This window comes from Comamonas sp. C11, assembly GCF_024496285.1.
Taxonomy (GTDB): domain Bacteria; phylum Pseudomonadota; class Gammaproteobacteria; order Burkholderiales; family Burkholderiaceae_C; genus Comamonas; species Comamonas testosteroni_F.
Map to the genome: position 1 here is coordinate 1021459 of NZ_CP101743.1, position 922746 is coordinate 1944204.

Annotated in this window: 792 protein-coding genes, 39 tRNA genes, 6 rRNA genes, 1 other RNA gene, 17 pseudogenes and 1 riboswitch (2 of these 856 cut by a window edge); of the genes and pseudogenes, 479 read left to right on the plus strand and 376 right to left on the minus strand. The window is 61.4% G+C overall.

Annotation, left to right across the window (positions count from 1 at the left end):
* A protein-coding gene (locus NOX35_RS04670) for a LysR substrate-binding domain-containing protein (protein WP_256495888.1) crosses the window boundary here: on the minus strand, positions 1-414 show its 5' portion. Its footprint begins 492 nt before the window's first position; only the first 414 of its 906 coding nucleotides appear in the window; the start codon lies at positions 412-414; the stop codon falls past the left edge of the window.
* Between the two features lie 158 nt (positions 415-572).
* Here NOX35_RS04670 and NOX35_RS04675 point away from each other — a divergent pair, with 158 nt between their 5' ends.
* The 4 genes from NOX35_RS04675 to NOX35_RS04690 all read left to right on the plus strand — a co-directional run bounded on the left by NOX35_RS04675 (position 573) and on the right by NOX35_RS04690 (position 5450).
* Positions 573-1562: a tripartite tricarboxylate transporter substrate binding protein BugE gene (locus NOX35_RS04675; RefSeq protein WP_182285755.1), complete on the plus strand. Its 990-nt coding sequence runs from the start codon at positions 573-575 to the stop codon at positions 1560-1562.
* A gap of 11 nt (positions 1563-1573) precedes the next feature.
* Complete coding sequence (locus tag NOX35_RS04680) at positions 1574-2467, plus strand: N-formylglutamate amidohydrolase (RefSeq protein ID WP_256495889.1); 894 nt, start codon at positions 1574-1576, stop codon at positions 2465-2467.
* Positions 2468-2656: 189 nt separating this feature from the next.
* Positions 2657-4285 carry a sel1 repeat family protein gene (locus NOX35_RS04685; protein WP_256495890.1) on the plus strand — a complete coding sequence of 543 codons (1629 nt, stop codon included), beginning with the start codon at positions 2657-2659 and terminating at the stop codon, positions 4283-4285.
* Positions 4286-4466: 181 nt separating this feature from the next.
* The gene (locus NOX35_RS04690; RefSeq protein WP_232538126.1) at positions 4467-5450 is read left to right on the plus strand and encodes a tripartite tricarboxylate transporter substrate binding protein; all 984 of its coding nucleotides are present in this window, start codon (positions 4467-4469) and stop codon (positions 5448-5450) included.
* A 202-nt stretch (positions 5451-5652) separates the two neighbouring features.
* On the opposite strand, the gene ugpQ is transcribed toward NOX35_RS04690, so the two are convergent.
* From ugpQ to NOX35_RS04720, 6 genes are all read right to left on the minus strand, one after another.
* The gene (ugpQ, locus tag NOX35_RS04695; RefSeq protein WP_256495892.1) at positions 5653-6429 is read right to left on the minus strand and encodes a glycerophosphodiester phosphodiesterase; all 777 of its coding nucleotides are present in this window, start codon (positions 6427-6429) and stop codon (positions 5653-5655) included.
* Between the two features lie 182 nt (positions 6430-6611).
* The gene (locus tag NOX35_RS04700; RefSeq protein ID WP_256495894.1) at positions 6612-7619 is read right to left on the minus strand and encodes a sn-glycerol-3-phosphate import ATP-binding protein UgpC; all 1008 of its coding nucleotides are present in this window, start codon (positions 7617-7619) and stop codon (positions 6612-6614) included.
* Positions 7620-7684: 65 nt separating this feature from the next.
* Positions 7685-8536 carry a sn-glycerol-3-phosphate ABC transporter permease UgpE gene (gene ugpE / locus NOX35_RS04705; protein WP_182285760.1) on the minus strand — a complete coding sequence of 284 codons (852 nt, stop codon included), beginning with the start codon at positions 8534-8536 and terminating at the stop codon, positions 7685-7687.
* 2 nt (positions 8537-8538) lie between these two features.
* Complete coding sequence (gene ugpA, locus NOX35_RS04710) at positions 8539-9420, minus strand: sn-glycerol-3-phosphate ABC transporter permease UgpA (protein ID WP_182285761.1); 882 nt, start codon at positions 9418-9420, stop codon at positions 8539-8541.
* A gap of 122 nt (positions 9421-9542) precedes the next feature.
* Entirely contained in the window at positions 9543-10856 is a 1314-nt protein-coding gene (ugpB, locus tag NOX35_RS04715) for a sn-glycerol-3-phosphate ABC transporter substrate-binding protein UgpB (RefSeq protein ID WP_182285762.1), read from the minus strand.
* A gap of 182 nt (positions 10857-11038) precedes the next feature.
* Entirely contained in the window at positions 11039-11257 is a 219-nt protein-coding gene (locus NOX35_RS04720; RefSeq protein ID WP_256495895.1) for a hypothetical protein, read from the minus strand.
* Between the two features lie 102 nt (positions 11258-11359).
* Between NOX35_RS04720 and NOX35_RS04725 the strand changes: the two genes are divergently transcribed.
* The 16 genes from NOX35_RS04725 (at position 11360) to NOX35_RS04800 (ending at position 29304) form a co-directional block, all read left to right on the plus strand.
* Positions 11360-15277, plus strand: a complete 3918-nt coding sequence (locus tag NOX35_RS04725) for an FAD/FMN-binding oxidoreductase (protein ID WP_256495896.1) — start codon at positions 11360-11362, stop codon at positions 15275-15277.
* Positions 15278-15431: 154 nt separating this feature from the next.
* Complete coding sequence (locus tag NOX35_RS04730) at positions 15432-15869, plus strand: HIT family protein (protein ID WP_182285764.1); 438 nt, start codon at positions 15432-15434, stop codon at positions 15867-15869.
* Positions 15870-15943: 74 nt separating this feature from the next.
* On the plus strand, positions 15944-16363 hold the full coding sequence (locus NOX35_RS04735; protein ID WP_003073951.1) for a gamma-butyrobetaine hydroxylase-like domain-containing protein: 420 nt from the start codon (positions 15944-15946) through the stop codon (positions 16361-16363).
* A 243-nt stretch (positions 16364-16606) separates the two neighbouring features.
* The gene (gene ubiE / locus NOX35_RS04740; protein WP_256495897.1) at positions 16607-17338 is read left to right on the plus strand and encodes a bifunctional demethylmenaquinone methyltransferase/2-methoxy-6-polyprenyl-1,4-benzoquinol methylase UbiE; all 732 of its coding nucleotides are present in this window, start codon (positions 16607-16609) and stop codon (positions 17336-17338) included.
* Positions 17339-17389: 51 nt separating this feature from the next.
* Positions 17390-18391 carry a Tim44 domain-containing protein gene (locus NOX35_RS04745; protein WP_256495898.1) on the plus strand — a complete coding sequence of 334 codons (1002 nt, stop codon included), beginning with the start codon at positions 17390-17392 and terminating at the stop codon, positions 18389-18391.
* 138 nt (positions 18392-18529) lie between these two features.
* Positions 18530-19141 (plus strand): hypothetical protein, encoded by a 612-nt coding sequence (locus NOX35_RS04750; RefSeq protein WP_256495899.1) that lies wholly within the window; start codon positions 18530-18532, stop codon positions 19139-19141.
* Positions 19138-20706 carry a ubiquinone biosynthesis regulatory protein kinase UbiB gene (ubiB, locus tag NOX35_RS04755; protein ID WP_256495900.1) on the plus strand — a complete coding sequence of 523 codons (1569 nt, stop codon included), beginning with the start codon at positions 19138-19140 and terminating at the stop codon, positions 20704-20706. Before NOX35_RS04750 ends, ubiB begins: the two co-directional genes overlap by 4 nt.
* Before the next feature lie 35 nt (positions 20707-20741).
* Complete coding sequence (locus NOX35_RS04760; RefSeq protein WP_256495902.1) at positions 20742-22193, plus strand: sodium:solute symporter family protein; 1452 nt, start codon at positions 20742-20744, stop codon at positions 22191-22193.
* A 101-nt stretch (positions 22194-22294) separates the two neighbouring features.
* Positions 22295-22573, plus strand: coding sequence for an FmdB family zinc ribbon protein (locus NOX35_RS04765; RefSeq protein ID WP_182285769.1), 279 nt, complete (start codon positions 22295-22297; stop codon positions 22571-22573).
* Positions 22574-22587: 14 nt separating this feature from the next.
* The gene (locus tag NOX35_RS04770; RefSeq protein ID WP_003058473.1) at positions 22588-23232 is read left to right on the plus strand and encodes a DUF502 domain-containing protein; all 645 of its coding nucleotides are present in this window, start codon (positions 22588-22590) and stop codon (positions 23230-23232) included.
* An 18-nt stretch (positions 23233-23250) separates the two neighbouring features.
* Positions 23251-25056, plus strand: coding sequence for an aspartate--tRNA ligase (gene aspS, locus NOX35_RS04775; RefSeq protein WP_182285770.1), 1806 nt, complete (start codon positions 23251-23253; stop codon positions 25054-25056).
* Between the two features lie 243 nt (positions 25057-25299).
* Complete coding sequence (gene nudB, locus NOX35_RS04780; RefSeq protein WP_182285771.1) at positions 25300-25803, plus strand: dihydroneopterin triphosphate diphosphatase; 504 nt, start codon at positions 25300-25302, stop codon at positions 25801-25803.
* A gap of 14 nt (positions 25804-25817) precedes the next feature.
* Entirely contained in the window at positions 25818-26582 is a 765-nt protein-coding gene (locus tag NOX35_RS04785; RefSeq protein WP_182285772.1) for an endonuclease/exonuclease/phosphatase family protein, read from the plus strand.
* A 187-nt stretch (positions 26583-26769) separates the two neighbouring features.
* Entirely contained in the window at positions 26770-27492 is a 723-nt protein-coding gene (gene folE / locus NOX35_RS04790) for a GTP cyclohydrolase I (RefSeq protein ID WP_087084970.1), read from the plus strand.
* Between the two features lie 195 nt (positions 27493-27687).
* A complete protein-coding gene (locus NOX35_RS04795) occupies positions 27688-28578 on the plus strand; it encodes a DMT family transporter (RefSeq protein WP_256495903.1) in 891 nt (296 codons plus the stop codon).
* 78 nt (positions 28579-28656) lie between these two features.
* The gene (locus NOX35_RS04800; protein ID WP_256495904.1) at positions 28657-29304 is read left to right on the plus strand and encodes a LysE family translocator; all 648 of its coding nucleotides are present in this window, start codon (positions 28657-28659) and stop codon (positions 29302-29304) included.
* A gap of 190 nt (positions 29305-29494) precedes the next feature.
* Here the strand turns inward: NOX35_RS04800 and NOX35_RS04805 are convergent, their stop codons facing one another.
* From NOX35_RS04805 to NOX35_RS04825, 5 genes are all read right to left on the minus strand, one after another.
* Entirely contained in the window at positions 29495-30982 is a 1488-nt protein-coding gene (locus NOX35_RS04805) for an ABC transporter substrate-binding protein (protein ID WP_182285775.1), read from the minus strand.
* Between the two features lie 172 nt (positions 30983-31154).
* Positions 31155-31985 (minus strand): ATP-binding cassette domain-containing protein, encoded by an 831-nt coding sequence (locus tag NOX35_RS04810; protein WP_256495905.1) that lies wholly within the window; start codon positions 31983-31985, stop codon positions 31155-31157.
* Positions 31982-33010 carry an ABC transporter ATP-binding protein gene (locus NOX35_RS04815; RefSeq protein ID WP_182285777.1) on the minus strand — a complete coding sequence of 343 codons (1029 nt, stop codon included), beginning with the start codon at positions 33008-33010 and terminating at the stop codon, positions 31982-31984. The genes NOX35_RS04810 and NOX35_RS04815 overlap by 4 nt, the downstream gene beginning before the upstream one ends.
* Before the next feature lie 6 nt (positions 33011-33016).
* Positions 33017-33922: an ABC transporter permease gene (locus tag NOX35_RS04820; protein ID WP_182285778.1), complete on the minus strand. Its 906-nt coding sequence runs from the start codon at positions 33920-33922 to the stop codon at positions 33017-33019.
* Positions 33919-34881, minus strand: coding sequence for an ABC transporter permease (locus tag NOX35_RS04825; protein ID WP_256495906.1), 963 nt, complete (start codon positions 34879-34881; stop codon positions 33919-33921). The genes NOX35_RS04820 and NOX35_RS04825 overlap by 4 nt, the downstream gene beginning before the upstream one ends.
* Before the next feature lie 175 nt (positions 34882-35056).
* On the opposite strand from NOX35_RS04825, the gene NOX35_RS04830 reads away from it, so the two are divergent.
* Positions 35057-35317 (plus strand): YfhL family 4Fe-4S dicluster ferredoxin, encoded by a 261-nt coding sequence (locus NOX35_RS04830; RefSeq protein ID WP_003066028.1) that lies wholly within the window; start codon positions 35057-35059, stop codon positions 35315-35317.
* A gap of 80 nt (positions 35318-35397) precedes the next feature.
* On the opposite strand, the gene pth is transcribed toward NOX35_RS04830, so the two are convergent.
* The 7 genes from pth to NOX35_RS04865 form a co-directional block, all read right to left on the minus strand.
* Entirely contained in the window at positions 35398-36036 is a 639-nt protein-coding gene (gene pth / locus NOX35_RS04835; RefSeq protein WP_256495909.1) for an aminoacyl-tRNA hydrolase, read from the minus strand.
* A gap of 129 nt (positions 36037-36165) precedes the next feature.
* Positions 36166-36789, minus strand: coding sequence for a 50S ribosomal protein L25/general stress protein Ctc (locus tag NOX35_RS04840; RefSeq protein WP_003066033.1), 624 nt, complete (start codon positions 36787-36789; stop codon positions 36166-36168).
* 156 nt (positions 36790-36945) lie between these two features.
* On the minus strand, positions 36946-37905 hold the full coding sequence (locus NOX35_RS04845; protein ID WP_003066035.1) for a ribose-phosphate pyrophosphokinase: 960 nt from the start codon (positions 37903-37905) through the stop codon (positions 36946-36948).
* Between the two features lie 44 nt (positions 37906-37949).
* Positions 37950-38026 (minus strand) — tRNA-Gln (locus NOX35_RS04850).
* Positions 38027-38056: 30 nt separating this feature from the next.
* Positions 38057-38920 (minus strand): 4-(cytidine 5'-diphospho)-2-C-methyl-D-erythritol kinase, encoded by an 864-nt coding sequence (gene ispE / locus NOX35_RS04855; protein ID WP_256495910.1) that lies wholly within the window; start codon positions 38918-38920, stop codon positions 38057-38059.
* A 59-nt stretch (positions 38921-38979) separates the two neighbouring features.
* Positions 38980-39501 (minus strand): outer membrane lipoprotein LolB, encoded by a 522-nt coding sequence (locus tag NOX35_RS04860; RefSeq protein ID WP_182285782.1) that lies wholly within the window; start codon positions 39499-39501, stop codon positions 38980-38982.
* Complete coding sequence (locus NOX35_RS04865; RefSeq protein ID WP_256495911.1) at positions 39498-41285, minus strand: tetratricopeptide repeat protein; 1788 nt, start codon at positions 41283-41285, stop codon at positions 39498-39500. Before NOX35_RS04865 ends, NOX35_RS04860 begins: the two co-directional genes overlap by 4 nt.
* A 50-nt stretch (positions 41286-41335) precedes the next feature.
* Between NOX35_RS04865 and mutM the strand changes: the two genes are divergently transcribed.
* Positions 41336-42199 carry a bifunctional DNA-formamidopyrimidine glycosylase/DNA-(apurinic or apyrimidinic site) lyase gene (gene mutM, locus NOX35_RS04870; RefSeq protein ID WP_182285784.1) on the plus strand — a complete coding sequence of 288 codons (864 nt, stop codon included), beginning with the start codon at positions 41336-41338 and terminating at the stop codon, positions 42197-42199.
* Between the two features lie 8 nt (positions 42200-42207).
* On the opposite strand, the gene NOX35_RS04875 is transcribed toward mutM, so the two are convergent.
* Positions 42208-42366 (minus strand): hypothetical protein, encoded by a 159-nt coding sequence (locus tag NOX35_RS04875; RefSeq protein WP_182285785.1) that lies wholly within the window; start codon positions 42364-42366, stop codon positions 42208-42210.
* Positions 42367-42440: 74 nt separating this feature from the next.
* Here NOX35_RS04875 and NOX35_RS04880 point away from each other — a divergent pair, with 74 nt between their 5' ends.
* Both NOX35_RS04880 and mutY read left to right on the plus strand, forming a co-directional pair.
* Entirely contained in the window at positions 42441-44438 is a 1998-nt protein-coding gene (locus tag NOX35_RS04880) for a dynamin family protein (protein WP_256495913.1), read from the plus strand.
* Positions 44439-44442: 4 nt separating this feature from the next.
* Positions 44443-45510, plus strand: coding sequence for an A/G-specific adenine glycosylase (gene mutY, locus NOX35_RS04885; RefSeq protein WP_256495915.1), 1068 nt, complete (start codon positions 44443-44445; stop codon positions 45508-45510).
* 63 nt (positions 45511-45573) lie between these two features.
* On the opposite strand, the gene NOX35_RS04890 is transcribed toward mutY, so the two are convergent.
* The 7 genes from NOX35_RS04890 to NOX35_RS04920 form a co-directional block, all read right to left on the minus strand.
* On the minus strand, positions 45574-45855 hold the full coding sequence (locus NOX35_RS04890; RefSeq protein WP_256495916.1) for a hypothetical protein: 282 nt from the start codon (positions 45853-45855) through the stop codon (positions 45574-45576).
* Positions 45852-47276: a cell envelope integrity protein CreD gene (creD, locus tag NOX35_RS04895; RefSeq protein ID WP_182285789.1), complete on the minus strand. Its 1425-nt coding sequence runs from the start codon at positions 47274-47276 to the stop codon at positions 45852-45854. The genes NOX35_RS04890 and creD overlap by 4 nt, the downstream gene beginning before the upstream one ends.
* 106 nt (positions 47277-47382) lie before the next feature.
* Complete coding sequence (gene creC, locus NOX35_RS04900) at positions 47383-48837, minus strand: two-component system sensor histidine kinase CreC (protein ID WP_256495918.1); 1455 nt, start codon at positions 48835-48837, stop codon at positions 47383-47385.
* A gap of 5 nt (positions 48838-48842) precedes the next feature.
* Complete coding sequence (locus NOX35_RS04905) at positions 48843-49526, minus strand: winged helix-turn-helix domain-containing protein (protein ID WP_256496888.1); 684 nt, start codon at positions 49524-49526, stop codon at positions 48843-48845.
* A gap of 29 nt (positions 49527-49555) precedes the next feature.
* Positions 49556-50479 (minus strand): RNase adapter RapZ, encoded by a 924-nt coding sequence (gene rapZ / locus NOX35_RS04910; RefSeq protein WP_182285791.1) that lies wholly within the window; start codon positions 50477-50479, stop codon positions 49556-49558.
* A gap of 4 nt (positions 50480-50483) precedes the next feature.
* Positions 50484-52241, minus strand: coding sequence for a DNA repair protein RecN (recN, locus tag NOX35_RS04915; protein WP_182285792.1), 1758 nt, complete (start codon positions 52239-52241; stop codon positions 50484-50486).
* 2 nt (positions 52242-52243) lie between these two features.
* Positions 52244-53143: an NAD kinase gene (locus NOX35_RS04920; protein ID WP_256495919.1), complete on the minus strand. Its 900-nt coding sequence runs from the start codon at positions 53141-53143 to the stop codon at positions 52244-52246.
* 29 nt (positions 53144-53172) lie between these two features.
* Here NOX35_RS04920 and hrcA point away from each other — a divergent pair, with 29 nt between their 5' ends.
* The 3 genes from hrcA to NOX35_RS04935 all read left to right on the plus strand — a co-directional run bounded on the left by hrcA (position 53173) and on the right by NOX35_RS04935 (position 54502).
* Positions 53173-54180, plus strand: coding sequence for a heat-inducible transcriptional repressor HrcA (gene hrcA / locus NOX35_RS04925; RefSeq protein WP_182285794.1), 1008 nt, complete (start codon positions 53173-53175; stop codon positions 54178-54180).
* A gap of 52 nt (positions 54181-54232) precedes the next feature.
* Positions 54233-54309: transfer RNA gene (locus tag NOX35_RS04930), tRNA-Ile, on the plus strand.
* 116 nt (positions 54310-54425) lie between these two features.
* Positions 54426-54502 (plus strand) — tRNA-Arg (locus NOX35_RS04935).
* A gap of 53 nt (positions 54503-54555) precedes the next feature.
* Here the strand turns inward: NOX35_RS04935 and NOX35_RS04940 are convergent.
* The 5 genes from NOX35_RS04940 to NOX35_RS04960 form a co-directional block, all read right to left on the minus strand.
* Entirely contained in the window at positions 54556-56901 is a 2346-nt protein-coding gene (locus NOX35_RS04940; protein WP_256495921.1) for a CHASE2 and HATPase_c domain-containing protein, read from the minus strand.
* Positions 56902-57017: 116 nt separating this feature from the next.
* The gene (locus NOX35_RS04945; RefSeq protein ID WP_256495922.1) at positions 57018-58724 is read right to left on the minus strand and encodes a FecR domain-containing protein; all 1707 of its coding nucleotides are present in this window, start codon (positions 58722-58724) and stop codon (positions 57018-57020) included.
* A gap of 74 nt (positions 58725-58798) precedes the next feature.
* Positions 58799-59509: a response regulator transcription factor gene (locus tag NOX35_RS04950; RefSeq protein WP_256495923.1), complete on the minus strand. Its 711-nt coding sequence runs from the start codon at positions 59507-59509 to the stop codon at positions 58799-58801.
* A 79-nt stretch (positions 59510-59588) separates the two neighbouring features.
* Positions 59589-60890, minus strand: a complete 1302-nt coding sequence (locus NOX35_RS04955) for a tryptophan--tRNA ligase (protein ID WP_182285806.1) — start codon at positions 60888-60890, stop codon at positions 59589-59591.
* A gap of 42 nt (positions 60891-60932) precedes the next feature.
* Entirely contained in the window at positions 60933-61601 is a 669-nt protein-coding gene (locus NOX35_RS04960) for a site-2 protease family protein (protein WP_003073892.1), read from the minus strand.
* 226 nt (positions 61602-61827) lie between these two features.
* Here NOX35_RS04960 and NOX35_RS04965 point away from each other — a divergent pair, with 226 nt between their 5' ends.
* Positions 61828-63084 carry a methyl-accepting chemotaxis protein gene (locus NOX35_RS04965; RefSeq protein ID WP_182285807.1) on the plus strand — a complete coding sequence of 419 codons (1257 nt, stop codon included), beginning with the start codon at positions 61828-61830 and terminating at the stop codon, positions 63082-63084.
* Between the two features lies 1 nt (position 63085).
* On the opposite strand, the gene NOX35_RS04970 is transcribed toward NOX35_RS04965, so the two are convergent.
* The 3 genes from NOX35_RS04970 to NOX35_RS04980 are packed head-to-tail and all read right to left on the minus strand — an operon-like array spanning position 63086 to position 64946.
* The gene (locus NOX35_RS04970; protein WP_256495925.1) at positions 63086-63409 is read right to left on the minus strand and encodes a hypothetical protein; all 324 of its coding nucleotides are present in this window, start codon (positions 63407-63409) and stop codon (positions 63086-63088) included.
* 10 nt (positions 63410-63419) lie between these two features.
* Complete coding sequence (locus tag NOX35_RS04975; protein ID WP_182285809.1) at positions 63420-64064, minus strand: L-threonylcarbamoyladenylate synthase; 645 nt, start codon at positions 64062-64064, stop codon at positions 63420-63422.
* Between the two features lie 18 nt (positions 64065-64082).
* Positions 64083-64946, minus strand: a complete 864-nt coding sequence (locus tag NOX35_RS04980; RefSeq protein WP_256495927.1) for a 3',5'-nucleoside bisphosphate phosphatase — start codon at positions 64944-64946, stop codon at positions 64083-64085.
* 189 nt (positions 64947-65135) lie between these two features.
* On the opposite strand from NOX35_RS04980, the gene NOX35_RS04985 reads away from it, so the two are divergent.
* On the plus strand, positions 65136-66881 hold the full coding sequence (locus NOX35_RS04985; RefSeq protein ID WP_182285811.1) for a methyl-accepting chemotaxis protein: 1746 nt from the start codon (positions 65136-65138) through the stop codon (positions 66879-66881).
* A 310-nt stretch (positions 66882-67191) separates the two neighbouring features.
* A complete protein-coding gene (locus NOX35_RS04990) occupies positions 67192-68898 on the plus strand; it encodes a methyl-accepting chemotaxis protein (protein ID WP_256495930.1) in 1707 nt (568 codons plus the stop codon).
* Between the two features lie 67 nt (positions 68899-68965).
* Here the strand turns inward: NOX35_RS04990 and recJ are convergent, their stop codons facing one another.
* The 4 genes from recJ to NOX35_RS05010 are packed head-to-tail and all read right to left on the minus strand — an operon-like array spanning position 68966 to position 74099.
* Positions 68966-70705 (minus strand): single-stranded-DNA-specific exonuclease RecJ, encoded by a 1740-nt coding sequence (recJ, locus tag NOX35_RS04995; RefSeq protein WP_182285813.1) that lies wholly within the window; start codon positions 70703-70705, stop codon positions 68966-68968.
* A complete protein-coding gene (locus NOX35_RS05000) occupies positions 70702-71673 on the minus strand; it encodes a phosphoglycerate mutase (protein ID WP_256495931.1) in 972 nt (323 codons plus the stop codon). Before NOX35_RS05000 ends, recJ begins: the two co-directional genes overlap by 4 nt.
* Before the next feature lie 52 nt (positions 71674-71725).
* Positions 71726-73051, minus strand: a complete 1326-nt coding sequence (locus NOX35_RS05005) for a sulfatase (RefSeq protein ID WP_256495932.1) — start codon at positions 73049-73051, stop codon at positions 71726-71728.
* 46 nt (positions 73052-73097) lie between these two features.
* On the minus strand, positions 73098-74099 hold the full coding sequence (locus tag NOX35_RS05010; RefSeq protein ID WP_256495934.1) for a tripartite tricarboxylate transporter substrate binding protein: 1002 nt from the start codon (positions 74097-74099) through the stop codon (positions 73098-73100).
* 160 nt (positions 74100-74259) lie between these two features.
* On the opposite strand from NOX35_RS05010, the gene NOX35_RS05015 reads away from it, so the two are divergent.
* The 3 genes from NOX35_RS05015 to lolD all read left to right on the plus strand — a co-directional run bounded on the left by NOX35_RS05015 (position 74260) and on the right by lolD (position 76742).
* On the plus strand, positions 74260-74730 hold the full coding sequence (locus NOX35_RS05015) for a MarR family winged helix-turn-helix transcriptional regulator (protein ID WP_182287105.1): 471 nt from the start codon (positions 74260-74262) through the stop codon (positions 74728-74730).
* Positions 74731-74806: 76 nt separating this feature from the next.
* Positions 74807-76060, plus strand: coding sequence for a lipoprotein-releasing ABC transporter permease subunit (locus tag NOX35_RS05020; protein WP_003066109.1), 1254 nt, complete (start codon positions 74807-74809; stop codon positions 76058-76060).
* Positions 76053-76742 carry a lipoprotein-releasing ABC transporter ATP-binding protein LolD gene (gene lolD, locus NOX35_RS05025; protein ID WP_256495935.1) on the plus strand — a complete coding sequence of 230 codons (690 nt, stop codon included), beginning with the start codon at positions 76053-76055 and terminating at the stop codon, positions 76740-76742. Before NOX35_RS05020 ends, lolD begins: the two co-directional genes overlap by 8 nt.
* Before the next feature lie 83 nt (positions 76743-76825).
* Here the strand turns inward: lolD and NOX35_RS05030 are convergent, their stop codons facing one another.
* Entirely contained in the window at positions 76826-78250 is a 1425-nt protein-coding gene (locus NOX35_RS05030; RefSeq protein WP_256495937.1) for a methyl-accepting chemotaxis protein, read from the minus strand.
* Positions 78251-78419: 169 nt separating this feature from the next.
* Here NOX35_RS05030 and NOX35_RS05035 point away from each other — a divergent pair, with 169 nt between their 5' ends.
* The 9 genes from NOX35_RS05035 (at position 78420) to NOX35_RS05075 (ending at position 87651) form a co-directional block, all read left to right on the plus strand.
* The gene (locus tag NOX35_RS05035; protein ID WP_256495938.1) at positions 78420-79241 is read left to right on the plus strand and encodes a TatD family hydrolase; all 822 of its coding nucleotides are present in this window, start codon (positions 78420-78422) and stop codon (positions 79239-79241) included.
* Positions 79242-79340: 99 nt separating this feature from the next.
* The gene (locus NOX35_RS05040) at positions 79341-79877 is read left to right on the plus strand and encodes a DNA-deoxyinosine glycosylase (RefSeq protein WP_182285820.1); all 537 of its coding nucleotides are present in this window, start codon (positions 79341-79343) and stop codon (positions 79875-79877) included.
* Between the two features lie 15 nt (positions 79878-79892).
* Entirely contained in the window at positions 79893-80756 is an 864-nt protein-coding gene (locus NOX35_RS05045) for a spermidine synthase (RefSeq protein WP_149354912.1), read from the plus strand.
* Positions 80757-80823: 67 nt separating this feature from the next.
* Positions 80824-81186: a FlxA-like family protein gene (locus NOX35_RS05050; protein WP_182285822.1), complete on the plus strand. Its 363-nt coding sequence runs from the start codon at positions 80824-80826 to the stop codon at positions 81184-81186.
* A gap of 117 nt (positions 81187-81303) precedes the next feature.
* The gene (locus tag NOX35_RS05055) at positions 81304-83106 is read left to right on the plus strand and encodes a GspE/PulE family protein (RefSeq protein ID WP_256495939.1); all 1803 of its coding nucleotides are present in this window, start codon (positions 81304-81306) and stop codon (positions 83104-83106) included.
* 191 nt (positions 83107-83297) lie between these two features.
* On the plus strand, positions 83298-83786 hold the full coding sequence (locus NOX35_RS05060) for a tripartite tricarboxylate transporter TctB family protein (protein ID WP_182285824.1): 489 nt from the start codon (positions 83298-83300) through the stop codon (positions 83784-83786).
* 15 nt (positions 83787-83801) lie between these two features.
* Entirely contained in the window at positions 83802-85313 is a 1512-nt protein-coding gene (locus NOX35_RS05065; RefSeq protein ID WP_012837170.1) for a tripartite tricarboxylate transporter permease, read from the plus strand.
* Between the two features lie 126 nt (positions 85314-85439).
* Positions 85440-86747: a DUF3422 family protein gene (locus NOX35_RS05070; protein ID WP_034349041.1), complete on the plus strand. Its 1308-nt coding sequence runs from the start codon at positions 85440-85442 to the stop codon at positions 86745-86747.
* A 106-nt stretch (positions 86748-86853) separates the two neighbouring features.
* A complete protein-coding gene (locus NOX35_RS05075) occupies positions 86854-87651 on the plus strand; it encodes an SDR family oxidoreductase (protein WP_182285826.1) in 798 nt (265 codons plus the stop codon).
* 66 nt (positions 87652-87717) lie between these two features.
* On the opposite strand, the gene NOX35_RS05080 is transcribed toward NOX35_RS05075, so the two are convergent.
* Positions 87718-88617, minus strand: a complete 900-nt coding sequence (locus NOX35_RS05080) for a DMT family transporter (RefSeq protein ID WP_256495940.1) — start codon at positions 88615-88617, stop codon at positions 87718-87720.
* Between the two features lie 150 nt (positions 88618-88767).
* Between NOX35_RS05080 and NOX35_RS05085 the strand changes: the two genes are divergently transcribed.
* Positions 88768-89583 carry a DUF4743 domain-containing protein gene (locus tag NOX35_RS05085; protein WP_256495941.1) on the plus strand — a complete coding sequence of 272 codons (816 nt, stop codon included), beginning with the start codon at positions 88768-88770 and terminating at the stop codon, positions 89581-89583.
* A 13-nt stretch (positions 89584-89596) separates the two neighbouring features.
* On the opposite strand, the gene NOX35_RS05090 is transcribed toward NOX35_RS05085, so the two are convergent.
* A complete protein-coding gene (locus NOX35_RS05090) occupies positions 89597-91261 on the minus strand; it encodes a Na/Pi cotransporter family protein (RefSeq protein WP_182285829.1) in 1665 nt (554 codons plus the stop codon).
* 211 nt (positions 91262-91472) lie between these two features.
* On the opposite strand from NOX35_RS05090, the gene NOX35_RS05095 reads away from it, so the two are divergent.
* Positions 91473-92225 carry a hypothetical protein gene (locus tag NOX35_RS05095; RefSeq protein ID WP_182285830.1) on the plus strand — a complete coding sequence of 251 codons (753 nt, stop codon included), beginning with the start codon at positions 91473-91475 and terminating at the stop codon, positions 92223-92225.
* A 60-nt stretch (positions 92226-92285) separates the two neighbouring features.
* Here the strand turns inward: NOX35_RS05095 and lspA are convergent, their stop codons facing one another.
* The 3 genes from lspA to NOX35_RS05110 form a co-directional block, all read right to left on the minus strand.
* Positions 92286-92801 (minus strand): signal peptidase II, encoded by a 516-nt coding sequence (gene lspA, locus NOX35_RS05100; protein ID WP_256495943.1) that lies wholly within the window; start codon positions 92799-92801, stop codon positions 92286-92288.
* Positions 92802-92918: 117 nt separating this feature from the next.
* Positions 92919-95774 carry an isoleucine--tRNA ligase gene (gene ileS, locus NOX35_RS05105; protein ID WP_256495944.1) on the minus strand — a complete coding sequence of 952 codons (2856 nt, stop codon included), beginning with the start codon at positions 95772-95774 and terminating at the stop codon, positions 92919-92921.
* Positions 95775-95879: 105 nt separating this feature from the next.
* A complete protein-coding gene (locus NOX35_RS05110; RefSeq protein WP_182285833.1) occupies positions 95880-96941 on the minus strand; it encodes a bifunctional riboflavin kinase/FAD synthetase in 1062 nt (353 codons plus the stop codon).
* Positions 96942-97123: 182 nt separating this feature from the next.
* On the opposite strand from NOX35_RS05110, the gene NOX35_RS05115 reads away from it, so the two are divergent.
* Positions 97124-97681: an HNH endonuclease gene (locus NOX35_RS05115; protein WP_003066139.1), complete on the plus strand. Its 558-nt coding sequence runs from the start codon at positions 97124-97126 to the stop codon at positions 97679-97681.
* 62 nt (positions 97682-97743) lie between these two features.
* Here the strand turns inward: NOX35_RS05115 and NOX35_RS05120 are convergent, their stop codons facing one another.
* From NOX35_RS05120 to NOX35_RS05135, 4 genes are read right to left on the minus strand one after another with little or no spacing between them, the layout of a single operon-like run.
* On the minus strand, positions 97744-98232 hold the full coding sequence (locus NOX35_RS05120) for a nucleoside deaminase (RefSeq protein ID WP_256495946.1): 489 nt from the start codon (positions 98230-98232) through the stop codon (positions 97744-97746).
* A gap of 24 nt (positions 98233-98256) precedes the next feature.
* Positions 98257-98592, minus strand: coding sequence for a hydroxyisourate hydrolase (gene uraH / locus NOX35_RS05125; RefSeq protein WP_182285835.1), 336 nt, complete (start codon positions 98590-98592; stop codon positions 98257-98259).
* A gap of 31 nt (positions 98593-98623) precedes the next feature.
* Positions 98624-99139 carry a hydroxyisourate hydrolase gene (locus NOX35_RS05130; RefSeq protein WP_182285836.1) on the minus strand — a complete coding sequence of 172 codons (516 nt, stop codon included), beginning with the start codon at positions 99137-99139 and terminating at the stop codon, positions 98624-98626.
* A 14-nt stretch (positions 99140-99153) separates the two neighbouring features.
* A complete protein-coding gene (locus tag NOX35_RS05135; RefSeq protein ID WP_182285837.1) occupies positions 99154-100491 on the minus strand; it encodes an MFS transporter in 1338 nt (445 codons plus the stop codon).
* Between the two features lie 130 nt (positions 100492-100621).
* On the opposite strand from NOX35_RS05135, the gene NOX35_RS05140 reads away from it, so the two are divergent.
* The 3 genes from NOX35_RS05140 (at position 100622) to NOX35_RS05150 (ending at position 103345) form a co-directional block, all read left to right on the plus strand.
* Complete coding sequence (locus NOX35_RS05140) at positions 100622-101554, plus strand: LysR family transcriptional regulator (protein ID WP_182285838.1); 933 nt, start codon at positions 100622-100624, stop codon at positions 101552-101554.
* 68 nt (positions 101555-101622) lie between these two features.
* Complete coding sequence (gene uraD, locus NOX35_RS05145) at positions 101623-102174, plus strand: 2-oxo-4-hydroxy-4-carboxy-5-ureidoimidazoline decarboxylase (RefSeq protein WP_182285839.1); 552 nt, start codon at positions 101623-101625, stop codon at positions 102172-102174.
* 223 nt (positions 102175-102397) lie between these two features.
* Entirely contained in the window at positions 102398-103345 is a 948-nt protein-coding gene (locus NOX35_RS05150; protein WP_182285840.1) for a bestrophin family protein, read from the plus strand.
* A 74-nt stretch (positions 103346-103419) separates the two neighbouring features.
* On the opposite strand, the gene NOX35_RS05155 is transcribed toward NOX35_RS05150, so the two are convergent.
* From NOX35_RS05155 to NOX35_RS05170, 4 genes are all read right to left on the minus strand, one after another.
* Positions 103420-103914 carry a nucleoside deaminase gene (locus tag NOX35_RS05155; protein ID WP_256495948.1) on the minus strand — a complete coding sequence of 165 codons (495 nt, stop codon included), beginning with the start codon at positions 103912-103914 and terminating at the stop codon, positions 103420-103422.
* A 162-nt stretch (positions 103915-104076) separates the two neighbouring features.
* On the minus strand, positions 104077-105192 hold the full coding sequence (locus tag NOX35_RS05160; protein WP_182285842.1) for an acyl-CoA dehydrogenase family protein: 1116 nt from the start codon (positions 105190-105192) through the stop codon (positions 104077-104079).
* Positions 105193-105323: 131 nt separating this feature from the next.
* A complete protein-coding gene (locus tag NOX35_RS05165; RefSeq protein WP_003058245.1) occupies positions 105324-106505 on the minus strand; it encodes an acyl-CoA dehydrogenase family protein in 1182 nt (393 codons plus the stop codon).
* A gap of 233 nt (positions 106506-106738) precedes the next feature.
* Positions 106739-107425, minus strand: a complete 687-nt coding sequence (locus NOX35_RS05170; protein ID WP_256495952.1) for a YceH family protein — start codon at positions 107423-107425, stop codon at positions 106739-106741.
* A gap of 86 nt (positions 107426-107511) precedes the next feature.
* Here NOX35_RS05170 and purN point away from each other — a divergent pair, with 86 nt between their 5' ends.
* The gene (gene purN / locus NOX35_RS05175) at positions 107512-108090 is read left to right on the plus strand and encodes a phosphoribosylglycinamide formyltransferase (protein WP_182285845.1); all 579 of its coding nucleotides are present in this window, start codon (positions 107512-107514) and stop codon (positions 108088-108090) included.
* 50 nt (positions 108091-108140) lie between these two features.
* Here the strand turns inward: purN and NOX35_RS05180 are convergent, their stop codons facing one another.
* On the minus strand, positions 108141-108398 hold the full coding sequence (locus NOX35_RS05180) for a DUF1653 domain-containing protein (protein ID WP_039049850.1): 258 nt from the start codon (positions 108396-108398) through the stop codon (positions 108141-108143).
* A 140-nt stretch (positions 108399-108538) separates the two neighbouring features.
* Between NOX35_RS05180 and NOX35_RS05185 the strand changes: the two genes are divergently transcribed.
* Complete coding sequence (locus NOX35_RS05185) at positions 108539-109870, plus strand: RsmB/NOP family class I SAM-dependent RNA methyltransferase (RefSeq protein WP_256495953.1); 1332 nt, start codon at positions 108539-108541, stop codon at positions 109868-109870.
* A 123-nt stretch (positions 109871-109993) separates the two neighbouring features.
* The gene (locus tag NOX35_RS05190) at positions 109994-111214 is read left to right on the plus strand and encodes a fatty acid desaturase (protein ID WP_256495955.1); all 1221 of its coding nucleotides are present in this window, start codon (positions 109994-109996) and stop codon (positions 111212-111214) included.
* Here NOX35_RS05190 and NOX35_RS05195 read toward each other — a convergent pair.
* Entirely contained in the window at positions 111189-111584 is a 396-nt protein-coding gene (locus NOX35_RS05195) for a hypothetical protein (protein ID WP_256495957.1), read from the minus strand. The genes NOX35_RS05190 and NOX35_RS05195 overlap by 26 nt on opposite strands.
* 198 nt (positions 111585-111782) lie before the next feature.
* On the opposite strand from NOX35_RS05195, the gene NOX35_RS05200 reads away from it, so the two are divergent.
* Positions 111783-113309, plus strand: coding sequence for a PLP-dependent aminotransferase family protein (locus tag NOX35_RS05200; protein WP_256495959.1), 1527 nt, complete (start codon positions 111783-111785; stop codon positions 113307-113309).
* A 15-nt stretch (positions 113310-113324) separates the two neighbouring features.
* Here the strand turns inward: NOX35_RS05200 and NOX35_RS05205 are convergent, their stop codons facing one another.
* The 4 genes from NOX35_RS05205 to trxB form a co-directional block, all read right to left on the minus strand.
* On the minus strand, positions 113325-114083 hold the full coding sequence (locus tag NOX35_RS05205) for a hypothetical protein (RefSeq protein WP_256495960.1): 759 nt from the start codon (positions 114081-114083) through the stop codon (positions 113325-113327).
* Positions 114084-114222: 139 nt separating this feature from the next.
* Positions 114223-114393: a 50S ribosomal protein L33 gene (rpmG, locus tag NOX35_RS05210; RefSeq protein ID WP_003058233.1), complete on the minus strand. Its 171-nt coding sequence runs from the start codon at positions 114391-114393 to the stop codon at positions 114223-114225.
* A gap of 20 nt (positions 114394-114413) precedes the next feature.
* Positions 114414-114647, minus strand: coding sequence for a 50S ribosomal protein L28 (gene rpmB / locus NOX35_RS05215; protein WP_003058229.1), 234 nt, complete (start codon positions 114645-114647; stop codon positions 114414-114416).
* 277 nt (positions 114648-114924) lie between these two features.
* Positions 114925-115878, minus strand: coding sequence for a thioredoxin-disulfide reductase (trxB, locus tag NOX35_RS05220; protein ID WP_043003440.1), 954 nt, complete (start codon positions 115876-115878; stop codon positions 114925-114927).
* 258 nt (positions 115879-116136) lie between these two features.
* Here trxB and NOX35_RS05225 point away from each other — a divergent pair, with 258 nt between their 5' ends.
* A complete protein-coding gene (locus tag NOX35_RS05225; protein WP_256495968.1) occupies positions 116137-118503 on the plus strand; it encodes a DNA translocase FtsK in 2367 nt (788 codons plus the stop codon).
* Between the two features lie 22 nt (positions 118504-118525).
* Entirely contained in the window at positions 118526-119161 is a 636-nt protein-coding gene (lolA, locus tag NOX35_RS05230) for an outer membrane lipoprotein chaperone LolA (RefSeq protein ID WP_256495969.1), read from the plus strand.
* 112 nt (positions 119162-119273) lie between these two features.
* On the opposite strand, the gene brnQ is transcribed toward lolA, so the two are convergent.
* Entirely contained in the window at positions 119274-120602 is a 1329-nt protein-coding gene (gene brnQ / locus NOX35_RS05235) for a branched-chain amino acid transport system II carrier protein (protein ID WP_256495970.1), read from the minus strand.
* A 398-nt stretch (positions 120603-121000) separates the two neighbouring features.
* Between brnQ and NOX35_RS05240 the strand changes: the two genes are divergently transcribed.
* From NOX35_RS05240 to NOX35_RS05260, 5 genes are all read left to right on the plus strand, one after another.
* Positions 121001-122341 carry a replication-associated recombination protein A gene (locus tag NOX35_RS05240; protein ID WP_182285855.1) on the plus strand — a complete coding sequence of 447 codons (1341 nt, stop codon included), beginning with the start codon at positions 121001-121003 and terminating at the stop codon, positions 122339-122341.
* A gap of 350 nt (positions 122342-122691) precedes the next feature.
* A complete protein-coding gene (locus NOX35_RS05245) occupies positions 122692-123621 on the plus strand; it encodes a branched-chain amino acid ABC transporter permease (protein ID WP_182285856.1) in 930 nt (309 codons plus the stop codon).
* Between the two features lie 9 nt (positions 123622-123630).
* On the plus strand, positions 123631-124710 hold the full coding sequence (locus NOX35_RS05250) for an ABC transporter ATP-binding protein (protein WP_256495971.1): 1080 nt from the start codon (positions 123631-123633) through the stop codon (positions 124708-124710).
* A gap of 30 nt (positions 124711-124740) precedes the next feature.
* Complete coding sequence (locus tag NOX35_RS05255) at positions 124741-125523, plus strand: ABC transporter ATP-binding protein (protein WP_003067855.1); 783 nt, start codon at positions 124741-124743, stop codon at positions 125521-125523.
* A 2-nt stretch (positions 125524-125525) separates the two neighbouring features.
* Complete coding sequence (locus NOX35_RS05260) at positions 125526-126284, plus strand: ABC transporter ATP-binding protein (protein WP_034362735.1); 759 nt, start codon at positions 125526-125528, stop codon at positions 126282-126284.
* Positions 126285-126430: 146 nt separating this feature from the next.
* Here the strand turns inward: NOX35_RS05260 and NOX35_RS05265 are convergent, their stop codons facing one another.
* A complete protein-coding gene (locus tag NOX35_RS05265; RefSeq protein ID WP_182285858.1) occupies positions 126431-126697 on the minus strand; it encodes a hypothetical protein in 267 nt (88 codons plus the stop codon).
* Between the two features lie 87 nt (positions 126698-126784).
* On the opposite strand from NOX35_RS05265, the gene NOX35_RS05270 reads away from it, so the two are divergent.
* Both NOX35_RS05270 and NOX35_RS05275 read left to right on the plus strand, forming a co-directional pair.
* Positions 126785-127432, plus strand: a complete 648-nt coding sequence (locus NOX35_RS05270) for a DUF47 domain-containing protein (protein WP_003067851.1) — start codon at positions 126785-126787, stop codon at positions 127430-127432.
* Positions 127433-127451: 19 nt separating this feature from the next.
* Positions 127452-128462 (plus strand): inorganic phosphate transporter, encoded by a 1011-nt coding sequence (locus NOX35_RS05275; protein WP_003076798.1) that lies wholly within the window; start codon positions 127452-127454, stop codon positions 128460-128462.
* Between the two features lie 105 nt (positions 128463-128567).
* Here the strand turns inward: NOX35_RS05275 and NOX35_RS05280 are convergent, their stop codons facing one another.
* On the minus strand, positions 128568-130349 hold the full coding sequence (locus NOX35_RS05280; protein ID WP_256495975.1) for a bifunctional diguanylate cyclase/phosphodiesterase: 1782 nt from the start codon (positions 130347-130349) through the stop codon (positions 128568-128570).
* A 218-nt stretch (positions 130350-130567) separates the two neighbouring features.
* On the minus strand, positions 130568-131053 hold the full coding sequence (locus NOX35_RS05285) for a TM2 domain-containing protein (RefSeq protein WP_182285860.1): 486 nt from the start codon (positions 131051-131053) through the stop codon (positions 130568-130570).
* A gap of 282 nt (positions 131054-131335) precedes the next feature.
* Between NOX35_RS05285 and rpsP the strand changes: the two genes are divergently transcribed.
* From rpsP to NOX35_RS05315, 6 genes are all read left to right on the plus strand, one after another.
* The gene (gene rpsP / locus NOX35_RS05290; RefSeq protein WP_003058210.1) at positions 131336-131590 is read left to right on the plus strand and encodes a 30S ribosomal protein S16; all 255 of its coding nucleotides are present in this window, start codon (positions 131336-131338) and stop codon (positions 131588-131590) included.
* Between the two features lie 102 nt (positions 131591-131692).
* Positions 131693-132262 (plus strand): ribosome maturation factor RimM, encoded by a 570-nt coding sequence (gene rimM / locus NOX35_RS05295; protein ID WP_182285861.1) that lies wholly within the window; start codon positions 131693-131695, stop codon positions 132260-132262.
* A 53-nt stretch (positions 132263-132315) separates the two neighbouring features.
* Complete coding sequence (trmD, locus tag NOX35_RS05300; protein WP_182285862.1) at positions 132316-133095, plus strand: tRNA (guanosine(37)-N1)-methyltransferase TrmD; 780 nt, start codon at positions 132316-132318, stop codon at positions 133093-133095.
* 139 nt (positions 133096-133234) lie between these two features.
* Positions 133235-133621, plus strand: a complete 387-nt coding sequence (gene rplS, locus NOX35_RS05305; protein ID WP_182285863.1) for a 50S ribosomal protein L19 — start codon at positions 133235-133237, stop codon at positions 133619-133621.
* 111 nt (positions 133622-133732) lie between these two features.
* A complete protein-coding gene (locus tag NOX35_RS05310) occupies positions 133733-134431 on the plus strand; it encodes a CoA pyrophosphatase (RefSeq protein ID WP_182285864.1) in 699 nt (232 codons plus the stop codon).
* Positions 134432-134478: 47 nt separating this feature from the next.
* Positions 134479-135462, plus strand: coding sequence for a CobD/CbiB family protein (locus tag NOX35_RS05315; protein WP_182285865.1), 984 nt, complete (start codon positions 134479-134481; stop codon positions 135460-135462).
* A gap of 146 nt (positions 135463-135608) precedes the next feature.
* Here the strand turns inward: NOX35_RS05315 and NOX35_RS05320 are convergent, their stop codons facing one another.
* The 4 genes from NOX35_RS05320 to NOX35_RS05335 all read right to left on the minus strand — a co-directional run bounded on the left by NOX35_RS05320 (position 135609) and on the right by NOX35_RS05335 (position 139295).
* Positions 135609-136499, minus strand: a complete 891-nt coding sequence (locus tag NOX35_RS05320) for a lytic transglycosylase domain-containing protein (RefSeq protein WP_182285866.1) — start codon at positions 136497-136499, stop codon at positions 135609-135611.
* 144 nt (positions 136500-136643) lie between these two features.
* Entirely contained in the window at positions 136644-137630 is a 987-nt protein-coding gene (gene rsgA, locus NOX35_RS05325) for a ribosome small subunit-dependent GTPase A (RefSeq protein WP_256495976.1), read from the minus strand.
* Positions 137631-137635: 5 nt separating this feature from the next.
* Positions 137636-137974 (minus strand): 4a-hydroxytetrahydrobiopterin dehydratase, encoded by a 339-nt coding sequence (locus tag NOX35_RS05330; RefSeq protein WP_256495977.1) that lies wholly within the window; start codon positions 137972-137974, stop codon positions 137636-137638.
* A gap of 19 nt (positions 137975-137993) precedes the next feature.
* The gene (locus NOX35_RS05335) at positions 137994-139295 is read right to left on the minus strand and encodes a M48 family metallopeptidase (RefSeq protein ID WP_256495979.1); all 1302 of its coding nucleotides are present in this window, start codon (positions 139293-139295) and stop codon (positions 137994-137996) included.
* Positions 139296-139325: 30 nt separating this feature from the next.
* Between NOX35_RS05335 and orn the strand changes: the two genes are divergently transcribed.
* Both orn and NOX35_RS05345 read left to right on the plus strand, forming a co-directional pair.
* The gene (orn, locus tag NOX35_RS05340; RefSeq protein ID WP_003067823.1) at positions 139326-139934 is read left to right on the plus strand and encodes an oligoribonuclease; all 609 of its coding nucleotides are present in this window, start codon (positions 139326-139328) and stop codon (positions 139932-139934) included.
* Positions 139935-140217: 283 nt separating this feature from the next.
* On the plus strand, positions 140218-142320 hold the full coding sequence (locus NOX35_RS05345; RefSeq protein ID WP_256495982.1) for a DEAD/DEAH box helicase: 2103 nt from the start codon (positions 140218-140220) through the stop codon (positions 142318-142320).
* 178 nt (positions 142321-142498) lie between these two features.
* On the opposite strand, the gene NOX35_RS05350 is transcribed toward NOX35_RS05345, so the two are convergent.
* The 8 genes from NOX35_RS05350 to NOX35_RS05385 all read right to left on the minus strand — a co-directional run bounded on the left by NOX35_RS05350 (position 142499) and on the right by NOX35_RS05385 (position 147321).
* Positions 142499-143731 carry a multidrug effflux MFS transporter gene (locus tag NOX35_RS05350; RefSeq protein ID WP_256495984.1) on the minus strand — a complete coding sequence of 411 codons (1233 nt, stop codon included), beginning with the start codon at positions 143729-143731 and terminating at the stop codon, positions 142499-142501.
* Positions 143732-143889: 158 nt separating this feature from the next.
* Positions 143890-143965, minus strand: a tRNA-Lys gene (locus NOX35_RS05355).
* A gap of 49 nt (positions 143966-144014) precedes the next feature.
* Positions 144015-144090 (minus strand) — tRNA-Lys (locus tag NOX35_RS05360).
* 49 nt (positions 144091-144139) lie between these two features.
* Positions 144140-144215, minus strand: a tRNA-Lys gene (locus tag NOX35_RS05365).
* Between the two features lie 49 nt (positions 144216-144264).
* Positions 144265-144340: transfer RNA gene (locus NOX35_RS05370), tRNA-Lys, on the minus strand.
* A gap of 79 nt (positions 144341-144419) precedes the next feature.
* Positions 144420-145298, minus strand: coding sequence for an NAD(P)-dependent oxidoreductase (locus tag NOX35_RS05375; protein ID WP_182285872.1), 879 nt, complete (start codon positions 145296-145298; stop codon positions 144420-144422).
* A gap of 199 nt (positions 145299-145497) precedes the next feature.
* Positions 145498-146475 carry a GMP reductase gene (locus NOX35_RS05380; protein WP_182285873.1) on the minus strand — a complete coding sequence of 326 codons (978 nt, stop codon included), beginning with the start codon at positions 146473-146475 and terminating at the stop codon, positions 145498-145500.
* A 198-nt stretch (positions 146476-146673) separates the two neighbouring features.
* Complete coding sequence (locus NOX35_RS05385) at positions 146674-147321, minus strand: TetR/AcrR family transcriptional regulator (protein ID WP_256495985.1); 648 nt, start codon at positions 147319-147321, stop codon at positions 146674-146676.
* A gap of 106 nt (positions 147322-147427) precedes the next feature.
* Between NOX35_RS05385 and NOX35_RS05390 the strand changes: the two genes are divergently transcribed.
* The 4 genes from NOX35_RS05390 to NOX35_RS05405 all read left to right on the plus strand — a co-directional run bounded on the left by NOX35_RS05390 (position 147428) and on the right by NOX35_RS05405 (position 154456).
* Positions 147428-148924: an efflux transporter outer membrane subunit gene (locus NOX35_RS05390; RefSeq protein ID WP_256495987.1), complete on the plus strand. Its 1497-nt coding sequence runs from the start codon at positions 147428-147430 to the stop codon at positions 148922-148924.
* A gap of 121 nt (positions 148925-149045) precedes the next feature.
* Positions 149046-150218: an HlyD family efflux transporter periplasmic adaptor subunit gene (locus NOX35_RS05395; protein ID WP_256495988.1), complete on the plus strand. Its 1173-nt coding sequence runs from the start codon at positions 149046-149048 to the stop codon at positions 150216-150218.
* Positions 150219-150225: 7 nt separating this feature from the next.
* Positions 150226-151797 (plus strand): DHA2 family efflux MFS transporter permease subunit, encoded by a 1572-nt coding sequence (locus tag NOX35_RS05400; protein ID WP_256495990.1) that lies wholly within the window; start codon positions 150226-150228, stop codon positions 151795-151797.
* Between the two features lie 175 nt (positions 151798-151972).
* Positions 151973-154456 (plus strand): UvrD-helicase domain-containing protein, encoded by a 2484-nt coding sequence (locus NOX35_RS05405; protein WP_256495991.1) that lies wholly within the window; start codon positions 151973-151975, stop codon positions 154454-154456.
* 67 nt (positions 154457-154523) lie between these two features.
* On the opposite strand, the gene NOX35_RS05410 is transcribed toward NOX35_RS05405, so the two are convergent.
* The 5 genes from NOX35_RS05410 to NOX35_RS05430 all read right to left on the minus strand — a co-directional run bounded on the left by NOX35_RS05410 (position 154524) and on the right by NOX35_RS05430 (position 160447).
* Complete coding sequence (locus NOX35_RS05410; RefSeq protein WP_182285878.1) at positions 154524-156527, minus strand: PhoX family phosphatase; 2004 nt, start codon at positions 156525-156527, stop codon at positions 154524-154526.
* 192 nt (positions 156528-156719) lie between these two features.
* Positions 156720-157940 (minus strand): ISL3 family transposase, encoded by a 1221-nt coding sequence (locus NOX35_RS05415; protein WP_256495992.1) that lies wholly within the window; start codon positions 157938-157940, stop codon positions 156720-156722.
* 133 nt (positions 157941-158073) lie between these two features.
* Positions 158074-158904 carry a BPSS1780 family membrane protein gene (locus NOX35_RS05420; protein WP_182285879.1) on the minus strand — a complete coding sequence of 277 codons (831 nt, stop codon included), beginning with the start codon at positions 158902-158904 and terminating at the stop codon, positions 158074-158076.
* Between the two features lie 111 nt (positions 158905-159015).
* Positions 159016-159972: a homoserine kinase gene (locus NOX35_RS05425; protein WP_182285880.1), complete on the minus strand. Its 957-nt coding sequence runs from the start codon at positions 159970-159972 to the stop codon at positions 159016-159018.
* Between the two features lie 112 nt (positions 159973-160084).
* The gene (locus NOX35_RS05430) at positions 160085-160447 is read right to left on the minus strand and encodes a hypothetical protein (RefSeq protein WP_003076753.1); all 363 of its coding nucleotides are present in this window, start codon (positions 160445-160447) and stop codon (positions 160085-160087) included.
* 100 nt (positions 160448-160547) lie between these two features.
* Between NOX35_RS05430 and polA the strand changes: the two genes are divergently transcribed.
* The 5 genes from polA to NOX35_RS05455 all read left to right on the plus strand — a co-directional run bounded on the left by polA (position 160548) and on the right by NOX35_RS05455 (position 166751).
* Positions 160548-163361, plus strand: coding sequence for a DNA polymerase I (polA, locus tag NOX35_RS05435; RefSeq protein WP_182285881.1), 2814 nt, complete (start codon positions 160548-160550; stop codon positions 163359-163361).
* A 215-nt stretch (positions 163362-163576) separates the two neighbouring features.
* Entirely contained in the window at positions 163577-164257 is a 681-nt protein-coding gene (locus NOX35_RS05440) for an AzlC family ABC transporter permease (protein ID WP_198424709.1), read from the plus strand.
* A complete protein-coding gene (locus tag NOX35_RS05445) occupies positions 164254-164565 on the plus strand; it encodes an AzlD domain-containing protein (protein ID WP_182285882.1) in 312 nt (103 codons plus the stop codon). Before NOX35_RS05440 ends, NOX35_RS05445 begins: the two co-directional genes overlap by 4 nt.
* A gap of 132 nt (positions 164566-164697) precedes the next feature.
* The gene (locus tag NOX35_RS05450) at positions 164698-165603 is read left to right on the plus strand and encodes a dienelactone hydrolase family protein (RefSeq protein ID WP_256495994.1); all 906 of its coding nucleotides are present in this window, start codon (positions 164698-164700) and stop codon (positions 165601-165603) included.
* Between the two features lie 200 nt (positions 165604-165803).
* The gene (locus NOX35_RS05455; RefSeq protein ID WP_182285884.1) at positions 165804-166751 is read left to right on the plus strand and encodes a ZIP family metal transporter; all 948 of its coding nucleotides are present in this window, start codon (positions 165804-165806) and stop codon (positions 166749-166751) included.
* A gap of 100 nt (positions 166752-166851) precedes the next feature.
* Here the strand turns inward: NOX35_RS05455 and NOX35_RS05460 are convergent, their stop codons facing one another.
* Both NOX35_RS05460 and NOX35_RS05465 read right to left on the minus strand, forming a co-directional pair.
* Positions 166852-167625 (minus strand): LytTR family DNA-binding domain-containing protein, encoded by a 774-nt coding sequence (locus NOX35_RS05460; RefSeq protein ID WP_256495995.1) that lies wholly within the window; start codon positions 167623-167625, stop codon positions 166852-166854.
* On the minus strand, positions 167606-168676 hold the full coding sequence (locus NOX35_RS05465) for a sensor histidine kinase (protein WP_182285886.1): 1071 nt from the start codon (positions 168674-168676) through the stop codon (positions 167606-167608). The genes NOX35_RS05460 and NOX35_RS05465 overlap by 20 nt, the downstream gene beginning before the upstream one ends.
* Here NOX35_RS05465 and NOX35_RS05470 point away from each other — a divergent pair.
* Positions 168657-168857, plus strand: coding sequence for a hypothetical protein (locus NOX35_RS05470; RefSeq protein ID WP_256495996.1), 201 nt, complete (start codon positions 168657-168659; stop codon positions 168855-168857). The two genes, NOX35_RS05465 and NOX35_RS05470, sit on opposite strands and share 20 nt — an antisense overlap.
* A gap of 21 nt (positions 168858-168878) precedes the next feature.
* On the opposite strand, the gene NOX35_RS05475 is transcribed toward NOX35_RS05470, so the two are convergent.
* Positions 168879-169844 carry a DMT family transporter gene (locus NOX35_RS05475; RefSeq protein ID WP_182285887.1) on the minus strand — a complete coding sequence of 322 codons (966 nt, stop codon included), beginning with the start codon at positions 169842-169844 and terminating at the stop codon, positions 168879-168881.
* Positions 169845-170184: 340 nt separating this feature from the next.
* Between NOX35_RS05475 and argH the strand changes: the two genes are divergently transcribed.
* From argH to pbpC, 11 genes are all read left to right on the plus strand, one after another.
* Entirely contained in the window at positions 170185-171633 is a 1449-nt protein-coding gene (gene argH, locus NOX35_RS05480; RefSeq protein ID WP_256495998.1) for an argininosuccinate lyase, read from the plus strand.
* Positions 171634-171731: 98 nt separating this feature from the next.
* The gene (locus tag NOX35_RS05485; RefSeq protein WP_256496001.1) at positions 171732-172712 is read left to right on the plus strand and encodes a Bug family tripartite tricarboxylate transporter substrate binding protein; all 981 of its coding nucleotides are present in this window, start codon (positions 171732-171734) and stop codon (positions 172710-172712) included.
* 154 nt (positions 172713-172866) lie between these two features.
* The gene (locus NOX35_RS05490; protein ID WP_256496003.1) at positions 172867-178878 is read left to right on the plus strand and encodes an alpha-2-macroglobulin; all 6012 of its coding nucleotides are present in this window, start codon (positions 172867-172869) and stop codon (positions 178876-178878) included.
* Between the two features lie 229 nt (positions 178879-179107).
* Positions 179108-180229 carry an ABC transporter ATP-binding protein gene (locus NOX35_RS05495; RefSeq protein ID WP_182285890.1) on the plus strand — a complete coding sequence of 374 codons (1122 nt, stop codon included), beginning with the start codon at positions 179108-179110 and terminating at the stop codon, positions 180227-180229.
* A 45-nt stretch (positions 180230-180274) separates the two neighbouring features.
* On the plus strand, positions 180275-181564 hold the full coding sequence (locus NOX35_RS05500; RefSeq protein ID WP_256496005.1) for an ABC transporter substrate-binding protein: 1290 nt from the start codon (positions 180275-180277) through the stop codon (positions 181562-181564).
* A complete protein-coding gene (locus NOX35_RS05505) occupies positions 181564-182520 on the plus strand; it encodes a carbohydrate ABC transporter permease (protein WP_232538130.1) in 957 nt (318 codons plus the stop codon). Before NOX35_RS05500 ends, NOX35_RS05505 begins: the two co-directional genes overlap by 1 nt.
* A complete protein-coding gene (locus NOX35_RS05510) occupies positions 182517-183383 on the plus strand; it encodes a carbohydrate ABC transporter permease (RefSeq protein WP_182285892.1) in 867 nt (288 codons plus the stop codon). The genes NOX35_RS05505 and NOX35_RS05510 overlap by 4 nt, the downstream gene beginning before the upstream one ends.
* Positions 183384-183417: 34 nt before the next feature.
* Positions 183418-183804, plus strand: a complete 387-nt coding sequence (locus tag NOX35_RS05515; RefSeq protein WP_182285893.1) for a VOC family protein — start codon at positions 183418-183420, stop codon at positions 183802-183804.
* Between the two features lie 63 nt (positions 183805-183867).
* Positions 183868-184755: an endonuclease/exonuclease/phosphatase family protein gene (locus NOX35_RS05520; RefSeq protein WP_256496006.1), complete on the plus strand. Its 888-nt coding sequence runs from the start codon at positions 183868-183870 to the stop codon at positions 184753-184755.
* A gap of 94 nt (positions 184756-184849) precedes the next feature.
* Positions 184850-185407 carry an HdeD family acid-resistance protein gene (locus NOX35_RS05525; RefSeq protein ID WP_182285895.1) on the plus strand — a complete coding sequence of 186 codons (558 nt, stop codon included), beginning with the start codon at positions 184850-184852 and terminating at the stop codon, positions 185405-185407.
* Between the two features lie 145 nt (positions 185408-185552).
* Complete coding sequence (gene pbpC / locus NOX35_RS05530) at positions 185553-187964, plus strand: penicillin-binding protein 1C (RefSeq protein ID WP_256496007.1); 2412 nt, start codon at positions 185553-185555, stop codon at positions 187962-187964.
* Between the two features lie 27 nt (positions 187965-187991).
* On the opposite strand, the gene NOX35_RS05535 is transcribed toward pbpC, so the two are convergent.
* Entirely contained in the window at positions 187992-188885 is an 894-nt protein-coding gene (locus tag NOX35_RS05535) for a LysR family transcriptional regulator (RefSeq protein ID WP_256496008.1), read from the minus strand.
* A gap of 80 nt (positions 188886-188965) precedes the next feature.
* On the opposite strand from NOX35_RS05535, the gene NOX35_RS05540 reads away from it, so the two are divergent.
* Together NOX35_RS05540 and NOX35_RS05545 are read left to right on the plus strand one after the other, a co-directional pair.
* Positions 188966-189586, plus strand: coding sequence for a nitroreductase family protein (locus NOX35_RS05540; protein ID WP_256496009.1), 621 nt, complete (start codon positions 188966-188968; stop codon positions 189584-189586).
* Positions 189583-190464, plus strand: coding sequence for an EamA family transporter (locus NOX35_RS05545; RefSeq protein ID WP_182285899.1), 882 nt, complete (start codon positions 189583-189585; stop codon positions 190462-190464). The genes NOX35_RS05540 and NOX35_RS05545 overlap by 4 nt, the downstream gene beginning before the upstream one ends.
* A 40-nt stretch (positions 190465-190504) precedes the next feature.
* On the opposite strand, the gene lldD is transcribed toward NOX35_RS05545, so the two are convergent.
* The 5 genes from lldD to NOX35_RS05570 all read right to left on the minus strand — a co-directional run bounded on the left by lldD (position 190505) and on the right by NOX35_RS05570 (position 196216).
* Positions 190505-191641, minus strand: coding sequence for an FMN-dependent L-lactate dehydrogenase LldD (lldD, locus tag NOX35_RS05550; protein ID WP_256496010.1), 1137 nt, complete (start codon positions 191639-191641; stop codon positions 190505-190507).
* Positions 191638-192408: a transcriptional regulator LldR gene (gene lldR, locus NOX35_RS05555; protein WP_182287109.1), complete on the minus strand. Its 771-nt coding sequence runs from the start codon at positions 192406-192408 to the stop codon at positions 191638-191640. Before lldR ends, lldD begins: the two co-directional genes overlap by 4 nt.
* A gap of 17 nt (positions 192409-192425) precedes the next feature.
* Positions 192426-194090, minus strand: coding sequence for an L-lactate permease (gene lldP / locus NOX35_RS05560; RefSeq protein WP_182285901.1), 1665 nt, complete (start codon positions 194088-194090; stop codon positions 192426-192428).
* Positions 194091-194161: 71 nt separating this feature from the next.
* Positions 194162-194308 (minus strand): hypothetical protein, encoded by a 147-nt coding sequence (locus NOX35_RS05565; protein ID WP_182285902.1) that lies wholly within the window; start codon positions 194306-194308, stop codon positions 194162-194164.
* A 249-nt stretch (positions 194309-194557) separates the two neighbouring features.
* Positions 194558-196216 (minus strand): L-lactate permease, encoded by a 1659-nt coding sequence (locus NOX35_RS05570; RefSeq protein WP_256496011.1) that lies wholly within the window; start codon positions 196214-196216, stop codon positions 194558-194560.
* A 198-nt stretch (positions 196217-196414) separates the two neighbouring features.
* On the opposite strand from NOX35_RS05570, the gene NOX35_RS05575 reads away from it, so the two are divergent.
* Complete coding sequence (locus tag NOX35_RS05575; RefSeq protein ID WP_182285904.1) at positions 196415-197593, plus strand: alpha-hydroxy acid oxidase; 1179 nt, start codon at positions 196415-196417, stop codon at positions 197591-197593.
* 55 nt (positions 197594-197648) lie between these two features.
* Here NOX35_RS05575 and NOX35_RS05580 read toward each other — a convergent pair whose 3' ends face one another.
* From NOX35_RS05580 to nhaA, 3 genes are all read right to left on the minus strand, one after another.
* Entirely contained in the window at positions 197649-198407 is a 759-nt protein-coding gene (locus NOX35_RS05580) for a tetratricopeptide repeat protein (protein ID WP_256496012.1), read from the minus strand.
* A 43-nt stretch (positions 198408-198450) separates the two neighbouring features.
* On the minus strand, positions 198451-199254 hold the full coding sequence (locus tag NOX35_RS05585) for a tetratricopeptide repeat protein (protein ID WP_182285906.1): 804 nt from the start codon (positions 199252-199254) through the stop codon (positions 198451-198453).
* A gap of 443 nt (positions 199255-199697) precedes the next feature.
* A complete protein-coding gene (gene nhaA, locus NOX35_RS05590; RefSeq protein WP_182287110.1) occupies positions 199698-201086 on the minus strand; it encodes a Na+/H+ antiporter NhaA in 1389 nt (462 codons plus the stop codon).
* A 351-nt stretch (positions 201087-201437) separates the two neighbouring features.
* On the opposite strand from nhaA, the gene NOX35_RS05595 reads away from it, so the two are divergent.
* Positions 201438-202370, plus strand: a complete 933-nt coding sequence (locus NOX35_RS05595) for a DMT family transporter (protein WP_182285907.1) — start codon at positions 201438-201440, stop codon at positions 202368-202370.
* Between the two features lie 136 nt (positions 202371-202506).
* Here NOX35_RS05595 and NOX35_RS05600 read toward each other — a convergent pair whose 3' ends face one another.
* Complete coding sequence (locus NOX35_RS05600; RefSeq protein WP_256496889.1) at positions 202507-203850, minus strand: amino acid permease; 1344 nt, start codon at positions 203848-203850, stop codon at positions 202507-202509.
* 186 nt (positions 203851-204036) lie between these two features.
* Positions 204037-205305, minus strand: coding sequence for a D-amino acid dehydrogenase (locus NOX35_RS05605; protein ID WP_256496013.1), 1269 nt, complete (start codon positions 205303-205305; stop codon positions 204037-204039).
* Positions 205306-205476: 171 nt separating this feature from the next.
* A riboswitch (glycine riboswitch) is annotated at positions 205477-205576 on the minus strand.
* 543 nt (positions 205577-206119) lie between these two features.
* Between NOX35_RS05605 and NOX35_RS05610 the strand changes: the two genes are divergently transcribed.
* From NOX35_RS05610 to NOX35_RS28750, 5 genes and pseudogenes are all read left to right on the plus strand, one after another.
* A complete protein-coding gene (locus NOX35_RS05610) occupies positions 206120-207640 on the plus strand; it encodes an amino acid permease (protein WP_256496014.1) in 1521 nt (506 codons plus the stop codon).
* A 199-nt stretch (positions 207641-207839) separates the two neighbouring features.
* Entirely contained in the window at positions 207840-209057 is a 1218-nt protein-coding gene (gene dinB, locus NOX35_RS05615) for a DNA polymerase IV (protein WP_232538241.1), read from the plus strand.
* A gap of 136 nt (positions 209058-209193) precedes the next feature.
* A complete protein-coding gene (locus tag NOX35_RS05620; protein ID WP_182285911.1) occupies positions 209194-210750 on the plus strand; it encodes a PAS domain-containing methyl-accepting chemotaxis protein in 1557 nt (518 codons plus the stop codon).
* Positions 210751-210824: 74 nt separating this feature from the next.
* Positions 210825-213185: a hypothetical protein gene (locus NOX35_RS05625; RefSeq protein WP_182285913.1), complete on the plus strand. Its 2361-nt coding sequence runs from the start codon at positions 210825-210827 to the stop codon at positions 213183-213185.
* A gap of 130 nt (positions 213186-213315) precedes the next feature.
* Positions 213316-213592 (plus strand): annotated as a pseudogene (locus NOX35_RS28750) (methyl-accepting chemotaxis protein); the annotation flags it as partial.
* Positions 213593-213742: 150 nt separating this feature from the next.
* Here NOX35_RS28750 and NOX35_RS05635 read toward each other — a convergent pair.
* The 5 genes from NOX35_RS05635 to NOX35_RS05655 are packed head-to-tail and all read right to left on the minus strand — an operon-like array spanning position 213743 to position 219931.
* Positions 213743-214957 carry a CaiB/BaiF CoA-transferase family protein gene (locus NOX35_RS05635; RefSeq protein ID WP_256496015.1) on the minus strand — a complete coding sequence of 405 codons (1215 nt, stop codon included), beginning with the start codon at positions 214955-214957 and terminating at the stop codon, positions 213743-213745.
* A gap of 3 nt (positions 214958-214960) precedes the next feature.
* On the minus strand, positions 214961-216166 hold the full coding sequence (gene pcaF / locus NOX35_RS05640) for a 3-oxoadipyl-CoA thiolase (RefSeq protein WP_182285915.1): 1206 nt from the start codon (positions 216164-216166) through the stop codon (positions 214961-214963).
* Positions 216163-217719, minus strand: coding sequence for a 3-hydroxyacyl-CoA dehydrogenase (locus tag NOX35_RS05645; RefSeq protein WP_256496017.1), 1557 nt, complete (start codon positions 217717-217719; stop codon positions 216163-216165). Before NOX35_RS05645 ends, pcaF begins: the two co-directional genes overlap by 4 nt.
* Entirely contained in the window at positions 217719-218975 is a 1257-nt protein-coding gene (locus NOX35_RS05650) for a CaiB/BaiF CoA-transferase family protein (protein WP_182285920.1), read from the minus strand. Before NOX35_RS05650 ends, NOX35_RS05645 begins: the two co-directional genes overlap by 1 nt.
* 8 nt (positions 218976-218983) lie before the next feature.
* Positions 218984-219931 carry a tripartite tricarboxylate transporter substrate binding protein gene (locus NOX35_RS05655; RefSeq protein ID WP_182285921.1) on the minus strand — a complete coding sequence of 316 codons (948 nt, stop codon included), beginning with the start codon at positions 219929-219931 and terminating at the stop codon, positions 218984-218986.
* 63 nt (positions 219932-219994) lie between these two features.
* Between NOX35_RS05655 and NOX35_RS05660 the strand changes: the two genes are divergently transcribed.
* The 5 genes and pseudogenes from NOX35_RS05660 to NOX35_RS05680 all read left to right on the plus strand — a co-directional run bounded on the left by NOX35_RS05660 (position 219995) and on the right by NOX35_RS05680 (position 222866).
* Entirely contained in the window at positions 219995-221032 is a 1038-nt protein-coding gene (locus NOX35_RS05660; protein ID WP_182285923.1) for a LysR family transcriptional regulator, read from the plus strand.
* A 162-nt stretch (positions 221033-221194) separates the two neighbouring features.
* Positions 221195-221496, plus strand: a pseudogene (locus NOX35_RS05665) (transposase); the annotation flags it as partial.
* An 11-nt stretch (positions 221497-221507) separates the two neighbouring features.
* On the plus strand, positions 221508-221690 hold the full coding sequence (locus NOX35_RS05670; protein WP_182285925.1) for a hypothetical protein: 183 nt from the start codon (positions 221508-221510) through the stop codon (positions 221688-221690).
* 18 nt (positions 221691-221708) lie between these two features.
* A complete protein-coding gene (locus NOX35_RS05675) occupies positions 221709-221933 on the plus strand; it encodes a transposase (RefSeq protein WP_182285927.1) in 225 nt (74 codons plus the stop codon).
* A 540-nt stretch (positions 221934-222473) separates the two neighbouring features.
* Positions 222474-222866 (plus strand): integrase core domain-containing protein, encoded by a 393-nt coding sequence (locus NOX35_RS05680; protein ID WP_256496018.1) that lies wholly within the window; start codon positions 222474-222476, stop codon positions 222864-222866.
* A 288-nt stretch (positions 222867-223154) separates the two neighbouring features.
* Here NOX35_RS05680 and queF read toward each other — a convergent pair whose 3' ends face one another.
* The 4 genes from queF to NOX35_RS05700 all read right to left on the minus strand — a co-directional run bounded on the left by queF (position 223155) and on the right by NOX35_RS05700 (position 228906).
* Complete coding sequence (gene queF, locus NOX35_RS05685; protein ID WP_182285930.1) at positions 223155-224000, minus strand: NADPH-dependent 7-cyano-7-deazaguanine reductase QueF; 846 nt, start codon at positions 223998-224000, stop codon at positions 223155-223157.
* Between the two features lie 74 nt (positions 224001-224074).
* Positions 224075-224974 (minus strand): 2OG-Fe(II) oxygenase, encoded by a 900-nt coding sequence (locus NOX35_RS05690; protein WP_256496019.1) that lies wholly within the window; start codon positions 224972-224974, stop codon positions 224075-224077.
* Positions 224975-225019: 45 nt separating this feature from the next.
* Positions 225020-225820 carry a peroxide stress protein YaaA gene (gene yaaA / locus NOX35_RS05695; RefSeq protein ID WP_182285933.1) on the minus strand — a complete coding sequence of 267 codons (801 nt, stop codon included), beginning with the start codon at positions 225818-225820 and terminating at the stop codon, positions 225020-225022.
* 107 nt (positions 225821-225927) lie between these two features.
* A complete protein-coding gene (locus NOX35_RS05700) occupies positions 225928-228906 on the minus strand; it encodes an Rne/Rng family ribonuclease (protein WP_256496022.1) in 2979 nt (992 codons plus the stop codon).
* A gap of 585 nt (positions 228907-229491) precedes the next feature.
* Between NOX35_RS05700 and NOX35_RS05705 the strand changes: the two genes are divergently transcribed.
* From NOX35_RS05705 to NOX35_RS05720, 4 genes are read left to right on the plus strand one after another with little or no spacing between them, the layout of a single operon-like run.
* Positions 229492-230496, plus strand: coding sequence for an RluA family pseudouridine synthase (locus tag NOX35_RS05705; RefSeq protein WP_034400767.1), 1005 nt, complete (start codon positions 229492-229494; stop codon positions 230494-230496).
* Positions 230497-230505: 9 nt separating this feature from the next.
* Positions 230506-231189, plus strand: coding sequence for an HAD family hydrolase (locus tag NOX35_RS05710; protein ID WP_182285935.1), 684 nt, complete (start codon positions 230506-230508; stop codon positions 231187-231189).
* Between the two features lie 8 nt (positions 231190-231197).
* Positions 231198-231563, plus strand: a complete 366-nt coding sequence (locus NOX35_RS05715) for a Rieske 2Fe-2S domain-containing protein (RefSeq protein ID WP_182285937.1) — start codon at positions 231198-231200, stop codon at positions 231561-231563.
* Between the two features lies 1 nt (position 231564).
* On the plus strand, positions 231565-232617 hold the full coding sequence (locus tag NOX35_RS05720) for a S49 family peptidase (RefSeq protein WP_182285938.1): 1053 nt from the start codon (positions 231565-231567) through the stop codon (positions 232615-232617).
* Between the two features lie 96 nt (positions 232618-232713).
* Here NOX35_RS05720 and NOX35_RS05725 read toward each other — a convergent pair whose 3' ends face one another.
* Together NOX35_RS05725 and NOX35_RS05730 are read right to left on the minus strand one after the other, a co-directional pair.
* On the minus strand, positions 232714-233502 hold the full coding sequence (locus NOX35_RS05725; protein WP_182285940.1) for an SAM-dependent methyltransferase: 789 nt from the start codon (positions 233500-233502) through the stop codon (positions 232714-232716).
* Complete coding sequence (locus NOX35_RS05730) at positions 233499-234107, minus strand: Maf family nucleotide pyrophosphatase (RefSeq protein ID WP_256496025.1); 609 nt, start codon at positions 234105-234107, stop codon at positions 233499-233501. The genes NOX35_RS05725 and NOX35_RS05730 overlap by 4 nt, the downstream gene beginning before the upstream one ends.
* 25 nt (positions 234108-234132) lie before the next feature.
* Here NOX35_RS05730 and NOX35_RS05735 point away from each other — a divergent pair, with 25 nt between their 5' ends.
* The 26 genes from NOX35_RS05735 (at position 234133) to purT (ending at position 258822) form a co-directional block, all read left to right on the plus strand.
* Complete coding sequence (locus tag NOX35_RS05735) at positions 234133-234687, plus strand: DUF177 domain-containing protein (protein WP_053283623.1); 555 nt, start codon at positions 234133-234135, stop codon at positions 234685-234687.
* Between the two features lie 235 nt (positions 234688-234922).
* On the plus strand, positions 234923-235105 hold the full coding sequence (rpmF, locus tag NOX35_RS05740) for a 50S ribosomal protein L32 (protein ID WP_003058062.1): 183 nt from the start codon (positions 234923-234925) through the stop codon (positions 235103-235105).
* Positions 235106-235302: 197 nt separating this feature from the next.
* On the plus strand, positions 235303-236343 hold the full coding sequence (plsX, locus tag NOX35_RS05745; protein ID WP_182285946.1) for a phosphate acyltransferase PlsX: 1041 nt from the start codon (positions 235303-235305) through the stop codon (positions 236341-236343).
* Between the two features lie 8 nt (positions 236344-236351).
* Positions 236352-237332, plus strand: a complete 981-nt coding sequence (locus NOX35_RS05750) for a beta-ketoacyl-ACP synthase III (protein WP_114862970.1) — start codon at positions 236352-236354, stop codon at positions 237330-237332.
* A 51-nt stretch (positions 237333-237383) separates the two neighbouring features.
* Positions 237384-238328, plus strand: coding sequence for an ACP S-malonyltransferase (gene fabD / locus NOX35_RS05755; protein WP_182285948.1), 945 nt, complete (start codon positions 237384-237386; stop codon positions 238326-238328).
* Positions 238325-239068 (plus strand): 3-oxoacyl-ACP reductase FabG, encoded by a 744-nt coding sequence (gene fabG, locus NOX35_RS05760; protein WP_003058052.1) that lies wholly within the window; start codon positions 238325-238327, stop codon positions 239066-239068. The genes fabD and fabG overlap by 4 nt, the downstream gene beginning before the upstream one ends.
* A 159-nt stretch (positions 239069-239227) precedes the next feature.
* A complete protein-coding gene (acpP, locus tag NOX35_RS05765) occupies positions 239228-239467 on the plus strand; it encodes an acyl carrier protein (RefSeq protein WP_003058049.1) in 240 nt (79 codons plus the stop codon).
* A 36-nt stretch (positions 239468-239503) separates the two neighbouring features.
* On the plus strand, positions 239504-240751 hold the full coding sequence (fabF, locus tag NOX35_RS05770) for a beta-ketoacyl-ACP synthase II (protein ID WP_003057981.1): 1248 nt from the start codon (positions 239504-239506) through the stop codon (positions 240749-240751).
* Between the two features lie 124 nt (positions 240752-240875).
* A complete protein-coding gene (locus NOX35_RS05775) occupies positions 240876-241358 on the plus strand; it encodes a hypothetical protein (protein ID WP_256496053.1) in 483 nt (160 codons plus the stop codon).
* A gap of 38 nt (positions 241359-241396) precedes the next feature.
* Positions 241397-242026, plus strand: a complete 630-nt coding sequence (gene rpoE, locus NOX35_RS05780) for an RNA polymerase sigma factor RpoE (protein ID WP_003064186.1) — start codon at positions 241397-241399, stop codon at positions 242024-242026.
* Positions 242027-242053: 27 nt separating this feature from the next.
* Positions 242054-242842, plus strand: a complete 789-nt coding sequence (locus NOX35_RS05785) for a sigma-E factor negative regulatory protein (protein WP_182285951.1) — start codon at positions 242054-242056, stop codon at positions 242840-242842.
* Between the two features lie 259 nt (positions 242843-243101).
* Positions 243102-244601 carry a DegQ family serine endoprotease gene (locus NOX35_RS05790; RefSeq protein ID WP_182285953.1) on the plus strand — a complete coding sequence of 500 codons (1500 nt, stop codon included), beginning with the start codon at positions 243102-243104 and terminating at the stop codon, positions 244599-244601.
* A 428-nt stretch (positions 244602-245029) separates the two neighbouring features.
* Complete coding sequence (gene lepA, locus NOX35_RS05795; protein WP_182285955.1) at positions 245030-246838, plus strand: translation elongation factor 4; 1809 nt, start codon at positions 245030-245032, stop codon at positions 246836-246838.
* Positions 246838-247815, plus strand: a complete 978-nt coding sequence (lepB, locus tag NOX35_RS05800; protein ID WP_182285957.1) for a signal peptidase I — start codon at positions 246838-246840, stop codon at positions 247813-247815. Before lepA ends, lepB begins: the two co-directional genes overlap by 1 nt.
* A 72-nt stretch (positions 247816-247887) precedes the next feature.
* The gene (locus tag NOX35_RS05805; RefSeq protein ID WP_034378690.1) at positions 247888-248238 is read left to right on the plus strand and encodes a DUF4845 domain-containing protein; all 351 of its coding nucleotides are present in this window, start codon (positions 247888-247890) and stop codon (positions 248236-248238) included.
* A gap of 9 nt (positions 248239-248247) precedes the next feature.
* A complete protein-coding gene (gene rnc, locus NOX35_RS05810) occupies positions 248248-248931 on the plus strand; it encodes a ribonuclease III (RefSeq protein WP_003057967.1) in 684 nt (227 codons plus the stop codon).
* A complete protein-coding gene (gene era / locus NOX35_RS05815; RefSeq protein ID WP_003057966.1) occupies positions 248928-250031 on the plus strand; it encodes a GTPase Era in 1104 nt (367 codons plus the stop codon). The genes rnc and era overlap by 4 nt, the downstream gene beginning before the upstream one ends.
* 144 nt (positions 250032-250175) lie before the next feature.
* Positions 250176-250955 carry a DNA repair protein RecO gene (recO, locus tag NOX35_RS05820; RefSeq protein WP_182285959.1) on the plus strand — a complete coding sequence of 260 codons (780 nt, stop codon included), beginning with the start codon at positions 250176-250178 and terminating at the stop codon, positions 250953-250955.
* A complete protein-coding gene (locus NOX35_RS05825) occupies positions 250952-251725 on the plus strand; it encodes a pyridoxine 5'-phosphate synthase (RefSeq protein ID WP_256496056.1) in 774 nt (257 codons plus the stop codon). The genes recO and NOX35_RS05825 overlap by 4 nt, the downstream gene beginning before the upstream one ends.
* 64 nt (positions 251726-251789) lie before the next feature.
* A complete protein-coding gene (gene acpS, locus NOX35_RS05830) occupies positions 251790-252182 on the plus strand; it encodes a holo-ACP synthase (RefSeq protein WP_256496058.1) in 393 nt (130 codons plus the stop codon).
* A gap of 61 nt (positions 252183-252243) precedes the next feature.
* On the plus strand, positions 252244-253338 hold the full coding sequence (gene nagZ, locus NOX35_RS05835) for a beta-N-acetylhexosaminidase (RefSeq protein WP_182285962.1): 1095 nt from the start codon (positions 252244-252246) through the stop codon (positions 253336-253338).
* Between the two features lie 192 nt (positions 253339-253530).
* A complete protein-coding gene (locus NOX35_RS05840; protein WP_182285964.1) occupies positions 253531-255303 on the plus strand; it encodes an ABC transporter ATP-binding protein/permease in 1773 nt (590 codons plus the stop codon).
* Positions 255304-255424: 121 nt separating this feature from the next.
* Complete coding sequence (locus NOX35_RS05845; RefSeq protein ID WP_003057959.1) at positions 255425-256480, plus strand: 6-phosphofructokinase; 1056 nt, start codon at positions 255425-255427, stop codon at positions 256478-256480.
* Between the two features lie 54 nt (positions 256481-256534).
* A complete protein-coding gene (locus NOX35_RS05850; protein WP_003057958.1) occupies positions 256535-257005 on the plus strand; it encodes a hypothetical protein in 471 nt (156 codons plus the stop codon).
* Positions 257006-257118: 113 nt separating this feature from the next.
* A complete protein-coding gene (locus tag NOX35_RS05855; RefSeq protein ID WP_182285966.1) occupies positions 257119-257472 on the plus strand; it encodes a hypothetical protein in 354 nt (117 codons plus the stop codon).
* A 132-nt stretch (positions 257473-257604) separates the two neighbouring features.
* The gene (gene purT, locus NOX35_RS05860) at positions 257605-258822 is read left to right on the plus strand and encodes a formate-dependent phosphoribosylglycinamide formyltransferase (protein WP_182285967.1); all 1218 of its coding nucleotides are present in this window, start codon (positions 257605-257607) and stop codon (positions 258820-258822) included.
* Between the two features lie 61 nt (positions 258823-258883).
* On the opposite strand, the gene NOX35_RS05865 is transcribed toward purT, so the two are convergent.
* The 6 genes from NOX35_RS05865 to NOX35_RS05890 form a co-directional block, all read right to left on the minus strand.
* Entirely contained in the window at positions 258884-259540 is a 657-nt protein-coding gene (locus NOX35_RS05865) for a mechanosensitive ion channel family protein (protein ID WP_182285969.1), read from the minus strand.
* A 138-nt stretch (positions 259541-259678) separates the two neighbouring features.
* Entirely contained in the window at positions 259679-260617 is a 939-nt protein-coding gene (locus NOX35_RS05870; RefSeq protein WP_003064229.1) for a diguanylate cyclase domain-containing protein, read from the minus strand.
* A 233-nt stretch (positions 260618-260850) separates the two neighbouring features.
* Positions 260851-261879, minus strand: a complete 1029-nt coding sequence (locus tag NOX35_RS05875; protein WP_256496059.1) for a hypothetical protein — start codon at positions 261877-261879, stop codon at positions 260851-260853.
* A gap of 107 nt (positions 261880-261986) precedes the next feature.
* A complete protein-coding gene (locus tag NOX35_RS05880; RefSeq protein ID WP_182285973.1) occupies positions 261987-262823 on the minus strand; it encodes a class II glutamine amidotransferase in 837 nt (278 codons plus the stop codon).
* Between the two features lie 180 nt (positions 262824-263003).
* Complete coding sequence (gene lysS, locus NOX35_RS05885) at positions 263004-264548, minus strand: lysine--tRNA ligase (protein ID WP_182285974.1); 1545 nt, start codon at positions 264546-264548, stop codon at positions 263004-263006.
* Between the two features lie 242 nt (positions 264549-264790).
* The gene (locus tag NOX35_RS05890) at positions 264791-265441 is read right to left on the minus strand and encodes an LON peptidase substrate-binding domain-containing protein (RefSeq protein WP_182285976.1); all 651 of its coding nucleotides are present in this window, start codon (positions 265439-265441) and stop codon (positions 264791-264793) included.
* Positions 265442-265501: 60 nt separating this feature from the next.
* Here NOX35_RS05890 and NOX35_RS05895 point away from each other — a divergent pair, with 60 nt between their 5' ends.
* Positions 265502-266068, plus strand: a complete 567-nt coding sequence (locus NOX35_RS05895; RefSeq protein WP_256496061.1) for a YggT family protein — start codon at positions 265502-265504, stop codon at positions 266066-266068.
* 167 nt (positions 266069-266235) lie between these two features.
* Here the strand turns inward: NOX35_RS05895 and accD are convergent, their stop codons facing one another.
* The 11 genes from accD to NOX35_RS05950 form a co-directional block, all read right to left on the minus strand.
* Entirely contained in the window at positions 266236-267111 is an 876-nt protein-coding gene (gene accD, locus NOX35_RS05900; RefSeq protein WP_182285979.1) for an acetyl-CoA carboxylase, carboxyltransferase subunit beta, read from the minus strand.
* A 187-nt stretch (positions 267112-267298) separates the two neighbouring features.
* Positions 267299-268108 (minus strand): tryptophan synthase subunit alpha, encoded by an 810-nt coding sequence (gene trpA / locus NOX35_RS05905; protein WP_034364947.1) that lies wholly within the window; start codon positions 268106-268108, stop codon positions 267299-267301.
* Complete coding sequence (gene trpB / locus NOX35_RS05910; protein ID WP_003076609.1) at positions 268105-269397, minus strand: tryptophan synthase subunit beta; 1293 nt, start codon at positions 269395-269397, stop codon at positions 268105-268107. The genes trpA and trpB overlap by 4 nt, the downstream gene beginning before the upstream one ends.
* Positions 269322-270107 (minus strand): phosphoribosylanthranilate isomerase, encoded by a 786-nt coding sequence (locus NOX35_RS05915; protein WP_182285982.1) that lies wholly within the window; start codon positions 270105-270107, stop codon positions 269322-269324. Before NOX35_RS05915 ends, trpB begins: the two co-directional genes overlap by 76 nt.
* Positions 270108-270149: 42 nt before the next feature.
* The gene (truA, locus tag NOX35_RS05920; protein WP_182285984.1) at positions 270150-270980 is read right to left on the minus strand and encodes a tRNA pseudouridine(38-40) synthase TruA; all 831 of its coding nucleotides are present in this window, start codon (positions 270978-270980) and stop codon (positions 270150-270152) included.
* Between the two features lie 40 nt (positions 270981-271020).
* Positions 271021-273936 carry a FimV/HubP family polar landmark protein gene (locus NOX35_RS05925; protein WP_256496065.1) on the minus strand — a complete coding sequence of 972 codons (2916 nt, stop codon included), beginning with the start codon at positions 273934-273936 and terminating at the stop codon, positions 271021-271023.
* A gap of 371 nt (positions 273937-274307) precedes the next feature.
* Positions 274308-275420 (minus strand): aspartate-semialdehyde dehydrogenase, encoded by a 1113-nt coding sequence (gene asd, locus NOX35_RS05930; RefSeq protein WP_182285987.1) that lies wholly within the window; start codon positions 275418-275420, stop codon positions 274308-274310.
* Positions 275421-275793: 373 nt separating this feature from the next.
* On the minus strand, positions 275794-276870 hold the full coding sequence (gene leuB / locus NOX35_RS05935) for a 3-isopropylmalate dehydrogenase (RefSeq protein ID WP_256496066.1): 1077 nt from the start codon (positions 276868-276870) through the stop codon (positions 275794-275796).
* Between the two features lie 274 nt (positions 276871-277144).
* Positions 277145-277801 (minus strand): 3-isopropylmalate dehydratase small subunit, encoded by a 657-nt coding sequence (leuD, locus tag NOX35_RS05940; protein WP_256496067.1) that lies wholly within the window; start codon positions 277799-277801, stop codon positions 277145-277147.
* A 125-nt stretch (positions 277802-277926) separates the two neighbouring features.
* Complete coding sequence (gene leuC, locus NOX35_RS05945; protein WP_256496069.1) at positions 277927-279348, minus strand: 3-isopropylmalate dehydratase large subunit; 1422 nt, start codon at positions 279346-279348, stop codon at positions 277927-277929.
* Between the two features lie 57 nt (positions 279349-279405).
* Entirely contained in the window at positions 279406-280374 is a 969-nt protein-coding gene (locus tag NOX35_RS05950; protein WP_256496070.1) for a LysR substrate-binding domain-containing protein, read from the minus strand.
* A 350-nt stretch (positions 280375-280724) separates the two neighbouring features.
* Here NOX35_RS05950 and NOX35_RS05955 point away from each other — a divergent pair, with 350 nt between their 5' ends.
* Entirely contained in the window at positions 280725-282038 is a 1314-nt protein-coding gene (locus NOX35_RS05955; RefSeq protein ID WP_256496072.1) for a tetratricopeptide repeat protein, read from the plus strand.
* A gap of 63 nt (positions 282039-282101) precedes the next feature.
* Here NOX35_RS05955 and dnaJ read toward each other — a convergent pair whose 3' ends face one another.
* The 3 genes from dnaJ to grpE all read right to left on the minus strand — a co-directional run bounded on the left by dnaJ (position 282102) and on the right by grpE (position 285944).
* The gene (dnaJ, locus tag NOX35_RS05960) at positions 282102-283232 is read right to left on the minus strand and encodes a molecular chaperone DnaJ (protein ID WP_003064279.1); all 1131 of its coding nucleotides are present in this window, start codon (positions 283230-283232) and stop codon (positions 282102-282104) included.
* 100 nt (positions 283233-283332) lie between these two features.
* A complete protein-coding gene (dnaK, locus tag NOX35_RS05965) occupies positions 283333-285276 on the minus strand; it encodes a molecular chaperone DnaK (protein ID WP_256496075.1) in 1944 nt (647 codons plus the stop codon).
* Positions 285277-285398: 122 nt separating this feature from the next.
* A complete protein-coding gene (grpE, locus tag NOX35_RS05970; protein ID WP_256496076.1) occupies positions 285399-285944 on the minus strand; it encodes a nucleotide exchange factor GrpE in 546 nt (181 codons plus the stop codon).
* Between the two features lie 313 nt (positions 285945-286257).
* On the opposite strand from grpE, the gene rpsF reads away from it, so the two are divergent.
* The 5 genes from rpsF (at position 286258) to dnaB (ending at position 289279) form a co-directional block, all read left to right on the plus strand.
* Complete coding sequence (rpsF, locus tag NOX35_RS05975) at positions 286258-286620, plus strand: 30S ribosomal protein S6 (protein ID WP_003064289.1); 363 nt, start codon at positions 286258-286260, stop codon at positions 286618-286620.
* Positions 286621-286640: 20 nt separating this feature from the next.
* Complete coding sequence (gene priB / locus NOX35_RS05980) at positions 286641-286931, plus strand: primosomal replication protein N (protein ID WP_003076580.1); 291 nt, start codon at positions 286641-286643, stop codon at positions 286929-286931.
* Between the two features lie 18 nt (positions 286932-286949).
* Complete coding sequence (gene rpsR, locus NOX35_RS05985; RefSeq protein WP_003057920.1) at positions 286950-287231, plus strand: 30S ribosomal protein S18; 282 nt, start codon at positions 286950-286952, stop codon at positions 287229-287231.
* An 11-nt stretch (positions 287232-287242) separates the two neighbouring features.
* A complete protein-coding gene (gene rplI / locus NOX35_RS05990; protein WP_003064296.1) occupies positions 287243-287695 on the plus strand; it encodes a 50S ribosomal protein L9 in 453 nt (150 codons plus the stop codon).
* A 150-nt stretch (positions 287696-287845) separates the two neighbouring features.
* Positions 287846-289279 (plus strand): replicative DNA helicase, encoded by a 1434-nt coding sequence (gene dnaB, locus NOX35_RS05995; RefSeq protein ID WP_182285997.1) that lies wholly within the window; start codon positions 287846-287848, stop codon positions 289277-289279.
* Positions 289280-289434: 155 nt separating this feature from the next.
* On the opposite strand, the gene NOX35_RS06000 is transcribed toward dnaB, so the two are convergent.
* The 4 genes from NOX35_RS06000 to NOX35_RS06015 all read right to left on the minus strand — a co-directional run bounded on the left by NOX35_RS06000 (position 289435) and on the right by NOX35_RS06015 (position 292780).
* Positions 289435-289839, minus strand: a complete 405-nt coding sequence (locus NOX35_RS06000) for a hypothetical protein (RefSeq protein ID WP_182285998.1) — start codon at positions 289837-289839, stop codon at positions 289435-289437.
* A complete protein-coding gene (locus NOX35_RS06005) occupies positions 289840-291561 on the minus strand; it encodes a PhoH family protein (RefSeq protein ID WP_256496079.1) in 1722 nt (573 codons plus the stop codon).
* 222 nt (positions 291562-291783) lie between these two features.
* Positions 291784-292272 (minus strand): peroxiredoxin, encoded by a 489-nt coding sequence (locus tag NOX35_RS06010; protein WP_003057908.1) that lies wholly within the window; start codon positions 292270-292272, stop codon positions 291784-291786.
* 139 nt (positions 292273-292411) lie between these two features.
* Complete coding sequence (locus NOX35_RS06015) at positions 292412-292780, minus strand: Mth938-like domain-containing protein (RefSeq protein WP_003064306.1); 369 nt, start codon at positions 292778-292780, stop codon at positions 292412-292414.
* Positions 292781-292946: 166 nt separating this feature from the next.
* Here NOX35_RS06015 and NOX35_RS06020 point away from each other — a divergent pair, with 166 nt between their 5' ends.
* The 8 genes from NOX35_RS06020 to NOX35_RS06055 all read left to right on the plus strand — a co-directional run bounded on the left by NOX35_RS06020 (position 292947) and on the right by NOX35_RS06055 (position 301188).
* Complete coding sequence (locus NOX35_RS06020) at positions 292947-294236, plus strand: pyridoxal phosphate-dependent aminotransferase (RefSeq protein WP_182286000.1); 1290 nt, start codon at positions 292947-292949, stop codon at positions 294234-294236.
* A 68-nt stretch (positions 294237-294304) separates the two neighbouring features.
* Positions 294305-295639: a homoserine dehydrogenase gene (locus tag NOX35_RS06025; RefSeq protein WP_167005674.1), complete on the plus strand. Its 1335-nt coding sequence runs from the start codon at positions 294305-294307 to the stop codon at positions 295637-295639.
* Between the two features lie 91 nt (positions 295640-295730).
* Complete coding sequence (locus tag NOX35_RS06030) at positions 295731-296927, plus strand: hypothetical protein (RefSeq protein ID WP_256496081.1); 1197 nt, start codon at positions 295731-295733, stop codon at positions 296925-296927.
* A gap of 155 nt (positions 296928-297082) precedes the next feature.
* Positions 297083-298507: a threonine synthase gene (gene thrC / locus NOX35_RS06035; RefSeq protein ID WP_182286002.1), complete on the plus strand. Its 1425-nt coding sequence runs from the start codon at positions 297083-297085 to the stop codon at positions 298505-298507.
* 129 nt (positions 298508-298636) lie between these two features.
* Complete coding sequence (gene mobB / locus NOX35_RS06040) at positions 298637-299179, plus strand: molybdopterin-guanine dinucleotide biosynthesis protein B (protein ID WP_182286003.1); 543 nt, start codon at positions 298637-298639, stop codon at positions 299177-299179.
* Between the two features lie 14 nt (positions 299180-299193).
* On the plus strand, positions 299194-300450 hold the full coding sequence (glp, locus tag NOX35_RS06045) for a gephyrin-like molybdotransferase Glp (RefSeq protein WP_256496082.1): 1257 nt from the start codon (positions 299194-299196) through the stop codon (positions 300448-300450).
* 11 nt (positions 300451-300461) lie between these two features.
* Complete coding sequence (gene moaD / locus NOX35_RS06050; protein ID WP_182286005.1) at positions 300462-300716, plus strand: molybdopterin converting factor subunit 1; 255 nt, start codon at positions 300462-300464, stop codon at positions 300714-300716.
* A 124-nt stretch (positions 300717-300840) separates the two neighbouring features.
* Positions 300841-301188, plus strand: coding sequence for a recombinase family protein (locus tag NOX35_RS06055; protein WP_182287113.1), 348 nt, complete (start codon positions 300841-300843; stop codon positions 301186-301188).
* Between the two features lie 125 nt (positions 301189-301313).
* Here the strand turns inward: NOX35_RS06055 and NOX35_RS06060 are convergent, their stop codons facing one another.
* A complete protein-coding gene (locus NOX35_RS06060; protein WP_256496083.1) occupies positions 301314-302513 on the minus strand; it encodes an MFS transporter in 1200 nt (399 codons plus the stop codon).
* A gap of 89 nt (positions 302514-302602) precedes the next feature.
* Between NOX35_RS06060 and NOX35_RS06065 the strand changes: the two genes are divergently transcribed.
* The 3 genes from NOX35_RS06065 to NOX35_RS06075 all read left to right on the plus strand — a co-directional run bounded on the left by NOX35_RS06065 (position 302603) and on the right by NOX35_RS06075 (position 304280).
* Entirely contained in the window at positions 302603-303175 is a 573-nt protein-coding gene (locus NOX35_RS06065) for a TetR/AcrR family transcriptional regulator C-terminal ligand-binding domain-containing protein (protein ID WP_371878521.1), read from the plus strand.
* Between the two features lie 170 nt (positions 303176-303345).
* Positions 303346-303696 (plus strand): GIY-YIG nuclease family protein, encoded by a 351-nt coding sequence (locus tag NOX35_RS06070; protein ID WP_182286007.1) that lies wholly within the window; start codon positions 303346-303348, stop codon positions 303694-303696.
* On the plus strand, positions 303693-304280 hold the full coding sequence (locus NOX35_RS06075; RefSeq protein ID WP_256496086.1) for a hypothetical protein: 588 nt from the start codon (positions 303693-303695) through the stop codon (positions 304278-304280). The genes NOX35_RS06070 and NOX35_RS06075 overlap by 4 nt, the downstream gene beginning before the upstream one ends.
* Before the next feature lie 85 nt (positions 304281-304365).
* On the opposite strand, the gene NOX35_RS06080 is transcribed toward NOX35_RS06075, so the two are convergent.
* Together NOX35_RS06080 and NOX35_RS06085 are read right to left on the minus strand one after the other, a co-directional pair.
* Positions 304366-304692, minus strand: a complete 327-nt coding sequence (locus tag NOX35_RS06080) for a hypothetical protein (protein WP_182286009.1) — start codon at positions 304690-304692, stop codon at positions 304366-304368.
* Positions 304693-304705: 13 nt separating this feature from the next.
* Positions 304706-304960 carry a hypothetical protein gene (locus tag NOX35_RS06085; RefSeq protein ID WP_003057869.1) on the minus strand — a complete coding sequence of 85 codons (255 nt, stop codon included), beginning with the start codon at positions 304958-304960 and terminating at the stop codon, positions 304706-304708.
* 53 nt (positions 304961-305013) lie between these two features.
* Between NOX35_RS06085 and moaE the strand changes: the two genes are divergently transcribed.
* On the plus strand, positions 305014-305472 hold the full coding sequence (gene moaE, locus NOX35_RS06090; protein WP_182286010.1) for a molybdopterin synthase catalytic subunit MoaE: 459 nt from the start codon (positions 305014-305016) through the stop codon (positions 305470-305472).
* Positions 305473-305560: 88 nt separating this feature from the next.
* On the opposite strand, the gene NOX35_RS06095 is transcribed toward moaE, so the two are convergent.
* Positions 305561-306454 carry a DMT family transporter gene (locus NOX35_RS06095; RefSeq protein ID WP_182286011.1) on the minus strand — a complete coding sequence of 298 codons (894 nt, stop codon included), beginning with the start codon at positions 306452-306454 and terminating at the stop codon, positions 305561-305563.
* On the opposite strand from NOX35_RS06095, the gene NOX35_RS06100 reads away from it, so the two are divergent.
* From NOX35_RS06100 to NOX35_RS06130, 7 genes are all read left to right on the plus strand, one after another.
* Positions 306453-307499, plus strand: a complete 1047-nt coding sequence (locus NOX35_RS06100; RefSeq protein ID WP_182286012.1) for a helix-turn-helix domain-containing protein — start codon at positions 306453-306455, stop codon at positions 307497-307499. The two genes, NOX35_RS06095 and NOX35_RS06100, sit on opposite strands and share 2 nt — an antisense overlap.
* Positions 307500-307629: 130 nt before the next feature.
* Positions 307630-310242: an ATP-dependent chaperone ClpB gene (clpB, locus tag NOX35_RS06105; protein WP_182286013.1), complete on the plus strand. Its 2613-nt coding sequence runs from the start codon at positions 307630-307632 to the stop codon at positions 310240-310242.
* A gap of 29 nt (positions 310243-310271) precedes the next feature.
* Positions 310272-310628 carry a hypothetical protein gene (locus NOX35_RS06110; protein ID WP_256496089.1) on the plus strand — a complete coding sequence of 119 codons (357 nt, stop codon included), beginning with the start codon at positions 310272-310274 and terminating at the stop codon, positions 310626-310628.
* A 121-nt stretch (positions 310629-310749) separates the two neighbouring features.
* Complete coding sequence (locus tag NOX35_RS06115) at positions 310750-311112, plus strand: hypothetical protein (protein ID WP_003076538.1); 363 nt, start codon at positions 310750-310752, stop codon at positions 311110-311112.
* Between the two features lie 75 nt (positions 311113-311187).
* The gene (locus NOX35_RS06120) at positions 311188-312627 is read left to right on the plus strand and encodes a coniferyl aldehyde dehydrogenase (protein WP_256496090.1); all 1440 of its coding nucleotides are present in this window, start codon (positions 311188-311190) and stop codon (positions 312625-312627) included.
* A 267-nt stretch (positions 312628-312894) separates the two neighbouring features.
* Positions 312895-313419 carry a GNAT family N-acetyltransferase gene (locus NOX35_RS06125; RefSeq protein ID WP_034348967.1) on the plus strand — a complete coding sequence of 175 codons (525 nt, stop codon included), beginning with the start codon at positions 312895-312897 and terminating at the stop codon, positions 313417-313419.
* 33 nt (positions 313420-313452) lie between these two features.
* Positions 313453-314667 carry a class I SAM-dependent methyltransferase gene (locus NOX35_RS06130; RefSeq protein WP_256496091.1) on the plus strand — a complete coding sequence of 405 codons (1215 nt, stop codon included), beginning with the start codon at positions 313453-313455 and terminating at the stop codon, positions 314665-314667.
* 11 nt (positions 314668-314678) lie between these two features.
* Here NOX35_RS06130 and NOX35_RS06135 read toward each other — a convergent pair whose 3' ends face one another.
* Positions 314679-315269 (minus strand): hypothetical protein, encoded by a 591-nt coding sequence (locus NOX35_RS06135; RefSeq protein ID WP_256496092.1) that lies wholly within the window; start codon positions 315267-315269, stop codon positions 314679-314681.
* Between the two features lie 192 nt (positions 315270-315461).
* Here NOX35_RS06135 and NOX35_RS06140 point away from each other — a divergent pair, with 192 nt between their 5' ends.
* On the plus strand, positions 315462-316508 hold the full coding sequence (locus tag NOX35_RS06140; protein ID WP_256496094.1) for a tRNA-dihydrouridine synthase: 1047 nt from the start codon (positions 315462-315464) through the stop codon (positions 316506-316508).
* On the opposite strand, the gene NOX35_RS06145 is transcribed toward NOX35_RS06140, so the two are convergent.
* The 10 genes from NOX35_RS06145 to NOX35_RS06190 form a co-directional block, all read right to left on the minus strand.
* Complete coding sequence (locus tag NOX35_RS06145) at positions 316462-318177, minus strand: phosphatidylserine/phosphatidylglycerophosphate/cardiolipin synthase family protein (RefSeq protein ID WP_256496096.1); 1716 nt, start codon at positions 318175-318177, stop codon at positions 316462-316464. The two genes, NOX35_RS06140 and NOX35_RS06145, sit on opposite strands and share 47 nt — an antisense overlap.
* A gap of 52 nt (positions 318178-318229) precedes the next feature.
* Entirely contained in the window at positions 318230-319339 is a 1110-nt protein-coding gene (gene ribD / locus NOX35_RS06150) for a bifunctional diaminohydroxyphosphoribosylaminopyrimidine deaminase/5-amino-6-(5-phosphoribosylamino)uracil reductase RibD (protein ID WP_182286020.1), read from the minus strand.
* Between the two features lie 32 nt (positions 319340-319371).
* Complete coding sequence (locus tag NOX35_RS06155; RefSeq protein WP_256496097.1) at positions 319372-319827, minus strand: type IV pilin protein; 456 nt, start codon at positions 319825-319827, stop codon at positions 319372-319374.
* A gap of 11 nt (positions 319828-319838) precedes the next feature.
* Positions 319839-323624 (minus strand): pilus assembly protein, encoded by a 3786-nt coding sequence (locus NOX35_RS06160; RefSeq protein ID WP_256496099.1) that lies wholly within the window; start codon positions 323622-323624, stop codon positions 319839-319841.
* Between the two features lie 15 nt (positions 323625-323639).
* Complete coding sequence (locus tag NOX35_RS06165; protein ID WP_182286023.1) at positions 323640-324416, minus strand: PilX N-terminal domain-containing pilus assembly protein; 777 nt, start codon at positions 324414-324416, stop codon at positions 323640-323642.
* A gap of 21 nt (positions 324417-324437) precedes the next feature.
* A complete protein-coding gene (locus tag NOX35_RS06170; RefSeq protein WP_232538135.1) occupies positions 324438-325379 on the minus strand; it encodes a PilW family protein in 942 nt (313 codons plus the stop codon).
* Positions 325376-326029, minus strand: coding sequence for a type IV pilus modification protein PilV (gene pilV, locus NOX35_RS06175; RefSeq protein WP_256496101.1), 654 nt, complete (start codon positions 326027-326029; stop codon positions 325376-325378). The genes NOX35_RS06170 and pilV overlap by 4 nt, the downstream gene beginning before the upstream one ends.
* Complete coding sequence (locus tag NOX35_RS06180) at positions 326017-326604, minus strand: GspH/FimT family pseudopilin (protein ID WP_256496103.1); 588 nt, start codon at positions 326602-326604, stop codon at positions 326017-326019. Before NOX35_RS06180 ends, pilV begins: the two co-directional genes overlap by 13 nt.
* A 61-nt stretch (positions 326605-326665) precedes the next feature.
* Positions 326666-327217 carry a GspH/FimT family pseudopilin gene (locus tag NOX35_RS06185; protein ID WP_182286026.1) on the minus strand — a complete coding sequence of 184 codons (552 nt, stop codon included), beginning with the start codon at positions 327215-327217 and terminating at the stop codon, positions 326666-326668.
* Between the two features lie 172 nt (positions 327218-327389).
* Entirely contained in the window at positions 327390-327662 is a 273-nt protein-coding gene (locus NOX35_RS06190) for a hypothetical protein (protein ID WP_182286027.1), read from the minus strand.
* Between the two features lie 218 nt (positions 327663-327880).
* Here NOX35_RS06190 and rpsO point away from each other — a divergent pair, with 218 nt between their 5' ends.
* From rpsO to NOX35_RS06300, 22 genes are all read left to right on the plus strand, one after another.
* Entirely contained in the window at positions 327881-328147 is a 267-nt protein-coding gene (rpsO, locus tag NOX35_RS06195; RefSeq protein ID WP_003057844.1) for a 30S ribosomal protein S15, read from the plus strand.
* A gap of 205 nt (positions 328148-328352) precedes the next feature.
* Complete coding sequence (gene pnp / locus NOX35_RS06200; RefSeq protein ID WP_182286028.1) at positions 328353-330596, plus strand: polyribonucleotide nucleotidyltransferase; 2244 nt, start codon at positions 328353-328355, stop codon at positions 330594-330596.
* A 145-nt stretch (positions 330597-330741) separates the two neighbouring features.
* Positions 330742-331734 (plus strand): NAD(P)H-quinone oxidoreductase, encoded by a 993-nt coding sequence (locus NOX35_RS06205; RefSeq protein WP_256496890.1) that lies wholly within the window; start codon positions 330742-330744, stop codon positions 331732-331734.
* The gene (tpiA, locus tag NOX35_RS06210; protein ID WP_256496105.1) at positions 331731-332477 is read left to right on the plus strand and encodes a triose-phosphate isomerase; all 747 of its coding nucleotides are present in this window, start codon (positions 331731-331733) and stop codon (positions 332475-332477) included. The genes NOX35_RS06205 and tpiA overlap by 4 nt, the downstream gene beginning before the upstream one ends.
* Positions 332478-332534: 57 nt before the next feature.
* Positions 332535-332930, plus strand: a complete 396-nt coding sequence (secG, locus tag NOX35_RS06215; protein WP_182286030.1) for a preprotein translocase subunit SecG — start codon at positions 332535-332537, stop codon at positions 332928-332930.
* A 120-nt stretch (positions 332931-333050) separates the two neighbouring features.
* A tRNA-Leu gene (locus NOX35_RS06220) sits at positions 333051-333135 on the plus strand.
* A gap of 74 nt (positions 333136-333209) precedes the next feature.
* The gene (locus tag NOX35_RS06225) at positions 333210-333569 is read left to right on the plus strand and encodes an NADH-quinone oxidoreductase subunit A (RefSeq protein ID WP_158384358.1); all 360 of its coding nucleotides are present in this window, start codon (positions 333210-333212) and stop codon (positions 333567-333569) included.
* Between the two features lie 22 nt (positions 333570-333591).
* Positions 333592-334071 carry an NADH-quinone oxidoreductase subunit B family protein gene (locus NOX35_RS06230; protein ID WP_003057832.1) on the plus strand — a complete coding sequence of 160 codons (480 nt, stop codon included), beginning with the start codon at positions 333592-333594 and terminating at the stop codon, positions 334069-334071.
* Positions 334072-334080: 9 nt separating this feature from the next.
* Positions 334081-334692 (plus strand): NADH-quinone oxidoreductase subunit C, encoded by a 612-nt coding sequence (locus tag NOX35_RS06235; protein WP_003076499.1) that lies wholly within the window; start codon positions 334081-334083, stop codon positions 334690-334692.
* Positions 334693-334720: 28 nt separating this feature from the next.
* Entirely contained in the window at positions 334721-335974 is a 1254-nt protein-coding gene (locus NOX35_RS06240; RefSeq protein WP_003076498.1) for an NADH-quinone oxidoreductase subunit D, read from the plus strand.
* Entirely contained in the window at positions 335971-336462 is a 492-nt protein-coding gene (gene nuoE / locus NOX35_RS06245; RefSeq protein WP_003057829.1) for an NADH-quinone oxidoreductase subunit NuoE, read from the plus strand. The genes NOX35_RS06240 and nuoE overlap by 4 nt, the downstream gene beginning before the upstream one ends.
* Positions 336459-337823, plus strand: coding sequence for an NADH-quinone oxidoreductase subunit NuoF (nuoF, locus tag NOX35_RS06250; RefSeq protein ID WP_003064388.1), 1365 nt, complete (start codon positions 336459-336461; stop codon positions 337821-337823). The genes nuoE and nuoF overlap by 4 nt, the downstream gene beginning before the upstream one ends.
* A gap of 23 nt (positions 337824-337846) precedes the next feature.
* Positions 337847-339964 (plus strand): NADH-quinone oxidoreductase subunit NuoG, encoded by a 2118-nt coding sequence (nuoG, locus tag NOX35_RS06255; RefSeq protein ID WP_182286031.1) that lies wholly within the window; start codon positions 337847-337849, stop codon positions 339962-339964.
* The gene (gene nuoH, locus NOX35_RS06260) at positions 339961-341037 is read left to right on the plus strand and encodes an NADH-quinone oxidoreductase subunit NuoH (RefSeq protein ID WP_003057825.1); all 1077 of its coding nucleotides are present in this window, start codon (positions 339961-339963) and stop codon (positions 341035-341037) included. Before nuoG ends, nuoH begins: the two co-directional genes overlap by 4 nt.
* Before the next feature lie 11 nt (positions 341038-341048).
* Positions 341049-341558 (plus strand): NADH-quinone oxidoreductase subunit NuoI, encoded by a 510-nt coding sequence (gene nuoI, locus NOX35_RS06265; RefSeq protein WP_003057824.1) that lies wholly within the window; start codon positions 341049-341051, stop codon positions 341556-341558.
* Between the two features lie 34 nt (positions 341559-341592).
* Complete coding sequence (locus NOX35_RS06270) at positions 341593-342273, plus strand: NADH-quinone oxidoreductase subunit J (protein ID WP_003076492.1); 681 nt, start codon at positions 341593-341595, stop codon at positions 342271-342273.
* Positions 342270-342578, plus strand: a complete 309-nt coding sequence (gene nuoK / locus NOX35_RS06275) for an NADH-quinone oxidoreductase subunit NuoK (protein ID WP_003057821.1) — start codon at positions 342270-342272, stop codon at positions 342576-342578. Before NOX35_RS06270 ends, nuoK begins: the two co-directional genes overlap by 4 nt.
* 30 nt (positions 342579-342608) lie before the next feature.
* Complete coding sequence (gene nuoL, locus NOX35_RS06280; RefSeq protein WP_182286032.1) at positions 342609-344645, plus strand: NADH-quinone oxidoreductase subunit L; 2037 nt, start codon at positions 342609-342611, stop codon at positions 344643-344645.
* 16 nt (positions 344646-344661) lie between these two features.
* Entirely contained in the window at positions 344662-346137 is a 1476-nt protein-coding gene (locus tag NOX35_RS06285; protein ID WP_256496111.1) for an NADH-quinone oxidoreductase subunit M, read from the plus strand.
* A 24-nt stretch (positions 346138-346161) separates the two neighbouring features.
* Positions 346162-347655 (plus strand): NADH-quinone oxidoreductase subunit NuoN, encoded by a 1494-nt coding sequence (gene nuoN / locus NOX35_RS06290; RefSeq protein ID WP_182286034.1) that lies wholly within the window; start codon positions 346162-346164, stop codon positions 347653-347655.
* A gap of 56 nt (positions 347656-347711) precedes the next feature.
* On the plus strand, positions 347712-348017 hold the full coding sequence (locus tag NOX35_RS06295) for a DUF2818 family protein (protein ID WP_003057814.1): 306 nt from the start codon (positions 347712-347714) through the stop codon (positions 348015-348017).
* Positions 348018-348025: 8 nt separating this feature from the next.
* Positions 348026-348538, plus strand: a complete 513-nt coding sequence (locus NOX35_RS06300; RefSeq protein ID WP_182286035.1) for a DUF1178 family protein — start codon at positions 348026-348028, stop codon at positions 348536-348538.
* Between the two features lie 50 nt (positions 348539-348588).
* Here the strand turns inward: NOX35_RS06300 and NOX35_RS06305 are convergent, their stop codons facing one another.
* From NOX35_RS06305 to NOX35_RS06315, 3 genes are read right to left on the minus strand one after another with little or no spacing between them, the layout of a single operon-like run.
* The gene (locus tag NOX35_RS06305) at positions 348589-349377 is read right to left on the minus strand and encodes an anti-sigma factor (protein WP_256496113.1); all 789 of its coding nucleotides are present in this window, start codon (positions 349375-349377) and stop codon (positions 348589-348591) included.
* Between the two features lie 11 nt (positions 349378-349388).
* Positions 349389-349916, minus strand: a complete 528-nt coding sequence (locus NOX35_RS06310) for an RNA polymerase sigma factor (RefSeq protein WP_256496115.1) — start codon at positions 349914-349916, stop codon at positions 349389-349391.
* A complete protein-coding gene (locus tag NOX35_RS06315) occupies positions 349917-350306 on the minus strand; it encodes a hypothetical protein (RefSeq protein ID WP_182286038.1) in 390 nt (129 codons plus the stop codon).
* A gap of 717 nt (positions 350307-351023) precedes the next feature.
* On the opposite strand from NOX35_RS06315, the gene NOX35_RS06320 reads away from it, so the two are divergent.
* From NOX35_RS06320 to NOX35_RS06350, 7 genes are all read left to right on the plus strand, one after another.
* The gene (locus NOX35_RS06320; RefSeq protein ID WP_003064407.1) at positions 351024-351794 is read left to right on the plus strand and encodes an ABC transporter ATP-binding protein; all 771 of its coding nucleotides are present in this window, start codon (positions 351024-351026) and stop codon (positions 351792-351794) included.
* A gap of 120 nt (positions 351795-351914) precedes the next feature.
* Entirely contained in the window at positions 351915-352634 is a 720-nt protein-coding gene (locus NOX35_RS06325) for an ABC transporter ATP-binding protein (protein WP_182286039.1), read from the plus strand.
* Between the two features lie 55 nt (positions 352635-352689).
* Positions 352690-353886, plus strand: coding sequence for an ABC transporter substrate-binding protein (locus NOX35_RS06330; protein ID WP_034378762.1), 1197 nt, complete (start codon positions 352690-352692; stop codon positions 353884-353886).
* A gap of 48 nt (positions 353887-353934) precedes the next feature.
* Entirely contained in the window at positions 353935-354819 is an 885-nt protein-coding gene (locus NOX35_RS06335; RefSeq protein ID WP_003057801.1) for a branched-chain amino acid ABC transporter permease, read from the plus strand.
* Positions 354820-354831: 12 nt separating this feature from the next.
* The gene (locus NOX35_RS06340) at positions 354832-355824 is read left to right on the plus strand and encodes a branched-chain amino acid ABC transporter permease (protein WP_256496118.1); all 993 of its coding nucleotides are present in this window, start codon (positions 354832-354834) and stop codon (positions 355822-355824) included.
* Between the two features lie 223 nt (positions 355825-356047).
* On the plus strand, positions 356048-358492 hold the full coding sequence (locus tag NOX35_RS06345) for a membrane-bound PQQ-dependent dehydrogenase, glucose/quinate/shikimate family (RefSeq protein WP_256496119.1): 2445 nt from the start codon (positions 356048-356050) through the stop codon (positions 358490-358492).
* A gap of 176 nt (positions 358493-358668) precedes the next feature.
* On the plus strand, positions 358669-359349 hold the full coding sequence (locus NOX35_RS06350; protein ID WP_256496121.1) for a TetR family transcriptional regulator: 681 nt from the start codon (positions 358669-358671) through the stop codon (positions 359347-359349).
* Here NOX35_RS06350 and NOX35_RS06355 read toward each other — a convergent pair.
* The 9 genes from NOX35_RS06355 to NOX35_RS06395 all read right to left on the minus strand — a co-directional run bounded on the left by NOX35_RS06355 (position 359338) and on the right by NOX35_RS06395 (position 370305).
* Positions 359338-360510, minus strand: a complete 1173-nt coding sequence (locus tag NOX35_RS06355; protein WP_256496122.1) for a carotenoid 1,2-hydratase — start codon at positions 360508-360510, stop codon at positions 359338-359340. The genes NOX35_RS06350 and NOX35_RS06355 overlap by 12 nt on opposite strands.
* A 62-nt stretch (positions 360511-360572) precedes the next feature.
* Positions 360573-361013, minus strand: coding sequence for a VOC family protein (locus NOX35_RS06360; protein WP_063661540.1), 441 nt, complete (start codon positions 361011-361013; stop codon positions 360573-360575).
* An 87-nt stretch (positions 361014-361100) separates the two neighbouring features.
* On the minus strand, positions 361101-363749 hold the full coding sequence (locus NOX35_RS06365) for an FtsX-like permease family protein (protein WP_256496125.1): 2649 nt from the start codon (positions 363747-363749) through the stop codon (positions 361101-361103).
* A complete protein-coding gene (locus NOX35_RS06370; protein ID WP_182286044.1) occupies positions 363746-364480 on the minus strand; it encodes an ABC transporter ATP-binding protein in 735 nt (244 codons plus the stop codon). The genes NOX35_RS06365 and NOX35_RS06370 overlap by 4 nt, the downstream gene beginning before the upstream one ends.
* Before the next feature lie 38 nt (positions 364481-364518).
* Positions 364519-365526, minus strand: a complete 1008-nt coding sequence (miaA, locus tag NOX35_RS06375; RefSeq protein ID WP_256496127.1) for a tRNA (adenosine(37)-N6)-dimethylallyltransferase MiaA — start codon at positions 365524-365526, stop codon at positions 364519-364521.
* Between the two features lie 126 nt (positions 365527-365652).
* Positions 365653-366975 (minus strand): sulfatase, encoded by a 1323-nt coding sequence (locus NOX35_RS06380; RefSeq protein WP_256496129.1) that lies wholly within the window; start codon positions 366973-366975, stop codon positions 365653-365655.
* Positions 366976-366991: 16 nt separating this feature from the next.
* Complete coding sequence (locus NOX35_RS06385; protein ID WP_256496130.1) at positions 366992-367990, minus strand: tripartite tricarboxylate transporter substrate-binding protein; 999 nt, start codon at positions 367988-367990, stop codon at positions 366992-366994.
* A gap of 117 nt (positions 367991-368107) precedes the next feature.
* Complete coding sequence (locus NOX35_RS06390) at positions 368108-369283, minus strand: multidrug effflux MFS transporter (RefSeq protein WP_256496131.1); 1176 nt, start codon at positions 369281-369283, stop codon at positions 368108-368110.
* Between the two features lie 158 nt (positions 369284-369441).
* On the minus strand, positions 369442-370305 hold the full coding sequence (locus NOX35_RS06395; protein WP_256496133.1) for an alpha/beta hydrolase: 864 nt from the start codon (positions 370303-370305) through the stop codon (positions 369442-369444).
* Positions 370306-370489: 184 nt separating this feature from the next.
* Here NOX35_RS06395 and NOX35_RS06400 point away from each other — a divergent pair, with 184 nt between their 5' ends.
* Positions 370490-371365, plus strand: a complete 876-nt coding sequence (locus NOX35_RS06400; RefSeq protein ID WP_182286050.1) for a methylglyoxal synthase — start codon at positions 370490-370492, stop codon at positions 371363-371365.
* 16 nt (positions 371366-371381) lie between these two features.
* Here the strand turns inward: NOX35_RS06400 and NOX35_RS06405 are convergent, their stop codons facing one another.
* The 3 genes from NOX35_RS06405 to NOX35_RS06415 all read right to left on the minus strand — a co-directional run bounded on the left by NOX35_RS06405 (position 371382) and on the right by NOX35_RS06415 (position 373397).
* Positions 371382-371747 (minus strand): DUF5329 domain-containing protein, encoded by a 366-nt coding sequence (locus tag NOX35_RS06405; RefSeq protein ID WP_182286051.1) that lies wholly within the window; start codon positions 371745-371747, stop codon positions 371382-371384.
* 94 nt (positions 371748-371841) lie between these two features.
* Positions 371842-372279, minus strand: a complete 438-nt coding sequence (locus NOX35_RS06410) for a cupin domain-containing protein (RefSeq protein ID WP_256496136.1) — start codon at positions 372277-372279, stop codon at positions 371842-371844.
* A 176-nt stretch (positions 372280-372455) separates the two neighbouring features.
* Positions 372456-373397: a tripartite tricarboxylate transporter substrate binding protein gene (locus NOX35_RS06415; RefSeq protein ID WP_256496137.1), complete on the minus strand. Its 942-nt coding sequence runs from the start codon at positions 373395-373397 to the stop codon at positions 372456-372458.
* 443 nt (positions 373398-373840) lie between these two features.
* Between NOX35_RS06415 and NOX35_RS06420 the strand changes: the two genes are divergently transcribed.
* A complete protein-coding gene (locus tag NOX35_RS06420; RefSeq protein ID WP_256496139.1) occupies positions 373841-376546 on the plus strand; it encodes an HAD-IC family P-type ATPase in 2706 nt (901 codons plus the stop codon).
* A 102-nt stretch (positions 376547-376648) separates the two neighbouring features.
* On the opposite strand, the gene gdhA is transcribed toward NOX35_RS06420, so the two are convergent.
* Positions 376649-377995: an NADP-specific glutamate dehydrogenase gene (gene gdhA, locus NOX35_RS06425; RefSeq protein ID WP_182286055.1), complete on the minus strand. Its 1347-nt coding sequence runs from the start codon at positions 377993-377995 to the stop codon at positions 376649-376651.
* 524 nt (positions 377996-378519) lie between these two features.
* Here gdhA and NOX35_RS06430 point away from each other — a divergent pair.
* Entirely contained in the window at positions 378520-380016 is a 1497-nt protein-coding gene (locus NOX35_RS06430; RefSeq protein ID WP_256496141.1) for an MFS transporter, read from the plus strand.
* Entirely contained in the window at positions 380013-380717 is a 705-nt protein-coding gene (locus tag NOX35_RS06435) for an aspartate/glutamate racemase family protein (protein WP_182286057.1), read from the plus strand. Before NOX35_RS06430 ends, NOX35_RS06435 begins: the two co-directional genes overlap by 4 nt.
* Positions 380718-380816: 99 nt before the next feature.
* Here NOX35_RS06435 and NOX35_RS06440 read toward each other — a convergent pair whose 3' ends face one another.
* From NOX35_RS06440 to NOX35_RS06450, 3 genes are all read right to left on the minus strand, one after another.
* Positions 380817-381689, minus strand: a complete 873-nt coding sequence (locus NOX35_RS06440) for a MurR/RpiR family transcriptional regulator (protein ID WP_256496143.1) — start codon at positions 381687-381689, stop codon at positions 380817-380819.
* 98 nt (positions 381690-381787) lie between these two features.
* Positions 381788-384028: a DNA mismatch repair endonuclease MutL gene (gene mutL, locus NOX35_RS06445; protein ID WP_256496145.1), complete on the minus strand. Its 2241-nt coding sequence runs from the start codon at positions 384026-384028 to the stop codon at positions 381788-381790.
* Positions 384029-384141: 113 nt separating this feature from the next.
* Positions 384142-384387: a hypothetical protein gene (locus tag NOX35_RS06450; RefSeq protein ID WP_182286060.1), complete on the minus strand. Its 246-nt coding sequence runs from the start codon at positions 384385-384387 to the stop codon at positions 384142-384144.
* A 380-nt stretch (positions 384388-384767) separates the two neighbouring features.
* Between NOX35_RS06450 and NOX35_RS06455 the strand changes: the two genes are divergently transcribed.
* On the plus strand, positions 384768-385421 hold the full coding sequence (locus tag NOX35_RS06455; protein WP_256496147.1) for a DedA family protein: 654 nt from the start codon (positions 384768-384770) through the stop codon (positions 385419-385421).
* 107 nt (positions 385422-385528) lie between these two features.
* Here the strand turns inward: NOX35_RS06455 and NOX35_RS06460 are convergent, their stop codons facing one another.
* The 3 genes from NOX35_RS06460 to tsaE form a co-directional block, all read right to left on the minus strand.
* Positions 385529-385744, minus strand: a complete 216-nt coding sequence (locus NOX35_RS06460) for a glycine zipper 2TM domain-containing protein (protein WP_003064466.1) — start codon at positions 385742-385744, stop codon at positions 385529-385531.
* Positions 385745-385928: 184 nt separating this feature from the next.
* Complete coding sequence (locus NOX35_RS06465) at positions 385929-387455, minus strand: N-acetylmuramoyl-L-alanine amidase (protein WP_256496148.1); 1527 nt, start codon at positions 387453-387455, stop codon at positions 385929-385931.
* Positions 387452-387973 carry a tRNA (adenosine(37)-N6)-threonylcarbamoyltransferase complex ATPase subunit type 1 TsaE gene (gene tsaE / locus NOX35_RS06470; protein ID WP_087084744.1) on the minus strand — a complete coding sequence of 174 codons (522 nt, stop codon included), beginning with the start codon at positions 387971-387973 and terminating at the stop codon, positions 387452-387454. The genes NOX35_RS06465 and tsaE overlap by 4 nt, the downstream gene beginning before the upstream one ends.
* A 12-nt stretch (positions 387974-387985) precedes the next feature.
* Here tsaE and queG point away from each other — a divergent pair, with 12 nt between their 5' ends.
* A complete protein-coding gene (gene queG / locus NOX35_RS06475) occupies positions 387986-389026 on the plus strand; it encodes a tRNA epoxyqueuosine(34) reductase QueG (RefSeq protein ID WP_256496151.1) in 1041 nt (346 codons plus the stop codon).
* 56 nt (positions 389027-389082) lie between these two features.
* On the opposite strand, the gene NOX35_RS06480 is transcribed toward queG, so the two are convergent.
* Complete coding sequence (locus NOX35_RS06480) at positions 389083-389991, minus strand: AEC family transporter (RefSeq protein WP_182286064.1); 909 nt, start codon at positions 389989-389991, stop codon at positions 389083-389085.
* 236 nt (positions 389992-390227) lie between these two features.
* Here NOX35_RS06480 and NOX35_RS06485 point away from each other — a divergent pair, with 236 nt between their 5' ends.
* Positions 390228-391208, plus strand: a complete 981-nt coding sequence (locus NOX35_RS06485) for a tripartite tricarboxylate transporter substrate binding protein BugE (protein ID WP_182286065.1) — start codon at positions 390228-390230, stop codon at positions 391206-391208.
* A gap of 146 nt (positions 391209-391354) precedes the next feature.
* Here NOX35_RS06485 and NOX35_RS06490 read toward each other — a convergent pair whose 3' ends face one another.
* The gene (locus NOX35_RS06490; protein ID WP_256496153.1) at positions 391355-392572 is read right to left on the minus strand and encodes an AAA family ATPase; all 1218 of its coding nucleotides are present in this window, start codon (positions 392570-392572) and stop codon (positions 391355-391357) included.
* 59 nt (positions 392573-392631) lie between these two features.
* Here NOX35_RS06490 and xerD point away from each other — a divergent pair, with 59 nt between their 5' ends.
* The gene (xerD, locus tag NOX35_RS06495; RefSeq protein ID WP_256496154.1) at positions 392632-393588 is read left to right on the plus strand and encodes a site-specific tyrosine recombinase XerD; all 957 of its coding nucleotides are present in this window, start codon (positions 392632-392634) and stop codon (positions 393586-393588) included.
* A 6-nt stretch (positions 393589-393594) separates the two neighbouring features.
* Here the strand turns inward: xerD and NOX35_RS06500 are convergent, their stop codons facing one another.
* Entirely contained in the window at positions 393595-394251 is a 657-nt protein-coding gene (locus NOX35_RS06500; RefSeq protein ID WP_256496155.1) for a molybdopterin-dependent oxidoreductase, read from the minus strand.
* 223 nt (positions 394252-394474) lie between these two features.
* Here NOX35_RS06500 and NOX35_RS06505 point away from each other — a divergent pair, with 223 nt between their 5' ends.
* Positions 394475-395479, plus strand: a complete 1005-nt coding sequence (locus NOX35_RS06505; RefSeq protein WP_256496156.1) for a tripartite tricarboxylate transporter substrate binding protein — start codon at positions 394475-394477, stop codon at positions 395477-395479.
* A gap of 102 nt (positions 395480-395581) precedes the next feature.
* Here NOX35_RS06505 and NOX35_RS06510 read toward each other — a convergent pair whose 3' ends face one another.
* The 3 genes from NOX35_RS06510 to NOX35_RS06520 all read right to left on the minus strand — a co-directional run bounded on the left by NOX35_RS06510 (position 395582) and on the right by NOX35_RS06520 (position 399133).
* Positions 395582-396868, minus strand: coding sequence for an EAL and HDOD domain-containing protein (locus NOX35_RS06510; RefSeq protein ID WP_256496157.1), 1287 nt, complete (start codon positions 396866-396868; stop codon positions 395582-395584).
* Positions 396869-396904: 36 nt separating this feature from the next.
* On the minus strand, positions 396905-398164 hold the full coding sequence (locus NOX35_RS06515) for an EAL and HDOD domain-containing protein (protein ID WP_182286071.1): 1260 nt from the start codon (positions 398162-398164) through the stop codon (positions 396905-396907).
* A 162-nt stretch (positions 398165-398326) separates the two neighbouring features.
* Positions 398327-399133 (minus strand): ferritin-like domain-containing protein, encoded by an 807-nt coding sequence (locus NOX35_RS06520; RefSeq protein WP_256496158.1) that lies wholly within the window; start codon positions 399131-399133, stop codon positions 398327-398329.
* A 50-nt stretch (positions 399134-399183) separates the two neighbouring features.
* Between NOX35_RS06520 and NOX35_RS06525 the strand changes: the two genes are divergently transcribed.
* The gene (locus tag NOX35_RS06525) at positions 399184-399708 is read left to right on the plus strand and encodes a gamma carbonic anhydrase family protein (protein WP_256496159.1); all 525 of its coding nucleotides are present in this window, start codon (positions 399184-399186) and stop codon (positions 399706-399708) included.
* Positions 399709-399738: 30 nt separating this feature from the next.
* Positions 399739-400746, plus strand: coding sequence for an Hsp33 family molecular chaperone HslO (locus NOX35_RS06530; protein ID WP_182286074.1), 1008 nt, complete (start codon positions 399739-399741; stop codon positions 400744-400746).
* 123 nt (positions 400747-400869) lie between these two features.
* Here the strand turns inward: NOX35_RS06530 and NOX35_RS06535 are convergent, their stop codons facing one another.
* The 5 genes from NOX35_RS06535 to NOX35_RS06555 form a co-directional block, all read right to left on the minus strand.
* Positions 400870-401412, minus strand: coding sequence for a hypothetical protein (locus NOX35_RS06535; protein WP_256496160.1), 543 nt, complete (start codon positions 401410-401412; stop codon positions 400870-400872).
* Entirely contained in the window at positions 401381-401659 is a 279-nt protein-coding gene (locus NOX35_RS06540; protein WP_034389417.1) for a septum formation initiator family protein, read from the minus strand. The genes NOX35_RS06535 and NOX35_RS06540 overlap by 32 nt, the downstream gene beginning before the upstream one ends.
* A 118-nt stretch (positions 401660-401777) precedes the next feature.
* The gene (gene eno, locus NOX35_RS06545) at positions 401778-403064 is read right to left on the minus strand and encodes a phosphopyruvate hydratase (RefSeq protein ID WP_034365184.1); all 1287 of its coding nucleotides are present in this window, start codon (positions 403062-403064) and stop codon (positions 401778-401780) included.
* Between the two features lie 435 nt (positions 403065-403499).
* Positions 403500-404357, minus strand: a complete 858-nt coding sequence (gene kdsA, locus NOX35_RS06550; RefSeq protein ID WP_003057718.1) for a 3-deoxy-8-phosphooctulonate synthase — start codon at positions 404355-404357, stop codon at positions 403500-403502.
* A 151-nt stretch (positions 404358-404508) separates the two neighbouring features.
* Positions 404509-406170 (minus strand): CTP synthase, encoded by a 1662-nt coding sequence (locus tag NOX35_RS06555; RefSeq protein ID WP_182286076.1) that lies wholly within the window; start codon positions 406168-406170, stop codon positions 404509-404511.
* Positions 406171-406283: 113 nt separating this feature from the next.
* On the opposite strand from NOX35_RS06555, the gene coaBC reads away from it, so the two are divergent.
* The 4 genes from coaBC to NOX35_RS06575 all read left to right on the plus strand — a co-directional run bounded on the left by coaBC (position 406284) and on the right by NOX35_RS06575 (position 409490).
* Positions 406284-407510, plus strand: coding sequence for a bifunctional phosphopantothenoylcysteine decarboxylase/phosphopantothenate--cysteine ligase CoaBC (gene coaBC, locus NOX35_RS06560; RefSeq protein WP_114863050.1), 1227 nt, complete (start codon positions 406284-406286; stop codon positions 407508-407510).
* 23 nt (positions 407511-407533) lie between these two features.
* Positions 407534-408052: a hypothetical protein gene (locus NOX35_RS06565; protein WP_182286077.1), complete on the plus strand. Its 519-nt coding sequence runs from the start codon at positions 407534-407536 to the stop codon at positions 408050-408052.
* Positions 408053-408200: 148 nt separating this feature from the next.
* Entirely contained in the window at positions 408201-408650 is a 450-nt protein-coding gene (gene dut, locus NOX35_RS06570; RefSeq protein WP_182286078.1) for a dUTP diphosphatase, read from the plus strand.
* Between the two features lie 30 nt (positions 408651-408680).
* Positions 408681-409490: a hypothetical protein gene (locus NOX35_RS06575; RefSeq protein ID WP_256496165.1), complete on the plus strand. Its 810-nt coding sequence runs from the start codon at positions 408681-408683 to the stop codon at positions 409488-409490.
* 6 nt (positions 409491-409496) lie between these two features.
* Here the strand turns inward: NOX35_RS06575 and NOX35_RS06580 are convergent, their stop codons facing one another.
* From NOX35_RS06580 to NOX35_RS06590, 3 genes are read right to left on the minus strand one after another with little or no spacing between them, the layout of a single operon-like run.
* Positions 409497-410984 carry a sensor histidine kinase gene (locus tag NOX35_RS06580; RefSeq protein WP_256496166.1) on the minus strand — a complete coding sequence of 496 codons (1488 nt, stop codon included), beginning with the start codon at positions 410982-410984 and terminating at the stop codon, positions 409497-409499.
* A 5-nt stretch (positions 410985-410989) separates the two neighbouring features.
* The gene (locus NOX35_RS06585; RefSeq protein ID WP_256496167.1) at positions 410990-411661 is read right to left on the minus strand and encodes a response regulator transcription factor; all 672 of its coding nucleotides are present in this window, start codon (positions 411659-411661) and stop codon (positions 410990-410992) included.
* Between the two features lie 28 nt (positions 411662-411689).
* Positions 411690-411998 carry a PepSY domain-containing protein gene (locus tag NOX35_RS06590; RefSeq protein WP_003057703.1) on the minus strand — a complete coding sequence of 103 codons (309 nt, stop codon included), beginning with the start codon at positions 411996-411998 and terminating at the stop codon, positions 411690-411692.
* 281 nt (positions 411999-412279) lie between these two features.
* On the opposite strand from NOX35_RS06590, the gene NOX35_RS06595 reads away from it, so the two are divergent.
* Both NOX35_RS06595 and NOX35_RS06600 read left to right on the plus strand, forming a co-directional pair.
* On the plus strand, positions 412280-412660 hold the full coding sequence (locus NOX35_RS06595; protein ID WP_182286082.1) for a PepSY domain-containing protein: 381 nt from the start codon (positions 412280-412282) through the stop codon (positions 412658-412660).
* A 276-nt stretch (positions 412661-412936) separates the two neighbouring features.
* The gene (locus NOX35_RS06600) at positions 412937-413542 is read left to right on the plus strand and encodes a glycine zipper 2TM domain-containing protein (RefSeq protein ID WP_182286083.1); all 606 of its coding nucleotides are present in this window, start codon (positions 412937-412939) and stop codon (positions 413540-413542) included.
* A gap of 191 nt (positions 413543-413733) precedes the next feature.
* Here NOX35_RS06600 and NOX35_RS06605 read toward each other — a convergent pair whose 3' ends face one another.
* Positions 413734-414255 carry a peptidylprolyl isomerase gene (locus tag NOX35_RS06605; protein ID WP_087865947.1) on the minus strand — a complete coding sequence of 174 codons (522 nt, stop codon included), beginning with the start codon at positions 414253-414255 and terminating at the stop codon, positions 413734-413736.
* Positions 414256-414490: 235 nt separating this feature from the next.
* On the opposite strand from NOX35_RS06605, the gene NOX35_RS06610 reads away from it, so the two are divergent.
* Entirely contained in the window at positions 414491-415267 is a 777-nt protein-coding gene (locus NOX35_RS06610) for a DUF2076 domain-containing protein (protein ID WP_256496169.1), read from the plus strand.
* A gap of 170 nt (positions 415268-415437) precedes the next feature.
* On the plus strand, positions 415438-416658 hold the full coding sequence (locus NOX35_RS06615; RefSeq protein ID WP_256496171.1) for an ISL3 family transposase: 1221 nt from the start codon (positions 415438-415440) through the stop codon (positions 416656-416658).
* Positions 416659-416833: 175 nt separating this feature from the next.
* Here NOX35_RS06615 and NOX35_RS06620 read toward each other — a convergent pair whose 3' ends face one another.
* From NOX35_RS06620 to NOX35_RS06645, 6 genes are all read right to left on the minus strand, one after another.
* On the minus strand, positions 416834-418285 hold the full coding sequence (locus tag NOX35_RS06620; RefSeq protein ID WP_182286085.1) for an aldehyde dehydrogenase: 1452 nt from the start codon (positions 418283-418285) through the stop codon (positions 416834-416836).
* Positions 418286-418464: 179 nt separating this feature from the next.
* A complete protein-coding gene (locus tag NOX35_RS06625) occupies positions 418465-419178 on the minus strand; it encodes an ABC transporter ATP-binding protein (protein ID WP_182286086.1) in 714 nt (237 codons plus the stop codon).
* Positions 419171-419941: an ABC transporter ATP-binding protein gene (locus tag NOX35_RS06630; RefSeq protein WP_256496173.1), complete on the minus strand. Its 771-nt coding sequence runs from the start codon at positions 419939-419941 to the stop codon at positions 419171-419173. The genes NOX35_RS06625 and NOX35_RS06630 overlap by 8 nt, the downstream gene beginning before the upstream one ends.
* Positions 419938-420885 (minus strand): branched-chain amino acid ABC transporter permease, encoded by a 948-nt coding sequence (locus NOX35_RS06635; RefSeq protein ID WP_256496175.1) that lies wholly within the window; start codon positions 420883-420885, stop codon positions 419938-419940. Before NOX35_RS06635 ends, NOX35_RS06630 begins: the two co-directional genes overlap by 4 nt.
* Positions 420882-421757, minus strand: coding sequence for a branched-chain amino acid ABC transporter permease (locus NOX35_RS06640; protein ID WP_182286089.1), 876 nt, complete (start codon positions 421755-421757; stop codon positions 420882-420884). The genes NOX35_RS06635 and NOX35_RS06640 overlap by 4 nt, the downstream gene beginning before the upstream one ends.
* Before the next feature lie 254 nt (positions 421758-422011).
* Positions 422012-423235: an amino acid ABC transporter substrate-binding protein gene (locus NOX35_RS06645; RefSeq protein ID WP_256496176.1), complete on the minus strand. Its 1224-nt coding sequence runs from the start codon at positions 423233-423235 to the stop codon at positions 422012-422014.
* A gap of 214 nt (positions 423236-423449) precedes the next feature.
* On the opposite strand from NOX35_RS06645, the gene NOX35_RS06650 reads away from it, so the two are divergent.
* Positions 423450-424430, plus strand: coding sequence for an AraC family transcriptional regulator (locus tag NOX35_RS06650; RefSeq protein WP_224650042.1), 981 nt, complete (start codon positions 423450-423452; stop codon positions 424428-424430).
* Between the two features lie 281 nt (positions 424431-424711).
* Here NOX35_RS06650 and NOX35_RS06655 read toward each other — a convergent pair whose 3' ends face one another.
* The 4 genes from NOX35_RS06655 to NOX35_RS06670 form a co-directional block, all read right to left on the minus strand.
* Positions 424712-426262: an FAD-binding oxidoreductase gene (locus NOX35_RS06655; protein WP_256496177.1), complete on the minus strand. Its 1551-nt coding sequence runs from the start codon at positions 426260-426262 to the stop codon at positions 424712-424714.
* Positions 426263-426281: 19 nt separating this feature from the next.
* On the minus strand, positions 426282-426794 hold the full coding sequence (locus tag NOX35_RS06660) for a hypothetical protein (RefSeq protein WP_256496179.1): 513 nt from the start codon (positions 426792-426794) through the stop codon (positions 426282-426284).
* Positions 426795-426807: 13 nt separating this feature from the next.
* Positions 426808-427128, minus strand: coding sequence for a cytochrome c (locus NOX35_RS06665; protein ID WP_256496180.1), 321 nt, complete (start codon positions 427126-427128; stop codon positions 426808-426810).
* Positions 427129-427305: 177 nt separating this feature from the next.
* Entirely contained in the window at positions 427306-428757 is a 1452-nt protein-coding gene (locus NOX35_RS06670) for an aldehyde dehydrogenase (RefSeq protein WP_182286095.1), read from the minus strand.
* A 355-nt stretch (positions 428758-429112) separates the two neighbouring features.
* On the opposite strand from NOX35_RS06670, the gene NOX35_RS06675 reads away from it, so the two are divergent.
* From NOX35_RS06675 to NOX35_RS06685, 3 genes are all read left to right on the plus strand, one after another.
* Complete coding sequence (locus tag NOX35_RS06675) at positions 429113-430063, plus strand: helix-turn-helix domain-containing protein (RefSeq protein ID WP_182286096.1); 951 nt, start codon at positions 429113-429115, stop codon at positions 430061-430063.
* A 71-nt stretch (positions 430064-430134) separates the two neighbouring features.
* Positions 430135-431259 carry a JmjC domain-containing protein gene (locus NOX35_RS06680; protein ID WP_256496181.1) on the plus strand — a complete coding sequence of 375 codons (1125 nt, stop codon included), beginning with the start codon at positions 430135-430137 and terminating at the stop codon, positions 431257-431259.
* 377 nt (positions 431260-431636) lie between these two features.
* Positions 431637-431906, plus strand: coding sequence for a hypothetical protein (locus tag NOX35_RS06685; protein ID WP_080750410.1), 270 nt, complete (start codon positions 431637-431639; stop codon positions 431904-431906).
* A gap of 272 nt (positions 431907-432178) precedes the next feature.
* Here the strand turns inward: NOX35_RS06685 and bamC are convergent, their stop codons facing one another.
* The 7 genes from bamC to NOX35_RS06720 form a co-directional block, all read right to left on the minus strand.
* A complete protein-coding gene (gene bamC / locus NOX35_RS06690) occupies positions 432179-433291 on the minus strand; it encodes an outer membrane protein assembly factor BamC (RefSeq protein WP_182286098.1) in 1113 nt (370 codons plus the stop codon).
* Between the two features lie 63 nt (positions 433292-433354).
* Entirely contained in the window at positions 433355-434251 is an 897-nt protein-coding gene (gene dapA, locus NOX35_RS06695; RefSeq protein ID WP_256496184.1) for a 4-hydroxy-tetrahydrodipicolinate synthase, read from the minus strand.
* 292 nt (positions 434252-434543) lie between these two features.
* On the minus strand, positions 434544-436682 hold the full coding sequence (locus tag NOX35_RS06700; protein WP_256496186.1) for a hypothetical protein: 2139 nt from the start codon (positions 436680-436682) through the stop codon (positions 434544-434546).
* Positions 436683-436717: 35 nt separating this feature from the next.
* Positions 436718-437362, minus strand: coding sequence for a bifunctional 2-polyprenyl-6-hydroxyphenol methylase/3-demethylubiquinol 3-O-methyltransferase UbiG (locus NOX35_RS06705; RefSeq protein WP_182286101.1), 645 nt, complete (start codon positions 437360-437362; stop codon positions 436718-436720).
* A 39-nt stretch (positions 437363-437401) separates the two neighbouring features.
* Positions 437402-438214, minus strand: coding sequence for an SDR family oxidoreductase (locus tag NOX35_RS06710; RefSeq protein ID WP_256496188.1), 813 nt, complete (start codon positions 438212-438214; stop codon positions 437402-437404).
* Between the two features lie 42 nt (positions 438215-438256).
* Positions 438257-438388: a hypothetical protein gene (locus NOX35_RS06715; protein ID WP_003057673.1), complete on the minus strand. Its 132-nt coding sequence runs from the start codon at positions 438386-438388 to the stop codon at positions 438257-438259.
* A gap of 15 nt (positions 438389-438403) precedes the next feature.
* Positions 438404-439600 carry an MFS transporter gene (locus tag NOX35_RS06720; protein ID WP_256496891.1) on the minus strand — a complete coding sequence of 399 codons (1197 nt, stop codon included), beginning with the start codon at positions 439598-439600 and terminating at the stop codon, positions 438404-438406.
* A gap of 418 nt (positions 439601-440018) precedes the next feature.
* Between NOX35_RS06720 and NOX35_RS06725 the strand changes: the two genes are divergently transcribed.
* From NOX35_RS06725 to parC, 3 genes are read left to right on the plus strand one after another with little or no spacing between them, the layout of a single operon-like run.
* Positions 440019-441989, plus strand: a complete 1971-nt coding sequence (locus NOX35_RS06725) for a DNA topoisomerase IV subunit B (RefSeq protein WP_003064589.1) — start codon at positions 440019-440021, stop codon at positions 441987-441989.
* 56 nt (positions 441990-442045) lie between these two features.
* Positions 442046-442912, plus strand: coding sequence for a lytic transglycosylase domain-containing protein (locus tag NOX35_RS06730; RefSeq protein ID WP_256496191.1), 867 nt, complete (start codon positions 442046-442048; stop codon positions 442910-442912).
* Between the two features lie 40 nt (positions 442913-442952).
* A complete protein-coding gene (gene parC, locus NOX35_RS06735; RefSeq protein ID WP_182286104.1) occupies positions 442953-445343 on the plus strand; it encodes a DNA topoisomerase IV subunit A in 2391 nt (796 codons plus the stop codon).
* 317 nt (positions 445344-445660) lie between these two features.
* On the opposite strand, the gene NOX35_RS06740 is transcribed toward parC, so the two are convergent.
* The 4 genes from NOX35_RS06740 to NOX35_RS06755 form a co-directional block, all read right to left on the minus strand.
* Positions 445661-446068 (minus strand): CoA transferase, encoded by a 408-nt coding sequence (locus tag NOX35_RS06740; RefSeq protein WP_256496192.1) that lies wholly within the window; start codon positions 446066-446068, stop codon positions 445661-445663.
* A 195-nt stretch (positions 446069-446263) separates the two neighbouring features.
* Positions 446264-447607, minus strand: a complete 1344-nt coding sequence (locus NOX35_RS06745) for an MFS transporter (protein ID WP_182286106.1) — start codon at positions 447605-447607, stop codon at positions 446264-446266.
* A 176-nt stretch (positions 447608-447783) separates the two neighbouring features.
* Positions 447784-449259, minus strand: coding sequence for an aldehyde dehydrogenase family protein (locus NOX35_RS06750; protein WP_182286107.1), 1476 nt, complete (start codon positions 449257-449259; stop codon positions 447784-447786).
* Between the two features lie 28 nt (positions 449260-449287).
* Positions 449288-450928 (minus strand): GMC family oxidoreductase, encoded by a 1641-nt coding sequence (locus tag NOX35_RS06755; RefSeq protein ID WP_182286108.1) that lies wholly within the window; start codon positions 450926-450928, stop codon positions 449288-449290.
* Between the two features lie 327 nt (positions 450929-451255).
* On the opposite strand from NOX35_RS06755, the gene NOX35_RS06760 reads away from it, so the two are divergent.
* The 4 genes from NOX35_RS06760 to NOX35_RS06775 all read left to right on the plus strand — a co-directional run bounded on the left by NOX35_RS06760 (position 451256) and on the right by NOX35_RS06775 (position 457961).
* On the plus strand, positions 451256-451981 hold the full coding sequence (locus tag NOX35_RS06760) for a Crp/Fnr family transcriptional regulator (protein WP_182286109.1): 726 nt from the start codon (positions 451256-451258) through the stop codon (positions 451979-451981).
* 121 nt (positions 451982-452102) lie between these two features.
* Entirely contained in the window at positions 452103-454427 is a 2325-nt protein-coding gene (locus NOX35_RS06765; protein WP_182286110.1) for an arylsulfatase, read from the plus strand.
* Positions 454428-454514: 87 nt separating this feature from the next.
* Positions 454515-455483, plus strand: a complete 969-nt coding sequence (locus NOX35_RS06770; protein ID WP_256496193.1) for a tripartite tricarboxylate transporter substrate binding protein — start codon at positions 454515-454517, stop codon at positions 455481-455483.
* A gap of 198 nt (positions 455484-455681) precedes the next feature.
* Entirely contained in the window at positions 455682-457961 is a 2280-nt protein-coding gene (locus tag NOX35_RS06775; protein WP_256496194.1) for an arylsulfatase, read from the plus strand.
* A 15-nt stretch (positions 457962-457976) separates the two neighbouring features.
* Here the strand turns inward: NOX35_RS06775 and NOX35_RS28755 are convergent.
* From NOX35_RS28755 to NOX35_RS06790, 4 genes and pseudogenes are all read right to left on the minus strand, one after another.
* Positions 457977-458074: pseudogene (locus NOX35_RS28755) on the minus strand (IS5/IS1182 family transposase); the annotation flags it as partial.
* 367 nt (positions 458075-458441) lie between these two features.
* Complete coding sequence (locus NOX35_RS06780) at positions 458442-458942, minus strand: tripartite tricarboxylate transporter substrate-binding protein (protein ID WP_256496195.1); 501 nt, start codon at positions 458940-458942, stop codon at positions 458442-458444.
* Positions 458943-459265: 323 nt separating this feature from the next.
* Positions 459266-460435, minus strand: a complete 1170-nt coding sequence (locus NOX35_RS06785; protein WP_256496196.1) for a mandelate racemase/muconate lactonizing enzyme family protein — start codon at positions 460433-460435, stop codon at positions 459266-459268.
* Between the two features lie 24 nt (positions 460436-460459).
* Complete coding sequence (locus NOX35_RS06790; protein WP_256496197.1) at positions 460460-463933, minus strand: indolepyruvate ferredoxin oxidoreductase family protein; 3474 nt, start codon at positions 463931-463933, stop codon at positions 460460-460462.
* A 297-nt stretch (positions 463934-464230) separates the two neighbouring features.
* Between NOX35_RS06790 and NOX35_RS06795 the strand changes: the two are divergent.
* The 3 genes and pseudogenes from NOX35_RS06795 to NOX35_RS06805 form a co-directional block, all read left to right on the plus strand.
* Positions 464231-464611, plus strand: a pseudogene (locus NOX35_RS06795) (lytic transglycosylase domain-containing protein); the annotation flags it as partial.
* A 40-nt stretch (positions 464612-464651) separates the two neighbouring features.
* Positions 464652-465125, plus strand: a pseudogene (locus tag NOX35_RS06800) (DNA gyrase subunit A); the annotation flags it as partial.
* Positions 465126-465333: 208 nt separating this feature from the next.
* A complete protein-coding gene (locus tag NOX35_RS06805) occupies positions 465334-466995 on the plus strand; it encodes a methyl-accepting chemotaxis protein (RefSeq protein ID WP_256496199.1) in 1662 nt (553 codons plus the stop codon).
* A gap of 16 nt (positions 466996-467011) precedes the next feature.
* Here the strand turns inward: NOX35_RS06805 and pdxY are convergent, their stop codons facing one another.
* Together pdxY and NOX35_RS06815 are read right to left on the minus strand one after the other, a co-directional pair.
* Entirely contained in the window at positions 467012-467905 is an 894-nt protein-coding gene (gene pdxY / locus NOX35_RS06810; RefSeq protein WP_256496200.1) for a pyridoxal kinase PdxY, read from the minus strand.
* 162 nt (positions 467906-468067) lie between these two features.
* Positions 468068-468526: a RidA family protein gene (locus NOX35_RS06815; protein ID WP_003064600.1), complete on the minus strand. Its 459-nt coding sequence runs from the start codon at positions 468524-468526 to the stop codon at positions 468068-468070.
* A gap of 208 nt (positions 468527-468734) precedes the next feature.
* Between NOX35_RS06815 and NOX35_RS06820 the strand changes: the two genes are divergently transcribed.
* From NOX35_RS06820 to NOX35_RS06830, 3 genes are all read left to right on the plus strand, one after another.
* Entirely contained in the window at positions 468735-471224 is a 2490-nt protein-coding gene (locus NOX35_RS06820; RefSeq protein ID WP_256496203.1) for a DNA internalization-related competence protein ComEC/Rec2, read from the plus strand.
* A 160-nt stretch (positions 471225-471384) separates the two neighbouring features.
* Positions 471385-472845: a circularly permuted type 2 ATP-grasp protein gene (locus NOX35_RS06825; protein ID WP_182286119.1), complete on the plus strand. Its 1461-nt coding sequence runs from the start codon at positions 471385-471387 to the stop codon at positions 472843-472845.
* Entirely contained in the window at positions 472845-473801 is a 957-nt protein-coding gene (locus tag NOX35_RS06830) for an alpha-E domain-containing protein (protein WP_182286120.1), read from the plus strand. Before NOX35_RS06825 ends, NOX35_RS06830 begins: the two co-directional genes overlap by 1 nt.
* Positions 473802-473864: 63 nt before the next feature.
* On the opposite strand, the gene bfr is transcribed toward NOX35_RS06830, so the two are convergent.
* The gene (bfr, locus tag NOX35_RS06835; protein WP_012837398.1) at positions 473865-474341 is read right to left on the minus strand and encodes a bacterioferritin; all 477 of its coding nucleotides are present in this window, start codon (positions 474339-474341) and stop codon (positions 473865-473867) included.
* Positions 474342-474735: 394 nt separating this feature from the next.
* On the opposite strand from bfr, the gene ahpC reads away from it, so the two are divergent.
* From ahpC to NOX35_RS06875, 8 genes are all read left to right on the plus strand, one after another.
* On the plus strand, positions 474736-475311 hold the full coding sequence (ahpC, locus tag NOX35_RS06840; protein ID WP_003057651.1) for an alkyl hydroperoxide reductase subunit C: 576 nt from the start codon (positions 474736-474738) through the stop codon (positions 475309-475311).
* 175 nt (positions 475312-475486) lie between these two features.
* On the plus strand, positions 475487-477043 hold the full coding sequence (gene ahpF, locus NOX35_RS06845) for an alkyl hydroperoxide reductase subunit F (RefSeq protein ID WP_256496206.1): 1557 nt from the start codon (positions 475487-475489) through the stop codon (positions 477041-477043).
* Positions 477044-477452: 409 nt separating this feature from the next.
* Entirely contained in the window at positions 477453-479717 is a 2265-nt protein-coding gene (locus NOX35_RS06850) for a TonB-dependent hemoglobin/transferrin/lactoferrin family receptor (RefSeq protein ID WP_182286122.1), read from the plus strand.
* A 70-nt stretch (positions 479718-479787) separates the two neighbouring features.
* Positions 479788-480183, plus strand: coding sequence for a hypothetical protein (locus NOX35_RS06855; RefSeq protein WP_256496207.1), 396 nt, complete (start codon positions 479788-479790; stop codon positions 480181-480183).
* Complete coding sequence (locus NOX35_RS06860; protein WP_256496208.1) at positions 480180-481292, plus strand: hemin-degrading factor; 1113 nt, start codon at positions 480180-480182, stop codon at positions 481290-481292. The genes NOX35_RS06855 and NOX35_RS06860 overlap by 4 nt, the downstream gene beginning before the upstream one ends.
* Entirely contained in the window at positions 481289-482173 is an 885-nt protein-coding gene (locus NOX35_RS06865; RefSeq protein WP_256496209.1) for a hemin ABC transporter substrate-binding protein, read from the plus strand. The genes NOX35_RS06860 and NOX35_RS06865 overlap by 4 nt, the downstream gene beginning before the upstream one ends.
* Before the next feature lie 14 nt (positions 482174-482187).
* Positions 482188-483297: an iron ABC transporter permease gene (locus NOX35_RS06870; RefSeq protein ID WP_256496892.1), complete on the plus strand. Its 1110-nt coding sequence runs from the start codon at positions 482188-482190 to the stop codon at positions 483295-483297.
* Complete coding sequence (locus NOX35_RS06875; RefSeq protein ID WP_182286126.1) at positions 483294-484118, plus strand: heme ABC transporter ATP-binding protein; 825 nt, start codon at positions 483294-483296, stop codon at positions 484116-484118. The genes NOX35_RS06870 and NOX35_RS06875 overlap by 4 nt, the downstream gene beginning before the upstream one ends.
* A 78-nt stretch (positions 484119-484196) precedes the next feature.
* Here NOX35_RS06875 and NOX35_RS06880 read toward each other — a convergent pair whose 3' ends face one another.
* Complete coding sequence (locus NOX35_RS06880) at positions 484197-484469, minus strand: DUF2798 domain-containing protein (RefSeq protein ID WP_256496210.1); 273 nt, start codon at positions 484467-484469, stop codon at positions 484197-484199.
* Between the two features lie 188 nt (positions 484470-484657).
* On the opposite strand from NOX35_RS06880, the gene NOX35_RS06885 reads away from it, so the two are divergent.
* A complete protein-coding gene (locus NOX35_RS06885) occupies positions 484658-485602 on the plus strand; it encodes a LysR family transcriptional regulator (protein ID WP_182286128.1) in 945 nt (314 codons plus the stop codon).
* Positions 485603-485782: 180 nt separating this feature from the next.
* A complete protein-coding gene (locus tag NOX35_RS06890) occupies positions 485783-485983 on the plus strand; it encodes a DUF2892 domain-containing protein (protein WP_182286129.1) in 201 nt (66 codons plus the stop codon).
* A gap of 66 nt (positions 485984-486049) precedes the next feature.
* Here the strand turns inward: NOX35_RS06890 and NOX35_RS06895 are convergent, their stop codons facing one another.
* Positions 486050-486871 carry a pyruvate, water dikinase regulatory protein gene (locus tag NOX35_RS06895; protein ID WP_003057637.1) on the minus strand — a complete coding sequence of 274 codons (822 nt, stop codon included), beginning with the start codon at positions 486869-486871 and terminating at the stop codon, positions 486050-486052.
* A 250-nt stretch (positions 486872-487121) separates the two neighbouring features.
* On the opposite strand from NOX35_RS06895, the gene ppsA reads away from it, so the two are divergent.
* The 4 genes from ppsA (at position 487122) to NOX35_RS06915 (ending at position 492693) form a co-directional block, all read left to right on the plus strand.
* Entirely contained in the window at positions 487122-489512 is a 2391-nt protein-coding gene (ppsA, locus tag NOX35_RS06900; protein WP_256496211.1) for a phosphoenolpyruvate synthase, read from the plus strand.
* Positions 489513-489526: 14 nt separating this feature from the next.
* Positions 489527-489916: a DUF4212 domain-containing protein gene (locus NOX35_RS06905; protein ID WP_371878522.1), complete on the plus strand. Its 390-nt coding sequence runs from the start codon at positions 489527-489529 to the stop codon at positions 489914-489916.
* Entirely contained in the window at positions 489909-491993 is a 2085-nt protein-coding gene (locus NOX35_RS06910; RefSeq protein ID WP_182286131.1) for a VC_2705 family sodium/solute symporter, read from the plus strand. The genes NOX35_RS06905 and NOX35_RS06910 overlap by 8 nt, the downstream gene beginning before the upstream one ends.
* A 190-nt stretch (positions 491994-492183) precedes the next feature.
* The gene (locus NOX35_RS06915; protein WP_182286132.1) at positions 492184-492693 is read left to right on the plus strand and encodes a hypothetical protein; all 510 of its coding nucleotides are present in this window, start codon (positions 492184-492186) and stop codon (positions 492691-492693) included.
* A 74-nt stretch (positions 492694-492767) separates the two neighbouring features.
* Here the strand turns inward: NOX35_RS06915 and NOX35_RS06920 are convergent, their stop codons facing one another.
* The 6 genes from NOX35_RS06920 to dnaG all read right to left on the minus strand — a co-directional run bounded on the left by NOX35_RS06920 (position 492768) and on the right by dnaG (position 500726).
* Entirely contained in the window at positions 492768-493121 is a 354-nt protein-coding gene (locus NOX35_RS06920) for an FKBP-type peptidyl-prolyl cis-trans isomerase (RefSeq protein WP_182286133.1), read from the minus strand.
* 127 nt (positions 493122-493248) lie between these two features.
* On the minus strand, positions 493249-493554 hold the full coding sequence (locus NOX35_RS06925; protein ID WP_003057624.1) for a helix-turn-helix domain-containing protein: 306 nt from the start codon (positions 493552-493554) through the stop codon (positions 493249-493251).
* Between the two features lie 356 nt (positions 493555-493910).
* Positions 493911-494855, minus strand: a complete 945-nt coding sequence (locus tag NOX35_RS06930) for a ketopantoate reductase family protein (protein WP_256496212.1) — start codon at positions 494853-494855, stop codon at positions 493911-493913.
* A 21-nt stretch (positions 494856-494876) separates the two neighbouring features.
* Positions 494877-495869, minus strand: a complete 993-nt coding sequence (locus tag NOX35_RS06935) for a tripartite tricarboxylate transporter substrate binding protein (RefSeq protein ID WP_256496213.1) — start codon at positions 495867-495869, stop codon at positions 494877-494879.
* Between the two features lie 148 nt (positions 495870-496017).
* The gene (gene rpoD / locus NOX35_RS06940) at positions 496018-498465 is read right to left on the minus strand and encodes an RNA polymerase sigma factor RpoD (RefSeq protein ID WP_182286136.1); all 2448 of its coding nucleotides are present in this window, start codon (positions 498463-498465) and stop codon (positions 496018-496020) included.
* A gap of 275 nt (positions 498466-498740) precedes the next feature.
* Positions 498741-500726: a DNA primase gene (dnaG, locus tag NOX35_RS06950; protein WP_256496214.1), complete on the minus strand. Its 1986-nt coding sequence runs from the start codon at positions 500724-500726 to the stop codon at positions 498741-498743.
* Between the two features lie 564 nt (positions 500727-501290).
* On the opposite strand from dnaG, the gene NOX35_RS06955 reads away from it, so the two are divergent.
* Positions 501291-502937 carry an acyl-CoA synthetase gene (locus tag NOX35_RS06955; RefSeq protein WP_182286138.1) on the plus strand — a complete coding sequence of 549 codons (1647 nt, stop codon included), beginning with the start codon at positions 501291-501293 and terminating at the stop codon, positions 502935-502937.
* A gap of 191 nt (positions 502938-503128) precedes the next feature.
* Here the strand turns inward: NOX35_RS06955 and NOX35_RS06960 are convergent, their stop codons facing one another.
* The 4 genes from NOX35_RS06960 to NOX35_RS06975 all read right to left on the minus strand — a co-directional run bounded on the left by NOX35_RS06960 (position 503129) and on the right by NOX35_RS06975 (position 505915).
* Positions 503129-503926 (minus strand): UDP-2,3-diacylglucosamine diphosphatase, encoded by a 798-nt coding sequence (locus NOX35_RS06960; RefSeq protein WP_256496215.1) that lies wholly within the window; start codon positions 503924-503926, stop codon positions 503129-503131.
* Between the two features lie 119 nt (positions 503927-504045).
* Positions 504046-504573, minus strand: coding sequence for a peptidylprolyl isomerase (locus tag NOX35_RS06965; RefSeq protein WP_087084687.1), 528 nt, complete (start codon positions 504571-504573; stop codon positions 504046-504048).
* A gap of 69 nt (positions 504574-504642) precedes the next feature.
* Positions 504643-505227 carry a peptidylprolyl isomerase gene (locus tag NOX35_RS06970; protein ID WP_182286140.1) on the minus strand — a complete coding sequence of 195 codons (585 nt, stop codon included), beginning with the start codon at positions 505225-505227 and terminating at the stop codon, positions 504643-504645.
* Between the two features lie 124 nt (positions 505228-505351).
* Positions 505352-505915: a tetratricopeptide repeat protein gene (locus NOX35_RS06975; RefSeq protein ID WP_182286141.1), complete on the minus strand. Its 564-nt coding sequence runs from the start codon at positions 505913-505915 to the stop codon at positions 505352-505354.
* A 222-nt stretch (positions 505916-506137) separates the two neighbouring features.
* Here NOX35_RS06975 and cysS point away from each other — a divergent pair, with 222 nt between their 5' ends.
* From cysS to NOX35_RS07060, 17 genes are all read left to right on the plus strand, one after another.
* Positions 506138-507523, plus strand: a complete 1386-nt coding sequence (cysS, locus tag NOX35_RS06980; RefSeq protein WP_182286142.1) for a cysteine--tRNA ligase — start codon at positions 506138-506140, stop codon at positions 507521-507523.
* A gap of 50 nt (positions 507524-507573) precedes the next feature.
* Positions 507574-508398 (plus strand): DNA-3-methyladenine glycosylase, encoded by an 825-nt coding sequence (locus NOX35_RS06985; RefSeq protein ID WP_182286143.1) that lies wholly within the window; start codon positions 507574-507576, stop codon positions 508396-508398.
* A gap of 60 nt (positions 508399-508458) precedes the next feature.
* Positions 508459-509436, plus strand: coding sequence for an acetyl-CoA carboxylase carboxyltransferase subunit alpha (locus tag NOX35_RS06990; RefSeq protein ID WP_003057594.1), 978 nt, complete (start codon positions 508459-508461; stop codon positions 509434-509436).
* Positions 509437-509574: 138 nt separating this feature from the next.
* Entirely contained in the window at positions 509575-510585 is a 1011-nt protein-coding gene (tilS, locus tag NOX35_RS06995) for a tRNA lysidine(34) synthetase TilS (protein WP_371878538.1), read from the plus strand.
* Positions 510586-510678: 93 nt separating this feature from the next.
* Positions 510679-511944 (plus strand): aspartate kinase, encoded by a 1266-nt coding sequence (locus NOX35_RS07000; RefSeq protein ID WP_182286145.1) that lies wholly within the window; start codon positions 510679-510681, stop codon positions 511942-511944.
* Between the two features lie 54 nt (positions 511945-511998).
* Positions 511999-512091 (plus strand) — tRNA-Ser (locus tag NOX35_RS07005).
* Between the two features lie 341 nt (positions 512092-512432).
* Positions 512433-513965: ribosomal RNA gene (locus NOX35_RS07010) — 16S ribosomal RNA — on the plus strand.
* 93 nt (positions 513966-514058) lie between these two features.
* Positions 514059-514135 (plus strand) — tRNA-Ile (locus NOX35_RS07015).
* A 28-nt stretch (positions 514136-514163) separates the two neighbouring features.
* A tRNA-Ala gene (locus NOX35_RS07020) sits at positions 514164-514239 on the plus strand.
* A gap of 367 nt (positions 514240-514606) precedes the next feature.
* Positions 514607-517484: ribosomal RNA gene (locus tag NOX35_RS07025) — 23S ribosomal RNA — on the plus strand.
* Between the two features lie 165 nt (positions 517485-517649).
* Positions 517650-517762: ribosomal RNA gene (gene rrf, locus NOX35_RS07030) — 5S ribosomal RNA — on the plus strand.
* A gap of 351 nt (positions 517763-518113) precedes the next feature.
* A 16S ribosomal RNA gene (locus NOX35_RS07035) occupies positions 518114-519646 on the plus strand.
* 93 nt (positions 519647-519739) lie between these two features.
* Positions 519740-519816 (plus strand) — tRNA-Ile (locus tag NOX35_RS07040).
* Between the two features lie 28 nt (positions 519817-519844).
* Positions 519845-519920, plus strand: a tRNA-Ala gene (locus tag NOX35_RS07045).
* A gap of 416 nt (positions 519921-520336) precedes the next feature.
* A 23S ribosomal RNA gene (locus NOX35_RS07050) occupies positions 520337-523214 on the plus strand.
* Between the two features lie 165 nt (positions 523215-523379).
* Positions 523380-523492: ribosomal RNA gene (rrf, locus tag NOX35_RS07055) — 5S ribosomal RNA — on the plus strand.
* Together the 16S, 23S and 5S rRNA genes with 5 tRNA genes alongside form the textbook arrangement of a ribosomal RNA operon.
* Positions 523493-523596: 104 nt before the next feature.
* Positions 523597-524343, plus strand: coding sequence for a 16S rRNA pseudouridine(516) synthase (locus NOX35_RS07060; protein WP_256496216.1), 747 nt, complete (start codon positions 523597-523599; stop codon positions 524341-524343).
* Between the two features lie 65 nt (positions 524344-524408).
* Here the strand turns inward: NOX35_RS07060 and NOX35_RS07065 are convergent, their stop codons facing one another.
* From NOX35_RS07065 to NOX35_RS07085, 5 genes are all read right to left on the minus strand, one after another.
* Positions 524409-525221 carry a DNA/RNA non-specific endonuclease gene (locus NOX35_RS07065; protein WP_256496893.1) on the minus strand — a complete coding sequence of 271 codons (813 nt, stop codon included), beginning with the start codon at positions 525219-525221 and terminating at the stop codon, positions 524409-524411.
* 301 nt (positions 525222-525522) lie between these two features.
* Complete coding sequence (locus NOX35_RS07070) at positions 525523-526290, minus strand: hypothetical protein (protein WP_182286147.1); 768 nt, start codon at positions 526288-526290, stop codon at positions 525523-525525.
* A 12-nt stretch (positions 526291-526302) separates the two neighbouring features.
* Positions 526303-526740 carry an RNA-binding S4 domain-containing protein gene (locus NOX35_RS07075; protein WP_034349508.1) on the minus strand — a complete coding sequence of 146 codons (438 nt, stop codon included), beginning with the start codon at positions 526738-526740 and terminating at the stop codon, positions 526303-526305.
* 32 nt (positions 526741-526772) lie between these two features.
* The gene (locus NOX35_RS07080) at positions 526773-528248 is read right to left on the minus strand and encodes a sensor histidine kinase (protein ID WP_182286148.1); all 1476 of its coding nucleotides are present in this window, start codon (positions 528246-528248) and stop codon (positions 526773-526775) included.
* A complete protein-coding gene (locus NOX35_RS07085) occupies positions 528245-528946 on the minus strand; it encodes a response regulator transcription factor (protein ID WP_182286149.1) in 702 nt (233 codons plus the stop codon). Before NOX35_RS07085 ends, NOX35_RS07080 begins: the two co-directional genes overlap by 4 nt.
* Positions 528947-529081: 135 nt before the next feature.
* Here NOX35_RS07085 and NOX35_RS07090 point away from each other — a divergent pair, with 135 nt between their 5' ends.
* The 14 genes from NOX35_RS07090 (at position 529082) to NOX35_RS07155 (ending at position 546816) form a co-directional block, all read left to right on the plus strand.
* A complete protein-coding gene (locus tag NOX35_RS07090; protein WP_003057571.1) occupies positions 529082-530047 on the plus strand; it encodes a tripartite tricarboxylate transporter substrate binding protein in 966 nt (321 codons plus the stop codon).
* Positions 530048-530288: 241 nt separating this feature from the next.
* A complete protein-coding gene (locus NOX35_RS07095; RefSeq protein ID WP_182286150.1) occupies positions 530289-530882 on the plus strand; it encodes a tripartite tricarboxylate transporter TctB family protein in 594 nt (197 codons plus the stop codon).
* The gene (locus NOX35_RS07100; RefSeq protein ID WP_182286151.1) at positions 530882-532399 is read left to right on the plus strand and encodes a tripartite tricarboxylate transporter permease; all 1518 of its coding nucleotides are present in this window, start codon (positions 530882-530884) and stop codon (positions 532397-532399) included. The genes NOX35_RS07095 and NOX35_RS07100 overlap by 1 nt, the downstream gene beginning before the upstream one ends.
* Positions 532400-532619: 220 nt before the next feature.
* On the plus strand, positions 532620-534143 hold the full coding sequence (locus tag NOX35_RS07105) for a sigma-54-dependent Fis family transcriptional regulator (RefSeq protein ID WP_182286152.1): 1524 nt from the start codon (positions 532620-532622) through the stop codon (positions 534141-534143).
* Between the two features lie 85 nt (positions 534144-534228).
* Positions 534229-536217, plus strand: a complete 1989-nt coding sequence (locus NOX35_RS07110; RefSeq protein WP_256496217.1) for an acetoacetate--CoA ligase — start codon at positions 534229-534231, stop codon at positions 536215-536217.
* A gap of 47 nt (positions 536218-536264) precedes the next feature.
* A complete protein-coding gene (locus NOX35_RS07115) occupies positions 536265-537146 on the plus strand; it encodes an amidohydrolase family protein (RefSeq protein ID WP_034357944.1) in 882 nt (293 codons plus the stop codon).
* A 247-nt stretch (positions 537147-537393) separates the two neighbouring features.
* Positions 537394-538581 (plus strand): substrate-binding domain-containing protein, encoded by a 1188-nt coding sequence (locus NOX35_RS07120; RefSeq protein WP_256496218.1) that lies wholly within the window; start codon positions 537394-537396, stop codon positions 538579-538581.
* Between the two features lie 139 nt (positions 538582-538720).
* Complete coding sequence (locus tag NOX35_RS07125) at positions 538721-539551, plus strand: ABC transporter ATP-binding protein (RefSeq protein ID WP_256496219.1); 831 nt, start codon at positions 538721-538723, stop codon at positions 539549-539551.
* A complete protein-coding gene (locus NOX35_RS07130; RefSeq protein WP_256496220.1) occupies positions 539548-540273 on the plus strand; it encodes an ABC transporter ATP-binding protein in 726 nt (241 codons plus the stop codon). The genes NOX35_RS07125 and NOX35_RS07130 overlap by 4 nt, the downstream gene beginning before the upstream one ends.
* A gap of 94 nt (positions 540274-540367) precedes the next feature.
* Entirely contained in the window at positions 540368-541351 is a 984-nt protein-coding gene (locus NOX35_RS07135) for a branched-chain amino acid ABC transporter permease (RefSeq protein ID WP_256496221.1), read from the plus strand.
* A 156-nt stretch (positions 541352-541507) separates the two neighbouring features.
* A complete protein-coding gene (locus tag NOX35_RS07140; protein ID WP_256496222.1) occupies positions 541508-542578 on the plus strand; it encodes a branched-chain amino acid ABC transporter permease in 1071 nt (356 codons plus the stop codon).
* 57 nt (positions 542579-542635) lie between these two features.
* Entirely contained in the window at positions 542636-544774 is a 2139-nt protein-coding gene (locus tag NOX35_RS07145) for a D-(-)-3-hydroxybutyrate oligomer hydrolase (protein ID WP_256496223.1), read from the plus strand.
* A gap of 92 nt (positions 544775-544866) precedes the next feature.
* Positions 544867-545781, plus strand: a complete 915-nt coding sequence (locus tag NOX35_RS07150; RefSeq protein WP_256496224.1) for an alpha/beta fold hydrolase — start codon at positions 544867-544869, stop codon at positions 545779-545781.
* Between the two features lie 84 nt (positions 545782-545865).
* A complete protein-coding gene (locus NOX35_RS07155) occupies positions 545866-546816 on the plus strand; it encodes a rhodanese-like domain-containing protein (protein WP_256496225.1) in 951 nt (316 codons plus the stop codon).
* 64 nt (positions 546817-546880) lie between these two features.
* On the opposite strand, the gene NOX35_RS07160 is transcribed toward NOX35_RS07155, so the two are convergent.
* From NOX35_RS07160 to hemH, 14 genes are all read right to left on the minus strand, one after another.
* A complete protein-coding gene (locus tag NOX35_RS07160; RefSeq protein WP_003057543.1) occupies positions 546881-547054 on the minus strand; it encodes a hypothetical protein in 174 nt (57 codons plus the stop codon).
* A gap of 13 nt (positions 547055-547067) precedes the next feature.
* Positions 547068-548165 (minus strand): YeeE/YedE thiosulfate transporter family protein, encoded by a 1098-nt coding sequence (locus NOX35_RS07165; RefSeq protein WP_182286161.1) that lies wholly within the window; start codon positions 548163-548165, stop codon positions 547068-547070.
* Between the two features lie 144 nt (positions 548166-548309).
* On the minus strand, positions 548310-549266 hold the full coding sequence (locus tag NOX35_RS07170; RefSeq protein ID WP_256496226.1) for a sulfurtransferase: 957 nt from the start codon (positions 549264-549266) through the stop codon (positions 548310-548312).
* Between the two features lie 215 nt (positions 549267-549481).
* On the minus strand, positions 549482-550018 hold the full coding sequence (locus tag NOX35_RS07175) for a (2Fe-2S)-binding protein (RefSeq protein ID WP_256496227.1): 537 nt from the start codon (positions 550016-550018) through the stop codon (positions 549482-549484).
* Complete coding sequence (locus NOX35_RS07180) at positions 550015-552297, minus strand: xanthine dehydrogenase family protein molybdopterin-binding subunit (protein WP_256496228.1); 2283 nt, start codon at positions 552295-552297, stop codon at positions 550015-550017. The genes NOX35_RS07175 and NOX35_RS07180 overlap by 4 nt, the downstream gene beginning before the upstream one ends.
* A 6-nt stretch (positions 552298-552303) precedes the next feature.
* The gene (locus NOX35_RS07185) at positions 552304-553101 is read right to left on the minus strand and encodes a xanthine dehydrogenase family protein subunit M (protein ID WP_256496229.1); all 798 of its coding nucleotides are present in this window, start codon (positions 553099-553101) and stop codon (positions 552304-552306) included.
* 24 nt (positions 553102-553125) lie between these two features.
* The gene (locus NOX35_RS07190) at positions 553126-553638 is read right to left on the minus strand and encodes a nucleoside deaminase (RefSeq protein WP_182286166.1); all 513 of its coding nucleotides are present in this window, start codon (positions 553636-553638) and stop codon (positions 553126-553128) included.
* Positions 553639-553658: 20 nt separating this feature from the next.
* The gene (locus tag NOX35_RS07195) at positions 553659-554420 is read right to left on the minus strand and encodes an ABC transporter permease (protein WP_256496230.1); all 762 of its coding nucleotides are present in this window, start codon (positions 554418-554420) and stop codon (positions 553659-553661) included.
* Between the two features lie 30 nt (positions 554421-554450).
* The gene (locus tag NOX35_RS07200) at positions 554451-555230 is read right to left on the minus strand and encodes an ABC transporter ATP-binding protein (RefSeq protein WP_256496231.1); all 780 of its coding nucleotides are present in this window, start codon (positions 555228-555230) and stop codon (positions 554451-554453) included.
* A 68-nt stretch (positions 555231-555298) separates the two neighbouring features.
* A complete protein-coding gene (locus tag NOX35_RS07205; RefSeq protein ID WP_256496232.1) occupies positions 555299-556297 on the minus strand; it encodes an ABC transporter substrate-binding protein in 999 nt (332 codons plus the stop codon).
* Positions 556298-556336: 39 nt separating this feature from the next.
* Entirely contained in the window at positions 556337-557137 is an 801-nt protein-coding gene (locus NOX35_RS07210; protein ID WP_256496233.1) for an alpha/beta fold hydrolase, read from the minus strand.
* A gap of 11 nt (positions 557138-557148) precedes the next feature.
* Positions 557149-558102, minus strand: a complete 954-nt coding sequence (locus NOX35_RS07215; RefSeq protein WP_182286171.1) for an isopenicillin N synthase family oxygenase — start codon at positions 558100-558102, stop codon at positions 557149-557151.
* Positions 558103-558295: 193 nt separating this feature from the next.
* Positions 558296-559273 carry a LysR family transcriptional regulator gene (locus NOX35_RS07220; protein WP_256496234.1) on the minus strand — a complete coding sequence of 326 codons (978 nt, stop codon included), beginning with the start codon at positions 559271-559273 and terminating at the stop codon, positions 558296-558298.
* Between the two features lie 51 nt (positions 559274-559324).
* Positions 559325-560422 carry a ferrochelatase gene (hemH, locus tag NOX35_RS07225; protein WP_256496235.1) on the minus strand — a complete coding sequence of 366 codons (1098 nt, stop codon included), beginning with the start codon at positions 560420-560422 and terminating at the stop codon, positions 559325-559327.
* 73 nt (positions 560423-560495) lie between these two features.
* On the opposite strand from hemH, the gene NOX35_RS07230 reads away from it, so the two are divergent.
* The 3 genes from NOX35_RS07230 to NOX35_RS07240 are packed head-to-tail and all read left to right on the plus strand — an operon-like array spanning position 560496 to position 562402.
* Positions 560496-561245: an HAD family hydrolase gene (locus NOX35_RS07230; RefSeq protein WP_256496236.1), complete on the plus strand. Its 750-nt coding sequence runs from the start codon at positions 560496-560498 to the stop codon at positions 561243-561245.
* 45 nt (positions 561246-561290) lie between these two features.
* Positions 561291-562139: a DUF2189 domain-containing protein gene (locus tag NOX35_RS07235; RefSeq protein ID WP_256496237.1), complete on the plus strand. Its 849-nt coding sequence runs from the start codon at positions 561291-561293 to the stop codon at positions 562137-562139.
* Positions 562140-562186: 47 nt separating this feature from the next.
* A complete protein-coding gene (locus tag NOX35_RS07240; protein ID WP_003078455.1) occupies positions 562187-562402 on the plus strand; it encodes a DUF2788 domain-containing protein in 216 nt (71 codons plus the stop codon).
* Positions 562403-562512: 110 nt separating this feature from the next.
* Here NOX35_RS07240 and NOX35_RS07245 read toward each other — a convergent pair whose 3' ends face one another.
* From NOX35_RS07245 to hpnC, 4 genes are all read right to left on the minus strand, one after another.
* On the minus strand, positions 562513-563535 hold the full coding sequence (locus NOX35_RS07245; protein WP_256496238.1) for a tripartite tricarboxylate transporter substrate binding protein: 1023 nt from the start codon (positions 563533-563535) through the stop codon (positions 562513-562515).
* A 149-nt stretch (positions 563536-563684) separates the two neighbouring features.
* A complete protein-coding gene (gene hpnE, locus NOX35_RS07250) occupies positions 563685-565031 on the minus strand; it encodes a hydroxysqualene dehydroxylase HpnE (RefSeq protein ID WP_256496239.1) in 1347 nt (448 codons plus the stop codon).
* A gap of 7 nt (positions 565032-565038) precedes the next feature.
* Positions 565039-565878 (minus strand): presqualene diphosphate synthase HpnD, encoded by an 840-nt coding sequence (hpnD, locus tag NOX35_RS07255; protein WP_003068899.1) that lies wholly within the window; start codon positions 565876-565878, stop codon positions 565039-565041.
* Between the two features lie 132 nt (positions 565879-566010).
* Positions 566011-566892, minus strand: a complete 882-nt coding sequence (hpnC, locus tag NOX35_RS07260; protein WP_256496240.1) for a squalene synthase HpnC — start codon at positions 566890-566892, stop codon at positions 566011-566013.
* 191 nt (positions 566893-567083) lie between these two features.
* On the opposite strand from hpnC, the gene NOX35_RS07265 reads away from it, so the two are divergent.
* The 12 genes from NOX35_RS07265 to NOX35_RS07320 all read left to right on the plus strand — a co-directional run bounded on the left by NOX35_RS07265 (position 567084) and on the right by NOX35_RS07320 (position 578770).
* A complete protein-coding gene (locus NOX35_RS07265; protein ID WP_256496894.1) occupies positions 567084-568322 on the plus strand; it encodes an efflux RND transporter periplasmic adaptor subunit in 1239 nt (412 codons plus the stop codon).
* Positions 568319-571528, plus strand: a complete 3210-nt coding sequence (locus NOX35_RS07270; RefSeq protein WP_256496241.1) for an efflux RND transporter permease subunit — start codon at positions 568319-568321, stop codon at positions 571526-571528. Before NOX35_RS07265 ends, NOX35_RS07270 begins: the two co-directional genes overlap by 4 nt.
* A gap of 85 nt (positions 571529-571613) precedes the next feature.
* Positions 571614-571700: transfer RNA gene (locus NOX35_RS07275), tRNA-Leu, on the plus strand.
* Positions 571701-572035: 335 nt separating this feature from the next.
* Positions 572036-573346 carry a trigger factor gene (gene tig / locus NOX35_RS07280; protein ID WP_003068908.1) on the plus strand — a complete coding sequence of 437 codons (1311 nt, stop codon included), beginning with the start codon at positions 572036-572038 and terminating at the stop codon, positions 573344-573346.
* A gap of 133 nt (positions 573347-573479) precedes the next feature.
* A complete protein-coding gene (gene clpP / locus NOX35_RS07285; RefSeq protein ID WP_003068910.1) occupies positions 573480-574088 on the plus strand; it encodes an ATP-dependent Clp endopeptidase proteolytic subunit ClpP in 609 nt (202 codons plus the stop codon).
* Between the two features lie 176 nt (positions 574089-574264).
* On the plus strand, positions 574265-575527 hold the full coding sequence (gene clpX / locus NOX35_RS07290) for an ATP-dependent Clp protease ATP-binding subunit ClpX (protein ID WP_012837449.1): 1263 nt from the start codon (positions 574265-574267) through the stop codon (positions 575525-575527).
* A 155-nt stretch (positions 575528-575682) separates the two neighbouring features.
* Positions 575683-578097, plus strand: a complete 2415-nt coding sequence (gene lon, locus NOX35_RS07295) for an endopeptidase La (protein WP_182286180.1) — start codon at positions 575683-575685, stop codon at positions 578095-578097.
* 109 nt (positions 578098-578206) lie between these two features.
* Positions 578207-578282 (plus strand) — tRNA-Gly (locus NOX35_RS07300).
* A gap of 57 nt (positions 578283-578339) precedes the next feature.
* A tRNA-Gly gene (locus tag NOX35_RS07305) sits at positions 578340-578415 on the plus strand.
* A 57-nt stretch (positions 578416-578472) separates the two neighbouring features.
* Positions 578473-578548: transfer RNA gene (locus tag NOX35_RS07310), tRNA-Gly, on the plus strand.
* 57 nt (positions 578549-578605) lie between these two features.
* Positions 578606-578681: transfer RNA gene (locus NOX35_RS07315), tRNA-Gly, on the plus strand.
* Between the two features lie 15 nt (positions 578682-578696).
* Positions 578697-578770 (plus strand) — tRNA-Cys (locus NOX35_RS07320).
* A 202-nt stretch (positions 578771-578972) separates the two neighbouring features.
* On the opposite strand, the gene metE is transcribed toward NOX35_RS07320, so the two are convergent.
* Positions 578973-581297 carry a 5-methyltetrahydropteroyltriglutamate--homocysteine S-methyltransferase gene (metE, locus tag NOX35_RS07325; RefSeq protein WP_256496242.1) on the minus strand — a complete coding sequence of 775 codons (2325 nt, stop codon included), beginning with the start codon at positions 581295-581297 and terminating at the stop codon, positions 578973-578975.
* Between the two features lie 128 nt (positions 581298-581425).
* On the opposite strand from metE, the gene NOX35_RS07330 reads away from it, so the two are divergent.
* The gene (locus NOX35_RS07330; protein WP_182286182.1) at positions 581426-582349 is read left to right on the plus strand and encodes a LysR family transcriptional regulator; all 924 of its coding nucleotides are present in this window, start codon (positions 581426-581428) and stop codon (positions 582347-582349) included.
* A 42-nt stretch (positions 582350-582391) separates the two neighbouring features.
* Here NOX35_RS07330 and NOX35_RS07335 read toward each other — a convergent pair whose 3' ends face one another.
* A complete protein-coding gene (locus NOX35_RS07335) occupies positions 582392-583609 on the minus strand; it encodes an MFS transporter (RefSeq protein ID WP_182286183.1) in 1218 nt (405 codons plus the stop codon).
* Positions 583610-583759: 150 nt separating this feature from the next.
* Between NOX35_RS07335 and NOX35_RS07340 the strand changes: the two genes are divergently transcribed.
* Positions 583760-584326, plus strand: coding sequence for a TetR/AcrR family transcriptional regulator (locus NOX35_RS07340; protein WP_182287123.1), 567 nt, complete (start codon positions 583760-583762; stop codon positions 584324-584326).
* A gap of 255 nt (positions 584327-584581) precedes the next feature.
* Here NOX35_RS07340 and NOX35_RS07345 read toward each other — a convergent pair whose 3' ends face one another.
* The gene (locus NOX35_RS07345; protein WP_256496243.1) at positions 584582-585184 is read right to left on the minus strand and encodes a DJ-1/PfpI family protein; all 603 of its coding nucleotides are present in this window, start codon (positions 585182-585184) and stop codon (positions 584582-584584) included.
* Positions 585185-585274: 90 nt separating this feature from the next.
* On the opposite strand from NOX35_RS07345, the gene NOX35_RS07350 reads away from it, so the two are divergent.
* A complete protein-coding gene (locus NOX35_RS07350; RefSeq protein WP_182286185.1) occupies positions 585275-586612 on the plus strand; it encodes a PLP-dependent aminotransferase family protein in 1338 nt (445 codons plus the stop codon).
* Positions 586613-586769: 157 nt separating this feature from the next.
* On the opposite strand, the gene NOX35_RS07355 is transcribed toward NOX35_RS07350, so the two are convergent.
* The 3 genes from NOX35_RS07355 to NOX35_RS07365 all read right to left on the minus strand — a co-directional run bounded on the left by NOX35_RS07355 (position 586770) and on the right by NOX35_RS07365 (position 589805).
* Positions 586770-587630, minus strand: coding sequence for an oxaloacetate decarboxylase (locus NOX35_RS07355; protein WP_182286186.1), 861 nt, complete (start codon positions 587628-587630; stop codon positions 586770-586772).
* A 125-nt stretch (positions 587631-587755) separates the two neighbouring features.
* Positions 587756-588754, minus strand: a complete 999-nt coding sequence (locus NOX35_RS07360; RefSeq protein WP_256496244.1) for a tripartite tricarboxylate transporter substrate binding protein — start codon at positions 588752-588754, stop codon at positions 587756-587758.
* Between the two features lie 76 nt (positions 588755-588830).
* Complete coding sequence (locus NOX35_RS07365; protein WP_004341375.1) at positions 588831-589805, minus strand: tripartite tricarboxylate transporter substrate binding protein; 975 nt, start codon at positions 589803-589805, stop codon at positions 588831-588833.
* Between the two features lie 183 nt (positions 589806-589988).
* On the opposite strand from NOX35_RS07365, the gene prpR reads away from it, so the two are divergent.
* Both prpR and NOX35_RS07375 read left to right on the plus strand, forming a co-directional pair.
* Positions 589989-591998 carry a propionate catabolism operon regulatory protein PrpR gene (prpR, locus tag NOX35_RS07370; RefSeq protein WP_182286188.1) on the plus strand — a complete coding sequence of 670 codons (2010 nt, stop codon included), beginning with the start codon at positions 589989-589991 and terminating at the stop codon, positions 591996-591998.
* Positions 591999-592232: 234 nt separating this feature from the next.
* Positions 592233-593180 (plus strand): sensor domain-containing diguanylate cyclase, encoded by a 948-nt coding sequence (locus NOX35_RS07375; RefSeq protein ID WP_182286189.1) that lies wholly within the window; start codon positions 592233-592235, stop codon positions 593178-593180.
* Between the two features lie 37 nt (positions 593181-593217).
* On the opposite strand, the gene prpF is transcribed toward NOX35_RS07375, so the two are convergent.
* The 5 genes from prpF to prpC are packed head-to-tail and all read right to left on the minus strand — an operon-like array spanning position 593218 to position 599408.
* Entirely contained in the window at positions 593218-594411 is a 1194-nt protein-coding gene (gene prpF / locus NOX35_RS07380; protein ID WP_256496245.1) for a 2-methylaconitate cis-trans isomerase PrpF, read from the minus strand.
* A gap of 54 nt (positions 594412-594465) precedes the next feature.
* Positions 594466-595041 (minus strand): 2'-5' RNA ligase family protein, encoded by a 576-nt coding sequence (locus tag NOX35_RS07385; RefSeq protein ID WP_182286191.1) that lies wholly within the window; start codon positions 595039-595041, stop codon positions 594466-594468.
* A 9-nt stretch (positions 595042-595050) separates the two neighbouring features.
* On the minus strand, positions 595051-597678 hold the full coding sequence (gene acnD, locus NOX35_RS07390; RefSeq protein ID WP_256496246.1) for a Fe/S-dependent 2-methylisocitrate dehydratase AcnD: 2628 nt from the start codon (positions 597676-597678) through the stop codon (positions 595051-595053).
* Between the two features lie 25 nt (positions 597679-597703).
* Positions 597704-598192: a GntR family transcriptional regulator gene (locus NOX35_RS07395; RefSeq protein ID WP_256496247.1), complete on the minus strand. Its 489-nt coding sequence runs from the start codon at positions 598190-598192 to the stop codon at positions 597704-597706.
* Between the two features lie 28 nt (positions 598193-598220).
* Positions 598221-599408: a 2-methylcitrate synthase gene (gene prpC, locus NOX35_RS07400; RefSeq protein ID WP_182286193.1), complete on the minus strand. Its 1188-nt coding sequence runs from the start codon at positions 599406-599408 to the stop codon at positions 598221-598223.
* A gap of 171 nt (positions 599409-599579) precedes the next feature.
* Here prpC and NOX35_RS07405 point away from each other — a divergent pair, with 171 nt between their 5' ends.
* The 24 genes from NOX35_RS07405 to NOX35_RS07520 all read left to right on the plus strand — a co-directional run bounded on the left by NOX35_RS07405 (position 599580) and on the right by NOX35_RS07520 (position 626259).
* Positions 599580-601067 (plus strand): short-chain fatty acyl-CoA regulator family protein, encoded by a 1488-nt coding sequence (locus NOX35_RS07405; protein WP_256496248.1) that lies wholly within the window; start codon positions 599580-599582, stop codon positions 601065-601067.
* Positions 601068-601301: 234 nt separating this feature from the next.
* Positions 601302-602033: an SDR family NAD(P)-dependent oxidoreductase gene (locus NOX35_RS07410; RefSeq protein WP_256496249.1), complete on the plus strand. Its 732-nt coding sequence runs from the start codon at positions 601302-601304 to the stop codon at positions 602031-602033.
* A 12-nt stretch (positions 602034-602045) separates the two neighbouring features.
* Positions 602046-602813, plus strand: a complete 768-nt coding sequence (locus NOX35_RS07415; RefSeq protein ID WP_182286196.1) for an SDR family NAD(P)-dependent oxidoreductase — start codon at positions 602046-602048, stop codon at positions 602811-602813.
* 16 nt (positions 602814-602829) lie between these two features.
* Positions 602830-603477: a nuclear transport factor 2 family protein gene (locus tag NOX35_RS07420; RefSeq protein ID WP_182286197.1), complete on the plus strand. Its 648-nt coding sequence runs from the start codon at positions 602830-602832 to the stop codon at positions 603475-603477.
* 9 nt (positions 603478-603486) lie between these two features.
* Complete coding sequence (locus NOX35_RS07425) at positions 603487-604569, plus strand: alkene reductase (protein ID WP_182286198.1); 1083 nt, start codon at positions 603487-603489, stop codon at positions 604567-604569.
* A gap of 292 nt (positions 604570-604861) precedes the next feature.
* Entirely contained in the window at positions 604862-605764 is a 903-nt protein-coding gene (locus NOX35_RS07430) for a VOC family protein (RefSeq protein WP_182286199.1), read from the plus strand.
* A 16-nt stretch (positions 605765-605780) separates the two neighbouring features.
* Entirely contained in the window at positions 605781-606659 is an 879-nt protein-coding gene (locus NOX35_RS07435) for a CoA transferase subunit A (protein ID WP_256496251.1), read from the plus strand.
* A 12-nt stretch (positions 606660-606671) separates the two neighbouring features.
* A complete protein-coding gene (locus NOX35_RS07440) occupies positions 606672-607442 on the plus strand; it encodes a CoA-transferase subunit beta (protein WP_182286201.1) in 771 nt (256 codons plus the stop codon).
* Position 607443: 1 nt separating this feature from the next.
* Positions 607444-608346 (plus strand): enoyl-CoA hydratase, encoded by a 903-nt coding sequence (locus tag NOX35_RS07445; RefSeq protein ID WP_182286202.1) that lies wholly within the window; start codon positions 607444-607446, stop codon positions 608344-608346.
* On the plus strand, positions 608343-609431 hold the full coding sequence (locus NOX35_RS07450) for a nitronate monooxygenase family protein (RefSeq protein ID WP_182286203.1): 1089 nt from the start codon (positions 608343-608345) through the stop codon (positions 609429-609431). The genes NOX35_RS07445 and NOX35_RS07450 overlap by 4 nt, the downstream gene beginning before the upstream one ends.
* 23 nt (positions 609432-609454) lie before the next feature.
* Entirely contained in the window at positions 609455-610213 is a 759-nt protein-coding gene (locus tag NOX35_RS07455) for an enoyl-CoA hydratase family protein (protein ID WP_182286204.1), read from the plus strand.
* Between the two features lie 28 nt (positions 610214-610241).
* Positions 610242-611396 (plus strand): acyl-CoA dehydrogenase family protein, encoded by a 1155-nt coding sequence (locus NOX35_RS07460; RefSeq protein ID WP_182286205.1) that lies wholly within the window; start codon positions 610242-610244, stop codon positions 611394-611396.
* 17 nt (positions 611397-611413) lie between these two features.
* The gene (locus NOX35_RS07465; RefSeq protein WP_182286206.1) at positions 611414-612553 is read left to right on the plus strand and encodes an acyl-CoA dehydrogenase family protein; all 1140 of its coding nucleotides are present in this window, start codon (positions 611414-611416) and stop codon (positions 612551-612553) included.
* Complete coding sequence (locus NOX35_RS07470; RefSeq protein WP_256496252.1) at positions 612550-613704, plus strand: acetyl-CoA C-acetyltransferase; 1155 nt, start codon at positions 612550-612552, stop codon at positions 613702-613704. The genes NOX35_RS07465 and NOX35_RS07470 overlap by 4 nt, the downstream gene beginning before the upstream one ends.
* A gap of 95 nt (positions 613705-613799) precedes the next feature.
* Positions 613800-615365, plus strand: coding sequence for an amidase (locus tag NOX35_RS07475; RefSeq protein WP_256496253.1), 1566 nt, complete (start codon positions 613800-613802; stop codon positions 615363-615365).
* A complete protein-coding gene (locus tag NOX35_RS07480; protein ID WP_371878523.1) occupies positions 615366-616955 on the plus strand; it encodes an amidase in 1590 nt (529 codons plus the stop codon). It begins immediately after the preceding gene.
* Positions 616956-617014: 59 nt separating this feature from the next.
* Positions 617015-617890: an SDR family oxidoreductase gene (locus tag NOX35_RS07485; RefSeq protein ID WP_256496255.1), complete on the plus strand. Its 876-nt coding sequence runs from the start codon at positions 617015-617017 to the stop codon at positions 617888-617890.
* A 69-nt stretch (positions 617891-617959) separates the two neighbouring features.
* Positions 617960-619099, plus strand: coding sequence for an acyl-CoA dehydrogenase family protein (locus NOX35_RS07490; RefSeq protein ID WP_232538140.1), 1140 nt, complete (start codon positions 617960-617962; stop codon positions 619097-619099).
* Positions 619096-620274: an acyl-CoA dehydrogenase family protein gene (locus NOX35_RS07495; RefSeq protein ID WP_256496256.1), complete on the plus strand. Its 1179-nt coding sequence runs from the start codon at positions 619096-619098 to the stop codon at positions 620272-620274. Before NOX35_RS07490 ends, NOX35_RS07495 begins: the two co-directional genes overlap by 4 nt.
* A gap of 215 nt (positions 620275-620489) precedes the next feature.
* Complete coding sequence (locus NOX35_RS07500) at positions 620490-621275, plus strand: SDR family oxidoreductase (protein ID WP_256496257.1); 786 nt, start codon at positions 620490-620492, stop codon at positions 621273-621275.
* Positions 621276-621277: 2 nt separating this feature from the next.
* The gene (locus NOX35_RS07505; protein WP_182286213.1) at positions 621278-621763 is read left to right on the plus strand and encodes a MaoC family dehydratase; all 486 of its coding nucleotides are present in this window, start codon (positions 621278-621280) and stop codon (positions 621761-621763) included.
* A gap of 137 nt (positions 621764-621900) precedes the next feature.
* On the plus strand, positions 621901-623103 hold the full coding sequence (locus tag NOX35_RS07510; RefSeq protein ID WP_256496258.1) for an acetyl-CoA C-acyltransferase: 1203 nt from the start codon (positions 621901-621903) through the stop codon (positions 623101-623103).
* 36 nt (positions 623104-623139) lie between these two features.
* Positions 623140-624387 (plus strand): LuxR C-terminal-related transcriptional regulator, encoded by a 1248-nt coding sequence (locus tag NOX35_RS07515; RefSeq protein WP_182286215.1) that lies wholly within the window; start codon positions 623140-623142, stop codon positions 624385-624387.
* 420 nt (positions 624388-624807) lie between these two features.
* A complete protein-coding gene (locus tag NOX35_RS07520) occupies positions 624808-626259 on the plus strand; it encodes a diguanylate cyclase (protein ID WP_256496895.1) in 1452 nt (483 codons plus the stop codon).
* Between the two features lie 228 nt (positions 626260-626487).
* Here the strand turns inward: NOX35_RS07520 and NOX35_RS07525 are convergent, their stop codons facing one another.
* Positions 626488-627621 carry a CaiB/BaiF CoA-transferase family protein gene (locus NOX35_RS07525; protein ID WP_182287127.1) on the minus strand — a complete coding sequence of 378 codons (1134 nt, stop codon included), beginning with the start codon at positions 627619-627621 and terminating at the stop codon, positions 626488-626490.
* A 183-nt stretch (positions 627622-627804) separates the two neighbouring features.
* Between NOX35_RS07525 and NOX35_RS07530 the strand changes: the two genes are divergently transcribed.
* From NOX35_RS07530 to NOX35_RS07560, 7 genes are all read left to right on the plus strand, one after another.
* Positions 627805-628548, plus strand: a complete 744-nt coding sequence (locus tag NOX35_RS07530; protein WP_182286216.1) for an SDR family NAD(P)-dependent oxidoreductase — start codon at positions 627805-627807, stop codon at positions 628546-628548.
* 288 nt (positions 628549-628836) lie between these two features.
* Positions 628837-630042: an acetyl-CoA C-acetyltransferase gene (locus tag NOX35_RS07535; protein ID WP_256496259.1), complete on the plus strand. Its 1206-nt coding sequence runs from the start codon at positions 628837-628839 to the stop codon at positions 630040-630042.
* Positions 630043-630059: 17 nt separating this feature from the next.
* Complete coding sequence (locus NOX35_RS07540; protein WP_256496260.1) at positions 630060-632231, plus strand: FAD-dependent oxidoreductase; 2172 nt, start codon at positions 630060-630062, stop codon at positions 632229-632231.
* An 88-nt stretch (positions 632232-632319) separates the two neighbouring features.
* Positions 632320-634026: a GMC family oxidoreductase gene (locus NOX35_RS07545; RefSeq protein WP_256496261.1), complete on the plus strand. Its 1707-nt coding sequence runs from the start codon at positions 632320-632322 to the stop codon at positions 634024-634026.
* Between the two features lie 29 nt (positions 634027-634055).
* Positions 634056-636473, plus strand: coding sequence for an acyl-CoA dehydrogenase (locus tag NOX35_RS07550; protein ID WP_256496262.1), 2418 nt, complete (start codon positions 634056-634058; stop codon positions 636471-636473).
* Positions 636474-636576: 103 nt separating this feature from the next.
* Positions 636577-637935: an MFS transporter gene (locus NOX35_RS07555; protein WP_256496263.1), complete on the plus strand. Its 1359-nt coding sequence runs from the start codon at positions 636577-636579 to the stop codon at positions 637933-637935.
* Between the two features lie 264 nt (positions 637936-638199).
* A complete protein-coding gene (locus NOX35_RS07560) occupies positions 638200-639825 on the plus strand; it encodes an AMP-binding protein (RefSeq protein WP_256496264.1) in 1626 nt (541 codons plus the stop codon).
* Between the two features lie 100 nt (positions 639826-639925).
* Here the strand turns inward: NOX35_RS07560 and NOX35_RS07565 are convergent, their stop codons facing one another.
* Positions 639926-640324 carry a hypothetical protein gene (locus tag NOX35_RS07565; protein ID WP_232538141.1) on the minus strand — a complete coding sequence of 133 codons (399 nt, stop codon included), beginning with the start codon at positions 640322-640324 and terminating at the stop codon, positions 639926-639928.
* A gap of 148 nt (positions 640325-640472) precedes the next feature.
* Between NOX35_RS07565 and NOX35_RS07570 the strand changes: the two genes are divergently transcribed.
* Positions 640473-640679, plus strand: a complete 207-nt coding sequence (locus NOX35_RS07570) for a hypothetical protein (protein WP_182286224.1) — start codon at positions 640473-640475, stop codon at positions 640677-640679.
* Here the strand turns inward: NOX35_RS07570 and NOX35_RS07575 are convergent.
* Entirely contained in the window at positions 640642-642021 is a 1380-nt protein-coding gene (locus tag NOX35_RS07575) for an MFS transporter (RefSeq protein WP_256496265.1), read from the minus strand. The two genes, NOX35_RS07570 and NOX35_RS07575, sit on opposite strands and share 38 nt — an antisense overlap.
* Positions 642022-642106: 85 nt before the next feature.
* Entirely contained in the window at positions 642107-643822 is a 1716-nt protein-coding gene (locus NOX35_RS07580) for an amidohydrolase family protein (RefSeq protein WP_256496266.1), read from the minus strand.
* 232 nt (positions 643823-644054) lie between these two features.
* Here NOX35_RS07580 and NOX35_RS07585 point away from each other — a divergent pair, with 232 nt between their 5' ends.
* Positions 644055-645350: an MFS transporter gene (locus tag NOX35_RS07585; protein WP_256496267.1), complete on the plus strand. Its 1296-nt coding sequence runs from the start codon at positions 644055-644057 to the stop codon at positions 645348-645350.
* Entirely contained in the window at positions 645347-646087 is a 741-nt protein-coding gene (locus NOX35_RS07590) for an EthD domain-containing protein (protein WP_256496268.1), read from the plus strand. Before NOX35_RS07585 ends, NOX35_RS07590 begins: the two co-directional genes overlap by 4 nt.
* Positions 646088-646247: 160 nt before the next feature.
* On the opposite strand, the gene NOX35_RS07595 is transcribed toward NOX35_RS07590, so the two are convergent.
* From NOX35_RS07595 to NOX35_RS07605, 3 genes are all read right to left on the minus strand, one after another.
* Positions 646248-647357: a Rieske 2Fe-2S domain-containing protein gene (locus NOX35_RS07595; protein ID WP_256496269.1), complete on the minus strand. Its 1110-nt coding sequence runs from the start codon at positions 647355-647357 to the stop codon at positions 646248-646250.
* Positions 647358-647515: 158 nt separating this feature from the next.
* Positions 647516-648352, minus strand: coding sequence for an SDR family NAD(P)-dependent oxidoreductase (locus tag NOX35_RS07600; protein WP_256496270.1), 837 nt, complete (start codon positions 648350-648352; stop codon positions 647516-647518).
* A 22-nt stretch (positions 648353-648374) separates the two neighbouring features.
* Positions 648375-649709, minus strand: a complete 1335-nt coding sequence (locus NOX35_RS07605) for an MFS transporter (protein ID WP_232538144.1) — start codon at positions 649707-649709, stop codon at positions 648375-648377.
* Positions 649710-649833: 124 nt separating this feature from the next.
* Between NOX35_RS07605 and NOX35_RS07610 the strand changes: the two genes are divergently transcribed.
* Both NOX35_RS07610 and NOX35_RS07615 read left to right on the plus strand, forming a co-directional pair.
* A complete protein-coding gene (locus NOX35_RS07610) occupies positions 649834-651258 on the plus strand; it encodes a coniferyl aldehyde dehydrogenase (protein WP_256496271.1) in 1425 nt (474 codons plus the stop codon).
* A 227-nt stretch (positions 651259-651485) separates the two neighbouring features.
* Positions 651486-652256, plus strand: coding sequence for a glucose 1-dehydrogenase (locus tag NOX35_RS07615; RefSeq protein WP_256496272.1), 771 nt, complete (start codon positions 651486-651488; stop codon positions 652254-652256).
* A 262-nt stretch (positions 652257-652518) separates the two neighbouring features.
* On the opposite strand, the gene NOX35_RS07620 is transcribed toward NOX35_RS07615, so the two are convergent.
* Positions 652519-653454, minus strand: coding sequence for a LysR family transcriptional regulator (locus NOX35_RS07620; protein ID WP_182286232.1), 936 nt, complete (start codon positions 653452-653454; stop codon positions 652519-652521).
* Positions 653455-653533: 79 nt separating this feature from the next.
* Here NOX35_RS07620 and NOX35_RS07625 point away from each other — a divergent pair, with 79 nt between their 5' ends.
* Genes NOX35_RS07625 through NOX35_RS07640 form a run of 4 tightly spaced genes read left to right on the plus strand, consistent with a single transcriptional unit; the run spans position 653534 to position 655810 of the window.
* Complete coding sequence (locus tag NOX35_RS07625) at positions 653534-654172, plus strand: DsbA family protein (protein WP_232538145.1); 639 nt, start codon at positions 653534-653536, stop codon at positions 654170-654172.
* Positions 654173-654221: 49 nt separating this feature from the next.
* Positions 654222-655121, plus strand: a complete 900-nt coding sequence (locus tag NOX35_RS07630) for an MBL fold metallo-hydrolase (protein WP_256496273.1) — start codon at positions 654222-654224, stop codon at positions 655119-655121.
* A 17-nt stretch (positions 655122-655138) separates the two neighbouring features.
* Positions 655139-655531 (plus strand): nuclear transport factor 2 family protein, encoded by a 393-nt coding sequence (locus NOX35_RS07635; protein ID WP_182286235.1) that lies wholly within the window; start codon positions 655139-655141, stop codon positions 655529-655531.
* Positions 655532-655549: 18 nt separating this feature from the next.
* The gene (locus tag NOX35_RS07640) at positions 655550-655810 is read left to right on the plus strand and encodes a hypothetical protein (RefSeq protein ID WP_182286236.1); all 261 of its coding nucleotides are present in this window, start codon (positions 655550-655552) and stop codon (positions 655808-655810) included.
* A gap of 135 nt (positions 655811-655945) precedes the next feature.
* Here the strand turns inward: NOX35_RS07640 and NOX35_RS07645 are convergent, their stop codons facing one another.
* The 4 genes and pseudogenes from NOX35_RS07645 to NOX35_RS07660 all read right to left on the minus strand — a co-directional run bounded on the left by NOX35_RS07645 (position 655946) and on the right by NOX35_RS07660 (position 661316).
* The gene (locus NOX35_RS07645; protein WP_256496274.1) at positions 655946-656437 is read right to left on the minus strand and encodes a hypothetical protein; all 492 of its coding nucleotides are present in this window, start codon (positions 656435-656437) and stop codon (positions 655946-655948) included.
* Positions 656438-656544: 107 nt separating this feature from the next.
* Positions 656545-656927, minus strand: a pseudogene (locus NOX35_RS07650) (cytochrome c).
* A gap of 231 nt (positions 656928-657158) precedes the next feature.
* Entirely contained in the window at positions 657159-659285 is a 2127-nt protein-coding gene (locus NOX35_RS07655; protein ID WP_256496275.1) for an NAD(P)/FAD-dependent oxidoreductase, read from the minus strand.
* Positions 659286-659300: 15 nt separating this feature from the next.
* On the minus strand, positions 659301-661316 hold the full coding sequence (locus NOX35_RS07660) for an NADPH-dependent 2,4-dienoyl-CoA reductase (RefSeq protein WP_256496276.1): 2016 nt from the start codon (positions 661314-661316) through the stop codon (positions 659301-659303).
* Positions 661317-661471: 155 nt separating this feature from the next.
* Here NOX35_RS07660 and NOX35_RS07665 point away from each other — a divergent pair, with 155 nt between their 5' ends.
* Complete coding sequence (locus NOX35_RS07665) at positions 661472-662245, plus strand: 3-alpha-hydroxysteroid 3-dehydrogenase (RefSeq protein ID WP_256496277.1); 774 nt, start codon at positions 661472-661474, stop codon at positions 662243-662245.
* Between the two features lie 109 nt (positions 662246-662354).
* A complete protein-coding gene (locus NOX35_RS07670) occupies positions 662355-662732 on the plus strand; it encodes a steroid Delta-isomerase (RefSeq protein WP_182286241.1) in 378 nt (125 codons plus the stop codon).
* Positions 662733-662894: 162 nt separating this feature from the next.
* Here NOX35_RS07670 and NOX35_RS07675 read toward each other — a convergent pair whose 3' ends face one another.
* The gene (locus NOX35_RS07675) at positions 662895-663806 is read right to left on the minus strand and encodes a bifunctional GNAT family N-acetyltransferase/nucleoside diphosphate kinase regulator (protein WP_182286242.1); all 912 of its coding nucleotides are present in this window, start codon (positions 663804-663806) and stop codon (positions 662895-662897) included.
* Positions 663807-664152: 346 nt separating this feature from the next.
* Complete coding sequence (locus NOX35_RS07680; protein ID WP_256496278.1) at positions 664153-665079, minus strand: LysR family transcriptional regulator; 927 nt, start codon at positions 665077-665079, stop codon at positions 664153-664155.
* Positions 665080-665188: 109 nt separating this feature from the next.
* On the opposite strand from NOX35_RS07680, the gene NOX35_RS07685 reads away from it, so the two are divergent.
* Complete coding sequence (locus NOX35_RS07685) at positions 665189-665956, plus strand: SDR family NAD(P)-dependent oxidoreductase (protein WP_256496279.1); 768 nt, start codon at positions 665189-665191, stop codon at positions 665954-665956.
* Positions 665957-666104: 148 nt separating this feature from the next.
* Entirely contained in the window at positions 666105-666506 is a 402-nt protein-coding gene (locus tag NOX35_RS07690; RefSeq protein WP_182286245.1) for a GFA family protein, read from the plus strand.
* 72 nt (positions 666507-666578) lie between these two features.
* Here the strand turns inward: NOX35_RS07690 and NOX35_RS07695 are convergent, their stop codons facing one another.
* Positions 666579-667391, minus strand: coding sequence for an enoyl-CoA hydratase (locus NOX35_RS07695; protein WP_012837522.1), 813 nt, complete (start codon positions 667389-667391; stop codon positions 666579-666581).
* Positions 667392-667499: 108 nt separating this feature from the next.
* Between NOX35_RS07695 and NOX35_RS07700 the strand changes: the two genes are divergently transcribed.
* From NOX35_RS07700 to NOX35_RS07765, 14 genes are all read left to right on the plus strand, one after another.
* Entirely contained in the window at positions 667500-668291 is a 792-nt protein-coding gene (locus NOX35_RS07700) for an SDR family oxidoreductase (RefSeq protein WP_256496280.1), read from the plus strand.
* 18 nt (positions 668292-668309) lie between these two features.
* Complete coding sequence (locus NOX35_RS07705) at positions 668310-669254, plus strand: Zn-ribbon domain-containing OB-fold protein (RefSeq protein ID WP_182286247.1); 945 nt, start codon at positions 668310-668312, stop codon at positions 669252-669254.
* 15 nt (positions 669255-669269) lie between these two features.
* Complete coding sequence (locus tag NOX35_RS07710; RefSeq protein ID WP_256496281.1) at positions 669270-670373, plus strand: acyl-CoA dehydrogenase family protein; 1104 nt, start codon at positions 669270-669272, stop codon at positions 670371-670373.
* A gap of 12 nt (positions 670374-670385) precedes the next feature.
* On the plus strand, positions 670386-670802 hold the full coding sequence (locus tag NOX35_RS07715) for a MaoC family dehydratase (protein WP_182286249.1): 417 nt from the start codon (positions 670386-670388) through the stop codon (positions 670800-670802).
* Positions 670803-670834: 32 nt separating this feature from the next.
* On the plus strand, positions 670835-672007 hold the full coding sequence (locus NOX35_RS07720; RefSeq protein WP_256496896.1) for a lipid-transfer protein: 1173 nt from the start codon (positions 670835-670837) through the stop codon (positions 672005-672007).
* A gap of 17 nt (positions 672008-672024) precedes the next feature.
* Positions 672025-673206, plus strand: coding sequence for an acyl-CoA dehydrogenase family protein (locus NOX35_RS07725; protein ID WP_182286251.1), 1182 nt, complete (start codon positions 672025-672027; stop codon positions 673204-673206).
* 42 nt (positions 673207-673248) lie between these two features.
* Positions 673249-675060 (plus strand): long-chain-acyl-CoA synthetase, encoded by a 1812-nt coding sequence (locus NOX35_RS07730; protein WP_182286252.1) that lies wholly within the window; start codon positions 673249-673251, stop codon positions 675058-675060.
* Entirely contained in the window at positions 675053-676120 is a 1068-nt protein-coding gene (locus tag NOX35_RS07735; protein WP_182286253.1) for an MBL fold metallo-hydrolase, read from the plus strand. The genes NOX35_RS07730 and NOX35_RS07735 overlap by 8 nt, the downstream gene beginning before the upstream one ends.
* A gap of 12 nt (positions 676121-676132) precedes the next feature.
* Positions 676133-677329 (plus strand): acyl-CoA dehydrogenase family protein, encoded by a 1197-nt coding sequence (locus NOX35_RS07740; RefSeq protein ID WP_182286254.1) that lies wholly within the window; start codon positions 676133-676135, stop codon positions 677327-677329.
* 133 nt (positions 677330-677462) lie between these two features.
* Positions 677463-678590: an acyl-CoA dehydrogenase family protein gene (locus NOX35_RS07745; protein WP_256496282.1), complete on the plus strand. Its 1128-nt coding sequence runs from the start codon at positions 677463-677465 to the stop codon at positions 678588-678590.
* A gap of 1 nt (position 678591) precedes the next feature.
* A complete protein-coding gene (locus NOX35_RS07750; protein ID WP_256496283.1) occupies positions 678592-680298 on the plus strand; it encodes a class I adenylate-forming enzyme family protein in 1707 nt (568 codons plus the stop codon).
* 282 nt (positions 680299-680580) lie between these two features.
* Positions 680581-681960 (plus strand): DUF1329 domain-containing protein, encoded by a 1380-nt coding sequence (locus tag NOX35_RS07755; RefSeq protein ID WP_256496284.1) that lies wholly within the window; start codon positions 680581-680583, stop codon positions 681958-681960.
* A gap of 35 nt (positions 681961-681995) precedes the next feature.
* The gene (locus NOX35_RS07760) at positions 681996-683507 is read left to right on the plus strand and encodes a DUF1302 domain-containing protein (protein ID WP_256496285.1); all 1512 of its coding nucleotides are present in this window, start codon (positions 681996-681998) and stop codon (positions 683505-683507) included.
* A gap of 70 nt (positions 683508-683577) precedes the next feature.
* Positions 683578-684759 (plus strand): dienelactone hydrolase family protein, encoded by a 1182-nt coding sequence (locus NOX35_RS07765; RefSeq protein ID WP_256496286.1) that lies wholly within the window; start codon positions 683578-683580, stop codon positions 684757-684759.
* On the opposite strand, the gene NOX35_RS07770 is transcribed toward NOX35_RS07765, so the two are convergent.
* The 4 genes from NOX35_RS07770 to NOX35_RS07785 all read right to left on the minus strand — a co-directional run bounded on the left by NOX35_RS07770 (position 684677) and on the right by NOX35_RS07785 (position 690109).
* Positions 684677-685897, minus strand: a complete 1221-nt coding sequence (locus tag NOX35_RS07770) for an ISL3 family transposase (RefSeq protein WP_182286442.1) — start codon at positions 685895-685897, stop codon at positions 684677-684679. The genes NOX35_RS07765 and NOX35_RS07770 overlap by 83 nt on opposite strands.
* Before the next feature lie 266 nt (positions 685898-686163).
* A complete protein-coding gene (locus tag NOX35_RS07775) occupies positions 686164-686622 on the minus strand; it encodes a nuclear transport factor 2 family protein (protein WP_256496287.1) in 459 nt (152 codons plus the stop codon).
* Entirely contained in the window at positions 686622-689105 is a 2484-nt protein-coding gene (locus NOX35_RS07780; RefSeq protein WP_256496288.1) for an RND family transporter, read from the minus strand. The genes NOX35_RS07775 and NOX35_RS07780 overlap by 1 nt, the downstream gene beginning before the upstream one ends.
* A complete protein-coding gene (locus tag NOX35_RS07785) occupies positions 689102-690109 on the minus strand; it encodes a YCF48-related protein (RefSeq protein WP_182286262.1) in 1008 nt (335 codons plus the stop codon). The genes NOX35_RS07780 and NOX35_RS07785 overlap by 4 nt, the downstream gene beginning before the upstream one ends.
* A gap of 210 nt (positions 690110-690319) precedes the next feature.
* Here NOX35_RS07785 and NOX35_RS07790 point away from each other — a divergent pair, with 210 nt between their 5' ends.
* The 4 genes from NOX35_RS07790 (at position 690320) to NOX35_RS07805 (ending at position 695350) form a co-directional block, all read left to right on the plus strand.
* Complete coding sequence (locus NOX35_RS07790) at positions 690320-691534, plus strand: thiolase family protein (RefSeq protein ID WP_256496289.1); 1215 nt, start codon at positions 690320-690322, stop codon at positions 691532-691534.
* 4 nt (positions 691535-691538) lie between these two features.
* Positions 691539-692477, plus strand: coding sequence for an OB-fold domain-containing protein (locus NOX35_RS07795; RefSeq protein ID WP_256496290.1), 939 nt, complete (start codon positions 691539-691541; stop codon positions 692475-692477).
* A gap of 351 nt (positions 692478-692828) precedes the next feature.
* Positions 692829-693032, plus strand: coding sequence for a hypothetical protein (locus NOX35_RS07800; RefSeq protein WP_256496291.1), 204 nt, complete (start codon positions 692829-692831; stop codon positions 693030-693032).
* A 218-nt stretch (positions 693033-693250) separates the two neighbouring features.
* Entirely contained in the window at positions 693251-695350 is a 2100-nt protein-coding gene (locus NOX35_RS07805; RefSeq protein ID WP_256496292.1) for a TonB-dependent siderophore receptor, read from the plus strand.
* A 176-nt stretch (positions 695351-695526) separates the two neighbouring features.
* On the opposite strand, the gene tesG is transcribed toward NOX35_RS07805, so the two are convergent.
* The 5 genes from tesG to NOX35_RS07830 form a co-directional block, all read right to left on the minus strand.
* Positions 695527-696579: a 4-hydroxy-2-oxovalerate aldolase TesG gene (gene tesG, locus NOX35_RS07810; protein ID WP_256496293.1), complete on the minus strand. Its 1053-nt coding sequence runs from the start codon at positions 696577-696579 to the stop codon at positions 695527-695529.
* Between the two features lie 14 nt (positions 696580-696593).
* Positions 696594-697517: an acetaldehyde dehydrogenase TesF gene (tesF, locus tag NOX35_RS07815; RefSeq protein WP_182286268.1), complete on the minus strand. Its 924-nt coding sequence runs from the start codon at positions 697515-697517 to the stop codon at positions 696594-696596.
* Between the two features lie 6 nt (positions 697518-697523).
* A complete protein-coding gene (gene tesE, locus NOX35_RS07820) occupies positions 697524-698318 on the minus strand; it encodes a 2-hydroxyhexa-2,4-dienoate hydratase TesE (protein WP_256496294.1) in 795 nt (264 codons plus the stop codon).
* Positions 698319-698338: 20 nt separating this feature from the next.
* The gene (locus NOX35_RS07825) at positions 698339-699178 is read right to left on the minus strand and encodes an alpha/beta fold hydrolase (RefSeq protein WP_182286270.1); all 840 of its coding nucleotides are present in this window, start codon (positions 699176-699178) and stop codon (positions 698339-698341) included.
* 79 nt (positions 699179-699257) lie between these two features.
* A complete protein-coding gene (locus NOX35_RS07830) occupies positions 699258-700235 on the minus strand; it encodes a flavin reductase (RefSeq protein ID WP_182286271.1) in 978 nt (325 codons plus the stop codon).
* A 288-nt stretch (positions 700236-700523) separates the two neighbouring features.
* Between NOX35_RS07830 and NOX35_RS07835 the strand changes: the two genes are divergently transcribed.
* From NOX35_RS07835 to NOX35_RS07875, 9 genes are all read left to right on the plus strand, one after another.
* On the plus strand, positions 700524-701711 hold the full coding sequence (locus NOX35_RS07835; protein ID WP_182287129.1) for an acyl-CoA dehydrogenase family protein: 1188 nt from the start codon (positions 700524-700526) through the stop codon (positions 701709-701711).
* A gap of 103 nt (positions 701712-701814) precedes the next feature.
* Positions 701815-703545 carry an FAD-dependent oxidoreductase gene (locus tag NOX35_RS07840; protein ID WP_256496295.1) on the plus strand — a complete coding sequence of 577 codons (1731 nt, stop codon included), beginning with the start codon at positions 701815-701817 and terminating at the stop codon, positions 703543-703545.
* A gap of 15 nt (positions 703546-703560) precedes the next feature.
* Entirely contained in the window at positions 703561-705297 is a 1737-nt protein-coding gene (locus NOX35_RS07845; protein ID WP_256496296.1) for an FAD-binding protein, read from the plus strand.
* Between the two features lie 83 nt (positions 705298-705380).
* Positions 705381-706448 carry a ferredoxin--NADP reductase gene (locus NOX35_RS07850; RefSeq protein ID WP_256496297.1) on the plus strand — a complete coding sequence of 356 codons (1068 nt, stop codon included), beginning with the start codon at positions 705381-705383 and terminating at the stop codon, positions 706446-706448.
* A 3-nt stretch (positions 706449-706451) separates the two neighbouring features.
* A complete protein-coding gene (locus NOX35_RS07855; RefSeq protein ID WP_256496298.1) occupies positions 706452-708074 on the plus strand; it encodes a FadD3 family acyl-CoA ligase in 1623 nt (540 codons plus the stop codon).
* 99 nt (positions 708075-708173) lie between these two features.
* Positions 708174-708249: transfer RNA gene (locus NOX35_RS07860), tRNA-Gly, on the plus strand.
* Between the two features lie 99 nt (positions 708250-708348).
* Positions 708349-708437: transfer RNA gene (locus NOX35_RS07865), tRNA-Leu, on the plus strand.
* 226 nt (positions 708438-708663) lie between these two features.
* The gene (locus tag NOX35_RS07870) at positions 708664-709293 is read left to right on the plus strand and encodes a DUF6806 family protein (protein WP_003061017.1); all 630 of its coding nucleotides are present in this window, start codon (positions 708664-708666) and stop codon (positions 709291-709293) included.
* Positions 709294-709367: 74 nt separating this feature from the next.
* Positions 709368-709985 carry a M48 family metallopeptidase gene (locus tag NOX35_RS07875; RefSeq protein WP_182286276.1) on the plus strand — a complete coding sequence of 206 codons (618 nt, stop codon included), beginning with the start codon at positions 709368-709370 and terminating at the stop codon, positions 709983-709985.
* A 9-nt stretch (positions 709986-709994) separates the two neighbouring features.
* Here the strand turns inward: NOX35_RS07875 and murI are convergent, their stop codons facing one another.
* The 4 genes from murI to NOX35_RS07895 all read right to left on the minus strand — a co-directional run bounded on the left by murI (position 709995) and on the right by NOX35_RS07895 (position 712714).
* Positions 709995-710891 (minus strand): glutamate racemase, encoded by an 897-nt coding sequence (gene murI, locus NOX35_RS07880; RefSeq protein ID WP_182286277.1) that lies wholly within the window; start codon positions 710889-710891, stop codon positions 709995-709997.
* A gap of 85 nt (positions 710892-710976) precedes the next feature.
* Positions 710977-711369, minus strand: a complete 393-nt coding sequence (locus NOX35_RS07885; RefSeq protein ID WP_232538147.1) for a hypothetical protein — start codon at positions 711367-711369, stop codon at positions 710977-710979.
* Between the two features lie 240 nt (positions 711370-711609).
* A complete protein-coding gene (locus NOX35_RS07890) occupies positions 711610-712200 on the minus strand; it encodes a hypothetical protein (protein ID WP_256496299.1) in 591 nt (196 codons plus the stop codon).
* Positions 712201-712249: 49 nt separating this feature from the next.
* Entirely contained in the window at positions 712250-712714 is a 465-nt protein-coding gene (locus NOX35_RS07895) for a GNAT family N-acetyltransferase (RefSeq protein ID WP_256496300.1), read from the minus strand.
* Between the two features lie 227 nt (positions 712715-712941).
* On the opposite strand from NOX35_RS07895, the gene NOX35_RS07900 reads away from it, so the two are divergent.
* The 8 genes from NOX35_RS07900 (at position 712942) to NOX35_RS07935 (ending at position 720836) form a co-directional block, all read left to right on the plus strand.
* Positions 712942-715917, plus strand: a complete 2976-nt coding sequence (locus tag NOX35_RS07900; protein ID WP_182286280.1) for a monovalent cation/H+ antiporter subunit A — start codon at positions 712942-712944, stop codon at positions 715915-715917.
* Positions 715917-716282: a Na+/H+ antiporter subunit C gene (locus NOX35_RS07905; protein ID WP_182286281.1), complete on the plus strand. Its 366-nt coding sequence runs from the start codon at positions 715917-715919 to the stop codon at positions 716280-716282. Before NOX35_RS07900 ends, NOX35_RS07905 begins: the two co-directional genes overlap by 1 nt.
* Complete coding sequence (locus NOX35_RS07910; protein ID WP_182286282.1) at positions 716279-718111, plus strand: monovalent cation/H+ antiporter subunit D; 1833 nt, start codon at positions 716279-716281, stop codon at positions 718109-718111. Before NOX35_RS07905 ends, NOX35_RS07910 begins: the two co-directional genes overlap by 4 nt.
* Positions 718108-718608, plus strand: coding sequence for a Na+/H+ antiporter subunit E (locus tag NOX35_RS07915; protein ID WP_182286283.1), 501 nt, complete (start codon positions 718108-718110; stop codon positions 718606-718608). The genes NOX35_RS07910 and NOX35_RS07915 overlap by 4 nt, the downstream gene beginning before the upstream one ends.
* Positions 718605-718883: a K+/H+ antiporter subunit F gene (locus NOX35_RS07920; protein WP_003057255.1), complete on the plus strand. Its 279-nt coding sequence runs from the start codon at positions 718605-718607 to the stop codon at positions 718881-718883. Before NOX35_RS07915 ends, NOX35_RS07920 begins: the two co-directional genes overlap by 4 nt.
* Positions 718880-719308 (plus strand): monovalent cation/H(+) antiporter subunit G, encoded by a 429-nt coding sequence (gene mnhG / locus NOX35_RS07925; RefSeq protein ID WP_182286284.1) that lies wholly within the window; start codon positions 718880-718882, stop codon positions 719306-719308. Before NOX35_RS07920 ends, mnhG begins: the two co-directional genes overlap by 4 nt.
* Positions 719309-719362: 54 nt before the next feature.
* Positions 719363-719740, plus strand: a complete 378-nt coding sequence (gene crcB / locus NOX35_RS07930) for a fluoride efflux transporter CrcB (RefSeq protein WP_182286285.1) — start codon at positions 719363-719365, stop codon at positions 719738-719740.
* Between the two features lie 217 nt (positions 719741-719957).
* Positions 719958-720836, plus strand: coding sequence for a TIGR00730 family Rossman fold protein (locus NOX35_RS07935; protein WP_182286286.1), 879 nt, complete (start codon positions 719958-719960; stop codon positions 720834-720836).
* A gap of 111 nt (positions 720837-720947) precedes the next feature.
* Here the strand turns inward: NOX35_RS07935 and NOX35_RS07940 are convergent, their stop codons facing one another.
* From NOX35_RS07940 to NOX35_RS07970, 7 genes are all read right to left on the minus strand, one after another.
* Positions 720948-721469, minus strand: coding sequence for a DUF2199 domain-containing protein (locus NOX35_RS07940; RefSeq protein WP_256496301.1), 522 nt, complete (start codon positions 721467-721469; stop codon positions 720948-720950).
* 11 nt (positions 721470-721480) lie between these two features.
* The gene (locus NOX35_RS07945) at positions 721481-722113 is read right to left on the minus strand and encodes a DUF938 domain-containing protein (protein ID WP_256496302.1); all 633 of its coding nucleotides are present in this window, start codon (positions 722111-722113) and stop codon (positions 721481-721483) included.
* Between the two features lie 79 nt (positions 722114-722192).
* Complete coding sequence (locus NOX35_RS07950) at positions 722193-722777, minus strand: hypothetical protein (RefSeq protein WP_256496304.1); 585 nt, start codon at positions 722775-722777, stop codon at positions 722193-722195.
* 189 nt (positions 722778-722966) lie between these two features.
* Positions 722967-723686, minus strand: a complete 720-nt coding sequence (locus NOX35_RS07955) for a hypothetical protein (RefSeq protein WP_182286290.1) — start codon at positions 723684-723686, stop codon at positions 722967-722969.
* A gap of 287 nt (positions 723687-723973) precedes the next feature.
* The gene (locus tag NOX35_RS07960; protein ID WP_182286291.1) at positions 723974-724474 is read right to left on the minus strand and encodes a GNAT family N-acetyltransferase; all 501 of its coding nucleotides are present in this window, start codon (positions 724472-724474) and stop codon (positions 723974-723976) included.
* Positions 724475-724609: 135 nt separating this feature from the next.
* On the minus strand, positions 724610-726163 hold the full coding sequence (locus NOX35_RS07965; protein ID WP_182286292.1) for a fumarate hydratase: 1554 nt from the start codon (positions 726161-726163) through the stop codon (positions 724610-724612).
* 135 nt (positions 726164-726298) lie between these two features.
* Positions 726299-728488, minus strand: a complete 2190-nt coding sequence (locus NOX35_RS07970) for a bifunctional diguanylate cyclase/phosphodiesterase (RefSeq protein WP_256496306.1) — start codon at positions 728486-728488, stop codon at positions 726299-726301.
* Between the two features lie 245 nt (positions 728489-728733).
* On the opposite strand from NOX35_RS07970, the gene fumC reads away from it, so the two are divergent.
* The 3 genes from fumC (at position 728734) to NOX35_RS07985 (ending at position 732531) form a co-directional block, all read left to right on the plus strand.
* Complete coding sequence (gene fumC, locus NOX35_RS07975) at positions 728734-730125, plus strand: class II fumarate hydratase (RefSeq protein ID WP_256496307.1); 1392 nt, start codon at positions 728734-728736, stop codon at positions 730123-730125.
* Positions 730126-730220: 95 nt separating this feature from the next.
* Entirely contained in the window at positions 730221-730859 is a 639-nt protein-coding gene (locus NOX35_RS07980; protein WP_182286294.1) for a ParB-like protein, read from the plus strand.
* Position 730860: 1 nt separating this feature from the next.
* Positions 730861-732531: a SulP family inorganic anion transporter gene (locus NOX35_RS07985; protein ID WP_182286295.1), complete on the plus strand. Its 1671-nt coding sequence runs from the start codon at positions 730861-730863 to the stop codon at positions 732529-732531.
* 35 nt (positions 732532-732566) lie between these two features.
* On the opposite strand, the gene NOX35_RS07990 is transcribed toward NOX35_RS07985, so the two are convergent.
* Entirely contained in the window at positions 732567-733763 is a 1197-nt protein-coding gene (locus tag NOX35_RS07990) for a multidrug effflux MFS transporter (RefSeq protein ID WP_182286296.1), read from the minus strand.
* A 52-nt stretch (positions 733764-733815) separates the two neighbouring features.
* Positions 733816-734298 (minus strand): MarR family winged helix-turn-helix transcriptional regulator, encoded by a 483-nt coding sequence (locus NOX35_RS07995; RefSeq protein ID WP_256496308.1) that lies wholly within the window; start codon positions 734296-734298, stop codon positions 733816-733818.
* Between the two features lie 250 nt (positions 734299-734548).
* Here NOX35_RS07995 and NOX35_RS08000 point away from each other — a divergent pair, with 250 nt between their 5' ends.
* A complete protein-coding gene (locus NOX35_RS08000; RefSeq protein WP_371878524.1) occupies positions 734549-736669 on the plus strand; it encodes a PQQ-dependent dehydrogenase, methanol/ethanol family in 2121 nt (706 codons plus the stop codon).
* A 74-nt stretch (positions 736670-736743) separates the two neighbouring features.
* Here the strand turns inward: NOX35_RS08000 and NOX35_RS08005 are convergent, their stop codons facing one another.
* Positions 736744-737442, minus strand: a complete 699-nt coding sequence (locus NOX35_RS08005; RefSeq protein ID WP_256496310.1) for a DUF3334 family protein — start codon at positions 737440-737442, stop codon at positions 736744-736746.
* Between the two features lie 124 nt (positions 737443-737566).
* On the opposite strand from NOX35_RS08005, the gene NOX35_RS08010 reads away from it, so the two are divergent.
* Entirely contained in the window at positions 737567-738079 is a 513-nt protein-coding gene (locus NOX35_RS08010; RefSeq protein ID WP_182286300.1) for a hypothetical protein, read from the plus strand.
* A 73-nt stretch (positions 738080-738152) separates the two neighbouring features.
* On the opposite strand, the gene proX (NOX35_RS08015) is transcribed toward NOX35_RS08010, so the two are convergent.
* The 6 genes from proX (NOX35_RS08015) to NOX35_RS08040 form a co-directional block, all read right to left on the minus strand.
* Positions 738153-739199 carry a glycine betaine/L-proline ABC transporter substrate-binding protein ProX gene (gene proX / locus NOX35_RS08015; protein WP_182286301.1) on the minus strand — a complete coding sequence of 349 codons (1047 nt, stop codon included), beginning with the start codon at positions 739197-739199 and terminating at the stop codon, positions 738153-738155.
* Between the two features lie 107 nt (positions 739200-739306).
* Positions 739307-740377: a glycine betaine/L-proline ABC transporter substrate-binding protein ProX gene (gene proX, locus NOX35_RS08020; protein ID WP_256496311.1), complete on the minus strand. Its 1071-nt coding sequence runs from the start codon at positions 740375-740377 to the stop codon at positions 739307-739309.
* Positions 740378-740551: 174 nt separating this feature from the next.
* Positions 740552-741607, minus strand: coding sequence for a glycine betaine/L-proline ABC transporter substrate-binding protein ProX (gene proX / locus NOX35_RS08025; RefSeq protein ID WP_256496312.1), 1056 nt, complete (start codon positions 741605-741607; stop codon positions 740552-740554).
* 20 nt (positions 741608-741627) lie between these two features.
* Entirely contained in the window at positions 741628-742872 is a 1245-nt protein-coding gene (gene proW, locus NOX35_RS08030) for a glycine betaine/L-proline ABC transporter permease ProW (protein WP_182286304.1), read from the minus strand.
* Between the two features lie 15 nt (positions 742873-742887).
* A complete protein-coding gene (proV, locus tag NOX35_RS08035) occupies positions 742888-744183 on the minus strand; it encodes a glycine betaine/L-proline ABC transporter ATP-binding protein ProV (protein WP_182286305.1) in 1296 nt (431 codons plus the stop codon).
* Positions 744184-744900: 717 nt separating this feature from the next.
* Positions 744901-745539, minus strand: a complete 639-nt coding sequence (locus tag NOX35_RS08040) for a YqhA family protein (RefSeq protein WP_182286306.1) — start codon at positions 745537-745539, stop codon at positions 744901-744903.
* Positions 745540-745898: 359 nt separating this feature from the next.
* Between NOX35_RS08040 and acs the strand changes: the two genes are divergently transcribed.
* Positions 745899-747893 (plus strand): acetate--CoA ligase, encoded by a 1995-nt coding sequence (gene acs, locus NOX35_RS08045; RefSeq protein ID WP_256496313.1) that lies wholly within the window; start codon positions 745899-745901, stop codon positions 747891-747893.
* A gap of 236 nt (positions 747894-748129) precedes the next feature.
* Positions 748130-748585, plus strand: coding sequence for a LapA family protein (locus NOX35_RS08050; RefSeq protein WP_182286308.1), 456 nt, complete (start codon positions 748130-748132; stop codon positions 748583-748585).
* Positions 748586-748692: 107 nt separating this feature from the next.
* Here NOX35_RS08050 and argG read toward each other — a convergent pair whose 3' ends face one another.
* From argG to NOX35_RS08070, 4 genes are all read right to left on the minus strand, one after another.
* Positions 748693-750030, minus strand: coding sequence for an argininosuccinate synthase (gene argG, locus NOX35_RS08055; RefSeq protein ID WP_003057205.1), 1338 nt, complete (start codon positions 750028-750030; stop codon positions 748693-748695).
* 106 nt (positions 750031-750136) lie between these two features.
* Positions 750137-750454 (minus strand): pyrimidine/purine nucleoside phosphorylase, encoded by a 318-nt coding sequence (locus tag NOX35_RS08060; RefSeq protein ID WP_003057202.1) that lies wholly within the window; start codon positions 750452-750454, stop codon positions 750137-750139.
* A 149-nt stretch (positions 750455-750603) separates the two neighbouring features.
* Positions 750604-751344 carry a glycine zipper 2TM domain-containing protein gene (locus NOX35_RS08065; protein WP_182286310.1) on the minus strand — a complete coding sequence of 247 codons (741 nt, stop codon included), beginning with the start codon at positions 751342-751344 and terminating at the stop codon, positions 750604-750606.
* Positions 751345-751469: 125 nt separating this feature from the next.
* Complete coding sequence (locus tag NOX35_RS08070) at positions 751470-751832, minus strand: ArsC family reductase (RefSeq protein WP_256496314.1); 363 nt, start codon at positions 751830-751832, stop codon at positions 751470-751472.
* A 100-nt stretch (positions 751833-751932) separates the two neighbouring features.
* Between NOX35_RS08070 and folC the strand changes: the two genes are divergently transcribed.
* From folC to NOX35_RS08195, 25 genes are all read left to right on the plus strand, one after another.
* Complete coding sequence (folC, locus tag NOX35_RS08075) at positions 751933-753258, plus strand: bifunctional tetrahydrofolate synthase/dihydrofolate synthase (RefSeq protein ID WP_003078158.1); 1326 nt, start codon at positions 751933-751935, stop codon at positions 753256-753258.
* 58 nt (positions 753259-753316) lie between these two features.
* The gene (locus NOX35_RS08080) at positions 753317-754279 is read left to right on the plus strand and encodes an SPOR domain-containing protein (RefSeq protein WP_182286312.1); all 963 of its coding nucleotides are present in this window, start codon (positions 753317-753319) and stop codon (positions 754277-754279) included.
* Positions 754280-754307: 28 nt separating this feature from the next.
* A complete protein-coding gene (locus tag NOX35_RS08085) occupies positions 754308-754805 on the plus strand; it encodes a CvpA family protein (protein WP_182286313.1) in 498 nt (165 codons plus the stop codon).
* A 196-nt stretch (positions 754806-755001) separates the two neighbouring features.
* Positions 755002-756510, plus strand: a complete 1509-nt coding sequence (gene purF, locus NOX35_RS08090) for an amidophosphoribosyltransferase (RefSeq protein ID WP_003061095.1) — start codon at positions 755002-755004, stop codon at positions 756508-756510.
* Positions 756511-756813: 303 nt separating this feature from the next.
* A complete protein-coding gene (locus NOX35_RS08095; RefSeq protein WP_003061097.1) occupies positions 756814-758025 on the plus strand; it encodes an O-succinylhomoserine sulfhydrylase in 1212 nt (403 codons plus the stop codon).
* A gap of 150 nt (positions 758026-758175) precedes the next feature.
* Positions 758176-759585: a glutamate--tRNA ligase gene (gltX, locus tag NOX35_RS08100; RefSeq protein ID WP_182286314.1), complete on the plus strand. Its 1410-nt coding sequence runs from the start codon at positions 758176-758178 to the stop codon at positions 759583-759585.
* 67 nt (positions 759586-759652) lie between these two features.
* A tRNA-Ala gene (locus NOX35_RS08105) sits at positions 759653-759728 on the plus strand.
* Positions 759729-759772: 44 nt separating this feature from the next.
* A tRNA-Glu gene (locus tag NOX35_RS08110) sits at positions 759773-759848 on the plus strand.
* Positions 759849-759896: 48 nt separating this feature from the next.
* Positions 759897-759973, plus strand: a tRNA-Asp gene (locus NOX35_RS08115).
* Between the two features lie 86 nt (positions 759974-760059).
* Positions 760060-760135 (plus strand) — tRNA-Glu (locus NOX35_RS08120).
* Between the two features lie 48 nt (positions 760136-760183).
* A tRNA-Asp gene (locus tag NOX35_RS08125) sits at positions 760184-760260 on the plus strand.
* A gap of 9 nt (positions 760261-760269) precedes the next feature.
* A tRNA-Ala gene (locus NOX35_RS08130) sits at positions 760270-760345 on the plus strand.
* Between the two features lie 44 nt (positions 760346-760389).
* A tRNA-Glu gene (locus NOX35_RS08135) sits at positions 760390-760465 on the plus strand.
* 48 nt (positions 760466-760513) lie between these two features.
* A tRNA-Asp gene (locus tag NOX35_RS08140) sits at positions 760514-760590 on the plus strand.
* Between the two features lie 8 nt (positions 760591-760598).
* Positions 760599-760674, plus strand: a tRNA-Ala gene (locus NOX35_RS08145).
* A gap of 44 nt (positions 760675-760718) precedes the next feature.
* A tRNA-Glu gene (locus tag NOX35_RS08150) sits at positions 760719-760794 on the plus strand.
* A 48-nt stretch (positions 760795-760842) separates the two neighbouring features.
* Positions 760843-760919: transfer RNA gene (locus NOX35_RS08155), tRNA-Asp, on the plus strand.
* Positions 760920-761196: 277 nt separating this feature from the next.
* Entirely contained in the window at positions 761197-761595 is a 399-nt protein-coding gene (locus tag NOX35_RS08160) for a hypothetical protein (protein WP_256496315.1), read from the plus strand.
* 332 nt (positions 761596-761927) lie between these two features.
* Positions 761928-763217, plus strand: a complete 1290-nt coding sequence (locus tag NOX35_RS08165; RefSeq protein ID WP_256496316.1) for a TolC family protein — start codon at positions 761928-761930, stop codon at positions 763215-763217.
* Positions 763218-763263: 46 nt separating this feature from the next.
* On the plus strand, positions 763264-764469 hold the full coding sequence (locus tag NOX35_RS08170) for an efflux RND transporter periplasmic adaptor subunit (RefSeq protein WP_182286317.1): 1206 nt from the start codon (positions 763264-763266) through the stop codon (positions 764467-764469).
* 4 nt (positions 764470-764473) lie between these two features.
* Positions 764474-767563 (plus strand): efflux RND transporter permease subunit, encoded by a 3090-nt coding sequence (locus NOX35_RS08175; protein WP_182286318.1) that lies wholly within the window; start codon positions 764474-764476, stop codon positions 767561-767563.
* Between the two features lie 20 nt (positions 767564-767583).
* On the plus strand, positions 767584-767919 hold the full coding sequence (locus NOX35_RS08180; protein WP_182286319.1) for a P-II family nitrogen regulator: 336 nt from the start codon (positions 767584-767586) through the stop codon (positions 767917-767919).
* Positions 767920-768068: 149 nt separating this feature from the next.
* Positions 768069-768144: transfer RNA gene (locus tag NOX35_RS08185), tRNA-Ala, on the plus strand.
* Positions 768145-768188: 44 nt separating this feature from the next.
* Positions 768189-768264, plus strand: a tRNA-Glu gene (locus NOX35_RS08190).
* A 48-nt stretch (positions 768265-768312) separates the two neighbouring features.
* Positions 768313-768389: transfer RNA gene (locus tag NOX35_RS08195), tRNA-Asp, on the plus strand.
* 93 nt (positions 768390-768482) lie between these two features.
* On the opposite strand, the gene NOX35_RS08200 is transcribed toward NOX35_RS08195, so the two are convergent.
* Together NOX35_RS08200 and NOX35_RS08205 are read right to left on the minus strand one after the other, a co-directional pair.
* Positions 768483-769241, minus strand: coding sequence for a 3-hydroxyacyl-CoA dehydrogenase (locus tag NOX35_RS08200; RefSeq protein WP_182286320.1), 759 nt, complete (start codon positions 769239-769241; stop codon positions 768483-768485).
* Positions 769242-769512: 271 nt separating this feature from the next.
* The gene (locus NOX35_RS08205) at positions 769513-770061 is read right to left on the minus strand and encodes a phasin family protein (protein WP_003067688.1); all 549 of its coding nucleotides are present in this window, start codon (positions 770059-770061) and stop codon (positions 769513-769515) included.
* A gap of 350 nt (positions 770062-770411) precedes the next feature.
* Here NOX35_RS08205 and NOX35_RS08210 point away from each other — a divergent pair, with 350 nt between their 5' ends.
* From NOX35_RS08210 to NOX35_RS08240, 7 genes are all read left to right on the plus strand, one after another.
* Positions 770412-770891 (plus strand): thioesterase family protein, encoded by a 480-nt coding sequence (locus NOX35_RS08210; RefSeq protein WP_256496317.1) that lies wholly within the window; start codon positions 770412-770414, stop codon positions 770889-770891.
* Positions 770892-771120: 229 nt separating this feature from the next.
* Complete coding sequence (pncB, locus tag NOX35_RS08215; RefSeq protein ID WP_182286322.1) at positions 771121-772356, plus strand: nicotinate phosphoribosyltransferase; 1236 nt, start codon at positions 771121-771123, stop codon at positions 772354-772356.
* A gap of 81 nt (positions 772357-772437) precedes the next feature.
* Complete coding sequence (locus NOX35_RS08220) at positions 772438-773856, plus strand: sodium:proton antiporter (protein ID WP_256496318.1); 1419 nt, start codon at positions 772438-772440, stop codon at positions 773854-773856.
* A gap of 64 nt (positions 773857-773920) precedes the next feature.
* Positions 773921-774898: a D-glycerate dehydrogenase gene (locus NOX35_RS08225; RefSeq protein WP_182286323.1), complete on the plus strand. Its 978-nt coding sequence runs from the start codon at positions 773921-773923 to the stop codon at positions 774896-774898.
* 138 nt (positions 774899-775036) lie between these two features.
* Positions 775037-775444 (plus strand): tautomerase family protein, encoded by a 408-nt coding sequence (locus tag NOX35_RS08230; protein ID WP_256496319.1) that lies wholly within the window; start codon positions 775037-775039, stop codon positions 775442-775444.
* Positions 775445-775719: 275 nt separating this feature from the next.
* Positions 775720-777330: a DNA recombination protein RmuC gene (gene rmuC / locus NOX35_RS08235; RefSeq protein ID WP_256496897.1), complete on the plus strand. Its 1611-nt coding sequence runs from the start codon at positions 775720-775722 to the stop codon at positions 777328-777330.
* Entirely contained in the window at positions 777327-778520 is a 1194-nt protein-coding gene (locus NOX35_RS08240) for an MFS transporter (protein ID WP_182286325.1), read from the plus strand. The genes rmuC and NOX35_RS08240 overlap by 4 nt, the downstream gene beginning before the upstream one ends.
* A gap of 61 nt (positions 778521-778581) precedes the next feature.
* Here the strand turns inward: NOX35_RS08240 and lapB are convergent, their stop codons facing one another.
* From lapB to gyrA, 9 genes are all read right to left on the minus strand, one after another.
* Complete coding sequence (gene lapB, locus NOX35_RS08245; RefSeq protein WP_256496320.1) at positions 778582-779739, minus strand: lipopolysaccharide assembly protein LapB; 1158 nt, start codon at positions 779737-779739, stop codon at positions 778582-778584.
* Positions 779729-780064: a lipopolysaccharide assembly LapA domain-containing protein gene (locus NOX35_RS08250; RefSeq protein WP_182286328.1), complete on the minus strand. Its 336-nt coding sequence runs from the start codon at positions 780062-780064 to the stop codon at positions 779729-779731. Before NOX35_RS08250 ends, lapB begins: the two co-directional genes overlap by 11 nt.
* A 110-nt stretch (positions 780065-780174) precedes the next feature.
* A complete protein-coding gene (locus NOX35_RS08255) occupies positions 780175-780495 on the minus strand; it encodes an integration host factor subunit beta (protein ID WP_003077008.1) in 321 nt (106 codons plus the stop codon).
* Between the two features lie 109 nt (positions 780496-780604).
* Positions 780605-782287: a 30S ribosomal protein S1 gene (gene rpsA, locus NOX35_RS08260; RefSeq protein ID WP_003057144.1), complete on the minus strand. Its 1683-nt coding sequence runs from the start codon at positions 782285-782287 to the stop codon at positions 780605-780607.
* A gap of 199 nt (positions 782288-782486) precedes the next feature.
* Positions 782487-784559, minus strand: coding sequence for a bifunctional 3-phosphoshikimate 1-carboxyvinyltransferase/cytidylate kinase (locus NOX35_RS08265; protein WP_256496321.1), 2073 nt, complete (start codon positions 784557-784559; stop codon positions 782487-782489).
* A 108-nt stretch (positions 784560-784667) separates the two neighbouring features.
* Positions 784668-785564, minus strand: coding sequence for a prephenate dehydrogenase/arogenate dehydrogenase family protein (locus NOX35_RS08270; RefSeq protein WP_182286330.1), 897 nt, complete (start codon positions 785562-785564; stop codon positions 784668-784670).
* The gene (gene pheA, locus NOX35_RS08275; RefSeq protein WP_256496322.1) at positions 785564-786664 is read right to left on the minus strand and encodes a prephenate dehydratase; all 1101 of its coding nucleotides are present in this window, start codon (positions 786662-786664) and stop codon (positions 785564-785566) included. Before pheA ends, NOX35_RS08270 begins: the two co-directional genes overlap by 1 nt.
* Before the next feature lie 122 nt (positions 786665-786786).
* Positions 786787-787896 (minus strand): 3-phosphoserine/phosphohydroxythreonine transaminase, encoded by a 1110-nt coding sequence (serC, locus tag NOX35_RS08280; protein WP_256496323.1) that lies wholly within the window; start codon positions 787894-787896, stop codon positions 786787-786789.
* A 131-nt stretch (positions 787897-788027) separates the two neighbouring features.
* Positions 788028-790724, minus strand: coding sequence for a DNA gyrase subunit A (gene gyrA, locus NOX35_RS08285; protein ID WP_256496324.1), 2697 nt, complete (start codon positions 790722-790724; stop codon positions 788028-788030).
* A gap of 229 nt (positions 790725-790953) precedes the next feature.
* Between gyrA and ompA the strand changes: the two genes are divergently transcribed.
* From ompA to NOX35_RS08365, 16 genes are all read left to right on the plus strand, one after another.
* Positions 790954-791598, plus strand: coding sequence for an outer membrane protein OmpA (gene ompA / locus NOX35_RS08290; protein WP_003077020.1), 645 nt, complete (start codon positions 790954-790956; stop codon positions 791596-791598).
* Positions 791599-791681: 83 nt separating this feature from the next.
* Entirely contained in the window at positions 791682-792395 is a 714-nt protein-coding gene (ubiG, locus tag NOX35_RS08295) for a bifunctional 2-polyprenyl-6-hydroxyphenol methylase/3-demethylubiquinol 3-O-methyltransferase UbiG (protein WP_256496325.1), read from the plus strand.
* Between the two features lie 5 nt (positions 792396-792400).
* Positions 792401-793060: an HAD-IA family hydrolase gene (locus NOX35_RS08300; RefSeq protein WP_256496326.1), complete on the plus strand. Its 660-nt coding sequence runs from the start codon at positions 792401-792403 to the stop codon at positions 793058-793060.
* An 18-nt stretch (positions 793061-793078) separates the two neighbouring features.
* Positions 793079-793455, plus strand: a transfer-messenger RNA (tmRNA) gene (ssrA, locus tag NOX35_RS08305).
* A 220-nt stretch (positions 793456-793675) separates the two neighbouring features.
* Positions 793676-794926, plus strand: a complete 1251-nt coding sequence (locus NOX35_RS08310) for an integrase arm-type DNA-binding domain-containing protein (RefSeq protein WP_256496327.1) — start codon at positions 793676-793678, stop codon at positions 794924-794926.
* A 462-nt stretch (positions 794927-795388) separates the two neighbouring features.
* Positions 795389-796909, plus strand: coding sequence for an IS3 family transposase (locus NOX35_RS08315; RefSeq protein WP_256496328.1), 1521 nt, complete (start codon positions 795389-795391; stop codon positions 796907-796909).
* 412 nt (positions 796910-797321) lie between these two features.
* Positions 797322-798455, plus strand: a complete 1134-nt coding sequence (locus NOX35_RS08320; protein ID WP_050880995.1) for an ABC transporter substrate-binding protein — start codon at positions 797322-797324, stop codon at positions 798453-798455.
* Positions 798456-798484: 29 nt separating this feature from the next.
* Positions 798485-799357: a branched-chain amino acid ABC transporter permease gene (locus tag NOX35_RS08325; protein WP_003081504.1), complete on the plus strand. Its 873-nt coding sequence runs from the start codon at positions 798485-798487 to the stop codon at positions 799355-799357.
* Positions 799354-800343: a branched-chain amino acid ABC transporter permease gene (locus NOX35_RS08330; RefSeq protein ID WP_019042227.1), complete on the plus strand. Its 990-nt coding sequence runs from the start codon at positions 799354-799356 to the stop codon at positions 800341-800343. Before NOX35_RS08325 ends, NOX35_RS08330 begins: the two co-directional genes overlap by 4 nt.
* Positions 800340-801140, plus strand: coding sequence for an ABC transporter ATP-binding protein (locus NOX35_RS08335; RefSeq protein WP_019042226.1), 801 nt, complete (start codon positions 800340-800342; stop codon positions 801138-801140). The genes NOX35_RS08330 and NOX35_RS08335 overlap by 4 nt, the downstream gene beginning before the upstream one ends.
* Positions 801137-801904 carry an ABC transporter ATP-binding protein gene (locus NOX35_RS08340; RefSeq protein WP_256496329.1) on the plus strand — a complete coding sequence of 256 codons (768 nt, stop codon included), beginning with the start codon at positions 801137-801139 and terminating at the stop codon, positions 801902-801904. The genes NOX35_RS08335 and NOX35_RS08340 overlap by 4 nt, the downstream gene beginning before the upstream one ends.
* 110 nt (positions 801905-802014) lie before the next feature.
* Positions 802015-803250 carry an FAD-dependent monooxygenase gene (locus NOX35_RS08345; RefSeq protein WP_029158323.1) on the plus strand — a complete coding sequence of 412 codons (1236 nt, stop codon included), beginning with the start codon at positions 802015-802017 and terminating at the stop codon, positions 803248-803250.
* A gap of 20 nt (positions 803251-803270) precedes the next feature.
* Positions 803271-804041, plus strand: a complete 771-nt coding sequence (locus tag NOX35_RS08350) for an Asp/Glu racemase (protein ID WP_029158322.1) — start codon at positions 803271-803273, stop codon at positions 804039-804041.
* Positions 804041-804871, plus strand: coding sequence for an alpha/beta fold hydrolase (locus NOX35_RS08355; protein WP_256496330.1), 831 nt, complete (start codon positions 804041-804043; stop codon positions 804869-804871). Before NOX35_RS08350 ends, NOX35_RS08355 begins: the two co-directional genes overlap by 1 nt.
* A gap of 26 nt (positions 804872-804897) precedes the next feature.
* Positions 804898-805980 carry a 2,5-dihydroxypyridine 5,6-dioxygenase gene (locus NOX35_RS08360; protein ID WP_253233665.1) on the plus strand — a complete coding sequence of 361 codons (1083 nt, stop codon included), beginning with the start codon at positions 804898-804900 and terminating at the stop codon, positions 805978-805980.
* A complete protein-coding gene (locus NOX35_RS08365) occupies positions 805973-806602 on the plus strand; it encodes an isochorismatase family protein (RefSeq protein WP_029158321.1) in 630 nt (209 codons plus the stop codon). The genes NOX35_RS08360 and NOX35_RS08365 overlap by 8 nt, the downstream gene beginning before the upstream one ends.
* 9 nt (positions 806603-806611) lie before the next feature.
* Here the strand turns inward: NOX35_RS08365 and NOX35_RS08370 are convergent, their stop codons facing one another.
* Positions 806612-807298, minus strand: a complete 687-nt coding sequence (locus NOX35_RS08370) for a TetR/AcrR family transcriptional regulator (protein WP_253233666.1) — start codon at positions 807296-807298, stop codon at positions 806612-806614.
* A gap of 471 nt (positions 807299-807769) precedes the next feature.
* On the opposite strand from NOX35_RS08370, the gene NOX35_RS08375 reads away from it, so the two are divergent.
* Positions 807770-808846: an IS110 family transposase gene (locus NOX35_RS08375; protein WP_256496331.1), complete on the plus strand. Its 1077-nt coding sequence runs from the start codon at positions 807770-807772 to the stop codon at positions 808844-808846.
* A gap of 604 nt (positions 808847-809450) precedes the next feature.
* Here the strand turns inward: NOX35_RS08375 and NOX35_RS08385 are convergent.
* From NOX35_RS08385 to NOX35_RS08415, 7 genes and pseudogenes are all read right to left on the minus strand, one after another.
* Positions 809451-810575, minus strand: coding sequence for a porin (locus NOX35_RS08385; protein WP_012837642.1), 1125 nt, complete (start codon positions 810573-810575; stop codon positions 809451-809453).
* Positions 810576-810724: 149 nt separating this feature from the next.
* The gene (locus NOX35_RS08390; protein WP_314354002.1) at positions 810725-810931 is read right to left on the minus strand and encodes a hypothetical protein; all 207 of its coding nucleotides are present in this window, start codon (positions 810929-810931) and stop codon (positions 810725-810727) included.
* Positions 810932-811021: 90 nt separating this feature from the next.
* Complete coding sequence (locus NOX35_RS08395; RefSeq protein ID WP_012837644.1) at positions 811022-811996, minus strand: tripartite tricarboxylate transporter substrate binding protein; 975 nt, start codon at positions 811994-811996, stop codon at positions 811022-811024.
* A gap of 342 nt (positions 811997-812338) precedes the next feature.
* Complete coding sequence (locus NOX35_RS08400) at positions 812339-813091, minus strand: IS5 family transposase (RefSeq protein WP_256496899.1); 753 nt, start codon at positions 813089-813091, stop codon at positions 812339-812341.
* A gap of 44 nt (positions 813092-813135) precedes the next feature.
* A pseudogene (locus tag NOX35_RS08405) lies at positions 813136-814062 on the minus strand (IS481 family transposase).
* Positions 814063-814200: 138 nt separating this feature from the next.
* Entirely contained in the window at positions 814201-814695 is a 495-nt protein-coding gene (locus NOX35_RS08410; RefSeq protein ID WP_256496332.1) for a bacteriohemerythrin, read from the minus strand.
* Positions 814696-814760: 65 nt separating this feature from the next.
* A complete protein-coding gene (locus NOX35_RS08415) occupies positions 814761-815723 on the minus strand; it encodes a PDR/VanB family oxidoreductase (RefSeq protein WP_012837648.1) in 963 nt (320 codons plus the stop codon).
* 277 nt (positions 815724-816000) lie between these two features.
* On the opposite strand from NOX35_RS08415, the gene NOX35_RS08420 reads away from it, so the two are divergent.
* The 3 genes from NOX35_RS08420 (at position 816001) to NOX35_RS08430 (ending at position 819264) form a co-directional block, all read left to right on the plus strand.
* On the plus strand, positions 816001-817344 hold the full coding sequence (locus tag NOX35_RS08420) for an MFS transporter (RefSeq protein WP_012837649.1): 1344 nt from the start codon (positions 816001-816003) through the stop codon (positions 817342-817344).
* Positions 817345-817387: 43 nt separating this feature from the next.
* On the plus strand, positions 817388-818380 hold the full coding sequence (locus NOX35_RS08425; protein ID WP_012837650.1) for an ABC transporter substrate-binding protein: 993 nt from the start codon (positions 817388-817390) through the stop codon (positions 818378-818380).
* Positions 818381-818670: 290 nt separating this feature from the next.
* Positions 818671-819264 carry a MarR family winged helix-turn-helix transcriptional regulator gene (locus tag NOX35_RS08430; protein ID WP_046462883.1) on the plus strand — a complete coding sequence of 198 codons (594 nt, stop codon included), beginning with the start codon at positions 818671-818673 and terminating at the stop codon, positions 819262-819264.
* Between the two features lie 61 nt (positions 819265-819325).
* On the opposite strand, the gene NOX35_RS08435 is transcribed toward NOX35_RS08430, so the two are convergent.
* Both NOX35_RS08435 and NOX35_RS08440 read right to left on the minus strand, forming a co-directional pair.
* Positions 819326-820501, minus strand: coding sequence for a Gfo/Idh/MocA family protein (locus NOX35_RS08435; protein WP_046462176.1), 1176 nt, complete (start codon positions 820499-820501; stop codon positions 819326-819328).
* 19 nt (positions 820502-820520) lie between these two features.
* Entirely contained in the window at positions 820521-821852 is a 1332-nt protein-coding gene (locus NOX35_RS08440; protein WP_256496333.1) for a Rieske 2Fe-2S domain-containing protein, read from the minus strand.
* 427 nt (positions 821853-822279) lie between these two features.
* On the opposite strand from NOX35_RS08440, the gene NOX35_RS08445 reads away from it, so the two are divergent.
* Positions 822280-822402 (plus strand): hypothetical protein, encoded by a 123-nt coding sequence (locus NOX35_RS08445; RefSeq protein ID WP_255443327.1) that lies wholly within the window; start codon positions 822280-822282, stop codon positions 822400-822402.
* Between the two features lie 392 nt (positions 822403-822794).
* Here the strand turns inward: NOX35_RS08445 and NOX35_RS28760 are convergent.
* A pseudogene (locus NOX35_RS28760) lies at positions 822795-822893 on the minus strand (IS3 family transposase); the annotation flags it as partial.
* Positions 822894-823270: 377 nt separating this feature from the next.
* Positions 823271-824038 (minus strand): IclR family transcriptional regulator C-terminal domain-containing protein, encoded by a 768-nt coding sequence (locus NOX35_RS08450; RefSeq protein WP_012837656.1) that lies wholly within the window; start codon positions 824036-824038, stop codon positions 823271-823273.
* 142 nt (positions 824039-824180) lie between these two features.
* Here NOX35_RS08450 and NOX35_RS08455 point away from each other — a divergent pair, with 142 nt between their 5' ends.
* The 5 genes from NOX35_RS08455 to NOX35_RS08475 are packed head-to-tail and all read left to right on the plus strand — an operon-like array spanning position 824181 to position 828798.
* Complete coding sequence (locus NOX35_RS08455) at positions 824181-825116, plus strand: tripartite tricarboxylate transporter substrate binding protein (RefSeq protein ID WP_254913514.1); 936 nt, start codon at positions 824181-824183, stop codon at positions 825114-825116.
* Positions 825117-825131: 15 nt separating this feature from the next.
* Entirely contained in the window at positions 825132-826373 is a 1242-nt protein-coding gene (locus tag NOX35_RS08460; protein ID WP_256496334.1) for an aromatic ring-hydroxylating dioxygenase subunit alpha, read from the plus strand.
* Entirely contained in the window at positions 826370-826834 is a 465-nt protein-coding gene (locus tag NOX35_RS08465) for a nuclear transport factor 2 family protein (RefSeq protein WP_034369201.1), read from the plus strand. The genes NOX35_RS08460 and NOX35_RS08465 overlap by 4 nt, the downstream gene beginning before the upstream one ends.
* Positions 826831-827778, plus strand: a complete 948-nt coding sequence (locus tag NOX35_RS08470; protein WP_256496900.1) for a PdxA family protein — start codon at positions 826831-826833, stop codon at positions 827776-827778. Before NOX35_RS08465 ends, NOX35_RS08470 begins: the two co-directional genes overlap by 4 nt.
* Before the next feature lie 9 nt (positions 827779-827787).
* Positions 827788-828798 carry an FAD-binding oxidoreductase gene (locus NOX35_RS08475; protein WP_256496335.1) on the plus strand — a complete coding sequence of 337 codons (1011 nt, stop codon included), beginning with the start codon at positions 827788-827790 and terminating at the stop codon, positions 828796-828798.
* Between the two features lie 20 nt (positions 828799-828818).
* Here NOX35_RS08475 and NOX35_RS08480 read toward each other — a convergent pair whose 3' ends face one another.
* From NOX35_RS08480 to NOX35_RS08505, 6 genes and pseudogenes are all read right to left on the minus strand, one after another.
* Positions 828819-829448, minus strand: coding sequence for a DDE-type integrase/transposase/recombinase (locus NOX35_RS08480; protein WP_314354019.1), 630 nt, complete (start codon positions 829446-829448; stop codon positions 828819-828821).
* A 229-nt stretch (positions 829449-829677) separates the two neighbouring features.
* Positions 829678-829977 (minus strand): annotated as a pseudogene (locus NOX35_RS08485) (transposase); the annotation flags it as partial.
* A gap of 134 nt (positions 829978-830111) precedes the next feature.
* On the minus strand, positions 830112-830801 hold the full coding sequence (locus NOX35_RS08490) for a hypothetical protein (protein ID WP_256496337.1): 690 nt from the start codon (positions 830799-830801) through the stop codon (positions 830112-830114).
* Positions 830802-830856: 55 nt separating this feature from the next.
* Positions 830857-831234 carry a hypothetical protein gene (locus tag NOX35_RS08495; protein WP_256496338.1) on the minus strand — a complete coding sequence of 126 codons (378 nt, stop codon included), beginning with the start codon at positions 831232-831234 and terminating at the stop codon, positions 830857-830859.
* Between the two features lie 21 nt (positions 831235-831255).
* Positions 831256-831468 carry a hypothetical protein gene (locus NOX35_RS08500; RefSeq protein ID WP_256496339.1) on the minus strand — a complete coding sequence of 71 codons (213 nt, stop codon included), beginning with the start codon at positions 831466-831468 and terminating at the stop codon, positions 831256-831258.
* A 110-nt stretch (positions 831469-831578) separates the two neighbouring features.
* Positions 831579-832475 carry a LysR family transcriptional regulator gene (locus NOX35_RS08505; RefSeq protein WP_256496340.1) on the minus strand — a complete coding sequence of 299 codons (897 nt, stop codon included), beginning with the start codon at positions 832473-832475 and terminating at the stop codon, positions 831579-831581.
* A gap of 140 nt (positions 832476-832615) precedes the next feature.
* Here NOX35_RS08505 and NOX35_RS08510 point away from each other — a divergent pair, with 140 nt between their 5' ends.
* Positions 832616-833605, plus strand: coding sequence for a zinc-dependent alcohol dehydrogenase family protein (locus NOX35_RS08510; RefSeq protein ID WP_256496901.1), 990 nt, complete (start codon positions 832616-832618; stop codon positions 833603-833605).
* Between the two features lie 368 nt (positions 833606-833973).
* Here the strand turns inward: NOX35_RS08510 and NOX35_RS08515 are convergent, their stop codons facing one another.
* Entirely contained in the window at positions 833974-834933 is a 960-nt protein-coding gene (locus tag NOX35_RS08515; RefSeq protein ID WP_314354022.1) for a LysR family transcriptional regulator, read from the minus strand.
* A gap of 109 nt (positions 834934-835042) precedes the next feature.
* Here NOX35_RS08515 and NOX35_RS08520 point away from each other — a divergent pair, with 109 nt between their 5' ends.
* Entirely contained in the window at positions 835043-835786 is a 744-nt protein-coding gene (locus NOX35_RS08520; protein WP_256496341.1) for an SDR family oxidoreductase, read from the plus strand.
* A gap of 60 nt (positions 835787-835846) precedes the next feature.
* Entirely contained in the window at positions 835847-836071 is a 225-nt protein-coding gene (locus NOX35_RS08525; protein ID WP_256496342.1) for a metal-sensing transcriptional repressor, read from the plus strand.
* A gap of 89 nt (positions 836072-836160) precedes the next feature.
* Here the strand turns inward: NOX35_RS08525 and istB (NOX35_RS08530) are convergent, their stop codons facing one another.
* The 3 genes from istB (NOX35_RS08530) to NOX35_RS08540 all read right to left on the minus strand — a co-directional run bounded on the left by istB (NOX35_RS08530) (position 836161) and on the right by NOX35_RS08540 (position 839324).
* Complete coding sequence (istB, locus tag NOX35_RS08530; protein ID WP_256493544.1) at positions 836161-836946, minus strand: IS21-like element helper ATPase IstB; 786 nt, start codon at positions 836944-836946, stop codon at positions 836161-836163.
* Positions 836936-838462, minus strand: coding sequence for an IS21 family transposase (gene istA, locus NOX35_RS08535; protein ID WP_256493546.1), 1527 nt, complete (start codon positions 838460-838462; stop codon positions 836936-836938). The genes istB (NOX35_RS08530) and istA (NOX35_RS08535) overlap by 11 nt, the downstream gene beginning before the upstream one ends.
* 178 nt (positions 838463-838640) lie before the next feature.
* Complete coding sequence (locus NOX35_RS08540) at positions 838641-839324, minus strand: Crp/Fnr family transcriptional regulator (protein ID WP_182286336.1); 684 nt, start codon at positions 839322-839324, stop codon at positions 838641-838643.
* A 101-nt stretch (positions 839325-839425) separates the two neighbouring features.
* Between NOX35_RS08540 and NOX35_RS08545 the strand changes: the two genes are divergently transcribed.
* Genes NOX35_RS08545 through NOX35_RS08560 form a run of 4 tightly spaced genes read left to right on the plus strand, consistent with a single transcriptional unit; the run spans position 839426 to position 842925 of the window.
* Positions 839426-840418, plus strand: coding sequence for an ABC transporter substrate-binding protein (locus NOX35_RS08545; protein WP_256496343.1), 993 nt, complete (start codon positions 839426-839428; stop codon positions 840416-840418).
* 11 nt (positions 840419-840429) lie between these two features.
* Complete coding sequence (locus NOX35_RS08550) at positions 840430-841230, plus strand: ABC transporter ATP-binding protein (protein ID WP_256496344.1); 801 nt, start codon at positions 840430-840432, stop codon at positions 841228-841230.
* On the plus strand, positions 841220-841975 hold the full coding sequence (locus tag NOX35_RS08555) for an ABC transporter permease (RefSeq protein WP_256496345.1): 756 nt from the start codon (positions 841220-841222) through the stop codon (positions 841973-841975). Before NOX35_RS08550 ends, NOX35_RS08555 begins: the two co-directional genes overlap by 11 nt.
* 44 nt (positions 841976-842019) lie before the next feature.
* Positions 842020-842925, plus strand: coding sequence for a TauD/TfdA family dioxygenase (locus tag NOX35_RS08560; protein WP_182286340.1), 906 nt, complete (start codon positions 842020-842022; stop codon positions 842923-842925).
* Here NOX35_RS08560 and NOX35_RS08565 read toward each other — a convergent pair whose 3' ends face one another.
* A complete protein-coding gene (locus tag NOX35_RS08565) occupies positions 842926-843180 on the minus strand; it encodes a hypothetical protein (protein ID WP_256496346.1) in 255 nt (84 codons plus the stop codon).
* A 46-nt stretch (positions 843181-843226) separates the two neighbouring features.
* Positions 843227-843724 carry a hypothetical protein gene (locus NOX35_RS08570; RefSeq protein WP_256496347.1) on the minus strand — a complete coding sequence of 166 codons (498 nt, stop codon included), beginning with the start codon at positions 843722-843724 and terminating at the stop codon, positions 843227-843229.
* 83 nt (positions 843725-843807) lie between these two features.
* On the opposite strand from NOX35_RS08570, the gene NOX35_RS08575 reads away from it, so the two are divergent.
* Positions 843808-844332: an SMI1/KNR4 family protein gene (locus NOX35_RS08575; protein ID WP_256496348.1), complete on the plus strand. Its 525-nt coding sequence runs from the start codon at positions 843808-843810 to the stop codon at positions 844330-844332.
* Positions 844333-844473: 141 nt separating this feature from the next.
* Here NOX35_RS08575 and NOX35_RS08580 read toward each other — a convergent pair whose 3' ends face one another.
* Positions 844474-844632, minus strand: a complete 159-nt coding sequence (locus NOX35_RS08580; protein WP_182286344.1) for a hypothetical protein — start codon at positions 844630-844632, stop codon at positions 844474-844476.
* A gap of 544 nt (positions 844633-845176) precedes the next feature.
* Positions 845177-846379 carry a diguanylate cyclase gene (locus NOX35_RS08585; protein ID WP_182286345.1) on the minus strand — a complete coding sequence of 401 codons (1203 nt, stop codon included), beginning with the start codon at positions 846377-846379 and terminating at the stop codon, positions 845177-845179.
* Between the two features lie 416 nt (positions 846380-846795).
* Between NOX35_RS08585 and NOX35_RS08590 the strand changes: the two genes are divergently transcribed.
* Positions 846796-847896: a hypothetical protein gene (locus tag NOX35_RS08590; protein WP_256496349.1), complete on the plus strand. Its 1101-nt coding sequence runs from the start codon at positions 846796-846798 to the stop codon at positions 847894-847896.
* Positions 847897-847939: 43 nt separating this feature from the next.
* Here NOX35_RS08590 and NOX35_RS08595 read toward each other — a convergent pair.
* The 4 genes and pseudogenes from NOX35_RS08595 to NOX35_RS08610 form a co-directional block, all read right to left on the minus strand.
* Positions 847940-848143, minus strand: a pseudogene (locus NOX35_RS08595) (transposase); the annotation flags it as partial.
* A gap of 937 nt (positions 848144-849080) precedes the next feature.
* Positions 849081-849371 carry a hypothetical protein gene (locus NOX35_RS08600; protein ID WP_182286347.1) on the minus strand — a complete coding sequence of 97 codons (291 nt, stop codon included), beginning with the start codon at positions 849369-849371 and terminating at the stop codon, positions 849081-849083.
* Positions 849368-850255 (minus strand): SPFH domain-containing protein, encoded by an 888-nt coding sequence (locus tag NOX35_RS08605; protein ID WP_218894969.1) that lies wholly within the window; start codon positions 850253-850255, stop codon positions 849368-849370. The genes NOX35_RS08600 and NOX35_RS08605 overlap by 4 nt, the downstream gene beginning before the upstream one ends.
* A 225-nt stretch (positions 850256-850480) precedes the next feature.
* Positions 850481-850660 (minus strand): hypothetical protein, encoded by a 180-nt coding sequence (locus NOX35_RS08610; RefSeq protein WP_034407284.1) that lies wholly within the window; start codon positions 850658-850660, stop codon positions 850481-850483.
* Positions 850661-851150: 490 nt separating this feature from the next.
* On the opposite strand from NOX35_RS08610, the gene NOX35_RS08615 reads away from it, so the two are divergent.
* A complete protein-coding gene (locus NOX35_RS08615; protein ID WP_182286348.1) occupies positions 851151-851480 on the plus strand; it encodes a hypothetical protein in 330 nt (109 codons plus the stop codon).
* 155 nt (positions 851481-851635) lie between these two features.
* Here the strand turns inward: NOX35_RS08615 and NOX35_RS08620 are convergent, their stop codons facing one another.
* Both NOX35_RS08620 and NOX35_RS08625 read right to left on the minus strand, forming a co-directional pair.
* On the minus strand, positions 851636-852871 hold the full coding sequence (locus tag NOX35_RS08620; RefSeq protein ID WP_182286349.1) for a DUF4010 domain-containing protein: 1236 nt from the start codon (positions 852869-852871) through the stop codon (positions 851636-851638).
* A gap of 198 nt (positions 852872-853069) precedes the next feature.
* Positions 853070-853323 (minus strand): annotated as a pseudogene (locus tag NOX35_RS08625) (hypothetical protein).
* A 234-nt stretch (positions 853324-853557) separates the two neighbouring features.
* Here NOX35_RS08625 and NOX35_RS08630 point away from each other — a divergent pair.
* Complete coding sequence (locus tag NOX35_RS08630; RefSeq protein WP_256496351.1) at positions 853558-855504, plus strand: diguanylate cyclase domain-containing protein; 1947 nt, start codon at positions 853558-853560, stop codon at positions 855502-855504.
* 1577 nt (positions 855505-857081) lie between these two features.
* Here NOX35_RS08630 and NOX35_RS08635 read toward each other — a convergent pair.
* The 3 genes from NOX35_RS08635 to NOX35_RS08645 form a co-directional block, all read right to left on the minus strand.
* Positions 857082-859028 (minus strand): methyl-accepting chemotaxis protein, encoded by a 1947-nt coding sequence (locus NOX35_RS08635; RefSeq protein ID WP_256496352.1) that lies wholly within the window; start codon positions 859026-859028, stop codon positions 857082-857084.
* 449 nt (positions 859029-859477) lie between these two features.
* Positions 859478-860101, minus strand: coding sequence for a tyrosine-type recombinase/integrase (locus tag NOX35_RS08640; RefSeq protein ID WP_182286354.1), 624 nt, complete (start codon positions 860099-860101; stop codon positions 859478-859480).
* 382 nt (positions 860102-860483) lie between these two features.
* A complete protein-coding gene (locus tag NOX35_RS08645) occupies positions 860484-862217 on the minus strand; it encodes a methyl-accepting chemotaxis protein (protein WP_256496353.1) in 1734 nt (577 codons plus the stop codon).
* 513 nt (positions 862218-862730) lie between these two features.
* Between NOX35_RS08645 and istA (NOX35_RS08650) the strand changes: the two genes are divergently transcribed.
* The 3 genes and pseudogenes from istA (NOX35_RS08650) to NOX35_RS08660 all read left to right on the plus strand — a co-directional run.
* Positions 862731-864257, plus strand: coding sequence for an IS21 family transposase (gene istA / locus NOX35_RS08650; RefSeq protein ID WP_256493546.1), 1527 nt, complete (start codon positions 862731-862733; stop codon positions 864255-864257).
* Positions 864247-865032, plus strand: coding sequence for an IS21-like element helper ATPase IstB (gene istB, locus NOX35_RS08655; protein ID WP_256493544.1), 786 nt, complete (start codon positions 864247-864249; stop codon positions 865030-865032). Before istA (NOX35_RS08650) ends, istB (NOX35_RS08655) begins: the two co-directional genes overlap by 11 nt.
* A gap of 87 nt (positions 865033-865119) precedes the next feature.
* A pseudogene (locus tag NOX35_RS08660) lies at positions 865120-865449 on the plus strand (sensor histidine kinase); the annotation flags it as partial.
* Positions 865450-866086: 637 nt separating this feature from the next.
* Here NOX35_RS08660 and NOX35_RS08665 read toward each other — a convergent pair.
* Positions 866087-866163: transfer RNA gene (locus tag NOX35_RS08665), tRNA-Pro, on the minus strand.
* A 212-nt stretch (positions 866164-866375) separates the two neighbouring features.
* Positions 866376-866815: pseudogene (locus NOX35_RS08670) on the minus strand (IS3 family transposase); the annotation flags it as partial.
* A 365-nt stretch (positions 866816-867180) separates the two neighbouring features.
* Here NOX35_RS08670 and NOX35_RS08675 point away from each other — a divergent pair.
* On the plus strand, positions 867181-867717 hold the full coding sequence (locus tag NOX35_RS08675) for a hypothetical protein (RefSeq protein WP_232538152.1): 537 nt from the start codon (positions 867181-867183) through the stop codon (positions 867715-867717).
* Positions 867718-867723: 6 nt separating this feature from the next.
* Here the strand turns inward: NOX35_RS08675 and NOX35_RS08680 are convergent, their stop codons facing one another.
* On the minus strand, positions 867724-867921 hold the full coding sequence (locus NOX35_RS08680) for a hypothetical protein (RefSeq protein ID WP_182286358.1): 198 nt from the start codon (positions 867919-867921) through the stop codon (positions 867724-867726).
* A gap of 365 nt (positions 867922-868286) precedes the next feature.
* Here NOX35_RS08680 and NOX35_RS08685 point away from each other — a divergent pair, with 365 nt between their 5' ends.
* The 3 genes from NOX35_RS08685 to NOX35_RS08695 all read left to right on the plus strand — a co-directional run bounded on the left by NOX35_RS08685 (position 868287) and on the right by NOX35_RS08695 (position 872413).
* Positions 868287-868718, plus strand: a complete 432-nt coding sequence (locus NOX35_RS08685; RefSeq protein WP_256496354.1) for a hypothetical protein — start codon at positions 868287-868289, stop codon at positions 868716-868718.
* A gap of 197 nt (positions 868719-868915) precedes the next feature.
* Positions 868916-869176, plus strand: a complete 261-nt coding sequence (locus NOX35_RS08690; RefSeq protein WP_182286359.1) for a hypothetical protein — start codon at positions 868916-868918, stop codon at positions 869174-869176.
* 2016 nt (positions 869177-871192) lie between these two features.
* Positions 871193-872413 (plus strand): ISL3 family transposase, encoded by a 1221-nt coding sequence (locus tag NOX35_RS08695; protein WP_256494054.1) that lies wholly within the window; start codon positions 871193-871195, stop codon positions 872411-872413.
* A gap of 38 nt (positions 872414-872451) precedes the next feature.
* On the opposite strand, the pseudogene NOX35_RS08700 reads toward NOX35_RS08695, so the two are convergent.
* The 3 genes and pseudogenes from NOX35_RS08700 to NOX35_RS08710 form a co-directional block, all read right to left on the minus strand.
* Positions 872452-872969: pseudogene (locus NOX35_RS08700) on the minus strand (IS5 family transposase); the annotation flags it as partial.
* Positions 872970-873052: 83 nt separating this feature from the next.
* A complete protein-coding gene (locus NOX35_RS08705) occupies positions 873053-873307 on the minus strand; it encodes a hypothetical protein (RefSeq protein WP_182286360.1) in 255 nt (84 codons plus the stop codon).
* 109 nt (positions 873308-873416) lie between these two features.
* Positions 873417-874585, minus strand: a pseudogene (locus tag NOX35_RS08710) (diguanylate cyclase); the annotation flags it as partial.
* Positions 874586-874675: 90 nt separating this feature from the next.
* Here NOX35_RS08710 and NOX35_RS08715 point away from each other — a divergent pair.
* A pseudogene (locus tag NOX35_RS08715) lies at positions 874676-875388 on the plus strand (IS5 family transposase).
* Between the two features lie 91 nt (positions 875389-875479).
* On the opposite strand, the gene NOX35_RS08720 reads toward NOX35_RS08715, so the two are convergent.
* Positions 875480-875773 (minus strand): hypothetical protein, encoded by a 294-nt coding sequence (locus NOX35_RS08720; RefSeq protein ID WP_371878525.1) that lies wholly within the window; start codon positions 875771-875773, stop codon positions 875480-875482.
* Positions 875774-876213: 440 nt separating this feature from the next.
* Between NOX35_RS08720 and NOX35_RS08725 the strand changes: the two genes are divergently transcribed.
* The 5 genes from NOX35_RS08725 (at position 876214) to NOX35_RS08745 (ending at position 880132) form a co-directional block, all read left to right on the plus strand.
* Positions 876214-876537: a helix-turn-helix transcriptional regulator gene (locus tag NOX35_RS08725; protein WP_182286361.1), complete on the plus strand. Its 324-nt coding sequence runs from the start codon at positions 876214-876216 to the stop codon at positions 876535-876537.
* 27 nt (positions 876538-876564) lie between these two features.
* Complete coding sequence (locus tag NOX35_RS08730; RefSeq protein WP_256496355.1) at positions 876565-877854, plus strand: arsenic transporter; 1290 nt, start codon at positions 876565-876567, stop codon at positions 877852-877854.
* A gap of 25 nt (positions 877855-877879) precedes the next feature.
* Entirely contained in the window at positions 877880-878311 is a 432-nt protein-coding gene (gene arsC / locus NOX35_RS08735) for an arsenate reductase (glutaredoxin) (protein ID WP_182286363.1), read from the plus strand.
* Positions 878298-879014, plus strand: coding sequence for an arsenical resistance protein ArsH (gene arsH, locus NOX35_RS08740; RefSeq protein WP_256496356.1), 717 nt, complete (start codon positions 878298-878300; stop codon positions 879012-879014). The genes arsC and arsH overlap by 14 nt, the downstream gene beginning before the upstream one ends.
* A gap of 65 nt (positions 879015-879079) precedes the next feature.
* A complete protein-coding gene (locus NOX35_RS08745; protein WP_256496357.1) occupies positions 879080-880132 on the plus strand; it encodes an ArsO family NAD(P)H-dependent flavin-containing monooxygenase in 1053 nt (350 codons plus the stop codon).
* A 70-nt stretch (positions 880133-880202) separates the two neighbouring features.
* Here the strand turns inward: NOX35_RS08745 and NOX35_RS08750 are convergent.
* A pseudogene (locus NOX35_RS08750) lies at positions 880203-880669 on the minus strand (thermonuclease family protein).
* A gap of 133 nt (positions 880670-880802) precedes the next feature.
* Between NOX35_RS08750 and NOX35_RS08755 the strand changes: the two are divergent.
* Positions 880803-880879, plus strand: a tRNA-Arg gene (locus tag NOX35_RS08755).
* Positions 880880-880988: 109 nt separating this feature from the next.
* Here the strand turns inward: NOX35_RS08755 and NOX35_RS08760 are convergent.
* Together NOX35_RS08760 and NOX35_RS08765 are read right to left on the minus strand one after the other, a co-directional pair.
* A complete protein-coding gene (locus NOX35_RS08760) occupies positions 880989-882725 on the minus strand; it encodes a M14 family zinc carboxypeptidase (protein WP_371878539.1) in 1737 nt (578 codons plus the stop codon).
* Positions 882726-882938: 213 nt separating this feature from the next.
* A complete protein-coding gene (locus tag NOX35_RS08765) occupies positions 882939-884777 on the minus strand; it encodes a DEAD/DEAH box helicase (RefSeq protein WP_256496359.1) in 1839 nt (612 codons plus the stop codon).
* Positions 884778-885041: 264 nt separating this feature from the next.
* Between NOX35_RS08765 and ettA the strand changes: the two genes are divergently transcribed.
* Both ettA and NOX35_RS08775 read left to right on the plus strand, forming a co-directional pair.
* Entirely contained in the window at positions 885042-886703 is a 1662-nt protein-coding gene (gene ettA, locus NOX35_RS08770) for an energy-dependent translational throttle protein EttA (RefSeq protein ID WP_003063408.1), read from the plus strand.
* A 48-nt stretch (positions 886704-886751) separates the two neighbouring features.
* Positions 886752-889052 carry a DUF1631 family protein gene (locus NOX35_RS08775; RefSeq protein ID WP_256496360.1) on the plus strand — a complete coding sequence of 767 codons (2301 nt, stop codon included), beginning with the start codon at positions 886752-886754 and terminating at the stop codon, positions 889050-889052.
* On the opposite strand, the gene NOX35_RS08780 is transcribed toward NOX35_RS08775, so the two are convergent.
* Positions 889049-890086 carry a P1 family peptidase gene (locus NOX35_RS08780; RefSeq protein ID WP_256496361.1) on the minus strand — a complete coding sequence of 346 codons (1038 nt, stop codon included), beginning with the start codon at positions 890084-890086 and terminating at the stop codon, positions 889049-889051. The two genes, NOX35_RS08775 and NOX35_RS08780, sit on opposite strands and share 4 nt — an antisense overlap.
* A 162-nt stretch (positions 890087-890248) precedes the next feature.
* Between NOX35_RS08780 and NOX35_RS08785 the strand changes: the two genes are divergently transcribed.
* On the plus strand, positions 890249-891085 hold the full coding sequence (locus tag NOX35_RS08785; RefSeq protein WP_182286369.1) for a MetQ/NlpA family ABC transporter substrate-binding protein: 837 nt from the start codon (positions 890249-890251) through the stop codon (positions 891083-891085).
* A 206-nt stretch (positions 891086-891291) separates the two neighbouring features.
* Positions 891292-892134, plus strand: coding sequence for a MetQ/NlpA family ABC transporter substrate-binding protein (locus NOX35_RS08790; RefSeq protein ID WP_256496362.1), 843 nt, complete (start codon positions 891292-891294; stop codon positions 892132-892134).
* 3 nt (positions 892135-892137) lie between these two features.
* On the opposite strand, the gene NOX35_RS08795 is transcribed toward NOX35_RS08790, so the two are convergent.
* Complete coding sequence (locus NOX35_RS08795) at positions 892138-893340, minus strand: leucine-rich repeat-containing protein kinase family protein (RefSeq protein ID WP_256496363.1); 1203 nt, start codon at positions 893338-893340, stop codon at positions 892138-892140.
* A 65-nt stretch (positions 893341-893405) separates the two neighbouring features.
* Between NOX35_RS08795 and NOX35_RS08800 the strand changes: the two genes are divergently transcribed.
* Positions 893406-894383, plus strand: a complete 978-nt coding sequence (locus NOX35_RS08800; protein WP_256496364.1) for an SMI1/KNR4 family protein — start codon at positions 893406-893408, stop codon at positions 894381-894383.
* Position 894384: 1 nt separating this feature from the next.
* Positions 894385-894894, plus strand: coding sequence for an ankyrin repeat domain-containing protein (locus NOX35_RS08805; RefSeq protein WP_256496365.1), 510 nt, complete (start codon positions 894385-894387; stop codon positions 894892-894894).
* Between the two features lie 57 nt (positions 894895-894951).
* Here the strand turns inward: NOX35_RS08805 and NOX35_RS08810 are convergent, their stop codons facing one another.
* From NOX35_RS08810 to NOX35_RS08845, 8 genes are all read right to left on the minus strand, one after another.
* Positions 894952-895320 (minus strand): copper-binding protein, encoded by a 369-nt coding sequence (locus NOX35_RS08810; RefSeq protein ID WP_256496366.1) that lies wholly within the window; start codon positions 895318-895320, stop codon positions 894952-894954.
* A 24-nt stretch (positions 895321-895344) separates the two neighbouring features.
* Positions 895345-895833 carry a DUF411 domain-containing protein gene (locus NOX35_RS08815; RefSeq protein WP_256496367.1) on the minus strand — a complete coding sequence of 163 codons (489 nt, stop codon included), beginning with the start codon at positions 895831-895833 and terminating at the stop codon, positions 895345-895347.
* 19 nt (positions 895834-895852) lie between these two features.
* Entirely contained in the window at positions 895853-896335 is a 483-nt protein-coding gene (locus NOX35_RS08820; protein WP_256496368.1) for a plastocyanin/azurin family copper-binding protein, read from the minus strand.
* A gap of 15 nt (positions 896336-896350) precedes the next feature.
* A complete protein-coding gene (locus tag NOX35_RS08825; RefSeq protein ID WP_182286377.1) occupies positions 896351-897757 on the minus strand; it encodes a multicopper oxidase family protein in 1407 nt (468 codons plus the stop codon).
* Between the two features lies 1 nt (position 897758).
* On the minus strand, positions 897759-899192 hold the full coding sequence (locus tag NOX35_RS08830; RefSeq protein WP_256496369.1) for a TolC family protein: 1434 nt from the start codon (positions 899190-899192) through the stop codon (positions 897759-897761).
* The gene (locus NOX35_RS08835) at positions 899189-899548 is read right to left on the minus strand and encodes a hypothetical protein (protein ID WP_182286379.1); all 360 of its coding nucleotides are present in this window, start codon (positions 899546-899548) and stop codon (positions 899189-899191) included. The genes NOX35_RS08830 and NOX35_RS08835 overlap by 4 nt, the downstream gene beginning before the upstream one ends.
* A 115-nt stretch (positions 899549-899663) precedes the next feature.
* Positions 899664-900125: a hypothetical protein gene (locus NOX35_RS08840; RefSeq protein WP_182286380.1), complete on the minus strand. Its 462-nt coding sequence runs from the start codon at positions 900123-900125 to the stop codon at positions 899664-899666.
* A gap of 103 nt (positions 900126-900228) precedes the next feature.
* Positions 900229-902376: a cation-translocating P-type ATPase gene (locus tag NOX35_RS08845; RefSeq protein WP_256496370.1), complete on the minus strand. Its 2148-nt coding sequence runs from the start codon at positions 902374-902376 to the stop codon at positions 900229-900231.
* A 39-nt stretch (positions 902377-902415) separates the two neighbouring features.
* Between NOX35_RS08845 and NOX35_RS08850 the strand changes: the two genes are divergently transcribed.
* From NOX35_RS08850 to NOX35_RS08865, 4 genes are read left to right on the plus strand one after another with little or no spacing between them, the layout of a single operon-like run.
* Complete coding sequence (locus tag NOX35_RS08850) at positions 902416-902889, plus strand: Cd(II)/Pb(II)-responsive transcriptional regulator (protein WP_034381187.1); 474 nt, start codon at positions 902416-902418, stop codon at positions 902887-902889.
* Positions 902890-902946: 57 nt separating this feature from the next.
* Positions 902947-903750, plus strand: a complete 804-nt coding sequence (locus tag NOX35_RS08855) for an ABC transporter permease (RefSeq protein WP_182286382.1) — start codon at positions 902947-902949, stop codon at positions 903748-903750.
* A gap of 13 nt (positions 903751-903763) precedes the next feature.
* Positions 903764-904753 carry an MlaD family protein gene (locus tag NOX35_RS08860; protein ID WP_003063372.1) on the plus strand — a complete coding sequence of 330 codons (990 nt, stop codon included), beginning with the start codon at positions 903764-903766 and terminating at the stop codon, positions 904751-904753.
* Positions 904750-905454, plus strand: a complete 705-nt coding sequence (locus tag NOX35_RS08865) for a hypothetical protein (RefSeq protein ID WP_256496371.1) — start codon at positions 904750-904752, stop codon at positions 905452-905454. Before NOX35_RS08860 ends, NOX35_RS08865 begins: the two co-directional genes overlap by 4 nt.
* Before the next feature lie 90 nt (positions 905455-905544).
* Here the strand turns inward: NOX35_RS08865 and NOX35_RS08870 are convergent, their stop codons facing one another.
* Positions 905545-906582 (minus strand): porin, encoded by a 1038-nt coding sequence (locus NOX35_RS08870; protein WP_182286385.1) that lies wholly within the window; start codon positions 906580-906582, stop codon positions 905545-905547.
* Between the two features lie 577 nt (positions 906583-907159).
* On the opposite strand from NOX35_RS08870, the gene NOX35_RS08875 reads away from it, so the two are divergent.
* Together NOX35_RS08875 and NOX35_RS08880 are read left to right on the plus strand one after the other, a co-directional pair.
* A tRNA-Pro gene (locus NOX35_RS08875) sits at positions 907160-907236 on the plus strand.
* Positions 907237-907405: 169 nt separating this feature from the next.
* Positions 907406-907482: transfer RNA gene (locus NOX35_RS08880), tRNA-Pro, on the plus strand.
* A gap of 131 nt (positions 907483-907613) precedes the next feature.
* On the opposite strand, the gene NOX35_RS08885 is transcribed toward NOX35_RS08880, so the two are convergent.
* From NOX35_RS08885 to fepB, 3 genes are read right to left on the minus strand one after another with little or no spacing between them, the layout of a single operon-like run.
* A complete protein-coding gene (locus NOX35_RS08885) occupies positions 907614-908654 on the minus strand; it encodes a FecCD family ABC transporter permease (RefSeq protein WP_371878526.1) in 1041 nt (346 codons plus the stop codon).
* The gene (locus NOX35_RS08890) at positions 908651-909712 is read right to left on the minus strand and encodes an iron ABC transporter permease (protein ID WP_182286387.1); all 1062 of its coding nucleotides are present in this window, start codon (positions 909710-909712) and stop codon (positions 908651-908653) included. The genes NOX35_RS08885 and NOX35_RS08890 overlap by 4 nt, the downstream gene beginning before the upstream one ends.
* Before the next feature lie 3 nt (positions 909713-909715).
* Positions 909716-910654 carry a Fe2+-enterobactin ABC transporter substrate-binding protein gene (fepB, locus tag NOX35_RS08895; protein WP_256496373.1) on the minus strand — a complete coding sequence of 313 codons (939 nt, stop codon included), beginning with the start codon at positions 910652-910654 and terminating at the stop codon, positions 909716-909718.
* Positions 910655-910772: 118 nt separating this feature from the next.
* On the opposite strand from fepB, the gene NOX35_RS08900 reads away from it, so the two are divergent.
* Positions 910773-911576, plus strand: a complete 804-nt coding sequence (locus NOX35_RS08900) for an ABC transporter ATP-binding protein (RefSeq protein ID WP_182286389.1) — start codon at positions 910773-910775, stop codon at positions 911574-911576.
* Positions 911577-911606: 30 nt separating this feature from the next.
* Here NOX35_RS08900 and NOX35_RS08905 read toward each other — a convergent pair whose 3' ends face one another.
* Positions 911607-912398, minus strand: coding sequence for an IclR family transcriptional regulator (locus NOX35_RS08905; protein ID WP_256496374.1), 792 nt, complete (start codon positions 912396-912398; stop codon positions 911607-911609).
* A gap of 223 nt (positions 912399-912621) precedes the next feature.
* Here NOX35_RS08905 and NOX35_RS08910 point away from each other — a divergent pair, with 223 nt between their 5' ends.
* Both NOX35_RS08910 and NOX35_RS08915 read left to right on the plus strand, forming a co-directional pair.
* Positions 912622-914706, plus strand: a complete 2085-nt coding sequence (locus tag NOX35_RS08910; RefSeq protein ID WP_256496375.1) for a TonB-dependent receptor — start codon at positions 912622-912624, stop codon at positions 914704-914706.
* Positions 914707-914725: 19 nt separating this feature from the next.
* A complete protein-coding gene (locus tag NOX35_RS08915; RefSeq protein ID WP_182286392.1) occupies positions 914726-916078 on the plus strand; it encodes an NtaA/DmoA family FMN-dependent monooxygenase in 1353 nt (450 codons plus the stop codon).
* 109 nt (positions 916079-916187) lie between these two features.
* Here the strand turns inward: NOX35_RS08915 and NOX35_RS08920 are convergent, their stop codons facing one another.
* Entirely contained in the window at positions 916188-916622 is a 435-nt protein-coding gene (locus tag NOX35_RS08920; RefSeq protein ID WP_182286393.1) for a YbaN family protein, read from the minus strand.
* A gap of 217 nt (positions 916623-916839) precedes the next feature.
* Between NOX35_RS08920 and NOX35_RS08925 the strand changes: the two genes are divergently transcribed.
* Positions 916840-917943, plus strand: coding sequence for an enoyl-CoA hydratase/isomerase family protein (locus tag NOX35_RS08925; RefSeq protein WP_256496376.1), 1104 nt, complete (start codon positions 916840-916842; stop codon positions 917941-917943).
* Positions 917944-918051: 108 nt separating this feature from the next.
* Here NOX35_RS08925 and NOX35_RS08930 read toward each other — a convergent pair whose 3' ends face one another.
* Positions 918052-919170 carry a DUF72 domain-containing protein gene (locus tag NOX35_RS08930; RefSeq protein WP_256496377.1) on the minus strand — a complete coding sequence of 373 codons (1119 nt, stop codon included), beginning with the start codon at positions 919168-919170 and terminating at the stop codon, positions 918052-918054.
* A 178-nt stretch (positions 919171-919348) separates the two neighbouring features.
* Between NOX35_RS08930 and NOX35_RS08935 the strand changes: the two genes are divergently transcribed.
* Together NOX35_RS08935 and NOX35_RS08940 are read left to right on the plus strand one after the other, a co-directional pair.
* A complete protein-coding gene (locus NOX35_RS08935) occupies positions 919349-921730 on the plus strand; it encodes a Tex family protein (RefSeq protein ID WP_256496378.1) in 2382 nt (793 codons plus the stop codon).
* A gap of 61 nt (positions 921731-921791) precedes the next feature.
* A protein-coding gene (locus NOX35_RS08940; RefSeq protein WP_256496379.1) for a S9 family peptidase crosses the window boundary here: on the plus strand, positions 921792-922746 show its 5' portion. 293 nt of this gene lie beyond the right edge of the window; 955 of the gene's 1248 nt are visible here — the first part of the coding sequence; it begins with the start codon at positions 921792-921794; its stop codon lies off the right edge, out of view.

Below are 922746 nucleotides of genomic sequence, written 5' to 3' on the forward strand. Positions count from 1 at the left end.
CGCATTGAGCGGATCGTCGCGCCGGTAGGGCGCGAAGGAGAGCATGATCTGCGGATGACGGCGGTTGAAGTCGGGCAGGCGCGGAATCAGCCAGTGGCTGAACAGCGTGGGAATGACGGACAGGCGCAGCTGCGGCCCGTGGCGGCGCCTGCGGGCGGCGGCCGACGCAGCCTCTATCGCCATCACGGCAGGCTCTATCGCCTGCAGATAGTCCTGTCCTGCAGCGGTGAGCGCGTTGCGTCTGCCCAGGCGCTCGAACAGGGCAAAGCCCAGATGTTCCTCAAGCCTGGCGATGGCCCGGCTGATGCCGCCCTGCGTCACATACAGCTCCTGCGCAGCGAGCGAGTAACTGCCCAGGCGTGCAGCGGCGGCAAAGGCGTGAAGTTCGGAGAGGGAGGGGGAGTGCATGCGCATGACGGTTTGGATTATGACGGTTGGTAATACTTGCGTGCCGTCTTGTCGCTTTTCGCCATGCGGCCTGGAGCACAGAATGAAACAAAGGTCGGAGCGTCCGGTGAAACGCTCCGGACCGACCCATAACCAGTCTTTCAAGAGATCCAAGGAGAAGCCGCATGGCCATTCGTCGTACCGTTCTGTCGTCTATTGCCGCCTGCGCAGCGGCAGCGGCGCTGTCCCCCGCATTCGCTGCCAATGCCGCAGCGGACTACCCCAATCGCCCCATCCGCCTGGTTGTGCCCTTTGGCGCCGGAGGTTCCACCGACATGGTGGCGCGTCTGCTGGCCGAGAAAATGAGCATCGTGCTCGGCAAGTCCGTGGTGGTGGACAACAAGGGCGGCGCGGGCGGCTCCATCGGGGCGACTGAAATCGCCAAGGCGGCACCCGACGGCTACACCATCGGCATGGCCACTGTGTCCACCCATGGCTCCAACCCCGCCATCTTCCGCAAGCTGCCTTATGACGCGATCAAGGACTTCGCTCCCATCACCAATGTGATGAGCGTGCCCAGCGTGTTCGTGGTGAACGCCAGCGTGCCTGCCAAGACCATGAAGGAATTCATTGCACTGGCCAAGGCCAACCCCGACAAGTACACCTTTGCATCGCCGGGCACGGGTTCCCTGGGTCATGCCAATATCGAGAACTTCATGAACCTCGCGGGCATTCAGCTGCTGCACATTCCCTACAAGGGTGCGGGCCAGGCGATTACCGATGCGCTGGGAGGACAGGTCAACGCCATGACGGACAACCTGCCCTCGACCCTGCCGCATATCAAGGCCGGCCAGCTGCGTCCTCTGGCCGTGCTGGCGCTCAAGCGCAGCGATGTGCTGCCCGATGTGCCCACCTATACCGAGCTGGGCTACCCCCAGATGGGTGACGGCGGCTGGTTCGGCCTGGTGGCGCCTGCGGGCACACCCAAAGCGATCATCGACAAGCTCAACGCTGCGGCCCACAAGGTCATGGCTTCGCCTGACTATCTGGAAAAGCAGAAGTCCATCTCCGGCGAGTCCATGGGCAACACGCCCGAGCAGTTTGCCAAGCAGATCAAGACCGCGATCGAGCGTTACACGGCCGTGGCCAAGCGCGCCAATATCAAGCTGGACTGATGAAGGTTTGAATGTCTGTGCCTGATTTTCTGCAAGCCAGACCGGCCGAGCCGGTGCTGGTGCACCCGGCCCGGGGCGAGGTCCTGCCCATAGTCTGCGACTCGCCGCACAGCGGCACGGCCTATCCCGAGGATTTCGGCGCCGTCGTGCCCATGAGCCTGCTGCGCCGTGGCGAGGACACGCATGTGGCCGCGCTCTGGGGCCGCTGGCCCGAGTTCGGCGCGACGCTGCTGGAAGCGACTTTCCCGCGCACCTATGTCGATCCGAACCGCAACGAGTCCGACCTGGACCCCGCGCAGATCGAGGGCGAGTGGCCGGTGCCGCTGTCGCCCAGCATCAAGACCCAGCAGGGGCTGGGCCTGATCTGGCAGCGCATCAGCAAGGCCGGCGTGGCCACTCCCCTGTATGAGCGCAAGCGCACCGTTGCCGAGGTGCAGCACCGTATCGAGCGCTACTGGCGCCCCTATCACGCGGCGCTGGCGCAGGCCATCGACGATAGCGTGGCGCGCTTCGGGTCTGTGTGGCATCTGAATCTGCACTCCATGCCCAATGATGTGTACCAGCGACTGGGTCGCAGCGATGCGCCGCCGCTGGCCGACTTCGTGCTGGGCGACCGCGATGGCACGACCTGCGCGCCCGAGTTCATCCATCTGGTGGGCGATACGCTCAAGGGCTTCGGCTACAGCGTGGCCTATAACGAGCCCTATAAAGGGGTGGAGTTGATCGGGCGCATAGGCCAGCCGCAGCTCAATCGCCACTCGATGCAGATCGAGATCCGTCGCCCCGTCTATATGGACGAGGACACGCGCGAGCCGAATGCGGGCTTCGAGCCGCTGCGCATGCATTTTGCCAAGCTCATGCAGGTGCTGGCGGACTATGTGCGCCAGCAGATGATCAGACGCTGAAGCCTGTCCATCGCTCCAGGCCCGGCTTTGCCGGGCTTTTTCATGTCACGGCCAAATGTCAAAAAACTGTGGCTAGGATGCCGCGATTGAGGGATTCCTTACCGAAACTGCTATCAGAATCAGTTACGCTCGCAGGTTGGTGTCATCGTATGTCTGATGTAACAACAAGCGTCTAGGAATCGTACCGGAATGAAGTTCACTCCCATCGCAGCGCTGGTCATGTCGAGTCTGGCGGCCTTTGCCCAGAGCGCATCCGCGCAAACCGGTGCGGAAGGTCGCATGAATTTTTTGCGCGATTCCAGAGCCGCCACATCGGGCCCCCAGTTTGAATTCAGCCGCCTGCAATATGGCCCGCTGCCGATTGCAGGCTCGCGCGTGGCCTCCACGGCCGGACCGCTGCAGGAGGCTGAGCGCGGCGATGCCAAGGCGCAGAACCAGCTGGGCGAGATGTATGTGCACGGCCAGGGCGTGCCCCAGAATGCCGCCACGGCCGCACAATGGTTCCGCAAGGCCGCGGCGCAGGGGCACGCGGGTGCCCAGAACAGCCTGGGTGCGCTGTATGCCAACGGCCAGGGCGTGCCTCAGAACTATCGCGAGGCGGCCCAGTGGTACGGCCGCGCGGCGCAGCAGAACAATGCCGTGGCGCAGTACAACCTGTCCCACCTCTATCAGGAGGGTCTGGGCGTGCCCCAGAGCTTCAGCACCGCTGCCCAGTGGCTGGAGAAATCCGCCGCCCAAGGCCATGTGACGGCCCAGTTCGAGCTGGGCCAGCGCTATCTCAAGGGCGATGGCGTGGCCGTCAATTACATGACGGCTGCAGACTGGTTCAAGAAAGCCGCCGATCAAGGCCATGCACAGGCGCAGAACCAACTGGGCTCCATGCTGTCCGACGGAGTGGGCGTGAAGCTGGACCCCGTGCAGGCCGCCCAGTGGCTGCAGCGCGCTGCCGAACAGGGCGACGCCAGGGCCCAGAACAGCCTGGGCCGCATGTATATGGATGGCGTGGGCGTCCCGCGCGACTACAAGCTGGCGGCGTCCTGGTTCCAGAAAAGCGCCGAGCAGTGGAATGCCGACGGCCAGAACCATCTGGGCCGTCTGTATCTTTACGGTCTGGGTGTGGAGCAAAGTCCTGCCTATGCGGCGCAATGGTTCCAGCGCGCGGCCGACCAGAATCATGCCGATGCCCAATACAACCTGGGCACCATCTATGCCGAAGGTCTGGGCACGCCCCAGAACTACGGCACGGCCCTGCAGTGGTATCAGAAGGCGGCCGAGCAAGGCCATGCTGCCGCCATCAACAATGTGGGCACCTTGTACGCCGAAGGCCGTGGCGTGCCGCAGAACTATGCGACGGCCATGCAGTGGTTCCGCCGCGCGGCCGACAAGGGCGATGCCTCGGCCCAGTTCAACCTGGCGCGTCTGTATGCCGATGGCCAGGGCGGTACCGCCAGCCCCGCTCAGGCGATGAAGTGGTATGCCGCAGCGGCCGAGCAAGGTCATTCCGGTGCGCAGAACCGCCTGGGCGTGATGTACGCCGAAGGCCAGGGCGCTGCGCGCGACTACGGCAAGGCCGTGCAGTGGTATCAGCGTGCGGCCGAACAGGGCGACGCCGCAGCCCAGTACAACCTGGGCATGGTCTATGCACAGGGCCAGGGCGTGCCGCGTGACTATGCCAGGGCCTACTTCTGGTACAACCTGGCAGCCATGGAGCTGGGTGGCGACGCCGCCAAGCGCCGTGATGAAGCGGCCAACAAGCTCAGCATTGCCCAGGTGGCCGAGCAGCAGAACAAGGCCTTGGCCTGGCAGCCCAAGCGCTGATTGCCGCTTGGCATTCTGGCAGGCAAGCGCTTCCCTCGAGAAGCGCTTTTTTATGCCGGCCGGCTCCCGCCGTGGCTCAGGGCATGGCTCGAATGCCGCTGCCCGGTGCAGGTTGGCCGAGCCGGGTTTGCCTGGGCATTGCCTTGCGCGGCCGATGATTTTTAAAACCAAGGAGACAACAATGAACAGGACTTCAATGAATATGCTGGCCGGACTGATGGCTGGCGCAAGCCTGCTTTTGTCCGCGGGCGCACAGGCTCAGGACGCCTTTCCGACCAAGCCCATCCGCATCGTGCTGGGCTTTCCCGCCGGCGGCCCGCTGGACCAGCATGCCCGTCTGCTGACCGACAAGCTGCAAGGTGTGCTCGGTCAGCCGCTGGTGGTGGATTACAAGCCCGGAGCGGGCGGCTCCGTGGGGGCGCAGGACGTGATGCGCTCGCCCGCCGACGGCTACACGCTGATGCTGGCCAATACCGGTGTGATGGTCATCAACCCTGCGCTCTACAGCAAGCTGCCCTACAACACGCTCAAGGATTTCACGCCGATTGCCCGCACCGCCATGCAGCCGCTGGCGCTGCTGGTCAACAACAAGGTGCCGGCCAAGACGCTGACCGAGTTCACGACCTATGCCAAGGCCAACCCCGGCAAGATCAACTTCGGCTCGGCCGGCAACGGCGGCATCAGCCATCTGGTGCCAGAGATGTTCAAGAGCGCAGCGGGCGTGGATCTGGTTCACATTCCCTACAAGGGCAGTGCGCCTGCGTTCACCGATCTGATCGGCGGTCAGGTGCAGTTCATGGCAGAGAGCATTCCGCAGGCTGCGGCCTATCACAAGCAGGGCAAGGTGCGTGCGCTGGCCGTGACCAGCAAGGAGCGCAACCCCGCGCTGCCCGAGGTGCCGACCGCCATCGAGTCCGGCCTCAAGGGCTTCGAGGTGGTGGGCTTCTATGGCTTCCTGGCGCCTGCCGGTCTGCCCAAGGAGGTGACGGCCAAGCTCAGCAATGCCTTCCAGCAGGTGATGAGCATGCCTGACGTGAAGAGCCGCATGGTGGAGCAGGGTGCCGACCCGGCCTTCCTGGGCTCCGAAGCCTTCGGCAAGTTCCTGGCCGGCGAGACGCCGCGCTGGGCGGCAGCCGTCAAGGCCTCCGGCACGAAGCTGGATTGACACCCCCTGAGGCGCTTGCGCGGCTGCCCTGATTTGTAAGTGCCAGTATTGGAGGTGGTGAACGCAAAAAAGCCCGGCCACCTTGCAGTGTCCGGGTTTTTGTTTTGCTATGAATATAGAAGCTTCTTACGCTTGATCTGAAAAAAATTCAGTATGTATTGATACTGAAATTATTGGCAGATCTACGTAAGTAGCTACTGATTTACAGCTGCTCGCCTGTCTGCGCGGGGCTGAAAAGATCCACGCGGTCGGTGATGATGCCGTCCGTGCCCAGGTCGATCAGGCGCTGGGCGGCCCATTGGTCGTTGACGGTGTAGCTGCTGCAGTAGAGGCCGGCGTCATGCACCTTGGCCACCAGCTCGGGCGTCCACAGAGCATGGTTGAGCACCATGGCGCTGCAGTCCAGCTCCAGGGCCAGCTTCAGGTCGGCGTCGCCGCTGGCGTCGGCCAGCTTGTCCACCAGCAGGCCGCGCGGAATATGGGCTGCGGTCTCGCGGGCGCCCTTGAGCGATTCGGACTTGAACGAGGTGAACAGCGGCTGCACCTCGGTCTTCGGCCAGATGCGGTTCATCAGCTCGCCGCAGGCGCGGCCGGTCTCCAGTTCCTGGCCCGGCGTGGGCTTGATTTCCACATTCAGGTGCAGATGGTTGGCCAGGCACCAGCGGGCCAGGGCTTCGAGCGTGGGCAGCTGCTCGCCCGCATAGGCGCGCGAATGCCAGCTGCCGGCGTCGAGCCGGGCGATCTCTCCCATGCTCAGTGCGCCGCCAATGCCGCGGCCGTTGGTGGTGCGCTCCAGCGTGGCGTCATGCATCAGAAACAGCACGCCGTCCTGGCTGAGCTTGGCATCGCATTCAAAGAAGCGGTAGCCATGCTGCGCGCCCAGGCGGAAGGCGCTCATGGTGTTCTCCGGTGCCAGCTTGCCGGCGCCGCGGTGGGCCACCCAACGGGGGTAGGGCCAGGGTTTCAAAGCAGTAGTCATGATCAATCCAACAAAGGTTTGCGGCTCAACACTTTTCTGCGAGTTTGGTGCTGCGCCTGGAGCAGGCAGCATTCAAACAGGAGACACCGAGTAAGGGCCGCCCCGCACCGAGGGTGTCGTCCCCCTCCGGCGCTCGCGCCAGAGAGGGGGAAGCGGCGAGGCCGCTCAGGGGGTGTTTCGATTTAGGCCCGTTTGCCGGTCTCGGCGTTGAACCAGTGCAGGCGGTCTTCGCGTGCCGAGATGCGGGCGGTTTCACCGGGCTTGGGATAGGGCTTGCCTTCTTCCACGCGCACGGTGACGTCTTCGTCGCCCACCTTGCCGTAGAGCAGGCGTTCGGCGCCCAGCAGTTCCACGGTCTGCACCTTGAACTCCAGGCCACCGGTCTCCACCAGGTCGAGATGCTCGGGACGGATGCCCAGGATCAGGCCGGGCTTGCCGTTGGGCGAGTGCTTGAGCAGGTTCATGGGAGGAGAGCCGATGAAACCCGCCACAAAGGTGGATGCCGGCGTGTGGTAGACCTCTTCCGGCGTGCCGAACTGCTCCACATGGCCGCCGTTCATCACCACCATGCGCTGGGCCAGGGTCATGGCCTCGACCTGGTCATGGGTCACGAACAGGCTGGTGATGCCCAGCTCGGCATGCAGCTTCTGGATTTCCAGGCGGGTCTGGCCGCGCAGCTTGGCGTCCAGATTGGACAGGGGTTCGTCGAACAGGAAGACCTGGGGCTGGCGCACGATGGCGCGGCCCATGGCCACGCGCTGACGCTGACCGCCCGACAGCTGGCGCGGCTTGCGGTCCAGCAGGTGACTCAGCTCCAGAATCTTGGCAGCCTTGTCCACGCGGCGCTTGATCTCGTCCTCGGGCACCTTGGCGAGCTTCAGGCCGTAGGCCATGTTCTCGTAGTTGCTCATGTGGGGGTAGAGTGCGTAGTTCTGGAACACCATGGCGATATTGCGCTTGGCGGGCTCCAGGTCGTTGACCTTGTTGCTGCCGATCAGCAGGTCGCCGTCGGTGATTTCTTCCAGGCCGGCGATCATGCGCAGCAGGGTGGACTTGCCGCAGCCAGAGGGGCCGACCAGCACGATGAATTCGCCGTCCTTGATTTCGACATTGATGCCGTGAATGACGGGCACGGCGGATTTGCCTGTGCCGTAGCGCTTGACGATGTTCTTCAGGGAGATGGATGCCATGAGAGGTATTCCGGGTATTCGTTCAATGGGTCAAAAGAAGGTGGTGGAGGCAGTGGTGACGAGCGTTATTTCTCGGTATCCACCAGGCCTTTGACAAACCACTTTTGCATCAGCATCACCACGGCTGTCGGGGGCAGCATGGCGAGAATGGCGGTCGCCATCACGATGTTCCAGTCCACGCTGGCATCGCCGCCGCCGCCCAGCATGCTCTTGATACCCACGACCACGGGGTACATGTCTTCCGAGGTGGTCATCAGCAGCGGCCACAGGTACTGGTTCCAGCCGTAGATGAACTGGATCACGAACAGCGCGGCAATCGAGGTCCTGGACAAGGGCACCAGAATGTCCTTGAAAAAGCGCATGGCGCCGGCGCCGTCAATCCGGGCGGCTTCCACCAGCTCGTCCGGCACGCTCAGGAAGAACTGGCGGAACAGGAAGGTGGCTGTTGCCGAGGCAATCAGGGGCAGGGACAGACCGGCGTAGCTGTTGAGCAGGCCCAGCTCGGCCACGACCTTGTAGGTGGGCAGGATACGCACTTCCACGGGCAGCATCAGCGTCAGGAAAATCGCCCAGAAGCAGAACATCTTGAACGGAAAGCGGAAGTACACGATGGCGAAGGCCGAGAGCAGCGAGATGGCGATCTTGCCCACGGTAATGATCATGGCCACGACAAAACTCACCCACATCATGCGCACGACATTGGTGTTGGAGCCAAGCTTGCCGGAGCCCAGCAGCGCTTCCTTGTAGTTGTCCCAAAGATGGGCGCCGGGCAGCAGCGGCATGGGGGCCTGCACGATTTCGCTGGCCGTGTGCGTGGAGGCGATCAGTGCCAGATACAGCGGGAAAGCCACGATGGCCACGCCAAGAATCAGCACGGCGTGGGAGAGGAAATTAAGCCAGGGGTTGCGATCCACCATGATCAGTACTGCACTTTCTTTTCAACATAGCGGAACTGGATCACCGTCAGCACGACGACGATAAACATCAGAATCACCGACTGCGCGGCCGAGCCGCCCAGGTCCAGCGCCTTGAAGCCATCCAGGTAGACCTTGTAGACCAGAATCGAGGTGGACTGGCCGGGGCCGCCATGCGTGGCTGCATCGATGATGCCGAAGGTGTCGAAGAAGGCGTAGACGATGTTGATCACCAGCAGGAAGAAGGTGGTGGGCGAGAGCAGCGGCAGCTGGATGTTCCAGAACCGGCGCCAGGGGCCTGCACCGTCGATCGAAGCGGCTTCGATCAAAGCCTTGGGGATGGATTGCAGTCCGGCGAGGAAGAACAGGAAGTTGTAGGAAATCTGCTTCCACACCGAGGCGATGACGATCAGCGCCATGGCCTGGTTTTCATTCATCAGGTGGTTCCAGTCGTAACCCAGCTTGCCCAGGTAATACGTCACCACGCCGATGGAGGGCGAGAACATGAAGACCCACAGCACGCCCGCGATCACGGGGGCCACGGCGTAGGGGATGATCAGCAAGGTCTTGTAGACCATGGCAAAGCGGATGATGCGATCCGCAAAGATCGCCAGAGCCAGCGAAATGGCAATGCCCACGCCGGCCACCAGCACTGAAAACAGTGCTGTGCGCTTGAAGGAGTTCAGATAGGTGGGGTCGGCGAACAACTGGCGGAAGTTGTCCAGACCCACCCATTCGCTACTCATGCCGAACGCGTCTTCCATCTGGAATGACTGGAGCACAGCCTGACCGGCGGGCCAGAAGAAGAAGATGCCGATGATCAGTAGCTGGGGGGCGATCAGCACCCAGGGAAGCCACTTGGATCGGAAAAGAACGCGTTTTTCCATGAGGAGTTACAAATAAAAAAACCGCCGGAGCCTGGGTGCAGTCAACGGGGTATTTGGGGGTGCAGAGCCTTGTTTGAAGGCCCCGCAGGCCTTGGCGGCACCCTTGCGGGTGCCTGGAGGGTTTACTGTTTGTAGGAGCGCTCGAAGCGAGCCAGCAGTTCGTTGCCACGGCTCACGATGGAGTCCAGCGCCTGCTTGCCGGTCTTCTTGCCAGCCCACACCTGTTCGAGTTCTTCGTCCTCGATGGTACGGATCTGCACGTAGTTGCCCAGGCGGATGCCGCGTGAGTTGTCGGTCACCTTGCGGATCATCTGCGTCACGGCGGTGTCGGTACCGGGGTGCTTGGCGTAGAAGCCGGACTTTTCGGTCAGGTCATAGGCCGCCATGGTCACGGGCAGGTAGCCGGTGCGCTGGTGCGAAGCGGCCTGCACCTTGGTCTGCGACAGGAACTCGAAGAACTTGGCCACGCCCTTGTACTCTTCGGCCTTCTTGCCAGCCATGACCCACAGCGAAGCGCCGCCGATCACGGTGTTCTGGGGAGCGCCCTTGACATCGGGATAGTAGGGCAGGGGAGCCAGGGCGTAGTTGAACTTGGCGTTCTTGGCCACGTCGCCGTAGAAGCCGGACGAAGTCTGGATCATGGCGCATTCACCGGCGGTGAACGAAGCCTGGGAAGTGGAGGCGCGACCCTTGTAGACAAACTCGCCAGCCTTGGCCGCTGCGGCCAGGTTGTCGATGTGCTTGATGTGCAGAGGCGAGTTGATCTTCATGCGCGCCTTGTAGCCGTTGGCGCTCAGACCGTTGTGCTCGGTGGCGAATTCCACGTTGTGCCAGGTGGAGAAGGACTCCAGCTGGGTCCAGCCTTGCCATGCCAGGGTCATGGGGCAGCTGTGGCCGCTTTCCTTGAGCTTCTTGGCGGCAGCAAAGACTTCGGGCCAGGTCTTGGGGGCGACGTCGGGGTTCAGGCCGGCCTTCTTGAAGGCGTCCTTGTTGTAGTAGAAGATGGTTGTCGAGCTGTTGAAGGGGAAGCTCAGCATCTGGCCGTTGGGGGCAGTGTAGTAACCGGCCACTGCAGGGATATAGGCCTTGGGGTCGAAAGCGACGCCGGCGTCATGCATCACCTTGCCCACGGGCACGGTCGCGCCCTTGGAGGCCATCATGGTGGCAGTACCCACTTCAAAAACCTGCAGGATGTGAGGGGCGTTGCCCGAGCGGAAGGCTGCAATCGCGGCTGTCATGGATTCGTCGTACACGCCCTTGAACGTGGGCACGACCTTGTAATCCTTCTGGCTTTCGTTGAACTGCTTGGCCAGGTCATTGACCCACTCGTTATTCACGGCAGTCATCGAGTGCCACCATTGGATTTCGGTGACGGCTTGTGCCGAGAAAGTAGTAGCGGCGACGGCGGCGGCCATGGCCAGTTGCTTGAATTGCATGAAGGCTCCTCTAACGATCGTTGACGAAATATGCGGTGATGCACACTAAGTCATCCGTATGACATATGGATGTCATTGTTTGCATGGGCAACGCGCCGCACCATGGGCAGAACCCGCAGTCACAAGCCTTTGAATGACGATCCGGTGACATCTGATGGTGCGCGAAGCTGCGCCATTCTAGGTCAATGGCATTTCGTTTGTTGTTGGTAGTCTTTCGTATTGAGTTGTTTTTGATTCGGAAATGTATGATTTTTGTCTAAATAGCCTATGAAAGATTCGTCTACCCTTTGGCCGCATGCAGCGGTGAGCGGGTTCGCAGCGCCTTTGTGCACTGCCATGTGGCGAATCGCCTGGGAAATGCCGTCAGGGCTTGCTGCTTTGGCGATAGCAGGGCTGGCCACTCAGAACCCATAGCAAAGCATGGCTGAGCCGCCGTCGCTTAAAATCGTCATCCCACTGGCTTAGGGGCGCCACACAGAGGGCGCCCGACACGGTCTACCCCCATGAATGTACCGATTGCGTTGGCTGCCGCCCTCCAGGCCCAGGCTGCCGAACCCGCACGACTGCGCGAGATTCCCTATAACTACACATCGTTCTCTGACCGTGAGATTGTGATTCGTCTGTTGGGCTCATCCATGTGGGATGTGCTCAATCAGCTGCGTCAGGAGCGCCGAACCGGCCGATCTGCCCGCATGCTCTACGAAGTGCTGGGGGATATCTGGGTTGTGCAGCGCAATCCCTATCTTCAGGACGATCTGATCCACAACCCTGACCGCCGCAAGTCGCTGGTCGAGGCTCTGGAGCATCGCCTGGCCGAGATCGACAAGCGCCGCGAGCCCAACGAGGATGCGCTGCGCGATCAGCTGGTGGGTCAGCTGGTGGAAGCGGCCCACCGCGCCGTGCATGAATTCAACGCCACTTTTGTCGAGGCCGAGCAGCTGCGCCGCCGTGCGCAGAAGACGCTGCGTCGCTATACCGCCAAGGACAACATCAAGTTCGACGGTCTGTCGCGCGTGGCCCATGTGACCGATGCGACCGACTGGCGCGTCGAATACCCGTTTGTCGTGCTGACGCCCGATACCGAAGCCGAAATGGCCGGTCTGGTCAAGGGCTGCATCGAACTCGGTCTGACCATCATTCCGCGCGGAGGCGGCACCGGGTACACGGGTGGTGCCATCCCTCTGACCTGGCGCTCGGTGGTCATCAACACCGAGAAGCTGGAAGCGCTGAGCGAAGTCGAGATGCGCATGATTCCCGGCGTGGATCATGAAGTGCCCACCATCTACTCCGAAGCCGGTGTGGTGACACAGCGTGTGGCCGATGCGGCCGAGCGCGGCGGCTTTGTGTTTGCCGTGGATCCGACCTCCATCGAGGCCTCCTGCATAGGCGGCAATATCGCCATGAACGCGGGCGGCAAAAAGGCCGTGCTCTGGGGGACTGCCCTGGACAATCTGGTGTCCTGGCGCATGGTCACGCCCGATGCGCAGTGGCTGGACGTCACGCGTCTGGACCACAACCTCGGCAAGATTCACGATGCCGAGATGGCCTGCTTCGAGCTGAAGTACTTCGAGGCGGACGGCAAGACCCATGTGCGCACCGAGCGCCTGGACATTCCCGGTCACACCTTCCGCAAGGAAGGCCTGGGCAAGGACGTGACCGACAAGTTCCTCTCGGGTCTGCCCGGTATTCAGAAGGAAGGCACGGACGGCCTGATCACCAGCGCGCGCTGGGTGGTGCACCGCATGCCGGCGCATACGCGTACCGTGTGCATGGAGTTCTTCGGCAATGCCAAGGATGCCGTGCCCTCCATCGTCGAGATCAAGGACTATATGTTCGCCGAGCAAAAGCGCTCGGGCGTGCTGCTGGCCGGCCTTGAACATCTGGACGACCGCTATCTCAAGGCCGTGGGCTACGCGACCAAGAGCAAGAAGGGCAACGGCCATCTGCCCAAGATGGTGCTGCTGGGCGATATCGCCGGTGACGATGCCGACGAAGTGGCCCGCGTGGCTGCCGAGGTGGTGCGCATTGCCAATTCGCGCAACGGCGAAGGCTTTACCGCCGTCAGCGCCGAGGCGCGCAAGAAGTTCTGGCTGGACCGCAAGCGCACGGCAGCGATCTCGCGCCACACCAACGCCTTCAAGATCAACGAAGACGTGGTGATTCCTCTGCCGCGCATGGCAGAGTACACCGATGGCATCGAGCGCATCAATATCGAGCTGTCGCTGCGCAACAAGCTCAAGCTCTGCGATGAGCTGAGCGGCTTCTTCAAGCACTCCGATCTGCCCCTGGGCAAGAGCGACGATGCCGGTGACATCCCCAGCGCCGAGTTGCTGGAAGACCGCGTGCAGCAGGCTCTGGCGCTGGTGGCCGAGGTGCGCGAGCTTTGGCAGGGCTGGCTGGACGGCGTGGCCACGCTGTTCCCCGAGTTGCAGGATCACCGCCTGCGTGCGAGCTGGAAGACCCAGCTCAAGGAGCCGCTGTCCAAGATCTTCGCGGGCGCTGCCTTCCAGCCGCTGCGCGAGTCCGTCAACGAGATTCACCAGAAGGTGCTCAAGGGGCGCGTCTGGGTGGCCCTGCACATGCATGCCGGCGACGGCAATGTGCACACCAACATCCCCGTCAACTCCGATGACTATGAAATGCTGCAGACCGCGCACGAAGCCGTGGCCCGCATCATGGAGCTGGCGCGCAGCCTCGATGGCGTGATCTCGGGTGAGCACGGTATCGGTATCACCAAGCTGGAATTCCTCTCGGATGCCGAGCTGGCACCGTTTGCCGATTACAAGAAGCGTGTGGACCCCGAAGGCCGCTTCAACAAGGGCAAGCTGATCCGCAACGAAGAGTGGGATGCCCTGGCGCACCAGAGTCACGACGGTCGCTCGCCGCGCGAGTCGCTGATGTTTGCCGACCTGACCAATGCCTACACGCCCAGCTTCGGCCTGATGGGTTATGAATCCATCATCATGCAGCAGTCGGACATCGGCGCCATCGCCAACTCCGTCAAGGACTGCCTGCGCTGCGGCAAATGCAAGCCCGTGTGCGCCACCCATGTGCCGCGCGCCAATCTGCTGTACTCGCCGCGCAACAAGATCCTGGCCACCTCGCTGCTGGTGGAGGCCTTCCTCTACGAGGAGCAGACACGCCGTGGCGTGTCCATCAAGCACTGGCAGGAATTCGAAGACGTGGCCGATCACTGCACGGTCTGCCACAAGTGCTTCAACCCCTGCCCGGTCAAGATCGACTTCGGCGACGTGACCATGAATATGCGCAATCTGCTGCGCAAGATGGACAAGAAGAGCTTCCGACCAGGCAACAAGCTGGCCATGGCCATGCTCAACGCCACCAACCCCGACACCATCAAGTTCATGCGCACGGCCATGGTGGGTGTGGGCTTCAAGGCCCAGCGCCTGGCGGCCGACGTGCTGGGGGCTGTCGCCAAGAAGCAGACCGCACATCCACCCGCATCCGTGGGCACGGCTCCCATCAAGGAGCAGGTGATTCACTTCATCAACAAGAAGCTGCCCGGCGGTCTGCCCACCAAGACGGCGCGCGCCTTGCTGGATATCGAGGACAAGGACTACGTGCCCATCATCCGCGACCCGCAGGCCACCAAGTCGGACACCGAGGCGGTGTTCTACTTCCCCGGCTGCGGCTCGGAGCGCCTGTTCAGTCAGGTGGGTCTGGCCACGCAGGCCATGCTCTGGCATGCCGGCGTGCAGACCGTGCTGCCTCCCGGTTATCTGTGCTGCGGCTATCCCCAGCGCGGTTCGGGCCAGTTCGACAAGGCCGAGAAGATGATCACGGACAACCGTGTGCTCTTCCACCGTGTGGCGACCACGCTCAACTATCTGGACATCAAGACCGTGGTGGTGAGCTGCGGTACCTGCTATGACCAGCTGCAGGGCTACCAGTTCGACAAGATCTTCCCCGGCTGCCGCATCATCGACATCCACGAATATCTGCTCGAAAAGGGTATCACGCTGCAGAACAAGGGCGCCTACCTCTACCACGACCCCTGCCATACGCCCATGAAGCAGCAGGATCCGATGAAGACCGTCAAGGCCTTGATGGGTGACAACGTGCTCAAGAGCGAGCGCTGCTGCGGCGAGTCCGGCACGCTGGGCGTGACGCGTCCCGACATCTCCACGCAGATCCGCTTCCGCAAGACCGAGGAGATCCGCAAGGGCGAGGCCGCATTGCGCGACAACGGCCAACTGGGTGCCCAGGACAACGTCAAGATCCTGACCAGCTGCCCCAGCTGCCTGCAGGGCCTGAGCCGCTATGGCAACGATCTGAACAACGGGCTGCTCGAAGCCGACTACATCGTGGTCGAGATGGCGCGCGACATTCTGGGCGAGAACTGGATGGCCGAGTATGTCAATCGCGCCAACCAGGGCGGTATCGAGCGTGTGCTGGTGTGATGCCTCCTGAGTCGCTTCGCGCCCTCCCCCAAAGTGAATGACATCCTTGGCGCGGGGCGGCGCGGCCGGCATAGGCCCTTCCTGGGTGTCTCCGGCCTGCGCTGCGGTCACACCGCCGTGATGTGGGTAAGAAGCATTGCAATGGAGATTTCAGATGTTGGTTGAAAACTGTCCTCTGTGTGGAACCGATGGCGGTGCGCTGGTCTGGCGCGGCGACAAGTTGCGTGTGATCCGCGCAGCGGAAGCTGGCTTTCCGGCCTTCTATCGCGTGGTCTGGAATGAGCATGCGGCCGAGTTCTCGGATCTGAGCGCAGCGGATCGCATTGTCTGCATGGATGCCGTGGCTCTGGTCGAACGTGTGCTGCGCGAGCAGCTGGCTCCGACCAAGATCAACCTGGCGGCGCTCGGTAATATGGTGGCGCATCTGCATTGGCATGTGATTGCGCGCTATGACTGGGACAGCCACTTTCCCGCTTCCGTCTGGGCTGCGGCCCAGCGCGAGCGCGATGAAGAGCGCGAAGCTGAGATTGCCCGCCAGCTGCCGCAGGTGGATGAAGTGCTGCAAAAGGCGCTGGCCCTCTGGGCCGCGTGATGTTTTTCGTCTCCGTCGGGAGATTCGAAGGGCAGCTTGAGGCTGCCCTTTTATGCATTGATTAGGAGAGAACCATGGCAGGACTGCAAGCCAATACTCCCACCCCTCAGTCGCTGACCGTGCATGGTGCGTCACGCGTGCTGGAGGTCTCTTATTCGGACGGCAAGACTTTCCGCATTCCGTTCGAGTTGCTGCGCGTGTACTCGCCCTCGGCCGAGGTGCAAGGTCATGGCCCGGGCCAGGAAGTGCTGCAGACCGGCAAGCGCGATGTGGGTATCAACACCATCGAGCCTGTGGGCAACTACGCCATCAAGCCGTTCTTCAGCGATGGGCACGAAAGCGGTCTGTACACCTGGGAATACCTCTACCAGCTGGGCAGCCAGCAGGATGCTCTGTGGCAGCAATATCTGCAGCGCCTAGAAGAGGCCGGGATGGATCGAGATACGCCCATGCCCGAGAAGGGCGCCGGTGGTCATGGTTGCAGCGTGCATTGAGCTTTGACTCCCAGGGGCTTGCATGTCGGCTCAAAAGCCGGCAGCAACGTCCCGTACACGCCACATAGCCCATGCATACGGCACAGGGTTATTGAGGCTGGTGCTATATTTCCAATAGCTGGCAGCGCATGTGAAATAAGCGCTCAAGGCGAATTCTTTCAAAAAACCATAGTGCTTCAAAGCCTGTAGCCATACGGGGTTGTCGCTGTACGCGCAAGCACTGCCTGCTTAGCATTCTTTGTTATGAGCTCCACACACTTCGGATTCCAGACTGTTGATGAAAGCGAGAAGGCATCGCGCGTACGCGGTGTGTTCGACTCCGTGGCCTCCAAGTACGACGTCATGAACGACGTGATGTCGGGCGGCCTGCACCGCGCCTGGAAGGCTTACACGCTGATGGTGGCCAACCTCAAGGAAGGCGACAAGGCGCTGGATATCGCAGGCGGCACAGGAGATCTGTCCCTGGCTTTTTCCAAGAAGGTGGGCGCCAGCGGTCAGGTGGTGCACACCGACATCAATGAAGCCATGCTGCGCGTGGGGCGTGACCGCTTGACCGACAAGGGCGTGATTCTGCCCACGCTGGTCTGCGATGCTGAAAAGCTGCCCTTCCCCGACAACTATTTCGATCTGGTCAGCGTAGCCTTCGGCCTGCGCAATATGACGCACAAGGATGCTGCGCTCAAGGAAATGAACCGCGTGCTGCGCCCCGGCGGCAAGCTGCTGGTGCTGGAGTTCTCCAAGGTGGTCAAACCGCTGGAGAAAGTCTATGACTGGTACTCGTTCAAGATTTTGCCGACCATGGGCAAGATGATTGCCGGCGACGCCGAAAGCTATCGCTATCTGGCCGAGTCCATCCGCATGCACCCCGGCCAGAAGGAGCTCAAGGCCCTGATGCAGCAATGCGGCTTTGGTCATGTGGACTATCACAACATGACAGGAGGCGTCTGTGCCTTGCATGTGGGAATCAAATGTTAAGTGCGCCCTGTGCGCAGATTTGTAGCGACTTTCCATAAGAAGGGAGATGAGATGAAGAAACTTTGGTCAATTGCCTTGGTGGCAATGCTGGTGGTGGCACATGGTCAGGCCGATGCAAAACGCATGGGCGGTGGCTCATCGTTCGGCAAGCAGTCGGGCAACGTCACTCAACGCGAAGCGTCTCGTGCTCCCGCTCAGAATACCCAGCAGGCTCCGCAGCAGAGTGCGGCGCAGCAAAACCGTGCTGCGCCGCCTGCAGCGGCTCCGGCCGCTGCACCCAAGAAGCCATGGGGAGCCATGCTGGGCGGCCTGGCCGCAGGCCTGGGCCTGGCCTGGCTGGCCAACTCGCTGGGCATGGGCGAAGCCTTTGCCAATATGCTGATGTTCGGTCTGCTGGCCATGGTGATCATGGTGGTGGTCGGCATGATCATGCGCCGTCGCAAGGCAGCGCCTGCCGTGCAGAGCGCTAGCAGTCCATTTGCCTTTCAGGGCGCAGGCAATCTGGGTGGTGATGTGAATGCACCCCAGGCACGCCAGTACAACCCTGAAAAAGTGGGCAATGACGCGTCGGCTCGTCCTTGGGAGCAGAACCATATTCCCGAAGCCGCGGCTGCAGCCGGCGGCTCCATGATCGGCTCTGCCCTGTCGGGTTCGCAGAACTGGGGCGTGCCTGCAGACTTCGATGCCGAAGGTTTTCTCACTGCAGCCAAGCGCAACTTCGTGACGCTGCAGTCGGCCTGGGATCGCTCCGACATTACCACTCTGCGCTCCATGATGACCGACGAGATGCTCACGGAAATCCGCAGCCAGCTGTCCGAGCGCGAGACACAGCGTGCCGGTGAGCCCAACCACACCGATGTGCTGATGATCGATGCGCAGTTGCTGGGCATCGAAGACCTGGGCAATGGCTACATGGCCAGCGTCGAGTTCTCCGGCATGATCCGCGAAGAGGCCTCGGCAGGCCCCAGCCCCTTCCGTGAAGTCTGGAACATGACCAAGCCCAAGAGTGGCACCAGCGGCTGGCTGGTGGCAGGCGTGCAGGCGCTGCAATAAGCACCGCAGGACGGATTACTCGCGCCCCATGCAAGGGGCGCCGAGCAAGGCCCGCCCTGCAGCGATGGTGCCGTCCCCCTTGGGGGGAAGGTGCAAAGCGCCACAGGAGGGGATTAATTTCATGAATAATCGGGGACTATGGCAACACAGTCCCCTTTTTCTTTTCTGGGCGGTCTCGTCGAACGCGTGATGGCCGGCCCCCAAGCTCCCGAATGGCTGGTGAGTGAAATGCATCAGCGTCTGGTGCTTTTCCTCAATCATGTGCTGATGCAGGAAAAAGAGGCCACGGATCGCCTCGTGCGACAGAAGGGGCGTATTGCGCGTGTGCAATGGCGCCAGTATTCGGTCGCCTTGCTGGTCACTCCTGCCGGTCTGTTCGACGTGGCTCCTGCCGAGGCTGCGCCCGATCTGATGCTGGAAGTCACCGAGACCTCTCCTCTGTCGCTGGCTCAGACGGCCTTGCGTGGCGACAAGCCCAGTATTCGCATCGAAGGCGATGTGCAGTTTGCCGCCGAGATCAATTGGCTGGTGGATAACGTCAAGTGGGATGTGGAGGAGGATCTGGCTCGCCTTATCGGGGATGTGCCTGCCCACACAATTGGCAAGGTTGCACGCACGGCCGCTCAGGGGTTGCGTCAGTTCGTCGGTGCACGCATGGGCAGCAAGTCTGCCTCTGCTGCCGATGTGGCCAATCCTGTCAGCATGGCACCCGTGGCAGCCATGCCCGGGGCCGATTACACACAGCCATGAGCCGCTTTCTGCGAGGCTGGGCCATCCTCTGGGTGGTGTTTCGTTATGGACTCGACGAGCTGGTGCTCTCCGGGATTCCGCATCCGCGCCTGCGCAGCCTGCGCGGCGTGCTGACCTTTGGCCGCAAGCTGGACAAGCCACGTGGCGTGCGCCTGCGCGAAGCGCTGGAAGAGCTCGGTCCCATCTTCGTGAAATTCGGTCAGGTGCTGTCCACCCGCAGCGACCTGATGCCGCCCGATGTGGCCGAGGAACTGGCCAAGCTGCAGGACCGCGTGCCGCCGTTCGATTCCCAGATCGCGGTGGACACCATCGAGCGTTCCTTTCGCAAGCCGCTGGAGCAGATCTTCATCAGCTTCGAGCGTGAGCCCGTGGCCAGCGCGTCCATCGCCCAGGTGCACTTTGCCAGTGTTCGCGACAAGGCAGGCGTTGAGCATGATGTCGCCGTCAAGGTGCTGCGCCCGGGCATGAAGTCCGTGATCGACAAGGATCTGGCATTGATGCACATGATGGCGAGCTGGCTGGAAAAGCTCTCCCATGATGGCAAGCGGCTCAAGCCCAAGGAAGTGGTCGCCGAGTTCGACAACTATCTGCATGACGAGTTGGACCTGATCCGCGAAGCCTCCAATGCCGCGCAACTGCGCCGCAATATGGAAGGCCTGGATCTGGTGCTGATCCCCGAGATCCACTGGGATTACTGCCATACCGATGTGATGGTGATGGAGCGCATGAAGGGTGTGCCCATCAGCCAGGTCGAGCGCCTGCGCGAAGCCGGCGTGGACATCCCCAAGCTGGCGCGCGATGGCGTGACCATCTTCTTTACCCAGGTGTTCCGCGACGGCTTCTTCCATGCCGACATGCACCCGGGCAACATCATGGTCAGCCTGGAGCCCGATACCTTCGGGCGCTATATCTCGCTGGACTTCGGCATCGTCGGCACGCTGACCGAGTTCGACAAGGAATATCTGGCGCAGAACTTCCTGGCCTTCTTCCGCCGCGACTACAAGCGTGTTGCCGCCTTGCATGTGGAAAGTGGCTGGGTGCCGGCCACGACGCGCGTCGAGGAGCTGGAGGCGGCCATTCGCGCCGTCTGCGAGCCTTATTTCGACCGGCCGCTGGCCGAAATCTCGCTGGGCATGGTGCTGATGCGCCTGTTCCAGACCTCGCGCCGTTTCCAGGTCGAGATCCAGCCTCAGCTGGTGCTGCTGCAGAAGACGCTGCTCAATATCGAGGGCCTGGGCCGTCAGCTCGACCCCAACCTCGATCTGTGGAGCACGGCCAAGCCGTTTCTCGAGAAATGGATGCTGGACCAGATGGGGCCGCAGCGCCTATGGCATGAGCTGCAGGCGCAGGCGCCGCGTTACGCCAAGATCCTGCCCGACATTCCGCGAGTGCTGCACCAGTATCTGTCCAGGCATGGCGCCGGCAATGACAGCGAGGCCCTGCTCAAGGAACTGCTGCAGCAACAGAAGACGACCAATCGCTTGCTGCAGGCCATCCTCTGCGGCGGCATCGGTTTCGTCATTGGTCTGGTGGTGTTGCAGGTTCTGCTGCGCATCCGCTTCTGAGCTTTCCCTTTCTTTAGAGTTCGAGGAGTGCCAGCGTGCTGCTCTCATTGGTGATCGTCTACCTGTTTGTGACCATCGGCATCGGCCTGTGGGCCGCCAGACGCGTGAAGAACACGGCGGATTTCGCCATTGCCGGCCGTCATCTGCCGCTCTACATGATCATCACCACCACCTTTGCGACCTGGTTCGGGTCCGAGCTGGTGCTGGGCGTACCTGCCAAGTTCATCGAGGGCGGTCTGCATGCGCTGGTGGAGGATCCGTTTGGCGCGGGCATGTGCCTGATTCTGGTCGGGTGCTTTTTCGCGGCCAAGCTCTACCGCATGAACCTGCTGACCATCAGCGACTACTACCGCTCGCGCTATGGCCGGTCTATCGAGGTTGTCTGTTCGCTGATCATCATGCTCAGCTATCTGGGCTGGGTCTCGGCCCAGGTCACGGCACTGGGCCTGGTGTTCAACCTGCTCTCGGGCGGTGTCGTCAGCATTCCCATGGGCATGACGATTGGCGTTCTCTCCGTGCTGGTCTATACGCTGTTTGGCGGCATGTGGTCCGTGGCCGTGACGGATTTCGTGCAGATGATCATTCTGGTCGCAGGTCTGCTGATACTGGCCTTTTTTGCCGGTGACATGGCGGGCGGCGCGGGCAAGGTGGTCGATCTGGCCACCAGCCGCGATCTCTTCAAGTTTCTGCCCGAGCCCTCGCTGCATGAAATCGTTTTCTTCATCGGCGCTGCCGTGACCATGATGCTGGGCTCGATTCCGCAGCAGGACATCTTTCAGCGCGTGATGTCGGCAGACACCGAGAAATCGGCCGTGCGCGGCACCATCATCGGCGGTGCCTGCTACGTGATCTTTGCCTTCGTGCCCATGTTCCTGGTGGCCAGTGCGCTCATCATCATGCCCGCCGAAGCCACGGCCCTGCTGGCCGATGATCCGCAGAAGGTGCTGCCCACCCTGGTGATGGACAAGATGCCGTTTGCCATGCAGGTGCTGTTCTTCGGCGCGCTGCTCTCGGCCATCAAGTCCTGTGCGTCGGCCACCTTGCTGGCCCCCAGCGTGACCTTTACCGAGAACATCTGGCGTCAGTTCCGGCCCTACACTTCGGACAAGGACAATCTCAGGACCATGCGCATCAGCGTGCTGGTGTTCGCGGCCTGCGTGCTGGCCTATTCCATCGTCATGGAAGGCACGCCCATCTATGAGCTGGTCGCCAGTGCCTATCAGGTGCCGCTGGTGGGAGCCTTCGTGCCGCTGGTGTTCGGCCTGTACTGGAAGAGGGCCACCACCCAGGGCGCCATCAGCGCCGTGGCGCTGGGCATCGGTGTGTGGCTCATCTTCATGGTCACGCCCGCGCTCAACCAGGCTTTTCCACAGCAGCTGGCTGGTCTTTTGGCTGCGGTTGCCGGCATGCTGGCCGGTTCGCTGCTGCCGCAGTGGATCAGCAACCATCACCGTGAAATCGAGTCCTTTGCCGAGATCAAGGCTTGAGGGAGCAAACCGGCTGCACCGGGGCTTGCTTGCGCAGCGCAGCAAAACCAGGGGCGGCGCCTATAATTGAGGGTTTTTGCACTTCCCCCGTTTTTAGCGCTATGCCTATCTATGCATACAAGTGTGGCTCCTGCGGTCACGCCAAGGATGTGCTGCAGAAAATCTCGGACGCGCCGCTGACCGTGTGCCCAGCTTGCGGGGCCGAGGCCTTTTCCAAGCAGCTCACCGCTCCGGGCTTTCAGCTCAAGGGTTCTGGCTGGTATGCCACGGACTTCAAGAACAGCGGCAGCAAGCCGGCTGCAAGCACTTCTTCATCCAGTGACAGTGCGGCAGCTCCTGCTCCCGCAGCTGCTGCAGCCCCTGCACCCGCCAATTCCTGAGGCTTACCCACACTATGTCTGCATTGCGCAAGTGGCTGATTGCCGGTTTGCTGGTCATCGTTCCCCTGGTGATCACGCTGGGCGTGCTCAACTGGATCATCGGAACTCTGGATCAGACGCTGGCCATTCTTCCCGAGGCCTGGCAGCCCGACAGATTGCTGGGCATGCATATTCCGGGGTTTGGCGTTATTCTGACTTTGCTGATTCTGCTGCTCGTGGGCGGCATTGCCAGCAATTTCATCGGCCGCAAGCTGGTGGGTTGGGGTGATGCGCTGGTGCGCCGCATACCCGTGGTGCGCTCCATCTATTCCAGCGTCAAGCAGGTCTCGGACACCGTGTTCTCCGACAGCGGCAACGCTTTTCGCACGGCGGTGCTGGTGCAGTGGCCGCGTGAGGGCGTATGGACCGTGGCTTTCGTCACAGGCCAGCCCAGCGGCGAAGTGGCGGCTTTGCTGCGTGATGAATATGTGAGCGTCTTCGTGCCCACCACGCCCAACCCCACCGGGGGTTACTTCGTGCTGGTGCGCAAGAGCGAATGCATCGAGCTGGAAATGAGTGTGGATGCGGCGCTCAAATACATTGTTTCGATGGGCGTGGTGGCTCCGCCAGACCTCGCCCTGATCGAAGAATCCAAACAAACAACCTTGTCGCACCCCTAAGGTGCAGGAAGAATTTTCATGGCAATGCGTTCTCAATACTGCGGTCTGGTGACCGAAGCCCAAATGGGCGAAACCGTGACCCTGTGCGGCTGGGTGAACCGCCGCCGTGACCATGGTGGCGTGATCTTCATCGACCTGCGCGACCGTGAAGGCTATGTGCAGGTGGTCTGCGACCCCGACCGCGCCGAGATGTTCAAGGTGGCCGAAGATGTGCGCAACGAGTTCTGCGTGCAGGTCAAGGGTGTGGTGCGTGCGCGTCCCGCCGGAACCACCAACGACAAGCTCAAGAGCGGCCAGATCGAAGTGCTGTGCCATGAGCTCAACGTGCTCAACGCTTCCGTCACGCCTCCTTTCCAGCTGGATGACGACAATCTGTCGGAAACCGTGCGCCTCACGAATCGCGTGATGGATCTGCGCCGTCCCGTGATGCAGCGCAATATGATGCTGCGCTACAAGACCGCCATCCAGGTGCGCAACTTCCTCGACAAGGAAGGCTTCATCGACATCGAGACTCCCATGCTGGGCAAGTCCACGCCCGAAGGCGCCCGCGACTATCTGGTGCCTTCGCGCGTGCATGACGGCGAATTCTTCGCGCTGCCCCAGTCGCCCCAGCTGTACAAGCAGATGCTGATGGTCTCGGGTTTCGACCGCTACTACCAGATCACCAAGTGCTTCCGCGACGAAGACCTGCGCGCTGACCGCCAGCCCGAATTCACGCAGATCGACTGCGAAACCTCCTTCCTGAACGAAGAGGAAATCCGCGCCATCTTCCAGCGCATGATCAAGGAAGTGTTCCAGACCCAGCTGAACGTGGATCTGGGCGAGTTCCCCATCATGAGCTACCAGGATGCGGCCTTCCGCTTCGGTTCGGACAAGCCCGACCTGCGCGTCAAGCTGGAGTTCACCGAGCTGACCGACATCATGGGCGACGTGGACTTCAAGGTCTTCTCCACCCCCGCCACCACCAAGGGTGGTCGTGTCGTGGCCCTGCGCGTGCCCGGCGGCGCTGCCATCTCGCGTGGCGAGATCGACGGCTACACCGAGTTCGTCAAGATCTACGGTGCCAAGGGCCTGGCCTGGATCAAGGTCAACGAAGTGGCCAAGGGCCGTGAAGGCCTGCAGTCGCCCATCGTCAAGAACCTGCATGATGCAGCGATTGCCGAAATCCTCAAGCGCACCGGCGCACAGGATGGCGACCTGCTCTTCTTTGGCGCCGACAAGGAAAAGATCGTCAACGACTCCATCGGCGCTCTGCGCCTGAAGGTCGGTCACAGCGAATTCGGCAAGAAGAGCGGCCTGTTCGAAGACAAGTGGGCGCCTCTGTGGGTGGTGGACTTCCCCATGTTCGAGCATGACGAGGAATCCGGTCGCTGGGTGGCCGTGCACCACCCCTTCACTTCGCCCAAGGACGGTCACGAAGACCTGATGGACACCGATCCCGGCAAGTGCATCGCCAAGGCCTACGACATGGTTCTGAACGGCTGGGAACTGGGCGGCGGCTCGGTGCGTATCCACCGCGCCGACGTGCAGGCCAAGGTGTTCGAAGCCCTGAACATCACGCCCGAGCAGCAACGCGCCAAGTTCGGCTACCTGCTGGATGCGCTGCAGTACGGTGCGCCTCCCCACGGTGGCCTGGCCTTCGGCCTGGATCGTCTGATCACGCTGATGACCGGCTCCGACTCCATCCGCGACGTGATTGCCTTCCCCAAGACACAGCGCGCCCAGGATCTGCTGACCCAGGCTCCCTCGCCCGTGGACGAGAAGCAGCTGCGCGAGCTGCACATCAAGCTGCGCAACCCCATGGTGGTCACCACCGAGGCTTGATTGCCAAGCTCCCCGTGAACAGCGCCGGTCGCTGTTCACCCCCGGGCGCCAGTTCGCGAAAGCGGCTGGCGCTTTTTTGTTGCTTTGAAATCGCTAGCTGCTTGCGCTTGTCGAGTTTGAAATTCAGATGATTTTTGTGCTGAATTCGATAAAGGGAAAGCGGTTGCAGCTATGAGTATTGATGCCTATCAAGCAGCAGGGCGACTCCGCCTGCTGTCATCCTGGCCGCGCTAATATGCTGCGATGGAAGTCAGGCCCTACAAGATTCCGCAGTCCGTGCTGGTCGTGATCTACCGTGAAGACGGGCAGGTGTTGCTGCTGCGCCGCAGCATTGCGGCGCCCGAGGGCGAGCCTTTCTGGCAATCCGTCACGGGCAGCAAGGACAGCCTGGACGAGGACTGGCATGAGACCGCAGTGCGCGAGGTGCTCGAGGAAACCGGCATCGACGCGCTGGCGCCGGACTGTTGCCTGACCGACTGGGAACTCGAGAACGTATACGCCATCTATCCACAGTGGCTGCATCGCTACGCGCCGGGGGTCAGCCATAACCAGGAGCGTGTCTTCGGCCTTCGTGTGCCACCTCACATGACCGTGCACTTGAATCCCAGGGAGCACACCGCACATGATTGGCATGATTGGCGTGAGGCAGCCCAGCGCTGCTTTTCTTCTTCCAACGCAGAAGCTATTTTGCTGTTGCCGCGCTTCGAGCCGGCGCTGGTCGAGCGCCGCTGCAGGCAACAGCCTTGAAACCAACAGTGCCTATGTCTGACGTTCAGTTGTTTACGCCGCCAGAGCCGCAGATCCTGCGCGTGGCTACCTACAACATTCACAAGGGTGTGCAGGGCCTGGGCCCTGCCAGGAGGCTGGAGATTCACAATCTGGGACTCGCGGTGGAGCAGCTCGATGCGGACATCGTCTGCCTTCAGGAGGTTCGCAAGATGAACCGCAAGGAGGAGCAGTATTTCGACCGCTGGCCCAATGTGCCGCAGGCCGAGTATCTGGCTCCCGAAGGCTACGAATCCGTCTATCTGACCAATGCCTACACCCGGGACGGCGAGCACGGCAATGCGCTGCTCAGCCGCTGGCCGGTGATCGGCTACCAGCACGAGGACATCTCTGACCATCGCTTCGAGCAGCGCGGCCTGCTGCATGTGGAGCTGGACATCCACGGCAAGCGCGTGCACTCCATCGTCGTGCACCTGGGCCTGATTCCGGGCAGCCGCATTCGCCAGATTGCACTGCTGCAGCGTTTCATCGAGCGCGAGGTACCACCCAATGCGCCGCTGGTGGTGGCGGGCGACTTCAACGACTGGGGCAACCAGATCAAGCGCATGCTGGCGGGCTTCGGCCTGTTCGAGTACGAGGAAACGCAGGGCATTCTGACCTATCCCTCGCGGCTGCCGATTGCGCAGCTCGACCATATCTATGTGCGCGGCCTGACCCCGCTGGGGCTGCAGGTGCCCAAGGGGCGCATCTGGTGGCGCATGTCGGATCACCTGCCGCTGATTGCAGAGTTCAAGCTGTAGCAGCTCTGAGCGGCCCCGCACCTTCCCCTCTCTCGTCGGGCGGCAGCGCTTGCCCGCTTCTCTGGCCGGGTGCATGCCTATTTTGAGATTGCTCCTGAAACCATAGCTTCCAAGGCCTTGTAAACATGCATCTGGATGGCAAATCCTTTGTGGCTTCGGGAAGTTGATTCACTGGTACCATTCTTGGATGTTCAGAGATCTCGCCGACATGAAAAAAGACAACTCAGCCGAAGGAACACCCGTTTCGGTCAAGATCCGCGAGCGGTTGCAGGCAGCTAACAAACGTTTCCACGCCAACGACAACATTGCCGAATTCATTGAGCCCGGCGAGCTGGAGAAGCTGCTGGACGAGGTGCAGGAGAAGATGCAGGGCGTGCTCGACTCCATGGTCATCGACACCGTGCATGACCACAACACGCGCGCCACGGCCCGCCGTGTGGCCAAGATGTATGTGAACGAGGTGTTCCGCGGCCGTTATGTGCATCAGCCGGCCATCACCGAATTTCCCAACGCCGAGCACCTGAACGAGCTGATGATCGTCGGCCCGATCACCGTGCGCAGTGCCTGCAGCCACCACCTGTGCCCCGTGATCGGCAAGATCTGGATCGGCGTGCTGCCCAACAAGAACACCAATGTGATCGGTCTGTCCAAGTATGCGCGTCTGGTGGACTGGATCATGGGTCGCCCGCAGATCCAGGAAGAGGCCATCATCCAGCTGGCCGATCTGATCATGGACAAGACCCGACCCGACGGACTGGCCGTGGTCATGGAAGCCTCGCATTTCTGCATGTCCTGGCGCGGCGTGCGCGAGATGGATTCCAAGATGCTGAACTCCGTCATGCGCGGAGCGTTCCTCACCAACTCCGAACTGCGCCGCGAATTCCTTTCGCTCATAGCAGCCCGAAAGTAAATGCTCCCCCTGTGGCGCTTCGCGCCTTCCCCCAGGGGGGGACGACGCCTTTGCTGCGGGGCGGTCCTTGCTTGGCGTCCCTCACCTGTGCTGCGCCAGTCACATCACGCACTGGCCATGTTCGGCCAGATGAGCGACTGAATTTTTCTTTTCAAAAGGCTGCGCATCGCGCGGCCTTTTGCATTTCCGGCTCCCATGTCCCTGCAAGCGTTCACTCTCATCATTCTGGCCGGCCTGATTCATTCGGGCTGGAACATCGTGGCCAAGAAGGCCGGCGGAGACGCCCGCTTTTCGCTCTACACCGCCATCTGCAATGCCGTCATCTGGCTGCCGCTGGGCTGGTGGCTGGGCAAGGATGTGGTGCCGGACTGGGGCTGGATGGAGTGGGTGTTCGTCACCGCCAGCGCCGTGCTGCATGTGGCTTATTTCGTGGTGCTGCTGCGCGGCTATCGCGTGGCCGATCTGACGGTGGTCTATCCGCTGGCGCGCGGCAGCGGGCCGCTGATCTCCTCGCTGGTGGCCGTGATCTTTCTCGGCGAACAGATCTCGACGCTGGGGGCTGCCGGCATTGCGGGCGTGGTGCTGGGCGTGTTTCTGATCGCGGGTGGCCCGCGCATGATCGTGGCCATTCGTGAGGGGCAGGATCTGGAGGCGCGCCAGCGCGTGCTGTCCGGTCTCTACTACGGCCTGCTGACGGGGTTGTTCATTGCCAGCTACACGGTGGTGGACAGCTATGCCGTCAAGATGCTGCTGATGTCGCCGATTCTGGTGGACTATATGGGCAATCTGATCCGGCTGGTGATTCTGGCGCCGCTGGCCGCCCGGGACTGGTCCGAGACCAAGCGCCTGTGGCGTCTGCAATGGCGCTATGCGGCCGTGGTGGCCTTCTTCAGCCCCATCGCCTATGTGCTGGTGCTCTATGCGGTGCAAAGCGCGCCCATCTCTCACGTCGCTCCCGCACGCGAGGTGTCCATGCTGTTCGCGGCCCTGATAGGCGGCAGGCTGCTGGGCGAGGGCGACCGGGCTCTGCGCATTGCCGGGGCCGTCATGATTGCCCTGGGCGTGACGGCACTGGGGCTGGGTTGAAGTGAGTCGTTTGTCAAAAAGGCCTGTAGCCTTTGTCGATGAATCGCAAGTAGCTATTGTTTTTGAAGAGAGCTGAAAATGCCGACCTGGGAAGTCCTGATCACATTCTTTGGCGTGGCCCTGCTGCTGGGCCTGAGCCCCGGCCCCGACAACCTGTTTGTGCTGGTGCAATCGGCCCAGCGCGGCTGGCGCGTGGGGCTGTGCGTAGTGCTGGGCCTGTGTCTGGGCATTGTCGGACATACGGCCGCCGTGGCACTGGGACTGGCGGCCGTGGTGGCGACATCGCCCATGCTGTTCACGGCGCTCAAGCTCTGCGGCGCCGCCTATCTGGCCTATCTGGCCTGGAGCGCATGGCATGCACCCGTCAGCGTGGAAGAAAGTGCCAGGGCACAGGAGCAACGCGATGTGCTGACTCTGCGCTCCGCCATGAGCTGGGTGGGCAGAGGCGTGGTCATGAACCTGACCAACCCCAAGGTGCTGATTTTCTTTCTGGCCTTTTTGCCCCAGTTCACCGACCCCGCTCGCGGCAGCGTGCCAGTGCAGATCATGGTGCTGGGCAGCGTCTTCATGGCAGCAGCTTGGCTGGTCTTTGGTTCTATCGCCTGTTTCTCGGGGCTCTTTGGCCAGATCCTGCAGCGCTCCGCCCGCGCCCAGCGCTGGCTTAACCGCATCGCAGCCACCGTTTTCGGTGCGCTCGCACTTCGTCTTGTGATGGTGCAACGCTAGAGGCAAACACTCTTAACACTGGTGCATGCCAGAAGCCAGAGACAGCGAGGAAGGGTCTGTGCCGGCCACACCGCCCCGCAGCGAGGCCGTCGTCCCCTCCGTCCCTCTCCCATAGTGTGCGAAGCACATAGAGAGAGGGGTGTCCAGCCAGGGGGAAGGCGCGTGCTGCCTCAGGGGGAGCTTGTCGTCCTTATCCCCAGGATAGCGCAGACAAGTCATTGACAAACACCGGCATGTCCTTCCACAGCCCGCGCAGCTTCTTGTTCGCCACGGTCACCCACTGCGGGGTGTAGAGAAAGCCGTGCACCGAATCATGCGCCAGCAGGCGCTGGGCATCGCCAAGCAGGCGTGCGCGGTCGGCGGGGCGCGGTGTGTGCTTGATCTTGTCGAAAAGTTCGTTGAATTCCTGGGACTGGTAGCCCCAGTAGTAATCGGGCTTGGCAAAGTTGCCCAGATCAAACGGCTCGACATGCGAAATGATGGTCAGGTCGTAGTTCTTGTTGGTGTAGGTGCCCGACAGCCATTGCGCCCACTCCACGTTCTGCAGCTTGAGCTGGATGCCGATCTTGGCCAGCTGGGCTGCAATCAGTTCACCGCCTTGGCGTGCGTAGGGCGCGGGCGGCAGCGTCATGGTCAGTGTCAGCGGGGTCTTGACGCCAGCTTCAGCCATCAAGGCCTTGGCTTTTTCCAGGTCAAAGGGGTTGACACCTGTGGTGTCCACATAGCCAAAGGCCGTGGGCACATAGTAGCTGCCGATGGGCACGCCATAGCCATCGGCGGCTCCGGCAATCACGGCCTTGCGATCGATGGCGGCGGCAATGGCGCGGCGCACGCGGATGTCGTTCAAGGGCTTGCGTGCATTGTTGATGGCCAGAATGGTCTTGGCGCGCGAGTTGCTCACCACCACCTGAAAGCGGGCATTGGTCTTGAACTGGGGCACGCTGCGCGGCGAGACGCGCGGGAAGGCATCGACATCGCCGGCCAGCAGGGCGGCAACCTGTGCCGCGGGGTCGGGGATGAAGCGGAACACGGCGCGCTTGATGCGAATGCTCTGTGCCGAGCGATAGCCGGGCCAGGCGGTCAGAGTGACCGATGCACCCTTGGCCCAGGCCGCCAGCTTGTAGGGGCCGGTGCCCACGGGCTTGCTGGCGTTGGTGGTGGCGCTCTTGGGCTCGACGATGATGGAGGTGGCCTGGCCCATCATGAACAGAAAGTCGGGGTCTATCTCCTGGTTGGTCAGTACCACCGTATGCTCGTCGGCGACCTTGGTGCTCAGATTGGCAAAGGTGCGCTTGTCCTTGTTGGTGCTTTTGTCGGCTGCCGCGCGCTCGAACGAGAACTTGACGGCAGCAGCGTTGAAGGGCTCGCCGTTCTGGAACTTCACATCCTTGCGCAGACGGAAGGTATAGGTCTTGAGGTCGGAGGAGACTTCCCAGCTTTCGGCCAGCAGAGGCGAGACGCTGCCATCGGGGTTGATCTTGGTCAGCGTCTCAAACACGTTGTAGAGCACGACTTCGGCAATCGAGGAAGCAGCCCCGGCCGTGGGGTCCAGTCCTGGCGGCTCCAGCGTCATGGCCAGCGTGACGCTGTCTTTCTTGGCCTGGGCCATGGCAGGCCAGGCAGCGAACAAGGGCAAGCTGGCAGCCGAGCTGGCCAGCAAGGAGCGGCGATTGAGCATCAACAAAGTCTCCGATGGGGGGGGCTGGCCGCATGGGGCCATCAAAAGCGCTGCAAGTCATCGCGGGGAGCGGACTTGTTTCATATGCGTTTTTACACCAGTCGGAGCAGTCTTTGCTGTGGTCGCCGGCATATCGCTGCTGCGAGTGTGAACAACTGTTTGCCGGTCCGGTTCAGATGACTCGCGGTGCGGCCTTGACCAAGGCCTGGGTATAGGGGTGCCCGGGGGTGGAGAACAGCTTGCACGGCGTGCCGCGCTCCACCACTTCACCCCGATGGAGAACGATGACCTGATCGCAGACATGCTGGACCACGGCCAGGTCATGGCTGATGAACAGATAGGACAGGCCCAGCTCGCGTTGCAAGTCCTGCATGAGATTGAGCACCTGGGCCTGCACCGAGACATCGAGCGCACTGACCGGCTCGTCGGCCACGATCAGGCGGGGGCGGGTAATCAGAGCGCGGGCAATGGCAATGCGCTGGCGTTGGCCGCCTGAGAACTCGTGCGGATATTTGTCGGCGTCCTGCGCGCGCAGACCGACCTGGTCAAGCACGCTCAGCACCTGCTGGCGCCTGGCAGGGCGACTGAGCTTCTCATGAGTCGTTCCCAAAGGCTCGCTGACGATGGCTTCCACTGTCATGCGCGGGTCCAGCGATCCATAGGGGTCCTGAAACACCATCTGGAAGTCGCGCCGCGCGGCGCGCAGTTCCTGTTCGGACAGCCGGTGCAGATTGTGGCCCAGCAGTTCCACCCTGCCTTCGCTGGGGCGGTCCAGAGCCATGACCAGACGTGCCAGCGTGGACTTGCCGGAGCCCGATTCGCCGACCACGCCCAGGCTTTGTCCACCCTGCAGCTCGAAGCTCACGCCCCGCAGGGCCTGCAGCGGCTCGGGCTTGCGCCACAGCGATGTACGGGGGCGTGAATATGCGCGTTTCAGTCCGCTAACCCTCAGCAAGACTGCGCTGCTGTTTCCAGCTTCAGAGGTTTCGGCTGGCTCGTTCATGTCCTTGCTCCTGCCGTCAGCACCTGTTCATAGAGGCAGCGTGCCACATGGGGCTGGCGCCAGGAAGCGAGAGAGGCCGGTGCCGCCATGCTGGGCTGCTGCAGCGTGCGAGGCTGGGGACGCTCTACATAGCAGTCGTCCTGTGTATGGGCGCAGCGGCCCGCAAACGGGCAGCCTGCGGGCAGGTCCACGAGCTCCGGCACGGCGCCTGCGATGGTGGGCAGATGCCCCGCAGCTGGCCCGGCCTGGAGCTGCGGCCGGGCCGCGAACAGGCCGCGCGTATAAGGGTGGGCGCGCCTGGCGAACACCGCTTCCGTCATGCCGGATTCGACCACGGTGCCGCCATACATGACCAGCAACTGCTCGGCGTTCTGGGCAATCACGCCCAGATCATGGCTGATGAGAACCAGCGCCATGGAATGCTCGGCCACCAGTTCCTGCAGCAGATCCAGAATGCGCTGTTGAACCGTCACATCCAGGGCCGTGGTGGGCTCGTCGGCCACCAGCAGATCGGGACCGCAGGCCAGGGCCATGGCAATCATGATGCGCTGGCGCTGGCCGCCGGAGAACTGGTGTGGATATTCATCGAGCCGCTGCGCAGCCTGCGCAATGCCCACCCTCTCCAGCAGTTCGGTGGCGCGGGCACGGGCCTGGGCGCGGCTCATTGCCAGATGAAGCCGCAGTGGCTCTGCCACCTGGCGGCCGATGCTGTGCACGGGGTTGAGGGCGCTCATGGGCTCCTGAAACACCATGGCCATGCGGTTGCCGCGCAGGGCGCAGAGCTGTCGCTCGCTGAGGCCCAGCAGTTCCTGGCCGTCCAGCTGGATGCTGCCGTCCACCTGTGCGTGTTCGGGCAGCAGGCCCATCAGCGCCAACGCCGTCAGCGATTTGCCGCAGCCCGATTCGCCGATCAGGCCCAGTGTGGCACCGCGCTCCAGCGTAAAGCTTACATCGCGCACGGCCTGGGCCCGGCCGCGATGGGTCTGCAGATTGATGGTGAGGTTGGAGACTTCAAGCAAAGCCATGGTGATTCAACGCTCGCGTGTCAGTCGGGGGTCCAGCAGGTCGCGCAGACCGTCGCCCAGCAGGTTCAGACCCAGCACCGACAAGGCGATTGCCAGGCCGGGCCAGACGGCCAGCAGCGGCGCCTGGAACATCAGGGTCTGGGCTTCGCTGAGCATGCGCCCCCAGGACGGCTGGGGCGGCTGCGTGCCCAGCCCCAGATAGGATAGGGCGGCCTCGGCCAGAATGGCCAGCGCAAACTGAATGGTAGCCTGCACGACGAGCACGGCCGCAATATTGGGCAGCACATGCTGCAAAGTGATGGCCGTGCGGCTTTTGCCGCAGGCTCTGGCGGCCAGCACATAGTCGCGGGCCCAGATGGCATTGGCCGAGGCGCGGGTGATGCGCGCAAAGGTGGGGATGTTGAAGATGCCGATGGCAATGATGGCATTGACCATGCCGGCTCCAAACACGGCTGTGAGCATGATGGCCGAGAGCAGGGCCGGAAAGGCAAAGGTGAAGTCCGCCAGCCGCATGATGATTTCCTCCACCCAGCCACGGCGTGCAGCGGCGACCAGGCCCAGCACCACGCCCAGCGTCAGACCTATGCCCACGGCGATCAGGCCCACGGCAATCGATGCACGTGCGCCGACCAGAATCTGCGAGGCAATATCGCGCCCGAAGGCATCGGTGCCCAGCCAGTGCCGGCTGCTGCTGGCCTGCAGGGCGGCGTCCATATCCACTTCATAGGCCGAGCCGGGGGTCCAGACAAAAGACAGCAGCGCGGCAGCAACCAGCAAGGTTGTGAGCAGGGCGCCGAGCACAAAGCTGCGGTGCTGCAGGGCGCGCCGGCCAAAGCCTTGGGGCTGTGTGCGCGTGAAGGCGCGTGTCGGGTAGTCGCTCACACTGGCGCGGGTATCGGTCTGCCTGCTCATAGATCGCCGGCCTTGATGCGGGGGTCGATGGCGGCATAAAGCACGTCGACGACAAAATTCACCACCACCACCATGGCGGCCAGCAGCAGCACGCAGTTGCGCACCACGATCACATCTCGGTTGGAAATGGATTGAAAGATCAGCCGGCCCAGGCCCGGCAGATAGAACACGTTCTCCACCACGATGGTGCCTGCCAGCAGGTTGGCGAACTGCAGTCCCATGACGGTGACGACGGGAATCATGGCGTTGCGCAGCACATGACGCCAGAGCGCCGCGCCGCGCGACAGCCCCTTGGCGCGGGCCGTGCGCACAAAGTCCTCGCGCAGCACTTCCAGCACCGCGGAGCGGGTGATGCGGGCCAGGATGGCTGCCTGTACCACGGCCAGCGCAACGGCAGGCAGCAGCAGTGCCTGCAGCGCCGGCCAGAAGCCGCCGCCGGCCTCTTCACTCCAGCCCGGAAAGCCGCCGGCCGAGAACCATTGCAGCTTCACCGAGAACAGCAGGATCAAAAGAATCGCAAACCAGAAGTTGGGGATGGCAATGCCGATCTGGGCCAGGCCCATGAGGCCCACATCACCCCAGCGTTTGTGGTTGGCGGCCGCAACCACTCCCGCAGCAATGGCCAGCACGGCGGTGATGCACATGGCCATGAGGGCCAGCGGCACGGTGACCGCAAGGCGTTCCCAGACCAGCTCGGCCACGGGCGAGCCATAGACGTAGCTGTCGCCCATGTCGCCGTGCAGAAGGCCGGCTACCCACTGCCAGTAGCGCATCGGCGCGGGCTGGTCCAGGCCTAGTTGCTGAACCATGGCCGCTACGACCTCAGGCTCGGCATCGGGGCCCATGAGCATCTGGGCTGCATCGCCGGGCAGGACTTCCAGCACGGCAAAAACCACGATGGAGGCGCCGAGCAATGTGGCGATCAGCGTGAGCAGGCGTTTGAGCAAGAAGATGCTCATGGCGTGAGGCGTTGTTTCATCGTGAAGTGGGCTCAGACGCGGTGTTTGCGTGCTGCGCAGCATAGCGGCAATTGTGCCGCGTCCGGGAGGGGGTGGCTTTGTCCCGGGTGCTGCCATGTCTTGGGGAGCTTGGGATAATGTGGGCCGATACCGAGAACTGCACAGGAGCTGGCACATGGCATTGATGATTACCGATGAATGCATCAACTGCGATGTGTGCGAGCCCGAGTGCCCCAACGATGCCATCTACATGGGTGAGGAGTTCTACGAAATCGATCCGCACAAATGCACCGAGTGCGTGGGCCATTTTGACGAGCCCCAGTGCGTGCAGATCTGCCCCGTGGCCTGCATACCGGTGAACCCCGAGTACATCGAAAGCCGTGAAGTGCTGTTCAAGAAATATGAGCTGCTTACGCAGGCCAAGAAAGAAAGCTAAGGCTCTTTGAGTCTGAATTCCTTGTATATCAAGCGCACATAGCTCCTTATTCAGGAGCTATTTTGCATTCTGCCTCGGGCTCAGGCCTCGCCAGCTGCGGGCTGGGCGGCCTCGGGCGCAGGCTTGCGGGGCGGCTTGGGGCGGGGTGCCTTGGTGGTGTGGATGGCGAGAGTCGCCTTGTCCATCTGGCCGGCCACCATATCGGGCCAGGCCTTGAGCGAATGTGCGATGGCGTCTTCGATCAGCTTGAGCTGCTCGGGGGCCGGTTTTTTGAGCACCCAGCTGGCGACCTCGCCCTTGTGGCCGGGGTGGCCGATGCCGACGCGCAGACGCCAGTAATTGGGTGAACCGAGCTGGGCATGGATATCGCGCAAGCCGTTGTGGCCGCCATGGCTGCCGCCGAGCTTGAGCTTGACCACGCCAGGCTCGAAGTCCAGCTCGTCATGCACGACCAGGATTTCCTCGGGTTGGATCTTGAAGAAGCGCGCCAGTGCGCCGACCGACTTGCCCGAGAGATTCATGAAGGTCTGCGGCTCCAGCAGCCAGACGCTCTGGCCGTGGATGCTGGTGCGGGCCATCAGTCCCCAGTAGCTGCGCTCCGGAACCAGGTTGACCTTGAGTTCGCGCGCCAGCGCATCAATCCACCAGAAGCCGGCATTGTGCCGGGTGTCTTCATATTCAGGGCCAGGATTGCCGAGGCCGACAAACAGTTTGATCATTGCTCGATTATCTTCTTGCCAGCAAAGCTGGGCGGGCGGAGGCTGTTGTGCATGGGCCAAAGAAAAAGCCCACCGAGGTGGGCCTTTTCTTGGAGTACAGCGGCAGGCGCTGTACCGAAGACGCAAGAATTACTTCTTGCCCTTCTTGGCGGGAGCAGCTGCGGGAGCAGGTGCGGCGCCTTCGGCGGGAGCCACTTCGGGCAGCTTGATCGAGATCAGCGAAGGGTTCTTGTTGGCGCCACGCACCACAGCCTTCACGCCGTTGGGCAGCTTCAGAGCCTGCAGGCCCAGCACGGACTTGGAAGTCAGGGCGCTCAGGTCCACCTTGATGAACTCGGGCAGGTTTGCGGGTTCGCAGATCACTTGCAGCTCGTGCATCAGAGGAGTCACAGTGCAGTTCTCGACCTTCACGGCGGGGGATTCAGCAGCGCCTTCGAAGTGCAGGGGCACGTTCATGTGCAGCTTGGTGTTGCCGTCCACGCGCTGGAAGTCGATGTGTTGCACCAGCTTCTTGTAGGGGTGGAACTGCACGTCGCGCAGCACGACCTTGGTCACTTGACCGTTGATTTCCATGTCCAGGATGCTGGAGTGGAAAGCTTCCTTGTGCACAGCGTGCCACAGGGCGTTGTGATCGATTTCGATCAGTTGGGCTTCACCAGCACCGTAGACGATACCGGGGGTCTTGCCCGACAGACGCAGACGGCGGCTCGCACCCGTACCTTGCTTGGCTCGCTCAGTAGCGACGAATTGCATAACTAACTCCTAGATGGACGGACCGCGACCAGTCTCGCCCGATTGATAAAAGAATCTGCACCTTGCAGCAAGGCCGTGGATTCTTGCGGTGGCCTCGAAACGGTCAAACCTCCCGAAGGAGGTTTGCTTGGGCTCGAGGCCGAAAAACCAGATATTTTAAGCGGTAAACAGACTGCTCACCGAATCGCCTGTGGAAATGCGGTGAATTGTCTCGGCAAACAGGCCGGCCACGGACAGCTGGCGAATCTTGCCGCACTGCTGGGCTGCGGGGCTCAGGGGAATGGTGTTAGTGACAACCACTTCGTCCAGAGCGCTGCCGTTGCCGATGCGTTCCAGGGCCGGGCCCGAGAAGATGGGGTGCGAGCAGTAGGCGTACACGTTCTTGGCGCCGCGCTGCTTGAGCACTTCGGCAGCCTTCACCAGCGTGCCGGCGGTGTCGATCATGTCATCCATGATCACGCAGTTGCGGCCGTCGATATCGCCGATCACGTGCATGACTTCGGACACGTTCGCCTTGGGGCGACGCTTGTCGATGATGGCCAGATCGCAGCCCAGTTCCTTGGCCAGGGCGCGAGCACGCACCACGCCGCCAACGTCGGGGGAGACGACGATCAGGTCTTCGTAGTTCTTCTGACGCAGATCACCCAGCAGCACGGGGGTGGCGTAGATGTTGTCCACGGGAATGTCGAAGAAGCCCTGGATCTGGTCGGCGTGCAGGTCCATGGTCAGCACGCGCTCGACGCCTACGGCCTGCAGCATGTTGGCCACTACCTTGGCGGTGATTGGCACGCGGCTGGAGCGGGGGCGGCGATCCTGGCGGGCATAGCCGAAGTAGGGGATCACGGCGCAGATGCGCTCGGCCGATGCACGCTTGAGGGCATCGACCATGACCAGCAACTCCATCAGGTTGTCGTTGGTCGGAGCGCAGGTGGACTGAACCACGAAAACGTCGCGGGCGCGAACGTTCTGCTTGATCTCGACGGCGACTTCTCCATCGGAGAAACGGCCAACGTCAGCAGCACCAAGAGAGGTGCCGAGGTGCTTAACAATCTCTTCGGCCATGCCAGCATTGGCATTGCCTGTGAAGACCATGAAATCTGAGTGATGTGAATGCATTGTGCGTCCCAGTGCTGTGGGTTGCTATGACGCAAGAAGATGTTTGGCAGGGGAAGAAGGATTCGAACCTTCGCATGCCGGAATCAAAATCCGGTGCCTTAACCAACTTGGCGACTCCCCTACACAGGCCTTTTGTCGAAGACAAACAGCCTTATAACTTGTTCTCTGGAATCCAGCTGTTAAGTGGGTGTTTTTCCAGATTTCTGCAAACCTTGATCTGCCAGGTGCTAGATGCACAGCTCAGATCAATGCTTTGCGCTATCGGTACAAATACCGCACTTCCAGAGCCCGTCATTGTAGCATGCAATTTGAGTGATTCGAGCCAGCTTCTGACTTTCATCACCTCGGGCTGCAAAGCTTCGGCGACCGGCTGCAGGTCGTTTCGGCCAAAGCCGAAGTGATTTGCAGCGAAGTCCGCTACTATAGCAGGCTTTGTGTCACGTTTCAGGAGCTCGCTGGAAAAAATCTTGCCAGTTTCCAGGCCCTGTTCGGGCTTGACCACCAGGAATTGCTGCTCCGGCAAGGCATTGCTGCCTGTCAGCGGGGTGATGATTTCGCCGATGCCGCTGACCCAGGCCGAGTGACCGCAGAGGAAAAAAGGGACATCGGCGCCTAGCTTCAAGCCTATGCTTTGCAGTTCCTGGCGCGAGAGCTTCAGATTCCAGAGGCGGTTCAATGCCATCAGAGTGCTGGCCGCATCGGATGAGCCGCCCCCCATGCCGGCTTGGGCGGGCAGGTGCTTTTCAATCCCTATGCGCACGCCTTGCGTGCAGCCTGTGGCTTGCTGCAAGGTGCGGGCCGCGCGTGTGATCAGATCATCGGCAGGCAGGGCAACGCCATTGAGGTCTTCGCGGCTGATCTGGCTGCTGGCCGTACGCTCGAAATGCAGCACATCATGCCAGTCGATGAGCATGAAGACGGATTCCAGCAGGTGATAGCCGTCAGGCCTGCGGCCGGTAATATGCAAAAAAAGGTTGAGCTTGGCCGGGGCCGGCACGTCATAGAGCGAGTGCATGGCGTGTATGTATCAGTAAGAGAAAAACGGTGCAACGATAGCACCGGGTTGCCGGCCAGTCAGCGAGCGTCCTGATCGAGAACGATGCGCAAGGAAGCCTCGGGTGGTGGGCTTATACGGTCGGCACGCAGGCGGCCATCGTTGATGCGCGAAAGATCGGTCTGCCAGCCGGGCACAGTCGTGTTCTTGCCTTGCAGCCAGTCAAACAGCGCGGTGACGGGAATCTCGCTGCCTGTCATGCGGGTGATGAGTTCAGGCAGGGAGTCTGACTGGGTGATCTGATCGCCCTGCTGCAAGGTGGCTCCGGCACGCGTCCATTGCAGGCGGGCCATGATGGATCCCAGAGGGTTGAAAACCAGCAGTGTTCCGCTCTCGGGCTGGCCTTGCAGCTCAAAACCGGCGCTGAAGGATTGCTGCTGGGCATCCTGGACCTGTAGCGCCATGCGGCCGGACCAGTGGTGACTTGCCGTCACATCGAGCTGCAGCTGCCGTGCAGGCTGGGCGCAGCCGCCGAGCATGGCCAATCCCAGGACCAGCCCTAGGGCTGTAAGAATTTTCAAGACAGTCGGGCTGCGCTTCATGGCGTCACTTTGAGGCGTTTGAGTGTTTCCAGCAGAGTGTCATTGCTGCTGTCTGCCTTCATGCCTTGGCGCCAGATGAGTTGGGCGCGCTCTTGCTTGCCTTGGGCCCAGAGAACTTCCCCTAGGTGGGCTGCAATTTCCGCATCCTGACGCGTGGCATAGGCCTGCTCCAGCAGTTTTTCGGCTTCGTCCAGATTGCCGCGGCGGAAATGCACCCAGGCCAGGCTGTCGGTGATGAATGGATCGCCGGGCTGCATGTCCAGAGCGGTCTGGATCAAGGTCTGCGCTTCTTCAAGCTTGATACCGCGATCAGCGTAGGAGTATCCCAGTGCGTTGTACGCATGCTTGAAATCGGGTTTGCGCTTGATGATGTCGCGCAGCAGGCGCTCCATCTCGCTGAAATTTCCGGCTCTTTCCGCGAGCAAGGCGGTGTCGTAGGCCAGCTCCACATCATCGGGTGCCTGGCTCAGCAGCTGGGCTTGCAGCGCATAGGCTTCCTTGTGCAGGCCGGTGTCGCGCAGCAGCTGTACCTCGGCAATCTGCTTGAGGCGCTTCTGGTTGGGGCCGTTTGCCGGAATGGCCTGGATAAGGGCGCGAGCTTCCTTCACCTTGCCCTGGCGAGCCAGCAGATCGGCGCGTCGGGCCTGCACGCTGAGCAGGTTGGCGGCATCGGGAATGCGCTGCAGATAGATGTCGGCTTCGTCGTAGCGCTGGCGCTTCTCGGCCAGATCGGCCCTGAGCAGATAGAGCTGGGATTCGCCAGCAGCGCGCCCCACGCCCTCAGGCAGCTTGGGCAGCAGAGAGCTGAACTGTGTCAGGGAAACGTCGGCAGCATCCAGCTCGCCATCCTGCAGTTGCAAATTGGCGAGCATGACCCAGGCTTCGGGGAATTCGGGCGCTTCGCGGGTGATGAACTGCAACTGGTTTTTGGCATCGGCATTGCGCTTTTGTCCCTGCAGCACGCGGGCATAGGTCAGGCGCAGTTGGGGCGAATGATTCTTTTCAAGATAGCGCTTGACCAGCGGCTCCACTTCGGCGGAGCCTGACTCCAGCAGCTCCATGGCCAGCAAGGCGACGGCACCCGACTCAGGACTCAGCTTGGCGCCGTTCTGCAGGGCCTGCAGGGCGGCGGGCTTCTGGTCGGCGATCAGGCGCATATGGCCTATGGCGGCCCAGGCCATGGGGCCGTTCTTCGGGTCCTTGAAATCGATTTCCAGCGCTTGCTCGACCACATCGGCGGCCAGAGGCTTGTCCGAGGCATTGTTGTAGAGCTGGGTGATGGCCAGAAAAGTGGCGCTGCGATTGGCCTGAGGGGTCAGCTCGACCTCTCGACGCAGATAGCTGGCCGAGTCTGCAATGCGGTTCATCACCACCAGAATGCGCAGCACTGCGCGGTTGGCATCGCGTGATTCGGGGTAGGCCTCCAGCCAGGCGCGGGCATTGCGCAGTGCGCGGTCGCCCGAGCGGGACTGGACGGCAAGTTCGGTGGCGCGGCGATAGAGCTTTTCGTTGTTGCTGCTGCGCGCGGCCTCCATCATCAGGGCCTGAGCGTCCGTCAGAGCACCTTCCTGAGCGGCCATCTCTCCCACCAGGATTTCGTAGAACAGCTCGGCAGAGAGGGCAGCTTGCTCATTCTCACGCTCTGCGGCCTGTTCGAGATCGGTGCTTTGCTCGATCTTGTCCTGCTGGGATGGCGGGTCAGCGGTCTGGGCGGATGCGATTGCCGATCCCATGGCCAGAACGGCGGCCACGGCGAGTCCCTGAAAACGTAGAGGATGAACCATCGGCTCATAATAATCCAAGCTTGTTGAACACTTGGCGAAGATGAGATTGCATGCCTGAGTTGCCCGAAGTCGAGGTTACGCGCCGCTCTTTTGCTGACCGCATTGCGGGTGCGCAGATTGAGAAAGCCACCTTGGGAAAGCCCCTGCGCTGGCCCCTGGGGCTGTTGCCGCAGGCACTGGCCGGCAGAGTCGTGCTGGGCGTGCGCAGACGCGGCAAGTATCTGCTGCTGGACCTGAGCGAAGGTCTGCTGCTCATGCACCTGGGCATGTCGGGCAGCCTGCGCTTTGCGGGCCGCGACGAGGAGCCGCTGGGCGCTGGCGGAGCGCATGATCACTTCGACCTGCAGACATCGCGGGGCCTGCTGCGCCTGCATGATCCGCGCCGCTTCGGTGCTGTGATCTATGTTCCGGATGAGGGCGATGCCTTGGCGCGCAAGCTGCTTGACCATCTGGGTATGGAGCCGCTGAGCGACGGATTCACGCTGGATGCCTTTCAAGCCGGGCTGGCTGCCAGTCGCTCGCCCATCAAGCAGTTGCTGCTCAGCGGCAGCGTGGTGGTCGGTGTCGGCAATATCTATGCTTCCGAGGTGTTGTTTCTATCGCGGATTCACCCGACAACACCGGCGCGCGATGTGGGCAGGCGCAAGGTCAAGGTTTTGTATGAGGCCATTCGCACCGTGCTGGCCTTGGCGGTGGAGAAAGGCGGCACGACCTTGCGCGACTTTTCCGCAGCCAACGGCATGGAAGGGCACTTTCAGTTGGAGGCCCAGGTCTATGGCCGCGATGGCCAGCCTTGCTCGCATTGCGGCGCCGCCATCCAGCTCATGCGCCAGGGGCAGCGCAGCACCTATTACTGCGCCCGCTGCCAGAAAGCAGCGAAAACTCAGAATTTGATAGCTAATACCGCAGTTTGAGTATGCGTTCAGGCATGTTTTGACGTCACAATTTCATTTTGATGCTTGATATGCTTCAAAGGCGTCGCCAATGCCAGGACGTTGGCGCTGTTCTGCGCCGTTGCGCGCAGATACTTTGCGGCTGGATATATCAGGCCAGCCTCTGGAAGAGCCGCAGATGCTGTCAAGGGGCAATGCTATATATTGATCAGGCTGTCAGCCCCGGCTGGCACGGCGACTCAGACAAACAAGAGGGGTAGATGTGTCAGCTTCATTCAACGAGCAGTTCGGTCAGTATGGCGCCTGGCGACGAGGCTTTGCCACCCAACTGCAGGAGCTGCGTGAATGGTTGATGGACCAGGATCTGCTGGACGCCTCGGTGCAGGAGCGCTTGCAGAGACTGGAAGAGCAGATGCGCACCGACAAGGTCATGGTTGCCTTCGTGGCCGAGTTCTCGCGCGGCAAATCCGAGCTTATCAACGCTGTCTTCTTTGCCCATTACGGCCGCCGGCTGATGCCGGCCAGTGCAGGCCGCACCACCATGTGTCCAGCGGAGCTGGGATGGGAGCCGGAGCTGCCGCCCTGTCTGCGCCTGCTGCCCATCGATACCAGAGAGTCGCCGGAGAGCCTGGGCCAGTGGCGCATGCGTCCCGACGCCTGGGTGCAGCAGCCGCTGGATATCGCCGATGCGCAGCAGATATCCGACACGCTGGCCAAGGTGGCCGAGGTGCGCAAGGTCTCCATCGATCAGGCCAGGGCCTGGGGCTTTTGGCATGACGACGAGACTGCCGACAACCCCATGGTCGATGCCGACGGTTGGGTCGAAGTGCCAATGTGGCGCCATGCCTTGATCAATATGCCTCATCCGCTGCTCAAACAGGGGTTGGTGATTCTCGATACGCCTGGCCTGAATGCAGTGGGGGCAGAGCCGGAGCTGACCGTCAATCTGATACCCCAGGCACATGCCGTGGTCTTTGTGCTGGGCGCCGATACCGGCGTGACCAAGTCCGACCTTGCCATCTGGCGCGACCATGTGCTACCGGCAGGAGCAGGCAAGGCGGGGAGCGATGACGCACTGGCTGCATCGCGTCTGGTGGTGCTCAACAAGGTGGATACGCTGTGGGACAGTCTGAGTTCTGGCGCGCAGGTGCAGGCCCAGTTGCGCCGTCAGCAGCAGGACTCGGCCCAGTTGCTGGGGGTGGCGCTGGAGCGCGTGCTGCCCATCTCCGCCCAGAAGGGGCTGGTCGCCAAGGTGGGGCGTAACGACAGCCTGCTCCAGGCCAGCGGTCTGCCCGCTTTTGAAGATCTTCTGGCCAATGGCATCATGGGACAGCGCCAGAAAGTGCTGCAGGCCGCTGTGCGTACCAATGTGCAACAACTGCAGTCGCAGGTGGAACGCGTCATCAACATGCGCCGCGGCGATCTCGACGACCAGCTGGCCGAGCTCTGCGGCCTGCGCGGCAAGAATGCGACGGTGATCGCCAGCATGCGTGCCCGCATCGAGGCCGAGCACAAGGAATTCGACCAGAGTGCCAGCCGCATCCAGGCCATGCGCAACATCCATATGCGCATGCTCAAGGAGCTTTTCCGGCTTCTGAGCTCGAGCACTTTGAAGGCCGAATTGGCCGAGCTGAAAGAGGCGCTGGATCAGCGCGGGCTCAAACTTGGCCTGCGCAAGGTCTATGAACAGACTTTCGAGCATCTGCATGCCGTGGCTGCAAAGGTGCAGGACCAGGCCGATGAGATCCAGACAATGATGAGTTCCTCGTTCAAGGAACTCAATGCGGAGTTTGGCTTCTCCCTGCAGGCACCGCCGCAGCTGGTGTTGTCCGAGCTCAAGGACGACTTGCGCAGCATCGAGGGCAGTTACACCCAGTATCTGGGACTTAGCAGTGTCATCAGGCTCGGCAGTGCCGACTTTTCGCAACGCCTGATCAAGGCGCTGGCGCTGCGTTTGCGCACGGTGTTTGAAGCGGCATCGAACGACGTGGATATGTGGAGCAAATCACTGACTGCACCAGTCGATGCACAATTGCGCGAACGTAAACGCAGTTACACGCGCCGCCTGGAGGCCGTAGACCGGATCAGCGGTGCGGCCACTGAGCTGGAGGAGCGCATTGCCGACATGGAAAATGCGCAAGCCCGCCTGGGAATGCTGCAGACGCAGCTGATCAGCGCATCGGCGCAACTGCTGGATCCGATTGGGGCCGAGCGGCAGCAGGCCGCGTCCATGCCGTTGGACATCAACCTGGTAGCTTGAAATCTTGACTCTCCCTTCGATTGCCGCAGCCGTAGTGCAGTGGCAGGCCAGCCATGGCCGCAATCATCTGCCCTGGCAGCAAACCCGTGACCCTTACCGCGTCTGGCTGTCTGAAATCATGCTGCAGCAGACCCAGGTCAGCACCGTGCTGGGCTACTACCAGCGCTTCCTGGACGCTTTTCCGGATGTGGCCAGCCTGGCGGCTGCACCGCAGGATGCCGTGCTGGCGCTGTGGAGCGGCCTGGGCTACTACAGCCGCGCGCGCAATCTGCATAAATGCGCGCAGACCGTGATGGAGCAATGGGGCGGGGCCTTCCCGCAAACGGCCGAAGAATTGGCGACCTTGCCTGGCATTGGCCGCTCCACGGCTGGCGCCATTTCATCGTTCTGCTTTTCCGAGCGGGTGCCGATTCTGGATGCCAATGTGCGACGTGTTCTCACACGGGTGCTGGCGTTCGATGCGGATCTGGCGCAGTCCAGAAATGAAAAGCAGCTCTGGGAACACGCCCAGCAACTGTGTCCCACAGAGAATCTGCAAGAAGCCATGCCGCGTTACACCCAGGGCATGATGGATCTGGGCGCCAGCGTCTGCACATCGCGCAAGCCCACTTGCCTGGTGTGCCCCTTGCACTCCGAATGCCGGGCGGCCCGTGCCGGCAACCCCGAAAACTATCCCGTGCGCACGCGCAGGATCAAGCGCAGCGCCGAGTCCTGGTGGCTGCTGCTGGCGGTGGATGCGCAGCGTCGCGTATGGCTGCAAAAGCGCCCGCAAGCCGGTATCTGGGCCGGGCTTTACAGTCCGCCTGTCTTTGAAGACTATGCGGCACTGCAAAGCCATGTGCAGGCCGCATGGCCTCAGGACGGGACCCGGGGCTGGCAGGATCTTCCCGGCTTTCTGCATGTGCTGACCCACAAGGATCTGCACCTGCATCCAGTTCTGGTGCCCGTCGATCAGGCGCACGCCGCCCTGCTCTCAGAGGCCGATGAATCCTGCTGGGCGGATGCAGCGGCCTGGGCTGAGCTGGGTCTGCCGGCCCCGATCCGCAAACTGCTCGATGCCGAGCTGGCCTGAACGCCTGCCGCATGAATGAAAAAAGGTGACGGCCGGCGTCACCTTTTTTGATGGCTGCAGATTTCAGAAACGCAATCTGGGCATCAGCATGGAGCAGCGCAGCCCCATCAAGGCCAGCCACAGGGCCTTGGCCTGCGGGTTGCCGCGCTGTGTCTGCAATTGCCGGCCGGCGGCCACCACCTGCTGGCGCAGGACTTGCTGCGCCTTGCGGTCGCCTTGGCTTTGTGCGCTCAGCCAGAGTTGCTGGTACTGCTGCACGCTGAGCCGGCCAGGCTCGCCGAGCAGGTGGCGCGACGACGTGTTCAGCAAGGCCTGAGCCTGCGGGCTGTGTCGTGACTGGTTCATGCGGCCTCCTCTTGTTTCGAAGACTTGCTTGGCGCTTCGTTCTCGCTGCGTCCAAAGGCGTACCAGTCCACATGACGGGTGCAGATCATGACCAGGGCCAGCACGCCGAACAGGGCGATGGAGCCGACGACCAGAGCGGTCTGCTCCAGCTGCAGCAGCACATACAGCAGGCCGTACAGGGCCGAGATGGCAACCGCGAACGGCAGGCCGCGTCTGATGCTGCCCAGAATGTGGCTGGCATAGAAGGCCAGCAGAGCCACGCAGGAGCTGGCCGCAACCGCATAGGCCGTGGCAAAGCCCAGATGTTCGGACAGACTGATGAGCAACAGGAAGAAGCTGCACAGGGCCGAGCCGACCAGCAGGTACTGCACAGGGTGAACGCGCAGCTTTTTCATGACTTCGAACAGGCCGACCGCGACAAAGGTCAGGATCACAAAAAGAATGCCGTACTTGGTGGCGCGCTCGCTCAGCGAGTAGACATTGACGGGGTTGACGAACTCCGTGTCCATGGTTTCGAGGCAGGGACCGCTGTCGTCATGGCCACGGGCTGCAGAGGCGGCATAGGTTTCCGAGCTGCCCCAGTTGCCGGGGCTGCAAAGACGTTGCTGGCGGGTGAAGGCCGTGCTGGCAGAGGTGGCCAGCGAGGACAGCTCCCAGCTGGCGGTGAATCCGCTGTCCGTCACCTCGCGTCGGCTGGGTAGAAAGCTGCCGCCAAACGAGGGATGAGGCCAGTCGGCAGTCAGCGTGACCTTGTTTTCCGTGGCGATGGGGCTGAAGGCGAGCTGCTCCGTACCCAGCAGCTGCAGCTTGAGCTCGAGGTTCAGGGCCTGGCCTTTTTTCAGCAGGCTGGCGTCAATCTCTGCCTGGATGCCCTTGCCGTAGCGCTCCAGTGGCGTGCCGGATTCGACGGCCAGATCCTGGCCGTTGGCCTGCAGCGTCGCGCTGCGGATGCCGCGGGGGTCGCTGAGCACGAATGCCGCAAAGACTTTCTTGCAGCGCACCACGGCGTTGGGCTCGCTGGGTTTGGGCAGCTCCGCATACTGCGCGGCATTGGCAAAACCGGCCGATATCTGGTCGTGCAGCACATAGGTGTTGATGTGGTGCAGGCCTCGTGAGCGCTCTTCCATCTTGGCGTTGGCATCGTGGTTGAGCGTGTCGGGCAGCAGCATGCGCTGGAATTCGCGGGTGCTGTACTCGATTTTCTTGCCATTGGTCGTGCTGGTGGTTTCGGTGCAGTTCTGCACCAGGGCAGGACCAATCAGCGTTTGCGTACCGGCCAGGCTGGAGACCACGCTTTGCACGGCGTAGTCTCGGTTGCGTATGCGGTCTTTCACCACGTCCTGAATCATGGACAGGCCGGCCATGAGCAGGGCCAGAACGATCAGCAGTGAGACTGTCTTGAACAGCAGTCGGTTTTTCATGCGTGCTCCTGAATGAGGGGTTCAGGACGCAGTGTCGGCAGCTACTGTGTGGACGCAATGAAGTCTGTGAAGCGGGTGTGAAGTCCTGCCCGAAAGCCTTGGTCGCTCAGCTTTGGGGAGCGAAATCCAGTGTCACGACAAGGCCGGGGTGGCGATTGCGGAACTGCATGCTGCCGCCATGAAGATGCATGATGCGGGTGACGATGGACAGGCCCAGCCCGGTGCCGCTGCGCTCTCCGTTGGGTCTGGGGGTCGTGAAGAAGCGCTCGCCAAGGCGGGCCAGCAAGGGCTCGGCCACGCCCGGACCCTGATCGCTGACGGAGATGCGGTGTGGGGCCAGCTCAAGCTCGATCACGCTGTTCTCTGCTGAGAAATCCAGGGCGTTCTGCAGCAGATTGCTGATGGCCAGGGTGACCAGGCCGGCCTCCCAGGGGCCGCTGCTGTCCATGCCGCTCAGGTGCATGGCCATGCCGCGTTGCTCGGCATGGCTTTGCAGCGCAGCCATGGCTTGCCGGGCGCATTCCATCAGGCTGCAGCCATGGCGGGTGTCCAGCTGCTGGCGCTGCTCAAGGCGGCTGAGCTGGAGCAGCTGGTCGATCAGATTCTGCAGACGCAGGCTCTGGTCCACCACCTGTCTGGCAAACAGGGCCCGGTCCTGGGGCGGCAGCTCTTCCTGCAGCAACTCGCCCGCGCCGCGTATGGCGGCTACCGGGCTTTTGAGTTCATGGGTCAGGGCGCGTACATAGCCCTCGATATAGTCGCGCCCCTCCAGGCGCTTGCGCATATTGTCCATGGCCTGGGCCAGCTCGCCCAGCTCGCCGGGCATGTCGGGTATGGAAGCAGGGGCCGAGGCCTGTGCGGGGTGGGCGGACTCGTTGAGCGTGGGGGCCTGTACATGCTGCGCATAGTTGCGCAGCCGGCGCACGTGAAGCACAAACCACCAGGTCACCGCACAGCCCACGGCGGCGGACAGCAGCACGAACAGCAGGCCGCCGCGCAGAATCTTCTGCTCTGCGCTGTCGACGATTTTCTGTACCGAGCTGGAGGGCTTGGAGGCGGTCAGCACCCCGGCAATCCTGCCGTCCACCATGATGGGCGCGGAGACATACATGACGCTGCTGGATTCGTCCTCCTTGATGGCTCGCGTGGTGCGCGCGCCGTATTCACCGCGCAGCGTCAGATAGACATCGCGCCAGCGCGAGTAGTCGGCGCCCTGGTCCCTGCCCTGGGAGTCGAACAGCACCATGCCCCGGGCGTCGGTGACGGTGATGCGCAGATCCAGCGTGGTCTTGCGTGTGTCCCAGATCCAGGCCTGTATCGGCTTTTGCGTGTAGCCCTGCAGCTGAGCGGCAAACGTGCTGTCCGAACCGGCCTGTAGCCGGCCTTTTTCCATGTCGGCACTGGCCAGCGTGGCCAGCGCATAGGCGGTCTCCACCAGCGTGTCCTCGGTCACCTTGCGTACGCTGGGCTTGATCTCCACCATGAAGACGCGCAGCACGAAAAAGGCGGCCAGACCGTTGATCACGAAGAAGGCAAAGAAGAGACGCAGGCCCAGACGCATACCGGCTATCCGGGCTGGTTCAGGCTATAGCCCAGACCGCGGTGGGTGACGATGAGCTCCTGATCGGGCAAACGCTCGCGCAGTTTGGCGCGCAGGGTCTTGATGTGGGTATCCACCGTGCGGTCCGTGCTCTCGCTGTCCAGCCCCCAGATTTGCTCCAGCAAGGCGTCGCGGCTCAGGATGCGGCCTGCCGCGTTGACCAGGCTCTGCAGCAGCTGGTATTCGCGCCGTGTCAGATCCAGCGCCTTGCTGTGGATCAGTGCACGCTGCCCTTGCTCATCTATTTGAAGTGCTTTCGCAAGCTGGGCGGGTGCTGCAGGCTGGAATTGCCTGGAGCGGCGCAGCAGGGCGCGGGTGCGCGCCAGCAGCTCGCGCGGGCTGAAGGGCTTGGTCAGATAGTCGTCTGCGCCCAGCTCCAGGCCCAGAACCTTGTCCATCTCCTCACCTCTGGCACTGAGCACCAGAACCGGAACAATGGAGCCGGCAGAGCGCAGCTCGCGGCACCAGTCCAGGCCGTTGCCGTCGGGAAGGCCTACGTCCATGAGCAGCACATCAAACGCTGTCCTGCTCCATTGCTGACGCGCATCGGCGATCAGCAGGCTGTGGGTGACGGCAATGCCCTCGCGCTCCAGAACGTAGCAAATCGTTCTTGCAATGGCCGGGTCGTCTTCGAGCAGCAGCACCTGCATGGCTGACGTCTGAGGGCTGAGCATGCGGGTCAGCTGATCGGATGGATGGCGTCCGGGGCCAGAAACTGCTGAGAAACCTGGATGAATTTGTCGCGGAAATCCAGAGAGCGGTGGCGACGGACGGTGGGCCACTGCTTCTCGAAATGCCTGGCGAGAGCTTCGACGAGAAAGACCGAGCGGTGCTGCCCACCCGTGCAGCCTATGCCCACGGTGACATAGCTGCGGTGGTCTCTGGCCAGCATCGGCAGCCAGCGTTCGAGGAACTGCTGTATATCCAGCTGCATCTGCTGCACCTCGGGCAAGGCGCCCAGATAGTCCGCAACCGGCTTGTCCAGGCCCGTCAAGGCACGCAGTTCCTTGTCGTAGAAGGGATTGGGCAGCATGCGCACATCAAACACATAGTCAGAGTCTGTAGGCATGCTGTGCTTGAACCCAAAGGACTGGAACATCAGCGTCATCTGCCCTGTGGGCGCTTCGATGATCTGCTTGATATAGCTTTGCAGCTGCGCCGACTTGAGGTCGCCGGTGTCGATGACGATGGAGCGGTCGCGCAGCAGGCCCAGCAGCTCGCGTTCCTTTTCGATGTCGAGCTCCAGTGCCTGGCGCTCGTTCGTCTGGGAGCCCGGAGACAGGGGGTGGCGCCTGCGGGTTTCCGAAAAGCGCCTGATCAGAGTGCTGCTGTCGGCATCGAGAAAAATCATGCGTGGCATCAGCCCCTGCTTTTTGAGGCGATGCAGCTGCTCAGGCAGCTGAGGCAGGCCCTTGGCGCTGCGTGCATCCATGGCAATGGCCACTTTCTCGTCCTGATGATTGAGCTTGAGCTCCACAAAGGACTGCAGCAGCTCCGGGGGCAGGTTGTCGACGCAGTAGTAGCCAGCATCCTCCAGCGCATGCAGCGCAACGGATTTGCCCGATCCGGACATGCCGCTGATCAGAACAATCTCCATGGACATGATTTCAAACTCCTCTGACTTTGCCGCTTTTGCGTGCTGTATTGCTGGCCTTGGCACTTCGGGCCTGGGTGCCCGATGGACGCTGGGCGCTGTTTGCGGCCTGCTTTGCAGGCAATCTTGCCATGGCCAGCATTTCTCTGGCATGGGCCATGGTTGCTTCGGACAGGTGCTCGCCGCCCAGCATGCGGGCCATTTCCATCTCGCGCTCGTCGCCAGTCAGTGGATCCACGCTGCTGATGGTGGTGTTGGACTTGGGGCGCTTGGTCACCCGGTAGTGCTGGTCTGCATAGGCAGCGACCTGGGGCAGGTGGGTGACGGCCAGCACCTGGCGCGAGCCGCCGAGCGAGTGCATGAGGCGGCCCACGGTTTCGGCCACGGCTCCACCCACGCCGGAGTCCACCTCGTCAAAAATCAGGGTTCCGGCCTGGCCTAGTTCGCTGGTGGTCACGGCAATGGCCAGCGAGATGCGCGACAACTCGCCGCCCGATGCCACCTTGGCAACGGGTTTGGGTGTGGCGCCGGTATGACCGGCAACCAGAAAAGTGATGCTGTCCGTGCCCGCAGGACTGGCGGCATCGGCATGCTCCAGCTGCACTTCGAAACGGCCGCCCTTCATGCCCAGACTTTGCATGGACTGGGTGATGGCGCGTGACAGGCGTGGTGCAGCCAGGGTGCGCTGCTGCGAGATTTTTCGCGCCTCGGCCTGATACCTGAGGTGGGCGGCTTGCTCTTTGGCGCGCAGCCCCTCCACGTCGACGGCAGCATCCAGCTGGTGCAGCTCCTGTTTCCAGCCTTCGAGCAGGGCGGGCAAGTCCTCGGGCGTGCGCTTGTAGCGGCGCGCCAGTTGCATCCACAGCGACAGGCGTTCATCGAGATCGGCCAGCAGCTCGGGATCCAGATCGGCGCGGCGCAGATAGGCCTGCAGCGAGTGACGGGCATCGTGCAGCTGTGCCACACAGGAGCCCAGTACGTCGGCAATGCTCTGAAACTCAGGCTCAAGATGCTCCTGGTCCTGCAGCAGGTGGTGGGCTCTGCCCAATGGGGTGGCCGCTCCCGAATCGTCATCCTCCAGCAGCTGCAGGCAGGACTGGGCCGAGTCCATCAAGGTCTGTGCGTGTGACAGACGTGTGTGCTGGGCATTGAGCTCATCCCACTCTTCGGCGCGCGGCGACAGCTTGTCCAGCTCGGAGATCTGCCATTGCAGGCGCTCCCGTTCGCGTTGCAGATTGTCCTGGGCCGAGAGCGCCTGCTCCAGTGCCTGATGGTTCTGGCGCCAGTCCAGCCAAAGCGATTTGAGCTGAGCCGTTTCAATGCCGCCATAGGTATCCAGCATGGCGCGTGCTGCGTCCGGGCGGGTCAGGCTTTGCCAGGCATGCTGGCCGTGAATATCGATCAGCTGATCGCCCAGATGGCGCAGCTGCGTGGCCGTGGCGGGAGAGCCGTTGATCCAGGCGCGGCTGCGGCCCAGACTGTCGATGACGCGGCGCAGCAGCAAATCCTGCTCCTGTGCAAAACCCGACTCTTCCAGCCATTCATGAAGATGGGGTGGGCAATCGAACTCTGCGCAAATATCGGCCTGAGGGCAGCCTTCGCGCACCACCTGTGCATCGGCTCGTGCGCCCAGCACCAGTTGCAGAGCGTCAAGCATGATGGATTTGCCGGCCCCGGTTTCGCCGGTAAGCACCGTGAAGCCGGTCTGCCAGTCCAGATCGAGTGACTGGACAATCACAAAGTCCCGCAGGACGATGCGCTTCAAGGCCATGGTCAGACGCCTCCCTCGTTCCAGCCCAGTTTTTTGCGCAGGGTGTCGAAGTAATTCCAGCCCTTGGGGTGCAGAAAGTGCACGCTGTGATCGGCGCGCGTCACCAGGATGCGGTCGCCATGCTGCAGCGATTTCAGGGACTGCATGTCGAAGTTCGCGCTGGCGTCGCCTCGGCCGCCCACTACCTCGATAGTCACTTCCTGGGCGTCGGAGAGCACGATGGGACGGTTGGAGAGGTTGTGCGGCGCGATGGGCACCATCACCCAGGCCGGAATCGAAGGGTGCAGCATGGGACCGCCGGCCGAGAGCGCATAGGCGGTGGAGCCCGTGGGGGTGGCCACGATCAAGCCGTCCGCACGCTGGTTGGAGACAAAGCTGCCGCCGACCTCGATGCGCAGCTCCACCATGCCCGAGGTCGAGCCACGGTTGACCACCACATCATTCATGGCCTGGGCTTCAAAAACGCACTGGCCGTCGCGCATGACGCGAGCATTCATCAGGGTGCGTTCGTCTTCCTCGTACTCGCCCTGCAATATGGGCGTGATGGAGGCTTCGAATTCATCCAGGGCGATATCGGTGACAAACCCCAGGCGGCCCTGGTTGATGCCGACCAGCGGTGTGCCATAGCGCGCCAGATGGCGGCACACGCCCAGCATGGTGCCGTCTCCGCCCACGACCAGGCCGAGGTCGCAATGCCTGCCCAGGCCGTCCACGTCCATGCTCGGGTAATCGGGCAGGCCCGCGTAGATGGCGGACTGGGTATCCAGAATCACCTCACAACCCATGCTGCGCACATAACCGGCAATCCGTTGCAGTGCTGCGCTGGCTGCATCGGACGGAACGCCTGCTGCGGGTGTGTGGTACTTGCCGATCAGGGCAATATGGTGGAACGTGGATGTCATCTGGGAAATTACATCATTAAAATGAAATCATGCTCGACGAACGTGCCAAGTTATTGCTCAAAGCGCTGATCGAGCGTTACATCGCTGACGGTCAACCAGTCGGCTCGCGCACTCTTTCACGTGCATCCGGGCTTGAATTGTCGCCTGCCACCATACGCAATGTGATGGCCGACCTGGAAGAGATGGGTCTGATCATCAGCCCTCACACATCGGCAGGCCGCGTGCCGACAGCCAGGGGATACCGCCTGTTTGTCGACACCATGCTGACGGTGGACCGCTGCGATCTTGTAACGCCCGGCCTGATGCCTGAACAGCCGCAGAAGGTGATTGCCAATGCGGCCAATCTGCTGTCCAACCTCTCCCAGTTCGTGGGTGTGGTCATGGTGCCGCGTCGCAGCTCCGTCTTCAAGCATATCGAGTTCGTGCGCCTGTCGGAGCGGCGCTTTCTGGTCATCATCGTCTCGCCCGAAGGCGATGTGCAAAACCGCGTGATCTTCACAGATGTGGACTACGAGTCCTCGCAACTGATAGAAGCCTCGAATTTCCTCAATCACCATTACGCCGGTCTGGCAATGGAGGAGGTGCGCACGCGGCTGCAAACCGAGGTGGAGCAATTGCGGGGCCAGGTTGCCAGCCTCATGCAGGCGGCGGTGAATGTAGGCACTGAGGTCATGAGCAACCATGATCGCGAGGACGTGGTGATCGCCGGTGAGCGCAATCTGCTGTCCGTGAGCGATTTTTCCAGCGATATGGGCAATCTGCGTCGTGCTTTCGACCTGTTCGAGCAGAAAACGCAAATCCTTAGGTTGCTGGACTTCTCCAATCAGGCCGATGGCGTGCGCATCTATATCGGCGGCGAGAGCCAGACCGTACCGTTTGAAGATTTGTCTGTAGTAAGCGCTCCCTATGAGCTTGACGGCAAGGTGGTAGGCACTCTGGGGGTGATTGGCCCCACACGCATGCACTACGACAAGATGATCCAGATTGTCGATATCACGTCCAAACTGGTGAGCAATGCTCTGAGTCACAAGCGTTAGGCCCTACAATGGCGAAGTTTTTCTGGTGGCAGCCACGGCTGTTGTCAGTGTTGGGGCGTTAGCTCAGTTGGTTAGAGCAGAGGACTCATAATCCTTTGGTCGTCGGTTCAAGTCCGCCACGCCCTACCAAGCTGCATGAAAGCCTGCCGTCTGTATCGATGGCAGGCTTTTTCTTTGCCTGAGCGCGAAAAAGTTGCCGATTTCGTCCGAGAGCCGTTTTTGCACTGCTAGAATACAACCCTGTTGCGGCTGTAGCTCAGCTGGATAGAGTACTTGGCTACGAACCAAGGGGTCGTGGGTTCGATTCCTGCCAGCCGCACCACAAAACGTCAAGCCTCAGAACTGAAAAGTTCTGAGGCTTTTTCGTTTCTTGGCTCAGGCCTTGGGTATCAGCAAGGTGAAGCTGCTGCCTTGGCCCAGCTGGCTGCTTATCTGCAGACTGCCGCCATGGCGCTGTGCCACGGTACGCGTGAAGGCCAGGCCCAGGCCCACGCCATCCATGCGCTGGTGTTGCTGCAGGCGCTCGAACGGCTGGCTGAGTCTGGCCAGCGATGCTTCGTCCATGCCGGAGCCGTGATCGCGCACGGCGATGCCCCATTGGCTGTCTTGCTCGACAACAGCGACTTCCACTTGGGCACCGCCATCCCCAGTCTGTGGCTTGCCGTATTTGATGGCATTGCTCAGCAGGTTGATGACGGCGCGGTGCAGCAGACCGGGATCGCCATGTACGCAGGCTTCGGCATCCGGCAGCTGGAATACCAGTTGCATGTTCTGCTGCTGGGCAAGGGCCCAGCAATCCGAGACGGCCTGATCCGCCAGCAGACCCAGATCCAGGACTTCGTGGCGGTATTGCTGCTGCTGGGCTCTGGCCAGATGCACAAAATCGTCTGCCAGCTGAAGAGACGACTGGGCATAGCCCTCAATGCGGTCAAACAGTGCATCTTGCGACTCGATGCGCTTGCCTGTGCGCTGCATCTCCAGCAAGGTGATGATGGAGCCTATCGGGGCACGGATATCGTGGGAGATGAACTGCATGGCCTGATCGCGCTGCGCCTGTGCACTGCGCAGGTCGCTGATATCGACCAGGGTGATGAGCCAGCCTGAGGTGGGCGGTGCCTCGAAGCTCTGGCTCAGCAGCATCAGATGGCGGCCCTGGGTGTCGCGCCCTTCGCTCTGGTGTGAGAGAGTGGCTTGCTGCAATGCGCTGTGCGTGAGCAGTGGTGTGCTGCTGGCAGTGCGGCCGCCGTCGCTGCCGGCGCTGCTCACGCCGCGGAGCAGGGCGACGAGATCGTCACCTTGCTGGAGTTTGTGTCCCAGGCTTTCGATATAGCGGTGCGCGGCCGTGTTGGCAAGCAGCAGCAGCCCTTCGCGGTCGCAGACAAAAGTGGCCGAGGGCAACTGGCGCAGGCTTTCGCTGACGAAGTGATGCAATGCGCGCAGCTGGCGCGAGGCATGCTCCACAGCGCCGATCCGCTGATCGAGTGCATCGCTCTTGAGCGAGGGCGTGGGCAGGCCCTGGCCTTGCAGGTCGCGCAGCTCCAGCGCCAGAAAGCGTGTGGCGGCGCGCAGACGCAGCCAGCTCCAGAGCGGGTAGGCAAGCGACAGGCTCAGCAGTGCCGCAGCGGGGGCTGTCTGCACATGACCCCAACGCGGCGCCAAACCGGCTATCGACAGACTGAGCAAGGCCAGCAGAATGCTGGAAATCAGCCCGCCAGAAGGGCCGAGCCAGGCCAGGGCCAGCAGGCCCAGCAGCACGGGCAGCACATTGAGGCTGCGGTTGAGTGTGGCAGTGGCTGGCTCCAGATGTGTGTCCTGAAGGATGCCGTTGAGCACATGGCCCAGCATTTCCACATTCGAGATCAGGCGCGCATCAAAGCCGATGGGGGCTGTGAATTTTTCGCCAAGACCAGCGGCAGTGGCTCCAATCAGCACGTATTTGCCGCGAAAAGCGACTGCAGGGATATCGCCGCGCAGGATGTCGATATAGGAGTAGGTGGTGAACGGCGAGCCCAGGCTGTTCTGGCGGTCCCGCGAAGCCCGGGCAAAAGCGATGAACTGGGGCTGCAACCTTTGCCAGGAGTTGGCTGCAACCGGGTTTGCTGGAGTCGAAACAGATGGTTGGCAGGGGTGGGTGGTCTGGCCCACGCAGTGCAGGCTCAGCGCCATGTGCCACCAGAGCTGGCCGGCCTTGCCTTCCTGCGCATAAAAGCGTCGCACCACACCGTCGGCATCCACAGGCATCTGGGTGTGCCCCAGAGCAGCAGCCTCGCTGGCAAGGCTTTGTAAAGGGGCGGTGGCAGCGCTTTGCGCGGCGCGCGTGACGGGCAGCACTACATTGCCGCTTTTTTGCAGTGCTCGTTGCAGCAGCAGATCGTCGCCGGGGTAGTCCCAGTCTTCCTCGCTGAAGACCACGTCCATGCCGATGGCGCGGGGCTGCCCTTGAGTGATGCGCTCCAGCACGGCGGCGTGCAGTGCACGCCGCCAGGGCCAGCGGCCTATGCTGCCGATGCTGTCATCGTCGATGGCCACGATGACAACATCGGGCGAGGCAGGGCGCTGGTGCAGCCAGGCCGAGGTGTCCTGAATAAGGCCGTTGAGACGTGCCAGCTGCCCCGGGCCGCTGAGCCACCAGGTCATGCCGAGCAGGAAAGCGCTGAGCAGCAGCCAGCTCAGGCGCAGGTCCTGCAAGCGGTTTTTACGCAGGTTGGGAGCTTCAGCCATGTGGGTGATTCGGTGAGAAGCTCATAAAACAGTAGCTTCCAGCGCTTGCCACATAAGCGATCAAGATATGAATCCTATGAAGCTTCATGGAATTCAGGCGCTGGCAGCTATGGTTTTTACTGGCGCATCAGGCGTGAACCGTCGCCGGAAGTCAGCGCCTGCCCCTCGGACGAGGTCACCCAGTTGCCGGTCTGGAATTGGCGTGCGACGGAGAGATTGCTGCGCAGGCCGTTGGCATCCTCGACCTGCATCTGCAGATAGTAGGTGCCAGGAGGCAGGCCCTGCGTGCTCCACTGAGGCTGGGTCATCCAGGTGTCGATCAGGGGCGCAGTAAAACCGGCGTCGCTGGCCACCACGATACGGTAGCGTTGACCCTCTTCACCTGCCCAGTGAATATGGCTGCTGCCTTCGCCGGGCGCGCCGCCGATCTGCAGCTCGGGCGATTTGGGTGCCAGGGCCAGTTTCATCTTTTGCGGGGCTGCGAAGGGGCCCGCGTCTGGCTGGCCGTTGCCGAGCTTGCGGATGCTGCCTACGCGCCACATATATTCGCCGACAGGCAGCTTGGCCAGCGCCTCGGCAGGCAGGGCACAGTCCTTGAGGTCGCTGGCGTCGATGAGCGGCTGGGCAAAGCTGCCGTCGGCGGTGGCCACCTGGATGCGGTAGGCCGAGGCTTCCGCCACCTGGGTGCATTGCAGGCCGTGCTGGCCCTGTCCGATGGTGGCTTCAGGTGCTGGAGACGCATAGAGCGGCGGCACCGGATGAGCCTTGACGCGCAATGCTTGCAGGCTGCGTTTGCCGGGAATGCCGTTGGCGTCGATGGCGCGAATGGCCGCAATGTAGCTGCCGTCTTCCACACCCGTCAGGCGTGCAGGTGACCGTGTGAACAGGCCACCGCGCACGATCTGGGTCAGATCCTTGTCCTGAGCCAGCAGCACTTGGTAGCGCACTGCACCAGCCATGGCAGGCAGGGGCAGGCTGACCCAGTTGGCGTCTTCGACAAGAGCGGGCCAGGCTGCAATATCGGGAGCCCCCAGCATGGCTGTGGGCCTGCCGATCTGACCGTTTGCGGAAACGGACAGACCTTGACCTGGCCTGAGCAAGGCTGAGGGCTGGCCCGTTTGCACGGCGACCGAGCCTTCGTCGACGGCAGCAGCCGTGCGGCCCTCGTCATCGCTCATTACCAGAAACTGGGTGCCGCGCACGCTGGTCGAGGCTGCCGGGGTGCGCACCTCGAAGCGGCGCTCGCCATTGGCCTGCCTGGACACTTTTGCTTCGATCGTGCCCTCGCGCAAATCGATGACGGACTGCAGACTGCCGGCTCGGCCTTTGCGGCGCATCTGGCGCAGCTCGACATCGGATTCAGACTGCACGCGCACCAGTGAGCCATCTGCCAGACGCACGGAGACAAAGGCATTGGCCGGAACCTGGAGCGAATCGCCTTCCTGCAGCAGCTGGCCTTTTTGCACGGGCTGAGGTGGCGGGTTGACGGAGTCTGCGAGATGGCTCACAGAGCGTGTGCTTTGCACATCGCCTTGCACAAACACCACCGAAGCCATTGCGGCGCGCAACAGGCGCGTGGGAATCTCCAGCAACGAACCGGGACGCAGACGCAAGGGGTCTTCCACCTTGTTGTGGCTTTGCAGCGCTGTCCAGCGCTTGTGGTCGCCCAGATAGCGTGCTGCCAGCATCTCCAGCGTATCTCCAGTCACCACGCGGTGGGCAATGGCATCGTTGCCGCGGGGCGTGATCTGGGCATGGGCCAGACCTGTTGCCGTCATCCCTCCAAACGCCACCCACAGCATGCCTGCACCCAGAATGGGCATGGGGGAGCGGACGGAAAAGAGGTTTTGACGTAAATCAGGCATTTTTGGAAGCGGGGTTATGGGGGCTGCCGGACTCAGGCAGCTGGGGCTGCGGGCTGCGCAGCTTCGGGGGCGTCCAGGCGGTAACCATAGCCATAAACGGCTGAAATGGCATAGGGCTGACCAGCGCGCAGGTTCAGCAGATTGCGCAGGCGCGAGACATGGGTGTCCAGCGAGCGCGATTGCACCTCGGCGTTATGGCCCCAGACGACTTCGCGCAGATGATCGCGCGAGAGCAAGCGGCCCTGGTTCTGGAACAGCGTCAGTGCCAGCGTGTATTCACGGTGCGTGACCTCCACGGGCTGGCCGTCCATCTCTATGCCATTGGTGGTGGTGAGAAAGCGGTAGGGGCCGAAGTTCAGCACGCTTTGTGCGGTCAGCGGATAGGCGCGGCGCAGCAGAGCGGAGATGCGAGCACGCAGCTCGCCCGCACGTACGGGCTTGATCATGAAGTCATCGGCGCCGCAGGCCAGGCCTTCGACAATGTCGGCCTCTTCGCTGCGGTGGGTCACGAAGATGATCGGCACTTCCTTGCTGATCTGCTCGCGCACCCAGCGCACGATATCGGGTCCCTTGACATCGGGCAGCTCCCAGTCAATCAGCAGCAGATCGAAGCTTTCGCGGCGCAGGGCTTGCTGCAGGGCAGCCCCCTTGAGATAGGAGTGACAGCTGTGCCCGGCTTCCGTCGCGACTTGTTGCAACAGTTCCAGTTGTAGTGGATCGTCATCCAGGGCAGCAATGCGCATCGGTAGTTCCTTTATTGCGAAGGATTAAATCCGCGCTGCCTCGCGAGTGCAGAGGCAGCGTCCATCGGGCAGCGAGGAGCTATTGCTCGGCCGCCTCACGCAGTTGTTCCAGAGCCTGGATCACCAGATCATCGCTGACACCATCCAGTATTTGCAGGCGCGGCTTGATGGCCGCCAGAGCCGTCGCGCCTTCACGCTGCAACTGGGCAATGTTCTGGCCCGCTTCCTTGGGGGCTGCAAAGCCCAGGCTTTGCAGCAGCAGTTGACCGTCAGCGGCCACCAGTTTGAAGTAGAACTGGCCATCGGATTCGCGATACTGCTTGAACTGGGGCAGTGCAGTCTTGGCGGCCTTGGTCTTGGCCTTGCTGGCCTGCGCCAGATTGCGGATGCCCACGGCGCCGCGCAGCTGCTGCAGCAAAGGAGTCGCCAGCTTGCGTGCCTTGACGGCACCGGCCTGAAGAATCTCTTCCAGCTCTGCGGGGTGGGCAATCAGGTATTCATAGCGCTCGCGCATGGGGGCGATTTCACGGTCGATGCGCTCGAACAGTGTCTGCTTGGCATCGCCCCAGGCAATGCCTTCGGCATATTGCTGGCGCAGGGCGGCGCTTTCCTCTTCGCTGGCAAAGCCCTGATAGATCTGGAATAGTGCCGAGCCTTCGACTTCCTTGGCCTCGCCGGGGGCGCGCGAGTCGGTGGTGATGCTGTTGATGAGCTTCCTGAGCTGTTCACGCGGCGCAAACAGCGGAATCGTGTTGTTGTAGCTCTTGCTCATCTTGCGGCCGTCAAGGCCGGGCAGGGTGGCTACAGACTCCTCCACCACGGCCTCAGGCAGCGTGAAGTACTCGCCGCCGTAGATATGGTTGAAGCTTGACGCCATGTCGCGCGCCATCTCCAGATGCTGCACCTGATCGCGGCCCACAGGAACCTTGTTGGCGTTGAAGATCAGAATGTCGGCACCCATGAGCACGGGATACATGAAGAGACCGGCGGTCACGCCGTCGTCAGGTTCGCTGCCGGATGCGTTGTTCTTGTCCACCGCCGCCTTGTAGGCGTGGGCACGGTTGAGCAGGCCCTTGCCGGTCACGCAGGTCAGGAACCAGGTCAGCTCCGGAATCTCGGGGATGTCCGACTGGCGGTAGAAGGTCACATGCTCGGGGTCGAGACCGGCGGCCAGCCAACTGGCGGCGATTTCGATGGTCGAGCGCTGCACGCGCTCGGGGTCCTGGCACTTGATGAGCGCGTGGTAGTCGGCCAGAAAGTAGAAGTTCTCCACATTCTTGTCGCGACTGGCTTCGATGGCGGGGCGCATCATGCCTGCGTAGTTGCCCAGGTGTGGGGTGCCGCTGGGGGTGATGCCGGTCAGAAAACGGGTGGTGCTCATAGGGATCAACAACAGATATCAGTAGCAGACCAGGTGCGGGGTTCAGCGCAGCAAGGCCATGAAGGGGTAGAGGATCAAATCGATGGCCGAGTAGCCCAGGCTCATCAACGGGCGCAGCCAGTAGCTGCCGACCACACCGGCAATCACCAGTGCCATGACAATGAAAAAGCCATAGGGCTCGACACGCGCCACCAGTTGCGCCTGCTTCCAGGGCAGCAGACCGACCAGAATGCGGCCGCCGTCCAAAGGCGGCAGCGGAAAGAGATTGAAGGCCCACATCACCAGATTGACCAGAATGCCGGCGCGGCACATCTCGAGGAAGAAGCGCTCGTGCAGACCTGAGCCTACCAAGACGATCAGCAGCAGGCCCCAGAAAACGGCCTGCACGAAATTGGAGGCGGGACCGGCCAGCGCTACCCAGATCATGTCGCGCTTGGGGTGGCGCAGATGGTCAAAGCGCACGGGCACGGGCTTGGCGTAGCCGAAAAGAAACGCGCCAGAGGTAGCGAAATACAGCAGCAGCGGCATCAAGATGGTGCCGATAGGGTCGATATGCTTGATGGGGTTGAGCGTGATGCGGCCCATCATGGCTGCCGTGTTGTCGCCAAAGTGACGCGCAGCATAGCCGTGTGCCGCCTCATGGATGGTGATGGCGAACAGCACGGGCAGTGCGTAAATCAGTACGGTTTGTATGAGTTCGGTGAGTTCCACGCACTGATTGTCTCAGACGCCGCGCCAAGCTGCTGTCTTGTGCCGGGACAAGCCGTTTGCTGTTGCAGAAATACGGGTTGCACATAGTTGTGTGGTAAACCAGATGTTGCAAAATGCAACTCGCGCAAATCCGTGGTTGCTGCCTGCACAGCGGAACAGGTTTTGTGCGGGTTGACGAAATCAATACATAACACGGCGTTCGGCAGGACAGGGCAAGGGGATCAATATGACGGTAAGCAAGCGACTGGTGATTGCATTTGTCAGCATCAGTGTTTTTGTCCTGGCTTTGATGGGAATTGCCTGGTCAGCGATGTCTGATGTGCTGGATGTGTTGAAGGCGGGCTCGCTCACGGCGCAGCAGTCGCAGAACTTGATGGCGGAAGTCGAGCGTTCGCGCTGGTGGTTGCTGGCACTGGGTGCCTGGGTCTGCATTTCCTGCACCTGGTCCTGGATCAGCCTGCGCCGCCGCATCGTGGCTCCCTTGCAGGAAGCCATCCTGATTGCCGAGACCGTGGCGGCAGGTGATTTGAGCAAGGAATTCTCTTCGAATGCCGAAGGCGAGTTCGGCCGTCTTCTGACTGCGCTGAGCACCATGGAAGACACGCTGACCGAGCTGGTGGGCCGTATCAAGCAGTCCACCGATTCGCTGGCTGTTTCGGCCTATGAAATCGATGCGGGCAACATCAACCTCTCCAGCCGCACCGAGCAGCAGGTCAGCGCGCTGACCGAAACCGCAGCCAGCATGGAGCAGCTCACCGTCACCGTGCGCCAGAACGCAGAGCGCGCTCACTCGGCCAGCTCTCTGGCGGTCGCTGCATCGGCCACGGCCGGACGTGGCGGTAATGTGGTGGACCAGGTCGTTCACACCATGGATGCCATCAGCGGCAGCTCGCGCAAGATTGTGGACATCATTCAGGTCATTGAAGGCATCGCCTTCCAGACCAATATCCTGGCCCTCAATGCGGCCGTGGAAGCGGCCCGCGCCGGAGAGCAGGGGCGTGGCTTTGCCGTGGTGGCCAGCGAGGTGCGCTCGCTGGCGCAGCGCAGTGCCGAAGCAGCCAAACAGATCAAGGAGCTGATCACGGCCAGCGTGACTCAGGTGGAAAGCGGCTCTGGCCTGGTGGGCCAGGCCGGCAGCACCATGAAGGAAATCATGCAGTCCGTGGGTCAGGTCACAGGTCTGCTGAGCGAAATCTCCGGGGCGCTGCAGCAGCAAAGCGAGGGCATCGCCCATGTGAATACGGCCGTGGCTCACATGGACAGCACCAATCAGGAAAATGCGGCCCTGGTCATGCAGGCCACGCAAGCCGCTGCTGCGCTCAATGCGCGCACACAGGATCTGCAGCAGGCGGTGGGGGCCTTCAAACTCGATGACGATGAGTCGCCTGGTCTGGCTCCTGCTGCCATGCCGGCTCCGCGCGGAGTTGGGGCCGCTCAGGCGCGTCCAGCTCGTGCCCGCGAGCTGGCCTATGAAGAGCTTTGATTCAGCGAATTTCGTGCAGATGGCCGTAAATGGCTGCGACGGTAAAGCCGAAATGGAGGCAGATAGCCGTTCCCAGCAGGACTCTGCGGCGCAGTATGGAGTCATCCGCCTGTGCCGACAGTCCTGGCGAGACATGGAATGACTTGCCTCTGGCATAAGCCAGAATCGTCCAAGCCGTCCAGAGGGTGGCGAGGGCATAGACCGTCCATAGCTGGGATGTCTGCCGAAACGCCAGCGCCACGACCAAAGAGCAAGCGCACAAAGAGACGATGAGCCAGGGCCAGTGGCGCTGAACAAAGTCTTGCGGTCGCTGCTCTTCTTGCATGAGGCCGTGCCTATTCGGCCTGAAGGCCTATGTCTTTCAGGCTGCCCATGCCCTGGCGCACCACGACGGGCGAATTGTTCAAGGCCATGGGCGTGAGGTCCAGCACCGTGGTGGGTTGCTGCGGACAGGCGCCGGAGTCGACCACGGCGTCCAGCTCATGGGGGAAGCGCTCCAGGATCGACTCGGCATCATTGAGCGGCTCGGTCTCGCCGGGCGCAATCAAGGTGGTGGCCAGCAAGGGCTCGCCCAGTTCTTCCAGCAGCAGTTGCAGACCTTTGCGATCCGGCACGCGCAGGCCGATGGTCTTGCGCGAAGGGTGGCTCAGGCGCTTGGGCACTTCCTTGCTGGCTTCAAGAATGAAGGTGTAGGGGCCTGGCGTGGCCAGCTTGAGCAAGCGGTACTGGCGGTTGTCCACTCGGGCATAGTTGGCCAGCTCGGACAGGTCGCGGCACAGAAGCGTGAGGTGGTGCTTGTCGTTGATCTGCCGGATGCGGCGCATGCGGTCCACGGCATTCTTGTCGTCCAGGTGGCAGACCAGGGCATAGCTGGAGTCGGTGGGTACGGCAAGAATGGCACCCTTGCGCAGCATGTCCGCCGCCTGCTTGATGATGCGCGGTTGCGGGTTCTCTGGATAGACTTCAAAAACGGTGGTCATGCCATCTCTCTCTGTGATTTATGCACGCTGTATGCGGTCCTGCAGCAGCTGCCAGACGGGAGTGAGCTGGCTGGGCAGATAGGGCAGCTGCCCCAGGTCTATCTGCGATTCATCGGGGCTGTGAAAGTCGCTGCCGCGTGATGCGGCCAGGCCGAATTCCAGGGCCAGATCGGCATAGATCGCATATTCGTGCGGGCGGTGGCTGCCGGTCACGACCTCCACGCCCTGGCCGCCGAGTTCCTTGAACTTGGAAAACAGCGCATATTCCTCGTTATGGCTCAGGTCGTAACGCGCCGGGTGAGCAATCACGGCCACGCCGCCGGCATCCACGATCCAGCGCACGGCGTCCTCCAGATTCGCCCAGACATGGGCGACATAACCGGGCTTGCCTTCTGTCAGATAGCGTTTGAAGACTTCATAGGTGTCGCTGCAGACTCCGCTTTCGACGAGAAAGCGCGCAAAGTGGGTGCGCGAGATCAGCTCGGGGTTGCCTGCATGGCGCAGTGCTCCTTCATAGGCGCCTGCAATGCCGGCCAGTTCCAGCTGCCTGGCCATTTCGCGGGCGCGTGGACCGCGGCCGTTGCGCGTGTCGTACAGGCCTTGGGTCAGAGCGGCATTGTCGGCGTCAAAGCCCAGGCCCACGATGTGTACGCCGCTGCCCGAGAAGCTGACGGAAATTTCAGTGCCTGTCAGATAGTCCAGCCCTGCTGACCTGGCTGCGGCTGCTGCCCGGTGCTGGCCGCCGACCTCGTCGTGATCGGTCAGCGCCCAGAGCTCCACCCCCCGCTCGGCAGCACGCAGAGCCAGTTGCTCGGGCGTCAGAGTGCCGTCGGAGACGACGGAGTGGCAGTGCAGATCGGCGTTCAGATAGGTTTTGGACACGGCTTGATTGTAGGCGGCTGTACGCAATCATGATTTGTGTCATGGCACTAGCGCTGTTGCGGTCGTGGCTTGTAACAAAGCTTAAATCTCCGGCCAGTATGCCGATTAAGGATTGGCTACAGCGCTTGTGAGTTTCTGAATTCGTTAAGGCTGCCACGGTGTTGCTTGATCTATTGAGATGGATAAAAAATGAAATTGAATCAGTTCTCTGTGTCACAAAAGCTGTGGGCTTTGGTGATTGGCTTGCTGGCGGGCTTGCTGCTGGTGTCTGCAGGCAGTCTGATCTATCTGGATCGCGTGTACGTGAGCATCTCCAAGGAGGCCACGCGTACCCGAATGGCAGCCAATATTGCCAGCGAGTGGCGTCATTTGACCGAGCAGAGCGTTGATCGCTCCATCGTCGCGGCCATTTCTTCCGAGGAAAACCTGGTGGAGCAGCAGCGAAAGCTGATGAGTGACGGGATTGCGCATATCACCGAGCTGCAGAAAAAGCTCAACGAGCTGGTCACTGACGAGGAATCACGCAAGGTGCTGGACGAGGTCGCCGAGCACAGGCGCGCGACGCTGGAGAGTAATGCCGCCGTGCAGGCCGCGCGCAAGGACAATGATTTTGCGGCGGCCTTCGATCTGGTTGAAAAGCGGCTGCGTCCCAACGCCAAGGTCTACGTGGATGCGCAGCGCAAGTTTGTGCAGTTGCAGGAGCAACACAGCCAGCGTGCGATTGCCGATGGCGAAGCACGCCAGTCTCAGGCCTATGTGGCTATCGGTCTGGTTTGCGGCCTGATCGTTCTGCTTGGCCTGGCGATGGCGGCTCTGATCCTGCGCTCGATCATCGCTCCGTTGAATGAGGCGGTAACTCTGGCCGACTCCATCGCTGCCGGCGATTTGACGGCAACGGTACGCAATGATCGTCATGACGAACTGGGTCGTCTGCTCAAGTCCCTGAACGCCATGGCCGAGCGCCTGCGCTCCGTCGTTGGCCAGGTGCGCTCGGGCGTGGAATCCGTCTCTTCGGCCTCGGGGCAGATTGCCACGGGCAACCAGGACCTGTCGGCCCGTACCGAGCAGACTGCTGCCAATCTCGAAGAAACGGCGGCCAGCATGGAAGAGCTGACGGCCACCGTCACCCAGTCTGCCGATACTGCGCGTCAGGCCAATCAGCTGGCATCGACAGCCGCCCAGGCGGCCGAGCAAGGTGGTCGCGTGGTGCAGCAGGTGGTGCAGAGCATGGGCCAGATCACCGACAGCAGCCGCAAGATTGCCGACATCATCGGCGTGATCGACTCCATTGCCTTCCAGACCAATATCCTGGCCCTGAATGCGGCCGTGGAAGCGGCACGTGCCGGTGAGCAGGGCCGTGGCTTTGCCGTGGTGGCGGGCGAGGTGCGCAGCCTGGCGCAGCGCAGTGCCGAGGCGGCCAAGGAGATCAAGCAGCTCATCACCACCAGCGTGGACAATGTGCAGTCGGGCTCGCAGCAGGTGGAGCTGGCGGGCCAGAGCATGAGCGAGATCGTGGCCAGCGTGCGTCGCGTCAGCGACCTGATCGGGGAGATCACGGCTTCGTCCACGGAGCAGCGCGACGGCATCAATCAGGTCAATCAGGCAGTGAGCAATCTGGACCAGATGACGCAGCAGAACGCGGCGCTGGTGGAGGAGTCCAGTGCGGCGGCACTGTCCATGCAGGAGCAGGCGCGTCGCCTGGCCGAAGTGGTGTCTGTCTTCAAGCTCGGCCATGAAACCGGCTATGCCAAGGCTGCAGCACCCCAGCGTTCGACCAACCGTGCCATGCCAGCCATGGCGCCAGTGAAGCAGACTGCTGCCCCAGTCAGACCCGCGATCAAGAAAGCGCCTGCTGGACCGGCTCCCACTGCACTGAGTGCCGGCAAGGCCAAGCCTGCTGCGGACTCTGACGATGGGGACTGGGAAACCTTCTAAACCGCAGGCTGACACCCGCTTGCAAGCCCGCCGCTTCTGACAGGAGGCGGCGGGCTTTTTCATTCTGGCTCGCCAACTCCAGCTGTGTCGAAAAGCGGGAAAGTACTGAGAACTTCAGTCGTGCGCAATATGCAAAGCAGTTGTAACAATTATTAATATATTGAAGCAGCCTCGGGGAGAGTGCCCCGTGGAGGTGGAGGGAGGACGTCAGGGGCCAGGAATTGACCGGCAGAGTCATGCACAAGCCAGCCCGTAGTTCACGATGCGGACGTGCCTGTGTGTGGGTTCTTTTGTCTGGATTGGTTGGTTCATGAAGTTGTTTCAATTCACCGTGGCCCGGAAGCTGTGGGTATTGGTGATCGGTCTTCTGGCGGGCATGTTGTTGCTGGTGGCAGGCAGCCTGGCTTATTCCAAACGTGTCAACGAGGGCGTTCTTACGGCGGTGGTGGAAGCGCAGACTGCTGCTGCGCAGGCCAGGGAGTGGCGTATCCTGACCCAGATGAGCATGGATCGCTTCACGGCGGCTGCCATGTCCACGGAAGAGAATCTGGTCGAGCACCAGTACAAGGCCATGGCCGGCCTGATCTCCAGCATCAACGAGTTGCGCGACAAGGTGCTGGCACAGGTTCATACGCAAGAGGCCAAGAGCCTGATGGCCGATGTGAACACGCATAGAGATGCCTTGTTTGCGGTGAACAAGGAGGTAGATCAGGCCCGTCAAGCCAAGGATTTCGAGCGTTCGCAAAAGCTGATCGAAGAGCGGCTCAACCCGATGGCGCAAAAGTACTATGCGGCCCTGGATTCCTATGTGCAGCTGCAGGATCGTTACCGGGTGCAGGCGCTGGAGCTGGGTGAGTCCAGCCGCTCCAAGGCCTATGTGGTGATAGCCGTCGCTTGCTGCATCATCATGTTGCTGGGATTGGTGACTGGCCTGATCATCATGCGCTCCATCACCCAGCCTCTGCTCGAGGCCGTGGAGCTGGCAGATGCGATTGCCGAAGGCGATCTGAGCTTCAGAACCGGGCATGGCCGCGAAGACGAACTGGGCCGTCTGCTCAAGTCCCTGAACGCCATGGCCGAGCGCCTGCGCTCCGTCGTTGGCCAGGTGCGCTCGGGTGTGGAATCCGTCTCTTCGGCCTCGGGTCAGATTGCCACGGGCAACCAGGACCTGTCGGCCCGTACCGAGCAGACTGCTGCCAATCTCGAAGAAACGGCGGCCAGCATGGAAGAGCTGACGGCCACCGTCACCCAGTCTGCCGATACTGCGCGTCAGGCCAATCAGCTGGCATCGACAGCCGCCCAGGCGGCCGAGCAAGGCGGTCGCGTGGTGCAGCAGGTGGTGCAGAGCATGGGCCAGATCACCGACAGCAGCCGCAAGATTGCCGACATCATCGGCGTGATCGACTCCATTGCCTTCCAGACCAATATCCTGGCCCTGAATGCGGCCGTGGAAGCGGCACGTGCCGGTGAGCAGGGCCGTGGCTTTGCCGTGGTGGCGGGCGAGGTGCGCAGCCTGGCGCAGCGCAGTGCCGAGGCGGCCAAGGAGATCAAGCAGCTCATCACCACCAGCGTGGACAATGTGCAGTCGGGCTCGCAGCAGGTGGAGCTGGCGGGCCAGAGCATGAGCGAGATCGTGGCCAGCGTGCGTCGCGTCAGCGACCTGATCGGGGAGATCACGGCTTCGTCCACGGAGCAGCGCGACGGCATCAATCAGGTCAATCAGGCAGTGAGCAATCTGGACCAGATGACGCAGCAGAACGCGGCGCTGGTGGAGGAGTCCAGTGCGGCGGCACTGTCCATGCAGGAGCAGGCGCGTCGCCTGGCCGAAGTGGTGTCTGTCTTCAAGATGGGACGCAATGTCGAGGCTTTCGCGACCACACCTATATCGCTTGCGAAAGTGTCTGCGACGATCAAGGCGATCAAGCCTGCGGCAGCCCTCCCCAGGCTGACAGAGTCCAGGCCCAAGGCCCGGTTGGTCGCGAGCACTGCGGATGACGAGAGCTGGGCACAGTTCTAAGTGTTGGGCAGCGTGAAAAGGGCTGCTGCCACGTTCGCTGTGGCGGCAGTCTTGGCTGGTGCGAAGATCAGAAGCCCATGTTGCCGGCACCACCCTCGAAGTCCTGCGCGGCTTCCACGAGAAACTGCACCTTGCGTTCGCCGCGCCATTCGTTGATGTCCAGGCGATAGGCCAGGGTGGTGCGCGCGGGCAGCGGGTCGGTGTGGTTGAACCAGATGCCGTCGATCTTGGAGCCATGGTGCAGCAGCTCCAGCTTCAGATGCTTTTCGCCGACCAGGCGCTGCGAGGTGATTTCCAGCTCTTCGCTGAAAGTCGGCGCGGCAAAGCCCTGGCCCCAGACGGCCAGCTGCATTTGTTCGATCAGGCTGGTGTCCAGCCATTGGGGCGAAAGCGGCCCGTCGGTCTCCAGCCTGCGCGTCAGTGTGGCTGCATCCAGCCACTCCCTGGCGACCTGGGCAAAAGCCTGCTCGAACTCGTCAAAGTGCGCTTCCTCTATGGTGCAGCCTGCTGCCATGGCGTGGCCGCCAAAACGCAGTATCAGACCGGGGTGGCGCTTGCTCACGAGGTCCAGCGCATCGCGTAGATGAAAGCCTGGAATGGAACGACCCGAGCCCTTGAGCTCATGCTCCTTGCCTGGAGCGCCACTGGCTGCAAAGACAAACGTGGGTCGGTGCAGCTTGTCCTTGATGCGCGAGGCCACCACGCCGACCACGCCTTCGTGAAAGTCGGGGTCGAACACGCTGATGGCCGGTGGCGGCGTCATGCCGTCCTCGCACAGACCTTCGGCCATGAGCAGGGCGTGCTCGCGCATGCTGACCTCGATCTCGCGGCGCTCGCGGTTGATGCTGTCCAGCATGCGTGCCAGATTGTCGGCGCGGCTGACATCTTCCGTGGTCAGGCACTCGATGCCAATGGTCATGTCGGCAAGCCGTCCGGCCGCGTTGATGCGCGGGCCCAGGGCAAAGCCGAAGTCGATGGTGGAGGCCATGTCAAAGCGGCGGCCCGATGCCTCGAACAGCGCGCGTATGCCGGGCTGCATGCTGCCTTTGCGAATCTGCTTGAGGCCCAGTGCCACCAGGCGGCGGTTGTTGGCGTCGAGCTTGACCACATCGGCCACGGTGCCTAGCGCGACCAGGGGCAGCAATTGCTCCAGCCTGGGCTGGTTGTGGCGATCAAAGCGGCCGCGGTTGCGCAGCTCGGTGCGCAGGGCCAGCAGCACATAGAACATTACGCCCACGCCGGCCATGGACTTGCTCGCGAACTCGCAGCCAGGCTGGTTGGGGTTGACGATGGCGTCCGCTGGCGGCAGGTGGTCGCCGGGCAAATGATGGTCGGTCACAACGACCGACATCCCCAGCTCCTTGGCCACGGCCACGCCTTCCACGCTGGCAATGCCGTTGTCCACGGTGATCAGCATGTCGGCACCGGTCTCCTTGACGCGCCGCGAGATGGGGGCGGTCAGGCCGTAGCCGTCGACCACGCGGTCGGGCACGAGATAGTCGGCATGGGCCGCGCCCAGCATGCGCAGGCCGCGCAGGCCCACGGCGCAGGCGGTTGCGCCATCGCAGTCATAGTCGGCGACGATGCACAGGCGCTTTTGCGCGGCTATGGCATCGGCCAGCAGTTGCACGGCAGCATCGATGCCGCGCAGGCCCGAGGGGGGCAGCAGCCGGGCCGGCGCATCGTCCAGCTCGTCGGCCGAGCAGACGCCTCGCGCTGCATAGAGCTGGGCCAGCAAGGGATGAATCTTGGCTTGCAGCAGTGCGGAGACACTATCGCTGGGGACAGATCTGGGAATTATTTTCATAGCATTTCCCGTAGATCAGGCAGGCGCTTCGTGCCAAAAACACTCTTTATCCTGTCCATCAGGCCGCGTGGCTGGCTTTGCCACTGCACGGCATTGCGCTCGCCGCAGAGCGTGAGCCAGACCGGTTCGCCGCGGGCAGCCCGCTGCTGCAGCTCGGCGATCAGGCCGTTGTCCAGCGCCTGCCAGGCCTTTTGCCAGCCTTGCACATTGCCTTGCAGAGCGGTGTGGCGCAGATCATCCACGCACACCGCCCGAGAGCTCGCAGTGGGCAGGCTGGCGAGGTCTCCCGTGCCATGCACCCAGAAGGAGTTGATGGGCGGCAGGCCGCGTTCGGCACGTCGGTCATTGAAGACATGGGTGTAGAGCAGCATCTGCAGCTCGGTCTGCAGACGCTGAATGATGGCTCCCTGAATCGGGTCGGGCATCCAGGGACGCACGTCGCGGCCCAGCGCACGGTCCATCGATGCGGTGGCCAGGCCCTTGAAAGCCGCACCACGTGCCAGCCAGAGGTCGGCGCGCAGATATTCCAGCGTGATGCCGTCGTCGCTGAACCAGGGCGCGATCAGCGCCAGCAGCTGGCGGGATTCGTCTTCGTCCAGTGGCGCGCTGGCCGGGTCGGTCTGATGGACCTGGTCCGGCGTGATATGCCAGTGGCAGGGCGTGATGAAGGCACAGGCCTGGCTGCTGTCTCCAGCCGCCAGCGCAGCCCAGGGAATCAGCCCGGGTGTATCGGGCAGCTGCATGCCACGGGCCAGGGCTCGCTCGTGCGGGGGAGAGAAGTCCATCTCGTCGCCCTGCACCAGCGAGGTCGGCGTCAGTGTTGCCAGCAAGGCCTGCAGGTAAGGGAGTTGCAAACCGTCCCAGGCCTGGGGAATGTCGGCAGGGCCGCTGGCATAGGCAACAATGATTTCAGAGGCGCCTGTGCCCAGGGCTTGGGCGGCAGGCAGCAAAGGCGCGGTCAAAGACATGGGCGCTATTGTCGGGCATGGCCGCCGCCCGGGCATGGTGCGGGGTGCTTTGTCACCTCGCGGGCATATTTTTCAGGGTGTAGACCAGGCTGTAGCTGGCATCATCGGCGATGGCGGGCATGCTGGCATTCCAGTCGTCCCAGCGCTGGCGCATGGCCTGCAGGCGCTCGGGCTGCTGTCCGGCCAGATTGGCACGCTCGCGCTCGTCCTGCGCCAGATTGAACAGGTATTCGTTGTCTTCCACGCGCAGGTATTTCCATTCGCCTTCGCGTAGTGCGCGCTGGTTGCGGTAGAGCATGCGCCAGTACAGAGGCCGGGCAAACTCCGCACCGTCGGTGCGCAGCAGGGGTAGCAGGGAGATGCCGTCCAGCGGGTAGTCGGGGGCGGCGCTCACACCGGCTGCATCCAGCACAGTGGCCGACCAGTCCATGGTCATGCATGGCTGGGCACTGCTGCGATGGGCCTCGATCACGGCAGGCCAGTGGGCGATCCAGGGCACGCGGATGCCGCCTTCGGTCAGGTCCATCTTGCCGCCCACGAGAGGCCAGCTGTCCGAGAAGCGCTCGCCGCCGTTGTCGCTGGTGAAGACGATCAGGGTGTTGTCGAGCTGGTCGTTCTTGCTCAGTGCTTCGACGATCCAGCCAATGCCCTCATCCATGTGATGAATCATGCGGCGGTACTGGTGAATATTGCCTCCTTCCAGATGCGTGATGCCTGCTCCCAGTTGCTCGGCGGTCTCTCGGTCATCACGGGTTTCCCAGGGCCAGTGCGGGGCCGTGTAGTGCAGGCTCAGGAAGAAGGGGGCATCGCCCGCGCTCATGCGGTTGACGAAGTCCACGCTGCGCTGGGACAGCAGGTCGGTCAGATAGCCTTCGTCGTGGTGCTCCTCTTCGCCCACCCACAGGTCGTGCTGGCCCGAGCTGCTCAGATGGGTGAAGTAATCCACGCCGCCCGACATGGGGCCGAAGTATTCCTCGTAGCCTGAGCGCAGCGGGCCGAAGTGGGGAGGGTAGCCCAGATGCCATTTGCCTATCAGTGCCGTGCGGTAGCCCGCGCCCTTGAGCAGCGAGGCAACGGTGGGGATCTCGGGCGGCAGGCCCAGCCTGGCGCCCAGCGGCGTACCGCGCGTCTTGCTGTTGATGGGCTCTTCGGCCGCACCGCGCAAGCGGTATTGATAGCGCGCCGTGGCCAAGGCAAAACGCGTGGGCGAGCACACGGGTGAGTTGGCATAGCCCTGGGTGAGCCTGAGGCCGTTGGAGGCCAGGCGGTCGAGCACCGGGGATACCGGGCCGAACTCGGCATCGCGGCCGCCGTAGCAGCCCAGGTCGGCATAGCCGAGATCGTCGGCGACGATAAAGATGATGTTGGGGCGAGTCATGAAATGCGGGTCGTTGTTGTTATTGGCTGTAGGTCGGCTGGAGGCCTTATTCCATCTTCATGCCGGTGGCCTGGGCCAGGACGCGATAGCGGTCGGCCAGGGCCTGAATGCGCTTGACGGCCGCATCGCCTGTCAGCCCTTCGTAGACCATGTCGTTGACACGCATGCGCTCGCGCAGCGTGCCGTCCTTCATGGCCTTCTCGAACTGGGCCCGGATTTTCTGAACCAGCGGCTCAGGTGTGCTGCTGGGTACCCAGGCAGCGAAAAGCACTTCCTGCTGCAGCTCCTTGTGTCCCAGCTCTGCCACCGAGGGAACTTCCGGCAGCAAGGGGTTGCGCTGGGCCGTGGTCACCGCCAGCGCCGTGATCTTTCCAGTGGTCACATGGGGCAGCATGGCGGTGGAGCTGATGACGCCGCCATCCACTTCGCCCGAGAGCATCGCCAGCGTGGCAGGTGCATTGCCTTTGTAGGGCACGTGGTTGACCTTGGCCCCGGTGGCGTAGGTCAGGATGCTGGAGGCCAGATGGCCGGGGGTTCCATAGCCGGCGGAGCCCAGGGTCAGGCCCTTGTCCTTGCCGCGGGCGATGAACTGCTCCAGTGTCTTGATATTGGTTTTGGGACTGACAGCCATCAGCATGCCTTGCGAGGCGAACACCATGACGGGACGCAGGTCGCCATTTTTGAACGGCATGCTTTTGTAGATCAGCGGGTTGACGGTGAAGCTCGTGTCCAGGCCGATCAGCATGGTGTAGCCGTCGGCGGCAGCCTTGGCGACGTAATCGGCTCCTATGTTGCCGCCGGCGCCGGTGCGGTTTTCAACAACGAAGGGCTGCCTGGTTTCGCGTTGAAGTACTTCTCCTACGCCGCGCGCCAGTATGTCCACAGCCCCTCCGGGAGCGAAGGAGGCGATCAGTCGAACCGGCTTGCCGGGCCAGGCAGAGGCGGCGGCGCCATCGGCAGGCTGGCCCTGGGAGGCGAATGCCGTGCAGCCCAGCAGCAGAGCCAGGCTGGTTTGAAGAAGGCGGCGGGGTGCAGTCAGGCGGGCCATGGAATCACTCTCTGGTCTGAGGAAAGTGCTGGCATTTGCGAAAATCCCCAGCACTCCCCTTTGTCTCTGTATTGGGAATGCCCACTGTAGAAGTGACATCCATAATTGATCTAATCAACTCATCCCCGTGAATACCCGACAACCCACCTCCATTCAGCAGATGCTGTTGTTTCGCATCAGCCGCTTCTTTGGTGTGGCGGGCGGAATGGCCATGCGCATGTGCGAGGCCCGCTTCGGCCTCACGCGTCGCGAATGGGGCGTGATGGCGACGCTGGCGACCGAGGAGGGTTTGCTGTCCTCCGAGTTGGCACAGAAGGTGCAACTGGACAGGGCGCGCACCTCTCGGGCGCTGAGCGGTCTGGAGGAGAAAGGCTGGGTGCTGCGCAAGCCTCTGGATGGAGACCGCCGGCGCGTGGCCATGTATCTGACCGATGAGGGGCGGCACATGTACGGCCTTATCCTGCCCGAGATGGTCAAGATTCATGCCGACATCGTGTCTGTCCTCAGCGATGAGGAGCTGGCCTTGTTTGACGACCTGCTGGCCAAGCTCCAGGCCCATTCGGTGACGCTGGAGCAGCAGGAGCAATACGCGGATCTGCCGCGCATAGGGCGCAGCAGGCCGCCTCGATAGAGGGGGCGGGCAGTCAGATTGCATAAGGCTGGCGCCGCCGGCGGGGCATTACCGGCAATGCCACAATGCTGGCAACATGCAATTTCCCTACGAACTGGCCGTGGGCTGGCGCTATACCCGTGCAGGGCGCGCCACACGCCGCAATGGCTTCATCTCCTTTATCTCGGGTGTCTCCATGCTTGGCATTGCGCTGGGCGTGGCGGCGCTGATCATTGTGCTGAGCGTGATGAACGGCTTCCAGAAGGAAGTGCGGGATCGCATGCTCAGCGTCGTCTCCCATGTGGAAATCTACGCCCCGCAGGGCGCGCCGCTGCCCGATGTGGAGCGCACCATGCGCGAGGCCAGAGCCAACCCCGACGTGGTGGGGGCCGCGCCTTTCGTGGCGGCTCAGGCATTGCTGGCGCGCGGCGAGGATATGAAAGGCGCCTTGGTGCGCGGTATCGATCCGGCGCGTGAAGGCGAGGTGACCGATCTGGCAGCCACCAGCGGGGAGGTGCTCAAGCGTCTGGTGCCCGGCGAGTTCAAGGTGGTTCTCGGCATCGAGCTTGCGCGCAACCTCGGAGTGAGCGAGGGCGATGTGATCACGCTGATCGCTCCCAGCGGACAGGTCACCCCGGCCGGCGTGCTGCCGCGCATGAAACAGATGACGGTGGCCGGTACTTTCGATTCCGGTCACTACGAATATGACTCGGCGCTGGTGATGATGCATTACGAGGATGCACAGCGCATCTTCCGCCTGGAAGGGCCGACCGGCATTCGCCTCAAGCTCAAGGATTTGCATGAGGCTCCGCGCGTGGCACATGAGCTGGCGGACACCTTGACGGATCGTTTGTTCATCCGTGACTGGACGCAGCAGAACAAGACCTGGTTTGCCGCCGTGCAACTCGAAAAACGCATGATGTTCATCATCCTGACCCTGATCGTGGCCGTGGCGGCTTTCAATCTGGTGTCCACCCTGGTGATGAGCGTGCAGGACAAGCGTGCCGACATTGCCATCCTGCGCACCCTGGGGGCCTCGCCCTCGTCCATCATGGGCATCTTCATGGTGCAGGGCGCCATGGTCGGCGTCATCGGCACCTTGGCCGGTCTGGCGCTGGGGCTGGCGATTGCCTTCAATATCGACGTCATCGTGCCGGCCATAGAGCAGGCGCTGCATGCCAACTTCCTGCCCAAGGACATCTACCTGATCAGCAAGATGCCCAGCGAGCCGCAGTCCACGGACATCGTGCCGATCGCCGTGATTTCCCTGATTCTTTCTTTTGTGGCAACGATTTACCCCAGCTGGCGTGCCAGCCGCGTGAACCCTGCGGAGGCACTGCGTTATGAATGATGTTGTGATGGACCGGACCGTGCTGGAGGCACGCGGCCTGACCAAGCGCTTTGCCGAAGGCAAACTGGATGTGACCGTGCTGCAGGGCGTGGACCTGCAGGTTCAGGCGGGCGAGACGCTGGCAATCGTCGGAGCCTCGGGCTCGGGCAAGTCCACCTTGCTGCACTTGCTGGGCGGGCTGGATGCGCCCACCACCGGCAGCGTCAGCCTCATGGGCCAGCCCCTGCACCAGCTCAGCCCGCAAAAGCAGGGCGCGCTGCGCAACCGGCACCTGGGCTTCATCTACCAGTTCCACCACCTGCTGGCCGAATTTTCGGCCCAGGAGAATGTGGCCATGCCGCTGCGCATCCGACGCGACGCCAAGGAGGACTGCATGGACCGCGCGGCCGAGATGCTGCGCGCCGTGGGCCTGGGCCAGCGCATGGCGCATCGTCCGGCCGAGCTGTCGGGTGGCGAGCGTCAGCGTGTGGCCATTGCGCGTGCCCTGGTCACGCGTCCGGCCTGCGTGCTGGCCGATGAGCCCACGGGTAATCTGGACCGCGGTACGGCCGATACGGTGTTTGCGCTGATGCTGGAGCTCGCACGCAGCCACGGCACGGCGTTCGTGATGGTCACCCATGACGAAGGACTGGCCGCGCGCTGCGATCGCATGGTCAGGTTGGTGCTGGGACAGCTGGGTTGAATACGTCCAGATAAATCAAGGCCCGAGCCACTGCCTGTGCAGCGGCTCGGGCCCAATTTGTGAAACATGCCTGAAGCGCTTTATCAATAAGCGCTGACAGCTGCATTTCTGATAGCGATCGTGGCTTGCTCGCGAGCCGATGCCTGCAGCGGCACGGCGGGGCGCGGCTTGCCTGAGCCATGGTTGCTCGAGACATCCTGAGCCGTCAGGTCGTCGGTGACCTCGCGCAGCCTGGCGGACTGGGTCAGCGAAGTCTGTACCACTTCGCCCATGATCTGCGTGACCTGGCGCGATGAGTTCACGATCTCGGCCATGGTGGTGCCGGCTTCGCGCACCTGCGTCACCCCCTGGGTGACCTGGGCGACCGAGGTCTGGATCAGCTGCTTGATCTCCTTGGCGGCTTCGGCGCTGTGCTGGGCCAGCTGGCGCACCTCATTGGCCACCACGGCAAAGCCGCGTCCCTGGTCACCGGCGCGGGCCGCTTCCACGGCGGCGTTGAGCGCCAGCAGATTGGTCTGGAAGGCGATGGAGTCCATCATGCCGATGATGTCGCTGATCTTGCGCGAGCTGGCGCTGATGGATTCCATGGTGGTCACCACATCCTGCACGGTGCGGCCGCCGGCCTCGGCCACGCTGCAGGCGTCCTGGGCCAGCTCGTTGGCCTGGCGCGCATGGTTGGCGCTTTCGGTCAGCCCCTCCACCGTGGCGCGCAGGGTTTGCGCCGCGGTCACGCGGCGTGTGATGTTGGTGGCGAACTTGACGACCTTGAAGGGGCGGCCTTCGGCATCGAGTATGGGGTTGTAGCTGGCTTCGATCCAGATCTGGCGGCCAGCCTTGCCTATGCGCAGGTACTGGCCCGCATCGTGATGCCCCAGGGCCAGCTTGTGCCAGAAATGCTGATAGGCCGGGGATTGGCGCTCGTGCGGCTGGACAAACATGCTGTGGTGCCTGCCAACGACTTCGGCGAGGGAGTAGCCCATGGTCTGCAGGAACAGATCGTTGGCCGTGAGGATGTTGCCGTTCAGATCGAACTCGATGATGGCCTGTACCTTGGCAATGGCTTGGAGCTGGCCTCGGGCATCGTCTTCATGCTGCTGCTGCTCGGTGATGTCGGTTGCGTACTTGATGACTTTGCGCGGCTGCCCCTGGCTGTCAAAGATCGGGTTGTAGCTGGCCTGCAGCCACACATCCTCGCCCTGGCTGTTGATGCGGCGGTAGCGGCCGCTGTCATGCAGGCCTGCCGCCAGGCGCTGCCAGAACTGGGCGTACTCGGCAGAGGCTCGGGTCTCCTCATCCACAAACATGCGGTGATGCTGGCCGATGATCTGCTCGGCGCTATAGCCCATGGTGCGCAGAAAGTTGTCATTGGCCGTCAGCACATGGCCTTGAAGATCGAACTCGATCACGGCCTGGACCTGATCCAGCGCGGCCAGCTTGCCCTGCATGTCGGCGCGTTGATGACTTTGGCTCAGGCGTTGCCAGAGCGTGCTTTGCATAAGTCCCGTCATAACTCGCTCCTTTGGCCGATCGCGCAGGGCAGTGGGTAAAGTTGCTTAATGTTTTATTTGTTTCAATGTGTGAATCGTAGGACAAGGCTGGAAACTGTCTGTAGTCACTTGACGTGTCGTCGGCCGAGGCCGGGCTGCGCAGGCAGGCCAGCCGATGCATGATGTGAGGATGCCAACCTGGATAGATACCCATTGCCATCTGGATGCCCCCGAGTTCGCGCCTGACAGGGATACCGTGCGCGCCGCTGCGCAGGCCGCAGGCGTCACGCATCTGGTCATTCCTGCCGTGCAGCGCAGCCACTGGCAGGACGTGATTGCGCTGGCCCATCGCCATGGCGACAGCTATGCGCTGGGCATTCATCCGCTCTACACGCCCGGCGCACAGGAGTCCGATATTGCGGCGCTGCGCGATCTGCTGAGTCAGCAGATCGGGGATCCGCAGCTGGTGGCGGTGGGCGAAATCGGTCTCGACTTTTTTGTCCCCGGACTGGATGAGCAGCGCCAGATCTGGTTCTACGAGCAGCAGATCCGGCTGGCATGCGAGTTCGAGCTGCCCGTCATCCTGCATGTGCGCAAGAGCAGCGATCGTCTGCTCAAGACCTTGCGCCAGCACAGGGTTGTGGGTGGCATTGCCCATGCGTTCAACGGCAGCGCCCAGCAGGCGCAGGCCTTCATCGATATGGGCTTCAAGCTGGGCTTTGGCGGCGCCATCACCTATGAGCGTGCGCTCAAGCTGCGTGAGCTGGCGGCCAGCCTGCCGCTGCAGGCGCTGGTTCTGGAAACCGATGCACCCGATATTCCGCCGCACTGGCTCTACACCACGGTCGAGCAGCGCGCGGCCGGTCAGCCCCAGGGGCGCAACAGCTCCGCCGAGCTGCCGTGCATTGCGGCGGAGATCGCGCGGCTGCGCGGCATGGACATTGAGCAGCTGGCGCAGGCCAGCACGGCCAATGCACGTAAGGCGCTCAAAGGGCTGCCGGCACTCCCGTAGATGGGCAGTAGCTATCCTTTGCACGCAAAGAGGCTGATGCTCATCTTTTTGAATATCAGCCCAAGATCTAGGCCGATGATGGCTGGGCGACAATAGAGCATGACCGAGGATTCTTCTGCCACTCCAACAGAGACTGGCCTGCGCTGGCAGGGGCTGGCAGCCGTGGCCGATGAGCGCACGCGTGCGCTGGTTCTGGGCAGCTTTCCGGGCCTGAAGTCGTTGCAGCAGGTGCAGTACTACGCCCATCCGCAAAACCAGTTCTGGCCGTTGTTGCAGGCCTTGTGGCCCCGGAACCAGCAGCCGCCACGTACTGATTACGCGGGCCGCTGCGAATGGCTGCTGGCACGCGGGCTGGGCCTGTGGGATGTGTATGCGAGCTGCGAGCGTGAGGGCAGTCTGGACAGCGCCATTCGCGCGGCCCAGGTCAACGACTTTGCCGGGCTGCGTCAGCGCTGTCCTGATCTGCAACTGGCGTTGCACAACGGCGGCGAGAGCTACAAGCATGCCCGTCAGACAGAGGCGCTGGGGTTGATCGCCCTCAAGCTGCCATCCACCAGCCCGGCCAATGCCAGCTGGTCGTTCGATAGAAAATTGCAGGCCTGGCGCCATGCGCTGGCGGCTCATGGCCTGCTTTGAAGATTGGTGTGAAACGTGATCCGTAAAACCCGTGGCGGTGCCAAATCCGCGCAAGACAAGAATGTGGCCAGCGTGCAGGAACTGCCCGAAGTCAGCGTCTCCGACGACGGCGATATTCGCTATCTGCATCTGGGTACGCCCTGGGTGCAGGGCTCCATGCGCATTCGCGACCCTTTTGATATCGACCTGGAATATGTGCAGCGCATGATGGGCTGGCTGCTGTTTGCCGAGCCAGCCGAAGTGCCCCGGATGCACGCCATGCAACTAGGTCTGGGGGCAGCCGCCATCACCAAGTTCTGCCACAAGAAGCTGCGCATGAAGACCACGGCGGTCGAGCTCAATCCCCAGGTGCTGGCTGTGTGCCGCAGCTGGTTCAAGCTGCCGCCCGACAGCAGCACACTACAGGTAGTGCTGGCCGATGCAGCTCAAGAGATCAAAAAGACCGAATGGCAGGGCACGGTCGATGCACTGGCCGTCGATCTCTATGACCATGAGGCGGCGGCTCCCGTTCTCGACAGCGCAGAGTTCTATGCCGATTGCCGCAATCTTCTGACCGAGGACGGCATCATGACCGTCAACCTCTTTGGCCGCTCCTCAAGTTTTGACAAAAGCCTGGATCAGATGGCCCAGGCCTTTGGCGAGGACGCGCTCTGGGCCTTCCGCCCCACGCGCGAAGGCAATACCGTGGTGCTGGCACAGCGCACACCGCGTGTTCTGCAGGGCGCGGAGCTGGACCTGGCCTGTGACCAGGTTCAGGCCCGTTGGGATTTGAACACCACGCGCTGGGCCAAGGTGTTCGTGCCGGCCCGCGATGCCGAGGCCGGCAGCAAGACGGCCAAAGCCAAAGTCAGCCGCATCGGCCGGGGCGCTACCGTGTAATTGCAAAGCCTGAGTAAATTGATGGTGCTGGCCTTGAGGGCGGCGGTTTTCTGCCGATGATATGGTCATGACGATCAGTGCCATCTCCTCCGGTTCTGTCAGCTCAGCCTCTTCGGCGGCCGGCGCAGCATCGCGTATCCAGCAACTGCAAAAGCAGATCAAGGATGCCACCAACGAACTCAAAGAAGTTGCCAACAGCGACGCGGATGCCAAGACCAAGGAGCAGCGGGCGCAGTTGCTGCAGACCAAGATCCAGATGCTGCAGGCCCAGATCGAGGCCTTGCAGAACCAGCAGGCACAGCAAGCCCAGCAGGCTGCTCAGCGTGGCGCCGAAGCCGTCCGGCCAAAGCAGGACGAAGCGGTGCAGAGCAGAAGTCGCAGCAATCCGGGCCAGGGCAGCCTCGGCGGTCTGCTGGACGAATACGCCTGAGCTGCATCAGACAAAAGGGATAAAAAAAGGTCTTCATCGGTTTCTTATGCACCGTCCTGATCGGGTGCATGGGCCGATGGCGGTACAGTCAAGGCAGTTTTGTTGCCACAGCCGCCCATGTCATTGACTGAATCCATCCTGCCCCGATCCGTCAAGCCAGCCCAGTACCAGGGGCCTCTGGACTGGCGCACGCTGGTGCAATGGCTGCAGGAAGACGGTGTGATCACGGCGCATGAGGCAGGGCGCACGGTGGCGCGCTGCTCGGCGGCCGAGAGTGCTCAACTGCCGCTGGTGCGCCTGGCCAATGTGGGCGTTGTCGGCGCCCAGACCCATCAGCCGCTGGATCTGGAAACCCTGACCCAGTACCTGGCCCAGCGCAGCGGCCTGGCCTATCTGCGCATCGACCCGTTGCGCGTGGATGTGGGCCGGGTGGGCGAGGTCATGAGCGCCAGCTATGCCGAGCGCCACAAGGTGCTGCCCGTGCAGGTGACCGCCAAGGAGGTGGTGATTGCCACGGCCGAGCCCTTCATCACGGACTGGGTGAGCGAAGTCGAGCGGCAGGCCCACCGCAGCGTGCGCTGCGTGGTGGCCAATCCGCAGGACATCAGGCGCTATACGGCAGAGTTCTTTGCACTGGCCAAGTCCGTGCGTGCTGCCGAGAAAGCCGGCGGTGCGACCGGTGGCGCGAGCTTCGAGCAGTTGGTGGAGCTGGGCAAAAGCAACAAGCAGCTCGACGCCAATGACCAGGGCGTGGTGCGCGTGGTGGACTGGCTGTGGCAGTATGCCTTCGACCAGCGCGCCAGCGACATCCACCTGGAGCCCAGGCGCGAGCAGGGCGTGATCCGCTTTCGCATCGACGGTGTGCTGCATCCGGTCTACCAGATGCCCATGGGGGTGCTGAACGCGATGGTGGCCCGCGTCAAGCTGCTGGGGCGCATGGACGTGGTGGAAAAGCGCCGCCCGCTGGACGGGCGCATCAAGACGCGCAACCCGCACGGCGAGGAGGTGGAAATGCGCTTGTCCACCTTGCCCACGGCCTTTGGCGAGAAGATGGTGATGCGCATCTTCGATCCGGAGAACACGGTCAAGAACCTGGATGCCTTGGGCTTCAGCGCCCATGATGCCCAGCGTTGGGAAGAGCTGGTCAAGCGTCCGCACGGCATCATTCTGGTCACCGGCCCCACGGGCTCGGGCAAGACCACCACGCTGTATTCCACGCTCAAGCGGGTGGCGACCGAGGAGGTCAATGTCAGCACGGTGGAAGACCCCATCGAAATGATCGAGCCGAGCTTCAACCAGACCCAGGTTCAGCCCCAGCTCGACTTCGGCTTCACCGAAGGCCTGCGCGCGCTGATGCGCCAGGACCCGGACATCATCATGGTGGGCGAGATCCGCGATCTGGCCACGGCCGAGATGGCGGTGCAGGCTGCGCTGACCGGCCATCTGGTTTTCTCCACGCTGCACACCAACGATGCTCCCAGCGCCGTCAGCCGCCTGATGGAGCTGGGCGTGCCCTCCTATCTGATCAACGCCACCTTGCTGGGTGTGCTGGCCCAGCGGCTGGTGCGCACGCTGTGCTCCAGCTGCAAGGTGCGCGATGAAGACGCAAAACCCGAGGATCTGGCCGAGTCGGTCAGGCCCTGGAAGCTGACCGGCAGCTACCAGCCCTACAAGCCTGTGGGTTGCGAGGACTGCCGCATGACAGGCTACCGCGGTCGCATGGGTCTGTACGAGCTTCTCACAGTCACCGAGGCCCTCAAGAAGCAGATTCACGATGCCCCATCCATGGACGTTCTGCGCCGTCAGGCCGTGCAGGACGGCATGCGTCCCCTGCGTCTGGCAGGGGCCCTGCGAGTGGCAGAAGGTGTGACCACCTTGCCCGAAGTGCTGGCCTGCACGCCGCTGATGAGCGAAATCTGAGAGTCTGGGTGCAAGTGCTTGCTTCTGGTTTTTCGTAGTAAGAAAAGGCCGGTACTGGCCTGGGCTGAATGCGGTAAATGTGTACAAAACGTCGGCATTAGGGTATGCCCTTTGTAGGTGGAATCCACATCAATTTGGCATATCTATGAAACGAGAATCGCCAAGTCGTGATTTCCGTAAGGAGACGTTTTGTGAAAATCAAGAGCCAAAAAGACTTTTTCTCCGGTCTGATGTTCTTGGCCGTCGGTCTCGCATTTGCGATCGGCGCGTCCAACTACACCATTGGCACCGGCGCCCGTATGGGTCCAGGTTACTTCCCTCTGATCCTGGGTGTGCTCATGGCCATCCTGGGTGCAGCCATCTGCGTCGGCGGCCTGACCAAGGGCCCCGAAGGTGGTGACAAGATCGGCAAGTGGGCCTGGAAGCCTGTGTTCTTCATCCTGGCTGCCAACTTTGCCTTCGGCATCTTGTTGGTGGGTGTGCCTGCTGTGGGTATCCCTCAGTTCGGTCTGATCATCGCCATCTACGCGCTGGTCTTCATCGCCAGCCTGGCAGGTCAGACTTTCAACCTCAAGGAAACAGCAGTCCTGGCCACCATCCTGGCCGTGGGCAGCTATTTCGCTTTCGTGTGGGCGCTGAATCTGCAGTTCCCCGTGTGGCCTAGCTTCATCGCTGGCTAATCAGGAGCATCGTCCATGGATCTGATTCAGAACTTGTCGACGGGTTTTGGCGTGGCTTTCACGTTCCAGAACCTGATCTACTGCTTTGTGGGCTGTCTGCTCGGTACGCTGATCGGTGTGCTGCCAGGTATTGGCCCAGTGGCGACCATCGCCATGCTGCTGCCCGCCACTTACGCTCTGCCCCCTGTGGCGGCGCTGATCATGCTGGCTGGTATTTACTACGGCGCCCAGTACGGTGGCTCCACCACCGCCATTCTGGTGAACCTGCCAGGTGAATCCTCGTCGGTGGTGACCGTGATCGACGGCTACCAGATGGCGCGCAAGGGCCGGGCGGGGCCCGCGTTGGCGGCAGCCGGTATCGGCTCCTTCTTCGCTGGCTGCGTGGGCACCGTCATCCTGGCTGCCTTCGCTCCTCCGCTGACCGAAGTCGCTTTCAAGTTCGGCCCTGCCGAGTACTTCTCGCTGATGACCCTGGGCCTGATCGGTGCCGTGGTGCTGGCTTCCGGCTCGCTGCTCAAGGCGATCGCCATGATCGTGCTGGGTCTGCTGCTGGGCATGGTCGGTACCGACGTGAACTCCGGCGTGGCTCGTTACAGCTTCGACATTCCTGAGTTGACCGACGGCATTGACTTCGTCGTGATCGCCATGGGTGTGTTCGGTTACGGTGAAATCATTGCCAACCTGTCCAAGCCCGACGACGAACGCGAAGTGTTCGCCGCCAAGGTGACCGGTCTGATGCCTACAGGCGAAGACTTCAAGCGCATGATTCCTGCCATGCTGCGCGGTACGGCCCTGGGTTCGGCCCTGGGTATCCTGCCCGGTGGCGGTGCCATGCTGTCGGCCTTTGCCGCCTACACCATCGAGAAGAAGACCAAGCTGAAGCCCGGCGAAGTTCCTTTCGGTCAAGGCAATATCCGTGGCGTGTGCGCTCCCGAGTCGGCCAACAATGCCGGTTCGCAGACATCGTTCATTCCTCTGCTGACTCTGGGTATCCCTCCCAACGCCGTGATGGCGCTGATGGTGGGTGCCATGACGATCCACAACATCCAGCCCGGTCCTCAGGTGATGACCAGCAACCCAGAACTGTTCTGGGGTCTGATCGCCTCCATGTGGATTGGCAACCTGATGCTGATCATCTTGAACCTGCCGCTGATCGGCGTCTGGATCAAGCTGCTGACCGTGCCCTATCGCTGGCTGTTCCCGTCCATCGTGCTGTTCTGCGCGATCGGCGTGTACGGTACCAACAACAACGCATGGGACGTGTGGATGGTCGGTATCTTCGGCTTCATCGGCTATGTGTTCCACAAGCTGGGTACCGAACCCGCTCCCCTGCTGCTGGGCTTCATCCTGGGCCCGATGATGGAAGAAAACCTGCGCCGAGCCCTGCTGCTGTCGCGTGGTGACTGGTCCGTGTTCGTGACGCGTCCCATCTCCGCCTGCCTGCTGGCTGCCGCCGTGGTGCTGCTGGTGATCGTGCTGATGCCCGCAGTGAAGAACAAGCGTGAAGAAGCTTTCGTGGAAGACTGATCGTCAACCTGATCGCTGATCATCGTTAAAGCGGCCCTTCCGGGGCCGCTTTTTTTATATGAGGACCTTTGTTTCTGGGACTATGGATTCGGGCGGCAAAATAGCTGCAGTTATTCGAAAGATTGCATGGCCTTGTCTTTATTGCCCGCGCAGCACCCTCAGCGGGTCTTGCTACACAACGAAATTCATGCCCGTCCTGCGGAAATCATGCAGGCCCCTCTGGCCATCACGCATATCGTGATGCTCACCGATGCGGCCCAGCGTGAAGCCAGCCGCGAGCATGTGGCCGCCCTGCTGCGCAACCACCATCGCCCTTTGCCCGATGCGGCAACCACCCATGTGCTGATCGATCTGGGGGCGTTTCGCCTGCGTTGGGAGCAGCACACCGAGTTCGTGGCCTGGACCTTCACCACGCCCATGGCGCAGGCCGGTGTGGCCGATGTGCGCGAGCCCGAGACAGCCATCGACGCCGTGCCGCGCGACTGGCTGGCCGCCCTGCCGGGGCAGTGCCTGAGCAGCCTGCATCTGTGGGCGCTGAACGAGCAGGATGTGGACCCGCAGTATCTGATGCGTCATATGTTGCAGGCCGATACCCTGGTCGGCTCGCGCGTCTCCGGCGGTGCAGGGGCCATCTACACCGACTTTGCGATTCACCCCGATGGTTTCTCGCGCATGCTGCTGCTGGCGGGTGCCGATCTGTCCCCGCGCCGCCTGGGTCGTCTGGTGCAGCGCGTGCTGGAGATCGAAACCTATCGCATGGCGGCGCTGCTGGGCCTGCCCGCCGCACGCAAGGCAGCAGCCGTGCTGGCCACGGCCGAGCGTGAACTGGCCGAGCTGGCCAATGCCATTCGCGCGGCCGACCGCGACACCGAGCCGGCGCTGCTGGACCGCCTGACCCGGCTGGCCGGCCAGGTGGAGAGCGAGTATGCGGCCACGCATTCGCGTTTTTCAGCCAGTTCCGCCTATTTCGAGCTGGTAGACAGGCGTATTCAGGAAATTCAGGAGACGCGGGTGGATGGCATCCAGACCATCCGTGAATTCATGGACCGGCGACTGACGCCTGCGCGCGCGACCTGCGAATGGGCGACACGCCGCCAGAATGCATTGTCCGAGCGAGTCTCCCGTGTCAGCAGTCTGTTGCGCACGCGTGTCGAGATCGAGCAGCAGCAAAGCAGCCAGCAGCTGCTGGGCACCATGAACGACCGCCAGGGCACCCAGCTCAAGCTGCAGTCCACGGTGGAAGGCCTGTCGGTCGCGGCCATCACCTACTACATCACCGGCCTGATCAGCTATCTGGCCAAGGGCGGGCAGAAGCTGGGCTGGCCCTGGTCGCCCGAGTCGACGGCGGCCGTGGCCATTCCGGTTGTGGCACTGGGCGTCTGGTGGTCGCTGCGCAGGCTGCACCACAAGCTGTTTCATGGTCGCAGTCATTGAGCATGAAATTGGATGCCAGCGCTTTCTGATAAAGCTCTAGCAGTTATTGATTTTGATAGCGTCGGGCAGTTTGTCCGGCTTGGAAACTGTGTGAAAGGACACTGACATGGACTTTGGTATCGCCGGGCGCTGGGCTCTGGTCTGCGGCGCCAGCAAGGGTTTGGGTTTTGGCTGCGCCAAGGCTCTGGCCGAAGAGGGCGTGAATCTGGTCATCAACGCCAGAAATGACGAGGCATTGCAACTGGCCGTGCAGAAGCTGCAAGCCGTTGCTCCTCAGATCAAGGTCATCGGTGTCGCTGCAGACATCACCACGCCAGAAGGTCGCACGGCAGTGTTCGAAGCCGCCGGCGGCCCGGGCAAGGATTACGACATCGTCGTGACCAACGCCGGCGGCCCGCCTCCCGGCGACTTCCGTACCTGGGATCGTGAGGCCTGGATCAAGGCCGTGGACGCCAATATGCTGACCCCCATCGAGCTGATCAAGGCTACGGTGGATGGCATGGCCGAGCGTGGCTTCGGTCGCATCGTCAACATCACCTCCAGCGCGGTGAAGGCGCCCATCGACATCCTGGGCCTGTCCAACGGTGCGCGCAGCGGTCTGACGGGCTTTGTGGCCGGCCTGGCGCGTTCGGGCATTGCCGCCAAGGGCGTGACCATCAACAGCATACTGCCCGGCAAGTTCGACACCGACCGTCTGGTTGCAACCCATCAGGCAGCGGCCAACAAGACCGGCCAGGACCTGGATGCCGTGCGCCAGGCCCAGGCTGCCCAGATCCCTGCCAAGCGCTTTGGCACGGCCGAAGAGTTCGGCGCCATCTGTGCCTTCCTGTGCAGCCGCCAGGCCGGCTATATGACGGGCCAGAATATCCTGCCCGACGGCGGGCTGTATCCCGGCACTTACTGATCGCTGATCAACGGCCGAAACGACAAAGCCCCGCAATGCGGGGCTTTTGTCTGGGTGGGCGGCCGTTTATTTGCGGGATGACACGACGATGCCGATCACGATCAGCGCAAACGCAAGCGCGTGGTAGAGGTGCGGGGTTTCGCCGAGCACGGGAATCGACAGCAGGGCCGTGAACAGCGGAATCAGATTGCCGAAGAAGCCCGCAATGGCGGGCGTGGAGCGCTGAACGCCCATGCCCCAGAAGCGATAGGCCAGAATGGCCGGGCCCACGGCGATGAACAGCAAGCTGCCCAGCAGCGGCCAGCCCGGCACGAAGCGGAACTCGCCCAGCAAGGCTTCGCCGCCCGTGAAAAGGCCGGACCAGAGCAGGCCGAAAACGATCTGCGCGAGCAGAAAGCTGGCCCAGTGCGATTTCACTTCCTGCGGGCCGCTGCTGCGCGACAGCAGCCAGGTGTAGAAAGCCCAGGCGATGGTGGCCAGCACCATGAACAGGTCGCCGGGTACAAAGCGCAGAGCAAGCAGCGTCTGCCAGTCGCCGCGCGACATCACCACCGCCACACCCAGCACCGACAGCAAAGCTCCGCCCATCTGCCGGCGGCTGATGCGAATGCCCCAGCACAGCCGCCCTATGGCCAGCATCCAGACCGGCATGCTCGAGCTCACCAGCGTCACATTCAGCGGGGTCGAGGTCTTCAGCGCCAGGTACAGCAAGGCGTTGTAGCAGCCTATGCCCAGCAGTCCCAGCAGCATGTACTGTCGCCACAGCGGCCAGATCGGACTGTCTTTGCGCAGCACCCGCCATGCCAGCGGCAACAGCAGCACAAAGGCGATGCACCAGCGCAGGAAGTTGAGTGCAAAGGGCGAGATCAGATCGTGAGCAAGGCGGCCCACGATGGCATTGCCGGCCCACAGTGCCGGAGCCAGGCTGAGCATGGCGACCGTGGCGGGTTTCAGGGGGGAATTCATGGGTTGCCACTGTAACGTGCGACCGTTGGTCTTTGGGCCTGTCACACCGTGTGGCGGCGGCAGTTGGCGGCAAACTGGCGAGCATCAATAGTGATGCAAGCCTTCCCGTTTTGCGAAGCTGAGCACAATGCAGTGCATGGGAGATTTTTCATGAAGCAGCAAACCACGTCGCTCCAGCAGCAATGGCTGCAAGCACAGCATGCCATGGCCTGCAGGCAGCCTCTGCGTCCGCGCCAGCCGCTGTGCATTGATGATCAACAGATCGGCAGTATCGAGGAAGACTTCGCTCGGAAGCTGGGGGAGGAGCTGCTGGCGGTGCACGAGGTCGACTTGCAGTCGGTTGCCGGGCAATGGCTTCTGATGGGCGAGGGCGGGGCGACCGAGAATCTGAACCGGCTGGCCCTGGCCATGCGCAGTGCCGGCCTTGTCGGGGCCTGGCGCAATGAACAGTTGGCGGTCTGCAATGCGCAAGGCCAGCAACTGGCAACCGTCGAGCGTGGTGCCGTGCGGCCACTGGGCATCGCCACCAGAGCCGTGCATCTGGTGGGCGTTTGTGCGGATGGCTCGATCTGGGTGCAGCAGCGCTCGGAGGACAAGGCCAACAACCCCGGCATGTGGGATACCCTGATGGGCGGCATGGTCTCGGCGGCAGATGGTTTGGCCGAGGCGCTGGCGCGTGAAACCTGGGAGGAGGCCGGTCTGCATGTGGCAGAACTCGGCGAGCTTCGGCACGGCGGAAATGTGATGTTCGCAAGACCCAGCGACGAAGCAGAGGGGCAGGGCTATATGGTCGAGCGCATAGACTGGTTCTCGGCCCTGGTGCCCGATGCGCTGCAGCCTGTGAATCAGGATGGCGAGGTACAGCGTTTCGAGCGGCTGGAGCTGACCGAGGTCCAGGGCTGGATGCTGCAGGGTCGTTTCACCCCCGAGGCCTCCCTGGTGCTTGCCGCCTACATGGGATGGTAGGGCGGCAGAGCAGCTAGCGCTGGCTCTCCAGTGCGGTGGACTTGAGCCGGCTGGGCGCCAGGGCTCCGGCCTGCTCGAGAATCGGGTAGGCCACCGAGCACAGCAGCGAGTTGATGCGTTTGAGGTCGCTGATCATGTCGATATGCAGAGAGCTGGTTTCTATGCTCGAAACCGTGTGCTGTGACAGGCGCTCCAGGTGGGTGGCCGAGTAGGCCAGCTCCAGATCGCGAAAGCGCGCTTTTTCCTCGAGCAGCTTTTGTGCTTCGCGCACATTGCCGTTGAGAAAGACACTCATGGCCAGACGCAGATTGTCCAGCAGATGCTGGGTCAGCTCGTGAATCTCCTGCTTGCCGGCGGCCGAGAACTGGCGGCCCTTCTTGATCTTCTTGTCTTCCAGATCCAGCAGCACGCGCTCGATGATGTCGCCGATCTGCTCCATATTGATGGTGAAGCTGATGATTTCCGTCCAGCGCTGACCTTCGCGCTCGTCGAGTTCGGCGCGCGAGATCTTGGTCATGTAGTACTTGATGGCCGAGTACAGATCGTCCACCGTGCCTTCCAGGTTACGCACTTCCTCGGACAGCTTGGCGTCGTCGGTTTCGGCCACTTTTTGCAGGCCGATCAGCATGGACTCCACCACGTCGGCCTGATGCAGTGATTCGCGCACGGCACAGGTGATGGCCAGCGAAGGCGTGGACAGGGCCGAGGGGTCCAGGTGGCGTGGGCGCAGCAGCTTGGCCGCACTTTCTTCCTCGGGCTTGGGCAGCATGGCGGTCACCCAGCGGGCCACGAGCTGGGTCAGGCCGATGAAGCACAGGCTGTTGAAGACATTGAACGCCAGATGGAACATCACCACGTTCTGGCCGGCGTTGGGCAGATAGGGCTGGGCGTACTGCGACCACAGCCCGATAAAGGGCGCGACGATGGCCACGCCCATGATCTTGAACAGCAGATTGCCTATGGTGACCTGGCGCTCCTCGACCGCCGATTTGGCGGTGGTGAGCGCCGCGACCAGGCCGCTGCCCAGGTTGGCCCCCAGGGTCAGGCCCAGAGCCACATCCAGTGGAATGGCGCCTGAGCTGGCCATGGCCGCAATCAGCAGCACCACGGCCAGGCTGGAGTAGGCCAGCACAGCCAGTACCGCGCCCAGCAGCAATTCCATGAACAGATCGCTGCTGACCGAGGCCAGCAGGGTGCGCACGGCAGGGGCCTGCAGCAGGGGCTCGGTGGCTTCCACCACCAGGCGCAGGGCCAGCAGCATCAGGCCCAGGCCGATGAGCACGCGGCCGATACGGCCGGGCTTGGAGTCCTTGCGCGAGATATAGAGCACCACGCCGACAAAGATGAACAGCGGCGACAGCCAGGAGAGGTCGGTGGAGAACAGCACGGCCATCAGAGCCGTTCCGACATCGGCACCGCGCATCACGGCAAGGGCCGAGGGCAAGGTGATCAGACCCTGGCCTACAAAGGACGAGGTCATCAGCGAGGTGGCTGTACTTGATTGCACCAGGGCCGTGACGCCCATGCCCGATAGCGCTGCCGAGAAACGGTTGCTCATGCTGCGGGCGAGAATATTGCGCAGGTTTGCGCCGAAGACCTGCAGAACGCCGGTGCGAACCATCTGAGAGCCCCAGATCAAGAGGGCAATGGCTGCTAAAAGATTCAATAAATGCTTCATGTTCTGCCCGCGAAGGAGCGACCTAATATACCCCTGAGTGAGGCCAGTCTGCCCGGATGGCTCACTCTTCACGCACAAATAAGTGCGGAATAAGGAACACAATAGAACAAAAACGAATTATTCCAAACATCGTTTCTACGGATATAAATTCAGAAAAAACTGAAACTTTTTGATGCTGACGCTGCTTACGCTGCTATCAAAAGGTGATTTCATGACTGTTCCCATGCCCGGTGCCGTCCCCGTAGGCTTTCTTTTGATGCCGTTGTCGTTCATGGCGGGCACGGGTCTGCTGCTGTGGTGGGGCTGGCGGCTGTGGCATCTGCGACGCGGCCGGCCCAGGCCGCCGATGCGCATCTGGCAATGGGTGCTGGCCGTGTGGCTGTCCATATTGCTGTTTTCCACGCTGCTGGGGCTGGTGCAAATGGTCTGGAGCGACCACCGTCAGGCGCAGCAGCTGAGTCGCCTGCAGCGGCTCACGCACATCACGCTGGAGCGGCCCATGGCATGGGGCGACATCACCTTGCCCGCGGGCAGCCATATCCAGCGCGATATGCCACAAGGCTCGGCAGACGGGACCGATGGGCAGCCCGATCTGCGGGGGCTGCAGGAAATACGCTTTCCCCATCCTGTGCCGCTGGGCGATATATGGGTCAATGCCCTGAGCGTCCACAGCCAGGTGCTGCTGGAGCTGGCCCGGCCCTACAGTTTCACGGGGCCGGGCCTGCGGACATTCCGATGCGAACCCGGAAACATGTTGCTGCTGTCCGCTGCCGAGCAGCCCACGAGCTTCGACAGGAACATGTTTCCCAGGCGCCTGAACGGTCTGGTGCTGGCGGACTGGGTGTTCGATGCCTGCTTTGTGACCACGTCCATTGGCGTGCGCTACTGGACGGATGGGCGGCTGGTCTGGGCCGCCGAACCTCTGTACGAGCCGGCCGAGACCGGGCAGGGCAGGGCTCCATGAACAAGGCCCGCAGTCTGCTTTGGTGACAGCGGGCCTTGTTCATGGGAGGGCAGCAGGTGCCTATGGCTTGCGAGTTCTGGTGCGTCTTGCGCGCAGCAGCTCGTCGAGGATCAGGAGGACGGCGCCCAGCGTGATGCCCATATCGGCCACATTGAAGGCCGGGAAATGGCTGCTGCTCCAGTAGAAGTCCAGAAAGTCCACCACATAGCCGTGCTGCAGGCGATCCACCACATTGCCGATGGCTCCGCCCAGGATGCTGGACAGCGACAGGCAGAACATCTTCTCGCCGGGGTGCTTGCGCAGCTGCCAGATGATGAGCACGGTGGCAATCACGCCGATGGCCACGAACAGCCAGCGCTGCCAGCCGCTGCCGCCCGCAAGAAAGGAGAAGGCTGCACCCGTGTTGTGCGCGCGCACGATGTTGAAGAAGCTGGTGATGGGAGTCCAGTCCCCATACTGGTAGTGGCTCAGAATCATCTGCTTGGTGATCTGATCCACGCCGATGATGACAAGCGCCCACAGCAGCCAGGGCCAGATGCGGCCAAGGCTTGCGGAGGATGTCTGGGTGTTGCTCATGACAGCTCTTTGCTAGGTTTTTTTGATAGCGGTTGGCGCTTGACTCAAAATGATTCCAGAAGGATATGCATCCGAAAGTGGCTACCAGCAGTTGCTGGCAGCTCACTTTTTTAAGGCTCAAGCCTTGGTGCGGACTTCGCCCGTGCCGTGCAGATTGCTGTCGCAGCGACCGCAGATCGAGGGGTGCTCGGGGTTCACGCCCACGTCTTCACGGTAGTGCCAGCAGCGCTCGCACTTGGCGTGCTCGCTGGCCTTCACCGTAGTGCTCAGCGCATCGCCGGCCACGGCAGTCGCTGCCGAGGTGATGAAGACGAACTTCAGATCGTCCTTGAGGCTTTGCAGCAGGGCCAGGTCTTCGGGCTCGGCCGTGAGCGTGACTTCGGCCTGCAGGGAGGAACCCACGGCGCCGGTGGTGCGCACCACTTCGATGTCCTTGTTGACCTGGTTGCGGATCTCGCACAGGCGCGTCCACTTGGCCAGCAGGCCTTCGTCGCCGGCGGGCAGCTCGGTGAACTTCTCCAGGAAGATGGATTCGCTGTGGCCCACGATCTTCCAGGCTTCCTCGGCCGTGAAGGACAGGAAGGGCGACATCCAGCGCAGCAGCGCCTGGGTGATCTGGTAGAGCGCGGTCTGGGCCGAGCGGCGAGCCAGGCTCTTGGGGGCGCTGGTGTAGAGGCGATCCTTGAGCACGTCCAGGTAGAAGCCGCCCAGGTCTTCGGAGCAGAACAGCTGCAGCTTGGCGACCACGGGGTGGAACTCGTAGACCTTGTAGTGGGCCAGGATCTCCTGCTGCAGCTGGGCCGAGCGCGCCAGCGCGAACTGGTCGATCTCCAGCATCTCGCCATAGGCCACGGCATCCTTGCTCGCATCGAAGTCGCTGGTGTTGGCCAGCAGGAAGCGCAGCGTGTTGCGGATGCGGCGATAGGCGTCCACCACGCGGGCCAGGATCTTGTCGTCGATGCCCAGGTCGCCCGAGTAGTCGGTCGAGGCCACCCACAGGCGGATGATTTCCGCGCCCATCTTGCTCGACACGTCCTGTGGCGCCACAGTGTTGCCCAGCGACTTGGACATCTTCTTGCCCTGGCCGTCCACGGTGAAGCCGTGGGTCAGCAGGCCGCGATAGGGCGCGCGGCCGAAGATGGCCGATGCCAGCAGCAGCGAGCTGTGGAACCAGCCGCGGTGCTGGTCATGGCCTTCCAGGTACAGATCGGCCTCTGGGCCGTGGTCGTGGTGGTGCTCGGGGTGGGTGCCGCGCAGCACATGCCAGAAGGTGGAGCCCGAGTCGAACCACACCTCCAGAATGTCGGTGCTCTTGGTGTAGTGCTTGGCTTCCTCGGCACCCAGGATATCTTCGGTGCTCACGCGGCTCCAGGCCTCGATGCCGCCTTGCTCGATCATGGCCGCAGCCTGGTCGATGATCTCCATGGTGCGCGGGTGCAGAGCGCCCGTGTCCACATGCAGGAAGAAGGGGATGGGCACGCCCCACGAGCGCTGGCGCGAGATGCACCAGTCGGGACGGCCGGCGATCATGGCGCGCAGACGGTCCTGACCGTTTTGTGGGTAGAAGCTGGTCTGCTCGATGGCGTCCAGCGCGATCTGGCGCAGGGTCTTCTCGGGCTTTTGCGCGGGATCGGTGAACACGCCTTCGCCTTCGTCCATGCGGATGAACCACTGGGCGGCAGCGCGGTAGATGACGGGCGTCTTGTGGCGCCAGCAGTGAGGGTAGCTGTGGCTGATGGTGGTGGTGTCCATCAGGCGGCCCGCGACCTTCAGGGCGTCGAGGATGACGGGCACGGCCTTCCAGATATGCTGGCCGCCGAACATGGGCAGATCGGCTGCGTACACGCCGTTGCCTTGCACGGGGTTCAGGATCTGCTTGTAGTCCATGCCGTTGGACATGCAGCTGTTGAAGTCGTCCACGCCATAGGCGGGGGCCGAGTGCACGATGCCGGTGCCGTCGTCGGCGGTGGCGTATTCGGCCAGGTAGACGGGGGAGATGCGGTCAAAGCCCTTGTCCACATGGGCCAGGGGGTGCTTGAAGGGCATGTGGTCGAGCTTCTCGCCCTTGGCGGTGGCGAGCACGCGGCCCTCCAGCTTCCAGCGGGCCAGGCATTTCTCGACCAGGGCGGAGGCCACGATCAGCAGGCCGCGCTCGGTCTCCACCAGGCTGTATTCCAGATCGGGGTTGACGTTGAGCGCCTGGTTGGCAGGGATCGTCCAGGCCGTCGTCGTCCAGATGACGATGAAGGCTTCCTTGTCGAGCTTGTCCAGGCCGAATGCTGCGGCCAGCTTGGCGGGCTCGGCTGCGGGGAACATCACGTCAAGGGTCTGGCTTTGCTTGTCGGCGTATTCGATCTCGAACTCGGCCAGCGAGGAGGCACAGTCAAAGCACCAGTACACGGGCTTGAGGCCGCGGTAGACAAAGCCACGCTCCATCACCTTCTTCAAGGCACGCAGCTCGGCGGCCTCGTTGGCGTAGTTCATGGTCTTGTAGGGGTGATCCCAGTCGCCGAGCACGCCCAGGCGCTTGAAGTCCACCATCTGCTGCTCGATCTGCTCGGCGGCAAAGGCGCGGCTCTTGGCCTGCATCTCGTCGCGCGGCAGGTTGCGGCCATGCAGCTTTTCGATGGCGTTCTCGATGGGCAGGCCGTGGCAGTCCCAGCCCGGTGCGTAGAGCGCGTCGAAGCCTTCGAGCTGGCGGCTCTTGACGATCATGTCCTTGAGGATCTTGTTCACCGCATGGCCGATGTGCAGCTTGCCGTTGGCGTACGGAGGGCCGTCGTGCAGGATGAACTTGGGCGCGCCGCTGCGGGCGTCGCGCAGCTTCTTGTAGATGCCTTGGTCATCCCATTCCTTGGCCCAGGCAGGTTCGCGCTTGGGCAGGTCGCCGCGCATGGGGAAAGGGGTGTCGGGCATGTTCAGCGTGGCGCGGTAAGCGGACGCTTCGGGCTTGTTGGACTTCGAATCAGACATGGGAAACCTTGAAAGCAATGCGGTGCCCGGGCAGTTCTGCCTGGGCGTGAATGGTGAGGTGAGCGCCAGTGCGCTGCTGCGCCTGGGACGTGCGAGCAGCGAGCTTCAAATTCGGTCGCGCGTGGTCTGGCGACGGGTCTCTGTGTGCGACGAGGTGTGAGACGGTATGTGGGCCGAGGCGAAAAACGCGCGCGCGTCATCGCAGTCCTTGGCGATGCCGACCGTCAGGGCATCGAGACTGTCATACTTCAGCTCGTCGTGCAGTTTGTGCAGAAGTTCCACGCGGATGATTTTACCGTAGGCACCTTCTCCACCCAGTTGGGCGGGCCAATCGAAACAGTGGGTCTCCAGCAGCACCCGGCCGCCGTTGATGTCGTTGGGGTCCAGCGAGGGGCGTACGCCCAGGTTGGCCACGCCCTGCAGCGGCTTGTCCGTCAGCCCGTGCACCAGCACGGCAAAAATGCCACTGGCGGCCGGTTTCCAATGGTCGAAGCGCAGATTCAGCGTGCGAAAACCGTCCTCGGCTCCGCTTTGGGATTCGGCCAGCTTGCGGCCCAGCTTGCGGCCATGCACCACATGGCCCGAGATGCGGTAGGGGTGGCCCAGCAACTTGGCGGCCTGCTGCATGTCGCCGGCGGCCAGCGCCTCGCGTACGGCCGTGCTGGAGACGCGCAGGCCATGGACTTCATAGCTGTTCATGCGCGCCACATCAAAGCCAAGGGCCTGGCCGGCGTTGTCCAGCATGGCGTAATCGCCGGCGCGCTTGGAGCCAAAGCGGAAGTCGTCGCCCACCAGCACGTACTTGGCCCCCAGGCCCGAGATCAGCACGTCCTGAATGAAATCTTCGGGGCTCTGGCTGGCCAGGGCCTGGTTGAAGGGCAGGATCACGACCTGATCGACGCCGCAGACCTCGAGCTGGCTGAGCTTGTCACGCAGCGTGCCCACGCGGGCCGGAGCCAGCTCCGGCTTGCCCAGCTTCTGGGCAAAGTAGTCGCGCGGGTGCGGCTCGAAGGTCATGGCGCAGCTGGGGATGCCGCGCTGGGCGGCCTCGGCCTTGAGCAGACCCAGCATGGCTTGATGTCCCCGGTGTACACCATCAAAATTGCCAATGGTCACAGCGCAGGCCGGGGCCAGGCCGGGATGATTGATGCCGCGGAAAATCTTCATGGACTGCTTTGTTATTTGTAGCAACTGGCGCCGATGCATGCGACACAAGCCGTCAATTTGACATAGTTTCAGAGTATATTGCTTCAAATCAGGCAGCTGTGGAGGCTGCACGATTGTGCTCAAAAGCGCCAAGACGCTTGTCCGTTTTCCGTGGTCCAAGTTTGACTGTATGGAGGCTGGTTGTGAAAGTCTTGAAGCTGACAGCCCAGGGGCTGCCGCAGTCCTGGGTAACGCTGGAGCAGGCGGCGCTGCATTACGCAGCAGAAGATGTGCGCTGGGAAGCCGGTGTCGAAATCGCCTGCTTTCGTGGTGGCCACAATGCGGTGACCGGCAAGCAGTCAGTCATTCACATCAACTCCATCATCGGCACCAAGGGCATGCCGAACATCAACCCGCATGAGCTGCTGCCGGGTCTGACCAATGGCAAACTCTTTGCTCGTGACCGCTGCGTCTGCGCCTATTGCGGGCGGCGCTTCCATGAGAGCGATCTCACGCGCGAGCACATTGTCCCCGTGAGCACTGGCGGGCAGCACAGCTGGATGAATCTGGTCACGGCCTGCCGCGCCTGCAACCACCGCAAGGGAGCCAGAACGCCCGAGCAGGCCCGCATGCCCTTGCTCTACACCCCCTACACGCCCACGCTGTGGGAGGACTTCATCCTGAGAAACCGCCGCATTCTGGCCGATCAGATGGAGTTTCTCGTGGCCCATGTGCCGCGTGGATCACGCTGGCGCAGCTAAAAGAGCATGAAAAAAGCCCCGGGCTGGCGCCGCGGGGCAGGAGCAAGAGGACAGAAACGCGTTCAGACGGTGGTGGAGACGGCTTTTTGCCAGGCTTCATAGAGGTCTTCACCCTCGTCGCGCACGCGCTGGCCGATCAGGGCCATCTCGCGCTGCTCTTCGGGCTTGGCCAGTTCCACATAGCCGCGCGCAGCCGACAGATCGTAGGGCTCGCCGTCTTCGTTGGAGTAGGCGAAGTACACCTGTTTCACGCCGGCCAGCAGCATGGCCGTGTAGCACATGGAGCAGGGATAGCCGCTGGCATACATGACGGCCCCCGACAGATCGGTGCTGCCCTGGGCCTTGGCTCCTATGCGCAGGGCCTGCATCTCGGCGTGAGCCGAGGGGTCGCAGAGCTCATCGACCTGGTTGACGGCGCGGGCCAGGACCTTGCCCTCACGTACCAGCACGGCGCCGAAGGGCCAGGTGGGCTGCCGGCGGCCTTTGACATTGCCCATGGCCAGGCGGATGGATTCGAGCAGGTATTTGCCTGTGTCGTTATCGTTGTTCATCCAGTCTTTCTCCTTGGTAAAAAATCAGCTGCCACGGTAGGTGGTGAAAAACCAGGGCGAGCACAGCATGGGCACGTGGTAGTGCTGGGTCGCGTCGAAGATGGAAAAGCGCACCAGCACTTCTTCCGACAGCGCCGTGGGTTCCTTGAAGTGCTCGCCGGTGTAGAAGCGCAGCTCGAAGTCCCCGGTGCGGGCCGCGGCGGCGGGCAGCATGGGGGCGTCGGTGCGACCGTCGGCATTGGTACGGGTGCTGTTGATGCGCTGCGCGGGCGTCTGCGCCACATCGTAGAGCTCGACCCGCAGGCCGGCAATCGGCCGGCCGGTGGTGACATTGAGTACATGGGTGCTGATGCCTGCCATATCTGCCTTTCTATGGGGGTGTTGCGGCGGCTCAGCTGCCGCGCGAATAGGTGTAGCTCCAGGGGCCGAACTGGATGGGCAGATGGATGCGCTCTGCCGTGTTAACGATCTGGAAGCGCACCGGCACCTTGGACAGAAAGGCCGGGCGCGGCAGCTTGGCGCCCCTGGCCGCAAAATACTCGTCCACGTGCAGCAGCATTTCGTAGCGGCCGCTGCAGTAGCTGTCGTCAATCAGCAGCGGCTCGTCGGCCCGGCCGTTGGCGTTCACGACAAAGCTGCGTATCGGCACATAGGCTTCGCCGTCGAAGCGCGAAAAGTCGATGCGCAAGCCCGTGGCTGCAGAGCCATGGAAGGTGTCCACGGCATGCATTGTCAGGCGCGGGCTGACACCATGCAGCACGATGGGACCGGTGGCCTGGGCGGGCGCTGCCGGGTGTGTGTCGGCGGCCAGCGCGCCGTGTGTGCCCGTCAGGGCCGAGGCGCCGAGCACGAGGCCCGAGAGTGCGAACTGTCGGCGCGACGGGGTCGGTGTGGGTGTGGGATGCATGCGGGGTGACTCCTTCAGACGTTCTTGCGGCGTTGGAGGCGGGCGACGAAGGCGATGGCGAGAACGGCTGCCAGGGCTTCCACAATGGCCACCAGGTACAGGCCCGGAGCGACCTTGCCGGTGGAGGCCTTGATCACGCCCATCAGATAAGGGGCGCCGAAGCCGGCCAGATTGGCCACCGAGTTGATCAGCGCCACGCCCACGGCAGCGGCGCCGCCGCTGAGCAGCATATTGGGCATCTGCCAGAAGACGGGAATCGCGCTCATGGTGCCCACCAGTGCCAGGACCATGGCCGTCAGCGCCACGATCACGGGGATGCTGTCCATGCCCATGGTGACGGCCAGGGCCAGCATGCCCACGGCGCCCAGCAGGACCGAGCCCGCGAAGTGCCAGCGCACCTCGCCACGGTGGTCGGAATGGCGACCGTTGATGATCATGCCTGCCGCACCGAGCAGGTAGGCAGCACCGGCGATCCAGCCAACCTGCATGGGCGAGGTGAAGCCTGCTTCACGGATCACAGTGGGAATCCAGAAGGTCAGCGTGGAGTTGGCGCACAGCAGGCAGAAGAACACGGCGATCAGCAGCCACACCATGGGGTTGCCGAACAGGGTGCGCCAGTCGCTGTGGCGCTCGCCCTGGGCCTTCTGGTCGATCTCGAGCTGCTGGCGCACGACGGCGCGGTCCGTGTCGGTGAGCCATTTGGCTTCCTCGGGACGGTCGGTCATGTAGAAGTAGGCAAAGATGCCGGCCAGCACCGAGGGGATGCCTTCGATGATGAACAGCCACTGCCAGCCGTGCATGCCGTGCGCGCCTGCCGCCCAGGTCATGATGCCGCCGGCCAGCGGGCCGCCGATGACGCCGGCGATGGCCGAGGCCGACATGAAGGTGCCAAAGGCCTTGGCACGGCGCTTGGACGGATACCAGTAGGTCAGGTAGAGGATGATGCCGGGGTAGAAGCCCGCCTCGAACACGCCCATCAGAAAGCGCAGGATGTAGAACTGGGTCGGTGTCGTCACCCAGGCCTGCAAGATGCAGATCAGGCCCCAGCCTATGGTGATGCGCATCACCGTCTTCTTGGCGCCTATCTTCTGCAGCAGCAGGTTGGACGGCACTTCGAACAGGAAGTAGCCGATGAAGAAGATGCCGGCACCCAGGCCGTAGACGGCTTCGCTGAACTTCAGGTCGTCGAGCATCTGCAGCTTGGCGAAGCCGATATTGACGCGGTCCAGCCAGGCCAGCACCCACAGCACGCCCAGAAAGGGCAGCAGGCGCCAGGAAATCTTGGAATAGGTGGCGTCGACCTGATCGACGGACGCAGCAGTGCCGCTGATCGGCACATGGTGAGCACTCATGGCAAGTCCTTGTCTCGGAAATTTGTTGTTGGGTTGGCGGACACTTGCATGGTCGCGACTTGTGGCGATATGCGAAACTAAGCGCCTGCTATGAGCCGCATAGCAAAATGCATATCTCTAGGGAAAACACGTGTCTCGCAGCGAAGAACCGTTCGATACCTATTTGCTGCGCGTGCTGTGCACCTTGATCAGCGAAAAAAGCGTATCGCGCGCGGCAATACGCCTCAATCAGTCACAGCCGGCCATCAGCGCGGCGCTGCGGCGATTGCGGGCCATCTTCAACGACCCGCTGCTGGTGCGCGACAAGAATCGCATGGTGCCGACGGCGCGCGCGCTCCAGGCCGTGGAGCAGGCACGTGCGGCGCTGGGGCTGATCGACGGTCTGCTGAGCGTCGGCAAGGAATTTGTGGCTGAGACCACCCAGCTGCGCTTCACCATCGCCATGCCCGACTATCTGGCGCCGCCCTTCATGGCGCGCGTGGTTCAGCTCATGCGTGCGCAGGCTCCGGGCGCGAGACTGGTCCTGCTGCCGCTGGGCCAGAACTTCGACTACGAGCAGGCCCTGCAAAGCGGCGAGGTGGATATCGTCATCGGCAACTGGCCAAGCCCGCCCGAGCATTTGCACATGTCCACGCTGCTGGAGGACGAGGTGGTCTGCCTGCTCGATGAAAAGCATGCCCTGGCCGAGCCGGGCCGGCTGACAGCCGAGCACTATCTGCAGGCCGCGCATGTGGTGTTCACGCCTTATTCGCCCGATCAGCGCGGCGTGGTGGAAAGCAGCCTGGGCACCATGCGGGTGAGCCGTGACGGCCGCGTGCAGTGCTCGCATTTCTCGATGGCGCCGGACCTGCTGGTGGGTACAGACCTGCTGCTGACCACCAGCCGCCATTTCGCGGCCTACCACGCCAGGCGGCTGCCGCTGGCCATGGTGCCTCTGCCCATGGGCAACCGCGTCATGCGCTTCTATCAGCTCTGGCATTCGTCCCGGCACCGGGATGCCTCCCATATCTGGCTGCGCGCCCTGCTGAATCAGGCCTCGCAGGTGCTGACGGCGTCGACGTAGCCGGCTGCTATACGGGCTATAACAAGCCAGCACTGTGAGGCGGGAAGTGCGCTTCCTACACTGGCCTCATGACCAGCACCACTACCTCCTCCATCCCCACGCTCGACGAGCTCAACATCATGACGACCGCAGCCTTTGCGGCTGCGCTCGGCGAGGTTTTCGAATACGCCCCCTGGGTGGCCGAGGCGGCCGCGCATCGGCGCCCTTTCGCCAGCCTGGATGCTTTGCACCAGGCCATGCTGGCCGCCGTGCATGACAGCCCGCGCGAGCAGACCCTGCGCTTTCTCTGTGGCCACCCCGAGCTGTCTGTCAGCGCCGTGCGCTCCGGCACACTGACCGTTGACTCCCAGCAGGAGCAGCAAAGCGCAGGGCTGGGAGATCTGGCGCAGGAGCAGGGCGAGCGCCTGGCCGCGCTGAACCAGGCCTATCGCACGCGCCATGGCTTTCCCTTCATCGCCTGCGTGCGCCACTACACGCGCGTCGGCCTGTTTGCCGAGCTGGCCTCGCGCACGGAGCGAGGCACCGAGCAGGAGTTTGCCGAAGCCCTGCGCCAGATCGGCTTCATCAGCCGTCTGCGCCTGTCGCAACGGGTGAATGCTGGCTGCCTGCAGGCCGCCTGAGTGTCCATCGCGCCACCCAAGCCCCGCATCGCGGGGCTTTTCTTATGCTGGATGGCGGGTTGGCACCATATGTCGGGGTTTGCTGCCCATGTGCATCAGATGCCGCATGGGCCGTTCTGGCGCGGCCCAGGCTGCCTACTGCCGCAGTGGGAGTTCTCGGCGCTGGCTGAAATCCCCGGATGCTTGTGATTGAATTCGGGTTTAGACCTCATTTCTCGTTTTCATGATCGTCAGAGATCGCCCGTCGGGCTTCAAGCTGCTGTGGATTGTCCGGGGCTCGGTGCTGCAACGCATCAAAGGTGTGCTTGCCGTCAACATCGTGCTGGCCATCATCGTCACCGTGGCGCATGGCACGCTGTTTCACACCAAGATCCCCATTACGCCGATTCCGTTCACCCTGATCGGTCTGCCGCTGGCGATTTTTCTGGGCTTTCGCAACAACACCGCGTATGCGCGCTACTGGGAAGGACGCAAGCTCTGGGGAGAGATCGTGATCTATGCACGCACGCTGGCCCGCCAGTGCCTGAGCCTGATCGAGCTCGATCACCCCATAGACCCGCGCCAGCGGGCCAACGATGTGCGGGTGCGCATGGTGCATCGGGCCGTGGCTTTTTCTCATGTGCTGCGGGCCCAGCTGCGCGGCCTCAAGGACGATGTGGCGGCCCAGCAGTGGCTGACCCATGCCGAGTGGCAGCGCCTGCAGCTGCTGCCGCTGAATCAGCGCACCGATGCGCTGATGCTGGCCATGGGCAAGGAGCTGGGCCAGTGCGTGCGCGACAGGCGCATAGACCCCTGCCTGGCCGTGGAACTGGACCGCACCCTCAATGGCTTCACCACGGCCGCAGCCTCATGCGAGCGCATCCGCAATACGCCGATTCCGTTTTCCTACACCTTGCTGCTGCACCGCACGGCCCATCTGTACTGCTTTTTGCTGCCGTTCGGTCTGGTGGACATCACGGGCTTTATGACGCCGTTTGTCGTGGCCATCGTGGCCTATACCTTCTACGGCCTCGATGTGCTGGGTGACGAACTGGAAGAGCCATTCGGCATGGAAAGCAACGACCTGGCCCTGGACAGCATCTGCCGCAGCATCGAGATCAGCCTCAGCCAATCGCTGGGCGACCCCCAGGTGCCGGCACCGCTCAAGCCGGTGGACTATCTGCTGACCTGAGACTCTTCGCAATGCAAAGCCCTGAACTCCTCATTCAGGGCTTTGTTCTTGATGGCGGCTGAAGCCAGTGCTGGCTAGACCGTGGCGCGATCCTCGTCCACGGCTTTTTGCCAGGCTTCGTAGAGGTCTTCACCCTCGTCGCGCACGCGCTGGCCGATCAGGGCCATCTCGCGCTGCTCTTCGGGCTTGGCCAGTTCCAGATAGCCGCGCGCAGCCGACAGATCGTAGGGCTCGCCGTCTTCGTTGGAGTAGGCGAAGTACACCTGTTTCACGCCGGCCAGCAGCATGGCCGTGTAGCACATGGAGCAGGGATAGCCGCTGGCATACATGACGGCCCCCGACAGATCGGTGCTGCCCTGGGCCTTGGCTCCTATGCGCAGGGCCTGCATCTCGGCGTGAGCCGAGGGGTCGCAGAGCTCATCGACCTGGTTGACGGCGCGGGCCAGGACCTTGCCCTCGCGCACCAGCACGGCGCCGAAGGGCCAGGTGGGCTGCTCGCGGCCTTTGACATTGCCCATGGCCAGGCGGATGGACTCCAGCAGATACTTTTCGCTGTCTCGGGTGCTCATGCATGTCTCCTTGATCTTTGTGAATGGCGCAAAGATCATAGGAAGACCCGCAGTGTCCATAGTGCATGCAGGAAGCAAAACAGCACGCCGAAGCGTGCTGTTGACTTTTAGTTTTGGGTTGAATGCAGTTGCCGTGATTTTGATGTATGTTGATGCAGGCTTTCAGGCAAAGACGCCGGCGCTGTCCTGCATGTGGGCCGATACCGTGCCCAGGTGGTGCAAGGTGTCGCCGCCTGTCATCTCCATCTGGGTCAGGCGCTTGAAATAGTGGCTGCCCACATATTCGTCCGTCACGCCGATGCCGCCATGCAGCTGTACGGCCTGCTGGCCCACATAGCGCATGGACTGGCCCAGCTGTACCTTGGCGCGCGCGATGGCGACATGGCGCTCCTCGGCAGGCGCCACCAGCTTGAGCGTGCCGTAGTAGCTCATGGAGCGGGCCAGCTCCAGCTGCATCTTCATATCGGCCACGCGGTGGCGCAGGGCCTGGAAGCTGGAGATCACCACGCCGAACTGCTTGCGCTGGTTCATGTATTCGGTGGTGAGCTTGAGTGTCTGCTCCATCACGCCCACGCCTTCGGCGCAAAGAGCGGCATTGGCCACATCCTGTGCCAGGGTGAGGGCCGCCACGCCGTTGGTGGTGATCAGGGTGGCCGATGCGGCATGGCAGACCAGGTCGGCCGCGCGCCCTTCGTCCTGGGTGGCATAGGGTTTGCTGCTCACGCCCTCGCGGCCGTTCTCGACGAGGAAAAGCGCAATCTTGCCGTCGAGCTGGGCCGGCACGATGAAGGCATCGGCCTGGTCGCCTGCAGGAACAATGTTTTTCGTAGCATCTACCGCATAGCCATCGCCGGATTTAGAGGCTTTTGCAGCGCAAACATCAATCTGGTAGCGCGCCTTGCGCTCCTGTGATGCGAGCACGACCAGCTTTTCACCGCTGGCGATGCGGGGCAGCCAGGCTTGCTTGACGGCCTCGTCGCCGAACTGACCGAGCAGGGCGGAGGCCACGAAAGCCTGGCTCAGAGGTTCCATCACCAGACCGCGGCCCAGCTCCTCCATGACCACCATCACATCGACTGCACCCTGGCCCAGGCCGCCATATTGCTCGGGCACCGTGAGGGCCGTCAGGCCCAGTTCGGCCAGCTCGTTCCAGACCTCGCGCGAGAAGCCGCCCTGCCTGGCAATGCTCTGGCGGCGCTCAAAGGTATAGCCCTTGTCCACCCAGCGGGCCACGGCATCGCGCAGTTGCTGCTGGTCGTCGGAAAAATCGAAATCCATATTTGTCTCCTGCCACCAGGCCGCAATTGGCGCGAAGCGCCAAACCAGCCCGGCGAAGCTCAATCTAGAACCCCCTCCCGGAGGGGGCACGGGGGAGTAGTCCTGTTTCGCGAAGCGAAGACGGTTCCTGGCTAGCCAAGAACCGTCTGCGCGACGATGTTTCGCTGCACCTCGTTGGAGCCGCCATAGATGGTGGTCTTGCGCATATTGAAGTAGGTCGCGGCCAGCGGCGCATTGCCCAGCACATCGCCGGGAAAGTCACCCTGGTAGCCGGCTTCCATGGCTTCCTGGATATAGGGCAGGGCATAAGGGCCGGCGGCCAGCATCATCAGCTCGGAGTAGCGCTGCTGGATCTCGCTGCCCTTGATCTTGAGCAGGCCGGCGATGTCCAGCGGGTTCTTGCCCGATTTCATGGCCGACAGCACGCGCAGCACCAGCATTTCCAGCGCGATCACATCGATCTCCAGCAAGGCGATCTGATCTCGGAAGCGCTGGTCTTCCCACACGCCTTCGGTCTTGGCGATGCGCTTGAGGCGCTCCAGCTCCCGCTTGGCACGGTTCACATCGGCGATATTCGTGCGCTCGTGGCTGAGCAGGTGCTTGGCATAGGTCCAGCCCTTGTTTTCCTCGCCGATCAGTTGGTCGGCAGGTACCTCCACATTGTCGAAAAAGACCTCGTTGACCTCGTGCGAGCCGTCCAGCAGCTTGATGGGGCGCACGGTCACGCCGGGCGACTTCATGTCGACCAGCAGGAAGCTGATGCCGGTCTGGGGCTTGCCCTCGTTGCTGGTTCGTACCAGGCAGAAGATCCACTCGCCGTACTGGCCCAGCGTGGTCCAGGTCTTCTGGCCGTTGACGATGTATTTGTCGCCCACGCGCTCGGCACGGGTCTTGACGCTGGCCAGGTCCGAGCCCGAACCCGGTTCGGAATAGCCCTGGCTCCACCAGACTTCGCCACTGGCGATGCCGGGCAGAAAGCGCCGATGCTGCTCTGGTGTTCCATAGGCCATGATCACCGGCGCCACCATCACGGGGCCGAAGGGCACGATGCGCGGCGTGCCGGCGAGCGCACATTCCTCCTCGAACAAATGCTTTTGTACGGCGCTCCAGCCGGGGCCGCCGAATTCCTTGGGCCAGCCGTAGCCGAGCCAGCCTTTTTTGCCCAGAATCTTGGCCCAGCGCTGCATGTCGTCGCGCGTCAGGTGCAGATCGTTGCGCACCTTGTGCGCAATATCCTCAGGCAGATTTGCCCGCACCCAGCTGCGGATCTCTTCGCGAAAAGCCTGTTCTTCAGGGGTGAATGCCAAGTCCATGCGTTGTCTCCTGCAAATGCTGGATATTTGTAGCACGCACGTTCTTTTCCTGGCTGTCCGGGTTGCGACAAATGGCGGGAAACCCCAGGGATGAGCACTCCTGAGCGGCTGCGCCTGCCCGCTTTCCCTTGCTTGACGCGCGCCAGCTTTCGGCGCTGGCGGGTCGTTGGTAATGAAGCAGGCCGCCAGCGCTTATTGGATAAACGCTGGCAGCTATCAGTTTCTGTTTGAATTTATTCAGCCGGTGCAGCAGGCGGTTCCACGCCCAGCGATTCGCACAGCATCTGCATGGTGGCGCGCAGCTGGGCGACTTCGGCTTCGAGCGCATCCACACGCTGCTGCAGGGCCGATGCATTGCTGCCCGTGCTGGCGCTGCTGGTGCTTGCCAGGGCGTTGACATCCACCGGGCCGCAAAGCAGGTGGGCCCAGCGCTGTTCACGGGCACCGGGGGCGCGCGGCAGCTGCACGACCAGCGGGCCGCCTTTTTCCTCGCTGCGTTCGCGCAGTTCGTCGAGAAAGGCTTCGACCGAGGAGATGTCGGCAAAGCGGTGCCAGCGCTCGGAGTTGATGCGCAGCTCGCCAGCGGTCTGGGGGCCGCGCAGCATCAGCAGGGACAGCAGCACGGCCGACTGGTCGGGCACGCCAATGCCGCGCGGGAAGTTGTGCTCCCAGCGCGTGGAGCGCACGCTGCTGATCTGTACCGACAGGGTCTTGAGGCGCAGGCTGTCCAGTGCCTCCTGGGCTTCGCCCTCGCTGACCTCCATCACCGGGTCGCGGCTGGACTTCTGGTTGCAGCCCGTGACCAGGCTGTTGAGCGTGAGCGGATAGCTGTCGGGCACGGTGCGGGCCTTTTCCATCAGCGTGGCCAGAACGCGGGCTTCGATGGCGCTCAAAGGGGTGTTGCGTGGATCAAACGGCATGGGATCTCCTCTAAAGTCTTAGGGCAGCGCACAGGAACTGGTGCAAACCCGATAGGGTTTGTCCGTCAATGCGACAATCGCCGCCCATGAAAAACATCGTGATCCTCATCTCGGGCGGCGGCTCGAACATGGCTGCCATTGTGCGTGCATCCCAGCAGCAGAACTGGGCAAAGCAGTACAACGCCCGCGTGAGCGCCGTGGTGAGCAACAAGGCCGAGGCCAAGGGCCTGGTGTTCGCGCGGGACAACGGCATCGCCACCGAGGTGCTGGATCACAAGCAGTTCGACAGCCGCGAGGCCTTTGATGCCGAGCTGGCGCAGGTCATCGATCGCCATGCGCCCGATCTGGTGGTGCTGGCCGGCTTCATGCGCATTCTCACTCCAGGCTTTGTTGCGCACTATGAGGGCCGGCTGATCAACATCCATCCCTCGCTGCTGCCGGCCTTCACCGGTCTGCACACCCATCAGCGTGCGATTGATGCAGGCTGCAAGTTTGCGGGTTGCACCGTACACCGCGTGACGGCCGAGCTCGATGTGGGTCCCATCCTGGAGCAGGCCGTGGTGCCCGTGCTGCAGGGTGACACAGCCGAGCTGCTGGCTGCACGCGTGCTGGTGCAGGAGCACATCATCTATCCACAAGCCGTGCTCAATCTGATCAAGGCTTGATCAGATTTGATGGCTTCTATCTCTTTATCGGTAAGCGATAGGGCCTGCCTTTATGCTGATTTTTGCTCCTCGGCAGGCAGACGGCGAAAGCGTGGCTGCTCCACGCCGTCGATCACCACCGTCTCGTTGAACATGGCTGCGGGGCGCACCCACAGGCCATGCTCGCCATAGAGCGCACGGTAAAGCGTCATGGGCTCCAGCGTTTCGCTGTGGCGCACGGTAGCTATGACTTCATAGCGCATGCCTTTGTAGTGTTCGTAGAGACCGGGCTCGGTGGTGATGAGTGCAGGCAGATCGTGGTCGGACATGGTGCTTTAAAAAGATGAGCTTTCAGCGCTTGAAGGAAAAGGGCTGGAGCCTGTTTTTACTATGAATCTGCTTGGGCTGCCCGATGTCATAGATATCGGGTGCCAGCCAGGGCCAGGGCGAGAGTGGGACAATTGCGCCCATGCATCCCAAAGCCCTTCTCGACGCTTGCTCTGAACTCGTCAAGCGTGCCCTGACATTTGAACACCCGGCCGATGCCGTGGTGTCCCGCTTTTTCCGCGAAAACCGCTATCTGGGCCCGCGCGAGCGCGCCACCCTGGCTGAAACCGTCTACACCGTGCTGCGCAAGAAGCTGCTGTTCGAAGCGCTGGCGCATTCGGGCAGCGGCGCACGCGAGCGTCGGCTGGCCATTCTGGGCTTTGCCGCCGTGCTGCGCGAGCAGGCCAAGAAGGAAGGCAAGGTCAGGAACAAGGAAGGCCAGGATAGCGAGACCTTTATCAAGGCCGCGCTGACCCCCCAGGAACTCAAGTGGCTGGCTGCCTGCGACGGCGTCAAGCCCGAAGAGCTGATGGAGGCGCACCGCCACAATCTGCCCGAATGGCTGGTCGAGCCGCTCAAGGCCCAGCTGGGCGATGGATTCTGGGCACTGGCCGCCAGCATGGAGCAGGCCGCTCCATTGGACCTGCGTGTCAACACGCTCAACGATAAGCGCTCCGATCTGCGCAAGGAACTGGAAAAAGCCGGCATCAAGGCCGAGCCCACGCCGTTCTCGCCCATCGGTCTGCGTGTGGACGGCAAGCCCGCGCTGGCCAAGCTCGATGCCTTCAACCGCGGCGCCATCGAGGTGCAGGACGAAGGCTCGCAACTGCTGGCACTGATGCTGGACGCCAAGCGTGGCGAAATGGTGGTGGACTTTTGCGCCGGTGCCGGCGGCAAGACCCTGGCCATTGGCGCGGCCATGCGCAACACCGGCCGTCTGTATGCCTTCGATGTTTCGGGTCATCGCCTCGATGCGCTCAAGCCTCGTCTGGCGCGTTCGGGTCTTTCCAATGTCCACCCTGCCGCGATTGCCCACGAGCGCGACGAGCGCGTCAAGCGCCTGGCCGGCAAGATCGACCGTGTACTGGTCGATGCTCCCTGCTCGGGCCTGGGTACGCTGCGCCGCAACCCCGACCTCAAGTGGCGCCAGAGCGTCAAGGCCGTGCAGGAGCTGACGCAGAAGCAGGCTGCCATCCTGGAAAGCAGCGCGCGCCTGGTCAAGGCCGGCGGTCGTCTGATCTATGCCACCTGCTCCATCCTGCCAGAGGAAAACGAGGCCATTGCCGAAGCCTTCAGCGCCGCTCACCCCGAGTTTGTGCCGCTGGACGCGGGCGAGGTGCTCGAGCAGCTCAAGATTGCCGACGGCGACAAGCTTTGCAGCGGTGGTGACAAGGGTCGACGCTATCTGCGTCTGTGGCCACATCAGCACGAGACAGACGGGTTTTTCGCGGCTGTTTGGGTGAAAAAGACGTAACTTCGGTGCAAATCCGGTATCTGCTGTCGGGGAATCGACAGCAGGCCGGTCGGCAGCTCACCTAAAATGGCACGACCATGCGTGTCGGATGGGCGCGTTTTTTTGCCAAAGGCTTTGTTATTTATGTCGCTGGATATAGCCTCGATCTGGAATGCCGTCGTGGATTGGATGGCCAATGGCCTGTGGGATCTGTCGTGGTGGCAGCTGCTGCTCTACACCCTGATCACCACCCACTTCACGATTGCGGGCGTCACCATCTATCTGCACCGCAGCCAGGCGCATAGGGCGCTGGATCTGGGGCCTATTCCTTCGCATTTCTTCCGGTTCTGGCTCTGGCTGGGCACGGGCATGGTGACCAAGGAATGGGTGGCCATCCACCGCAAGCACCACGCCAAGTGCGAGACCGCGGACGACCCGCACAGCCCGCAGACCCGCGGCCTGGGCAAGGTGATGCGCGAAGGTGCCGAGCTGTACCGCGCCGAGGCCAAGAACGAGGAAACGCTCAGGAAGTACGGTCACGGCACGCCCGACGACTGGATGGAGCGCAATATCTATCGCCATTCGGTGATGGGTCCCTCGCTGATGCTCATCCTGAATGTGGCGCTGTTCGGTGCGATCGGACTGTCGATCTGGGCCGTGCAGATGGTCTGGATTCCATTCTGGGCTGCGGGCGTGGTCAACGGCGTGGGGCATTTCTGGGGCTATCGCAACTACGAGGCGACGGATGCCTCCACCAATCTGGTGCCCTGGGGTCTCATCATCGGTGGCGAAGAACTGCACAACAACCACCATACCTTCCCCACTTCGGCCAAGTTCTCCGTCAAGCCCTACGAGTTCGATATCGGCTGGCTCTATATCAGCCTCATGCAGAAGCTGGGCTGGGCCAAGGTCAAGAAGACCCCACCGCGCCTGCGCATGGGCGCCGTCAAGCCCGTGGCCGACGAGCTGACGCTGGAAGCCATCATTGCCAATCGCTACGAGGTCATGGCCCGCTATGCGCGCGGCGTGCGCGCGGCGGTTCAGCACGAGCTGGATCTGCTCAAGCAGAAGCAGGCGCAGAAGTCGGATGTTTCCCTGCTCAAGGGCGTGCAGCGCTGGCTGCACCGCGATGCCGACAAGGTGCCCGAGCGTGCCCAGGGCCAGCTGGCGCAGGCGCGCGCTGCGCACCCGGTGATTGACCAGATGCTGGTCATGCGTGAAGAGCTGCGCCAGCTGTGGCTCAACACCAGCCTGAGCCGCGAGCAGCTGACAGGCCAGCTGCAGGCCTGGTGTCAGCGTGCCGAAGCCAGCGGCATTGCGGCACTCAAGGATTTCTCCGTCAAGCTGCGCGCTGCCCACGTCTGAGGCCGAGCTTGCCTAGCTGCTGCCAGAGTCTGGCAAGCGCGAAGCTCAGGCCTTTTCCCTCTTCAAGCCGCCTCGCTGCCCTGTTCGGGTGGGGGCGGCTTTGCTGTATTCGTGCCGCCGGATATTGAATCCAGGCCGCACCTGCCGCCGTGCTCAGCTGCACCCAGGTGCGATCGGGGCAACGCCAGCTTTGCCCGGTTTGCAGCAACATGACCTGGCCGAAGTGAGTGTCGGTAAAGCTCAGCGACCCGATGGCCAGACGCAGCGGACCTTGCTGGCAGAACAGCTCGCTGCCTGGTTCAAACAGCAGCGATGCGGCTTGTCCGCTGTTGAGGCTATGTGTTTTCGGGGTGAAGTCCGGCTGTGACATGGTGGCTAGAGGTCTGTGATTCAGGCCCTCAAGCGTAGGGAAGTGAGGCTTGGCAGAACAGGCACAGCAAGCGTTCTGCGCAGGCGTAGCAGCGCGGATTCCGGTGTCTCTGTTCTGCCATGTTTGCTGACAATCTGTATCTGTTGCAGAACAGGGCTTGCTGGCATGATGCCGGTCCGGCCCTGCGTTTTTGCCATCATGCTGACTTCCACCACCTCCGAATCACTGCCTGTCGATGATGCGGCAAGCGATGCGCTGCTACCGCTGTATCAACGGCTGGCCGTGCACTACAGCGCAGCCATAGAGCTGGGGAGCTTGAAGCCCGGGGAGCGCATGCCGTCGGTGCGCGAGCTGATGACGCGGCATGACATCAGTCTCTCGACAGCCTTGCAGGTGCTGCGTTTTCTGGAAGCGCAGGGCTGTCTGGAGGCCAGGCCCCGCGTGGGCTACTTCGTGTGCGCGACGAGGACGGGCGATATTCCTCTGACCAACGAACCGGACCTGAGCCAGCCGCTGTCTCCCGGCGCGCATGCGCATTTCGTGGGCATCAACGAGCATATTTCTCTGCTGCTCGAGCGCGGCCGCCAGGCCGAGGTCTATATGGACATCGGTGGCTGCACGCCGCCTGCCTCCTTGTTCGATCATCACTATCTGAACAAGACCGTCACCAGGCTGCTGCGCGAGCATCCGACGCTGCTCTCGCAGGGGCGCTCTCTGCTGGCCAATCAGGGCAATCATCCGCTGTTTCAGCAGGCCATGGCCAGACGGGCGCTGGCCTCCGGTATCCGTGTGGCGCCTGCAGACGTGCTGGCAACCACCGGCAATTCCGAAGCGGTGAGTCTGGCGCTGGCTGCCGTCGCATCCCCCGGGGACATGGTGGCCGTCGAGTCTCCAACCTATTACGGCCTGCTGCAGGTGGTGGAGTCCTTGCAGCTGAAAACGCTGGAGATTCCCTGCAGCCCGCGCACCGGCATGTCCATCGAGGCGCTGGAGCTGGCTTTTCAGACCCAGCCGCGCCTGAAGGCCGTGGTGGTAGTGCCGGATCTGCAGATGCCTTTGGGTGCACGCATGCCGGACGAGAACAAGGCCAGACTCGTGGCTCTGTGCGCAGCCCATGGGGCGGCACTGATCGAGGATGACTCCTACGGTCTGTTTGTCGAAGGGCTGCCGGTGAAGCCGCTCAAGGCCTGGGACAGTGTCTCCGGGCATGTGATCTATTGCCAGGCCTTCAACAAAAGTCTGGCGCCGGGTCTGCGTCAGGGCTGGATGAATGGCGGCCAATGGCACGGCCGTATCCAGATGCTGAAATTTGCGCAAAGCCGCAATACCCAGACGCTGGGACAGCTGGTCGTGGCCGAGGTGCTGGGCTCACCCACCCATCAGCGCAGCCTGGAAAAGCTCAGGCAGCAGCTCAAGCGGCAGCGCGAGGCCATGGCCAGACTGGTGGCACGCCATTTTCCGCTGGGCACGCGCATGAGTCTGCCAAGTGGCGGCCTGTGTCTGTGGCTGGAGTTCCCTGCGCAGATGTCCACCTCGGACTTGTTCACGGCAGCATTGGCGCGCGGCATACGCATTGCGCCGGGCAGCATGTTCTCCAACTCCGGCCGATACGAGCACTGCATGCGTCTGGCCTGCACCCATCCGGTCGACGAACTCATGGAAAGGGCGATGCAGGATCTGGGCGCAATGGCCTGCCGGCAACTGGGGCAGAGTCCGCGTAGCTAGAGCTGCGCTGTGCCTTTAATTCGTCAGCTGACCGGCCATGCACTTGCTCAGGAAGTCGCGGGCCTTGCCGCCCTCCTTGTAGAAGGTGCTGATGACCTCCTTGCCTTCCACGGAGACCTTGAAGCGGGCTTCTTCCTCTTCACCCAGCTCCTTGACCAATGCTTCGGGGCCGCCCAGCGCATAGACGATGGCTCCCCATTTTCCATTGGACATGGTGTAGTTGATGGCGCCAACCTCCTGGGGCCGGTCCTGGTTCTGGGTCAGAGTGGTTCTGATCTTGCGCGGGCTGGCGGGCTGGGGAATGTCCATTCCCAGAAAGGTCAGCAGGGCACCGTTGTGCTTGGCCGTAGGGCCGGAAAGCTGAACGGCACCGGACATGCTGCCAAAGATCGCAGCACATTCAAGACCCGAGCGTGGATTTTTCTCGTCGTGCGAAAACATCCAGTAGCCCTTGCGCAGCTTCTGGTACTGCGGATCTTGTGCAATTCTCTGTCCTTCCCTGATCAGCTCCTGCCCCTCGCGCAGCAGCTCCAGCTGGCCGCGGGCCAGACCGCCCAGGGCATCGGCGGGCGACGGTTCGGTGCGCTGGGTGGCGGCGGGCGCGGAACTGAACTGCTCGCAGACGGGCACCGAGGCCAGACCCGGTGAGCCGCCTGTCATGCCAACCTGGCGCTGGCCGGGGCCGGGACCCGAGGGGCAGATGAAGGTCTGGCCGAAGACGGCTGGCGACACGGCAAGCGAAAAAAGCAATGTGCTCAGCGTCCTGTGATTCATGTGATCCCCCCCTGCTCGTTGCAAAGTGCCAAGTATAGGGAGGGGCGCGGGGCCAGCCCTCGCGCGGTTACAGGCATCGCGAAGGCATAAAAAAACCGCCTGCACTTGCGTGAGGCGGTTTTTCAGGAAACAGGCCGAATTACTTCAGCTTGGTTTCCTTGTACTCGACGTGCTTGCGAGCCTTGGGGTCGAACTTGATGATCGACATCTTTTCAGGCATCGTCTTCTTGTTCTTGGTCGTTGTGTAGAAGTGACCGGTACCAGCAGTGGAAGCCAGCTTGATCTTTTCGCGTCCGCCTTTAGCAGCCATGGTGTTTCTCCTTCAGGAAATTAAGCTTGGCCACGAGCGCGCATGTCTGCGAGCACGGAGTCGATACCGTTCTTGTCGATCAGGCGCAGAGCAGCGCTGGAAACGCGCAGGCGCACCCAACGGTTTTCGCTCTCCACCCAGAAGCGGCGGTATTGCAGGTTGGGGAGGAAACGACGCTTGGTCTTGTTGTTGGCGTGGGAAACATTGTTGCCCACCATGGGCTTCTTGCCCGTAACTTCACATACGCGTGCCATTGGGACACTCCGATAGTTGAATCGGCCGCCGGCTCTGGAATCCTGCAGGAGCAGGAGGTGCCGACAACCTCACCTCGCCAGTTTGTAATGGGTGGCGGTAGCCCGATTGCGGAAGTCCCGAAGCACGGTAAAGCGCGAACCTGGAATTCAGCAAAGTCTGCGATTATAGCGTTCTCGCAAAAAAGCCCCTGGTGCCGGCCAAAACTGGCCAAACCCAAGGGCTTTTGCGCCGAACATGCGCTAACAGCCGCTCAGACGCCCAAGCGTCCTGGCGTCATCAGGATTCCTGTTCCAGGAAGCGCTGGGCATCCAGGGCCGCCATGCAGCCGGTGCCGGCGCTGGTGATGGCCTGGCGGTAGACATGGTCCTGGCAGTCGCCGGCGGCGAACACGCCGGGCACGCTGGTCTGTGTGGCAAAGCCCTTGAGGCCGCCCTGAGTGACGATGTAGCCGTTTTCCAGCTCCAGCTGACCCTGGAAGATGTCGGTGTTGGGGTGGTGGCCGATGGCGATGAAGGCGCCTTGCAGCTTGACCTCTTCCGTGTGGCCGTCCTGCGTGCTCTTGATGCGGATGCCGGTCACGCCGCTCTGGTCGCCCAGCACTTCATCCAGTGTGAAATGGGTCTTGAGCTCGATCTTGCCTTCCTTGACCTTGTCCATCAACTTGTCCACGAGGATGGGCTCGGCCTTGAATTTGTCGCGGCGGTGCACGAGGGTGACCTTGCTGGCGATGTTGGACAGATACAGGGCCTCTTCCACGGCCGTGTTGCCGCCGCCGATCACGCAGACGGGCTGCTCGCGATAGAAGAAGCCGTCGCAGGTGGCGCAGGCGGACACGCCGCGACCCATGAAGGCCTCCTCGGAGGGCAGACCCAGGTACTTGGCCGATGCGCCGGTGGCGATGATCAGCGAGTCGCAGGTGTAGACGCCGCTGTCGCCGGTCAGGGTGAAGGGGCGCTTGGAGAGGTCAACCTGGTTGATGTGGTCGAAAACGATTTCGGTCTTGAAGCGCTCGGCATGTTCCTGAAAACGCTGCATCAGCTCGGGGCCCTGCACGCCCATGACGTCGGCAGGCCAGTTGTCCACTTCGGTGGTGGTCATCAACTGGCCACCCTGGGCCATGCCGGTAATCAGCAGGGGCTTGAGGTTGGCACGGGCAGCGTATACGGCTGCGGTATAGCCGGCAGGGCCGGAGCCGAGGATGAGAACTTGTGCGTGTTTGGTAGAGGACATGGAGCGGAACTCTGAAAAAAGCAGGCCGACGGCCGGCGCGCGGTCATGAAAACATTGGGAAGATGTGGGAGTATCGCTCCGGATCAAGGTCTGCGCGTGCAGCTGTTTTTAATCACCGGAATTGTTAAAAATGATAGTGATGAAGCGAATCCGGCTACCGTATGGCAGTTTTGTTGCATGTGCTTGCATTACGCTGAGCGATCGTCTTGGCCGAATGTACCGCTTGGATAAGGGCCTAAGGTAAGCTAGCGCCTGCGTATGACATATACATTGAACGCTTCGAACGCGTCTTCTTCCAGCAAATCAAAATCCCGCGCTGCGACTCCGCGCTATGGAGTGATTCGCTTCAGCCAGGAGGTTTTGCTGTTGATCGGCCTGCTGGCACTGGTGTTCTGGCTCATGGCCATGTTCACCTACTCGCCGCAAGATGCAGCCTGGTCCACCTCGGGTGCCGGGCAAAAGCCGTTTGTGCATAACTGGATGGGCCGTGTGGGGGCCTGGCTGGCCGATGCCTGCTACTTCGGCTTCGGCATGTCCATCTGGTGGCTGGTGCTGGCCGCCGTGCAGACCTGGGTGACATCGCTGGTGCGCTGGATGCGTGGCGGGGTGAACAAGGACGGCAGCCCTCTGGCGCTGATGCCGCTGTGGCGCCGCCGCTTTCTGTTCTGGGGTGGCCTGGCCATTCTGATGAGTGCCAGCTGCGCGCTGGAATGGACGCGTTTGTACCGTTTCGAGAACTTGCTGCCCGGCCCCGCCGGTGGCGTGTTTGGTTACATGATGGGCTTTAATGCCCTCAAATGGCTGGGTTTTGCGGGTTCGGGCCTGATCGGCATCTGCCTGTTCGTGCTGGGCGCAGCCATGGTGTTCGGCTTTTCCTGGGGTAAGCTGGCCGAGGGCCTGGGCGCTCGCCTGGACGGCATGGTGCAGTTTGGCCGCGAGCGTCGCGAAATTGCCAAGGATGTCTCTGTCGGCAAGAGAGCGGCCCGCGAACGTGAGGAAGTGGTGTTTGACCGCACCGAAGGTGCGATCGCTGCACCGGTGCATCAGCCTGTGCAGATCATCGAGCCCGTGCTGCAGGAGACCAGTCAGCCCAGCGCCCGGGTAGTGAAGGAACGCCAGAAGCCGCTGTTCACCGATCATCCGGACAGCAAGCTGCCTCAGGTGGACTTGCTGGACCAGGCCCAGCAGCGCCAGGAGCTGGTGTCTGCCGAGACGCTGGAGATGACCAGCCGGCTGATTGAAAAGCGTCTCAAGGACTTTGGCGTGGAAGTTCGTGTGGTTGCGGCCATGCCCGGCCCTGTGATCACACGCTACGAGATCGAACCTGCCACGGGCGTCAAGGGCTCGCAGATCGTCAATCTGGCCAAGGATCTGGCGCGTTCGCTGTCCCTGGTGTCGATTCGCGTGATCGAGACCATTCCCGGCAAGAACTATATGGCCCTGGAGCTGCCCAATGCCAAGCGCCAGTCGATCCGCTTGTCCGAGGTGCTGGGCTCGCAGGTCTACCACGACGCCAAGAGCCTGCTGACCATGGGTCTGGGCAAGGACATCGTGGGTAACCCAGTGGTCGCCGATCTGGCCAAGATGCCCCACGTGCTGGTGGCCGGCACGACCGGCTCGGGCAAGTCCGTGGGCATCAACGCCATGATTCTGTCTCTGCTCTACAAGGCAGAGGCGCGCGATGTGCGCCTGCTCATGATCGACCCCAAGATGCTGGAAATGTCGGTCTATGAAGGCATTCCCCATCTGCTGTGCCCCGTGGTCACCGACATGAAGCAGGCGGCCAACGGCCTGAACTGGTGCGTGGCCGAGATGGAGCGCCGCTACAAGCTCATGAGCAAGCTCGGTGTGCGCAACCTGGCCGGCTACAACAGCAAGATCGACGAGGCCAAGGCGCGCGAGGAATCGATTCCCAACCCCTTCAGCCTGACGCCCGAGGAGCCCGAGCCGCTGCAGCGTCTGCCGCACATCGTCATCGTGATCGACGAGCTGGCCGATCTGATGATGGTGGTGGGCAAGAAGATCGAAGAGCTCATCGCCCGTCTCGCACAAAAGGCGCGTGCGGCCGGCATCCATCTGATTCTTGCGACCCAGCGTCCCAGCGTGGACGTGATCACCGGCCTGATCAAGGCCAATATTCCCACGCGTATTGCCTTCCAGGTCTCCAGCAAGATCGACAGCCGCACCGTGCTGGACCAGATGGGAGCCGAGACGCTGCTGGGCATGGGCGACATGCTGTACATGGCCAGCGGCACCGGTCTGCCGATTCGGGTGCATGGCGCTTTTGTCTCCGATGACGAGGTGCACCGTGTGGTCAGCTATCTCAAGGAACAGGGCGATCCCGACTACATCGAAGGCATACTGGAAGGCGGCTCTGTCGACGGTGAGGGCGGTGATGACGATGGCGAAGGTGGAGGTGGAGGCGAAAAGGACGAGCTCTACGATCAGGCCGTCGAAATCGTGCTGAAAGACCGCAAGGCCAGCATTTCCTACGTTCAGCGCAAACTGCGCATCGGTTACAACCGCTCGGCCAATCTGCTCGAGCAGATGGAAAAGGCCGGCCTGGTCAGCTCGCTCACATCCAGCGGGCAGCGCGATGTTCTAGTTCCGGCTCGCAGCGAGTGAGTCGCGTACAAGAGAGAGAGTCATGAAACGTCTTTTGACTGCAATTTTGATAGCTGGCAGCGCAAGTGCCGCAATGGCTGATGGCCTGAAAAGCCTTGAATCCTTCATGAAGAATGCCCAGGCAGGCAAGGCAGATTTCATCCAGTCCGTGACTTCGCCCCCCAAGTCCGGACAGCAAGCGCGTACCAAGGTGTCCAGCGGCAGCTTTGAATTTCAGCGCCCCGGCAAGTTCCGCTTCAACTACAGCAAGCCTTTCGAGCAACTCATCGTGGCCGACGGAAAGACACTGTGGCTGTATGACGCCGACCTGAATCAGGTGACGGAGCGTGCCCAGGCCCAGGTGCTGGGCAGCACACCGGCGGCCATCCTGACCTCGGCCACCGACCTCAAGGCCTTGAAGGCCGATTTCGAGCTGGGCAACCAGCCTGACGCCGACGGTCTGGAATGGGTGCTGGCCAGCCCCAGGCAGAAAGGCGGCCAGCTCAAGAGTGTGCGCATAGGCTTCACACCGGAAGGCAAGCTGGCGGCGCTGGATATCGAGGACAGCTTTGGTCAGCGTTCGCTGATGCAGTTCAAGGGCCTGCAAACCCAGGCTTCGCTGCCGGCATCGACCTTCCACTTCACGGTGCCCAAGGGGGCCGACGTGCTCAAGCAGTAAAGATTGCGGCACGCATCAGCAAAAAGGCCTGCGGATGGTGTCCGCAGGCCTTTTTTATGCAGGAACCGGGCTTAGCCCTTGTGAGTAGAGCACTGCCGTGGGGCTGTTGTGATCAGGCGCGCGTGGCGTTTGCGGCACTTTGCCTGTTGCCGATGGCGAAGTCCAGCAGGCCTGCAATCACCAGCACACCGACCACGGGGGCGACCCAGCCCATGCCCAGTGCAGCGCCGGGCAGTTTGTCCAGCCAGGCGGGCACCAGGGCATCAAGCTTGGCAGCCTTGGCGGCATCGAACAGGCCAAAGATCAGGGAGACGGTCATTACGGGAATGTAGACGCGCGACGGCTGATTCCAGCGGTGCAGCAGGCTCAGAGCGATCAGGGCGATGGCCACGGGGTACAGCCCCACGAGCACCGGCACGGCGACGGCAATCAACTGGGCCAGGCCCTGGTTGGCCACGGCCGCACTGAAGACCGACAGGCCGATGACCATGGTGCGGTAGGAGATACCAGTCAGCTCGCTGAAGAAGCTGCTGCAAGCGGTAATCAGGCCCACGCCGGTGGTCAGGCAGGCCAGCATGATGACGATGGCCAGCAGCCACAGGCCTGCGGGGCCGAAGGTCTGCTGTACAAAGGCCGTGAGAATCTGCACGCCGGTGGTGGCGTTGACAGCCAGCTCGCTGTTGGTGGCACCCAGATACATCAGCGAGACATAGACCAGGCCCAGGCAGGTCGCGGCAATGATGCCGGCGTAGATGCAGTAGCGGGTGTGCAGCTTGCTGTCGCTCACTCCAGCCGCCTTGATCGCATTGACGATGACGATGCCGAAGATCAGCGAGGCAAGGGCGTCCATGGTCTGATAGCCCTGCAGAAAGCCTTCGGAAAAGGCGGCTGCCTGCGTGGCATAGGCCTCGGTGCTGAGACTGTAGCCATCCACAGGGGCCAGCACGGCGGAGCCGCCGAGCACGGCAAGCGCCAGAATCAGCACGGGCGTGATGATCTTGCCCACGTTGTCCATGAGCTTGCCGGGGAAGAGCGACAGCAGCGCCACCGCCACGAAGTAAGCGATGGTGAAGGCCAGCAGCATGGCAGGTGTGTTGCCGACAAAGGGAGCCAGGCCCATCTCGAAGGAGACGGTCGCCGTGCGTGGCGTTGCAAACAGAGGGCCGATGGTCAGATAGATGGCCACTGCCAGCACCAGGCCGGCAATGCGGCCTATGGGGCTGGTCAAGGTGTCCAGGCCGCCACCCACGCGTGCGAGAGCGACTACGCCGAGAAGGGGCAGACCGACACCCGTCAGCAGAAAGCCGGTTGAGGCGCCGAGCAGGTTTTCACCGGCTGCCAGGCCCACCATAGGAGGGAAGATGATGTTGCCGGCCCCGAGGAACAGGGCAAAGGTCATGAAACCGAGGGCAAAAATGTCCCAGGTCTTGAGTTTTTTCATACGCTTAGGCTCAGGCGTGCAGCGCTGGCACGCCCTGGAGCAATGTGGAACCAAGGAAAGTTGCGGATGCTTTCGATTGATTTCTGGCTGATGGCGGTAGCCCTATCAGGCACAGGCATTGCGTGGCGCAGATGAGGCGGCCCGCAATGAATCTAGGCGTGCTGCCGGGCCTGGCTGGCCTGGTTTTTGGCAGGCCGGTGGGGGCAGTACCTCCATGGGGCGAGGGGTGGCCTCGTTAATGGAGAGATTAAATCCGTTAAAACGCTATTTTCTCTTATGGGAAATTCTGATAAATGTGCAGGGGTTAAGGTGGGTAAGTATTGCCTGCCTTCGGTGTGCAGACAGCCCCAACCCATTTGAATGCGCAACTGCCCGGAGCATTGGATACTTGAGGGGTCATGGTCACGCACATCAACTCCCATTCCCCAGCCGTTCCCCATCAGCCCCTGGCCGAGCGCCTGCGACCGCACACTCTGGCCGAAGTCATCGGCCAGCAGCATGTGTTGGGAGAGGGCATGCCGTTGCGCCTGGCCTTTGAGTCGGGGCGCCCGCATAGCTGCATACTCTGGGGCCCGCCGGGGGTGGGCAAGACCACGATTGCGCGCCTGATGGCCGATGCCTTTGATGCGCAGTTCATCTCCATCAGCGCCGTGCTGGGCGGCGTCAAGGACATCCGCGAGGCCGTGGAGCAGGCGCAGGCCGCCCAGAGCGGACTGTTGCAGCAGCGCACCATTGTGTTTGTGGACGAGGTGCATCGCTTCAACAAAAGCCAGCAAGACGCCTTTTTGCCTCACGTGGAAAGTGGGCTGTTCACCTTCATCGGCGCGACGACGGAGAACCCGTCGTTCGAGGTCAACTCGGCCCTGCTTTCGCGGGCAGCGGTCTATGTGCTGCAAAGCCTGACTCCGGACGACTTGAAGCAGATTGTGCTCAAGGCCCAGGCCATCCAGGCGATTCCTGCGATAGAGGACGAAGCTCTGGAGCGCCTGATTGCCTATGCTGACGGCGATGCGCGGCGCTTGTTGAACACGCTGGAGACCCTGTCCATCACGGCCGAGCAGGCCGGGGTGCAGAGCATCACCGATGGCTGGCTGCTCAAGGTGCTGGGCGAGCGCATGCGCCGCTATGACAAGGGGGGCGAGCAGTTCTACGACACCATCAGCGCACTGCACAAATCCGTGCGCGGCTCGGACCCCGATGCAGCGCTTTACTGGTTTTGCCGCATGCTGGATGGCGGCGCCGACCCGCGCTATCTGGCGCGTCGCATCGTGCGCATGGCCTGGGAAGACATAGGACTTGCCGATCCGCGTGCCATGCAGATGTGCAACGATGCCGCTGCGACTTATGAACGTCTTGGCAGCCCCGAGGGCGAGCTGGCGCTGGCCCAGGCCGTGATCTACCTGGCCGTGGCGCCCAAGAGCAATGCCGGCTACATGGCCTACAACAAGGCCAAGGCCTTTGTGAAGGGCGACACTACAAGGCCTGTGCCGCTGCATCTGCGCAATGCACCTACCAAGCTGATGAAGCAGCTGGACTATGGGCGGGACTACCGCTATGCCCACAGCGAGGAGGGCGGCTTTGCGGCGGGCGAGCGCTATCTGCCAGAAGGAATGGAGGACCCAGGCTTCTACCAGCCCGTGGCGCGCGGGCTGGAAATCAAGATTGGCCAGAAGCTGGCAGAACTCAAGGCGCTCAACGACGCCGCTCGTGCGGCAGATGACGAGCCGGCAGACCTGTAAAGAGCGAGTTGCCCAGGTGTTGCACAACTGGCACTAGTTGAATGCTGCATTTTTTGCGGTGTTTTCAGGGTTTTTCGCTAGATTGAGTAGCAGCCCATGACTAAGTGCCTGTATTTATTGGACTTGCGCTGTCGATGAAATTATTGCACTGCAGCATTTTGGGCCTGCGCACGGGAAACCCCGGCCCTGAGTCCTGAAAACAGCTCCCTAGAATCGATTCACTCTTTTGCGACAAGCGGCCCACAAAGCGGCGGACTGCAGAAGGGGAACCATGGCATCGCTGGCTCCGTCGTTCGGGATGAGAGGCTCGCAGTGTCTCCGTCTTGGATCGAGGGAAGGGGAGCGCGCTTATGGATATCTTGCTGCAGCAGATCATCAATGGTCTGGTGTTAGGCAGCATGTACGCCTTGATAGCCCTGGGCTACACCATGGTGTACGGCATCATTCAGCTGATCAACTTCGCGCATGGCGAGGTGCTGATGGTGGGGGCTTTGACCAGCTGGAGCTGCATCGGCCTGATGCAGGAGGCCATGCCTTATCTGCCGGGTTGGCTCATGCTTTTGATTGCCGCCATCATCGCCTGCGTGGTGGCCGCATCGCTGAACTTCGTGATCGAGAAGGTGGCCTACCGGCCGCTGCGCAGCAGCCCGCGCCTGGCACCGCTGATCACGGCCATCGGCGTCTCCATCCTGCTGCAGACCCTGGCCATGATCATCTGGAAGCCCAACTACAAGGCTTATCCCACGTTGCTGTCGTCCACGCCCTATGAGATCGGCACGGCGGTGATCACACCCACGCAGATTCTGGTGCTGGTGGTCACGGCGATTGCGCTGGCCACGCTGATGTACCTGGTCAACTACACCAGGCTGGGGCGCGCCATGCGGGCCACGGCCGAGAACCCGCGTGTGGCGGCGCTGATGGGCGTCAAGCCCGATATGGTGATTTCCGCCACCTTCATCATCGGTGCCGTGCTGGCGGCGATTGCCGGCATCATGTACGCCTCCAACTACGGCACGGCTCATCACACCATGGGCTTTCTGCCGGGTCTCAAGGCCTTTACGGCGGCCGTGTTCGGCGGCATCGGCAATCTGGCCGGGGCCGTGGTGGGAGGCCTGCTGCTGGGGCTGATCGAGTCCATTGGCTCTGGCTATATCGGCGACCTGACGGGAGGCGTGCTGGGCAGCCAGTACACCGACATCTTTGCCTTCATCGTGCTCATCATCATCCTGACGCTGCGCCCTTCGGGCCTGCTGGGTGAGCGTGTGGCGGACCGTGCCTGAGGAGTGCCCATGCACAACAACAAGACACTCCACTGGATTCTGGGCGGCATAGGCCTGCTGGTGCTGCCGCTGATCCTGCAGTACTTCGGCAACGCCTGGGTGCGCATCGCCGATCTGGCCCTGCTCTATGTGATGCTGGCGCTGGGCCTGAACATCGTGGTCGGCTACGCCGGCCTGCTGGATCTGGGCTATGTGGCCTTCTATGCAGTGGGCGCGTATATGTTTGCGCTCATGGCATCGCCGCATCTGGCCGAGACCTTCGAAGGCTTTGTGGCCATGTTTCCCAACGGACTGCACACTTCGATCTGGCTGGTGATTCCGCTTGGAATGCTGCTGGCCGCCTGTACGGGCGTGCTGCTGGGGTTGCCGGTGCTGCGGCTGCGCGGGGACTATCTGGCCATCGTGACACTGGGCTTTGGCGAGATCATCCGCATCTTCCTGAACAACCTGGATCAGCCGGTCAACATTACCAACGGCCCCAAGGGGATTGGCCAGATCGACTCGGTCAAGATCTTCGGCTTCGACCTGGCCAAGCGCCACGAAATCTTCGGCTACGACATCGCCTCCGTCACGCTGTACTACTACCTGTTTCTGGTGCTGGTGCTGGCCACCATCGTGATCTGCTACCGCTTGCAGGATTCGCGCATAGGCCGTGCCTGGATGGCGATCCGGGAAGATGAAATCGCCGCCAAGGCCATGGGCATCAATGTGCGCAACATGAAGCTGCTGGCCTTCGGCATGGGCGCTTCGTTCGGTGGCGTGGCCGGCTCCATGTTCGGCGCCTTCCAGGGCTTTGTATCGCCCGAGTCCTTCAGCCTCATGGAGTCCGTGATGATCGTGGCCATGGTCGTGCTTGGCGGTCTGGGCCATATTCCCGGCGTGATTCTGGGGGCCGTGCTGCTCTCGGCCCTGCCCGAGGTTCTGCGCTATGTGGCGGGGCCGCTGCAGCAGATGACCGATGGGCGCCTCGATGCCTCCATATTGCGCCAGTTGCTGATTGCCCTGGCCATGATTGTCATCATGCTGATGCGCCCGCGCGGCCTGTGGCCCACGCCCGAGCATGCCAAAAGCCTGGATCGCCAGTCCTGATGACTGCACAGACAAGGAATGTGAACTGATATGGCAGAGAGCACGACTTCCGCGGTCCTTCATGTCTCGGACATCTCCAAGCGCTTTGGCGGTTTGCAGGCGCTGTCCGGCGTGAGCATGAAGATTGATAGAGGCCAGGTCTATGGTCTGATCGGCCCCAATGGCGCAGGCAAGACCACGTTTTTCAACGTGATCACCGGCCTCTATACGCCCGATACCGGCAAGTTCGAGCTGGCCGGAAAGCCCTATGAGCCGACGGCGGTGCACAAGGTGGCCCGGGCCGGCATTGCCCGGACCTTCCAGAACATCCGCCTGTTTGCCGAGATGACAGCACTGGAAAACGTCATGGTCGGGCGCCATGTGCGCACGCATTCTGGCCTGCTCGGGGCAGTGTTTCGCACCAAGGGCTTCAAGGCCGAGGAGGCAGCGATTCGGGCCCGCTCGCGCGAGCTGCTCGACTATGTCGGCATCGGCAAATATGCGGACTTCAAGGCGCGCACCCTGTCCTATGGCGACCAGCGCCGCCTGGAGATTGCCCGTGCATTGGCGACGGACCCGCAGCTGATCGCGCTCGATGAGCCGGCCGCCGGCATGAACGCGACCGAGAAGCTGCAGCTGCGTGAGCTGATCGACCGCATTCGCAACGACCATCGCACCATCCTGCTCATCGAGCACGATGTGAAGCTGGTCATGGGTCTGTGCGACCGCGTGACGGTGCTGGACTATGGCAAGCCGATTGCCGAAGGCACGCCTGCCGAAGTGCAGAAGAATGAAAAAGTGATTGAAGCCTATCTGGGCACGGGAGGCCATTGAAGATGCAGGATCAAGTGCTGGAACAGGCGCAGGCCTCCAAGTCCACGGCCCCGGTATTGCTGCAGGTCAAGGGCCTGAAGGTGGGCTATGGCGGTATTCAGGCTGTCAAGGGCGTGGACTTTCAGGTGCATCAGGGCGAGCTGGTGTCGCTGATCGGCTCCAACGGCGCTGGCAAAACCACGACCATGAAGGCTGTCACGCGAGGTCTGCCGATTGCCGATGGCGAAATTCTCTACCTGGGCCAAAGCATCAAAGGCAAGGGCGCCTGGGATCTGGTGGCCGAAGGCCTGGTCATGGTGCCCGAGGGGCGCGGCGTGTTCGCACGCATGACGATTACCGAAAACCTGCTCATGGGGGCCTACACGCGCAAGGACAAGGCGGGCATACAGGCGGATATCGAGCGCATGTTCGGCATCTTTCCGCGCCTGAAGGAGCGCAAGGATCAGCTGGCGGGCACCATGTCCGGGGGCGAGCAGCAGATGCTGGCCATGGCCCGCGCACTCATGAGCCAGCCCAAGGTGCTGCTGCTGGACGAGCCGTCCATGGGTTTGTCGCCCATCATGGTGGACAAGATCTTCGAGGTGGTCAGCGATGTCTATGCGCTGGGCGTGACCATGGTGCTGGTGGAGCAGAATGCCAGTCGCGCGCTGGCGCTGGCCGATCGAGGCTATGTCATGGAGTCCGGCATCATCACCATGACGGGGCCGGGCCAGACCTTGCTGAGTGATCCGCGCGTGCGTGCGGCTTACCTGGGAGAGTAAGCCTTGACGAGACTGCTGGCGCTTTCGATCGCAGTGCGCTATCCCGCCGTCACGCTCTGCTGCAGTCAAGGGTGAACCCTAATTCCCCTTAAATTCAAGAAAATGACAAAAAAATGACGTTTTTCATGGTTCTTTGATTGTTTTATTCATTTCTTTTTAGTTCCTTTTAATTCTTTTTTGTCATTTAATAGAATTTGCTTATTACAAAAAGAAGTATTTGGAACGTTTTCGCGTGGCTCAGTGAAATGCTCAAGGAGTCGGCGCGTTGGGTGGGCGGATTGCTGCTCTCCGGTGTTGTCTGGAGGAATCACAGGCTTCTTGACAGCGCCTAGCATGGCGAAGAGCTTGTATTTTATTTTTCGTGGTGCCCGAAGGGGTGTCTTGAAGACGCGCTGAAACGCACAATGACTCAAGAGTAAACTCCGCCCCGTTTAAGCCGGGAGCCATGCACTTTTTTTGCAGTGAGTCGCCTGGTTTCTTTTCCCCGGTAAGGAGCATTCATGCTGTTTGGCAAGCTATTGCCGCGCGAAGGTAATTTTTTCGAGATGTTCAATCAACATGCAGACCGCATCGTTGAAGCAGCTCATGCCTTCTCGCAACTCGTTGCAAATTACAACGATCCCCATCTGCGCGAAAAATACAACGCCGATGTGGACAACGCCGAGCGCGCAGCCGACCGTGTGACCCATGATGTCACCAAGCTGCTGCACAAGACCTTCATCACGCCCCTGGATCGCGAACATATCCACTCGCTGATCAACACCATGGACGACGTGGCCGACCTGATCCAGGACTCGGCCGAGACCATGGCCCTGTATGACGTGCGTCACATGACAGACGAAATCACACGTCTGACCGATCTGTGCGTGCGCTGCTGCGAGCGTCTGCGTGATGCCGTCAAGCTGCTGGACCGTCTCTCGGACCCCACGATTGTGGATGCCGCCAGCAAGACCTGCGACGAGATCGACCGCCTGGAAGGCGATGCCGACCGCGTGATGCGCGCGGCCATGAGCAAGCTGTTCCGTGAAGAGCCCGATGTGCGTGAGGTGATCAAGCTCAAGGCCATCTACGAGCTGCTGGAAACCATCACGGACCGCTGCGAAGACGTGGCGAACCTGATCGAGGGCATCGTCCTCGAGAATTCCTGATTCTCGCTGGAGTCCGATCATGGAGCCGGTACAGGCAGCCCTCTGGGTTGTGATTTTGCTGGTGGTGCTCGCCTTGCTGTTCGATTTCATGAACGGCTTTCACGACGCTGCCAATTCGATTGCCACCGTGGTTTCCACGGGGGTTCTCAAACCTACTCAGGCCGTGGCATTTGCCGCGTTCTTCAACGTTGTGGCGGTTTTCGTCTTCCACCTCAGTGTGGCGGCAACCGTGGGCAAGGGGATTGTTCAGCCGGGCATCGTTGACACGCATGTCGTGTTTGGCGCTCTGGTGGGGGCCATCACCTGGAACGTCATCACCTGGATCTACGGCATTCCCAGCAGCTCCTCGCATGCCCTGATTGGCGGCATCGTGGGTGCGGTGATTGCCAAGGCCGGTGCGGGCGCGCTGATCGCCAGCGGCATCTGGAAGACTGTGGCCTTCATCTTCGTCTCTCCCGTGCTGGGCTTTCTGCTGGGTTCGCTGATGATGGTACTTGTGGCCTGGATTTTCCGCCGCGCCAGCCCCAATCGCGTGGACAAGTGGTTCCGCCGTCTGCAACTGGTGTCTGCCGGTGCCTACAGCCTGGGTCACGGTGGTAACGATGCGCAAAAGACCATCGGCATCATCTGGCTGCTGCTGATTGCCACGGGCTATGCCAATGCCGGTGATGCCGAGCCTCCCTTGTGGACCATCGTGAGCTGCTATCTGGCCATCGGCCTGGGCACCATGTTCGGCGGCTGGCGCATCGTCAAGACCATGGGGCAGAAGATCACCAAGCTCAAACCCGTCGGTGGCTTCTGCGCCGAATCCGGTGGTGCTCTGACATTGTTCTTTGCCACCTTCCTGGGTGTTCCCGTCTCGACCACGCACACCATTACCGGTGCCATCGTGGGCGTGGGCTCCACGCAGCGCGCGAGTGCCGTGCGCTGGGGCGTAGCTGGCAATATCGTCTGGGCATGGATTCTGACGATTCCTGCCAGCGCCTTTGTGGCATCCATTGCCTACTGGGTCAGCTTGCAACTGTATTGAGCTTGTGTACTCCTTGATTGATAGCTGTTGACGCTTTTCAATAAAGGGATTGGCGCCAAAAAGGCTTCGCATTGCGAAGCCTTTTTTCATGGCTGAAACATGGGCTCAGGCCACGGTTTCCTGCAGGCTGGATATGGCCTGCCGCTGCAGCAGCGATCTGAGCTGGCCGACCGGTGCCGGAGGGCTGAGCAGATAGCCCATGAAATGCTCGCAGCCATATTGCGCGAGCAGGGCACGCTGCTCCAGGGTTTCCACTCCTGCGCCGACTATCGTCATCTGATGGCGGGCGGCCAGCGCGATGGCCGCCTGCACGGCAGCTTCGGCGGCATTGTTGGGGCCCAGGCGCTGCACCAGGGAGTGCGAGAGCTTGAGCTGGTTCAGGGGAAGCTGCTGCAGCGCTTGCTGCATATGGGAGCTGTCACCAAAGTCGTCGAGTGACAGCCGCAGTCCCATGGAGCGAAGACGGGTGAGGGTCGGAACGATATCCGCGTGCGAGGGGCTCAGCGCTTGGGTGGAAAGCTCCAGCAGCAGCAAGGCCGGGTCGGCTCCTGTCTGGCTGATGATGTCCTGTACCTGATCGGCCAGGTCGGCTTGCCTGAGCTGCCTGGCGCTGATGTTGACGCAGATGGGCAGCTTGTCTAGTTGCGGATCGACCTTCCATCCGGCCAATTGCTCGCAGGCGGCCTGAATGCTCCAGCGGCCCAGCGGAACGATGATGTCGGTTTCCTCGGCCACGGACAGGAAAATGCTCGGGGGTACCAGACCTCGCCTGGGATGGCGCCAGCGCAACAAGGCTTCCAGACCGTTGACATCGCCGCTGGCGGAGTATTGCGCCTGGTAATGCAGCTCGAACTGGCCCAGGCGCAGGGCTTCGCGCAGCTCCTGCTCAAGGCGCTGGCGATCATTGGCCAGGATGCGCTGCTCGGGGCTGAAGAAGTGCAGGCCGCGGGCTTCCTCGTCACGCAGGCGGTACATGGCGATCTCTGCCTGCTGCAGCAACTCGGTGGCGGAGCGGGAGTGCGGGCCGAATAAAGTGGCTCCGATATTGGCCTCCAGCATCGCGCTTTTGTTGCCGAGCTGGTAGCTGCCGTTCAGGCTTTCCTGCAGACGCTCTCCAAGACGCTCCACCAGCACCGTGGTCATTTCGATATCCGGGGAAAGATCCGAGACCATGATGACGAAGTGTGCCGCATCCAGTCTGGCCACGGTATCGCAGGAGCGCACGCAGCCGAGCAGGCGCTGTGCGATGCTCGGTGCCAGGCAGGACTGGCTGTCTCCCGTGCTGGTGGCCGGGCCTGCCACCGACTCCATGTCTATGGTCAGCAAGGCGCCGCGCCAGCCCGTGCGCTCGGACTGGATCATGGCCTGGGACAGCCTGTCCAGCAGCAGGCGCCGGTTGGGTAGATTGGTCAGCACATCGAAGAAGGAAAGGCTTTCTGCTTCGTTGCCATGAGGCAGCAGTTCCTTGCAGGCCAGCACGGTGTAATTGGCTGATAGGGCGTGAGCCGACAGATTGAGCTTGCGCCCATTGGGCAGCTGAAACTGGGCATTGGCTTGCTGGCGCGTAATCAGGGTTTGATGACTTTCGGCGATATGGTTCAGGGCCGGTGCCGCGTTGGCCGGGGCTGCTGTTGCGGCAGCTTGCAGAGCGGCTTGCAGAGGTATGCCTACTTTGAGGAAGGGAGCCAGCCAGGGGAATATCCGCAGATAACCATCATTCCAGCGTTGTGCCCGGTTCTGAGCATCCAGCAACACATAGCCGCTGCTGGTTTGCTCAAGAATGCGGAAAAGCTGTTCTCCGTACACACCCACCAGGCTGGTGGCAGCTGGAAAGGCGTTTTGCCCATGTACTTCGGATCTGGCAGACTTTTCGTTGGTTGCAGACATAAGACCTCTTCGGACTGGTGCAGCAAAGCCGTCGTAGTGCAAATGCTGCTTGGGTGCAGTCTTTGCAGGAAGTTCGTCAGTTGGGCATTGTGAGTTCTGCGGAATCGGCAGGCGCCGCTTTGCGCCCAGTAGGTGAAAAATTAGACATTCGCTTACAAAAGCGGCGAGGCCGAAGCCGCCTTGGAGCGGGTGAGAACCCCTGGTTCGGAGCGCTGCAGCTACTGCGAAATCTTGCGTGCCTCTTCGACCTGATATTCAAAGTAGTGCTGGAAGCTGTAGGCGATGCTGGCCATCAGCACGGTGGCCCCCAGCATCAGGGACAGGCTCACGGCAAAAATCGTGGTCCATTGGGTGCGCCCTGCAGGTGCGTCGGCATCCATCCGGGGATTGAAGAGCCGGTTCCAGTTTCCTTGCTCCATCAGGCCGTAGAGAATGGCGCGCAGGGCACAGCCGGCGATGGTGAAGCCGAGCAGAGGGATCAGCAGCCAGCTCAGCCTGTCGTCCTGCCCAAGCTGCTGCACGCGCTCGATGCCGTAGATGCCAAGTGCAGTGGGAATGGGCAACAGCCAGCCCAGCCAGTCCCCGAGTCCGTGCAGGTAGAAGCGATGCAGCCCCAGCGGACCGCCGATCAAGGCCAGCCAGGAGGCAGTCGTCTTGTTTTTGGGGCGAGGGGTCGGGGTGGAGGCGGGAACAAGTTGGTTCATGGTCTGGTGCGCGGGCAGAAAACGAAAGAACCCGTCCATTATTCCCTTCGCGCCAAATGCGGGGCTCAGGGCAATTGCGGTTCACTTTCGGGGAGTCCTCTGTGCCGACTATGCCCATTTGCCGCAGCTATAGGCAGCTTTGGCAGAACTCGATATAATTTCCGGTTTTACGGCGTGTCGCTGGCCGGGTGGTCATGTCGCGTGTCTCAAACGCTGTAAGAAAACCTGCGCAGCTGGTCAAATTTTTGATGGCGCTGGCTGTAACCACCCGAAGGAAACATCATGGTTGTTATTCGTCTCTCCCGCGGCGGCTCTAAGGCTCGTCCCTTCTACAACATCGTTGCAGCTGACAAGCGCGTGCGTCGCGACGGTGCTTTCATCGAACGTCTGGGTTTCTACAACCCTAGCGCTCGTGGCGCCGAAGAAGGCCTGCGTCTGGCTCTGGACCGCGTGAACTACTGGAAGAGCGTTGGTGCTCAAACTTCCGATACGGCTGAACGCCTGATCAAGGAAGCTGCAAAGAAGGTTGCTGCCTAATTTAGGCGGTTGCTCTCTAGGCACCTTTACCAAAGCGGGTTCCGTTGGCTTGCCTGACGGGACCCGTTTTTTATTGAAATTCTGCATTTTTCTGCTGATCCCATGAGCCACATGCCTGTTCTTCAAGCCACGAGCTTGCCTGCTGATGCCATTGAAGTCGGTCGCATTGCCGATGCCTGGGGAATCAAGGGCTGGTTCAAGGTTCATGCCTTCAGCAGCGCCCCAGAGGCCCTGTTTGCCGCCAAGGACTGGTTTTTGCAGCCTGCCGAGAAAGGCGCCAAGCATTTCACGGGCACCTTGGTGCTGCCCGTCAAGCAGGCCCGCTTCCATGCCGACACCATCGTGGCCACCTCGCTTGAAGTCGCCGACCGCAACGCCGCAGAGGCTCTGCGCGGCGCCCGCGTCTTTGTGGCGCGCGAGCATTTTCCCAAGACCGAGGACGGTGAGTTCTACTGGGTGGATCTGATGGGGCTGAACGTGGTCAACCGCGAAGGTGTGGCCCTGGGGGTGGTCAAGGACTTGATGGCCACCGGCCCGCAGACTGTTCTGGTGCTGGGCTATGAACAGGACGGCAAGGAGCAGGAGCGTCTGATACCCTTTGTCGATGCCTATGTGGATTCGGTGGATCTGGCCGGCAGGAAGATTGTGGCCGACTGGCAGCCCGATTATTGAACTGGAATGCTTTTTTTGCTATTTGGTTTGTAGCTTAAATCGCTTTTATATCAATGCGTTTCGACATTATTACGCTGTTCCCTGAGCTGTTCGCTCCATTTCTGGAGAGCGGGGTGACGCGCCGCGCCTACAGCTCGGGTCAGGTGGCTGTGCATCTGTGGAACCCGCGTGACTGGGCCGAAGGCAATTACCGCCGTGTGGATGATCGTCCATTTGGCGGTGGCCCCGGCATGGTGATGATGGCCGAGCCGCTGCAGCGCTGCCTTGAAGCGATTCGCTTGGCACGCGCCGAGGTCGATGCTCGGGAACAGGCAGAGCCTGCTCCTGTGGTGCTGTTCTCGCCCATAGGTACGACCCTCAAGCATGCCGTGGTGGCCGATTGGGCCGAAAGCCGGGGTGCGGTGCTGCTCTGCGGTCGCTACGAGGGCATTGACCAACGTTTTATTGATAGAAATGTCACTCATCAACTGAGTCTGGGTGACTTTGTACTTTCGGGCGGTGAGCTGGCAGCCATGGTGCTGCTGGACTCCTTGGCGCGTCTGCAGCCCGGTGTGCTTAACGATGAAGGCAGCTTTCAGCAGGACAGTTTCAATCCTGCGCTTGACGGCTTGCTGGATTGCCCCCACTACACTCGCCCAGAAGTCTGGAATGAGCAGGAGGTGCCAGCCGCGCTGCTCTCCGGCCACCACTCCAATATCGAGCGCTGGCGTCGCGATCAGCGCTTGCGCATCACGGCCGAGCATAGGCCCGAGTTGATAGAGCAGGCCCGCGAACAGGGGCTGCTCAATGCCAGGGATGAGGGTTTTTTGGCAAAAACGGCGTCCAAGCTATAATTGCAGGTTCTTTGATCCTCTATCCGGCCGCTGCAAGGAAATAGCGGGACAGCTTTCGGGCTGTTCTTGTAATGCAGCAATAGCACCAATCCCGGCGCTTGCCAATTCTGGCGCGGACAAGATCAAGGTGGACTAAATCATGAATCTGATCCAGACCCTCGAGCAAGAAGAAATCGCTCGCCTGAACAAGACCATCCCCGAATTCGCCCCCGGTGACACCGTCATCGTGAGCGTGAACGTGGTGGAAGGTAACCGTAAGCGCGTGCAGGCTTACGAAGGCGTGGTGATTGCCAAGCGTAATCGTGGCCTGAACAGCGGCTTCACAGTGCGCAAGATCTCCAGCGGTGAAGGCGTGGAACGTACGTTCCAGACCTACTCTCCTCTGATCGCCAAGATCGAAGTCAAGCGTCGCGGTGATGTGCGTCGTGCCAAGCTGTACTACCTGCGTGAGCGCAGCGGCAAGTCTGCTCGTATCAAGGAAAAGCTGCCCCAGCGCGTTAACAAGACTGCTGCTGCAGCCGTGTAATACGCGTATCGGAAGCGATTCCGTAAAAGCCGCTACAGTTCGCTGTGGCGGCTTTTTTTATGCCGGCCTTGGCTTTGTGATTCTTGCTTTTGGTTTTGGCTGAGCACCTACATGCCTGCAACTGATAATTCTTCGCTCCCCGTGGTGGGCATTGTTGATCCGCGCAAGGCTCGCCTTCTGGGCATCGATAGCCAGTTGCCGGCTGTGCCGCTGGCTGCTCAGACGCCTCAGGCCTTGCGCACGCGCTTTGCCCAGCCGCCGCTGTGGCTGCCCGAGGCCATGCAGGAAAAACGCATCACGGCCAGGCAGCCTTCCGATGCGGCCGTGCTCGTGCCCATCGTCATGCGCGAGCAGCCGACCGTGTTGCTGACTGTGCGCTCGGCCAGGCTGTCCACGCACTCGGGTCAGGTGGCTTTTCCGGGCGGTAAACGTGACCCGCAGGATGTTTCGGCCGAGGCCACGGCATTGCGCGAGGCGCATGAGGAAGTGGGACTGGCTCCCAAGAATGTCGAGGTGCTAGGTCGTTTGCCTATTTATGTGACGGGTACGGCGTTTCACATTACCCCTGTGGTGGCGCTGGTTCACCCGCAGGCCAGTTACTTCCCCAATCCGGGAGAGGTGGCCGATCTGTTCGAGGTCCCGCTGTCCTATCTGCTCAATCCCGCGCATCATGAGCGTCATGCCATGCAGTGGCAGGGCGTGGATCGCGAATGGTTTGCCATGCCCTATCAGGATGGTGAGCAGCAACGCTATATCTGGGGTGCGACAGCGGGCATGTTGCGCAATCTTTACCGTTTTTTGGCGGCTTGAGACAGCAGTTGTAACGAGCCGACAAACAGCGCCGCTATGATGAAACAATGAGCTTTTTTGCCATCCTGATCGCACTGCTGCTGGAGCAGGCTCGTCCGCTGGCCCGGTCCAACCTGGTGCAGGCCGGTTACCGCGCCTGGACCGTGACCGTGCGCAGCAACTTCGATGCCGGCAAACCCCATCACGGCTGGCTGGCCTGGGCCATGGCCGTGCTGCTGCCCAGTCTTATCGTGCTGGGCATATTCTGGGCGCTGATGGAGTTCATTGGCTGGCCTGCAGCCATGCTGTGGAATGTCGCGGTACTCTATGTCACGCTGGGTTTTCGCCAGTTCAGCCATCACTTTACGCGGATTCGCGATGCGCTCGATGCCGGCGATGAATTTGCCGCCCGTCAGGCCCTGGCCGACTGGCAGCAGGTCGATGCCAGCGAGGTGCCACGCAGCGAAGTGGTGCGTCATGTCATCGAGTACTCGGTGCTGGCAGCGCACCGTCATGTGTTTGGCGTGCTGTTCTGGTTTTCGATTCTTTCGGCCCTGGGACTGGGTCCGCTGGGCGCCATTCTCTACCGCATGGCCGAATACCTGTCGCGAGCCTGGTCGCGCAAGGGGGCGGAAGGTCTTAGGGCACCGACCAGCGAGCGTTTGCAGTCCGCTGCAGCCAAGGCCTGGTATGTGATCGATTGGCTGCCGGCGCGGCTGACGGCGCTGTCCTTTGCCATGGTGGGCAGCTTTGAGGAGGCCATAGACAACTGGCGCGTCTATGCCCAGCGCTTTCCCAATGACAACGATGGCGTGATTCTGGCTGCCACGGCGGGTGCCATCAATGTACGCCTGGGGGGCGAGGCCTTGCGCCGCCGCGATGCGGCTGACGGCGAAGAGGGCGACGATGCACTGTGGACGGGCAGCGATGTCACTCCGGGGCGAGAGCCGGAAATGGCTCATCTTCGCAGCGTGGTAGGGCTGGTCTGGCGTTCGGTCGTGGTCTGGCTGCTGCTGCTGGCCTTGCTGACCTTTGCCCGTCTGCTTGGGTGAGCACTAGCGCATTGTCTTGCGCGCGGCAGCAGCTTGGCGCATGAGCGCTCAAGCCGCAGCGGGTCACCGAAGTCCTGTGTTGCGCGGTGCCACATCCCAAGGTGGCTCAGGTGCGGCGGGCATGCGGGGCACTGTTCAAGGAGCCATCAGCGAGCAGGGCGCTCGTGGCGCTTGGCGCGATAGAAGCTGAGTATGCGTCGGACATATTCACGCGTCTCAGCATAAGGAGGCACGCCGCCATATTGCTGCACGGTTCTCTCGCCTGCGTTGTAGGCGGCCGATACCAGTGCCACATCGCCCTCGAAGCGCTCCAGCAGCCAGCGCAGGTAGGCCAGGCCGCCACGCACGTTCTGCTCGGGATTCCAGGCATCGCGCACGCCAAAACGCTCGGCCGTCTCGGGAATGAGTTGCATGAGGCCCTGAGCGTTGCGCGGCGACAGCGCCTGTGCCTCGAAATTCGACTCCGAGCGCACGATGGCCAGTGCCAGTCGCGGATCAATGGAGAAGCGTGGCGCGAGGCGCTGAACCAGCTCGGCCATGCGCCGTTTTTCCCTGGGCAGGCTGCTCACATAGCTGGCCACCACCTCGTGGGGGACGGCCTCCTGGCTGGCTTCCAGAAACTCCTGAGCGGGCGCATCACCCTGGGTCAGGCAGTCGGGCAGCCGGTCGCCAGGGAGCTTGCCGGCCAGCAGCAAGCGGGCTTTCTCATGGCCGCGCTGGGCGGCCAGGGCCAGCAGCGTCGTGCCCGTGGCAGGGTCGGGAGTCAAGCCTCGCCCCAGCAACAGCAGCCGGCCCAGTCGGTATTGGGCTTCGAGGCTGCCATAGCGTGCTGCCGCGCAATAGCGCTGCGCTGCGCGCCATGGCTGCCGGCTCAGCTCGGCTTTGTAGCCTTCTTCGATCCAGCGAGACAGCGTGGGTGGCTCGTCCTCCCAGCTGGGGGCGGAGTCCGTGCCCTGGGCCCAGGCCAGGCCCATGCCTGCATATAGCGCGACGGCGAGGGCGGCTTGCAGGCAGGGCTGTAAAACTCTGGGTTTCATGACGTGAACACCGGGTTGTGGCCGGCAGCCAATCGCCGGAGGCGGAGCACTCGTGCCGGCGCTCATCGGGCTTGGAATGGCTGCGTGGCAAACGCTGAAATTGCTCTCATATGGCGCGGCCCTCCGGCTTGGCTGGCCTCGCACTCAGTAGCGGGGTTCCTGACTCAGTTCATCGAACAGCTCGCCATAGATCCGGTAGCGGTTGGCACTGATGGAGTGGGGGCTATCCTGCGCTTCGACCTGGGCCATGACGGCGCAGCCAGGCTCATGCAGATGGGTGCAGTTGTAGAACTTGCACTGGTCCGCCAGTGCGCCGATGTCGGGCATGCAGGCGGCCAGTTGCGTGGCTGCAATGTGATAGAGGCCGAACTCCTGAAATCCTGGCGAGTCGATGATGGCGGTGGTGCGTGCCTCATCCACCCAGTACAAGGTGGTGCTGGTGGTGGTGTGCTTGCCGGTGTTCAGCGCCTGCGAGATTTCGTTGGTCGCCACCCTGGCGTCGGGCAGCAGCAAGTTGATCAAGGTGCTCTTGCCTACGCCCGAAGGGCCGAGAACCAGTGTGGTCTTGCCTTGCAGCAGACCGATGATGGCGTCGCGATCCTCATCGTCTGCATCTTCCAGCGACAGCGGCAGCACCATATAGTGCGGCGCAGCGTTCGCGGCATCACGCATGGTCCGGTAAGGCTCCAGCCGCTGCCAGGCGCGCAGGAAAGGCTCTTCCAGGTCCATCTTGTTGAGCGCAATGATGGGCTTGATGTGTGCGGCCTCGGCGGCGATCAGCGCGCGGGCGAGCTGCACTTCGCTGAATACCGGCTCGGCGGCTATCAGAATCAGGAGCTGGTCCAGGTTGGCAGCAAAGGTCTTGGTGCGAATGTCATCCTGGCGGTAGAAGACGTTGCGGCGCTCCACAATTTTTTCGATCGTGCCCTCATCGCCCTGGCCGGGTGGGGGAGCCAGCCATTGCACATGGTCGCCCACCACGGCCTGGCTTTTCTTGCCGCGCGGGTGGCAGATGCGGCGCTCGCCGTCCGGGGTCTCGACCACGCAGTGGCGGCCATAACTGGCGACCACCAGGCCTGTCTGGGTGCCGCCTGTTGCTTGGGCGCCTGGGCGCCGTCCTTGTTTTGCCATAAGGATCAGGCCGGATTCAGCAGTGCTTCGATGCGGCGTGCGCAGTCGATGTCGGTCTCGGAGATGCCGCCCACATCATGGGTGTTGAGGCTGACCTTGCAGCGGTTGTAGCCGACTTCCAGATCGGGGTGATGGTCCTGCTGATGGGCAATCAGGGCCAGCGCGTTCACAAAGGCCATGGTCTCGTAGAAGTTCACGAAACGGAAGGTCTTGCTGATGGCCGCAGGGCCGGCCGACAGCTCCCAGCCCTCAAGGGCTGCCAGTTGCTCTTGCACTTGCTCTGTGCTCAAGGCGCTGCGCTTGAGTTGGGACCAGTCTTTTTGTTGCAGTGTGGGTGTGCTCATGTCTGAAACCGTTGTGGTGTTACAAGCTGCCTGCGGGAGCCGGCATGCGCGCCAGGCGATCCACGGCAGGAGGGTGTGAATAGTAAAAGCTCACATACCATGGATCTGGCGTGAGTGTGGAGGCATTGTCCTCGTAAAGCTTGAGCAGTGCAGAAGCGAGCTGTGCACCGTCGGCCTGCTGCATGGCATAGGCATCGGCCTCGAACTCGTCGCGGCGCGACATGGCCGACATCAGCGGCGTGACGAAGAAGCTGAATACCGGCACGGCCAGCATGAACAGCAGCAGCGCCAGCGCATTGTTTTCGGCGGCCACGTCGAGGTTCGGGCCCAGCAGCACCGAGACTCCGAGTCCGGTGTAGAACCACATTTGCTGGCTGAGCCAGCCCAGCAGCGCAAAGCCCAGCAGCGAGACGCCGAACATCAGGACCATGCGCTTGCTGATGTGCTTGTGCTTGAAGTGGCCCAGCTCGTGAGCCAGCACGGCTTCGACTTCGCCGGGGCTGAGCTGCCTGAGCAGAGTGTCAAAGAAGACCACGCGCTTGGAATTGCCGAAACCCGTGAAATAGGCGTTGGCATGCGCCGAGCGGCGGCTTCCGTCCATCACGAACAGTCCCTTGGCCGCAAAGCCGCAGCGCTCCATCAGCCGGGTCACGCGGCTCTTGAGGCTTTCATCGGCCAGCGGCTCGAACTTGTTGAACAGCGGTGCAATAAAGCTGGGGAAAATCCACATCAGCAGCAGATTGAAAGCCGTCCAGGCGCCCCAGGCCCAGAGCCACCACAGCGGGCCGGCCCCGCCCATGAGCCAGAGAATCAGGGCCGCCAGCGGCAGGCCGATGACGGCGCCCACCAGCGTGGACTTGAGCAGATCGCCCAGCCACAGGCCTGGCGTCATCTGGTTGAAGCCGAAGCGCTGCTCCAGCCTGAAGGTCTGATAGAGCGACAAAGGCAGCTCGATCAGCGCCGAGATCACGGCAAAGCCGGCCAGCAGCGCTAGTTGCTGCCACAGGCCGGGGCTGATGAACTCCAGCAGCCAGCGGTTGAGCCAGTCCAGCCCGCCCAGCAGCGTCCAGCACAGCAGCACGGCGGCCGACAGCGTGATGTCGATCAGCGACACCTTGGCCTTGGCCAGCGTGTAGTCGGCCGCCTTCTGGTGGGCCGCCAGGCTGATCCGATGGGCGAATGCCGGCGGCACGGCGCCGCGGTGGGTGGCCACATGGCGCACCTGGCGTGAAACAAGCCACACACGCAGCAGCCATTGCAGGGCCACGGCCGTCGCAAACAGCAGCGAAAGTGCCAATGTGAAATCTAGTTGGGAAGCCATGTATTGGCAGTGTAGGCGACAATTTGCGCCATGTCTGAAGCTTCCTGTACGAATTCCGTCAGCGCCGCACCCGTGGCCGCTACCCCACCGGTTCTGCCCAAATCCGATCTCAATATGGTGTGGCTGGACTGCGAAATGACGGGGCTGAACCCCGACCGCGACCGCATCATCGAGATTGCCGTGGTGGTCAGCAGCTCCGATCTGCAGATTCGCGTCGAGGGCCCGGTGTTTGCCATTCATCAGTCCGACGAGTTGCTGGGCGGCATGGATGCCTGGAACAAGGGCACGCATGGCAAAAGCGGCCTGATCGACAAGGTCAAGGCTTCGACCATCAGCGAAGCCGAAGCGGAGGCCGCGCTGATTGCCTTTCTGGGCAAATACGTGCCCAAGGGCAAGACGCCGCTGTGCGGCAACAGCATTGGTCAGGACAGGCGCTTCATGGAGCGCTACATGCCCAAGCTCAACAATTTCTTTCACTATCGCAATATCGACGTGAGCACGCTCAAGGAACTGGCCAAGCGCTGGAAGCCCGAGGCCTATACCTCCTTCAAGAAGGCGCAGCGCCACACGGCCCTGGCCGATGTGCACGAGTCGATCGACGAGCTGCAGCATTACCGTCAGCAACTGCTCAGTGTCTGATGGCGCGGTGGCGGGATGGTATAGCCCTGCCACTTGCGGGAAAACCCGGTACATGCGACAATGCGCTGCTTACCCGATCAATGGGTAATTTTTGCGCATCTCCATCACACACCGGGTTCTTACTTGCGTGCAACGGCCTGCCCAGCGCCGACACGACAAGCCATAACACCCATCTGCCCCGTTTTGCGAACGGGCCAGTCAAAGTCTGACGGTGGATGTTGATAACCAACCGTCAAAGAAGCGAGCAGCACGCTGACTGCGTCGCTTTTTGCGTGAGCTATTCATGACAGAAAACTCCCTGGAGCAGGGCCAAGTGGCCGCTGCTGATATTGCTTTGTCTTCGCCTGAAATCGATTCTCGTCTGGACGCCATGCTGGCTGACATGGACGCGGAAGACGCCGCTGTCGAAGAAGTCCAAGCCGCCGACGAACCCAATGGCTTCGTCGAACTGGGTCTGGCCCCCGAACTGATCCAGGCCGTGACCGACCTGGGCTATACCCAGCCTACCGCTGTGCAGCTGCAAGCCATTCCCCTGGCCATGGGCGAAGGCGCCGATGCCGACGGCTTCATCGACCTGATGGTGTCCAGCCAAACTGGCTCGGGCAAGACTGCAGCCTTCCTGCTGCCCGTGCTGCACACCCTGATCAAGCAGCGTGCCGTGGCCGATGCGGCCGCCAAGGCTGAATTCGAGCGCCTGTGCGCCGAAGCTGCGGCCAAGGGCGAGCCCGCTCCCAAGCGCAACAAGCGCAAGGACCCCACCAACGCCCGCAACTTCAAGGCCGCCGTGCCCGGCGCCCTGGTGCTGTGCCCCACGCGTGAGCTGGCCCAGCAGGTGGCGCATGACGCCATCGAGCTGGTCAAGCATTGCCGCGGCATCCGCATCGCCAACGTGGTGGGCGGCATTCCTTACCAGCTGCAGATCGCCAAGCTGCAGAACGCCGACCTGGTGGTGGCCACTCCCGGCCGTCTGCTGGACCTGCAGCGTTCCATGCAGATCAAGCTGGACAAGGTGCAGTTCCTGGTGGTCGACGAGGCCGACCGCATGCTGGACCTGGGCTTCTCCGACGATCTGGCCGAAGTCAACCAGCTGACGGCCGAGCGCAAGCAGACCATGATGTTCAGCGCCACGTTTGCTCCCCGCATTCAGCAGCTGGCCATGCGCGTGATGCATGACGGCGGCGCCAACGTGAAGAAGATCACGATTGCCACGCCTCAGGAAAAGCACGCCAACATCAAGCAGGCGCTGTTCTGGGCCGACAACATGCAGCACAAGCGCAAGCTGCTCGACCACTGGCTGCGTGACAGCAGCATCAACCAGGCCATCGTGTTTGCGTCCACCCAGGTGGAATGTGACGGTCTGGCCAACGACCTGCAGCAGGACGGTTTCTCTGCCGTGGCCCTGCACGGTGCTCTGAGCCAGGGCCTGCGCAACCGCCGCCTGATGGCGCTGCGCAACGGCCAGGTGCAGATCCTGGTGGCCACCGATGTGGCTGCTCGCGGTATCGACGTGCCCACCATCACCCACGTCTTCAACTACGGCCTGCCGATGAAGGCCGAGGACTACACCCACCGTATCGGCCGTACCGGTCGTGCCGGTCGCGAAGGCGTGGCCGTGACGTTTGCGGAATTCCGCGACCGTCGCCGCGTGTTCGACATCGAAGGCTATACCCGCCAGCAGTTCAAGGCCGAGACCATTCCCGGCATGGAACCCCAGCAGCGTTTCCCCGCCTCTGGCGAGCGTGACGGTCGTCGTGGCGGCGGCGCCGGTGGTCGCGGTGGCTTCGGTGGTCGTCGCGATGGCGAAGGCTATGGTCGCAAGTCCGGCTTCGGCAGCTTCGGCGGCGGCCGTGGCAATGATCGCGGCGGCTTCGGTGGCGACCGTGGCGGTGACCGCTTCGGTGGCGATCGCGCCGGGTTTGGCGGCGCTCCTCGCGGTGATCGCTTTGGCGATCGTGGCGAGCGTGGTGGTGATCGCGGCTTCGGCGGCGGTCGTCCCGGCTTCGGCGGCGAGCAGCGCCAGGAGCGCAGCTTCGAGCGTCGTGATGACCGCGGCAGCTTTGGTGGCGATCGCGGCGGTTTCCGTGGTGGCGAGCGTCAAGAGCGCGGCTTCGGCGGTGGCGAATCGCGTGGCGGCTTTGGTGGTGCCCAGCGCCGTGAAGGCGGCGATTTCGGTCGCAAGAGCTTTGGCGGTGGCCGTGAAGGCGCTCATGCAGGCGCTCCCCGCGAAGGCGGTTTCCGCGGTGGCGAATCGCGCGGCTTCGGCGGCGGCGATCGTCGTCCTGCCTTTGGTCAGGGTGCCGGCAAGCCTTACCAGCCCCATGGCGAACGTGGTGGCGAGCGCAGCTTCGAGCGCAAGCCCCGTGCACCGCGCCGCGATGAGCGTTGATCGCTGATTCGGGCTGCGGCCCGAAGCATGAAAAAGCCGGCTCTTGAAGCCGGCTTTTTGTTGCCCGTACAGGACTGGAATCTTGATTAAAAAGTGAGCTGCTAGCGCATGTCATTCAAGGATTTCAGATACTTTCCAATCTGAAGTCTGTGAATGGCGCGCGCTGGTAGCTCTTTTTTTAATGCTCTGAGGCATGGCGGCCGATGTCCGGCCAGTGGTGGTGCAGATAGATCCAGGCGACCAGGCCGATCAGCATCATCAGAATCGAGCCCGTGGCCAGCAGTGCGGCCGAATGCATGACCAGTGGCGCAATCACGCCGGCCACAAAGCCGTTGGCCACCGAGCCCACCACGGCCTGCAGCGAAGAGGCCAGGCCGCGCCGCGCAGGGTGGATGTCCAGCACCAGCAGCGTCACCACGGGCACCATCAGCGCCCAGCCGTAGGCGAACAGGCTGATGGGAATCAAGGCCCAGCTCACATGGGCGGGCCAGATCAGATTGGCCACCAGATTGATGATGGAGGTCACGCACATCACCAGAAAGCCGTGGCGGATCTGGCGCTTGGGCGGGATGCGTCCGGCCAGGCGGCCGCTGGTCCAGCTGCCGGCCATGATGCCGCCGATGGTGGCGATGAAGAACCAGAAGAACTGCGTGGGCTCCAGCTGCAGGATGTCGCCCAGAAAAGCCGGGGCCGACAGCAGATAGAGAAACATGCCGTTGAACGGAATGCCGCTGGCCAGGGCCAGCAGCAGAAAGCGCGGATCGGTGAGCAGGATGCCATAGCCCTGCATCAGCGGTCTGAACTGGAAGGGCTGGCGTTTGTGCGGTGGCAGCGATTCGGGCAGAAACTTCATGTTGATGAGCCAGAGCAGCACGCCCACGATGCTCAGGAACCAGAACACGGCCTGCCAGCTCAGGTGCACGAACAGCCAGCCGCCGATCACGGGAGCCAGCGCCGGCGCCACGCCGAAGAATATGGTGATCTGCGCCATCACGCCCTGGGCCTGGGTCGGTGGAAAGATGTCGCGCACGATGGCGCGCGAGACCACGATGCCGGCGCCGGTGGACAGGCCCTGCAGCGTGCGGAAGATCACCAGCTGGGTGATGTTCTGAGACAGCGCGCAGCCGGCCGAGGCGATGGTGAACATCACCAGTCCCCAGAGGATGACTGGGCGGCGTCCGAAGCTGTCGGCCAGGGCGCCATGAAACAGGTTCATGAAGGCAAAACCCAGCAAGTAGGCAGACAGGGTCTGCTGCATTTCTACGGGGGTTGCGCCCAATGCCTTGGCAATGCCCGAGAAGGCGGGAATATAGGTGTCAACCGAGAACGGGCCCAGCATGCCGAGAATGGCAAGCAGCATGGCCAGAGTCCAACGCGGTCCGCGCCAGAACGTGGAGAGGTCGTTTTGCATAGTGAGTCTTGGGTGGGCAAATACTGCCCGGGGATGTCTGCATGATGCCTGATATGGCGCGGCCCCGGTGTCGGCGCCCATGCTTTTGCAGATTCGGCGGCGCTCAGGCGCGGCCAAGAAAAAAGCCAAAGTTCCTGAGAACTTTGGCTTTTGAATTATGGTGGGCCCTGAGTGATTCGAACACTCGACCAACGGATTAAGAGTCCGCTGCTCTACCAACTGAGCTAAGAGCCCGCCGGATAAACCGGAGGATCAATCTGAAGAATCAGACCGAATAAATTTTTGGTGGGCCCTGAGTGATTCGAACACTCGACCAACGGATTAAGAGTCCGCTGCTCTACCAACTGAGCTAAGAGCCCGCCGGATAAACCGGAGGATCAATCTGAAGAATCAGACTGAAGAAATTTTTGGTGGGCCCTGAGTGATTCGAACACTCGACCAACGGATTAAGAGTCCGCTGCTCTACCAACTGAGCTAAGAGCCCGCCGGAGTAAATCCGGAGGATCAACCTGAAGAATCAGACTGAAGAAATTTGGTGGGCCCTGAGTGATTCGAACACTCGACCAACGGATTAAGAGTCCGCTGCTCTACCAGCTGAGCTAAGAGCCCCACACAACGCCTGCGCTGCAAGCGAGACCGCAATTATGCGCTAATTCTGGAGGGCTTGCAGGAAAACCCGCGGGTTTTTTTAATCCAGTGCGTTGCGGCGTTGCAATTCCACGAACAGGCCTGCCTGGTCCAGGTCGCCCAGGCCGTTTTTCACACCCTCGGCATAGAGCTGCTCCAGCAGGCCGGTGATGGGCGCGTCAAAGCCGATTTCCTCGGCAGTGGCGATGGCGTTGCGCATGTCCTTGAGCTGCACCGTCATGCGCCCGCGCGGTGCAAAGTCGTGCTTGACCATGCGTTCGCCATGTACTTGCAGAATGCGGCTGTCGGCAAAGCCGCCGGAGATGGCTTCGCGCACCTTGGCAGGGTCGGCGCCGCCGCGTTCGGCCAGCAGCAGGGCTTCGGCCACGGCACCGATGGTGATGCCCACGATCATCTGGTTGGCCAGTTTCGCCAACTGGCCTGCGCCATGCGGGCCCACATGGGTGGCACGGCCCAGCGCCGCAAAGACGGGCAGGGCCTGCTCGAAATCCGCAGCCTCGCCACCGGCCATGATGGCCAGCGTGCCGGCTTGCGCACCCAGCGTGCCGCCCGAGACGGGGGCATCCAGATGCCGCACGCCCAGCGCGGCAAGCTTGCCGGCATGTTCACGCGCTTCGCGTGGCTGGATGGACGCCATGTCGATGAACAGCGAGCCCTTGGGCATGGCATCGGCAACTCCCAGTGTGAACAGCACTTCGCCCACGATGGCGCCGCTCTCCAGCAGGCTCACGGCAAAGTCCACGCCGCGCACGGCATCTGCCGCGCTGTCGTGGATGCTCACGCCATCGGCAGCCAGCGGCTCGGCCTTGGCGCGGGTGCGATTCCAGACGTGGACCTCATGGCCGGCCTGAGCCAGACGGCGGGCCATGGGCAGGCCCATCATGCCCGTGCCCAGAACTGCGATCTTCAATGTGTTCATGGCGTTGTTCCCCTGGAGCTTTTATGAATGACGACATGCTAAGCCCTGACGAAGGCAGCAATCGCGGCCATGATCTCAGATCAGTTGTGCGCGCAGGATGCAGAAAAAGGGATAGCCGAAAACAACAAGGGCAGCCTGAGCTGCCCTTGATGCTTTTTTTGGAGGTTCACCTTCGCGCTGGTGAGTCGCGCCTGACGGCCTACATCAGCAGATGCTCGCCGGCGTTGTCGCCGCCGAGGATGACGTAGTTGACCTTGCGGATGTCCATGAGCTTGGTGCCGCCGGAGTAGCTGATGGAGGACTGCACGTCCTGCTGCATCTCGACCAGCGTGTTCATCAGCGGGCCCTTGATGGGCTCCAGAATGCGCTTGCCTTCCACATGCTTGTACTCGCCCTTGTTGAAGTCGGAGGCCGAGCCGTAGTATTCCTTGAACAGCTGGCCGTCCACTTCCACGGTCTTGCCGGGCGACTCTTCATGGCCTGCAAACAGGGAGCCGATCATCACCATGGTGGCACCGAAACGGATGCTCTTGGCGATGTCGCCGTGGCTGCGGATACCGCCGTCGGCAATGATGGGCTTGGTGGCCACGCGGGCGCACCACTTGAGCGCCGACAGCTGCCAGCCGCCTGTGCCGAAGCCGGTCTTGAGCTTGGTGATGCAAACCTTGCCGGGACCGACGCCGACCTTGGTGGCGTCCGCACCCCAGTTTTCGAGGTCGATCACGGCTTCGGGCGTGGCGACGTTGCCGGCAATCACGAAGGCCGCAGGGATCTTGGCCTTGATGTAGGCAATCATGTTCTTCACGCTCTCGGCATGGCCGTGGGCAATGTCGATGGTGATGTATTCGGGGCAGATGCCGTCGGCCACGAAACGGTCCACCGTCTCGTAGTCCGGCTGCTTCACACCCAGAGAGATGGAGGCAAACAGTCCCTGGGACTGCATGTCCTTGGTGAAGGCCACGTTGTCGATGTCAAAACGGTGCATCACATAGAAGAAACCGTTTTGTGCCAGATAGGTGCAGATCTTCTCGTCCACCACCGTCTTCATGTTGGCGGGCACCACAGGCAGCTTGAAGCTGCGGCTGCCCAGCACGACACTGGTGTCACATTCCGCACGGCTTTCCACGCGGCACATGCGGGGCAGCAGAAGAATGTTGTCGTAGTCGAAGATTTCCATGGTTCCAAGCTCCGGAAAAGGTCACGGCGGGAATCTCACCCACCTCAATTTTCAAGGATAGGCGCTTGGCTTGGAGCCCGGTTTTTGGCAGTGCCGGCATGCAGCAGGCAAAAAAACCGGACCTCAAAAAACTTGGGCCCGGTGATTGATTCTATACGGCGCCGGCGCAAATCGTATGTTCCGACATCGTTATGAGGGTTATAAGGATTTTCTTATAGCGTCGCTTTTGCCCTGCATGTCACCCGGTGTGCCATAGACCCGCATGAAGGCATCCACGGCGCGCTCGGTGCACAGGGCAATCTCCTGTGCCGTAGGGGCGGGCAGGTGCTGGAACATGAAGCGCGGCAGCAACTCGGCCTCCAGCAGCGCCAGCAGATGATGGCGCATGACCTCGGTGTCGGCATTGCGCAGCAGCCTGCGCTCTATGCCCTGCTGCAAAAAGGCATTGATGGCGGCGTTGCCGCGCGCCGGCCCCATGTCCCAGCAGCGCTGGCCGATATTGGCGCGCCCGCCTTCGGAAACCAGCAGGCGGCGCACGGCCATCACCTCCGGCGAATACAGCAGGCCGAGGAAGCGCTGGCCGAAGTTGCACAGCGTCTGCGCGGCATCGTCATTGCCGGTCTGCAGCGCCAGCATGGTGTTCTGGAAGTCGGCTTCGGAGGCCTGGAACATCACCTCCAGAAACAGCGCTTCCTTGGACGGAAAGTAGTTGTACAGCGTGGCCTTGGAGCCGCCCAGCCGCGTGCAGATCTCGGACATGGAAGTGCGCTCGAAGCCCAGTTCGCCAAAGGTGGCTGCTGCAACATCAATGATGGCTTGCCGCTTTTCTTCCGTTTTGGTGCGCATGGGGCGAAATGTCCTGGGGCGGTTGTGATGTCTTTCAGTGTAGCGCTTGCGATCTCAAACGCTGGAAACATATACTGTACCGTACAGTTCATTACTAAAGTATTTCATGACTCAATGCATAGCCGCCGCGCCGCAGAGGACTCGGCGTGGGCGCCATGGCTGGTGGGTTCTGGGCTTGCCTGCACTACTGTCAGCCTGCGCCCAGATTCCCGAATGGGAGGGCAAGGCTGTATTGGCGCAGCCCGTGCCCGAGACTCTGCAGGCTGCAAGCCATGCTCCGCCCATGGAATGGCCCACCCAGCAATGGTGGCAGCGCTATGGCGACGCACAGCTTGATCAGCTGATCGCCCAGGCTCTGGAGGGCGCTCCCGATATGACGGCCGCTGCGGCCCGCGTGCAGCAGGCCAGGGCCATGCTGGGCGTGAGCGAGGCGGCCTCTGCGCCGGAGCTTTCCGCCCACGCCTCGGTCAGCGAGGACAAGCTCAGCTACAACCATCTGACGCCAGAGGCCTTCGCGCCGCGCGGCATGAATGACTACGGCCGCGCCACGCTGGACCTGAGCTGGTCGCTGGATCTGTGGGGAAAGCAGCGCGCCGCCGTGGCCGCCGCTGCCGGCGAGCTGGCAGCGCGCGAGGCCGATGCCGCCCAGGCGCGTCTCGTGCTGTCCAGCAATGTGGCCCTGGCCTATGCGCAGCTGCTGCGCCTGGCCGCCAATGTGCAGACGCTGGAGCAATCGGTGCAGGTGCGCCGGACCACGGCCGAGCTGTTTGAGCAGCGTTATGCCAACGGGCTGGAAAACCAGGGCAGCGTGCACAGCGCCAGGGCGCGTCTGGCAGCCACGCAGGCCGAGCTGGCACAGATGCAGGAACAGGTCGCCTTGCAGCGCAACAGCATTGCTGCGCTGATGGGCGCTGCTCCCGATCGTGGTGCGGCCATCGTGCTGGATGCTGGGCGTCTGCAATCACCGTGGCAGCAGCAATGGGCCTTGCCGCAGCAGTTGCCGGCGAATCTGCTGGGCCGTCGCCCCGATGTGGTGGCTGCCCGCCTGCAGGCACAGGCGCTGGAGTCGCGCGTGGCATCGCAGCAGGCCGAGTTCTATCCCGATGTGAATCTCAGTGCCTTTGTCGGCGTGCAGTCGCTGGGCCTGGACATGCTGACCCGAAGCGGCTCCGGCATCGCAAGCCTGGGTCCGGCCGTCAGCCTGCCGATCTTCAATGGCGGCCGCTTGCGCTCGCAACTGGGTGCCGCGCGTGCCCGTTATGACGAGGCCGTGGCCCAGTACCGCAGCACGCTCAACCGGGCCTTGCAGGAGGTGGCGGACAACGCCGTCAGCCAGCGGGCGCTGCAGCAGCAACTGAAGGCCATGCAGCAGGCCGTGACGGCCGCGACCGAGGCGCATCGCGTGGCGCGCAATCGCTACGAGGGCGGGCTGGCGCGCTATCTCGATGTGCTGTCGGCCGAAGACCAGCTGCTGGCCAGCGTGCGCCAGCTGGTCGATGTGCAGTCGCGCGCCCTGACGCTCGATATCGGTCTGCATCGCGCACTGGGCGGCGGCTGGAGTGAGTCTGCCGGTGCCCCCGATCCGGTCTCGCCAGAGGCCTGAGCCGCTTTCCTGAACTGAATGACTTATGCAAAACCGGCTCCGGCAAGAGGACAGCCTCAGACGGCAGGCCGCTATTGCATTCCTGTTTGCATAAGTCCCATGAATATTTCCAAGGTTTTGTATGACTGAAAACGCTTCTTCCGTGAGCGCGACTCCTGCTGCGCGCGAACAGCGCCGCAACCGGCTGCTGGCCGGGCTGGCAGGCGCGGTGCTGCTTGCCGGTGCGGCTGCCGGCGCCTACTGGTGGCTGCATGCCTCCCACTTCGTCTCCACCGACAACGCCTATGCGGCGGCCGAGGTGGCACAGGTCACGCCATCCATAGGCGGCACGGTGCTGGAGGTACTGGTCAGGGACACCCAGGCCGTCAAGCAAGGCGATGTGCTGGTGCGCATCGATCCCACCGACGCCAGGCTGGCACTGGCCCAGGCCGAGGCCGAGCTGGCCCGCGCCACGCGCCGCGTCAAGGGCTATGTGGCCAATGATGGCGGCCTCAAGGCCCAGGTGACGGCACGCGAGGCCGATGAAAAGCGCGCGGCCGCGCAGCTGCTGGCGGCCGAGGCCGACATGGAGCGTGCCACCATCGACCTGCAGCGCCGCCAGGCCCTGGCCAAGAGCGGTTCGGTCTCGGGCGAGGAGCTGACGCAGGCGCAGAACGCGTTTGCCGCGGCCAAGGCGCAGCTGGCATCGGCCGTGGCCGTGCAGGCCCAGGCCAGGGCCAACCGCGAAGCGGCCGTGGGTGCCAAGCAGGTCAACGCCACGCTGATCGAGGGTGCGGATGCCGAGACCAATCCCGAGGTGCAACTGGCGCAGGCGCGTCGCGATCAGGCCCAGGTCGATCTGGATCGCAGCACGGTGCGCGCTCCCGTCGATGGCGTGGTGGCCAAGCGCAGCGTGCAGATCGGGCAGCGCGTGCAGGCCGGCGCGCCCTTGATGACGGTGGTGCCGGTGCAGCAGATCTATGTGGATGCCAACTTCAAGGAAGGCCAGCTGGGCAAGGTGCGCGTGGGCCAGCGCGTGCAGCTGCAGTCCGATCTGTACGGCAGCGATGTGAAGTACAGCGGCACTGTGGTGGGCTTCAGCGGCGGCTCCGGTTCGGCGTTTGCGGCCATTCCCGCGCAAAATGCCACGGGCAACTGGATCAAGGTGGTGCAGCGCCTGCCCGTGCGCATTCAGCTCGATGCCGCCGAACTGGCCAAGAACCCGCTGCGCGTGGGCCTGTCCATGCATGTGACGGTGGACACCCGCAGCGGCCCTGCCGACGCAGCCGGCGTGGCGACCACGGCCGCGCAGTGAGTGCCTCATGAGCGATCACAACGCAAGTGCGGCCGATGCGCCTGCCGTGCCCATGGCCGCCGGCATGGTGCCGCTGACGGGGGGCACGCTGTGGCTGGCGGCCCTGGTGCTGGCCGCGGCCAATTTCATGGCCGTGCTGGACATGACGGTGGCCAATGTCTCCGTGCCCAGCATCGCCGGCAATCTGGGAGCGACCACCAGCCAGGGCACCTGGGTCATCACCAGCTATGCGGTGGCCGAGGCCATCACCGTGCCGCTGACCGGCTGGCTGGCGGCGCGCTTCGGCGCGGTGCGCGTGTTTGCCACGGCCATGGGCTTGTTCGGCCTGGCATCGCTGCTGTGCGGCCTGGCCAATTCGCTGGGCATGCTGGTGTTTGCGCGTATCTTGCAGGGGCTGGCCGGCGGCCCGCTGATGCCGCTGTCCCAGTCGCTGCTGCTGCGCATCTTCCCGCCGCGCATGGCGCCCGCAGCCATCGGCCTGTGGTCCATGACCACGCTTATCGCGCCTGTGCTGGGCCCCATCGTGGGCGGCTGGATCTGCGACGAATACACCTGGCACTGGATCTTTCTGATCAACATCCCGGTAGCCCTGGTCTGCGCGTTCGCGGTCTGGCATCTGGTCAGGCGCTATGAGCAGCCGCTGCTCAAGAACCCGATAGACACCGTGGGCCTGATTCTGCTCATCGTCTGGGTGGGCTCGCTGCAGCTGATGCTGGACGAGGGCAAGAACCTGGACTGGTTTGCCTCGCCCATGATCGTGGCGCTGGCTGCGGTGGCCGTGGTGGGCTTTGCGGCCTTCATGATCTGGGAGCTGCATGCCGAGCACCCGATCGTGGACCTGCGCGTCTTCAGGCACCGCGGCTTTTCCATGGCCGTGCTGACCATCAGTCTGGCGTTTGCGGCCTTCTTCGCCGTCAATGTGCTCACGCCGCTGTGGCTGCAGAGCTTCATGGGCTACACGGCCACGCTGGCGGGTCTGGTAACGGCATGGACGGGACTGTTCGCGCTGTTCGTGGCGCCGGCCGCGGCCGGGCTGGCGGCCAGGGTGGATCCGCGCCGGCTGATCTTTGGCGGCGTGTTCTGGATGGGGGTGATCACCTGCTGGCGCGCATTTGCGACCACGGACATGGGCTATTGGGACATCGCGCTGCCGCTGATGTTCATGGGGCTGGGTCTGCCGTTCTTCTTCATACCGACCACCGGGCTGGCGCTGGCCAGCGTGGAGCCGCAGGAGATGGACAACGCGGCCGGTCTGATGAACTTTCTGCGCACTCTGTCGGGCGCGGCGGCGGTCTCCGTGGTCAACACGGCCTGGGAGAACGGCACGACGCGCAAGCATGCGGATCTGGTGGGTTTGAGCGATGCCAGCGGCGAGGTGCTGCACGGGCTGCAGCAGTCGGGCATGAGTGCCGATGCGGCGCTGTCGGCGCTCGATCAGCTCATCACCAGCCAGAGCGTGATGCTGGCCACCAACCAGATCATGTTCATCATTGCGGGCGGATTTGTGCTGGCGGCCTGTGCGATCTGGCTGGCACCGAGGCCGAGCCGCACGGTCGACCCCGGTGCGGGTGGACACTGAGGGCCGTGGCTTAATGAATTGATAGCTGCTTGCGTATGATATTCATGCGTTTCAGATATGAAAGCATCTGGAATCAATATTTATCAAGCGCAGGCAGCTGTTCTTTCAGGAGCATGATGCCGCGAAAGCAGCAGCAAGTCGCAGGGAGTCGCCAGCATTTCTACAATGGGGGGCTATGTTCCCGATCGACCTGCTTGACTCCGCGCCAGACGGTGCAAATTCCGGCGCCAACCTCGCCTCTCACTCGCCCCTGCTGACCGGCCTCAACGATGAGCAGCTGGCCGCAGTGACCCTGCCTGCGGGCCATGCGCTGATTCTGGCGGGTGCCGGCTCGGGCAAGACGCGCGTGCTGACCACGCGCATTGCCTGGCTGCTGCAGACCGGGCAGGCCACGCCCGGCTCCATCATGGCCGTGACCTTCACCAACAAGGCCGCCAAGGAGATGCTCACGCGCCTGTCGGCCATGCTGCCCTACAACGTGCGCGGCATGTGGATAGGCACGTTTCACGGCCTGTGCAACCGTCTGCTGCGCGCCCACTATCAGGCCGCGAAGTTGCCTCAGGCGTTCCAGATTCTGGACACCCAGGATCAGCTCTCGGCCATCAAGCGCCTGTGCAAGCAGTTCAATGTCGATGACGAGCGCTTTCCGCCCAAGCAGCTGATGTACTTCATCGCGGGCTGCAAGGAAGAGGGCATGCGCCCCGGCGATGTCGTGGCCACTGATCCGGACACCCGCAAAAAGGTCGAGATCTACCAGCTCTACGAGGAGCAATGCCAGCGAGAAGGTGTGGTCGATTTCGGCGAGCTGATGCTGCGCAGCTACGAGCTGCTGCGTGACGATGCCCATCTGCGCCACCATTACCAGCGCCGCTTCCAGCATATCCTGGTGGACGAGTTCCAGGACACCAACAAGCTGCAGTACCAGTGGCTCAAGCAACTGGCGGGCGACGATGTGGGCGGGCGCTACGAGTCGGCTGCCAGCGTGATTGCCGTGGGCGACGACGACCAGAGCATCTATGCCTTTCGCGGCGCGCGCGTGGGCAATATGGCGGACTTCATCCGCGAGTTCGAAGTCAGGCACCAGATCAAGCTGGAGCAGAACTATCGCTCCTTCAGCAACATCCTCGATTGCGCCAACGCGCTGATCAGCCACAACAGCAACCGCCTGGGCAAGAATCTGCGCACCAGCCAGGGCCCGGGCGAGCCCGTGCGCATCTACGAAGCGCCCAGCGATCTGGCCGAGGCCGCGTGGATGGTCGACGAGATCAAGCAGCTGGTCAGAAACGACGGCTTCACGCGCCAGGAAATCGCCGTGCTCTACCGCAGCAATGCGCAAAGCCGGGTGATCGAGTCGGCGCTGTTCAATGCCGCCATTCCCTATCGCGTCTATGGCGGCCTGCGCTTTTTCGAGCGTGCCGAAATCAAGCACGCCCTGGCCTATCTGCGCCTGCTGGAGAACCCGCACGACGACACCAGTTTCCTGCGCGTGGTGAACTTCCCCGCACGCGGCATCGGCGCGCGCACGATCGAAGTCCTGCAGGACACGGCGCGCAGCAGTGGCACTTCGCTGAGCGACGCCGTCACCGCCGTGGGCGGCGCGGCCGGCACCAAGCTGCAGGGCTTTGTGGCCCAGATCGATGTGCTGCGCGAGCAGACGCAGGGGCGCACGCTGCGTGAAATCATCGAGACCGTGGAAGAGCAAAGCGGCCTGATCGAGCATTACCGCAACGAGAAAGAAGGCGCGGACCGCATCGAGAACTTGCAGGAACTGGTCACGGCTGCCGAGAGCTTTGTGACCCAGGAAGGCTTTGGCCGCGATGCCGTAGCCATGCCGCTGGACGAGCAGCAGAATGCGCCGCAGCTGAGCCAGTCGCCGGTCAGCCAGGGGCTGGACCCGAATCAGCCGCTGCTGGACGAGGCGCTCAGGGCGCCGGCCGGTACGGCGGCTTCCATGGTCAATGCCGACACCGGCGAGACGCTGTCGCCGCTGCAGGCCTTTCTCGTGCATGCGGCGCTGGAGGCGGGCGACAACCAGGCCCAGGCCGGCCAGGATGCCGTGCAGCTGATGACCGTGCACGCCTCCAAGGGCCTGGAGTTTGATGCCGTGTTCATTGGCGGCGTCGAGGAAGGCCTGTTCCCGCACGAGAACGCCATGATGGATCGTGGCGGCCTGGAGGAGGAGCGGCGCCTGGCCTATGTGGCCATCACGCGTGCGCGCAAGCGTCTGTATCTGAGCCATTCGCAGACGCGCATGCTGCACGGCCAGACGCGCTACAACGTCAAGAGCCGCTTCTTTGACGAGCTGCCTGAAGAGGCGCTCAAGTGGATCACGCCCAGGCAGAGCGGCTTTGGCAGTTTTGCGCCTTCTTCAGGCGCCGGTGGTGCCTGGGGATCAAGGGCTGGAGGTCAATACGGTTCGGGCTCGGGCTGGGGCGGCAAGCAGACCGAAGTCTTTGCCAGCCCGCCGGTGCCACAGCAAAAGGCCGAGCCTGCGCATGGCATCAAGGCCGGTATCGCGGTGTTCCACAACAAGTTCGGCGAGGGCAAGGTACTGGCGGTGGAAGGCACGGGTGACGATGCGCGCGCACAGGTCAGCTTCGGCCGCCATGGCACCAAGTGGCTGGCGCTGGCGATTGCCAAGCTGACGATTGTGGACTGAGGCATGGCGCCTTTGCCCAGTAAAAAGCCGCCTTGTAGAAGGCGGCTTTTTTATGAGGCGTTGGCGCTTACTTGGCGCTGAGCTTCATCTGGGCGGGCGAGGCCGTGATGTAGCCCACGGCGGAGCCGAACTTGTCCTTGTAGTTGGCCTTGATCAGCGGATCCAGCTGGGTCTTGACGTTGGCGTGGATGCCGCCCCAGTCGCCAGCGTGCTGGAAGTTGCTCATGATGTAGGTCCAGCCGTTGATCTCGTCCACGGCATGCAGGCCGGTGGATTCACCACCTGCGGGCACGGACAGCACGCGCGACAGCTGCTTGGTGTCCACGTTGTAGGCCCACATGAAGTTGTTGACGTGCTGGCTGCTGTCCTCGCCGATGAACAGAGTGCGCATTTTCTCCGAGAACTTGAGGTTGTCGGGGTTGGCAATCTTGTTGGGGTTGGCGGTGTTGCCCAGGGCGTCGCCCTTGAGGGTCTTGCCGTCGCTGTCCAGCAGATCCTCGCCAGCCAGCAGGGGCGCCGTGTCCACGGGCATCCATTCGCTGTTGATGGCCGTGCCGGTCGTGTCCTTCTGGCCGCCCTTGAGGTTCAGCGCCATGACCACGCCGGCGACCAGCTGCTTGGGCACGGAGACGCCGTTGCCAGGCACGTTGGCGGCATTGCCGGCCACCATGGAGGACTGCACGTTCTGCAGGGCGGAGTAGGCAATCTTGTCCTTGGCGTTGACGGTCGTGCCTTCCATCTTGGTGAAGCCCAGGCTGGCGCCCTTGAAGGCGGCATAGCGATGGGTTTCGAGGAAGGCGGCGGCCTTGTCCATGCCGGGGTTGATCTTGATCCACTCGGTCTTGCCGTTGGCCACGATCTTGGTGTAGCTGGAGTCGCTGGGGTCGGTCTTGGACACGGTCAGGATGTCCGTAGGCTTGAGCGTGTTGGCCAGGTTCTCGATCTCGGTGCTGGTGGCCGAGCCCAGCTTGATCCAGGTCAGCGGCGCGGCGCTCTTGGCAGCGGGGTCGATGGAGAAGCCGGCGCCAACCTTGGCGGCATACAGCGTGCCCGAGGACAGGTCTTTTTCCTTGTCTGCCACGAAGACGAAGTAGCCGCTGTTGGTGGCGTCGTCACCCATGAGCGCGGTGCGCTGGTCGGGCATGACCTGCACCAGCTCGTGCGAGATGCGGCCCATGCAGAAATGCTTCTTGATGGTGGCCGTGCCGTCGACGTTGACGATCACTTCGGGCATGTGGCCGTAGTGGTAGGGGTTGGCCTTGCTGGAGTCACCGTAGAGGTTCTGGCTATAGGCCTGGAACATGGTGTTGGTGCCGATGCTGAAGGCATCGGGCTCGTACTCTTCCGACGACAGATGGGTGCCCCAGGGCGAGAGGCTGGCGCCGCAGGTGATCCACAGGCCGTGGACCTTGGAGGTATCCACATTGTGGTACTTCACCAGGCTCAGCTTGCCGGTGCTCTGGTCCTGGTCCAGCGTCAGCACGGCGATGGGAGAAGGCAGCTTGCCGTACATATCGGTCGTGCCGTCCTGGGCCCAGGTGGTGTACTCGAACTGCACCACGGCAAACACGGGCTTGCCCTTGACGCCGTCCACCTTGGCATTGGGCACGGTCAGCAGCGAGGTGCCATCGGGCGAGTCGGAGAAGAAGTGACGCTCCTTGCCGGAGACGGTCTTGTCGATGATCTTGTTGTTGTAGATGTCGTAGTAGCCGCCGGCCAGCAGCTGGCCGCCCTTGCCGTCGGAGACCATGTCGCCGGTCACGAAAAAGGGCTGATAGCCCAGGTCGTAGACCTGCTCGCTCTTGTCGTCGAAAGCGACCTTGAGCTGCGAGGCCGCATACATGGTCGCCATATTGGCAGGCGTGCTCAGCGTAGGCGCGGCCATGCTGGTGAAGGTGGCGGAAACATAGTTCTTGGTGACAGGAGGCGTTGTCGGCGTTGTGTTGTCATCGTCACCACCACCACATGCGGCCAGCAGGCTGGATGCGGACACGACCGAACCCAGTGGGAGCAGAGGAGCGCCGGAAAAGAGTTGCAGGGCCTTACGACGGCTGAGCAGATTTTGTGCCATGAGAGTTTCGCAGTGTGGGGTGAAGCGCAGACTTGGGGCCGCGCTGAATTGGATGAATGCCAGGACATGAGATGCATGCCTTGGTCAGTCCTGCGAATCCTAGGAAACGAATATGACAGTGCCGTGGCGGCTTGATGACGCCGGGATGAATGATCTGCTGGCGCGGGCCTTTGTTCAGCCCATAAAAAAGGTTCATCGCGCATTACCGGGGAAGGCTGCGCGAATCTTCAGAAAGAAATAGTCCTGATCGCGGTAGCCATAAGCCCGGCGCTTGATGACCTTGATGGTGTTGTTGATGCCCTCGACAACACTTGTGTTCAACGGATGCCGGCATCGGGCGATGATCCCGTGCAGGTAGCTTTGCAAGCGCTGAGCAAAGGTGCTCAGTGCTGTAATACCGCTTTGGCGCGCTTGCTCACACCAGTGCTGCCAGGCGCGATGCGCCCAAGCCGGACGACGGTAAAACCACAGCTGTTTTAGCTCATCGCGCAAGACGTATACCGCCATTAATGGCTCATTGGCCGCCAGCAGCTCCTTGAGCTGCACTGCTTGTTGAGCCTGCAGCTTGTTGCGATTGCGCAGTCGCAACCAGCGGCTGGACTTGAGCACCTTGCGCGCCAAGGGCTGTTGGCGCAGCAAGTTGGCCTGATCGACACGCACTCGGTCGATAACCTCCCGGCCATACTTGGCCACGACATGGAACAGGTCATAGACGATCTCGGCGTTGGGGCAGTTGGCCTGGATCTCCAGCTCGTAGGCAGTAGTCATGTCGATAGCAACCGCGCGAATGCGCTGGGCAACGCCAACGGGCAACTGCTCGAAGAACTGGCGGGCCGTCTCGCGTGAGCGCCCTTGCCCCACCCACAGCACCTGCCGGCTGATGGGGTCGACGACGACTGTGGCGTAGCGATGGCCCTTGTGCAACGCAAACTCGTCCATTGCCAAGTACTCGATCCGCTCCCATTGCGGCTGCGCGGTAGTGGCCAGCAATAAGGCCTTGTCGATGGACTTGACCGTGTGCCACCCAAGATCGAAGAAGGCCGCGACTGCCTTGATGCTGCTGCTGCGAAGCAACTGGCTGCACGCCTGTGCCAGACGGTCTGTGACGCGCTGGTAGCGACCGAGCCAGCTGAGTTTCTCCAGGCGCGGGCCACCACAGCTATCGCACCACAGACGCCGACGCGGCACATGCAGCACCACCTTGTACTCGAACAGTGCCAGATCGCGCACGCGCCGTGTCGTGGTCTCATGGACTTGGCTGCACTGCGCACCGCAGCGTTCGCAATGCATGATGCTGGCCTGCGGCTTCAGATAGATCGACACGGTGCGGCTATCGCCCTGGGGCCACTGCACACGTTCAACCTCGTAGCCCTCCCAGCCGCCAAGAGCCTGCAATAACTTCGAGTCCAGCATTTGATTTGTTCTCCGATGTCAGCTTCGCAGCCGTCAGATTACAAAACGAACGGGCTCATCTCCACGGAATTCCTCGATGAACCATAAAAAAGCCCCGACCTGGGGCCGGGGCTGGTGCTGGGAGTGCTCGAGCTTAGGAATCCGATGATGGCGGCGCTGTGGCCGACGAGGAGTCAATCAGAGTCTGGTCGTCATCGGGCGGGCTGAAGCTGTCACGGAAGGTAAACACGATCGAGGTAAAAAAGATGGCTGCCAGCATCAGTGCCGTTGCCACCATCAGGCCACCGGCAATGCTGCCGATGAGCATGGCCAGTATGCCGGTCACGATGGCCAGGGCCATGCCTGAGACGATGAACACGCCGATCCAGCAGACACCGAAGACCAGATAGGCACCGATATTGCGAATGCAGCCGACAAAGCTGAAGAACAGCGACTTGACGGGGCTGATGCCATGCCAGTGGATGAGCGCCGGTGCATGCCAGAAGGCCAGCGACAGCGGCAGGTAGAGAAACATGCTCAGCCACATGGCCGACTGGAACTCGGGCTCTTCGGCCAGTTCGCGGGTCATGGGAGTCTGGCCCAGGTAGACGCTGGCAAACGTGCCGCCGTCGACCAGGCTGGAGGCACCGATGATGAGCAAAAAGCCTGCGGCATACAGGCCGCCCAGCATCAGCATGGAGTGCAGATGCTGGCTGCCGGAGCGAAAAGCCACCAGCAGCAGCGCAGGAGTGGGCTTGCGGCCGTGGGCGGCTTCGGATGCAGCGACCATCATGGTCAGCGAGATGCAGGGCAGCAGTGCCAGTGCAATGACGGGGCCGATCAGCGGCAGGGCCGAGATCAGAGACATGCTGGCCATGCCCAGAAAGAACAGGGCAGCCAGGGCCAGAGGCTGGCTTTTGAAGGTGCGCAGACCCTGCAGCACCCATTGCAGACCGGTGCCGGGTGGAACGATTTGAAGTTTCATGGAAGAGGCTGAAATACTTTTGCGAGAGCGTGCAAAAGTCGCTTCTTGCACTGTACCCGAGACGGCTGAGTGGGGCCATCAAAAGCCCCGGCGCAATTAGCTGCTTGGTACTCAGTCCAGCGTCAGCGGATGAGCGATGCGCTGGTTCAGCACACGCTCGAAGTGGGTGGGGTCGTGGGGCTGCAGCAGTGCGGCTTCACGCGGCAGATGGAAGTCCCAGAGGCGGGAGATCCAGAAGCGCAGGGCGCCGGCACGCAACTGGGCGTTGAGCAGCTCGCGCTCGGCCCCGGTCAGCGGACGCACGGCCTGGTAGGCCGCAAGCATGGCTTTGGCGCGCTCGGCATCATGTGCACCTGTTGCGTGATCGATACACCAATCGTTGAGGCAGACCGCAAGATCGAAGAGCCAGGTGTCCACGCCTGCGAAATAGAAGTCGAAAAAGCCGGTCAGCCGGTCACCATCGAACATCACGTTGTCGCGGAACAGGTCGGCATGGATGGGGCCGCGCGGCAGGGCCGCATAGCTGGCCGAGGCTGCGATATGGTTCTGGTAGGCCAGCTCGGCACGCAGCATGGCGGCGGTTTCCTCGCCCAGATGGGGCAGGACCACGGGCACGGTTTCATTCCACCAGGGCAGGCCGCGCAGATTGGGCTGCTGGCGGCTGTAGTCCTGACCGGCCAGATGCATGCGCGCCAGCATCTCGCCCACGGCAGCGCAGTGCACGGCAGCCGGGGTCAGCTGGCTTTTGCCGGCCAGGCGGTTGACGATGGATGCGGGCTTGCCGCACACCTTGAGCAGAATGTCGCCGCTGCGTGTCTCGCCCTGCGGGTCCGGCACCGGAATCCCGGCTTGTGCCAGATGCTTCATCAGGTAGAGGTAAAAAGGCAGCTGCTCGGCACTCAGGCGCTCGAACAGTGTCAGCACCCACTCTCCCTGGTCGGTCGTCAGAAAGTAGTTGGTGTTTTCAATGCCGCCTTGAATGCCGCGCAATTCCTTGAACGAGCCTAGGGACATGCGGCGCAGCAGCTCGCGCGCATCTTTATCGGAAACTTCGGTGAAAACAGCCATGGTGAATACGCCGGTCTGGGGCGACCGACCGAACTAGCGGGGAGAAGGTGTCTATATGCAACAGGGCAGTGAAGCACTGCCCTGTCATGAATGGGGGGAAGCGCGCCGCGCTTCAGAATTTGATGAAATTCCAGACGCGGGTGCCCGTGGTGTCGCCGCTGTTGTTGTCACGGTTGCGGGCTGCGCGGGCGCCGTCGTTGGACTGCACCTCGTACTCGGGCATGGAGCCGACCTTGGGTTGCACGGTGATGCTCTGGGTCTGACCGCCGACACGGGTTTCATCCACACGGCTGCCGGCGTCTTCCACACGGATATGTTCGATACGCTGGTTGTGCTTGCCGGTCGCCGCCGCGTTGTCCTGTTGACCCTGGGGCGCAGGAGCGACCACGGCATTGGCCGGAGCAGGAGTGGGGGACTGGGCCAGAACGGATCCGGCAGCCAGGCTCAGGATGATGAAAAGTGGTGCAGCGCGCATGATGCATAGATTGTAGGGCGACTTCGAATTGTCCCACCAGGCGCAGCCCGTCTTTGGGCTGCAGACCGCAGGAGCCGGGCACGCGTGCACAATCCGGGGTATGAGCAATTCCAAGACCCTGGTGCTGGTGGACGGCTCCAGCTACCTCTACCGCGCCTACCATGCCATGCCCGATCTGCGGGCGATTCCAGGCGACCCGGCCAGCCCGGCCACGGGCGCCATCCGCGGCATGGTGAACATGATGCAGGCGCTGAGGAAGGATGTGCAGGCCGATTACGCCGTCTGCGTGTTCGATGCCTCGGGCCCGACCTTCCGCGACGAGATGTATACCGAGTACAAGGCCACGCGATCGCCCATGCCCGATGATTTGCGCAGCCAGATAGAGCCCATCCACGAGGTGGTTCAGCTGCTGGGCTGGAAAGTGGTGGCCGTGCCCGGCGTGGAAGCCGATGACGTGATTGCGACCTTGGCGCAGACCGCGGCGGCCCAGGGCATACAGGTCATCGTCTCCAGCGGCGACAAGGACTTGAGCCAGCTGGTGGGCGAGCATGTGACCATCATCGACACCATGAACGGCAAGAAGCGCGACGTGGCAGGGGTGACGGCAGAGTTCGGCGTGCCGCCAGCACTGATGATCGACTACCAGGCGCTGGTGGGCGACACCGTGGACAACGTGCCCGGCGTGACCAAGGTCGGGCCCAAGACCGCTGCCAAGTGGCTGGAGGAGTTCGGCTCCCTGGACAATCTGATTGCCAATGCGGCAGGCATCAAGGGCGTTGCCGGTCAGAACCTGCGCGATGCGATTGCCAGCGGTCAGCTGGCGCTGAGCCGCCAGTTGGTGACCATGAAGACCGATTGCGATCTGTCCTCCTATATCAGCGGCCTGCCGCAGCTCGATGCCATCACGCTGGCCGAGCCCGACAGCGCAGCGCTTGCGCCCTTCTACGAGAAATACGGCTTCAAGGGGCTGGTGCGCACCCTGGGCGCCGCAGCGGCCGAAGCCAGGGCGGCCAAGCCAGGCAAGGCCGCCAAGGTCGATAGCGCCCAGGGCGGCCTGTTCGATGCCGACGACGCGGCGGCGACCGAGGTCGCCGTGGCGGCCCAGCAGCGCGATGTGCTCTACACCACGATTCTCGACGAGGCGCAGCTCGATGAATGGCTGGCCAAGATCAATACAGCCGAGCTGACCGCGCTGGATACCGAGACCGATTCGCTGGACGAGATGGTGGCCCGCATCGTCGGCATCTCCTTCAGCGTGGCCGTGGGCGAGGCTGCCTATATTCCGCTGCGTCACGAGGGCATGGATGTGCCAGAGCAGCTCGATATGGACAGGGTGCTGGCCAGGCTCAAGCCCTGGCTGGAAGACGCCAGCCGCAAGAAGCTGGGCCAGCATGTCAAATATGACCAGCATGTGTTTGCCAATCACGGCATCACCGTGCGCGGCTATGCGCACGACACCATGCTGCAGTCCTATGTGCTCGAAGCCGACCGCCCGCACAATCTGACCAGCCTGGCGCTGCGCCATGTGAACCGCAGCGGCATCAGCTACGAAGACCTGTGCGGCAAGGGCAAGAGCCAGATTCCGTTTGCCCAGGTGCCCGTGGACAAGGCCGCTGCATACAGCTGCGAGGACTCCGACCAGACGCTGGACGTGCACAACACCTTGTGGCCGCGCATCCAGGCCCATGCCGGGCTGCTGCATATCTACGAGCTGGAAATGCAGACCAGCGAAGCGCTGTTCCGCATCGAGCGCAATGGCGTGAGCATCGACGCGGGCGAGCTGGCGCGCCAGAGCAATGATCTGGGCGCACGCATCCTCAAGCTCGAGGAAGAGGCTTACGAGATTGCGGGCCAGCCCTTCAACCTGTCCTCGCCCAAGCAGCTGGGAGAGATCTTCTTCGACAAGCTGGGCATGCCCGTAGTGAAGAAGACCGCCACCGGCGCGCGCAGCACGGACGAGGAAGTGCTGGAAAAGCTGGCCGAGGACTATCCGCTGCCAGCCAAGCTGCTTGAGCACCGCTCACTGTCCAAGCTCAAGGGGACCTACACCGACAAGCTGGCCCAGATGGCCTTGCCAATCGACGGTCGCGTGCACACCCACTACGCCCAGGCCGTGGCGGTGACGGGGCGCCTGTCCAGCAACGACCCCAATCTGCAGAACATTCCCGTGCGCACGCCCGAAGGCCGCCGCGTGCGCGAAGCCTTTGTGGCCCCCGAGGGCAAGCTGATTGCCAGCGCCGACTATTCGCAGATCGAGCTGCGCATCATGGCCCATCTTTCGGGCGACGAGGCCCTGCTGAGTGCCTTCAAGAACGGCCTGGACGTGCACCGTGCCACGGCCGCCGAAGTCTTCGGCGTGAGTGTGGACGAGGTCAGCAGCGAGCAGCGCCGCTATGCCAAGGTGATCAACTTTGGCCTGATCTACGGCATGAGCAGCTTCGGCCTGGCCAAGAACCTGGGCATCGAAACCAAGGCGGCGGCTGCCTATATCGACAAATACTTCCAGCGCTACCCCGGCGTGAAGCGCTATATGGACCAGACCGTGGAGCTGGCCCACGCCCAGGGCTATGTGGAGACCGTGTTCGGCCGCCGCCTGGTGCTGCCCGAGATCAACGGCGGCAACGGCCCACGCAAGAAAGCGGCCGAGCGCGCCGCCATCAACGCCCCCATGCAGGGCACGGCGGCCGATCTGATCAAGAAGGCCATGGTGGCCGTGCAGGCCAGGCTGGATGCCGAAAAGCCCGAGGTGCTGGTCATCATGCAGGTGCATGACGAACTGGTGTTCGAGCTGCCCGAGTCCGCCAGGGACTGGGTGCAGGCCGAGATACCGGCCATCATGGCCGGCGTGGCCGATCTGTCCGTGCCGCTGCTGGCCGAGATCGGCTTTGGCAGCAGCTGGGAAAAAGCGCATTGAGCTTTTCACCAAAAAGCGCATTGAGCTTTTACCCAAAGGCGCACTGATACGCTTTCGTCCCGGGGGCGCCTAGGTTTTGCCGAGGTGGCCCCTTAAAAAAAAAGAGAGCTGCTTGCGCTTTCTGAAAAATCACTTCAGGTTATTTTTGACCTGAAATGCTTTGTTCACAAGCGCTGCCAGCTCCTGAATTGTTCTAGCTTGATCCAGGAAACATCTTGTTCAAAGGCTTTGCAATGACGCCCGCCGTGCGCATGGGGCTGTCGATTTCGGTGGCAACGGGGCTGTACGGCATCTCCTTCGGTGCGCTGTCCGTGGCGGCCGGCCTCAGCCTCTGGCAGACCATGGCACTGAGCGCGCTGATGTTCACGGGAGGTTCGCAGTTCGCCTTCATCGGCGTGGTTGCGGGTGGCGGCAGCGGCATGGCGGCCGTGAGCGCGGCCTCGCTGCTGGGCGTGCGCAATGCCATCTACGGCATGCAGATGAGCCGTCTGCTGGGCGTCAAAGGGCTGCAGCGCTGGCTGGCCGCGCACTGGACCATCGACGAATCTGCGGCCACGGCATCGGGGCAGGAGGAGCTGGCCGAGCAGCGGCGCGGCTTCTGGGTCGCCGGGGCGGGTGTGTTTGCGCTCTGGAATCTGTTCACCTTGCTGGGCGCGCTGATGGGCAATGCGCTGGGCGACACGCGCCGCTTCGGTCTCGACGGGGCTGCCGTGGCGGCCTTTCTCGGCCTGCTCTGGCCGCGCCTGAATGCGCGCGAGCCGGTGGCGCTGGCGCTGGCCTGCGGGCTGGTCACGGCCCTGGCCATATCCTGGGTGCCCCCAGGCGTGCCGATCCTGCTGGCTGCGGCCCTGGGCGCCTTCTGGGGTTGGGTGCGCCCCTCGGAGGCCGAGCAATGACGCTGTCTTTGTGGCAATGGATTTTGCTGGCCTGTGCGCTGGCCTTTGTGACCAAGCTGCTGGGCTACAGCCTGCCCGAACGCTGGATGCGTAGCCCGCGCATGGCCCAGATCGCGGCCTGTCTGACGGTGGCGCTGCTGGCTTCGCTGACGGTGATGAACACCCTGGCCAGCGGCACGCAGATCGGTCTCGATGCACGCCTGGCGGCCTTGCTGGTGGCGGCGCTGGCCCTGTGGTTGCGGGCACCATTCTTGCTGGTGGTGATTCTGGGCGCGGCCGCAGCGGCGCTGCTGCGTTGGCTGGTCTGAGAACGTCAACATGTTCTGGGTGCCTGAAACGCACTGGCCTTAGACTGCTTGGCCAGCCCGGCTTGCTGTGCGAGCCGGGCTGGCTGGAGATCGTCAACATGTTCTGAAATTCCATCATCCCAAGGAGGATCCATGAAGTACGAAGACATCGCTCAGGATATGCAGGGGCTGCTCGGTGGTCGCGCCGATGCCCAGCCCAGCCGCCGCACGGCCTTGCGTGCGGCCCTGGGGGGCGGTCTGGGCGTGGGTTATGCCTGCGCTGCCGGCCCGGTCATGGCACAGTCGGCCATCAAGACCCCGGTCGACGGCCTGACGGCAGGTGAGGTCAGCATCGATGTCAAAGGCTTCAAGCTGCCGGTCTACCGGGCCATGCCTGCGGGAAAGCAGAATCTGCCCGTGGTGCTGGTGATCTCCGAAATCTTTGGCGTGCACGAGTACATTGCCGACACCTGCCGCCGTCTGGCACGTGCCGGCTATCTGGCGATAGCACCCGACCTGTTCGTGCGCCAGGGCGATCCCATGGCCTATGCCGAAATGGCCAAGCTCATGAGCGAGGTGATCGCCAAGGTGCCCGATGCCCAGGTCATGGGGGATCTGGACGCCGCCGTGCGATGGGCGGGTACCCAGGGCGGCGATGTCAAAAAGCTGGCCATCACCGGCTTTTGCTGGGGCGGGCGCATCACCTGGCTCTATGCCGCGCATGCGCCGATCAAGGCCGGCGTTGCCTGGTACGGGCGTCTGCAGGGCAACAAGAGCGATTTGCAGCCCAGCTATCCGCTGGAACTGGTGGGGCAGCTCAAGGCGCCGGTGCTGGGCCTGTACGGCGGCAAGGACACGGGCATTCCGCTGGAGTCGGTCGAAGCCATGAAGGCTGCGCTCAAGACCGGGTCTGCGCCAGCCAGGGCCTCGGAGTTCGTGATCTTCCCCGAGGCGCCTCATGCCTTCCATGCCGACTACCGACCCAGCTACCGCGAGCAGGCCGCGCAGGATGGCTGGATGCGCATGCTGACCTGGTTCAACCAGCATGGCGTGGCCTGATGCCTCATGCGCTGAAGTTTTCTGCCCGGGGGGCTTGACAGCTTTGCTAAGGTGAAAGAAATCCCGGCATGCCATGCACGGCATGTGCATCCGGGGCTGACGGTATGGGGATAGTCGCAAGCGGGCCGCGTTGGGCGGCGCATTCTGCGAAAATCCTCAAGATTCGCCTGTAAAAGGTTGCGGTTAAGCCATATAAAGCTATGACATTGGTAGCAATTATTCTGGCCACCCTGGCTGCTGGTATCGGCAGTGTCTGGGTGGCCGCGTTGTTGATGAGTCTGGGAGGGGGGCGCACGCCAGGGCTGATGCCCCAGCGTTTGCTGAGCCTGGCTGCGGGAGCCTTGCTCGCCACGGCCTTCATGCATTTGCTGCCCGAGGCGTTCGAGAGCCACGGCAAGTCCCATGATCTGTTCGTGGTGCTGCTGATCGGGCTGGTGTTTTTCTTTCTGCTGTCCAAGGCCGAGCTCTGGCACCACGGCCATGAGCATTCGCATGGAGATGCTCACCAGCATGTTCCCGTGCACCACGGTCATGCTCACGATCATCAGCATGGTCACGTCCACCATGATCATGGCGATCACGCGCATGGCCACAGCCATGGCAAGGGCGGCTGGGCCATTCTGACGGGCGACAGCGTGCATTGCTTTGGCGATGGCGTGCTGATTGCATCGGCTTTCGTGGCCGACATCCGTCTGGGCCTGATTGCTGCCCTGTCGGTGCTGGCGCATGAGGTGCCTCACCACATGGGCGATATCGTGGTGCTGCGTCAGTCCAGCAGCAATCGCCGCGTGGCGCTGATCAAGGTGTCCATGGCTGGAGCGGTGACCACGCTGGGCGGGGTGGCCGGCTATTTCCTCATCGGACAGCTGCACGAGCTGCTGCCATATTTCCTGGTCATTGCGTCGAGCAGCTTTATCTATGTGGCCCTGGCCGACCTGATTCCCCAGCTGCAAAAGCGCCTGAGCGCCAAGGAAACCGCAGCCCAGGTCTTCTGGCTGCTGCTGGGCATTGTCATCGTGACGGTGATGAGCGGCGCGGCGCACAACCATGGACATGAGCATGACCACGATCATGGCGCCGAGGTCGGGCACCAGCATGAGCCCGCATCCCCGGCTGCCGGTGAAGCGGCGCACAAGCATGAGCATTGATTGCGACTGCAGTCGATAAAAAAACCGGCTTTCAGCCGGTTTTTTCATTCAGGAAATATCTCACGACTTACGCAAAGCGGGTTCAGGCCAGACGACTGAATCAGGAGGCAGGCCGCTGCAGCACTCTTGTTTGCGTAAGTCCTATATCTTTGAGCTCGGTCTTGACCGCCGCCAGTTGGCGGCGTGAGACCGGCAGCAGCTCGGGCACGCCCTGCAGGCGCAGGCCCCAGCCTTCGCCTTCCTGCGGGTCGTCATATTTCTCGAGGCCGCGCAAGGCCGCACGCAGCACCAGGGCGTTGCGGTGTATGCGCAGCAGATGTTCGCCGTGGCGGGTTTCGAGATCGGCCAGCGCTCCGTCGAGGACGTAGTTGCGCTGCACGGTGCGCACGGTGATGTATTTCTGCTCGGCCTTGAGAAAACGCACCTCGGATAGCGGCAGCCGCAGTGTGCCGCCGCGCTCCTGGATCACCAGCACAGGGCCGCTGTCTGCGACGCTGCGCGTGCTCAGTGCACGCTCGGCCTTTTGCAGCGATTGCTGCAGCCGCTCCAGGCGTACGGGCTTGGTCAGGTAGTCCACGGCATCCAGCTCGAAAGCCTGTACCGCATGGCTGGCATGCGCTGTCACGAATACGATGGCGGGCGGGCTGGGCAGGTCCGCCAGTGCCGCTGCCAGTTGCAGCCCGTTGTGGCCGGGCATGTGAATGTCCAGCAGCACCAGCTGTATGGGTGTGGGCTGGGCGGCTTGCAGCATCTGCAGGGCTTGTTCGCCATCTGCGGCTTCCTGGATATGGTGGGGGCCGTGTGCGCAGTCGCCGAGCAGAGTGCGCAGTCTGGCGCGTGCCAGAGCTTCGTCATCAACGATCAGAATGTGCATGACGGGATTGTCCCGGTTTTGACTCGGTCTGCAGCAAAGGCACGCTCAGGCGCACCACATACAGCCCGTCGCGCACCTTGGCGCTGAAGCTGCCTTGCAGATCGTGCAGCAGCGACAGCCTGGCCCTGACGTTGTCCAGGGCCATGCCATGGCCGGTGCTTTGATGCTCGGCGCTGGCAGGCGGCAAGGTGTTGATGATCTGGATCAGCGCCTCGTTGCCGCGTCTTTCGGTGCGGACCTGCAGCTTGCCGCCGCGCGCATTGGGCTCCACTCCATGGCGGATGGCGTTCTCCACCAGCGGCTGCAGCAGCAGCGGTGGCAGCAGCGCTTCATGCACGCTTTCATCAAGCTGCCACTGCATCTGCAGGCGCTCGCCAAAGCGTACCTGCTCTATGGACAGATAGCGCTGGGCCAGCTCTATCTCCTGCGCCAGCGTGGTGGTCAGATGGGGTTCGGCCAGCGCATAGCGAAACAGATCGCTGAGGTCTTCGAGCAAGGCTTCGGCCTTGGCGGGCTCGGCGCGCACCAGCGCAATCGCGCTGTTGAGGGTGTTGAACAGAAAGTGCGGTCTTATGCGTGACTGCAGCTCGGTGAGACGGGCCTGGGTTTGCGCTGGCGTGTTGCCGCGCGCGCGCAGCACCAGTGCCGTCACCAGCAGCGCGGCCAGCAGGCCTCCCGTGACGGCACTGGCCAGCCAGGGGACTTTGGCTATGCCGATGAAGAACAGCATGCCGCAGGCATAAAGCCCTGCGAGCGCGCCCAGCAGCACGCCGGCCAGATACTGGCCGCGCGTGTCCAGACGCTGCAACTGGTGCTTGAGGCTGCAGGCTGCGATCAGCCAGACCAGGGTGCCGGGCAGGCAGGCTCCGGTGAGCAGGGCCGCGCTGCTAAACCACTCCCAGAGCGAGTCCGCACCATAGATGGCGGCCGTGCCCACCACCACCTGTACAAACAGCACGGCGCGCAGTACCACGCCGGCATTGCAGGCGTCGAACACCAGGACCGGGCGGGTCGAGGCGGGAGTTGCGGCGATGAGCGGTGAAATGGGCACAGGTGGTCTGGAGCAGGGCGGTGACTTGGATGCAAGAGCTGGGCGGGCAAAAGAGCTGGGCTGGCAAGCATGCGCAAAGAGCATGTCCATCGACATGCCCGATCCGAATTTGCGCAAGTCCTGTGATTATTGGCACGGAGCCGCGGTGCAGCTGCAATTCCTGCGGTATCTGTCGGTTTGATGCATCAGCGTTTGTGCTGACTCAAACCGAGGCCGCAGCCCGGCTTGCGGCCTGAAAGCGTCTGAGCGACCAGACCAGGCCCGCGAGAATCAGCAGCATGGGCGTCAGCTCGCCGATCCGGGGCAGGCGCTGTTCATAGAGGAAGTGGTAGGCCAGGGCGAACAGGGTCTCGAACACCAGCAACTGGCCCACGAAGGTGATGGGCAGGCGCTGGCTGGCGGCATTCCACATCCAGTTGCCCAGCCAGGACGAGAGGATGGCCACGGCCAGATTCAACAGCCAGAACAGTTGCCAGCGCTGGGCCGCAATGTCGGGACTGCCGGCGCCGCTGGCCTCAGGCGATATCAGCCAGAGCAGGGCCCAGAGCAAGGCGCTGATCAGCCCGACGACCAGACCCCAGAGCGTGGACCATTCCGTGCCGTTGAAGCGGCTTTGTGCCAGGTAGCGGGTGTTGTCCAGCGCGTAGCGGCTCCAGCAGAGCATGGCCAGCACGGCCATCAGCACGCCCAGCAGATAGCGCCCCTGGCTGCCTTCGGACCCTGTGCTCAGCGCATGGACATTGACGAGCACGATGCCGGCCAGAATCAGCGCCATGGGCGCCAGCATGCGGCGCAGCGGAAGCGCACCGCTGGTGTTGCGGCCCAGCAGCGGCACGGTGACGGGAACCAGGCCCACGATCAGCGAGGTCACGGCCATGCCTATCCATTGCACGGCGGTGGCGACCAGGGCAAAGTACACCACATTGCCCGTCAGGGCCAGCCAGACCAGATGCCGGATATCGGCCGCTTGCAGCCTGGGCAGCAGCCTGGTGGCCCGGGGCAGGAAAACGCATAAGGCCACCACGCCATAGAGCACGAAGCGGCCAAAGGTGATCTGCAGCGGAGAGAACTCCGGCAGCATGGCGGGCACGAGAAAAATCGCGCCCCAGAGCGCGCAGGCGGCCAGCGCAAAACCGAGGCCGGAAATCAGGGAAGAGCGGGAATTCATGCCGGGCGGCGCGTCAGCCGGGTGGGCCGCGACCTGTGGGGTGGGTGAGCAAAGATGCCGTGATTGTCCGCGCAAGCCAGAAACAGAGTGGCTGCAGCCAGATTTACCTGATTTGCATGGAATGGCCTTGCAGGCCTTTCCCATAAAGCGTAGAAAGCTATTGATTAATGAGCGGATGGCGCGTGAATGCTGCTTTGTCGCAGTGGCTGGCAATGGCTCTGGGGCGCTCTGGCGCCGGCGCCGGGTCAGGCCGATAAAATCCCTGTTTCTGCTTTGCACAGCCGTCACGCCAAACTTCTGCATTGGGCGGCCTGTGGTTTTACGGGATTGTTGCCCTCACATGTCTACATCTGCTCCTTCGCACAACCAGCTCGATTCCAAGGCCGAAGCCTGGTCTGCCCTGTTCTCCGAACCCATGAGCGACCTGGTCAAGCGCTACACCTCCAGCGTGTTCTTTGACAAGCGCATGTGGCAGGCCGACATTCAGGGCTCTCTGGCGCATGCCGAAATGCTGTCGGCCCAGAAGATCATTGCGGCCGAAGATTTTGCCTCCATCCAGAAGGGCATGGCGCAGATCACGGCCGAGATCGAGGCCGGCACTTTCGAGTGGAAGCTGGACCTGGAAGACGTGCACCTGAACATCGAGGCACGCCTGACCCAGCTGGTCGGCGATGCCGGCAAGCGCCTGCACACCGGCCGCAGCCGCAACGACCAGGTGGCCACCGACGTGCGCCTGTGGCTGCGCAGCGAGATCGACCTGATCGAAGGCCTGCTCAAGGAGCTGCAGCGCTCGCTGGTCGAAGTGGCTGCCAAGAATGTGGACGTGATCCTGCCCGGTTTCACCCATCTGCAAGTGGCCCAGCCCGTGAGCTTCGGCCACCATATGCTGGCCTATGTGGAAATGTTCAAGCGCGACGCCGAGCGCATGCTGGACGTGCGCAAGCGCGTCAACGTGCTGCCCCTGGGCTCCGCCGCCCTGGCCGGCACCACCTACCCGCTGGACCGCGAGCGCGTGGCCAAGACCCTGGGCATGGAAGGCGTGAGCCAGAACTCGCTGGACGGCGTGTCCGACCGCGACTTCGCCATCGAGTTCACCGCTGCTGCCTCGCTGTGCATGGTGCACGTGAGCCGCCTGTCGGAGGAGCTGATCATCTGGATGAGCCAGAACTTCGGTTTCATCAAGATCGCCGACCGCTTCACCACCGGCTCGTCCATCATGCCCCAGAAGAAGAACCCCGACGTGCCCGAGCTGGCACGCGGCAAGACCGGCCGCGTGGTCGGTCATCTGATGGGCCTGATCACGCTGATGAAGGGCCAGCCACTGGCCTACAACAAGGACAACCAGGAAGACAAGGAGCCGCTGTTCGACACGGTGGACACCCTGAAGGACACGCTGCGCATCTTCGCCGAGATGATCGGCGGCCAGCTCAACCCCGCCAGCGGCGTCAAGGAAGGCGGCATCACCGTGAATGCCGAGAACATGCGCGCTGCCGCCCTGAAGGGCTATGCCACGGCCACCGACCTGGCCGACTATCTGGTCAAGAAGGGCCTGCCCTTCCGTGACGCCCACGAAACCGTGGCTCACGCCGTGAAGCTGGCCACCATGAAGGGCGTGGACCTGGCCGAGCTGCCGCTGGCCGAGCTGCAGGCCTTCAACCCCAATATCGAGGCCGATGTGTTCGAGGCCCTGAGCCTGGAAGGCTCGCTCAATGCCCGCAACACGCTGGGCGGAACGGCTCCGGCGCAGGTGCGTGCGCAACTGGCCAAGCATCAGGCACGTCTGGCCTGACAGGCTCCGGCACTGTGGCGTAACGTTCACGCCTTGAAAGCGCCCTTTGCCGGGCGCTTTTGTTTTGGTTAGTCTGGAAAAGCATAAGGAGAAAACACATGACGCAAACACGTCGTCAATGGCTGAAGGCCGGAGTGGGAGCGGCTGCAGCATCTGCCCTGGGCTCGGTGGCCTGGGCCTCGTCGGGCCAGCCCATCCGCATTCTGGTGGGCTTTCCACCCGGCGGTGGCTCGGATGCGATTGCGCGCCTGCTGGCCGACAAGCTCAAGGACGAACTGGGCGGCGTGACGGTGCTGGTGGAGAATCGCCCCGGCGCTGGCGGCCAGATTGCAGCGCAACTGCTCAAGGCCTCGCCTGCCGATGGCCATACGCTGTTTCTCACGCATGACCACACCATCTCCATCCTGCCCAAGGTCGTGAAAAAGCCGGGCTTCGATCCGCAGCAGGACTTCATTCCCGTGGCCGGGGTTGCCACTTTTGTGAATGCGCTGGCCGTGTCCAGCAACACGCCGGTGAGGAATCTGGCCGAGTACGCGGCCTGGGCCAGGGGCAGTGCCAAGAACGGCACCATCGGCATTCCGGCGCCGGCTTCGACGCCCGAATTTCTGGTCAAGATCCTGGCCGACCACTACAAGCTCGATCTGGTGGCCGCACCGTATCGCGGCAGCGCCCCCTTGCTGGCCGATATGCTGGGCAATCAGATTCCTGCCGGCATTGCCTCGGTGCCGGACTTCATGGAGAACCAGAAGGCTGGCAAGCTGCGCGTGATCGGCGTACTGGGCGCCAAGCGCCAGGCTTCCATGCCCGAAGTGCCGACCTTGCTGGAGCAGGGCATCAAGGGCTTCGAGGACATGCCTTACTACGGCATTTTTGCGCCCAAGGGCGTGCCCCAGGCCTTTGTCGAGCGCTTTTCTGCAGCCGTGGGCAATGTGCTCAAGCAGCGTGATGTCTACGCGCAGCTGACGGCATTGGGGCTTACAGTTGGATACATGAATCCCCGCCAGTTGGGGGAGCGTGAGGCCGCCTATTCCAAGGTCTGGGCCGGTATCATTCAGCGCAGCGGTTTCCAGCCGCAGTAGTTTCGCGCGTGCGGCACCTGCTCAAGGCCCTGCTTCACTTGTGAGGCAGGGCTTTTTGCATTCTGCCGTCCTGCACTGCTGCGTCGCTGATTCCAGACTTCAGATTCAAACAGCCAGGGCCGGCGACATGCCTGCCCGAAAAGAAAGTGACTGTATGACTGTGCCTTATGCAGAGGGAAGGAAGAGGGAGCAGATCGCGCCGCACTGGCGCAAGCTGCTGAATGCAGGTCTGTTATGGGGCCTGGCGGCCACGGCGGCCCACGCCGTGGGGGTACGCCAGTTCAGCCCGCAGGGAGATGTGAGCAAGGTGGGCCAGGTCGTGGTGCAGTTCGATGGGGCCGCCGTGCGCTTTGGCGATCCCAAGGCCGCTGCGCCGGTCAACCTGCAGTGCAGCGATGCCCGGGCCGCCAAGGGCACGGGGCGCTGGAACAGCGAAAAGGAATGGGTATTCGATTTTGCCCAGAACCTGCCCGCTGGCGTGCGTTGCACGGCCCAGCTCAACCCTCAGTTCAAGAGCGTCGCGGGTACAGCTCTGACGGGCGCAGCCAGCTATCAATTTCAGACAGGCGGTCCGCAGGTGGCCAGCATTGCGCCCGACACCTATGAAGAGGTGGACGAGCAGCAGTACTTTGCCCTGCGCCTGACGGGCGCGGCGTCCGTGGACAGCCTCAAGCAGCGCGTCTGGTGTACCTCCGAAGGCGTGGGCGAGCGCATCCCCGTGCAACTGATCGAGGGCAAGGATCGCGAGGCCGTGCTCAAGCAGCGCCACTGGGACAAGGATGCGGCCCAGCACCCGCAGAACTATGCGGTGCTGGCCTGCAACCGCCGACTGACCTCGGGCAGCAAGATGACCCTGGTCTATGGCAAGGGCGTGGCCATGGCCAATGGCCTGGTCAGCAAGGACGAGCAGCGCTACGAGTACCAGGTGCGCCAGCCCTTCAGCGCCGACTTCAGCTGCGAGCGCGAGAACGCCAACGCCGCCTGCCTGCCGATCCGCCCCATGCGCCTGTCCTTCAGCGCGCCGGTGCCGCGCAAGCTGATCGAAGGCATACGCCTCAAGAGCGGCGCCTCGGCCGTGGCACCCATCATCGAGCAGAACGGCGACAAGCTGGCCGAGGACTCGCTGGTGGACAGCGTGACTTTCCCGGCCACCATGCACCCCAACACCAAGTATGTGGTGGAGCTTCCGCCGCAGTTCAAGGATGCCGCGGGCCGCACGCTGAGCAATGCCAATATGTTCCCGCTGGCCACGGCCACGGGCAATATGCCGCCGCTGGTGAAGTTTGCGGCGGCGCCATTCGGCATCGTCGAGCGTTTTGCCGAAGGCCCCAAGGGACCGGCGCTGCTGCCCGTGACGCTGCGCAATGTGGAACCGCAGCTCCTGGGCAAATCGCTGGACGCCAGCGTGGTGCGCACCAAGAAAGGCGGCTCGGATGCCGACATCATCGCCTGGCTCAAGAAGGTGGAGCGCTATGACAGCTATAGCGTGGAACGCAAGCGCGCGGCACGCGATGTGAAGGTGCTGCCTCCGGTCATCAACGACGACAAGCACTGGGTGCAGACCCGCATGCTGTCGCTGCTGGACGGCCAGAGCCAGACCCAGATGCTGGAGCTGCCCAAGGCGGCCAAGGGCGACCCGCGCCCCTTCGAGGTCGTCGGTATTCCGCTGAATCCGGGCTTCCAGGTGGTGGAGATCGCCTCGCCCATGCTGGGCCAGTCGCTGCTCGACGAAGGCTATGGCGCGGGCCGCACCATGTATGTGCGCACCTCGGTGCTGGTGACCAATCTGGCCGTGCACTTCAAGCTGGGTCGCGAAAACTCGGTAGCCTGGGTGACGACGCTGGACAAGGGCAAGGTGGTGCCTGGCGCCACGGTGCAGGTCTCGGACTGCAACGGTCAGGCGATTGCCTCGGCCGTGACCGATGCGCAAGGCATTGTGACCTTCAACGGCCTCAACCCCAGTCCGCCCTCCTGCAGCAACGAGGACGGCTACTACCGCAGCAGTTCCTATTTCGTGAGTGCGCGGGCCAAGACCGAGGCTGGCGAGGAGCTGGCGTTTGTCTGGAGCAACTGGAACAAGGGCATAGAGTCCTGGCGCTTCAATGTGCCGACCAGCTCCAGCAGCAAGCGCGACGAAGTGGCGCATACGGTGTTTGACCGCATGCTGTTCCGTGCCGGCGAAACCGTATCCATGAAGCACTTTCTGCGTGCCCTGACCGGTCCCGGCAAGAATTCCAAGGGCTTTGAACAGACCCAGGAGAAGCCCGATCGCCTGACCATCACCCACCTGGGCAGCGGCCAGCGCTTTACCCAGGCCCTGAGCTGGAATGCCAATGGCAGCGCGACCAGCGAGTTCCCCATCTCCAAGGCCGCCAAGCTGGGCGAATATGCGGTGGAGCTGAGTTACACCAGCGGCAACAGCCGTCGCTCCAGCTTCAGTACCGGCATCTTCCGTGTCGAAGAGTTCCGCCTTCCCGTGATGGAGGGGCGTGTGGGCCCGGCCGGCAAGGAGCAGCTCTACGCTGTGGGCAGCGTGCCTGCCGAAGTGCAGATCAACTATGTCTCGGGCGGCGCTGCCGCCAATCTGCCGGTCAAGGTGTCGGCTCTGCTGCGTTCCAAATCGCTGGACTTCTCAGGCTGGGATGGCTTCAGCTTCAACCCGCCGCGCAGCGCCCAGGACATGGGCAGCAGCGACGACGAGGAAAGCACGGCGGCTGACGACACCAAGGTCGTGGCCGACAAGCTGCCCGTGACGCTGGACAAGAACGGACTGGGCAAGGTCAGCATCGACAAGCTGCCCAAGTCCGGCGAGCCGCGCGAGCTGCTGATGGAGGCGACCTATGCCGACCCGAATGGCGAGGTGCAGACCCTGCGCAGCACACGCACCATCTGGCCGGCTGCCGTGGTGGCAGGCGTGCGCTCCGAGAACTGGATCTCCGTGGACCGCAAGCTGCGCTTTCAGGCGCTGACGCTGGATACGGCAGGCAAGGCACAGGCAGGCGTGCCCGTCAAGGTCGAAGCCGTGGCGCGCATCACCACCTCCAGCCGCAAGCGGCTGGTGGGCGGCTTCTACAGCTACGACAACCAGACCACGCTCAAGAATCTGGGCACCGTGTGCTCGGGCACCAGCGACAGCCATGGTCTGGTGCAATGCGAGGCCCAGCTGTCCCAGCCCGGCGAGGTGGAGCTGATCGTCAAGGCTACCGACAAGGAAGGCCGCAGCAGCCAGGCTGCGACCTCGGTGTGGGTCACGGGCCAGGGCGAACTCTGGTTCGGTGGCGAAGACCATGACCGCATGGATGTGTTGTCCGAGCGCAAGAGCTATGAGCCCGGCGAGACGGCGCGCTTCCAGGTCCGCATGCCCTTCCGCCGCGCCACGGCGCTGGTGGCAGTGGAGCGCGAAGGCATCGTCAGCACCCAGGTGGTGGAGCTGGCGGGTGACAACCCCACGGTGGACGTCAAGATCGAAGACAACTGGGGGCCCAACGCCTATGTCAGCGTGCTGGCGCTGCGCGGTCGCCTGATGGAAGTGCCCTGGTACAGCTTCTTCACCTGGGGCTTCAAGTCGCCGCTGGAGTGGTGGCGTGCCTTCTGGAATGACGGCAAGGAATTCATCGCGCCGACGTCCATGGTGGACCTCTCCAAGCCTGCCTTCCGTTTCGGCATGTCCGAAATTCGCGTGGGCCTGAAGAACAATACTTTGGACGTCAAGGTGTCCTCGGACAAGTCCAGCTACAAGGTACGTGGCACGGCCAAGGTCACCATCAAGGCCACGCTGCCCGATGGCAAGCCCGCTGCAGGTGCCCATGTGGCGCTGGCGGCCGTGGACCAGGCCTTGCTGGAGCTGATGCCCAACAGCAGCTGGAATCTGCTCGATGCCATGCTGACACGCCGCGAATGGGGCGTGCAGACGGCAACGGCCCAGATGGAGGTGATCGGCCGGCGCCATTACGGCAAGAAGGCCGTGCCTGCGGGCGGTGGCGGTGGCCGCAGCCCCACGCGCGAGCTGCTCGACACCTTGCTGCTGTGGAAGCCCGATGTGGTGCTGGACGGCAACGGCATGGCGCTGATCGAGGTGCCGCTCAACGACGCCCTGACCACCTTCCAGGTGGTGGCCGTGGCCGATGCGGGCGTGAGCCTGTTCGGCACTGGCCAGGCGGCGATCCGTACCACGCAGGATCTGCAGATCATCAGCGGCCTGCCGCCGCTGGTGCGCGAGGACGATCAGTTCCGCGCCCAGGTCACGCTGCGCAACACCTCGGCCAAAGCCATGAAGGTGGAAGTCACGCCGCGCGCCACCATGCTGGAGCTCAAGGCCCAGACCGTGGAGATTCCCGCCGGCGAGGCGCGTGAAGTGGCCTGGGATGTGAAGGCTCCGGCCCAGCTCTCCGGCACGCGTGCCGAAGCGCTGATCTGGGAGATTTCCGCGCGCGATACCGCTGGCGGCGCCGATGCGGCGCAGGATGCGCTCAAGGTCAGCCAGCGCATCGTGCCCGCTGTGCCGCTGTCGGTACAGCAGGCCACGCTGGTGCAGGTCAGCGGCAGCTATAGCGTGCCCGTGAATCCGCCCGCTGATGCGCTGCCCGGCCGTGGCGGCCTGCAGATGTCGCTGGTGCCCAAGCTGACCGAAGGTCTGCCTGGCGTGCGCGACTGGTGGGCCCGCTACCCCTACTCCTGCCTGGAGCAGACCACCAGCAAGGCGGTCGGCATGAACAACGCCGAGCTGTGGGGCAGCACCATGGCCCAGCTGCCCAACTATCTGGACGGCGACGGCCTGGCCAACTACTTCCCGCCTCAGGACGGCTCGGTCAGCCGCGGCAGCGATACGCTGACAGCGCATCTGCTCAATATGTCGGCCATGGCACAGGGCGTTGACAAGCGCTTCGTGATCCCGGCGGCCGAGCGTGCGCGTATGGAGGACGGCCTGATCGCGTTTGTGGAAGGCCGCATCCAGCGCAACTTCTGGAGCCCGCGCAAGGATCTGGAAATGCGCAAGCTGGCGGCGATTGCTGCGCTGGCGCTGTCTGGCAAGGCCACGCCGCGCATGCTCGACAGCATCAATGCCACGCCCAACCAGTGGCCCACGCACACGGTCATTGACTGGGTGCTGCTGCTGCAACGCATGAGCGATGCGCCGCAGCGCGATGAGCGTCTGGCCCAGGCCATGCAGATCCTGCGCGCGCGCCTGACCTACAACGGTACGCGTGCCGGCTTCTCGACCGATCAGGACGATGGCTGGTGGTGGCTGATGCAGGGTCCGGACGTGAATCTGGCGCGTCTGATCCTGGCGACCATCAACGATCCGGCATGGGCCGAAGACATGCCTCGTCTGGTCAGCGGCTTTATCGCGCGCCAGCAGTCCGGTGCCTGGAACACGACCACGGCCAACCTCTGGGGAGCTCTGGCGCTGCGCCGCTTCTCGCAGAAGTTCGAGTCCGAGCCCGTGGCCGGCAGCACCGTGGCCAGCATGAACGGCAACGAAGCCAAGGTGAACTGGGCCGATGTCAGGCGTGCCACGTCCGAGGATGCGCAGGGAACGGCCCATTCCAACAGCGTCTTCGGTGAACCCGTGCGTGCTGGCGGCCTGATGAACAACACCATGTTCATGCCCTGGGCCAAGGCCGGCAAGGGTCAGCTCAGCGTGACGCAGCAAGGCACGGGCAAGCCCTGGCTGACCGTGCAGTCCGTGGCGGCCGTGGCCCTCAAGGCTCCGTTCAGCGCCGGCTACACCATCAAGAAGACCGTCACGCCTGTGGAGCAGGCGGACAAGGGGCTGTTTGGTGGCGGCCAGTACACGCGCGGCGATGTGCTGCGCGTGACGCTGGAGGTGCAGGCCAAGACCGATATGACCTGGGTGGCTATTACCGACCCCGTCCCCACGGGCGCGACCATTCTGGGCGGCGGCCTGGGCCGCGATTCGGAAATCGCTTCCAAGGGCGAAAAGCAGGAGGGAGCCGGCTGGCTTGCCTATGAAGAGCGCAGCTTCGAGTCCTACCGTGCCTACTACCAGTACCTGCCAGCAGGTACGACCAAGGTCGAATACACCGTGCGCCTGAACAATGCCGGTGAGTTCGCCCTGCCGCCCACGCGTGCCGAAGCGCTGTATGCGCCCGAGATGTTTGGCGAGATTCCCAACGCCAAGCTCAAGGTGGTGATGCCCAAGTAAGCCCTCGGCGGTTTCTCGGCCATACGGCAAGCCCCGGTCTGCGCAAGCAGTCGGGGCTTTTTTCATGCACTGATGCTATGGATATTGAAGCTGCTTTCGCATTTAAAAAGGATGATTCAAGATCATTTCTATCTGAGATCAATAAATAGCAAGCGCCAGAAGCTCCTGTTTTATTTGGTTGGATCTGGGTTGACACGCGGCTGTCATCCAGTCTTTCTAGACTGGCGCGATGTCTTTGATCGAGCTGGAGAACGTCGCCAAATCCTGGGGTGACGCCACGGCCCTGCATGCCGTGAATCTGCGCATTGAACCAGGCTCGTTTTGCGTCCTGCTCGGCCCTTCGGGCTGCGGCAAATCCACCACCTTGCGCATGATTGCCGGGCTGGACATGCCCACCTCGGGGTCGGTGCGCATCGATGGTCGCGACGTCACCCATATGCCGCCTGCAGAGCGCGGCATTGCCATGGTGTTCCAGAACTATGCGCTGTTCCCGCATCTGAGCGTGGCAGACAACATCCAGTTCGGTCTGCAGGTGCGCAAGGTTGGCAAGGCCGAGCGCGAGCAGCGTCTCAGGCAAACGGCAGAGCTGCTGGGGCTGACGGCGCTGCTGGAGCGTCGGCCCGGGCAACTCTCGGGCGGCCAGCAGCAACGCGTGGCGCTGGGCCGAGCGCTGGTGGCGCAGGCCAGGGTCTGCCTGATGGACGAGCCGTTGTCCAACCTCGATGCCCAGCTGCGCCAGGAAATGCGCGCCGAGCTGCGCGAGCTGCAGCAGCGTCTGGGTCTCACGGTGGTCTATGTGACCCACGACCAGGCCGAGGCCATGAGCATGGCCGATCAGGTGGTGCTGCTCAACAAGGGCCTGGTGGAACAGGCTGCCGGGCCGCGTGAAATCTATGCCCGGCCCGCAACCACGTTTGCCGCGCGCTTTATCGGCACGCCCGCCATGAACATCGTTGCCCTGCAAGGCAACCGGATTGCCGGCAGCGATGTGGCCGTAGCTCCGGATCTGGTGGCTGGCAGCGCCTATCCGCAATCGCTGGGCGTGCGGCCCGAGGTGATTTCCGTGGCACTTGATGCCGACGGCGGCAACGAGGGTCTGGGCAACGGCATTCCGGCCACTGTGCAGGGCTTTGAATATCTGGGTGCCGATCTGGTGCTGCGCTGCCTGGTGGGCAGCGAGCTGCTGACGGCGCGTGTGCCCGGCCATGCCCATGCCGATCTGCGGCCCGGACAAGGCGTGGTCCTGTGCTGGCCACAGCAGGCTGCGCACTGGTTCGATGCGCAGGGTGGGCGCATTCATGTTTGCGGGCAGGCGGTGGACTCCGCCCGCTCTTTGCTGGCTGCAGCCTGAGCTGTCAGCGTTTCCCATTGTCTGCAATTCTCGAGGAGAGATCCCATGCGTCGTCAAACCTTTGTTCATGGCGTGATCGCCGCTGCCGCCAGCCTTGGCATGGCGGGCACTGCTCTTGCTCAGTCCCCGCTGGAAGTGCCTTTCTATTACCCCGTGGCCGTGGGCGGCCCCATCGCCAAGGTGATAGACGGTTATGCGGCAGACTTCAACAAGGCGCATCCGCAGTACAAGCTCACGCCCATCTATGCGGGCACCTATCAGGAAACCATCGTCAAGGCGCTGACGGCGCACAAGGCCGGCAAGGCGCCTGCGACCTCGGTGCTGCTATCCACCGATATGTTCACGTTGATGGACGAAGGCGCGATTGCGCCCATTGACGACTTCGTGAAGACCGATGCCGACAAGGCCTGGCTCAAGGGCTTTTATCCGGCCTTCATGGCCAACAGCCAGACCGGTGGCAAGACCTGGGGCGTGCCCTTTCAGCGCTCCACCGTGGTGATGTACTACAACAAGGAAGCTTTCAGGGAGGCCGGCCTGAACCCCGATAAGGCGCCCCAGAACTGGAAGGAACTCAAGGAGGCCGCTCACAAGCTGACCAGGAAGGACGCCAGCGGCAAGGTCGTGCAATACGGCATCCAGATTCCGTCCACCGGCTTTGGCTACTGGATGCTGCAGACTCTGACCACACCCAATGATGTGCTGCTGGCCAACGAGTCCGGCACCCGCGTCATGCTCAACCACCCCAAGGTGGTGGAAGCGCTGAACTTCTGGGTCAGCCTGGTCAAGGACGGCGTGCACCCTGCAGGTGTGGTGGAGTGGGGCACGACGCCCAGGGACTTCATGGAAAAGAAGGCCGCCATCATCGTGACGACCACAGGCAATCTCACCAATATCCGCGCCAATGCCAAGTTCGACTTCGGCGTGGGCCAGATCGCCGGCAATGTCCGCAAGGGCTCGCCCACGGGCGGAGGCAATTTCTACATTTTCAAGAATGCGCCCAGGGAGCAGCAGCAGGCTGCGTTCGAGTTTGCCAAATGGGTGACCCAGCCCGAACGTGCAGCGCAGTGGAGCATGGACAGCGGCTATGTGGCTGTCTCGCCTGCAGCTTACGAGACGCCTGCGCTCAAGAAGTACGGCCAGGAATTTCCTCAGGCCCTGGTGGCGCGTGACCAGTTGCCCGTGTCGGTGGCCGAATACTCCACCCATGAGAACCAGCGCGTGACCAAGGTGCTCAACGATGCGATTCAGGCGGCCCTGAACGGCACCAAGACCGCTGCCCAGGCCATGGACGACGCGCAGAAGGAATCCGACCGCATCCTGCGTCGCTACAAGTAATGAGCAGTCCGGCGCTTGAAACCGGCAAGGGCGCCATGTCGGCTCCCTTGTCATCCAGGGCCGCCAGCAGGCTGGCGCAGGCCGCAGCTCGAAAGCAGGCCGTGCATGCCTGGCTGCTGCTCATGCCGGCGCTGGTGCTGCTGCTGGGCTTTACCCATTGGCCGGCCTTGTCCACGTTGATCGACAGCCTGCATGCCACGGGGCGTGGCGGCCAGTCCGGCGAATGGGTAGGGTTGGACAACTATGTGCTCATGGTCGACGACCCCGTGTTCTGGCAGGCCGTGCGCAACAACCTCTGGTTTGCCGCCGCCACCATTCCGCTGTCCATGGGGCTGGCCTTGCTGATGGCGCTGTGGGTCAACGAGAAGCTCGCGGGGCGGGCCTTGCTGCGCATGGCGTATTTCACGCCCACGGTGCTGCCCATGATTGCCGTGGCCAATATCTGGCTGTTCTTCTACACGCCGCAGTACGGATTGCTGGAGCAGGTGCGCGGTGCTCTGGGCCTGGGCGCGCACAACTGGCTGGGCGATCCATCCACGGCCCTGGCCTGCATCACGCTGGTGGCGGTGTGGAAGGAGGCAGGCTTCTTCATGATCTTCTATCTGGCCGCGCTGCAGACTCTCAATCCCAGCCTCAAGGAAGCGGCGGTCATCGAAGGCGCATCGCGCTGGTATTTCCTGCGCCGCGTGCAGTGGCCGCTGCTCATGCCGACCACACTGTTCATTCTGGTCAACGCCGTGATCAATGCCTTCCGGCTGGTGGACCATGTGTTCATTCTCACGCGCGGCGGGCCGGACAATGCCTCCACGCTGCTGCTCTATCACCTCTACGAGGTGGGCTTCAAGTTCTGGGATACCGGCTATGCCGCGGCCATCACCGTGGTGTTGGTCGTGGTGCTGGCTGCCGTGGCGCTGTTCCAGTTCTTCGTGCTGGACAAAAAGGTGCACTATCAATGACAGCTGCTGCATTTCCATCGGCGCGCAGGAGCGCCAGGGCAGGCCGGGGCGTGAGTTTTTATGGCGCTTCCTGGCTGGACACCCTGGCCGCCTGGACGCTGGCGCTGCTGTGGCTGCTGCCGCTGGCCTATGCGGTCTGGACGGCGTTTCATCCGTCCGATGCGTCCACGCGCCTCGATCTGTCCGCGCCCTGGACGCTGCAGAACTTCCGCCATGCCTGGGACGCCGCGCCGTTTGCGCGCTATTTTCTCAACACCATCTTGCTGGTGGCCATGATCTTGGCGGTGCAGCTGCTACTGTCCACGCTGGCTGCATTTGCCTTTGCGCGCTTGCGCTTTCGCGGCAGCAATGTGGCGTTTGCACTGGTGCTGGTGCAGCTGATGATCATGCCGGACATTCTGCTGGTGGCGAACTATCAGACCATGTCCGGGCTGGGCGCAGTCGATACCCTGGCGGGCATAGGCCTGCCGTATTTCGCCTCGGCCTTTGCCATCTTTTTGCTGCGCCAGACCTTTATGGGCATACCCCGTGAGCTGGACGAGGCCGCACGCGTGGAAGGTGCCAGCACGCTGCAGATTCTCTGGCGTGTCTACGTACCGCTGGCCAGGCCGGTCTACACCGCGTTTGCGCTGGTTTCTGTGAGCTTTCACTGGAATAATTTTCTCTGGCCTCTGATCATCACCAACAGCGTGCAGGCGCGTCCGCTCACCGTAGGGCTGCAGGTTTTCTCCAGCGTGGAGTCGGGCGTGGAATGGTCGATCATCTGCGCCGCCACCCTGATGACTTCAGGGCCGCTGCTTATTGCATTCCTGCTGTTCCAGCGCCAGTTCGTGCAGAGCTTCATGCGCGCGGGAATCAAGTGACTGGGATACAGTCAAACCATTTGGGGAGTTGACAATGCCTGGTCCCGCTGCTGCTGGTGTGCTGATTTATGCCAAGGATTTCCAGAGTCTGGCAAGTTTCTATGAGCAGGTTCTGGGCATGCAGCGGCTGCATGAGGATGAGCACATCATCGTGCTGGAGTCCGTCGCCCTGCAGCTGCTGATTCACGCACTGCCTGCCGAGATTGCCGCGCGGGTCCGGATCGGCAAGCCGCCGCAGCGCCGTGCCGATGTGGCGCTCAAGTTCTTCGTCACCGTGCCCGCGATCGCCGAGGCCGCAAGCGTCGCGCAGGCGCTGGGCGGACAGGTGTTCGACGAGCGCTGGCAAGGCCCCGGCTTTGTGGTCTGCAATGCCATGGACAGCGAAGGCAATGTGTTCCAGCTGCGCGAGGCCCTGGCCTGATCGGCTGCCAGCGCTGCGCAGGCAGGTGCTGCAGTCATTTTCAATGTGGAAAGAAGCGACAAGATGAATATCCTGAGCTGGAATGTGCAATGGTGCTGCGGCATGGATGGACAGGTCAGTGTGGAACGCATCGTGCGCCACGCGCTGCAAATGGGCGAGCAGGCCGGCGGACTGGATGTGCTGTGCCTGCAGGAGATCGCCGTCAACTACCCCGATCTGCAAGGGCGGCCCGGCGATCAGCCTGCCGAGCTGAAGGCGCTGTTGCCGGGCTGGCAGATTGTCTTTGGTGCCTCGGTCGACGAGTTCACACCCCGGGGACATCAGCGCTTTGGCAATCTGGTCGCCACTCGCCTGCCGCTGCTGCAGGTGCAGCACCATCCGCTGCCCATGCCGGCCGATGCCGATGTGCGCTGCATGCAGCGCATGTGCTCGGTGGTCACGGTCGCTGACGCGGCACTGGGGCCGGTGCGCGTCATGACCACGCACCTCGAGTACTTTTCGAAGCGCCAGCGCATGGCCCAGGCTGGCGCTCTGCGCGCCCTGCAGATGCAGGCCTGCGCACTGGCCGATGCCCCGCCGCAGCCGGCCAGTGACGGCTCGCCCTACCAGACCAAGCCGCATACACGCCATGCCGTGCTTTGCGGGGACTTCAACTTCGAGCCGCACGAGCCCGAATATGCCGTTCTGTCCGCACCTTGGGCTGCCGGTGAGCAAGGCTGTCTGCAGGCCGGGCAGTGGCGCAATAGCTGGGATGTGCTGCACCCCGGCCAGCCGCAGCCCCCCACCTTCAGACTGGTGGACCGGACCTGGGGCGCCGAGCCCGGGGCCTGCGATCTGCTGTGGGTGAGCGACAGCCTGTGCCAGCATGTGCAGGCCTGGCGTGTGGACAGCACCACAGAGGCGTCCGACCACCAGCCGGTGATGTTGACGCTGGGCTGTGCTTCTTGCTAGGGTCGGAGCTGGAGTCGAGAGACGAGTGGCTGCACAAGTCGCACTGTTGTGAAACCCTGAGAACGTAAACACGTTCTAAAAGAGAGGAGTCTTCATGCCTGTAGAAATTCCGTCCATGTCCATCATGCTGCACCGTAGCTGGTGGGTGCTGTTGTTGCGCGGCGCCGCCGCCATCATCTTCGGCGTGCTGACCTGGATGCAGCCCGCAGCATCTGCCGCCGCACTGGTGCTGGTGTTTGGCGCCTATGTGTTTGTCGACGGCCTGCTGGGCATCTACACCGCCATCAAGAGCCGCCAGCAGTCGCGTCACTGGTGGCTGGTTCTGCTGTGGGGGCTGACCGGTGTGGTGGTGGGGGTGCTCACGGTCATCAACCCGGCGATCACCGCATTGGTGCTGACCATCTATATCGGTGTCTGGGCTCTGATGACCGGTGTGCTGCAGATCGTCGCGGCGCTGCGTCTGCGCAAGGAAATTCAGGGCGAATGGCTGCTGGTGCTCGGTGGGCTGCTGTCGGTGCTCTTCGGCATCTTCGTGCTGATGCAGCCCGGTGCGGGCATGATGGCCATGCTGTGGGTGCTGGCGACCTATGCCGTGATCTTCGGCGTGCTGATGGTGATACTGGCGTTCAAGATCAAGAAGTTCACGGGCTGAAAACGTAAACACGCTCCGAGAGGCAGTGACTTCGGCAAAAAAGCGGCTCGCAGAAGCCGCTTTTTTGTTGCCGCTTGTCTGAGCAGTCTGTTTGCCGGGCCATCTTTGGGACAATGCCTGCTGACTTCCAACAGCGCACAACGACATGGAACAAGGCATTCAGCGGTATTTCCAGCCCCCGAGAGTGAAACAGTCCTGGCGGGCCGTCGGCATGACGGCCGCCCTGTGGCTGGGTCTTGCCGCCAGCAGCCATGCCGTGCCCAGCTACGACGAGGTGCGCAGCGAGCATCGCTCCTCGGAGACTCTGCTGCTGTCGCGCGAGGGCGAGGTGCTGCAGCGTCTGCGCACCGACAGCACGGTGCGCCGCGGGCCCTGGGTGGCATTGGCCGACGTCTCGCCGGCACTGCGCACGGCCCTGGTGCTCAGCGAGGACAAGCGCTTCTACGAGCACAGCGGCGTGGACTGGGCTGCCGTCACCGCAGCTGCGTGGGGCAATCTCTGGAACACACGCACGCGCGGCGCGAGCACCATCACCATGCAGCTCGCGGGTCTGCTCGACGGCGACTGGCGTCAGGGTCCGGGTGGGCGCAGCGTGGTGCAGAAGGTGGGGCAGGCCGTGGCGGCCCAGGTGCTGGACAGGCGCTGGCGCAAGGACCAGATTCTCGAGGCCTATCTGAACATGGTGCCGTTCCGCGGCGAGATCGTAGGCATAGCTGCGCTGTCGCAAAGCCTGTACGGCAAGGCAGCTCATGGGCTGGATGCTCGCGAGGCGGCCATTGCTGCGGCCCTGGTGCGTGCGCCCAATGCGTCGGTGGAGCGTGTGGCCCAGCGTGCCTGCGGCGTGCTGCAGGTGATGGTGCCGGACGATGTGGCGGCCAAGGATTGTTCGGCCATGCAGCTCTATACCTCCAGTGTGCTGCAGCGGCGTCAATGGCTGGCCAGCGAGGGCGTGGCCTTGCATTTCGCGCGGCGCTGGCTGGCGCTGCCCCAGAACAGGGGGCAGGAGCAGGTGCGCTCAACCTTGAGCGCACCCTTGCAGCGCTTTGCCGTGGCCAGCCTGCAGCAGCATCTGCGCGAGTTGCAGGGCCGCAATGTGGAAGATGGTGCGGCCGTGGTGCTGGACAACCGAACAGGCGAGATTCTGGCCTGGGTGGGCTCTTCGGGCACGCTGAGCCAGGCATCCGAGGTCGATGGCGTCACCGCGCTGCGTCAGCCCGGCTCCACGCTCAAGCCTTTTCTCTACGCCCAGGCGATTGCCGAAAAGCGCATCACGGCCGCTTCGCTGATCGAGGATTCATCGGCCCATATTCCCACGCAGAACGGCCTCTACATTCCGCAGAACTACGACCGGCGCTTCAAGGGCTGGGTGTCGGCGCGCACGGCGCTGGCGTCCTCGCTCAATGTACCTGCAGTGCGCACGCTGGTCATGATCACGCCCGATGCGTTTTTCGAGCAGCTCAAGAGGCTGGGTCTGCCGCTGCGCGAAAGCGGGGGCTACTACGGCTTCAGCCTGGCGCTGGGCAGCAGCGAGGTCGCGCTGCTCAATCTGACCAACGCCTATCGGGCACTGGGCAATGGCGGTCAATATCGTCCCGTGAGTTGGGCCTTGCCTCAGACTGAAAGCCGCAAGGCCGGCGGCAAAACCGGCGACGACGCGGTGCAGGCACTGGATGTGCGGGCGGCCTTTATCGTGGGCGACATTCTCTCCGACAATATGGCGCGGGCCCCGACCTTCGGCACCGACAGCGTGCTGGCCACGCGCTTCTGGACGGCCGTGAAAACCGGCACCAGCAAGGATATGCGCGACAACTGGGCCGTGGGCTGGTCCGAGCGCTACACCGTGGGCGTCTGGGTGGGCAATGCGGGTGGCGAGGCCATGCATTCAGTCAGCGGCACCAGCGGCGCAGCGCCCATCTGGGCCGACATCATGGGCTTTCTGCATCGCAATCTGTCCAGTCGTGCACCCCGGCCGCCCGCTGGCGTACTGCAGCAGCAAGTGCAGTTCGGTGCGTTGGCAAGCGGCGCCATGCCCATCGAAAGCACGCGTGGCGAATGGTTTGTGGAGGGCACGCAGCAATCCCTTTTTGCCATGGATCACGTCGCTGGCAGCGCAGAGCCGAAAAGCCCAGCCAGACAAAAGGGCAGCAAGTCCGGCAGCGCTGCGACCGCTGTCCGCATCTCGCGTCCGGCCAATGGCACGATTCTGGCGCTGGACCCCGATATTCCGCCTGACAGCCAGCGCGTGCAGCTGGTGGCGCGCCAGGCCGGCATGGCGGCCGAGCAGGACTGGCGTGACGGCAGCTTGCGCTGGCGCCTGGTGACCCGGCAATACGGCCCGCCTGCGGCTGCCGACAAGAATGCGCAACCCGTGATGCGGGAAGTGCAGCGCGAGCTGGGGCGCGGCAGTCAGCTGGGCTGGCTGCCCTGGCCGGGGCGCCACAAGCTGGAGCTGCTCGATGCTTCCGGCAAGGTGCTGGACAGCATCGCGCTGGAAGTGCGCGGCGCCGGTGCCCTGGTGGCCGGGCCGGAGCAGATCCAGAGCCAGCGCCGACGTTGAATGCCGGCCGGTCAACCGGCCCGGCGCTCAGTTGCCAGAATCGAACTGCGCTACCAGAAAGTCCAGCAGCACCCGCAGCTTGGGCGTCATATGCTGGCGCGACGGATAAATGGCATAGAGCGTGGTCTCCACCGTGCTCCAGTCTTCCAGGGCGGCCTGCAACCGGCCCGTGCGCAGGTCTTCCTCGACATAGGGCCGCGGGATCAGGCTGACGCCAAAGCCCGCGCGCAATGCATCGCGCACCGCCAGGCTTGAGGACACCGAGTAGCGCGCATTGACCGCCACGCGCTCCATGCGCCCGCCTTGCTCGAATTCCCAGACATCTGCATGGCCCGATAGGCTGAAGCGTATGTGCTCCAGGCCGTTGAGGTCGGCAGGCGTGTGCGGGCGGCCGCGCTTTTCGAAATACCCGGGCGCGGCGCACAGCACATGCGACATGGTTGTCAGCGGTCGCGCAATCAGCGAGGAGTCCTCGAGCCGGTCGCTGCCGCGTATGGCCAGATCGAAGCCCTCGCGCACGATGTCGACGCGTCTGTCGTCCAGGTGCAGATCCAGCTGCAGCCCGGGGTAGCGCTGCAGGAAGGCGGGGAGGGCGCAAGAGATCTGCGTCAGCGTGAATGTCATGGGCGCGCTGACCTTGAGCAGGCCGCTGGGCGCAGCCTTGAACGGGCATAGTGCCGAGTCTGCATCGGCCAGTGCATCCAGAGCCCGCGTGACATGCTCCAGATACAGGCGGCCTTCTTCCGTCAGCGCCATGCGTCGCGTGGTGCGCTGGATGAGGCGCGTGCCCACATGGGCCTCCAGCTCGGCGATGTTCTTGCTGATCGCGGCCGGCGACAGGCCCAGGCTGCGGCCCGCCTCGGCAAAGCTGCCGCACTGCGCGATGCGATGAAAGACTTGCAAGGCGGTCAGTCGGTCCATGTGATTCTTCTCTGCTGGTGAATGGTTTATTTTGATAATCGCCAATTATCAATTCGGGGTGAATTATCTACAGTCATGCCATGACGACACTTCATCCCGCACTCACCCTCATCGAGCAGCGCATCTCGGCCAACCGCTTCGATACCTCCCATCATCTGGCGGATGCCGACATAGCACGGCTGGTGCAGCTGGCCACGCGCGCACCCACGGCCTACAACCTTCAGAACTGGCGCTTCATCGCCGTGCGCACGCCTGGGGCCAAGGCCAGACTGCGCGCCATGGCGCAGGACCAGGCCAAGGTGCAGGAGGCGGCCGTCTGCTTCATCGTCTGCGGCATGCTGGCCGACCCCGAGGCGCTGGCCGAACGGCTGCAGCCCTCTGTGGACGCGGGTTTCTTGCCTGCCGCCATGGCGCAGGGCTGGCTGCAGGCCGCGCAGCAGCAGTACGCCAGCGCGCAGGCGGTGCGCGACGAGGCCCTGCGTTCGGCCAGCTTCGGCGCCATGACGCTGATGCACGCGGCGCAGGCGCTGGGCCTGGCATCCTGTGCGATGACCGGCTTCGACGCCGAAGGCGTGGCGGTCGGCTTCGGTCTGGCGAGCGAGGAGGTGCCAGTCATGCTCGTCACCGTGGGCCGTGCTGCGCCCGGCAACTGGCCGCAGAAGCCACGCCGGCCGCTGGATCAGGTGCTGGAGTTCGCATGAGCGCCGGCCAATCTGCGTCTGGTTCCAGGCAGGCCCAGGCGCACGATCTGCTGCTGACGGCGCTGGCACCCGCCATCTGGGGCAGCAGCTACATCGTCACCACGCAGCTGCTGCCGCAGGTGCCCGCGATGACCGTGGCCTTGCTGCGCGCGCTGCCCGCAGGCCTGTTGTTGCTGGCATTTGCACGGCGCCTGCCGCAGGGCGTGTGGTGGCTGCGGGTGTTCATTCTGGGAGCGCTCAATTTCTCGGTGTTCTGGAGCATGCTGTTCGTCTCGGCCTACCGCCTGCCGGGAGGGGCGGCCGCCACCGTCGGGGCCGTGCAGCCGCTGGTGGTGGTGTTTCTTGCGTCCTGGGTGCTGGGCAGCACGCTGCGGCCGGCCTCGGTGCTGGGAGCCCTGGCCGGTCTGGCGGGCGTGGCCTTGCTGGTGCTCACGCCTGGTGTGAGGCTGGATGCTACGGGCATTGCGGCGGGCCTGGCCGGAGCGGTTTCCATGGCCTGCGGCACGGTGCTCACGCGCAAGTGGCGTCCTCCCGTTCCGCTGTTGACCTTCACTGCCTGGCAGCTCACGGCCGGCGGACTGTTGCTGCTGCCGGTGGCGCTGTGGGCCGGACCGGATTTTCCGGCGCCCACACCGGGCCATCTGATCGGACTGGCCTGGCTGGGTCTGGTGGGCGCGGCATTGACCTATGTGCTGTGGTTTCGCGGCATTGCCCGGCTGGAGCCGAACATGGTGGCCCCGCTGGGTTTTCTGAGTCCGCTGACGGCGATTTTGCTGGGCTGGGCATTCCTGGACCAGACGCTGACGGCTGTGCAGATGGCTGGCGTGGCCCTGGTCCTGGGCGGCATCTGGCTGGGGCAGCGGGGCGCGGCGCGATGATCCACGCAAGGCCCGGCCCAGGGCCGGAGCCTGCGCGGGATCAGTCCCGTACCAGCAGATCGCCAGTGATCTCCGAGACGTTCTTGACGCTGGTCAGCGTCATGGCCACGCGCATTTCCTTTTCGAGCAGGTTCAGCAGGTTGGTCACGCCGGCTTCACCTTCTGCGGCCAGCGCGTAGACGAAGGCGCGGCCTATCATGGTGCAGTCTGCGCCCAGCGCCAGCAGGCGCACGATGTCCAGGCCGTTGCGCACGCCCGAGTCGGCCAGGATCTTGATCTGGCCCTTGACGGCATCGGCGATGGCAGGCAGGGCGCGTGCCGACGAGAGCACGCCGTCGAGTTGGCGCCCGCCATGGTTGGAGACGATGATGCCGTCGGCGCCGAAGCGCACGGCATCCCTGGCGTCCTCGGGGTCGAGGATGCCTTTGATCAGCATGGGTCCCTTCCAGAAGTCGCGGATCCACTCCAGGTCCGACCAGGAGATGGAGGGGTCGAAGTTCGCGCCCAGATAGCCCATATAGTCTTCGAGCGAGACGTTCTGACCCTTGTAGGTGGAGATATTGCCCAGCGTGTGCGGGCGGCCCATCAGGCCCACGTCCAGGGCCCAGTGCGGATGGGTCACGGCCTGCAGGTAGCGGCGCATGGCGGCGTTGGGGCCGCTCATGCCAGAGTGCGCATCGCGGTAGCGGGCGCCGGGCACGGGCATGTCCACAGTGAAGACCAGGGTGGAGACGCCCGCAGCCTGGGCACGCTCCAGCGCATTCTTCATGAAGCCCCGGTCCTTGAGGACATAGAGCTGGAACCACATCGGGCGGCCCAGCCTGGGCGCGACTTCCTCTATGGGGCAGACCGAGACGCTGGACATGGTGAAGGGAATGCCCTTCCTGTCGGCAGCCATGGCGGCCTGCACTTCGCCGCGGCGGGCGAACATGCCGGTCAGCCCGACGGGAGCCAGCGCCACGGGAATCGAGAACTTCTCGCCGAACAGCTCGATGCTGGTATCGAGCTGGCTCATGTCCTTGAGCACGCGCTGGCGCAGGGCCACGTCGGCAAGGTCGTCGACATTGCGCGCCAGCGTCTTCTCGGCATAGGCACCGCCGTCAAGGTAGTGGAACAGAAAGGGCGGCAGGCGCTTTTGCGCAGCTGCGCGGTAGTCGGTGGTGGAGGAGATGATCATGAAAAAATGGCGGAGGAAGAGGAGAAACGATCCAGCCGCTTGCGTCGGGCCGCTTCGGCATCCGATTCGGACAGCTTTTCGTGAACATAGGCCAGGTGCTGGCCGATGGCGCTTCTGGCCTGCTCTGGTTCGCCGTCGACAATGGCCTGCATGAGGTTGCGGTGCTGCGCAGTCAGATGCTCCAGCGTCGAGAGATCATCATGCACGAACATCAGGCGCCGGTTCTGGGCCACGGTACCCAGTACCAGCTCGAAGAGGCTGCCCATGAGCTGCACCAGCACGGCATTGTGCGAGGCTTCGGCAATTGCCAGATGGAACTGAGCGTCGGAGCGGGCCGCGCTGGCGGCATCGTGCGCCTGCTGGTGGCGCAGCATGTCGTCAAAGCAGTGGCGGATGCGGTCCCTGTCCTTGTCGGTGGCACGCTGGGCCGCATACCAGGCGGTGCTGAGCTCCAGCGCCTGGCGTGCTTCCAGCACGTCGTAGCGGTATTGGGGGTCGTCGCGGAGCAAGGACTCCAGCGGAGCGACGGCCTGCTCGTGCCACAGGGGCACGCGCGAGCCGACAAAAGTGCCGGCCCCCACGCGGCTTTCGAGCACGCCGCGGCTGGCAAGCTTCTGTATGGCCTCGCGCAGCGCCGTGCGCGAGACCCCCAGTTGCTCGGCCAGCGCCCGTTCAGTCGGTAGCTTTGCGCCGCTCTGGAGCTGGGTGCTCTGGATCAGCTCCAGCAACTGCTGGGCAACGCGGTCGGACAGGCGGATGGCGGGCATGGGGTCTGGCAGGAGTTTCAGGTGGTGGGAATCATCCACGGAAACACATAAGCCTGCAGCGTGCAGATGATGCCGATGAGCACCAGGAAGGCCAGGCTGTGCTTGACGGTAAAGCGGAACAGGTCCGATTCCTTGCCGGCCAGGCCTACGGCTGCGCAGGCAATGGCGATGGACTGGGGCGAGATCATCTTGCCGGTCACGCCGCCGGTGGTGTTGGCCGTCACGGCCAGAACCTCGGGCAGCCCCAGTTGCGCTGCCGTCGTGGCCTGCAGGGCGCCGAACAGCGCATTGGCCGAAGTGTCGGATCCCGTGAGGAACACACCGACCCAGCCCAGGAAGGGCGAGAAGAACGCAAAGGCCTTGCCTGTATGGGCCAGCGCCATGGCCAGCGTGGTGGACAGGCCGGAGTAGTTGGCGATGAAGGCGAAGGCGAGTACCATGCCGATGGAGTAGATGGGCAGTGCCAGTTCCTTGAAGGTCTCGCCCAGGGTCCGGACTGCCACGGCTGGCTTGAGGCGCAGCAAAAGAATGGCGAGCACGGAAGCGATCAGGATCGCGGTTCCCGTGGCCGACAGCCAGTTGAATGAGTAGACCGCGCCATAAGGCGTGGGCGTGGCAACGACGGGAGCCATTTTCTGCACCAGATTGTGCAGCATGGGCACGGGAATGCTGAAGACCGTGCCGGACAGCGCGCCACCCGAGGCGAACAGCGCCTTGAAGGGCTTGAGGCTCCAGATGGTCACCATGGCGGTGAGGATGATGAAGGGCGACCAGGCCTTGATCACCATGCCGGTCGTCAGCTTGACGGGGGCCGTCGTCTGGATCTTGGCTGCGCCCGGCTCGGTGTCGAAGCGGAAGATGCGCTTGGGCTGCCAGAACTTGAGAAAAGTGGTCAGTGTCACCAGGGCGAAGATGGCCGAAGTGATGTCCGGCAGTTCGGGGCCTATGTAGTTGGCCGTCAGAAACTGACCGAGTGCAAAGCTGCCGCCGCCGACCAGCACCGCAGGCCAGGTTTCCTTCACGCCGCGCCAGCCGTCCATGATGGCCATGAGCCAGAACAGCACGATGATGGTCATGAACGGCAGCTGGCGGCCGGCCATCTGGCTGATGGCCATGACATCGACGCCCGAGACCTGACCGGCCACGATGACGGGAATGCCCATGGCGCCAAAGGCCACGGGGGCGGTATTGCCGATCAGGCACAGGCCCGCTGCATACAGAGGCCTGAAGCCCAGGCCCACCAGCAGCGCTGCCGTGATGGCCACGGGGGCGCCGAACCCGGCGGCTCCCTCAAGGAAGGCACCGAAGCAAAAGCCCACCAGGATGAGCTGCAGGCGCTGGTCTTCGGTGACCGAGAGAATCGACGAGCGGATGATGTCGAACTGTCCGGTCTTGACCGAGACCTTGTAGAGAAAGACCGCCGCGACAATGATCCAGGCAATCGGCCACAGGCCGTAGAAGAAGCCGTAGACGCCTGCCGCCAGCGCATTGGCCACGGGCATGCGGTAGAAGAGCAGCGCCACGGCCAGGGACAGCGCCACCGTGATGGTGCCCGCCACATAGCCCTTGAGGCGCAGCTTGGTCAGCGCGAGAAAGAAAAAGATGATGGGTATCAGCGCCACCAGCGCCGACACCCACACATTGCCCGCGGGGTCGTAGTTCTGCGACCAGATTTCTTGCATTGCCTTGATCTCCTGGATTTATGCGGGGAGGGCAACCCTCCTGAGCGACCAGAAGCTTCCCCGTCAAATTTTCAAAAATGACCGTGCGCAAAACCGGCTGTGCCGCGCCATAGGCGGGCCTGAGCTATTCCAGTCTTGCCTGCTGAATTGGTATTACCAATATCAGTCGATTTCAAGTGGAATGGATTGTATGAAGCGAAATAAGTCTTGAAATTCATGGTTTTCCCTTGATTTTTGAAATTAATTGGTAGTACCAATTAAGGAGGATATGGAATTCTGAGAACATAAAAAAACCGCAGGCCTGGGGGCACTGCGGCTTCTATGGACAGCTCATTGCCGGCCTGACGGGGGAGCTCGGTGCTCGAAACCGCCAGGGCGTAACCCTGGGGCAACGAGCAAGAGCCTGGGCGCCTAGCCGAAGTTGCCGTCCCCCTGGGGGGAAGCCGCAAGGCGGCTCAGAGGGCGCGTCAATTCACCATCAGCTTGAACGGCCAGACATAGGCCTGCATGGTGACGAACAGGCCCATCAGGCAGGCCAGGGCGATGGAGTGGAAGAATACGTAACGCAGGATGTCGCCTTCGCGGTTGAACCAGCGTGTGGCGGTTGAAGCCACGACAATGGATTGCGCATCGATCATCTTGCCCATCACGCCGCCCGAGCTGTTGGCGGCGCCCATGAGGTTGGGGGACAGGCCCAGTTGGTCGGCGGCGACCTTCTGCATGCCGCCGAACAGCACGTTGGACGCCGTGTCCGAGCCTGTGAGTGCCACGCCCAGCCAGCCCATCAGCGTGCCGAAGAAGGGGTAGAGCACGCCGGTGTTGGCAAAGGCCAGGCCCAGGGTGGTGTCTGTGCCCGAGTAGCGTGTCAGCGTGCCCAGGGCCAGCATCAGCACGATGGTCAGCAGCGAGTAGCGCACCAGCCAGGTGGTCTTGAAGAAGGTGCGCACTATGGTCACCGGGTTGTACTTCATGACGAAGGCACTGACGATGGCCGAGAACAGAATGGCTGTTCCAGTGGCCGACAGCAGGTTCAGCGTGTAGACAGCACCTTCCTTGGTCGGCTGGGGCACCACGGGAGGCATTTTCTCGATCAGATTGTGCAGGCCCGTCATGGGGAAGGCGGGGGCAAACAGGCTGTTGAGCCAGGCCTTGACCGGCGGCAGGCCCCAGATGAACACAAACACCGAGAGAATGATCCAGGGTGTCCAGGCGGCGATCAGCGCGTTCCTGCTGTGCTTGGCCACGGGCTGGGGCGGCTTGACTTCGGAGGCGCTGATATCCTTGCCGCGCAGCGAGGCCGAAGTCCAGATCTTCTTGGGCTGCCAGACGCGCAGGAACAGGATCAGGCTGGCCATGGAAACAATGGCAGCAATGATGTCCACGAGTTCGGGGCCGATGAAGTTGGAGACTATGTACTGGGGAATGGCAAACGACAGGCCGGTGACCAGAATCGCGGGCCAGATCTCCATCATGCCCTTGCGGCCGGCAAAGGCCCAGATCAGCCAGAACGGCACCAGCACCGAGAAGAAAGGCAGCTGGCGGCCGATCATGGCGGTCACTTCCATCAGATCATAGCCATGGACCTTGGCCAGCGTGATGACGGGCGTGCCGAGGGCGCCAAAGGCCACGGGTGCGGTATTGGCGATCAACGACAGACCGGATGCCGCCAGCGGAGAAAAGCCCAGGCCTATCAGGATGGCTGCCGTCACGGCCACGGGCGTGCCGAAGCCGGCAGCGCCCTCGAAAAAGGCACCGAAAGAAAAGGCAATCAGCAGCAGCTGGATGCGGCGGTCTTCGGTGATCCCGGAAAGTGAATCCTGCAGCACCTTGAAGCTGCCGTTCTGCTCGGTCAGCTGATGCAGGAAGATGATGTTCAGCACAATCCAGCCAATGGGCAGCAGCCCGGTAAAGCCGCCGAACAAAGCTGCGCGCCCTGCCATCTCGCCGGGCATGTTGTAGACAAAGACTGCAATCAGCAGTGCTGCAATCAGGCCAGCTCCTGCGGCCAGGTGGGCTTTCATGTGCAGAAAACCAAGGCCCACCAGCATCACCACGACCGGAATGGCCGCCAGCAATGTGGATAGCCACATGTTCGATAGGGGGTCGTAGACCTGTTGCCAAACCATCTCTGTTGTCTCCTGCTTGTTGTGGTGACAAGGATGGTGGCTGCGCAAACAGACTTGCATACCTAGCATTAGCCCTTGATTTTCCCTCGCTGCAGAAAATTTCAAAACCGGCATAAATCACTTCAAACCATAGTGAACTGCCGATGACGGCGATGAGGGCTACCATCGGGTTCAACTCCAATTACAAGGCTAGAAGTCGTGAGCGATCTTTCCAAAATCACCTGTATCGAAGACCTGCGTGTGGTGGCCAAGCGTCGTGTACCGCGCATGTTCTATGACTACGCCGATTCGGGTTCGTATACCCAGGGCACGTATCGGGCCAACGAAGACGAGTTCCAGTCAATCAAGCTGCGTCAGCGTGTGGCCGTGAACATGGAAGGGCGCAGCACGCGCACGACGATGATCGGCGAGGAGGTCGCCATGCCGGTGGCGATTGCACCCACGGGCCTGACCGGCATGCAGCATGCCGATGGCGAGATTCTTGGAGCCAAGGCCGCCAAGGCCTTTGGCGTGCCGTTCACGCTGTCCACCATGAGCATCTGCTCGCTGGAGGACATCGCCGAGCACACGGATCGCCATCCGTTCTGGTTCCAGCTCTATGTGATGCGCGACAAGGCCTTCATGGAGCGCTTGATCAATCGCGCCAAGGCGGCCAACTGCTCGGCGCTGGTGGTGACGCTGGACCTGCAGATCCTGGGTCAGCGGCACAAAGACATCAAGAACGGCCTGTCCACCCCGCCCAAGCCCACGCTGGCAAACCTCATCAATCTGGCGACCAAGCCGCACTGGTGCCTGGGAATGCTGGGTACCAAGCGCCGCAGCTTCGGCAATATCGTCGGCCATGTGGATGGTGTGGGCGATGTGTCCTCGCTGTCGTCCTGGACGGCAGATCAGTTCGATCCGTCACTGAACTGGAGCGATGTGGAATGGATCAAGAAGCTCTGGGGCGGCAAGATCATTCTCAAGGGCGTGATGGATGCCGAAGATGCGCGCCTGGCAGCGCAAAGCGGTGCTGACGCGCTGGTGGTCAGCAACCATGGTGGCCGTCAGCTTGACGGCGCGCCTTCTTCGATTGCAGCCTTGCCGTCGATTGCAGAGGCTGCGGGCAAGGACATCGAAGTCTGGATGGATGGCGGCATTCGCAGCGGTCAGGACGTGCTCAAGGCCCGCGCACTGGGTGCGCAAGGCACGATGATAGGCCGCAGCTTCCTCTACGGTCTGGGGGCCTATGGCCAGGCCGGCGTGAGCAAGGCGCTGCAGATCATCCACAAGGAGCTGGACACCACCATGGCCTTCTGCGGGCACACCAATATCAACCAGGTCGGCAAAGAGATTCTGTTGCCCGGCACCTATCCCAAACCGTTTGCAGTGATCTGATCCGTGTTGTCGGCGGCTTGCTGCGCTGCAAGCCGCCGCGACCTCTGGCCGGAGGTCAGGAGTTGCCGGCCCTGGGCTTCCACTCCTGCACCTGCTGCTGGATCTTGGCCCGTTGCGCCGGCTTCAATTTCTTGGCAATGATTTCCTGCTGCTTGGCCGAATCCTTCTCGCCATCCCTGGCTGCCAGCAGCGCCCAGAAATAGGCCTGGGGCCAGCTTTGGCTGACACCGCGGCCCAGGGCATACATGGAGCCCACGTTGAACTGGCTATTGGCATCTCCTTGCTCTGCCGCAATCATGTACCACTTGAAGGCCTCCTTGCTGTCTTGCGCCACGCCACGGCCATGGTCGTACATATAGCCGAGATTGCTCTGGCTAGAGACATGGTTTTGTGCCACGGCAAGGCGATACAGCCTGACGGCTTCTTCCGGGTTCTCAGCCACGCCACGACCGTCGTCATACATCACGGCGAGGTTGAACAGGCCATCGACATCGCCTTGTTCTGCCGCCAGGCGATACCACTTGACGGCCTCTTCATCGCTTTGTGGCACGCCGCGTCCGCGGCCGTACAACAGGCCCATATTGGCCTGGCTTTCGGCGTGGCCCTGCTTTGCGGCCAGCATGAACCACCTGGCAGCTTCGTCATCATTCTTGGGGCCACCGCGGCCCGTGAGATAGACCGCCGCGAGCTTGAACTGCGCCTGGGCATCGCCCGCCTGGGCTTTTTGCAGCAGGTCGGCCGATTGCGCGATGGCCAGAGGGCAGGAGAGCAGCAGGGCGGCTGCGCAAAGAAGATGGCTGAATTGCTTTTTCATGGATCGCCTGTCGATAGGGAGTTATTGTTTCGAACGCGCAAATTCAGCGATTTGTCGTCTTGGGTTTCCAGGCACTGATTCTCTTGTTCAGGGTAGTGCGCTCTGCAGGCTTGAGCTTCTGTGCGACTGCATTGCGCAGCGACACCGTGCCCTCCAGGCCCTGGGCGGCCGCCAGGCAATACCAGAAATAGGCCTGAGACAGGCTGCGCTTGACGCCCCGGCCTTCCTCAAACATCGTGCCGAGATTGACCTGGGCCGTCGCATTGCCCTGCTCCGCGGCCAGGCCCAGCAGTCTGGCGGCCTCCTTCTCGTCGAGAGGCACGCCGCGACCGGTGGCATACATCACGGCGAGGTTGGCCTGGCCCGAGTCGTGGCCCTTGGCGGCCGTTATGCCAAACCATTTGGCGGCTTCCTGATCGCTTTGTTCCACCCCGCGGCCGCTGACGTACATCAGTCCCAGGTTGTACTGGGCATCGAGAAGGTTCTGCGCGGCTGCAAGCCGATACCACTTGACGGCCTCCCGATCGCTTTGCTCCACCCCGCGGCCGTCTTCGTACATCACGCCCAGATTGAACTGGCCGTTGGCCTCTCCCTGAGCTGCCGAAAGCCGGTACCACTTGACGGCCTCCTGGTCGCTTTGCTTCACGCCACGGCCGCGGTCATACATCAGGCCGAGATTGCTCTGGCTCAATGCATTGCCTTGTGCTGCCGCAAGACCAAACCAATGAGCGGCTCTCTCGTCGCTTTGCGCCACACCACGGCCTTCCACGTATATCTGGCCGAGATCCAGCTGTGCCTGTGCATCCCCCGCCTGTGCTTTATGCAGCAGGTCCGCTGGCTGAGCCATTGCCAAGGTGCTGGCAAGCAACAATGTGGCAGCGGAGTAAAGGTGAAGCTTTTTTTTGCATTTTTCCTGATGTTCTTGGGATAGATGAGCTGTGCCCGGCCTGCAACGGCAGGGCAGCCCATGACTTCAGGCTGCCCTGATGTCTTTCCCTGCATGCTCGGGCAGACCCACGGTTCAGCAGTCGGCAGAGCGAGAGCGCCGACCATCGGGCACTGCTGATTCACGCCGGTTATGGGCCTGGAGCCTCTGGAGCATCTGTCGGCGCCCTTCATGGCGCAGGCATTCCGATGTCCGGACTGTGGGCCGGAGCGAGGAGGCATTCTAGTCACCTGACAAGCAGCAGCAGCAGCCGCCAGTCGCTCATCGCGTCTGGCGGCTGCTGCTTGTTGATCAGGGCCGCTTGTCAGCCCCGAGCCCGACCGGGCATCGTGATCGGGAAGTGCTTATGCGTGCTGCAGGCGCTTGCGCATGGCAAAGCCATAGCCCAGTCCCAGCAAGGCTGCCATGGCCGAGCCTGCCAGAATGCCCAGCTTGGCTGCGCCCAGCAGCTTCGCATCCGCAAAGGCCAGGCCGCCGACAAAGATGGACATGGTAAAGCCTATGCCGGCCAGCAGGCCTACCAGCAACACGCCGCGCCAGTTCAGACCCTCAGGCAGGCTGCACAGCCCGCTCTTGACGGCCAGCCAGGTGCAGATGAAGATCCCCAGGGGCTTGCCCAGAACCAGGGCCACCAGCACGGCCATGGCGGTGGTCTGCGGTGCGGCAGCGCTCAGGTCTATGTCCGAGAACTGCACGCCGGCATTGGCCAGCGCAAAGATGGGCATGATGCAAAAAGCCACCCATGGATGAAGAATCATGGGCAGACGCAGAGCAGGCGGCAGCAGGTCGCGCTGTGCGAGCTGGGCAGCGCGCAACTGCTGCAGCAGATGTTGCGGATCGGGCCTGTCGCTGAGCATCTGCTCGCCGGCCTTGCGCATGGCCGTCTGTGCCGTTATCAGCAGCGGCATGGGAGCGGGGCGTACAAACACAGGCGTCATCAGACCCAGCACCACACCTGCCAGAGTGGGGTGAGCGCCGGTCTTGAGCAGGCCGAACCAGAGGATGGCTCCGGGCAGCACATACAGGGGCGCGGCGGCAATGCCCATGCGGTTGAACAGCAGCACCAGCAGCACGCCGGCTGCGGCGACCACAAAGCCCATGGCCTGCAGGCCGCCGGAGTAGAAGAAGGCGATGATGAGCACGGCCACGATGTCGTCGATGATGGCCAGGGCCAGCAGGAAGATACGCAGTGCACCCGGAATATTGCGGCCCAGCAAGGCCAGCACGCCCACGGCAAACGCGATGTCGGTCGCCGTCGGTATTGCCCAGCCGTTGAGCAGCGTCCTGTCGTTGCCCGCCAGGGCCACGTAGATGAGCGCGGGCACGGCCACGCCGCCGATGGCAGCGATCAGCGGCAGACTGGCCTGGCGCAGGCTGGCCAACGCGCCGTTGTGCAGCTCGCGCCGGATCTCCATGCCCACAACCAGGAAGAACACCGTCATCAGCACATCGTTGACGATGAAATGCAGATCGGTGCTGAAGCTCCAGGGGCCAAGCGTCAGCGCGACGGGGGCATGCCATAGTGCAAAGTAGCTTGGAGCTGCAGCGGAGTTGGCCCAGATCAGGGCTGCGGCAGCGGCCAGCATGAGCACCATGCCGGCAAAGGATTCGATATGCAGCAGGTGCGAGATTTGTGCCTGCACGCGCTCGGTCGCGGATTGCAGTGCGGGAACACGGGGTGAATTTGGGGATGCAAAAGGCGCAGGGGCCTGCACAAGTGTTTGTGGGTCCATGTGTCGGTAGGTGGCTGAAGTCGTGCGCTGAATGCGTTCTGCACCTGAGGCAATGCCTGCTGGTGCCGTCTGCACTGCTAGACGACTGGAGCGCTGGCGGCCCGACCTGCGCATGAACATTCACCTGCCATCGCCACCTCGTGCGGCGGGCACCCGGCCGAAATTGTAGCTAAAGATGCAGCAATGGTCTGGATTTGAGGTTATTTTGCCTGGGTGGAGACTTCGCCATCAGAACGGAAGCCGTTCGCACTTCACGTCGCCTCGGCTTGAGCGGGTGGACTGCACGAATCGCGTCAGCACCGTCCGGCAGCCAGCGCTATGCTGGCGCGCTAACAGAAAAGAAAGCGTCTCATGTCGGGCATAGGAATGGAATATTTGTGGGTGGGCGTGGTGCTGTTTGCGGCGGCGGCGCAGACGGTGCGCAACACGGCCCAGCGCTCGCTGACGGCTCAGGTCGGCACGCTGCCAGCCACCCTGGTGCGCTTTCTCTACGGCTTGCCGTTTGCCGCCATCTATCTGCTGGCGCTGTATGGCTTGGGCGATCCGTCCCAGGTGCTGCCGAAGTTCAGCGTCGCGTATCTGGGCTGGATTGCGCTTGGAGCCTTCTTTCAGGTCGCTGCCACGGCGGCCTTGCTGATGGCCATGAAGGAGCGCAACTTTGCCGTGGCGGTCACGCTGTCCAAGACCGAGGTGCTGCAGGTGGCCTTGTTTGCCGCCATGTTTCTGCACGAGCTGCCGACCCGGCTGGCGCTGCTGGCCATGGTGCTTGCCACGGTGGGCGTGCTGATGCTGTCGCTGCCGCCGCGCGGGCAGCTGTTCACGCTCTCGGCCTGGACCAGCAAATCCTCGGTCTACGGGCTGATCTGCGGCGCCTGTTTTGCGCTGGCCACCGTGGGCTTTCGCGGCGGCGCGGTCGAGATCGCAGCGCTGGGCGTGAGCTCGCCCTGGCTTTCCGGGGCCTGGGGCGTGCTGATTGCGCAGACCATGCAGTCCGTCGTCATGAGCGCCTGGATTGCCAGAACCCATGAGCAGGGCCTGCGCCCGATCTTCAAGGCCTGGCGCATCTCACTGCTGGCTGGCAGCATGGGCGCTGCGGCCTCGCTGGCCTGGTTCACCGCCTATGCCATGCAGGGGGCGGCTGCCGTGCGCACCCTGGGCATGGTGGAGGTGGTGTTCAGCTATATCGTCTCGCGCAAGGTGTTCAGCGAGAAGCTGTCGCTGACCGAAAAGCTGGGCATGGCGCTGATGATGCTGGGACTGGTGCTGATCTGTCTGCAGCTCTGATTTCAAGAGCTGCCTGCGCTTTCCATTGCTCATTTCTAAAGTGAAAAATCCTTTGAATGAAGCATGGAAGAGCACAAGAAGCTCCTGAATCAATCAGCGTATAGCCATGGCATCCACAGTGCGGCTGTGCTGCGCCTCAGGCGGCTTGCTGTTGCGCTTGCGCCAGGCGATGGCGCTGCTCGGGCTTGACCGCGTAGAGCCGGTAGCCAATCGTCAGCAGCGCAAACCACAGGGGCGCGATATATAGGGCCACGCGGGTGCTGGCATCCAGCGACAGGCAGACCAGCACCACGGCCAGAAAGGCCAGCACAAACCAGTTGGTGAACGGTGCGCCGGGCATGCGGTAGGCCACGGCTGCCGCATGACCCAGCCTGACGGCGCGGCGATAGCGCAGATGGGAAAAGACAATGATGCCCCAGGTCCAGACGGCGCCGATGGTGGCAATGCTGGTCACGTAGATGAAAGCCTCCTCGGGCACCAGATAGTTCAGCACCACGCCAAGCAGCATGAATGCTGCCGACAGAACAATACCGGCCGCAGGCACATGGCGCGCATTGACCCTGCCCAGCCTGGCGGGAGCCTGTTTGAATTGCGCCAGCGTATAGAGCATGCGGCCCGTGCTGAAGATGCCGCTGTTGCATGAGGAGGCGGCGGCAGTGATGACCACGAAGTTGATGATGCCGGCGGCGGCAGGAATGCCCAGCTTGTCGAAGACATGGACGAAAGGGCTCATGTCGGGGCTGAGTTCGTTCCAGGGCACCAGCGACATGATGATGATCAGGGCGCCGATATAGAAGATCAGAATGCGGTAGACGATGCTGTTGGTGGCGCGGGGCAGCACTTTCTCGGGCGACTCGGCCTCGCCGGCCGTCACGCCGATCAATTCCACACCGGTATAGGCAAAGCAGGCTATCTGCAAGGTGAAGACCACGCCCACCATGCCCACGGGTGCAAAGCCTCCATGCGACCATAGGTTGGTGAAGCTTGCCGTCTGGCCCAGCGGTCCCCAGCCCGTGGTGATGATGGCCACACCCAGCACCAGCGTGGCCACGATGGTCACGACCTTGATCAGCGCGAACCAGAATTCCAGCTCGCCGAAGACCTTGACCGCAATCAGATTCACACCCAGCAGCACGGCCAGGGTGGCGAGCGCCGGAACCCATTGCGGAATGGCCGGAAACCAGTAGTGGGTGTAGATGTCTATGGCCGTGAGCTCCGCCATGCCCGTCACCACCCAGGTGAACCAGTAGGTCCAGCCGGTGACGAATCCGGCCCAGGGGCTGACATAGGTTTCGGCATAGGTGGCAAAAGAGCCGGCCACAGGGCGGTGCACCAGCAACTCGCCCAGTGCCCGCATGATGAAGAAGATGGCCAGCCCCGCGATGGCGTAGCTGACCAGCAGCAGCGGCCCGGCCTTGTGGATCGCCTTGGCCGAGCCCAGGAACAGGCCCACGCCAATGGCACCGCCCAGGGCGATCAGCTAGATATGCCGGTCCTTGAGGCCGCGCTCCAGCTCCCCTGTCTGCTGCAGCGACTCCCCGGCTGCGCTTGGATGATTTCGACTCATGTTGTATGTCTCCGTTTGCCATTCACACGGCAACAGCTGCCCCTCACGGGGCGCTGCGGCTGCCGTGTCTGGCTTGTTGATGAGGTTTTCAGGTCGTGGTCAGGCGCTGGCGGTGGTCAGCTTGGCCGGCCGGGACTGCCTGCTGGCGCTGCCCATGGACTGCAGCACGAGGTCGCCGACCATGTCGGCGGTAACGGCCGACAAGGTCCAGCCCAGATGGCCGTGGCCGGTGTTGTAGAACACGCAGGGCTTGTTGCCAGGGCCCACGCGCGGCAGCATGTCCGGCATCATGGGACGCAGGCCCGCCCAGGGAACCACGCTGCGCGTGCTGACGCCCGGGAAGCACTGCTGCACCCATTCGATGAGAGGGCGGATGCGGTCGGCGCGGATGTCCTTGTTGTAGCCGTTGAACTCCGCCGTACCGGCAACTCGGAAGCGATCGTCACCCAGGCGGCTGGTGACCAGCTTGGTCTCGTCGTCCAGCAGACTCACCACGGGGGCTGCGGCGCGGCTGGCTTCGTCCGCCAGATTGACCGTGATGGAATAGCCCTTGACCGGATAGATGTTGACGCTGTCGCCGAGCTGAGCGGCCAGGGCGCGGCTGGCCGTGCCTGCGCAGACCACCATGGCGTCGAAAGTCGAGGTCTCGGTTGCCGGACCCTGGCGCACGGTCACGCTGGCCTGTTTGCCATTGCTGCTCACCGACACGATTTCCTGACCGTAGCGGCATTGCACGCCGTGTCGCTCACAGGCAGCGGCAAGGCCGCTGGTGAACTTGTGGATGTCGCCTGTGGAGTCGCTCTCGGTGAAGTAGCCGCCATAGAAGGTTCCGGACAGGGTCGGCTCGATGGAGCGCATCTCCTGCGGTGTCACGGCGCGGCGCTCCAGCCCGCCTTTGGCCAGCAACTGGGAAACCTTGCCCGCATGTTCAAAGCCTGCTCGGTCACGGTAGATATGCAGGATGCCTTTTTGCTTCAGATCGAAGTCAATGCCTTCGCGAGCCGCCCATTCGAACAGGTGCTCGCGTGCCGCAATCGCCAGCCTGGCGGTCTCCACGGTGTTTTTCTCATAGTGGGGGATGGCAGCGAGAAACTGGCAGAACCAGGAAATCTTGTGCCAGCTGGGCTTGGGGTTGAGCAGCAGCGGAGCATCGCTCTTGAGCATCCACTTGAGGCCTTTGACAATGGTGGACCAATGGGTCCAGACCTCGGCGTTCGAGGCCGAGAGCTGGCCGCCATTGGCGAACGAGGTTTCCATGGCGGCGTAGCGCTGTTTCTCGAACAGGGTGACGGAAAATCCGCGGCGAGCGAGAGCGTAGGCGGTGGTCACGCCCGTGATGCCACCGCCGATGACGGCGATTGTCTTCATGATTCAGATTCCAGAAACGTCAAGGGTGGAGCCCGTGCGCAACATGCGCAGCGGACGCCCCCTCTGTTCTGGACCTGAGAGATTCACGAGGCATGGCCTTGCGGCGCTGCTCGCTTGCTCCTTCGGTATGCCCGGCGGACGATGACGTCCGGACATTCTTCAGAGTGTGTGAAAGCGATGCCGATCCTTTGGCCTGAGAGTTTCCGGGGCGGTTGCTCCTTCGGCGCTGCATGCGCCAAGTTTGCGCTGCAGTCTCTCTCGGCATCACCGGGCTGAGAGCCTGTGGGCAAATGTAGGAAGAACGGCGGCGCCTGGATATACGGGTTTACTAGACTTCTGCGCCAGGGCCCAGTCATGGCTGATCATGTGGAGTCCACGCTATTTGATAGCGCTTTGCGTTTATCGTTCAAGGAAATATTGAGTATTTGTCTATGAAAATGAATTTATTCAAGCGCAGTGTGCTTCTAAATTCATAGCGATAGACGCTGTCAAGTGCCGCCGAGCAGCCCCAGAGTCAGCCCCTGCATTGGCATGGCGGGCCATGGCCGGCGGTGGATTTGGGCAAAATATCGTCTTTGCCTGTCAATGGGCCCGGCGATATCACCGCTTTGCCATTGAAGCGCCCGACTGGGGTGGCTGCCGATTCAGGATGCGACTGGCCTATCCGCCATGGCGTTCTGCTGTCATGGCTTCGTTCCTTTGTCCTTGTTGCCCGCGACCGTCATGGTCGCCTTTTTGCGTTGCCTGTCGCAGCGCCTGCGGGATGGTTGGGTGTTTTGTCCGGATGGGCGCAAACCATTACAACAAGACATTTATGTCCCAACCCAACTCAAGCCAGCAGCTCGCGCCGACTGGCGATGGTGACGATAAGCAGCCCCGCTTGCACCGGGTGCTCAAGCAGCGCCACCTGAGCATGATCGCCATTGGCGGCGCCATCGGAACGGGCCTGTTTGTGGCCTCCGGCTCGGCCATCGCCCAGATCGGCCCCGGCGGAGCCGTGCTCACCTATCTTCTCATCGGCATCATGGTGTACTACATCATGACCAGCCTGGGTGAGCTGGCTGCCTTCATGCCGGTGGCCGGCTCTTTCTCTACCTATGCCTCGCGCTATGTGGATCGCGGCTTCGGCTTTGCGCTGGGCTGGAACTTCTGGTTCAGCTGGGCCGTGGTGGTGGCGGTGGACCTGGTGGCCTCGCAACTGGTCATGGCCTACTGGTTTCCCAATGTGCCGGGCATCCTCTGGAGCGGCCTGTTCCTGCTGCTGATGGTGGGGCTGAACGCGTTTTCCGCGCGCGGCTTTGCCGAGGCCGAGTACTGGTTCGCACTGATCAAGGTGCTGGCCGTGGTGGCCTTTCTGATTACCGGCGTGCTGATTCTGTTCGGCATCATCAGCAACGGCCATGTGCCCGGCTTCGAGAACTGGACCACGGGCGATGCGCCATTCGTCGGCAATTTCGCGACCTTTGTGGGCGTGGCCATGATCGTGGCCTATTCCTTCCAGGGCACGGAGCTGGTGGGCGTGGCGGCGGGCGAATCCGAGAACCCGCGCGAGAACGTGCCGCGTGCGATTCGCCAGGTGTTCTGGCGCATCCTGCTGTTCTATGTGCTGGCGATTGTCGTCATCGGCTTTCTGATTCCCTATACCGATCCGCAACTGCTGCGCACTGATGTCGCCGATATCGCCGTGAGCCCGTTCACGCTGGTGTTCCAGCACGCAGGCCTGCTGTCGGCTGCTACGGTGATGAATGCGGTGATCCTGACCTCGGTGCTGTCCGCCGGCAACTCGGGCATGTATGCGGCCACGCGCATGCTCTACAACATGGCAACCGAGGGCAATGCGCCGCGCATCTTCTCCCGGCTGACCCAGAACGGCGTGCCGCTGGTGGCCTTGATCGGCAGCACGCTGGTCGCCAGCCTGTGCCTGTTTTCCTCGCTCTACAGCCCGCAGGCCGTTTATATCTGGCTGCTGAATCTGGCCGGCATGACGGAGTTCATCGTCTGGCTCGGCATTGCCGTCAGTCACTACCGCTTCCGTCGCGGCTATGTCATGCATGGCCACGATGTGGGCCTGCTGCCCTACAAGGCCGGCGCCTTCCCCTTCGGCCCCATCTTTGCCTTTGTGCTGTGCCTGGTGGTGACGCTGGGCCAGAACTATCAGGCCTTCCTGGAAGATCGCATCGATTGGGGCGGCGTGGTCTCGACCTATCTGGGCATTCCGCTGTTCCTGCTGTTCTGGCTGGGTTACTGGCTGGTCAAGCGCAAGACCTGGGTCAGCTATGCCGATATGCGCTTTGACGAGCTCGAAGACATCAAGCAGGGCAAGGTTTCGTCCTGAGGCGGTTTGAGCCTTTCCCCTCTCTGTTCGGGAGGGGATAGCAGCAGGGCCGGGGGCTGGCGCTGCTTGCTGTTTCCTGGTGCCTGTGTGCCTGTTTGACGCATGGCTGCCGTCTCTTGCCAGCGCAGGCAAAATCGGCACTGTGAGCGATCTTCCCACCAGCCCCGAGCCCAGACCCAGGCGCATAGCGCATCTGGACATGGATGCGTTCTACGCCTCCGTGGAGCTGCTGCGCTACCCGCAGCTCAAGGGGCTGCCGGTGGTGATCGGCGGCGGGCGGCGCAGCTTTGACGAAGAGCTGCTGGCGCGGCATGCGGGGCGGCCGCTGTCCGAGATCCCGGTGGCGGACTTTCCTCTGCTGCGCGACTACACGGGGCGCGGCGTGATCACCACGGCCACCTATCCGGCACGGCAGTTCGGCGTGGGCTCGGCCATGGGCATGATGAAGGCCGCCAGACTGTGCCCGCAGGCAATTCTTCTGCCCGTGGACTTTGGCGAGTACCGGCGCTTTTCCCGGGCCTTCAAAGAGATCATCGTGTCGATTGCTCCGCTGATGGAGAACCGCGGCGTGGACGAGGTCTACATCGACTTCACCGACGTGCCCGGCGGCCAGCGCGAAGGCGGACGCGTGCTGGCCCGGCTGATCCAGAAAGCTATTTTCGATGCCACGGGCCTGACCTGCTCGGTCGGTGTGGCTCCCAACAAGCTGCTGGCCAAGATGGCCAGCGAGTTCAACAAGCCCAACGGCATCTCCATCGTCCAGCCCGAAGATCTGCAAAGCCAGATCTGGCCGCTGGCCTGCCGCAAGGTCAACGGCATAGGACCCAAGGCCGATGCCAAGCTCAAGAGCCTGGGCATAGAAACGATTGGCGATCTGGCCGCGCAAAGCCTGCCGCAGCTGCTGCACTGGTTTGGCAAAAGCTATGGCCACTGGCTGCACGAGTCGGCCTGGGGGCGGGACGAGCGTGCCGTGGTGACCGAGAGCGAGCCGGTTTCCATGAGTCGCGAAACCACCTTCGAGCGCGATCTGCATGCCGTACGCGACAAAGCCGAGCTGGGCGCGATCTTCACGGACCTGTGCGAGCGTCTGGCAGAGGATCTGAAGCGCAAGGGCTATGTGGGGCGCACCGTGGGCATCAAGCTGCGCTATGACGATTTCAGGATCGCCACGCGGGACCAGACCCTGAACCTGCCGATACAGGAGGCGGCAGCCATCCGCCTGGCCGCGGGCCAATGCCTCAAGCGCGTACCGCTTGGCAAGCGCATCAGGCTGCTGGGGGTCAAGGTCTCGGGCCTGATTGCCGAGCAGCTCTGGCAGGCAAGTGCCGGCGATCCTGCGGCTCGCGAACTGCTGCTCAGGCCTCATGGTTTGACCTCGGTCAAGTATTCGGATCCATATACCGCATCTCTGTTCTGAGCTTGGGGCCACGGGAATCATCGCTGTGCGATGATTCAATTGTGAATTTGTGTATCTGGTTAACCAGCTGCCTACGGTATGCCTGATGCTCACTCTCGAACAAAAACTACATAGGCCTATTGGAGGAGTGCAAAGCATGCGCCTGAACCTGCCGGTATCTCAACAAAACTACGACTTTCCAGGTGACGAGCTGCTGGTCTCCAGCACCAACACCAAGGGCGAGATCACTCATTGCAACCCGGCCTTCGTGCGCGTCAGCGGCTTTGCCTACGAAGAGCTGATCGGCCAGCCGCACAATCTGATTCGCCACCCCGACATGCCGGCCGCTGCCTTCAAGGATATGTGGCGCACCATTGCCCATGGCTATCCCTGGACGGCACTGGTCAAGAACCGACGCAAGAACGGTGACCACTACTGGGTGCGCGCCAATGTCACGCCCATCATGGAGGGCGGCAAGCCAAGCGGCTATCTTTCGGTGCGTACCAAGCCTTCGGCCAGGGAAGTGGCTGAAGCCGAAGCGCTGTACGCGCGCATGCGCAACGAGGAAAAGCAGGGGCAGGCCAGCTTCCGCCTGCGCGCGGGCGCGGTGCGTCGTCTGGGGCTGATGGGCTGGTGGGATGGTCGCAAGGATGTGGGCCTGGTGGCGCGCATGGCCTGGTTGCTGGCCATCATGGCCTTGACCGCCATGCTGCCCGATATGCTGGGTTGGCAGGGGGCAGCTGCCTGGGGCTGGCGTGCTGCAAGCCTGGTGGTGGGCGGCGGATTCGTGCTGTGGCGCTTTCAACGGCGCTGCGTGGCGGGACTGGAGGAAGCCAGCAGCTTTGCGGCCGATGTGGCTGCCTGCAATCTGAGCACCGAATGCAGCCAGAGCTACAGCGGTGCCGTGGGGGCGCTGATGCTGAGGCTGCAGCAGATTCAGATCAATCTGCGCGCCGTGGTGGGCGATGTGCGTACCGAGGTGCAGGGCTTTGCCCAGACCGCCCATGAAATCGCCCAGAGCAGTTTCGATCTGGCGGGGCGTACCGAATCGCAGGCCTCCAGCCTTCAGCAGACGGCGGCCTCGATGGAGGAAATTTCGGGCACCGTGTCGCAGACGGCCGATACGGCACAGTTCATGGCCGGTGCCAGCGACGAGAGCAGCAAGGTGGCCAGCCGCAGCGGCGCGGCCATCAGCGAAGTGGGACTGGCCATGGAGCATATCCGCGGCTCCTCCACCCGCATGAGCGAGATCATTGGCGTGATCGAGAGCATTGCCTTCCAGACCAATCTGCTGGCCCTGAACGCGGCCGTTGAGGCGGCGCGTGCCGGCGAGCAGGGGCGCGGCTTTGCCGTGGTGGCGGGCGAGGTGCGGGCACTGGCCCAGCGCAGTGCCGAGGCGGCCAAGGAAATCAGCGTGCTCATCAACCGCACGGTCGATGGCATCAATGACGGAAATGCGCGCATGCGTGCTGCGGGTCAGACCATAGACGGCATGGCGCAGGCCGTGGACAAGGTCGGCTCCCTGGTGCACCAGATCAGCATTGCCACGCGCGAACAATCGATAGGCATCTCGCAAGTCAACGAGGCCGTGGCCAAGCTCGACTCGGTGACCCAGCAGAATGCGGCTCTGGTGGAGCAGTCGACCAGTGCCGCGCAATCGCTGCGCCAGAGTGCCAGGACGCTGGAGCGTTCGGTGGACGTGTTCCATCTTTAGGCTTTTGCCACATTGCTCTGAAAAGGCAGCCGCTGAGCTGCCTTTTTCACATCGGCTTTCGGTAGGATTGCGGCATGAGTGTTGTGCTGACCCTGATCGCCATTGCGGCGCTGGCCCTGTGTTTGCTGATCTGGCTGATATCGCGTTTGCGCGAAGACGCGAGAGCGGCATCGTCTGGAACTTCCGAGCAGGAGGCTGATCAGCCTGCGGGCCAGGCCAGAGCCCAGTCGGAGGCGGCGGCGCAGATACCCTCCGGTCAGGAGCTTTCGGCGCAGGCGGATACGGCGTCCGAGGCCAGCAGGGATGTGAACTTTCGCCCCCAGGGCGAGCGCGGCATGGGCGGTCCCATCTATGGCGATGTGCTGTGCGCGGACGGCGTCTATCTGCCCCATGTCTGGGAGATGGACATGCACACCTCCTATGACGGGCGCTGGCTGCGCACGGGCTTTTATGACAGCGAGGCCGCCCATCTGGTCGACCGCAAATCACGTCGCAGCTGGGTGATCAGCAAGCCGGAAGGCGAGCTGCTGGATGCCATCCACTGGCGCATGCCGCGCTGGAGTGGCGAGAGCATCAACGAAAGCGGCATTGCCGACGATGCGCATGTGATCATGTCCGATGCCAGCTTCGAGGCCTGGTTGGGCGAGCATATGGCCGCGCAGCCGCAGCCCCTGCTGCAGGTGGTGGATCTCTGGGTGCCGGCCGACTGCCTGCCTGCCGAAGTCGCCCGGCCCATGCCAACGCTGCCACAACCGGCTCAGCCCACCTCGGTGCCGCCGGTGGCGCTGCAGCGCCACTGGCCGGCTTCGCTGCGCAAGCTGCGCTACCCCATGGCTCCGCTGCAGAATCCGCACTGGCAACTGATGCTGGGTGAGGCCGCCCAGCCTTGGGTGCTGGACGAAAGCCACAGCATGGTCTGGCGTGCCGATGCCCAGGCCTTTGCGCTCTATGCCTACCCCACACAGGGCGATGCCAGCCAGGCCAGCCTGCGGCTGGCTGTCTGGACCATGGAGCGAGGCTGGCAGCAATGGCCGGAGTTGATGCCCGAGGACCGCAAACCCTGGGCGCTGGGCCTGCCGGATCCTGAGCCGCCGAGCGAGCCGCAAGCGCCAGCGGTTTTGCCGCTGAGCTGGCTCAATGAGCTGCTGCTGCAGAAGGTGCAGCTCGATACGCCCGAGACCGAGCGCCTGCACGATGGCACCAGCATCAGCTGCGCCATGAGCGAGGTGGATGTCTGCGCTGCCCATCAGCGCGATGGCCTGCCCATCATCAAACCCTCGCTGCCCGTGAGTTTCGACTGGCTGCGTGATCCGGCGCAGCCGGCGCTGTGGCGCGCGCAGAGTGAGCCGCTCAAGGGGCAGCGCCTGATCTGGACCCTGTCCAAGCCCGCCAGGGAGGAGCTTGGCGAAACGGCGGCCTACAACCTGCAATGGGGCGAGCGCCATCTGCCCGGAACCTGGGCACTGGAACACGTGATCGTGCAGGGACGCTGGGCGATTCTCATGCCGCATGGTCGTGCCCCGATTCGCGGTGGCAGCGGCAGCCTGCAGGTCTGGGACGGGGAGCGCCTGCAAAGCGTGGACCTGCCCTGGCCCGTGGTGCGGCTGGCCGCTGTTCCTTCCGTCAAGGGCGGCATGGCCGCCCGCATGCGCGTGCTGGCGCTGACGGCCAGTCTGGCGGACAAGGACTGGGACCCCGCCACCGCATCCTGGCGCTGGCCTTTGCAGTCTGTATCGGCCAGCCATCTGGCAAGACCCGACTGGCGTCCGCTTTACTCCGAGCGCGAACTGGCGCCCGACGCGCAAGGGCGCTGGCAATTGCTGCCGCGCTGGCGCGAGGTGAGACAGATTCAACACCCTTGCTCCGACGGCGACTATGTCTGGCGTGACGAGGTGCGCGGCGACACCGTCTGGTGGTGGGGCGGCGTGAACGAGCGCGTCAACCACTATTGGCAGCATGATGAACCTCGCAAGGACGGCGTGATCATGACGCGCAGCGGTCTGGCATTTTGCGGTGTCGGGCCCTGCGCCTGTCCCCATCCTTCAGGCGAAGGCTGGGCCTTGCTGGAGCCTGTGGAGACACGTTATGGCGAGCCGGGGCAGTGGCAGCTGCACTGGCTCAACCCCGTGGAAAAGGAAGTGCGCACGCTGACTCTCAAGGCGCGCATGCCGGTGCTGCAGGGCTGGGATGCCCAGGGCCTGCATTGGCAGGATTTGCCCTTGCCCGATGCTGAGCTGCAGCAGGGCGAGGCGAACGCGGCCTACAAAGCACGGGCAGAGCCGGCCGCGCCGCGCCAGCTGGTGGTGGCGCAGACCTGGCAGCGTGCTGCCGTCGAGCCCCTGCGCCAGGGCATGAACGGGCTGTGGCTGCGCATTCAGGATCTGCGTTATGCCGAGGCTTTGCTGGGGCAGGATGACTGCCCATGGAAGAGTTGATCCCCCTGAGCGGGACGGCAGCCTTGCCGCGGGGCGGCCCTTGCTTGGGTCGTGCCGATGCTACTGGCGTGCCGTACGCACATTGGCGGGCAGGGCGCCCGGGCGGCTGGTGCGGAAGGGGGGTGATGTCCAGGCCGCCAGCCTGCAGCAGACGGCAGCCTCGATGGAAGAGATATCAGGCACCGTGGCGCAGACCACCGACACGGCCCAGCTTATGGCCCATGAAAGCGACCAGAGCGGCCAGGGCGCTGGCAGGAGCGGCGCCGCCATCCCGAGCGGGCGCAGCCATGGAGCCCATCCGCGGCTCCTCGCGCCGCATGGACGAGATCATCGGCGTGATCGAAAGCACTGCCTTCCAGGCCAACCTGCTGGCCCTGAATGCCGCCGTCGAAGCAGCACGCGCAGGTGGCTAGGCTTTAGTAATCTTCCTGTACATCACAGACCTAGCCAACCAGCAGAACCTGCCTGCGCATGTAGAAAGCGATTCAGGCAAGATAGGTTCCGCCGTCCACCGCGTTCAGCGAAAGCTGCGTCAACGCTAGCATCGAGTCTGTGTGCTACGCCCAGTCCTTCAGCACCTCGCCCGTGTGAGATCCAACAACCGGAGACGATTTGACAGGAGGATTGGGAGTGCTTTGGAATCGTGGCACAGCGTCGGGCATTCGGATGGAACCGAAATCTGGATCCGGCGCGGCAGCAATGGAGTTTCGAGCGATGAAGTGTGGGTTGGCAAACACATCCTCGATCGTGGCAACTTGCGCGAATGCAACGCCTGCACGCTCAAATTCAGACGAGATCGTTGCTAGCGATTTGGTGGCGCACCATCCGCCGAGGATCTCGTCGAGGTCGTCTCGACGGTCGATTCTTGCCACATTCGTGTTGTACCGCGGATCGTCGGGTAGTTTCGGATGCCCAAGCACTGCACAAAGCTTTGCGAACTGATTGGGGCTATTGGAGATGACGGTGACCCATTTGTGATCTGACGTCGCAAAAATACCTCCTGGAGCGCTGTGTGCGGGTGCGTTTCCCGTGCGCGATCGGACGTTTCCCGTCTGGTCGTACTCCGCCACCATCACGTCCATGATGCGCAGCAACGCATCGGACAGTGACAGGTCGACGGTTTGTCCTGGCGCACCAGCCCTCTTCGCAAGAAGCGCGGAAACGGCACCAAGCGCTCCAAACAAGGCTCCAATTGCATCGGCAACGGCAACGCCGGGGTGCAACGGCGACCCCTCGGCCGTTCCGCATAGGCTCGCAAATCCGGTCATAGCTTCAAAGACGCGGCCAAACCCAGGGCTCTGACTCAAGGGCCCAGCCTGTCCAAATCCCGTCACGCGAAGAATGATCAAAGACGGATTCGCTTCTAAAAGCCGATCTTCAGAGAGACCCCACCGATCCAGGGTGCCTGGCTTGAAGTTCTCGATCAGAATATCCACGCCCGGCAGGATGCGGTTTAGGGCGTGTTTTCCCTCCGGCATCTGCAGGTCGAGCAGCATTGAGCGCTTGCCGCGATTGACCACTTTTTCCCAAAGCGATATTCCCTCCTTCAGCGGTGCAAGATCCCGGATTGGATCGGAACGTTCCGGTGACTCGACCTTCACGACATCAGCGCCAAGGTCTGCCAGAAAAGCCCCGATCCAGGGGGCAGCAACCATCGTTGAAAGGTCGAGGACGCGAACCCCCTTCAACGGACCGGCTCCGGCAGTTCGAGCGCCACGGTGGTCTTGGGAAGTGGCGTTCTCTGTCGCTAAGCGATATTGCTGCTTGTCCATGACTCAGACTCTTTCAATCAAAAGTGCGATCCCCTGGCCGACTCCGATGCACATGGTGCAAAGAGCGTATCGCGCTGAGTGGACCATCAGTTGATTGACCGCAGTGGTGACAAGGCGCGCTCCACTTGCACCCAGAGGGTGACCCAGTGCGATGGCCCCTCCGTAGCGATTGACCCGGGGATCATCATCGTCAAGTCCAAGCCCGCGCATGACGGCGAGGCCTTGCGCCGCAAAGGCCTCGTTGAGTTCGATCACCTCGATCTGGTCCAAGCTCATTCCTGCAAGCGCGAGAACCTTTTGCGTCGCGGGCAAAGGTCCCATGCCCATCAATCGCGGCGCCACCCCCGCTGTAGACATCGCCACGATGCGAGCGCGTGGTTGCAGGTGGTGTGCGGCGATGGCCGAATCGCTGGCAATGATCAAAGCGCAGGCGCCATCGTTCACACCGCTCGCATTCCCGGCAGTCACGGTTCCTTCAGGGCGCACGATGCCTCTGAGCCTGGACAACGCTTCAAGGGACGTAGAACGGGGATGCTCATCGCGCGTGACAACCACGGCGTCCCCCTTTTTCTGTGGGATGACCACCGGTACGATCTCTGCGTTGAAGAATCCTTGCTCCTGCGCAGCCAAGGCACGTTGCTGGCTCCTCAACGCCATCAAATCCTGTGCTTCACGTTCGATACGAAATTCCAGGGCGACGTTTTCTGCCGTTTCCGGCATTGTGTCGATGCCGAATTGAGCCTTCATCAGCCTGTTCACGAAACGCCAGCCGATCGTGGTGTCGTAGACCGCGTTGTCGCGACTGAAGGCGGAACCCGCCTTGGGCATGACGAATGGTGCTCGACTCATGCTCTCGACGCCACCCGCAATCATCAGGTTGGCTTCACCGGCTTTGATAGCTCGTGCAGCGGTCCCGATAGCATCCAGTCCCGACCCACACAGCCGATTGACCGTTGAACCTGCAACATCGACAGGTAAGCCACCTAGGAGTGCAGCCATTCGGGCAACGTTCCGATTGTCCTCCCCGGCCTGGTTGGCACAGCCGTAAATGACGTCGTCAACGGCTGCCCAGTCGACACCGCTGTTGCGTTCGATCAATGCCTTGATGGGAATGGCGCCGAGGTCGTCGGTTCGGACGGTCGACAGCGCACCGCCGTAGCGGCCAATGGGGGTGCGAACGGCGTCGCAGATGTAAGCAGAATTCGTCATGCGACTTGCGATATAGAGGTTGCCGGGGTGGATCTGACTTCAGGAGATGACAAAGGCAGCTTCAGCTGCGCGCGCCTTCGAAGCCACGAGGAGGCGCGGTACCTCGGATCACCTGTGCTGCCATGCACGCAATCCAGCACTTCAAGGATCCGTGCTGGCCCGATTCTGTCGGCCCATTCGAAGGGACCAAAGGGATGCCCCAGGGCAAGTCGGATAGCTGCATCCACGTCGGTCGGCGCTGCGACCCCTTGCTGAGCGATCTCGCACGCCAGATTGACGATGCAGGCGATCACGCGTGGAGCAACGTAGCCAGGGGTGTCTGCGATTGCAAACGTGGGAACTCCGCGCGATGCGAATGCCGCTTGCACCTGTTGCAGCACCCCGGGCTCCGTTGCCGGGCATGACATTACTGTCACACCACGGATGGAGCTGAAGAAAGGATCGACAGCGATGACTTTTTGAGGGTTCGCCTCACCGGCACTTGCCAGCGTCGAGAGATCCGAGCACGCTGGCGAACTCACGATCACTTCAGCGGTTTCGGCATCCGTTTCCGGCCAGTGGGCTTCAAAGAGTGCTCTGACAGCAGCTGTCGGCTCCGCGGGTCCTTTTCCCGCACTCCATCGAAGTGCTTTGCCCTCACGGCCAGTAAAGATGTCCGGTGGTGCAATTCGGGCACCGCCGCTCGTGTAGTCATAGAAGCCACGTCCTGACTTGCGGCCGAGCAGTCCTCCGTTTAGCCTGATCCTTGCAACTGCCGCAGGCCTATAGCGATCGTCACCATAGTACTGTTGAAAAATGGCTTCGGAGGCAGGCAGGGAAACGTCGAGTCCCGTCAGGTCCATTAGTTCGAATGGGCCCATGCGAAAACCGCCGCAATTGCGCAGGAGCGCGTCGAGAACGTCGTGGTTCGCACACTTGTCAGCCAGCAAACGAAGTCCTTCGGTGACGAATGCACGACCGATATGGTTGACCACGAAACCGGGCGAATCTTCGACGGAAATGGCCCGGTGGCCGAATTCGTTGGTAAGGCTCAATAGCCGGTCGATGGTTTGCGGCGACGTTCGCACCGCCCGGATGACCTCGGCAAGTTTCATGCGCGGCACCGGATTGAAAAAGTGCCAGCCAGCGACTCGCTCGGGATGTTCGCACGCGGCAGCGATCTCCGTCACGCTGAGTGAAGACGTGTTGGTGGCCAGGATGCATTTTTCGTTGACGACGGATTCCAAGCTGGCAAAGAGTGAACGCTTTGCCTGCACATCCTCGATGATGGCTTCTACGATCACATCGCAGTCTGCAAGCTCGCCGAGCGTTGCGGGCAGTGTCAACCGGGCCACAGCGCGCTGGACGTCGCTTGGCGTCAGGGCGGCCTGTCTCACTCGTTTTGAGAGACTGTCCTGAATGAGTTCGACGGCTCTAAGCGCTGCTCCATCGGCCGCATCGAAAAGTCGTACCCGAAAGCCCGCAGCGGCTGCGGTTTCAGCGATGCCGCGACCCATCGCACCCGCGCCGATCACGCCGATTGTTTCCGTTCGCTCCGTCAATTGATGTGTCATCACGTCTCCTGCATCACTGGGGTTTCTGGCATCGCTATCTTTACGATGTGATTTCTAGCCAGGGACTCGATTTCGGCCTCCCCGTACCCGACCATGGCCAGCATGCTCCGTGTGTCCGCACCGACTTCTGGCGGTGCGACGGTCCGGGAGCGCCCGGCCTCAAGCATGTCGTACGGCAGTCCGAAACTCTGGTAACCGGCTTCCTGCTCGTTCGAATCGACGTCGATCAACATGCGACTCTTCGAGAAATCGGGGCCAGCCAAGACCTCGCTGTAGCTGCGCACGGCACCGGCAACGATGTTGTTATCAGCAAGCAGATTGATCGCTTCGTCGGTCGTCAGCCTCTGGAATGCGGTACTCAAAGCCTGCTTCATAGCCGACCTGTTCGCCACCCGCAACTCGTTCCGGCAAAAACGTGGGTCGTCAGCCAGTTCTGGCATGCCCAGCACTCTGCAGAGCCGCTGCCAGTGCGACTCGATGTAAGCCGACACCACGATCTGACCGTCCGCCGTTTGCATCAAGTCGGCTGCCGGTGCATTGAGTGGTTGCCCCTCGCCTGTGCGAAACGGCTGGACGCCGCGTACGAGATAGTCACTCCACGTGGGGAGCTGCAAGTGGAGTGCGACCTCTAGCAAGGAGATATCGATCGTCTCACCGCCGCCAAAACGCTCCTTGCGAAGCAGCGCAGCCAGTACAGCCTGAGCTGCGAGCTGGGCTGTCGCGGTATCCACGATCGGTGCGCCGACTTTTTGAGGTGAACCGTTCGGGTCTCCGGTCAAAGACATGAGACCGCTCTCCGCCTGGGCGGCTATGTCATACCCGGCACGTGCATTGGAGGGACTTTCGGCAGGGAATCCGGTGATCGAGCAATAGATCAGCGAAGGATTCTCTTTGCGCAAGGCTTTCGCGCCAAGTCCTAGACGATCTGCTGCGCCTGGCCGAAGATTCTGGATTACCACGTCCGAGGAGGCGATAAGCCTCACAGCAGCCTGCAGCCCATCGCGCGTGCGCAAATCGATCGCAACGGACTTCTTGCTTCGATTGAATGACCGCAGCATGGCATTGCCGTAATGTCCGGCGTGCCGCGCCATGTCACCTTCCATTGCTTCGATCTTCACGACCTCGGCACCGAGATCTCCCAGGGTCATTGCTGCGCCTGGACCGGCTATGTAGTTCCCGATCTCTACAACGCGAATGCCATGAAGAGGAAGTGTAGAGCCGCTGCCATGAGCGGCACTGATATTTGCGAGGGTCATGGAGCTTCTCAGTCGAGCTTGATGTTCGCGCGTTTGATGATGTCGGCGAACGTCTTGTGCTCAAAATCGACTCGCTGGCTCACTACTGCCGGCGCATCGGGTGCCGGCTCGAAGCCCAAGGCTTGCAGCCGTTCAATGACTTCAGGCTTGCGCAGGGATTCGTTGAGGGCTTTGTTGAAGGCTGAAATGGCGGCAGGTGCTGTGCCGCTCGGCGCCCATATCGCGAAATTTGAAGGAAAGTCAAAGTCCTTGATGCCTGCTTCAGCGAGCGTCGGAACGTTCGGCAACCTGGGGGAGCGCTTTGACGTCATGACCGCGAGCGCCCGAAGCTTGCCATTTTCGATGAACGGCAGGTATGGACCGATGTTGTCGAAAGACACTTGCACGATACCGCCGATGAGGTCGGTGATCAGTGGGGAACTTCCTCGGTACGTCGCACCCACCATCTTTGTGCCCACCGCCGCGGAAAACAATTCGGCGTTGATCTGGCTCAGCGTCCCTGCGCCGGCGGTTCCGTAGTTCAAACCTCGAGGCGTCTGCTTCGCATAGGCAATGAATTCCTGCACGTTCTTCACAGGCATCGAAGCATTGACCATGATCGCAGTCGGAAGTCTTGCGACCATGCCCACAGGAGCCAGGTCCTTCTTTGGGTTGAAGCCCGCAGCACGTTCAATCGCGAGGTTGATCGCTAATGGCGTCGTTCCGTTGAAGAGCATTGTGTTGCCGTCAGGTTGCGCCGATGCGACGAATGCACTGCCGATGTTTCCGCCTGCTCCTGAGCGGTTGTCCACAATGATGCTGCGCTGCATAACTTCGGCCATCGACATCGCAACGATGCGCGCAACTACGTCGGTCGCGCCACCTGGAGCGTAGGGAACAACGAGCTTGATCGGGGATGGTGCGCTGAACGCCAGACCAGGCGCAGCGGCTGCCAAGCTGGTCGCGGCAGCAGTCATGAGAAGGCTTCGACGGTGCATTGATGTCTCCGTTGGTTTACTTGTGCTTGAACTTTAGAGTTGATGCAAAATTCCGAAAAGTGCATTATTCGAAAACATCATTTACCAAATGGAATGAATGAAGAATCGCTGACAAAGCTCCTCCTGCGCAAGTTGCGCCTTCGGCACTTTGAACTGCTAAGTGTGCTCAGTGACTCGGAAAGCCTTCGCGTCGCGGCCGAGCGTCTTCATCTGAGCCAGCCGGCGATCAGCAAGATGCTCAAGGAAATTGAGAGTGCGTTTGGGGGCACGTTGTTCGCACGCTCGAAGGCCGGGTTGAAACCGACGCCCGCGGGAGAGGTGGCGGTGCGACAAGCGCAGATCCTTCGAAGCGAATTACAGGTCACCGCTGGTGCGGTACTGGCGGCGTTTGAAGGCAAGCGCAGAGTGCTCAGATTGGGCAGTTTGACCGTGACATCGATTGTTCCAAAGGCCATCGGCCACTACCGAGAACTGATCCCAGGGGCAAAAGTCCAGATCCGTGAGGCCAGCGTCGATGTTCTTCTCAGGGATCTGCTTGAGAACAATATCGACTGTGTTGTCGGAGCCTTGCCTTTGGACGTTGCCAGTTCTTCACTGGTCGAGGGTCTTGAGGTCACACCTGTCTCGCGGGATTGGATCTGCATGGTCTGCTCCCCCGAGCATGCCCTGGCAAGGCGGCGTAAAGTCTCATGGCAGGAAGTCTTTGAGTTCGACTGGGTCCTTCCTCCTTCCCACACGATGCTGCGCCAGATGTTCGTCGCTGCATGCCTTCAGCGTGGGTTGGAGCCGCCATCCGCAACGATCGAGTCGATGTCTCCGCTCACACTGACACAACTGCTGAAAACCGATCGCTCGCTGATCGGCGTGATGCGCAGAGAGCAACTTCGTGGCGAAACAAGCCCGTCGAGCCTCCGAGTCCTGCCAGTCGAGTCGCCCATCGAGTTGCCAACACTGTCTTTCATCACCAAGCGCTCAGGCTCTCCTCTGCCTGTCGCTGTTCAGACTTTTTTTAGATCCATAGAAATGGCTGTTGCTTGCGAGGCGACTCCTCATTCAAAAGAATGGATCAAGAAAGCTTGATGAGAAAGGCGAGGGCTGCTCTGTAGCTGTCGGCCATTCGATGACGAAGAGGCTCCTTGCTGCGCAGGGGCCGGCGCCCATAGATGACTGTTGTGTGTCACCGATGGGCTTTGTTGGGCTTTGTTGCACAAAGACGGTCGCCCATGCTGGTAGCCTGGGCACATGACTGAACCCAAGGGCGTCAAGTCCCGCTACAAGACTACCCACTGGGCCGAGTACAACGTAGCCCTGAAGTCCCGAGGGGCCCTGACGATCTGGCTGGACAAAACATGCCGTGGTACGCGAGCGCCAGTGGCAAACGAGGCCGGCAGCAAGGATTCAGCGATGCGGCCCTCCAGTTCTGTCTAAGCATCAAATGCCTGTTCGGACTGGCCCTGCACCAAAGCCTGGGCCTGATGCAAAGCCTGCTGCGCCTGGCCAAACTGGATTGGCGGATGCCCGGGTTCAGCACCATCAGCCGCCGCTGAACCGCACCGTGGTTGAGCTGGTCAAAGAAACCGGCATCAACGCCGTCACCCTGCGCACTTGGCGTGATGCAGTCCGTCAGGAAGGGTGCTGCGTGCCCGCTGACAAGCCCAGGGAGCGCTGGAGCAGCACCAAGAAATTACAGGCAGTTCTGCAGACAGCGCCGCTCAGTGAAGAGGAGATCGCGACTTAGTGCCGAACCAGGGGCATCTTGCCCGAGCAGCTGCAGCAATGGCACCAAGCCTGTGAACGGGCCAACGGCGGCGCAGCTCCTGTACATGAACAGGACCCTGTGATCAGCTCTGACACGCAGCAGCAGCTACGCAATCTCGAGCGGGAACTGCAGCGCAAATCCGAGGCGTTGGCGGAGGCAGCAGCGTTGCTGGTTCTCAGAAAAAAGGCGGATGCGATCTGGGGCAGGGACGAGGACGTCTGATCAATACCCAAGATCGCAAACAGGCCATGGAGTTGATCGACGAAGCCATTGGCGGTGGTGCCCGGCACGGACAGCCAACAAGCTCGGCGAAGCCGAACGTCAGCCTGTGCTCGATGTCGCCAATCGGGCCGACTGCGCCAGTCTCACGCCACACCAGATCGTGCCCAAGCCGGCCGACTAGGGCCTGCATCTGGCCAGCGAATCGACGTTCTACCGCGTGCTCAGGGCTGCAGGCGTGAACCGGCGACGGGGACGCAGCAAAGCGCCGGTGGCGCGGCCCTTGACCACGCACTGAGCGGATGCACCCAAGCAGCTGTGGAGCTGGGACCACCTGGATGCCAGGCACCGTCAAGGGCCGCTTCTTCTACTGGTACATGGTCAAGGACACCTACAGCAGGAAGCTCGTTGCCAATGAAGTGCACGAAGCAAAATCCTCGCAGCATGCATCCCAACTGCTGCACAAGGCATGCCTGCGTGAGCAAACGGCAGGTAGCCCGCTGGTGCTGCATTCGGACAATGGCTCGGTAATGAAGGGCGGCAATGCAGACCCTGGGCGTGGTGCCGTCATACAGCCGGCCTCGGGCCAGCAACGACAACGCCTACGCCGAGGCCTTGTTCCGCACGGCCAGATACTGTCCGCTGTGGATCGCCCGCCCGTTCGGCAACGTGCAGCAGGCCAGGCAATGGGTGCTGCGCTTTGTAGCTTGGTACAACGAAGAGCATCGCCACAGCGCGCTGAAGTATGTAAGGCCAGGCCAGCGTCACAGAAGGCAGTACCGGCGGTTGCTGCAGCAACGCATGCAGCTGTACGCGCAGGCCAGAAAGCACAACCCGCAGCGCCGGAGCGCGGGGCCGCTCAACTGGCATCGGCCGGATGAGGTGTGCCTCAATCCGGAGCGTGCGCAAAACGAGATGAGCAGGCGAGTGGCCTGACTACTGACGCGACAACTACCTTGGCACACGCCGCATTTCAATAGCAAGCTATCTAATGAATTCCGTGTTTTCGACGATTCATCTTTGTCAGCTCAATCGAGGCGAAATAGGCTCAAATAGGGTGATCTGAAAAGTCAACCTGAATCGGTGCGGGACGATTCCTATTTTTCAGAATTCAGGTGCGGGTCGCCGACAAGAGTCTGAGTGCGGGGGCATGCCGCTGCGGCGTCGGCATGCCGGTGAATAGCTTGAAATGACGGCCGGCCTGAGGATGGCCGGCCGCCTCTTTTACTGCCGCGCCGAGCGCACGTTGGCCGGCAAGGCGCCCGGGTGGCTGGTGCGGAAGGGGTTGATGTCCAGGCCGCCGCGGCGCGTATAGCGGGCGTAGACGGCCAGCTTGATGGGTTTGCAGCGGGTCCAGATGTCCATGAAGATGCGTTCCACGCATTGCTCATGGAATTCGTTGTGGTTGCGAAAGCTCACCAGGTACTGCAGCAGACCTTCCTGCTCGATCTGCGCACCGCTGTATTGAATCTGCACACTGCCCCAGTCGGGCTGGCCGGTGACCAGGCAGTTGCTCTTGAGCAGGTTGCTGACCAGGGTTTCGCTGACGGGGGCTTCGTCATGGTTGGCGCGCAGCAGCTCGGGAGCCGGCGTGTACTGGGTGCACTCCACATCGAGGCGGTCCAGCAGCAGACCGTCGAGCTCGTGCACTTGCTGGGCATCGAACTGCTGCGCTTCCAGCAGTCGCACGCCCACGCTGCCCTGGGTCTCGCTGCCGCGCCAGGTGGCTTCGGACAGATCGGTGCGCAGGCGCGCCAGCACCTCGCTGGCGTCGGCAAAACGGGTGTTGTTGAAGCTGTTCAGATACAGCTTGAAGGACTTGCTCTCGATCAGGTTGGGCGTTTCGCAAGGGATGGTGAAATGCGCCAGCGCCACCTGGGGCTTGCCGCGCAGGTTGAGCCACGAAACTTCGAATGCCGTCCACAGATCGGCGCCAAAGAAAGGCGGGTTGATGGCGGCGCCGATTTCCTCGCGCTTGGCGAGGCGTGGCAGGGGAAAGAGCAGGGATGCGTCGTACTGGTCCACATAGGCCGAGCTTTTGCCCAGCTGCGATTGTTCAGGGGTGTGCATGATTCAAAAACAAAATGGCCAGCAGTAGAAAAGATAGCTGCTGGCGCTTTATGGGTAAGGGCTGGAGCCTGTTTTTACTTGAACTCTCGTTCGCGCAGCCACTTGGTGGCAATCCATTTTTCGCCCTCCAGCACGGGAGCTCCGCCGTGCAGGGTCTTGGTGGCCGGGTCGGGCCGGTTATAGCTGAAGAATACGGCATTGCCACGACGCGGAACGACCTGCAGCCCTACATCGGGAAAGGTGGTTGCGCCGCCGCGCGCGGGCTCGTTGAGATACACGACCAGGGTCCCCACGCGCTGGCCACCACGCTTGAGTATGGTCGGCGTGCCGGGCTCGTTGGGCGCAAAGTAGTCGTAATGCGGCTTGTATTCGGCGCCTGGTCGGTAGTGCAGCACCTGCATGCCTTCGCCGTTTTCCAGCGGCCAGTTCAGCAGTCGGGCAATGCGCTGCTCCACACGGCTGATGAGGTCGTTCTCACCGCGCTGGAAGAACATGCCATTGCTGGTGCGGTCGTCATTGACGGCCTCGCCGCCGCTCTGGTTGTCCACGGTCAGCGAGCGCTGCATGCGCGGGCGCGCTGCTGCGATGATGGCATCGCATTCCTCGTTGGAGAGCAGGTTGCCGAACACCACCACTCGCGGGTGGCGCACGCTCATCAGCACATGGACATCGCGATCGCCGGCATGGACGCAGCAGGGATCGGTCAGCAGATCGGGCTCGGGAACGCCCGACTCATGGCCCTGCACTGCCACTTCGGCTTCGGGCCTGGCTGCTGCGAAAGGCAAGGGCAGTTCACCCTCTTCGGGCAGGGCCAGCGCGCGACGCGCCAGATGCTCGGCCCAGCCTGCCTTGCGCATGGATTGCAGCAGCGATGGCAGTGGCACGCCAGAGGCCCTTTGTGTTCGCACCCATTGCATCAGCTCGGGTGTCAGGCCGGGAGGTGTGACGAACTCGTCTTGGGTGGAGGTGCTCATGTCGACAATGCTAGTGTGCACTGATGCCGATTTCAATGCGCTGCGTCAGTCTTGCTGCTTGCGGCGGAACACCAGCTTGCCGGGCGTGCTGGCCTGCTCGGCCAGTGCATAGCCTTCCAGATCGAACTTGCGCAGGTCGGCCACCTTCCTGGCCTTGTGTTGCACGGCCCAGCGCACCATCAGCCCGCGCGCGCGCTTGGCATGGAAGCTGATGATCTTGTATTTGCCGCCCTTGAAGTCCTCGAAAACGCATTCGACCACGGGGACCTTGAGCGCCTTGAGATCCACGGCCTTGAAGTATTCCTGCGATGCCAGGTTGACGACAATGCGCTCGGTCTGGGCGTCACCGTGCTCGGCTTGCGCACCACTGCGCTCGTTCAGATAGTCGGCAATCTGGGTTCCCCAGAACTGATAGAGGTTGCTGCCCTTGGCGTTTTCCAGCCGGGTGCCCATCTCCAGGCGATAGGGCTGCAGCAGGTCCAGCGGGCGCAGCACGCCGTAGAGGCCGCTCAGAATCACGACATGCTCCTGGGCCCAGTCCAGCTCCTTGGGCTTGAGGCTGGCGGCATTCAGACCCTCATAGACATCGCCATTGAAGGCCAGCACCGCCTGGCGTGAGTTCTTGGCGGTGAACCTGGCACTGAACGCTTCGTAGCGGCCCACATTGAGTACGGCCAGCTTGTCGCTGATGCTCATGAGCTCCGAAATCTGCTGGGGCGATTTCTCGCGCAGCACTTCAATCAGTTCCAGGGGCTGCTTTTTGAAAACCGGCAGCGTGTGCGGCAGTTCGGCGGAAATAGGGCTTTCATAGTCCAGCGATTTGGCTGGAGAGATCAGAAACAACATGGCTTGACGTTCACTCAATCAAAGAAAGGGCGCATGAAAAAGGGCCAAGGCCCCATCCACCGAAGTGGACAGTCCCCTTGGCCCTGTGATGCCGGAAGGCAGTCTGCTTAGGCGTTGACGCCTGCAGCCTGTTCTTCCTTCTCGAATGGCAGCTGCATCAGGCTCAGATCCTTGCGGGTCTCGACCAGAATCAGCGGGCCTTCGTCGAGCACCACCACGGGTGGGCGCTCGCGCGGAATGCGCACGGGCTTGGGCTCGGCGGCAATCGCAGCCTGGACGGCGGCGATCTTTTCGGCATCGGAGTTGATCCATTCCAGGCCCGATGCGGCTGCCAGGGCTTGGAGTTCGGCAATCGGCAGCGCATAGCTCTGAGCCTTGGGCGTTGCGACTGCCGGGGCAGGAGTCACGGTTTCAGCCACAAGCTCCACGGCGGCAGCTTGAGGCTGTGCGGCAGCAGCAGGCTCTGCCTGCACGGGCTGAGAGAGTTCTGCAACAGGCGCGACAGCTGCTGCCACGGCTTCTGCAATCACGGGCGCCTGCACTTCTGCAGCAACAGGTGCCTGTTCTGCTTGAGCCTGAGGTGCAACAGCATCAAAGTAGCTGCGGCGTGCCGGCTGCTCGCCAGCGTCGGTGGCAGGCGCTTCGACCGGAGCCTGGGCTTCGGCAGTCTGCTCTGCAGCCTGGCCTTCTGCCTGGGCATCGCGCGGTGCACGGTCACGGCGGTCACGACCATAGCGGTCACGCGAACGGCGCTGACGGGGCTCGCGAGCCTCGCCGCCTTGTGTGCCATCCTGCGCCTGAGCGTCAGAACCTTCGACCTGGGCGGTGTTCAGCGCCGCTTCGTCGACCACGGCCTGCATGGCGGGCTGGGCGTCGGCGTTGCGATTCTGGCGCTCGCGGCGGCCTTCACCGCGTTCGCCGCGCTCATTGCGTTCCGCACGGTCACCACGTTCCTGGCGGTTGCGCTCGGGCTTGGGAGCTGCGTTGAACTCTTCGCCGTTCAGAGCGGCTTCTGCCACCTGGGGCTGGCGGTCGTCGCGGCGCTCGTTGCGTTCGCCACCGCGGCGGTTGCCGCGCTCGGGGCGGTCCTGACGCTGTTGCTGCTGCTCGGGACGCTCGTTGCGTTGCTGCTCATCACGGCCCTGGGCATTGCGGCGGTTGTTGCGGTCTCCGCGTTCGCTGCCATTGCGCTCTGCGCTGTTGCGGTCGCTGCGCTCGTTGCGGTCACCTCCACGGCGATTGCGATCGCCGCCACGGCCTTCGCCTCGGCGGCCGTCGCGGCTGCCTTCACGGGCGGCAGGAGCGGGAGCCTCGACCACGGCAGCGGGCGCTGCCACGGGGGCGGGTGTGCCGAAGCCGAACAGATTCTTGAGCCAGGCAAAGAAGCCTTGCTCGCGCACCACCGGGCGGGCCGCAGCGGGAGCGGGCGTCGCAGCGGCAGCGCGAGGCTGGCGGGGTGGACGAGGCTCTGCAATCGGTGCGGGAGCATCGGGCAGGACCCCCTTGATGACGGGAGTCTGCTTGTTGGTGGGCTCCTGCGAGCGGCGGGTGACGGTGGTCACCTCTTCGGGCTCGTCGGCCAGCTTGTAGCTGGCTTCCATGGATTCCAGGCGCGAGTCGTCGTGCTTGAGGCGTTCGAGCTTGTAGTGCGGCGTGTCCATGGACTTGTTGGGCACCATGATCACGTTGACGCGCTGCTTGAGCTCGATCTTGGTGATTTCGCTGCGCTTCTCGTTGAGCAGGAAGGAGGCCACTTCCACGGGCACCTGGCAGTGCACGGCGGCCGTGTTGTCCTTCATGGACTCTTCCTGGATGATGCGCAGAATCTGCAGCGCCGAGCTTTCCGTGTCGCGGATGTGGCCGGAGCCGCCGCAGCGCGGGCAGTTGATGTGGGCGCCCTCGGACAAGGCGGGCTTGAGGCGCTGGCGGCTCATTTCCATCAGGCCGAACTTGCTGATGGTGCCGAACTGCACGCGGGCGCGGTCCTGGCGCAGGGCATCGCGCAGGCGGTTTTCCACTTCGCGGCGGTTCTTGGCCTCTTCCATGTCGATGAAGTCGATCACGATCAGGCCGCCCAGGTCGCGCAGGCGCATCTGGCGTGCCACTTCGTCGGCTGCCTCGAGGTTGGTGCGGGTCGCGGTTTCCTCGATATCGCCGCCCTTGATGGCGCGAGCCGAGTTCACATCCACGGAGACAAGGGCTTCGGTGTGATCGATCACGATGGCGCCGCCCGAGGGCAGGGTCACGGTGCGCGAGTAGGCGGACTCGATCTGGTGCTCGATCTGGAAGCGCGAGAACAGGGGGGCGTCGTCGCGGTAGCGCTTGACGCGGGCAGCGTGCTCGGGCATCACATGTGCCATGAACTGCTGGGCCTGTTCGTAGATGTCATCGGTGTCGATCAGGATATCGCCGATGTCATTGTTGAAATAGTCGCGGATGGCGCGGATCACCAGGCTGGATTCCTGATAGATCAGGAAGGCGCCCTTGGAGGCCTTGGCGGCGCCGTCGATGGCGCTCCACAGCTTGAGCAGGTAGTTCAGGTCCCACTGCAGCTCGGGAGCCGAGCGGCCGATACCGGCAGTGCGTGCAATGATGGACATGCCCTTGGGGTACTCGAGCTGATCCATGGCCTCCTTGAGCTCGGCGCGGTCCTCGCCCTCGATGCGGCGCGAGACGCCACCGCCACGGGGGTTGTTGGGCATCAGCACCACATAGCGGCCGGCCAGAGAGATGAAGGTGGTCAGGGCTGCACCCTTGTTGCCGCGCTCTTCCTTCTCGACCTGGACGATCAGTTCCTGACCTTCGCGGATCACGTCGTTGATGCGGGCCTGGCTGGGCGAGACGCCTTCGGCAAAGTATTGCTTGGAGATTTCCTTGAAGGGCAGAAAGCCGTGGCGGTCTTCGCCATAGTCCACAAAGCAGGCTTCGAGAGACGGCTCGACGCGGGTCACGACGGCCTTGTAGATATTGCCCTTGCGTTGTTCGCGACCTTCGATTTCGATCTCGTAGTCCAGCAGCTTCTGGCCGTCCACAATGGCCAGGCGGCGTTCTTCAGACTGCGTCGCGTTAATCAGCATCCGTTTCATGATGCACTTCCTTTATTCGTTTTATGGGGCACGTTGGTCACAGACCAACGCACCTTTGACTGGTAATCAAAGACAGGCTCAACAGGAGCCGTGATGCCAGACGAACGAGTTGAAACGGATGAGGAATCTGGGGCGGTACAGGACGGCGCTACTGGCCTGATCTCAAGTCAGTAGCGGAGGTACAGGCCGGGGGACGAGCGGGAGAGGACGCGCATGCAGACGGGGTACAAAAGAAGCCGACGCGCGTGCTAGGGAGGTGGGTGGTTTCTTCGAGACACGACTCGTCCCGGGGGCCGGCCGTGCCTTGCCCCAGAGGTTGATCAGCAATGTCCAAAAGATCCACATGCTCGTTGAGAGAACCGGCAGTTGCAGGCTGCTTTTGCCTGGACAACTACACGGTATGAGATTCCGTATCAGTGTTTCAATTCGTCAGCCTTTGCCAGGCTTTCACAGGCTGCTGCAGCTCATCTTGACTGCAATTTGCGTGTGCAAAACTGGCGGGCATCGACCTGCCTGTGCGGTGGGAAATGATTGTTTGGACTAAACTCCATGCGAATCAATCACTTACAACTAAGCTCGGCACAGGTGAAACACATTATAGAGGGCAAACCGGCACAGGACCGGTCCCAGAATACGGCCACGGCCTCGGTACGGCTGATCGAGGTCGATGAAGACTCCGCCGGACAGCGACTCGACAACTTTCTCATGCGCCACCTCAAGGGGGTGCCCAAGACCCATGTCTACCGCATCATCCGCAGTGGTGAAGTACGGATCAACAAGGGACGCGTGAGTGCCGAGACCCGGGTTCAGCCTGGCGATGTGGTGCGTCTTCCTCCGGTCCGGATCTCCGACAAGGTGGCTGAAAAAGCAGAACGCCCGGCGCCGGCTAAGGACTTTCCCGCCCTGTTGGATGACGAACACATGCTTGCGTTGTCCAAGCCTGCCGGCGTGGCCGTGCATGGAGGCTCGGGCGTGAGCTTTGGCGTCATCGAGCAACTGCGCCAGGCGCGTCCCGATGCCAAGTTCCTCGAGCTGGTGCACCGGCTGGATCGCGAAACCTCGGGCATTTTGCTGGTCGCAAAAAAGCGCTCCGCACTCATCAATCTGCAGGACCAGTTTCGCGAACGCGAGACCGGCAAGACCTATCTGGCACTGGTGCAGGGGGCCTGGCCGGCCAACAAGAAGGTCATTGACCTGCCACTGCACAAGTATCTGCAGGCGGACGGCGAGCGTCGCGTGCGTGTGACCACGGCCGATGACCCGGACGGAATGCGATCCATCACCCTGGTCAAGGTCAGAAAGCTGATCGAGCCGCGCCCTCTGCAGGGACTGCCTGCCATGAGCCTGCTGGAGGTGACCATCAAGACGGGCCGCACCCACCAGATTCGCGTGCATCTGTCGTCTCAGGGGCATCCCATCGTGGGCGATGACAAATATGGTGATTTTGATCTCAACCGTCGTGTGCAAAAGCAGGGCCTCAAACGCATGTTTCTGCACGCCTGGCGGCTACAGTTCAATCATCCCGCCAGCGGCGAGCGTGTCGAGCTGCGCGCCGAGCTGCCGCCGGAGCTGGCGGATTTTGTGAACTGACTAGGCTTCATGACTACTGAAAACCATAGCGCCCGGCGACCACGCCGCTTCGATCTGATTGCATTCGACTGGGACGGGACCGTGGCGGATTCCACGGCCATCATCAGTCGCAGCATCCAGGAGGCAGTGCGTGATGTGGGGGGCATCGTGCCCAGCGACGAGCAGGCTGCCTATGTGATCGGCATGGCGCTGATGCCGGCACTGGCGCGCGCGGCTCCCGATGTGCCACCCGAAAAATACCCGGAGCTGGCCAATCGCTATCGCTTCCACTTCTTCAAGCATCAGGACGATATCTGCGTGTTTGACGGCATCCTGCCGTTGCTTGCCGAGCTGCGCGAGCGGGGGCACTGGCTGACCGTGGCCACCGGCAAGAGCCGCATGGGGCTCAACCACGCGCTGCAGGACCCGCAGCTCAAGGGATTGTTCGACGGTTCGCGCACGGCCGACGAGACCGCCGGCAAGCCCAGTCCGCTGATGCTGCACGAGCTGATGGCCGAATTCGGTGTGGATCCCGAGCGAACACTGATGATTGGCGACACCACGCACGATCTGCAGATGGCGCAGAATGCCGGCTGTGCCTGTGTGGGGGTGTCCTATGGTGCCCATGCACCCGACGGCTTTGCCCAGTTCGATCCGCTGTTCGTGGCCGATTCCGCGGCGCAGTTGCGGGCCTGGCTGTTGGCCAACGCGTGAAGCCAGATATGACAGATGCCGTGGAGCTGTGCGCCAGTGCCGATCTGGTCGACGGCGGCCGGGCGGTGAGCTTTGATGTGCTGTATGCCGGTCAGAGCAACCGCGCTTTTGCGATTCGCTACCAGGGGCAGGTCTATGCCTATCTGAATCGCTGCAGCCATATTCCCATGGAAATGGACTACCAGGAAGGTCAGTTTTTTGACGATTCCGGTCGCTGGCTGTTGTGTTCTACCCACGCAGCGGCCTACGAACCTGACAGCGGTGCCTGTGCAGGCGGTCCTTGCCGTGGCGGGCTGGTAAAAATCGCCTTGAGCGAAAGCGATGGCGTGGTGCGCTGGCATACTGGGCCACAACTGAAACCTCCAGAGTTTTGAGATGAGTTCCCCAAACACCCCTGACAACCATGACTCCCAGCCGCATGTGACGCCGGGCGCGGACCTGTGGTCCAAGGCTTCTGCCGCATCCGCAGAGGCGCCCGCCGCAGCCAAGGCCTCCGGGAATGGGGGCTGGGAGCGCGATGTGCTGGAAAAGCTGGTATTCGCTTCCATCAAGGAACAGCGAGCAGCACGGCGTTGGCGCTTTTTCAGCCGTCTGCTGTGGTCCGTGGTGGTGTTGCTGGTGCTGTGGGCAGTGTTCTTCAAGGATACGGCCACCAAGACCAGCACCTCGCCCCATACCGCAGTGGTGGAGATCAAGGGCGAGATCGCCTCGGGAGCGGACGCCAGTGCCGAGTTCGTGGTGGCCGCCATGCGCAGCGCCTTTGAGGATTCGGGTTCGCGCGCCGTGGTGCTGCTGATCAACTCGCCCGGCGGCAGCCCCGTGCAGGCAGGCATCATCAACGACGAGATGACGCGTCTCAAGGCCAAGTACAACAAGCCTCTGTATGCGGTGGTCGAAGAGTCCTGCGCCTCGGCGGCCTACTACATCGCGGCGGCGGCCGACGAGATTTTTGTCGACAAGGCCAGCATCGTGGGCAGCATCGGCGTGCTCATGGACGGCTTCGGCTTCACGGGGGTGATGGACAAGGTGGGTGTTGAACGCCGTCTGCTGACGGCTGGCGAGAACAAGGGCTTTCTCGATCCGTTCAGCCCCATGTCGGCGCAGCAGAAGGAATTTGCGCTGCAGATGCTGGAGCAGATTCACCAGCAGTTCATCGGCGTGGTCAAGGCCGGCCGCGGTGACCGTCTGCATGAAACTCCCGAAATGTTCAGCGGACTGTTCTGGACCGGCCAGCAGGCCGTGGAGCTGGGTCTGGCCGACAAGCTGGGCAGCCTCGACTTTGTGGCACGTGAAGTGGTCAAGGCCGAGGAAGTCATTGACTACACCCGTCGGGACAATGTGGCCGAACGTCTGGCCAAGCGATTTGGTGCCGCCATTGGCGAGGGATCGGTAAAAGCCATGCGCGGGCTGGTGCCCAGCATTCGCTGATCGCGCATCAGAGAGGTGCCAACCATTTCTGGATAAGCGTCGGTAGCTATCAAAAAAGCCTGCGGTTTGGCTGCAGGCTTTTTTGTTTCTTGGCGCTCAACGGCCTATGGCAAACACCACCGGCGTGCGATTGTCGGGTGGTGCATTGCGCTGGCGCCATTCGCGCACCAGATGGCTTTCAATGCGCGCTGTCTCCAGCGTCAATCCGCTGGCCAGAGCCAGCCTGGTATTGGGCTGCAAGGTTTGCAGCAGCGCCTGCCAAAGGGCTGCGTTGCGGTACGGCGTCTCGATGAACTGCTGGGTCTGGCCATGGCGCAGGGCCAGGCTCTCCAGTTCCTTGATGCGGGCCGTGCGCTCGGTGCCATCCTGAGGTACATAGCCGACAAAGGCGAAATTTTGGCCGTTGAGGCCGCTGGCCGCCAGGCCCAGCAGCAGCGAGACTGGTCCCGTCAGCGGCACGACACGAATGCCCAGATCATGGGCGGCACGCACGATGGAGCTGCCGGGGTCGGCCACGGCGGGCATGCCCGCCTCGCTGATCAAACCCATGTCCTGCCCGGCCAGTGCCGGTGCCAGCAGGGGTTTGGGGTCGAAGACGGCGCCGCCCTTGTTGCCATGGTCGCCTTTTTTGTGGGCTTCGCGTGGCAACTCGGCAATGTTCTGGGACTGCAGCGGAGCAGCGAGCGGGAACAAGGCGTCGATGCGCTTGAGATAGGCGCGTGCCGTCTTGGCGTTTTCGCTGATCCAGTGAGTCAGAGAGGCGGCACGGCGCAGCGTGCCTTCGGGCAGCACCTCGGTCAAAGCAGTCTGGCTTTCGCAGCCGAAATCGAGTGGGGCGGGCACCAGATAAAGGGTGCCCGCTTTGCTTCTTGATGTTTCGCTCATGGCAGAACCACTCCTGCGGCACGCAGCAACTGGCAGGTGCGGATCAGCGGCAGACCTATCAGTGCCGTGGGGTCGTCGCTGACGATGGCGTCCAGCAGGGCGATGCCCAGGCCTTCGCTCTTGGCCGAGCCTGCGCAGTCATAGGGCTGCTCGGCGCGCAGATAGCGCTCGATCTCGAGGTCGTTCAGTTCGCGAAAGCGCACTTGTACCGTGACCACGCTGGATTCCGTGAAGCCAGTTTCGGCACAGCTCACGCAGATGCCGGTGTGGAAATTCATCTGGCGACCGCTCATCTGGCGCAGCTGTTCGGTGGCGCGCTCATGGCTGCCGGGCTTGGACAGGGGCTGGCCATCGAGCTCGGGCACCTGGTCGGAGCCGATCACGATGGCGTCGGGGTGCAGTTGGGCCACGGCCTGCGCCTTGGCTACGGCCAGGCGCAGACTCAGCCCGTGGGGTGTTTCGCCGCTGAGCGGGGTTTCATCCACTTCCGGAGACACCGTCTCGAACGGCAGTTGCAGGCGGCTGAGCAGCTCACGACGGTAGCGCGAGGTGGAGCCAAGAATCAATGGACGCTCAAGTCGTCCGGCAATCAATAAGTCGGGCATTGCGGGATTCTCTTACACTGGCTGCATGAGCAAGGATTTTTCTGCGACCCGGCTGGATGTGCGTGCTTTCGCGCAGGCTGCAGGTCATCTGCATGGACAGGCACCATTGTCGGACTTCAAGCGTCTGGCGGCCGATGCGCTGGCGATTACTGGCGAGCAGCCCCTGGTACGCTGGGAAGCCGAGGGCGAGCTGGTGGAGCAAAAAGGCGGCAGCGGCCATGTGTGGCTGCATCTGAGTGCCGAGGTGGCTTTGCCGCTGACCTGCCAGCGCTGCCTGACCGAGGCCGATATTCCCCTTTACGTGGATCGGTCATTTCGCTTCGTTCCGGACGAAGCGACGGCAGAACTGGAAGATGACGACAGCGATGAGGATGTGCTGGCATTGAGCAGCGAGTTCAATCTGCTGGAGTTGATCGAGGACGAGCTGCTGATGGAAGTGCCTGTAGTGCCTCGCCATGAGGTCTGCCCGGTACCCGTCAAGCTGGAGGTCAGCGACGACGCCTTCGAGCAGGCCAATGAGCAAAAGGAAAACCCTTTTGCCGTGCTGCAATCTCTCAATGTAGGCAAGTCTGCCGATTGATCCATCCCATGGCGCGGTGGGGATTTGATTTTGCATAGGCTGCGAAAAGCGTTTGCGCTATAATCGTGAGCTTCGCGCGAAACCCCCTCGTGTCTTTAATGGGCTGATCGCGTTTTTTTAGGACTTGCACAGACAAGGGCGCTCTCTAGATGGGTGTGTCAAAAGGCAGAGTTTTTTGCCCGGTCTTGCTGTGTGGGTCGTGTTACCAACCCTTTCAAGATACACAGGAGCCATCATGGCTGTTCAGCAAAACAAGAAGTCTCCCTCCAAGCGCGGCATGCACCGTTCGCACAATGCACTGAATGTGCCTGGCATCGCTGTTGAAGCCACTACTGGTGAGACACACCTGCGCCATCACATCAGCCCCAACGGCGTGTACCGTGGCCGTCAAGTGCTGAAGAACAAGTCCGAAGCCTAAGCGACGACTGCATTCGCAAAGCCTGTTGCTACATTTTTTGTAGCAACAGGCTTTTGTTTTTATGGAAGATATTTGCAAAACCTGTCATGGCAGGCCTTGCTGCAAAATCTCAGCGCCGGTTTTGCAAATAACTTCTGTTGCGGTCCTCGGATCCTTCAATTCATCATCCCAAGCCTAATTGGATTTGTCAGTCGCCCATGATTAATTTGGCTGTTGACTGCATGGGGGGCGACCATGGCCCCCGCGTCACGCTGGTTGCGTGCCGTCAGTTTCTGAATTCACACCCCGATGCGCATCTGCTGCTTGTCGGCAAGGCCGAGGAGTTGGCCGGCTTCAAGCATGAGCGCGTGACCATCGTTCCCGCCACGGAAGTGGTGAGCATGGATGACCCTGTGGAAATAGCCCTGCGCAAGAAAAAGGATTCGTCCATGCGCGTGGCCGTACAGCAGGTCAAGAATGGTGCGGCTCAGGCTGCAGTGTCGGCGGGCAATACCGGGGCGCTGATGGCGATCTCGCGCTATCTGCTCAAGACGCTGGATGGTATTGACCGTCCTGCCATTGCCTTTGGTTTGCCCAACGCCAAGGGTAGCGACACCACCATGCTGGACCTGGGGGCCAATGTGGACTGCACGGCGGAGCATCTGCTGCAGTTTGCGGTCATGGGCTCGGCCCTGGTGTCGGCGCTCAAGAACACGGAAGCACCCAGCGTCGGCCTGCTCAATATCGGTGAAGAGCTGATCAAGGGCAGCGAAGTCATCAAGCGTGCCGGCGAGCTGCTGCGCGCTGCAGGCGATGCGGGCAACCTCAACTTCTACGGCAATGTGGAAGGCAACGACACCTTCAAGGGTGTGGTGGACATTGTCGTGTGCGATGGTTTCGTTGGTAACGTCGCGCTCAAGACCACCGAGGGGGTTGCCTCGATGATCTCGGGGATTCTCAAGGAAGAGTTCAAGCGCAACATCTTCACCAAGATTGCTGCCATTATTGCCTATCCGGTGCTATCTGCGCTGATGAAGCGTGTTGATCACCGTCGTTACAACGGTGCCGCGTTGCTGGGTCTGCGAGGGCTGGTCTTCAAAAGCCATGGCTCGGCCGATGCAATGGCATTCGAGCATGCTTTGAACCGCGCGTATGATGCGGCACGCAACAACCTGCTTGACCGTGTCCGCAGCCGTATTGCTGCTGCCGCACCATTGCTGCTGGCAGCACAGACGGAATCTGGAACTTCGGCGCCCTGATAGAAGACATGAGACGCTACGCACGCATCATTGGCACCGGCAGTTACCTGCCGCCCCGCCGCCTGACCAATAACGACCTCGCAGCCGAGCTGGCTCAGCGCGGCCTGGAAACCTCGGACGAGTGGATCGTCGAGCGCACAGGCATTCGTGCTCGCCACTTTGCCGAGCCCGATGTGACCAGCAGCGACCTGGCTCTGGAAGCCAGTCGCAAGGCTATCGAGGCTGCAGGCATAGAGGCTTCGGATATCGATCTGATCATTGTCGCCACGTCCACTCCGGACATGGTGTTTCCCTCGACGGCCGCCATCCTGCAGCACAAGCTGGGCATCAGCAACGGTTGCCCTGCCTTTGATGTGCAGGCGGTGTGCAGCGGTTTCGTCTATGCCCTGACGGTGGCCGATTCCATGATCCAGACCGGCGCTGCCAAGCGCGTGCTGGTGGTGGGCTCCGAAGTCTTCAGCCGCATCCTGGATTTCAACGACCGCACGACCTGCGTGCTGTTCGGCGACGGCGCCGGCGCCGTGGTGCTGGAGGCGTCCGACGAGCCCGGCATTCTGTCCACCGAGCTGCACGCCGATGGCAGTCATGTCGGCATTCTCTGCGTGCCGGGCAATGTCTCCGGCGGCAATGTGCTGGGCGATCCCTTGCTCAAGATGGACGGTCAGGCCGTGTTCAAGCTGGCAGTGAGCGTGCTGGACAAGGCGGCTCGCTCCGCACTGGAAAAGGCAGGTCTGACGGATGCCGACATCGATTGGCTGATTCCGCATCAGGCCAATATTCGCATCATGCAAAGCACGGCGCGAAAGCTCAAGCTGTCCATGGACAAGGTGGTAGTGACCGTTGATCAGCATGGCAACACCTCGGCTGCGTCGATTCCCCTGGCGCTGGACCATGGCGTGCGCAGCGGTCAGGTCAAAAAAGGCCAGACTGTGCTACTCGAAGGTGTGGGTGGTGGCTTCACCTGGGGTGCTGTGCTCCTCAAAATGTAGCTTTAAACGAAATATAGATAAGCGTTTCAGGCAATTTTTATACTAAGAAATATGAAGAAGTTCGCATTTGTATTTCCTGGCCAGGGCTCTCAGTCCGTAGGCATGCTGGACGGCTGGGGTGACCATCCTGTCGTGGCCCAGACCGTGGCTGAGGCCTCCGAAGCTCTGGGTGAGGATGTGGGTCTGCTGATCAAGCAAGGCCCCAAGGAAGCGCTGGCGCTGACCACCAATACCCAGCCCGTGATGCTGGTGGCCGGTGTGGCGGCCTGGCGTGTCTGGCAGGCCGAAGGCGGTGCGCTGCCCGATACCGTGGCCGGTCACTCCCTGGGTGAATACTCCGCGCTGGTTGCGTCCGGCGTGCTGACGCTGGCTCAGGCCGCACCCCTGGTGCGTCTGCGTGCTGCTGCCATGCAGGATGCCGTGCCTGTGGGCACGGGCGGCATGGCGGCCGTGCTGGCGCTGGATGCCGAAAAGGTCAAGGCAGTCTGTGCCGAAGTGACGGCCCAGCTGGGCGGCGCTGAAGTGGTGGAAGCCGTGAACTTCAACGACCCTGGTCAGACCGTGATTGCCGGCAGCAAGCTGGCCGTGGAAAAGGCCTGCGAAGCGGTCAAGGCGGCCGGTGCCAAGCGCGCCCTGCCTCTGCCGGTCTCCGCACCTTTCCACTCCAGCCTAATGAAGCCCGCTGCAGAAAAGCTCAAGGCCGCGCTGGCCGAGCTGACGCTGGCTGCACCCTCGATTCCCGTCATCAACAATATCGACGTCACCGTCCAGACGGACGCTGATGCGATTCGCGATGCCCTGTATCGTCAGGCCTTTGGTCCGGTGCGCTGGGTGGAGTGCGTGCAGGCCATCAAGGCACGCGGCGTGACCCATATCGTGGAGTGTGGACCCGGCAAGGTGCTGGCCGGCATGGTCAAGCGTATTGACGCCGACCTGACGGGTGTTCCCCTGTTTGATGCAGCCACCCTGGCTGACGTGAAAGAATTGCTCGCATGACTGATAACCAGACCAAGCCCCAGGTTGCCCTGGTCACCGGTGCCACCCGTGGCATTGGTGCCGCCATCGCGCAGGAGCTGGCCTCCAAGGGCTATCAAGTGATTGGCACTGCCACCTCGGATGCCGGTGCTGAAAAGATCAGCCAGGCGCTGTCCGCCTTCGGTGGCCGTGGTGTCACGCTGAACGTGACCGACGGCGCTGCCGTGGATGCCCTGATCGACTCCATTGTCAAGAATGACGGCGGCCTGCATGTGCTGGTCAATAACGCCGGCATCACCCGCGATACCCTGGCGATGCGCATGAAGGATGACGACTGGGATGCCGTCACCGACACCAATCTGAAGGCTGTTTTCCGAGTCAGCCGTGCGGCTATTCGTCCCATGATGAAGCAGCGTTTCGGCCGCATCATCAGCATCACCAGCGTGGTCGGTGCCTCGGGCAATGCCGGTCAGGCCAACTACGCCGCAGCCAAGGCTGGCGTGGCTGGCATGACCCGTGCCCTGGCCAAGGAACTGGGCAGCCGCGGCATCACCGTGAACTGCGTGGCTCCCGGCTTCATCGCCACGGACATGACGGCAGATCTGCCAGAGGCGCAGAAGGCTGCGCTCAAGGCCCAGATCGCCATGGGCGATCTGGGTCAACCCAGTGACATTGCGCATGCCGTAGCCTATCTGGCTTCTGCTGGTGCCGGCTATGTGACGGGTCAGGAACTGCACGTCAACGGCGGCATGTACATGTAAGAAATTTCGGCAGTTTGCGCGGCGTTTGTCGCACTTGCTGCCAGAAGCTGAACACTTTTGCAAGTTCAGTGGCCGTTTCCTCGCGACGGCCAGCCGCCAAGGGGCTTCTCCCGAAACGGCTAGAATCGCGGGTTCATTCACAACCCCCTGAGGGAAACCATGAGCGATATCGAAGCACGTGTCAAAAAAATCATTGCCGAACAACTCGGCGTTGAAGAGTCCCAAGTGACCAACGAAAAGGCCTTTGTGGCTGACCTGGGCGCTGACTCCCTGGACACAGTGGAACTGGTGATGGCCCTGGAAGATGAATTCGGCATCGAGATCCCTGACGAAGACGCAGAGAAGATCACGACGGTGCAAAACGCCATCGACTACGCCAATACCCACCAAAAGGCCTAAGGTCTTTTTTCAGCGATCAGTTAAAGGTTTGAACGCATGAGCCGTCGTCGCGTTGTCGTGACCGGTCTGGGCTGCATCTCCCCCGTGGGTAACACGGTGGGCGAAGCCTGGGCCAATCTTTTGGCCGGCCAGTCCGGTATTGACCTCATCACCAAGTTCGATGCATCGAACTTCTCCTGCAAGATTGCGGGTGAGGTCAAGGGATTTGATGTGGAGAAGTACATGAGCGCCAAAGATGCGCGCTCCATGGATACCTTCATTCATTACGGCATCGCGGCTGCGGAGCAAGCCGTTCTGGACGCAGGCCTGCCCACAGGTGAAGCCCTGTCCGAAGACCTGGCCACACGCATTGCCTGCGTGATCGGCTCGGGCATTGGCGGCCTGCCGCTGATCGAAAACACTCACGCAGAACTGGCTGCCCGCGGTCCTCGCCGCATCACGCCGTTCTTCGTGCCTGCTTCCATCATCAATATGGTGGCAGGGCATGTGTCCATGCGATTTGGCTTCAAGGGGCCGAATCTGTCGATCGTGACAGCCTGCACCACAGGCCTGCACTGTATCGGCGAAGCCGGACGCATGATCGAATACGGCGATGCTGACATCGTCGTGGCCGGTGGTACGGAAGCCACCGTCTCGCCTCTGGGGGTCGGCGGCTTCGCTGCCATGCGTGCGCTTTCCACGCGCAACGACGACCCCAAGGCTGCCTCGCGCCCCTGGGACAAGGATCGTGACGGCTTCGTACTCGGCGAAGGTGCCGGCGTGCTGGTGCTCGAAGAGTACGAACATGCCAAGGCCCGTGGCGCCAAGATTTACGCGGAGCTGGCAGGCTTTGGCATGAGTGCCGACGCAGGTCACATGACGGCTCCCAACATGGACGGCCCCCGCCGCGCCATGCTCAATGCTTTGCGCAATGCCGGTGTGAACCAGGATCAGGTCAACTACCTTAATGCGCACGGAACGTCCACGCCGCTGGGCGATGCGAACGAGTCCAATGCCATCAAGGCGGCCATGGGCGAGTTTGCGAAGAAGAATCTGGTGGTCAGCTCGACCAAGTCCATGACGGGTCACCTGCTGGGTGGCGCAGGTGGTATCGAGAGCGTTTTCACCGTGATGGCGCTGCACGACCAGAAGATTCCTCCGACCATCAACTTGATCAACCAGGATCCAGAGTGCGATCTGGACTATTGCGCCAATACGGCGCGTGACGCCAAGCTGGAAGTCGCCGTGAAGAACAACTTCGGCTTCGGTGGCACCAACGGCACGCTGGTCTTCAAGCGCGTCTGAGTCGCTGCTAGCCGCTTCTGCACAAGCCCGCACAGGCCCAGGCCTTGCGGGCTTTGCTCTATGTGCGGCTTGATCGTGCTTTCCCTAGCTTTGCGGCAGCCGGTTTTTCGCACATGGTCAGCCCATGAGTGCCCGCTACCATGCTCCTGCCGTTGCCTATGTCTTCTTCCGGCCTGGCTGGGCCGGAGGGGTGCTGCTGCTGACCGGCATAGTATTGCTGATGGCCCTGCTGGTCTGGTGCCTGCACGTCCAATCGGGCTGGTTGCAGGTGTTGCTGGCTTTACCCGCCTTGATCCTGACTGCGGTGCTGCTTTGCGGACAGTGGCGTAACTGGCCGCAAGGACGTCTGCTCTGGAATGGTGAGCATTGGATGCTGGAGGCCGAAAACCTGTCAACCGCTCGGTCACTGCCTGTGCGGCTGGCGGTGGGGCTTGATGGTGGCCACTGGCTTTGGCTCAGTGTTTCGGATGTTTTGGTGTTCAGGACCAAGGGCGACAGGCGCAAGGTGCTATGGATTTTCTTGTCTCAGCGACACAGCCCTGAGCAGTGGGGAGACTTGCGGCGTGCGGTATATTCCTCCATCGTGCCGCTGGCAGAGCAAGGCTAGGCCTTCGCCGGTTATGGCAGCACGCCGCTTGGCCTTTCATGACACCTCCCGATTTTCCCACTCCCTCTGCCGACAGCGATCTGGCTCTGGTCGAACGAGCCAATGCTGGCGACACGCGGGCTTTTGAGCTGCTGGTCATCAAGTACCAGCGTCGTATCGAACGTCTGGTGGGCCGCATGGTGCGCGATGTCGATCTGGTGCCCGACATCACGCAGGAAACCTTCATCCGCGCCTATAAGGCCTTGCACCAGTTTCGCGGCGAGGCCCAGTTCTACACCTGGCTGTACCGCATTGCCGTCAACACGGCCAAGAAGGCCTTGATGGAAATGCATCGCTCGCCGGTGATGACCGAGAGCGCGTTACACACTGGGGACGATGAGGATGAAACTTCTGTTCACAGACAGGAACTAACGACTCAGGAAACCCCGGAAACAGTGTTGGCGGCGCGTGAAATTGCCGAAGCCGTCAATGCCGCCATGGAAGCTTTGCCCGAGGATTTGCGCCAGGCGGTCACGCTGCGCGAAATCGAGGGGCTAAGCTATGAGGAAATCGCGCAGGCGATGGACTGCCCCATAGGCACGGTGCGCTCGCGCATCTTTCGGGCACGCGAAGCGATTTCGGCCAGGGTCAAGCCCCTGCTGGAGCGCCAGGGTGGAAAGCGTTGGTAGTACAGGCAAGACGAGCAGGTGAACTTCATGAATGACGATCTGATCAAGCAGGAACAGTTGTCGGCCCTGGTGGATGGCGAAGCCTCCTCGGTCCGGATGCAGGCCGTGCTTTCCTATGCGGAAAGCGACGAAGGCCGGCAGTCCTGGGCCATGTATCACCTGATTGGCGATGTGCTGCGTTCTCCCGAACTGGCCCATCACAGCCAGCACGATATTCTGAGCGGCGTGCGCGCCCATATGGAGCGCGAGCCGATCCGCGGCATCCATCTGCCCGGAGTGACCGCAGATGTGGCCAGTTCCCTGGGCTTGGGCGGTCTGGAGCAGATCACTGCAGCCGAGGAGCGGGGCCAGGCACTGGGCAACGGCGCAACGGTGGTCAGCCTGCCTGCCCGTCAGGCGGCCAATGCATCGGTCTTTCGCTGGAAGATGGCAGCCGGCTTTGCCTCGGTTGCAGCCGTGGCCGCCGTTGGCTGGGGAGTCATGCTTGCAGGCTCGGGGGGGCTGTACGGTCGCCAGGGTGGGGCGCAACTCGCCGCTCTCAGCCCGAATGCCGTGGTGGCCGCCGCGCCTGCCGCATCGCTGGGCTTGAGCCAGCCTGTTTCTGGCAGTGAGGAGACGGCCATGCCCTTGGGTTCGGAAGCCCAGTCTTCCACCGTGGTGGCAGTTGCTGGTCCCAACGGCCAGACCGTGATGCTGCGTGATCCGCGTCTGGACGAGCTGCTGGCTTCTCACCCTCAACAAAGCAGCGCGCCCAATCTGCAGATGCCTGCCAGCTTTTTGCGCAATGCAGGCTTTGCCACGGCTACCCGCCATTGATGCTTCTTCGCACAGCAGTCTTAGGCCTGAAATGCATGGTTTCAAGCCTAGGCTTTTATGCTGCTTGCGTACGCAGCTATTGATTTAGGATCAGTTGGGCGCAGATACTGTTTTATCTGTGCCCAATTTGACGGGCCGGAGCGCTTTCGGTCGATGGCGGCTTTTGCCAGAATGCGCTTCAATGCTCTCACCTGTTTTCTCTCATGGGTCTGATTTGGCGACCCGTTCTGTCCGACGACTCGAACAAGGAATAAAAACGATGCGCACACCAGCCTGGATGACGCTCAAATCCCGTGTTTCGGCTACAGCCATTGCCAGTTCGATGGCGATCGCGGCCCTGATCGCAGGAGGCATGCTGCCGGTTACTGCTGCTCATGCCCAAAGTGCTGCAACGGCGCGCGGCCTGCCGGACTTCACGGATCTGGTCGATCAGGTCGGTCCTTCGGTGGTCAACATTCGAACGCTGGAGAAGGTCTCCAACAACAGCGCCGAAGCTCTGGGCATGGATGAAGACATGCTGGAGTTCTTTCGCCGCTTCGGCCTTCCCGTGCCCAATGTGCCGCGTCAGCGCTCGCCTAAGGGCGGTCAGTCCGAGGAAGAGCAGCCACGTGGCGTGGGCTCCGGATTCATCCTCACGGCTGACGGCTATGTGATGACCAATGCCCATGTGGTTGATGGCGCCGATGAGGTCATCGTCACGCTGACCGACAAGCGGGAGTTCAAGGCAAAGATAGTCGGCGCAGACAAGCGTACCGATGTGGCCGTGGTCAAGATCGATGCCAAAGGGCTTCCCGCAGTCAAGATCGGCGATGTGAGCAAGCTGCGCGTGGGCGAGTGGGTCATGGCGATAGGCTCGCCCTTCGGGCTCGAAAATTCGGTCACTGCCGGCATTGTCTCGGCCAAGCAGCGCGATACCGGCGACTATCTGCCCTTTATCCAGACCGACGTGGCCATCAATCCCGGCAACTCGGGCGGACCGCTGATCAATATGCGCGGCGAGGTGGTGGGGATCAATAGCCAGATCTATTCGCGCTCGGGTGGCTTCATGGGCATCAGCTTTGCAATTCCCGTGGATGAAGCGATTCGTGTCAGCGATCAACTGCGCGCCACCGGCAAGGTCACGCGCGGGCGTATCGGCGTGCAGATCGGCCCCGTGACCAAGGATGTGGCCGAGTCCATAGGCCTGGGCAAGCCAGAAGGCGCCCTGGTGTCGGCCGTCGAGCCGGACTCTCCTGCGGCCAAGGCCGGTGTGGAGGCGGGCGACGTGATCACCAAGTTCGATGGCAAGGCCATCGAGAAGGTCTCCGATCTGCCGCGTCTGGTGGGCAATACCAAGCCCGGCACCAAGAGCAGCATTACCGTGCTGCGCCGTGGCAAGCTCAAGGAGTTGAGCATGGTGATTGCCGAAGTGCCTTCCGACGAATCTGCCAAGACCAAGGCTGGCAGCGGCGGTGCAGGCAAGACTCCATCCGGCACGCTGGAGAACAAGTCGCTGGGTCTGACGCTGAGCGAGCTGACGGCTGCGCAGAAGAAGGAGCTGGCCATCAAGGGCGGCGTGCGCGTGTCGGCTGCGGTGGATGCCGCAGCCCGTGCCGGCCTGCGTGAAGGTGATGTGATCCTGCAACTGGCGAATGCGGAAGTCTCGGATCTCAAGAGCTTCGAGGCCGCCTGGGCCAAGGCCGACAAGTCCAAACCCGTCAATGTGCTGGTGCGCCGTGGTGACTGGGCGCAGTATGTGTTGATTCGCCCTGCCAAATAACTGTGGTGAAAAGCCTGCATGGGCTTGTTGCCATTTCGTGATCTGAAATGACAACAAGCCCTCAGCCTGTCAGTGCCCCTATGCCATTGGGTAGAATCCCACGCAAATGCATGGTGGTTGGACGCAAAAAATCACGCTGACAGGCGGTTTTCAAGCGGTGCAAAAGCCTTTGCAATCTCCGGCTGCTGATGGCTAAACGGTGTTTTCTGGTTTGTGGATAATTTGTTGATAAATGAATTCGAAGATCACAAACCGAAACTTGTCAAGCCTTGCTGGGTCTTGGCTTGCGGCCAGTTTTGCCTACAATAAAGTCCCAACTATCGCAGTTGCCAGAGATTGTTGGTTAAGGGCGCGCCGCTTGAGGGACGCGCCCTTTTTTCTTGCTGCTGCAGGCCACTTTTTTCAATTCCAAGCTGTCTTTCTCGTTGATGAATCACATCCGTAATTTCTCCATCATTGCGCACATTGACCATGGCAAGTCCACGCTGGCGGACCGCCTGATCCAGCGCTGCGGCGGCCTCGCCGAACGCGATATGGAAGCCCAGGTGCTGGACTCGATGGACATCGAGAAAGAGCGCGGCATCACCATCAAGGCCCAGACCGCGGCCCTGCAGTACAAGGCCAAGGACGGCAATGTCTACAACCTGAACCTGATCGACACCCCCGGTCACGTGGACTTCTCCTATGAAGTCTCGCGTTCGCTGTCCGCCTGCGAAGGCGGTCTGCTGGTGGTTGATGCCTCCCAGGGCGTGGAGGCCCAGACCGTGGCCAACTGCTACACGGCGCTTGATCTGGGCGTGGAGGTATTCGCCGTTCTCAACAAGATGGACCTGCCCCAGGCCGATCCCGAGAATGCCAAGGCCGAGATCGAGGACGTGATCGGTATCGATGCCAGCGACGCCATTCCCTGTTCGGCCAAGACCGGCATGGGCATCGACGAGATTCTGGAAGCCATCGTGGCCAAGGTGCCGGCCCCCAAGGGCAATCCCGATGGCCCTCTGCGCGCCATGATCGTGGACAGCTGGTTCGACCCTTATGTGGGCGTCGTGATGCTGGTGCGCGTGGTGGATGGCGAACTCAAGAAGAACGAGCGCTTCAAGATGATGGCCAGCGGTGCTGCCTATGAAGCCAACAGCATCGGCGTGTTCACTCCTGCCAACCAGCCGCGCGACGTGCTCAGGGCCGGTGAGGTGGGTTACATCATTGCCGGCATCAAGGAGTTGAAGGCCGCCAAGGTGGGTGACACCATCACGCTGGAAAAAAAGCTGCCCAACAATCTGGGGCCTGCCGACAAGCCCCTGCCTGGCTTCAAGGAGGTCAAGCCCCAGGTGTTTGCGGGTCTGTACCCCACCGAAGCCAGTGAGTATGACCAGTTGCGCGATGCTCTGGAAAAGCTGCAGCTCAACGATGCGGCACTGCAGTTCGAGCCCGAAGTCTCGCAGGCTCTGGGCTTTGGCTTCCGCTGCGGTTTCCTGGGCCTGCTGCACATGGAAATCGTGCAGGAGCGTCTGGAGCGTGAATTCGACCAGGATCTGATCACCACGGCCCCCAGCGTGGTCTACCAGGTGGTCAAGGGTGATGGCGAGCTGATCGATGTGGAAAATCCGTCCAAGATGCCCGATGTCGGCCGCATCCAGGAAATCCGCGAGCCCATCGTGACCGTGCACCTCTACATGCCGCAAGACTATGTGGGCCCGGTGATGACGCTTGCCAACCAGAAGCGTGGCGTGCAGATGAATATGCAATACCACGGCCGTCAGGTCATGCTGACCTACGAGATGCCGCTGGGCGAAATCGTGCTGGACTTCTTCGACAAGCTCAAGAGCGTCTCGCGCGGCTATGCCTCCATGGACTATGAGTTCAAGGAATATCGCGCGTCCGACGTGGTGAAGGTCGATATCTTGCTCAACGGCGAAAAGGTGGATGCACTGTCCATCATCGTGCACCGCTCGCAGTCCGTGTATCGCGGCCGCGCCGTGGTTGCCAAGATGCGCGAGATCATCAGCCGTCAGATGTTCGATGTGGCCATCCAGGCTGCCATCGGTGCCAACATCATTGCGCGTGAAACCGTCAAGGCCATGCGCAAGAACGTGCTGGCCAAGTGCTATGGCGGCGACATCACGCGTAAGCGCAAGCTGCTCGAAAAGCAGAAGGCCGGCAAGAAGCGTATGAAGCAGATCGGTTCGGTGGAAGTGCCGCAGGAAGCCTTCCTGGCCATTCTGCAAGTGGAGGATTGATGCAAGTCATGCAGTGGATCACGGCCGCCATCCTGGCGGCCTTTGTAGGCTATATCGCGGCCTGGTACACCGGCTCCATCGAGGGCAACTTCGCGCTGCTGCTGTTTCTGGCAACCGTGGTGACCGGCGTGTACTGGCTGGCCGAGCGCTTTTACTTCTGGCCTCGGCGCCGCGCGGCTGCGGCTGCGCTGGAGCAGGCCGCCGTCGAGCGCCGCGCCGAGCTGGATCGCATGGGCATTGCCAAGACTGACATCGAAGTCTCCGAAGACGCCAAGGGTCGCATTCTCATGCAGCCCTGGTGGCTGGACTGGACCGCCGGTCTGTTCCCGGTGATCGCCATCGTCTTCGTGCTGCGCTCCTTCCTGTTCGAGCCGTTCAAGATTCCCTCGGGCTCCATGATTCCGACGCTGATGGTGGGCGATCTGATCCTGGTCAACAAGTTCACCTACGGCATCCGTCTGCCCGTGATCAACAAGAAGATCACCGAAGGCAACAAGCCCCAGCGTGGCGATGTGATGGTGTTCCGCTACCCGCCCCAGCCCACGCTGGACTACATCAAGCGTGTGGTGGGCGTGCCCGGCGATGAAGTGGCCTATATCAACAAGCGTCTGAGCATCAACGGCAAGGAGCTGCCCACGCGCGAGCTGCCGGACTTTCTGGACCGTGACGTGATGCGCTACTTCAAGCAGTTCGAGGAAACTCTGGGCGAGCAGGCGCACCGCGCCATCGTCAACAACGATGTGCCGGCCTTCATTCAGGGGGCAAGCAACTTCGATTTCAAGGAAAACTGCCGCTACAGCGTTGAAGGCGTGACCTGCAAGGTGCCAGAAGGCCATTACTTCATGATGGGCGACAACCGCGACAACTCGCTGGATTCGCGCTACTGGGGCTTTGTGCCGGACCAGAACATCGTGGGCAAGGCATTCTTTGTCTGGATGAACTTCGGTGATCTGGGCCGTATCGGCCGTTTCCACTGAGCATTGGCAATCGTTTCGTCATTTTTCTGGGATACACGGGCAGGAACATGCCCGACTTGCGAGGGGAAAAGCATGAAAAATCTGGCATCGCGCTCCAGGCAGCGTGGTCTGTCCTTCATCGGTCTGGTGTTTCTCGTGGCCATCATCGTGGCGGTTGCCGCAATTGGCGCACAATCGGTGCCCGTCTTCCTGGAGTACCAGGCCATCACCAAGGCGGCCAACAAGGCCGCCGCTGAAGGCAGTACCGTTGCCGAAGTCAAGGCCAGCTTCGATCGTTCGGCCTCCATTGATGATTTCAAGTCCATCTCCGGCAACGATCTGAACGTGACCAAGGTCAACGACAAGATCGTCGTGGGCTTCGAGTATTCCCGTGAGATTCATCTGGCAGGCCCTGCCTACCTTGTTTACCGTTTCAAGAAATAGACCTTTCAGGTGGAACCTGCTCTAGTCGCTCTGCAGCAAAGGCTGCAACATCAATTTGCCAACCCGGCGCTGCTGCAGCGTGCCATCACGCACCGCAGCTTTTCGGCCGACAACAACGAGCGACTGGAGTTTCTGGGCGACTCGGTGCTCAGTCTGGCCATCTCCAGCTTGCTCTATGCCAAGCTGGCTTCCATGCCCGAAGGCGATCTCTCGCGTGTTCGGGCCAATCTCGTCAAGGAAGGCACGCTGCACAAGATTGCGCTGAAGCTGCAGCTGCCTGATTTGCTGCGCCTGGGTGAGGGCGAAGCCAAGTCCGGTGGCAAGCAGCGCCCGTCCATCCTGGCCGATGCCGTGGAGGCGCTGATCGGTGCCGTCTACCTCGATGCCGGCTTTGCCGCAGGCGAGAAAGTCGTCCACCACCTCTTCGAGGGCGTGGACATCAACCCCCATATGCGTGCGGCCGACAAAGACCCCAAGACCGCACTGCAGGAATTGCTACAGGGCAAGCGCATGAAGCTGCCGCAATACCATGTGGTGGAAATCAGTGGCGCGGCGCACAAGCAGACCTTCAAGGTCGAGTGCACGATTGCCGAATGGAATATCAGCGCCCAGGGCTCGGGAGCATCCCGTCGCATGGGCGAGCAGGCAGCCGCCGCTGCCTTGCTGGAAAAAGTGAAAGCCAAAAATCCATGACCGATGCTGCTAAGAAAAAGATAGCGGGCACCGCAGGTGCAGAAAAAGCCAAGGGCCAAAAAGGCCCCAAGTCTGTGACTACCGATATCAGCGACCCCAGCCTGGACTACATCAGCGCCATGCTGGCTGCTGCCAAGCCCGGCAGCACGCCGACCGCCATCCGCGACCAGGAAGAGGAGGCTCCGGCGCGCGTCTACGCGCCCGAAGAGCAGCGCTGCGGCCTGATCGCCATCGTCGGCAAGCCCAATGTGGGCAAGTCCACGCTGATGAACGCACTGGTGGGCCAGAAGATCTCCATCACGTCGCGCAAGGCCCAGACTACGCGCCACCGCATCACCGGCATCCGCACCAAGGACGAGACCCAGTTCGTCTTTGTGGATACCCCCGGCTTCCAGACCAAGCATTCCACCGCCCTGAACAAGTCGCTCAACAAGACCGTGATGGGCGCCATCGGAGATGTGGACCTGATCCTGTTCGTGGTGGAGGCGGGCAGCTTCACGCTGGCCGATGCCAAGGTGCTGAGCCTGTTCAAGCCCGGCATTCCCACGCTCCTGATCGCCAACAAGCTCGATACCGTGGGTCGCCGCGCCGAGATCGCTCCCTGGCTGCGCGATATGCAGGAGCGCCATCCTTTTGCCGAGTTCGTGCCCATGTCGGCCAAGAACAAAAAGGATATTGAGCGCATGTATGGCATCTGCGCCAAATACCTGCCGCAGCAGCCCTGGTTCTACGGCGAGGACGAACTGACCGACCGCAGCGAGAAGTTCCTGGCTTCCGAGACCCTGCGCGAGAAGCTGTTCCGCTTCACGGGCGACGAGCTGCCCTATACCTCCACCGTGGTCATCGACAAGTTCGAGGAGGAGCCCAGCCCCAAGTTCGGTCGCTTCATGCGCGTTGCCGCCACCATCGTGGTCGAGCGCGACGGCCACAAGGCCATGGTGATCGGCCAGGGCGGCGAGCGCCTCAAGCGCATCTCCACCGAAACCCGCCAGGAACTGGAAAAGCTGCTCAACGCCAAGGTGTTCCTGGAAGTCTGGGTCAAGGTCAAGTCCGGCTGGGCCGATGACGAGGCCCGGGTCAAATCCTTCGGCTACGAGTAAACTTTTTTGACCCCCACGCTCGCTCACTGCGTGTGCTCGCTGCCCCCGAGGGGACCCTGACCCGGCTTAGGCCGGGTTTTGCCTTGGGGCGGCCCGGCGGCAAAACCGCCCCCTTCACATTTTTGTTGTGGTACGGAGCAATTCATGGCTAGCGCCAAACGCGTCGGCGACGAACCCGCATATATCCTGCACCAGTACGACTGGAGCGAATCCAGCCTGATCCTGGAGGTGTTCACGCGCCATCGCGGGCGCGTGGCGCTCGCGGCCAAGGGAGTCAAGCGTCATACCTCCAACTTTCGCCCCGTGCTGCTGCCGCTGCAGCCGCTCAAGCTCAGCTACACGCTGGGTGCGGAGGGCAATGCCGAGATTCACACGCTCAAGGGCGCGGAATGGGCGGGCGGCCATGTCATGCCCCAGGGCGATGCACTGTGGTCGGGCATGTACCTGAACGAGCTGCTGCTGCGCCTGCTGGCGCGCGATGATCCGTATGCGGCGCTGTTCGACATCTATGCCGGTGTGGTGCGCGTGCTGGCAGGCCAGCATGGCGGCACTACCGAGGCCATCGAACCCGTGCTGCGCGCCTTCGAGCTGGTGCTGCTGCGCGAACTCGGTCACCTGCCCGATCTGAGGCAGGAAAGCGCCACACTCAGCCAGGTCAACAGTGTTTTTCGCTACACCCTGGTGGCCGACGGTGGCCTGCGCCAGGCCGCAGGCTACGAACGCGCGGCGCTGACCGGCCTGCAGTGGCAGGGCATAGAGCTGGCGCTGCAGGCCGAGCAGCCATTTCCGCGAACCCTGAACGCGCTGGCCGAGCCCGAAGTGGCCCAGGCCCTGAAGCCGCAATTGCGCCATCTTCTGCAATACCATTGCGGCTCAACCATGCTGCGCACCCGCCAGCTGATGATGGATCTGCAATCGCTATGAATACCTCTGCCTCCCCCCGCACCGCGCTTTCGGTCAATGTCAACAAGGTGGCGCTGCTGCGCAATACCCGCCATCTGGGCATTCCATCGGTGACGCGTGCGGCGCAGATCTGCCTTGAAGCGGGAGCGCAGGGCATCACCATTCACCCGCGTCCCGATGAGCGCCATATCCGTGCGCAGGATGTGTTCGAGCTGCACGAGCTGCTCAAGAACTGGCCTGAGGCCGAATTCAATATCGAAGGCAATCCCACGCAGAACCTGATGGATTTCATCCGCCAGACGCGTCCGCATCAGGCCACCTTCGTGCCCGACAGCGAAGACCAGTTCACCAGCGACCATGGCTGGAGCTTTCCCCAGGATGCCGAGCGCCTCAAGCCGCTGATTGCCGAATGCAAGGCGCTGGGCGTGCGCGTGAGCCTGTTCATGGACCCCATTCCCGAGCAGATGGCGGCTGCCAAGGCCGTCGGCGCCGACCGCGTGGAGCTCTACACCGAGCCTTTTGCCGCCAACTGGGGCAAGTCCGGGCAGGAGCAGCAACTGCAAGCCTATGCCATGGCCGCCCAGGCCGCGCTGGATGCGGGCCTGGGCATCAATGCCGGCCATGACCTGAACCGCGACAATCTGGCCGTCTTTGTAGCCCGGGTGCCCGGTCTGGCCGAAGTCTCCATCGGCCATGCCCTGATCGCCGATGCACTGGAGCTGGGCTATGCCGAGACCGTCAAGGCCTACCAGGCCTGCATCGACTCTGGCATGGCACAGAAGAAGTCCTGAAAATATAGCTTTCAACGCTTGGTAGATAAGCGCTTGCAGCATTTTTCTCTATAAGGAGCCAGGGATGATCTACGGCATCGGCACCGATATCTGCGATGTGCGCCGCATACGCGCAAGCCTGGAAAAGCATGGCGAGCGTTTTGCCCGCAAGGTTCTGGCCGATGGCGAATTGGCGACCTGGAAGGCGCGCAGCGAGCGCTGGCCCGAACGAGGCATCCGCTATATGGCCACGCGCTTTTCTGCCAAGGAAGCGTTCAGCAAGGCCGTGGGAATGGGCATGGTCATGCCCATGACCTGGCGCCATTGCGAAGTCATCAAGCTGCCCAGCGGCCAGCCTGCGATTCGTCTGCATGGCGAACTCAAGGAATGGTTTGAGAAGAACAATCTGACGGCCCATCTTTCAGTCACCGATGAGTCCGACTATGCAGCCAGCTTTTGCGTGGTCGAAAGAAAATAATGAAATATGGTGCTAGCGCTCAATGGATAAGCGCTAGTAGCTATCAAAAACAAAGTACATCATGAGCATGCACGCCCCTCTCATCATCGATATTGCAGGTACATCGCTGACCGATGTGGACCGCGCACGCCTGGCCCATCCTCTGGTGGGCGGCATCATTCTCTTCAAGCGCAACTGGGAGGACCGCAGCGCGTTGGTCCAGCTGTGCGCCGATATCAAGGCCGTCAAGCCCGACCTGCTGATCAGCGTGGACCATGAGGGCGGCCGCGTGCAGCGCTTTCGCACCGATGGCTTCACGCATATTCCGCCGATGCGCGCCTTTGGCGAGATGTGGATGGATGACGGCGGCAAGGGCAGGAAGTACCGCGAAGGCAGTGGCGCCATGCGTGCCATGAACGCCGCCACGGCCGCCGGTTATGTGCTGGGGACGGAGCTGCGCGCCTGCGGTGTGGATTTCAGCTTCACGCCCGTGCTGGATCTGGATTATGGCGAATCCTCGGTCATCGGTGACCGCAGCTTTCACCGCGACCCGCGCGTGGTGGCAGCCCTGGCCAGGAGCCTGATGCACGGCCTGTTGCAGGCCGGCATGGGCAACTGCGGCAAGCATTTCCCCGGTCACGGCTTTGTCAAGGCGGACTCGCATGTGGACATTCCCGTCGACAAGCGCAGCCTGACGGCCATTCTCGACGAAGACGCTGCCCCCTATCCCTGGCTGTCCAGCGTGCTCACCGCCGTCATGCCTGCCCATGTGATCTACCCCAAGGTGGACAAGCGCCCGGCAGGCTTCAGCGAAAAATGGCTCAAGGACATCCTGCGTGCCCGCTTGCGCTATGACGGTGCCATCTTCAGCGACGACCTCAGCATGGAGGGCGCGCGCCGTATCGGTGGCGAGCTCATCAGCTACACCGATGCTGCGTTGACGGCCCTGAATGCGGGCTGCGACATGGTGCTGCTGTGCAACCAGAGCCTGGGTCTGGGCGAGCATGTGGATGAGTTGCTGGACGGCATGGACGCTGCGCTGCGCGATGGCCGCTGGGTGCCCGATATCGACTCCGAATCGCGCCGTGTCTCGTTGCTGCCCGATACCGAACCCCAGGCCTGGGAGGATCTGATGCGCCAGCCGGCCTATCTGCAGGCGCTGGATCTGTTGCCCTAGGCGGTACTGGGCCGACCCCGCCATCCGCTGCCTTTGACGCAAGGGCAGCGGATTTTTTTATGTCTTTCGAAGGCCGGGCAGGGCGCTGCCGGCATTTAAGTCTGGCCTCAGCTAGCCGGCTTAGGGTGTGCTCAGAAGCCTGGCAGCGGCATCACCGCTGCGCCAGTTGTTCATGAATCACCGAAAGCCTGCATGAATTCCAAGAGCCCGGGACTTGAGTCCTGCAAACACCGGCCAGGCGTGCTGCGCCAGGCCTTTACCCTGACCCGGCCCTATTTCCAGTCCAAGGAGAAATGGAGGGCCTGGGGGCTGCTGGCCGCCATCGTAGGCCTCAATCTCGCCGCAGTGTTCATGCTGGTGCAGATCAATGAATGGAACCGTGTGTTCTACGACGCATTGCAGAACAAGCAGGCCGAGGTGTTCTGGCAGCAGCTATGGCGCTTTCTCTGGCTGGCCCTGGTGTATATCGTCATCGCGGTCTACAAGTTCTATCTGACGCAGTTGCTGCAGCTCAACTGGCGGCGCTGGCTGACCGAGCACATATTGCAGCGCTGGCTGTCGGCCAAGGCGTTCTACCGGCTGGAGCTGGGGCGCTATGGCGTGGACGGCAATGCCAAGGCCCCCGACAACCCCGACCAGCGGATTCAGGAGGACCTGAATCTCTTCACCACCTATACCGTGTCGCTGTCCATGGGGCTGCTGAATGCGGCCGTCACCTTTGTGAGCTTCGTCGGCATTCTGTGGAGCCTGAGTTCCGTCGTCGATATCGGTCTGCCGGCCCTGTTCGGCGGCGGACAGCTGCAGATTTCCGGCTTCATGGTCTGGATGGCGGTACTGTATTGTCTGGTCGGCAGTGCGATCACCTTCTGGATCGGCAAGCCTCAGGTCCGTCTCAACAACCGTCAGCAGCAGCTGGAGGCCAATTTCCGCCACCACCTGATCCGCGTGCGCGAGCATGCCGAAGCCATCGCCCTGGACGGTGGCGAGCGCGTCGAGGGAGCGCAGATCGGCCTGCGTTTTGGCGACGCTCTGAGCAACTACCTGAACCTGATCAAGAAGCAGAAGAGCCTGGGCTGGTTTACCAATTTCTTCGGCCAGGCCGCGGTGGTCTTCCCTTTCATCATTGCGGCGCCGCGCTTTTTCAGCGGCGCCATCCAGCTGGGTCAGCTCATGCAGATAGGCTCCGCCTTCAATCAGGTGCAGGATTCGCTGAGCTGGATCGTCAACAACTACTCCGATATCGCTGCCTGGCGGGCCACGACTGAGCGTCTGGCGGGATTTGACGAGAGCTTGCGCGAGCAGGAAGACAGTCAGGCCGGTGTGCAGCTCGTGCCGTCGGCCCAGTTGCAGACCCGGGCTCTCGATGTGTTCCTGCCCGCAGGCGGTCGCATCGTGACGGATGCCAGCCTTGAGATACGGCCGGGCCAGAGGTTGCTGATCAGCGGGCCTTCGGGCAGCGGCAAGTCCACCTTGCTGCGGGCGCTTGCTGGCATCTGGCCCTATGCGCGAGGCCAGGTGCAGCGGCCTCTGGACGCGATGTTCATTCCTCAGCGCCCCTATTTTCCCGACGGCAGCCTGCGCGATGCCCTGGCCTATCCGGAGCCGGCGGCAAGCTACAGCGACGCCGAGCTCAAGCAGGTCTTGCGCGAGGCGCAGCTGCCGCAGCTGCAGGAGCGGCTGGACAGCCAGGCGGCCTGGAACAGCAGCCTGTCGGGGGGAGAGCTGCAGCGGCTGTCCGTGGCGCGAGTCTTGCTCAAGCGTCCGGCCTGGGTGTTTGCGGACGAGGCCACGAGTGCACTGGACAATGCTGCCGAAGCACAGATCTACAGCCGGCTGGTGCAGCTGGTGCAGGGCAGAGGCGGGGCGCTGGTCTCGGTGGCCCACCGCGACAGCGTGACGGAATTCCACACAGCCCGCTGGTTGCTGCAGCCGCAGCAAGAGGTCCGGGAGGCTGTACTGCCCTAGAGCCGCTGAAGCAGGTGGGGTCGGGGACAAGCAGTCTCAACTGCGGTGCAGGCCTGGGAGGCTTTGGCAGCGACTTTCTCGTGGGATGATGTGCACTCGAGAATCTTTGGAGAGCGAGCCCATGCGCGTTGGTGTGCTGACCGGTGGCGGCGATTGCCCCGGCCTCAATGCGGTGATCCGTGCGGTCACCAAGTCCCTGATCAACCATGGCCAGTGCGAGGTGCTGGGCATTGCCGACGGCTTTGAAGGGCTGATGGATGCGAGCCCGCGCGTCAGAGCTCTGAGCTGGGACGAGGTCAGCGGCATTTTGCATATTGGCGGCACGATCCTGGGCACCAGCAACAGCGCCAACCCGCTGCGCGATGCGGCCACGCTGGCCCAGGTGGGGCGCAATGTCAAGGCGCTGGCACTGGATGTGGTGGTCGCCATCGGCGGCGACGGCACCATGAGTCTGGCCCACGGCCTGGCACAGGTCGGCCTGCAATGCGTGGGGGTGCCCAAGACCATCGATAACGACATTGCCAACTGCGAGCGCAGCTTCGGCTTCGATACGGCCGTGGCCACGGTGACCGAAAGCCTGCGCCGCATCGAGAGCACGGCCATGAGCCACCACCGAGTGATGATCGTGGAGACCATGGGCCGCCACGCGGGCTGGCTGGCGCTGGAGTCCGGTATCGCCGGTGCCGCCGACATCATCTTGCTGCCCGAGATCGATTACGACCTGCAGTCCATCATCAAGGTCTGTCAGGAGCGTGAGCGGCGTCAGCGCTACACCATCATCTGTATCGGCGAGGGGGCCAAGGAAAGCGGCCAGAGCCTGACGGTGCGTGAACGGATTGCGCACAGTCCCGACCCCGTGCGCCTGGGCGGCGTCGGCCATGTGCTGCGCGAGCGCCTGCAACCCCATCTCCAGAGCGAGGTGCGCACCACGGTGCTGGGCCATGTGCAGCGCGGCGGCGATCCGACGCCGTTTGACAGGGTGCTGGCCACGCAGTTCGGCCACCATGCGGCGCAACTGGTGCTGGGCGGCCAGCTGGGCCATATGGTCACGCTGCAGAACGGCCGCATCGGCAGTGTGGCGATTGCCGATGTGGCCAATACCCAGCGCACCGTGCCGCTGGACAGCCCGCTGCTGACCATGGCGCGCGATATCGGAATTTGCTTCGGCGAGGCCTGAGCTGCGCTAAGGTGTGAGCCTGCGCGCACTTTCGGCGCGCCGGAGAAATTCAGCATGGACCGACATGAAGAAGCCGTGATGCAGCTGCTCACGGCCAACGGTGAGACTTTTGTGGCCCCCAAGTACGAGGTGGCCGATGGCTGGCAATGCCCGGCCTTCGTGGCATTGCGCCCGGCTCGTCGCCAGGTCTATGTGGTCGAGGTATCGGCTTCCGGCTATCCGCTGGCGCTGGTCAACCGTCTCAACGAGCGGGTCGAGAAATGGTATGCCCCGCTGCTTTCGCAGCTGCACGGCCTGGGCATCACGCAGCCCGACTGGGAGATCGCCTGCCTGGTATTTGTGCGCAGCGATCAGATCGACTGGCTCAAGGAACGCGTCAAGGACTTGAGCGGCGTTCATGTGCTCGGCCTGGAGCAGGCCAGCAGCCCCTGGGTCTGGGACGATGCGGTCTGGACTTCCGAGATGCGGTTCGACGCGGGAAGTATTCCGCAGCGTGGGGGCAAGGCCGTCGGTCTGACGCATTGATGTCATCTGGATATTTCCATGAAATTGGCCTCAATCCATTTTTATGGAGGCTTTTTTGCTATCAATGTGATAGTTTTAAAAGCCATGAACACCACTCGCTTGCAGGTAGGCAGATGACTCTTTTCCGAATTCTGATCGCGGCGGCTTTGACCGCCTGCGCCGCTGCCGTCCAGGCTGCTGACTGGCAGATCTGCGATCTCAAGGTGCAGGTGCGAGAAAAGCAAAGCGGTGGTCGTGCGTTGCAGACCCGCGTGCTCGAAGCCAAAGCCAGCGGCGATGCCGAGTGTCCGCAACCGGGCACGGCGCTGAGCTTCAGGCCAGAAACGGTGGACTATCAAAGCGAGCTGCCGCGCAGGCAGTGGCCCAGTCCTGGCGCAGCCGTGACGGTACGCTACCGCTATCTGGACGGGCAATGCAAGAATCGCGGTGCCTGCCGCATCGAGCATTACTCGCCGATGCCGCACTGAATCTTCAATCAGCCGCGCCATGCGCTTCATAGCTCGGCGCTGAAAGCGGCTGAATTGCCAAGCCGCAGCCAGGAAAGGGTTACCTGCTCGCCTATGATCGGGTGCTTGGCCCCATATATGCAGGATGCAACCATGACCACCCTAGGAACCCCTCTCTCCCCCAATGCCACCAAAGTCATGCTGCTGGGCAGCGGCGAACTGGGCAAGGAAGTGCTGATTGCCCTGCAGCGCCTGGGCGTGGAAACCATTGCTGTGGACCGTTATGAAAACGCGCCTGGCCAGCAGGTGGCCCACCATGCGCGCACCATCACCATGAGCGATCCGGCCCAGCTCAAGGCGCTGATCGAAGAGGTCAAGCCCGATCTGGTCGTGCCCGAGATAGAAGCCATTGCCACGCCCATGCTGGAAGAGCTGGAGGCCGCAGGCATCATCACCTGCATTCCCACGGCCCGCGCCGCGCGTCTGACCATGGACCGTGAAGGTATTCGCCGTCTGGCTGCTGAAACCCTGGGCCTGCCCACCAGCCCCTATCGTTTCTGCGACTCCCTGGCCGAGCTGCAGGCCGCGATCGACGGCAGCGACGGCCAGCCCGCCATCGGCTACCCCTGTGTGGTCAAGCCTGTGATGAGCAGCTCGGGCAAGGGCCAGAGCAAGATCGACGGCCCGGCCGATGTGGCCAAGGCCTGGGATTACGCCATGGCCGGCGGCCGTGTCGCCAAGGGCCGCGTGATCGTCGAAGGCTTTATCGACTTCGATTACGAAATCACCCAGCTCACCGTGCGCGCCAAGGGCGCGGATGGCCAGATCGAAACCCATTTCTGCGACCCCGTGGGTCATGTCCAGCAGGCCGGCGATTATGTGGAAAGCTGGCAGCCTCACCCCATGCATCCAGCAGCGCTGGAGAAATCGCGCCAGATTGCCAAGGCCGTCACCGACGACCTGGGCGGCCTGGGTCTGTTTGGCGTGGAACTGTTTGTGAAGGGTGAGCAGGTCTGGTTCAGCGAAGTCTCGCCACGCCCTCATGACACAGGTCTGGTGACGCTGTGCACGCAGTGGCAAAGCGAGTTCGAGTTGCATGCCCGCGCGATTCTGGGTCTGCCTGTGGATGCCAGCCTGCGCAACCCCGGAGCCAGTGCCGTGATCTACGGCGGTCAGGATGCCGAAGGCCTGGTGTTTGATGGTGTGGAGCAAGCCCTGGCAGTGCCTGGCACCGATTTGCGCCTCTTCGGCAAGCCCGAGAGCTTTGTCAAGCGTCGCATGGGCGTGGCCCTGGCGCGCGCCAGCGATGTGGAGCAGGCCCGTGTGAATGCCAAGCTGGCTGCGAGCAAGGTCAGGCCGCGTCTGCCTTGATGGAATCAAAAAAGGGCTTCTCAGGAAGCCCTTTTGCATGGAGGCCGGGTCTCAGCCGCTCTCAGCCCGAGGCAGCGGCGCTGCCGCCAGGAGTCGTGATTGCCACGGCGCACGCTTCTTCCTGGCTGGTGGCCGGCGTGTTCTCCGTCACCATCGGCATCCCGCCTTTCCAGCGGCGAATGACACGCTGGAAGATCAGTGAGTTGGGAATCTGCAGCAGATTGGGCATGCCTGCCGGTGCGCTGTCATCCTGCAAGGTGATGTAGAGCATATTGAGATCGATCACGCGGCCCTTGGCGCCAGGCTTCTCGGCAGTGTCGAGCACCTCGATATAGTCGCCCAGGCGGAAGGGACCGACGGTAACGATCAGCAGCGCGCAAAACAGATTGGAGAGCACGCTCCAGGCTGCGAAGAAGGCAACGGCACCCACTGTGGCAAAGCCGGTGAAAGCCGTCCAGAGCACGGTAGCCGACATGCCCAGGCGCTCCAGAATCGCCAGTATGGCGGCGGCGATGATGATCCAGCGAAACACGCCGCGCAGCGGCATGAGCAGCTCATGAGGCAGGTCATATGCCTTGCCTGCGCGCGAGATGATGCGCTTGATGAGCCAGTTGATCAGCCAGGCCACCAGGATGATGAGAAAGATCTGAACCCCGGGAATCAGGATTTCAAGCCAGTCCTGCATCCAATCGGGCAGGCGCATTTGAAGACGACGCATAACCAGTCACTCGAGAAAAACGGCAGAGGTCAGCCCCGAAGGGCTGACAGGACAATGCGCCAATCCTAGCGTCTCTTGAGAGCGGAGCTGGTAAGTGTCGATTGGGTAGGCCGTGCCGCAACGCTGCCTGGCGGACTGCTAGATCTGTCTCTGCTCTATGGTGTCCATCTGCATCTCGAAGCTGAAGAAGCGGTTGCGCCCTTGAGACTTGGCGGCATACAGGGCTTCGTCAGCCCGCATCAGCATGGATTCGGCGCTGGTGTGCTCGTCGGGAATGCAGGTGGTAATGCCGCCGGAGAGGGTCAGCGGAATATCCTCGGCGGCTCCTGGCGGGCGAATCTTGAGGAACTTGAGCATTTGGCCGAGAGCGCGTGCGAAGGTCATCGAGCCGGAGCGCGGGGTATTGGGCAGGATCATGGCAAACTCTTCACCGCCGTAGCGTGCGGCGATGTCGCGCGGGCGCACGCAGACTTCGCGCAGCAGACGCCCGACCTGCTTGAGGCATTCGTCACCCTGGACATGGCCGTAGGTATCGTTGAAGTGCTTGAAGTGATCGAGGTCGCAAAGCATCAGCGTCAGTGGCCTGCTCTCGCGCCTTGCCGCAGCAATTTCGGCATGCAGCATGCGATCGAGGCCCCGGCGATTGACCAGACCCGTGAGCGCATCGAGCTCCACCATTTCGTTGAGCTTTTGATTCGCCAGATGCAGCTCTGCAGAGACCGTGACCAGGCGGCGGCGCATGTCCAGCAGGCGGCGCATGGCGCGCAGCTTGGCGACCAGCACAATGGGTTTGACGGGTTTGACCAGATAGTCGTCGCCACCCGCTTCAATGCCGCGCCAGACGTCAAGATCATTGTCCAGGCCGGAGAGAAAGATGATGGGGGTCCACTCCCCGGGCTCGGCCTCGCGCAGCTGACGCGCGACCCAGTAGCCGTCTTCGCCGGGGAGGCGGATGTCCAGCAGCACCAGATCGGGTCTTTCGCTGCGAAACAGTGCCAGCGCGGTGCGGCCGTTTTCGGCTTCCAGCACCTGGGTCACGCCGGCCTGGCGAAGTTCCGTCACCAGAGCAGCGCGCATGACTGCCTGATCCTCGACGACCAGTACGGAGAATGGGGTTGCAGAATCGGGTGACGAGAACCGTGCCCCGCTGGATTCGATGGCAGACAAAGCTGATGCGGAAGATGGCTGAGCTGTCATGGGAGGAAGATCAGGGTCGGACGCATCTGTGGTTCAGGCATGTTCCGAAAAATATATTGTTACCTTATACGCCGGTTTAGGGCAACAGGCTTTGCGAATGGTCACGGAGATACTCAGGCCAATGCCAGCGTGGAGTGCGCCTTGCTGCTTTCATCGTGCCAGATGACAAAAGTCTGTGCCGTCGGGCACTGCGTCGTCGCACCCAGCTGGTCGATAAAGCGACAGGCCGCGAACTGCGCCGATCTGGCCTCGTAGTCCGATACCCACTGCTGGCGCGAAGCCTGTGAGGCGGCCGGCAGGGGCCAGCGCCTTTCCTGGGTGGACAGGCCATTCAGGCCCATGCGCCAGGGTTTGCCGCTGACACGAGCGCGAAAGCACTGCTGCTGGTTGCACAGCATGGCGTAGAGAGGGTCAACCTCGAGTTGCTGGAACAGCGCCTGAACCTCGGGGGAAGAGGGGCTGAATGCGGCGTGAGTGACAATGACGCGCAATCCTTTGGGCGTTTCGTAGACGCGCAGGCCCCAATCCGGGTGTCCGACCGCAAAAGCCTGAACCTTTGCCAGCGCGGCATCGATGGGCGGTGGCTGCAGGGCTTCGGCGCGCCGCGCATGGCGGGCATGCAACCATTGCTTGAGGCCCGACCAGAAGACCAGGCCGATGCCGGCCACCAGCAGCATCAATATCGCGGCACCGAGACTCCAGGTCAGCGGGGTCATCCACAGCCAGGGCAGGGCCAGAGCCAGCAGCAGCGACGAGATGACAGGGAAGCGGGCAGGCTTTTTCTGCCGCGGAAAGTCGATATCGGCAATGGCCACGTTCTCTGTATTCAGGCAGTGTGCGCCATAGCTGTTGCGGGTCAAGACGGACTCATCACGCCGCTCCAGCACCTCTTCGCGAATGGGTGTGCCGCCGTCCAGCCCGTATTCACCATGCCATTCCATGCGCTCGAACCCCGCATCGAGGTGGCGTTGCGTGGGGGCGGCCAGCACGGCGTCCAGCGCGTCCTGGGCTCGTTGCTGCGCATGGTTCTCTGCTTCCTGCTGGCTGTGGTCGGACCAGCCCCAACGCTGGACGGTCGCGCCGTGGCGTTGGCCGGTTGCATGGCGCAGCCGCGCTTGCGCCCAGTATTGAGGGATATGCATGGTGGGCCAGTATAGCCATGGGGCTGATGCCACTGTCGCTGGCCAGATGGCCGACAGCGATTGGATGAGCTTGCGCCGGGCTTTGGCTTGCGCGGTTGAACAGGCTCTCAGGATTGAATGGGCGCGAACGGCAGGTAGTCGATCTGCGTGCCACGCACGACGATCGCCGTCGACTCGGGCACCTGTGCCCAGGCCTGTGGCAGATCGACCAGCGGCTCGGACACGATCAAATACGCATCGTCACCAACGGCCGCGATGCGCGGGTCGTCGGGGTAGAGCGCGTGAAGATGCTTGAAGGAGGTGCTGTGATAGAGCGAGCGCGGCGACTGGCCTTCGCTCGCGTAGCGCACGGCCACCAGTTGCTCGCCATCGCTGGCACACACGGTCATGCTCAGCGGGTGAGCTATCCCGTGGCTGCGCGCCGTGGTCTCGACAAAGCCCGCCATGCGCGCGATGGCCGGCACAGGACTGTGCTCCAGCCCGAAACTCATGGCCAGAAGAAACATGGTCTCCGAGTCCGTCGAGCCTTCCAGCGAGGTGAAGAACTGCGGATCGATGGCCATGAGCAGATCGCGCCGTACCAGAGGAAAGTCCTCGATCATGCCGTTGTGCATGAACATCCAGCGCCGGTGGCGGAAGGGATGGCAGTTGGTCTCCTGCACAGGCGTATGCGTTGCCGCGCGAACATGCGCAAGAAACATGGGCGCCGACACGGCGCGCGACAGCTCGCGCAGGTTGTGATCGTGCCAGGCCGGCTGGATGCAGCGATAGCGAAAGGGCATGTCGCGCGGATGCTGGTACCAGCCCAGTCCGAAGCCATCGCCATTGGTCGTCGTCGCTCCGAATCTCGAATGCAGGCTTTGGTCGATCAGCGAATGGCGTGCGTGGAACAGCATTGTTTCCAGGGAAACAGGATTGCCGGTATAGGCCAGCCAACGACACATGGCGCTCTCCTTGTGGACATGGAACCGAGGATTCATCCTATCGGCACCAGACGCCACCGGGGCAATACCGGTATTTTGCTGATTTTTAATAGCTGGTAGCGCCTGCTCTGCCTGGTTTTCAGTAATAAAAGTATCTGAAAACCAAGACAGTCAAGCGCTAACAGCTATCAATTTTCAGGCTTACTGTTCGCGACGCAGGGCGGGGAACAGAATCACGTCACGGATGCTGGCGCTGTCGGTCAGCAGCATCATGAAGCGGTCGATACCGATGCCGCAGCCGCCGGTGGGGGGCATGCCGTACTCGAGTGCGCGCACAAAGTCGTGGTCGAAGTACATGGCTTCGTCGTCGCCGCCGTCCTTGGCTTCCACCTGGGCATTGAAGCGGGCGGCCTGGTCTTCGGCGTCATTGAGCTCGGAGAAACCGTTGCCGAATTCGCGGCCGGTGATGTAGAGCTCGAAGCGCTCGGTCACTTCGGGACGCTCGTCGTTGGCACGCGCCAGTGGCGAGATCTCGGTGGGGTGTTCCATGATGAAGGTGGGGTTCCACAGCTTCTCTTCCACCACCTCTTCGAAGTACAGCACCTGCAGGCTGGCCAGGGTGCGGGTGGACAGCTTGTCCTTGTCTTCCTTCATGCCCAGCTTCTTCAGGGCATTGGTCAGCCATTCGCGGTTGGCCACGTTGTCGCCGGCTTCGGTGTACTTGACGATGGCTTCGGGGATGGTCAGGCGCTCGAAGGGCTTGGCCAGATCCACGGGCTTGCCGCCATAGCTCAGCGAAAGAGTCCCCACGGCCTTGATGGCTGCGTCGCGGATCAGCTTTTCGGTGTAGTCCATCAGGTCCTGGTAGTTCCAGTAGGCCGCGTAGAACTCCATCATGGTGAACTCGGGGTTGTGGCGCACCGAGATACCTTCGTTGCGGAAGTTGCGGTTGATCTCGAACACGCGCTCGAAGCCGCCGACGATCAGGCGCTTGAGGTAGAGCTCAGGCGCGATGCGCAGGTACATCTCCTGGTCCAGCGCATTGTGGTGGGTGATGAAGGGCTTGGCATTGGCACCGCCGGGGATGGGGTGCAGCATGGGTGTCTCGACTTCGAGGAAGCCGTGTTCGACCATGAAGTCGCGGATGCCGGCCACAGCCTTGCTGCGGGCCACGAAGCGCTTGCGAGCCTCCTCGTCGGTCATCAGGTCCACATAGCGCTGGCGCACCTTCTGCTCCAGGTCTGCCATGCCGTGGAACTTGTCGGGCATGGGGCGCAGGCTCTTGGTGAGCAGGCGGATTTTCGTGGCCTTGATCGACAGCTCGCCGGTCTTGGTCTTCATCAGCTGACCTTCGACGGAGATGATGTCGCCCAGATCCCATTTCTTGAAGTCGGCGTACACCTCTTCACCCACGGCATCGCGGGTGACATAGGCCTGGATACGACCCGTGGCGTCCTGTACGGTGGCAAAGCTGGCCTTGCCCATCACGCGCTTGAGCATCATGCGGCCAGCCACGCTGACGGCGACGGCTGCAGCGTCCAGAGCTTCGGCATCCTTGTCGCTGTGCTCGGCGATCAGGGCTGCGGCGCGGTGCTCGGGCTTGAAATCGTTGGGAAAGGCAACGCCGCCGTTGGCCTTGGAGGACTCGCGCAGGGCTTTGAGTTTTTCGCGGCGCTCGGCGATGAGTTTGTTTTCGTCCTGAGGGGCGGTGTTTTCTGCCGCAGAAGAGATGTTTTGTTCAGTCATGAAAAGAGAGCGCCAGCGACAAGCGCCGGTTGGAGGCCAGGAATAAGGGCGCGGCAAGGATAGCCGCTGCCCGAAACCGGTGATTTTAAGTTTTTTGCCGAGTCAGCGGTAAGCCACCGGGCAAAGCGCTCGCAGGAACTGCGGAATGTCGCCTCCATGGCCCAGACTGCCGCCGGGCAAGCCAGCTGAATGCTGCCGAAAAAGTAGTGTTTCTACGCCGCCGCTAAAGGGAGGAGCCCAATTCAGGCTTCCTCCTGCGGGCCTGATCCGGTAATGCCGCTTTGCTCCAGCACATCGGCAATCAGCTCCAGTCGCAGCAGCGGGGCATCCAATGTCATGAGCTGCTGCTTGACCCGCACCGGCAGGGGCAGCATCTCAGCCCAGCGATTGGCAACCCAGGCGCAGTCGTGCATCTGCGTCGGAGTGGGCAGTTGCGCGTGGTCGGGGTCGTGGGCCTGCAGGTTCAGCAAGGCCTGAGCCAGTGCGTAGGAGGTGCTGAGCAAATGCTTGGGAACAGTGACCTTGGGGTCGTCGGGCAGCATGGCGACATCGGCTACCCACAGGCCATGCGGCAACTGCCAGCAGCGCTGGATGTGAAAGCGCTGGATGCCCTTGCATTGCAGGTGCAGCAGTCCGGGCTGGGGGGAATCGAGCCGGGCGATATGGGCCAGCACGCCCTCCGAGTGCAGGCGCTCGGTCTGGGCGCCGGCCTTGCGTACCTCCTGTCCCGACTGCAGCGCAACCACGCCGAAAGGGGCGTCGGCATGCTGGCATTTGCGGATCATGTCCAGATAACGCACCTCGAAGACCTGCAGGCTCAGCAGGCCTTCGGGAAACAGCACCGTGTTCAGCGGGAACAGGGGCAGGGAATGAAGACTTTGCGTATCGGTCATGGTGCCCGGCTATCATCCCACGAATGGGTGAGTTGCTCACTGTTTTCTGAATTGGGTCACATGCTGTTTGAAATCGTTCTGTTCCTGCTGGATGTCGTCGTCGGCTTGATCACCGGCGCCTGTCTGCTGCGCATGTATATGCAGGCGCAGCGCGTGCCGTTCGGCAACCCCGTGGGGCAGCTGGTCTTTGCGCTGAGCGACTGGATCGTCATGCCGCTGCGCAAGATCGTGCCCGCCAAGGGCCGCTGGGACAAATCCAGCCTGATTGCGGCCCTGCTGCTGCAACTGGCGCAGGTGCTGCTGATCTGGCTGCTGCTGGGCGGCAAGGGCTCGGTGCTGGCGCTGCCCTGGCTGGCTTTTTGCGGACTGGTCAAGGTCATCCTGTCCGGCATGATGGGCATCTTGCTGATCTACGCCATCCTGTCCTGGGTTCAACCCTATTCCCCCATCTACGGCGTGCTGCAGCGTCTGGCGGAGCCGCTGGTGGCACCGATCCGCAAGGTGGTGCCCCTGATAGGCAATGTGGACTTTTCTGCGCTGATTGCCCTGATCGGCCTGCAGGTGCTGCTGATGGTGCTCAACTATGTGCAGGCCGGCGGTCTGTCCATGATTGCCGGTGTGCGCTGAGGGCGCTGCCCGGGCCGGGAAAGCCGCATCGCCTTGAGGGAAGTCTCGTCAGTTCCAAAGCCTCTTCTGAGGTTCTTTGTGAATGTCCCGAGGCGATGAAGCCGACAAAAAAACGGCTGACGCAGATGAATGCTGCGTCAGCCGTTTTGCTTTTTGCTCGTCCGGGCTTATTGCACGGCGTCCGCAGGCAGACGTTGCAGCATGGCCAGAGAGCTGGAGACGCGATCGCGCAGCTCGCGGCGGTCGACGATCATGTCCACGGCGCCCTTGTCCTGCAGGAATTCGGCGCGCTGGAAGCCTTCGGGCAGCTTTACGCGCACGGTGGTTTCGATCACGCGAGGGCCGGCAAAGCCGATCAGGGCCTTGGGTTCGGCGATCACGATATCGCCCACGAAGGCGAAGCCGGCGGACACACCGCCCATGGTCGGGTCGGTCAGCACGGAGATATAGGGCAGGCCCTTCTTGGCCAGACGTGTCAGTGCTGCATTGGTCTTGGCCATTTGCATCAGCGACAGCAGGCCTTCCTGCATGCGGGCACCGCCGGTGGCAGTGAAGCAGATGAAAGGCACTTTCTGCTCGATGGCGGTTTCCACGCCGCGCACAAAGCGTTCGCCGACCACGGAGCCCATGGAGCCGCCCATGAAGTCGAACTCGAAGCAGGCCACGACTACATTGATGCTCTTGACGGAGCCACCCATGACGATCAGTGCGTCGGTCTCGCCAGTGTTCTCCAGCGCTTCCTTCAGACGCTCGGGGTACTTGCGGCTGTCCTTGAATTTCAGCGGGTCGACAGGAATGACTTCCTGTGCGATTTCATAGCGGCCTTCGGCGTCGAGGAAATGGTTCAGACGCGCGCGCGCACCGATGCGGTGGTGGTGGCCGCAGGTCGGGCAGACGTTCTGGTTCTTTTCCAGATCGGTCTTGTACAGAACGGTTTCGCAGCTGGGGCACTTGATCCACAGACCTTCGGGAATCTGCTGGTGGCGTTCCGTCGGATTGGTCTGCTGGATTTTTGCAGGCAGAAGTTTTTCAAGCCAGGACATGGTTATTTCCTTTTCAGTTTCCACTGCACTGCGCGCCACCCGCAACCCATGAGAGCGGCGCGGCGCAGGCACTGGCGCAATCCCGGTCAGGGACAGCGAGCAAGGGCCGCCCCGCTGCGAGGCTGTCGTCCCCCTTCAAGGGGGAAGCGGCAAAGCCGCTCAGGGGGTGGCTGATTTCAGGGCTGCATTATGCGTCGAGAGCCTTTCGCACACCACGCAGAAAGTCTATTGCCAGAGGCACGATCTTCTCGTGGGGCTGGTTGTCGAGCAGGTCAATGATGCGGCTGCCGATGATGACGGCGTCGGCAACCTGGCCCACGGTCTGTGCGGTCTGGGCATCGCGAATGCCGAAACCCACGCCCACGGGCACGCTGACATGCTGGCGAATGCGCGGCAGCATGGCCTCCACGGCCGAGGTGTCCAGAGCGCCCGAACCGGTCACGCCCTTGAGCGAGACATAGTAGACATAGCCGCTGGCCACGCGCGCCACCTGCTGCATGCGCTCGTCCGTGCTGGTGGGAGCCAGCAGGAAGATCAGGTCCATGTCGCGGGCCTTGAGCTTGGCTGCAAACTCCTCGCATTCCTCGGGCGGATAGTCCACGATCAGCACGCCATCGACGCCGGCTGCGGCGGCATGGTTGACGAAGGCATCTTCGCCATGGATCTGATCGTAGCGCTCCACGGGGTTGGCATAGCCCATGAGCACCACGGGCGTGGTCTGGTCCTTTTTGCGGAACTCGGCCACATAGGCCAGCACCTGGCTCAGACCCACGCCGTTGGCGATGGCCTTGTCGCCCGCACGCTGGATGGTGGGGCCGTCAGCCATGGGGTCGGAGAAGGGCACGCCCAGCTCGATCACGTCGGCACCGGCTTCCACCATGCCGTGCATGAGGGGCGGGGTGATGGCGGCGAACGGGAAACCTGCTGTCACATAGGGAATCAAGGCCTTGCGGCCTTCTTCCTTGAGCTTGTTGAAGGTGGCGGTAATTCGGCTCATAACTTGTTGCCCCCTGCGGCAGCCTTGGCTGCATCATGTCCGGGAGCGCCCTTGACGGTGAGGCCGCGCATGGAAGGGCGGTCGAAGTATTCGGCACCCGACAGGTCGGCCACGGTGCCGATGTCCTTGTCGCCGCGGCCCGAGAGGCTGACGAGAATCGACTGGTCGGCGCGCATGGTCTTGGCCAGCTTCATGGCATAGGCCACGGCGTGGCTGGACTCCAGAGCCGGGATGATGCCTTCGGCGCGGCACAGATAGTGGAAGGCATCCAGTGCTTCCTGGTCGGTGATGCCCACGTACTGGGCGCGACCGATTTCCTGCAGCCATGCATGTTCGGGGCCCACGCCGGGGTAATCCAGGCCGGCGCTCACCGAGTGGGTCTCGGTGATCTGGCCGTTTTCGTCCTGCAGGATGAAGGTGCGGTTGCCGTGCAGCACGCCCGAGCTGCCTTTTTGCAGCGAGGCCGAGTGTTTGCCGGATTCCAGGCCTTCGCCAGCCGCTTCCACGCCGAACAGCTTGGTGTCTTCGTAGGGGATATAGGGGTAGAAGATGCCCATGGCATTGCTGCCGCCGCCCACGCAGGCGACTACCGCGTCGGGCTGCTTGTCGGCGCCCAGGAACTCGGGCATCTGCGTCAGGCACTCGTCGCCGATGACCTTCTGGAAGTCGCGCACCATCATGGGGTAGGGGTGTGGGCCGGCCACGGTACCGATGATGTAGAAGGTGTTGTCCACATTGGCCACCCAGTCGCGCATGGCTTCGTTGAGCGCATCCTTCAGGGTCTTGCTGCCGGACTCCACGGGCACCACGGTCGCGCCCAGCAGCTTCATGCGGTAGACATTGGGGCTCTGGCGCTTCACGTCCTCGGCACCCATGTAGACGATGCACTCGAGGCCGTAGCGTGCACAGATGGTGGCTGTGGCCACGCCATGCTGGCCGGCGCCTGTCTCGGCAATGATGCGCGGCTTGCCCATGCGCTTGGCGAGCATGGCCTGGCCGATCACATTGTTGATCTTGTGTGCGCCCGTGTGGTTGAGGTCCTCGCGCTTCAGATAGATCTGCGCGCCGCCCATTTCACGGCTCATGCGCGAGGCGTGATAGACGGGCGAGGGACGGCCTACATAGTGGGCCAGCTCGGACTGGAATTCGGCGATGAATTCGGGGTCGTTCTGATACTTTGCGTAGGCCTCACGCAGCTCGGTGAGAGCGTGGGTCAGGGTTTCGCTGGCGAAGCTGCCGCCGTAGCGACCGAAATGGCCGTGGACGTCGGGATACTGGTATTCAAACATGTGTCAGTCTGCAAAATTTGGGCATCAGCTGCGCGTACGGCAGCAATGAAGCAATGAATCTTGTGGGCATCCTTGATGCCTTTGAGAGGCTTGCCGTCGGGACCTTCGGCCTCGACACCAGAGCTCACATCAACGGCCAGAGACAACCCGCGAGGGCGCACTTGCAAGATGCCATCGGTCACGTTTGCAGGCGTGAGTCCACCAGACAAAACGAGGTGAGAGTCGACGCTTGTTGGCAGAAGTGACCAATTGAATGCCTTGCCGCCGCCACCATAACCATCGACATGGGCGTCGAGCAGGATGGCTTGGGCCTTTGAATAACGTTGGGCATATTCTACGAGGTCAAACTGCGCCGCATCGTCTCCAAGGGGTATGCGCGCTGCGCGCAACCAGGGCTGGATGCCCCGGGTGGAGGCTTCGCAATCCGCTGCCGATTCATCACCATGAAATTGCACGCAGGCGTTTGGTATCTGGTCGCAGGCAGCTATCACATTGGTAGCTGTTTCATTCACAAAGAGCAAAACAGGTGTGACAAAGGGCGGTAGTCGCCGGGCCAGCTCGGCCGCACGTTGCAGCGTCACGGCGCGCGGGCTTGGCGCATAGAGCACAAAGCCGACGGCGTCGGCTCCGGCGGCCACTGCAGCGTCGACATCCTGTTCGCGGGTCAGGCCGCAGATCTTGATGCGGGTGCGGGGGGCAATGGAAGACATGACAAGTCCCTGGCGTTGCAGCAATGGATGGTGCTTGGCCGCTCAGGGCAGCCAGGCAAACGGGGGAGTGTCTACAGGCAGGCCCCAGCGTGTATCGTAAATGGGGCCGAGAAAGTACAGCCCGTCAGGGGAGAAGGTGGGGGCTGCAACCTCACGCGAGCGTGCCTCCAGCACTTGCTGCATCCATTCCACGGGCTTGGAGCCCTGGCCCACGTAGATCAGGCAGCCCATGATGTTGCGGATCATGTGGTGCAAAAAGGCGCTGCCCTCGAACTCGAAACGCCAGTAGCCGCATTCCATCTGTCCGTCACGCATGGGGGCCTGGCCAGCGGAGCGGTAGTGGATGTCGATGCGGCGCAGGGTCTTGACCGGGCTCTTGGCCTGGCAGCCCGCGGCGCGAAAGGACGAAAAATCATGCTCGCCCAGCAGCAGATCGGCGGCTGCGCGCATGCGCTGCGCATCCAGAGTCTGAAACACCCAGCCCACCCGGCCATGGTCGACGCTGGGGCGCACAGGAGACTGCAGCAGCACATAGGCATAGCGACGTGCGGTGGCACAGGCGCGGGAATGGAAACCATCCAGGCCGTCGGCCACCTCGGCCGCCCATTGCACGGCAATGTCCTTGGGCAGAAAGGTGTTGGTGCCGCGCACCCAGGAGTTGGGCGCGCGCTGCAACTCGGTGTCGAAGTGCACGACCTGCATCAGGCCGTGCACACCGGAATCGGTGCGACCGGCGCAGATGGTGGAGACTTCTTGAGCAGCAAAGCGGCCCAGGGCTGCTTCGAGTTTGTCTTGTACGGTGTTGCCATCGGGTTGGCTTTGCCAGCCGCGATAGGCCTGACCGTTGTAGCTGACGCCAAGAGCTATGCGCATGGCATGGCTCCCGGCGCGGGGTCTGAATGCATCAAATCAATCAACCAATCTGAGAGAGGAGGCTGTGAGCCTTGGCCTTGAGATCGCCATGGGCTTCGGCGATCACTTCCTCGATCAGTGTACGCGCTCCGTCGCTGTCGCCGATGGCATTGAACTCTTCGGCCAGGGCCAGCTTGGTGGCCAGCGGGTCCTCGGGTTCGGAAGGCGCCGGTACGGCATCTACAGCTGCAGCATCATCGGAGGTGCCCAGATCCAGCGACAGGCCGCTGAGGTCGAAAGTCACCTCGGGTTGTGCAGGAGCGGCGGCGGGGCTGTCGCTCTCCTCGGCGGGCTGCTGCAAGGTCAGGGCTTCGGCACCTTGCACTTCGTCCAGTTTCTCCAGGCCGGAGGATAGGTTCAGCGGGGCTGTTTCCTGTGCGCCGTCTGGCCCGGGCGGTGTCTGCAACGGCAGGGTGAAACTGTCGAGGTCGAACTCGAGCGCATTCAGAGAGCTTTGCTCGGCGGGGGCGGGAGCTGCGTCTGGGGCCGGGGCTTGAGATGCTGTGGAGGGCAGGCTGAACGAAGCCAGATCGTCGAGGTTCAGGTTCAGGCCATTGTCTGCTGCGGGGGCCGGCTCGGATGCGGTGACGGGAGTGTCCCACTGCGCCAGTGCCGCGAAATCCTGCTCGTTGGGCAAGGAAACGGGCTCGGAGGCCACGGGCGCTGCGCTGGCCGCAGTGTCGGGCAGGCCTGCTGGCAGTTCCAGATCCATGTCGAAGTCCATGCCGGCTGGCTCCGTGGGAGGGCCTTCGCGGCTGGCCGCCGCTTCGGCGGCCTGTGCGGCAGCCAATGCCGAGCCGAAGCCCACGGCGGCGGCCACGCCGCCTTGCAGGGCGGTCGATGGATCGGTGGGGCTGAAGGCGCTTGGGGTCGCAACTGCAGCTGCATGAGCTTGGGGGGCGCCGCCCAGTTGGTAGGTCAGATTGTCAGGATCCAGGATGCGGCCCTGATCGGCCAGCCGCTGCCATTCGGGGCCCTTGCCCTGGGTCAGGGCAAAGACGTTGTTGGCTACTGATGCGTAGGCCATGCGGTCATGGCGCTTGGCATAGATTTCAGCCAGCTTCTGGTGCAGCACCAGACGGTTGGGGTCGGTGCGCAGCGCTTCCTTGAGGATTTCCTCGGCCTGCAGGTCGCGGCCGTAGGCCAGGTACACATCGGCTTCGGCCAGTGGGTCCACATCGCCGGCGTCGAGCTGGCTGGGAGAGTACTGCATGGACTGGCCCGACATCTGGCTGCTGCTGGTCGTGGTGTCCACGCGCTGGCCACCGCTGGCGCCGAAGAAGGAGTCCGCCGACAGCTGGCTGTCGCCCAGCGTGCTGTCCGCGCCTGCCGCAGCGGCTTTGCGACGCTGAGAAACACGGTAGCCGCCATAGCCCAGCAGCAGGGCCAGCAGTGCTGCCCCTGCCAGAGGGATGGTCGGGTCTTCCATCAGGCTGTCGATAAAGCTGGGTTCCTCGGGAATGGGGGCCGGTGCCACCACAGGCTTGGGAGGTGCAACCGGTGCCGGTGCCGGTGCAGGCGCTGCAGGTTCGGAAGCGGTCTGTGCAGGTTCGCCTTCGGCCGGAGCGGGTGCAGGCGTGGTGTCGCCTGGCTTGCCGGCATCGGCTGCCGCAGTCTCGGGTGTGGCTGGTGCAGCAGATGTGGCAGCCGCATCGGCAGCCGGAGCGGGGGCAGGTGCTGCAGCATTGGCGGCGCTGGCCGCGGGCGCGGTGACTGCAGGGCTTGCCGCTGGTGCAGCTGCAGCCGGTGTGCCTGCTGCGGGAGCTGCGACCGTACCTGCAGGCTTGGTGGCTGCCGCAATCTGGCTCAGCTCGGCCATATTGCGCTTGAGCTCATCGGCGCGCGCAGACTGGTCTGCGGCCTGTTTTTGCTGGGCCACTTGCTCATCGGCAGCCACGCCCTTGACGGAGCCCTTGGACAGGGTCAGCTTGTCGGGGGCTGCGGTGGCGGCCTTGGCATCTGCAACATGGGCCTGAACCTGGCCGGAAGCGCTGCGCGATGCGGCTTCCACAGGAGCCACAGGCGCCACGCCAGCCAGTTGACGGCGGAACTGGTTGAAGTCCTGAGACTGGGCCGCCATGATCTGGCGTGCTTCCCTGGCCGAGGTGGCCTGGGCAGTGGCCTGATCGGGCAACTGGATTACCGCGCCGCTGCGCATGCGGTTGACATTGCCATTGACAAAGGCCTGCGGGTTGCTGCGCAGCATGGCGACCAGCATCTGATCGAGCGAGACGCCTGCTGGCTTGTGCGCTGCAGCAATGCGACCTGCGGTATCACCTGTCCTGACACGAACTTCATCACTGCTGCCCGCTGGTGTTGAAGCGCCGGCCTGGCGTTTTCGTTGAGGCTTGGTTGCAGCTTCGTCCTGATCGCGGTCATTGCGCAGGTCACGACCGGCCGTGTTGACAGGGCTGGACGCTGGACGTGCAGTCACGGCGGGACGCGCCGGCGTTGCCACGGCGGCAGGCGTGGCCTGGGCAGCGGTGGTGGGCGCAGGAGCAGGGCGGCGTGTTGCAGGGGGGTCGAGCAGCAAGGTGTAGTTGCGCTGCAGTTTGCCCGATGCCCAGTTGGCATCGATCACCAGGTCGACGAAGGGATCGTTGACCGGCTGAAAGCTGCTGAGCTTGAGCACGGCCGAGCCGTTGGCGCGTTTTTGCACCTGCACACGCACCGAGTTGGCCGTGCCTGTGAATTCCATGCCCTGGGCGCGGAATGCAGCTGGCGATGCAATGGCTGCCTGCAGGCTGTCAGCCTCGGCCGCGCTGAGTTGAGGGATCTCGACCTCGGCACGCAGAGGCTCGCCCAGAGCCGACTGCACCGTGATGCGGCCCAGTGCCAATGCCCATGCATCGGTGGCCGGGAGGCTTGACAGTGCGAGGGTGGCTGCGGCGAGCGCAGAAAGTTTCCAGCGTTGCATAGGGCTCAGACTTGATTCGTGCAGCCTACAGCCCTCTTGTTCTTGATCGGGTTTGTGGCTGCGGTGCACATAAAAATGGGAAATTCCAGCAGGCGGCAAAGGTCTCTCAGCCCGGCGGATACAGTTTGCATTGTCAACGACGCTATTGCAATGTGAGCAAAAGCCTGGCTGGCAAGGCTCTCAATTGTTGTCGATTGGCAACGAGATGAGACCTAATGTAGGTCTGCTGACGGTTTGCATTCGCTCGAATAGACCAACAATTGTCACCCAAGCCCAGAGCTTGGACATGAAAAAAGCGCCAGTCATCACTCGGATGACTGGCGCTTTGCTGTGCTGGATCAAGTCAACAGCCGGCTTGATGGTGTCCGGGGTCAGGCAGCCAGCAGGATGCGCAGCATGCGGCGCAGGGGCTCGGCAGCGCCCCACAGCAACTGGTCACCGATCACGAAGGCCGAAACGTACTCAGGGCCCATATTGAGCTTGCGCACGCGGCCCACGGCAACGTCAAGGCCGCCTGTGGTCGCTGCGGGAGTCAGTTCCTTGACGGTCAGGGCGCGGTCGTTGGCCACGAACTTGACCCAGGGATTGCCACCCTTGATCAGGGCTTCGATCTCTTCCAGGGGCAGATCCTTCTTGAGCTTCAGAGTCAAGGCCAGGGAGTGGCAGCGCATGGCGCCAATGCGCACGCACAGTCCGTCCACGGGGATGGTGGCTTCGGTGCCGAGAATCTTGTTGACTTCGGCCTGGCCCTTCCATTCTTCCTTGGACTGGCCGTTGGGCAGCTGCGCGTCGATCCAGGGGATCAGGCCGCCGGCCAGAGGCGCGCCGAAGAATTCGGTGGGCACATCTTCGCGGATGGTCTGGGCGACCTTGCGGTCGATTTCCAGAATCGCCGAAGCAGGAGTCGCCAGCTCGTCGGCGACGGCAGCGTGCACCACGCCCATGCCCTTGAGCAGCTCGCGCATGTGGTTGGCGCCACCGCCCGATGCAGCCTGGTAGGTCATGGAAGAGACCCATTCCACCAGACCGGCCTTGAACAGACCGCCCAGACCCATCAGCAGGATGGAGTTGGTGCAGTTGCCACCGATCCAGTTCTTGCCGCCGGCGGCCAGCTTTTGCTGGATCAGATCGTCGTTGACGGGGTCCAGCACGATGACGGCGTCGCCCTCCATGCGCAGCGAGGAGGCGGCGTCAATCCAGTGGCCGTTCCAGCCGGCAGCGCGGATCTTGGGGAAGACTTCCTTGGTGTAGTCGCCGCCCTGGCAGGTGATGATGATGTCGCACTTGGACAGCTCGGCGATGTCGTTGGCGTCCTTCAGCTCGGTGTGCACCGTGGCCATGGCCGGGGCCTTGCCGCCGGCATTGGAGGTGGAGAAGAACATGGGCTCGATCAGCGCGAAGTCGCCTTCGGCCTGCATACGATCCATCAGCACGGAGCCGACCATGCCGCGCCAGCCCACCAAACCTACCAATTGCTTGCTCATTTGAAACGCCTTTTCAGTTTTGAAAACAGTAGCTTGAGACTGCTTCGTCCGGCTCGTCAGGGCCGGAAAGGGCGCGCGACGAACCGGGCTGGGTCAGCCTGTAATCGTCTTAATGGTGATTGCGCGCGCATTCACACCGGCAAGCTTTGCGGGTGTGATGATCTCGGGAGCGAAGGTGCGTGCGGCAAACATAAGAGTTGTCATTCTAGCGACTAGAGCAAAAGCTTGAAGAATTAAAAGTGCTTGAAACTCTAGTCAAATCGTCGAAATAAATGATTTATTTTTGACGTTTTGTTTTGTTTGATGCCAAAAAATGCGTCGAACAAAAAAGCCACCGCTTTGGGGCGGTGGCTTGGCACCGGTCGTTCTCGCCTCAGACTTCGGCCAGGGCCTTGACCACGGCATCGCCCATTTCACGGGTGCTGACCTTGGTCGTGCCTTCGCTGTAGATGTCGGCGGTACGCAGGCCGTCGGCCAGCACCTTTTGCACGGCGGCTTCGATCTTCAGGGCGGCTGCTTCCTGACCCAGGCTGAAGCGCAGCATCATGGCGGCGGACAGGATGGTCGCCAGGGGGTTGGCAATGCCCTTGCCGGCGATGTCGGGAGCCGAGCCGTGGCTGGGTTCGTACAGGCCTTGCTTCTTGTCGTTGAGGCTGGCGCTGGGCAGCATGCCGATGGAGCCGGTCAGCATGGATGCTTCGTCGGAGAGGATGTCGCCGAACATATTGCCGGTCACCACCACGTCGAAGCGCTTGGGCTCCTTGACCAGCTGCATGGCGGCGTTGTCCACGTACATATGGTCCAGGGCCACGTCGGGGTACTGCTTGGCGACTTCGCTGACCACGTCCTTCCACAGCTGGAAGGTTTCCAGCACATTGGCCTTGTCCACGCTGGTCACGCGCTTGCTGCGCTTCTGGGCAGCCTGGAAGGCGACATGGGCGATGCGCTCGATCTCGGGACGGGTATAGCGCATGGTGTCGAAGGCTTCCTCGGCGCCAGGGAAGTGACCGTCGGGAGCCACACGGCGGCCGCGCGGCTGGCCGAAGTAGATGTCGCCGGTTAACTCGCGGATGATGAGGATGTCCAGGCCCGCCACCAGCTCGGGTTTGAGGCTGGAAGCGTGGGTCAGTTCCTTGTAGCAGATGGCGGGACGGAAGTTGGCGAACAGGCCCAGGGCCTTGCGCAGGCCCAGAATGGCTTGCTCGGGACGCAGGGGGCGGTCCAGCGTGTCGTACTTCCAGTCGCCCACGGCACCGAACAGAATCGCGTCGGCTTCCTGGGCCAGCTTCAGCGTGGCAGGAGGCAGGGGGTGGCCGGCGGCTTCGTAGCCGGCGCCGCCCACGGGAGCGGTTTCCATCTCCAGACCCAGATTCAGGGCCTCGAGCACCTTGACGGCTTCTGCGACGATTTCGGGACCGATGCCATCACCAGGCAAAACTGCAATCTTCATGATGTTCCTTTGATTAATTTGATAGCTGTTAGCACTCGTTATTCATAGATTTCAGATTGAATATCTATCAAAGTCTATTGATGGCAAGCGCAAGCAGCTCATTTATTAATAGTTTTACTTCGGGCTCAAGAGGCGGGCATCCCTCAACTGAGTGAGACCGGCACAGCAGAGAACCTTACCTCCAGCACGGCCCAAGTGAGAGACGGCCAGCAAGAGCCGCCTCGCGGCAAAGGCCGTCGTCCCCCTGGGGGGAAGCCGCGGGGCGGCTCAGGGGTTACTTCTGAATCAATGTATGCGCCAGCCAGGGCTTTTGCGCCAGGCGCTCTGCTTCGAAAGCCTTGATCTTGTCGGCATGGCGCATGGTCAGGCCAATGTCGTCGAAGCCGTTGAGCAGGCAGTACTTGCGAAAGGCGATGATGTCAAACGGGATCTCTTCGCCCTGGGGGCGGACGATGACCTGACGCTCCAGGTCGATGGTCAGCTCGTAGCCGGGGAAGGCTGCGACATCGTTGAACAGCTGGTCGATCGTGGCCTCGGGCAGCACGATGGGCAGCAGGCCGTTCTTGAAGCTGTTGTTGAAGAAGATGTCGGCAAAGCTGGGGGCCAGGATGGCGCGGAAGCCGTACTGGTCCAGGGCCCAGGGCGCATGCTCGCGGCTGGAGCCGCAGCCGAAGTTCTTGCGCGCGATCAGGATGCTGGCGCCCTTGAAGCGGGGCTGGTTGAGCACGAAGTCGGGGTTGGGCTTGCGGTCGGCTTCGGGCACGCCGGGCTGGCCGGGCTGGTCCAGATAGCGCCACTCGTCGAACAGATTGGGGCCGAAGCCGGTCTTCTTGATGGACTTCAGGAACTGCTTGGGGATGATGGCGTCGGTGTCGACGTTCTCGCGGTCCATGGGGGCGACAAGGCCCTTGTGCACGGTGAATTTTTGCATGGTGTGGTTCCAGAATCTTTAGTCTTGGCGACGTTCGCGTCTTGCATCAGAGACGGCCAGCAAGGGCCGTCCCGCAGCAAAGGCCGTCGTCCCCCTTGGGGGAAGGCGCGCAGCGACTCAGGGGGTTACGCAAATTTACGGATGTCGACAAAGTGGCCATGGATGGCTGCCGCTGCGGCCATGGCGGGGCTGACGAGGTGGGTGCGGCCACCGGCGCCCTGACGGCCTTCGAAGTTGCGGTTCGAGGTCGACGCGCAGCGCTCGCCGGGCTCCAGGCGGTCGGCGTTCATGGCCAGACACATGGAGCAGCCGGGTTCGCGCCATTCGAAGCCGGCGGCCTTGAAGATCTGGTCCAGGCCTTCGCGCTCGGCCTGTTCCTTGACCAGACCGGAGCCGGGCACCACCATGGCCAGCTTGATGTTCTTGGCAACCTTCTGGCCCAGCTTCTTGACCACGGCTGCGGCTTCGCGCATGTCTTCGATGCGGCTGTTGGTGCAGGAGCCGATGAACACCTTGTCGACAAAGATGTCGTTGATGGGCTTGCCGGGTTCCAGAGCCATATAGGTCAGTGCACGTTCGATGGCGCCGCGCTTGTTGGAGTCCTTTTCCTTGTCAGGATCGGGAACGGCGGCATCGATGCCCAGCACCATCTCGGGGCTGGTGCCCCAGGTCACCTGCGGCACGATGTCGGCGGCGTTCAGCTCCACCACGTGGTCGAACTTCGCATCGGCGTCGGAATGCAGCGTCTTCCAGTAGCTGACGGCGGCATCCCATTCGCCACCCGTGGGCGCCAGGGGGCGGCCCTTGATGTAGCTGATGGTCTTGTCGTCCACGGCCACCAGACCTGCGCGGGCGCCGCCTTCGATGGCCATGTTGCAGACCGTCATGCGGCCTTCCACGCTCAGGTCGCGGATGGCTTCGCCGGCAAACTCTATGGTGTAGCCCGTGCCGCCGGCGGTGCCGATCTTGCCGATGATGGCCAGCACGATGTCCTTGGCGGTGATGCCGGGCGCGACCTTGCCGTTGACCTGAACCAGCATGTTCTTGGCCTTCTTGGCCAGCAGGGTCTGGGTGGCCATCACATGTTCGACCTCGGAGGTGCCGATGCCGTGGGCCAGCGCGCCGAAAGCGCCATGGGTGGAGGTGTGGCTGTCGCCGCAGACCACGGTCATGCCGGGCAGGGTCGCGCCTTGCTCGGGGCCCATGACGTGAACAATGCCCTGGCCCTTGTCCATGAAGGGAAAGAAGGCCGCCGAGCCGAACTCGGCAATATTGCTGTTCAGCGTGGTGATCTGTTCCTTGCTGATGGGGTCGGCAATGCCGTCATAGCCGCGCTCCCAGCCGTCGGTGGGGGTGTTGTGGTCGGCCGTGGCCACGACCGAGCTGACGCGCCACAGCTTGCGCCCGGCCATGCGCAGGCCTTCGAAAGCCTGGGGGCTGGTGACTTCATGGACCAGATGGCGGTCGATATAGAGGACAGAGGTGCCGTCTTCCTCGGTGTGAACGACGTGCTCGTCAAAAATCTTGTCGTAGAGGGTGCGTCCCATGGTGGTCTCGTGAGGTTGGTTTGTTGGGAGGATTCTGTGGTGGCTTGATGCGATGTTTCAAGCCTTGGCACTGGCGGGGCAGAGGTGATCGACCAGCAGGCGGGTGGTCACCGGCAGCGCTTCAAAGTCGCGCGCCACCACGCAGAGTTCGCGGTGCGCCCAGTCGTCGGTGAGCTGCACGGCGCGCAGATGGCCCACGCCATGCATCAGCTCGAAGGCGCGGTCGGGCAGCAGGCCCAGCCCCAGGCCGTTGTCGATCATGCGGCACATGGCGTCCAGGCTGGTGACCTGGATGCGCTGGTGCAGCGGGTGGCCGGCCTGGGCTGCGGCAGCACGCATGGCCAGGCTGATCGAGGAGCCCGCATGCAGGCTCACGATGTCCCATTCCAGCACTTCGGTGAATGCCACGCTTTCGCGCTCGGCCAGGGCATGGCGCTCGGGCACGACGACGACCAGTCGGTCCTTGCGATAGCGGCGGTACTGCAGCGGCACATTGCCCTGGCTCAGTTGCACGGTGGCCTGATTGCCTTCGCCGCCCCTGATATTGCCCAGCGTGCAGATGCCGATATCGGCCGTGCCCTCGGCCACGGCGCTCAGCACGTCGGGGCTCAGGTGCTCCTGCAGGTCGATCTTGATCTGGCTGTGTTCGCGCGCAAAGGCCCCCAGGTCTTCGGGCAGAAACTGCACGATGGCCGACATATTGGCGTGCATGCGCACATGGCCGCGCACGCCGTCGGCGTATTCGGAGAGCTCGCCCTGCATGCGCTCCAGCCCGTAGAGCACATTGCGGGCATGGTGCAGCAGACTCTCGCCGGCCGGCGTCAGCGTCACGCCGCGGCTGTGGCGATAGAGCAGGGCGGTGTCCACCGTCGCCTCCAGGTCGGACAGCCGCTTGCTGACGGCCGAGGCTGCAATGAACTCGCGTTCAGCAGCGCGGCCAATGCTGCCCAGTTCGCACACGGCGACGAACAGCTGAAGCGAGGTGAGATCGATGCGGCGCGCAAAACTGCGCTCTGAATTCTTCATGGGGTAGGCTCAAGTCTTCTCGTTTCGAGAAGTTTTCAGCATTTTTACCGATTAATCCAGTCGTATCCATCTTTGAATGAGATGTCTGGCTTGGCGATGGGTAAATTTTGGAGATGGGTGATTTCTTGTTTTGCGATGGATTGAGCAGACCTGGAAAAGCGATGTTGCATTTGTCAGTCTTGCGCACTTGCATTTTCATAGCGAAGACTCTAGATGCCTGAATCGTTCAAGCCGGATCCGGCCTGGGGGCGGTAGCCTTGCAGGTGCCTGAGCTCCGGTATTTTTTTTACAAAGTAAATCGTCAGTAAAGCAGCCCGGAATCGACGCTATTCGCTGCAAAAATGTGAGTCATGAGAGTTCCCAATCATCCGATGTCCGACAGTGAGCCTTCCGAGTTGCCAGCTATGGCTTCGGGGGCGTTTCTCTTGCACCGCAGTCGTTGCTGGGGGCAGGTCTGCCTGCTCGCAGCTGCACTGGCGCTGGGCGGCACCGCCTTGCCAGCCGTGGCCAAAGGCAAGACCCCGGCCAAATCCAGTGCGGCCGCGCCAGCCAAATCGTCCAAGTCCACCAAGAGCACGAGTGCAGGTGCTGCCAAGTCTTCATCGGCCAAGTCGGCCAAGTCGGCCGGCAAGGCCGGTAAAAAAGGGCGCGCCGGCCGCAATGCAGCGGTCGCTGGTGCTGCGGCCGCAGGTGCGGCAGCGGCCGCTCCGCTGGGTCGTGAGCATTGGACGCCGGAGGCCGGGAACAATCAGGCTGAAGATGCCAAGGAACTGGCCGCCATGCGTGCGGCAGCACAGACGGGCGACGCCAAGGCCCAGTATCTGCTGGGCTCGCGCTATCGTTTTGGCAAGGGTGTGAATCAGGACCTGGCCCAGGCCGTGCACTGGTATCGCCAGTCGGCCGACCAGGGCTATGCACCTGCGCAGTCCGACCTGGGAGTGCTCTATGCCAATGGGCGGGGCGTGACTCTGGACGAAGTGCAGGCCGTGAACTGGTACCGCAAGGCGGCAGAGCAGGGTGACGGCATCGCCCAGAACAATCTGGGTCTGATGTATGCCGAGGGTCGTGGCGTGGCGGCCGATGATGCGCAGGCCGTGCAATGGTTCGAGCGTTCGGCCAAAAGTGGCGAGGCTGCAGGTCAGTACAGCCTGGGGGTAATGCTCTCCAGCGGCCGGGGTGTCAAGGAGGATGGACGCGCCGCTTTGCAATGGTTTGAGCAGGCGGCCGAGAAAGGCCATGCCGACGCCCAGTACAACACAGGCATGATCTATGCCGTGGGTGCGCTGGTGCCGCAGGATCTGACGCGCGCGGCACGCTGGCTGGAAAAGTCAGCAGCTCAGGGCAATGCGGCGGCTCAGTCGTCTTTGGGTTTCCTGTATGCCAACGGCCAGGGAGTGCCGCAGGATGCAGGCCAGGCGGCGCGCTGGTTCGATCGCGCCGCCAAGCAGGGCTACACCCTGGCGCAGTCGAATCTGGCAGCCATGTATGTCAGCGGTCAGGGCGTACAAAAAGACATGGGCAAGGCCTATTTCTGGCTGGCTATCGCTCATGCCAAGGATCCCTCGCTGCAAAGCCGCATGCAGACGGCCGAGCAGGCATTGAGCCCCGCAGAGCGGCTGAGGGTTCAGCGCGAGGTGCGCAACTGGAAGCCCGGCAAGGAGTGATTGGCGCGCCATGAAAAAAGCCCATCAGGCATTGCTGATGGGCTTTTTGTTGGGTGTAGAGGCCTAGCTGAAGAAGCTCTTCAGGCGGTCCGTCCAGCTCTCGCCGCTGGGCGAATGCTTGGAGCCGCCTTTCTTGAGCGATTCGTCCAGATCCTTGAGCAGCTTGCGCTGGTACTCGGTGAGCTTGACCGGAGTCTCCACCACGATGTGGCAGTACAGATCGCCGGGGTAGCTGGAGCGAATGCCCTTGATGCCCTTGCCGCGCAGGCGGAACTGCTTGCCGGCTTGCGTGCCTTCGGGGATGTCGATCGCAGCCTTGCCTTGCAGCGTGGGTACTTCGATTTCGCCACCCAGGGCGGCGGTGATGAAGCTCACGGGCACGTTGCAGTGCAGATCGTCGCCGTCGCGCTCGAAGATGTCGTGATCCTTGACGCGAATCTCGATATAGAGGTCGCCTGCCGGTCCGCCATTGGTGCCGGGCTCCCCGTTGCCGGCCGAGCGGATGCGCATGCCGTCGTCGATGCCGGCGGGAATCTTCACTTCCAGCGTCTTCTGGCGCTTGACCTTGCCCTGGCCGCCGCAGGACGTGCAGGGCTCGGGGATGATCTTGCCCGTGCCACGGCAGTGCGGGCAGGTCTGCTGCACGCTGAAAAAGCCCTGGCGCATCTGCACCGTGCCCATGCCGTTGCAGGTGGTACAGGTCTTGGTGCTGGTGCCGGGCTTGGCGCCGCTGCCGCTGCAGGTGTCGCAGCTGTCCCAGCTCGGAATGCGGATCTGGGCATCCTTGCCCTTGGCAGCCTCTTCCAGGGTGATCTCCATGGAATAGCTGAGGTCGTTGCCGCGGTAGACCTGGCGGCCGCCGCGACCACCGCGGCCGCCACCGTTGAACATATCGCCAAAGATGTCGCCAAAGGCCTCGGCAAAGCCGCCAAAGCCCTCGCCGCCGCCCATGCCGCGATTGGGATCCACGCCGGCATGGCCGTACTGGTCGTAGGCCGCACGCTTCTGGCTGTCGGAAAGCATCTCGTAGGCCTCTTTGACCTCCTTGAACTTTTCCTCGGCTTCCTTGGCCTTCTCGCCCTGATTGCGGTCAGGGTGGAACTTCATCGCCAGCTTGCGATAGGCCTTCTTGATGTCATCGTCCGAGGCGCTTTTGGCAACGCCCAGAACTTCATAATAGTCACGTTTGGACATGTGAGTTTTCGGTCGGATGGAACAGGAACGCCGCGCCAGCTCCTGGGAGCCCGGCGCGGCGGCAAGCGGTCAATGGTTTGAGGCCAGGACCTGCCCGCGCTTAGTCCTTCTTGACTTCCTTGACTTCGGCGTCAACCACGTTGTCGTCAGCGGCTGCCGATGCGCCGGCACCGGCGGAGGCACCGGCGGAGGCAGCAGCGGCTTCGGCACCGCCAGCGGCCTGTGCGTCGGCGTACATCTTCTCGCCCAGCTTCTGGCTGGCCGTCATCAGGGCCGTTGTCTTGGCGTCGATGGCGTCCTTGTCCTCGCCCTTGAGCGCTTCTTCCAGCTCCTTGACGGCGGTTTCGATGGCGCTCTTTTCGGCGGCGTCCAGCTTGTCGCCATGCTCGGCCAGGCTCTTGTTGACGCTGTGAACAGCGGCTTCGCCCTGGTTCTTTGCAGTCACCAGCTCCAGCTTCTTCTTGTCGTCGGCTGCGTTCAGTTCGGCATCCTTGACCATGTTCTGGATTTCTTCTTCCGACAGGCCGGAGTTCGCCTTGATGGTGATCTTGTTTTCCTTGCCGGAAGCCTTGTCCTTGGCGGACACGTTCAGGATGCCGTTGGCGTCGATGTCGAAGGTCACTTCGATCTGGGGCACGCCACGACCTGCGGGCGGAATGCCTTCCAGGTTGAACTCGCCCAGCATCTTGTTGGCGCTGGCGATCTCGCGCTCGCCCTGGAACACCTTGATGGTCACGGCAGGCTGGTTGTCTTCAGCCGTGGAGAAGGTCTGCGCGAACTTGGTGGGAATGGTCGTGTTCTTGCTGATCATCTTGGTCATGACGCCGCCCAGGGTTTCGATACCCAGCGACAGGGGAGTCACGTCCAGCAGCAGCACGTCGGAACGCTCGCCACCCAGCACCTGGCCCTGCACGGCAGCGCCCACGGCCACGGCTTCGTCGGGGTTCACATCCTTGCGGGGATCCTTGCCGAAGAATTCCTTGACCTTTTCCTGTACCTTGGGCATGCGGCTCATGCCGCCGACCAGGATCACGTCGTGGATGTCGGAGACCGAGATGCCTGCATCCTTGATGGCGGTGCGGCAAGGCGCAATCGTGCGCTCGATCAGATCGTCCACCAGCGACTCCAGCTTGGCGCGGGTCAGCTTGATGTTCAGGTGCTTGGGGCCTGTTGCATCGGCCGTGATGTAGGGCAGGTTGATGTCGGTCTGTGCGGAGTTCGACAGCTCGATCTTGGCCTTTTCGGCGGCTTCCTTCAGGCGCTGCAGGGCCAGCACGTCCTTGGACAGGTCAACGCCTTGTTCCTTCTTGAACTCGTCGATGATGTAGTTGATGATGCGCTGGTCGAAGTCTTCGCCGCCCAGGAAGGTGTCGCCGTTGGTCGACAGCACTTCGAACTGCTTTTCGCCGTCCACGTCGGCGATTTCGATGATGGAGACGTCGAACGTGCCGCCGCCCAGGTCATACACGGCCACCTTGCGGTCGCCCTTGCCCACCTTGTCCAGGCCGAAGGCCAGGGCAGCAGCGGTAGGTTCGTTGATGATGCGCTTGACTTCCAGACCCGCGATACGGCCGGCGTCCTTGGTGGCCTGGCGCTGTGCGTCGTTGAAGTAGGCGGGCACGGTGATGACGGCCTCGGTCACGGCTTCGCCCAGGAAGTCCTCGGCGGTCTTCTTCATCTTGCGCAGCACTTCGGCGCTGATCTGGGGAGGAGCCAGCTTCTGGTCGCGCACTTGCACCCAGGCGTCGCCGTTGTCGGCCTTGACGATCTGGAAGGGCATCAGGTCGATGTCCTTTTGCACCTCGGCTTCGGCGAACTTGCGGCCGATCAGGCGCTTGGCCGCGTAGATGGTGTTCTTGGGGTTGGTGACGGCCTGGCGCTTGGCGGATGCGCCGACCAGGATTTCGCCGTCTTCTTGGTAGGCAACGATGGAGGGGGTGGTGCGGGCGCCTTCGCTGTTCTCGATCACGCGGGTGTTGTTGCCCTCCATGATGGCGACGCAGCTGTTGGTGGTGCCCAGGTCAATACCGATGATTTTTCCCATAATTCTCTCCGTAATCTGTTGAATGTTTGCTTGATTCGTCACTTGTGGGCGTAGTGGCCGGCTTCAAGAGCCGTCACTCACAATTTTTTGCCCTGACGGTGGTTTTTTGAGGGCTGGCCGGCTCAGCCCTGAGCCACGGTCACCAGCGCGGGGCGCAGGATGCGGTCGGCGATCACATAGCCCTTTTGCAGCACGGCCACCACGGTGTTGGCTGGCTGGTCGGCGGGGACCAGGGAGATGGCCTGGTGGTGGTGAGGGTCGAACTTCTCGCCCGCAGCGGGATTGATGGCGAGCACCTTGTTGCGCTCCAGAGCCGAATTCAGCTGGCGCAGCGTGGCGTCCGAGCCTTCGCGCAACTGCTCGGGTGTGGCGTTCTGGATGGCCAGGGCCGCGTCCAGGCTGTCGATCACGGGCAGCAGACTTTCGGCAAAGCTCTCGATGCCGAACTTGCGCGCCTTGGCGACCTCTTCTTCGGCGCGGCGGCGCATGTTCTCGGCGTCGGCCTTGGCACGCAGGTATTGATCGGCCAGTTCGGCGCTCTTGGCCTTGAGTTCTTCCAGCTCGGCCTGCAGACGACCCAGTTCGTCCGACGCATTGGCTGCCAGGGCCGCTTCCAGTTCCTCGGGGCTGGCGTCGTTGATGGTGTTGGGGTTGTGGTTCTCGGTCATGGTTGGTGAAGGTTTCTCAAAACTTAAGACAATCTGTCTTCCAGATGCGCTCCAGCAGGTCTATTTCAAGACCTGTGCCGCCCGACAAGGGCGAAGGGCGCAGCGGCTGAAGTGAGCCTGCAGGATTTACGGAGCATTCTTGGAGAGTGAGCACTTGTGATTTCAGTGCCTCTCGCCTTGATTGACCGATGGTAATCGCAGGTTTATAGGCCCCAGAGTGTACAGATAGTCTGCCACTCGGCTAGAATCTCACGTTTTGCCTTGCCGCACCGCTACAGACGCAGTGGGCGGCGTTTACCCAAAAGGAGTCGTTATGCGTCATTACGAAATCATTTTGTTGATCCATCCGGATCAAAGCGAACAAGTTCCCGCGATGCTGGAGCGCTACAAGGGCATGATTGCCGCTGGTGGCGGCAAGGTGCACCGCGAAGAAGATTGGGGCCGTCGTCAGCTGGCTTACATGATCAACAAGCTCGCTAAGGCTCACTACCTGTGCCTGAACATCGAAGCCGACCAGGCTGTGATGGCTGAACTGGAACACGCCTTCAAGTTCAACGATGCCGTGCTGCGTCACCTGACTGTGCAGAAGAAGAAGGCTGAAACAGCTGCTTCCGCCATGATGAAGAGCGTTGAGCGCGAAGAAGCCCGCAAGGCCAACCAGGCCGAGCACGCTTAACAGCATCAGACACTGAAGGAGTGGAAAACCGCGTTGTATTGACGGGCCTTCTCGCAGAGCAAGCTGCTTTGCGCTACACGCCCGCCGGATTGCCGGCCCTGGATTTGCGAATTGAACACAGTTCGCAGCAGCAAGAGCTGGGCAGTGCGCGCAACGTGAATGCATCTGTCAAGGCTGTTGCCTTTGGCGCCCTGGCTGAAAAGCTGGCCCGCCAAGCACCCGGTAGCCAATGGACCTTTCAAGGTTTTCTGGCCACGCCGCGCAATAGCAAGATGCTGGTTTTACACATTCAGGATATTCAACAAAATTAATTTTCAAGAGGTCCAGCAATGGCCACGTTCAAGAAATTCAACAAGGACAAGCGTCCTAAGCGCAACACCCAGTCGCTGCTGTTCAAGCGCAAGCGTTTCTGCCGCTTCACAGTCGCCGGCGTCGAAGAAATCGACTACAAGGATGTCGACACCCTGCGTGACTTCATCGCCGAAAACGGCAAGATTGTGCCCGCACGCCTGACCGGCACGCGCGCCATCTACCAGCGTCAGCTGAACACAGCCATCAAGCGCGCTCGCTTCCTGGCTATGCTGCCCTACTCTGACCAGCACAAGATCTAAGGAGCACGACTATGCAAATCATTCTGCTCGAAAAGGTTGTGAACCTGGGTAACCTGGGCGATATCGTCAAGGTCAAGGACGGTTACGCTCGTAACTTCCTGATCCCCTCCGGCGCTGCACGTCGTGCAACAGCTGCTGCCAAGGCTGAATTCGAAGCCAAGCGCGCTGAGCTGGAAAAGGCTGCTGCCGAGAAGCTGGCTGCCGCTCAAGAACTGAGCGAAAAGCTGAACGGCGTCAATGTGAAGATCACTCAGAAGGCCGGCGTTGACGGTCGTCTGTTCGGCTCCATCACCAACGCCGACATCGCTGAAGAACTGGTCAAGGCCGGTTTCGCAGTGAACAAGTCGCAAGTGCGCATGCCCAACGGCCCCATCAAGACCGTTGGCGACGCCACTGTGGTGGTGGCTCTGCACACCGACGTGGCTGCAGAAGTGGCTGTCTCCGTGTACGGCGACCACTCCTAATTCAGGCCCTGTTCTGAATTGGCAAAAAGCCGCCTTCGGGCGGTTTTTTGTTTTCTGGTAATTGTTTGTCTCGCCAGCGTTTTTATCGTCACCCGCCGTGACGTCGCCACCGCCTCCCGCTACGATGGAGGACTTGTCTCTAGGAGTCTCATGTCGTCAGTAATGCCCCCGCTTGATCTGCAAGATGATGCATTCGCCCCGGTTCCGCCTGCTGATCAGCAGGTGGCGCAACTGCGTGTGCCGCCGCACTCCATGGAGTCGGAATCTTCGGTGCTCGGCGGTCTGCTGCTGGACAACAATGCCTGGGAGCGCGTGGGCGACCTGCTCGGCGACGGTGACTTCTATCGACACGAGCACAAGCTGATCTACGAAGCCATAGGCAAGCTGATCAACGCCAGCAAGCCGGCCGATGTGATCACGGTCTACGAGCATCTGCAGGGCATGGGCAAGGCCGAGGAAATCGGCGGCCTGATGTACCTGAACCAGCTGGCGCAGTATGTGCCCAGTGCCAGCAATATCCGCCGCTATGCGGAAATCGTGCGTGAGCGTGCCATCTTGCGCAAGCTGGTCACGGCCAGCGACGACATCGCGACCAATGCCTTCAATCCGCAAGGCAAGACCGTGGAGCGCATCCTGGACGAGGCCGAGCAGAAGATCATGGCGATCGGCGAGGAGGGAGCGCGCAACAAGCAGGGCTTCCAGTCGCTGGATTCGCTGGTGGTGGACCTGCTGGACCGGGTCCAGGAGATGGCCGACAACCCCATGGATGTGACCGGCGTGCCCACGGGCTTTGTCGATCTGGATCGCATGACCTCGGGTCTGCAGGCCGGCGACATGGTGGTGCTGGCGGCGCGTCCCTCCATGGGCAAGACCTCGTTTGCCGTGAATATTGCCGAGCATGTGGCGCTCAATGAAGGCTTGCCGGTCGCCATCTTCTCCATGGAAATGGGCGCGGCCCAGCTGGCGGTTCGTATCGTCGGCTCCATCGGTCGCGTCAATCAGGGCAATCTGCGTACCGGCAAGCTCAGCGATGAGGAGTGGCCGCGTCTGACCGAGGCCATCGAGCGCCTGCGCACGGTGTCGCTGCATATCGACGAAACCCCGGGCCTGTCCCCGACCGAGCTGCGTGCCAATGCGCGTCGTCTGGCGCGCCAGTGCGGCAAGCTGGGCCTGATCGTGGTTGACTACCTGCAGCTGATGAGCGGCTCGGGATCTGCCGCCAGTTCCGACAACCGTGCCACCGAGCTGGGCGAAATCTCGCGGGGTTTGAAGATGCTGGCCAAGGAGCTGCAATGCCCGGTGATCGCGCTGTCCCAGCTCAACCGCTCGGTGGAGCAGCGTACCGACAAGCGCCCCATGATGTCCGACCTGCGTGAATCGGGCGCCATCGAGCAGGACGCGGACATCATCATGTTCATCTACCGCGACGACTACTACAACAAAGAGAGCAAGGAGCCCAATATTGCGGAGGTCATTATCGGCAAGCAGCGTAACGGGCCGACGGGGACGGTAAAGCTTTTCTTCCAGAAGAACCAGACGCGTTTCGAGAACCTGGCGCAGGGCTACGGCACGGACGAGTACTAAAAATCATAGCTGCCAGCGCCTGTCGGGAGGGGATTTCAGAACTCTATGAATATGAAATCTATGAATATCAAGCGCTGCCAGCTATCAAATTGAAGACATGAGAAAAGCCCGCAAGGCACAGACCTTGCGGGCTTTGTTTTTGAGCAGCTGCGGGGCTAGCGGCTGAACAGGTAGACGCCAAGACCGATCACGCACAGTCCCAGCACGCCGCAGGCCCAGGCCAGGCGCTGTGCGCCTATGCGCAGCGCGCCCACGGTTGCGACGATCTGGGCATTTTGCTGGGCCAGCTTCTCGATGATCTCGAGCGACTGGCGCTGCGATTGCTCCAGCTGGGCGATGCGCTCCTCCTGCTGCTGGATCAGCAGCAGCGCCTGCTCGCCGGCAGAGGCTGGTGGCGAAATGCGCTGTGCAGTGCTTTGCGCGCTGGCGTCCTGCTCGCGCGCCTCGGCCTGGGCCTCTTTCTTCTTGAGCATGCCCTGGGCGGCCTTCACCACCTGAGGCGTGGCCTTGATGACCTCGCCCCAGGGCACGAGCTTGAGCGCCGCGATCCAGCTTGCCACTTACAGCACCTCGCTGGCGAAGTCCGCCAGGCGCGAGCGTTCGCCGCGCGCCAGGGTGATGTGGCCGCTATGGGGCCAGCCCTTGAAGCGGTCCACCACATAGGTCAGGCCCGAGCTGCCTTCGGTCAGATAGGGGGTGTCGATCTGGGCCAGATTGCCCATGCAGATGATCTTGGTGCCGGGGCCGGCACGGGTGATCAGGGTCTTCATCTGCTTGGGCGTCAGGTTCTGGGCCTCGTCGATGATGACGTATTTGTTCAGGAAGGTGCGACCGCGCATGAAGTTCATGCTCTTGATCTTGATGCGGCTGCGGATCAGCTCATTGGTGGCGGCGCGCCCCCACTCGCCGGCATTGCCGCCGTCGCCCTTGGCCAGGAACTCCAGGTTGTCATCCAGGGCGCCCATCCAGGGACCCATTTTTTCCTCTTCCGTGCCGGGCAGGAAGCCGATGTCCTCGCCCACGCTGACCGTGGCGCGGGTCATGATGATCTCGGTATAGCGGCGCTCGTCCAGCACCTGGGCCAGACCGGCAGCCAGGGCCAGCAGGGTCTTGCCGGTACCTGCCGTGCCCGTCAGCGTGACAAAGTCGACTTCGGGGTTGACCAGCAGGTTCATGGCGAAGTTCTGCTCGCGATTGCGTGTGGACACGCCCCAGACGGCATTCTTGGGATTGCCGAAGTCGCGCAGCGTCTTGAGCACGGCCGTCTTGTCGCGGATCTCGGTCACGCGCATGTAGAGGCTGGGCTCGCCCGGTGCTTCGTAGTAGACGAACTGGTTGATCATCAACTGGTCGACGATGGCACCGCTGACGCGGTAGTAGGTGATGGCGCCTTCCTGCCAGCTCTCCACATTCTTGCCGGCCTTGGCCCAGAAGTCGTGAGGCAGGGCCAGTGCGCCAGAGTACAGCAGATCGCCGTCTTCCAGCACCTTGTCGTTCTGGTAGTCCTCGGCGGCCAGGCCCAGGGCGCGCGCCTTGACGCGCATATTGATGTCCTTGGACACCAGCACGACTTCGCGATCCTTGTGCTGCTCGCGCAGGGCTGCGACCACACCCAGAATCTGATTGTCGGCCTTGCCCTGCGGCAGGCTCTCGGGCAGGGATGCATCCAGAGGGTTGGTCTGGAAGTACAGCGTGCCGGTGGCGCTGCGCTGGCCGGTGGCATTCAGTGGCAGGCCTTTTTCCAGGCCGTCGGCGGGCTGGGAGGCAACCAGGGAGTCCAGCGTGCGGCTGACCTGGCGGCCGTTGCGCGCCACCTCGGTCATGCCCTTCTTGTGGTTGTCCAGTTCTTCCAGCACCACCATGGGCAGGAAGATGTCGTGCTCTTCAAAACGGAACAGGCTGCTGGGGTCGTGCAGCAGCACATTGGTGTCCAGAACGAACAGCGTGGTCGGGCCGGTGCGCGTATTGCGGGCGCGGCGGGCAGGCTTGGCGGCTGCGTCGGCGGGTTTTGCCGGTACTGCGGCAGCTGGTGCTGCTGCCGTCGGCGCTGCGCCAGTCGTTGTGGCTGTCTTGCGCGGCTTGGCGGCGGCGGGCTTGCTGGTGCTGCGGCGCGGCTTGGTGGCCGCAGGGGAGGTCTCTGGAGCTGCGCTCAGGGCGGCTCCGGTGGAGGGGTTCAGATCCTCGTCAAGCTCTGCAGTCTGCCTGGCAGTCTTGCGGATGGACGAAAAGGCTTCTGCGGAAAGCTTTGCGGCGCGGTGGCCGGGTGCGGGGGGCAGGGGCATAGTGGACGAACCGTTCTCAACAAGATTCAAAAAGCACAAAGCCGCCTGGAAACCGAGGCGGCTTTGGTGGGGTGAACAGAGAATACTGCGTAGCACTGAGGCATGCCCCATTATGCATAGGCCGCGAGGGCCTGAACGCAGTATTTCCTGTTTTGCCTTGTTTAAAGACTTTGAAATACTTTGCGTGTAGATAATTGCAAGGTCTTCAGTCCAGGGCGGGGCTCAGGCCACCTTCTTGTCCTGAGTCTTCAGGCTTTTGACGGCCTTGAGAACTTCGTCCACATGGCCGGGGACCTTCAGGCCGCGCCATTCCTGCATCAGGATGCCGTCGGCGCCGATCAGGAAGGTTGAGCGCTCGATGCCCTTGACCTTCTTGCCGTACATGATCTTGTTCTTGACCACGCCAAACATGTGGCACATCTTTTCTTCGGTGTCGGCAATCAGCTCGAACGGCAGTTCCAGCTTTTCCTTGAAGTCGTTGTGCGAGTTCATGTTGTCGCGCGACACACCGAACACGGTGGCGCCAGCCTTCACGAAATCCTTGTACTTATCGCGGAATTGCATTGCTTCCGTGGTACAACCCGGCGTGTTGTCCTTGGGGTAGAAATACAGGATCAGAATCTGGCCGTTGTGCGAGGTGTTGGACACCTTGACGCCGCCGGTGGCATTGGCTTCAAATTCTGGGAGTGGTTTGTTGACAACGATCGCCATGCGCTTGTATCTCTCGGGTGTGTTCGTTGAAATGCCGAGGGCGTCGGTGGTATTTTTGTTTTTATCAATCGATCGCCCCCAACCGCAACCTGCGATTTTACCCTGAAATACGTATTTCTCTCAATGTAGGCTCAGAAGTCTATGCTAGCAGCAGGGCTGCGACCACGTTGCGGCCTTCGCTGGCCAGAACGTTATAGGTGCGGCAGGCCGAGGCGGTGTCCATGCTCTCCAGGCCAATGCGTTTGGCGATCAGCGGCTTGAGCCAGGCCACAGGCGGAAAGCGGTTCTTGCTGCCGCTGCCAAAGAGGACGACTTCCGCATCCAGCTTGGCAAGCTCCTCGAAATGCTCGGCAGTCAGGTCTTCGAAGCGGGCGCAGTTCCACTCGGTCAGCAGGCCGCGGGCACCTACCAGCAGACTGGTTTCGTGGTTTTGCTTGTCAACGGCGATCCAGCCCGGGCCATAGCCGGTGATGGTTTGCGCATCGGATTTGTCTGCCTGAAATTTCATGATGGAGAGTGTGCGCAATCGGCGCGCTGGACGGGTGCGATGGCTGCTGTCTCCATACAGAGAGGGTGGGGACATTGCTGCAGCGCGGAACTGTGCTTAAATTATAGGTTTCACCATGGCACTTAATGCGCCCTGGCGTGCCTGAAATCCTTTTGTATTGATTCGCATGAAAACCGTTCAAAAATCCGCCAAGTTAGCAAACGTCTGTTACGACATCCGCGGGCCGATCATGGACGCGGCGAAGAAGATGGAGGACGACGGCCAGAAGATCATCAAGCTCAATATCGGCAATCTGGCCGTTTTCGGCTTCGATGCTCCCGAAGAAGTGCAGCAGGACATGATCCGCAACCTGCCCAACTCGGCAGGCTACTCCGACAGCAAGGGCATCTTCGCTGCGCGCAAGGCCGTGATGCACGAAACCCAGCGCCAGGGCATCAAGGGCGTGACGCTGGACGACATCTATCTGGGCAACGGTGCTTCGGAGCTGATCAGCCTGGCCACCAACGCGCTGCTGGACAACGGCGACGAGATGCTGCTGCCTGCGCCCGACTATCCGCTGTGGACGGCTGCCACCAGCCTGTCCGGCGGTACGCCCGTGCATTACATGTGCGACGAGTCCAATGGCTGGATGCCCAATATGGACGACATCCGCGCCAAGATCACGCCGCGCACCAAGGGCATCGTCGTCATCAACCCCAACAATCCCACGGGGGCGCTGTACTCCAGGGAGCTGCTGCTGCAGATCGTGGAGCTGGCGCGCGAGCATGGCCTGGTCATCTTTGCGGACGAGGTCTACGACAAGGTGCTGTACGAGGATGCCAAGCACACGCCGCTGGGCAGCCTGTCCATCGATGTGCTGACCATCACCTTCAATTCCCTCTCCAAGGCCTACCGTTCCTGCGGCTACCGTGCTGGCTGGATGGTGATTTCGGGCGACAAAAAGCCCGCCAAGGATTACATCGAGGGCCTGAACATGCTCTCCAACATGCGCCTGTGCGCCAATGTGCCTGGCCAATGGGCCGTGCAGACGGCGCTGGGCGGTCATCAGAGCATCGATGCTCTGGTGCAGGAGGGCGGCCGCCTGCGCGTGCAGCGCGATCTGGCCTGGGAGCTGATCAATGCCATTCCCGGCGTGAGCTGCGTCAAGCCCCAGGGCGCGCTGTACATGTTTCCGCGTCTGGATCCGGCCGTCTACCCCATCCAGGACGACCAGGAGTTCTTCCTCGAAGTGCTGCAGGAAACCAAGGTCATGCTGGTGCAGGGCACGGGCTTCAACTGGCCCGAGCCTGATCACTTCCGCATCGTGTTCCTGCCGCATGAGGCAGATCTGCGCGAGGCCATCAACCGCTTGGCCGCCTTCCTCGAGAAGTACCGCAAGCGCCATGGCACGGACAAGCCCAAGGCAGTGCCGGCAGAAAAGGCACTCAAGCCTGTCAAGGCTGAGAAAGCCGCGTAACTCATCTTTTTGATAGCTGGTGGCGCTTGATTTTCAAGCGCTTCAGCGCTTTTTTGACCTTAGAACTTATGAAACCCATCCAAGTAGGCCTGTTGGGCATTGGCACCGTAGGCAGCGGTACTTTCAATGTGCTGGAACGCAATCAAGACGAGATTCGCCGTCGTGCGGGTCGTGGCATTGAAATTACCATGGTCGCCGACTTGGATACCGAACGCGCCAAGAGCGTGGTGGGTGACAAGGTCAAGGTGGTCGGCGATGCACGTGAAGTCATCGCCAACCCCGATATCGATGTGGTGGTCGAGCTGATCGGCGGCTACGGCATCGCCAAGGCCCTGGTGCTGGAAGCCATCGCGGCCGGCAAGCATGTGGTGACTGCCAACAAGGCCCTGCTGGCAGTGCATGGCACGGAAATCTTCAAGGCTGCGGCCGAGAAGGGCGTGATGGTGGCCTATGAGGCCGCCGTGGCCGGTGGCATTCCCATCATCAAGGCCCTGCGCGAAGGCCTGACTGCCAACTCCATCCAGTGGGTGGCCGGCATCATCAACGGCACGACCAACTTCATCCTGTCCGAAATGCGCGACAAGGGCCTGGACTTCGACGTGGTGCTCAAGGAAGCACAGCGTCTGGGCTATGCCGAAGCCGACCCCACCTTCGACATCGAGGGTGTGGACGCTGCCCACAAGGCCACGCTGATGAGCGCGATTGCCTTCGGCATTCCCGTGCAGTTCGACAAGGCCTATGTGGAAGGCATCACCAAGCTGGCCGGTGCCGATATCCGCTACGCCGAGCAACTGGGCTACCGCATCAAGCTGCTTGGCATCACCAAGCGCACGGACAAGGGCATCGAGCTGCGCGTGCACCCCTCGCTGGTGCCTTCCAAGCGTCTGATCGCCAATGTGGAAGGCGCGATGAACGCCGTGGTGGTGAACGGCGATGCCGTGGGCACCACGCTGTACTACGGCAAGGGCGCCGGGTCCGAACCCACCGCTTCCGCCGTGGTGGCTGACCTGGTCGATATCGCCCGTCTGGACGGCTCCGATCCTGCACACCGCGTGCCTGCGCTGGCCTTCCAGAGCAGCAGCCTGGCTGCTGCTGGCAGCGAACTGCCCGTGCTGCCCATGGCCGAGGTCGTGACCAGCTACTACCTGCGCATCCGCGTGGCCGACGAAGCCGGAGTGCTGGCCAAGATCACCGGCTTGCTGGCGGGTGCCGGCATCAGCATCGACGCCGTGCTGCAGCGCGAAGCCGACGAAGTGGGTGGCGAAGGCTCGACCCAGACCGATCTGATCATCCTCACGCACGACACGCGCGAAGGTGATATGGACAAGGCCCTGGCCGAAATCCAGGGGCTGCCCACGGTGCTGGCTCCCATTACCCGCATCCGCAAGGAAGAGCTGAACTAAGGACTTGAGCATGTACCCTCGCACTCAAACCGGTTTATTCCCTGTTCAGTGCGGTGGCGGTATTGCAAACCCCTTCAAAGGCTGGCGCCCTATGGCGCCAGCCTTTTTGCTTTTGGCGGCAGCGGGTGCACAAGCGGCGCCTGTCGATGTCTATCGTGGCACGCTGGGCGGCTCGGCGGTGGTGATGGAGCTGGGCAAGCCGGGTGAGGGCGGTGAACGCCAGGGGCGCTATTTCTATCTGCGGCATGGAGTGGATATTCCGCTCCGGGGCGCGCTGAATGCGCTGTCTGAGGCACGTCCTTTGAATAACGACTGGGCGCGTGAAAGCGGTGGCGAGCCTCCCGTGTTGACCGACTCCCAACAGCGCCGCATCGTTTGGCAACTGCGCCAGCAAGGCAGTGCTTTGGCAGGTGAATGGGTGGATGATATTCACGGCAAAAAACTGCCGCTAGCCCTTACCCATATTGCGCAGTACGACCCTGAAAAGATAGCGCCAGTCGGTGTGGAGGCCGTGACGTTGGCGATTGTGCAAGGTGCGGGCAGTGGTATTGCATCGGGCGTTGCCATCTCGGCACAGGCCACGCCCTACGACTATCTGAAAGTGGCCGAGCAAAAGCTGGAGCAGGGCAGGGAAGTGGTGGTCAGCCCTACGCTGGCCTGGAGGCCGGTGCGCGATGCGCGTACCCAGTTCTGGTATCCGCGCCTCACGCGTCATCCGGATCCCAAAATTCTGGCGCAGACCAATACCGTTCTGGAGCAGCGCCACTGGGGCATGAGTCTGGAGGCGCTGGCCTGTGTGGGCTCGATCTACCAGAACGCGGGCCCGGCGGCAGGCTCACTGGGGGACTTCAATAACGAATCGATCAAGGTGACCTACCTCTCAAGCGCCTTGATGAGTGTGGTGGAGTCCGGTTCAACCGGTTGCGGTGGCGCTCACCCCAACAATCATTACGACCCCTTTGTGCTGGACTTGCTGCGGGGCGGCTATATGGACTTCACCCGCCTGCTCAAGGACGTGAAATATGGCGAGTACAAGCTGGAATATGGTGATCGGCTGTCGCGTTTTCTGCGCAAGGCAGTGGACCGGTATTCCGAGGATGACAAGGAGTGCACCGAGCTGCTGCCCCAGTACATGGCACTGATGCTCGACAAGCCTGACAAGATGAGCTTTGTGATTTCAGGCATAGGTCATGCCATGGGGGTGTGCCTTGGCAGCGGCGTCAGTGTCCCGTTCAAGGAGCTCAAGCCCTATATCAAGCCGGGGGCGCAACGCTATTTCCAGCCCTGAGTCCCGTCCGGCGCGATATGAGGCAATGGCGTTGGCCGGTCTCTGCATTCGCGCACAGTCAAATCGGGCTTGCTGACCGATAATGGTCGGCTTGGCGGCATGACTTCTGTCCGTTTGGCTGTCCGTTCCGAATTTTAGTTTTTGGCGAGTTTGAGATGCTGTATCTGTCCACCCGCGGCCATGCTGACCGCAAGCGTTTTTGCGACATTTTGCTCGAAGGCCTGGCTCCCGATGGCGGCCTGTACCTGCCCGTCGAGTATCCCCAGATCGACGATGCCAAGCTGAGCCAGCTGCGCGAGACGCTGGCCAACAAGGGCTATGCGGCCCTGGCCTTCGAGATTCTGTCGCTCTATATCGACGACATTCCGGCCGAGGATCTGCGCGCCCTGTGTGCCAAGACCTATACCAGGGAAGTCTTTGGCAGCGATGCCATCGTGCCTGTGCGCCAGCTGGACGGCGTGCTGCACATCGAAGCCCTGTCCAACGGCCCCACGCTGGCCTTCAAGGACATGGCCATGCAACTGCTGGGCAATCTGTTCGAGTACGAACTGGCCCGCCGCAACGAGGAACTGAATATCCTTGGTGCCACCAGTGGGGATACCGGCAGCGCGGCCGAATACGCCATGCGCGGCAAAAAGGGTGTGCGCGTCTTCATGACCAGCCCCCACGGCCGCATGAGCCCCTTCCAGCAGGCGCAGATGTTCAGCCTGCAGGACGAGAACATCCACAACATCGCCATCGAAGGCGTGTTCGACGACTGCCAGGACATCGTCAAGGCCGTCTCCAACGACCACGCTTTCAAGGCCCGATACAAGATCGGCACGGTCAACTCCATCAATTGGGCGCGTCTGCTGGCCCAGGTGGTCTACTACTTTGCCGGCTATCTGCAGGCCACCCGCTCCAACGACCAGAAGGTGAGCTTCACCGTGCCTTCGGGCAACTTCGGCAATATCTGCGCAGGCCATGTGGCACGCCAGATGGGTCTGCCGATTGCCAAGCTGGTGGTGGCCACCAACGAAAACGATGTGCTGGACGAGTTCTTCCGCACCGGCGTCTACCAGGTGCGAGGCTCGGCCAATACCTACGAGACATCGAGCCCCTCGATGGACATCTCCAAGGCCAGCAATTTCGAGCGCTTTGTGTTCGATCTGGTGGGGCGCGACGGCGTGCGCACCAAGCAATTGTTCGCCGAAGGCGTGGCCAAGGCGGGCAAGTTCGATCTGAGCACGGATCCTGCCTTCAAGGATGCCGCCGGCAAGTACGGTTTTGTGAGCGGCAAGAGCACGCACGCCGACCGTCTGGCCACCATCAAGGACACCTTCGAGCGCTTTGATCAGATGATCGACACCCATACCGCCGACGGTGTGAAGGTGGCGCGCGAGCATCTGGGTGCCGAGCCCATGCTGGTGCTGGAAACCGCTCTGCCCATCAAGTTTGCCGCGACGATCGAAGAGGCGCTGGGCCGCCAGCCCGACCGTCCCGCCAAGTTCAACGGCATCGAAGACCTGCCCAAGCGTGTGGTCGTCATGGCTTCCGACGTGGACAAGGTCAAGGCCTTTATCGCCGAAAACTGCAGATAAAGCCCTGCGGCGCTAAGCTTGAAAAGCACCTGTAGCTTGGCGACAGGTGCTTTTTTTCTTTGAATAGAATTGGCGTTCAGTGCTTTACCGTAGAGCGTTGGAAGCTATCAAAAATATATTGAAATCAAGATGAAGGTCATAGGCTTTGCCGGATATTCGGGCGCGGGCAAGACCGCCCTGGTCGAGGCGCTGGTGATGCTGATGAAGCAGCGCGGGCTCAGGGTCTCGGTCATCAAGCATGCCCATCATGACTTTGATGTGGATCGCGAAGGCAAGGACAGCTGGCGTCACCGCAAGGCTGGCGCTTATGAAGTGCTGCTCGCGTCCGATAGGCGCATGGCGCTGATGCGCGAATACGAGCAGCCTGCACCGCTGAGCGTGCACGACATGCTGGCGCAGCTGGACCCCAGCGTGGACTGGGTGCTGGTCGAAGGCTTCAAGCATGGCGAGCTGCCCAAGATCGAGGTCTGGCGGCAGCAGCAGGACAGGCTGGACAGAGGCAAAAGTCTGGAGCCGCTGTTTCCGCATGACCCTCGGGTGCTGGCGGTTGCCACCGACGCTGCCAATGACCTGCCGCAAGCGCCGATCCAGCCCGTGCTGGATCTGAACCAGCCCCAGCTTGTGCTGCAATGGCTGCTGGCTCATTCGGACTCTCTGCAATACAAGAACTAAGGAAAGACACAGCAATGCAAGCACCACAGACGCCTCGCAAGCCGCTCAAGCCTCTGGATGAAGCCCTGCAGGAGCTGCTGGCTCATGCCCAGCCCCAGGCCGGCGCACAGATGGTGGACACTTTTGATGCCGATGGCCGCGTGCTGCTGCAGGCGGCCGTCTCGCCGCTGCAGGTGCCGCCCCAGGATAACTCGGCCATGGACGGCTATGCGGTGCGCGCCGCCGAATGCGCGGGCGGCACGGCGGTGCTGCCGGTGTCGCAGCGTATTCCCGCCGGCACCTCGCCCCAGGCGCTGGCCGCTGGCTGCGTCGCCCGCATCTTCACGGGCGCGCCCGTGCCGGCCGGGGCCGATGCCATCGTCATGCAGGAGGATTGCGAACTGCTCGAGGACGGCCGCGTGCGCATCAAGGCCCAGCCCAGGGCTGGGCAGTGGATTCGCCGCGCGGGCGAGGACATCACGCAAGGAGCGACCGTGATCGAGGCCGGTACCCGCCTCACACCGGCCCACCTGGGTCTTGCAGCCAGCATGGGCTTTGCCCGCCTGCAGGTGGCACGCAAGCCGCGTGTGGCCCTGTTCTCCACCGGCGACGAACTGGTCATGCCCGGTACCGTGGCACCGCAGGACATGCCGGCGGGCAGCATTTACAACAGCAACCGCTTCTTCCTGCGCGCATTGCTGCTGCGCATGGGCTGCGAGGTGACGGATCTGGGCATTGTTCCCGACGACCGCGAGGCCACGATTGCCGCGCTGGCCGATGCCGCCATGGACCACGACGTGATCGTCACCAGCGGCGGCGTCTCCGTGGGCGAGGAAGACCATATCAAGCCTGCCGTGCAGGAGCTGGGTCAGCTGGACCTCTGGCAGATCAACATCAAGCCCGGCAAGCCTTTTGCTTACGGCCGTGTCAATCGAGAGTCCGGCACGGGCTTTGCGCACTTCATCGGGCTGCCGGGCAACCCGGTCTCCAGCTTTGTCACCTTCCAGGTGCTGGTGCGCCCCTTTTTGCTGCGTCTGCAGGGCGTGCGGCATGTGCTGCCGCGTGCCATCGAAGCGCGCGCCGATTTCGAGTGGCCAAAGGGCGACAAGCGCAGAGAGTTTTTGCGGGTGCGCTACAACGAGCGTGGCGGGCTGGAGCTGTTCAGAAACCAGAGCTCGGGCGTGCTGACTTCCACGGCCTGGGGCGACGGCGTGGTGGACAACCCTGCCGGCACCACGATTGCCGTGGGCGACAGTGTGCGCTTTATCCCGTTTGCCGAGCTCATGGCTTGATGGAGTTGGAGATGAAGACCGTTACGATTCGATATTTCGCCTCTATCCGGGAGGCCCTGGGTATGGGCAGCGAAAGCCTGCAGACCCCGGCAGCCACCGTGGGAGCATTGCGCGAGCAACTGATGAGCCGCAGCGATGCGGCTGCCCAGGTGCTGGCTGCCGGCAAGGCCGTGCGCATGGCGCTGAACCAGGATATCTGTGATGCCGATGCCATGCTCAGCCATGGCGACGAAGTGGCGTTTTTTCCGCCAGTGACCGGGGGCTGATGAGCCCTTGAGCGCATGGCGGCGGCTCCAGGAGCTTTGCCGCTTGTTGCCTCACACACCGCTGTTGCTGTTCCCGCAATGGTTGCGGGGTCAGCCGCTGAGTCATATATCCATCTCTGCTGCCATGACCGAAACCGCCGATCTGTCCACGCCCGAAGTCAATCCCGAGATCAGCGCCCGCACCCGCAAGGCGTTGGCCCAAGCGCGCGAGCGCGGAGTCAAGCTGGGCACGGCCGGTGCGGCCAATATCCGCGCCACGGTGGAAAAGCGCAAATCGGCGGCCGATGCCTTTGCCAGGCAGCACGAAGCGCTGTTCGCCCAATTGCTGCAACAAGGTCTGACCCACCGCGCCATGGCGGCCGAACTCAATGCACGGGGCATTGCGGCCGCCAAGGGCGGCGAGTGGACCCATGGTCAGGTGCAGCGCATTCTGAACCGCTATGCGGACTGGAAGGCTGCCGAGTCGGCCTAGGCCCGAGGGCAGCCTCCGAATCTCGAGCCGTGCCGCTTCTGCCGCACGGCTTTTTTGATGGCGGCGGTAATTGCTGAGCATTGGCCTGGAGCGATGAGCCACGCAGTGCGGCGCAAGACAGTGATTCAGCGCCTGTCTGCCATGGCCGTCGCGGGCTTCTGCCTTGTGGCTGCCAGTGCCAGCAAGCCCAGCGCAATCAGCATCAGGCCATAGCCATAGGTGGTGGGTACCAGCCCCAGGCTCTGGGTCAGCAGGCCTGCTGCGATGGCAGGCAGGCTGAAGGCCAGATAGCTCAGCACATAGATGGTGGCCAGCAGACCGCCGCGTTCATGCGGCTCGGCCAGCGGCAGCACGCTGCGCAGCGCCCCCTGAAAGCCCACGCCAAAGCCCGCACCGGCAACCACGGAGGCAGCCACCATCAGTGCCAGGCTGTGGCTGGCCACGCCCAGCAGCAGAATCACGATGCCCAGCGGCAGCACCGAGCCGCCAAAGCGCAGCATGCGCTGGGCCGTCCAGTGGCGAAGCAGCCAGATGGCCGCTGCGGCACTCAGGGTGTTGATGCACACGGCCAGGCCTGCCATCAGGGGGGAGCCGGTGATCACGCGCAGCAGGGTGGGGCCTAGCGACAGATAAAAGCCCGCCAGCGCCCAGGCAGCGATATCCAGCGGCGCCATACGCAGGAAGGCCGGGCGGATATGTGCGGGAAGGCGGATGCGAGGGCGCATGGAGGCCAGGGCTCCGTTGCGACGGCTGACGGTTTCAGGCATCACGGCAATGGCCCAGGCCGATGCCGCAAAGACCAGCAGCAGCCACCAGTAGATCTGATGCAGCCCGTCGTGGCCGTGGCTGGCCAGCTGGTTGGCGCCGAACACGCCGGCTGCCATGCCGATCATGGGAGACAGCGTGTTGATCAGTGCACCGCGTTCGCGGTCCATGTCGAGCAGGGCCGCGCCCAGGGCCGCACTCGCCATGCCGGTGGCAAAGCCCTGCACCACGCGAGACCAGAGCAGGGCTTGCGCATCCTGTGCATGGGCAAACATCAGCATGGAGAATGCTTCCGGTCCCAGGGCGGCAAGAATGACGGGGCGCCGGCCCAGGTAATCGGACAGTGCGCCCATGGTGAGCAGGGCGACGAGCAGGCTGAAGGCGTAGACCGCGAAGATCAGGGTCAGCATACCCGACGAAAAGCCCCAGGCCTGCTGGTAGAGGCGATACAAGGGCGTGGGAGCGCTGGATGCCGCCAGAAAACTGGCCAGGGTCAGGGCGACAGCAGCCATATGGCGAGTGCCGGACACCGCAGTCAGGGATACAGAGGATGTGGACATGGAAAAGCTGGCTCCGCTACCATAAAAGCAAATTTTTTGCGTTTGCGTATTCTGCGTTAATTTCTCATTAACGCAAATATTTAGCTTTAATGACCATGATTGCAAAAGACCCAGTCCAATCCCGGCCGGGCGGGCGCAGCTCCCGCGTACAGGCCAGCGTGCATCAGGCGGTGAGGAAACTGCTTGAGCACATGCCACGCGAGGAGCTGACCTTCCCCCTGATCGCCACCGAAGCCGGCGTGACGCCTTCCACGCTGTACCGCCGCTGGGGCGATCTGCCGCAACTGCTGGCCGATGTGGCGCTGGAGCGCATCCGTCCCATTGCCGAGCCGGCGGACACGGGCAGCCTGCATGGCGATCTGCAGGCCTGGACCGAGCAATACATCGAGGAAATGGGCTCGCCTCTGGGGCGCACCTTGCTGCGCGATACCTTGGTGGCAACCCAGGAAGACCAGGTGACCTGCGCCTGCGTGGACATCATCCGAGACCAGCTTGGCATTGTGCTGAGCCGGGCCCGGGCGCGTGGCGAGTCGGGTCCCGATGTGGACACCATGCTGGACCAACTGGTGGCACCCATCGTCTATCGCATTCTCTATGGTCTGCAGCCCGATGTGGCTTTCGGGCGCAAGCTGGTCGAGCAACTGACGCCCGAGCAGGCCTGAGGCGCTTGCACTAGAATCGCGGCTCACAGGTGCTAAGGGGCGCCTGCCCGCACAAGAGGCTCTCACCCTTGCTTTAGGCAGCGTGTTCACGCTCGATTCGATGTTCTGTCAGACCATGGTTGTTCTAAGGGCCCAGCGCGGGAGGCTCCGATGCAACCTGGAGCACTGTCATGACTTCATCTCTCCATCCCCAGGCGCGGCGCACGCTGGCGCGGGACTACAAACAGGCGTTTCCCGCCATGGGTATCTATGCGGTGCGCTGCGATGCTGCCGACTTGTTGCGCCTGGGTGCCAGCCGCAATGTGGACGCAATACTCAACCGCATGCGGTTCGAGCTGAGCAATGGCTCCCGGCGCGATGCGGCACTGGCCCAGGCCTGGGCCCGCCACGGCGCACAGGCATTCCGTTTTGAGGTACTGGACCGCGTGAAGGAGCGCGACGACCCCTTGTTCGACTATGACGCCGAACTTCAGGCCCTGCTGTCTCTATGGCAGCAAGAGCTGCAAGGGGTGCAACCATGAGCAGCGAAACCGCGAATTCCATGAGATCAGGCCAAGCGCTGTCCGCTGGTGCTGCAGCCATTGGTCACTCGGGTCCGGCCATGGAGGCGGGTTCTGTTGCTGAATTCATTTCGCCGCAGACGCTGGTCGACGAGATCAAGGTGCGTGCCCGTGTGCGCTTGAGCCGCGCGCGGCGCGAGGGGACTGGTGGCTCGGCCACATTGCGTGACCACTTGCATCAGGCGGCGCGCGAGGTCGGGTTTGCGGGCTGGGAGCAGGCGCGTCGGGTGCTGGGGGCGCAGGCAGCACCAGGAGATGACATGGGCAGCTTCTGGCATGTGCCGCGTAGCGGCATTCTTCTGCACATCTGGTTCAGCGAGCACGCGCAGGCGTGCAGCGTGCTTGCGCAGCAGGCGGATGGATTTTTGCTGCCTTATCGGCGCCAGTGTTTCATCGTGCAAGCGCCGTTCATCGAGGCCTTGGGTCTGAACCCGGCCGACCCGGCCTGGGCCGTCATAGGGCGCGATCTGGTCGCCGCCTATGGAGCGCCTGCCTGGCGGGCCCTGGCCTGGCAGCGTCTGCATGCGCCTGCCGGAGCCTTCTGATCTGCTCCCGAGTGGAAGAGGCTCCTGAGGCTTGAAGCGAAAAATGCGGGTCTGACAGCGCTGAAAACCGGTTTCGTCCGGGCTTTCACGCCGGGTCTGCAGGAGTGGGGAACTGCGGTGCACGCCATTCCAGCAGCTCGGCCAGGCGCTGCACGATCCAGACCGCTTCCAGCGCCGTGACGACCGAGCCCTGCGCGGCCAGGCCCGCATGCATGCCCAGCAGCACCTGCTCTTCGGAGGAATTTCCCGAGTGATAAAGCGTCTGTGCCTGCTCGGTCAGATGGCTTGCCAGGTCTTCGCACAGCTCATAGCGTGCGACGACCTCGGCAATCGGGGCGGACAGCTTGCCGCTGCGCGTGCGAAACAGCTCGGCAAAGCTGGGCGGCGGCTGAATCTGGCTGGTATCGTCCATAGGGCCTTGAACTTTAGCTTGGCTCGAACAGGCGCTCGAAGCGCTCGATGTCCACGGCCAGCTCGCAGGTAATGAGCTGGCCCGATTTGTTGTCGCGCTTGCGGTGGGCGGCAAACAGCGTGGCCTTGCCCTTGAAGTTGTAGTCGGGCAGGTGGATCAGCTCATAGGGATAGGGCACAAAGAGCTGGAACTCGAAAATCATCCGGTGCTCGTTGCGCGGAGAGGGGTACAGCGTGTACTCCGGCAGATTGATGGTTTGTGTGGCCATGGCCCAATGCTAATGCGCCGGACATGCCCATGCTGGCCTGCGACAATGCAGGCATGACTGAAGCACGTGTATCCATTCAGACCCAGGACTTTGACCTCTCGGCCGAGATTGCCGCTCTGCGCGCCGGCGATGCACGCGTGGGCGCGGTCTGCAGCTTTGTCGGCACGGTGCGCGACCGCAACGAGGGAGATGCCGTCTCCAGCATGGAGCTCGAGCATTATCCCGGCATGACCGAGAAGTCGATCGAGACCATCATCGACAAGGCCGTGGCGCGCTTCGGCATCTATGGCGCGCGCGTGATTCACCGTATCGGCCTGCTGCAGCCCATGGACCAGATCGTGCTGGTGGCCGTGACCAGCGCCCACCGCGGCAAATCCTTCGAGGCCTGCGAATACATCATGGACTATCTGAAGTCCGAAGCGCCGTTCTGGAAAAAAGAGCAGACCGGGCAAGGCGCACGCTGGGTGGATGCGCGTGTCAGCGATGAGCAGGCATTGGCGCGATGGCAATAATTCCATGAATTGATAGCTGCTTACGCATTTACTCATTGAGTTTCAATTGAAAAATCATCTGAAACGCAATATCGAATAGCGGTGAATGCTATGCTTTTTGCGGATCGTTCGGCTGCAGCCAGCGGGGTGGCTTGAAGACCAGTACATTGCCAGCCATCACCAGGATCAGGCCCAGCATGCCGGCGGCAGTCCACTGGTAGCCTTCGAACAGAGCCGAGATATTGAGCGCCACAATGGGAAACAGCACTGTGGCATAGGCGGCTTTTTCGGGTCCCAGTCGGCCTACCAGTGTGAGGTAGGCGGTAAAGGCAATCACCGAGCCGGGAATGGCCAGATACAGCAGCGCGCCTGTATATTGCAGGCTGGTATCAAAGTGCCAGGGCAGACCGGCAATCAGCGCATACGCCAGCAGCAGCAGCGTGCCGGCCAGCATGCCCCAGGCATTGGTGTGCAGCGGCTTGTAGCCCAGGCGCTGCAGCGATGCAGAAAGCATGTTCCCGCAGGAAAAGCACAGCGTTCCACCCAGCGCCCACAACAGACCTTGCCAGCTGGCGTGCTGGCCTTGCTGCAGCTCCGGCCAGAACAGAATCACCAGACCCGTCAGGCCCAGAGCGCTGCCTGCGAGCACATTGGGCGCAAGCCCGCGACCGTGGATGACTCGCGCCAGAAATGCATTCCAGATGCTGGCACTGGAAAACACCACGGCAGCCAGACCGCTGGTCAGGGTCTCGCTGGCGTGCATGAAGCAGACAAAGTTCAGGCTGAACAGGCATAGCCCCTGGCCCAGCACGCGTGGAATGGCTGCGCCGCGGGGGGCGCGCCACTGGCGGGTCAGCAGCAGCCAGGCAAAAAGCACCAGGGATGCAAGGCCAAAGCGGTAGGCGATGGACAGCTCTACGGGTACGCTGCCCAGTTGCATCTTGAGAGCGATCCAGGTGGAGCCCCAGATCAGCACGACCAGGGCATAAAGAGGCATAAGCATGGCAAGTCTTGGTGCTTGGAAGAACCAAGATCTTGCGCGCCTGGATTTGCGCTGCGTTGCACATTCCTGCGGTTTTGTGGCGCTGCAGCAAGCGCGGCCAGATGGCTGGCGCCACAATGCAGGCATGCCCGCCAGCGTTGTATCCGCCCCATCGCATCTGAGTCATGTACTGGCTCGGTCACGTGCCCAGATCAGGCGCAGAACGGGTTTGAGCCAGTCGCTGGAATTGGCTATCTGGGCCAATCACGATGATGAGGTGCACTACCGCCAGCAAGGGCATCACACGCTGTCTGTCTATCTGAGCGGAGGTCAGGGATCGCAACTCAAGGACGATGCACTGGCCCGAGGCGAAGCAGGGCGCTTTTGCGTTCTCCCGGCCGAGCATGAATCGCGCTGGCTGGTGCGCGAGCCCGTGCAGTTTCTGCACCTGTATGTCTCGGATATTGCCTGGGCCGACCGTGTGGTGCGCCTGCTGGATGCCGAGCCGCGCAGCATTACGCTGACACCACAGATTTATTCCCAAGACCCAATTTATGCGCAATGGGCACAGGCGCTGTGGCGACTGGACTGGAGTGGGGCTCACGACATATGGCAGGCGGACTGCCTGAGCCAGCAAGTGCTGGACCGGCTGGTGCTGCAGTCGGCGGCGCCCTGGCAGCGGCACAAGCTGCTGAAACCACTGGGTGGCCTGTCATCCACGGCCCGGCGCAAGGTGCTTGACTATGTGGATGCCCATCTGGCCGACAGCAAAGCCCTGAGCTTGCCCGCGCTGGCGCAGGTCGTGGCCTTGTCCGAATATCACTTTGCCCGTATGTTCCATCAAAGCATGGGTTGCACCGTGCATGACTGGGTCATGCAGCGGCGTCTGCAGCAGGTCTGTGCCCGCCTGCAGGGCAGCGCAGGCAGTGCGAGGGGGCGCGCGCCGCAGCTGGCACGGCTGGCCGCCGAAACGGGGTTTGCCAATGCCAGCCATTTGCTGCGCAGCTTTCGCAAGCACTATGGGCTTACTCCTACGCAACTGGCCCGCTGCTGGCACGATGCTTGACTTGATATACCGCAAGCAGAGCAGTTGTGGATCTGCTTTTTGCTGTTTTTTGCGCATTAAGGTCTTGAAACCCCCTGTTTGACTATCAGATAAATGGCAATGAATCTGATTGGAGCGAAAGCGACAAACCATGCGAATTGACAAACTGACGACCAAATTCCAAGAAGCCTTGGCCGACGCGCAGTCCCTGGCGCTCGGTGCTGATCAATCCACCATCGACCCTCTGCACCTGCTGGTGGCCATGCTGCGCCAGGACGACGGCCCGCGCGCGCTGCTGCAGCGTGCCGGCGGCAATGTACAACAACTCAAGAGCCTTGCCGAACAGGCCATGGCAGACCTGCCGCGCGTGCAGCAGCAAGGCGATGTACAGGTAGGCTCCGAGCTGGCTCGGCTGCTGCAGGCCAGCGAAAAAGAAGCCCTCAAACGTGGTGACCAGTTCATCGCCAGCGAGCTGTTTCTGCTGGCGCTGGCCGATGCCGCAGGCTCGGCCACGCGTGCCGGTGCCTTGCTCAAGCAGAGCGGCGTGAGCAAATCCAGTCTGGAAGCGGCCATCAATGCCGTGCGAGGAGGGCAGAACGTGGACAGTGCAGAAGCCGAAGGCCAGCGCGAAGCGCTCAAGAAATACACGCTGGACCTGACCGAGCGTGCCCGCAGCGGCAAGCTGGACCCGGTGATCGGCCGCGACGACGAAATCCGCCGCGCCATCCAGGTGCTGCAGCGCCGCAGCAAGAACAATCCCGTGCTCATCGGCGAGCCCGGCGTGGGCAAGACCGCCATTGTCGAAGGCCTGGCCCAGCGCATCGTGGCCGGCGAAGTGCCCGAGAGCCTGCAGAACAAGCGTGTGCTGTCGCTGGACATGGCGGGCCTGCTGGCCGGTGCCAAGTACCGCGGCGACTTCGAGGAGCGCCTCAAATCCGTGCTCAAGGAAATCGCACAGGACGAAGGCCGCATCATTCTTTTCATCGACGAGATCCACACCATGGTGGGCGCCGGCAAGGCCGATGGCGCCATGGATGCCGGCAATATGCTCAAGCCCGCGCTGGCGCGCGGCGAGCTGCATTGTGTGGGTGCGACCACGCTCGATGAGTACCGCAAATACATCGAAAAGGATGCTGCGCTGGAACGCCGCTTCCAGAAGGTCATCGTGGACGAGCCTTCGGTGGAGGACACCATCGCCATCCTGCGCGGCCTGCAGGTGAAGTACGAGGCGCATCACAACGTCGATATCACCGACCCCGCCATCGTTGCCGCTGCGGAGCTGAGCCATCGCTACATCACCGACCGCTTCCTGCCCGACAAGGCCATTGACCTGATCGACGAGGCTGCGGCCAAGATCAAGATCGAGATGGACTCCAAGCCCGAGGTGATGGACAAGCTCGAGCGCCGCATGATTCAGCTCAAGATCGAGCGCGAAGCCATGAAGCGTGAAAAGGACGAGGCTTCGCAAAAGCGTCTGCAGCTGATCGAGGAAGAACTCGAAAGCCTGGAGCGCGAGTACGCCGACCTCGAGGAAATCTGGAAGGCCGAGAAAGCCAGCGCTCTGGGTTCTGAGCAGATCCGCAAGGAAGTGGACCAGTTGCGCATACAGATCGAGGAGTTCAAGCGCAAGGGCGACTTCAACAAGGTGGCCGAGCTGCAGTACGGCAAGCTGCCTGCACTCGAAAAGCAGCTGCATGAAGCTCAGGCCAAGGAGGAAGGCCAGGACGGCGCGACGGCCAACAAGCTGCTGCGCACCCAGGTCGGAGCCGAAGAGATCGCCGAGGTGGTGAGCCGTGCCACGGGCATCCCCGTGTCCAAGATGATGCAGGGCGAAAAAGACAAGCTGCTGCACATGGAAGACAAGCTGCACGAGCGTGTGGTGGGCCAGGAGGAGGCGATCAGCGCCGTGGCCAATGCCATCCGCCGCTCGCGCTCGGGTCTGTCCGATCCCAATCGCCCCACCGGCTCCTTCCTGTTCCTCGGCCCCACCGGTGTGGGCAAGACCGAACTGTGCAAGGCGCTGGCAGGATTCCTGTTTGACAGCGAGGACCATCTGGTGCGTATTGACATGAGTGAGTTCATGGAAAAGCACTCTGTGGCACGCTTGATCGGTGCGCCCCCCGGCTATGTGGGTTACGAGGAAGGCGGTTACCTGACGGAAGCCGTGCGCCGCAAGCCCTATAGCGTGCTGCTGCTGGACGAGGTGGAAAAGGCCCACCCCGATGTCTTCAATGTGTTGCTGCAGGTTCTGGACGATGGTCGCCTGACGGACGGCCAAGGTCGCACGGTGGACTTCAAGAACACCGTGATCGTGATGACCAGCAATATCGGCTCGCATCTGATACAGGCCATGGTTGGCGAGGATGCCGATGATGTGAAGGAAGCGGTCTGGGGGGAACTTAAAAACCATTTCCGACCCGAATTCCTGAACCGTATCGATGAAACCGTGGTCTTCCATGCATTGGATGCCAAGAACATCGAGGCGATTGCCAGGATTCAGCTGAAGTTGCTGGAAAGCCGTCTGCAGAAGATGGAGTTGAGCATGCAGGTGTCCGAGCAAGCCCTGGCCGAGCTGGCCAAGGTGGGCTTCGATCCCGTGTTCGGGGCCCGTCCGCTCAAGCGTGCCATCCAGCAGCGTATTGAAAACCCGCTGTCCAAGTTGTTACTCGAAGGAAAGTTCCCGCCCAAGAGTACGATAGCCGTGACAGTAGACCCGGTGAATGATCCCGGGGTGTTCCGGTTCGAGTCCGCAGGCGCTGCCTGAGGACCTGAACCCTAGAAAGAGGTATTGCTTTGAACGATTTCGCCGCCACTGCAACCCGTTGGTCCGTCCGCATCATGCTGATGCTGGTGGGCCTGGTGTTCTTCCTGTGCCTGATGGCTGTGGCCTGTCTCATCGCCCTGGCCTGGGGCGTGCGCGCCCTGTGGGCCAGACTCACGGGCCAGCCCGTGGTGCCCATGAGCATGGGAGCCATGAGCCCCTTTGCCGGCTGGCAGACGGTGTACCGCTCGGGAGCCGAGTGGATGGCGCAATCGTCGGGCAATGTCGAGGCCAAGAAGGATGGGCGTGAAGCCCGCGGGCGCCGCGGCGTTCTGCCCGGTGCCGGCGATGTCACCGATGTGCAGCCGCGCGAGGTCCATGAATCCTGATAGAGCTGTGAGCTGATCGCCAACAAAGAGCCTGCGCTTGTATGTGTCAGGCTCTTTTTTTACGCGGTACTTACCTCGCTTGCGCTGAAGTAGGGACGAATTCAAATTCTTCGAGGGCACAATGGCAAAAAAGACACCTGAGCAAAAAGCTGCCGAGGAGCGCCGCTACATTGCAGCCTGCGGCGCTGCCAACGTGCAAGAGCTGGAGCCTTTCCTGACGGACCCCAATCAAGCCATCCGGGCGACTGCCGCGATGAATCCAGATGCGGATGCAGAGATTCTTGACCGCTTTGCAGATGACAAGTTCTGGGGCGTGCGCATGGAAGTCGTTCGCCACGCCAATGTCGGCGAAGCCACGCTGCGCCGCCTGCTGGAATCCAGCCTTCCCAAGCGTGGCGTGGTGCACCATGCCGCGCGTGCCAGGCTGGAAGAGCGCGGCATTGCATTTGGTGCAGATGGCATGCCGCTGGAGATGTCTGTATGAGGGGAAGCTGGTCTGATTACAGGCGCTGGCTTGGGTAAGAATGAAAACGAGTGAACAGAGGTTTTGAAGACAGGCATGAACTACATGGACTTGCATCGCATCTTTGACTTGCAATACCAAGCCAGCCGCGCGCAGGTTGATGTACCTGTGCTGGTGCGCCGCGAGCGTTTGCTGCGCCTGCAGAAGATGCTGGATGAGAATGGCGAGCAGCTTTGTGCCGCAGTGCAGCAGGACTTTGGCGTGCGCTCCGAGCGCTGGACCGAGATGCTGGATCTGATGCTGGTGCGAAACATGCTCAGGCACACGCTCAAGCATCTGGGCAAGTGGGCCAAGCGCCAGCGTGTGCGCACGCCGCTGATGCTGCAGCCAGGCAAGGCCTGGGTGGAGCGCCAGCCGCTGGGCGTGGTGGGCATCATCTCGCCCTGGAACTATCCGCTGCAGCTGTCGCTGGCGCCGGCCATCACGGCGCTGGCGGCGGGCAATCGCGTGATGCTCAAGCCCAGCGAGCTGACGCCGCATACCTCGGCAAAAATGGGCGAGCTGGTCGCTCAGTTCTTTGCACCCGAAGAGTTCTGCGTGATCGAGGGAGACGTGGCCGTGGCCACGCAGTTCTCGGGCCTGCAGTTCGACCATCTGCTGTTCACCGGTTCCACGGCCGTGGGGCGGCGTGTGGCGCAGGCGGCAGCCGTGCACCTGACGCCCACCACGCTGGAGCTCGGGGGCAAGTCGCCCTGCATCATTGCGCAGGACTGCGATATGCAGGCCGCTGCGCTCAAGGTGGCCTATGGCAAGCTGGTCAATGCCGGGCAGACCTGCATCGCTCCCGACTATGTGCTGCTGCCGCGCGGCAAGGAGCAGGAGTTTGCCGAGGCCTATCAAGCGGCGGTGCAACAGCTGTACCCGCGCATTTCGGGCAACCCGGATTACACGGCCATCATCAGCAAGCGCCATCTGGCACGGCTCAAGCAGATGCTGCGCCAGGCGCAAAGCCTGGGAGCACAGGTGCACTGGATGCATGAAGCGGCTGCCCCCGCTGCGGACGGCGACACCACGGCCTGGGGTGAGGCCGTGGAGCGGCAGTTCGCTCCCGCGCTGGTGTTTGGCGCCACGGGCGAGATGCAGCTGATGCAGGAAGAGATATTCGGCCCCATCCTGCCTGTGATCTCCTACGAGCATATCGAAGACGTGATCAATGCCATCAACGCCAGCCCGCGTCCGCTGGCGCTGTACTGGTTTGGCAATGACGAGGCCGAGCGCGACGCGGTGTTGATGCGTACCGTCAGCGGAGGCGTCTGTGTGAACGACACCTTGCTGCATGTGGCGCATGAGAACCTGCCGTTCGGCGGTGTCGGCGACAGCGGATGGGGCGCCTATCACGCAGAGCAGGGCTTTTTGCGCTTTGTGCACCAGAAGGCGGTTTTCGTGCAGTCGCGTTGGGCGGCGGCTTCCCTGCTGTACCCGCCATTCGGGGAAAAATTCGATCGGGTGATGGACTTTATGCGACGCTGGCTCTGAAATTTCTTGGCCGTCGCAAAGGGATTGAGCGCTTCCATGTTGTGGTGAGCGCTTGCCATATTGTTATCAAATGTGACGCAAACCATTGATGGTTGCGGGCTTGCTGCTCTGCTTAGTGGAGCGCATAGCACATAGATTGCGCCATAGCAAGAAATTGCGAACAGCCGCAGTTGAGCAAATGGCTAACCACTGCACCGCGTGCCAAAACTCTGAATCTGTAGACAATTACGCCCTTCTATTCTTACATGTTTCCGCCCCGGTTTTTCCATGTCTAGTATCCAGGTCCGTCCCGCTACTCTTCGCGATGCAAAAGCGATTGCCCAGATCCATACTGCTTCCGCACTGGAGGCTTATCGAGGTCTGGTTCCCGATGATCAACTGAAGGCCATGTCCTCGGTTGAAAAGCGCCAGGCTTACTGGCGCGAAGCTATTGAATACTGTGAGCCACAGGTCCAGGTCGCCATCGACGGCGACAAGATCGTTGGCTTTGTCGGCTTTGACCGTTCCCGTGATGAAAAGTCCCGCCAGACCACCGGCGAGATCTGGGCTATCTATGCAGCTCCCTCGCACTGGAATCAAGGTGTTGGCGTTGCCCTGTGGGACGCTGCCCGAGATGGTCTGCTGGAAGAAGGCTGCACCAATGTGACCGCCTGGATTCCGCTGCGCAACGAGCGTGCCCTGCGTTTCCATGAAATGGCAGGTTTCAAGCGTGAAATGTCCACGGCCAAGACGGCTGTGATTGGCAGCATCAAGATTGAAGAAGTGCGCGTCAAGCGTCCTCTGAACGGCTGATCACAGCGTTCAGCACTCACTGAAAGACAGGCCGTGACGTCTCCCAACAGCAAGCTCGCGGCCTCAGTCTGCGCACCCCCATCTGCTTTCGACCTGCTGCAATGGCAGGAGCAAGCCCAGGCCCATACGGCTTTGTGGCGCAGCGAAAGCAGCTTGCCCAAGCCTCGCCGCATCGAAATTGCCGATGACACCATGCCCGCTGATACGGCGTTTCGCCATATCAGCGAAGGTGTGTCGCTGCTGTGGCGCGGTGATTTCCAGAATGCGCGTCAGCTGTTGCTGGCACTGGGCCGCCGGCTGGACAAGAAGTCGCGCCGCAAGAGCCCGGCAAAGAGCCCTGCTGCTACAGGCTTTCCCCACGCGTTTCATCTGTACCGCCAGTCCCAGGCCCAGCGCGCACGGATGCTGGCCAGCATTCTGATTGAGCTGGATATGCAATGGCATTGCGCCTTGCGCCGGGCTCCGGACTGGAGTCTTGCATGTTCCGAGGCCTGGGGCGCAGTCCCGGCCGAAGCGCATGCGCAGTCCGTGCTGGTGCCGCTGCGAGATCTGCTGGGTGTGGTCGGCGCCCATGAATGGCGCAAGAAGGGGGTGGAGATACCCGCCCTGGATGGCGCCCGCATTCATGCGCACTACGGTGTCTTCTCACCCGTGCGCGGCGAGTATCTCGATCTGGTGGCGCGTGCGAGCATTCCTGCTGCCGGATTGCAGCAGGCCTGGGATATCGGCGTGGGCACAGGCGTGCTCTCGGCACTGCTGCTCAAGCGCGGCGTGAAGTCGGTGCTTGCCACCGATATGAGCGAGCGTGCTTTGGCCTGCGCCTCCGAGAATCTGCAGCGGCTGGGTCATGCTTCCAGGGTGGAGCTGCAGCATGTCGATCTGTTCCCGCAAGGGCAGGCCGGCCTGATCGTCTGCAACCCGCCCTGGCTGCCGGGCAAGGCCGCATCGGTGCTCGATCAGGCGATTTATGACGAAGACAGCCGCATGCTGCGCGGTTTTCTGCAAGGGCTGGCAGCGCACCTGCTGCCAGGCGGCGAAGGCTGGCTCATTCTCTCTGACCTGGCCGAGCATCTGAAGCTGCGCACGCGTGAGGAGCTGCTGGGCTGGATTGAATCGGCCGGCCTCAAGGTGCTGGGGCGCGAGGATGTCCGCCCGCACCATGGCAAGGTTCAGGACCGCGAGGACCCCTTGCACATTGCGCGCTCTGCCGAAGTGACGTCGCTCTGGCGTCTGGCCAAAGCCGGCTGACAGCCAGGCTGCTAGGCCGTCGCTCCTTGAAGTTCCTGACTGGACGGATCGGCGGCTTCGCCATGCGCCAGCAGGGCAGCCAGCCTTTCGCGCAGCGACTGGGCGCGTTCTTCGCCCGCATATTCCTCTACCGCCGTCAGCAGGCTGATACCGGCGCTGCGCAAGCTGTTCAGGTCTCTGGCCTCGCGCAGTTGGGTGCGCAATGTCTGGGCCAGCGTCTCATGACGGTTGGCAAACAGGCGCTCGCACATATCGAATAAATACATGCGGGTACCCGCCATATTGATGGCTGGTGCCGAATCGGTGGCTTCCTCGGCTGGCGCCAGGGCTGGTGTGGCCGGACTGTATCCGGCTTTGGCGAGGGAGCTTGCTGGATGAATGGCCATGCTGCGCTCCCTGGGGGCGCTGGATGGCACCAGCTGAAGATATCCCTGCTCCACCAATTGCTGGGCCAGTGCGGCATGATCGCTGCCCAACATGGCTGCAAGTTCTTCCATGCTCTTGCCGCCGGCCAGCAACAGCAGGGAGCGTGCGCGCTGCGGTAGCTGGCGCGATCCTGGCTGAAGTTCTTCCTGGGCCTTGGCGGTTTTTTGCAAAATCATGGCTGCTGCGGTCTGGCGCGTTACAAGTGCGGATGCGCTATTGCATGGGCTGACGATGACACTGGTGTGAATCTGCGCCAATTCGCAGCGGATCATTCCGTCATTGCTGTTCAAGCTTGCCAATTGCTTCTGAATTACTAGCTGCTGGCGTTTTCTGATAAGCGCTGCAGGTCAATCTGATTTGAATCTGAAATGAGACTGCTGCTTGCGCCCATGGAAGGGCTGCTGGATTTTGTGCTGCGCGATGTACTGACCCGGGTGGGCGGCGCGGACCGCTGCGTGTCCGAGTTCATTCGCATCAGCGGCTCGCTGCTGCCGGACAAGGTCTATCTGCGTACCATGCCCGAGCTGCGCAATGGCAGCAGGACGTTGGCCGGGGTGCCGGTGCGGGCGCAGCTGCTGGGCTCCGACCCCGTCAGCATGGCCGAGAACGCTGCCAATCTGGCGCGCCTGGGACCCGAGGGCATCGATCTGAATTTCGGCTGTCCGGCCAAGGTGGTCAACCGCCATGGCGGCGGTGCATCGCTGCTGCAGGATCCCGAGCAGATCGTGCGCGTGGTGGATGCTGTGCGCCGTGCCGTGCCCGCGCAGATGCCGGTGTCGGCCAAGATGCGGCTGGGCTTCAACGATCGGGCGCTGATGACCGAGTGTGCCCAGGCCATGGAGCAGGGGGGCGCCTGTGAGATCGTCGTCCATGCACGCACCAAGCTGGACGGCTATCGTCCGCCGGCCTATTGGGAAGAGATTCCGCGCATCCGCGATGCGGTGGGCGTGAATGTGGTGGCCAATGGCGAGATCTGGACTGTGGAAGAGGCCTTGCGCTGCCGCGAAGTTTCGGGCTGCGACGATCTGATGCTGGGGCGCGGCATTGTGGCCGACCCAGGTCTGGCCCTGGCCGTGCGCCGCGCCGTGGAGCAGGGCAGTGTCAGCGCGGTAGCCGGCATTGACTGGCTGGCGCTGGTGCCCCAGGTGCAGCGTTTCTGGCATATGGTCTGCGAGGATCTGGAGCCGCGCCAGCGTGCGGGTCGCCTCAAACAGTGGCTCAACCTCATGCGCAGACGTTTTCCCGAGGCCGAGCTGGCTTATCAGGAAGTGCGCACCCAGACCGATCAGCGCGCCATCAGCGATTGGGTGGCGGCCTTGCCCCAGCGTGATCTGCAGCGGGAATGGCCCTGGCCAGAGCGGGCGGAAGTCACAGCAGACTGTCCGGAGCCAGAGGCCCGAGCAGCTGCAGCATAAGGCGCAGACCCAGGCTGGCATCGGGTTCGGAATACGAATCACTGAGCCCGCTGTCCTGAGGTGCACGCCAGACCAGTTGCCCTTTGGGATCCAGATCCACGCGCCAGCTGTTTTCAGGCAGGCTTTCATCGATGCTGTCGCTGGCCAGCTGGCTGAAGCGGCGGCTGGCGATCAGTACGGCGATCTCGGTGTTCTGCAGGCGTGAGCGCATATCCAGATTCATGGAGCCCACGGCGACCAGACGCCCGTCTATGACCAGCAGCTTGGTGTGCAGCATGGCCCGCGAAGCGCCGGAGCTGCCGCCGCTGGAGCCCGTGCCGCCCGCGCGCAGGGCGGAGCTGACATTTGCTGCTTCGCTGCGCATTTCATGCAATTCGACGCCGATCTCCAGTAGTGCCTTGCGGTGGCGAGCATAGCCGGCATGTGCCAGCGGAGCATCGTTGGAGGCCAGTGAGTTGGTCAGAACCCGGATGCGTACGCCTTTGCTGCGTGCAGCGCGAAAGGCATCCATGATCTCCGGCCCAGGTACAAAGTAGGGCGAAACGACCAGCAAGTCCCGCCTGGCAGAGCGAATCAGAGCCAGCAGGCCATCGACCACCGATTCGGCATTCAGTGCCGGTGCGGCCAAGGGAGGGAGGCTGTTGGCGTCGTCGGCCTTGAGTACTGCTGCTTCGAATGACTCATCGGCGGCAGTCCGCTCCGCTCCTTCAGCGGGAATCTTGGTCGGGCTGTCGGCCAGCACCATGGCCTGGGCCCAGATCCACGGGATCTGCTTCAGACTCAAGGGGCTGTCTTCGGGCTCCGGTCTCGGGGCGGTGGTGTTGCGAGCATGCTCGGCTTCGCTCCTGGCGTCTTCCTGGTCGAACTGCTTTTTGAGTTTGAGCAAGTCAGGCTCGCTGATCAGCGACTGCACGGGGTAGGCGCGAACATTGTTCCAGTAGCGATCAAAACTGCGCGACAGGTCTTTGACGACCGGGCCGCCGGTCAGAACATCGAGGTCGACAAAATTGCCCTCATTGGAGGCGTCAAAGTAGGCATCGCCCAGATTGCGCCCGCCAATCACAGCCAGGGTGTTGTCGGCCACAAACAGCTTGTTGTGCATGCGCTGCTGCGCGCGCTGAAAGTCGGTCAGCAGCGTCCAGGCCCGGCCGATGGTGGAAGCGCGCGAGCCGGCCAGGGGGTTGAACATGCGCATCTCCACATTGGGTACAAAAGCCAGGCGCATGATCTGTGCGTCCGGCCCCGTGCTGTGGAAGTCGTCCAGCAGCACGCGTACGCGCACGCCGCGCTTGGCAGCCTGCACGACGGCGTGCAGCAGTCGTCCGGTACTTTGGTCTGCATGGATGGCGTAGTACTGCAGATCCAGCGTTTTCTGTGCATTTTCCACCAGCGCCATGCGGCTGCTGAGGGCATGCTTGGGGCCGGATATCAAGGCGAAAGCCGAGGCATCTGGCTTTGCCTTGGCTGGGCGAGCCTGAGAGATGAACAGGCCCAGGTCGGTGTTTTGGGGCTGGCTCAATGCGGTGCTGACGGGGCGCTCCACATCCTTGGGTAGAGACGCCGCGCAACCCGTGAGCAGCAGCGCGATGAAAGCGCCGGCAAGCAATGCCTGATACTTTGGCCACCGCAACGGCTGCAGCCATGACGATGTGGAGATAAAAGCCGTCATTGCTGCTTTGTAACCCATGATGACCAAGTTGGCATGTCGGACACAGACTGCGCTAGAACTGCTCTCGGCCCTGGATTCTGGCAACAATGCGCAGGTCCGGTCCCAGGCGGGCGACATCATGGAACACCAGTGGCAGGCCTTGCTCCAGGCTGTCGAGCGGGCCGAAGTTGGCAATGCCCATGGCTCCCGTGCCCAGCAGCTTGGGGGCCTGATAGAAGAGAAGCTCATCGATCAGGCCTTCGCGAATCAGGGATCCATTGAGTTTGAAGCCAGCTTCCACATGCAGCTCATTCGTGCCGCGCTCGGCCAGATCGCGCAGCATGGCAGCCAGGTCCACCTTGCCTGCCGCATTCGGCATACCAATAACCGTAGCGCCTAGCGCTTGCAATTTCTCGATCTTGGATTGATTTGTACTGCAGGTATAAATGAGACAACCGCTAGGCGCTTTCAAAACATGAGCATCCAGCGAGATGTCAAGCCTGCTGTCCACCACCGCAACACGCGGCTGGCGTGGTGTTGGCACATCGCGTACGTTCAGCCGCGGGTTGTCTTCCAGTACCGTGCCTATGCCGGTCAGAATCGTGCAGGCCCGGGCTCGCCAGGCATGTCCGTCGGCCCGGGCGGCCGCCGAGGTAATCCACTGGCTTTGGCCGTTGTGCAAGGCCGTGACGCCGTCCAGCGAGCTGGCAGCCTTCATGCGCACCCAGGGCGTGCCGCGAATCATGCGGCTGAAAAAGCCGACATTGAGCTCGCGTGATTCAGCTGAGCCGGGGCCTATCTCCACATCGACACCCGCGGCGCGCAGCCGCGCGAAACCCTGGCCGGCCACTTGCGGATTGGGATCCGTCAGCGCACCCACTACCTTGCCGATGCCGGCTGCGACCAAGGCGTCGCAGCAGGGCCCGGTGCGGCCATGGTGCGAGCAGGGTTCCAGCGTCACATAGGCCGTAGCCCCGTGCACGTCATTTCCCTTGGCCGCTGCGTCGCGCAGCGCCATGATCTCGGCATGGGGGCCGCCGGCCTTCTGGGTAAAGCCCTGGCCGATGATCTGGCCAGCGTCATTGACGATCACGCAACCGACACGCGGGTTGGGTGAGGAAAGAAAAAGCGCCTGAGCAGCCTGCTCAAGCGCCTTGTTCATGAAGTGGGAAGAGTTTTTCATCTTGCCCAGAATGGTAATGCAGTGGGTAGGCTTTATTTACTCCAGCATTCCGTAGCGGTCATTTCGCTTGAAAGATTCTCTGCCCCTCTTGCTCCGGTGTGAGTCAAAGTGAAGTCGCCGCATTTGTCGGCGGCCTGGGGCCCTGGGTCTTTTCGCGTGGCAATCAAGGTATATGTCGAATTAGTACTGGTATCGGCCTTAACACCAATGGTGTAGCGTTTGCTCGCATCACCGGTCCAGCTCAGTGCAGCAGGCAGGATCTTGGTAGTGTCCGCGTTTGTCGGATAGACCCCCGTCGCAGTCGCTGCCCTCTCCATCCACATCTGGGCTTGCAGCAGCCCAGTGCGGGCATCCGCCCTATGGCCTCGCCGTACATACTCCGTATAGCTGGGATAGGCGACCGCACTCAAAATGCCGACGACGGCGAGAACAATCATCAACTCGATCAAGGTGAAGCCGCGTTGGTTTTTGTGTATGCGATGAATCATGGCTTTTCCTGTTATTTGATTTGGCGCCAGCTTGGGCGTGTGGACTGCTCAGGCATGCGTGCGAGAGTGTCACGGGGGCCGCCACCGCCAGTCTTGTCCACAATGCGATCACGCTTGGTGATCAGCAGCGGCGTACCAGTATTGACAGCCACTCGTGAAACGTTCCCGTCTGCATTGTTGTAGAAGCCGTCATTATTGGTGTCCACTATCTGAATGCTGGGGCGCTTTCCATCCATGATATTGATGAGCGTGCGCCACTGGGCGCCTGCGCTGGTATCAACCTTGACTGGGACGCAGCTCTCGTTGATGTTGTCGCTGGCGGCATTTTTGGTGCCTGAGGGCGACTCGCTGTAAACGGCCAGGATATTGCTGCCGTCATAGAACTGCATGGGCTTGAGCAGGCGCTCGCCGCTGGCAGGCAAGTCAAGGAACCAGCCCTTGTAGTTCTGCCAGGTTGCTGCGCTCAATTCCTGATCGGCGGTCTTGGGGCTGATGGTTGCGTCATCCTTGAATGCTCCAGTGCCAGTGAATGCGGCAATGACTTGCTGAGCCAGCAGCCTGCCTGTGCTGTTCATGGTGCCAACCGGAGCGGGTGGGCTGGCTCCGTCACGGACAACTTCCAAGGTACCCGAATTCATGCGGTAGCGTGTGTTGTCAAGAACCGAATATAGGGTTTGAACGTTCTGCTGGATGCTGGTGTTGCGGTCGTTGGCGGTCAAGTTGCGGCCTGTGCCAAAGGCAACCATCATGCCGCCGATGGGCAGGGTTTTGGCAGCTGTCCCAGTGCCTGTAGTCATGCTTCGGTCATTGGCACGAACGATGGGGGGTGCAGTGATCGGCTGTACCTGGTCGCGTGTGGAGCTGTTCAGCGCGACAGGGCCGCGGGCGGTGAACAGCGGCTGGCCGTCGAAGGCCACGGCCCAGCTGTCGGCATTTGTACTGGTCAGATCGAATTTCCAGAGATTGCCCAGGTTGTCGCCCGCATAGACCACATCGGTCTTGCCGTCGCCGTCCAGATCCACCAGCGCGGGAGAGGCCAGGCCGTTGTCGGCGGCATTGCCGCTACCTGGGGTAGCTGTGTTGGTGGTAACAGGGATGAGCTTCAACTCTTTGTTGCCATCCAGGTACTGAACCAGAAGCACCGGGCGTTGCTTGGCGCTGTTATAGCCATTGCCCATCACTACTGCCCAGCGGCCATTGTTCATGCGCGTGATCTGCGTGGCTTCCTGCAGGCTGGCGGGGTTGCGGTTTGGGCGGGCGGTGATATTGCCAATATCTGCGTCATCAGCTACGGCTGCGGTGCAGGCCTGCACCGCAGCACCGGTGAGCGCGCTGCAATTGGGTGCGGCTTCGCTATTGCCGCGAGTACGGTCTTTCACGACCGATGCTGCGGTAAGGCCAGGCCTGGCGGCACTGCCAGGATTGGTCACGTCTAGCAGAAAGTAACCCTTGCCCCCTGCGCCCAAGGTGCCTACCAGCATGGTCTTCCAGTCGTCGCCGTCCTTGATATCGCCCGTCATGGGCGAGCCATCGACGTAGTACTGGTGCCGATAGTCCTTGTCGGTCAGTTTTTTCAGTCCGCCTACAACGCCACGCGGTACATAGGCCATCAGTTCGCTGCCATCCTTCGCTGAAAAACCATGCAGCATGCCGTCATTGCCGCCAGCATAGAGAACAGGCGTACGGTCTTTTTGTGCTTGGACAAAGCTGGCATAGCCCATGCCATGATTGCTGATGGGGCCGCCCGTATACCAGATTTCGGAGTTCACGATATCGCCCTGGCGGCTGGTGCGCACGCGCAGAGGCTGGGCATCCGTAGTGCCTTCCAGAGAGCGATCGCCTCGAATGTAGTTGATGATATTGCGCGCTAGGGTTGACAGGGCAGTCGTGATGACATCGCTGCCGCTCAAGCCCAGTAGCGCTCGCTTTTGTGCTGTGCTGTAAGCAATTTCTGTGCTGTCCGTCCATTTGAATGGAGTTCCGGCGCCGGTTTCATCACTCCAGGTTAGAACCAGACGATTATCCACCGATGCCAGTTCGTCCAATCGGTCTGCTGTGCTCTTGCCATCCCAGCCAGATACCACATCGGGGAAGCGAATGCAGATTTTTTCAGGATCGTCTTTGCTAGGGCAGGCATATTTTTCTGGCTCAAGTGCGCGCGTTGCGGCGATATATCCGCTCCAGCCATCCTTGGGGCTATAAGCCGAGGCATAAATACCGGCATTGTTTTGAGAAACGTTATAGCCAGTGGTACTGCCGCCACCAGCAATCGAATCCGGCAATGGTGCACTTTCGTCGCTGATCTTGCCGATGATCTCGCGGAACGCTTTGGCAAGGTCTTCGGCTTCTGTCACTGCATAGTAACCACCGCGGCCGTTAATGGCTGCATGCCATAAATCCAGTGAGCGCTTGTATTCGCTGTCCATAGCTGGCCATTTTTGCCAGCCTGTTACCAGATCGACAAAGCTATTGTCATAGCCGAAAGGCACTTTTACTGATGGAGCAATAATATCGCTGGCGCCTGGCCAGGTGACGGCCTCATCACTGAAGCCAATCGTATAAGTGACCATATGTGGCCATGTTGCAGGGTTGTATTTTGGATTCCAGTATTTCCCCAGATTAACGGTTTTTGTTTCTTCTTTTGTTCCCACTTTTACTGGTGTTGTACCAATTTGACCTTGAGTCCATTGCGTACATCTTCCCCTTTTGTCGTACTTTAGGCATGGGGATACATCTCCGTATACAGGCTGTTCTTCATAAACATCTACGGTTTTTGTTTTTGAGAAAGTCTCGGCGAGCGGGGCTTCTTGATACGTCTGCGAAGGCTTTAGCTTGTCGGAATTTATCAGCAATGATGCATCCTGCAATGGATCCATCCAGCTCTTGAATGCCCAGTCGGACAAGGTATCCGAGAAGCTGTCGTAATAGACTCTGGTCTGATCGGATGTAGTGCTGTACATCTGGCGGCCATTCAGCGCAGCCCAATCTTTGCCATCCTGATCTCCGCCGGAAACATCCCCATTCCAGCGACCATCGGTCATCATGATGTGGTAGTTGCGGCGACAGCCCAGGTACTCGGTGCTCTTGCTGCCGGTGCCTCCTGGGTCGCTGGACCACGGGCTGTTCTTGCCAAGAGGCTGGCGCATATAGGAGTCCGCCTGGCTGAACATTCTATGGGAAGGTGTTCCATTCCCGGGGGATAAATTTTTGACGAAATCGAGGAAATTATCGCGATGCTTCTTATTGTTTATCGTCGAGTCAATGGATCTCATTGAATTGGTGTTCATTTTTGAGCTATTGACATTTCCTGCACTACTTGATCCGCCATTGTTATGCATTGCCTGCCAGGCGATACGTATTCTGTTCTCTGGTATCAGTTCCTTATTGTTGAATACGGCATCTAGAGCATATTTGAGAACATTAATGCGTCTGGCTTCGTCGTTCCACTTTCCAAGGTCATCAGGGATTGTATATCCCTTGCCGGTGCGCGATGAACCAGTGTAGGAAGTTTTGACACCGTAATTCATACTTCCAGAATCGTCGACCGAGATAATCACATTCGGCGCTACAAAGGCTGATTTTGATGTGGGGAGGGGCGGCTCTTGCACCATATCCAGCGCCCAGCTTGTGGTGGGGGGAAGTAATGTGCTGATGGCGATTGCCAGCAGGCTCTTCTGAAAGGGAAAACGCTTGGTAAGGGGCATGAGGCGCTCCTGGAAGAACAGATTCATAAAAGAAGTAAAAAGGGCTTGAAATACCTGAAGGAAATTGCGGTTTACTATCTGTTTGAAAGGCAATTTCGGGTCTGGATTTCAGTCCTTCATCCGCTGGCGGGCATAGGTTTCCTGTAGTACGACGGCGGTACCTTTCTTGCGTCCTTTGGCCAGAGCTGTAATTCGGAAGATGACATAGACGTCAAGGTTTAACGGCAATTGGCTGGTTTTGGAATCCATGATTAAGTTGGCGCTCTTGGCAGCGTCGCTATAGCGCATGACTTCAATCCAGTACCAGCCGCCTTTTTCCGCTGCGGTTTCGGTCAATATGGGGTTGAGCTGGCCGTCGGCCGTGGTATTGGCCGCGCCGGTGTATTGGCCATAGCGTGCGCCTACGGCCATGAGGTCGCTCAGAGGCACTTCGCCCAGGGTGGCGTCGGCCACAGGATCGACGGAGGTGTCTTTGTCGTAATTCCAGAAATCCTGTCTGCCCACGCGTCGCGCGCACAGTCCGTCCTTGCAGCGTGTCGCTTCACTCTGCAATGTGGTGATCAGTGGGTTGATTTCGTTGGTGTCCCCAGGGAACTGCAATGCGCTGCTATAGGCGCGGCAGGGTGGGGCGTTGCAGGCGCTACCGTCGGATTTTTCACCGCGTATATCGAGTTCGGCGTCTTGCAGCAGGGCCTGTGCGGCTTCAAAGGCGCGTTGGTAGTCTGCGTCGTTGCTCACGATCATTTCGTTGAACCACGCGGTGCGTGATGCCCATAGTGCCAGCAGCATGGCGAGCATGACGAAGATGATGACGACAAACAGCGCCACGCCGCGCTGTCGGTCAGCAGCGCGGCGGGGCATGGCAAAGTGTGAGAGGTGCAGCATGGCAGTATTCGTAGGTGTTGCTCAGATCAGCCCTTGGCTGCGTAGCTGGAAGGTGTTGCGGAACAGCAGGTGCATGCGGTTCTTGCGTTTGGTGTCGGTCAGGGTGGTGATGTCCACGGCCTTGCCATCGCAGTCGGTGTAGCTGCTGCCGGCGGGCATGTCTATGAGTTCGCTGCCGTAGAGCACTAGACAGACCTGCACACCCTGCACACTGCGCCATTTGGGGTCTGTAGAGGAGGTAGGCATGTCCCCGCCCTTGACATATTGCACACTGCCGTCGGCATTGGTCTGAACCAGATAGCTGACCTGAAATTGAGCAACGTTCTGTGCAATGGGCTGGGCGGTGGTGACCCCGTTTCCGCTGCACTGGAGGCTGTTCTTGGTGCTGTCGAAGGCAAAGATACTTTCGACCCGCTCGTCGGCATTGATGGTGCCGTTCTTCTCGTAGGCGGGGGCGCCCACACAGTTGCGAGCCAAGACATCGAGGCTATCGGTGTTGGTGGTCAGAAAAATCCTGTCCGCATAGCGTCTAAATCCCGTGGTCAGGCTGTCTGCGGTGCCGGAGATGGCGTCTGTCTGGTCGAAGCTGTTGCCGCCGTCGTGCGCGATGGCCTTGATTTCAAACACCACGGCGCTCAGTGGGTCGTTGCTGGCGCTGTTCCTGGGATCAGGATTGAGGTAAAGAGAACCTGCCTGGCGCAGTTGCTGGCCAATCACCCGAAGAGTGTGGGCCCCTTGCTGCTGTATGGAACTGGCATCGTTGACGGAGCCTGAGATGCCGCGCGAGAGCATCAGCGCTCCCATGGCGGTGGCAACGACCAGCAGGCCGATGGCCAGGCCGACCATCAGCTCAAGCAGAGTTACGCCCTGTTGTTGGGACAGGTGCCGAGTGCGGCGCAGGGAAGGAGGAGTGTGGGGAAGCACGGGTATCGATTCCATGGTGGCGGGTAGCAGCGTGATCATGAGCAATACATGGTGTTGCCATACGGCGCGCAGCGGGCGGAGACGGGCAGGTATTGCAGATGGCATGTGAATCCGTCAGGGCAGGTGTTGGTCTCATCGGTGCCAGCGCTGAAGCTGCCATCGGCATTAAGGAATTTGCTGGCGTCGATGTTGTCCTTGAATTTCTTTTTATCGTCGGTGTCGCTGATGTCCTGCTCGTTCTCTCGCCAAGCAATGATTACGCCGAGCTGTCGGCGGTTGGCATCAACGGTTTCACCGGGGGCGAGGAAGATGCTGCCTTGCCCCAGCGGAAGTGTTTGTTCCACTGAGGTTTTCCATTGCTTGAGGTCATACGCAGCTTGTGCTGCTGGAGCGCATGTGGCCTGGTTGCAATCGGCGCTGGCATAGTCCTTGGCTTTTTTGTCATACCCAGAGACATATCCGCTCAACCCTAGCAACGCATTGGGGTTGACTTTCATGCGCTCACTCAGGTCCTCGATCAGTCGGATGGCCTGCGCCCGCCGCACCGTGGTGGTGGTGTCAACCAAAGTGCGCATTTGCGCACCGATGATGCCCAGAATGCCCAAGGCGACGACGATCAGCGCAACCAGCGATTCAATTAGCGTAATGCCGCGCTGTTGGGGTAAGGACTTGGTGTTCATGAAGTGCATGGAATTTCTTCCGAAGGAATGAGGCGTATGCGTCCGCCCGAGCTCATGCAGAGGCCTTTGGCCGCAGAGTTTGCGGTGGACTTGTTCAGGGGGACGATGCTGAAGCTTAGAAAGGCTCCGTCGACCAAGCCCCAGCGATTGAGTTTGATGGTGCCAGCTCCACCGGAGCGTGTTATCTGAACATCGCGTGGTGCATTTACGATTTGCAGAACGGGATCGGTTTGGGTGCAGGTGCCGCTGTTATTGCTGTCATTGCAGATGATCCAGCCGCAGTCCCAGTCTGTTTTGTTGGTGGCTGTCGTGCAGCCGTCAGTGTTGTTGGCTATTTTCTGGATCACGACCTTGCCCCCGCGCTTGATGGCTTCCGAGCGGGCAAGCATCAGGCTGGATTTCAAGCTCTCGGTGGCTTGCAGGACGCGCCAGCGCTCGAATAGCGTGCGAAAGCTAGGCATGGCAATGGCTGACAGAATGGCCAATATCGCGAGGGTCACCATTAGTTCGACGGCTGTGAAGCCATGGCGTGCAACTCTGCTGACGTAGCGCAGGTGCAATGTGCTGTTGGCGGCGGTGTGCATAGAGATTCCTCATCAAAGATTGCGACCTCTGTAGCGACGCTGATAAGAGCGGGTGTCTGGCTTATGTGCACGATGTACTGTCTGTGTCAGGCGTGTAGATGCGGCCAGTGCTGCTAATGCACATGGTGCTGGCTTGCGCTTCGCTGCTTCCCTTGAGTTCTATGGCTGCATTGGCAGCTGAGAGCAGGCCCCAGCGATCCACCTTGATGAGGGTGGGCTCGCTGATGCCAGTTAATTTGACACTGACTTTTGAGGGCAGGGCGATGGTCTGCAAGGTGTCTTCGCCGCTGTCCTGCTTGCCATCATTGTTGGTGTCGACAAAGACGGTCCAGCCGCAGCTCCAGAGGCTGGTGTCGCTGCCGACAGTGGTGCAATCTGTCGTGTTACCGCTGCGCAGTATGGCGATGCCGCCGCCGCGCTTGATTGCTTCCGAGCGAGCCACATAGAAAGTGGATTGCAGCTCTTCTGTAACTTGGCGAACTTTCCAGCGTTCGATCAATGGCTTGAAGCTGGGGGCTGCAATGGCTGCAAGCACGCCAAGAATGGCGATGGTCACCAGTAGTTCGATGGCGGTGAAGCCTTTGACAGAACGGCGTGAGGGCATTTTGAACATGCCCTGATGTTACGTTTTGAGAGCTTGTGTAAATAATGAGCTTGGACGGGTGGCAGAAAGGTCGGGACAAACGGTAGCTCACCAGGGCTTGCGCAAACCGGGTTCAGGCAAGACCTGCACCTCAGAAACAGCCCTGGTGCATTCCGGCTTGCGTAAGTTCCACCCCTATTCGCTAACGCTTGCTGCCCTGAGGTTTCTGCGTATACCCCGAACAGGCTCCTGAGTTGGGTCTGCCCTGACATTCCCGGTAGAGGCGCCGGTCGCGCTCGGCAGTGGTTTCGTCCGAGCTGCTGCGAATGTTCTGGATCCTGATTTTGCTGCTCTGGTCCTTGCTGTTTTTGCGCCCAGCAGCAAGGGTGTCGGTGGCAAGTGTTGCTGCTATCAATGCTGCAACAGTCACGGCGGCGTACTGGAGCTTGTGAGCGTGTTTGAGCCAAGGTGTCATGGTCAGTCCTCGGTGAAGCTGTGACGGCTCATTGCAGCGTGTGTGCCATTGGCTGGCAATATGGGTTTGCGTGTGGGGAGTAGTGGATGCCAGGGAAATGGGCTCTTGATATAATCGCCGGGTTTTGCATGGTGCAAGACGCACGCTGAGGCCTTTCCAGTCTTGGCGCAAGTAACCAAGGTGCTCCTCGTCGAGTGCCAAATCCTAAGGAAAACAAAATGATCGCTGCCGATAAGAAGGCTGAAGTTGTCAAGGCCAATGCCCGTTCCGAAAACGACACTGGTAGCCCCGAAGTGCAAGTGGCTCTGCTGACAGCTCGCATCAACGAACTGACTCCCCACTTCAAGGCTAACGCCAAGGACCACCACGGTCGTCGCGGTCTGCTGCGCATGGTGAGCCGTCGCCGCAAGCTGCTGGACTACCTGAAGTCCAAGGACGCTGACCGCTACACAGCACTGATCGCCAAGCTGGGCCTGCGCAAGTAAGCACGGTGAAAGATCGAAACGCCTGAGTTAGATTGCCTAGCTCAGGCGTTTTTTACTTCGGAGTTCGCAAAACAGAGCGAAGCTGTGTCATTCCAGTGCTGCACTATTTGTAGCGTCTAGCGCGGCACTGGAATGGCATCGTGTTCTGTTTGCACTCCAAATCAAGACTGGATAAGCGCATCCAGCTATTCATAAAGGAGTCAATATGACCATGTTCAACAAAGTTACCAAGACCTTCCAGTGGGGCCAGCATACGGTCACCATGGAAACCGGCGAAATCGCGCGTCAGGCATCCGGCGCCGTGCTGGTCAACATCGACGACACCGTGGTGCTGGCCACTGTCGTGGGCTCCAAGATCGCCAAGGCCGGCCAGGACTTCTTCCCCCTGACCGTTGACTACATCGAGAAGACCTATGCAGCCGGCAAGATCCCCGGCAGCTTCTTCAAGCGCGAAGCCAAGCCTTCCGAGCTGGAGACTCTGACCTCGCGTCTGATCGACCGTCCCATCCGCCCCCTGTTCCCCGAAGGCTTCTACAACGACGTGCATGTGGTCATCCACACCATCTCGCTGAACCCCGAAGTCGACGCCGACATCGCTGCCATGATTGCTGTCTCCGCTGCCCTGGCAGTGTCGGGCCTGCCTTTCAACGGCCCTATTGGTGCAGCCCGTGTGGGTTACATCAATGGCGAATACGTGCTGAACCCTGGTCAGACACAGCGCAAGGATTCGCAGATGGATCTGGTCGTTGCCGGCACCGAATCCGCCGTGCTGATGGTGGAGTCCGAAGCCCTGCAACTGCCTGAAGAAGTGATGCTGGGCGCCGTGGTGTTCGGCCACGAGCAAGGCAAGATCGCTATCGACGCCATCCATGACCTGGTGCGCGAAGGCGGCAAGCCCGCATGGGACTGGACTGCTCCCGCCAAGGACGAAGCGCTGATCGCCAAGGTGGTCGAGCTGGGCGAAGCCAAGCTGCGTGCCGCTTACCAGGAGCGCAACAAGCAGGTGCGTACCCTGGCTTGCCGCACTGCCTACGCTGACGTCAAGGCCGCCCTGACCGAGCAAGGCGTGGCATTCGACGGCGTCAAGGTTGAAGGCATGCTGTTCGACATCGAAGCCGGCATCGTGCGTTCGCAGATCCTGGCGGGCGAGCCCCGTATCGACGGCCGCGACACCCGTACCGTGCGTCCCATCGAGATCCGCTCCTCCGTGCTGCCCCGCACCCACGGCTCCGCGCTGTTCACGCGTGGTGAAACCCAGGCCCTGGTGATCTCCACGCTGGGTACCGAGCGCGACGCTCAGAAGATCGACGCGCTGGCTGGCGAGTTCGAAGACCGCTTCCTGTTCCACTACAACATGCCTCCCTTTGCCACCGGCGAAGTGGGTCGCATGGGCTCGACCAAGCGCCGTGAAATCGGCCACGGCCGTCTGGCCAAGCGCGCTCTGGCCGCTTGCCTGCCGACCAAGGAAGAATTCCCCTACACCATCCGCGTGGTGTCGGAAATCACCGAGTCCAATGGCTCCTCGTCCATGGCTTCGGTCTGCGGCGGCTGCCTGTCCATGATGGACGCCGGTGTGCCCATGAAGGCGCATGTGGCCGGTATCGCCATGGGTCTGATCAAGGAAGACAACAAGTTCGCCGTGCTGACCGACATCCTGGGTGACGAAGATCACCTGGGTGATATGGACTTCAAGGTGGCCGGTACTACCAACGGCATCACTGCCCTGCAGATGGACATCAAGATCCAGGGCATCACCAAGGAAATCATGCAGGTCGCCCTGGCTCAGGCCAAGGAAGCCCGCATGCACATCCTGGGCAAGATGCAGGAAGCCATGGGTGAAGCCAAGACCGAAGTCTCCAGCTTCGCGCCCAAGCTCTACACCATGAAGATCAACCCCGAGAAGATCCGTGACGTGATCGGCAAGGGCGGTGCCACCATCCGTGCGCTGACCGAAGAGACCGGCACCCAGATCAACATCGAGGAAGACGGCACCATCACCATTGCCGCCACCGATGGCGCCAAGGCCGAAGCCGCCAAGCTGCGCATCGAGCAGATCACGGCCGAAGTCGAGATCGGCAAGGTCTACGAAGGCCCCATCGTCAAGATTCTGGAATTCGGTGCCCTGGTCAACCTGCTGCCCGGCAAGGACGGTCTGCTGCACATCAGCCAGATCGCCCACGAGCGCGTGGAAAAGGTCACCGACTACCTGCAAGAAGGTCAGGTGGTCAAGGTCAAGGTTCTGGAGACCGACGACAAGGGGCGTGTCAAGCTGTCCATGAAGGCGCTGACCGAGCGTCCAGCCGGCATGCCCGAGCGCGAGCCGCGTGAACCCCGTGGCGATCGCGAGTACCGCGAACGTGCTCCTCGTCAGAATCGCGAACCCCGCGAAAACCGCGAGCCGCGCGAAAACCGCGCAGCCGCCGACGAGCAGCAGCAACAGCAGCAGTAATGGCTGAGCAGGAGGCCGTCGTGAGGCGGCCTCCTGTTTTGTCGTTTGCTGGCTGATCCTGTTTTGTGGCTGCTGGCGCTTTCTGCCTAAGCGTTTGAGCCTGATTTATTTGATAGAGCAAAGCCTGACTATGCAAGCCAACACAATGCGAGCGGTGGAAATCACCAGCTATGGTGCGCCAGACGTGCTGCGCATGGGTGTACGTCCCATGTCGGCTGCGGCTGAGGGGGAGGTGCTGATTCGCGTTGCCGCGAGCGGCATCAACCGCCCCGATGTGCTGCAGCGCAAAGGTCATTACGCGCCACCTCCCGGCGCCTCCGATCTTCCGGGGCTCGAGGTGGCGGGTGTGATCGTGGCGGGCGACGAGGCCGCCATGCGCAAGGCAGGCTTCAAGCTCGGCGACCGCGTCTGCGCGCTGGTGGCCGGTGGCGGCTATGCGAGTTTCTGCGCTGCGCCCGTGGACCAGTGTCTGCCGGTGCCTGCAGGCTTCAGCGACGTGCAGGCGGCTGCCTTGCCCGAGACCTTTTTCACGGTCTGGAGCAATGTGTTTGACCGGGGGGCTCTGCAGCCCGGCGAAACCTTGCTGGTGCAGGGCGGCAGCAGTGGCATTGGCGTGACGGCGATTCAGCTGGCCAAGGCCTGGGGTGCGACGGTCATTGTCACGGCGGGCAGCGATGCCAAGTGCGATGACTGCCTCAAGCTCGGTGCCGACCACGCCATCAACTACAAGACCCAGGACTTCGCGGCAGAAGTGCAGCGCATCACGGCAGGCGAAGGCGTCAACGTCATCCTCGACATGGTCGCCGGCAGCTATGTGGCGCGCGAAGTCCAGTGCCTGGCTCCTGATGGTCGCCTGGTCATCATCGCGGTGCAGGGGGGGGTCAAGGCCGAGTTCGATGCCGGTCTGGTGCTGCGCAAACGACTGACCGTGACCGGCTCCACGCTGCGCCCGCGCTCCGTGGCCTTCAAGGCGGCGATCGCCGAGGCGCTCAAGCGCAATGTCTGGCCCCTGCTGGAGTCCGGCAAGGTGCGCCCAGCCATCTATCGTGAATTCGATGCTGCTGATGCGGCGCAGGCTCATGCGCTGATGGAATCCAGCCAGCACACCGGAAAAATCGTTTTGACTTGGGAAACATGAAGCAAAAACTCATTGTTGGCAACTGGAAGATGAACGGCAGCCTGGCTGCCAATGCCGCTTTGCTGCAGGCCATCAAGCAGGGCTTGCCTGCTGACAACAAGGCGGGCGTGGCTGTGGCGGCTCCTGCTGTCTATCTGGCTCAAGTCCAGGCAGAACTTGCGGGTACTTCCATCGGTGTGGGCGCGCAGGATGTGTCCCAGCACGAGCAGGGCGCATTCACGGGCGAAACTTCGGCGGCCATGCTCAAGGAGTTCGGCGTGCGTTATGCGCTGGTCGGTCACTCCGAGCGTCGTCAGTATCATGGCGAGACCGATGCCGTGGTTGCAGCCAAGGCTCAGGCCGCTCTGGCCAAAGGAATCACGCCCATCGTCTGCGTGGGTGAGACCCTGGCGGAGCGTGAAGCAGGTCAGACCGAGGCTGTGGTCAAGCGTCAACTGGCAGCCGTGATTCATCAGGTCGGCCACTGCGTGAGCGAACTGGTGGTGGCGTATGAGCCTGTCTGGGCCATAGGCACCGGCAAGACTGCCACGCCCGAGCAGGCCCAGCAGGTGCATGCCGTGCTGCGTGCACAGCTGGCTGCTGCCAGCGACAAGGCCAATCGCGTGCCTTTGCTTTACGGTGGAAGCATGAATGCAGGCAATGCGGCGCAGCTGCTGGCTCAGGCCGATATTGACGGCGGCCTGATCGGTGGCGCGGCTCTCAAGGCTCCGGATTTCCTCACCATTATTGCGGCAGCGCAATAATTCGTCTGCGCCACACTCCGGTGTGGTGCGCAATGATTCAGACTTTTAGGTTTTGATATGAACGTCTTTTCCAGCGTCATTCTCGCGGTCCAGATGCTGGCCGCCCTGGGCATGATCGGCCTCATCCTCATGCAGCACGGCAAGGGTGCCGATATGGGGGCTTCCTTTGGCAGCGGTTCGTCGGGCAGCCTGTTTGGCGCCTCGGGCAGTGCCAACTTCCTGTCGCGCTCCACGGCGGCCCTGGCCACCGTGTTCTTTGTGGCTACATTGGCACTGGCTTATCTGGGCAACGCTCGCCCAGTGAGTTCGGGTAGTGTGCTGGAAGGTGCTGCTCCTGTTTCGGCTCCTGCGCCTGCTGCCAATGTGCCGCCCGCAGCTGCTGGTGATGCAGCCGTGCCTGCTGCTGCTCCAGCGGCTGGTGCTGAAGGTGCAGCCCAGATCCCAACGAAATAATTTGGAGAAAATCCTGAAGAACCCCAAAGAGTGGGGTTTTTCAGGCTAGAATCTAGGGATTGTCTGGGGATCAGAATCTTTGCAACGAAGGTTCCAGAGATTGCCGGACTTTGAGACGAAGCCGTCGTGGTGGAATTGGTAGACACGCTATCTTGAGGGGGTAGTGGCGAAAGCTGTGCGAGTTCGAGTCTCGCCGACGGCACCAACACATAACTAAAAACCTGCCCTGCTGATCAGGCAGTGATCGGTGAGGCATGTTTTCATAACAAGGCCCACTCGATGAACATCGATCAGTACCTTCCCGTTCTTCTGTTCATTCTTATTGGCATGGCTGTGGGTGTTGTACCCCTGGCGCTCGGCTACGTGCTGGGTCCCAACCGCCCTGATGCTGCCAAGAACTCCCCCTATGAATGCGGTTTCGAGGCGTTTGAAGACGCTCGAATGAAGTTTGATGTGCGCTACTACCTGGTCGCCATCCTGTTCATTCTGTTTGACTTGGAAATCGCATTTCTGCTGCCCTGGGCTGTCGCACTCAAAGATGTCGGCGGCGTGGGTTTTGTTGCTGTCCTGATTTTCCTGGCCATTCTGGTCGTGGGCTTTGCCTACGAGTGGAAAAAAGGCGCCCTGGATTGGGAATAAGCAGCTTTTCTGAGGAAACACGATGATCGAAGGCGTGATGAAGGAAGGCTTCGTCACCACCAGTTATGACACGGTGGTGAACTGGGCCAAGACAGGGTCGATCTGGCCCATGACATTTGGCCTGGCCTGCTGTGCGGTGGAGATGATGCACGCAGCTGCTGCCCGCTATGACATCGGTCGCTTCGGCTCCGAAGTGTTCCGTGCCAGCCCCCGCCACTCAGACCTGATGATTGTTGCCGGTACGCTGTGCAACAAGATGGCTCCCGCGATGCGCAAGGTCTATGACCAGATGTCCGAGCCGCGCTGGGTCATCTCCATGGGCTCCTGTGCCAATGGCGGTGGTTACTATCACTACAGCTACTCGGTGGTGCGCGGTTGCGATCGCATTGTTCCCGTCGACGTCTATGTGCCTGGTTGCCCTCCGACAGCAGAAGCGCTGATCTACGGCATCATCCAGCTGCAGCAGAAGATTCGTCGTACCCACACCATCGCTCGCGTTTAAAGGGCTGAGATGACTGCAATTGCTATTCACCCCGAGAAGCTTCGGGATGTGGTTACTGCTGCCTTGGGTGACAAGGTGCGCTCCGTCACTCTGGCCTACGGCGAAGTGACGGTGGAGGTGTCCGCTGACAAGTATCTGGACGTGATGCAGATTCTGCGCAATGCTCCGGACTGCCAGTTCGAGATGCTGCTGGATCTGTGCGGTGTGGACTACTCCACTTATGCGGAAGTCGGCAAGGACGGTCCGCGTTTTGCCGTTGTATCCCACCTGATGTCCCTGACGCTGAACCAGCGGCTGCGCGTGCGTGTGTACTGCGCCGACGATGACTTCCCCGTGGTGGCTTCGATCAACCCCATCTGGAACTCGGCCAACTGGTTCGAGCGCGAAGCCTTCGATCTGTTCGGCATCGTGTTCGAAGGTCACGAAGACCTGCGTCGCATCCTGACCGACTATGGCTTCATCGGTCATCCGTTTCGCAAGGATTTCCCTCTGTCCGGTCACGTGGAAATGCGCTACGACGCCGAACAGCAACGTGTGGTGTACCAGCCCGTCACGATCGAGCCGCGCGAAATCACGCCGCGCATCATTCGTGAAGAAAACTATGGCGGAGGCCTGCACTAAAGGCGCGCGTCGCCTTTGACGGAAGACCATGGCTGAAATCAAGAACTATTCCCTGAACTTTGGTCCGCAGCACCCGGCAGCGCACGGTGTGCTGCGTCTGGTGTTGGAGCTCGATGGCGAAGTGGTGCAGCGCGCCGACCCGCACATCGGTCTGCTGCACCGTGCGACCGAAAAGCTGGCCGAAAGCAAGACCTATATCCAGTCGCTGCCCTATATGGACCGCCTGGATTACTGCTCGATGATGAGCAACGAGCATGCTTACTGCCTGGCCATCGAAAAGCTGATGGGCATCGAAGTGCCCATCCGCGCCCAGTACATCCGCGTGATGTTCTCGGAAATCACCCGCATCATGAATCACCTGATGTGGCTGGGTTCCTCGGGCAACGATGCCGGCAGCTCGACCATCCTGATCTACAGCTTCCGTGAGCGTGAAGCGCTGATGGACATGTACGAAGCAGTGTCGGGTGCGCGCATGCACGCGGCTTACTTCCGTCCAGGCGGCGTGTATCGCGACCTGCCGGACAGCATGCCCCAGTACAAGGCCAGCAAGGTGCGCAATGTGCGCTCCATGGAGGCCATGAACGAAGACCGTAAGGGCTCGCTGCTGGACTTCATCGATGCTTTCACGCAGCGTTTCCCCAAGTGCGCGGACGAGTACGAAACCCTGCTGACCGACAACCGTATCTGGAAGCAGCGCAACGTCGGCATCGGCGTGGTGTCTGCAGAACGCGCCATCAACCTGGGCCTGACCGGTCCCATGCTGCGCGCCTCGGGCCTGCCCTGGGACATGCGCAAGACCCAGCCCTACGAGGTCTACGACAAGCTGGATTTCGATATTCCGGTGGGTGCCACGGGCGACTGCTACGACCGCTATCTGGTTCGCATGGCCGAGATGCGCGAGTCCAACAAGATCATCAAGCAATGCGTGGACTGGCTGCGTGTCAATCCCGGCCCTGTGATCACGGACAATCACAAGGTTGCGCCCGCAAGCCGTGAAGCCATGAAGTCCAACATGGAAGAGCTGATCCACCACTTCAAGCTCTTTACCGAAGGCTTCAAGGTTCCCGAAGGCGAGGCTTATGCTTCCGTCGAGCATCCCAAGGGTGAGTTCGGCATTTATTTGATCAGCGATGGTGCCAACAAGCCCTATCGACTGAAGATTCGTCCACCAGGATTTGCGCACATGGCTGCTCTCGATGAACTGAGCCGTGGCCATATGCTGGCTGACGCCGTGATGGTGCTCAGTACCCTGGACATCGTGTTTGGAGACGTTGACCGATGATTACCGAAGCGACCAGAGAACGCTTTGCGCGTGAGGTGGCAAAGTATCCGGCTGACCAGAAACAGTCTGCCGTCATGGCTTGCCTGTCTATCGTGCAGCAGGAGCAGGGCTGGGTCAGCCAGGAAAGCGAGGCAGTGATTGCCGAAGTCCTGGGCATGGCCGAGATTGCGGTGCACGAAGTCACCACTTTCTACAACATGTACAACCAGCAACCCGTTGGCAAGTACAAGCTCAATGTCTGCACCAATCTGCCATGCCAGCTGCGCGACGGCTACAAGGCCTTGCACCATCTGGAGCACAAGCTGGGCATCAAGATGGGCGAGACCACCAAGGACGGCCTGTTTACACTGCAGCAGTCCGAGTGCCTGGGCGCCTGCGCCGACTCGCCCGTGATGCTGGTCAACGACCGTTGCATGTGCAGCTTCATGAGCAATGAAAAGCTCGACGAGCTGGTCGACGGCCTGCGCGCAGCGGAGGGCAAGGCATGAGCACGATTCTGAACAATCCTGCCGCCAATGCCGTGCTGGCCAAGTTCGCATCGACCGGCAATGAAACCTGCTTCCACGACCGCCACATCAACCCCCAGATCTATGCGGATCTGAACGGCAGCAACTGGTCCATCAAGGACTATGAAGCGCGCGGCGGCTATCAGGCCCTGCGCAAGCTGCTGGGCAAGGATGGCGGCGAAGGCCTGACGCAAGATCAGGTCATCGCGACGCTCAAGGAATCCGGTCTGCGCGGCCGTGGCGGTGCGGGCTTCCCCACGGGTCTGAAGTGGAGCTTCATGCCCCGCCAGTTCCCCGGTCAGAAGCATCTGGTCTGCAACTCGGACGAGGGCGAACCCGGTACCTGCAAAGACCGCGACATCCTGATGTTCAACCCGCACATCGTGATCGAAGGCATGATCATTGCCGCTTTCGCGATGGGCATCAGCATTGGCTACAACTACATCCACGGCGAAATCTTCGAAGTCTATGAGCGCTTCGAGGCAGCCCTGGAAGAAGCCCGTGCGGCCGGCTATCTGGGTGACAACATCCTGGGCAGCAGCTTCAGCTTCCAGTTGCATGCCCACCATGGCTTTGGCGCCTATATCTGCGGCGAGGAAACCGCGCTGCTGGAATCGCTGGAAGGCAAGAAGGGTCAGCCCCGCTTCAAGCCGCCATTCCCTGCCAGCTTCGGTCTCTACGGCAAGCCCACGACCATCAACAATACCGAGACTTTCGCAGCCGTTCCCTGGATCATCCGCAACGGTGGCCAGGCCTACCTGGAATGCGGCAAGCCCAACAACGGCGGCACCAAGATCTTCTCGGTCAGCGGCGACGTGAACCTGCCCGGCAACTACGAAGTTCCCATGGGCACGCCTTTCAGCAAGCTGCTGGAGCTGGCGGGCGGTGTGCGCACCGGTCGCAAGCTCAAGGCTGTGATTCCTGGCGGCTCTTCGTCGCCCGTGCTGCCTGCCGACATCATCATGGACTGCACGATGGACTATGACTCCATCTCCAAGGCGGGTTCCATGCTGGGTTCGGGTGCAGTGATCGTGATGGATGATTCGCGCGACATGGTCGAGTGCCTGCTGCGTCTGTCGTACTTCTATTCGCACGAGTCCTGCGGCCAGTGCACGCCCTGCCGTGAAGGTACGGGCTGGCTGTGGCGCGTGGTGAACCGTATTCAGCACGGCGAAGGCCGTCCGGAAGATATCGAGCTGTTGGACTCGGTATCCGTGAACATCATGGGCCGCACCATCTGTGCGCTCGGCGACGCGGCAGCCATGCCGGTTCGCGCCATGATCAAGCACTTCCGCCACGAGTTCGAAGCGAAGATCCAGAACGCTTCCAAACAGGCTGCATGAGCGCCTGATCGCGAGACAAGCATATGGTTGAAATTGAACTGGACGGAAAAAAGGTCGAGGTGACGGAAGGCAGCATGGTCATGCATGCAGCCGAGAAGGCCGGCACCTACATTCCTCACTTCTGCTACCACAAGAAGCTATCCATTGCGGCCAACTGCCGCATGTGCCTTGTGGATGTGGAAAAGGCTCCCAAGCCCATGCCCGCCTGCGCCACGCCCGTGACGCAAGGCATGATCGTGCGCACCAAGAGCGAGAAGGCCATCAAGGCACAACAGTCGGTGATGGAGTTTCTGCTCATCAATCACCCCCTGGACTGCCCCATCTGCGACCAGGGCGGCGAATGCCAGCTCCAGGACTTGGCAGTGGGTTATGGCAGCAGCTCTTCGCGCTACGAGGAGGAAAAGCGCGTGGTGTTCCACAAGAACGTGGGGCCGCTGATTTCCATGGAGGAAATGAGCCGCTGCATTCACTGCACACGTTGCGTGCGCTTTGGCCAGGAAGTGGCCGGCGTCATGGAACTGGGCATGATTCACCGCGGCGAGCACTCCGAGATCACCACCGTGGTGGGCGATAGCGTGGACTCCGAGCTGTCGGGCAATATGATCGACATCTGCCCCGTGGGCGCGTTGACCAGCAAGCCCTTCCGCTACAGCGCCCGTACCTGGGAACTGTCGCGCCGCAAGTCGGTGGCTCCGCACGACTCCACAGGCTCCAACCTGATCGTTCAGGTCAAGAACCACAAGGTCATGCGCGTCGTGCCCTTCGAGAACGAAGAAGTCAACGAATGCTGGATTGCCGACCGTGACCGCTTCTCCTACGAAGCGCTGAACAGCGACGAACGCCTCACCAAGCCCATGCTCAAGCAGGGTGGCGAGTGGAAGGAAGTCGACTGGCAGACCGCTCTGGAATATGTGGCCAACGGCCTGCAGCAGATCAAGAGCAACCATGGCGCCAGCGCCATTGGTGCTCTGGTCAGCCCTCACAGCACGGTGGAGGAACTGTTCCTGGCCGGCAAGCTGGTGCGTGGCATCGGTAGCGAGAACATCGACTACCGTCTGCGCAATGCCGAGTTCGCTGTTACGCAAGGCGTGCAGTGGCTGGGTCTGCCCATCGCTGCATTGAGCAATCTGCAGTCGGCTCTGATCGTGGGCTCCAACCTGCGCAAGGATCATCCGCTGTTCGCACAGCGCATTCGCCAGGCTGCCAAGAAGGGCTGCAAAGTCTTCGCCATCAACGATCGCGTCTATGACTGGGCCTTGCCCGTCAACGCATCGGTGGTCGCTGCCGGCGACTGGGCTCAGGCTCTGGCCGATGTGGCCGCTGCCGTGGCCGAGGCCAAGGGCGTGACGGCTCCCGTGGCCGGTCAGGCTCACGACGAAGCCAAGGCGATTGCTGCTGCACTGCTGGCCGGTGAGCAAAAGGCCGTGCTGCTGGGCAATGCCGCAGCACACCATGCCCAGGCTTCCGCACTGCTGGCCCTGGCCAACTGGATTGCACAACAGACCGGCGCTGCCGTGGGCTATCTGACCGAAGCCGCCAACACCGTGGGCGCACAATGGGTCAAGGCCGTGCCTGCTGGCAATGGTCTGAATGCGGCTCAGATGATCGGCGGTGGCCTGAAGGCTGCCATCTTGCTGAACAACGAGCCCGAGTTCGACAGCGCTGCCGGCAAGGCCGCCATCGCCGGTCTGAACAAGGCCGAGATGGTGGTGACTCTGAGCCCCTTCAAGGCCAACCTCGAATTCAGCGATGTGCTGCTGCCCATTGCTCCGTTCACGGAAACCTCGGGCAGCTTCGTCAACGCCGAAGGCCGTCTGCAGAGCTTCCACGCCGTGGTCAAGCCTCTGGCCGACACGCGTCCCGCATGGAAGGTGTTGCGCGTGCTGGCCAACCTGATGGGTGTGCCGGGCGTGGACTACGAAACGTCGCAGGACGTGCTGGCTGAGGCCACTGGCGGCGCTGCCCAAGTGCCCGCCAATGTGCTGAGCAATGCGGCCCAGGCCGTGAGCGCAGTGCCCGCCGGCAATGTGACTGCGCCTGCAGTCGCCAGCATTTACCAGCTCGACAGCATCGTGCGCCGCGCTACGTCGCTGCAATTGACGGCTGACGCTCGTCAGGTTCGTGAGGGAGGCGCCGCATGATCGACGCATTGAAAGCCTGGGGCGCGGGCCTGTCCGCCGCTCCTTTCTGGACCGATGTGGCCTGGCCCGTCATCTGGATTCTGCTCGGCATCGTGGCCATCGTGGCTCCCCTGATGGGTGCCGTGGCCTACCTCACGCTGTGGGAACGCAAGCTGCTGGGTTTCATGCAAATCCGTCTGGGCCCCAACCGCGTGGGTCCTTCGGGTCTGCTGCAGCCTCTGGCTGACGGCCTGAAGCTGCTGACCAAGGAACTGATTCAGCCCACGGCAGCTGCCAAGGGCCTGTTCTATGTGGGCCCGGTCATGGCCATCATGCCGGCCCTGGCGGCCTGGGTGGTGATTCCCTTTGCTCCCGATGTGGCCCTGGCCAACGTGAACGCGGGCCTGCTGCTGCTGATGGCCATCACTTCCATCGAAGTCTATGGCGTGATCATTGCGGGCTGGGCTTCCAACTCCAAGTACGCCTTCCTGGGCGCGCTGCGTGCCTCGGCTCAGATGGTGAGCTACGAAATCGCGCTGGGCTTCTGTTTCCTGGTGGTCATCATGGTCACGGGCAGCATGAATCTGTCGGCCATCGTGATGAGCCAGGGTCAGGGTCAGTTCGCGTCCATGGGCATGAGCATCCTGTCCTGGAACTGGCTGCCGCTGCTGCCCATCTTCATCGTCTACCTGATCTCGGTCGTTGCCGAAACCAACCGTCATCCGTTTGACGTGGTTGAAGGCGAAGCCGAAATCGTGGCCGGTCACATGGTCGAGTACTCGGGCATGGGCTTTGCGGTCTTCTTCCTGGCCGAATACGCGAGCATGTGGCTGGTCTCCATCCTGGCCGTGATCATGTTCCTGGGCGGCTGGTTGCCTCCGTTCGACTTCCTGGGCTTCATCCCCGGTTGGATCTGGCTGGCGATCAAGACCTTCCTGGTGGTGTCGTGCTTCATCTGGATTCGCGCTACCTTCCCGCGCTTCCGTTATGACCAGATCATGCGTCTGGGTTGGAAGATCTTCATTCCCGTCACCCTGGTGTGGCTGGTGGTTGTGGGTGCTTGGCTGTACTCGCCCTGGAACATCTGGAAATAAGCGGAGTACGTATGTCTGCAGTAGCTGCAACACCTTTCTCCTTCAAGGATTTCCTCAAGAGCTTCATGCTCTGGGAACTGGCCAAGGGCATGGCCCTGACTGGTCGCTACACCTTCCGTCGCAAGATCACGGTGCAGTTTCCTGAGGAAAAAACACCTCAATCGCCGCGCTTCCGTGGTCTGCACGCCCTGCGCCGTTATGAAAACGGCGAAGAGCGCTGCATTGCCTGCAAGCTTTGCGAAGCCGTGTGCCCTGCCATGGCCATCACCATCGAGTCCGATGTGCGTGACGACGGCTCGCGCCGTACCACGCGCTACGACATCGATCTGACCAAGTGCATCTTCTGCGGCTTCTGCGAAGAAAGCTGCCCGGTGGATTCCATCGTGGAGACGCACATCTTCGAATACCACGGCGAAAAGCGCGGTGATCTCTACTTCACCAAGGACATGCTCCTGGCAGTGGGTGACCGTTATGAAGCCGAGATCGCTGCCAACAAGGCAGCAGATGCCAAGTACCGCTGAAGCGGCTCCTTGATCACTTGAAAAGATTCGATCCATGGACGCCAAAACTGGTTTTTTCTATCTGTTCTCGGTCGTGCTGCTGTTTGCAGCCTTCCGGGTTGTCACGGCTCGCAACCCTGTGCACGCCGTGCTCAATCTGATTCTGGCCTTCTCGCAAGCGGCAGCCATCTGGCTGCTGCTCAAGGCTGAATTCCTCGGCATCGCTCTGGTGCTGGTCTATCTGGGCGCCGTGATGGTGCTGTTCCTGTTCGTGGTGATGATGCTCGATATCCGTATCGACTCCATGCGCCGCGGCTTCTGGAAGCATTTCCCGTTCGCCGCCCTGATCGGTGTGCTGATCGCCTTTGAAATGGGCATGGTGCTGATGGGCGGCTTCGGCGACGTTGAAGACGCCAAGGCGGTTGGTGCGACCATGGTCAATGCCGCCGGCCAGACCGTTCCTTACTCGAACACACAGGCTCTGGGCAAGCTGCTGTACACGGAATACCTGTATCCCGTGGAAATCGCGGCCGTGATCCTGCTGGTGGCCATGATTGCCGCAATTGCCCTGACGCTGCGCAAGCGCAAGGACAGCAAGGCCATGAACCCTGCAGATCAAATTCGTGTACGTGCCTCTGACCGCATCAAGCTGGTCAAGGTCGACAGCACCAAGCCTGCACAAAAACCTGACGCTGAAGCCGCGGCTGCAGCGCCTGCTGTGGAGACAAAAGCATGACGCTGACTTTGGGCCACTTCCTGACGCTGGGTGCCATGCTGTTTGCACTCTCCGTGGTTGGCATCTTTCTGAACCGCAAGAACCTGATCGTCTTGCTCATGGCCATCGAGCTGATGCTGCTGGCCGTGAACATGAACTTTGTCGCGTTTTCCAGCTATCTGGGCGACATGCACGGCCAGGTGTTCGTGTTTTTCATCCTGACAGTGGCTGCTGCTGAATCGGCCATCGGTCTGGCGATCTTGGTGCTGTTGTTCCGTAACAAGACAAGCATCGATGCGGAAGATCTCAACGCCCTCAAGGGTTGAGTCCGCCGTAACTTGCAAGGTTCTCAAGAAATGAGTCAAACCCTTTCTGCATCCATGCTGCTTGCGGTGCCGTTGGCACCGCTGGTCGGCTCCGCACTCGCGGGTATCTGGGGCACGGCCTTTGGCGGCAACAAGATTGGTCGCACCGGCAGCAGTTCCCTGACGATTCTGAGCGTGCTCCTGGCCTTCGTTCTGTCGGCTCTCACGTTCCAGGCTGTCGTGTTCGACGGCGCAAAGTTCAACGAAACCATCTACACCTGGATGGTTGTCGGTGGCCTGAAGATGGAAGTCGGTTTCCTGATCGACTCCATCACGGCCATGATGATGTGCGTGGTGACCTTTGTGTCGCTGATGGTTCACATCTACACCATGGGCTACATGGAAGAGGATGACGGCTACAACCGTTTCTTCTCCTATATCTCGCTGTTCACCTTCTCCATGTTGATGCTCGTGATGAGCAACAACCTGCTGCAGCTGTTCTTCGGCTGGGAAGCCGTGGGTCTGGTGTCCTATCTGCTGATCGGCTTTTACTACAAGAAGCCCACGGCCATCTTCGCGAACCTGAAGGCCTTCCTGGTCAACCGCGTGGGTGACTTCGGCTTCATTCTGGGTATCGGCTTGATCGCTGCCTACACCGGCACGCTGAACTACTCTGAAATCTTCGCCAAGCTGCCCGAGATCCAGAACACCCAGCTGCCCGGTACGGGCTGGCTGCTGGTGACCGTGACTGCCATCTGCCTGTTCATCGGCGCGATGGGCAAGTCGGCCCAGTTCCCGCTGCACGCCTGGCTGCCGGACTCCATGGAAGGCCCCACACCTATCTCCGCGCTGATTCACGCGGCGACCATGGTGACGGCTGGTATCTTCATGGTGTCGCGCATGTCCCCTCTGTATGAGCTGTCGGATGTTGCGCTGAACTTCATCCTTGTGATCGGCTCCATCACAGCGCTGTTCATGGGTATCCTGGGCATCATCCAGAACGACATCAAGCGCGTGATTGCGTACTCCACGCTGTCCCAGCTGGGCTACATGACCATCGCTCTGGGTGTGTCGGCCTACTCGGTGTCCGTGTTCCACCTGATGACCCACGCCTTCTTCAAGGCTCTGCTGTTCCTCGGTGCCGGCTCCGTCATCATGGGCATGCACCACAATCAGGACATCCGCTGGATGGGCGGCGTGCGCAAGTACATGCCCATCACCTGGATCACCTTCCTGCTGGGTAATCTCGCACTGATCGGCACGCCGTTCTTCTCGGGCTTCTACTCCAAGGATGCCATCATCGAGGCGGTTCATGCTTCCAACCTGCCTGCTGCCGGCTTTGCCAATTTTGCAGTGCTGGCTGGTGTGTTCATCACGGCTTTCTACTCCTTCCGTCTGTACTTCATCGTCTTCCACGGCAAGGAACGCTACGACCAGAACCCCGATGCCCACCATGATGACCACCACGGCCATGACGACCACGGCCATGGCCATGATGCCAAGCCCCACGAGTCGCCTCTGGTGGTGACCGGTCCTCTGGTGCTGCTGGCCATTCCTTCGGTGGTGATTGGTGCGATTGCATTGATGCCCATGCTGTTTGGCGACTTCTTCAAGGGCGTGATCCACGTCGATGGCTCCAAGCATGGCGCCATGGCCGAACTGGCCGAGCAGATCCACGGCTGGGTGCCCATGGCGCTGCACGGCTTCACGGCTGCACCGTTCTGGCTGGCTCTGGCCGGTGTGGTGGTGTCCTATGTGTTCTACATGGTCAAGCCCGAGATTCCTGCCGCCATCATGGCTTTCTCCAAGAAGATTGGTCTCTACCAGGTTCTGGAAGGCAAGTACGGCGTGGACTGGGTGTACGAGAACATCTTCGCCCGCGGCTCCCGTGCCTTCGGTACCTTCTTCTGGAAGGCCGGCGATCAGGCCATCATCGATGGCGCCATCGTGAACGGCTCCTGGAAGCTCATGGCCAAGTTCGGTCAGTGGGTGCGCGGCCTGCAAACAGGCTATCTCTATCACTACGCGTTGGTCATGCTGCTGGGTATCGTTGCCCTCATGACGTACTTCGTGTGGCTCAACAAGTAGTAGGGGAAGAACAAAAATGGGTTTGTTGAGTCTTTCTATCTGGGTGCCGATTGTTTTTGGCGCCCTCCTGCTGGCCTTCAGCAAAGAAGGGCAGGCCAACGCGGTGCGCTGGCTGGCACTGATCGGTGCGCTGATCGGTTTTGCGGTGACCATTCCTCTGGTCACCGGCTTCGACACCACGACTGCCAATATGCAGTTTGTGGAGAACGCGCTCTGGATCGAGCGCTTCAACATCCACTACCACCTGGGCGTGGATGGCATCTCCATGTGGTTTGTGCCGCTGACGGCCTTCATCACCGTCATCGTGGTGATCGCCTCCTGGACCAGCATCACCGAGCGCGTCAACCAGTACATGGCCGCTTTCCTGATCCTGTCGGGTCTGATGATCGGTGTGTTCGCGTCTCTGGACGGCATGCTGTTCTACGTGTTCTTCGAAGCGACTCTGATCCCGATGTATCTGATCATCGGTATCTGGGGTGGTCCGAACAAGATCTACGCGGCCTTCAAGTTCTTCCTGTACACCTTGATGGGCTCGCTGCTCACGCTGGTCGCTCTGATCTATCTGTACACCCAGTCGGGCGGCAGCTTCGAGATCCTGGACTGGCACAAGCTGCCCCTGTCCGGTACCGCACAGACGCTGATCTTCTTCGCCTTCTTCGCCGCTTTTGCGGTGAAGGTGCCCATGTTCCCGGTCCACACCTGGCTGCCCGACGTTCACGTTGAAGCCCCTACAGGCGGCTCCGCCGTGCTGGCCGCCATCATGCTGAAGCTGGGTGCCTATGGTTTCCTGCGCTTCTCCCTGCCCATTGCTCCCGATGCGGCGCATGAGTGGTCGGGCCTGATGATCACGCTGTCGCTGATTGCCGTGATCTATGTGGGTGTGGTTGCTCTGGTGCAGAAGGACATGAAGAAGCTGGTTGCTTATTCGTCCGTGGCTCACATGGGCTTTGTGACCCTGGGCTTCTTCATGTTCAACAACCTGGGCATCTCCGGTGGCCTGGTGCAGATGATTGCCCACGGTTTCGTGTCCGGCGCCATGTTCCTGTGCATCGGCGTGCTGTACGACCGCGTTCACTCGCGCGAAATCGCCGCTTACGGGGGTGTGGTCAACACCATGCCCAAGTTCGCTGCCTTTGCCCTGCTGTTTGCCATGGCCAACTGCGGTCTTCCTGCAACCGCCGGTTTTGTGGGCGAGTGGATGGTGATCCTGGGTGCCGTGCAATACAACTTCTGGATTGGTCTGGGCGCTGCAACCGCTCTGATCTTCGGCGCTGCCTACACCCTGTGGATGTACAAGCGCGTGTACCTGGGTGCCGTGGCCAACGACCATGTGGCTGAACTCAAGGACATCAACTGCCGCGAATTCCTGGTGCTGGGCCTGCTGGCCGCGGCCGTGCTGGTCATGGGTCTGTATCCCAAGCCCTTCACCGATGTGATGGATGTGTCTGTGGCAGAGCTCATCAAGCATGTGGCTGTGAGCAAGCTCAACTGACCAGACTGAAACGAGAGACACGAGATGATTGACAACATCAGCTGGCTGGCGATCTACCCGGAGATCACTCTCCTGGTCATGGCCTGCGTCATTGCCTTGGTGGACCTGGGCGTCAAGAGCGCCCGTCGCACCGGCACCTATGTTCTGACCATGCTCACCCTGCTTGTCGTGGCGGTGATGCAGGGCATGTACGCCGCGAGCGGCAATACCTTCTACGGCTGGGGCAACATGGTTGTCTCGGACGCCATGGGCAACTGGCTCAAGTGCTTTGCCACTATCGCCGTGATGATCACCATGGTCTACGGCCGCCCTTATGCGGCCGAGCGCGACATGCTGCGTGGCGGTGAGTTCTTCACACTGTCCATGCTGGCCCTGCTGGGCATGTTCATCATGATCAGTGGCAACAATTTCCTGGTCCTGTATCTGGGCCTGGAGTTGCTGACACTGTCCAGCTATGCGCTGGTGGCTCTGCGCCGCGACCACACCGTGTCCGTCGAAGCCGCCATGAAGTACTTCGTTCTGGGTGCCATGGCTTCCGGTTTCCTGCTGTACGGCATGTCCATGCTCTACGGCGCCACGGGTTCGCTGGATATCGGACAGGTCTTCAAGGCCATCAATTCCGGTGAAATCAAGCACCAGGTGCTGGTCTTCGGTCTGGTCTTCGTGGTCGCTGGTCTGGCCTTCAAGCTGGGTGTGGTTCCCTTCCACATGTGGGTGCCCGACGTTTACCAGGGTGCACCTACCGCCATCACCGCCCTGATCGGTGGCGCGCCCAAGCTGGCTGCCTTTGCCATGACCATCCGCCTGCTGGTGGACGGCCTGCTGCCGCTGGCCATCGATTGGCAGCAGATGCTGATGGTTCTGGCCGTCTGCTCGCTGCTCATCGGTAACCTGGCCGGTCTGCAGCAGACCAACCTCAAGCGCATGCTGGCTTACTCGACTATTTCCCAGATGGGCTTTGTGCTGCTGGGTCTGATGTCGGGTGTGGTGGACGGCAAGGTCGATCCTGCCACCGTCGAAAACGCCTACAGCTCGGCGATGTTCTACATCGTGACCTATGTGCTGACGGCCCTGGCTTCCTTCGGCGTGATCCTGCTGCTGGCCCGTGAAGGCTTTGAAAGCGAAGAGATCGCTGATCTGGCCGGCCTGAACCAGCGCAGCCCGCTGTATGCCGGCGTGATGGCGATCTGCCTGTTCTCCATGGCTGGTATTCCTCCGCTGGTCGGCTTCTACGCAAAGCTGTCCGTGCTGCAGGCCCTGGTCGCTTCGGGCAGCAGCCTGTACATCGGTCTGGCCGTGTTTGCCGTGATCATGTCGCTGATCGGTGCCTTCTATTACCTGCGTGTGGTCAAGGTCATGTACTTTGATGCTCCAATCACTGCCACCAGCGTGTCTGCTCCTCTGGATGTGCGCGTTATGCTGACTATCAACGGTGCGCTGGTTCTGCTGCTGGGTATCCTGCCCGGCGGTCTGATGGCCTTGTGCGCTGACGCCGTTGTGCGTGCCCTGGCTTCCTGATAAGACGAACGTGATGAGGGCTTGATGCCCTCATCGCTTTTTCTAGGAATGGCTTTGTGTCTATAACCGCCTCTATCTGGCTCATCATCTTGGCTGCCCTTGTGGCAGCCAATTTGCCTTTTATCAACCAGCGTCTGGGCATCGTCGGCCCCGTCATGGCCGGTCGCAAGCCGCTGTGGGTGCGTCTGCTGGAAATGATTGCCCTGTACTTGCTGGTGGGCGGTCTTGGTCTGTTGCTGGAGCGTCGCGCCGGTCAGATATCTCCCCAAGGCTGGGAGTTTTATGCCATTACTGCTACGCTGTTTTTGACGCTGGCATTTCCCGGCTTCGTTTATCGCTATCTGGTTCACCGCAAGGGTTGAGTGGCGCCATGAAAGTGCTTGATCTTCACTGCCCTGCAGGCCATGTCTTTGAAGGCTGGTTTGCTTCGGAAGATGATTTTCAGAATCAGCTGCAGCGCAAGCTGGTGGAGTGTCCTGTTTGCGGCGACAGTGATGTGACCAAGCGCTTGAGTGCTCCCCGTCTCAATCTGGGCGCACAGCCGCCCAAAGCTGCCCAGGCTGCGAAACCAACGCCTGTCGCAGCGCCGGAGTTTCCCGTCGCCGTACCCGAGATCAGTGCCGAGGCGCGGGCACATCTTCAATCCGTTCATGCCGCCTGGATGCAGTGGTCGCGCCAGGTCGCGCAGAATACCGAGGACGTCGGCAAAAAATTTGCCGAAGAGGCGCGTCGCATTCACTATGGTGAAACCGAGGAACGCGCCATTCGGGGTCAGACCAGTGCCCGGGAGGCCATGGAGTTGCTGGAAGAGGGCATTGGCGTCCTGCCCCTGGCCTTGCCCGAGTCGGCCAGTGGCGAAGGCGGCAGCGGCAGCCTGCAATAACAAATCCTGCCTCGGGTCACTCCTCTTCAGGGTGTGAGCGATCTGCGGCTTCAGTTCAGCTGCTGATAGACCGCGTTGGCCAGAGTCTGCAGGCGCTCGCGTGGCAGGGAGGCACTCAAGGCATAGCCTTGCCGGCCGTCGATCCAGTAGAAACCATGGCTTGCACCGTCGCTGCTCCATTGAAACGAGGCGGGGGCGGAGGTGGCAGCAGTCCCGGGTTTGAGCACCGAGACATACAGAGTGACGCGTTGGCCGGCCTGATCCTCGTACATGAACTGGGCGCGGGCCTGACCGGTCTCTCCGGGCAGCAGCCGCCCGCCCATGAGATGAAAGCCCTGGGCTTCCAGCACCGGTGGCTTGAGCGCAACGCCCAGCCGCTTGGACAGCCACTGCACCAGATGCGCCTGCTGCTGCGCAGCTACCTCGACGGGGTGGCGCTGCTCGGGCACATAGACGGCATGGGCCGCCGCCGCCTCGCGGACAAAGCCTGGCAACTGCACGGCCGTGTCGGCTGGCAGCAATCCGGATTTTTGCCGGCCCGCACCATAGCCCAGACCCAGGCCCACGCTGAGCATGATGCCTGCGGCCAGCGCATGTTGCCAGCGCCATTGCAGCGCCGGCTTTTGCAGGGATAGCATGAGCTGGGGTGGAACCGGCTCTTCGAGCAATTGCACGTGCAGAGCCTGAAGGCCCGCGTTCTGGGCCTGAATGGCGGCCATGCGCGCTGCTTCTTCGGGGTGTTCGGCCAGCCATTGCGCTACGGCCGCAGCAGCATCGGGCTGCAACTCTCCATCCACCCAGGCATGCAGCGTGGCTTCGTCGGGGCGCTGGGGTGTCATTGCACTTTCCTTCATTTGACAGCCCTCAACACGGTCGTCGCGGGTCTTTCTCCTTCCATGAGGCGCCTGAGTTGCTCGCGGGCGCGCGAGAGGCGCGACATCACCGTTCCCACAGGAACGCCCAGCATCTGCGCGGCTTCGCCATAGCTGAACTGCTCCATGCCGATCAGCAGCAATACCTCGCGGGCCTGCGGCGTGAGATGGGACAGGGCCCGCTCCAGATCCAACTGCAGCGTCAGTCTGGGCATGGGGTCGTGGGGCGTGTCCAGGGCCTGGTCAAGCGCCACCATGCGATGCCGCGAGGACTGCTGCCACTGATTGGCATAGAGGTTGTGCATCAAGGTCAGCAGCCAGCTGAGCAAGGCCTTTTGCACCTGCTCGGCCGAGGCCGCAGCCGGGGGCTGCCACAGGGCCCATTTCTGGCAGGCGCGCTCCAGGGTGTCCTGCACCAGATCGTCTGCCAGCGCGGCATCGCCCGCCAGCGCACGCGCATAGCGGCGTAGGCGGGGAATATGGACCAGGGCGGCGTCGACCTTCACTCAAGGCTTGGCGACATGCCAGCTATTGTTGAGGAAGCCGTCACCCGTCTTGTCGCCGGGCTTGGCATCCTTGGCCCAGTGATAGAGGGGGCGGCCTTTGTAAGCCCATTGCTTGCTGCCGTCGTCGCGCATCACCACGCCCCAGTCGCCGATAGGCGCCGCATTCGCGGGGGCCATCAAAGGCGGCCAGTTGGTGGCGCAGCCGCCGTTGCAGACGCTTTTGCCGGAGCCTGCGGCATCCTTGTCAAAGACGTAGAGCGTCATCTGGGTCGGTCCTACCAGTACACCATTGAGGGTGGTGGCTGGAGACTTGGCCGGGGCGGCCGGGCCGCTCGAGCAGGCTGCCAGCAGGGCAGCGGAAACTAGCGTCAGAGAAGCGATGCGAAACATAAGGTCTCTCCTTGTGGTTGACCTGCAGTAAACAGTTCTGCACGGGGTTTTATTCCATGCGTTTTCATGCAAGAACTCAAGAGCAGCGCAGCCGGTTTCTTGGACACGGACTTCTACGTCGATGGCCAAATATTTTGATAGCTGCTATCGCACCCTAGCTATGTGCTTCAAAAATAAAAAAATATGAAACTAATATGGGTAAAGCGCAGATAGCTTCTGAATCAATAGCGGTATGGCCAATCTTTGTCGCCCTGGGTTTTTAAGGGCGACAAATAGCAAGCATATTTGTGGGCATTGGGCTAGTAACCTAGTTACCCCAGTGGGAATTGAACGACTCAGGGTTTACGGCATCAGGGCCAATCTGGGGAGCGCTGGGCCATGGGGTGCATTTCGCCCAGTTTTATTAATATTGATAGCGCAATACATATAAGGCATAAGCTTTTTACTCATTCCGAAGTGGATGCTGACATTCCGGGGGGATGCCGCTGTCTCTGGCGTGACTTGCAGTTGCGATGAGTTTGAAGTTTGTAGTTACTTCTATTGTTGCCATTTGTTTTATGGAGGATTAGGGAAAGCATAAGTCCGATGGCTCTTCATTCCTAGGAGTTTCCCGCTGCGGCACTGCAGCATGAAAGACCAAGATGCCGCTCAGGCAGAGGAAGCACAGCAAGTTGCTCCCCTCTTTGTTTTGCAGCATTCAGGACTGACGGCCAGCGCATGAGCGACCTTATTCTCGAAACCAGGCAACTCACCAAAGAGTTCAAAGGCTTTACCGCCGTCAGCAAGGTGGATCTGGCCGTGCAGCGTGGCTCCATTCACGCGCTGATCGGACCCAATGGCGCGGGCAAGACCACTTGCTTCAATCTGCTGACCAAGTTTCTGGAGCCCACTTCCGGGAGCATCCAGTTCAATGGGCTGGACATTACCCGCGAGGCGCCGGCGCAGATTGCGCGGCGCGGCGTAATTCGCTCGTTTCAGATTTCCGCCGTGTTTCCGCACTGCACCCTGCTGGAGAACGTGCGTATCGGCCTGCAGCGCAAGCTGGGCACGGCCTATCAGTTCTGGACCAGCGAGAAAACGCTCAATCAGCTCAATGACCGCGCCATGGAGTTGCTGACCGAAGTCGGCCTGCAGGATCTGGCCGATGAAGTCACCGTGAACCTGCCCTATGGTCGCAAGCGTGCCCTGGAGATTGCGACCACGCTGGCCATGGAGCCCGAGCTGATGCTGCTGGACGAACCCACGCAGGGCATGGGCCACGAAGATGTGGACCGCGTGACGCAGCTCATCAAGAAGGTCTCGGCCGGCCGCACCATCCTGATGGTGGAGCACAACATGAAGGTGATCGCCACCATCGCTGATCGCATCACCGTGCTGCAGCGCGGCGCCGTTCTGGCTGAAGGGCGCTACGAAGAGGTTTCCCGCAATCCGCAGGTGATGGAAGCCTATATGGGGACCACGGATGGGCAGCTTCAGGGGGCGCATTAGTGGCTCCCCCTGTGCCGCTCACGCGGCGTCCCCCTGAGGGGGACAACACCATCGCTGCGGGGCGGCCCTTGCTTGGTGTTTCTGACTTGGGTTCGTGCCAGTTTTGAGATCAGATGAACAATGAATAAGACAAGTACTCCGGCGCTGGAAATTTCGGGACTCAATGCCTGGTATGGCGAGTCCCATGTGCTGCACGGCATGGACCTGGTGGTCAATCCCGGCGAGGTGGTGACCCTGCTGGGCCGCAATGGCGCGGGGCGCACTTCCACGCTGCGCGCCATCATGGGGCTGACCGGCTCGCGCAAGGGCTCGATCAGGATCAACGGCGTGGAAACCGTTCACATGCCCACGCACAAGATCGCCCACCTGGGCGTGGGCTACTGCCCCGAGGAGCGCGGCATTTTCTCCAGCCTGTCCTGTGAAGAGAATCTGATGCTGCCGCCGCCGCTCAAGACCGGCGAGCCGGGGATGAGCATCGACGAGATCTACCAGATGTTCCCCAATCTCTATGAGCGCAGGAACAGCCAGGGCACGCGCCTGTCGGGCGGCGAGCAGCAGATGCTGGCCGTGGCGCGCATTCTGCGCACGGGCGCACGCCTGTTGCTGCTCGACGAGATTTCCGAAGGCCTGGCCCCCGTCATCGTCCAGACCCTGGCTCGCATGATCACCACGCTGCGCGAAAAGGGCTACACCGTGGTGATGGTGGAGCAGAACTTCCGCTTTGCCGCGCCGCTGGCAGACCGCTTCTATGTGGTCGAGCACGGCCATGTCGCCTTGCGCTTCGGAGCCGGCGAACTGGACGAGAAGATGTCCGTGCTCAACGAGCTGCTGGGTGTCTGAGTCTGCAAGCAATTCCCATTCGTTCATAACAAAGACCCAACCCGTGGAGATAAAGATGAAAGCAAAACTGAGCGTTCTCTCATGCATGCTGGCCGTGGCCGGTCTGTCCAGCCCCTTGGCCCAGGCCCAGGAAAAGGTGAAGATCGGTTTCGTCACCGATATGTCCAGCCTGTACGCCGACGTGGAGGGCAAGAACGGTGCGGTCGCCATGCAGATGGCGATTGACGACTTCGGTGGCAAGGTCCTGGGCCAGCCCATCGAGCTGGTCAGCGCAGACCACCAGAACAAGGCCGACATCGCTGCCTCCAAGGTGCGCGAATGGATTGATACGCAGGGTATCTCCATGGTCTTCAGCGGCACCAACTCCGGCACGGCGCTGGCGGTGTCCCAGATCGCCAACGAGAAAAAGCGCGTTCACTTCAACAGCGGCGCGGGCTCTTCCGCGCTGACCAACGAGCAGTGCAACCCCTATACCGTGCACTACGCCTACGACACCGTGGCCCTGGCCAAGGGCACGGGCGGTGCGGTGGTGGATCGCGGCGGCAAGGACTGGTTCTTCCTGACAGCCGACTATGCGTTCGGCCAGGCTCTGGAGGCCGACACCACCAAGGTCATCAACGCCAAGGGCGGCAAGGTGCTGGGCTCGGTCAAGCATCCGCTCAATGCTTCGGACTTCTCGTCCTTCCTGCTGCAGGCGCAAAGCTCCAAGGCCCATATCCTGGGTCTGGCCAATGCGGGCGGCGACACCATCAATGCCATCAAGGCCGCCAAGGAGTTCGGCATCAACAAGACCATGAAGACCGCCGGTCTGCTGGTCTTCCTGACCGACATCCACAGCCTGGGTCTGAAGAACACCGAAGGCCTGCTGCACACCACCAGCTGGTACTGGGACATGAACGACGAATCGCGCAAGTTCGCCAACAAGTTCTTTGCCAAGACCAAGCGCATGCCTACCGATGTGCAGGCCGCCGACTACTCGGCCGTGATGAACTATCTGAAGGCTGTCGAAGCGGTGAAGACCACCAATGCCGACAAGGTGATGGCCCACCTCAAGAGCACGCCCATCAACGACTTCTACGGCAAGGGCGTGATCCGTCCCGACGGCACTTTCGCCCACGATATGTATCTGGTCGAAGCCAAGAAGCCCAGCGAATCCACCAAGCCCTGGGACTACCTCAAGGTGCTGACCAAGCTGCCTGCAGATACGGTCTGGACCACCAAGGCCGAAACCAAGTGCGCGCTCTGGAAGTAATGGCGCTACCGGTTTGATGCACACCTCACCCTCACCAGCGTATCTCTCATGGAAATCTTCGGCGTTTCATTGCCCGGCCTGATGAGCCAGCTCCTTCTGGGGCTGGTCAACGGTTCGTTCTACGCAATTCTGAGTCTGGGCCTGGCCGTGATCTTCGGCCTGCTCAATGTCATCAACTTTGCGCATGGCGCCCTGTTCATGCTGGGGGCCATGTGCACCTGGATGGCCATGAGCTATTTCGGCATCAACTACTGGGTGATGCTGATCCTGTCGCCGGTGCTGGTGGGGATTCTGGGGGTGTTGATCGAGCGCTTCTTGCTGCGCTGGATCTACAAGCTCGATCATCTCTACGGCCTGCTGCTGACGCTGGGGCTGTCGCTGCTGATCGAGGGGGTGTTCCGCTCCGTATATGGCGTCTCGGGCCTGGGCTATGACACGCCCGAGCTGCTTGAAGGCGCGACCAATCTGGGCTTCATGATCCTGCCCAATTACCGTGCCTGGGTGGTCGTGGCTTCCATCGTGGTGTGCGTGGCAACCTGGTTTGTGATCGAGAAGACGCGCATCGGTGCCTATCTGCGTGCCGGCACCGAAAACCCGCGCCTGGTCGAGGCTTTCGGCGTCAACGTGCCCGTGATGATCACGCTGACCTATGCCTTCGGTGCGGCGCTGGCGGCTTTTGCCGGCGTGCTGGCCGCTCCCGTCTACCAGGTCACGCCGCTGATGGGGCAGAACCTGATCATCGTGGTGTTTGCCGTGGTGGTGATCGGCGGCATGGGCTCCATCATGGGCTCCATCCTCACCGGTCTGGCGCTGGGCGTCATCGAAGGGCTGACCAAGGTTTTCTGGCCCGAAGCATCGTCCACCGTCGTGTTTTTCATCATGGTCATTGTTTTGCTGATTCGCCCCGCTGGCTTGTTCGGTAAAGAAAAATAAGAAGGGCACGACATGAAATCCAAGACGCTTGTTCAACGCATTGCCCCCGTGGGCTATGGCCTGCTGCTGCTGGGCCTGATCGTCGCGCCCTTCCTCGGTGCCTATCCGGTTTTTGTCATGAAGCTGATGTGCTTTGCACTGTTTGCTTCGGCCTTCAATCTCTTGCTGGGCTATACGGGTCTGCTGTCCTTCGGCCACGCCGCGTTTCTGGGCGGCGCGGCCTATGTGGCGGGCTACACCATCAAGGCCTGGGGCTTTACGCCCGAAGTCGGCATGTTGCTGGGGACGGTGGTCGGCGGTCTGCTGGGCCTGATCTTTGGCTGGCTGGCCATTCGCCGGCAGGGCATTTATTTCTCCATGATCACGCTGGCGCTGGCGCAGATGTTGTTCTTTGTCGCGCTGCAGGCCAAGTTCACAGGCGGCGAAGACGGCCTGCAGGGCGTGCCGCGCGGCAAGCTGTTCGGCGTGATCGATCTGAGCAGCGATCTGGTCATGTACTACGTGGCGCTGATCATCGTGGCGGCGGCCTTTTTGCTCATCGTGCGCACCATTCACTCGCCGTTCGGGCAGGTGCTCAAGGCCATCAAGGAAAACGAGCCACGAGCCATCTCGCTGGGCTATGACGTCAACCGCTTCAAGCTGCTGGCCTTTGTGATCTCGGCTGCACTGACAGGTTTGGCGGGCTCGCTCAAGACGCTGGTGCTGGGCTTTGCCACCTTGTCCGATGTGCACTGGACCACCTCCGGCCATGTGATCCTGATGACGCTGATGGGGGGGCTGGGCACGCTTTCCGGTCCGTTGCTGGGTTCGGCCGTCGTCGTGGCGCTGGAAAACAAGATCGGCGAGTTCGGTACCTTTCTTGCACACACCACGGGAGTGGAATGGTTTGGCACGCTGGGCGAGTCGGTCACCATCGTCACCGGCCTGATCTTTGTGCTGTGTGTGCTGCTGTTCCGCAAGGGCATCATGGGCGAGCTGATCGCCTGGCTGCAACGTCGCAAATAAGGCGCTTCACTCTCCCTTCCAAGGCCGCATCTGCGGCCTTTTTTATTGCCATGACTCAGTTCAGGGGAGGGTAATTTTCAGAGATTTCTGAAACTGCTGGTACACGTTTGCAAGCGATGGACTTTATTTCTCACAACAATGGACTTTTTTTCTCATTTCAAAAAATGCCTGAGTGCAGCCGGATGCCGGTGCGCGTGCAGGCGCATACAGTTCGAGGTTCGATATGACACATCGGGAGCAGGCGCAGCCCTTGGCCGCGCGCATCTGGCTCTGGGTTCTGGGGGCGGCGCTGGCGCTTGCCGGCCTGTTCTTCTTGATAGGTGGTGGCAAGCTCATCAGCCTGGGCGGCAGCTGGTACTTTTTGCTCGCTGGCCTGGGGCTGCTGCTGTCCGGTGTGCAACTGGTTCGCCGCCGAGCCAGCGGCGCATGGTTCTACCTGGGCACTTTCGGCGCGACCGTGTTGTGGGCACTGGCCGAAGTGGGTCTGGATTACTGGAGCCTGATTTCGCGTCTGCTGGCGCTGACCTTCGCTGCCGTGGTGGTGCTGGCCAGCATGCCCTTGCTACGTAGTGCTGGTGAGCCGGGCAAGGCATCGTCCAGCAAGCTGCCATTTGCTGCAGCGGCGGTCATGCTGGTGGCTGGCATGGCGGCCTTTGTGTCCATGTTCCAGATTCACCCCGAGGTGCAGACCCAGTCTGCCGTGGCACGCAGGCCCGTGGATGCGGCCAGCGAGCAAAAGGACTGGAGCCATTACGGCAACAGCAGCAACAACGACCGCTTTGCCGCGCTGGATCAGATCAACGTGGACAACGTGAACCAGTTGCAGGTGGCCTGGACTTTTCGCACTGGCGACGTACCCAAGTCCACAGGCGCCGGGGCTGAAGACCAGACCACACCGCTGCAGGTGGGCGACAAGGTGTTTGTCTGCACGCCCAGCAACAACGTGATTGCGCTGGACGCCGATACCGGCAAGCAGCTGTGGCGTCATGACACCAACTCCCATGTGGGCGGTGTGTGGGAGCGCTGCCGCGGACTGGCCTACTTCGATGCGGATGCCGCACTGGTCCAGCCCAGCGTGCCGGGATCGACTCCTGTGCAGGCGGTGAGCCTGCCTGCCGGCGCTGCCTGCAAGCGCCGCATTCTCATGAACACCATCGATGCACGTCTGTTTGCCATCAACGCAGACAACGGCGAGTTGTGCGGCGAGTTTGGCGATCACGGCGTGGTCGACCTCAAGCAGGGCATTGGCAATGTCTCCAATCCCGCCTTCTACACCCAGACATCGGCCCCCACGGTGGCCGGCACCACGGTGGTGGTCGGCGGCCGCGTGGCCGACAACGTGCAGGTGGACATGCCCGGTGGCGTGATTCGCGGCTTCGATGTGATGACCGGCGCACAGCGCTGGGCGTTCGACTCCGGCTCGGCTACGCCCAATGAAGTGCTCAAACCCGGCGAGACCTACACCCGCTCATCGGCCAATGTCTGGGCGGGAACGACCTACGACCCGAGTTCCAATACGGTGTACCTGCCCATGGGATCGGCTTCGGTGGACCTGTATGGCGCCACGCGCTCTGCAGCGGACCTGAAGTACGGTGCCTCCATCCTCGCGCTGGATGCTGCCACGGGCAAGGAGAAATGGGTGTATCAGACCGTGCACAACGACTTGTGGGACTTCGACCTTCCCATGGCTCCCACACTGATCGATTTCCCTTTGCAGGACGGCAAGACGACGCCAGCGCTGGTGGTCGGTACCAAGGCCGGTCAGATCTTCGTGCTGGACCGCCACAGCGGCAAGCCGCTGACCAAGGTGGAAGACATTGCCGTCAAGCCCGGTCATATTCCCGGCGAAAAGTACGCCCCGACCCAACCCCTGTCCGTGGGCATGCCGCAGATCGGCACCAAGACCCTGACCGAAGCCGATATGTGGGGTGCGACGCCGGTGGATCAGCTGATCTGCCGCATCAAGTTCAAGTCCATGCGCTATGAAGGCCTGTTCACCGCGCCTGGCACCGATGTGTCGCTGAGCTTCCCGGGTTCGCTGGGCGGCATGAACTGGGGCGGCCTGTCTGCGGACCCCGGCAACAATCTGATCTTTGTGAACGACATGCGTCTGGGCCTGTGGGTGCAGATGATGCCCCAGCAGAAAAAGGACAAGCTGTCCGACGGCGGTGAAGCGCCCAACACCGGCATGGGTCAGGTGCCGCTGGGCGGCACTCCCTATGCGGTGATCAAGGACCGCTTCATGTCGCCTCTGGGCATTCCTTGCCAGAAGCCTCCGTTCGGCACGCTGACCGCCATCGACATGAAGACCCAGCAAGTGGTCTGGCAGGTGCCCGTGGGCACCGTGCAGGATCAAGGCCCCATGGGCATCAAGATGCGCGCGCCCATGCCTGTTGGCGTGCCCACACTGGGCGGTACGCTGGCGACCCAGGGCGGTCTGGTGTTCTTTGCCGGTACGCAGGATTACTATCTGCGTGCCTGGGATAGCGCCACCGGCAGGGAAATCTGGAAGGGCCGTCTGCCTGTGGGCAGCCAGGGCGGCCCCATGACTTACAAGTCGCCCAGGACTGGCAAGCAATATGTGGTCATCTCGGCCGGCGGTGCCCGTCAGTCGCCCGACCGCGGCGACTATGTGATTGCCTACGCGCTGCCGGATAGCGGCAAATAAGCACGGATGCATTGGACCGAACAGCCATGGCTCGTCAGAGCCATGGCTTTTTTCATCGCCGGGCAGCCCCAAGATGAAAGGCGCCCCCGACCACACGCAGTTGGAAGCATGGGGGCCTTTTTTCACGCCTGCGCTGCGTGTTACGCTGGCGCGCTTGAATCAATGGAGATGTGGTCGTGAGCGAGCAGCAAGGTCCTGAAAATTCACTGAGCCAGCAGCCTTCGGCAGACGCGGCATCGGCCGATATGCGCCGAGCCCTGCTGGACGCGGGCAAGACCGAGTTTGCCAATTACGGCTATGACGGAGCGCGGCTGGAACGCATTGCCGCCAAGGCGGGCTGCGCCAAGCGCATGCTCTACTACTACTTCGGTAACAAGAAGGATGTGTATCTCGCGGTCATAGAACAGAGCTACTCGGATATCCGCGAGTCCGAGGAGCTGCTCAATCTCGATGCGCTGGAGCCCTTGCAGGCGCTGCATGCGCTTGCGCGCAAGAGCTTTGAGTATCACGAGCAGAACCGGGAGTTCACGCGTCTGGTGCTGCAGGAGAATTTCCAGGGCGGCGAGATGCTGGGCCAGATCTCCAAGATCGAGCTGCTGCGCAAGGCGGCGCTGGAGCCTATCGAGCGCATCCTGCAGCGCGGCGTGGCGCAGGGCCTGTTCAGGGAGCAGCCGAACGCTGTCGATGTCCACTATCTGATTTCTGCCCTATCGGGCTTTCGCGTGGATCATGCGGCAACCTGGCAGAGCCTGCTGCAGGTCGATCTGCTGGGTGAGAACTTGCGCGAGCGCCATCTCCAGCTGCTGCTCGATCAGCTCGGCGCTCTGGTGTGCGAGCCCCAGGCCCTAAAGCCTTAGCGCATTCGCATAGCCGGTCATTTCCAGGTAGCCGTTGCCCACGCGGACGCTTTTGCCGTCGGCGCCTATGCTGCGCAGCTCGCACAGACCCTCCCAGTAAATGGCGCCGGTGCTGGCGCGGCTGTCCAGTTCCTGGTCGTCCACCAGCGCATGAACCTCGAAACGGCCCGCCGGTGTCTGCACGCTCCAGGCCACAGGGTAACTTGCTTTGCTGTGCGGGCTGCTCCAGCGGCGCAGCGGTTCGAACCGTACCTGATCGGCGGCAAAGATTTGCGCGTTCTGGTTTGGCGCGCGGAATGAACCACCGGCCCAGAGCGCCGAGCCATTGCGTCGGCGCAGATGAAAGGCCGTGAGGGCGCTGCCGTCATCGAGGTTCATGCCTATCCAGTCCCAACCCTGAGCCTCCGGGTCCATGATGGCCGCGCTGCATTCATGGTCCAGCCAGGCGCGGTTGTGTGCGCTGGCTTGCACAGCCAGCGACTGGCCGGCCACGGTGATGGAGCCGCCGACCTTGAGCTGGGGCTGGCTGTAGTAGTAGCTGGCCTGTTCCTCACGCGGGCCTTTGCGTGAAAGACCATTCAAGCCCTGCAGCAGCAGTGGCTGCGTGCTGTCAAATTCAAGATCCAGTATGAAGTCCTGGCTGCTCAGCAAAGCTCTGTAGCGGCAGGCTTCGCTGGCGCTTCGTCCTTTTACGGGTTGACGCTGGAGATACCAGTCGTTGATATGCACATCGGTATCGTTTTCGCCGGCTCCGGCCAGGCCCAGTCCCGCACGCGCCATGCGCTGGTCGTGGCGCAGCTTTTGGCCCTCGACATCGCACAGGGCCGCATGGGCGAAGATCAGCTGCTTGGCCGCGAGCGCCGATTGCAGGCCTTGCGCGGCTTCGATGCGCGAGCGAAAGAAAGTCAGCTGAAAGCCCCAGGGCTTGCCGCCGGCCTGCAACTGCCCTGTGATGTACCACCACTCCGTCTGCAGATCAGGGTGGCTGCCGAAGTCGCGCGGGAACTGCAGGGTCTTGAGCGGCAAAGCCATGCCTGGCAGAGGCAGGCCCAGGGTAGCCCAGCCCAGACCGGCAGCTGCCAGCGTCTGCAGGGACTGCCTGCGTGACAGGGCCGGCAGTGCCGGTTGCTGAGGCTGGGAGGTCGTGGGCTGATAAGGCATGGCCCATTGTCGCCCAGCCGATCAGGGCAATGCCATGATCTCCGGTGCTGCTTTGCGCTGCCTCAGCCAATGTCGATCAGGGGAACGATCACCATCCAGCTGACTCCGAAGCGGTCGGTCACCACGCCAAAACGACGCGCAAAAAACGTGGTGTCCAGCGCCATCTGTACCTTGCCGCCCTGGCCGATGGCGGCAAAGATGCGGTCGGCCTCATTCTCGCTGGGCGCGGTGATGGACAGAGAAAAGCCTTTGAAATCCGGCTTGCCGCTGTTCATGCCGTCAGATGCCATGATCTGCGTCTCGCCAATCTGCACATTGGCGTGCATGATTTTTTCGGGATCCATCTGGCCCGGGCCGCAGCCTTGCTGGCTCGATGACTCGGGTTGCGGAGGAGCATCCTTGTAGCGCATCAGCATGGTGATCTCGGCCCCCAGAGCGGCCTGGTAGAAATCCAGGGCCTCTTCGCAGCGACCGTCGAAAAAGAGATAGGGCTGGATTTGCATACGAACTCCTCGCAGGGGTTGAGGTTTCATTGTGCGCCGCGCCATGGCGCAATCATGTGAAAAACGCTGACAGGGGTGCAGGTATAGCTACCAGTCCTCCTTGACGGCCAGCACCGCGTCGGCACTGGCTGCCCGGCGCCCGGCCAGCCAGGCGGTGATGACGCCTGCCAGCACCACGGCAGCGCCCAGCGCCAGCAGGCGCAGCAGGGGCAGGCGCAGCTCCATGGTCCAGTGAAAGCTCTGCGGATTGACCACATGCACCAGGATCACCGCCACGCCCAGGCCCAGCAGCGTGCCCGCAATGGTGCCCAGCAGGGTCCAGGCCAGGCCCTCGGCGGCGACCACGCTCAGCACATTGCGGCGTGTCAGGCCCAGATGGGCCAGCAGCCCGAACTCCTTGCGCCTGGCCAGCACCTGGGCGCTGAAGCTGGCGGCAATGCCGAACAGGCCTATGCCTATGGCCACAGCCTGCAGCCAGTAGGTGACGGCAAAGCTGCGATCGAAAATGCGCAAGGAACGCTCGCGCAGCGTCTGGCTGCTGACAAACTCCAGCGCAGGGGGCGACTGCCCCGGCGTGCCGAGTGCCTGCTCTATTGCTGCTTGCAGATCGGCGCCAGACAGCATGCTTTGGGACTCCGGCCAGACGGCGATCTCGCTGATCTGCGCTGCATTGCCTGCCTTTCCTACCAGCGCCAGATAGTCCTTCCAGTCCAGTGCCACGGCACCGAACTGACGCACATAGTCGCGCCATACGGATGCTATGTAAAAAGAAGCTTCTGACGCTTGGTGGTCATGGGTTTGAAGGCTGAAAGCCTTGGAAAGCAGTGGCCAGCTGTCGCCGGGCTTCAAGCCATAGAGCTGGGCTACGGCTTCGCTGATGTGCACGGCGATGCCCGCGCGGGGCTGGCGCAGCGGCCCCTCCACCCAGGGAAGCTGCATGGCCTGCTCACCTTGAAGCGGGCGAATCAGCAGACTCAGGGCCGGACGTTCGGGGCTGAGTACCAGCTGGCTGCTGCGCATGGCCTGTGCTCGTTCTATGCCGGGTAGCTGCTCCAGGCGCTGCGCCGCATCGGCCGGCAGCAGGGCTGCATCGACACGGCTGGAGCCGCCGGCCGCGCGTACATACATGGGGGCGGGCAAAACGGCGTCCAGCCACTCCATCATGCTGCCGCGAAAGCTGGTGACCATCACCGTCAGGGCCACGGCCAGGCTCAGGCTGGCCACCACACCGCCCACGGCCACGGTAGTGGCGTGGCGCATGCGCCGCGCGCGCTCCAGCGCCAGCATGGCCAGCGGTTGGCGCGTGAAGGCGTCGGGCATCAGTCCCAGCACCACACCCAGCAGCCAGGGCAGGGCTGCCATGCCGCCCAGCAACAGCAGGCCCACGGCCATATAGGCGGCCAGCGGGACACCTGCCACCGGTGGCATAAAGGCCAGCATCAGGCTGGCTGCAAGCAGTGTCACAGCGGGCCACAGGCGCGGCGCTCTCTCATGCGTGCTGCCCAGTCCCTTGAGTGTGGCCGCAGGCGGCAGATCCATGGCGGCGCGTGCGGGCCACCAGGCACCGGCCAGCGTGGCGGCAAGGCCAAGCAGGCCAAATACCAGCGCCGCCACAGGGCTCCAGTGAAGGGCAGGCTGCACGCCGGCAAAGAATCCGCCGCCCAGATCGCCGCCCAGCACCTGCAGCGCCAGCCAGGCCAGTGCCGTACCCAGCGCGATACCGGCCAGGCTGCCCAGAGTCCCCAGCGCCAGCGCTTCCAGCAGCACCAGTGCCATGCGCTGGCGTGGAGTGGCCCCCAGCACGGCCAGCAGCGCAAACTGCGGCGCGCGCTGTGCCACGCTGAGCGCCAGCACCGAGAACACCAGAAACGCTCCCGTGAACAAGGCCACCAGGGCCAGCACAGTGAGGTTGACGCGATAGGCGCGCGACATCTCGCCCACGCGCTGCTGATCGTCGCTGGGCTGCTGGATCAGTATCTGGTCTTGCCAGGCCGCCAGTGCGTGCAGGGCGGTGGCCACCTGGCTGCGGCTGGCGCTGTCGGTCAGCAATAGGTCCAGCCGGTCGATGCGGTCAAACAGGCCGAGCTTCTGCTGCAGTGCGGCAATGTCCATGACTGCGACCGGTGCGCCGCTGGCGGCGACCGTGCCTGCAATGCGCAACTGCTGGGCCTGGCCATTGAGCAACCATTGCATGGGTGCGTTGACAGCTTGTTCAGGACTCAGTCTCAGGGCCTGCAAGGCTGCAGCATTGAGAAACACGGCATCGGGTGCAAACAGATCCAGCCGGTCACCACCTTCAAACAGGCGCGGCATCAGGGCCGGGGCGACAGGTGCCAGTTTGAGGGCATCGCTGCCGAGCACGCGCAAGCTCACGCCCTGCGCTGCCCCTTGCGTGCCGCGCGTCTGCAAATCTGCAGCGCCGCCGGGCAGCAACACAGTGGTTTCGACCCAGGGTACGGCGCTGGCGACGCCCCGGACCTGCGCCACCTGCGGATAGAGTGCCAGCGGCAGGCCACCCTGCATGGCGTGCAGCTGAAGATCGGGCTGGCCGTTGACGCTGCGCACCGCCCTGGAGAATTCGTCCAGCGCCGACTGGTTGATCACATGGACGGCAAAGCCCAGCGCCACGCCCAGCATGATGGCAATCAGCGCCGTAGCCGTGCGCCAGGGATGCTGGCGCAGCTCCTGCCAGGAGAAGCTGGTCAGCAGCAGAAGCAGCGGGGGGCGTGAAGTCACAGGCCTAACGATGTTTGCTGCGACACCGAGAGTTCGGCCTGCATGCCGCCTGCCGTCAGCCGCAGCACGCGGTCGGCTCGTCTGGCCGCTTCTGCGGAATGGGTGACCAGCACCAGGGCCGTGCCGTTGTCGCGGGTTTGCTGCAGCAGCAAATCCATGATCTGCTGGGCAGTGGACGGGTCGAGATTGCCCGTGGGCTCATCGGCCAGCAGCAGAGGCGGTGAATGCACCAGTGCACGCGCTATGGCCACGCGCTGCAGCTGGCCGCCGCTGAGCTGCTGGGGCAGGCGCTGGCCCAGACCAGCGAGTCCCACGGCTTGCAGCACCTGCTGCACGCGCTGCTGACCCTGGCCGTCCATGCGGCCCAGCAGCATCAGCGGCAGGGCAATGTTCTGCGCCACATCGAGATGGGGCAGGACATGAAAGGCCTGGAACACAAAGCCCAGATGCGCGCGCCGCCAGATGGCGCGCCGGGCTTCATCGAGCGTGGACAGATCAGTTCCGCTGTGCAGAACCCGGCCTTGCTGCCAGCTGTCCAGCCCGGCCAGGCAGTTGAGAAAGGTGGACTTGCCCACGCCGGAGTTGCCGACGATGGCGACAAACTCGCCGGCAGCGATCTCGCAGCTCACCTGCTCGAAGACCGTGGACTGCGCATCCGCCTCGCCATAGCGTTTGGCAAGGTCGCTGACCTGCAGCAGCGGATGTGCGTGGGATGAGTCGGTGGCAGCCATGCAGCGATCTTAACGATGGGCGGCTACGGGTGTAGTTCTTAGCTGGTGCCTTGCTGCGCTGCGTCAATGGCGGCCATGGCTGCATCCAGCAGTTGCTGCTGGGCGCCCGGTGCATCGCAGGCAATGGCATGGCGCTGGGGCATGGAGCGCAGCCAGGTGATCTGGCGCTTGGCCAGCTGGCGTGTGGAGGCGATGCCGCGCTCGCGCAGGCCTGCCATGTCCAGTGGCTTGCCGGGATCGGCCTCCAGAGCGTCCAGCACTTCCCAGGCCTGGCGATAGCCCACGCAGCGCATGGAGGGCAGGTTCAGATGCAGATCGCCGCGCGCGCGCAGGTGGCGCACTTCGTCGAGGAAGCCTTGCTCCAGCATCAGGTCAAAGCGCAGCGCAATGCGCTGGTGCAGCCAGGCTCGCTCTGCAGGCTCCAGCGAGAAAAGCGCGGTAACGCCCATCTGCTCTGCGGGACCTGCCTTGCTCTTGGTCGTGTGAAAGCTCGAAAGCGGCTTCCCCGACACATGCCAGACCTCCAGCGCGCGCTGAATGCGCTGGCTGTCGCCGGGGGCCAGGCGTGCTGCCGTGACGGGGTCCACCTCGGCCAGTCTGGCATGCATGACGGGCCAGCCGAGCTCGGCGGCCTGCGCGTCCAGCATGGCGCGCACTTCGGGGTTGGCAGCGGGCATATCGTCCAGCCCGTCCATCAGCGCCTTGAAGTACAGCATGGTGCCGCCCACCAGCAGAGGTATGGCCTGGCGGGAACGGATTTCGGCAACCAGGGTCTGCGTGTCCCGCACGAACTCGGCCGCGCTATAGGCCTGCAGCGGATCGATGATGTCGATGAGGTGATGCGGGACGGCGGCCAGCTCTGCCGCCGTGGGCTTGGCCGTGCCTATGTCCATGCCTTTGTAGACCAGGGCCGAATCCACGCTGATGATCTCGGCCTTCTGACCGCGTTGCGCCAGCCGCTCGGCCAATGCCAGCGCTGCCGCAGTCTTGCCCGAAGCAGTGGGGCCAGCAATGGCGATACAGGGCAGGGCGTGGGCAGCAGTCATGGGGCGAAATCCGTACAGGTCAAAGCACAAGAACCAATGACCGTCGGTCATTGGTTCTTGCTGGTCGTCAAGGATAACGCAGCCTGCCGCCTTGCGGCAGCGGCGGGACTTAGTGACCTGCTTCGCCTAGCCCTGGCTCAGTCGTGCCGGCACATAGCGGTCGGCCTGAATATCGGGCGAGAGGCCGTGGCTGTAGCTTTCAGCCGTGATCGGCAGCAACTGCTCGTTCCACTCCTCCCATTGCCTGCGCAGTCCGGCAAAGATTTCTGGCTGATGCTCCTTGAGATTGGCGCGCTCGCGGGCGTCCTCCTCCACATTGAACAAAAACTCGTTGTCGTTGATCTTGAGGTATTTCCAGGGACCCCGGCGCACGGCACGCTGGGCCTGGGATTTGTAGCGCCAGAACAGGCTGCGCTCGGTATTGGCTGCAGTGCCCTCCAGAATGGGCAGGATGTTCTGGCCGTCGCTGGGGAAGTCGGGGTGAGGTCTGGCGCCTGCTGCGGCCAGCAGCGTGGGCAGCCAGTCAAAGCTGGCCGTGACCTGCTCCTGGACCTGGGGCTGGATGCGGGCGCTCCAGCGCAGCAGCGTAGGTACGCGGATGCCGCCTTCCAGCAGCTCGGTTTTCTGGCCGGTGAAAGGCCAGGTCTTGGAAAAGCGTTCGCCACCGTTGTCGCTGGTGAAGATGACGATGGTGTTGTCGCCCAGGCCGCTGTCATCGAGCGCCTGCAGCACCTGGCCCACGGCCTTGTCCAGAGCCTCGACGATTTCGCCGTATTTCTTCAGGCTGCCGCCGTCGTAGTGAAACAGATCCTTGATGCTGTGAGCGACATGCTCGTCGTCAGGCCCTTCCCAGGGCCAGTGCGGCGCCGTGAAGTGCAGCGACAGGAAAAAAGGCTTGTCCTGACCCCTGCGCTCATGCACATAGCGCGTGGCTTCATCCCCCAGGATGTAGGTGTAGTAGCCCGTGCGCTGCACGGGCTCGTCGCCTTGCCAGAGGTCGGGGCTGAACTGTTCGCCCACGCCGGGCTTGTGCGTGAAGTAGTCGATGGCACCGCTGTGGTTGCCGAAGAAATAGTCGTAGCCGCTGCGCTGCGGGCCATAGGCGGGCGGCTTGCCCAGATGCCATTTGCCGATCAATGCCGTGTCGTAGCCGGCCTGCTTGAGCAGCGATGGCAGCGTGGGGTGATCGGCCGGCAGGCCGAGTTGCGCGCCATGGCGTGCCAGCGGCTCTTCGAGTCCGGCCTGCAGCCGGTACTGATAGCGTCCGGTGATCAGCGCAATGCGTGTGGCCGAGCAGACGGCCGAGTTGGCATAGGCCTGATTGAAGCGCACGCCCTGGGCAGCAAGCCGGTCCAGATGCGGGGTCTTGAAATCGGTGGCGCCATAGACGCCCAGGTCGGCCCAGCCCAGATCGTCGGCGAGGATGAAAACGATGTTCGGTGCGGTCATGAGTTCTTCGCCTTGCTTATTCGATGGCAAAGCCGGAGTTGGCGATCACGGGACGCCACTTGGCGACTTCGGCCACGCGCAGCTGCTCCAGCGCCTGCGGCGTGCGCGGGTCGGGCTGCAGGGACAGCTCCGCCCATTTGGGCTGCAGCTTGGGGTCCAGCAACGCGTGGTTGACGGCGCGATTGACGGTGGCAATGGCTTCGGGCGAAGTGCCTTTGCGTGCCCACAGGCTGTACCAGCCGCTGCCTGTGGCCTTGGGGTAGCCGGCTTCGGCAAAGGTCGGCACATCGGGCAGTTCGCGACCGCGCTGGCTGCCGAAGGTGCCCAGAATGCGCACCTTGCCTTCCTTGTGCAGCGGAGCGAGCTCGCTGGTGGTCTGTATGGCGGAGGCCAGCTGGCCACTGATCAGATCGGTCATCATGGCCGGGCCACCCTTGTAGGGCACATGCACGATGTTGACGCCGGCCGCTTCGCCCAGCAGCAGTCCAAAGAAATGCGGCAGGCTGCCTACGGCAGGGCTGCCGAAGTTGGCTTTGTCGGGATTGGCCTTGAGCCAGGCCACGTATTCCTGAATATTGCGCGCCGGATGCCTTGCGGGGACGGCCAGCCCGAACTGGAAATGCGCGAGCAGGCCCACCGGAGAGAAGTCGCGCGCAGGATCGTAGCCGGGCTTTTTGTAGACGATCTGCGAGAGCACCGGGGTGATCAGCGGCGCGATCAGATAGGTGCTGCCGTCGCTGGGGGCGTTGAGCAGCGTCTGTGCGGCAATCTGTCCGTTGGCGCCGGGCTTGTTGTCCACCACCACATAGTGGCTCTTGCCCAGTTGTGCGGCGATGCTTTCGGCCAGCACGCGTGCCAGCAGATCGATGCCGCCGCCTGCGCCAAAGCCCACCAGGATGCGGCTGGCCTGAGGGACGGCGGAGATCTCGGCTGCCTTGGCCAGAGAGTTCAAGGAGAAGCCAGCGGAGCTGGCGGCGAGCAGCGATTGCTGCAGGAAGAAGCGGCGGGAATGCATGGCTGGAGATCACAAAAAGTGCGGCGCGTTGGCCAGTCCAGGCATTCTCAAAAAATCTCTATAAAAAGAAAAATAATAAAAACTGGTTTTTAAATAACCTAATCATCTTATTTCAAATCATGATTTGCTGATGCCAAAACGCTGTACCAGCGTCCATGCCGTGATGGCCGTGCAGGCCGACCAGAACCAGATGCCGAAGGCCAGCGGCATGGTCGAGTCTGCATCCAGATTCAGTCCCAGCCAATGCCCCATGACAAACGCCATGAGCATCATCACCAGGCCGTTGATGGCCGAGGCCGTACCCGCTGCCTGGGGGAAGGGCGCGATGGCATTGCTTTGTCCGCAGGGCATGTGAATGCCGTGGGCGATCTGGTAGAGACAGAAGGGCAGGGCATAGGCCCAGATGCTGCGCAGATCGACCAGGGCCGCCAGGCCCATGATGGAGCCGGCCGTCAGCGACAACACCCCCGCCACGGCCACGGCGCGCTGCACGCTCATGCTGCGCAGCAGACGGCGGCAGGCAAAGGTGCCGGCGATATAGCACAGCGCGTTGCCGCCCAGCATCAGTCCGTATTGCGTACGGTCCATATGCAGCACGTTGATGTAGGTGAACGAAGAGGCAGCCAGGTTGGTGAACAGGCCTGCATAGCTGAAGCAGGTCAGCAGGTTGTAGGCCTGGAACATGGGGTTGCGCACAATGCGCGACCAGGTGTGCAGCAGATTGCCAAGTTGCAGCGCCTGCGGGTTGCGCTGGGGAATCGACTCCCTGAAGCGCAGCACCACCAGCAGCCAGGCCAGGCAGCCCATGAAGGCCTGGGCCAGCATGGTGGAGCGCCAGCCCAGCCAGCCTACGAGCAAGCTGCCGCTGATGGGGGCCAGAAAGGCCAGCACGCCCAGGCCCGTCAGCGCCTTGGACATGACTTGCGCGCCCATATGCGGGGCATAGAGATCGCGCACCACGGCACGCGCGCACATCACACCGGCGCCCAGGGCGGCGCCTTGCAGGCTGCGCCAGGCAATCAAGGTCTCCATGCTCTGGGCGCTGGCGCAGCCCAGCGCTGCGATCACATAGCCGCTGATGCCCAGCAGCAGGACCGGACGGCGGCCCAGCCGGTCCGACAGCGGGCCCCAGAGAATCTGCGAGCAGCCAAAGGCCAGCAAAAAGCCGGTCAGCGTCAGCTGGGCCTGCGAGACATGGGCGCCAAAGCCCTGCTGCAGCTGAGGCAGGGCAGGCAGATAGAGGTCGGTTGCCAGCGGCTGAAGACCGAGCAGCAGCCCCAGAGTGAGAATCACGAAGACTGCAGATTCAGGAGCGCTCTGCGCTTGCTCACCAAGGGATTGAGCGCGATTTGGTTCTGAGTTCAGGGCAGGCGGAGCAGACATAGCCAGACAGACTAGCAGAACCTGCCCATTGATCCGTATGCTGACGAGACAGTATGTGGCGATGCCGCTCAGCGCGGATTCAGGCCGAACAGCTCATGCAGTGCCTGGCGATATTGCACCAGTGCCTTGGACTGGGTGTTGTGATGGCTGGCGCCCTCGACCAGGATCAGGCGCTTGGGCTCGCGCGCCGCATCGAACAGCTGCTGGCCCAGCCGGGCCGGAATCAGCGGGTCTGCCGTGCCGTGCACGACCAGCAGCGGCGAGCCGATGTCCGCCACTCTGCCTACCGAGTTGAAACGCTGCGTGATCAACCAGTTCACGGGCAACCAGCCCCAGCGCATGGAGTCGAACACATCGGGAATGCTGGTGAAGGTGGACTCGACCAGCACCCCGCTTTCGTCCTTGACGGAGCTGGCCAGGTCGATGGCGACGGCGCCGCCCAGCGAGTGGCCGAAGATATAGCGCGGCCTGCCTGCGGCCTGTCGGCCCAGCCAGTCCCAGGCGGCGCGCGCATCCTCGGCGGCCGAGGCCTGCGAGGGCAGGGCCGGGCTGCTCTTGCCAAAGCCGCGGTAGTCCACGGCCAGCACCGAAAAGCCCATGGCCTGCAGGCGCCGTATGCGTGGCGAGGAGCCCGTCACATTCCAGCGCGCTCCATGCAGAAACAGCAGCAGCGGGGCTCGTGCATCGCTGGATGGCATCCAGAGGGCGTGCAGCCTGGCGGCGCTGCCATCGCGGCTGCGAAACGCTATCCATTGTTCCTGCATGCCGGCAGTGTTGGCTCCAGGCCAGCTGCGGTCGCTGGGCTGAAAAATCCAGACCCGCTGCCTGGCATCGAGCTCGCGCATGCCCCAGATCGCAAGCGCCAGCAGCAAGGCCAGGCCGAGTGCTGCCGCGATGCGGCGGGGGCTCCAGAAGCGTGAGGTCTTGGGCATGAGAAGAAGAGCGTCGGAAGAGAGCGGCTGTCAAGTGCTGTGCAAGTATGGCTGTCTGACCTGGCCCCAGTCATCTGGAGTGCATGAATTGGCGATATTCTTGCGGGTGTTTCAAGCCGCAAATGCATAGCTGGTTGCGCAGAGTTTGCGAGCGTTTGAAGCCTGTTTGAAGGATTAGTTCACTATGTCGATCTGCCTGGGTCTTGCCGCCAACAAACTCCACCACCAAACCGAGGACGCTGCGCTGTTTGCCCTGCTGCGCGCTTGCGAGGCCGGAATTCGCGAACTCAAGCTGGGCTTTCATACCGTGGGCCGCACCTATGACGCCATCACGGCGGCCAGCATGCTCCAGGGCTACAAAGGCCTGGTGCGCTACCCCTATGGCCGCGAGGGCGGGCTCATGAGGCTGGTGGCCGAGGTAGTGGGCATGGAGGGTGACGAGCGCACTCTCGATGGCGCCATCTACCTGATGGACCCGGTGGACCCGTCGTCCATCTTCCCCGAAGCCCTGGCCTTGAAGCGCCAGTGCGTGATTCACGGCAAGCCTTTTCTTTCCACGGTCGCCTCCACGCGTGACTGGATAGAGATGGAGCGCATTCACGCCGGCCTGACGCGCGACCGCAATGCCGACCGCTATCACGACTACGAAAACCAGACGCTGGCGCTGATTGCCCACGATGCCATGAAGCCCACCATGCTGGACTTTGCAGCACACAACTTCGAGTTGCTCAGCCGCTACCGCCGCCGCGTGGGTACCGGCACAACGGGGCAGAAACTCAACGAAATGGCCTGGAGCAAGGGCTGGCCTGCCGACAAGCCCTGGGTGGACCGCTACAACAGCGGTCCACTGGGCGGCGATGCGCAGATTGCCGATCTGGTACTGGAAAAGCGCTGCCACCGCGCCATCTTCTTCGAAGACCCGCATGTGGCACGCCAGCACGAAGCCGATATCCAGCTGCTGGAGCGTGCCGTGACCACGGTCACGCATGATGCGGTCTGCAGTACCTCGCCCCAGGTGGCGCAGCGCTGGTGTGATGCGGCCGTCAAGCGCGCAGGCTGAGGCGGGGTGCTGAGCGCTACTGGCGGTTGCGGTAGCGCCTGAGTTCGGCCTGCAGCCAGCTGGCGCTGGCCTCGGCCTCCTTGCCGCTGCAGCGCACCTGGTAGGGCTTGTGGCTGATGCTGCTCTCCGTGCCTGCGCGGGCAATGAAGTCCTCGGCCGTGGCCACCCAGCCCTTTTTGAGCAGATAGTCGTATTTGCCGCGCAGATGCTCGGCTGCCTTGGCGCTGTCATGCCAGCTGCCATTGCGCTGGAACTCGCAGCCCGAGGCTTTGAGGTGGCCGATCAGGTACTCGATCTCCTGAGTCGCGGCGGGTGTGGGCGATGCGGCAAGGCTCAAGCTGCAGGCTGCACCCAGCAGCAAGGCGGTAACGGTGTGCTTCATGTGGGGTGATCCTACAGAAGAAGAGCCGAGCAAGGAACAAAGGCCGCAGCAATGGACTGCGGCCTTGTTTTGGACGGTCGAAGCCGTGCGCTGCTCAGGGGGCCGGTGTGGCCAGAGGCTTGCCCTTTTCCACGACATACACGCCAATCAGCTTGACCGTGCCATTGCTGGCGTTGTGTGCATCATGAATCACACCAGCGGGCACGACAAAGGTCTCGCCGGCCTTGAGCGTGCGCGGCGGCTGGCCGTCGATCAGCAGATCGACCTCACCCTCGCTGATATAGCTGATCTCGTCGCCGGGGTGGGTGTGGCGACCCGCGCGCGAGCCTGGGGCGACCTCCACCTTGGCTACCAAGGCTTCGCGACCCGGCACCGAAACATCGGCCTTGCCGACCATGGTCCGGGACAGGCCTCCGGTTTGGGCCGCACCCGGCTGGGCCGCTGCAGCCTGGGCCAGGGCATTCTGGCTGAACAGCATGAAGGCGCTGCTGCAAAGCAGCGTCGAAAAGCTGGCGCGGCGAATCAAGGACATGAAATTACCCTCCAAAGTTCTGACAGAGACTCGTTGTGAAATCTGTCACTTGTACCGGGAAGGAGCGCGGGCACGCCATGGGGGCAGCCCTAGTCGCAGGGGCGTCGAAAACAACCCGGGCGCGCTGATGCAAGGCCTTGCGGGCAGGAGAGCATATGGCGCTGCAGGTCGCCGCTTTAGTTGTCGCCCGTGATCCTGGCGAACTTCACCAGCTCGGCGTATTTGTCCATGTCTGTGCGCATCACCTGGGCAAGGCTTTCATTGCCCTTGGCTGGCGGGGTCCCTGCTGCTTCCAGCTTCTGGCGGATGGCCGGGTCGGCAAGACCTGTCTGTACCGCTTTTTGCAGCTTGGCCAGCACTTCCGGGGGCAGGCCCTTGGGTGCCGCGAGGGCAAACCAGCCGCTCAGGGCATAGCCCTTGAGCGCGGGATGTTCCGCCAGCGCCGGAACCTCCTTGAGCGTGGCAATGCGGGTGGCCGTGGTGGCGCCCAGAATCCTGATCTTTCCGGACTGCGCCAGCGGCGCTGCGGCCATGGGCGAGAGGATGGCGAAGTCCAGGTTGCCGCCGCCCAGATCGCTGGTCATGGCCGGAGAGCCCTTGTAGGGTATGTGCACGAGGTAGACACCCGCAGTCTTCTTGATCAGCTCTCCCGAAAAATGCGGCGTCGAGCCGATGCCGGGGCTGCCGTAGCTGTATTTGCCTGGGTTGGCCTTGGCCAGTTTGACGAAGTCATCCACGGTTTTGACAGGAACATGCGCACCGGCTACCCACAGATTGGGGGCCAGGGCGGTCAGGCTCACCGGGGTCAGGTCCACCGCCGGGTCGTACTTCTGCGCGGCATTCACAAACTTGGTGCCCACCATTTCGTTGCTGGAGCCGGCCAGCAAGGTGTAGCCGTCGGGCTTGGCCGATACCACGCGCTGCGCTCCCACCACGCCTGCGGCGCCCGGCACGTTCTCGACCACGACAGTGGCGTTCAACTGCCTGGCCAGCATGTCCCCGACCACGCGGCCGACCATGTCGACGGAGCCACCCGGGGCATAGCCAATCACGATGCGGATGGGCTTGCTGGGATAGGCATCCTGTGCCTGCGCCGCCCCTGCGAACATGCTGGTCATGGCACAGGCGATGCAAAGTCGGCGGGAAAGAGTGGCGCGTTCTGGATTCATAAGTCCCACAACTATTTGTGGTGAAGGTTGATTCAGTGATTGACGTTGAATTGCTCAACAAAACTTAATTAATTGTCATAAAGTTTCATATGAGTAGGAATACATGAAAACCATCGGTTCATATGAACTTCAGCTGGTGCCTGGCGCCGGTAGAGCTGGCTGAACCAGCTTCAGGGCGCACCGCCGAGACTGAAAGTCAGATTTCGCGGCAGTGTGGGCCGGCGCAGGCAATCAGCCCGTTGCAGTCAATCAATGATCGATATTCCTGCTCATAGTCAGTGGCAAGGCGCTGTCGAGCGCATACCATGCAAGGGCGCGTTCTCCGCGGTAGCCGCCAACCGGGCACAGATCCGGCTCACAAGCGTTTCAGTTGAATCGTCAGGGAGTCTCAGATGCAGGAACAGAACCGCGTTGCCGCCTGGCACGCGTTGGCTACCGATGCCGTACTCACTCAATTGCAATCGACTGCCGCCGGACTGAGCTCCGACGAGGCCTGGGAGCGCCTGCAGCAGCAGGGCCCGAATGCCCTGCCTGCCGCCGCTTCGCGCAGCATGCTGGCCCGCTTTCTGTCGCAGTTCAACAATCTGCTGATCTATGTGCTGCTGGGATCGGCCGTCGTTACCGCACTGCTGCAGCATTGGGTCGATACGGGGGTGATCCTCGCGGTGGTGCTGATCAATGCGGTCTTCGGATTCGTGCAGGAAGGCCGTGCCGAGAGGGCGCTGGACGCCGTGAAGGCCATGGTTTCCAGCCGGGCCAATGTGCTGCGCGACGGCTTGCGCATGGCGGTGCCTGCGGAAGAACTTGTCGCCGGCGACTGCGTGCTGCTCGAGGCTGGCGATCGCGTCCCGGCCGATCTGCGCCTGCTGCGCGCCAGCAGCCTGAAGCTGGACGAGGCCATGCTGACCGGGGAATCGGTGGCCGTCGACAAGTCGGCCGATCCGGTGGCTGTCGATGCCGCTCTCGGCGACCGCTTTTCCATGGCCTATTCCGGCACCCTGGTGGCTGCCGGGCAAGGACTGGGCGTGGTGGTGGCCACAGGCCCGCGTACCGAGCTGGGTCTGATCAGCACCATGCTGGGCTCGGTGCAGACACTGGCCACCCCGCTGACGCGGCTCATGGACCGCTTCGCGCGTCAGCTCACCATCACCATACTGAGCCTGTCCGCGCTGATGTTCTGCTTCGCACTATGGGTGCGTGACTTCGACACGGCCGACGCCTTCATCGCCGTGGTGGGGATTGCCGTATCGGCCATCCCCGAAGGCCTGCCCGTGGTCATGACGATTGCGCTGGCCATTGGGGTGCAGCGCATGGCCGCACGCTACGCCATCGTGCGCAACCTGCCGGCGGTGGAGACACTGGGCGCCGTCTCCGTCATCTGCTCCGACAAGACCGGCACTTTGACGCGCAATGAAATGAGCGTGCGTGCCGTGGTGCTGCCCGGGGCCAGCTTTGGCATAGAAGGCGAGGGCTATGCGCCCCAGGGGCGTTTCACCCTGGCGGGCGAGGAGATCGAGCCTGCGCAGCATCCGCAGCTGCTGCACTTTGCCGCAGGCGCGGCGCTTTGCAACGACGCCCATGTAAGACATGCCGAAGGCAAGGTCTGGGCAGTCGAAGGCGACCCCATGGAGGGGGCTCTGGTGGTGCTGGCGGCACGTGCCGGCCTGGATGTGGATCGGCTGCGTCAGGACTGGCTCCGGCTCGACGAAGTTCCCTTTGATGCCGTCCACCGCTACATGGCCACTCTGCACCGCCCAGTTGATGCTCCAGCCGCGGTTTTCGTCAAAGGGGCTCCGGAGCAGGTGCTTGCCATGTGCCGCGACCAGCAGGGAGCAGAAGGCGTGCAGGCGCTGGACGCAGCCTATTGGCTGGAGCAGGTCGATGTCTTGGCCGCCAAAGGCTATCGCGTGCTGGCTCTGGCCAGCCGTGTCCCGGCAGATGGAAAGGACTGCGTGGACATGGCCGACGTCAAGGACCTCACTCTTCTTGGCGTGCTGGGCATGATAGATCCGCCGCGAGAATCGGCAAAGGAGGCCGTGCGTGAATGCCGCAGCGCTGGAATTGCCGTGAAGATGATCACCGGCGATCATGCAGCCACCGCTGCCGCCATTGCCAGGGAGCTGGCGCTGGCCGACACCATCCGCGTCACCTCGGGCCATGAGCTGGACGGACTGAACGATGCCCAGCTGATCGATGTGGCCAGAGCCTCCACGGTATTCGCCCGCACCAGCCCGGAACACAAGCTGCGCCTGGTGCAGGCCCTGCAGGCAGATCGCAGCGTCATCGCCATGACCGGTGACGGCGTCAACGACGCGCCGGCGCTCAAGCGGGCCGACATCGGCGTGGCCATGGGCATTACCGGCACGGCCGCGGCCAAGGAGGCAGCGGGCATGGTGCTGGCCGACGACAACTTTGCCACCATCGTCGCTGCCGTCAAGGAAGGACGCACCGTCTACGAAAACCTGCGCAAGGTCATTGCCTGGACCCTGCCGACCAACGGCGGCCAGGCCATTGTCATCATCGTCGCCATCCTGCTGGGCTTGTCGCTGCCGGTCACTCCAGTGCAGATTCTCTGGGTCAATCTGGTCACTGCCGTGGCCCTGGGCTTGACGCTGGCCTTCGAGCCGCCCGAAGCCACGCTGATGCGGCGCAAGCCGCGCTCGCCTGACGAGCAACTGCTGCAGCCCTATCTGCTGTGGCGCGTCGCCCTGGTCTCGGTGCTGTTTGCCTTGGGCTGCTTCGGCATGTTCGAGTGGTCGCTGCGCCGTGGTGACTCGGTCGAATTGGCCCGCACCATCGTGGTCAATGCGCTGGTGATCATGGAGATCTTCTATCTGTTCAGCGTGCGCTACACGCAGGGAACATCGCTCAGCCTGCGCGGCGTCCTGGGCACCCCGGCAGTGCTGCTGGGCGTGGCCGGCGTCACTCTGGTGCAACTGCTGTTCACCTACACCCCGCCCATGCAGACGCTGTTCGACAGCCGTCCTGTAGACCTGGAGGCCGGACTGCTGGCCATGGGGCTGGGTGTGGTCCTGCTGCTGTTGCTGGAAGTCGAGAAGCTCCTGATACGCTGGATGAGACTGGGCGTGCGGGCCTAGGGGGCAGGGCCTGCGGCGCTCTGGCGGCCGCTTCACCGCCTGGCTGCGGGCATGAAAAAAGGCCCCGAAGGGCCTTTCTTGCGAGTGACGAGCGCCTGACGCTCAGATCACGCCTTGTGCCAGCATGGCGTCGGCCACCTTCACAAAGCCGGCGATATTGGCGCCGTCGATGTAGCTGATGGTGCCGTCTTCGCGCTTGCCGTGCTTCACGCAGGCAGCGTGGATGCTTTGCATGATTTGCAGCAGACGTGCATCCACTTCTTCGGCAGGCCAGGACAGGCGGGCCGAGTTTTGCGACATTTCCAGGCCGGAAGTGGCAACGCCGCCGGCGTTGGATGCCTTGCCGGGTGCGTACAGCACGCCGGCAGTTTCGAAAGCGCGTGCGGCTTCGTTGGTGGAGGGCATGTTCGCGCCTTCAGCCACGCACAGCACGCCGTTGGCGATCAGGGTCTTGGCATCGGCTTCGTTCAGTTCGTTCTGGGTGGCGCAAGGCAGGGCCACGTCCACCTTGATGGACCAGGGGCTCTTGCCGGCCAGGAATTCCACGCCGGAAACCAGCTTGGCGTAGTCGCTGACGCGGCCGTACTTGTGGTTCTTCACATCCATCAGGATGGCCAGCTTTTCGGTGGTGAAACCGGCGGCGTCATACACGGTGCCCGAGGAGTCGGACACGGTCACGACCTTGGCGCCCAGTTCCATGGCCTTTTCCACGGCGTACTGAGCCACATTGCCCGAACCGGACACGGACACGGTCTTGCCTTCAAAGGACTGGCCGCGAGTGGCCAGCATTTCACGGGCGAAATACACGGTGCCGTAGCCAGTGGCTTCGGGACGGATCAGCGAGCCGCCGAAGGACAGACCCTTGCCCGTGAACACGGAAGCCGCAGTGTTCGACAGCTTTTTGTACATGCCGGCCATATAGCCCACTTCACGGCCGCCCACGCCGATGTCGCCTGCCGGCACATCGGTGTCGGGGCCCACGTGGCGGAACAGCTCGGACACGAAAGCCTGGCAGAAGCGCATGACTTCGGCAGGGCTCTTGCCCTTGGGGTCGAAATCGGAGCCGCCCTTGCCGCCGCCCATGGGCAGAGTGGTCAGTGCGTTCTTGAAGGTCTGCTCGAAAGCCAGGAACTTCAGCACGGACTGGTTGACCGAGGGGTGGAAGCGCAGACCGCCCTTGAAGGGGCCGATGGCCATGCTGTGCTGGATGCGGAAGCCGCGGTTCACCTGCACCTGGCCCTTGTCGTCGGTCCAGCTCACGCGGAACTGGATGATGCGCTCGGGCTCGACCAGGCGCTCCAGCAGGGCGTGCTCGGCGTATTTGGGGTTCTTCTCGATGAAGGGCCACAGGCTTTCCATCACTTCGGTGACGGCTTGCAGGAATTCGGGCTGACCGGGGTTGCGTTGTGCCACTTCTTCCAGGAATTGGCCTACGGACTCGTACTTCATAGAGAACTTTCTGACAGGGACAGAGGAATGCGCTGAAACTCGCGAAAACAAAATTATGCCAAAAAGTTATGCACTCATGCATGGATTCGGTGCATGAGGGCGCAATTCTGGTGCGTGCATGCCCAAACTTGGAACATTGAATTCGCATTTATTCTTAGTTTTCAGGCACTTGGATGGTGCATTTGAAGTAAAGGATTTTTCATCGTCCTGTCGCAAAAATGGTCTGCTAGCCGCTTGGCACAGCGTTGTCCGGCAGAAAAACTGGCGCCATGCGTGCGCCGGCATCGTTCTGTGATAGCACCGAAGTGGTGCGTGTGAATTCAGGCACGCAATCTGCAGTTGTGAAATTGTTTTTTCATCAAGGCCGTCACATGAGCCTGGGGCTGGCCTCTTTCACCAATCATCGGGGCTGGGTAAACGTGGATTTGAAAAAATATTTTCATAATTTCAAATATGAAAAATATATTTCTAGTTCGACTTGCCGGCCCAGTGCCTGGGCGGTCATCAGCACACAGGAGGTGGATATGGCAGGTGAAATCCCCGTGACGTCCTCGGCGTCAGGCAAGGCCAGTGCGGCGCAGATGCAGCAGCTGGAAAACGCGCTCAACCAGATCGGTGTGACGCGCTCGCACAAAAGCATCATCTTTCTGGTGGTCTGCGGCGTGCTCTTCGATGTGTTTGAACAGAACGCGGTCGGCCTGGTCGGCCCCCTGCTGCGGCAGCAATGGGGGCTGGACGCGACGGACATTGCTTTTCTCAACACCATCACTTTCTTTGCCGCCGCCATGGGGCGCTTGCTGTCGGGCTACCTGGCCGATCGCATGGGGCGGCGCTTCATGCTCAATGTGAATCTGGCGCTGTTCACGTTGGGGGCCGTCGGCTGCGCACTGGCACCCGATTACGCTTTCCTCGCCGTGGCGCGTGCCATCGTGGGCTTTGGTCTGGGCGGCGAAATCACCACGGCCGTGACCATGCTGGCCGAGTTCTGTTCGGCCCGCTTTCGCGGCACGGCAGTCGGTCTCATCAATGTGGGCGGCGGCGGTCTGGGCAATATGCTGGCGCCGGCATTTGCGCTGGGCGTGTTCACGCTGTTCCCGGGCGATGATTCCTGGCGCTGGCTGTTCGGCTGTCTGGTCATGCCGGCCATCTTCATCGTGTTCTACCGCCGCTTTGTGCCGGAGACGCCGCGCTTTCTGCTCTCCAAGGGGCGGGTCGAGGAAGCCAACCAGGTGCTGAGCATGCTGGCGGCCGGCAAGCTGGCCAATGCGCAGTATGAGTTGCGCGAGTTCATCAGCCTAGGCAGCGCTCAGGCGCAGACGGCTGCCGCGCAGACCGTGCAGCGCAGCTCTTTCACCGACATCTTCAGGGGCGGCTATGCGCGGCGCACTATTGCCGTGGGCGTGGCTTCGTGGATGACGTTTGGCGCGCAGCTCTCGGTGCTCACGCTGATGCCGACGATTCTGGTCGCCCAGGGCTACTCCATCACCAAGAGCTTCAGCTTCACCATCGTCATGCAGATGGGCAGCCTGGCCGGCGCTATCGCGGCATCGACCATGGGTTATTACTTTCCGCGCAAGCGGGTGCTGACGGTAGGGGCGATTGCAGCCTGTCTCGCGGGCCTGGCGTTCGGCAACTTCACCGATAGCGTGGCCATGATCCTGGTCTGCGGTGCACTGTTCCAATTCTGCGTGCTGACGCTCAATACCTCCATCTGGATCTTTGCGCCCGAGCTGTACCCCACGCGCATTCGTGCACTGGGCACTTCCTTCCTGCTGGCGCTGGGCACGATTGGCGGAGCCATGTCCCAGGTGCTGGCGGGCAAAATGTTCGACCTGCATGGCGTCTCCGGAATGTTCGGCATGATCGCGGCCATGTATTTCATCTTTGCGATTGCCGTGCAGTTTGCCCCCGAGACCTTCGGCCGCTCCATCGAGGAAGGCGCGGGCGGCGAATCCCATGCGCAGGAGGCGTCTGCCGCCGCTGCAGGCGTGCATGCCGGCAGTCAGGAGCGCACGGCATGAAAGCTGGCATGCATATTTTGCTGATCAACCCCAACACTTCGCAGCAGACCACGGCGCTGATGCTCAGACAGGCGCGGGTCTGCCTGCCGCCCGGCGTGCTGCTGCACGGCGCGACGGCCGAGCGTGGAGCGGCCATGATTACCGACGAGGCGGGGCTGCAGCTTGCCGAGCAGGAGGTGCTGCGCCTGGGTCTGGCCTTTGCCCGGGAAGATGAGAGTCAGGCTGGCCGGGCCATCATCGTGGCCGCGTTCGGCAATCCGGGGCTGGAATTGTTGAGAGCGGCCCTGCCGGCGGGGGTTGCCGCCTTTGGCATCGGCGAAGCCGCCATGTGGCAGGCCGCGCGGGACGAGCAGGGCGGCCCGCGCCGCTTTGGCATTGCGACGACCACGCCGGGGCTGGAGGCTTCAATTGCCGCCTCGGTCGCGGCGCTGGGCCTGACGCCCTGGTTCTGCGGCACGCGCATTGCGTTGGGCGAGCCGCTGGCGCTGGCTGCAGATCCGGCCTTGCAGTGTGAGCGCCTGGGCGATGCCGTGGCCCTATGCGTGCAGCGCGATGGCGCACAGGCCGTGGTGATCGGCGGCGGTCCGCTGTCCGAAGCCGCGCTGTGGCTGGCGCCGCGCTTTCAGGTGCCGGTGCTGTCGCCGGTTGTGGCCGCAGTGCAGGCAGCGCTTGCGAGCCTGGCGCTTGTCGCTACAAGCTGATTGCTATTGATTAAAGAGCTGTTTGCGCTCGTCATTTATTGATTTCATATTGAAAACCATATGAAATATATGAATAACAAGAGCAACAAGCTTTTGATTTCATAGCATCTCGTCCAGCGCATCATGGCTGGTCTCGATGGCCGCCATATGTCTGCGACCCGGCTGTCCGCTTTGCTGCAAGGTGGCGGTGGCAATCAGGTGGCAGAGCATGAAAAGCGCCGTGTGATTGTCCAGCGGTCCCGGCGCCGAGGTCTGCACGCGCAGCAGCCAGTCCGCCTCGGGGGCCGGGCTGGCATGGTCGGTGATGCAGATCAGGCGTGCGCCCAGCAGTCTGGCCTGGCGCGCGAACTCGCTGACCACGCGCACGCTGCGGCGCAGGGCAAAGATCACCACCACATCGTTTTCGCCGATCTGGGCCGCATATTCACCCAAGGTTTCGCCGGCGCCGGGAACGACCTGGCTGGGCATCTCGAGTGCCTGCAGCAGCTGCCAGCGCAGATAGGCGGCAAAGTTGCGGTTCTGGCGATAGCCCACGAAGAACAGCTGCCGGGCGCCGATCAGGGCCGTGGCGATGGCATCGAGCTGATCTGCAGAGATCTGTCCGATGGTGACGGCCAGATTCTCCGAGGCCTGGCGCAGATGCGTGGCGATCACATCCGCCGTGGGCCTGCCCTGGGCCGATGCGGCAGCCAGAAACAGTGGCGAGCCGTTGTCGCCCTGAGCGCGGGCATGGCGGCGTGCGTCCTCGTAGCCCTCGTAGCCCAGCCGCTGTATGAAGCGCGTGACCGTGGCATTCGATACCCCCGTGAGCTTGGCCATCTCGGCAGCCGTGTAGCTCGACAGATTGCCGGGAAAGTCCAGCAGGAATTCAGCCAGCCGCCGCTCCGACGGCGGCAGCTGCGGAAGGGCCGCACGCACGCGAGCAATGAAGGAATGGGCTTCGGCAGGTTCCGGGGTGGAGCTGGAGTTCATGGCGGGGAATGGCAGGCGGGCCCGCTGATCTCCCGGCCCGCTGTTTTGAACGATAACGGCAATGTAGCGGCTATTTAGCGGCTATTGCAGCCCTGTCATCAGCGCCCGCGCAGAAACAGTGCATCCAGCTCCTTCATGCTCAGCTGGCGCCAGGTGGGACGGCCGTGATTGCACTGGTCGGAGCGCTCGGTCACCTCCATCTGGCGCAGCAGCGCATTCATCTCGTCCAGCGTGAGCTTGCGGTTGGCGCGCACCGCGCCGTGGCAGGCCATGGTGGCCAGAATCTCGTTGCGCGCGCGCTGCACCACGGTGCTTGCGTCATGCTGGGCCAGTTCGGCCAGCACGCTGCGCGCCAGTTCCACGGCATCGCCCTGGGCCAGCGTGGCCGGCACGGCGCGCACGGCCAGGGTCTTGGGCGAGAAGGGTGAGACCTCCATGCCCAGGGTCAGCAACGTCTCGACATGGGCTTCGGCCGTGGCGACTTCCTCGGGCGTTGCGGCAAAGGTGGCGGGAATCAGCAGTGGCTGGCTGGGAATCTGTTCGTCGCCATTGACCGCATTCTTGAGCTGCTCATAGACGATGCGCTCGTGGGCGGCATGCATGTCCACGATGACCATGCCCTGGCTGTTTTCGGCCAGGATATAGACGCCGTGCAACTGGGCCACGGCCCGGCCCAGCGGCCAGACCGGGGCCGAGTCAGCCGCAGCCGTTACGGGTGGTCGTGTTGCCGGCGCTGCGGCATGTTCAGCAGTTTTCATGGCCGCAGCCGGCTCGACCGGGGCTGCAGCGTTGGCAACGATCTGCGTAGCGGCTGGCGCCTCCTGCATCTGGGGGGCTGGCGCTTTTCGCTGAAAGTAGCTGGACTGGCCCGAAGGGCGCAGCCTGATGCCTTCGTCCTCGGGCTGAGGCACGGGGCTTGGCATGGCCGTGGTGTTGGTGATCGTGGTCGCGCCGCTGGCAGATTCAGGTGTGGCGGGCGTCGCAGGCGTGGCAGCTGTGGCACTCGCGGGGGCTGGTGCCGCAGTCGCCATCTGCGGCACGGGTGCGGCCTGCGCAGTGGCTTCGCGCATGGGCTCCCAGAGCTTGGCCAGGTCGCGCACGGGGTTGCCGACGGCGGGTTCGCCAAAGCTCATGCGGGTTTGCGGCCAGGCCGGAGCTGCGGCGGGCTTGTTCGCCGATTTGGCCGGGATAGGCGTGGCAGCGCCGTCGTCGATCAGGCCGGGCTGGCGGGCGGCTTCCTGTGCCGCCGCCTCGACCACGGCTGCGGCGCGCGGCGTGGCCAGCGCGTTCTCGATCGCGTGGCGCACTGCCTGGTGGACTTCGCGGCTATCGCGAAAGCGCACCTCGATCTTGGTGGGGTGCACGTTCACATCTACGCGCGCGGGGTCGATCTCGATGTAGAGCGCGTAGACCGGCTGCTTGTTGCCATGCAGCACGTCTTCGTAAGCAGAGCGGGCCGCATGCGTCAATACCTTGTCGCGCACAAAGCGGCCGTTGACATAGCAGAACTGCTGGTCGGGACGCGAGCGCGCCGCGTCCGGGATGCCGGCGCGGCCCGTGACGTGGACGGGGCCTGCCCAGTGATCGACGGCCACCGAGTTGTCGACGAACTTGTCATTCAGCACATCGGCCAGGCGGCGCGACAAGGCTTCGTCGGGCGTGCTGCCGGCAGCGCGCCATTGCTCGACGAGCTTGCCTTCATGCCAGATGGCAAAGCCCACATCGGGGCGTGCCAGCGCATGGCGACGCACCGACTCTATGCAATGCGCGAGTTCGGTGGCATCGGTCTTGAGGAATTTGCGGCGCGCGGGCGTGGAGAAGAACAGCTCCTTGACCTCCACGGTCGTGCCCTGGTTGCGTGCGGCGGGACGCAGCTCGCCGCTGCGGGCGTCCAGCAGATAGGCCGAGTCCTGACCTGCTGGGCGCGAGAAGATGGAGGTTTCCGATACCGAGGCAATGGCGGCCAGTGCCTCGCCGCGAAAGCCCATGGTGGCCACGGTTTCCAGATCGTGCAGATCGCTGATCTTGCTGGTGGCATGGCGGCGCAGGGCCACGGGCAGCTCGTCTCGCGGGATGCCGCAGCCGTCGTCTTCCACCGAGATCAGGCGCACGCCGCCGGCCAGCAGGCGCACGGTGATCTGGCCGGCGCCCGAGTCCAGAGCGTTGTCCACCAGTTCACGCACCACGGAGGCGGGGCGCTCGACCACCTCGCCGGCAGCGATCTGGCTGATCAGCTCGTCGGGCAGGTCGCGAATCGGCCGGCGCACGGGGGCAGCCTGGTCGGCGGTTTCGGTAGGGGAGGGGGGGAGTTCGGGGCTGGTTGCGTTCACGGCAACCATTCTAGGCGGCTGTACAAACCGGCCGGCAAGTGAGTTTTTTGGAGGGCGAAAACACAAAGAGCTGCCGGAATACTTCTGGCAGCTCTTTGTTCAGCCCGCGGCGATTGCAGGGCTTAGCGGTGGCGGTAGCCGCCCTTGGTCAGTTCGTTACCGATCAGCGCACCGGCGGCCGCACCGCCGATGGTGCCCACGGGGCCGCCAAACAGCACGTTGCCCACGGCACCGCCGGCCACGGCACCTGCGCCGATACCGACTTGCTGACGGCTGGGGCCATGGGCGCAGCCGCCCAGAGCCAGGGCGCCGGTCAGTGCGGCTGCCAGAGTCAGGGCCTTGCCATAGCGCATTGTGAATGTCTTCATGTTCGTATTCCTCTCGTCGTGCTAGTTATGGAAAGCGGTCTGGTCTCTGTGCCCACTCCTGCACATGCGGGAGGCTGGAGATGCCGGACTTTGTTGGCCAGGGGCCGATGTCGTGATTTGCAATGCACGGCTTGCGGCGACACATCTCTACTGTGCCAGCAGAAATGGCAAGCTGACGTATTGTTGACGTTTAGTTTTATCAAAACTTGTAACAAACCAGCATTAAAAGGCCGGCCTTGTTGCAGTCTGCAAGCAGCTGTGAGTTTGCTCTCAAAAACATGGCACTCCAGCAAGGGGCGGAGCGTCTGCGGGCTTTGGGAGCGCAGTACATTACTGGCCGGCATACGCCGGTATGCCAATCCATTTTTGAGGACCGTGTTTTGGAAATCATTCAGTTTCTGATCGACTTCATCCTGCATATCGACAAGCATCTGGAAGCCTTTGTCGTGGCCTATGGGCCCTGGGTGTATGCCCTGCTGTTCATCATCGTGTTTGTCGAAACCGGTGTGGTGGTCATGCCTTTCCTGCCCGGCGACTCGCTGATGTTCATCGTCGGCGCGCTGTGCGGTGCCGGCTACATGAGCTATCCGGTGGCGGTGGTGGTGCTGCTGGCAGCAGCCATCCTGGGCGACCAGAGCAATTACACGATAGGACGCTACCTGGGCCCCAAGGTGTTTCAGTGGGAGGACTCGCGCTGGTTCAACCGCAAGGCTTTTGACCAGGCCCACAACTTCTATGAGCGCTATGGCGGCGTGACCATCATTCTTGCGCGCTTCATGCCTTTCATCCGCACCTTTGCCCCCTTTGTGGCAGGTGTGGCCCATATGAGCCGCGCCAAGTTCAGCCTGTTCAATGTCGTGGGTGCCGTGCTCTGGGTGGTGGGCATCAGCGCCGCAGGCTACTTCTTCGGCAATATGGAATGGGTGAAGAACAATCTTGAAAAAATCATCTGGGGTCTGATCCTGGTGCCAGGCCTGATCGCCATCCTCGGTGCCTGGCGCGCCGGCAAGGCCGAAAAGGCCAGGACCGCCTGATCCGCGCTCTTGCCAGCGCCTTGCCCCGACCAGAAAAGCACTGACCCATGAAAAAGCCCCGGCATGCCGGGGCTTCTTTGTTGGGCATTCAGATCGGATCGCGGCGCTTATTTGCGCTTGCCTACCTCGTTGCCGATCAGCGCGCCTGCAGCGGCGCCGCCTACGGTGCCCAAAGTGGAACCAAACAGTGCATCACCGACCACGCCGCCGGCGACGGCGCCGACACCGGTGCCGATCTGGGCATTGGTGGGCGAGGTGGAGCAGCCTGCCATGGCAAGCGTGAAGGCTGCAGACACGGTGATGGCAAGAGTTCGCAGTTTCATGAGGTCTCTCCTGTACAGCTGCCCTAGAGGCCAGCTTTCATAAGAACATGTCCTGATCTTGAACCTTTTGCCCTGGCTTTCAGGTAGGAGAGAGGGCCAAGCCTGTGTCATTCAGGCTTGGCGACTGTCATCAAGCCGGCTTGCCGGCTGACAGCGAATGCGGTGGTTTTGTGTAAGCACGCACTTAAACCGATCGGCTGCGCGCCAGGGGCGGGTTGTGGGCGAAGTACTTGCGTATGCCCGTCATCAGCGCATCGGCCAGTTGCTCGCGGTAGGCGGCAGAGGCCAGCTTGGCTTCCTCCTCGGGGTTGCTGATGAAGGCCGTTTCCACCAGCACGCTGGGAATGTCGGGCGCCTTCAGCACGGCAAAGCCGGCCTGCTCCACGCGGGCCTTGTGCAGCTTGGCCATGCTGCCGATCTCGCCCAGCAGCGAAGTGCCCAGCTTGAGGCTGTCCTTGATCTGGGCGGTGGTGCTCATGTCCAGCAGCATGCGCTGTACATGCTGGTCCTGCAGTCCACCCACGTTCAGGCCGCCCACCAGGTCGGCCTGATTTTCCTTGTTGGCCAGCCAGCGTGCAGCCGTGCTCGATGCCCCGCGCTCGCTGAGCGCAAACACGCTGGCACCACGCGCTGCCGGGGTGGTGAAGGCATCGGCATGGATGCTGATGAACAGGTCGGCCTGGACGCGGCGGGCTTTTTCCACGCGTGTGGCCAGGGGCACGAAAAAGTCGGCATCGCGCGTCATGAAGGCGCGCATGGGGCTGCCGCCGATACGCGAATTGTTGATGCGCTCGCGCAGCAGATGGGCGACCTTGAGCACCACGTCTTTTTCACGCAGGCCGCTGGGACCGGTGGCGCCGGGGTCTTCGCCGCCATGGCCGGGGTCCAGTGCCACGATGATGATGCGGTCCGTGCTTTGCGAGGTGGCAATATTGGGCGCAGGCCTGGGCGCCGGAGCCGGGCGTGGCGCGGGAGCCGGTGGCGGCGGTACAGGAACAGGTGCTGGTGCCTGTGCAATCACCGCGGGAGCCGGTGCTGGCGCGCTGGGGCGCTGGTTGCGCTGGGCAATGAGGTCACCCAGAGGGTCGGCCTGGGGCGCTGTCGCAATCGCCGCAGGGGGCGGTGTCGTGATGGCGGGATTGTGCGGTGCCGGGGCGGCGGCCGTGCTGCCGGTATCGCGCAGGCGTTCGCTGATCAGGGCTTCCAGCGGATCAACGGCCTTGGCGGGGTAGAGGTCCAGCACCAGCCGGTGCTTGTAGGGGGCAATCGGGGCCAGCGTAAAGACCTGGGGCCTGGCTTCCTGCTTGAGGTCGATCACCAGGCGCACCACGCCTGGCGCAAACTGGCCGACGCGGATGCTGGCGATATTGGGATCGTCAGCTCTGACCTTGGCCACCAGCTCCTTGAGCGCCGGGTTCAGATCCAGTCCCTCGACATCGACGGCCAGCCGCGGCGGGCTGGGCACGAAGACCGGCTTGGCCGTCAGCGGAATATCGGATTCCAGCGTGACACGCGAGTAGTCGGGTGCGGGCCAGACGCGCACTGCCACGATGCTCGCGCCTTGCGCAATATGCTGGCGCCCCAGCAGCAGAACCACGCCGCCTGCCTGCAGCAGATTGCGACGGGAAAGACCCGGTCGGGAAAGACCCGGTCGGGAAAGACCCGGTCGGGGCAGATCCGGAAAAGCCGTGGAGGAAGTTGTTTTGCTCATGCCGTCAATGCTTCAAGCACGGTGCAGCCTGCGGGGGTGCCAGCCTTGAGCGTCACCTGTCGCTGCACATCGTCAATTGCTTCGATATGGATAGCTATATCCGCAACAGGTGTAACCGCTGCAGCCTTTTCGGGCCATTCTGCCAGCTTGAGCCCGGCGCTGGCAAAAATGTCACGAAAACCTGCATCTTCCCATTCGCGAGGATCGTCGAAGCGGTAGAAGTCAAAGTGCCAGATCGAGAGATCGCCGGCCTCGTGCGGCTCCACCACCGCATAGGTCGGACTCTTGATGCGGCCCTGCACGCCCAGGGCGCGCAACCAGTGGCGCACCAGCGTGGTCTTGCCCGCACCCAGGTCGCCATGCAGGGTCACATAGGCGTTGCGCAGCTCGGGCAGGGCGGCCAGTTGCCGGGCAAAGCGCTCGGTATCCTGTTCGCTCTGCCAGAGTATCTGGCGCTGCGCCAGCGCCGGTGTGGGCTCGCTTCCTACAATTCGGGGTGTATGTTGAGCAGCAGTCAATTGGTTCCTTTGATGCAAGCCTGGGCTCGCGAGCTGGGATTTTCCCAAATCGGCGTGGCGGGCGTGGATTTGTCCTCGGCAGAACCCGGTTTGCTGCAATGGTTGGCACAAGGGTTTCATGGCGAGATGCATTACATGCAGGCCTATGGTTTGAAACGAGCCCGACCAGCGGAATTAGTTCCCGGCACGGTGAGCGTGATCACGGCGCGCATGGATTATCTGCCGCGCGTGACCGGGGACGGCTGGCAGGCCGTGGAATGGGACCGGCTCAAGCGTCCCGAAGAAGGCATCGTCTCCATCTACGCCAGAGGCCGTGACTATCACAAGGTGCTGCGCAACCGCCTGCAGAAGCTGGCCGAGCGCATTGCACAGGAAATAGGCCCGTTCGGCCACCGTGCCTTTACCGATTCCGCCCCGGTGCTGGAGGCCGAGCTGGCCAGCCGCAGCGGCCAGGGCTGGCGCGGCAAGCACACCCTGGTGCTGAGCCGGGAGGCCGGATCGATGTTCTTTCTGGGTGAAATCTATGTGGACTTTGCACTCGAGCCCACCGCAGCAGTCACGGCGCACTGCGGCAACTGCTCGTCCTGCATCGACGCCTGCCCCACTGGCGCCATCATCGCGCCGCACAAGGTCGATGCGCGGCGCTGCATCTCCTACCTGACCATCGAACATGCGGGCAGCATTCCCGAGGAATTGCGGCCCTTGATGGCCAACCGCATCTATGGCTGCGATGACTGCCAGCTGGCCTGCCCCTGGAACAAGTTTGCCCAGCCCAGCGTCTTGCCGGACTTCGACGCCCGCGCCGCACTGGCGGGCACTCAGCTGGCGCATTTCCTGGCCTGGGATGAGGCCACTTTCTTGCGCGTGACCGAGGGCAGCCCCATCCGCCGTATCGGGCATGCGCGCTGGCTGCGCAATGTGGCCGTGGCCCTGGGCAATGCCTGGCGCGAAACCGGCAGGCCCGAAATCAGGGCCGCGCTGCAGAGCCGGGCGGATCATCCCGACCCTGTGGTGGCCGAGCATGTGGCCTGGGCGCTGGCGCAGCGCGCCTGATTTTTAGTGAAACTGGCCTCTATCACTTATCCAGTAAGCACAAGAAGCCATCAAATTCAAATACCGATCAGCCAGAGCCCGAAGGGCAGGCTGAGCAAGCCAAGCATGGTGGACAGCGACACCAGACTGGCCACAAACGAGCCTTCATAGCCCATGCGCACAGCCAGCACATAGCAGGACGAGGCAGTAGGCAGGCTGGAGAACGCCATCAGCGCAATCGCCTGCGGCTGGTTGAGGTGGAACAGCTGGACCATGGCAAAGGCGATCAGCGGCTGTATGGCATGGCGTATCAGCAGCAACTCGCTGGCCAGCAGCTTGTTGCTGGCCAGTGCACTGAGCTTGAGGCCGGCGCCGGCGGCCATCAGGCCCAGTGCAATCGAGGCCGCACCGATGCGTGCCACGGGGGCTTCCAGCAAGGCCGGAATCCTCAGTCCGGCGGCATTGAACAGCAGGGCGCTGACGGTGGCGATGATCAGCGGATTGCGCAGCAGATGGCCGACAAAATGCTGGTCGCTGCCGCGCGTCATGGGCCAGACGGCGGCCACATTGAACAGCGGCACGGATACGCCGATCAGCACCGAGACATAGAGCAGTCCGTCCGGCCCTGCCAGGCGCGAAACCAGTGCCAGCGCGATAAAGGAGTTGAAGCGAAACGCCACTTGCGCTGCTCCCGCATAGCCGCGTGCATCGATGCGCCGGCCCAGAAGAGGCAGGTGCGGAAGGCTGTAGGTCAGAGCAATGCCCAGCAGGCCTCCCAGTACACCGGCGGCCAGCAACTGGCTGGCGTCGCCCCACTGGATCGGGTTGCGCGTGATGGAGTGGAACAGCAGCACCGGAAACAGCAGGTAGTAGACGAGCTGCTCCACGGCTTGCCAGACGCTGCGGTTGATGGGCGTGAAACGGCACAGCACATAGCCCAGCACGATGAGCGCGAAATCGGGAAAAAGCAGTTCTAGATAGTTCACGGCCTGTAAGCATAGGGCCGGTCATAGGTTTGCTGAGAGAAAGCTGTCGCCAAGTTTCTATGTAGTAGTACTTACTGTTGTCGCTCGGTTCATTCGTGTTGAACTTTGATGCGCTTCAAGGAAATGGTGTGAATCTAGGGTAATTACTGAGAAATCAGGGCCAACAAGAATGTGTCGGGTTTTTTGCGGCACGTACCATCAGCCGTTCATTTCAGAACTCATAAGGAGACCCCTTCATGAATCGTCGTATGTGCGTGGGCCTGACAATGGCTCTGGCAACTGTAGGTTTCTCGACTGGTGTGCTGGCAGAGGCCAACTACCCCACCAAGCCCATCAAGCTGCTGGTGCCCTTTGCCGCAGGCGGCACGACCGACATCATTGCGCGTGTGATCGCCGAGCCATTGAGCCGAGAGCTGGGCCAGTCCGTGGTGGTGGACAACAAGGGCGGTGGCGGCGGCGTCATCGGTGCGCAGGAAACCGCGCGCCAGAAGCCCGATGGCTACAACCTGGGTATTTCCACCCTGTCGACCATGGCCACCAACCCGGCCATCAACCCCAAGACTCCCTACAACCCGCTGACGGACTTCACGCCCATCATCAATATTGCGGCCACGCCCAATGTGATCGCCGTGAACCCCAAGTTCCCCGGTGCGGCCAGCTACAAGGCTTTCGAGGCCGAACTCAAGGCCAATCCCGGCAAGTACTCCTATGGCTCGTCCGGTACGGGCGGCATCCAGCACATGCTGATGGAGCTGTACAAGTCGCTGACCGGCATCCAGATGACCCATGTGCCCTACCGCGGTGCGGGCCCGGCCCTGAACGACGCGGTTGCCGGCCAGATCCCCATGATTCTGGACAACCTGCCTTCGGCACTGCCTTTCATCAAGGACAACCGCCTCAAGGCCATCGCCGTGGCAGCTCCCCAGCGTCTGGCTGTGCTGCCTGACGTACCCACCTTCAAGGAAGTGGGTCTGCCCCAGGTCAATCGCATGGCTTCCTACGGCATTCTGGGCCCCAAGGGCATGGACAAGGCCATGGTCGACAAGATCAATGCCGCCGTGAAGAAGGTGCTGCAGGACCCCGCAGTCAAGAAGCGCATCGAAGACACCGGCTCGCTGGTGGTGGGCAACTCTCCTCAGGAATTCGCCAAGGAACTGAAGGAAGAGTTCGAAACCTACAAGCAGGTCGTGGCCAAGCAGAAGCTGACACTGGATTAAGCCTCTGACTCCTTGCCTGCTTTGCTATTGAAGTCAAAGCAGGCAGCGCAGACGCAGCAAGCCCGAAGTGCCGAAAAGGCCTTCGGGCTTTGTTATTTCCGCTGTGGCGCGAGGCCGCACATCAAAGGGCATGTGCAGGCGACTTTTCAGGCTGCCAGCCATTCCCAGCGCGGAATCTCGCGCTCGTTTAGATTGGCGATACGTGTTTCGCCTAGCTCTTTATCGAGGTGGATCGGTTGCCAGTCGGGAAGGTGGTCGCTCTCTTCGGGCTCGCCCCAATGCTGGTGCTGCGCATCTTCGAGGGCATTGAGCAGTCGGCTGGCATGCGTGACCACGATGAGCTGGGTCTGGCGCGCCGCCTGGGTGATGAGGCGGCCCAGCGCGGGCAGCAGATCGGGGTGCAGACTGGTTTCGGGCTCGTTGAGCACCAGCAGCTGCGGCGGGCGCGGGCTGAGCAGGGCGGCGATCAGCAGCAGATAGCGCAGCGTTCCGTCAGACAGCTCGGCAGCGCTCAAGGGGCGCAGCAGGCCCGGCTGGTGCATCTGCAGCATCAGCCGCCCGGCTTCGCTGGCGATGCTTAGACTGGCACCCGAAAACGCATCGGCCACGGCTTGCTGCAAGGCTTCGTCGTCACCGATGTGCTGGATGGTCAAAAGTGCGGCCGCCAGATCATGGCCCTCGCCGCTGAGCACGGGTGTGTAGCAGCCCAGCTGGGGCTGGCGTGCCGGTGCATCGGCATCGGTGCGGAAGTGGTCGTAAAAGCGCCAGGCTCGGATTTGCTCGCGCAAGCCAATGATTTCGGGCGCGCCGCGCGGGTCCACCAGCTCGGTCATCATGCTGGCCCAGCGCGCGATGGGGCGCTCCAGCGTCTGCCAGCCAGAATCGCCGCGCAGGCGGATGGACGGGCCTTTGCGCTCTACCAGCAGGCTGGCGGGGCGGCGTATGGGGCCGGCCCAGACAGCCTCGGCCTTGATCTCCGGGTCTTGCATAAAGGGCTTGGGCACACTCGATGGCGCGGGGCGGCCCAGGGCCGTGGCATAGCTCAGGCCGCCTGCGCCATGGCTGGCAAAGCCCAGCTCCAGCCGTTCGGTTTTTTGGCGCACCGTGCCTTGCACCGGCTGCTCGCCTCGGCGCATGGCCTGGCTGATCTCTTCGGGCCCGGCCCAGAGCGTGGAGGGCAGGCCGCCTTCCCGCACCAGTGACTGCACGGCGCCGCCGTAGGCAATATCGCCCAGCAGCCGCAGCGATTTGTAGACGCTGCTTTTGCCGCTGCCATTGGGGCCGGTGACCACCGTCAGGCGGCCCAGCGGCATGATCAGGCGGCGCAGGCTGCGGTAATTGGCAATGGCAAGAGTCGAAAGCATGGCGGGTGGCGTAGTGGGCGCGGCTCATGGTAGCAGCGCCAGCGTGTACGCTTGAGCCCATGTCCGACATCCAAAAAAAAGCCCGCAAGCCGCAGATTCCCGATGACTGGCCGCAGCCCTTGCCGCAGAGCCAGGATGCGCTCGATCTGTTCATCGATGCCCTGCTGCTGGAGGACGGGCTTTCGCGCAATACCCTGTCCGCCTATCGGCGTGATCTGACGGCGGCTGCGCGCTGGCTGGCCCGGCTGCAGCCGCCCAAGGCCCTGGATGCTGCACTCGAAGCCGATCTGCAGGGCTATTTCACGGCCCGTGTGGACGACACCAAGGCGACCTCGTCGAATCGGCGGCTGACGGTGTTGCGCCGCTACTTTCACTGGGCGCTGCGTGAAAAGCGCGTCGCTGCCGACCCCACGGTGCGCATGCTGGCTGCCAAGCAGCCGCCGCGCATGCCCAAGACCCTGACCCAGGAGCAGGTGGAGGCCCTGCTCAATGCGCCCGATGTGGACAGCCCGCTGGGCTTGCGTGATCGCTCCATGCTGGAGCTGATGTATGCCAGCGGTCTGCGCGTCAGCGAACTGGTGGGCGTGCGCATGCATGAGCTGGACTTGCGCTCGGGCGTGTTGCGTGTGACGGGCAAGGGGCGCAAGGAGCGGCTGGTGCCGTTCGGTCAGGAGGCGCAGCACTGGCTGGAGCGCTATCTGCAGCAGGCGCGAGCGGCGATTCTGGGTGGACAGCAGACCGAGGAGGTGTTTGTGACCCAGCGCGGCGCGGGCATGAGCCGCGTGATGTTCTGGGTCATCGTCAAGAAATGCGCGCAGATTGCAGGTGTGAATTCGCCGCTGTCGCCACATACGCTGCGCCATGCGTTTGCCACGCATTTGCTCAACCATGGCGCCGACCTTCGCGTGGTGCAGATGCTGCTCGGGCATGCCGATATCTCCACCACCACCATCTACACCCATGTGGCGCGCGAGCGGCTCAAGGCCTTGCACGCCGAGCATCACCCGCGCGGCTGAGCAGGCCTAGGCAGCCGCGCTGCCCAGCTGCAGGTGGTACAGCCCCCAGACGGCGGCAGGAAAGCGCTGCTTGACGGGCAGCTGGTCGAGCTCCGGAATCTGATGGGCTGCAAAAATGGCCCAGAGCGGGCCCACGCCGCCCATGGCCAGCGGCACGCCGTCCAGCTGGGTGGCGATCAGCATGCGCCAGCGCACGGCCTGGGCCAGCGGTATCTGGCTGCGATAGCCGTCTATTCCCTGCAGGGTCAGTTGCAGGCCGCGCGCCATGGCCTGGCCTACATCCACGCCAGCGGCCTGCAGCACCTGCTCCAGCAGCGGGCCTTGCAGGCTGTGCTCGGCTTCATCGTATTCAAGCGTGGTCCTGAGCGTCTGCTGCTCCAGGCTGTTGAGGGCATCCATGCCACAGGACCAGGCTGCATCGAACAGATAGCCATGCATGATCAGCATGTGGTCCGCCACGGCCTGCGGCTTGCCACGATTGGCTTGCACGCCGGGGCCGCTGATGGTGAGCACCGCGGGCTGCAGGCCATCGAGCACGCAGGTGCGCGAGGCCTTGCGCGTGGTCGTGGCCGAGGTGGGCAGGGCCATGGTGCCCAGTGCAGCGCCCGCAGCACCGCCTTGCAGCAGCAGGGAGCGACGTGTTAGAGGGTTTTGTTCTGCCATGGGTGCTTTCTCTGTGGTGATGGCTGCAGTCTAGCTGCAAGGCTTGCGGGCGTCATTGCGGCATGCCGACCAAGACGCTGGTCGGCTGCTGCGTTAGTCTATTTGAATGTTTGAAGTTTTATTTTGATGTTTTCTGTCCAATGAATTGACGAATCGTCGTTCAAATCAACCTGGGAATTCACTTTGGTCAAAAATGCAGGTCTTGATTTTTGGATTTCGAGTGATGACTAACTTTCTGCGTCGCAGCATGCTGACCTGTGCCCTGGCAGCCGTGCTGCCTGCCACCTTGTCCCTGAATGTCCAGGCGGCAGACAAAGCCGACGCGGCTGGCTGGCCCAGCCGTCCCATTCGTCTGGTGGTGTCCTACCCTGCCGGTGGCGTGAGCGATGTGGTGGCCCGTGCTCTGGGTGAAAAGCTGTCGCAGTCGCTGGGTCAGTCGGTGGTGATCGACAACAAGGCTGGGGCTGGTGGCGCGATTGGCCTGGACCAGGTCGCCAAGTCCAACCCCGATGGCTATACGCTGGGCTTTTCGTCGATCAGCCCGCTGACGCTGAGCCCCCACCTGGGCAAGCCGCTGTTCGATCCGCACAAGGATATCGTTCCCGTGGTCAGCGTGATGTACTCGCCCGTGCTGCTGCTGGGCACGACTCGCCTGGCAGCCAAGAGCTTTCCCGAGCTGATGACCCAGGCCAAGGCCCACCCCGGCGATGTGCGCTGGGCCACGGCCGGTCTGGCGTCGCTGGGCCACATCATGCTCGAGCAGATTGCCGATCAGGGCAAGGTGCAGATCACCCATGTGCCTTACAAGGGCGGTGGCCAGCAGCTCAATGACGGCCTGAGCGCACAGTTCGAGGTGTTGTCCACGAATGCCGGACCGGCCGTGATGCAGCACATCAAGGCCGGCAAGTTCAAGGCCCTGGCCGTGGGCGCTCCGGCGCGTCTGGACTCGCTGCCCCAGGTGCCTACGCTGGCCGAGCTGGGCTACAAGAACGCCAACACCACATCGGTCTTCGGCATCTTCGCTCCTGCCGGCGTGCCCGCTGCCGTGCTGGCTCGCCTGAATGCCGAGGTGAACAAGGCGCTGGCGCTGCCCGAGATTCGTCAGCGCCTGGAGGCCACGGACAATGTGCCTACCGGCGGCAAGGCTGCGGACTTTGCCAAGCAGATCGAGGCCGAGTCCAGGTCCAACGCCCAGATCATCAAGGCTGCAGGCATCCAGACCAACTGATCGGGACACTCTTGAATGGCAAAGGGCTTGCGGTCACATCGGCCGCAAGCCCTTTGTCCTTGTGCCCAGCAAGCGCACTGAAGTGTCGCCAGGCGGGCTGGCTCAGATCACTTCGCTGGTCAGGTTGTCGGCCCAGCTCAGCGCCTGCAGATGGGCCCAGTTGACCTGATGGTTGGACAGCTGCAGCGCATTGGCCGCGCGGGCAAAAGCCGCTTCGTCGCCCGACTCGCAGGCGCGCGTCAGATCCAGGAAGGGCGCAAAAACTCCCTTGTTATGTACCAGTGCGTCGACCACGGACTGGGGCAGGGCCACGGATTCAAGGGCCTTGGCCATGGGCTGGCTCAGCATCACATCGAGCAGAGAGAAAACGCCCACGACGAAAGCGTGGTCGCATTCCTCGGGCGGCAGCAACTCGGCAGTCAGCAGCTCCATCAGCCGTCCGCGCACCACGGCTGTCTGGCCCACAGCCGGCGGTGTGCCGCCGGCGCGTGAGGTGGTCAGCAGCAGGGCCGCCCAGCGGAACAGCTTCTTGAGTCCCAGAATCATCACTGCATGGCGGAAGGAGGTGATCTCGCAGGACAGGCCAAAGCCCGAGCTGTTGATGAAGCGCAGCAGGTTGAAGGACAGTGTGGGGTCCTTCTTGAGCAGCTCTTCGATCTCCTCCGTGCTGGCCTGCTGGCGCACCAGATTGATGAGCTGGATGATGGTGGTCTGCGTGGGGCGGATGGTGCGCGCCTGCACAAGCTGGGGCTGGGCGAACCAGTAGCCCTGGAACAGCTTCACGCCCAGGCCCAGCATATGCTCGAACTGCTCGGCCGTTTCGACCTTCTCGGCCACGATCTGGGCGCGTGTGTAGGTCTGGGCAAACTTCACCAGCTTTTCTGCATGCTCGATTCCGAAGCTCTGCATGTCCAGCTTGACGAAGGAAGCCATGGGCAGCCATGACGCATAGTTGCGGCGCAGCAGGTTCTGGTCAAAAGCCAGACGAAAGCCACGGTGGCGCAGGGCCGCAAATGTGGGCAGGCAGGCTTCGATGTTTTCCTGGGTGGCGTCGGCGGGCAGGGCCGGGACCTCCAGTACCACACGGTCGGGGTGAATCAGCTCCAGGTGGCCGCCGCTCAGGCTGTCATGGGTGCAGTTGATGAAAACCGTCTTTTTGCCCACCAGAGCTTCGGCACCGGCATAGGACAGGGCATTGAACAGCAGTGCCGCATCGGATGCAGCAGTGTGTGCGTTATGTGCAACCGAGCGGTCAAACAGCTCGTAGCCATACACATCCCGTTTTTCATCGACGATTGCCTGACGCGCAATGCTGGCCATATTGGCCTCGTCCTTGTCTGCAACGGGGCTGACGGTCGGTGAAGAGGAGTTGGTGTCAGAGGTATCCATGTCGGTTATCGCTTGGGTGTGGGGGCAAAAGCGCTGTCAGTCGGACAGACACTCCGTCCATCTCAGAGCCTGCAGATGAGCGTGATTGATGTCCCCGTGCTGCAGTTCCAGGCTGCAGGCGCTGCGGTCGAATTGTTCCTGGTCATGACTCTCGCAGGCCTTGGTGAGCATCAGCAGCTCGCCCAGAATGCCTTCATGATGCAGCAACGCAGCAGAGACCGATTCGGACACCGGTATCAGCGCCAGCGCGGCAGGCAAAGGCATGCCCAGCATGCGGTCCAGCATGGAGAACATGCCGCAGATAAAGGCCAGATCGGCGTCGGTATCCGTCAGCGAGTGCTTGGCCAGCAGCTCCATCAGGCGACCGCGAATCACGGCGGTCTGGCCCACGGCAGGTGGCGGGCCGCCTTCGCGGGCGGCCGTCAGCAGCATGGCAGCCCAGCGGAACAGCTTGTTCAGGCCGAGCAGCATCACGGCCTGTTTGAATGAGGTGATCTTGCGATGGGCGCCAAAGCTGGCCGAGTTGATGAGGCGCAGCAGGTTGAAGGCCAGGGCGGCGTCCTTCTTGAGAACTTCTTCGATCGCATCGGTGCTGGCCTGCTCGCGTACCAGCGTCAGCAACTGGATGATGCTTTGCTGCGTCGGGGTCAGAAGGCGGGTCTGCATCACCGTGGGGCGGGCAAACCAGAAACCCTGGAAAAGCTCAATGCCCAGGCGCTGCCCCAGCTCATGCTGATGGGCGCTTTCGACTTTCTCGGCGATCAGCTCGGCGCGGGTGTGGCGGTTGGCGAACTTGACCAGCACCGTGAGCTGGTCCGGTGCCAGCGTGGAGAGATCGAGCTTGATGTAGTCCGCCAGCGGCAGCCAGGCCGAATACACAGACTCCAGCACCGTGTGGTTGAAGGCCAGATGAAAGCCCTGGTCCTTGAGTGCCAGCAACGTGGGCAGGCGGGCTGCCACCTCATGCACGGCGGCATGGCCCAGAGGGGGAATCTCCAGCACCACCTTGTCGGCCGGCAGCAGCTCCAGGTGCTCGCCTGTCAGACCTTCGTGAGTGCAGTTCACGAACATGAGCTTGGTGCCGACCAGATCCTCCTCTCCTGCATGCGTGAGGGCCGCGAAGATCAGCGTCGCGTCTGAGGCCATGGTGTGACCATAAGGCGAGCGCGAGCGGTTGAACAGCTCGTAACCAATGATTTGCTGCAGCCCGTTGACGATGGGCTGGCGTGCAATCATGCCTTTGGACAGGTTGCGCGGCGAGGCGAATGCCGTGTCCTCTATGGTTTGTTCACTCATTGCTGCATGACGTCTGTGTGAGAGATGGTTGGCTGTGCCGGTTATTGTAAGAACGAGCCGATCATAGTGTCAGCTTCGTGCGTTCAGTCCGTTTGTGCCAACAACTTCGGCTCGCAGGCCTTACTTGCGGATGCTTCTTGATTCGAGTCAAGGGAAAAATACCTAGATCTGTTGCAGCCAGGCGATCTCGGTCGCGGTGAAGCCTGCGGCTCGGCGAGCCTTCTCATTGAAGGGCGGGCGCAGGCGCGGCGCTTCATAGCGCTTTGTCAGCTCCAGGTACCAGGACTCGGGGTCCAGGCCGTTTTTCTCGCACAGCCAGCGGTACCAGTGATTGCCTATGGCCACATGGCCCACCTCCTCGCGCAGGATGATGTCCAGAATGTCGCAGGCTGCCAGCGCATCGGGTGCATGGGTGTTGCGCAGCTTGTTCTGGATTTGCGGCGTGGCGTCCAGGCCGCGCGCCTCCAGCGTTCTGGGAACCAGGGCCATGCGGGCCACGATGTCGCCTGCTGTTTTCTCGCACATGGTCCACAGGCCCTGGTGGGCCGGATGGTCGCCATAGTCCTGACCATGGTGCTGGCGCAGATGATCGCGCAGCAGGCGGAAATGCTTGGCTTCCTCGGCGGCCACCTGCAGCCAGTCGTGGTAGTACTGCCCGGGCATGTCGTCAAAGCGCCAGATGGCGTCCAGTGCGAGGTTGATGGCATTGAACTCTATGTGCGCAATTGCATGGATGAGCACGGCCCGGCCTTCGAGGGTGGCAGGCGAGCGGCGCGCCACGGCTGTATGGTGCCTGAGCTCGGGCCGGGCCGGGCGGCCGGGAAGCTCGGATTCGGGGATGCGCAGTGTCGGTGCTGTTTCTGCTATCGAATAGAGAGCTTTTTGTGCATGCAGATAAATGGCTGCAGCAGCTTTTTCCTCAGGGTCTGCAAGACACAAGACCTCTAGCGCGCGATGACGTAACTCCATCCCTACAATTCTAGGTTCTATAAAGAAGCAACCCACAGGGAGACAAGCAGATGGCAATTTACGAACTCGACGGCGTTGCGCCGCAGATCGATGAAAGCGCCTGGGTGGCCGACAGCGCCGAGGTCATGGGCCGCGTCAAGCTGGAAAAGGACGCCAGCGTCTGGTTCGGAGTCGTCATCCGCGGGGATACCGAAAACATCAGCATCGGCGAGGGCTCCAACATCCAGGATGCCAGCGTGCTGCATGCCGATTTCGGCAAGCCGCTGACGGTGGGTTGCAATGTGACGGTTGGCCACCAAGTAATGCTGCATGGCTGCTCGATTGGCGATGGCTCGCTCATCGGCATCGGTGCAGTGGTGCTCAACGGCGCCAGGATAGGCAGGAACTGCCTGGTGGGCGCAGGCTCGCTGGTGACCGAGGGCAAGGAATTCCCCGACGGCTCCATGATCATCGGCAGCCCTGCCAAGGTCGTGCGCGAGCTATCGCCCGAGCAGATCGAAGGTCTGCGCCAGAGCGCCAGGAACTATGTTGAAAATGCTCGCCGCTTCAAGCGCGGCTTGCGCAAGCTGGGCTGAGGGCCCCGCTTTTTACCGGAATCGATTAGCGTGTCTGAACTGCATAAATTCATTTTTGACGGCCTGCCCGTGCGTGGCGCCATTGTTCGCCTGACTGACTCCTGGCAGGAAATCCTGCAGCGCCGTTCCGGCAACAAGGATACCGGCGCCTACCCCGAGGCCGTCAGTACCTTGCTTGGCGAAATGACGGCGGCTGGTGTGCTCATGCAGTCCAACATCAAGTTCAATGGTGCGCTGGTATTCCAGGTCATGGGCGACGGCCCCGTCAAGCTGGCAGTGGCCGAAGTGCAGTCGGACCTGAGCCTGCGTGCCACGGCATCGCTGGTGGGTGAGGCCAATCTGCCCCTGCGCGGCCAGTTGGCTCCGCTGGCAGAGCTGGTCAATGCCCATGGCGCGGGCCGCTGCGCCGTCACGCTGGACCCCAAGGACCGTCAGCCCGGCCAGAACCCCTATCAGGGCGTGGTACCGCTCAACGATGGTGCTGGCGGTCGCTTCGAGCGCCTGTCGGATGCGCTGCAGTTCTACATGATGCAGTCCGAGCAGCTCGACACCGTGATGGTGCTTGCTGCCAATGACCAGATCGCTGCCGGTCTGATGCTGCAGCGCATGCCTGTGAAGGGCGAGGCGAATCTGGCCGCGGCCACCGAAAGCGGCGAGGCCGAGCATGATGCCCAGGGCCTGAACGAGGAGTACAACCGTATTGCCACACTGGCCTCCAGCCTGACGCAGCAAGAGCTGTTGACGCTGGATGTGGAGACCATTTTGCGGCGCCTGTTCTGGGAGGAGAAGCTGCTGCGCTTCGCTCCACAGGCCGACGAGCAGGCCCCGCGTTTCGCCTGCACCTGCAGCCGTGACCGAGTGGCCGCCATGCTGACGTCGCTGGGCGAGGAAGAGGTGGATTCCATCGTGGCCGAGCGTGGCAAGATCGAGGTGGGCTGCGACTTCTGCGGCCAGCAATACCAGTTCGACGCCATCGATGCGGCGCGTCTGTTCACCGAAGTGCAAAAGCAGCCGCCCAGCTCCAGCTCGGTGCAGTAACTGAACAGTCTGCTCTCGGCTATTGAGCTCCGAGGACGGTGGAGACACCCTGCAAGAGCCCAGGCGGGGGCTGCGCGGGTGTCTTCCAGCTCGGAAGAGATGGGAGAGAAGGCGCGAGCCACCTCAAGGGGCGCTTTTCAAGGCCTCGAACAGCGCCAGTTCACACTCGGGATCGCCGCATTGCTCGCAGGCTTTGCGGCGTATTTTCTGGCTGGAATTCCATGGATTCATGCTTGAAATCCAATCCCAGTCTGCGGCCGGTTCTATGAATTTCAGAGAGGCAGCGAGTTGCTGCCATTGGGCAGACGGTCTGCCGTACAGCATCACATAGTTCTGCGAGCGTTCTTCCAGCAGTGCGCGCCATCGGCTGATCTGCTCGGCGATGGCGGGGTCCGGGTCGGCATCGCGCCAGTCCTGGCCCAGCACATAGACCAGGGCGTCGGCCGGCCATTGCTCGCCGCTCGTGGGGGCCAGGCATTGCCAGGGCGTGGCATGGCCCGCATCCAGGCGGGCCTGCAGCAGGCCATGTGCCATGCCGCGCGCCAGGGCATGGGGTGCACCCAGCAGCACCACCGAGGGCGCAGGAACAGCAAAGCCAGCGCGGGGCTGGCTTTGATGCAGAGCGGGCGCCGGGTCAGCGCCTGGAAACCTGAATATAGATTTCATTGGGTTTGACCATGCCCAGCTCGTAGCGGGCCTTTTCTTCCACGGTGGACAGGCCGTCCTTGAGGTCGTTGACCTCGGACTGCAATCTGTCGTTTTCCGATTTTTCGAGGGCGTTGGCCGCGTACTGATCCTTGATCTGCTGCTGCAGCTCGTGCACATAGGCCATGCTGCCATTGCCCAGCCAGAGCTGGGCATGAATGGCGGTCAGCAAGACCAGCAAAGTGACGCAGACGACGCGGTTGACCATAGAAAAGGTGGCTTAAAAGTAGCTTGTTAGCAAGAGACACCGGGCAAGGGCCGCCCCGCAGCAAGGGTGTCGTCCCCCCTAAAGGGGGAAGGCGCGAAGCGGCTCAGGGGGCTCTTGTTTAGCGCAGGTTGTAGAAGGCAGCGCGGCCGGGGTACTCGGCGACATCGCCCAGGTCTTCCTCGATGCGCAGCAGCTGGTTGTACTTGGCGATACGGTCGGAGCGGCTCATGGAGCCAGTCTTGATTTGACCAGCATTCAGGCCCACGGCGATGTCGGCAATGGTGCTGTCTTCGGTTTCGCCCGAGCGGTGCGAGATCACGGCGGTGTAGCCGGCGCGCTTGGCCATCTCGATGGCGGCGAAGGTCTCGGTCAGGGTGCCGATCTGGTTGATCTTGATCAGGATCGAGTTGGCGATGCGCTTTTCGATGCCTTCCTTGAGGATCTTGGTGTTGGTCACGAACAGGTCGTCACCCACCAGCTGAACCTTGGCGCCCAGGCGCTCGGTCAGGATCTTCCAGCCATCCCAGTCGCCTTCGTGCATGCCGTCTTCGATGGAGATGATGGGGTACTTGTCGCACCAGCCGGCCAGCATGTCGGTCCACTGCGTCGAAGTCAGTGTCATATTGCCTTCGCCGGCCAGCACGTACATGCCGTCCTTGTAGAACTCGGACGCTGCGCAGTCCAGGCCCAGGGCGATCTGCTCGCCGGGCTTGTAGCCGGCCTTTTCGATGGCTTCGATGATCAGCTGGATCGCGGCTTCGTGGTTTTCCACGGAAGGTGCGAAACCGCCTTCGTCGCCCACGGCGGTGGACATGCCCTTGTGGTGGATGATGGCCTTCAGTGCGTGGAAGACTTCGGCGCCCCAGCGCACGGCTTCACGGAAGGTGGGGGCACCCACGGGAATGATCATGAACTCTTGCAGGTCCAGCGAGTTGTTCGCGTGGGCGCCGCCGTTGATCACGTTCATCATGGGCACGGGCAACTGCACGCCGCCCATGCCGCCGAAGTAGCGGTACAGGGGCAGGCCGGCTTCTTCGGCAGCGGCGCGGGCCACGGCCATGGACACGGCCAGCATGGCGTTGGCGCCCAGGCGGCTCTTGTTGTCGGTGCCGTCCAGGTCGATCAGGGTCTTGTCCAGGAAAGCCTGCTCGGAAGCATCCAGGCCCAGCACGGCTTCGGAGATTTCGGTGTTGATGTGCTCAACAGCCTTCAGGACACCCTTGCCCAGGTAACGGCTCTTGTCGCCATCACGCAGTTCAATGGCTTCGCGCGAGCCGGTGGATGCGCCCGAGGGTACGGCGGCACGGCCCATCACGCCGGATTCCAGCAGCACGTCGCACTCAACGGTGGGGTTGCCGCGGCTGTCCAGCACTTCGCGGCCTACGATGTCAACAATGGCACTCATTGCATTTCCTTTGGGTTTCTGAAATCGGTACGTGCAGGCTGACTTCTTTCATGAAATCACGCCCAAGCGCTTGTGCAAAAAGCGCAAGCTGCTATCAAAATTGTGAAGCCGACTCTTCTCCACATGCTGCGCGCGCGCCATGCACGCGACGAGTATGGAAGAGGCTGCGGCGGCTATTGTGCACAAATTTGGTGGGCCGCTTTTGCCTTGACGTGTTGCAGCAGTCGAATTTCTTGCGCAAGACGTTTCTGTGCAAGCATTCGGACACAAAAGCGGATACAAAAAAGGCATGACGTCACGCTTCATCGTGTCGGTCATGCCAGGGTGCATCATCTGCTCAGACGCCGGGGCCCGCCTTGAGGCGGCCGGGGCGAATGGACATGCGGGCCTGCAGCAAGGCCTTCATGCCGGTGCTGATGCGCTGTGTATGCATGCTCAGGCCTGGAAGTGGTCTTCCAGGAAGCCGTTGCGCTTGGTCACATCGTCCAGCGCCACCAGGGTTTCGAGCAGTGCCTTCATGTGCTTGAGCGGCACGGCATTGGGGCCGTCGGACAGGGCGTTGCAGGGATCGGGATGGGTTTCCATGAACAGGCCTGCCACACCCACGGCCACGGCCGCACGCGAGAGCACGGGCACCATTTCGCGCATGCCGCCGCTGGATGTGCCGTTGCCGCCGGGCAGCTGCACGCTGTGGGTGGCGTCGAACACGACAGGAGCGCCGGTCTCGCGCATGATGGCCAGCGAGCGCATGTCGCTGACCAGATTGTTGTAGCCAAAGCTGGCGCCGCGCTCGCAGGCCGTGAAGCTGTCCGCGGGCAGGCCCGCTTCCACAGCCGCAGCACGGGCCTTGTCGATGACATTCTTCATGTCATGCGGGGCCAGGAACTGGCCCTTCTTGATGTTCACGGGTTTGCCCGACTGGGCCACGGCGCGGATGAAGTCCGTCTGGCGGCACAGGAAGGCGGGGGTCTGCAGCATGTCGACGACAGACGCCACGTAAGGCACTTCGGCTTCGGTGTGCACATCGGTGAGGATGGGCACGTTCAATTCCTTTTTGACCTTGGCAAGGATCTCCAGACCTTTTTCCATGCCGGGGCCGCGAAAGCTGGTGCCCGAGGAGCGGTTGGCCTTGTCGAAGCTGCTCTTGAAGATGAAATGGATGCCCAGCGAGGAGGTGATTTCCTTGAGTTGCCCGGCCACATCCATCTGCAGCTGTTCGGATTCGACCACGCAAGGGCCGGCAATCAGAAAGAAGCGCTTGTCCAGACCAATATCAAAGCCGCAGAGTTTCATGGTGGGTTCCTTTTTTGCACGCCGCGCATGCTTCAAAAACTGAAGCTGCCAGCGCTCTATATTGAATGAACTCAACATTATTTGATGCTGAAGTCATTGATTTTCAAGCGCTGGCAGCTCCTATTTAAGGATTGATTCCGGAGGAAGGGAATCAGGCCTTCTTGCCTGGCTGGGCCTTGTTGTCCATGGCCGCCTTGATGAAGGCGTTGAACAGCGGGTGACCATCCCAGGGGGTGGACTTGAACTCGGGGTGGAACTGCACGCCGATGTACCAGGGGTGGACCTTGGCGGGCAGCTCGACGATTTCGGTCAGCTGTTCGCGCTGGGTCAGGGCCGAGATCACCAGACCGGCTTCGCGCAGCTGGTCCAGATACTGGGTGTTGGCTTCGTAGCGGTGGCGGTGACGCTCGGTCACCACGTCGCCGTAGATGCTGTGCGCCAGCGTGCCCTTTTGCACGTCGGAAGACTGTGCGCCCAGACGCATGGTGCCGCCCAGGTCGGAGTTCTCGTCACGGGTCTTGATCGTGCCGTCCGCATCCTTCCACTCGGTGATCAGGGCGATCACGGGGTTGGGGGTGGCGGGGTCGAACTCGGTGGAGTTGGCGCCTGCGAGGCCGGCCACATGACGGGCGTATTCGATGGTTGCGACCTGCATGCCCAGGCAGATGCCCAGGTAGGGCACCTTGTTTTCGCGGGCGAAGCGGGCCGTCGAGATCTTGCCTTCCACGCCGCGCGAGCCGAAGCCGCCGGGCACCAGAATGCCGTCGTAGTCCTTGAGCAGCTTGGAGGCATCCGCGTCGTGGATGGTCTCCGAGTCCACATGCGTGATCTTCACGCGCACATGGTTGCGCATGCCGGCGTGCTTGAGCGCTTCGTTGACCGACTTGTAGGCGTCGGACAGCTCCACGTACTTGCCCACCATGGCGATCTTGACTTCGCCCTGGGGGTGTTCGGTCTCATAGACCAGGTCGTCCCAGCGCTTGAGGTTGGTGGGAGGCGTGTTCAGGCGCAGCTTGTCGCAGATCAGGCCGTCCAGGCCCTGCTCGTGGAGCATGCGCGGCACCTTGTAGATGGTGTCCACGTCCCACATGGAGATCACACCCCACTCGGGCACATTGGTGAAGAGGGAGATCTTGCTCTTTTCCTCTTCGGGCACCTGGTGCTTGGCGCGGCACAGCAGCGCATCGGGCTGGATACCGATTTCGCGCAGCTTCTGCACGGTGTGCTGCGTGGGCTTGGTCTTGAGCTCGCCAGCCGTCTCGATGAACGGCAGGTAGGTCAGGTGCACAAAGGCGGAGTTGTTGGGGCCGAGCTTGAGCGCCAGCTGACGCGCAGCTTCCAGGAAGGGCAGGGACTCGATGTCGCCCACGGTGCCGCCGACTTCGCAGATGGCCACATCCACTTCGTGGTCGGTGCCCAGGCCCGCGCCGCGCTTGATGTATTCCTGAATTTCGTTGGTGACATGGGGGATGACCTGCACGGTCTTGCCCAGATAGTCGCCACGGCGTTCCTTTTCCAGCACGGACTGATAGATGCGGCCCGTGGTGAAGTTGTTGCTCTGACGCATGCGCGTTTCGATGAAACGCTCATAGTGGCCAAGGTCCAGATCGGTCTCGGCTCCGTCATCGGTCACGAACACTTCGCCGTGCTGGAAGGGCGACATGGTGCCCGGGTCCACGTTGATATAGGGATCGAGCTTGATGAGGGTGACTTTGAGACCGCGCGATTCCAAAATCGCAGCAAGGGAGGCTGAGGCGATTCCCTTACCTAGGGAAGACACCACACCGCCGGTGACGAAGACGAACTTGGTCATGTCTTTTTTTGGTGGTGGTAAAACAGGATTATAGGTTCGCCACGAATTTCGGCGTGGCGTACAGGGATGCTTGTGCGGCGGCAAAGCCGCTCAGGTCTGATAAATTGCGCAGCATGAATGACGTGTTCGCAGGCAAACATCTGGTGCTGGGTCTCTCCGGAGGCGTGGCTTGTTACAAATCGGCCATGCTGTGCCGCTTGCTGGTCCAGGCCGGTGCCACGGTGCAAGTGGTCATGACGGAGGCAGCCGAGCAGTTCATGACGGCCGTCACCATGCAGGCGCTTTCTGGGCGCGCAGTCTACACCTCCCAGTGGGATGTGCGCGAACCCAACAACATGCCCCACATCAATCTGAGTCGTGAAGCCGATGCCATTCTCATCGCGCCCTGCAGCGCGGACTTCATCGCGCGTCTGGTGCAGGGTCGCTCGGACGAGCTGCTCAGCCTGATGTGCCTGGCCCGTCCCATGGACAGCGTACCCCTGCTGCTGGCCCCGGCCATGAACCGCGAGATGTGGGCCCACCCCGCGACCCAGCGCAATCTGGCACAGGTGCAGGCCGACGGTGCCCAGGTGCTGGGCGTGGGCAACGGCAGCCAGGCCTGCGGCGAGACCGGCGACGGCCGCATGCTGGAGCCCGAGGAAATCATGGAGGAGCTGGCGGCGCACTTCACGGCCAAGAGTCTGCAGGGCCAGCATCTGCTGGTGACGGCCGGCCCGACCTTCGAGGCAATCGATCCGGTGCGCGGCATCACCAATCTTTCGAGTGGCAAGATGGGCTTCGCGATTGCCCGTGCGGCGCGCGAGGCCGGCGCCCAGGTCACGCTGGTGGCCGGCCCGGTGCATCTGCCAACGCCGCGCGGAGTGACCCGCGTCGACGTGCAGTCGGCGCGCCAGATGCAGACTGCCGTGCAGTCCCTGGTGGCCGGGGCCTCGATCTTCATTGCCACGGCTGCCGTTGCCGACTGGCGTCCGGCCGAGTTTTCCGATCAGAAGATCAAGAAGGATGGCTCGGGCGATGTACCGGCCATGGACTTTGTCGAGAACCCCGACATTCTTGCCGGCGTGGCCCAGTCCGACCAGGCCCGGTCCGGCAAGCTGTATTGCGTGGGCTTTGCGGCCGAAAGTCATGATCTGCTCAAGCACGCCAGCGCCAAGCGCCTGCGCAAGAGTGTGCCGCTGCTGGTGGGCAATATCGGCCCCGCCACCTTTGGCAAGGACGACAATGCCCTGCTGCTGATCGACGATCAGGGCTCCAAGGAGCTGCCCCATGCCAGCAAGGATGTGCTTGCGCGGCAGCTGGTCGATGAAATTGCGCAGCGCCTGAGCGCCAAGCGTCCCTGACCCGTGATCCCAGGAGTCCGAACATGAATCTCTCCAGCTATGAAGGCCCGCGCAATGGCGACTATGTGGCTTATGTGGATCAGCTGATGCGAGCCAGTCCCGAGTATCGCCGCACGCTGCGCAGCATCGACGGAGCGATTCAGACCGCGGTCGTCACGCCCGGCTCCCAGGCCGCCTCGCCCATGTCCCAGCTGCGCAACACCTTGCAGAAGGCGCGCGACATGGCCGAGCAGGCGCAGCAGGTGCCGGGAGCGCGAACCACGGCGGCCGGTCAACCGGCCCAGCGCACGGCTGCTGCGCGGCGCCCCAATACGGCCGTGACCAAGCAGGAGGCGCAGCAGCGCTTCAAGGCCATGGAGCGCGAGATTGAGGGACAGAAGGCCCAGAACGGTCGCAAGCCCTGGGTGTCTCCGGGCTCGCTGGCGCTGATCGTGGGCGGGGTGATTCTCTCCCAGTTCATCCAGGGCTTTGGCGTGCTGCTCGCACTCATGGGCCTGATGTCGCTGGTGGGCGGCGTGCTCAAGCGCCTGCAAGGCCGCTGACAGGCGCCAGGCGCCGACGTCTGCCCGGCACAGGGCACAATGGCGCCCTTCAGGAAAACCGCTGGCGGCTGCATGGCAGCTGCCGCAATGAATGCAAGGCCCGGCTCACGGGCCTTGTTTCAAGACAGACAAGACTAGCCAGATCCTTATGAATGTTGATGTAAAGATTCTCGATGCGCGCCTGCGCGACAACCTGCCCGCCTACGCCACGCCCGGCAGCGCCGGCCTGGACCTGCGCGCCTGCATCGATGCGCCCCTGACCCTGGAGCCCGGCCAGTGGCAGCTGATCCCCACCGGCATGGCCATGCACCTCAAGGACCCCCATTACGCGGCGCTCATCCTGCCGCGCTCGGGCATGGGCCACAAGCACGGCATCGTGCTGGGCAACCTGGTCGGCCTGATCGACTCCGATTACCAGGGCCAGCTCATGGTCAGCGCCTGGAACCGTTCGCAGACCGCCTTCACGCTGCAGCCCATGGACCGTCTGGCCCAGCTGGTCATCGTGCCCGTGGTGCAGGCACAGTTCAATCTGGTGGATGACTTTGCCGATGCCAGCGAGCGCGGCGAAGGCGGCTACGGCTCCACCGGCAAGCAGTAAGCCTGCCAAAAGGCCCGCACCTCGCGCCACATGAGCCGCCAGACCCGCCGCCGCTCTGCCTCCTGGACCAAGGTGCAGCTGGGCCGCGACCAGCACATGCGGCGACGCCTGCAAAAACGCCACTGGCTGCGTCTGCATGCCGCTCTTACCGGCGGGCTGAGTCTGGCTGCCATGTCCCTGATCAGTCTGTGCCTGCTGCATGCCGGTGTGCACAGCATGGGGTTGCGCTATGGACTGGCGCTGGCCTGCGGCTATCTGCTTTATCTGTTGCTGGTGCGCCTGTGGGCGGGCTGCATGCTGCGCCGAGACTGGGATATGGGCGATATAGGGGCCGATGTTCCCGGCTCCAGCGGCAAATCAGGCAGTGCCGACGCTGCGGGCTTTGAAAGCGGGCAGGGAGGCTCCTACGGCGGCGGCGGTGCCGGCGGCCACTGGGACGATGGCGCAGCCATGCCTGATATCGTGCCTGCGTCATCGGGCCTGGAGCTGCCGGATGTCGATGTGTCGGGGCTGGACGGACTCGATGAAGGCGCCGTGGTGCTCGTGCCGGTGCTGCTGATTTTTTCCGTCCTGCTGGTGGCGGTCACGGGCATGGGCTCGCTGGTGTGGCTGGTGTTCGGTGCCGATCTGTTTCTGACCGTGGCGGTAGAGGTTGCGTTTGCGCTGCTGATGACCCGAACCCTGTATGTGGTGGAGCGCGAAGGCTGGCTGCTGGCAGCCTTGCGCATCAGCTGGAAGCCCGTGCTGGGCGCTCTGGTCGCGGCTGTGGCGCTGGGGCTGCTCGCCGACTGGCTGTTTCCCCAGGCCGATACCCTGGCGCAGGTGCTGCGCAGTCTTTGATCGACTTCAGTCCTGGTGCCTGGCTCCAGGCAGTTGCAGCTGCATGCGCAGCCCGCCCAGCGGCGACGGCAGCGCCTGGATGCTGCCGCCATAGGTCTGAACCAGATCGCGCACGATGTCCAGACCCAGGCCGGCGCCGGGACGCTGTTCGTCAAGTCGTTCCCCGCGGGCAAAGATGCGCTCGCGCAACTCGGGTGCAATGCCCGGGCCGTCGTCGTCTATGCACAGCGTCAGTCGCTGGCTGTCCTCGCTTGCCGGCTGAACCTTGAGCACGACCTTCGATCTGGCCCATTTGCCGGCGTTGTCCAGAAGATTGCCCAGCATCTCCATCAGGTCCTGGGAGTCGCCCTTGAAGTCCCATTGGGTGGCATCTCCCTGCAGCTCGAAGCGTATGCCGCGCGCGGCATGCAGCTTGTCCATGGTGTGCACCAGGGAGTGCAGCGGGCCGGCCAGCGCGGTGCGCAGGCCATGGCCCTGCTGCGCCGCTGCGGCAGCGGCACGGGCACGGGCCAGGTGATATTCGACCTGGCGGCTGGCACTGGCGACCTGCTCGCGCACCAGGGTCGCCAGCGGGCTGTCCTGCTGCGCGGCCGCGTTGCCCATGATGCTCAGCGGGGTGTTGACTGCGTGAGCCAGATTGCCGGCCTGGGTGCGGGCCCGCTCCACCATCTCGGCATTCATGCGCAGCACATGGTTGAACTCCTGAACCAGGGGCATGATTTCGGCCGGGTGCTCTCCCCTGATTTCGGAAGCTTCGCCCTGGCTCACGGCGGCCAGCTGACGGCGCAGAGCGGCCAGCGGAGCCAGCGCCAGCTGCAGCTGCAAGACCACGGCGGCGATCAGCCCCGCTGCCAGCATGCAAAGCGCGGCCACCAGCATCTTGGTAAAGCGCTGCAGCGGCGTGGCCAGCATGGCCGAGTCGGCGGCAATCATCAGGCGCAGCGGCGGGGCATCGGCCTCGGGCAGCTGTACGGTACGCGTCACGATCACCAGGGTGTTGCCATTGCCGTCCGACATATGGCCATAGCTTGCCGGTGCATGCAGGGGCAGGGTGGGCTCCCAGACCTTGTCGGCCTTGAAGAAGGGCCAGTCCAGGGTCTGGTCCCAGAGCGAGCGCGAACGCTGGATGCCGGCCTGAACCGTCTGTTGGCCGGCCGCATCAAGCTGGTCCACCTGCCAGTACATGCCCGACAGCGGCTGCTGCAGCAAGGGGTCGCCGGAGAAGGGCGAGACCGTGACCGGGACGGCCTGGTCCGGCTGGTAGTTGACGGCGCCGCTGAGCCGGTCGAGCTTGGCCACCAGCTGGCCGCGCAGTTGCTGGGTCAGATGCTCGGCAAACAGCGTGCGCAGACCCCAGCCCGTGAGCAGCAGTGCTGCCAGCACCCAGATCAGGGCGCCCGCCAGCAGTCGCAGGCGCAGCGAGTTCTTCCAGGAGCCCGCGCTCAGCGGTGGCGGCTGCTGGGTCGTGGAGGAGGTCAGGGTGTGCTCGGGCATATGGTTTATGTGTGATTTGTGGGCGCAACCAGGCGATAGCCCAGGCCGCGCACGGTTTCGATCGAGCCAGCAGGCAGCTTTTTTCTCAGGCGCCCGACAAAGACCTCGATGGTGTTGGAGTCGCGGTCGCTGTCCTGCGGATAGATATGCTCGGACAGCTCGGTGCGCGAGACCACGGCGCCCATGCGCTGCATCAGCAGGGCCAGCACCTTGAATTCATGGCTGGTCAGCGTCAGCGCCTGACCTTCGACGGTGACGCGGGCCTGGCGCGAGTCCAGGGTGATGGAGCCGCATTGCCACAGCGCGCTGGCATGCGGGCTCAGGCGCCGCAGCAGCGCCCGCAGACGCGCCAGCAGCTCTTCCATGTGGAAGGGTTTGGCCAGATAGTCGTCGGCTCCGGCATCCATGCCCGCGACTTTTTCATGCCAGGCGGCTCTGGCAGTAAGGATCAGCACCGGCATGGAGCGACCCTGAGCCCGCCAGGCGCGCAGCACGCTCAGACCGTCGCGCATCGGCAGGCCCAGGTCCAGCACCGCAGCGTCGAAGCTCTCCACCTCGCCCAGGTATTGCGCCGTCTCGCCATCGGCGGCCGTCTCCACGGTGTGGCCGGCCTGCAGCAGGGCCTGATGCAGCTGCTCGCGCAGCGTGGGCTCGTCTTCAATCAGCAGAATTCGCATGCTCTACAGCCTTCCTGAGTGCCGGGGTTCACTTCTTGCGCTTCATGCTGATGAGGCTGCCGTTGCTGGCATCGATCTCCAGCTTGACCACCTTGCCATCGCTTTGCAGCAGCCGGATCTCGTAGACAAAGCGGCCATCCTCGCGGTCGAACTCCACCTTGATGACCTGGCCCTGGTATTGCTGCTCGACCTGATCCAGAACGGTGCGCAGCGGCAGCACCTGACCCTGGCGCAAGGCCTGACGGGCGAGTTCGTGATCGTTGTCGCCGGCATCCGATGTGGCGGGCCACAGGCTCAGCGCGGCAAAGCCTGCCGTTGCCAGCAGCATGGCCAGCACGGCATGAAGGGCGCGCCGGCGTGGGAGGTGCGCAGATTGCGGGTCATTCGAGGCGTTGAAAAAAGACATGGCGAGCGGGCTGGAGTTGGAGGTGATGAGGTCTGCTTGCGTTCTGCAGCCAAGGTTATAGGCCCGCATCGATGAACGAAAGCTGAATGGCGGCTTCAGAAACGGTTCAGGAGGGAATGCGAACAATCGGCTGCAACCCGCAGCAGAGCACCTCTCGCCCGGCGGGCCGTCTTCTTGTCCCCATCGTTCACCAACCGACTGCAGGAGTTTCCATGTCTCGTCTCCAAGCCCCCGTCTTTGCTATGTCCGCCCGCGTCTTGTCGCTATACCGGTCCGTGCAGCGCCGTGGCGGCATCGCCCTGCTGGGGGGCGCCGCGCTGCTGTCCGCGGGCACCTGCCTGGCCGCAGAAAACTCCCTGGCGGATCGTGCCTCGGCCTCGGTGGCTGCCGTGCGCGGCATGGCGCTCGGGCCGACCCTGTCCATCCGCGATGTCTGCGACCGGCTGGAGAAGGCCGGCTATCGCGAATTCCAGGAGGTGGAATGGGACGACGGCCTCTACAAGGTCAAGGCCACGGCCAGCGATGGACGCTTTGTGAAGCTCTATGTGGATGGGCGCAGCGGCGAGGTGCTGCGCGTACGCAGCAAAGGCTGAGCTTGCTATATTTTTGATAGCTTTCAGCGCTTTGTAATGGCGGTTTCAAATGATATCTGCATCGAAAAGGAGTGCTGCACAGGGCAAGGCGCTATGGTTTGAAGAGTTGTAAACGGCTGCGCTTTGCTTAAAGTATTGTGAGCAAATGTGAAACCTGTCGTCCTGGCGAGCCGGTACTGCGTTGCAATGGAAAGGCAGACCGATCAAGGTTTGCAGATCAACTCATAACAGGGACTGCGGCGCATGGAATGTGCATGCGCCAATCAGGAGATTTCCATGCAAATCAATCAACGCTGGGGCCGGTTGGCCATGGTGAGCGCAATCGTTGCAGCTCTGTCGGCCTGCGCGGCCTATCCCCAGGGGGGCTACCAGAGCGGCGGCTACCAGGGAGGTTACTCCCAGGGGGCTTATTCGGGCACTGGCTACCCCGGCAGCACACAGGCCTACCCTGTGGGCAACAACCAGGTCCAGACCTATCCCGCCAATAACTGCGGCTACAACAATCCCAACTGCTACTCGCAGCAGCCTCAGCAATACGCCCAGCAGGGCCGTGTGATGAATATCGAGACCGTGCGCGTACAGGACGGCAGCGGTGTTGGCGCAGGCGGCGCGATTGCCGGTGGCGTGATCGGCGGCGTGCTGGGCAACCAGGTGGGCAAGGGCTCGGGCCGTACGTTGGCCACCATCGCCGGTGTGGCTGCAGGCGCTTTCGCCGGCAACGCCGTGCAAAACAGCATGGGCGGCGGCAGCGTGCGCGATATCTACCGCGTTACCGTGCAACTGCAGGACGGCAGCGTGCGCGCTCTGGACTTCCAGCAGCCTCCGCAGCTGAGCATAGGCGAATACGTGCGCGTGGAAGGCAACCAGATCTTCCGCCGCTGAACAGGCAAGCGCACATAACAAAAGGGACTCCGAGGAGTCCCTTTCTATTTCTTGGCCTGAAGCGATGAGTGATGCTTGAGCCTGTGGCGCAGCGTCACTCAGTGACAGCAAGCAAGAGCCTGGGCGGCCCCGCCGCCTCGCAGCGAAGCTGCCGTCCCCCGCTGGGGGACGGCGCAAAGCGCCTCAGGAGGTCAGTGAAGTGTTTCATTGCCCGGGGCCATGGGCTCGATACGGAAAAAGCCCGTACCGGCCGTGCCGCGACCGATTTCCTCTTCGGTAGCCTCGCGCACGGCTTCGATCTTGAGGTGCAGGCGGATGGCGATTCCGGCCAGCGGGTGGTTGCCGTCCAGCACCACATGCTCGGGATAGATTTCGGTGACCGTGTAGAGCAGATCGGCAGGCACGGGGTTGGTGCCCTTGGGCATGGCCGTGCTCTCGAAGCTCATGCCTTCCTCGATCTCTTCGGGAAACAGCTCGCGCTTTTCCAGGAAGATCAGGCTCTCGTCATAGTCGCCGAATGCCTCTTCGGGCTCCAGGTGCAGGTCCAGCGTGGTGCCTACGCCGTGGCCTTGCAGAGCTTCTTCGATGCGCTTGAACAGGTCATCGCCGCCGACAAGGAACTCCACGGGCTCGTCCAGCACGTCCAGCTCCTCGCCCAGGGTGTCTTTCAGTGTCCAGGTCAGGGCGACCACGCATTGTTGGGTAACTTCCATGGTGTGTGTATGCAGTTGGTGGGCCGCGGGCCAGTCCCGCAGCCGAAATTGAAACGCCGCCACGACCGTGGCGCAATGGCAGGCATTGTCCCATGCGCTGCCCGGAACTGCAGCACAGGCCTTTTGTTACACCCTGCAAAAAGCACTTGCACGGCCTTCACATTGGCGCTCTTGCAGGCCTGCATACTGACCCCATCTCTGCTGCAAGTAATTTGCGGGATTAAAGGAAGGCACCATGACCTCTCAGGAACAACAACTGCTGCAAGACCTGTGCGCCAGGCTGACGCTGACCCAGGGCCAGCCCAAGGACGCGCAGGCCGATGCCGAGCTGCGCCGTGGATTGAGCAACGCGCCCGATGCGGTCTACTGGCTGGCCCAGCGCACCTTGATGCTGGAGCAAGCCATTCAGCAGGCCCAGCAGCAAATCGGCGAGCTTCAGCAGCAGGTGAAACAGGCCCAGCAAAGCCAGAGCCAGGGCGCAGGCAGCTTTCTTTCGGGTGGTCTGGGAACGCACTTCGGCCGCGCTCCCGAGCGCTATGCCGAGGACGGCGGCTACGCTGCCAATGCCCAGCCTGCATATCAGCCCCAATACCAGCCGCAGAACCAGCCGCAAGCAGCGCCTCAGCCCTCCAGCTGGCGCGACCGCTTCTTTGGCGGCGGCTCCGCGCCGCGCGCTGCAGCGCCGCAGGCCTACGGTCAGCCTGGTGCTTCGGCAGGCGGCAGCTTTCTCGGCAATGCCGCAGCGGCCGCTGCCGGTGTGGCGGGCGGCATGTTTCTGTTCAACGGGCTGGAGAATCTGATGGGCGGCCATCACGCCGGCTCGGGCAGTCAGAGCGGCGGCGAAAGCAAGTCGCTGGCGCAGGACAGCAGCAGCCAGGGCCTGCATGGCGACAGCGGCAATACCTCCAGCCTGGCCAATGATGCGGGCCTGGGCAGCATAGACAACTCAGCCAGCTTTGACAGCGGCAGTTGGGACGATGGCGGCGGCTTCTTTGACGATGACTTTGCCTGATTACATGCTTTGAGATTTTTGAGGCTCAAGCCCTTTTCCATCAAACGCTAGCAGCTATGGATTAGATAGTGAGAAGGAAAAAAGAAAGGTTCATCGAGGAATTCCGTGGAGATGAGCCCGTTCGTTTTGTAATCTGACGGCAGCGAAGCTGACATCGGAGAACAAATCAAATGCTGGACTCGAAGTTATTGCAGGCTCTTGGCGGCTGGGAGGGCTACGAGGTTGAACGTGTGCAGTGGCCCCAGGGCGATAGCCGCACCGTGTCGATCTATCTGAAGCCGCAGGCCAGCGTCATGCATTGCGAACGCTGCGGTGCGCAGTGCAGCCAAGTCCATGAGACCACGACACGGCGCGTGCGCGATCTGGCATTGTTCGAGTACAAGGTGGTGCTGCATGTGCCGCGTCGGCGTCTGTGGTGCGATAGCTGTGGTGGCCCGCGCCTGGAGAAACTCAGCTGGCTCGGTCGCTACCAGCGCGTCACAGACCGTCTGGCACAGGCGTGCAGCCAGTTGCTTCGCAGCAGCAGCATCAAGGCAGTCGCGGCCTTCTTCGATCTTGGGTGGCACACGGTCAAGTCCATCGACAAGGCCTTATTGCTGGCCACTACCGCGCAGCCGCAATGGGAGCGGATCGAATACTTGGCAATGGACGAGTTTGCGTTGCACAAGGGCCATCGCTACGCTACAGTCGTCGTCGACCCCATCAGCCGGCAGGTGCTGTGGGTGGGGCAAGGGCGCTCACGCGAGACGGCCCGCCAGTTCTTCGAGCAGTTGCCCGTTGGCGTTGCCCAGCGCATTCGCGCGGTTGCTATCGACATGACTACTGCCTACGAGCTGGAGATCCAGGCCAACTGCCCCAACGCCGAGATCGTCTATGACCTGTTCCATGTCGTGGCCAAGTATGGCCGGGAGGTTATCGACCGAGTGCGTGTCGATCAGGCCAACTTGCTGCGCCAACAGCCCTCGGCGCGCAAGGTGCTCAAGTCCAGCCGCTGGTTGCTACTGCGCAATCGCAACAAGCTGCAGGCTCAACAAGCAGTGCAGCTCAAGGAGCTGCTGGCGGCCAATGAGCCATTAATGGCGGTATACGTCTTGCGCGATGAGCTAAAACAGCTGTGGTTTTACCGTCGTCCGGCTTGGGCGCATCGCGCCTGGCAGCACTGGTGTGAGCAAGCGCGCCAAAGCGGTATTACAGCACTGAGCACCTTTGCTCAGCGCTTGCAAAGCTACCTGCACGGGATCATCGCCCGATGCCGGCATCCGTTGAACACAAGTGTTGTCGAGGGCATCAACAACACCATCAAGGTCATCAAGCGCCGGGCCTATGGCTACCGCGATCAGGACTATTTCTTTCTGAAGATTCGCGCAGCCTTCCCCGGTAATGCGCGATGAACCTTTTTTATTTCAGTAGCGATGGGCGCGAGCTTTAACTAGGGCGCGACCTAAGTGTGGGACAGCAAGCAAGTCCTAGGCGGCCCCGCCGCCGCGCAGCAAAGCTGTCGTCCCCCTCCGCGAAGCAGAGAGGGGGAAGCGGCGGGGCCGCCCAGGCAAAGCCGCTCAGGGGTCTTTAGAACGGATAGTGGCGTTCTGCGGTCTGCATGGTTACCCAGCGGGTTTCGGTAAAGGCATTGATGCCCTGCTGGCCGCCGAAATGGCCATAGCCCGAGGCCTTGACGCCGCCAAACGGCATCTGGGCTTCATCATGCACCGTGGGGCCGTTGATATGGCAGATGCCGGCCTCGATGCGCGCTGCCACACGCCAGCCGCGGGCCGTGTCCCGGGTGAAGACTGCGGAGGACAGACCGAACTCGTTGTCATTGGCCGTGGCAATGGCTTCTTCCTCGCCGTTCACGCGCACTATGCCCTTGACCGGGCCGAAGCTCTCCTCGTGGAAGATGCGCATCGCCGGCGTCACATGGTCGATCAGCGTGGCGGGCATCAGCGTGTTCTCGGCCTTGCCGCCGCAGACCAGTTTTCCGCCCTTGGCCAGCGCGTCATCGATCATGGCATTGCAGCGCTCCACCGTGGCCAGGTCGACCACCGAGCCCAGCACCACGGGGCCCTTGCGCGGGTCACCCAGTGGCAGGCTGCTGGCCTTGGCGGCAAACTTGGCGATGAACTCGTCGGCCACCTTGTTGTCGACCACAAAGCGCTCGGTGGACATGCAGATCTGGCCCGAGTTGGCAAACGCGCCAAAGGTGGCTGCGTTCACGGCCGCATCGATATCGGCATCGTCCAGCACCAGGAAGGGGGCCTTGCCGCCGAGCTCCAGCAGCGCAGGCTTCAAGTGTCTGGCGCAGGTCTGGCCGATGATGCGGCCCACACGCGTGGAGCCGGTAAAGCTCACGCGGCGCACGGCCGGGTGGGCCACGATGGCCTCGACCACGCTGCCCGCATCGGCGGGCGCATTGGTCACAAAGTTCACCACGCCGGCGGGCAGGCCCGCGTCCTGCAGCGCCTCGATGATCAGGCCGTGGGTGGCGGGGCAGAGTTCCGAGCCCTTGAGAATCACGGTGTTGCCGCAGGCCAGGGCCGTGGAGATGCTGCGCACGGCCAGAATCACGGGCGCATTCCAGGGCGCGATACCCAGCACCACGCCAGCGGGCTGGCGCACGGCCATGGCCACGCTGCCGGGCACGTCCGAGGGAATGATCTCGCCATTGATCTGCGTGGTCAGCGAAGCCGCTTCCAGCAGCATGCTGGCCGCCAGGTGCACGTTGAAGCCGGCCCAGATGCCTGAGGCGCCGGTTTCTGCGGCCATGGCCGCGGCAATCGCTTCGCCCTTGGCTTCCAGCGCCTGCGAGGCCTTCATCAGCATGGCGCGGCGGGCGTTCGGTCCCAGTTGCGACCAGGCGGGGAAGGCGGCGGCAGCAGCGTCGCAGGCGCGAATCGCATCCTCGGTCGTGGCTGCCGGGGCGCGTGTGGCGACGGATCCATCCAGCGGATTCTTGCGCTCAAACGTTGCGCCATTGCCGGCTGCACATTCCTGGCCGGCGATCAGCATTTTCTGTTCGATCATTTTTCATCTCCTTTTGACGTGAAAGCAGTCATCAAAGCTGCCTGTTGTTCATATCGTTGAAATTAGACGCGGCCCAGCACAGAGGTGTCGAGCAAGGGCCGCCCCGCAGCATGGGCTGCCCCAGCGATGGCACCGTCCCCCTCCGGGGGAAGCGGCGAAGCCGCTCAGGGGGAGTCATCTCAATGTTCGCCGCCCAAGTAGGCGCGTCTGACAGCAGCACTGCTGCTAAGTTCTGGTGCCGAGCCTTCGCCCACGATGCGCCCGGTTTCTAGCAAGTAACCACGGTCGGCAATGGCCAGGCTCTGGCGCGCGTTCTGCTCCACCAGCAGCACGCCCATGCCCAGCGTCTTGATGCGCGCCAGGGCTGCGAACAGCTCCTTGCACATGAGTGGAGACAGGCCCAGCGAAGGCTCGTCCAGCAGCAGGATATCGGGCTGGCTCATCAGTGCGCGGCCCACGGCCACCATCTGCTGCTCGCCGCCGCTCATGGTGCGCACGGCCTGGCCCAGACGATCGCGCAGCTTGGGGAAAAGGGCGAAGACCTGCTCCAGATTCCGGGCTTCATTGGCGCGTGCGCGCCGGGGCTGGGCACCCAGCAGCAGGTTTTCCTTGACGCTGAGATCGCCGAACACGCCGCGTCCCTCGGGCACCAGGGCCAGGCCGGCTTGCACGATGGCATGCGGCGGCAGCTGCATCAGCTCCTGGCCGGCCAGCTGCGCGCTGGCGCCGGCCTGCGGCGTGACCATGCCGCCCAGCGCCTTGAGCAGGCTGGACTTGCCGGCGCCGTTGGCGCCCAGCATGACGACCAATTCGCCGGGGTTCACCTGGAGGCTGACCTGGTGCAGCGCCTCATGCTTGCCGTAGCTCACCGAGATATTGCGCACTTCAAGCATGGCGGGCCTCCGCTGACCGGTCTTCATCTGCACTCACCTCTTCCCCCAGGTAGGCACGTACCACCTCGGGCTCCTTGAGCACCTGGGCCGTGGGGCCGTCGGCTATTTTCGTGCCCGCGTTCATCACCACGCAGCGGCTGCACAGCGCGTGCACGGCGTCCATCACATGTTCGACCATGAGAATCGTCAGCCCCGTGGCCTGCAGCTGCCGGATCAGTGCAATGCCCTGCTGCAGCTCGGTAGGGTTGAGTCCGGCCAGCCATTCGTCGAGCAGCAGGATCTGCGGCTCCAGCGCCAGCGCGCGGGCCAGCTCCAGGCGCTTCTGGTTGATATAGGTGAGCTCGCCTGCGGGAGTCTTCGCAAATTCGGCCAGACCCACCTGCTCCAGCAGTTGCAGGGCACGCGCGGCGGCCGGCTTGCCAAACAGAGGTCGGGGCTTGAAGGCCATGCCGGCAATGACGTTGTCGCTGCAGCTCATGGAGCCCAGCACCTTGACCAGCTGGAAGGTGCGCGCCACGCCCAGGCGGGCGATCTGGTGGCTTTTGAGCGGGTGGATGGGCTTGCCGTTGAATACGATCTCGCCGCTGTTGACGGGCAGGGCGCCCGAGATCAGATTCATGGCCGTGGTCTTGCCCGAGCCATTGGGGCCGAGCAGGCCCACGACCTCGCCTGGGTAGACGTCAAAGCTCAGTTCGTTGACGGCCACCAGGCCGCCGAAGCGCTTGGTGGCGCCGCGCACGGAAAGCAGGGTGGCGGTCTTCATGGCTGGTCTCCCTTGCTGACAGCATTCCTGCCCAGCAGCCTGGCCAGCACGCCAGACAGGCCCTGGGGAATGAAGTACACGATCACGATGAACACCAGTCCCAGCAGAATCGAGAAATGGTTGGGGAAATTGGCGCCCAGGTACTCGAACAGCAGCACCAGCGGCACGGCCCCCAGGATCGGGCCGAACAGCGCGCCGGCGCCGCCGAGCAAGGCCATGATCAGCGTCTGGAACGAGACGGCGGGAGCAAAGGCAATGCTGGGGTCGATATAGGTCCAGCGCGGAGCCATGATGGCGCCCGTGACGGTGATGAACACGGCGCTGGCGGCGAACAGCAGCAGCTTGGCCGTGGTGGTGTTGATGCCCACATGGGTGGCCACGGTCTCGTCCTCGCCGATCACGCGCAGGGCCAGACCCAGGCGCGAGCGGTTGATGAGGGCGCGCAGCGCCAGCACCAGGGCCAGCATGGCCAGCAGCTGCCAGTAGATATCGAGCTGGGTGATCTCCACGAACACATAGCGGCCCAGATCCTTGGTGATGTTGACCTCCCACCAGGTGACGAGCTGCTTGACCAGCTCGGCCAGGCCGAAGCTGAAGATCACAAAGTACACGCCCGACAGCCGCAGCGTGGACAGCCCCACGATCAAGGCCATGACCAGGCCCACGCCGGCCGCGATGCCCAGCACGGCGGCCCAGGGCAGGGACTCGCCGAACACGGCGGTGACATAGGCGCCCATGCCGAAGAAGGCGACGGTGGCCAGCGAGATATAGCGCGTCGGTCCCGAGAACAGCGCCCAGGCCGTGGCCAGCACGCAGTACATCAGGATGCTGATCATGAGCGAGAGGTAGTACTCGTCCGTCAGCCAGCGTGGCAGCAGGGCCAGGCCCAGCAGGGCGGCGGCGCTGACGGCCCAGATCAGGATTTCCTTGCGATGCTGATTCATCGTGCGGCCCTCCCGAACAAGCCTGTGGGCCTGAACAGCAGCACCAGCAGGAACACCGCGTAATTGACGGCCAGCGTCAGGCCGGGGTCGACAAAGGAGGCGACCAGGGTTTCGGCAAAGCCCAGCAGCATGCCGGCGACCAGGCAACCCATGAGATTGCCCACGCCGCCCATGATGACGACGATCAGCGCCTTCATGGCAAACATGGTGCCCATGCCGGCCGAGAAGGGCAGAAACATGCTGACCAGCACGCCGCAGACCGCCACCAGTGCACCGCCCAGACCGTAGGCCAGTGCCGCCGTGCTGCGCACATTGATGCCGACCAGATGGGCGAACTGCGGTGCCACGGACACGGCGCGCACCACGGCGCCGGCGCGGGTGCGCGTCAGCAGCAGGTACAGACCGCCGCCCAGCACGATGGCAAAGCCCAGCACCAGCAGACGGTTGGCGGCGACCTTGCTGCCCAGGATCTCCACGGGTTCGGACAGATAGCTGTAGCTGTGATAGTCGCCGCCGAACATCACCAGCATGACGCCCTGCACGACGAACAGCATGCCGAAGGTGGCCAGAATCGAATCCACCTCCAGCGCCGGTCCACCCTTGGCGCGGCGCACCAGCGGGGTCAGCAGCAGCTGATAGATCAGCCACTGGATGGCAAAGCCCAGCGGCACCACCAGCAGCAACAGCAGCAGCGGCGAAACACCCCAGCTGCTCACCGCAAAAAAGGCCAGAAAGGCCGGTGCAATCAGAAACTCCCCATACGAGAGATTCATGATGCGCGCCACGCCATACTGCAGCGTCAGCCCCATGGCCACCAGGCCATAGAGCCCGCCCAGCATCGCGCCAGCGAGAAGGATGTCTATTAAATTCATAGCGTATACCGCTGGTGATTCATTGTTCTTGTTATGAAATCAATGCAAAGTTAAAGCGAGACATGCGTAACCAGCTCTTGTTTTGATAGTTCTTGCGTAGCTGGGCGAATGCTGGAATAGGCATGCCCCAGCAACGGGACAGCGAGGAAGGGCAGCCCCGCACCGAGGCTGTCGTCCCCCTCCCGCGAAGCGAGAGAGGGGGAAGCGGCGGGGCCGCCTAGGCGCAGCCGCTCAGGGGGAGTGCTTCAAGTTTTTCAGGGGGTGACTCGCGGAATCACCGCAGGTTTGACCCCCGCCCGGTTGGTTGGCGCAATTGCATTGAACTCGCCGTTCTGCCACTGGCCCACATGCCAGAGTTTGGTCAGCATCTGGCCTTCGAGCTTGACGGGGCCCAGCACGGTCTCGAAGCTGCCGCTCTTGAGCTCCTGGGTCACGGCGGCGCGGTCGATCTTGCCCACGCGCTCGATGGCCTGCTGCAGCATCTGCAGCGAGGTGTAGACGATGGGGCTGGCAAAGCGGTCCGACTCCTGCCCGGTCACTTCCTTGAAGCGCTTCAGATAGGCCAGCATCTGCGGGTTGCCGGCATCGATGCCGCCCGGCGCCATCACGCCTTCGGCCGCTGCGCCGAATTTGCCCTTGAATATGGGGAATTGCGTGCCCACGCCGGTGAACAGCACCTTGGGAGCCAGGCCCTGCGTCCTGGCCTGTTCGTTGATCAGCATGGTGTCGGGCGGGTAGGAGTAGGCCACGAAGGTATCGGCACCCTTGCCCTTGGCCTCGTTGATGATGGGCGTCATGTCCTGCGTGCCGATCGGATAGCTCTTGTCGTAGACCAGCTCGAAGCCATGCTGCTTGGCGGCCTTGCGCGTGGCATTGGCCAGCTCCACGCCAAAGCCGTCGGCGATGTTGATCATGGCGATCTTGTGGTTGATCTTGCCGTCCTTCTTGGCCTTTTCCAGCATGGCGACCAGGCCTTCGGCATATTCGCCGCCCGTGCCCAGGAAGAAGAAGGCATGCTTCCAGCGCTTGGCCAGATCGGGGGCCTTGTCGGTCACCGAGGTGGCGGCCAGCAGCGGGTATTTGTGCTTTTCGTAGGTCGGACCCACGGCCAGATTGGAGCCCGTGCCCCAGGGCGGCAGCACGAAGTCGACCTTGTCCTGGGTGATCAGGCGCTCGGTGGCGCGCACGGCCTCTTCGGTGCTGGAGCGGTCGTCGTATTCGATGACCTCGATGGGCACGCGCTTGTTGTAGGCCTTGAGCATGATGCCGCCGGCGTCGTTGATCTCCTTGACCCAGAGCTTGTAGTTGGGCGCCGTGGTCACGGAGGTTCCGCCCGCGTTGACGCCGGTCTTGGCAATTGCCCAGCCGATACGGATGGACTTGGGCGCTTCCTGGGCCAGGGCCTGGCCGCACAGACCCGCCAGGGCCGTGGCCGCGACCAGGCTTTTGAGAACAAAACGCTTGTCGGCGAATGTCATGCTTGTCTCCTTTTTATGGACGGGTGTCCGGGTTTTCGGCCATCGTAGGAAATCGCGGCGCAAGGGGCTTGTCTGTGCGTGCACTGCGTCTTGTCTGTGCATGCAAGTGTCTGTGGGTAAACACTGATTTCCCTGCGAGGCGCCGGTTTTGCCCGGACCCGGGTCCGGGTCGCTATGGATAATGAAGCATCCTGTTACTTCTTCAGGAGCCCAGATGCGGCCAGACATTCCTGCCTACCAAGTGACCGAGAAGATGACCGAGATGCAAGGTGCCCAAGCCGTGGGCGCCTGGCAGCACTGGATGTCAACGCTCTATGGACTGGAGAGCGATGTCTATGGCGATCAGCATTTCTCGGCGCGGCTGGGAACCTTGGAGCTGGGGCCGGTGGGCATGACCCGGATCGAGGCCAGCCGCCATCGCGTGCGGCGCACATCGGCCAGCATGGCGCGGCACAGCACGGACTTTCTCAAGATCGTGGCTCCCTGGCATGGCGAGGCCCGCGTCTGCCAGAACGGGCGCGAAGCCGTGGCGCGCAGCGGCCAGTGGCTGATCTATGACACCACGCAGGAGTACGAGGTGCTCAACCCCGAGTGGTGCGAGCATCTGATCATCACCCTGCCCAAAAGCCGCTTCGAAGACCATGGTCGCGCCATCGACGCGCTCATGGGGCGCTATGTGGGCGGCAGCGAAGGCGTGTCCCGCATTGCGCTGGACATGATGCGCGGCACTTTTGCCGAATGTCGGGCCATGGGCCAGGGTCTGGCCCAGCATGTGACGGATTCGCTGCTGCAGCTGATCCAGCTGTCCCTGCTCGATGCCTGCGGCCGTGCGGCCTCCCTGAGCGCCAGCGAGCTGCTGCTGGGCCGCATCAAGGCCTATGTGCGCCAGCATCTGCGCGATCCGGCCCTGAGCGTCGATGCCGTGGCCGCAGCGCTCAACTGCAGCAAGCGTCATCTCTACAACGCCTTTGCCGATGAGAGCCTGTCCATCAGCCAGCATATCTGGGCCGAGCGCGTGGCCCTGTTCCAGCGCGAACTGCTCAGTCCTGCCAATCGCCACTGCACCCTGACCGAGCTGGCGCTGGCCAGCGGCTTTGCCAGCGGCGCGCATCTGAGCCGCCTGTTCAAGCAGCACACGGGGCAGACGCCGGCGCAGTTCAGGGCAGGCGTGCAGTCTTCGAGTCTGCTGAACTAGGCATTAAATTGGCCTTAAACCCAATCCAGAAAATCGCAAACAGCTATTGATAAAATAGCAAACAAGAAGCAAGCAAGAAAAAGAAAGCCACCTGGCGTTTTCAAATCAGGTGGCTTTAAAAATTTGAGGCTAGGGCGCAGCAATTGAACAGGCATGCCCCATCAAAGGACAGCAAGCAAGTCCTAGGCGGCCCCGCCGCCGCGCAGCAAAGCGGTCGTCCCCCTCCCGCATTGCGAAGCAAAGCGAGAGAGGGGGAAGGCGCAAAGCGCCTCAGGGGGAGATCAAATGTTTATTCCGCACTTGCCCGGAGCCAGAATCCCATTGGGGTCCAGAGCACGCTTGATCTTGCGCTCGATATCGCGCTTGACCGGACCGTAGCTCTGCGCCACGCGCTCCTGGAAGGCCGTGTTCACGCGGTACACGGCATAGCCTTCCTTTTCGAACTCGTCCAGCAGCTCGGCAAAGCAGGCATTGGCACGCTTGGTTTCCTCTTCGTTGCTGCGGTCGTAGAGCACATCGATGACATGGTGCATATCGCGCCAGCCGACGATGAACTCGCCCACATAGTCCAGGCCATGCTTGTTGAGGATCTTCTTGGCCAGCGACTTCTGCTTGTCGCACTCGCTGCCGCGCGCCTGCGACACAGGGGCAAACCACATCGAGCCGCCACCCCCGCGCCAGTTGTAGAGGCCGAATTCCTGCAGGTTGGGCACGCCCGACATGAGCTGGGCACGGTACTTGAAGGGCTGGGTGTCGCCAGCCATCTCCTCGGTGATCAAGCGGCCCTTGCCCAGCTTCTTGAGCGCGTCCTGCACGATCTTGAAGTTGACGTCGACCTGCTCCCTGGTGCCGTACAGCGCCGCGTAGACATTCCAGGCGCCCAGATGCTTGTCCTTCTGGATCTGCTTGAGGATGGCGTCGGGCGTGTGGCCGGGCTCGGTCGTGTAGTCCGAGCGGCGGGTATTGCATGTCGAGGCTTCCCACAGCACGCCGGCAATCACCACCGAATTGGGGATGACCTGGGCGATGCGCAGGGGACGGATGAATTCCACGATCTCGGAAATATCGCTGTCTTCGTCGAACTGGATTTCCAGTGGCTTGAAGACCGGGGGCTTGGGCATCAGCCAGAAACCCATCTTGGTGCAGATGCCGTAGTTGGACTGGGTGAACATGCCGTCCAGCGTCGGGCCGTAGCCCCATTTGAATACCTGCCAGGCCTTGTCGCCCTTGACGCCTCCCATGCCGGTGCGCAGCACATCGCCGTTGGCCATCACCACTTCCATGCCGCACTGCATCATGAAGTGTTCGCCATAGGGGGTGTAGCCCACGCCGCGGTCCATGGTGTTGCCCAGAGGACCGGCAATGGCCGAAGGTGCCGAGAACGACAGCATCAAGGGAATCTTGTTCTCTTCGAGGTAGTCGTAGAGCATCTGGTAAGTCACGCCGGGCTCGACCAGGGCCGTGCACAGTTCGGGGTCCACGTGGATGATCTTGTTCATCTTGCGCAGATCCAGCACCACCTGGCCGCGCTGGCCCGGTGCGGCCGAGCCGTAGCCGAAGTTGCGGCCGGTGGAGATGGTCCACACAGGCACCTTGTGCGCGTTGCAGATCTTGACGACCTCTTGCACCTGCTCCACGGTGGCGGCAGTCACCACGGCGGAAGGCGTGTGCTCTTCGGTGGGCACAGCCATCATCACCTTGGTGTAGGGACGAACCAGCTCGTCCTTGATCATCACATTGTCTTCGCCCAGGACTTTCTTGAATTGGGCGATGGCCGCATCGAAGCTGCTCTCGCTCATGCCCTTGGGCAGGGCCATGTATTTGCTTGTCATGCTCTGCTTTCCTTGTTTCTTAGATTACGCAGCTAAAGGACACGCAGGCTTGCTTGCCTGCTGCTGCCGTGGTGTTCATGACTTGACCGGACGCCAGCGACCGACCCAGTGCCTGGGCCCAGTCGGCGGCAGCGCCGTCCACGCGATGGTGTTCCACGGCCAGCACGCGGCCACCGCTGGAGCGAACCAGGTCCAGCACCAACGTGGCCGAGGCGTCATCAAGCAGACCCACCAGCAGGGTTTCATGGCTGTCGGTCAGCAGCTCGCCCAATTGGTTGAATGCGGCGCTGTCCAGACCTTGAAGGCCGGTGTGCACCACGTTGCGGGAGGTGCTCTGAACACCGGCCGCAAAGGCCTTGTCCAGCGCGCTGGCGTGCATGGAGGAGGTCACGGCCAGCACCTCGGCAGAGCGTGTGGCTGCGCTGGCGGTGCGGCCTGCAGCGGAGGTGGCAGCCTGTGCCCAGCCTATGCCGGAGACAGCCAGACCTGCAGCGGTCAGACCTTTGAGAAGGGAGCGACGATCGGTTTGCATTGCATCGTCCTCCTTATTTCCTGGCTGGCTCGGCTGCCTTGGGGGCCTCTGTCTTGGACAGGTAGTTTGCCAAGTCTTCCAGCGTGGCGTCGTCGATATCGGTCACGCGAAAAGACGGCATGGCGTTCATGCCGTTGCGCGCAATGATCACGTAGGTCGCGGGCGGAAAGCCGCGTCCCTTGATGACGGGGCCTATGCCGGCTTCATGGCATTTGGCACAGGTCTTTTCGTAGAAGCGCTGGCCGGGGCCAGTGCCGTGAGAGTCCGCAGCCGAGGCGGCGAGGCTGAGGCCAGACAGCAGGGCTGCCAGGGCCAGTCGGGAGGCATGTTTCAACGTGGGTCTCCGGTGGTTCTGTGGGGCGGCAGACACAAGGCGCAGGTTGGGGTTCGCGCCTTGCCCATGCGGGCGGCTGCACCTGAGGTCTTTGCCTCATGGCCCAGTGCCCGCGATGGAGGTTTCAAGCGAAGACAGCAGTCAGGCCAGCCGGTTATGGCTGCTGTCCTGGGCGCTTTAGAAGGGGTAGTGACGTGCGGTGGTCTGCATGGTGATCCAGCGGGTGTCGGTGAAGGCATCGATGCCGGCCTGGCCGCCAAAGTGACCGTAGCCCGAGTTCTTCACGCCGCCGAAAGGCATCTGTGCTTCGTCGTGCACGGTGGGGCCGTTGACATGGCAGATGCCCGCCTCGATGCGGCCGGCCACGCGCCAGCCACGGGCCGTGTCCCTGGTGTAGACGGCGGAAGACAGGCCGAACTCGTTGTCGTTGGCCATGGCGATGGCCTGCTCTTCGCCACGCACGCGCACGATGGCTTTCACCGGGGCAAAGGTCTCTTCACGGAAGATTCGCATCTCGGGAGTCACTCCGTCTATCAGCGTGGCGGCCATGAGGGTGTCGCTGGCCTTGCCGCCGCAAAGAATCCTGGCGCCCTTGCCCACGGCGTCGTCGATGAGTTCGTTGACGCGGTGCACGGTGTTCATGTCCACGACGGAGCCCAGCACCACAGGGCCTTTGCGGGGATCGCCCAGAGGCAGGGTTGTGGCGCGGGCCACCAGTTTTCCGATGAACTCCTCGGCCACGGCCTCGTCCACGATGATGCGTTCGGTGGACATGCATATCTGGCCCGAGTTGGCGAAGGCGCCAAAGGTGCAGCCAGCCACTGCGGAGTCGATGTCGGCATCGTCCAGGACCAGGAATGGGGCCTTGCCGCCCAGCTCCAGGATGACGGGCTTGAGGTATTTGGCACAGGTCTGGCCGATGATGCGACCTACGCGCGTGGAGCCGGTGAAGTTCACGCGGCGCACGGCGGGGTGGGCCACCATGGCTTCGACCACTGCACCGGCGTCTTCGGGCGCATTGGTCACAAAGTTCACCACGCCGGGCGGCAAGCCGCCTTCCTGCAGCGCTTCGATGATCAGGCCGTGGGTGGCGGGACACAGTTCCGAGCCCTTGAGGATCACGGTATTGCCGCAGGCCAGGGGCGTGGCAATGGCGCGCACGGCCAAAATGATGGGGGCATTCCAGGGGGCGATGCCCAGCACCACGCCGGCAGGCTGGCGCACGGCCATGGCCATGCTGCCGGGAATGTCCGAAGGAATCAGCTGGCCGTTGATCTGGGTGGTCAGCGATGCGGCTTCGAGAAACATATTGGCCGCCAGATGCACATTGAAGCCGGCCCAGATGCCGGAGGCACCGGTTTCTGCTGCCATGGCTGCGGCAAAGGCCTCGGCCTTTGCTTCCAGGGCCTGGGAGGCCTTCATCAGCATCAACCGGCGCTGCGTGGGGCCCAGGGCTGCCCAGGCAGGGAAGGCCGCCTGAGCGGCTTCCACGGCACGCACGGCGTCGGCTGTCGTGGCGGCCGGGGCGCGCGTGGCGACCGATCCGTCCAGAGGGTTTCTGCGCTCGAAAGTGGCGCCATTGCTGGCCTGTGCGGTCTGACCGCCGATGAGCATGCTTTGTTCAATCATCTTCGCTTCCTTCACTACCAAGGGCGCGTGACCGCGGTCACTGCTTGTTGCTGCAAGTTGAAAAAGTGGGAGCTGGTGTCGTTGCACAAGGCTTGTGTCACCGGGCTTGTCTCCACCTTTTGTGGTGTTTCGCCTGACACTGGCGTGTGTGAGATCGTAGGAAAAGCCTTGGCAAGATGCTGTGCGCAATGTGCACAAACCGTTTGACGAATCGTGCACGAGACCTAGGGTTTGCACTAGTTTGAATGCAGTGTGGGAGATTCTTTCCGGTCTGAGCACGAAAGTGCTCACTTACCGATAATTGTCGTACTTTGTCGGCACAGGCAGAGATAGATACAACGAGGAGTCAAGGCCCATGACCGCGCCCGTGGTACTGAGTACCGATGGTCTTCCCGAGAAGGAAACTGCACCAGCCTGGCAGGGCTGGATGGCGCAGCTGTTCTCGGGTCTCGATACGGATCTGTATGGCGACACCTGTTTTGACGGGCATCTGAGCGTGGCATATGCAGGCGATGTGATGCTCACCAAGCTGGACGCCGGGCGCCACCGCGTCATACGCGACAGCCACCGTCTGCGCGACAGCGAAGCGGCCTATCTCAAGATCGTGGCGCCCTGGAGCGGCCATGCCGAGGTGGAGCAGTACGGCAGCAAGGCCTGCGTGAGCAATGGCAGCTGGGCCATTTATGACACCTCGCAGCCCTATGTGGTGGCCAATCCCCAGCACACGGAGCATCTGATCATGATGGTGCCCAAACAGAGCATTGCCGAGCGAGGCCTGCGTCTGGAAAACCTCATGGGTCGATCGGTGGGGGGCAGCGCCGGCATTGCGCGCATTGCTCTGCAGACCATGCGCAGCACTTACCAGGAACTGGACAATATGACGGCACCGCTGGCACGCCGCGCCGGGGAGTTGCTGGTGGATATGGTGCATCTGTCCCTGCAGGCACTTGGCGGGCAGGCCACGGCGGTGACGCAAAAGCAGGCCCTGTACGACCGCATCTGCGAGCATGTGGCCAGCCATGTGCGCGACCCCGGGCTGTCTGTCGATCAGGTGGCCGAAGCACTCAATTGCAGCCGTCGGCATCTACACAACGCCTTTTCGGGGCGAGACCAGTCGCTGGGCGGCTTCATCCAGCAAAGCCGGCTGGAGCTTTGCATGCGGGAGCTGCATTCCCCGGCGCTCGCGCACCGCACCATTACAGAGATTGCCATGGGCTGCGGTTTTGGCAACAGCGCGCACTTCAGCCGTGCCTTCAAGGCCTATGCCGGCATGTCGCCGTCCGAGTTCAGAGCGCTTGGTCATTGATCTGTGCCGACCAGCGATATCGAGGCCTATAGGACAATGCAGTCCGTTGCTTAGAAAGCAGGACTGGATTCATGGACATCAATACGCCGCTCACCCTGCTGGGTGGACTTACCGCCTCTCAATTCATGCGCCGCCACTGGCACAAAAAGCCCTTGCTGGTGCGCCAGGCCATTCCCGGCTTCAAGGCCCCGATTCCGCGCGCCCGACTGCTGGCCATGGCGGGCGAGGATGGCGTGGAGTCGCGCCTGATCCAGCAGCTCGAAGGCGACAACTGGAAGCTCAGCCACGGCCCGCTGTCCCGTCGCAGCCTGCCTGCATTGACCAAGCCGGGCTGGACGGTGCTGGTGCAGGGCGTGGACATGCATGACGCCAAGGCGCATGAGTTGCTGCAGCAATTCCGCTTTGTGCCCGAGGCGCGCCTCGATGATCTGATGATCAGCTTTGCTACCGATCAGGGAGGCGTAGGTCCGCACTTCGACAGCTATGACGTGTTTCTGCTGCAGGCCCAGGGCAAGCGCCGCTGGCGCATCGGTCGTCAAAAAGACCTGTCTCTGCAGCAGGGCAAGCCACTGAAAATTCTCTCCAATTTCGAGCCCGAGCAAGAGTTCGTTCTGGAGCCCGGCGACATGCTGTATCTACCGCCCAAATGGGCGCATGACGGAGTGGCAGAGGGCGAATGCATGACGTATTCGATAGGCTTTCGCTCGCCCGATCGCAGCGAACTGGGCCGCGAGTTGCTGCTGCGCATGTCGGACGAGCCCGACGAGCCCGAAACTCCGGTCATCTATCGCGACCCCAAGCAGGAGGCCGTGAGCAACCCGGCGCTGATTCCAGAAGCCATGTATGACTTTGCCCGCGAGGCACTGAAGAAGGCCATGGCCGAGCCGCTGGCGCTGGAGCGCGCGCTGGGCGAGTACCTGAGCGACCCCAAGCCCAATGTCTGGTTCGAGCATGGCGATGAAAACGGCATGTTCGAGAGCGTGGTGCTGGATCGCCGCACGCGCATGATGTATGACGCCAAGCACATCTTCATCAATGGCGAAAGCTATCTGGCTGGCGGCCGCGATGCCACGCTGATGCGCAAGCTGGCTGACACCCGGGCGCTGTCGCGCAAGGATCTGGCAACTGCCAGCGATGACGCGCTGGAGTTGCTGTCGTCGTGGTTCGATGCGGGCTGGGTTCGCTCAGGCGACTGAAACAGGGTGGACTTGTAACAGCGATCGTGCTAACTTACGGGTTTGTCCTCTGTGGCTTCTGTCGATTTCGCAGGCTTTGTGTAGATTATGTAAATCTTCGTCAAAGCTCTGTCAGGGATTTGACAGGAAGAAATTTATGCTCCACAGTGTGACTCAAGGCAAGCGTGGGCTTGCCCGGTAAATGAGAACGCACCGATTTGTGCAGAATTGTTTAGTTGCTGTCAGTATCAGTCAGCAATGGGCAAAACTACCTATAATGCGGTCTGAGTCGAATTTATCGTTTGACCTGATCTGCCATAGCGATCAATAGCTGCAAAAGGCTGACCGTAATGGCAATCTGCATACCGTCTGCTGAACCTACCATTTAGGAAATCGTCATGAAGAACTCTCTGATTCTGGCTACCGTGATCGCTGCTGCTGCTCTGGCTGCTTGCGGCAAGAAGGAAGAAGCTCCTGCTGCTCCCGCTCCTGCTGTGGAAGCTCCTGCTGCTCCCGCTCCTGCTGCTGAAGCTCCTGCTGCCCCCGCCGCTGACGCACCTGCTGCTCCTGCCGCTGACGCTCCTGCTGCCCCCGCCGCTGACGCTCCTGCTGCTCCTGCCGCTGACGCTCCTGCTGCTCCCGCCGCTGAAGCTCCTGCTGCCAAGTAATTTGCTGCATCAGCCAGCTTGAGGCCCAGGCCTTGAGCGTAAAAAAAACCGCACTCAGGTGCGGTTTTTTTACGTCTGGGTTTTGCAGCGGATTTTCGAACTGCGGATGCTTGTCGACATACAAGGTCTGCACCTGTGTCGGCACTTGGTCTGATTCTCTCGGGCAAGCGCGCCATGTGCATTGCGGCCCTCAAGCCGAAGTTCGATTCGTTCGGGCATGAAAAAAGCCACCAGGGCCGAGCCAGGTGGCTTTTGAATGCGAGCAATGCTTATTACTTCAGATCATCGGTGATGATGCGCACGATGCGCTGGCCGTTGGCGCTGCTGTCCGGCTGGCCTTGCTCATTGAGCACGCTGACCTGGGTCTTGTTGCCATCGCCCTTGACCTGGATCTGGTACTTCTGAGGTGCGGCGGCTTCCTTGCCCTGGCTGAAGATCTTGCTGAAGAAGCCCTTGGACTCCTGCTTGGCATTGGGATCCACATAGCGCACATAGTAGAGGCCACGGCTGCGGTCGCGGTCTTCCACGGTGAAGCCGGTGCGGTCCAGTGCCACGCCAACGCGGCGCCATGCGCGCTCGAAGCCTTCTTCCAGCTGCAGTGTGGGCACGCCGTTGACGGTGTCCATGCGTGCGCTGGTCGAGGTGGTGGCTGCAGACCTGTCGGCCTTGGCAACGGCAGAGGCCTGCTCTTCGCTCACGCCCAGCTTGACCATGATGCGGCGCAGGAATTCGGTCTCCAGCTCGGGGTCGCGGGGACGCGGTTGCCAGATGGTGTTGTCCTTGCGCTCGCTGGTATAGACCTCCTGCATGCCACGGTGGGTGACATAGATGCGGGTCTTGCCATCGGGTTCGCGCTCCAGGCGGGTGCGGAACTTGTCGCGCTCGCTGGTGGAGTAGAGCGAGTCGAACACCTTGCCCAGGCTTTTGCGGATGATGTCCTGAGGCAGCTTGGCGCGGTTCTCGGCCCAGTCGGTCTCGAGAATACCCAGCTGGCGGTCTTCCATCGCATAGATGAAGCCGTTTTCCAGCCAGAAGTCGCGAGTGGGCTCCCAGAGCTTGTCGGCTGCACGATCAACCACGAGCCAATGCTCGGCACCGTCGCGCTCGATGCGGACGTCGCCAATCTTGTTGGTCGCAGTGTTGTTGTCGGCAGGCTTGGCGGCCTTGGCATTGGCCTGCATGGCAGCAGCGGATACCACGCCACCAGGGACGGTATAGCGCGAGTCTTGCGACAGTTGCGTCAGATCCGGAGGGACTTCAAGAGAGGGAGCTTGATTCTTGCCCGCGCTCTTGTAGTCGATCTTGGTCTCTTGGAACGTGGTCGTGCAGGCAGACAGGCCCAGCGCGATGCTGAGCAGGCTCAAACGTGCTGTTTGTTGTTTCACGCGGATTGTCCTTGGGTAGCGTTCAAGCTATGTGCGAAAAACCGCTAGCTTAGCGCAACTCGATCAGAGTACGCCAACTTTACGCAGAGCATCCTCAACAACTGCTTCGCATTGCTCGCTCAGCGGCGTCATGGGCAGACGCATGGCGGGGCCGCACAAACCCATGCGGGCTGCTGCCCATTTCACGGGAATGGGATTGGCTTCGACAAACAGGCTCTTGTGCAGGGGCATGAGCTTGAACTGGATTTCCATGGCGCGCTTGGTATCGCCGGCCATGGCGGCCTTGCACAGCTCGCTCATCAGGCGGGGAGCGACGTTGGCCGTCACGCTGATGTTGCCGTGGCCGCCGCACAGCATCAGTGCCACTGCGGTGGGGTCGTCACCGGAGTAGACGCCGAAGCCGGCAGGCACGTCGCGGATCAGCCATTGAGCACGCTCGATGTTGCCGGTGGCTTCCTTGATGCCGATGATGCCGGGGATTTGGGCCAGGCGAAGCACGGTGTCATGCTGCATGTCCGCAACCGAGCGACCGGGCACGTTGTACAGAATCACGGGCAGGTCGCCAGTGGCTTCTGCGATGGCCTTGAAGTGCTGGTACTGGCCTTCCTGTGTGGGCTTGTTGTAGTAGGGAACGACCTGCAGCTGGCTGTCGGCGCCCACCTTCTTGGCGTACTTGGCCAGCTCGATGGCTTCGTGCGTGCTGTTGGCGCCGCAGCCGGCCATGATGGAGACGCGGCCGGCGGCCTGTTCCACGGCGACACGAATGATTTCGCAATGCTCTTCGACATTCACTGTGGGCGATTCACCGGTAGTGCCGACCACACCGATGCAGCTGGTGCCTTCGGCCACATGCCAGTCGATGAGTTTGCGCAGCGACGGGTAGTCGACGCTACCGTCTTCGAGCATGGGCGTAATGAGGGCAACAATGCTGCCAGTGAGAGCAACGGAGGGTGATGTCATATCCGCAATCAGAAAACGGTAAAAATGAATTCTACAAACAGGGACAGGGTGCAAGCAGTGGTTTGCTGTCAACAGTGTCTAGCAAAACTCTGTTTTTGTCGAAGTGTTGTTGATAAATGACGAAATGACGAAATATTTAAAATTTGTGCGTCATATTGTTTGTTGAGGACGGGTCTGTTCTAGACAGCATGAAGGCCTTTGCACGGCTTTGCCGTTGCTGAAGATACTGCCGCAGGCTTTGCTTTCGCCCTCGGACCAGGCCGGCAAGCACTGCCGTGGCACGGTGCTGCCATCAGTTCGCGCTGTACTTCCAGGCGCTGATATGGGCCTGCGCCAGCCGCTCCATGAAGTCCTCGGCATCGGCCGCGCGCACCACGGTCACGCGCAGGCTGTCGTCATCGGTGGCCAGCTTGATCAGGGCCAGCTGGCGGCCGGCCAGATGTTCGGCCATGTTCTCCAGGCCCGATTCAACACCGTCAGCGGGCGTGTCCCATTGCCAGTCATCGGTGCCGGGCAGCCAGTGCGTGTTTGCAATGCCGTCGGCATCCTTCCAGTCAAAGCGGGCGAACTGACCGGCAACGGCCAGCAGATGCACCCAGTACAGGGTCAGCGCGTTTTCACCAGCGGGCAGATGCATGACATCGGGGTCACTCTCGTCATCTTCGTCCCGGCCCATGTCGTCAGGATCAGGTGCCGCCACGCAGTCGCGCCATTGCTGCAGCAGGTCTGCAGCCCGGCTTTCGTCGTTCAGGCAAAGAATGCGCGATATGTCCTGCATCCAGGCCGGATCTTCGGCTTCCATCAGTTCTGCGCGGGTCATGGTCGTGGCTTCGGGGGCGTCGCCCCCCAGGCCCTTGAACATGCCGCGCAGCGCATTGCGGTAGTCCTCCCAGGTTTCCCCGGTGCGGGTGATGCTGAAATCCCGGATGGAGAACAGGACCAGCTCGGCCTCAGCTCCCTCGCCCATAAAGGCGAGCAGTTCATTTTTCTTCGGGCTGCAGTTCAGCGGCGGGCACCAGATATCAGGGGCGGCCAGCAGCTTGCCTTTGGTGCCGAAGATGCGTGGCTCGCCTTTTTCGGTGATGGCCAGAAGCTTGCGGCCGGGAAATATCTTGGGGGGCGAGCTGCTGAAGCCGCGCTCTATGGTCTTGAACCGGCAGGGGATGATTTCCTGGCCGCGGATGTCAATCACGCCTTCGAGAATGCGCAACTCCTGCTCGCCCTGCTCGTTGACAAAGGGTTCCCGGACGCAGGCGACGGCCAGGTCTGTCTTGGTGCTGAAGTCGTTGATGTGCTCATAGCGGCCCGCATCAAACAGTGGGTGGCCGTCGGGCTTGAGCAGCAACTGGCACGAGTTGCTGTACGGGCCTTTTTCGGCACGGATGAATTCGTCCTGTTCCTTGTTGTAGTCGATGCTGCCGAGTCCTTCGTGCAGCAGCGCGAGGCCGGGCAGGCTGCGCAGGTCCTGCATGTTTTCCTGCCCCGGTGATCGGCAGGCCATCACCTGGGGCGTGACGGCATAGGCGTCGCGATAGCCCGCAGAGGGCGATACCAGCCAGATGCCGTTCAAATCCTTGATGCCGGACCTTGCGCCTTCGCCCGGCGTGGTCTCGGGATAGTGCACGCTCAGATGCTCGCCGGAGACAAAAGTCATGCTCGCGCCTTCCACGGGGCGCTGCAGCCAGCGGCCATAGGGCGTGACCATGCCCACAGGCCAGTGGTCGCGCTCGGCCTCGTTTTGCGGCTTCAGGCCTGTGCGCGGGTGCAGCCTGGGCATGACGTAATAGCTTTCGGTCGCTTCGTCCCAGGCGCCATGGTGGCGCAGTTCGTAGTGATCGGCCAGCCAGGAGGGCCAGTCTTCTTCGCTTTGCTGCTCGATGACCTTGGTGCGGGCAATGACCGAGCCGCTCCACCATCCCAGATGGGATTGCGGCGCCCGCTTCAAGGCCTGCAGGGATTCGGGCAGCTCGGCGCCGCTGCAGCTCCATTGCCGGCATAGCTCGCGCTGGGCCTGCAAAAAGGTCGTGAACTCCGCTTCGTCAAAGTCATGCGGACATAGCGTCGCGCAGTCCAGCAGCAGCCACTGGCGCGCGCTGGTGCGGATGACACGGTCAATCTCCTGCCATTGCCTGCTGACAGAGCCTGGCCAGTGTGCCGGCAGTGGTTCCATCACGCCCCTGAGCCATTGCCAGCGGGCCTGAACCTGTTCCATGGGCGCGGCCAGGGCCGCGAGGCTTTGCTTGTCCTGGTAGGCGCTGCAGGGGACCAGTTCGGGCAGATGCCGTGCATCGCCCAGCAGCACGCTGAACAGCAGCGGCGTGCTGCTGAACCATTCGGCCCAGCCGTCGCAACTGCCGCCGGGTTCTGCGGGCCACTCTGTATCAGGACTGGGGTGCTCGTCGTGGGCAAGCAGCAGGGCGTAGGCGGGCATGGCAGTCGGGTGCAGGTGGATGCAGAAGGAGGGCGTCAGGCTTGCAGCAGTGCTGCTGGTGCGGCAGTTGCGGCCGCGTCATCGGGCCGGATGGCGGCAATGCGCTGCACCACGCGCGTGGGCTGCTCAAGCAGGCCGTGTTCGTAGGCGACGACGTTCCAGCCGGCGCAGACCTGCAGCAGCTCGCCGGGAGCCAGCAGGAAGTCCGGGCGCGAGGGCTTGCCATAGGCCTCGTTGCCCTGGGCAAAGGTTTCGTAGAGCAGCACGCCGCCGGGCTTGACGCTGTCCAGAATCAGCGGCCACAGCGGACGCCACAGATAGTTGGTGATGACCACGCCGTCAAAGCTGCGGCCCGTCAGAGGCCAGGCGTTGTTTTCGATATCGGCGGTAATCGTCTCGGCGATATCCGCCACGGACCGGGTCGCCTCCGGTGCCTTGTCCACGCTGGTCAGAGTGTGGTTCAAGGCCGAGAAGAAACGCGTATGGCGACCCATGCCGCAGGCCAGGTCCAGCACCGAGCCCTGCGGGCGTACCAGATGGGCAAAGCGGGCAATCCAGGCGGAGGGCGCCTGCGCGCAGTGGCCGGCGGAAATCGCCGCAATGGTGGCGGGGGTGGGAGGCAGGGAGTTGCTTGTCATCTTGCGAAAACTATAGCAGTGCCCGCAGCCCAATCCTTGCATGTCCTGTGCGTCGCTGCGTCGGCAGCAGCTCGCGTCGGCTCAGTGCGGCTTCACATCGTCCTTGAGCGCGGCCAGGGCCATGTCTTCCACCATGCCCGGGGCGATCAGCTTGATGAAGCGACCCAGCTTGCCCTTGCCGGTCATCACCACCTCGCGCTGGCGGCGTCTCATGCCGTCCAGTATGAGGCGCGCGCATTCGGCCACCGTCATCGCGCCGTCTTCCCTGAGGCCGCTGACGCCTGCGGCCTCGCCTCTGGCGTTGTAGCCGTGGTAGCGGATGCGCGTATCCACCACGCCGGGGTAGGCGGTGGTCACGCTCACGCCGGCGGGCTTGAGTTCGATGCGCAGGGCTTCGAAGAAGCCGGCCATGGCGAACTTGCTGGCGCTATAGGCCGTGCGGCCCGGTACGCCGATCAGCCCGGCCAGCGAAGACACGGCGACGATGGAGCCGTGGCTGGCCTTGAGGTGCGGCAGCGCCGCATGGGTGCACCAGACGCTGCCCCAGAGGTTGATGCGCATCAGCCTCTCATACCAGCCCAGGTCTTGCGCGCTGACCTGTTCGAACAGCGCATGGGCCGAGACCCCGGCGTTGTTGATCAGGGCGTCCAGCCCGCCAAACTGCTGCACGGCGGCGTCGATCAGGGCACGGCACTGGGCCTCTTCGCTCACATCGGTGGGAACTTCCTGCACCTGCGCCCCCAGGGCCCGGCATTGCTCTGCCACGGCTTGCAGGTTGCCGGCGTTGCGCGCGGCCAGCGTCAGCTGCAGCCGGCTCTGATGGGTTTGTGCCAGCTGGAGGGCCATTTCGGCGCCTATGCCGTCCGAGGCTCCGGTGATGATGATGCGGGTCATGCTCTCTCCCGGCCATGCCGCCCGGGCGGCTTGCCCATGAGCTCAGAAGCAGGCCCAGACCTGGTCTGCCAGTGTGAGCATGAATTCCGGTTGCAGATACAGGGCAAACACCGCCAGCAGCAGCACGAGCACGGCACACCAGATGGAGATGCGTTGCCAGAGTTTGAGCTGCATGTGGTGTCTCCGGAATCAGGCGGCGCTGGGCGTGCCGCGCACAATGGCTGCCTCGCGCACGGGCAGGTTGACGATGGCGGCAAAAATGCCCAGGGCAATCGAGATATACCAGACCATATCGTAGTTGCCGTTGATATCGTAGAGATAGCCGCCCAGCCATACGCCCAGGAAGCTGCCGATCTGGTGGCTGAAGAAGACAAAGCCGCCCAGCATGGACAGATGCTGCACGCCGAAGATCTGGGCGATGGTGGCATTGGTCAGCGGCACGGTGGACAGCCACAGAAAGCCCATGGCGGCGCAGAAGGCATAGACCGACCAGGGCGACAGCGGGGCCAGCAAAAAGGCCACGGTGGCCACCGAGCGCAGGCCGTAGATGCCCGACAGCAGATAGCGCTTGGGCAGCTTCTGGCCCAGATTGCCGGCCAGATAGGTGCCGAAGATATTGAACAGGCCGACCAGGGCCAGCGAATAGCTGGCCACATGGGGCGCCATGCCGAAGTCCTTCAGATAGCTGGGCATGTGCACTCCGATGAACATGACCTGGAAGCCGCAGACAAAATAGCCCGCCATCAGCAGCAGAAAGCTGGGGTAGGTCCAGGCTTCCCTGAGCGCCTGGCCCACGGTCTGCTCGCGCTTGATGGGCGTGCTGCCGCCAAAGCCCGGCTCCCGCAGGCCAAAGGCCAGGGCGGCGATCAGCAGCGCGAACAGCGCCAGTATCAGCAAGGCATTGGACCAGCCGAACTGCGCGATCAGCTTGCCCTCCACGGGCACCATGAAGAACTGGCCGAACGAGCCTGCCGCAGCGGCCACGCCCATGGCCCAGCTGCGCCGCGCCACAGGAATCTGCCGGCCCAGCACGCCGTAGATCACGGCATAGGTGGTGCCGGCCTGGGCCGCGCCGATCAGCACGCCGGCGGTCAGCAAAAACACGGTGGCATCGGGAGACAGCGCCATGCCGGCCAGGCCCAGCGCATAGAGGATGGAGCCGCCGATCAGCACCTTGAAGGCGCCGATGCGGTCGGCCAGCATGCCGACGAAGATGCCCAGGATGCCCCAGGACAGGTTCTGCACGGCAATGGCCAGGGAAAAGTTCTCGCGCGTCCAGCCCATCTCCTGGGTGATGGGCTGCAGCCAGAGGCCGAAGCCGTGGCGTATGCCCATGGAGAGCGTGACGATGGCGCCACCGCACAGAAGAATCTGCGCCATGGACATGGGGGCTTGAGTTGTCTTTGTAGTCATGCCGTGTGTGCGAAAAAAGGCCTGGGGAGCGGTCAACTTGCCACTTTAACGAAACAAGCTGTTTTGCGCCTGCACAGGCCGTCACATGCGTGGCAGGCTGGCCTGCCAGAATGCGTGACCGGCAAGCTGCGGCGCGGGAGCTGGAGCCGGGCAGAAAAAATAAAAAGTGAGCGCCTTGCGCAATCCATGCAATAGATATGGATTTGAAACTATCCATAACGCATGAGTGACATGCGGTAAATGCTATTGTTTTAAGAGTATCCGCAGCGATAAAGACCCGGTAAAAACACGTTGCCAAGACAGATGTTCGGGCTTTGTGCAAGAGTATTGGGAGTAAACAACTGTGAATTTATCCAGCTCTCATCCGGAGAGGCTACTACAATCCGCCCCCATGGCAGTCAAACCGTCCAACGAATATTCCGAAGGCTCGATCCGCGTTCTCAAGGGTCTGGAGCCTGTCAAACAGCGTCCCGGCATGTATACGCGCACCGACAACCCCCTGCACATCCTGCAGGAGGTGATCGACAACGCAGCCGACGAGGCGCTTGCCGGCTATGGCAAGAAAATCAAGTTCACCATGCATGCCGACGGCTCCTACAGTGTGGAGGACGACGGGCGCGGCATTCCCTTCGGTCTGCACCCCGAGGAGAAGGCCCCCGTGGTGGAGCTGGTGTTCACGCGTTTGCACGCGGGCGGCAAGTTCGACAAGGGCAATGGCGGCGCCTACAGCTTCTCGGGCGGTCTGCACGGCGTGGGCGTGTCGGTGACGAATGCGCTGGCCACGCGCCTGGAGGTGCAGGTGCACCGCGACGGCCAGGTGGCCACGCTGGTGTTCTCGGGCGGCGACGTGATCGAGCCGCTCAAGGTGCGCCCTCTGCAGGCCGGCGAGCGCAAGCAGGGCACGACGGTACGTGCCTGGCCCGATGCCAAATACTTCGAGTCCTCGGCCCTGCCCATGGGCGAGCTGGTGCATCTGCTGCGCAGCAAGGCCGTGCTCATGCCCGGCGTCGCCGTTTCGCTGATCAACGAAAAGTCGCGTGATACCCAGAGCTGGCAGTTCAAGGGCGGCCTGCGCGACTATCTGGCGCAGAGCCTGCATGGCGAGCCCGTCATTCCCCTGTTCGAGGGCGAGGGCTTTGCCGACAAGAACAACGACAGCTTTGCCGAAGGCGAGGGCGCGGCCTGGTGCGTGGCCTTCACCGAAGACGGCGCGCCGCTGCGCGAAAGCTATGTCAACCTGATTCCCACCACGGCGGGCGGCACGCATGACAGCGGCCTGCGCGACGGCCTGTTCCAGGCCGTCAAGGCCTTCATCGACATGCACTCGCTGCTGCCCAAGGGAGTGAAGCTCATGCCCGACGACGTGTTTGCGCGCGCCAGCTATGTGCTTAACGCCAAGGTGCTCGATCCGCAGTTCCAGGGCCAGATCAAGGAGCGCCTGAACTCGCGCGATGCCGTGCGCCTGGTCTCGGGCTTTGTGCGCCCGGCGCTGGAGCTGTGGCTCAACGAGCATGTGGACTGGGGCAAGAAGCTGGCCGAGATCGCCATCAAGGCCGCTCAGACCCGCCAGAAGGCCGGCCAGAAGGTTGAAAAGCGCAAGGGCAGCGGCGTGGCCGTGCTGCCAGGCAAGCTGACCGATTGCGAGAGCAAGGACATAGCCGTCAACGAAGTGTTTCTGGTCGAGGGCGACTCTGCCGGCGGCAGCGCCAAGATGGGCCGCGACAAGGAAACCCAGGCCATCCTGCCGCTACGCGGCAAGGTGCTCAACACCTGGGAGGTGGACCGCGACCGGCTGTTCGCCAACAACGAAATCCACGATATCTCGGTGGCGATCGGCGTGGATCCGCATGGCCCCAATGACGAGCCCGATCTGTCCGGCCTGCGCTACGGCAAGATCTGCATTCTCTCGGATGCGGACGTGGACGGCTCGCATATCCAGGTGCTGCTGCTGACGCTGTTCTTCAAGCATTTCCCCAAGCTCATCGAAGCCGGTCACATCCATGTGGCGCTGCCGCCGCTGTTCCGTGTGGACGTGCCTGCGCGCGGCAAGAAGCCGGCCATCAAGGTCTATGCGCTCGATGCGGGCGAGCTCGATGCCATCATCGAGAAATGCGCCAAGGACGGCGTGCCGCGCGAGAAATGCCAGGTCAGCCGTTTCAAGGGCCTGGGCGAGATGAATGCCGAACAGCTGTGGGAAACCACGCTGAACCCCGATACGCGTCGTCTGCTGCCGGTGCAGTTCATGAATCTGGACTTTGCACAGTCGGAGGCCGTGGTCACCAAGCTCATGGGCAAGGGCGAAGCCGCCGCCCGTCGCGAGCTGATGGAGCTGCATGGCGATGCCGTGGAGGTCGATATCTAGGCGGGGGCGTTGCCAACGCCTGCACTAGCGCTCACCAGCGGTCGATGGAGCCAGCCATGCACAAGCCCATGTTCGATGCCTCACCCAGCCAGCGGCCTGCGCGCGGCGGGTTCGCGTCTGTGCGTTTGCGACGTGTGGTGGCCTCTGCCTTGCTGGCGGGCTCGGGCTGGCTGGCCCTGGCACCGGCGGCGCATGCCGATCTCTGGGCCTATGTCGACGAATTCGGCGTCACGCACTTTGCTGCCGAGGCGCTGGATGAGCGCTACAAGCTGTTCTTCAAGGGCGAGCTCTACGACAGCAGCCAGCCGGGCCTGCAGCTGAAGCCGGATTCGGCGTCCGAGGGGCTCAACGCCCGCACGCGCATGCAGAGCTTTTTCGAGGTCTCGCCGCGCTACAAGAGCGTGAGGCCGCATCTGCAGAAGGCGGCCGAGAGAACCGGCGTGGACTACGACCTGATCAAGGCCGTGATCGCCGTGGAGTCCGGCTTCGATGCCCAGGCCGTTTCGCCCAAGGGCGCTGTCGGCCTGATGCAGCTGATGCCGGCCACGGCCGAGCGCTTTGGCGTATCGGCCAGCAAAAAGCGCAGCATGCAGCAGCAACTGGCCGACCCGGCCGTGAACGTGCCTGCCGGCGCGCGTTACCTGAGCTATCTGATGGACTTGTTCCCGGGACGGCTCGATCTGGTGCTGGCCGCCTATAACGCGGGCGAAGGTGCGGTGCAGAAATTCGGCAAGGCCATTCCGCCCTACAAAGAAACAATGAATTACGTCAAGGCCGTCACCGGCATCTACGAGCAGCTGCAGGCAGCGCGGCCCCTGAGCGGGCGGCTGGCTGCGGCCGGCCCGGCTGGCCGCGGCGGCTCCCGCATACGCATGACTCTGCCGGGCGCAGCCTCTGCGGCTGCGGACGCGCAAATACCTTGAGTCGCCGGATCGGCGCAATTTGGAAAATCACAAAGAATTCATGAGCGATCAAACCACACTGGATTTGTCTCAACAAGCCGCTGGCGATGCACTGGACCTGGGTCAATACGCACAGCGCGCCTATCTCGAATACGCTTTATCGGTGGTCAAGGGTCGTGCCCTGCCGGATGTCAGCGATGGCCTCAAGCCCGTGCAGCGCCGCATTCTCTATGCCATGGACCGCATGGGCCTGGGCTATAGCGGCCCGAACGGCAATACGGCGGCCAAGCCGGTCAAGAGCGCCCGTGTCGTCGGCGACGTGCTGGGCCGCTTTCACCCGCACGGCGACCAGTCGGCCTATGACGCACTGGTGCGCATGGCGCAGGACTTCAATCAGCGCTACCCGCTGGTCGACGGGCAGGGCAACTTCGGCAGCCGCGACGGCGATGGTGCAGCGGCCATGCGTTACACCGAGGCACGTCTTTCCAAGATCACCGGCCTGCTGCTCGACGAAATCGATATGGGCACGGTGGACTTCGTGCCCAACTACGACGGCAGCACCCAGGAGCCCAAGCAGCTTCCGGCCCGCCTGCCGTTCTCGCTGCTCAATGGCGCCAGCGGCATTGCCGTGGGCCTGGCAACGGAAATCCCCAGCCACAATCTGCCCGAGGTGGCGGCAGCCTGCGTGGCCCTGATCAAGAAGCCTCAGCTGCCCGAGGAAGAGCTGCTGGCGCTGATTCCCGGCCCCGACTATCCGGGCGGAGGCCAGATCATTTCATCGAGCAGCGATATTGCCGATGCCTACCGCACGGGCCGCGGCAGTCTCAAGGTGCGTGCGCGCTGGAAGATCGAAGAGCTGGCACGCGGCCAGTGGCAGCTGGTGGTGACCGAGCTGCCGCCCGGCGTGTCGGCCCAGAAGGTGCTCGAAGAGATCGAGGACATCACCAATCCCAAGGTCAAGACCGGCAAGAAGGCGCTGAGCCAGGAGCAGACCCAGCTCAAGGCCAGCATGCTGGCCGTGCTGGACTGCGTGCGTGACGAATCGAGCAAGGATGCTCCGGTACGCATCGTGTTCGAACCCAAGACCGGCAAGATTCCGCAGTCGGAGCTGATCACGGCGCTGCTGGCCCACACCAGCCTGGAGTCTTCGAGCTCGATCAATCTGACCAGCATCGGCCTCGACGGCCGCCCGGTGCAGAAGTCGCTGCGCCAGATGCTGGAGGAATGGATTGCCTTCCGCTTCCAGACCGTGACGCGACGCAGCCGGCACCGGCTGGAAAAGGTGCTCGATCGCATCCACATTCTCGAAGGCCGCCAGGCCGTGCTGCTCAATATCGACAAGGTCATTGCCATCATCCGCGCCAGCGATGAACCCAAGCAGGCCCTGATCGATGCCTTCAATCTCTCCGAGCGTCAGGCCGAGGACATTCTTGAAATCCGTCTGCGTCAGCTGGCGCGCCTGGAAGCCATCAAGATCGAGCAGGAGCTCAAGGAGCTGCGCAGCGAGCAGGGCAAGCTTGAGGACATCCTGGGCAGCGAGGCGACCATGCGCCGCCTGATCTGCAAGGAAATCGAAGCCGATGCCAAGACCTTTGGCGATGCCCGTCGCACGCTGATCCACGAGGAGAAAAAGGTGGTGGCCGAGGTCAAGGTGGTGGATGAACCCACGACCGTGATCATTTCCGAAAAGGGCTGGGTGCGCACGCGTCAAGGCCATGGCGTGGATGCGGGCACGCTGAGCTTCAAGGCAGGCGATAGTCTCTATGGCACGTTTGAGTGCCGCACCGTCGATCAGTTGCTGGCCTTTGGCAGCAATGGCCGGGTCTATTCGGTGCCGGTGTCGGCCCTGCCGGGCGGACGCGGCGACGGACAGCCCGTGACGACGATGATCGAGCTCGAAGCCGGTACCCAGCTGCTGTACTACTTTGCCGGCAGCGAAAGCACGCAACTGCTGCTCTCGGGCTCGGGTGCCTATGGCTTCACGGCGACTGTGGGCGATATGGTCTCGCGCCAGAAGGCCGGCAAGGCCTTTGTCACGCTGGGCGAGGGCGAGACCCTGTGCGCACCTTCGGTGGTGCATGGCGTGCCCATGAATGCGCGTGCCGAATATGTGGAAGGCGGCGAGCAGGGGGCCGGTCTGCTCAACCCCGCCAGCCATGTGATCTGTGCCTCGGTGGGCGGGCGCATTCTGACCTTCGAGATCGCCGAGCTCAAGGCCATGCCCAAGGGCGGGCGCGGCCTGATGCTGATCAGCCTGGAAGACAAGGACCAGCTGGCCGGCGCGGCCGCCTATACGCGCAGCATCCGGCTGGATGGCGTTGGGCGTGGCGGCAAGGCACGTACCGAGACGCTGGAGATCCGCAGCCTCAACAATGCCCGCGGCAACCGCGGCCGCAAGGGCAAGGCCGCAGACCTGGGCTTCAAGCCCCAGGCGGTGACGCGCGTGGAATAAGGCTCAGCGCTCAAACGACAAAAGCCGTGTACTGCACGGCTTTTTCTTTGGTGAATCGGTGCCTGCCACGCACCTCGCCGGTGTCGGATCGATGGCAAAGGATCAATTTTGTGCGTGGCCTGATGCTGTTTACGCAGCCATCAGCCTGGCTTCGAACGGCGTTGTTGCATTGTGAGTCGCAAGACGTCACGAGATTTGAATGGAGCCATGCTGCGCGGTCTGTTTCTGAGGGGGCACACCTCGTGCCTAACCCCGTCTGTAGATGTGCAGTCGGCTCCTCGTTTCACGCGCCTGGATCGTCTTGGCAGACAGATCAGTCAAAAGTGACTGATCAGCGCTTGCATTGACGGAAAGTCCCTGTAATGCAACAACGCCATATCGGGGGCTATAAAGAGGAAAATCGAGAGCATCAGGCAAGGCTGGCGCAAAAGATGACCGGCGTAACTCTGAATATCATGGCCATGTCGATGAAGCGTCTGCGTCCGGTGGCATCGCGCTCGCGCAAGGAAGCCCGGATGTTGAGCGGGGTGCATGCCCGTCGATGCATCGACGGTGGGAAGGCCGGTCCTGATCGGTGGGGCGCTCCCGCAGCCCGTGAGCATGGTCATGCCGGTGGCCGCCTGCACGATGTGGTCGTCGGCCCCCAATCCGTAGCGTTCGAGCGCGCCGGGATGCAGGCTGTCCAGCAGTACGTCAGCTTCGTGCCCAAACGCCAACACCTTCACTCAATCAGTGGCATCCCTGAGATCGACGTGGTGGCCTTCTTTGCAGGTGTTCAGCGCGAGGTAAAAGCCGGTCAGAGGGCCGACAATCCGCCCGTTATCGATCAAGCCTGGCGCGATACCAGCGTGGCCAGGCCGAGCCTGTCCCGGCAGGCAACCAGCCGGGGCGTCCATTCCATTAACGCCTCCTGCGTCTGCTTAAAGGCAGCTGACCGGCTTCATTCCTTGTTCAACCAGCTTGGCCACCGATTCCTCGGGATTTGTCCAAATCAGACCAACCAAGGCACCCATCAGAAGCAGGGTGCCATTCACCACAAACCCTTGTTCATACCCCCGTGCCGGAGAATCTCCAGAGGCAAACTGAATCAGCCAACCGGTTACGATTGGCGCAATAATCGCAGCCAACGTCGCTATCGCATTGTCAATCGCCAGCATGGCCCCACGCTGAGACGGTGGCACGACCTCAGCGATCATTCCAGGCGCCAAGGAATAGATAATGGGAGGCAGGCCCAAGGCAATCCCAAGCAAAATGACCTTTTGCATGGGGCTGAGATCTACCAGCGTGAAACCAATCAGCAGCAGGACACCTGCCAGAGCCATGGCCAGGCTGGACAAAATAGCGCGGCTAACGCGGGAGGTCTTGCCTTTGGCCAAAAGCCGTTGTGACCACCATGAAGCGAACAGATTGATCGGTACGGTAGTGGCCACGACCAATCCGAACAGGCGCCCGGAGCTGATCGCGTCAAACCCCAGACCTTTCTGGATATAGGCGGGCAGCCAGGTCAATGACAATGCCAAGGCCCAATAGGCGACAAAGTGCAGCACCATGGCGCTCCAAATGGTAGGGTCAGACAGCAGTCGCCGATAAGGGATGGCAGGCTCCTGAACTGCTGCGCTTTTGCTTGCCACGGCTTGGTCCTCGATGGTTCCCTCCGCACCCGACACCCACCAAAGCAACGACCAGACAACGCCAATCACTGCAAGGATCTCGAAATTCGTTCGCCATCCCCAACGTGCGGTGATCTGGGGAATCGTGACTCCAGCGATCAACAAGCCGACAGTGGCTCCTGTCAAAATCACCGTCACCGGCAGATTGCGCTTTTCGTTGGGAAACCATTTGAAGCTCGCATGCACTGCGATGGGCGAAGCCGGCCCCTCGCCAATTCCAAGAATCACCCGAGCCAGGATGATCGCCGCCATCGACTGGGCAAATATAATTGGCACCTGAGCCAAAGCCCAAATGGCGGCCATCCCCAGAAGAAGCCACTTGGCTTTGAACCGGTTGGCCAAGAAACCGCCAGCCACGCACGAAATCGAAAATAGCCAAAAGAAACTGCTGGCAACCACACCATATTGGCTAGGTGTGAGTTTGAATTCGTCCATCAGCGGAACGGCGACCAATCCTATGGCGATCTTGTCCACAAAATTGATCAGCATGAAAAGGGACAACAGCGCGGCTATAGACCACGCCCTTCCAGGCCGAAAGTTACTATTCAGTGTGATTTGCACATCGCGGCGACTAGGCTTATCGACTACTGGCATGCTGTCTCCTTTTCTTGTCGTGTAGGCTGCTTGGCTTGGTGTCTGCTCCTTGTGTCCGGAGCGGAATACCTGCTCCGGGTCTTCGTAATGAAAAACCGAGGTCGCGGCCTCCAAGCCTCAGGCCGGGTCACTCAAACGCACATCGCGGCCCATAGCGGGCATGCCTGCCAACTTGCCTATTCCGGACAAGACGCCCGGGCCAGCTCGTCGTCGTTGAACTGCAGCGACTTAACCTGAAGGAACTCCTCCATTGCGTAGCGCCCACGCTCGCGTCCAATGCCCGACTGCTTGAAGCCACCGGCCGGCGCATTCAGGTTGAAGCCACCGCCATTGATGTCAACCTTGCCGCATTGCAACTGGCGGCCGACGCGCACGGCATGCGCGCTATCGGCTGACCACACCGCGCCGTTCAGGCCGTAGATCGTGCCGTTGGCAATGGCCACGGCATCGGCCTCGTTCTTGCTCGGCAGAATGCTAAGCACCGGCCCGAAGATCTCCTCCTGCGCGATGCGCATGCCCGGCAGCACTTCCCCGAACACGGTAGGCTGCACGAAGTAGCCCTGCTCCGCGCCACGGGGTGGCTCGGCACCACCGGTGACCAGACGCGCGCCCTCGGCCTGTCCAATGCGGATGTACTCCTGCACCCGCTCGCGGTGCCTGGCGAAGGCCAGGGGCCCAAGCGTGGTGGCTTCGTCCATCGGGTCGCCAGGCACGAATTTCCTCGCCTCGTCTGCGGCGATCTCCAGTGCCTTGGCGTGCAGGTGGGCCGGCACGATCATGCGCGACAAGGCGATACAGGTTTGCCCAGCATTGAGGAAGCAGCCCTGCACGCCGCCGCGCACGGCTGCTTCCAGCGGCGCATCGTCCAGGATCACGGTCGCCGACTTGCCGCCCAGCTCCAGCGCGAGTTTCTTGACGGTCGGTGCCGCCGTGGCCATCAGGCGCCGCCCCGTTGCCGTGGAGCCGGTGTAGGACACCATGCCCACGCCCGGGTGCGCCACCAGGGCTTCGCCGACCACGGGGCCGATACCGTTGACGATATTGATCACGCCCTTGGGGAAGCCGATCTCCGCCAAGGCATCTGCAACCACCATTGCGGTCAGCGGCGCGATCTCGCTGGGCTTGGCGACAACCGTGCATCCCGCAGCAATGGCGGGCGCGACCTTGCCCAGCAGCAGCAGCAGCGGATAGTTCCAAGCGGTAATCGCAGCGACGACCCCGATGGGCTCGCGCACCACCCGGGAGTTGCCGATCAGCTCGTCACGGGGTTCCTCCTTGAGGAATCCGGCATATGACGCAAGCACCATCAGGGGCAACTGGGCCTGGGCCCGGCGGGAGAAGCCGATGGGGCTACCCATCTCGGTCGTTTCGAGCTGGGCGATGGGTTCCAGCCTCGGCTGAAGCGCCGCCACGAGCCGGCCTATCCAGGCTGCGCGCTCCTCGCGCGGGAGCGTGCTCCATGCAGGAAAAGCGGTCCGGGCCGCCTGTACGGCGGCATCGACATCGGCTGCTGTGCCCAAGGCTACGCTGCCGAACGGCTTTTCGCTGTACGGATTCACCAGATCCAGGCGGTCTTGGCCTGGCGAAGCGGCCCAGGTACCGTCAATGTAGTGCTGCGGGCGGGCGGTGAGCACGGCGGGAAGGGGTGTCATAGAGGGCTGTCTCCTGATATCGGGTAAGTCAACGCATGTGTTCGGCGGCGCGCAGAGCCCAGTCGGCGGCACGCTCACCGATCATGATCGATGGCGCGTTAGTGTTTGAGGAAGGCAGGGTGGGCATGATCGATGCATCCGCGATGCGCAGTCCGGCCAAGCCATGCACGCGCAATTGCGCGTCGACCACGCTGTCCTGCGGCGCCCCCATGCGACAGGTGCCTACAGGGTGATAGACGGTGAGCCCGGTACCCTTAGCGTAGGCCAGCAACTCATCGTCCGACCGCACGTCAACGCCGGGGAACGTCTCATCGACGATGTAGCGTTGAAATGCGGGCTGCGCTGCCACTATGCGCGCCAGCCTGAGCCCTGCTATCGTCACGGCCTGATCGTAGGCATCGGCCAGGAAGTTGGTGAGGATCCGTGGATGGTCCCAGGGCTGCCTGCCGGCAATGTGGCTGTGGCCGCGCGAACGCGGGTAGACCGGCCAGTTCAACAGCGACAATCCGCTTTCGCGTGGGACCGGATACCCTAGCTGGCCCCACTGCGAAAAATCGTTGTGAATGCCGTTGAGCTGGAGCTTCAGGTCGGCGCGAGGCGCATCGGGGCTGGACCGCGTAACCAATTGCGTATTCATGGTTGCCGTGCGCAGCCAGCCGTGCCGCGTGAAAAACCACTGTGCTCCCCCACGCAGTTTGGATGGCAGGCTGTGGGCGATGTCGTTGATGGTCAACGCGCCACGGGTGCGGAAGCTCACGCAGGTGCGCATATGGTCCAGCAAATGGCTGCCCACGTGCGGATTGCCAAGGCCCACGGGGATGCCCAGGCCTTGCAGCACTTCCGCCTGCCCGATCCCTGAGCGCTCCAGCAAGGCCGGCGTGTGGTAACCGCCCGCGCACAGGATGACCTCATGCGCAGCCCGCACCCGAGTGCGTGCCGCAGGGCGATCCCCATCGCGGCGCACGAATTCCACGCCCACGACCCGCGTCCCCTCAAACACCAAGGTATCCGCGTACGCGCCCGTTTCAATTTGTAGATTCCGGCGCCCGGCCGCCGGCTTCAGGTAGGCGTCATAGGTGGAGCAACGCCAGCCGTTGCGGGTATTGGTCTGCAGCCAGGTCCAACCTTCGACGCTGCCGCTGTTGTAGTCCTTGGCGGGAGGCAGGCCGAGCGAGGCGCAACTGTCCAGGAATGCCTGGCCCAGAGGCTCGGGGCGATGCCGGGTGATGTGCATCGGTCCGGTATGGCCGCGCGTTGCCGCATCACCTTGGGGATAGTTCTCCAGCTTCTTGAAGAACGGCTGCACATCCGACCAGCCCCAACCCTCGTGGCCCAGGTCGCGCCATTCGTCCCATGCCTTGGCATCGCCGAAGGCCCAGATCATCCCGTTGATCGCGCTGCTGCCGCCAAGCCCCAGGCCACGCGGGGAGTAGACGCCATGCCCGCCCAGCGCAGGCTCCGGCCCACTGACGAAGCGCCACGCCCAGCGTTCGTCGCGCACCAGGTTTGCTACCCCCAACGGCAGCCGGTGGTTGAAGGTGTCGGTCTTGCCCCCGGGCTCAAGCAGCAACACGGTGTAGCGGCCGCTCTCGGACAGGCGCGCAGCCACGGCGGCACCGCCTGAGCCGGCACCGACCACGATGAAGTCGAAGGTCTGCAAGGTATCCATAGGTGAAAGAGGTTAATGAGTTCCGGGCGATCCAAAAGACAAGTAGTTGCCAATTCAGGCGATATGGATAGCGGAAGCTATGTGCGTCCGCGAATGGGTCACCGCTACCGTGGAAACGCGCGGCATATAGCCGGAACGGTTTAGCTTGCCCCATGCAAGAATCGGAGGCCCGCGTGCCACCCATAGGTGAAAAAAAGTCTAAAGGGGCCCAACAATTAAAAAGACATACAGTTGTCAATCAGAGCAATTTCGCGGGAAATCCAGCCAGAGGGATAGCGCAGGCAAGTGGCTGGCAAGTTCAGCCGAAGTGATCAAATGGGAGCACAGATGACACAGTGGGACGAAAAGGCGCTGCTCGCCGTCATGCGCCCCAAGTGGCCCGCGCCGATATCCATTGAGACCGCGCGCGCACTGATTGCGCGCGGCCGCCATCAGGTGCGCCTTGCACCGGGCTCCGTGCTGATACGCCAAGGAGAAATCCCGCGCGGCATCGTTATCTGGCTGGAAGGCAAGGCGGCCGTGACGGGCGTGAGTGCCTCTGGGCGGGAGTTCATCCTGTCGTTCATGGGACCAGGCGATGGCTACGGCTTTGTGCCGTGCTATACCCAGACGCCCGATACGACCAGTCTTGTCGCCCATGAACCTGCCGCAGCACTTGTCGTGCCATATGACCAATGGCTCAGGACGGCCGACGAGCACCCTGAGCTCAAGGATGCGGTCATCGCGGTCATGTGCCAGCGGATGCGGTGGATGACAGACAACCTCGAGTACCGCAGCATGGCGCCCGCCATTGCGCGCATGGCGCGGCTCTTGTACCTCTATGTACAGCGGCTGGAAACTATTCCGTCCCTCCCTGCCGGCCGGACGACACCGGTCGAGCTACGGCTGGGTCAAGCGACCTTGGCTTCCATGCTCAGCCTTTCCCGTCAGCGTACCCACCAATTGCTGCACAAGCTTGAGCAAGATGGCGCGATCAGCCTTGCCTATGGGCGTATCGTCGTGCGCGATCTTTCCTGTCTGCAACGTGTAATGAACGCCATTGAGGACGCCTGAGTGCGCAGGCAACGCCCATGCGGCGTCTCGCCTTGTTTCAAATGTCCATTCTTTGACATTGCTCTGGGCATCGGATGGCTAGGATTGTTTCATTGAACTTCTTCACTGAGGACGATCCGCAATGAGTCAAGATTCAGCATGGCGTGATGGCAATCCAGCCAGTGCATTCCAAGGCAAGATAGGGCGATTGATCTCGGAGTCGCAACCTTGGTGGCCAGCCCCGGTGAAGCCACCGGCGGGCGCGCCAAATATCCTGATCCTGTATTGCGACGACCTGGGTTTCTCCGACCTGGGTTGCTTTGGCAGCGAGATTGCCACGCCCAATATCGACAGGCTGGCCGAAGGTGGCCTGCGCTTCACCAACTACACCACCGTGCCAATGTGCTCCCCGGCGCGCGCGGCCCTGCTCACCGGCAAGAACCCCCATGCGGTGGGCTGCGGCTGGATCGCGCACGCCAACCCTGGCTACCCAGGCTACAACAGCGAAATCTCTCAGGACGCCCCCACCTTGGCCGAAATGCTCAAGGTCCAGGGCTATTCGACCATGATGGTAGGCAAGTGGCACAACACCTGGGGCCACCACGTTCACGATGCGGCAGACCGCAGCTCTTGGCCACTGCAGCGCGGCTTCGAGCGCTTTTACGGCTTTCTGGACGCAGAGACCAACTACTTCTCGCCAGACCGCATCTATGAAGGCAACCAGCTTGCCGACATCGACAGCTACTCCGACGATTACTTTGCCACCGACGCCTGGACCGACCGCGCTCTGGTGTACATGAAGTCGCACGTAAGCAGCGAGCCGCACAAGCCCTTCTTCATGTACATGGCCTTCAATGCGCCGCATATGCCGATTCAGGCCAAATCCGGCGACATGGCGCGCTACAAAGGGCGCTATGCCGAAGGCTGGGACCGCCTGCGAACCGCGCGTGCGGCACGTCAGACCGAGCTTGGCCTGTTTGACCGCCCCCACCCCCTGGCGCCGATGCCGCCGGGCGTGCCAGCCTGGGACAGCCTCGACGATGAGCGGCGCGAGCTCTTTGCGCATTACATGGAGCTGTACGCGGCTCTGGTGGACAATATTGACCAGAACGTCGGCCGCGTTCTCGACTTTCTGGAAGCCTCGGGCCAGCTCGGCAACACCCTGATCGTGTTCAGCTCTGACAACGGCGCTTCAGCGGTTGGCGGGCTCGAGGGCACCCCGAACTTCATGCGTTCACGCGAAGGCCAGCCCACCCAGCACGGCGAATCGTATGCAGCCATGAAAAAGGGCGTGGTGGGCGGACCGGAATCCATGCCAGCCTACCCCACGGGCTGGGCCCAGGTGTCCAATACGCCTTTCTATTATTTCAAGCGTACGCCCATGATGGGCGGCATCCGCGTGCCTTTCATCATGCATTGGCCCAAAGGCATCGCGGAAAAAGGCGCAGTGCGCAAGCAGTGGGTCCATGTGACCGACATCACCCCGACGCTGATGGACGTGATCGGCCTCACGCGCCCCGATCACATTGGTGACCTGACCGCGCGCCAAGCCGATGGCAAGAGCTTCAAGTCCGTGCTGAGCGACGCGAAAGCGCCCGCGGCTCGCAGCAGCCAGCATTACGAGCTGGAAGCCAACCGGGCTTACATCCTGGGCGACTGGAAAATTGTCTCGCTGCAGACTCGCGGCGGCAAGATCAGCACATTGGACAACTGGATGCTGTTCAATCTGGCCAACGACCCGACTGAATGCCATGACCTGGCCGCCGAGTTCCCTGACAAGGTGAAGGAACTCGAGGTGGCATTTGATGCCGAGGCTTGGAGCAACAACGTTTACCCGCTTGACGCGCGCGCACTGGAACGCGCCATCACGCTGCCGCCGCATTTGATGGAAAGCGTGAACACCGAGCGTGTGTTTTACCCCGGCACCCAGACCATCAGCCGTGTGGTCGTCTCGCCTCTGATTACCGACCGCAATTTCAGCATCACTGCGCGATTCGACTGGCAGGCTGGCCAGGAAGGCGTGATCTGGGCCCTCGGTGAAGCCTTTACGGGTCTGGCCTTGTATGTCACCGGCGGGTCGGCACTCTTCGTCTACCACCGCTGGATGAATCCGCTTGACTTGCCTCTGTTGCCGCTGACGCCCGGCGCGCAATGCCTGCGCCTGGAATTTGAAGCCCTGGGGCAACGCCAAGGCCGGGCTCGTTTGGCGCTGGACGGCGGCACAACGCAGCCGTGGACCGACATTGCCCCTACGGTCATGAGCATCCACTGCGAAGGCATGGATGTGGGCCTGGATCGACGCCAGCGCGTGTCGTCCCGGTTTGCAGAACGCGGCACGTTTGCCTACCCCGGCGTCATACACAGCGTCACCGTGACGCCTGGCCCGCAGGCACCCGGCAGCGTCATGAACCAGCGCGAGGACCTGGCCCAACAGGCCCTCGGGGAGGGCTTTGGGATCCAGCGCTGATTCGCGGCGGCAATCAGGGCCCAATCAGAACAGAAGCGACATTTCCAGGAGACAGACATGCAACGATTCAATCGTCGACACTGCATCGTGGCCGCTGCAGCCTTGCTGCTCAGCCCCTTGTCGTGGGCAGAAAGTTCCCCCTTACCACCCGCCATCAAGATTGTCGTGCCTTTTCCGGCAGGTGGTGCGGTGGATGTCACGGTGCGCAGGCTTGGCGAGCAGCTCGCCAAGGGTCTGGCAACCACGGTGATCGTGGAAAACAAACCTGGCGCGTCCGGCGTCATTGGGATCAGAGCGGCAGCGCCTGCTGCAGGCAATGGTTCAGTATTGCTGTATGCCCATAGCGGCATGGTCACGGCGCAAGTGATGGGCGCCAAGATCGATCTGTTGAAAGAGTTCAAGCCGGTGGCCAAGCTCTCGGTCGCACCTCATCTGCTGATGGTACGCGCCGACTCGCCCTACAAGACGCAGCGTGATCTGATCGAGGCCATGAAAGCCAAGCCGGGCAAGCTCAATTTTGGCTCTGGGGGAGCGGCCTCTCCAACCCATCTGATGTATGAATTGCTGGAAGGCGCTGTTCCAGGCGTCAAGGCAACCCACGTGCCATTCAAGGGTGCCATCGATGGCATTTTTGCACTTGCAGGGGGCGAAATCGATTTCCAGTTTGCCACGCCAGCGGCGGCGGCAGAGCTCATCAAATCCGGCAAGCTGCGCGCGCTGTCCTTTACCGGGACCAGCCGCACCCCCTACTACCCCGACGTGCCCACGGTGGCCGAAGCCGGGGTACCTGGCTACCGCGCTGAACCAGGGAGCGGCATTCTGGCTGAACCATGGGGCGGTCTTCTGATTACCTCCAAGGCATCAGACGCCTTGGTGGCCAGGTTGGCTGACGCCGTCATGGCCGCGATCAACACGCCTGAAATGAAGGAAGTGATCGAAAAGTCCGGCAGTCGCAATGCAGACAGGCGCACGCCGGCCGAATTTGCCCAGGACATCCAGCAGGAACTGACTGAGCAACGTGCGTTGATTAAAAAGTTGGGGATGGTGGCAGAGTGATTTTTCTGGCGGCATTTTTTCGATACCGCACTCCAGCGCGGTGAGATTGGCGGGAAGCATTTCCTTTGTTCAAGAAATAGACCAAGGATGAGAGTCCAGACTTAACTCAAATACGAGGTGCTCCGAGATCGATTGCGGATTGGCGCCGTCGCTCCCGAGTGCCTTGGCTCATCGATTACTTCACTTCTGCAGGCGACCATGGCAACCCCAAGAACCGAGAATCAGGGCGCGCTCGTTCCGCACCCGCATGAGGACATTCTTCCGCCGGCCGATGCGCCGTTCGGTGGCGTCATAGGCAACACGTACAAGGAATCGAAGGCCGAATGGCCGAGCCCGGTCAGGCCACCAAAGGATGCTCCGAATATCGTGGTGGTCCTGCTCGACGACCTGGGCTTCGGCCATCTGTCCTGTTATGGCGGGCCTATCGAGGCGCCTTGTATCGGTAAGCTGGCCACAAATGGTTTGCGCTATACCAATTTCCACACTACCAGCCTGTGTTCGCCCTCGCGGGCCGCACTGCTGACCGGCCGTAACCACCACTCGGTTGGATTCGCTGTCATCAGCGAACTATCGACCGGCTTCCCGGGCTCCAACGCCTATATGCCACGCAGCGCTTCGACCGTCGCGGAAGTGCTGAAGCAGTCGGGCTATTCTACTTTTGCGGTGGGAAAGTGGCACCTCACGCCGCCTACCGAGGTGACAGCGGCTGGCCCGTTCAGTCGCTGGCCGCTCGGCATGGGCTTCGAACGCTTCTATGGTTTCCTGCCAGGGGAGACGGATCACTGGCATCCCATGCTGACTTGCGACAACCATCGCATTCCCACCCCAGAGCGGGCCGACTACCACCTCAGCGAAGATCTGGTCGACCAGGCTATCGCGATGATCCAGGACCCGCAGCAGGTTGCCACCGGCCGGCCGTTCTTCCTGTATCTGGCCTTTGGCGCTCCCCATGCGCCATTCCATGTGCCTCAGTCCTATATCGAGAAATATAAGGGTAAGTTCGACCAGGGTTGGGATCAAGTGCGCACGGAGACCTTCGAGCGCCAAAAGGTGCTCGGCATCATTCCCAGGAACTCCAAGCTGCCGCCCAGGAACCCTGGCATTGCCGGCTGGGGCTCGCTCGATGCGGACGCCAGGCGCCTGTACGCGCGCATGCAAGAGGCGTTCGCCGGCTTCGTCGACCATACCGACGCGCAGATCGGGCGCCTCGTCGCTACGCTGCAACGCCTGGGACAGTTCGACAACACGCTGATCCTGGTGCTCTCCGACAACGGCGCAAGCCAGGAGGGCCAGGAGCATGGGACGACGAATACCGAGCGATTCCGTAACCTGTTACCCATGAATGTCCAGGAGATGATCAAGGACATTGACCGGATCGGCAGCAAGCATACCGACACGCACTATCCAGCGGGGTGGGGAATGGCGGGCAATGCGCCATTCCGACGATGGAAGCGCGACACCCACCGGGGCGGTAACACCGATCCGCTGGTGGTGCACCTGCCTAGCGGGGTGGCGCATGCCAGTGGAATCCGGACCCAGTACCACCACATCACCGACCTGTATCCGACGCTGCTAGAGATGGCTGGGGTGTCGGTACCGAGGGTCATCAATGGCAACGAGCAAAAGCCGCTTGAAGGCATCAGCCTGGCCTATACATTTCAGGACGCCGAGGCGCGCACCCGCAAACATGTCCAGTACTACGAGATGCTCGGCTGCCGGGCCCTCTGGTCGGACGGCTGGATGGCGGTTACTTGGCACAAACCTGGCACGGACTGGGAAGAGGATCAGTGGGAGCTGTACCATCAGGACGACGACTATACGCAGGCCAATGACTTGTCGCGGGAGCATCCCGAGAAGCTCAAGGCATTGATCGATCTGTGGTGGGAAGAGGCCCGTAAGCACAATGTCCTGCCCTTGGACGACCGCTTTCGCGAGCGGGCTCTGGACCGCACGCGGCCGGTGGCGGCCGAACGGCGAGCTGCCTACGCCTACTACCCGGGATCCAGCCCGGTTCCTATCACCGCGATGCCGCGCTTGCTCAATCACTCCCATACCATCACGGCACGGATCGAGGTGCCCGCCGGCGGCGCCGAGGGCGTGATTGTGGCGCTCGGATCCGAACTCGGAGGCTGGAGCCTCTTTATGAAGAGCGGCAGGGCGTATTACGTGCACAACCGCCTGAAAATAGACTGCCACAGGGTTAGCTCCGCCCCCATTCTGCCGGGAAGGGTCGAGCTGCGCTTTGAGTTCGTCGCTACCGGCATTGGAATGGGCACGGGCCAATTGTTCGTCAATGGAGAATCGCAGAGCGAACCCGTCGAGATTCGTACCGCGCCGATCGGATACTCCGCCGTTCACGACGGTATCCAGATCGGAAGGCAGTGGGGTTCCGCGACGGCCTATGAGGATTACGTTGGCGAGTTCGCATTCACCGGCACGATCGACCATGTGCTGGTGAGTCCTGGCGAGGCGGTCTAGGGTCTGCCAACAGAAACGAAGCCAGTCGATCACCAGCGCGAAGCGATGAGGGCAAGGAACATCACATGGAGCTTTTCGAAGCGAGAGAAGATGCGCCAGTAGCCCTTCATCCGCTACGTCAGGTGCGCTGTGGAGCCGCTCCCCAAGATCGACGCTGGGCCATGCTCCTACGTCTGCCAATGCACCGTCGGCCAGACCACCTTGCCAAGTCCCGTTCCAGACGCTTGCCGGGGAGGGCTGCTGCGTTTCCTAGGGGCAGTCGAACTCACGCATGACGGCCGTCATCCAGCGCAAGTCGGCCTCGATGACGCGGGCAAACTATTCCGGCGACGAGCGACGAGCGACGAGCGACGAGCGACGAGCGACGAGCGACGAGCGACGAGCGACGAGCGACGAGCGACGAGCGACGAGGGGCGGCGAGCTTGTCCCGTAGCATCTTGCCGCCGAGCGCTGCGGCCATCTGGCGCTGGAGCATATCGATCACAGGGCGCGGCGTGCCAGCGGGCGCCGCCACAGCCTGCCCGAGTACTGCAGCGGTGGCAGATCTATCCCTTGCCCTTTCAGCGTCGGCACCTCGGGCAACAGCGGCGAGCGCTGGTCGACCATCATCGTGAGGGGGCGCACGAGCTTCTTTTGAATGAACTGCGCGGCCAGCGGGGCGACGGATGGAAAGAACTGGATCTCGTGTTGCGCCAGCGCGGTGATCGCATCCGGCGCGCCCTTGAATGGGGCAAGCGTCGCCGAGAAGCCGTACCGCTTGGGGAGGATGGCGGCGTTCAAGTGTTCGCGCGAGCCCGGTCCCACCGAGCCGCAGTTCAGCACGCCCGGGTTGGCGCGCGCGAAGTCAATCAACTCCTTGACCGTCCTGAACGGTGAATTGGCAGGAGCCACCAGCACGCCGTCGCTGACGCCGGTCAGTGATATCGGTGCCAGTGTCTTCAGCATGTCGAAGCGTTTGCGCGCCACCTGCGCGGCTGCCATTACGCTGTTGAGCTGGATCAGCGGTTAGCCGTCGGCGCCCGCTTGCGCCAGCGCCTGCATGGCGGGCTGGAAGATCGCACCGGGCTTTTTCTCGACGATGAAACTCGCCGCATCGCTTTCTGCATCTGCTCGGCCAGCATGTGCACCGAGGCATCGGCCGCGCCGCCAGCCGGCAGCGGCACGATGATCCTGACCCGGCCGGCTGGGCCCAGTCGCGAGGTGCGAACGGCAGGGCGCAGGCGGCGGCAGCCTGCCTCAACAACTAGCGACGGGTGGAGGTAAGAATCATGCTTTGTCTCCTTTATTCGGCTCAATCATGAGAATCACAAATTGGGCATTGGCACGCGGTAGCGGTCCATCTTGGCCGTGTCCAGGTTCAGCCCGAGCCCTGGTGCGTCACCCACCTCGATGTGGCCATTTACCACCTCGGTTTGGAGAAATTCGTCGCGCGGCGGGTTGTATTCGATCCCGTATTCGAGCGAGCCGTCCGGGCTGTTGGAAGCCGCAAGCAGGTGGGCAGAGGCCAGCAGGCCAGGCGCTGCCGAGAACATATGGGGGCAAAAGCGGATGCCCTTGGCCACGATGCGGTGCGACATGGGCACTGTGCCCGAAAAGCCGCCCCACTTGGTCATGTCAGTCTGCAAGACACTATAGACGCCACTGCCGATGGCCTGCTCTATCGTGTCGGCAGAAATCATGTTCTCGCCTCCGGCGATCCTCATGGGGGCGCCTGCGGCCAATGCCTTCCAGATCTCCAGCGGTGAGTCCACGGGAATGGGCTCTTCCAGGAAGGCCAGTTTCACATCGGCAAATTGCTGCGACCATGCCACCGCTTCATTCAAGGGGAACGAAGAATTGGCATCGGCCATCAGGTCGACATCCGACCCCACCATGGCGCGCGCCTTGACATAGGCTTCCATGTGCTGCTTGGGGTCCCCCCAGCAACGCAGCTTGAACGCCCGGAATCCCCGTTCGAGTCCGGCTTCGACCAGCGGCTCAAACCCGTGTGAGCGCCCCAGGCTGCCATACGCATTGATGCTGCCACTGCGGCCGCCCAGAAGGCGCCATATCGGCTGCCTTTCACGCTGCCCGACGATGTCCCAAAGGGCAATGTCCACGCCCGCGATGGCGGCAGAGATGGGGCCCGTTTCACCACTCTGAAGACGCAGGACGTTGGCCGCCCTGTGCATCGCCTCCCAGGCCTGACGCGGGCCCGCAAAGCTGCGTGACTTCAGGAAAGGCTCAATCACCTTCTTGACGATGATCGCGCGGTGGTAGGCGCCAAAGCGCGGGAAATTGCACCACACCTCGCCCCAGCCCTGCTCGCCCGTTGTGAGCTTCACTTGGACAAGCAGGGCAATCGTGGAGTCCACCATGCCCATGGGCGTCTGGACGGGTGCAGCCATGGGGATGCGCAGGATATGCGGCTCGATGGACTCCACGGAAAGGGTGGACTGGATGGACTCGACGGTTGTCATAAGTTTTTGACCCATTCAATGTTGCTGTTCGGCTGGATATCAGGCGGCCTGCTGTGCCGGCTCGGCAGCAGCAGGGGCTGGTTGGCGCAGTTCCTCTCGTGCCGCCAGGGCCTTCATGGCACTGGCCTCGCGCACATGCCCGTAGCCGCGAACCTGTGCCGGCCAGCCCGCCAGGCGGGTCATGGCCTTGGCGTTGTCGGCGCTCAACGCATGCTGAATATGGTCCAAGTCGGCCTCGTATTGCGCACGCAAGCGGCTAGCCAGTCGCCGCTCTTCTGAATTTCGGAACGGGTCGAGCCAGCTCCCGCGGATGATGCGCAGGCGGCCCAGAAGCGACAAGATCAAGGGCATGGCAAAGACCTTCTCTGTCTTCACCGCCTGGCCCGTGCGCGCATCCTTCTTGGCCAGCGGGCCGCCGCCAAGGTGCCAATGCACCTTCAGATCCCCGTCGAACTCGCTCTGCAGCATCTTGTGGAAGGCCGGATCGCTGTACAGACGACCCACTTCGTACTCGTCCTTGTGGGCCAACAGGCGGTAGTACTGGCGAGCCGCGGTCTTGACCAAGGCGTCAGCGGTACCGGCATGCTGTGCTGCCTGCCGCAGTCGGGAGATGCGATCGCCGTAGGTCTTGGCCAGGGCTGCATTCTGGTAGCCGGTGAGACGCTGCATGCGGTCCCGCACGATCGCATCCAGGCTTTCGACTGTAGGCAACGCAATCACGTGCGCGGGCCGGGCCTGCGCTTGCAAGGACGCAAGGCGCTGCGGATCGGCAGCCCACAAGCGGCCCCAGTTGAAGGCTTCGACATTGCGCGCCACCTGGACCCCGTTCAGCTCAATGGCCTTCTTCAGCGCATCGAGCGAGACCGGGATCATCCCGCGTTGCCAGGCCACGCCCAGCATCAGCATATTGCCGAAGACCGCGTCGCCCAGCAGCTCCTTCGCCAGCACTGTGGCGTCGATGAGTTCGAAGCGATCCGCCGCCGCAGCCTGCAAGCGTCCGGTCAGCGTGGCGGCATCGAACTGCCAGTCCGGGTCGCGCGAGAACTCGGTGGTGGGCACCTGCTCGCTGTTGACCACCAGCCGCGCCGTGGCCGGGCGAAGGAGGCTGAGCGACTCGTCGCCCGCGGTGACCAGCAGGTCGCAACCAACCACGACATCGGCCTCGCCCATCGCCAGACGGGCGCTGGTCAGCAGCAATGGGTCGCGAGCAATGCGCATATGCGTCATGACGGCGCCGTACTTCTGCGCCAGACCAGTGATGTCAAGGGTTGAGCAAGCCAGGCCGTCCAAGTATGCGGCCATCGAGATGATCGCACCCACCGTCACCACCCCAGTGCCGCCGATCCCGGTGATGAGCACACCGAGCGAATCACGCTGCAGCGCCGTGCTCGGCAACGGCAGCGTGGATTCGTCCAGCATCGGCTGTGCGCGCTTGGCCATCCCCGCCTTTTTTGGCTCGGCGCCATGCACGGTTACAAAGCTCGGGCAGAATCCTTCGACGCAGGCATAGTCCTTGTTGCAACTGCTCTGGTTGATCCGGCGCTTGCGTCCCAGCGGTGTTTCCAGCGGCTCGATCGACAGGCAGCCGCTCTTGGCGCCGCAGTCGCCACAGCCCTCGCAAATCTCGGGGTGGATGAAGGTGCGCACCTTAGGGTCGGCCCACTTGCCGCGCTTGCGCAGGCGCCGGCGTTCGGTGGCGCAGGCCTGGTCGTGGATCAGCACGGTAGTGCCATGCATCTCACGCAGCTCTCGTTGCACGCGATCCAACTCGCGGCGATGGTGTACCGGCACGTCGGACGGCAGGCCCAGCGCCTGAACACGCTCCAGATCTTCCGTGGTAACGACGATGTGACGCACCCCTTCCGCCTTGAGCTGTTGAACCATCTGGGGCACCGATATCTCGCCATCGACCGGCTGTCCGCCGGTCATCGAGACAAAGCCGTTGACCAGCAGCTTGTAGGTGATGTTGACCTTGCTCGCCACCGCTGAGCGAATGGCCAGCAACCCCGAGTGGAAATAGGTGCCATCGCCCATATTGGCGAACACATGCTTCTCGGCGGTGAACGGCGCCTGGCCGGCCCACAGCATGCCCTCGCCGCCCATGTGCGAAACGGTCATGGTGTTCTGCGGGCTGGTCAGCATGGCGATGGTATGGCAGCCGATGCCGGCCAGCGCGCGGCTGCCGTCCGGCAGCTTGGTGGAGCTGTTGTGCGGACACCCCGAGCAGAATGTCGGCAAGCGCATCGGCCCGAGGATTAGCTGACCGTCTGGCCCGAACTTGGGCGTTGGCGACAAAGGAATCGCTTGGGCCATTTCGTCCTGTCCCAGCAGCTTGGCGATGGCATGCGCGACGATATTGGGCGCCAGCTCGCCCACGGACGGCAGCGCCGGCTTGCCGATGATCTTGGGTGGGTTGGCGAGGGCTGCATCGTACAGCACAGCCTTCAGTTGCTGCTCGATCAAGGGGCGCTTTTCCTCGACCACGAGGATGGCCTGCAGGCCGTCGGAAAACTTCAGCACGGCCTCCGGGTCTAGCGGAAAGACCATGCCTAGCTTCAGTACCCGGATGCCGACCGCTTTACAGGCTTCGTTCGTCAAGCCCAGTTCCTGCAGCGCTTGCAACGTGTCGGCGTAGGCCTTGCCTGCGGCCACTATGCCGACACGGGCATTCGGCACATCGTGGGTAACTCGGTTCAAATGTTTGGCACGCGCATAGGCCACGGACAGGGGCAGCTTGGCGCCGTACAGCCTCGCCTCCTGCATCTGCGGCCTGTCGTGCAGCCGGATCGAGACGCCGCCCGGCACCGGCGGCAACGGTGGGAGCACAGACTGGAAGAGCGCCGGGTCGATGTTCACCGTCGAAGAGCTTTCCACCACATCCGTGACGAGCTTCAAACTGACCCAGCAGCCGCTGAAACGGCTCATGGCAATGCCGTGCAGGCCGTAGTCGATGATTTCCTGCACGTTTGACGGCGCCAGCACGGGGATGCCGGCGGCCATTAGCGCTGGTTCGCTCTGGTGCGCGGTGGTGGACGATTTTGAGCCATGGTCATCACCGGCAAGCACCAGTACGCCGCCGCTCGGCGAGGTACCCGCCAGATTGGCATGCTTGAACACATCGCCCGAGCGGTCCACGCCGGGACCTTTCCCATACCACATACCGAACACGCCATCCACCTGTGCGCCGGGGACCAGGCCGACACTCTGGGTGCCCCACACCGCGGTTGCGGCCATGTCTTCGTTGACGCCGGGCTGGAACTTGATATTCCAACGCTCCAGGTGGCTGCCAGCACTCCACAGCTCCATGTCATAGCGGCCAAGCGGCGAGCCCCGGTAGCCAGAAATGTAGCCGCCGGTGTTCAAACCGGCGGCTTGGTCAATCAGGCGTTGCTGGATCGCGAGGCGCACCAGGGCTTGGTTGCCCGAGAGAAATACGGTCCCGGTGGTCTTCGTGTAGCGATCGTCGAGCCGGGGCGTATCGCCCGGGATCGGTGAAGGGAGGGCATTGGTCATGGAAGTCTCCTGCATCTCTGCGGCGTGGCATCAAGGGCGCATCGGACTGGGATGGTAGGCACGGTAGCCAAGGCGCAATGTCATGTCATTGACATTGCCAGGTTTACGCCAATGCGGGAGGTTGCTTTCCTTTGAGCGCTCTCTTCTATTGAGTCTTGCCGCCTTCGCGACAACGGTGACCCTGGCCCCGTCACTTCAAGGCGGAAATCCGGTGCCCTTGGCCGCGCCATCAAAATGAAGCGAAGCGTTCTTGGCTAGGCGCGGCCACAAACAGTACAAGCGGTGCGGCAAGGCCGCGCCACGGCCGAGCGCTTTGGCGTGTCGGCCAGCAAAAAGCGCAGCATGCAGCAGCAACTGGCCGACCCGGCCGTGAACGTGCCTGCCGGCGCGCGTTACCTGAGCTATCTGATGGACTTGTTCCCGGGACGGCTCGATCTGGTGCTGGCCGCCTATAACGCGGGCGAAGGTGCGGTGCAGAAATTCGGCAAGGCCATTCCGCCCTACAAAGAAACAATGAATTACGTCAAGGCCGTCACCGGCATCTACGAGCAGCTGCAGGCAGCGCGGCCCCTGAGCGGGCGGCTGGCTGCGGCCGGCCCGGCTGGCCGCGGCGGCTCCCGCATACGCATGACTCTGCCGGGCGCAGCCTCTGCGGCTGCGGACGCGCAAATACCTTGAGTCGCCGGATCGGCGCAATTTGGAAAATCACAAAGAATTCATGAGCGATCAAACCACACTGGATTTGTCTCAACAAGCCGCTGGCGATGCACTGGACCTGGGTCAATACGCACAGCGCGCCTATCTCGAATACGCTTTATCGGTGGTCAAGGGTCGTGCCCTGCCGGATGTCAGCGATGGCCTCAAGCCCGTGCAGCGCCGCATTCTCTATGCCATGGACCGCATGGGCCTGGGCTATAGCGGCCCGAACGGCAATACGGCGGCCAAGCCGGTCAAGAGCGCCCGTGTCGTCGGCGACGTGCTGGGCCGCTTTCACCCGCACGGCGACCAGTCGGCCTATGACGCACTGGTGCGCATGGCGCAGGACTTCAATCAGCGCTACCCGCTGGTCGACGGGCAGGGCAACTTCGGCAGCCGCGACGGCGATGGTGCAGCGGCCATGCGTTACACCGAGGCACGTCTTTCCAAGATCACCGGCCTGCTGCTCGACGAAATCGATATGGGCACGGTGGAATAAGCAGGCTTGTGCCGCCTGTCAAAAAGCCGCGCCAGGCAGGTCCTGGGCGGCTTTTGGTTTTCTGCGGTGCAAACATGGGTCTGGGGCAGCGCACTACAAAGGGAAATTCCTGCTGCTGACATGGGTTCAGCATGGATACATTTTGTCTCAATGCGCGGCAATGTCTGCGCGCAGGCCTTGTGCAGCTTTGTTGGCAGGATATTTTATGCAGCGACTCAAGATGGCCCACAAGCTCTGGGCGGCAGTGTTACTCATCGTGGCGGTGTTGATTGCGGTGATCGGGTTCGCGGGCTACCGCTCCTCGGTCACGCAGCAGGCGTCGGACCAGACGGCGCAGCAAATGCGCTCACGCACCGAGCTGGCGATAGAGTGGATGGGCCTGACCGAAGCCAACGCCGTGCGCACGCTGGCATTGGCGCTGAGCAGCGAGGCGTCGGTGGAGGCGAGCTTCAAGCCCACGATGGCCGAGACCTCGGACCGTATTTCCAGGGTGCAAAAGGCGCTGCAGGCACTGGCGGTGTCTGCCGAGGACAAGGCCCAGATGGAGCGGGTGTCCGCAGCGCGCCAGCAGATGCTGACGCTGCGCAAGCAGATTGCCCAGCTCAAGGACCAGGGGGAGGCGGTCCGGGCTCTCGCGCTGGCCGAGCAAAGCTTCAAGCCCGCGATTGCAGCCTATCTGCAGTCGCTGCAGGCGTTTGTCGAGCTGCAGAAAAAAGCCGCTGCCGACAGCCAGCTGCAGATGGCCGAGTTGCGCATGGCGACCGTGAAGATAGCCGGTGTGGCGGTGCTGCTTGTGGTGCTGGGCATTGCCGCCGGCGCCTTCTTTCTGATCCGCAGCATGCAGTCGCCGCTGCTGGCCGCCCAGGTCATGGCCGAGCGCATTGCCGGCGGCGATCTGCGGGTGGGCGAAACCGTGCAGCGCCATGACGAATTCGGCGCGCTGCTGCGCGCCCAGCAGGACATGTGCCGGGCGCTCAACGATATGGTGGCCCAGGTGCGCCACAGCGCCGACAGCATTGCCACGGCCAGTGCCGAGATCGCTGGCGGCAACCAGGACCTGTCGGCGCGCACCGAGCAGACTTCCAGCAATCTGCAGCAAACCGCTGCCGCCATGGAGGAGTTCACCAGCACCATCCAGAACAGTGCCAGCAGCGCAGAGCAGGCGCGCAGCACGGCATCGGGCGCGGCCGCCCTGGCCCAGCGCGGCGGCGAGGTCGTGGCTTCCATGGTGGTGACCATGGACGAGATTCGCCAGAGCAGCCAGAAGATTGGCGACATCATCGGCGTCATCGACGGCATTGCCTTCCAGACCAATATCCTCGCGCTCAATGCAGCGGTGGAGGCGGCGCGCGCCGGCGAGCAAGGTCGCGGTTTTGCCGTGGTGGCCAGCGAGGTGCGCTCCCTGGCCCAGCGCAGCGGCGACGCGGCCAAGGAAATCCGTACCCTGATCGGCACCTCGGAGGCGCGCGTGCAAAACGGCATCCGTTTGGTGCAGAGCGTGGGCGAATCCATGGACGATATCGTCAAATCGGTGCAGAACGCCAGCACCATGATTGCCGAGGTGACCGAAGCCTCGGTCCAGCAAAGTGCAGGCGTGACCCAGGTCAACCAGGCCATCAGCCAGCTCGATCAGATGACACAGCAGAATGCGGCCCTGGTCGAAGAATCGGCCGCTGCCGCGCAAAGCCTGCGGGAGCAGGCCGAGCAGCTGACGCAGACGGTCAGCATGTTCCGCATGGATGATCTCAGAAGCAGCCATGTACATGTCCAGGCTGCTATTGAATCGGTAGCAAAAGGGCCCGCCTCGACGGTCCGGCCACGCCCGTCCGGCGCCGCGCGCCAGCCGGAGCTGGCGCACCAGGAGTGAATCGGGTCGCGCCGCTTCAGCCGATGACCGGCACGGCGTCAAAGAGATGCGCCGGTGCCGTGATCTGATCGCGGCTGGCGACCAGGGGCAGGTCGCGCTGCCCCGATTCGGTGCGCGAGACCAGGGCATACAGGGTGCTCACGGCCCTGGATACAGCATCGGCCACGGCGCGGCCCTGGATCAGATGGCCCAGCAGCACGGCCGAGAACACGTCGCCCATGCCGTTGGGCAGCGGGTGCAGGTCGACATAGGGCGTCTGCACCAGCCAGGCCTGGTCGGCCGTCACGGCCAGAGTGGCCAGCTGCTCGGACGGCAGGTCCTCGGTGCGCAGGCTGGTGACGACGATCAGCGCCGAGGCGCGGTGACGCATTTGCGCAAGCATGCCGCGGGCCGCCTCGGTGGCCGCCTTCACGCTGCCCAGCGGCTGGCCGCCGCACAGCAGCTCGAACTCGTAATGGTTGGGCGTGATGACGCTGGCCTGGGACAGGGCCCGCTTGCGCAGAAAGTCCGGGATGCCGGGGCGCACGAACAGGCCGCGCCCCACATCGCCCATGACCGGGTCGCACAGATAGTGCGCCTGGGGCTGGGCGGCGCGCACCTCCTGCACGGCGGCCAGAATGGCTTCGCCCACACCGGCATCGCCCAGATAGCCCGAGAGCACTGCCGTGCAGCGCGCCAGCACGCCTCGGGCGCGCAGGCCGTCCAGCACATCCTGTACATGGGCAGGTGTGAAGACCTGGCCCTTGAACTCGCCGTAGCCCGTGTGGTTGGAGAACTGCACCGTATGCACGGCCACGGGCTCTATGCCCAGAAGCTGCAGCGGCAGCATGGCAGCGTCGTTGCCCACATGGCCGTAGGCGACATGGGATTGAATGCTGAGAACCAGTGGGGGTGCCTGCGTGCTGGGCATGGGGGCTCTTTCGTGAGTGATCGAGATGCTTGCGGCAAGCATCGCGCTGCAAGGATAAAGTGAGCTGCTTGCGCTTATCAATCAAGCAGTTCAGATTGTTTTGTATTTGAAATCCATGAATGACAAGCGGTATTAGCTCACTTTATGTATGGGGCTAAAGTCTTAGCCCAGCTCGGCCATCAGCTCGATTTCCACGCAGCAGCCCAGGGGAATCTGGGCCACGCCGAAGGCGCTGCGGGCGTGTTTGCCGGCTTCGCCGAAGACTTCGCCCAGCAGTTCGCTGCAGCCGTTGGTGACCAGATGCTGCTCGGTATAGCTGGTGCTGGAATTGACCAGGCTCATGACCTTGACGATGCGCTTGACGCGATTCAGATCGCCGCCGCAGGCATGCTGCAGCGTGCCCATCAGATCCACGGCCACGGCGCGGGCTGCCTGCTTGCCTTCTTCGGTCGTCATGTTCTCACCCAGCTTGCCGACCCAGGGCTGGCCGTTCTGCTTGGCGATATGGCCGCTGAGGAACACCAGATTGCCGGTCTGCATATAGGGCAGGTAGGCGGCAGCAGGCATGGCCACTTCGGGCAGGGTGATGTTCAGGGCTTTGAGTTTTTCATAGACGCTCATGACGGCTCCAAAAAGTGCGAGGCTAAGGATCGACAAGTTTGACACAGCAGCGGGCCCGGGCATTGATCGCCTTGGCACAGCGGCCATAGCTTTTGAATTGATAGCTGCTCGCACAATGAGAGCAAGTGTTTGATGCCGTTTTGGTGTCCGAGACAGGGCAGGGATAGTCGCAATGCTGGGTCTGGTCGCTCCCTCCTAGCATGGCAGCATGCCGCTCCATCAGACTCCAAGCTCTCAGCATCGCCGCCTGTCGTGGCTGGCGCCGCTCTGGGGTTGTGTGCTGGGCGCTGCATGGCAGGTGACCCAGGCCAGGCTGTGGCATCTGTCGCTCTACCAGATCTTGCTGGCTTGGGGTTTGCTGACACTGCTGTTTGCATACAGATGGCGTGGCAGACCCTGGCTGAGCTGGTGGCTGATGCTGTTGGGCGCTGCCTGCTGTGTGGCAGGGGGGACGGGTTGGCGTGCACATGCCTATCTGGCGCAGACCCTGCCACAGGCGCTGGAGGCAGTGGACTTGCAGGTGGAAGGCCGGATTGCCTCCATGCTGCAGAACCAGGCCAACGGCCAGCGCTGGCGTTTTGTGGTCGATAGTTCGGATGCCGGCGTGCCAAGGCTGCTGGAGCTGTCCTGGTATGGCCCGTTCGGGCAGGTGCCGGATGCCAGCCAGCCTCTCGTCCCTGACTGGGCCCAGGGCATGGCGCTGAGCCCAGGTCAGCGTTGGCGCTTCACGGTACGCATCAAGCGCCCGCATGGCTCGCGCAATCCGCACGGCTTTGACTATGAGCTGCTGGCCTGGGAGCAAGGAGTGCAGGCCACGGGCTATGTGCGTGACCAGCCCGTGCCCGAACTGCTGGCCGTGACAAACCAGTATCCGCTGCAGCGCTGGCGACAGGGCTTGCGCGATCGCATTCAGGGCGAGGCATTGCGCTTGCAGCGCTGGTTGCCAGGTGGCAGTGCAGGGCATGCTCAGACCGCTCTGGGCGTGGTGGCTGCGCTGGCCGTGGGCGATCAGCAGGCGATTGACCGCAAGGACTGGACCCTGTTCCGTCAGACAGGCGTGGCGCATCTGATGAGCATATCGGGCCTGCACATAACCATGTTTGCCTGGCTGGCAGTCTTGATCGTGGGCCGTGTATGGAGACTTGGTGCGCGCGCCTGTCGCTGGGTGCCTGCCCCGCGCGCAGCCCTGCTCATGGGCGTGCTATTGGCGGCAGCCTATGCCTTGTTCAGCGGCTGGGGTCTGCCCGCGCAGCGCACGATCTGCATGCTGGCCGTAGTGGCGCTTTTTCAATGGCTGGGCGTGCGCTGGCCCTGGGCCTGTGTATGGCTGCTGGCATTGGCGGTGATTGTTGTGGCCGACCCCTGGGCGTTGTGGCAGGCGGGGTTCTGGCTCAGTTTTGTAGCCGTCGGCGTATTGCTTGCTTCCAATTCAGTGGCAGATAGCGCCGAAGCTGCAAGCGCAAAAAGACGATTTCTTGCAAGATTGAAGGAATTGTGGCGCGAGCAGTGGCTGATCTCCCTGGCCTTGGCGCCACTGGGGCTGCTGCTGTTTGGCCAGGTGTCCGTCGTGGGCCTGCTGGCCAATCTGCTGGCCATTCCTTGGGTGACATTGGTGGTCACGCCGCTGGCCTTGCTGGCTGCTGTGCTGCCCATGGCGGCAAGTGCTGCTGCGGTCGCCATGCTGCCCTTGATGAGCCTGCTGCAGTGGCTGGCTGCGCTGCCCGGAGCCGTATGGGCCTTGCCGCAGCCTGCCTGGTGGGCCAGTGCGCTGGCGATAGCCGCCGGACTGCTGGTGATTGCGCCTTTGCCGGGCCGGCTGCGGCTGGTGGCCGCGCTGTTGGCGCTGCCAGCCTTGTTCTGGCCTCAGGCAAGGCCGCGTGTCGGCGAGTTCGAGCTGCTGGCGGCGGATATCGGCCAGGGCAACGCCGTCATCATCAGCACAGCCAGCCACCGTCTGCTCTATGACGCAGGGCCGCAGTACAGCCGCCAGAGCGATGCCGGTGAGCGTGTGCTCTTGCCGCTGATGGCCGCGAACGGCATGCAGATTGATGCCATGATGCTCAGTCACAGCGACAAGGATCACACCGGCGGGGCTTTGGCCGTCAGGGCAGCTCAGCCTGGCGCGAAAGTCTGGGGCTCGGACTCGGTGATTCAAGCCCCGCAACTGGCGGGCCTGGCTCCGGTTCAGCGCTGTACACAGGGGCAGCACTGGCAATGGGATGGTGTGACGTTTGAAGTGCTGCACCCGCCCGCCGGAGATGCCTGGCTCAACGGTCGCAAGGCCAAGCCGAACTTTGGCAGTTGCGTGTTGCGCCTGCGTTCGGCCAGCGGACGTGTGGCCCTGTTGGCCGGAGATATCGAGGCGGCGCAGGAGCAGCAACTGCTGCAAACCAGTCTGGACGAACCTGTGGACTGGCTGCTGGTGCCTCACCATGGCAGCAAGACTTCATCGACCGAGTCCTGGGTCAGCACGCTGCGCCCGCGCTGGGCGGTGGTGCAGGCGGGCTATCGCAATCGTTTTGGACATCCGGTGGCAGCCGTGGTGCAGCGCTATCAGGCGGTGGGCAGCCAGTTGGTGGCTCAGGATCGCTGCGGCGCGGCCTACTGGAACTCTGCCCAACCGGAAAAATTGGAATGCGAACGCTTGATTCGGGCGCATTATTGGGATGTCCATGCTGTTCCCAGGGAGCAGCCCTGAGAAACTGGCATGGGGCTTGCATTGATGCTGTACCGCCTTCAGGCGGATGCAGACATGCATGGTTGCACGCTTGTTGCCTGGCAGCTTGTCCGGTGCAGCGTCGCTAAACTGAGATTCGTGGCTTGCATGCGTGAGCTGCGGCAAAAATAGAGAGGACAGGATGCGCACATTCGATGAGATGTATCTGAGCTTGCCCGCCGAAGGTGGCGCGGTGCGAGACCACTATCGGGACTATGCGCAGTGGCTGGGCAAACAATCGCTGGACTATCTGCGCGCCCGCAGTGCCGAGGCGGAAATCGTCTTTCGCCGCGTGGGCATCACCTTTGCCGTCTATGGCGACAAGGACGAGAGCGGTGCCGGTACGGAACGCCTGATTCCGTTCGATTTGATCCCCCGCATCATTCCGGCCCATGAGTGGGTCCGCATGCAGGCCGGCCTGACCCAGCGCGTGAAGGCGCTCAACTGCTTTATCCGCGATGCCTATCATGGCCAGGACATGGTGCGTGCCGGACTGATCCCGACGGAGCTGGTGCGCGGCAACAGTCAGTATCGGCCAGAGATGGAGGGCATTCAGGTGCCCAACGATGTCTACGCCAATATCGCGGGCATAGACATCGTGCGCGCGCCCGATGACCAGGGCAACGGCGTCTATTACGTGCTGGAGGACAATCTGCGCGTGCCATCGGGTGTTTCCTACATGCTGGAAAACCGCCGCATGACCATGCGCCTGTTCCCCGAACTCTTCGGCAAGCATGCCGTGGCACCGGTGGCCCACTATCCCGACATGCTGCTCGACACTTTGCGTGCCAGCGCGCCGTCGGGCGTGCTGGAGCCCACGGTGGTGGTGCTGACTCCGGGCATGTACAACAGTGCCTATTTCGAGCATGCCTTCCTGGCCCAGCAAATGGGGGTGGAGCTGGTCGAAGGCCAGGATCTGGTGGTCGAGAAAGACGTGGTCTATATGCGCACCACCCAGGGTTTGCATCGTGTGGACGTGATCTACCGCCGTGTGGACGATGATTTCCTCGACCCCGAAGTCTTCAGGCCCACATCGACGCTGGGCTGCAAGGGCCTGATGCGGGCTTACCGTGCAGGCAACGTCAATATCTGCAATGCCGTGGGCACGGGCCTGGCCGATGACAAATCGGTGTACCCCTATGTGCCGGAGATGATCCGCTTCTATCTGGGTGAGGAGCCCATCCTGCAGAACGTGCCGACCTGGCTGTGCCGAAAGGAGGACGACCTCAAATATGTGCTTGACCACCTGCATGAGCTGGTCGTCAAGGAAGTGCACGGTGCCGGCGGTTACGGCATGCTGATCGGGCCGGCGGCGACCAAGGCCGAGATAGAGGCTTTCCGCCGCGTGCTGGTTGGCAACCCTTCGGGCTATATCGCTCAACCTACGCTCTCCCTGTCCACCTGCCCGACCATGGTGGAAAAAGGCATAGCTCCGCGCCATATCGACCTGCGGCCCTTTGTGCTCACGGGAACCGAGGTCAATATGGTGGCCGGTGGACTGACGCGCGTGGCGCTCAAGCAGGGATCGCTGGTGGTGAATTCATCCCAGGGCGGGGGAACCAAGGACACCTGGGTGCTGGAAGATCAAGAGGGAGGTCATTGATGCTGTCACGTACCGCCGATCATCTGTACTGGATGTCCCGCTACACCGAGCGGGCAGAGAACACCGCGCGCATGCTCAGCGTGGCCTATGAAACCGCCATGCTGCCGCAGGCCATCCATGACTCCCACCGCGGCTGGCAGAGCGTGCTGTCCATCAGCGAGCTGATCCCGGCCTTCAAGGCACAGTTTCCAGTGGTAGACCGCGAGTCGGTGCTGCAGTTCATGGTGTCGGACGAGGCCAACCCGTCCTCCATCTTTGCCTGTCTGAAGGCTGCGCGCGAAAACGCGCGTGCCGTGCGCGGAGCGCTGACCACGGAATCCTGGGAAACGCAGAATCAGACCTGGCTGGCGCTGCAGCGCCACTTCGGCAAGGATGCCTGGAAAAAGGATCCGGCGCAGTTCTTCGAATGGGTCAAATACCGCTCCCACCTGTGGCGCGGCGTGTCGCTGGGCACCATGCTCAAGGACGAGGCGCTGCACTTTGTGCGCCTGGGCACTTTTGTCGAGCGGGCCGACAATACGGCGCGCTTGCTGGATGTGAAGTTCCATTCCATAGAGCGCGACTACCACGGCATGCCGCGCGGTCGCGCCCTGATGAATTTCGACTTCTATCACTGGAGTGCCTTGCTGCGCAGCGTCTCGGCCTTCGAGGTCTATCGCAAGGTCTACCGCGATGTGATCACGCCTGAACGCGTGGCCGAGCTGCTGATGCTGCGCGCCGACATGCCGCGCTCGTTGCTGGCCAGCATGCATGAGGTGGTCAAGAACCTGGAGCGCGTGGCCAACGACCATTCGCAGGAAACCACACGCAAGGCCGGGCGCTTGCTGGCCGATCTGCAGTACGGTCGCATCGACGAGATACTGACCACCGGCCTGCACGCCTATCTGACGCAGTTTCTCGACCGCGTCAACGACCTGGGATCGGGCATCAGCCGGGACTTCCTGATGCCGACCTGAGGCGGGGGCTCCAAAGCAAAAGCGGCCCTGAGGCCGCTTTTGTCTTTCAGCGTGAAGCCGAAATTATTCGATCTCGCCCATCAGCGACTGCAGATAGTTCTGCGTGCCGACCTTGTCGATCAGGTCAAGCTGGGTTTCGAGGAAGTCGATGTGCTCTTCGGTGTCGTCCAGGATCTTCTGCAGCAGATCACGCGAAACATAGTCGCGCACGGATTCGCAATGCGCGATGCCGTCCTTGATGGTTTGCTGTGCGGCCTGCTCCAGGCGCAGGTCGCAGGCCAGGGCTTCCGGCACGTCCTCGCCGATCTGCAGCTTGCCCAGGTCCTGCAGATTGGGAAGGCCGTCGAGCATGAAGATGCGGTCCATCAGCGCGTCGGCATGCTTCATCTCGCCGATGGATTCCTCGTATTCCTTCTTGGCCAGCTTGTCGAAGCCCCAGTGCTTGTACATGCGGTAGTGCAGAAAGTACTGGTTGATGGCGGTCAGTTCGTTCTTGAGCTGGGCTTGCAGCCAGGAAATGACTTGTGCATCACCTTTCATGAGGGACTCCTTCTCGGGCAGTTGTTGTTCGCGCCGATTGTCCATGCTTTATGAGGCAAATCAAACAAAGTCCATGCCCGCGCGAATTGGCTGCATCTGATGCGCGTTCTCGTTTAGCTTCAGTGAGTGCCCGCAGGACTTGGACTGAGAAGTTTGATCCGCTGATGACAACAAAAGCTATGAGCGTGATTGAAGGACTATTGGCTTGAACTACCTGGTTTCGGCCCACAATAGAAAGCTGAGCTGCACAGCGCTGCGGCTTGACTTCAGAAGCCGGGAATCTGGTTTGATAGGTTTTTTAAATCAATTTGATGAAATCAATCGATTGGTTTCATTAAGCGGACCACTCTAAACTTCATCCTGTCTTCAAACACTAACCACAAGGAAACAGCAAATGTCTCTGATCAACACTCAAGTTCAACCTTTCAAGACCGAAGCCTATGTGAACCGCAACGGCAAGGGTGAATTCATCACCGTGACTGAAGAGAGCCTGAAGGGCAAGTGGTCTGTGGTGATCTTCATGCCCGCCGCCTTCACCTTCAACTGCCCCACCGAAATCGAAGACGCAGCCAACAACTACGCCGAGTTCCAGAAGGCCGGTGCCGAGGTCTACATCGTGACCACCGACACCCACTTCTCGCACAAGGTGTGGCACGAAACTTCCGACGCCGTGGGCAAGGCCAAGTTCCCCCTGGTTGGCGACCCCACACACCAGCTGACCAACGCTTTCGGCGTGCACATCCCCGAAGAAGGCCTGGCTCTGCGCGGTACCTTCGTGATCAACCCCGAAGGCGTGATCAAGACCATGGAAGTGCATTCCAACGAAATCGCCCGTGACGTGTCCGAAACCCTGCGCAAGCTCAAGGCTGCCCAGTTCACCGCCGCCAACCCTGGCCAGGTGTGCCCCGCCAAGTGGAAGGAAGGCGCCAGCACGATCACTCCTTCGCTGGATCTGGTCGGCAAGATCTAAGCCTGATACCTATCGGCTGAGCGCGCAAGCGCTCTGAAAGCCGGACGACGTTCAGGCGAGTGCTGCCCGTCCGTCCGGCTTTTTTTCGCCCAGTTTTTGCTTTCATGGGCGGGCAAAGGCCTCAAAAGCACTTTGCTGCATTGCATCAACAACTCTAAACTCAAAGGAATCCACCATGCTTGACGATCAACTCAAAGCCCAACTCGCCGCCTACCTGGAACGCGTGCAGCAGCCGTTTGAGCTGGTGGCTTCTCTGGATGACAGCGAGACCAGTGCCCAGATGCACGATCTGCTGAAAACCATCCAGTCCCTGCGCAGCGACAAGATTTCCCTGCGCACCGACGGCAGCGATGCCCGCAAGCCCTCGTTCACGCTGCAGGGCCAGGGCACGGCCACTCAGCTGCGTTTTGCCGGTCTGCCCCTGGGCCATGAATTCACCTCGTTGGTGCTGGCCCTGCTGTGGACGGGCGGTCATCCTCCCAAGGTGGAGCAGGACGTGATCGACCAGATCAAGGCACTGGACGGCGACTTCAACTTCGAGGTCTATATGAGCCTGAGCTGCCACAACTGCCCCGACGTGGTTCAGGCGCTGTCGCTGATGGCCATTCTCAACCCCAAGGTCAAGACCACGGTGATCGAAGGCGGTGCCTTCCAGAAGGAAGTGACCGAGCGCGAAATCATGGCCGTGCCCATGGTGTTCATGAACGGCAGCGTGTTCGGCTCCGGTCGCATGAGCATCGAGGAAATCGTGGCCAAGCTGGACACTGGTGCAGCCTCGCGTGACGCAGCCAAGCTGTCGGCCAAGGACGCCTTCGACGTGTTGATCATCGGCGGCGGCCCGGCCGGCGCGGCAGCCGCCGTGTACGCAGCTCGCAAGGGCATTCGCACCGGCGTGGCGGCCGAGCGCTTTGGCGGTCAGGTCAACGACACGCTGGCGATCGAGAACTACATCTCCGTGCTGGAAACCGACGGCCCCAAGTTCGCCGCTGCATTGGAAGCCCACACCCGTGCCTATGATGTGGACATCATGAACCTGCAGCGCGCCGAGAAGCTGATTCCCGCTGCGCATCCCGGCGGCCTGGTGGAAGTGCAACTGGCCAACGGTGGCTCGCTCAAGGCCAAGACCGTTATCCTCTCCACCGGTGCACGCTGGCGCAATGTGAACGTGCCCGGCGAGGCCGAGTACAAGAACAAGGGCGTGGCCTACTGCCCGCACTGCGACGGTCCGCTGTTCAAGGGCAAGCGCGTGTCGGTGATCGGCGGCGGCAACTCCGGCATCGAAGCTGCGATTGACCTGGCGGGTCTGGTGGCCCATGTAACGGTGGTGGAGTTCGCCGATCAGCTCAAGGCCGATGCCGTGCTGGTCAAGAAGCTGCACAGCCTGCCCAATGTGACCGTCATCACCAACGCCCAGACCACCGAGATCACGGGGGCCAACGGCAAGGTCAACGGCCTGAGCTACAAGGACAGGGCAACGGGTGCCGAGCACCATGTCGAGCTCGAAGGCGTGTTTGTCCAGATCGGCCTGGTGCCCAATACCGAATGGCTCAAGGGCACACTGGAGCTGAGCAAGTTCGGCGAGATCATTGTGGATGCCAAGGGACAGACCAATCTGCCCGGGGTGTTCGCCGCCGGTGACTGCACCACGGTGCCTTACAAGCAGATCGTGATCGCCGCTGGCGCCGGCGCTACCGCAGCACTGTCGGCCTTTGATCACCTGATTCGTCACTGAACTGCTTTCAACGTTTGCCGGGAGGGCGTTGGCCGCTATAAAAAAGGACTGCTTCGGCAGTCCTTTTTGCTTCATCGCCCCATCTAGCCATCGCCCCATCTGGCCGGTAGTCACCGGCCATGCCGTGCGCTATCGGCGCCAGGCCCTGAGGAGCTTGCGGGCTGCAAAGCCTTTCATGGATGTTCGTGAGAACCAGGGGACAGGCCGGTCTGCTTTCAGGGCGCGATTTCCGGTTTTGTAAGCAAGTTATTTGCGGTTGAGAATTATTCGCATATACTTCTTTAATTCAGCCAGCCAATGCCGTGCCAGCTACAGGCCGCGAAGCCTCTGACGTTTCGACCTGTGGCCATTGAGGTACCTATCAGAAGCCAGCTCTTGTCCATTTCTATGAATAAAGAGGGTTTCTGGTATGGCATCCGCCACCGCTTTGCACGCCCGCGCCATGCCGGCGCCACGCTCCAATCTCCGCCCGCTGGCGCTGGCCTGCGCACTTGCCTGCGCTGCCATCTCGGCCCAGGCCCAGCAGCAATCTTCCGAAACCGTCCAGGTCGCGGCGGCCCGCGCCGACCGCGGCACGCCCGTGCTGCGCGATGTGGTCATCAGTGCCTCGCGCGACGAGCAGGACGCCGACAGCCTGCCCATGACGGTGGACGTCATCGACGCCAAGCAGATGGAGGAGGAGCAGATCGGCGACATCCGCGAGCTGGCCAGCAAGCTGCCCAATGTCACCGTGCCGCGCAGTCCGGCGCGTTTCACCCTGGCCGGCTCCCCCACCGGGCGTGACCAGAACAGCGGCTTCAATATCCGTGGTCTGGAAGGCAACCGCGTGCTGATGCTGGTCGACGGCGTGCGCCTGCCGCGCAGCTATACCTTCAGCGCCAATGCCTTTGGCCGTGACTATATGGATCTGGGTCTGGTGCAGCGCGTGGAAATCCTGCGCGGTGCCGTGCCCGCGCTCTATGGCTCGGACGGCATGGGCGGCCTGGTCAATTTCATCACCGTGCAGCCCGACGATCTGCTCAAGGACGGCAAGACCATTGGCGGTCGCGTCTCGGCCAGCTATGACGGGTCGGACAACGGCAAGCGCGTGGGTGCGACGCTGGCTGGCCGTGCCAGCCAGGAATGGAGCTGGCTGCTGTCGGCCGGCATAGGACGCTCCAGCGCGCTGGAGAACATGGGCGATAACAATGCGGTGGGGGCTCTGCGCACCACGCCCAACCCCGAAAAGGACAAGAGCCATTCGCTGCTGGGGCGCCTGGTCTATACGCCATCGGCCGTGCAAAAACATGTGTTCACGCTGGAAAATGTGGACAAGCGCGCCGACTACGACTTGTTGAGCGCTCGCAGCGCCACCGTCAGAGATTCGCAGGCCGAGACCACCATGAAGCGCTGGCGCGCTACCTGGCAGGGGCAGTGGCAGCAGCTCGATACGGCACTGGCCGACGAGCTCAAGCTGATGGTCAGCTATCAAAGCTCGCGCTCGCGCGAGTTCGTGACCGAAACCCGCACCCCGCCTTTGGCCTATCGCGAGCGCGATGTGACCTATGACGAGGATGCGCTGCAGCTGCATGCCCAGGCCGGCAAGACGCTGCGCTGGAGCAATGGCGTCAGCGGCAAGCTCAGCTATGGCGTCGACTATCTGCGCGGCAAGGTGGTCAACGAGCAGAACGGCATCACGCCACCGGCAGGCGAGAGCTTTCCGCTCAAGCGCTTCCCCGACACCACGGAAACCTCGACCGCGCTGTTTGCCCAGGCCGAGCTGCACTATGGTGCTTTCAGCCTGACGCCCGGATTGCGGGCCGAGCACTACAGCATCAAGCCCAAGCAGCAGGGCTTTGGCGGCACAGCGGTCAGCAATTCGGACTCTGCCGTCTCCCCCAAGCTGGGCGCCATGTTCCAGATGAACGATGCCTGGTCGGTCTACGGCAACTATGCCGCTGGTTTCCGCGCGCCGAATGCAGGGCAGATCAATGCCTTCTTCGAGAACCCGTTCATGTTCTACAAGAGCATTCCCAATCCCGATCTCAAGCCAGAGAAGAGCAATACCTTCGAGCTGGGTCTGCGCGGCCGCATGAATGCGCTGCGTCTCGATGCTGCAGTCTTTACAGGCCGCTACAAGGACTTCATCCAGGATCAGGTGCAGGTTGCGGGCGAATACGGTGATCGCAACAACCCGGCCACGTTCCAGTCCGTCAATCTGAACCGCGTGCATATCAGCGGCTTTGAACTCAAGGCCGACTACGACTGGGGCAGGTTTGCGGGCGGCAACTGGCGCACCAATGCCGCCTACGGCTACACCAAGGGTACGGACAAGAGCACCAACAAACCGGTGGACACCATCTCGCCGCAGCAACTGGTTCTGGGCGTGCGCTACGACCGCTCGAATGTGGGCGTGCAGCTCAGCGCCTCGCACTGGGCAGGCAAGAAAGACAAGGATGCGTCCGATCTTTCCACTGGCCGCCCCTTGCTCAGCCCATCCGCGACGGTGCTGGACTTGAGTGCGCAATGGCGTATCCGTCCAGGCACGCGTCTGAATGTGGGCATCTACAACCTGACCGACAAAAAGTATTCGCGCTGGGCGGATGTACGTGGCTTGAGCCGCACGACGCAGATTGCCGATGCCTATACCCAGCCGGGCCGCAATGTGCGCGTGTCCCTGGTTCAGGACTTCTGATTTTGTAGCTGATAGCGCTTGATGGATAAGCGCTGGAGGCCTTTTTGCTCAAGAACTGCGGGAGTGTGCCATGTCTGTTTATGAGAACACCGCCAATGCCCAGAGTGCCTCTGGCAGCCGCGATGAGGAATATCTGCTGACCGAGGGCGAAGCCCAGCTGGCCACGGTGCTGGCGCTGATGACCGGTTTCAGCCAGGGCTGCTGTGCAGCGCACCGCGCGCCCATGGCCCAGCGCGTATCGGATCAGCTGGTGCGCATGACCGAAGGCCTGGACGGCGGCGAGCGCTCCGACGACATGCGCCACTTTCTGCAGCGGCTGGGCCAGCGCTGGGCCACCGTGGCCCAGGTGCTGGCCCGGTCCGAGCCTGATTCCGGAGTCGAAGCCCAGGCTTCGGCGCCCCGTTCCGACGACGAGTTTTCCAACCCACAACCACACTGGCATCACAGCCCGGAGACCCTGCAATGAACGCCATCACATCTCCCGAAATCCAGACCATGACCGCAGTGCAGATTCGCGAGCAATTTGCCCAGAAGCGCCTGCAAGGCCTGCGCGCCAAGGATGCTGCCGAAGCCCTGCAGCTGAGCGAAGGCGCGGTGATTGCCGCTCACGGTGGCGTGCATGAACGCACGCTGCAGGCGCTGCCGCTGCGCGCCGAATGGCTGGACATTCTTAAAGCCCTTGAAGCCTGCGGCCCGGTGATGGCGCTGACGCGCAACGAGTCCACCGTGCATGAAAAGGACGGCATCTACCAGAACCTGTCGGCCCAGGGCCCGGTGGGTCTGGCGCTGAGCCGCGAGATCGATCTGCGCCTGTTCTTCATGCACTGGCATGCCGGCTTTGCCGTGACCGAGGAATCCGCCAACGGCGGCCGCCCCGCCATGCGCAGCCTGCAGTTCTATGACGCCGCCGGCCGTGCAGTGCACAAGGTGTTTGCACGCGAGACCACGGACATGGCGGCATGGAATGCACTGGTCGAGCGCTTTGCCGAGCCGTCCGCAGGCTATGTGTTCCGCGCGCCTGCGGCCAAGCCTGCGATCAAGGCCGACGCCGAGATCGACGTGCCCGCGCTGACCCAGGCCTGGACCGATATGCAGGACACGCATGAGTTTTTCGAGATGCTGCGCAGGTTCGGAGCCGAGCGCCAGCAGGCCTTCCGTCTGGTGCCTCAGTACTGCGAGCGCCTGAGCACCGACGCTGTCGCTCAGCTGCTGGGCGATGCGGCGGTGGACGGTGTCTCCATCATGGTGTTTGTGGGCAGCAGCGGTTGCATCCAGATCCACACCGGCCCCGTGTGCAATATCCAGCCCATGGACGGCAAGGACGGCGTGCGCTGGATCAATGTGCTGGACAAGGGCTTCAACCTGCATCTGCGCACCGACCTGATCGCCAATGTCTGGGTGGTGCGCAAACCCACCAGCGATGGCGTGGTGACCTCGGTCGAGGCCTTTGATGCCGAAGGCAACAACATGGCCATGTTCTTTGGCGAGCGCAAGCCCGGCCAGCCCGAGCTGCAAGGCTGGCGCGATCTGGTGGCCGGCCTGCCGCGCAAGACTGCAGTGGCGGAGGCCGCATGAGCACACAAGGCATTTCCCGACGCCAGGGTCTGCAATGGCTGGGCGCGGCCATGGCGGGTACGGCCCTGCCGGCCCTGGCACAGACCGCCGCTGCCGCGCCTGGGGCGAAACGGCTGGTGTCGCTCAGCGGCGCGCTGACCGAGGTGGTCTATCTGCTCAATGCCCAGAGCCTGCTGGTGGGCACCGACACCACCAGCCTTTTCCCCGAAGCAGCGCAAAAAATCGCCAAGGTCGGCTATGTGCGCCAGCTCTCGGCCGAAGGCCTGCTCTCGCTCAAGCCCGATGCGGTGATCGCAACCAGCGAGGCCGGACCTCCCGTGGTGCTCGATCAGATCCGTCAGGCCGGCGTGCGTGTATCGCTGGTTGCGGCCAGGCACAACTGGGCCGAAGTGCAGGAAAAGGTCAAGGTCGTGGGACGCGAGACGGGTCGTTCCAGCGAGGCCGACAAGCTGCTGACCCAGCTCGATGCGCAGTGGAGCAGCGTACAGGCTCAAGTGGCCAAGGCCCAGCGCAAGCCGCGCGTGCTGTTTGTGCTCTCGCACAGCGGCAGTCCGCAGGTGGCAGGCAAGGGCACTGCAGCCAATGCGCTGATCCAGTACGCGGGCTGTGTCAATGTCATCGACCAGTTCGACGGCTACAAGCCCCTGACTGCCGAAGCCATGGCCAGCGCGGCGCCCGAGGTCATCATCAACACCACGCAAGGCATTGAAGCACTGGGCGGAGAGGCCGCCTTCTGGAAGCGGCCCGAGCTGGTCCTGACGCCCGCCTATGCAAAGAAGGCACTGGTGACACTGGAAGCCAGTCATTTGCTGGGCTTTGGTCCGCGCTTGCCCAGCGCTGTGCAGGCGCTGCATATGCGCGCTCTGCAGTGGGTGGCCTGAGCATGGGCGCAAGCATGGGGAGCGTGGTGCCAAAGCCAGCAGTCGAGCTGCCTGTCGCATCGCGCTGGCGCACGCCGGCTGGCCGGCTCAGCCGCAGCGCAGCCCTGCTGCTGGGGGCGGCTCTGGTGTTGCTGGCCATGGTGTGGGGCAGTGCCAGCGGGGCCTATGCCATTGCACCGGGGCAACTGCCAGGGATTGTCTGGGACGGGCTTCGCAGTCTTTTTGGCGCTGCCGTGGACAGCGGCCCCGAGCATCTGGTCTTTCTCAATATCCGCCTGCCGCGCCTGCTCATGGGCGTAGCGGCCGGAGCCGGACTGGGGCTGGCCGGCGCGTTGATGCAGGGGCTGTTTCGCAATCCGCTGGCCGACCCCGGGCTGATCGGCGTGAGCAGCGGCGCAGCCCTGGCTGCCGGCATCACCATCGTGCTGGGCGGCCTGTATCTGCCCTGGCTGCCGCGTCATCTGGGCAGCTGGGCCCTGGTGGCCATGGCTTTTGGCGGCGGTCTGGCCGTGACCGCCATGGTTTATGTACTGGGCCAGGTCCAGGGCATGACCCGCATCGGCCTGATGCTGCTGGCCGGCATTGCCATCAATGCGCTGGCCGGCGCCGGACTGGGCTTTCTGAGCTTTGTGTCGACGGACGAGCAGCTGCGCAATCTGCAGATGTGGCTGCTGGGCAGCCTGGGTGCCTCGCGCTGGAGTGCGGTAGCTCTGGTGTCGGCGGCCGTGGCCGTCAGCGCGGCGGCGGCGCTGGCGCTGGCCAGGCCGCTGAATGCGATCGCTCTTGGCGAGGCCCAGGCCAATCTGCTCGGCGTGGCCGTCGAGAAAACCAAGCGCCGCGCCGTGATGGTGGCTGCGCTGGCCGTGGGCGCCGTGACCGCGACCACGGGCATCATCGGCTTCATCGGCCTGGTCGCGCCGCACTGGGTGCGGCTGATTGCCGGTCCCGATCATCGCGTGGTGCTGCCGGGCTCGGCCCTGCTGGGGGCGGCGCTGGTGGTCAGCGCCGATGCCGTGGCGCGCACCATCGTCAAGCCGGCCGAGCTGCCGCTGGGCGTGCTCACCGCATTTATCGGTGTGCCGCTGTTTCTGGCCATGCTGCGTCAGTTCAGGAGCAAGGTATGAGTGCGCACCACAGTCCGTCCAGCCTCGAATGCCGCAATCTGGGCGTCGGCGTGGCCAAGGGGCCGCGCCTGGCGACGGTGGATGTACGGATTGCGGCCGGGCGCTTTACCGCCATCCTCGGCCCCAATGGCGCGGGCAAGTCCACGCTGATGTCCATGCTGGTGGGCGAGCGCGCGCCTCAGTCGGGGCAGGTTCTGCTCGACGGGCTGGAGCTGTCCGGGCATGCGATGGAGGGCCTGGCACGTCGGCGCTCCGTCATGCCCCAGGATTGCAGCGTGGCCTTTGACTTCACGGCCCAGGAGGTGGTGGAGCTGGGGCGTTATCCACATCGTCATCAGCCCGGTACCGATGAGGCGCAGATTGGGGCGCAGGCCATGGCGCTGACTGGAGTCGATCATCTGGCGCAGCGCAGCATCAACACGCTGTCGGGCGGCGAGCGGGCCCGCACTCATCTGGCTAGGGCGCTGGCGCAGATCTGGCAACCGCCCGCCGACGGAGCGGCGCGCTGGCTGCTGCTGGACGAGCCCACCGCTGCTCTCGATCTGGCCCATCAGCACCATGCCATGCGCCTGCTGCGCCATTGGGCCGGGCAGCAGGGTGTGGGGGTGGTGGCGGTGATTCACGATCTGAACCTGGCGTTGCGCTATGCCGACGATGTGCTGGTGCTGGGCGGTGATGCCGGAGTGCACCACGGTGCGGTGCTGGATCTGCTGCAGCCTGCGCTGGTGCGCCAGGTCTGGGGCATGCAGTGCGATCCAGTGCACAGCAGCGACGGCGCGCTGCAATATATTTTCGTAGCAGATACCGCTTTGCCTGCCTGAGATTTCAGTAGATTGAATTGAATTCTGAAGCCGGTCATGCGCAGGCTGCTTCAGATTCAATAGCACATGACTTGGATATCAATGTGTATGCACGGTCAGCGCGACCAGCTTGAGCACCAGCGGCCTGACCATCATCACGCAGAAAAATGCCACCGGCATGGCCAGCGCATAGGAACTGAACACGCGCCGCACATAGCCGCTGTCAAAGCCGGTATTGGCCGCCACGATGGTGCAGCACATCAGGAACGCCATGATGCCGGCCATGAAAAACGCAAAGACAAATGGTGTGTAGCGCCGGTGCAGCTTCAGCGCCGAAAGTCTTGATGGGGAAGAGCTGGTAGAAGAATTCATGAAAGCGATGTAGGAAATGCATTCGGCGTTGTCGCGGCGGGAGTGGGTCTGCCAGCGGTTCGGGCCGAATGCATGGATGGGAAACAGGGCTGAACTGTAAGCATCACCGGCAGTCGGCGGTAGAGGCCCGGGGCTTGTTGCACTCATAAGCAGAACTTTCGAATTGAATTGGGGATACATTCGCAGTCATGCCGAATCTGCGAGCCATAGAAACCTTTGTCAAAGCGCTGGAGGGCGGCTCCATCGCCTCGGCTGCGCGCCAGCTGGGCATTTCGCCCGCCGCAGCCAGCCAGAACATCGCAAGGCTGGAGCGCGAACTGGGCACGCGCCTGATCACCCGCACCACCCGATCCATGGCCTTGACCGAGGCCGGCGAACGCTATCTGGCGCGCGTCGCTCCGGTGCTAGACGAGCTTGAAAAGGCCCAGTCCGATCTCTCGCTGATTCATGGAGAGCTGCAAGGCCGCTTGCGTATTGCCTGCATGGCCGCCTTCGGCCGCCATGTGCTGGCGCCGCTGCTGCCGGCGTTTACCGCGCTGCATCCGCGGCTGGAGCTGGAGCTCTTGATCACGGACCGGCATGTGGACGTGCTCAAGGAGGATGTGGACATCAGCGTGCGCTACCGCGATGTGCTGGAGCCCGGCATGTCGGTACGGTTGCTGGCCTCGGTGCCGCGCATTCTGTGTGCCTCGCCGCAGTATCTGCACAAGCACGGCCGACCGCAGACGGCACAGGAGTTGCTCGGGCATGCCTGTCTGCTGTATCGGCGAGAGCGCGACGGCAGGCTTATGCGCTGGCCCTTTCTGCGCGATGGCCAGCGCACCGACCCGCAGCAGAAGATAGCGGCCATAGGCAGCGATATCGATGCCCTCGTGGAATTTGCCGCAGCCGGTGGCGGTATCGCATGGGCCGGCAGCTTCATCGTCCATGAGGAGCTGCGCAGGGGGCGGCTGGTGCCGCTGGCACTCAAGCCGGCGCGCAAGGGGCAGTTGCAGTTCGAGGATGCTCCGCTGGACTTCTTCGCCTGCTTCAAGGACCGTCAATATGTGCCGGCCAAGGTCCGCGCCCTGGTGGACTATCTGCTGCAGGAGCTGCCGCAGCAGGCCCAGCTGAACTGGCCACCACAAAGCTGATCCGAGCAAGAGGGCCTGCGGCCTCGCTCATCGACATTTGTTTGCGCTGGCGCAAGAAAACAATGCTCGTCACGGATGCCGCGCCCCAGCAGATTGCAATCAATATATATAAAAATATACTACTTCAAAGTATATTGAATCCGGCATTCCATCCGAATGCCTGCAACGCAGGGAGTCAGCATGAAATTCAACGTCGGCGGTCTGGACCGCATACTTCGCATTGCCCTGGGCCTGGCACTGATCGTCCTGGCGGCGATTGGCAGCATTGGATGGTGGGGCTGGCTGGGGGTGATTCCCCTGGCTACCGGTCTGCTGCGCTTCTGCCCGCTGTATTCGCTGGCAGGCCTGAGCACCTGTCCGCTGGGGGCGCGGAAGAAATAGCCGGATCGTGTGCTCCGTCAATACAGGCCCGGGCAAATCCCCTGGGCCTGTTTTGGGGACTATCCGTCAATGGCCGAGGTGCTGCGGCAGCACCTCCTGCAAGATGGTGGTGGCAATCTCTTCGATCGACTTGGTGGTGCTGGACAGCCACTCGATGCCGCTTCTGCGCATCATGGCCTCGGCCTCGGCCACCTCGTAGCGGCAGTTGGGCAGGCTGGCGTACTTGGAGTCGGGGCGGCGTTCGTTGCGGATGCTGGACAGGCGCTCGGGCTGAATCGTCAGGCCAAACAGCTTTTTGCGGTAGGGCTCCAGCGCGGGCGGCAGTTGCTTGCGCTCGAAGTCTTCGGGAATCAGTGGATAGTTGGCCACCTTGAGGCCAAACTGCATGGCAAGGTACAGACTGGTTGGCGTCTTGCCCGAGCGGCTGACGCCCACCAGGATCACGTCGGCGCCGCTCAGGTCGGCATGGGTCTGGCCGTCATCGTGAGCCAACGTGTAGTTGATGGCCTCCATGCGCTCCAGATATTCCTTGCTCTCGCTGATGTCGGCAAAGCGGCCCACGCGGTGCAGCGACTTCTGGCCCAGTTCCACCTCCAGCGGGCGCACAAAGGTGCCGAACATGTCGAACAGCTTGCCCTTGCAGTTGGCTTCAAGGAATTCCAGCATCTCCTGATTGACCAGGGTGGTGAAGATGATGGGCTTTCTCTTCTCCACCTCGGCCACATGGTTGATCTGGCGCACGGCCTGATGAATCTTGTCCATCGAGTCCACAAAGGGGATGCGAATCAGCCTCGGCTTGCTCTCGAACTGGGCCATGATGGCCGTGCCGAAGGTCTCGGCCGTAATGCCTGTGCCGTCAGAAATGACAAAAATCGTATGGGTATGCATGGTGCGCGCAGTTATTAGGTGGGACCTGTGCAAGCAATGCCATGTCCCGGACTCTGAATCTGGTTTGAGCCACGCGACGCTCGCCGGCTCAGCCTACAATGGCGCCCATTATTCCCAAATTCAAGCCCATGCTCGTTGACGGTCGACATCCAGAACAGCAAAGCACTGCACTCAAGCAGCATGGGTTCGCGTGCCCTGGCCATTCAGCCCAGAGCCGCCTGCGTACCGGTTTTTAACTTTGGAGCTTCCCATGTCTCAACTGTTCGAAGCGACCGCTCTGGTCGTTCCGTTTGAAAAACTGAGAATGTCTGATGTCGAGTCCGTAGGCGGCAAGAATGCCTCGCTCGGCGAAATGATCTCGCAGCTGCCCCAGGGCGTGCGCGTGCCTACCGGCTTTGCCACCACGGCTCATGCATTCCGCGAGTTCCTGGCATTTGAAGGTCTGGCTGGCAAGATCTCCGCCAAGCTGGCTGCCCTGGACGTGGACGATGTCCGCGCTCTGGCCGCTGTGGGCGCGGAAATCCGCGCCATGGTGGAAAACCAGCCTTTCCCTGCCGATCTGGAACAGGCCATCCGTGAGGAGTTTGCCCGTCTGCAAGGCGGCAATGCCGAGGCATCGTTCGCCGTGCGTTCTTCCGCCACGGCAGAAGACCTGCCCGATGCATCGTTTGCCGGCCAGCAGGAAACCTTCCTGAACGTGGTGGGTATCGAAGACGTGCTGCACAAGATGAAGGAAGTGTTCGCGTCGCTGTACAACGATCGCGCCATCTCCTACCGCGTGCACAAGGGCTTCGAGCACGATGTGGTGGCCCTGTCCGCCGGCGTGCAGCGCATGGTGCGCTCCGACAAGGGCGCTGCCGGCGTGATGTTCACCATCGACACCGAATCCGGTTTCGAGGAAGTGGTCTTCATCACTTCCAGCTACGGCCTGGGCGAGACCGTGGTGCAGGGCGCCGTGAACCCCGACGAGTTCTATGTGCACAAGCCCATGCTCAAGGCTGGCAACAAGGCGCTGATCCGCCGCAATCTGGGCTCCAAGCTGATCCAGATGATTTTTGCCACACCCGAGGAAAAGGCTGCCGACGGCAAGCTGGTCAAGACCACCGATGTGGCCCACGAGCTTCGCAACCGCTATTCGCTGACCGACGAGGAAGTGCAGCAACTGGCGCATTACGCTCTGGTGATCGAGCAGCATTACGGCCGCCCCATGGACATCGAGTGGGGCAAGGACGGCACCGACGGCCAACTCTACATCCTGCAGGCGCGCCCTGAAACCGTGAAGAGCCAGGCCAAGGGCCAGGCCGAGCTGCGCTACAAGCTCAAGGGCACGGGCACCGTGCTGGCCGAAGGCCGCGCCATCGGCCAGAAGATCGGTACCGGCCCCGTGCGTCTGGTGTCCGACATCTCGCAGATGGATCAGGTGCAGGCCGGCGACGTGCTGGTGACCGACATGACCGACCCCAACTGGGAGCCCGTCATGAAGAAGGCTTCGGCCATCGTCACCAACCGTGGTGGCCGCACCTGCCACGCAGCCATCATTGCACGCGAGCTGGGCATCCCTGCCGTCGTGGGCTGCGGCAACGCGACCGATCTGCTCAAGGCCGAAACACTGGTCACCGTGTCCTGCGCGGAAGGCGATACCGGCAAGATCTATGACGGTCTGCTGGAAACCGAGGTGACCGAGGTCAAGCGCGGCGAGATGCCCAGCATCTCCACCAAGATCATGATGAACGTGGGCAATCCCCAGCTGGCCTTCGACTTTGCCCAGCTGCCCAATGAGGGCGTGGGTCTGGCCCGCCTGGAATTCATCATCAACAACAACATCGGCGTGCACCCCAAGGCCATCCTGGACTACCCCGCCGTTGACGCCGATCTGAAGAAGGCGGTCGAGTCCGTGGCCCGCGGCCATGCTTCGCCCCGTGCTTTCTACGTCGACAAGGTGACCGAAGGCGTGGCAACGATTGCCGCAGCTTTCTGGCCCAAGCCCGTGATCGTGCGCATGTCCGACTTCAAGTCCAATGAATACCGCAAGCTGATCGGCGGCAGCCGTTACGAGCCCGAGGAAGAGAACCCCATGCTGGGCTTCCGCGGTGCAGCGCGTTACATCTCGGCCGAGTTCGGCGAAGCCTTCAAGATGGAGTGCGAAGCCCTGCGCCGCGTGCGTGAGGACATGGGTCTGACCAACGTCAAGATCATGATCCCCTTCGTGCGTACCCTGGGCCAGGCCAAGCGCGTGACCGAGCTGCTGGCCGAAAACGGCCTCAAGCGTGGCGAGAACGGCCTGCAGCTGATCATGATGTGCGAAGTGCCTTCCAACGCCGTGCTGGCCGAGGAGTTCCTCGAATACTTCGACGGCTTCTCCGTGGGCTCCAATGACCTGACCCAGCTGACCCTGGGCCTGGACCGCGACTCCGGTCTGGAGCTGCTGGCCGCCGACTTCGACGAGCGTGACCCCGCCGTCAAGAAGCTGCTGGCCCGTGCCATCAAGGCCTGCCGCGACCAGAACAAGTATGTGGGCATCTGCGGCCAGGGCCCTTCGGACCACCCCGACTTTGCCAAGTGGCTGGCCGACGAAGGTATCTCGTCCATCTCTCTGAACCCTGACAGCGTGGTCTCCACCTGGCAGAAGCTGGCTGAATAAGCCGCTGCATCGCCGTGCAGACGCATCACGCGCCTACGCATGACGATGCCGTGTCGGATGCCCCGCGACAGGCATTCGACGCTTTTGGCAATCCGGTGGAAGTCACCTTCCCGCCGGATCTGCACGATACGCACCACCTGAGACTCAAGGCCTTGCTGCTGAGCGTCTGGGTGGTGTCTTCATTTGGCACCTGCTACTTTGCGCGCGATATCCAGGCGCTGGTGCCCGACTGGCCCGTGGCCTACTGGATGGCGGCCCAAGGGGCGGTCCTGATGTTCCTGCTCATCATCGTGGTCTATTGTGTGGCCATGGATTATTTTGAACGCCAGCAGGCGCGTGACGAGGCCCACAAGCGGGCCGCGGCTCACCAAGCCTCTCTCGCCGCCACCGACCCTCATGCCTGAGCGGCCAGTTCTGAGCCGTGCCTATCACTGGCGGCTGCATCGCATCCTGTTTCTCTATGTGCTGGGAACGGCAGGCTTTCTGCTGACCATGCTCTGGGCCGAGGAGCGCGGGCTCTCTCGCCACTGGATCGGGCCCATCTTCCTGTTCTCCACGGTGATGGTGTACGCGGCCATCGGCGTGTATTCGCGCACCAGCGATGCCGAGGAGTATTTCGTCGCCGGCCGACGCATTCCTCCTTTCTACAACGGCATGGCGGCTGCTGCCGACTGGATGAGCGCAGCCTCGTTCATCAGCCTCTCCGGTGCGCTTTATCTGCAAGGCTTTTCGGGAACCGGTACGCAGCCCGGCGGACTGGCCTATGTCCTGGGATGGACGGGTGGGTTCTGCCTGGTCGGCATGCTGATTGCCCCCTATCTGCGGGCCATGAATCTCTATACCGTGCCGGATTTCTTTCAGGCGCGCTATGGCGGACGTTGGCCGCGCATCATTGCCGCGCTGGCTGCCATTACCTGCTCCTTCACCTATGTGGTGGCGCAGATCTATGGTGTGGGCCTGATTGCCGCGCGCCTGACCGGCGTGCAGTTCGAGATCGGCATCATGCTGGGCTTGGGCGGCGTGCTGCTGTGCTCGTTCCTGGGCGGCATGCGGGCGATCACCTGGACCCAGGTGGCGCAATACGTGGTCATATTGCTGGCCTTCATGCTGCCTGTCTCCTGGCTGGCCTACAAGCAGCTGGGCAACCCCTGGGCGCAACTGGCCTATAGCCAGCAACTGGGCAAGATTGGCGCCATGGAGCAGCAGTTGCTTTCCTCGGAAGCCGAGCAGTCGGTGCTGGAGGCCTACCGCACCCGCGCTCAGGTGCTGCAGGCCAAGCTGCGCGATGTGCCCAATGTGCTGGCGGCCGAACGCCAGGCTTTGAGCGAGCATATCCGCGAGCTGCGCACCAGCAGCGGCAATATCGGCGCCATCATGGCTGCCAGTCGGGAGCTGGCCGCCATGCCCAAGGACGAGGCGGCGGCGCGCGAGCTCTGGAGCCGTGAGTTGCACGAGGCCTATGAGCGGGCCAGGCCCTTGGGTGGCATGCCGCTGCAAAGTCAGCCTTTCGCGGGGGATCCGGATGGCTCGCCGGCCGAGCAGCGGGCCTACGAGGAAAGTCGACGCAACTTTCTGGCGCTGATGTTCTGCCTGATGGTCGGCACGGCTGGGCTGCCGCATCTGCTCACACGCTACTTCACGGTTCCCTCGGTGTCGGCGGCGCGTACCTCGGTGGCCTGGTCGCTGTTCTTTATCGGCCTGCTGTATCTTGGCGCACCGGCCTTGGCTGTGCTGGTCAAGTTCGAGGTCATGAGCAATCTGGTGGGCACGCATTTCGATGCCTTGCCCAACTGGATAGCGCAGTGGTCCAGGGTCGACAGCTCGTTGCTGGCCGTCGAGGACATCAATGGCGACGGCATCTTGCAGTTTGGCGAGATCCGCATGGGCGCCGACCTCATCATGCTGGCCACGCCCGAGCTGGGCGGCATGCCTTATGTCCTCTCCGGCCTGGTGGCTGCGGGCGGGTTGGCGGCGGCATTGTCCACGGCCGACGGTCTGCTGCTGACGATCAGCAATGCCCTGGTACGGGATCTATACTTCCAGGAACGCCAGCGCCTGGATACGCGCAAGCGGCGTGTCTCGCCCGAGCAGCGCGTGATTCTCTCCAAGTTCGCATTGCTGCTGGTGGCGCTGTCGGCGGCCTTTGTGGCTGCTCGGCGCTCTTCGGACATTCTTCCCATGGTCTCGGCCTCCTTCTCTCTGGCAGGCTCGGCTTTCGTGCCGGCCATGGTGCTGGGCATCTTCTGGCGCGGCACGACACGCCGTGGTGCGGTGGCCGGCATGTTGCTGGGCCTGGCCGTGACGGTGTACTACATGGTCTCTCATGTGCCTGGGCTGCAGGGGGTGCTGCCGTCGGTCCTCCGTGGCGAGGCACTCTGGTGGGGTATTCAGCCCATCTCGGCCGGAGTGTTTGGCGTGCCGGCGGGCTTGGTTACCACATTGCTCGTCAGCTGGTGGGAGCAGCGGCGGGCGAGAGTTTGAAAAACTCTTGATTTAATGGCCTTCAGCGATCTTTTGAGTCGGGTTCGAGGCAGTTTTCTGCTGAATATCCGCCGTGAGCTGATCTGGAGCATGGGTGGACCAGAGTTGCAGGAAAACCCGCTTTTCAGCTGCAGCCATAACTGCCACCCTGCAGGGCGGAAAGCAATTCAATGCACAGAGGGCAGGGTCGATGTATCTAGTCAAAACACCCGAGGGCCAGGTGGCCTTCAAGGAGCGCCATGCCGATCTGAGCCAGCGGCTGCGCTCGGCCTTTCTGCTGTTTGACGGTCATCGCAGCCTCATGCAGGTGCTGGAGGCGACCTCGGCGCTGGGGGTGAACAAGGACGATATTCTGGCGCTGGTCGGCAAGGGCTGGTTGGCCACGAGAGAGTCCTCCGTCGCGGCCGATGCAGCAGCAGCACAGGCCCATGCATCTTCGCTCTCAAAAAGCAGTTCGGCATCGTTGGCAGCTGCTGGCGTCGACCCTGGCAGCGCCCAGAGGCGCTACCAGAGGGCCTATCCGATAGCGGTGTCCATCACGGGGGCTCTTGGGCTCAAGGGCTTCAGGCTGAATCTGGCGGTGGAGGCGGCCATGGGTTATGAGCAACTGGCAGAGCTGGCTCCCCGCATACGAGATGCTGCGGGTGACAAGGCCTATACATCGTTGCACAGGGCGCTGTTTGAGGCGGATGAGACATAGGCACCATCTGTGCCGAGCCTCTCGCAAAAAAAGCGGCCTCAGAGAGCCGCTTTTTTGATGAACCAGCCTGTTTTTTAGACAGCCAGCAGTTCCACGTCGAACTTCAGCGTGGCGTTGGGCGGGATCACGCCACCGGCGCCGCGTGCACCATAGCCCAGGGCAGCGGGAATTAGCAGCGTGCGCTGGCCTCCCACCTTCATGCCCTGCACGCCTTCGTCCCAGCCCTTGATGACCATGCCGGCGCCCAGGGGGAAGACGAAAGGATCGTTGCGGTCCTTGCTGGAGTCGAACTTGGCGCCTTGAACGCCGTTGTTGTAGAGCCAGCCGGTGTAGTGCACGGTGACGCTCTGACCGGCTTTGGCTTCGGCGCCTTCGCCCACGACGGTGTCTTCGTATTGCAGGCCGGAGGCAGTAGTGTTGAATGCCATGATGATTTCCTTTCAGCGCAAAGCAGAAAAAGGCGATGGAAAAAGGGCCCGCCAAGCACGCTTGGGGCCCTTGGATGATAGTGGTGCACCCGCTTGCTACCAGTCCCGGATGCAATAGCGGCAAGGCTTACTTCTTGGCGCGCGCGGCAACCCAGCGGTTGGCAAAGGCTTGTACATCGGACAGGCGCTTGAGCAGATCCTGCCCGGTCAGGGTGACGGTGTAGCCGTCGCTGCCATGCTCGAGCAGGCCGCACTCGCGCAGCTCCTTGATACGGGTGTTCAAGGTGTTGGGGGTGATGCCGCCCACACTGTCTTGCAGCAGTCGGAAGGTCTGGGGATGACCATCCCGCAAAGCCCACAGCACGCGCAGCGCATAGCGGCATTCGAGCTTCTCGAACAGCTGGTTGATGGCGGCGTTTTCCTTGGAGCTCATGGACGCTTCTCCTTGCGCAATGATGTTGTCGAGCTGGGCGCACTAGGCGCTTTCAGTGCCATGTCCAATGGACTATAGCGGTTAATTTATTTTGCTACAAGTTTAGTAGCTTCAAATCTTCGACTGCAACGCCTTGAAGTGATAAAGGCCGTAAACAGCGCGCAAGTGTTGCGGGTCAGCCACGAATCAGGGAGAAGACTCGCTTGCTTCAGGGTTTGTAGCAATAGGGGTAGAACTGAAGCAGCCTTCGGGACGGGATGGCGAGTCATGCCGGAAGTGTTAGTACTGGCTTAGGTGTTTCTAGGTGTAAAAATTGACTCTGACCGTTGATTTGTCAGAGCAAGCAGCTATGGAAATCATAGTTCCTGCTTTTGAGTCGACATTTGCTTGAGTTGCACCAGCACCTGCAGCAGATGGTTGATCGGCGTGGCAATGCCCAGGGCTTGACCGCGTCGCACCACATAGCCGTTGAGATGGTCGATTTCCGTGGGCTTGCCGCGCGCGAGATCCTGGGCCGTGGAAGAGAGCTGCCGAGGCATGGTGTGCGCTATGGCCGCTACAGCCTCGTCCACGGAGGCCGGCAGCAGCACGCCGTCGGCCAGAGCCACGGCCTTGCATTCGGCGGCAATATCTTGCATGACTGCAGGTACGCCATGCTGCGCGATCAGCCAGCCATAGGGCTGCTGGGTGAGGGCGGAGAGTGCGTTGTACACGCAGTTGATGATGAGTTTTTGCCAGAGTGCTGTCAGCACGCCGTCCGAGGTCTGGGTGGGGATGTTTGCTGCGCTGAACTGGAGTGCAATCTCGTTGCCCTGCGGACAGGGGGCGATGAGCAGTTCGCCCCGGCCGAAGTGACGCACATGACCCGGACCGGCCATGGCGGTGGCGACATAGACCACGGCAGCAGCCACCGGCTGCTGACCCAGCACCTGGCGCAGGCGCCGGTCGTTGTCCACGCCGTTCTGCAAGCTCAGTACCTGGGTGTGTGCAGCCAGGTGGGGCTTGATCTGTGCAGCAGCTGCTTCGGTGTCGGTGGATTTCACGCAGAACAGCACCACATCGGCACCTGCCACGGCACTGGCTTCGGTGCTGGTGGTGATGGGGATGTTCAGATCTTCTGTGGCCGTCTGCAGTCGCAGCCCGTGCTGGCTGATGGCCTGCATATGCGATGCCCGACCGATCAGCGTGACTGGGTGGCCGGCGCGTGCCAGCAGCGCGCCAAAGTAGCAGCCCACCGAGCCCGCACCCATGACGGCAATGGACAGGCGGGAGGATGCAGCGGTGTGGTTGGCCATGTTCATGTGGCTATCTCGCAAAGAGGCTCAGCTCTTGAGCTTGAGCAGATAGGTCATCAGCTGGGCAGTGGAGGTTTCGACCTCCAGAAATTCATGCAGTGCCTTGCCGGTTTGCCAAGAAGAGTTCCAATTATTGCTGACCAGGGCTTGCTTCCAGCTGTCCTGGTTGCTTGCATGGTCGATAGCCGCCAGCAGTTGCTGGGCGCGCTCTGCCGGCAGATTCTTGCCTGTAAAGACGGCACGCCAGTTGGACATTTCAGCATCCAGACCCTGGTCGCGCATGGAGGCAATGCCGAACATGGCACGGCGTGACGAAATACCGAGGGCGCGCAGCTTGCCCGCCTGCAAGGCTTCTCTGAACTCGCTGTAACCCGAGATTCCCACCTGAACCTGCTTTTGCAGCAGGGCCTGGAGCACATCGTTACCGCCAGCAAAGGGTTTGTATTGCAGTTGCTCCGCATTGGCCTTGGCCAGGCGGGCCAGCATGCCCGCGTACATATGGTCCACACCGCCTGCAGAGCCTCCGGCAATGGTCAGTGCAGGCAGGTTCTCGCGCATGGCCTTGGCCAGTGCCTTGGGGTTGGCAAGCGGCGAGTCGGCGGGCACGGCCACCACCAGATAGTCGCTGGTCAGGCGCGCCAGGGGCTGCACCTGATGCAGCTCTGCCGACTTCTTGTCCAGTGCCAGGGCGCCGACCATGACCATGCCGCCGATCAGCAGGCTGTTGGGGTCGTTGCCATAGCGCTTGGTGTACTCGGCCAAGCCTATGGTGCCGCCCTTGCCGCCGATGTTTTCATAAATGACCTTGTCCACCGCCCCGCTGCCGGTCAGCACTGCGCCCAGGGCGCGGCCGGTCTGGTCCCAGCCGCCGCCCGGATTGGCGGGGATCACGATGCGCAGCTGTGGCCCCAGACGCTGGGGTTGGGTGGCCATGGCCGCCAAAGGCGTGGCCAGCAAGGCGCCGGAATAGCCCAGCCACTGGCGCCGTGTCGGAAAGCGGTTTGCTTGGATGGTGTCCATGTGTGTCTCCGTTGTTATGTGTCTTTTGGCGTGTTTGGCCGCAAGCGAAGGCTTGCTGACCTGGGCTGCATGCGAAAAAGCCCCGACCTGGGGCAGGTCGGGGCTTTGAGGTTCAAGGAACCGGCGGGCCGATTCCGCAGAGCCAGCTTTACAGCGAATCGATGAAGCTGCGCAGCTTGTCGGAGCGCGAAGGGTGCTTGAGCTTGCGCAGCGCCTTGGCTTCGATCTGACGGATACGCTCGCGCGTCACGTCAAACTGCTTGCCGACTTCTTCCAGCGTATGGTCGGTGGACATTTCGATACCGAAGCGCATGCGCAGCACCTTGGCTTCGCGAGGCGTCAGGCCGTCGAGGATGTCCTTGACCACATCGCGCAGACCGGCTTGCATCGCGGCATCGATAGGCGCCGTGTTGTTGCCGTCTTCGATGAAATCGCCCAAGTGGGAGTCGTCGTCGTCGCCGATGGGGGTTTCCATCGAGATCGGCTCCTTGGCGATCTTCATGATCTTGCGGATCTTGTCCTCGGGGATCTCCATCTTGGCTGCCAGGATGGACGCATCGGGCTCGAAACCAAACTCTTGCAAGTGCTGGCGCGAGATGCGGTTCATCTTGTTGATGGTCTCGATCATGTGCACGGGGATGCGGATCGTGCGGGCCTGGTCTGCGATGGAGCGCGTGATGGCCTGACGAATCCACCAGGTCGCATAGGTCGAGAACTTGTAGCCGCGACGGTATTCGAACTTGTCCACGGCCTTCATCAGGCCGATATTGCCTTCCTGGATCAGATCCAGGAATTGCAGACCGCGGTTGGTGTACTTCTTGGCGATGGAGATCACGAGACGCAGGTTGGCCTCGATCATTTCCTTCTTGGCGTCGCGGCTGGCGCGCTCGCCGCTGTTCATGCGCTTGTTGATGTGCTTGAGCTCTTCAAGAGGCACAACCACGCGGGCCTGCAGGTCGATCAGGTTCTGTTGCAGCTCCTGCACGGGCGGGATGTTGCGCTCCAGCACGGCGCTGTAGTTCTTGCCTGCCGCCACTTGCTTGATGACCCAGTCCAGGTTCAGCAGGTTGGGTGGGAAGTCCTTGATGAACTGCTCCTGCGGCATGCCGCACTTGTCCACGATGATCTTGCGCAGCTCGCGTTCCTTCTTGCGCACGTCGTCCACCTGGGCGCGCACCAGATCGCAGAGCTTTTCAATGGTCTTGGCCGTGAAGCGAATGGTCATCAGCTCTTCGGTGATGGCCTTCTGCACCTTCATGTATGCCTCGGTGCCGTAGCCTTCCTTGTCATACACCTTGTGCATCTTGTCGAAGAGCTCGCGCATGGAGTCAAAGCGACCCAGAGCTTCGTTCTTCAGCTCTTCGAGCTTCTTGGTCAGGGCCTTGGAGCCGCCCTTGCCGTCGTCGTCGTCTTCTTCGTCGTATTCGTCGAAGTCTTCTTCGGCCACATAGTCGTCGTTTTCGTTGGCATTGACGAAGCCGTCCACCACGGTGGAGATGACAACCTTGCCTTCGCGGATTTCCTCGGCCATGTTGAGGATTTCGGCGATGGTCGCGGGGGAGGCCGAGATGGCTTCCATCATGTCCATCAGACCGCCTTCGATGCGCTTGGCGATTTCGATTTCGCCTTCGCGTGTCAGCAGTTCGACGGTACCCATTTCACGCATGTACATGCGCACGGGGTCGGTGGTGCGACCGAATTCGGAGTCCACGGTGGACAGAGCCGCTTCGGCCTCTTCTTCCGCTTCCTCTTCGGTGGTGGCCGACTGGCCGGTGTTGTTCAGCAGCAGGGTTTCCGCATCGGGAGTCTGCTCGTACACGGCCACGCCCATGTCGTTCAACATGGAGATCACGACTTCCAGCGTTTCGGCATCGACCAGCTTGTCGGGCAGGTGGTCGTTGATTTCGGCGTGGGTCAGGTAGCCGCGGGTCTTGCCCAGCTTGATCAGCATCTTCAGACGCTGACGGCGGGTGTTCATTTCCTCTTCGGTCAGAACGGTTTCGTCCAGGCCGAATTCCTTCATCAAGGCGCGTTCCTTCGCCTTGCTGATCTTCATGCGCAGAGGCTTGGCCTTTTCGGCAGGAGCAGCAGACGCTTCGGTCGATGCCTCCTCTTCGACTTCGCCTTCCAGATCGCTGTCGATATCCGACAGGTCTGCATCATCCATGTCCTCGTCGGCCTCCTTGGCCTTGGGCTTGCGGCCGCGCTTGGCGGGAGCCTTGTCGGCATCGGCACTGGCAGCAGGGGCCTTGACAGCGGCTGCCTTCTTGGCAGCAGGGGCCTTTTTGGCGACAGTCTTCTTGGCGGCGGGAGCGGCAGCTGTGTCGTCGTCTTCTTCGGCCTTCTTGCGGCCGCGCTTGGGAGTTGCCTGCGCCAGCAGCGCATCGGCCATGGCTTTGAGTTCGGCTTGTGACTTGGTAACCACGGTGGTGTCTTTCTTTGCTTCGGCTGCAGATGCAGCACTCTTCTTCACAGCAGGCCTGCTGGCACTGGCCTTTTTCGCGGGCTCTGCTGCGGAAGTGGAAGTTTTAGAGGTCTTGGGCTTTGCTGAAGCTTCTGGGGCCTGCTTGGACTTCACGGACTTTGAAACGGGCATGAACACCTCTCACGGTACGAACACACACAAACACACAAAGGAAAACGGAAAATGCAAACAAACGCCATGAAAGCTGGCGCAAGAACAGGCCTAGCCTGTCCGGTGGAGCACAAAGACTCCATGGCAAGATGTTGGGGCGATCATTTGGTATGCAATCCTTGCGAGAAATGGGCCATGCAGTTGCTGCCATCACGTGATTTCTTCACGGTGCCCGGGTCGGAGGTGTTGCTGTCGCTCTTGCCTATATCCCTTAAATTATACCTTTTTTAGAGATGTCAAGAGGCGGAGCCAATAATTACAGATAAATTTTTTCGCCGCTGTTGAAACTCAATGTAGCGCCTTGCCGCAGTGGGGTCCGTAGCAATCTCCTTGAGAGCCTTGGCTTCTTCGCGCTTGAGGTGATCCACCAGGATCAGATTGAGCGTGCCGCGCAATTCCTTGCGCAACTCGTCCACTTCGCCTTCGGGGTTGGCATGGGCGCCGCTCATCAGCTTGTGGGCAAGCGGCTCGCAGGGTGAGCCTTGCAATTGCTCGCGCAGCACCGCCCAGGAGCGCGGGCCGGATTCGGTGAACTGAGCCTCCAGCCAACGGAACAAGGGGGCATGGCTTTGATTGCAACGCGCCAGCGCGTCGAAATCCTCATGGGTCATCTCTTCCATGAACTCCATGTGACACATCAGCAGGCGTGCGGCCTGGTCTTCGCGGCTGACGGGCGTGGGGCGCGGACCCAGTTGTGGTGGGTTCCACTCTTCACCCTTCTTGCCCCAGGGCTTGCGTGGGCGACCAAATTCCTTGCGGCCCGACCAGTTGCCACCGCTGCCCTGGCTCGGGTAGGAGGGAGCCGGTGCCGCAGCATCGGCCCAGTCGGGAGCGCTTTCCCAGTTGCCCGCAGGCGCATCCCATTCCGGTGCCTGGGGGCCGGGGGGCGCAGGCGCGCGGCGGGCCACGGGGGCGGTGCGTGCCGCCTCCTGCGCCCAGATATCGGAGAGGTCGCGCGAGTCCAACTGGGCCAGGGCTGCGATTTCTGAGAGCAGCTGGCGCTTGAGAGCGCCGTCGGGCAATAGCGACCATAGCGGCCGGGCGTTGCTGGCCATGTGGGCTCGGCCCTCGGTCTGGCCCAGGTCACAGCCTTCGCTGGCCGATTCGATGAGAAAACGGCTCAGTGGCGTTGCTTCGCCCACATAGCGCGAGAAGGCCTCGGGGCCGAATTCGCGGATGAAGCTGTCGGGGTCGTGCTCCGAAGGCAGGAACAGGAATTTGATGGAGCGGGTGTCGGTCGCCAGCGGCAGGGCCGCATCCAGCGCCTTGCGCGCGGCGCGCCGGCCCGCGCCGTCGCCGTCGAAGCTGAAGACCACGGCATCGGTGAATCGAAACAGCTTATGCACATGCTCGGGCGTGCAGGCCGTCCCCAGCGTGGCCACAGCATTGGCAAAGCCCAGCTGGGCCAGCGCCACCACGTCCATATAGCCTTCGGTGACCAGGGCGTAGCCCATGTCGCGCAAGGCCTGGCGAGCCTCGTAAAGGCCGTAGAGTTCGCGGCCCTTATGGAAGACCGGGGTTTCGGGGGAGTTCAGGTATTTGGGCTTTTCATCGCCAAACACCCGGCCGCCAAAGCCTATGCATTCGCCTTTGACGTTGCGAATCGGGAACATGAGCCGGTCGCGGAAGCGGTCGTAGCGGCGGCTGTCATCCTCGCCCACAATGACCAGCCCGCATTCTTCGAGCTGGGGGTTGTCGTATTCGGCGAACACGCTGGCCAGGCCATGCCAGCCTGCAGGTGCATAGCCCAGGCCGAAGCGCTTGGAGACCTCGCCCGAGACGCCGCGCTTTTTCAGATACTCGATAGCCTTGGGGGCGGCCTTGAGCTGTTTGCGATAGGACTCGCCGGCTTTTTCCAGCAAGTCGCTCAGGGTCTCGGCTTTCTGCTTTTGCTGCGCCTGGCGCTGGCGCTCGGCCGGACTGATGTCGTCCTGCGGCACTTGCAGACCGCATTGATTGGCAAGTTCCTGCACGGCTTCGACAAAGCCCATGCCGGCATGCTCCATCAGAAAGCCGATGGCATTGCCGTTTTTGCCGCAGCCAAAGCAATGAAAGAACTGCTTGCTGGGACTGACGGTGAAAGAGGGCGACTTCTCGCTATGGAACGGGCATAAGCCCATGAAGTTGGCGCCGCCCTTTTTGAGCTGCACATAGCGGCCCACGATGTCGACCACGTCGACGCGGGATAGCAACTCTTGGATGAATGATTGGGGAATGGCCACCCGCGTATTCTGCCTTTTTGGCAATGGCCGAGGGCGCAGCAGGAATGGAGCAGGCGGGCAAAAAAAAGCCTGCACCCATGGGTGCAGGCTCAGGTCTCCTGATGCCTGGGTCATTGCCAGGCTCTCCTCTAAAACGTCTCCTCCGCCACTCAGCTTCGAGGTCTGCAATCGGCTCCGTGAGGGCGGAGATGCCGGTCTTGCACTGCCAGTGAAGGCAGTCATGTCCTCAAAACATCTGCGCATTCTAAAAGCGATTCGAAGTCCTGGCGATTGGTCTGTCAGATAAATGATGTCTTATAGATGACTTGCATGAAGTGTCCTTGGAATCGGAATGACGGTTTATGTGCTGATATTTCTATGTGTATGATTTTAAAATAATTTATTGATTTTCAGAATCTGTTGAAAGTACTGTTCTGGTCAATGACCTTTTAGCTTGTCTGGCTTTTATGTGCATGGATGGTGCGGGGGCATTTGAGTTGACCTGGCTCACAACAAGCCTGCATGGCGCTCGGTTGTAAGCCTGGCGTGACCGATGCTGGGGTAAAAAACGTTCAGGAGACAAACATGACAAGTTCTTTCGATCTGAACCTTGCCCCGAATACCGCCAACTACGCTGCACTGACGCCGCTGAGCCTTATTGCCCGCACGGCCGAGGTCTACCCCGAGCGCCTGGCCATTGTTCACGGCGACTTGCGCCAGAGCTGGGCGCAAACCTATGCGCGTTGCCGTCAACTGGCCAGCAGCCTGCAGAGAATCGGCATTGGCAAGAACGACACCGTGGCCGTAATGCTGCCCAATACGCCGCCCATGGTGGAGGCGCACTTTGGCGTGCCCATGGCCGGTGCCGTGCTCAACACGCTCAACACCCGGCTCGATGCCGAGACCCTGGCATTCATGCTGGATCACGGCGAGGCCAAGGCCTTGATCGTGGACCCCGAGTTCGCGGCCTTGATGGCCAGGGCACTCAAATTGCGCAAGGGCACAGAACCCATTTATGTGATCCAGGTCGAGGACAGCGTCTATGGCGAGGCGGCCGAGCAGATCGGTGCCATCGACTACGAGAGCTTCGTGGCCCAGGGCGATGCCGATTTCGACTGGCAGTGGCCCGGCGACGAATGGGATGCGATTGCGCTGAACTACACCAGCGGCACTACAGGCAACCCCAAAGGTGTGGTCTACCACCATCGTGGCGCGCACAACAATGCCATCAGCAATGTGCTGGAGTGGGACATGCCCAAGCACGCCGTCTATCTGTGGACGCTGCCCATGTTCCATTGCAATGGCTGGTGCTTCCCCTGGACGGTGGCAGCGCGCGCGGCTGTCAACGTCTGCCTGCGCCGGGTGGATGCGCAGGCGGTGTTCGACGCCATTCGAAATCATGGCGTGACCCATTATTGCGGCGCCCCCATTGTGCACAGCTTGCTGGTGAATGCACCGGCTGCCATGAAGCAGGGCGTTCCCGCAGGCGTCAAGGCCATGGTGGCAGGGGCCGCGCCGCCTGCATCGATGATCGAAGGCATGGAGGCCATGGGCTTTGACATTACCCATGTCTATGGCCTGACCGAAACCTATGGCCCGGCTACGGTCTGCGCCAAGCACGAGGCCTGGAATCAGCTTGACATCGGCGAGCGCGCTCGTCTCAACTCGCGCCAGGGCGTGCGCTACCACCTGCAACGCTCTGCCGCAGTGCTGGACCCCGAAACCATGCAGCCCGTGCCGCGCGACGGCCAGACCATGGGCGAGATCATGTTCCAGGGCAATATCGCCATGAAGGGCTATCTCAAGAACCCGCAGGCGACGCAGGAGGCTTTCCGCGGAGGCTGGTTTCATAGCGGCGATCTGGCGGTGCAGCATCCCGACGGCTATATCCAGATCAAGGACCGCAGCAAGGACATCATCATCTCGGGCGGAGAGAACATCTCCTCGATAGAAGTGGAGGATGTGCTCTATCGCCACCCTGCCGTGCTGGCCGCGGCCGTGGTGGCCAAGCCCGATCCCCGCTGGGGCGAGACGCCCTGTGCCTTCATCGAACTCAAGGCCGGTGCCGAGACCACGGAGCAAGACATCATTGCCCACTGCAAAAAGCATCTGGCCGGCTACAAGGTTCCGCGCGCCGTGGTGTTTGGCGAGCTGCCCAAGACCAGCACGGGCAAGATCCAGAAGTTCGAGCTGCGCAAGCAGGTAGGCTCGGCTTCAGCCATCTCGGTTTGAGATCTGGTTGTAAACAAAGAAGCCCGGTGCTCCAGTTCTTTGGACGGCGGGCTTTTCCGTGTCTGTCAGTTCAGCAAATTTGATAGCTTCTAGCGCTTGCTATTCATAGAGTTTGGATGGTTTTCAATCTGAAATCTATGAATGACATGCGCAAGAAGCTCTGAATGAGATAGCGGCAACTGGTCGGTGCGTCAGGCCAGCTCGGGCGGCATGCGCTGCCAGCCTTCGGGCGTCACACGCAGCACCTCGCTGCGATGCGTATCTGCATCGATATGCCAGTCGCTGAGCACGATGCGCCACTGCCCGTCGCCCAGCGCGTGGTCGGCGGGCTGATGGGTATGGCCGTGAATCAGCCAGGGCGCTTGCGCGGCCTGCATCCAGGTGGCGCTCATCTGCGCGTCGGCATCCGCATAGGGTGCGCCGCTTTGCTTGCGTTGCTCGCTTTCGCTGCGTGCCGATCTGCCGATCGCACGGCGCACGGCCAGGGGCTGGGCCAGCAATTGCTGCTGCCAGGCGGCGGAGCGCGAAACAGCGCGGAATTGCTGGTACTCCACATCGTCCAGGCATAGTGCATCGCCATGGCTGAGCAGGATGCCGTGGCCTGCCCAGCTCAGTACCGTCGGGTCGGAAAGGCCGGTCAGGCCGCTGCGGCGCAGAAACTCGTCACCGGCCAGAAAGTCGCGGTTGCCGACCATGAAGAACAGCGGACGCTGCTGCGCCGCCTCGTGCAGAACGGCTGCGCATTCGGCCTCGAAGCTGCCGGGTTCATCGAGCGCATCGTCACCCACCCAGACTTCAAACAGATCGCCGAGGATGAAGATGGCGTCGGCCGTGCTGCGTGCCAGATAGCTGCGCCAGGCTTCAGCCGTCTGCGGCTCCGAAGGCTGCAGATGCAGATCGGAAATAAAGTCGATAGCTCGCCAGCCGGGTGCGCCTTGCAGCTGCGCCACCTGAGGAGCAGTCGTGCGGGGATCTGAAGAATCAGTCATGTGATGATGGTACGCAGCCTGAAAACAATAACGGCCCCGAGCGAGAGACGGCAAGCAAGAGCCGCCTCGCAGCGAGGCCGTCGTCCCCCTTGGGGGAAGGCGCGCAGCGCCTCAGGGGGTTAGATCGCGATCGCCTTGTCGATCACCACGGCGTCGAAAGGCACGTCGTCGTGGAAGCCCTTGCGAGTGGTGCGCACCTTCTTGATGGCGTCCACGACTTCTTCACCCTTGACGACCTTGCCGAACACGGCGTAGCCCCAGCCCTGGCCGGTGGGAGCGGTGTGGTTCAGGAAGCCGTTGTCCACGGTGTTGATGAAGAACTGTGCAGTTGCGCTGTGAGGATCGCTGGTGCGAGCCATGGCAATCGTGTATTTGTCGTTCTTCAGGCCGTTCTTGGCTTCGTTCTCGATGGGGGCAGCAGTTTCCTTCTGCTTCATGTCGGCAGCGAAACCGCCGCCCTGGATCATGAAGTTCTTGATCACGCGGTGGAAGATGGTGCCGTTGTAGAAGCCCTGGTTCACGTAGTTCAGGAAGTTTTCGGTGGACTTGGGTGCGTTCACGGCGTCCAGTTCCAGGGTGATCACGCCCTGGGTTGCGGTGTCAGCCACGTTGATGGTCACGTGCAGTTCGACTTGGGGATTGCTCATGTCTGTGCTTTCTAGAGGATGGAGTGGAGAGGCGGGCGCTTCCCGGCAGGTGCAGCGCCGCCGGGGTGTTTACTTGATTTCGGTGGCGGAGAGGATTGTTACCGGCGTTGTGGGCACATTCTGGTGCATGCCACGGTTGCCCGTAGCCACGGCGCGGATTTTGTCCACCACATCCATGCCCTTGATGACCTTGCCGAAGACGGCATAGCCATGGCCGTCAGGCTTGGGGGCGTTGAGCATGTCGTTGTTCACCACATTGATGAAGAACTGCGAGGTGGCAGAGTTGGGATTGCCGGTGCGCGCCATGGCAATCGTGCCGCGGTCGTTCTTGAGGCCGTTGCTGGCTTCCAGCGGAATCGGGGCGCGTGTGGGCTTTTCGTTCAGATTGGCGTCCATGCCGCCACCCTGGATCATGAAGCCGTCAATCACGCGGTGGAACACCGTGCCGTCATAGTGCTTGTCGCGCACATATTGCAGAAAATTGGCAGCGCTCTTGGGCGCCTTGGCATCGTTCAGTTCCACCATGATGTCGCCCATGCTGGTCTTGAGCTGCACCTTGGATTGCGCCTGGGCCAGGCTGGGGATTGCAAAAACAGTGGCTGTCAGCGCAATGGCAGACAGGGCTTTGAGGCTGTTTCGACGGAAATTCAGCATGGTCATATTCCTGGGTAAATGTGCCTTGGGCAAGACCGCTGGATAGCGGCTGCAAAAAACAGGCTCGAGGCAACTGAGGGCGCCGGCCTGCTTCACAAGAGGGCGGCGATGGCAAAAAACTGGTTCAGCGCTGTGCAGGCTGGGCCGGGGCAGGCGTTGCGAGGGAGGCCGCAGGCTGCAGCAGGTCCTTGAGCTGCTTGAGCTTTGGGTTTAGTGCTGCTGGGCGGCCGCCCTTGGCCAGGGACTGCGCATAGGACTGATAGGCCAAGCGGGCATAGATATCGCCCAGGTTTTCATGTGCCACGGCATAGTTCGGATTGTTGCGCACGGCAGCTTCAAGTGCGGAGCGGGCCCTATCCAGATCGCCCTGGCGTGCGTAGATCACGGCCAGGTTGTTATAGGGCTCGGGCAGCTCGGGATAGTCTTCGGTCAGCTGACGAAAAGCCGTGATCGCGTCCTCGGTCTTGCCGTCATTGCTCAGCGCAATGCCGCGCAGAAAACGCATCTGTGGGTCGCGTGCATTCTTGGCCAAATAGGTTTCCGCTTTTTGCAGCGCCTGCTGCGTCTTGCCGCTCTTGAGCAACTGGGCAACATCCGTGTAATCGTCGGCGTAGGCGCTACCTGCAGCGAGCAAGGCAGCCAGGGCTGCCGCACGCGCTGCGGTACTGAACAAGTTGCGTACAGGCATGTAGGTGCTTTCATGGCGCCGCAAGAACTGCGCTGCGGCGGGAGCTTATACTGCGGGGAATTGTAGCTGAGGGGTGTGCAGCGCTTAGGCGTCTGACCGGACCGGGATGTGTCTGGATGCTAGTGCGCATTTTTCAGCCTCAGGGAATGGCAGGCACGGTTTATGCATCGCACGCATGACCGGTGCTGCTGCTCGCCACCCTCTCTCCCAATTTCAAGATTCATGAGTTTGCGTATCTACAACACGCTGTCGCGTGCACTGGAATCGTTTTCGCCGCTGGAGCCGGGCCATGTGCGTATGTACGTCTGTGGCATGACGGTCTATGACCTCTGCCACCTGGGCCATGCGCGCTCCATGGTGGCTTTCGACGTGGTGCAGCGCTGGCTGCGCGCCAGCGGCTACAAGGTGACCTATGTGCGCAATATCACCGACATCGATGACAAGATCATCAAGCGTGCGGTGGAAAACGGCGAGACCATACGCAGCCTCACCGATCGCATGATCGATGCGCTGCACCAGGATGCGGATGCGCTGGGTATCGAGCGCCCCACGCTGGAGCCGCGCGCTACCGAATACGTGCCGCAGATGCTGAGCATGATCGCCCAGCTGCAGGGCAAGGGCCTGGCCTATCAGGCCGGCAACGGCGATGTGAACTACGCCGTGCGCAAGTTCCCTGGCTACGGCAAACTCTCGGGCAAGACGCTGGACGAACTCAACGCCGGTGAGCGTGTGGCCGTGGCGGATGGCAAGCATGACCCGCTGGACTTTGTGCTGTGGAAGTCGGCCAAGGTGGACGAGCCCGCTGACGTGAAGTGGGCCAGCCCCTTTGGCGAAGGTCGCCCAGGCTGGCATATCGAATGCTCGGCCATGGGTTGCGAGCTGCTGGGCGAGAGCTTTGACATCCATGGTGGCGGTGCAGACCTGCAGTTCCCTCACCATGAGAACGAGATTGCCCAGAGCGAAGGTGCGACCGGCAAGCCGTTTGCCCGGACCTGGATGCATAACGGCTTCATCAATGTGGACAACGAGAAGATGTCCAAGTCGCTGGGCAACTTCTTCACCATCCGCGACGTGCTCAAGGAATACGACGCCGAGACCATCCGTTTCTTCGTCGTGCGCAGTCACTACCGCAGCCCGCTGAACTATTCCAACGTGCATCTCGATGATGCGCGCGGTGCGCTCAAGCGCCTCTATACCGCTCTGGATCTGGTGGCGCCCGCCGAGGTGCAGATCGACTGGAGCAGTTCCTGCGCCGCCCGCTTCAAGGCGGCGATGGATGAAGACTTCGGCACGCCCGAGGCTGTGGCCGTGCTGTTCGAGTTGGCCGCTGAGGTCAACCGCAGCAAGTCGCCCGAAGTGGCGGGCTTGCTCAAGGCCCTGGGGGCCTGCCTGGGTCTGCTGCAGGCCGAGCCGCAGAAGTTTCTGCAGGCCGGTGCCGAAGGTGTGGACGCGGCCGCGATCGAAGCGCAGATTGCCGCACGCGCAGAGGCCAAGGCTGCCAAGAACTGGGCCGAGGCAGACCGCATCCGCAAGGATCTGCTTGATCAGGGCATCGTCCTCAAGGACTCGGCCGCGGGCACGACCTGGGAAGCGGCCGCCAAGGGCTGAGGCTGCATGCAATATTCCATCAACTGTGTGAGCAGTGCGGAGAGTCGCGCATGAGTGCGATCAAGCATCTGGACACCATGGAGTTCGAGCAGCTGCCGCTGGTGGCTGATCTGCCCGTGCCCATGGGGCCGGCTGCGCCTTTGCCTGTGGCACCTTTGGGGGCGGCAGCCATTGCTCAGCCTGCGGGTACAACTGCAAAGCAGGCAGTCGCGCCCAAAACGGCCGCTCCCAAGATTCATCTGGACTTGCCTGATGGTGTGCCCGCCTATTGGGCTGAGGCCTGCCGTCAGCTCATGCGCCGCGATCGCGTGCTCAAGCGCCTGATTCCGCAACTCGGCAGCCAGGCGCTGCTGCCGTGCGGGCAGGAGCAGGCCTTTGCCACATTGGCTCGCTCCATCATCGGGCAGCAGATTTCGGCCAAGTCGGCCAAGACCTTGTGGAACAAGTTCGCCAAGCTGCCTGCTGCCATGCAGCCCGAGCAGGTGCTCAGGCTCAAGGTGGACGATATGCGTGGCGCGGGACTGTCGGCGCGCAAGGTGGACTATCTGGTCGACCTGGCTGTGCATTTCACCGAGAGTCGTCTGCACATGGATGAATGGGCTCAGATGAGCGATGAAGTCATCATTGCCGAGCTGATGTCCATACGCGGTCTCAGCCGCTGGACGGCCGAGAATTTTCTGATTTACTGTCTGGGGCGGCCCAATGTGCTGCCTCTGGATGATGCCGGTTTGATACAGGGCATCTCTCTCAATCATTTTTCGGGCGATCCTGTCAGTCGCAGCGATGCCCGTGAAGTTGCCGAGGCTTGGAAACCGTGGTGTACGGTTGCAACTTGGTATATTTGGCGCTCGCTCGAGGCGCAGCCTGTGGCTTGATGACATCTGTCCACTGGCCGATTGCAAGGATTGCAACAGGCTGGCACAAGGAGAAATACGTTGGCGAAAAAGAACTTTCTGGATTTTGAGCAGCCCATTGCCGAACTCGAATCCAAAATCGAAGAACTGCGCTATGTGCAGACTGAAAGCGCAGTAGATATCTCGGAAGAGATCGACCAGCTCAGCAAGAAAAGCCTGCAGCTGACCAAGGACATCTACAGCGACCTGACCCCCTGGCAGATCACCAAGATCGCCCGCCATACCGAGCGCCCCTATACGCTCGACTATGTGCGCGAGTGCTTTACCGACTTTGTCGAAATGCACGGCGACCGCCATTTTGCGGATGACCAGTCCATCATTGGTGGCCTGGCGCGCTTCAATGGCCAGCCCTGCATGGTGATCGGTCATCAAAAAGGCCGCGATACCAAGGAGCGTACGCTGCGCAACTTCGGCATGACGCGTCCCGAGGGCTATCGCAAGGCCTTGCGCCTGATGAAGACGGCCGAGAAGTTCAAGCTGCCCGTGTTCACTTTCGTGGATACGCCCGGTGCCTTCCCCGGCATCGACGCCGAGGAGCGTGGCCAGTCCGAAGCCATCGGTCGCAACATCTACGAAATGGCTCAGTTGCAGACCCCCATCATCACCACCATCATCGGTGAGGGCGGCTCTGGCGGTGCGCTGGCCATTGCCGTGGCAGACCAGGTGCTGATGCTGCAGTATTCCGTGTACTCGGTGATCAGTCCCGAAGGCTGCGCCTCCATTCTGTGGAAGACCGGCGAAAAGGCCCAGGAAGCAGCGGACGCCATGGGCATCACCGCTCACCGCCTCAAGGCGCTGGGTCTGGTGGATAAGATCGTCAACGAGCCAGTGGGTGGTGCTCATCGCGACCACAAGCAAATGGGCGCCTTCCTCAAGCGCGCGCTGGGCGATGCCTATCGCCAGCTGACCGATCTCAAGCCCAAGGAGCTGCAGGATCGTCGCTACGACCGCATTCAGAGCTATGGCAAGTTTGCCGACACCAAGGCTGACAACCGCTGATCCAGCGGGCTTGATGCTGCTTGCGCACAATGGCTCCTTCGGGAGTCATTTGTTTTTGCCGAAGGGCTTTGAGTGAAATGCGCTTCAGCCCTTTATGGGTAAGTGCTAGCTGCTATTGAATTTGAAATGGGGAGTCTGTTGTTCATGCAAGCCCAGTCAGATGCTGACTTGTTGCGGGCCTCGGCTGCTCGGGTGGATACGGCTATGGCTGCATTCGAGCCGCTGCTGCCACTGGTCGTGGCCTTCAGTGGCGGAGCGGATTCGTCGGCCCTGCTGCTGGCTTGCCATGCGCGATGGCCGGGGCAGGTGAGGGCGATTCATGTGCACCATGGTTTGCAGTCTGCGGCTGATGGTTTTCAGCAGCACTGTGAGCAGCTGTGTGCCCGGCACGGCATTGTGCTCAAGGTCTGCGCCATCGATGCGCGCAATGTGCAAGGCCAAAGCCCTGAAGATGCAGCGCGTCAGGGGCGTTATGCGGCCTTGATTCAGGCAGCTCGGCAGCCTTGGCTCGATGCGCAGGGCGCAGCGCTGGATGCAGTGCGTTCCATGGCGCTGGCCCAGCATGCCGACGATCAGGTCGAGACCTTGCTGCTGGCGCTCTCGCGCGGTGCCGGCGTGGCCGGTCTGGCGGCCATGCCAGGGCATTGGCAAAGAGCAGGGCTGGAATGGTTCAGGCCTTTGCTGGAGGTGCCGGGGCAGGCGTTGCGCGACTGGCTGCGGCTGAGGGGTTTGAGCTGGGTCGAGGATCCTACGAATACCGATCAGGGCTACACACGCAATCGCATCCGGGCTCAGCTGCTGCCGGTGCTGGAGCAGGTCTTTCCGCAGTTTCGCAGCACGTTTGCACGCAGCAGTGCGCATTGCGCGCAGGCTTCAGAGCTGCTCAACGAGCAGGCGGCGGCAGATCTGCAGCTGGTGGGTGAGCCGCCCGTCATCAAGGCGCTGCAGAGTTTGAGTGAGCTGCGTCTGGGCAATGTCCTGCGTTATTGGCTGCGCGTCGCACATGGCACCACGCCTACGGCGGCGCAGCTTGCGCAGCTCATGGCGCAGGTCGGCGTTTGCTCTACGCGAGGGCACCACATCCATATCAAGGTGGGGCGGGGTTTTGTGGAGCGCCAGGGGGCAAGTCTCGGTTGGTACAATTCCTAGGTTTTGGTTTTTTTACCTGTACGAAAACCGCCGGCGCGCCAAAACCTTTGTGACCTGCGCCGTGGCTGCTGTTTCGTCACCCTTTAGTATCCAATGGCACTGATCGTTCATAAATACGGCGGCACCTCGATGGGCTCGACAGAGCGCATCCGCAACGTCGCCAAGCGTGTGGCCAAATGGGCTCGGGCAGGTCACCAGTTGGTGGTTGTGCCCAGCGCCATGAGTGGCGAAACCAACCGTTTGCTGGGTCTGGCCAGCGAACTGGCTCCCAGTCACGCCAAGAGTTCGTACTATCGTGAGCTTGATATGCTGGCCGCCACTGGCGAGCAGGCATCCTCGGCGCTGCTGGCCATTGCGCTGCAGGCCGAAGGCATGGAATCTGTCAGCTATGCGGGCTGGCAAGTGCCCGTGCGCACCGATAGCAGCTACACCAAGGCTCGCATCGAGTCCATCGACGACAAGCGCGTGCGCGCCGACCTCGATGCTGGTCGTGTCGTGATCGTGACCGGCTTCCAGGGTATCGATCCCGAAGGCAATATCACCACGCTGGGTCGTGGCGGCTCCGACACTTCTGCCGTGGCCGTTGCTGCCGCCCTGAAGGCTGCCGAATGCCTGATCTATACCGATGTGGATGGCGTCTACACCACCGATCCCCGTGTGGTGCCTGCTGCCAAGCGCCTGGGTACGGTGAGTTTCGAGGAAATGCTGGAAATGGCCAGCCTGGGCTCCAAGGTGCTGCAGATCCGTTCCGTGGAGTTTGCAGGCAAGTACAAGGTGCCCATGCGCGTGCTGTCCAGCTTCACGCCCTGGGATATCGATCTGGAAGAAGAAGCCAAGTCCGGCACGCTGATTACTTTTGAGGAAGACGAAAAAATGGAAAAGGCTGTCGTATCCGGCATCGCTTTCAACCGTGGCGAGGCCAAGATCTCCGTGCTGGGCGTGCCTGATACCCCTGGCGTGGCTGCTGCCATCCTCGGCCCCGTGGCTGATGCCAACATCGAAGTCGATGTGATCATCCAAAACATCTCCAAGGACGGCAAGACCGACTTCAGCTTCACAGTGAGCCAGGGCGACTACCAGCGTGCCATGGAGTTGCTGCGTGAAAGCGTTGTTCCTGCACTCGGTGCTTCCGAGGTGGTGGGTAATCCCAATATCGCCAAGGTCAGCATCGTCGGCATCGGCATGCGTAGCCATGTGGGCGTGGCCTCCACCATGTTCCGTGCTCTGAGCAAGGAAGGCGTGAACATCCAGATGATCTCGACTTCCGAGATCAAGACCTCGGTCGTGATCGACGAGAAGTACCTGGAGCTGGCTGTGCGCTCCCTGCACACAGCCTTTGGTTTGGACAAAAGCGAATAATTTTCGCAACTTTCCAAAAACGAACAAAAAAGCTGTTTACAATAGCGTCATTCCGGAAACGTGACCGAGTGGCCGAAGGTGCTCCCCTGCTAAGGGAGTATGGGGTGTAGAGCCTCATCGAGGGTTCGAATCCCTCCGTTTCCGCCAAATCAAAGAAAAAGCCGCAAGGCTTTTTCTTTTTGTCAAGACCTTTCGGGTCTTGACAAAAAGTTTCAAACTTTGATTTGAGTCTGGTGAAAACAGACTACAATGCAAGACTTCGCTGATCGCAGCAAGCAACGAGATTCAAAATCGGTTCTTCTGATTTTGCACTCGGTTCCTTAAAAAAATACAGCCGATAAGCGTGGGCGTTTGAGGGCAAGCAGCCAGTTCTTCGGAACAAACTCTTCGGAGTTATCAAACGCTCACAAAAACAGTAATGAGGAAGAATTTATTCTTCTTGATTCCGTCAAGTGAGTGAGCAGTCGAAAGACTTTAAATTCAAGATCGAACTATAGAGTTTGATCCTGGCTCAGATTGAACGCTGGCGGCATGCTTTACACATGCAAGTCGAACGGTAACAGGTCTTCGGATGCTGACGAGTGGCGAACGGGTGAGTAATACATCGGAACGTGCCTAGTAGTGGGGGATAACTACTCGAAAGAGTAGCTAATACCGCATGAGATCTACGGATGAAAGCAGGGGACCTTCGGGCCTTGTGCTACTAGAGCGGCTGATGGCAGATTAGGTAGTTGGTGGGGTAAAGGCTTACCAAGCCTGCGATCTGTAGCTGGTCTGAGAGGACGACCAGCCACACTGGGACTGAGACACGGCCCAGACTCCTACGGGAGGCAGCAGTGGGGAATTTTGGACAATGGGCGAAAGCCTGATCCAGCAATGCCGCGTGCAGGATGAAGGCCCTCGGGTTGTAAACTGCTTTTGTACGGAACGAAAAGCCTGGGGCTAATATCCCCGGGTCATGACGGTACCGTAAGAATAAGCACCGGCTAACTACGTGCCAGCAGCCGCGGTAATACGTAGGGTGCAAGCGTTAATCGGAATTACTGGGCGTAAAGCGTGCGCAGGCGGTTTTGTAAGACAGTGGTGAAATCCCCGGGCTCAACCTGGGAACTGCCATTGTGACTGCAAGGCTAGAGTGCGGCAGAGGGGGATGGAATTCCGCGTGTAGCAGTGAAATGCGTAGATATGCGGAGGAACACCGATGGCGAAGGCAATCCCCTGGGCCTGCACTGACGCTCATGCACGAAAGCGTGGGGAGCAAACAGGATTAGATACCCTGGTAGTCCACGCCCTAAACGATGTCAACTGGTTGTTGGGTCTTAACTGACTCAGTAACGAAGCTAACGCGTGAAGTTGACCGCCTGGGGAGTACGGCCGCAAGGTTGAAACTCAAAGGAATTGACGGGGACCCGCACAAGCGGTGGATGATGTGGTTTAATTCGATGCAACGCGAAAAACCTTACCCACCTTTGACATGGCAGGAACTTACCAGAGATGGTTTGGTGCTCGAAAGAGAACCTGCACACAGGTGCTGCATGGCTGTCGTCAGCTCGTGTCGTGAGATGTTGGGTTAAGTCCCGCAACGAGCGCAACCCTTGCCATTAGTTGCTACATTCAGTTGAGCACTCTAATGGGACTGCCGGTGACAAACCGGAGGAAGGTGGGGATGACGTCAAGTCCTCATGGCCCTTATAGGTGGGGCTACACACGTCATACAATGGCTGGTACAAAGGGTTGCCAACCCGCGAGGGGGAGCTAATCCCATAAAGCCAGTCGTAGTCCGGATCGCAGTCTGCAACTCGACTGCGTGAAGTCGGAATCGCTAGTAATCGTGGATCAGAATGTCACGGTGAATACGTTCCCGGGTCTTGTACACACCGCCCGTCACACCATGGGAGCGGGTCTCGCCAGAAGTAGGTAGCCTAACCGCAAGGAGGGCGCTTACCACGGCGGGGTTCGTGACTGGGGTGAAGTCGTAACAAGGTAGCCGTATCGGAAGGTGCGGCTGGATCACCTCCTTTCTGGAAAAATGCTGCTTCAAATTGAACGTCCACACTTATCGGTTGTTGGAACAAGCCAGGTGGCCTGCTGAGCAACAGCGGGCTGCATGGAATGGGTCTGTAGCTCAGCTGGTTAGAGCACTGTGTTGATAACGCAGGGGTCGTTGGTTCGAGCCCAACTAGACCCACCAAGATTCCAATATCTGGTCAGAGGATCCCGGGGGATTAGCTCAGCTGGGAGAGCACCTGCTTTGCAAGCAGGGGGTCGTCGGTTCGATCCCGTCATCCTCCACCAAAAATGATAGCGCTAATGGTGCTATAATCGAAGGCTTCCCAATACAAAAGCAGTCTTGCAAAGACTGCTTTTGTATTGATCGAAACGTCGATCAATTGGCTGTTCTTTAAAAATTCATAGAGTCGAAATCAGCGTTGCTGGTGGAAAGAGTTGAAAAATACTCACCGTGCCGCCAGCAACATTTTGATTGCGTCAAAACAGATATTTTGCGAATGCAAATGTATCTAGTAATGACGAATATTCTCTAAGCTGCATCGAAAGATGCAGCCAAAGATATTCACATTACGGCATAACGCGTGAGGTGCAAGACCTCACCAGTCTTTGAACACCAGGCTTTGATTCTCGACGAGAGAGTCCAAAGTTATAGGGTCAAGTGACTAAGAGCATATGGTGGATGCCTTGGCGATGATAGGCGACGAAAGACGTGATAGCCTGCGATAAGCTTCGGGGAGCTGGCAAATAAGCTTTGATCCGGAGATTTCTGAATGGGGGAACCCACCTCGCAAGAGGTATCGTGCACTGAATACATAGGTGCACGAAGCGAACCTGGAGAACTGAAACATCTAAGTACCCAGAGGAAAAGACATCAACCGAGATTCCGATAGTAGTGGCGAGCGAATTCGGAAGAGCCTTGCAGTGATAGTCGATCAGTTAACAAAACGGCATGGAAAGGCCGACCATAGTGGGTGATAGTCCCGTATGTGAAAACCGATCGGTGGTACTAGGCTGCAGACAAGTAGGGCGGGGCACGAGAAACCCTGTCTGAATATGGGGGGACCATCCTCCAAGGCTAAATACTCATCATCGACCGATAGTGAACCAGTACCGTGAGGGAAAGGCGAAAAGAACCCCGGGAGGGGAGTGAAATAGATCCTGAAACCGTATGCTTACAAAAAGTCGGAGCCCTTAGGGGTGACGGCGTACCTTTTGTATAATGGGTCAGCGACTTACATTCAGTGGCAAGCTTAACCGAATAGGGGAGGCGAAGAGAAATCGAGTCCGAATAGGGCGACTAGTCGCTGGGTGTAGACCCGAAACCAAGTGATCTATCCATGGCCAGGATGAAGGTGCCGTAACAGGTACTGGAGGTCCGAACCCACTAATGTTGCAAAATTAGGGGATGAGCTGTGGATAGGGGTGAAAGGCTAAACAAACTTGGAAATAGCTGGTTCTCTCCGAAAACTATTTAGGTAGTGCCTCAAGTATTACCGTCGGGGGTAGAGCACTGTTTAGGCTAGGGGGTCATGGCGACTTACCAAACCTATGCAAACTCCGAATACCGACGAGTACAGCTTGGGAGACAGAGCACCGGGTGCTAACGTCCGGACTCAAGAGGGAAACAACCCAGACCGCCAGCTAAGGTCCCTAAAATTGGCTAAGTGGGAAACGAAGTGGGAAGGCTAAAACAGTCAGGATGTTGGCTTAGAAGCAGCCATCATTTAAAGAAAGCGTAATAGCTCACTGATCGAGTCGTCCTGCGCGGAAGATGTAACGGGGCTAAGCCAGTTACCGAAGCTGCGGATTTGCAATTTATTGCAAGTGGTAGGAGAGCGTTCTGTAAGCCTGTGAAGGTGTCTGGTAACGGATGCTGGAGGTATCAGAAGTGCGAATGCTGACATGAGTAGCGTTAAAGGGGGTGAAAAGCCCCCTCGCCGTAAGCGCAAGGTTTCCTACGCAACGTTCATCGGCGTAGGGTGAGTCGGCCCCTAAGGCGAGGCAGAGATGCGTAGCTGATGGGAAACAGGTCAATATTCCTGTACCGATCAATAGTGCGATGTGGGGACGGAGAAGGTTAGCTCAGCCAACTGTTGGATATGTTGGTTCAAGCCTGTAGTCGTGCCTGGTAGGCAAATCCGCCAGGCTTAGATGAGGGGTGATAACGAGTCTGCTTGCAGACGAAGTGAGTGATACCCTGCTTCCAGGAAAAGCCACTAAGCTTCAGCTATTGACGACCGTACCGCAAACCGACACTGGTGCGCGAGATGAGTATTCTAAGGCGCTTGAGAGAACTCAGGAGAAGGAACTCGGCAAATTGACACCGTAACTTCGGGAGAAGGTGTACCCCAAGTAAGTGAAGTTGTACAAACGGAGCTCAAAGGGGTTGCAAAAAATTGGTGGCTGCGACTGTTTAATAAAAACACAGCACTCTGCAAACACGAAAGTGGACGTATAGGGTGTGACGCCTGCCCGGTGCTGGAAGATTAAATGATGGGGTGCAAGCTCTTGATTGAAGTCCCAGTAAACGGCGGCCGTAACTATAACGGTCCTAAGGTAGCGAAATTCCTTGTCGGGTAAGTTCCGACCTGCACGAATGGCGTAACGATGGCCACACTGTCTCCTCCTGAGACTCAGCGAAGTTGAAATGTTTGTGATGATGCAATCTCCCCGCGGAAAGACGGAAAGACCCCATGAACCTTTACTGTAGCTTTGTATTGGACTTTGAACGGATCTGTGTAGGATAGGTGGGAGGCTTTGAAGTGCGGTCGCTAGATCGCATGGAGCCAACGTTGAAATACCACCCTGGTGCGTTTGAGGTTCTAACCTGGATCCATTATCTGGATCGGGGACAGTGCATGGTAGGCAGTTTGACTGGGGCGGTCTCCTCCCAAAGCGTAACGGAGGAGTTCGAAGGTACGCTAGTTACGGTCGGACATCGTGACGATAGTGCAATGGCATAAGCGTGCTTAACTGCGAGACTGACAAGTCGAGCAGATGCGAAAGCAGGACATAGTGATCCGGTGGTTCTGTATGGAAGGGCCATCGCTCAACGGATAAAAGGTACTCTGGGGATAACAGGCTGATACCGCCCAAGAGTTCATATCGACGGCGGTGTTTGGCACCTCGATGTCGGCTCATCTCATCCTGGGGCTGTAGTCGGTCCCAAGGGTATGGCTGTTCGCCATTTAAAGAGGTACGTGAGCTGGGTTTAAAACGTCGTGAGACAGTTTGGTCCCTATCTTCCGTGGGCGCTGCAGATTTGAGGAAGCCTGCTCCTAGTACGAGAGGACCGGAGTGGACACACCTCTGGTGTACCTGTTGTCACGCCAGTGGCATCGCAGGGTAGCTAAGTGTGGAAGAGATAACCGCTGAAAGCATCTAAGCGGGAAACTCGTTTCAAGATGAGATCTGCCGGGGCCTTGAGCCCCCTGAAGGGTCGTTGTAGACCACGACGTTGATAGGCTGGGTGTGGAAGCGCAGCAATGCGTTAAGCTAACCAGTACTAATTGCCCGTGCGGCTTGACCCTATAACTTTGGGTAAGCCTGGAAAAATAAAGACAGAACGCAAGTTCTAGTTATGCCGAAAAGGCGCAATCGAAAAGCTGATCGAAGACTCTATGAATTCGTTGGACTGAAGGTGAGCGAGATTAAGAAGTTAATCGAGGCGCCGTCAATCTGACAAAAAGTTTATGCCTGATGACCATAGCAAGTTGGTACCACTCCTTCCCATCCCGAACAGGACAGTGAAACGACTTAGCGCCGATGATAGTGCGGGTTCCCGTGTGAAAGTAGGTCATCGTCAGGCTCTTACGCCAAAACGCCTGGCTCACGCCAGGCGTTTTCTTCTCCCTCCTTGTGCTAAGGGGCGAGAAGAAAACGCAAAAACGTTTTAAAAGTGCTGTGAAAACAGTGCTACAATAGAAGGCTTCGCTGATCGCAGCAAGCAACGAGATTCAAGATCGGTTCTTCTGATTTTGTACTCGGTTCCTTAAAAAAATACAGCCGATAAGCGTGGGCGTTTGAGGGCAAGCAGCCAGTTCTTCGGAACAAACTCTTCGGAGTTATCAAACGCTCACAAAAACAGTAATGAGGAAGAATTTATTCTTCTTGATTCCGTCAAGTGAGTGAGCAGTCGAAAGACTTTAAATTCAAGATCGAACTATAGAGTTTGATCCTGGCTCAGATTGAACGCTGGCGGCATGCTTTACACATGCAAGTCGAACGGTAACAGGTCTTCGGATGCTGACGAGTGGCGAACGGGTGAGTAATACATCGGAACGTGCCTAGTAGTGGGGGATAACTACTCGAAAGAGTAGCTAATACCGCATGAGATCTACGGATGAAAGCAGGGGACCTTCGGGCCTTGTGCTACTAGAGCGGCTGATGGCAGATTAGGTAGTTGGTGGGGTAAAGGCTTACCAAGCCTGCGATCTGTAGCTGGTCTGAGAGGACGACCAGCCACACTGGGACTGAGACACGGCCCAGACTCCTACGGGAGGCAGCAGTGGGGAATTTTGGACAATGGGCGAAAGCCTGATCCAGCAATGCCGCGTGCAGGATGAAGGCCCTCGGGTTGTAAACTGCTTTTGTACGGAACGAAAAGCCTGGGGCTAATATCCCCGGGTCATGACGGTACCGTAAGAATAAGCACCGGCTAACTACGTGCCAGCAGCCGCGGTAATACGTAGGGTGCAAGCGTTAATCGGAATTACTGGGCGTAAAGCGTGCGCAGGCGGTTTTGTAAGACAGTGGTGAAATCCCCGGGCTCAACCTGGGAACTGCCATTGTGACTGCAAGGCTAGAGTGCGGCAGAGGGGGATGGAATTCCGCGTGTAGCAGTGAAATGCGTAGATATGCGGAGGAACACCGATGGCGAAGGCAATCCCCTGGGCCTGCACTGACGCTCATGCACGAAAGCGTGGGGAGCAAACAGGATTAGATACCCTGGTAGTCCACGCCCTAAACGATGTCAACTGGTTGTTGGGTCTTAACTGACTCAGTAACGAAGCTAACGCGTGAAGTTGACCGCCTGGGGAGTACGGCCGCAAGGTTGAAACTCAAAGGAATTGACGGGGACCCGCACAAGCGGTGGATGATGTGGTTTAATTCGATGCAACGCGAAAAACCTTACCCACCTTTGACATGGCAGGAACTTACCAGAGATGGTTTGGTGCTCGAAAGAGAACCTGCACACAGGTGCTGCATGGCTGTCGTCAGCTCGTGTCGTGAGATGTTGGGTTAAGTCCCGCAACGAGCGCAACCCTTGCCATTAGTTGCTACATTCAGTTGAGCACTCTAATGGGACTGCCGGTGACAAACCGGAGGAAGGTGGGGATGACGTCAAGTCCTCATGGCCCTTATAGGTGGGGCTACACACGTCATACAATGGCTGGTACAAAGGGTTGCCAACCCGCGAGGGGGAGCTAATCCCATAAAGCCAGTCGTAGTCCGGATCGCAGTCTGCAACTCGACTGCGTGAAGTCGGAATCGCTAGTAATCGTGGATCAGAATGTCACGGTGAATACGTTCCCGGGTCTTGTACACACCGCCCGTCACACCATGGGAGCGGGTCTCGCCAGAAGTAGGTAGCCTAACCGCAAGGAGGGCGCTTACCACGGCGGGGTTCGTGACTGGGGTGAAGTCGTAACAAGGTAGCCGTATCGGAAGGTGCGGCTGGATCACCTCCTTTCTGGAAAAATGCTGCTTCAAATTGAACGTCCACACTTATCGGTTGTTGGAACAAGCCAGGTGGCCTGCTGAGCAACAGCGGGCTGCATGGAATGGGTCTGTAGCTCAGCTGGTTAGAGCACTGTGTTGATAACGCAGGGGTCGTTGGTTCGAGCCCAACTAGACCCACCAAGATTCCAATATCTGGTCAGAGGATCCCGGGGGATTAGCTCAGCTGGGAGAGCACCTGCTTTGCAAGCAGGGGGTCGTCGGTTCGATCCCGTCATCCTCCACCAAAAATGATAGCGCTAATGGTGCTATAATCGTTGGCTCAGCAGATGTGAAGCGCAAGCGAAGCAAAAGCAGAGTGAAAGCGAAAAAACCAAATTCAATATAAAAGCAGTCTGCATCAGACTGCTTTTATATTGATCTTTGATCAATAGGCTGTTCTTTAAAAATTCATAGAGTCGAAATCAGCGTTGCTGGTGGAAAGAGTTGAAAAATACTCACCGTGCCGCCAGCAACATTTTGATTGCGTCAAAACAGATATTTTGCGAATGCAAATGTATCTAGTAATGACGAATATTCTCTAAGCTGCATCGAAAGATGCAGCCAAAGATATTCACATTACGGCATAACGCGTGAGGTGCAAGACCTCACCAGTCTTTGAACACCAGGCTTTGATTCTCGACGAGAGAGTCCAAAGTTATAGGGTCAAGTGACTAAGAGCATATGGTGGATGCCTTGGCGATGATAGGCGACGAAAGACGTGATAGCCTGCGATAAGCTTCGGGGAGCTGGCAAATAAGCTTTGATCCGGAGATTTCTGAATGGGGGAACCCACCTCGCAAGAGGTATCGTGCACTGAATACATAGGTGCACGAAGCGAACCTGGAGAACTGAAACATCTAAGTACCCAGAGGAAAAGACATCAACCGAGATTCCGATAGTAGTGGCGAGCGAATTCGGAAGAGCCTTGCAGTGATAGTCGATCAGTTAACAAAACGGCATGGAAAGGCCGACCATAGTGGGTGATAGTCCCGTATGTGAAAACCGATCGGTGGTACTAGGCTGCAGACAAGTAGGGCGGGGCACGAGAAACCCTGTCTGAATATGGGGGGACCATCCTCCAAGGCTAAATACTCATCATCGACCGATAGTGAACCAGTACCGTGAGGGAAAGGCGAAAAGAACCCCGGGAGGGGAGTGAAATAGATCCTGAAACCGTATGCTTACAAAAAGTCGGAGCCCTTAGGGGTGACGGCGTACCTTTTGTATAATGGGTCAGCGACTTACATTCAGTGGCAAGCTTAACCGAATAGGGGAGGCGAAGAGAAATCGAGTCCGAATAGGGCGACTAGTCGCTGGGTGTAGACCCGAAACCAAGTGATCTATCCATGGCCAGGATGAAGGTGCCGTAACAGGTACTGGAGGTCCGAACCCACTAATGTTGCAAAATTAGGGGATGAGCTGTGGATAGGGGTGAAAGGCTAAACAAACTTGGAAATAGCTGGTTCTCTCCGAAAACTATTTAGGTAGTGCCTCAAGTATTACCGTCGGGGGTAGAGCACTGTTTAGGCTAGGGGGTCATGGCGACTTACCAAACCTATGCAAACTCCGAATACCGACGAGTACAGCTTGGGAGACAGAGCACCGGGTGCTAACGTCCGGACTCAAGAGGGAAACAACCCAGACCGCCAGCTAAGGTCCCTAAAATTGGCTAAGTGGGAAACGAAGTGGGAAGGCTAAAACAGTCAGGATGTTGGCTTAGAAGCAGCCATCATTTAAAGAAAGCGTAATAGCTCACTGATCGAGTCGTCCTGCGCGGAAGATGTAACGGGGCTAAGCCAGTTACCGAAGCTGCGGATTTGCAATTTATTGCAAGTGGTAGGAGAGCGTTCTGTAAGCCTGTGAAGGTGTCTGGTAACGGATGCTGGAGGTATCAGAAGTGCGAATGCTGACATGAGTAGCGTTAAAGGGGGTGAAAAGCCCCCTCGCCGTAAGCGCAAGGTTTCCTACGCAACGTTCATCGGCGTAGGGTGAGTCGGCCCCTAAGGCGAGGCAGAGATGCGTAGCTGATGGGAAACAGGTCAATATTCCTGTACCGATCAATAGTGCGATGTGGGGACGGAGAAGGTTAGCTCAGCCAACTGTTGGATATGTTGGTTCAAGCCTGTAGTCGTGCCTGGTAGGCAAATCCGCCAGGCTTAGATGAGGGGTGATAACGAGTCTGCTTGCAGACGAAGTGAGTGATACCCTGCTTCCAGGAAAAGCCACTAAGCTTCAGCTATTGACGACCGTACCGCAAACCGACACTGGTGCGCGAGATGAGTATTCTAAGGCGCTTGAGAGAACTCAGGAGAAGGAACTCGGCAAATTGACACCGTAACTTCGGGAGAAGGTGTACCCCAAGTAAGTGAAGTTGTACAAACGGAGCTCAAAGGGGTTGCAAAAAATTGGTGGCTGCGACTGTTTAATAAAAACACAGCACTCTGCAAACACGAAAGTGGACGTATAGGGTGTGACGCCTGCCCGGTGCTGGAAGATTAAATGATGGGGTGCAAGCTCTTGATTGAAGTCCCAGTAAACGGCGGCCGTAACTATAACGGTCCTAAGGTAGCGAAATTCCTTGTCGGGTAAGTTCCGACCTGCACGAATGGCGTAACGATGGCCACACTGTCTCCTCCTGAGACTCAGCGAAGTTGAAATGTTTGTGATGATGCAATCTCCCCGCGGAAAGACGGAAAGACCCCATGAACCTTTACTGTAGCTTTGTATTGGACTTTGAACGGATCTGTGTAGGATAGGTGGGAGGCTTTGAAGTGCGGTCGCTAGATCGCATGGAGCCAACGTTGAAATACCACCCTGGTGCGTTTGAGGTTCTAACCTGGATCCATTATCTGGATCGGGGACAGTGCATGGTAGGCAGTTTGACTGGGGCGGTCTCCTCCCAAAGCGTAACGGAGGAGTTCGAAGGTACGCTAGTTACGGTCGGACATCGTGACGATAGTGCAATGGCATAAGCGTGCTTAACTGCGAGACTGACAAGTCGAGCAGATGCGAAAGCAGGACATAGTGATCCGGTGGTTCTGTATGGAAGGGCCATCGCTCAACGGATAAAAGGTACTCTGGGGATAACAGGCTGATACCGCCCAAGAGTTCATATCGACGGCGGTGTTTGGCACCTCGATGTCGGCTCATCTCATCCTGGGGCTGTAGTCGGTCCCAAGGGTATGGCTGTTCGCCATTTAAAGAGGTACGTGAGCTGGGTTTAAAACGTCGTGAGACAGTTTGGTCCCTATCTTCCGTGGGCGCTGCAGATTTGAGGAAGCCTGCTCCTAGTACGAGAGGACCGGAGTGGACACACCTCTGGTGTACCTGTTGTCACGCCAGTGGCATCGCAGGGTAGCTAAGTGTGGAAGAGATAACCGCTGAAAGCATCTAAGCGGGAAACTCGTTTCAAGATGAGATCTGCCGGGGCCTTGAGCCCCCTGAAGGGTCGTTGTAGACCACGACGTTGATAGGCTGGGTGTGGAAGCGCAGCAATGCGTTAAGCTAACCAGTACTAATTGCCCGTGCGGCTTGACCCTATAACTTTGGGTAAGCCTGGAAAAATAAAGACAGAACGCAAGTTCTAGTTATGCCGAAAAGGCGCAATCGAAAAGCTGATTGAAGACTCTATGAATTCGTTTGACTGAAGGTGAGCGAGATTAAGAAGTTAATCGAGACGCCGTCAATCTGACAAAAAGTTTATGCCTGATGACCATAGCAAGTTGGTACCACTCCTTCCCATCCCGAACAGGACAGTGAAACGACTTTGCGCCGATGATAGTGCGGGTTCCCGTGTGAAAGTAGGTCATCGTCAGGCTCTTACAGTGAAAACCCCGTAGTCGAAAGATTACGGGGTTTTTTATTTGACCAATCGGTATTCTTGATATTGCTTGCGCAGTAGCGGACATGGAAAGGATGAGCATGCAGCTGCAGGACATGTTGTATTCACAGGGCTTTGGCATTCGCCGCGTGTGCTCCGGCTTGGTGCAGCAAGGCTGGGTGGAGCTATGGAACCCACAGACCTCCGACTGGGAGAAGGTCCTGGATTCCACCGAGGAGGTGAATCCCGAAGGTCTGCGCTTCAGGGTGCAAGGCGTGGAGTGGGAGTATCACGCACTGGGTTACGTGCTGCTGAACAAGCCTGCCGGCACCGAGTGCTCGCAAAAGCCATCGGCCTACCCCAGCATCTATACCTTGCTGCCGGCTCCGCTGCGTCAACGACCCAACAAGGGAGCGGTGCAAGGTGTTCAGGCGGTGGGTCGTCTGGACCAGGATACGACGGGCATGCTGCTGCTCAGCGACGATGGCCAGTTCATCCATCGCATGTCCTCGCCCAAAAAACATGTCTCCAAGGTTTACCGGGTGACTTGCAAGCATCCGGTGGATGCCAAGCAGATACAGCGGCTGCTGGATGGTGTCGTGCTCGATGATGATCCCAAGCCCGTCAAGGCAGCGGCCTGCGAGCAGGTGGACAGCCATGTGCTGGATCTGACGCTGACCGAGGGCAAGTATCACCAGGTCAAGCGCATGATTGCGGCCGTGAGCAATCGGGTCGAAGGTCTGCACCGCAGAAGAATCGGTGGCCTGGAGCTGCCCGAAGAGCTGGAGCCCGGCCAATGGCGCTGGCTGACGGCGGATGAGCTGGAATTGTTCAAGCCGGGCAAGTAGGGCAGAGAAAGATAAAAAGCCTGCTGGCTTGCGCCAGCAGGCTTTTTGATTGGGGACACGGGAAATCAGTGTGGCTGCGCAGGGAGCATGGATGTCTGCTGGAGCTTGCCCGAGGCTTGCAGCGCAGCGCCGGGCAGGAATTCGATGCCGGTGCGACGCACCAGCTCCGCGTAGCTGATGGGCTCGGTGACGCGGGCCGCATCATCATTGGCCTGCCAGTGCGCCCAGGCACGCTGGCTCTGAGCGTCATAGACCAGCTTGTAGAGAAAGCTGGGCACACGCACCTGGTTGTGGCCAACGGAGGCCGCGCCGGCATCAAAGACCGGGCCGGTGATGATGTAGACATCGCCCTGGGCCCGTTGCGCATAGCTGCGCGTGTCTTTTTCGATGCGGGCCCAGGGGCCGCTGTTCTGCTTGATGGACTGGGGCACCATATTGGCCAGCGAGAAGCTCTGGGCCATGGCCTGTGCGGTCGGCATGTCGCCAGCGGGAGCCATGTGGCCGCGTGAGTAGCCGGAGCGCTTGTAGTCGTCCAGCTCGGCGCGTTCATCGCGGGGCAGGCGGGCGTCGCTGTAGAACTTGTTGGTGCGCTTTTCGTCGGCATCGGCGACCAGGGCCTTGTTCAGACGCTGAGCGACGAAGACGGGAGTCTTGTTCTGGCCGCTGTGCAGCACGGCAAACGCGTCATAGCACAGCGCACGCAGCTTGGGCTGATCGCTGAGCACGGGGGCTTTGCCATTGGCAAAGAACTGCGGGCATTGCTCAAAGCCCTGCGTGCTGCGCGTGGGATTCTTGACCTGGATGAGCGATGCGGGGCTGGCCGCTGCCGAGGGCGCAGGCATCCTGGCGGAGCAGGCTACGCTGCCGATGACCAGCATTGCGAGGCCGGCATGGCGCAGCCATCTGGGAATCAGTGAGGACGGAGAGGAAAGCGGTGCTGAAAAAACGGAAGACATGCGCGAGGAAGGCCGAGGGAGATGAAAAGAGTGCCAGCAGCCCAGGCGCAGGAGCGAGTCTGGCCGTCATCAAGGATGATTGATTGCTACTTGAATAAGAGCTGCTTGCGCAAGATTTGAAAGATTTTCAAGGTAAAAGTTTCCTGAAAAGCTTTGGAATAAAGCGCTAAGTGCTCATATTTTATGAGGGATAGGCTTCGCCGCAGCCGATCTCCGGTCCGGCTCAGGTCGCCAAGCTGCGGATCCCCGAAGGCATTCCATGCATGAGCAGGATCTGCAGTGCGGCTTGGGTCTGATGGTGCAGCTGCTTGAGCGCCTCATCTTTCTGGGGCGGCAAAATGTACTGGCCCTGTGCGTTCCTGGCGTAGGGCTTGCCCAGAATGTCGGCCATATCGATCTGGTAGTAGCTGCGGTCGCCATACGGGCGCTTGCCGTCGATATAGGGCAAGGGCCAGATCGCCTGGCCGTCTTCCTCCTCGGCCAAGACATAAGGCAGGTCATCGGTACCGACTTCTCGCCACAGGGCGGCATGCAGCAGCGTCAGGTGTTCGGGACGAAAGTCGAAGCTGCTGTCTGGCGCCTGACCTGAGAAGTCGGGCGGCAAGGCATAGCGACCGGGCGCCAAGGTGGCGTTTGCCACAAACTCCGGCAGCCAAAGGCAGACTTCGGCCAGGAGCCGGGTGGCCAGAGCAGGATCGTGAATGCGCAGCACTTGCTGGGCTGTGTCGAGGGTGGACAGATCGCCGCCAAAGGGCTGCACGGGATCGAAGCCGGGTGCCCCAGACTCTATGGGCATCCACTGCACCCGCAGCAGGCGTATCAGCTGCAGATGCTGGGCGCTCAGTGGCGGCAGCGCCTGACTGAAGACCATCTGGATCACGGATCGACGTTCGGTACTGCCCGGACGCTTGCGCAGCCACGACCAGCTCAAGGCGCCGGTTGCCGCAACTGCCAGGGTCGAGAGCGTGGAGATCAGCAGCCTGCGCTTCATGGGTGAAGGCTTTCAGTCATCGATGGAAGCGCTCCAGCGGTCGCCCCAGCCACTGCTGCGCTGCACGCGGTCGATCTCCCGGCGGTCACGCTTGGTGGGGCGGCCGGTGTGCTGGGCCGCCAGTGCTTCGGCGGGCTCGGGGGCCAGACGGCGCTGTTCGGCCAGCTGTTCTCGCTGGGCAATGCTTTGCGCCGTTTCCTCGTACAGCTGCTGGGCCACGGGTGCCGGGCCGCGCATGCCGCTCAGCCCGCGCACTATGACTTCCCTGGGAATATTGCCCTGGCGCAGGTGGATGTGGTCGCCCGGGCGGATTTCACGCGAGGCCTTGGCATTGGCGTTGTTGACCGTGACCCGGCCTTTGCCAATTTCCTCCACAGCCAGGCTGCGGGTCTTGTAGAACCGTGCGCACCATAGCCATTTGTCCAGACGCATGGATTCAGTTTCACTCATGTCGGTATTTTGCGGCGTGAAGGGATGGCGATTCAAGTCAGAGCAGTATCCATGTCCAGGGTATCGCCATTGTGCAGGGGCAGCTGAATCAGCGCCTGCAGGCCACGCACGCGGCCAAGTTCGTCGTGCAGATTGCGCAGCTCGATCTGGCCGCCCAGGGTTTGCACGATCTCCTGGCAGATGGCCAGGCCCAGGCCCGAGCCGCTGCGCGCGTTGCCCGCCGAAAAAGGCTGGAACAGCCGCTGGGCCAGTTCATCGTCGATGCCGCTGCCGCTGTCTTCGATACTCAGCTGGGCCATGCCGTTGCGCGCGCGCACATCGACCTGCAGACTCCCGTGCCTGGGTGTGTGGCGTATGGCGTTGTGCAGCAGGTTGCGGGTCAACTCTCGCAGCATCCATTCATGGGCGGCGACGCAGCAGGCCTGGGTTTCGATGCCGAAGTCCATGTCGTGATCGGCAATCAGCGGGGATAGCTCCAGCGCCACGTCGCGCACGATATGGTCGAGCTGGGCGAGCATGGCGCTGTTCTGGTTGCTGTCTTCCTGGCGCAACTGCTCGACCTTGGCCAGGGCCAGCATCTGGTTGGCGACGCGGGTGGCGCGGTCCACCGTGTCGTCAATCTCGGCAAAGGCCTGGGCCGGTGGAATATCGCCGCGCTTGGCCGACTGCACCTGAACCTTGAGCACGGCCAGCGGCGTGCGCAGCTGGTGCGAGGCGTCGCGCACAAAGCGCTTCTGGTTGCTCAGCAGTCCTTGCAGGCGCTGCATGGTCTGGTTGGTGGCTTCCAGCAGGGGCTGGACTTCGCGCGGCATCTCGGGTGCAGCCAGCGGACTCAGATCTCCCTGGGCACGGCCTTGCAGGTCCTGGCTGAGCTGGCGTATGGGCTGGGTGGCGCGCTGCACCACAATGATGACGATCAGCGCGACGACCAGCACCAGCAGGGCCTGACGAATCAGGGTGTCACGCAGAATCTGCAAGGCCAGAGATTCGCGCAGCTCCAGGGTTTCAGCCACCTGGATCACGGCCATGCCGCGTCCGTCGGCACTGGCAACCGGCTGCAGCAGCACGGCCACGCGCACGGGGTGGCCGCGAAACTCGTCGTCATAGAAGTCCACCAGCGCCGCATAGGGAGGGCGCTGCGGAATCCTGCCGTTCCAGACAGGCAGCTCCGCAAAGCCCGAAATCAGCTGACCGTCCAATGTGGAGACGCGGTAGAACATGCGGCTCTGGTTGTCGGCCTCGAAGATTTCCAGCGCCGAATAGGGAACGATGGCGCGCAGCTGTGCCTGATCGTCGTATCCGGTGACGCCGATCTGTTCGCTGATGCTTTTGGCCGAGGCCAGCAGGGTTCTGTCATAAGCCGTGTGCAGCGATGTCAGGGTCTGCTGATAGAGGCTCCAGGCGTTGAGGGCAATCAGCGCCAGCACGGGCAGCAGGATGCCGGTGAGCAGCAGGCGCCGCAGCGACCAGGCTGTCCTGGGCCGCGTCCTTCCCGGACTGGCTGTCATGCCGCTGCCTCGGCCTTGACCAGATAGCCCAGACCGCGCAGGGTGACCAGTTGCACGCCGGTGCCGCCCAGCTTTTTGCGCAGGCGGTAGGCCACGACTTCCACGGCCTCGTATTGCACATCGACCTCGCCAGGGAAGACCAGGCTGAACAGCCGCTCCTTGGTGACCGCATGGCCGGGGCGTGCCAGCAGCGCATGCATCATGGACAGCTCGCGCGGCGTCAGCTCCAGGACCTTGCCGTCGAGATAGATTGCGCCGCTTTCCTTCTCATAGCGCAATGCACCGAGGACGATGGCCTCGGAACCCGATCGGGGTGTGAAGCTATCCTGGCTGCGGCGCAGCAGGGCGCGCAGGCGCGCTTCCAGTTCGTCGAGGTCAAAGGGCTTGGCCAGATAGTCGTCGGCACCGGCGTTCAGCCCCATGACGCGGTCGCCCACGGTGCCGCGCGCGGTCAGGATCAGCACCGGCGTGCGCAGGCCCAGGGCGCGGGCGCGCTCCAGCACCTGCAGGCCGTCGAGGCCGGGCAGACTCAGGTCCAGCACCACGGCATCGGGTTCGCGGGCCTGCCAGTGAGCAAGGGCACTGGGGCCGTCGGCCGCCACATCCACATGCAGGCCGCGGCGCATCAGGGTGCGCTGCAGCGTGGTGCGCATGGCGGAATCATCTTCAACAAGCAGTAATTGCATGCTGCCGAACATAGCACTGCGCTGCGAATGCGCAGACAAGTCGTGAAACTACCGGGCTTGCTTAAGGGATAGCCCTAGGTGATTGGACAGCTGTTTGACAGGCAGGCTGTCCATGATTGCACCCACTAACTACATAAGGAGTACATCATGCGTCGTGATACGTTTCTGAAGTCTCTGGCAGCCCTGGCGGCGGCCGGTGCTTTGCCCCTGTCGGCCCAGGCCGCGGCGGCCATCAAGATGATGCTGCCCGCCAACCCGGGTGGCGGCTGGGACACGACAGGCCGTGCCTTGGGCAAGGCCTTGCAGGACGCAGGTGTGGCTTCTTCCGTTACTTATGACAACAAGGGCGGCGCTGCCGGCGCCATCGGTCTGGCCCAGTTCGTCAACGGCAGCAAGGGCGATCCCAATGCCATGATGGTCATGGGCGCCGTGATGCTGGGCGGCATCATTACCGGCAAGCCTCCCGTCAATCTGAGCCAGGCCACGCCTCTGGCGCGCCTGACCAGCGAATACAACGTGTTTGTGCTGCCCGCCAATTCGCCGTTCAAGAACATGGCGGAAGTGGTGGCCCAGCTCAAGAAGGATCCCGGTTCCGTCAAGTGGGGCGGTGGCTCTCGCGGCTCCACCGAGCACATTGCTGCGGCCATGATTGCCCGTGAAGTGGGCGTGGACCCTGCCAAGATCAACTACGTGGCTTTCCGTGGGGGCGGCGAGGCTATCTCTGCCATCCTGGGCGGCAACGTCACCGTGGGCGGCAGCGGCTTCAGCGAGTTTGCCGAATACATCGCGACCGGCAAGATGAAGCCCATCGGGGTGACCTCGGCCCAGCGCCTCAAGGGTGCGGCGTCCAGCGTTCCCACGCTCAAGGAGCAGGGCATCAACGTGGAAATCGGCAACTGGCGCGGTGTCTATGGTGCTCCCGGTATTTCCAAGGCCCAGCGCGACGAACTGGTCGCACAGATCGAAAAGGCCACCAAGAGCAAGGCCTGGGCTGAAGCGCTGCAGAAGAACGACTGGACACCTGCCTGGCTGGGCGGCGATGCCTTTGGCAAGTTCGTGGACGACGAGTTCGCCAGCCTGCGCGCCACCATGGCCAAGTCCGGCATGATCTGATGATCACCAGGCCGCTGCGTTCTGCAGCGGCCCTTGGAGCGTGAACACGCTCCATGGACATGGCACAGGGCTGGCGACTTCAGCCCTGATCGCGTTGTGTCCTGCTGTTTCTCCCCGCACTGATTGATGGCCTGCCCCTGACGGCGCAAGCCAGGGTTTGTGCAACCCCATGATGCCGTGGGAGCTGCCGCAAGGCGGCTCTGGCGGGTTCCGAAAACCATTGAAATCACACACATTCATCATGTCTGATTCCTTCCAAGATCTGGCCCGGGCAGCGGAGGCCGCACAGGTTTCGGCCTATGCAGACCCCGACGAGCCGCAGAGCCCCAACGTACCGTCCAAGAGAGCGCAAACCATTGTCGGTGCAGGCGTGCTGCTGGTTGCTGCGGGACTGGCCTTTGGCGCACTGCAGATTCCTTCGGACTCCGGCTACGGCGGCGTCGGTCCCAATTTCCTGCCCTGGGTCTGCGCAGTGGTGCTGGGTATCTGCGGTGCCCTGCTGATCTGGGAAGCACGCAGCGGTGGTTTTCGCCATGCGGCCGACCCGGGCGGCCAGCCCAAGGCCGACATCCTGCCCTTTGCCTGGGTCTCGGCCGGTCTGCTGGTGAATGCGGCCTTGATCAGTACCCTGGGCTTTGTTTTCAGCTGCACCATCTGCTATGTGCTGGCCGTGCAGGGCTTGCGCCGAGCCGCGCATCAGCCGCAGGCGTCCGCACCGGCCACCTGGGTCAAGGATGTGATCACGGGGCTGCTGATTGCGGCACCGGTGTTCTGGATGTTTACCAAGTTCCTGGCCATCAATCTGCCTGGCCTGACTGAAACGGGGTGGCTGTAATGGATATTTTCAATGCTTTGATGGCTGGCTTTGCCACGGCCATCACGCCCGCGAATCTGCTGTGGGCTCTGGTGGGCTGTGCCCTGGGTACGGCCGTGGGCGTGCTGCCCGGTATCGGCCCGGCCGTGGCCGTGGCCATGCTGCTGCCCATCACCGCCAAGGTGGATGTGACGGCATCCATGATCTTTTTTGCCGGCATTTACTACGGTGCCATGTATGGCGGCTCGACCACCTCGATTCTGCTGAACACTCCCGGTGAGACGGCATCCATGGTCACCGCCATGGAAGGCAACAAGATGGCCAAGAGCGGCCGAGCCGGGGCGGCGCTGGCAACCGCTGCGATCGGCTCGTTTTTCGCGGGTACCTTTGCCACCGTGGTGGTGACCATGTTTGCTCCCTATGTCGCCGACTTTGCCGTGAAGCTGGGCCCGCCCGAGTACTTCATGCTGATGGTGCTGGCCTTCACCACCGTGAGCGCCGTGCTGGGCCAAAGCTCGCTGCGCGGCATGACGGCGCTGTTTGTCGGCCTGGCTGCAGGCTGCATCGGCATGGACCAGATCTCCGGTGCTGCGCGCTATACCGGCGGCAAGATGGAACTGCTGGACGGCATCGACATCGTGCTCGTGGCCGTGGGTCTGTTTGCCGTGGCCGAAGTGCTGTATGCAGCCATGTATGAAGGCAAGGTCGAGGAGTCGCAGAACAAGCTGACCCGTGTGCACATGACCAAGCGTGACTGGAAGCGTTCCTGGCCCGCCTGGATGCGCGGCACGCTGCTGGGCACACCGTTTGGCTGCATTCCCGCTGGCGGCACCGAGATCCCGACCTTTCTGAGCTACGCGACCGAGAAGAAGCTGGCCAAGGGCGAGGACAAGGCCGAGTTCGGCGGCAAGGGCGCCATCGAAGGCGTGGCCGGTCCGGAAGCTGCCAATAACGCGACCGTGACCGCAGCCCTGATTCCGCTGCTGACTCTGGGCATTCCCACCAGCAACACCACGGCCGTGCTGCTGGGCGCTTTCCAGAACTACGGCATCAACCCCGGCCCCCAGCTGTTCACCAGCTCTGCGGCCCTGGTCTGGGCGCTGATTGCCTCGCTGTACATCGGCAACGTGATGCTGCTGGTGCTCAACCTGCCCATGGTGGGCCTGTGGGTCAAGCTGCTGAAGATTCCGCGTCCCCAGCTGTATGCCGGCATTTTGATCTTCGCAACGGTCGGTGCCTACGGCATGCGCCAGAGCGCTTTCGATCTGTTCCTGCTTTACGGTATTGGCTTGCTCGGTGTGATCATGCGCCGCTTCGACTTCCCCACCGCTCCCGTGGTGGTGGGCATGATCCTCGGCCCTCTGGCCGAAGCGCAGATGCGCAACGCAGTGTCGATCGGCGAGGGCAGCTGGTGGATCTTCCTGCAGCGACCCATGTCGCTGACGCTGATCATCATTGTGCTGGCCGTGCTGATCATTCCCCGTGTGCTCAAGCGCCTGTCGGAGGCCAAACAGGCCCGGGAGGCAAGCGCCGCCTGAGTCCCGTTTCCTAGCCTGCTGCGGGTGCTTCACGCATGGAGCCCGTTGCATTCATATCCCCTGTTCGGTGAGCCGGACAGGGGATTTTTTTATGAAGGCAGACTCAAGCATTGGTTTGAATGCGCTATCTTGCTCATGTATTGATAGTGTGCAAGAGGCGCTAGAGGTCTGTGCCGATGGTTTTGGGGTAATGTCGCCCTACCATGGCGCGATGATGGAAATGAGCCAACTGCTACCCAACGATTTCGCTTGCGAGCTGCCCGACGATGCCGACGGCATCTATGCATTGGCGGCTCGGTCCATGTTTCAGCTGTTCTCGTCAATGAGCCAGGGCATGTTTCTGGTCGACAGAAGCGGGCGCATTGTCTGGGTCAACAAAGGCTACGAGCGCTTTCTGCCGCGCCTGGGCGTGGCCGGTGTGGGCGACTTTCTCGGGCATATGGTGGAGGAGGTCATCCCCAACACGCAGATGCGCAGCGTGCTGGAGACCGGCAAGCCTGTCCTGATCGATCTGCTGACCAATAGTGCCGGGACCTTTGTCGTCAGTCGCCTGCCGCTGCATGACGACGAAGGAGGCGTGATCGGTGCCATCGGCATTGTGCTGTTCGATCAGCCCGAGACGACCCTGCAGCCGCTGATCAGCAAGTTCGCGATGCTGCAGCGCGATCTCGATGAAGCGCGGCGCGAGCTGGCTGCCCAGCGCAGCCGCAGCTTGCAGGCGTCGGTACAGGGTTCGCGCCGCAGCAAATACAGCTTTGCCAGTTTTGTGGGCAGCAGCCCGGCTGCGGTCGAGGTCAAGCGCCAGGCGCGGCGGGCGGCCCAGTCCATGAGCCCTGTGCTGCTGCTGGGCGAGACCGGTACTGGCAAGGAGGTGCTGGCCCATGCCATCCATGCCGCATCGGCGCGGTCTGCCGGTCCATTTGTGAGCGTCAATATCGCGGCCATTCCCGAGACGCTGCTGGAGGCCGAATTCTTCGGCGTGGCGCCGGGCGCATTTACCGGGGCCGAGCGCAAGACGCGCGATGGCAAGTTCAAGCTCGCCGATGGCGGCACCCTGTTTCTCGACGAAATCGGCGACATGCCCGCCAGTCTGCAGGCCAAGCTGCTGCGCGCCTTGCAGGAGGGAGAGATCGAGCCGCTGGGCTCCAACCAGATCGTGCATTTCGATGTGCGCGTGGTGGCCGCCACCTCTCGGGATCTGCTGCAGATGGTGCGCGACGGGCGCTTCCGCGAAGACCTGTTCTACCGGCTGCATGTGCTGCCCGTTCGCGTGCCGCCGCTGCGCGAGCGCAGCAGCGATATCCCGGCCCTGGTGGAAGTGCTCTGCGAGGATCTGGCGCTGCGCAACGACATGGTTCCGCCGGAGCTGGGAAAGGGGGCGCTGGAATTGCTGGTCGCACAGGCCTGGCGGGGCAATATTCGCGAGCTGCGCAATGTGCTGGAGCAGGCCGCCATGCGCTGCGATGACTCGCACATCGATGCCGGCCTGCTGGCGCAGGTGCTGCGCTCGTCCGGGGTGGAGCTTCAGGCGCCGCATCGGCAGCCCCTGACTCAGGAGACCATGGCGGCGATGCCAGCGGCGGGTGATCTGCTCAAGCCGCTGGCCGAGCAAATGGCCGATCTCGAAACCCGCGCCATACGGGCCGCAATGCAGGCCCATGGGGGCAACAAGCTGGCCGTTGCAAGGACGCTCGGCATATCGCGCGCCAAGCTGTATCACCGGCTCGAGAAGCTGAATTTATGAGCCATGCTAGGGATTGCCCTTGGTGGGCAGGGCTTTGTTTGTTTATATAGTTATAAAAAATATCTAATTTGAGTCCGGAGACAGCATGGCATTGGTACAAGGGCAGGAATTGTGGAGGCCCACGCAGCAACAGCAGGAGCTAAGCGGCCTGTGGCATTACATGGACTGGCTGCGCGACAGCCGTGGCCGTGACTTCCCCGACTATGAGGCGCTGTGGCAATGGTCGGCAACCGATATCGAAGGCTTTTGGCGCTCCATCTGGGACTATTTCGACATTCAGGCCGATGGTGACCCGACGCAGGTGCTAGCCAGCCGCAAGATGCCCGGTGCGCAGTGGTTTCCCGAAACCCGGCTCAACTACGCCGAACACATCTTCCGCCAGGCCAGCGACCAGCGTCCGGCCATCATTGCGCGCTGCGAGGGCCAGACCCCGGTCGAAGTCTCCTGGCAGCAGCTGCAGCGCGATGTGGGCGCCTTGGCGGCAAGCCTGCGCGGTCTGGGCATAGGGCGTGGCGATCGCGTGGTGGCCTATCTGCCCAATGTGCCGCAGACCGTGGTGGCGTTTCTGGCCTGTGCCAGCATTGGCGCCATCTGGTCCAGCTGCGCGCCGGAGATGGGCGTATCCGTGGTGCTGGATCGCTTCCAGCAGATTGCGCCCAAGCTGATTTTCGCGACCGACAGCTATAGCTATGCCGGCAGGCAGTTCGATCGCCGTGAAGTGCTGGACGAGGTGCTCAGGGGACTGCCCGATATTGCCCAGGTGATTCATGTGCCGGGGCCCTTGTTCGGCAGCGATGCCGAACATGCGGCCGTGCCCTGGCGTGACTGCATGAGCTGGGCCGATGCAACGTGCCGTGCAGCGCCGCTGCAGTTCGAGCGCGTGCCGTTCTCCCATCCGCTGTGGGTGGTGTACTCGTCGGGAACCACCGGCCTGCCCAAGGCCATGGTGCACAGTCATGGCGGCATCGTGCTCACCCACCTCAAGACCAATCGCCTGCAGCACGATGTGTTGCCCGGCGATCGCTTCATGTTCCTGGGCAGCACGGGCTGGATTGTCTGGAACCTGATGATAGGCAGCCTGCTGGCCGGCGCGACCGTGATCCTGTCCGACGGCAACCCAACGGCGCCCAATGATGATGCGCTCTGGGACTTCATTGACCAATACCAGGTCAGCATCTTTGGCTGCGGCGCAGCCTTCCTCATCAAGAGCATGAAGGATGGTGTCTCGCCCAAGAAGGGGCGCCAGTTCGAGAAGCTGCGTGCCATCAACTCCACGGGCTCGCCACTGCCTCTCGATGCCTATGCCTGGGTCTATGAGAACGTCAAAAGCGATCTGTGGCTGGCTTCGATCAGTGGCGGCACGGATATCGCCTCGGGCTTTGTGGCCTGCGCGCCCATACTGCCCGTCAACGCGGGCGAGATTCAGTGCCGCGAACTCGGCGTGGCTGCCCATGCCTTCAACGAACAGGGCCAGAAGGTGGTGGCCGAGGTCGGCGAGCTGGTGATTACCGAGCCCATGCCCTCCATGCCTGTGTTCTTCTGGAATGACGAGAGCGGGGCGCGTTACCACGACAGCTATTTCGACGTGTTTGCCGGTTACTGGCGCCATGGTGACTGGATCGAGTTCAGCGAGCGCGGCACGGCTGTGATCTACGGACGCTCGGACAGCACCATCAACCGCTTCGGCATACGCATGGGCACAGCGGAGATCTACCGTGTCGTCGAAGAGCTTGACGCCGTCAAGGACAGCCTGGTGGTCGACCTTGAATACCTGGGCCGACCTTCCTTCATGCCGCTGTTCGTGACTCTGGCCGAAGGCCAGGCATTGACGGGCGAGCTGACTGCCCAGATCAAGAACGCCATCAAGACCAAGGCTTCGGCACGCCATGTGCCCAATGTGGTGGTACAAGTGGCCGAGATTCCGCGCACCCTCACCGGCAAGAAGATGGAGGTACCTGTGCGCAAGCTGCTGCTGGGAGCGGACGCGGCCAAGGTGGCCAGCCCCGATGCCATGGCCAATCCATCGAGTATTGATTTCTTTGTTCAATTTCGAGAGCAGGTGCCGCAGGCGTGACAAGCGCTTGAGGCTGATTTGACTTAATACCCAAAGCAGACCCACCCATGAACCATCAAGATCTGATCGCCATCGACTTCCATACCCATGCGGAAGTCAGCTGCCGCAATCCCTTTGACAGCTATGGCGAGGAGTACGACCGCGCGGCCGACAAATACTTCGGCAGCTCGCTGCGCCCGACCATCGCCGAAACCATTGCCTACTACCGCGAGCGCAAGATCGGTCTGGTGATGTTCACTGTGGACAGCGAGGCCCAACTGGGCCGCCGCCGCATCCCCAACGAAGAGATTGCCGATGCCGCACGCGAGAACAGCGACATGATGGTGGCGTTCGCCAGCATCGACCCGCACAAGGGCAAGATGGGTGCGCGCGAGGCCGAACGCCTGATCACCGAATGCGGCGTCAAGGGCTTCAAGTTCCATCCCACGGTGCAGGGCTTTCATCCCTATGACCGCATGGCCTGGCCCATCTACGAGGTCATCAACCACTACAAGCTGCCCGCCATCTTCCACACCGGCCACAGCGGCATCGGCAGCGGCATGAAGTGTGGCGGCGGCCTGCGCCTAGCCTACAGCAACCCCATGCTGCTGGACGACGTGGCTGTGGACTTCGGCGATATGCAGATCGTCATGGCCCATCCCAGCTTTCCCTGGCAGGACGAGGCGATCTCGGTGGCGCTGCACAAGCCCAATGTCTGGATCGATCTTTCGGGCTGGAGTCCCAAGTATTTCCCCAAGCAGCTGGTGCAGTACGCCAACACCTTGCTCAAGGACCGTGTGCTGTTCGGCAGCGACTTCCCGCTAATCACGCCCGAGCGCTGGATGAAGGACTTCGAGGTCGCCGGCTTCAAGCCCGAGGTCATGCCCGGCATTCTCAAGGACAACGCCGTACGGCTGCTGGAGCTGGACAGAAAACGCGATGCCGCATGAAAGCTCAAAGGATCACCCCGGTGGTCCTTTTTTCATGGAGCTTGAACTTTGACCGAGGCGAGGCCTGAAGCAGTGTATTGAAATTGTGCAGTGTCTTTTTTTAAGGCATTTTTTGTCTGATTTTCAGGCAATCTGGATGCGAGCTGAAACAAGACTCAGAGGAAAACCAGACTGGCACGAAGACTGCTAACTGCACACCATACAAAGACAAGCGGACACACCGCATCCATCCTCAAGGAGACAACACATGCACAAGCGCAGCCTGTTGCAGGCGGCCGTTCTGGCGGCCATGGTGGTTCATGTTCCCGGCGCCCTGGCGCAATCTGAAATCCGCATTGCCCATGTCTACAGCAAGACCGGGCCGCTGGAGGCCTATGGCAAGCAGACGCAGGCGGGGTTGCTGATGGGGCTTGAATACGCCACGGGCGGCAGCATGACGGTGGCAGGCAAGAAGCTGGTGGTGATCGAGAAAGACGACCAGGGCAAGCCCGACCTGGGCAAGAGCCTGCTGGCCGCCGCCTATTCCGACGACAAGGCCGATCTGGCTGTCGGCCCCAGCGCGTCGGGTGTGGCGCTGGCCATGCTGCCCGTGGCCGAGGAGTACAAGAAGATCCTGATTGTCGAGCCCGCCGTGGCCGATTCCATCACCGGCGACAAGTGGAACAAATACATCTTCCGCACCGGACGCAACTCCAGCCAGGATGCGATCAGCAATGCCGTAGCCATCGACAAGCCCGGAGTGACGATTGCGACACTGGCCCAGGACAATGCCTTCGGCCGCGACGGCGTAAAGGCCTTCAAGGAAGCGGTCAAGAAGGGCAAGCTGGTGCATGAAGAGTATCTGCCCGCAGCCACCACCGATTTCACGGCCGGCGCCCAGCGCCTGATCGACAGGCTCAAGGATGTTCCGGGCAAGAAGGTGATCTGGATTGTCTGGGCCGGTGCCGGCAATCCCTTCAAGATCGTCGACATGGACCTCAAGCGCTACGGCATCGAGATTGCGACGGGCGGCAACATACTGCCCGCCATGGCCGCCTACAAGAATCTGCCGGGCATGGAGGGCGCCACCTACTATTACTTCGGCATTCCCAAGAATCCGGTGAACGAAGCCATGGTCTCCATGAGCTACAAGCAGTTCAAGGCTCCGCCGGACTTCTTCACGGCGGGCGGCTTCTCGGCCGCCATGGCCATTGTCACAGCACTCAAGAAGAGTGGCGGCGACACCAGGACCAACATCTTGATCAAGGCCATGGAAGGCATGAGCTTCGATACACCCAAGGGCGTCATGACCTTCCGCAAGGAAGATCACCAGGCCATGCAGAGCATGTACCACTTCAGGATCAAGAACGATCCGGCCATGGCCTGGGGCGTGCCCGAGCTGGTGCGCGAGATCAAGCCTGAGGAAATGAACGTTCCCGTGCGCAACGGGCGCTGACTGAGGGGCCCGCAATGCGGCGGGTGTCCATTCCACTTTTGATAGCTGATGGCGCTTGTCCACCAAGCGCTGGAGGCTGCTTTGGCCTGAAATTCTTGCAACTGCCTGCCGCCATGCCCGGAATCTCTCCTTTTCATCCATGCTGACCACAGACAAGCTCACCATCCGCTTTGGCGGCCATGTGGCGGTCAACAGCGTGACCTGCTCCTTCGAGCCGGGCACGCTGACGGCCATCGTCGGCCCCAATGGCGCGGGCAAGACCACTTACTTCAATCTGATCTCCGGGCAACTGCGGGCCACGGAGGGCCGGGTGTCGTTGCAGGGGCGCGACCTTACGGGCCTGCCGCCTTCGGCGCGCACGCGTGCCGGCCTTGGGCGGGCCTTTCAGCTCACGAATCTGTTTCCGGCCCTGTCGGTGCTGGAGAACGTGCGCCTGGCCGTGCAGGCCACGCGCCAGGGCGCGCACCGGCGTGGCATGAACCTCTGGAGCATCTGGAGCGACCACCGCGCATTGCTGGCGCGTGCGCAGCAAATCCTGGAGCAAGTGGCGCTGTGGGCGCGGCGCGATGAGCCGGTTTCGGCCCTGCCGCATGGCGACCAGCGCAAGCTTGAGGTGGCGCTGCTCATGGCGCTGGAGCCGCAGGTCTATATGTTTGACGAGCCCACGGCGGGCATGAGCCATGACGAGGCGCCGGTGATCCTCGACCTGATTCGCGAACTCAAGAAGGATCGCAGCAAGATCATTTTGCTGGTGGAGCACAAGATGGATGTGGTGCGCGAACTGGCTGACCGCATCATCGTGCTGACCAACGGCACGCTGGTGGCTGACGGCAAACCGGCCGAAGTCATTGCCTCGCCCGTGGTGCAGCAGGCGTACCTGGGGCTGACGCCCCAGGATGCCGTTGGCGGCACTGACGCTCCCCCCCATCCCAGCCTTCCCCCGTCCGGGGGAAGGGGAGAACAGCCATGAGCGAGCTACTGTTGGAACTCCAGGGCGTGCACACCCATATCGGCGCCTATCACATTCTCCACGGCGTGGACCTGGCTGTGCCGCGCGGCGAGGTCACCATGCTGCTGGGCCGCAATGGCGCGGGCAAGACCACCACGCTGCGCACCATCATGGGCCTGTGGCAGGCCGGCAAGGGCAGCATCCGTTTCGGCCGGCAGGACATCACGCGCCTGGCCACGCCGGCGATTGCCCAGCTCAACATCGCCTATGTGCCCGAGAACATGGGCATTTTTGCCGACCTCACGGTCAAGGAAAACCTGCTGCTGGCGGCACGCGCCGCCGCCCATGCGGGCCAGATGGATGCAGCCCGGCTGGATTGGATTTACCAGCTGTTCCCGGCAGTGCAGAAGTTCTGGAATGCGCCCGCTGGCAAGCTCAGCGGCGGGCAGAAGCAGATGGTGGCCGTGGCGCGCGCCATTGTCGAGCCGCGTGATCTGCTGATCGTCGACGAGCCCAGCAAGGGCCTGGCTCCCGCCATCATCAACAACATGATCGAGGCCCTTGCTCAGCTCAAGGCCAGCGGCGTGAGCATCTTGCTGGTGGAGCAGAACATCGACTTCGCCAAACGCCTGGGCGACGGCGTGGCCGTGATGGACAACGGCCGTGTCATTCACGCGGGCCGCATGGCCGATCTGGCGGCCGACGCGCAACTGCAGCAGTCGCTGCTGGGGCTGTCCTTATGAAGGCAATCGCATCGGACATGCCATCCGTCTTTATGTCTTACTCGCAAGCTGCCATTGATCTGGGCGTGTTGGCGGGCAATCGGAGGGAGCCTGCATGAGCTTCAAGGATATGGATTACAAGCCGCTGTTGCTGGTGCCGCTGCTGGCGCTGGTGACGCTGCCGCTGGTGGGCTCGCCCAGTACCTGGCTGACGCTGACGGTTGCGGGCCTGGCCATGGGCATGATCGTCTTCATCATCGCCTCGGGGCTGACCCTGGTGTTCGGCCTCATGGACGTGCTCAACTTCGGCCATGGCGTGTTCATCGCTCTGGGGGCTTTCGTTGCCACCAGCGTGCTCGGCGCCATGGGCGACTGGACGGGCTCGGCGCAGCTGTGGCGCAACCTGGTGGCCGTGCTGCCCGCCATGGTGATGGCCATGCTGGTGGCGGGTGCCCTGGGCTTGGCCTTCGAGCGCTTCATCGTGAGGCCCGTCTACGGCCAGCACCTCAAGCAGATTCTCATCACCATGGGCGGCATGATCATCGGCGAGGAGTTGATCAAGGTCATCTGGGGTCCACAGCAGATTCCGCTGCCGCTGCCCGAAGCCATGAAGGGGGCCTGGCTGCTGGGCGACGCGGCCGTGGAGAAATACCGGGTCTTCGCCGTGCTCGTGGGCGCCGCCGTGTTTGCGGTGCTGGCCTGGACTCTGGCGCGCACCAAGATCGGCCTGCTGATCCGCGCCGGCGTGCAGGACCGCGAGATGGTCGAGTCCCTGGGCTACCGTGTGCGCCGATTGTTCGTGGCCGTGTTTGTTGCGGGCTCGGCCCTGGCCGGGCTGGGTGGCGTGATGTGGGGCCTGTACCAGCAGAACGTGGTGGCGCAGATGGGTGCCCAGGTCAATGTGCTGATCTTCATCGTCATCATCATCGGCGGCCTGGGTAGCACGGGCGGCGCGCTGATCGGTGCGCTGCTTGTGGGACTGATGGCCAACTATGCGGGCTTTCTGGTGCCCAAGGTGGCGCTGTTTTCCAATATCGCGCTCATGGTGGCCGTCCTGCTGTGGCGTCCCCAAGGCATCTATCCGGTCGCCAACAGATGAGATACCCCCAGAGTCGCTTCGCGCCTTCCCCCTGGAAGGGGGACTCCACCCTCGCAGCGGGGCGGCGCGGCCGGCCCAGGCCCTTGCTCGGTGGCAACTGGCTTGGTGCATGCCGGCTGCATACGTGGCGCCATGAAAGTTTGAAAGGCTAGTCTGATGCTCAACCGTTTGCTCTCCGGCGACATGCCGCGCAGTCGCGTGCTGGCCGTGCTGCTGCTGGCCATCTTCGCGGGCCTGGCCGTGGCGCCGTTTCTCTTTCCCGGCGTCAAGGCGCTCAATGTGGCGGCCAAGGTGCTGATCTTTGTGGTGCTGGTGGCCAGCTTTGACCTGCTGCTTGGCTATACCGGCATCGTCAGCTTTGCCCACACCATGTTCTTCGGCATAGGCGCCTATGGTGTTGCCATTGCCTCAGGCCGGCTGGGGCCGGGCTGGGGGGCGCTGGCCCTGGGTCTGGGGGCTGCGCTGCTGGTGTCGCTGCTTTTGTCTCTGGCCATCGGCCTGTTCTCCCTGCGTGTGCGCGCCATCTTCTTCGCCATGATTACGCTGGCCGTGGCGGCTGCATTTCAGACCCTGGCGTCGCAGCTGTCGGACTGGACCGGAGGCGAGGACGGTCTGACCTTCAAGATGCCCGAATGGCTGTCACCCAGCTTCGAGCCTTTCGAGAACGAGATCTTCGGCATCCTCATCGACGGCAAGATTCTCAGCTACTACCTGCTGTTTGCCGTGGCCGTGGTTCTGGTACTGATGCTGCTGCGCATCGTCAATTCGCCGTTCGGCCGCGTGCTGCAAGCCATCCGCGAGAACGAATTCCGTGCCGAGGCCATTGGCTACCGCGTGGTGGTCTACCGTACCACCTCCAGCGTGCTGTCGGCCTTGTTCGCCTGCGTGGCAGGCGCCATGCTGGCCGTCTGGCTGCGCTACAACGGGCCAGATACCTCGCTCTCGTTCGAGATCATGATGGACTGCCTGCTCATCGTGGTGATCGGCGGCATGGGCACGATTTATGGCGCGGTGATCGGCTCTGTCATCTTTCTGGTCGCGCAAAGCTATCTGCAGGATTTGCTGCGGCTAGGCAGCGAAGCCGCCATCAGCCTGCCATGGCTGTCGGCCCTGCTGTCGCCGGACCGCTGGCTGCTGTGGCTGGGCCTGCTGTTCGTGCTCTCGGTCTACTACTTCCCTAGCGGCGTGGTTGGCCGGCTGCGCGCGGCTGCGGCGCGCAAACCCTGACATCTTTTACTGGCATCCCTTCTCTGACTGCTTTCACTACGACAGGAGACAAAGCCCATGCAGAAGACCTATGCGATTGCCTTGCCGCCCGCGGCCCTAGCGGTGCTGGCGGCTGCCGCGCTGACCGCCTGCGGGGGCGGCGATGGAGGCGAGCTCAATGCAAAGCCCGGCTACCTGGGCACGGTGCGGCAGCAGAGCTATGACGGCAGCAGCGATGACCTGCTGACCGCGGGCCTGGGCAAGAGCGGCCTGGCCGCGGCCACGGCGCCGGGCTTTGCGATTGCGCTCCAGCCCACGGCGGCCGAGCTGCGCCGCCTGGCCATTTACACCAATTACCGCGCCATGCTGGACATGACGGCCGCGGGTGGCTACGGCACGCTCTACGGCCCCAATGTGGATGCGCAGGGCCGGGTGACGGCCGGCGAAGGCAGGATTGCCGGCACCGAGTACATCGCGTTTTCGGACGACGGCTCGGGCCGCAGGAACGTCACGCTCATGGTGCAGGTGCCGGCCAGCTTCGACCCGAGCAAGGCCTGCATCATCACCGCCACGGCTTCGGGCTCGCGTGGCGTGTACGGCGCCATCACCACGGGCGAATGGGGGCTCAAGCGCGGCTGCGCGGTGGCTTATTCCGACAAGGGCACGGGCGCCGCTCCGCACGACCTCATGAACGACACCGTGCCACTGATCGACGGCACGCGCAGCACGGCTGCCGCAGCGGGCAAGCAGGCTGCATTCAATGCGGGACTCACGGCAGGCGAACTGGCCGCCTTCAACACTGCCACGCCCAACCGCTTTGCCTTCAAGCATGCGCACTCGGGCCAGAACCCAGAGAAGGACTGGGGCCGTACCACGCTGCAGGCCGTGGAGTTCGCCTACTACGTGCTCAACGAGCGCTATGGGGACCGCAACGTTCTGGGCGAACGCCTGCGGACGCTCAAGCCGAGCAACACCATCGTCATTGCATCAAGCATCTCCAACGGCGGCGGCGCGGCGATTGCCGCCGCCGAGCAGGACTCGCAGGGGCTGATCAACGGCGTGGCCGTGTCCGAGCCTGCGGTGGAGTTGCCTGCCAGCCCCGGCGTGAGCGTGCAGCGCGGCGGCACGGCACTGCCTGTGGTGGGCAAGACGCTGGTGGACTTCACGAGCTATGCCAATCTCTATCAACCCTGCGCCTCGCTGGCGGCATCGGTCAGCGGCTCGCCCTATGCGGCTGCGTTTGCTGCGGGCTTTGCCAGCGCGGCTCTGCCGATTGCGCCCAACCGCTGCGCGGCGCTCAGGACTGCCGGTTTGCTGAACGCCACGACCACGGCGGCCCAGGCCGAAGAAGCTTTGCAGAAGCTGCGCGACTATGGCTGGGAGCCGGAGTCCAGCGAGCTGCATGCCTCGCTGGCCGCCTTTGAGGTGGCGCCCGCTGTGTCGCTCACCTTTGCCAACTCGCTCTCGCGCGCCAGCGTGAAGGACAACCTCTGCGGCTACTCTTATGCCGGTGCGACGGCTGCGGGCGCAGTGACGCCGCTGGCCCCCGGGGCGCTGGCCAGCATGTTCTCCACGGGCAACGGCGTGCCGCCATCGAGTGGCGTGCAGCTCATCAACAACAAGGGCAAGTTCGGTGCCGCGCGCGATTTCCTCTCCGTCTCGATGGACTCGGGCGTGGTCGACTGGAACACGCCGGGTGCGCTGTGCCTGCGCAATCTCGTCACGGGCAACGATGGCGCCGCCAGGGCGCTGCAGGCCGGTATCGACGAGACAAGGCGCAACGGCAATCTGCAGGGCAAGCCGGCCATCATCGTCCATGGCCGTGCAGATGCGCTGCTGCCCGTGAACCACACGACGCGGCCCTATGTGGCGCTCAACCGGAAAGTGGAAGGCGCTGCCAGCAAGCTCAGCTACGTGGAGGTCACGAATGCCCAGCACTTCGACAGCTTCATCGGCCTGCCCACCGTGTTGCCGGGTTACGACACGCGTTACATACCGCTGCATGTCTATCTGAACCGCGCGCTCGATGCCATGTATGACCATCTTGCCAACGGCAAGGCGCTGCCGCCCAGCCAGGTGGTGCGCACCGTGCCGCGTGGTGGCAACCCGGGCCAGGCACCGGCCATACAGCCGGCCAATCTGCCGCTGATTGCCGGCACTCCGGCAGCGGCCGACAGGATAGAGGTCAGCGCTGGAGCCATTCGCGTGCCGGACTGATACGCATGACCGGCCGGTAGCTATGGCTGCCGGCCAACTACCGAATTTGATAGCTGATGGCGCTTGTCAAATAAGCGCTGGAGGCCTTTTTGATGCTGAAACCTGCCATGCCCAACAACTGCGCTTCTGCGGCCATCGTGCCGGCATCCCGCTATGCGAACTGCGCGGGCTATGAGATTCATTACCTTGACTGGCAGCCGCAAGGTCCGACCAAGGCCACGGTGATCGCCTGGCACGGACTGGCACGCACGGGCCGCGACATGGATGCACTGGCGCAGTTTCTCGTGGCGCAAGGCTATCGCGTCATCTGCCCTGATACGCTGGGCCGCGGCCTGAGCCAGTGGAGCCGCAACCCGCGCGAGGACTATCGGCTGCGCTTCTATGCCCTGCTGGCGCGCGAGCTGATGGATGCGCTGGCGCTGCAGCAGGTGCACTGGGTGGGGACCAGTATGGGCGGCGCGATAGGTACGGTCTGTGCGTCCGGCCTGTTCGAGCCGGATCTCAGGCACCGCATTCTCACGCTCACGCTCAACGACAATGCGCCCGAGCTGGCCGAGGCTGCGCTGGCCCGCATCAAGAGCTACGCCGGCCGCCCGCCGGTGTTCGACACCGTCGCCGAGCTGGAAGGCTTTTTCCGCGCAGCCTACAAGCCCTATGGCTGGCTCAGCGATTTCGAGTGGCGCAAGCTGACCGAGACCAGCACGCGTCGTTGCGATGACGGCCGCGTCACGCCGCATTACGACCCGCGCATGATCGAGCAGTTCACCGAGCATGACAACGACTATCTGCTCTGGGATCACTATGACGCGTTGCAACTGCCCGTGCTGTTGCTGCGCGGCGAGGAGTCCGATCTGGTGCTCAAGCCGGTGGCCGAGCAAATGCAGCAGCGCGGCCCCGGTGCCCGAGGTCTGCTGACCTGGCTGGAGGTGCCGGACTGCGGCCATGCGCCGGCGCTCAATGTGAACGCGCATTTCGAGGCCGTTCTGTCCCATCTGCACCAGGCCTGAAGCGCAACAACCTCGCAGCCCCGGGGATGTTCGCGTCTCGCTAGCATCGGTGGCTCACCCTGGTCGGGGTAAGGAGCGTGGGTCATGGGTTTTGTCGTCGATCTGATTCGGGAATACGGCTTCGGCATTGTCTTTCTCAATGTGCTGGTGGAGCAGCTGGGCGCACCCATCCCGGCCTATCCGGTACTGGTGGTGACCGGAGCGCTGGAGGGCGGCAGCCTGGCACGCCTGGGCTGGCTCACCGTGATTGCGGTGGCCGCAGCGCTGATTGCCGATGTGCTCTGGTACCAGGCAGGCAAAGCCTATGGGCACCGGGTGCTGGGACGTATCTGCCGCATTTCGCTCTCTCCGGATGCCTGCATCCGTCAGACCGAGTCCGTCTATGGGCGCTGGGGTGCCAGGTCTTTGCTGGTGGCCAAGTTCGTGCCGGGCTTTGCCTCCATTGCCAGTGCGCTGGCCGGTGTGGTGGGCACGCCGCTGCGCACCTTTGTGCTGTTCGATACGCTGGGGGCCCTGATCTGGGTGGGTTCGGCGGTGTTTCTGGGCTCGCTGTTCAGCTCCACGGTGCAGGATCTGCTCGATGTGCTGACGGCGCTGGGCAAATGGGGACTGCTGCTGCTGTGCGTGGCGTTCGCGGTCTTCGTGGCGCGCAAGTGGTGGCAGAGGCAGCGCGTGGTACGTTCGCTGAAGATGCCGCGCATGTCGGTTGAGGAGCTGGCGGGGCTCAATGCCCAGGGCATCACGCCGACGGTGATCGATGTGCGCGAACCCCTGCTCTTCGGTCAGGGCCATATTCCCGGTGCCAGCTCCTGGCTGGAGCATCAGGGCAAGGGCAGGGCGGCCTACGAGCACTTGCTGCCGCGCGAGCGGCATGAGCATGGCCTGGTCGTGTATTGCGACTGCCCCGACGAGATCTCCGCCGCGCGCGTGGCCAGGCAATTGCAGCGTGCGGGATTTCACAATGTCCGGCCATTGAGCGGCGGCCTGACGGCCTGGGAGGCGGCCGGCTTCGAGCTGGAAAAGCCCGAGGCCTGAGCAGGCCCCAAAGAAAACGCCCTGACCATTCTCTGGGCAGGGCGTCGGGGTTGGGTCGAGGCGCTTACTTGCCGGCAGGCATGGAGCAATGTCCGCCCTGTGCGGCCTGGCCGGAGCCGGCGGCAATCAGCGGCGCTTCGAAGCGCAGGTCGATGGCCGGCGATGTATGGAAGTCCCAGGCCAGAAAGACGAGCAGCACGGCCCAGAATACGGTGCGCAAGGTGCTTGGTGAGGTCATGGTTGTTCCTTGCTCAGAAGCCGAAATGGCGGCGGATGCGCAGGCCGAAGATGGTGCCTGCAAATGCCAGTGGGACCCAGATCCAGCCGTGGATGGAGCCGGTGGAGATGCCTGACAGCATGGCGCCCACATTGCAGCCGAAAGCCAGGCGCGAGCTGTAGCCGAGCACCAGTCCCGCCACCAGGGCCACGACCCATTGTGTGCCTGTCAGTGCCTTGGCTGCCGCGGGCTTGCCGGCGGCAATCCACAATGCGCCGCCCAGAATTCCGATATTGGTGATGCTGGTCACGTCCAGCAGCACGGTCTCATGCAGGCGCGCCGCATTGCCGGGCTGGCTCCAGAACCAGTTGCTGGCCAGATCGACGGCGCCCGTGGCGTTGGCGATCTTGGCGGCCCACAGACCAAAGCCGTAGACCACGCCCCAGGGCTGGCCCGCAATGATCAGGTTGAGCGTGGCCAGGATGGCCAGCAGCACGGCACCGACCAGCCATTTGCGCACCAGCAGCGGCTTGGCCGGGCGGTTCAGGGCAGCATTGGCCTTTTTCACATACAGGGCCACGCCTGCCGCGATTAAGGCCAGCGCGACCAGCGTGGCGATCAGCGCTGGAGCCCAGCCCCATTGCGTGACCAGGCCCACGGGGGCGGTATTGCCCAGATCCAGCCACCAGCCCAGATGCAGGCTGCCCAGAAAGCTGCCGATCGCAAACAAGGGCAGTATGGCCGTGTTCATGGGGATGCCCATGCCCGCCTTGTAGAGGGTGCCGCTGCCGCAGCCGTCGGCGATCTGCATGCACAGGCCGAAGACAAAGGCACCGACCAGCAGGCTGATGCTGGGCGGGCCGAGAGCTGCCGTCAGTTCCGGGAAGTGGCCCAGCAAAGGCATGGCCAGAGCCGCAGCCAGCGCCAGCAGCAGCAATTGGCCAAAGATGCCGCTGCCGTCCTTTTCCTCGACCAGCATGCGCCAGCCCGTGGTAAAGCCAAAGCGCTTGCCGGCCAGCACCGCGCCCAGGCCTATGCCCACGGCAAACAGAGCTGCCTGACGCACTGAGACCGACCACAGCAGCCAGCCAAAGAAAACGGCCAGCAAGGCCGTTATGGGAAGTCGTTTCATGTGTTTTTATGGAATTGATGGGTGAGGGCTGCGACGCACTTTCCGCAAAGGGCATGCACCCAGATCAGAGACAACGAGCAAAGGACGCCCTGCAGCGAAGTTGTTGTGCCCGGCTTGGGGAAGGCGCGAAGCGACTCAGGGGAGTCATTTAAAAGTTTTTTCCCACCATTTTTGGGCGTCATAGGCCAATGACTGGGCGCGGCCCGGCTGGTTGGCCATGCGCGGCGCGTCCTTGGACTGCGTCCAGTCCACCATGGAGCCCGCATACAGCTTCACATTGGGCAGACCTGCCATTTCGGAGAGGCCGAACCAGTCGGTGGCCGCCCAGTGACCGGTGTTGCAGAAGGCCACCATGTCCTGGCCTTGCGGGCGCTGGACCTTGGCAGCGATTTCCCTGGCCTTGGCTGCATCCACGAACCGTGAGGTACCGGGCACAAACCATTGATTGAAATCCAGTTGCTGGGCGCCGGGCAAGGTGCCCGAGAGCTTGGCGGCGGGTGCGCGGGTCTTGCCCAGATAGAAGGCGTCGGGGCGCGAGTCCACCAGGGCCGCATTGGAGAGGTCGATATGCTTGCCCACGTCCTGCTGGGTGGCCAGCCAGTTGGCGTCAAAAGTCGGGGTGTAGCTGCTGGGCGCAATCTGCGTCTGGGTCTTGCCCAGGGGCTTGCCTGCGCTTTCCCAGGCCTTCATGCCGCCGTTGACGATGGACAGCTCCTTGAGGCCCAGGCTTTTGAGCGTCCAGTACACGCGGGCCGCGGCACCGAAGTCCGTGGCATCCGCGCCGCTGGAGATCACGATGGCATGCGTGGCTGGCGTCAGTCCCAGGGACTGCACCAGCGCCACCAGCTTGGCCTGGTCGGGCAGCTCGCCGGGATTGGTGGCAGGACCGCGCCATTTGCCGTAGGGGGCATTGGCGGCCTGGGCGATATGGCCGGCCTCGAAGGCTTTGGGGGCGCGGATATCGATGAGGCGCACATCGGCCTGCTGCAGCAGTGGCTGCAGCTGTTCGGGGTTGAGCAGGGGCTGGGCCGCGAGCGCCCAGCTGCTGGCGCCCAGGCTCAAGCCCAGGCCCAGTGCATAGCGTGTCAGAGAGTTTTTCATGGCAGGAGTCGGCAAAGCCGATTCGTCAGGGGCATGGCTATGCCCAGGGCCTCTATTGTCCGGCCTTGCCGCGACAGGGCCAACCAAGAAAAACTTGTCTGCTTATTGCCTGGGGTCATGAGCCGGCGAGCAAACGGCGTGGTTTCTGATCAATATGGTTAAAAGTGGTTGAATCGCTTTGCAAGTAAACGATTGCAGCTATTAATTTTGAAGAATCATGCGCTTTCCTCGGCCGGAAACAGCTCCTGCACTGTCCGCCGGATACCACCATAGCCCGTACAGCGGCAAAGGTTTCCGCACATCTGGGCCTCGGCTTCTGCGGCTGTGGGACGGGGCTGCTGCTGGTGCAGCCAGCTCATGCTCATGACCATGCCGGAGGTGCAATAGCCGCATTGCACGCCGCCGCAGCGCGCCAGCGCGTCGCGTACGGGCTCGCTGGCGCTGTCCTGTGCCACGGACTCGATGGTGCGCACGGTCTGGCCCTGGATCTGATAGGCCATCAGCAGGCATGCGTTCACGGGCTCAGCATTGAGCCAGACCATGCAGGCGCCGCAGCGTCCCACTTCACAGCCGGGCTTGGCTCCGGTGAGGTGCCAGTGCTCGCGCAGCAAGGTCAGCAGCCGGGTATCCGGGCTGCAGCTGGCGCTGACCGGCTGGCCGTTCAGATTCAGCTGCAGCACAAAAGCCGAGGTCTCATTTGCACTGGCTGAGGGTGGCTTTACGCCGTGATCCGGGATGTGGGTCGTCGTCATGGTGTGGAGGGCTTCGCGCCCGCTTCCAGCAGCGCGATCACGCGCTCCGGGGTCATGGGCAGTTGCGTGATGGGGTGCTGCAGTGCGGCGGCCAGGGCATTGGCCACTGCGGGCAGGGCCAGGTTGACGCTGATCTCGCCGGCTCCGCGCGGGCCTATGGGGTCGCCCTCGGGAAGGTTCTCGATCGCCAGCACCTGCATGTCAGGGGCATCGGCCAGCGTGGGGATCAGATAGCCGTCGAGATTGCGCGCCTGGTAGTGGCCGTCCAGGCAAGCCAGCTCCTCCTGCGTGCCCATGGCCAGGCCCATGAGGGCGCCGCCTTCCATCTGGCCCAGATAGCCCTGGGCCGATGCCACGGGGCCCAGGGCCGTGCACATCACCAGCCGCTGCACCTGGACCATGCCGCTCCAGGTGTCGACGCGTACCAGGGCAATGGCGGCGCAGGCTCCGAAGACGAAGTGGGTGTCATGCGCGTTGCCCTGCGGGTCCTCGGCGCGCAGGTCTATGGAGATACAGGGCGCTTGTTCGCCCGATGCCTTTGCCAGATCGGCATAGCTGAGGCTCATGCCCGCAGCGCTTTCCAGGCCCCGTGCGCCGCAGCGCAGAGGGATATCGGGCCGCACTCTTGCGGCGGCCAGGAGCAAGGCTTGCTGCCAGGGCCCGGCCGCCTCCTGCAAGGCGCGCCATACCAGTGTGGTGGCGCGCGAGGCGGCCACCGGGCCGGAGTCGGGCGTTAGCCGGGTATCGCCCAGCACCGGCCGGATGGTGTCGACGGCGCAGCCCAGATGCTGCGCGCCCAGGCTCTGTATGGTTCCGACCAGATTCTGTCCCAGCTCGGTAAAGCCGCAGCGCAGCTCGATCGCTCCATCGGCGGCCAGGGCCAGCTCCATGCGGCAGTCACTGGGGCCACCCTTGCCAAAGCCGTCGCTGCGATGGATCAGCGTGAGGCCCACGCCGTGCAGATGGCGCCCGTCCGCGCTGGCCCAGCGATGCGGCCCGCGCCACAGCGCCTGCTGGCGGGCGACATCGAGTGCGCGCTGGGCACCGTCAAACGGTACGACATGCTGGCCCAGCGGGCCGGGCGCCTCGGGCGCGGCAAGATTGAGGGCGCGAAACGCGTCAGCTGTCATGCCGACCAGCGCAGCCAGTCTGTCCATCTGCTGCTCGAGTGCAAATTGCACCTGTACGGCGCCGAAGCCGCGGAACGCACCCGCGATACCGTTGTTCGTATAGGCCAGCCTGGCACTGAGGTCCAGTGCCTGATACCGGTAGGGGCCGGGGGCATGCTCGAGCGCGGCATCCAGCACCTCGGGGCCATGCGTGGCATAGGCCCCGGTGTCGGCCACTATCTGCACCTGGTGGCAGGTGAGCCGGCCCTGGGCATCGCAGCCGCTACGCATTCTGATCTGCATGGGATGGCGCTTGACCCCCAGATCCACCGATTGCGTGCGTGTCAGGTGCAGCCGCACGGGGCGTTGCGCCTTCCAGGCCAGCAGGGCCGCAATCGGCTGAATCGTCAGCTCGTCCTTGCCGCCATAGGAGCCGCCTACGGGCGTGCCCACGGCATGCACTCTGTCATGCGCCAGGCCCAGCATGGCGGCGATGACCTGCTTTTCGCGTGCGGGGTTGTGGCTGCCGAAGAACAGCTGAAGGCCGCCCGCGCCATCGGGCTCGGCCACACCGCCCTCGGTCTCGAGGAAAGCATGCATCTGGCGCGGCGTGACATAGCTGTCCTGCACCCAGTGCACGGTGGCTTCCTGGGCCGCAGACATGTCGCCCTGGCGGTGGCTGCAGGCATGCAGCAGATTGCCATCCTGATGGACTGGCTGCTCGGAGGCCGCCGTGCCGTCAAGGGCGGTGACCGGGTCGCAGACAGGGGGCAGGAGTTCGTATTCGATGCGGATCAGCGCCAGAGCCTGCCGCGCCGTCTCCATGTCCACGGCCGCAACGGCGGCTACCGGGTCGCCCACATGGCGCACCTTGTCGATGCAGAGCACGGGCCGGTCCGCCTTGCGCAGGCCGTAGTGCTTAAGGCCCGGGATATCGGCATGGGTGACCACGGCATGGACGCCCGCAAGAGCTTTGGCCGCGCTGGTGTCGATGCGCAGAATGCGCGCATGGGGGTGGGGGCTGCCGAGAATCGCTCCTCGCAGCTGGCCCGGCCGAATACGGTCGGTCAGAAAGCCCGGGTTGCCGCCGAGCTTGGCCATGGCATCGGGCCGGACCGGCAAAGCCTCCAGGCCCAGCTCGCGGATGTGATGAGGGGTAAGGAATTGCATGACGGTTCAGGCCAGCAGCCCGCAATGTCCGGCAATCAGGCGGCTGGCGATCCGGGCCAGATCGGGCGGCAGGCTTTGCTCGCAGGTGGTACGTATATCGCCGAGGGAGGGGCGGATCTGCAGCTCCTGCGCATAGCTCAGCAGCTTTTCCGTGGCTTGCAGGCGGTGCACTCCTATGCCGGGAGCCGCCACGGCGATGCGGTCCAGGCTCAGCAGCTGTTGCGCATCGCTCCAGCGCAAGGCCATGCGCAGGCGCGCGGGGGAGAATGCCGCGCGATAGCCGACCTTCTCGAACACCATTGGCCGGGGCTCCATCACATCGATGCGCGGCAACAGGAACGACAGCATCAGAGGCCGGTCCATGAGCTCTAGCGTCTGCGCCAGTGACTGCTGGTTGCCGTCCGTCAACTCGACCTGCGCATCCATGGCCAGCAATACCGGGCAGCAGTCGCCTTCGCCCCAGCCTATATTGCCGCCCAGGGTTCCCAGGCGGCGTACCCCCATGGCTCCGAGCTGAGCCAGGGCCTGGACGAGCACGGGCGCGTGCTGCTGCACCCAGGGGTGACGGCGGACGGCCTCCAGCCGCATGCCTGCACCGATGCGCAGATATTGCGGGCCGAGGCTGATCTGCTGCATCTCGGGCCAGTGCATCACATTGATGAAATGCGTGGCCGACGGCGCCAGGCGAGGCTCTGCCCATGACTGCTGCAGCAGCGTGCCCCCGGCGATGAAGCAGGCGGCATTGCCGAGCTTGCGGGCCAGGGCCTGCGCGGCCTGGGGTGACGAGGGATGGGTGAGCAGCATGGCAGCGTCCTGCTGGCGTGGTTCTCAGCGCTGCGCCCAGAAGGCTTGCTGCTGGGCGGCGATCTCGGCCTCCATCTCGGGTACGGGGCCGATCAGCTCCACGGCCTTCTGGCAATGGTCGAAGACATAGCGCGACGAGACGCTCATGGTCGGGTTCTCGCCATGGCTGCCCGTGCATTCCAGCAGGCGGTGCTCGGTCATGCCGAACACGATGCGGCCGATATTGGCCCAGTAGGCCGTGCCGGCGCACATGCAGCAGGGCTCTACATTGGTGTAGAGCGTGCAGCCCCACAGAAACTCGGCTGTGTAGTTGGTGGCCGCCATGCGCGCCAAGGTCGACTCCGCGTGGTTGACGGTGTCGATATTGCACTGCTCCATGAGCACGGTCTCCTGGTCGGGGCCCACCAGCACGGCACCGAAGGGGTGGTGGCCCATTTGCGTGGCGCGCTGGGCCACGGCCTGCGCGCGACGCAGATTGCGCTGGATTTGTTCGGCAGTGGGCGTCAGGCCCTGAGGGGGAAAGTTCTTGTCTGTCATGGTGGCGGTCCTTGTGTTGATCAGGCGGGAGTGCTCTGGCTCCAGGGAAAGAGGCGCTTGTGCAGCTGCTGCACGCCACCATAGAGCAGCAGGCTGCAAAGCACCAGCAGTGCCAGTGCGGCAAAGGCCACGGGCACCTTGAAGGAGGAGGTGGCAAACAGAATCAGATAGCCCAGGCCTTTTTCAGCAGCCACGAACTCGGCGACCACGGCACCCACAATGGCCAGCGTGATGGATACCTTGAGGGCCGAAAACACATAGGGCACGGCAAACGGCATGCGAATCTGCCAGTACTGGCGGCTGGTGGTGGCGCGCAGCGAGCGCGACAGCTCCACCAGCTCTGCGGGCACCGAGGCCAGGCCCAGGGCCGTGGAAACTACCAGCGGAAAAAAGGCAATCAGCGTGGTGATGACCACGCGGGGCAGCAGGCCTGCACCCAGAGTGACGACGATGATAGGGGCGACGGCCACGATGGGGGTGGACTGGATCACCACCAGCCAGGGCATGATGATTTTCGAGAGCAGCTGCGAGCGCGTGATGGCGATGGCCAGCGGAATGGCCAGGGCGATCGCCAGCGCATAGCCTATCAGCGCGACCTGCAAGGTGGCCGTGACATGCTCCAGCCAGCGCTGCAGCCCCATCTCGGCAGCAGAGCGCCAGATCAGGCTGGGAGCGGGAAAAATGTACTCGGGGATATGCGCCAGGCGGCAGGCGCACTCCCAGAGCAGCAGGACGGCAAGGAAAACCAGCAGCGAAGCATGGCGTTGTATGAGGGCAGACATAGAGGGCCTCTTGGGGCTGCGGAAGGATCTTCAGGCGTGTGCGGGGTGTTTGCTGAAGACCTGGAGACGAATCTCGTTGGCCATTTCGGTGAACACGGGATCGGCCAGGGTGGCCATGCTGCGCGGTCGTGCCAGAGGCACATCGATGATGTCGGCCACACGGCCCGGGCGGGCGCTCATGACCACGATGCGGTCGGACAGCAGCAAGGCTTCCTGGATGGAGTGGGTCACAAAGACCACGGTCTTGGGACGCTCGTTCCAGATGCGCAGCAGCTCCAGGCTCATTTCGTCGCGAGTGAGTGCGTCCAGCGCCGAGAAGGGCTCGTCCATCAGCAGGATGTCCGGGTCATGCAGCAAGGAGCGTGCAATCGCGACGCGCTGCTGCATGCCGCCCGAGAGTTCGTGGGGCCGCTTGTGGCCGAAGTCCCTGAGGCCGATCATCTCCAGCAACTGCAGGGCGCGGGCCTCCTCCTTCATTTCCACATGGCCGTATTTGTGGCGCATGGGAAAGGTGATGTTGTCCAGCACCGAGAGCCAGGGCAGCAGCGTGGGCTTCTGGAACACCATGCCGATCTCGTCGCGCGGTTCGGTCACGGGCAGATCGAAGATGCGTACCTCGCCGCTGCTGGGGCGGATCAGGCCTGCAATCAGGCGCAATATGGTGGACTTGCCGCAGCCTGAGGGGCCGATCAGCGAGACGAATTCGTGGCGGCGCAGATGCAGGTCCACGCCCTGCAGGGCCGTGACAGGGCTGCCATCGCTGGAGACAAAGGTCTGGGTGACCGCGTTCAGATCGATTACGTATTGCATGGCAGGCGATCAAGGAAAGAACAAGGGCGGTAGCGCGAGGGCGGCGCTGCGCCGCCCTCGCATGGGATTTACTGGCTCAGAAAGCGGCGATCCACCAGCGTTTCCGGCTCGACCTTCTTGAGGTCGTAACTCATGGACTGGGCCACCCAGCCCCAGGTGGCAGCCAGCAGCCGGGGCTCGAATTTGCCCAGGCCGTCGCGCTGGCTGATCTCGTTCCTGAGCAGCGGGATGGAGGCTTCAAATTCGGCCTTGACCACGGCAGTGTCGGCTTCGGGCACCTGGGCCTTGAGCGACTCGGCCGCCTTTTGCGGGTTCTGGATGGAGAACTCCAGCGACTTGCCCAGTGCCCGCACGTAGCGCTTGAGCACTTCGGGGCGTTCCTTGATGGTCTTGTCGCTGGCCATGACGGACCAGCCATAGCCGTCCAGACCGAACTGCGTCCAGGGCAGGACCGACAGTTCCTTGCCGGCCTGCTTGAGCACGGCGCCGAAGGCCGGAGCCACGGTCACCCAGTTGATGGTCGCGTCCACGCGGCCCTGGGCCAGCATGGGAGCCAGCGTGGCCGGGTCCGACTTGATGACCTTGATCTTGCTGGCGTCCACGCCGTTCTTCTGCAGCACGATGGGCCACAGGGCATTCGACGAGGAGAAGGTGGGCATGGCCACCGTCTTGCCTTCCATGTCCTTCAGGTTCCTGATCTTGCTGTCGGCGCGCGTGAACAGCGCGTCGGGCTGTTTGGAATACAGCGACATCACGGCCTTGACGGGAATCCTGCCTTCGGCAGCGGCCATCATCAGCGCCGAGATGCCGCCAAAACCCACATCGGCAGAGCCTGAGGCCAGCTTGGTCACGGCATCGGCCGATCCTCGGCCGGGAACGATCTTCACGTCCAGGCCTTCGTCCTTGAAAAAGCCCTGCTGCACGCCGGCATAGACAAAGGACTTGTCGCCCCCGGGCAGCCAGTCGAGCTGTACCGTGAGCTTGTCGGCCGCCTGGGCCGCTGCGCTACAGGCGACGAGCATAGCGACAAGGGCGGTGCGTTTGAAGTAGGTAGTGGGGCGCGTCATGAATAACTCCTGAAGAATGCGGGTCTGGGCAATTTTTTGCTATACATTGATGAGCGGTATACGCAAGCTCATGAAAGGTTTTGAGTGGATTTCATCGAGAACCGGCAGCAAGGCGTCGCTCAGGGCCTGAGGGCAGGCCATCTGGGGCACATGGCCGCAATCGAGGCTGATACGCCTGGCGCCCGGCGTGAGCTGCTGCATGCGTTGCTGCAGCGGCAGCGTCACGGAGCGGTCCTGTCGACATTCCACATAGATACGCGGCACCCGGCCAAAACGCTCGGCACTGAGCCGGTTCACCATGGCCCGGCCCGTTTCTGGCTGGACGCAGAAACGGCTGGCCGCCTTGAGCGCTGCGGTCGGAGGGCAGTCATGCAGGAACAAGGCCATGGCGGCTTCCAGCGGCACGCTGCTGGCATTGCGCTGCTCGTTCCAGGCCAGATGCGGACCTATGCCCTGGTAGTCAAAGCCCGGAACGGCGGCGCGGCATTGCGCAATCACATCGCCATAGCTCATGCCGCTGGGCAGCATCATTCCGGCCAGGTAGACCAGGGCGCTGACCCGTTCGGGGGCGGCCTGGGCGACCTGAGACGCCGTCATGCCGCCACCGCTGTGACCGACCACCACGGCAGGGCCGTCCAGCGACTCCAGCACGCGCAGCACATGCGCGGTGTAGCCATCGAGATTGGCGCAGCTGTCGTCTTCGGCGGCGGCATCGTTGCCCGGCAGATTGACGGCAATCACCTTCCAGCCCTGGGCCTGCAGCAGCGGCGTCCAGGCCGCAAAGGACCAACTGCCCTGCCAGGCCCCGTGGATCAGCACCATATTGCGTGAGCTTTTCATCGTTGCCACCGTCAACCGTAGGTGCGGCGATAGCATTCGATCTGGTGCTGTTCCACCGTCACGGCCGGGTATCTGGGCTGTGCGCCCTCGTCCAGGCAGGTGGGAATGCATTCCACCTTGTGCAGCGGGTTGCCCGTGAAGAAAAAGGGCACGGAATAGCGTTCGCGACCCGAGACATTGATGACCCGGTGCAAGGTGGAGACATAGCGGTCGTTGGTCCAGCGCGCGAACAGGTCGCCGATGTTGACGACGAAGGCGCCGGGCACGGGGGGCGCGTCGATCCAGCTGCCTAGGTCCTTGTCCCAGACCTGCAGGCCGCCGGCCTCGTCCTGCAGCAGCAAGGTCACGCCGCCGAAGTCCGTGTGCTCTCCGCAGCCTTTCTCGCCGGGTTCGGGATTGGCAGGCTGGGGCGGGTAATGCAGCAGGCGCAGGGTCGCGGCGGCCTCATTGAGGTAGCCGTCGAAGTGGCTGACCGGCACGCCCAGCGACAAGGCCAGGCCGCGTACGATGGTCGCGCCCAGGCCATGGGCGGCCTGGTAATAGTTCTGCATCACGGCGCGGAAGTCGGGCAGGGTTTCGGGCCATTGGTTGGGGCCGGTATTGAAGCGGCCGGCCAGCACGCGCGCGTCATCGGCTGCGACCTCTGCGCCGGCGTAAAAGCTTTCCTTGAGATCGGGCGGTGCGCCGCTCTCCAGCGTCTGGGCGCGCAGCGGCTCATAGCCGCGATTGCAGCGGGAGAGCTTTTTGTCCACGGCCAGCTTTTCGGTCATGGGCAGGTCAAAGAAGCGCTGGCTGGCTGCAAACAGGCTGCTGATCAGCGCCGGGTCTATGCCATGGCCGGTGATATAGAAGAAGCCTCGCTGTTCGCAGGCCTGACGCAACTGCTCGGCCACCAGGTGCTGATCCACAGGGTCATGGCTGCGCAGGCCGCTGATGTCGATGAGGGGGAGGGCAGAGGTGCTCACAAATGGCGTCCTGAAACTGAAGAACTGGAGTCAGTTTAGAAAGCGCAGCCCGTGCTGGATAGCGCAGCTTTTGCTGCGGGGTGATCTAAAAATGTGAGCGCCAATCGCTGACGGGTAAAGCACTGCACGGCATTGGTGCATTTTCCTGAAATGATGCGCACAATGCCGGTGCAGGCACAGGCCGGGGGCGAGTTCAGCTCCTGGCGGAAGCCGCCGCAGCGGCGGTCTGTGTGCGTGCCACCCATTCACGCAGGGCGACACTTTCCTCGTCCTCGCGGCTTTCTATGGCATCGGCCGCGATGCGGTTGAAGGCGTCGAGTGCCGATGGCAGCGTGCGTCCTGCACGCACATAGACACCGAGTTCGGAGTACAGCGTGGTGGGGGTGTCCAGCGGCACATGGACCAGCCGGCCTTCGCGCAGCTCGCGCTCCAGTCCCAGGCGGCTCTGGAAAAAAATGCCCACACCGCGTTCGGCAAGACTCTTGGCCAGCTCGATGGACGAGGTTTCCAGCAACACCTGCAATGCACGTTTGTGGTGCGCCAGCAAGGGCTGCAGCAAGTCGTGCATGGAGAGTTCGGGCGTTGCCAGAATCAGCGGAAAGACCGCGCATTGCGCAAAGTCCACGCGCTCCAGCTGGGCAATCGGGTGCTTGGGCGGCACGATGGCACCCAGCGCAAAGCGGCCCATGGTGCATTGGCGCAGATTGTCGTGGCGCTTGACCGAAAAGCCTATGCCCACGTCCGCATCGCCCTGAATCACGGCCTGTGCCGCCTGCTGGGAGCCGCAGGTGCGCACATGAATCTGAATCGTGGGATAGCGCCTGTGCATCTGCGTGAGCACGGCAGGCATCAGGTCGGCGTTCAGGCCTTCCACGGCGGCCACGCTGACCGAGCCGCGGCGTACGCCGCGCAGCAGCTCCAGCTCGGTGCCGAGACGGTGCTCGTCCTGCAGCACCGTGATCACATGGCGCGAAAACACTTCGCCGGCGGCCGTGAGCCGCAGGCCCGAGCTCAGGCGCTCGAACAGCGGGCTGCCGATTTCGTCCTCCAGTTGCAGCAACTGGCGGTTGACCGCCGACGAGGCCACATGCAGATGGCGTGCGGCCTCGCGTATGGAGCCGCAACGGCGGATCATGTCGAAATAGCGAATGGAGCGGGCGTGAATATGCATGCTGCCGGAGTCAGCATATGCCGTGCCAGTTCGCTGGGTGGCCGCGACCGCTTACTGTGGCGCGCCCGCCGCCTTGGCGCGCTGGGCACGGGCCTTGAGCTTGGCATCCTCCTCGCGCCCGGTGGGCCAGCCTTGCATATGCTGCTGGGCAATATTGCTGAGCGCGGTGATCCACGGTGCGCTGTCGTTGAGGCAGTCTATGTATTCGAACTGCTGGCCGCCCGCATGCAAAAAGGCTTCACGTGCTTCCTGCTTGATTTCCTCCAGCGTCTCCAGGCAGTCGCTGGTGAAGCCGGGGCAGACCACATCGACGCGCCGGGTGCCGGCCCGGGCCATGGCAATCAGCGAGGGTTCGGTATAGGGCTCCAGCCATTTGGCCTTGCCAAAGCGCGACTGGAAGGTCACCAGATACTGGTCGCTGGCGAGCTTGAGCCGCTCGGCCAGCAGGCGTGCCGTCTTGTGCGATTCGCAGTGATAGGGGTCGCCCAGATGCAGGGTGCGTTCTGGCACACCATGAAAGCTCATGACCAGCTTGTCCCCGCGACCGTGGCCGCGCCAGTGGGCTTCGATGCGCTGTGCCAGCGCTTCGATGTAGCCGGCATCGTCGTGGTAGCGGTTGACGAAACGCAGCTCGGGAATATGGCGCTGGGTCCTGGCCCAGTCGTAGACGGCGTCGAACACGCTGGCCGTGGTCGTGCCCGAGTACTGAGGGTACAGCGGCAGAATCAGGATGCGCGTCACGCCGTCCTGCTTGAGTGCATCCAGCTGGGCCGCAATGGATGGCGTGCCGTAGCGCATGGCCGGCAGCACCAGCACATTGTGGCCGCGCTCGCCCAGCCAGCCGCGCAGCAAGGTGGCCTGGCGCGTGGTCCAGTGCAGCAGCGGGGAGCCGTCCTTTTCATGCCAGACGGTGGCGTACTTGGCTGCCGACTTGGCCGGACGGGTGCGCAGGATGATGCCGTGCAGAATCGGCCACCAGGCGAGCTTGGGAATCTCGACCACGCGATCGTCACCAAGAAATTCCGCCAGATAAGGGCGCACTGCGGCGGCCGTGGGGGCGGCCGGCGTGCCCAGATTGCACAGCAGGATGCCGGTGCGTGCGGATTGATCGTGAAGGAAGCGGGGTTCGGGCGCAAAGCGTGATGGCATGGTGCAATTGTGTCAGCTAATCGGATAGGCGCAGCCGCTCTGCGGCATTAGCCGGGCCGCTATTCTTCGGGGCATGCAATCCCAAGACACCACTGCCCCTGCCATTGAAACCCTTCAGCGCCTGCGCCAAAGCGGCCAGATTCGCGCCATCAGTCTGGATCTGGACGACACGCTCTGGCCCATCTGGCCCACGATTGCCAAGGCAGAGGCCGTTTTGCTGCAGTGGCTCGCGCAGCATGCTCCCGGTACGGCCGAGCATCTGGGCGATACGGACAAGGTGCGCGCCTTGCGTCACGAAATCGTGGCACTGCGCCCGGATCTGAAAGCCGACCTCAGCGGTCTGCGCCGGGAGTCCATCCGTCTGGCGCTGACCCGGGCCGGTGACGACCCTGCCCTGGCCGAACCGGCCTTTGACGAGTTCTTTGCTGCTCGTCAGCGGGTCGAGCTGTTTGACGATGCCTTGCCGGCGCTGCAGTTTCTGTCGCAGCGCTGGCCGGTGGTGGCCCTGTCCAACGGCAATGCGAATGTGCATGTGGTGGGTATAGGCGAGCATTTTCGCGCCTCGCTGTCTGCCAGCGCAGCGGGCATGGCCAAGCCCGAGACGCGTTTTTTCCAGGCTGCAGCGGATGCGGTCGGCGTCGCCCCCGAGCATGTGCTGCACATCGGCGACGATGCGGCACTCGATGCTCAAGGCGCCATGGATGCGGGTATGCACGCAGTCTGGCTCAACCGTGGGCAGGTAGCATGGCCTTGCGTGGGTCCTGAACCCCACGTCACAGTCGCCAGCCTTTGGCAGTTGTGTCAGGGGCTGGCAGATCGTTGACCGGGACGAGGTAAAGCTTTGCGGGTCAACGAAGAAGGACCGCCTATGCCTACCTGTCTGTCTGCCTGCCTTCTCACGCCGCCACCGCTGGCACCTGTGCGAACCATTGCCTGGAGCCGGCCTCTGGTGTGGCTTTCCAGGGCCTTGCAGGACATTTCTAATGCTCCGTTAATCAGTCTGGCGCATGGTCTGGCCTTGATCCTGATCGGTGCAGCAATCCTGACCCTGGGGCACAATCGCTTCTGGTTGATGGCTGGAGCCTTGTCGGGCTTTCTGGTGGTGGGGCCTCTGGTTGCCACCAGCCTCTATGCCGTCAGCCGTGCCATAGAGCGCGGTGAGGTGGCAGACTGGGGTCTGATCCGCCGCACCTGGACGCAATGGCAGAGCTGCCATGCCACGGGCCGGGGAGGGTACTGGTGCATGGTCAGGTTCGGCGCCTTGCTGGCGCTGGCAGCCACGGGTTGGGTGCTGATTTCGGCATCGCTGATCACCGTGATGTCGCCTGTGCGCGTGCAAACCCTGCAGGATTTCATTGCGCACGTGGTGCTGGCCAGGGATGGTCAGCTGTTTGTGCAATGGATGGCTTTGGGCAGCTTTCTGGCTGCTCCGATTTTTGCGTCCAGCGTGGTGGCCATGCCGCTGATGCTGGACAGGCGAGTGACCGTGCGTCAGGCCGTGTTGACCAGTTGGTCCGTGGTGCTGGCCAACCCTGGCCCTATGGCCTTGTGGGCGGCGCTGATTGTGATGTTGACTTTGCTGGGCCTTGGCAGCTATCTGCTGGGGCTGGTGGTTGTGATGCCTCTGCTGGGCCATGCCAGCTGGCACGCCTATCGAGACCTGGTGGATGCTTCTGCATTCCCCGCCAGGGATGACGCGATAGCGCCTGCTGTCTGAGCGATGCGCGACCAGGGCCTGGCAAAGGCTGTAAGGACCTGGTTGTCGTGATATTCGGTTATACGGAAGAGCAGATTGCCCACTTTTTCCTGACCTGGGGCGTGGGTGCCTTCATCTTGTTCATGGTGTTCATCATCCTGCAGCTGGCGCGTCAGTCCAAGGCAGGCAAGTTCGGCACCTTTGTGATTTGCCTGGGTCTGGGCGTGGGCTTTGTGGGCTATATCGCCAAGATCATCATCCAGTGGTGGATAGAGAGTCACTGAGCTGCGCCACGAGCTGCGTCATAGGGCGCTGACCGGCTCACTACTCGAGCAAGGTCCGCCCCTCGCCCCCTTCCGAAAAGTAGGGTGGAAAGGAGCGGTGCCTCAGTGGGTTAACCCGGTTTCACCTGTGCGCGCTTGAGCACTTTTTGCCAGCGGTTCTGCTCGGTGGCGATGAACTGGGCAAACTGCTCCGGCGTGCTGCCAATGGGCTCGGCGGCGTCGCCCTGCAAGCGCTTGAGCGCATCGGGTGCCTTGACGGCCTTGGCGCATTCTGCGGCCAGCTTGTCCACATGGGCGCGGGGCAGGCTGGAAGGGGCGAGCATGCCGTACCACTGGGTCATCTCGAAGCCGGGAAAGCCCTGTTCGGCCACCGTAGGCACATCGGGCAGCTGTGGCAGGCGCTTGGTCGAGCCGGTGGCGATGCAGCGCACCTTGCCGGCCTTGATGAAGGGCAGCAGTGCGGCGGCGCCGACCGAGGCCGCATCAAGACGGCCCGAGAGCAGGTCGGTCATCATGGGGCCGGTGCCGCGATAAGGCACGTGGAGCATGAAGATGTCTGCCGTCATCTTCAGATATTCGAAGGCCAGGTGACCCGCGCTGCCATTGCCGGCAGAGCCATAGCTGAGCTTGCCAGGGTTCTTCTTGGCATAGGCCACCAGATCGGCAATGTTCTTGACGGGCAGATCGGGGTGAACCACATAGAGGCTGGGCACCTTGGCCAGCAGGCTCACGGGCACAAAGTCCTTTTTAGGGTCCCAGGGCAGCTTGTCAAAAATATAGGGGTTGACGGCCAGGGTACCGATATGGCCTAGGATGACCGTGCTCTGGTCATCGGCGCGAGCCACCTCTTGCATGGCGATATTGCCTGCGGCGCCGGGCTTGTTGTCCACGAATACGTTCTGGCCGATGGTCTTGGACAGCTCTGCGGCGGTGGAGCGGGCCACGATTTCAGAGCTGCCGCCAGGCGCAAATGGCACGACAAAGCGAATCGGACGGCTGGGCCAGCTGTCATCGGCAGCGCGGGCCATGCCGGGCAGCAGGCCGCTGCAGGCCAGGACTCCTGCACTGGTCAGCAGATGGCGGCGCGAGATGCTCAGAACTTCGCGAGTGGACTTGTCGAACGTGGATGCCATGTTGTCTCCGTTGCTTTTGGCTTTATGCGGCTGAGAGATTGCCTCTCAAGCCATGGTTGCAACTGTGGCTGTCAAATCGCTGTCAAACCAGGTGCGGCAGGACTATCCAGGCATCAGGATTGTGCTGATAGGGTTTGCTCTAGAGCTGCTCAGCCCTGGTCTATCCGGACCAGCTTCTCAGCCGCCGCGAGTCCGCAGCGCACGGCACCTTCCAGCGTCGCAGGGTAGGGTCCGTTCACATAGTCGCCGCAAGCCCAGAGGCCTTGGCCCAGCTCCATGTCAGGGCGCTTCACGCCGGGCCGGCAGGCAAATGTGGCGCGCTTTTCAACCACGGTCAGCACAGCTTGAATGTCCTGCCAGCCCAGCTGTTGGCGAGCCTGATCCAGCACCTGCTGCTCCAGGGTTTCGCGGTCCGTGCGGCAGTCGCTGATGACAAAAGCCATCAGATCTTGCTGGACGGTATCGGAGGATTGCAGGTGCCCGCGGTCAAACACAAACTGGGCCGGAGCCTGCCTGCCCGGTTGCAGTGCCAGCCAGGGCAACTCGGCAGCAAGGCGATGGCTGGTGCGCGCATAGACCGTGGCAATGGCCGTGTGCTCCAGCGCCTGCGCGGTCTGTGCCCAGTGCTGGTAATGCACGCCGTCACGTGCGGGAAGTCGCTGGTCTTGGGCAGCCAGCAGGGCCAGGCGGGCGGCTTCCTGAGGTGGGCAGGCCAGCAGCACGGCATCGAAGCGCGATTGCTCAAGCGCTGGTGTCAGTGTCGCATTGGATGCACGCAGCAGCCATTGCCGGCCATGGGGAATCAGCTCCTGAATCCGGCTGGCCGTATGCACCGCATGGGCGTGGCCTTGCAGCCATTGCGCAGCCGGGATGGGAAAGAGATCGCCAAGGCCGCGGCGTGGCACCATAAAGTGCGAGCCGCCTGTGCCTGCGAACAGGGCGTCATGCAGCACACGCAAGAAGATGCTGCCACTTGCCTGCGAGGCCGGCAGGTTGAGGGCTGATACGCACAGAGGTTCGATGAACTCATCGAGCAGGCGCTTTGGCAGACCGCTGCAGATGTCGGCCACGGTGGCCTGGTCTGCGCAGCGAAAGCCCTGAACGCGCCAGCGCAGGGCGCGCCCCAGCAGGGCGGCACGTTCGCGCAGTGACCAGCCGCTGGCGCTGGCAATGCCGATCAAGGCGTCCAGCGGCGCCGGCAGGTCGGGGAAGGACAGGCCGCTGCCATCGGCGTAGCGCATGGCCAGTGGCCTGCGCAGCAGGGTATGTTCTGGCGCTGCGCCCACGACGCGCATGAGCCTCAGGCATTCGGCATAGGCGCCGATCAGAATGTGCTGGCCGTTGTCGGCGATGGTGCCGCCCGGCAGTTCCAGATTGCGGGCCCGGCCACCCAACTGGCGGCCGGCTTCGAATATCGTGGGCCGATGACCGCTGAGCGAGAGCTGTACTGCGGCAGCCATGCCGGCCCAGCCGCCACCGATGATGGCAACTTGCATGGCGCGCTTACATGCGGCCCAGTGCCTGCATCTTCCAGACCAGCCAGAACTTGCGCAGTGGCGTGAGGCTGATGCGCTGGTGCAGCACCTGGAAGTTCTCTGACTCGATTTCGCGCAGCAGGGTGCGATAGATGCTTGCCATCATCAGGCCGGGCTTTTGTGCGTGGCGGTCGGCATCGGGCAGCAGGCCCAGCGCCTTGTCATACAGGCTGTGGGCACGCTCGGCCTGAAAGCGCATCAGCGCCGTGAAGCGATCCGAGTACTCGCGCTTGTTGATCTCGTGGGCCTTGACGTCGAACTGCTGCAGCTCGCTGATGGGCAGGTAGATGCGGCCGCGCATGGCGTCTTCGCCCACGTCGCGGATGATGTTGGTCAGCTGCAGGGCCTGGCCCAGGGTGTGGGCGTATTCGGTGGTGCGCTCCTCGGTCTGGCCGAAGATGCGGGCGGCGACTTCGCCGACCACGCCGGCCACCAGATGGCAGTAGCGCTGCAGGCCGGCAAAGTCCAGATAGCGGGTCTGATCCAGATCCATCTGGCAGCCTTCGATGACGGCCTGCAGATGGCGCTCTTCGATGCCATAGGTCTTGGCGTGGGGCATCAGTGCCTGCATCACGGGGTGGGCGGACTGACTGGTGAATGCCCTGTGTACCTCGGTCTTCCACCAGGCCAGCTTGGTGGCTGCCACGCCGGGGTCCGTGACCTCGTCGACCACGTCATCCACTTCGCGGCAGAAGGCATAGAAAGCCGTGATGGCGGCGCGGCGCTCCTTGGGCAAGAAGAGAAAGGCGTAATAGAAGCTGCTGCCCGAAGAGGCGGCTTTGTCTTGGACGTACTGATCCGGATTCATAGGGGGAGCATTGTCCCATGACGCGGGCACTTGGCCGACACAACAGTGAAATGCGCTGTATGCACCTGGTTGGATGTCAAATTCAATAGCGCCTTGCGCAGGCTCATCAGGGGATAGGGGCTATCTGTTCGATCACATGCGCACGGCTTGCCAGAGCATGGCGACCATATCGAGCTTGCCCAGCTTGATGCGCTGATAGAGGTTGCGGCCCTGCATGGCGTCCAGTCTGTCCAGAATGCGCAGACCGCCTTGCACGACCAGGCGCAGCTCCCAGCCCGTGCGGCCGGGCAACTGATGCACCAGCTGCGCGCCATGGATCATCAGGCTGCGGGCCTGGCGGTTGAGCTCGCCGAGCAGAGATTGCAGCTCAGGTGTCAATGCCGCTGCTTCCGGCTTGATGGCGCTTCGCACAATGCCATGGCGGGCCAGGTCGGCATCGGGCAGGTAATGGCGCTGGCGCGGCAAGTCCTGGCTCAGGTCCTGCCAGAAGTTGATCAGCTGCAGCGCGGTGCAGATGGCGTCGCTCTGGATCAGTGCCTTGGCGTTGACCACGCCGTACAGATGCAGCAGCAGGCGACCGACCGGGTTGGCCGAGCGGCGGCAATAGTCCAGCAATTGAGCCATGTCGCTGTAGCGGGTCTGGGCGGCCGTCATGCGCACATCCTGCTCGAAGGCGCTGAGCAGGTCGGCCAGCAATGGCTTGGGCAGACGATGTGCCTGAACCTGAACTGCCAGCGGGCCAAAGATATGGGGCCAGGAAGTTCGCATCAGCATGGCGGCTTCGCCGGCGCTGCCCAGCTGCTGCAGGTCGGCGGCATATTGCTGCAACTGTGCCAGGCGCTTCTCTGCGCAGTGATCGCCTTCGTCGGCCAGGTCGTCAGCGGTGCGCGCAAAGTGGTAGATGGCGGCGATGGGCGCACGCAGCCGTGGCGGGCACAGCCAGGAGGCAACGGGAAAATTTTCGTAATGGGTGATGCTGGCCGGCGCATTGGCGGCGGGGCTTGCTGGGGGCATATGGTTCACACCCGTATTGTGGACCGGGCTGGCTTGCCGGCTTGCGCCAGCCCATAAAAAGACGGCGCAAAAGCGCACGTGCGTGCACAATCAGCGCTGACTTTGGTGCAGTTGCCTGCCCGGCGGCTGCGCTTTTCCTATTTTTACAAGCCCAGAACACCATGGCTGTTTCGTCTTCTCGTCGTTTTGCAATGTTGTCTTTGTCACACCGGCCTGCCGCGCCTTTGCTGGCGCTGTCCATAGTGGCGGCTGCGGCCATGTTGTCGGCCTGTTCCAAAAAGGAGGCTGCGCCCGAGCCGGTGCGCGCCGTCAAGCTGGTGACCGTGGGTGAGGGGCAGATCGAGTCTGCCCAGGAATACTCGGGCGATGTGCGCGCCCGTGTCGAGTCTCGCCTCGGCTTTCGCGTGGCGGGCAAGATCACCAGGCGTGAAGTGGAGCTGGGCCAGCATGTGAAGGCTGGACAGGTGCTGGCGCGACTGGATGCGCGCGATTACCAGCTCAGCGCCGATGCCGCGCGTGCCCAACTGGCCTCGGCCACCACGCAGCGCGATCTGGCCGAGGCCAATGCCCGGCGTTTTCGCACGCTGCGAGCCCAGAACTTCATCAGCGCCGCCGAGATGGAGCGCTACGAGGCCAATCTGAAGGCTGCCCAGGCCTCGCTCGATCAGGCCCGTGCCCAGCTCTCGAGCCAGTCCAATCAGGAGAACTACACGCAGTTGCTGGCCGATGCCGATGGCGTGGTCACCGCCGTGGAGGCTGAACCCGGTCAGGTGGTTGCGGCCGGCACGCCCGTGGTGAGGATTGCCCAGGACGGCGCGCGCGATGCGGTGTTCAGCGTGCCCGAAGACCGGCGCAGCGCCATCAGGCCGGGCCAGGGCGTGAAGGTGCGCCCCTGGTCGGACGAGTCGCGCGTGATCAACGCACAGGTGCGTGAGGTGGCGGCCAGTGCCGACCCGGCCACACGCACCTATGTTGTCAAGGCCGCCCTGCAGGGCACGGATCTGCCTGCACTGGGCGCCACCGTGCATGTCATGCCCGAGGGCATGGGGGTGAGCCGCGAAGCCATAGGCAGCCAGGTCATCAAGCTGCCAACCACGGCCTTGCGCCAGGAGGGGGGTAACGGTCAGAGTACGGCCGTCTGGCTGTATGACGCGGCCAGCAGTTCGGTGAAGCTGCAGCCGGTGCAGATTGCCAGCGCCGACGGCAACGAGGCGGTGATTGCCTCGGGTCTGCAAGCCGGCATGCAGGTGGTGGCCACGGGCGTTCATGTGCTGACCCCTGGGCAGAAGGTGACTGTGTATCGCGATAAGTATGCCAAGCCGCTGCAGGGTTCTACATCAAATCTGCCCAAAACGCAGGTGGGTAAAGCGCAGGATGCTCCTGAATCAGGTGCGGATCAGCCTGCGGCGGCTGCGGAGGCGGGCAAATGAGCGGCGCTGGACAGAAAAAGACCGGTGGTGCGCATTTCAATTTGTCTCGCTGGGCGCTCGATCATGTGGCGCTGACACGCTATTTCATTGTCGTGCTGATGCTGCTCGGCTTTACGGCCTTCTTCCAACTGGGCCAGGACGAGGATCCTCCGTTCACCTTCCGTGCCATGGTCATTCGCACCTACTGGCCTGGCGCGACGGCCGAGCAGGTTGCTCAGCAGGTGACCGACAAGATCGAACGCACGCTGCAGGAAGTACCTTATGCCGACAAGATCAGCAGCTACTCCAAGCCCGGCGAGTCGCAGGTCATCTTCCAGGTCAAGGACTACTCGCCCCCCAAGGAGGTGCCGCAGCTCTGGTATACGGTGCGCAAAAAAGTGGGGGATATGCGCTACACCCTGCCGCAGGGCGTGCAGGGGCCGTTTTTCAACGACGATTTCGGTGATGTCTATGGCGTGATCTATGCGCTGCAGGCCAAGGGCTTCAGCTATGCCGAGCTCAAGACCCTAGCCGACGATGTGCGTCAGCAACTGCTGCAGGTGCCCGATGTGGCCAAGGTCGAGCAGTTCGGCGTGCAGGATGAAAAGGTCTATGTGGAGCTGTCGCACCGCGCCACGCAGATGGGGCTGAACCTCAAGCAGGTGCTCGATCAGCTCAACCAGCAAAATGCCGTGGCATCGGCTGGTACCTTGCAGACGCCTGCCGAAACCATTGTGTTGCGTGTGCAAGGCCAGTTCAACGACCTGGAGCAATTGCGTGCCATGCCCATCATTGGCCAGGGCGGGGCGCAGTTCAGGCTGGGCGATATCGCCGAGGTGCATCGCGGCTATGCCGATCCGGCCAATGTCATGGTGCGCTTCCAGGGCGAGCCTACGGTGGCATTGGGGGTGTCCATGGTCAAGGGCGGCGACATCATTGCCCTGGGCAAGGCGCTGACGCAGGCCACGGAGCGCATCGCCAAAAGCCTGCCCGTGGGCGTGACGCTGAGCAATATGCAGAACCAGCCCAAGGCGGTGGCGGATTCGGTCAGCGAGTTTCTCCAGGTGCTGATCGAGGCCGTGGTCGTGGTGTTGGCCGTGAGCTTTCTGAGCCTGGGCCTGCACAGGCGCCCGGGGCAGCATCCGCTGTGGAAGCGCTGGTATATCGACCCGCGCCCCGGACTGGTGGTGGGCATCACCATTCCGCTGGTGCTGGCCGCGACCTTCCTGGCCATGTGGTACTGGAATATCGGCCTGCACAAGGTGTCGCTGGGCTCGCTCATCATTGCGCTGGGCCTGCTGGTGGACGACGCCATCATTGCCGTGGAGATGATGGTGCGCAAGATGGAGGAGGGCTACGACAAGTACCGTGCCGCCACCTTTGCCTATGAAATCACCTCCAAGCCCATGTTGACCGGCACGTTGATCACGGCCGCGGGCTTCCTGCCCATCGGCATGGCCAAGTCCATGACGGGCGAGTACACCTTTGCCATCTTCGCGGTGACGGTGATTGCGCTGGTGCTCAGTTGGTTTGCCTCGGTGTACTTCGTGCCCTATCTGGGCCTGCTGCTGCTCAAGAAGCCGCCGCATGCGACCAAGCTGCCGCCCGAAGTGGCGTCCGGTGAGGTGTCGGCCGAAGAAGCAGGCATCAACACCAATGCAGGTGAGCATGAGCTGTTTGACACGCCGTTCTACAACCGTTTTCGCCGTACGGTGAACTGGTGCGTGCAGCACCGCTGGCTGACGATTGGCGCGACGGTGCTGGTGTTCGTGCTGGGCCTGGCGGGCATGGGCAAGGTGCAGCAGCAGTTCTTCCCCGATTCCAGCAGGCCCGAAGTGCTGGTCGATATATGGTTCCCCGAGGGCACTTCCCTGCAGGCCAACAAGGAAGTGACGCTGCGCGTGGAAAAGCGCTTTTTGCAGCTCGACGGCGTGGAGTCCGTCAGCGAATGGATAGGCTCCGGTGCACCGCGCTTTTATCTGCCGCTGGACCAGGTATTTCCACAGAACAACGTCTCCCAGTTCATTCTGGTGGCCAAAGACCTGAAGGCACGCGAGGAAATCCGCAAACAGTTGCCGGCGCTGATGGCCGAGGAATTCCCCGAGGTGCGGGCGCGCTCCAAGCTGCTGCCCAACGGGCCTCCCGTGCAATATCCGGTGCAGTTCCGTGTCATGGGCTCGGACCCCGCCAAGCTGCGCACCTACGCCGATGAAGTCAAGACGCTCATGCAGGCCAATGCCGATATGCGTGGCGTGAACGACAACTGGAACGAGTCCGTCAAGGTCATCCGCCTGCAGGTCGATCAGGACAAGGCGCGTGCCCTGGGTGTGACCAGCCAGTCGATCGCCGAAGCCACGGGCATGAACTTCAGCGGCACCACCGTGGGGCAGTTCCGTGAAGGCGACAAGCTGATCGATATCGTGATGCGCCCGCCCAAGCAGGACCGCGATGCGATTACCGATATCGCGGGTGTCCATGTCACCACGGCAAACGGGCAGTCCATTCCGCTCACGCAGATTGCCAAGCCCGTCATGGTCTGGGAGCCGGGCGTGATGTGGCGCGAGAAGCGCAACTTCGCGATTACCGTTCAAGGCGATGTGCGCGAAGGCCTGCAGGGCGCCACCCTGACCAACGAGCTGTTGCCGCAGCTGCGCAAGATGGAAGCCGGCTGGCATGCGGCTGGTGACACCGGCTATCGCATCGAAGTGGCCGGTGCCGTGGAGGAAAGCTCCAAGGGCTCCGGCGCCATCGTGGCGGGTATCCCGGTGCTGCTGTTTCTGACTTTCACATTGCTCATGTTGCAGCTGCGCAGCGTCAGCCGTTCGCTGCTGGTGTTCATCACCGGCCCCCTGGGCATCCCCGGTGTGGCGGCGGCCTTGCTGTTGCTGAATCGTCCCTTCGGCTTTGTGGCGCTGCTGGGCGTCGTGGCCTTGATGGGCATGATTCAGCGCAATTCGGTCATCCTGATCGATCAGATCGAAAGCGGGCGTGCCCGCGGCGTGCCGGCCTGGGATGCGATTGTGGAGGCGGCCGTGCATAGGCTGCGTCCCATCGTGCTGACCGCAGCAGCTGCCGTACTGGCCATGATCCCGCTGTCGCGCAGTGTGTTCTGGGGCCCCATGGCTGTGGCCATCATGGGCGGTCTGATTGTGGCGACCGTGCTGACCCTGCTGGCACTGCCTGCCATGTATGCAGCTGCATTCCGCATCAGAAAGGACATGGCCTGAGGCTGCATTGTGCGAAAGACTGCCGGTTTTGCGGCTAGAATCTGCGTCTTGACCTCAGTAAGCGTAGATTTGCGCATTGCTGACCGCGCGGGTGGCGAAATTGGTAGACGCACCAGGTTTAGGTCCTGACGGTGGCAACACCGTGCCGGTTCGAGTCCGGCTCCGCGCACCAGACATTGGCAGTCCCTGCTGCCTCAAGCCCGTAACCCCAAGCAGTTACGGGCTTTTTCTTTTCCTGCCCCTGCTTTGCAGGCGCGGCGTCAGCTTTTAAGGCAAACCCCTGTAGGGCGATGGCGGAGCCTGCGCAGCGCCTCGTTATAATGGTCGGCTTCGCCTGTTCCTGATTTGAACAAATGCCTGGCGCCAGACGCTGGGGCAAATGACCGGGGCAGGCTCTGGAAATTTGTGGTGCCGCATGTCGTTGGGTGTGCGCGCACTGTGACTTTGCGCAATACGGTGCAGGTTGCCTGGCAATCTGCACGGTCCTCATCCCTCTTAGGAAAAATCATGGCCGTTAACGTTGAAACTCTTGAAAAGCTCGAGCGCAAGATCACGCTGAGCGTGCCCCTGTCTGCGATCCAGTCTGAAGTTGATGCTCGCCTGAAGAAGGTGGCGCGCACCGTGAAGATGGACGGCTTCCGTCCTGGCAAGGTGCCCATGAGCGTTGTGGCTCAGCGTTATGGCTACTCCGTGCAATACGAAGTGCTGAACGACAAGGTGGGCGAGGCTTTTGCCGCTGCCGTGAACGAAGCCGACCTGCGTGTTGCCGGTCAGCCCAAGATCACCGAGAAGGAAGGCGCTCCCGAAGGCGAAGCCCAATTCGATGCCGTGTTTGAAGTCATGCCCGAAGTCAAGATCGGCGATCTGACTGCAGCCGAAGTGGAAAAGCTGTCCACCAGCGTGGACGACGCGGCCATCGACAAGACCGTGGACATCCTGCGCAAGCAGCGCCGCACCTTCACCGAGCGCGCTGCCGGTGAAGCAGCCGTGGACGGCGACCGCGTGACCGTGGACTTCGAAGGCAAGATCGATGGCGAGACTTTCTCCGGCGGCAAGGCTGAAGACTTCCAGTTCCTGGTCGGTGAAGGCCAGATGCTCAAGGAATTCGAAGACGCAACCCGCGGCATGAAGGCTGGCGAGTCCAAGACTTTCCCCCTGGCTTTCCCCGCTGACTACCACGGCGCTGACGTGGCCGGCAAGACTGCAGACTTCCTGGTGACCGTCAAGAAGGTGGAAGCTCCCAACCTGCCCGAAGTGAACGAAGAGTTCGTGAAGACTCTGGGTGTGGACGGCGGCTCTGTTGAAGCCCTGCGCGACGACATCAAGAAGAACCTGGAGCGCGAAGTGAAGTTCCGCGTTCAAGGTCGTAACAAGCAAGCCGTGATGGACGCCCTGGTGTCCGTGGCCGAGCTGGATCTGCCCAAGGCTTCCGTGCAAGCTGAAGTGGGTCGCCTGCTGGAAGGCGCGCGCGCCGAGCTGGAACAGCGCGGCATCAAGGACGCAGCCAAGGCTGAAATCCCTGAAGACATCTTCCTGCCCCAAGCCGAGCGTCGCGTGCGCCTGGGCCTGGTGGTGGCCGAGCTGGTCAAGACCAACAACCTCCAAGCTACTGCCGAGCAGATCAAGGCTCATGTGGAAGAGCTGGCATCCAGCTACGAGAAGCCAGAAGACGTGGTGCGCTGGTACTTCGGCGACCGCAACCGTCTGGCCGAAGTGGAAGCCGTTGTGATCGAAAACAACGTGACCGAGTTCGTGCTGGGCAAGGCCAAGGTGACCGACAAGGCCGTTTCCTTCGACGAATTGATGGGTCAAGCCTAAGGGCTGGATCTTTTATCGGTGCTTGCCCTAGGCAAGTTCCGATAACTTGAATTGCGGGGCTTGTGCTTTTGCGCGCAAGCCCCATTTTCTTTTCAGAATGCGGCTACAGTAGGCGCATAGCACTGGAGAAAACATGAGCGCATTGGATACATTGGGTTTGGGCATGGTGCCCATGGTCATTGAACAGTCGGGCCGCGGTGAGCGCTCCTATGACATTTATTCGCGTCTGCTCAAGGAACGCGTGATTTTCCTGGTGGGCGAGGTTAACGATCAGACTGCCAACCTGGTGGTAGCCCAGCTGTTGTTCCTGGAAAGCGAAAATCCTGACAAGGACATTTCCTTCTATATCAACTCCCCTGGCGGCAGCGTGACGGCAGGCATGGCGATTTTTGACACCATGAACTTCATCAAGCCCGATGTCTCGACGCTGTGCACCGGCATGGCTGCGAGCATGGGTGCTTTCCTGCTGTCGGCCGGAGCCAAGGGCAAGCGCTATGCACTGCCCAATGCTCAGGTCATGATTCACCAGCCTCTGGGCGGTGCACGTGGTCAGGCGACCGAAATTGAAATTCATGCCCGCGAAATCATCAAGACCCGCGAGCGTCTGAACAAAATACTTGCCGAGCGTACCGGCCAGCCCCTGGAAAAGATTCAGAACGACACCGAGCGTGACTATTTCCTTTCCGCCGATGAGGCTAAGGAATACGGCCTGGTTGACCAGGTAATCAGCAAGCGTTCCTGAAATGCATAGCACCGAGCCCCGTGTCTGATTGGGCTTGCAGGTGCTGGCAATGAAAAACCTGGGAGCTGCTGACTGGCTCCCGGGACTTGCTCGGCGGCGTTTGTCCCTGATGGCCTACGCCGCCTTGTCTTTGGTTATCATTAATTTTCGTTTTTTCGTAACGAGGCACAGCCCCCATGGCCGATAAAAAAGGCTCTTCCACCGAAAAGAATTTGTATTGCACCTTCTGCGGCAAAAGCCAGCACGAGGTCAAAAAGCTGATCGCCGGCCCGTCCGTGTTCATCTGCGACGAGTGCATCGACTTGTGCAATGAGATCATTCGCGACGAACAGCCTGCCGCCGACGCCAAGGAAGGTCGCGGCGATCTGCCGACGCCCGCCGAAATCAAGGCCAATCTCGACAATTATGTGATCGGTCAGGAGCAGGCCAAGCGCACGCTGGCCGTGGCGGTCTACAACCACTACAAGCGTCTGAACCACAAGGACAAGGCCGGCAAGGACGATGTGGAGCTCAGCAAGAGCAATATCTTGCTGATCGGTCCCACGGGTTCGGGCAAGACCTTGCTGGCCCAGACGCTGGCTCGTCAGCTCAACGTGCCCTTCGTGATGGCCGATGCCACCACGCTGACCGAGGCTGGCTATGTGGGCGAGGACGTAGAGAACATCATTCAGAAGCTGCTGCAAAGCTGCGAGTACGATGTTGAGCGTGCTCAGCGCGGTATTGTCTATATTGACGAAATCGACAAGATCTCCCGGAAGTCTGACAACCCCAGCATCACGCGTGACGTCTCGGGCGAGGGCGTGCAGCAGGCTCTGCTCAAGCTGATCGAAGGCACGATGGCCAGCATTCCGCCACAGGGCGGGCGCAAGCATCCGAATCAGGACTTTCTGCAGATCGACACCACCAATATCCTGTTCATCTGCAGTGGTGCGTTCGCAGGACTGGAAAAAGTCATCGAGAATCGCACCGAAGCTTCAGGCATAGGCTTTGGCGCTACCGTCAAGAGCAAGAAGCAGCGCTCCATCTCGGAGATGTTCCTCGAGATCGAGCCTGAAGATCTGATCAAGTTCGGCATCATCCCCGAGCTGGTGGGTCGTATGCCCGTGGTGACGGCGCTGGCCGAGCTCAGCGAAGATGCTCTGGTGCAGATCCTGACCGAGCCCAAGAATGCGCTGGTCAAGCAGTACAGCAAGCTGCTGGCCATGGAGGGTGTGGAGTTGGAGATCCGTCCCGCGGCCCTGAAGGCGATCGCCCGCAAGGCCCTGGCTCGCAAGACCGGTGCGCGCGGTCTGCGCTCCATCGTCGAGCAGGCTCTGATCAGCACCATGTTCGAGTTGCCGACCGCCGAGAATGTGGAAAAGGTAGTGGTGGAAGAAGCCACCATTGAAGACGGCAAGGAGCCGCTGCTGGTTTACCGCGAAGCGGCCAAAAAGGCCTGATACTGTGCTTGCGTGCAAGGTGGGCCCTCCAATGGGCTCGCTTTGTCGCCTGCGGCTGAAAGGCAATGCCCCTGAGGCGGCAAAAACAATTTGCCCCCAGGGGTTGAAATACACCGGTAAGCGGACCATCTTCCGCTGAGAAACCGAGGATACCTATGTCTGGACAAACCCCTTTGCCTTCTACCGAGCTGGACCTGCCACTGCTGCCGCTGCGCGATGTGGTGGTGTTTCCGCATATGGTGATTCCACTGTTCGTGGGGCGTGCCAAGAGCATCAAGGCTCTGGAGCTGGCCATGGAAGGCGACCGCCGCATCATGCTGGTGGCGCAGAAGACGGCCTCCAAGGACGAGCCTGCAGCGGAAGACATGTTTGATGTGGGCTGTGTCTCCACCATCTTGCAGATGCTCAAGCTGCCCGACGGCACCGTGAAGGTGCTGGTGGAAGGCCAGCAACGCGCGCTGGTCAAGCAGGTTGCCGACGAAGAGTCTCACTTCACGGCATCTGTGACGCCCGTGGAGCCCGAAGGCGATGCCCATGAGCAAAGCGAAATCGAAGCTTTGCGGCGTGCCGTGACCCAGCAGTTTGATCAGTACGTCAAACTCAACAAGAAAATTCCTCAGGAAATCCTGACTTCGATTGCCAGCATCGACGATGCCGGTCGTCTGACGGACACCATTGCGGCCCACCTGCCTCTCAAGCTCGAGAGCAAGCAGGCGGTACTGGATCTGGTGGACATCAAGGAGCGTCTGGAAAACCTGTTCGAGCAACTTGAGCGCGAGGTTGACATCCTCAACGTCGACAAGCGCATCCGTGGCCGCGTCAAGCGCCAGATGGAGAAAAATCAGCGCGACTTCTATCTGAATGAGCAGGTCAAGGCCATCCAGAAGGAGCTGGGCGAGGGTGAGGACGGTGCCGACATCGAGGAGATCGAGAAAAAGATCAAGCTCGCCAAGATGCCTGCCGATGCTCGCAAAAAGGCTGAGGCCGAGCTCAAGAAGCTCAAGCTGATGTCGCCCATGTCGGCTGAAGCTTCGGTGGTGCGCAACTACATCGAAGTGCTGACTGGACTGCCCTGGAGCAAGAAGACCAAGATCAAGCACAATCTGGCGAATGCCGAGGAAGTGCTGAACGAAGATCACTTCGGCCTGGAAAAGGTCAAGGACCGCATTCTCGAGTATCTTGCCGTGCAGCAGCGTGTGGACAAGGTCAAGGCGCCCATTCTGTGCCTGGTGGGTCCTCCCGGCGTGGGCAAGACCTCGCTGGGGCAGTCCATTGCCAAGGCCACAGGTCGCAAGTACGTGCGCATGGCGCTGGGCGGCATGCGAGACGAGGCGGAAATTCGCGGTCACCGCCGTACCTATATCGGCGCCATGCCCGGCAAGGTGCTGCAGAGCCTGGAGAAGGTTGGAACGCGCAATCCTCTGTTCCTGCTGGACGAAATCGACAAGCTGGGCATGGACTTCCGTGGCGATCCTTCGAGCGCGCTGCTGGAAGTGCTGGACCCCGAACAGAACAACAAGTTTGGTGACCACTACGTGGAGGTCGACTTCGACCTGTCCGACGTGATGTTTGTGGCGACCTCCAACTCCATGAACATTCCTTCGGCCTTGCTGGATCGCATGGAGGTGATTCGCCTGTCGGGCTACACAGAAGACGAAAAAACCAATATTGCCATCCGCTATCTGCTGCCCAAGCAGATCACCAACAACGGCGTGAAGGACGGCGAGCTGGAAGTGACCGAAGCCGCGATTCGTGACATCGTGCGCTACTACACCCGCGAAGCGGGCGTGCGTTCGCTTGAACGCGAGCTGTCCAAGATTTGCCGCAAGGTGGTCAAGGGCTTGCAACTTGGCAAGCTTCAGCCCAAGGTGGAGGTGAATGCCGACAACCTCAATGAATATCTGGGCGTGCGCAAGTTCAGCTATGGCCGTGCCGAGCATGCCAATCAGGTGGGGCAGGTTGTGGGTCTGGCCTGGACCGAAGTCGGCGGCGATCTGCTGACCATCGAAGCCGCCACCATGCCAGGCAAGGGCGTCATTACGCGCACAGGTTCTCTGGGCGATGTGATGAAGGAGTCGGTCGAAGCTGCTCGCACCGTGGTGCGTAGCCGAGCTCGTTTGCTTGGTATCAAGGATGAAGCCTTCGAGAAAAAGGACATCCATGTGCACGTGCCTGACGGCGCTACACCCAAGGATGGCCCCAGCGCCGGGGCTGCGATGACGACAGCTTTTGTCTCGGCTCTCACAGGCATTCCCGTGCGGGCTGATGTGGCCATGACCGGTGAAATCACCTTGCGCGGCGAAGTCACGGCAATCGGTGGCCTCAAGGAAAAGCTGCTGGCTGCTCTGCGCGGTGGCATCAAGACCGTGCTCATTCCTGAAGAGAATGCCAAGGATTTGCAGGACATTCCCGATAATGTGAAGAGTGGTCTGGAAATCGTTCCTGTGAAGTGGATCGATCAGGTTCTCAAGGTGGCCCTGGAGCGTGTGCCGGATCCTTTGACTGAGGAAGCTGTAGCCACCGTGGCGTCCGCCGATGTCAAGCCGGTAGAGGCAGCCATCAAGCATTGATGCTTGTTTTGTGAAAATTGTGGCGTTTTTTCTGGGAGGGCTCAGAACTGCGCTACAATTCATCCATCGCAGCAAACAACGTTGTACAATGTTGGGCTTCGGTAGATATGCGGGAATAGCTCAGTTGGTAGAGCGATACCTTGCCAAGGTATAGGTCGACGGTTCGAACCCGTTTTCCCGCTCCAGGTTTTCAGAGCCTGTAGCAATACAGGTTCGCATCAAAAGGCGAAAGCTTTTTGAATGCGGGAATAGCTCAGTTGGTAGAGCGATACCTTGCCAAGGTATAGGTCGACGGTTCGAACCCGTTTTCCCGCTCCAGGTTTTCAGAGCCTGTAGCAATACAGGTTCGCATCAGAAAGCGAAAGCTTTTTGAATGCGGGAATAGCTCAGTTGGTAGAGCGATACCTTGCCAAGGTATAGGTCGACGGTTCGAACCCGTTTTCCCGCTCCAGGTTTTCAGAGCCTGTAGCAATACAGGTTCGCATCAAAAGGCGAAAGCTTTTTGAATGCGGGAATAGCTCAGTTGGTAGAGCGATACCTTGCCAAGGTATAGGTCGACGGTTCGAACCCGTTTTCCCGCTCCAGGTTTTTGTGATAGCGGCGCGATAGCAAAGCGGTTATGCCCCGGATTGCAAATCCGGTTAGACCAGTTCGACTCTGGTTCGCGCCTCCAAACTTGTGGCACAAGCCCTGCAGATGAAAGTCTGCAGGGCTTTTTGCTTTGTGCGCTTGATGCAAAAAGGCTCTGTGTACCAGCCTGCCTTGCAGGCTGGACGCCGAATCTGCGTCACCCGATTCAACTGCTGCCGTGCATTTCGGTATGAAAAAGCCCAGGGCATGCCTGGGCAACTAGGAGAAGGCTGGAGCGCTGCCTTTCAGACGGATTCGGCTACTTTGACAGAGTGGCGCAATGTTCTGGCGGCCTCCACCATGTGCCGCAGAGCAGGAATCACTTCTGCCCACTGGCGTGTCTTGAGGCCGCAGTCAGGGTTGACCCAAAGGCGTTCCGTGGGAATGCGTTTTGCGGCTTTTTGCATGAGCTCCACGATGCATGCCTTGGTGGGAATATTGGGAGAGTGGATGTCATAGACGCCCGGACCGATCCCATTGGGGTAATCGAAGTGCTCGAAGGCCTCCAGCAACTCCATGTCCGAGCGCGAAGTCTCTATGGTGATCACATCGGCATCCATGGCTGCAATCGAAGCAATGATGTCGTTGAACTCCGAATAGCACATATGGGTGTGAATCTGGGTTTCATCGACAACGCCATTGGCGCTGATGCGGAAGGACTCCACGGCCCAGTGCAGATATTCCTTCCATTGTGATTTGCGCAATGGCAAGCCCTCGCGCAATGCAGCCTCGTCGATCTGGATCACGCGCACGCCGGCTCTTTCCAGATCCAGCACTTCCGCGCGAATCGCCAGAGCCAGCTGATAGCAGGATGTGGCGCGCGGCTGGTCGTCGCGCACGAATGACCAGTTCAGGATGGTGACCGGGCCTGTCAGCATGCCTTTCATGGGTTTGCGGGTCAAGGACTGGGCGTACTGGATCCATTCCGTCGTCATCGCCTTGGAGCGGCTGATGTCGCCGAACAGAATGGGTGGCTTGACGCAGCGTGAGCCGTAGGACTGCACCCAGCCGAACTGGCTGAAGGCGTAGCCGTCGAGTTGTTCTCCAAAGTATTCCACCATGTCGTTGCGCTCGGCCTCGCCATGCACCAGCACGTCCAATCCCAGGGCTTCCTGCGCTTGCACGCAGCGTTCGATCTCGGCGCGCATGGCGCCTTGGTAGCGGGCGAAATCCAGGCGACCGGCCTTGAATTCGCTGCGCGCCTGGCGTATCTCTGTCGTCTGGGGAAAAGAGCCAATGGTGGTGGTCGGGAAGGCTGGCAGCTTCAGCAGCCGGGCTTGCTTGGGGGCGCGCACCTCGTAGCTGCTCTGGCGTTGGCCCCACTGGGAGCTGATCTGCTTGACTGCTGCTTGCACCACGGGGTTGTGGACGCGAGGCGAAGTGCGGCGCGTGGCCAGAGCGGCTGCGTTGTCGGCCAGCTCGGCTGCGACAGCATCTCGGCCATCGCGCAAAGCCTTGCCCAGCACGCGTAGCTCATCCAGTTTCTGCAGAGCATAGGCCAGCCAGGATTTGATGTCGGCATCCAGCTTTTGTTCGCTGTTCAGATCCACGGGTACATGCAGCAAGGAGCACGATGGCGCAATCCAGAGACGCTCGCCTAGGCGCTCGGCCAGCGGCTCCACCCAGTCCAGCACGGCAGCGAGATCGGTTTTCCAGATATTGCGGCCGTTGATCACGCCCAGCGACAGCACCTTGTGCGCGGGCAGCAGCCCCAGCAGTTGCTGCACATCGTCCTGGCCGTTGATGGCATCGATGTGCAGGCCGGCTATGGGCAGGTTTGCTGCCAGATATTTGTTTTCGGCCAACTGGCCGAAATAAGTGGCCAGCAGCAGCTTGATCTTGCTGCTTTTGAGGTGGTGGTATGCGGTGTTGAACGCGTGTTGCCAGTCGGCACCGAGCTCGGTGACGAGTATGGGCTCGTCCATCTGCACCCATTCCACGCCTTGGGTAGCCAATGTATCGAGCAATTGCGCATATACGGGCAGAAGGCGTTGCAGCAATTCCAGCTTGTTGGAGTCATCCTTGGCTTTGCCCAGTGCCAGATAGGTGACGGGGCCGATGAGGACGGGTTTGGCCTTTATGCCTTGTGCCTTGGCTTCGGCCAGTTGTTCCAGCAGGCGCGATGCATCGAGCTTGAATTCGGTGGTCGAGCTGAACTCGGGCACGATGTAGTGGTAGTTGGTGTCAAACCACTTGGTCATCTCGCCCGCGGCGACGCCGCCAGCGCAGCAAGGGGTGTGATCGGCGCCGTGGGATTCTGTCCTGATCGCCGAACGGCCACGGGCCACGCGAAAGTAGTTGTCCAGCGCATCGCCTTCAAAGCCTTGCACCCGTTCGGGCAGATTGCCCAGCGTAAAGCTCATGTCCAGTACCTGATCGTAGAACGCGAAGTCACCCACGGGCACCCAGTCCAGCTCTTGCTGCGCGGTCCAGTGGCGTTGGCGCAGCTCGGCGCCCAGCGCCTTGAGCGCATCGCGCGAGGATTCGCCTCTCCAGTAGGACTCCAGCGCGAACTTCAGTTCGCGCTTTGCGCCGATGCGAGGAAAGCCCAGGTTGTGAATAGTCGTCATGCAGAAATCCAGTCTTGTGATCCTTGGCCCATGGCCAGAGTGGCTCGGGTCAGCGGACTGGATGTTCCTGGAATCAATACATGAAGTAAAATGGTCGTTTTTCATGTATCCATGAATTGTGTTCACAGATGATTGAGCGTATCCATCTTGCAATCGTGCAAGAGGTTGAAAAACAAGGCTCTTTGACTGCGGCAGCCGATGTGTTGTGCGTCACCCAGTCCGCCCTGAGCCACAGCATGAGAAAGCTGGAGGCCCAACTCGGCACCGATGTCTGGTTGCGTGAAGGGCGCAGCCTGCGCCTGACGCAGGCGGGTCAATACCTGCTGGCGGTGGCCAATCGCGTGCTGCCTCAGCTGGATCTGGCCGAGTCGCGTTTGCAGCAATTTGCCTTGGGAGAGCGCGGCAGCTTGCGCATCGGCATGGAATGCCATCCTTGCTACCAGTGGCTGCTGAAAATCGTCTCACCTTATCTGGCCGCCTGGCCCGATGTGGATGTGGACGTGAAGCAGAAGTTCCAGTTTGGCGGCATCGGTGCGCTGTTCGGCTATGAGATCGACATGCTGGTCACGCCCGATCCGTTGTTCAAGCCGGGTCTGCACTTTGAGCCTGTTTTTGACTATGAGCAGGTGCTGGTCGTGGCTGCGGATCACGCCTTGGCCCGGGTCGACCATGTCAAGCCCGGCGATCTGTCTCGCGAGGTGCTGATTACCTATCCCGTGGCTGTGGACCGGCTCGACATCTATACCCGGTTTTTGCTACCCAAAGGTATTGCCCCCAGGCGCCATAAAACCATAGAAACCACCGACATCATGATGCAGATGGTCGCCAGCGGGCGGGGCGTCGCGGCCCTGCCGCGCTGGCTGGCTCTGGAATATGCCGAAAAGATGGCAGTTGTCCCCGTGAAGCTGGGCAGCAAGGGGATCGCCAAGCAAATCTACCTCGGCGCGCGCGAGGCAGAGTTGCATACCGACTATCTACAGGCCTTTATTGCGCTGGCACGGGAACCTGGCCTGGCTATGCGTGCTGCCGCGCCCACGCAGGACGACTCTTGAGAAGAGCAGCAGCCGACGGCTGAATAAGCGATGGCGGCTGACTCACATGTTGATGGCCGTCATGCCCGGTGCGGATGCACGGTCGGCTTGCCGTCCGGCCTGCACGCCCCATAGCCACATGGCGCCGCCCGCCAGCAGCGTTAGCACAAACGATTGCTGTGCGCCCCAGTGGTCGATCAGCCATCCGGCAGCGGCAGCGCCCAGGGCCACACCGCTGGCGAGGCCAGTCAGCAGCCAGGTCATGCCCTCGGTCAGTCGGTTTGCTTGTACCTGCCGCTCCACCAGACTCATGGCCACGGTAATCGTCGGACCAAAGGTAATGCCTGCCAGCAGCACGGCCAGAGTCAGCGCGGTCAGATTGCTGGCCAGCAACAGGGGCAGGGCGGAGATGGCGACCGATGCACCGACCCAGACGATCTGGCGGCTGAGCGGCATCTGCAGGCGCAGCGTGCCAAACAGCAAGCCCATGGCACAGGAGCCCAGCGCATAGAAGGACAGCACCACACTGGCCATACCGGGCTGGCCCTGAACTGTGGCAAAGGCCACGCTGGCCACATCGATCACGCCTACGATGACGCCTTGTGCCAGCATGAACAGCGCCAGCGTTCGCACTATGGGCTGGCGCAGCATCGACGAAGCCCCGCCTTTTTCCGAGCCTGTGCGTGGGCTGACAGGTGGCTCGGTGCGGCGTTGCACCACAAACAGGCCCACGCCGATGATGAGGAACAAAGCTGCTGCCAGCGGGCCGGCCTCGGGGAACAGCAGCATGCTGAGCCCCACCGACAGCGGAGGGCCGACGATAAAGGCCAGATCGTCAAGCACGCCCTCCAGTGCAAATGCGGTCTGCAGTTGAGGCGTTCCACTGTAGATTGCCGTCCAGCGGGCGCGAACCATAGCCGGCATGCTGGGCAGGCTGCCAACGGCTGCGGCCAGTACCAGCAGCAGCCAGTCCGGTCCCTGCCAGTGGGCACAGGCCAGCAGTGCCAGCATGGACAACGCACTGCTGGCGGCCGCAAACGGCAGCACCCTGAACTGCCCGTAACGGTCAACCAGCGCCGAGATGCGCGGTGCCAGAACGGCAATCGACAGCGCGAAACAGGCCGACACCATGCCTGCCAGCGTGTAGGCGCCGCGCTGCTGCGACAGCATGGTGATCAAGCCAATCCCCGTCATGGACAGCGGCAGTCGCGCCAGCAGCCCGGCCAGCACAAAGCCCGTGCTGCCCGGTGCCGTAAACAGCTTGCGGTAAGCATTCAACATGGAAACCCTTGCATAGATTCATTTACATACATTGTGTATGCGAGTGACATTCTAGGAGCTTGGGATGGAGCGCGTATGATTGGCATACGCTTTGTATGTGAATATTGCCGGGAGTTCGCAGTGACCCAAGTCCGCCAGAGTCGTGCCAGCATGATCGAAGCCACGCGGGCCAAGCTGATCAGCGCGGCGCGCAGCGCTTTCGCCCAGCATGGCTATGCCCAGGCGGCCATGGACGAGCTGACCGCGCAGGCCGGTTTGACGCGCGGCGCGCTCTATCACCACTTTGGTGGCAAGCCCGGCCTGCTGGCTGCCGTGGTGGCGCAGATGGATGAAGAAATGGACCAGCGTCTGGAACGCGTGCTGCGGGCTCATGCCGATCCATGGGAAGGTTTTCTGGCCTATTGCCGCGCCTATCTGACCATGGCGCAGGAGGCTGAAATTCGCCGCATCGTGCTGCAGGATGCGCGCTCCGTGCTCACCGGCACCGATCAGGGGCAGCAGCACCAGCAATGCATTGCTTTTATTGCCGGCTTTGTGCAGCAGCTCATCGACCAGGGCATCATCGTGAATGCCAGCGCAGCGGCGCTGGCAAGGTTGCTCAATGGCTGCCTGATCGAAGCGGCTTTCTGGATTGCCGAGGAGGGCGCTCCGCCCGAGCGCCTGAACGAGGCCTTGCAGGCGCTGGAACTGATGCTGCAGGGCTGGAAGGCGGCGTGAGCCGTTGCCAGAGCCGTGCTGCAGCCATGCCTGCTGCTGCTTGGCAGTAGTCAGAATGAGGATCGTTTTGACTGCCTGGATGTTCTCGAGTTGGGGGCATCAGGGATTTTGTGCAAGCGAACAATCCGGAATTTGCAAAGAGTCCGGGCCTGGAGGCCTTACCGGAATCGGCGACCGGCCGCATTCGAGTCGCCTGAGGTCTTCAGGGCGCTTCAAAGAGGTTGCTGCCGACGGCGATCAAGCTGATGCCGCAAGTCAGTCAGGCAGGTAAGGCGAGATATTGGCGATGGCCCGGGCCATATAGACATCTTTCTCACCCACAGGGGCCACATAATGCAATGCACTCCTGGCGGCCTCGATCCCCTCGACACGGGCAATAAGCCATGCGGCAAGGTATTGAGCTGCCAGGCAGCCTCCAGCGGTAGCCACGTTGCCGCTTGCGAAGAAGGGCTGCTCCAGCACGCGAATGCCAGCCTCTTCAACCCAGGGCCTGGTTGTCAGGTCGGTACATGCCATCACGCCATCCAGCAAGCCGAGCTTGGCCAGTATCAGCGTGCCGGAGCACTGTGCAGCAATCAGTTGCCGTGCAGGGTCCAGTCTGAGCCTTGACATGAGGTCGGCATTGCGCACGACCTCACGTGTTTGCATTCCACTGCCCACGATGACCGCATCTGCAGCACTCGCATCCTCCAGAGTGGCCTGGGCTTCTATGACTACTCCATTCATTGATTTGACGCGTGCGCTCGGGCAGGCAATCGAGACCCGCCAACCGGGCCGCTTGATGCGGTTGAGTATGCCTAGAGAAATGAGTGAATCGAGCTCGTTAAAGCCTTCGAAAGTCAGGATTGCGATATGCATTGGGATGTTCCGGATGTGAGCTTGTATCAATGGTCATGCTAGAGATGAGATCCAATACACTCAATTAATTGTCATGGATACAGGCTCTATATGCCGATTGCCCGATACAAGCAGCTGGTGGACCAGCTCGCCTCGGAAATTCGCGAAGGCCGGCTGGCACCGGGCACACGCCTGCCCACCCACCGGCAGCTGGCATCCCGGGAAGGACTGGCCCTGGTCACGGCGACTCGTGTCTATGCCGAACTGCAGGCCATGGGCCTGGTCAGCGGCGAGACGGGGCGAGGAACTTTTGTGCGCGAAACCGCGCTGCCACGTGGCCTCGGTATCGACCAGCATGCCACTGCGATAGGCATGCTGGACCTGAACTTCAACGCTCCTGCTCTTCCAGGTCAAGCCGAGTTGTTGCGCTGCGCATTGCGTCAACTTGCCGCCAGTGGAGATTTGGAGGCGCTGCTGCGCTATCAGCCGCATGGAGGCCGGGCCCATGAACGAGCGGCTGTCGCCCTATACCTTGAAAACCGTAGGCTGACGGTTCCTGCCGAACAGGTGCTTATCGTGGATGGGGCGCAGCATGGACTCGCGAGCACGGCCATGGCATTGCTGCAAGCTGGCGATGTAGTGGCTGTTGACGCTTTGAGCTACCCGGGCTTCAAGGTGCTGGCGCAACAGCTGAGGCTTGAACTGATTGCCATTCCGGCAGCTGGTTCGGGGCCGGACCTCGATGCGCTGGAGTTGCTGTGCCAACGCCGCAAGGTGCGCGCGGTCTATGCAATGCCGACTCTCCATAACCCGCTTGGATGGGTGATGAGCATCAACCGACGTCATGCATTTGCAGCGTTGATCCGTCGCCATGGCCTGTTGCTGATCGAAGATGCCGCGTATGCGTTTCTTGCTCCGGATGCACCACCGCCCATGGCTGCACTGCTGCCAGAGTCCACGGTATATGTCTCTGGCTTTTCCAAGAATGTCGCCACGGGGTTGCGGGTGGGCTTTGTGGCTGCGCCGGCAACCTGGATATCTCGGATAGAACGAGCTATACGCGCAACGACCTGGAACACCCCCGGCGTCATGACAGCCATGGTTGTGAGCTGGCTGAGAGACGGGACTGTTGCCAGGCTGGAAGCTCAGAAGCGAGAGGACGCCCAGATACGTCAGAAACAGGTGACGCAGGTCTTCAAGGGGCTGCCCTGTATGCGTCACCCCAGTTCGTATTTTGTCTGGCTCCCCATGCCTGAAGACCTGAGGGCTGATCAGGTCGCGATGGCGCTGCAGACGGCAGGAATTTCCGTGTCAACGGCCGAACCCTTTGCCACTGGCGTGCAAGTGCCGCAAGCACTGCGGCTGGCCTTGGGTTCGGTGCCGCTCGAAAAACTTCGGCATGCCTTGATGCGTGTCAGGCTGGCGCTGGATGGAGCCACGCTGCAATAGAGGATGCAGCCCAGAGCTACCTGCGCATCCGGTTTCGGGGCCGTAGCCAGGGGAGTGAATGCTGCCGGCCAAGGTCACACCGGCCATGAAAACATGGCGTGCAGCGCTTGATGTATCTGCGCCGCATGCGACTCAGGCGCCGGGTCCGGAGACCGGATTACTGGTACTTTTGCTCCAGCCCATCCCAGAAATCCTTGTTCACCAAGCGCTGGCGCTCAAGGAAAGGAGCGACGATGGCGGGGTCTTCATCGACCTTGTGATCGTCGCGCAGCAGGGTCAGGCACTTTTGCATGCCGGCCACGGCGCCTTGCAGTGCGGCATTGGCGTAGAGCACAAAGCCATAGCCCAGCTCGCCCAGTTCGTCGGCGTTGAAGATGGGGGTCTTGCCGCCAATGACCATGTTCATGAGCTGGGGAGCTTGCAGGCGCTGCGGCAGGGCGCGCACTTCTTCGGCCTGGGTGACGGCTTCGACAAACAGGATGTCGGCGCCGGCTTCCTGAAACTGCTGGGCACGTTCGATGGCGGCTTCAAAGCCGTGGACGGCTGCAGCGTCGGTACGGGCCATGATGAGGGTGCCGCTGTCGCGGCGCGCATCGACGGCAGCCTTGATCTTGCCCAGCATTTCGCTGGTTTCGATCACGGCCTTGCCATTGAAGTGGCCGCAGCGCTTGGGGCTGACCTGATCTTCAAGCTGAATGCAGTCGGCACCGGCACGCTCCAGCGTGCGCACGGCGTGGTAGGTGTTGACGGCGTTGCCGAAGCCGGTGTCGGCATCGACCAGCAGCGGCACTTCCACGGCGTCGCGGATGCGGGCCGTATGGTCGGCGATATCGCTGAGACCCATAAAACCCTGGTCGGGCATGCCGAACCACATATTGGTCACGCCGGCGCCGGTCACATAGATGGCTTCAAAGCCCAGATCGGCAATTAGCCGCGCCGACATGGCGTTGAATGCACCGGGCACGATGACGCCGCGGCGGGCATCGGCCAGGGCCTTGAGTTGTTGCTTCGGGTTCATGAGATTTCTTGTTGAAAAGGACTTTGACGCTTATCTGATGGCTGTATCCAGCTATCAGGTTTGATAGCAGCATGCACTTCTGGCGCGTGCAGTCAGGCAGAGCTGCCTCGCAGCTCCGCAGAGGATTAGTCCAGCGAAATATTCGCGTTCTTGATCACCGGTCCCCACTTGGCGCGCTCGGCCTCCAGGTATTTGCCATAGGCCTGGGGCGTGCCGCCCATGATCTGGCCGCCGCTGCTTTCGATCATCTGGCGCAGCGACCTGTCGTTCTTGAGTGCTTCGTTGACGGCCAGGTTGAGCTTGGCCACCACGGCGTCGGGTGTGCCGGCCGGCGCAATCATGCCCAGCCAGTTGTACGACTCAAAGCCCTTGACCCCGGCTTCGTCCAGAGTAGGCACGTCGGGCAGCACGGCCACGCGGGTCTTGCTGGAGACGGCCAGGGCATTGATCTTTTTGGCCTTGATCGAAGGCAGGGCCGAGTAGCCCATCTCGAACATCATGGCCAGATGGCCGCCCATGAGGTCGGAGGCCGCCAGCGAGCCGCCCTTGTAGGGCACATGGGTCAGCTGGGTCTGGGTCTGGTAGGCCAGTAGCTCGCCCGACAGATGATGGGCCCCGCCCACGCCCGAGGAGCCATAGGTCAGATCGCCGGGCTTGGCCTTGGCGTGGGCCAGCAGTTGCTGCACGTTCTTGAAGGGCTGGTTGGGAGCGGTGGTCAGAAACAGGGGAGCCTGCTCGATGAGGATGATGGGCTTGAACGCCGTCCTGGCGTCATAAGGCATCTTCTTCATCAGCATGGGGTTGGTGACCAGGGGGCCTGGGGAGCCGAAGCCGAAGGTGTGGCCGTCGTTGGCCTTGGCGATGGCATCCGTGCCTGTCACGCCGCCGGCACCGCCACGGTTGTCGATGATTACGGGCTGGCCCAGCACCTTGCCCAGCGAGTCGGCAATCAGGCGCGCGCGGGTATCGGCATAGCCGCCTGCAGCATAGGGCACGATGAGCTTGACGGTGCGGGTGGGCCAGACTTCAGAGCCCTGAGCCAGCGCCGCAGAGGCACCGCCCAGCAAGGCAGTGGCGGCGGCGCAGGCAGTGGCGTGGAGCAAGGCGTTTCTACGGAAAATCATGAATCAGCTATCAGTACTATTTTCAGGCTCCAGCGTATATGGGGCTTACGCTGAGTGCTATGTTTTTTTGTGAATCTTATTTTTCCTGCATATGAGCTGCCTTGACGATCTCGCCCAGGCGCTTGCGCTCGGCATCGGCAAACTTTACGAATTCCGCACGTGTGCCGCCGACCGGCTCGATGCCCAGTCCCTTGAGCTTCTCGACGGTGGCAGGCTCCTTCATGGCCTTGTCCACGGCGGCTGCCAGCTTGTCCAGAATGGCCGGTGGCGTGCCCTTGGGGGCATGAATGCCGGCCCAATGCGCGATCTGCAAATCGGCAAAGCCTTGCTCAACGGCGGTGGAGAGTTGCGGGTAGGCAGAGATGCGCTGGGTCCAGGTCGTGGCCAGAGGTTTGAACTTGCCTTCGTGAATGATGTGCGGCAGCGCGATGATGCTGGCTTCGGACGTGCCTTCGACCTGGCCGCCCAGCACGGCCGTGGTGCTCTCCGAACCGCTCTTGTAGGGCACGGGCTGCAGCTTGGCACCGTACTTCACATTCAGCATCTCGGCCACGAAGTGGGGCGTGCTGCCCGTGCCGGCGGTGGCAAAGTTGAAGCCTGCGCCTTTCTTCGAGGCTTCGACGAAGTCGCGCAGATTGTTATAGGGCGCGTTCTTGGGCACCACGATCACCGAAGGTGCCAGGCCGATCATCACCACGGGCTGCAGAGCATCATCCTTGAAAGGCATGGTCTTCTTGATCATGCTGTTGGAGATGACGCCGGCCGCGCTGACCAGCAGCGTGTAGCCATCGGGCTGGGCCTTGGCCACGATATCGGCACCTACTGTGCCACCTGCGCCGGGGCGGTTGTCGATCACCACGGGTTGGCCGAGGATCTTGGAAGCGCCTTCGGCCGCCGAACGGGCCATCAAGTCATTGGCGCCGCCTGCGGAAAACGGCACCACGAGGCGAATCGGGCGCGTGGGCCAGTCGGCGGCCTGGGCCAGGCCGGCTGCGCCCAGCACGGAAAGAGTCAAGGCCTGGACAACAAGATTGCGACGGTTCAAAAACATGGATATCTCCTGGATCCAAATCCCTATTGGTATGGCCTGCTACTGCAAGCACCGTGCCAGACAGATTCAGGGGAAACCCTTTAGATGTCAAGTGTTTGAAATCATTAGGTTTTTCTTGATTTTCTGCACTGCCTGCCTGTGCTGGTGTATGGGTTTTATTTCTATAGTGAAATAATTATTTTCATGAATGAAACAGATGCGATATCGAACGATGGCGTCAAACGGATGCCGACTGCTGGCCAGCTGCATTTGCCTCACATCGTCACCGTAGGTCGTTACCGTGTGGGGCGGGTGCTGGAGCGGTTGGCACAGCCCTGGTCGGGCGAGGCCAGGTTCTCGCATATCTCGGCCTCGTTCGACGATGCGGTGGCCCAGGTGCAGGCACTCAATCTGCGCCAGCCCATCGATGCCCTGGTGGGAGCTGGAGCCAGTGGTGCCTGGATTCGCGAGCGCGTGGACATACCGCTGGCCATGGTCGAAGTGCGTGGCCTGGATTTGCTGCAGGCGCTGCGCCAGGCCAAGTTGCAGACCACCGAAGAAGCTCCGCGCGTGGGTCTGGTCAACTTCGAGGTGCCGTCTCCCGTGGTGGCACAGTTCGACAGCCTGTTCGGCCTGGGTCTGGTCCAGATCGCCTATCAAGGTCCGCATGACGCGCCGGCCTGTGTGCAGAAACTCAAGGCGTCAGGCGTTGGAGCCGTGGTGGCACCGGGCCTGGTGGCCGATCTGGCAGAGCAGGCGGGCATGGCCAGCGTGTTGCTGTATTCCGATATTTCGGTGCGTCAGGCGCTCAGCGACGCCATGCTGCTGGCCCGTCATCGACGTGCCGAGCGTGACCGGCATCAACGGCTGGAAACCGTGTTGCATCAGCTGCAGGACGGTGTGGCGGCCGTGGACGAGCGTGGCCGCATTTGCGCGCTGAACCCACGCATGGCCGCCTTGCTCGGGGCCCCGGTCGAGGCCTTGCACGGCCGCATGCTGGACGAGGTGGCTCCGGCCCTGGGCACGGCCCGGGCACTGGCGGGCGAGGAGGGCGGAGAAGAGGTGGTGCAACTGGCTCTGCGTACCCTGGTGGTGCGACGTGCGCCAATTGTGGAGAACGGGCTGGTGACCGGCGCTTTGCTGGTCTGCCGCGATCCTGCCGTGATCCAGCGGGCCGATCGCAGCCTGCGCGCCAGTCAGCGGCAAAGAGCCGCCGGCGTGCGCTGGCGTATTGAGGACTATCTGGGCAGCAGCCCCGCTGCCCAGCGCGTGCGACTGCTGGCCAGGCAGTATGCGAACAGCGACGCGACGGTGCTGATCCTGGGCGAAAGCGGGACCGGCAAGGAGCTGGTGGCGCAAGGCATTCACAGCGCGGGACGGCGTGCGGAACAGCCATTTCTGGCGGTCAACTGTGCGGCGCTCAGTGAAAGCCTGCTGGAGAGCGAGCTTTTCGGTTACGAGGAAGGTGCTTTTACCGGGGCCAGGCGCGGCGGCAAGACCGGTTTGATAGAGGCGGCGCATACCGGGACCCTGTTTCTCGATGAAATTGGCGACATGCCGCTGGCGCTGCAATCGCGGCTGCTGCGTGTGCTGCAGGAGCGTGAGGTATTGCGCGTAGGTTCCACCGCGCCGATTCCCGTGGATGTGCGCGTGATTGCTGCCACCCATGCGGATCTGGCGGATCAGGTGGAGCGCGGCCGGTTCCGGCGCGATCTCTACTACCGGCTGGCGGTGCTGCGCCTGAGCACGCCTTCGCTGCAAATGCGTGGTGCCGCCGATATTGCGGAACTGGGCCGCGCCTTGCTGGCTCTGCGCCTGAGCGCGGCAAGCGGGCTGCCCCGCGCACTGCATGACAGAGTGGAGCAGCAGCTCGATGCACTGCTGGCCAGGGCTGCAGCGCATGACTGGCCCGGCAATGTCCGTGAACTGGACAACTGGGTGGAGCGTTTGCTGGCCTGCAGCGACTATCTGGGCTCAGGCCGGGGCGGCCTTCTGGATATGGCGCGCCTGCTTGAAGTCTTTCCGGAGTGCGCCGACGGCCTGGCTCTGGCCGAGCCTGTCGCGGTCCTGCAGGCACAGCTCCGAGACGCGGGTCGCCTTGCCGAACAGAAGCGATTGCGCGAGGTGCTGGAGTCGGTCGGCGGCAATCAGCGCCAGGCCTGTGAAATTCTCGGCATCAGCCGGGCCACTTTGTGGCGGCGAATGAAAGCCTAGCGGCATTGCTGCGTCATTGTCGGCAGCCCGTCATACGTATGATTTCGGCCAATGTCGTGAGTGCATGGCGTGAATTGCGGCAACCGGCGCAACAATCATCTGCAAGCGGAGATTGGGCTGTGCCTCGGGCTTTCAGGGAGTGAAAGACTGCAGGCTGTCTGATGGGCCGGGTCGAGGCCGGAACCACAGCCGGGCCTGTTGTTTTATCGATTGAGATCGGGAGAGAGACGGCTTATGTCTGATGTGAGCGAGCTTGAGAGCGAGAGTGCGGTCTATAGAACCTTGCTGGAGTCCACCAAGGCCATTCCCTGGAAGATCGACTGGGCGACCATGAAGTTCGCCTATATCGGTCCTCAGATCGAAAGCCTGCTTGGCTGGAGCCGTGAAAGCTGGGTCAGCGTCGAAGACTGGGCCATGCGCATGCACCCCGACGACCGCGAATATGTGGTGAATTTCTGTGTGAGCCAGTCCCAGGCCGGCGTGGACCATGAGGCTGACTATCGCGCGCTGACCAAGGACAACGGCTATGTCTGGATTCGCGATGTGGTCCATGTGGTGCGCAACGAGCAAGGTGAGGCTCAGGCGCTGATCGGCTTCATGTTCGACATCAGCGAACGCAAAAAGACCGAGGAAAGGCTGCTGAGTCTGCAAAAGGAGCTGGAGGTGCTCTCCTTCAAGGATGGTCTGACCAGCATTGCCAACCGACGCTGCTTCGATACCAGCTTCGAGCAAGAGTGGGAGCGCACGCGCAGCGATGGCAAGCCCCTGTCCATGCTGCTGTTCGATGTCGACTTCTTCAAGCAATACAACGATTTGTACGGTCATATCCAGGGAGACAAATGCCTGGTGGATATTGCTCAGACCCTGAGCCTGGCGCTGGATGGACAGCGTGACCTGGTGGCGCGCTACGGTGGCGAGGAGTTTGTGGTGCTGCTGCCCGAAGCCGACGCCGAAACCGCGCAAAAGGTGGCCGAGCGCTGCCAGCGCCTGATCCAGAAGCAGTCCATCGTGCATGCGCTGTCGCCCCATGGCCGGAGGGTGACCGTCAGCATTGGCGCGGGTACGGTGTTGCCGGCAGAGCATGATCGACCTGCCGGCTTTATAGAAGCCGTGGACCGGCAGCTCTATGTGGCCAAGAACAAAGGCCGCCACCGGATTGAAAGCGTGACCTTGAGCACTTGAGCCTTGCTGCAGGCTCTTGGCAGCGAAATACCTGGTGTCAGGCCTGAAGCGCCTCGCCAGGCACCCGTACCCAGCCTTCCATCAGAATGCGGGCGCTACGGCTCATCAAGGCCTTGGTGACCTGCCATTGACCCTGCTCGCTCCTGGCTTCGGCCCCCACACGCAGGGTTCCGCTGGGATGGCCAAAGCGTACGGACTGGCGCTCGCCGCCGCCCGCCGCCAGATTGACCAGTGTGCCGGGAATGGCGGCAGCCGTGCCGATGGCGACGGCGGCCGTGCCCATCATGGCGTGGTGCAGCTTGCCCATGGACAGCGCCCGCACCACTAGATCGATATCCTTGGCGGCAATGGCCTTGCCGCTTGATGCGATATAGCTTTGCGCAGGAGCGACAAAGGCTATCTTGGGCGTGTGCTGGCGTGTGGCGGCTTCGTCCAGATGCTTGATCAGGCCCATCCTGAGTGCGCCATGGGCGCGGATGGCCTCGAACCTGGCCAGGGCGGGGCCGTCGCTGTTGATGGCATGCTGCAGTTCGCAGCCGGTGTACCCCAGCTCTCTGGCATCGAGAAAGATGGTCGGAATGCCGGCATTGATGAGGGTCGCGCAAAAGCGGCCGATGCCGGGTACATCCAGCTCTTCGCTGACATTGCCGGTGGGAAACATGGCAGCGCCGTCCTCACCATCATCGGCGGGATCCAGGAACTCCAGGGCCACTTCGGCGGCGGCAAAGGTCACGCCGTCAAGTTCGAAGTCCCCGGTTTCCTGCACCTGGCCATCGCGGATCTGCACGTGGTTGATGATGGTCTTGCCGATATTGGCTTGCCAGATGCGGATGGTGGCCACGCCGTTGAGCGGAATGCGCTCGGCGGGAATCAGACCCATGTGAATGGCGCAGGGGCCGACGGCAGCACTCAGGTTGCCACAGTTGCCGCTCCAGTCCACAAAAGGCTGATCGATGGAAACCTGGCCGAACAGATAGTCCACATCGTGATCGGCACTTGCGCTCTGGCTGAGTATCACGCCTTTGCTGGTGGAGGACGATGCATTGCCCATGCCGTCAATCTGTTTGCCATAGGGGTCGGGGCTGCCCAGGGTGCGCAGAAAGATGGCGTCGCGAACAGGACCGGGCTGCCGGGCCTCTTCGGGCAGATCCTGAAGCTTGAAGAACACACCTTTGCTGGTGCCTCCGCGCATATAGGTGGCGGGAATGCGGATTTGCGAAGTGAGGGACATGGAATGGCAAACAAACAAGGTATTCAAGGCTCAAGCCAGGGCTTGGGCCTTGAATCAGTGAAACAGGCGTAGCTGTTGGGGATGAGGCGGAGAGCCGCAAGCCAATGGCCAGCGATGCAGTACCTGGTAGCGTAACTGCTTGCCTGTGCCGGTTCGCTCGACCAGCTGGATCTCATCGACCAGCCAGTCGACGGGATCGATACGCCGAGTGGGCAGGGCATGCAGTGCTCTGTAGCTGATGGTGATGTGCGGTCTATGGCCCCCATCCTTGAAGCCTTGGGATTTCAACTCGGTCTGCAGCGTTGCCGGCAGTTGCTTGAAAGGCTCTGGACGTTCGCGGGTGCGCAAAGACCAGTGAATGCGCTCGCCCACCTCACCGTGAATGCGGTCGAAGCTGAGCTCGAAGGCCTTCAGCTGTGCCGCTTGCACGGCATTGCCTGCGGCCAGCAGGGCGAGCAGTGCCTCTTGCCCGGAGTCAAACGGGCCACACCAGGTTTGGTGCCAGTTATCTGGAGAGAACAGGCGCTCGCCCAGTTCCCTATCAAGGCCCAAAGCGTTGACCCCGGCACGCAGGCGATGACGTACCGGGCTGTGGGGCTGGGTGACAATCAGCATGCGTGCCTGGCTCATAGCGGCTCCCTAGCTCACAAGTTCAGCCGTTGACGTGGAACCGGCCGTTGCGCTGTCCGCCAGGAAGTCCTGGGCAAAGCGCTGCAGCACGCCACCGGCCTCGTATATCGAGACCTCTTCAGCGGTATCGAGGCGACACAGCACCGGCACTTCGGTGCAGGCACCAGTCGTTCGGTGGATATGAAGTGTAAGCGTGGCCTGGGGGCCGCGCTGGCCGATGACATCAAAGCTCTCGGTGCCATTCAACCCCAGTGTGTGGCGGCTTGTGCCGGGCAGGAACTCCAGCGGCAACACCCCCATGCCGATCAGATTGGTGCGGTGGATGCGCTCGAAGCCCTCGGCCACGATGGCCTCCACACCGGCCAGGCGCACGCCCTTGGCGGCCCAGTCGCGGCTCGATCCCTGGCCATAGTCGGCTCCGGCGATGATGACCAGCGGCTGCTTGCGCTCCATATAGATCTCTATGGCTTCCCACATGCGCAGCGTCCGGCCTTCGGGCTCGATGCGGGCGAGAGAGCCCTGGCGAACCTGGCCCTGGTCGTCCACCACCATTTCGTTGGAGAGCTTGGGATTGGCGAGGGTGGCACGCTGTGCGGTCAGGTGGTCGCCGCGATGCGTGGCATAGGAGTTGAAGTCCTCCTCGGGCAGACCCATTTTGTGCAGATACTCGCCTGCGGCCGAGTCCATCAGGATGGCGTTGGACGGCGAGAGGTGGTCGGTGGTGATGTTGTCGGGCAGTATGGCCAGTGGGCGCATGCCGCGCAGCGTGCGCTTGGCGGCCAGCGCACCTTCCCAGTAGGGCGGGCGGCGGATATAGGTGCTCTGCGGCCGCCAGTCATACAGTGCCCTGACCTTTTCGCCCAGGTCTGCGTGGATGGCAAACATGGGTTCATAGACCGCGCGGAACTGCTCTGGTCGTACGGCAGCCTTGGCCACTGCGTCGATTTCCACGTCGCTGGGCCAGATGTCCCTGAGACGGATTTCGCGGCCCTGGAAGACTCCCAGCACATCGTTCTCGATATCGAAGCGGATGGTGCCTGCAATCGCATAGGCCACGACCAGCGGCGGTGAAGCCAGGAAGGCTTGCCTGGCATGGGGGTGGATGCGGCCGTCGAAGTTGCGATTGCCGGAGAGCACGGCTGTGGTGTGGAGGTCGCGATCCACGATTTCCTGCTGAATGACGGGATCGAGTGCGCCGCTCATGCCGTTGCAGGTGGTGCAGGCAAAGGCCACCACGCCAAAGCCCAGCGCCTCCAGGTCATGCAGCAAACCAGCTTGCTGCAGATACAGCGGCACAGTTTTGGAGCCGGGGGCCAGCGAGGTCTTGACCCAGGGCTTGCGCGTCAGTCCCAGATTGTGCGCGTTGCGTGCCAGCAGGCCGGCAGCGATCACATTGCGAGGGTTGCTGGTATTGGTGCAGCTGGTGATGGCCGCAATGATCACGGCCCCATCGGGCATCCGGCCCTCGGTTTTCGCCCACTCACCTGCAATGCCTCTTGCTGCAAGCTCGCTGGTTGCCAGGCGGGCGTGCGGATTGGAAGGGCCGGCCATATTGCGCACCACGCTGGACAGGTCAAAGCTCAGCGTGCGTTCGTATTCGGCATCTTCCAGGCTGTCTGCCCACAGACCTGCCTGTCTGGCGTAGCTCTCGACCAGTTGCACCTGCGCGGGCTCGCGCCCCGTCAGGCGCAGATAGTCGATCGTCTGTTCGTCGATCGCAAACATGGCAGCCGTGGCTCCATATTCGGGAGCCATGTTCGAGATGGTGGCACGGTCCCCGATGGAGAGGCTGCGTGCGCCTTCGCCATGGAACTCCAGATAGCTGCCCACCACTTTTTGCTGACGCAGGAATTGGGTCAGGGCCAGCACGATATCGGTGGCGGTAATGCCCGGCTGCCGCTTGCCGCTCAGCTTCACGCCAACGATCTCGGGCAGGCGCATCCATGATGCGCGTCCCAGCATCACGCTCTCGGCCTCCAGCCCGCCCACGCCCACGGCGATCACACCCAGTGCATCGACATGCGGGGTGTGGCTGTCCGTGCCCACCAGAGTATCCGGATAGGCTTCACCATCGATAGCATGGATTACAGGGCTCATGCGCTCCAGATTGATCTGGTGCATGATTCCGTTGCCTGGTGGAATCACCTCGACATTCTTGAAGGCTCGCTTGCACCACTCAATGAAATGAAAGCGGTCCTCATTGCGTCGATCTTCGATAGCGCGGTTTTTCTCAAAGGCTTGAGGATCGTAGCCACCGCACTCAACGGCCAGCGAATGGTCTACGATCAGCTGCACGGGCACCACGGGGTTGACGGCGGCCGGATCTCCACCTTGCCCGGCAATCGCATCGCGCAGGCCGGCCAGGTCGACCAACGCAGTCTGTCCCAGGATGTCATGGCAGACCACGCGAGCCGGAAACCAGGGAAAGTCGCGCTCGCGCTTGCGGTCGATGATCTGCGTGAGGTACTCGGTCAGGTGGGCCGGATCGCTGCGCCGTACCAGGTTCTCGGCATGGATGCGGCTGGTATAGGGCAGTGTGGTCCAGCTGCCGGGGCGTATGGCTTCCACAGCGGACCGGGCGTCGAAGTAGTGCAGCGCGGTGCCGGGCAACGGTTTGCGGTAGGTATGGTGGGTCATTGTCTCGGGGATTCTTTTAGGAGTCTCAATAGGCCAGAGCCGAGAGTGAGGCTTCTGCGCTGCCGGCAGTGTGGCAGTGCGGGGGTTGTGAAAGGGACGCAGGCAATGGTGCAAGCATCGGCGCTTGGGTTGTCGGCTGCATGGCGGGCTGTGTACCCAGTGCCAGTTGGAGCCGGGCCTGCGACACGCGCAGCAACTGCTCGCAAAGCTGCGTGCTGGCGGTCTGTGTCTGGCGTTGCTGGGCCAGATGGCCAGCCAGCAGGCTGCTCAGCAGGCGGGCCTCGGCGACCTGGGCTGCACTCAGGCAGGTCACGCGCATGCCGCGCCGGGGCTGTGCGCTCAACAGGCCTTCATGGCATAGCAGTTTCATGGCTTCGCGCACAGGGGTGCGGCTCACGCCAAACTCCCGCGCCAGCGCGCCGTCGTTGAGGTCGGAGCCAGGCGGTAGCTGGTGACTCAGAATACGCTCGCGCAGCTTGTCGGCGATGGCAATACACAGGGAATGGACTTGCATGGGCTGGGCAGGCATGGCGCGCGGCGGCTTACCGGCGTGCTTCAATGGGCACGAACTGCAGGTCATCCGGACCCACGTAATTGGCGCTGGGGCGAATGATCTTGTTGTCCTGGCGCTGCTCGATGATGTGCGCCGCCCAGCCGCTGGTGCGGGCGATCACGAACAGCGGCGTGAACATGGTGGTGGGTATGCCCATCATGTGGTAGCTGACGGCACTGAACCAGTCGAGATTGGGGAACATGGCTTTTACCTCCCACATCACCGATTCCAGTCTCGCGGCAATGTCGTACATCTTGGTGCTGCCGGCTTCGTCCGAGAGCTTTTTTGCCACTCCCTTGATGACCGTATTGCGCGGATCGCTCATGGTGTAGACCGGGTGACCGAAGCCGATCACGACCTCCTTGGCATCCACGCGGCGGCGGATGTCGGCGTCTGCCTCTGCAGGGGTGTCATAGCGCTTCTGGATTTCGAACGCCACTTCGTTGGCTCCGCCATGCTTGGGGCCGCGCAGTGCGCCGATCGCGCCGGTAATGGCCGAGTACATATCGCTGCCTGTTCCGGCCACCACGCGGGCGGCAAAGGTCGAGGCATTGAACTCATGCTCGGCGTACAGATTGAGCGAGGTATGCATGGCGCGCACCCAGCTTTCGCAAGGCCTGACGCCATGCAGCAGATGCAGAAAGTGGCCGCCGATGGAGTCGTCCCCGGTTTCGACCTCGATGCGGCGGCCCGAGTTGCTGAAGTGGTACCAGTAAAGCAGCATGCTGCCCAGGCAGGCCATCAGGCGGTCGGCGATATCGCGCGCACCTGGAAGGTTGTGGTCGTCTTTCTCCGGCAGCGCGCAGCCAAGGGCGGAGACACCGGTGCGCATCACGTCCATGGGATGGCTGGCGGCGGGCAACTGTTCCAGTGCAGTCCTCACGCTGCCGGGCAGGCCGCGCAAAGCCTTGAGCTTGGCTTTGTAGGCCTTGAGTTCGGCCTGTGTGGGTAGCTTGCCATGCACCAGCAGATGGGCGATCTCTTCAAACTCGCAGACCTCGGCAATGTCCAGAATGTCGTAGCCGCGGTAGTGCAGGTCGTTGCCGGTCTTTCCCACGGTGCACAGCGCCGTGTTGCCTGCGGTTACGCCGGACAGGGCGACGGACTTTTTGGGCTTGAAACTTGTGGCGGCATGGGTAGTGGCGGCTGGGGATGTTGCGGCGGTCAGAGTGCTCATGGGTGTCTCCTTTGGATGTGCAGTGCAGGCCCTTGCTGGTCTGCGATACTTCGCAATCTACGCATTTGCTTTTTATGCGTACAGAACTGAATTGGTGAATGCTTGCGAAGGTGATTGCATGTATTTGCAAATTTTGCGAATCTTTGAAGCCAGTTGATAGGGAGCGGGTAAGTGGCCAAGACATTCATGGGCGTGCGCTTGCGCAGCCTGCGTGCCGAGCGTGGTCTTACGCAGGCTGCGCTGGCTCAGGCGCTGGAGTTGTCACCCAGTTATCTGAACCAGATCGAGCAGGATCAGCGCCCGCTCACGGTGGCCGTGCTGCTCAAGATTCACAGGGTGCTGGGCGTCGATATCCAGCAGTTCTCCGAGGATGAGGAGGCCCGCTTGCTCGCGCAGTTGCGCGATGCGGTGGCCGCCATGCCTCAGCCAGAAGGTGCAGTGCCGCTGCCCGAGCTGCGCGAGGTCGCAGCCAAGCTGCCGCAGTTGGCACAGATGCTGCTGGCCATGCACCAGCGTCACCTGGCGGACGCCGAGCGGCTGGAGGCCTTGACCGCCCATCTGGGTGATGGCCGCGCCGGGTCGGATGCCGACACCTCAGTTCACAGAGATGTCGCCGGGAATGGCGCAATGGCAGGCCTGCTGGCTGAGCCGTTGCGCCAGATGCCGTTCGAGGCGGTGCGTGATTTCTTCTTTTCCCACCGCAATTACCTTGATGCGCTCGATCGTGCTGCCGAAGCGCTGGCTCGGCAGGCTGCAGAGCAAGGTGGTCATCTGCATGATTGGCTGCAGTACCGGTTGCAGGCACGACATGGGGTATTGGTTCTGCGTGCTCATGTCGGGGCCGCTGAGAAAGCGGGCAGCCATAGGCGCTACGATGCGCTCACGCGCACCTTGTATGTGGCACCGCAGCTGAGCCCTATGCAGCAGGCATTTCAGCTGGCTACGCAACTGGCACTGCTGGAGTTTGATTCCCTGATTGAAAGGGAGCTGCAAAGCGTGTCCTGGCAGGACGAGGCCACGCGCCGGCTGGCACGCATGGGGCTGGCCAACTATGTAGCCGGGGCATTCGTGCTGCCATATGGAGTGTTTTTGCGTGAGGCCGAAGGCCTTCGCTACGACATAGACTTGCTGGCAAGGCACTTCGGTGTAGGCTTCGAGACCGTCTGCCATCGTCTCTCAACCTTGCAGAGAAGCGACGCGCCGGGGGTGCCGTTTTTCTTTATCCGGGTGGACCGGGCCGGCAATATCAGCAAGCGCCAGTCGGCCACGCATTTTCATTTCTCCAAGACAGGCGGCACCTGCCCGTTGTGGGTGGTGTACGAGGCTTTTACCCAGCCAGGTCGCATCGTTCCCCAGCTCGCCAGCATGCCGGATGGGCGTGTCTACCTGTGGATTGCTCGCACCATCAGCCATGCTGGTCAGGGCTGGGGGGCGCCAGGCAAGACTTTTTCCATCGGCCTGGGCTGCGACTTGCAGCACGCCGCACGGCTGGTGTATTCCCAAGGCATGGATTTGCGCAATATAGGAGCTGCGACCCCTATCGGCATGGGCTGCAAGGTATGCGAGCGCAGCGCTTGTCCACAACGCGCCTTCCCGTACGTGGCCAAACCGCTCAAAGTCAATGAGAACGAGAGCGGGTTTGTCCCCTATGGCGGTTAGTTGCTGCTGCCATGTACGGTGAAGTTGGAGATGAGGCATCTGACTCGGGATTGCGGTCACCAACTGATTAACAGAGGTGAGAATGCAGCAAAACAGAATTCTGTAATGCGTCGGTTGCTATTGCTTCAGTAGCTCTTTGCGCAAATTCGCTTAGTCTTCTTGGACGATGGGCTGAAGGCGATTTCTTTTTACGCTGTCTCCAAGTTTTGATTGCACATCAACAAGGAGACAAGAATGCGTTTAGCCGGAAAAGTTGCCGTGGTCACAGGGGCGGGCCAGGGCATGGGGCGAGCGATTGCACAGCGTTTTGCCGATGAGGGGGCCACTGTGGTGGCCGTGGACCTGAACGAAGAAGCAGCCAGGCAGACCCTGGAAGGCAAGCTTGGCAAGCATCTGGCCCGTTCCTCCAACGTGGCCGACAGCGCTGCGGTCGATGCGCTGTTTGTCGAAATCCGCGAAAAGCTGGGCACCGTCGACGTGCTGGTGAACAACGCAGGCGTAGGCTCGGTGGACCAGTTTGCCGATATTCCCGACGCGACCTGGGAGCGCGTGATTGGCGTGAACCTGAACGGCGCTTTCTACTGCGCCCGTGCCGCCGTCAAGCAGATGCAGGAAGGCAAGGGCGGTGCCATCGTCAATATCTCCAGCACCTCGGCTGTCAGCGGTGACGGTCCGGCGCACTACTGCGCTTCCAAGGCCGCCCTGATGGGTTTGACCCGTGGCATGGCCAAGGAGCTGGCGTCCAAGAAGATCCGTGTAAACACACTGGTTCCCGGTCCCACCAACACGCCCATGATGCAGGGCATTCCCCAGGAATGGGCCGATGCCATCATCGCCGGCGTGCCCATGGGGCGCATGGCTGAGCCAGAAGACATCGCCAAGGTGGCAGTGTTCCTGGCCAGCGACGACAGCGGCTTTGTGACGGGTCAGAACTTGGCAGTCAACGGCGGCAGCGCCTTCCTGTAAGGAGAGACAAGCATGAGCAAGCGTCTGGAAGGAAAGATTGCATTTGTGACCGGTGGTGGCTCCGGTATCGGTGCCGCAACGGCTGAACGTTTCGCACAGGAGGGGGCAACCGTCGTGATCTGCGGTCGCCGCAAACAGCCTCTCGAAGAAGTCGTGGCCAGAATCAAGGCGGCAGGCGGCAGTGCCGAGGCCATCGTGGCCGACGTGGGCAACGAAGCCCAGTTTGTCGGTGCGCTGGAGCAGACTGCCAAAAAGCATGGCAGCCTGGACATTCTGGTCAACAACGCCATGGCCTACACCTGGGGCGGCATCGACGGCATGACCACGGCGGACTGGCATGCCAATTTTTCCACCTCGGTGGACGGCACTTTCTGGGGGACGCGCACGGCGCTGAAGCTGATGGGCGCCAAGGGTGGTTCCATCGTCAATATCAGCTCCATCTGCGGCACTCTGGGTACACCGTTTATGTCCGGTTACTCGGCAGCCAAGGCGGCCATCATCAACTTTTCGCGTGCCGCGGCTGCCGAAGGTGCTGCAGCAGGCATCCGCGTGAACGTGGTGATCCCGGCTGTGGTGGAAACGCCTGCCACGGCCGGCATGCTGGCTGATGAGGCATCGCGCAAGAACACCGAAAAGCTCATTCCCATGGGGCGCGTGGGGCAGTCCGGCGAGCTGGCCAATGCCGTGCTGTTTCTGGCCAGCGACGAGGCCAGCTATGTGACAGGTGCCGCCCTGCCCGTGGATGGCGGCCGTTCCGCGGTGCTGGTGACGGCGCTGTAAGAAAGAGGCTGAAGAGATGAGTGAACCCGTGAATCAGTGGCCACAAACGCTGGAAGAGCGTATCGATAGGCTGGAGTCCCTGGATGCGATTCGTCAGCTGGCCGGCAAGTATTCCCTGTCGCTGGACATGCGTGACATGGACGCCCATGTGAACCTGTTTGCTCCCGATATCAAGGTGGGCAAGGAAAAAGTGGGGCGTGCGCATTTCATGGCCTGGCAGGACAGCACGCTGCGTGAGCAGTTCACGGGAACCTCGCACCACCTGGGCCAGCACATCATCGAGTTCGCGGACTGCGATCACGCCACCGGCGTGGTCTATTCCAAGAACGAGCATGAGTGCGGTGCGGAGTGGGTCATCATGCAGATGCTGTACTGGGACGACTACGAGCGCATTGACGGCCAGTGGTATTTCCGTCGCCGCCTGCCCTGTTACTGGTATGCCTCCGACCTGAACAAGCCACCGATTGGCGACATGAAGATGCGCTGGCCCGGTCGTGAGCCCTACCATGGCGCTTTCCACGACCTGTTCCCGAGCTGGAAGGAATTCTGGGCCCGGCGCCCCGACAAGGATGAGTTGCCGCAAGTGGCCGCGCCCGCGCCGCTGGAGCAGTTCCTCAAAAGCATGCGCCGTGGCACACCCGCGCCGCGCATGCGTGTGCGCTAAGGAGCCGGCATGAGTCAAACGCTTTTCACGCCCATCCAGCTGGGCAAGATTGCTCTGCAGAACCGCGTGGTCATGGCCCCCATGACGCGCAACCGCGCCGATGCCGATGGCACGCCCACCGACATCATGGCCGAGCACTATGGCCAGCGCGCTGATGCCGGCCTGATCGTGGCTGAGGGGGCCTGGCCCGAGGTCACGGGTCAGGCCTACTGTCGTCAGCCCGGCATAGAGACTGCCGCTCATGTGCGCGGCTGGCGCCGTGTGACGGACGCCGTGCATGCGCGTGGCGGATCCATTGTGCTGCAGATCATGCACTCGGGTCGTATCGGCAGCAGCCATATCAAACCCGCTGGTGTGCGTTCCGTATCGGCGTCCGCCATTCAGGCTCAGGGCAAGATCTGGACCGATGCAGCAGGCATGCAGGATTTCGACCAGCCCCAGGCATTGACCACCGAAGAAGTGCGCAAGGCGATTGCCGGACATGCTGCGGCTGCTCGGCGCGCCATGGATGCGGGCTTTGACGGCGTAGAGCTGCATGGCACCAGCGGTTATCTGAGTCTGCAGTTCCTGCACTCCAGCACCAATCAGCGTACCGATGAATATGGTGGCAACGCCAGCAGCCGCTCACGTTTCGCCGTGGAATGCCTGGGCTCCATGGGAGAGGCCATCGGCATCGATCGCGTGGGGCTGCGCCTGAACCCCGGCAACACCTTCAATGACACGGCGGATGAAAACTCCGCTGCAACCCATGCCGAGCTGATGCGTCAGGCCGCCAGGCTGGGCATTGCCTATCTGCATGTGATGCGTGCGGTCTTCGATCCTTCAATCGATGCCTTCAAGCTGGCGCGTGAGAACTTTGGCGAGAACCTGATTCTCAACGATGGCTTTGATGCGCAAAGCGCCGAAGCCGCGTTGCAGGCAGGCGAGGGCAAGGCGGTATCTTTTGCGCGGCATTTCATCGCCAACCCCGATCTTGTGCAGCGCATGCGCCGGGGCCTGCCTCTGGCCAGGTTTGACCGCAACACGCTCTACACCCCCGGTGCCAGGGGCTACAACGACTATGCGTCTGCAGAAGAAGTGCAGACCGTCTGATCCATCAAGAAACTGAGTTCATCGTGTTGGCCGCATTCCCGCCTGGGGGTGCGGCCTTTTTTTGCACTGCGGGTTTTCACGGCTGTCGCAAGGGTGTCGGATCGGCCTGTTTCAAGGGGCTGAAAGCAATCTAGTCTATTCCGCTGAACTGCATGCTGATTCTTGTATGGGTGCTATTAAATTTGGGTGACAAAGCGCTAGATCGTTAGTCTCAATGGACGATGTTTGCAAAGGCTCTCCTCTTCAGAATCCTCTGCATCACTAAAGGATTTGGGTTGGAGGCCCCGACATCATGATGGAAATACGTGGACTAGCGTACGTTGTTGCCGAGAGCTCTGATTTGGATCGCTGGGTCAGCTATGCACGTGATGTGCTTGGCATGATGCCAAGCACCACTGCCGATGGCGATCTGCTGATCAAGATGGATGAGCGTCAGTTCCGCTTCCAGGTTCAGCCTGGCAGCAATGACAGATACTCCGCATCTGGTTGGGAAGTGGCCAACAAGCAAGCCTTTGAGCAGGCGCTCAAGGTGCTGCAGGCAGCTGATGTGCACTACGAAATGGGCAGCTCCGAGCTGTGTGCCAAGCGCCATGTGCAGGAGCTGGCCATCGTGGTGGATCCGTCCGGAAACCGTCATGAGATCGTCTGGGGCTTCAAGTCCGACTTCAGCCATTTCGCATCGCCCCAGGGGGTTTCACGCTTCGTCACCGGCGACTATGGCCTGGGCCATACCGTGCTGCCCGCTCCCGACTTCGACAAGACCGTGGCCTTTGTGCGCAATGTACTGGGCTTTGGTCTTTCGGACATCTACAACTTCAAGCCCGCAGGCGATGCCGGCCCCACGGTCCGCATTCATTTCTTCCACTGCGCCAACGCTCGTCACCACAGTCTGGCGCTGGCCGAGTTCCCTTCCGCTTCGGGCTGCGTGCATGTGATGGTGGAGGTGGACAACATGCCCGAAGTGGGCCGTGCCATGGACCGCATGCAAAAGAGCCAGGTCAAGCTCTCTGCCACTCTGGGTCAGCACACCAACGACAAGATGATCTCGTTCTACATGAAGACGCCCTCCAACTTCGACCTGGAGTTCGGCTATGGCGGCGCCGTCATCGACTGGGAACACCACATCACGCACGAGTTCACGACCGTAAGCCTCTGGGGGCACGACTTCAGCGTGGGCCGCCCTGAAAACAACTGATAGGAGGCTTGGAGACATGGCCAATAAATTGATGACAGCGAAGGACGTTGTGGCATCCATCAAGGATGGCATGACGATCGGAATTGGTGGCTGGGGACCCCGGCGCAAGCCCATGGCACTGGTGCGCGAGCTGCTGCGCAGCCCAGTCAAGGATCTGACCGTGGTGGCCTATGGCGGTGCCGATGTGGGCATGTTGTGTGCGGCCGGCAAGGTCAGGAAGTTGATCTTCGCCTTTGTGTCGCTGGACTTCATTCCGCTTGAGCCCTACTTTCGCAAGGCCCGCCAGAGCGGAGCCATTGAAGTGATGGAAATCGACGAAGGCCATATGGTGCTGGGCCTGAAGGCTGCGGGTATGCGTATTCCCTACATTCCCACCCGAGTCGGTCTGGGTACCGATGTGCTCAAGCACAACAGCTCCATCCGCCTGATCGAGTCGCCTTACGACGGCAAGGAATGGGTGGCAATGCCCGCCATCAACCTGGATGTGGCCCTGCTGCATGTGGATCGCGCGGACTCCCGCGGCGTCTGCCAGATTGCCGGCCCCGACATCTATATGGACGACCTGTTTGCGCGCGCCGCGACCAACACCTTCGTGAGCTGCGACGAACTGGTCGAGAGCAGCAGCTTCGAGTCGGAGCAAGCCGCCCGCCTGGTGTTCTGGGAGCGTTCCGAAACCACGGGCGTCGTGCACCTGCCAGGTGGTGCCCACCCATCGTCCTGCGCGCCCCTGTATGGCTTTGATGTCAAGCACTTCAAGGAATACGCGGCCAGCAGCAAGGAAGAAGGCGGCTGGGACAGCTATCAGCAGAAATACGTGCAGTGCACGGAGCAGGAATATCTGGAAAAAGTGGGTGGCATGGAGGCAATCAAGCGCCTGCCCTTGCCCGTGTTCTGAGGAGGCCAAGAGATGAGTGAAATTGCATTGGTAGATCGCGTCATCTGCGCCGCGGCACGTGCCTGGGAAAACGACGGCGAGGTGCTGGCCACCGGCATCGGCCTGGTGCCGCGACTGGCGGCTTCGCTGTGCATGCGGTCCATCAACACCGATCTGATCATGACGGACTCGGAGGCCTGGGTGGTCAGCGAGCCCGTGCCCGTAGGCCCGCGAGGTGAGTACAAGATCAAGCGTGAAAGTTGGATGGGCTTCTCGCGCATCTTCGACAACGTCTGGGGTGGCAAGCGCCACGCCATGGTGGGTCCCGTGCAGGTAGACCGCTTCGGTCAGGGCAATATCTCCATGGTGGGCAGCGACTACGCCCGCCCCAAGTCCATGATGCTGGGCGTGCGCGGCTTCCCCGGTAATTCGATCAACCACGCCAACTCCTTCTTTGTTCCCAACCACAGCACCAAGGTATTTGTGTCGGGCGAGGTCGATGCAGTGGGCAGCGTGGGCTACAACCCCGCACGCCTGGCCAGGGGCTGGACGCTGGAGGAGACCACCGACATTCGCTTCATCTTCACCAATCTGTGTGTGATGGACTTTGGTGGACCCAGCCATCAAGTGCGCCTGGTGTCGCTGCATCCCGGCGTGACGGCAGTGCAGGTCAAGGAGGCCACGGGCTTTCCGATCCATGTCCCCGAGAACGTGGGTGTGACACCTGATCCCACGCCCGAGCAACTGGCCTTGCTGGCTCAGCTCGATCCGCACAATCTGCGCGCTACGGCCATGGGAGTCTGATATGGATGATGCATCCAGCGAATTTGTGGCACGCGAGGACAAGGCCGTCTATGAAACGGACGAGCCCGTTCTCTACAGCGTGGACAAGGGCATTGCCACGGTCACCATGAATCGACCCACGTTCAACAACGTGCAGAACTCGCAGATGACCTATGCGCTGGATGCAGCCTTGCGCAAGGCGACCGACGACGACGACGTCAAGGTCATCGTGCTGCGCGGTGAGGGCAGGCACTTCAGCGCGGGTCACGACATCGGCACGCCCGGGCGAGACATCAACAAGCCCTTTGACCGCGTGCACCTGTGGTGGGATCACACCAACAAGCCCGGTGGCGAACAGCTGTTTGCCCGCGAGCAGGAGGTCTACCTGGGCATGTGCCGGCGCTGGCGCGAGATACCCAAACCCATGATTGCCATGGTGCAGGGGGCATGCGTGGCGGGCGGTCTGATGCTGGCCTGGGTCTGCGATCTGATCGTGGCCAGTGACGATGCGTTTTTCCAGGATCCCGTGGTGCGCATGGGCATTCCCGGTGTGGAGTACTTCGCCCACGCTCACGAGCTGCATCCGCGTATTGCCAAGGAGTTCCTGCTGCTGGGTGAGCGCATGCCGGCAGAACGCGCCTATCAGATGGGCATGGTCAACCGCGTGGTGTCGCGTGCCGAGCTCGAGGACCAGGTCTATGCCATGGCCCAGCGCATGGCGGCACAGCCGCGTCTGGGCCTGGCGCTGACCAAGATGGTCGTCAACAAGGCTGAAGAGCTGCAGGGCCTGCGCTCCACCATGGACATGGCTTTTGGCTATCACCACTTTGCTCACGCACACAGTCAGGCGATGGGCATGGGGCAGCTGGGCGGCCAGGACGCCAGGTCCATGGCAAAGGCCAACAAAGAAGAGTCAAAGGCATGAGCAATATGAACGATATGGGCAGTCTGCGCACTCCTATCTGTGACCTGCTGGGGTGCCGCTATCCCGTCATCCAGACTGCCATGGGCTATGTGGCGGGGGCTGATCTGGTGATCGGTACGACCAATGCTGGCGGTTTTGGCTTCCTGGCAGGTGCCACCATTCCTGCCGACAGGATCGAAGCCGAGATTCTGCGTGTCAAGCGCGAGACCGATGATCAGCCTTTCGGGCTGAACTTTCACATGTTCCAGCCCAATGCCCAGCAACTGCTGGATCTGGCTGTGAAATACCGTCTTCGTGCTGTGAGCTATGGCCGCGGTCCGGACAAGAAGGTGATAGGCCGTCTGCGCGAAGCCGGCATCGTCTGCATGCCCACAGTGGGGGCTCTGAAGCACGCTCAAAAGGCGATCGAGATGGGGGCCAATGCCATCACCGTGCAAGGGGGAGAGGGGGGAGGCCATACCGGCAGCGTTCCCACCACGGTGCTGCTGCCTCAGGTAGTGGATGCGGTCGATGTGCCCGTGATTGCTGCAGGCGGCTTTTATGACGGCCGTGGCCTGCTGGCTGCTCTGGCCTATGGCGCATCGGGTATTGCCATGGGCACGCGGTTCTTGATGACCAGTGATTCCAAGGTGCCCGCTGCCACGCTGCAGCGCTATCTGGCTACAAAGGATGCGGAAAAGATCGCCATCTCCCATCTGGTCGATGGCATGCCCCAGCGCATGATCCCCAACGAATATCTGGCCATGCTGGAAAAAGCCAGTCCCGTGAAGCGCTTGCGCATTGCCCTGAGTCTGGCGTTGCAGTGGAAGGCCGAGACCGGCATGACCACGGGCCAGGCCTTGAGCATCTTCATGAAGGCCATGCGCGAAGACTCGTCTTCCGTGGCTCAGACCGTGATGGCTGCCAATGCTCCCATGTTGCTGCAGCGCTCCATGGTTGACGGCAATCCCGCAGAGGGCGTGATGTCTGCCGGCCAGGTGGCTGCTCTGATTGGCCGGCTCGACAGCTGCGAGGAGGTGATTGGCGGCATTGTCCGCCAGGCCATGGACCGTCGCAACGCATTGAACGCATTGACTCCCGCATAACAACACGCCAACAAGACTGGTATATGTCCACTCAACAATTTCACTCCAATATTCATGACAACGGTGTGGCAGAGCTGGTGATCGACCGTGCTCCCGTGAATGCCTTGAATGCCGCCGGCTGGAATGGTCTGGCCAGGGAAATCCAGGCGCTGGGCGATAGAGCCGATGTGCGCGTGATCGTCATCCGTGCCGAGAACCGCGGCTTCTGCGCGGGTGTGGACATCAAGGAGCTAGCGACCAACGACAAGCTCATCATCGATGTGAACGCAGGCAACTACGCCACGTTCAAGGCAGTGCACCTGAACAAGGTACCCGTCATCACCGCCGTGCACGGCTTTGTGCTGGGCGGCGGAATCGGCATCTGCGGTGCATCGGACATCGTGATCGCCGCAGAAGACGCCACTTTCGGCCTGCCCGAGGTGGACCGAGGAGCCATGGGCGGTGCCGCCCATCTGCAGCGCATGTTCGGCGTGCAGAAGACCCGCTATCTGTTCTTCACGGGCGAGATGATCGCTGCGGCAGAAGCCCTGCGCCTGGGGGCCATAGAGCGTGTAGTTCCCCGTGAGCAGCTGCGCGACGTCGCCATGGAGATCGCCAACAAGATTGCCGCCAAGAGCCCCGCCATGATCCGCATCGCCAAGGAGGCGCTGACCGGCATCGAAGATGGCAATCTCGAAGACAAATACCGCTGGGAGCAGGGATTCACCCTGCAAGCCTATATGAGTCCAGATTCCGCCGAGACGCGTAGCGCCTTTGTGGAAAAGCGCGACGCCAAATTCTGAGCATCACTAGCGCGAAGAGGAAACAACCATGGATTTGACATACACCCCAGCGCAGAAGACCTTCCGTGCCCAGGTACGTGAATGGCTCAAGAACAATGTGCCCAAGGAACGACTGCAGAGCTATGACACCCGAGAGGGGTTCGAGCAGCACCGCCAGTGGGAAGCCAGGTTGGCCAGCGCCGGCTACAGCGCCGTGACCTGGCCCAAGGACCTGGGCGGCAGCGGCTGCGACCTGACCGAATGGCTGATATTTGAGGAAGAGTACTGGGCAGCCGATGCGCCATCCCGCGTGAACCAGAACGGTATTCTGCTGCTGGGCTCCACGCTGATGGAATTCGGCACGCCCGAGCAGAAGGCCCGTTTTCTGCCCCGTATGGCCCGCTGCGACGATATGTGGGCCCAGGGTTGGTCCGAGCCCAACGCCGGCTCGGACATGGCTGCCATCAGCAGCCGCGCCACACGCATGGGTGACAAATTCATTCTGAACGGTCAGAAAATCTGGTCTACCCGCGCCATCTTTGCAGACTGGGTGTTCGGCCTGTTCCGCAGCGACCCGACATCGAGCCGCCATCATGGTCTGAGCTACATACTGGTGCCCTTGAATACGCCCGGCATCACCGTGCGCCCCATTCGTGCCATCAATGGCCGCGAGCACTTTGCCGAAATCTTCTTCGACGATGTCGAGGTACCCGTGGAGAACCTGCTGGGTGCAGAAGGCAAGGGCTGGCATGTGGCGATGGCGACGGCCGGCTTCGAGCGCGGCCTGCTGCTGCGCTCTCCCGCCCGCTATCAGCGCAGTGCGCAGAAGCTGCTGGACCTGTATCTGCGCAATCAGGTCGATGCCGACCGCGACCACTCCATTCGCGACGCTGTCCTGCGTGCCTGGCAGGGGGCGGAGGCATACACGCTGTCCTCCTATCACACGGTAGGCCGCCTCAACAAGGGCGCACAGATTGGCGCCGAAGCCAGCACCAACAAGATTGTCTGGTCCGAGCTGGACATCATGATTCACGAAACCGCGATGCGCATTCTGGGCGCGCGTGCCGAGCTCATCGATGACGCCGAGGCCAACGAATGGCTTGAAGGTTTCCTGTTCTCGCAGGCCGGTCCCATCTACGCGGGCAGCAACGAGATCCAGCGCAACATCATCGCTCAGCGCATGCTGGGTCTGCCCAAATCCTGATCGGCAGGGAGACAACCATGGACTTCACCTTTACCGAAGATCAAATCGCATTCCGTGACTCGATCAGCCGCTTTCTGATGACCGAAGCAGCCCCCGAGCTGCTGCGCGACATCTGGGAAACTCCGACCGGTCGCAGCCCCGAGCTGTGGGCCAGGATTGCAGAACAAGGCCTGATGGGCCTGTCCGCCCCCGAGGCCGATGGCGGCATGGGCATGGCCGATGTGGACTGGGCACTGCTGCTGCAGGAAGTGGGTTATTACGCTCTGCCCGATTCCTTGACCGACACAGCCTATGTGGCCGTGGGCATGCTGAGTGCATTGCCGCAAGGACATGAGAGCCGTGTCTGGCTGTCCAGGATTGCCGAAGGCAGCTGCCGCGTGGCCGTGGGCCATCCCGTCAACCCCAATGTGGCGGACGCCGCACTGGCCGATGTGCTGTTGCTGCCCCATGCCACGGCCACCGGCCTGGAACTGCACCTGGTCAGGCCTGCACAGTGCGAGATCACGGCACTGGGCAGCATCGACTCCTCGCGCCGCCTGTCACGGGTGCGCTGGACGGCATCCGATGCCACGCGCTTGCTCGATGGAGCTCAGGGTCGGAAGGTCTGGGACACTGCCGGCGAGCGCGGGGCACTCGCCGCAGCTGCCCAGATGCTGGGCCTGGCCCAGCGCATGCTGGACCTGTCGGTGGACTATGTGGCACAGCGCAAGCAGTTCGACAAGGTCATCGGCAGCTTTCAGGCCGTGCAGCACCACCTGTCGGACATCGTCACCAAGATCGAGTTTGCCAAACCAGTGCTCTACCGTGCCTTCTATGCGCTGCAGCACGGCGAACCCGATCTGGCCGTGCGCATCTCGCACGCCAAGCTCCAGTGCAGCGAAGCGAGCTGGTTTGCGGCACGCAACAGTCTGCAGGTCCATGGCGCCATGGGTTACACCTGGGAAGTCGATCTGCAGATGTTCATGAAGCGCGCCTGGGTACTGGACGCTGCCTGGGGCGACAAGGCATACCATGCGGCCCGCCTGACTCAGGGGCTGCTGCGCAGTCCCAATGCCCCCGTGGGCCCCGGATCGACTTTTGATCGAGAAATCGATTCATGTGCCTCCTGCTCTGCGCAGGATGCGGTGAAGAACATTGCTGAAGAGGTGGCTGCATGAGCGCCCAGGCCTATATCGTTGATGCGCTGCGCTCTCCTACCGGCAAGCGCAAGGGCTCTCTCGCCACCGTGCACGGCGCCGACCTCGGCGCCCATGTGATCAAGGCGCTGGTCGAGCGCAACGACATTCCCGCAGCCGATTACGACGACGTGATCTTTGGCTGCGTGGACACCATCGGCTCCCTGGCCGGCGACATTGCCCGCACTTCCTGGCTGGCAGCCGGTATGCCCTTGAACGTTCCCGGCACCACGATCGACCGCCAGTGCGGCTCCTCCCAGCAAGCCATTCACTTTGCGGCCCAGGCCGTGATGAGCGGCACGCAGGACGTGGTGCTGGCCGGTGGTGTGCAGACCATGACGGCCATTCCCATCTCCTCGGCCATGCTCGCCGGCCAGCCCCTGGGCTTTACCACGCCGTTTGCCGAGAGCAAGGGCTGGCAGGCCCGCTTCGGCAACGCGCCAGTGAACCAGTTCTATGCCGCCCAGCGTATTGCCGACCACTGGGGTGTGAGTCGTGCCGATATGGAAGTGTTTGCCAAGGAAAGCCACGACCGCGCTTTGAATGCGATTGCCGATGGCCGCTTCGACCGTGAAATCGCCCCCTTTGGCGCTTTCAGGATGGACGAGACGGCTCGCCTTTCCACTCTGGAGAAGATGGCCACGCTGGAGCCGGTGGACCCCAGCTATCCCTCCATCACGGCAGCCGTCTCCAGCTCCACCTGCGATGCAGCGGCTGCCGTGCTGGTGGTGTCCGAAGCCGCTCTCAAGCGCTACAACCTCAAGCCCCGCGCCCGCATTCACCATATGAGCGTGCGCGCCGATGACCCCATCTGGCACCTGACCGCTCCGATTCCCGCCACGGAATATGCGCTCAAGAAGGCTGGCATGACCATGTCCGACATCGACCTGGTCGAGATCAACGAGGCCTTCGCTTCCGTGGTCATGGCCTGGCTCAAGGAGACCGGCTACGACCATGCCAAAACCAATGTCAACGGCGGCGCGATTGCGCTCGGTCATCCACTGGGGGCCTCGGGCGCAAAGCTCATGACCACACTGCTGCACGAGCTGGAGCGCACGGGCGGGCGCTATGGGCTGCAGACCATGTGCGAAGGTGGTGGTCAGGCCAACATCACCATCATCGAACGTCTCTGATGGCGCTGATGCAGGCACCGCAGTGCCTGCATGCCTTGGAGTTCAGGTGTTAGCGGTTTAGCAGGTCGTCCAAAAAAATCAACGGAGACAAAGACATGCAAGACAAAGCGACGGATTCAGATCGCAGAGCATTCCTGGCCGGGGCAACTGCCACGGCGGCAGCACTGGGTCTGCCGGCAGCGCAAGCGCAAGTCGGCACCAGGACCGTTGCGCAGGCCGATGCCATCACCATGGCAGCGCAGATGCGCAAAGGCGATGTCACGCCGCTGGAGGCTCTTGATGCCGCCATTGCGCGCGTTGAAGCCTTGCCCAAGCTCAATGCCGTGGTCATCAAAGACTACGAACTGGCCCGCGCGCATGCCAAGAAGCTCTCGGCCATGGGCCGCGATGCACGCAAACAGGCGACTGACAAAGCCCCGCTGTGGGGTCTGCCGTTTGTGCTCAAGGACCTGGGCCTGAGCATGGCAGGAACCGTGACCAGCAATGGTTGCCGCTTCTTCAAGGATGCTGTCGCTTCGCAGGACTCCACGCTGGTGACGCGCTACAAGGCTGCGGGTCTCAACATCTTTGGCAAGACGGCATCTCCCGAGTTCGGCATGACGACCACCACAGAGTCAAGGCTTTACGGCGTCACGCCCAACCCCTGGAACACCGGGCATACCACGGGCGGTTCTTCCGGTGGGACTGCCGCTGTGGTGGCGGCCGGCATTCTGCCCGTGGGCCATGCCAGCGATGGCGGCGGCTCCATCCGCATACCGGCCGCACATTGCGGCCTGTTCGGACTCAAGCCCAGTCGTGGACGTGTGCCTGCAGGGCCGGGAGCGCTGGATGGCGCAACGGGTTTGTCGGTGAACCACGTCATCAGCCGCAGCGTGCGCGACACTGCCTTGCTGCTGGACTTGAGTGCTGGGCCCGAATTCGGCTCGCGAGTGCGACCTCCCTCTGATGTTCCACGCGGCTACCTTGAAGCGATGCACCAGCCCGAGCACAAGCTGCGTATTGCCGTCTGGCGCAAGAACTACTTCGGGATTCCCGTACATGCCGAATGCCTGGAGGCCGTGGACAAAGCAGCCAAGGCCTGCGAGGCCCTGGGGCATTTTGTTGAAGAGGCCATGCCAGAGCTGCCGGTGAACGAAATTTTTGGCGGCATGGGTACAGGCATGTCGGCAGGTCTGCTCAGCGCCATCGAATACCGTGAAAAGCAGCTGGGCCGCGCTGTGCGCGAAGACGAGATGGAGCCGTTGAACTGGGCCGCGTTGCAGGCCGCGAAGAAGGCCTCGGCGCTGGATCTGTACCGTGGCCGCGCAGGCTTCGACAAGGCGGGGCAATTGATCGATGCATTCCTGTCCAGGTACGACCTGATTCTGACGCCAACCACCGTGGTGCCTGCACAGAAACTGGGCGTGCTGCGACTCGATCAGCCTTATCAAAGCTATGCCGCCGAGGCCATGAACTCCTCCGCCTTTACCTCGCTGTTCAACATCAGCGGTCATCCGGCCATGTCCGTGCCGCTGCACTGGACGGCAGACCACCTCCCTGTGGGTTCCCACTTTGTCGCACCGTTTGGTGGCGAAGGCCGCCTGCTGCGCCTGGCGGCGCAGCTGGAGCAAGCACTGCCATGGGCACATCGCGTGCCGGATCTGTCCGCACTCAAGGCTTGAATGCCCAGCAGCAAGAAGGAGGAGAGCATGGAATCAGTGAATCAAGGTGTGGATCGTCGCGGCTTTATTCAGGGCGCAGGTGCCGTGGCCGCAGCAGCAGCCATGCCGGCAGTGGCTGCACAGAAGAAAAATGAGGCGACGGCGGTGGACGGCTACGCCTGGGCAGAACAGATCCGCCGGGGCGATATCACGCCGCTGGAAGCGCTGGAGGCGGCGATTGCACGCACGCAGGCCTTGCCCAAGCTCAATGCAGTGGTCATCAAGGACTACGATCTGGCACGTGATCAGGCCAGGCAGATGTCGACTCTGGGCAGCGCTGCGCGTGCCGAAGCCACAGCCAGGGCGCCCATGTGGGGCGTGCCCTTTCTGCTCAAGGACCTGAACCAGTATCTGAAGGGTACGGTCACCACCAATGGCTGCCGCTTTTTCAAGGGGGCCGTGGCAGAGTACGACAGCACCCTGGTTGCACGCTACAAGGCGGCCGGGCTCAATATCTTCGGCAAGACGGCATCGCCCGAGTTCGGCCAGACGCCCACGACCGAGTCCTTGCTCTATGGCAAGTCGCCCAACCCCTGGAATGCTGCCCATACGACAGGCGGCTCCTCGGGTGGTGCGGCATCGGTGGTTGCCGCAGGCATTGTGCCCGTGGCCCATGCCAGCGATGGAGGCGGCTCCATCCGCATTCCCGCTTCGCACTGCGGCCTGTTCGGCCTCAAGCCCAGCCGCGGCCGTCTGCCTGCCGGTCCGGCCAATATGGAAGGCTGGATGGGCTTGTCCATGAACCATGTCATCAGTCGCAGCGTGCGCGACAGCGCTCACCTGCTCGATCTGACGCAGGGGCGTGAGCCTGGCTCGCGCACCGTGCCGCCGCGCGACGTGGAAGGCAGCTATCTGGATGCCCTCAAGCAGGCGCCCAAGAAGCTCAGGATCGCCGTCTGGACCGGAAACTACTTTGGCATTCCCGTACATGCGGACTGCCAGGCGGCGGTGGACAAGGCCATCAAGGCCTGCCTGGCGCTGGGACATGAAATCGAGGAAGACATGCCGGAGTTGCCTGTGGCTGAGGTGTTCTCGGGCCTGGGCGTGGTGACATCCGTGGGCATGATGGCCAGCATCCGTGCACGCGAAAAGCTGCTGGGTCGCGCAGTGCGCCAGGATGAGGTGGAGCAGGTGGACTGGCTGTATCTGGAAAAGGCCAGGTCCTATACCGCCGAGCAGATGCTGATGGCGCGTACCAACTTCGATACGGCCGGCCAGATTCTGGACCGCTTCTTTCTCAAGTACGACCTGATCCTGACTCCCGTGATGGCCGTGCCGCCACCGCTGTTGGGTGTGCTGACGCTGGACCAGCCTTATGACTCATTCGCGCGCGAAGCCGTCAAGGCTTCGCCCTATACCGCGCTTTTCAATATGACAGGCCAGCCCGCCATGTCTGTGCCCATGCACTGGACCAGGGACAACTTGCCTATAGGCGCGCACTTTGCTGCGCCGTTTGGCCGCGAAGGGCGCCTGTTGGCGCTGGCAGCGCAGCTGGAACAAGCCGTTCCCTGGGCGCATCGTCAGCCCGATCTGTCGGTTTTCAAGGCGTGATTTCAAGAGCGCAGACAGGCTGCGGGCCTGCTCTGCACAGCAAGCAAAAGGGGAAACAAATGGGTATTTGCAACCAGAGAACCGTCGTCATCACCGGTGCAGGCGGTGGCCTGGGCCGCGCTTATGCGCTGGCCTTCGCGCAAGAAGGTGCAAATGTGGTGATCAACGACATCCGTGCCGAAGCCGCTCAGGCCGTGGCCGAGGAAGTCAAGGCCGCTGGCGGCAAGGCGCTGGCCAACACGGGTGACATCACCACTGTGGCCGGAGCGCAATCGATTCTGGATGCGGCACTGGCCGCCTTTGGCGATGTGCAGGTCATCGTCAACAACGCGGGCGTGCTGCGTGACCGCATGTTCCTGAGCCTGTCCGAAGAGGACTGGGATATGGTCATGCGCGTGCATCTGCGCGGACATTTCTGCATGGCCAAGGTGTTTGGCGGCTACTGGCGCGATCAGAAGAAGGCCGGCAAGGACGTGGATGCGCGCATCATCAACACCAGCTCCGGCGCGGGCCTGCAAGGCTCCATCGGTCAGAGCAACTATGCCGCAGCCAAGGCCGGCATCGCCGGTCTGACTCTGGTGCAGGCCGCGGAGCTGGCGCGCTACGGCATCACCGCCAACTGTCTGGCACCTGCTGCGCGCACGTCCATGACCGAAGGCGCCATGCCCGATATGGTCAAGAAGCCCGAGTCCGGCTTCGACGTCTGGGACCCGATGAATGTGGCCTCCATCGTCGTCTGGCTGGGCAGCACCCAGTCCAGGCATGTGACGGGCCGCTGCTTTGAAGCCAAGGGCGGCGAGCTGTCCGTGGCCGACGGCTGGTTCACCGGCAAGATCAATGACAAGCAGGCGCGCTGGGAGCCTGCCGAGCTGTCAGCTGTGGTCGATCAACTGATCGCCGAGGGCAAGGCCCCTCAGAAGGTCTACGGGACCTAAACAGAAGAAACAGCCGGGGCATGGGGCCCGGCCTTCCCATTCGATGAAGAACTCAGGACGCGAGCCATCATGGATTTAAGTCTGAACGAAGAACAAAAAATGATCGCCGAGAGCGCCGCGGTGTTTCTGCAGGAAAAAAGCAGCACGGCGCAGGTGCGCAAGGTTTCTGAAACCGAGGGCGGGCTGGACCGTGCCCTGTGGCAGGAAGTGCTGGACATGGGCTGGTGCAGCGTGGCCCTGCCTGAAGCCGCAGGTGGCATGGGTCTGGGCTGGCGCGAGCTGGTGCTGCTTCAGGAGCAGATGGGCTATCACCTGGCCTGCGTGCCGTTTTTTGATGCTGTTGTCGCGGTGACGCCTTTGTGGCAGGCGTTGAGCCAGACCGAGCAGGGCCTGGGCGTGGTGGAGCGCCTGGCCACCTCGGGCCGGATCTGCGTGCTGGGCATGACGGTGCGCGGCGAACTGCCCGAGGCCGCGATCGTGAAGCTCGAAGGCGATGCGCTGGTGCTCAATGGCCAGTGGAGTCAGGTGGGATCAGGCGCACATGCCGATGTGTTCCTGCTGCCCGCTACCCTGCCTTGCGGCTCGATGGGCCTGCTGGAGGTGCATGCCAAGACCGAAGGTCTGAGCGTGCAGGCGCTGGCGACGGTGGACGCCACACGCAGCAGTGCCGATGTCATGGCCGTTAATGTGAGATTGAGCGGCGCTGCCGTGCTGATGCATGGCGAGGCGCTCAGGAGCCTGTGGGCGCAGACGCGCAATCTGGCGGCCATCGGCTTGGCGGCTGAGCAGGTCGGCGTGGCCGAGCGCGCGCTGAATCTGGCTGTGGAATACACCAAGGAGCGCCAGCAGTTCGGCAGGGCCGTGGGCAGCTTTCAGGGCGTCAAGCACCGGGCAGCGCAGATGCTGGTGAAGGTGGAGACCGCTCGTTCTGCCGTCTATGCAGCAGCTTTCATAGCTGATACCGCTGACGGCACAAGCGATCTGAGCTACTTTGCGGCTCAAGCTCGCACAGATGCAACGGAGGCTGCTCTCTTTTCCACGCGTGAAAGCATTCAGTTGCACGGCGGCGTGGGATTCACCTGGGAGTTTGATCCGCATCTGTTCTTCCGCCGCGCGCAGGCATCCAGCCAGCGCATGGGCACGGTGGAGCAGTGGCGCGAGCTGGTGGCTGCGCGTTTGTTGGACGAGAGCGTGACGGAGGCCGCATGAAGATGCAGGAGTCGGAAATCAATGAAGCCTTTCGCGCTGAAGTGCGTGAATGGATGACGCAACATCTGGCAGGGCGGTTCGCCCCGCTCAAGCATGCCAGCGGTCTGGGGGCCGAGGGTTATGACGCACAACTGGCCAAGGAGTGGGAGCAGGAGCTGGCCAAGGGCGGCTGGACGGGGCTGGGCTGGGAGGCCCGGTATGGCGGCCGTAACGCCCCGCTGGCCCAGCAAGTCATCTTCCACGAGGAGTATGTACGCTGCGGTGGCCCAGGCCGCATCGGTCACATTGGCGAGACCCTGCTGGCCCCCACGCTGATGGCTTTTGGCACGCCCGAGCAGAAACAGCGTTTTCTGCCTGGCATTCTGGCCGGTACCGACTATTGGGCTCAGGGCTACTCAGAGCCCGGCGCGGGCTCCGACCTGGCGGGCATTCGTACCAAAGCCCATCGTGATGCGGCCACGGGCGAATGGGTGATCAACGGTCAGAAGGTCTGGACTTCCTGGGCCCATGAGTCCGAATGGGTGTTTGTGCTGGCTCGCACCGACGAGGTCGGAGCGAGCACTGCCAGCCCCCGCCATGCGGGCATGGTGCTGCTGCTGGTGCCCATCAAGCAGGCCGGCGTGGAGGTGCGTCCGATTCGCCAGATCACCGGCACCTCGGAGTTCAATGAAGTTTTCTTCGACGGTGCACGTACCGACGGCACCCTGCATCTGGGCCCCGTGGGCGATGGCTGGAAGGTCGCCATGTATCTGCTGGGCTGCGAGCGCGGTGCGTCCACTCTGGGCCAGCAGGCGCATTTCCGTCATGAGCTGGACCTGATCCTGGCCCTGGCCAGGCGCAATGGCGCGGCCCGCGATCCGCTGATCCGTCAGCGCCTGGCCAAGGCCGATATGGGCCTGCAGACTCTGCGCGCCCATGCGCTGCGCTCCAGCGATGAGAGCACGCCCTTCCGTGTGGCTTCCGTATCCAAATATGCATGGTCCAACTGGCACCGTGATCTGGGAGAGCTGGCCATGGATGTGCTGGGCGAGCAGGGCGAACTGGTGCTCAAGGATCCGGCGTTCAGCGCTTTGCAGCAGCTATGGCTGGTCAGCCGTGCCGACACCATCTACGCAGGCACCAACGAGATTCAGATGAACCTCATGGCCGAACGCGCACTGGGCATGCCGCGCTGAGCGAGTGCCCTGGTGCTCGGTCATTGGAGTAGGTGAATACGCTGAGTGGCTCCAAAGAAGATGCTGTGAACCGCAGGTTCTTCCTTGTGGTTTGCAGCATTTTCTCCTTTGAAATGTCCTTCCAGCGACACTAGGGAATGACCTATCGTCCAAAGTGACGATGCTGCAGCGCAGCGGGAGCCGGAAGATCAGGGTAACTACCTTCTGAATGACAAATGACTAGCGCTCCCTTCTACGTTGCTCCCCACGGCCTGCTCAAAGACAAAACTGTGCTCGTTACCGCTGCTGCTGGCGCCGGTATCGGCTTTTCAGCTGCAAAACGAGCAGCGGAGGAGGGCTGCAAGGCCTTGTTCATCTCCGATGTGCATGAGCGCCGGCTGGCCGAAGCCGTGGAGCAGATCAAAAAGGACACGGGTTTGACCCAGGTCTTTGGCAAGCTCTGCGACGTGAGCAGGGAAGAACAGGTTCAGGCGCTGATCTCCGAAGCCGACAGCGCCATGGGCGGGATCGATGTGCTGATCAATAACGCGGGTCTGGGCACCAGTTGCAAGGTCGTCGACATGGGCGATGACGAGTGGAACAAGGTCATCGACATCACGCTGACCGGCACCTTCCGCATGACGCGCGCAGCGCTCAAGCTGATGCAGCCACGCGGCAAGGGCGTGATCGTCAACAACGCCTCGGTGCTGGGCTGGCGCGCCCAGACCGAGCAGGCTCACTACGCAGCGGCCAAGGCAGGCGTGATGGCCCTCACGCGCTGCTCGGCGCTGGAAGCGGCCGAATTCGGCATCCGCATCAACGCCGTGGCACCTTCCATCGCCATTCACGCCTTTCTCAAGAAGTCCGCCTCTGAAGAGCTGCTGGCCAAGCTGTCCGAGAAGGAAGCCTTTGGCCGTGGTGCCGAGCCCTGGGAAGTAGCCAATGTGATGATCTTCCTGGCCAGCGACTACTCCTCGTACATGACGGGTGAAGTGGTGTCCGTCAGCTCGCAGAGGGCCTGAGCATGAATGCAGTCGCAGACAAGATGCTGTTTGACTCGGCAGCCTCGGTGCAGGCATCGGTGGGACGTCAGCTGGGCGAGACCGAATGGGTGCAGATCACGCAGGAGCGCATCAATCAGTTTGCCGATGCCACGGGCGATCACCAATGGATTCATGTGGACCCGGAGCAGGCCAGGAGCGGCCCGTTCGGCGCCTGCGTGGCCCATGGATATCTGACGCTGTCGCTGGCCAATCTGTTTTTGCCTCAGCTGGTCAGCTATCAGGGGCTGAAGATGGGCGTCAACTATGGTTGCGAGAAGGTGCGTTTTCCGGCTCCGGTGCTGGTGAACAGCTTCGTGCGTGGCAGTGGCGAGGTGGTGGCGGCGACCCCGATCGGGGAAGACGGCGTACAGGTCACGATCCGAATCACCGTACAGGTCAAGAATCAGGATAAACCCGGCTGTGTGGTTGAAACCATCAGCAGGCTGTTCTTTATCCCGGAAAATTGAGTGTGTGCAAGCGCCTGCTTCGGTGGGCGGTTGCATTTTTTTGTGAGGAGGGACGAGCCACCGACAGAGTGGCCGACCTCGATACGGCAGCAAAAGCTGCCCAGGGCGCGACGAAAAGAAAGTTAGGAGACAAAGACATGAAAGACGCAGTCATCGTTTCGACGGCACGTACTCCCATAGGCAAGGCTTACCGTGGTGCCTTCAACGACACCGAAGCCCCGGTGCTGGGCGGACACGTCATTCGCGCGGCGCTCAACAAGGCGAACGTGGCTGGTGCGGATGTGGATGATGTCATTTTGGGCATTGCCGCGCAGCAGGGCACGCAGGGCTACAACCTGGGGCGTCTGTGCGGCTACACCGCCGGCCTGCCGGAATCCGTGGGCGGCATGGTGATCGACCGCATGTGTGCATCGGGCCTCATGAGCATTGCCACGGCTGCCAAGGGTGTCATGACCGGCGAGATGAATATTGCCGTCGCCGGAGGCCTGGAGTCCATTTCCCTGGTTCAGAACAAGTACAAGAATTCGTACCGAGCCCAGTCGAAGGCGGTGCTGGCCGCAGAGCCCACGGCTTACATTCAAATGATAGAGACGGCCGAGCTGGTCAGTCAGCGCTACGGCATCAGCCGTGAAGCCCAGGACGAGTACTCGCTGCGCAGCCAGCAGCGCGTGGCCGCCGCACAGGCCCGTGGCCTGTTCGACGATGAAATCGTGCCGCTGACCACGGTCAAGCAGCTGTTTGACAAGGAAGGCAATGTCACCGGCAGCGAGGAAGTCACGCTGACCCGCGACGAGGGCAACCGTGCCGACACCACGCTGGAGAGTCTGGCCAAGCTCAAGCCTGTATGGAAGAACGGCCAGTGGGTGGAGCAAGGCCAGTTCATCACGGCCGGCAATGCATCCCAGCTGTCCGATGGTGCCAGCGCCTGTGTGGTGATGAGTGCCGACGAAGCCCGCAGTCGCGGACTCGCGGCACTGGGCACCTATCGCGGCGTGGCCGTGGCAGGCTGCCGTGCCGATGAAATGGGGATCGGCCCCGTCTATGCCATCCCCAAGCTGCTCAAGCAGCATGGGCTGACGGTTGGCGACATCGGCCTGTGGGAAATCAACGAGGCATTTGCCTGCCAGGTGATCTACAGCCGCGACAAACTGGGCATTCCCGATGAGCGCCTGAACGTCAACGGCGGCGCGATCTCCATCGGCCACCCCTTCGGCATGTCGGGCGCACGTCTGGTGGGTCATGCCCTGCTGGAGGGGCGTCGCCGCGGCGTGCGTTTTGTGGTGGTGAGCATGTGCATTGGCGGCGGCATGGGCGCGGCCGGCCTGTTTGAGCTGAACTGATCTGTCTGCAACCAACCTTCAGCCAAGGAGTTGAACATGATGGTCAGCGCTTTCGCCAAGATGGGTTTTTCCACCTACACGCCAAGTTCCATCGCTTGCGTGATCAAGGATGTGCCCATATTCGACACCCCGGCCCCCGTGCGCGCATCGGTCGATGCGCCCTTCGTGAGCGCAGAGCAGTTCAGTGCGCTGATCAGTCAGCTCTATGAAGCTGCCATGGACCCGGAAGGCTGGAAGCCTTTTCTGGAGACTCTGCGTCTGCAACTGGGAGGCAATTACGCCTCGCTCATAGTGCGCCCCGGCTCCGCCGATGATGTGGGGCTGATCGTCTCGGCCGCAGGCGACCGCCGCGATCTGATGCCGAACTGCCCCAAGATCAGCATGAGCCCGTTTCGTAGCATGCCTACCGACCGTATCGTGACGGTGGGGGATGTGATGCCCGAGTCCGAGTGGCGCGCTTCGAGCTACTACAACGACTGGTGCAAGCAGCTGCAGGTGTTCCACGTGATGGCTGCCGACATCGTCACCAAGGACAGCTGCGTCTACGGTCTGCGCATCACGCGGCCCGAAGGTGCCCCGGCTTTCAACAAGCAGGAGCGTGCCTTTGGCTCCATGATGCTGCCGCATATCAAGCGCGCGCTGAACCTGCATCTGTCGGTGAACCAGGACCGTCAGGTCATCTCCCTCTACAGCAAGGCCACGGCCCAGCTGATGGTGGGGGTGGTCATCCTCGATCAGAACGGCAATGTGCTGGAGTGCAATCCCGCCGCGGCCAGCATTCTGGACATGCAGGACGGCCTGAAGATCTCCGGCGGCATGCTGGAGGCCAACTACGCCAACGACAACCGCAAGCTGCAGCGCCTGATCAAGGATGCGCTCATGCATACCCAGGTCTCGCGCCTGTCCATGACCGAAGGCATGTCGGTCAGCCGCCAGTCGGGCCAGCTCAACTGGGGCGTGGTGGTGCAAAGCATTTCTCCCGACGAGTGGACCGAGGGCAAGCAGCGCCCCAGTGTTGCCGTCTTTGTACGCGACACCGGCGGCAAGGCCGACCCTCCCGTGAAGCTGGCCCAGCAGCTGTTCCAGCTGACGCCGGCCGAGACTTCGCTGGCCATCCAGCTGGCCAACGGCCTGTCGCTGGAGGAGGCCGCCGAAGCGCTCAACATCCGCCGCAACACGGCGCGAGCCCATCTGCGCTCCATCTTTTCCAAGACGGGGGTGCGCCGCCAGACCGAGCTGGTGCGCATCTTCCTCAACAGCGTGGCCTGGCTGGGGAACAAGTGACGACGGTCGGTGTAGATAAAAAGCGGGCTTCGGCCCGTTTTTTTGTATCTGGAGCAGAGCCGGGCTCACTGCGTTCAACCCTGACCGTGGAAAATTCCTCGCGACAGCATGTTGATGGGAGGCCCGGTTCAGGTCGCTTGTGATCGGGTGTAGAGCAGCCTCGACTTCAATCGTTTGAAAACAAGCTGGCGGTCGAGGTGCGAATGCCTGCCAGGGCAAGATAACCCCCGCCCCTCATCAGAGAAACCAAGGCACAATGACCGGCGCAGGGGTGAGTATCCGGTGTTCCTGCGGAAGAAAGCACTTGCATGGCTAAATAGAAGAAATGTGACTGGCTCGCTCAAATAAAGCAACGACATGAAACTATTTCGCAAGCCTGCTTTTGATCACTTCAACTCCATTTCTAGTGCGCCCTATGCAATGCTCTTGGTGGGGGGGGTCATTGCGCTGTCGATGACAGTGATCTGTACCGTCGTCCTCTATCAGAGCCGGCTGGATACGATGGAGCACGCGATAGAAACATCGCGCAATGTGGCCCTTCTTGCTGAAAATGACGTGGTTCGGAACTTCGAGCTCTATGCACTGTCGTTGCAAGCCGTGGTCGATGGACTCAACGATTCCGAAGTGATGGCCGCCTCGCCGCATGTGCGTAATGCGGCCTTGTTCGACAAGGCCGCAACCGCCACCTATCTGGGATCCATCCTGGTTCTTGACGCAGACGGAAAAATTGCCCTTAATGCAGGGGGCGCGGATTTGGTGAACGGGCATTACGCGGATCATGACTTTTTCAAAGTGCATAAAGAGAGTCCAAGCATCGGTCTCTACGTGGGGGACCCTTATTCATCCACGCTGCATGGCGGCTCCCTGAGCATTCCTCTGAGTCGTCGGATTTCCCATGCGGACGGCTCTTTCGCCGGCATTGTGCTGATGGATGTTCAGCTGGAGTACTTTCAGAAACTGTTTTCTGCGCTTTCGCTAGGTAAACACGGATCGCTGGCCTTGATAAGGAAAGATGGAGCCATGATGATGCGGCAGCCCTTCGATGCAAGAGTCATCGGGCGCAATATCCGCAATGCAAGCACGTTCCGGCAGTTCATGTCGGCACCCGAAGGCAGCTTTTCGGATACGTCGTACCTCGATGGCACCCAGCGGGCTTATTACTTTAAGAATCTGCCCAGCCTTCCATTCATCATCATGGTGGCCAAGGCGCATTCCGATATTTACGCGGCCTGGCGACAGAGAGCCTTGCTGATAGCCTCTGTCATGGCGACGCTCACGATGGCTTTCATTGGCCTGTCTTTCGCTTTCGGAGCGCAGCTCAAACGCCGCATGCGCGCAGAGTCCGAATTGGCGATGCTGGCGCGTACCGACGGACTGACTGGCTTGAGCAACCGCCGCAAACTCGATGAAATCATCGACCACGAATGGCGCAGGGCAAAAAGAAATCACAGCGCTTTTTCGCTGTTGTTCGTCGATATCGATTGGTTCAAGGCCTATAACGACACTTACGGGCATCAGGCCGGGGATGCTGCTCTGGCGACCGTGGCGAAATGCATTGGCGACAATATTCGGCGCCCGGAAGACAGTGCGGCACGCTATGGAGGTGAGGAATTCATCGTGGTGTTGCCGGACACCCCCCTGGACGGAGGGGTGCTCATTGCCGAGAATATTCGTGAGGCGGTCGCTCAGCTTGCCATTGCGCACACTGGAAGCGAATTCGGGTGCATCACGGTCAGCATAGGTTGTGCTGCCTGGGTGCCGGCAAGAGATCTGGACATGTCGACGATTTTGCGTTCGGCCGACAAGGCGCTGTACAGCGCCAAGATGACTGGCCGTAACAAGGTCGCTTCATCAAGCGTGCATTCAACATAGTGCCCTGCAAACCCTTGCAGGGGCCTTGTGTCTCCTGGGCTTGTCTTGCGTTGGAGCGTGAAACCCGGTTCCCGGTCCACGACATTTGCCCGGCAAAGAGCACTGCATGCAAAACTAATAGCTGCTAGCGCTTGATATCAATAGGTATCAGAGTTAAAAGAATATGAATTCTATTGATTTATAGCGCTAGCAGCTTCTATTTTGATAGTCGCTATATCAGGCAGCTGCTCAGGCGCATGCCTTGCTTTCGCGCAGCGCCGCAATATCTGCCCTGGCATAGCCCAAGGATGCGAGCACGGCATCGGTGTCCTGCCCGATCCTGGTTCCTGGTGTGGGGCTGCGCGCGGGGGTGCGTGAAAAGCGTGGGGCCGGTGAGGGCTGGCGCTGGGTGCTGCCGTCCACTTCCAGGTCGATGAACAGATTGCGCTGGGCGTTGTGCGGATGAGCAGGTGCCTCGGCCAGACTCAGTACCGGGGCAAAGCAGACATCGCTGCCTTCGAGCTCTTCGCACCACTGTGCCTGCGTCTTTCTGCACACGATTTCTGCCACGCGGGCCTTGACTTCGGGCCAGTCGGAGCTCTGGTACTGTCGCTTGGGATCGATATCGGTCAGGCCCAGCTTTTGCAGCTGCAAGGCATAGAACTGCGGTTCGATGGCGCCCAGGGTGATGTGCTTGCCATCTGCGCACTCGAACACTTCATAGAAGGGTGAAGTGTTGAGAAAGTGATTCTGCGCGGGATCGTCCTTCCAGTAGCCCATGCCGCTGCGCATCTGGTGCATCAGGCCACTCATGGCGGTCACTCCGTCGATCATGGCTGCGTCCACCACCTGACCCCTGCCGGATTGACGTGCCTCGTGCATGGCGCACATGATGCCGAACAGCAAGAACATGGCGCCGCCCGCCATATCGCCCACGATGGTGGGCGGCAGCACGGGAGCTTGGCCGGGGCGCATGGAGGTGGATAACACGCCTGTCAGCGCCACATAATTGATGTCATGGCCTGCGGCCTGGGACAGGGGGCCGGTCTGGCCCCAGCCGGTGACGCGGCCAAAGACCAGGCGGGGTGCGCGGAGGGCGACTTCCTCGGGACTGAAGCCCAGGCGCTCCATCACGCCGGGTCTGAAGCCTTCGATCAGCGCGTCGGCAGACTCGATAAGCTTCCAGGCGGCGGCGCGTCCGCCCTCTGACTTGAGGTCCAGCGCGATGGACTTCTTGCCCCGGTTCTGCGCCATGCGCGGGTAGCGGGATGCAGCTGCATGGTCGGCGCTGCGCTCGATGAGAATCACTTCGGCACCCATATCGGCCAGCATCATGCCGGCAAAGGGGGCAGGGCCTATGCCTGCCAATTCGATGACGCGAATTCCGCTCAAAGGCCCCGGGCCCTGACCTTGGAAAGGGTGTTCTGTACTCAAGTCGGTCTCCTGTTTTTGTCTGCGACTTTTCCATCTTGTGGATCCCGCCGGTTTTGACCCCGTCCATTTGGAGTATGTCCGGGATGAAAGCCAGGTCAACACTGGATATTCCATAGAAAAGGAGAGCAAGATATGTTCAGGCTGGATGGGAAAGTGGCGCTGGTCAGCGGTGCCGGGCGCGGCATGGGGTTCGGCATCGCGCAGGCACTGGCCGCGCAGGGCGCGCATGTGGTGGTGAACGACTTTCATCAGGACCGCGCCGAGAGTGCGGCGTGTCAATTGCGCGAGGCGGGATTGAAGGCATCGGCACAGGCGGCGGATCTGACGGATCGCGACGCCATTTTTGCCATGGCGCAGCGCATCCGGGACGAGGTCGGCGTGGTCGATATCTTTGTGCACAACGCCGGCATCCCGGCCCAGGGCTGGGGCTACACGCCGTTTCTGCAGTCGCCCGAGTCCGAATGGAACGCCTGGCTGCAGCTCAATCTGCACGGGTTGATGCATGCCTGCCAGGCTCTGCTGCCCGCCATGCAGCAAAAGGGCTGGGGGCGCATCGTGGCCATCAACTCCGATGCAGCGCGCACGGCCACGGGCATGGGGCTGTGCGCCTATGGTGCAGCCAAGGCGGCAGCGATTGGCTTCATTCGCAATCTCTCGGGCGAGGTCGGCCCGCATGGAGTGACGGCCAACGCCTTGTCGCTGGGCACCATGAACAACTGGGAGGGCTCGGAGAAGATCGCCAGAAAAGGCACTTCCGTGGGCCGGGCCGGCTCGCCCCAGGATGTGGGTGCGGCCGTGAGCTATCTGGCATCGACCGAAGCGGAGTGGGTCAACGGCCAGGTGCTGCCGGTCAACGGCGGTGGTCTGGTGGCCTGAGCCCGACAGCTTTTCCAACAGCCTTCCGGTGGGGTAAGCCGGGAGGCTTTTTTGTCACTCATGAGCACGAGAGCTGTGGCACCGAAGGCGACAAAGCCCCCGATGCGGGCATTCTTGCGGCGCAAACCGGCTTTCGCGCCCGGAGGGGCAAGCCATGTGCCACCAGGGGAGGTTGCGGCCTGTTTTTCTCATAGTCTGCCCCTAGTCTGAATCAGGTAGGTTGGGGCAAAAGCCGTATGGCAATCTGAAAAAGAACTCGATAACAACCTGGTGATGTGAGGAAAGCAGATGGAGGCATTGATCTTCGACCATGTCCGTACCCCCCGGGGCAAGGGCAAGCCGGATGGAGCGCTGCATGAGGTGACGCCGGTCTGGCTGGCCGCGCAGCCGCTGGTGGCGCTGCGTGAGCGCAATCGGCTCGATACGGCGATGGTGGACGACGTGGTCATGGGCTGTGTGGTGCCAGTGGGCGAGCAGGGCGGTAACGTGGGCCGCATGGCGGTGTTGCAGGCCGACTATGCACAGAGCGTGGCCGGCGTGCAGATCAACCGCTACTGCGGCTCGGGCCTGGAGGCGGTGAGCTTTGCGGCGGCCAAGGTCATGTCCGGTCAGGCCGATATGACGATCGGTGCCGGTGTGGAGATGATGTCCCGCGTGCCCATGGGCTCGGACGGTGGTGCCTGGGCGCAGGACCCGCAGCTGGCCAGCAAGACCTATTTCGTGATGCAGGGCATCTCGGCCGATCTGCTGGCATCGCTGCGCGGCCACAGCCGCCAGGATCTGGATGCTTACTCGGCCGAAAGCCATCGTCGTGCGGCTGCGGCCTGGGCTCAAGGGCGCTTCGACAGGTCTGTCGTGCCTGTCAAGGACTTCCTGGGCATGACGCTGCTGGAAAAGGACGAGACCATTCGAGCCGAGACCACGGTCGAGTCGCTGGCGGCACTCAAGCCCGCGTTCACCGAAATGGGCCAGAAGTACGGCTATGACAGCGTGGCACTGCAGCGCTATCCGCAGGTCGAGCAGATTCACCATCATCACCATGCCGGCAACAGCTCGGGCATTGTCGACGGTGCGGCTGCCGTGCTGATCGGCACGGCTGAGGCCGGTGCCAGGCAGGGCATGAAGCCCAGGGCCCGCATCCGCGCGTTTGCCAGCATAGGCTCCGAGCCGACCCTGATGCTGGACGGCCCGGCCCATGCCGCGCGCAAGGTGCTGGAGCGTGCGCGCATGCAGGCTTCTGACATCGACCTGTGGGAGCTCAACGAGGCCTTTGCCACGGTGGTGCTGACCATGATGGAGGAGCTGGACATTCCCCATGAGCGCATGAACGTCAACGGCGGAGCGATCGCCATGGGCCATCCTCTGGGAGCCACCGGCGCCATGATTCTTGGCACGGTGCTGGACGAGCTGGAGCGCAGCGGCAAGCGCACGGCGCTGATCAGCCTGTGCGTGGCGGCGGGCATGGGCTCGGCCATGATCATCGAACGCGTGTGAGTGAGGAAGCAGAAATCATGACAACAGAGATCATTCGCTACGCCGTAGATGAGGACGGCATCGCCACGCTGACGCTGGATTACCCCGGCAAGACCATGAATGTGATCGATCAGGCGTTCATGGACAGCCTGGAGGTCTGTATTGCACGCATGCAAGGCGACGACCGGGTGCGCGGCGGCATCATCACCTCGGGCAAGGACAGCTTTGTCGCGGGGGCCGACCTGATGGGCATGGAGGCCAATATCGACGCCATGGCAGACATGCCCATCGAGGAACTGTTCGCGTCCTGCGCATCGCTGTCCAGGCTGCTGCGCAAGTTGGAGACCCTGGGCAAGCCGCTGGTGGCGGCCATCAACGGCATGGCGCTGGGCGGTGGTTATGAAATCTGCCTGGCCTGCCATCGCCGCATTGCAGCCGATGCACCCATGGTCATGCTCGGTTTGCCCGAAGCTCAAGTGGGCTTGCTGCCCGGCGCCGGCGGCACCCAGCGCCTGCCGCGCATGATCGGCATTCTGGCTGCCATGCCTTTTCTGATGGAAGGCAAGCAGCTGCAGGCCGTGAAGGCCAGGGAAGCCGGTCTGGTGGACGAAGTGGTGGCTCCCGAGCAGCTGCTAGGCGCTGCCAAGGCCTGGCTGCTGGCCAGTCCCACGGCGGTTCAGCCCTGGGATGTGAAAGGCTTTCGCATCCCGGGTGGCGGCCCGCTGGACCCACGTGTGGCCCCGGCTTTCGTGGTGGGCAACACCCTGCTGCAGGCAAAGACATTTCACAATATGCCGGCGCCGCTGTGCATTCAGAGCTGCATCTACGAAGGCTGCCAGCTGCCCATGGACAAGGGTCTGCGCATCGAGAGCAAGTACATGGCCACGCTGTCGCGCAGCCCTGTGGCGCGGGGCATGATCCGCACGCTCTTCGTCAACAAGACCAAGGCCGAGAAGGGCATGCACCGTCCCGCAGGTTTTGAGCCTTTCAAGTGCCGCAAGCTGGGCCTGATCGGCGCGGGAATGATGGGCGCGGGCATTGCCCTGGTGGCCGCCCAGCGCGGTATTCAGGTGGTGCTGATAGACCGGGATCAGGCAGCTGCGGACAAGGGAAAGCAGTACTCCCAGAAGGTGCTGGCCAGGCAGGTTGACAAGGGCCGCCACAGCCGCGAGAAGGCCGATTCCATCCTCGCTCGCATCACGCCCTGCACCGATTACGAGCAGCTGCGCGATGCCGACATGGTGGTCGAAGCCGTGTTCGAAGACCGTGCCATCAAGGCCGAAGTGACCCGCAAGCTGGACTCTGTGCTGCCGCCTGGCTGCGTGCTGGCCAGCAATACCTCGGCCCTGCCCATCAGCCTGCTGGCGCAGGCGAGCGAGCGGCCCGATCGCTTCATCGGTCTGCATTTCTTCTCGCCGGCCGACAAGATGCCGCTGGTGGAAGTGATTCGCGGCAAGCAGACATCGGATGCCACGCTGGCGCAGGCACTGGACTTCGTGGCTCAGCTCAGGAAAACGCCTATTGTCGTCAACGACAAGCGCGGCTTTTTCACCAGCCGCTTCATCGGTGCATTTGTGGATGACGCCATCGGCATGGTGGCCGAAGGCATTGCCCCTGCATTGATAGAGAACTGTGCAAAACATGCGGGCATGCCTGTGGGACCTCTGGCGATTACCGACGAGTTGTCGATTGATCTGTCCAAGCATGCGGGCGAAGCCCAGGCCAAGGAGTTCCCCGAGGAATACAGGCCCGGTCGTTCCGTGCCCGTAATCGGCAAGCTGTTCGAGCTGGGCCGCCTGGGCCGCAAGGTGGGCAAGGGCTTCTATGACTACGACCCTAGTGAGGGTGGCAGCGGCAAGCGCATCTGGCCCGGGCTGGCCGAGCATTACCCGCTCAAAGCCCTGCAACCCAGCGCGCACGACCTCAAGCAGCGCATTCTCTATGTGCAGGCCGTCGAAGGCGCGCGTGCCATGGAGGAGGGCGTGCTGCTGGCGCCGGCCGATGGCGACATCGGCTCGATTTTCGGCGTGGGCTTTCCGGCCTACACCGGCGGCCCCTTCTGCTTTATCGACGGCATAGGTCTGCCGCAGTTCGTGGCCGAGGCCGACCGTCTGGCCGATCTGTTTGGCGAGCAGCTGCGCCCGCCGCAGCTGCTGCGCGATATGGCGGCCAAGGGCCAGACCTTCTACGGCAAGAGTGCAAGAGCCTGACAAGAGCACAGATGTGCCGCGAGGGGCGGGCCAGGGCTTGTCCCATGTGCAGACACTCATCCGATAAATACATCAATGGAGACAGGACATGGATGAAGTCTTCGATTACATCGTCATAGGCGCGGGCTCGGCGGGCGGCACACTGGCTGCGCGGCTGAGCGAGAACCGGCAGCACAAGGTCTTGTTGCTCGAAGGCGGCGCGAGCCATCAGGATTTGCTGGTCTCCATGCCTTCGGGCTGGGGCCAGATGATCAACAGTCCTCGTTATTCCTGGGGGCACGAAACAGAGCCCGAGCACTACGCAGCCAAGCGCCGCATCAGTCTGCCGCGAGGCAAGCGTCTGGGCGGCTCATCCTCCATCAATGGCATGATTTATGTGCGCGGCGATCGGGCGGACTTCGACAGCTGGGCTGAGCAAGGGGCAGCGGGCTGGAGCTATGACGAGTTGCTGCCCTACTTCGTGCGCACAGAAGACCAGCAGCGCAGCGAACAAGAATTCACCCGGCCCTGGCATGGGCGGGGCGGGCCGCTGACGGCCAACAATCTGCACAACCCACATCCTGTATCGCTGGCCATGGTGCAGGCTGCCGTTCAAGCCGGCATGCCCGCCTGCAAGGATTTCAACAACGGCCATCCCGACGGTGCAGGGCTGTTTCAGGTCAATCTCAAGAACGGTCAGCGCTCGTCGGTGGCCAAAAACGCCATCGAGCCCGCCATGCAGAGGCGCAATCTGGATGTGCGCATGCAGGTGCTGGTCACCCGCATAGGTCTTGACGGGCTGCGCGCCAGCACGGTGCACTGGAAGGACAAGGCCGGCGCAAGCCACACCGCCCGCGCAGGCAAGGAGGTCCTGCTGTGTGCAGGGGCCCTGCAGTCGCCCCATTTGCTGATGCTTTCGGGCATCGGCCCGGCAGCGCATCTGCAGGAGATGGGGGTCGAGGTCAAGGTGGATTTGCCCGGCGTGGGCGCCAATCTGCAGGACCATGCGATTGTCCCCATGTCCTGGCGCATGAAGGCCGGCACGCCCAGCCTCAACCGCTCGCTGCGCGGCCTGGGCATTGGCGCTTCGCTCATCCAATACCTGCTGACCAGGCAGGGCGCCATGGCCATGCCGGCTTCGGAGTTTGCCGCCTGGTTCAGCAGCGATGCGAGCCTGCCCTACAACGACATCCAGATTCACGGCCTGCCCGTGACCGGCGATATCGAAGGCTATATGCAAAAGGGCAGGAGCTATCGTACCGAGGCCTTCCCCGGCATGACGATGGCGCCCTACCAGGTGCGCCCGTATTCACGCGGCCAGCTCCGGCTCAAGAGCCGCCATCCCGAGGAGCTGGCCAGCATTCGCATGAACTATCTGCATGACGAGCGTGACCGCAAGGCGCTGCTCCATGGAGTACGCATGGCCAGCAGGATTGCCCGCCAACCCGCGCTGGCCGGCCTGATCGAAACGCAGACACGCCCGGCACCTGGCCTGCAAAGCGACGAGGAGCTGCTGGACTGGATCTCCATGTACATGGGCTCGGGCCACCACGCCAGCGGCAGCTGCCGCATGGGCCATGTCACTGACCCGCGAAGCGTGGTCACGCCAGACCTCCGGGTCAAGGGCGTGCAGGGGCTGCGTGTGATCGATGCCTCGATCATGCCGCACCTGGTGTCGGGCAATACGAATGCTGCATCGGTGGTGATTGGCGACAAGGGTGCGGATCTGGTGCTGAGTCTGGCGCTTCCCGCTGCAAGGCAGTGGAGTGTGGCTGCGGTGCTACCGGATGTCGCACATGTCACTGCCGTGGTTTGAGCCTTGGAAGAATGGGTGGAGACAAAAAGATGAACTTCGATTTCAGTGACGACCAGAACGCATTGCGCAACGAAATACGAAAATTCCTGACCAGGGAATCGCCGCTGACGCAGGCGCGTGCCTTGCTCGAGGGCGAGGGCGAGAGTCATCATGCCCAGGACGTATGGAGCGGCATGGCCCAGTTGGGTGTGAGCAGCCTGATGCTGCCGGAGGACTGTGGCGGTATCGGCCTCGGTGCCATGGAAATGTGCGTGGTGGCCGAGGAAGTGGGCCGCCAGCTCAGCCCCGTGCCTCTGGCATCGACCATGTATCTGGCGGTGCAGGCCGTCCTGCTATCTACACAGGAGCAGTCTGCACAACGACGGCAATGGTTGCTGCCGGTTTCGGGTGGAAGCATTGGCTGCCTGGCAGCGCCGACGGACGGACAGGACCCTCCATCCGCTCTGCCCCTGTTTGACGGCAGGACCCTGAAGGGGGAATGTCCGCTGGTGGCCGATGGCATGGCCGCGCAATGGGGGGTGGCGCTGGCGCGCAATGCGACGGGTGCGGATGTGCTGCTGGCCTTCAGGTGTGACGGCTCGGTGCAGCGCAAGAAGCTCAGGACGCTGGATCCTTCCAAGCCCTATGCCTTGTTGCGCTTTGACGGCACGGCGGCCGAGCAGCTCGGCGCAGCCAGCAGCGCAGCCCAGGTGCTGGAACGCGTGCGCAATCGCGCTGCCGTGATGCTGGCCTTTGAACAGCTGGGAGCAGCCGACTCCGCGCTGGAGATGGCCTGCCGCTATGCCAGGGAGCGCAAGGCCTTTGGCCGGCCCATTGGCTCCTATCAGGGCATCAAGCACAAGCTGGCCAATCTCTACACCAACAACCAGCTGGCTCGTGCGCATTGCTACTACGGAGCCTGGGCGCTGACGGCAGACATGGCTCTGGCTGATGGTGCGCCCGAGCTGCCCGGCGCAGCCGCCGCAGCACGCGTGAGCAGCACTCAGGCGCTATCGGATGCTGCACAGGAAAACCTGCACACCCACGGCGGCATGGGCTATACATGGGAGCTGGATTGCCATCTGTTCTACCGCCGTGCGCGCCAGCAGGCCGTGGAGCTGGGCAGTATCCACGCCTGGCGCGAGCAGGTGGCGACCGAGTTGCAAAAGCGGTTGCTTGCTCCTGTGCAAGAGACGATAGTGCAGGGCTCGGCCGCAGCTGACCGCCAGTCCATGGACTTTGAGGACACGCCTGAAGAAGCCGCCTTCCGCGCCGAATGCCGCGCCTGGCTGCAAGCCAATGCCCAGCCCAAGGCAAGTGCCGACGATTGCTTCGGTCGCGACATGACTGCCGAGCAGCGCATGGAAGCAGCCCGGGTCTGGCAGGGCAGGAAGGCAGCAGCGGGTTTGGGTGCGATTACCTGGCCCAAGGTGCTGGGTGGCCGTGGCGGCACGCCCATGCAGGAGCTGATCTGGCGCCAGGAAGAGGGCCGGGTCAAGGTACCCACGGGCATGTTCAACGTCAGCCTGGGCATGGTGTTGCCATCGGTGATGGCGCACGCCAGCGCTGAAGTGCTGGGCAAGCATGCGGCTCCGGCCCTGGAAGGCAAAAACCTCTGGTGCCAGCTGCTGAGCGAGCCGGGGGCCGGCTCCGATCTGGGCATGGTGCGCACGCGTGCCGAACGCGCCACCGATGGCCGCGAGGGCTGGATCATCAACGGGCAAAAGGTCTGGACCTCTCTCGCGCAGTTTGCCCAGTTTGGTCTGGTATTGACTCGTACCAATCCCCAAGCCAGCAAGTTTGAAGGCTTGACCACCTTCTTCCTGGACATGAAGTCGCCCGGCGTTACCGTGCGCCCGATTCGCCAGGCGGGGGGCGAGTCCGAGTTCAACGAAGTCTTCTTCGAGGACGTGTTCGTGCCCGATAGTCAGGTGGTGGGAAAGCTGGGCGGTGGCTGGAAGGTCACGCTGACAGGCTTGATGGCAGAGCGCCTGGCCATTGGCGGAGTGATGCCCGCCGAGCTGTGGCGCACCACGGCTGGCCTGCTGGCCGATCATCGATTTGACGGCAGGCCTGCGCTGCAGGACGGTCGCCTGCGCGAGCGCTGGGCCGACCTCTATCTGAAGGAGCAGGCTCTATGGCTGCTGCAGTGCCGCGCGCTGACGGCGCTGAGCAAGGGCCGCCAGCCCGGCCCCGAAATGAGCGGTGCCAAGAACGTGGCTGCTGCCGCGCTGCAGTCATTCAGCTATTTCGCCATCGATTTGCTGGGCGAGCGCGGCGTGCTGGCTGCCAGCGAACTTGGCGAGCGTTTTGCCATGGTGGAGCGCCTGTGGTTCGGCTCTGCCGGCATGCGCATTGCGGGCGGAACCGACGAGGTGGTGCTCAACAGCATTGGCGAACGCGTGCTGGGGCTGGCTGCCGAGCCCCGTACGGACAAGGACCTGCCCTTCTGCGAACTGCTTGCCTAGTGACTTGGCGCGGCACACCGCAATGTGCCGCGTCCTTTTTGCCGGGCATACGAAGCTCCATTCAATCCACGTGGCGGAGATCACGTTTTTCAGGAGACAGGAAATGAGTGCATCTGCTGCGGCCCGTTTGCCGCAAGCCGCTTCGGCCAGGGTGATGCCGGTCAGCAATGTGACGGGCTGGCGTCGTCACTATCTGCTGCTGGTGCTGTTGCTCGTCTATGGCGTGAGCATGATAGACCGTCAGATCATGGGGGTGCTGATTCAGCCCATCAAGCAGGAGATGGGGGTTTCGGACAGTGCCATGGGCTTGCTCACGGGACTGGCCTTTGCTCTGTTCTACAGCATTCTGGCCGTACCCTTTGGCCGCTTTGCCGACCGTACCAACCGCCGCAACCTGATTGCCTGGTGCTGCGCCGGCTGGAGCGTTGCCACGGGTCTTTGCGGCATGGCGGTGGGCTTCTGGAGCCTGACGGCCGCTCGTGTGGGCGTGGCTGTGGGCGAGGCGGGCAGCACGGCGGCATCGACCACCATGATCGCTGACGTCTACCCGCCCGAGCAGCGCAGCCGAGCCATGAGCGTGTTCAGCCTGGGGCCGCATCTGGGCTCGCTGGTGGGCCTGGGGGTGGGAGCCTGGATTGCCCAGCATCATGGCTGGCGTGCGGCCTTTCTGTGGCTGTCTGTGCCCGGCGTGCTGATCGCTTTGATGTTGCGCTTGACTTGCCGTGAGCCCTTGCGCGGCGCGCAGGAAGGTCGTTCCGTGGTGCAGGCAGCAACCGAGAGGTTCAGCGAGGTGATGTCAGCCCTGGTGCGCAACAAGGCGTTTGTGGGCCTGGGGCTGGCCAGCATGCTGATGGCGTTCTCGGGCTATGCGATCGGCATGTGGAATACCGCGTTTCTGGTGCGCTCCCATGGTCTTCAGCTCAAGGATGCTGGCGCCATCATGGGATTCATCGGCGGGCCGGGGGCGATTTTGGGGGCTTTGCTCAGTGGCTGGGTCACCGATCTGATGGCAAGGAGGGATGTGCGCTGGCAGATTGGCGTTCCGGTTCTGGGGACGCTGGTTTCGATTCCGCTGGGGCTGGCGTTCTATCTGAATGACTCTGCGGGACAGTGGACGCTGGCCGGTCTGCAGATTCCGCATGCGATTGCCTACTACGGCCTGTTCTCCATCTTCTCCAGCTTCTGGGCTGCGCCGGTGTTTGCTGCATTGACCAATGTGATTGCCTCCAGCCGTCTGGCGACTTCGCTGTCCATCTACAACCTGCTGCTGACTGCGGTTGGCGGTGGTCTGGGACCTCTGACGGTGGGTCTGCTCAGCGATGCATTCATCGTTCGGGCGGGCAATGAATCGCTGCGCTGGGCGCTGGTCAGCATGCTCGCCTTTTATGCGCTGGCGCTGCTGATCTATGCCTGGACCATCAAGCCCTATGCATCGATGGTGACTGCGAAAAAGATCGCTTGAGGCGATTTGAAGACAGAGGATGGAGAGAGTTTCCACTGAGATTTTGCTTTCTTCGGCCAAGTCCTGGGAAATGCCTTGGCGCATGTTTTTTAAGGGCCGGTGCTGTCGGACGCTGCTGACCGCTCTGCGAGCATGCACCCTCGAAACCACAAGGGTCTGTACCAGGTTCAAGCGGACGATGAGTGTGGACAGACCGTCGTCGAGCATTGCAGCACCTGCGGGACAAGTGGATTCGTAAAACGGGAAGACAGAGGGAGACAAGAGATGACACGGACCTTCAATCTGGCGGATATTTTTGAGTTGGTGGTGCAAGCTGTGCCGGATCGCATTGCCTTTGGCTGCGGCGGGCAGACGCTCAGTTTCAGGCAGCTCGATGAGCGAGCCAATCAGCTGGGCAATGCGCTGCGTGCGCGTGGCATAGGTCGGGGAGACAACGTAGGCATCCAGCTCTACAACTGCGCCGAGTATCTGGAGGCCTTTTTCGCCTGCAGCAAGATCGGTGCCGTGCCGGTCAACGTCAACTACCGCTACGTGGCCGATGAGCTTCAGGGGCTTTTCAACAGCCTGGACCTGCGCGGCCTGGTCTATGGAGCGGACTTCGATGCGTCGGTGCTGGAAGTCATTGCCCTGGTGCCCACTTTGCGCCTGGCGCTGCGGGTTGGCGAGGAGCGTCATGGCCTGCCCAGGACAGTGCAACCCTACGAATGTGTGCTGGCCGAAGGTGAAAAGGAACTCACGGATGCTGAGCGCAGCGATGACGATATCTTCATGCTCTGCACCGGCGGCACCACGGGGCTGCCCAAGGGCGTGATGTGGCCGCATAAATCCCTGTTCATGGGAGCCTTGGGTGGTGGCGGCTATTACTTCCGCAGACCTCCCATCGAAAGGCCGCAGGAGCTGCTGCAACTGGTGCCCAACAGCCCGGCGCTGGCCTATCTGGCTGCGGCCCCGCTCATGCATGGCGCAGCCATGTGGGCCACCCTGATCAGCCTGTTTTCCGGGCATCCGGTCTATGTGAGCGATCGCAAGAACTTCGATCCCGTACATGTTCTGGACCTGATCGAGCATCATCAGATCAATGTGATGGCCGTGGTTGGCGATGCCATGGCCTTGCCCATCATCCAGGAGCTGGAGAACAACCCCGGGCGCTGGCCTCTCAAGTCACTGACGATCTTCGGCAACGGCGGTGCCGTTTTCTCGCGTCATCTGCAGGAGCGGCTGCTGGTGCAGGTGCCGCATCTGGTGCTCAACAACGGCATGGCCAGCTCCGAATCCGGCGTTCTGGGCGGGGGAGAGAAGACGCCCGAGGGCGAAGGCTTTATGCGCATCGCGCCGCGTCCCGATCTGAGCGTGATTTCCGAAGATCTGCGCATCCTGACTCAGCCAGGGGAGGAAGGCACTCTTTCGCGCCGTGGTCACATGCCCCTGGGCTATTACGGTGACCCCAGGAAAACGGCCGAGACCTTTGTGGTTGTGGACGGAAGCCGCTGGGTGCTGACAGGAGACAGGGCCCGCATCGATACCACGGGTGAATATGTGGTGCTTGGCCGTGGCTCGCAGTGCATCAACACAGGAGGCGAGAAGGTCTACCCCGAAGAGGTGGAGGAAACCGCGCGCCGCTACCTGCCGGTGCAGGATGTGGTGGTCGTGGGCCTTCCCGACGAACGCTGGGGCAGCAAGGTGGTGGCTGTGGTGCAGGTGCAGCCGGGCCGCGAGTTCGATCTGCAGGAGTTCGAAAAGATCTGCCGCAGCAATCTGTCGGGCTACAAGCTGCCGCGTGCCGTGTACCTGGCCCAGGAAGTCAAGCGCAGCCCGGCAGGCAAGGCTGATTATCGTTGGGCAAAGGCCTATGCGGCAGAGCATGAACCGCTGAGCGCCATCGAGGCATGAACCGGAGGAAGGAACAGTTACAGACAGCAGAAAGGATACCCTGTTCGTCGCGCCTGACGACGGGATTTAAAGGAGGCCCCGGCCTCCTTCTTTTTTGTTTTCAGCGTGCCGCAGCGCAGATACGGCGCGCCGTCTTCTCGGACGTCAGCGCCACAAAGGCCTTGGCCTGCGCGTCATAGCGGTGTGCAATCACATACTGGCTGCAGTGATCCGAATAGCGCGCGCAGGTTTGCATGGCAATGCAAAGATGAGGTCCGGTTCCCCAGACCTTGGCAGGCGGCCGATCGTAAATGCCTTCGTACAGCGTCTGCTCCTGCGCTCCCCCGTCATTCCATCTGGCCACGATTTCAGAAGAGAAATGGTCAAAGCCGACGCTGCTGTAGCTTACTTCGTAGTCAATCGTGCCCAGCCTGGTGATGGACGTGCGGCCCGTGACCTGCTTTTCCCAGGCCGCAGCTTCCTGCGCGCCGCAAGGCATGGCGCAAAAGCTCAGCAGCATGAGCCACGTCTTAAGCGGGGTATAGAACTTGCGCAAATGCATGGAGTACAGACATGGAGGATGACGGGGTCACTATATCGCTGGCATCCGCATGGCTTGAACACGATCTGCCCAAGGCACCTGTTCGAGGCACCTGATCTCTGAGAAGGTGGCTGCGCGGCGCAATCTGTCCGACAACAAGCTGCAACTGAAGGCGGCCATGGTCTGGAAGGTGAGTTGCGCAGAAGATGCCCAGGTCGTCAAGGTCGTCGTGCGCGACCAGTTGGCTCCACAGCAGGCCCAGGCTTCTTTTTTCGACGGCCCATTCGGTGGCAGGACTATTGCTGCCGTGTCGGGGTTGCTTCTGGGCTTTTGACCATGCGCACATAGTCCTTGAGCGATAGCAAGTAGCAAAGTACGGCCACCAGACAGCAGCCGACCATGGCCACCATGCCATAGCGCAAGGATTCCTTGCCGTAGCTGGCAGTCAGCCCATCGCTGATCAAGCCCACGATCAGCGGCCCCAGACCGCCGCCAACAGCAGAGGCACACAGCCCGAAGATTGCCATTGCCGTGGCCATGCGCGTGGAGGGCACCACATTGGTCAGCGCTGCATAGGTGGGCGGAACCCAGAAGCTCATCAGAACGCCAAACACCAGATAGGCGGGAAGCGCATGCGGCACTTTCATGCCCCAAAGCGGCCAAACGCCTGCAGCGGGGGCCAGATAGAAATAGATGCCAAACGGTATGGAGATCATCACTCCGATGGCCGGCAGCCAAAGCTGCCAGCGCACGTCCCGGCGGATCAGGCGATCCGTCAGCCATGCGCTGATGAGTGCACCGGTGACGGCCGCGCTTGCACCCAGCACGCCAAATATGGCGCCTGCCTCCTTGAGGGACAGGCCATAGGAGCGCACGAGAAAAGAGGTGTTCCAGATACCTATGGCCTGGCCTGCAAAGGTCAGAATCACTCCCGCGGTGGCAATGCCGACGAACGCGTGGTTCTTGCGCAGCGAGTGCAAGACCTGCAGGAACTTTTCCTGTGTCTGAGGAATGTCGGCACTCTCAAGTTGCATGGTCTTTCGCCGTGGCTCCACACAGGTAAAGCGCAGCAGCATGGCCACCACCATGCCGGGGATGGCCATCCAGATGAAGACATGGCGCCAGCCGTATTCCTGTGCAATCCAGGCGCCGGCCCCCAAGCCGAACAGCACGCCGAAATGAGCGCCCAGCATATAGATGCCCATTGCGCGACTGCGCTGCTCGGTGGGGTAGGCGTCGGCGATCATCGATACCGACGGAGCGCTGCCGCCCGCCTCTCCAATCGCCACCGCTACGCGGGCCGCGGCCAGCGTCCAGAAGCCCACAGCCAGCCCGCACAAGGCGGTTGCGATGCTCCAGGCCAGGCAGCACCAGGCGACCAGATTGCGTCGGTTGGATCGGTCTGCATAGCGTCCGAACGGGATCGCCAACACGCTGTAGAACAGCGCAAAGGCAAGACCTGTCAGCAGACCCATGGCTCCGTCGGAGATGCCGAACTCGGCTTGCACGGGCTGGATGAGCACGCCCATGATGTTGCGGTCGGCCATGGCCATCGAGTAGACGATGAACAACACGAATAGCATGTAATTGCGCTGCGTATTGCTCAGGACGGATGGCTGCTCGAAAGCTGGGTGGGTCGAGCTGATCTGGTCCGTTCTGGAGGCAGGGATGTGCACGGAGGTCTCCTGTCTGGATGAAAAACGAGTGCAGGCGTCAAGAGCCGGGCTTGCTTTGAGGCCTGGAGGGGAGGGCTGGCAGCGTTCAGCTGGTCCTCTGCTCGCTGCGCTTGAGCAAGCGGCCCGGCAATGCATCGGTGGCCATGCTGTCGCGGTAGGTGATCTGGCCGGACTTGATGGTGTAGCGATAGCCCTGCGCGCCTTGCAGGAAGCGCTTGCCGCCGGCGGGTAGGTCGCGAGCGATGTGCGGCGGCAGAATCTTGAGCGCCTGCAGATCGATGATGTTGAGATCCGCCAGCTTGCCGGCCTGCAGGATTCCTCGGTCGGCAAAGCCATAGAGCGAAGCCGGCCGCTGCGTCAGCATATGGACGGCCTGCTCGATGCTGAACAGGCCGCGCTCGCGCACCCATTCGGTGAGCAGAAAGGTCGTTGCGCTGCCGTCGCAGATGGTGCCCACATGGGCGCCGCCATCGCCCAATGCGGGAACGGTGTGGGGATGGCTGAGCAGCTCGTGCAGGGCGTGGCAGTCATGGTCCAGATAATTGGCCATGGGCAGATAGACCAGCGCCTGGCCTTCATTGCCCAGCATGAAGTCATACATCCAGTCCAGCGGATGCTGGCCGGCTGCGTCGGCCAGAGCCTGAACCGAATCGCCTTCTTGCGGCAGATAGTTGGGCTCTTGGCCGCTCCAGGGGTACATGCCCGCAAAGTTCTGGCCGAAGTACTCCATGAACAGGTGGGGATTGCGGTCCTTCTCGCCGAGGATGGCGCTGCGCGTGCCCGGTCGCGACAGCTCTTTGATGCGTTCTGCCGGACTGAGCTGCGCCAGCGCTTCATGGCTGGGCTTGCAGGAGAAGGGGTTCAGGCTGCATTCAAACCCCATGAGTACGCCCACAGGGCGGTCAAGCACCTGGCCCATGATGCGCAGCCCGCGGGCATTGGCGGTTTCAATCTGCTGTAGCAACTCTCGGTGCAGCTGCGGGCGGTGCGGATACTGAAGCACGGTGAGCGTGCCGGCGCAGCCCGTGTCCTGACTGACGCGTGTGAGAATGCCGAACTCGTCATCGACATGCTCGAAGTCCGAGATCATCTGGAAAACGCTGTTCGGATAGCTCTTGAGCGAGAGTCCCAGCTCCAGCAGCTCCTTGCTCACGGCCTGGTACATGGGGGTGAAGTCCCCCGACCTGGTGCGGTGAGCCATGGTGCGCGAGGTCGACAGACCCACGGCTCCGGCTGCCAGGCCTTGCTTGATCAGTTCCTGCATGGTTCTGATGTCCTCGGCGCTGGCCTGCTCGCGCCTTATGGCGCGCTCGCCCATGGCATAGACACGCAGTGGACCGTGAGGCAGCAGGGCGGCAATATCGATGTCGTAGCGCTGCTCTCCCAAGGCCCTCAGGTATTCAGGGAAGCTTTCCCAGCTCCATGGCAGGCCTTCATGCAGCGCGGTGTCGGGGATGTCCTCGACGCCCTCCATGAGTGCAATCAGCGTGTCGCGGTCCTCGGGCCGGCAGGGGGCAAAGCCCACGCCGCAGTTGCCCATCACTGCGGTGGTTACGCCCTGCTGGGAGCATGGCCAAAGCCTTTCATCCCAGGTCGCCTGACCGTCGAAGTGCGTGTGCACATCCACAAGGCCCGGCGTCACCAGCAGTCCGCTGGCGTCGATCTCCTGTGCCGCGGTGCCAAGATCTTGGCCGATGGCGGCTATGCGCTCATTGCGCACACCGATGTCTGCGCTGTAAGCGGGGGCACCGGTGCCGTCCACGATGCGGCCGTTACGGATCAGCAAGTCGAATTGCTGCATATGTCAGTCTCCTTGAGGTTCTGGTGCGCGGCCGATCCCGCAGCAGCATTCCATTAAGAGGCAATTCGCACGCAAGGCCTATCAGGGTTAGGGAATCGTCCGTTGGGACGATGTGAGTGCGGCAGCTCATGCCTCACGATGCTCAGGGCGGCGCCGGGATGCGGCAGCCATCTCGTCCTGGCAGCGGCGCAGAGGTGTGAGCTGCGGCGTGATGCAAAAAACCCAGAAAACAATGACCCAACCAAATCATCAGAACCCATCGAGAGGGTATGTGCTGGCGCTGCTGACAGCCTTGTCCGCGCTGACCTTCATGGACCGGCAGATCCTGGCCGTGCTGCTGCAGCCCATCAAGCAGGAGTTCGGCTTCTCTGACCTGCAGATCGGCCTGATCACCGGGCTCGGTTTTGCGCTGACGTTCGCAGTGCTGGGCATTCCTCTGGGACGACTGGCAGACAGGCATGAGCGTCGCAGCCTGATTGCATGGTGCCGTGGCGTTGGTGGCAGCGTGGCGGCGCTGGGCGCGCTGGCCACCGGTTCGGGTGGACTGACGGCATCGCGCGCCGGTGCGGCATTGGGGGATGCCGGTGGCGGCGCTGCGTCCATGTCCATCCTGGCCGATCTGTACAAGCCCCATGAGCGCTCGCGTGCCATGAGTGTTTTTGGTGTCGGCAATGCGACGGGCGCCTTGCTGGCCTTGCTGCTGGGGCCGTTGTTTGCCGAGTTGTGGGGTTGGCGAGTGACCATGGTCATCATCGGCGTGGCCATCATGGTCCTGTCCCTGGTGCTGCGCCTGAGCATCGGCGAACCCGTTCGTACCATCCCGCAGGTGATCTCCGCCCCGCAGGACGGCAGGCAACAGGTCCAGTCTGCCGTCGCTCTGATATGGACAGAGCCCGTGACCCGGTTTCTGATCATGGGCGCTGCCTGTGTCCTGATCGCGGGAATCTCGATCGGCGCCTGGAATGTGGCCTTGCTTGCGCGGCGTTTCGATCTCAGTCTCAAGCAGGCAGGGACGATTTCTGCAGGGGCTGCCGTGCTCTCGGTATCGGGCAGCCTGTTCTCTGGCTGGTTGACGGACCGGCTGGCGCGCAGCGATGTGCGCTGGCAGATTCGCATCCCCGTGATCGGCACCAGCCTGGCCATGGTGCTGGGCTTCGGCTATCTGCTGGTGGGATCGGACATGTTCATGCTGTCCATGGCCTGCATGTTGATTTATTCGTTTTTCACGGCCTGGTGGGCTCCGGCCACCTACGCGGCCCTGAGCCTGGTCGTGCCGACCGAGCGGCGCGCCACGGCCAGCGCCATGGTCCTGATGGCCGGAGCCCTGCTGGGCAACGGAGTGGGACCTATCGTGGCGGGCTGGCTCAGTGATGCGCTCAACACCGTTGCACCCGGCGAAGGCCTGCGCTATGCCATGGCGATCATGATGTGCACGCTGTTGCCGGCGGTGTGGGCGTTTTACCGTGCTCTGCAGCACTACCCTGGCGCCTATCGCAAGGCCCACGCCCCCGTGGCAGTTGCCGCATGAAGGCGGAAGAAGTGACCGGGAAGGATTCTTGCGTCGTCTGGAAGATGATCTATCTGGCGCGGCGCAATCCGGCGCTGCGCCCAGAGGAGTTTGCGCAGGCCTGGCGCGAGCATTCCGCGCTGGGTCGTCAGTGCCGCAATGTGGGCCAGCGGGTCAAGGCCGTGGCCCAGTGCTCACGACATCTACAGGCAGATGCAGCAGCCTTGAGCAAGGACTATGACGGCGTCAATCTCATGGTGCTGGCAGAGCGCGAAGCAGGCTCTGCGATCTGGAGCGACCCCGAAACCCTGGCCATCATGCGCCCCGACGAGCCGCGCGTGTTTGCCGACTATGTGCGTAATTTCTCGCTGCTATGCCGTCAGCAGATCCTGCATGGCTGCCGGTCCGTGGATGTTCTGCCGCAGCATAGGCAAGTCATGCTGATCGGCTTTTTGCAGCGCAGCGACGTCTGGCGCGGGGCTGCGGCCTTGCCTGAGATCTGTCCACCGCAATGGCAAAGCCTTGCCCTGGGCCTGGCCAGCCGCATTGTCTGCAACACCGTCGATGAGCAAGCACCTTCCGGCTACGGCTACCGCCATGTGGTCGAGTGGTGGTTTGACTCGGTGGAGCAGGCGCAGGCGGCATCGGCTTCACTCGATGTCTCGGCCCGTGCGCAGGACGGCGAGTTCGGCTGGGGCGAACATGTCTTCGTGCTGACAGAAGTGACGCATGCCAGACCTGAGGAATTGAAAAAGTAGTAGCTGCCAGCGATTTATAAATAAGGAATTCAATATGTTTTGTATTGAATTTCCTTGGAGATAAAGCGCTGGCAGCTATGGTTTTCAAGGAGAGTCCCTCACCCCGCCAACAAAAGGCCCATGCAAGCGCATGGGCCTTCAGCCTTGGAGATTCTCGGGATCAGGCCGTCGCTTCCTCGGCTTCCTGGGTATAGGCCACCATACCGCGCGGAATGTACCTGCCTTCGCACTGGTCCAGATATTCGGCCGCCTTGGCGCGCGGGTTGTAGAACTGCTTGTACCAGATGCGGGCCTTGAGGAAGGCGCCGTCGCTGGGGATGAACAGCGGGTTCAGGCAAGCTGCCTTTTGCGACCAGACTTCGAAGTCCTGGGCAAAGGCCAGTCGGCTGGCTTCCTGGTACTGTTTGGCCGCGATTTCATCCGCCTTGGTGGGCAGGCCGCCATGCGCTGTCTTGACCAGCAGGTTGTGCCAGACCTTGATCCTGCCGTCCTCGATGGGGGTATGCATGATCATCATGAAAGAGTTGAACATGCCGCTGACCTTGGAGACCAGGATGGCGGGACCGTGGTACCAGGTATCGGTGTGCAGATCGGCACTGGCGCCGCCTTCGCCCACCAGGGTGCGATGGCCGCCGCACTGGCGCTGGATGGCGTTGTGGCCCTTGAATTCGTTCTCGAAGCGCGCCACCGTGGAGCCGTGGATGGGGCTCAGGTGGCCATAGTCGGCGATATTGTCAACCACTTCCATGGGATGCTGGCTCAGCTCGCCCAGGTAATCCCACTGGCCGTTGACATAGGTCTCGTCACTCCAGTCGCCAAAAGTGGGCAGATCGTAGTCGGGCTCGCCGCCTTCGGGGTCGAACCAGACCCAGATGGCGCCGTATTGCTCGACCACCTTCCAGCTCTTGACCGCAGCAGCAGCCGGGATGGCACCGTCGTGATAGGGGATGTGGTTGCACTTGCCATCCGCGCCGAAGCGCCAGCCATGATAGGGGCAGCGAATGCCGTCGCCTTCCACATTGCTGCCGCCTCCGTCGATCACCACATAGCTGGTGGTGTTGGGCGCTGCCAGATGGGTCTTCATATGGGGGCAGTAAGCGTCCAGCAGCACGACCTTGCCGCTTTCGCGGCCACGGTACAGCGCGAAATCCTGGCCGAAGAAGCGCACAGCCACGGGCTTGTGGGTGTCGAGCGCCCTGGCCTCGGAAATCATGAACCAGCCACGCGGGTAGGTGAATTCACCGAGGCGGTAGTCCTTCGTGGTTGCCATTGCAGAGGTCTCCGTATTTAGTTTTGGACGGATGAATCTTCTGGCAAGCGACGTCGCCGCGCATACTCTGTTTGGACGAGTGAAGGTGCGGCTTTGATCTGGCGCAAACCGCCCAGGGTTTGCCCTGGGTTGGGTGTTTGCGCACGCTTACATGCTGCTCATGCTGCCGCAGCCACGCGCTCTTTGTGAAGTGGTTGCAGGTCAATCATGGTGTAGCTCTTGGCCAGCGGCAGAGCGTCTTTCTCGGTGCCCAGCCAGAACAGTGCCGCAGCGATTTCTTCGGGGGTGGAGGCACCATAGCGCTGAGCCAGAAGGCCATCGTCGCCCAGTGTGGCCTTGACGGCCTCGGTCGTCACCACGCCGGGGTTGACGCTGAAGGCGCGCACATTCTGCTGCTTGTATTCGGTGTTGATGCAGCCGGCCAGGCGCGCGATGGCGGCCTTGGAAGCTCCATAGGCAAAGCCCCAGCCGCCCTGGTCGGCGGGCACGGGCGGGTTGTACTGGCCCGCAGCCGAGCACACATTGATGATGCGGCCGCCGCCTTGTGCCGCCATGGCCGGCAGCAGACGCTGTGCCAGATGGAAAGGAGCGATGACATTGCCCTGCATGGAGCGCTGCAGCGATTCGGCCGTTATTTCGGGGATCAGGTGGTTGATCTCGCGGTTCTGGTAGACGGCGTTGTTGATCAGCAGATCGACACGGCCAAAGCGTTTCAGCACAGCGTCGGCTGCCTTGTCCAGGCTGCTCAGGTCCATCAGGTCCATGACATGCGGAAACACCTCGCCGCCAGCGGCCTCGACGGCCTTGGCTGTGGACTCCAGACTGCCGGACAGAAGCTGGCCGCCTGGCAGGCGCAGCTGGTTTTCCATCTGCGCACCTTCGGTCAGCGTGCGGGCAGTGATGGCCACGCGCCATCCCTTGATGGCAAAGAAGACGGCGGTTGCAGCGCCAATGCCGCGGCTGGCACCGGTGATGAGAACTACGGGTCGGCTCATGAGAGTCTCCAATTTTTGATGATCAGGCGGCATTCATCTGCAACTGCTGCAGGCGCTGCTTATAGGGGCGGATGGCCAACGCGAAGAAAAGCGAAGTGATGACTAGCAGCGAGGTCACGCCCATCAGCGCCCAGCGCAGGCCTTCTGAGCCATGGGCCCTGGCAAAGTAGTCCGACAGAATGCCGGTTACCAGCGGACCCAGGCCCACGCCCAGCAAGGTCATGAAAAGATTGAGAAGTGCCGAGGCAACGCTGCGTTCGGCGGCAGTCACCATCTGGCTGACGGCGCTGTATGAGAGGGTGGCAAACCAGCTCGCAAAAAAGCCGAACAGCAGGGCAAATGCCATGGCATAGGGGACCTTGATGCCGGCAACCGTCCAGAAGTCGGACACGGGCCAGAAAAACACGGCCACGCCTGCAGGCACGGCACAGAATGTGCCCATGGCGGCCAGACGCAGCTGCCAGCGAGAGTCGCGCTGCGTCAATCTGTCGCTGAGCCAGCCGCAGAACATGGCGCCGAACACGGCACCCAGGCCGCTGGCCAGGCCGAACACCAGGCCGGCGTGGGAGATGCTCATGCCGTGAATGCGCATGAAAAAGCTCGGCGCCCAGACACCGTAGCCATAACCTGCAATACCGGCCACGCCGCAGGCGATGCAGATATTGCGCAGCGGTGCCATGCCCAGCAAACGCCTGACCTGGCCAAACATGGATTCTCGCGGAGTGTTGCCTTGAGCTGCGGGCCTCGTGCTTTCATAGGCGCCGCGTGCGGGCTCCCTGACGAAGAAATACACCAGCAGCGCAAGAATTACGCCCGGAATGCCGAAGGCGAGAAACACGGAGCGCCAGCCATAGTGCTGGGCCACCATGCCGCCGATGACCAGACCCAGCAGCGTTCCCAGGTTGGGGCCCATCATGAACAGACTGATGGCAAACGAACGCATCTTGGGAGGGTACAGGTCGGAGACTATGGACACCGAGGGAGCCATGCCGCCGGCCTCGCCCACGGCCACACTCATGCGGGCCAGCAGCATATGCCAGTACTGGGTGGCCACGCCGCAGGCAGCGGTGGCAAGGCTCCAGATGCCGCAGCACAGGGCCACGATGTTGCGGCGGTTGCGGGTGTCGGCCAGGCGCCCCACAGGTACACCCAGCATGGCATAGATCAGACCGAAGGCCAGCCCCGTGAGCAAGCCCATCTCGGTGTCGGAGGCACCGAATTCCTGTTTGACGGGCTCCAGCAAAATAGACAGAACCTGTCGGTCAATGAAGGAGAAAATATAGACCAGCGCAAGCAGGGCGAGGCTGAAATGAGTGCGCCAGCTGACGGCGGGAGGCGGGGTTTGAGGGGTGTGCATGCGCTGCATCGTGCGAGGGGGCTAGGGTTATGCCATCGTCTTTTTGGACGACGACCGCGAAATCCTCAGGTCTGAGCATGTGCCTTCCGTTCATGGCTTTCAAGAGAAATATCGAGGAGACAAAATGACCCAGACGAATTCGTCCATCGGCATTCGCCAGCTGCTGGACATGCAAAAGCAGGCCTTTATCGAAGAAGGTGCAGTCAGCGCCGAAGTGCGCATGCAGCGCATTCAGCAAGTCATCGACATGCTGGTGGAGCACAAGGAGCAACTGTGCCAGGCCATGGGCGAAGACTTTGGTGGCCGCCCCGCCGTGTTCTCGCTGGCCAATGACATACTTGGCTCGCTCTCCTCGCTCAAGCATGCACGCGATCACCTCAAGGGCTGGCTGGGTGACTCCGAGCGTCCCAGTGTCAAACCCTTCGACATGTTTGGTGCCACGGCCTGGGTCAAGTACCAGCCCAAGGGCGTGATCGGCATCATCGGCACCTGGAATGCGCCTCTGTTCACCTTGCTGTCGCCGCTGGCCTGCGCATTCGCGGCGGGCAACCGGGCCGTTCTCAAACCTTCCGAAATTGCACCGCGTACGGCCCAGGTGCTGGCCGAGGCCGTGGCCAGGCGCTTTGACCCCCAGGTGCTGGCAGTGGTGCAGGGCGGTCCCGAAGTGGCCGCGGCATTCGCCGAGCAGCCCTGGAACCATCTGGTCTTCACGGGCTCCACCAGCGTGGGCAAGCTCATCATGGCCGCCGCCGCCAGGAACCTGGTGCCCGTGACGCTGGAGCTGGGTGGCAAGTCCCCCGTGCTGGTGGGCGATTCCGCCGACATCGCCAATGCGGCCGAGCGCATCGCCGTTGGCAAGTCGCTCAACTCCGGCCAGCTTTGCGTGTCACCCGACGTTGTCTGGGTCCATGAATCCCGCCTGCAGGCGCTGGCCGATGGCATTGCCTCGCAATACCAGGCGCTGTATCCCTTGGTGACAGGCAACGCAGACATGACGCCTGTCATCAACGAGCGCCACCATGCACGTGTGAAAGCCTATGTCGATGATGCCAAGGCGCGCGGTCTGACCGTGCTGGAAGTCGGTGCCGCGCAAGCCGGCGCAGACCGCCGCCTGCCGCTGGCGCTGGTCGTCAACCCGCCAGCCGAAGCCGAAATCTCTCAGCACGAAATCTTCGGTCCGGCACTGGTGCTGCGAAGCTTTCTGAACATCCGCGACGCTGTGGCCGCGATCAATTCCGGTGAGCGCCCACTGGCGCTGTACTACTTCGGCAGCGACGAGACGGAGCAGAACTGGGTTCTGGACAACACGCTGTCCGGCGGTGTCTCCATCAATGATGTCGTCATGCATCCGGCGCTGGAGGATGCGCCGTTTGGCGGCGTGGGCGCTTCTGGCATGGGCCACTACCATGGCCGCGAGGGTTTTCTCGAGTTCAGTCATGCCCGCTCCGTCTACAAGGCCGGCAACCACGACCCGCGTCGCGAGTGGGGCATGCTGCCGCCATATAACGAGCAGTTCGCGCAGATGCTGCAGGCAGCAGTCACCCCCTGAGCCGCTGCGCGGCCGCCTGGGCCCTTGCTCGCTGTCTCTGATCTGGTGTGCCTGATTCACAGCTCTGTCCAGGTGCAGCGCTATCAATTTCAGGGGCGCAGTTTTTGCGTGTTGACGCAAGCTGCGGGGGACGACCATGGGGCTTGTCCCATGGTCCGTTTGGCGGATGTTTCAAAAGCGTTTCATGCAGAGCATGGCTGGGTTGGAACGCCATAAGAGGAAGAGACATGAACGAGATTTTTCGCCAGTTTTCGCTGGATGGGCAGGTGGCCGTGGTGACCGGCGCGGGCAAAGGTATCGGCCGTGCATGCGCTGTCACGCTGGCGAAGGCCGGCGCCGATGTGGCGCTGTTTGCGCGCACCGAGGCGGACCTGCAGGCAGTCAAGGCCGAAATTGAAGCGCTGGGCCGGCGCGCCATTGCCGTGCAGGGCGATGTGAACAAGGAGGAAGATCTGGACAAGCTCATCGTTCGCACCGTGGAGGAACTGGGCAAGATCAATGTGCTCATCAACAATGTGGGCGGCGGCGGCCCCAACGACCCGCGCAAGGTGGCGGGCAAGGCGGTGGGCGACATGCTGGCGTTCAATGTGGTGCCTGCATACACGCTGATCCAGAAGGCCGCTGCGGCCATGGAGGCTGCGGGCGGCGGAGCCGTGGTCAATATCTCGTCCACGGCGGCACGCTATTCGCAAAAGTACTTCAGCGCCTATGGTGCGGCCAAGGCCGCGCTCAACCAGATGACCCGCTGCCTGGCGCAGGACTTCGGTCCCAGGGTGCGTATCAACGCCATCGAGCCTGGCACCATCATGACCGATGCACTGGCACCGTTTCTCACGCCCGAGCGCAAGGAACGCATGGAAAAAACCACACCCATGGCACGCATGGGCCAGCCCGAAGATATTGCCAATGCCGCGCTGTTTCTGGCCAGCCCCGCATCCAGCTGGGTGACTGGCAAGGTGCTGGGCGTGGACGGTGGCGTGGAAGCCCCCAACTTCTGAGTCTGAAGGCATCGCTCAGGCGAGGCCGACCGCTTCGCGCAGAAAAAGGGGAGCTTGGGCTCCCTTTTCCTATGCATGCTTGACGATGTCGCTTGAGCTCAATCCGCAGCAGGAATCGAGCCGCTGCGTTCCCGGTCAAGCGCAATTGCAACGTCTGCAGGCTGCTGCCCGGATGGCGTGGCTGCTGTGCGGTGGCGGTCCGATATGGCTTCAGCATGCCATCGCCTGAGCCGCTTGCCAGCTGTCTGATGGCCGGCCTTGGTCATGCCCTGGAGCGGATTTGCTCCTGCATCAGGTCCACGAAGGCTTTGACCTTTGCCGGTCGGAATCGTGCGGTCGGGAACACGGCATGAATGCCCCCCGATGGCAGCGACCACCTGGGCAGCACCTGTATCAGCGCGCCGCTCTTCAAATCATCGGCCACGGCGAAGTCGGGCAGTACCGACAAGCCCGCCCCGTGACGCACGGCTTCGCGCACGGCCAGTGTCGCATCGAGCGAAATCGCAGGGTGCACCGTCACGCTTTGACGCTCCAGCTCGCTGCGCGAGAAGCTCCAGTTGCAGGGTTCACGCAAGGCAGTGTTTGCAACAAAGGGCAACTCGCTGATGTGCTGTGGCTGTTTGAGCTGCATCACTTGCCGGCGCAATGAGGGAGCGGCGACCAGCAATTGCCTGAAGCTCCCGATCTGACGAGCCTGCACATTCAAGTGGGATAGCCAGCCGACGCGGATTGCCAGTTCGACCTGCCCCGACATCAGATCAAGCGGCTGGTCGCTGAACACGGCATCCACCTTGCATTGGGGATAGTGCCGCGTGAACTCGGTGATGGCTGGCACCACTGCCGTGATGCCATAGTCCAGCGGGGCGGTCAGACGCAAGGTTCCCGAAGGCTCAGCGGCGGCTTCTCCCAGTTCGTCGAAGGCATCACCCGCTTCCTTGAGGATGGATGCACAGCGTTGATAGAAGATCCGGCCCGCGTCGGTGGGAGCGACCCTGCGGGTGGTGCGAGTCAGAAGCGTCGTGCGGAACTCACGCTCCAGCCTTGCGACCTGCTGGCTGACTACGGCCTTGGTGATGCCCAGCCGGTCTGCGGCGGCCGTGAAGCTGCCTGTCTCCACCACGGCCGCGAAGTAGGCCAGGCGCTTGAGGTTGGCAAGCCTGCCGGCGATGGATTCTTCTGGATTGTTTGCTATTGACATACGGTTTATCTATTCGATAAGGCTTTTTCTGTCAATGCTTTGTTCCTACGATCACGGTATTGAAGCAATGGAGCCCTTGGTGACCAAGACCCTGTATTACGTATTCGACCCTCTGTGCGGCTGGTGCTACGGTGCCGCCGCAGCGGTGGCGGCTCTGGGCAAAGCGCCTGAGATCGAACTGCGCCTGCTGCCCAGCGGCCTTTTTGCAGACTCGGGTGCACGTCTCATGGACGATGGCTTCGCAGCCTATGCCTGGAGCAACGATCAGCGCATAGCACGCCTGACGGGCCAGCGCTTTAGCGAGCGCTACCGCAGCCATGTGCTGTCGGATCGTCAGCAGATGTTCGACAGCGGCCCGGCCACCCTGGCGCTGAGCGCTGTCAGTCTGTGCACTCCGGAGCGTGAGCTTGATGCCCTTGAAGCCATTCAGCATGCCCGCTACGTCAATGGTGACGACATCACGCAACCGGACACACTGATGACAGTTCTGCAGGCCCTGGGGCTGGAGCAGGCTGCGGCAAGCCTGCTCCGGTCTGATGGCGAACTGCTGGCTGCCAATCGCGCCCGCATCGAAGGGGCAAAGGCACTGCAGAGCCAGCTTGGCGCGCGTGGCGTTCCAAGCTTCATCCTGGAAACCCATGGCCAGCGCCAGTTGCTGAATTCCACTGCCGCTTACGCCAATCCGCAGGACTTTGCCGAACAAATCGCCAAGGCCTGAGGCTTTCGCCTTTCAACCCCGCCATCCCGAAATTAACTGGAGAACCATCATGATGAATCGCCGAGACTTTGTCCAAACCGCCGCCGCTGCCGGCATCGCCACAGGCCTGGCTGGTTGCGCCGCTGCCGTGACCGGCCATTCCAGGCTGCAATGGAAGCACTTTCCAGCAGACGACAAAGGCTTCTTCCGTGCGCCTGTTCTGCTCTCGGGCGATCGGGAGGCCATTCTCATCGATGGCGGCTTTTCCCTGCCCGATGGACGTGCCGTTGCCGAAGCCATCAAGGCATCGGGCAAGCAGCTGACCACCATCTACGTCAGCCAGAGCGACCCGGACTATTACTTCAGCCTGGGCCCGATCAAGGCCGCCTTCCCCGCTGCCAGGGTGCTGGCCGCCTCCGACACCATTGCCGCCATCCGCGCCAACGTGCAAAAGAAGATAGCTACCTGGGCGCCCCAGCTCAAGGAGAACGGTCCGCAGAAGCTCGCCGACATCGTCTTTCCTGAAGCCTTTGACGGCTCCGCCCTGATGCTGGAGGGCAACACCATTGAAATCGTCAAGGCACAGGGACTGGAGAACCGCCGCTACCTCTGGGTTCCCTCGCTGAATGCGGTCTTTGGCGGCGTGCTGGTCTTCTCGGGCCTGCATGTGTGGACGGCCGATACCCCGACGCCTGCCTCTCGCGCCGCCTGGGTCAGGAATCTGGAGGCCATCGCCGCACGCAAGCCGGCCGTGGTCGTGCCGGGCCACCTGGGCGCCCATGGCGCGCTGGACGTTTCGGCCGTGAACTACACCCGCGAATACCTGCTGGCCTTCGAGCAGGAACTGGCCAAGGCGGCCAATGCAGATGCCTTGATCGCCGCCATGAACAAGCGCTATCCTGACGCCGGCCTGGCCGCCGCGCTGCAGATCGGCGCCAAGGTAGCCAAGGGCGAGATGAAGTGGGGCTGAAGCCCGGAAGGCATACCATGAGCACCAATCTGGACATCATCCGCGCGACCTATGAAGGCTCGCCCGAAGACAACGGCAGGCATCTGCTGGCCGCACTGGCGCCCGACGCACGGTGGACGGAGGCCACCGGCTTTCCCTATGCCGGAACCTACGTCGGCCCGCAGCAGATCGTGGCGGGCGTGTTCCAGCGGCTGGCGACGGAGTGGGACGGCTACAGCGCCAAGGTCCATACCTATCTGGTCGATGGCGACCGAGTGGCAGCCTTCGGCGTCTATTCGGGAACCTACCGCAAGACGGGCAAGGCGATGACGGCGAGCTTCGCTCACCTGTACCGGCTCAACGAGGGCAGGATCACCAGCATGGAGCAGTATGTGGACAGCCACCTGGTGCAGCAGGCGCTGCTGGCCTGAGCGCGGCGGAGTCCTGTCATGAGCGAAGTCAATACCAAGTTGCAAGCCATTCTGCTGCTGATGCAGACCGGGCAATGGAATGCCGCGCACGATGCCGTGCAGCGGCATGAAGGCCTGCTCGCAGCCTGGCTGCACGGGCTGCTGCATCTGCAGGAAGGCGATCTGGAGGACGCCGAGAACTGGTATGAGCGAGCCGGCCTGCGCTTCAGGCAGCGCGGCACGCTGGAGCAGGAACTGGCCCGCTTCGAAGCCGCGCTGCGCGCTCGGCCCGGCGCGTGAACCCGAGGCTGGCTCGTTGTCCGGTATTCGGCCTCTCGCCGTCACGGGTGAGGCCTGGTGGCAGCCGCTTTCTTGACGAGCAGGTTCTTCAGGTATGCAAAGAGCTGCGCCGGGCCAGGTCCCGGCTTGCAGGCATCAGTCATCGCTGAAACGCGGGTAGTCTGCATCTGCCCAGCGCTGTGCGGACGCACGGTTCAGGCCATGGTCAGGCCGCACCCGTACCTTGGCCAGCTCGCTGCCGTCGGCTGCGGTGGCCGTGAGAGTCGCCGTGGGATTGTCCTCATCGGGCTCGATATCGAGCGCCACCGTCACGCGGGATCCGCGCACCTCGATCTGAATGGCTTTGTGCAGCATCGCAGCCTGGTGCTGCTCATGCCGGCGTATCACTTCGCTGGCCGTCTTCACCAGCGTGTTGAAGGCCGACACGTCAAGCGGCTTGGGATTCTTCTTGTCGCGTCCCATGGTCCATGGGCCGACCAGCGCGGGCTCGGCCTGGCCGTCCTGTGTCATGGCCACGGCCCAGCCGTCGTCGTCTTCATTCTTGATGACGCGGGCCTGCCAGCCCTTGTGATGCCAAAGGCGGTCTTCGAAGATGGAGAGGTCTTCTTGTTCGAGTTCTGCTGACATGTCTGGACCTTGGTCGGGGAGCTATCAAGTCCAAAGTCTACTGTTTCTTTATACAGTTTGCGCAACTGGGCCTATCCAGGCCCGGGCCGTGCCCCGTCAGCGCGCAATCACCGGCTTTTTGAAATCACGTCGCTCATGTATCGGTTCAGGTCGCGAAAATCCTGCACCGTCCAGGGATGCGGGGCGAGCTTGACCCCGTTCTCCCGCAGCGTTCTGGGAATCAGGTCCCCGTTCGGGCGGAGTATCACCGAGGAAACAATGACGCCCGGGTACTCCTGGAGCCGTTTCCTGAAAGCTGCGCTGGTCAGATCCGGTGTGGGAGGATTGCTCTTCCTGGTCCAGGGGCCCGTGCCCTTGATATCGGCACCGTGGCTGACGGCACATCTCTGGGTGAAGAGATTTTTCCATTGTTGTTCTGTGCAGAAGCCGGTGCTGCCTGGGTGAGCAGCAGAGCTCCCAGCAAAGCGATGAAGCATTCTCTTGCGTGCAAGGGGGCTTGTCGTAGGTCGTGAGGTTGACAGGCCCGAAAAGTATAGATCTTCCAGCCCGTAGCGATGGCTTGTGGCCGGACGCAGGCCCTTGCCTGCGTCCGGCGTCCTGTTACCTGTTGCTCCGGGCCGACCCGCAGTCGACCATCGGCAAAAGCCAGGCGCTGTCGGCATGCCGTGAAGCGCTTGCAGCTCCAGGCTTGCAGGCAGCCCTGGGCGTCCAGGGCGTGGCTTCAGACCTCGCGTCCGGCCTGATGTCCCGAATGCATGGCCCCCTCGATATAGCCCAGGTCCCGGCAGTCGCCGATGCGGCGCACGGGAGTCTGGGTGAGGGATTGCAGCTGGTCAGCGACGCTGGAGTCGGCTTCGGCGCCAATGGCCAGCACCACGGAGTCGGCGGGCGTGCGGTATTCCTCGCCCTTTTTGTCAGTCCAGACGACCTCCTTGCGCTCGATGCGCGTGACGTTGGACTGCATCAGCAGCTTGCCGTGACTCTTCACGGCGTCGTACACGCGCCAGCGGCGCACGATGGCCAGCTCGGTGCCGGGATGGGTGCCGGGGTCCAGCACGGTGACTTCGCGGCCGCGATCGAGCAGGAACTCTGCCAGCTCCAGGCCGACCAGGCCTGCACCGATGATGACCACGCGCTTGCCCAGGGGCATCCACAGCTTGGACAGGTTCTGGATCGCTGCCGTGCTGTCCGTCACCTTGAGCATGCCGCCGGCCTTGAACAGCGCGCGCTCGGCCAGATTCAGCTTGGCCTTGGCAATTTCTTCGGCGCGATCACCCGTCATCAGGCGGCGCAGTTCGTCGCCGCTCCAGACATGGCTTTGCTGCGCGCCTTCGATGGCAGGGGCGGCACGCCTGGCGCCGGTGCCCACCAGAATATCGTCGGGCTTGAGTTCATCGAGCAGCTTGGCATCGACGCTGGTGTTAAAGCGAACCTGAATATTGGGGTGGTCCATCTGCTTGACCAGATAGTCGAGCAGGCGGCCGTTCTCTGAATAGGCCAGTGCGGCAAAGAACAGCGTGCCGCCCAGGCGGTCGCTGCGCTCGACCAGCGTCACGCGATGGCCGCGCAGGGCGGCGACGCGGGCAGCCTCCATGCCCGAAGGGCCGCCGCCGACGATCAGTACATGCCTGGGCTTTTCGGCAAAGGTGATGGTCTTGCTCGCCTCGTGGCCGGTCTGTGCGTTGACCGCGCACTTGATGCCCTTGTTGATGAAAATCTCGCTTACGCAGGCATAGCAATAAATGCAGGGGCGCACGCTCTGGGCGGTGTTGGCTTGCAGTTTGTTGGCCAGGTCGGGGTCGGCCAGCAGCTTGCGGCCCATGGCCACAAAGTCAATCTCGCCATTGCTGATGGCGGCGGCGGCGGCATCCAGCTCCCAGCGGCCGGCCGAGATGATGGGAATGCCGACGGCCTTTTTGATGCCGGTGGCAAATTCGCGGTAGGCATTCTGCTTTTGCGGAATCGGTGCATCCGTGAAGGCCGAGCCTGTGGGCAGGCGCGCATAGGCCGAGACATTGATGGCATCCATGCCCAGCTCTTCGCAGAGCCTGGCGGTCTTGAGTGCCTCGTCCATGGTGATGCCGCCGGGCGTGTGCATTTCTTCGGCGTCGATACGCACCCAGATGGGGAAGTCTGCGCCCACGCGCTCGCGCACGGCAGTCAGCACTTCGCGCAGCAGGCGGCTGCGGTTTTCATAGCTGCCGCCGTATTCGTCGGTACGGCTGTTGAAAAAGGGAGAGAGGAAGTTGGCGATCATGTAGTTGTGCGCACAGTGCACTTCCACAGCATCGAAGTTGGCCTGCTTGGCGCGCAGGGCGGCCACAGCAAACCATTCCACCACCTGTGCAATATCGGTCTTGTCCATCACGCGGTAGCGGTCGGGGTAGGGACCAACCCCCACAAAGGTCGAGAACTCCTTGGGCGTGACGGTGCGCATGGCTTCGGCCACAGGGCCGTCGGGCGGAATCGAGGACACCCACATTTCGCGCCCGTGGGTGCGGTCATTGGCAGCGACCTTGCCGCTGTGATTGATCTGGATGGCGACTTTGCCGCCGTGCGAGTGAACGCGGCGCGTGACTTCGGCCAGACCGGGGATGAAGCTGTCGCTGGAGATGCCCAGTTGGTGCGGCTCGCTGGTACCGGTGGGCCAGGAGATGGCGGCCGTGCCCATGATGATGAGGCCGGTGCCGCCCTTGGCACGCTCTTCGTAATAGTCCTGGGCGCGTTCGCCGCAGATGCCGTCGGTGCCGCCGTAGTTCTCGCCCATGGGGGCCATGATGATGCGGTTCTTCAGCTCCATCGTGCCGATACGGCCCGGCTGCAGCATTGATGCGTGGGGATTGCTCATTTTTTTCGCTGTCTCCTATAGTTTTCGGCCGAGTTCGGCCCCTTCTTCGATGGCGCGCGCTGCATCAATTTTGTGGGCATTGCGCGCGCCTCCAATCACTGTGTGCGCAATGCTTTGTGCTTGAAGTCTGGATGACCAGGGGTCATGTGATTCCTGGCCGGCGCAGACCACGATGTTGTCCACGCTCAGGCAGCGCTGCTCGCCGCGTATGCGCAGGTGCAGGCCGTTGTCGTCGATGTGGATGTACTCCACATCGTTGAACATGCGTGCGCTCTTGTTCTTGAGCCGGGCGCGGCGAATCCAGCCCGTGGTGGTTGGCAAGGTGCTGCCCATGGCCGCCTTGCTGCGCTGAAGCAGCCAGATCTGACGCGGCGAATCGGCTTTCTCGCTGGCCTTGATACCGCCGCGTTGCTCGCGTTCGGGGTCGACACCCCATTCGCGGTCAAAGGCGGCCACGCTGCCGTCGTCGGCCTTGTGATGGGCCAGCAACTCGGCCATGTCAAAGCCCAGAGGCCCCGCGCCCACGATGGCCACGCGTTCGCCGACAAAGCGGGGGCTGCGCAAGGCCTCGATATAGTCCATCACCTTGGAGCTGTTCTCGCCCTCGATGCCGCTGCGTCGCGGTGTCACTCCCGTGGCCACGACCACGTGATCAAAGACGCTCAGGAAGTGGATGTCCGGAGTGGTGTTGAGCCGCAGCTCTATGCCCAGGCGCTGGATTTCATGCTCGAAGTAGCGCAGCGTCTCGCCCAGCTCCTGCTTGCCGGGCACCTTCTGCGCCAGAAAGAACTGGCCGCCGATGCGGATGCCGGACTCGAACAGCGTCACCTTGTGGCCTCGGTCTGCCGCCTCGCGAGCGCAGGCCAGTCCTGCAGGTCCAGCACCGAGAACGGCGATCTTGCGCGGAACTGCGGCTTTTTCCTGCGGCCAGTCCCATTCGCGGCAGGCTCTGGGGTTGACCAGGCAGCTGACCTGCTGGCGCGTGAAGATGCGATCCAGGCAGGACTGATTGCAGGCAATGCAGGTGTTGATGGCGTTGCTCTGGCCCGCCTGCGCCTTGCGCACAAAGGCCGGGTCGGCCAGAAAGGGGCGGGCCATGGCCACCATGTCGGCATGACCCTGGGCAATCAGGTCATCGGCCACTTCGGGGGTGTTGATGCGGTTGCTGGCCGCCACGGGAATGCTGACTGCCTGCTTGAGTTGCTCGGCAGCCCAGCTGAATGCAGCGCGCGGTACCATCATGGCGATGGTGGGAATGCGCGCCTCATGCCAGCCAACGCTGGTGTTGAACAGGTTCACGCCGGCGGCTTCCAGCTGGCGGGCCAGGTCAAGCACTTCCTTCCAGTGGCTGCCATGCTCGACCAGATCCATCAGGGACAGGCGAAAGCTGATGACGAAGTTCTCGGGCACGGCCGCGCGTATGCCCTGCACGATGCGCAGCGCAAAGCGGCTGCGCCCGGCGGCATCGCCTCCCCACTCGTCGGTGCGGAAGTTGGTCAGCGGCGCCAGGAACTGGTTGATCAGATAGCCCTCGCCGCCCATGACCTCCACACCGTCATAGCCGGCTTCCCGGGCCAGGCAGGCGCAGCGCACATAGTCGGCAATGATCTGCTCGATCTGGGTCGCGCTGAGTTCGCGCGAGCTGCGGTTGCTGAGCCTGGAGAGCACGCTGCTGGGCGAGACGCCGCCGCTGCCGTGGTCGTAGCGGCCTACATGCAGTATCTGCATGAGGATATGGCTGCCCTCGGCATGCACCGCGTCGGTGATGAGGCGGTGCCGGGCCGCCTGCTCTGGCGTGCACAGCGTCGAGAACTCGGCATGCTCGGGCATTCCCAGTGCGTACTCGTTGACGCCGAAGCCCCCGGTGACGATGAGCTGCAGACCTTCCCGTGCACGTTCGGTGTAGAAGAGGGCCAGCTTCTCGAAACCCTGTGCCTGATCCTCCAGCCCGGTATGCATGGAGCCCATCAGAATCCGGTTCTTGAGGGTGATATGGCCGATGGTGATGGGCTGGAAGAGATGGGGGTACATGGCTGAATTTCCTCACGCGCAAATCTCGCGCCAGTGTAGGAAGAGCCACGGTAAATTCTCCCTAGGGGAATCACATCGTCCGTTTGCATGTGGTCTGACTTTTCATGATGGGCTTTGATGTGCGCCATCACCACCCAGACAAAAGGAAACAAGACATGTCCATCATCGTGATGAGCGGCTGCGCCACCGGCATTGGTGCTGCTACGCGCAAGGTCCTGGAAGCGGCCGGCCACCAGATCCTAGGTATCGATGTCCGCGATGCGGAAGTGATTGCCGATCTCTCGACGGCCGAAGGTCGAAAGCAGGCGATTGCCGATGTACTGGCCAAGTGCAGCAAGGGCATGGACGGCCTGGTGTTGTGCGCCGGCCTGGGACCGCAGACCAAGGTGCTCGGCAATGTGGTTTCGGTCAATTATTTTGGCGCGACCGAGCTGATGGATGCCTTTCTGCCGCTGCTGAAACAGGGCCGGCAGCCCGCAGCCGTCGTCATCTCGTCCGTGGCTTCCGCGCATCTGGCTTTTGACCAGAACCCGCTGGCACCGGCACTGGAGGCCGGCGAGGAAGCCAAGGCCCGCGCCATTGTTGAACAAGCGGGAGAGCAGGGCGGCAATCTGGCCTATGCGGGCAGCAAGAATGCCTTGACGGTGGCTGTGCGCAAACGCGCCGCCGCCTGGGGACAAGCGGGCGTGCGCCTGAATACCATCGCCCCCGGCGCGACCGAGACTCCCTTGCTGCAGGCAGGCCTGCAGGACCCGCGCTATGGCGAATCGATTGCCAAGTTCGTGCCTCCCATGGGCCGCCGGGCCGAGCCCGCCGAAATGGCATCCGTCATCGCGTTCCTCATGAGCGAGGCCGCCAGCTATGTGCATGGTGCGCAGATCGTGATCGACGGCGGCATCGATGCTGTGATGCGCCCGACGAGTTTCTGAGTCCCCCGCAGCCGCCTTGCGGGCCCGTCCCAGGGGGCAAGGGCCTGGCCGCTCCTGACCCGGGGCAGCCTTGTGCGGGAGCGGCCTATTCTGGAATTCTGGAGCTGAAATGAATACTGTTGAACATATGACCGCGGTTGTACAGCGCTATGTGGCTGCGCTCAATGCCGGCGATCTGGACGGCATCGTCGCGCTGTTTGCCGATGACGCCACGGTGGAAGACCCCGTGGGCTCCGAGCCCCGGCGTGGCAGGGCGGCGATTCGCGCGTTCTACGCCAACTCCCTCAAGCTGCCTTTGACGGTGGAGCTGACGCAGGAGGTGCGCGCGGTTGCCGACGAGGCAGCCTTCGCCTTCACCGTCGGCTTCGAGTATCAGGGCCGCAAGACCGTGATTGCGCCCATCGATCACTTTCGCTTCGACGCGGCGGGCAAGGTGGTGAGCATGCGTGCCTTGTTTGGCGAGAAGAATATTCACGCTGGCGTCTGAGGAGAGTCAGGCGCTTGACTGCTCTTGATATAGAAGCTGTCTTCGCCTGATTTAAAAGGATTACAAGACTATTTGAATCTGAATTCATTTGAAACAATGCGCGAGCTGCTATTGCTTTTGCTGTTCAAGGCAGTGCGGTGAGTGCCCCCAGCCTGAGCTGGCTTACAGATGGAAGTGCCCGGCAGCCTCGGGCTGGTAGAGCACTTTCTCGATCCGGATATGGCGGGTGCGATCGAGAATCCGCCAGTCAATGCGGTCCCCTTCCCGGTAGCCCAGAATGGCCGTGCCCACGCCCGAGAAAACCGAGAGCCTGCCTGCACTGTCATCGGCATCCTCGGGGTAGACCAGGGCCACTTCGACGGCCACCTCATCGAGGCGCAGCAAGGCTCTGGAGTTCATGGTGACCACATTGCCCTGGACCTGCCGCGCATCGACAATGGTGGCGCGCTCGACTTCATGCTCCAGATCGGCCGCTTGCGACTCCCATTCCAGGGCGAGAAGATCTCTGAGACGTGCCTGATCCACGGCGGTGATGCAGATGCCGCCCGCCGCTCCCGGCTGCCCGGCGCGCAAGCGCTGGAGGTAGCGCTGTGCCGTCATTGCATAGGACTTGAGTGCGGGCGTTTCGTTCTCCAGCACAAAGCCGTTGTGCGCAAAGGCCTTGAGCGAGCGCGTGTTGTCGGCATGGATCCTGGCAATCAGTCTTTCGGCCCGCATGTCGAAAAAGGCCAGCTTCATGCCCTCGTGCAAGGCGCTGGCGCCGAGCTTGCGCCCCCAGTTGTCGCGGTTGCCGATGACCAGCACGATTTCGCAGTCCGCCCCGTTCCTGACCAGACGCACAAAGCCCACGGGCAGGTCATCGCGGTCGTAAGCCATGAAGAAGCGGCCGCCCTGATTGAAGAGATGGGTGAGTATGGGCAGCTGAACCCGGTCGATGAGCTGCTCTATGTGACGCGAGACATGGCGCGAATCGCTGAGGTGGCGCACGACGTCCTCGTCGTTCAGCCAGTCCACCAGGTTCAGCGCATTGGCTCGCGTGATTTCCGGGCACAGGGATATGAAAGGCTTGCTCATCTTCAACACCGTCGGTTGCAAGAATGAAAGCCTTTCATGGCCACGGCGTGGGCCATGACGGTTCTTTCGACACAGGCGCCGATTCTAGGCAAGCAGATTCTGCTGCGCAGGCACAGCGCCTATCTCGCATCTCTTTGCTCGGTCTATGGCGAGCCTGGGCTGCGGAGCGGGGCGCTCCGGGAGCGCAAGCCTCGACAGCTGCGATGCTCTTTATTTAGAAGCGGATTGCGATTGACTGTAGTCGTATTCTTAATGTTTTAATTCCACGATCTAGAAGTGGCATGCGTCAGAAGCTCCTTCTTTGATGGTGGGCGCAGCGCCGAACGCCGGCGACCGGGCATGTTGCTCAGACCGCCCGGGAGCACGCGCCGCCCATGCCTGTCAGATGGGGCTCCAGCACCTCGGTGATCCAGTTCAGGAAGGCGGTGACTCGCGGCGCGATATGTCTGCGATGCGGGTACAGCAGGGACACCGGCATGGACGCGGCCTTGAAGTCGGGCATGACCTCGACCAGCAGACCCTGATCCAGCAGATGGCGCGCACCCCGGACAGGCGCCTGAATCAGGCCAAGACCGGCAACACAGGCGGCCTGATAGGCATCCGTGCCGTTGACCACCAGGGCGCTGCGCACGGGATGCAGAGCGATCTCCTTGCCGCGCTGATACTCCCAGCCCGCGCCATGCCGCCCGAGCTGGTTCGCGTAGTGAATGATGCGGTGCCGTGACAGGTCGGCCAGTGTTGCGGGCGTGCCGTGACGCTGCAGATAGGCGGGACTGGCCAGATTGCACATCTCCATCGCACCGATGGTGCGGGCGATCAAGTCGGTATCTGCCAGCGGGCCGATGCGCACAACACAGTCAAAGCCTTCCTGCACCACATCCACACGTCGGTCGCTGGTGCTGATGCCTACTTCCAGCAAAGGGTGGGCCGAGAGGAATTCGGGCAGCTTCGGAATGACGACATCCCGGGCCAGAGAGTTGGGCATATCGATGCGCAGACTGCCTCGCAGCCCGCTGGCGGCGGGCTGGAACATGGCTTGCAGCTGTTCCAGGTCGGCCATCAGTTCCTTGCTGCGTTCGAGGAACTGCTCGCCATCGGCGCTCAGCCGCACATGTCTGGTGGTGCGTTGCAGCAGACGGGTTCCGAGCTGCTTTTCCAGCTGCTGCACCACGGTCGACACACGGCTTTTGGTCAGCCCGAGCTGGTCTGCGGCCAGGGTGAAACTGGAGAGTTCGGCAACGCGGGTGAACACATGAAGCGCATTGAAGTCCATGTGCTCGATTGTATTTTTAAAGTGAACAGTGCGATCTTTTTTCTCGTATTTATTCATGATCGGAGAACACCTAAAGTCCTGGCTTGTTGACATCCTCCATGAAACCGACATGCAAGCATCTGCACCCCGTATCGCATTGATCACCGGCGCAAGCCGTGGCCTGGGTCGTAGCGAAGCCCTCAAGCTGGCCGAACTCGGCGTTCATCTGATCGTCACTTACAAGGACAGCGAAAGCGATGCGCAGGAACTGGTTTCCCGTATCGAGGCGCTGGGCAGCCGCGCCGTGGCGCTGCGCCTGGACGTGGGTGACAGCAAGAGCTTTGCCGCGTTTGCCGACAGCGTCAGGCGCGTGCTGGCCAACACCTGGCAGCGCCAGCAGTTCGACTATCTGGTGAACAATGCCGGCATCGGTCTGGTGGCGCCGTTTGCCGAGACCACGGAAGAGCAGTTCGATCTGCTCGTCGATATTCACCTCAAGGGCACGTTCTTTCTGACGCAGAAACTGCTGCCCCTGATCAAGGACGGCGGACGAATCGTCAATACCTCGTCCGGGCTGGCACGCTTCAGCCTCCCGGGCTATGCCGCCTATGCGGCAATGAAGGGCGGCATCGAGGTGATGACGCGCTATCTGGCCAAGGAGCTGGGTGCACGCGGCATCGCCGTGAACACCATTGCCCCCGGCGCCATAGAGACGGATTTCGGTGGCGGCGTGGTGCGTGACAACGCACAGGTCAATGCCCATATCAGCGGCCTGACCGCCATGGGCCGGGCGGGGCGCCCTGACGATGTGGGCGCCGCGGTTGCCGCATTGCTTGCCGATGGCAGCAACTGGGTCACGGGCCAGCGCATTGAAGTGTCTGGTGGCATGATGCTCTGAGCGTATGCCGGGCAACTCCATTCGGAACGCGGCCTTGCCCGGCAGCGCCGGGCCGGTCAAGGCATATGGGATGCATGCAGCTACGCAGCGGCAGATATTCGATGCCTGCGGACCATGTGTTGGGGGGAGAGGATTTGGAGACCGAGTCGTGCCCGAGAACTATCTGGGAAGCTGTTTATGCGCAAGAGTCGGCTACAGGCTGCTGTCGCCGCCCAGGGCCGTGACGCATTGTCATTGCGGGCAATGCCGCAAAAGCCATGGCTCCGCCTTCGCGAGCTATGGCGCCGTGCCGCGCAAGGATTTGTGCATAGTCTCGGGGCAGGGCGACATCAAATCCTATGCATCGTCGGCTTCCGTGCATCGACAGTTTTGCCAGCACTGCGGTTCATCCCTGTTCTGGTCCAGGCAGGCTGGTGAATGGGCCGACTGGATATGCATTGCTCTGGGCACGCTGGACTCGCCTTTTTCGGCGCTCAGGCAAAAGCATGCGCATCTGGAGTCGCAGCCTTTGTGGTCAAGCTTTGCCGGTGGCTGCATGCGCAATGACTGAGGGTCACCTTAGACTCTCGGGCTGCGGCACCGGCCTCGTGCAAGGCGATGTTGCGGCTTTGGCTTGATGCGTTCACTCCCCCTTGAACACCGGCTGGCGCTTCTCGATGAACGCATTCATGCCTTCTTTCTGGTCGCGGGTCGCAAACAGAATCTGGTTGGCCTTGCGCTCCAGCATCAGGGCGGCATCCAGCGATGCGTCCATGCCGGCAATCACCACTTCCTTGATCTGTTCCACGGCCAGTGGCGGCATATTGGCAATCAGTTTTGCCATTTTCAGCGCCTCAGGGATTACCTGATCGTCTGCACAGACTAGGCTGACCAGACCCATGGCATAGGCTTCGTCGGCGCTGACGGGCTTGCCCGTCAGCAGAATGCGCATGGCCTGGAACTTGCCCACGGCGCGCACCAGCCGCTGGGTGCCGCCGATGCCGGGCATGATGCCGATGCGAATCTCGGGCTGTGCAAAACTGGCTCCTTGCCCGGCAATGATGATGTCGCAATGCATGGCCAGCTCGGCCCCGCCGCCAAAGGCATAGCCGCAGACCGCCGCGATGATGGGCTTGGGGCACTTCTCAATGGGGGCCCAGACGCGCTCGGTGTGGCGCTTCATGATCTCTATGGGGCCGCAGGAGTCCATGCTCTTGATGTCGCCGCCTGCTGCAAACACCTTGTCGCCGCCGGTCAGAACGATGCAGCGCACGCTGGCGTCTGCGCTCAGCTCAGCGAAGGTCCTGGACAGCGCAGCCTGCAGAGAAAGACTCAGCGCATTCGTTGCCTCGGGGCGGTTGAGCTGAACGATGGCCACGCCGTGGTCCTGATGTCGAACCAGTAGCTCTCGCTGCGCGGTGTCCATGTTTTCAATAGCGGAAAGCGATGCCGACATAGGAATTCCCAAGGAGTTGAACAGGGTCGATGGTCGTTTTCAAGGGATAGAGCAACATCGTCCTTTTGGACGTATCTGCTGCTGGTGCCGAAACCTAAATTGGCAGGCATGGATACGAACAAAAGCTTTCAAGACAAGGTAGTGCTGGTCACTGGCGGCACCAAGGGCATCGGCAAGGGCATTGCCCAGGCGTTTCTCGCCGCAGGTGCCACGGTGGTGGTGTGCGGCCGCCAGCGACCCGAAGCGTTGCCATGCATCAATGGCAGCAGCGCAGACTTCGTTGCATGCGATGTGCGCGAGGCCCAGGCAGTCAAGGACATGGTCGATGAGGTGCAGCGCCGCCATGGCCGTCTGGACGTTCTCGTCAACAACGCCGGTGGCGCCCCCCATGTGGATGCCGCTACGGTGTCTCCGCGCTTTCATGAAAGCGTGCTGCGTCTGAATCTGTTCTCGACCTTGCACGCCTCTCAGGCCGCCAATGCCGTGATGCAGCAGCAGGATGGCGGTGGCGTGATCGTCTGTATCGGCAGCATCAGCGCGCTGCGTCCTTCCCCCGGTACGGCGGCCTATGGAGCGGCCAAGGCTGCTGTGCTGAGCCTGGTCAGTTCTCTGGCTGTGGAGTGGGCGCCCAAGGTACGTGTGGTGGCAGTCAGCCCGGGCTTGGTGCGCACCGAACAGTCGCATCTGCATTTCGGGGATGAGGCGGGTATTGCCTCTGTCGCCGGGACCATTCCTGCGGGCCGTCTGGCCGAGCCGCAGGACATTGCCAATGCATGTCTGTATGTGGCTTCCGAAAACGCTTCTTACATGAGCGGCACCAATCTGCTGCTGCATGGCGGTGGTGAGCGCCCCGCATTTCTGAGCGCATCGAACTCGGAATCCGTGCAACAAAAACACTGAATTTCAAAGGAGACAATCTTGACCGATCAAGACTGGATGGCAGAGGTCCGCGCATACGTGGGCAAGCAATACGGGCGTGTCTATGCCTGGGACAAGGTCAACAGCCCCATGATTCGTCAGTGGAGCGAGCTGATGGGGGTGGCCGTAAAGACCAACAAGGATGGCAAGACCATTGCACCTCCCGCGATGCTGCAGGTCTGGTGCATGGAAGGGCCGGTGCAGAACAACTACCCGCCAGGCTCCACGACAGAGAATCCCTATGAAGTTCTGAAGCTGATCGAAGCGCATGGCTTCCCTTCCACCGTGGCGGTGAATTCCGAGCTGAGCTTCGAGCGCGATGTAGTCGAAGGTGAAGACCTGTACTACACGACACGCCTGGAGGCCATCAGCGAAGAGAAGACTACGGCCCTGGGTACGGGCTACTTTGTCACGCAGATCATGGAGTACTTCTCGATCAAGGCAGCGAATGGCCAAGACGAGAAGGTCGGCCAGTTGATGTTCCGCGTCTTCAAGTTCCGTCCCGCCAATGTGCAAAAGGCCGATCCCGCGCAGGTTGCCGCCCCGAAGATCAAGCGACCCGCACCAGGCGTGAGCGACGACAACCGTTTCTTCTGGGAAGGTCTGAAAGAAGGCAAGCTCCTGATTCAGCGCTGCAAGAGCTGCGGCGATCTGCACCATCCACCCGGTCCCGTCTGCCCCAAGTGCCATTCGTTCGACTGGGACACGGTGGAGGCCAGCGGCAAGGGCACGGTGTACTCGTTCGTGGTCATGCACTACCCCGAAGTACCGCCTTTCGACCACCCCAATCCCATCGGTCTGGTGGAGCTGCAAGAGGGCGTGCGTCTGATTGCCCAGCTGGTCGGCGTCAAGCCCGGCGAGGTGAAGATCGGTCAGAAGGTGCAGGTGGAGTTCAACACCTTCGACGGTGATCTGACCCTGGCCCAGTTCCGTCCTGTGGGCTGATGCTAGGAGACCGTCATGGACTTTCAACTCAGTGAAGACCAACGTGCATTCGCAGACATGGCGCAAAGCCTGTTTGCAGACTTTTGCACCGACGACAAGCTGCGCGAGCACGATGCCTCGGGCCAGCCCTTCATGCAGGATCTGTGGCAGCAGTGCGTGGCAGCGGGCCTGCACAGCATTCTGGTGCCGGAAGCTGCAGGCGGCCTGGGTCTGGGAATGAGCGAGATGCTGGCCGTGCTGGAGCAGCAAGGCCGTGCGCTGGCGCAGGTTCCGCTTTGGCAGCAGCAGGTCGCGGCTGCCGCGATTGCCAGGTTTGCCGAGGGACAGGACGCAGTCATTCAGTCAGCCATGGAGGGCGAGTTGCTGGCTCTGTCGCTGCAGGCGGCAGTGGCTGCACGCGGGCCGGCGCTTCAGCTGCAGGGTGAGCGACTCAAAGGCCAGCTGCAAGCCGTGCCGCTGGGCGAGCAGGCCCGGGTGGCTCTGGTGGCAGCGGCGGCCGGCGATGAGATCAGGCTGGTGCTGGTGAGCCTGCAGGCCGATGGTGTCAGCCGCGTGGCCGGCATGCGTGAGGACTACTGTGCGGTGGCCGACATCAGTTTCCGCAACACGCCGGTGCTGGCCGTGCTGGGCGGCCGTGCGCTGGACTGGGTCAACGAAATGGCAATCGCCTGCCTGGCCAGCCTGCAGCAGGGCGTGACCCAGGAGCAGCTGCGCCGCACCGTGGAGTATGTGAGCGAGCGCAAGCAGTTCGACCGTCCCATCGGTACTTTCCAGCTGGTGCAGGGCCAGATGGCCGACGGCTACATCCTCATGCAGGCACAGCGCAGCGCGCTGAGCCAGCTGGTCTGGCGTCTGGATGCCGGCCTGCCCTGCGTGCCGCAGGCCCATGCGGTGCGCGCCCAGTCCAACGAGCTGGGCCTGAAGGTAGGCCGCGTTGCACAGCATGTGCATGGCGGCATGGGAGTGGATGTGACCTATCACATTCACCGCTTCATGTTCTGGTGCCGTGCACTGGCTGCCGAACTCGGCAGCGCCGAACAGCACCTGCAGGCGCTGGGTCACTGGCTCTCAGACAACGACACGCTCGGCTGGAAGTACGACCTGCCCGAAGACCGCTAAGGAGACAACAACATGGCAAACCAATCTATTCGCTTCGAGTCGGTGAACGTGGGCGACGAACTGCAGCCCGTCAGCGTGCCCGTCACCGTGCCGCTGATTGCCGGCGGCGCCATCGCCACGCGTGACTATTTCCCCGGACATCATGACCGCGATGCCGCACGCGAGCTGGGTTCACCCCATATCTTCATGAACATCCTGACCACCAACGGTCTGGTGCAGAGCTTTGTCGAGAGCTGGGCTGGCGACGATGCGCGTCTCATGGACCTGAAGATTCGTCTGGGGGCCCCCAACTACCCCGGCGACACCATGAAGTTCACGGGCTCCGTGACCGAGAAGAACGAGGCCACGCGCAGCGTTCAGATCACGCTCAAGGGCAGCAATTCCATGGGCTCTCACGTCAGCGGCACTGTGCAAGTGGCCCTGGCCTAAGAACAACAAGCGGAGACATTCCTGTGAACGATATGAATATTTCCGGTCGCGCCGCCATTGTGGGTCTGGGTGCAACAGAATTTTCCAAGAACTCGGGCCGTACCGAGCTGCGTCTGGCCATGGAGGCCACGCTGGCCGCGCTGAGCGATGCCGGCATCGACCCCAAGGAGGTGGACGGCTTTTCCTCCTACTCCGTGGACAAGGTCCCGGAGTATGAGATCGCCCGCCTGCTCGGGGCTCGCAATGTGAGCTTTTTCTCGCAGGTGCCGCATGGTGGTGGTGCGGCCTGCGGCCCCGTGCTGCATGCGGCCATGGCCGTGGCCACGGGCATTGCCAAGACGGTCGTGGTCTACCGCGCCATGAATGAGCGCAGCTGGTACCGCTTTGGCACCGGCAGCTATGGCTTTGGCAGCACGCCATTCTTTGACAACGTGAACTATGGCTGGTACATGCCTCACGGCTTTCATACGCCGGCATCCTGGGTGGGCATGTTTGCCCGCCGCTATATGCATGCCTTCGGTGCAACCAGCGAGGACTTCGGCCGCGTGGCCGTGGCCGTGCGCGACTTCGCAGCCACCAATCCCAACGCATTCTTCTACGGCAAGCCCATCACACTGGAGGAGCACCAGGCCAGCCGCTGGATCTGCGAGCCGCTGCACCTGCTGGACTGCTGCCAGGAGTCCGACGGGGCTGTGGCCATGGTCATCACATCGAGCGACCGTGCCCGTGAAATGAAGGCCAAGCCGGTCTACATCAAGGCGGCGGCTCAGGGTATCTCCGAGGGCCAGCAGTCCATGACTTCCTTCTACCGCGAAGACATCACCGGCCTGCCCGAGATGGGCCATGTGGCCAGGCAGCTGTGGCATCAAAGCCGCCTGACGCCCAAGGATGTGCAAAGCGCGGTGCTGTACGACCATTTTTCGCCCTTTGTGTTGCCTCAGCTCGAGGAGTTCGGTTTCGTCAAGCGCGGCGAGGCCAAGGATTTCATCCGTTCCGGCGAGCATGCACGCGGCGGCTCCATGCCCATCAACACCCATGGCGGCCAGTTGGGCGAAGCCTATATCCATGGCATGAACGGCATTGCCGAAGCCGTGCGCCAGATCCGTGGCAGCTCCGTCAACCAGGTCAAGGACGTGCACAACATGGTGGTGACTGCCGGTACCGGCGTGCCCACCAGCGGCCTGATCCTGGGCGACGAGGCCTGATTGCAAGGGAGACATTCATGTTCATTGACCTGACTCCCGAGCAGCATGCGCTGCGCCTGAAGTGCCGTGACTACTTTCAGGCGTTGATGACGCCCGAGCTCAAGGCCCGCATGCGCGGTGCCGAGGGCGGCGACGAGTACCGCGAACTGATCCGCAAGATGGGGCGCGACGGCTGGCTGGCCATAGGCTGGCCCAGGGAATTCGGCGGCCAGGGCCTGTCGGCCACCGAGCAGCTGATTTTTTTTGAGGAAGCCAATATTGCCGGAGCTCCCCTGCCTTTCGTCACCATCAGCACCGTCGGTCCCGCGCTGATGGAGCATGGCACCGAGGCACAAAAGCAGGAGTTTCTGCCCGGCATGGCCAGCGGCGACATCATTTTTGCCATTGGCTACTCCGAACCCGGAGCCGGCTCCGACCTCGCCATGCTCAAGACGCAGGCTCAGTTGCAGGGCGATCTTCAGAGCGGGCATTTCGTGGTCAACGGCCAGAAGCTGTGGACTTCGGGCATCGAATCTGCCGACTATGTGTGGCTGGCCGCACGTACCAACCAGGAACTGGCTCGCCACAAGGGTATTTCCATCATGGTGGTGGATACCAGGGACAAGGGCTTTTCGCATACGCTGATCCAGACCGTGGGCAACTACACGGCAGCCACGTATTTCGACAACGTTGAAGTGCCGGCAGCACGTTTGATTGGCGAGCTCAATGGGGGCTGGAAGCTGATCACTGCACAGCTCAACCACGAGCGCCTGGGTCTGGGGGCCTGGTCGGACAAGGTGTTTGCCCCCTTCGTCAAGGTGCTGCAATGGGCCAAGGCCAGGGATGAGCAGGGCCGTCGCGCTGTCGATCAGGCCTGGGTCAGGCGCAGTCTGGCGCAGTGCTATGCCCGCCTTGAAGCCATGCGACTGACCAACTTCCGCATCGCGGCCAGTCTGGAAGCCGGTGCCATGGACGTGAGCCTGGCATCTGCCACCAAGGTCTATGGCTCGGAAGGTGTGGTCGAGGTGTTGCATCGATTGATGGACATCGTGGGCAGCAGCGCTCTGGTGCGTGGTGGCTCGGCGGCTTCCTATCTGATGGGCGAGCTGGAGTATGAGCTGCGAGCCTGCACCATCAACACCTTCGGTGGCGGAACGAACGAGATTCAGCGCGAGCTGATTGCTCAGTTCGGCCTCGGCATGCCGCGCCCTCAGCGCTGATCGAAGACATCTCACACATAACAAATACCAAGGAGACATGTGATGAGCGACACGACTGTGGTGTCGCGCGAGCAGACCCAGCTCAAGCTGGATCGTCGCGCGCCCATTGCGGCCAAGTACCTGGCCGATACGCCCTACACCATGGCTGATCGTCTGGAGGACTGTGCGCGAGATTTCGGCGAGCGTATCTTTCTGACCGAAGGCGATGTGCGCTACACCTATGCGCAATTCAACCAGCGCGCCAATCAAGTGGCACGTGCGTTGCACGAGCAGGGTGTGAGAAAGGGCGATGTGGTGGCCATGGCCATCGAGAATCGCCCAGCCTTCTTCTTTGCCTGGTTTGGCGTGGCCAAGCTGGGTGCCGTGGTGGCCTTCATCAACACCCATGTGATGGGCAAGCCTCTGACGCACGCACTGGAGGTGACCAAGGCCAGCCATGTGATCGTGGGCGAGGAATGTGCAGAGCGCTTTGCGCAGACCGAAGGACTGAACACCGCGCTGAGCTACTGGCACTGGCCGGATGAGGTGCGCCCCGCCGCGGCGGGAGTTCTGCAGCAGTTCGGCTCTGATTTGCAGGCACTTGCCATGAGCCGGGACGGCACGGCCGTACCGCTGGAGTGGCGCGAGGGCGTGGTGGCCGGCGATACGGCGCAGTACATATTCACCTCAGGGACCACCGGCCTGCCGAAGGCCGCGGTCATCAGCCATGCACGCTGGCTGATGGCGGGGGACTCCATGCAGCTGCTCTGGGAAATCACCCGGGATGACTGCTTCTACTGCTTTTTGCCGCTCTACCACGGCGCGGCTTCCATGTCGCTGACGGCAACCGCCATGGCTGCGGGAGCTCGCATCGTGGTGCGCCGCAAGTTCAGCCGCAGCGAGTTCTGGCGCGACATCCGCGTACACGGCATTACCTTTTGCCAGTATGTGGGGGAGATCTGCCGCTTCCTGCTCAGCGCGCCCGCGACGGACAGCGACCGGGAGCACAGCTTGCGCAAGATGGCGGGAACCGGTCTCACGCCCGAGATCTGGCAGCAATGGACAGCGCGCTTTGGTGCCGTGTTCCAGATCTATGAAGGCTGGGGAGGCACGGAGTCCAACACCAATACCATCAACCTGGACAATCGCATCGGCTCCTGCGGCCGCGTCCCCTTCTGGGAAAAAACCAATTTGCGCCTGGTTCGCTACGACCAGGAAAAAGGCGATTACATCCGGGATGAAAACGGCTTTTTGCAATTGGCCGGTGTGAACGAGCCCGGCGAGGCCATCGGCATGGTCATCCAGTATCCCGGTGTGGTTGCTGGGCGCTTTGAAGGCTATACCAGCGAGGAGGCCTCCGAAAAGAAGCTGCTGCGCAATGTCTTCCAGCAGGGCGATGTGTGGTGGACATCGGGCGATCTGCTGCGCTGCGACGAAGACGGCTACTGCTGGTTTGTGGATCGTATCGGCGATACCTTCCGCTGGAAAAGCGAGAACGTCTCGACCATGGAGGTCAGTGATGCACTCGGGGACTTCCATGGGCTGGATGCAATTACCGTCTATGGTGTGCAGGTTCCCGGTCATGGTGGCCGTGCGGGAATGGCCGCGTTGGTGATGCATGAGAGGGCCCAGTTCGATCCCAAGGCATTCTGGAAGATGGCCATCGATCGTCTGCCACGCTATGCGGCACCACTGTTCGTGCGTCTGATGGATACGCCGGACATGACCGGCAACTACAAGCTGCGCAAGGTGGATCTGCAAAAGCAGGGCTATGACAGCGCTCAGACCGGCGACCCGCTGTTTGTACGCAATGACAAGCTGCAGACCTATGTGCCGCTGACCGCTGCAGCGCTTGAAGAGGCACTGCGTGGATAGCGCTGTCGCGCAGGAGCGCGTACGGGCCAAGCCCGCAGATGTGCTGCGTTATCCCTTTGCGCCGCCGGCATCCGATGGCAGCCATGTGGAGATCGTCCCCGGTCTGCTGTGGCTGCGCATGCCCATGCCCATGGCTCTGGACCACATCAATGTCTATCTGCTCAGGGACGGCGATGGCTGGGCGGTGGTGGATACAGGGCTGGGAATTCCCGGCACCTTCGAGCTGTGGGAAAGAATCTTCACGGAGAAGCTGGCTGGCCAGCCGCTGACCCGTGTGGTCTGCACCCACTGTCACTATGACCATGCGGGGGCGGCATGGTGGTTGCAGGAGCGCTTTGGCGTGCCGCTGCTCATGAGCTATGGCGAGTTCATGATGCTGCGCTCGCTGATGGGGCCGCCGCCCGATCCTCTGCCAGAGGCGCATCGCGAGTTCTATGCGCGTGCGGGGGTGAGCAGCGAAGAGCTTGACGACATGCTGGCTGCCATGCGCAAGGATCCGTTCATGCCCAGGCAGCCCAGCCACTACCAGCGCATCCGCCCGGGTGAGGTGCTGCAGATCGGGGAGCGCCGGTGGCGCATTGTGCTGGGCGAGGGACACTCGCCCGAGCATGCCTGTCTGTATTGCGAGGAAGACGGCATTCTGCTGGCCGGTGATCAGGTGCTGCCGCGCATCACCTCGAATGTGATGGTCAGCCCCATCGAGCCCGAGGGCAATCCGCTCAAACTCTGGATCGATTCGCTGCATCGTTTGCGTGAGCTGCCAGCCGAGACTTTGGTGCTTCCATCGCACCAGGGCGTTTTCTACGGCCTGCACGAGCGCCTGGAGCAGGTGCTCGAGCACCATGCCGAGCAGTTTGCACTGCTGACCGGACATCTGGGTCAGGTGGGGCGGGCAACGGCTGCCGAGCTGGTGCCCGTGCTCTTTCCCAGGCTGCGCAGCCCCGTGGATCGCCTGATGGCCCTAGGGGAAACGATAGCCCATTTGAACCTGCTTCACCAGGATGGAACGCTGCTGCGAACCTCGGGTGAAGGCAAGATTGCATATTTCTCGTTGGCCTGAGGTGAGGAAGCCATGACGGAACTGGAAACATTCAAACAAGAAGTGGCGCAGTGGCTGGAGGAGAACTGCCCTGCGAGCATGCGCCGGCCCATTGTTTCAGAGGAGATGGTCTGGGGCAGCTCCAGGCTGCAGTTTCTGAATGAGGATCAGAAGCTGTGGTTCGAGCGCATGCGCGACCGTGGCTGGTTTGCGCCGTCATGGCCGCGTGAATACGGCGGTGGCGGCCTCTCTCCCAGGGAAGCCCGTATCCTGGACACGGAGATGGCTCGTCTTGGCTGCCGTCAGCCCCAGTACAACCTGGGTGTGTGGATGCTGGGTCCGGTCCTGGTTGAGGTGGGGACGCATGAGCAAAAGCTCGAGCATCTGGTTCCCATGATGCGCGGCGAGCAGCGCTGGTGCCAGGGCTTTTCCGAGCCCAATGCCGGCTCGGATCTGGCCAGCCTCAAGACCTCGGCCAGGCGGGTGACGGACGAGCAGGGCGAGGCCTATATCGTCAATGGGGGCAAGATCTGGACCTCGGACGGAGACAAGGGCGACTGGATGTATGCGCTGGTGCGCACCAGCAGCGAAGGCAAGAAGCAGGATGGCATCAGCTTTTTGCTGATCGACATGAAGAGTCCCGGCGTCACGGTCAAGCCCATAGAGCTGATCAGCGGCAAGTCCAGTTTCTGTCAGGTCTTCTTCGACGACGTGCGGGTGCCTGTGCGGCAGCTTGTGGGCAAGGAGGGCGAAGGTTGGTCGTTGGCCAAAAAGCTGCTTCAGCATGAGCGTGCTGCCATGTCCAAGTTCACGGAAGGTGGTGCGCCGTCGCACGATGCACTCAAGACCGCTTTGCCCTACATGGTGGACGAGCAGGGACAGATCCGCGATGCTGCGCTGCGCGAGAAGCTGGCAGGACTGCTGATGGATGCACAGTCTTTCGCCCTGACCCATCGTCGGGTGACCGAGAAGGCTCTGGCGCGTCAGGACGTTGCAGGCCCCTCCAGCATCATGAAGCTGGTGCAGACCGAGCAGGAAGTTGCCAAGTACGAACTGCTGGAGCAGGCGCTGGGCCTGCGCGGTCTGGGCTGGGATGCAGGCGACGACTTCACAGCAGCTGAGATCGATGTAGGTCGTGCATGGCTGCGCTCCAAGAGCTACACGATTGCCGGCGGAAGCTCGGAAGTGCAACTGAACATCATTGCCAAGCGAGTGCTGGAATTGCCCTGACCCTCTGAGCCACCGTGCGGCAACAGCCTTGTTGCGGGGCGACGGGGCTGTCTGGGCCCTTGCTCGCTGTCCCTGAGCTGGGCGGTATTGGTCGCGCAGGCTGAGGATAACGAATTGAAATGGAGACAAGAATATGACCATGCTTTTGTCGCAAGAGCAGGAATTGCTCAAGGACAGTGCTGTTGCCTTTCTCGCGCAGGAAGCGCCCGTGGCCCAGCAGCGCCGTCTGCGGGATGACAAGGTGGAACAGGGCTTTGATACGCAGCTGTGGCAGCAGATGGTGGGGATGGGCTGGCCCGTGGCGGTGCTGCCCGAGTCGCATGACGGGCTGGCTGCGGGCTACCTGGGCATGGGCGCCGTGTTTGAAGCCATCGGGCGAAACCTGTCGGCACAGCCGTTGCTGAGCCAGGCCGTGATCGCACCTGAACTGTTGATTCGCGCCGGCTCCGCGGCTCAGCAGGCGCAGTGGCTGCCCCTGCTGGCCAGCGGGCAGGCCAGGCTGGCACTGGCTCTGGATGAAAAGTCCGGCCAGCACCTTTCAGCCAGATTGAGCACGGTAGCCGAGCAGACCGGCAAGGGCTGGTGCCTGAGCGGTGAAAAGGCCTTTGTGATGGATGGCGTGGGCGCCAATGGCTTTGTGGTGCTGGCGGTATCCGGCGAAGGTGCTCCCGGCCTGTGGCTGGTGCCTGCTGATGCGCAAGGCGTCAGCATCAAACCCATGAGCATGATTGACAGTCGCAACATGGCCCGCGTGCAGTTCGACAAGGTGGAACTGAGCGCCGATATGGCGTTGGTGGTCCGGCCTGCTGCTCAGGTGCTTGACGAAGTGCTGGACCGAGCCCGGGCCTGCCTGGCGGCAGAGTCTCTGGGCCTGCTGCGTGAGGTGTTTGATCGTACGGTGACCTATCTGAAGGAGCGCGTTCAGTTTGACGTGCAGATTGGCTCATTCCAGGCATTGCAGCATCGTGCGGCACGTCTGTATGTGGAACTTGAGCTGCTGGAGAGCTGTGTGCTGGCAGCTTTCGAAGCCATTGATTCCGGTCTGGAGGCCAAGGTGCCCGAGCTGGTCAGTGTGGCCAAGGCCAAGGCCTCTGACTTGTGCGAGAAGCTGTGCAACGAGGCGATCCAGTTGCATGGCGGCATCGGGGTGACGGATGAACTGGATATTGGCCTGTTCTTCAAGCGGGCACGCGTTTTGCAGCGCCTGCTGGGCGACGGTGGCTATCACCGCAACCGCTTTGCACAATTGAAAGGTTTCTGAGATGAGCGATGCCTTGGTTTCCATGGGTGAAAAGATCAGGAGCATTCGTGCGCAGCTGACTTCGCCGGGCGCACCTTTTGAAGTGCATCAGGTCACGCTGTCCGATGGACGCAGCGTGGCAGCCTATCGCAATGCCTTTCAGAATCTCGCGCAGGTAATCGATGCCGGCCGGGCTCATGGTGCGGCCGAGTTCATGGTCTATGCCGATGACCGATGGACCTTTGACAGGTTTTTTGCAGCAGCCGATGCGCTGGCCAGTCGCTTGCAAAAGCAGCGCGGTCTCAAGTCCGGCGACCGGGTGGCCATAGCCATGCGCAACCGTCCCGAATGGGCTGTGGCTTTTGCTGCCATAGCCTTGCTCGGCGCAGTGCCGGTGCCTTTGAACAGCTTTGGCCTGAGCAGCGAGCTGATGGCCAATCTGGAGGACACCCGGCCGGTGATGCTGATCTGTGATGCGGACCGCCATGCTCGCATCAGGGAGGCTATTGCGCAGACGGCCATCAAGACGGTGGTGGTGGATGGCGAGGGGGGCGATATCAGCTGGTCGGAGTTGATCGCAGGCGGTCATGATGGCTTCGTGCCCCCGCAGCTGAGTGCCGATGAGCCTGCGCTGATTCTGTTCACTTCGGGCGCCACCAGCCGGGCCAAAGGCGTGGAATCCACCCACCGCGCCGTGTGCCAGGGCATCTTCAATATTGACTTCATCGGTGCAGTGGCAGCCATGACTTCGCCGGATGCGATTGCCGCCATCATGGCGCGCCAGCTGCAGCCAACGACCTTGTCGGCAGTTCCTCTGTTCCATGTCAGCGGACTGCATGCGCAGCTGCTGGTCAGCCTGCGCCATGGCCGCCGTCTGATCTTTATTCATCGCTGGGAGCCTGAGAAGGCTGCTGAGCTGATTCGCAAGGAAAAGGTCACGCAGTTCAATGGTGCGCCCAGCATGGTGCAGCAACTCATTGGTCTGCCCGGCTTCGAGCTGCCTGAGAGTTCTGGCAACCTCTCCGGTGTGGGATTTGGCGGAGCGGGCCTGCACCCTCGCCTGATCGATGAGGTGTTGGCCAAGTTCAAGGGGCGCATGTCCGGCATTGGATTTGGTCTGACCGAATCCAATGGCGTCTGCGCAGGCAGCTCGGGGCGAATGTTCGAGGCGCATCCGCGCAGCTCGGGGGTGCTGTCACCCATCATCGAGGTACGAATTGCAGACCTGGATGGCACAGCCTTGCCTATCGGCGAGCCCGGCGAGATCTGGCTGCGTGGCGTGACTCTGATGGAGCGCTATTGCGGTGATGCCGAGGCCACAGCCAAAGCCATGCAGGGCGGCTGGTTCCACACCGGAGACATAGGCGTTCTGGACGATGAAGGCTTTTTGACCATCGTCGACCGCATCAAGGACGTGATCAACCGCAGCGGTGAAAAGATTGCTGCGGCGGAGGTCGAGGCCTGTCTGCTGCAGCATGAGGCACTGGAGGAGGCTGCTGTGTTCTCCATGCCGCATGAGGTCACGGGCGAGCAGGTCGTTGCCGTGGTGGTCGGAAAGTCCGGGAGTCAGGTGACTCCCGAGCTGCTTCGCGAGTTCGTGGCACAGCGCCTGGCGGGCTACAAGGTTCCCAGCCGGATCGTTGTGCGCGCGGAGCCTTTGCCTCGCAATCCTGCCGGCAAGATGCTCAAGGCATCGATTCGCAAGGAGTGCGCTCACCTGCTGACCTGATTCACGGAATCGGGTGGTCCTAGGACTTTCCCGATCACGCTCCGAAAACCTGCTGCTGCTTCGTGCACCAGCAGGTTTTTTTCATTCGTGGAAGCGCTTCATGTGACCCATGTGGACTAGGTCGCTAGGGTCTGTCAGTAGTCAACTCAGACGATGGTTGAAGAGACCTGCTGACGCAGTATGCAACTGCCTGCAAACGGCAAAACCAATGGGGTGATGCGAGGCAATGTACCTCGTTTGTAGCACCCGCCAAAAATAAGTTCTAGAACCTAGGAGACAGAGATGAAGTTTGTGACAGCCAAGACTCCACTCGCAGCGGCAGTGGGTTTGATGGTGGCGACATCGGTATGGGCGAAGGTGCCGGCGAACGAGGCAGAACAGCTGGGCAAGGAATTGACATGCGTGGGTGCCATCAAGGCCGGCAACAAGGAAGGCACGATTCCTGAGTTCACAGGCAAATGGGTCGGCGCCCCTGCGGGCGTGGCTCATGTGCAATCCAGCGGCAAGCACCCCGTGGATCTCTATGCCGATGAAAAACCACTGTTCGTGATCACTGCAGAGAACATGGAGAAGTATGGCGACAAGCTCAGTGCCGGTCAGAAAGCCATGTTCCAGAAGTATTCCAAGACCATGCAGATTCCGGTCTACAAGGGGCATCGCGATTTCCGCTACACCGATGAGGTGTGCACAGTGTTGAAGAAGAATGCCCTGGAGTCGGAGGTCGTCGACAACGGCATGGGAGTCAAGGGTAGCTTTGGTGCGATCAACTTCCCCATCCCCAAGAACGGGCAGGAAGTGATCTGGAACAACCTGCTGCCCACGCGTGCCTACAACGAGCACATTGTTCGCGATATGGCGAATGTGATGTCCGATGGCTCCATTGCCTGGGGGCGTCAGGAGAACATCAATCTGAGCTTGGACAACCAGCCCTCCAACCTTGGCAAGCCTGTGGAAGGTGTGATGGCCTACACCCGCACCAGAACGCTGGCTCCCGAGCGTGAAAAGGGCGGCGTGACCCACTCGGTGGAGCCCGTCAATTTCGGCAAGAACAAGCGCCTGGCCTGGAGCTACGACCCCGGTACACGCCGTGTGCGCCAGGTGCCCGAATATGGCTTCGACCAGCCCATGGCCGGCACCGGCGGCAAGATGACCATCGACTCGGATCGTCTTTTCAACGGCTCGCCGGAGCGCTACAGCTGGAAGCTGCTGGGCAAGAAGGAGATGTATATCCCCGCCAACAACTACAAGATCCATCAGCCCACGGTGAAGTACGCAGACCTGCTCAAGCCCGGTCATGCCAACCCCGACTTCATGCGCTACGAGCTGCGCAGAGTCTGGGCCGTGGAAGGCACGCTGAAGGACGGTTTCCGACATGTCTATGGCAAGCGTGTGCTGTTCGTGGACGAGGACACCGGCCAGGCCGTGGCAGCGGACATGTACGACGCGCGTGGCCAGCTGTGGCAGCACGCCTTCATCAACTACTACTACTCCTTTGACATCAAGGCCTGGCATGCAGGCACGTCCTTCTATCACGACCTGAATTCCGGCGGCTACATGGGCTACAACCTTTTTCAGGAGCGTCCCCAAGGCCCCGTCCTGAACAAGGGTGATCTCGTGCCCGCCATGTTCACGCCAGAAGCCGCCCGCAACGCGGGCAACTAAGTTTTATCAACGAGCGACTCATTATGAAAAACAATATGAAGAAACTCACTCCCATCGCAGTGGCGGCGCTGCTGTCCCTGGGCATGGGAGCGGTTCAAGCGGGGGAGACTATCGAGCTGGGAGATGGCCTTAAGTTCGACTGGCGTCTGAACGTGAGCTATGGCCTGGGTGTTCGCCTGGATAACCCATCTCCGGTGCTGAACACGGACGGCAACAACAATTTCAAGAAAGGTGCACTGACGGCGAACCGCCTGGGCGCAGTCTGGGAGAGCAAGCTGTCAAAAGGCGACAGCGGCTTTGTGCTGAATGCCAGCACCTTCTATGACGACGTCTATCACCAGCGCAACGACAACAAGGGCCCGATCAGCACGGCTGGTCCCGTGGACGAGTTCAACTCTGCTGCCAAGCGCTATGGTGGCGGCTACTCACGCCTTCTGGATACCTACGCCTACACCAGCTTCAACATGGGCGAGACCCGTGCCACGGTGCGCCTGGGCAAGCAGGTGGTGAACTGGGGCGAGTCCATGTACTTTGCCAATATCGCTGCGGCCCAGGGACCCAGCGATGCAGCAAAGGCAGCTTCGCCTGGCGCTGAGGTCAAGGAAATTCTGCTGCCTGAAGACCAGATCTCGGCTTCGCTGGAAGTCAGTCCCAAGCTCTCGCTGCTGGGCCACTATCAGTTCGGCTTCCATGAAACATTGCTGCCGGCTCCCGGCATGTACACCAGCACCAGCAATGCCCTGGGCCCTGGTGCCTCCTGCCTGGGCGTCTACAACGGTGCGACCTGCCGCGGCCTGCGACGCGGTACCGACATCCGGCCCAGCAGCTCGGGTCAGTGGGGTATCGGTGGTCGCTACCGCGTCACCGACGAGACGGAAGTCGGTCTGTACTACCTGAACTACAACGACCGCACTCCATCGCTGGTCGTGAACATGAATGGTGCGATACCGACCGGCTATCAGGTTCGCTATTTCGACGATATCAAGATGCTGGGAACGACGGTCAGCACGACCTTCGGAAAGTTCTCTGCATTTGGTGAAGCCAGCTATCGCAAGGGTACGCCAGTGCTCAACGGCAATGGTGTGGCGGTGCGTGGCGATGTGGTGCAGGGCAACGTGGGCGGTATCTTCAATATCGGTCGTACCGGTATCGCGGACGACATGTCCCTGGCTGCCGAAATTTCCGGCTCTCGCGTGATCAGTGTGGCCGATGGAAGCTCTACCGATAACCTGAGCTTCAAGACCCGCAACTCTCTGGTGGCCGGTGCGACCCTGACGCTGGGCTACCCCGGCATCTTCGAAGGCTGGGATCTGAGCATCCCCATCAGCTACCAGTCGCAACTGCGCGGCCGTTCTCTGGTCGGCACCTTCGGCGGCGGCCAGAGCGACAGCCGGTTGAGCATTGGCGCGACTTTTGTTCGCAAGAGCAATTTCTCGATCAACGTGGCCTACATCAACTACCTGGGCAATCCTTCTGCCGATTCCCTGCGTGCACGTCCGCTGGCCGACCGCGACCAACTGTCTGTGACCGCCAAGTACTCGTTCTGAACCACACCAACGAGCCAACACCACAAAAGCCCGGCTCTCCGGGCTTTTGTGTTTGAAAGGGCGCAAGCGAATGCAAATACTGACCGGAAAATGGGCGGCCCCTTTGGGTGCAGCAGCCTTGAGCCTGATGAGCAGTGCGGCATCAGGACAGCATCTGTTCGATGCTTTGCCTCCTTTGCCCAAGGTGGCCCCCTTGATGGCCCCGACGGAGCTGCACGGTGATACACAGGGCGATATCCGTTTCAAGTCCAGCAGCCCGTATGACCTCGATGTGCTGCTCGGTCAGCCTGCCAAGGCAGAGGCAACCATGGGTATGGGAAAGCTGTTCCTGCCAAAGGGGGCCAGCGAGAAGAAGCAGGTGCCGGCCATGGTTGTCCTGCCCGGTGGCGCGGGGGCCATTCCCGGGCGCGAGAGCGAAACGGCCCAGATGCTGGCCGACAACGGCATAGCTGCGCTGTTGGTCGATAACTTCAAGCCGCGTGGCATCAGCGAAGACATGCCTTATGCGCTCAAGATCATGGGTACCTCCGAGTTCGATGCCGTGGCCGATGCCTATGCCGCACTCAAGGCCTTGAACAAGCACCCTGCCATCGATGGCTGGCGTATCGGGGTGATGGGATTTTCCAAAGGCGGAATTGCGGCACGCATGAGCCTGGATGCACGCATTCGCGACAAGCTGGCGCCTTTCATCCAGCCCTTTGCCTTGCACGTGGACTTTTACGGGCCTTGCTATGCGCTGCTGCAGTCACGCAAGACCACGGGTTCGCCCCTGCTCAGCTTCAGAGCGGGGGAGGATGCATCGAATGATCTGGTGGCCTGTGCGCAGCAGGAAAAAATCCTGCGTGAGGCGGGCTCCGAGGTCAGTACCGTGGTTTATGCCAGAGCAGGCCATGATTGGGAAAGCGACAAGCCACGAGAGATGACGAATCGCCCCTACCTGTCCGGCTGCACGATAGAGTTCAATGACAAGGACTTTCCCGTCCTCAATGGCCAGTTGCTGATTCCCGCCGGGGCCCAATCCGACCGCCAGACCCGCTACAGAATTCGGGTGCAGAGCGGCAAGGCTCTGGGGGACTGCGTCAAGGTGGGCTATATCGCCGGGCGCGATGAAACAGCACGCAGTCTGGCCGGAAAGCAGTTGCTGCAGTTTCTCAAGGTAAAGTTCGGGTTCATCGCGCATTACCGGGGAAGGCTGCGCGAATCTTCAGAAAGAAATAGTCCTGATCGCGGTAGCCATAAGCCCGGCGCTTGATGACCTTGATGGTGTTGTTGATGCCCTCGACAACACTTGTGTTCAACGGATGCCGGCATCGGGCGATGATCCCGTGCAGGTAGCTTTGCAAGCGCTGAGCAAAGGTGCTCAGTGCTGTAATACCGCTTTGGCGCGCTTGCTCACACCAGTGCTGCCAGGCGCGATGCGCCCAAGCCGGACGACGGTAAAACCACAGCTGTTTTAGCTCATCGCGCAAGACGTATACCGCCATTAATGGCTCATTGGCCGCCAGCAGCTCCTTGAGCTGCACTGCTTGTTGAGCCTGCAGCTTGTTGCGATTGCGCAGTAGCAACCAGCGGCTGGACTTGAGCACCTTGCGCGCCAAGGGCTGTTGGCGCAGCAAGTTGGCCTGATCGACACGCACTCGGTCGATAACCTCCCGGCCATACTTGGCCACGACATGGAACAGGTCATAGACGATCTCGGCGTTGGGGCAGTTGGCCTGGATCTCCAGCTCGTAGGCAGTAGTCATGTCGATAGCAACCGCGCGAATGCGCTGGGCAACGCCAACGGGCAACTGCTCGAAGAACTGGCGGGCCGTCTCGCGTGAGCGCCCTTGCCCCACCCACAGCACCTGCCGGCTGATGGGGTCGACGACGACTGTGGCGTAGCGATGGCCCTTGTGCAACGCAAACTCGTCCATTGCCAAGTACTCGATCCGCTCCCATTGCGGCTGCGCGGTAGTGGCCAGCAATAAGGCCTTGTCGATGGACTTGACCGTGTGCCACCCAAGATCGAAGAAGGCCGCGACTGCCTTGATGCTGCTGCTGCGAAGCAACTGGCTGCACGCCTGTGCCAGACGGTCTGTGACGCGCTGGTAGCGACCGAGCCAGCTGAGTTTCTCCAGGCGCGGGCCACCACAGCTATCGCACCACAGACGCCGACGCGGCACATGCAGCACCACCTTGTACTCGAACAGTGCCAGATCGCGCACGCGCCGTGTCGTGGTCTCATGGACTTGGCTGCACTGCGCACCGCAGCGTTCGCAATGCATGATGCTGGCCTGCGGCTTCAGATAGATCGACACGGTGCGGCTATCGCCCTGGGGCCACTGCACACGTTCAACCTCGTAGCCCTCCCAGCCGCCAAGAGCCTGCAATAACTTCGAGTCCAGCATTTGATTTGTTCTCCGATGTCAGCTTCGCAGCCGTCAGATTACAAAACGAACGGGCTCATCTCCACGGAATTCCTCGATGAACCAAAGTTCGAGCAGTAGACAGGACTAGGCTGAAAAGCAGAAGGCCAGCAAATGCCGGCCTTTTTCAAGTGTCAGATTTTCCCGAAGTTCTTTTCATGAAACGTAGGCTTCTAGCAATGGAGTCGTGCGGAAACAGAAAAGCCGCGCAGCATGGCCGCGCGGCTTGACTGATGGAGTGTGGCAGCTCAGGTACCGGGCTGCAGCACGGAGCGCTCACCGATCTCAAGCAGCATGGTCATGCTGCGTTTCTGGATGCGCCAGCCTTCGGGCAGCCTTACCCATTCGTCTTCATAGAAGCCGATGGCGTCGTAGCGCAGATGACTGCGCTGGCCCAGTCCCTGATGCGCGGCTCGCACCTGAATCCTGCTGAGCGGGCGCAGCGGGTCGGCTGCATCGACTTCCAGATTGCCCAGCAGATGCTGGGTGGGGCCGCAGCCGTCAAGGTGGGTGCTGATCATGCGGCGGACCTTGGCGATCCCTTCGCAGATGTAGCTGCCACCGTAGACCGTGGTGCAGTCAGGTGTGAACACCTGCTGCAGCAAGTCCCAGTTGCGGGTGTCGCAGGCCGTTGCGTAGCGGGTCAGGGTCTGGGCCAGAGCATGTTCAAGAAGAACCTGCTCCAGCGTGCTTGTTGCGGTCTGCATCACACTTTGCCGCTCACGGATGACTGGGGTTCGGGTTTGAGCATGCCGCCTGCGTGGCTGATGCCGCCGACGCTGCCTGCCGCATGGGCATGTCTGGGCTGCCGGTACAGGCGCTTGACGCGTGCCCTGGCTTCCGCTGCGCCCACATTCAGCCAGTAGGCCATGGCAGGCAGCAGGAAGATCGCTCCCAGCATGTTCACCAGGAACATGAAGGCCAGCAAGATGCCCATGTCGGCCTGGAACTTCAGTGCCGAGAACGCCCAGGTGCCCACGCCTATGGACATGGTCAGCGCCGTGAAGATGGCGGCGTTGCCACGCTGGCGCATGGCTTCATAGAAGGCCTCGCGCAGCGTGATGTCCCGCTCGCGCAGCTCATGCTGCATGCTCTCGAACAGATAGATGCCGTAGTCCACGCCCACACCCACGCCCAGCGCCACCACGGGCAGCGTAGGGACCTTCAGGCCAATGCCCAGCATGGCCATCAAGGCATTGCAGAGTATGGAGACGATGGCCAGGGGCACGACGATGCACAGCACGGCGCGCCAGCTGCGGAAGGTCAGCCAGCACAGCAGCGTGATGGCGCCGAAGATGGAGCCCAGCATCTGCACTTCGGCATGTTCCACGGCCTCGTTGGTTGCGACCGCCACGCCGGCGTTGCCGCCAGCCAGCAGGAACTTGACGTTGGGCGTCTTGTCTGCGGCGATGAAATCACGCACTTCATTGACGACATGGGTCAGCGTGGCGCCTTCGTGGTCCTTGAGGAAGACCTGCAGATTGATGACCTTGCAGCCCTCTGTGTTCAGGCCCAGATCGGGAGATAGTGCCTTGGCGCCCGAACGCAACGCGGCTTCGGTGCGCTGCAGAGCTGCCCAACGGGGGTTGCCCTCGTTGTTGCTGGAGGCCGCGATCTTGGCCAGACCGGAGACGGTGGAGACAGATTGCACGCCGTCAACCCGGCGCATGCGCGACTCAAAGCGCTCCACGGCGTTCATCACCTGCCAGTTAAGGCAGCCTTCGTCGAGGTTGGAGGTTTCGACGAAGACGGACAGCACGTCCATGCCTATGGAATAGCTGCCGATGATGGTGCCGTTGTCGCGGTTGTAGCGTGACTCGGCGCGCAGCTCGGGAGCTCCGGTGCCCACATCACCTGTCAGCAGATTGCGCGATTCGTAGGTGCCGGCGGCCAGCAGCAGCAGCGATACCACCAGAGTCAGCATGGCGGGCTTGCCTTCGGCCAGTGCCGACAGTTTCCACCAGATGGGATTACGGCCATTGGCTGAGGAGGAGGGGGCTTGCATGGCATTTTTTTCCAGGCGCAGATTGGCCAGCACCGCGGGCAGGAACACCTTGTTGGTGATGATCATCAGCAGCACGCCCATGCAGGCGGTCAGGCCCAGCTCGTGCACGATGGGGATGTCGATCAGCATGATGACCATGAAGCCCAGGGCATTGGTCAGCAGCGCCAGGGCTCCGGGAATGGCCAGCTTGCGAATCGCGTTCTCGGCGGCCAGCCTGGAGCTTAGGCCGGCGCGCACATCATGCTTCCAGGCACCCGTCATCTGCACCGCATGGGATACACCGATGGAGAAGATCAGAAAGGGAACCAGGATCGACATGGGGTCGATGCCGTAGCCGATCAGCGGCAAAATGCCCAGCAGCCATATCACGGGCAGCAGTGCCACTGCCAGGCCCACCACCGTGAGGTTGGTGGACTTGGTATACATGCGCAGCATGATGGCGGTGATGACGAACGCAATGGCGAAGAAGGTCATCACGGTGGTCAGGCCGTCCATCACATCGCCCAGTACCTTGGAAAAACCAATGATGTGGATGGAGATGTCCTTGCTTTCGAACTTGCTACGGATCTCTTCCAGGCGCTGCGCAACCTTGTGATAGTCAAGTTTTTCGCCGGTCTTTGGGTCGACCTCGAGCAGGTCGGCGCGCACCATGGCGGACTTCAGGTCGTTGCTGACCAGAGAGCCGATCTGGCCGGACTTGGCCACGTTGGAGCGTACCTGGGCCAGGCCTTGTTCGTTGGCCTCGAAGCGTGAAGGAATCAGTACCTCGCCCACGTAGCCGTCTTCGGTGATTTCGATGTATTTCACGTTCGGTGTGAACAGCGAATACACCTGACCGCGGTTGACGCCCGGGGTGAAGAAGACCTCGTCCGTCACGCCGCGCAGTGCTTCGAGGAATTCCTTGTTGTAGATATCGCCTTGCCGGCCCTTCCATTCAACACTCACCAGAATCCGGTTGGCTCCGGAGAAGGTGGCTGCATGCTTGAGAAATGCCGTCATGTACTCATGACGCATGGGGATCAACTTGTTGAAGCCCGGATCCAGGTGCGTGCGCATGGCCGAGACAGCCAGCAGTGCCGTGGCAATCAGCGTCAGCACGACGATGGACTTGCTCCACGAGATCAGCCAGCGTGCCGTGGATGCAATAAACCGGTCCAGCCGGCTGGTGGGTTCGCTCAGAGTCATTGAGTCGCTCCTTGGGCAGCCTGAGCGTTTGCCTTGGCTTGTTGTGGTGGGGGAAAGGCTTGCAGGCCTGCGTCGCTGGACATCCAGCCGCTGTCGGGGCCGGTCAGCACAATGTCGGTCAGGGTGGCGCGGCCCTTGGCGCGTTGCAGGCTGAAGCTCTTGCCGCCATCCCTGCTCAGGCCGAGCATGCTGCCCTGTCCTACCAGGATGATGGTTCCGTCCTTTTCCTGGGCATGGCCGAAGAAGGAGACCGGAGCCTGAATCGTCGACTTGACCCATTGCGCGCCCGGTGCGGCCTGCACAAAGGCGTTGCCGCGCATGCCATAGATCAGCCAGCCGCCGTCGCGTGTAGCCATGGCGTTGTAGAAAGATCCGTTGTAGAACCCGGGCTCGATCTGCCAGCTGGCTCCGGAGTCCTCGGACTTGATGACCAGGCCGCGCTCGCCCACGATCAGCCAGTGCTTGCCATCTTCGGAGCTGGCAATGCGGTTCATGTGCTTGTCCTCCACCTCTGAGGGCAGGGGCAACTGCTCCCAGGTCTGACCGCTATCCTTGGAGGTAATGGCGCGGCCGAAGGCGCCGACACTGATCCAGTCGCCCGAAGGAAGGCGCGCGATCGACATCAGAGGCTCTCCGTTTTCCTTGGAGAACGCGACTTCCTCCCAGGTGCTGCCGCCGTCCTTGGTACGCAGAATCCAGCCTTCGTGACCAACGGCAAAGCCGGCTTTCTTGTCGGGAGCAAAAGCCATGTTGACGATGAGCGCCTGACGCTGTTCCTTGAGCTGCGCCTGCTGCCAGTGAGCTCCCTTGTCGTCCGAGTACAGGATTTCACCGAGTGCGCCGGCTGTCAGCAGACGATCGCCCACCTGTGTGATGGTGTTGAAGTGACTGCGCTCGATGCCAATGGTGGTGGGGGCCAGGGGGGGCGGTGTGCGGGGCGCAAAGGCGAGCGCTGAGGCAAAGGCCACCAATGCTGCTGCGCCTATACCGACGGCTGTTTTCACGTTGTCTCCTTATTGATTCGTACACGCTGTGCATGTATTGCAAACACGGGTGCAGGTTCTTGATTTGGAGCTTCAGCAACATCGTCCGAATGGACGTTTGCCCGGAGAATTAGGGGTATGTACGGGGCCGGCTTTTTAGTCTCTACAGACGATGGATTCGGTCTGCTTCATTTACACAATGAATGCACACTTTCTTGGTAAGGGAGACATATGGGTTTGCAAGGAAAAGCGGCGCTGGTTGGCGTCGCGCAGTACAAGCCGCAGAAGTACGCAACGGCGCCGCGCATGTTCCATCTGGAACAGGTGGCCGACCTGACGCTGAAGGCTCTGGAGGACGCCGGCATGGAGCTGTCCGAAGTGGACGGTCTGATCACCAGCGCCCCGCACTTTCATGAAGCCAGCTGCTTTGTGCCGGCCATGGCAGGCGAGTACCTGGGCGTGCGCCTGAACTTTGCCGAAGTGGTCGACCTCGGAGGGGCCAGCTCCGTGGCCATGGTCTGGCGTGCGGCGGCCGCGATCGAGCTGGGGCTGTGCAACACCGTGGTCTGCGTTCTGCCGTCGCGCATGGCACCGATCTCCGAACATGACGACCACATCAAGGAGGTCATGAAGGCCAGCCGCTTCGGCGGCCACAGCACCCGCTTCGGAGCTCCCGAGGCCGAGATGGACCTGCCCTATGGTCACATGGCACAGAACACCGGCTATGCCATGATCGCCCAGCGCTATGGCGCGGTCCATGGCTACGACGCAGCCGCTCTGGCACGCATCAGCGTGGACCAGCGCTTCAATGCCTGTCACAACCCCGATGCCATGTTCTACGGTCAGCCCATCACGGTGGATGACGTGCTGAACTCGCGCATGGTGGCCGACCCTTTGCATGTGCTGGAAATCGTGCTGCCGGCTGCAGGCGGCGGCGCCATGATCGTCACCCGTGCCGACCGCGCCAGAACCACCAGGCACCGCCCAGTCAGCATCGTCGGCTGCGGCGAGCATGTGAGCAGCAAGTCGCCCACCTATATGGCCGACATGCTCCAGACCCCCATCGGTCCGGCCTCTGCCAAGGCTTTCGAAATGGCGGGCATGCGCCCTTCCGACATGCATATGGCGCAGATTTATGACTGCTACACGATCACCGTGATGCTGACACTGGAGGACGCGGGCTTTTGCGAGAAGGGCAAGGGCATGGACTTTCTGCGCAACAACGACTTCACCTTCAAGGGAAACTTCCCCATGAACACCCATGGCGGCCAGCTGAGCTTTGGCCAGTCCGGCACGGCGGGCGGCATGTCCCAGGTGATCGAAGCGGTGCACCAGATTCAGGGGCGTGCCGGCGACAGGCAGCTGGGTCGCAATGATCTGGCCTATGTGTCCGGCACCGGTGGCGTGATGAGCGAGCAGGGCGCCTTGATCCTGCGGGGAGCATAAGAACATGGCTTGGAACAAACCTCTGCCCCATCCCACGGAAATTTCTGCGCCGTACTGGGAAGGTCTCAAGGCCCACGAAGTGCGCATCCAGCAATGCGATCGCGGACATTCGCTGTTTTTCCCGCGTACCCATTGCCCCACTTGCGGATCGCGCTCCCTGAAGTGGAGCAAGGTGTCGGGCGAGGGTACGCTCTACAGCTTCACCATCGCGCGCATTCCCACCATGCCCGAGTTCACGGACGAGATGCCCCAGGCCCTGGCCGTGGTCGAACTCCGTGAAGGCGTGCGCATCAACACCACCATGGTCGGCGTGGCTCCCGAGGCGCTGAAGGTGGGCATGGAGGTGCGTCCCGTGTTTGACGAACGCCCCGGCGAGGTCACCCTGCTGCGCTTTACCGCCCATGGGGGCAGCCATCCGAGCGTCATCAAGGCAGACGCCGAGGCCGAGGTTGCCGTGGTGGAGCAGGCTGGCGCGGCCAGGCGCAAGATCTCCGTCAAGGACATCGAGGCCATGAAGTCGCTGGTGTCCGAGGAGTACAGCCCCTGGTCCAACGAGTTCACCGTGAGCCAGGAAGTCATCAACGAGTTCGCCAGCCTCTCGGGCGATGACTACTGGATTCACACCGATCCCGTGCAGGCACGTGAGAAAAGCCCGTTCGGTACCACCATCGCCCATGGGGCCCTGGTTCAGGTGCTGGCCAGCCAGCTCAGGATTCCGCTGGACTACGAGGTGGTGGACTTCAACAACATGGTCAACTATGGCTCGGACCGCCTGCGCTTCCCGACCCCCGTGCCCTCCGGCTGCAAGATCCGTGCGCGGGCCCGCATCAAGGCCGTGGAGCAGGTCAAGAGCGGCGTGCAGGCGACGATGGAGCTCAACATCCACGTGGTCGGTCAGGACCGTCCGTCTGTCATCAACGACCTGGTGATTCTCTACATGTGATCGCCACAGCCCGCCCTTTGAGGGCGGGTGTTTCAGTTTCTTCAAGGGTTGGGGCTTTGCGCAGGCAAAGCCCTTTTTTTGCGGCCATCCACAGATGGGTTGCTTGCTCTGTGGCAGTAAAAAATATCAGAAAAACTGGCTTTTTACCTATACGTGATAAGCGCTGACAGCTATCAAATTGTGAAGCTTGTACGTACCAGCAGCCCAAGCCATGCGATGGCGCCACCGAGGGCGTCGATCTGGGGTTGCCACCTAAGTAAATACCTGCTCATCAAAATGGACGATGTTGCGTTTTCCGTGCTGGCCATACTGCAAACCAGAAAGGCCATAGAGCCTGCACAGGAGACACGCATGAAAACCTCTTTTCGCTGGATGAATGCACTTCGCACAGTGTCGCTGGCTGCTGCGGCACTGGCGTTGTACCTGCCTGCCATGAATCTGCCGCAGGGTGCCGCGGTGGCGGCGCAGGCTGATTCTGCGCTCAAGCTGCCCGCCGGCATCGTGCTGGCCAGCGCCCAGGTCTCCTGGAGCGCGGTCTTTGCATCGGGCTATTGAGTCTCGCCAGACCTTTGAATCCTGCGGATCCTTGTTCGTTACTCGACTTTGATCTCTGGGTGATTTCTGTACTGTAAAGTACAGGTAAATGAGACTGATTCTCGACTATGATGCGCACGCTTTTGCACAGCACACAGGTTGTAGCCAATTGATGCCGTAGTCACAGCTTCGGAAGATACCCGCCAAGCCGAATTAAAACTCCGTATAACGAGGCATTCATGGCATTGAGGTATTCGCCGCTGGCAGCGGCATTGGGGCTGGCTTTTTCCGGCGCAGCATGGGCGCAGCAAGCTTCAGAGGTGGTGCTGGACGAAGTACAGGTTCGCAGCGATCGCCAGCCTGATTCGAGCTACAACCCACCCACGGCAACGAGCGCAACCAAGATCGAGGCCCCGCTGCGTGATATTCCTCAGACCGTGAATGTGGTGCCGCAGAGCCTGCTGCGCGACCAGGCCGCGCAATCCATGCAGGATGCTCTCAAGGCTGTGCCTGGAGTGGGCTTTTCTCATGGTGACGGTCAGCGCGATCAGGTCACCATTCGCGGCTTCTCGGCCATTGCCGACCAGTTCGTGGACGGCCTGCGCGATGACGCGCTGTATTTCCGCGATCTATCCAATATCGAGCAGATAGAAGTGCTCAAGGGCCCGGCATCGGTGTTGTACGGACGTGGCTCGTCGGGCGGCCTGATCAACCGCATCACCAAGAAGCCCGGCGTCAATCTCAGCGAAGTGGGATTGACTCTGGGACGCTGGAACCAGCGCCGCGGCGAGTTCGACCTGGCGCGTGCGCCGCAGGACAGTCCGGTCTCCTATCGCCTGACCGGCGCCATCGAGCGCGCCGACAGCTACCGCGACCAGCAGCTTCTCGATCGCAAGGCGCTTGCGGCATCGGTGCTGATCAAGCCCAGCTCGGACACCCGCGTGCTGCTGCAGGCCGACTATCTGAAGGACAGTCGCCTGACGGACTTCGGTATCCCCGCGTACCAGGGCCGGCCTGTCAATGTGTCGCCCGGCACCTATTACGGCGCGGCCAATGCCAGGGACGTGGATGTCAGCCGTGCCGAAGTGGCATCGCTGGGGGCGACGCTGAATCACCGTATCAGCGAGAGCCTGTCCTTGCGCAATGCCTTGCGTTACTACGATTATTCGCTGGATAGAGACAACACGCTCGTGGGCTCGGTCAATGAAAAAGCCATGACGGCGTCGCTGACCCGGGGCAATGTCCAGCGTGATGAGAGCGGCTTTTTCAACCAGACCGAGCTGACCCAGAAGCTTGAGCTTGCAGGGATGAAGCACCAATTGCTGTATGGCGTTGAATTCGGCAGACAGAGCAAGGATCTGCTGTCATACAGCCGAGCCAATGTGGCAACGGTCTCGCTGTTCAATCCGGTGCTGCCGACTTTGCCGCTGCGCATCGACGGCAAACCTGCGGCGGACAATCACAGCGTCTTCAAGGTGGCCAGCGCCTACCTGCAGGATCTGGTCACCATCAGTCCTCAGTGGAAAGCGCTGACTGGTGTGCGCTACGACCGCTTCCAGCAGGAAACGCATGAGCGTCAGCCTGGCAAGCCGGATCTGGGCCGTACGGACACGGCCTGGAGTCCGCGCGTCGGGCTGGTCTATCAGCCCTCGTCGGCATGGTCCTACTATGCATCGTGGAGCAAGTCCTTCCAACCCTCGGGCGAAACCTTTGCGCTGGCAGCAAACAATGCGCAACTGGCACCGGAGAAAACGACCAGCGAGGAAGTCGGCGTCAAATGGGATCTGCCGGACGGCAAGGCTTCGGTCACGGCCTCGCTGTTCAAGCTCGAGCGCACCAATATCAAGAGCGTCGATCCCACAAGCAACACCGTGGTGCCTCTGGGCGTGCAGCGCACCAACGGACTGGAGCTGACTTTTGCCGCAGAGATTGCTCCGAGCTGGCAGGTCTGGGCCGGCTATGCATTCCTCGATGGCGAGATGACCACATCGCCTGCCGTCGATGCCGGCCAGCCGGTCCAGGGAAAACGCCCCACGCTGACCCCCAGGCAAAGCGCCAACCTCTGGGTGACCAAGGCGCTGGGCCACGGCTTCGGCCTGGGCGGGGGGCTGAACTATGTCGGAGCCAGGTTCGCCAATCCCGGCAATACCGTGACCTTGCCAGGCTACACCACGGTGGATGCCATGGCCTACTACCGCATGGGCCCCTGGGATGTGCAGCTCAAGCTCAACAATCTGCTGAATCGTCGCTACATCGTGGCCGGTCATGGCAGCTCGCCCAACCTCAACCTGCCGGGCGCACCGCGCTCGGCCCAGGTGGTGGCGCGCTATCGCTTCTAGAAAAGGTGTGCCATAAGGCCCGGGCCGGCTGGCCTGGGCCAGAGCCGCAGCCAGGGGCGATGGGCTGGATGGATAGAGGCCTGGCACTCAGGACGCTGTCGCAAAAAAAGGTTCAACGGCCGCCCCAAGCAGCCGCTGAACCCGATCAAAGTGGCAAAGAGAATGTGAAGTCAGGCTCAGGCTGCCACGGCCACCTTCTGTGCCCGCTTCTGGCGCTCGCGCACCATGGTCAGTGCCGTGTCTTCGATCATGTCTTCCTGGCCGCCCACCATGCCGCGGCGGCCCAGCTCCAGCAGCAGCTCGCGCGCGGGGATGCCGTACTTGGCTTCGGCACGCTTGGCAAACAGCAGGAAGCTGCCATAGACGCCTGCGTAGCCCAGGGTCAGCGCGTCGCGGTCGATGCGGATGGGAAAGTCCATCAGCGGCACGACCAGGTCTTCGGCCACGTCCTGGATCTTGAACACGTCCACGCCGGTTTCAATCCCCATGCGCGCGCACACGGCTACCAGCACTTCCATAGGCGTGTTGCCCGCACCGGCGCCCAGGCCGGCAGCCGCAGCGTCGATGCGGTTGGCACCGACCTCCACTGCAGCCAGAGAGTTGGCGATGCCCATGGCCAGGTTGTGGTGGCCATGGAAACCCAGTTCGGTTTCGGGCCTGAGGGCCTGGCGCACGGCGGACAGGCGCTCTTTCACGTCGTCCGGCAGCATAAAGCCGGCCGAGTCCGTGATGTAGATGCAGTTGGCGCCATAGCCTTCCATCAGCTTGGCCTGCTTGACCAGACCTTCGGCGCTGTTCATATGCGCCATCATGAGAAAGCCCACGGTGTCCATGCCCATCTTGCGGGCCATGGCGATGTGCTGCTCGGAGACATCGGCCTCGGTGCAATGCGTGGCCACGCGGATGGTGGAGACGCCCAGCTCGTTGGCCATCTTCAGGTGATCGACAGTGCCGATGCCGGGCAGCAGCAGGGCCGAGACCCTGGCCTGCTTCATCAGCGGAATGACGGTGGACAGGTATTCCTCGTCCGTATGTGCAGGAAAGCCATAGTTGACCGAGCTGCCGCCCAGGCCGTCGCCATGGGTCACTTCAATCAGGGGCACGCCGGCGGCGTCCAGACCCGTGGCCACGGACTTCATCTGTTCCAGCGTCATCTGGTGGCGCTTGGGGTGCATGCCGTCACGCAGCGTCATGTCGTGAACGGTGATCTTCTTACCTTTGAGGGACATGTTCTTCTCCTGGATCAGACAGCAACAGCGGCTTCGGCCAGCTCGAAACGGCCGGCAAGGATTTCTTCGGCAAACATCTCGGCCGTTCGAGCCGCAGCGGCAGTCATGATGTCCAGATTGCCCGCATACTTGGGCAGGTAGTCGCCCAGGCCTTCGACTTCCATATAGATGGAGACGCGGTTGCCGTCGATCACGGGGCCGTTGACCAGCTTGTAGCCGGGCACGTATTTCTGCACTTCCTTGATCATGGCGTGCACCGAGGCTTCGATCTCTGCAGGCTTGGGCGTATCCACCGTCAGGCAGTGGATGGTGTCGCGCATGATCAGCGGCGGCTCGGCGGGGTTGATGACGATGATGGCCTTGCCTTTTTGCGCGCCGCCGATTTTTTCCACGGCACCCGATGTGGTACGGGTGAATTCGTCGATGTTCTTGCGCGTGCCAGGGCCGACCGAGCGGCTCGATACCGTAGCCACGATCTCGCCGTAACTCACGGCCTGCACGCGCGAAACCGCCGCCACCATGGGAATGGTGGCCTGGCCGCCGCAGGTGACCATGTTCACATTCATGGCCTTTTCTGCCACCTTCTCGGCCAGGTTCACGCTGGGCACGCAGTAGGGGCCGATCGCTGCAGGCGTCAGGTCGATCATCAGCACGCCCAGTTCGTTGAGCTTGCGGCTGTTTTCGGCGTGGACATAGGCGCTGGTGGCGTCAAAGGCAATCTGTATGCCGTCTTCCTTGACAAAGGGCAGCAGGCCGTCCACACCTTCGGCCGTGGTCTTGATGCCCATCTCGCGGGCGCGCTTGAGGCCGTCGGACTCAGGGTCGATGCCGACCATCCACACCGGCTCCAGCAGAGGCGATCGCTGCAACTTCATGAGCAGATCGGTACCGATATTGCCGGGGCCGATCAGCGCACACTTGATTTTCTTTTGCGTCATGGTGTCTTACTCCGTGAATTGAATGGAACAGCTGCCCATGCCGGCGATGACCATCTCGAAGCGGTCGCCGGCAGCAGCGGGTACCAGGGGGGCGAGGGAGCCCGAGAGAATGACCTCGCCTGCCTTGAAGGGAATGCCGAACGCCCCCAGGGTGTTGGCCAGCCAGGCCACCGCCTCGGCGGGATGTCCTTGCACGGCGCTGCCCAGGCCAGAGCCTGCGGGTTGGCCGTTCCTGCGCATCTGCATGGCGGCAGCGGCCAGGTCCAGCGAAGCAGGGTCTGTGTGCTGCTTGCCGATCACGAAGACGCCGCAGGATGCGTTGTCGGCCACGGTGTCCTGGATCTTGATCTTCCAGTCCTTGATGCGCGAATCGACGATCTCGAAGCAGGGTGCTACCCATTCGGTAGCGGCCAGCACATCTTCCTTGGTCACACCCGGGCCTTGCAGATCCTTCTTGAGCATGAAGGCAATTTCGCCTTCGGCGCGAGGCTGGATCAGGCCGGATGCCTTGAGCGAGACGGCGGCGCCGTCTTCATACTCCATGCTGTCGGTCAGAAAGCCGAAGTCGGGCTGGTGCACATTCAGCATGTCCTGCACGGGCTTGGAGGTCACGCCGATCTTCTTGCCGATCACGCGCTCGCCCGATGCTTCGCGCAGGCGCAGCATGTGCAGGGAGATGTGATAGGCGTCCTCCACCGTCATCTCCGGGAAGCTGTCGGTCAGCGGTGCCAGCGTCCTGGCGGTGCGCAGCGCGTCATACAGGCGCTGGCCTTGCTGTTCGATGAATTGCTTGTCACTCATATTTGTCGCTCGCGGTGGCTTCAACCGTTCTTCATGAAGTCGATGCAGGTACGGTTGAACATCTCGCGATGCTCGACCTGCACCCAGTGGCCGCACTGGTTGACCAGCACCACGCGGCAGTTCTTGATGCCCTTGGCCAGCTTGTCGGCACCGCCCACGGGGTTGAAGGCGTCCTGCATGCCCCAGAAGCCCAGCACATTGCACTTCAGATCGGGCAGTTGCTCTGTCATATTGGGGATGTACAGACGCTGGCGCGAGGCTTCGGTCTGGGTCAGGGCAATGGGCGCACGCTCATTGATGATCTCGTCCGTCAGCAGTGACTGATCCACCACCTGCATGCTCATGACGGCGCGCATGGCTTCTGGGCCCGTCTTGCCCGACTTGTAGACATTGAACATATTGGCAATGCCGGGCATGGTCATATAGGCTTCGAACTCTTCCACGCCACCGGGTGCCATGAGGATCAGGCTCTTGACATCCTCGGGGTACTTGAGCGCATAGCCCAGCGCCACGGCGCCACCCAGCGAGTTGCCCAGCAGGGTGATGTTCTTCAGACCCAGCTGATCCACCAGTCCCTTGACGCCGGCGATGAAGAAATCCATGTCGTACTGCCTGGGCTCCTCGGTCTTGGACGAGAGGCCGTAACCGAGCAGGTCGGGAACGATGGAGCGGAAGCCCGCAGTCGCAAACTCGGGGTAGTTGCCCTTGAAGTTGCTGTAGCCGCTGGCGCCGGCGCCCGCGCCGTGCAGGAAGATGACGGGGTCACCCGATCCCTGTTCGTGGTAGTGCACGCGCTGGGGATGGCCGGCCACGTTGCCGATGTCCACATATTTGCCTTCTGGGATGGAAAAAATGTTCATCTCTGTTCTTTATGCTTGGAGTGGATAGACGAAGGCTGTCTCCGGCCTTCGGGTGAGAAATCCTGGATGACGAGGCTTTTCAAGCCCTGGCTTGCCAGAGCTTGGGCAGGCCGGGGTCGGTGGCGGCGATCGCCTTTTTGAGCAGATTGCGCAGCGTGGCTGCTTCCATCTCGCCAAGACTGGCTATCAGATCGGTTTCCACGGCCTTGGCTGCGGCCAGTACATGCAAGATGGCTTCGTTGCCCAGGGGCGTGAGCTGCAGCGACTCGGCGCGCTCGCGGCTTTCCTCCACCCAGCCTTTGCTGATCAGCGACTGCAGGGCCACGGCTCCGATGTCGGTGCCGGTGTAGGCCATGTGAGATGCAATTTCGGCAGGCGACTGGGGCTGCTGGATGCTCAGCAGCGAGAGCACGTAAAAATCGGCATCGGTCATGCCGTAAGCCGCCATGGGCTTGCGCAAGCCGCTCAGGAATTGAAAGTGCGCGCGGCCCATCAAATATCCGATCAGGTTTTCCGAGTAGACGGTATTGGTGTCTGCTGCAGGTTCGCTGGCCACGGCGTTGGCCTTGCGTGAAGCCAGGGCGTAACCGCCGGTCACGTAGAGAAGGGGGGGGTGCGGGTTGGCGTCGTAGTCGGTCACCTCGCCCACAAAGATGATGTGGTCGCCGCCGTCGTACTGAAATGCGGTCTTGCACCTGAAGCGCGCGCTGCAGTCCTGCAGCAGCGGGGCATGTGCTTCCTCGGAGTCCAGCGGCAGGCCGGAGAACTTGTCTTCGCCAGCACGGGCAAAGCGGTTTGACAGGGCTTCTTGCTCGTTGGAGAGGATGTGCACATTCCAGGTGTCGGCGTTCTGGAATACAGGCAGGCTGCGGGCGTTCTTGGCCAGGCTCCACAAGACCATGGGAGGCTCCAGCGAAACCGAGTTGAAGCTGTTGGCAGTGATTCCTACGGGCTCGCCATTCCCGGCACGGGTGGTGACGATGGTGACCCCGGTGCCAAACATGCCCAGGGCGCGGCGGAAGTCTTTGGGGTCGAAGGTTGCTGCAGTGCTTTGCATGGGGTGAATGTCTCCTTGGTGCAAGAGTGCTGCGAACAGGGCTTTTATGAATCCTTCACATGGACTAGCAGCGCAAAACAGGGCTTGGTGTTTGTCCTAGGCTCAATGTTTTTGCTGTGCGGGCTCAGGCTTTGAGGAGGTCCGGAAACGCCAGATTCATCGTTAGTCTGATCGGACGATGAACGGAAAATTGCATGGTGAGAGCATTTCTGTCATAGGCGAAAAGGCCTTGCCCACCACACCACAAGCCGTCCGGTGGAGCGGCAACTGGAGACCTGAATGAACACAATGACAGATAACTACCTCACCCCTGATGCGCTGGCCGTGATCGAGCGTGCCAAGGCCCTGGCGCCCAGGCTGGCGGCACGCGCGCAGCAGGCGGATCGCGAAGGAAAGATCAGCGACGAAACCGTTCAGGAGATGGCTGAGGCGGGTCTGTTCCGTGTGCTGCAGCCCAAGCGCTGGGGTGGCTATGAAATGGATCCCCGTGTGTTCTACAGCGTTCAGATGGAACTGGCCAAGGGCTGCATGTCCACGGCCTGGATTTACGGGGTGGTCGGCGTTCACCCCTGGCAGCTGGCGCTTTTCCCCGACCAGGCCCAGCAAGATGTGTGGGGCAAGGATAACGGGGTGCGTATCGCCTCGACCTATATGCCTACCGGCAAGGCCGAGCCCGTGGAAGGCGGTTTCAGGTTCAACGGTCGCTGGAGTTTTTCCACCGGCTCCAAGCATTGCGACTGGCTGTTTCTCGGCGGTCTGCTGCCCAAGCGTGATGGTACGCCTGGCCTGGAGCATGTGACTTTTCTGGTGCCCAAGGCGGACTATCGCATTGAGGACAACTGGGATGTGCTGGGGCTGCGCGGCACTGGCAGTCATGACATCGTGGTGGAAAACGCGTTTGTCCCGGCACATCGCATCCAGTACACCAACGACCACAGCGATGTGGGCTGCCCCGGCCGCACGGAGAACACCAGCTGGCTGTTCCGCATCCCCTTTACCCATGTGTTCCAGCGTGCGGTGTCCACCGCCTGTCTGGGCGCGCTGGAAAGTGCCATCGCTTCGTTCACCGAGCGCGCGACGGCGCACGTTGGAAAGCATGGCAACAGGATGGCCGAGGATGTGAACGCCCAGACGGCCGTGACCGAAGCCACGATTGCGCTGGACCAGCTCAAGATGGTGCTGTTCCGCAATTACGCACGCATTGTGGATGCGGCCAAGACGGGTATTCAGCTGACGCTGGAAGAGCGTCTGCTGCAGCGTGCTCAGGCGTCATACGTTCCCAAGCTGACGGGCTTTCATGCCAATGAGCTGATGCGTGCCTGTGCAGCCAGCGGCACTTTCAAGAACAATCCCATCGAGCGCATCTTCCGCGACATCCATCAGGGACGCACCCACATTGCGAACAACACGGATGCCTATGTGCGCGCCTATGGCTCGCATGTGCTGGGCATTCCCAACCAGGAACCCTTTGTCTGATTGAATTCAGGCCAAGCTGCGGCAGCGCTCCCATAGTGGAGGCTGCCGCCAGCGTGTATTTGCGACAGTCCATCCATAAAACAAAGATTGACGGAGACAAGGTATGGCAGAACAAGAATATGACCTGATCGTCGTGGGGTCGGGGGCAGGGGCCATGCTGGGCGCCATTCGCGCGCAGGAGCAGGGCCTCAAGACTCTGGTGGTGGAGAAGACCGAGCTGTTCGGCGGCACTTCGGCCCTGTCGGGCGGCGGCATCTGGATTCCGCTCAATTACGACCAGAAGACCGCCGGCATCAAAGACGATCTGGAAACCGCATTTGGCTATATGAAGCGCTGTGTGCGCGGCATGGTGACGGATGACCGAGTGCTGGCCTATGTGGAAACCGCCAGCAAGATGGCCGAGTACCTGCGCCAGATCGGCATCCCTTATCGAGCCATGGCCAAGTATGCGGATTACTACCCCCATATCGAAGGTTCCAGGCCCGGTGGCCGCACCATGGATCCGGCTGACTTCAATGCCGCCAGGCTGGGCCTGACGGCACTGGAAACCATGCGCCCCGGCCCTCCCGGCAATCAGTTGTTCGGCCGCATGAGCATCAGTGCCTTCGAGGCGCATTCCATGCTCTCGCGCGAGTTGAAGTCGCGCTTCACCATCCTGGGCATCATGCTCAGGTACTTCCTGGACTACCCCTGGCGCAACAAGACCAAGCGTGATCGTCGCATGACGGGCGGCCAGGCGCTTGTGGCAGGTCTGCTGACTGCGGCCAACAAGGTCGGGGTCGAGATGTGGCGCAACTCTCCGCTCAAGGAGCTGGTGCAGGATGCATCGGGTCGTGTGACGGGTGTCATCGTTGAAAGGAATGGTCAGCGCCAGCAGATCAACGCCAGACGTGGCGTGTTGTTGGGTGCGGGTGGCTTTGAGCGCAATCAGGAGATGCGTGACCAGTATCTGAACAAGCCCACCAAGGCAGAGTGGACGGCAACCCCTGTGGGAGGCAATACCGGTGATGCTCACCGGGCCGGTCAGGCCGTGGGTGCGCAGCTGGCGCTGATGGACTGGTCCTGGGGCGTGCCCACCATGGATGTTCCCAAGGAGCCGGCCTTTCGCGGCATTTTCGTGGAGCGCTCGCTGCCGGGGTGCATGGTTGTCAACAGCAGGGGGCAGCGCTTTCTCAACGAGTCCGGCCCTTATCCGGAATTCCAGCAGGCCATGCTGGCCGAACATGCCAAGGGCAATGGCGGCGTGCCCGCATGGATTGTGTTCGACGCCAGCTTCCGGGCACAGAACCCCATGGGGCCGCTGATGCCTGGCTCGGCGGTGCCGGACAGCAAGGTACGCAAGAGCTGGCTGAACAATGTCTACTGGAAGGGCGAGACGCTGGAAGATCTGGCCCGTCAGATTGGAGTGGACGCTGCTGGGCTGCAGGACAGTGCGCGTCGCATGACCGAATTCGCCAGAGCTGGCAAGGACCTGGACTTTGACCGGGGCGGCAATGTGTTTGACCGTTACTACGGCGATCCGCGTCTCAAGAATCCCAACCTTGGTCCCATCGAGAAAGGTCCGTTCTACGCCATGCGCCTGTGGCCCGGAGAGATCGGCACCAAGGGGGGGCTGCTCACCGATAGAGAGGGGCGTGTGCTCGATACGCAAGGCCGGATCATCGAGGGGCTGTACTGCGTGGGCAACAACTCCGCTTCCGTCATGGGGCCAGCCTATGCCGGCGCAGGCTCCACTCTGGGGCCGGCCATGACATTTGCCTTCCGCGCCGTGGCCGACATGCTAGGCAAACCCTTGCCCCTCGAGAACCCGCATCTGCTGGGCAAGACGGTTTGATCAGGAGGCGCGGAAATGTCCAGTTTCAAAAAGCATGTCAGCACCATCAATCCGGTGGGAGCGGTCTTGGATGTGGAGTCGGCCGATGAGGTCCAGTGGTCCGATGCCAGCGATGTGGTGGTGGTCGGCTGGGGGGGCGCGGGTGCCAGTGCAGCAATTGAGGCGCGCGAGCAGGGGGCCGAAGTTCTGGTGATAGATCGCTTCAGCGGCGGTGGCGCCAGTGTGCTGTCAGGCGGTGTGGTCTATGCCGGTGGTGGTACCCGATATCAGAAGGAGGCAGGCTTCGAGGATTCGCCCGAAGCCATGACTGCCTACCTCAAGCATGAGGTCAATGGTGTGGTCAGTGACGAGACTCTGGCTCGCTTCAGCCGCGACAGCGTGGCCAACCTGAACTGGCTGGAAAAGCAGGGCGCCACCTTTGCGTCGACCATGCCTGCGTACAAGACCTCCTATCCGGCCGATGGCATGTATCTGTACTACTCGGGAAACGAAGTGGTGCCCGCCTACGGCAACCCGCAGCTGGCCAAGAAGCCCGCACCGCGCGGTCACCGCGTGGTGGCCAAGGGGCAGTCGGGAGCGACGTTCTTCGCCGCGCTGCAAAAATCCACATTGGCGCACGGAGCCCGTACATTGACGCAGGCCCGCGTCCAGCGCCTGGTGCGCGAGAAGGACAGCGGCCGTGTATTGGGCGTGGAGGTGATGGTGTTGCCCGAAGGCGATCCACGTACCGAACGCCACAAGAAGCTCGATGAGCTGGTGGCCAAGTGGCGTTTGTATCAGGCGCCACGTGCCCAGGCGGGTCGTCGTGAAGCTGCGCAGATCGAGAGCGAGATCGGCGAGAAGCGCTACATCCGTGCCCGCAAAGGTGTGGTGCTGTCCACTGGCGGCTATATCTTCAATTCGGACCTGCTGGAGCGACATGCGCCGGCTTACAAGCCCGGCTGGCTGACCGGTGCTGCGGGCTGCGATGGCTCCGGTCTGCGGCTCGGGCAATCCGTGGGAGGGATCGCTCAGGATCTGAACAATATCTCGGCCTGGCGCTTCATCACGCCACCCTCGGTCTGGCCCAGAGGTCTGGTGGTCAATACCAAAGGCGAGCGTTTCTGCAACGAACAGGTCTACGGTGCCAAGCTCGGCTACGAGATGATGGAAAAGCAGGGGGGGAAGGCCTGGCTCATCATTGATAGCAAGCTGCGCAGGCAGGCTGCCTGGCAGTGCCTGTTTGGCGGTTTGTGGGGCTTCCAGTCCATGCCCGCGCTGGCGCTGATGTACAAGGTCGCGATCAAGGGCAAATCTGTCGCCGACTTGGCCAAAAAGCTTCGCATGGATGCAACAGTGCTGCAGCTCCAGTTCGATCGCGCCAATGCCGCTGCACGCGGTGAGATCGAAGACCCGTTGGGCAAGTCCCAGGACATGCGCCATGAGTTCAAGGGCGGCTCGCTGTTTGCCATCGATATCTCCATCAGCCAGAAGATGTTTCCGCTGGCCGTCCTGAGCCTTGGTGGCCTCAAGGTCAACGAGGACAACGGTGCAGTGATTGACGGTGCCGGCTATGACATTCCCGGTCTGTATGCTGCGGGGCGCACCGCCATTGGTGTGGCTTCCTCGCGTTATGTGAGCGGCTTGTCCCTGGCCGACTGCGTGTTCTCGGGCCGCCGAGCGGGCAAGGCGGCGGCGCTTGAGGATGAAAAGTCCCTGGCTGGCCAGGCCGCGCGCCAGCAGGCATCCGCTGTGGAGAGCGTCAGTTCCTGACCCCGTGGATTGGGGACGATCTTGTGCCGGGGCGCCAGTGCAAGGTTGCACAAAAAGAGTGAGTGAGCAAGGGGTAAGAATAAATGAGCAGTGAAGCCACAACAACCGCGTCGCGGTATCACCCGCTGCGCGTGCGCGCGGTGATTGACGAGACGCACGATACCAAGTCAATTGTGTTCGAGGTGCCAGAGGCTCTGGCTGAGCAATTCAGCTATAGGCCCGGCCAGTTTCTGACTCTGCGACTGCCTATCGAGGGCCGCTATGTGCCTCGCTGCTACTCCATGTCCAGTGCCCCGATGCTCGACGATGCCTTGCGGGTGACTGTCAAGCGCGTCGACAAGGGACGAGGTTCCAACTGGGTTTGCGACAGGGTTCAGGTGGGTGACTCCATCGAGCTGATGCCTCCCTCGGGCCTGTTCTCGCCCCGGAATCTGTCTCAGAACTTTTTGCTGCTGGCCGGTGGCAGCGGAATCACACCGGTGTTCTCCATCTTGCGCACCGTACTCAAGCAGCATCAGGGCAATGTGGTGCTGTTCTATGCCAACCGCGATGAGCGCTCGGTCATCTTCAGGAAGGACCTGCAGCAGCTGGCGGCCGAGTATCCAGATCGCCTGCAGGTCATTCACTGGCTGGACTCTGTGCAAGGCGCACCTTCGCAGAAGCAGCTCGCAGCCTGGGCCACGCCCTGGGTGGCCGATGCAGGCCAGGCCTTTATCTGCGGGCCGGGCCCCTTCATGGATGCCGCGCAGGCCGCGATGATCGAGGCCGGCATGCCTGCCGAGCAGGTACATGTGGAGCGCTTTGTCTCTCTGCCTGACGAGGAGACTCTGCAACTGATGCAGGAGGCAACTGCTCCCGTGGAGGCAGCTGTCGACCAGGCCCTGGTGCAGCTGCGTCTGGACGGCGAGGAATACGAATTCAACTGCAGTGGCACGGAGACCATTCTGGAGGCCGGACTGCGCGCTGGCATCAATGTGCCCTACTCCTGCCAGGCCGGCATGTGCGCATCCTGCATGTGCCAGGTGCAGGACGGCAGCGTACATCTGCGACACAACGAAGTGCTGGATGCCAAGGATCTGTCCAGGAAGTGGACGCTGGCCTGTCAATCCGTGCCCACCAGTGAAAAGCTGCGCGTCAAATTTCCGGAGTAACTTATGTCGAAACCCAACCAGAATGCGATGCCCGAGTCTTCGCTGACCTTGCCCGGGATGCTGGCTGACGTGGTCAGCCGCTTTGCCGGTCGCGCGGCGATTGTCGAAAACGGCAAGTCCATCAGCTATGCCCAGCTGCAGCAGCTGAGTCGCCTGGCTGCACGTGCCTTGATGAGTCTGGGTGTGCAGGCTGGGGATCGTGTGGCTCTGTGGGCGCCGAATCTCAGCGAGTGGATCGTTGCCGCCTGTGGTGTGCATGCTGCGGGCGGCGTGCTGGTGCCCTTGAACACCCGCATGAAGGGCGCCGAGGCTGCCGATATTCTCGAGCGCAGCCGTGCCAGGGTGCTGGTGTGCGTGGGTGACTTCCTGAACAACTACTACCCGGATCTGCTGAACGGCCTGCGTCCTGTCACACTGCATCAGGTGGTGGTGCTCGGTGACAAGGTGCTGCTTAGCGCAGATATGAACTGGGCGCAGTTCATGGCCAGGGCCGATGGCACGACTGCCGAAGCCCAGCAGCAGCGTGAAGCCCGGATCAAGCCTGACGATACGGCCGATCTGATGTTCACTTCCGGCACCACGGGACGTCCCAAGGGAGTGATGTGCGCGCACCGCCCGACGATTCTGGCTTTCAAGGCCTGGTCGGAGGTGGTAGGCTTGACCGAAGGCAGCCGATACCTGATCGTCAATCCGTTCTTTCACACCTTTGGCTACAAGGCCGGCTGGGTGGCAGCCTTGCTGCAGGGCTCTACCGTCTATCCCGAGCAGGTATTTGATGCGCAGGCCATCTTGCGTCGCATCGAGAGCGACCGTATCAGCTTCTTGCCAGGCCCGCCGACCCTGTTTCTGTCCATGCTGGCGCATCCAGGGCTCAAGAATTTCGATCTGAGTTCTTTGAAGTCCTCCGTGACCGGTGCTTCCACAGTACCTCCCATTCTCATCAAGCGCATGCGCGAGGAGTTGGGCATCCAGAATGTCACCACGGCCTACGGCCTGACGGAGTGCGGTGGTTGTGCCACGCTCTGCGAACCCTCCGACAATGTGGAAACCGTGGCCAATACCTGTGGCAAGGCCCTGCCGGGGACCGAGGTGCGCTGTGTGGACGAGCAAGGACAGCCTGTTGCTCCAGGCGAAGCCGGGGAGGTGCTGCTGCGCGGCTATCACATCATGCAGGGCTACTTCGAGGATGAGAAGGCCACGGCAGAAACCATTGATGCAGATGGCTGGTTGCATACCGGCGATGTGGGCGTGCTTGACGAGCGCGGCTATCTGCGCATTACCGACCGCCTCAAGGATATGTTCATCGTGGGCGGCTTCAACTGCTACCCTGCAGAAATCGAGCGCATGCTGTCCAACCACCCCGAGGTGGCGCAGGTTGCCGTGGTCGGGGTGGCAGACGAGCGCATGGGCGAGGTAGGCTGTGCCTGCGTGGTGGCACGCGACGGCGTGGCACTGGACCAGGAGGCCTTCATCGCCTGGTGCCGTGCCAATATGGCCAACTACAAGGTGCCGCGCTTTGTGCTGCAGCTCGATGGCCTGCCCGTCAATGCCTCCAACAAGGTGCAAAAGCGCGATCTGCTGCAGATCGTCAAGAGCAGGCTCGCACCTGTTTCACAGCCGGCCTGAACAGGACTATCTGAAAAAGCCGGGCGGTTTTCGGAAAGTGGCTGAAAATCGTGGCTATAATTCGAGTCTGCTCTGTAAGGCGCACAGCTTTTCAGAAATGCGGGAATAGCTCAGTTGGTAGAGCGATACCTTGCCAAGGTATAGGTCGACGGTTCGAACCCGTTTTCCCGCTCCAGATTTTGAAAAGGGAAGCAAAAGCTTCCCTTTTTTATTGCATTGGTCGCCTGGCTGATGCAATACTTCTCGCTGGCGCCCGGCGCCGGTTGTGAAGTGGGCCCCGATGGTGAAATTGGTAGACACTGCAGACTTAAAATCTGCCGCTTTTAACGAAGCGTACCGGTTCGATTCCGGTTCGGGGCACCAGAATTGAAAAGCCTGCTATATCTTGTGTAGCGGGCTTTTTTATTTGTGACTTGATTAGCCGTTGCTGCCCGCAGTCTTGCTGAAGGTGGGAAAATTCAGCCACTGCGATGCTGTAGGGCAGTGGGCGTCAAGGCTTGGTCAAGGCGCTTGGAAAAGTCCTGGCTTCGATGCAATATGGCTCGCAGTTCTGTCATGCTGACGAGGCCTGCACTCCCAGAGAAAAAAGATGTCTAGTTACAACGCTGCTTTTGAAATTCATGTCCACGGACAGGTTCTGCTCCGTGCTGATGTTACGTATGAGCAGCTGCAAGATGCATTGCGCCCCTTGTGGGCCTATGCTGGTGCGCGCTCATTGACTGATGGCGAGGGAAGTCTCTATGAAGAAGAGCCCGGCATTCAGTTCGACGCCAAGGAACATCTGCTGCAGATGTGCTGGACCGTGCGTGGTGACGATGACTTTCGTCAGTCCCTGGACGATATGTGCATGGGGCTCAACGAGCTGGCCGAGCAGGGTTCGCCCATCGAGGTGACTTTCTACGACACCGAGTTCGATGAGGAAGAGGCTCCTGCCGAGGCGCAAAGCCGCGATGACTTCCTGATGCTGTTTGTCGGCCCCAATCCCGCAGCCATCATGCAGGTGCAGCGCGATTTGCTGGTGCAGGATGTCATCAACATGATGGAGCGTCACTTTGACGGCGCAGAGCTCGGCGGAGTGGTGCAAGAGATTGACAAGCTGTTCTCGCAGCGCTTCGAAGCCCTGGTCAGCTCGCTGGAACTGGGCAAGCCGCCACGTGGTGGATCGGGGGGCTCGGCCTCCGGTCATGGTGGCAATCGCCGCCCTCGTCATTTGCATTGATTCGTTCGGTCATTCGCTGACTAAGCCCTCCGGGCTACAGTCCCGAGACTGTGGTGGAGGGCTTGTCTTTTGTCATGAAGCCCATTCCTACACCCAAGTATTCAGGAGCCGTCACTCAGCAACTGCGCAAGGACAGGGCTGCGCGCGTCAGCGTGGGCGAAGAAGGGACGAATGCATCCGTGCCGCTGGCATTGCCCTATCTCTCGGGCTACGCGCCATCGCTGCAGAATCAGGTGCGCGACTGGCTGCTCTCGGGCAAGGCCGGTGACTGGCTGCTGCGCAAATATCCGCAGGCCCATTCGGTTCGCACGGACAGGGCGCTCTATGACTATGTCGATGCGTTCAAGGTGCAATATCTGCGCAATGCAGGGCAGTTGCACAAGGTGGCCTACGACAGCAAGATTCATGTAGTGCGCAATGCCCTGGGTCTGCATACGCGGCGTGCGATTGCGCATGGAGGCCGGCTCAATGCCCGGCACGAGATCCATGTGGCGGCCATGTTCAAGCAGGCGCCTGATGCCTTTTTGCGCATGATTTGCGTGCATGAGCTGGCGCATATCCGCATCATGGATCACGACAAGGCTTTCTATCAGTTATGCACGCATATGGAGCCTGATTACCATCAGTTGGAGTTCGATGTGCGTTTTTATCTCAGTTATCTGGACCAGGGCGGCCAACTGCTCTGGGTCTGATGGCGCAGATCAGGCGGGGGTGGGCATCGCGCTGGGCGAGCACACGTGGACGGCCTGGCTGCAATCGACGGGCAGATCCAGCCAACGCTGGGCCGCGGCCTGCATGGCCGTCAGGCGGCCGGTTGTCATGAGCTGTATCTGATCGGCCTGGGCCAGCTGCAGCGACCCATCGGTCTCGGCTCCCAGCAGATTGCGCTGCTCAAGCATGCGCCGGGTCTGGCGTGCCACCGGGGCGCCGGTGTCCAGGAACTGAATATCGGGCCCCAGCAGGGTGCGCAAATCGTCCTTGACAAACACATAGTGGGTGCAGCCCAGCACCAGCGTATCCATCTGCCCTGTCTTATGGCCGAAACTGCCTAAAGCGCTTGTGTACTTTGCGCAGAGTGCTCTGATCTCCGTGGCGCCTGCATCCTCGGGCAATGCCAGCTCCGTGCTTTGCTCGATCGCCCTGGCCAGGCCGTCGCAGGCTTGGAGGTGGAACTCGGCGCGCTGGCCATGCTCCGACACCAGGCGCGCCACGCGTTGGCTGGAGATGGTGCCTCGGGTCGCTATCACGCCCACATGATGGGTCTGGCTGGAAAAAGAGGCTGGCTTGATGGCCGGCTCCACGCCGATGACGGGCAGTTGCGGCAGGCGTTCGCGCAACAGTTCCACGGCCGCAGCGGTGGCTGTATTGCAGGCAATCACGAGAATCTTGATGTCGTGCTGCTCCAGCAGGTATTTCGCAATGGCCAGACTGCGCTCCTGCACAAATGCATCGCCGCGCGCATCGCCATAGGGCGCATTGCCGCTGTCGGCCAGATAGACAAACTGCTCGTGCGGCAGCTCATGGCGCAGTGCCTGCAGCACGCTGAGGCCGCCCACACCGCTATCAAAAATACCGATGGGGGAGTGAGGAGTGGGCATGGTGCATGAGATAGGTTGGGGCGATGTTGCGGCCGTCAGTATGCGCCGCTTTGCGTGCCGGCTGCGTGTCCAGGGCTATGGTTTATCAGGAGTTTGAGCTGCTCTGGGTTGCAGGCAAGCCGCAGACCGGACAGAAATTATCACCATGACCGACTTCATGCCCGGCCGGGCAGTGGCGGGTCTTGAGCATGGAAGGCAGGTTCCAGCTCGAGAAGAAGATGCAAAACGCCATGCTGTAGAAGATCATCCAGTGGCCCGAGAACACGCGTAGGCCGTGCTGCTGCTCGGCCATGCCGCCCGCAATGCCGAGAAAAAAGTTGGCAAAAGCGTAGATGAAGATCGCGTAAGCGCTGTTGCGCATCCAGGCGGGGCAGCCTGCGAGCACCTTCTTCCAGGAAAACTGCAGGCGATTGCCGTTGTTGATGCGCTGAGCAATCAGTACCGCAGGCATCCAGACGGCAAAAATCCCGATGCTCATGACGCTTGTGAATATTCCCAGAGCATCTGGAGGTAAGTGCGTTTCAAGTGCATCGATCTGCCCTGCAAATGCTGCCAAGTGTGTGATTGCACTGAGTGCAAAGCCCATTCCGGAAATCAGCATCAATGGTGGCAGAAGAATTTGCATGGCGGCTTGAAAAGACAAAAAAAGGAGCTTAGAGCGCTTGTTTGCTGCTGGTTTCAGAAGTCATTCAGATAGTTTTTTATTGTGGCACAGCGATCAATGCTCATCTTTTTGCAGTGGGGCCGCCAGACGAATGCTGTCCACAAGCCTGCCGAAGTAGCTTTCGCGCATGGACAGCAAGGCGGGCAACGGGGCAGATGGCAGGCTGTCGTAGCCATCTTCATCAATGCAGAATTCGAAAAACAGGTAGTCAACTTCGGGCAGCTTGAGCTGATGGCGGCAGGCGTGACGGCCCGAGCCCCGTTTTTTTTGGGCCATGGTCTGCATGCTGGTATTGCTTCCCAGGACTGCCGTATAGACCATGGGCAGAGTGGCCGCCAGGTTGAACCAGAGCATGAAAGTCATGAAAGCGGTGCATAGCAAGGCCATCAGCCAGCGCTTGATGGGGCCGTAGCCGAGCCAGGGGCCTGCGGGTTGCCAAAGTCCCAGTCTATGGAGTCTTAGCAACCAGATGCCGGCTGCTGCGGTAAGTGCCAGCGCCAGATGCAGCGCGATCAGCTGCCAATGCGCATCGGGTATGAAGCTGCGCCAGAAAATGGGGGCGAGTGCGCCCATCATCACCGCCATGAAAGCGACGATCAGCCATTTCTGTGGATTGGAGGTTTCAGGTTTCCAGAGCCAGTTCATGCTTGTTGCATCTGTTGGGGTGGTGCAGGTGGTTTGATCTGAGCCAGGTTCAAAGGGTTTTTCGCATACGCGCGTTGCTCAGGGCAATGCCACGTATGACGGGGATTTGTTGGCGTTGTAGCTCAAAGCCGAAATGTGCGAAGAAAGCCTGGGCATTGAGACTGACATCGGCGCTCAGCTCAGGCAGGCCGCTTTGCCGTGCTGTCAGTTCGATATGTGCATGCAGCAATCGGCTCACGCCCTGGCGGGCGTATTGCGGAGCCACAAAAAAGTGGTCGACATAGCCATTGGCCTGCAGATCGGCATAACCCATGGGTAAGTCATCGGCGCAGAAGGCGACAAAAGGCTTGAGTGTCTGGATGCGCTGACGCCACTCCATCCAGTCGGGGCGCTGTGGCGCCCAGGCATCAAGCTGTACCTGGCCGTAGTGATTCACTGCCAGTTGATGAACAGCATCGTGAAACACCTGCCATGGCGCGATTTCATCTCCGGGGCGATAGCTGCGTACATGCATGGGTTGGCAGATTGATTGGGTTTGGCAAAAATGCTTTGCAGCAGCAGATGTATGACATCGGTGCAGTGCGCAAGGGCGGCTGTGGAAGCACTTCTTCATCTGCATGCAACCCGCTGTTTTGATGAATTTTCTGTCATCAAATGAAGGTGAACGGTGGTCTAAAGTCTGTGAAATGCTCAGGTTTTTATAGCGGAAAAAATAACGCCAACCTCTAGAATGATCCGCCCATGCCCTTGATATACCTCATCCTCCTACCTTTTGCAGGCAGCCTTCTGGCTGCCTTATTGCCTGCGAACGCGCGCAATACTGAATCAACACTCGCGGGTGTGATTGCGCTGATATGCGCTATTCAGGTGGGAATGCTGTTCCCGGAAATGGCTGATGGAGCGGTGCTCAGGCAGGAGATTTCCTGGCTGCCGGCGCTGGGGCTGAACCTGGTGATCCGCATGGACGGGTTTGCCTGGCTGTTCTCCATGCTGGTTTTCGGCATCGGTGCGCTGGTGGTGCTCTACGCGCGCTACTACATGTCGCCCACTGATCCTGTACCGCGCTTTTTCTCGTTTTTCCTGGCCTTCATGGGGGCCATGGCGGGGGTGGTGCTCTCGGGAAACATCATTCAGCTGGTGTTTTTCTGGGAGCTGACCAGTCTTTTCTCGTTTCTGCTGATTGGCTACTGGTATCACCGCAAGGACGCACGCCGGGGCGCGCGCATGGCATTGACGGTCACGGGCACGGGCGGGCTGGCCATGCTGGTGGGCATGCTGGTGCTGGGTCATATCGTGGGCAGCTATGACCTCGACAATGTGCTGGCTGCTGGGCAGCAGATTCGCGACAGTCACCTCTATCTGTTGGCATTGGTGCTGATTTTGCTTGGTGCGCTCACCAAAAGTGCTCAATTCCCATTCCAGTTCTGGCTGCCCAATGCCATGGCGGCGCCTACGCCCGTGTCGGCCTATCTGCACTCTGCGACCATGGTCAAGGCCGGCGTGTTTTTGCTGGCACGGCTGTGGCCGGTGCTGGCAGACACCGATGCATGGTTCTGGTTGGTCGGTGGAGCCGGTGCCATGACGCTGTTGATTGGCGGCTATTGCGCGATGTTCCAGCATGATCTCAAGGGCTTGCTCGCGTACTCAACGATTTCGCACCTGGGTCTGATTACCTTGCTGCTGGGCCTGAACAGCAAGCTGGCCGCCGTGGCCGCAGTTTTTCACATCATGAATCACGCGACCTTCAAGGCTTCGCTGTTCATGGCTGCAGGCATTGTGGACCATGAAAGCGGCACGCGTGACATCCGGCGTCTCTCGGGTTTGCGCTTCATGATGCCGATCACGGCCACGCTGGCCTGTGTGGCCAGTGCCGCGATGGCTGGTGTGCCGCTGCTCAACGGATTCATCTCCAAGGAAATGTTCTTTGCCGAGACGGTCTATCTGGATGCAGCGCCCTGGGTCAAGACCGTGCTGCCCGTGGTTGCGACCGTGGCGGGTATGTTCAGCGTGGCCTATTCGCTGCGCTTTACGTTCGATGTCTTTTTTGGCCCCCAGGCAAACGATCTCCCTCACGAGCCGCACGAGCCACCGCACTGGATGCGCGTGCCGGTGGAGCTGCTCGTCCTGGCTTGCCTGATCGTCGGCATCTTCCCGGCCTGGGCGGTGGGCGGTTTTCTGGCTGTCGCTGCGACTCCAGTCGTAGGCGGTGACTTGCCTCAGTACAGTCTGGCCATCTGGCATGGCTGGAACATGCCGCTGATCATGAGCCTGGTGGCGCTGGCCGGCGGTATCGTGCTCTACACCATGCTGCGCTGGCAGCGAACGGTCGGACACTTCGACACCACGCCCGTGCTGGGCCGTGTCAGCGGTCGCAAGATTTTTGAGAATCTGCTGGCTCGCATCACCTGGCTGGGCAGGGCAGGGCGCCGCAGTCTGTCCACGCGCCGCCTGCAGTGGCAGATGCTGTGGCTGGTCTGCGTTGCTCTGGTGGCAGCAGCATTGCCAATGTGGCTATGGGGCATGAAGCTGGGCAATCGCGGCACTTTGCCCGTGTCTTCGGCTTTTGTGCTGCTCTGGGCGATTGGCTGCCTGTGTGCACTGGGCACAGCCTGGAAAGCCAAGTACCACCGGATGACCGCATTGATCATGCTCGGCGGCACGGGGCTGTGCACGGTGCTGACCTTCCTCTGGTTCTCGGCTCCCGATCTGGCTCTGACCCAGCTGGTAGTTGAAGTCGCCACCACGGTGCTGATCCTGCTGGGGCTGCGCTGGCTGCCTAAACGGGACAAGAATATGCGTGCGGCCGATAACGCCGATGCCAGGGCCAAGGCACGCCGCCTGCGCGATCTGGTGCTGTCGCTGATTGTCGGCGGCGGCATGGCCTGGCTGGCGTTTGCCATGATGAGCCGGCCTTTCTATGAAAGCACCTCCACCTTCTTCCTCGAAAACGCGCTGGGCGGCGGTGGCGGCACCAATGTGGTCAATGTGATGCTGGTGGACTTCCGCGGCTTCGATACCTTTGGCGAAATCGTGGTGCTGGGCATTGTGGCCATCGTCATCTATGCGCTGCTGCGCCGCTTCCGTCCCGCACGCGAGGCCATGGACATCCCGGAGCAGCAGCGCTATGTGCCTGGCGATTTGCAGACCGACCTGCTCAACCCGCGCAATGCCAGCGATACAGCCGTGGGCTACCTGATGGTGCCAGCTGTGCTGGTGCGGCTGCTGCTGCCGTTTGCGACGCTGGTGGCTGCCTATATCTTTGTGCGCGGCCATAACCAGCCTGGCGGCGGGTTTGTGGCGGGGCTGGTGTTTTCGGTCGCCTTGCTGATGCAATACATCATCTCGGGCACGCATTGGGTGGAGGCGCATCTGCCGCTGTATCCGCGTCGCTGGATTGCCGCGGGTCTGCTGTTTGCACTGGGCACGGGCCTGGGCTCTGTGGCCGTTGGCTACCCCTTCCTGACCAGCCACAGCTTTGACTTTTCGCTGCCGTTGGTGGGGCATGTGCATCTCGCCAGCGCCACCTTCTTCGATATTGGCGTGTTTGCGCTGGTGGTGGGATCCACCATGCTGATCCTGACAGCGATCGCTCACCAGTCGGTGCGCGGACATCGCTTCCATGCGCGCTTGCTGGAAGAGCAGGAACAAGAGGCCAGGAAGGCCGAGGCCGAGGTGCAGGCCGCCACAGCTGCAGCACTGGCAAGGGGAGGTATGTAATGGAAATCGTTCTGGCCATTGCCATCGGTGTGCTCACCGGCTCGGGCGTCTGGCTGCTGCTGCGCCCGCGCAGCTACCAGGTCATCATGGGGCTGGCGCTGCTGTCATATGCCGTCAATCTGTTCATTTTCTCCATGGGACGTCAGGGCCTGTCGATCAACAAGGTGCCGGTGCTGCAAAACGGTGTACCGACCGATTTGTCGCACTATGCCGACCCCATGCCACAGGCCCTGGTGCTGACCGCCATCGTCATCGGCTTTGCCATGACGGCGCTGTTCCTGGTCGTGCTGCTGGCATCGCGCGGCGCTTCTGGAAACGACCATGTGGATGGCATGCACTCGCGTACCGAACAGGAAATGCTATGACCGGGTGGATTGAGCATCTGATGCCGCACCTGATGCTGGCTCCCATCATGCTGCCCATGCTGACGGCAGCGCTGATGCTGTTTTTGCGTGAAGAGCGTCAGCGCCTGAAGCTGGGCATGAACATCCTGTCCACCACTGTCAGTCTGGTGATCGTGGTCATGCTGCTGGGCTGGACCAACCAGGCGGGCTCTGCCGTCACCATGTCGGTCTATATGCCCGGCAACTGGCCGGCGCCCTTTGGCATCGCGCTGGCGCTGGACAGGCTGACTGCCCTGATGCTGCTGGTCACCTATGTGGTGGCACTGGCCGCGCTGGTGTTTTCCGCTGCGCGCTGGCACAAGGCCGGAGTGCACTTCCACCCCTTGTTCCAGCTGCAGCTGATGGGGCTCAGCGGGGCCTTCATCACGGCAGACCTGTTCAATCTGTTTGTGTTCTTCGAGATCATGCTGGCAGCCTCTTACGGTTTGCTGCTGCATGGTTCCGGCAGCACGCGCATTCAGGCAGGTCTTCACTATATCGCCATCAATCTGGCAGCGTCTTCGCTGTTCCTGATCGGCGTGTCCATGCTCTACGGCATTACCGGAACGCTCAATATGGCCGATCTGGCCCGGGCCATTCCGCAGGTGCAGGATGCTGACCGCGGCCTGCTGCATGCGGCAGCGGGTGTGCTGGGCACGGCATTTCTGATCAAGGCGGCGCTATGGCCGCTGAACTTCTGGCTGGTGCCAGGCTACAGCGCGGCGACCGCGCCCGTGGGCGCCCTGTTTGCGCTCATGACCAAGGTGGGGGTCTATGTCATCTTGCGCCTGTGGACCCTGCTGTTCAGCTCGGAAGCCGGGGCATCGGCCCTGTTTGGCAGCACCTGGCTGATCGTGGGCGGCATGCTGACCATGGCTTTTGGTGCCATCGGCATGCTGGGCTCGCAGCGGCTGACCCATCTGGCGGGCTTCGCCGCCATTCTTTCGTCCGGCACTCTGCTGGCCGCGACGGGTTTTGGCCAGAATCTGCTGACTGCGGGCCTGCTGTATTACCTGCCGGGCTCCACGCTGGCCGTGGCGGCCCTGTTCCTGATTGCCGATGTGGTAGACCGCTGGCGCGTGGATGACGATGCGGGCGAGCCCTATGAGGACAATGAAGCGCCATTCCTCAATGCAGAACTGTTGCCCACCGAAGGCTTCAATCTCGACGATGATGAAGAGCTCATGATCGGCCGGGCCTTCCCGGCAGCGGCGGCTTTTCTGGGTCTGAGCTTCATGGCCTGCACCTTGCTGATCTCGGGCCTGCCGCCACTGTCCGGCTTTCTCGGCAAATTTGCCATGCTGACCAGTCTGCTCAACCCGCTGGGCATGGGTACATCCAGTGGAGTGAAGGCAGGTCCGCTGGGCTGGAGCATGGTGGCCTTGCTCATCATCACGGGTTTGATGGCGTTGGTGGCACTCACGCGCACCGGCATCCGGCATTTCTGGGCCAATCCGGAGCAGAACGCGCCATCACTCAAGGTGGCGGAAGGCTTGCCCATCGTCGCACTGCTGCTGTGCTGTGTGGTGCTGACGATCAAAGCCGATGACGTGATGCGCTATACCCAGCGGGCTGCCAATGCACTGCATTCGCCCGATGTCTATGTGCGTACCGTCCTGGGTCTTGCTCCGGTCCCCGCGCCCAAGGAAAAGAAGGCTCAGGAGGCCGCGGGTCCCGAGGCGGCGGCACGTGCTGCAGCGCTGGAAATGCAGGCGGAGCCCGTCCCGGGTATTGGCGATGAAAGCGAAGCTGCGCAGGATGCCGCTACTCAGACCGCAGCCTCGGCTCAGAAAGAGGAGGGCCGTCCATGAAGAACATCATGAAATCCATCTTCCCGGCACCGCTGCTGTCGGTGGCTCTGCTGGTGCTGTGGTTGCTGCTCAACCGCTCGGTCAGTGCCGGCCAGATCTTGCTGGGCCTGATCCTGGGTCTGCTGATTCCCGTGCTGCTGCGCGGCCTGCGCCCCTTGCCGGTGCGGGTCAGCCATCCGCTGAGCATTCTCAAGCTGGCATTTCGTGTGGTCTGCGACACCTCGGTCTCCAACTTCAATGTGGTGCGGTTTCTGCTGCTGCCTCGCATGCGCAAGCATCCGGCGGCCTTTGTCCATATTCCTCTCGAGCTGCGCGATCCCAACGGACTGGCAGTACTGGCCATGATCGTCTGCCTGACGCCCGGCACTTCCTGGGCCGAGATTTCGCGTGACCGCTCCATGCTGCTGCTGCATGCGCTGGAGGTGGAGGATGCCAGGAAGCTGGCTGACTTTGTGAAGTCTCGCTACGAGAGCCTGCTGATGGAGATTTTCGAATGAATCCCTGGTTTTATTGGGTGCTGATGGCATCTCTGGTCATGCTGCTGGCGGCCATGGGGTGCTCGGTGTTGCGCCTGCTCAAGGGGCCGCATGCGCAAGACCGCGTGCTGGCACTGGACTGCATGTACCTCAACGGCATGCTGGCCATGCTGGTCATGGGTATTCTGTATGACAGCACCAACTATTTTGAGGCGGCCTTGCTGGTGGCCCTGTTCGGCTGCGTCGGCTCCACGGCCATGGCCAAGTTTCTGCTGCGCGGCGAGGTGATCGAATGAGTACCGAGGTCATTGGCGTGGATCTGCCGCTGTGGGCCCAGATTCTGGTGGCGGCCCTGGTCTTCGGTGGTTCGCTGATTGCTCTCATGGGCTCGGTAGGGCTGCTGCGGCTCAAAAGCTATTTCGAGCGCGTGCATGCGCCCTCCATCATCGCCACCATGGGCTGCTGGCTCATCATGCATGCCACCTGGATTTACTTTTCCGTCAGCGGTCAGGGCTTTGTCATGCACTCGGTGCTGATTGCCATCTTCATTGCCGTGACCGTGCCCATCACCACCATCTTCCTCATGCGCGCAGCGCTGTTTCGCTCGCGCCGAGCAGGAGAGAGCGTACCGCCCACGCTCAGCAACCTGGTGCGCAACGAACCTCTGGACGAGGAAGAGGCAGCCGAAGCCGACGAAAAACCATTGGCGAACAAAGGCTGAAATCCTTGGAGTCCAAGCCCTGCAGGGTGGCCGTCTTGCGCTAGATTGGCAGCCATGCTCAATATTGTTGCCATCTGCATCGGTGCCTGCCTGGGCGCCCTGTCGCGCTGGGGGCTGGGACTATGGCTTAGTGCCGGAGCCAGCATGCCATGGGGCACTCTTGCCGCCAATCTGATCGGCGGCTATCTGATCGGCGTCTTCATTGCGCTGTTTCAAGCCATGCCCCAGCTGGATCCGGCCTGGAAACTGGCCATCATCACCGGCTTTCTCGGTGCTCTGACCACGTTTTCCAGCTACTCGGCCGAGGTCATCGGCCTGCTGCAGCAGCAGCGCCTGGTCGCAGCCCTGGGCTGGACCAGCCTGCACCTGCTCGGCTCTCTGTTCATGACCTACATGGGCATGCTCAGCTGGAGCATCGGGTTCAGTCGTTAAGCTGGCAGACCATTTGTCACTATTGAGGCAAACTGCTTCAGCGTTTAGAGGCGAAATACTCTCATTGGCTATAGCTTTGTGAGCGTATAGTGCAAGCATCATCTGCACTACAAGTGCATTTGAGCTTGAAGTACTTGACGGATGGGCGGTCAGCGCTACGAAATCTTTAGGGATGGCTGTAGCCCGTGCCACTCAGCATTCTAAGAACCGAGGGTCCATGCAAATTTCTTCACCCCTGTCCGATACCGATCTGGCCAATGCCTGGGCCGAGCTGCACAACCAGGCCCATAACGGCAAAGAGCTGGAACCTCAATCCAACCGCCTTGCATTCGCCGATCCGGAGTTCATGTTCCGCCGTGAAACGCGTGGCATCCGCATGCAGCTGGAAATGCTCAAGCCGGATCTGACCCAGATCGAGCGCGGCATCAAGCACACTGTGGTGGTCTACGGAAGCGCGCGCTTTGTGGATATGGAGCAGGCGCGTCAGCAGCTTGCAGAAGCGAAGGCCAGTGGCGATACCCAGCGTATGGCGCTGGCCGAGCGCGGCATGCGCAATGCCGAGCGCTATGAGGCGGCACGTGCCTTTGCGCGCATAGTGGCGACCGAAGGCATGAAGCAGGCGCCCAGCGAGCGCTTTTACATCTGCACTGGCGGAGGTCCCGGCATCATGGAGGCGGCCAACCGCGGCGCGCATGATGCGGGTGCTCCCAATGTTGGGCTGAACATCTATCTGCCGCATGAACAGCATGGCAACCCTTACATCACGCCGGGGCTGAGCTTCAAATTCCACTACTTTGCGCTGCGCAAAATGCATTTCATGATGCGTGCCAAGGCGCTGGTAGCCTTCCCTGGCGGCTTCGGCACCATGGACGAGCTGTTTGAGGTGCTGACGCTGGTTCAGACCCACAAGAGCAAGCCTGTGCCCGTGATTCTGTTCGGCACGGAGTTCTGGAAGCGGGTGCTGAACTTCGACGTGCTGGTGGAAGAGGGCACCATTTCCGCCAAGGATCTGAACCTGTTCCGCTACACCGATGATCCGGCCGAGGCCTGGTCCTTCATCCAGCAGTTCTACAAGACCGGCTGGAACAACGGATAAGCGGTCACGCCAACCCCAAGCCGCCAGAAGGATTTCCTCTGGCGGTTTTTTATTGCGCATCAACGGATGGCCGATAGCTTCGGCGGAGTCAGCGCTCGGGCCTGGTTCTGCCTAAATGCCATGCAGCGATTGCTCGGCCAGTTGCTGGGCGCGCGCGATCGAAATGCCTTCATGCTGGTCGACGACCAGAGCATCGCTTTCTTCATCGCTGCGGTGCAGCACCACGCGCGGACGTGTACCGTCGGCCTGGATATGCACATCGGCCGGACGTGACTTTTGCGTGGGGTAGACAGCAATCAGATTGGACAGCCAGCCAAAGAAAGTCGGGTCTTCGGGCGGTTTGTCGTAGGAGTCCAGATAGCGGTGAAAGCTGGCTTCGCTGGCCGACACCCAGATGCCCCAGAGAAAGGGCTCGTCCACGCCATGAATCGGCACTTCCAGAATTGCGCGCACATAGTATTGCGTGCCTTCTGGGTGGGCGATGACGCAGAGGTCGTCGGTCAGCTGCGCCCATGCCTCGCGTTCTTGCTCGTTCAGGCGTCGGTAGGGCGCAGGGGCATCGAAAGCAAAGCTTGGCGATCCTTCGTGAATCTCATCGCATTTGCTGCATCGGTAGGCAAAGATGGCGGCCATGGTGTAAGGGCTCAGCGTTTGCGAAAGACCAGCGTGCGGTTGTTGGCCGGCATGGCCTGGTCGAGTTCAAGCTGCAGGCCGTGCTGACCGGCCAGGGCCACGATGGCTTCAAAGTCGCGCAGGCCGCTGCGCGCATCGCGCTGGCGCAGCCAAGCGTCGAAGGCCCGGTTGCTGTCGCAGGTGAAACGACCACCATAGTTGAACGGGCCATAGATGGCAAACACGCCGCCGTCGGGCAGATGCGATCCAGCCAGCTCGAACATGCGCTGTACCAGCGGCCAGGCCACGATATGACAGGTATTGCTGGTAAAGACGGCATCAAAGCCTGATGGTGCCGCACTTGCCGGCCAGCCACTGCTCGCCAGGTCGAACTCCAGCGGAGCACGCAGATTGGGGGATTCATGGGCGGCGTGCCAGGCCTGGATGCCTGCATGACTGTCGGCCAGGTCGCTGGTCTGCCAGACCAGCTGCGGCAGGCGCGGAGCGAAGTACACGCTGTGCTGCCCGGTGCCGGAGCCTATCTCCAGCACATGCCGGCTGTGCTGAAAAGCGGATTGCAGCACCTCGCAAATAGCGGCCTGATTGTTTTCGCAGGCCTGGGAAAAAGGCAGTTGCGGGGCTGTCGATGGAAGGTTCGGGGTCATAGGAAACTTGGCGGGCAGACACGGGAAATCGTGCGGACATCTTCTCCCGAAATGGCAAGTCCGAGCACTGTGACAGTCTTCAAGGCTTGAAGCGCAGCCTGATCTCGGGCCGCACGCTCAGGCCGCCGATTTTCCAGCTGTATGCACCCAGGCCCAGCGTGGGCGTGGAGCTGGCGTTTTGCGAGAGCACCTCGGCATTGCCGGGCAGACTGACTTTCAGGCTGCCATTCATGGTGATGCCCAGTTGCGCGAAGTCTCTCTTTTCCTTGTCCTTGAGCGGCTTGGCGGCAATCGTCATCACGCCGTTCCTGTCTGTCTGCACGGTGAACATGTCCAGCAATCGCAGGCCTTCGCCGGGATTTCTCTGGCCGGCAATCTCCAGTGCATAGCGCGCATTGCCTTTGTAGACGGCTTTCCTGACCTCCGGTTCGCGGCTCAGTTGCTGCGCTTGCGCAGCCAGCTCCTGGTGGTCCTTCTCGCTCAGCACGCCCTGCTTTCTGAGCTTCATCACGGCCAGGGCATTCACTACCGTGCCGTCAAAGTGGTAGCTGTAGCTGCCGTCAGCCTGTACTTCCACGCTGGCGGCGAACCGTTCAGGTACCAGGCAGGCGGTCAGCAAGGCGACGAGGGCGGTGGTCGCCAACAGCGCAAAAGGCTTGTGCATGAGGACTCCTTTTGAGTCGCATTGCAGCGGCCCAGGGTGCAGAGGTCTGAGTCATCGTAGAGCAAACAGGATATGTGCCAATAGGGGCTGCCATCAAGCTTGCGCGGAGTCTTGCCGGAAGATTGTTCAAAAAGAGTAGCCGCAAGCGATTTCTACCTAAGGGATGGAGACCTGGGGCTGTAGCGATCTTCACTTGGATTTTGACTCGGCCTTGAGCTGGCTGATGGCTTCCTGAAAGCCCTGCAGGTACTTGGTGCGCGTCTGCTCGGCCAGGGTAGGCCACTGTGCGGCTGGCAGGCTCAGCGATTCCATCGTCAGCCTGGCAGCCAGTTGCGGGTCCCGGGAGGCCTGAACCGCCTGCATGCCGTGCAGATTGATCCAGTGCGGGTCGTAGGCGTGGGGCGTGCGGCGATCCCAGTCCACGACCCTGGCGATCAATTCCTGAGCCTTGTCCAGATCCTGAAACAGATAGCGGTTGATGGGGGCTCCATAGCTCTGATTCATCACATCGACCGCTTGCCTGGCAGTGACGTCGGCACAGCGGTTGGCATCGAAGCGGGCACGCAGCTGGCCGGCGTAGAACCAGAAGGCAGCCTCGTCCCGCAGACCGGCCTTGAACAGTGTTTGCGACAGCACATAGAACACGGGCGGTTGAAAGCGTTCGGGCGCGGCGCGTATGCGCTCGAGCACGGCTTGCTGCTGCTGAGGCGTGCCCTGCGACAGCAAGCGAAGAGCCTCCTGCCCCAGTCTGGTGTCGATCTGCGCATAGACGCCCTGGGGGACCAGTACCTGAGTCGCAGGGGGAGGCAATGGCTTGGGCGCAGCTGATGGCTGCTGAGTCTGTGCGCAAGCGAAGCCCGAGAGCGCCACCAGCGCACCGGTCACCATCTTTGCTGCAACATGGCTCATGCTGAACTCCTTGTGCTTGCGATGCAAATCATTCTGGACGGTGTCAGACAAATACCCACTCTGTCGCATATCTTAAATAGCATGCTTGGTATCTGTGTCTCGTATTTACCAAGAAGCCCTGATTTCGATGAAGACTAGGCATCGCGTTGCCGTGAACCCCGAAAGCTTTGCTTGCTGATGGCGGCGGTGTGCCCAATGTCGGATTGGCCAGCACATCGGCTTTGTCATCGGTGCTGCGCCGATGGCCGAGAGCGGATGCCGCCTCGCCGCCGAGCAAACCGGCAGGCTCAGTCCCGGGCGTTGAAGGCCCTGTGATAACTCACCTCGCCTTGCGGCGGCAGGCCTTCGAAAGTCAGGGCCTGAAAGTACTCGGCAGGCACTCCGGGCAGCACCAGGCCCGGCACCGTCCGGAAACCAAAGCGCCGGTAGTAGTCCGGATCGCCAAGCAGCACGCATCCCCGCGCAGACTGCGCATGCAGAGCGCTGATGGCTGCCTGCATGAGTGCACTGCCGATACCCTGTCGCTGTCTTTGGGGAACGACGGAGATGGGGCCCAGGCCAAACCAGTGCTGGCTGCCGTCGCTGATGTTGACGGCGGAGATGGCGACATGCCCGACGATTTGCTCGTCAATCTCTGCGACCAGGGACAGGGCAAGAGCCCCGGCTGCGCGCAACTCACGCACGATGAATTGCTCGGTGTGATCGGTATGTGGTGCGTCCTTGAAGGCCTGGATCGTCACCTGCTCGATGGCCTTGGCATCGGTGGGCAGTTCTGCTCGGATATGCATGGGTTGGATTGGATTCTCGAAAAATCCCGGGAAAAGGCCAATTCGGCCCATCAGCCTATTGCAATTGCTTTCTTTACGCTTTGGGACGAAAAAACCGCCCGAAGGCGGTTCTTTACGGCGGGGCCTGCCGGGTGATTACACACCGGCCACTTCAATGCCCTTGAATTCCCCGGTCGCAATCTTTTCCTTCCAGATGGCGGGGCCGGTGATGTGGGCGCTGGTGCCGCCGGCATCCACGGCCACGGTCACAGGCATGTCGACTACGTCGAATTCATAGATGGCTTCCATTCCCAGGTCTTCAAAGCCCACTACCTTGGCCTGCTTGATGGCCTTGGAAACCAGGTAGGCGGCACCGCCGACGGCCATCAGGTAGGCCGACTTGTGCTTCTTGATGGCATCGATGGCGACAGGGCCGCGCTCCGACTTGCCGATCATCGAGATCAGGCCGGTCTGGGACAGCATCATGTCGGTGAACTTGTCCATGCGGGTGGCCGTGGTGGGGCCTGCAGGGCCAACCACTTCGTCGCGTACGGGGTCCACGGGGCCTACGTAGTAGATCACGCGGTTGGTGAAGTCCACGGGCAGCTTTTCGCCCTTGGCCAGCATGTCCTGGATGCGCTTGTGGGCGGCATCACGGCCGGTCAGCATCTTGCCGTTGAGCAGCAGTGTGTCGCCGGGCTTCCAGCTGGCCACTTCTTCCTTGGTCAGATTGTTCAAATCGACCTTCTTGGACTTGTTGTAGTCGGGGTGCCAGTCGATCTTGGGCCAGGTGTCCAGAGAGGGGGCATCCAGGTGCACGGGGCCGGATCCATCCATCACAAAATGGGCGTGGCGGGTGGCGGCGCAGTTGGGAATCATGGCCACGGGCTTGGAGGCCGCGTGCGTGGGGTACATGTTGATCTTGACGTCCAGCACTGTGGTCAGGCCGCCCAGACCTTGGGCGCCGATGCCCAGGGCGTTGATCTTTTCGAACAGCTCCAGACGCAGCTTTTCCACGTCGTCGAGCTCTGCACCGCTGGCGGCTTTTTGCTGCAGCTCGTACATATTGAGATCTTCCATCAGGCTTTCCTTGGCCAGCAGGACGGCCTTTTCAGCCGTGCCGCCGATGCCAATACCCAGCATGCCGGGCGGGCACCAGCCTGCGCCCATGGTGGGGACGGTCTTCAGAACCCAGTCCACGATGTTGTCGCTGGGGTTCATCATGATCATCTTGGACTTGTTCTCGGAGCCGCCGCCCTTGGCGGCCACGGTCACGTCCACCTTGTCGCCGGGCACGATCTGCACATTGATCACGGCGGGGGTGTTGTCCTTGGTGTTCTTGCGCTTGAACTGCGGGTCAGCCACGACGGAGGCGCGCAGCGTGTTGTCGGGGTGGTTGTAGCCACGGCGTACGCCTTCATTGATGGCGTCTTCCAGCCCCATGGTGAAGCCTTCCCACTTGACGTCCATGCCCACTTTCAGGAACACGTTGACGATGCCGGTGTCCTGGCAGATGGGGCGCTGACCGGTGGCCGCCATCTTGGAGTTGGTCAGGATCTGCGCCATCGCATCCTTGGCCGCAGGGCTTTGCTCGCGCTCATAGGCGCGGGCCAGATGCTGGATGAAATCCGGCGTGTGGTAGTAACTGATGTACTGGAGGGCACCTGCGATCGAATCGATCAGGTCCTGCTGGCGGATGGAGGTGGTCATCGTGAAGCTTCTCGGGGGTTGCAATCTGTACGCGTGGGCCGCGCACGTTAAACCCATCGATTATCGGTCCAGACGACAATTCTTGCAGCCATAACCCACCAGTCTTATATATGACTGGTGGGTGCTGTGTGGCGTTCAGCCGGTCAGTGCGCCGAGGATGGAGGCCGAGAAATCGGCCTGACCACCTCGACGATCGTCTCTTGCCCAGGCCAGCAGGCTGTCCGCCGGCATGGGGCGCGCGTAGAAGTAGCCCTGAAGCTCATCGCATTGCATCTCGATCAGGATGTCCCGCTGACCCGCAGTTTCCACACCCTCGGCCACCACGCGCAGGCCCAGGGCATGGGCCAGGCGCACGACGGCATGGACCACGGCACGGGCATCTTCCTCGGTTTCCAGGTCGCGGATGAAGCTGCGGTCGATCTTCAGCTGCTGCGCGGGCAACTGACGCAGATAGTTGAGGCTGGAGTAGCCGGTGCCGAAGTCGTCGATCGAGAGAAAGATGCCGATGCCGCGCAATTCCTCGATTGCGCGCTGCGTGGCCTGGGTGTCCTCCATGGCCACGGACTCGGTGATCTCGCACAGCAGCTGGCTGGCCTGTACGTCGTGGCGCAGCAGCGTCTGGGTGATGCGGTCTGCCAGGCCGCTTTCACGCAGCTGGTGCACGGAAAGATTGATCGCCACCCGCATCTGCAGTCCCATATCGCGCCACAGTGCCAGCTGGCGGCAGGCTTCTTCGATCACCCAGTTGCCCAGGCTGTTGATGATGCCGAAGCGCTCGGCCAGGGGAATGAAGATGTCCGGGGCAATCATGCCGCGTTCGGGGTGGGCCCAGCGCAGCAGCGCCTCGACCCCGATGATGTTGCCGCGCTCGCTGTCGATCTTGGGCTGGTAATGCAGCTCCATCTGGCCGCGCTGAATGGCGTGGCGCAGGTCGTTTTGCAGCTCCAGCTGCTCGGATGCATCGCTGCCCATATGCGGCTCGAACACTGCAAAACCGTTGCCGCCATTGCGTTTGGCTGCGTACATGGCGGCGTCGGCGTTGGCTATCAGGTGGTCGCGGTCGCCATGGTCGGGAAAGGCCACGATTCCAATGGAGCAGGTGATCTGCAGTTCCTTGTTCCCCAGCCGAAAGGGCTGACTAAGCGCCTTGATAATGCGATTGGCCACCGCCATGCAGGCGGCCACGTCCTGGGTGTCTTCCAGCAGCACCAGGAATTCATCCCCGCCCACGCGGGCCACGGTATCGCTGCTGCGGGCTTGCTCAGTCAGCCGCTCGGCTGCGCTGATGAGGATCTGATCGCCTGCGGCGTGGCCAAAGGAGTCATTGATGGGCTTGAATCCGTCCAGATCCACAAACAGAATTCCCAGCCGCTCCTTGATTCGTGAACGGTTGGCGCGCTCCAGGCGCAGCAGGGCATGGATGAGGCGGTCTTCGAACAGCAGCCGGTTGGGCAGATTGGTCAGCGGATCAGCAAAGGCGCGCTGGCGCAGCTCGGTATTGGCCAACTGCAGCTTGGCATTGGTTTCCTGCAGCGATTGATTGAGCTTGAAGGCTGTGCTCTGCAGGCGCGCATCGAGCAAGGTGCTGAACATCGCCGCAATCAGCAGCATGACCGTGGTGATGATGATGATGATGGTGGTGAGTTCGGGGCCGCTCAGGGCTTCCGCACTCAGGCAGAGCGAGCCGCTGGCAAAGCTGGCTGCCGACATTCCGGTGTAGTGCATGCCACAGATGGCAAAGCCCATGACCAGTGCAGCCAATGCCTGGAACAGCCACAACCGCTTGCCGGAGAGCGAAAACAGCGCGCGAAACAGAGTCAGCGCCGTGGCAGAGGCCAGTACTGCGATCAGAGCGGAGGCCGCCACCAGTGGCCAGTCCCAGGCAATCGGGATGGACATCTCGATGGCGAGCATGCCCAGGTAGTGCATGGCGCAGATGCCGCCGCCCATGAGCAGCGAGGCGCCCAGAAAATGAGGCCTGCGGTATTCGACCCTGGTTGCCACTCCAAAGGCCAATGCAGATGCCGCGACTGCCGCGACCCAGGAGGCCAGCGTCAGAGCGCCGCCGTAGCCCAGGGTGATGGGCAGCTCAAACGCCTGCATGCCTATGAAGTGCGTGGCCCAGATCCCTGTGCCCATCACCATGGCACCGATTGCCCACCAGATGCGTCCGATTCTGCCCGAGGCCATGCGCATGCGACGGGCCAGACCCAGCGTCACAAAAGAGGCAAATACCGCGATGACGATGGAGACACACACCATCATCGTGCTGTAACTTGATGTCATGACGGTGGTGGCGATGGGGGTGGAAAGATCAGTGAACATTGATGTGGCGGGCCAGCAAGGCCGGTCGGATTCTCTGTCCGATATTGATTTAATGTAACTATGTATTTCTGGCCTTGCCGGCGCAGGGGTGTTGCCTCGATTGTGCTTGCCGCCTGCCGGGCTGAGCTAGCATGGACCGGTTGTGGAAGTGGCCTGCCTGGCGGTGGGTCGACTTCCGTTTGCGGCCAACGGCAGCCAGATTTCCTCAGCCAGCTGCGCCGAGTTGTATTGCAAGGAGCGATTCCATGACAGTCACCCGCCAGGAAAAAGACACTTTTGGCCTGATCGATGTACCCGCCAACAAGCTCTGGGGCGCGCAGACGCAGCGCTCGCTGCAGAATTTTGACATCAGTGGCGAGCAGCAACCGCGTGAAATCATTGCTGCACTGGCGCAGGTCAAAAAGGCCTCCGCCAGCGTCAACCAGGCGCTGGGTCTGCTGGACGAGAAAAAATCCAGAGCCATCAATGCGGCTGCCGATGAAGTGCTCGCGGGCAAGCACCCCGATGAGTTCCCCCTGGTGGTCTGGCAGACAGGTTCCGGCACGCAGACCAATATGAATGTCAACGAGGTGCTGGCCAACCGGGCCAGCGAGCTGATGGGCGGCGAGCGCGGTGAAGCCCGTCTGGTGCATCCGAATGACGATGTGAACAAGAGCCAGTCCAGCAACGATGTCTATCCCACGGCCATGCATGTGGCGGCGGTTACGGCCATCGAGCACAAGCTGCTGCCCGCCATCGCCAGGCTGCGTGTCACGCTGCTGGCCAAGAGCGAAGCCTTTGCCGATATCGTCAAGATCGGTCGCACGCATTTGCAGGACGCCACGCCGCTGACGCTGGGCCAGGAAATATCCGGCTGGGTGGCCCAGCTGGCCCATGGCGAAGCCCATGTGCGGTCCGCATTGTCGCATCTGTATGAGCTGGCCTTGGGGGGGACGGCCGTGGGTACGGGGCTGAATGCTCCCAAGGGCTACGCCGAAGGCGTGGCGGCAGAACTGGCCAGACTGACGGGCTCCCCGTTTGTCACCTCGCCCAACAAGTTCGAGTCCCTGGCGAGCTGCGACGGCTTGGTTTATGCACATGGCGCTCTCAAGACGCTGGCTGCAAGCCTGATGAAAATCGCCAACGACGTGCGCTGGCTGGCATCCGGGCCGCGCAGCGGCCTGGGCGAAATCTCGATCCCGGAGAACGAGCCGGGCTCGTCCATCATGCCGGGCAAGGTCAATCCCACGCAGTCCGAAGCCGTGACCATGCTTTGCGCCCAGGTGTTCGGCAACGATGTGGCCATCAATTTCGGCGGAGCCTCGGGCAATTTCGAGCTGAACGTGTTCCGCCCCATGGTGGCGCACAACTTCCTGCAAAGCGTGCGCCTGCTGGCCGACGGCATGGTCAGTTTCAACGATCACTGCGCTGTGGGCATAGAGCCAAACCGTGCGCGCATTGACGAACTGGTAGGCCGTTCGCTGATGCTGGTGACAGCGCTCAACACGCATATCGGCTACGACAAGGCTGCCTATATTGCCAAGAAGGCGCACAAGGAGGGCCGCAGCCTGCGAGACGCGGCCATTGCCAGCGGCCATGTGACGGCCGAGCAGTTCGACCAGTGGGTCGTGCCCGAGCAGATGGTGGGCAATCTGTAGGCCGGCTCCGTCCTGAAAAGAGCCCGCATGTCGGGCTCTTTTCTTTTTGCGTCGGCTTTGCACACAATGCGACATCCTTGATGGCAGGAGTCAGCATGCCCGTACAACAGCATCTGGTGCAGGTTTCGGTTTTGGATCTACGGCCCACGCAGATGACGGTGGGGGCTGCCGAAGTGTCGCTCAAACGTTCTCAATGGGCTCAACTGAAATCCAAGGCTCGCGACAAACTGTTGCTCAGTCACTGGTTTCCTGCCGTGAAAGGTCCTCAGGGCCGGTTTTTCATCGTGGATCACCATCATCTGGGACAGGCGCTGATGCATGAAGCGGTCAAAACCGTCTGGGTCATGCAGTTGGCCGATCTGAGCGAGCAGGGCGCGGAGATGTTTTGGCGCGTCATGGAGTTCCACCACTGGGCGCACCCTTATGACGAGAAGGGGCGGCGTTGCGAGTTTTCGCAGATCCCCCTGCAACTGAGTCAGCTTAAGGATGACCCGTATCGGAGCTTGGCGGGGGAGGTGCGCAAGGCCGGTGGTTATGCCAAGGATGCCTCGCCTTATGCCGAGTTCCTCTGGGCTGATTTTTACCGGCCTCTGTTTCGCAAGGCGGATTTGCGCAGCAATGGCCGTTTTGGCTTGCCCGAGTCTGCGGTCGTGGAGGCTGTTGCGCTGGCCCGTAGCGTCAAGGCGCAGTTCTTGCCAGGCTGGTCCGGTGTCTCCAACTCGCTGCACGAATAATATGGACCAAACGCGCAGAGGCTTGCTCGCTCTTCCCACCAGCGCCGATTGGGTGGCGGGCCTGTCGATTGCAGGGCTGCTGCTTCCCGAAGCGGTGGCTTACGCGGGTCTCGCCGGAGCACCGCCGCAGGCTGGGGTGGTGGCCTTGTTCGCCGGGCTGCTGGTCTATGGACTGGCCGGAAGCAGCCGCTTTGCGATTGTTTCTGCGACCTCTTCATCGGCGGCCGTGCTGTTGGCGGCTAGCAGTTCTGTTCTGCATGTCTCGGCTGAGCATCGCGCCGCCATGGGCATAGGCATGGTATTGGTGGCAGGCATCATCTTTGTGCTGGCCGGGCTGATGCGGTTGGGGGCCATCTCCCAGTTCATTGCCAAGCCCGTCCTGCGCGGTTTTGCCATGGGACTGGCCTTGACCATTGTGCTCAAGCAGCTGCCTCTGGCGATCGGAGTGCATCCGGAGCACAGCGATTTTCTGCATTTCAGCTGGGAGCTGCTGGCAAGGTTGTCTGACTGGAACTTATACGGTCTGGCCATGCTGGTGCTGGCCCTGTTGACATTGCATCTGCTTGGCCGCTGGCGAGCCGTGCCGGCGGCTTTGCTGGTCATCGTGGCTGGGATTGCTCTTGATTTTCTGGGGTATGGACGGCTCTGGTGCATATCTCCCGTGGGGGCGCTGGAATTGGGTGGTGTGCATCTGGCTCTGCCAGATCTGGCCTGGCCAGACTGGCTGCGCGCAGGACAACTGGCGCTAGCACTGGCCCTGATCTTGTATGCCGAGTCCTATAGCTCCATACGCTCGCTGGCCTTGCGACATGGAGATCCGGTTTCCGCCAATCGCGATTTGCTGGTCTTGGGTGGCGCCAATATGGCGTCGGCCCTGTTTCAGGGCCTGCCCGTGGGCGCCGGCTTTTCAGCCAGCTCGGCCAATGAGGCCGCAGGAGCCAGAACCAGAGCCGCAGGGCTGATTGCTTGCGCCGTCGTGGCATTGCTGGTGTGGCAGTTGTTGCCATTGATGGAGAGGATTCCAGAACCCATGCTGGCTGCCATCGTCATGCATGCGGTAGGCCATTCACTCAACTGGAGGAGTTTGAAGCCATATTTCGCCTGGCGCCGTGACCGGACTCTGGTAGTCACTGCGTTTGCAGCCGTGATTTTGCTGGGCGTACTCGATGGCTTGCTGCTGTCCATGGTGCTCAGCATCGCTCTGCTGCTCAAGCGCATGGCCCAGGCAAGAGTCAGCGAGCTGGGCCGGTTGGCAAATAGTCACGATTTTGTGGACAGGCAACTGCACCCCGAAGCTCTGGCTGTCCCTCATGTGCTGATTGTGCGTCCCGAGGAAGCTTTGTTCTTCGGCAATGCCGATGCTGTCATGGCCGACATCAGTGCACGCGCGGGGCGCGCTTCTGGTCTGAAGACGCTGATACTGAGTCTCGAGGAATGTCCGGACCTGGACAGCACCAGCATAGAGGCCTTGAGCGAGCTTGCCAGGCAACTGGCGCAGGCTGGAATCAGGCTCAGGCTGGCGCGTGTCAAAGATGGCGTTCGAGAGTTGCTGCAGCGCGTGCAGATTCAGGACCTGGATCCCCTCGCCTATGCCGCCTGGAGCGTGGACGATGCGGTGCAAGGGATTGAAGACCCGGTCGGGTCTTCAAACACCTTGGCCGCTGAGCCCTAGGTTCTGAGTCCTCGGGTGCAAGGCTGATATCAGTTTCAAGGTGCGATGGCCCGGTTCAGGCGCAGCGCATATCTGAAGCCCAGTTGCCCCACGGCGCAGGCAATCAGCAACACGGAAAAGGCCGACAGCGCAGGGTTGTTGCCCAGACTGGCCCCAAGCGTGCACAGGCCACCCACGGCCATCTGGGAAAAGCCGTAGACGCCGGCGGCCGATCCCGTCAAATCGCTGTGCACACCCAGAGCCTTGGAGAGTGCGGCGGGGCTGGTCATGCCGGAACCTAAGGTAAACAGCAGCATCAAAGTCACGACAGCGGGCACGTTGATCAGCTGCAGCAGCGTCAGGACTAACAGTGCAGCCGCGCAGCCCAGGCTCAGCATATTGCCGCCCAGTATCAACCGCTCCAGTGGCCAGCGTTTGACGAGTTGGCGTGCCAGCGCATTGCCTGCTGCCATGCCGGCCATCAGCACCCCCAGGTAGATGCCAAGCTGCGCCTTGCTGGTATGCAACTGTTCGATGAAGATGAACGGTGCTGCAGCAATAAAGGCGTACATGGATGTGGTGGCGCTACCGCCGCCTATGGCGAAGCCCAGAAACTGAGGTGAACCCAGCAAGGTTCGATAGTCATTGCGCACGGTGCGCCAGTTCAGCTTGCCGGTGGGGCGACCGGTCTCAGGAAGCAGGCGCCAGACTCCGATGGCCGTTAGCGCCCCCATCAGCGCCAGCACCGCAAAAATGATGCGCCAGCCGAACAAGGCATCCAGCCCCGAGCCTATGGAGGGGGCGATGCCAGGGCCAATCATCATCATGAGATTGAGCAAGGCCAGACTGCCCACGGCAGTTTCGGGTGTCGCGGTGTCGCGGGCAATGGCGCGGCCCAGTGCCAGGCCGGCGCAGCCGCCCAGAGCCTGAATCAGGCGCGCGCCAATCAGCATATTCGCGCTCGGGGCCAGAAAGGCCGCAAGGCTGGCGACGGTGTAGAGACAGAGGCCGACAAGCAACAGGGGGCGGCGGCCCAGTGCATCCGACATGGGGCCGTAGATCAGCTGGCCCAGTGCCAGGCCGAGGATGTAGACGGTGATGGTCTGCTGCATCTGTCCGCTGCTGGCGCCGAAGTGGCGAGCAGCATCGGGCAGAGCCGGGATGAACATATGCATGGCCATGGTGCCGGCAATGGTGACCATGACCAGCAGCCAGAGTGGCGCTTTGCGTACAGGGGTGACGGGACTTTGCATACAAGTGAAATCCGGAACTAGCTGTGAGGTTTCTGTTGCGTGTGGCGCTAGTTCAGCTCTCGGGTAGCGAGTCCGCGTTGGCGCCCACTTCCAGTGCAGCCATCTTTCCCAGCATGGTTTCCAGTGCATCCAGTGTGGCGTCCAGCAGATCGGGGGGCAGCTCCTGCATGACTTCGCTGCGGACATCCGCCACGATGGTCTTGACGGTCTCGACCTGCAGCAGTCCGGCCTTCGTGAGCTGTATGCGCTTGACGCGCCGATCGGCATCATCGATGCGTTCCACCCAGCCTTGGGCCTGAAGGCCGTCAATCAGGCGCACGATGGAAGAGCTGTCCAACGCCAGCGCCAGAGCAAGGTCCTTTTGCCGCATGGCACCCGCGCAGCGCTCCAGGTGGACCAGGGGCAGCCACAGCGCCTGCGTCAGACCCAAGGGGGCCAGGACCTTATCCAGCGTGCGTCGCCATTGCTTGTTGACCTGCGCCAGGACGAACATGAGCTGGCGCTGACGACTGGACAGTGAGGCGGTGCTGGACATTCCGAATGCATTTAAATAGTTGGAATTCAAATTATTGCGCAAACAGTATTTATCTTGTTAACAGGGTTTTAGACAAGGATGCGGTGGCCTGCTGTCGTCAGACATGGCGCCTTGTCGAGTGTGCGTTGCATCGTCCAAATGGAGTGCGGATTTGCCTGTGATGTGGACAGCTCCCGCTTGCCCAAGAATTTCCTGATTGCTGACGGGAGAGCAGCGGCAAAACGACAAATCACCACAGGAGACAGACTCTATGCAAAGCCCTGCGTGCATTCGATCCCACCACAGGCCAAACCGACGTTTGGTGAGCCTGGCCGTTGCAGGGTTGCTGGGCTGGCTGTCCATACTGGCGCTGGCTGCGGAGCATGTGGATGACGCTCATATCGAAGCCAATGCAAGGACCGGCAAGGACTGGCCCAGTCATGGGCTGAACTATCAGGAAAATCGTTTCAGCCCGCTCAAGCAGATCCACAGTGGCAATGTGGACCGGCTGGGTCTGGCCTGGTCGTACAAGCTCGATTCGTCGCGCGGCGTGGAAGCCACACCCATCGTGGTGAATGGGGTGATGTATGTCTCCGCCCCCTGGAGCGTGGTGCATGCGGTGAATGCGCGCACGGGAAAGGCGCTGTGGACCTACGACCCACAGGTGCCGCGCGAGATGGCCTACAAGGGCTGCTGCGATGTGGTCAATCGCGGTGTGGCCGTCTACAAGGGCAAAGTGTTTGTGGGTGCCTTCGACGGGCGGCTGATTGCGCTGGACGCTGCCACGGGCCGGCAGGTCTGGTCCACGGACACCATAGACAACAAGAATTTCTCATACACCATCACGGGCGCTCCGCGCGTGTTCAAGGGCAAGGTCTATATCGGCAATGGCGGCGCCGAATATGGTGCTCGTGGTTATGTGACGGCCTATGACGCCGAGACGGGCAAGCAGGTTTGGCGCTTTTATACCGTGCCCGGTGATCCGGCTCAGGCTTATGAGAGCAAGGCGCTGGAGGAGGCGGCCAAAACCTGGGATCCGGCAGGCAGGTATTGGGAGAGCGGCGGTGGCGGAACGGTCTGGAGCTCGCTGGTGTTCGATCCCGAACTCAATCAGATGTATATCGGCGTGGGCAATGGCTCGCCCTGGGCGCACCGAAAGCGCAGTCCTGTCGGGGGAGACAACCTGTATCTGGGCTCCATCGTGGCGCTGGATCCGGACACGGGTGCCTACAAATGGCATTACCAGGAAACACCGGGCGATAACTGGGACTTCACTTCAGCCCAGGATATCGTGCAGGCTGACCTCAGGATTGATGGCAAGCTGCGCAAGGTATTGCTGCATGCGCCCAAGAATGGCTACTTTTTTGTGATCGACCGTCAGAGCGGCCGATTCATCTCCGCAAGGAACTTTGTGCCCGTGAACTGGGCCAGGGGCTATGACGGCAACGGCCGTCCCATCATGGAGGAGGCCGTGCGCAGCGCCGGCAAGGCCGAGATCATTCCCGGCCCCCTGGGGGCGCATAACTGGCATTCCATGGCCTATAGCCCGCAGACGGGGCTGGCCTATATTCCGGCTCAGCATATTCCCACGGCCATGGCCGACGATCCGAACTGGGCCGGCTTCAACAGCAATACGCCGGGCCAGCTCATGAGCAATACCGGCTGGAATACGGGACGCGTGATGCTGGAGCCCAGCAGCCTGCCTTTTGGTCGCCTGATCGCCTGGGACCCGGTGCGGCAAAAGGAAGCCTGGCATCAAAAGCATGTCTCGCCCTGGAATGGCGGAACGCTGGCGACGGCCGGCGATCTGGTCTTTCAGGGAACGGCCGATGCGCGACTGGTGGCCTATCACGCCAGAAGCGGCAAAAAGCTCTGGGATGCTCCCATGGGCAGCGGCGTGATTGCGGCTCCGGTGAGCTATGAACTCGATGGCAGGCAATATGTCTCGATTGCCGTCGGCTGGGGTGGTGCTTTTGGCCTCGGTGACCGCGTGGCCGACTTCAGGAGCCCCGGCACGGTCTATACCTTTGCACTGGGAGGCAAGGCCCCCATGCCGGAACGGGTGGCCTATCAGATGAGTGCCTTGATTGGCGGGCTCGGGTACGACCCGCAACTGGTGCCGGCCGGTGCTGCACTCTACAACAGCAACTGCATTGCCTGTCACGGCTACCCGGGCGTCAGCAAGGGTGGAGCCCTGCCCAGCCTGACCTATCTGCCTGCGGCCATGATTGACAATCTAGGCAGTTTCATCGTCAACGGCCCGGCCACCTCACGAGGCATGCCCGATTTTGCGGGCAAGCTCGGCGATGATGATGTGCAAAAGCTACGCGCCTTCATTCTCGCAATGGCAGATGCGGTGAGGCCAGGTCAGCCAGCAGACAAAGGCCAATAAGCAGGCTCATCAAGGAATTGCTTTCGTACAAAGGCGACATCCTCGCTCGCCTTTTGCATGCCAGGCATGGCGGCTCAGAGACCCAGCGACTTGAGCAGGTCGTCGGTATCGCTGGAGGCCGCCGCCGTGTTGAGAGCTGCAGGCGCTTGTCCAGTTTGGGCCTCCCGGGCCTGGGCCATGACAAGATCAGGGTCCGGTTTTTCCTGGGCTTCGAAGTCCTTGATCTTGATGAACTCCATGTGATCCACCGCCATCTCCAGATAGAAGATGTTGTTGTTGCCTGTGTAGAAGGTCACGCGGCGCGCTTCCGGGGCATCCAGATTGGCATCCACACTCAGATTGACCTGCTTGTTCAGGCGGATCATCTTGGGCTGACTTTGCGCGATATGGGTCTGCAGTTCGCGCTGCACCTTGCTGGTGAAGTCGCCAACGACCTGGTTCATCAGCTCGCCCATGACGTTGCTCACATCGTCCGAGGTATAGGAACTGGCCAGATCGCTCTCGGCCATGCCCATGGACAGCAGATAGCTGCGGTAGAGCTCCATGGCCGCATCGGCCGAGAAGTTGATGATGATGAGCGCAGAAAAACCACCATCGATCAGCACAAAGCAGCCGATATCGGGTTTGAGACTTGTCTTGGTGATGCGTTGCACCATGCCCGAGTACTGAATCGGGCACTGGGTGGCCACCTGCAGCACGCGCGAGACGGAGTTGCACAGGGCAATCAGCACATCTTCGGTGCCGTGGACGATGGGGGCGGTGGGTTGGCTCATGGCTGCATTGGTTCAAGAGATCGCTGATTATGTATGCAACACTTTGTTGCATTGAGATATCTGCAGCAATTGCAGGCTGCCGCTGTCTGTTAACGTGCCTGCTTTTGAAAGATCAGAGGTATTCATGCAGAGCAAGCTGTGGCGCCTGGCAGCCAGTGTCATTGTGGTGACGGGTTTGACCGCCTGTTCGAGCTTGTCCGGCATGACGGACAAGGTTTCCCAGACCTGGGACAAGACCTGGACCGGTCTGACGGGCAAGAAGCAGGTCCAGACCCAGACCGAGGTCAAGCAGGCCGGCCCTGCCGCCGTAGGCCTCAAGCCCGGCGAGGAAAGCGGGCGCTGGCAGGGCCTGTACAGCCTGGACGGCGAGACGGCCCGGTTTCAGGAGTGTGAAAGCGGCCAGATCATCGGCGTTCTGCCCGAGGGCGACAGCGTGCTGCTGGAGCAGGCCTATCTGAACACGCGCAGCAGCGCCACCGTCGCCATGCTGGCCGAGGTGCAGGGCAGGGTGGTGGAGCGAGCCGTGGCCGATCCGGTGCTGGCACGGCAGGGGCGCAAGATGCTGGCGCTGCGGGTGGAGCGCTTTGTCGCGCTGTCCAGCCAGGCGGCCTGCCGCAATGCCAAGGCCAACTGGTAGGCAGCGGCCCGCTACCGAAAGCACTTTTGATAGCTGCCGGCGCTTTGCATAAAGCGCTGCAGCCGTTTTATACCTATTTTGCAGCGGCGCGCGCCTGCTCCAGCCAGCCGTCAAAAGTCTGCTGATGGGCTTTGATCCAGCCGTCCACATGGCGACTGACGTCGGCCGAGCTGCTCTCGCCCTGGCGCATGCGCATGTTCTGGGCGTTGATGTCCTCGATAGGCAGCTGCATTACGGCAAATAGCTTGGCAGCGGCCGGATTTTTCTCGGCCCAGACCTTGTTGGCCAGGATGTACTGCTGATTGAGCTTGAAGCCGTAGTTCTTGCCATTGGGCAGCTGGGTCTGGTCTTCGCCCTGGGCACCGGGGACATTGGGTACCTCCAGCCAGCTGACTTCCTTGCCCGGGCGCAGCACTGTGTTCACCCAGAACGGGGTCCAGACGTAGTAGAGAATGGGCTTGCCGCTTTTGTAGCGGGTGATGGTGTCGGCAATCAAGGCCTGGTAGTTGCCTTGCCTGTGGGTGATGCTGGACTCCAGATCCAGTCCCTTGAGATGTTTGTTGATGGCCAGCTCGCAGCCCCAGCCAGGGTTGCAGCCCGTCAGATCGGCCTTGCCGTCGCCGTCGGTGTCGAACAGCGCCGCCAGCTTGGGGTCCTTGAGCTGCGTGATGCTGACGATTTTGTACTTCTCGGCCGTCGCCTTGTCGATCAGATAGCCTTGTACCGCATTGCGCGAGTAAGTGCCGGCGCGATAGAAGGCCTTGTCTGCGCCATTGTTCTCATAGAAGGCACGGTGCAGAGGCATCCAGTGAGTGGCGGTAAAGGTGGCGTCGCCCTGGGCCACGGCCACATGCTGGGTGCCGTTTTCCAGGCTCTTGACGGGCTGTACCCGGTAGCCCAGCTTCTCCAGAGCACGCGAAACCAGCAGGGTCTGGAACATTTCCTCATCCACCGTGCCCTTGAGCGGCTGCACCGAGATGCCTTTGCCGGGCAGGTCACCAGAGTTGGTTTGCGCTTGTGCGGCGGCGGCGCCAAAGCTCAGCAAGGCGATGGCAGCCAGATGGCGGGAATGGAGCTGCAGGGGCGGGAAAGGCGAATGTGCGGGCTTGTTGCTGTGCATGAATACTCCTTGGATGCTGGGTGCCTACCCCGAAATCGGCATGAGAAAAGCGAGAGGGTTAATGAAGGAAACGGCCCCCGGATCAGGTCCGGTGCGCCGTTGGCGAATCAGGATTTCAGGGCTGCGGCCTTGGCCTGGGCAATCCAGGCGTCAAAAGCCTGCTGGTGGCCCTTGATCCAAGCGCCCACATGGCGGTGGATATCGGCGGGCTTGCTTTCCCCTTCGCGCAGCAGCTGGTTCTGGCGGCTGATGTCGCTGATGGGAATCTGCATGATCTCGAACAGCTTGCCGGCGGCCGGGTTCTGCTCGACCCAGAGCTTGTTGGCCACGATGTACTCGTTGTTGAGCGGAAAGCCGTAGTTGCGGCCATTGGGCAGCTTGGTGTCGGTGCCGGCCTGCACCCCGGGCATGGAAGAGCGCGACACCTGCAGCCACACCACTTCCTGGCCGGGGCGCAGCACATTGCTGAGCCAGTAGGGCGTCCACGCGTAATACAGCACAGGCTTGCCGGCCTTGAAGCGCGCCAGCGTGTCGGCAATCAGTGCCGGATAGTTGCCCTGGGTGTAGCTGACAGTGTTTTCCAGGCCGAAAGCCTTGATCTGGTGGGCCACCACGGCCTCGCCACCCCAGCCGGCGTTGGGGCCGATCAGATTGGCCTTGCCGTCGCCGTCGATATCGAAGAGGGCCGCCAGTCCGGGATCCTTGAGCTGGTCGAGATGGGTGATCCTGTGTTTGTCGGCTGTCTTCTTGTCGATCATGTAGCCCTGCGCGGCACCGGCTGCATACACGCCCTTGCGCGAGAGCTTGGCATCGCCGCCGGCCTGCTGATAGAACTCGGCGTGGTGAGGGTTCCAGTGGTTGGCCATGAAGCTAGCATCGCCATTGGCCACTGCCACGTGGATCAGCGGGTAGTCCAGCTCTTCCCAGGGCTTGACGGTGTAGCCCAGCTGCTGCAGTGCCTTCATCACCAGCAGCGTCTGGAAGTTCTCTTCGGCCAGAGCGCTCTTGACGGGCAGCACCGTGATGCCCTTGCCCGGAAGCGCTTCGCCTGGCACCTTCTGTCCGGCCGCCCAGCTAGGCGACTGACCAAGGCCCAGCGCCGCAGCGCCGGCCGTGCCCAGCAGCAGCTGGCGCCTGGTGTGTCGGTTTGGGCTCGGAGTCTGCACAGACTTGCTCATTGTTCTTGTCTCTCCTTGGTATGGGTGGGCTTTCGGCCCGATTGAAAATGAGACCCTACGCTCCCCACTGCGTGTGGTTCGCTGCCCCTCCAGGAGGGGCGTTTTTGTCTTGGGGCGGCCCGGCGATAAAAAACGGCGGCCGCGCAAGCGGTCGCCGTGATTCGGGTGTTGTGATCAGGACTTCTTGGCAGCCGCCAGCGCCTGGCTGATCCAGCCGTCGAAAGTCTTCTGATGGGCCTTGATCCAGCCGTCGGTATGACGCTCGATATCGGAGGCCTTGTTCTGGCCCTGGCTCATCATGTAGTTCTGGGCGTTGATGTCGCCCACGGGCAGCTTGATGATTTCAAACAGCTTGGCTGCCGCAGGGTTCTGCTCTGCCCAGGCCTTGTTGGCCACGATTTGCTGGTTGTTGGCAATGAAGCCGTAGTTCTTGCCGTTGGCCAGCTTGGTGTCCGTGCCGGACTGTTCGCCGGGCAGTGCGGAGAACGGGACCTGCAGCCAGACAACATCCTTGCCGGGCTTGAGCACATTGCTCACCCAGTAGGGCGTCCAGGTGTAGTAGAGGATGGGCTTGCCGGCCTTGTAGCGTGTGATGGTGTCGGCCATCAGCGCCGAATAGGTGCCCTGCTTGTGAGTGACCGTATCGCGCAGCTTGTAGGCGCCGAGCTGGTGCTCGATCATGGCCTCGCAGCCCCAGCCGGGCGTGCAGCCTGTCAGGTCGGCCTTGCCGTCACCGTCGGTGTCGAACAGCTTGGCAATTTCGGGGTTCTTGAGCTGCCCCAGATTCGTGATCTTGTGCTCATCGGCCGTCTTCTTGTCGATCAGATAGCCCTGAGCTGCATTGGCCGAGAACACACCCTTGCGGTAGAGCTTGGCGTCGCCGCCCGCATTCTTGTAGTAGTCGGCGTGCAGCGGGTTCCAGTGGTTGGCCATGAAGGTGGCGTCGCCGTTGGCCAGTGCAATATGAGCCGTGGGGTATTCCACTTCCTTCATGGGCTGGACCTCGTAGCCCAGCTTTTCCAGGGCCTTCATGACGAGCTGGGTCTGGAAGCTTTCTTCGGCAATCGAGCTCTTGAGCGGCTGGACCTTGATGCCCTTGCCTGGAAGCTCGTCGGCAGCGAAGGCACCGGTGCTGACCATGGACAGGGCCATGGAGGCAGCGGCTGTGCTGGCAAGCAGCCAGTGGCCCAGGCCGTGGCGGATGCTGGCGGTGTTGTCGGTTGTACTCATGCGTTCTCCTTGTTCTTTATTCAGATCGTTGCTGGCTTGGCGGCTTCGCTACCGGGCTTGGGAGCCGGTGCCGAGTGCTTGTTGCCCAGCAGACGCACGGCCAGACCCGCTGGGCCGGTGGTCCACCAGCGGGCACTGCCGCGCTTGGGCTCGCCCATGGCCTGGGTGATGCGGTCCAGCACGATGGCCAGCAGCACGATGCCCAGGCCGCCAACGGTAGCCAGACCCATGTCCAGACGGCCGATGCCGCGCAGCACCATCTGGCCCAGACCGCCGACGGCGATCATGGAAGCAATCACCACCATGGACAGGGACAGCATCAGCGCCTGGTTGATACCGGCCATGATGGAGGGCATGGCCAGTGGCAGCTGCACCTTCCACAGCAACTGGGCAGGCGAGGCACCATAGGCACGGCTGGCCTCGATCAGGTCTGGGCGCACCTGGCGAATGCCCAGATTGGTCAGGCGGATCAGCGGCGGCAGCGCAAACACGATGGTCACGATCACTCCGGGCACGTTGCCGATACCGAACAGCATGACCACCGGCACCAGATAGACGAAGGCCGGCGTGGTCTGCATGGCGTCCAACAGCGGGCGCGTCCAGCGCTGGGCACGGTCGCTGCTGGCCAGCAAGATGCCGACGGGCAGACCGATCACGATGCAGAAGAACAGCGATGTCAGCACCAGGGCCAGGGTGACCATGGCTTCGGACCAGATGCCCAGCAGTGCCACAATCAGCAGCGAAACTGCCGAGCCAATGGCCAGCTTGCGGCCTGCAAACTGCCAGGCCAGCAGGGCAATCAGCAGCACCAGTGCCGGCATGGGGATGGTCTGCAGCACATCGGTCACACCGTTGAGCGTGGCGTCGATGGGGGTACGAACAGCCTGGAAGAACGGGCGGAAATGATCAACCACCCAGGTGAGGCCGTTGTTGATCGAGTCCTGCACGGGCAGGCCTTCGGTGGTGATCTGATGCCAGAGCTGGCCTATGCCGCCGTCATGCTCGGGCACATCGGTGGGCGAGGGGGCGCTGAGCCAGTCGGTGCTGCTGACCTGGCTGGCGGCATCGCCGCTGCTCCAGGCATCGGCGCCTGAGCTGGCATCCGCATCGGCATAGGAGGCGGCCCAGGGATCGGCATCTGCCGCCGAGCTGGTGACATGGGTGCTGACCGGCTCGGCGGCGGGCGCAGAAGCTGCGGCCCACGGGTCGTCAAAAGCCGCGCTGGTGGTTTCTGTGTCGGGATTGTTCAGTGCGTTGTCGTTCAAATCGGCTCCCTTCTTTTATAGCGCTGCGTGCTGGGCAGCTTGCGTGTTGGACTTGGGCTGGAAGTGCTGGTCCAGCTTGATGGGCGGAATTTCCTTCTGAGGTGGCGGCACCGGCGGGGTGGCGCGATCCAGGAACTTGAGCATGGTGGTGCGACTGATAACGCCCAGGTATTTGCCCTCTTCATCCACCACAGGCAGCGGGCAGGCAGGAGTGGCTACGGTGCCGAACAGTTCGGCCACCGGCGTGCTGCTGGCGATAGGCTGCACATCGGAGATGAAGGCGTGCTTGAGGCCCAGCATTCCCTCGTGGCCGTGCAGTGCATCGCGCAGCGACTGCGACGAGACCACGCCCAGAAAGCGTTTGCGGGCATTGAGCACATAGGCGTAATCGCGGTCGGAGTCCTCCAGCAGGCGCAGCGCGGCGCGGCAGCCACGGTCGCTATGTTCGGAAATCACGGTCAGCGCCTGACGGGCGATGTCGGCGGCCTTGAACACGGCTGCCGCATCCACGCCCTGAATGAAGGTGCGGACATAATCGTTGGCCGGGTTGCGCAGAATCTCGTCGGGCGTGCCGACCTGCTGCACCATGCCGTCCTTCATGATGGCGATGCGGTCGCCAATGCGCATGGCTTCGTCCAGATCGTGAGAGATGAAGACGATGGTGCGGCGCTTGATTTCCTGCAGACGCAACAGTTCGGACTGCATCTCGGTGCGGATGATGGGGTCCAGTGCCGAGAAGGCCTCGTCCATCAGCAAAATGGACGGGTCGGAGGCCAGTGCGCGGGCCAGGCCCACGCGCTGCTGCATGCCGCCGGAGAGCTCGTCCGGGTAGCTGGCGCCCCAGGCACCCAGGCCCACCTGCTCCAGGGCATCCTGCGCCTGCTGCTGGCGCGTGGCGCGGTCCACGCCGGCCAGCTCCAGACCAAAGGCCGTGTTGTCCAGCACCGTGAGGTGGGGCATGAGGGCAAAGGACTGGAACACCATGGAGATGTCCTTGCGGCGCAGCGCACGCAGTTCCTTGTCATTGAGCGTATTGATGTCCTGGCCGTCGACCAGGATGCGGCCGCTGGTGGGCTCGATCAGGCGATTGAGCATGCGCACCAGGGTGGACTTGCCCGAGCCCGACAGGCCCATGACTACAAAGATTTCACCGGCTTCGATGGTGAAGTCGGCGTCGAACACGCCGATGGATTGCCCGGTCTGGGCGAGGATCTCCTGCTTGCTGCGGCCCAGTTTCACAAGATTGAGCGCGGTTTTCGGATCGTTGCCGAAGACCTTGAAGACATGATCGATAGCGATTTGCTTGGCCACTGTGGCGTTCTCCTTTTTGATGAGATGGAACACAGTCCAGCGCCCACAGCCGGCGATGCCGGTGGGCGCTGGCGCACAAGCCAAAATAAAAGCCCTGATGCCGCAGCTCAGCCCGGTCTTGTGGACAGGACTGCGCAATGCAGATGGCGCAGCGATGGCGCCGAGTTTTCAGCCCGGATGGCACAGCCAGGTGTGCGCAAGAGCTGGCAAATTGGAAGAAGCAGCTGGCTGGCAGAGCGGGTACCGACTGGCACGCATCTGCACGGCTTCTTGTCAGGCCAACCCCGGCAATATCGGCCGGGGAGAGCCCCCTACATCAGGGCCGTGTTTCGGCCCGGTTGACGGGGCTGCGCCAAAGAGCGGCAAGCGCTCATGAATTGACACAACGATCCGCCGGGAAGTGAGTCAACCGCATCTCAACAATGCGGTGACGACCTGCGCGGCAGGTTGTAAATGACTTTTAAATATATCGAATTGGGTTTTATGCGTCAAATCAAGCTGTAAGCTTTGCCGCCCGCATCCATCGGAAATCGTGCCATTGAAACATTTGCATACGCAAAAACAGGAGGTGCAAGTGCTTGATAGATAAGGCGTAGCAGCCTATCGAGGGCTTTTTTTTGCTGGTTGTCAGCTTTTGACGCGTTTTACCGCTGCCACGGGCATGAAAAAAGCCCCTTCATGGTCAACCATGCGGGGCTTTTTGGAGCGGGGCCTGCTTCAGTGGTGAGCGCTTTGGGTGAGCTTGTCGGTCAGGGCAATGGCCAGGGCGCTGAGCAGGAAGACCACATGGATGATGGTCTGCCACATCAGTACCTGCACTTCATAGCTGCCGGCATTGATGAAGCTCTTGAGCAGGTGGATGGAGCTGATGCCGATGATGGACAGCGCCAGCTTGACCTTGAGTACCGAGGCATTCACATGGCTCAGCCACTCGGGCTGGTCGGGGTGGGATTCCAGGCCCATGCGGCTGACAAAGGTTTCGTAGCCACCCACGATGACCATGATCAGCAGGTTGGAGATCATGACCACATCGATCAGGGCCAGTACCACCAGCATGATGATGGTTTCGTTCAGGTGGGTGATCTGGACATCGCTTTTGTAGCCAATATTGGTGATCAGGGCATGCAAGGCTTCCTGATTGCCGAAGACCGCCTCCACCAGATGCCAGAGCTCCAGCAGAAAGTGCCAGACATAGACACCCTGGGCGGCAATCAGACCCAGGTACAGCGGCAGCTGCAGCCAGCGGCTGGCAAAGATCAGCGAGGGCAGGGGGCGCAATGCGCCATAGGGCTGGAAGCCGCCATGCTGGGTGTGGAGGGTGGAGTTGCCTGCTTCGTCTGAAGGGATGCGGCTCATGATGTGTGCTCGGGGCGGACTGGATGCGATGAGTGGGCAACGGGATGCCGCCACCTTGTAAGACTGGTTTTGCTGGGGCCGCGTCCCGGACTGCCTGCGCCTTCGAGAGCAGGCCGTAATGTGGGCCCAGGCCTCTGCAGCAGCAGGTGCGCGATTCTAAGGGTTTGTTCCAGGGTGTTTTGAAAAAAGTGCAAGCAAATCAACACCAAGCAGGCACTTTCTGCTGCAAAAATGGGAGCGAATGACAGACTTGACGGCACGCAAAAGCCGCTTGTCAATTTCAGTCAGTGGGGTGTAAGACCGAGCCTTGACAGTACACCCACAATTATTTCATTGCTTATGCATCAGGAGACAAAACGATGAGCGCTGCGACATCAACCATCGAATCCGTGCTGGTGGAAAACCGTGTGTTCCCGCCGCCTGCGGATTTCGCCGCCAAGGCCCGCATCTCGGGCATGGCGCAGTACCAGGCCTTGTGCGATGAAGCCGAACGCGACTATGAAGGCTATTGGGCGCGTCTGGCACGCGAGAACGTGAAGTGGAGCAAACCCTTCACCCAGGTGCTGGACCAGAGCAACCCGCCGTTCTACAAATGGTTTGCCGACGGCGAGCTCAACGCCAGCGCCAACTGCCTGGACAAGCACATGGGCACGCCCGTGGAGAACAAGACGGCCATCATCTTCGAAGCCGACGGCGGCGAGGTCACCAAGGTCACTTACAAAGAGTTGCTTGCCCGCGTCAGCCAGTTCGCCAATGCTCTCAAGGCGCGCGGCGTGCAAAAGGGCGATCGCGTGCTGATCTACATGCCCATGACCATCGAGGGTGTGGTGGCCATGCAGGCCTGTGCACGCATCGGTGCCACGCATTCCGTGGTGTTCGGCGGCTTCTCGGCCAAGGCCGTGCAGGAGCGCATCGTGGACGTGGGCGCCAGTCTGGTCGTCACCTCCAACTACCAGATGCGCGGCGGCAAGGAGTTGCCGCTCAAGGCCATCGTCGACGACGCGCTTGCGCTGGGCGGCTGCGAAGCCGTCAAGAGCGTGCTGGTCTATGAGCGCACGGCCACCGCCTGCAATATGGTCGCGGGCCGCGATATCAGCTTCACCGATGCGCTGGCCGGTCAATCCACCGAGTGCGAGGCCGTGCCCGTCAATGCCGAGCATCCGCTCTTCATCCTCTACACCAGCGGCTCCACCGGCAAGCCCAAGGGCGTGCAGCATGCCACCGGCGGCTATGTGCTTTGGGCCAAGCAGACTTTCGAGTGGACCTTCGATGCCAGGGACAGCGATGTCTTCTGGTGTACGGCCGATATCGGCTGGATCACTGGTCACAGCTATGTGGCCTATGGCCCGCTGGCGGCCGGCGCCACGCAGATCGTCTTCGAAGGCGTGCCGACCTTCCCCAATGCGGGCCGCTTCTGGCAGATGATCGAGCGTCACCAGTGCAGCATCTTCTACACGGCGCCCACGGCCATTCGTTCGCTGATCAAGGCGGCGGACTCCGACCCCAGCGTCCACCCGAAGAACTGGAATCTGTCCAGCCTGCGTCTGCTGGGCTCGGTGGGCGAGCCCATCAATCCCGAGGCCTGGATGTGGTATCACAAGCATGTGGGCGGCGAGCGCTGCCCCATCGTGGACACCTTCTGGCAGACCGAGAACGGCGGTCACATGATCACGCCGCTGCCCGGTGCCACGCCTCTGGTGCCCGGCTCCTGCACCCTGCCTCTGCCCGGCATCACGGCGGCCATCGTCGATGAGGCCGGCAACGAGATCCCCAATGGCGCCGGCGGCATCCTGGTGGTGAAAAAGCCCTGGCCCTCGATGATCCGCAACATCTGGGGCGACCCCGAGCGCTTCAAGAAGAGCTACTTCCCCGAAGAGCTCAAGGGCTATTACCTGGCCGGCGACGGCGCGGTGCGCAGCGAGGATCGTGGCTATTTCCGCATCACGGGCCGTATCGACGATGTGCTCAATGTCTCGGGCCACCGCATGGGCACCATGGAAATCGAGTCGGCCCTGGTGGCCAAGACCGATCTGGTGGCCGAAGCCGCCGTGGTTGGCCGTCCCGACGACCTGACCGGCGAAGCCATCTGCGCCTTTGTGGTGCTCAAGCGCGGCAAGCCCACGGGCGAGGAGGCCAGGCAGATCGCGGCCGAGCTGCGCAACTGGGTGGCCAAGGAGATCGGCCCCATTGCCAAGCCCAAGGACATCCGCTTCGGCGACAACCTGCCCAAGACCCGCAGCGGCAAGATCATGCGCCGCCTGCTGCGCTCGCTGGCCAAGGGAGAAGCGATCACCCAGGACACCAGCACGCTGGAGAATCCTGCGATCCTGGAGCAGTTGTCGGAGGTCAACTGATGCAGAAACTGCCTTCGGCAGTGGGCAGCGCTGCGGTGGCTTCTGAGGCTTCCTTATCGGATTGGTCGACGCGAGGTGGCCGCCCGATCGGGTTGTCCCGCAAATACCGCTGATCTGACTGCGTGATGACGACAAGGCCGCTGGACGTAGCGGCTTTGTCATTTCTGGCGCTTGCTGACGCGGGGTGGTGCGATCTTGGGTTAAAACAAGGCATCCCGGAGTACAAGGAGAAGAGTATGAACTTTCGCACCATCTGCATTGCCCTCATCGTGGCCCTGATTGCCGTGCTGGCAGCCTTCAACTGGACGGCGCTGTCGGCTCCTGCCGCGGTTTCGCTGGGTCTAACCGAAATCCAGGCACCACTGGGCGTTCTCATGCTGGGGCTGACGATTTTGCTGAGCGTGTTTTTCATCGCCTATGTGCTGTGGATGCAGGGCTCGGTGCTGCTGGAGGCGCGTCGCCACGCCAAGGAGATGCAGGCCCAGCGCGATCTGGCCGACAAGGCCGAGGCTTCGCGTTTCACCGAGCTGCGCAGCGTGCTCGAAGCACTGCATGCCAGGGACAAGGAAGAGGTGATGGCCAGGCTCGACGTGCTGGAAGCGCATCTGGTGCAGCGTGCCCAGGAGTCGGACAACAGCACGGCCGCCTATGTGGGGCAGCTGGAGCAGCAGGTCCACCAGATCAATCGCTGATGCTTCAGTATTGATAGCTTTCAGCGGTTTCCCCTTAAGAGATTAAGGCATATTCGGCATAAAAAAGCCGCTGCAGTGCAGCGGCTTTTTCGCGCAAGCGGACCGAATTACTTCTTGTCGTTGCCCAGCTGTGGCAGAGCGTTGGCGCTGCTCACGCTCAGCAGGCCGGCTTGCGAGTAGATGGCCAGCTTGGCGCGGGTGTCGATCAGGTCCAGGTTGCGCATGGTCAGCTGGCCGATGCGGTCGATGGGGCTGAAAGGCGCATCTTCGACCTTTTCCATGGACAGACGCTCGGGAGCGTAGGTCAGGTTGGGCGACTCGGTGTTCAGGATGGAGTAGTCGTTGCCGCGGCGCAGTTCCAGCGTCACGGTGCCGGTCACGGCGCGGGCCACCCAGCGCTGCGAGGATTCGCGCAGCATGATGGCCTGGGGGTCGAACCAGCGGCCCTGGTACAGCAGACGGCCCAGGCGCAGGCCGTTGATGCGGTACTGCTCGATGGTGTCTTCGTTGTGGATGCCGGTCACCAGGCGCTCGTAGGCAATGTGCAGCAGGGCCATGCCGGGGGCTTCGTAGATGCCGCGGCTCTTGGCTTCGATGATGCGGTTTTCGATCTGGTCGCTCATGCCCAGGCCGTGGCGGCCGCCGATGCGGTTCAGCTCCAGGAAGACTTCCACGGCATCGGTGTATTCCTTGCCGTTGATGGCCACGGGGCGGCCTTCTTCGAAGGTGATGGAGACTTCTTCCGCCTTGACTTCGACTTCGGGCTTCCAGAAAGCCACGCCCATGATGGGGTTCACGATGCGGATGCCGGAGTTCAGGAACTCCAGATCCTTGGCTTCGTGGGTGGCGCCCAGCATGTTGGAGTCGGTGGAGTAGGCCTTCTCGGCCGACATCTTGTAGCCGAAACCTTCCTTGGTCATGAAGGCCGACATTTCGGCACGGCCGCCCAGCTCGTCGATGAAGTTGCTGTCCAGCCAGGGCTTGTAGATCTTCAGTGCGGGATTGGTGAGCAGACCGTAGCGGTAGAAGCGCTCGATGTCGTTGCCCTTGAAGGTCGAACCGTCGCCCCAGATGTTGACGTCGTCTTCCTTCATGGCCGCCACCAGCATGGTGCCGGTTACGGCACGGCCCAGGGGCGTGGTGTTGAAGTAGGTGATGCCGCCGGTGGAAATGTGGAAAGCGCCGGACTGGATGGCGGCAATTCCTTCGTTGGCCAGCTGGGGGCGGCAGTCGATCAGGCGAGCCTTTTCTGCGCCATATTCCATCGCCTTGCGGGGAATTTCGTCGTAGTCGGCTTCGTCGGGCTGGCCCAGGTTGGCCGTGTAGGCGTAGGGCAGGGCACCCTTGTTCTTCATCCAGCGCAGGGCGGCAGAGGTGTCCAGGCCGCCGGAGAAGGCGATGCCGACCTTCTGGCCGACGGGAACATGTTGCAGAATGGTTTCCATGAGATTTCTCTTCAAAGTGATAGCTGCAAGCGCTTGATGGGTAAGCGATTGGGGCTGAAAAGGCTTGAAATTCTCGGGTCTGGCCCAAAGCCGGGCCAGGCGCGGATTACGCGTAGTGGCAGATGTAGTGGTAAGCCTCGGTCACGCGTATGTCGAACTTGGAGTTCGCGGGGATCTGAAAGCTCTCGCCAGCCGAGGACTTCTTCCACTCGTCGCTGCCGTCGAGCTTGTATTCGCAGGAGCCGCCCACGCATTCCATGATTTCTGCAGCTGCGGTGCCAAAGGTCAGCGTTGCAGGCAGCACCACGCCCACCGACTTCTTGGTGCCGTCGGCCAGGGTGAAGCTGTGGCTGACGCACTTGCCGTCAAAGTAAACATTGGCCTTGGTGGTGAGGCTGACGCCTGCGATGGTTTCGGTGGTCATGGAAGAGGTACGCTGTGCGTGGTCGAAGGTCAAAAGCATTGATTTTAGGCCACGGGATTTGCACCTGCGCGAATGCTTGGCAAAGGCAGGAAAAACAAGAGCCCCGTGACGGGGCTCCTGAGCGGCTCGCAAGGCCGGATCGGCTTGGATCAGCGGCGCCAGCCGTGGCCGCCATGACCGCCGTGCCAGCCCGGACGGTAGTAATGGGGACGGGTGGCGTAGTAGGCGCCCGCGCCAATGGCTGCGCCGATCAGCAGCGGCGCCACATAGTCAGACGCCGAGTAGGTCGAGCCTACCGAATAGGTTGGCGCAACGGGCTGAGGGGCGTAGTAGCCGCTGTCGTAATTCTGCGGATAGCTGGTGCTGTACGCTCCCTGAGGAGCCGTCTGGGTGCTGTAGTAGCCGTCGTTGCTGTAGACCGGGTCGTTGGCCACGGGTTGCACGTTCAGCGCAATCCATCGGCCGGGTGGGTTGGCGGTCTGTGTGGTGTAGCTGCGACCGTTGTACTCGTAGGTCACGTTGTAGCCCACGGTACGGTTCTGATAGAAGGTCTGCGTGCTGCACTGGCGCATGTTCTGGTACTGCACCGGGCCGGAGGCTTCGGCCTGATTGCCCAGCATGGCTCCGCCGACCACACCGGCTGCCGTGGCCGCTGCACGGCCGCCGCCACCGCCGATGGCATTGCCGATCAGGCCGCCTGCAATGGCTCCGACCACGGCGCCTGCACCGGTGGGACGAGGAGCGACCGCCACCGGCTGGTCGCTGCAGACTTGCTGCGGCACGGCGACCTGCTGGGTGATGGGGGTTGAGGACAGCACGCGGCCCTGCTCCTGGGCATAGGCCCCAGTGGCGGCCACGGCGGTCAAAGTCAAAACTGCCAGAGTTTTCATCAACATCTCTCCTGTCTCTGAAGCTTTAACGCATCAGATCACCAGAAAGTTTAGGGGATCTGTGTAAATTCAAGCTCTCGGCCCCGTAAAACTAGGTAAAGCCATGTGTAAATGTGAGCGGTTGCTTATGTATTTTGCATCGTATCCCATTCATCAGCCTTGAAACCGACGGTAATTTTCCCGTCGGCCCATTCCACCACGGGGCGCTTGATCGTGCTGGCGTGCTCCTGCATCACGGCAGCGGCACTGGCTGCGTCAGCGGCAGCAGCTTTGGTCGCATCATCGAGCTTGCGCCAGGTCGTGCCCTGGCGGTTGAGCAGCTTTTCCCAGCCCACGGCCTGCATCCACCGGGGCAGACGCTCGGCGGGAACGCCCTGCTTCTTGAAGTCGTGAAACTCGTAAGTAATACCTTGCTCACTGAGCCAGCTGCGTGCTTTCTTGACAGTGTCGCAGTTGGGGATGCCGTAGACGGTGGTGATCTTGCTCATGGTGTTCGGTATCGGTGAAACGGTTGGAGTCAGATGTAACGCATTTGCCAAGTGCCGGCAGCCATAGGGCCTCTGACAGTGGGCGACAATAGCGCCCAGTATGCACACCATATTCCCCACCTTGGATGCTTGGCTGGCTTATTGCGAGCGCCTGCATCCCCAGAACATCGCCCTGGGTCTGGATCGCGTGCGTGAAGTCGCACAGCGCATGGGCCTGCAATTCGACTGCCCCGTCATCACGGTGGCCGGCACCAATGGCAAGGGTTCGACCTGTGCCATGCTGGAGGCCGTGGCACTGCAGTCCGGTTTTCGCCCCGGTGTCTATACCTCGCCGCATCTGGTTCACTTCGAAGAGCGCTGCCGTGTGGGCGGCGAGATCGTCAAGGCCGAGGAGCTGATCCCGCATTTTGAAGCGGTGGAGCAGGCCAGGGTCAAGGACGGCAAAGAGGTTGCACTCACTTACTTCGAGTTCACCACGCTGGCCATATTGCGCCTGATGAGCCTGTCCAGGCTGGATGTGGCGATTCTGGAAGTGGGTCTGGGAGGCCGGCTCGATGCCACCAACATCATCGATGCCGACTGCGCCATCATCACCAGCATCGATCTCGATCACATGGAGTTGCTGGGCCCTGACCGCGAAAGCATAGGCCGCGAAAAAGCCGGCATCATGCGCGCCGGTCGTCCCGTCATCGTCAGCGACCCGGTGCCGCCGCAAAGCGTGATCGATCACGCGGCCGAAATCGGTGCCGACCTCTGGCGCTTCGGCAAGGACTTCAACTACGACGGCGACAAGCAGCAATGGGGCTGGGCCGGCCGTGGCCGCCGCTATGCAGGACTGGCCTATCCGGCGCTGCGCGGCGCCAATCAGCTGATGAACGCTTCCGGCGTGCTGGCAGCCTATGAAGCCATTCGCGGCAAGCTGCCGGTGACGGCGCAGGCCGTGCGCACGGGCTTGTCCATGGTGGAGCTGCCCGGCCGCTTCCAGATCGTTCCCGGCCAGCCTACGCTGGTGCTGGATGTGGCGCACAACCCGCACTCGGTGGCGGCGCTCACGGCGAATCTTGATGCCATGGGTTACTTCCCGACCACGCATGCCGTATTCGGTGCCATGGCAGACAAGGACTGGGAGCCCATGCTCACCAAGGTGGGGCCGCTGGTCGACCGCTGGTATTTCACCGATCTGCCAACCCCGCGTGCGGATTCTGCAGAAAACCTCAAGGCCAAGCTGCAGCAGCTGCAGGCCCAGGGCGTGATCCGCAAAGATGTGAGCATGCAGACCTTTGCCAATCCCCAGCAGGCCCTGGATGCCGCAGTCGCGGCAACGGAGGCGGCTGATAGAATCGTGGTCTTTGGATCGTTCTTCACCGTGGGCGGAGTGTTGCAAAACGGCACGCCTCGTCTGAACGCCAAACACCTGGCTCACTGAGTCAGCGGTCTGCCGCCCCGGCTTTTGCCGGGTGACAGGCCTCAACAAGTCCTCACTCATGGCATTTTTCAATTTCCGTTGGCCTGGCAAAAAAGACGAAGCCGAGTCCGTGGCTGGAGCCAAGCGCCCCAGTCGCCTGGCCCAGGGCGAAAGCGTGGAAGCCATGCGCCGCCGCGCACGTCATCGTCTCATCGGGGCGGCCGTGCTGGTGCTGATCGGTGTGGTGGGCTTCCCGCTGCTGTTCGATACGCAGCCACGCCCCATTCCGGTCAATATCCCGATTGAAATTCCCGATCAGGCCAATTCGGCCCCTGAGGTCGTGCCTGGTACCCAGGTGGCGAGCCAGACGGCAGCACCGTCAGGGCGTGTTGCTGCCAATGCGTCTCTGGATGATGGTGAAGAAGTGCTTGCACCCTCGGCCAGGCCTGCAGCTCCTGCGACTGCTGCCATTGCGCCGGCTGCACCTGCGGTCGGGGCTGCGGTGACTGCGGCAGCCGTCGGCACAGCCGCGGCGGTGGCATCTCAGGTCAGGCCCGAGCCCAAACCAGAGGTCAAACCTCAGCCCAAGCCGGAGCCTAAGCCGGAAGTAAAGCCCGAGCGCAAGCCGGAGCCCAAGCCCGAAAAGCCCAAGGCCGAGGTCAAGCCGGAGGTCAAACCTGAGGTCAAGAAGCCGGAAGCCAGACCCGAGCCCAAGCACAAGCCTGAGGCACCCAAGGTGGACGAGGCCGCTCGTGCCCGTGCACTGCTGGAGGGGCGCAGTACCTCGGAGGCTGCTCCGGCCAAGGAAACCGCAGCGACCAACGAACGCTTTATCGTTCAGATCGGCGCCTTTGCCGAAGTCGGCAAGGCCAACGAAATCAAGGGCAAGCTGGGGGCCGGAGCCTTTACCCAGACCGTGGATACCAAGGACGGCAAGCGCACACGGGTTCGCATGGGACCTTTCAAGAGCCGCGAAGAAGCCGAGAAGGCTGCCGCCAGGGCCAAGGCCCTGGGTTTGCCGGCATCGGTGTTCAAGGCTTGAGCCCGGTTTTCCGGCAACGGTTTGATTGATGAGCACGCTGGACTGGATTTTTGTGGTCGTTGTGCTGGGCTCCTTGTTGCTGGGGGCCTGGCGCGGTCTGGTCTATGAAGTCCTGTCCTTGCTGGGCTGGCTGGTGGCCTTCATGGTCGCGCGGACCTGGGCGCAAGAGGTGGCGGTATGGCTGCCGCTGGACGGCTGGGACATGCAGCTGCGTTATGCGGCGGGCTTTGTGCTGCTGCTGGTGGGGTCCATGTTTGCCTGGGGAGTGATCTCCTGGCTGTCCAAGCAGTTGATTGAGGCCGTGGGTCTGAGGCCTGTGGATCGCACCCTGGGCGCATTGTTCGGTGTCCTGCGTGGTGGTCTGCTGCTGCTGGTGCTGGCTCTGGTGATCCAGTACACGCCGTTGCACAAGGCTTTGTGGTGGCAGGACTCGGTGCTGGCGCCCTGGTTGACCGAGGCGCTGGGCTGGGTGCTGCCTGCTCTGCCAGAGGATTGGGGGCAGTATCTGCCCAAGGCTTCCTCTTGAAGCGAATTTTTTTGCCGCAATTTACCTAAGGGTTGAAAGTGGCTAAGGCGCTTGCTGTAAAACGCAGTGGGTGCCGACGAGAGTTTGGTGTTGGCGTGATCCGCCATGCCGGATATCAAAGCGCAGGCTAGCCAATGGGTGGCGAAGCAGGCGAGTGTGGCGAAGGGCGACTTTCGCGAACAGATGGAACGCAACTATGTGTGGAATCGTTGGTGTGGTGAGCACCACACCCGTGAATCAGCTGATTTATGACGCTTTGCTGCTGCTGCAGCACCGTGGGCAGGATGCAGCCGGCATCGTGACCCAGCAGGAACGCAAGTTCTTCATGCACAAGGCCAAGGGCATGGTGAAGGATGTGTTCCGCACCCGCAATATGCGTGCTCTGCCCGGTGATGTGGGTCTGGGTCAGGTGCGGTATCCCACTGCGGGCAATGCATCCAGCGAGGAAGAGGCTCAGCCCTTCTACGTGAATGCGCCCTTCGGTATCGTCATGGTGCACAACGGCAATCTCACCAATGCCAAGCAACTGCGCCGCGAACTGGCGGACACCGATCATCGCCACACCAACACTGAAAGCGACTCCGAAGTCCTGCTCAACGTGCTGGCGCACGAGATCGGTCGCGCCTCCAGCGGCGCGCCGCTGCAGAGCGAGGAAATCTTCAAGGCCGTGCGTGCAGTGCACAAGCGCATCAAGGGCTCTTACGCCGTGATCGCGCTGATCGCCGGCTACGGCCTGCTGGCCTTCCGCGATCCCTTCGGCATTCGTCCGCTGTGCATGGGGCGCGGCAATGACGGCACCATCATGCTGGCCAGCGAGTCCGTGGCGCTGGAAGGTACAACCCATCAGTTCGAGCGCGACATTGCTCCTGGCGAAGCGATCTTTGTGCACAACGACGGCCGTGTCGAGAGCCAGCAATGCGCTGAAAAGACCCAGCTCAATCCCTGTGTGTTCGAGTATGTGTATCTGGCACGTCCCGACTCCACCATGGATGGCATCTCGGTCTATCAGGCTCGCCTGAACATGGGTGAAACGCTGGCCAAGCGCGTGATCTCCATGGTGCCGCCCAATGAAATCGATGCGGTGATTCCCATTCCCGAATCGAGCCGCCCCAGTGCCATGCAACTGGCCCAGTTGCTGGGCAAGCCCTATCGCGAAGGTTTTGTGAAGAACCGCTATGTGGGCCGTACCTTCATCATGCCCGGCCAGGGCGCGCGCAAGAAGTCGGTGCGCCAGAAGCTCAACGCCATCAGCAGCGAGTTCAAGGGCCGCAATGTGCTGCTGGTCGATGACTCCATCGTGCGCGGCACCACCTCCAAGGAAATCGTGCAGATGGCGCGCGATGCAGGTGCCAACAAGGTGTATCTGGCCTCCGCTGCGCCACCCGTGCGTCACCCCAACGTGTACGGCATCGACATGCCCACGCGCTCCGAGCTGGTGGCTCACGGCCGTACGGTCGAGGAAATTCGCCAGGTCATCGGCTGCGACGCGCTGATCTATCAGGACGTGGAAGCCATGAAGCAGGCCGTGGGCAAGATCAATGCCCAGGTGAGCGGCTTCGAGGCATCGTGTTTCGACGGTATCTATATCACCGGCGATATTTCCGATGAAGAGGTGACGGCGCTCAACGAGGGCCGCAATCGTGGCAGCGAAGAGGAGAGCGAAGACACTTCGCGCCTGTCCTTGCCGAATGCTCAGGAAAGCTGAGCGCTGGCGTTCAATCGCAGCGAATGACTGAGTGTGAAGGGTTGCTGAGGCAACCCTTTTCATTCGGGAGGACAATGGCAGAGCTGCGCGGTCGGTGTGCTCTTTAATCGTGAGCGCATGACGTATGTCCATAAAGCGTTTGAGTCTGATTTGACTCGGATTCCTTGGCATGCGAGCAAGGCATATTCAAAGACCGGCACGGCGAGTGCCGCCGGTCAAGCTGGTAGAGCAGCATGCGTGCGGGCCTGATTGGCGGTCTGCAGCGGACTCATGACCGGTACCAACCATCTGGATTTGACGATTGTGACCAACAAGACATTACCCGAAGGTTTGCATCCTGAAACTCTGGCCGTGCGCGAAGCGGTCGAGCGCAGCCAGTGGGGCGAGCATTGCGAAGCCCTGTACATGACCAGCAGCTTTGTGCAGCCCGATGCGGCGACCGCAGCGCGCCGCTTTGCCAACGAAGAGCCGGGCTTCACCTATAGCCGCACCGGTAACCCCACGGTCACCAGCTTTGAAAAGCGTCTGGCGGCCATGGAAGGCACGGAATGTGCGGTCGCGACTTCCACCGGCATGTCGGCCATCTTGCTGGTGGCGCTGACGGCCCTTAAGACAGGCGATCATGTGATCTGCTCGCAGTCCATGTTCGGCTCCACCATCAAGCTGTTGGGAACCGAGATGGCACGCTTCGGCGTGGAAACCACGTTTGTCTCGCAGACCGATATCGAAGCCTGGAAGGCGGCCATCAAGCCCAACACGCGCATGCTGTTTGCCGAGACGCCCACCAACCCGCTGACCGATCTCTGCGACATCGCTGCACTGGCCGAGCTGGCGCACGCCAACAACGCGCTGCTGGCCGTGGACAACAGCTTTGCCACTCCCGTGCTGCAGCAGCCCGTGAAGTTCGGCGCCGACCTCGTCGTGCATTCGGGCACCAAGTTCCTCGACGGCCAGGGTCGCGTCATGGCTGGTGCAGTTTGCGGCACCATTGCGCTCGTGGACAAGGTCATGGGCACTTTCTTGCGCAGCGGCGGACTGAACATCGCTCCCTACAACGCCTGGACGGTGATGAAGGGCCTGGAGACCCTGGCTTTGCGCGTCAAGGCGCAAAGCGCTGCGGCGCTGGAGTTTGCGGCCTGGCTGGAAGCCCATCCCAAGGTGGCGCGTGTGTACTACCCGGGCCTCAAGAGCCATCCTCAGCACGAGTTGGCCATGCGCCAGCAAAACGGCATGGGCGGCGCCGTGCTTGCGTTCGACGTGGTGGGCGAGGGGGCCGAGCAGTTGCGTGCCAATGCCTTCCATGTGGTGGACAGCACGCGTCTGTGCTCGATTACGGCCAACCTCGGTGATGTGAAGACTACCATCACCCATCCGGCCAGCACCTCGCATGGTCGTCTGACCGAAGACCAGCGTCAGGCTGCAGGCGTGGGTCAGGGTCTGATTCGTATTTCCGTGGGTCTTGAGCATCTGGAAGACCTCAAGGTCGATCTGGCTCGTGGACTGGATACGCTGTGAAACACCCCCTGAGCCGCTTCGCGCCTTCCCCCTCAAGGGGGACCATGCCTGCGCTGCGAGGCGGCTCTTGCTCGGCACCCCTGGCCGAGACTGCGTGTGCATCAAGCGCCGCAGCCTTGGCGCAGGGAATGCCGTACAAGGATTTCTGATATGACAACCAACAAAATTCGCACCCGCTTTGCCCCTTCGCCCACGGGCTTTATCCATCTGGGCAATATTCGTTCGGCCCTCTATCCCTGGGCTTTTGCGCGCGCCAATGGCGGTGACTTCGTGCTGCGCATCGAAGACACCGATCTGGAGCGTTCCACCCAGGCTTCCGTGGACGTGATCCTGGAAGGCATGGAATGGCTGCAACTGGACCACGACGAAGGTCCGTTCTACCAGATGCAGCGCATGGATCGCTACAAGCAGGTGTTGGCCACGCTGCAGGAAAAGGGCTATGTCTACCCCTGCTATATGAGCATGGAGGAGTTGGACGCACTGCGTGAAAAGCAGATGGCTGCCAAGGAAAAGCCCCGCTATGACGGCACATGGCGCCCCGAGGAGGGCAAGGTCCTGCCCGCCATTCCCGAAGGCGTGAAGCCCGTGCTACGCTTCAAGACTCCGCAAGCCGGTGTGGTGGGCTGGGACGACAAGTGCAAGGGCCGTATCGAGTTCCAGAACTCCGAGCTGGACGATCTGGTGATTGCCCGCCCTGACGGTACGCCCACGTACAACTTCTGCGTCTGCGTGGACGACATGGACATGAACATCACTCATGTCATCCGTGGCGACGACCATGTGAACAACACGCCGCGCCAGATCCACATCTTTGAAGCGCTGGGTGCCACCGTGCCTACCTTTGCCCATCTGCCCACCGTGCTCAACGAGCAAGGCGAGAAGATGAGCAAGCGCAACGGTGCCAAGGCCGTGACCCAGTACCGCGATGAAGGTTATCTGCCCGATGCCATGGTGAACTATCTGGCCCGCCTGGGTTGGAGCCACGGCGACGACGAAATCTTCAGCCGTGCCCAGTTCCTGGAGTGGTTCAACCTGGATCACCTGGGCCGTAGCGCCGGCCAGTTTGACGAGGCCAAGCTGCGCTGGGTCAATGCCCAGCATCTGAAGGCCATGGATGACGCTGAGCTGGCCCAACTGGTCAAGCCCTTTGTTGTCAAGGCAGGTGTGGCCGAGAGTCTGATCGATGCCGATGACCGTCTGGTGCGTATTGCTGCCTTGTTCAAGGATCGTTGCGAGACCTTGGTGGATCTGGCCAACTGGGCCAAGGTCTTCTATGTGGACAGCGTGGAGCGCAATGCGGAAGACTACGCCAAGCATGTGACCGAGGCGGCCAACTCCGTGCTGGATGCATTTGCGGCTGTGCTGGAAAATGTGGAATGGACCAAGGAAGCCATTGCGGCTGCGATCAAGGAGTTGCTCAAGGCGCAGGGCGTGAAGATGCCCGTACTGGCCATGCCTGTGCGTGTTCTGGCCGTGGGCACAGCCCATACTCCCTCGGTCGATGCAGTGCTGGAATTGCTTGGACGTGAAAAAGTTATCGCGCGTTTGAAAAATCGCTAAAAACCTGTCTATAATTCGAGTCTCTGCAAAACGCGACTGATAAAAAGGTTGTATTGCAGAGAGTTTTGGGGGTATAGCTCAGCTGGGAGAGCGCTTGCATGGCATGCAAGAGGTCATCGGTTCGATCCCGTTTACCTCCACCAAAATTTTGACGGCGAGTCGCAAGACTCGAATCGTTCTAGGAATTGACCCTATCGTCTAGAGGCCTAGGACATCACCCTTTCACGGTGAGTACCGGGGTTCGAATCCCCGTAGGGTCGCCAAGTTTGAAGCGCTTGCAGCTATACAATGTGTAGCAAAGCTTCCTGCCAGGAGTGGTAGTTCAGTTGGTTAGAATACCGGCCTGTCACGCCGGGGGTCGCGGGTTCGAGTCCCGTCCACTCCGCCAGTTTGGCTAGTCGCTTGATTAAAAAAGCGCCTTTATTTTCAGAAGGCGCTTTTTTAATCGGTGCGAAAGCAAAGATTCTAGGTTATGACCCTATCGTCTAGAGGCCTAGGACATCACCCTTTCACGGTGAGTACCGGGGTTCGAATCCCCGTAGGGTCGCCAAGTTTGAAGCGCTTGCAGCTACACAATGTGTAGCAAAGCTTCCTGCCAGGAGTGGTAGTTCAGTTGGTTAGAATACCGGCCTGTCACGCCGGGGGTCGCGGGTTCGAGTCCCGTCCACTCCGCCACAGTTTTTTGGGGGTATAGCTCAGCTGGGAGAGCGCTTGCATGGCATGCAAGAGGTCATCGGTTCGATCCCGTTTACCTCCACCAAAATTTTGACGGCGAGTCGCAAGACTCGAATCGTTCTAGGAATTGACCCTATCGTCTAGAGGCCTAGGACATCACCCTTTCACGGTGAGTACCGGGGTTCGAATCCCCGTAGGGTCGCCAAGTTTGAAGCGCTTGCAGCTATACAATGTGTAGCAAAGCTTCCTGCCAGGAGTGGTAGTTCAGTTGGTTAGAATACCGGCCTGTCACGCCGGGGGTCGCGGGTTCGAGTCCCGTCCACTCCGCCACAGTTTTTGGGGGTATAGCTCAGCTGGGAGAGCGCTTGCATGGCATGCAAGAGGTCATCGGTTCGATCCCGTTTACCTCCACCAAAATTTTGACGGCGAGTCGCAAGACTCGAATCGTTCTAGGAATTGACCCTATCGTCTAGAGGCCTAGGACATCACCCTTTCACGGTGAGTACCGGGGTTCGAATCCCCGTAGGGTCGCCAAGTTTGAAGCGCTTGCAGCTATACAATGTGTAGCAAAGCTTCCTGCCAGGAGTGGTAGTTCAGTTGGTTAGAATACCGGCCTGTCACGCCGGGGGTCGCGGGTTCGAGTCCCGTCCACTCCGCCAGATTCAAAAAGCCGCAATCAAGCAATTGGTTGCGGCTTTTTTCTTGCCTGCGGCACTCTGGTTGATCTGATGTGCTCCTGACTTTCTAGCAAGATACCCTTGCAATGCAAGTGCTATGGCGATACGCTATCGTTCACCCTTACAGATGTTGACAAAAGTTTTTCATGCGGGAACTTTTGCTACCAACCGGTACACCATCTTGTCACCATTGGGTCTGCTTCCCGGTGACTGTCTCGCCCCTTCATTGTTGTTCGTTTAACCACAGCTCCTTCGATCCATGCGCCCGGCGTCTTCCTTTCTGCTGTCGCTGCTGATGTTTGCCTCCATCATCGGGGTGCAACTCGTCGCCATGTGGCCCACGGGTTCGCAAGATGTGGTGGCCATGGCTTATGTGCTCGATGCAGAGCCGCACGAATACGGTGTCGATGTGCTGCAGGAGTTCGAGGACGATGTGGAAGAAGATGCGGTGGAGTTCTCCATTCACCGTCCGCATCGCACTGCCGAGCTCAATCCGGCGCAAGATGATCGCAATGAATTGTTTGGCCCTCCCGAAGCGGTAGCTGTCGGTGTGGCCGATGTCCGGGTGCCTCCTCAGGGGCATGTGGTGCACCCGACTTATCCCTGGCCGGAAAGCATGTTGCGTCCGCCAAGTCTCAGCCTGCCGCTGGCAGGCTAGCTCCAGCTCAGCTGACGTCATCACGTCAGAGCGTTTGCGCTGGGCTTTTTAGACCCCCGATACCTGCCGCCCGTCATTCTAGCGCCTGCATGGCCTGGAATGTGCTTGTCTGCAGAGCATGGCTCTGAGACAGGTCTGGGGCGGCTTCACCTGCTCAGGTGTAACTGATCCTGCATCGCATGCGGCAGCTGCCGCATGTGCATGACAGGTTTTCGACCCTTTCCTCACTTTATCTGCCCTCAAGAAGGCAGCTGTGTTCTATGTTCAATAGATCGATAGTGCCGGCTTCTTTACCGGCCAAGGCCAGTAAGAATTCTTCTGGCCATGCACCATTGCGGAGCCCCAAACGCGCGGCCGTGTTCGGCCTGTGTCTCGCAGCAGCTCTGGCTGCGCATGCTCAGACCAATGCCCATGGCACGCCACAAATCAGCAGCACCATTTCAGATCAGGCGCAGCCCAAGCTGACTTTGACGCAGCTGGTGCAGACCGTGCTGGACAATAATCCCGAGTTGCGCTCCGTGCAGCAGTCGAGCGTTACGGCTCAGGCGGCTGTGGTCAGTGCTGGCGCGCTGCCCAACCCCAAGCTGGAGTGGAGTCGTGGCGACAACAAGGCGCGTTTGGCATCGGCGACGCCCGGTAATGTGCAGACCATGGGGATCTCGGTTCCCATAGAAATGCCTTCCGTGCGCGCTGCACGTATCGAAGCGGCGCAAGCCGGGCAGCGAGCATCCGTGCACCAGATTGCTGCATCGCGCAATGCGCTCGTGGCCCAGGTCAAGCTCAAGGCCTATGAGGTGGTCCTGCGACAGGCGCAGGCACAGGCAGCCTATGACGCCGTCAAGCTGCTGGAGCAGGCTCATGAGCGTGTACGCGTACGTGTTTCCAGCGGTGAAGCAGCGCGCTACGAAATCATCAAGGCCGATGCCGAACTGATCAACGCTCGTCAGCAGGAGCAGTCTGCCCGTTTGCTGGCTGAGCAATCCCAGCTCACGCTCAATCGTCTGGCTGCAGGCCGGTTGCCCAATCGCTTTGATCTGGCCCTGTCTCTGCAGGATCCGGTGGAGAAAGCGCAGTTGCAGAACATCAACTGGCAGTCCCATCCGGAGCTGCTGCAGCTGCAGTCCGAGGTGGACAAGGCCGAAGCGCAGAAGAACGGTGCCAAAGCCAGCCGTTGGCCGGGTCTTGAGCTGCGTTACGCGCAGACGCGTGAGCCCGATATCCGCAATAACACCATCGGCGTGAGCATGCAGATTCCGCTGTTCGACCAGCGTCGCGGCCCGATTGATGAGGCTGCTTCGGAGGCCGAGCGTGCTCGTCTGCGCATGGAAGGTCGCAAGGCCGAACTGGAGCAGCAGATGTTGCAGGCCTGGAAGGTCATGGAAATGGCGCAGGTACGCACCAAGGCTCTGAGCGAGGGCGCGGTGCGCGAGGCCGAATCGGCCCTGCGCGTAGCAGAGGCTGCTTACCGCTTCGGCGAGCGCGGCATTCTGGATGTGCTGGATGCCCAGCGCGTGCTGCGCACGGTGCGCGCCGATTTGCTTGAAGCCCGTTATCAGCTTCAATCCGCCCGGATTGAACTGGATTTTCTGGCTGGTCGCTATGCCCAGCCTTCCTCGCTTTGAGCTTTCAAAGTCAAGACCACGTTTTCGTATTTTTTGAATTCGCTTTATGTCTTCTCATCATCATTCCAGGACTGTGCGTCCCGCCTCTCTGGTTCTGGCACTGGCGTTGGCCGGGCTGACAACATTGACCCTGACCGGCTGCGACAAGGAAGAGCCGGTCGCTGCAGTTGCTGCTGCAGATACCAAGGCCGAGCTTGATCCCATGGAAGTGGTTGTCTCTGCCGCGATGGCAACTAACTTCAAGACCGCCGCGGTAACGCAGGCCGAGGTTGCCTCGGTGCAGGAAGTTGCCGGTCGCATTGAAGCCAACGAACGCAAGGTCACCCGCATCGGTGCGGCCGTGACAGGACGTGTAACCGAGGTGCTGGCCGAAACCGGCGATCGAGTCAAAGCTGGTCAGACCCTGGCGCGCGTCGCCAGCCCCGAGCTGACCACGGCTCAGCTGGCCTATATGCGTGCCAGTGCCACGGCGACTCTGGCCGAGCGCTCCGTGGAGCGGGCACGTCAACTGATTGCTGCCGATGTGATTGGTTCTGCTGAACTGCTGCGTCGGGAATCCGAAGTGCAGATTGCGCGCGCAGAGTTGAGGGCGGCAGGCGATCAGCTCAAGCTGATGGGCTTGTCCGCCGATGCGCTGAGCAGTTTGCGCGCCAAGGGCAATGTGGCACCGAATGCCGCCATCACGGCTTCTGCTGCCGGTATCGTGATCGAGCGCCAGGTCAGCCAGGGTCAGGTGGCGCAGCCGGGGGACCCTCTGTTCACTGTGGCGGATCTCTCCAATGTCTGGGTGGTAGGCGCCCTGCCTGAGCAAATTGCACGCAGCGTGCAGACTGGCCAGAACGTGCAGATCGATGTGCCGGCGCTGGGGCTGACCGTCGAGGAGACCCCCATCTCGGGCAAGATCATCTACGTGGGCGACACCGTTTCCCCCGAAACCCGCACCGTGACCATTCGCACTCAGGTGGACAACAAGGATCTGGCACTCAAGCCCCAGATGCTGGCCACCATGAAGATCCAGGGGGCGATGGAGAAGACTCTGGCAATCCCGGCGCTGGCGGTGGTTCGCGAGAACGACAAGGATCATGTCTACGTCAAGAAAGCCGAAAACCACTATCGCCTGACTCCGGTGGAGTTGGGGGCGGCCAGTGGTGGTCTGCGACCTGTGGTCAAGGGATTGAGCGAAGGCACGCAGATCGTGGTCGAAGGTGCATTCCATCTGAACAACGAGCGCAAGCGCGCAGAACTGGAGTAAGCCCATGATTGCCTCCATGATTCGTGCCGCGCTATCGCAGCGGCTGGTGGTGGTCGTGCTGGCGCTGGTGATGTGTGGCTTTGGCCTGCGTGCCGCCATGAATCTGTCGGTGGATGCTTTCCCCGATGTGACCAATGTGCAGGTTCAGGTTGCCACCGAAGCCCCTGGTCGTTCGCCCGAGGAGATCGAGCGTTTTGTGACCGTGCCTCTCGAAATCGCGATGACGGGATTGCCCGGGCTGGCAGAGATGCGCTCGCTCAACAAGAGCGGTCTGTCCATCATCACGCTGGTGTTTACCGATGCGACCGATGTGTACTTTGCCCGGCAGCTGGTGACGGAGCGTCTGATCGAGGTCACGCCACGCATGCCCGAAGGCATCGTGCCGGTACTGGGGCCGGTATCCACTGGCCTGGGCGAGGTCTACCAGTACACGCTGGACCACCCCGATGATGGCAAGCGTGAGCTGACCCAGGCCGAGTTGACGGAGCGTCGCACCATCCAGGACTGGGTGGCGCGCCCGTTGCTGCGCTCCATTCCCGGTGTGGCTGAAATCAACTCTCAGGGCGGATATGTCAAGCAATACCAGGTGCTGGTCGATCCTGCCCGTCTGCGTCACTACAACCTGAGCGTGCGCCAGGTGGTGCAAGCCGTGGCAGACAACAATGCCAATGCCAGCGGCGGCATCCTGCCGCAGGTGACCGAGCAGTATCTGATTCGCGGCGTGGGCATGATCCGCACGCTGGACGATATCGGCAACATCGTGCTCAAGGAGCAGGGAGGAGTGCCGGTCTATGTGCGTGATGTGGCCAAGGTGCAGATTGACGCCGAGGTGCGACAGGGCGCCATCATCAAGGGTGGCTATACCGAGGGCGTGTCCGGCATTGTGCTGATGATGCGCGGCGGCAATGCCAAGGAGGTGGTGACCCGTGTGAAGGAGCGGGTGGAGGAGATCAATTCCAAGGGCATGCTGCCCGGCGGCCTGCAGATCGTTCCTTACTATGACCGAACCGACCTGGTGGACTCTGCCCTGTGGACCGTGGGCAAGGTGCTGATTGAAGGCATCTTCCTGGTGGTGGTGGTGCTGTTCATCTTCCTGGGGGATGTGCGATCCAGTCTGATTGTCGTGGCGACGCTGATCATCACGCCGCTGAGTACCTTCATACTGATGAACAAATATGGCATTTCGGCCAATCTGATGTCTTTGGGGGGGCTGGCCATTGCCATCGGCCTGATGGTGGATGCGACCGTGGTGGTGGTGGAAAACGTTTTCCACAAACTGGGACAGGCGGGCAATTCGCGCGGTGAACGTATTCGCACCGTGTTGTCGGCGACTGTGGAAGTTGCTACACCCACCATCTTCGGTATTGCCATCATCATCTTGGTGTTCCTGCCGCTGATGACGCTGCAAGGTATTGAAGGCAAGATGTTCGGCCCGCTGGCGCTGACCATCGCCATGGCTCTGGCGATCTCGCTGGCCGTGTCGCTGTTCCTGTCGCCTGTGCTGTGCTCCTACTTCCTCAAGGGTGGCGCCGATCACGATACCAAGCTGATTGGCTTCCTCAAGCGCCACTATCTGCGTCTGCTTGATGGTGCGACTGCACGCAACCGCCTGACGCTGGCTGTGGCCGTGGCTTTGCTGATCGGATCGCTGGGCCTGTTCCCGTTCCTGGGCAAGTCTTTCATGCCGACCATGAAGGAAGGTGCGCTGACACCGCAGATCAACCGCGTGCCCAGCATTTCCCTGGATGAATCCATTCGCATGGAAATGGCTGCCATGAAGGAAGTGGCGCAGGTGCCCGGCGTGAAGTCCGTGGTGTCCAAACTGGGACGCGGCGAATCGCCAGCCGACCCGGCAGGTCCCAACGAGTCAGATCCCATCGTGCTGCTTGACCCCGAATCCGAGCGTACCCAGGACGAGATCGACGAAGACATCCGTCAGCGTCTGTCCAAGATTCCCGGTGTGCAGATCGTGCTGTCCCAACCCATCTCCGAGCGTGTGGATGAGATGGTGACCGGCGTGCGCTCGCAACTGGCCGTCAAGGTGTTTGGTGATGAACTGGACGATCTCAAGGATGTATCCGAGCAGGTGGCGCGCATTCTGAAAAGCGTCTCCGGCAGCACCGATATTCGTATCGAACGGCTCTCGGGTCAGCAGGCTCTGACGGTGGACATCGACCGCAAGGCGATTGCCCGCCACGGCCTGAATGTGGCCGATGTACAAAGCCTGCTGGAGTCAGCCATTGGCGGCAAGGACGTTACGACCTTGTACGAAGGGGAGCGTCGCTATTCGGTCGTGGTGCGTTTCCCCGAGTCTTACCGGGGTTCCCCGGAAGCCATTGGGGCGACCTTGCTGACCACTGCCGCCGGCGCGCAAGTGCCGCTGAGCAGCCTGGCCCGGATCGAACTGGTGGACGGCCCGGCGCAGATCAGCCGTGAGGGCGGCAAGCGTCGTGTGGTTGTGGGCGCCAATGTCGAAGGGCGTGACCTTGCGGGCTTTGTGTCCGAGGTCGAACAGCGCCTGGAGAAGGAAGTCAAGCTGCCCGACGGCTACTACTTCAAGTTCGGCGGCCAGTTCGAGAACATGGAGCGCGCCATGGGCACGCTGCAGGTGATCGTGCCGCTGACCATCGTAGCCATCTTCTTCCTGCTGTTCCTGCTGTTCAACTCCATCAAGCTGGCAAGCCTGATCATTCTGGTACTGCCCTTCGCTTCGATTGGCGGCCTGATCGGTTTGTTCGTTACAGGTGAATATGTGAGCGTGCCGGCATCCGTGGGCTTTATCGCCCTGTGGGGTATTGCCGTGCTCAATGGCGTGGTGCTGGTCTCCAGCATCCGTCACCTGCGTCAGGAAGGGATGGAAGTAGCCGAGGCCGTGCGTGAAGGCTGTACACAGCGTTTCCGTCCGGTGATGATGACTGCAACCGTGGCTTTGCTGGGCCTGGTGCCTTTCCTGTTTGCGACAGGTCCGGGCTCCGAAGTTCAGCGTCCGTTGGCCATTGTCGTGATTGGTGGTCTGATTACCTCGACCCTGCTGACCTTGGTGGTGCTGCCCACGCTGTACCGCTGGTTTGACGAGAAGCCGACCGAGGCTTGATTTGAGAAAGGAGTGATCCGATGACGATGAAAGAAATCCGCGCCATCGTGCGTCCCAGCCGGCTGGAGCGTCTGCGCACCGAGCTGCGTGCGATTCCGAATTTTCCCGGTGTGACGATTTTCAAGGCCGAGGGCTTTACGGCCCCCGCAGCCGTGGACAAGCGCACGGTCAAGGATGAGCTGACCGATTTTTCGGACAAGCTCATGGTCTGCGTAATCGTGGAGGAGTCCATGGTGGGGGCGATTCGCGAAGCAATCGTCACCGCCTGCCGCACCGGACAGATTGGCGATGGTCTGGTCTGGACCGTGGATATCGGTGAAATGCATCGCATCCGCGACGGCGGTGTAGTGAGCTGATCTTGCTTCAGTACTGATGGAAAAAGGGATGCGCTCTGCATCCCTTTTTTATGCTTTCGGCAAATTCTTGGTGATTTGGGGAAATCGGAGAAAACCCTGTGCTACAATTTTTGCATTGCAGCAGAGAAACACTGTTTCATTGCTTCAAAGGGGGTATAGCTCAGCTGGGAGAGCGCTTGCATGGCATGCAAGAGGTCATCGGTTCGATCCCGTTTACCTCCACCAAAATTTTGACGGCGAGTCGCAAGACTCGAATCGTTCTAGGAATTGACCCTATCGTCTAGAGGCCTAGGACATCACCCTTTCACGGTGAGTACCGGGGTTCGAATCCCCGTAGGGTCGCCAAGTTTGAAGCGCTTGCAGCTATACAATGTGTAGCAAAGCTTCCTGCCAGGAGTGGTAGTTCAGTTGGTTAGAATACCGGCCTGTCACGCCGGGGGTCGCGGGTTCGAGTCCCGTCCACTCCGCCAGATTCAAAAAGCCGCAATCAAGCAATTGGTTGCGGCTTTTTTTTGCCAGGGATTCGGAAAAAAGGCCTTGCGGCAAGGCCTTTGATTTGTCCATTATTTCGGGGCCATGCGAATGGCTCCGTCCAGGCGGATGACTTCGCCGTTGAGCATGTCGTTTTCCAGGATCTGCTTGACCAGCTTGGCGTAGTCCTCGGGCTTGCCCAGGCGACTGGGGAAGGGCACGCTGGCGGCCAGTGCATCCTGAACTTCCTGGGGCATGGTGAAAAGCATGGGAGTGCCGAAGATGCCGGGAGCAATCGTCATATTGCGAATGCCGCTGCGAGCCAGATCGCGAGCAATGGGCAAGGTCATGCCGACCACGCCGCCCTTGGATGCAGAGTAGGCTGCCTGGCCGATCTGACCGTCATAGGCAGCGACGCTGGCGGTAGAAATCAGCACGCCTCGCTCGCCGGTCGGCTCTGGTTCGTTCTTGCTCATGGCGTCCGCCGCAAGGCGAATCATGTTGAAGGTGCCGACCAGGTTGACCATGATGGTCTTGGTATAGACGCCCAGGCTGTGCGGGCCGCTCTTGCCTACGGTTTTCTCGGCCGGTGCAATACCGGCGCAGTTGATCAGTCCAGCGAGTTTGCCCAGGCTGGTGGCCTTGGCAACCACGGCCTGACCATCGGCCTCATTGCTGACATCGCAGCGCAGATAGGCGCCACCGATCTCACTGGCTACGGCCTCGCCGCGCTCTGCATTCATGTCGGCAATCACGACCTTGCCGCCGTTGGCGGCCAGCATGCGCGCCGTACCTTCGCCCAGGCCTGAAGCGCCGCCGGTCACGATGAATACGCGATCCTGAATCTGCATGAACTGTCTCCTTGTTCGATGTCTATTGACGTTGACGTAAACGTCAATTATGCACAGAGTGCAGGAACTGGCGACCTGAGGAAAGCGCGCATAAAAAAAAGCCCAATCGGGAAGATTGGGCTTTGAAGGGATCCATGAAACGGGGGTTTCAGGAGGATCCAAGGAGACAACTTGCGCAAGGCCGGCATCCACATCGATGCATGCCGACCTGACATGCTGGTGATTATAGGGTAAACCCTAGGCTTTGCCAAGCATGTCAATAACCATGTTCTTAACGTTTGGCAGCGGTCGTGGCCTTGACGGCTTCGGTTGCTGTCTTGGTGGCTGCGTTGAAATTGGCTTCAGCCATGTCGGAGGCTTGCTTCACCGCCTTTTGCACGGATTCGAAGGCGTTGTTGGCGGCAGAGACTGCACTCTTGACCATGGCAACAGCGGATTCGGAGCCGGCAGGAGCATTCTTGGTCGTGTTGTCCAGCAGGGCATTGAAGTTCTTGCGAGCTTCGGTGGACTGGGCTTCCAGCGTCTTGTTGAATTCGCCGGCAGTGTTGCTGGCGATGTCGTACAGGTGGCGGCTGTAGGAAGCGGTTTTCTCGGCCAGCGGCTGGAACAGACCTGCCTGCAGAGTCAGCAGTTCCTGAGCGTCCTTGACGCTGAGCACGGCCTGGGTGTGCTGGGCAGCTTCGGCCAGTGCAGCGCGCGAAGCGGTGACGTTCAGTTCCACCAACTTTTCCACGCCTTCGAAAGCTTTGCTGGTCAGGCCGAACAGTGTCTCGAAGTGGGCTTTTTGTGCGCTCAGGATTTGGTCAGGGGTCAGGCTCATGGCAATTCTCCAAAATTACGGATCTAACGAAGGGATCGGACCGGAGGAAACGTCTGCTCTGACATGACCGCTATCTCTGCCAGTCGTATGTTGCAGTGCAGCATGGGTGCATTGTGAAAGAGAATTTGTGGCAATGCAAGCTTAATTTGTTGCGCTGCAGCAAAAAAGATTGATGACTCTTCGTTTTTGATAAGTATCTGATTTTTAAAAGACTTTGTTATGTCTGATAACTGACAAAATTAAATGAACGCGTTTTCTTTGTGCGGTGCGCCATGTGTTGGTGAGTGATGGGCTGCAAGCCCTGTCACGATGGTGCTGGCGCCGCCGGGGCGGCTCTGCAAAATGACTGCATGACTGCATCGTTATCTCATGGCAAGCCTTTGCGCGCCCAGCCGCAGGCCCGCGACTCCTATCCTGTGTTTCGTGAAATCAGCACTCGCTGGTCGGACAACGATGTCTACGGCCATGTGAACAACGTCATCTACTACAGCTGGTTTGATACGGCGGTCAATGCGTATCTGATAGAGCTGGGCGCGTTGAATATCCATGACGGGCAGACGATTGGCCTGGTGATAGAGACCCAGTGCAATTACTTTGCCTCGCTGGCCTTCCCGCAAGTGGTGGAGGCGGGTATTCGCGTGGCCCATCTGGGTAGCTCGAGCGTGCGCTACGAAGTGGGTTTGTTTGCCAAGGGCGCGAGCCAGTCGGCTGCAGCAGGCCATTTTGTGCACGTCTATGTCGACAGACAGGCGCGTCGGCCCGTGCCTTTGCCCGAGCCCTTACGTGTGGCACTGCAGCCACTGCTGCGTGCAGAGCCGGCGGGTAAATAGCAAAACGATAGCTTCTTGCGTATGTGTATCAAAGGTTTGAGTCTGATCTGATTGATATATCTGGCGGTAGATCCGAAGCCGGCATCTGCAAGAAGCGCTTAGGGGCAGCGAGTACGGTGCAGGGTATGGAATCGCCTACACTCGTCACTCTCTGTTGAGGCTGGCGCAGCCTGTGTTTTGAGCCAGCCTTGTTCCATGACTGAACGGACCGCCAGGCCCACCGTCGTCCATGATCATCACCAGTCTGCTAGACACCGACCTGTACAAATTCACGATGATGCAGGTGGTGCTGCATCAGTTTCCGGGTGCGCAGGTGGAGTACCGTTTCAAATGCCGCAACCCGGGCGTGCAGCTGGCTCCGTACGTCAATGAAATCCGCGAAGAGATCCGTTCTCTGTGCAAGCTGCGCTTTCAGGATGCCGAGCTGGCCTATCTGAGTTCGCTGCGTTTCATCAAGAGCGATTTTGTCGATTTCCTGAGTCTGTTCCAGCTCAACGACAAATACATCACGGTCACGCCTCTGGCCAGCGGCGAAATCGACATCACCATCCAGGGTCCTTGGCTGCACACCATCTTGTTCGAGATCCCGGTGCTGGCCATCGTCAACGAGGTGTATTTCCGCAATACCCAGCCGGTGCCCAACTTCCTGGAAGGACGCAAGCGCCTGGACGAGAAGATCGAGCTGTTGCAGGCGCCTGGCCTTGAGTCGCTCAAGATAGCCGATTACGGCACGCGCCGGCGCTTTTCCAGGGCCTGGCATGAAGAGGTGCTGCGGGTGCTCTGCGCCAGGCTGGGTCACTCGGGGGCCGCACGCATCAACGGCCAGCGCAAGGGGCAGTTGGCGGGCACCAGCAATGTGCTGTATGCAATGAAGCTGGGCCTGATTCCGCTGGGCACGCTGGCCCATGAATATCTGCAGGCCTGCCAGTCGCTGGGCCCACGCCTGCGCGACAGCCAGATCTTCGGCTTCGAGTCCTGGGCGCGCGAGTACCGGGGCGATCTGGGTATTGCGCTGTCCGACGTCTATGGCATGTCGGCCTTTCTGCGTGATTTCGATCTTTACTTTTGCAAGCTGTTTGACGGCGCGCGCCATGACAGCGGCGACCCGTTTGACTGGGGTGAGCGCCTGATCGCGCATTACAAGGCCAACAAAATTGATCCGCTGAGCAAGGTGCTGATCTTCAGCGATGGGTTGACCATCCCTAAAACCATCGGGCTGTTCGAGCGCTTCAACGGCCGCTGTCAGCTGGCTTTTGGCATCGGCACCAACTTGACCAACGATCTGGGCAATCCCCCCGAGCATGTGCCCTTGCAGATCGTGATCAAGATGACGCGCTGCAACGGCCAGCCGGTGGCAAAGCTATCGGACACACCGGGCAAGAGCATGTGTGACGATGAAAAATACCTGGCCTATCTGCGCCAGGTGTTCAGCATTGCAGCGCCGGAGCCGGTTTCGCAGGCATAGAAATCAAGAAACATTGGCGGGAGTTGTGCCTGTTGCAGGGCAAAGAGTAGAGAGGATGGGCGTTTGAACAGCAAATCTTGGATGAAAGTCGCAGCGGCCACGCTGCTGACTCTAGCCGCGGCCACCGCGCAGGCCGCAGACATTGACGGCGCAGCCATGTCCGTGGCCTGGGGCCTGCCGTTTGTGGGCATGCTGCTGTCGATTGCGCTGATGCCGCTGCTGTTGCCGCAATTCTGGCATCACCATTTCGGCAAGGTCACTGCCGGCTGGGCGCTGGCCTTCCTGCTGCCTTTTGCGCTGGTCTATGGCTTGGGTGCGGCGGGCGTGAATCTGGTGCACGCCTTGCTGGCCGAGTATCTGCCGTTCGTGATCCTGCTGACTGCCTTGTACACGGTGGCTGGAGGCATCTATGTGCGCGGCAATCTGCGTGGTTCGCCGGGGTTGAATACCTCCATCCTGGCTATCGGTGCGGTGCTGGCCAGCTTCATGGGCACGACGGGGGCTTCCATGCTGCTGATACGCCCCTTGCTGCGCGCCAACGACAACCGACGTCATCAGGCCCATGTGGTGGTGTTTTTCATCTTTATCGTCTCGAACGCCGGTGGCGCGCTGACGCCACTGGGTGATCCGCCGTTGTTTCTGGGCTTCTTGAAGGGCGTGGACTTTTTCTGGACAGTGCGTCATATCTGGGCTCAGATGCTGTTCCTCACGCTGGCGCTGCTGGCCGTTTTTTATGCGATAGACCGCAAGCTGATGGGGGAAAAGGGCGAGACCGATCTGCCCGATCCCACACCCAGCATGGACGTGACCGGTGCACCAAGCCGTCTGGGCTTTGATGGCCGCGTGAACTTTGTTCTGCTGGCAGTGGTGGTGGCGCTGGTGCTGGTCAGCGGCATCTGGCGCAACCCTGCGGGTATCGAGATCGCCGGGACCCATGTGGGCCTGCCCGGTCTGGTGCGCGATCTGGGTTTGCTTGCCGTGGTTCTGCTTTCGCTCAAGCTCACTCCCGCGCGTGTGCATCATGCCAATGAGTTCGGCTGGGGGCCCATGCAGGAAGTGGCCAAGCTGTTTGCAGGTATTTTCCTGACCATCATTCCCGTCATCGCCATGCTCAAGGCCGGTGTCGATGGCCCGTTCGGCGCCGTGGTGCGAGCAGTCACCAATGCCGATGGCACGCCCAACCCGGCCATGTATTTCTGGGCTACGGGTCTGCTGTCCTCCTTCCTGGACAACGCGCCGACCTATCTGGTGTTCTTCAATACCGCTGGTGGCGACCCCGGGCATCTGATGACCGATATGGCGCTGACGCTGACCGCCATTTCTGCCGGAGCCGTGTTCATGGGGGCGAATACATATATCGGCAATGCGCCTAACCTCATGGTCAAGGCGATTGCCGAAGATCGTGGCGTGAAGATGCCGGGCTTTTTCGGCTACATGATCTGGTCGGTCTGCGTGCTGGTGCCGCTGCTGGTTTTGATTACCTGGATTTGGTTTCTTTAAGCCACGCATGGCTTTCAGGGCTGCGGTGCGCCGCCATCATCCATAACTTGAAGAGGAAACATCGATGAGCAACAAGCCTCGCATTCTGATCGCCCGTGCCATCTCACCCGAGGTGGTGCAGCGGCTGCAGCAGCACTTTGAAGTGCAGTCCAATCAGGACGATGTGGTCTGGTCGCCAGCGGAGCTGGCGCAGCAGTTGCAGGGCAAGGATGGCGTGCTGACCACGGGCTCGCAGCGCATCGATGCCGAGTTGCTGACCGCTTGTCCGCAGCTCAAGATCGTGGCCAATATGGCGGTGGGTTACAACAATTTCGACGTGCCCGCGATGACGGCCGCGGGCGTGCAGGGCACGAATGCCCCCGATGTGCTGACCGAGACCACGGCCGATTTCGGCTTTGCCCTGCTGATGGCCACGGCGCGCCGCATTACCGAGAGCGAGCACTATCTGCGGGCCGGGCTCTGGAAGGACTGGCATTACGACCTGTTCGCCGGTGCCGAGGTGCATGGCAGCACGCTGGGCATCCTGGGCATGGGGCGCATCGGTCAGGCAATTGCGCGTCGTGCGGCCTACGGCTTTGGCATGCAGGTGATCTATCACAACCGCTCGCGTCTGGATGCTGCGCTGGAAGCCGAGTGCAAGGCCAGCTATGTCGGCAAGCAGGAGTTGCTCGAACGTGCAGACCACCTGATGCTGGTGCTGCCGTTCACTCCCGAAAACCGCCATACCATTGGCGCGGCAGAAATTGCCCGGATGAAGCCCACGGCCACGCTGATCAATATTGCGCGCGGCGGCATCGTCGATGATGCGGCTCTGGCCCAGGCACTGAAAGATGGGCGCATTGCCGCAGCGGGGCTGGATGTGTTCGAAGGCGAACCGGCCGTGCACCCCGATCTGCTGACAGTGCCGAATGTGGTGCTGACACCCCATATCGCCAGCGCGACCAAGGGCACGCGTACGGCCATGGCCGGGCTGGCGGCGGACAATCTGATCTCCTTTCTGGCTGGCAAGGGGCCGCTGACACCTGTCAATCAGCTTGGCTGATGCATCTTCATTAGGTCGGCTCTCGTCACATCAGTTTGAGGGCGGATGCGTGCTCTGAGTGCGTTGTCGGCTTTGATAATTTCTGCCCGCTTGGCGTCTGTGCGCACAGCGGGCTTTTTTATATCAAGCGAGACAGCAATGCCTTTTATCCGCACCAGCGTCCACAAGGACACCACGCCTGCCCAGCGCCAGGCCATCGTCAACGGTATTCATCAGGCCCTGATCGACGGCATCGGCATGCCAGCCGATGAGCTGTTCAACATGGTTGACGACTATGACGAGCAGAAGTTTTTCTTCAGCCGCACTTTCAACGGCTACAAGCGCTCGGACCGCGTAGTGGTGGTGGAGATCACCATGCGCCGTGGGCGCAGCGATGCCATGAAGCGCGCGCTGTATGCCAACATCGCCGCCAATCTGAAAAAAGATGCGGACGTCGCACCCAGCGATGTGTTCGTCTTCACACACGAAAACGACTATTCCGACTGGTCCGTGGGCGGCGGCAAGTTCGCCATGGCCATTGCCCAGCAAGTGGGCCCAGACGCCTGATTCTTGCGTCAACCGATTGCAGCCTCGCTGTCACCAAGGCTGCAACCGGGAGCAGCACTTTTGACTGCATTGAATTTTTCGTGGCTCTGAGGACTGATAATTTGCCTGCGCGCTAGTGTTTGCAAACTTCAGTCTGCAATGCCCATGGCGGAAATTCAATGAATAGGTCTGTAGTGCTTTGCTGATAAGCGCTGCAGCTATGAAAAAAAGAGTGCGAAAGGCGTGGCAAGACAGTGACTACGTGGTGGCTTGGGCTGGCGGCGCTGGCCGTATTGATGTTGGGCCTGCTTCTGGTGCTGCTGTGGTGGCTGCAGGGGCTGCGCCGTCAGACGGAACTTGCTCTTGGCCCTGATGCGATGAGGCTGCAAGCCCAACTGCTGCAGGGATTGCAGGCGCTGGATGTCAGGCTGCAGCAGCTGGAGCGCAGCAGCCAAAGTACCCAGATGACGGTGGCCAAGAGCGACGGAGCCCTGGACCGTGTCACCCAGCATGTACAGACCCAGTTGGCTCAGGCCCAGCAAGATGCATTGGCCGCGCGGCGCGAGCAGGCGACGGCGCTGGCATCCTTTCGCGAAGACGTTGCCCAGCTTGCGCAGCGGCTGACGGGCGACAGCCAGCAAGCCCGCGCGGCACTGGCCCAAAGCAGTGCAGAGCAGGCAGTCCATGTCCAGCAGCGCTTCGAGGCCCTGGCAGAGACGACGCGTGGCACGCTGGATTCGCTCAAGGGCGACATCCAGCAGCAGCTCACGCATATGAGTACCAATATGGGGGCTGCGCTCAAGGATCAGCTGGGAAGCAATGGCGAGCAACTGCGCCATCAGTTTGCCGTGTTGCAGGATGCGGTGAGCCAGCAGCTGGCTGCGCTCGCACAGGGCCAGCAGACCACGGCCGAGCAGCTGCGCGCAACGCTCAACGAGCGGCTGGCCACGATTCAGAGCGACAACGCCCTCAAGCTCGACGAGATGCGCCGCACTGTCGATGAAAAACTGCATGCCACGCTGGAGCAGCGTCTGGGCGAGTCCTTCAAGCTGGTCAGCGACCGGCTGGAGCAGGTGCACAAGGGCCTGGGCGAGATGCAGACCCTGGCGGGCAGCGTGGGCGATCTCAAGCGCGTGATGACCAATGTGAAGTCGCGCGGCACCTGGGGTGAGCTGCAGCTGGGCAGCATCATCGACAATGTGCTCACGCCCGAGCAGTACGCGAGAAACGTCAAGACCGTGCCTGACAGCGATGAGCTGGTCGAGTTCGCCATCCGGCTGCCGGGCCGCAACGACGAGCAGCCCGTCTGGCTGCCCATCGATGCCAAATACCCTGTCGAGCATTACCAGCGCCTGCAGGATGCCCAGGACAGTGCCGACAGGGTGGCTATTGCCGCTGCAGGCAATGCCTTCGAGACATCGATTCGCGGCGAGGCCAGGAAGATCGCGAGCAAGTACATCGCACCGCCACACACCACGGACTTTGCCGTCATGTACCTGCCCACCGAGGGCTTGTTTGCCGAGGTGCTGCGCCGTCCGGGGCTGGTCGAGGCGCTGCAGAACGAGCATCGCATTGTGATTACCGGCCCCGCGAATCTGGCCGCCATGCTCAGCAGCCTGCAGATGGGCTTCAAGACGCTGGCGATCGAAAAGCGCTCCTCCGAAGTCTGGGGCGTGCTCGGTCAGGTCAAGACCGAGTTCGGCAAGTTCGGCGAGGTGGTGGAGGCGACGCGCAAGTCCATCGATGCCGCCGCGCGCAAGTTCGATCAGGTGGGTGTGCGCACGCGCGCCATTCAGCGCCATTTGCGTAATGTGCAGGAGCTGCCGAATGGAGACGGGCAGGGCCAGCCCCTGTTTCCGGCTGCGTCGGCTGAGGGTGATCAGCCTGCCGCCGAGGACCAGGAATGAACGCGGCCCTGCTGCGCCTGATTCTTGCGCAAGTCTGTATCCACGGCACCATGACCGGAATGCGCATGGCCACGCCGCTGCTGGCACTCAAGGAGGGCTATAGCGCGGCTGCGGTCGGCATGCTGCTGGCGCTGTTTGCGCTGACCCAGGTGTTTCTGTCCCTGCCCGCGGGGCGCTTTGCGGACCGTCACGGGCTCAAGCGCCCGCTCATCATCAGTGTGGTGGCCGCATGTTCCGGAGCGGGAGTGGCGGTGCTGTTCCCGCTTTATCCGGTACTGTGTCTGAGTGCGCTGCTGACGGGCGGTGCAGCAGGCATGGCACTGATCGCCCTGCAGCGCCATGTGGGGCGCATGGCGCACAACAAGGACGAGCTGCGCAAGGTCTTCAGCTGGCTGGCGATTGGCCCGGCCATTTCCAACTTCCTGGGGCCGTTTGCAGCCGGGCTGCTGATTGACTACGCAGGCGGCGAAGCGGCCAGCACCACTGGCTTCAGGGCTGCCTTCCTGCTGCTGACCCTGATGCCTCTGGCGGCCTGGTTCTGGGCAAGGACGGTGCAGGAGCTGCCGGCTTTGCAGACCGAGGGTGCGAACCAGAAGGCAACGGCCTGGGATCTGGTTCAGAACCGGGGCTTCAGGCGCTTGTTGCTGCTGAACTGGGCGCTTTCCTCCTGCTGGGACGTGCATACCTTTGTCGTGCCCATTCTGGGTCACGAGCGCGGACTGCCTGCCTCGGTGATCGGCAGCATCCTGGGTGCCTTCGCCATTGCTGCGGCTGTGATCCGCATGCTGATGCCCATCATCACGCGCCATCTGGCCGAATCGCAAGTGGTGCTGGGTGCCATGGTTGCCGCCTGCGCCCTGTTCATCGCCTATCCCTTCATGCCCGGTGCCTGGACCATGGGTGCCTGTTCGGTCTTGCTGGGCGTGGTGCTGGGATCGGTGCAGCCCATGGTGATGAGCATGATTCATCAAATCACTCCACCCGAGCGCCATGGTGAGGCGCTGGGATTGCGCATGATGGCCATCAACGGCTCCAGCGTGCTGATGCCAGTGCTGTTCGGCTCGCTTGGCACGGTGGTCGGAGTCTCTGCCCTGTTCTGGGCAGTGGGGGGGCTGGTCGGAGTGTCCTCGCGCCTGCCCTGGTTGATCGGCAAGCAGGATATGCCGACGGATGAGTGGGAGGCACATTAGCCTGCCCGGCTGCATGCATAAAAAAGAGCGCCTTAGGCGCTCTTTTTTCTTTGAGAGGTGCTTACAGCTCTTCGACTCTGCGTGCAGGGTAGCTGTCCCAGCTTTGGCAGCCGGGGCAATGCCAGAAATGGGTGCGGGCTTCAAATCCGCAGGCCGCACAGCGGTAGCGGGTCAGGGGCTTGGTGGCATGGTTCAGCGCCTTCTGCACGGTGGCATGGTACTGCTCTTCGGTCAGGGTCTCGCCTTCCAGCCATTGGGCGGCCGCCACCAGGGACGACTCATGCTCCAGATGCTTGACCAGGCGCTGGCGGCCGGGGGCATCCGCATCCCCGCTTTTCTGATCGATGGCGACCAGTGCCTGCAGCAGGTCCAGCGACGGTGCTTGCTCATAGTGCTTGAGCAGCAGATTGTGGGCCTCGCTTAGCGCACCCGTTGCCTCGGCCACTTCCACCAGCAGGCCGGCCGCCAGGGGCAGGGCTGCAGGGCTGTTCTGCGCCAGCGCCTGAAGGCTGGACAAAGCCTGCGCGGACTGGCCCTGTCGATGCTGGAGCTGGGCCAGCTCCAGTCGGGGGCGCGGAGCTTGCGGCGCAGTCTCCAGAGCCTGCTGCAGCTGTGCAAAAGCCTTGTCGAGCTGGCCGTGGGCCACCTGAGATTGCGCGTCTTCGCACAGGTAATGGGCCAGCCGGGTGCTGAAGTCTCCCTGGCCTGCGGCCTGCATCTTGCGCACGATGGCCGCTGCCTGGCCCCAGTCGCGCGAGCGCTCGTAAATGGCCAGCAGCGCCAGGCGTGCCTCGCCTTCGTACTGCGTGCCTTCCAGGCGGTTCAGGGCCTCCTCGGCGCGGTCCAGCAGGCCGGCCTTGAGAAAGTCCTGTGCCAGTGCATGCTGGGCACGGTCCCGGTCGGGGCGGGTGAGGTCGGCGCGGCTGAGCAGATGCTCATGGACGCGTACCGCACGGTTGTATTCGCCGCGGCGGCGAAACAGATTGCCCAGTGCAAAGTGCAGTTCGGTGGTGTCGGGGTCGTTCTGTACGGCCTCGATAAAGGCATCGATGGCCTTGTCCTGCTGCTCGTTGAGCAGAAAGTTCAGACCCTTGAAGTACGCCTTGGGAGCCTGGCGGTTGTCGGCACGCACCTGGCGCAAATCCCAGCGGGAGGCCAGCCAGCCCAGCACAAAGGCCGCAGGCAGGCCCAGCAAGATCCAAGTCAGATTAAATTCCATGCACGTCGCCCGGCGCAATGATCGAAGAAGAGTTCTGTTCCTTCATCGCAGGTGCTGCACTGGTGGCGTTGCCTGCGGTGTTCGGCGGCTGTTGCGTGGCCTGTGCCTCGCGCGCTGCGCTGCGATGCTTGAGCCAGCGCGGCACCATGCCCAGCACCCCGACAAAAAGACCCAGCGCAAAGGCTGCCAGAACCACCAGCACCAGAGGTGCTGTCCAGGCCGTGCCAAAGAAGAAATGCACGGTCGCGTCTTGCTGGTTGTTGAGTGCGAATGCGAACAGAGTGAAAAAAATGGCTGCCTTGAGCAGCCACAGCAGGTATTTCATGCTTCCCTTTATGCGCCTTGTGTGACGGGAAGATTTTAGGCCAGCCCATGCGCGGACTGGCAAACGTACGGCGTGGTCAGTCCTGAGGTGGCTGACGGTGCCCATGGACTTCAGGCGGTCTGCGGCTGCTGGGCAGCGGAGTCTTCGGCCTTGAGATTGTCCACGGCTTCGCGCAGGGCCTTGCCTGGCTTGAAATGGGGAACGCGCTTGGAAGGAACCTGAACGGACTCGCCGGAGCGGGGGTTGCGGCCTATGCGGGGCTGGCGGTGATTGATGGCAAAGCTGCCAAAGCCGCGAATTTCAATACGGTGACCGCGCACCAGGGCATCGCTGACGGCATCCAGAATGGTTTTGACGGCCTGCTCGGCATCACGTTGGTTGAGTTGGCCAAATTGGGCGGCAAGTTCTTCGACGAGATCGGATCGGGTCATCGGGTGGCGGAGGCTCTAGGTTGAAAACAACAACGGGCGCACAGGGCGCCCGTTGTCTTTGACGCTTGGCGGTCAGTCAGACGAGCTGGCTGACCGGCTGATGCAAGATTTACTTGTCAGCGTCCAGCTTGGCACGCAGCAGAGCGCCCAGGCTGGTGGTACCAGCGTTTTCCTTGGAGGACTGAGCCGACAGGGAAGCCATGGCGACTTGCTGCTCAGCGTGATCCTTTTGCTTGATGGACAGCTGGATGTTGCGGCTCTTGCGATCCACGTTCACCACCACGGCAGTGACTTCGTCGCCTTCCTTCAGGACGGAACGAGCATCTTCCACGCGGTCTTGCGAGATTTCGGAAGCGCGCAGGTAGCCGATGATGTCTTCACCCAGGTCGATTTCAGCGCCCTTGGCGTCCACAGTCTTGACCTTGCCGGTCACAACCTGGCCCTTGTCGTTCACGGTCACGAAGGTCGTGAAGGGGTCGCTGTCCAGCTGCTTGATGCCCAGGGAGATGCGCTCGCGCTCAACGTCCACGGCCAGCACGATGGCTTCGACTTCTTGACCCTTCTTGTAGTTACGAACGGCAGCTTCGCCGGCTTCGTTCCACGACAGGTCGGACAGGTGCACCAGGCCGTCGATACCGGCAGCCAGACCCACGAACACGCCGAAGTCGGTGATGGACTTGATGGGGCCCTTCACGCGGTCGCCGCGCTTGGTGTTCTGGGCGAATTCTTGCCAGGGGTTAGCCTTGCACTGCTTCATGCCCAGGGAGATGCGACGCTTGTCTTCGTCGATTTCCAGAACCATGACTTCCACTTCGTCGCCCAGGGACACGAGCTTGGTGGGAGCAATGTTCTTGTTGGTCCAGTCCATTTCGGAAACGTGCACCAGGCCTTCGATGCCGGGTTCCAGTTCCACGAATGCGCCGTAGTCGGCAATGTTGGTGACCTTGCCGAACAGACGGGTGGCGGAGGGGTAGCGGCGAGCCACGCCCATCCAGGGATCGTCGCCCATTTGCTTCAGACCCAGGGACACGCGGTTCTTTTCGGTGTCGAACTTCAGGATCTTGGCAGTGATTTCCTGGCCGGCAGTCACCACTTCGGAGGGGTGACGCACACGGCGCCATGCCATGTCGGTGATGTGCAGCAGGCCGTCGATACCGCCCAGGTCCACGAACGCACCGTATTCGGTGATGTTCTTGACCACGCCCTGAACGATAGCGCCTTCCTTCAGGGTTTCCATCAGCTTGGCGCGCTCTTCGCCCATGGAGGCTTCCACCACAGCGCGGCGCGACAGCACCACGTTGTTGCGCTTGCGATCCAGCTTGATGACCTTGAATTCCAGGGTCTTGTTTTCGTAGGGAGTCAGGTCCTTGATGGGACGTGTGTCGATCAGCGAACCGGGCAGGAAGGCGCGGATGCCGTTGACCAGAACGGTCAGGCCGCCCTTGACCTTGCCGGAAGTGGTGCCGGTCACGAATTCGCCGGATTCCAGAGCCTTTTCCAGCGACAGCCAGGAAGCCAGACGCTTGGCGGTGTCACGAGACAGGATGGTGTCGCCGTAGCCGTTTTCGATGGAGCCGATGGCCACGGACACGAAGTCACCCACTTGGACTTCGACTTCGCCCTGGTCGTTCTTGAACTCGTCGAGGGGCACGTAGGCTTCCGACTTCAGGCCGGCGTTCACCACCACGAAGTTGTGCTCAACGCGCACGACTTCAGCGGTGATAACTTCGCCAGGACGCATTTCGGTGCGTGTCAACGACTCTTCAAAAAGGGCGGCAAAAGATTCAGACATGTAGTTCCTTGCCCGCAATCAGGTTTCCGTCGGCACCATTGCCAAGCGTTTTTAAGACTGACTGCGGAGGTTGTGGGTTTGAGGCCCACGGGGGTTAAAGGTTAACAACCTTGCTGCCGGCTCGCGGTCTGCGAGAACCTGACATCAAGGGCCAACAAGCCAGATGCAGGGCTGCCCTGGAAACTTCAAGCGAGAAATTTCAAGAACGGCCGAACGGCTGGCGTTCCTGCCACCACGACAATACCTGGGCAACCACTTCTTCAATGGTCATCTCGGAGCTGTCGAGCTGCAAAGAATCCTCGGCGGGCTTGAGCGGAGCGGTGGCGCGATTCATGTCGCGCGCGTCCCTTGCTTCAAGGTCTGCCAAAAGGGTGGACATATTAGCTGAAATTCCTTTGGAAATCAACTGTTTATATCGGCGCTCCGCGCGGCACTGGGCAGATGCCCACAAATAGACCTTGAGCGGAGCGTGGGGGAAGATGACCGTACCCATGTCGCGGCCATCGGCCACCAGCCCGGGCAGGGCCTGGAAGGAGAGCTGCAGATCCACCAGTGCGGTGCGCACGGCGGGCAGGGCCGAGACGCGCGAGGCGTTCATGCCGGCTTCTTCGCTGCGAATGGCCAGACTGATGTCCTCCTCGCCGAGCCAGACACGCTGCTGCGCATCGAAGCGCACGGGCATGTCCAGCGCCATTTCGGCAATGGTTTCCTCGTTCGATTCGTCAAGCGTCATGCCGGCACGCGATGCGGCCAGGCCGGTGATGCGATACAGCGCGCCGGAATCCAGCAGCTGGTAGCCCAGGGTCCTGGCGACTTCTGCGGCAATCGTGCCCTTGCCGGAGGCCGTGGGCCCGTCGATGCAGATCACGGGAATATGCTCGCGCTCGGCTTCGCTGACGGAGAACAGTGCCTCGAAATAGTCGGGAAAGGTCTTGGCCACGCATTTGGGGTCTTCGATGCGCACGGGCAGCTTGGCAGGGTTGAAGGCCGCCAGAGAGAAGCACATGGCGACACGGTGGTCGTCATAGGTGTGGATGCTGGCCGCTTTCCAGGCGGTCTTGCCGGCCGGGGGAGTGATGCGGATGTAATCCGCGCCTTCTTCCACGGAAGCACCCAGCTTGCGCAGCTCGATCGCCATGGCGGCAATACGGTCGGTTTCCTTGACGCGCCAGCTGGCGATGTTGCGTAGCGTGGTCACGCCGTCTGCATACAGCGCCATGGTGCCCAGCGTCATGGCCGCATCGGGAATATGGTTGCAATCGAGGTCGATGGCCTTCAGAGGCCAGCTGCCACGGCTGACCTGCAGCCAGTTGGGGCCGCTTTCGATCTGTGCGCCCATGGCCTGGGCGGCCTCGATGAAGCGGATATCGCCCTGGATCGAGTCCTGGCCCACACCCAGAATGCGGATGCTCTTGGGCTGCGGCGCGTTGTCGGCATCCGCGTCATCGGTGGTGCCGGTGGCAATCGCGCCCAGTGCGATGAAATAGCTGGCGGAGGAGGCGTCAGCCTCCACATGGATGGCCCCCGGCGACTGGTAGCGGCTGCCTGCGGGGATCACGAAACGCTGCCAGCGGTCGTTCTTTACGGCAATGCCGAAGCGCGCCAGCAGCTCCAGCGTGATGTGGATATAGGGCCTGGAGATCAGCTCGCCCACCACCTCGATGGTGATGTCGCGCTGTGCCCTGGGGACATTGGCCAGCAGGGGCAGGGCCATCAGCAGCGAGGTCAGGAACTGGCTGGAGACATCGCCGCGCACCTTGATGGATTCGCTGCCCAGCTGGCTGAAGTCGGGCTGGCCGATCTTCAGGGGCGGAAAGCCTTCGTCCTTCAGATAGTCGATCTTGCAGCCCAGCTGGCGCAGCGCATCGACCAGGTCGCCGATAGGACGCTCGTACATGCGGGGCACGCCCGTCATCTCGAAGTCGCCGCCCAGCACCGACAGCGCCGCAGTCAGCGGGCGCATGGCCGTGCCGGCATTGCCCAGGAACAGCGTGGCCGCAGTGCCGGCCGGCAACTGACCCCCGATGCCGGTGACGTCAATCGCCTGGCCGGGTGTGACGGCATCGGGGCTGATGCTGCAGCCCAACTGCTTGAGTCCGGCCAGCATGACGCGGGTGTCGTCGGAATCGAGCAGATCGTGAATGGTGGTGGTGCCCTGGCTCAGCGCCGCCAGCAGCAGCACGCGATTGGAGATGCTTTTGGAGCCGGGCAGGCTGACGCTGCCGTTGGCGGAGTCCAGTGCGGGCAGGTCCAGAAATTCGGTGGTGAACATAAAACTCTCGTAACCCCCTGTGCAGCCTGGCTGCTTCGACACCCGGGCTGCGCGGCTGCCTCTGCCCGGTGTCTCTGGCGGTTGGGTGAATAGATCGACGCCGCTAGTTTAAGAGCCTCGCTTGCCGCCCATGCTCCATTCGGCGCGTGCGGCACTGGCCAGGGTCAGGCGGTCCTGCAGTCCCTGGCCGTCGTTGGCCTGCATCAGCCCTTCGAGCTGCTCCAGTGCCTGGCGAAACTGACGTGACTGGGCCAGCACCTGATCGCGGTTGGCCAGCAGCACATCGCGCCAGAGCTTGGGGTCGCCGGCGCCTATGCGCGTGAAATCGCGAAAGCCGGGTCCGGCCAGCGACAGCATATCGTCGGCACCAGGCTGGTTCAGCACGCTTTGCATCATGGCAAATGCTAGCAGATGGGGCAGGTGGCTGACGGTGGCGAGTGCGCTGTCATGGGCCTCGGGCGACATGGCCGTGACCTTGCAGCCCAGGGCCTGCCACAGCGCCTGGGCCTTGGCCAGATGCGCGGTCAGCGTGCGCTCCGTAGGGGTCAGCACGACCTGGGCGCCCTGGTAGAGCTTGACGTCGGCATGCTCCACGCCGGCCACTTCCTTGCCGGTGATGGGGTGGGCGGGCACAAAGCTGCCGATCTGGTCGCGCAGCGCCGAGCGCGCGGCCTGCACCACATCGACCTTGGTGGAGCCCACGTCCATGATCATCATCTGGGGCGTGACCAGATGCTTGATGGACTTGAGCGTGGCCTCGGTGGCCGCCACGGGCACGGCCAGCAGCACCAGATCGGCGCCGGCTGCCGCCAGCAGGGCGGAGGGGGCTTCGACATCGATCACGCCCATCTGGCGGGCACGCTCGGTGGTCGAAGGCGATTTGCTATAGCCCACCACGCGCTTGACCAGGCCGGCTTTCTTGAGAGCCAGGGCGAACGAGCCGCCCATCAATCCGCAGCCGATCAAGCCGAGCTGCTCGAACGGCTGCAATTCCTGAGTCGCCATCACTTGCTCACCGGGTAGGTGCCCAGCACCTTGTAGAAAGCGCACAGGCCCTGCAGCTCCTGCAGGGCGGCGGCCACATTGGCCTGGGCCGGGTGGCCTTCGATATCGATGTAGAAGTAATACTCCCATTGGCCGGTGCGGGCCGGGCGCGATTCGAAGCGCGTCATCGAGACGCCATGCTTCTTCAGCGGCACCAGCAGGTCATGCACGGCACCTGCGGTGTTGGGCACCGAGACCACCAGGCTGGTGCAGTCGCTGCCGCTGGGCGCGGCCGTGGCCAGCGTGTGCGGCAGGCAGATGACGGCAAAGCGGGTGCGGTTGTAGGCATCGTCCTGGATCGCGTGGCTGACGATGTGCAGGCCGAACTGCTGGGCGGCGCGTTCGCCGGCAATGCCGGCCCAGTTGGGATGCAGGGCCGCCAGGCGTGCGCCTTCGGCATTGCTCTCCACGGGGCGGCGTTCGGCATGGGGCAGATGCTTGGACAGCCAGCCCTGACACTGGGCCAGAGCCTGGGGGTGGGCGGCCACGACCTGGATGTCGTCCAGCGTGTTGCTGGTGCGCATCAGGTTGTGGCGGATCAGCATGCTGACCTCGCCCACCACATGGCAGGGCGTGTGCAGAAACATGTCCAGCGATCGCGTGACCACGCCTTCGTTGGAGTTCTCCACGCCCACCACGCCGTACTGGGCGCTGCCGGCCGCCGTGGCATGAAAGACTTCCTCGAAGCTGTTGCAGTACATCAGGTCGGCCGCCCCGCCGAAGTACTGGATCGCGGCTTCCTCGCAGAAGGTGCCGGCCGGGCCGAGCACGGCCACGCGCTGGGGAGATTCCAGCGCCAGGCAGGCTGACATGATCTCGCGCCAGATGGCGGCCACATGCGCACCCTTGAGCGGGCCGGGGTTGTTGGACTTGATCTTCTCGATCACCTGGGCCACCCGGTCAGGGCGGAAGAAGGCCGAGCCTTCCTTCTTCTTGAGCTCGCCCACCTGCTCGGCCACATGGGCGCGCTGGTTGACCAGCTCCAGCAACTGGCGGTCCAGGGAATCGATCTGGTTGCGCAGCGACAACAGCTCGGGGCTGGCTTGGGGTTCTTGGCTCATGAATCTCTCAAATTTCGTAGCTGCTGGCGCAGGTTGCACAAGAATTTCAGACCAAAACCTTGGTGAAGTACTTGCAGATAAAGCGCTGACAGCTCATCTTTTTACAAGGCTAAGGGTGGGGCTCAGGCCTGACGTTGCTCGAAGTCCCGCATGTAGTCGACCAGCGCCTGCACGCCTGCTATGGGCATGGCGTTGTAGATGCTGGCACGCATGCCGCCCACGGACTTGTGGCCCTTGAGCTGCAGCAGACCGGCTTGCTTGGCGCCGGTCAGGAAGGCGTCGTTGCGCGACTCATCCTGAAGGAAGAACGGGATGTTCATGCGCGAGCGGCAGTTCGCGGCCACCTTGTTCACATAGAACGAGGACTGGTCCACATAGTCATAGAACAGCTTGGCCTTGGCGATGTTGCGCGCTTCCATGGCTGCCACGCCGCTGAGGCCGCCTTCGGTCTGGCGCTTGAGCCACTGGAAGGTCAGGCCGGCCATGTAGATGCCCCAGGTGGGAGGGGTGTTGTACATGCTGCCGTTGTCGGCCACGGTTTTGTAATCAAACGCCGAGGGGCAGACGGGCAGGGCATGGCCCAGCAGGTCTTCGCGCACGATGACGATGGTCAGGCCCGCGGGGCCGATGTTCTTCTGCGCGCCGCCAAATGCCAGGCCCACGCGGCTCCAGTCGATGGAGCGCGAGGCCACATGCGAGGAGAAGTCGATGACCAGCGGTGCATCCGAGCCCAGGGCCTGGAGGTCGGGCAGCTCATGGAACTCCACGCCGTGAATGGTCTCGTTGCTGCAGATGTGCACATAGCTGGCGCCGCGGCTCAGATTCCAGCTGCTGGCGGCGGGAATCGTGGTGTAGTTGCTGTCCTTGGCGCTGGCGGCCACATTGGCATCGCTGGCGTACTTGGCGGCTTCCTTGGCCGACTTCTGGCTCCAGCTGCCGGTGACCACAAAGTCCACCACGCCGGCGCGCGACAGGTTCATGGGCACGATGGCGTTTTCGGCAATGCCGCCACCCTGCATGAACAGGATCTTGAAATGCGCGGGAACGGCCAGCAGCTCGCGCAGATCGGCTTCGGCGGCTTCGTAAATGCTGATGAATTCCTTGCCGCGGTGGCTCATTTCCATCACTCCCATGCCGGAGCCGTGCCAGTCCAGCATTTCGGCGGCTGCGGTCTGCAGCACTTCTTCAGGGATGGCGGCGGGGCCTGCGGAGAAGTTAAAAGGGCGGTTCATCAGATTTACGCTCAAAACATGTGAAAACGCTTTTCTAGATTGCGCTTTCAGCTATCAAAATATTCAGCCACGGACATGCGTGCATGTCGCGTGGCGTCTGGTCCGGGTCGGGCCAGCCAGGGGCTGGTCGATCAGCTGGCGTCGCCGGACTCTGCAGTGCCTTCTGCGCCGGCGCTGCCGGATTCATCGGCCTCGCTGTCGTCGCCGGCACTGTCGTTGGCATCATTTTCGACGATGCGCTGCAGGCCGATGAGCTTGGCACCTTCGTCCAGGTTGATCAGCGTCACGCCCTGCGTGGCACGGCCCAGCTCGCGGATTTCCGCAACCCGGGTGCGCACCAGCACGCCGGTGTCGGTAATCAGCATGATCTCGTCCTCGGGCGCCACCAGGGTGGCGGCCACGACCTTGCCGTTGCGCTCGGACTGCTGGATCGCAATCATGCCCTTGGTGCCGCGGCCGTGACGGGTGTATTCGCTGATGGCCGTGCGCTTGCCGTAGCCGTTTTCGGTGGCGGTCAGCACGCTTTGCGAACCCGCCACCACGTTGCCCGTGCCGTCGTCGGCCTCGGCGACCAGCATGGCGATCACGTTCTGATGCTCTTCGATGTTCATGCCGCGCACGCCGCGCGCATTGCGGCCCATGGGGCGCACATCGTTCTCGTCAAAGCGCACGGCCTTGCCGCCGTCGCTGAACAGCATCACATCGTGCTTGCCGTCGGTCAGCGCGGCGCCGATCAGGTAGTCGCCTTCGTCCAGGCCCACGGCAATGATGCCGGCCTTGCGCGGGTTGCTGAACTCGGTCAGCGCCGTCTTCTTGACGGTGCCCATGCTGGTGGCCATGAAGACGAAGTGATCTTCGGGGAAGCTGCGGTTTTCGCCGGTCAGCGGCAGCACCACGTTGATCTTCTCGCCGTCCTGCAGCGGGAACATGTTGACGATGGGGCGACCACGTGAGCCGCGCGAGCCCGAGGGCACTTCCCAGACCTTGAGCCAGTACATGCGGCCGCGGTTGGAGAAGCACAGCAGGTAGTCGTGTGTGTTGGCAATGAAGAGCTGGTCGATCCAGTCGTCTTCCTTGGTGGCCGTGGCCTGCTTGCCGCGGCCACCGCGCTTTTGCGAGCGGTACTCGGACAGGGGCTGGCTCTTGATATAGCCGGTGTGCGAGAGCGTCACCACCATGTCGGTGGGCGTGATCAGATCTTCGGTGGACAGGTCTTGCGCACTGTACTCGACGGTGGAGCGACGCTCGCCCTTCTTGGACTGACCGAACTCGGCCTTCACGGCGTTGAGTTCTTCGCCAATGATGATGGAGACGCGCTCGGGCTTGGCCAGGATGTCCAGCAGGTCTTCGATGACCGACATGACGTCCTTGTACTCGGCCACGATCTTGTCTTGCTCAAGGCCCGTCAGGCGCTGCAGACGCATCTGCAGAATTTCCTGGGCCTGGGTCTCGGACAGGCGGTACAGGCCGTTTTGCTGCATGCCGAATTCGACTTCCAGGCCCTCGGGGCGATAGTCGTCGGCATTGACCACACCGCCGTCGGTGCGCGTGCGGGTGAGCATCTCGCGCACCAGCTTGCTGTCCCAGGACTTTTCCATCAGCGCGGCCTTGGCCACGGGAGGTGTGGGAGCGTTGCGGATGATGGCGATGAAGTCGTCGATATTGGCCAGTGCGACGGCCAGACCTTCCAGCACATGGCCGCGGTCGCGCGCCTTGCGCAGCTCGAACACGGTGCGGCGGGTCACCACTTCGCGGCGGTGCTCCAGGAAGACCTGGATCAGATCCTTCAGGTTGCAGAGCTTGGGCTGGCCGTTGACCAGCGCCACCATGTTCATGCCGAAGGTGTCTTGCAGCTGCGTCAGCTTGTAGAGGTTGTTGAGCACCACCTCGGGCACTTCGCCGCGCTTCAATTCGATCACCAGGCGCATGCCGGACTTGTCCGACTCGTCCTGGATATGGCTGATGCCCTCGATCTTCTTTTCGTGCACCAACTCGGCCATGCGCTCCTGCAGCGTCTTCTTGTTGACCTGGTAGGGCAGCTCGTCAACGATGATGGACTGGCGCTGTCCCTTGTCGATATCCTCGAAGTGGCACTTGGCACGCATCACCACGCGGCCACGGCCGGTGCGGTAGCCTTCCTTGACGCCGTTGATGCCGTAGATGATGCCGGCCGTGGGGAAGTCGGGTGCGGGAATGATCTCCATCAGCTCGTCGATGGAAGCTTCGGGGTTCTGCAGCAAATGCAGGCAGCCGTCCACGACCTCATTGAGGTTGTGCGGCGGGATATTCGTGGCCATGCCCACGGCAATACCCGAGGAGCCGTTGACCAGCAGGTTAGGCAGGCGGCTTGGCAGCACCAGCGGCTCGCTCTCGGAGCCGTCGTAGTTAGGGCCGAAATCCACGGTCTCCTTGTCGATGTCGCCCAGCATTTCATGAGCGATCTTGGAGAGGCGGATTTCCGTGTAACGCATGGCGGCGGCGCTGTCGCCGTCCACCGAGCCGAAGTTGCCCTGACCATCGACCAGCATGTGGCGCAGCGAGAAGTCCTGCGCCATACGCACGATGGTGTCGTAGACCGCGCTGTCGCCGTGAGGGTGGTATTTACCGATCACGTCACCGACGATACGCGCCGACTTCTTGTAGGGGCGGTTCCAGTCGTTATTGAGTTCGTGCATGGCGTACAGAACGCGGCGGTGCACGGGCTTGAGGCCATCACGCGCATCAGGAAGCGCCCGGCCCACGATCACGCTCATGGCGTAATCGAGATAACTGCGACGCATCTCCTCTTCAAGGCTGATGGGCAGAGTTTCTTTAGCAAACTGGGTCATGTCTAGTGATACTTTGACGGCTGGAAAACAGCCATTTTAGGTCGAATGGCGTGTGGCAGCAGAGCAACATAACTGAGGAATTACATAGCTGTCCTACTTGTTGGTGCCTAGTTGACAACACTCTTGCATGTTACGTATGGCACAATCATTTCAACGTTTTTGGTGATGGTCACTGATGACGTCCACAGATTCGCAGCCCTGCTGCGGCTTTTTCCCCAAGAGGAGAACCATGAAGAAACTGAACAAAGTGGCGATGTTGTTTGCCTCTGCTGCCCTCGTGACAGCCGCTGGCGCACAAGTGAAGGCTGCTGACGGTGGCAAGACTATCGACAACTGGCAAAACGGCACCAGCGAACTGGTGTGGAAGAACGGCACGAACGAACTGTGCTGGCGCGATGCCAACTGGACTCCTGCTACTGCCGCTGTTGATTGCGACGGTGCTCTGAAGGCCCAGGTTGCTGCTCCCGCTCCCGCCGTTGTGCCTCCCGCTCCTGTGGCTCCCCAGCCTGCAGTGGCATCTAAGGTTACCTACTCTGCTGACGCTTTCTTCGACTTCGACAAGTCCGTGCTGAAGCCCGCAGGCAAGGCTAAGCTGGATGACCTGACCGGCAAGATCAAGGACATCAACCTGGAAGTCATCATCGCCGTGGGTCACACTGACTCCATTGGTTCCGATGCTTACAACCAGAAGCTGTCGGTGCGTCGCGCTGAAGCTGTGAAGGCTTATCTGGTGTCCAAGGGCATCGAAAAGAGCCGCGTGTACACCGAAGGCAAGGGCAAGAAGCAACCCGTGGCAGACAACAAGACTGCTGCTGGTCGCGCTCAAAACCGTCGCGTGGAAATCGAAGTTGTGGGCACCAAGGCTGCTCAGTAATCTTTCGATTGCTACACAAAAAGCCCCGGTAACGGGGCTTTTTTTATGCCCGATCCATCGCGGTAATCGCGGACAATTGCACCATGAGCAACACTATCAATGCCGACCCGGCAGAACTGGAAAAATTCTCCAGCCTGGCCCATCGCTGGTGGGATCCCGAGAGTGAATTCAAGCCACTGCATCAGATCAACCCCCTGAGACTGGACTGGATCAACGCCCAGGCACCATTGGCGAACCAGCGTGTGCTGGATGTGGGCTGTGGCGGAGGCATTTTGGCGGACTCCATGGCGCGCAAAGGGGCCAAGGTGGTGGGTATCGATCTGGCAACCAAGGCTTTGCGCGTCGCGCAGTTGCATGCTCTGGAGGCGGGAACGCCCAATATTCAATACCATGAGGTCAGCGTCGAGCAACTGGCGCAGGAGCAGCCGGCCAGTTTTGATGTGGTGACCTGTATGGAAATGCTGGAGCATGTGCCCGATCCTGCGTCCATCGTGCGGGCATGTGCCCAACTGGTCAAGCCTGGCGGCTGGGTGTTCTTTTCAACCATCAATCGCAATGCCAAGGCTTTTGCGCTGGCGATCGTGGCTGCCGAATACCTGCTCAAGATGATTCCCAAAGGCACTCATGAGTATGCCAAGTTGCTGCGCCCAAGCGAGTTGGCCCGCTTTGTGCGCGAAGCCGGCCTGGATGTGCAAGGCAGCAAAGGCATGGAGCACAACCCGATCTCGGGCCGCTATTGGCTCAGCAATGACACCTCGGTCAATTACATGCTGGCAACACGCCGCCCGCAGGAGTGACAGCCATGTGGAAGCACGTTAGAGCCGTTCTTTTTGATCTGGATGGCACTTTGATCGACAGCGCTCCTGATCTGGGTGCTGCAGCGGACAAGATGCGTGTGGATCGCGGCATGCCGTCGCTGCCTCTCCATGCCTACCGCCATATGGCCGGGGCTGGGGCTCGTGGAATGCTGGGTATTGCGTTCGGCATGACGCCAGAGTCTGCAGGATTTGCGGAAATGCGCGAGGAGTTCTTTCGCAATTACGAGCAATGCATGACCGAGCGCACCTATGCTTTTGAGGGCGTGTCCGAGTTGATCCGGGCATTGGAAGCCGGCCCGTTGTTATGGGGGGTGGTGACCAACAAGTCCATGCGCTTCACCGACCCGTTGACTCGTCAGATGCCCTTGTTTGCCCAGGCTGCGGCCGTGGTGAGCGGGGACACGACGCCGCATGCCAAGCCTCACCCCGAGCCTCTGTTCGAAGCCGCACGACGCATGCAGATTGCTCCCGAGCACTGCATCTATGTCGGAGATGACGAGCGCGATATCCAGGCGGGCGCAGCAGCGGGCATGAAAACTGTAGCTGCACGCTATGGCTACCTGGGTGCAACAGCAGATACGGTTCATTGGGGGGCTGATGCACATATCAATTCACCGCTTGAGCTGTTAAAGTTGCTGGGATGAGGCTAGAATAGGAACTAAGGGGCTGTCCTGGTTTCGACGTGGGTTCGGGACCGGTGCGGTGCATGTCGAGCTTGAGTGACGCTCGTAAATCTCCATTCAAAAAACTAACTGCAAACGACGAACGTTTCGCACTCGCCGCTTAATCCGGTGAGCCTTGCAACAGCACGCTAGTGGGCTGGGCAAGGGGGTAGCAATACCTCCCGGCTGCAAGGGAATTTACATTAGCTGGCTGGATACCGGGCTTCTTGGTATTTGGCGAGATTTTAGGAAGCTGGCTACCCAGGCAGCGTGTGCCTGCGGGGTTTGGGTGGCGAGATTTAAAACAGAGCACTAAACATGTAGATCTGTCCGGCGAAGGCTTACGGACGCGGGTTCAATTCCCGCCAGCTCCACCATACACCCATCCAAAGGGGTTCAATGAAGTTCATTGAACCCCTTTTTCTTTTGAAAAATCAATGACTTATCGTCTTGTTGCGTCTTAACTGATCTCACTGCTGCCAATGAATACATGGGGAACAGGTGGGGGAACAAGCGGGGGGAATGGTAAATTTCTTCCATATTGTTCCCCCTTTCCCCTCTGTGGTGGGTTTTTTTTAAATAGGATTTGTTCCCCCTATGTTGACTGATGCACAGTGCCGAAACGCAGTCTGCTCCCCTGGCGCCAAGCGAGAGCGTTTTTCTGATGCTGGTGGCTTGTACCTTGAGGTCAGCCCAGCAGGGTCTCGTCGTTGGTTTTGGAAGTATCGAAAAGACGGTAAAGAGGGGAGGCTGGCGTTAGGCAGCTATCCGCAGGTCAGTTTGACTGCTGCGCGGAAAGCCCGAGATGTTGCTCGGCTGCAGAAATCAGAAGGCGTCGATCCCGCCAAGGCACGCAAGCTGGAGAAACTGGTCAATCCAAATGGAGTTGCTCACACTTTCAAAGCTGTAGCTTTGGAGTGGTATGACAAGCAGGTTCCCCGTTGGAGTCCTGGTCATGCAGAACGGATGCTTCGTCAGTTAGAGCGTGATTTGTTTCCGTATATCGGTGAGCGGGAAATGGCTCAGATCCAGCCCATGGAATTGTTGGCAGTGCTGCAGAAAGTGGAAGCGCGTGGTGCTGTTGAGACCGCTGACCGTGCACTAATGCTGGCGCGGCAGGTCTGGCGTTACTGGCTGCCTACAGCCAGCAATACACAGCGTGACATCACAGAAGGTCTGAAAGCTCGATTGACTCCATATCGAGGCACCAACTTCCCAGCCATTGTGGAACCACAGCGCTTTGGCGAACTTTTGAGGGCAATGTATGCCTACAAAGGCGGCCCGTTCGTGCGAACGGCGCTTTTGCTGGCACCGTTGCTTTATCAGCGCCCAGCCAATCTGCGGATGATGGAGTGGGAGGAGCTTGATTTGGATGGGCAACTGTGGACGATTCCTAGCGCAAAAATGAAGCGTTCTGTGCAAGAGAAGGAAAACGGCGAGCCGCATGTGGTGCCGTTGCCCAAACAGGCGGTAGCGATGCTTCGTGAGCTGAAGCCTCTCAGTGGACGTGGCCGTTATGTTTTCCCTGGCCAGCGAGATCATGACCGGCCCATGTCAGATAACTCTGTGCGTACAGCCCTGTATAGCTTGGGATATGGCGATGAGCAAAGCTGGCACGGTTTTCGTGCTAGTGCCAGAACCATGTTGGTTGATCAGCTTGATCTCGATCCGCTGGCGATTGAAGCTAATCTAGCGCACGCCGTTAAGGATGCTAATGGACGCAGCTACAACCGGACGAAGTACTTGGCAAAGCGCTTCGATCAGATTCAGCAGTGGGCTGACTATTTGGATAATTTACGCGAGTCGTTGGGCGTAGTTGAAGGTGCTAAAAAAATGCGGGTCGCTTGAAATCAAGGCTGAGCAGGTGCTTTAGGCTGTGAGCGGTCTGTCGCCGGACGGTAGACTTGATGGGACAGCGCGACAAACCTGAGGTACCCATCAGCGGTCGTTCGTGTCGGCCAGCAATCGACCGATGCTGCCGTTCGTACCACCAAGGCGTATCCCCGATAGCAGCCGTTGGTTGACCTTTGGGCCAATCACCTCGCTGGCGCGAAGCCAGGGCCGTAGGAAATAGACGCAGGACAAAATCTCTCTTGCGGTAGCTGCGTCGCCCTCACTACCCGTTGTAATCAAACTCACAGCGTGCTAGGACCTCGGTGGGCTCGTAGCTCCCATATCTTCCGCGTGAGCGACCGGCCTCCGAGATGAGGTGCAAGTGCTTTCGGGCGCGCGAGGCCAGGATGTTGATTTCCACCCAGAAGTGACCCACTGGGGATGCGGATGAAATCTTGGACTACTGAGAGGTAGTTCATGTATTCATACGAAGATCGAATCCGCGCGGTGACGCTCTACATCCAGCTAGGCAAACGAGTCGCGGCAACCATTCAGCAGTTGGGCTATCCCACCAAGAATTCGCTCAAGAGCTGGCACCGCGAGTACGAGCAGGGTCGAGCCTTGAAGACAGCGGTTGTTCGCCCACCGAAGTTCACCGCTGAGCAAAAGGCTCGGGCCGTCGAACACTATCTGACGCACGGGCGCTGCGTGGCTTTCACAATCAAGGCTCTTGGCTATCCCGGGAGGGCCTCACTTCACGCTTGGGTTCAAGAGCTCAATCCCCGGGCTCGGCCACGCCTGCTTGGAGCATCGTCGAACGAGCAGAAGCACGCTGCGGTGCTCGCACTGTGCACACGTCAAGGACGCGTCCAAGCCATTGCTGACGACGTTGGCGTGTGTCGAGAGACGCTGTACAACTGGCGCAATCAACTATTGGGGCCAGAGGCTCTCGCATCGATGAAGCGCTTCAATGATTCTTCAACGGGTTCGGAGCTGTCCCAGTTGGAGCAGCAACTCAAGACGCTACGTCGTCAAGTGAGGCGGTTGCAGTTGGAACAGGAGTTATTGAAGAAGGCAAACGAGCTCCTAAAAAAGGACCAGGGCATCGACCTTCATCTCCTGAGCAATCGTGAGAAGACACTTCTGGTTGATGCCCTGCGCCATGAATACTCACTTGCCGAGTTGCTCGCCTCGCTAGTCCTGGCTCGCAGCTCGTACTTCTACCATCGAGCTCGGCTCAACGCTGACGAAAAGTATGTCGCGGTGCGCCGAACGATCACGGACATCTTCGAGCGCAACCATGGCTGCTATGGCTACCGTCGCATCCAGGCCTCACTGGTCAGGCAATGCGTGTGGATCTCGGAGAAGGTGGTCCGGCGCCTGATGAAGCAGGAAGGGCTGGTGGCCGCTGCGCCCAAACGACGCCGCTACGGCTCCTACTTGGGAGAGATTAGCCCTGCACCTGAGAACTTGCTGAATCGCGACTTCAATGCCACTGCGCCTAACCAGAAGTGGCTGACCGACATCTCGGAGTTCCAACTACCCGCCGGCAAAGTCTACCTGTCGCCCATGATCGATTGCTTCGATGGAATGGTGGTGAGCTGGTCTATCGGAACACGCCCCGACGCTGAACTGGTCAACACGATGCTGGATGCCGCGATCGCCAAGCTCAATGACAGCGAAGTGCAACCTGTGGTTCACTCAGACCGTGGTGCCCACTATCGCTGGCCAGGATGGTTGTCACGCATCGCTGATGCCAAGTTAGTGCGCTCGATGTCACGTAAGGGGTACTCACCGGACAATGCGGCCTGTGAAGGCTTCTTCGGGCGGCTCAAAAACGAATTGTTTTATGCCCGCGACTGGCAAACCACGAGCATTGAGCAGTTCACGCAAGCTCTGGACGCGTACATCCGTTGGTACAACGAGCAACGGATCAAGATCTCGTTAGGGGCACGGAGCCCTGTTGAGTACCGCAGGGCCCTCGGGATTGCTGCATAACCGTCCAAGATTTATGCCGCATCCCCACTAGCCCCCGGTGGGTCAGTTATGCGTGGAAATTAACACGGCGACTTCTGCTCGACGACCTTGCTCTTGTTCCATGGCTCGCGATGAGCACGATTTCGAGTTGATCTTTGCACTTTGCAAGTGCACAGGACCCTAGTTGGTGCACCGCAAGTGACACTTGGCGCCTAGCTTCCCTATCTTGACAGCGCAAAACAGATCCCCAGATTGGCACTAAACTTGCTTGCGTAACGTTCAATTAGTTGCCCGGGTTAACCCCGAAGCTAGATTTCCGCCTTGGCGGATATTCTTCAGGCACTTAATTAATTGGTCGTTTAATTTATTAGTACTGGTGGGCTAGCAGAAGCTGGCACATCAGATGGGTGTCTGTCCTCATCTGGAGAGTGAAATGCACAAATGGTCTCAACTGATGTCCCTGGCAAGCCTGCTTGCGGTTACCGCCGCAGCCACTGCGCAAGAGACGGTAAAAATTGGCGTGATCGAACCGTTAACCGGATCAGTTGCGTACAACGGCCTAGCATCCGTCAATGGTGCCAAGCTAGCCGTAGCACAGCGCAACGCCGCAGGCGGTGTGCTGGGTCGAAAGGTCGAGCTTGTCATTGAAGATGGCCAGTGCCGCCCTGCCAATTCGGTCAATGCGGCCGAAAAGCTGTTACAGCGCGACAAAGTTGTGGCGCTGCAAGGGGCTTTCTGCAGCTCAGCCACTGCAGCGGTGATGCCCGTCGCTGAGAAGTACAAAGTTCCCTTTGTCTCAGGCGTTTCTTCTAAAGCTGACCTGACAGAAAAAGGTATGCAGTACTTCTTCCGTTCGGCAGAAACTGATCGGCTCATGTCCAAGACCTTTAGCAAGATCCTGGCAAACAAGCTCCAGCTAAAGAAGGTGGCTTATATCGGCGTAAATGACGACTGGGGTCGTGGCGGCGTTGAGGACTTCTCCAAGGACTTGGAGTCCTTGGGCGTTAAAACGGTCATGAAGGAATACTTTGACCATGGCGTGACCGATTTCTACACATTGCTTACAAAGCTTCGTGCAAGTAAAGCAGATGGCGTGTTTGTTGCAGCAGAGACGCAAGACGGCTCCATCCTTGTCAAGCAGTTCAAAGAATTTGGCATCAACTCCAAAATTTTTGGCGTTGGTTCATGGGCAACGTCGGACTTCATCAGTCTCACTGGAGATGCGTCAGAAGGTATCTATGCCGCAGTGCCCTATGCATCAAGTCTCACAAATGAGCGGAACAAAGCCTTTGTAGAGCAATACAGCAAAGCCTACAAAGAAAAACCAGGCAAGTACGGCGCGGCTGGATACAACGCTATGAACATCATGCTGGATGCCGTAGCACGTGCAGGCAAGGCAGAGCCTGAAGCTATTCGCAATGCGCTTCGCAAGACCGACTATGCCGCACCAAATGGCCGCTACCGTTTCACCGAAAAGGGCGAGGCTTACGGCTTTGATGTAGTACTGGTGCAAATCAACCAGCGCGAGCCGCAGGTGGTTGCCCAGTCCGCGACCGAAAAGCCATAAGAGTACAAGACTGATACAGGATTCGGACGATGGAACTACTTCTGCAGTACCTCGCCAACGGCCTAGTGACGGGTTCGTTCTATGCGCTCTCAGCGCTTGGATTGACTCTGATCCTTGGACTGATGCGAGTGGTTAATTTTGCTCATGGCGAGTTGTATATGCTCGGCGGTGTCATGGGGTGGTGGGCAACTACCAGGTTGGGGCTCGACTTCTTCAGCGGTCTTGCTCTGGTGGCTGTCGTGATGGGTATCTTTGGCTGGTTGATTGATCGCTTTTTGATTGAGCGTATTCGCAACCAAGGCGAAGAACCCGGCATTCTGTTAACGATTGGACTCTCGATATTCCTGGCCAACACCGCTCTGCTGACAGTGGGGACCGCGCCTTTGAAGGTCGAAGCACCAATCTCAGCTGGACCAATGTTCTTCGGTCCTGTGGTCCTGACAAAACTGCGAGTCTTTGCAGTGCTTGTCTGCGCAGTGATGATTGTTATGGCGTGGTTGGTCATCCACAAAACACGTCTAGGACGAGCCATGCGCGCCACCTTCCAAGATCCCATGGCGGCACAGCTTGTGGGGGTGCGCACTGCTAATGTCTATGCGGCCACATTCGCTATGGGAACTGTGATTGCATCCATGGCAGGCATGCTGCTTGGATCAATTTATTCAGCTCAAGTCGCTGTTGGCGGCCTAGTCAGCATGAAGGCATTTGTGGTGGTGATCCTGGGAGGCATGGGTAGCTTTGCCGGAGCCATTGCTGGTGGTCTTCTACTGGGTGTAGTAGAGGCCTTGTGGGGCGGTTACGTGGCAACCGGATGGGTCGATATCGTCGGCTTTGCTATGGTGATTCTGACTCTTGTTTTCCGGCCATATGGGCTATTTTCCAAAAGATCGGAGCGTGCATGAAACTCGAGAAGCACTGTCTTTTTGCCCTAATGGCGCTGGCTGCTTTATTGCCTCTAATGGTGAGTGATCAGTACTTGCTGCATATCGCCATCATGGTGCTGTTTTATGCCGTATTGGCGAGTAGCCTCAACCTAGTGGTTGGCTATGTGGGTGAGTTCTCGCTAGGTCACACTGCCTTTTTGGGAACCGGAGCCTACGCTGCGGCCATACTCTCAACACAGTACGGTTGGCCCATCTGGGCCACCATCCCTACAGCAGGTCTATTGGCAGCACTAGTGGGCGTAATCATCGGAGGCATCACCCTACGTTTACAGGGTCCGTTCTTCGTTATCGTGACGCTATCGTTCGCCGAAGTACTGCGCCTCGTCGCTGACAACTGGATTGCCCTGACCAACGGCCCCATGGGTATTGCAGGCATTCCCCAACCCAGTTGGTTAGGAGACAGCGGTAACCTGGCAGCCAAGCAGTTTTACTACGGCATAGCCTGGACTTTGCTAGCAATTACGCTTTACCTCAGTTTCCGCTTCGTGTATTCCAATGCGGGCCGTGCTGCGGTAGCTGTGCGTGAAAACCGATATGTGGCGCAATCTATCGGCATTCGGCCACTGAGCTATTCCATGATGGCTCTGGTGCTCGGTGCGCTCCTTTCCGGAATGGCCGGAGGCTTTTACGCACACTACATCTCTTTCGTTGGACCTGAAGTATTCCGATTTGCCTTCATGGTAAGCATGATCATCATGGTGCTTGTTGGAGGAAAAGGAACGCTCGTCGGCCCCCTGATCGGTGCGTTATTGGTCACCTGCCTGGAAGAGTACTTGCGTGAAGCTAAGGAACTGCGTCTCTCCATCTTTGGCCTCGTAGTGATCGCCATTGTGCTGTTCCTACCCCGTGGCCTGATGAGTTTTGTTATTCAATGGCGCGAGTCACGACTAGCAAACGCTCTTAAGGCTCAAGCATCATTAAAAGCAGAAGGGAGAACTGCATGAGCGCAATCCAGGCACAGAGTTCATCACACTCCTTGCAGGTACGTGGGCTAGGTAAATCCTTCGGTGGTATCCACGCAGTCAAAGACATTAGCTTCGATGTCAATCAAGGAGAGATCGTCGGTTTGATTGGCCCTAACGGAGCAGGCAAAACCACCTGCTTCAACCTGATAACGGGCTTTTACACCCCTAGCTCGGGACAAGTGAACTTTTCGGGCAACGACGTTACTGGCCGGAAGCCTTATCACATGGCTCGCATGGGCATTGTTCGCAGCTTTCAGAAGACAAATATTCTCAAATCTCTTACCGTATTTGAGAACGTCCTGACCGGTCACTACCTGGAGGCCCATCAGTCACTATGGCGTACGTTCTTTCCCAACCGTGCGGTTCGTGCAACCGAATCCGCCGTAAAGGAAAGCGCGGAACACATCGTTCACACCATGGGCCTAACTCATCGCATGCACACACCAGCATCGGTACTGTCGTGCGGCGAGCTCAGACTTCTAGAAGTGGCGCTCGCGCTCGCGGCTAAACCCGAAATTCTCATGCTGGATGAACCTGCAGCGGGCCTCAATAGCCAAGAGGCTCGCCAGTTCGGTGAGATTCTTAAAACTCTACGAGGCACCCTGGTTCAGTCCATTCTGATTGTGGAACACAACATGAGTTTGGTGATGGGTGTCTCAGACCGTGTCGTTGTCATGCATTTCGGTGAAAAGCTGATTGAAGGAACACCTGCACAAGTTCAAGCCGACAGCCGAGTGGTTGAAGCCTACCTAGGCGGTGGAGGAAAGAAAGCATGAACGCAATTAGCAAGCATGAAATGCATGCAAGCGCACAGGGCAAAGCCTCTGGTACGCCCATTCTTGAGCTGCGCGATCTGTATGTCAGCTATGGAAAGACGGCTGCACTGCATGGAGTGAACCTAAGCATTTTACCAGGTGAAGTCGTTGCACTGATTGGTGCAAACGGCGCCGGTAAGACCACCACTTTGCGAGCTATTTCAGGTCTACTCAAACCAACACGCGGTGAAATTTTCTTCCAAGGGAAAAGCATCGGTGGCCTAGCAGCTGACCGCGTAGTTGGACAAGGTATCGCGCAATCTCCAGAGGAACGTCATGTATGGCCCAGCATGACAGTGGACGAAAACCTGTCCATGGGGGCCTATCTATGCAAGTCCAAGTCTGAAATTGAGCGACGCATGGGCCAGGTCTATGAGCGCTTTCCTCGCCTCAAAGAACGACACAAGCAACTGGCCGGCACATTAAGCGGTGGCGAGCAGCAAATGTTGGCCATTGGTCGCGCGTTGATGTCAGAGCCACGTCTTTTGCTGTTGGACGAACCCAGCCTTGGTTTGAGTCCTCGCATGGCTGAAGAAGTATTCGAGTTCGTTCGTGAAATCAACGCCCATGGTGTCACCGTGATTCTGGTGGAGCAGAACGTGCACAACGCTTTGTCAGTCGCCACACGTGCTTATGTCTACGAAACAGGCCGTGTCGTGGCAGACCGCAATGCAGCTGGTCTGCTCGAGGACCCTGAGATCCTCAGCGCTTATCTTGGTGGCTAAGCAACTTCTAGGGGGCACCCATATGCATCTTTTATTTGTTCAAAAATTAATTAATTAATCGTTCAATCAACTCAGGGCAGCGGCACTGCCCAGATCAAGGAGTCACTAAAATGAGTAAATCACTGCGAGTGGGCATCGTCGGCGGCGGTATTGGAGGCGTAGCTCTGGCGCGCTCACTTCGGTTGTCTGGCATCGACGCATACGTTTTTGAGCGCGCGAATGCATTTGGAGAAATTGGCGCAGGCGTTCAGATGACGCCTAATGCAGCCAAGGTTTTACGAGCACTGGGACTTGGCGAAGAACTGGCACGTATCGGCTTCTTACCCAATGCCATGGTTGGACGTAACTGGGACGATGCCCGAGAACTGTTTCACACGCCCTTGCGCGAGGTGTGCCCAAAGTTGTTTGGCGCAGACTTTTGGCATGTGCATCGAGCAGATTTGCATGCGATCTTGTGCCAAGGCATCCCTGCAGATCGCGTGCGCTTTAACGTCTCATGCACTGGAATTACCCAGCTCAAGGACAAAGCCGTAGCGCATTTCAGCGATGGCACTCAATTTGAAGCCGACCTGATCGTTGGTGCTGATGGCATTCACTCTGTAGTGCGAGATTCTCTGTGGGGTAAGACACCTTCGCAGTACACCGGACATATGTGCTGGCGCGCAGTAGTTCCGGTAGAGCAGCACCCGCTGCCTTTTGTGACCCCGGACGCCTCATTCTGGATGGGCCCCAAAGCACATATCGTCACCTACTACGTCAAAGGTGGCGCCGCAGTCAACATCGTTGCAGTCAACGAAAGCGCGAACTGGGTCACAGAGTCGTGGACTGAGCCCAGTACCCGAGAAGAGTTGTTAGCTGCATTTGAAGGCTGGCACGACAACATCATCCACCTCTTTGAGAAGACCGACGCTCAACAAATCTTCAAGTGGGGATTGTTTGATCGCGACCCTATGACCCAGTGGTCAAAGGGCAATGTGACGCTTCTGGGCGACGCGGCCCACCCCATGCTGCCTTTCCTCTCGCAGGGTGCGGCTATGGCCATTGAGGATGCCTATGTGCTTGCTACAGCAATCTCGCATTTCAGCGGAGACCTGAATGAAGCGCTCAATGCTTACGAAGCTGAGCGTCGTCCACGCACCGCTCGCGTGCAACTAGAAGCACGTGAACGTGGTCGCACCTATCACCTTTCCACTCCTGAAGAGAAGAGAAAGCGGGACGAGGACTTCCAGAACGCCCAGACCAAGGATCCCAATGCCGTGGGTATCAAAGCCGAATGGGTCTATTCCTACGACGCAACCGCCTGCGTTGAACGCTTTAACGAAAACACCAAGGTCGCTACGGCTTGAACTCAGGAGACAAGATGACAATGAAAACCTCATTCCGTATCGGACAAATCGTTCCCAGCTCCAACACCACAATGGAGACTGAGATTCCTTCCATGTTGCGCCTGCGTGAACAAGTGCGCCCCGAGCGTTTTACCTTTCACTCTGCTCGCATGCGAATGAAGCATGTCAACAAGGATGAGCTTGCGGCTATGGATGCCGAAAGCGATCGCTGTGCCTTGGAACTCAGTGATGCGCGTGTGGATGTACTGGGCTACGCTTGCTTAGTTGCCATCATGGCCATGGGTCATGGATACCACCGATCGTCACAGTCGCGCCTCAGCAAGGCAACTGCGAGCAATCAGGGGGAAGCTCCGGTAATCACCAGCGCAGGGGCCTTGGTGGATGCTCTAAAGGTCATGGGGGTCAAACGTATTGCGTTGGTAGCACCATACATGGTGCCCCTAACCAAATTGGTCATTGACTACATTGAGCACGAAGGCTTTGAGGTCAGTGACTGGAGAGCGCTTGAGATTGCAGACAACTTGGAAGTTGGTCGTCACGACCCCTCTAAACTGCCTGCCATCGTTTCTGGCATGAAGACTGACGATGTCGATGCGATCGTGCTCTCCGCCTGCGTACAAATGCCCTCGCTCGCAGCGATTGCTCAAGTAGAAGCCGCGACAGGTAAGCCGGTGGTGACAGCAGCCGTGGCGACCACCTACGCGATGCTAAGCGAGCTCGGCCTAGAACAAGTAGTCCCAGGAGCTGGTGCGCTGCTATCGGGCGCCTACTCAACGAAGAAGGCTTCCTAATGTTCGACAGCACCTTTCTCTACGGCGCGCAGGTGCGGGCCAATGACATACGTCAACACTACCTCCGCTACGGCGGTAACAAAGACCAACGTGCCGAGCGCGATGCGGTCATCATCGTCCCCGGCATTACCAGTCCAGCAGTTACATGGGGCTTTGTTGCCGAGCGCTTCGGACGCCAATTTGACACATACGTACTCGATGTCCGCGGTAGAGGCCTAAGCGAGGCATCCAGTGCCCTGGATTACAGCCTGGATGCCCAAGCTGCTGACCTCAATGCGTTCGCATTGGCACTAGGTCTGTCCAAATATGCCTTCGTCGGCCATTCGATGGGAGGGCGCATTGCCATTCGAGCAGCGTCCCATCACCCTATCGGTCTTACGCGTGTAGTAGCCGTCGACCCCCCCGTCTCAGGCCCGGGTCGTCGAGCATATCCAGCCAATCTAACTTGGTACATCGACTCAATCCGCATGGCATGCAAAGGAATCAGCCTTGAGCAAATGCGCGAGTTTTGTCCCTCATGGAGTGATGAGCAGTTGCGATTGCGCGCACAGTGGTTGCACACCTGCGACGAACGCGCGATTGTCGCCAGCTTTAATGCCTTCCAAATGGACGACATTCACGCCGATCTTCCACACATTGCAGTACCGCTAATGCTGATGAGTGCAGAACGAGGCGATGTAATTCGCGAAGAAGAGGTATCCGAAATCCGGGCGCTGGTGCCAAGCCTGCACGAAAAGCGCGTCAGTAATGCTGGTCACATGATCCCCTGGGATAACGAGGAAGGTTTTTATCAAGCCTTCGGTAACTTTCTCGGCCAAGCGCTGGAGTAACGAAATCATTTAATACGGAGATTGCCATGGCCATCAGCGACACCGAACTTATCCGCGCCTGGACACAAGTACTAAACCTCTCCAAGCTCAAACGCGGCGATGCCGTCACTGTGCTGACGAGCGACCACACCCACCCTCAAACCCTACGCTGTGCGATCACTTCGGCCACTATGCTGGGTGCCTGCGTAAGCCAGCTCAACTTGCCACCGGTCAATGGCGAGAAGTCACTCAGCCGCGATACCCTTGCCTATCTTGGCACGACGCCACTCACGGGCAATCGTGCAGCGATTGCTGCACTGAAGGCCAGCGATCTGGTGCTTGATTTGATGACACTGCTGTTTTCTCCTGAGCAGCATGAGATCCTGGCGTCAGGCACAAAAATCCTGCTTGCAGTAGAACCTCCCGAGGTCTTGGCACGCCTAGTTCCCACACTTGAAGACTATGAGCGCGTACAAGCTGGTGTAGCGCTACTAAAAGGCAGGCGTGAGATGCATGTCACTTCTCCTTCAGGAACTGATCTTCACTTACCACTTGGCGAATACCCGGTAACCGCAGAGTATGGATTCGTCGATCAGCCCGGCCGTTGGGATCACTGGCCTAGCGGCTTCGCCTTTACCTGGCCGAACGAGGGGGGCGCGCAAGGCCGCATTGTCTTGGCCAAAGGCGATGTTTTGCTTCCCATGAAAAGCTATGTAGGCGAGCCCATCACGCTCACAGTGGAGAACGGCTTCGTGACTAGCATCGATGGCGATGCCGAAGCCGAATTGCTTCGCGAATACATCGAGTCTTTCGACGATCCAGAAGCTTATGCAATTTCACATGTGGGCTGGGGTCTGCAAAAGCGTGCTTTTTGGTCAACGCTAGGCCTCTATGATCGCGAGGCTACTCTGGGCATGGATGCTCGAGCCGTTAGCGGCAACTTTCTTTTTTCCCTTGGTCCTAACAACGAAGCTGGGGGCAGTCGAACTACTGCTTGCCACATCGATATCCCAATGCGGCACTGCAATGTTTTTGTCGATGGGCTGCAAGTCGTGAATGACGGCCAAGTCGTGGAGTCACTGATGAAGCCTACAAAATCTGCTTACGCACTGGAGGTTACCCATGCTTGACGAGTCTCACGTCTATTCACGCCAAGGCTTCGGTGCGGGCTTGGGCATTAAAGCCCCCATCGGTCTTCTAATCGTGGACTTTGTAAATGGATTTGCTGATCCTGGAACTTTCGGCGGCGGAAACATTCCTGAGGCCATTGATCGCTCCGTAGAGCTACTTTCGACTGCCCGTGAGCATGCATGGCCCGTAGCACATAGCCGTATTGTCTACGCTGATAACGATAGCGACGCCAATATCTTCAGTACAAAAGTGCCAGGCATGTTGGGATTGAAAGAGCACTCACCTGCCAGTGCTATTGTCGATGTTCTTGCACCTGCACCTGGTGAGTTGGTCGTGCGAAAAACTGTTCCCTCAGCGTTCTTCGGCACCAACCTCGCTCCCTGGCTCACGCAACATGGAGTACGCACCTTGCTGGTGGCCGGCTGCGTCACCAGCGGCTGCGTACGCGCCAGCGTGGTGGACGCCATGTGTTGGGGATTTCGTCCCATCGTAATTGAAGACTGCGTGGGCGATCGTGCGATTGGCCCGCACGAAGCCAGCCTGTTCGACATGCGTCAAAAATATGCAGATGTCATCAGCCTAGCAGCTCTGCATGCCCAACTTGTCACGCTTAAACGCTGAAATCGAAACCTAGTCCGCTAGGAATCCGCCGACCACGAAGCGCGTCACTTGATCAATGAGCGCTTCGGTGTCGTCCGGGTCATAAAGCCCTTTAGGTGTCATTTCCTCCATTCGATGGGTATCCGAAAACGCGTAGAGATATGTGCCAACCATCAATGTAACGCGCCAATACGCATCCAACTCCGTTAGCTGTGGCAGGGCCAACCGGAAGGCCTCCACATAGCGTTGAGTAGATGAGCCGTAAGCGTCGGTACGTACTTTGTATGAAATCTCCGGCGGCTCTGTATGCATGCGAGCTTGCAGCCTCAAAAACGATCGTCCCTGTAGAGTCGCACGCAAGGCCAATGTCGGAGAAAGAAAGGCATGCACAATTTCTCTAACAGTAGGCTTGCCCCTGCATAGCAAAGCTTCAAGCAAATCGGTACGTTGCTGCGAGATAAGCTGCCCTCGGCGCAGAAAAGTCTCTTCGAACAATCCGTATTTCGAACCAAAGTAGTAGCTGATCAAAGCCTGCGTGACATTTGTCGCTGCTGCGATCTCCCGCAATGAAGTTCCTGCATAGCCCAGTTCCGCGAACTGCGCCTCTGCTGCATCCATGATCTCATCGCGAACCGCACTAATTCCCTCGGGCCGCCCTGGCTTTCTTTGCTTGACCCGCTTGCTAGGAGCGTGGCCGATAACATCTATTTTTTCCATTTAATTAATCGATTGACCAATAATGAAGTATATGTGTAGCGCACTGTACGTGTAAGGCCGGTACACAGTGTTTTTATAAGTACATCGACAACCATTTCCTGGATATCCACCGACCTAAAAGAAGCCGACCAGGATATGGCTAACATCGACCCGCATTTGTGGCGTCTCTAGGCAGGGAGCGTGGCAATGGAAAAGTCTGAAAATATTGCGAGGTTGTTGATTTCCACGCAAAACTGACCCACCGGGGGCTAGTGGGGATGCGGACAAAAACTTGGACTACCAGGGGAGATGTAATGGATGCCTCTCTGCCTACGGGCAGCTCAAAGGCCGCAGAAGCATAAAGATGAACAGCGTGACCGTTTTGGGAGTGTGCTTGTTCGCTAGACGAGCTGGGCTCTTGAATGGATACGGTATCAAAGTGCCCGTGGCTTGATAGACCAATGTCTTCACAAACATCAGCGAGGTTTCGTCATGCATCGTTGTACTACCCAAAGCGCGGGGCAAATCATCGGTCAGGTGGCCGGCCTGCAGGTCATTGGACTGGACATCGCCAAAAGCGTGTTCCAACTTCACACCGTGGACATGAGCACAGGCGAGATTGTCAACGTGCAGCTAAAGCGGGCCAAGGTTTTAGGGCACTTCGCCAACCGTGCACCTTGCTTGATCGGCATCGAAGCCTGCGGCGGAGCGCACCACTGGGCCCGTGAGTTGACGGCGCAGGGCCATGCCGTGCGGCTGATTCATGCCAAAGCCGTGCGCCCATTCGTGAACGGCAACAAGACCGACGCTACAGATGCACGCGCCATCTGGCTGGCGATCCAGCAGCCGGGTACCAAATTCGTGGGCGTGAAGACGCTGGCGCAACAAGCCACGCTCACCTTGCATCGTCAGCGCGAGATGTTGATGCGGATGAAGATCATGCAGATCAATGCGTTGCGGGGACTACTCTATGAGTTTGGAGCCACCTTAGCGCGAGGCAAGAAGGCGTTGTTGGGCGAGTTGGAACTCGCACTGGAGGCGCTTGCCAACAGCATTCCACAGTATGTCGTCGATAGCCTGCGCGAGCAGGCCCAGCGCATCAAGCAACTGGCGATAGACATTAAGGCCATCGAGGTGAGGCTTGCAGAGGTCCTGCGCATTGACGTGGACATGAAGCGTGTGGCGGCGATACCCGGGGTAGGCCTGCTCTCGGCTACAGCGGCCATCGCCACTATGGGAGAAGCCAAGGCATTCAAGTCGGGGCGCGAATTCTGTGCCTGGCTGGGTCTGGTACCCAAGCAACGAGGCACAGGTGGCCGGGTAAATCTTCTGGGGATCTCCAAACGGGGCGACACCTACCTGCGGACTTTGGTTATTCACGGTGCGCGTGCGGTACTGAGACATGCGAAAGAGCCCGGCCCATGGCTGGAACAGCTTCAAGCCAGGAGGCCAACGAACGTTGTGATCGTGGCACAGGCGGCCAAGATGGCGCGAACGATCTGGGCCGTTACGGCCCGACAGCAGGACTACCAACGAGGCCACCAGAGCACCAGGCCGCTTGGGGCTTGAACGGATAGCAGATCAACCCGAGAAAGGAGGATGTGAAGGCGATGAGGCAGCAACAAAGCAGCGTGATGTGAAACAGGTCAGACCGGGACGAGCTAAACCTGGATGAACTACCGGACTTCAAAAGTCCGTCCTAGGAGATGAGGCGCTCGTCAGCGGATTACATCGGGGCCAGCGGACAAGGGGCAACCCAGCGTCCACATCACAGGCCGGATACAAGGCAGCAGCCGACTTCTTCACAAAGCATTGCGGGTTACTACTCATGGCTGGGAGGCATCCATACAAGGTAGCTCATGTACTCATACGCAGACAGGATTCGTGCAGTTGAGCTTTATATCAAGCTTGGCTTGCGTGTCAGAGCCACGATTCGCCAGTTGTGCAACAACGCCCATCAAAAGCTGAGGGTCGGGGACGTCATCCAGATTAGCGGACAGCACAATCATTTCCCCCTGGTCGAGACTGCCTCCCATAGCGTGTTGGTGGCCGGAGGGATCGGCATCACGCCTGTTCTTGCCATGCTAAGGAGGCGGGATGCCCTGTGCAGGACGGCGCACCTCTAGGCGCAACAAAGCATTGAAAGGATGCTTTGTTGCGCCTAGGGCGGCCCTCAGAAGTTGTGCCGGACTCCCATGTAGATATTGCGCGAGCTTCCGTTCGCCGAGCCGACTAAAGTTGCTGGAGCTTGAGCAGTTCCGGTGCCCAGTACATACTGCGATCCGTTCTTGTTGGTAATCCGTGCGGCGCCAAAGTAGAGACGCGTTCGCTTAGACAGGTCATAGTCACCGCCAAGGGCAATCCAATTGGCATCGCGATTGCCAGTCGAGGTCGTGTAGTCGGAACGGTCGTTAACTCGAGTGAACTGGGCAATAGCGGTGAACGGCCCGAATGGCACGCGTACGCCAACGTTGGTCAGCCTGAACTCGCTCCTTGAAGTCCCAGGCATTCGGGCGATGGTGCCGGTGCAGGTGCTGCAGGAGTTCTTTTCAACCGTCGTACCGAAGAAAAACTTGGCGAAGCGGGCATCATAGGACCCCCCAAGCACCATTGCCGAGACCTTGCCTGAAGCAGCGTTGTCCGCGCCATCCTGCTGTTGGAAGCCAGCATTGAGGTCAAAGCTATCAACCTGATAGCGTGCAGATACTCCGTAACCGCGACCGATCGTCGCGGACTTCTCGCCAAAGGAATACTGCCCGCGCACCTCAAGGCCACCCCAACGTGGGGATACATAACTGATGGCGTTGTCCTGGCGCGCCGCTATCCCCATCGGCAACACCTGACGCTGCGTTGTTGTGTTGATGTTTCGGGTGAGCGACAGCAGCCCGCCCGCCCCCTCCCAGATGAAGGCATCCACATTACCCTGTACTGAATAGTAGGGCGTAGGAATGCGCCCCATCTGCACGGTACCGAGCCTTGTATCGCTGAGGCCAACCGATGCTTCGCGCCCGAACGCACGGCCGCCTTGGGCCAATGTACCTTCATCGAGATAGAAGCCTTGCTCTAGGCGAAAAACGGCGGAGAGCCCTCCTCCCAGGTTCTCTACACCTCGGAAACCTAGGTTACTACCAGCACTGCCGCCCGAATACACGCGACTGATGCTGGAGCCGCCCGAGCGGGGCGAGTCGACGCCGGAGTCCATGCGTCCATAAATGGTGACATTTCCTTGCGCGTTTGCAGCTCCGCAAACGTTGAGCAACACAGCGCATGCCACAGCATGCTTGGCTAGTCCGATCATTGGTGCCTCCTTCATTTTGTTTGGGGCCTTTGCCCCAATTCCTCTTCTTCACAATGCGCTTGATTCTTTACGGGCAGCCCTACGCGCAACCTTCCAGCATCCGCATGAGTGGCTGTTAGCTCATCACTCTGGTTGGACTTCTGCCCGTGTCAGCACCGCACGAGTTTGAGCTCTTCTTCGATGTTCTGGGCAAAGGTTGTTGGGGACTCCCTGGTCGGCAGCACGCCCAGCGTTTCCAGGCGCTGCTTTACGTCGGGCAGTTCGGTGACTTTGCGCAGGGCATCGCTCAGATGGGCGAATTCCGCCGCAGGCAAATCCCTGGTGGCCCAGAAGCCATAGATGCTCTTGGTCGCCACGCTCGGATCCCGTCCCTCGGCGGTGGTCGGAATGAGCCTGAGCGGGCCCGACAGCCGCGTTTGCGAGGTCGTCGCAATAGGCTTCCGGTTCTATTCCGGTTTCAGGTTGGCCAGCTTGGCCGCTGCAATGACCCGGCTATTTTCAGATGCGAGCTTTGCCGCCAACTCGGCAGGACCTCCAGCAATGGAGTCGACTCCTGCTTTTTCCAGTTTGCTCTTCACTTCGGGATCGTTGACGGCTTTCTTGACCGAATCGCTGATCCTGTTCCGATACGCCTCAGGCGTTCCTTTCTTGGCCAGCATGACCACGGTAAAGCCAAAGTCGAAGTTCTTGGCGTACTCGGAAATGGCAGGAATGTCCGGATTGGCCTTGCTGCGAGCCAAGGTGTTGGTCGCCAGTATTCTGGCCTTGCCACTTTGGACGAAGCCCGTCAGGTTCGGGGGAGAGGCGAATGTTATGTCGACTTGGTTGCCGATCAGTGCCGGAATGGAGGCGGAGCTACCCTTGAATGGGACATGCTTGACATTGATGCCCAGCGAATGGGCCATGGCCTCTGCCGTCAGGTGGTGGATTGAACCGATTCCGGAAGACCCGTAATTCAACTCGCCAGGATGCTCTTTCGCATATTGAATGAAATCCTGCATGTTCTTGAAGGGGGCGGAAGAGTTCGTTACCAGGAGCAGAGGGGCCACACCGACCAGGGAAACGGGATCCAGATCTCTCTGGGCATCGTACTTGAGGTTCTTGATAATGATCGGAGAAACCGCTAGCAGAGGGCCGTCCGTAACCAGGAGGGTATGACCATCAGCAGGGTATTGCTTGATGGCCGTGACGGCGACGCCGCCGCCGCCGCCGGGCTTGTTTTCGACAATTACCGGCTGCTTGAGGTCTGCCTGCATTTTCTCGGCTAGAACCCGGGCCACGGTGTCCGGCAGTCCCCCTGGAGCGTAGGGTATGACCAGCTTTACGGGCTTGTTCGGGAAATCGCTATCAGCATAGGCAAAGATTGACAACGCCTGGAGGGCAATTGCAGCCGATATTTTCAAGAAAGTTCCTCTTGTCATGACATGTCTCCTGATTTTTGTGATTTCTTACGGCACCGACGCCATCCGCTCATGTACCGGCATTAAGATGTCCGCACAATTCCTGTTTAAAAAATGACATGCACATTTGCAGCCAGCAGCAACGATGTCGGCATGCGGGCGACGCAGATTGATGCGAAGTCGGGCTTGGCCACCTCTTCTAGATGGTGGAGGCAGCTTCGGCTGCGGCGCACAAAATCTTGTTCTCTGCGTCGCAACTGCTTCTCTTCATTGACATGCCTCACCTCTATTTTATTAGACGTCTAAAATTATTATTAGAGGGCTAGCGTGATTTTTGGTCGGTGATATCCCTAGGGCTCGTCATCAATTGAGCCAGACGACAGCGGCCGCAAGGTGGATCCCTCCCAAGAATGCCGCTGCCGTTTTGTCATAACGCGTGGCAATGCCCCTGTACTGCTTCAACCGCGCAAAGAAGTTCTCAATGAGATGCCGCTCTTGGTAGACATGGCGGTCATACCCGCGCTGAGTTTTGCACGTCCGAATACTGGGAATGACAACCTGCTTGCCCTGGCGCAGCAGTGGTTCAACCACGCGTTCATGGGCGTCATACGCTTTGTCGGCAATCACGGCTTGCGCGTCGGTGCGCGCAAGCCAGACATCTGCACCTTCCAAATCCGATGCCTGCCCTGCTGTGAGATGGAAACCAGTGGGGTTGCCAAGAGCGTCAACGGTGGCATGGATCTTGGTGCTCAAACCTCCTCGGCTGCGACCGATGGCTTGGCTTTGCCCCCTTTTTGCACCCGCGCTGTGCTGATGGGCACGCACGATGGTTGCATCGATCATGGCGTACTCGTTATCAGGCAGCGCACTGAGTGCTTCAAACACCCGCAGCCACACGCCCGAGCGGCTCCAGCGCATGTGGCGCAGGTGAACGACTCGAAAGTCGCCAAAGCGCTGGGGCAGATCGCGCCAAGCAATACCGCAGCGATAGCGATACAGCACAGCGTCAACAAGGAGACGGCTATTTTTGGCAGGAGCGCCCACATGCCCGGCCCTGCCAAGAAGTAGGCTTTTGATTTGCTCCCATTGGGCATTGGTCAGTGCATGTCTACGAATGACGCTACTGATAACGTAGCAACTATCGTATTAGATGACACGTCCTAGTTGTTTAGTCCCGGCATTTGATGGATTGGATCAATCCTGAAGCGTTTGGGCTCGGATGTCCACTGCTTGCAAATGAATTCATACGGGGTCAAGCCCTTGAGCGTCTTGAGTCTTCGGCCGAAGTTGTAGGCATCGATGAAGTCCGCCAGATGCTGTCGTAGCTGCTCGTGATCGTCGTAATGGAAGCGTTTGACGGTAGCTTCTTTGATGGTCCGATTCATTCGCTCAACCTGGCCATTAGTCCAGGGATGCTTAATCTTGGTGAGGCGATGTCCAATGCCATGTTCAGTGCAGACGCGGCCAAAAATGTGATCGCCAGCGTACCGATCGCAGGCACGGTTCGCAAACTGGATACCGTTATCGGTCAGTACCGTATGGAGGGCGTATGGCACTACCTTGATCAGATTGCGCAAGAACTGTGCAGCAATCATCTTGCCGGCCTTGGCATGGAGTTCGGTCATTGGCCACAAACAGATAGAGCTTGCCTTCGGCTGTTTGCACCTCGGCAATGTCGACGTGAAAGTAGCCGATGGGGTAGATCTTGAACTTCTTCTTGGCAGGCTTGCCGCCACCCACCTCTGGTAGCCGCGAGATGCCATGACGCTGCAGACATCGATGCAGCGAGGAGCCGTCAGATACGGGATGGTCGGTTGCAGTGCATAAAGGCAGTCGTCCAGTGGCAGCTAGGTATGCCTGCGAAAGGCGACGATCGCAGCCTCATCCTCAACGGATAAAACGGTGGAGCGCGGCCGCCTCGGCCCTGTTGGTAGATCGGTGACCGAGGCCCGCTTCTTCCACTTCGCCACCGTCTTCTGATTGATGCCATAGCGCGCAGAAAGCGCTCTCAGGCTCTCTTGACTATTTTGTATTGCTCGACGGACTGCCTCTGCCGTTGTGGCGCTCCCGTGCAGAACCTGGCCCATAGTGCTTCCTTCCATTCAAGGTAAAAGATTGCACCATCAAAACCTGGGATCAAATAGAGCATGGATCCCGTGTTCTGGTGGGGATATCTGGGTCTTGGCTTGGGGAGAGGGGTGTCTCGGATGCTCCTTGGAGCACTGTCAAAGCTTGCGTCGCAACAGGATGGGCTTGCCGCCCATATTCAGCTTGGTCATCCAGGCGGCCAGTGCGGAATCCAGATAGTCTGCATGACCTGGGAACCACTGGAAGAGGGCCATGCCGATATCCTGGACTATGTCGGCGCCGGCTTGTCCTTGTGCAACAGCTTCCTTGACCTCGCGGACCGACTTCAGCACTGCTGCATGCTCGTCGAGATGGCAGTCCCGAGGAGGGAAGTTCGTGGTGCGCATCCATTCATCTTCCTGCTCGAAATGGCTGATGGCATGCTGCTCGAACTGTTCGATGGCCTGGGCGGCATTCTTCTCCGTGCAGGTCACCAGTTTCAGCGCAGTCGCGTAGAACTCCTCATGCACATCATCCATGGGCGTAAATCCCAGTAAGCGTGCATCGGTCCAGGCGAGACTGTTGTCGTCGACCGGCGTGGGTGCACTGGCATCCCGAGCCCTGGTGGCTGAGGTAGAAGTCTGCTCATCCATGTTCAATGTCCCTTGTTATGTTGGTAGGCCAATGCCTGGCCGTGCCAACCGAAGTGGCTGGTGGCTCAGAGGTCCAGTACCAATTCCGCAGATTTTGCACGCGATACGCAGACCATAATCTGTGCATCCTTTTCATCGTCCCGTAGCACGAGATCCCGGTGGTCCGCTTCGCCCGAGCACAATCCTACCCGGCAGGAGCCGCAGGTACCGCTTTCGCAGGAGCTTGCCACGCGCACGTTCGAGGCACGCAGAACGTCCAGAATCGAGCGGTCGCTCGGAATTTCCAATGAGGTGCCGGTGCGCTTAAGCTGCACCGTGAATGGCGTGTTTTCCTTTGTGTTGGCATTGCCGGCGCCGAAACTTTCAAAGTGAACGGTGCCGGACGGCCAGTGGCCTGTCATGTCCTGAACGGTATCCATCAGCGACTGCGGTCCGCAGCAATAGACATGTGCAGCCTTGGGACGCTCGAATAAGGCCCAGAAGTCGAATGCTTTCGCCGGGTCGCCGAAACTGTGGTGGATCTTCACCAACGAGCGCCATTCGTCGCTGCTGAGCTCGTCGAGAAAGGCCGTGCCCTCTGGATCCCGAGCCAGATAATACAATTTGAAGTCCCGCAGGCCTTCCGCCTTCAACTGGCGTGCCATGGACAGCATGGGCGTGATGCCGATGCCGCCAGCCACGAGAATGAACGACTTGGCGCGTTCATCAAGCGGAAATTCGTTGCGCGGCAGAGAGGCTTCGATCGAATCCCCTGCGGATGTGTCGTCGACCAGACTCATCGAGCCGCCACGGCCATTGCTGTCGCGCTTCACGGCGATGACATAGCGATTGCGCTCTTGCGAGTCGTTGCAGAGCGAATAGCTGCGGCGCATGCCGTTGGGGGCCACCAGCGTCAGATTCGAGCCAGCCTCGAACGGGGGCAGCGGCGCGCCCTCTGGATGGGTAAGTTCAAAGCGCCAGATGTCGCGTGCAATCTTTTCCTTCTCCGCGATCTTCAGACGCAGAAAGCCGCTTTCCTGGGTGGTCATGCCTGTCTTCCTTTACTTGCTCGACAATATTTGCAATTCTATTGTTAGAGATCTAATTATGCAAGCGGAGTAGTTGACTTGCGCACGGTTTCGCGCCAGGGGAAAACCCTGCTTGTCGCTACTCTCGAAGCCTCGTAATCTAATAAATAGATATCTAATGAATAGATTTCTAGCAATAAAGGCTTGATTGCGGCGGCCGGTAAAGCGAACTCAGACGTGTTCGCTGCTCCGCCAGCTCAAGCGGGCAGCAGACAAAACGCCTCCAAGAGACTCCGAAATGACAGATTCCACGTTGAACTACGTGGGTGCGCTTCCGCATCAAACTTCCGACCCGGCAACCGTCGAGACAACCTATCGCAAGATCACTCTCAGGCTGATGAGCTTTCTGTTCTTCTGCTGGGTGCTCAACTATCTTGATCGCGTCAATATCAGCTTTGCGCAGTTGCATCTGAAGCACGATCTTGGTCTGAGCGATGCCGCTTACGGTCTGGGCGTGAGTCTGTTCTTCATTGGCTACATCCTGCTGGAGGTGCCGAGCACGCTGCTGCTCAGGCGCATCGGCGCACGCAAGACCATCACGCGGATCATGCTTTTGTGGGGGGGGATTTCTACTGCCATGGCATTCATGAACGCCCCGTGGCAGTTCTATCTGGCCCGGACGCTGCTTGGCGCGGCGGAAGCAGGCTTTTGGCCCGGCATCATTCTTTATCTCTCGTTCTGGTATCCCGCCAAGCTCCGCGCCCGCATCACGTCGCGGTTCCTGCTGGCGATTGCTGTGGCCGGCATCATCGGCGGTCCGCTGTCGGGTCTGATCCTCGAGAACTTCCATGAAGTCTGGGGCTTTCGCAACTGGCAGTGGCTGCTGTTCTTAGAAGGCCTGCCGGCCGTGGTCGCGGGCATTGTGGCTTGGTTCTACCTGACCGACAAACCACAGGATGCGAAGTGGCTGACCAATCAGGAAAAGCTCATCGTCCTGAACGCCCTGGAAGAAGAGAACCGCCAGAAGCCGGAGAACGCTCCGAGCAGCCTGATGGCCGCTTTGCGTGATCCGCGCGTCTATGTGATTGCTGCAGGCTGGGCCACGGTACCCATTTGCGGCACGATCCTGAACTACTGGACGCCCACCATCATTAAGCAGACGGGCGTTTCCAACATGCTGCACATCGGCTTTCTGTCGGCTCTGCCTTACTTGGTCGGTGCCGTTGCCATGCTGTTTATTGCCCGCAGCTCCGACCTGCGATTGGAGCGCCGCTGGCATTTCGCCCTGTCGACCACCGCTGGTGCCATTGGCGCGTTGATGCTGACGTTGTTTACAGAAAGCCCGGTGGCTGCGATTGTATGCCTGAGCCTGGTTTCGGTGAGCTATTTCGCTGCGGCGGCTATTGTCTGGACCATTCCGCCGAACTATCTCACGGGTGAGGCTGCAGCAGGCGGGATTGGCGTCATCAGCAGTCTGGGGCAGGTCGGAGCTTTTTTTGCGCCCATCGTCCTGGGTTGGGTGAAGAGCGCTACCGGCAGTTTCTCGGCTGGCATTTTGCTGGTGGCTGCGCTGGTCTTCATCGGAGGCCTTGCCGTCTTCTTTGGCGTGCCACGCCAGCAGGCGTCACAAACAGGCGCATGACAATGCGCTCCGAATCGATTTTGATCGTCACAAAGGAATCAACATGAGCAAGCTTCAACTGTCCATCGCGGTGGGCAATTACGACCGGATGCGTCCGCTGATCGACGGCGACGTCCAGATCGACGGTGTGGACCCGGTGTTCATGCTGCAGGATCCGGAAGAAATCTTCTTCCGTGCGTTCCGCACCGCCGACTACGACATCTGCGAGCTGTCGCTCAGCAGCTACTCGGTGAAGACCGCAGCCGGCACCTCGCCGTACATTGCCGTGCCGGTGTTCCCTTCGCGGGCATTCCGCCACAGCTCGGTCTACGTGCGTGCCGATCGCGGCATCAACAGCCCGGCCGACCTCAAGGGCAAGCGCATCGGCGTGCCCGAATACCAGCTGACCGCCAATGTGTGGGTGCGCATGTTCCTGGAAGAGGAGTACGGCGTGAAGGCCTCCGACATCCAGTGGGTGCGCGGCGGCTACGAAGATCCGACCCGCATCGAGAAGATCTCGCTGAAGCTGCCCGAAGGTGTGTCGCTGGTGAATGCGCCGGAAGGCCGTACCATCTCGAACCTGCTGGCCGATGGCGAAATCGATGGCGTGATCGGGCCGCGTGCCCCGTCGTGCTTCGACCGCGGTCACCCGCAGGTCAAGTACCTGTTCGAGGACCCGCAGAAGGCTGCGGCCGAATGGTATGAGCGTCGCAAGCTGTTCCCGATCATGCACACGCTCGGCGTGCGCAAGACCCTGGCAGAGCAGCATCCCTGGCTGCCCGGCGCACTGGTCAAGGCCTTCGAGCATTCCAAGGCGGTGGCACTGACGCGCCTGAGCGACACTTCGGCTACCAAGGTCACGCTTCCGTTCATCGAGGACCAACTGCGCAATGCGCGCCGCCTGATGGGCCAGGATTTCTGGTCGTATGGTTTTGCCGAGAATGCCCATGTGGTTGACCGTTTCCTCGCGCAGCACCATGCCGAAGGACTGTCGAGCCGCCGCCTCCAGCCTGCTGAGCTGTTCCACCCGGCCAGCCTGGAGAGCTTCAAGATCTGATCTCATCAGCTGCTGCGGATATTGCCGCGCACTTGGTTGACCAGGTGCGCGGCGTTTTGTATGTACAGTCTGCTTTTCCGTTCGCCGCGGTATCACGTCTACAATGCACTCGCCCTGTGATGGCGCAAGGTATCCGTACCGATACCTTGATGCCCGGCTTGTTCGTATCGGTGTGGTTGGCATACCTTTTGAATTGACAAAGCATGAGTTCAGAACCGAGGAAGCGGTTCGTGCACTTGTGAAGGCACTATGATTTCAAGCATTCTGACGATGGCCGCGAAGGAGAAAGCATGACAGCCAGACCCTCTCCCAGCAAGGCACCGGATTCCAAAGAGAACCCTATCTTGCGGCATTGGCGCGAGGCCGTACCGGATGATCGTCTCGCTCACCTGGTGAAGGATGCAGGCCGGGCGATGGTTCGGGGGCTGCAGATGCGCCTGGCTCAGTATGAAGTTTCTTTCGGTCACTGGGCGTTTCTGCGCATTCTGTGGGTCACCGATGGACTGACGCAGAAGGAACTCAGCGACGAGGCTGGTACCACCACGCCGACCACTTTCAGTGCGGTGTCGGCGATGGAGAAGCTGGGATACGTCGAACGCCGCTATGCGCCCGGCAACCGCAAGAATACTCATGTGTATCTCACGCCTCGCGGTCGCAGCCTGGAAAGCAAGCTGGTTCCATTGGCCGAAGAAGTGAATGAGATCAGCGTCAAGGGCCTGAAAGGCTCGGAGATCGACATCGCGCGCAAGGTGCTGCTCACGATCATCGAGAACATGGCATGCGACGAAGCCGAGAAGGCACATGACTCGCTGCTGCGGATTCCTTCTACTCGGGAAATGGGGCACCTGATTGCCGCTCGCGGCGAGGAGTGCGAAAACTGTTGAACAGGCTCCAGGAAAGAAAAAACCTCGCACTGCGAGGTTTTTTCTTTCCTGGAGCCTGTCGTCAGAGCAGTACGTCCGTACCCATTTCGCTCGACTTCAGAATCGCGATGCAGATTTCCAGCGTGCCTTTTGCCCACTCCCCATCATGCAGGGGGGCCTGGCCCAGGATTACGGCATCGCACAGTTCGTCGATCACTTCGGCGCGCGGCACGGTCGGGCGCGAGAGAGCAAGCGTTTCGCGCTGCTGGTCGCCGTACACGACGACGGAATCGGGCAGGGGGCGCAAGTCGGCGCGTTCGCAGGACACGATCACCGGGCCGAAGTGCTGATGACTGCGTGTCGGTTCTTCTGCTGCCAGCGAGGGGGGCTTGTAGTCGGCACCACCGTACGTACCGGCAGCCTTGAGCTTGGCTTCGTCCTCTGCCGAGGCAATGGTGGCCAGGCGCTTGCGCGCACTGCCGTAGGCATCCGGATTCAGGTGATCGCCCATTTCGCCGATCCAGCCGGTCCACTCGTCACTGTTGAAGTGACCGTAGCCGTTGTACGAGAGTGAGGCATATGCGCCGTTCTCGAACCAGATCAGGGCGGAATAGGCGCCTTCGGTCGGGCGCAGTGGATCCCAGCGGCCAACGCTTGCGCGCAAGCGCGTGGCACGTGAGCCTGCGAGCATTCGCACGATATCGACCTGGTGTGCAGCCTGGCTGAAGACGGCACCACCGCCTTCGGCCGTCATCAGTTCTTCGGGTCGGCGCGGACGGTACAGGTAATCGGTGTAGTTGAAAGCCTGGATCATCCTCACCGCACCGAAATCGCCCGAGCGGATCAGTTCGCGCGTGCGCCGGTACGGTGTATCGAAACTGTGGCAGTGCCCGACGATCAGATGCACGTTCGCGGCGCGGCAGGCCGCGATCATGCGATCACAGTCGGCCGCGTTGAGCGCCATCGGTTTCTCGACCAGCACATGCTTGCCCCTGGCTGCAGCAATCTCGGTGTGCTGGGCGTGGAATTGGTGCGGGCTGGCCACGTAGATGGCCTCCACATCCGGGTCTTCGGCCAGGTCCTGCACGTCTGTGTAAGTCCTTGCGTTGAAGTCGGCAGCGAACTGCTGCCGGGCCTCTTCGCGAGGGTCGCACGCGGCAACGAGCTGAACCCTGGGGTCCTGCAGGAAGGTGGGCAGCATCAGCGAGAATGCCCGCCCCAGTCCTGCAACCCCGATGCGCAAACGGCGCTGTTCCATGGCCACTTCCATCCGTTGATTACTGCTTGACCTGGTAGTCGGTCGCGGCCACGGCGGATTGTTCGTCCGACACGGCATGCTTGGCGCTCACGTAGCGGACCTGGTATTCACGCCAATCGGTTTCCTTCGGCACCACGGCCTGGTACGAGCAGACCGTGCCAGGGATTGCCTTGGCACCGGTACCGATGGCCTTGCCGTCCTGCTTGTATTCGGCGATGGCATCGAGCATGCGACGACGGAACTCGACAATGGCGAGGTCACTGGCGCCCAGACGTTCGTCTGAACGGTCGGCGATGGGGCCCATCGTGACCCACATGGCGATGTCCTGGTTCGGGAAGCCCGTGATGCCGGTGAAGTTGCCGGCCTTCATAGCTTGGCGGTCTTGCCAGAAGCGGTTTTCGTGATTGCGCAGAGGACGGTAGCGTTCATCAAGGTCTGGGCCGACTTGAGTATGCAGGAACTTGCGCCAGGTTTCGGTTTCCGGCGTGGTAGCTGCATCACCCCAGGCGATGAAGTAGAACACCGTATTGGTGTCGTCCATCGGAACGTTGACGTTGGCGACGTTGTACAGGTTGTTCGGCGGAATCAGCACAGTGCCGGGTGCGACGAACACGGTCGAGCGCACATAGTCGTGCGTGGAGGCATTGAAGATCGGGCGGCGCAGGGCGGCGTAGCGGAAACCATATTCGGTGCGCTGGACTTGCAGGCGGGGAGCCTTGTCGGTGGAGGGGCGCAGCCAGTTATTGTCCGTGGCTTCGGCGCCGGTCACGCGTGCCGGCACAAAATCCGACGAGTGCAGGCTAGAGCTGTGTGCGGAATCGATGGCGCCTTCGAGGATCTGTGCCCAGTTGCATGGCAGCAGTACCTTGCCGATGCTCACACGGGTGTCTGCAGTCGGTGCCCAGGCTGGAGCGACGAATTCGGGGATGGCGTCCTGAGCACCCATGTAGGCCCAGACCATGCCGCCCCATTCCTTGGTCGGATAGGCAGTGTGTTTGACCTTTTCGGCCATGCTGCTGGCGGCGGGCTCGGAGACCATTTCGAGCACGTTGCCTTGCACGTCGAACTTCCAGCCGTGGTACAGGCAGCGCAGGCCGCCGTCTTCGTTGCGGCCGTAGACCAGCGAGGCGCGGCGATGTGGGCAGTACTCGCCAACCACGCCGACGCGACCTTCGCTGTCGCGGAACACGACGAGGTCTTCGCCGAGGATGCGTGCCTTGACCGGCGTGCCGTCCGGTTCACGGACCTCTTCAATCAGGCAGATCGGGGTCCAGTGTTCGCGCATCAGCTTGCCCATGGGGGCTTCGCCTTCTACGCGGCACAGCAATTCGTTTTCTTCATGAGTCAGCATCGTTGTCTCCTGGCGATTACTCGCCTTCAGCAGTAGGGGTACTTAATTATATTAGAGATCTAGTTATATTGACAAGCCTGTTTGACAAGATTGTGTGGCTTCGATGGGGGCGGCCTGTGGCCAATCACAAACCTTTGATTGAGAGACATGAAACAAAGCCCTCTCGAAATTCTCCGGAAGGGCTTGGGATGCTGTATCAGAGGCTGGCAATCCAGCTTGATGTTGCTCGACTTGATCCACTTAGCACGCACGGCCCCGCCGCTACATGGATATGCTGGAAGAGGTCGGCATGAATCCAGCCCTCCTGGCGCGACTTCCGCATCAGGTATCAGGTGGCTAGCGGTAGCGTGTAGTCATTGCGCGCGCACTGACCATGAATCCGCGCCTGCCAGTCTGCTACGAACTCGTGTCAGCTCTGGACGCCACAGTGCGTAATCAAGTCTTGGCCTTGCTTACCAAGCTGTGCAAGGAGCGAGACTTGATGCTGATCTTCACCGGCCACGTCTTCAATGTGATGGAGTCGATTGTCGATGAAGTGCCGGTCATGTAGCGTGGAAAAATCGCGGAATATGGCTCGGCCAAAGAGATGTTCTCCTTGCCGCGCGAAGCCTCACGCGGGAGTTGCTAAAGGCGGGGCGACTGTCGAGCGCGCTGCGGTTGGTCGAGAAACAGACAGTCCTTGTCGGCGACTAGGCGGCGATGTGTTGCCGCGGCCCTGAGCACCATAAGCTTGATCGAATGATCAGGAAAGCTGGCCGTCTGGGCCGAATTCACTTTACATCCCTTGCCTGATCTCATGCCGTGGCAGCGATTCGCCCTGGATTTGAACTGTTCTAGGAGTTGGACGGTTACCGTGCTGCCGAGCAGGAGGTGTTTCTCAGTCTGTATTTCGCAGGGCTGAGTCCTTGTGTTGGGGGGTGCGGATAAAAACTTGGACTGGTTTTATGCGGCTAGGCCAAGCTTGTGCCGGTATTCCACAGGACTTAAAAGTCCCAGAGATACCTTGATACGTTTTTCGTTGTACCAACGAATGGTGGCCTCGTTGGTAGTCCTGCTGTCGGGCCGTATCCATTCAAGAGCCCAGCTCGTCTAGCGAACAAGCACACTCCCAAAACGGTCACGCTGTTCATCTTTATGCTTCTGCGGCCTTTGAGCTGCCCGTAGGCAGGGAGGCATCCATTACATCTCCTGGTAGTCCAAGTTTTTGTCCGCATCCTCGGCGGGTCAGTTCTGCGTGGAAATCAACAGCCTGTGCGTCAATATGCAACTCCTGTTTAACCGGGAGAAGACACTGCTGAGGACGCCATCAAGGAGCACTATGGTTCTGCCAGAACTCCTTGCTCAGTTGGCTCTTGCGCGTAGTTCCTACTTCTACCGTTGAGCTTGCGCTGCGGTAGCAGCAAGGACATCGTGGAGCACTACAACCCCTGCGGATATAGCTTTTTTTCCAACTCATTGCGAGCGCGCTTCAGCGGTATCAAAAAAGTCTCCTTGAACTCACTCATGCTGAGTCTCTCTGCCCTAACTGCAATGCTCATAGCAGCAATTGTGTTGCCTTGAGGGTCGCGCACTGGCGCTGCCATAGAGCGCACCCCCAGCTCCAGCTCTCCGTCGCTGCATGACCACCCTGATTGCCGGCAAGTTTCAAGCAGACCTAGCAGCTCCTCCAAGTCAGTCACCGTATGAGGGGTCAGTGCCACCCGCTCGATCATCTCTAGCCTTGCACGCGCCTCCTGTTGGGGGAGTCCTGACAACAGCATCCGACCAATCGCAGAGCAGTACACCGGCAACCTAGATCCTATTCCTAGGCCCGTGCTCAAGCTGCGCCGTGCGGTCGAACGACCAATGATGATGGCATCGTCCTCCAACAAAGTACCAAGCGAAGCGGATTCTCTGGTGCGCTCCGACAGTGCATCCAGTAGTGGCTGGGCCAATGCAGGCATGGGGCGCGATGACAGAAATGAATAGGCGATCAGCAGCGATTTGGGCTGCATCCAGAACAGTTTGCCGTCGCTCTCTAGATAGCCAAGCTGTACCAGTGTGCTGAGCGAACGTCTGGCGGATGCTGGCGTGGACTGCGTGAGCCTGGCTACCTCTGACAGCGTCAGCCGGGTATGCCGACGGTCAAAGCAAGTCAGTACCCCCAATCCCTTGCGCAGCGATTCCACAAAGTTCTTGTCCTGCATAGCGATCAAATCAAGGTGTTTTCAACATTTTTGCGCATAGCGCAAAAACAGGTTTAACACAAAGTACGACATCCTCATACTGCAGTTCCCCACACAAGAAGGAGACAAGATGCGCAACGAATCTATTCGCAGACGCGAAGCATTGATCGGCATTGCCGCTGCGGTCGCTGCAACAGGTAGCCTGGCTCAGTCAAATCAACCTCTCAAGATCGTCGTGCCTTTCTCAGCGGGAGGTACCGCCGATGTACTGCCGCGCCTAGTAGCCGAAAAAATCCGCGCGGACTACGCAGGTGGCGTGATCATTGAAAATAAGCCCGGGGCTGGTGGAAACATCGGTGCCGATCTAGTGTTCCGGGCACCGCCGGACGGAATGACTGTGCTGGCCTCCCCTCCGGGGCCCATCGCCATCAACCACAACCTCTATCAAAAGCTCAGCTTCGACCCGACTCGCTGGGTACCGGTGACGATTTTGGCCACAGTGCCCAACGTCCTGGTCATCAACCCGAAGCTGCCTGTTAAGTCACTTGGCGAGTTCATCGCATACGCCAAAGCCAATCCCAAAAAAGTGACTGTGGCGACGCAAGGCGACGGCTCCACATCCCACCTGACTGCTGCCATGTTTATGCAGCTGACTGGCACTGAACTGACTGTCATCCCTTACAAGGGAACAGCCCCGGCACTGATTGACTTGATCGGCGGCAATGTGGATGTGTTTTTCGACAACATCAGCTCGTCGGCCACCTACCACCAGGCCGGCAAGGTGCGCATTCTGGCCGTTGCCGACGAGCAGCGCTCTCAAATATTGCCCCAGGTCCCCACCTTCGCCGAGCAGCAATGGCCCGCCATGCAAGCCGTGACTTTCTTTTCTGTTGTGGCTCCCCCAGGCACGAGTGCAGAAATCGCTCAGAAGCTTCAGAAGCAGATGGCCCTGGCTCTGTCATCGAACGACATCCGCAAGCACTTTCAGGAACAAGGTGCCGTGCCTTGTGGTTGGGACCCGTCCAAGACTGCTCAGTTCATCCGCCAGGAAACCGAGAAGTGGAAGAAGGTGCTGAAGGCCGCCAACGTCAAGCTCTAACTCTTAGGAACCAACATGCAAGAATCCATCATCCAGTGGCATGGGGCCACTAATACGCGCGTGCCTTTTGGTATCTATACCGACACAGCCAATGCTGATCAGGAACAGCAGCGCATCTATCGCGGCGAGGTCTGGAACTACTTGTGCCTGGAATCTGAAATTCCCGGGGCCGGTGATTTCCGCACTACCTTTGCCGGTGAAACACCGATAGTTGTCGTACGGGATGCCGACCAGGAAATCTACGCCTTCGAGAACCGCTGCGCGCATCGCGGCGCTCTCATCGCTCTGGAGAAATCGGGCCGTACGGATAGTTTCCAGTGCGTCTATCACGCCTGGAGCTACAACCGACAGGGAGATCTGACCGGCGTTGCCTTCGAGAAAGGTGTCAAGGGCCAGGGTGGCATGCCGGCCTCGTTCTGCAAAGAAGAGCATGGCCCGCGCAAGCTCCGCGTGGCTGTCTTTTGCGGTTTGGTCTTTGGCAGTTTTTCCGAGGATGTACCCAGCATTGAGGATTACCTTGGCCCTGAGATTTGCGAGCGCATAGAGCGCGTGCTGCACAAGCCCGTAGAAGTCATCGGTCGCTTCACGCAAAAGCTGCCTAACAACTGGAAGCTCTACTTCGAGAACGTGAAGGACAGCTATCACGCCAGCCTCCTGCATATGTTCTTCACCACCTTCGAGCTGAATCGCCTCTCACAAAAAGGCGGTGTCATCGTCGACAAGTCGGGTGGCCACCATGTGAGCTATTCCATGATCGATCGCGGCGCCAAAGACGACTCGTACAAGGACCAGGCCATCCGCTCCGACAACGAGCGTTACCGGCTCAAAGATCCTAGCCTTCTAGAGGGCTTTGAGGAGTTCGAGGACGGCGTGACCCTGCAGATCCTTTCTGTGTTCCCTGGCTTTGTGCTGCAGCAGATTCAGAACAGCATCGCCGTGCGTCAGTTGCTGCCCAAGAGCATCTCCAGCTCGGAACTCAACTGGACCTATCTTGGCTATGCAGATGACAGTGCCGAGCAACGCAAGGTCAGACTCAAACAGGCCAACCTTATCGGCCCGGCCGGATTCATTTCCATGGAAGACGGAGCTGTCGGTGGATTCGTGCAGCGTGGCATCGCAGGCGCTGCCAACCTTGATGCAGTCATCGAGATGGGCGGAGACCACGAAGGCTCTAGCGAGGGCCGCGCCACGGAAACCTCGGTACGCGGCTTTTGGAAGGCCTACCGCAAGCATATGGGACAGGAGATGCAAGCATGATCAATGAAATTCAAATCGCGGCCTTCAATGCCGCTTACGCGAAGACCATAGACAGTGACGCCATGGAGCAATGGCCAACCTTCTTCACGAAGGATTGCCACTATCGCGTCACCAATGTCGACAATCATGCTGAAGGGCTTGCTGCCGGCATTGTCTGGGCGGATTCACAGGACATGCTCACCGACCGAATTTCTGCGCTGCGCGAAGCCAATATCTACGAGCGCCATCGCTATCGCCATATTCTGGGTCTGCCTTCGATCCAGTCAGGCGATGCAACACAGGCCAGTGCTTCCACGCCGTTCATGGTGCTGCGCATCATGCATACAGGGGAAACAGAGGTCTTTGCCAGCGGTGAGTACCTCGACAAATTCACCACGATTGATGGCAAGTTACGTCTGCAAGAACGCATCGCGGTTTGCGACAGCACGGTGACGGACACGCTGATGGCATTGCCGCTATGACAATAGTGCACCGTAGATTGGCTTTGGCCATCGGCGATCCCCACGGTATTGGCCCAGAAATCGCACTGAAAGCTCTCCAGCAGCTGTCTGCCACCGAAAGGTCTCTTATCAAGGTCTATGGACCTTGGAGCGCTCTCGAGCAAGCCGCACGGGTTTGCGAAATGGAGCCGCTTCTTCAAGACATCGTTCACGAGGAAGCCGGCACACTTACACAACCAGTTCAGTGGGGAGAAATCACCCCGCATGCTGGTCTATCTACGGTGCAATCCGCAACAGCGGCTATCCGAGCGTGCGAAAACGGCGAAGTCGATGCCGTCATTGCCTGCCCCCACCATGAAACGGCCATTCACCGCGCAGGCATAGCGTTCAGCGGCTACCCATCTTTGCTCGCCAATGTTCTTGGCATGAACGAAGACCAGGTATTCCTGATGCTGGTGGGGGCTGGCCTGCGCATAGTGCATGTCACTTTGCATGAAAGCGTGCGCAGCGCATTGGAGCGGCTCTCTCCTCAGTTGGTGGTCAACGCGGCGCAGGCTGCCGTGCAGACATGCACCTTACTCGGAGTGCCTAAACCAAAAGTCGCTGTATTCGGGATCAACCCTCATGCATCTGAAGGACAGTTGTTCGGCCTGGAGGACTCCCAGATCACCGTTCCCGCTGTCGAGACACTGCGCAAGCGCGGCCTAGCAGTAGACGGCCCCATGGGAGCTGACATGGTTCTGGCACAGCGCAAGCACGACCTGTATGTAGCCATGCTGCACGATCAGGGCCATATCCCCATCAAGCTGCTGGCACCTAACGGAGCCAGCGCACTATCTATCGGTGGCAGGGTGGTGCTTTCCAGCGTGGGCCATGGCAGCGCCATGGACATTGCCGGCCGTGGCGTGGCTGACGCCACGGCCCTCCTACGCACAATAGCCCTACTCGGAGCCCAACCGGTCTGAGGACTCTCTATGAACCACCAGATCCATATCCACGACTCCGATATCGCGTTCCCCTGCGCGCCCGGGCAATCCGTACTGGATGCAGCTCTGCAGGCCGGCATCGAGCTGCCCTATTCCTGCCGCAAAGGTAGCTGTGGCAACTGTGCGAGTACGCTGCTCGACGGAAATATTGCCTCCTTCAATGGCATGGCCGTGCGAAACGAACTCTGCGCCTCGGAACAAGTGCTGCTGTGCGGCTGCACTGCAGCCAGCGATATACGTATCCACCCGAGCTCCTTTCGCCGTCTCGACCCGGAAGCCCGAAAACGTTTTACGGCCAAGGTGTACAGCAATACACTGGCGGCACCCGATGTCTCGCTGCTGCGCCTGCGCCTGCCTGTGGGCAAGCGCGCCAAATTTGAAGCCGGCCAATACCTGCTGATTCACCTCGACGACGGGGAAAGCCGCAGCTACTCTATGGCCAATCCACCCCATGAGAGCGATGGCATCACATTGCATGTCAGGCATGTACCTGGTGGTCGCTTCAGCACTATCGTTCAGCAGTTGAAGTCTGGTGACACATTGGATATCGAACTGCCATTCGGCAGCATCGCACTGAAGCCTGATGACGCAAGGCCCCTGATTTGCGTTGCGGGTGGCACGGGATTTGCGCCCATTAAATCCGTTCTTGATGACTTAGCCAAACGCAAGGTTCAGCGCGACATCACGCTGATCTGGGGGGCTCGCAACCCCTCGGGCCTGTATCTTCCTAGCGCCATCGACAAGTGGCGCAAAGTCTGGCCACAGTTTCGCTACATTGCAGCCATCACCGGCCTAGGCGATATGCCTGCGGATGCTCACGCAGGTCGGGTGGATGACGCGCTACGCACTCACTTTGGCAACCTGCACGATCATGTGGTGCACTGCTGTGGCTCACCAGCTCTGGTTCAATCAGTGCGCACAGCCGCTTCCGATATGGGCCTGCTTGCACAGGACTTCCACGCGGATGTTTTTGCGACAGGCCCGACTGGTCACCACTAGAAGTAGCTACCCATGCGATATCAACACGGCGGACTTGAGGCAGTAATAAAAGCATTCATGCCATTGCCGACGAACTTGCTTCCTCGCTGTACGCGTTTGTGGTTGACCGGCTCCGCCATTGAACTGCACAGCGTTGCAGTAACCCGTCGGTAGCCAAAGCAGCCATGGTTGCGCTCGAAGATGTTGGTGATTGATCGGCACACCAGGACATACTTCTCGTCAGCGTTGAGACGGGCGCGATGGTAGAGGTATGAACTGCGAGCCAAGACTAGCGAGGCGAGCGACTCGGCAAGCGATTCTTCATGGCGCAGGCCATAGCTTCTGACCAGGGCCGTGGAGCTGCGGCTGGTGAAGACCAGCCCATTGTCCGAGAGCAGTAGGAACGGCGCTGGCACACGCCCGAGTGTCCCGAACCGTGCAATCAGCACCTGCTCCAGTGCTGACTCTGCAGTCTTGGATCTCCCGCTACGCGACAGGTGCCAGCCCAGCAGTTCCCGGCTGTGGCAATCGATCACCAGGGCCATCGTGGTCCAGCCAGCCCGTCCGGCCCAGACCCGGCACATGTCGGTGGCCCAGCGCTCATTCAGTGCCTTGGCCACCGAGGGCAGGGATTGGATCCTGGGCCTGAAGCCTACCGGGCACTTTCGCACCTGCCAGCCCTCTATCTAGAAGATGCGCTGCACCGTGTTCTTGTTGAACCCCAGCAGATGCGCCACCGTTCGATAGCCGAAGGATAGGTTTTCCTCGAGCATGGCCTTGATCGGCGTCACCAATCGATCCTGCAACTTTGGCGCAGCCTTGACTGGGCGGCCCTGTTGGTGGAACAGGCCCTTGGCCTGGATCCATTCGCCTCGTGCGCGTATGTGTTCAGTAAAAGTAAACGGCCATGTGCACCTTGCTGCCGCGGCGGCGCTCGTCGTTGTCGTAGCTCGCACGCGGGTGACACTCGCAGGTTGACTGCAACGTACGCTCATCTAGCACTGCGGCACTGGACTGCCCCTGGCGCCCTTGGGCCACACGGATGATGGAGCGCAGGTCCGACACCATCGCCTCGGAGCATCCCGCCTCCCATGGCGGCAGGTCATTGGGCAGCAGCTGCCAAGGTGCACCTGCACGCACCAGCCAACGCAGCGCATTGAAGACCTCACGCAGGTCATGCGGGTAAGGCTTGCGGGGCATTGCAGCACTCTACTTGGGCTGCCGCGTGTCTTGAACGGAAGTTCATAACACGCTCTAGAACTGAGTGATCTGCCACTCATATTCATTCGCGATAGATGCTGCTGCTGCCAGTTTCAGTTCAGCGCTATCACCCATTACATCCGCGTATCGCTTGCACAGCGAAAGCAGCGCTGCTTTGGAGCTGTCTGCAGTTTGTTGATTTCCACCCATGTGGCTACGGGTTGGTCGGTGAACAGCCCCTTGCCGTGAATGATGCCTGCCGCGTGCTGGGCGAACAGGGGCGGCAACGAACGGTTGGCGAAGTGAAGCCGCAACAGCTCGCGCCAGAAGTCCACCGGAGTGCGGATAGACCTGGGCGCCAGTTGGTAGACGTGTTCGAGGATGAAGTCCTTGGACTCGTTCTCGCCCCGAGCTGACTGCAACTCGGTTTGGTGGGCATGAAACAACCCGGCAAGATGCTCCGGCTCGACTTGCTGCACGGCGCTGTAAGCCAGCTTGGGGAACAGATCGGCAAGGCTGAGGCGCACCACACGACCGTGATGCACGATGTCCCAGGGCAATGCGTTCGCGTCGGCGCTACGCAGATGCAGAACCAGCGATGGAGCTGGCCCCGGCTCACCCCGATCCCATGCCGCACGGTAGCGCTCCTCGTATTCCGCGCGGAAGGCAAGCGGGTCTTCGTACAGCATCAGCTCGAAGCCGCGCCCGCGTAGCTCGGTCAACAGCTTCTCGTCGAGCAACACATCGTCGGGGTCGCACGCCACCCACAGCCGGGTGAGATCGGCCGTGAAGTGGCTGAGAATACGTTCTGACCACTGGCTCATCCCACCTGTCCTCCGGACATCACATCGCCGGAGACGCGCACCATCATCACGGCATTCAAATCCGGCACGCTGGCCTCCATGTCATCCAGGGCGGCCATGCGTGCATCGTGTTCCTGTTGCAGCGCGCTTGCGCGGCGGGTAAGCCAATGCGGCCAATAGTCTGGCCTCGGGCCTCGAACGCATACACCGCACGTTCGCGCTCTTCCTTCAGACGGGCGCGGTGTTCGGTCAGCAGCTCGGTGAAGATCCGTTCACCCTGGGTGCTGGCAGCCGCCTGCGACGCCTCGAACCACTTCGCCGACTCCTCGGCACCCGTCACGGCATGCACGTCTACCGTTTCGGTCAGCAGCAGATCCCAGACGCGCTTGACGGTCGGCACGAAGGGCCGGCCTTCCTCGTTGATGAACACCGGCAGGAAGCGCTTCCGGCTCAAGCCCTCAGCCGCCAGACTGATCTACCACAGCGACCAGATGCAGCGCACCGAATCCGGCAAGCCGGCCACGCGGATCACCGGCAGCGGCTGGCCGGCGACAAAGCGTGGCAGCTCACTGATCACAGCACGGGCGCGTGGGTCTTCCATCGTGACCCATTCCAACACCGGGTTCTCATCCGCCGTGCGGGCGTCAAAACAAGCCTGTGCCGACTCGCTGCCGTCCGCCCACTTCACTCGCCACGCCTTACCAACCTTCGTTCTGACACTGGGGGTCCGATGAGCCACGGTAATCGTCGTCCTTTACGAAGACCGCGGGTAGCGCAGGAGTGATTGATTTTTGTGCGTTAGAGAGGGCCTCGCTGCCCAAAAGCCTCACGCGCAAACTCTAAGAAGCTGCGCAGTTTTGGAGTCATTCTTCGGTCAGGGGCATAGAGGATGTGCATTGCGGTATTCGGCACCGGGTACTGCGGCAACAGACGCACCAGTGTCCCATCGCGCAGTGCATCGCTAACCAACTCTATCGGTTGTAGAACCACACCTAGACCAGCTACAGCCGCTGCCAGCAGTGGATCACCTTGATTGATCGTTAATTTGCTTGTAATAGGAACATCTATACGCCCCTCCGGGCTGTCGAAGCTCCAGTGTGAGCGGCCATCAGAATAGGTAAACCCCAGACACTCCTGCTGCTGTAGATCCCACGGATTGATGATGGGAGGGCGACGTGCAAGATAGGACGGCGCAGCGCATAAAACCATCTGATAGGGCTCCAGTGGCACTGCCTTCAACCCACTGCTCGCCAGCTCGCCGATGCGAAATACCACGTCGTAACCATCATCAACGATATCGACCAGTTCGTTCGATAACGTTAGGTCAACAGACACCTGAGGATACCGAACCATGTATTCCAGCAGGCGTGGCGAAAGCGTGCGAATTCCGAACGTGACCGGCGCGTTGATGCGAAGGCGGCCGCTTGGTGTGCCCCGAGTGAGGGCAGCCAGGCTTTCGGCAGACTGCATGTCTGCAAGGATCAGTTTTGCTCGCTGGTAGAACGCCCTGCCGAAGTCGGTGAGGCTTTGCCTGCGCGTAGTCCGGTGCAGAAGGGAAACACCGAGATGTTGTTCGAGCATTTTCACCTGTTTCCCTACCAATTGAGGGGACAGATTCAGGTCGTCCGCAGCGGCGCTGAATGAACCCAGCTCAACTGTTTTGACGAACGTGGCCATCTGGGTCAGGCGATCCATTATAAACACTCTGTTTCTAGTAATACGCCATCGTAGGCCTTTATCTAGCGCCAATCAATGACTAAATTTTCGTCACCTTTCGAGTGCCCGGATACCTTCCGGATGTACGTCGAGGCCCATTGATAAACGAGGTATCTATGATGGCACGCATTGTCAGAATTCATGAATACGGTGACGCCAGCGTTCTGAAGCTGGAAGATCTGAAAGTGTCGGCACCAGCAGCAAACGAGGTGCAAATTAGTGTTAAAGCCATTGGCTTGAACCGAGCCGAAGTGATGTTCCGCAATCACGCATACCTACAAGAAGCGGAGTTCCCCAGCCGCTTAGGCTACGAGGCCGCAGGCGTTGTAACTGCAGTTGGGAGCGACGTAACCGAGATCACGATTGGTGACTCGGTCGCTCTGATCCCACCTCTGGATATTGCTCGCTGGGGCACCTACGGCGAGTTGGCCAATGTACCGGCCCACCTGGTGGTAAAGAGCCCTGAGAACTTGTCCTTTGAAGAGGCTGCGGCGTCTTGGATGCAGTACGTCACCGCCTGGGGGGCATTGATTGAACAAGCGAAGCTACGGCAGGGCGATTTTGTCATCGTTACCGCCGCGTCAAGCAGTGTTGGCTTGGCCGCCTTCCAAATGGCTCGTATGGTCGGCGCCACATCGATTGCGATCACACGAACTCACGCGAAGAAGCAAGCCCTACTTGATGCAGGCGCTGCGCATGTCATCGTCAGCGATGAAGAGGATATCGTCGAGCGTGTTATGACGATAACTGCCGGTCAAGGCGCTCGCGTTGTATTCGATCCTGTAGGCGGGCCGTCCTTTGAACCTCTCACGCAGAGCATGGCACGGGGCGGGATTTTGCTGGTGTACGGCGCACTTAGCTCTGAACCGACACCATTCCCACTGTTTACCGTGCTGGGCAAAAGCCTGACTTTGAAGGGCTATCTCTACGCAGAGATTGTGGCCGACCTTGAAGCCCTAGAGAGAGCGAAGGCTTTTATTCTGCAAGGGTTGAAGTCCGGTACGTTGCGCCCGATCATCGCAAAGACATTCGCACTTAGCGACATCCAGGATGCCCATCGTTTCCTTGAAGCCAATCAGCAGATCGGCAAGATCGTGGTAACTGTCTGACCAGCAATTATGGGGCTGAGAGCGGTAATCCTTCGGCCCCGATTCAAGCCAGCCCTGATGACCGCTATTGGCCGGTTTGTGCCGGTTGCATCAGGCCGGAATCAGCCAAAAGCAACCGCTCGAGAGGCCTCTAGGGAAGCGGGATCTATGCTCTGCCTGAGGGCAGTGTAGTGGCGACTATCAGCGGGTGCAAAGTGGCTACTGAGCATTGCTTACCGATCAGCCAAGGGGGCGGGTGTTCCGGATGGGCTCCCAGTCTTTTGGCGTCTCGCCCGTGAGTTAGAGCCTGATTCGAGCGTCAAGTCCTGGCCGTTATGGATAGCTCTTCATAACGGCCAAAAGCGGACGATTGCTGGCAGGTATTCAAGCTATGTCCCCAGGCCCTGGGGAAATAGCTTGGGGTTTGAGAAAGCCTGTTTAAGGTGGTCGTACACCAATCGCACCCGCTTCGATACAGGACCCTGCTGCGGGCGGTATATGAACAGATCCCATGGCGCTGGAGCGAGATCAGCCAAAACAGCAACCAGCTTTCCTGACCGCAGATGAGGCTCAGCCAGATAGGCAGGAATTTGGCCAAAACACATGCCTGCCAGGGTGGCTTCCAATTCCGTATCTGGATCATCACAGATAAGAGCTGGCTGCCTGGGCGTGAACGTTTGCCCGTCGGCAAATAGCCAAGGCCAAGGGCGGCCATTTTTCCGGTCGATCAGGACTGAAAGTGGCAGCTTAGCTAAGGCATCCAAAGATTTAGGTAGTGTCTTTTGGCCTATGAGAGACGGGCACGCGACAACGTAAAACGGCACGGGAGCTAAGGCACGTGCAACGTAGCGCCGGTCGCGAATAACCCCCACCCTGATACCAATATCGATATGCGACTCAACAGCATCAGTCATCTGATCTTCCAAGCGGAGATCGAATTGCAGGTCAGGATGTGCAGCGGCCAGGGGCTGAAGAAACGGTATTAGGAAGCGCCTGCCAATAGCATGTGGAGCCGTAATCCCCACCCTGCCTGACAGCTCAGGCTCCGTCCTGTGCGACCGGAATAGCGTATCGAAATGATCCAGAGCTGACCTGGCATCTTTGGCGTAATCCTGACCGAAAGCAGTGATGCTCACCTGGCGGGTATTGCGGTGGAACAGTGATTCGCCAAGCTCAGTTTCCAGGGCTTGAATGGCTCGAGTCACCCCTTGTGGGGAGATGCCTAATCGAGTTGCCGCTTCGCGGAAGCTACCTGCCTCTGCTGCTGTGCAAAAAACCCTAACCATCTCCATGCGGTTAAGCATGTTGCCCCTCCCATTTATTCCATTTTCAGGAATAGCATAATCCAATTATTTTCATTTATTGAGATCAATCATGGGTCTAAAGTATGCGCACTGCCAGGCTAACCAGCCATGGCGAAGCCCCGAAGTACAACCCCCCCCCGATGAGGTTCTCAGCATGAGCAATAATATTTCTGGAAAAGTTGTCGTTATCACCGGTGCCAGCAGCGGCCTGGGTGAGGCTACTGCACGCCACCTTGCTGCGCTTGGCGCTCGCGTAGTGCTGGCTGCACGTCGCAAAGATAAACTCGACGCATTGGTGGCTGAGCTGACCAATGCAGGTGGTCAGGCAATCGCGTATCAGACCGATGTCACCTCTCAGGAAGAGGTCAAAACACTCATTCAAGGTGCCGTGGACACCTACGGTCGCATTGATGTACTGATCAACAATGCCGGACTGATGGCGATTGCACCGCTCAGCGATACTCGCACTGACGAGTGGGATCGCATGATCGATATCAACATCAAGGGTCTGCTGTACGGAGTCGCGGCTGCATTGCCAGTCTTCCAGAAACAAAGCAGTGGTCACTTCATCAACATCGCATCGGTTGCAGGCCTGAAGGTGTTCAGCCCAGGTGGCACCGTGTACAGCGGCACCAAGTTTGCTGTGCGGGCTATCTCCGAAGGACTGCGTCACGAAGTCGGTGGCAGCATCCGCACCACGACTATCGAACCGGGCGCCGTGGATTCCGAACTGAAATTCGGCAGCACCCACCAACAGAGCCGCGATTTCGTGGTGGACTTCTACAAGCATGCAATTCCCGCCGAATCCGTCGCGCGAGCTATCGCCTTCGCAATTGAGCAGCCTGCTGACGTGGATATTAACGAGATCGTTCTGCGCCCAACCGTGCAGGAATTCTAATGAGTTGAGGGCCTGTCTCTTCGGCGTCAGGCCCCGCTTATCTGGAGTGAAAAGCGGTGAGTGCCACATGGCCCGGAAGAAAAGGAGCAAGCGCTCGATGCAGGTGCTGAATGCCCTGCAATTCTTCAGCAGCTTGCGGCTGTTCGTGGAGCTGTCAACGGATTGATGGCAACGGTTCTGGAGAGCTATCTAAGGGAAGAGTTTCCCAGTAGCGAAATCAGGAGCGATTCGCAGAACAAGTCCATTGACGAGACCATCTCCATCGTCCGCTCCTACCTGCGGTAGAGGTGTTAATTTCCACGCAAAACTGACCCGCCATTTCCATCTCAAACTGACCCACTCCTTGACTTGAGCCGTAAGGCTCAAGATGTGGATTAGGTTTTGTTTCTCTCCTTCTTCATGGGCGGTTGTTGGACTGCACTGCTGTGCTTGAAGCGGTAGCTATCGTTGCCTGTTTCCAGAATATGGCAGTGGTGGGTCAGGCGGTCCAGCAGGGCCGTGGTCATCTTGGCATCACCAAACACGCTGGCCCATTCGCTGAAGCTCAGGTTGGTGGTGATGACTACGCTGGTGCGTTCGTAAAGCGTCGAGAGTAGATGAAACAGTAGCGCACCACCAGATGAGCTGAAGGGCAGATAGCCCAGCTCATCGAGTATCACCAGATCCGTATGCACCAGCCTGTGGGCGAGCTGTCCGGCTTTGCCTTGCACTTTCTCTTGCTCCAGGGCATTAACTAACTCAACAGTAGAGAAGAAGCGCACCCTTTGACGGTGGTGCTCAATGGCCTGAATACCCAGTGCTGTAGCAATGTGCGTCTTGCCCGTGCCAGGTCCACCGACAAGCACCACGTTGTTAGCCTTCTCGATGAACTCACAGCGATGAAGGCTGCGTACCAAGGCTTCATTGACTTCACTGTGTGCGAAGTCAAAGCCTGCCAGATCTCTGTAGACCGGGAACCTGGCGACCTTGAGTTGATAGGCAATGGAGCGCACTTCTCGCTCAGCACTCTCGGCCTTGAGCAGTTGCGACAGTATGGGGTGTGCTGCTTCAAATGCTGGTGAGCCTTGCTCTGCAAGTTCTGTCACGGCATGGGCCATGCCAAACATCTTGAGTTGGCGCAGCATGATGATGATCGCAGCAATGGCGGGGTCATGACGCATGGCGCACCTGTCGGAGTTGGTCATAGCGCACGACGTTGGCTTGTGGCTCAACGATCAAGGCCAAGGCTTGGGGTGAATGGATGGGGTCAGGCTCCGGTGTTCCATCAATGAGGCGGTGCAAGATATTGATGATGTGGGTCTTGCGGGGTGCGCCATCCTCCAGTGCCAACTCGACAGCGGCCAGGACGGCTTGCTCATCGTGCTGCAACACCAAGGCAAGAACTTCCACCATCTCGCGATCGCCGCCAGGTTGCTTCAGGAGCAAAGCTTGCAGTCGTTTGAATGCGTCTGGCAACTCGACAAACGGCGCACCGTTGCGCAATGCGCCAGGCTTGCGCTGCAATACGGCCAGGTAATGGCGCCAGTCATAAACCGTACGCCCAGAGCCTTGGTGATTGCGCTCAATGATGCGCGGGTGTTCGCAGACGAACTGACCTTCGGCCACGACAACCAGGCGGTCGGCATAAACCTGCAAGCTCACGGGCCTGTTGGCATAAGAGGCCGGCACGCTGTAGCGATTGCGCTCGAAGTGAACTAGGCAGGTGGGAGAGACTCGTTTGGCATGCTCGACAAAGCCGTCAAACGGCCGAGGCATGGGCATCAAAGTTGAGCGTTCTTGCTCCCACACATCAGCAAGTGAGCCAGGCAATTGGCCATGCGCAATCTCTTGCCATAACTGCTGACACCGTTGCTCTAGCCAATCGTTGAGGGCACTGAGTGTCGGAAACGCTGGTACAGATTGCCAGATACGATGGCGAGCGTCCCGAACATTCTTCTCGACCTGTCCCTTCTCCCATCCCGAGGCCGGATTGCAAAACTGTGCCTCGAACAGGAAATGGCTGGCCATAGCACTGAAGCGGGCGTTGACCTCTCTGAGCTTGCCACGGCCGACACGATCGACGGCTGTGCGCATGTTGTCGTAGATCCCCCGCCTAGGGACGCCTCCAAACACCGCAAAGGCACGGTTGTGGGCATCGAACAGCATCTCATGGGTTTGCAGGGGATAGGCCCGCAGATAGAAGGCTCGGCTGTGGCTGAGCTTGAAGTGAGCCACTTGCAGCTTGGTGCGTACACCCGCGATGACAGCCCAATCCTCGCTCCAATCAAACTGGAAGGCTTCTCCAGCGCCGAAGACCAGGGGCACAAAAACGCCTCGCCCTGATGTTTGCTCAGCCACATGACACTGAGCCTTCCACACTCTGGCAAAGGCAGCGACTCGGTTGTAGGAGCCGGTATAGCCCAACCCCTGCAAGTCCACAAACATCTGCTTGATCGTGCGCCGCTGCTTGCGAGAGCGGTTGACTTCTGTACGCAGCCAGCCTGACAGCTTGCTGGCGTAGGGGTCGAGCTTGGTGGCAATGGTGCGCTGTGCAAGTTGAGGTTGCACAACGTCGGAGCGCAAATACTTGCGGATGGTATTGCGAGAAAGCCCAGTTCTGCGGGCGATCTCTCGGATGGACAGGTGCTCACGCAGAGCCCAGCGCCGGATGACACTCAAAGTGGCCACGTCAATCACTCCTGGTCTCCTGCTGCACAAGAAAGCAGCAGGCTAGGGTTAATGCGTGGGTCAGATTGAGATGGAAAAACCGGGGGCTAGTGGGTCACTTCTGGGTGGAAATCAACAACTCTGCAATTCATGCTGAACTTTCATGAAGAGCACGGGTTTAAATGAAGCCTGCGGATGATGGACTTGCTCAGGGTTGTGTGCCGCAGGAAATTTCAATCCAGCGATAACCCAGGCGAATTTTCTGTTGTGCTTGAAGTTTGCGCAGTTCGACGTTGACTTTTTGGCGAGACGCTCCAACGGCATGCGCGAGATCACCTTGAGAGATGAGAAGCACGACATTGCCGTGAGCAGGCTTTCCGTTTTCCGCTGCTATGCGTTGCAATGTCGCCCAAACTCTCGCATTGAGTGTCTCCTCCGCCCTGATAAAGATCATGTCGAACAATTCGTTCACGCGCAGACTTAGTGCACGTGCAACTGCCAAAGATGCCAGAGCATCGCTTGCCAAAACCTCGAGCAAGGGCTGACTTGGCAAGATTAGAAGTTCGACGTCTCCGGCTGCGACAAGGTCTACCGGCACAGGCGCATTTCCCAACACCGAACTGAAACCGCTGATTTCGCCTGGTTCCATCCAGCGCGTAAATTGCTCGGCCCCTGCTGCGGTGTAGCCCACAGAGCGCAGACGTCCTGACAACACCACCAGCACGTGATGTGCAGAGTCACCTCTTTTCTGTACGACTTGGCCGTCGTGAAACGTTCGCTTGATGCCAATGGCACGAAGCCGTTGCATAGAGGGCTCAGGGAAGTTCGCCAGCCAATCCACGCGATAACGGTCACCCGATAGACGCCTAGGGAAGTCGAGCTTGGTGTTCATCCGAACATTGTCACCTGAGGCGCAATTCAATTGACTGGTCGATTTTTAAATCCGTTTGCATACCGATTGTCGTAACGCTCTCTCCAACGGAACGGATTCCCATGATTCGAAAAAAACTGATCGCTCTCGCTATAGCTTCTGTATCGGCGCTATCCACTTCGGCTATGGCTCAGTCCTCCGTCTTGCGCATACAGGACTATCCAGGCTTGGGCAACTTTCTAGTTCGTGTCGCCAATGCGAATGGACTCTGCGCAAAGCATGCCATCACGTGCGAATTGCGCAGCATTCCGCAGGCTCCGTTAGCAATGCAGACACTGCTGGCGGGAGATCTCGACGTCGCATTTACGCCTCCGGAGGTTCTTGTCCAGGCTGTGAACAAGGGAGCTGCAGTCAAAGCGATTGGCAGCGGAGCTCGCGGGCCCACATTCTTCCTCATGGCGGGAGCTGGCTTGGATACGCCCAATGCGGCCAAAGGATATCCGGCGATCATGCAGGATTTCAAAGGCAAGACAATCGGTGTTACAGCAAGAGGCAGCGCAGCCGAGTTCCAGTTGGTGAGCCTGCTCAAGGGGGCAGGGATGTCTGCCCAGGACGTCACGATTGTTGCGGTCGGCTCGCCCAACACAGCCTTTCCTGCGATCTCGCAGAAGCAGATTGATGGGCTGATGCTTTTCACCCCGATGGACGGCTTTTGCGAGGTGTCGAAGGTCTGCCGGGTGGTGGTTGACCCTCGCAAGGCGCAAGGTCCCAGTGATGTCCTGGAGACTAAAGGAGCCTCGATGCTGCAAGTCGTGCGTGATGAATTTCTTCAGAAGAATTCTAAGGCGATAGAGGGGTACCGAAGGGCCATGACTGAAGCGAGTGAGTTTGCGCAGAACCCCGCAAACTTTGCGGCGCTGCTCAAGATTGCGCAAGACACCTTCAAGATCAATGTTCCTAATGGAGACCAGATTCTTGAGGTCTCGCTGCGTAACTCTTTGCCCACTTTGCAATTTCCTGTAGACCCCAAAGCCTTCCAGGAAGCAGCGAGGTATATGCAACGTACAGGCCAGATCAGCAAGGTGGTGGACACCTCTACGCTGCTGGTGCAGTGAGCGGAGGCGATATGCCCATTCCCAACGCTCTTGCCTCCAGAGAGCCTGCGGTTGCCGTAGATGGCCTGCATTTGAGCTTCGACGGCAACAATCCGGTTCTGGCGGACATCTCTCTGAATATTGCCGAAGGCGAATTTGTCTCTCTCGTTGGCCCAAGCGGCTGCGGTAAGACAACCTTGCTCAATCTGTGTGCGGGCCTGGTTGAAAGCACGGGTTCCGGATCCATCAAAGTGATGGGTAGCCCTCCACGATCCGGTAATCCCCAAATCGGCTACATGCTCGCGCGCGATAGCCTCTTGCCGTGGTGTTCCGCCTTGGAAAACGCCGCCTTTGGCTCGAAGGTCAGAGGGCAAACCAAGAAACAAAGCCTTGAACGCGCACGAAAAATGCTCGCCGAGGTAGGCCTTGCAGAGCATGCCAATGCATTGCCGAAGGCACTTTCGCACGGCATGCGTCAGCGTACTGCTCTCGCACGGACATTTGCATTGGATGCACCGCTGCTGTTGATGGATGAGCCATTTGGAGCACTTGATGCGCAAACCAAGTTGCAGCTTCAAGATTTGCTTCTATGCCTCTGTCATCAGCACCGACAAACGGCTTTGTTCGTCACTCACGATTTGGCAGAGGCTGTCGCCGTTTCCGATCGTGTGATCGTGATGTCGTCCAGGCCAGGACGCATCATTGCAGACGTGCCGATTGACCTACCGCGACCTCGCTCAATTCGTGAATTGCAAAAGTCGCCACGTTTCCACGAACTCTTTGCGACTCTCTGGTCGCAGCTTGAATCGGGGTGGGTACACCATGAAGGCTAATCGACTGCAGTGGGTACTCTTGCACATCGTTTTCATAGCCTTGATGCTGGGATTTGCCGAGATCGCCTCTTCGCGCAAATGGGTTGATCCGACATTTTTTGGGCAACCAAGTGGAGTGTTGGCCTACCTTTGGGAAAACGTAAGAACAGCAAAGTTTTGGAGCGACCTGGGCTGGACTCTGACAGCTGTAGCCGCGTCTTTTGTTCTGGGCAGCCTGGCCGCATTCGCCGTTGGACTCATTTTTGTTCGCTGGCCTGCGATCGAGAGATTCGCTGACCCCTACTTCAACGCGCTCAATGTGATGCCACGTATTGCTCTGGCACCGCTGTTCATTCTGTGGTTCGGCCTTGGAATAGGCAGCAAGATTGCCGTTGGCTGCTCGCTTACCTTCTTCATCGTTCTCTCTGCGACTGTAGCTGGCATCCGCGGGGTAAGCCAGGACCACTTGACGCTATGCAGGACGTTGGGGGCGAAAGCCGGCACAACGTTCTTCGAGGTCACCTTGCCTGGTGCGGTCCCAGTGATCTTTTCAGGACTCAGACTAGGGTTGATCTATGCCCTGCTCGGAGTTGTCGGCACCGAAATCATCGCAAGCGAAAAGGGCCTGGGCCAAACCTTGGCCTATCTCGGCTCCACCTTCGATATCAATGGCGTCATGGCTCTCCTGCTGGTACTCGCATTGCTAGGGGTTGGCATCGTACGCTTCATGACCTGGCTCGAAAAACGCCTGCTGCACTGGCAGTAAGCAGTTCCCTCACTACCACCTGCTATCCCTGAAAGGCATTGAACATGGCCAATACCACACCCATGGAGTTGATCGATATTGCTAGCCGCTACAAGCACATACAGCCAGTCCCCAGAATGCCTAACTTCGCGGCTTGGATCGAAGGCGTTGACCTCACGACGCCTCTGACTGATGAAGTTAAGGCTGAACTTCGCCAGGCGTTGTTCGACTTCGAGGTCATCTTCTTTAAGCCGCAAACAATCACACCAGAGCAACACATCGCATTGGGACAGGTATTTGGACCGATCTCAAACGGCTCCTATTTCGACCGCAACGCGAATGCGCCCGAGATGGAAATGATCGTGTCCGACCGCGACCGACCGCCTGCCATCGACAACTGGCATACAGACATCAGCTGGAAACTCAACCCCCCATTGGGAACCGCGATACAGATCACAGTGACTCCTCCAGCAGGAGGAAACACTTGCTGGAGCAGCACCAGCAAGGCCTATGAATGGCTATCGCCCGGCATGCAGCAGTACTTGGAGGGGTTGAGTGCCGTGCACACCTGGGAGCAATCAGGCTTTCGTGAATACCTTGGAAAAAAGGGAGATGAAGCGCTCATCGCTGCAATCCAGGCGGGCAAGCCTGTCACACATCCTGTGGTTCGAGTGAACCCTGACTCTGGCCGTAAATGCATATTCGTGAATGCCGACTTCACCCGAAACATCATTGGAGTCGACCGCCATGAAGCTCGTGGAGTCCTTCACTTTCTGCTTGGCTGGCTACAGAGACCAGAGTTCATGGTGCATCACCAGTGGGAAGCTGGCGGCATTGCGATATGGGACAACCGGAGCACGCAGCACTACGCCGTCGCGGATTATTGGCCCCATCACCGGGTAAACCAACGAGTCACCTTCGATACACCGTCTTCATTGATAGCTCCCCCAGGTTCAAGCGGCCTGAACTAGTCAGCACGGGCATCCGAAAAAGTCTTCCGAGCGCTTGATGCCCTCGGCTATGGCGTCTTGCTCGCTGATGCCCTGCAGGCGTTCCACGCGTACTCCAGTGATTTCCAGCCAAATGCGTACCGCTTTCTTCGGCATGAGCAGACAAGGCGTGTATTTGACTCCGGAGGCTTTGTCGCTGCCGTCTTGATAGTCGGTTGTATAGATCAGCTCTTCGTTGCCGCAGACAGTGGGAGCGCGGGCGAATGTCTCGCGCACATAGATGCGGTCACCAGGTTGGCGCGTTGCTCCTTCGCTGGTTCGGTTAGTGCATCGATGCGGCCGTCTGGCAGCCAAAGATGGCGGTCGCTGCTGTAGGCTGCATCACCATGCCTTGGTACAGAGCTGGCTGTGGCTTTGCCAGTCGCTCAGGATGGCGCGCACCAAGGGTGCCTTGAACATCAAGCCGGAGGCTCCAAAAGAGAAAACCCGCCGAGTGGCTGGTGTGTGGGGTGGATGCAGATTTCAGTGACTGCCAGGACAGGTGGCCGGTGATGCCATAAGCCTTGCGCTGAATTGGATTGGGGCGCGATCCTTCAGGGCTGATGGCAATCCTTGCCCCCAGGCCGTCCAGTGAGCAGAGTGCACCTTGCAGGTCCATGCCAGGCTCAGGTCCCGGAAACTGGAACTTCTGGCCGCAGTCGGTGCAATCGATGCGGATCTCGGCGTTGAAGCCAGTGATCGCGCCGCCTGGCTTATCCTCCAGGCGCGCAACACCAACTGATGTCGCTAAGTTCATGTGAGCGCATGTCACGGAAATCAAGAATAGTGAGATGGGTGCTGCTAAAAAAATGGGACACCGCCATGTAGGCGGTGGCTCAATGTGGCGCGGTGAGGATTTTAAGTATGAAGATTAAAAAAGAAGACTTGGCAAAATGGGAAACAGATGAGCCGGAATTAATGGTTGAGCCACTCTTTCTAAAGAAGAGAATCTCTGATTTAGAAAAGGCGTTGTTGATTAGCTTGCCAGATGAATATTTGGATTATATCCATCTGGTTGCGGATCAAGCATGTAGCCCACTGGATGAATTGGATAATTTTATAGCAATATATTATGGAATAACGAGGGTGGCTGTTATGGCTACATTGTCTTCTACAGATAGAGTAGTGAGCTCAACCAAATTATTGCAGGAGTCAGTGTATGATCACCGATCATTGCTACCTAATGGCTTAATTGCAATTGGTTCAGAATACGATGATGATGGCGACGCATATATTATTTATGATGTGAGGCCTGAATCTCCCACCTACAGAAATATATTTCATTGGAGATACTATGTAGATAATTTAATTGTGGGAGATGGATTGGGATTGTTGGCTCTATCGTTAAGAGATTTTTTACATAAACCGGCATTGGAAAGTGAGCTCTAATTTATTGGGCTTTGTTGCATAAATAGGCCCCCTGAGTCGGATAGCCTCGGGCGATGAATCAGTATTCGTCAACCAAGCCCCGCTACAGCAGCACCAGCTGGGCGCAATACAAAGCTGCACCCAAGGCTAGGGGCTCCGTGATCATCCGTCAACGTCTGCAACGATCGAGCGCTGATCGCAGTCTTTCAGGTACTCGCTGAATGCAACTGCTTCAGAGGCGGGTACATTGGCTGCCGGGATCTCCTGCACGGCCTCTGACAACACGCCACCGTAGTGAGCGAGTGGGTTCTTATCTTGCATCTTGGTGGCTCCCTGAATGAGAAAATCCCGCGATGGCGGGCTGGGGTGTTGTGGTGAAATTTGTCCGCAGTGCGTTGGGTTTGTTGACGCGGGTGCTTTATTTCATGTGCGCTGCACTTGCCTAGGGAGAGGAAGATGGGCAATCGTGAAGTAGATGGCTTTCATATATGGGCTGAAGCCAGTCAGCAGGGTGGCGAGTTGGCTGGAGCGTTCGTCTTGACGAAGGCTGTGAATGGCAAGGTTGGCACGAAGCGCTTCAGAGTGCTCACTGCGCACACTTTTACGTCATTGGAGGCAGCGCAAGCAGCACCAATCCAGAGGTCGTGCAAGCGATCGCATCAGTTTCCGACACTGCTTACCCAGTCCACTCGTTTACTGAATATGGGCGGTGTGTCCATGCCATTGGATTTGAAGGTGGAATCGGGGCTGCGATAGGTAGCAGACTCGAAGAGCGCCTGATTGTGGGAATTCCTCGAGTTGGCAAGGTCCGTTCAGTGGCTGGCGTTAGGTAGGGAAATTGAATGGCTCTTGTTGTCTGAGCCTTTTAAGCGGCAGGTCTGCTCCACAGCTGATGAGTTTCTACAGATATGTCTGGATAGGAAACCCCCGATACATGAACCCGATCACGCCCCGCATTCTTGGCTTGGTAAAGGAGTCGATCGGCCTCCTTCATGGCTTGCTCAAACTGGAGGGAGTTGGTGATCAATGAAATTCCGAAGCTCATGGTCAATTTGGGGCCAGTTGGAAGAACGGTATTCCTTGACCCGAGATCACGCTGGATTCGCTGCGCAATGAGTTCCGCATCTCCCAGCGTTATGTCTGCCAATAGCAGCACAAACTCCTCGCCACCGAACCGAGCAACCAGGTCGTGCTCTCGCACATTGTTTTGCAGAGTTGAGGCAACCAGTTGCAGCACCATATCGCCACGCTCGTGCCCCCAGGTGTCGTTGATGTGTTTGAAATGGTCTATGTCGCAGGCCAGCACTGCCATAGGATAGCGTCTCATGTCGGCGAGACGCTTCTGGGCATGTTCTTGAAAAGACCGGCGATTCAGGATTAGCGTCAAAGCATCAATGTCTCGTTCCATGCGCAGCTTGCCGACTGTTTCCTTCACGGCAATTGCGGCCATCACCACAGTGAAGAGCAACGAGAAATTCAGAATGCTCAGCAGCGTCAGGATCCAATAGGGTGACCTTGGCAGGGCTCGTAGATCCGTGTATCCCAGCAGCCAGATCAAGGCGGGCCGAGTGAAGGTGTAGGTGGTGAAGAGGATGCTTAGCCAGAGCAGCGATCTATCGAGCCAGTCAAATGAGTTTTTCTTCGAGTGGACCTGCAGGATGGGGAGCAGTAAAACAAGGCTGGAACCCACGCTGAAAGAGCTCACCCGAGCCCAGACATTTGGCGCGATCTGGCTGAATTGGTAGAGCGCAGCCAGGGTGACTATAGCAATGAGCAATGCTGCATGCGGTTGGGCGGATACACGCCAGCGCTCTGCCCAGCTTCTGGCAAGACACCACGCGCTCAGCAGATAGCAACTGCCGATCAGTAGTGCGTAGCGATTCAGCTCCTCCAGAGTAAGTAGAGTCTGTGCCCCGAGAGTCAGAGCAGTGAGTGAATAGGCGCAAGCCTGCCAAAGCAGAAAGCGCTGGGATCGTTGGACAAGCCAGGCAACGATCAATATGGTTGCCAGAACCAGTATCGCCAGCGAAGGCGTCAGGACCAGGATAAGGTCGTTATTCGCGAACATCTGACCATCGCCTCCTCGATCAAAGATCGAAACGGTTTAGCGTTGCCTGCTCCTCGATTGCAAAGCGACAGCCTTCGGCAGCTATTCGTACATCTTGGTGTGCGGCATCAAGAGCTATTGCAATGCCCAATGCCAGATCTGTGTCATCCGGATTCGAATTTGGAGAAGTAGACGCAGTCGATACTCATTTCCAAAAACAAATAAAACCCATTACTGTTGTGTCTTCGAAAGGATGTCAGTCAACTACTTACTTGACCTATTGCTATCCTTTCGAGGCTTGTCGTTGAGGCATTTTGTGGTCACTTCGCCCGATCCATTGGGCGCTCCTGTGTCGCGCGTTGTTTGGCAGACATCGGCCAGCTTGCAACGCATGCCGGAGAATACGCCGCGCAAGGTCGGATGGAGGAAGAATCGCGATGCGCAAGTGGTCAGTGATGTTGAGCATGGTTTTGGGGCTGGTCGCTGTAGGTTGGGCTCTATCGCGGGCTAGTGGCGGCGACGCGCGCGGCGAGCTCAATCCGGAAGACGAGGTGCACGCAGCTGACTCAACCATGTCGATTCGCGCCTTGGAGGTGATAAACGACAAAGTCAGCCCATCTCTGGCTTTGCCAGATGCCCAAGGGCGGCTGTGGGTGCTGCAGCAGTATGGCGGTGATCGTGTTTCGCGGCGCGAGCTGGACGGCAGCTGGGTTACTGTGGTGGGCACGGATGCGCCTGAAAGTGATAGTGGCCAAGCTCTGGATGCGAATGTTCAATCGCCTGATAGCATCGCTTGTACACCTGACGACACTCTGTATGTAGCGGACACAGGCAATCACGTTATCCGCGCAGTGGACCTGGAGACCGGGCGCATTCGCCGCGTAGCTGGTGATGGCAAAGAGGGCAACGCCGATTCGCTGGCCAAGCCGGAGTCTTTGCTACGAACGCCAGATGGTGCCTTATGGTTTATTGCAGGCCCGCATCGCTCACGCAAAGTCTATCGCCTGGAGACTGGAACCGGACGGCTTGATGTGGCTTATGACCCCAAGGAGGCGAGCCCCCAATGGGGTGGCAATGAAGGGGGCGACTACATGGCAGATCTAGCTGCAGATGTACAAGGGCGCATTTATGTCGCTGACAACGCGAATATGCGCCTGCTTCGGCTGGATGCATGGAGCGGCCCGCCTGCCAATCCACACACGCCTGCGGCCACTGTGCTGGCTGGCAATGGCACATTGGGCCTTCTGCAAACTGACCGCCTATCCACAAACAGCTCGCTCGGATACATCACCAGTTTGGCGCTGGATCCCGAAGGCCGAGTTTATGTATACGAGGCCTCCGTTGAGGGGCACTTAGCCAAGCTTGATTCCAGTACAGGTCGCTTTGTGACTGTGTTACCGCCCGAGACCTGGGTTAGGCTGCCTGACCAAGCGCCTATGCGCTTGAACCTGAGGCAGGCGCGCCTGCGCGTGGGGAACGAAGGAGTGCTGTATCTTGCCGATCGCTTGAACCATCGCGTACTGTTGCTGACACCGTGAATAGGCGTTGGTAAACGGTTCAAGGATCGCATGTGAAAGAGCGCAGCCGCTTGAGACGGGCGTTTTCAAGCTCTAGCTCCTTGATCCGTTTCGCGTCCGAGACGGTCATGGCGCTGAACTTGTTACGCCAGAGGTAGTAGCTGGTCTCAGAAAAACGGTGCCGGCTGCACAGCTCTGCCACTGGCAGTCCAGATTCCGCTTCTCGCAGGAAGCCAATGACCTGTTCTTCCGTAAATCTCTTTTTCACGTCCAATCTCCTGTCTTCGGGATGGGACTCCGGAGTCAGACACTACTCCAATCCGGAGGGCGTCGCTCCCATCAGGAAAAAATGATCCGCAGCGGTCAATAGTTCTGGTAGGTGCCTCCTTCAGACACTGCTCCATGTGTCGTCCAACCACTCGGCATGCATGCCCGGGCAGACGAGTTTGTCACGCAGGCTCTGGGTGAGGCCTTGCGGCTCATCGGCTTGAGCCTCTGGCACGGCCAGCCAGGCCAGTCTCCGCGTATATAGCAACGAGAAAGATCAGGCCTTCAAGTAGCTTTGTCATGGTTTTGCTTCGTAGTGCTTATGCAGAAAGCACAAGTAGCTTCAGTATTGATAGATGCTCGCGTCACATCGGCCATGCATCTGGCGTGAGCGTCATAACCACGGTCGCTCCGACTAGGCAAAAGAGGCCGACGTCAGTTGGCGCTCATTGCACAGCGACCGGCAGTTTTGTCGAGGCAGGAGTGCATGGAGTCTCCTGTAGGTAAAGAAAAAGCCCGCGAGCGGTTGCTGCGGGCTTGAATAAAGAGCCGGTGACCTTTCGGGTCGTGTCTGGGGAGGGGTCAGAAGGGGGAGGAGCAAACCCCCCAGGCCCGGCGTAACTGGTGGATTGCGTCGAATTCTGCATGACGCTTTTGGCGCAAACAAGACGAATTCTGCTTACCTAGAAGTGGTGATGTACGATCGGGCGCGACCACCGTTGCCACAACGCGGCTGCCGCGCCGTGCTCTTAGTTGACGTCAGCCCAGACGATTTTTTGAACTGCCGCACCTGCTTGAGTGGTCGCGCCGGATGGCCCTGCTAAAGCCCTGTGTGGGAAGGCACATGTATGTCAGCATGCTGGCTAAACGCTTACATCTCAAGATCTCCGGGCACAAAAAAGCCACCCGTAGGTAGCTTTGCTGGTGATTAGATAGGGCTACTGCTTGAAGTCCAGTCCTTGTTTGACGGCATCTCGCATACGCTGGTCCCGCTCATCCCCGGACATTGGTTTGCTATTGCGATCCTCGATCCTGGCCTCAGACTCGGTGAAGGCCGGCGGCTCCGAGCGTGTAACCTGCCCTTTAGGCATATATGAAGGCTGAGCCTGGAAGTAGAGAAATAGGGTGGCCACAGTGGCTGCAGCAACCCATAGCTTACGAAGCTTCCAGCTCAAGCCAAAGCCTATCGCAGCGATCAAGAGTGGGATCAGGTTGATGAGCAGGGTCATTTGCCAATGCTAACCATTGGAACGGCATCGCCCAGGGAGGTGGTGGGGAGCTGGCCATTCCACTTTTCAATCCAGGCGCGCTCATTTTCCAGCTTGCGCAGTTGCAGCACTCGCGCATCGACGGATTGAGCCAGTACGGACTGAGACATGGCTTCGGTTTCTGCCTTTTCCTTGTCAATCGCACGTTGCAGACGAGCTTCTTGCAATTCACGCTCTAGCTGAGCCTTGGAGATGGCCAACTGCGCTTCTTCCTTTTGGATAGCTTCGCGTCGTTCAGCAGCGGACTCCTGAGCATCTGTAATGATCTTTGGATATCGCAGGTTGGTAATGCCAACAAAGCGCACTGAGAAAGGTGTAAGTGCTTCAATGGCTTTGCCCAGTTGTACGCGCAAGTCAGAGTTGATTTTCTCGTTGCTCGAGGCGATTTCACTGATCGACAGTTTGCTCAAATATTCGCGCACCTCGGCTTGAATAATCTGGCTGGCATAGGTGCGATACACCTGCTCATTGGCGATCGTGGACACATAGTCCGAAACCTCTTTTGGCGCGACAGCATTAAAAAGCTCTGCCGTCTTTTTGGAGTTGATGCTCAAGGTTGCGCGAATGGTTACATCCAGGTTGAGCTTGTCTTCGGGGATAAAGATGCTCATGGACTCTTCATAGCCCTTGTCAGACACATCCAGCAAGACTAGTCGATCACAGTAGGCCCAACACTTGCCTAGACGGAACTTGGAGGTTGGGATCAGGTTGTCCTGATAGCCGTCTTTGGTCATGATCTTGCCAACGTGCGCAGGCGGAACCTCCACTTTTTGACCGCATGCTGCTAATACAAAGGCAGCAGCTACCGCTGCCAAACTGGTCTTGTGTTTCTTCAATAACTTCAAATCGAGCCGCCTCCTTCGCAGCTATAAAGGTGAGATTGAAACAAACTGCAGCTCTGTATGCAAGGCACTAGTTTGAAACCTGGATGTGTTTCGAATGACCCGCTTGGCCCTGCAGGGAAATGAATATGCATGCCGGTTAAACGCTCGCATCCCAAAATCTCCGGTTACAAAAAAGCCACCTCAAAGGTGGCTGGTCAAAGAAAGATCGCTCAGGGCAGGTAGTGGTTAATCAATGAAGCCAAGTTCACGCAGTGCTTCTGTTTCTTGGGTGTACTCAGCGTCCTCGATTAGCAGCACGCCGTCAGGCCCATACACATTGCGCTGGGGCGCTCCCATGGGTTGCTCGATGCGTTCGACTTTGTAGCCGTGCCGCTCCCATATCTCGGTGGTGTTGATGCGTGTCATTGGTTCACTTTACTCAAACTGACGCCTCACAAGCAAGGCTTTGGTTTTGACAACTGACGGAACAAAGGCTGGCGCAGAGGCGACTTTCGGATGCAGGTGAATGCTCGACACTGATCGCTGCACTTGATGAAAGCCGCATGGTATGTATATACAGCCGCTTTTTGCCATTTCTGAGGTCAGTGAGTTGCAGCAGGCCATGCATAGCATTGCTACCCGCTAGCATGATCAGACAAACCCCAAAGCCCTGGATCAAGACTCATGCGCCCTGATGTCGCTCAGGGGGCTGGCGCTGCTTGGGAGGTGACGGACCAGACTTTGTGTGGATCATCCTTACTGCGTGGGGACAGAGGAGATCGATTTCATTAGGTGCTTTCTGTATTCCGAAGTGGCAATCAGGTCGCAGATGTCACCATATCCCCTCTAGAGAGGGGTAGCAGCACGCGATGAAGTCAGTACGATCCTTGCTCACACTCAAAGGAGATGAATGCTCATGAAAGCAGCCCTGATGATCGTGGCCACATTGATGTCGGCAGGCATGGTTTTTTCTGCACATGCCGACGAGGCAAAAGCAGCCATAGCTTCAGGAACCATCAATATGGCCGCGAACATGAATGAACTTGCTTTGGCTTGTGGACACATGAGTTCCCAGGATGTGGAGACTGGCCGCATCAAGCAACGCGACGCGGCCATCAAGGATCTTGGTGTTGCTCCCGTCAGCTACGACAAGATCTATGCTGGTTACGCATCCGACTTCAAGAAGAAATGGGGCACCATGACCCCGGCAAAACAAAAAAGCATCTGTGATCAGATGAAGCGCTAGAAATCCCTTCGTGTCCCGCAATCAGGCCCACCTTGGAGGGCTTTATGCATGTTTTCAACTGCTGTGGAGGGGGCATCTCAATCGCCTTCCTCCAAAGGCATTGACGTTCTACCGACTGCAATGATCACGCCCCCGTCGCCGATGGGGAGTTCGTATTAGCCAATCCATAGCAGTGACAGGCCTGCACCTGTCACCATAGAGGCTAGTCCCAGGCTGATTCGTGTTCCGTATTTAAGCCCTCCGACGGCGAACGCCAGTACGGATTTGGCGATTGCGCTGGAAGCAAGAATCACAACCAATCCCCACTGAGCGATGGGCAAGGGCAAACTACCTGACGCAAAAAGCTGCCCTAAGCTAGCAGCCGCCGCATGCAGTTCGGCCAAAGCAGCAAATGCTGCCGCGACCAGCACGCCAGTGCTGCCAAAGATATGCTGGAGCCAGGCGCCGAGAACCAACATTAGCGCGATGGTGCCGGCAATCAGCAATGCCGTTGAAAGCTTAAATACCCGCTCGGTCTCAAATTCAGTTTGCGTGGCAGTTTTTTGTCGATTCAACAATCCTGTGGCTGCAGCCAACACAAGGCAGAGAGCTGCGACGAATAGAGGGAGTGCCATGGACAGCATCAGAGCTATGGATGTTGTCGAGAGAATCGCTATGAACAGGCATAGCGAGGCCAACTGAGCCAGCATGGCACAGCCAAAAGCCTGCGCCTGCTGATGTTCGTCGGACTTGGCCAGCTGGCCAAGGCTGGCTATAGCCGCAGTAGATGACACGAATCCGGAAAAGAATCCGGTCACAGGTAGGCCCCAGTGTGGGCCGAGCACTCGAGTCAGTATGTGTCCCAGCATACCGACAGCCATGAACAGCACGACCACTTTCCAAAGGGCCGTGAGGCTCAGCACACCCCATGGATCTATGGGCGCTTGCGGCAGCAGTGGCATCACGACCAGCGCCGCAGCGCCCAGCAGAAGGCCATCCCTCAACTCATTCTCTCTGAGTAACTCACGACTCCAGCGCTGTATTGGTCCTTTTGAATGCACCAGTAAGGCGCAAAGGATGCCCAGAGCTGCAGTCAAGGTAGGGCTCTTGTGCGATAGGGCGCCCAGAGTTAACGAAAAAAGCAGAGTCACTTCACTGGTCAGGCCTGGGTCATTGGGGGCTGATTGCCAGTAGGCAGCAACGGTCAGTGCCCCGACCAACAAAAGTACTGCAGCAAAGGGCAGCACGCCTAACCACCAGGCCGCGCAACCAAGCAACGCTGCTATGGCATGGGTACGTGTTCCAGCGATGCTTTCTTGTTCTCTCCCGCGACGCTCACTCACGAGACCGATAAGCAGACCGCAGCCTAAGGAGACTACCCAATGATCGACACCGGCCCAACTCAGCTGCATAAGTCTCAACCCCTCGATCTGAGCAAGGCTCCTCTACTTGATAGGACTGTAGCCTTGGCTGCTACTACGCAGCATAGTCGAGCATGAGATGGCGCCGCAAGCAGGAAGGGCTGGATCTTAAAACGCATAGATCTCATCTATCTCAGTTCCTTTGTGTGAAGGAGTGTGACAGAGGAGGAGCCAAGGCCGGGCGCTCCCTTAGTAGCCTTCAACCAAAGGCCTCCCCATCCCATCGAACCCAACATCACGCTCGTGATGTCGGGGTCGACTTCGATTGGGACTCCTCACAGCTCATTGGGCTTGCCGAAGGAGTTGACGTGATTGAACTGCCTTAGCTCATCCAGTGGCCGTTTGATGAGCTTGGGGTAGGCATTGTTGTGGGCCTTCCAGTGCCTCAGGACGGTTTGGCAAACACGCCTGTGGACGGTGTGGATCGGCGATTCATCGGTCATGGCACGATTGTCTCAGAGCGGGTTGTGGTGCCATGGCGTCCAACTGGAAATGGCCGGAAGCAGTCACATAGGCTTGCCGAAAGCAGATGCCTGACAAAAGCCGGCGTTGTTGTCCAACAAGCCCAGGCTTCAAGTTAATTGACGTGCAATTGACAAGCACTTACATCGATTTGGAAGGTTAATGGGGCCTATGCTCTACTCGCTGCGTGAGCTTTTCCTGACGCAACGGAATTCATGTTGAGTATTCGCGCCCCATACAAGAAGAAAGTCAGCTTCATTGACCAGCTGATAAATGGCTTAGTTGAAAGTCTTATCCAGTCTAGACAGCTGTTGCTAAAGACCGTTGCTGGGGTTGTATTTATAGCTTCAGTATTGATAGCAATCACTTGGCATAATTTGAACGAGTCGTATGACTATCACGTTCAGCGAGGAGTGGATGCAGCGGTTAACCAAGCTCGCGCGTTGAGCTACGAGTTAAACACCGAGATGAGGCTTATCGATAACGCTCTGGCGACGATTGCTCACGAATTCCAGGAGACTGGATCCAGCACGCGGGAGTTTGAGAATGCCGTTGTCAATCAGCGCGCCTTGCTGCCTTTCTCCAAGGCTGTGCGCGTGGTTGATGAAGCTGGCATGGTTCGCCTGGGCCTTCTGCCTGGCGAGCATCCGTTTTCGATCAATGAGCGGGAGTACTTCGGTACCCTAAAGCGCTCCGATCAAATGGTGATCTCGGAGCCATTGATCAGCCACTCCTTCCAGGAATGGAGCGTGGTCCTGAGTCGCAAGCTGGAGGCTCCCGATGGGACGTTCAAGGGCGCAGTCTTTGTGGTTTTGGAGGTCGAGCATTTCCGCAAACTGTTTGAGAAGTTGACTCCTGGTGAAGATAGCGCAACCACTTTGCGCTCTGCCGAGGGCCGCTTAGTGGCACGTTACTCCGCTGCGGATCCCACATCGACGGCAGGTATTGGCGGCACTTTGACATCATTGGCGCTCAAAGAAACGCGACGACTCAACCCAGAGCATGGCTGGTACGTCACGCCTACTGCGCTGGACGGCATCGAGCGAATCACTGCCTACCAAAGTCTGTCGACACCCTATTCGCTGACGGTGTATACAGGTATTAGTACTGAAAGCTACCTTCAGCCTTGGCGCAACGAAGCCGTGGCCGTTTGGAGTTTGACCGCATTTTGTGTGTTGCTTATGGCGCTTGGTGCAGGGAGCTTGTTTGTGCATCAGCAGCGAGAACTGGCTGCCAAACTCCAGAACGCACAGTTGCTGAAAGAGCAAAACTTCTTTGTGGAGAACGACCTGATCGGCATGATTAAGGTCCGTGATCGGAAAATTCTCTGGGCCAACAAGGCCATGGCACGCATGTTGGGCAAGCGCGTTTCCGAGTTACTTCAGCAATCCAAACGCTGCATCTACCCTGACAACGAGACATATGAACGGATGGGGAGACTGTCCAGTGAGGCTCTCGGCCACAACAGGCGTTTCCGTGCCGAGGTGCAACTGCAGCATTGCAACGGGCACGCATTCTGGGTTGATGCCAATGCAGCGCAGATCACTGATACTGATTCAGTGTGGATTTTCGTAAATGTAGAAGTTCACAAAAAGCGCCAGCAAGAGATTGAGTACCAAGCAACGCATGATGCCTTGACGGGCCTCGCCAATCGTCGCTTCATCAACAAGCAAATGCAGCAATTCATCGCGCTTGCAGATCGAGACCAAGGCACAGTTGCAGTATGCTTTATAGACTTGGATGGCTTTAAGAGTGTGAACGACACCTTCGGGCACGATGCAGGTGACATCGTGCTGAAGACAGTCGCCGAACGATTAACAAATGCAGTGCGCCCCCATGACTGTGTAGCCCGGTTGGGGGGCGACGAATTCGTGGTGGTGTTGACTGGGCGAAACAATCACGAGAATGCCGTGCAAACCATGCAGCGCTGTCTGGACATGGTGCAGATTCCGATTGTGGTTGAAGACGGTCATACCGCAATGGTCGGGTGCAGCATTGGCATTGCCTACTATGGGAGTGGAAAAGAGTCCTGCGATTCGTTGTTAGAGCGTGCTGATGAGGCTATGTACCTGGCAAAGAACGCAGGCAAAGGCCGCATCATCGAATCGGCTTGTGAACAAGCGAGTGAGAGCACATTCGATCATCAGGCAGTTACTGCTTAGCTTACGAGAATGAAGAACAAAAGCGCCTCTTGACTTAGAGGGATATAGAGGAGCTTTATGGCTAATCTTTGGCGCATGTTTCTGTAGCTGCTCTGGTTCGATCACTGCCTTGCGCTAGGCTGTCAAGAAGGTGCAGCGGAACGCTTCTGCTTTGCAGTGCCTAGCTTGAAACACACAACGTCCTCGATGGTGATCACAAGCAGCTATCTGGGGTGGGGTTTCTTCCGACGTTCCCCCGGATTTGAGTAGCGTCTGACTCTGGAGTCCCATCCCGAAGACAGGAGATTGGACTTGAAAAAGAGATTTACAGAAGAACAGATCATTGGCTTCCTGCGGGAATCTGGACTGCCTGCATTATTTGTAGAAGTTCCGATCTGATCTGACAGTTGCTCCCGTTTCGGACGGTACGGCTGTCAGATTAATTCAGGAGGGCTTGCATCTTCTCGAGATCGCCCCCTGAGTCCCCGGATACAGTCCATCGTTTCTTTTTCACATAGGCAGGCGTTCACAGGGATGCGAAGAACTTTCCCGTCGAGCGCTGGATACGGGGCTGGCTCTCTTGATCCCCATCTCACAATGAGCTTCTTGGGCTGCTTACGGTATTTCGTCAGCTGCGAACTGGTGGCGACGACTCATTGCTGCCGTGCAATCGTTACCAGCAGATGTCTCCTGTGCAGCGATTGCCGCTGCTCGTAGTCGCAACGCGTCCTAACGGTCACCGTCCCATACCGGCCATCCGAGCATCGACGCGGGGGACAGCCCAATGACGGGTTTAGGGTGTGCAGCGGACAAAGACCATCAAGTGGCGGGCAGATAGGTCGCTGGATGCCCGCTGTCATGTCGAGCGAACAGGAGCTTGCGACCCGCTGCAGTCGTTCGAGCCTCGGCGGCAAATGTCTGCTGCGCAGCGGTTGCTGCCGCTCATGGCAGCAGGGCGAACTGCCGATCACCGTCTCATAGCGGTCATTCAGAGCTCCAAGACAGTCGCCTCTCCAAAGACTGCTTTCATGTCAGCTGCAGCCTCTCGCTAACAGGCTGTCCCTGTGGATGCTGGAAGTCCGCAAGACCGGCTCACGAATTGGTGCTGTCGACCCGTTGCTGTCGTTCGTGCCTCGTCAGCAAATGCCTACTTTGCAGCGATTGCCCAATGACGGGTTTCAGGTGTGCAGGGGACAGCGACCATCAAGTGCAGGCAGATAGGTCGCTGGATGTCCGCAGTCACATCGTGCGAACAGGAGCTTGCGACCCGTTGCCGTCAACTGAGCTTTGACAACCGATGCCTGGTATGCGGCGATTGCTGCGGCTCAAGGCTGCATCGTGACTTATCGGTCACCCATCAGCAGTCAAGATCATGAGCGTGACGAGGACACGCCTATCATAGGCTAGGCCATAAAAAACGATGCCCCCTGGGGAGCATCGCTTCCTTGTTGCTGATCTTGGCAGGGATAGCTTTGGGGTCGAGGATATTGATTGTGCCGTACCGACGACTCACGGCTCAAGCCGCTCAAGCGTTCTCCAGGACGCTCCCTAACGTCCATGAAATGTACCAGTGAGCCGGATGACGGTCATATCAGCACTCAAATTTGAGAGAGGGCCTCCTTATCCTTCTCGAAGCCTTGGGAAGCGGCCGTATTTTTAGTTTGGGCCTGTCGGAGGTTTCCGGGGGACATCAAGCGATGCGAGCCAACCGCAGATCCGGCCAACCGACTACTGCCTTCGCTCGCATCGTGGGCCTGTAGCTTGAAGCCGGCCACCACTTCGGCCAACTGGTTCGCCTGCTGCTGCAACGACTGCGCTGCTGCCGTGGCCTGCTCCACCAGCGCGGCGTTCTGCTGCGTGCTCTGGTCCATCTGGGTAACGGCGCTGCCGACCTCGGCAATGCCCCGGCTTTGCTCCTGGCTGGCATTGCTGATCTCGGCCACGATGGCCGTGACGCGGTTGACACTGTCCACCACGTCCCGCATGGTGGTGCCCGCCGCATTCACTAGGCGGCTGCCCGTGCTGACTTGGCTCACGGAATCGTCGATCAACGTCTTGATTTCCTTGGCAGCCTCTGCCGAACGCTGCGCCAGTTGACGTACTTCGGATGCCACCACGGCAAAGCCGCGGCCTTGCTCGCCGGCGCGCGCGGCCTCCACAGCCGCATTCAGCGCCAGGATGTTGGTCTGGAAGGCAATGGAGTCAATGACCTGGATGATGTCCACGATACGTCGCGCCGAGGCCTCGATGCCGCCCATGGTCTGCACCACCTGGCCCACCACGGCGCCGCCTTGAGTGGCCACTTCGGAGGCGTTGCTCGCCAGCTCGCTGGCTTGGCGCGCGCTGGCCGCGTTCTGCTGAACAGTGGCAGTGAGCTGCTCCATAGCGGCAGCGGTCTCTTCAAGCGAGCTGGCCTGCTGCTCGGTGCGCGAGGACAGATCTTGGTTGCCGCTGGCGATCTCGCTGGTAGCAATCCGCACTGACTCCGAGGATTGGCGGATGCGCAGCAGCACGGCGGCTATCTTGTCTGTGAAATGGTTAAAGGCAGTGGCGATCTGGGTCAGTTCGTCCTTGCCCGCGGTATCCAGGCGCCGCGTTAGATCGCCTTCACCCGAGGCAATATCCTCCAATGCATCGCGCACGACTAAGAGACGGCGCAGTAGACGGTTCACGCTGGCCGACAGCAGCGCCACGGCCACCACCACACAAAGCGCCGCGATCAGCATCTCCATCTGCAGCAGCTTGCGTGCGGCGGCCGTAGCCTCGGTCTTGTCCACGGCCACGCCCAGCAACCAGGGCGTGCCCTCCACTCGGGACGCATAGACCAGCTGCGTTGCGCCATTCACGTCCACTTCGGCACTGCCGCCGTCCTGGGCCAGTTTCTGCAGCAGCCCGCCATCAAGCTGCGGCGCGATGCCGGTGGAGGGCTTCATGACCAGTCCCGCCTTGGCATAGGCCAGGATGTTGGACTGCCCGTCCAGCAGGAAGGCAAAGCTCTGGCCCGTGGCGTGGATGGAGTTCACCTTGCGCGTCACGGTATCCAGATGCATGTCCGTGCCAACCACGGCGGTGTACTGGCCGGCCGGCCCTACGGGCTCGACGAAGCTGATCGTCAGCTTGCCGGTGCTGGCATCAATGTAGGGAGGTGTCACACTTGGCTTGCCTGCCTGCACGGCCTGCTTGTACCAGGGGCGCTCCGTACCGACATAGTTCTCTGGCATGGGGTGGGAGAACACATGGGCACCGCTGGCGTATACGAAATAGGTGTCGTCGAAATCGCCGGCCTGCTTGGCCGCCAATAGAAAGGGCACGGGCTCCTGCTTACCCACTGCCTGCTGCAGCGAGCTGGTGATGCGCTGCTTGTCTCGCACCCACTCGGCCAGATCATTGGCATGCAGCTTCGTGAGCTGGCTTATGCGCTCGTTGAGCGAGCGCTCGGTACTGCTACGCACCGAGAAAAAGGTGGAGAGCGCCAGGGCAAGCAGTGAGAGTGTGGTGATGGCTACACAGATACCGATCAGGCGAGCGCGCAGGCTGTTTAACATGAAAACTTTCCACAAAGCGTAATAATTTGTGGGAAGTCAATGTACCTTGATTCAGGTAATGAAAATTTCTTCGCGAGGGAGGAAATTTCCCTAAGGCCTTTTAATTGATCTCTTGGCAGCTGCGTTATCAGTCACGTCACTCATAGACATGCACTGACGACAAGAGGCAGACCGCAGGATTAAGTGGCAGCAAGTCGAACTGGCTGCAGCCCACAAGAGCATTGTGAAGGGGCCGTTCAGGACAGGCGGTCTTCAACGACCGATGTTGGCGGTTGCTGCCGTTCAGGTACTGGACAGCGAATGGCTCGGTTTAGCCAGACGCAGTCAGCGTCAGGAACACGTCTGAGGTCTACTTCTGGCCGAAAGTACCAGTTTGGCCCAGCGCCGCATTGCAGCCGTTGAAGACGGCCACCCGGCCGCAGTTTCCGGTGTGGCCGTCAGCGGCAACATCAAATCTCCGTCTGTTCAGAGATCTCGAGGGCATCGTCGACCTCAATGCCCAAGTACCTCACTGTCGACTCCAGCTTAGAGTGGCCGAGCAGTAACTGCACAGCGCGCAGGTTCTTGGTGCGGCGGTAGATCAGTGTCGCCTTTGTCCTGCGCATCGAGTGTGTCCCGTACTCCATGCGGTCCAGGCCTAGCTCGTCAACCCAGTGACCGAGGATTCGGGCGTACTGCCGTGTCCCTAGATGTGGAGATTTGTGTAGTCTGCTCGGAAACAAGAAGTCCTCTGATTTCAGCCCAGCTAGCTTGATCCAGGCTTGCAAGGCGTCACGGGCAGCCTGCGTGATCTCGAACTGCACTGGACGCTGAGTCTTGTGCTGCATGACGACCGCGCGCGATGCCACCTGGTCGCCGTGGCATACATCCCGAACCTTGAGGGCGACGAGGTCGCATCCTCGCAGCTTGCTATCGATGCCTAAGTTGAAGAGAGCAAGCTCGCGCACCCGGCCTTCCATCTGGAGCCTTACGCGCAGCGCCCAGATGTCCTTGAGCTTGAACGGAGCCTTCTGCCCGACGATCTTGCCCTTGTTCCACGGCTCGCGATAAGCGGTATTACCTGTAGATCCCATGATGGTCTCCCATCGAGTTGAGGGGCACACAGGATGCGCGGGCTTCGACTCGCCTGAGCGACTAGTGATGCTCGGCTGCCATAGCCTTATGACTGTCAGCTTCCTGGCATAGCCATGAACTCAACATCTCGGCCAGAAGCTGTCGTCAGGTACGTAGCCATGAACGGCAGGTCAAGACTGATAGGAGCCATTCACAGTCTGGTACCTAAACGGCAGCAACTGCCCATACCAGACGTCGAATGTTGCCTGGCCCGAACGACTGCTTCCCCCTTGGGGGCAGTCGTTCAATTACTTGGTTCGGCGCTAAACAGGCCTAAGTGTTGCTCCTACACGTGGCTCAGCAGGTTCGCGGCCGCCACATTTCAGAGCCTCAAATCTCGCTTTAGAACGTTTCCCAATCAACGTCTGTCTTCCCTGTGGAGCGATGAGTGCCTTCAATCGGAGCTGGGCGACGCTCGACAGTTGACTTGATCGATTCGAGGGGCTCTTGAAGCGGCTTTGATAAGTTTGCCGCTGTTTTTTGCTTCGTCACACTTGTCTGTGTCGTCGCCGCAGTAGAGCCGCTTCCCTGCATTTGTTCCGACAGCTTAAAGACGGCGACCGCTTCGACCAAGGACCGAGCTTGGTGGTTAAGGCTGCTGGCCGCTGCCGCCATTTCCTCGACTAGCGCTGCGTTCTGTTGGGTGGTTTGGTCCATTTGTGTGACTGCCTCACCAACCTGTGCGACCCCTTGGCTTTGCTCTTGGCTTGCTGCACTGATTTCACCCATGATGTCGGTGACTCGACCGATGGCAGAGACTACGTCGGTCATCGTCCTACCGGCCTTGTCCACCAGCAGCGAGCCCTGTTCGACACGCTCGACGCTGGTTGTTATTAATGTCTTGATTTCTTTGGCAGCCTCCGCCGACCGTCCGGCAAGTGCCCGTACTTCGCTGGCCACCACAGCAAACCCTCGGCCTTGCTCGCCGGCGCGGGCAGCCTCGACTGCTGCGTTTAATGCCAGTATGTTTGTTTGAAAGGCAATACTGTCGATGACACTGATGATGTCGGCGATTTTGTTGCTGCTCTCATCGATGCTTTTCATGGTCGCGACGACCTGGTCAACCACTTTGCCTCCCTCAATTGCCACGACAGACGCACTCTTGGCCATCTGGTTTGCCTGAGTGGCGTGTTCCGCATTCTGCTTAACGGTTGATCCCAGTTGCTCCATGGACGCAGCAGTCTGCTCCAAAGCGCTTGCTTGTTCTTCGGTTCTTCCGGACAGATCATTGTTGCCTGCAGCAATCTGAGCGCTGGCAGCCGCAACACCCTGCGCGTTGGAACGCACAGATGTCACTGTCGTTACCAAGCTGTGTTGCATGCGTTCTAGGGCGCCAAGCAGAAGACCCATTTCGTCTTTCGACGTGGCGGAAATTGAGGCGCTTAGATCCCCGCTAGCCACGCGGTTTGCAACTTGCACAGCCTGTGCCAAAGGGCGAGTAATCGAGCGAACAATCGCCAAGGCTAAGAAAACGGCAATCACTGTAGCAATTGCACCCGTGACCAGGACCTCCCATACCAGTTGGTCCGCAGCCGTCTCCGCCTGTTGGCTGGACTTTTCCGCTCGCTGGGTTTGATCTGCGAGCAGCTCGTGAATGACCTGCTGATACTCAAGCTGAGTCGGACGTAGCTTGGCCTCAAGCATGGCCAATGCCTCGTCATGCCGGCTCCCGTCCACGAGCGCAATGAACTCGTCACCTTGCTCAAGGAACTTTGCTCGATGCACTAGCAGACGCTCCAATAGAGATTTGCCTTTTTCGGAGCTAATCAGTTGGGTTAATGTCCTGACCTGTTCCGCGATAGAGGTGCGAGCATCGCGAATCTTCGTGTGAGCTGAGTCTCTGATATCTCCTGATTGGAACAACACCAAGTTTCGAAACTGGATGGCCTGCTCATTGGTCCCATCAAGAATGGTGTTTAGCGAGCGGCTGAGAGGAATTCGCCTCTCAGTGATCTCGTCGAGCGCGGAGCGCTGGATCGAGGAACCAAAGAGTGCAACGCCGCCTAGAACAGCAAGGAGCACGACCATCAAAGCGAATGAGATGGTAAGTCGGGTGGAGATTTTGAAGCGTTCCATGTTGTGCGATTTTTCTGTTGACGACTGTTATGCCTGCACCGCATTGGATTTTGTGCTTCCTGGTTACAAACAACTTACACATTGCAAGAAGGTTGATGCGGATCAAGAAAAAAGAGGCTGGATCGCTTCGTAGTCAGTGAATGCTCAATCGCGCGCTTCGCTATGCCTACCGTGGTCCTACCGGACTTTCCAAGGCGGGTAGGCATCCCAGGCCTATCTTTGGACTACGTTTTTAGCTAATATCTCGCGACCGCAGCTGGTAGACCGATTAAGGCACTTAAGGTCCCACTCAAAAAAGCGCATCAAACCGAGACGTTGCACTGACTATGCGAAAGCCTCAGGCTGCTCCGCTAAACTGGTTTTTCCCATGCAGCAAGACGTTGCATCTCCATTCGGATCTGGTGCTGTTGATTTCCACCCAGAAGTGACCCACTAGCCCCCGGTTTTTCCATCTCAATCTGACCCACGCATTAACCCTAGCCTGCTGCTTTCTTGTGCAGCAGGAGACCAGGAGTGATTGACGTGGCCACTTTGAGTGTCATCCGGCGCTGGGCTCTGCGTGAGCACCTGTCCATCCGAGAGATCGCCCGCAGAACTGGGCTTTCTCGCAATACCATCCGCAAGTATTTGCGCTCCGACGTTGTGCAACCTCAACTTGCACAGCGCACCATTGCCACCAAGCTCGACCCCTACGCCAGCAAGCTGTCAGGCTGGCTGCGTACAGAAGTCAACCGCTCTCGCAAGCAGCGGCGCACGATCAAGCAGATGTTTGTGGACTTGCAGGGGTTGGGCTATACCGGCTCCTACAACCGAGTCGCTGCCTTTGCCAGAGTGTGGAAGGCTCAGTGTCATGTGGCTGAGCAAACATCAGGGCGAGGCGTTTTTGTGCCCCTGGTCTTCGGCGCTGGAGAAGCCTTCCAGTTTGATTGGAGCGAGGATTGGGCTGTCATCGCGGGTGTACGCACCAAGCTGCAAGTGGCTCACTTCAAGCTCAGCCACAGCCGAGCCTTCTATCTGCGGGCCTATCCCCTGCAAACCCATGAGATGCTGTTCGATGCCCACAACCGTGCCTTTGCGGTGTTTGGAGGCGTCCCTAGGCGGGGGATCTACGACAACATGCGCACAGCCGTCGATCGTGTCGGCCGTGGCAAGCTCAGAGAGGTCAACGCCCGCTTCAGTGCTATGGCCAGCCATTTCCTGTTCGAGGCACAGTTTTGCAATCCGGCCTCGGGATGGGAGAAGGGACAGGTCGAGAAGAATGTTCGGGACGCTCGCCATCGTATCTGGCAATCTGTACCAGCGTTTCCGACACTCAGTGCCCTCAACGATTGGCTAGAGCAACGGTGTCAGCAGTTATGGCAAGAGATTGCGCATGGCCAATTGCCTGGCTCACTTGCTGATGTGTGGGAGCAAGAACGCTCAACTTTGATGCCCATGCCTCGGCCGTTTGACGGCTTTGTCGAGCATGCCAAACGAGTCTCTCCCACCTGCCTAGTTCACTTCGAGCGCAATCGCTACAGCGTGCCGGCCTCTTATGCCAACAGGCCCGTGAGCTTGCAGGTTTATGCCGACCGCCTGGTTGTCGTGGCCGAAGGTCAGTTCGTCTGCGAACACCCGCGCATCATTGAGCGCAATCACCAAGGCTCTGGGCGTACGGTTTATGACTGGCGCCATTACCTGGCCGTATTGCAGCGCAAGCCTGGCGCATTGCGCAACGGTGCGCCGTTTGTCGAGTTGCCAGACGCATTCAAACGACTGCAAGCTTTGCTCCTGAAGCAACCTGGCGGCGATCGCGAGATGGTGGAAGTTCTTGCCTTGGTGTTGCAGCACGATGAGCAAGCCGTCCTGGCCGCTGTCGAGTTGGCACTGGAGGATGGCGCACCCCGCAAGACCCACATCATCAATATCTTGCACCGCCTCATTGATGGAACACCGGAGCCTGACCCCATCCATTCACCCCAAGCCTTGGCCTTGATCGTTGAGCCACAAGCCAACGTCGTGCGCTATGACCAACTCCGACAGGTGCGCCATGCGTCATGACCCCGCCATTGCTGCGATCATCATCATGCTGCGCCAACTCAAGATGTTTGGCATGGCCCATGCCGTGACAGAACTTGCAGAGCAAGGCTCACCAGCATTTGAAGCAGCACACCCCATACTGTCGCAACTGCTCAAGGCCGAGAGTGCTGAGCGAGAAGTGCGCTCCATTGCCTATCAACTCAAGGTCGCCAGGTTCCCGGTCTACAGAGATCTGGCAGGCTTTGACTTCGCACACAGTGAAGTCAATGAAGCCTTGGTACGCAGCCTTCATCGCTGTGAGTTCATCGAGAAGGCTAACAACGTGGTGCTTGTCGGTGGACCTGGCACGGGCAAGACGCACATTGCTACAGCACTGGGTATTCAGGCCATTGAGCACCACCGTCAAAGGGTGCGCTTCTTCTCTACTGTTGAGTTAGTTAATGCCCTGGAGCAAGAGAAAGTGCAAGGCAAAGCCGGACAGCTCGCCCACAGGCTGGTGCATACGGATCTGGTGATACTCGATGAGCTGGGCTATCTGCCCTTCAGCTCATCTGGTGGTGCGCTACTGTTTCATCTACTCTCGACGCTTTACGAACGCACCAGCGTAGTCATCACCACCAACCTGAGCTTCAGCGAATGGGCCAGCGTGTTTGGTGATGCCAAGATGACCACGGCCCTGCTGGACCGCCTGACCCACCACTGCCATATTCTGGAAACAGGCAACGATAGCTACCGCTTCAAGCACAGCAGTGCAGTCCAACAACCGCCCATGAAGAAGGAGAGAAACAAAACCTAATCCACATCTTGAGCCTTACGGCTCAAGTCAAGGAGTGGGTCAGTTTGAGATGGAAATGGCGGGTCAGTTTTGCGTGGAAATTAACAGGCTAATGCCATCAAGTTCTCTCCACCCCATGGACGTATTGATGTTGAAGGGCACTTCGATGGTCAAGGGAACATCTGTGTTGACTTCCTTGACCAGGGGCCAGGCGTGCCCGCGCAAGAGCTAGACAAGATTTTTCAGCCATTCGTTCAGTCCAGCAAGACGAAAGATGGCTCGGGTGGAACAGGCTTGGGATTGGCAATCTGCCGAAAGATTATCGACGCGATGGATGGCACCATTACAGCAGCCAACAGGCCAGACGGCGGTGCAGTATTTCGTATTACGCTGCCGACTCGCTCTGCACAAGAGACGCAACCAGGAGAGCTGCTTTAGATCGAGTATGTAGAGTAGTTAGCAACTGGATTCACCTGCCCCAGCTGACGGCCTCCAATGGGTTGAGATCATCGCTCCGAGTTTGCAGGCTGCTGACATCCAACGACCAATTGACGGTAGAACCGCCCCTGACCAGACGGGGTGACTGCTGCGCCCCCGAAAGCAGTCATTGAAGCTGGCTGCTATTCGGCTAAACCGATGAATGCTTCTTGCCAGCTACAGTGAACTCCGGTCCGGGTTGCTAGCGACCGTACCCGGCCTGCACAGCGGACATAGATCCACGGAACATGAGTGACAGCAATGGGTCGACATGAGCCTGTTGCTACATCCAGAAGCGGCCCTTCGAGTCGGTTCGTGCTGAACCACGTAATCGAGCGGCTGCTCGGCCGCTCAGGGCAGAGCGTTCAACGGCTGGTGTGGGCCGTTGCTACCGCTCAGGTACCGGATCGTAAATGACTCAGATCAGCCTGAAACAACCCTTCGCACACATGGCTGTGAGCTTGAGGACTGATGGGCACTAACATTGGGGGGGACGAAGACTGGGTTAGCCAATTTCTTGTTTACCCCTTTGTTTACCCCTTGGCCCCAGAAAGACTAAAGGACTTAGCTCCTTTCGAAGCTAAGTCCTTGAATCATATGGTCGGAGCGGCGGGATTCGAACTCGCGACCCTCTGCTCCCAAAGCAGATGCGCTACCAGGCTGCGCTACGCTCCGAAGACCATTAATGTAGCTTGAAATCGGGCTCGGAATTCAGAAATTCATGTTCAATTTGATGCGAATAGCCTGCAACCACATGCTATTGAGGCTCGACTTTCGGCAATAAAGCCACGGCTATGATGCTGCACGAGACGCTGTCGGTGCTCTGTCGTGTCATGGGTGGGGTGAAGAATCGCACTAAACTGACCCCTTAAAGTTGGACAGTTAAATTACGGGCACATGGCCTGAGTTCGATCTTGGACCGGGCTCAGACCTTTTAATTTCATCTTGATTCGATGGTGGTTGTAGTAGCGGATGTAGCGAACCAGCTCACCACGCAGATGCTCGATGCTGGTGAACTTCTGCATATAGAACAGCTCCGTCTTCACCGTCGCAAAGAAGCTCTCCATCACAGCGTTGTCCGGGCAATTGCCCTTGCGCGACATGCTTTGGTCACACCTTTGGTTTCCAGGTGGCGGCGATAGGCCGGCATCCGGTAATGCCATCCCTGATCGGAGTGCAGCAGCGGCGCAGCCTGGCCTTTGAGTTTGCCAAGCGCCTTTTTCAGCATATTGCCCACCAGTGAGAAGTCAGGCTTGTCACGCATCTCATAGGCCACGATTTCACCGTTGTACAGGTCCATGACCGGCGACAGGTATAGCTTGCTGCCACGAAGGGAGGCGCTATCTGGGGCTAAGAGGCGTGACGCAATGGCTTGGTGGCTTCTCGGCGCAGGGCGTTATTGGTGAGCAATGCGTGCGCCTATCACATTGCTTCTTGGGCGCTTTGATCGTGGTGCTGGTCAACACTTAAACGGCCCGTGCGCGCTGATGTTCACTGAAAGGGCTTGCGGCTGACCGCAGCTGCAGCGGGTAGTAAGCGGTGCAGGTCTTCCAAGCAATCAGTGGGATCAACGAGTACACGAAGAGTCGAATCAAGGTACCCTCGCCGTTTGGATTTTTAGGAATGTTAGCTTATGTAACAGCTTTAATCATTCTTAAATAATCATATGTTCAAAACCCGCAGAGTGCGGACATGGTTGTTTTGTTGATGCGCATCAAAATCGCAGGGGGTGAGCAATCACACAATTGCTCACCGATACCAAGTTCGGTCATCGGAATCGCTGTTTGCGGTCATGTCATGAGAATCAAAGCAATTGCCTTCCTACTGACGTCTATCGCTTTCAGCGCCTTGTGCGAAAAAGCGATGGCGCACGACCAAAACCCAATTGCCGGTGAGGTAAAGAAGGCCGCCTCTGAGTCGTTGCAGGTCTATCAAAAGAGCGGCGTATCAGGCTTGATAAGTGCAGTTTCCGATTGCTGGAAGTTGCCGCGCGACTTTTGTCTCTATCTGGACGCTGCATCGCATCGTCTTGCCTTAGGTGCAACGCATTCGGGGGCTCAATTGAGCGAGTACTTCTACGATGAATCCGTCTCCAGGCGAGGACACGCTTGGCTCGTGTCTAACGGTCATGGGCGAGTGGCGAATGAACAGTACTTGCAAGCTGTCGATCAAATAATGGTTCGTGCGTTGGTTGTGCAGAGAGAAAAAATGCCCGACGGCAAATCTTGATATTTGTCAGGGCCTTTCCTTCAGGCACTGCACCGTTTTTTCGTCAAGCCACTCGGCATGCATGCCAGGACAAGCGAACTCGTCGCGCAAGCTTTGGGTGAGGGTTTGGGGTTCATCGGCTTGGGCATCAGGCGCAGACAGCCAGGCCGCGAGAAGCCGGGCTCCAACGATGACCAGCAGGGATTCAACAATCGTCTTCAGCATGGGGACCTCTTGCTCAATAAATCGCTTGCAGCTATCAAAGCTGAACGCTTAGAGGGGCCAGGCTTCTGGTGTGAGTGCAATCACCACGACCGCGCCGACCAGACAGAAGAGGCCTAAGCCGGTGAGGGCCCCTTGCGCTGCGAGCAGCAGCTTTGTCGACGGGGTAGTGGTTGGGGTCGAATGCATGAGATCTCCTGTGAGCAAAGAAAAAGCCCGCGAGCGTTTGCTGCGGGCTTTAGTCGAGTGGCGGTGCTTCTCGTGGTGATTAGGCGATCAAGTTTCCATCGCGCCGATGAAGCTGCGGTGATCAATCGGCAATAGCGACTTGATATGCTGACAATTCATCAGAATTAATGGGGGACGCTATGTCGAGTTTGGGATCGATCGCGCTAGTCGTTGGCGGCGCACTGAGCGCGTTTGCCGCAGTAGCACACTTGGCGTGTATTGCAATTGGCGCTCCCGCATACCGGGTGATGGGAGCGAGTGATCGGATGGTCCGCGCAGCCGAGCAAGGGAAATCTCGGCCAGCACTGATAACGCTTTTCATCGCAATGATTTTGTTCATCTGGGCTGGCTACGCATTGGCCGGAGCTGGCGTCATTGAGCCTCTGCCGCTAACCAAGCTCGCGCTCATAGCTATCTGTGCCGTGTATCTGGCGCGGGCGGTTGCTTTCCCATTTCTCAAGCCGGTGTTCCCTGCAAACACACAGACTTTTTGGCTGGTGTCATCTGGCATCTGTCTCGTGATCGGGCTGTTTCACCTGGTTGGCCTCGTTGAGTTGTGGAGCGCACTCTAGGCATTTCTCTGATCAGCATTCAGTGCCTGGCACAAGAGCCCTTGATGACAAAAGAAAGCCTGCGAGCGGTTGCTGCGGGCTTGATAAAGAGCCGGTGACCTTGCGGGTCCGCGTGGGGAATGGGTCAGAGGGGGAGGAGGAGATACACCCCAGGCACGGCTGGAAACTAAAATGGGTCATCAGACTGGAGGTGCTTCATGACCCAGGAGGAATCTGGCGCATTCGCTGCGCTGTCGATGGTCTTGACGGCAGTCGTCAAGGCGCTCCCACCCGAGACTGCGCATCAGGTGGCAAGAGAGCTGCGCGCTGCACAGCTGGATGCCAAGCATCAGGACGGACCTGATAGGACGGATCCCGAATTCAGGCTTGGCCGCGATCACTTGGTCAATGTGTATCGCGAGCTTCTCAACAGCGTGGCTGAGGGCAAGGTCTACCTTGTCGGCGGTGGCAAGAAGTGAATCTGACTTGCCATCTGGCGTGACCACTGTCGCTCACGCCGTGGAGGCCGCGCCGTGCTCTCAATAGATGGCGGCCCAGGCGAATTCCCGGGATGCCATACCTGCTCAAGCAGTCACACCAGATGACCCTGAATTCAGGGCAAAAAAAGCCACCCTGCGGAGGGTGGCTTAAAGAGGCTTCACTCACACCTGAGTAGCGCTCATTCAAAGACATTAGTTAGGTTGAATACTTTCACTAACATCTGATGTTGTCAGCATTTCTATTGATAGAAGCATATTAATACATATTATCTATTGTTAATGACCCCTCTGAAGCTTTGCCGGGGGAAGGCATATGCGAGGTTGAAGCCTGTGAGCACCTATGGCTTGGCGAGCAGCAGTTTTGTCGTGCGGGTGGTGGTTGGACTCGAGTGCATATGGTTTCCTGCGGGCAAAAGAAAAAGCCCGCGAGCGGTTGCTGCGGGCTTGGATAGAGAGCCGGTGACCTTGTGAGGTCGTGCCTGGGTAAGAAGGTCAGAAAGGGAGGGAGGAGAGATCCCAGGCCCGGCGTAACAGGTAGATGGCGTGAAATTCTGCACGATGCTTTTCGGGCAAGCAATAAGAGTTTGACTTACACCGAACGGGGTAGCTCCAGGTCTGCTCATGAGGCTGGGGCATTGCGACTCTAGGCACCTGATTTGCGCAATGAGCGTCCTGTTCTGTACATTGAACTGCAGGCGGCAAAAGAAAAGCCCGCAAGCAGTTGCTGCGGGCGCTAATAAAAAGCCGGTGACCTATTTGGTCATGCCTGGGCAAGTTGCGGAAGTGAAAGGAGTCTGTGACCCCAGGCCCGGCAAAACAGGTTCGTGACACAAATTTTGCCCAAAGAGAGTCATGGAATCAAGATGTGCCTGGGTTCATAAACAGACTCTCCGTCATCTGGCCTGACCACTTTCGCCGACGACGCTGAAGTCGCGCCGCGCTTCCAATTGACGCCAGCTCAGGCGAATTCCTGAGTTACCGCACCTGCTCGAGCGGTCACGCCGGGTGGCCCCCGCTACTTTCCCGGGGTGGTCATGATGGGCACCTGTGGCCGGTGCTATTACCCTCTTGCAGTTTTCCAGCCAGGCCTTGCAGGCCTGGTTTGTAAGAGCCGGGGAGCCGACCCCCGGCACCATCAAGAAAAAGAGCGGATGACCCGGTTTGCGGTCTGTCGGTGGCAGCAATCTCGGATTGCCAAACTCCATGCCCGCTTGCAGTTTTTCAATGCCGCGCTCTTTCTTGATGGCCCCGCTATAGCCCTGCGGGATAGGGCATATGTATGCCACATGCTGGCTAAACGCTCACATTTCAAGTTCCTGTTCAAACCGCAGCGCCCTGGTTCAAGACGCTCTGGTTTGTGCTGGGATTCCAACCGGCATGGCACGTTGTTTTTCTTGGCACGCCTGCGCCTCACCCCCGTATAGCCTCAGGGTCTGGACTTCGCGCGATCTTTGATGTTCCTGTTGCCGATCCCATCCGCGGGGAGTGCAGTACTGACTACAGCGCACAACGACCTTTTGTATCCCGCTATCGCCCGCGGTGCCCTGTGTTTACCCAGCCGTGCTGCTGCAAGAACAAGGTGCAGGCTCGATCACTTGGCACCCGCCGCATTGCTGCGATGGATGTAATGCAGCGTTGCTAAATCAATTGCGCAATAGCTGTGCTAAATATTTTTTGTAGCGTTGCTGTGTCTTGATCGTGCGCAGTGGTTCAAAGACGAAAAAAAGCCCGCACAAGGCGAGCTGTCTCAGGTTGCGTGCTGTCTATTGAAGGAGGAGCATTTAGGTATCACGCACTTCAAGGAGAGCGGCGATGTCTACCCTCATGACACAAATGGTTGGCCTGTGGATCCTGGCCGTGTTGGTGGCCTGGGTGATCAACGAGATCAGGGACGATTGGCGGGCATAAAGAAGGTTCATCGAGGAATTCCGTGGAGATGAGCCCGTTCGTTTTGTAATCTGACGGCAGCGAAGCTGACATCGGAGAACAAATCAAATGCTGGACTCGAAGTTATTGCAGGCTCTTGGCGGCTGGGAGGGCTACGAGGTTGAACGTGTGCAGTGGCCCCAGGGCGATAGCCGCACCGTGTCGATCTATCTGAAGCCGCAGGCCAGCGTCATGCATTGCGAACGCTGCGGTGCGCAGTGCAGCCAAGTCCATGAGACCACGACACGGCGCGTGCGCGATCTGGCATTGTTCGAGTACAAGGTGGTGCTGCATGTGCCGCGTCGGCGTCTGTGGTGCGATAGCTGTGGTGGCCCGTGCCTGGAGAAACTCAGCTGGCTCGGTCGCTACCAGCGCGTCACAGACCGTCTGGCACAGGCGTGCAGCCAGTTGCTTCGCAGCAGCAGCATCAAGGCAGTCGCGGCCTTCTTCGATCTTGGGTGGCACACGGTCAAGTCCATCGACAAGGCCTTATTGCTGGCCACTACCGCGCAGCCGCAATGGGATCAGATCGAGTATCTGGCGATGGACGAGTTTGCGTTGCACAAGGGCCATCGCTACGCCACAGTCGTCGTCGACCCCATCAGCCGGCAGGTGCTGTGGGTGGGGCAAGGGCGCTCACGCGAGACGGCCCGCCAGTTCTTCGAGCAGTTGCCCGTTGGCGTTGCCCAGCGCATTCGCGCGGTTGCTATCGACATGACTACTGCCTACGAGCTGGAGATCCAGGCCAACTGCCCCAACGCCGAGATCGTCTATGACCTGTTCCATGTCGTGGCCAAGTATGGCCGGGAGGTTATCGACCGAGTGCGTGTCGATCAGGCCAACTTGCTGCGCCAACAGCCCTTGGCGCGCAAGGTGCTCAAGTCCAGCCGCTGGTTGCTACTGCGCAATCGCAACAAGCTGCAGGCTCAACAAGCAGTGCAGCTCAAGGAACTGCTGGCGGCCAATGAGCCATTAATGGCGGTATACGTCTTGCGCGATGAGCTAAAACAGCTGTGGTTTTACCGTCGTCCGGCTTGGGCGCATCGCGCCTGGCAGCACTGGTGTGAGCAAGCGCGCCAAAGCGGTATTACAGCACTGAGCACCTTTGCTCAGCGCTTGCAAAGCTACCTGCACGGGATCATCGCCCGATGCCGGCATCCCTTGAACACAAGTGTTGTCGAGGGCATCAACAACACCATCAAGGTCATCAAGCGCCGGGCCTATGGCTACCGCGATCAGGACTATTTCTTTCTGAAGATTCGCGCAGCCTTCCCCGGTAATGCGCGATGAACCATAAAGAAGCCCGCACATGACGGGCTTTAGAGTGGCTAACACCACCGATCCACGAAGCGCACACAGATGATCGCTGCTGCCGGTTTCAGCAGCGCTTCGTGGATATCTAACCGTCTTTCAAAGCGGATTCGCAGCTTGCCCAAGCCTGCAAACCATCCATGCGTCCGCTCCACCACCCAGCGATGCTTGCCCAGTCGCTCGCTACTCTCAACGCCTCGCCTGGCAATGTGGCTGGCGATGCCCCGTTGCCTCAGGTACGCACGGCAACGCTTGTAGTCATAGCCCTTGTCGGCGTGCAGCTTCGATGGCCTTTTGCGAGGGCGCCTTCCCAAGCCTGCAATCGCAGGAATCGCGTCCACGCACCTCTCGAACATCTTGGAGTCGTGCCGGTTTGCGCCGCTGACCAAGATCACTATGGGAATGCCTCTGGCATCTACAACGATATGTCGCTTGGAACCGAGCTTGCCTCTGTCCGTGCGGTTGGGGCCCGTTTCCTGGCCTCCCGGGGGCTTGGCACCGAGGAGCCATCAATGCTGGCCCGGCTCCTGTCGATCTAATATTCGAAAAAGCCCCATTGGTGTGTTTCCTCCTATGTGAAGGAATGTCGCAGAGGAGCGGCGGCTGCCGGCCAGCCCGTCAGTAGCCTTCAACCAAATGCATTTCCGTCCCATCGATCGCAATCATCACGCCCGTGGTGTTGGGGTCGATTTCTATTGGGACGCCCCACAGCTCATTGGGCTTGCCGAAGGAATTGACGATGTTGAACTGGCGCAGCTCTTCAGGCGTCATCTTGATCAGCTTGGGGTAGGCGTTGTTGTGGGCCTTCCAGTGCCGCAGGAACGTGTGGCAAACGCGCTTGTGGACTGTGTGGATAGGGGATTCATCGGTCATGGTGCGATTGTCTCAGAGCCGGGTGATGCACTGAGACCTATGACTGGGAACGGCCATAAGCAGCCCTTGATGAACGATCCGGCATACGAAAGTAGAAAAATCAACTCAGCTAGGCTGCATGCACCGGCGACAGCTCCACCTTGTTACGCCCCGTAGCCTTGGCTGCGTACAGGGCCTCATCCGCCACGCGGATGACCGCTGACACTTCACTGTCTTCCTCTGGGGTCCAGGTTGCGGCCCCGATGCTGGCCGTGACATGGCCAAACTCACTACCTGAATGCTCAATCCCCAGGTCAGAAATCGCCGAACGAATACTCTCTGCAACCGAGGCCGCCCCTTCTGGCGAAGTGTTCGGGAGGACCACAATGAATTCCTCCCCCCGTAGCGCGCGGCATGATCTAGAGGGCGGCGGATATTGTCACCAATGCACTTCGCAACAGCCGCGAGCGCATCATCACCCGCCTGATGCCCGTAGGTGTCGTTGTAAGCTTTGAACCGATCGATATCGACAAACAGCAGCGAAAACATGCTGCTGTTTCGCCTGGCCCGTCGCCATTCCTGGTCCAGGATTTCACCCAGCGTGCGGCGGTTATGCAGGCCCGTCAGACCATCAGTTCGTGCCAGCATGGCCAGCTCCGATTCCGCACGCATACGGTGCCTCAATTGGAGCCTGAAAGCAAACGACAATCCAATAAAAGCGGCAGCGAGCATCCCTATGACAGCGGCGATGGTCAGGGCGCGATGCCACCATGCCGCATAGATATCGGAATAGGCTTCTGCCACGATGATGGTGAGCGGTAGCTTCGACAAGTTCTTGAAGTAGTACAGCCGCTGCACTCCATCGATCACTGAAACGTCTGTAAAGCTACCTTCCGTCTTTAGGCGATGCTTCTTGAAGGTGCTGGCGTTGCTGACGTTCCGCCCGATGACTTTCTCGTCATAAGGCTGGCGCATGATCAAGGTGCCGTCACGCTGCATCAACACCATCGCACCATGGTTGCCTAAGGAAAGTGTCGAAAACAGTTTCCGGAAATAGTCCAGTTGAATAGCAAGCAGCACCACGCCGGCAAAAGAGCCGTCGGCATGTGAAATACGGCGGGTCAGCGGAATGCTGAGAGAACCATTGCGCAGTCTCGACGCATAAGGATGGCCGACATACAAGCCGACATTCGGGCTTGCCTGGTGCACCTTGAAATATTCGCGATCTGCAAAGTTACCGACCCTGGGCACCCCGCCCGCGGCATCAAGGATGATATCCCCCTCGGCATTCAACACTAGGGTCTGTTGAGATTTGATTTTTACCTTCCGGGGTGGCGTCACAATCGCGCTGTGATGCGATACGTTTTGACAGATGAACAATGGGCTCGTATGAGCCCATTGTGTTTAGGGAAGATTGGGGATCGAGGACGCAGTGGCTCCAACAATCGACTGTTCTTGGAAGCAGTGCTTTGGGTTGCGCGTACAGGTAGCCCTTGGCGAGATCTGCCGCCTGAATTTGGCAAGTGGAACACCGTCTTCAAACGGTTTCGCGACTGGGTCAAAGCTGATGTCTTTCAAAAGCTGTTTGACGCGGTCAGCGATCAACCGGACATGGAATACGTGATGGTGGATGCAACGATTGTGCGAGTGCACAGGCATGGACAGGGTGCAAAAGGGGGTCTGCGAGCCAGGCCATAGGTCGCAGTCGAGGTGGTTTGACCACCAAGATATTGGCGCTGACGGATGCCCTTGGAAACTTGATCCGATTTGTGTTGCTGCCAGGCCAACGGCATGATCTTCAAGGTGTAGAACAGCTGCTCGAAGGCATAGACCTGCGGACATTGCTGGCCGACAAAGCGTTTGACGCAGACTGGCTGAAGCAACACTTGCTGGCACAGGGTTGCCAAGTGGTGATTGCACAAAAGGCCAATCGTCGAGCGCCCTTGCAGATTGATATAGAGGTCTACAAGTGGCGGCACTTGATCGAGAACTTCTTTTGCAAGCTCAAGGAGTTCAAGCGCATTGCAATGCGCAGCGACAAGACAGACAGCAGCTTCGCTGCTGTCATCACGCTGGCATCGGCTGTGATCAATTCACGTTAAATCTCAACACGTCCTAGCATGGAGCCAAGATAGGAGGCAGTCGCGGATCGGTCGAACAGGGCAATGTTCCGGAGCCGGTCTGATGCCGTCATCACTTCATGGTCACTGATCCCGTCAACCGCGGCTTGCAAGGACAGAGCAGAGCGTAAAGCTCGAAATTGCGTTCAATGTCGTGCTCTGCCATTGTGGCGACATTGCGTAAGCCATCGGTCGTCCTGCCTGCTGCATCCAGCCGGCCCTGGTACAGGACCACAACGCAGATAACCACCATCGACAGTGCGATCACTACACCGGCGATGGCCATGACATAGGGCGCAGCGGACCCATTGAGCCCTTGCTTGAAAGAAAACCAGCGAAGCCAATTTTTATCATTGTGGTCTTCCACGGCTCCCCCCAGTTACATGTCTTCGTTCAAGAAGTCAGCGGCGTAGCCAAGCTGCATGCATTCATTAGGCTGTCCCAGCTGCTTGCGAATTCGTCTTATGCGTTCTCTTTATGGCCTGACGCGCCAGCATACACATGAACCATAGTTGCTGGCTACAGAGCATGCTCTTAACTGGAAAAGCCGAGAAGCTTTTACACAGCCCCAGGTATCACTGGCCAAGCGGCCCGACCCGTATCAATCGCGTGCCGCCAAGCTGGATGAGATGCCGATTGCACGTGCGTGAAAGCCCCCGCCTTGCGAGGCTTTTGTGTGCTGACCGCTAGTGGCCAGAAGCAGCCATTTGACCTGCATCCGTTAAGCGGTCATCCCGTGTCCCGACAGCAATCCTGATCCAGCATCTCAATCACACAATAATTCAATATTTATTGTATTATCGATAAATGCAAGAAGCCCAAGTTATCCGTTCCCTCTCAGCTTTGGCCCATGAAGCACGCCTGCGCGTTTTTCGTGCGTTGGTGGTTGCAGGACCTGAAGGCCTGACTCCCAGTGCATTGGCGCAGCAGCTGGGTATTGCCCCCAATGCACTGTCGTTTCACCTAAAGGAACTGTTCCATGCCGAACTCGTGAGTCAAGAGCGGCAGGGCCGAAATGTGCTATATCGTGCTGCATTTCCCGTCATGAATGGTCTGCTCGCATATCTCACCGAGAACTGCTGCCAGGGAGCTGCCTGCACTCCAGACGCCGTGGCTTTGTGCCAGTGCTGAAGCGCTCGTTGCTAGGAACAGTTCACCATGTTGACGGCCATTCTGATTTTCATCTTCACACTGACGCTGGTCATCTGGCAACCGCGCGGCCTTGGCATTGGCTGGAGTGCCTCTATCGGGGCCGGTATCGCGCTGCTGCTGGGGGTCGTGCACTTCGCTGATATTCCGGTGGTCTGGCATATTGTCTGGAATGCCACGGCGACCTTTGTCGCCATCATCATCACCAGCCTTTTGCTGGATGAGGCCGGTTTCTTCGAGTGGGCCGCATTGCACTTTGCCCGCTGGGGTGGTGGCAGCGGCGTCAAGCTGTTTGCGTTCATTGTGCTGCTGGGTGCCGCCGTATCAGCCCTCTTTGCCAATGACGGAGCGGCCCTGATTCTCACGCCAATCGTGATGGCCATGCTGGTAGCGCTGGGCTTTTCTCCGGCGGCAACACTGGCGTTTGTCATGGCCGCCGGGTTTATTGCCGACACTGCGAGCTTGCCGCTGATCGTCTCCAACCTGGTGAATATCGTGTCCGCCGACTTTTTCAAGATTGGCTTCAACGACTATGCGTCCGTGATGGTGCCGGTCAACTTTGCCTCCGTTCTGGCCAGCCTCGGGGTTCTGCTGCTGCTTTTCCGGCGCGATATTCCTGCTTCCTACGACGTGGCCCAGCTGAAGCAGCCATCGGCTGCAATCAAAGACCGGGCCACGTTCCGGGCTGGCTGGGTCGTGTTGGTCTTGCTTCTGATTGGCTTTTTTGTTCTGGAGCCCCTGGGCGTGCCCGTCAGTGCCGTGGCGACCATGGGGGCAGCGATCTTGCTGGCTGTGGCCGCGCGTGGTCATGTCATCAGCATCAGGAAGGTGCTCCATGGCGCTCCTTGGCAGATCGTGGTGTTCTCGCTGGGTATGTATCTGGTGGTCTATGGATTGCGCAACGCGGGCCTCACGGATTACATCGCTGTGTTGCTGAATCAGTTTGCAGCCGGTGGCGTGTGGACCGCATCGCTGGGCACCGGCGTGTTGTCTGCGGTGCTGTCCTCGATCATGAACAACATGCCCACGGTCTTGATCGGGGCCCTGTCCATCGATGCGTCCACAGCCAGCGGCGCTGTCAAGGAGGCCATGGTGTACGCCAATGTGATCGGCTGCGATCTGGGTCCCAAGATCACGCCGATTGGCAGCTTGGCCACCTTGCTGTGGCTGCATGTGCTGGGCAAGAAAGGCACAACGATTGGTTGGGGCTACTACCTCAAAGTCGGCGCGGTACTGACTCTGCCCGTGCTGCTAATCACCCTTTCCGCCCTGGCCTTTCGGCTCAGCGTGGCGTCATGAATCTTTGCAACGGAACTCTAGCGCTATGAGCGACATCACGATTTACCACAACCCTGCTTGCGGTACCTCCCGCAATGTCCTGGCCCTGATCCGCAACAGCGGGGCGGAGCCCACGGTCATCGAATACCTCAAGACGCCACCTGATCGCGCCACCCTGGTGGGCCTGATCCAAGCCATGGACATGCCAGTGCGCGACGTGTTGCGTCAAAAAGGTACACCCTATGACGAACTTGGCTTGGGCGAGCCGGAATGGACGGACGAGCAATTGATTGATTTCATGCTCCAGCACCCCATCCTGATTAATAGGCCGATAGTGGTCACCCCTCTGGGAACCCGCTTGTGCCGTCCCTCGGAAGCCGTGCTGGACATCCTGCCGCAGCCTCAACAGGCCGCCTTTTCCAAGGAGGACGGCGAAGCCGTTATTGACTCGAAAGGAAACCGAATTGGCAAGCTCTGATCTACCGAACCTCGACGAACAAGTCTTTGAGATGCCCAGCCTGGAAGGCCTTTTGCCCGCACAGCGTGCGACGCACGCGCCGCGCATTCTGCTGCTGTATGGCTCGGTTCGCGACCGCTCCTATAGCCGGCTGCTGACCGAAGAGGCGGCGCGACTGCTGCGCAAGATGGGGGCCGAGACCAGGATTTTCGATCCGCGTGGCCTGCCGCAACCCGATGGTGCCCCTGACGATCACCCGAAGGTCAGGGAGCTGCGCGAGCTGGCCCAGTGGGCGGAGGGTATGGTGTGGACCTCTCCGGAGCGTCACGGTGCCATGACCAGCGTTCTCAAAGCGCAGATTGACTGGATTCCTTTGTCTGTCGGAGCTGTGCGGCCGACACAAGGCAAGACACTCGCAGTGATGCAAGTCTCGGGGGGCTCGCAGTCCTTCAATGCGGTCAACCAGATGCGCGTACTGGGCCGCTGGATGCGCATGATCACCATCCCCAATCAGTCGTCCGTTGCCAAGGCATTTGCCGAGTTCGACGAGGCTGGCCGGATGAAGCCATCTTCGTATTACGAGAGGGTGGTGGATGTGATGGAAGAGCTGGTCAAGTTCACGCTGCTGACGCGAGACTGTTCGGACTACCTGGTGGATCGCTACAGCGAGCGCCGTGAAAGCGCCGAAGAACTGTCCAAACGGGTCAATCAACGCAGCATTTAAGCGATCCACAAAGCACTTATTGCTAGTGCAGGGGCGGCGGAAGTGGCGGTGATAGGAAGTAATCCATGTCTTTCCATGACGTCATCATTGTTGGAGCGGGTCAGGCAGGCCTATCGGTGGCGTATTTCCTGCGCCGAACCAATCTGTCAGTGTTAGTGCTGGATGCCGAGGAGGCTGGTGGTGGAGCCTGGCAGCATGGATGGGATTCGCTGAGGCTTTTTTCTCCCGCCTCGTGGAGTTCCATCGCGGGATGGCCGATGCCTGCCTCAGGTGAGCAGTATCCAGGTCGTGACCATGTGGTCGATTATCTTCGCAAGTACGAAAAACGCTATGAACTCAAGATCGAGAGGCCGGTTCGTGTTACGGGTATTGAAACCACTGAGCAAGGTTTCCAGGTCAATGCTGGAGCGAGAACCTGGCATTCGCGTGCAGTTGTATTGGCCACGGGAACATGGCGAAATCCCTTTGTCCCCAACGCTGAGGGTTTGACGTCCTTCAAGGGACAACAGTTGCACTCGGCTCAGTACGTGTCTCCTGAACCGTTCAAAGGCAAGAGGGTGATGGTGGTCGGTGGAGGAAACTCCGGCGCTCAGATCCTGGCGGAGGTCTCGCATGTCGCGGAGTCCACGACCTGGGTCACGTTGGAGCCACCGGCCTTTCTGCCGGATGAGGTCGATGGGCGAGTGCTTTTCGAGAGGGCCACCGCACGCTGGCAGGCCCTGCAGGAGGGTAAAGATCCAGAGAACCTGCCAGGTGGCTTTGGCGATATCGTGATGGTCCCCCCTGTCCTTGATGCACGCCAGCGCGGCGTGCTGCATTCTGTCGGCTCATTTGAAAAGCTCACGGCGGACGGGGCTCAATGGGGAGACGGAAGTACCAAGCCCTTCGATGCGATCATCTGGTGTACAGGCTTCAGGCCAGCGTTGCAGCCTCTGGAGACTCTTGGCGTTGTCAACGAATTCAGAGTCGCGGTAGATGGCACACAGGTGCGTGGAGTCCCTGGTTTATGGCTGGTAGGCTATGGAGAGTGGACGGGGCCAGCGTCTGCGACGCTCATTGGAGTCATGCGCACAGCTCGTAGCACAGCAAGCGAAATTGCTCAGTACCTATCCGATTGAATGACCGCTGTCCCTGGATCTAAAGGTCTGCTGAGGGTCTACAGGGACTTAGATTTTGCCGAGGCTCGCGTCAAGCTTTACGCCAATCCCATGGCGCGATGGGTTCGGGATCTCGCCAAAGTCCAGCTTTTCGAGCCTTGGCCTCTTACTCTGCAAACTCATAGTGCCCGCGCTCCTGTGGTGACTGCTCTCGGGTGTAGGCGCGATACCACCAGGCCATCCCTTGCCTGATCATCGCCAAGCCGGCATCGAGCGTGTGCGGCCCGCTGGGGGCCGATGCAGGCGTCACCCAGACAGAGCACACCTGTCGCTGGTACCTGTCTGTCTTGGTGCAGCGCAGCCCAGCCTCTTTCTGGAAGGTTGGCTCGGCCAGCACTTGCCGGGCGCGATCCCGAACGGCTGCTTGCGCTCAGGGGCGTCGATGCCCTGCAGTCTCACCTTGACCTGTTCGTATTGCCCTGGCTCGCCGCATCGGGCTGTCAGGGCGTCACCGTCGAAGATGCCGACAACCAGGCAGATGAGGGCTGAGGCGAGCATGGGGCAAAGGTGGAGAGGGTTGTTATCCAGTGCATAATACCGACCGGTCATATCGAACGAGGAATGGCCGATGCGGAGCGCTCCGCAAATCTAGGTTGTGGCTATACCGAAAAAACCTAGTGAAATCAATCATCTGCCCGTAGCTCAGTTGGATAGAGCAACAGCCTTCTAAGCTGTGGGTCACAGGTTCGATCCCTGTCGGGCAGGCCAAGCGAAGAAAAAAGCCCATTCGTGCAATTGCATGAATGGGCTTTTTGTTTCTGCATCAACAGTGTGCCGCAGAGTGCATTTAAGGCTCTGCGATCTTGCCTCTATATTTTCATTCCATCTCTTCTTCAAAAACGACCGATGGTGCGGCGACGACGCGTGCAATGTCCGTAGGGGCAGTAATCAGGCTTTTGCTTACATAGCTGAAGGGTGTGTCAGGCTCAAGGGCTGCCGTCGCCAAATGCGCTTTTGCCTGGTTGAGGGTGATGTAGTAGCTGCCCATCGGCGCTTCAATGGCGCCACGCGTCAGCACAGGGGTGTTGCTGCCGGTACGGGATGGGGTGTAGTTTTCTGCCAGCATCTGACCAGATTCTGCAATCTGCATGACTTGCACTCCCTGCAGGCGCAAACGGTCGACGGCTCGCCCGGAGTCAGCCGACAGCCAGTAACCGCATGGGCGGGGGCGGCTTTGTTCGGGCTTTATGTTCAGCGATGAATTCCAGTCTACACGGGCTTCGATTTCCTGTCCGGATTCGGCCTGCAGCATGCGGATGGTGCGCTGCTCAGGTGTTTGTTTGGCCTGGATGGTCAGGGTGTTGCGGCAAGCGAGCGCGGAAATGTCGCGTGACACAAAGGATTCGACCTGCTTCAGGTTTTTTGATTTCTCGGCCGTGGCTCGCAGTGCTGCCGTTGCCGCAGTGACCAGGCTGTGCACGCGGCGCTGAATGTGCAGGCGCCCCAGATCGGAGCCGCGGCTGGCTATCAGCAGAGCGACAGAGTTTTTGAGGCTGCTGGTGTTGGCCAGAGTGTCGGCAGCCAAACCGGCCATGGACATTGATTTGTCCTCAGGCTGAGCACTGGGCTGGAAAAACCATTCATTGCTGAGCTCTGCCTGCTTGAGCGCATTGCGTATGGGTTGACTGAACCACTCTCGCGCTGCCTTGTTGACAAATTCGTGTGCATTGGCCGTGGCAGCGGGTTGCAGTAGCACGTCGTAGCGCTGCACGGCCTGAAATTTCTGCAGCAACGTGCCAGCTGCTGCAAATTCACGTAGATCAATCACAGCTGCAGGCCGGTAGTTACGGGTCAGGCGGGCGAGGGCCTGTGCTTCCGGAGTGCTCAACAGCAGATGATCGTGAACGAGGTCTGTGCCGTCTGCTGTGACGTGGCTGGCCGTGCCTGCCGCATCAGGATTGGCCCGGGGTACGATGATGATATTGGTTTGCTGCAGCAAGGGCGCCAGCAGGCCGCCCTGGCTCAGTTCACGAGCGACGACCAACAGGGCCTCAGTGCTGGCAGGTTCGTCGCCACGTTGGCCGCCGACCAAGAGCACGGTGGGTTTGCCGCTGCTGTTGATGGTTGTTGCCTGGGTGTTCTGGCCCTGAGTCGCAATAAGCGCTTGAATCGGCAGTCCTCTTTGAGAGGTGCCGATAGTAATGGTGGACAGTTGCGAGCCGTTACCGGCCTTGCTGCTCACTGATTGCAACCACGTAGAAATTTCTGTCTGCGTGCTGAAATGCTGTCGCCCATTGCCCAGACCTGGAGTGTCGTAAAGAGTGGTAGGGTCGGTAAAGCGAGACTCGATGGCCGGGTTATAGGGCAGGGCCGTCAGCTGTGGCGTAGGGTCAACCGCCTGGCTGATCACCGAGGGGGCAGCAGGAGAGCTTGCTGCGGAGGGGGCTGGGGCCGTTGCAGGGCCTGACATGCCAGCCCAGGGCGGCAGTTGCACATTTGCACAGGCCGTCAACAGCACTGCCGAGCCCACTGTCGTCAGCTTGAGCATGCTTTGGGTCCAGACGGACTGCGTGCGCTTGGCATGAGAGAAAACAGGCTTGGTAAGAAATGTCATAAGTTCAACGCAGATAAAAAGAACATGCCAAGAGCGAAAGCCCAAGCTTCGCACATCTGGAACCCATATTAGGTCGGCTGGCTTGCGGTCGGCTGTCAGCGCGCAGCGATGCTGCAGCTGGAAAAAACAGAAGGGCTGCAATATTGGAGATTGCAGCCCTTCAGGAGTTTGGGTTGAAGGTGATTTCACACCTTCAACCATAGACGCAGCGGATTAACGGCCGTAACCGCCGCCAAAGCCTCCACGGTTGCCGCCGCGATTGCCTCCGCCAAAGCCACCACGACCGCCGCCAAAGCCACCACGGCGGCCACGGTCAGCCATGCTGTCCACGCTGGTGCGCATGGGGTCGGGCTGGCCACCACCGTTGCTGCCGCGCGCGCCGTTGTGGCGGGCGTGGCCTTGCTGTGTACCCAGGTGCGCATCGGCACGGGGGGGTTGATCGTCGTAGCGATTGCCGCGCTCGCGATCACCGAACTGGCGGGCACCGCCGCGCTTGGGGGCTCGCTGTTGATCGCTATTGCCTTGCGGGCGTGGAGCGCGGTCGCTTTGGCCGAACGAGTTACTGCGCTCGCCTTGGCGCTCGGTGCTGCGATCGGGGTTGCGTTCGCTACGTTCCACCGCTTGCTGGCCCTGGTCGCGCTGGCTGTTGACGCGGCTGTTGCTGCGGGGCTTGTGCTGGCGTGCGGGGCGTTGCTGTGCTTCACCTTCTGCTTCGCCTTGTTGGGCATCTGCAGCAGGACGGCGACCACCGCGGCCGCCATTGGGCGTCTTGTTGGAGCGGATACGCTCCATCATTTCCTGGCGGGCCGCCTTGGCAGCTGCCTGCATCACATCGCGGCTGGGGGGCTTGCCAGCGCCACCCCACAGCGTCTGTCGGCCCATGGCGATGGGCTCGGCGATTTCGCCTTCCTCAGGACCAAAGCCTTCGATGGGCTGCACCGGAATCTCCTGCTTGGTAAAGCGTTCGATATCCATCATGAAGCCTTCTTCGTCCATGCAGACCAGGCTGACTGCGTTGCCTTCGCGGCCGGCGCGGCCGGTTCGGCCGATACGGTGCACATAGTCTTCCGAGATATTGGGGATCTCGTAGTTCACCACGTTGGGCAGCTCGTCAATGTCGATGCCGCGTGCCGCGATATCTGTTGCCACCAGCGCGCGCAGCTCGCCCGTTTTGAAGCCTTCCAGGGCTTGGGTACGGGCGCTCTGGCTCTTGTTGCCGTGCAAAGCCATGGCGGAAACGCCGTTCTTGGTCAGGTACTCGGCCACATTGTTGGCACCAAACTTGGTGCGGGTGAACACCAGCACCTGACTCCAGTTGTTTTCCTGGATGATGTGCAGCAGCACCTGCTTTTTCTTGCCACGCCCCACGGGGTGGATGACCTGCTTGATACGCTGGACGGTGGTGTTGCGCGGTGTGACCTGGATGGATTGGGGGTTGCGCAGCAGGCCATTGGCCAGCTCGCGAATTTCATCGCTGAAGGTGGCAGAGAACAGCAGGCTTTGTTTGTCCTTGGGCACCAGAGCCAGAACCTTCTTGACGTCATGGATGAAGCCCATGTCCAGCATGCGGTCGGCCTCGTCCAGGATCAGCATCTCGACGGTGGACAGGTCCATGAAGCCTTGACCGGCCAGGTCCAGCAGACGACCGGGCGTGGCAACCAGGACGTCGACGCCCTTCTCGATGCGGGCGATCTGTGGCTTCATACCGACACCGCCAAAAATCACGGTGGAGGTAATGTCCAGATATTTGGCATAGCTGCGCAGGTTTTCTTCCACCTGGGCCGCCAGTTCGCGGGTAGGGGTCAGCACCAGCGTGCGGATGCCCTTGCCGCCAAACTTGTTCTTGGGTGCTGTGCCGCTTGCCAGGCGCTGCAGCATGGGCAGCGTGAAGGCGGCTGTCTTGCCGGTGCCGGTCTGAGCGCCAGCCAGCAGGTCGTGCCCGGCAAGAACCAGAGGAATTGCCTGTGCCTGAATGGGAGTCGGGCTTTCATAACCCTGTTCTTTTACGGCCTTCAGAATGGCGGGTGCCAGATTCAGTTCTTCAAATGTCATTGTGATCAATTGCGCCAATCCTGGGCGCGGGGTATCAGCCTGTCATGGCACCCGTGGGGTGCCTGGCCAGTTGTAGGCAGATATAGTTTGCGTGTTGGGAGCTTGGAAACGCTTCCTTTGTCCCCAGCTGAAGTGCTGCTGCAGCAGGCAACTGGACGCCTGTTGCGAGGGGTATTGTCGCATGCACCGATAATCATGGTTTGATTGCCGTGTAAAGCGGCACACTTTTTTGCATAAATCCAAGTAACTCAAAGCAATTCGGACATGGCTCAATACGTTTTTTCGATGAATCAGCTGACCAAGACGGTGCCGCCCAAGCGCCAGATCTTGAAAGGCATTTCCCTGAGTTTCTTCCCCGGCGCCAAGATCGGCGTGCTGGGTCTGAACGGCTCGGGCAAGTCTTCGCTGTTGAAGATCATGGCCGGTGTGGACAAGGAGTATGAGGGCGAAGCCATCCCAATGCAGGGCCTGTCCATCGGCTACCTGCCCCAGGAGCCTCAGCTCAATCCCGAGCACACCGTGCGCCAGGCTGTGGAAGAAGCCATGGCCGAGGTGAACAATGCCAAGGCCCGCCTGGAAGAGGTTTACGCAGCTTACGCAGAAGAGGATGCGGACTTTGACGCCCTGGCTGCCGAGCAAGGTGAGCTGGAGGCCATCATCGCTGCTGCGGGTACGGACTCCGAGCATCAGTTGGAAATCGCTGCGGATGCGCTGCGCCTGCCGGCATGGGACGCTATCGTGGGTCAGCTCTCCGGTGGTGAGAAGCGCCGCGTTGCCCTGTGCAAGCTGCTGCTGTCCAAGCCTGACATGCTGCTGCTGGACGAGCCGACCAACCACTTGGACGCCGAGTCCGTGGACTGGCTGGAGCAGTTCCTGCACCGCTTCAGCGGCACCGTGGTGGCCATTACCCACGATCGCTACTTCCTGGACAATGCTGCGGAATGGATTCTGGAACTGGACCGTGGCCATGGCATCCCCTACAAGGGCAACTATTCCGACTGGCTGATCCAGAAGGGTAACCGCCTGGAAGCCGAGCAAAAGGGCGAAGAAGCCCGTGCCAAGGCCTTGAAGAAGGAACTGGAGTGGGTGCGCCAGAATGCCAAGGGTCGTCAGGCCAAGTCCAAGGCCCGTATTGCGCGCTTTGAAGAGCTGAGCGACTACGAATACCAGCAGCGCAATGAAACACAGGAAATCTTCATTCCTGTGGCCGAGCGACTGGGCTCCAAGGTCATCGAGTTCACCAATGTCTCCAAGTCCTTTGGCGACCGCATGCTGATCGACAACCTTTCGATGAACATTCCCGCTGGTGCCATCGTCGGCATCATCGGACCGAATGGTGCAGGTAAGTCGACTCTGTTCAAGCTGATCGCGGGTAAGGAGCAGCCTGATTCAGGTACGGTGGACATCGGCCAGACTGTGAAGATGGCCTTTGTGGACCAGCACCGTGATGAACTGGCCAATGAAAAGACCGTGTGGGAAGACATCTCCGGCGGTTTGGACATGATCACCGTGGGCAAGTTCACGATGGCGTCGCGCGCTTACGCGGGCCGCTTCAACTTCAACGGCCAAGACCAGCAAAAGAAGGTCGGCAACCTCTCCGGTGGTGAGCGCGGTCGCCTGCACCTGGCCAAGACGCTGATTCAAGGCGGCAACGTGCTGCTGTTGGACGAGCCCTCCAATGACTTGGACGTGGAAACCCTGCGTGCGCTGGAAGACGCGCTGCTGGAATATGCCGGTACCGTGATGGTCATCTCGCATGACCGCTGGTTCCTGGACCGTATTGCCACGCATATCCTGGCCGCCGAAGGCGATTCCCAGTGGGTATTCTTTGACGGCAACTACCAGGAGTACGAAGCCGATAAGAAGAAACGACTGGGTGAAGAAGGTGCTGCGCCCAAGCGTATGCGTTACAAGGCGTTGAAGTAAGCATCAAAATGTCTCCGGCATTAGCTGGAGCGGGTATTCTTAGGGGCTATGAGCCTCGCACATGCATCCGTTTCCGTGCTGCGCACCTGCCTTGTCCAGGTGGTGCGTGGCGCTGATGCATTCGCGCTGCGATTGTTGCAGCGCACCGAATATGCGTTGGAGCAATCGCTCTCGACGGGTTTCCACTCTGCAAGGCGCGATGTGCTCGGCGCTGCGCTGCATAACCTGCAGCAGCACCGGGCTTCGGTGATCAGCAGCTTCCCGCAGAACTTGCTGGAGGCGCTGGTACTGTCAGCGCGCCAACCTTTTTCCTTTTCTGCACAGACGCTGGATACCGTCACTGGCCGGCTTTTGCCATTGGCGGCCATGGCCGAGTCGGCCAGCCGTCAGCTCAAGGCCGAGCACAAGATGGTGCAGATGGTCGAGCCCCAGGTCGAGCTGGCGCTGGCCGATCTGGATGCGTTGATGAGCGGCGCTCAGGGACTTGAATCCGCTCGGCCAGAGTGCAATCCGCTGCGGCTGGAGAACTATGTACGCGCTTTGAGCCAGTCGTTGACGGCTGTTCAGCCCGCCACGGAAGTGGCCGATTGCTGGCATGAATTCATGTCGCAGCAGCTGGGCTCGATTCTGGCTTCTGAATATTCCCGTGCTGCCAATTTGCTGCGCCAGCATGGCGTGCAGCCTGCCCGCTATGGTGCGGACGGCGACACCCGGCCTCAATGCCTGTTGACTTTGCGGTTATTGCAGGAGTTGGCCTCAGATCTGCGCTGGATTGATGATTCGCGCTGCACCGTGCCCCAGTCGCTGACGGACTCCATGCTGGCGGGTTGGCCGGCGACAGAGCCGGCCTCTATCGCGCCTGTGCAAGATTCTGGGCTGGAGCCGGGCTGGACTTCCTATTCGGCCAATGCGCTGCAGACTTCGCAGCAACCCTGGGGACCCGGTGCTCTGAGGGGATTGCAAGCGCCACAGCCCAGCCAGGCGCCCAGTGCTCTGATTCAGATCCGCACGCTGCAGCGCATGATGAGCCATATGACCAGCGACGGCCGCCTGCTGCCGCCGGTGCAGCGGGTCTTGTTGCGGCTTGAACCCATGTTGAGCCAGTTGGTGGCGCAAGACGGTGTTTTCTTTGAAGATCGCTTGCACCCCGCACGGCAGTTGCTGGACGAGCTGACGGCTCGTAGCCTCTGGTTTGCTAGCGAATCTGCTCTGGGATTTGCCCACTTCATCACAGTGGCAGAGGCTGCGGCAAACCAGTTGGCCAGTGCTGGGCAGGCAAATGCCAATGTATTTGCCCGAGTACTGCAATTTGTGCGCGAGCAGTGGCCGCCGGAAGGTCGTATGAGCCGCATTGCGGCTCTGAGTCCGCATACCGAAGTCGAGCATTCCACGCGGCAAGGGCTGATGAGCTCAGCGCTGGGGCTGGTCGATCATCGGATTGCGGGCGCCATCGAGCAGATCAAGCCCGATGCCCTGCAACTGGCGCAGATGATTCGCAGTTTGCCCAGTGCCAAGGGTGTGCCTGAAGATATTCTGGATTTTGTGACCGGCCCTTGGGCGGGTGTGATTGCCCAGGCACAGCAGCGGGCTGAACCAGGGCAGGAGCGCGACCCGGGTGGCTATCTGGCGCTGGTGCCCAGCCTGCTGTGGAGCGTGTCGCCTCAAGCCGCTCAGGATGTGACGCGGCTGGTGGCCATGGCACCCAAGTTGCAGCGCCGTCTGGCGCGAGGCTTGCGCAGCGTGGGCCGCACGGATGTCGAAATCGCCGCACTGGCGGCCCGGTTGGGAAGCCTTCAGCAGCGGGTACTGGATGCGGCCGAGGCTGCGGGACAGTCTGGTTCCGACGAGTTTGCCAGGGCGGATGTGCTCGGTGAGCTGCCCAGCGTGCTGACGGGTCTGGATGGTGCCTCAGAAACCGTGCGCGCAGGGCTGGATATCACCTTGCCGGTACTGACCGACAGAGTCGAAGATGTGCCTGTGGTGACGGTTGCGCGAGAAACGCAAACCCAGGCGGCACACCATTCTTGTGGATCTGTCTTCAAGACAAAGCAGCAGAAGACGGTCGATGCCGCTGTGCTCGAGCCTGAAGCCGTGGCTTCCAGCCCGATGCCCGTGCAAGTCGCCATGGGCCAGGGCAGACCTGTGGATGCTGTCGAATGGCCTTTGGGTACCTGGGTGGAGCTGTGCAACGAGCGCCAGCAACTGCGAACCAAGCTGACCTGGGTCAGTCCGCAACAAAGCCTGTTTCTGTTTACCGCCGAAGACGGAAGCACCCAGTCCATGACGCGCCGCATGCGCGACAAATTGCTGACGCAGGGGCAGTTGCGGCGACTTGAGGCGATGGCCTAGCTGCTTGCGCGCAAATCCTGATAGCTGGGCAGCGTCATCTGGCCATCGATGCGTACCGATTGGGCGAGCAAGACGGCGCGCGCAGTAGCTATGGCCACGGCTTCGGCCGCCAAGGTGCTCAGCGTCATCATTCCCGGCGATTTGCCGCTGCGGCCCGTGCCCAGGGCAAACAGGCTGTCGCCATCGCTCATGGTATGCACGGGGTTGATGGCACGTGCCAGGCCATCATGGGCCACCACGGCCAGGCGATGAGCCTGGGCCTTGGTGATGACGGCGTCGGTCGCTACGACGCCTATCGTGGTGTTGCTGCCGGCCAGAACCGGCTTGGGCTCCTCGCCCGCCAGCAAGGCATCGCGGGTGCCGCGCAATTGCAGGCCGTCTGCCGTGCGTGCCCCGGCCAGCAACTCGCCATTGAAGGGGTTGAATACATCACCTAGCGCATTGCAGGCAATGATCGCTCCTACGGTGACGCCATCGATGGTGAAGCTGGCCGTGCCTATGCCGCCCTTCATCGCGCGCTCATGGCCGAAGACCTTGCCCACCACGGCGCCGGTGCCAGCGCCCACGCTGCCCTCGGCGGGTCGCCCCGTGCCTGAGTCCAGCCCCGCATTCCGGCAGGCGGCATAGCCGGCCGCAGCATCGGGGCGTATGCGCATATCGCCCATCATCACGTCGAAGAGCACAGCTGCCGGCACCAGCGGAATGCGGCCCACACCTATATTCAGGCCCGCGCCTTGTTCTTCCAGCCAGCGCACGGCCCCTGTGGCAGCGTCCAGCCCCCAGGCGCTGCCACCGGCCAGCAGGATGCCGTGGACCTCCTGCACCAGATTGCTGGGGTGCAGCAAGTCGGTCTCGCGCGTGCCAGGGGCTGCGCCGCGCACATCCACTCCACCCACGGCACCCTGAGGGCAAATCACGGCGGTGCAGCCTGTGGGGCGGCGCGAGTCGCTGAAATGGCCGACGGAGATGCCTTGCACACGGCCGATATGGCCTTCGTGTGCGAGCAGATCCTCAATGGCTGAAAAAGCGCTCATGTCAGTACTCCTTGCATTCTTTATATGTTTTTCTGGATAAACAGATGGTTTTTTATTCTTTAGGGTTTGCCCGTGCAAGGTTCATACTTGCTCACATTGTTGCAGCACGGTAAACAAATGAGCGCCGTGCCGCTCACGCGCATCAAATTCAAGGAGTGATCTATGCCTGCCCATTTTTCCTTTGCCGCCAGCCGCCGTGCCGTTCTGGCCACTGCCGCAGTCGCATTGCTGGCGACTGCCGGTGTACCTGCTCTGGCGCAGGATCCTGCCAAGAAGAATCTGCTGATCGGTGCCACCGCTGGCTCCAACTATGACCTGCTGCAAAAAGGCATAGTGCCTCAGCTGCAGAAAAAGGGCTACCAGATCAAGCTGGTCGAGTTCAATGACTATGTTCAGCCCAATCTGGCGCTGTCCGACGGTTCGCTGGATGCCAATTTCTTCCAGCACCGTGCCTATTTCGATCAGTTCACTACGGATCGCAAGCTGGCGCTGACTGCGATTGCTCAGGGCCCGGTGGCACCCATGGGCGTGTACAGCAAAAAGCACAAGTCTCTGGCCGATATCAAGAGCGGTGCCAAAGTGGCTCTGCCCAATGACCCCAGCAACCTGGCCCGTGCATTGCTGGTGTTGCAGCAGGCCGGCCTCGTCAAGGTCAAGGAAGGGGTGAATCCGGCCCGTATCTCCGAGCTGGATCTGGCCGCCAATCCCCACAAGCTCAAGTTTGTGGCGCTGGAGGCAGCCCAGTTGCCCCGCGTGCTGGAAGATGCTGACTATGTGGTCGTCAACGGCAACTTTGCCGTCTCTTCGGGCCTGAAGCTGAGCGAAGCCGTGGTGCTGGAAAAGACTCCCGATCTGTACCTGAACGTGGTGGCCGTGAAGACCGGCAACGAAAACAGCCAGTGGGCCAAGGATCTGTCCGCAGCCTACCGCTCGCCAGAGTTCAAGGCCGTGGTGGACAGCCTGTTCCCCGGCTACTCCAAGCCTGCTTTCCTGAAGTGATCGGGCTGGACTGAAGGCGCCAAGGGCCGCGATGCGGCCCTTTTTCATGCCCGTGGATTGGCTGGTTTTAGATGAAAAGCAAATAAGAGCATGGGTTTTTATTGGTTGGAATTTGCTCTCCCGGTCTGGATACTGCAAAGGCCTCTGCATGGATGCAGAGTCAGACCTTTGGTATCAAAACACAGTACATCAACGAGGAGCAAAGCATGACCACTCTTTTTTCTGTAGCGCACCGCCGCCGCCGTCTTCTGGCCACAACCCTGCTGGCGGTAGCCGCCCTGGCCATGGGCGCCCTGCAGGCCACGGCCCAGGAGGCCGGCAAGAAGCAACTGGTCATCGGCGGCACGGCCGGCTCCAACATCGACCAGCTGCAGTACGGCATCGTTCCCATTCTGCAGAAGAAGGGCTACAAGGTTCGCCTGGTGGAGTTCAACGACTATGTCCAGCCCAACCTGGCTTTGGCCGACGGTTCGCTCGATGCCAACTTCTTCCAGCACGAGGTGTATTTCAATCAGTTCAAGGGTGACCGCAAGCTGGATCTGACGGCCCTGGTGCAGGGGCCGATTGCGCCCATGGGCGTCTACAGCAAGCAGCGCAAAAGCCTGGCCGACCTGAAGGAGGGGGATCGCATTGCCCTGCCCAACGACGCCAGCAATCTGGCTCGGGGCATTCTGCTGCTGCAGCAGGCGGGGCTGGTCAAGCTCAAGGAAGGCGTGAACCCGCTGCGCGTCTCCGAGCTGGATCTGGCCTCCAATCCCAAGAAGATCAAGCTCGTGCCCCTGGATGCGGCTCATCTGCCGCGTGCGCTCGATGATGCGCAGTACGCCATCATCAACGGCAACTTTGCGATTTCCTCGGGCATGAAGCTCTCGGATTCGGTGCTGCTGGAAAAGACGCCCGAGCATTATCTGAACATCGTGGCCGTCAAGACCAAGGACAAGGATGCGCAATGGGCCAAGGACTTGGCTGCGGCCTACAAGTCCGCCGAGTTCAAGAGCGTGGTGGACAGCAAGTTTGCGGGCTATGCCAAGCCCGCATTCTTGCAGTAAGACTCAGCCGACATGGGTCTGAACTTCATGCTCCAGATGGCGCAGCGCACGCAGTTCAATCTGCTGCAGCTGCGCTTTCTGCATTTCTGGCAGGCCCTGCAAAAGCGCAGCGGCACCAAAGTCGCTGAGCACGGCGTGCCCGGTCTGCAGGTTGCACAGGATATTGTGGGCATACAGATCACCATGCAGCAGACCGAGGCCGTGCAGATGGGTGATGGCAGAGCGTATGCCTTGCAGCAATTGGCGGGCTGCGCCGGTTTGCAGACGTAGTTCGGGGTCATAGACATCACGTGTGCAGCTGTCGAAGCTTGGCGGCCCGGCCAGCGGCTGCATGGCTGAATCCAGCAGAGGCAGGGTCGTGGCCATTTGTCCGCCAGGAGCGCCCCAAACCTGCGCCAGTGGCGTCAGCAGATGAGGGTGCTGTCCTGCCGCAATGCCGGCTGCCAGCTCGGATTGCGGCGTGCCGTCGCTGGTCTGGGCGGCCTTGAAAACCTTGAGTGCCAGTTCCTGTCCGTTGAGGCTGGCGCGGTAGATATGGCCGCTGGCGCCTTCGCCCAGCTTGCCGGTGATTTGCAAACTTTGATAGAAAATGGGCTCAATCCCATGCCCTGAAAGCGTATCCAGCTCCTGTTTCTGAGTCATTGGATTACCTGCCAGCGCCAGCCATGCCAGGCGTGGCAGCCGGAAGATGACTTCGGGAGCATCTTCGAAACGGTTGCTTGCAATACGCAGCAACTCCAGAGCCTGGCAATGTTCCAGGCTCTGGGGCAACTGCCTCAGCCGGTTGCACGACAGCATGAGCTTTTGCAGGCGCGCGCATTGGCCGATGGACTCGGGCAGCCGCTGCACCTGGTTGTCCGTGAGAATCAGCCAGCGCAAGCGCGGCGGCAGGCTGTCCTCGGGCACATGCGCGATACGGCAGGCCTTGAAGCCCACCATTTCGAGTTGCGGCATATGGCCCAGCACGCGGGGCAGTTCGGTGAACGGATTGTTCGAGGCAAACAGAATGCGCAGCCGCGCAAAGCGCGTCAGCGCATCTGGCAAGGTGGTGAGCTGGTTGCCGGACAGATCGAGGATCTCCAGCGTATCGGCCAGCTGATAAAGCGCGTCGGGGAACTCGGTCAGCCCATCGCAGAGCCTGATATGGTGTGCGCGGGCCAGTGAGCCATTGGCCAGCCCGGAGTGAAACTGCTCTAGCGTCAACATAGGACGCGCAGTCTAAGCCCTGCGCACCCCATGCACCCAAAACACACAATGCACGGAATGCCTGCATGAAAATCTTCAAAGACCTGCCTACGCTGGTGCAGGTATTGCCTGAACTGACGGTGAGCGGCTGGGTGGATCTGCCCGCCGATGCCGTTGCCCAGCTCGATGCGCCACATCGGCCCCCGCCTGCAGATCTGCTGGCTCGGCCTGCTTTGCGCTTTGTGGTGCGCGATGCAAATGAGGTACCGCGCATGGGCCATAGGCCCTGGATGCCGGTGGCGGTGCTCGCTCAGATGCACTGGCCTTCACCATCGGACGCGGTGGCATGGTCTCGTTTTCTGCAGGCCGAGTTCGAGCGCAGCCAGCGCTTTGTAGAAAACCATGATGTGTGGGATGAGGCCGAGGTGCCCGAGCCGTATTGGCCGCCCGCCGATGCTTCGTTCGATCAGCGGCTGGCCTATTGGCATCAAGGCTTGCAAGCCCATGCCTGGATGGACGAGGAGCCTGCTCAAGCCAAGCCCTTCGGCCGGGCCGAGCTGCGCCTGTGCGAATGGCGCCTGGGTTGCAATCTACCCGAGCCCTTGCGTGACTATCTTTTGCAGCTGGGTGTGCTGGACTGGGCCGAGCGTTTGCTAAGTCCGCGCTTTGATCTACTGGCGCCGGATGCAGACATGGATGCCATCGGTCCGGTGCAAGTCGTGTTCCCGGGCATCGTCGATATTGTGGAAATGAGTACGCCGCAACAGGCTCAGGCCTTGAAGGCGCAGTTGAATGAGTTGGTGGTGTTCGGGGACTACCTGGGCAATGGCAATCTCTGGTGCTTTGACCGCCGCGATGGCTCGGTCTGGTATCTGGACCATGACAGCAGTCCCTTGCTGACCCGCATGTTCGACGATGTGGGCGACTATCTGGACGCGCTGGCCTTGATGTCGCTATGCCGCAGTCACGCCGTGGCCCAGGGGCGGGGTGATGGTGATGAACAGGCCGAGGTGTTGCTGGGCGAGCGCTTTGGGCGGGCGCTGATCAGGAAATGGATGTACTGAGATGAGCATGAAACTGCTCAAGGCCGCTGAAAAAGGCGATATTGCTGCGCTGGAGCTGCGCCTGCAGGACGGTGATGATATTGCCTATGTGCAAAAGAGCACAGGCCTCAATGCGCTGATCACGGCCCTCAATTGCGGTAACGATGCTGCGGCCCAATGGCTGGTGGAGCGAGGCAGCCCGCTGGATCAGGTGAGCCTGACAACTGGCATGAGCGCCACCGCCTGGGCGGCCTTCAACGGGCGCACAGAGATGCTGCAAGTGCTGCGGCAAGCGGGGGCCGATCTCGACAAGACCGGGGATGACGAAGGCCGCACGCCGTATCTTTTGGCCGTGGACCATGGCGCGTGGGCGGCGGTGCGCTGGTTCTGGTCGGCCGGGGTCGACCTCCAGCGAAGAGACGCCCAGGGTCGCAATGCCTTTGACCTGCTGGTGCAGAGCGGTCGTGATGTGCCCGGGGATCTGCTGGAGCGTGTGGCTGGTCATGCGGCCGTACCGCCCACGGGGCGGTGACGGGATGACGACGCCATGCTTGCATGGCATCGTCATCGCCTCAACGGCGAGACTGCATCAGGACGCTGGCTGGATGCGGGTGATGATCAGCGAGCCATCCTTGTCCTCAGCATGGAACAGCACCTTGTCACCGGCCTTGAAAGAGGCCGACTGTGCAGAGCCTGACAGCGCAAACACCATGGTCATGGGAGGCATGTCCAGGTTCTTGATCTCTTCATGGCGAATCGTGAGCTTGCCTGTACGGGTGTCCACACGGGTGATTTCACCGGCGGTCAGCACATCGGCCTGGCCGGTCGATGTGGCTGCCGAAGCATCGGCCATCGCCCCATGGCCTGCGTGCGCCGAGTGATCCTGTGCTGAAGCCGGAGCAGTCAGTGCAATGCCAAGGCTCAGGGCCGCCAAAGTGGTGTGAAAGAGGTTTTTCATCATGTTTTCCTGAATTAAGGGTCGTCAGCCGCGATAGCTGGTGAAGACGGAAGTGCTGACATCGCTGCGCATCAGGCTTTGGGTGACCAGCAGCACGTCGTAGGGGTCTTTGTGGCCACCGTACTCGGGGCCGTCCATGCCGGGGCTGCCAATGGGCATGCCCGGCACGGCGATGCCCAGCGCCTTGGGTTTTTGCTTCAGCAGCTTGTGCACATCGGCGGCAGGCACATGGCCTTCGACCAGATAACCGCCCACCAGGGCGGTATGGCAGGAACCCAGGCGGCCAGGCAGGCCCAGTTTGGCGCGTACGGCGCTGTTGCCCACGTCGTGCACCTTGACGGCGAAGCCAGCCTGCTCCATCAGGGCAATCCAGTCCTTGCAGCAGCCGCAGTTCGGGTCTTTCCAGACCTCCATGGCAATCTTGGCGGGAGCAGCCGCCATTGCTGGCAGCGCAGCCATGCCGGCAGCGGCGGCCAGCAGATGGAGAACGTGGCGGCGGTTGGTGCTTGTCATCGGGAATTCCTTTCTTGCGTTATTCGGTGACGGTGAAACGCCCCGTCATGCCGGCCTGGTAGTGGCCGGCGATCAGGCAGGCGAAGTCGAATTCGCCTGCGCGGTTGAAGCTCCACACCATGTCTTGGGTCTGGCCTGTGGCCACATGGGCCATATAGGGTTCGGCATGCTCCATGCCAGGGTACTTGAGCATCATCTGCGCGTGCTCATCGAGCGATGCCCGGGTGCCCAGCACCATCTCGTGCATGAGAAGGCCTTTGTTGGCCACGCGCAGGCGCAGGGTTTCTCCCTTTTTCACGCTGAAATGACTGGGACTGAAGCGCATGTCGTCCGTCATCTCGATGGTGATGGTGCGCTTGGCCTCCCTGGCCTCGGCCGCAACGCCCCAGGGCTTTTGCTCCTTGATTACGGGAGCGCTGGCATGGCTGTTGTTTCCATGCGCAAAACTTGTAGTGACGCTTGCTGCCAAGGCGCAGGCAGCTATGAAATGAATCGTTTTCATGGGAGTCTCCTTGCGTCAGTGCTGGGGGTGAGCACCCGTGGCGGGGCCGGCTTCGGGTTTGCGTACGGTGGCGGCACCGGGCGCGGTGCCGGGTGTGCTTTGACGGGGGGCATTGGCATCGAAAGGTGCGCCTTGCCATTCATAGGCGCGGGTGCCCTTGGGCTGCTGGTACCAGCCGGGATCGCCATAGTCGTTGGCACCCAGGTTTTTGCGCACCTTGAAGCTGGTGAACATCCCGCCCATTTCGATGGGGCCGTAGGGGCCCTGGCCGGTCATCATGGGGAAGGTGTTATCGGGCAGAGGCATTTCCATGGCGCCCATATCGCCCATGCCGCGCTCGCCCATCAGCATGTAGTCGGGCACGATCTTCTGGATCTTGCCTACCAGGCCGCGGTGGTCCACGCCGATCATGGTGGGCACGTCGTGACCCATGGCGCCCATGGTGTGGTGGCTCTTGTGGCAGTGGAAAGCCCAGTCGCCGGGTTCGTCGGCAATGAATTCCACCTGGCGCATCTGGCCCACGGCCACATCCGTTGTCACTTCGGGCCAGCGGGCGGTCTTTGGCACGGGGCCGCCATCGGTGCCCGTGACCTCGAACTCATGGCCGTGGATATGGATGGGGTGGTTGGTCATGGTCAGATTGCCCACGCGGATGCGCACCTTGTCACCCTGACGAGCCACCAGCGGGCTGATGGCGGGGAAAGCGCGGCTGTTGAAAGTCCAGATATTGAAATCCGTCATCTCGTTGATACGCGGTGTCATGGTGCCGGGCTCGACCGCATAGGCGCTGAGCAGGAAGGCATAGTCGCGCTGCACCTTGTCGATCAGTGGGTGGGCTGTCTTGGGGTGGGTGATCCACAAGCCCATCATGCCCATGGCCATCTGCACCATCTCATCCGAATGCGGGTGGTACATGAAGGTGCCAGGGCGGCGTGCCTCGAACTCGTAGACGAAGGTCTTGCCCGGCGGGATATGGGGTTGGTTCAGGCCGCCCACACCGTCCATGCCATTGGGCAGACGCTGGCCATGCCAGTGGATGGTGGTGCTCTCGGGCAGGCGGTTGGTGACGAAGATGCGCACCTTGTCGCCTTCCACCACCTCGATCGTGGGGCCCGGCGACTGGCCGTTGTAGCCCCACATATTGACGAAAAAGCCGGGCGCCACCTCGCGCACCACGGGCTCGGCCACGAGGTGGAACTCCTTGACGCCCGCATTCATGCGCCAGGGCGTGGTCCAGCCGTTGAGCGTGACCACGCCCTGGTAGGGGCGACCGTTGGGCGGCGTCAAAGGCGCAGCCGTCTCGGCGCTGCCTTGCATGACGGGCTCGGGCAGGGCAGCCATGGCAACCCGGCTGACGGCCATTGAAGTTGTGGCGGCTGCCACTGCAGTGGCAGCGCCAGTGAAAAAGGATCGGCGTTGCATATCAGTGACCTGCTTCGTTGTTGGCAGCGGGCGCTGCGCTGGTGTTGACGGTGGGTGAGGTTCCTGGCGATGTGCCGGTCAGGGCCAGGCGCAGATCGGTCTCGGCCAGCCAGAAGTCGCGCTGGGCCTCGGTGGCGGTCACCACGGCCTGGGTGGTGCTGCGGGCCTGGGCCAGCAGCTGCCACACACTCATGAACATGCCGTTGTAGCGGTAGACGGTTTCTTCCTGCATCAGCTTGGCCAGGGGCAGGACCTCTGCCTGCTGCTGCTGGGCCAGGTCGTAAGCCGTGCGGTAGGCCAGCCAGTTGCTGCGGGCCTCGCTGCGCGCGCGTATGGCGTTGTCGCGCAGCAGCGATGCGCTGCGCAGCACCTGGTTGCGTGCCATGCCGCGCGCGGCAAAGCCCCAGTCAAACAGCGGCAGCGGGACGTCGAACTCCCAGCCCTGGGTCTTGTCGCTGTGGCCGGTGGCTCTGTCCGTGCTGGTGTTGTTGCTGTAGCTGGCGCCGATATCGCCAAAGATGGTGCCCACCGTGGCCCAGCCTTGGCGGCCGGCGGTCACATCCAGGTCGCGGCGCAGCGCGCCCAGATCCAGCCGCTGGCGCAGCGCCGTGGCCTCGGCGTCATCACCGCTGCGCAATTCGGCTGCTTTCGGCAGGGCGGGCAGCTGGGCGGGCAGCTTGTAGGCCAGTTGCTGTCCCCACAGACCCATGCGGCGGGCCAGCTGCTCGCGTTCCAGTTGGGCGTTCAGACGCGCGCGTGCCAACTGGGCGGCGGCCTGTTGCTGCTGGGCCAGTTCTCTGGCCTGGTCCATCTTGCTGAAGTTGCCGACCTGGGCCATGCGGCGGGCCAGCTCGCCGCCCAGGGCCGCAGCCTCGTGCATGCGTTCGTTGGCGGCCAGGGCTTGCTCGGCGGCCACGGCGCGCAGCCATGCACGGCGCGTGTCTGAGGCCAGCAGCAGCACCTGCTGGGCGGCCGTCAGAGTGGCCTGCTCCATCTGCCAGCCCTGCCAGCGGCTGCGCCAGGGCAGGGTGATGAGCTGCACCAGGCCAAAGCTGAGCTGACGCTCGATCTCGCGCTCGTGGCCGTTGCGAAAGCGGCCGAAGGTAAAGCTGGGGTTGGGCAAGGTCAGGACCTGCACGCGCTGCGCGTCGGCAATGCCGAGCTGCGCCAGCTGGGCCTGCAGACCAGGGTTGTTGAGCAGGGCGATGCGCACGGCGGTGTCGGCATCGACAGGGGTTTTGAGCCAGTCGGCAATCTGGGTCTGCGCATCCTGCAGGGCTTGCGCGTCCGGCGACGGCAGTTGCGCGCCCGCAGGCAGTCTGCCTTCGGTATGTCTGGCCACGTCGCCGCGCAGTCCGTCGGGCGAGATGCTGGCGCAGCCAGCCAGCGCCAGTGCGACGAGCAATGGCGCGGCTTTGAATGCAAGGCGCTTCATGGCTGGCCTCCGTGATGGTGCTGATGTGCGGAAGCAGCGCTGTCCGGGGCTGATCCGGAGGCATTGCCCTGGGATTTCTCCCACCTGAGCAGATCGCCATGGCCGCGCGTGAACTCGCCCACGGCAGCATTGGCGGCCCTCCAGTCTCCGGGCTGGGCGACGATGGCGGCGCTGGCGGCAAGCGGCTGGTGCTGAAGCGCCAGCGTGGGAGCGGCGGGGTTGAAAACGCTGTGACTGCTGGCCGGGGACTGGGCCACCGGGAGAGTCTGCTCGGACGGCTGGGCCAGGAGCGGCGGGCTGACGCCGGCCATGAGCAAAACCATGGCTGTCAAAGAAAGAGGATGCGCTTGGCGCATAGGGGATTCCTGTCGTCTAAAACCGGGAGAAAGTCCGCAGTTTTGAGCGTTTTACGGCTCAAACCTAGATAGCAAAAGCGATGGCTGCTATCAAAATGCGGACGCACCTAGGGCGTCAGAGCGCAGAAATCGGTGGTTTGACGAGTTCGGCAGGCGCGGCGCTGGCAAAGCGCGCTGCACCATGGGCCGGCTGGGCGGCCAGGGGGAGGCTGGAGTGAAGCGTCAGCAACTCGGGATTGGCCAGCGTCGAGTGGCAGATGCCGCAGGCCGTGCAATGGCCTTCATGCTGGTGGCAGTCGCTGTCGGCAGCATTGGCGCTGCAGCTGACGGCCCCTGCAGGGCCTGCCTTGTGGGACGCGGCCATGTCGTGATGCGGCTGTGCGTCGGCCACGAGGCTTGCATGCGCGTGGTGCAAAGCGGCTGCCATGGAGGCCACTTCGTCCAGGCTTTGCGTCTGCACCAGCCCATGTCCCATGTGATGGGCCTGGTCGGTGTTCTGCTCCATGGCCATGGCATCGCCTGCCAGACCACGCAGGGCCAGCAGCAAAACCATGAACAGAGAGAAAAAGCGACGCATGAGGTGAATGATAGCGAAGGGCGGGGTTAGTTCCCCGCCTGGTGCAGAAAATCGCAAATTAGATAGCTGCTTGCGCTTGCCTATCAAGATCTAAGGTCGAATTTCATGCGTTTTCAGGCCTGTTCCCCCAATGACGCAGGCGCAGGCCATTGGCGACCACCAGCAGGCTCACGCCCATGTCGGCCAGCACTGCCAGCCACATGCTGGCATTGCCGCTGACGGCCAGAATGAAGAAGCCCAGCTTGATGCCCAGGGCCAGGCTGATGTTCTGCCAGAGCACGCTGTGCGCGCGCTGCGAGAGATCAACCACCTCGGGAATGCGGCGCAGGTCGTCGTTCATGAGCACCACATCGGCGGTCTCCATGGCCATGTCGGTGGCGTGCATGCCGCCCATGGCAAAGCCTATGTCGGCCTGGGCCAGCGCCGGTGCGTCGTTGATGCCGTCGCCTGTCATGGCCGTGGGGCCGATGTCGCGCTGCAACTCGCTCAGGGTCTTGAGCTTGTCCTCGGGCAGCATATTGCCGCGCGCGTCGCTGATGCCTGCTTCCGCGGCTACCGTGCGCACGGTGGCACTGTTGTCGCCGCTGAGGACAATGGGCTTGACGCCCAGTGCCTGCAACTGGGTCACAGCCGCCTTGGCCTGCGGACGCAGCGGGTCGGCCACGGCAAACAGCGCCTGCACGCCCTGCTCATTGGCCAGCAGGGTGACGGTGCGGCCTTGTTGCTCCTGCAGCATCAGCGCGGCCTGGAGTTCGGCACTGTCCCAGCCTTGCTCGCCCACCCAGCGCAGATTGGCCAGCGTCCAGCGTTCACCGCCGATCTGGGCCTGCACGCCGCGGCCGGGCAGGGCCTGCAATTGCTGAGTCGAGGCCTGAGCTTCGGCAAGCTCCTTGCCTGTCTGCTCCTCCAGCCCTTGGGCAATCGCGCGCGATACCGGGTGGTCGGAGCGCGATGCCAGCGCATAGGCACGGGCAGCGGCGTCATCGCTGCTCGCCGCATTCCAGCTCTGCCAGTCCACCAGCCTGGGCGAGCCCGTGGTCAGCGTTCCGGTCTTGTCGAGTGCAATCGCCTTGAGCTGGCGGGCCGACTCCAGCGCGCTGCCACCCTTGATGAGAATGCCGCGCTTGGCCGCAGCCGTGAGCGCGCTGACCACGGTGACGGGGGTGGACAGCACCAGGGCGCAGGGGCAGGCGATGACCAGCAGGGCCAGGGCCTGGTAAGCGGCCTGGTGCCAGCTCCAGTCCAGCAGCCAGGGGGCGAGCAGGCCCAGGGCAATCGCCAGCACGAGAACGATGGGGGTGTAGATCTCGGCGAAGCGGTCGACAAAGCGCTGGGTGGGGGCCTTGGAGGACTGCGCCTGCTCCACGGCATGGACGATGCGTGCAATCAGGCTGTCGCTGGCCGGCGCGGTTACACGCAGGTGCAACTCGCCGTCCTGGTTGATGGAGCCTGCATACAGCTCGTCGCCCGGGCCTTTGTGCGCCAGCGCGCTCTCGCCGGTGATGGGGGCCTGGTTGACCGAGCTTTCGCCCTCGGTGACCAGTCCGTCCAGCGGCACGCGAGCGCCTGGCGTCACGCGCAGCACGGCGCCCAGGGGCACCTCGCTGGCGGCCATGCGCAGGGTGGTACCGTCGGGTTGCAGCACATCGGCAGTTTCGGGCGCGAGTTGCAGCAGGTTGCGGATGGCCAGGCGGGCCTTGTCCATGGCCTGGTCTTCGATGCGCTCGGCAGCCGCATAAAGGGCCATGACCATGGCGGCTTCGGGCCACTGGCCGATGATGAAGGCACCGGTGACGGCCACGGCCATCAGTGCATGAATCCCGAGCCTGAAGCGCAGCAGATCCTTGAGACCGGCCTTGTAGACGCCCAGACCCGACAGCGCTATACCCAGAACGGCCAGTGCCATGCCAAGGTATTGAAGCGTCGAGTTGGCGCCGTCGCCGCCAAACCAGTGGCAGGCCTCGGCCGCCAGCGCCGCCGCCAGAGCGGCGTAGATGCGCGGCCAGCCGGGCAGCACGCCATGGTCGTGAGCATGGTCGTGACCGTCACCCTCATCGTGAGCCTGGCTCTTGGCTGGCTCGCTGATGGAAAACGGTGCGCAGCAGCCGGTTCCGCAGGCCGATGTGGCTGTGGCGGCAATGGGTTTCGAAGTGGCGGGCACATGTTCATGCGGATGTGCATGATCGTGATCATGTGAATGACCATTGTGGCCGCCGCCATGGGCGTGGGTGGACAGGCTTTCTTGCTTCATGGCAGTATTGAAAACAATAAAGTCACTTCAAGGTCAAGCATGTCACTCAATTCGCACGATATTCCGCGCTGGCGCATTGGCGAGGCCGCGAAGCGTTCCGGCATTGCTGCAGCCAATATCCGCTACTACGAGAAGGAGCAATTGCTCTCGCCCGGCATGCGCGAGGACAACCAGTACCGGCTCTATACCGATGGAGATGTTCACAGGCTGCGTTTTATTCGGCTGTGCCGGGCCATGGATATGTCGCTCGACGAAGTGCGCACCCTGCTGGCGCTCGATGGTGCGCGCAAGGCCGATTGCGTGGCTGCCAACAAAACCCTGGACGCCCATCTGGGCCATGTGCGCGAGCGGCTGGCCGAGCTGCAGGCTCTGGAGCATGAGCTGATGCAGCTGCGCAGCCAGTGCGACGGCTCGGACAGCTTTTGCCACATCATCGAGGCCCTGCATGCACAGGCCGATGAGCCCCTGCCCGAGGGCCTGCAGGGCAGTGCTGCGGCAAAGCGCCATGTCTGACAGGCGGCAACTATGGCGGCTGCGCCCCTGTCCTGCAGTGGACGCTATCATTCCTGCATGAGCTGGAGTGAAACCACCATCAAGCTGCCGGGGCGGATCTGGGCCGCGCTGGGCGCGCAGGCCCTGGCGTGGTGGCGCAGCATTTATCTGACCGCCGTGCTGCTCGTGCTGGTGACGTCGCCGTCCAGCTACCACAGGCGCGGGCGGGCCATGCTGGCCCAGCAGATGTATGCGCAGACCGCTCCCATACTCACGGGCTTCACCGCGCTGGCAGCCCTGCTGTGTGCGGTGATTGCGCGCATCGTCATTGTCACCGCACAGAGTTACGGCCTGTCACGCTATGCGCTGGATCTGGTGGTGCGGGTGATGGTGATCGAGCTGATACCGCTGACGGCTGCACTGTTTGTAGCCATGCGCTGCACCATTCCAGCCGGCGTGCAGGTGGTGCAGATGCGTATGCAGGGCCAGCTCGCGAAGTGGAAGACGCAAGGCATTGACCCTGTCCGTGCGGCGCTGGTGCCGCGTGCGGCGGCAGGCGTGTTTGCCGCCATCACACTGGCCGCACTCAGCTGCATCGTGGCCTTGGTCACTGTGTACTTGAGCGTCTACGGCTTCAGCCTGGCCGGGTTTGGTGCGTACACGCGCATCTTTGGCCAGATCTTCACACCGTCGCTGACGCTGGTGTTCGTGCTCAAGACCTGGTTTTTCAGCCTCACGGTGGCCGTCATGCCGCTGGCCTCTGCCATGTATACGCCGGTTGCGCGACATAGGCAGGGCGGGGCGGAGCTGGGAGGCTTTGCACGCATGTTTGCCGTGTTGCTTCTGATCGAGGTGATCTCGCTCATGGGCAACTATTACTGAAAAGGATGAAGCCATGAGCGAAACGCGTATGGCCGAGGAGCAGCTGATCGACGAGGAGTTGCTCAGCCTCAAACCCGTCGCGCATCTGCGCGCCAAGGCAGCCGCGCTGCTGGCGCTGACCCTGGTATTGATTCTGAGTGCGGCCGCTTATCTGCTCTACGCGCGCGGAGTGTTCGAGCCCACGCAGCGTCTGGTGCTGACGGCCGATGACTCCGAGGGCGTGATCGTGGGCATGGACATGACTTTCTCGGGCTTTCCCATAGGCCGTGTGCGCAAGATTGAGCTGGCCGAGGACGGCTCGGTTCGCATACTGGTCGATGTGACCGAGAAGGATGCCCACTGGCTGCGCCAGTCCAGCGTGTTCACGCTGGTCAAGGGCTTGGTGGGCGGCACCACCATCAAGGCCTATACCGGCATGCTGGGCGATGCGCCGCTGCCACCGGATTCCGTGCGGCCCGTGCTCAGTGGCGACGCCACGGCAGAGCTGCCACAGATCATCAATTCCGCCAAAGAGGTGCTGGCCAATGTGGCGGCACTGACCGCCACGGATTCGGCATTGGGCGGATCGTTGGCCGAAGTACGCAAGCTGGCCGAGCGCATGCAGGGGCAAGGCGGCGTTCTGGGGGCGGTGCTGGGCAGCGACGAGGAAGCGAAGAAGGTCGGCCAGATGCTGGAGCGTGCCAACTCCCTGCTCGGGCGCATGGACCGAATGGTGGCGCGCGCCGACAGCCAGGTCTTTGACGCGAATGGCGTCATGCCCCAGGTCAAGGCCACTATGGAGCAGCTCAATGGCTTGCTGGCCGATACGCGCAAAAGCATGGCCAAGGTCGATGCAGTACTGGCCGATATGCAGGTGGTGGGCAGCAATGCCCGCGAGGCCTCGACCGACCTGGGCGCGCTGCGTGCCGAGGTGGAAAGCAATCTGCTGAGACTGGAGTCCGTGCTCAACGATCTGCAGCGCAAATGGCCGTTTTCCCACAAGCCGGAGTTGAAGCTGCCATGAAGCAAAAAACCAAGCAAAAGCAGACTCCAGGCAAATACGGGAGGGCGATGGCTGCTATATCCGTCATAGCGCTGTCAGCCTGTGGCAACCAAGCACCGGCACCGGATTGGGCATTGAGCGCCGAAGCTGCGGCGCAAAAAGCCGCCCAGGCCTATTTGCAGGGGCATCAGCGTGTGGAGGCGCTGCAGTGGCAGAAGGCGCGTGATGCCGTGGCCAGCACCGGCCAACCCGCACAGGCCGCCAAGCTGGAGCTGATGCGCTGCGCGGCGCAGGTGGCCAGCCTGGACTGGAGCAGTTGTCCGGCCTATGAGGCGCTGGCGCAGGATGCGGGCAAGCAAGAGCAGGCCTATGCCCGCTATCTGCGGGCCAGTCCGCAAGCCGGTGATATCGAGCTTTTGCCTGAGGCGCAGCGCGGCGTGGCGCGGCAGCTGCTCGGCGGCGGCGCAGGTGGTACTGCCCTGGCCGAGATCAAGGATCCGCTATCGAGACTGGTGGCTGCGGGTGTGCTGCTGCGTGGCGGCGCGGCCGACCCCGCCCTGCTGCAGCAAGGCGTCGATACCGCTTCGGAGCAAGGCTGGCGCAGGCCTTTGATGGCCTGGCTGCTGCTGCAGCTCAAGGCAGCGCAGCAGGGCGGTGATGTGCAGCAACAGGCGCAACTGCAGCGTAGGCTGAAGCTGCTGGAGACATCTGCACCCAAGTGAACCGGTCGCTCACCGGACTGGAAATAAAAAAGCGAGGCTAAGACCTCGCTTTTTCGGATGGCGAGCCATAGGCCCGCTCTAATCCAGTGCTCAGAAGCGGTGACGGATACCGGCGATCAGGCTGGTGCCGGTCTTGGGGTTGGCATCGGTCACGCGGTCGTACATCAGAGCGGTGTAGACGTCGGTGCGCTTGGACAGGAAGTGGTCGTAGCCCAGGGTCGCTGTGGTGCGGGTGGCATCGGTGGCTGCTTCGTACTTGGTGCGGGCCACGGCTGCCTTGACGGTGCCGGGTGTGCCGGAGACCGGAATGTCCAGACCCAGCGAGTAGGTCTTGCTCTTGCTGTCCAGATCCTTGACCTTGGCCTGGCCGTAGGTAGCGTAGAGCTTCACAACATTGAAGTTGTAGCTGCCGCCGACCATCCAGTCGCTCTTGGTGGGCATGACCGTGCCGCTGCCGGGGTTGGTGATCTGGTCGCGCTCGTAGAAGGCCGTCAGGCTCAGAGGACCGCTGGAGTACAGAGCGTTCACGCCGACGTTCTTCTTGCTCTTGTTGCCAGGAGTCGATTGCTCGCCGAACTGGTAGTAGACATTGGCAGTCAGGCCGCCGAAGTTAGGCGTCGTGTAGACCAGCATATTGCTCCAGCCGGTGTCGGCGGGCGTGGTCAGGCGGGCGCCGCCCCAGGCTGCGGTGGGGGTGTTCGCGTGCAGCACCAGAGGCGAGATGGTGAACGAATCGCCGAAGGGGTTGGTCAGAATGGTGGGCAGGAAGTTGGGCGCCTTGTCGCGGCCCAGGCCGATGCGGCCGAAATTGCCGTTCAGGCCGATGTTGGCATCGCGCGAGAAAAAGGTGTCGCCGGGGAAGCGGCCTGTTTCACCGGTGTCCATGCGCATGAAGGCGGTGATGTTGAAATCGACCTTCAGGCCGCCGCCCAGGTCTTCCGTGCCCTTCAGGCCCCACCAGGAAGTGGTCATGCCGCCGGAGCCAACAACGCCCTTGCGGTCCTGGCCGGCCATCTTGACGGAGCCGGCATACATATCGGCGAGGCCCGTCAGTTGCACATTGCTCTGCGCAAAAGCGGCGCCGGAGCAGGCCAGGGCAGCAGCCATGGCGATAAAAGCGGTCTTCATGAGTGTCCTCTCGAGTTAGATATTGGATTTACGTTTTGAAATATAGCGGGGGTTTGTATACAGCTTGCTCTGCAGTTCCGCGGATGCCGATGAAATCATCTTTTCGGCGATATGACAGTGGTTTTTTTACATCAAGGACTAGGGGAAATCTCTTGTGTGCACCGTGTTGGTGCTATCGATATTGCCGTGCAAAGCGGCTGGGTGAAGCCAGCCGAGCGAGAGTGAGTACTGAGGGTTTCGTGATCAAGGAATAACAGTCATTCCTGGTGGGCCAGGTTTGATCAAGAGGTTTGGCGATGACAGCGTCAGCGGATGGAACAAGAGTGGCTTGGCGATGGATGCCTGCTTGGAATCGCTGAAGCGCCCACTCTTGTCGTTCCCTTGGGCAGTCTTGGTCGGGCCCTGCGCAGGGATCGCGATTGGCCGGAGTGTGCTGTGCGTGCTGAGCGCTTATGCGGCCGGGCGTGCGTTGATATCAGGCCTGCAGCCTTCAGTACCAGTTCGATACTTTTTTGAAAAAAGTGCGCGTTTTCCCCGGGGAGGGTGTTTTTCCTCCCTATAATTCATTCCATCGACACGGAATGTAGCGCAGCCTGGTAGCGCACTTGCATGGGGTGCAAGGGGTCGCGAGTTCGAATCCCGCCATTCCGACCAAATTGAAAAGGCCTGTGATGAAAATCACAGGCCTTTTTCAATGCCGCTGCGAGGTTCGCTATGAAACCTGCAGCGTCAGATGACCGTCGTGGCTGATAACCGAGCAACTGCTCAAGTTGCTGCCTTCCCAAAAGATGGTCGAAAATCGGTTACAATAGCGTCATCGACACGGAATGTAGCGCAGCCTGGTAGCGCACTTGCATGGGGTGCAAGGGGTCGCGAGTTCGAATCCCGCCATTCCGACCAATCTAAAAATGGCTCCTAACTGTAAAGTTAGGAGCCATTTTTCTATCCAGATCGCATGATGTCGTGCGACTCTTCAGGGCGATGACTCGAAGAGAGATAGAAGTGCTGTCTCAACTTCTGCTGTCACACTCCTAGCCCTTGTGCGTGCGAAACAGCAGCCACAGCAGATACACCCCGCCCAGCAGCCCCGTTACCAGCCCGATGGGCAGATGGAGGCGCACCGGCGCCCACTGGCTGAGCATGTCGGCCGCCAGCAGCAGAACGGCGCCCACGGCTGCCGCCGTGAACAGAGGCACGTCGGGCGACAGGCCCAGACGCCTGGCCACCTGCGGCGCGGCCAGCGCGATGAACGCGACGGGCCCGGCCGCCGCGGTGGCAGTGGCTGTCAGGGCGATGGCGCACATCACCATGATCAGTCGGGTACGCGGTACGTTGACGCCGAGTTGGGTGGCGGCGTCATCGCCCAGTTCCAGCAGGTCGATCCGGCGGGCGCACAACAGCACGACCGGCACGATGGCGAAGAAGCTGAATGCGGCCGGCACGACATGCGCCCAGGTCCGCGCACTGAGCGAGCCAGCCAGCCAGCGCTGTGCGGAGACGGCCCGCTCCAGATCGCCCATGACCAGCAGGATGGTGTTCAGGCCCGAGAGCGTGGTCCCCACGCCTATGCCCACCAGCACCAGCCGGTAGCCCCCTGCGATGCGCCGGCCGCTGGACAGCGCGAGCACGACCGCCGCCGTGGCCATGCCCGACAGCACGGCGGCCAGCGATATCCACAGCGGCCCGGCGTCAGCCAGCACGATGAGCGCAATCGCCCCGCTGGCCGCGCCGGTGGTGAAGCCGATCACGTCCGGCGAGCCCAGCGCGTTGCGGGAGATGGACTGGAAGATGGCACCCGCCATGCCAAGCGACGCGCCCACGAAGACGGCCGTGAGGACACGCGGCAGCCGCACCCGCTGCACGATGCGCTCTGCTGCGGGGTTGGAGCCCGTGCCCAGCAGGCTGTCGAGCACTTCGGCGGGGCTGAGGGACAGGGTTCCCGTGCCCAGCAGCAGCACACCCAGCACCAGGGCCAGCACGACCAGCGCCATGCCCACGGCCAGCGGCCTGGGCCGCCAGCGGAGCGAATATGGGCCCCAGCGCAGTATCGAGGTCTTCACGGACGCCTTCATAGTCTGCTCAACCGGTATCTGCACGCCACCCAGACAAAGAACGGCCCGCCGATCAGGCAGGCGACGATGCCCGCAGCCACTTCGGCAGGCGCCGCGACGACGCGGCCCAGCACATCGGCACCCAGCAGCAGCACCGCCGCGTAGAGCGCGGACAGCGGCAGTATCCAGCGGTAGTCCGGCCCGCACGAGAGGCGTGCAAGATGCGGCGCCACCAGGCCGACGAAGGCGATGGGGCCCACGGCCGCCGTGGCGGCCCCGGCCAGCATCATGACCGCCAGGCAGGCCAGTTGAGCGGTGGCGCGCACATTGACGCCCAGCGCCAAGCCCACATCATGCCCCAGCGCCATGGCGTTGAGCTGGCCGACGATGGCCCAGGCCGCCGCCAGTCCCGCCGCCACGGCGGCCGCCAGCACGGCGGCGCTGGCATAGCCGCTGCCCTCCAGGGAGCCGGCCGCCCAGCGGCGGAAGCCGTCGAAGACTTCCGGGGGGGCGTTGAGCAGGATGATGCCGGCGCTGGAGGTGAGCATGACCGACAGGCCGGCCCCGGCCAGGACCAGGCGCACCGGGTGCGCGCTCGCGCCCCGGGACTGGCCGAACGCGAAGACGGCGGCACCCGCCAGCCCCGCGCCGGCAAAGGCGCACCAGACGTACTGGAGCACGGACGTCAGGCCGAAGGCCGTCATGCCGATGAGCACGGCAAGCGCCGCTCCCGCGTTGACGCCCAGCAGGCCCGGCTCCGCCAGGGGATTGCGGGTGACGGCCTGCATGAGCGCGCCGGCCACGCCCAGCGCCATGCCGGCCAGGATGGCCACCACGGTGCGGGGCATGCGCAGCAGGCTGACGATCAGGTGCTGGTCATCACGCAGGTCCGGAGCCCGCAGCGCGCTGAGGATGTCGGCCAGCGCAATGTCGCGCGAGCCGACGGTGATGCCGAGCACGGCGATGATGGCCAGCGCCAGCAGCCCGCCTGCAAGGCCCAGCCAACGTCTGCGGCGCAGGGGAGCGCGCGGAGCGCGCGAGGCAGGCCGCGCCACCGCGCCTTGAAGCCGTGCACGCATGGCTCAGCGGAAATGGCTGGCCACGGCGTCGACCATCTGCTGCCCCGAGTAGTAGTCGATGCGAAACGAGGTCGGGCCCAGCGCATAGACGCGCCGGCCGGCCACGGCCGGCAGGTTGGCCAGCAGCGGATCGTCCAGGAAGGCCTGGACATCGCCCTGCGAAGCGCCGAGCAGGAAGACGGAATCGCCGGTGATGGCGGCCGAGAGGTTTTCGCGGGAGATGAATTCGAAGTCGGACGAGCGTGTCACCTGTGCGGCCAGCGGGGGCGGCAGGCCCTCCACCTTGAAACCCAGTGCAGCCAGCAGCCGCGCATGCGGGCTGGCGGCGCGGCCTATGGAGTAGCTGCCGGCCAGGTTGTAGGCGACGATGCTGACGGGCTGGGCTGGTGGCGTGATGGAGGCGGCGGTTTGCGCCACATGGGCATCGAAGAGGGCAATGGCTGCGGCGGCCTGCTTCGCATGGCCCGTGATGCGGCCCAGCTCGGTGGCGATGTCCTGCCAGGACTGGCTGGAGTAATCGACCACGACCATTGGCACGCCCTGCGCCTGCAGTTCGGTGCGGTGCTGGGCCACGCTGTCGGCGCCGGTGGCAGAGGCCACCAGCAGATCAGGGGTGGCGCCCAGGACGGCCTCGATGTCGAACTGGAGGTTGCGGTAGAGCACCTGTACGCCACGCTCGTCGGCAACGTGAGCCCATTGCGAGAAAAAGCCCTTGTCATCAGTCAAGCGGCTGGGCGTGGTGGCTGCGGTTGCCGCCACGGGGGCATCGATGGCCAACAGGATGCCCGTCACGCTGGGCGAGGTGGACACGATGCGCTGCGGTAGAGAGGCCTGCTGTGTGGCGCCGGCCTCGTGGACGGCGTTGCGCTGCATGAGCGCGATACCGGCCAGCACGGACAGTGCCGCAGCCGCAACCAGGGCGGTGAATTTTAGTCTGTTCATATCGATCTGACCGTGACAGGGCCGAGTACATCAAGGTTCTTTAGGGTATTCCTCATTGTAGAATGCATTCCGAATTTGTAATGCCTAAGGACCTATTGCTTGTGGGGCATGACCGGCCATGACATATCGACTGAGTGCTGATGCAGTGACGCTGCGCTACGGCGAGCGCACCATTTCGCAGGGCCTGTCCCTTGCTGTTCCCGATGGCTCCTTTGCCGTCATCGTGGGGCCGAACGCCTGCGGCAAGTCCACCCTGCTGCGCGCGCTGTCGCGCCTGCTGGCACCGACCGTAGGGAGGGTCATCCTGGATGGCAGGCATATCGCGCAATGGCCTGCCAAGGAGGTCGCACGGCGCCTGGGCTTGCTGCCGCAAAGCGCGGTCGCGCCCGAGGGCATCACGGTGGAAGACCTGGTGGCGCGTGGGCGCTACCCCCATCAGTCCTTCCTGAAGCAGTGGACGGATGCCGACGAGCAGGCGGTGGCCGAGGCCATGAAGGCCACTGATGTGATGGCCCTTTCGGACCGGCTTCTGGACGAGTTGTCAGGCGGGCAGCGCCAACGTGTGTGGATTGCGATGGTGCTGGCGCAGCAGACGCCCATCCTGTTGCTGGATGAGCCCACGACGTTTCTGGACATTGCACACCAGATCGAGTTGCTGGAGCTGCTGGCGGACCTCAACCGGGCCGGCCGCACCGTGATTGCGGTGCTGCACGATCTCAACCACGCCTGCCGCTACGCCTCACACCTGATCGCCATGCGCGACGGGCGCATCGCCGCACAGGGCAATCCCGGGGCGATCTTTACCGAGCAATTGGTTGAGGAAGTGTTCGGCCTGTCATCGGTGGTCATTCCTGACCCTGTGACCGGGACTCCCCTGGTGGTGCCAAGAGGGCGCAAGGCAGTGCATGCCATGGAAGGCTGAAGCACCTGGGTATCTTCCTGCGCGTCGCTTCTAGTGAGAGTCTGAGCCAAAGGCTCGTCCGCCTGTGGCCTGGTTGATCAGGCTGGCTTCGCGCAGCAGCGCATGCCTGTCGTCGGGCGACTTGAGCTGGCCCAGGTCAGAGACAGTGGTGACCGCGCAGGCGATCTCATGCTGTGCGTCGAACACCGGTGCTGCCTGGCCCGTGACGTTGGACAGAAGGTGGCTGGTCAATTCGGACCAGCAGCGCTCGCGCACTTCATCGAGCACGGCCTTGGTCGGTGGCTTGCCGCGGAAATGGGCAGGTTGCTGGCGGCGCGCAGCGTCGATGGTGGCCTTGGGCAGGAAGGCCTGGAACACCAGACCGCAGGCGGTGTTGTCTATGGGCAGGATGTCGCCAAGCGCCAGCGGATTGATGGAGAAGTAGGCGCTTCGGTACCAGCGCACCAGGGTCGGCCCGCGGTCGGTCCAGATGGCCACACCGCCACTGAGCGCGTGTTGGTGTGTCAGCGACTTCATATGCTGCGCCGCAATTTCCACCGCATCCACGCGCTTGAGCGCGCCAATGCCGATGCTCAGTGCCGCGCTGCCCAGGTCGTAGAGGCCGCTGGCCGGGTCCTGCTTGGCCAGGCCTTCCTTGACGAGACTTTGCAGGTAGCGGTGGGCCGTGGAGCCCCCCGTTCCCGTTCGCCGGGCCACCTCGCCCAGCGCCAGTTCGCTTTCGGCATTGGCCAGGATCATGAGGAAGCGTGCGGCGATCGAGACCGACTGGATGGTGCCGGAGCGTTTCTCGCCGGCGGTTGTCTGAGGTGTTGTTGTTTTCAAAGGCTCGGCTTCCTTGCCTGTACTTGGAGCATCGCAGGTGGGCGCCCGGGCGCCGCTGGTCTCGATGATACCGGCTCCTTTCGGGTGGAAGGCAACCCGGCACGCATGCATCTTTTCAGTGTTGTTCTTTTTTCCTCAGATAGGAATGAATTCCTAATGGTGGAATTTCTATGCGTCATGCTGTAACATAAAACAAGAATCATTCTCATTAAAGGAAGATGCCGTGAAACTGTGTTTCCATCGCAGGCTCCCGTCCAGGGCGGGCGCTGTCGCACTCTCTACCTTGATGGCGCCAGCCGGCGTCTTTGCACAGGGTGTGTCGGGCTCCGATGAGGAAACTGCCACGCTTGACATGGTCGTGGTCAGCGGTGAAAAGGTCAGGCGAGAACTCAAGGACACGGCATCCTCCGTATCGGTCAAGTCTGGCAAGGACATCGAGAGGGAGGAGAGCGGCAATGCCTCGGTCCACGAGGTGCTGCATGACGTGCCCAACGTGGTCTACACCGACACGGTGGGTGCGCCCATCATCCGCGGGCAGGACACGCAGGGCCCCAACAACGGGCAGAACGTCTTCTGGGGCGGCACGGTACCGCGCGCCACCATCAATCTCGATGGCCATTACCTCAATTACAACGAGATGTTCTTCGGCGCGACCTCGGTATGGGATGTGGATAGCATCGAGGTGTTCCGAGGTCCCCAGACCACCTCGCAGGGTGCGAATGCGATAGCGGGCGCAATCATCGTCAATACCAAGGATCCGAGCTTCAAGCCCGAGACGGCCTACCAGCTGGAGGCCGGCAACTACAACTCGCGCCGCGCCTCCATCGCCGTCTCCGGCCCCGTGGGCGAGGAGCTGGCCGCGCGGCTTGCCGTGGACTATGCAGGGCGCGACACTTTTATCGACTACAACAATCCGCGGTTTCAGCAGGGCCAGGCCAACCAGGATTTCCGTGCGCTCAACGCACGCCTGAAACTCCTGTGGCTGCCAAACAGCATTCCCGGCCTGGAAGCCAAATTCACTTACTCGCACAACGACAGCAACCGCCCGACCCAGGAGGCCGCTTCAGCTCCGTTCGGCGCGCTCAAGCACTGGACGACGACCATGCCCAGCTGGAAGCAGAAGACCGACACCGGCATCCTCGACCTCCGCTACGAGCTGGGCAACGGCGTGCGGCTGGTCAACCAGTCCCAGTATTCGCGCTCGTCCGTGCAGCGCTACACCGGCATTTCCGGTGGGGGTGATGCCGATATCCGCCAGAACAATGTCTCCAACGAATTCCGCGCTCTCGTGGGCAACGAAAAAGATCGACTGAGCGGCTTCGGCGGCATCTATTACGCCCGTACCAGCACTGACGAAAGCCTGCTGCTGCGCGGCCTGTCCGCCTTCGACGACACGAAGAAGAACCTGGGCGTCTTCGGCGAGCTGAACTGGCGCCTGGCCGACCGCTGGACCCTGAGCAGCGGGCTGCGCTACCAGCAGGACGAGGTGGTGCGCAATGGCACCTCAGTGTTGGCACCCACCGCCCTTGACTACACGAAAACCTTCTCGGCGCTGCTGCCCAAGCTGTCCCTGGCCTATGCCGCCACGCCACGCTGGACGGTGGGTGCCTTGGTCAGCCGTGGCTACAACCCGGGCGGCGTCTCGCTGAACCTCACCAGCCGGCAATGGGCCTACTTCAAGAAGGAGTCGATCTGGAATTACGAGCTGTTCAGCCGCACCAGCCTGTTCAATGACAGGCTGATGCTCAACACCAACCTGTTCTACATGGACATGCGGGATGCGCAGTACAACATCCCGGTGGTCATCTCGCCGGGCGTGGCTCAGTCCTACACCATCAACGCCGAGAAGGCCCATGCCTACGGCTTCGAGCTGGGCGCCGACTACCGCGCGCTGGACAACCTGCGGATCAAGGCCGGCGTGGGCGTGCTGCGCACCCGCATCGAGGAGATGGGCAGCAACCCCGGCTACGAGCACAACCGCTTCGCCCGCTCGCCCGGCTACAACCTGAGCCTGGGCGTGAGCTGGGACGCCAGCCCCCGGTTCAATGTCTCCGGTCAGGTGCGCCACCTGGACGGCTACTACTCAGATACCGCCAACACGCGCGCCTATGCGGTCGGCTCCAACACCATCGCCGACCTGCGCATGACCTATGCCTACAACGCACGCGTGCAGTTGTACGGCTATATCAAGAACGTGTTCGACACGCGCGCACCGACGTACCTGCAGCAAAACCGCGGCATCGGCGGCATCGAGGCCAGCATGACCGCGCCGCGCATGATCGGCGTGGGCGTGCGCGGAACGTTCTGAGATGGGAATGACAGCAGACATGACAACCCGCAAACCCCTGCACATTGGCCTTTCGCTGGCCCCCACCTGGCTGAGTGGCGACGCCTGGCGGCGGCCCGGCAGCAATATCGAAGGGCTTTACTCCAGCGACTTCGCCCTAGACCTGGCCCGGCGCGCCGAGGCTGCGCACCTGGACTTCGTCTTCCGCCCCGACGTGAGCTTTCTGCCCATGGAGGTGCTGGAGACGGGCGCTGGCTTCGCCAGCCTGGACCCCACGGTGCTGATGGCCGCGCTGGCGCGCGAGACCTCGCGCATCGGCCTGGTGTCCACGGTATCGACCACGTTTTTCCCGCCCTATGCGGTGGCTCGCCAGCTGCAGTCGCTGCACTGGATCAGCAACGGCCGCGCCGGGTGGAACATCGTCACGGCCCTGCAGGGCCACGAGAACTTCGGGTTGCAGGCCATGCCCGATGCCGATGAACGCTATGCGCGGGCCGCAGAATTCACCGACGTGGTGCGCCGGCTGTGGGCCAGCTTCCCCAACGAGGCCTTGAAGATCGATCGGGACAGCGGCCGCTACGCCGATGCCTCACTGGTCCACCCCATAGACCACGAGGGAACGCACCTGAAGGTGCGCGGCCCGCTGAACCTGCCGGAGTTCGGCGGCCCGCGCATTCCGCTGGTGCAGGCGGGCGCGTCCAGCACAGGGCGCGACTTTGCCGCATCGGTGGCAGACATCGTCTTCGCGCCCACGCCGGACCTGGACGCGGCGCTGGAGCTGCGCCGGGACCTGTCTCGGTGCGCCCAGCGTCATGGCCGCCAGGCGCAGGATGTGCGCCTGCTGCCCGGCCTGAGCCTGTACCTGGCCGACACCCGCGAGCAGGCCCGGGAGATGTTCCAGCAGACGCACGGCCGGGTGGACAGGGGCCGCAAGCTGGCATCGATCAAGGCCATGACCGGCCTGGACCTGAAGGACTGGCCCACAGACCGGCCGATCACCGCAGCAGACCTTCCGCCGCCCGTGGCAATCCCGTCCAGCCGCACGCATGCGGGCCTGCTCAGGCGCCTGATGGAGCGCGAGTCATTGCGCATCGACGAACTGCTGCTGCGGCCGGAAATTCTCTCCGCCGCGCACTGGCAGGTGGTCGGCACGGTGGACGATGCCGTGGCGCAGATCACCCAGTGGAGTGCCGCCGGCGCCATCGACGGCTTTCTGGCCGCGCCCGGCGGTTCCGTCGACTCCCTGCATTGCGTGCTGGAGCAGTTGGTGCCCCGGCTAGTGGAGGCTGGCCTGTTCCGCTCTCGCTACACAGGCACCACGTTCATGGAGCACCTTGAAGAGTCGCGTCAGGAACGTGTTCATGCTGCAGCCCAACCATCTGCTCGCTCGTAACGGCGATCCCGTAGCTTGGCTGCCACAGTCGCGTCCGTCATTGGCAGTAATACTTGTTGGCGGCAGCAACTGTCTGCGCACGCTTCGCGGAGCGGTGCTGTGAGCTGCTCTAAACCTGCGGCTCCGGCCTGAGCCACAGCCAGAGCAATACGCAGGCCATGATGCTCAGCGTCATGGCCGTGAGCCACGGCTTGTACGAGAAATACAGAATCAGCAGACTGCTGGCGCCCATGCTGACGGTTGCCGTCCATTTGGCGCGGCGGCTGACCTTGCCGCCAGTGTCCCAGTTGTGCAGCAGCGGGCCGAACACACGGTGCGCATAGAGCCAGCGGTGCAGCCTGGGCGAGCTGCGCACCGCCGCCCAGGCGGCCATCAGTATGAATACCGTGGTGGGCATGCCGGGAACCACGGCGCCTATCAGCCCCAATATCACGCAAACCAGCGCAAAAGCAATGAGCAGATAACGCAGCGGCACGGAAAGCTGCTTGGACTCCAGGTGCGGTTCTTCGCGAGGGGTTTCGGGCGGTGGTGGCAGATCGTTCATGAGGCAGAAGGTGGGCCGCAGAAACTGGTGAAGCTGCAGCCAGGCACGGCTCCCATATTAGTCAGCATTGCAGACCGTTCGGGCTTTGTGGCTGCAGATGCTGGCGGTATTTGTCACGTCCTTGTCCCTGCTTGCGCGGAGTGCAACCGCATAATCGGTGCGCATGGCCTGGCGACCGATTGGCGACCAGCATGGAATTGATTCAAGGAGCAAGACAATGACCCCCACCCCGAGCGCCGATATGTCCGATGTGATTGCCGAAGTCCGTGGCAAGCTGGGCATGATTACGCTCAACCGTCCGAAGGCGCTCAACGCGCTGTCTCTGGGCATGGTGCGCGATCTGCTGGGCACTTTGCTGGCCTGGCAAAAAGACGACTCGATTCTGGGCGTGGCCATTCGTGGCAGCAACAAGGAAGGGGTGTTCGGGGCGTTTTGCGCCGGTGGTGACATCCGCTTTCTGCATGCGGCCGGCAGCAGTGGCAATCCGCAGCTCGAAGATTTCTTCACCGAGGAATATGCGCTCAACCATCTGATCCACAGCTTTGGCAAGCCCTATATCGCTTTCATGGATGGCATCGTCATGGGCGGCGGCATGGGTATCAGCCAGGGCGGCTCGCTGCGCATCGTGACCGAGCGCACCAAGATGGCCATGCCCGAGACGGCCATTGGCCTGTTCCCCGATGTGGGGGGAGGCTATTTCCTCTCGCGCTGCCCCGGTGCCGTGGGCGAATGGCTGGCCTTGACCGGCGACACCATCGGCGCGGGCGATGCCCTGACTTTTGGTCTGGCCGATGGCTGCATTCCCTCCGAACAGCAGGCAGAGCTGTGGGAGACCCTGGCGACCACGGATTTTGCCAATGTGGAAGCGCTCAATGCCGTGGTGCGCTCCCGCTTTGTGAGCGCCGAACCAAAGACGGCAGCTCACCGCGCGGAAATCGATGCCTGTTTTTCTCAGCCCACGCTGGCCGCGGTTGTGCAGGCCTTGCAGGCTGGCAGCGACTGGGCCCAATCCGAAGCTGCCACGCTGCGCAAGCGCTCACCGTTGATGCTGCATGTGGTGCTGGAGCAAATCCGCCGTGCACGCCATATGGATCTGGCCGAAGATCTGCGCATGGAGCGCGATATGGTGCGCCACTGCTTTTATCTGCGACCGGGTCGCAGCGAAACCGTGGAAGGCATCCGGGCACTGGCGGTGGACAAGGACCACAGCCCGCGCTGGAATCCTGCCAGCATCGAAGAGGTGAGCGATGCCGAGTGGCAAGCGTTCTTTGATAGCCCCTGGCCTGCGCATTCGCACCCGCTGGCGGCGCTGAAGGACTGATTGAAGTCCTGATCCAGAAAGCCCGGCAGGTTTATGAGCTTTCGGGCTTTGTTCTTGATAGCCATCAGCGCTTTAAAAGTAAGCGTTTGAGGGGATTCAAGTATTAATTCAGGATGATGTCCGAGGATGCTTGCCAGGGCCTGAGTCTGAAAGGCTCGCAAGCGCCTGCGCCAGCAGTGCTATTGAACGGGGGGCGCATCCCTCGGCATCGTTGCTGATGGTCACAAAAGCGGGTTGACCGGCACCGGTGATGCCAGCAATCGTGCGGGCCAGCCGCTCCCGGGTATGCCGATCTTCGCTGAGGATCTCGTTGAACGGCTGGTGCTTCTTCTGGGCATCGGCATAGCCATAGGCGCCAAAGATGCGATTCAGATTCCAGCGGCACACCAGCGGCCCGGGCCACAAGGCGCGCAGCGTGGGCAACTGCTCTTCGATGGGAGGCATTTTGCCGTGCAGCCCCAGGCAGTAGGTCGCGCCATGGAGCTTGAGTGTCTGGGCCAGTGCCGAGGTCAGCAGTTCGGGGTCTCTGACCTCGACGGCAACGACGACCTGCGGATGTTTTTGCAGCGCCTGTTTCACAGCGGACAGCAGAAGGCCCAGCCTTTCCATCAGCTGGCCGGGGCGGCTGAGCAGACTCCAGGGCAGGGGACTGAGTTGAAAGACGAGAACGCCCAGCTTGCTGCCCAGCCCTTCGAGAGTAGGCTCCACAAAATGCTCTATGGCCAGGCCAGGGTCCAGAAACGCGGGGTTGGCCTCGCGCGGCTTGCCTTCCTCGCTGCGTACCTGGGCATCGGTGATGCCGGCCGGGCATTTGACGACAAAGCGAAAGTCGGCATCGACCTGAGCGGCAAAGGCTGCATATTGGCTGGCCGTCAGCGGCCTCCAGAAGGTGCGGTCGACGCAGACGGTGCGCAGCAACGGGTGCTGGTGATAGGCCGTCAGCCCTTTTTTGGCCAGCACGCTGCTGTCATAGGCTCCGTCCCAGACCAAGCCCTCCCAGCCCGGATAGGACCAGGTCGAGACGCCCATGCGCAGCAGGGGGGGCAGTTGTGCGGCCAGCTCCCTGTACTGCGCAGCTGCAGGGGTCAGGGAAATAGCACCGCGCCTGGGTTTGCGTTCAGCTGTGTCATCGGCCTGCGGCGCTTCTTCAGTCCGAGCCTTGCCGGTACCGTCTCCGGGCGGAGGCAGCTCATCGGCAAAAAAATCGTCCTGGAAGGTATCGGGCATGTCGCAATAATTCTAATGAAATTGGCCTTTCACGCTTTCTCATCAATGGAAAGCAGCTATGGAAAGCATAGTTTTTAAGGTTTGCTTGCACTTATGCCGGATATCGAGTGCCGTGTGGCGGCATGCCTATGGCAAACTCATTGGCTTCCTGTATTGAACGCCGTGGGGCGAATATCGAATGCAAAAAATCATTGGTCAGATTGCTCAAGAACTGAATGTCAAGCCGCAGCAGGTGAGCGCGGCAGTGGAGTTGCTCGATGGCGGCGCCACGGTTCCGTTTGTGGCCCGCTACCGCAAGGAGGCCACGGGCGGTCTGGACGATACGCAACTGCGCACGCTGGACGAGCGCCTGACCTATCTGCGCGAGCTGGACGACCGCCGCGAGACGGTGCTCAAGGCCATTGACGAGCAGGGCAAGCTGACCGATGCGCTGCGCCTGGCGATTGCCAGTGCGCCGATCAAGCAGGAGCTGGAGGACATTTACCTGCCCTTCAAGCAAAAGCGCCGTACCAAGGGCCAGATTGCCAAGGAATTCGGCATCGAGCCGCTGGCCGACAAGCTGTTTGCCGACCCCACACTGGATCCGCACAAGGAAGCCGAGGCTTTCTGCAAGCCTGCGACGACCCTGGACGACGGCAAGCCCGGCCCCGACTTCAGCACCACCTTTGCCGTGCTGGACGGCGTACGCGACATCCTGTCCGAGCGCTGGGCCGAAGACCCGGCACTGGTTCAGAAGCTGCGCGAATGGCTGTGGGATGAAGGCCTGCTCAAGTCCAAGAAGGTCGAGAGCAAGAACGAGAATGACCCCGAAGTCGCCAAGTTTCGCGACTACTTCGAGTACGACGAGCCCATTGGCCGCGTGCCCTCGCACCGGGCCCTGGCCGTGTTCCGCGGCCGTGCGCTGGAGGTTCTCGAAGCCAAGCTGGTGCAACCGGTCGAGCCTGAACCGGGCCAACCCAGCCTTGCCGAAGGCAAGATTGCGCTGCACCTGGGCTGGAGCCATGCCAAGCGCGCTGCTGACGATCTGATTCGCAAATGCGTCGCCTGGACATGGCGCGTGAAGCTGAGCCTGTCCACTGAGCGCGATCTGTTCAGCCGCCTGCGCGAAGACGCCGAGAAGGTGGCCATCAAGGTGTTTGGTGACAATCTGCGTGACCTGCTGCTGGCTGCGCCGGCCGGGCAGCGGGCCGTGATCGGCCTGGACCCCGGCATTCGCACCGGCGTCAAGGTGGCCGTGGTGGACAGTACGGGCAAGCTGGTGGACACCACTACCATCTACCCGCATGAGCCGCGCCGCGACTGGGATGGCTCACTGGCCGTGCTCGCCCGTCTGGTGGAAAAGCACGATATCAATCTGATTGCCATCGGCAACGGCACAGCCAGCCGCGAAACCGACAAGCTGGCGGCGGATCTGATCAAGATCGCCTCCAAGGCCGACAAGAAGATTGACAAGGTGGTGGTGAGCGAGGCCGGGGCTTCGGTCTATTCGGCCAGCGAGTTTGCGGCGCAGGAAATGCCGGATATCGACGTGAGCCTGCGTGGTGCGGCATCGATTGCCCGCCGCCTGCAGGATCCGCTGGCCGAGCTGGTCAAGATCGATCCCAAGAGCATTGGCGTGGGCCAGTACCAGCACGATGTGAACCAGAGCGAGCTGGCCCGCCAGCTGGATGCCGTGGTCGAGGATTGCGTGAACTCCGTGGGTGTGGACTTGAACACCGCTTCGGCTCCGCTGCTGACGCGCGTCTCAGGCCTGTCGGGTTCGGTCGCCAAGTCGGTCGTGCGCTGGCGCGATGCCAATGGCTCGTTCAAGAACCGCAAGCAACTGATGGAAGTGGCTGGCCTCGGGGCCAAGACTTTCGAGCAGGCCGCAGGCTTTCTGCGCATTCGCGGTGGCGACAATCCACTCGATATGACAGGGGTTCACCCCGAAACCTATCCTGTGGTGGAGCAGATCATTGTCTCTACCGGCAAGCCTGTGGACCAGATCATGGGTCGTGGCGAGGTACTCAAGTCTTTGAAGCCTGAACAGTTTGCCAATGACAAATTTGGTGCTGTGACCATCAAGGACATTCTTGGCGAGCTGGAGAAGCCCGGTCGTGACCCGCGTCCTGACTTTGTCGTCGCCCGTTTCAATGACGGTGTGGAAGACATCAAGGACCTGAAGGAAGGCATGACGCTGGAAGGCACGGTCAGCAACGTGGCCCAGTTCGGCGCGTTCGTGGATCTGGGCGTGCACCAGGATGGTCTGGTGCACGTGAGCCAGATGAGCCACAAGTTCATCGAGGATGCTCGTGAGGTGGTCAAGACCGGGCAGATCGTCAAGGTCAAGGTGCTGGAAGTCGATGTGGACCGCAAGCGCATCAGCCTGACCATGAAGCTCGATGCGGCGCCTGCGCGCCGGGACGGCCCGCGCGACAACCGCTTTGAAGGCGCTGGTCGTGGCAACAGCTACGGCGGTGGCAACCGTGGTGGCTATGCCCAACCCCAGCGTGGCAACCAGCCGACAGAGCAAAATGCCATGGCGTCAGCCTTTGCGAAGTTGCAGGGATTAAAGAAATAATCTCCTACCGGGCCGCCACTCAATTCATATTACAGGCGGCCTTTTTTGTGGGAGCACATCAATGCGCAAAGCGAGGGGGCGGGTGATACTGCCGGCCATAGGGGTGGCAATCTTGGTGGTCTTTATCGGCGCCAAGATGGCATCGCGCGGCTGGATATCGTTGGACAAAGTCAAAAACAAGGCCCATGCCCAGCAGGCAGCAGCCTTGGTCTGGCCACCAGCCCTGGCGCCAGAGAACGATGACTTTTGCCATACCGTCAAGCTCAATCTAGCCCAAGTTGACAAAGCCCAGGAAGAGGGCATCAACATAGATCAGCAGCGGCGCTGCATCACGCGTGCTGCGATGGCAGAGCATGAAATGGCCAAAGTGCGTCACGCTGCCGCGCGCAAGCAGCACGAGAGCCAGCGCGCGGAGCAGGTGCAGATCGAGCAGGTGGTTGAGCAACAGATCGCTTCTGGCGAAATCGCTCTGCAGAATCTGATGCAGGCTCGTGCCGGCAAGACAACACAGATTGCGACAGCCTTGTTGCCGGCGGCCCACAAGCCTATCCAGCCGATGCCGACACCGCCTTCTCAGCTGTTTGTTTCAATGAGCTATCAGAGCGGGGATCTGAAACTCAATGCCTTTGTCACTCCGGATCCCAGGGATGGGAAGAAGCTGCCTTTGATGGTCTGGCTGACGGGGGGAGATACCAATAGCCTGGACGATTTCTGGAGCGAAGGGCCAGCTGCCAATGACCAAAGCGCCGGTGCTTTTCGCAAGGCTGGCATGGCGATGCTGTTTCCCACATTGCGTGGCGGCAATGACAATCCCGGCCAGCGTGAGTATTTCTGGGGGGAGGTGCAGGATGTGGCTGCAGCCATCCTGCAGGCCGCACAGCTGCCTTATGTCGACCCGGCACGCATCTATCTCGGTGGGCACAGCACCGGAGCCACGCTGGCTTTGCTGACGGCGACGGCAGGGCTGCCCGTTCAGGGGGTGTTCGCGTTTGGTCCGGTGGACGAGGTCGGCGGCT

Coding starts and splice junctions, on each gene's coding strand:
- NOX35_RS04675 (WP_182285755.1), top strand. CDS start 573: ATGGCCATTCGTCGTACCGTTCTGTCGTCTATTGCCGCCTGCGCAGCG.
- NOX35_RS04680 (WP_256495889.1), top strand. CDS start 1,574: ATGTCTGTGCCTGATTTTCTGCAAGCCAGACCGGCCGAGCCGGTGCTG.
- NOX35_RS04685 (WP_256495890.1), top strand. CDS start 2,657: ATGAAGTTCACTCCCATCGCAGCGCTGGTCATGTCGAGTCTGGCGGCC.
- NOX35_RS04690 (WP_232538126.1), top strand. CDS start 4,467: ATGAACAGGACTTCAATGAATATGCTGGCCGGACTGATGGCTGGCGCA.
- ugpQ (WP_256495892.1), bottom strand. CDS start 6,429: ATGACTACTGCTTTGAAACCCTGGCCCTACCCCCGTTGGGTGGCCCAC.
- NOX35_RS04700 (WP_256495894.1), bottom strand. CDS start 7,619: ATGGCATCCATCTCCCTGAAGAACATCGTCAAGCGCTACGGCACAGGC.
- ugpE (WP_182285760.1), bottom strand. CDS start 8,536: ATGGTGGATCGCAACCCCTGGCTTAATTTCCTCTCCCACGCCGTGCTG.
- ugpA (WP_182285761.1), bottom strand. CDS start 9,420: ATGGAAAAACGCGTTCTTTTCCGATCCAAGTGGCTTCCCTGGGTGCTG.
- ugpB (WP_182285762.1), bottom strand. CDS start 10,856: ATGCAATTCAAGCAACTGGCCATGGCCGCCGCCGTCGCCGCTACTACT.
- NOX35_RS04725 (WP_256495896.1), top strand. CDS start 11,360: ATGAATGTACCGATTGCGTTGGCTGCCGCCCTCCAGGCCCAGGCTGCC.
- NOX35_RS04730 (WP_182285764.1), top strand. CDS start 15,432: ATGTTGGTTGAAAACTGTCCTCTGTGTGGAACCGATGGCGGTGCGCTG.
- NOX35_RS04735 (WP_003073951.1), top strand. CDS start 15,944: ATGGCAGGACTGCAAGCCAATACTCCCACCCCTCAGTCGCTGACCGTG.
- ubiE (WP_256495897.1), top strand. CDS start 16,607: ATGAGCTCCACACACTTCGGATTCCAGACTGTTGATGAAAGCGAGAAG.
- NOX35_RS04745 (WP_256495898.1), top strand. CDS start 17,390: ATGAAGAAACTTTGGTCAATTGCCTTGGTGGCAATGCTGGTGGTGGCA.
- NOX35_RS04750 (WP_256495899.1), top strand. CDS start 18,530: ATGGCAACACAGTCCCCTTTTTCTTTTCTGGGCGGTCTCGTCGAACGC.
- ubiB (WP_256495900.1), top strand. CDS start 19,138: ATGAGCCGCTTTCTGCGAGGCTGGGCCATCCTCTGGGTGGTGTTTCGT.
- NOX35_RS04765 (WP_182285769.1), top strand. CDS start 22,295: ATGCCTATCTATGCATACAAGTGTGGCTCCTGCGGTCACGCCAAGGAT.
- NOX35_RS04770 (WP_003058473.1), top strand. CDS start 22,588: ATGTCTGCATTGCGCAAGTGGCTGATTGCCGGTTTGCTGGTCATCGTT.
- aspS (WP_182285770.1), top strand. CDS start 23,251: ATGGCAATGCGTTCTCAATACTGCGGTCTGGTGACCGAAGCCCAAATG.
- nudB (WP_182285771.1), top strand. CDS start 25,300: ATGGAAGTCAGGCCCTACAAGATTCCGCAGTCCGTGCTGGTCGTGATC.
- NOX35_RS04785 (WP_182285772.1), top strand. CDS start 25,818: ATGTCTGACGTTCAGTTGTTTACGCCGCCAGAGCCGCAGATCCTGCGC.
- folE (WP_087084970.1), top strand. CDS start 26,770: ATGTTCAGAGATCTCGCCGACATGAAAAAAGACAACTCAGCCGAAGGA.
- NOX35_RS04795 (WP_256495903.1), top strand. CDS start 27,688: ATGTCCCTGCAAGCGTTCACTCTCATCATTCTGGCCGGCCTGATTCAT.
- NOX35_RS04800 (WP_256495904.1), top strand. CDS start 28,657: ATGCCGACCTGGGAAGTCCTGATCACATTCTTTGGCGTGGCCCTGCTG.
- NOX35_RS04805 (WP_182285775.1), bottom strand. CDS start 30,982: ATGCTCAATCGCCGCTCCTTGCTGGCCAGCTCGGCTGCCAGCTTGCCC.
- NOX35_RS04810 (WP_256495905.1), bottom strand. CDS start 31,985: ATGAACGAGCCAGCCGAAACCTCTGAAGCTGGAAACAGCAGCGCAGTC.
- NOX35_RS04815 (WP_182285777.1), bottom strand. CDS start 33,010: ATGGCTTTGCTTGAAGTCTCCAACCTCACCATCAATCTGCAGACCCAT.
- NOX35_RS04820 (WP_182285778.1), bottom strand. CDS start 33,922: ATGAGCAGGCAGACCGATACCCGCGCCAGTGTGAGCGACTACCCGACA.
- NOX35_RS04825 (WP_256495906.1), bottom strand. CDS start 34,881: ATGAGCATCTTCTTGCTCAAACGCCTGCTCACGCTGATCGCCACATTG.
- NOX35_RS04830 (WP_003066028.1), top strand. CDS start 35,057: ATGGCATTGATGATTACCGATGAATGCATCAACTGCGATGTGTGCGAG.
- pth (WP_256495909.1), bottom strand. CDS start 36,036: ATGATCAAACTGTTTGTCGGCCTCGGCAATCCTGGCCCTGAATATGAA.
- NOX35_RS04840 (WP_003066033.1), bottom strand. CDS start 36,789: ATGCAATTCGTCGCTACTGAGCGAGCCAAGCAAGGTACGGGTGCGAGC.
- NOX35_RS04845 (WP_003066035.1), bottom strand. CDS start 37,905: ATGCATTCACATCACTCAGATTTCATGGTCTTCACAGGCAATGCCAAT.
- ispE (WP_256495910.1), bottom strand. CDS start 38,920: ATGCACTCGCTCTATGACGTGCCGGCCCCGGCCAAGCTCAACCTTTTT.
- NOX35_RS04860 (WP_182285782.1), bottom strand. CDS start 39,501: ATGAAGCGCAGCCCGACTGTCTTGAAAATTCTTACAGCCCTAGGGCTG.
- NOX35_RS04865 (WP_256495911.1), bottom strand. CDS start 41,285: ATGGTTCATCCTCTACGTTTTCAGGGACTCGCCGTGGCCGCCGTTCTG.
- mutM (WP_182285784.1), top strand. CDS start 41,336: ATGCCTGAGTTGCCCGAAGTCGAGGTTACGCGCCGCTCTTTTGCTGAC.
- NOX35_RS04890 (WP_256495916.1), bottom strand. CDS start 45,855: ATGAACCAGTCACGACACAGCCCGCAGGCTCAGGCCTTGCTGAACACG.
- creD (WP_182285789.1), bottom strand. CDS start 47,276: ATGAAAAACCGACTGCTGTTCAAGACAGTCTCACTGCTGATCGTTCTG.
- creC (WP_256495918.1), bottom strand. CDS start 48,837: ATGCGTCTGGGCCTGCGTCTCTTCTTTGCCTTCTTCGTGATCAACGGT.
- NOX35_RS04905 (WP_256496888.1), bottom strand. CDS start 49,526: ATGCAGGTGCTGCTGCTCGAAGACGACCCGGCCATTGCAAGAACGATT.
- rapZ (WP_182285791.1), bottom strand. CDS start 50,479: ATGTCCATGGAGATTGTTCTGATCAGCGGCATGTCCGGATCGGGCAAA.
- recN (WP_182285792.1), bottom strand. CDS start 52,241: ATGGCCTTGAAGCGCATCGTCCTGCGGGACTTTGTGATTGTCCAGTCA.
- NOX35_RS04920 (WP_256495919.1), bottom strand. CDS start 53,143: ATGACATCCACGTTCCACCATATTGCCCTGATCGGCAAGTACCACACA.
- hrcA (WP_182285794.1), top strand. CDS start 53,173: ATGCTCGACGAACGTGCCAAGTTATTGCTCAAAGCGCTGATCGAGCGT.
- NOX35_RS04940 (WP_256495921.1), bottom strand. CDS start 56,901: ATGGCTGAAGCTCCCAACCTGCGTAAAAACCGCTTGCAGGACCTGCGC.
- NOX35_RS04945 (WP_256495922.1), bottom strand. CDS start 58,724: ATGCCCATTCTGGGTGCAGGCATGCTGTGGGTGGCGTTTGGAGGGATG.
- NOX35_RS04950 (WP_256495923.1), bottom strand. CDS start 59,509: ATGCGCATTGCTGCCCTGGATGACGATCCACTACAACTGGAACTGTTG.
- NOX35_RS04955 (WP_182285806.1), bottom strand. CDS start 60,890: ATGAGCACCACCCGTTTTCTGACCGGCATCACCCCCAGCGGCACCCCA.
- NOX35_RS04965 (WP_182285807.1), top strand. CDS start 61,828: ATGACGGTAAGCAAGCGACTGGTGATTGCATTTGTCAGCATCAGTGTT.
- NOX35_RS04970 (WP_256495925.1), bottom strand. CDS start 63,409: ATGCAAGAAGAGCAGCGACCGCAAGACTTTGTTCAGCGCCACTGGCCC.
- NOX35_RS04975 (WP_182285809.1), bottom strand. CDS start 64,064: ATGACCACCGTTTTTGAAGTCTATCCAGAGAACCCGCAACCGCGCATC.
- NOX35_RS04985 (WP_182285811.1), top strand. CDS start 65,136: ATGAAATTGAATCAGTTCTCTGTGTCACAAAAGCTGTGGGCTTTGGTG.
- NOX35_RS04990 (WP_256495930.1), top strand. CDS start 67,192: ATGAAGTTGTTTCAATTCACCGTGGCCCGGAAGCTGTGGGTATTGGTG.
- recJ (WP_182285813.1), bottom strand. CDS start 70,705: ATGAAAATAATTCCCAGATCTGTCCCCAGCGATAGTGTCTCCGCACTG.
- NOX35_RS05000 (WP_256495931.1), bottom strand. CDS start 71,673: ATGTCTTTGACCGCGCCTTTGCTGCCTGCCGCCCAAGCCCTGGGCACA.
- NOX35_RS05005 (WP_256495932.1), bottom strand. CDS start 73,051: ATGACTCGCCCCAACATCATCTTTATCGTCGCCGACGATCTCGGCTAT.
- NOX35_RS05010 (WP_256495934.1), bottom strand. CDS start 74,099: ATGGCCCGCCTGACTGCACCCCGCCGCCTTCTTCAAACCAGCCTGGCT.
- NOX35_RS05015 (WP_182287105.1), top strand. CDS start 74,260: ATGCTGTTGTTTCGCATCAGCCGCTTCTTTGGTGTGGCGGGCGGAATG.
- NOX35_RS05020 (WP_003066109.1), top strand. CDS start 74,807: ATGCAATTTCCCTACGAACTGGCCGTGGGCTGGCGCTATACCCGTGCA.
- lolD (WP_256495935.1), top strand. CDS start 76,053: ATGAATGATGTTGTGATGGACCGGACCGTGCTGGAGGCACGCGGCCTG.
- NOX35_RS05030 (WP_256495937.1), bottom strand. CDS start 78,250: ATGACGGGACTTATGCAAAGCACGCTCTGGCAACGCCTGAGCCAAAGT.
- NOX35_RS05035 (WP_256495938.1), top strand. CDS start 78,420: ATGCCAACCTGGATAGATACCCATTGCCATCTGGATGCCCCCGAGTTC.
- NOX35_RS05040 (WP_182285820.1), top strand. CDS start 79,341: ATGACCGAGGATTCTTCTGCCACTCCAACAGAGACTGGCCTGCGCTGG.
- NOX35_RS05050 (WP_182285822.1), top strand. CDS start 80,824: ATGACGATCAGTGCCATCTCCTCCGGTTCTGTCAGCTCAGCCTCTTCG.
- NOX35_RS05055 (WP_256495939.1), top strand. CDS start 81,304: ATGTCATTGACTGAATCCATCCTGCCCCGATCCGTCAAGCCAGCCCAG.
- NOX35_RS05065 (WP_012837170.1), top strand. CDS start 83,802: ATGGATCTGATTCAGAACTTGTCGACGGGTTTTGGCGTGGCTTTCACG.
- NOX35_RS05070 (WP_034349041.1), top strand. CDS start 85,440: ATGGCCTTGTCTTTATTGCCCGCGCAGCACCCTCAGCGGGTCTTGCTA.
- NOX35_RS05075 (WP_182285826.1), top strand. CDS start 86,854: ATGGACTTTGGTATCGCCGGGCGCTGGGCTCTGGTCTGCGGCGCCAGC.
- NOX35_RS05080 (WP_256495940.1), bottom strand. CDS start 88,617: ATGAATTCCCCCCTGAAACCCGCCACGGTCGCCATGCTCAGCCTGGCT.
- NOX35_RS05085 (WP_256495941.1), top strand. CDS start 88,768: ATGAAGCAGCAAACCACGTCGCTCCAGCAGCAATGGCTGCAAGCACAG.
- NOX35_RS05090 (WP_182285829.1), bottom strand. CDS start 91,261: ATGAAGCATTTATTGAATCTTTTAGCAGCCATTGCCCTCTTGATCTGG.
- NOX35_RS05095 (WP_182285830.1), top strand. CDS start 91,473: ATGACTGTTCCCATGCCCGGTGCCGTCCCCGTAGGCTTTCTTTTGATG.
- lspA (WP_256495943.1), bottom strand. CDS start 92,801: ATGAGCAACACCCAGACATCCTCCGCAAGCCTTGGCCGCATCTGGCCC.
- ileS (WP_256495944.1), bottom strand. CDS start 95,774: ATGTCTGATTCGAAGTCCAACAAGCCCGAAGCGTCCGCTTACCGCGCC.
- NOX35_RS05110 (WP_182285833.1), bottom strand. CDS start 96,941: ATGAAGATTTTCCGCGGCATCAATCATCCCGGCCTGGCCCCGGCCTGC.
- NOX35_RS05120 (WP_256495946.1), bottom strand. CDS start 98,232: ATGAACAACGATAACGACACAGGCAAATACCTGCTCGAATCCATCCGC.
- uraH (WP_182285835.1), bottom strand. CDS start 98,592: ATGGCAGGCATCAGCACCCATGTACTCAATGTCACCACCGGCCGGCCG.
- NOX35_RS05130 (WP_182285836.1), bottom strand. CDS start 99,139: ATGCATCCCACACCCACACCGACCCCGTCGCGCCGACAGTTCGCACTC.
- NOX35_RS05135 (WP_182285837.1), bottom strand. CDS start 100,491: ATGAGTGCTCACCATGTGCCGATCAGCGGCACTGCTGCGTCCGTCGAT.
- uraD (WP_182285839.1), top strand. CDS start 101,623: ATGACCAGCACCACTACCTCCTCCATCCCCACGCTCGACGAGCTCAAC.
- NOX35_RS05150 (WP_182285840.1), top strand. CDS start 102,398: ATGATCGTCAGAGATCGCCCGTCGGGCTTCAAGCTGCTGTGGATTGTC.
- NOX35_RS05155 (WP_256495948.1), bottom strand. CDS start 103,914: ATGAGCACCCGAGACAGCGAAAAGTATCTGCTGGAGTCCATCCGCCTG.
- NOX35_RS05160 (WP_182285842.1), bottom strand. CDS start 105,192: ATGGATTTCGATTTTTCCGACGACCAGCAGCAACTGCGCGATGCCGTG.
- NOX35_RS05165 (WP_003058245.1), bottom strand. CDS start 106,505: ATGGACTTGGCATTCACCCCTGAAGAACAGGCTTTTCGCGAAGAGATC.
- NOX35_RS05170 (WP_256495952.1), bottom strand. CDS start 107,425: ATGCCGTTTGATCCACGCAACACCCCTTTGAGCGCCATCGAAGCCCGC.
- purN (WP_182285845.1), top strand. CDS start 107,512: ATGAAAAACATCGTGATCCTCATCTCGGGCGGCGGCTCGAACATGGCT.
- NOX35_RS05180 (WP_039049850.1), bottom strand. CDS start 108,398: ATGTCCGACCACGATCTGCCTGCACTCATCACCACCGAGCCCGGTCTC.
- NOX35_RS05185 (WP_256495953.1), top strand. CDS start 108,539: ATGCATCCCAAAGCCCTTCTCGACGCTTGCTCTGAACTCGTCAAGCGT.
- NOX35_RS05190 (WP_256495955.1), top strand. CDS start 109,994: ATGTCGCTGGATATAGCCTCGATCTGGAATGCCGTCGTGGATTGGATG.
- NOX35_RS05195 (WP_256495957.1), bottom strand. CDS start 111,584: ATGTCACAGCCGGACTTCACCCCGAAAACACATAGCCTCAACAGCGGA.
- NOX35_RS05200 (WP_256495959.1), top strand. CDS start 111,783: ATGCTGACTTCCACCACCTCCGAATCACTGCCTGTCGATGATGCGGCA.
- NOX35_RS05205 (WP_256495960.1), bottom strand. CDS start 114,083: ATGAATCACAGGACGCTGAGCACATTGCTTTTTTCGCTTGCCGTGTCG.
- rpmG (WP_003058233.1), bottom strand. CDS start 114,393: ATGGCTGCTAAAGGCGGACGCGAAAAGATCAAGCTGGCTTCCACTGCT.
- rpmB (WP_003058229.1), bottom strand. CDS start 114,647: ATGGCACGCGTATGTGAAGTTACGGGCAAGAAGCCCATGGTGGGCAAC.
- trxB (WP_043003440.1), bottom strand. CDS start 115,878: ATGTCCTCTACCAAACACGCACAAGTTCTCATCCTCGGCTCCGGCCCT.
- NOX35_RS05225 (WP_256495968.1), top strand. CDS start 116,137: ATGACATATACATTGAACGCTTCGAACGCGTCTTCTTCCAGCAAATCA.
- lolA (WP_256495969.1), top strand. CDS start 118,526: ATGAAACGTCTTTTGACTGCAATTTTGATAGCTGGCAGCGCAAGTGCC.
- brnQ (WP_256495970.1), bottom strand. CDS start 120,602: ATGAAAAAACTCAAGACCTGGGACATTTTTGCCCTCGGTTTCATGACC.
- NOX35_RS05240 (WP_182285855.1), top strand. CDS start 121,001: ATGGTCACGCACATCAACTCCCATTCCCCAGCCGTTCCCCATCAGCCC.
- NOX35_RS05245 (WP_182285856.1), top strand. CDS start 122,692: ATGGATATCTTGCTGCAGCAGATCATCAATGGTCTGGTGTTAGGCAGC.
- NOX35_RS05250 (WP_256495971.1), top strand. CDS start 123,631: ATGCACAACAACAAGACACTCCACTGGATTCTGGGCGGCATAGGCCTG.
- NOX35_RS05255 (WP_003067855.1), top strand. CDS start 124,741: ATGGCAGAGAGCACGACTTCCGCGGTCCTTCATGTCTCGGACATCTCC.
- NOX35_RS05260 (WP_034362735.1), top strand. CDS start 125,526: ATGCAGGATCAAGTGCTGGAACAGGCGCAGGCCTCCAAGTCCACGGCC.
- NOX35_RS05270 (WP_003067851.1), top strand. CDS start 126,785: ATGCTGTTTGGCAAGCTATTGCCGCGCGAAGGTAATTTTTTCGAGATG.
- NOX35_RS05275 (WP_003076798.1), top strand. CDS start 127,452: ATGGAGCCGGTACAGGCAGCCCTCTGGGTTGTGATTTTGCTGGTGGTG.
- NOX35_RS05280 (WP_256495975.1), bottom strand. CDS start 130,349: ATGTCTGCAACCAACGAAAAGTCTGCCAGATCCGAAGTACATGGGCAA.
- NOX35_RS05285 (WP_182285860.1), bottom strand. CDS start 131,053: ATGAACCAACTTGTTCCCGCCTCCACCCCGACCCCTCGCCCCAAAAAC.
- rpsP (WP_003058210.1), top strand. CDS start 131,336: ATGGTTGTTATTCGTCTCTCCCGCGGCGGCTCTAAGGCTCGTCCCTTC.
- rimM (WP_182285861.1), top strand. CDS start 131,693: ATGAGCCACATGCCTGTTCTTCAAGCCACGAGCTTGCCTGCTGATGCC.
- trmD (WP_182285862.1), top strand. CDS start 132,316: ATGCGTTTCGACATTATTACGCTGTTCCCTGAGCTGTTCGCTCCATTT.
- rplS (WP_182285863.1), top strand. CDS start 133,235: ATGAATCTGATCCAGACCCTCGAGCAAGAAGAAATCGCTCGCCTGAAC.
- NOX35_RS05310 (WP_182285864.1), top strand. CDS start 133,733: ATGCCTGCAACTGATAATTCTTCGCTCCCCGTGGTGGGCATTGTTGAT.
- NOX35_RS05315 (WP_182285865.1), top strand. CDS start 134,479: ATGAGCTTTTTTGCCATCCTGATCGCACTGCTGCTGGAGCAGGCTCGT.
- NOX35_RS05320 (WP_182285866.1), bottom strand. CDS start 136,499: ATGAAACCCAGAGTTTTACAGCCCTGCCTGCAAGCCGCCCTCGCCGTC.
- rsgA (WP_256495976.1), bottom strand. CDS start 137,630: ATGGCAAAACAAGGACGGCGCCCAGGCGCCCAAGCAACAGGCGGCACC.
- NOX35_RS05330 (WP_256495977.1), bottom strand. CDS start 137,974: ATGAGCACACCCACACTGCAACAAAAAGACTGGTCCCAACTCAAGCGC.
- NOX35_RS05335 (WP_256495979.1), bottom strand. CDS start 139,295: ATGGCTTCCCAACTAGATTTCACATTGGCACTTTCGCTGCTGTTTGCG.
- orn (WP_003067823.1), top strand. CDS start 139,326: ATGTCTGAAGCTTCCTGTACGAATTCCGTCAGCGCCGCACCCGTGGCC.
- NOX35_RS05345 (WP_256495982.1), top strand. CDS start 140,218: ATGACAGAAAACTCCCTGGAGCAGGGCCAAGTGGCCGCTGCTGATATT.
- NOX35_RS05350 (WP_256495984.1), bottom strand. CDS start 143,731: ATGCAAAACGACCTCTCCACGTTCTGGCGCGGACCGCGTTGGACTCTG.
- NOX35_RS05375 (WP_182285872.1), bottom strand. CDS start 145,298: ATGAACACATTGAAGATCGCAGTTCTGGGCACGGGCATGATGGGCCTG.
- NOX35_RS05380 (WP_182285873.1), bottom strand. CDS start 146,475: ATGGAAATCTTCGACTACGACAACATTCTTCTGCTGCCCCGCATGTGC.
- NOX35_RS05385 (WP_256495985.1), bottom strand. CDS start 147,321: ATGCGCACCAAAACGGAAGAAAAGCGGCAAGCCATCATTGATGTTGCA.
- NOX35_RS05390 (WP_256495987.1), top strand. CDS start 147,428: ATGACTCAATGCATAGCCGCCGCGCCGCAGAGGACTCGGCGTGGGCGC.
- NOX35_RS05395 (WP_256495988.1), top strand. CDS start 149,046: ATGACTGAAAACGCTTCTTCCGTGAGCGCGACTCCTGCTGCGCGCGAA.
- NOX35_RS05400 (WP_256495990.1), top strand. CDS start 150,226: ATGAGCGATCACAACGCAAGTGCGGCCGATGCGCCTGCCGTGCCCATG.
- NOX35_RS05405 (WP_256495991.1), top strand. CDS start 151,973: ATGTTCCCGATCGACCTGCTTGACTCCGCGCCAGACGGTGCAAATTCC.
- NOX35_RS05410 (WP_182285878.1), bottom strand. CDS start 156,527: ATGGCACAAAATCTGCTCAGCCGTCGTAAGGCCCTGCAACTCTTTTCC.
- NOX35_RS05415 (WP_256495992.1), bottom strand. CDS start 157,940: ATGCTGGACTCGAAGTTATTGCAGGCTCTTGGCGGCTGGGAGGGCTAC.
- NOX35_RS05420 (WP_182285879.1), bottom strand. CDS start 158,904: ATGAAACTTCAAATCGTTCCACCCGGCACCGGTCTGCAATGGGTGCTG.
- NOX35_RS05425 (WP_182285880.1), bottom strand. CDS start 159,972: ATGGCTGTTTTCACCGAAGTTTCCGATAAAGATGCGCGCGAGCTGCTG.
- NOX35_RS05430 (WP_003076753.1), bottom strand. CDS start 160,447: ATGCGCGCTGCACCACTTTTCATCATCCTGAGCCTGGCTGCCGGATCC.
- polA (WP_182285881.1), top strand. CDS start 160,548: ATGAGCAATTCCAAGACCCTGGTGCTGGTGGACGGCTCCAGCTACCTC.
- NOX35_RS05445 (WP_182285882.1), top strand. CDS start 164,254: ATGACGCTGTCTTTGTGGCAATGGATTTTGCTGGCCTGTGCGCTGGCC.
- NOX35_RS05450 (WP_256495994.1), top strand. CDS start 164,698: ATGAAGTACGAAGACATCGCTCAGGATATGCAGGGGCTGCTCGGTGGT.
- NOX35_RS05455 (WP_182285884.1), top strand. CDS start 165,804: ATGACATTGGTAGCAATTATTCTGGCCACCCTGGCTGCTGGTATCGGC.
- NOX35_RS05460 (WP_256495995.1), bottom strand. CDS start 167,625: ATGCACATTCTGATCGTTGATGACGAAGCTCTGGCACGCGCCAGACTG.
- NOX35_RS05470 (WP_256495996.1), top strand. CDS start 168,657: ATGAGCGGTGAAATGGGCACAGGTGGTCTGGAGCAGGGCGGTGACTTG.
- NOX35_RS05475 (WP_182285887.1), bottom strand. CDS start 169,844: ATGAATTCCCGCTCTTCCCTGATTTCCGGCCTCGGTTTTGCGCTGGCC.
- argH (WP_256495998.1), top strand. CDS start 170,185: ATGTCTACATCTGCTCCTTCGCACAACCAGCTCGATTCCAAGGCCGAA.
- NOX35_RS05485 (WP_256496001.1), top strand. CDS start 171,732: ATGACGCAAACACGTCGTCAATGGCTGAAGGCCGGAGTGGGAGCGGCT.
- NOX35_RS05490 (WP_256496003.1), top strand. CDS start 172,867: ATGACTGTGCCTTATGCAGAGGGAAGGAAGAGGGAGCAGATCGCGCCG.
- NOX35_RS05495 (WP_182285890.1), top strand. CDS start 179,108: ATGTCTTTGATCGAGCTGGAGAACGTCGCCAAATCCTGGGGTGACGCC.
- NOX35_RS05500 (WP_256496005.1), top strand. CDS start 180,275: ATGCGTCGTCAAACCTTTGTTCATGGCGTGATCGCCGCTGCCGCCAGC.
- NOX35_RS05505 (WP_232538130.1), top strand. CDS start 181,564: ATGAGCAGTCCGGCGCTTGAAACCGGCAAGGGCGCCATGTCGGCTCCC.
- NOX35_RS05510 (WP_182285892.1), top strand. CDS start 182,517: ATGACAGCTGCTGCATTTCCATCGGCGCGCAGGAGCGCCAGGGCAGGC.
- NOX35_RS05515 (WP_182285893.1), top strand. CDS start 183,418: ATGCCTGGTCCCGCTGCTGCTGGTGTGCTGATTTATGCCAAGGATTTC.
- NOX35_RS05520 (WP_256496006.1), top strand. CDS start 183,868: ATGAATATCCTGAGCTGGAATGTGCAATGGTGCTGCGGCATGGATGGA.
- NOX35_RS05525 (WP_182285895.1), top strand. CDS start 184,850: ATGCCTGTAGAAATTCCGTCCATGTCCATCATGCTGCACCGTAGCTGG.
- pbpC (WP_256496007.1), top strand. CDS start 185,553: ATGGAACAAGGCATTCAGCGGTATTTCCAGCCCCCGAGAGTGAAACAG.
- NOX35_RS05535 (WP_256496008.1), bottom strand. CDS start 188,885: ATGGACCGACTGACCGCCTTGCAAGTCTTTCATCGCATCGCGCAGTGC.
- NOX35_RS05540 (WP_256496009.1), top strand. CDS start 188,966: ATGACGACACTTCATCCCGCACTCACCCTCATCGAGCAGCGCATCTCG.
- NOX35_RS05545 (WP_182285899.1), top strand. CDS start 189,583: ATGAGCGCCGGCCAATCTGCGTCTGGTTCCAGGCAGGCCCAGGCGCAC.
- lldD (WP_256496010.1), bottom strand. CDS start 191,641: ATGATCATCTCCTCCACCACCGACTACCGCGCAGCTGCGCAAAAGCGC.
- lldR (WP_182287109.1), bottom strand. CDS start 192,408: ATGCCCGCCATCCGCCTGTCCGACCGCGTTGCCCAGCAGTTGCTGGAG.
- lldP (WP_182285901.1), bottom strand. CDS start 194,090: ATGCAAGAAATCTGGTCGCAGAACTACGACCCCGCGGGCAATGTGTGG.
- NOX35_RS05565 (WP_182285902.1), bottom strand. CDS start 194,308: ATGAATTTCAAGACTTATTTCGCTTCATACAATCCATTCCACTTGAAA.
- NOX35_RS05570 (WP_256496011.1), bottom strand. CDS start 196,216: ATGGTTTGGCAACAGGTCTACGACCCCCTATCGAACATGTGGCTATCC.
- NOX35_RS05580 (WP_256496012.1), bottom strand. CDS start 198,407: ATGAAAAAGCAATTCAGCCATCTTCTTTGCGCAGCCGCCCTGCTGCTC.
- NOX35_RS05585 (WP_182285906.1), bottom strand. CDS start 199,254: ATGGCTCAGCCAGCGGACCTGCTGCATAAAGCACAGGCGGGGGATGCA.
- nhaA (WP_182287110.1), bottom strand. CDS start 201,086: ATGGACCCACAAACACTTGTGCAGGCCCCTGCGCCTTTTGCATCCCCA.
- NOX35_RS05595 (WP_182285907.1), top strand. CDS start 201,438: ATGTCGGGCATAGGAATGGAATATTTGTGGGTGGGCGTGGTGCTGTTT.
- NOX35_RS05605 (WP_256496013.1), bottom strand. CDS start 205,305: ATGAAGACAATCGCCGTCATCGGCGGTGGCATCACGGGCGTGACCACC.
- NOX35_RS05610 (WP_256496014.1), top strand. CDS start 206,120: ATGTCCCAACCCAACTCAAGCCAGCAGCTCGCGCCGACTGGCGATGGT.
- dinB (WP_232538241.1), top strand. CDS start 207,840: ATGGATGCGTTCTACGCCTCCGTGGAGCTGCTGCGCTACCCGCAGCTC.
- NOX35_RS05620 (WP_182285911.1), top strand. CDS start 209,194: ATGCGCCTGAACCTGCCGGTATCTCAACAAAACTACGACTTTCCAGGT.
- NOX35_RS05625 (WP_182285913.1), top strand. CDS start 210,825: ATGAGTGTTGTGCTGACCCTGATCGCCATTGCGGCGCTGGCCCTGTGT.
- NOX35_RS05635 (WP_256496015.1), bottom strand. CDS start 214,957: ATGGACAAGCAGCAATATCGCTTAGCGACAGAGAACGCCACTTCCCAA.
- pcaF (WP_182285915.1), bottom strand. CDS start 216,166: ATGACGAATTCTGCTTACATCTGCGACGCCGTTCGCACCCCCATTGGC.
- NOX35_RS05645 (WP_256496017.1), bottom strand. CDS start 217,719: ATGACACATCAATTGACGGAGCGAACGGAAACAATCGGCGTGATCGGC.
- NOX35_RS05650 (WP_182285920.1), bottom strand. CDS start 218,975: ATGACCCTCGCAAATATCAGTGCCGCTCATGGCAGCGGCTCTACACTT.
- NOX35_RS05655 (WP_182285921.1), bottom strand. CDS start 219,931: ATGACTGCTGCCGCGACCAGCTTGGCAGCCGCTGCGCCTGGTCTGGCG.
- NOX35_RS05660 (WP_182285923.1), top strand. CDS start 219,995: ATGCAAAATTCCGAAAAGTGCATTATTCGAAAACATCATTTACCAAAT.
- NOX35_RS05680 (WP_256496018.1), top strand. CDS start 222,474: ATGCAGACCCTGGGCGTGGTGCCGTCATACAGCCGGCCTCGGGCCAGC.
- queF (WP_182285930.1), bottom strand. CDS start 224,000: ATGCACACCCCTGAACAATCGCAGCTGGGCAAAAGCTCGGCCTATGTG.
- NOX35_RS05690 (WP_256496019.1), bottom strand. CDS start 224,974: ATGAGCACCTCCACCCAAGACGAGTTCGTCACACCTCCCGGCCTGACA.
- yaaA (WP_182285933.1), bottom strand. CDS start 225,820: ATGTTGTTTCTGATCTCTCCAGCCAAATCGCTGGACTATGAAAGCCCT.
- NOX35_RS05700 (WP_256496022.1), bottom strand. CDS start 228,906: ATGAAACGGATGCTGATTAACGCGACGCAGTCTGAAGAACGCCGCCTG.
- NOX35_RS05710 (WP_182285935.1), top strand. CDS start 230,506: ATGACTACTGAAAACCATAGCGCCCGGCGACCACGCCGCTTCGATCTG.
- NOX35_RS05715 (WP_182285937.1), top strand. CDS start 231,198: ATGACAGATGCCGTGGAGCTGTGCGCCAGTGCCGATCTGGTCGACGGC.
- NOX35_RS05720 (WP_182285938.1), top strand. CDS start 231,565: ATGAGTTCCCCAAACACCCCTGACAACCATGACTCCCAGCCGCATGTG.
- NOX35_RS05725 (WP_182285940.1), bottom strand. CDS start 233,502: ATGAGCGAAACATCAAGAAGCAAAGCGGGCACCCTTTATCTGGTGCCC.
- NOX35_RS05730 (WP_256496025.1), bottom strand. CDS start 234,107: ATGCCCGACTTATTGATTGCCGGACGACTTGAGCGTCCATTGATTCTT.
- NOX35_RS05735 (WP_053283623.1), top strand. CDS start 234,133: ATGAGCAAGGATTTTTCTGCGACCCGGCTGGATGTGCGTGCTTTCGCG.
- rpmF (WP_003058062.1), top strand. CDS start 234,923: ATGGCTGTTCAGCAAAACAAGAAGTCTCCCTCCAAGCGCGGCATGCAC.
- plsX (WP_182285946.1), top strand. CDS start 235,303: ATGATTAATTTGGCTGTTGACTGCATGGGGGGCGACCATGGCCCCCGC.
- NOX35_RS05750 (WP_114862970.1), top strand. CDS start 236,352: ATGAGACGCTACGCACGCATCATTGGCACCGGCAGTTACCTGCCGCCC.
- fabD (WP_182285948.1), top strand. CDS start 237,384: ATGAAGAAGTTCGCATTTGTATTTCCTGGCCAGGGCTCTCAGTCCGTA.
- fabG (WP_003058052.1), top strand. CDS start 238,325: ATGACTGATAACCAGACCAAGCCCCAGGTTGCCCTGGTCACCGGTGCC.
- acpP (WP_003058049.1), top strand. CDS start 239,228: ATGAGCGATATCGAAGCACGTGTCAAAAAAATCATTGCCGAACAACTC.
- fabF (WP_003057981.1), top strand. CDS start 239,504: ATGAGCCGTCGTCGCGTTGTCGTGACCGGTCTGGGCTGCATCTCCCCC.
- NOX35_RS05775 (WP_256496053.1), top strand. CDS start 240,876: ATGAGTGCCCGCTACCATGCTCCTGCCGTTGCCTATGTCTTCTTCCGG.
- rpoE (WP_003064186.1), top strand. CDS start 241,397: ATGACACCTCCCGATTTTCCCACTCCCTCTGCCGACAGCGATCTGGCT.
- NOX35_RS05785 (WP_182285951.1), top strand. CDS start 242,054: ATGAATGACGATCTGATCAAGCAGGAACAGTTGTCGGCCCTGGTGGAT.
- NOX35_RS05790 (WP_182285953.1), top strand. CDS start 243,102: ATGCGCACACCAGCCTGGATGACGCTCAAATCCCGTGTTTCGGCTACA.
- lepA (WP_182285955.1), top strand. CDS start 245,030: ATGAATCACATCCGTAATTTCTCCATCATTGCGCACATTGACCATGGC.
- lepB (WP_182285957.1), top strand. CDS start 246,838: ATGCAAGTCATGCAGTGGATCACGGCCGCCATCCTGGCGGCCTTTGTA.
- NOX35_RS05805 (WP_034378690.1), top strand. CDS start 247,888: ATGAAAAATCTGGCATCGCGCTCCAGGCAGCGTGGTCTGTCCTTCATC.
- era (WP_003057966.1), top strand. CDS start 248,928: ATGACCGATGCTGCTAAGAAAAAGATAGCGGGCACCGCAGGTGCAGAA.
- recO (WP_182285959.1), top strand. CDS start 250,176: ATGGCTAGCGCCAAACGCGTCGGCGACGAACCCGCATATATCCTGCAC.
- NOX35_RS05825 (WP_256496056.1), top strand. CDS start 250,952: ATGAATACCTCTGCCTCCCCCCGCACCGCGCTTTCGGTCAATGTCAAC.
- acpS (WP_256496058.1), top strand. CDS start 251,790: ATGATCTACGGCATCGGCACCGATATCTGCGATGTGCGCCGCATACGC.
- nagZ (WP_182285962.1), top strand. CDS start 252,244: ATGAGCATGCACGCCCCTCTCATCATCGATATTGCAGGTACATCGCTG.
- NOX35_RS05840 (WP_182285964.1), top strand. CDS start 253,531: ATGAATTCCAAGAGCCCGGGACTTGAGTCCTGCAAACACCGGCCAGGC.
- NOX35_RS05845 (WP_003057959.1), top strand. CDS start 255,425: ATGCGCGTTGGTGTGCTGACCGGTGGCGGCGATTGCCCCGGCCTCAAT.
- NOX35_RS05850 (WP_003057958.1), top strand. CDS start 256,535: ATGGACCGACATGAAGAAGCCGTGATGCAGCTGCTCACGGCCAACGGT.
- NOX35_RS05855 (WP_182285966.1), top strand. CDS start 257,119: ATGACTCTTTTCCGAATTCTGATCGCGGCGGCTTTGACCGCCTGCGCC.
- purT (WP_182285967.1), top strand. CDS start 257,605: ATGACCACCCTAGGAACCCCTCTCTCCCCCAATGCCACCAAAGTCATG.
- NOX35_RS05865 (WP_182285969.1), bottom strand. CDS start 259,540: ATGCGTCGTCTTCAAATGCGCCTGCCCGATTGGATGCAGGACTGGCTT.
- NOX35_RS05870 (WP_003064229.1), bottom strand. CDS start 260,617: ATGCGCGCTGCTCTGGTGACGGAACTTCGCCAGGCCGGCGTGACCCAG.
- NOX35_RS05875 (WP_256496059.1), bottom strand. CDS start 261,879: ATGCATATCCCTCAATACTGGGCGCAAGCGCGGCTGCGCCATGCAACC.
- NOX35_RS05880 (WP_182285973.1), bottom strand. CDS start 262,823: ATGTGTCGTTGGCTGGCCTATACCGGCAATCCTGTTTCCCTGGAAACA.
- lysS (WP_182285974.1), bottom strand. CDS start 264,548: ATGACTGAACAAAACATCTCTTCTGCGGCAGAAAACACCGCCCCTCAG.
- NOX35_RS05890 (WP_182285976.1), bottom strand. CDS start 265,441: ATGACCGATACGCAAAGTCTTCATTCCCTGCCCCTGTTCCCGCTGAAC.
- NOX35_RS05895 (WP_256496061.1), top strand. CDS start 265,502: ATGCTGTTTGAAATCGTTCTGTTCCTGCTGGATGTCGTCGTCGGCTTG.
- accD (WP_182285979.1), bottom strand. CDS start 267,111: ATGTCCTGGCTTGAAAAACTTCTGCCTGCAAAAATCCAGCAGACCAAT.
- trpA (WP_034364947.1), bottom strand. CDS start 268,108: ATGAGCCGAATTACCGCCACCTTCAACAAGCTCAAGGAAGAAGGCCGC.
- trpB (WP_003076609.1), bottom strand. CDS start 269,397: ATGTTTGAATACCAGTATCCCGACGTCCACGGCCATTTCGGTCGCTAC.
- NOX35_RS05915 (WP_182285982.1), bottom strand. CDS start 270,107: ATGTCTTCCATTGCCCCCCGCACCCGCATCAAGATCTGCGGCCTGACC.
- truA (WP_182285984.1), bottom strand. CDS start 270,980: ATGCGCATAGCTCTTGGCGTCAGCTACAACGGTCAGGCCTATCGCGGC.
- NOX35_RS05925 (WP_256496065.1), bottom strand. CDS start 273,936: ATGCAACGCTGGAAACTTTCTGCGCTCGCCGCAGCCACCCTCGCACTG.
- asd (WP_182285987.1), bottom strand. CDS start 275,420: ATGAGCAAGCAATTGGTAGGTTTGGTGGGCTGGCGCGGCATGGTCGGC.
- leuB (WP_256496066.1), bottom strand. CDS start 276,870: ATGAAGATTGCAGTTTTGCCTGGTGATGGCATCGGTCCCGAAATCGTC.
- leuD (WP_256496067.1), bottom strand. CDS start 277,801: ATGCAAAAATTCACCGTGCACAAGGGCCTTGTCGCCCCCATGGACCGC.
- leuC (WP_256496069.1), bottom strand. CDS start 279,348: ATGGGACGCACCCTCTACGACAAGATTTTTGACGAGCACGTCGTTCAC.
- NOX35_RS05950 (WP_256496070.1), bottom strand. CDS start 280,374: ATGAAGAATTCAGAGCGCAGTTTTGCGCGCCGCATCGATCTCACCTCG.
- NOX35_RS05955 (WP_256496072.1), top strand. CDS start 280,725: ATGAGAGTTCCCAATCATCCGATGTCCGACAGTGAGCCTTCCGAGTTG.
- dnaJ (WP_003064279.1), bottom strand. CDS start 283,232: ATGTCCAAACGTGACTATTATGAAGTTCTGGGCGTTGCCAAAAGCGCC.
- dnaK (WP_256496075.1), bottom strand. CDS start 285,276: ATGGGAAAAATCATCGGTATTGACCTGGGCACCACCAACAGCTGCGTC.
- grpE (WP_256496076.1), bottom strand. CDS start 285,944: ATGACCGAGAACCACAACCCCAACACCATCAACGACGCCAGCCCCGAG.
- rpsF (WP_003064289.1), top strand. CDS start 286,258: ATGCGTCATTACGAAATCATTTTGTTGATCCATCCGGATCAAAGCGAA.
- rpsR (WP_003057920.1), top strand. CDS start 286,950: ATGGCCACGTTCAAGAAATTCAACAAGGACAAGCGTCCTAAGCGCAAC.
- rplI (WP_003064296.1), top strand. CDS start 287,243: ATGCAAATCATTCTGCTCGAAAAGGTTGTGAACCTGGGTAACCTGGGC.
- dnaB (WP_182285997.1), top strand. CDS start 287,846: ATGTCGTCAGTAATGCCCCCGCTTGATCTGCAAGATGATGCATTCGCC.
- NOX35_RS06005 (WP_256496079.1), bottom strand. CDS start 291,561: ATGCCCCTGCCCCCCGCACCCGGCCACCGCGCCGCAAAGCTTTCCGCA.
- NOX35_RS06010 (WP_003057908.1), bottom strand. CDS start 292,272: ATGGCGATCGTTGTCAACAAACCACTCCCAGAATTTGAAGCCAATGCC.
- NOX35_RS06015 (WP_003064306.1), bottom strand. CDS start 292,780: ATGAAATTTCAGGCAGACAAATCCGATGCGCAAACCATCACCGGCTAT.
- NOX35_RS06020 (WP_182286000.1), top strand. CDS start 292,947: ATGAAAACCGTTCAAAAATCCGCCAAGTTAGCAAACGTCTGTTACGAC.
- NOX35_RS06025 (WP_167005674.1), top strand. CDS start 294,305: ATGAAACCCATCCAAGTAGGCCTGTTGGGCATTGGCACCGTAGGCAGC.
- NOX35_RS06030 (WP_256496081.1), top strand. CDS start 295,731: ATGGCGCCAGCCTTTTTGCTTTTGGCGGCAGCGGGTGCACAAGCGGCG.
- thrC (WP_182286002.1), top strand. CDS start 297,083: ATGCTGTATCTGTCCACCCGCGGCCATGCTGACCGCAAGCGTTTTTGC.
- mobB (WP_182286003.1), top strand. CDS start 298,637: ATGAAGGTCATAGGCTTTGCCGGATATTCGGGCGCGGGCAAGACCGCC.
- glp (WP_256496082.1), top strand. CDS start 299,194: ATGCAAGCACCACAGACGCCTCGCAAGCCGCTCAAGCCTCTGGATGAA.
- moaD (WP_182286005.1), top strand. CDS start 300,462: ATGAAGACCGTTACGATTCGATATTTCGCCTCTATCCGGGAGGCCCTG.
- NOX35_RS06055 (WP_182287113.1), top strand. CDS start 300,841: ATGACCGAAACCGCCGATCTGTCCACGCCCGAAGTCAATCCCGAGATC.
- NOX35_RS06060 (WP_256496083.1), bottom strand. CDS start 302,513: ATGTCCACATCCTCTGTATCCCTGACTGCGGTGTCCGGCACTCGCCAT.
- NOX35_RS06065 (WP_371878521.1), top strand. CDS start 302,603: ATGACCATGATTGCAAAAGACCCAGTCCAATCCCGGCCGGGCGGGCGC.
- NOX35_RS06070 (WP_182286007.1), top strand. CDS start 303,346: ATGACTTCATCTCTCCATCCCCAGGCGCGGCGCACGCTGGCGCGGGAC.
- NOX35_RS06075 (WP_256496086.1), top strand. CDS start 303,693: ATGAGCAGCGAAACCGCGAATTCCATGAGATCAGGCCAAGCGCTGTCC.
- NOX35_RS06080 (WP_182286009.1), bottom strand. CDS start 304,692: ATGGACGATACCAGCCAGATTCAGCCGCCGCCCAGCTTTGCCGAGCTG.
- NOX35_RS06085 (WP_003057869.1), bottom strand. CDS start 304,960: ATGGCCACACAAACCATCAATCTGCCGGAGTACACGCTGTACCCCTCT.
- moaE (WP_182286010.1), top strand. CDS start 305,014: ATGACTGAAGCACGTGTATCCATTCAGACCCAGGACTTTGACCTCTCG.
- NOX35_RS06100 (WP_182286012.1), top strand. CDS start 306,453: ATGGCAAGTCTTGGTGCTTGGAAGAACCAAGATCTTGCGCGCCTGGAT.
- NOX35_RS06095 (WP_182286011.1), bottom strand. CDS start 306,454: ATGCTTATGCCTCTTTATGCCCTGGTCGTGCTGATCTGGGGCTCCACC.
- clpB (WP_182286013.1), top strand. CDS start 307,630: ATGCGAATTGACAAACTGACGACCAAATTCCAAGAAGCCTTGGCCGAC.
- NOX35_RS06115 (WP_003076538.1), top strand. CDS start 310,750: ATGGCAAAAAAGACACCTGAGCAAAAAGCTGCCGAGGAGCGCCGCTAC.
- NOX35_RS06120 (WP_256496090.1), top strand. CDS start 311,188: ATGAACTACATGGACTTGCATCGCATCTTTGACTTGCAATACCAAGCC.
- NOX35_RS06125 (WP_034348967.1), top strand. CDS start 312,895: ATGTCTAGTATCCAGGTCCGTCCCGCTACTCTTCGCGATGCAAAAGCG.
- NOX35_RS06135 (WP_256496092.1), bottom strand. CDS start 315,269: ATGATTTTGCAAAAAACCGCCAAGGCCCAGGAAGAACTTCAGCCAGGA.
- NOX35_RS06140 (WP_256496094.1), top strand. CDS start 315,462: ATGAGACTGCTGCTTGCGCCCATGGAAGGGCTGCTGGATTTTGTGCTG.
- NOX35_RS06145 (WP_256496096.1), bottom strand. CDS start 318,177: ATGACGGCTTTTATCTCCACATCGTCATGGCTGCAGCCGTTGCGGTGG.
- ribD (WP_182286020.1), bottom strand. CDS start 319,339: ATGAAAAACTCTTCCCACTTCATGAACAAGGCGCTTGAGCAGGCTGCT.
- NOX35_RS06155 (WP_256496097.1), bottom strand. CDS start 319,827: ATGATTCATCGCATACACAAAAACCAACGCGGCTTCACCTTGATCGAG.
- NOX35_RS06165 (WP_182286023.1), bottom strand. CDS start 324,416: ATGCTGCACCTCTCACACTTTGCCATGCCCCGCCGCGCTGCTGACCGA.
- NOX35_RS06170 (WP_232538135.1), bottom strand. CDS start 325,379: ATGATCACGCTGCTACCCGCCACCATGGAATCGATACCCGTGCTTCCC.
- pilV (WP_256496101.1), bottom strand. CDS start 326,029: ATGCACTTCATGAACACCAAGTCCTTACCCCAACAGCGCGGCATTACG.
- NOX35_RS06180 (WP_256496103.1), bottom strand. CDS start 326,604: ATGCACACCGCCGCCAACAGCACATTGCACCTGCGCTACGTCAGCAGA.
- NOX35_RS06185 (WP_182286026.1), bottom strand. CDS start 327,217: ATGTTCAAAATGCCCTCACGCCGTTCTGTCAAAGGCTTCACCGCCATC.
- NOX35_RS06190 (WP_182286027.1), bottom strand. CDS start 327,662: ATGACACCTTGGCTCAAACACGCTCACAAGCTCCAGTACGCCGCCGTG.
- rpsO (WP_003057844.1), top strand. CDS start 327,881: ATGATCGCTGCCGATAAGAAGGCTGAAGTTGTCAAGGCCAATGCCCGT.
- pnp (WP_182286028.1), top strand. CDS start 328,353: ATGACCATGTTCAACAAAGTTACCAAGACCTTCCAGTGGGGCCAGCAT.
- NOX35_RS06205 (WP_256496890.1), top strand. CDS start 330,742: ATGCGAGCGGTGGAAATCACCAGCTATGGTGCGCCAGACGTGCTGCGC.
- tpiA (WP_256496105.1), top strand. CDS start 331,731: ATGAAGCAAAAACTCATTGTTGGCAACTGGAAGATGAACGGCAGCCTG.
- secG (WP_182286030.1), top strand. CDS start 332,535: ATGAACGTCTTTTCCAGCGTCATTCTCGCGGTCCAGATGCTGGCCGCC.
- NOX35_RS06225 (WP_158384358.1), top strand. CDS start 333,210: ATGAACATCGATCAGTACCTTCCCGTTCTTCTGTTCATTCTTATTGGC.
- NOX35_RS06230 (WP_003057832.1), top strand. CDS start 333,592: ATGATCGAAGGCGTGATGAAGGAAGGCTTCGTCACCACCAGTTATGAC.
- NOX35_RS06235 (WP_003076499.1), top strand. CDS start 334,081: ATGACTGCAATTGCTATTCACCCCGAGAAGCTTCGGGATGTGGTTACT.
- NOX35_RS06240 (WP_003076498.1), top strand. CDS start 334,721: ATGGCTGAAATCAAGAACTATTCCCTGAACTTTGGTCCGCAGCACCCG.
- nuoE (WP_003057829.1), top strand. CDS start 335,971: ATGATTACCGAAGCGACCAGAGAACGCTTTGCGCGTGAGGTGGCAAAG.
- nuoF (WP_003064388.1), top strand. CDS start 336,459: ATGAGCACGATTCTGAACAATCCTGCCGCCAATGCCGTGCTGGCCAAG.
- nuoG (WP_182286031.1), top strand. CDS start 337,847: ATGGTTGAAATTGAACTGGACGGAAAAAAGGTCGAGGTGACGGAAGGC.
- nuoH (WP_003057825.1), top strand. CDS start 339,961: ATGATCGACGCATTGAAAGCCTGGGGCGCGGGCCTGTCCGCCGCTCCT.
- nuoI (WP_003057824.1), top strand. CDS start 341,049: ATGTCTGCAGTAGCTGCAACACCTTTCTCCTTCAAGGATTTCCTCAAG.
- NOX35_RS06270 (WP_003076492.1), top strand. CDS start 341,593: ATGGACGCCAAAACTGGTTTTTTCTATCTGTTCTCGGTCGTGCTGCTG.
- nuoK (WP_003057821.1), top strand. CDS start 342,270: ATGACGCTGACTTTGGGCCACTTCCTGACGCTGGGTGCCATGCTGTTT.
- nuoL (WP_182286032.1), top strand. CDS start 342,609: ATGAGTCAAACCCTTTCTGCATCCATGCTGCTTGCGGTGCCGTTGGCA.
- NOX35_RS06285 (WP_256496111.1), top strand. CDS start 344,662: ATGGGTTTGTTGAGTCTTTCTATCTGGGTGCCGATTGTTTTTGGCGCC.
- nuoN (WP_182286034.1), top strand. CDS start 346,162: ATGATTGACAACATCAGCTGGCTGGCGATCTACCCGGAGATCACTCTC.
- NOX35_RS06300 (WP_182286035.1), top strand. CDS start 348,026: ATGAAAGTGCTTGATCTTCACTGCCCTGCAGGCCATGTCTTTGAAGGC.
- NOX35_RS06305 (WP_256496113.1), bottom strand. CDS start 349,377: ATGACACCCCAGCGCCCCGACGAAGCCACGCTGCATGCCTGGGTGGAT.
- NOX35_RS06315 (WP_182286038.1), bottom strand. CDS start 350,306: ATGTTTCGCATCGCTTCTCTGACGCTAGTTTCCGCTGCCCTGCTGGCA.
- NOX35_RS06320 (WP_003064407.1), top strand. CDS start 351,024: ATGAGCGACCTTATTCTCGAAACCAGGCAACTCACCAAAGAGTTCAAA.
- NOX35_RS06325 (WP_182286039.1), top strand. CDS start 351,915: ATGAATAAGACAAGTACTCCGGCGCTGGAAATTTCGGGACTCAATGCC.
- NOX35_RS06330 (WP_034378762.1), top strand. CDS start 352,690: ATGAAAGCAAAACTGAGCGTTCTCTCATGCATGCTGGCCGTGGCCGGT.
- NOX35_RS06335 (WP_003057801.1), top strand. CDS start 353,935: ATGGAAATCTTCGGCGTTTCATTGCCCGGCCTGATGAGCCAGCTCCTT.
- NOX35_RS06340 (WP_256496118.1), top strand. CDS start 354,832: ATGAAATCCAAGACGCTTGTTCAACGCATTGCCCCCGTGGGCTATGGC.
- NOX35_RS06345 (WP_256496119.1), top strand. CDS start 356,048: ATGACACATCGGGAGCAGGCGCAGCCCTTGGCCGCGCGCATCTGGCTC.
- NOX35_RS06355 (WP_256496122.1), bottom strand. CDS start 360,510: ATGCCTTATCAGCCCACGACCTCCCAGCCTCAGCAACCGGCACTGCCG.
- NOX35_RS06360 (WP_063661540.1), bottom strand. CDS start 361,013: ATGCAAATCCAGCCCTATCTCTTTTTCGACGGTCGCTGCGAAGAGGCC.
- NOX35_RS06370 (WP_182286044.1), bottom strand. CDS start 364,480: ATGGCTGCCACCGACTCATCCCACGCACATCCGCTGCTGCAGGTCAGC.
- miaA (WP_256496127.1), bottom strand. CDS start 365,526: ATGACTGCTGCCCACGCCCTGCCCTGTATCGCCATTGCTGGCCCCACT.
- NOX35_RS06380 (WP_256496129.1), bottom strand. CDS start 366,975: ATGACCGCACCGAACATCGTTTTCATCCTCGCCGACGATCTGGGCTGG.
- NOX35_RS06385 (WP_256496130.1), bottom strand. CDS start 367,990: ATGCATTCCCGCCGCTTCTTCCTGCAGCAATCGCTGCTCGCCGCCAGC.
- NOX35_RS06395 (WP_256496133.1), bottom strand. CDS start 370,305: ATGCCCAAGACCTCACGCTTCTGGAGCCCCCGCCGCATCGCGGCAGCA.
- NOX35_RS06400 (WP_182286050.1), top strand. CDS start 370,490: ATGTCGATCTGCCTGGGTCTTGCCGCCAACAAACTCCACCACCAAACC.
- NOX35_RS06405 (WP_182286051.1), bottom strand. CDS start 371,747: ATGAAGCACACCGTTACCGCCTTGCTGCTGGGTGCAGCCTGCAGCTTG.
- NOX35_RS06410 (WP_256496136.1), bottom strand. CDS start 372,279: ATGTCCTTGATTCGCCGCGCCAGCTTTTCGACGCTGCTTTGCAGCAGC.
- NOX35_RS06415 (WP_256496137.1), bottom strand. CDS start 373,397: ATGACCAGCATGTTCGCAGGGGCGGCGCAGGCACAGGATGCCTATCCC.
- NOX35_RS06420 (WP_256496139.1), top strand. CDS start 373,841: ATGCAGGAACAGAACCGCGTTGCCGCCTGGCACGCGTTGGCTACCGAT.
- gdhA (WP_182286055.1), bottom strand. CDS start 377,995: ATGAAGTACGAGTCCGTAGGCCAATTCCTGGAAGAAGTGGCACAACGC.
- NOX35_RS06430 (WP_256496141.1), top strand. CDS start 378,520: ATGGCAGGTGAAATCCCCGTGACGTCCTCGGCGTCAGGCAAGGCCAGT.
- NOX35_RS06435 (WP_182286057.1), top strand. CDS start 380,013: ATGAAAGCTGGCATGCATATTTTGCTGATCAACCCCAACACTTCGCAG.
- NOX35_RS06440 (WP_256496143.1), bottom strand. CDS start 381,689: ATGAACTCCAGCTCCACCCCGGAACCTGCCGAAGCCCATTCCTTCATT.
- mutL (WP_256496145.1), bottom strand. CDS start 384,028: ATGGTTGCCGTGAACGCAACCAGCCCCGAACTCCCCCCCTCCCCTACC.
- NOX35_RS06450 (WP_182286060.1), bottom strand. CDS start 384,387: ATGAAGACATTCACAATGCGCTATGGCAAGGCCCTGACTCTGGCAGCC.
- NOX35_RS06460 (WP_003064466.1), bottom strand. CDS start 385,744: ATGAAACTGCGAACTCTTGCCATCACCGTGTCTGCAGCCTTCACGCTT.
- NOX35_RS06465 (WP_256496148.1), bottom strand. CDS start 387,455: ATGAGCAAAACAACTTCCTCCACGGCTTTTCCGGATCTGCCCCGACCG.
- queG (WP_256496151.1), top strand. CDS start 387,986: ATGCAAGCCTGGGCTCGCGAGCTGGGATTTTCCCAAATCGGCGTGGCG.
- NOX35_RS06485 (WP_182286065.1), top strand. CDS start 390,228: ATGAATCGTCGTATGTGCGTGGGCCTGACAATGGCTCTGGCAACTGTA.
- NOX35_RS06490 (WP_256496153.1), bottom strand. CDS start 392,572: ATGCTTTCGACTCTTGCCATTGCCAATTACCGCAGCCTGCGCCGCCTG.
- xerD (WP_256496154.1), top strand. CDS start 392,632: ATGTCCGACATCCAAAAAAAAGCCCGCAAGCCGCAGATTCCCGATGAC.
- NOX35_RS06500 (WP_256496155.1), bottom strand. CDS start 394,251: ATGGCAGAACAAAACCCTCTAACACGTCGCTCCCTGCTGCTGCAAGGC.
- NOX35_RS06505 (WP_256496156.1), top strand. CDS start 394,475: ATGACTAACTTTCTGCGTCGCAGCATGCTGACCTGTGCCCTGGCAGCC.
- NOX35_RS06510 (WP_256496157.1), bottom strand. CDS start 396,868: ATGGATACCTCTGACACCAACTCCTCTTCACCGACCGTCAGCCCCGTT.
- NOX35_RS06515 (WP_182286071.1), bottom strand. CDS start 398,164: ATGAGTGAACAAACCATAGAGGACACGGCATTCGCCTCGCCGCGCAAC.
- NOX35_RS06520 (WP_256496158.1), bottom strand. CDS start 399,133: ATGGAGTTACGTCATCGCGCGCTAGAGGTCTTGTGTCTTGCAGACCCT.
- NOX35_RS06525 (WP_256496159.1), top strand. CDS start 399,184: ATGGCAATTTACGAACTCGACGGCGTTGCGCCGCAGATCGATGAAAGC.
- NOX35_RS06535 (WP_256496160.1), bottom strand. CDS start 401,412: ATGAAATCTATATTCAGGTTTCCAGGCGCTGACCCGGCGCCCGCTCTG.
- NOX35_RS06540 (WP_034389417.1), bottom strand. CDS start 401,659: ATGGTCAACCGCGTCGTCTGCGTCACTTTGCTGGTCTTGCTGACCGCC.
- eno (WP_034365184.1), bottom strand. CDS start 403,064: ATGAGTGCCATTGTTGACATCGTAGGCCGCGAAGTGCTGGACAGCCGC.
- kdsA (WP_003057718.1), bottom strand. CDS start 404,357: ATGAAACTCTGCGGCTTTGATATTGGTCTGGACAAGCGCTTCTTTCTG.
- NOX35_RS06555 (WP_182286076.1), bottom strand. CDS start 406,170: ATGACCAAGTTCGTCTTCGTCACCGGCGGTGTGGTGTCTTCCCTAGGT.
- coaBC (WP_114863050.1), top strand. CDS start 406,284: ATGAATGACGTGTTCGCAGGCAAACATCTGGTGCTGGGTCTCTCCGGA.
- NOX35_RS06565 (WP_182286077.1), top strand. CDS start 407,534: ATGAATCTCTCCAGCTATGAAGGCCCGCGCAATGGCGACTATGTGGCT.
- dut (WP_182286078.1), top strand. CDS start 408,201: ATGAATGTTGATGTAAAGATTCTCGATGCGCGCCTGCGCGACAACCTG.
- NOX35_RS06575 (WP_256496165.1), top strand. CDS start 408,681: ATGAGCCGCCAGACCCGCCGCCGCTCTGCCTCCTGGACCAAGGTGCAG.
- NOX35_RS06580 (WP_256496166.1), bottom strand. CDS start 410,984: ATGCCCGAGCACACCCTGACCTCCTCCACGACCCAGCAGCCGCCACCG.
- NOX35_RS06585 (WP_256496167.1), bottom strand. CDS start 411,661: ATGCGAATTCTGCTGATTGAAGACGAGCCCACGCTGCGCGAGCAGCTG.
- NOX35_RS06595 (WP_182286082.1), top strand. CDS start 412,280: ATGTCTCGTCTCCAAGCCCCCGTCTTTGCTATGTCCGCCCGCGTCTTG.
- NOX35_RS06600 (WP_182286083.1), top strand. CDS start 412,937: ATGCAAATCAATCAACGCTGGGGCCGGTTGGCCATGGTGAGCGCAATC.
- NOX35_RS06605 (WP_087865947.1), bottom strand. CDS start 414,255: ATGGAAGTTACCCAACAATGCGTGGTCGCCCTGACCTGGACACTGAAA.
- NOX35_RS06610 (WP_256496169.1), top strand. CDS start 414,491: ATGACCTCTCAGGAACAACAACTGCTGCAAGACCTGTGCGCCAGGCTG.
- NOX35_RS06615 (WP_256496171.1), top strand. CDS start 415,438: ATGCTGGACTCGAAGTTATTGCAGGCTCTTGGCGGCTGGGAGGGCTAC.
- NOX35_RS06620 (WP_182286085.1), bottom strand. CDS start 418,285: ATGATCGAACAGAAAATGCTGATCGCCGGCCAGGAATGTGCAGCCGGC.
- NOX35_RS06625 (WP_182286086.1), bottom strand. CDS start 419,178: ATGCTTGAAGTGCGCAATATCTCGGTGAGCTACGGCAAGCATGAGGCG.
- NOX35_RS06630 (WP_256496173.1), bottom strand. CDS start 419,941: ATGAAGACCGCCACCCTGCTTTCCGTGCGCGGCGCCACCAAGCGCTTC.
- NOX35_RS06635 (WP_256496175.1), bottom strand. CDS start 420,885: ATGAATCAGCATCGCAAGGAAATCCTGATCTGGGCCGTCAGCGCCGCC.
- NOX35_RS06640 (WP_182286089.1), bottom strand. CDS start 421,757: ATGAATTTAATAGACATCCTTCTCGCTGGCGCGATGCTGGGCGGGCTC.
- NOX35_RS06645 (WP_256496176.1), bottom strand. CDS start 423,235: ATGACATTCGCCGACAAGCGTTTTGTTCTCAAAAGCCTGGTCGCGGCC.
- NOX35_RS06650 (WP_224650042.1), top strand. CDS start 423,450: ATGCGGCCAGACATTCCTGCCTACCAAGTGACCGAGAAGATGACCGAG.
- NOX35_RS06655 (WP_256496177.1), bottom strand. CDS start 426,262: ATGACAAGCAAATACATGGCCCTGCCCAAGGGCATGAGCGAGAGCAGC.
- NOX35_RS06660 (WP_256496179.1), bottom strand. CDS start 426,794: ATGCAAACCGATCGTCGCTCCCTTCTCAAAGGTCTGACCGCTGCAGGT.
- NOX35_RS06670 (WP_182286095.1), bottom strand. CDS start 428,757: ATGATTGAACAAAGCATGCTCATCGGCGGTCAGACCGCACAGGCCAGC.
- NOX35_RS06675 (WP_182286096.1), top strand. CDS start 429,113: ATGACCGCGCCCGTGGTACTGAGTACCGATGGTCTTCCCGAGAAGGAA.
- NOX35_RS06680 (WP_256496181.1), top strand. CDS start 430,135: ATGGACATCAATACGCCGCTCACCCTGCTGGGTGGACTTACCGCCTCT.
- NOX35_RS06685 (WP_080750410.1), top strand. CDS start 431,637: ATGAAGAACTCTCTGATTCTGGCTACCGTGATCGCTGCTGCTGCTCTG.
- dapA (WP_256496184.1), bottom strand. CDS start 434,251: ATGACATCACCCTCCGTTGCTCTCACTGGCAGCATTGTTGCCCTCATT.
- NOX35_RS06700 (WP_256496186.1), bottom strand. CDS start 436,682: ATGCCCGCCTACGCCCTGCTGCTTGCCCACGACGAGCACCCCAGTCCT.
- NOX35_RS06705 (WP_182286101.1), bottom strand. CDS start 437,362: ATGCAAGGATTGGGCTGCGGGCACTGCTATAGTTTTCGCAAGATGACA.
- NOX35_RS06710 (WP_256496188.1), bottom strand. CDS start 438,214: ATGACCCGCATCATCATCACCGGAGCCTCGGACGGCATAGGCGCCGAA.
- NOX35_RS06715 (WP_003057673.1), bottom strand. CDS start 438,388: ATGCAGCTCAAACTCTGGCAACGCATCTCCATCTGGTGTGCCGTGCTC.
- NOX35_RS06720 (WP_256496891.1), bottom strand. CDS start 439,600: ATGTCCATGGCGCAGATTCTTCTGTGCGGTGGCGCCATCGTCACGCTC.
- NOX35_RS06725 (WP_003064589.1), top strand. CDS start 440,019: ATGGCAGTCAAACCGTCCAACGAATATTCCGAAGGCTCGATCCGCGTT.
- NOX35_RS06730 (WP_256496191.1), top strand. CDS start 442,046: ATGCACAAGCCCATGTTCGATGCCTCACCCAGCCAGCGGCCTGCGCGC.
- parC (WP_182286104.1), top strand. CDS start 442,953: ATGAGCGATCAAACCACACTGGATTTGTCTCAACAAGCCGCTGGCGAT.
- NOX35_RS06745 (WP_182286106.1), bottom strand. CDS start 447,607: ATGCCAGTAGTCGATAAGCCTAGTCGCCGCGATGTGCAAATCACACTG.
- NOX35_RS06750 (WP_182286107.1), bottom strand. CDS start 449,259: ATGACACCCCTTCCCGCCGTGCTCACCGCCCGCCCGCAGCACTACATT.
- NOX35_RS06755 (WP_182286108.1), bottom strand. CDS start 450,928: ATGGATACCTTGCAGACCTTCGACTTCATCGTGGTCGGTGCCGGCTCA.
- NOX35_RS06760 (WP_182286109.1), top strand. CDS start 451,256: ATGACACAGTGGGACGAAAAGGCGCTGCTCGCCGTCATGCGCCCCAAG.
- NOX35_RS06765 (WP_182286110.1), top strand. CDS start 452,103: ATGAGTCAAGATTCAGCATGGCGTGATGGCAATCCAGCCAGTGCATTC.
- NOX35_RS06775 (WP_256496194.1), top strand. CDS start 455,682: ATGGCAACCCCAAGAACCGAGAATCAGGGCGCGCTCGTTCCGCACCCG.
- NOX35_RS06780 (WP_256496195.1), bottom strand. CDS start 458,942: ATGGCAGCCGCGCAGGTGGCGCGCAAACGCTTCGACATGCTGAAGACA.
- NOX35_RS06785 (WP_256496196.1), bottom strand. CDS start 460,435: ATGGGTCAAAAACTTATGACAACCGTCGAGTCCATCCAGTCCACCCTT.
- NOX35_RS06790 (WP_256496197.1), bottom strand. CDS start 463,933: ATGACCAATGCCCTCCCTTCACCGATCCCGGGCGATACGCCCCGGCTC.
- NOX35_RS06805 (WP_256496199.1), top strand. CDS start 465,334: ATGCAGCGACTCAAGATGGCCCACAAGCTCTGGGCGGCAGTGTTACTC.
- pdxY (WP_256496200.1), bottom strand. CDS start 467,905: ATGCCCAGCACGCAGGCACCCCCACTGGTTCTCAGCATTCAATCCCAT.
- NOX35_RS06815 (WP_003064600.1), bottom strand. CDS start 468,526: ATGAGCGTCTATGAAAAACTCAAAGCCCTGAACATCACCCTGCCCGAA.
- NOX35_RS06820 (WP_256496203.1), top strand. CDS start 468,735: ATGCCGCTCCATCAGACTCCAAGCTCTCAGCATCGCCGCCTGTCGTGG.
- NOX35_RS06825 (WP_182286119.1), top strand. CDS start 471,385: ATGCGCACATTCGATGAGATGTATCTGAGCTTGCCCGCCGAAGGTGGC.
- NOX35_RS06830 (WP_182286120.1), top strand. CDS start 472,845: ATGCTGTCACGTACCGCCGATCATCTGTACTGGATGTCCCGCTACACC.
- bfr (WP_012837398.1), bottom strand. CDS start 474,341: ATGAAAGGTGATGCACAAGTCATTTCCTGGCTGCAAGCCCAGCTCAAG.
- ahpC (WP_003057651.1), top strand. CDS start 474,736: ATGTCTCTGATCAACACTCAAGTTCAACCTTTCAAGACCGAAGCCTAT.
- ahpF (WP_256496206.1), top strand. CDS start 475,487: ATGCTTGACGATCAACTCAAAGCCCAACTCGCCGCCTACCTGGAACGC.
- NOX35_RS06850 (WP_182286122.1), top strand. CDS start 477,453: ATGGCATCCGCCACCGCTTTGCACGCCCGCGCCATGCCGGCGCCACGC.
- NOX35_RS06855 (WP_256496207.1), top strand. CDS start 479,788: ATGTCTGTTTATGAGAACACCGCCAATGCCCAGAGTGCCTCTGGCAGC.
- NOX35_RS06860 (WP_256496208.1), top strand. CDS start 480,180: ATGAACGCCATCACATCTCCCGAAATCCAGACCATGACCGCAGTGCAG.
- NOX35_RS06865 (WP_256496209.1), top strand. CDS start 481,289: ATGAGCACACAAGGCATTTCCCGACGCCAGGGTCTGCAATGGCTGGGC.
- NOX35_RS06870 (WP_256496892.1), top strand. CDS start 482,188: ATGGGGAGCGTGGTGCCAAAGCCAGCAGTCGAGCTGCCTGTCGCATCG.
- NOX35_RS06875 (WP_182286126.1), top strand. CDS start 483,294: ATGAGTGCGCACCACAGTCCGTCCAGCCTCGAATGCCGCAATCTGGGC.
- NOX35_RS06880 (WP_256496210.1), bottom strand. CDS start 484,469: ATGAATTCTTCTACCAGCTCTTCCCCATCAAGACTTTCGGCGCTGAAG.
- NOX35_RS06885 (WP_182286128.1), top strand. CDS start 484,658: ATGCCGAATCTGCGAGCCATAGAAACCTTTGTCAAAGCGCTGGAGGGC.
- NOX35_RS06890 (WP_182286129.1), top strand. CDS start 485,783: ATGAAATTCAACGTCGGCGGTCTGGACCGCATACTTCGCATTGCCCTG.
- NOX35_RS06895 (WP_003057637.1), bottom strand. CDS start 486,871: ATGCATACCCATACGATTTTTGTCATTTCTGACGGCACAGGCATTACG.
- ppsA (WP_256496211.1), top strand. CDS start 487,122: ATGTCTCAACTGTTCGAAGCGACCGCTCTGGTCGTTCCGTTTGAAAAA.
- NOX35_RS06910 (WP_182286131.1), top strand. CDS start 489,909: ATGCCTGAGCGGCCAGTTCTGAGCCGTGCCTATCACTGGCGGCTGCAT.
- NOX35_RS06915 (WP_182286132.1), top strand. CDS start 492,184: ATGTATCTAGTCAAAACACCCGAGGGCCAGGTGGCCTTCAAGGAGCGC.
- NOX35_RS06920 (WP_182286133.1), bottom strand. CDS start 493,121: ATGGCATTCAACACTACTGCCTCCGGCCTGCAATACGAAGACACCGTC.
- NOX35_RS06925 (WP_003057624.1), bottom strand. CDS start 493,554: ATGAGCTCCAAGGAAAACGCCGCCATCAACCAGCTGTTCGAGAAGCTC.
- NOX35_RS06930 (WP_256496212.1), bottom strand. CDS start 494,855: ATGAACATGGCCAACCACACCGCTGCATCCTCCCGCCTGTCCATTGCC.
- NOX35_RS06935 (WP_256496213.1), bottom strand. CDS start 495,869: ATGGACACCATCCAAGCAAACCGCTTTCCGACACGGCGCCAGTGGCTG.
- rpoD (WP_182286136.1), bottom strand. CDS start 498,465: ATGCCCGTTTCAAAGTCCGTGAAGTCCAAGCAGGCCCCAGAAGCTTCA.
- NOX35_RS06955 (WP_182286138.1), top strand. CDS start 501,291: ATGACAAGTTCTTTCGATCTGAACCTTGCCCCGAATACCGCCAACTAC.
- NOX35_RS06960 (WP_256496215.1), bottom strand. CDS start 503,926: ATGACTGATTCTTCAGATCCCCGCACGACTGCTCCTCAGGTGGCGCAG.
- NOX35_RS06965 (WP_087084687.1), bottom strand. CDS start 504,573: ATGAGCAATCCCCAAGTCGAACTGCACGTGACCATCAACGTGGCTGAC.
- NOX35_RS06970 (WP_182286140.1), bottom strand. CDS start 505,227: ATGCTGAATTTCCGTCGAAACAGCCTCAAAGCCCTGTCTGCCATTGCG.
- NOX35_RS06975 (WP_182286141.1), bottom strand. CDS start 505,915: ATGCCTGTACGCAACTTGTTCAGTACCGCAGCGCGTGCGGCAGCCCTG.
- cysS (WP_182286142.1), top strand. CDS start 506,138: ATGAGTTTGCGTATCTACAACACGCTGTCGCGTGCACTGGAATCGTTT.
- NOX35_RS06985 (WP_182286143.1), top strand. CDS start 507,574: ATGAGTGCGATCAAGCATCTGGACACCATGGAGTTCGAGCAGCTGCCG.
- NOX35_RS07000 (WP_182286145.1), top strand. CDS start 510,679: ATGGCACTGATCGTTCATAAATACGGCGGCACCTCGATGGGCTCGACA.
- NOX35_RS07060 (WP_256496216.1), top strand. CDS start 523,597: ATGCAGCTGCAGGACATGTTGTATTCACAGGGCTTTGGCATTCGCCGC.
- NOX35_RS07065 (WP_256496893.1), bottom strand. CDS start 525,221: ATGCTGGTCATCGGCAGCGTAGCCTGCTCCGCCAGGATGCCTGCGCCC.
- NOX35_RS07070 (WP_182286147.1), bottom strand. CDS start 526,290: ATGAAGCGCAGGCTGCTGATCTCCACGCTCTCGACCCTGGCAGTTGCG.
- NOX35_RS07075 (WP_034349508.1), bottom strand. CDS start 526,740: ATGAGTGAAACTGAATCCATGCGTCTGGACAAATGGCTATGGTGCGCA.
- NOX35_RS07080 (WP_182286148.1), bottom strand. CDS start 528,248: ATGACAGCCAGTCCGGGAAGGACGCGGCCCAGGACAGCCTGGTCGCTG.
- NOX35_RS07085 (WP_182286149.1), bottom strand. CDS start 528,946: ATGTTCGGCAGCATGCAATTACTGCTTGTTGAAGATGATTCCGCCATG.
- NOX35_RS07090 (WP_003057571.1), top strand. CDS start 529,082: ATGCGTCGTGATACGTTTCTGAAGTCTCTGGCAGCCCTGGCGGCGGCC.
- NOX35_RS07095 (WP_182286150.1), top strand. CDS start 530,289: ATGTCTGATTCCTTCCAAGATCTGGCCCGGGCAGCGGAGGCCGCACAG.
- NOX35_RS07100 (WP_182286151.1), top strand. CDS start 530,882: ATGGATATTTTCAATGCTTTGATGGCTGGCTTTGCCACGGCCATCACG.
- NOX35_RS07105 (WP_182286152.1), top strand. CDS start 532,620: ATGAGCCAACTGCTACCCAACGATTTCGCTTGCGAGCTGCCCGACGAT.
- NOX35_RS07110 (WP_256496217.1), top strand. CDS start 534,229: ATGGCATTGGTACAAGGGCAGGAATTGTGGAGGCCCACGCAGCAACAG.
- NOX35_RS07115 (WP_034357944.1), top strand. CDS start 536,265: ATGAACCATCAAGATCTGATCGCCATCGACTTCCATACCCATGCGGAA.
- NOX35_RS07120 (WP_256496218.1), top strand. CDS start 537,394: ATGCACAAGCGCAGCCTGTTGCAGGCGGCCGTTCTGGCGGCCATGGTG.
- NOX35_RS07125 (WP_256496219.1), top strand. CDS start 538,721: ATGCTGACCACAGACAAGCTCACCATCCGCTTTGGCGGCCATGTGGCG.
- NOX35_RS07130 (WP_256496220.1), top strand. CDS start 539,548: ATGAGCGAGCTACTGTTGGAACTCCAGGGCGTGCACACCCATATCGGC.
- NOX35_RS07135 (WP_256496221.1), top strand. CDS start 540,368: ATGAGCTTCAAGGATATGGATTACAAGCCGCTGTTGCTGGTGCCGCTG.
- NOX35_RS07140 (WP_256496222.1), top strand. CDS start 541,508: ATGCTCAACCGTTTGCTCTCCGGCGACATGCCGCGCAGTCGCGTGCTG.
- NOX35_RS07145 (WP_256496223.1), top strand. CDS start 542,636: ATGCAGAAGACCTATGCGATTGCCTTGCCGCCCGCGGCCCTAGCGGTG.
- NOX35_RS07150 (WP_256496224.1), top strand. CDS start 544,867: ATGCTGAAACCTGCCATGCCCAACAACTGCGCTTCTGCGGCCATCGTG.
- NOX35_RS07155 (WP_256496225.1), top strand. CDS start 545,866: ATGGGTTTTGTCGTCGATCTGATTCGGGAATACGGCTTCGGCATTGTC.
- NOX35_RS07160 (WP_003057543.1), bottom strand. CDS start 547,054: ATGACCTCACCAAGCACCTTGCGCACCGTATTCTGGGCCGTGCTGCTC.
- NOX35_RS07165 (WP_182286161.1), bottom strand. CDS start 548,165: ATGAAACGACTTCCCATAACGGCCTTGCTGGCCGTTTTCTTTGGCTGG.
- NOX35_RS07170 (WP_256496226.1), bottom strand. CDS start 549,266: ATGAAAAACTCTCTGACACGCTATGCACTGGGCCTGGGCTTGAGCCTG.
- NOX35_RS07175 (WP_256496227.1), bottom strand. CDS start 550,018: ATGACGACGACCCACATCCCGGATCACGGCGTAAAGCCACCCTCAGCC.
- NOX35_RS07180 (WP_256496228.1), bottom strand. CDS start 552,297: ATGCAATTCCTTACCCCTCATCACATCCGCGAGCTGGGCCTGGAGGCT.
- NOX35_RS07185 (WP_256496229.1), bottom strand. CDS start 553,101: ATGCTGCTCACCCATCCCTCGTCACCCCAGGCCGCGCAGGCCCTGGCC.
- NOX35_RS07190 (WP_182286166.1), bottom strand. CDS start 553,638: ATGACAGACAAGAACTTTCCCCCTCAGGGCCTGACGCCCACTGCCGAA.
- NOX35_RS07195 (WP_256496230.1), bottom strand. CDS start 554,420: ATGTCTGCCCTCATACAACGCCATGCTTCGCTGCTGGTTTTCCTTGCC.
- NOX35_RS07200 (WP_256496231.1), bottom strand. CDS start 555,230: ATGCAATACGTAATCGATCTGAACGCGGTCACCCAGACCTTTGTCTCC.
- NOX35_RS07205 (WP_256496232.1), bottom strand. CDS start 556,297: ATGACGCGCCCCACTACCTACTTCAAACGCACCGCCCTTGTCGCTATG.
- NOX35_RS07210 (WP_256496233.1), bottom strand. CDS start 557,137: ATGAAAAGCTCACGCAATATGGTGCTGATCCACGGGGCCTGGCAGGGC.
- NOX35_RS07220 (WP_256496234.1), bottom strand. CDS start 559,273: ATGCATATTCACGCCCGCTCCATTCGCTATTTCGACATGATCCGCCGT.
- hemH (WP_256496235.1), bottom strand. CDS start 560,422: ATGCCATCACGCTTTGCGCCCGAACCCCGCTTCCTTCACGATCAATCC.
- NOX35_RS07230 (WP_256496236.1), top strand. CDS start 560,496: ATGCAATCCCAAGACACCACTGCCCCTGCCATTGAAACCCTTCAGCGC.
- NOX35_RS07235 (WP_256496237.1), top strand. CDS start 561,291: ATGCCTACCTGTCTGTCTGCCTGCCTTCTCACGCCGCCACCGCTGGCA.
- NOX35_RS07245 (WP_256496238.1), bottom strand. CDS start 563,535: ATGGCATCCACGTTCGACAAGTCCACTCGCGAAGTTCTGAGCATCTCG.
- hpnE (WP_256496239.1), bottom strand. CDS start 565,031: ATGCAAGTTGCCATCATCGGTGGCGGCTGGGCCGGCATGGCTGCCGCA.
- hpnD (WP_003068899.1), bottom strand. CDS start 565,878: ATGAATCCGGATCAGTACGTCCAAGACAAAGCCGCCTCTTCGGGCAGC.
- hpnC (WP_256496240.1), bottom strand. CDS start 566,892: ATGCCCCCAGCAAGCCCCGCCGCCAATGCGCCGGCCAGCATCACCCAT.
- NOX35_RS07265 (WP_256496894.1), top strand. CDS start 567,084: ATGTTGTCTTTGTCACACCGGCCTGCCGCGCCTTTGCTGGCGCTGTCC.
- NOX35_RS07270 (WP_256496241.1), top strand. CDS start 568,319: ATGAGCGGCGCTGGACAGAAAAAGACCGGTGGTGCGCATTTCAATTTG.
- tig (WP_003068908.1), top strand. CDS start 572,036: ATGGCCGTTAACGTTGAAACTCTTGAAAAGCTCGAGCGCAAGATCACG.
- clpP (WP_003068910.1), top strand. CDS start 573,480: ATGAGCGCATTGGATACATTGGGTTTGGGCATGGTGCCCATGGTCATT.
- clpX (WP_012837449.1), top strand. CDS start 574,265: ATGGCCGATAAAAAAGGCTCTTCCACCGAAAAGAATTTGTATTGCACC.
- lon (WP_182286180.1), top strand. CDS start 575,683: ATGTCTGGACAAACCCCTTTGCCTTCTACCGAGCTGGACCTGCCACTG.
- metE (WP_256496242.1), bottom strand. CDS start 581,297: ATGACGACTATTCACAACCTGGGCTTTCCTCGCATCGGCGCAAAGCGC.
- NOX35_RS07330 (WP_182286182.1), top strand. CDS start 581,426: ATGATTGAGCGTATCCATCTTGCAATCGTGCAAGAGGTTGAAAAACAA.
- NOX35_RS07335 (WP_182286183.1), bottom strand. CDS start 583,609: ATGTTGAATGCTTACCGCAAGCTGTTTACGGCACCGGGCAGCACGGGC.
- NOX35_RS07340 (WP_182287123.1), top strand. CDS start 583,760: ATGATCGAAGCCACGCGGGCCAAGCTGATCAGCGCGGCGCGCAGCGCT.
- NOX35_RS07345 (WP_256496243.1), bottom strand. CDS start 585,184: ATGCATATCGCAATCCTGACTTTCGAAGGCTTTAACGAGCTCGATTCA.
- NOX35_RS07350 (WP_182286185.1), top strand. CDS start 585,275: ATGCCGATTGCCCGATACAAGCAGCTGGTGGACCAGCTCGCCTCGGAA.
- NOX35_RS07355 (WP_182286186.1), bottom strand. CDS start 587,630: ATGAACCCGAAGCAACAACTCAAGGCCCTGGCCGATGCCCGCCGCGGC.
- NOX35_RS07360 (WP_256496244.1), bottom strand. CDS start 588,754: ATGATTTTCCGTAGAAACGCCTTGCTCCACGCCACTGCCTGCGCCGCC.
- NOX35_RS07365 (WP_004341375.1), bottom strand. CDS start 589,805: ATGTTTTTGAACCGTCGCAATCTTGTTGTCCAGGCCTTGACTCTTTCC.
- prpR (WP_182286188.1), top strand. CDS start 589,989: ATGAATGAAACAGATGCGATATCGAACGATGGCGTCAAACGGATGCCG.
- NOX35_RS07375 (WP_182286189.1), top strand. CDS start 592,233: ATGTCTGATGTGAGCGAGCTTGAGAGCGAGAGTGCGGTCTATAGAACC.
- prpF (WP_256496245.1), bottom strand. CDS start 594,411: ATGTCCCTCACTTCGCAAATCCGCATTCCCGCCACCTATATGCGCGGA.
- NOX35_RS07385 (WP_182286191.1), bottom strand. CDS start 595,041: ATGAGCCAGGCACGCATGCTGATTGTCACCCAGCCCCACAGCCCGGTA.
- acnD (WP_256496246.1), bottom strand. CDS start 597,678: ATGACCCACCATACCTACCGCAAACCGTTGCCCGGCACCGCGCTGCAC.
- NOX35_RS07395 (WP_256496247.1), bottom strand. CDS start 598,192: ATGCAAGTCCATTCCCTGTGTATTGCCATCGCCGACAAGCTGCGCGAG.
- prpC (WP_182286193.1), bottom strand. CDS start 599,408: ATGAGCACTCTGACCGCCGCAACATCCCCAGCCGCCACTACCCATGCC.
- NOX35_RS07410 (WP_256496249.1), top strand. CDS start 601,302: ATGCGTTTAGCCGGAAAAGTTGCCGTGGTCACAGGGGCGGGCCAGGGC.
- NOX35_RS07415 (WP_182286196.1), top strand. CDS start 602,046: ATGAGCAAGCGTCTGGAAGGAAAGATTGCATTTGTGACCGGTGGTGGC.
- NOX35_RS07420 (WP_182286197.1), top strand. CDS start 602,830: ATGAGTGAACCCGTGAATCAGTGGCCACAAACGCTGGAAGAGCGTATC.
- NOX35_RS07425 (WP_182286198.1), top strand. CDS start 603,487: ATGAGTCAAACGCTTTTCACGCCCATCCAGCTGGGCAAGATTGCTCTG.
- NOX35_RS07430 (WP_182286199.1), top strand. CDS start 604,862: ATGATGGAAATACGTGGACTAGCGTACGTTGTTGCCGAGAGCTCTGAT.
- NOX35_RS07435 (WP_256496251.1), top strand. CDS start 605,781: ATGGCCAATAAATTGATGACAGCGAAGGACGTTGTGGCATCCATCAAG.
- NOX35_RS07440 (WP_182286201.1), top strand. CDS start 606,672: ATGAGTGAAATTGCATTGGTAGATCGCGTCATCTGCGCCGCGGCACGT.
- NOX35_RS07445 (WP_182286202.1), top strand. CDS start 607,444: ATGGATGATGCATCCAGCGAATTTGTGGCACGCGAGGACAAGGCCGTC.
- NOX35_RS07450 (WP_182286203.1), top strand. CDS start 608,343: ATGAGCAATATGAACGATATGGGCAGTCTGCGCACTCCTATCTGTGAC.
- NOX35_RS07455 (WP_182286204.1), top strand. CDS start 609,455: ATGTCCACTCAACAATTTCACTCCAATATTCATGACAACGGTGTGGCA.
- NOX35_RS07460 (WP_182286205.1), top strand. CDS start 610,242: ATGGATTTGACATACACCCCAGCGCAGAAGACCTTCCGTGCCCAGGTA.
- NOX35_RS07465 (WP_182286206.1), top strand. CDS start 611,414: ATGGACTTCACCTTTACCGAAGATCAAATCGCATTCCGTGACTCGATC.
- NOX35_RS07470 (WP_256496252.1), top strand. CDS start 612,550: ATGAGCGCCCAGGCCTATATCGTTGATGCGCTGCGCTCTCCTACCGGC.
- NOX35_RS07475 (WP_256496253.1), top strand. CDS start 613,800: ATGCAAGACAAAGCGACGGATTCAGATCGCAGAGCATTCCTGGCCGGG.
- NOX35_RS07480 (WP_371878523.1), top strand. CDS start 615,366: ATGCCCAGCAGCAAGAAGGAGGAGAGCATGGAATCAGTGAATCAAGGT.
- NOX35_RS07485 (WP_256496255.1), top strand. CDS start 617,015: ATGGGTATTTGCAACCAGAGAACCGTCGTCATCACCGGTGCAGGCGGT.
- NOX35_RS07490 (WP_232538140.1), top strand. CDS start 617,960: ATGGATTTAAGTCTGAACGAAGAACAAAAAATGATCGCCGAGAGCGCC.
- NOX35_RS07495 (WP_256496256.1), top strand. CDS start 619,096: ATGAAGATGCAGGAGTCGGAAATCAATGAAGCCTTTCGCGCTGAAGTG.
- NOX35_RS07500 (WP_256496257.1), top strand. CDS start 620,490: ATGACTAGCGCTCCCTTCTACGTTGCTCCCCACGGCCTGCTCAAAGAC.
- NOX35_RS07505 (WP_182286213.1), top strand. CDS start 621,278: ATGAATGCAGTCGCAGACAAGATGCTGTTTGACTCGGCAGCCTCGGTG.
- NOX35_RS07510 (WP_256496258.1), top strand. CDS start 621,901: ATGAAAGACGCAGTCATCGTTTCGACGGCACGTACTCCCATAGGCAAG.
- NOX35_RS07515 (WP_182286215.1), top strand. CDS start 623,140: ATGATGGTCAGCGCTTTCGCCAAGATGGGTTTTTCCACCTACACGCCA.
- NOX35_RS07520 (WP_256496895.1), top strand. CDS start 624,808: ATGCTCTTGGTGGGGGGGGTCATTGCGCTGTCGATGACAGTGATCTGT.
- NOX35_RS07530 (WP_182286216.1), top strand. CDS start 627,805: ATGTTCAGGCTGGATGGGAAAGTGGCGCTGGTCAGCGGTGCCGGGCGC.
- NOX35_RS07535 (WP_256496259.1), top strand. CDS start 628,837: ATGGAGGCATTGATCTTCGACCATGTCCGTACCCCCCGGGGCAAGGGC.
- NOX35_RS07540 (WP_256496260.1), top strand. CDS start 630,060: ATGACAACAGAGATCATTCGCTACGCCGTAGATGAGGACGGCATCGCC.
- NOX35_RS07545 (WP_256496261.1), top strand. CDS start 632,320: ATGGATGAAGTCTTCGATTACATCGTCATAGGCGCGGGCTCGGCGGGC.
- NOX35_RS07550 (WP_256496262.1), top strand. CDS start 634,056: ATGAACTTCGATTTCAGTGACGACCAGAACGCATTGCGCAACGAAATA.
- NOX35_RS07555 (WP_256496263.1), top strand. CDS start 636,577: ATGAGTGCATCTGCTGCGGCCCGTTTGCCGCAAGCCGCTTCGGCCAGG.
- NOX35_RS07560 (WP_256496264.1), top strand. CDS start 638,200: ATGACACGGACCTTCAATCTGGCGGATATTTTTGAGTTGGTGGTGCAA.
- NOX35_RS07565 (WP_232538141.1), bottom strand. CDS start 640,324: ATGCTGCTGAGCTTTTGCGCCATGCCTTGCGGCGCGCAGGAAGCTGCG.
- NOX35_RS07580 (WP_256496266.1), bottom strand. CDS start 643,822: ATGCAGCAATTCGACTTGCTGATCCGTAACGGCCGCATCGTGGACGGC.
- NOX35_RS07585 (WP_256496267.1), top strand. CDS start 644,055: ATGACCCAACCAAATCATCAGAACCCATCGAGAGGGTATGTGCTGGCG.
- NOX35_RS07590 (WP_256496268.1), top strand. CDS start 645,347: ATGAAGGCGGAAGAAGTGACCGGGAAGGATTCTTGCGTCGTCTGGAAG.
- NOX35_RS07595 (WP_256496269.1), bottom strand. CDS start 647,357: ATGGCAACCACGAAGGACTACCGCCTCGGTGAATTCACCTACCCGCGT.
- NOX35_RS07600 (WP_256496270.1), bottom strand. CDS start 648,352: ATGAGCCGACCCGTAGTTCTCATCACCGGTGCCAGCCGCGGCATTGGC.
- NOX35_RS07605 (WP_232538144.1), bottom strand. CDS start 649,709: ATGCACACCCCTCAAACCCCGCCTCCCGCCGTCAGCTGGCGCACTCAT.
- NOX35_RS07610 (WP_256496271.1), top strand. CDS start 649,834: ATGACCCAGACGAATTCGTCCATCGGCATTCGCCAGCTGCTGGACATG.
- NOX35_RS07615 (WP_256496272.1), top strand. CDS start 651,486: ATGAACGAGATTTTTCGCCAGTTTTCGCTGGATGGGCAGGTGGCCGTG.
- NOX35_RS07620 (WP_182286232.1), bottom strand. CDS start 653,454: ATGTCAATAGCAAACAATCCAGAAGAATCCATCGCCGGCAGGCTTGCC.
- NOX35_RS07630 (WP_256496273.1), top strand. CDS start 654,222: ATGATGAATCGCCGAGACTTTGTCCAAACCGCCGCCGCTGCCGGCATC.
- NOX35_RS07635 (WP_182286235.1), top strand. CDS start 655,139: ATGAGCACCAATCTGGACATCATCCGCGCGACCTATGAAGGCTCGCCC.
- NOX35_RS07640 (WP_182286236.1), top strand. CDS start 655,550: ATGAGCGAAGTCAATACCAAGTTGCAAGCCATTCTGCTGCTGATGCAG.
- NOX35_RS07645 (WP_256496274.1), bottom strand. CDS start 656,437: ATGTCAGCAGAACTCGAACAAGAAGACCTCTCCATCTTCGAAGACCGC.
- NOX35_RS07655 (WP_256496275.1), bottom strand. CDS start 659,285: ATGAGCAATCCCCACGCATCAATGCTGCAGCCGGGCCGTATCGGCACG.
- NOX35_RS07660 (WP_256496276.1), bottom strand. CDS start 661,316: ATGTACCCCCATCTCTTCCAGCCCATCACCATCGGCCATATCACCCTC.
- NOX35_RS07665 (WP_256496277.1), top strand. CDS start 661,472: ATGTCCATCATCGTGATGAGCGGCTGCGCCACCGGCATTGGTGCTGCT.
- NOX35_RS07670 (WP_182286241.1), top strand. CDS start 662,355: ATGAATACTGTTGAACATATGACCGCGGTTGTACAGCGCTATGTGGCT.
- NOX35_RS07675 (WP_182286242.1), bottom strand. CDS start 663,806: ATGAGCAAGCCTTTCATATCCCTGTGCCCGGAAATCACGCGAGCCAAT.
- NOX35_RS07680 (WP_256496278.1), bottom strand. CDS start 665,079: ATGGACTTCAATGCGCTTCATGTGTTCACCCGCGTTGCCGAACTCTCC.
- NOX35_RS07685 (WP_256496279.1), top strand. CDS start 665,189: ATGCAAGCATCTGCACCCCGTATCGCATTGATCACCGGCGCAAGCCGT.
- NOX35_RS07695 (WP_012837522.1), bottom strand. CDS start 667,391: ATGTCGGCATCGCTTTCCGCTATTGAAAACATGGACACCGCGCAGCGA.
- NOX35_RS07700 (WP_256496280.1), top strand. CDS start 667,500: ATGGATACGAACAAAAGCTTTCAAGACAAGGTAGTGCTGGTCACTGGC.
- NOX35_RS07710 (WP_256496281.1), top strand. CDS start 669,270: ATGGACTTTCAACTCAGTGAAGACCAACGTGCATTCGCAGACATGGCG.
- NOX35_RS07715 (WP_182286249.1), top strand. CDS start 670,386: ATGGCAAACCAATCTATTCGCTTCGAGTCGGTGAACGTGGGCGACGAA.
- NOX35_RS07720 (WP_256496896.1), top strand. CDS start 670,835: ATGAATATTTCCGGTCGCGCCGCCATTGTGGGTCTGGGTGCAACAGAA.
- NOX35_RS07725 (WP_182286251.1), top strand. CDS start 672,025: ATGTTCATTGACCTGACTCCCGAGCAGCATGCGCTGCGCCTGAAGTGC.
- NOX35_RS07730 (WP_182286252.1), top strand. CDS start 673,249: ATGAGCGACACGACTGTGGTGTCGCGCGAGCAGACCCAGCTCAAGCTG.
- NOX35_RS07740 (WP_182286254.1), top strand. CDS start 676,133: ATGACGGAACTGGAAACATTCAAACAAGAAGTGGCGCAGTGGCTGGAG.
- NOX35_RS07745 (WP_256496282.1), top strand. CDS start 677,463: ATGACCATGCTTTTGTCGCAAGAGCAGGAATTGCTCAAGGACAGTGCT.
- NOX35_RS07750 (WP_256496283.1), top strand. CDS start 678,592: ATGAGCGATGCCTTGGTTTCCATGGGTGAAAAGATCAGGAGCATTCGT.
- NOX35_RS07755 (WP_256496284.1), top strand. CDS start 680,581: ATGAAGTTTGTGACAGCCAAGACTCCACTCGCAGCGGCAGTGGGTTTG.
- NOX35_RS07760 (WP_256496285.1), top strand. CDS start 681,996: ATGAAGAAACTCACTCCCATCGCAGTGGCGGCGCTGCTGTCCCTGGGC.
- NOX35_RS07765 (WP_256496286.1), top strand. CDS start 683,578: ATGCAAATACTGACCGGAAAATGGGCGGCCCCTTTGGGTGCAGCAGCC.
- NOX35_RS07770 (WP_182286442.1), bottom strand. CDS start 685,897: ATGCTGGACTCGAAGTTATTGCAGGCTCTTGGCGGCTGGGAGGGCTAC.
- NOX35_RS07775 (WP_256496287.1), bottom strand. CDS start 686,622: ATGCAGACCGCAACAAGCACGCTGGAGCAGGTTCTTCTTGAACATGCT.
- NOX35_RS07780 (WP_256496288.1), bottom strand. CDS start 689,105: ATGACTCTGAGCGAACCCACCAGCCGGCTGGACCGGTTTATTGCATCC.
- NOX35_RS07790 (WP_256496289.1), top strand. CDS start 690,320: ATGGGTTTGCAAGGAAAAGCGGCGCTGGTTGGCGTCGCGCAGTACAAG.
- NOX35_RS07795 (WP_256496290.1), top strand. CDS start 691,539: ATGGCTTGGAACAAACCTCTGCCCCATCCCACGGAAATTTCTGCGCCG.
- NOX35_RS07800 (WP_256496291.1), top strand. CDS start 692,829: ATGAAAACCTCTTTTCGCTGGATGAATGCACTTCGCACAGTGTCGCTG.
- NOX35_RS07805 (WP_256496292.1), top strand. CDS start 693,251: ATGGCATTGAGGTATTCGCCGCTGGCAGCGGCATTGGGGCTGGCTTTT.
- tesG (WP_256496293.1), bottom strand. CDS start 696,579: ATGTCCCTCAAAGGTAAGAAGATCACCGTTCACGACATGACGCTGCGT.
- tesF (WP_182286268.1), bottom strand. CDS start 697,517: ATGACGCAAAAGAAAATCAAGTGTGCGCTGATCGGCCCCGGCAATATC.
- tesE (WP_256496294.1), bottom strand. CDS start 698,318: ATGAGTGACAAGCAATTCATCGAACAGCAAGGCCAGCGCCTGTATGAC.
- NOX35_RS07825 (WP_182286270.1), bottom strand. CDS start 699,178: ATGAACATTTTTTCCATCCCAGAAGGCAAATATGTGGACATCGGCAAC.
- NOX35_RS07830 (WP_182286271.1), bottom strand. CDS start 700,235: ATGCAAAGCACTGCAGCAACCTTCGACCCCAAAGACTTCCGCCGCGCC.
- NOX35_RS07835 (WP_182287129.1), top strand. CDS start 700,524: ATGACAGATAACTACCTCACCCCTGATGCGCTGGCCGTGATCGAGCGT.
- NOX35_RS07840 (WP_256496295.1), top strand. CDS start 701,815: ATGGCAGAACAAGAATATGACCTGATCGTCGTGGGGTCGGGGGCAGGG.
- NOX35_RS07845 (WP_256496296.1), top strand. CDS start 703,561: ATGTCCAGTTTCAAAAAGCATGTCAGCACCATCAATCCGGTGGGAGCG.
- NOX35_RS07850 (WP_256496297.1), top strand. CDS start 705,381: ATGAGCAGTGAAGCCACAACAACCGCGTCGCGGTATCACCCGCTGCGC.
- NOX35_RS07855 (WP_256496298.1), top strand. CDS start 706,452: ATGTCGAAACCCAACCAGAATGCGATGCCCGAGTCTTCGCTGACCTTG.
- NOX35_RS07870 (WP_003061017.1), top strand. CDS start 708,664: ATGTCTAGTTACAACGCTGCTTTTGAAATTCATGTCCACGGACAGGTT.
- NOX35_RS07875 (WP_182286276.1), top strand. CDS start 709,368: ATGAAGCCCATTCCTACACCCAAGTATTCAGGAGCCGTCACTCAGCAA.
- murI (WP_182286277.1), bottom strand. CDS start 710,891: ATGCCCACTCCTCACTCCCCCATCGGTATTTTTGATAGCGGTGTGGGC.
- NOX35_RS07885 (WP_232538147.1), bottom strand. CDS start 711,369: ATGAGCATCGGGATTTTTGCCGTCTGGATGCCTGCGGTACTGATTGCT.
- NOX35_RS07890 (WP_256496299.1), bottom strand. CDS start 712,200: ATGAACTGGCTCTGGAAACCTGAAACCTCCAATCCACAGAAATGGCTG.
- NOX35_RS07895 (WP_256496300.1), bottom strand. CDS start 712,714: ATGCATGTACGCAGCTATCGCCCCGGAGATGAAATCGCGCCATGGCAG.
- NOX35_RS07900 (WP_182286280.1), top strand. CDS start 712,942: ATGCCCTTGATATACCTCATCCTCCTACCTTTTGCAGGCAGCCTTCTG.
- NOX35_RS07905 (WP_182286281.1), top strand. CDS start 715,917: ATGGAAATCGTTCTGGCCATTGCCATCGGTGTGCTCACCGGCTCGGGC.
- NOX35_RS07910 (WP_182286282.1), top strand. CDS start 716,279: ATGACCGGGTGGATTGAGCATCTGATGCCGCACCTGATGCTGGCTCCC.
- NOX35_RS07915 (WP_182286283.1), top strand. CDS start 718,108: ATGAAGAACATCATGAAATCCATCTTCCCGGCACCGCTGCTGTCGGTG.
- NOX35_RS07920 (WP_003057255.1), top strand. CDS start 718,605: ATGAATCCCTGGTTTTATTGGGTGCTGATGGCATCTCTGGTCATGCTG.
- mnhG (WP_182286284.1), top strand. CDS start 718,880: ATGAGTACCGAGGTCATTGGCGTGGATCTGCCGCTGTGGGCCCAGATT.
- crcB (WP_182286285.1), top strand. CDS start 719,363: ATGCTCAATATTGTTGCCATCTGCATCGGTGCCTGCCTGGGCGCCCTG.
- NOX35_RS07935 (WP_182286286.1), top strand. CDS start 719,958: ATGCAAATTTCTTCACCCCTGTCCGATACCGATCTGGCCAATGCCTGG.
- NOX35_RS07940 (WP_256496301.1), bottom strand. CDS start 721,469: ATGGCCGCCATCTTTGCCTACCGATGCAGCAAATGCGATGAGATTCAC.
- NOX35_RS07945 (WP_256496302.1), bottom strand. CDS start 722,113: ATGACCCCGAACCTTCCATCGACAGCCCCGCAACTGCCTTTTTCCCAG.
- NOX35_RS07950 (WP_256496304.1), bottom strand. CDS start 722,777: ATGCACAAGCCTTTTGCGCTGTTGGCGACCACCGCCCTCGTCGCCTTG.
- NOX35_RS07955 (WP_182286290.1), bottom strand. CDS start 723,686: ATGAGCCATGTTGCAGCAAAGATGGTGACCGGTGCGCTGGTGGCGCTC.
- NOX35_RS07960 (WP_182286291.1), bottom strand. CDS start 724,474: ATGCATATCCGAGCAGAACTGCCCACCGATGCCAAGGCCATCGAGCAG.
- NOX35_RS07965 (WP_182286292.1), bottom strand. CDS start 726,163: ATGACCACCTCCATCCGCCAGCAGGACCTGATCGATTCGATCGCAGGT.
- NOX35_RS07970 (WP_256496306.1), bottom strand. CDS start 728,488: ATGTTCACTGATCTTTCCACCCCCATCGCCACCACCGTCATGACATCA.
- fumC (WP_256496307.1), top strand. CDS start 728,734: ATGACAGTCACCCGCCAGGAAAAAGACACTTTTGGCCTGATCGATGTA.
- NOX35_RS07980 (WP_182286294.1), top strand. CDS start 730,221: ATGCCCGTACAACAGCATCTGGTGCAGGTTTCGGTTTTGGATCTACGG.
- NOX35_RS07985 (WP_182286295.1), top strand. CDS start 730,861: ATGGACCAAACGCGCAGAGGCTTGCTCGCTCTTCCCACCAGCGCCGAT.
- NOX35_RS07990 (WP_182286296.1), bottom strand. CDS start 733,763: ATGCAAAGTCCCGTCACCCCTGTACGCAAAGCGCCACTCTGGCTGCTG.
- NOX35_RS07995 (WP_256496308.1), bottom strand. CDS start 734,298: ATGTCCAGCACCGCCTCACTGTCCAGTCGTCAGCGCCAGCTCATGTTC.
- NOX35_RS08000 (WP_371878524.1), top strand. CDS start 734,549: ATGCAAAGCCCTGCGTGCATTCGATCCCACCACAGGCCAAACCGACGT.
- NOX35_RS08005 (WP_256496310.1), bottom strand. CDS start 737,442: ATGAGCCAACCCACCGCCCCCATCGTCCACGGCACCGAAGATGTGCTG.
- NOX35_RS08010 (WP_182286300.1), top strand. CDS start 737,567: ATGCAGAGCAAGCTGTGGCGCCTGGCAGCCAGTGTCATTGTGGTGACG.
- proX (WP_182286301.1), bottom strand. CDS start 739,199: ATGCACAGCAACAAGCCCGCACATTCGCCTTTCCCGCCCCTGCAGCTC.
- proX (WP_256496311.1), bottom strand. CDS start 740,377: ATGAGCAAGTCTGTGCAGACTCCGAGCCCAAACCGACACACCAGGCGC.
- proX (WP_256496312.1), bottom strand. CDS start 741,607: ATGAGTACAACCGACAACACCGCCAGCATCCGCCACGGCCTGGGCCAC.
- NOX35_RS08040 (WP_182286306.1), bottom strand. CDS start 745,539: ATGAGCCGCATCCCTTCAGACGAAGCAGGCAACTCCACCCTCCACACC.
- acs (WP_256496313.1), top strand. CDS start 745,899: ATGAGCGCTGCGACATCAACCATCGAATCCGTGCTGGTGGAAAACCGT.
- NOX35_RS08050 (WP_182286308.1), top strand. CDS start 748,130: ATGAACTTTCGCACCATCTGCATTGCCCTCATCGTGGCCCTGATTGCC.
- argG (WP_003057205.1), bottom strand. CDS start 750,030: ATGGAAACCATTCTGCAACATGTTCCCGTCGGCCAGAAGGTCGGCATC.
- NOX35_RS08060 (WP_003057202.1), bottom strand. CDS start 750,454: ATGACCACCGAAACCATCGCAGGCGTCAGCCTCACCACCAAGGCCAAT.
- NOX35_RS08065 (WP_182286310.1), bottom strand. CDS start 751,344: ATGAAAACTCTGGCAGTTTTGACTTTGACCGCCGTGGCCGCCACTGGG.
- NOX35_RS08070 (WP_256496314.1), bottom strand. CDS start 751,832: ATGAGCAAGATCACCACCGTCTACGGCATCCCCAACTGCGACACTGTC.
- folC (WP_003078158.1), top strand. CDS start 751,933: ATGCACACCATATTCCCCACCTTGGATGCTTGGCTGGCTTATTGCGAG.
- NOX35_RS08080 (WP_182286312.1), top strand. CDS start 753,317: ATGGCATTTTTCAATTTCCGTTGGCCTGGCAAAAAAGACGAAGCCGAG.
- NOX35_RS08085 (WP_182286313.1), top strand. CDS start 754,308: ATGAGCACGCTGGACTGGATTTTTGTGGTCGTTGTGCTGGGCTCCTTG.
- purF (WP_003061095.1), top strand. CDS start 755,002: ATGTGTGGAATCGTTGGTGTGGTGAGCACCACACCCGTGAATCAGCTG.
- gltX (WP_182286314.1), top strand. CDS start 758,176: ATGACAACCAACAAAATTCGCACCCGCTTTGCCCCTTCGCCCACGGGC.
- NOX35_RS08160 (WP_256496315.1), top strand. CDS start 761,197: ATGCGCCCGGCGTCTTCCTTTCTGCTGTCGCTGCTGATGTTTGCCTCC.
- NOX35_RS08170 (WP_182286317.1), top strand. CDS start 763,264: ATGTCTTCTCATCATCATTCCAGGACTGTGCGTCCCGCCTCTCTGGTT.
- NOX35_RS08175 (WP_182286318.1), top strand. CDS start 764,474: ATGATTGCCTCCATGATTCGTGCCGCGCTATCGCAGCGGCTGGTGGTG.
- NOX35_RS08180 (WP_182286319.1), top strand. CDS start 767,584: ATGACGATGAAAGAAATCCGCGCCATCGTGCGTCCCAGCCGGCTGGAG.
- NOX35_RS08200 (WP_182286320.1), bottom strand. CDS start 769,241: ATGCAGATTCAGGATCGCGTATTCATCGTGACCGGCGGCGCTTCAGGC.
- NOX35_RS08205 (WP_003067688.1), bottom strand. CDS start 770,061: ATGAGCCTGACCCCTGACCAAATCCTGAGCGCACAAAAAGCCCACTTC.
- NOX35_RS08210 (WP_256496317.1), top strand. CDS start 770,412: ATGACTGCATCGTTATCTCATGGCAAGCCTTTGCGCGCCCAGCCGCAG.
- pncB (WP_182286322.1), top strand. CDS start 771,121: ATGATCATCACCAGTCTGCTAGACACCGACCTGTACAAATTCACGATG.
- NOX35_RS08220 (WP_256496318.1), top strand. CDS start 772,438: ATGAAAGTCGCAGCGGCCACGCTGCTGACTCTAGCCGCGGCCACCGCG.
- NOX35_RS08225 (WP_182286323.1), top strand. CDS start 773,921: ATGAGCAACAAGCCTCGCATTCTGATCGCCCGTGCCATCTCACCCGAG.
- NOX35_RS08230 (WP_256496319.1), top strand. CDS start 775,037: ATGCCTTTTATCCGCACCAGCGTCCACAAGGACACCACGCCTGCCCAG.
- rmuC (WP_256496897.1), top strand. CDS start 775,720: ATGTTGGGCCTGCTTCTGGTGCTGCTGTGGTGGCTGCAGGGGCTGCGC.
- NOX35_RS08240 (WP_182286325.1), top strand. CDS start 777,327: ATGAACGCGGCCCTGCTGCGCCTGATTCTTGCGCAAGTCTGTATCCAC.
- lapB (WP_256496320.1), bottom strand. CDS start 779,739: ATGGAATTTAATCTGACTTGGATCTTGCTGGGCCTGCCTGCGGCCTTT.
- NOX35_RS08250 (WP_182286328.1), bottom strand. CDS start 780,064: ATGAAATACCTGCTGTGGCTGCTCAAGGCAGCCATTTTTTTCACTCTG.
- NOX35_RS08255 (WP_003077008.1), bottom strand. CDS start 780,495: ATGACCCGATCCGATCTCGTCGAAGAACTTGCCGCCCAATTTGGCCAA.
- rpsA (WP_003057144.1), bottom strand. CDS start 782,287: ATGTCTGAATCTTTTGCCGCCCTTTTTGAAGAGTCGTTGACACGCACC.
- NOX35_RS08265 (WP_256496321.1), bottom strand. CDS start 784,559: ATGTTCACCACCGAATTTCTGGACCTGCCCGCACTGGACTCCGCCAAC.
- NOX35_RS08270 (WP_182286330.1), bottom strand. CDS start 785,564: ATGGCGACTCAGGAATTGCAGCCGTTCGAGCAGCTCGGCTTGATCGGC.
- pheA (WP_256496322.1), bottom strand. CDS start 786,664: ATGAGCCAAGAACCCCAAGCCAGCCCCGAGCTGTTGTCGCTGCGCAAC.
- serC (WP_256496323.1), bottom strand. CDS start 787,896: ATGAACCGCCCTTTTAACTTCTCCGCAGGCCCCGCCGCCATCCCTGAA.
- gyrA (WP_256496324.1), bottom strand. CDS start 790,724: ATGACCCAGTTTGCTAAAGAAACTCTGCCCATCAGCCTTGAAGAGGAG.
- ompA (WP_003077020.1), top strand. CDS start 790,954: ATGAAGAAACTGAACAAAGTGGCGATGTTGTTTGCCTCTGCTGCCCTC.
- ubiG (WP_256496325.1), top strand. CDS start 791,682: ATGAGCAACACTATCAATGCCGACCCGGCAGAACTGGAAAAATTCTCC.
- NOX35_RS08300 (WP_256496326.1), top strand. CDS start 792,401: ATGTGGAAGCACGTTAGAGCCGTTCTTTTTGATCTGGATGGCACTTTG.
- NOX35_RS08310 (WP_256496327.1), top strand. CDS start 793,676: ATGTTGACTGATGCACAGTGCCGAAACGCAGTCTGCTCCCCTGGCGCC.
- NOX35_RS08315 (WP_256496328.1), top strand. CDS start 795,389: ATGTATTCATACGAAGATCGAATCCGCGCGGTGACGCTCTACATCCAG.
- NOX35_RS08320 (WP_050880995.1), top strand. CDS start 797,322: ATGCACAAATGGTCTCAACTGATGTCCCTGGCAAGCCTGCTTGCGGTT.
- NOX35_RS08325 (WP_003081504.1), top strand. CDS start 798,485: ATGGAACTACTTCTGCAGTACCTCGCCAACGGCCTAGTGACGGGTTCG.
- NOX35_RS08330 (WP_019042227.1), top strand. CDS start 799,354: ATGAAACTCGAGAAGCACTGTCTTTTTGCCCTAATGGCGCTGGCTGCT.
- NOX35_RS08335 (WP_019042226.1), top strand. CDS start 800,340: ATGAGCGCAATCCAGGCACAGAGTTCATCACACTCCTTGCAGGTACGT.
- NOX35_RS08340 (WP_256496329.1), top strand. CDS start 801,137: ATGAACGCAATTAGCAAGCATGAAATGCATGCAAGCGCACAGGGCAAA.
- NOX35_RS08345 (WP_029158323.1), top strand. CDS start 802,015: ATGAGTAAATCACTGCGAGTGGGCATCGTCGGCGGCGGTATTGGAGGC.
- NOX35_RS08350 (WP_029158322.1), top strand. CDS start 803,271: ATGAAAACCTCATTCCGTATCGGACAAATCGTTCCCAGCTCCAACACC.
- NOX35_RS08355 (WP_256496330.1), top strand. CDS start 804,041: ATGTTCGACAGCACCTTTCTCTACGGCGCGCAGGTGCGGGCCAATGAC.
- NOX35_RS08360 (WP_253233665.1), top strand. CDS start 804,898: ATGGCCATCAGCGACACCGAACTTATCCGCGCCTGGACACAAGTACTA.
- NOX35_RS08365 (WP_029158321.1), top strand. CDS start 805,973: ATGCTTGACGAGTCTCACGTCTATTCACGCCAAGGCTTCGGTGCGGGC.
- NOX35_RS08370 (WP_253233666.1), bottom strand. CDS start 807,298: ATGGAAAAAATAGATGTTATCGGCCACGCTCCTAGCAAGCGGGTCAAG.
- NOX35_RS08375 (WP_256496331.1), top strand. CDS start 807,770: ATGCATCGTTGTACTACCCAAAGCGCGGGGCAAATCATCGGTCAGGTG.
- NOX35_RS08385 (WP_012837642.1), bottom strand. CDS start 810,575: ATGATCGGACTAGCCAAGCATGCTGTGGCATGCGCTGTGTTGCTCAAC.
- NOX35_RS08395 (WP_012837644.1), bottom strand. CDS start 811,996: ATGACAAGAGGAACTTTCTTGAAAATATCGGCTGCAATTGCCCTCCAG.
- NOX35_RS08410 (WP_256496332.1), bottom strand. CDS start 814,695: ATGGATGAGCAGACTTCTACCTCAGCCACCAGGGCTCGGGATGCCAGT.
- NOX35_RS08415 (WP_012837648.1), bottom strand. CDS start 815,723: ATGACCACCCAGGAAAGCGGCTTTCTGCGTCTGAAGATCGCGGAGAAG.
- NOX35_RS08420 (WP_012837649.1), top strand. CDS start 816,001: ATGACAGATTCCACGTTGAACTACGTGGGTGCGCTTCCGCATCAAACT.
- NOX35_RS08425 (WP_012837650.1), top strand. CDS start 817,388: ATGAGCAAGCTTCAACTGTCCATCGCGGTGGGCAATTACGACCGGATG.
- NOX35_RS08430 (WP_046462883.1), top strand. CDS start 818,671: ATGACAGCCAGACCCTCTCCCAGCAAGGCACCGGATTCCAAAGAGAAC.
- NOX35_RS08435 (WP_046462176.1), bottom strand. CDS start 820,501: ATGGAACAGCGCCGTTTGCGCATCGGGGTTGCAGGACTGGGGCGGGCA.
- NOX35_RS08440 (WP_256496333.1), bottom strand. CDS start 821,852: ATGCTGACTCATGAAGAAAACGAATTGCTGTGCCGCGTAGAAGGCGAA.
- NOX35_RS08450 (WP_012837656.1), bottom strand. CDS start 824,038: ATGCAGGACAAGAACTTTGTGGAATCGCTGCGCAAGGGATTGGGGGTA.
- NOX35_RS08460 (WP_256496334.1), top strand. CDS start 825,132: ATGCAAGAATCCATCATCCAGTGGCATGGGGCCACTAATACGCGCGTG.
- NOX35_RS08465 (WP_034369201.1), top strand. CDS start 826,370: ATGATCAATGAAATTCAAATCGCGGCCTTCAATGCCGCTTACGCGAAG.
- NOX35_RS08470 (WP_256496900.1), top strand. CDS start 826,831: ATGACAATAGTGCACCGTAGATTGGCTTTGGCCATCGGCGATCCCCAC.
- NOX35_RS08475 (WP_256496335.1), top strand. CDS start 827,788: ATGAACCACCAGATCCATATCCACGACTCCGATATCGCGTTCCCCTGC.
- NOX35_RS08490 (WP_256496337.1), bottom strand. CDS start 830,801: ATGAGCCAGTGGTCAGAACGTATTCTCAGCCACTTCACGGCCGATCTC.
- NOX35_RS08505 (WP_256496340.1), bottom strand. CDS start 832,475: ATGGATCGCCTGACCCAGATGGCCACGTTCGTCAAAACAGTTGAGCTG.
- NOX35_RS08510 (WP_256496901.1), top strand. CDS start 832,616: ATGGCACGCATTGTCAGAATTCATGAATACGGTGACGCCAGCGTTCTG.
- NOX35_RS08520 (WP_256496341.1), top strand. CDS start 835,043: ATGAGCAATAATATTTCTGGAAAAGTTGTCGTTATCACCGGTGCCAGC.
- istB (WP_256493544.1), bottom strand. CDS start 836,946: ATGCGTCATGACCCCGCCATTGCTGCGATCATCATCATGCTGCGCCAA.
- NOX35_RS08540 (WP_182286336.1), bottom strand. CDS start 839,324: ATGAACACCAAGCTCGACTTCCCTAGGCGTCTATCGGGTGACCGTTAT.
- NOX35_RS08545 (WP_256496343.1), top strand. CDS start 839,426: ATGATTCGAAAAAAACTGATCGCTCTCGCTATAGCTTCTGTATCGGCG.
- NOX35_RS08550 (WP_256496344.1), top strand. CDS start 840,430: ATGCCCATTCCCAACGCTCTTGCCTCCAGAGAGCCTGCGGTTGCCGTA.
- NOX35_RS08555 (WP_256496345.1), top strand. CDS start 841,220: ATGAAGGCTAATCGACTGCAGTGGGTACTCTTGCACATCGTTTTCATA.
- NOX35_RS08560 (WP_182286340.1), top strand. CDS start 842,020: ATGGCCAATACCACACCCATGGAGTTGATCGATATTGCTAGCCGCTAC.
- NOX35_RS08575 (WP_256496348.1), top strand. CDS start 843,808: ATGAAGATTAAAAAAGAAGACTTGGCAAAATGGGAAACAGATGAGCCG.
- NOX35_RS08580 (WP_182286344.1), bottom strand. CDS start 844,632: ATGCAAGATAAGAACCCACTCGCTCACTACGGTGGCGTGTTGTCAGAG.
- NOX35_RS08585 (WP_182286345.1), bottom strand. CDS start 846,379: ATGTTCGCGAATAACGACCTTATCCTGGTCCTGACGCCTTCGCTGGCG.
- NOX35_RS08590 (WP_256496349.1), top strand. CDS start 846,796: ATGCGCAAGTGGTCAGTGATGTTGAGCATGGTTTTGGGGCTGGTCGCT.
- NOX35_RS08600 (WP_182286347.1), bottom strand. CDS start 849,371: ATGACCCTGCTCATCAACCTGATCCCACTCTTGATCGCTGCGATAGGC.
- NOX35_RS08610 (WP_034407284.1), bottom strand. CDS start 850,660: ATGACACGCATCAACACCACCGAGATATGGGAGCGGCACGGCTACAAA.
- NOX35_RS08615 (WP_182286348.1), top strand. CDS start 851,151: ATGAAAGCAGCCCTGATGATCGTGGCCACATTGATGTCGGCAGGCATG.
- NOX35_RS08620 (WP_182286349.1), bottom strand. CDS start 852,871: ATGCAGCTGAGTTGGGCCGGTGTCGATCATTGGGTAGTCTCCTTAGGC.
- NOX35_RS08630 (WP_256496351.1), top strand. CDS start 853,558: ATGTTGAGTATTCGCGCCCCATACAAGAAGAAAGTCAGCTTCATTGAC.
- NOX35_RS08635 (WP_256496352.1), bottom strand. CDS start 859,028: ATGTTAAACAGCCTGCGCGCTCGCCTGATCGGTATCTGTGTAGCCATC.
- NOX35_RS08640 (WP_182286354.1), bottom strand. CDS start 860,101: ATGGGATCTACAGGTAATACCGCTTATCGCGAGCCGTGGAACAAGGGC.
- NOX35_RS08645 (WP_256496353.1), bottom strand. CDS start 862,217: ATGGAACGCTTCAAAATCTCCACCCGACTTACCATCTCATTCGCTTTG.
- istB (WP_256493544.1), top strand. CDS start 864,247: ATGCGTCATGACCCCGCCATTGCTGCGATCATCATCATGCTGCGCCAA.
- NOX35_RS08675 (WP_232538152.1), top strand. CDS start 867,181: ATGGTTGTTTTGTTGATGCGCATCAAAATCGCAGGGGGTGAGCAATCA.
- NOX35_RS08680 (WP_182286358.1), bottom strand. CDS start 867,921: ATGCTGAAGACGATTGTTGAATCCCTGCTGGTCATCGTTGGAGCCCGG.
- NOX35_RS08685 (WP_256496354.1), top strand. CDS start 868,287: ATGTCGAGTTTGGGATCGATCGCGCTAGTCGTTGGCGGCGCACTGAGC.
- NOX35_RS08690 (WP_182286359.1), top strand. CDS start 868,916: ATGACCCAGGAGGAATCTGGCGCATTCGCTGCGCTGTCGATGGTCTTG.
- NOX35_RS08695 (WP_256494054.1), top strand. CDS start 871,193: ATGCTGGACTCGAAGTTATTGCAGGCTCTTGGCGGCTGGGAGGGCTAC.
- NOX35_RS08705 (WP_182286360.1), bottom strand. CDS start 873,307: ATGACCGATGAATCCCCTATCCACACAGTCCACAAGCGCGTTTGCCAC.
- NOX35_RS08725 (WP_182286361.1), top strand. CDS start 876,214: ATGCAAGAAGCCCAAGTTATCCGTTCCCTCTCAGCTTTGGCCCATGAA.
- NOX35_RS08730 (WP_256496355.1), top strand. CDS start 876,565: ATGTTGACGGCCATTCTGATTTTCATCTTCACACTGACGCTGGTCATC.
- arsC (WP_182286363.1), top strand. CDS start 877,880: ATGAGCGACATCACGATTTACCACAACCCTGCTTGCGGTACCTCCCGC.
- NOX35_RS08745 (WP_256496357.1), top strand. CDS start 879,080: ATGTCTTTCCATGACGTCATCATTGTTGGAGCGGGTCAGGCAGGCCTA.
- NOX35_RS08760 (WP_371878539.1), bottom strand. CDS start 882,725: ATGACATTTCTTACCAAGCCTGTTTTCTCTCATGCCAAGCGCACGCAG.
- NOX35_RS08765 (WP_256496359.1), bottom strand. CDS start 884,777: ATGACATTTGAAGAACTGAATCTGGCACCCGCCATTCTGAAGGCCGTA.
- ettA (WP_003063408.1), top strand. CDS start 885,042: ATGGCTCAATACGTTTTTTCGATGAATCAGCTGACCAAGACGGTGCCG.
- NOX35_RS08775 (WP_256496360.1), top strand. CDS start 886,752: ATGAGCCTCGCACATGCATCCGTTTCCGTGCTGCGCACCTGCCTTGTC.
- NOX35_RS08780 (WP_256496361.1), bottom strand. CDS start 890,086: ATGAGCGCTTTTTCAGCCATTGAGGATCTGCTCGCACACGAAGGCCAT.
- NOX35_RS08785 (WP_182286369.1), top strand. CDS start 890,249: ATGCCTGCCCATTTTTCCTTTGCCGCCAGCCGCCGTGCCGTTCTGGCC.
- NOX35_RS08790 (WP_256496362.1), top strand. CDS start 891,292: ATGACCACTCTTTTTTCTGTAGCGCACCGCCGCCGCCGTCTTCTGGCC.
- NOX35_RS08795 (WP_256496363.1), bottom strand. CDS start 893,340: ATGTTGACGCTAGAGCAGTTTCACTCCGGGCTGGCCAATGGCTCACTG.
- NOX35_RS08800 (WP_256496364.1), top strand. CDS start 893,406: ATGAAAATCTTCAAAGACCTGCCTACGCTGGTGCAGGTATTGCCTGAA.
- NOX35_RS08805 (WP_256496365.1), top strand. CDS start 894,385: ATGAGCATGAAACTGCTCAAGGCCGCTGAAAAAGGCGATATTGCTGCG.
- NOX35_RS08810 (WP_256496366.1), bottom strand. CDS start 895,320: ATGAAAAACCTCTTTCACACCACTTTGGCGGCCCTGAGCCTTGGCATT.
- NOX35_RS08815 (WP_256496367.1), bottom strand. CDS start 895,833: ATGACAAGCACCAACCGCCGCCACGTTCTCCATCTGCTGGCCGCCGCT.
- NOX35_RS08820 (WP_256496368.1), bottom strand. CDS start 896,335: ATGAAAACGATTCATTTCATAGCTGCCTGCGCCTTGGCAGCAAGCGTC.
- NOX35_RS08825 (WP_182286377.1), bottom strand. CDS start 897,757: ATGCAACGCCGATCCTTTTTCACTGGCGCTGCCACTGCAGTGGCAGCC.
- NOX35_RS08830 (WP_256496369.1), bottom strand. CDS start 899,192: ATGAAGCGCCTTGCATTCAAAGCCGCGCCATTGCTCGTCGCACTGGCG.
- NOX35_RS08835 (WP_182286379.1), bottom strand. CDS start 899,548: ATGCGCCAAGCGCATCCTCTTTCTTTGACAGCCATGGTTTTGCTCATG.
- NOX35_RS08840 (WP_182286380.1), bottom strand. CDS start 900,125: ATGCGTCGCTTTTTCTCTCTGTTCATGGTTTTGCTGCTGGCCCTGCGT.
- NOX35_RS08845 (WP_256496370.1), bottom strand. CDS start 902,376: ATGAAGCAAGAAAGCCTGTCCACCCACGCCCATGGCGGCGGCCACAAT.
- NOX35_RS08850 (WP_034381187.1), top strand. CDS start 902,416: ATGTCACTCAATTCGCACGATATTCCGCGCTGGCGCATTGGCGAGGCC.
- NOX35_RS08855 (WP_182286382.1), top strand. CDS start 902,947: ATGAGCTGGAGTGAAACCACCATCAAGCTGCCGGGGCGGATCTGGGCC.
- NOX35_RS08860 (WP_003063372.1), top strand. CDS start 903,764: ATGAGCGAAACGCGTATGGCCGAGGAGCAGCTGATCGACGAGGAGTTG.
- NOX35_RS08865 (WP_256496371.1), top strand. CDS start 904,750: ATGAAGCAAAAAACCAAGCAAAAGCAGACTCCAGGCAAATACGGGAGG.
- NOX35_RS08870 (WP_182286385.1), bottom strand. CDS start 906,582: ATGAAGACCGCTTTTATCGCCATGGCTGCTGCCCTGGCCTGCTCCGGC.
- NOX35_RS08885 (WP_371878526.1), bottom strand. CDS start 908,654: ATGAAGGCGTCCGTGAAGACCTCGATACTGCGCTGGGGCCCATATTCG.
- NOX35_RS08890 (WP_182286387.1), bottom strand. CDS start 909,712: ATGCGTGCACGGCTTCAAGGCGCGGTGGCGCGGCCTGCCTCGCGCGCT.
- fepB (WP_256496373.1), bottom strand. CDS start 910,654: ATGAACAGACTAAAATTCACCGCCCTGGTTGCGGCTGCGGCACTGTCC.
- NOX35_RS08900 (WP_182286389.1), top strand. CDS start 910,773: ATGACATATCGACTGAGTGCTGATGCAGTGACGCTGCGCTACGGCGAG.
- NOX35_RS08915 (WP_182286392.1), top strand. CDS start 914,726: ATGACAACCCGCAAACCCCTGCACATTGGCCTTTCGCTGGCCCCCACC.
- NOX35_RS08920 (WP_182286393.1), bottom strand. CDS start 916,622: ATGAACGATCTGCCACCACCGCCCGAAACCCCTCGCGAAGAACCGCAC.
- NOX35_RS08925 (WP_256496376.1), top strand. CDS start 916,840: ATGACCCCCACCCCGAGCGCCGATATGTCCGATGTGATTGCCGAAGTC.
- NOX35_RS08930 (WP_256496377.1), bottom strand. CDS start 919,170: ATGCCCGATACCTTCCAGGACGATTTTTTTGCCGATGAGCTGCCTCCG.
- NOX35_RS08935 (WP_256496378.1), top strand. CDS start 919,349: ATGCAAAAAATCATTGGTCAGATTGCTCAAGAACTGAATGTCAAGCCG.